The sequence below is a fragment of the Butyrivibrio sp. AE3003 genome, from assembly GCF_000686065.1.
In the GTDB taxonomy this organism is placed as follows: domain Bacteria; phylum Bacillota; class Clostridia; order Lachnospirales; family Lachnospiraceae; genus Butyrivibrio; species Butyrivibrio hungatei_A.
This window is the reverse complement of sequence record NZ_JMLX01000001.1, coordinates 1,845,491-2,768,236: the sequence shown is the minus strand read 5'-3', so window position 1 is coordinate 2,768,236 and position 922,746 is coordinate 1,845,491. Positions and strand designations below refer to the sequence as shown.

The following is a 922,746-nucleotide window of genomic DNA, read 5'->3' as shown; positions in this document are numbered from 1 at the left end:
CAAATTCTGCCGCGAGTATCGCAACAAACAAAACTGCAAGAGGACCGCCCGCACCACCGAGTGCATTTGCGGCAAATCCTACCGTTATCATTGAAAAAAGAACAAGTGGCGGGCAATGAAGCGCGTAGCCTATTGCCACAGACATTGCAGGACCGCTCATTGCAGAAGCAAGTCCGCCTACCGTATATTCCGTATCGGAAACTGTCGCAACAGTCTGCATAAGAAACGGAATATTAAACTGTTTACCAAACGTATTTATGATAGTTCCTATGAGCAATGAACAAAAAAGTCCCTGCGCCATAGCCCCCAAAGCGTCAATTCCGTAACGCTTTAAAGAAATTTCAATGTCTTTCTTCTTCAGAAAATCTTTCACTTTTTCATCTCCTCCGCTATATACATAGCTTTTAAAAATCATTGCTATATATTTTACCATAATCCGCATATGGTTAAAATATCGGAAGAGTCATATATTTTTGCACAAAATACCCCCGCTGATTTAAAGCGGGGGTAATATTATTATAAACGATTTATTTATTTTTAACTACTGTTTTTGCGGATCCGTAACCTGAAAGGTCACTGTATGATATTATTGTTGCTGTTCCTGATTCTCTGTCTGCAGAGCCGAACTCAGCTTTTACTGCCTTTGCGCCCTTGAATTCCTGGTTTGAAAGGTTATCTGAAACATCGTTTCCACGACTCTTATCCTTGCAAGCCTCTTCGTACGCATCAGCTTTATTCTCTGCAATAAGAAGGTTCTTCTGGAACTTATTTGAAGAATCACATGCAAACTGGACAAGGAAGCATGCACCCTTCGTGTTGTATATTGTATTGTTTGTGATTACGCAGTTCTTTGCCGCACCGGTCTTCTTAGCGTCATAACCACCGATGCTTATTCCTGCCAAACCACCATTTACTACAGTATTGTTATTCACTCTGATGTCTTCAACTACAACACCTTTATGCTCTGTTGCGATCTCGATTCCAAGATCACAATTCTCAACATAGTTATCGTAAATATCTATATCTTTTCCTCCGTCAACATATATACCGTCGGCACAAGCATCATCATATGTCACGTTTTCTTTTGAGGAAATATTATAAACCACATTATTAAAGATTTTTCCGGCTCTTGCTCTATCTCTGTCATCCTTAGTTGACTTCTCAAAGCCAATTGCATCAATACCGATGTTGTCACAGTCATGCACTTTGTTATTTGAAATCTCAAATCCTTCAACATTTCCGTTTACTACAACTGCTTCACTGTTTCCAAGGCGCAGGCCGTACACCTCACAATTTGTGATAGTAATGTTCTTTGTAGGCTCCTTTAAACTTCCGTCTACAAGAATACCATGTGCATTATAATCATCTGATTTTTTTGAATACTTACATCCCATATCATGAATCTCACAGTCCTTAATTGTAACATTCTGTGAGCCTTCATCTACGCATATACCCTTTGGAGCTACACTTCCTGAAGGTTTATTTAATGTGAAACCTCTGATTTCAAGATTTTCAATAGTTACATCCGATGCGCATACATAGATCATTGAATCATCGCTAGATGTAGGAGTGATCTTTGATCCCTCAAGCACTGCGCCATCTTCACCTACAATCGTTAACCCGTCGGTCTCTACACTGATCTGTTCCTTGTATTCCCCTTTAGGAATGATGATCGTATCCCCTTCATTCGCCTTCTCGATAGCATCTTCAATAGTTTTAGCCCCTTGCGAACCAACGCGGATAGGTTCTTTTGCATTCACGGGAACAGTCCCCATATCGCTGTAGAGCGACAGACATGCAATGAATGTACATGATGCAACTAACTTAAGAATATTTTTCATTTGCATTTCCTTTTCTGTTCTCTCCTTTTCTTTTCTTTGTTGGTTGATGTGTATATTATAACGGCCTCATGAATATACTTTACCACACCTCAGCAAAAAAGTGAAGAGTTTTCTTAACATTTTTAACTTTTTCTTTGAATTGGCAGAATAGTGCATTTTCTTGATGTTCCGCTAAAGTGTTTTCCTTATTTTATCAGGTGTTGCATATTTATATTTCATAAACCGTTTACAAATGTTACTTTTTGTGTTAAAGTACTCTTGTTGTCAAAAGGAGGAATTACTCATGAAAAAGAGATTATTGGTGCTATGCCTGGCAATTTCTTTATCAACAGTATGTATGGCTTGCGGAAGCAGCTCCGAGCCGGAAACGGTCGAGGTCGCAGATCCTTCGGAATATGTAACACAAAATGATACAAGTAAAGATATTGCACCTGTTTCCGATGAAGCCCCTATAGACTCCACCGAAAGCGCAAATAACGATAATATTGATGAAGGTACGGACGATTCTTCAGGCAGCAAAGCATCCGACTTTGATTGCTCGGTATTTACCGCAGCAAATTATTCCGAAGTATGTGAATATGCCAAGAAGATTAAAGATCTTACAATTGCCGAAGACTGGAATGCAATCGGTGATATGATCTGCTATCCGGTAAAGAACCGTAACGGCAAAGTTATAAAGTCAAAAGAAGATTTTGTTAAATATGTTTCAGATACGGGCTTTGATAAATCTTATATCGATTCACTCAGCAAATGGTCTGTGGATGAAATATGGTTTGACAGCCATGGGGCCTGCGTTGATGACGGAAATATATGGTTCGAGGATTGCGATTCCGACGATACCGAATTTAAGATCTGTTCTTTCTTTGCGCTATCGGCACAATAAGTCAACGATATTTTTTTCATATATATTAAAAATCAGCAGCCGTAAATCTTGGGCTGCTGATTTTATTTTACAAAGTTAATCCCCTAAAATGACTCCATCACTTTATTATCATTAGACCTACTTTTCTCATTTCTCCTCCAAAAACTCATCCTATTCCCATACATTCGTAGCACAAGCGGATTGCCTTGCTCTTTATATCATGGAACCCTTTGCTGTTTAGCCCGACAACAATAAGAATCACCGCAAGCACTATAAAAACTGCCTGCAATGGCATCTTCTTCCTGTCAATTCTTCGTATACCTATATATATTGCATCTACGGGACAGTGCTGCATGCACTCACCGCACTGTATACACTCTCTGTCACAGACTTTTTTTACATCCATCTTACAATTTCTTACGCACGCATCACAATGAATGCATTTTGCTTCATCAACCTGTACTCCGAAGAACGAAACCGGTTGAAAAAAAGAATATATCGCACCAAGCGGACATATAAACCTGCAAAAGCCACGATAAGCAAATATGCAGATTGTAATAATTGTTAATAATAGCACGACTTTCCAGCTAAATAAAATCCCGATAAGGGAACGCAATTTCTTTTGCATAAATGTAAGTGGAATCCCTGCCTCGAGCGTGCCTGCAGGGCATATATATTTACAAAAACCGGGCGCTGAATAAAATATGGGAATCATGACTGCAAATAGGACAAGCAAAACATATTTTATACAGGTAAGCCCTCGCGTGGTCTTACTCTTTTTAAGTTTGGGTGTAGGTATCTTGTGTAAAAATTCCTGAATCATCCCAAACGGACACAAAAAGCCGCAAATAAATCTTCCGAGAAATAATCCCATAAGTAAGAGCGTTCCAAGGATGTAGTAGGGAAATTTATATCTCGAAGAGACAAGAGCAGTCTGAAGGCTCCCAAGCGGACACGAAGCAATCGCTCCGGGGCAGGAATAACAATTCAGCCCCGGAACGCAAACTCCCTTGCTGCCACCTTTCCAGATCGTTCCGGTCGCAAAGCCTTTCACGTTACAGTTATATAAAACGGCTGTAATCAGCTGCACATAGCGTCTTGAAAACTTTTTTAAATGCTCTCCAACTTTCATGTGCCCCTCATTTCTTATCACGTCAGTTCATGCACGCATCAATTGCATCCTTGTACTCTTTGTACTGAGTATCGGCATCCTGTGCACCAAGGAATGTTTTTTCTATAACGCCGTTTTTAATAATAAGAGTGTAAGGAATGCCGTCTGTAGGATATTTTGCCCCGATAGCTCCGTCTTCATCATATGCAATCGGGAACGTAAATCCCTCATCTTTTACAAGTGCATCGACAGTAGCTTTGTCTTCCTCACAGTTTACACACAGAATCGAAAGATTTGAATACGCATCGTTCTTAAGCATCTCAAAAGCAGGCATCTCACGCATGCAAGGACCGCACCATGATGCAAAGAAATTGAGAATAACGACATCATCTTTGTGATCTGACATTTTAAACTCAGATCCGTCGACGAGCGTTGCTGTAAATTCAGGAGCCGCATCGCCCTCTTTCAATTCTCCCGCTATTTGCATATCCGAATCGTCCTGATCATCAAGACCACTTTCATCTTCTGTATTTTCAGGTACCGCATCATCAGAGGCGGCTTCAATACTTGTTTCATTCTCTGCAGACTCTTGCTCACTCGCAGCACCGCAAGCTGTTAATGATGATAAACAAATACTAATTGCAAAAACAAAACCAAATAGCTTTTTATATTTACTCATTATTTCGATCCTCCTTTGCTGTGTTTACTTTATCCTACATGCAGATCATTTTCAAATAAATCCTGTTCGTTTACTCCGTTACTGGAATAAAAAACTCCGTTTTCATCAGGCTCAAATGGAAGATATCCCAAGAATTCGCCACTCTTTGAATTAAATCCCATAACATTCTGCTTTATTTCACATGGATAAATTGTTTCTCCGGCCTTGGCAGTTTTAGGCGCATCTCCCGATTCATCTGTAAATGTAACATCTTTTTTCAATATCAGACCGCCGTCAGATCCCATAATAATGGGCTGAAGCTTTTCAGTCTTTTCTTCCGTTGCAAATCCGTCATCACCATATGTATAGTTCTTAGTGCCGATCCAGCTTCCAAAAATATCGTATCTCTTTGCAAGTACTATCTTATCAGCATAAATGCAATAAGTTGAAGAATCTGTTTTCTCATCGTAATTACTATCTACTCTCATATAATCATCAAGCTTATCGAGTTCTTTCATAGAACCATTGTCCCACTTATAAAGCGTTACTGTTCCGTAATATGCATCTCCATAGTTTTCCAATATAAGATAATCCGCGCCGGTTTTATGGACAAATAACGCATCTGCGCCTCCGAACACAATATCGCCATCTGCATAAACCTCAACATCTATAACCTGCTCATTTATTTTCATCTTGCAGGTTGTATCTTTAAACTCAAAAAGAAGTGTATCCTGCTTGCCATCATTTCCAAGGTCTACTTCTTTCTTTTCATTTTCTTTTAATTTCTCATAGTAGAATTCACTGTCATTAGCAGCACTGTCTGTTGCATCTGCCGCTGAATCCGCCTCCGATGATGCATCCGTAGCACCGGATATTTCCACTTCGGATACTTCCGCTGTGCTCTCTTCTTGCTGTTCACCGATGCCAAGATTGCTCATATCGATTGGAGTACATCCGACAAAAAACATCGATACAAGCGGAATTGCCATACATACCAATTTACTCTTTTTCATTTTTTCTCCCTTTCTCCCTTAGGTGTGTTGGTTTTTTCTTACAATGCGGTGGGGAACTTTAATTCTGTTCCCTTAGGAATTATCTTATTTACCGACTTGGTAATACTAAGCGTAGCTCCATCCCATCCATAGATAATCTTCCCTTCAATACCTGATCGTGCCTTAAACTCAATTGTTGTATCGTTGATAAGCGGGTCGTACGCAAGCTGCCCTACTTCTTTTCCGTCTACAACTACTGTTATCGCAATTGAACCGCCTTCCATTCCTTCAGATATATCAAGCATACCGTTATCGCTCACATATGCATTATCCATGAAATATCTTTTTGGCAATTCGTAATTATCACCTTTTATGTCAGAAAGAGTCTTTGCCAGCATATAACAACGATTCTTCAAAAATCTTGCATCCAATTCACAATTTTGCATAGGCACCCATGAGCCTTCCTCATATTCAAGGACATCGTAGCAACGATCAAAGTCAGCTTTCCATTTTTTCTGTTCAGCCTGAATCTCTTCTTTTTTTGATGCATCGGCTTCTTCAAGAGCTCTTTTCAAAAGACTGTCAAGTTCAAGTTCCCATGTATACGGCTCAGCCCCGCTTACAGCGTTCATCTCCATCTGACTGATATCTGCGTCGAAATGATATCCGTTATAGTAATTTGCAATCTTTTCTATTCCCTCTATTTCTTCAGCAATTGATTTACTGTTCTTTATTACTTCATCAACCTTAGATTTTACAATTTCCTCATCATACTGCGATTCATCATAATCTGCTTCGACCTCTTCTTCCTCGCCCATAATCTCTTTCCAGTTCTCTTCCCACTCATCTATAGGAACCAGGGATGCATCTTCCGTTGAAGCCTCCGGCGTTGTATATTCTGCAGAAGCATCTGCTGAGATCACTTCTTTTCCGATTGATTCAGCCGGACTTACAGCTGCGTTTGAAGCCCCAGCTCCGCAGCCCGTCACCGTCATGCATATACATGACAATATTGATGCAGATAAATATTTTTTAGTCATAATATTACTCCCATGTTGATCATGTGTATTAGTTCTGTTAGTACAGTATAATTCCAAATACTATTTTTGTCAAAATTATTTGCAAACAAAAGAGCCCTACGTGGATTTTAGGCATTTTCGCGCAGGGCTCGTCTTTTTTAATTTTAGTTTTTTATCTCAAATGACCGTTTCTCTTAGCATAATCTCCAAAGATAAATGCAGCAGCTACTATGAGCAAAACAAATCCCGACATAACGTCAAATATATCAATTGCAGGTTCGCCTACCATCTTGGATAAAGTTATATTCACTACAAGAGTGAACGGGATAGCAAGCAAAAATGTAATTCCCGCAGATAACATCTTCCTTTCTTTGAAGCGTTTGAACAAAGCATAGACGCCCCATAAAAAAGCAAGCGCAATTGCTGCCATTACCGCGCCGATAGCAAATACTTCTCGCACTTTTATCAGCGCTCCAAGTATATAAAGAAATGGAAAAACAAAAATGCTGCAAACGATAAGCGCTATCAAAACTCCCTTTTTTCCCAGCAATATAACCGGAAAAGATATTATCCAGGCAAACATTATTGAGTTAAACGTTATAAGCGACCACGTCAACTTTCCTGTGATTGCAACATCGCATATACAACAGACGATTATTCCAATCGCCATAGTTATTGTATAGATAATTGATATCACTACATTTTTGTTTATATTGTTCTCATCTTTCTTCTTAAGCTCAATGAGATTCTCACTGGCTTTTTCTTCATAATTGCTCACTTCTATCCTCTCTCCACTCAGTAATTCGTTGACAGTTACATCCAGGATATTGCAAAGCTCCAGCATGATAGAAGAATCAGGCATACTCTTTCCGGTTTCCCATTTAGAAACTGCCCTGTCAGTTATATTTAGCTTTCCTGCTAATTGAGCCTGTGTCATACCCTTTTCTTTTCTGCAAGCTGCGATAAATTTCCCGGTCTCTATCTGATTCATCAAATTGTCTCCTTTCATAGAGAACTTTACATTTTCTGTAAGCGGAGGTACACGAATTATTGGTTGAATTTGGCAACTCAACCGGTGGTTGAGTATCTGTTCATTGCAAGAAGGCAAAGGGACGGTTCATCCAAGCTCTTTTCATTTTACTTCAGCTTTGTAAACTTTATACGCATAAGCAAAAGTTACAATTGATGCCACGCATATATATCCTATCGAAAGCATTACCGAACCAAACGAACTTTTTATTATAAATGCAGTGATGATCGTAATAACTCCGGCGATAACAAATGCAACACCTCCGAAGCGATTGCTCTTTTTCCAAGTTGTGTCATTATACATGCTCCAGCTTATCTTTACCCCAACCGTCGTATTCATTCGTGTTTTGGGCATGATATTCCCAAGCCATATATATAGTCCTCCCATCATAATTACTGATATTTTCCCAATATCAACAACTTGCTTTGTCGCTCCCGAAATAGCCCCTTTATATTCTCCAAACAAAGTGAATCCCAGCATTACAGTGTGCATAACAGCCATTCCCACGCCGACATAACCGATCACTTTAGCATTTGATCTTGCCCCGGCACTTTCCTTTTCATCAGCGGATTTCAAAGCTTTTTTCTCATAATAAGCCATGAAACATGTCCAAACGAGTGCCATAAATAAAATGATAATCGGAAAAATCATATTTTCATTTTTAGAGCCCCATCTCGTAACATTTCCTGCCGCATCATAATGTAATGGGACGCTTTCAGGAATAAACTGAATCGCAACAGCTGTTCCGATTAAAGAAAAAAGAGAAATACTCCACATTAGTTTTTTCATCGCTTTCCACCTCCAAACTGTCCAATCCACAAAATCAGCTCCTCAAATACTGTTGCGTTGATCTCATAATAGATAAAATTTTTCTGCTTATATTCCATGATGAGGTCAGCACTTTTAAGGAGTTTTAGGTGATAAGACAGAGCTGCCGGCGTTATTTCAAGCTTTTCCGCAATCTCTCCGGCATTCATCCTGCCATCCTTTAGCATCACAAGAATATCTCGACGCTGCTTATCGGCAAGCACCTTAAATATATTTGTTTCACCCATAAATATACTCACTCTCACATGCTATTTAAAAATTTTTTTAAATACTATAGCAATAGTATGACCACGCCATCTCTTCGTCAAGAGCTATTTAAAATATTTTTTAAATACCAGCAACAGATCTTCCGTCCGCTCCCAGCATCAATATAACAACGTTCTCGTTACGATAGATTGATAATCGCCATTCCGACTGATACACTTAAAGTGCAAAAGGGAGGCGGTACACATGGATAAAATGAAAACCGGTACTCTAATCAAAGAAGCAAGAATAAAAAAGAACTATACACAAAGTGAGTTAGGCGATTTACTTGGCGTCAGTAACAAAGCTGTTTCGAGATGGGAAAAAGGAGAAAGTTTTCCTGATGTTGGATTGTTGGAAAACCTGGCAACTACTCTTGATCTACGAATTCAAGAAATTGTTACCGGAATCAAAGACGAACACGATGAAGCTGCATTGATTGAGATTGTCAGAGCTGCAAAGCTTCAACAACGCGAGAATAAAATGAAAAATATCAGGCACTGTTTACAAATCGTGCCCCTTCTTTGTTGCATATTATCCGGATTTTCGGCGCTAGGAAATAACAGCTTTATCTTTGACAGTAAACCTACTTGGGAATATGTACTATTTATGGTAATTACATTTATCACGGTAGTGATCGTCTACTTCTCAAATCAACAATCACATGACAATTTAAATAAGTTTTCCACAATTTCAAAGCTACTTTCAACGCTAACTCTTTTGGGCAGCGTTTTATCAGCGTGGATTATTATGCTAAAGACCGCAAATGGCTCAATCCCTTTCGGAATAGATCCATCATCAATAGGGCCATTTATGAATAACATCTTAGTAATAACGTTCACTGTAAACCTGATATTACTGATCATCCAAATGTATAGATACGAAAAGCATGACGAAGCTGTCCATTGGGGATGGTTTATTTCCATCGCCGCAATTTATCTTACTACGTTATACGGAGATTGTATGCATAACATGAACACTTTCCAAGGTATGATAAAAGATCTTATCATTAGAACCGCAATTGTAACTATTGCTACAGGGATTTCAAAGATATTTATTTCCATAGTGAGAGCATCTAATAATCATTTTTTATAATCGAAACCCGCCTATATTTATGTAACTATTATTTTTTATGTTGACAATTAAGTCTAACTTCTTTAAGATATGAATCAAGAAATGGGTTTTTTACCGTACGTGTCGCTATCGACAGCCAAGCGGGTTGCTCGTTTCTTTTTTTATGTTTATAAGATCATAAAGATACTTCTTACCATTTTGATCGTGTCTAATAATCAGATAAATATGGAAAACATTGTATCTTTCAATTTCACCATTATCTTCATAAACAGGTAATGCAAATCGTGATTCAAAACGATACCAACCTTTAGCTGCATCAATTGCATGCTTCCGTTTCTTATTTTCTGTATAACAGCCATTAAAGGCAATTTCAATCATCTCACCAAGCCCCTGCGCTGCATTAGCTTTTGCTTTGGCATAAGCACCTTTCAAAGAATTGGAATACTCTGAGTGCGCATATTCATCTGGAAGATCTTTGCCAAAATAAACAACGTCGTTTATCTCTGCATTTTTATAAACATCTCCAACATGATCCTTTAAATACTCTTCAACATAATCCCAATCAATTGACCTTTTCCCTTTAAAAATAATGTCATTTATTACAACAATGTTGTTTCCATTTGCATCCTTTATTACAGACACGTTTCTTTCTCTACTACTTTTCCCCATAATTTTCCTTATCTCTCATAATAATTTCAGCCAAAGCTTTTATTGCTTTGTTCTGTTTTTTATCCTTATGGATTAAAACCTGTGAATATATGGGAAAATCTTCTCCCTTCCACGTAAGACGCTTGAGTTTGCCTGTTTTTATTTCATTTTCCGAAGTAATATCCGGTATAAACGCTACGCCTAATCCGTTGATTGCAAATTGTTTCAATATTTCTTTACTGCTTGTTTCCAGAACTATATTCGGAGAAATTTCATGCCTATCAAGATCAGAAATCAACATATGTCTAAAATTACAGTTATGCCCAGTCAATAAAAGCGGAACATTCTTTAGATCTTTTTCTCGAATAGTTTTATCTACAACAGGATTTGTTGGTGATGCGTAAAAGCCCAGACTTTCCCGTTTCTTATGCAGAATTTTAACCCTTTCATCCTCAATTAGCGGGTTTAGAGTATATACCATATCAAGCTCTCCCTTCTGAAGAAGCTCGGGAATATCATCATGTGTAACAAACTGTATCCTAATTTCTGTTCGTGGATTATTCTTGGTATACTCCATCAAAATTCGTGGGAATCTACTTACACAAAGAGACTCAGATACGCCCAATTTCAATACGCCTGCAGGATTTTCTTCATCTGTTACATCAAGACGAATTTCTCTCTCTAACTGAAGCATCTTCTCTGCATATGCTATTAGACGTTCCCCCGACGAAGTGATTGAAATAGTTTTCCCAAGACGCTCAAACAACACACATCCCAGTTCATCCTCCAACTGCTTAATCTGCGTTGTAACAGTAGACTGCGCATACCCCAGGCTACTTGCCGCCGCAGAAAAACTTTTCATTTCTGATATTATCAAAAAAGTACTTAACTGTGTAATTGTCATACTCAATCTCCATATTAAATAATTTACGAGAATATATACTCCTTGACACATATGATACTTCGTTATAATGTAGCATCATAGAAATGTGGTTTTGTGCCGTACGGTTTAATACCTATGCGGGGTACTACGTTTCTTTTTTTATGTCTATTACATGATTGTTTCAATCTGAATTACTCTTTGTCCTTTTTCATTTATTACTATTAATGCTATACATTTCCAATCATTCAATATATTTGAATTATATAATTATTTATTTCAATTTTACTGATATCAAATCCAATGATATTATACGGTCATATCCAATTAAGCGCAAGGAGGTTTTCTTATGAATGAACTATGTAAAATAATTAAAGATACAGTAAAGCCAAACTTTTTAAATATTCGCACTTCCATACGTACCTATGACAGAGACGCCCTATGCTGCGGAGCTCCTTGCTGGAGATGGGCATATCACGCTCTTCACTCAGCCGACAAATGGTTTATCAATCCATTCGTTTACGAAGAGCCTATCTTCCACGAAAACGGAATGGACAATCCCGAAAATCCGACAAGCGTTATTTTATCCGATGCCCAGCTCCTGTCATATCTTGATCTGATAGAAAAGAAAACCATGAATTATCTGGATTCCCTTACGGATAATATGCTCTATGAAAAACCGGAAAACTGCATCTATACCCGTATGGAACTTGTACTTCGCCAATACAGACACCTCTCCTTCCATACCGGAATGTTAAATGGACAAACTGCTGTAGCCACCGATAAATTCCCCATATGGATCTCAGAAACAGATCAATTTGTTGACGACGGTATTTTGTTTGGACGCTACCGCAAAGGCAAGTTATCTCTATAAATTAATCTCATCCTGCTTCTTTTTAAAAAAAGTTCCACTCAAAAGAATTCTTTTTCTTCTGAGTGGAACTGACTTACATATACACGTATCGGAATATCTATGTTTTTTCACAATTTTAATATTGCAATAAGCTCTTCGCCGTCCTTATCTCCGTTTTCTTTGAAGCCACTGTATTCTCTGGCTCATACAAAAGCCAGCAATACTCTGCCTCGCCGCACGGATACGTTCTTATAAACTCTAATGCCAGCTTTACAGCTTCTTTTCCATATCCATTTCCTGTTATCGCCGTATAAGCCTCGATAATACTAACATCATTAGATGCCACAAAACTTTTCTGATCTTCCGAAACTTGTAATTTCAAAAGATCCCAAACATTTTTTCCATTCACTTTTTCAAGTCGTATCATATCATGCCTCACTCTTTACACAGCATCCTCTTTAAGAACCTCAATGATATTGTCGTTCTTAATCTTGTTTACACTAAGCGCCATGCTGATTCCAAGAATTCCAAATACCGAAGCCGTAACCGCGCCATACATGACCGGATCCGGATTAAAGATGAACAGATTCGAATTAAACGTGCTATACATAAGATAGCTCAGCAAAAGAGATATCGGAATTCCCAGTATAAGTGCCCTAATTCCGTAAAGAAGTGTTTCTAGTCTTATCATCTTCTTAAATCCGCTATTTTCAAGGCCCACCGACTTATACATGGCAAACTCTTTTCTCCTAAGGAGCATTCCGGTTGAAATCGTATTTACTATATTTGCAATCGCAATGAGCGTAAGGAGAATCGTAAAGCCATACATTGCAGTTTTCAGTATAAGCGTGACCGTATCAAATATCTGTAATGAATCCGCAATATCAGCGCAATAATAGTTGTGATAACCATAATTTTCCAAAATAGAATATATCTTGTCATGGACTTCTTTATGCTTCGAGGTTTCAACCCCCAGATCAACCGTAAGCTTATCTTCGGGAAGCACTTCTTTCGCCTTGTCATAGTACATGGATGCGGGTACAAACACCTCAATGCCATTCTTAGGTGCCAGGTTTAAAATGCGATTGTTTTCGTCATATTTGACTAATCCCGAAATCTCTATGGCCGGAGGATTCCCCATCGCATTATCGTAGTGAAGGATCTGCCCTATTATCCCGTCATTAAATACTTCACTGGACTTTCTCTCGTGAAAAAAATCATTTAACAACACTCCGCGCAATGTATCGCCATAGTAAGCACTTTTATCCAGGCCATTATCTTCAAGTATCCTGTCAAAGTCCTTATCATCCACTATGCATACTGCCATTCCAGCGAGGCTTATATCCGCAAATCCGGGTAAAAGAAATTTTGGATCTGCAATATCTGTATTGGCAAGCTCGGTGGTTGAATCCGGAGCTTTATTAAACCAAAACTGGATCATACTTGCACTGTACACATTATCTACTCCCTCTATCTTGCTAATGTCACTTCGAAGCCTGTCACTCTCCGAAAGCGAACATGATGCCACGATCTGATAAGGGATATCGATTTCAAACTTATTGGCTCTTGCTAAGGAATTGCAAAAAAAGTTTGTTGTCAGGAACAAAATTACTGAAACCGCTAAGGTTGCGGTTATAACTTTACCTTTTACACCGTTCCTTTTTAAGTTTTTGTAAGCCAGCTCGCCTTCATATCCAAAGATTTTTCCTATCAAGGGATTTACGCGAAGGCTCCTTGCTTTAACTTTCACCACATTGTTTTGGCGCAGAGCTTCAATCGGCATAACTTTTGACGCCTTGATTGCCGGAATAAATGATGAAACAAATATTGTGAGTGCCGCAAAAAATACGATGGCAGCTATTACATAGTGATTGCATACTACAGGAATGCCACCGCTCATACCTTCAGCACCGGCCAGTAAATCCGCCTCGAGTATCTTTTTTCCAAGAACCGCCAAAGTCATCTTCGTACCGATATAGCCAAGCAAAAGCCCTAAAGGGATCCCTATTCCACCTAGAACAATTCCCTCGTAGTATATTGAAAATCTCTTTTGCTTAGATGTAGCTCCGACACTTGCCAGCATTCCAAGATAGCGCATTCTCTCTGTGAGGGACATTCCTATGGAATTGAATATTAAGATAATTGATGTAGCTATGACTATTGCAAGGGCAACAGCCATCATGGCAAAAAAATGCCTTGTATGAACCGCTACTGTCTTCAAACGCAAAGCAACTAATTAGATACTCTGTATTATATTCACACTTGTCGATTCCATATTCTGCTGTAATGCTGTTAAGTTGCTTAATCGCTGTATGATCGCATTTCTTAAGTAAAATCAGCACTTGAGCTTTTTCAGGAAAATAGTCATCATCCATTCCTCGCAGAATGTCCCAATTACCGGTCGGCCTGTTCCCATGAAGAATTGCTGTTACTGTACAGGTTTCTGTTGACTCAGCCTTAAACTGTTCGTCCGACCTGTAATTACCTGCCAGATAAGCAAAATCTTCAAGCCCGTTATCAATATACCTGTATCCCTGATCAAAGGTAAGAGAATCACCTATCTTAAGATCATCCAGGCCATTATCAATTAGAAACTGCTCTTCAACCGCTATTTCAGAAGAATTTTTAGGGAGCACTCCGTCATAATCCGCTACTACTCCCATGGATAAATAGCCATTATCCACATGATCGATATTTCCAATTCGGAATCTGTCTTCTTTATCATTTAAAAGTCTGACGCCGGTTATTTTTTCTTCTGCATCACAAATTCCTACCGATGCTATCCTTTTATCTTCTTTCAAAGAAACATACTGCTCATGCGTAATCTCACTAAACCGCGCATGTACATTTCCTTCTGTCTGTATTGCCAGAAGCCCAAAGAACTTAAAGAAAGAAAAAACGCCCAGAACAATAGCACTTATAAGTGCCGTAGATGCTGCAATTCCAAGAATTGTAACGATGGATCTTTTCTTGTTTCCAAGAAGGTGTCTTAATGTCAGGGTTGATATAATATTCATGACACCATCACCCCTTCCTTCTTACTGTCGCGTGTGATCTTACCATCTTCGATCGTGATGACTCTGTCAGCAGAAAGAGCTATTCTTTCATCATGAGTTATGATGATAACAGTCTGATTATTTTCTTTATTGAACTTGCGAAGCAGTGCTATGATTTCCTTACTGTTCTCTGAATCCAGGTTGCCTGTAGGCTCATCAGCAAGAAGCAGCGCAGGATGATTCATAAGCGCCCTTCCTATAGACACTCTCTGTTGCTGGCCTCCTGAGAGCTGATTCGGAAGATGAGATAATCTTTCTTTTAATCCAAGCTTTTCAACCAGATCGTTAAGAAGCTTTTTATCAGCCTTTTTTCCATCCAGTAAAATTGGAAGTGTCATATTCTCTTCTACGTTCAGGATAGGAATAAGATTATAAAACTGATAGATAAGACCTATATTTCTTCTGCGAAAGATTGCAAGCTTGGTCTCATCAAGCTTGCCGATATCTGTCCCTGCGATAGTGCAAGTACCCGATGTAGGAACATCCACTCCTCCAAGGATGTGAAGAAGTGTTGATTTTCCTGAACCGGAAGGTCCTACTATTGCCACAAACTCTCCCTGCTCTATATCAAAAGAGACATCTTTAAGAGCGTCAACTCTTGTCTCCCCTGTTCCATATACTTTACAAAGGTTTCTGATTTCCAGAATGTTCATTTTTCTTTTGTCTCCCTTCTCATGCAAAAAACATGTCGAATATCTTATTCATGAGAATAGGATATAGCTTCCATCTTACAATCAAGTGACTATACAATTACAGATTTGTCATTTTAGATAAGTGTTTTATAAAATCTCAAACAGAACCTCGTTCCCACGCCTTCCGTGCTTTCTACGACAATATCTCCGCGCTGTCCCGTAATGATTGTCTTTGCAAGAGCAAGTCCTATACCAACACTGTCTTTTCCTGCATTTTTCCCTTTATAGAAACGTTCAAAAACATGCGGCAGATCTTCCTCCGCTATTCCGCAACCCGTATCTTCAACGGATATCTCCTTATAGATGTTTGTGTCGGATGTTTTTATTGAAAGCGTGCCGCCGCTCTCCATATGTTCAATGCAGTTTTTTACAATATTCTGAATGGCTTCTATGGTCCAGTTTTTATCGCACTTAACAGACATATTAAAAACGTCGTGTGTATAGCTTATATTCTTAAGCTCCATCTGTATCTCAAAAGGTTTTATGACTTCTCTGATAAGTTCGTCAACTTCTGTTTCTTCAGGCTTCATGATTATTGTTCCGGCATCGATCTTAGATAGCTTTAAAAGAGTCTGGATCAGCCAGTTCATCCTATCCAACTGATTTGATTGTGTCGTAAGAAATTCATCGCGCTTATTCTTATCATCCTCAATTTTGAGCAGATCGTTCATTACTATCATGGACGTAAGCGGAGTTTTTAACTGATGACTTATATCCGCAATGGCATCTGCCAGCGCCACTTTGTCTTTTGCCAAAAGATCTTTCTGGTAGCTGAGCGTAGACGTAGTTTTATAGATGTTCGTTTTAAGAAGCGACAGCTCTCCTTCTTCCTGATCGAGGATCCCCACTGTTTCATCTCCCTCAAGAACTCTTACCAAGTACGAATTGAGTTTGTCTATATCGTTATACCTGCGTTTTGTGAAAAAAATAAATCCGCTCCCCAAAGCAATTCCCAATATCACCAATAAAATAAAAGCGGCTATGCCACATAAAACATATCCGCATACAGACGCAGCAACCGTAAATACAGCTGCTGCACAGATCATATATCTGATTTCTTTATTTTTCAGCATATCAAATGCCTCCCAATCGCTGTACGACTCTCTATATTCATTCTAAGCCCGAAAAAAATTTGTTAGCTTTTTTTATTTCTACAAAAAAACTGATGTAATACACCAATGCACCGATAACATAGGATGCAAGAATTTAGTAGCCCATTCCTTATGTCCATAGAGAAGTTATAAACATTGGCGAAGCATCATCACTTTTCTCAAACCCACAGTTTTGGTAAAAATGCATTTCTTTGTCATAGGCAATTACTGCTATTCTAAGATAGCTATGATACTTCTCTTTAATCATATCGATCAGTGTTCTGCCAATCTTTTGATTATGGTATTCAGGATTCACCAACAGATAATGCACATATGCATTCATTATTCCATCATCCATAGCACATACCATTCCGACAAGCTTATCCCCGTCATATGCAGAAAAAACAGTGTTAAAATTTTTCATTGCGATACATAATTTCTCCGGATAATGACCTGATGACCAGTTAACTGAAAGAAATAATTCTTCCAATTCATTTTTAGTAAAATCATGTTTATCTGTATATTTAATGTCCAACGTTGCCTCCTAAATCAGTTCCATTTCAGATTTCATCTTAACAAAGCCATATTTCTCATATAGAGGTCGCCCCATTTCTGTCGCCTCGCATTCTCATGATTACCTCCTATGCGACATCTGTTTATCCAGATTGTCACAACAAAGATATTGTATACAATGCTATAAGCACGCGTAAATACTAATATAATTATATTCCGGGCATCCCGGCTGTCTGCTATCTTCAGATTTGTCACATGAAATCCATAGTGTTCTTGCACCCACTCCACACTCTCTTTGTACGTCGCCTTAGCCTCTGCACTTGTGAGATCAAGCTCGTCCATATCTACCTTTACGTTGATATGATGCTTAGCCTCATGAAGTTTGGACAATAAACATACAGTTTCGACTGTCGTCCGACTGAGCAACCGAATTTCCATCACAATAGCAACTACTGATTATTACTTATCTGCCTTCGGTTCATATCAATCATTCAAATAATCAGGATCGATTCTGACCATCTCAGCAAGCGCTTTGTTTCTGTAATTCAAGTCGTCACGAAGCGTAAATCCCTGTGATTCCCAAAAAGCATTGCCTTTTTCATTCTTTTTAAATGCTACACTCAGCAAAAATATCTGTAATCTGCTGCCAGATACGCCGTTCGCTGGCTCGGATTGAACGAACACGCTCCAATAACTCGCGGAAGTAATCTTTTCCGAAAGCAGTTTTCCCTTGCTTCAGACGGTCGTCATCCAGAACAAAACCTTTTGTCATGTATTCCTTAAGAACGGTAGTTGCCCAGATGCGAAATTTAGTTGCTTTAATTGAATTTACACGATATCCAACAGAAATAATTGCGTCCAGATTATAGAAAACCGGCGTTCTCTTTACATCTCTGTTTCCTTCTCTTTGAACTATTTCCATTTTGGAAATAGTTGCCTCCTTCACCAATTCACCTTCATCGTATATATTCGAAAGGTGCTTCGATATGTCAGGCACTTTGACACCAAAAAGCTCTGCCATCGCCTTCTGTGTTATCCAGATACTTTCATCTTTAATAAATGCATCAACAGAAACATCCCCTTCATCGGAATGATAGAGAACCATTTCCATCTGCTTATCAAAATCTCTCATAAAAGTTTCTCCCCCTTTACCTTCATCAGTTCTTCATATTTCAACTGATAGGCAATAAGCCTCGGAATATACTCCGGAGGAGTTCTTCGCCCCGCCTCCCAGTCTTCCAATGTACGAACAGGGATACCCGTATGCTCTGAAAACTCTTTACGTGACATCCCTGTGCTTTCTCTCAAGTCTCTTATCGATTTGGCTATATCCATATCATCACCTCGCATTGCGTGCTTGTAATCGTAGTATATCACGTAACGCTAGTTATCGCAATGCGTGGATCCTAAAGTTTTAATCGCATATCTGTATACTTCTGAACCTTATCTTCAAACCCCAGTTTTTTTATATATAGGATATCCTTCATCCGTTGCTACCAGATCAATGCGGCATATCTGATGCTCTTTGGCATATTCAATCATATTGCTCATAAGGCTCGTACAGATTCCTTTACCACGGTATTCTTCTTCTGTGTATACGCTTAGAACTTCTGAATCCAATCCATTTAGAAAAAATGGATTTGCCGGCTTCTCGATAATCAACAGATAAGCCGCAGCAACAAGCCTGCCCTCTGCTCTTGCTACAAACGCAATCAGCTTTTTCCCAAGTTCTCTCTCAAAATATCCCGGAAGCTGTTTTTCCATACCTTCTCTTTCTTCATCGGTTAATGAGCCAAAATCATCTGTCATATATAGAATTCTAAGCCTTACAAGTTCCGGAATATCGCTTATTGTTGCCGTATCGTATATAATACTTTCCTTATCCATCCACTTCACCGCCTTTCGAGTCTTTAATCCGATAGTAATCCTCCATCTTCACATTCAGTTTCACATAGAAATCTGCTTTTCGGTTGCTCACACGCTCAAGGAGCACACAGCTTTCCACATGCACAGTCCAAGGAAACATATCGCAGGGACGAATTGCTTTTATCTCATACCCGCCGTCTGCAAGAATGCGAAGATCTCTTGCGAGTGTTGCGGAGTCGCAACTTACGTACACAATCCTCTCAGGCTGCATCTTAAGCATTGTTTCAAGGCAGACTGAGTCGCAGCCTTTTCTTGGCGGATCGACTACGATCACATCGGGATGAAGGCTGGAGCCGTCGTCTCCACCGGATACAGTCTTTCTCTTTTTCTCATAAAACTCAGGAAGGACTTCTTCAGCTTTGCCGCAGTAGAACTCTGCATTAGATATTCCGTTTCGCTCGGCATTTCGCTTTGCATCCTCGATTGCTTCAGGAATAACCTCGATACCGTAGACTCTGCCTGCAGTCTTTGCCATAGACAAAGTAATGGTTCCTATTCCGCAGTATAGATCCCACACAGTTTCTTTTCCCGTAAGCGAAGCATATTCAATCGCCTGCTCATACAATTTCTTTGTCTGCACAGGATTAACCTGATAAAAAGAAAGCGGCGATATCTCAAATTTAAGTCCGCACAAAGTATCGCTTATTGTATCTTTTCCCCAGATAGTATGAACTTCAAGCCCCATGATAACGTTGGTCTTTTCTGTATTGATACTGACTGAGATACTGCTCATGCCTTTAACTTTAGAAAGCTTCTCGACAAGTGCCTTCTGTCCGTCGATATATTCTACCTGCGCACCACCTACTCCTGCTTTCTTCGCAGAGCCTGAAGCCGCGCGATAATTGATAACAAGACACACCATTATCTCGCCACTCGTAAATCCCTTTCGGATCAGAACATGGCGCACAAGGCCTTTTCCGGAAACTTCATCATACGGGCGCACGCGATTATCGACCATGTGAGATCTGATAATCTCCATGATCTCTTCATTCTCTTTAACTCCGATACAGCAGGACGTCATTGGAATGATATTGTGCGATCTTCCCGCATAAAAGCCCGTAACAACCTTGCCCTCTTTGTCACAGCCGACAGGGAACTGCGCTTTATTCCTGTACTCCCAAGGCTCATCCATTCCGATGATAGGCTTCATCACACTATCAACAAACTCCGCGTCAAATCCGCCGAGTCTTACGATATTGTTTCTTACCTTGTTCTGCTTGAATTCAAGCTGTCTCTCATAAGACATGCTCTGAATCTGACATCCGCCGCACTGCCTCGCCACGGGACACTTCGGCGTTATACGATGCTCCGAAGGCTCAAGAACCTCTTCAAGATGCGCATAAGCATAGTTCTTCTTCGCCTTCATTATCTTCGCTTTAACTTTATCTCCGATAACTGCGTCCTTAATAAAAAGGGTATAGCCATTTATTTTGCCTATGCCCTCTCCATCATTCCCAATATCGGTTATATCGACTGTCAGGATATCATCCTTCTTGTAACCCGCAGTCGCAATTTCCTTTTTACCACTCATATATCCCACCTGATGTTACTTCCAGTGAAGCCTGTGAAGTTCGCCTTCTTTCTCAAGCCCCTCAAAATCATTCTGTCTCAGCGCCTCGTACAAAACAATCGCCACAGAATTGGACAGATTCAAAGATCTGATATCATTTCCCATAGGAATCCTGATACAGTTCTCCTCGTTCTCCACAAGAATCTCCTCAGGAATTCCGGCGCTCTCTTTTCCAAACATGATGAAATCATCCATGCCAAAAGAGACCTCGGTATAAGAGCGCTTTGCCTTTGTGGTAGCCATCCAGATCTTTGCCCCGGGGTGCTTTTCCTTGAAATCATTAAAGTCCATGTACCTTGTAACGTCGAGTCTTTCCCAGTAGTCCATTCCCGCGCGCTTTAGCTCTTTTTCATTGAGCCTGAATCCAATCGGCTCTATAAGATGCAGCGAAGTTCCCGTAGCAACACATGTCCTTCCGATATTTCCTGTATTCTGCGGTATCTCCGGCTGATGTAAAACTATATGCATATCTTTCTATTACTCCTCGTCATCCGCATCCATGGATTTTGCCTTCGGAAGGGAAAAGATAAATTCCGTTCCGACGCCCTCTGTACTGATGACATTTATATTTTCTTCGTGTGCTTTGATTATCTCTTTTACAATGGCAAGGCCAAGGCCCGTGCCCTTCTTATCCTTACCTCTCGAAAGATCCGATTTGTAGAATCTGTCGAAAATAAGCTTCTGATCGTCCTTCGGGATTCCTATTCCGCTGTCTTTTACGGAAACAAATACCTTGCTGTGCTTCTCTGTAGTCTCGATCTTGATCGCAGAATTCTTATTGCTGAACTTGATCGCGTTATCAACAAGATTGTAAAGAACCTGCTGTATCTTGCTCATATCCGCACTTACAAGCATCTTGTCATCTGTGAGCACCAGATTGATCGCGATATTCTTGTTAAGGCATGTTCCTTCGAAAGACTCCGCAACCGTCCTGATAATGCTGTTTATGTCAAAATCGCTCTTATCAAGAAGCATCCCCGTTGTATTCAGATTGTTAAGAGTAAGCATCTCGTTTGTGAGCTTGGTAAGTCTGTCCGTTTCGTTGATAACTATTCCCAGATATCTGTCATGCATCTCAGGCGGTATCGTTCCGTCCTGCATTGCAACAAGATACCCTTTTATGGACGTAAGCGGCGATCTGAAATCATGCGAAACATTGGCGATGAATTTCCTCTGATCGTCCTCCTGCCTTGCTATCTCACCCGCCATATATGAAAGCGAAGCCGCAAGATATCCCATCTCATCCTCTGACTCAACAGAGAACTCGTAGCTCATATTTCCCACCGCGTACTGCTCGGTCGCGGTCGTGATCTTCCTAAGCGGCATATACACAAGCTCAGTGAAGAAGATAAGGATTATCAGGGACAAAAGAAATAACACAAGCAGCATCAGATACGAAATATCAAGAAACGCATTCGCCGACGCCTTTATTTCCGACAAAGGTTCATGAATAACAACATACGCCTGAACCTTCCAGTTAGCCGTTATCGGAGCAAAAACGCTTAAGTTTTCCTCGCTCAACTGTCCCCAGAAATCTCCTATCGTGTAATAAGAATTTCCGATAACCGTCGGATCAAAGTCCTTTATCGCAATTTCCTCGTTCTGCTTAAAAACCCTTGAAGAATCAAGCACAAGTCTTCCCGAAGGGTTAACTATCCAGATTACAGATTTATCCATGTACATGGACAAAGACACCAGCTGCTGATGAACCGTCTCAAGCGAAGCCATATTTGTATAAAGATCCGCCGCGTATGTATTTGCTATCTGCGTTGCGACGCGGTACATGTTGTCGGCCTTATCACGCCTCAAACGCTCAAAAGTCATGCTGTACACAAATGTCGCCACAACAATAAATCCGAAAATACCAAACAGCAAATATGCTAAAAGAAACTTTAAATAAAGTGTCCGTTTCATTTACTGTTGCACCTCAAATTTGTAACCGATTCCCCAGATCGTTGCTATTCTCCAGTTATCATGGTCATTTATCTTCTCTCTGAGTCTTTTGATATGCACGTCAACCGTTCTTGTGTCACCGACGTACTCATATCCCCAGATCTGATCAAGAAGCTGCTCTCTTGTAAAAACATGGTTCGGCGAAGCGGCAAGGAAATACAAAAGTTCCATTTCCTTCGGCGGCATATCGACTCTTTCTCCCATGTATGTCACAGAATAATTGGTCATATTGATCTCAAGGTTAGGATATCTCACAACCTTGTCGTCCGACTCTGTGGTCTCCTGAGTCTGCGGTTTGTATCTTCTAAGAACCGCCTTAACTCTTGCGACAAGTTCTTTTGAATCAAACGGCTTTTCCATATAGTCGTCCGCACCCATCTCAAGTCCCAGAACCTTATCAAAAACCTCTCCTTTTGCGGAAAGCATGATTATCGGAACCTGCGAAGTTGCCCTGAGCTCTCTGCACACCTGATATCCGTCAATTCCCGGAAGCATCAGGTCAAGAAGCACCAGATTGGGCTTGAAACTGTCAAAAGCATTTATCGCAGACTCACCGTCGTTGCATATCCTTGTTTCAAAACACTCTTTTACAAGATACAACGAAATAAGCTCCGCAATATTATTATCATCATCAACTATCAGAATTTTCTGTTTACTAACCATGTCTTATTATTTCCCTCACTTTATAAACGTAACTACGGTAACTCCTGCATCTCCCTCGCCGAATTCTCCCAATTTAAAAGATTTAACATACGGAACCGACTTAAGATGAGCATGAACTGCCTGTCTTAAAATTCCCGCGCCTTTTCCGTGCACGACTCTCACATTGTTAAGATGTGACATATATGCATCGTCCAGATATTTATCAAGAGCGGCGATCGCATCATCACTGTTCTTGCCGATAAGATTCACCTCTGTTTTTATGCTTGCTGCGCGCGAAAGATCCATCTTACCGCTTCCCGAAGATCTTCCGTAAAATTTCTTCATTGCAGCCTTTCCATCATCCTCTTTTATGAGAACAAGATCTCTGATGTTTGCCTTAGTACGCATAATTCCACACTGCACATAGAGATTTCCATCCTTATCAGGCTTTGAGCTTATTGTGCCTTTAAGCCCCATGGATACTATCTTTACGGATTCACCGAGCTTAAGTTGTGATTCTTTAAGGATAGGATGTGTCTCTTTTGCCTTCTCTTTTTTTGCAGATATCACTTTATTCTTGTCAGAAATCTTCTGACCTACACCGGTTCTGGCTCTCTCAAGATCCTGCATTGACGCTCCGGGACCGGCTTTTCTAAATACTCTTATAGTCTCATCCGCAACATTCTTGGCTTCCTGCAGAATATCCCTTGCCTGCTCGTTAGCTTCCCTGATAATGTCATCGCGCTGCTTATCAAGCTTGTCAGATTTCTCTTCAAGGCGCTTCTTGAGCTCTTCAACCTCTTTTTTGTATTCTGCGATCTCAAGCCTCTCGGACTCGATCGTCTTTCTGCTCATTTCAAGATCCGCAAGAAGATCCTCAAACTTTTTATCCTCAGTGCTTATCTGCTCTTTTGCCGCATCGATAATTTCTTCCGAAAGACCAAGCTTAGAAGAGATTGCAAAAGCGTTACTCTTTCCGGGAATACCGATAAGAAGCCTGTATGTGGGCTTAAGTGACTCCACATCAAACTCGCAGCTTGCATTCTGCACGCCCTCAGTATTGAGCGCATAAACTTTAAGCTCACTATAGTGCGTCGTTGCAAGCGTCCTGATATTTCTCTTATGAAGATCGTTAAGTATCGAAATGGCAAGAGCCGCTCCCTCAGTGGGATCCGTTCCCGCACCAAGCTCATCAAAAAGACACAGCGAATTCTCGTCTGCGTTTTTGAGGATCGAAACTGTATTTGTCATATGTGATGAGAACGTTGAAAGAGACTGCTCAATACTCTGCTCGTCTCCAATATCCGCATACACTTCATCGAACACCGAAAGCTCAGACCTGTCACCTGCCGGTATCGCAAGTCCCGCCTGTCCCATTATGGTCAAAAGACCTACTGTCTTAAGCGTTACAGTCTTACCACCGGTATTGGGGCCCGTGATTATGAGCATTCCAAAGTCTTTTCCGGCATAAACATCTATCGGAACAACCTTGTTCTTGTCGATAAGAGGATGTCTGCCCTTCCTAATATCAAAATAGTGACGGTCGTTGAACACAGGCGGAATCGCATTGATCTCAAGCGCATAAGATGCCTTGGCAAAAACAAAATCAAGATCCGTCATTATCTCAGAGTTATATCTGATATCATTTACATGCTCCGAAACTTTTACGCTAAGTTCAGCAAGAATCTTATCAATCTCAGCACTTTCATGAAGCATAAGCTCTTTTAACTTGTTGTTGAGCTCAACCACTGCCGCAGGCTCGATAAAAAGAGTCGATCCCGAAGACGACTGGTCGTGAACAAGTCCGTTTATCTGTGACTTATACTCCGCCTTAACAGGAATACAATATCTGTCTCCACGCATGGTAACGACCGCATCCTGAAGATATGTCCTCATGGATCCGTTAATCATCCTGCCGAGCTGCTCATGTATCCTGTCGTTGGTAAGCATAATATCGCGTCTGATATGCTTGAGCGCAGGGCTCGCATCGGAACTTATCTCATCTTCCGAAACAATGCACCTTCTGATTTCCTGCGCAACAAAAGTAAGCGGCTCCAAAAGTTCAAAGCTCTCTGAAAGAGAATCTCTTGATTCGCCGTCTCTCTGCGGTCTTCCGTATGACTTTACCCTGTTTACGTTATCCAAAAAAGCCGCTACCTTGAGAAGATTGGCCGCGTCCAAAGAGCTTCCGATCTTGAGTGCCTTGAGAACACCTGTAAAATCCTTGTTATCTCCAAAAGAAACCGAACCTTTTTTGAATATCCTGTCGATTCCGTCTTTTGTCTTCTGTAGATTTTTTCTGATCTCTTTTATATCAGACGACGGCTCAAGCTCCCTGCAAAGCTTCTTTCCGGGTTCTGAGCTTGCATGTTCCGTAAGTTTCTCTGTTATTTTATCGTACTCGAGTACGTGAAGTGCTTTCTGATTCATCCTATAGTCCTTAATACCACATCTTTTACACAATTATCCAAATTACAGTTTATCATTTATAAGACCCTGTGGCTAGTGTCCTTAGTGCCCTACTAGTATTCAGCCGTAAAAGCGGATATAATTGGAGAGTAAAACGGAGGAAATGATATGCCTTTTAATGATCAGGACGAAAACAAAAAAGATACCTCGTTTATAAGCGAAAAGATAAAACAGCGCCCCATAAACAGAAAGAAACTTATACAAAGAACGATAATAACTGCTTCAATGGCAGTCGTATTCGGACTTGTTTCGTGTCTTACATTTCTTCTGCTACAACCTCTTTTGAGTGACAAACTATATCCCGAAAGCCAGCCCGAGCCGATCACGCTCCCGGAGGAATCCGCCAGTGACGAGCTGACTCCCGAAGAAATGTTTGCAGACGATAATGAAATTGCTGAAAATGAGGCTCAGATCAATGAAGAAAATCAGAAAAACCAGCTGGAAGAGGCTATTGCTTCTTACGCTTTAAACGGATCTGACTTTGCAAAAATAATGACGTCTTCTCTTAAAGGCGTAGCAGATGAAGCATCCGGAAGCATTGTAAGAGTAACCGGCGTTTCCAACAACACCGACTGGTTCAGCGACTCTTTTGAGAACAACGGTGCATCGGGAGTTATCGTTGCGGACAACGGAACGGCTCTTTTTATCCTTGTTCCGTCATCTGCAGTAAAAAATGCCAAGAACATCAGAGTAACATTTAGTGATGAATCCATGGCTGATGCTGAGATGTGCCTAACCGACAACGTAACGAAACTGTGCGTTATCAGCGTCAAACTCTCATCCATGCAAGAATCCACCAAGGAAACGATAAAAACTGCAGATTTTGCAAATACCAATTTCACCAATCTGACTGCAGTCCCTGTTATTGCGATTGGAAGCCCCACAGGTATTCAAAGATCTGTTTCTATCGGACTGATAACTTCTGATAAGTCTCCACTTTATCTGGCAGACTCAAATTATAAGATAATTACAACCGATATGCCCGGAAACAGCGACAGCACAGGCGCCATTATTGATTTAAACGGTAAGCTTCTCGGTATCATCGATATGACTCACAACAGTGAAGAGAACAAGAAAAATCGCAAAGTTTTGGAAAATCACATATCTGCGATAGCAATAACCGAGTTGAGAAACCTCATAGAGGACCTTTCCAACAAGAAACCTCGCGCTTATTTCGGAGTCTATGGCAAAAATATTCCTGCTGCAATACGTGATGAAATGAACATGCCGCAGGGAGCCTATGTTACTTCCACGGAAGAATCTTCACCTGCAAGAAAAGCTCTGATCCAGAGCGGCGACATCATAACAAAGCTCAACAACGAAGACATTATCTCTTTTGACGCTTTTGTGAAAAAGCTTGCTGATTGCGCCCCGGATGATATAATATCAGTTACTGTAATGAGACAATCAACCAAAGGTTATACAGAGATTAAAACGCAGGTTACGCTTGAAAGCGCAACTCACGATTAATTTTTAGAAAGAGGCTTTCAATGAAATTTTTAAAAGACTTAAGACCCGGCGACAGAATAGCAGATATCTACATGTGTAAACACAAGTTAAGTGCCACCACGAAAAACGGAAAAGAGTATTTCTCCGTTACTCTTCAGGACAAAACAGGCACCGTGGATGCCAAGATCTGGGAGCCCAACAGTGAAGGAATCGACGACTTCGACGACGCAGACTATCTTGATATTTTCGGCGAAGTAACAAGTTTTAACGGCGCAATTCAGATCAACGTTAAACGTGCAAGAAAATGCCACGAAGGCGAGTACGATCCCGCGCTGTACCTTCCCGTATCATCTAAAGACAACGACGTAATGTACAAAGAACTACTCGGAATAATCGGAACCATTGAAAATCCTTATCTCAAGAAGCTCCTGGAAGAATTCTTTGTACAGGACGAGAATTTTATAAACAAGTTCCGCAAATCAAGCGCAGCAAAAACTGTTCACCACGGCTTTATCGGCGGACTTTTGGAGCACACTCTCAGCGTAACAAAACTTTGCGATTACTACTGCAAGTCTTATCCCGTTCTTAAAAGGGACCTGCTCCTTACTGCAGCAATGTGCCACGATATCGGTAAAACAAGAGAGCTTAGCCTTTTCCCCACAAACGATTACACGGATGAAGGTCAGTTCCTTGGACATATCGTTATCGGTGCCGAGATGATAAACGATAAGGTGAAAAACATTAATGGCTTCCCCACTCTCTTAAAGCAGGAGATCATACACTGCATTCTTGCTCACCACGGGGAATACGAGTACGGTTCACCCAAGAAGCCTTCAATTATCGAGGCTGTAGCGCTCAACCTTGCAGATAATACCGACGCCAAGATGGAGACATTCACAGAAATCCTGAACAACATAACAGAGCCCGGTTGGCAGGGATACAACAAGTTATTTGAAACAAATCTTTATGATTCGAAATTAGATATCTGATCATGATAGAGCAAAACCCCGAAGGAACCTTCCTTCGGGGTATTTTTTTATAATCTTGATATAAAGTTTTCAAGTCTCTCCATTGCAGCCTTAAGATTCTCCAGCGAATATGCATATGATATTCTGATATATCCTTCTCCGCAGTCACCAAAAGCTGTTCCGGGAACAACCGCAAGCTTCTCTTCTTTGAGTAGTCTCGTACAGAAGTCATCACTTGTCATTCCAAATTTCTTAATGCAAGGGAACACATAAAATGCTCCATATGGCTCAAAACAAGGAAGTCCGATGCGCTTAAACTCGTTAAGAAGATATCTTCTTCTGTGGTTGTACTGCTCACGCATCATCTTAACATCATCATCGCCGTTTTTGAGTGCCTCTACAGCAGCATACTGGCTGGTTGTCGGAGCACACATGATTGCGAACTGATGAATCTTGACCATCTGCGCCATGATTTCTTCAGGTCCGCAAGCGTATCCAAGTCTCCAACCGGTCATGGCATATGCCTTAGAGAAACCGTTTATCAAAATAGTTCTCTCTTTCATTCCGGGAAGTGAAACAATAGATACATGCTTTCCCTTGTATGTAAGTTCTCCGTATATTTCGTCGGAAATGATATAAAGATCTTTTTCTCTTACAACTTCTGCGATCTTTTCAAGATCCTCTTTTTCCATAACCGCACCTGTCGGGTTATTTGGGAATGGAAGCACCAGAATCTTGGTCTTATCCGTTACCTTCTCAAGAACTTCTTCCGCTGTAAGTCTGAACTCATTTTCTTCCTTAAGCTCTATTATAACAGGCTTTGCATCGGCAAGTATTGCGCAGGGCTCGTATGAAACATAGCTGGGCTGAGGAATAAGAACCTCATCTCCCGGATCTATCATTGCTCTAAGTGCAAGGTCGATTGCTTCAGATCCACCTACCGTTACAAAAATCTCTTTTATCGGATCATAGGTCACTCCCTGAGTTCTCTTGATATACTCAGAAATTTCCGTCCTAAGCTCCTTTAATCCGGAGTTGGAAGTATAGAATGTTCTTCCCTTCTCCAGTGAATAGATGCCCTCATCTCTTATATGCCAGGGTGTATCAAAATCAGGCTCTCCCACCCCCAGTGATATTGCCCCTTCTGTTTCCTGAACAATGTCAAAAAACTTTCTGATGCCCGAGGGCTTTATATCAACAATCTTCTTACCTATCGGATTTCTCATGGTGTTATCTTCTCCCTTGTGTCTTCATACTTTCTGGTCAGTATTGTTCCGTGATCCTTGTATTTCTTGAGAATAAAGTGTGTCGCGGTACTGAGCACAGTATCAAGTGTAGCAAGCTTATTGTTTACAAAGCCCGCCACTTCCTGCAGAGTTTTGCCTTCAAGAATTACCATAAGGTCAAAACCTCCGCTCATGAGATAGACACTCTTAACTTCGGGATATTTGTATATTCTCTCAGCGATGCTATCAAAACCAAGGCCTCTCTGAGGTGTAACCTTAACTTCTATAAGGGCATTCACCTTATCAATGCTTGTCTTTGACCAGTCAACCATTGTATGATAACCGCAAATTACACCTTCGTCCTCAAGGGCTTTAAGCTCATTTGCGACTGTTATTTCTTCTGAACCGATAAGAACGCTAAGTTCCTTAACATCTATACGGCTGTTTTTCTCAATAATCGTTAAAATTTCTTCTCTGATGCTCATAACTTATCTCCATCCTCCTGTTATTCATCCCGATATATATAATACTACAAAAATCGGTTTCTGAGCATTTATCCCAGTATTTTATGTATCATATCGCATCCCGGCATATCCAGAAACCTCGATTCATCTGCATTTGTGATAATCTTGTCGTTTCCACTTTTTAAATATCCGACAACTTTCGCGGGTATTCCCTCTTTTTCCAGCTCTGCGACCAGTCTGTCACCATCTTCACACGCAAAAAGAAGTGCACCTCCCGACAAAAGCTGATATGGATTAATCTCATAAAACTCGCAGATTTCTACCGTTTCCTGTCGTATCGGAATACTTTTTAAATCCACGCAAAGTCCGGTTCCAGCACGCTCTGCGATATCCCAAAGTGAGGCGTATACTCCCCCGTTCGAAATATCGGTAACAGCAACTGCGCCGGACTTAATGGCGACTGCAGCCTCTTTCGCGACGCTAAGATAATTTTTAAAATCAATCGCATCTCTGATAAATGGATCCGGGTATTTGACGCAGAGCTCATCATGTCCCTGCTGCGCCAACATTGCTGTTCCTTCAAGCCCTATCCACTTTGTAATAACAAGTGCCAGACCATCTTTAAGATTGTCATTCTTGCCTATATCAAAACCGGCATCCTTCGTAGTTCCTACGCAGTTTGCTGTTATAACAGGTCTTGTAACTGCACTTGTCACCTCTGTGTGTCCACCCGCATAGGTAACTCCATATTCATTGCATGCCGCTATTATGTCCCTTACGATTGCTTTTAACTGTTTTTCCTCAGTCTCCGCGGGAAGAAGAATTGACACTGTCACATGTGAAGGCTCGATTCCATGAATGACAATATTACCGATTGCTTTCATAGCCGCATAATAACCTGCACATGCGACATTTTCAGTAACCGGACATACTGCGGAGTAAACCTTCTCAGACTCAGAAAAAGCGCAGTCTGTCCCTACAGCTGCGCTAGTCTCTTTTCTATGTTCTGTTTTTATCAATTTCAACACGGATCTCTTAAGAGTATTCTCTGAAATTTTGCCTATCTTCATGCCTTCTCCGAGTATTGATCAGTTTTTTAGCCTTCGCTTAATACGCTCTTTTTCTTTTTCGTTCCTTCAGCTACAGGCTTATCATTTCTTGCTTCTGCACCATCAAGCTCTGATTCTGTAGTAGCAGTCTTCTTTTTATCAGAATCTGACTCTGTACTTACGCTTGCTGTTACAGACTTCTTCTTACCAAGCTCCTGTGCAACATTACGTACAGTCTTAATTTCTTTAGACTCCATTGCTAACTTAAGCTCATCAATATCTGCCTGTGTTGCACCCTTTGTTCCAACCATGATGATTCTGGGAACCATGTTGTATGTGCTTGTATTGATTATCTTAGTTGCAGATTCAACACCATCTTCCTCAACAACCTTGCAAAGCTGAGACTTATATCCAAGGTGTGCAGACTGCATTCCAACATAGCCAAGTGCCTGTGAAGGATCTGTCATGTACTTGTCTTCTGAAGCAGGAGTCTTATCAAGAATAATGCTCTTGTATGTAACTTTTCTTCCTGCAGGTCTGTTGTCATGTCCATAAATTGTAAATGTGACATGCTTATCAGGTGTGCAGACAGCCTCAATGTAAATAGGCGAATCTGTATTGTTTCTAAACTTGAAATCCTTACCGCCTGACTGCGCAATAGCAGCATCTGCAGAAGGCTCAACGTAAGACACGATCATTGAATGATTGTGTCTCTCTGTAACGTCAAGTTCTGCCAAAAGAACTGCGTTATAAAGAGTTGATGATACCTGACAGATACCACCACCGATACTCTCAACAACAAGACCGTTCAAGTATGAACCGGCCGGATAATAACCATTTTCCTCACTGAATGGTGTGATTGTATCAAGAACTGAAAGCTCCTGTCCGGGCTCAAGTCTGATTCCATCCAAACGGGCGCACGCATTTTCAATATTCGCACTTCTTGCGGCACCTGAATCTCTGTATCCTGTAGTGTATGTTCCGAGAACATCACTCATCTTCTGCAATTCATCTAAATTTTTGAAAGCATCAACAGTCTTTACTGCAAGCTCAACCTCATTGTTTTCAGGAGTCCATGAATTGGCAATAAAGTCCTTAATGATTGCTTTGGATTCATCAGAATTTACGATGTATGCTGTCATTCCTGATGTCTGCTTATCGCCTTCACCTTCCTTACGAGCCTGTTCTCTCTTATCCTTGTTGACCTTTTTAGCTTTTTCTTCTTTCTCTTTTTCCTTCTCAAGGTCTATCTTTTCCAGATTTTCATTGAATTCCGTATTACATTTACGGATTATCGTTGTAAGGGCTTCGTCATCAATACCATAATCGATATCGAACTTAACGGCATTCTCTTCAACATCCTTGCCTTCTTTGTATCTCTCTACTACGTTGCCTTCGTGTCCAACAGCATACGCATCCTTGACAACATCAGGGTTTCCCCATGATATTCCCAAATCTGAGCCCTTAACCGGAATCTTTTTTCCGTTTCCACCTGTGAGAATCAATTCACCATCAACTACTTCTTTTACCTTGCTGGCAACAGCCTCCTTAGCTTCTTCGATCGTCATCCCAGACGCATCGATGTCCCCAATCATTACGCCCTTTGCTATCGTGTTGCTTGCAGCCGAAACCTGTTCCACCGGAATAGCTGCTAAAGTAAGTACCGAAAGAGCGAGTCCGCAAAAAAATCTCTTCATAATACTTCCACTTCCTACTTTCCTTTTGTCCTAATTTGTCCTATAAGCGTTATTTTGTGCTAAAATTGTACGTGAAAAACTATCAAATGTGTTTATGGAAGGTAATTATAGATGAAATTTCCCTTTTTAGCAAGTATTATTATTGTCGCATTTTTTTTTAATGTTAGCATGCGTCGAGTTAGCAGAAAAGAAGAGGCTCGCGAGATGAGCTTCTGGGAAAAAGAACGAAAATCCAACAATGTCAGAAGAAAAAGTCTCGAAAATCTCGATTATATCTGCATTCCCGTAGACGTTCTTCCGTTCGGAACATCCGGAAGCAACAAAGAACTTGAAAATTCTGAACAAAATGTGCTCGCATTGAAGGATGAAAAGATTGTCAATCTCACGGGAATCACCAACACCGATCTAAAGCTGGAGTACGGAACCGCCAATATTACTGAGCTTTCGCTCTACGATCAAAACTATACCGCTCTTGTTCGCGCACTTCAAAACTGGGGCAAAGCACTTTACGATGCAGGCCGCTACGAAGACTCTGCCAAAGTTCTTGAGTTTGCCGTAAAAACCAGATCGGATATCACTGCAACCTATAAACTCCTGATCGACATGTACAAGACAAAATTATTTCTTAGTGCTCCCGAGATTGAAAAGAAGATTAATTCATTAATTCCTATAGCAGATAATCTTAACTCACTTAGCAGACTAACAATTCTTAAGCTTCTCGGATGTGATGTGACAACCGATAAAAAACATGCTTCTGCTCATAAGATTAATGCCACTTAATTGATTGCAAAATAATATGTTTTTAAAACACTATATTAATAGGAAGAAACTCATTCAATTTTGACTCCTTTTCATTAATATTAGCATTAGAAAAATTATTTTAATCGCCATCAGGTTAAACATTTTCAACGACTAATATAATCCTTGCGAATCAAAAAAGCATCTTTTCAGATCTGTTTGATAAAAATCTGAAAAGATGCTTTTCTGTTTTTTATATTTTGCGGAATAACGTTAATCTAAATTTCGACTAATTTTTAGCTGCCTGAAGTAGTTTATCTTTTAACTGATTTTCAATTTGTGTAAGCTCAGCTTCGGCTTCTCGACGCTTTTCTTTTCCTTCTGTTTGAATTTTAAGAACCTCATCGAGTGTAGAAATAAGAGATTCGTTTGTATGTTTTAATGTATCAATATCCACGATTCCGCGTTCGGCTTCTTTCGCGCTCTCAATTGTAGCAACCTTAAGTGCATCAGCATTCTTCTTTAAAAGCTTGTTCGTCATATCGTTAACTTCTCTTTCAGCCTTTGCAGCCTGTGTTGAATGCTCTATACCGATTGCGATTACCATCTGATTCTTCCAAAGAGGGATTGTATTTACGATGGTTGACTGGATTTTCTCAGCCATAACGGTATTTGAACTCTGTACCATTCTGATCTGAGGACCTGTCTGCATTGCAATTGTCCTTGTAAGTTCAAGATCGTAGATCTTTTTCTCAAATCTATCGCAAAGACTTGCAAAATCCTTCGCTTTTTCAGCATCTTCGGGAAGTCCCGATTCTGCTGCTTTTTTCTGAAGATCTACAAGTGTAGTGTTTCTCTCTTCTTCAAGTTTCTTCTTTCCAGCAAGAATATACATAGAGAGTTCTTTGAAATAATTGAGATTGAGCTCATACATTCTGTCGAGAATCTCAACATCTTTCATAAGTGTAACCTGATGCTTCTCAAGCTCGTTACTTATGGTCTGAACGTTTGTCTCAACTTTGCTGTATTTAGCCTTGATTGCTTCGAACTTGTTGGCGCCTCTTTTAAACAACGCTTTAAGTCCCTTCTCATCTTCAGCTATCTCAAAGTCCTTGAGCTGTGTAACAAGGTCGGTAATCATTCCGCCGACTTCGCCCATATCCTTAGTTTTTACGTTATCAAGCGCTTTCTCGGAAAAATCTGCAAGTTTCTTCTGCGTTCCAACGCCGTAATTCATAATTCCCGATGAATTCGAAATATCTATCTGCTTGCTGAATTCTTCAACCTGCTTGAGTTCTTCGGCTGAAAGCTGCGCTTCCATAGCTACATTTCCGTTATCCTTAGCGTTTTCTTTGGGTTCTTCCTGCGTAGCCTGTGCTTCTTCCGCGCCAAAAGACAAAGTAGGTGCAGCAGGTGCTGCATCGAAATTAAATTCTTCGCTCATAAATCCTCCTTAAAATCATTACCCTAATTACTCTTTCATCTGCATGGCAACACCACTCTCGGTCAATCCGTCCTGTGCCATCATTGTTTTCATAACTGAAATATCCGAAGAAATATCCCATGCCATATCCTGGAACATACTATCAAGAAGTTTCTCAAATGCCATATTTATGGTATCCATTGCCTGGCTTATTTCTTTCTTGGTCTGAACTATATTCTCCCCGGCATCAGGTTGCTTATCAAGTTCAACATAAGCAGAAAGAAGTTTTCTGGTGGTAGGAAGATAATAATTCATCAATTTGTGAAGATCGTCCGCGCTCTGGTTGTCTTTTTTAACCTGAGCAAAAATCCTGTTCATGATTTCTTCCAAACGATACAACTTATCGGACATCTCCTCGGTATCGGGAATAACATCATTTATCTTTCTTACAAATTTAATATAGTCATCGCCTTCTTCCAGAATACTTCTGACTTCAGACGTCATGCCTTCAAGGTCTGCTTTCTTTGCCGCATCTTTTTCAAGTGCTCTCTTTTCTCTTTCGAGTTTGTCCTGTTCTGCACCGATGTAGAGATTATATGCATTATCGGTGATCATCAGATTTTTCTCTTTGGCATCAAATCTGGCTCTGGGAAGGAACCCTGCTTTTATCATCTCTTTAAGTTCCCTGACAACCTCTTTATCTGTCTTAAGCAACTTTGCAGCAAGTTTACTTATCTCAAAATACTCCACATCTCCGACGAGTTGTCCGTATTCATAAAATTTCTTGGTGAGACTAAGCTTTTTGGCCCCTTTAAAAACCTGATAAACACAAAATAATAAAAGAAAAGCCGGAAGTACAGCAACAGGATGCGCACCTGCGGCAAGTAACACGGCAAGTGACACCGGCATCAGGCATACCGTACCGATACTTCCAAATAATATCGAACCGGTTCCGTTATATCTGGAAACTCTTTTCATTAAAAAAGGTATCTGCTTTAACGGTTTGGCCTGTGTATAAGGTACATAGCCGGTCTTTCGCTCATAGTTATACCCATATTTCTGTCCGCCGGGTCTATTCTGTCTTCCGCTCGCATAAGTTGTTTTTCTGTCTATAGATGTGACAGTAACCGCCTTTACCGTATTTGCTATGTCGGAAGCAAGCTTACTGTAGTCATTCTTTTCAATCGCTATTGAGACATCTCGCAAAATATCTTTGCCCATGTCCGCAAGCTCATCGGGTAAATTCTTTGCCATCTGTTCCTCCATACGCCCAATACTTTTTATCTGATAACTATCAAAATAAAAAACAAGCGTACATATAATTTTACAGTATTATATCACAAAAGACAATTTCTCAAAAATGCGTCAAAATGGGTTCCCGAAGAATCGGTCAACTCTCCGGAAACCCACTGTTTATAGCACTTATTCCTTTTTTACTTTACGGGAAGTTCAACTTTATCAAGCTTCCAAACTTCGTCTACATACTCCTGAATAGTTCTGTCAGATGAAAACTTTCCGCAGCATGCGGTGTTCAAAAGAGCCATCCTTGCCCAGCGCTTCTTATCGGCATATGCTTCCGATATTCTTCTCTGCGCCTCAAGGTATGCCTCGAAATCCTTCAAAATAAAGTATTGGTCGGCCTTCGAAGAATTATTTGTATTAAGAAGGCAGTTATAAAGCGGTCTAAAGAGCTCTTTATTCTTTGAGAACGTTCCGTCAACCAGCATATTAAGGACAGTCTTTACGTTAGGATTATTATTGTAAATGTCCATGGGATTATAGCCGCCGTTTTTCTCATAGTCCATTACTTCCTGAGAAGAAAGGCCGAAAATAAAGGCATTCTCTTCACCCACTTCATTTACGATCTCGACATTGGCACCATCCATGGTTCCAAGTGTAACGGCTCCATTGAGCATCATCTTCATGTTTCCTGTTCCGGAAGCTTCTTTACTTGCTGTCGAGATCTGCTCGGAAACATCCGCTGCCGCAAAGATAAGTTCAGCGTTTGATACCCTGTAATCCTCGATAAATACAACCTTTATCTTGCCTCCGATAGAAGCATCTTTGTTGATGACATCCGCCACTGAATTAATTAACTTAATTGTTAGCTTAGCAGTTAAGTACCCCGCAGCGGCCTTTGCTCCGAAGATATATGTCTTTGGATAAAAGTCTTTATTCGGATGGCTCTTGATGTCATGATACTTATACATAACCTGCAGAATATTAAGGAGCTGTCTCTTATATTCATGAAGTCTTTTTACCTGAACATCAAAAATTGAGTTGGGATCGACTTCAATATTGTTATGCTCAAGAATATATTTTGCCAGGCGCTCTTTATTCTTATGCTTGATCTCCATGAACTCAGCCTGAGCCTTCTTATCATCCACATAACTCTTTAGCTTATCCATCTGAGAAAGATCTGTTACCCAGCCGTCTCCTATCTTCGCTGTGATCCAATCGGCCAAAAGAGGGTTCGCGTGAAGAAGGAACCTTCTCTGAGTAATTCCGTTTGTTTTATTATTAAACTTCTCAGGCATCATCTCATAGAAATCCTTAAGCTCTCTCTTCTTAAGAATCTCGGTATGAAGCTGAGCAACGCCGTTTACAGAATGTCCTCCGACAATCGCAAGGTGCGCCATTTTTACCTGATTGTCATAGAGAATTGCCATGCTCCTTATCTTGGACTGAACATCCATTCCCGGAGAATTTGTGTACTGTCTCATTATCTGATCCACAAATCTTCTGTTTATCTCATCAACAATCTGATATATTCTGGGCAAAAGTCTCTGGAACAAATCAACCGGCCATTTTTCCAGCGCTTCTGACATTATGGTGTGGTTCGTATAGCAACATGTCTTAACAGTTACTTCCCACGCCTCATCCCAGGTGAGATAATACTCGTCCATAAGAAGACGCATAAGTTCGGCAACCGCAACAGTCGGATGTGTATCGTTAAGCTGGAATACTGCTTTTGTGTAGAATTTCTTGATATTGTCATGATCCTTTAGGTATCTCTTAAGCGCAGTCTGCACCGATGCGGATATAAAGAAATACTGCTGTTTTAATCTGAGCTCTTTTCCCGCGATATGATTGTCGTTCGGGTAAAGAACTTCGCAAAGCTGGCTTGCAAGGTTCTCCTGCTCTACAGCTTTCTGATAATCGCCCTTATCAAAAGAATCAAGCTGGAAGCACTGTATCGGCTCCGCATCCCATATTCTCAAGGTATTTACCATTCCGTTTCCGTATCCGAGAATTGGCAGATCGTACGGAATAGCCCTAACAACCTGGTATCCCTCCTGCTTAAAGATAGTTCTTCCGCTGTCATCCGTATATACATTCACATAACCGCCAAACTTAACCTCTTTGGCATATTCATTTCTTCTAAGTTCAAAAGGATTGCCGTTTTCAAGCCACGCGTCCGGCACTTCGACCTGATATCCGTCGCGGATTGTCTGCTTGAACATTCCGTACTTATAGCGGATTCCGCAACCGTAAGCCATATACCCAAGAGTTGCCAAAGAATCGAGGAAACATGCCGCAAGTCTTCCAAGACCACCGTTTCCAAGCGCGGGATCGGGTTCCTGGTCCTCTACGACATTAACGTCTATTCCAAGCTCATCCAAAGCCTCTTTTACCGCTTTATAAGCCTGAAGATTTATAAGATTGTTCCCAAATGCCCTACCCATGAGAAATTCCATGGACATGTAATACACAATCTTGGGATCCTGCTCGGCTGCAGCTTTCTGAGTGGTCATCCAGTGATCTATAATGGCATCTTTTATTGCATACGCCGAAGCCTGATATATTTCCTGCGGTGTAGCCTCTTCCATTGTTTTCCTGTAAAGAGTCTTCACATTATACAACACGCTTCGCACAAACAATTCTTTGTCAAAAGGTAATGTTTTCTTCTTCATGCTGCCTCCTAAAAAAATATTGCGATGATATTTTTCCTACCGAGACTGTTACGTTAATATTTTACCGCAAAACCGACTATTATTCCACTCATATAAAGGCACAAAAATAGCCTTAGAGAAATCTTGTTTCCCTAAGGCTATACATTTTAACAATAATATATCAGACTTTCTCTACGCCGATAGTAACCTTCTCGCCGTTGATATCCCATTCTTTTGCATTGGCAACGTCTGTACCGAATACGATCTCATTAGCGAGAACCTTTGTTGCGATGCTGTCGTTGTTATCCTTAACGATTGCTGCAAGCTTGTCATTTCCGTTAAGTGATACCTTAATATGATCCATAACTTCGAATCCGGAATCCTTACGCATTGTCTGGATCTTACTGATGACTTCAAGTACAAATCCCTCTTTGATAAGTTCTTCTGAGAGGTTTGTATCAAGAACAACAGTAATTCCCCAGTTCTCCTGTGAAATGAAGCCTTCCTTCTGCGCGATCTCGATAAGAAGATCTTCCTTAACAAGCTCTACATCAACATCATTTACATTGAATTTGATGCTACCGTTTGTATTAAGCTCGTCCATTGTGGCATTTCCGTCAAGCTTCTCAAGATAAGCCTTGATAGCTCCGATGTTCTTGCCGTACTTAGGTCCGAGTGTCTTAAGCTGAGGCTTGAAGCTGTAGCTTGTAAAGTCTCTTACATCATCTGTGAAAGATACTTCCTTAACATTGAGCTCTTCTCTGATTATCTCTTTGTAGAACTCGCCAACAGTCTCTTCTGCCTTAACATACATTGTTCCAATAGGCTGACGGTTCTTGATATTTGCAGCATTTCTTGCCGCACGTCCGAGAACTACGATATCAAGAACTTCCTCCATATCCTTCTCAAGCTTCTGATCGATGAATGACTCATCTACAGCAGGGAAGTCGCAAAGATGGATACTCTCCGGAGCATCAGCGAAGCTGTTTCTTACAAGATTCTGATAGATTTCCTCAGTCATGAAAGGAACCATCGGTGCTGCAGCCTTGCAGATTGTTACAAGTGCAGTGTAAAGAGTCATGTAAGCAGAAATCTTATCCTGTTCCATTCCCTTTGCCCAGAAACGCTCTCTGCTACGACGAACATACCAGTTGGACATCTCGTCGACAAAGTTATCAAGTGCCTTTCCTGCTTCAGGAATTCTATAGTTTTCAAGGTTCTCATCAACTGCTTTCACACAGCTGTTGAGCTTTGAAAGAAGCCATTTATCCATTACAGTAAGCTTATCGGGCTCAAGCTTGTAATTAGCTGCATCGAATCCGTCAATATTTGCATAAAGAACGAAGAATGCATATGTATTCCAAAGTGTTCCAAGGAACTTACGCTGTCCTTCCTGTACGGCATCACCTGAGAAACGGCTGGGAAGCCAAGGTGCGCTGTTTACATAGAAATACCATCTGATCGCATCTGCACCGTATTTTGCAAGTGCATCGAAAGGATCTACCGCATTACCCTTGGACTTACTCATCTTCTGTCCATTTTCATCCTGTACAAGTCCGAGAACTATAACGTTCTTAAACGCAGGCTTGTTGAAAAGAAGTGTTGCCTCAGCATGAAGTGAATAGAACCATCCTCTTGTCTGATCGACAGCTTCCGAAATGAACTGAGCAGGGAATTGCTTCTCAAAGAGTTCCTTGTTCTCAAATGGATAGTGGAGCTGAGCGAAAGGCATTGCTCCTGAATCGAACCAGCAGTCGATAACTTCTTTTACACGGTGCATTTTCTTGCCGCACTTAGGACAAGTAATCTCAAATTTATCAATATAAGGTCTGTGAAGTTCTGTAGTCTCAGCTGAAGGATCTCCGGAAAGCTCAGCGAGCTCTTTTCTTGAACCAACTGAAAGCTGGTGTCCGCAGTCATCACACTCCCAGATATTAAGAGGTGTTCCCCAATATCTGTCACGTGAGATACCCCAGTCCTGAATATTCTCAAGCCAGTCACCGAAACGTCCCTTACCGATTGACTCAGGAATCCAGTTGATCTCTTTGTTGTTGCGGATAAGGTCGTCCTTAACTTCTGTAACCTTGATGAACCAAGATGAACGAGCATAGTAAAGAAGGGGTGTTCCACATCTCCAGCAGTGAGGATAATCGTGCTCCATCTTAGGTGCAGCGAACAAAAGACCTCTCTTATCAAGATCTTTTAATACCTCGGGATCCGCACTTACAGCGCCCTCATCCATTTCTTTCTGAGTAGGCTTACATCTCATTCCGCCAAAAGGTGTCTCGGGTCTTAATTTACCCTCTGAATCTACCATCTGTACAAGAGGAGCGTCATACTTACGTCCGACACGAGCGTCGTCTTCACCGAATGCAGGAGCGATATGTACGATACCTGTACCGTCTGACATGGTTACATATGTATCACAATAGATAAAGAATGCTTTCTTATGCTGTTTCTGAGCTTCATCAGCCGCACACTGATACAAAGGCTCATACTCTTTGTACTCAAGGTCTGTTCCTACGTATGTTTCGAGAACTTCGTACGCCTTCTGACCTTCTTCTTTTACAAGAGAGCCAAGCACCTTATCTGCAAGTGCCTCGGCAAGATAATATACATTGCCGTCAACAGCCTTAACCTTGATATATTTCTCATCAGGGTTAACGCAAAGACCGATATTTGAAGGAAGTGTCCAAGGTGTTGTTGTCCATGCAAGGAAATAAGCATCCTCATCCTTTACCTTGAAACGAACTACCGCTGTACGCTCTTTCAAAAGCTTATAGCCCTGAGCAACCTCGTGTGATGAAAGAGGTGTTCCGCAACGAGGACAGTAAGGAACTACCTTGAAGCCCTTGTAAAGAAGACCTTTTTTCCAGATCTCGTTAAGAGCCCACCACTCGGACTCGATGAAATTGTCATCATATGTGATGTAGGGGTGCTCCATATCAGCCCAGAAACCTACTGTGCCGGAGAAATCCTCCCACATTCCCTTATATTTCCATACGGATTCCTTACATTTCTGGATGAAAGGCTCCATTCCGTATTCTTCAATCTGCTCTTTTCCATCAAGATTAAGGAGTTTCTCAACTTCAAGCTCAACAGGAAGACCGTGTGTGTCCCAGCCTGCCTTACGAGGAACTGTATAACCCTTCATTGTGCGGTATCTGGGAATCATATCCTTGATAGCACGTGTAAGAACGTGTCCGATATGAGGCTTTCCGTTAGCTGTCGGAGGGCCGTCATAGAACATATACATTTCACCCTTGCTTCTGGTATCTACACTTTTTTTGAAAATGTCTTCTTTTTTCCAGAACTCTTCAATCTTCTTTTCTCTGCCGACAAAGTTCATGTCTGTTTCAACTTTGTTATACATTTGAAAACTCCTCTCTTTCAAATAAATAAGACCTCGTCCTTTTTTGTAAAAAGGACGAGGCCATTAATGTACTCTCGTTATACCACCTGTTTACACATACGCGCCAAGAGCTGTCATACAACATCCCGGTTGAATACGCTCCCCGTTAACGCCGGGATACACGTCAAAATCTACTGTCATTTCGATTTCGCAGCTCAGAAGTGATTTTCTGTCAGTTCCTACTCGCACCGGTTCGCACCGACCACCGGCTCTCTGAAAGCTTTCAAATACTGCGTACTGTCTTCGTCATAGCTTTTTTATCTTCTTTAATAATGCATTATATTACTACTAATCTCCTAAATACGCAAGTCTGATTTTTAGCCTGCTAAGCTAACCAGATTATCATAAATAGCTAAGAAGCCTCTCAACATCGGCTGTCTCGGTAGCCCAATCTGTTGCGAATCTGATTACGGTATGATCTTCGTCGTATTTCTCCCAGAATCCGTATCTGACATTCTTGCTAAGCTCCTCCAATTTTTCATTGGAAACCACAACAAATTGCTGGTTTGTGGGAGAATCAAGGAATATCTTGTATCCTTTGCTCTTAAGACCTTCTTTTAACAGATCTGCCGCTTCGATAGCTTTTTTGCTGATATCAAAGTAGAGATTATCGGTAAACAATGTGTCAAACTGAAGTCCAAGAAGCCATCCCTTTGCAAGAAGTGCACCGTGCTGCTTGATCACAGGAATCGGATGCTTCGTTGTTACGCCCTTGGTGAAAACAACCGCTTCGCCAAAGAGCGCGCCGACCTTAGTACCGCCGATATAGAAAACATCCGCATATTTTGCGATATCCTCTATAGTCACATCGGTTCTTTTGCTCATAAGACCGTATCCGAGCCTTGCTCCGTCTATAAAGAGCGGAATATTATACTTCTTGCAGACACTTGAGATACTCTCAAGTTCTTTTTTCGTATAAAGAGTTCCGTATTCTGTAGGATGCGAAATATAAACCGCTCCCGGAAATACCATGTGCTCATGGTTTGCGTCATCATAGAAATTTGAAATAAGCTTATCCACTTCGGCTGCGGACAACTTACCTATATCCGATCCGTATTTCTCAGTATCCTTCTCTTCTCCGCGTCCTGGAACCGTAAGTACCTTGTGTCCCGCATGCTCAATGGCGCCCGCCTCATGTGCCGCAATATGTCCGGTTTCAGCCGCAACGATTCCCTCATATGGCTGAAGGAGCATATCGATTATTGTCTGATTGGTCTGCGTTCCGCCTACAAGGAAAAAGACCTCTCCGTCAGGACATCCGCACACTTTCTTTATCTTCTCGGCAGCGCTCTTGCAGTACTCATCCGTGCCGTAACCGTCTATCTGCTCAAAATTTGTCTCCGTAAGGCGCTTTAAGATCTGCGGATGCGCGCCCTTTGTATAATCACTGGAAAATGAAATTCTATTATCCATACTCTTATCCTCTTTATGCTTTTATTAATCAAAAGAAACTGTGGAAAAATCTATTACTTCTTCCAAAGTCTTTGCAAACAGTTCAAGTCCTGCCTTGTCATCTTCGTTAAATCTGTTAAGGCTGGGGCTGTCTATATCAAGCACTCCCACAACCTTGCCATCTTTGTGAAGCGGTACAACAATCTCCGAATTGGACGCACTGTCACATGCGATATGTCCTGCAAATTCGTGAACATTCGCAACAAGCTGTGTCTCATCGTTTTCTGCCGCTGTTCCGCAAACACCCTTTCCAAGCCGGATTCTGATGCATGCAACTTTTCCCTGGAATGGCCCAAGTAAAAGAGATCCTTTATCCATAAGGTAAAAACCTGCCCAGTTCAGGTCTTCCATATTGCCATATAAAAGCGCTGAGGCATTGGACAACACCGGAATGAAATTAGGTTCATCTTCTGCCATAACTTTTATCTGTGCAGCAAGCAACTTGTAATCTGTCATGTATGATACTCCTTATACAAAATCATTTCGTTGTTTAACGAAAAAAGTGGATATGAACTTTTATCCATATCCACGATTCTAACACCATTTTATCTTGTGCACAATCTATTTTCGCAATGCTATTATACCCTTGTCCAAGCCTCGAATTCTTCATCCGTACACTTCACAAAATGTGTTCCGTCAACCAGATGTTCCGTTCCTTTGTTGTAGTCAAGTCCCGATGTCTTGTAGTCGTAACTTATTGCTTCACGATTCTTCTCAAGCTCAGGATTGGGAATAGGAATTGCCGATAAAAGACTCTTTGTATATGGATGAATCGGATTATTAAAAATTTCATCCGTTGTACCTGTCTCAAGAAGATGTCCCAAGTGCAAAACACCTATCCTGTCCGAAATATACTTAACCATTGAAAGATCATGTGCAATAAAAAGATATGCTGTTCCAAGCTCCTCCTGAATGTCCTTCATAAGGTTTACGACCTGTGCCTGAATGGAAACATCAAGTGCAGAAATACACTCATCGGCTATAACAAGCTTGGGATTCAAGATAAGAGCTCTTGCAATACCGACTCTCTGCCTCTGTCCGCCCGAAAACTGATGAGGATAGCGGTCCGCATGCTCCTTGGCAAGTCCAACCTTATTAAGGATTGCCTCTACTTTTTTATCCCTTTCCTCTTTGCTCTTGCAAACATGGTGGATATCAAGGGCTTCTCCGATGATATCTTTGATCTTCTTTCTGGGATTGAGCGAAGCCATCGGATCCTGGAAGATCATCTGCATCTGAACCCTTAAATTTTCCTTGGTCTCTTTGTTCATCTTTCCGGAAATATCCATTCCATCAAAAGTGATCTTACCGTCCGTCGGATCGTATAGTCTTATGATACTTCTGCCAATCGTAGATTTTCCCGATCCCGACTCACCGACAAGACCGTAAGTCTCGCCCGGATAAACCTTAAAGCTGACATTTTCCACAGCCTTAACCGTAAATGTCTTACTGACGGGAAAATACTGCCTAAGTCCCTCTACTTCAAGGAGAGGCGCTGCATTATAATTCGCTGCCATTTGCCTGTGCCTCCTTTTTCATTCTCTGAATTCTTGCCTTTAGTTCTGCCGGCATCTCAACCTTTGGTGCCCTCTCATCAAGAAGCCATGTTGCTGCAAAATGACTTTCTGTTATCTTGAACATAGGTGGCTCAAGCTTGTCGTCAATCTCCAGAGCATAAGCATTTCTTGGAGCAAAAGCATCACCCTTTTTTTCATGCAAAAGATTCGGTGGTGAACCCGGAATCGTATAAAGTCTGTCATCGTCAGTTCCAAGATCGGGCATAGCCGATAAAAGTCCCCAGGTATACGGATGTCTCGGATCGTAGAATATCTCATTGATCTTACCGACTTCTACAATCTTACCTGCATACATAACATTTACGTAATCCGCAACCTTAGCCACAACTCCGAGATCATGGGTAATATAGATAACCGCAATATCTCTTTCCTTCTGAACCTTTTTGATAAGTTCAAGAATCTTGGCCTGAATATTAACGTCAAGAGCTGTTGTAGGTTCGTCGCAGATAAGAAGATCCGGATTACATGAAAGAGCTATTGCTATAACCACTCGCTGTCTCATACCACCGGATAGCTGATGCGGATACTGTTTCATTCTCTTTTCTGCATCCTCAATACCGACTTCCTTTAAAAGCTCTACCGATCTTTTATATGCATCTGCTTTATCAAGCTTGTAATGCCAGATCATGCCTTCCATGATCTGCTTGCCGATAGTCATTGTAGGATCAAGGCTTGTCATCGGATCCTGAAATACCATTGCCATCCTTCGACCGTTGATATGCTTTCTGATCCACTTTTTGTCCTGCTTTAAAATATCTGCTTCTTTCCACTGCGCAGTCTCATCACTGTCAGGGTTATAATCAATCCCGCCTTTGTTATCGCGATATCTGTAGATGATCTCTCCCGAATTAACCTCGGCGTTCTTGGCAAGGATACCCATTGCAGCACGCATCGTTACAGATTTTCCCGAACCTGACTCCCCAACTATGGCAACAGTCTCGCCCTGATAAAGCTCTAAATTTACTCCGCGAATCGCATGTACTTTTCCCGCGGTAGTCTTAAAGGTGATGTCAAGATCTTTGACATCAAGTATTTTTTCTCTTCTATTATTTCCACTCATGTCAGATCACATCTCCTTTAACTTTGGATCAAGCGCTTCTCTGAGCCCGTCTGCCACAAGGTTAAAACTAAGCATCAAAAGAGCCATAACGATGATAGGCGGAATTATCTGATAAGGATGTGTTGTAAAGCTGTTAAATCCTTCAGAAATAAGTGATCCCAGCGAGCACCTAGGTACAGGGATTCCAAGTCCTACAAACGAAAGAAACGCTTCTGTAAAAATAGCTGTAGGAATAGAGAACATAACCTGTGTGATAATAGGTCCGATAATGTTTGGAAGTACCTCACTAAATATGATATGCATATTTCCCGCACCTAAAGTTCTGGATGCAAGGACAAATTCCTGCTCTTTTAACTTAAGCATCTCTGCTCTGGCAATTCTACTCATTCCAACCCACTCGGTGAGCATAAGGGCTATGATTATAGTGATCATACCCGGCTTAAATAACAGGAGAAGAAGCGTAACTATTACAAGCCTTGGAATACCGTTGGCAATCTCTAAGATTCTCTGAAGTACCATGTCCACTTTGCCTCCAAAGTATCCGGAAATAAGACCGTAACTCATACCGATGATCATATCGATAATAGCTGCCGCAACAGCGATAATAAGCGAAACCTGTGCTCCCGACCATGTTCTGGTCCAGATATCTCTGCCAAAGTTATCGCTTCCAAACCAGTAAAATGTATCAGGCAACTTTTTTTCAAAGTAATAGTTCACTGTCTTGGTTCCTGATGTAGTCTTGATATTTTCATGTCCGTCAAAAAAGCCTGTGTACTCAATGATCGGTATTCTCGGCGCAAGATTCTTATTCTCTAAGTTCTGTCCCGAATAGGTATACTCATTCATAACAGGACCTATAAAGGCAAAAAATGAAATAATAAGAACAAAGACAAGACCTATAACAGCGCTCTTCTTACGCCAAAATCTTGCTACTACTTCTTTCCAAAAATTCTGCGACGCAAAATTTGTATCAACATAATCATCCGCTGTTTTTCCTTTTAATCTGAAATCCGCTTCTACAGGGACATAGGAGTTTGCCTTATCAAAAGTTGCTTCTGCCATATCAGTCTCCCTCCTTTGCCACACGAATTCTGGGATCTATCACGCCGTAGAGAATATCTACAACAAGCATGATGCCGATGTACATAGCTGAATATATAAAGCTAAGAGCTATAACAACGTTATAGTCATTAGACTGGATTGCGTTTACTAACAATGAACCTACTCCTGGTATAGAAAAGATTTTTTCAACAACAAGCGAACCTGTCATAAGATCAACAACAAGTGGCGCCAATACTGTAATAATAGGAATAAGGGCATTTCTGAGAGCATGTGAAAACACAAGCTTATTTCCCGAAAGTCCCTTGGATTCAGCAAGAAGCATATAATCCGAGCCCAAAACTTCGATCATTTCTGCTCTCGTGAATCTTGCAATTGAAGCCATAGTAAACATGGAAAGTGATACTGAAGGTAATACACTTGAACGAACAACATCCTTTGCCGAATAGAGCATAGGGAACCAGTCCAGCTTAAATCCGAACTGATAAGAAAGTGCCAGTGCAAAAACATATGACGGAACCGATACGCCGATAACTGAGATTACTGTTGCAAACGTATCCCAAGCGGTATCTCTTTTGAACGCCGCAAGAAGTCCCAATAAAAGGCCAATTATTGCCCCTATAAATACTGCAGCAAATCCAACGCCGATAGAAATCGGAAGTCTGGATGCGATCAGCTGTGTGATAGGGGTATTCTTGGAAATCTTGTAGCTGACTCCAAGGTCTCCTTTGAACATATTGACAACATAATGAAAAAACTGAATGACAATCGGTTTATCCAGTCCATATTTGGCGTACAACGCAGCTTTTTGAGATTCATTCAGCTTCTCATCATTAAACGGTGAGCCCGGCATAAGCTGCATCAGTATAAAAAGAATCAGTGTAATTGCCAGCAATGTAAAGATTGCTGTGATCACTCGTTTTAATACATATTTTTTCATAGCTACCCCAAAAGATTAAAACGAGATGAAAAGTAGAAAAAAACACTACTCTTCCTCTCGCCATAATTTTAATTTATATAATTATTTCTTTTCTGCATTCTTGTAAACTCTGTTAAGTGCTACAGGGTGGAATTCAATACCACTTACGTTTGTTGAAATAAGCTCTGCATTGCACTGCGTATAAAGCGGGAAAATAACCGCTTCATCCATTACAAGCTTTTCTGCCCTATATAGTGCTGTCCAACGTGCTTTTGGATCCATTGCTGTCGAACCTGTTGTACAATCAGCAATGATCTCATCGTATTCAGAATTGCTCCAGAAGCCATAGTTGTTGGCATTCTTTGTTACCCACATTCCGAGGTATGTCATAGGATCTGCGTAGTCAGGTCCCCAACGTGTAAGACCAAGTTCAAAATCACCTTCCTGCATACGCTGAACCCTTTCCTTCTTGGGCATCTGCTGAAGTTCAACAGTAAGTCCCGGAAGAGTTGTCTCAAGCTGTTCCTTAACAACCTGTGCCACCTTGATTGGAGCATCGTCTGCATCGTGAATCATTGTTACAGTAATTTCTTTTTCGCCAAGTTCTTCAAGTCCATTGTTCCAATATTCTACGGCTGCATCTGCATCATATCTGCAAACATCTTTGAACTTCTCCTGATTGGCTGAGAAATCCGATCCGTCAGGGCCGGTTGCAAAGTCCATAGGGACTGCCGTATAAGTAGGAGCTGAACCATCCTTAAGAACATCTGTTGTAATTGCTTCACGGTTAAGTGCCATTGTGATGGCATAACGAATATTTTTATTCTGAAGTTCCTTTACTTCTTTCATGTTAGGGCTGATGTACCAGAGATATCCTGCACCGATTGCCTTATATGAAGGATCGTCTTTTACCTGATCAACCTGCTCACCGTTAACAAGAGTAGTATCAAGATCTCCGCTCTGGTAACTCATAAGAGCCTGCTGTGAATCCTGAATTACCTGATAGTTAAGAGCCACAAGTTTAACTTTGTCTGAATCATAGTAGTCAGGGTTCTTGATAAGACGAATCGTTGTTGCTGCCGGCTGGTACTCATCAAGGATGAATGCTCCATTTGAAAGAGTTGTCTCGGGGCTCGTTGCATATGTATCTGCACAGCTCTCAAAGAACGTCTGGTTTACCGGATAGAATGTCGGGAAATACATAAGACTGAGGAAATAGCTTACAGGTACATTAAGCTTAACTTCAAGAGTCTTTTCATCAACTGCTTTTACACCAAGCTCATGCTTATCCTTTGTTCCATCTATGATTTCCTGGGCATTTACAATCTGTCCGATATCACTGAGCATATATGAATACTCAGAAGCAACTTCGGGATCAACTGCTCTCTGCCAAGCAAATACGAAGTCTGCTGCAGTTACAGGACGTCCATTACTCCAGTTTGCATCATTGCGGATATGGAAGGTATAGGTAAGACCATCTTCCGAAATATCTACCCTATCAGCAAGAGCATTTACTGCCTTTCCGTCTGCATCCATCTGCATAAGGCCATCTGTATAGTCAGCGATAACTTCAAAAGATGTACCGTCTGTAGCCTGCTGAGGATCAAGCGATTCAACAGGTGTCTCAATCATAACATTGAGATTCCCTTCCGCACTTTTTTTTGAATCAGCCGAATCTGTTTCATTTGAAGTAGTGTCATTCTGCTCTGACACGCCGCTTACTGCAGAACTTCCGCAACCAATCATGCTAAGCGTAAGTGCTGAAGCAAGCACGATTGATAATAACTTTTTCTTCATGGATAATTCCTCCTATATACCTTATACATGTATACAATCTCATATAGTAATTATAATCGAGATTAATGGGCAAATGTCAATGAAAACTTTTTCGCAATGCCAAAATAATACTTCAGCGCGTCAAAGACAGTGGGAAGTAGTGATATGTAAACCGGTGAAGACCATTCTGATTTACAAGTATGAAAAAAAACCTCAGATAATCAAATCTGAGGTTTTAAGAGCGATAGACGGGGCTCGAACCCGCGGTCTCGACCTTGGCAAGGTCGCGCGTTACCAACTACGCCACTATCGCTTATATCTAAAGTCGCTTGCGCGACAGCAATAGTAATGTTATACCAATCAGAAAAATATGTCAACAGAAAATAATTATTCTTATTACATCTCATCACAAACCTGATATATTACGAATTTAAGGTAATATGACGCAGCTCCGCCTACAAGAATAGGATGGTCTGCCGCCTGTTGTCTGAATTCAACCTGCTTAAGCCTCTTGTGCGCATCTCTTGCTGCGTCCTGAATTGTTTTGAGGAAAAGTTCCTCATCCATAAAGTGTGAGCAAGAGCATGTTGCAAGGTATCCGCCGTCCTTAACAAGCTTCATTCCGCGCATATTGATCTCTTTGTACCCTGTTGTAGCTTTCTTTACAGAAGCTCTGGACTTTGTAAATGCCGGAGGATCGAGAATAACAACATCAAACTTTTCGCCTTTTTTCTCAAGGTCGGGAAGAAGTTCAAATACGTCGGCACATTGGAATTTCGCTATATTCTCAAGTCCGTTGAGCTCAGCGTTTTCTTCAGCCTGCTTGCATCCAAGATCTGATGCATCGACACCAAGAACCGACTCCGCTCCGTTTGCGGCGCAGTTAAGCGCAAATGAGCCTGTATGTGTGAAGCAGTCCAGCACCTTTTTACCCTTACAAAAAGAAGCTATGGCTTTTCTGTTATTCTTTTGATCAAGAAAAAATCCTGTCTTCTGGCCATTTTCAACATCAACGTAATACTTGACCCCATTCTCGGTAATGATAACTTTTGTGTCGAAAGAATCTCCGATAAAGCCCTTAACTCTCTCAAGTCCCTCGAGTTCTCTAACCTTTGCATCGCTTCGCTCGTAAACGCCACGGATCTTAACTCCGTCTTCAAGAAGAACCTTTTTACAAAGATCGATAATAAGCTCTTTCATTCTGTCCGTTCCAAGAGCAAGTGACTCAATTACAAGAACATCCGAGAATTTATCAATTGTAATTCCGGGTAAGAAATCTGCTTCTCCAAAAATAAGTCTGCAAGAGAGCTGCTCAATAGGCTCATTTGTTGCCATAACAACCTTTCTATATTCCCAGGCATCACGAATTCTCTTTTCTATAAGCTCCTTGGTAATCGGATGATCCTTCTTTCTGGACATCATTCTGACTCTGATCTTAGATACAGTATTGATAAAACCATATCCCATGAAATAACCGTCAAAATCATGAAGTTCTATAATGTCTCCGTTATCAAAAGAGCCTTCCACTCTGTCTATTTCATTATCGTAAACCCAGAGTCCGCCTGCCTTAAGCTCTCGCCCCTGTCCTTTTTTCAGAAATGCCTTGGCATCAGAAATTTTTATATCCAAATCTATGTCCTCTCTATATTTACATAATTAAAATTCTATCAACGCAAGATAATATACCACATTTTTGCAAATACATGTTGACAATGTAGTAAATTTATTCTAAAATCAATTCGTTGTCACAGTTGTGATGGCCACGTAAATGCGATAGTGGCGTAGTTGGTAACGCGCGACCTTGCCAAGGTCGAGACCGCGGGTTCGAGCCCCGTCTATCGCTCTAAGAACCCCCGAATAGGTTTCGGGGAATTTTTTTGCTCTTTTTTATCAAAATAGTTGTGCACGTAATTACAGTGAGGAAACTATGTTTAATTGGATCTACAAGCATCAGAAATTTGTATTGTCCCTACTCATCTCATTTTTTTTCATTTCTATTATTCCAATATGCATTATTGCAGGATATGACTGTGCATCAGGAGACGATTATAACTATGGCTCGGGTCCTCACTTGGCATATCTTTCTACCGGTTCCGTGTTGGCAGCCGTTTCTGCGGCATGTAAAACCACAGTAGACATATGGCACAATTGGCAGGGAACTTGGTTTGATGTCTTTGCCTTTTGCCTTCATCCGGAAGTCTTTTCCGACAGCGCATACGTAATTGTTCCATATATTTTTATGATCATGCAGATTGCTGCAGTATGCTATTTTTCTTATTATTTCTTAAAAGTAAAATGGAAAATTGACGGCTTTTATTGGTTAATGGTTGCTGCAATCTTCCTTCTTTTCAGTTTCCAGTTGGTTCCTTCACAGAAAGCAGCATTTTTCTGGTGGGTTGGCTGTATACATTACTGCATGCCATTCTGCTTATCGCTTGTCACGATTGCTCTTACAGATCGATTTTTAACACTTAACAAACTATCAGATCTGATATGGATCTCGCTTGGATATACCTTATTGGGAGGCGCTACATATCCTGCTTCTCTCCTGGTTTTCTTGTCAGGGATTATTCTTTTGCTCGTCAAATACATGATAGAGAATAGAAGCGATAAAAAAGATCTTTTCTTGATCATTCCTTATGTTTTGGAATTAATTGGTCTTGGAATCAGCATGATTGCTCCCGGAAATGCAAACAGGGCAGCCGCAGATTTAGCTGAAGGTGCTGAACCTGCCGGTGGTTTAATCGCAACAATAGTTAGCAGTATAATTTTTTCAGTACAAGATGCCGTAACATACTTCTTTGCGGAAAAGAGCTTTATTCTCATTGCTCTTATTATAGTAGTGCTTATTACATGTGCGTTTTTTAAACAAAACAGATTTAATATAAACAATCATGTATTTGCACATCCGCTGTTATTCGTTATAACACTGTTCCTTCTAAATGCGAGCGTCTATGCTCCCAGAATGTATACCGGCAACACACCGTCTTCAGGCTATATGAACTTTAACTTGTGGATATGCTTTTCATGTATGATCGCTATAGTCATATATCTATGCGGCTGGGCTTATACAGTAAAGAGTATCAAGTTCCGACTTCCGGAATATTCCGAAACAATCGGAACAATATTAAGCGTAATTGCCATCATGTTTATTATGGTTCTTGGAAGGCACGGCGTAAAAGAATATACCGATTATATCTGCCTTGACTATTATCTTTCCGGACAAGCCGATGATTTCAGGGATCAAATGAGATTGCAAAAACAACTTATGGAAGATCCCACAGTCACTGATGTCGTTGTACCCGAAATAAACTTTGAGCAGGGTCCTCTTATGCATATGCCTGTATTTTCAGACCCTGAAAACATAAATAGCTATATGACTTCAGCTTTCTACGGGAAAAACAGTTGCAGATCCATTCCCAGAGCCGAATGGTTTGAAAAATACAACATTGATAACATTGATAATGATAATCTCTTGGAACAAAAACAGTAAAAATGGCGCCATCTTACATGGTGGCGCTATCTCTAATTCTTCTAAATACATTATTCAAATATCATGGAGAAAAAAATGAAATCGCAATTCTCAAAGCATAAGTCTCTCTTAATTTTCATTACAACAGTAATAATGTGTGGTTTCAGCATTATGGGCGGTTGCCTTGACTACGCCGGAAATGATGATACTTTTAGAAATCTTATCAGCGCCGGGGCATTCGGAGATATCTTCAACTTCTATATGCCATACAGCAATATACTCTATGGAGTACCTGCTTATCTTCTAAATATGATACTCCCGCAGATCAATTGGTATTATTGGATCATGGTCGGCCTCAGTGTAATTTCTATATCTGCATCTTGCAGCATATGTCTTGAAAAATTCGATCTCTTTTTAGCTGAAGCAATAACCGTCTTTATAAATATCATACTTGCGAGAGACTACTATATCGCGGTGCAGTACACCAAATCCGCTTCATTGTGGATTATATCCGGCTTTATCATCATATTTCATTCGATATGCAAAGAGAATCTGCATTGGATATGGGGCGCATTGCTCTTTGTATATGGAACCTCGGAACGCTTTAAGTGTATGTTAATGGCACTCCCTTTTTTCGCAGTATTTATAACAGTGTTCTATTTAGCGAATTACAAACAGCAGAATCTTCCAAAATTTAAAGTCATTATAAAACCGGTAATTGCGCTTGTACTTGGAATTATTATTCTATTGGTTTCCGAGCACTCCTTTAGGGCACTTCATCCCGAATGGAAAGAATACTGGGAATATGATCAGGCAAGCGTTAATCTGCGCGATTATATGTGTCTGGATTACACGCACAATCCCTCAGAATATGATTCAATCAATACTGATGAAAATGATATTGCGCTTTACGGCAATTGGTTATTTGGTGATACTGATTTTTACGATATTTCCTGGCTCAAAAAGGTATATTCTATTGAACAGCCCTTCAACAATTGCAAAATCAGACTTAGTGTCGACATTATAAAGCAGACATTCATTAACTTATTTAATATTCCCACCCGAAATCCTTTCGAAAGCTTAGGTCCCGTATTCCTTACCTGGATTTTCATTGTATTTTTTCTGCTTAGAAAAAACTATCCCGATAAATTATTCGGATTAGGTATTTTAGGCTGTGTAGTAATGATGTATTGGTACTTTGCCTGCATTAACAGATATATGTGGAGAGTTGAAATAGGAGTATTTTTATCGGCGGTATTCCTTTCCGGATTCTATCTGTCAATGACGCAGCAAGACATTATCCGTGTACCGTCGAAAAAGACTCGTGCTTTGTTTATCTGTATTGCGGTAATACTTTTCGGTGCTTACTCAGTAGGAATGACATACCAATGGAGATACGTCAAGGACAAGCATATTGTTGAACATGAAGCGGATATATCCGGACGTTTGGAAACATTTGTTGAAAATCCGGAAAATTTCTATATTTTGACTGATTTTTATGTAACAAATAATCCCGCATCGCTCACTTATGCAAAATGGAATAATTTATTCAGCAATTCATGCTACGCCGGAAACTGGGTATTGCCATCACCTACAGCGTTACATTCTGCGCGTGAACATGGTTTTGATAATCCAATGACCGCACTTATCAGCCAGAAACCCGTCTTTCTTCACTGCGATTCGGAAGATAAGCGAAACATGATCATTACACATCTTAAAAAGATTTCAAAACATGATATTGAAGCTACCGAATTTCCTGACAATATCTGGAAATTAGAAGTACGATAATATTGTTAAAGGGATAATCAAGCCATCTAAACACTTGATTATCCCTTCTCTTTTTCTATAGTTTTAATTACTCTTTATCTCATACTTATCATAAAATACATATCCTGCAACAATAAATGCAATCGAAAACAAGATATACACAATCGGTGCGATCTGGTAAGACATAAAGTACTTTCCGATTCTTATCAACCTATAGTCGTACAGAATCGATGAAGATACCATCGTTCCGGGCAACATATACAGGATTTGCGATAACACTCTTAACTTTAACGGCACATGAAGCGTAGCCACTAACAAACCTATAAATGAACCAATAACTATTGTCATCGTAGCTACGCCATTTCTTGTGACATTTGATAAAAAAAGCGCAAATGATGAAATAAGTAGTATTCCGCAGAAAAGAAGCATTAATATAATTACAAGCAGTTCACCTATGGTCATATCAATTCGCGCAAGAGGAAGATATGACTGTACCATGCAATCCATCCCTGTAATTCCCCACCTGCACGCGGCATACGCATAGAAAGTAATAAGCAAGACAATGATACATCCGAAAATATAACTCATTCCTGCAAGTATCTTGGCAAAATAAAGCTCTTTATTCCCGTTTATTGCCACTCTAAGCATAGGATCGGTTTTTCTCTGAGTTTCTGATGCAAAAATCATCGAAAGACTTGCACCAATAATTATTGCCATAAGTAACATATAATTTGTAGTTCCTTCAAGTATACCGCCCGATCTGATAGTCTCATGGAACAAAAACGGCTTATCAACCTCTTTTTCCTTATTTGCCCAGAAGCCGATTTCTCCCTGCGTAAGGCGCATGGCGTCATAGCCTTCTTGTATGTTCTTCTCTCTTTTCGAATATACCGTATCAATATCAAGTTCTTTTATCGGTGCTCTGTAACCGATTGTTTCCTCCATCCAAGCTGATAATTGCTCATACCCTTTTCTGTTTTCATCTTGAATATTCCCGGCATCATCGGATATTTCCTTTAACTCATTCAATAAGCTCTGATCGACAGCCCTGTCATCTATCTCTTGGTACTCTTCCAAATCCGTCGGAGTAATATTGCCACTCACTTCAAATTCACCTTGAATAAACGCAAAGCAGAACGCAACAATAAATGTTACCAGCGCAACTTTATTCTTCAATATTTTTAAAAGCTCATATTTGTACAGCATCCCAAAACAATGTCTTTTTTCCATAATTATCCTCCGGTCTTATTGCTTAAATGTATTCAGGTAAAAATCCTCTAAACTTCCATCCTCTTCTTTCCATGCTCCCTGCCATACTATCTGTCCTTCATTCATCATAACTATCCTGTCAGCTATGTGCTCAATATCAGATACAATATGCGTGGACAAAAGAACTATCGCCTCATCTCCAAGCTTCTCAATAAGCTCCCTAAATCTCACTCTCTCCTTGGGATCAAGCCCTGCCGTTGGCTCGTCCAAAACAAGCACTTCCGGACGATTTATTAGCGCCTGCGCTATTCCTAAGCGTTGTTTCATTCCTCCGGAATAATTTTTGACCTTTTTGCCTGCAACATCATCGAGCCCTACAAGCTTTAAAAGCTCTGACGTCCTTGCTTTCGCAGCTTTCTTATTGAGTCCTTTCAGCGCGCAGAAATACATCAAAAAATCTTTTCCCGAAAACTCAGGATAATATCCAAAATCCTGTGGCAAATATCCCAGTAAATTTCTGAATTCCTCTGATCTGACAGGAATACCGTCATAAGTTATTTCTCCGCTTGTCGGTGACAGCAATCCTACCATCATACGCATAAGCGTTGTCTTACCTGCGCCATTTGCGCCAAGAAGTCCGGTTACACCTTTTTCAAGGTTTAGACTCATCCTGTCTACTGCAATTTTGTTTTCATATTGCTTTGTAAGCCTGTCTATCTTTAATTCCATATAAGCTCCTCCAACTTAACTGTCTTTTTCACTTCAATTGTCTGAAATACCAATACTACGAGCAGCAATGCCATCACTTTGGATGCATCCGTACTGTCTGTCACGTGCATATTGTATATAAGCTCTCGCACGCAAAATACCGCCAAAGCAACACCAAAGGGAATCGCGATATGAATGTTCTCATTATCTTTTCCCCAACTTCTGCAATGTCTTTCTGCCTCCATCGAAAGGATACTTGTAACAACATACGGGATAAGCAGCCTTGCCATAACTATAAGACACCCTTTCTCATGCGCTCCCGGCGTAAAGACTGCGAGTAACATTATTGTAAAAAAATGTGCCATCGCAATTACAGCCATCTTGGCAAAATATGCTCCCTTTGCGGAAAAACGAGTTGTTCCTTCAAGTTCTGACATATCATGCATCTTTGCCCTGCATACCTCGACCAGACCAAAGCAAGCAAAAAATGGCATTATCTTAGCTATCATTTCTACTTTTTCACTTTCCAGGCCGCCAATACTAAATATCGCCCATGCCAGAATAAGGATTGAGACTATCCAAACTCTTTTGCGTATATAACGGGCCTGCAGTGCAAGCATATTAATAAAACCAACTTTCTCAAATTGCTGCTTTTTTCTGATACTGCGGATAAACGCATCTTTTTTCATATTGTCGGGAGCCTCACAGTAATTCTTCAGCAAGCTTTTCATCTCTGAATCTCTCATCGTTTCCCCTTTCCAAGAGCGTTGATAACCTGCTCTTTGCCTCTTTTAACCTTCTATAGACCGCAAACCTTGATAATCCGGTAACTTTACATATCTCGGACATAGGCTCGTCATTTACATATCTGAGTATCAATAATTCCCTGTCTTCATCAGACAGTTCATAGAGCGCCTGCTTCACTGACAACTTATCCACAATCGTATTTTCAAATCCGTTCTGAATCCACATTTCTTCTGTGTAATCCTCAAAATTTGTCAGCTCGGGCCTATTTTTCCGATACTCATCTATACACAGATTTCTTGCGATTGTGTATAAGTATCTGTCAGGGTATTCGCAATCCGCGCCGAGGAATCGTAAGAATGTTTCCTGCGTCAGGTCTTCTGCCAGTGCTTTGTTATGTACTTTAAAGTAGCAATATCGATATATCTTGTCATAATACTGTTCTATTTCCATGGAAATTGTCTCACATCCTCCCTTCTATAATGTTAGACGTTAGCCGCATGATAAATGTGCGCAAAAAATTTATTTTTTTTATTTTAAAGGGATAATCAAGCCATATAAAAGTTTGACTATCCCTCAATATATCTATTTTGTAGCCCCAAACTCTATCGCATTAATTTTTTTCGCATTTCAAAAGCAAGCTCATTTTCTTCAGCCGTTGGCTCTGTGCCATCCCCGTTTCCGTATACCACACGGTAAAAGACATCAAACACTTTGCCAAGTTCCTCCCGAATATCCTCGGGTGCAGCTTCCGTAAACTCAAACAACAGTCCCTTGTCTGTGAGCGTACCTCCCGAGCGCTTTATAAGGCTCTTTTTTATCTGTTCGACATCGTAAAAGAGCTTCTGCCTTGGTGTTCCGTATCTGTAGCGCAAAATCTTTATTAAATATACTCCAAGAGCCAATATGATTATAATGGCCGCGGTAAAGATTACAGTCGGTAGAAAAACCTTAAATGCCAAAAGTGCGGAGACTTTCTCATCTTCTCCCTCTTCATCACCATGAACAGGAATTTTTGACGAATCATACGGATTGATTCCGCCATGATATTCTGCAGTCCATCCATCATCCGCATTAACTCCGCTCCTATGCCAGGAAGTAGCTGATAAAGCGTAATAAGCCCCTGTCGGCTCAAACGGAATCCAGCCAACATTCTCTATATAAGCCTCAGGCCAGACATGTGCGCACCCTGAACTGACTTCATATTTATCTTTCCTGTCAAAAGGAAATGCATATCTAAATCCGCTTGCTGCCCTTGCAGGAATCCCCGAAAGTCGCAGTAACATTATCATGGAAGATGTATAGTGGACACAATATCCTTTTTTCGTATCAAAAAGAAATCTCTCCGCGATATCCGCCATTCCCTCCGCCGTACTCATATTTGATTCGGAATTATATCCTCCGACTGCATCCTTGCTGTACGGATACTGTCTGAGATATTCCTCCAAAAACCTGCACTTATCATAGTCTGATTCAGCTCCTGAAGTAACCTTATCCGCAAGCTCCTTAAGTTCCGGGGTGACTCCCGTCACGTCAAGATACTCGCTTTTTGCGCCGTTCCCAATCTCAGCCAAAGCCTCCTCATACTCATCACGGCTCATCATCTCGGTAAATTGTATTCCCCATAGCCCACTAACATAGTCGCATACTTCATCATATGTGAGCTTTGGAAGTTCTGTGGGCGCATCTTTTAACATCGAGGTAAGCTCAGGACTTGCGTAGTCTATATCCAGATACTTTACACTTATTCTATATCCCTTTCTGTGAGCTTTTTCGCTGACGCCTTCCCGAACTTTTTTCTCGCCCTCGGTCACCAGTAGCGCTCTCGACGGCACTATCACATCCTTTGTGTCTATATAAGCATACTCAAGGTCAATGTTCGAAACTTCAGTAAACGTCAGCGCCCTTTCCCTGTCTGTCCCATTTGCATACAAAAAAGCTATAAATTCGGCAAACTGCGCCTTATCTGTTCCTATTCCGCCCGCAAGATACAGCGTCTTTCTAAGCTTTGTATTTTTCCCCGTCTCCTCATCCAAATATGTATAATAAGGCGCGTCTATAGACTCGATAATAAGCTGCGTTCTTTCGCCCTCTGTGATCTTTTTTCCGGTTGAGGTAAAAGAACTGTAGCCTGCCGTATAACTGTCTCCAAAAGTAGACGCAAAGCGGTAAGATACATCAGAAGCAATACTTTCAATCCTGTAGACAAACCTCTGACCCAGATCAACAACTTTATTCCAGTCTATAGGCTCTTTTTTCATAGGAAATATCAACGTAACCATCGCAATGATCAGGAAATAATAAATTGGAAACGAAGCCTTGTTCTTTTCGAAGAAAAAAGTCTGAACAGCCGAAAGTGTCAGCGCTGCAAGGCATATGCACATAACTTTCTCTGCTAAATTTTCTCCCGTAAAGCGACTCTTTCCAATAAAAAGCCCAATTACAACAATATCCAACAAAATAACCGCATATAGAAGTTTCTTTTCCCTACTTGGTATAAAATGAATCGCCAGCCTCAGAACCACGCCAAAGACCATCGAAGGCAGAAGAACCGGAATGGCCGATAAATCTTTTAACAAAAAGAATAAGAAAAAAGCTGGAACAGCTGAAAGGACAGCCGAAGCAATTCCCGAAACAAAGAGGCGGAATATATAGTAAAGTCCTGTAAACAACATAAAGAAAACTATCGCCCAAAATGGGAAAGAAACGTCTCCGGCAAATGCATTATCACCCATACCCCCTCTGATGATTTCTGAAAAAACCGCAGCAAAAGAAAAGGCAAATAGTGTACATACCGCCTCAGTCGCAAATACTGATAAAATTTTCTTCCGCCCCGGGATTTTCAGTGATAACAATCCATGTTTCTCTGTCATTTTTATTACTCCTGCAAGCTTTTGCCAGATCACAGATTTTGGTATATTCCAAATCCGATGAATAGAACACGCCGTCTGAAACCGCGTTATAAAAATCCATGAAACTCTCTCTCGAATCAACAAGCTTCTCTCTTACCGTTCCTGCGGGATATACGATTGTCACGGGAATTCCCTGATTTCCAAACAGCCATGCCGCCGAAACCACAAACTCAAGGAAATAATCACGCTTTATAAGAAACTCCGTATCCTGCTCACTCTCAGGCGTATTATCGGCATTCATCAGGATAGACAACGTTCTTTTTTCCATCTTGTCAGGAACTCTGACCATCAGCTTTGAAGCCTTGGCTGAGACTTTCCAGTTAACAGACGAAAGACTGTCGCCTTTTATATACGGACGTATGTCATTTCCCGGAATGTCTTCAAGAATCCTCTCGCTCTTATGCCCGCGGCTGCTGTACAGGTTCTCAAGGTCCAGCGCCTTCCCTGCAATCTCAGTTATCCTCGGCTTTACAACAGCCCTAAATGAATACGGAATATTAAATCTCGCGGAAATAATATGAAACGGATCTGTAAAAGATACATTCTCGATTCCGACATCATAAACTCCCGCAAAAAGGCAATTAATGCCCGAAAACAACTCTTTTTTCTCATGAATATCAAGTGAAAGCTTTGTTTTATCCGGAATTTCATAGAGATTACACCGGCTTTTGAATGTGCCGATCTCCATATTGTGAATAGGAAGAACCCCCGCATTTTCGATAAGCGTGCGGTACTTGTGATCCTCACCTTTGGTGAGCTTGTGGACTTCGACCTCCTGATAGACTCTCAGAAAGGCATAATTTAAAACAATATATATTACCGAAACAGGAATGATCAAAAGAAGCGCAAAAAGTGGCGCATAAGCAACAGGACCGCCATAAAAACTTGCAAAAATTATGCCGGCTACAAGTGCTGTAAGATAGATGATCAGTCCTTTTTTATTAATTGTTATCTTCATGGTACGATTACTTTTCCAAGAATGGTCTTGATCAGATCTTCGCTCGTTATATGGCTGAGCCTTGCTTCTTTCGTAAGTATCAGTCTGTGAGGAAGTGTAAGTTTAGCCGCATCTGCGATATCTTCAGGGATGCAATAATCTCTTCCCACAAGGTATGCTTTGGCCTGAGCGCATCTTAACATGGACAAAAGAGCTCTCGGCGAAGCACCTACCGCAATCTCAGGCTTATTTCTGGTCGCATCTGTAATACTTACTGCATAGCTTCGAAGATTTTCTTTTACAGTGACAGAGGCTACGTCTTTTCTCATATCCAGGATATCTTTTCCCGAAAGAACGGATTCAGTCTCTTCATGGAGCTGCCCCAAAAGAAATCTCTCCGCCATATCTTCCGATGCTTTCGTATCAGGATATCCCACCGACAATTTGATCATGAAACGGTCAAGTTGAGCTTCGGGAAGCGGATACGTTCCCGCCATATCCACGGGATTCTGCGTTCCTATTACCATAAACGGCTGCGGAACATCAATAGGTTTACCGTCTATAGTAACCCTGTGCTCTTCCATTACTTCCAAGAGAGCCGACTGCGTCTTTGGCGAGGTCCTGTTAAGCTCATCCGCAAGGACAATATTGCTCACAACAGGTCCCGGCATCACAGAGAATTCTCCTTTTTTCGAATCGTAGATTGAAATACCCGTTATATCTGACGGCATCGTATCAGGAGTACACTGAATCCTCGCAAAAGAAAGCGACACGGAGTCCGCAAGCGCCTTTGCAAGCGTCGTCTTACCAACTCCCGGCACATCCTCCAAAAGAACATGGCCGTCAGCCAAAAGTGCTATGATAATCTTCTCGATCACATCACCCTTTCCGACTATCCTCTTCCCTATGCTGTCCTCCAATTTCTGCACTGATTCATTCATAGTGCACACCTCCTGCGACTCGACCTATATTACTATTATAACGATATTTAGTGCATAGAAAAAGCTAGGAGCGAAAACTCCCAGCTTTTATCATTTAGTCTCATACAAGACCCCGGTATAGTTTGCACACTTCATACCGTAGTCAAGATCTTCGGAATGGTCATATTTAAGGTTTCCCTTAAACCATTTTCCGTCTTCATATTCCTCAAAACCTATAATGTCCTGAATTTCCTGTTCTGTTGCGTAATTGATCTTTACGCTCTTGATCTTATGTTCAGTTTTTTTATACAAAAAACTTCCTGTGAATACTGCAGCGATAATAATAAAAGTAAATATAAATGCTATTAAATTCGCTCTTCGTAGTCGCCTACATAAATTGTCTATTCTTTCTGTTCCTTCCAAATTCATCCTAGGTCCTCCCTTTCTACAAAAAAAAGACACTATCATTTAGATGCATTTTTTCAAAAAAGACAGAAAAAAACACCCCCTGCAGACTATATAATACTACAAGAGGGCGATTTTATCAATAAATCGTCAGTTTTTACCCGTTATTGTTCCTTAATACTGTGCCAATATTCTTTGGCTTCGTTATGCCAATATTTCTTTGCTTCCTTATACTCTTTTGTTTCTTTTGCCGGATATAATTCGGGAGTATCGGCAAATAACAGTTCAATAGTTTCTATTGCAGAAGATCCCAGATCATCAAATCCATACGGCGTAAAATCCTCTTTTGCATGCCAAAATTTCATGCCGTTATGAAATGCATTATTCGGATCTGCATCATATCTCTTTGCAAGCGCACCGGCTTCATCGATAAGCCTTTTCATAGAATCATGTTCTTTTAGAAGGCACAGAGTCATGGCTTTAATTATGAGAAGATTGATTTTTAATTTAGTAGCATAGCAAATATTACCGTTTTCGGCAGATTCAATGTATGCAATTCCTCTGTCAAGAATGTCATATGCTTCTTTAAAATCCTTTTTCGTTCCTCGGGATGCAACTATGGAAGACATATTAAGTGCTATGTCATGTTCTCTCATGAGATTATAAAGCATTGCTTTTGTACATCTGGCCAGTGCTTCCTCAGTCTCCCCCTTTGAAAACAACAAACGCGCACTTTCTATATCCGCGATTCCCATATGATTTATCTTGTTAAACTCGATCAACGCGCCATCTGTATCATTAAAACTCTTTAATCTTGCGATATCCATTCTTATCGAAACTTCAGTGACGCTCAAATTGTCATTTTGTGAGAAGTATTTCAGTGCTCGCTCATAAAGCTGCACCGCATGTTTGGCATCGTCTTCTTTTCCGCCGTTGATAAAGAGAACATTATACAAAGTCGCACAGGCCATGATTATCTTAAAACAAGTAGGATAGCGGACTAAAGCCTTTTCCGCTTCTGAAACAGCCTCGTCTAATTTTTGTTCCGTGGTTAAGTTGCATAGTCTATGATAAATATCATCAATACTTTTGGAGGAAAGATTATATCCCAAAAGAACGTCCATAGAAACATTAAAAAAGTCTGCAAGTTCCATCATCGTCATTATATCCGGAACTGTGCTTCCGCTTTCCCATTTTGATACCGCGCCGACTGTAACTCCAAAAGTTTCAGCTAGTTCTTCCTGTGTAAGGCTCATTTCTTTTCGGTACTTCTTGATGTTTTGGCTTAGCTCAAGTCTCATAGGGATGCGCCTCCTTTATTGCATTATGATAAATAAATAGAAAAAGTTAGAAAAAAGTTAGAACTGAGATAAAAAAATAAGGGGTTGCAAATCTGCAAACCCTTGAAAATACTGAATCGGAATGACAGGATTCGAACCTGCGGCCTCTGCGTCCCGAACGCAGCGCTCTACCAAACTGAGCCACATTCCGTAGTGCTGCCTGAAAAAAAATCTGACAGCAAATCTGATTATATCAGTCATATTACTATTTTTCAATACCTTGTTACTCTTCAGCCTCTTTCTTCTCTAACCCGCTAAGTTCCTTAAGATCGTCAAGGCATATCGTCATCATATCTTCATTTGAAGGTGCTTTGAGAGTGGATACACGCTTTGCCTGATTGGTGATGATCTCTTCGAAAAGATTTCTTATCTCTCTGGCATTGGCGAAATTGTCTATACTTCCCATCTTTCTGGAAGTTATAAGTGCCCTGATCTGGTGCTTAACGTCCTCTTCTACCTTGTAATCATATTTATTGCAGTTCATGTAAAATATTTCTTCAAGTTCGTCCACCGAATAATCGGGGAACTCGATATATTTGTTGAATCTCGACTTTAATCCCGGATTACTTTCTATGAATTTCTTCATAGGCTCTGTGTAGCCCGCAACTATCACAACAAAGTCTTTTCTGTTATCTTCCATTGCCTTAAGTATGGTATCTATGGCTTCCTGTCCAAAAGCATCATCCTTCTGGGAAAGTGCATATGCCTCGTCGATAAAGAGGACTCCGCCCATAGCTTTTTTTATCTGCTCGGTAGTCTTGATCGCAGTCTGTCCGACATATCCCGCAACAAGTCCCGATCTGTCCACCTCAACGAGCTGTCCTTTTGAAAGAACTCCTATCTGCTTATAAATCTTTGCGATTATTCTCGCAACGGTTGTCTTTCCTGTTCCCGGATTCCCCGTAAATACCAGGTGTAGTGAAACAGGTACAGATTTAAGTCCCTGCTCCTGCCTTGCTTTCTGAACCTTAACAAAAGCGGTGAGTTCTTTTACATCATCCTTTATGGAGCCAAGGCCTATGAGTTTCTCGAGCGCCTCCATGGGATCTTCTTCAGGTTCCTCATCCTTCTTTTCTTCCGAAGAATTAAGGTTTCCGTCAGCAGCAAAAAGAGCCTTTGCTTCATCCAGTGCATTCTGCGCATTTTTCATAGCATCGACTTTATCTTCCACAGTCTTATCACTAACGGCCTCTTTAGCGCTATCTTCTTTCTTAACGTTTTCTTTCCCTGCTGAAGGCATGGAAACAGGTGTAGAAAAGAAATCACCATAAAGGCTTCCCAAAAGATCTTTGCTCATAAATAATACTCCATACTTATAGTAAACGACACATCCTTACGGATGTGTCGAGTCTAATTCAGTCTATTGTTAATCTCAGTCGTTCAAAAACCAACCGTTTCTGCTCATAAATGTTCTGTTTGCCACCAAAGCATCTACATCCTGTCCGATTATCTTGGATGCTTTTGCCTTGTAAGTTCCTGCCTCTTTTGTATCCATATACTTGTAAGCATCATAAGACTGTTTCTTGCTTCCGTCAAGGTTTTTAAGTCCCTGAGCTATATGGCTCTCCATTTCATGCGCATCATCTGTCTCTCTGAACAGGATAAAGCTTGTGATATATGGATTGCTCTGAGCCATCGTATATGCATATACGATTGACGCAAGCTGTGCGTCCTCGCCAAAGCTTGAAGTATAACCAATCTCAGAAAGTGAGATCTGTCTTACATTTCCTGCCGGATTAAGCATCTCCTCACGGTTCATATAATCTGTAAGAAGATAGATATTCTCGATCGTAATATATGGTGTACCAAGAGATGTGCTTACATACTGGGACTGCTGCTTCCAAGCGTAAGGGTCAAACAAAGGTGCATTGTAAGGATGTACCGAAAGTGACCAGTCAACGTTTCCTTCACGCCTCATATAATAGTTAAATCTATCAAGATATTCTTTTGCAAGGAAACATCCCGGATTTGACTTTCTGTTCCACTCCTGATCGATAGAGTTATATACTCTTGCGTTCGCATTTACACTCTTGATACCGTTGTAGAATATTCTAAATGCCTTTACATACTCACTTACGTTGAGCTCAAGATTTGTTGAGTCCATGTAGTACCATTCTGTTCTGGCATTTATCTCGTTTCCGATTACCCAGTTATCAACAGTTCCAAACTGTCCGCCTGAATATCTCTGCGCAAGGAATGCTGCGATAGCCTTAAGGTGCTGTGTACCTTCATCCTCTTTGGTATTCATTGCATATCCGGGACATACATGCTCATCTCTTGAAAGAGGATGTATAAGATCTGCCCCTGAAGCTGTCTTATTATTCAAAATAGTAAGAGTAAGCTGGAAGTTATTGATTGAACACCATCTTACAAAGCCGTCATACTGCTGAAGTGCAGCCGTATTAAACTGATATGTCTTTCCGTCATATGCAAACTCAGTTGTAGGATAAGCTCCGTTTGTTGAAGGTCCTACTATATCACCCATGTAGAGGTTATATACCATCTGTGCTACGCCGAGATCCTTAAATGTCGCAGCGTCCGCATCATTTGGAAGAATACCCTTCATACCATGGTCGTTTCTTCCGACCGTTTTGGATGCGATTGCTTCGGGATTTGTGATATAGTGTTCATCACTCACCTGAACCATTGATCCGCCACTCTTTACAGCAACAAGGAATTTCTTGGAAAGATTTGACTCTTTTGTTCCAAGTGCAAGGTCAAACTTAAAAGTAGCACTCTTACCCTTCTCTGTTGTTGCCACAACATTACCTGTTACGCCGTCCTGATAAACCTCATCTGCATAAAGATAATATTTGCCGTCATCAGATCCCGGCAAACTGCTTGCAGAAACATTAACAACAACACTGTCTCCGGAAATAGTACATGAATCAATACTTACTACTCTTCCTGCAGCTTCTGCAACACTGCCGTTTTCCCCGTTTAAAGTATCATATGTACCAGCTGCACCAAGAACCGCTCCCGCTGTCATTATGATACCGATGATCATCTTAAAAGTATTACTTCTTTTCACAACCTTCCTCCACATCGTATTACGATATTTCTAATATTAAATTTCTTTTTTGAGTTTATACTTAAAAGCTTGAATTTGCAACAGCATCGGCAAATGCCTGAACTGCATCCGTATCACCTGCAGAAAGAGCACTCTTAATAGTCAGATTCTGTTCAAGTATTTTGACATTCTTAAGTGTTGCAAGTTTATCTGTCATGAGCTTAACCGTAACAGGTGCCCATGTTCCGTTCTGTCCGAGGGCAAATATCCTGTTCTGAACTCCAAGCGCGATCATATCGTTTATGAACGCTTCCATCGGAGGATAGATTCCGCCGTTATATGTAGGACAGATAAGAACTATCTTACTGCATCTCCAAACTTCGCCTATAAGATATGACACATCTGTACCTGAAACGTCATATACTTTAACGTTCTTTCCTGTCTTTTCTCTTACAGAAGCTGCAACGGCCTCTGCAGCGCTCGCTGTATGTCCGTAAAGACTTCCGTAAACAACTGCGATATCATCCGTCTCTGCCGTATATGTGCTCCACTTCTGATATTTATCGAGAAGCCAGCCTATATTTTCTCTCCATACGGGACCGTGAAGTGAAAGTATCAACTTAATATCAAGTCCTGCCGCCTTCTTAAGAACTGTCTGAACCGGCATGCCATACTTACCTACAATGTTCGCGTAATATCTTCTTGCGGAATTAAGGAAATCGTTCTCATAATCATACTCATCCGCAAACAGTCCGCCATCGAGTGCTCCGAATGTACCGAATGCATCTGCGGCGAAAAGAGCTTTCGATGTAACATCATATGCCATCAATACCTCGGGCCAATGAACCATGGGAGCAGCAACAAATTTGAATGTATGCTTTCCTGTTGAGAGTTCATCCCCCTCTTTTACTTCCAATTTTTTATAGTTTTCAGACTCGGGAAAAAACTGCTTCATAAACTCAAAAGATTTGCTCGAGCTGACCACTGTAACCTCAGGAAACATCGTAACTACAGTGTTTATAAGAGAACAGTGATCGGGCTCCATATGAAGTACCACAAGATAGTCCAATTTTTTACCCGAAATAACTGTCTTAAGATTCTCAAGATATTGGTCTGAAATTGTTATATCAGCAGTGTCAAAAACTGCCGTCTTCTCATCGTCAATAAAATAGCTGTTGTATGAAACGCCTTCGGGAATCGGAAAAATATTCTCAAATCTTGCAAGTCTTCTGTCACTTCCTCCAATCCAGAAAATATCATCAATTACTTTTTTTATGCCATTCATATAAGCCTCTCCTCTCAAAAAGATAATTTGCAATGATATAAAAACAGGGACTACAGTATGCCTCTGTACTCCCTATTTTCTCATAATTTCACGCTTTTTTAAACTCCATTATTGTCTTTTCGACAACCCTTATATCTATAGGTTTTGAAATGTGTGCATTCATTCCCGAATCATAACTCTTTTGGATGTCGTCGGCATATGCGTTTGCAGTCATGGCAATTATCGGTATTTTCTGCGCCCATTCGTCCTTTAGGCCACGTATCAGGATAGTCGCTTCGTATCCGTTCATAACAGGCATCTGAATATCCATCAGGATCATGTCAAAATCGCCTTCCTTTGAACTCTTTACTTTCTCTACCGCATCCTGTCCGTTTACGCACCTTATAACCGATGCTCCTTCCATAGCCAGAAGCTCTGTCAGAATATCCGCATTGATATCATTGTCTTCCACAGCAAGGAATTTCATTCCTTTAAGCGGATTCTCCGTCTCTTCATATTTTTCTTCCGTTATCCTCTTTTCAATGTCATTTAGCGACTGCTTGAGACTTGATATAAAGAGTGGCTTCTGCAAAAGATCATTTGCCCCTGCCTCTTTTGCCTCGTCTTCGATAGACTCAAAATCATCCGCCATAACTATGATCAAAGTTGTCGCTGATTTTGACTTATCTTTTGCCCTGATATTCTTTACAATTTCAGGTGCCGTCATATTCTGTACTTTCTGGTCCACAAGAACAAGGTCTACAGGTGTATCCTCAGCCTGGCAGACATCTATAAGATGAAGTGCTCCAAATCCCGTTGGCGCTTCCATCACATCAACACCGTCGATATTAAGCTTCTCCGCAAGCTGTTCACACTCACTGTGTTTGCTGTCGATAAAAAGAATCCTTCTTATGCCGTGACACTTCCAGAAATCAACGTCTGCTTCATCCACAGCCTGAAGCCTCAAATTGACTGTAAAAATACTTCCTTTTCCTTCCTCACTTTCTACTCTTATAGTACCTCCCATAAGCTCTACAAGATTTCTCGTTATCGCCATTCCAAGGCCGGTTCCCTGAATCTCTTTATTTACATGACTTTCTTCTCTTGAAAAAGCCTCGAAAATCTTCTCCTTGTACTCAGCCTTCATTCCTATGCCGTTATCCTTTACGATAAAGGTCAGATCCCTAAAACCTTCCGATGCCGATTCAGACTCGATTATAGTAAACTCGATTCTTCCTCCCTCACCTGTATACTTAATGGCATTGCTGAGTATATTCATGAGGATCTCATTAATTCTCTGCTTGTCACCCAAAAATACATCGTGCTCAAGTCCTTCTGTATTAACGATATATTTCTGCCTTTTTGTCTTGGCCTGATATCCTATTACTGAGTTGATCTCTTCAAGGAGTATTCCCATCGCCATTTCCTTGATATCAAGTGTAGTCGTTCCGCTCTCGATCTTACTCATATCAAGTACTTCATTAAGTAGTGCCAACAAACTCCTTGACGCAAGGCTTATCTTTTTGGAATATTCCCTTACTTTTTCGGGCTCATCCGAGTGCTTTTCGATAAGAAGCGTAAAGCCTGTTATCGCATTCATAGGAGTCCTGAAATCATGCGACATATTTGCAAGGAAATTTGTCTTCGCTTTGTTAGCCGCTTCTGCCGCGTTAAATGCCTCTTGAAGCTGATGGTTTCTCTCCATCTCCTGTGTCCTGTCATACAGGGCTATCGCAAGTCTTCTTCCGCTGTCATCTATTGTGCAGGCTACAGCGCCTCTGTAATACAGGTCCGTATTGAGAATAAAGTTATGCAGCTTTATCTCATCCACGATCTCAACTTTACCTGTTTGGGCACACCTTTCAAATATCGTACTAAGTCTGTCATCTTTGCCGGGTTTTTGCACGATATTTATGTTTCTTATATCCTTAAAAAGTTCCTTTGAAGGAATACCCAAAATATCCGCAGCATTGGCTGTAAGAAATTCAACACCAAAACTCTTGGCATTTACAATCGCGAGAATATCGTTGTTTTTTTTCAACCACGAAATCAAATAACCAGTCTCTGTAATGGATATCATTTTCCTTAAGGAACAACTCCCTCTCGTTCCTTCTCTTAATCTCATCAACCATTGCCTTAAGCTGGGCAGCCATACTTATCATCGCATCATACAGCTGTCCTATCTCGTCTTTTTCCTCATCGACAATGGCCACTTCAAAGTCGCCTCGTTTTATGTCTTCGGCAATGATATTCAGTCCTTCAATTCTTGAGCACAGACGATTTGCCATCTGCGATGCTATAACAAACCCAAGTACGAGGATTGTAATGGCTATGATAAGGTCACCCAAAAGAATCGTGATCTCATCCGCAAGCATTTCCCTGCTGTCGATATAATAATAAAGCTTCCAGCCGTTATTCATTTCTCCGGCCTTGATTATCAGGTAATCATCTGTCGACTTAAACCCGTCAAGTTCTGCATATTTACCTTCCAAAATATCTTCTATTACTTTTCTGTCCAGTTCACTGCTTCTAAGTTCCTTTTTGGTGACTATCTTATTTGATGAATCAACGATTGCAAGTCCGTTGTCCATATACCTTGTACTCGTGGTAGCTGAAAAAAATCTCTTTTTATCCACCTTTAAAGTTATCATTCCGATCATCTTGGAAGTGGTCGCCGCATCAAGGAGAGATTTTATGATATACACATCTCCCTTTCCGTTCATAACCCATATGCTTCCGTTTTCACTTTTGCACATCTCATACCACTTTTTTACTTCTTCATCTTCGGGATAACTTAAGAATTCGCCTATCCTATCCTCCTTTATCTTTTCCGAATAGATATGTATTTCTTCAATGTCGTTGTCACTTCCGATGTAATACCATATAAGCGGCTCGATTGTTTCCGTCATCTCGGCTGAAAGAGTGTATGGATCTGCATCTGCATGATCGAGGGCGCCTCTGAATGCTTCCTCATATGAAAAAAACTTGATTACATCAGTCTCTCTTTTTACCCCCGTTTCTATGCCATTAAATATTACCTCGGCACTTCCCTGCATAGATGCTTTCGTAAGCTCCGTAACATTGCTCTTGGAAACCACATATGCATAAATACCGATGATAATAATAGGCAGTACTACAAGCATGGCAAAAATAGCTTTAAGCTTATGCTTTATGCTTCTTAGTTTTAAAAGTTTAAGTAAGCCGTCCATACTTTTTCCTCTAGACATCAGTTGCCTTCAACGATCGCTTTAACCTTCTCGTCTATCCTCTTAAAAGCATCTTCAAGATTTTCCCTTCCAAGCAACACCTGCTGGAACTCATTTTCAAGCTCAACAGAAATCTCTCTGCTGTAATATCCCCATCCCGTATAGGGCAAATAAAGATTGTTCTCAAGCGCATCTTGTAAATTGTCGAACTCATGCGGCGAATCAAATTTGACATTCTTAAGATAGGTTTTGCTGCCCGGCGAATCTTTCCAGATTGCCTTCTGTCCCATAAGCGTGGTTAAAGACCTTGCAACCTCCACTACATCACTGACATTATCGCCGTCGTTTACCACCGCAAAACCATATTCGCATCCGCCCGTCAAAAGTTCCGTTCCGTCATCCTTTCCGCCGAACGCTATCGTCCCCAGATTTATTGAAGGATTTTCTTTGTATATCTGGTTATAATCCTCAGGTCCACCGGATAAAAGAACTGTCTTACCATCCGCAAACTCTTTTATCGCCGCCTTTTTATCCATAAGACACATGTCTTTGGTAAAGATCTCATCCTCGATCATCTTGTACCACATTTCCATGTGCGGATATACCTCTTCGTAAAAAGAGGCTTTTCCCTGCCCGAGTCTTTCTCCAAAGTCTTCACCTTCAGGAGTTCTGAAGTAAGACGCCTGCATTATTGCCATTGCACTGCTTGCAAGGCCTTCTTTATCCTTTAATCCGGATGACAACGGTTTCATTCCGTGCTTTCGTATTGTTGCGCACATATCATAGAAATCCATATATTCTGAAGGCGGTTTAAAACTGAACTTTTCAAAATAATCTTTGTTTATATAAAAACATTCATACGCGCTGACACCCGGAATCGCATAATATTCATCCATATATTTGAATTTATCGAGTGCTTCTTCGTCAAATCCGTTGACCATCTTTGTAAGAGGCACAAGATATCCGCCTCTTGCGTATCTTTTGGCCATATTTTCTGTTACAAAGATGATATCGGCCGCACCATCATAAGAAATCTGTGAATCGATCACAGACTCATAGTTGGTTCGCTGTACATACGTATATTCAAAATCATATTTGGGAAATCTTTCAGCCAGATAGGCTTTGAAATTTGTGATATAAGAATCCTCGTACCACGTAGCAATACGTATTTCTTTACGGGTATTCTCCTCTTTTGGCGCAAGAACAACCTGTTGTGCATTATCAGATACTTCTGCACAACTGCACAAAAAAGACATCGTAACCGTGACAGAAATGAATATGTCTAAAAAGAGCCTTAGCATTTTGACGTTCTTCATATATTCCTCATAAGATAGCCTGATCTGTTATTTCAACAATATCGTCTGTACCTCACCCACATACATAATGTACCGATCATTATCAAGATGCAGGTCGCGGATTATACTCTTATCAATAAAACTGCTCTCATCAAAGGGATGCGCATATAAAACTTTGCAGGGTATTACCTCATTGGCTTCATCAATAAAAGGTATTCCTTCATAGCTATTGACGTTAAGCCTGGATCCGGCAATCTTATCCTCATCTCTTCCCGATACCATTCCAAGGTATTTAAGAACTCCGCGATAAGCCTCCTGATCCACAAAGCTTATGGAATATTCCCCTGATTTATCAATGCACTCTCTTGTATATCTGTTTGCGCGAACAAATATGAAAGTGACTCTTTTATTCCATACGTATCCCACTCCGCCCCAAGGAGCGGAGACTGCATTTATTTTTTCGCCATTCTTACAGGTAATAATTATCTTCTGTCCAACAAAACTGTACGCACCCTCTTCGATATCTTCAGGGTTTACCGGTTGAAATGCGTGCATAATACCTCCATCTCGGAAATACCGATTAGAAATCTCTTATTTTGTCGTTATCAGTTAATCCTGTATTTTCTATTTTTGTTATCGTTACACCGTAACTATATTCTTCACTTACTTTAATAGTAACATGGTCTCCTACTTTATGTCCAAGTAATTGTTTTCCAAGCGGGGACTCGATGCTGATAAGTCCCTTAAGAGAATTCTGTCGCATTGTTGTAACTATTTTATACGTTTCTTCGCTCTTATCTTCGTCAAGAACAACCGTAACCGACTTGTTCATTCCGACCTGATCTTCTTTGCTGTCGTCATCAATTACTTTAGCGGTCTTGATCATTCTCTCAAGGAATCTGATTCTGCTCTCATTCTGGTTCTTGGCTTTCTTGGCTGCGTAATACTCGAAGTTCTCAGAAAGATCGCCCTGTGCACGAGCTTCCTTTACATGCTCAAGAAGTTCCTTTCTCACAACAACTTTGCGGTGTTCAATCTCCGCTTCCATGTCCTCTATATCTTTTTTTGTAAGTTCGTTATGCATATTTTCACCTCTGTAGTTGATAAAAAGGCGAAGCCAAACGGCTTCGCCTCGTTAATTTTATAAGTTGCCCACGGAAATAAACGATCAAGCCTTTCCAACTGATCCGAAGAGCTCCATCTTCTCCTTAACTGTAGCCTTGATAGCATCAGCACCGGGAGCAAGAAGCTTACGAGGGTCAAATCCCTTACCTTCAAGATCTTTACCTGCTTCAACATATTTACGTGTTGCTTCTGCGAATGAAAGCTGGCACTCTGTGTTAACGTTGATCTTTGATACACCAAGTGAGATAGCCTTCTTGATCATTTCTGCAGGAATTCCTGTACCACCGTGAAGAACGAGAGGCATTGCTCCTGTCTTCTGCTGGATAGCATCGAGAACGTCGAATCTAAGTCCCGGCCATCCTTCAGGATATTTACCATGAATGTTACCGATACCTGCAGCAAGCATATCTACGCCAAGATCAGCGATTCTCTTACACTCGTTGGGATCTGCACACTCACCCATTCCAACTACTCCGTCTTCCTCTCCACCGATTGAACCAACTTCTGCCTCGATAGAAAGTCCGAGATGATGAGCAACGTTTACAAGCTCTGTTGTCTTAGCAACGTTCTCCTCGATATCATAATGTGAGCCATCAAACATGATTGATGTGAATCCGGCCTCAACGCACTTATAACATCCGTCGTATGTACCATGATCTAAGTGAAGCGCAACGGGAACTGTAATTCCAAGGCACTTATCCATTGCCTTAACCATTGCTGATACTGTCTCAAATCCTGTCATGTACTTACCTGCGCCCTCAGATACACCAAGGATAACAGGAGAATTAAGCTCCTGAGCTGTTAACAGGATAGACTTTGTCCACTCAAGGTTATTGATGTTAAACTGGCCTACTGCGTAGTGACCTTCTTTTGCTTTTACAAGCATGTCTTTTGCGGATACTAACATAGTTTATCTCCCTTACATTATATTTTTGTAGGCGCTACATTATCCCCACGCCTTATTGAACGACTAAATCTATTATATACTTACCTTCCTAAAAAATAAAGTTAATCATTTCACAATCATTCAAAGCTGATGAAGTTGTCAGCCCAGAATCCTTCTGATGACGAAGGTGCGGTGCTGTCGTACCTAAGGATCAGTCCCGATTTTCTCGATACCGTAACCGTAAGAATACCGTCTTTTACCCTCATATTGCTTGGTTTATCGATAAATCCCTTTCCGTCGGTAAGCATAAGCTGTGTAAGAAGCGCTTCCTTCGGAATTCCTATGGGCATAACATCGATTTCTTTGGTAACCTCATATTCATTGTTGTTTATCACAACAATAGATGCCGCTGTCCTGTTAAATCTTCCGTATGCAAGGAAATTAAAGTCTGCGTACATTTCTCTTATCGAACCTTCCGAGAATTCCTTATGCTTCTTGTGAATTTTTATCATCTTCTTGTGATATTCAAGCATCTCAAGGTCTTCTTTGCCCCACGGATAAGTTCTCCTGTTATCGGGGTCCGTAAATCCGCAAAGGCCGACCTCATCACCGTAGTATATCGTCGGCGCACCGGGCCATGTCATCTGGATCATCACCGCTTCGCGCATTACAGGCTTACTTATTCCTGTATTTGCCGAAGACGCCATAAGCGTGCTGCTCCTTCCGACCTTTTGGCTCGTCCTTGTAAGGAATCTCGAGTGGTCGTGATTGGACAGCTCATTCATTGCCGTATACAAGGAAGGCATAGTGAAATTCTCGCCTCCTATATATAACATCGTATCAAAAAACTCCCTGGCATTTCCTATACGCGTCGGCTTAAACTCATCGCTGTGCTTGTCCATTCCCGTAAGGAACCATGTTACAGGATCCATGAAAGCATCATAGTTCATAACCGTATCCCACTCATCGCCCATAAGCCAGCTCGCAGCGGGGCCATACTGCTCAGCGAGGATTATCGCCTTAGGATTTGCTTTTTTTACCTCTTCTCTAAACCTCTTCCAGAAATAATGATTATATTCCTGCGAGTGTCCAAGATCGGCCGCAACGTCAAGTCTCCATCCGTCTGCGTTATACGGAGGTGAAACCCACTTTCTTCCAATGTTTAATATATATTCTTCAAGCTTCTTAGAGCCCTCGTAATTTAGCTTGGGAAGCGTATCATATCCCCACCAGCCGTCATAGTGCGGATTATATGGCCAGGCATCTCTCGTAAAAGCAAAGAAATCATGATAAGGACTGTCCTTAGAAACATAGGCGCCCGGCTCATATCCCTTGCTGTTCTCGTAAATCCTCTCTCTGTCCATCCACTTATTAAATGAACCGCAGTGATTGAACACACCGTCCAATATAACCTTGATACCGCGTTTATGCGCTTCGCTTACCAGCTCTGCAAATAGCTTATCACTCGCTTCAAGGTTCTTTTGATCGGTAACACGCTTGATATATTTGGTTGCTTTTGTGTTATCATGCTCATTATTTCCAAGCACGCTTCCACCATCCTCAACAATCTTGCCGAAATGAGGATCTATATGATCATAATCCTGGGTATCATACTTGTGACAGGAAGGCGATACAAACAGCGGGTTAAAATAGATCGCATCTATCCCAAGATCCTTGAGATAATCAAGCTTATCCATAACGCCCTTAAGATCGCCGCCATAGAACTCTCCGAAATCATACTGAGGATCGGGGTATCTTTCCCACTCACCTACTTTCAGCACGTTTCTTCCGTTATAAGAATATTCACCGGAAACAACGTCGTTATCCTTGTCTCCGTTACAGAATCTTTCCACGAATATCTGATATATCACCGCACCCTTGGCCCATTTGGGCGTTGACAGGCCGGGATATACCTTGAAATTCATGCTTTCCATTATATTGGTAACGGCGCCTCTCTTATCATAGTAAAAAAAAGCTACCGTCCATTCCTTCGATTTCAAAAAAATAACTCGTAGGCTCTTCACCTACATTTACGGATGCATCGTAATAATCAAACTCTCCCGATGTCTCCGAACATGTCATGGGATGTCTTTCGCCTTTCCACACGAGAATAATTTCAGATGCCTCAGCCCTCCTGCATCTGAATCGTATATCTACCTTTCTGTTTTTGTCCGGTTCCGCAGGCCTTAGGTAGTCTAAGGTCATATCATGGAAAAACGCTCTCTCATTCATAAGTCATTCCCACCGGTCATATTCGCGCACATTTAGGCCGCGTAGACTCCGAAATATTCGTATATAAAGCAAAAAAGACAGCATAGCTGTCTTTTCTAAGAGAAGGTATTTCTTTCTTATGGGGTATAGCAAAAAACTATATAATGTATTGGGGGGTTACGCATATTATACTAACACCCACCCAAACCCGCGTAAAGACTAACACTTCACAAATTTATCAAAAACAGCTATGAGTTTTTGTGCAATTTTCACAATCAGATTTCTAATGCATAATCGATATCAACGTTGTGACCTTCGAATAATGCTTCAAATTCTTCTCTTCCGATCTTCTCCTTTTCTATGAGGAGTGCTGAACTGCTGTGCAGAATGTCCTCATACTTAAGAATAATCTCTTTTGCCTTTGCGTAACACTTGTCTATTATGGTCTTTACTTCTTTATCAATCTCGCCTGACATAAGCTCACTGTGCTTCTTTGAATGAGATATATCATAGCCGATAAATACGTCTTCTTCATTATCATCGTAGTTTACAACACCGATGGTCTCTGACATTCCGTACTTGGTAACCATGCTTCTGGCTTCCTGTGTAGCTTTTCTGATGTCGCTTGATGCACCTGTTGTAATATCACCGAAGATGATCTCTTCTGCGATTCTTCCACCGAGAGATACCATGATCTCCTGAAGCATCTTGTTCTTTGTAAGGAACATATCATCATTCTCGGGAAGAGGCATTGTATAGCCTGCTGCGCCAAGTCCTGTAGGAATGATAGATATTGTATGCACAGGGCCTACATCCGGAAGAAGGTGGAACAGGATCGCATGACCTGTCTCGTGATAAGCCGTTATCTTCTTTTCCTTCTCGGAAATGATCTTACTGTGCTTCTCAGTTCCGATTCCAACCTGAGTAAACGCTCTGTTTATATCAGCGGGAGTAATAAACTTCCTGCTGTCTACCGCCGCATTTATAGCTGCTTCATTAAGAAGGTTCTCAAGATCTGCGCCTGTAAATCCGGCAGTTGTCTGAGCAAGCTGCTTAAGATCCACATCGCTTCCGAGAGGCTTATTATGTGCATGAACCTTAAGGATTGCCTCTCTTTCACCAATGTCAGGTCTTGTTACCGTAATCTTTCTGTCAAATCGTCCGGGTCTTAATATGGCAGGATCGAGGATATCTACTCTGTTTGTGGCAGCCATTACGATAATACCCTCATTCACACCAAAGCCGTCCATCTCGACAAGCATCTGGTTAAGTGTCTGCTCTCTCTCGTCGTGTCCTCCGCCCATACCTGTACCGCGGCGTCTTGCAACCGCATCAATCTCATCAATAAAGATTATGCAAGGCGCATTCTTCTTAGCCTCGGTAAAAAGATCTCTTACTCTGGATGCACCTACACCAACGAACATTTCTACGAAATCGGAACCTGAAATACTAAAGAACGGAACGCCCGCTTCACCTGCAACGGCTCTTGCAAGGAGTGTCTTACCTGTTCCGGGTGCACCTTCAAGTAGAACACCCTTGGGAATTCTGGCTCCGACAGCCGTGAATTTGCCTGGATCCTTCAAGAATTCGATTATCTCAGCAAGCTGCTCTTTTTCTTCCTTAAGTCCCGCTACATCATTAAGCTTGACCTTGTTTTCATCACCTGTGGATAATTTGGCTCTGCTCTTTCCAAAGTTCATCATTCGGCTGTTTCCCGAACTGCTCGCCTGCATATTGCTAAACATCGAGAAAACGAATACCATTACGATAAGTCCCACTATAACGGGAATGATTCCATTTATAAGTACATTCTCAGACGGAATGTCTTTTACCTCTGTCTTAACACCCTTTTCTGTACAAATGCTCTCAACCTTGGTCACATCAGTTGTGTAGAATGTCACATCATCTGCCGCGTTGTTGAAGCTTACTCTTACAGAACCTGTAGGTGTCTCGGAATTGGGCATGATCATTACATATGCGACTGTATCTGCATTAAGATCGCGCTCAAATTCATTCATGGAATATGCGCCTGACTGGCTTGAAATAAAACTCTTGCCATATTCGATGAATATCACGCAAACAAGTAATACTACTACAAATAGAAAAATTGAATTAAAACTTTTATTCCGGTTCAATTGCTTATGTTCCCCTTTCGGAAGCTTTTTTATGACGCCTTTATCAATTAAATTCTACTACTCCGATATACGGAAGGTTACGATATCTCTGATCGTAGTCAAGTCCGTATCCTACAACAAACTCATCGGGAATATTAAATCCCGTATAGTCCACCTTTACATCTGTAACTCTGCGCTCAGGCTTATCAAGGAGTGTGCAAAGCTTGATGCTTGCAGGCTCTCTGTCGCCGAGCATCTTGATAAGATAAGACAACGTTCTTCCCGAATCAACAATATCCTCTACTATAATAACATGTCTGTCCTTAAGAGGTTCATCAAGATCCTTTACAATCTTAACTACACCGCTTGACTTAGTTGAACTGCCATAGCTTGATGCTGACATGAAATCCATCGTAACAGGGACTGTGATACGCTTTGCAAGCTCACACATAAAGAACACTCCGCCCTTTAAAACACATACAAGGTGCACTGTCTCACCCTGATAATCTCTGCTGATTGCTTCCCCAAGCTCCTTTATCCTCTTGTCAACTTCATCTTCTGTCAATAAAACGCGAACTGATTCAGCCACAGTAATTTCCTCCATCCAAAAAATTTATAGCCAAAATACTTTTTGTATCTTCACTCACCTTGGTATTAGCACTTATTCTGTACCCCGGAACCCACAAAACATGGTCTCCGTCAGCCATTACATAGATACTGTCTCTTCTGTCTATAGGAATTTTGACATCTGTCATGAACTTCGACAGCTTTTTCTTATGAATGCCGCTTCCCGTCTCAATAAATATATAGTCATCGGGTCTTCTGCATCTAAAAACGGCTGCTTGTATTCTATCACAATCGAACCATTTAGTATACGTACCGCGCGGAATACTTGAGCCTTTTACAAACTCTCTGACGCTTGCCTCCATCCTTCCAAGTCCCGGAATGTCATAACCTGCCTCACCGTCTTTTTTTACCCGGTCAAAAAAATCTATAACAAGCGAATTATCAAGGCTTTCCACCACTTTCTTCGAAAGAGTAAGTATGTCGTACTCTCTCTTTGCGACAAGCCCGTACGGAAGGTCGACATACGCCGTCCCGCTTTCCGATACCATGATATCCGTCACCGCATCAACGTGACTTGCCGTTATGTCTTTCCTGTTTGGTGTAAGCATCTCGAAACACCTTAAGATCACGTTCTTTTGGATAAAAAGATCTACGCTCTTAAGAACCTTCAACTCTATTCTGACACTTTTTCCGTCAAAGGTACAAGCCTTGTCAAAAAGCTCTCCCGTGACCTTACATATAAAGTCATCCGCGAGGGCAAAATCAGACGCTGCTCTGCACAGATGCTTTACCGCCTCTGCATTTATATTATCGGTCATATAAGGAATAAGCTCGTTTCTGACCTTGTTCCTCGTATGGATATTCTCGTCGTTGGTAGCATCGTGGCAAAAAGATATTCCTTCTCCCGCAAGATACTCCTCAATTTCCTGTCTCGTAACGCACAATAAGGGCCTTATCACATTATCCCTAACGGCACGTATGGCACCCGCACCATGAAGCCCCGTTCCTCGAAGGAGATTTAAAAGAAGTGTCTCCGCCACGTCGTTTCTGTGATGTGCAACCGCAATCTTAACGGCGCCCTCTTTCTCAGCTATCTTGCGAAAAGCCTCGTATCTTACATTCCGTCCCGCTTCTTCTTCGGTCAGCTTATTTTCTCTTGCAATTCCGGGGACATCCTCTTCCACCAGATAATAACTTATTCCCCGTTCTTCACAGAAGCTACGGGTAAACTCTGCGTCTCTTCCCGCTTCTTCCCTGATTCCGTGATTTACATGGACCGCAACAAGCTCGATGCCAAGGAGCTCTCTTAACTTATACAAGACCAGCAAAAGTGCGACAGAATCCGCTCCTCCCGAAAATCCCACAAGGATCTTTTCTCCGGAAACTGCCATTTTATTGGCTCTTATATAGTTTAGTACGGTGTTTTCGAATCTGTTCATATTGAAAAATTAAAGCGCAGACCTATACGTACCCGTATCATTGTCTGCGCTGTGCTCCGCAAAATAATAACAAATTACCTGTCCTCAATTTTAAAAACAATCTCACCGGGATAAACCAGTCCAAGTTTATCCTTAGCGGTTTCTTCTATATATTTTCGTGTCTGGGTATATCTTTCAAATTCGGCTATTTCCTTGCCCCTTGCAACCTCGGCATCGATCTGGGCATTGAGGTAAGCTTCCTTCTCCTCATACTCATTAACCTTCTCAAAAAGACTGATGCTCTTTATGGACACAACAGTCGCAAGAATTATAACCACACACGACGCGAGCGCGATGCCCGCTTTATTTTGAAAACTACGCCTTTTGTAGCGTGCTTTTGTCGCCATATCGCACCTCTTCAAATGCTTTTATATATTTTTATTTTAATACATGCTATAAAAGCCTGTCAAATGTAGCGATATAGCTCTGTTACGTCTTCTTTGTGTATTGTTTCCCGCACATCAAGCACTTCGACATTCACATCTTTATTACCAAATCCGATGGTTATCTTATCTCCGACTTTTACATCGGCAGAAGCCTTTGCAGGTCTTCCGTTTATCTGAACTCTTCCCGCATCGCAGGCTTCATTCGCTACTGTGCGTCTTTTTATCAATCTTGTTACTTTTAAATACTTATCTAATCTCATTTATTCCTCTCCTGATGCGGTATTTGCCGCATCACTGTTGTTATTTTTATCTTTCCCTGTCTTATCTTTGTTGTCACCGGCTTTTTTACCGTCTTTATTATCAGAGTCTTTCTTATTTACAGACGTTGTCTCATCTTCTTTTGTCGAACTCTTATTAGCTGCGTCTGCTGTTGACTTTTTTGACGGACTTTCATCTTCCTCGGAAGAAGCCGTGCTTGCATAGTGCGCGGTTGCAGTCGTTTTCTCTGTGGCTGCGGATGTATCGGACTTTTCCGATGAAGAAGGAGTCTCCTTCTTACCTAAGTCATGCGTTGTAGATTCGGATGCTGCCTTAGACGGATTCTCTGCCTGTTTTTCAGTCGAAGCGGCTGTGGGGCTCTCTTCAGACTTAGGCTTAGTCTCAGTATCCTCCTTCACTTTTGCCATCTCACCCAGGTTATATGACACATCCGACTCATCCGCGTCTATGTTTACACGAAGGCTCTTCGTATTATAACCATTTTTCCTAAGTATTATCTCATGATTTCCTGAAACCTTTTTAAGGCTGGTCGGCACTACACCAATATAATTTCCGTCAAAAAACAGCTCCGCTCCCTCAGGCGAATCCACATAAACCTTATAACCTTCGATAACCTTGTTCTTCTGGTTCTTCGTCTTGTCCTTGTCGGTTATGCTTGAAGCCGATGTTGCGGCAGAGCTCTTTCCCGGAAGTGACGCAACAGAAACAGCGCTCGTTGACTTATTTGTCTTATCATATGATGAAGAAAAAGACGAACTGTCCGATGATGAGCTGTTTGATGAATCCGCATTATCAGAATCAGGCTCAAGTTCTATCTTTACCACAGATTTAGGCGTACCCACCTTAAGATACTTGTTCTGTGTGATATATCCTTCGGCCATTACCTTGAGATTGTGGTAACCGTAGCTTACTGACTTTGAAGTATCGGCAAAAACCTGCTCCCCGTCGATGTAAATCTCGGCATCTGCGGGAGTTACCTCAAATGACACAAGTCCCTCTTTTGGCTTGGTTATCTTGACATTTCTCGTATCAATGACGGTTTCCCGGTTCCTGTTTATTGTAACATTTGTTTTATACTCTGCTCCGTTTCCGATGATCTGCAGATTATAATCGCCCTCGGGCGCACTTAAGAGCATATTGGGAGAAATCTTGTAAATAACGTCATTATCAAGCTCAAGCCATGCTCCGACAAGACTGTGTTCATCAACAGTGTCGGATGACAGGCTGACATAACCGTGTCCGCTTGTAACAACAACGCTGTATACCTCTTTTCCAATTCCGTATGCCTTGATATTGTCGGTCGTAAGTACATTTTCTGCTATGGCAGGCGCTCCGTCCGCAAGTATCAGCGTTCTTGAATCAAGCTTGTAAGTTTCTCCCAGTATTCTTGCGGTTCCGTCTCCCCTTACAAGTTCGTGACTACGCGTATCATCAATAGTCCACGCTTCATCCGATACCTTAAGCGAAGTGATATGCTTGCTGCTCTTAAGGAAATTGACATCAACAATCTGACCTTCTTCTAAGAGTCTCGCCGACATGGGCGTTCCCCTTAAGTCGTACATCATGCTTGTATTGTCATATTTAAGGGTATACGTCTTTCCCGTAGAATGATTTCTGAATCTGATTTCCTTATTTTCCGAATCTATGGAGCGAATCGAAGCAGTGTCGGAAGAATCGTATTTTCCGATAAGCGATACGCTCTTCTTTTCATTTTTTACGGCGGCACTTACATCTGCGCTGTATACGCAGGTAAAAACGGCCGCAAGAAACACTGCCGTAAATGCTCTTACAGATCTCATGATTATTCTCATGTTCATCCCCTCATACATGATCTTTTAAAAGAATTTTTTTAACTGCTCAGAATCCAGCAGATATTCTTTAGTATTGTGCGAAGGCTCGTCAATGACGTCTTCAAGCATAGCTCCGAGCACTTCTCCTATCTGCTTTCCGGGAGTCACTCCCAGAGCGATAAGGTCTTTGCCGTTAACCGCAAGCTTCTTAAGGCTCACGCACTCGCCTTCCTTTTTTATATTCTCATAAAGAGCTCTTGAATCCTCAATATTCTTGAGCTTTTCTTCGCGGTAATACTCGCTCTGAGCCATTGTATCCGCATATTTCACATCAAGAAGAAAAGGAAACTCATCCTCTCCCACTCTGTTCATGGTTCTTCGCACATTCTTTGCGGTAGCGGGGAACCTGTCATCGTGGTACTTAATAAGGTTGCACACCCTGTCCATGGTGTTTCTGTCAAACTTAAGGCGTCTGAAAATGTCATGTGCCATCTTCTCGCCAAGCTGTGCATGGCCATGGAAATGGTTAACGCCTTCTTCATCCGTTGTTATCGTCAAAGGCTTCGCTATATCATGCAAAAACATTGTCAGCCTTAAAACTTTATCGTTTCTCACATATCCGAGCGACTTGATAATGTGCTCTCCGACGTTGTACATATGATGGGGATTATCCTGAGAAGTCTCCATGCACGCATCAAATTCGGGAAGTATCACCTTAGTGATTCCAAGTTCGTACATAACCTGCGCTTTTTCCGGATGGTCGGAAACAAGAAGCTTTACAAGCTCAGTCTGGATTCTCTCTGCGCTTATCTTGGAAAGCGTAGACGCAAGCTCTTTTATTGCCTCTTTTGTCTTCTCTTCTATATCATAATCAAGCTGGGCCGAAAACCTGACGGCTCTCATTATGCGAAGTGCATCTTCGGAAAACCTCTCTGCAGGCTCTCCAACGCATCTTATCAGCTTATTCTCAAGATCTTCGATTCCTCCGAACCTGTCTATAAGCCCTTCTTCCTCGTTATAAGCCATGGCATTTATGGTAAAGTCACGGCGTCTCATATCTTCGGTGAGACTCTTTGTAAATGTCACTTCACTTGGATGTCTGTTATCTTCGTACTTTCCGTCTATTCTGTACGTTGTGACTTCATATCCCTCTTTATCCGTCAAAACGGTGACCGTTCCGTGTTCAATTCCCGTATCAACCGTTCGTTTAAAAAGCTTTTTTATATCTTCAGGCAAAGCATTTGTTGTTATGTCCCAGTCACCCGGTTCTCTTGAAAGAAGCGCATCTCTTACACATCCTCCGACAACATATGCTTCAAAACCAGCTTTATGCATGGTATCCAATATCTTTTTTGCATTTTCCGGTAGTTTAATAATCATACCTTCATAATAGCCCAAAGAATATCAAATGTGAATAATACTCTAGGAATTTTCTCAATCTCGATATATACTTAATATATGAAATTATGAGGGAATCAGAATGAAATTTAGAATTAACAACAATTTGATAGCAGTAGGCTTCTTACTGCTTATCTTGGTGGGCATATTTTCATTTGTGAAAATTATTGATTCTTCCTACCAATATACCTCAGAGTTAATACCGATAGATGATGGTTGGACCGTTACTTATAACGGCAAAGAAATAGCTACAAACAAGAATCTTAACGACGTACAAGTACCTGTTATCAATGAAGGCGATACGTTTTCTTTGACCAGAGTACTTCCTCCGATTCGTGATGATTCGTTATGCCTCTACTTTTATTCGATGCACAGCATCGTTGATGTTAATATTCGTCATTATGCCGAGCGTTCCAAGAAAGCCGATAAGCTTGAAAATTGGCAAATATACACTTACGGTAGAGATTTGTACAGCCAGACCACAGAAGTTCCAAACAGATACAATCACGTTCCTATTGTAAAAGGCTATTCTGAAGAGGAAATCACGATCACCTTCATCGGCACAAGAGAAGCATCATTTTCTTCGCTGTCTCCTTTTGTTATAGGTTCAAGTGTTGATATATTATCCTATCATCTTTTAAGTAATACAATTAATTTGTTTGCCGGAGTATTCCTTGTAGTGCTCGGGCTTGTTCTTATAGTCATTTCTCCTTATATGTTCTTGTATCACAATAAGGAATCCCGACTATTTTTCAGCGGGCTTACTTCACTCCTATTCGGAACATACATTGTTGCCAGATTTGATTTCATCGATATGCTTATAAATAACCCGATGACTAACTCGTTTTGCGAATATTCATCGTTTATTTGTATGCCTATCTCTATTTTGGGCTATTTCATTTCAATATTCAGGGGCAAACTCAAGAGATTCTTGAAACTCCTTGTAATATTTGATTTCCTTCTTTTCGCCGGAATGACAATCCTGCACTTGTCTACGATCAAGCGTTTTTCTGCTATGACAGCCTTTATTCAGGGTTACATTGTCAGCGAGACCATTATGGTTCTGGTAATTCTGGTAAAAAACAGAAAGCATTTCCGAAACTCACAGAACAGAAATCTCAATTCAGATATGTTCTTCCTCATAGGTGTTGTGACATTCATTATATCTTCCTCCATAGATATAGCTATGTTCAACATCCATAAGTATTCAAGCAACCGCGGATATTCCCAGAACTACGGTAACGGATTTACTTTTGGCGCCGTTATCTTCGTCTCCTGCCTGCTTATCAGTTACATGTTCTACAGTATCTACAGTAGCAAGATTTCTTCACTGCAGGAGAGATTGTCTGATTTCGCTTACACCGATCCTCTGACGGGTCTTTCAAACAGAGCCCGTTGCGAACAGGTAATGAATGTTATATCTCAGGATCGCAGTATATATGTAATCATCAGTATCGACCTGAACAAGCTGAAAATGGTCAACGATACATACGGTCACCACGAAGGCGACCGCTTGCTTACCGGCTTTGCAACAATTTTGACAGATTGCTTCTGGGATGCAAACCTCATCGGTCGTATGGGTGGAGACGAATTTGTCGTTATAATGCTTGGCGAACATGCATCAAGCTGTACCAAGAGAATACACGAATTCCACTCTCTTATGTCCGACTGGAACCTTAAGGAGCAGGTCTTCCAGTATAGTGCTTCTTACGGCTACGCATACAGCTACGAGGTTCCGAACGCATCCTCAAACGAAGTATATATGCTCGCAGATTCAAGAATGTATGAAATGAAAAAAGAACATCACGGACGTAAAGAAATGGAACACGAGATGGAGGAGGTGAATGCCAATGCGTAAACATATCACCTTCGCCCTTTCATCAATCTTTTTTATTGCGCTTATATCATTTGTATTTACCACATTCCTCAAGGTCGTACCCTGGTATCCGCAGTTCAAACTTCAAAAAGGATGGGTAATTACTTATAAGAACCAGCAGTACTTAAACACAGATATATCAAACTTAAGTGACCAGCTTGGTCTTACCTTCTCACGAGGAGACAAGATAACGCTGACAAGGCCGAGTCCTCTTACTAAGAACAATGCGCCGTTCCCTTATCTTGTATTTAAGACCCAGCACTGCGCTTACGAAGTATTTCTTGACGGTTATACCATTGCAAAAGAGAACCTGGATGCCCGTACAGACGGCTCCTTCATTGGAACAGGCTACAACATTATTCCTCTGAAAAGAGATTTTGAAGGAAAAAAACTGTCAATTGATCTATACGTAGTTGAAAATGATACGAAGATCAATATCATTACCCCGCTTCTGGGTAACTACGACGATATATACAGATTCCTTTTGTATACTGCGGCATATCCGCTCCTAACGGGAATGTTCCTTATCGTTTTCGGACACATTTTCCTATTGATCTCACTTGTCCTGTACATGAGATCTTCGGGCGTATTTACACAGATTATATGCTCGCTTATCGTAATACTTTTGGGCCTCTGGCTCTTAACAACATTTGACTGCACAACGTTCCTTATTACCAAGGAAATGACCACGTTCCTAAGTTATATATCGCTATACCTGCTTGTCCCGTGCATATATCTGCTTATATACAACCTGCACAAGCAAAATGTTTATTCGGTCATCGCAGTACTTGGCTTTGCGACACTGGCATTCAGCATACTTTTTATTGTTCTTCACTTATTGAACAAAGTGCACATACATCATTTCCTGATGCCTTACTACATATTGTCAACGCTGTCGTTCCTTGCGCTGATCATGTACAACATAAAGGACCTTAGGAGCAAAACACGGAATCCTTCAACGCAGATCATCATGTTTGGTATCACATTCGTAAGTTTGAGCTTTATGCTGCTTGTCTTTTTCGACATGTTGAACAAGAATGTCGACTGCAGAGACAGCTTTATAATGAGATTCCTGATTCCTTCGGCCGCACTGTTCTTCGTAGTAACGCAGCTGCTTAACCACTTTGTATTCATGACAAAGTTCTATGCTCAGCGAAAAGAATATGCATCTCTTACACAACTTGCCTACGAGGATGCGCTTACACGACTTCCCAACAGAGCAAGCTGTGATATGAAGCTCAACGACCTTGAACGCTCCGATCTTGACTACTGTATCGTCAGCCTTGACCTTAACGGTCTGAAACAGGTTAACGATAACGACGGTCACCCCGCCGGAGATAAGCTTATCAAGAGCTTTGCGGATGCGCTTTCCAAGGTATTTAGCAGAAAAGGCGACTGCTTCAGAACAGGTGGTGACGAATTCCTCGCCATATTCGACAGTATACGCCGCGAAGAACTTGATGCCCTACTTAAGAAGTTAGACGATCTTCTCCTGGAACTTGACGAAGAAGATCCTGACGTAAACCACAGCGTATCTTACGGATATGCTTTCCGTTCCGAAACAGAGGAACAGGATGTCCATTCGGTATTCATGCTTGCCGACAAGAAGATGTACGATGCAAAGCGCAAGCACTACGCAGAAATTGGAAAAACAAGATAATACAGCTTTTATCGATAAAGACTCGCGGTTTTCCGCGGGTCTTTCGTAATATTATGAAAATTTCATAAATTTTTTATCACTTCTGCATCTATTTATTGGATAATAATATTATGAAATATCGTAAACATTAATATCTGTCATCAAGAAAAGAGGTCTGTATGAAAAAACTTTTTATCGCCTTTTTAATCTCGTTGTTGGCAATAAACAATGTTTTAACCGGATGCGGTAAAAAAACTTCGACTGAATCTGAAGTTTCAGAATCCGCTCCCGTCGAAAAAATCACCCTCCTAAATACAAAGAGTGAAGTCGCAACACAGATGGAAACTCTTGCTTCCAAGTACACTCAGGAAACAGGAATAACTGTGGAAGTTATGGGAGTTGATGCAGGCGCAGATGTTCAGGCAATGATAAAGGGTTACTATCTGTCTGACCAGATGCCGGATATTATCTCTTGCGAAGCCTCCGGTTTTTCAAACTGGGAGGGACTTCTTGTCGATCTGAGCGATCAGAACTGGGTCAGCCGTACTGATGCTGAATTCGTAGATTCCAAGTACGGCACACTTGGCTTTCCCTTCACAACAGAAGCAATCGGGCTTGCATATAACGCAGATATCCTCTCTAAATGCGGAGTCGATCCTTCTTCCATAACAGGCCCCGCGTCGATGAGATCTGCTTTTGAAAAAATAGATGCCAAAAAGGATGAGCTTGGACTGAGAGCTGTTATAGGCTATTTTACCGAAGCTGAAAACCTCGGCTGGTCAGCGGGTAACCACATCTTTGGCGCATACATCGACTCAGGCCTCGACAGATCCGATACAACATACATCGACCTTCTTAACGACGGCGGCAAACTCGATGAGTCCAGATTCATGGACTATGCCGCGATGATAGGTCTTTTTAATGAATACTCCGATCCCGATTTGAAAACTACAGGAGAATATGCCGATCAGGTAAAAAACTTTGCTTCAGGCAAATATGCATTTATCACTCAGGGCTCATGGATCGGCGCATCAATGACCGGCGACAACGCAAGCGAATATGCTTCTGCGGGAAACTTCAAAGTCGGAATGATCCCATATGCATTTCAGGATGGCATGGACACAATACTTACAAGCGCACCGTCTTGGTGGGCTATACCCAAAGAAGGTCAGGTGGAAGCTGCCAAAGCATTCCTTGAATGGTGCTCAGAGTCATCCGCACAGAAGATTCTCGTTGAAGAAGCCGGATTCGTAAGCCCGTTCACCGATTGTACCTTCGTAGCCTCAGATCCTTTTGCTTCTGTGATCTCTGAATATATCTCTTCCGGCAAAACTTCAAACTGGCACTGGATGGACATGCCTTCAGGACTTGGACAGAGAGGTCTTTCTTTTGCCTTCCAAAAATATGCATCCGGCGAGCTTGACGCCAAGGGGTTCATGGAAGAGATCAAATCTATTGCAACCAAATGGTATGAGACACTTTAAGGAGGAGGTAGAAACATGAAGGACAATACTAAGGTAGTTATCAAAAAGAAAGATTCCATTGTGTTCCAGTTATCTGCCTTGAACTTGCTGATGCTCATATCATTCTTTATTGTAATGTACATGGTCATGTCTGCCATGAAAACATCTACAACAAGCAGTATCAACATGTTTGACTCGATGATGGATCTTTCAACGCATGAAGCCAAGTTAAAATCCGATGTCATGAACCTCTATGACCAGACAACAGGTTACATATCTGCAAATGCCGTTGAAACACAGACGGCTCTTTTACCCCAGATAAACGTAGCCAAACAGGACATCACGGCTGACATAGAAACACTAAAAAGTAATTTTTCCCAGTATAATGACGAGGAAGCAACCGCACAACTTGAAGAGATCACAGCCCAGTATCAGAGGCTTACAACACTTATAGACTCGGCTATTGAAAAAAGTGATGCCGGAGACAAGGAATCCGCTTACAATATCCTTTTTGACAAAGCCGAGATCCAGAAGATTGCCATCTTCCATTCGTCAAAAGCCCTTGATAATGCCATTGCAAAATCCTCAAAAGAGACCACCAATACAATGAACTTCTTGTTCAAAAAAGGTAGTTATTTCGGCATTGCAGGCGTACTTGCGATGCTGCTGCTTATCACATTCAACTTCCTTATAAGTTATAAGAACATTGTCAAAAAGATTGAGCGCATCAGCGGCGAAGTCAACACAATGATCACCAACATTGAAGGCGGAAACGGCGACCTCACGGCAAGAATAAAGACAAAAACAAAATCCGAGCTTCTTTACATCACAGTAGGTATCAACCACTTCATTGAAACACTTCAGGGAATTATGAAGGATGTAAAAAACGGATCGCTCGTCCTTACAAGTTCGTCCGAAAAGGTTGTTTCACAGCTTCGCATGGCGGATGACAACGTGACCAACACTTCTGCAGCCCTTGAAGAACTCTCGGCAAATATGGAGACTGTAGCCGGAACTGTATCATCCATCAATGACCGAGTTGAAGACGTAAAGGCAGCTGCCCAAGAAATCACTGAACAGGCTCTTTCGGGAACAGAAACAGCCATCACTGTTAAGCAGGAGGCTAATGAAGTCAAAGCCCGCGTCAACCAAAAGAAGATTGCCGCTAGCGACCACGTATCACAACTCTCTGAGGTACTTTCAAAATCTGTGCAGGATTCCGAAAAGGTCAGCCAGATCAACGAGCTTACCAATGTCATCTTGGATATAGCAAAACACACTAATCTCCTCGCACTCAATGCTTCGATTGAGGCCGCACGTGCAGGCGAAGCGGGTAAAGGATTCTCCGTAGTAGCAACAGAGATAAGCACCCTCGCCGAAAACAGTAGACGAACTGCTGCAAATATCCAGGATATAAGTGCAGAAGTTACAGAAGCGGTTCGAAGACTTGCAGACAACGCCCAGTCCACGCTTGATTACATCAACGGAACAGTACTCGGTGATTATGATGACTTCGTAGAAACAGGTGAAAAATATGAGCACACCGCGGATATCATGAGCGATTCCTTCGCCGCATTTGATGATAAAGCGTCTCACCTCAACCAGATCATGCAAGAAATGGTCGAATCAGTAAGAATGATAACCGAATCCATAAAAGAAAGCTCTATTGCCATCACATCTTCTGCCGAAAGCTCATCTGAAATCGTCGGAGGAATTAAAAAGATTTCTGAAGCTATCAATGAAAATAATGAGATTACCGAGCAACTAAACGATACAACGCAGAAATTCAAATCGTTATAAGTATTACAATATAGCCTTCCTCTAAGACGGGCCTTCCTCATGAAGTCCCGTCTTTTCTATATTCTTGATGTTTTTTGTCTAAAAGAAGATTAATTTGCTCCTACGGTTGACAACATTTACCCCCCCATGTTATAAGTGTATTAATTCAATTAACACAGATGGCATTTTGACATTGTCATTGCACTAATAAAAAGGAGAGACCTATGAAAAAGAAAACAACGACAGCAATTTTATTAGCAACTACAATGATGCTCGCACTTATGGGATGCGGCGCTGCTTCAGAATCATCCTCTGACGCTAACGCTCCTGTAGCAGAAATAAACGAAAAAGCAGACAGTGACTCGGCAGATACTGATAAAGAAGAAAAGGATGATACTGACATAGAAGCAGACACAGAAACCTCAACAGAATCGGCAGCTCCTGCAGATTCCGCTGCTATAGCTGAATCTGCAATTGAATATAAAGGAGAGAAATTCTCAGCACTTGACGACCTCCAGGCTTCACTTGATAAGGCAGGATCTGTTGCTGAACCCGCTTCCGGATATCCTATCGAAATGGAAACCAGAAATTGCCTATATGCTTTTGATATGATCAATAAAGAGAACGACGAATGGGGTCTCCATTTCACGTCTTTTGATGACAATGGTAAAGAAGCTATTATGCAGGTATCCAGTAATGACCCAAACTCAAAGACATCTAAAGGCATACATCCCGGAAGCACCAAAGACGAGCTTATCGCAGCATACGGAGAACAAAAGCCTGATGAACTCGGCTGGTATTCCTATGAATTCGATAACTACTCAATGTACTTCAAAGTAGAAAATGACAAAGTGACACTGATTGGTTCAGAAAATTTGGCAAAATGAATAGGATAATAATGAGGATAACGATATGAAGAAAAAGACAACAACAGCAATTTTACTCGCGGCTACAATGATGCTCGCTCTTATGGGATGTGGCGCAGCTTCTACAGATACTTCATCTTCAGATGCTGCTTCTGTTGCAGAAGTTAATACAGATTCAGAATCAAATACATCCGGCGATACCAACAACGAAGCAAATGCTGATGCAAGCTCAGACAGTGCTTCTGTAGATTCTTCTGAATCAGCAGACACTGCTACTGCTTCAACTGATGATTCATTTACATATAAGAATGAAACACTTTCTATTCTTGATGATCTCCAAACCACTCTTGATAAGATAAACACCGTAGGAACTCCTTGTCCTAGCAGCCCTATAGAAGAAGCGGATGGCTCACATTTATACTTATATGATTCAGATGCAAACGATTCCAACTTTCTAATGGAAACATTTATTAGTAACGGAACCGAAACTGTCGGTCATATTGGACTTATTGGTCCTGACGCAAAAACAGCTAAAGGAATAGGTATCGGAAGTACAGTAGAAGATCTCACTTCAGCCTATGGTGAACCTACCCGCAAATCCCTCAAATCAAATACATATAACTATGAATTTGATAAACTCACCATCGCCTTTATGATAAAAGATGGAAAAATAACCAATGTTGATTACCTTAACTCAGATTTTTTAAATTCCAGAAAGTAACACTTTTTGAACTAACTCTTCAAGCTTCGCAAATTTGGAGAACCACAACATGATTAAAAAAATACCTCCACTAAATAAAACTATATGCTCCATTCTCTCTTTTACCCTTCTTACCACCGCAGTAACAGGCTGTGGCAAGAAAGATACCGAGAGGAAGATCACCGATCCGCTAAATCCCGAAGTGTCTACTATGTTAAGTGACTCTCAGACTATGCCTAAAGACTATATTTTTAAGCAGACCGATTATGAAGGCATCCTCAATAAAGACGATTATGTTGAGTATCTTGACTACATCGAAGGCAAGGTAAGAGCCGTTACTTTGGGTAAAGACGCCAAATTCAAGTATCTCTTTGTCAACAAGGATGGTTCTGACGCGCAATCTTTTGACCTTCCACTAGATGGAAAAGAGATCTCTGATATCATTTGCACTTCGGATAAAGACGGAAATCTCTATACTTATTACTATACGAATGAATCTTGTCTTAAGAAGTTTGATAATACCGGAAATGAAGTCCTAAGTAAAACACTTGATTTTGAAATCTATGATATGTACTGTAGCGATAAATACGGACTTGTTCTTAATACTTCACGCGGCATCGAAACATTTAGCGATCAGGCTGACTCTACAATTTTAATAAAGTTAGAGGATGCTCAGAAAAACTTTGATTCAGATGCTTTTTTCCTATATAAAGGCTCAAAGGATCAGTTCTTTATTGAAGGAGCAACTTCTGACGATGTCCCCATATTAGCTAAGGTTGATCTTGATAATAAATCTTTTGGCAAAACAAGTAAGGCCTGCTCGGAAAGACACTACTCCTATCAAAGCGGTGAAGGATATGATCTTTATTCACAAGATTATAACGGAATATACGGCTACGACTATGAATCCGATAAAATGACCAAACTGCTTGATCTTGATGATTCGTGCATAGACAGACTGAACTTTTTAGGCTGGATTGCAATAAATGATAAGGAATTATTTGCTGAAACACTTGATTTCAATTCAAATATCCATTTTTCTACTTTAACTAAAGTTGATCCCGCAGATGTACCGGATAAAACAATGCTCACTTTGGGTGGCGCCTGCTTCACAGCTGATGTAACCATGGCAGTAAACGTATTCAACAAATCCAGTGATAAATATAAGGTAAAAGTCATTGATTATTCTGACTCCTACCCTGAAGATGAGCTTGATGATATTCTGCAGGCATTTAATCAGGATATTCTCGCAGGAAAAGCTCCCGATATCTTCTGCTTTTCATATTATTTTGCTCCAAACATTGATAGTTATGCGAATAAAGGCGTACTGATGGATCTTTCATCTGCTTTTGATAAAGGCGGAGCGCTGGGCGATGTAGAAATTCTCCCTAATATATATGAGATGATGAAAACAGGCGACAAGGTGTATTCTGTTTATCCTTCGTTCGTATACAATACTCTTCTAATGAAGGAAAGTGCCGCAGGTGGTAAGAAATCTCTTTCGTTAAAAGAGTATGACGACTTGAATCTCAAAGATTCAATGGATGGAAATAAGTTCATTAATACAAGTATTCAGACAGCAGGTGATAAGTTCATCGATTGGAATAACAAGAAATGTAATCTTAAATGCCCTGAATTTATAGAGATTCTTGAATATGCCAAAAAATTAAACAGCGGCAAGAAAAAACCCGCTGCATCAGATGATGAAGAGATTGAAGTCGTTGATGAGCTTCCGTCCATCAATAGTAACGGCATACTCTGTGATCAGGATTTATATGGATTTAACTCTTTTACAGACATAGAACAGAATGAATTAAAGGATAAGGTGGCAATTCTTGGTTTTCCTAACAATAGCGGTGAAACTACAACAATGATAACTCCATTCAACCAGTTATGTGTTAGCGCATCTTCCAAATGCCCCGAGGGTGCACTGGAATTTATAAAAAGTTATTGTACTGATCCCGCAATTAATGACGTTTCTACTTTCCCTTCAGATAAGGCTCTTTTTGAATCTTATATGAAAAAGGCTACGGAGCCGGCTGCATCAGAAGAAGACGCTATCGTGTATACAAATTGTCATGAGGTAAAACTAAAGCCTCTTCCTGCGGATGAAGCTCAGAAGCTCTACGACAGCATTCTTTCATGCAAGGCAATACACAGGCTTGATTCAAAGATTGATTCCTTCGTTACTGAAGAAACTGCCGCATTCTTCGATGGGCAGAAATCAGCCGAAGAAGTTGCGGATGTTATCAATAACCGAATTCAGACATATTTAAATGAGCAGTAATTAGCTTTTGCGTTAATAATAACGGGCGCGAGAAATTTATTAGATTTCTCGCGCCCGCTCTATTATCATTTTTTACTTGATAAAAGGATTTATCAATATGCTCTTCCCCAGTAAACCATCTTCTTAGCAGGCTTGCCGCAGATAGGGCAAACATCTGAGATGTTCTCCTGCTCGAAAGGCATACAACGGCTTGTTACGTTGAATTCTTCTTTGATCTTGTCTTCGCACTCGCGGTCTCCGCACCACATAGCCTTTACGAAGCCCTTTGTCTCCTTGAAGTTCTCAGCGAACTCTTCTTTGTTGTGAGCAACAAATGTATGCTCTTCAAGGTGCTTCTTTGCTCTTGCGAACATATCTTTCTGAATCTGATCGAGGAGCTCACCGACTTTTGCAGATACTTCTGAGATAGCGCACTCAATCTTTTCTCTTGTATCTCTTCTTACAAGTACACACTTTCCAGCCTCGAGGTCCTTAGGTCCGATCTCGACACGTACAGGGATTCCTCTCATCTCCTGCTCTGCGAACTTGAATCCGGGTGTTCTGTCTGTATCGTCTGTCTTTACTCTGTAATCTGAAAGGCTCTTAGCGATATCGTAAGCTACGTCAAGAACGCCTTCTTTCTTCTGCTGGATAGGAATTACAACAACCTGGATAGGAGCAATCTTAGGAGGAACAACAAGTCCTGAGTTGTCGCCGTGTACCATGATCATAGCTCCGATAGTACGTGTTGTAAGTCCCCATGAAGTCTGATTTACATAGTGGAGTTTGTTATCTTTGCCCGCATACTGGATTTCGAATGCCTTGGCAAATCCATCACCAAAGTTGTGGCTGGTTGCGCTCTGAAGAGCTCTTCCGTCATGCATAAGTGCCTCAACTGTGTATGTAGCCTCTGCTCCGGCAAATTTTTCTTTATCTGTCTTCTGTCCTTTAATAACAGGAATAGCCATGTCGTTCTCAAGGAAGTCAGCGTATACGTTAAGCATCTGCTGTGTACGCTCTTCTGCCTCTTCAAATGTAGCGTGTGCTGTGTGGCCTTCCTGCCAGAGGAATTCCCTGCTTCTAAGGAAAGGTCTTGTTTCTTTTTCCCAACGAACAACGCTGCACCACTGGTTGAGCACCTGGGGGAGGTCTTTGTATGAGTGGATCTCTCCTCTGTAATAATCACAGAAAAGTGTCTCTGATGTAGGACGTACGCAGTATCTCTCTGTAAGAGGCTCGAGTCCGCCGTGTGTTACCCACGCAACTTCAGGTGCGAAGCCTTCTACGTGGTCCTTCTCCTTCTGAAGAAGTGACTCAGGGATAAACATGGGAAGGTATGCGTTCTGTACTCCTGTTGCCTTGAATCTTGCATCAAGGTGTTTCTGAATGAGCTCCCAGATTGCATATCCCGCAGGTTTGATTACCATACATCCCTTAATATTGGAATAACTTACGAGATCGGCTTTGATACACACATCGGTATACCATTGTGTGAAATCTTCATCCATAGATGTGATCTCTGATACGAGTTTCTTGTTGTCAGCCATTTCTTTTCTCCTTTTTTGCAATTAAGTGTTTCCGGGAACTTTGAGAGACGCTTTTTTATCAGAAAGGATTTTTCTATGATATAAAAAAGAACCCTCAAATCCCCTAACAGGGACCGAAGATTCTCGGCGGTACCACCCTATTTAAACCCAGCATACTCTGCTGTGGTCTCACTCAATTTAACCCTTAACGCGGGAAACGCTGTATTTTCATACAGGACTCCAAGGTAGGTTCGCTGTTTATACGTAAAAACCTCACACCAACGGCTCTCTCTCTGAAACGCTTACGCAGTTACTATTCCTCTTCAACGTCGTATTATTTAAAGTTGATTTTATTAACATTTAGAAAGATTGTCAAGTGGACAACCTATTCCTCAGTGTTTCTCTTAAATGGTGTATCTTTTGATTATCTCAATCATTTCTGCAGGTGTTACTATAAAATCCTTTATTGGATAATGTTTTTGATTTCCTGTAACAAGATATGAATCATCATCTCGTGTTTCCATCGCAACTTCATAAAAAATCAAATCATCCATATCAATCAATATTTCACCTGTGGGTTTTGGAAATATCTCAACGCCATATTTTTCAATCATATTTAAAACATTCATTATTTTTTCTTCACTGAACTTAAACTTTTTTCTGTGAAGTACATCAGAATATTCTTCAATAATATCTTTATGATACAGTGGTGTAATAATTCCACCGACGATTGCATTAAAAATCTTAACTGTCGCAGAATCTTCATTTTTACTCAGAAGTGCAGAGATAAAAACGTTTGTATCAATTACTGCATATATCATATTACTTGTGACCCTTCTTACGTTCCAATCTTGCTTCTGCTATTTCTGAATTAATCTCTTCCAATGACATTTCAGGAAGATCCTCCGCCTCATTACGAAGTGCATAAAATGCATCTTTAAAATCTTCTCTCTTCGATTCCTGTAATCTTACATCAAAGGGAAGTCCTTTTACCTGCTTACTTTTTTTTAGAAATATTCTGAAAGCAGTAGGTAAATCCAGGCCTAACTCTTCATAAATTCTTGCAACTTCTTGTTTTAACTCTTTATCTGCTCTGAACTGAATTAATACTTGTTCCGCCATACTAACACCTCTTTTTAGCGCATACAATCACATGCATTATTTATACATATTCAATGCTTTTATAATATTATTATATATCATAATAACTACATTTTCAAACACGCGCACTTCACTCATACTTTTTTTTTCAACAGTATAATAATATAGAAAAGATTTATTTATAATGTAAAAAAAGACCGGTGGGTCCGGTCTTTTCCGCAAGATTACTCCTGCTTGTAGAGGTTTTATAAAGGAAATACGTTATGGCGAACGTAAATCGGCAAATTCATTTGTCCTCAGCGATCAAGCTCGCTGGTAGGACCTCCGGCATTGTGATTCTTGATGATGCTGTCAATCTCTTTCAGATCACTCGCGGGAAGATCTCCCGGAATAGTATTCTTGACACTTGAGGTTGCATTACCGTATTCAAGCGCCTTCTGAACATCATCGTACTTAAGCATTCCGTATAATACACCGGATACATAAGCATCGCCGGAACCAATCCTGTCTATTACATCTATATCCGCATATGGCGCCTCGGTATAAAACCGGTCGTTCTTGGCGTCATATATGGTAGACGTAAAGTTGTGCTTTCTGGGGCTTATAACCTGTCGTTGAGTTGTGCAAACTACTTCGACAGGATATTCCTCAGTATAGCTCTTCATTATATCGAAGAGCTCGCCATCTTTCTGCATCATGCGTCGGGATGTTTCCTCCGACACAAAAAGAATATTTACATAAGGGAGGATCTTCTTTATTGCAGTTCTGGCGTCTTCTTCGCTCCAAAGGTTGGCACGGTAGTTACAATCAAATGATACCTTGGCGCCACCTTCCTTGAATCTCTTTATCATCTCAGTTGCAACTTCACAAGTGTTCTTATTAAGTGCAAGTGAAATTCCGCTTGTATGAAACATTCTTGTAGATGTATACACACTCTCAGGAATCTCTGACAAAGAAATTCTTGTTATTGAAGAATTCATTCTGTCGTAGACTATGGATGGTTTGCGTGGTGCAGCACCGTTTTCGTAGTAATATATTCCAAGTCTTGCCTCAGGTGACTCATCATAGATAAGATAATCATCCGATACACCCTCGAAACGGATTCGGTTCTTAATAAAAGTTCCGAGTGCGTTCTGTGGAAGTCTTGAAATGACTCCTGTACGGAGTCCCAAAAGCGCTACGCCTGATGCTACATTGAGTTCAGAGCCGCCGGCTCTTTTGTCAAAAACATCTCCGCGTGTCATACGCTCATAATTTGGCGGCGAAAGACGAAGCATAATCTCTCCAAAAGTTAGAAGATCAAATCTCTCGTCTCTCATAGCTGCCTCCTCATAGCCGTAACGGCTTTCGCGTTCAATAAGTACTGCTCACGTTAATTATAATATATCAAAAATTTTTGTATTGTAAGTGCTTACATTGTGGCGAACATTGCAAAAGTTGCACTGGTTTTTTCGATTTTTTGTACATCTAGATCCTTGAGCAGTCTCTGTCATTATACTTGGAAAGCACTATTTTTCCCGCTTTCAGCGTTTCCTTCATATCGATAACTCTCTGATTGGACGATCCTCTGAACCTGAGCATCAGATCTTTTTTATCAAGTTCAAACTCTCCATCAACGAGTATATCTGTCATGGAAAGAATGGCATCGGTGTCATCCCCGTGACATCTCTTGTTTTCAGTGTCTGTAAGCTCTTCCAAAGTGTATCCGGAATAGATCCAGATAGTCGCCTTGGGAACTTCTTTTTTTATCCGCTCAAGGAGCGGTCTTATCTCTTTCTGGTTGGCTATTTCCATAGGCTCTCCTCCGAGAATTGTGAGGCCGTCGATATAGCTTGGCTTGAGAGATTCAACAATCTCATATTCCACTTCTTTTGTATATTTCTGTCCGTAATTAAAGTCCCATGTCATTTCATTGAAACAACCTTTGCAATGATGTGTGCATCCACTCACAAAAAATGAGGTTCTGCATCCTATTCCGTTTGCTACATCACTGTAATATATCTGTCCGTAATTCATTTCTCGCCTTTCTTAAAAAATCTCCCAGACTGTAATAAAAGCCGGGATAATTCTCCCGGCTTTTACATAGTAGGTCTAAATCAGTAACCAATCAAAGCTTAGGTGTCGCCATATGGAGCACTCTTTCTTTGATCTCCTGTGTACGTCCCTGGTTCCAGAACTGTGTTCCGATATAACCGCAGGTACGTCTTGCTACATTCATCTTGTTCTGGTCTCTGTTACCGCAATTAGGGCACTCCCAAATAAGCTTTCCGTCTGTATCTGTAACAATCTTGATCTCCCCATCATAACCGCAGCATTGACAGAAATCTGATTTGGTATTGAGCTCAGCATACATGATGTTTTCATATATATATTTCATTACTGAAATAACCGCTTCAATATTGCTATTCATATCAGGTACTTCTACATAGCTTATTGCTCCGCCGGGCGAAAGTGCCTGGAACTCGGACTCAAACTTAAGCTTTGTAAATGCATCGATCTGCTCAGTAACATGAACATGATAGCTGTTTGTAATGTAGTTTTTGTCTGTAACGTCAGGAATAATTCCAAAACGCTTCTGCAGACATTTTGCAAATTTATATGTTGTTGACTCAAGAGGTGTTCCGTAAAGGCTGAATGAAATATTTGTCTCAGCTCTCCACTTAGCACACTTGTCGTTGAGGAACTGCATTACTTTTAATGCGAAGTCTTTTCCCTTAGCATCTGTATGGGAAACACCCTTCATATATCTTGTACATTCGCAAAGACCTGCATATCCGAGTGATATTGTCGAATAGTTTCCAAAGAGAAGATTATCGATTGTCTCACCCTTCTGAAGTCTTGCAAGTGCACCGTTCTGCCAAAGAATAGGAGCTACATCGGAAGGTGTTCCGAGAAGTCTCTCATGTCTGCACATGAGTGCTCTCTTACAGAGTTCTGTTCTCTCTTCCATTATCTCCCAGAACTTTTTCTCATCCTTATTTGATGTACATGCTACGTCTACAAGGTTGATTGTAACAACGCCTTGATTGAATCTTCCGTAGTATTTGTGATCGCCCTCTTTGTAGTTCTGCGCATGAGCCTTGTTGCCCTTGTTGCACAATCCTTCGGGAACATTCTCGTTGTCGGGAGTAAGGAAACTTCTGCATCCCATGCAAGGATAAACGTCTCCGCCCTTAAGTTCCTTCATCTTCTTAGCTGAGATGTAGTCGGGAACGAGTCTCTTTGCTGTACACTTGGCAGCAAGCTCTGTGAGATACCAGTACTTGGAATCCTCATGGATGTTGTCCTCGTCAAGAACGTAGATAAGCTTAGGGAATGCAGGTGTGATAAGCTGTCCCTTTTCGTTCTTAACTCCGGTGATACGCTGCTTGAGCATTTCCTCGATGACCATGGCAAGGTCTTCTCTTGTCTGTCCTTCGGGAACTTCATCAAGATACATATAAACTGTTATGAAAGGTGCCTGTCCGTTTGTGGTCATAAGTGTGATGACCTGATACTGGATTACCTGACATCCTCTCTCTACTTCTTTTTTTACACGCATCTCTGCGATGTCATTTACCTGCTTCTTGTTGATCTTCATTCCGGCTGTCTCGAACTCGAGAGCAACTTCCTTACGGAATTTCTGTCTGCTGACATCAACAAAAGGAACAAGGTGTGAAAGTGTGATACTCTGTCCGCCGTACTGTGAGCTTGCAATCTGCGCGATCGCCTGTGTTGCGATGTTGCATGCTGTAGAGAAGCTCTTGGGACGTTCTATCATTGTCTCTGAAATAACTGTTCCGTTCTGAAGCATATCCTCCAGATTTACAAGGCAACAGTTATGCATATGCTGTGCGAAATAATCAGAATCATGGAAGTGGATAAGTCCTGCCTCATGCGCTCTTACCACGTCTTCGGGCAAAAGAAATCTTCTGGTAATGTCCTTACTAACCTCACCGGCCATGTAATCTCTCTGTACGCTATTTACTGTAGGATTCTTATTGGAGTTTTCCTGCTTAACTTCCTCGTTATTGCACTCAATAAGAGACATAATCTGCTCATCAGTCGTGTTAGACTTTCTGACAAGAGCATGTTTATAGCGGTATGTAATGTATTTTCTGGCAACCTCGTACTTGCCTGATTTCATGAGTCCATCCTCAACCATATCCTGGATTTCCTCAACGCTTGCTGCACGAGTAAGAGATGCGCACTGATTCTCCACGCTTCTTTCGATGTCGCTGATCTGGCCTGCGGTTAATTTCTTCTCGTCGGTGACTTCGTTATTTGCCTTCTCAATAGCCGCAAGAATCTTATTGCCATCAAATGCAACTTCTTTACCGCTTCTCTTAATGATCTTCATAAGAACCCCCTTCTTTTATTTTACAAAAAAACGTTTTCGCAATCACGTCATTTTCTTGCCGAATAACAATATATTGTGGTCGCATAACTATGATAATACAATATAATGTTAAATTCAAGAAGGAGATTTATTATTTTTTTCTAACATTTTCTAACCTGTTATGTAGTATTCGCAGGCGTTCAAGCTCTGTCGCATCAGTTATCGGTTTTCCGGAATAAAAATATTCTGTTTTCGATTGCTCCAACATCTTGTGTGTGTCATCAAAAACAACTACATTATCTGGTGCCTTAGATAATTCTATTCCGAGAACCTCAGCTAAATGCTTTACTGTACCGTGATTTCCGTCAATAAGAAGGGTCTCATCACCAAAAATCTGTCTGTACGCAGGTTTAAAGTAATTAAAGTGTGTACATCCAAGTACAAGCGCACAATATTCATCCATATTATAAGGTTCAAACTGTTTCTTTATATAATCAAGGACCTCTTCCGAATCAAACTCAGTTCTTTCCGCAAACTCAACGAGCCTTGGCATCGGCAGAAGGTCTACTCTGTGATGTTCATCTACTCTGTGCAGAAGGTCTTTTAACTTATCTTCTCTAATGGTCACGGGGGTCGCGATTACCATAATACGCTTCTTATCCGTTCCCTCAACAGCGGGCTTTACAGCCGGTTCCATTCCCAAGATAGGAATGCTGTATCTTTTCCTAAGTTCCTTAATTGCTACGCTGGTTGCGGTATTACAAGCTACTACTATCGCTTCCGCTCCCCTCTCAAGCAAAAACTCCGTGATGCCGATCGAATAACTAAGGATCTGCTCCGGGGTTTTTAATCCATACGGTACATGCTCTGTATCAGCGTAAAATATGTAATTTTGCTCCGGAAGGTAATGATAGGCTTCATGAAGCACAGAAAGCCCACCTATCCCGGAATCAAAAATACCGATCTTCATTTTTGATTTCCTCTGTATATGCTATACTTTAATTATGAATGATAAAAAAATTGACGAACTTCAGAAATTGTACGACAACTCAAAAGTCGGTGCCTTGGTTCAGGAGATTTGCGAATATTACGCAACAAGAGATGACTATGAAGACAACTCCTATCAGGAAGAAATTGAACCTCATGAAGTAGTTGAGTCTGTTTATATTCTCTTTTGTCTACAGAGCAGAGAACAGATACTTGATGAATTCTCTCTTATACAGAAAAAATATCCTTCTCTGTATACCTGTGTCAGTGCCCTGCACAACAATCTTCTGGTAAATATGGATTATCGTCTGCTGGAGGCAAGTTCTGCCCAAAAAATCGCAGACTATGCCAAGGATACCACTTCCGATGAAGTTCTCACCCACGCTGATACTTTTTCACGTTCGGAAAGTTCTCTATCGGAAGCAATGGATAAATTCTACTCTTGGCTTCACTCAAGGATTCTCGCTTAGATAATCCATAGATGCGTACACTGCCTTACCTTTATAATTAATAAGTGCCCATGATCCGTCATTGCTTACTGCAATTCTCTTAAGTTCATCTCCGTCTTTTGCCTTAGTAACGATATCACTGCTCGTGCTTGGCGAAGATCTGAGATTCAGGAACTCATAATTTACAACAACTTTATCATTTGTCTCCGTATATCCTTCGGGGATATCAATATCACCTTTTCCACCCCCGTTATCATCCTCACTATCGTCATCGCCATCTTTATCTTTCTGCGATTCCGTAGCTGTTTTTTCAGAATCAGGAGAAGCTACCTTATTAATAAGCTTCGCCTTTACAATAAACACAAGACACATGAGAATAATTATTCCGGTAACAACAGAAGCGATTCTTACCATCAAGAGCTTTGTCTGCTCATCGATTCCGTTATCATCATAATAATCTTCATCATATTCATCTTCGTAATAATCTCTTCCACGACGGCGATAGCGATCATCATCACGATAATCGTCTCTCTCGTCACGGCGTCTCGGACGATCGTCTCTTCTCGGCATATATTCGTCATCACGACGTCTCGACCGGTCATCTCTTCTTGGTGCATATTCATCATCGCGATATCTTAGACGGCCATCATCTCTTCTTGGCGGGTATCCATCATCACGACGCATAGGGCGATCATCACCCCTTCTTGGCGGGTATCCATCATCTCGGCGCATAGAACGTTCCTCATCTCTTCTCGGCGGGTATCCATCATCACGACGCATGGGGCGATCATCACCTCTTCTCGGCGGATATCCATCATCACGACGCATGGGACGCTCGTCATCTCTTCTCGGCGGGTATCCGTCATCACGGCGCATTGCGCGATCATCATCTCTTCTCGGCGGATATCCATCATCTCGGCGCATAGGACGATCGTCGTCTCTTCTTGGGATTCGACCGTCATCACGATTATCTGCGCGCTCTCTTCTTTGCATATCAGGGTCTTCAGGTTGTCCGTCAGTTTGCTCTCTTTGGCGGAAATATGCCTCGCGCTCTTCCGCATTGAAAAAATTATAGGGATCGGCAATCTCGATATCACCCGCATCCTCATGCTGATTATTCTCAGATACGGTGTTTACCTGTGGTATATCCTGAGTCTGACCGACATTGTCCTGATTATTGGCATGATCGTTATGGTCATCATAATCACGCTGATCATCATGGTTACTCTGTCCGTTATTCTGACCTTCGTAATCCTGCTGATCATCCTCATGCCCGTCATAGTCATGTTCATCATACTCATGGTCATCATAAGCCTGACCATCATAATCACGGCTATCGTAGTCATGCTTGTCTTCATACATATCGCCCGTATAATATCTCTCGTCCGGATCGTATGTATCGTAGTCATCTCTCTTCCTATAATTTTCAAAGTTTGTAATCTTTGGCAAAACCTTAATCTCCTCTTTAAAAAGGTGCTGACTGTTAAGCCAGCACTTTATCGATTATAGACTGTAATTTTGTCTTGTTCTGAGCTCCTATTGCTGTCTCAGTAAGCTCTCCATTCTTGAATAAAGCGAACATCGGAATGGACATTACATTGTACTTCTGAGCTATGTCGGGTGCCTGGTCAACATTTATCTTTCCGACCTTAAGCTCTCCTTCGTATTCCTCTGCAAGTTCGTCTATAACAGGTGACATCATCTTACATGGTCCGCACCAGTCTGCTGCAAAATCAACAAGCACCGGCAAGTTACTTTTCAAAACTTCTTCTTCGAAGTTCTGACTGTTTAGCGTGTAGTCCATAGGTTAGTCCCCCTTTCTACTGATCACGTACTTAAAAATCGGATTTCCAAGTGACGAAAACTTTTCCTCATATTCAGTCATCACATTTCCTTCGTTCATGACTTCATCATTATGAAGGTCGTATGTAATGGCATCAATATTCCATCCGGCAGGCTCTACCTCATCGCGTGCGAATGTGAAAAGACCTTCATTATCAGTCTTAAATTCCACAACGCCGTCCTCTTTTAATATTTTATCATATCGCTTCAGAAACTCGCGGGAAGGAAGTCGCCTTTTGGCATGTCTGTCCTTTGGCCAAGGATCTGAAAAGTTCAAATAAATTCTACCAACTTCTGATTCATCAAATACTTCCGTAATATCTTCCGCATCCATTCTTATAAAGATAACATTTGGAAGTTGCAACTCTTCCTGCTTCTGTATCGCACGAAGAAGTACGCTCGAATATTTTTCTATTCCTACATAATTAATATTAGGATGAAGCGCCGCCATATCCATTATGAAACGACCCTTGCCCATTCCTATCTCGATATGAATCTCATTATCGTTTCCAAATATTTCTTTTTTCCAAAGTCCTTTTTTCTGCTCAGGGTCCTTAACAGTGTACTTACTCTCAGCAATAACTTCTCTCGAACCCGCTATATTACGTAATCGCATTTTTTAAATTCCACCTATCCTTTATAAAGAATTTTACAACATTTGCCCTTGAATGGGAAGTATTGTATTATTTACATACTATGAACTTTTTTAATGACTTCCATAATAAAAACAGAATAAAATGTATCGCTGCTTCATTCTCAATGTTTTTTGCAGCTTTTTTTATGTTGCAAACAGCAGTCCACGCAGAAACAGGCGATTCCACCGAAGAGGCACTTAAGCAAAAAGAAGCTCCGATTCAAAGTAATTCCATACAAGGATGGCCCGAAGGACCTGTCATACCGGCAGAAGCTGCCATTTTGATGGATGCGAATACGAAGACTATTCTCTATTCGAAAAATATCGATGAGAAACTCTATCCCGCAAGTACGACAAAAATTATGACTTGTCTTCTTGCTGTGGAGAATGCCAAATTGGATGAGCAGGTTGTTTTCTCTCACGATGCTGTCTTTAGTGTTCCAAGAGACGGATCTAATCTCGGAATAGATGAAGGTGAATCAATTTCTCTTGAAGAAGCTCTTTTCGGAATTATGGTTGGAAGTGCAAACGAAGTTGCCAATGCGGTCGCTGAACATGTAGGCGGAAGCATAGACAAATTTGTTGATATGATGAATGCCCGGGCAAAAGAACTTGGATGTAAGAATACTCACTTTTCAAACACCAACGGTATTCAAGCTGATGATCACTATACCAGCGCCTATGACCTTGCACTTATCGCCAGAGAATTCTTTAGTAACGATCTGTTATGTAAAGTCGGAAATACTCCAAACTACCATTTTACCGCAACAGAAACACAGCCTGATGAATTCCCTGTCCACAACAAGCATAAGCTTATAAACGGTGAGATTAAATATGACGGCATCGTTGGAGGTAAAACAGGTTATACAGATCTTGCCCGTGAAACTCTTGTTACATGTGCGGAAAGAGACGGTATGAGACTTATCTGTGTTGTACTTAAAGATGAGTCACCGGAACAGTTCAATGATACAGTTACACTTTTCAATTACGGCTTCAATAATTTCCGTGCTGAGAAAGTTGCTGATGTGGACAAAAGATATATGCCGGATGATTCTCTTTTCTTTGAGTCAGATAATGATGTGTTTGGTAAGTCGGGAACAATCCTTAATCTTAATCCAAAAGATTATGTTATTCTTCCCGTCAATGCATCTGTTGAAGATACCGACTATGAGATCTCATATGATTTTACTCCTGAAGAACAGGCTAAGGCAGGCAACGCTCTTGCAAAGGTTATATACAGCTACAAAGGTATCCCTATAGGAAACGCCCATGTATGCTACTTTGAACAGAACGGAACACCCTCACAATTAGCCAATGCGTATCATTCGATTTTTATCAATGTAAAGATACTTATTATGTGTGCCGGAGTCTTTGTTGTTCTAATGACCTTAGTCGCGTCTGTTGCAACAAGGATTGCAGCTAACAGAACATTCCATAACAGAAGCGACCGAATTAGATACAACAGGAGAAAGCGAGAATTTAATAAAGGACATATCCGGTATAAAAAAATATATATTATTGTAGCTGTTATAGTTATCGCAATTATCTGCTTCGGTTTGTTTATCTTTTTTAATTCCAAATCACAAAAAGATACTCATACAAAAAATACGGATGAGATTAAACCGGAAACACCTGTTATAGAAGAATCAGCTGATAACATGGATGTGTGGAAAGAAAATCATTTAAAGGTAAAAGGCATATATGTCACAGGTCCAACAGCCGGAACAGATAAGCTTGACGATATCATTAGTCTTATAAACGAAACAGAACTAAATACAATTGTTCTTGATGTTAAAGATGACAATGGAAACATTACCTTTAAAATGGATAATGAAAATGTCCTAGAAATGAACTCCGGCATTGCCTACATAAAAGACATTAGTGCACTTTTAAAAAAGTTAAAAGAAAATGATATATATGTAATTGCAAGAATAGCTTGTTTCAAAGATCCTATATTGGCAAAAGCTCATCCTGAGCTTGCTCTTACATCTTCTGACAATACACCTATAACTGATGCCAATGGGAATGCTTGGGTGAACCCATGTAAAGAAGAAGTGTGGAATTATATTATTAGCCTTGTGAACAGTTGTTGTGCTCTCGGTTTTGATGAAGTGCAACTTGATTATGTTAGATTTCCGGTTGGACAAAAAGCTGATGATGCCTTATATGATCTCGTTTCAGATGATGATGATGCCCGTAGAAATTATATCACTGAGTTCTTAGCCAAAGTAACTGAAGAGGGGCATAAACATAACATTCCTGTATCAGCTGATGTTTTTGGAACAATAATCAATAGTAACAAAGACTCAAAACACGTCGGCCAGGATTATGTAAATCTTGTCTCCAATTTAGATATCATCTGTCCAATGATCTATCCATCTCATTATGCAGACGGAGAATTTAAATTAGATGTTCCCGATGCCCATCCTTACGATACGGTTAATAAAGCACTTGAAAAATCTAATGAAATCTTAAAGCCAATTTCAAATAATAATCATGCTGTTATTCGGCCATGGCTTCAAGCGTTCACCGCAACCTGGGTAAAAGGACATATAAAATATGAGGGAAAAGAAATACGAGCGCAAATCCAAGCCGTATATGACGCCGGTTATGACGAATGGATACTATGGAATTCTAATAGCAATTACAATATTGATGCATTAACAAAAAGCTGAAAAAAGCAGAACCCATTATATTATGGGGTCTGCCTTTTTTTTACCTTCCTCTGTCTTTGTTTCATGGTCTCAACTTCTTCAGGTGAAATGAACCTGCAAGTTTTGACAACATATAGTCTTCCGTTCTCAGCTTTTTTTATCCTGACTTTTGCCTTCATAAAACCATGCTTGTCACAACATGCAACTGCATAGTAATGTTTGCCGTTTGGAGAAAACCATTTTATCTTACGTCTTATGTTCTTATGACATATATAGCACTTGGTGCTCATTATCTCCATATTTTCAAGGATATCTTCTTTGGTATCAAATTCCCTTGAAATATATTTTTCATAGCTGTCAAAAACAATCTTGATTTCCTGCTTCTTGGTCTTAGGTGTTACATAGGTGTCAAAAGATATCCTCTCAAGAACTCTTTCTTTAAACCTCTGAAAAATCCTTGCCGTGTACTCCGCATCCCCCAGTGCTCTGTGGAACGGATTATCCGTATTAAGTCCCAGCTCTTCTACAGCCGATGAAAGTGCCTTTCTGGTACGTCCGTCATCAAACGCAAGACTATAGAGTTTTTGTACATCATAAAATGCAAGTGGTCTGTCCGATAAAAGCGGCATTCCAAAGAAGTCTAAATTCCTCTGAAATTCTGTAAGATCAAGAGGTCCCCAACTGCAGAATTTTGGATCCTCTCCGCACCATTCCAAAAACTCTTTTGCCGCATCACAAAAATCTTCTCCGTTTTCAAGGTCTTCCATAGACAGATGAATAAGCTTTCCCGTTATCTTGTGCATCTGCTTGTGAACCTTAGGTTTTATCAGTTTTGAAAACTCGCCTATCTTAACCCTTTTCTCATTTAATTTCACAGCGCCTATTTCAACTATTTCGAATGAAAGAGTTTTACCGTCTATTGTAACAGGCGCTTCACCCTGATTCCACTCAAGGTCAAATACAATGTAATTACCCATAAAAAATCGCCTTCCTGTCAGGCTCCATTATACAAAAATTTTTACTTTTATAAACAGTCTGCCTTTTCTGGTCGTATTCTCTGTTCCGAGATAAATAAATTTGCCGTGTCCTCTTACCGAAACTCTGGCTCCTTCTTTGAGGTCATATCCGCCGCTATATGCAGTGCGTCCGTCTATGTATACAGACTCCACTTCAATAAGCCTCTGCGCTTCCGATCTAGAAAGGTGATAAACAAAAGAAAGAATTGCATCTATTCTCTCCGATGCAACCGTGCCTCCGATTTCTTCGAATTTGGGTTCGATGTTGCACTCGGAAGATTTTACTGTTTCGCACTTCACGGAAGTATGCTTAATTCTAATAAGTTCTTTGCATATCATTTCTGCGATGTCACAAGTGGCATAAAGATACGCTTCATTTTCTCCTGCAAAGATATCTCCGATCTGGTCTCTTTCTATTCCAAGATTCATGACCGCTCCGAGATAGTCTCTGTGAGTAAGATTATCGGCGAATTTTGCATTCACCGGTTTTATCCTCACACAGGCAAGAACAGAAGGCTCTTCCTGCTCCGCCATTATAAAGCTCTCTTCATCCATGTAATCGGGTAGGAAACATACCATCGCTCTTTCAGCGTCTTTATTACCTCCGTACATAACGAAATGCGCACCATGATATTCGTGTACATTTGCAGGTATTTTTTCACTCGCAAGTATGTTGTAAAAAAGCGCCTGCTCGGATACGGACAAGAAGTCCGTGTGAGTGACAAAATTATTCATGTAAGCTCTTGTAGCAAGATCCTTTGCTCTTCCCGCAAGATAATCGCGTGATTTTTCTTCGTTCATTTTATATTTCTCAGATATTCCTTATGATCCATTTTCTTTCCGTCAAGAACAGCCTCTGTCAGGTTGTCTTTTCCGTCGTAAACAAGCTTCAGTGAAAAGAAGTCTTTTCTCTCTTCCAAGAGTTTAAAAAATATCTTGTCTCCTTCCCATAGATTGAGTCCGTAAACTTCACTCTTTTTTATCCATTCAAGTTTTCCTTCATCACAGTCACTCGGCTCTTCGTTTGGAGCAGGTGCGGTAAAGAGGGACATAAGCTCGTAGTCTCCTTTGCCGGAAACAAAGGTCACAAGTCCTCTGAAATTAAGCTCCTCTTTTGGTATGTCATAACCTGTCTCTTCAAGTATCTCTCTGTGCATACATTCTTCGGGACTTTCATCCTCTTCAAAGTGCCCTCCGACTCCGAGCCATTTGTCTTTGCTGATGTCGTTCTTTTTGGAGACTCTGTGGAGCATAAGATATCTGTCACCGCATTCGATGTAACACAAAGTTGTAAGTATGTCGTGCATTTATAACTCCCGTTGTAATGTGTTTATGGTTTTGAGTTTATTCTCTGAATAATCTTTTGCTTTTTATCTGTGTAATTTGTTATCGGATAACAGGGTAAAAAAAAGGCTTAAAACGCACCTGCTTTTTATCCCCGGTTTTTGTGGTGAATTTCTTATCGTCAAAAATGCTGAAGCCCACTAACGGTGCAGTTTTTCGCGATTTTTACAAATCTAAAAATCACCCCGAAATTTATCCCGATTTTTACTCTGTTTTTTATCCGTATTTTTTCTCGAAAACAACTCTTAAATCAACCTTCAAATTTACTCTGTATCGTTCATTTTTAAGAGCGTATTATTACATCAATGTTTAAGTGATTCTGTCCAATATTTTTGTCCGTAAATATCTGTGAAACAATATGTCTCAAGAACCGCTCCGTCACCTACGGGAACATTGCTTATTTTCATATCGGACATTGCCCCTTTTACTGTGTATTTTTCTCCCAGTAAATAAGCCTTCTTGAAAGCCCTGTCATATCCGTAGAAATCACAGGTAAAATCAATCTCATCTCCCGCCTGCAATTCTGTGAGGTTCTTTGCTATGGTCTCTGTCTCGCCTTCAACGTAGTCATAGCAAACACCAGCAACATACCCGTCTTCATTGTCCGAATCAAACACGAGAATGAGATTCGCTTTTTGTCCATTTAAAAGACACGGAACTCTGCCTGTTATTGCATAGCTTTCTTCAGTTACCTGAACGTCTACCACATAGTAGGCTACAACATTGCCGTCAATTGCAAGCCAGGTCTTGTCGTTCTGCGACCTCAAATTTCCACTCTCATCAAAGTCGAAAACATTATCCATTCCAAGGTCTATGTATCCCTCACCGTCATCATAGAACATATTCAGGTCGAGTTCATGTACCATTTTCCACTGGTCTTCTGACAGGCTTATAACGTCTTCTCCGGCAGTATTTTTTGTCCACATAAGAGCGGACTCATCAAACCTGTTAGAAGCAATGTATTTTGCTGCCTTTTCCACATCAAGACTTTTACCGAGGAATGCTGTGTTGGAAGAATTAAGTCCCGACACGCTGCTAAAGTCACTTGAAAGGAAGGTCGTAAGAAGCTGTGTTATCATCTCCGCAGAAGCATCCGAATTTCCGCTTCCGGAAAGCTCTCCAAAAATGGATGGTAAAGGTGTCTGTGAACCACCCGCTGCAACCTGTCCCGCAACCTCCATAGAAGCAAAGTTCTGAATGCACTTTGCATACTCTTTATCCATGCCGATATCTTCATAGGTATTTACCATCGAATCTACCTTATGTGTTTTCTTATAAGGGAAGTAGATGGAAAGCCCGTACGAGTTGGTCATATTTGAGCTTGTTTTGTTGTATTTTATTGCGCTTTTTAAGGTCGCCACAAGTTCTTTTGCATCATCTGTTCCAACCCTGTTTGCAAAGTCCACAAGATCGACCTGATCTATCTTTGAAGAAGCCGCAAATTCTCTTGTATTTCCTCTCGCATTTGAAACCGTTTTATAGTTGTCACTATTTATCATTTCAGAGGTGCTTTTTGAGAAGTCGGCAAGCTCTGTCGGAACTGTCTGCGAAATCTCCGCAAGATCTGTTATTGAAAGTGTTGTTTTTTGACCCGGACAAGTCTGCGCACATGTGCTTGTAAAAGAGTCGATAATATTCTTTCCGATATTTATCGTCTCCATCGATGTATTTTTTCCAAGTTCTGTAAGCCAGTCTGTGTAGTACCAACCGACTCCCGGTTCTGTCTCTTCGGATGCCACGAGATAATCCGCGTAATTAGACACTACAAGGGCGTTCTCAACAGTCGCCATAAGACATGTGTCAAAGCCGACAAAATCGAACGTCACTCCGCCGTCTTTAAGTGCCTTATTAATTCCTGCCAAAGACATGGCTCCTGCGGTCTGGAATTTTTCATCGTATCCGTATCCACCTGTAGACCCACCGCCGTGGTCCCAAAAAATAAGCTCATATCTGTCCGCAGGAAAGTTCTTTGCAGACCACTTGATATAGTCCGACAAAGTCTCTGCTTTTGTCATAGGTAAGTTACCTACGTTATTCACAAGAGGATTAAGCTTACCATCCTTTATCTGATATATCTGATTTGTGGCATTGGAAATTACATTGTTCTGCCACTGCTTACAGCCGCCTGTATAAACAAGGAGATTTATCTTATCACCAATGTCTGCTTTCATCATCTCCTGAATGTCCCTTGAAGCCATTCCGTTTCGGGACTCAAGATCTGCTCCGCACATGTAGACCATAATCGTGATATTATCCTGTCCGTTCCCCTTAATTACAGTCCTTTTTTCACGTGCTCTGCTGTCCACACTTGTGTTAAGATTTCCTGTGTTTGGAGTGTCACTCCAGGTTGCCGAATTTGCTCCCGATCCTGTGTATGAACCGTAGCCACCAAAAAGCTGGCCAAGAATCGATCCGGCTGCCCCTGAATTTCCGCCCTGTGAAGTCTGTGAATTCTGTGCGGTATTTGCAGGTGTTTGAGTTGCGGGCGATATATCAGTCTGTCCGCCTCCCAACATAGTCGAAAGTCCACCGCCTCCGGCCAGGAACAAAAGCACTATTATCATAAAGAGTGGATTTACCCCTCTCCCTGAGCGCTTCATTCCACCGCCGTTTTCCGACGGTCCGGATCCCGATGAATACCCACTGCTATTACCTACAGGACCGGTTCCGAGTCCCTCGCCTCTTTTGTGTACTCCGGAACCTCCTTCAGTGACATTCTTTTTTCTTCCAACAGGTCTGTTCTCCATTGCTTCCCTCCAGACTTATTTTTCATACAGATTTTTTGTAGAAAAAATGATATGACAATATCAGAAATTACTTCCATTCCATCCCCACTGATCTGCGGGTGTATATTTTATATAGATATGGTCCGGTTTAATATCGAGCACATCACCAAAGATTTCTGTTATCTTTTCTGTGAGCTTTTCAAACGCATCCGGATTTGCTTTTCCAAATATCATTACTTCAACGAATGCTGTAGGCAGAGAATTGTCTCCTCTAAAGTACAAATGATACCCGTCTTCGAACCCTGTCATAAGCCAGTTCTCACTCTTTCCCGGAATGAGCTCTATTGCTTTTCCAAGTTCTGTCTTTAACTTTGTCTCCTGTTCCTTTGAAATTGTTATGCTTATTTTTGAATTTATAAAAGGCATATTTTGTCTCCCTTCGTCTACTTTCTTTCCCAATTTATTATACATTATATTGCAGATTGGTTTCATATTAGTTTGTCTTTATCAACGCTTCTGCATTATCTTTGTCGTATTTTCAATTATTTTCATTCTGTTTCTTCTATATATTATTTACTGTAATAAAGTGCATTTTCCTCTTTGCAACACCGCGTCAAAGTGATAAAGTATATATGGTCTTTATTATCAATAAGAAATTTTTACTTGTAAGGTGACTTCAATGGTATCATCCGACGCATATTTGCAAGAACTTCTACGCCGGTATCAGGCAAATTTCGATGTCACAGAAAACTATAAATTTGGTGAAATCCTTTTCCCTGCCTATGCCTTTTTTCATTCGATGAGTGAGAAATATGTTCTTAGAAAAGAAGCTCAGCTTTGGGCTGTCAAAACTTTTGAACATGTTTTTTTTTATAAAAGAGAATTCTTTTTCACCGGAAAAAATTGATGAGATAAAAGAGCTGATCATTCAAAAGATAGAGCCTGAATTTGTCCGCAAGAATGATAAGTATCCCGAAAAGGATCACATGATCTCTTACATTACTTTTGTTGTGTTATGCGATTCTGCTCCCGATCCTCAGACAAAAAAACTGATTAAGAAATTTCATTTTGATAAGGGATATCTTCTTAACTTCAGAGGTCACAGCGAAGCAAGACTCGCCGTTGCGACCATGGACACCAAGGAGGTCTTTACCAATTACGTCGGCAAAGAGCTAAAATCTCTGCTCTTTGATATATACAAAAAAATGGAGGAATTGTTATGAATGCAGCAGTAATACTTTTAGTAAGCGTTGCGCTTCTTGCTGCCGGATATGTATTTTACGGTAGCTGGCTCGCAAAGCAATGGGGAATTGACCCTTCACAGAAAACACCTGCGCATGAGCTCGAAGATGGTATCGACTATGTTCCTGCCAAAGCACCTGTTCTCATGGGTCACCACTTTTCATCAATCGCCGGAGCAGGCCCTATCAACGGACCTATTCAGGCAGCCGTTTTCGGATGGATTCCCGTTTTATTATGGGTAATCATCGGAGGCATTTTCTTTGGAGGAGTACATGATTTTGGTGCTCTCTTCGCTTCACTTCGCCACAAGGGTCAGTCAATCGGTGAGATCATCGATGATTCAATGGGCAAAAAAGCTAAGAGACTCTTTATCACATTTGGCTACCTTACTCTTCTTTTGGTCGTTGCTGCTTTCAGCTCAATTGTTGCAAGCACATTCGGTGTTACAACATCAACAGGCGCAGCAGTTGAAGGACCTACACTTGCAGCTAATCAGTCAACCGCTATGATATCAATCCTTTTCATCCTTCTTGCGATGGTATTTGGATTCTTCGTTTACAGAAAGAATGCTCCCATCGGAGTTGCTTCTGTTTTCGGATGTCTTGGAATCGTTGCAGTTGTTGCCATCGGTCTTAACTTCCATCCTATCGCACTTTCTTACAATGCATGGATGTGGGTTATCGGTGTATATATTTTGATTGCATCCGTTACTCCTGTTTGGATCTTGTTACAGCCAAGAGATTACCTCAGCTCTTTCCTTCTTTACTTCATGATTGGAGCAGGTGTCATCGCAGTTCTTGGAGCTGTTGTTACAGGTAACGGTTCATTCCAGATTCCTGCTATGGGCGATGCAGCTCTTAAGGGAACAGGCGTATTTACAACAGGTACTGCTTTTCCTGCCCTCTTTGTTACAATCGCTTGCGGTGCTATTTCAGGTTTCCACTCACTTGTTTCATCAGGAACAACAGCTAAGCAGCTTGATAATGAAAAAGATGCTAAGCCTGTAGCTTACGGTTCAATGCTTATCGAGTGTGTAGTTGCAGTTATCTCTCTTCTTGCAGTTGGCTTTGTTTGGGCAGCTGCTTCAGACGGAACATACGCAAGCCCTACTCAGGTATTTGCCGGCGGACTTTCAGCAATGATCGGATCATTCGCTCCCGGTGCAAAAGACATTATGTACCAGATGCTCATCCTTGCGGTTTCAGTTTTCTGTCTCACATCTCTTGATACCGCTACTCGTCTTGCAAGATACATGTTCCAGGAATTCTTCCTTGAGCAGGGACAGACAGCAAAAGATGCAACAGGTTACAAGAAGGTTCTTGCAAATCCTTATGTTGCTACAGCAATCACAGTTGTACTCGGTGTTGCACTTGGTATGACAGGTTACACCAAGATTTGGCCATTGTTCGGTGCAGCTAACCAGCTTCTTGCAGCTATCGGTCTTCTTGCAGTTTGCACATGGCTCGGTGCTGTAGGTAAGAACAATAAGATGTTCTACATTCCTATGGTATTCATGCTTGCTGTTACAATCTGCTCACTCATTCAGACAATCACTGCTAAGCTTACAGCTTACACATCAGGATCTGCAGATGTTTGGGCACTTATTCAGGCACTTATCGCTGTGCTTCTCGTAGTACTCTCAGTTGTACTTTCAGTTATTTCTGCAAAGACTCTTCTCAAGCAGAAGTCTGAGAAAAAAAACGATGAAAGCAAAGTAGCTTAATCATTTCTACCTACATAAAAAGCATAAGATTTTGCTCATGTTGCAAAATCTTATGCTTTTTTTTATAAAAATCTTTCCTTTAATTCTGACAGACTATTTATCTCTTCATCCGAAATTTCATTTTCTCCGGTTATATTCCAATATTTACCAAATCCTTGTTTTATCCATATCGTTTTCATTCCCAATTCTTTTGCAGGAACTATGTCATTATCAATTCGGTCACCTATCATTACCGCATTTTCCGGATTGCAAGAAGCTTTAGACAATGCAATATTAAAGATTCTTTTGTCAGGTTTTTCCACACCTTCTTCAGCTGATGCAATTATAAGATCTATATATTTTTTAATACCGAATTTTTCAAGTCTTTCTGCTGTTCCTATAGGCTGATTGGCTATAATACCTATCTTATAATTTTGGCTTAATGCATTCAAAGTTTCTTCTGTATCCCCGAATAATTCCTCTTCTTCTAAATACCACTTTGAACCTGAGACTTTATATTTCCGTGTTAATTCCAGATCGCCCTTCTTATTATTTTTGTATAAGTCTATTGCCATGTTATATATTTTTTCAAACGGCTCACCGGCAGCGTCCGCGATATCCTGTAGCCTGTGACAATAAACCTTTTCTTCATTTACCAAAGTAGAACCCACATCAAAAAAGATCCATTCAATATTGTTTTTCATCAAGCCTTTTCTCCTGCCTTAGTTATTGTGTTATATAGCTTCTATGAGATAATAACATATTTTATCCATGAGTGTGTTATACCCTTTGTTCACATACTTGCTTCCTGTGATCATAAATGTCAGTACTGAAATGCCAAGTGCAATTATTATTTGAAGGAACGTTTCTTCTATGATTATACCCGTATTTGTCATAAGCCTGTGTATAGGAATGATCACAAAACTTGAAAGGACATAGATACAAAGAGTTCGCTGTCCGTATATTGTAATCGGAAATTCTTTATCTGGCATGAGATTTACTAATGCGAATATGATGACTACGGCTATAATGTAGATTGTTCCCCTCAATATCATTCCGTGAATGTTATCAAGTTTTGTTGCGCTATACGACTGGATAAGTTCATACATTTTGACAGGCATTATGCCTCTGATATTTAAGTATATAGTAATTGCGAAAGCTACGATGATTGCTACGATACTGTATATCTTAGGAATTTTTCTAATTTTTTCTATACTTTCTTTTTTGAATTTGTAACCGAGTATGAAATACGGGAAAAACGATACGGTTCTGGATATTGAAAAAAAACCTCTCCGCTTCTCCTATGCATCCACAATATATTCCCACGATGAATGCCAGTATTACTATTCCTTTTACCCTGTCAAAATATTTTACGGTAACTCTCCAGAAAAAAAGACTCAGCAGATACCAAAATACATATATAGGTTTAAAGAAATTTATTCTGTTGATCGCAGTTCCCTGAGTAAACAGCCAGATTGTGTTAAATATAATGAACGGAATAATCGTTGTCTTTAATAATTTGTCCGGCTTAGCATCTGACTTCGAAAAATATCCGGATATAAAAATAAAGAGCGGCATGTGGAATGAATAGATCACCGCCCTTATAAGTCCCAACTTTCCAGTTGTCCCAAACTCCTCAAGTGCATGCCCAAATACTACCAAAGTTATCAGCAGTACTTTCATGTTGTCGAATGAATAATCTCTTTTCATATTACTTCTTTGTCCATTAATCCTGAAATGGAAACTATATCATTACATATGTTTAGCTGTTTAATATCAAATTTCTTAGAAATAAAAGTTTTTTCAGAATATTTTTCCTCATTATATTTCTTTTTCATAATGAGCAGAACTTTATTTTTAGGCGCAATCAACTTTCTTACATCTTCTTTATATAGAGATACAGGAATATCCGTTTTCCTATTTTTCTTTACACCTAAGCTTAATACAAATTTTGTATCGCCAACAAAATAATCAGCTCTAATCTTTATGCCACTGTTTATAAAATCGCCAATCATACAATTATTGAACAACAACTCATGAAGATAAGGTATCACAGCCAGCTTCTGTTCAACTTTCCCCTTATTGTCTATTGTAATATCCGAATCTGAAAGTTTATTTGCAATACATGCTTTGTAAAATCTCTGTGCAGAAAGCTTAGTTGTTATTCCCGTCAGATGCAAAAAAAACATATCTCTAAAGCTGATTTCAACATATTCCTGAATTCCTAACTTTTCATAAACTATCAAAAATGTATTATTATTGAGGCATTCTTCATACTTTTTAGCCGCCTCCGTAATAATACGAATTGCATCCTTTTTGTTGATTTTCATTAAAACTCCCAAAAAAGAGGTTGTCCATAAGGACAACCTCAACATAGTCTGTACGCTGATTTTTCTGTTGTCTGCCAACTGTCTGGCCTTTAAATCCAGCTTAAATGTCGAGTTTTTTCTGTTGCTCGCCAACTGTCCGCCCTTCTATATGCGGCATAAATGTCAGATTTTTAAGGTGTCAGCTCACCTAACATTTCTGTCAATTACATCTTAGCAACGCTCTAATGATTAATCAAGATATCAGCTTAATTCTTCATAAAAGTTTAAGTATTTTCCTGACAGGATCCCCTTTGTATTTGTAAAATGCATTTTTTCACCTTCCAGTTTTACATTTCTTCCGGACATTCCATACCAAGAAGTCCACATCCTTCGGAAATTATCTTTGCAGTAATATTTACCAGTTGTAATTTTGCTTCTTTTTTCTTTTCATTTTTTTCCTTTAAAATCGGGCATTCCTGGTAAAACTTATTAAAATCAGAGCATAAGTTTATCAAATATCTTGCAACTACGGAGGGTTCATAACTTTCAGCTGCACTACTCACGGCCTTTTCATATCCACCTATAGTTTTTTATCAGGGCAAAAGAAATATCATCTATAAGTGCCTGATAGTCTGTTACTTCATATTGTATTTCTTTTCCATACTTACGAAGTATACTCTTAGCCCGAGCATAAGTATATTGAACATAAGGACCTGTCGTACCGTCAAAGCTAAGCACTTCCTTCCATGAGAAGTTGATATTCTTTATTCGCTGATTGAACAGATCATGGAATATAACAGCTCCGATTCCTACCTGCTTTGCAACTTCTTCCTTGTTATCAAGCGACGGATTCTTTTCTTCTATTAAATCTTCTGCTCGTTTGATTGCTTCTTTAAGTATATCTTCTGCATAGATGATATTGCCTGTACGAGTTGAAAGTTTCTCACCATCAAGACTCACCAGACCATAAGGAACATGAACAAGTTCCTTATAAAAATCATATCCCATAAGTTCTATTGCCTTAAACACCTGCTTAAAGTGAAGCGACTGCTCAAGTCCTGTCACATAGAGGCATTTATCAAAGTTATACTTTTCCTTGCGGTAAAGAACAGCGGCAATATCGCGAGAATGATAGATTGAGCTTCCATCTTTTTTAGTGATCATGCATGGTGGCATATTATAATCAGAAAGATCTATTACGTTTGCCCCCTGACTTTCTATAAGAAGCTTTTTCTCTTTTAACAGTTCTACAAGTGCCGGAACCTTTTCGCGATAGAAGCTTTCTCCTGTATATGAGTCAAAAGAAATTCCAAGCATATCATAGACGCGCTCGAATTCCACTATACTGATATCTTTAAACCACTCCCATATTGATAAAGCCTCTTCATCACCATGTTCCATCTTTACAAACCAATCTCGCGCTTCATCCATAAGCTCCGGATGTTCTTCTTTCTCATTGTTGAATTTCACATAGATATTAAGAAGCTCCTGTATTCCTTTTTTCTCAACCTCTTCCTTGCTACTCCATTTTTTATATGCCACTATCAGTTTTCCAAACTGCGTGCCCCAGTCTCCGAGATGATTAATCCGGACAACTTTATATCCAAGTTTTTCATGGATTTTATATAATGCATTTCCAATAACTGTAGTTCGCAAATGTCCTACATGAAAGTTCTTGGCGATGTTTGGTGAAGAGTAATCCATGCAGACAGTTTTATTATTTCCGATTTTCTCAACACCAAGATTCTCCTTTACTACTTGTTTTAGTACTTTTTCCGTAAAGAGCATTCGATTCACAAATATGTTGCAGTATCCATTAACTGAAAGTACTTCATCCAATCCAAGTTGATTCTTCTTTTGGTCTAATCCTTTTTTAATCTCAGTAGCTATCAGTGCCGGATTTTTATGTAACAGCTTGGCAAAACCAAAACACGGAATTGCCATGTCACCCATTTTACTATCCGGCGGCGTTTCTATGAGAATAGTAATCTCCGAATCTGATAATCCCAAAATTTCTGCAACGACTTTACAAATTTCTTCTTTCATGTTTCAATTCCTTTCTTGATATTTTTTGATAAAAAAAGAACCGCAATAGATTTACAGCAATCTGCTAAATCAATTACGGTTCTGCTTTATATTACTTATTAACAGCACCGCACGGCAACAAGACATACGTTCTTGCAACCATGCGAATTATCTGCGATAGTTACAAGAACTTATGTCTCCTCTGTCTGCTCCTTAAGCTGTTTGTCAGTAATAAACTCATACGAATCATCCTTTATAATAATATTGAATTTAATATACAATATTCAAAAAAATCTGTCAATTTACCTTTCTAATTTTATCCACATAATTGTTATTATCTTTTAAATTCTTCAATGAACTGTTGAGAACGTACCGATGCAAATGTTTCAATTGGCATTTTCGAAAGTTCATCTACACTAACCCAATTGTATGAAGAAGTCTCTCCTTCCTGTAAAATGATTCTGTTTTTTGGAATATCTGTTATACACATATATATTTCATAGAATGTTTTGTATCCACAATGTTGTACACATCCTACTCTAACTAAATTATTAGTAGCTATCCCTGTCTCTTCTCTGAGCTCTCTTATTGCACATGCCAGCGAATCTTCTCCTTGAAGAGCTGATCCTCCTGCTGTTAATTCCCACTTTCCACCAAGATGCTTCCTAAAATCTCTTTGCATCATAAGATAAGTTCCATCAGTATGTCTTACGATTATCTCACTTACAAGATGATAATATCCGTCAGGTATTTCTTCATCTCGAATCAATGTTACTCCATCAACCTTATTAAAGTTTTCAACATATGCATCCCAGATTTCCATAACGCCTCCTTTGCTCTCACTTACATTATCTGAATATTATTTTTCTATTTTCTTGTATATGCAAAAAAAGAGAAGCCCTATTAAAAAGCTTCCCTTAAAATGTTCGCGATGCGATTCGAACGCACGACCTTCCGCTTAGGAGGCGGACGCTCTATCCAACTGAGCTACGCAAACATGACCTTTGTATATTAGCACAATCTGAGGCACAATTCAAGGGAAACGCATAACAAAGCGCTTCCCTGAAAATTGTGTTTTGCAATACTTATAAATATTTTTATTTCAAATATTCAATAATCTGATTCACTCTCAAAGCTGGATTGCTGTCTTAAGTGCAATCTCCATCATATCAGTAAATCCTGTCTCTCTTTCTTTTGCAGTAAGTTCTCCTGCCTTGAAGAGATGGTCTGATATTGTAAGGATTGTAAGTGCATTCTTCTTAGCTTCTGCTGCATTCATGTAAAGTGCTACTGTCTCCATTTCGACTGCGAGTGCTCCCATGTTCTTGTAGAGTTCGCTCTCGTTGCACTTCTTATAAAATGCATCTGAAGAAAGTACGTTACCTACATGGAATTTTACCTTCTTCTCTCTCGCTATGTTTACTGCTTTCTCTAACAAGTCATAACTTGCTGTCGGACAGAATGTTCCGGGAAGTCCAAACTGGAATCCGTAGTTGGAATCTGTGTGAGCACCCATTGCGAAGACGATGTCCATTACATTAACATCCTCTTTTAATCCACCGGCACTTCCAACTCTAATGATGTTATCCACATCATAAAAGTTAAAAAGTTCATAAGTGTAGATTCCGATTGAAGGAATTCCCATTCCATGTCCCATTACAGACACTTCTTTTCCCTGATACTTACCTGTAAATCCAAGCATTCCTCTTACTTCATTAAAGCACTTAACGTCTGTGAGGAAATTCTCTGCAATGAATTTTGCTCTGAGTGGATCGCCGGGCATAAGCACGGTCTTTGCGATGTCGCCTTTTTCGGCACTGTTATGAGGTGTAGCCATATCCATTTTCTCCTTCTCTATTAATTTGTTCCGGGAAAATTGATATATCCCTGCATCCAAATGTTACCTTTAAATCTTCTTCCGACTGCCGGTTCGCCAAGCAAGTCGGCATCGTTTATACACAAGTCAAACTCAAGTCCGTTACAATTAATCCTCATTATGTGTATAACTTCTTTTGTCAGATAGTTCTCCGTCTTATCAACTTTGACTATCTCTCCCAAAACGGAGTAGTGATCGCACTCAACTCCGTATGGCATAAAATACGTATCAACAAGACTATACACATCCTGCTTTCTGATTTTTCTTGAAAGCGTTGTATATATATCCATGTCGTCAAGAGTCAGTGATTCAATCGCTGCTTCATCACCTCGTCTTGCATTATCTATAAGTTTGTTCCTATAACTGGTTTTCTTTTTGGCCACTTCTATTTGTTGCTCTGTCTTTGCAATCGGCATCATTATCTGACCCTTTATTGACAGCGCAGACAAACTAAGTGTTGTTCCTCTGACAGGAAAGTGATCCTCATTCTCATACTTGATGTAAGGAATTATATTCTGAAGGTAAAAGATAAGTGAAACGCCAACCCTGTTTTCATTACAGATTCCTGCATATGAATATTGGGCTGCATGGCGTTCTATTGTTATATCTTCTTCCGTACTGATCTGCGAAGGGACTAAGTACGGATAATAATATTCATATATAAACTTATCTTGTTCATCAAATTCCCCACATACCGCGAGTCCTATTTTTTCATTTGCATAGTCATGCATGAACTCCGCAAGAATAACATTATCCTCTATGGACACATATCCTCTTCTTGAAGATTTCTGAATAGAATCGGTAATTAATCCGGTCAACTCATTCCTGTCTTTTATTTTAGAAAAACCGACTGCTCTTAGAAATTTATGCAAGGAATATTTTCACCTTTCTACTGCTGTTATTATTTCTTCTTAGGAATAAGTACTTCTTTTCCTCCCATGTAAGGACGAAGAACTTCAGGAATCTTTACGCTTCCATCTGCCTGAAGGTTATTCTCAAGGAAAGCAATAAGCATTCTCGGAGGAGCAACTACTGTGTTGTTAAGTGTGTGTGCGAGGTAGTTTCCATCCTTACCTTTGATTCTGATCTTAAGTCTTCTTGCCTGTGCATCTCCAAGGTTAGAACAACTTCCAACTTCGAAGTACTTCTTCTGTCTGGGTGACCATGCCTCTACGTCACATGACTTGCACTTAAGATCTGCAAGATCTCCTGAGCAGCACTCAAGTGTACGTACGGGAATGTCCATTGATCTGAAAAGATCTACTGTATTCTTCCAAAGTTTCTCATACCAATCTTTTGACTCTTCGGGCTTACAGATTACAACCATCTCCTGCTTCTCGAACTGGTGAATTCTGTATACACCTCTCTCCTCAATTCCATGCGCACCTTTTTCTTTTCTGAAACAAGGTGAGTAACTTGTAAGAGGCATAGGAAGTTCTTCCTCTGGAATAATCTGATCAATGAACTTACCGATCATTGAATGCTCACTTGTTCCGATGAGGTAAAGATCTTCTCCCTCAATCTTATACATCATAGCTTCCATCTCAGGGAAACTCATAACTCCTGCTACTACATTTCCATGAATCATGAAAGGAGGAACACAATATGTAAATCCTCTGTCAATCATGAAATCTCTTGCGTAAGAAATTACTGCAGAGTGAAGTCTTGCAATATCACCAAGCAGATAATAGAATCCGTTACCTGCAACTCTTCTTGCAGCATCAAGATCGATTCCGCAGAAGCTCTCCATAATATCTGTGTGATAAGGAATCTCGAAATCGGGAACAACAGGTTCACCGAACTTCTCAATCTCAACATTCTCAGAATCATCTTTTCCAATAGGAACAGATTTGTCGATGATCTGAGGAATGATCATCATCTTATTTGTAACTTCTTCATCAAGTTTCTTCTGATTCTCTTCGAGTTCTTCAAGACGCTTTGCTTCTTTTGCAACTTCATCCTTGAGGGCCATTGCTTCTTCTTTTTTACCCTGTGCCATCATTGCACCGATTTCTTTAGAAATCTTATTCTTATGTGCACGGATCTCATCCGCTTCTTGCTGGTTTGTTCTTCTTGCTTCGTCGAGTTTTATAATCTCATCTACTAGAGGAAGTTTCTCATCCTGAAATTTGTTCTTGATGTTCTCTCTTACCACATCAGGGTTTTCACGTAAAAATTTTATGTCGATCATTTTGATCTCCTCCATGTATGTTTATATATTTTATTCTTATCTTCTTACACTTTCGCGTGCACTATCCAATGCCTTCTTTTCCTCATCACTGAGTTCAACATCTGCTATTCCGGCGTTGATAACTTTCGAATATGAATAGTTAAGTCCGTCTGTGCTGTGAACTGAATTCATAAGGAATCCGTTGTCATTTTCATCGAGCATACAAAGTGCGAAGCTGAGCTGTCCACCCATCTGACTAAATGCATCATATTTCTCAAGTCCGATTTTCTGGAAGGTTCTCTGCATTCTTTTGTTGATGTCCTGAATGTCCTTACGGTTTTTATCGTTCTCCGCTCTTATCATTTTGTTTTCGTGAAAAAGATCTACGATTTCATCTTCAAGTGATTTCGCATCTTTTCCTGTCATGAACTTATTAAACTTCTTTGATACTTTACTTATCTTGCATCCTTGTATGATAACAATAAGTAGAAGAATTAATACTAATGCTAAAAGTGCCAAGATAAAAATTGCAGGATCTATGTTTCCAAGACCCAAAAGATTTAATATGTTACTTTCCATTTTATTCTGTCTCCGATTATTCTATGCATAGTCTGTTTATTATTTTCTCAAGATCGTCGCTGTTATAAAACTCAATCTCAATTTTTCCTGCGCCACTGCCTTTGGAAGTAATATCAACTTTTGTTCCGATTGCCTGCTTACATCTTTCAGATAGATTTGCATAGATTGCATCCAGACTTGAGTTGGTTTCTACTACCTTCTTTGGCTTGGGTGCTTTGCCAAGATTCTTTACAAGTTTCTCAGTTTCTCTAACGCTTAACTTCTCATCAAAAACTTTCTGAGCGAGCATCGTTTGCTCTTCTTCACTTTCAACAGATATAAGTGCTCTGGCATGACCTGTTGTAATAAGTCCGTCGATAACCATCTGTCTTACTTTTTCACAAAGCTTCAAAAGTCGAAGTGAATTGGTAATTGTCACTCTGCTCTTTGATACTTTCTCTGCGACAATATCCTGAGTGTATCCAAATTCATCGATAAGCTTTTTATATGCAAGAGCTTCTTCAATAGGATTTATGTCTTCTCTCTGGATGTTATCAATAAGAGAAATCTCTGCAATTTCATGTTCGCTAAGATCTTTTACTATAACCGGTACTTCTTTTATTCCGGCTTTCTTAGCTGCTCTCCATCTTCTCTCACCACCGACGATTTCATAGTGATCGTTCTTATCTGTTACGATAAGTGGATTGATAATTCCATACTGTTTGATTGATTCAGCTAATTCCAAAAGGCTATCTTCATCAAAAGATTTTCTTGGCTGATTTCTGTTCGGTTCAACCTGAGTAATGTTTACATGAACAACCTGTCCTTCGCTGATGCTCTGTTCTTCAGAGAATGAAACTTCTTTTGTTGTGAAAGATGCCTTTGCAGGTATGATTGAATCAAGTCCTTTTCCTAATCCTCTTTTCACATTCTTAACTGCCATATCTTATGCCCCTCCGCTTTAATCAAATTTTCTGTCGATAACCTCATTTGCAAGAAGTCGATATGCTTCGGCTCCTGCGGACTTTGGTTCATAAACGTTTATAGGTAGACCGTAACTGGGCGCTTCTGCAAGACGAATGTTTCTTGGGATTATTGTCTTATACACATTCTCCTGTATATGTTCCTTTACGTTTTCTACAACCTGGAGTGAAAGATTGGTACGAGAATCAAACATCGTAAAGACAACACCTTCCATATCAAGTTCCGGATTAAGTCTGTCTTTTACAAGATTAACTGTATGTACCAATTGGCTGAGACCTTCAAGTGCATAGTACTCACACTGAATAGGTACAAGAACTGTATTAGCTGTAGTCATTGCATTGACTGTCAGCATACTAAGTGATGGCGGGCAATCTATAATTATGAAATCATAGTCATCCCTTATACCACTTATTGCCTCTCTTAAAATATATTCTTTGTTGTCAGAATCTATCAACTCAATTTCTACTGCAGCAAGATTTACATTCGAAGGAATGATATCAACTCCATCGATTCCCTTTACAACATTTCTGGTTATTACTTCATCAATGCTGCACTCACCAATCATTAACTCATAGATGGTGTTATCGATTTCATTCTTATCAATACCAAATCCACTTGTTGTATTTCCCTGAGGATCTGTATCAATAACAAGTACCTTCTTTCCTTTCTCTGCCAAAGCAGATGCTAGATTGATTGATGTGGTAGTCTTTCCGACTCCGCCTTTTTGATTTGCAATTGCGATTATTCTTCCCATTACGCCTCCCATCATCGTGAAACACTAATCTGATTTTACCACATTATTAAAATTATAGAACATAAAAAAAGCACAATCTTTAGAAAATATGATATTATTTTCCAGATTGCGCTTCGTTTACTACATATAAATATGTGTATTTTTTGATGTTTCATGACCAATTTTATGTTTCACGGATTATCACTATATTTTGTATTCTAATGTTTCACGTGAAACAATCAGTTGTGTTCATTTTTTACAGTAAATAATGTTTCACGTGAAACATTATTTACTACCTCAAAGAGGATTTTTGGCAGGCGTTCCGGCCTTACGTGGATACTGTTTTGAGGTATGTTCTTTCTTATCAACCACACATATCGTGCGAGTTATATCTGTTCCCGGCAAAAAGAACTCCTTACATTCCTTAAGCTTTCCACCAAGAAGATGAATTGCTCCCTTCGCTGCTTCTACTTCTTCAGATCCTTTATCACCTTTGAAAGCAATGAACTCTCCTCCGACCTTTACATAGGGAATACAATATTCTGTAAGAGTAGACATATTAGCTACTGCTCTTGAAACAGCAAAATCAAATTTTTCTCTGAGTGTTCCATTCTTACTCGATGAGAAATCCTCCGCTCTTCCATGAAGTGTTTCAATACTTCCGGATTCATTAAGACCAAGAGTATCTATTACTTCATTTAGAAAGTTGATTCTCTTATTGAGTGAATCGAGTAACGTAACATGAAGATTAGGATAAACAATCTTAAGTGGAATTCCCGGAAACCCTGCTCCTGTTCCGATGTCGATAAGCGAATACTCTTTATCTTTGAAATCAACAAAAGGAGTACATGAAATACTATCAACAAAGTGAAGCTTACATACATCATCAAAATCTGTTATGGCAGTAAGATTCATAACCTCATTTACCCGAACAAGAATTTCGAAGTATTGATCAAATTGTTCCAGTTGTCTGTCGGTGAGTTCTATTCCGTATGAACGGAAGTCCTCAATCATTTTATTGTATTTATTCCTCATTCTGTTTTCCTCTGTTAAGTGAGTCAAGATAAATGATAAGTACAGAAACATCTGCAGGATTAACTCCACCGATACGTGAAGCCTGTCCGATATTTACCGGTCTAAACTTTTCAAGTTTCTGTCTTGCTTCAAGTCTTAAGCTGCTGACATCATTGTAATCAATATCCGCGGGGATAAGTTTTCTTTCAAGTTTCTTGAACTGTTCAACCTGTCTTTCCTGTCTGTTGATATACCCTTCATACCTGATGGTAATCTCAACCTGTTCAATGACATCCTTAGGAAGGTCAGGTCTGTCAGGATCAATCTCCGCGATCATATCGTAAGTCATCTCGGGGCGACATAATAATTCAGCAAGAGATACTGCTGTTTTTAACGGTGTACTTCCACACCTTGTCAGGAAATCCTGAATCTTTGAATTGGCTCCGATGTTTATACTCTTTAATCTCTCAACTTCTTTTGTAGTAAGTTCAATCTTCTTGAGTAACTTATTATATCGTTCATCATCTATAAGACCTACTTCATGACCTTTTCCTCTAAGTCTTATATCTGCATTGTCCTGTCTAAGAAGTAATCTGTACTCTGCTCTTGAAGTCATCATTCTATATGGTTCAAGGTTTTCTTTTGTAACAAGATCATCGACAAGAACTCCGATGTATCCTTCGGATCTGTCTATAGAAAGATAAGGCCTGTTCTCAATCTGCATCGCAGCATTAATTCCGGCGTACAATCCCTGAGCAGCAGCTTCTTCATATCCACTACTTCCGTTGAACTGTCCTGCTGAAAAGAGTCCTCGGATATCCTTGATCTCAAGAGTGGGATGAAGCTGTCCGGGGCAAAGACAATCGTACTCAATTGCATAAGCATTTTTTACAATGCGACAATTCTCAAGTCCGGGCACTGTTCTGTACATTGCAATCTGAACATCTTCAGGAAGTGATGAAGACATTCCGTCTATATACATCTCATTGGTAAATGTTCCTTCAGGTTCAACAAACACCTGGTGCCTTTCATGGTCGGGAAACTTTACAACTTTATCTTCAATTGACGGGCAATATCTCGGACCCACCCCTTCAATGATTCCCGCATAAATTGGGGATCTATCGATATTATTACGTATTATTTCATGCGTTTTTTCATTAGTGTATGTAAGCCAACATGATACCTGCTGTCTCTGAACATCAGAAGGATCTGTATCAAATGAAAAAGGAATTACCGGATCATCTCCAAACTGCTCTGTCATCTTGGAATAGTCGATTGTATTTCCATCCATTCTTGCAGGGGTTCCGGTCTTAAATCTCCTGAGTTCGATTCCCGCATCGATGAGTGATTGTGACAAAAGGTTGGAAGGCTGAAGTCCGTTCGGTCCACTGTAAGTAATCGCTTCACCTGTAAGACAACGACTCTTAAGATAAGTTCCCGTACATAAGATAACAGCTTTAGCTTCATAAGTTATTCCTGAAAAAATCTTTACTCCGGTGATGATATGTTTGTAACCTTCAGTCTTTAATTTATCAGAAGGATCAGCGTAAAGAATCTCTGAAACCTCAGCTTGCTTTATTGTAAGATGTTCCTGCTTTTCAAGTACCTCTTTCATCTTCTTGGAATATTCCATTTTGTCAGCCTGACATCTGAGTGAATGTACCGCAGGTCCTTTAGAAGTGTTAAGCATCTTTGACTGCAAAAAAGTCTTATCTATATTTTTTCCCATCTCTCCACCAAGAGCATCTATCTCTCTGACAAGATGTCCCTTGGAAGATCCGCCAATGTGAGGGTTGCACGGCATGAATGCGATGTTGTCCGCACTCATTGTAAAAATTATAGTTTCAAGACCAAGTCTGCTACAAGCAAGTGCCGCCTCACATCCGGCATGTCCTGCTCCAATTATTACAACATCATATTTTTCAGTAAAAACATTCATAAATTATTTTCCCATACAAAATTTTGAAAAGATTTCTTCCACCAGATCATCGCCGACTTCTTCTCCGATGATCTCGCCAAGATAAGCATAAGCATTTGAAAGATCGACTGTATAAAAATCTTCCGAAAGATTTTTTGAAATACTGTCATCAACAAGTTTCAGACTTTCATAAACTTTCTGAAGAAGTTCTTTGTGTCTTAAGTTTGTGATATAGATTTCCTGCTTCGGTAAAATGTCACCATGAAAGAAAAGTTTTGAAAGTGCATCTTTAAGTTCATCGATTCCGTTACCTTTCAACATCGAAGTTTTTATAACGGGTACGTTATCCACATTTGTGAAAAACTTAAACACATTATCTTCATTGATTTTTATGTCATCAGAAAGATCGTTCTTATTAAGAAGAACAATCGTCTTCTTTCCTTCACACAAACTGATGATCTCTTTGTCTTCATCATCAATGTCGCGAGTCGAATCAAGAATATACAAAACTAGATCTGCTTCTTCAATCTTACTCTTTGCTTTATCCACACCCATCTTCTCAATGATGTCATCGGTGTCTCTGATTCCGGCCGTGTCTATAAGATGCAAAACAATATCACCAAGTCTCACGGTCTCTTCAATAATATCACGTGTTGTTCCCGCGATGTCGGTAACGATTGCTCTTTCATCTCCGATAAGAGTATTCAAAAGAGATGATTTTCCTGCGTTAGGCTTTCCAACAATAACAGTCTTTATTCCATCTTTTCTGATCTTACCTTCATCTGCGGTACTAAGAAGTTTCTCAATCTCCGAAGTCAAAGATGAAACTTTGGCTTTAAGTTTTTCAGGGTATCCGGTCAGATCATAGTTTTCCGGATCATCAAGGGCCGACTCAATGAAAGCCATCTCATAAATTATCTGTTCTCTCAAACTCTTAACTTTATCATAGATACTTCCGCGAAGCTGATTTCTGGAACTGTCCAAAGCAAAATTGTTCTGAGCACTTATGATATCCATGATAGCTTCCGCTTTAGTAAGATCGATTCTTCCATTAAGAAATGCTCTCTTTGTGAACTCACCAGGATCAGCAAGACGGCAACCACTTCTTAGAAGTAACTCAATAATCTGATTCATGATGAGAATTCCGCCATGAGTATTAATCTCAATAACGTCTTCTCTTGTAAAACTATGAGGTGCTTTCATAAATGAGATCATAACTTCATCAATGATCTTGTCACCATCACAAATATATCCGAACTTGATCGTATTCGGATCATGCTTTTTTAAAGTCTGTTTCATTTTTGCAGAACGATAAATCTTATCACAGATTGAAACCGCTTCTCTTCCGCTCACTCTTATAACTCCGATTCCGGAATCAGACATTGCGGTTGCAACAGCGCAGATAGTATCGTCATTAAAATTATTAAAAACACCTGACATATTTTGTCTCGCTTCTATTTTAATAAAATTTTCTCTACATATAATAATACCCCTCAAAGTATACAACTTCGAGGGGTAAATGTTTATTATTTCTTTAATGTAACAACTACTCTTCTGAATGGTTCTTCACCTTCGCTGTGAGTAGTAACAAACCTGTCTCCCTGAAGAGCTGAATGAATAATTCTTCTCTCATAAGGATTCATAGGCTCTAAAGCTACTGAATGTCTGGACTTTCTAACCTTATAAGAAATGTTCTTTGCAAGATTTTCGAGAGTAGCTTTTCTTCTCTCTCTGTAATTTTCTGTATCAACCTTAACATGGATGTACTCGGAATAATCTCTGTTAACAACAAGAGAAACAAGGTACTGAACAGAATCAAGTGTCTGTCCTCTCTTACCTATGAGAACTCCCATCTCATCTCCGCTAAGTTCAATCTCAAGAATCTTATCAACCTGATTGAAAGTAGTCTTAACAACAACTTCCATTTTCATTGCATCGAAAACTTCTTTTAAAAACTTATTGGCTTTTTCACAAACCTCATCAGCATTTATATCAGAGCTGACTGTCTTTTCAACTTCTTTTACAGTCTCTTTTACTTTTTCTTTTTTGCTTTTTACTTCCTGCTTGGGTGAAACCTTTGTATCTAATTTGATATCATCAATCTTGATTTCTTCACTCTTCTCTTCTTTAACTCTAGCCTTGATGATTGCAGGCTTAGCATTTATCCCCAAAAAACCTGATGATCCGTTTGAAACTACTTCATAATCAAGTTTATCACTGGTAACGCAAAAAGTTTCGCAAGCTTCTGTAATAGCATCATCAACATTTTTTTGCTGTAAACTCTCTATACTCCATTTTTCCCTCCCAAATAGACAGTAACCATAAATCTTCTCTTATTTATTATTCTTTTCGTTGAAATCTTTTACCATATTTGCTTTTGCAAGAAGAGAATCCTTTTTAATCTCTTTTCCGGAGAAACTATCTCTTACCTTCTTAAGCTGATTTTCTCTCTCTTCCATAGAAACAGAATTTGAACTGCTGTTCATGATGTTTCTTGTAGACATGTTTGCATATCTGTTCATCTGAGGAGTAGTTCTCATCTTCTCCTGCTTCTGTTTATACTTTTCAATGTTCTTCTCAATCTGAGCATCGATATCAGTTCTGTCAATGTGCTTATTAATAAGAACTTGCTGTACAGATCTTATAACTGCACCGATAATCCAATAAATACCCATGCCGGCATTAAAGTTAAAGCAAAAGATTGCAGACATCATAGGCATCATAATGTTCATGGTCTTCATTGACTGCTGCATCTGTGCTGCCGGATCATCGGGATCAATCTTACCGTCTGCAGGAACCTGCTGAGGCATAAGCTTTGTGCTTACCCACTGAGTAAAGAATGCAAGGAAAGGAATAAGAATAGCTCCGATAAGTAAAACGAAGTTCTTATCCACAAATGCACTCTTTATCATGTACATAGGTGTATCAGCAATATTCATTCCAAGGAAATTGTTATATCTGTTTAAAAGATTATGTGTATCTAAAACAGAACCACTGATATCCTTAAAGTTATTTGTTATCAAATCCCAGTCAGAAGATGATGCTCTGTTCAAAACATCAATAAGTGTGTTTTCCACATAAGTTGTATCACCTGATGTAAAAAGCTGGTTATTAAACTGGCTGGCAAACATCTTCGCACTTGAAACGTTGTTTCTGATGAAATCAACACCACCATTTGTACTTCTGATCTGCTCAACAAGAGGATAAAACGCTTCTTTAACAGTTCCTACATATGCGGGAATTGAATAGATAACACGATAAAGTGCAAATAAGATAGGCATCTGTACAATAAGCGGTAAGCAGCTACCTGTCTGTGAAACACCGTATTTAGCGTAAACTTCCTTAGTCTCCTGCTGCATTGCAAGCATAGAGTCGTTATCTTTTTTACCCTTATACTTCTGCTGAATAGCCTTAAGTTCAGGACTCATCTTTGACTGAAGTTTAGAAAACTTCTGCTGTTTGTAAGTAAAAGGAAGAAGAGCAAGATTGATAACTATAGTGAATAATATGATTGAAAGACCAAAATTAGGAATACCAATTTTATTAAGTATATTGAATATGGCTGTCATTACATATCCAAGTAACTTAGCAATAGGTCCTACAATACGTCCCTGATAAGGGGTTAAAAGAACTGGTGTCAAAATAAACCTCCTGTACATTACGGAACGGGATCATATCCGCCACTGGAAAAAGGATTACACCTAAGTATTCTCCAGATTGCGAGCAGACTTCCCTTCAATGCCCCATGTTTTTCTATAGCTTCGAGCCCGTACTCCGAACATGTCGGAATATACGGACATTTTGTTCTCTTTAAAGGAGAAATGTACTTTCTGTAAAACTTAATTAAAAAGATAAGTATCTTTTTCATTTTTCACCGCCATTTTTCTTTATGCGGGCCTTCCCTGCCAAGCTTAAAAGAGAATCTTCTATATTATGATAGCTCGCATCTCTTGCACAGGCTCTGGCAACGACTACTATATCCAAACCACTATTGAATACATCTTCGTGTAGCCGGTAAACTTCTCGAACAAGTCTTGCAAATCTGTGCCTTACAACACTGTTCCCAATTTTTTTACTACATGAAATCCCAAGTTTATTAGTTGAACCGTTATTTTTCCACACATAAACAACCAGGTACTTATCGGCATAACTTTTGCCGTTCTTATAAACATTGCGGAAATCATTTGTCTTTTTCATTGAATCTGAAAAAAGCATGTCATTGTCCTTTTTAATTCAGAAAGATGAAAAAAGGTCACAACGTTGTGACCTTTACTATCAAGCAGATAATCTCTTTCTTCCCTTTGCTCTTCTGGCTGCAAGTACTTTTCTGCCGCCCTTAGTAGCCATTCTTGCTCTGAAGCCGTGAACTCTGGCTCTCTGGAGCTTATGAGGCTGGAATGTCATCTTCATATCGTAAACACCTCCTTCTTTACTAATTATACAACGCAATTACATTAAATAATTACGGATTATATCAGTGTGGAAAAAATCTTTATAATTATAATAAATAAAATCAAGGCAGTCAAGCCATAAAAACGCAGAAAAATAGGGCAAATCTTTGAAAAAAATATCAAAAAAATAATTTGCCTATATATTGTGTTGACAAAACTTATCCACAGCAAAATGTTGATTTTGTGGATAACATGTTGATTAATATATACCACGTTATTTTATCCACATATTTCTTAAATTTTGTGGATAAACCGGAGCATAATTTTGTGGTTATTAATCGGAAATCCAGTAACCACGCCATTTATAACGGTAGATAGCTTAAAGTGGAAAAACGACCATTTATCCACAGTGTAAAAATATAATTATGTTTGAAAATTTTTTTCCGGTAGTTATCCACATAATACCCTTGTTTGATATTTAAAGTTTTTTAAGATAAAATAGTAAAAGTCTACAAGTCTATAAATTGCGTAATTGGGGAGTTTTTTCATGTATTCAACAAAAGAAATCACAGATAAATTAAAAAACAATTGGGAAGAAATCAAACGCACTATAAAAAATGAGTTTGGGATTACAGAAATATCCTATAAAACATGGATTGATCCTTTAAGTGTTTACAGTGTTTCGGATAATACTGTAACTATTTTGATTCCTTCCGACAATTCAATGGCTCTTCAGTACATAATCAACCATTACATGGACTTTATTAAAGTTACCATTTCGGAGTTTCTGGAGATTATGGTAGACGTTTCATTCATTTTAAAGAAAGACACTATTAATAATGAAGAAACACATGAAAATAATTCAGAAGATGCTTCTGAAAACAGCTATATATCTAACAATAACTACGAACAATCAAATCTCAATCCAAAATACAGATTTGATACATTCGTCGTAGGTAGTAACAACAAGTTTGCGCACTCCGCATCACTTGCTGTTGCAGAATCTCCGGGAATATCTTACAACCCTCTCTTCCTCTACGGTGGACCGGGACTTGGTAAGACTCACCTTATGCACTCCATTGGTCACTTTGTTATGGAACATAATCGCAAAGCGAAGGTTCTTTATGTAACATCAGAGCAGTTCACAAACGAAGTTATCGAATCTATCCGAAGCGGTAAGACAGAAAGCATGTCAAAACTTCGTGATAAGTATAGAACAGTCGATGTTCTCATGGTCGATGACGTACAGTTTATTATAGGAAAGGAATCAACTCAGGAAGAGTTTTTCCACACATTCAACGAGCTTCATCAGGCCGGAAAACAGATTATTCTTTCATCCGATAAGCCTCCTAAGGAAATGGAAACTCTTGAAGAGAGATTCAGATCCCGTTTCGAAATGGGACTTATCGCCGATATCCAGTCTCCTGACTACGAGACAAGAATGGCTATCCTGCGTAAGAACTCTGAGAACTACGGCAAGAACATTGATGATGAGGTAATCAACTACATTGCTACCAACATCAAGTCAAACATCAGAGAACTTGAAGGTGCATACAACAAGATCATTGCTTATTCAAGACTTAATAATGTAGATGTAACTCTTGAAAATGCCATGGAAGCTCTTAAAGATATCATCTATCCCGATAAGTCAAAGGTCATCACACCTCAGCTTATCATTGATACCGTCTGCGAACAGTACGGCGTAAAGAAAGATGACATACTCTCTAAGAAGAGACAGGCAGAAATTGTTCTTCCACGCCAGATAATAATGTATCTTTGCAGAGAAAACACCGAAGCTTCTCTTGAAGAAATAGGAAAACTTCTCGGAAAGAAAGATCACACAACTGTTATAAGCGGAATCAACAAGATTAAAAAGCTTACCGCAGTTGATGATGATCTCAACAAAAACATGGATATAATAATGAAGAAACTAAATCCTACATTATAAATTGTGGATAACTTTCTGTGGATATCTATGTAGAAAACCTGTTATTAGGATGTTATTTATATGTTATTTGATGTTGATTGAGGGTGGATAATTTTTTTCACCCTCATTTGTCAAAATTAGGCCTGTTTATAACTTTTATCTTTTCAACACCTAATTTTTTGTTTTCAACACCTAAAAATTTGTAAAAAAGCCGCATAGATAGTATAATGGAATAGGTTTTACACTTTTCAACAGCTATTATTAATTCTTTTACTATATTTTTATATATATTTTATACTTTTTAAGTTCTGAAGGGAGTATGTGGTTAAATGAAAGTCGTTTGCTCAAAGTCGAATCTTATTAGTGGATTGCAGATTGTATCGAAAGCAGTTCCTTCTAAGACAACAATGTCTATTCTTGAATGTATATTGGTAGATGCAACAGAAGGAGTTATTAAATTCATCGCCAATGATATGGAGCTTGGTATTCAAACAATAGTTGAAGGTAACATTGAAGAAAGAGGATACATAGCAATTGATGCAAAGATCTTCGTAGATATTGTAAGAAAGCTCCCTGATAATGCAGTAACTATTGAATCAGACAGCTCAAACAAAGTAGTAATCAGTTGTGAAAAGGCAAAGTTCAACCTTATTGGAAGAAAAGGTGATGATTTCACATATCTTCCTTCAATTGAGAAAGTAGACGGAGTATCGGTTTCTCAGTTTACTCTTAGAAATGTAATTCAACAGACAATCTTTTCCATTTCTGAAAATGATGCAAATAAAATGATGGCAGGAGAACTCTTTGAAGTTGACAGAGATACTTTGAAGCTCGTTTCTCTTGACGGTCACAGAATTTCTATCAGAAAAGTAAAGCTTTCTGAAGAGTATTCATACAAGAAAGTTATTGTTCCCGGTAAAGCACTCGGTGAGATCAGTAAGATTCTCGGTGACAGCACTGAGAAGATGGTAAATATCTATTTTACTGACAAACATGTTCTCTTTGAGTTTGATAATACAGTTGTTGTTTCAAGACTTATTGAAGGCGAGTACTTCAGTATTGATCAGATGCTTTCAAGTGACTATGAAACAAAGATGAGCATTAATAGAAAAGAGCTGCTTGATTGTATAGACAGAGCTACGCTTCTTGTAAAAGAGGGCGATAAGAAGCCTGTAATCATATCTATTACCGATACAAACATGGAGTTAAAGATTAAGTCAACCATAGGAAGTATGGATGAAGTGATCGATATTGATAAGCAGGGAAAAGATCTTATGATTGGATTTAATCCCAAGTTCCTTATCGATGCACTTCGCGCAATTGAGGATGAAGTAGTTGATATTTATCTTGTTAATCCTAAAGCACCTTGCTTTATTAGGGATAAGGATTCAACTTACACATATCTGGTATTACCTGTTAACTTCACAACAGTTGATTAATACTTACCAAAGGACCTGATTTAAGATGGAAATAGTAAAATTAAGAGAACAAGATGAATTCATAAAACTCGGACAGGCTTTGAAAAAAGCCGGTCTCGAGGGCTCAGGTGTTGATGCCAAAATGGATATACAAGCCGGTCTTGTAAAAGTAAACGGCGAAGTTGAGGTAAGACGCGGTCGTAAGCTATATGACGGAGACAGTTTTGAATATGACGGCGTACAGGTAAAAATAGAAAAATGATAATAAAATCATTGGAATTAGCTGACTTCAGAAATTATGAGAATATAAAGATAAACTTCAGCAGAGGAACTAACATACTGTACGGTGATAATGCGCAGGGCAAGACCAATATTTTGGAGGCAATCTTTGTTTCTGCAACAACAAAGTCACACAAAGGCAGTAAGGACAAGGAAATAATCAGATTCGGTAAAGAAGAAGCACATATCAGAACTATCTTGGAAAAAGATAATGCTGAATACCGCGTTGATATGCATCTTAGGAAGAATAAGTCCAAAGGAATCGCTATTGACGGGCAGAAGATAAAGAGGGCATCTGATCTGATAGGTCGGTTGAATGTTGTTTTTTTCTCACCGGAAGATCTGAGTATAATTAAAAATGGTCCTTCGGAAAGGCGCAGATTCATGGATATGGAGCTGTGTCAGTTGGATCAGATATATCTTAACAGTCTTTCCAAGTACAACAAACTGGTAGTCGAAAGAAATAAGATTCTAAAGGATCTTTTTGAACATCCTGAAAATAGCGTATTACTGGATGTTCAGGATAAGCAATTATTCGAATACGGATCCGTCATAATAAAGACAAGAGAAAAATTCATCAAAGATCTTAATGAAATAATAAGACCTATCCACGAGAAACTAACGGGAGAAAAAGAGACACTGTCTGTTTTTTATGAACCGAATGTAAAACTTGAGGAATTTGAAAGTAAGTTGAAGCAGGCAAGGAAAAAAGATACCTATGCAAAGCAGACAACAGTAGGACCTCATAAAGATGATTTTTCTTTTATGATTAAAAAAATGAATGCGGATGATGCGATAGATATCAGGAAATTCGGCTCACAAGGCCAGCAAAGAACCGCATCCTTATCACTTAAACTGTCAGAAATAGAGATAGTTAAGAGAGCAAAAAAAGAAAACCCGGTACTGCTTCTTGATGATGTTTTGTCAGAACTTGACAGCAACAGACAAAATTACCTTTTGAACACCATAGGAGATATACAGACAATAATAACCTGTACCGGTCTTGATGAGTTTGTTAATAACAGATTTGAAATAGATAAGCTGTTCAAAGTAACCGAAGGAACAGTAAGTAGTGAAAACTAAGGAACGGAGTAGAGCATGAGTAACGAAGAAGTACAGTATGGCGCTGACCAAATTCAGATTTTGGAAGGACTTGAAGCGGTCAGAAAAAGGCCCGGTATGTATATCGGAACTACAGCAAGCAGAGGATTGCACCACCTTGTATACGAGATTGTGGACAATTCTGTAGATGAAGCACTTGCTGGATTTTGTGATCATATCGAAGTAACAATTAACGAAGACAATACTATTATTGTAAAAGATAATGGTAGAGGAATCCCTGTTGATGTAAACCACAAGTCAGGTCTTACCGGCGTTGAGGTTGTATTTACAATACTTCACGCAGGCGGAAAGTTCGGCGGTGGAGGATATAAGGTATCAGGAGGACTTCACGGAGTTGGTGCTTCTGTCGTTAATGCGCTTTCTGAATGGCTTGAAGTTCAGGTTACAAGAGACGGAAAAGTATATGAGCAGAGATACGAAAGAGGAAAAGTTTGTTATCCTCTTAAGGTTGTTGGCGATGCTCCCGAAGGCGTTTCCGGAACAAGAGTATACTTTAAGCCCGACGCTCTTATTTTCAAAGAGACAACAATATATGATTACAACGTTTTGAAGCAGAGACTCAGAGAAATGGCATTCCTTACAAAGGGACTAAAAATTTCTCTTACAGATCTTAGAACTGAAGAAGGCGAAGAGCCTGTAGTTCAGACATTCCACTATGAGGGTGGTATCAAAGAATTTGTTGAATATCTCAATAAGAGTAAGACAGCTCTTTATGAAGACATTATGTACTTTGAGGGAAATAAGAACAACGTACAGGTTGAAGTTTCTCTTCAGCATAACGATTCATACACAGAGAGTATTTACACATTCGTAAATAATATCAATACTCCTGAAGGTGGTACACATCTCGAAGGATTTAAGGCAGCACTTACAAAGACCTTTAATGACTATGCAAGGTCAAATAAGATGCTTAAGGACAACGATGATAATCTTACAGGTGAAGATATCAGAGAAGGTCTTACAGCTATCATAAGTGTTAAAATTGAAGATCCTCAGTTTGAGGGACAGACAAAGCAGAAACTTGGTAACTCGGAAGCAAGAGGAGCTGTTGCCGGAATCGTAGGAGAGCAACTTACATACTTCCTTGAGCAGAATCCAAGTGTTGCAAAGCAGATTCTTGAAAAGGCAATCCTTGCACAGAGAGCAAGAGATGCAGCAAGAAAAGCAAGAGATCTTACAAGACGTAAATCTCCTATTGACGGATTGGGACTTCCCGGAAAGCTTGCCGATTGTTCAGACAAAGATCCAAAGAACTGTGAGATATTCATAGTTGAGGGAGATTCCGCCGGCGGATCTGCTAAGACTGCACGAAGCAGAGCAACACAGGCTATCCTTCCTCTCAGAGGAAAGATTCTCAACGTAGAAAAAGCAAGAGTTGACAGAATATACGGAAATGCAGAGATCAAGTCGATGATCACAGCATTCGGAACAGGTATACATGATGATTTCGACATCAGCAAACTCCGTTATGACAAGATCATTATTATGACCGATGCCGATGTAGACGGTGCGCATATCGCAACACTTATGCTCACATTCCTTTACAGATTTATGCCCGAACTTATCAAAGAAGGACATGTATATCTTGCACAGCCGCCTCTTTATAAGCTTGAGAAGAACAAAAAAGTCTGGTATGCATACAGTGATGAAGAATTGAACAAAATCTTGGCTGATGTCGGAAGAGACCAGAACAACAAGATTCAGCGTTACAAGGGTCTTGGAGAGATGGATCCAGAGCAGCTTTGGGAGACAACAATGGATCCTGAGAGAAGAGTTCTTCTTAGAGTAAATATGGATGAGGAATCCGAATCTGATATAGACGTTACTTTCACAACACTTATGGGTGATAAAGTTGAACCCAGAAGAGAATTTATTGAAAAGAACGCGAAGTTTGTAAAGAACCTGGATATTTAAAGAACGTAAAAAGGAAAAGAAATGGCTGATAATAATAACAATAACAACAACGAACTGTCAGATGACGTTTTTGATAAAGTCACTACTGACAGAATAAAGGAAGTAGATCTTCAGAAGACAATGGAAGCAGACTACATCGATTATGCCATGAGCGTAATCGCATCACGTGCGCTTCCTGACGTAAGAGATGGTCTTAAGCCTGTACAGAGAAGAATTCTGTACTCTATGATCGAACTTAACAACGGTCCCGACAAGCCGCACCGTAAATGTGCGCGTATCGTCGGTGATACAATGGGTAAATACCATCCTCACGGTGACAGCTCTATTTATGGAGCCCTCGTAAATATGGCACAGCCCTGGTCAATGAGATGTTGTCTTGTCGACGGTCACGGAAACTTTGGATCTGTCGACGGTGACGGCGCTGCTGCTATGCGATACACAGAGGCACGTCTTACAAAGATCGCAATGGAGATGACTGCGGATATCGGAAAAGATACCGTAGACTTTACTCCGAACTTCGATGATACAGAAAAAGAACCTGCAGTTCTCCCCAGTAGATATCCTAACCTTCTGGTAAACGGAACAACAGGTATCGCGGTAGGAATGGCAACAAACATTCCTCCTCACAACTTAAGAGAGATAATCGCTGCGGTTGTTAAGATGATCGATAACCGCGTGCTTGAAGACAGAGAAACAGATATCGAGGAAATTCTTTCGATAGTAAAAGCTCCCGACTTCCCTACAGGTGGAATAATCCTTGGAACAAGAGGAGCGGAAGAAGCTTACAGAACAGGTAGAGGAAAAGTAATAGTAAGAGCTGTAACAGATATCGAGCCTATGCAGAACGGCAAGAACAGAATTGTTGTTACAGAGCTTCCTTACCTCGTAAATAAAGCAAACATGATCTCAAAGATCGCTGAGCTTGTTAAGCTTAAAAAGCTCGACGGAATAACAGCACTTCGAGATGAATCTGACAGAGAAGGTATGCGTGTTGTAATTGAGCTTAGAAACGATGTTAACCCTAACATCATGCTCAATAAGCTTTATAAGCATACACAGATGCAGGATTCATTCGGAATCATCATGCTTGCGCTCGTAAATAACCAGCCTAAGGTTATGAGCATCACAGAGATGCTTAAGCACTACATCGCTCATCAGGAAGATGTAGTAACAAGAAGAACAAAGTATGATCTTAACAAAGCTGAAGAGCGAGATCATATCTTACAGGGATTGCTTATTGCCCTTGATAATATAGATGAAGTAATCAAGATCATAAGAGGCAGCGAGACAGTTGCTCTTGCTAAGGAACAACTCATGGCCCGCTTTGGTCTTACAGATGTTCAGGCTCAGGCAATTGTTGATATGAGACTTCGTACTCTCACAGGTTTGGAGAGAGACAAGCTTGAACAGGAACACGCTGAACTCCTTAAGAAAATCGAGGAATTAAAAGCTATTCTTGCAGACAGAAAGATACTTCTCGGAGTTATCAAGAAAGAGATAACAGAGATTTCTGATAAATACGGTGATGAAAGAAGATCACAGATCGGACATGACGATTCAGATATAGACATGGAAGATCTGATCCCTAATGTAAATACAGTAATTGCAATGACAAATCTCGGATATATAAAGAGAATGTCAATTGATAACTTTAAGGCTCAGAACCGTGGAGGAAAGGGAATCAAGGGAATTACCACAATCGATAATGACTTTGTGGAAGATATCCTTATGACGACCACCCACAATTATGTAATGTTCTTTACCAACACAGGTAGAGTTTACAGACTTAAGGTTTATCAGATTCCTGAGGCATCAAGAACTTCAAGGGGTATGGCAATCGTCAACCTCCTTCAGCTTGCTCCGGGAGAAAAGATTACAGCTATGATTCCTGTTAAGGGCTTTGAAGATGAGGATAAGAGCCTCTTTATGGTAACTAAGAAAGGTACTGTAAAGAAAACTCCTATCACTGACTTCATAAATGTCAGAAAGACAGGACTTGCAGCTATCAATCTTAGAGATGATGATGAACTTATTGAAGTTAAGAGTGTTCAGAAGGGTGCTGAAGTATTCCTTGTAACTAAGAACGGAATGTGTATCCACTTTGATGAGGAAGACGTAAGAGCAACCGGAAGATCATCAATGGGTGTAAGAGGTATGACACTCGACGATACAGATGAGATTGTCGGAATGCAGCTTAATACTCAAGGTGATTCACTTCTCATAGTTTCTGAAAAAGGATATGGAAAGAGAACAGTTCTCAGTGAGTTCAATAACCAGTTCAGAGGCGGAAAAGGTGTAAAGTGCTACAAGATAACCGAGAAGACAGGAGCTGTTATTGGTGTTAAGGCAGTAAATGAAGACAATGAGATCATGATGATCACAAATGCTGGAATCATTATTCAGCTTCGTATGGATGAGATAACTGTCCACGGAAGAGTAACATCCGGAGTTAAGATGATCAATCTTGACAAGGGAGTTACTGTAGCAAAAATTGCCAAAGTTAGAGAAAAAATCTCTGACGGAGATAAAGAACTCGATAATATCGATGAAGTAAACGACGGCGAGATAGACGAAAAGGCTTAATGTATTTCGAGTGATGGGGGAAGTATGAAAATCGGACTTGTAATCTCTGAACTAGAGGACAATGAAGTCAAGAAAATCTGTATAGGTGCTAATAAAGCGGCAGTTGACAAGGGGATAACCCTTGTCATCATGCCGGGTAAATACCTTGTAAATAATGACGATGTTGATGAAAAACATCCTTACAGATTTCAGAACACAGCTCTTTTTTAAATATGCAACAAAGCTTGGATTTGACGCGGTAGTAATTGATATTGAGCGAATCGGCAAGAATGTTGCCATCTTAAAGAAAGAGGCTCTTTTAAAGACCTTTTTTGAAATTCCTTTTCTGACTCTTACCGAGCAGGAAGGATATGTTGCTTCTAAAAAAATAATGTCCGATCACGGATATCTTGAACAGCAGGGATATCAGGCCATTTGTGATGCAGTGTCATATGCAGAGACAGGAAAGCTTTCAAATGAAGAGCCTTCCTGTGTTTTCTCATTCATAGAAGAGTCAGAAGCAGAGGCTCTTTCTGTAATTTCAGAAATAGGAACAAGACTTTTTAACCGAAAATTCGAGGTAGAAGGTCTTTATAAATCAATGGGACAGATAAATGCAGAGCATGGTGTGAAAAACTGCGGCCTGTTCCTGTATGACAAAAAGATAAGAAATACTTTCAAACATCCGTGGGAATTCCCCGAAAAAATTAGAATGAAGAGTGCGATTGTAGACGGAACCGAAATAGTAACCGGTAACAGCACTGAAATAGATACAGATAAGATATTAGAGGTCTTTGATAACGGTACGCCCAAAGTTCTTGTTGCCGGAAATATCTTTGTCGGCCAGTATCAGCTTGGACTTATGGTAACAGAGTTTAATCCAAGGATACTTATAAATAATTATTTTGACAGCCTTGTTGGAATAGTTACGGTAAGTTCCAGAGTTTCATACCTGGAGACAGAGATTGATAAGACACAAAAAGAACTTCTGGAAGTTCAGGAAGAACTTGCAAGGGACGACTCTGTTCTCGATCATATCGGAGGACAGGATTATCTGACGGGCGGACTTAACAGAAGAGGATTTTTTGCGAAAGCTTACGATTATCTCAAAGAGAATTTTGAAGCAGGAAAATATGCGGTTGTTGCGTATATAAGAATGGATTCTCTTAAGAAAATAAATGATGTATACGGACACAACGAAGGTGATCAGGCAGTAAGAGAAGTTGCAGAGATACTGGATATTGTGTTTAAAGATTGCATACACGGAAGAATTCGTGGTGATGAATTTGCAGCTATTTCGGTATCTTCAGAAGAAGGAATGGCGGAGAATTTCCGCGAGGAAATGTCATCTCAAAACGCAGCGCTTCTTGAAAGATCGAAGAGATATATCAATTACCTTCAGTATTCGGTCTGCGAATTCAGTTATGAAGACAATCTTTCTCTTAGAGAGATGTTAAAAGAAACAGACGAAAGTCTGCAGAGAGTAAAAGGAAATTTCTAACATGGGATTAAAGCTTGTATCATGGAATGTCAACGGACTGAGAGCATGTGTTTCAAAAGGCTGCTTTCAGGAATTTATGGATAACGAAAAACCTGATGTAATCTGCCTTCAGGAGACCAAACTTCAGGAAGGACAGATCAAAATGGATCTTCCCGGATATGAAGAATACTGGAACTATGCGGAGAAAAAGGGTTATTCGGGAACAGCTATTTTTACAAAAGAAAAGCCGATTTCTGTAACTTACGGACTTGGAATTGAAGAGCATGACCACGAAGGAAGAGTCATTACAGCTGAGTATAACGACTACTACCTAGTAACTGTCTATGTTCCTAATGCGAAAGAGGATCTTTCAAGGCTAGAATACAGACAGGTTTGGGAAGACGATTTTCTTAAGTATATTAAAAAGCTTGAAGAGACAAAGCCTGTAATTTATTGCGGCGACTTAAACGTAGCTCACAAGGAAATCGACCTTAAGAATCCTAAGACAAACAGAGGACATGCGGGCTTTACGGATGAAGAAAGAGCAAAGTTCGATAACGTTCTTGCAGCAGATCTTGTGGATACTTTCAGATATTTTTATCCCGACCTTGAGGGAGCATATTCATGGTGGTCATACAGATTCCATGCAAGAGAGAAGAATGCAGGGTGGCGTATTGACTACTTCGTTGTATCAAAGTCGCTCATGCCTTCCATAGAGGATGCCAAGATTTACAGTAACGCTCTTGGATCGGATCATTGTCCCGTCGGACTTATACTAAAATAAGAGTAATGAATCATGAATAATTTGATCTTTAGTTTAAATGCAACGCTTCCTGTTTTTCTTTTAATGATCTTTGGTTATCTGATGAATAGAATAGGGTTTATAGACGATAAAGCAGCTTCGTGGATGAACAAATTTGTTTTTAAGATTTCACTTCCCATGCTGCTTTTTGTTGACCTTGCAGATCAGGATTTTAAGGGAACATGGAACGGAAAGTTTGTGCTTTTCTGTTTTATGGCAACAATAATAAGCATCGTAGTAATATTCGGTTTTTCTTTTCTTTGTGTAAAAGAGAAGGGAAAAAGAGGAGAGTTTATCCAGGGAGCGTACAGAAGCAGTGCTGCTCTACTCGGTCTTGCTTTTATTCACAATATCTATGGCGATGCAAGTACAGGAATGGGACCGCTTATGATACTCGGAAGTGTCCCACTTTACAACATCTGCGCAGTTATAATTCTGATGTTCACTGCAGAAAATGAAGGCGAAAGTGACAACAAGAATGAAATGATAAAAAAGACTGCGATCGGAATAGCCAAGAATCCGATCATCATTGGAATAATAATAGGTCTTTTGTGGTCGTTGTTCAGAATACCAAAGCCTGCAATACTTTCGACATTTACAGAAAATATCGCACGACTTGCAACTCCGCTGGGACTTATGTCGATGGGAGCTTCTTTTGAAATAAAAAAAGCGCTTAAGGAAATCAAACCTGCGCTTATTGCTACGTTTATAAAACTATTTGTTCTTGTCGGAATCTTTTTACCGATAGCGGTAAGTATGGGATTTATAGGCGAACAGATTGTTGCGATACTCATAATGCTTGGATCTGCAACAACAGTAAGTTGCTATATCATGGCCAAAAGCATGGGACATGAGGGAGTTTTGAGCAGCAGCATAATCATGATGACTACTTTAGGATGCTCTTTTTCCCTCACATTCTGGCTTTTTGTACTTCGTTCTATAGGAATAATCTGAGCTTGTCAGTATTTCTTTAGAAGTCTGTCTTTGACAGGAAAGATCTTATCTTACCCCAATAATTTGTGGGATCTGTAACTACTCCCTGAATGTGCCCCGATCCAAGAATTATGCAATACATCTTGTCACATTTTGCAGCTTCGTAAAGACGAGAGCACATCTGGGGATCTATCACCGCATCTTCATCACCATGTATGAAAAGTGTGGGAGTCTTTGATTTAGAAACCGCATCAATCGGTCTTACATCGTTAATATCAAATCCCGAGCGAAGATATATTATAAATCTTGCTAGTGCGACTATGATAGGAGCCGGAATGAAGGAGACTTTCATAGTCTTATATGTTTTTGCAAACTGCTTTCTTAAATTTGAATAAGAACTGTCTGAGATAGCGGCTTTTACATTTTCCGGAAGGTGTTCACCTGTTGTCATAAGGACCGTTGCCGCACCCATAGACATTCCATGAAGAAGAATCGATGCCTGTGGATCTCTTTTTATAATCCAATAAATCCATTCCATTATATCAAGCCTGTCATCAAGGCCATATCCGACATACTTTCCTTCACTCTTTCCAAATCCGCGAAGGTCGGGAAGAAGACAATTTACATCAAGTGAAAGATAGTACTGCGCGTAGATTCCGTTATACTCATGGTTGTCCTTGATTCCGTGAACAAGAATAACATATCTGTGCGAGTTACTGCTTGCAGGAATGTAGGTAGCGTGGAGCTTAAGACGGTCGATACTGTCTATGTACATATCCTGTTTATCTTTATGATTTCTTACGAACATTCTTCCGGCTGTAACAGCTTTATCATAATCGGGACTTTCGTCGGTATGCTGAACAGGTACGGATGTAAGCTTATAGATATAATTGGTGAGAGCATAAGCACCACCAAGAAATGCAGAGAAAATGCCGAATTTAAGAACTGAATTTTTTTTGTTCATTTAAAGAATACCTCGTGTGTAAAGTTTTAAGGGCATCATCATTTAAGCCTCTCCAATATATATTATCATTTTTTTTACAGATAGAAGCATTTTTTTGGTTTTCTTTTTGCAAAGAATGGAATATTATATTTATATAAATATAAACTATTTTAGGAGAATGTAAAATGAAAAAAGAAAACAAAGTAACATTGTGCATAGATAAAAGTTTTACCGTAGGAAAGGTGGACAAAAGAATCTACGGCTCTTTTATCGAGCATCTCGGAAGAGCGGTCTATGAAGGAATCTATCAGCCGGACAGCCAATTTGCTGATGAGAACGGATTTAGAAAAGACGTTATTGAGCTGGTAAAAGAAATCGATGTACCTGTAGTAAGATATCCCGGGGGAAATTTTGTCTCTGCGTTTAGATGGGAAGACAGCGTAGGACCTGTAGATGAGAGACCTGCGAGACTTGAGCCTGCATGGGGAGTAATCGAGAGCAACAGATTCGGACTTGATGAGTTCATGAACTGGTGTAAAAAAGTGGGTTCAGAGCCCATGTATGCGATAAACCTCGGAACAAGAGGAATCGAAGATGCCAAGAATGTTGTTGAATACTGCAACATTGAGAAAGGCACATATTACAGTGACCTCAGAATCAAGCACGGAGTTAAGGATCCATACAAGATAAAGCTCTGGTGCCTTGGAAATGAGATGGATGGACCTTGGCAGATTGGACATATGACACCTGAAGAGTACGGACTTAAGGCAGGACGTGCGGGACATCTTATGAAGATGATCGATCCTGAGATTGAGTGCGTAGTATGCGGATCTTCAGGAATCGGAATGCCTAAATTCGGTGAGTGGGAGAGAGTCGTTCTTGAAAACAGTTATGACAATGTAGATTACATCTCACTTCACACATATTATGACAATGAAGAGGACAATACTCCCAACTTCCTTGCAAGCAGCGTATCTATGGATAAGTTCATTGAGAGCGTTGTCAGCATCTGTGACTGCGTAAAGGCTACAAAGAGATCCGATAAGACAATAAATCTTTCATTTGATGAATGGAACGTATGGTATCACTCAAAGAAAAAAGATGCAGAGCTTGAGAAGTGGACTGAGCATCCACATCAGCTTGAAGAAGATTACAACCTTGAAGATGCTCTTCTTGTAGGTTCAATGATGATCACATTGTTAAGACACGCAGACAGAGTAAAGATTGCTTGTCTTGCACAGCTTGTAAACGTTCTCAGCCCTATAACAACAACCGATAACGGCGTGTTTAAGCACACAATCTTCTATCCATTCATGCAGGCAAGCAGATACGGAAGAGGCGAGGTTCTTAATACAATTGTTAAGGTGCCTGCTTATGAGTCAAAGCACGGAGATGCTCCCTATGTTGATTCTGTAGTAGTAAGTGATGAGGAAAACGGCGCACTTACTATATTTGCCGTAAACAAGGACCTTGAGGATGACTTTGACCTTACCTGCGATTTAAGACAGTTTGCGGACTACAAAGTTGTTGAACACAGCGTACTTACTCACAAAGATGTTAAGGCAGGAAATACAGAAAACAATCCTGATGAAGTAAAGCCTTCAGATAACACAAATGCAGCAACAAACGAGAATGGAGTGCTTAAGACAACACTTCCCGCAAGAAGCTGGAACGTTATAAGACTTAAAGTTTGATCAGAAATTATAAAAATTTCTTTCACAATATGGTATACTCTCTATGATGTAAGAAAACGGAGAGTATTAATGGGTTTTAATTCATTTACGTTTATATTGGTATTTCTTCCGATACTGATGATCGGTTGGCATACACTTAATAAATTACAGAAATATACGGTGGCAGACGTATTACTTATCATCATGTCATTGTATTTTTACTACACTTTCGGTGTGGATTTCCTGATCATTCTTTTTGTAAGTATTGGCGTTAACTATGCACTAAGTGCGCTTGTAAGCAAGATAGATTCAAGAAATACCGGAAATATATTTTTTTACAAAAAGCTCATAAAGGTAATAGGAGTGCTATTTAATTTAGGACTCCTATTCTACTTTAAATATCTTGGCTTTTTCGCCGACAATCTCAACGCAGTTTTAAAAACGGGACTGACAGTTGATAAGATAATCATGCCCATAGGAATCAGCTTTTTTACCTTTGGGCAGATTTCTTATATTGTTGACAGGGCAAACGGTGAAGCACCACACTACAATTTCATCGAATATGCGCTTTACACTGTCTATTTCCCGAAGCTTATACAGGGACCTATCGCATTCCATAAGGAGATGATTGACCAGTTCAGGGATAATTCACTTAGGACCTACGATTCCGTGAAATTCGCAGGTGGACTTATGTCTTTTGTAATAGGTCTTTCAAAGAAAGTAATTCTGGCGGATGTTCTCTCAAGAGTAGTAAACTACGGCTTTGAGCAGACATATTATCTTGATACTCTGACTGTTACGGCAGTTATGCTTGCCTATACTTTCCAGATCTACTTCGACTTTTCCGGATATTGCGACATGGCAAACGGCATCAGTCTGATGCTTGGATACAGGCTTCCTACAAACTTCAATTCACCTTATAAGGCAGCGTCCGCAAAAGAGCTGTGGCAGAGATGGCATATGACTTTGTCGCGCTTTTTTATCAAATATGTCTACATACCTCTTGGTGGTAGCAGAAAAGGAAGATACCGCACGATAGTAAATGTCCTCATAGTCTTTATTTTGAGCGGACTCTGGCACGGAGCAGGCTGGACATACGTTTGCTGGGGACTTATGCAGGGACTTTTGGTAGTATGGGATGATCTTGGAATAGTAAGTACCGAGAAAGAAGGAAAATTCCTTTTTAGAAAAGAACCGTTACTTGTAATTCCCAAGGCACTTGGAAGAGCAATGACATTTATAGCTTTTGTGGCTTCACTTATATTCTTCAGATCGGAATCTGTGGAAAAAGCACTGGCAATGTTTAAAAGACTGTTCTTCTTTACTTATCCGGGATTCCTTACAAGAACCGCCGCAAACCTTGATATCGCGGAAAACTACGTTTTCAGACAGTTCCTGTCTCAACTTGGCGGAATAGATGAAAATGTAATTTATATGATCACTATGTTGGTATATCTTGCGGTAAGCGGATTTATCATCACGAGAAAGAACACGGAAGAAATAATAGAAACAACAACATTTGATAAAAAGACGCTTATTGGAATCACAGTTCTTTTCCTGTGGTCGTTCGTATCATTGTCGGCAGTAAGTACGTTTATTTATTTTCAGTTTTGATTTTTTTAGAGAATATGGAAAAAGAAAACAGTTCAAAAAAGTTTATAAAAAGATTTCTTGTGGCAGTACTTGCAGTGGCCGTGCTTATCGCGGGTGTTGTTGTATTTTTTGACCCGTTCTATCATTATCACAAGCCGTGGTGCGGACTTAAGGCAGTGCTAAATGATAAGGAATATCAGTGTGTCGGAACACTCAGAAACTTCGATTACAACGCGCTTTTGGTGGGATCTTCCGTAATGGAAAACAACAACAATGGCTGGTATGATGATGCCTACGGTGTTAAGTCGATAAAGGCAATAAGGTCATACGGCGCAACGGCAGATCTTTGTTATTTATTGGATATTGCATATGAGAATCATGACCTTGACTATGTCTTTTATAACATAGATCCGTCGTCGCTTGTTGCAGATGCAGAGACAACATTTGAAGCAGCGGGATGTCCGATGTATCTCTATGACAAGAACCCTATAAATGACGTGAATTATCTGTTTAATAAGGACGTGTTGTTCGAAAAGATACCGTATCAGGTCGCAAACTCATTTATGGGAGACTACGACGAGGGACTTTCCTATAACTGGGCGAAGTGGAAAACTTTTGGAGCCGATCAGACTCTTTCGATCTACTTCCGGCAAAAGAATGTAGTTCCAATGCTTGATAAAGATGTGCATAAAGATAAAGTGTTGAAAAATATTGAACTACTTACAAAGCAAGTAAGAGAGCACCCTGATACAAAGTTCGTTTTCTTCTATCCAGCATATTCAATGCTTTGGTGGGACGGAGCCGTTAGGACAGGCGAAAGAGACGCATTTATCCAAAGCGAGAAGATGATGACAGAGGAACTTTTAAAATATGACAATGCGAAAGTTTTCTGTTTCCAGGGCGAAGAAGAAATAGTGACAAACCTTGATAACTACATGGATTCGATACATTTTTCTCCTGACATAAATAAGTTCATGCTCGATAAGATCATTGATGGGCAGAACGAGCTTACTGAGAGCAATTACAAGGAAAAACTTGATGAAGTAAAGGCATTATCTGAAAAGATAGTTAAAAAAATAATGCCGGAATATGAAGCAGAAGACCGTTTTGTATATGATATGACAGAATAATATATAGTTTATTTGCAAAAAAAAATGGTATACTATCTGCACAGTGTTAAGAATTTTTTTACGGAAGAAGGAATAATCGTGAGTGATTCTGTTACAAAAAAAATCGTACTTACAGGAGGCGGAAGCGCAGGACATGTTACACCTAACATCGCGCTGATCCCCGCATTAAGAAAAGCCGGATATGATATCTATTACATTGGTTCATATAGCGGAATAGAAAAGAAACTGATAGAGGACTACAACGTACCGTATTTCGGAATAGCAACAGGAAAGCTCAGACGATATTTCGATCCGAAGAACTTTACGGATCCCTTCAGAGTATTAAAGGGATTTGCAGAAGCAAAGAAAATATTAAAAAAGATACAGCCTGACATAGTTTTTTCTAAGGGAGGCTTTGTAAGTGTGCCGGTAGTAAGAGCTGCAGGCGCGCTTAAGATACCATATATCGTGCATGAATCCGATATGACACCCGGACTTGCCAACAAACTCAGCATTGCAGGTGCCAACAAGATTTGCTGTAACTTCCCTGAGACAATGAGGCTTCTCCCCGCGGAGAAGGCAGTGCTCACAGGAACGCCCATAAGAGACGAGCTTGGAATGGGTGATGCCGCTGAAGGTAAGAAATTATGCGGCTTTGAAGATGATAAGCCGGTACTTATGGTAATCGGCGGAAGTTTGGGGGCACAATCCGTAAACGAAACAGTCAGATATGCTCTTCCAAGATTATTACCGAACTTCAATATTGTTCATATCTGCGGAAAAGAGAAGATGGATAATCTAAAGCTCACTCTTCCCGGATACAAGCAGTTTGAATACGTAAAAAATGAGCTTAAAGATATTTTTGCAATGGCGGATATTGTTGTATCAAGAGCAGGTGCAAACTCAATCTGCGAGCTTCTTGCGCTCAAAAAGCCAAATATACTGATACCTCTTTCAACCAAATCAAGCAGAGGTGACCAGATGCTAAACGCAAGGTCATTTGAACAGCAGGGATTCTCAATTGTTATTGACAATGACGACCTCGATGAAGATATACTTGTTGAATCAATAGAAGATCTTTACGAGAACCGTGAGAAATATATAGAAAACATGAGGAACAGTAATCTTCACAGTGCGACTGACACTATAGTCGGTCTTATAGACAATGAATTAAAAATTCAATAGCTGAAATTTTTTATCAAATCTTAATAGGGACTTTATTTGTATTTACATCATAAGGGTTATCATTATATGGTAGAGTATTTTCGAGTTTGAGGTGCGAATATGATAGATATCACATCTTATGTTAATGGATACAGTCCGGTAGGCGATATTATTGTCATGGCGGTAATCATCGTTATGGCAATTCTTATTCGTGTTACTTATATCAGGCAGAGTTCTGAATTTAAGATGTTTAAGGTGATATTGCTGTGTACGCTCATTGCGGCAATTTCAAATCTTGTATTTCGCCAGAATATGGGTAAACTTGGAGATTATCCTGTATTTTTACTCTACATTGAAAAATACATTACTCATTTTTCTGTTCTTTTAGCGCTTGCACTTTATCTTATATATATAAAGAATCAAATGAAACTCCCTGAATCAACGGGGCGGATGATTGACTTTATTTCAATCGCGGTTTTTACTGTCTTTGCATCTGTAGATCTGCTTGGAATGATGTTTGGGTTTGGATTTAGTATCATCGATTATGAGAATATTCAGCCTGGACAATATATCCCGGCATGCGGTTATCTTCTTTTCGCATTTCTTATACTTTGCATATTGATACGTTTTGGTAAGCATATGTATAGGCCTGTAGTAATAGCCCTATATGCTTCTATCTTCATGTCTTTTGTGATCACTTGCATTCAGCAGAAACACGATCAAAAATCATTTACTATATCAACACTGATTTTCCCTGCAATAGCAATAATGTATCTTATGCATTCCAACCCGTACAATCTTGAGACGGGCTCGCTTCATGCAGATTCACTTATTGAAAACATTGAGAATGCATTAAAGAAAAAGGATGATCTTCTTATTATTTTCCTCCATATTACTGAAGGCGACCGTAAGGGATATAAGTTTCCTAAAGAAATGAGAGATACGATCAGAGAAGTAAGCACATATATGTTTAAAGGAGCCAAACTATTTCAGGTTGCAGAAGGAAAAATAGCGCTCTCTGTTCGGCTTGCCATAAACTCGGATTATTCTAAGGGAATAGACAATATCATCAGCACATTTAATGAACAATACGCAATCTATAAGAAGGATTACAAGATGGTGATCATTCGTACCATGGATGAGCTTGATAAGGCTGATGACTACATACAGATGATAGATTATGTAGAAAACAGGATGCTTCAAAATGAAATTCATTATGTCAATGATGAGGATGTTGAAAGATATAAGAGCCACAAATACATAGTTGAACAGCTTGCTGATATCAACAGTAGAAAAGATTTAAGAGATCCTCGCGTACTTGTGTATTGCCAGCCTGTATATAACATAGAAACAGGAAAGTTTGATACCGCAGAAGCTCTTATGAGACTGAGGCTTGAGAAAATTGGAATGGTATTTCCGGACAGATTCATTCCCATTGCAGAGAAACACCATTATATCCATATTCTCAGTCTTATCATCTTTTCAAAGACCTGTAACGAGATAAGAAGACAGCTTGATGATGGATATTTCATCAAGAGAATATCAGTCAATTTCTCTATACTTGATTTTAAGGAAAAAGATTTTTGTGAGAACATAACCAAGATAGTACGTGACGCGGGAATCCCGTTTGATAAGGTGGCAATTGAGATTACAGAGAGTCAGAATGAAAAAGACTTCATGGCTCTAAAAGAAAAACTCTTTGAACTTAGGGATAGCGGAATAACCTTCTATCTTGATGATTTTGGAACCGGCTACTCCAATATGGAAAGAATCATGGAGCTTCCTTTTGACATAATCAAATTCGACCGTTCGCTTGTAATTGCAAGCGGATCCGATAATAAGTCAAAGACCATGGTAACACACATGGCGCACATGTTTAATGACATGAAATATGATGTTCTCTACGAAGGTGTAGAGGATGATAATGACCAGAACAGATGTAAAGAGATGTATGCAAGATACCTTCAGGGTTATAAGTACTCCAAACCCATTCCTATAGAGCAACTTTCCGAGTTTTTGGAGAGAGAAAATTTTGAATGAGTTTGTGAAAATTTATTTCAATATATCCTTAATTACGTTATACTTAAAAGGTGCAATTATTAATGGAGGCATTCTGTATGAATATTGTCAGCGAGAGAATAAAGAGTTGTTATAACGCACTTCCTTCATCGGAGAAGAAAGTTGCGGATTATATTCTCGAGAGGAAGGATGATCTTTTTCAATATCCTATAAAAGATCTTGCACGTTTGTCCGGAACTACGCAGGCGGCATGGACGCGCTTTGCACAGGCTATTGGTTATGACGGTCTTAAAGACCTTAAGAATGCTTACTATACGGAAGCAAATTCTTCTCTTACAGTAGCTGATAAAGGACCGAAGATTTCATTTAAGGATGTCAATGAGTATACATCGCTTCAATCGATTGCAGATAACATCTGCGCTACAAGCGTTCAGGCAGTACAGACTACGTACAGGCTTTTTGACGCAGGAACATTTAATGATGCAGTAGATAAGATAATAAATGCCAAGCAGATACAGATATTTGGCGTAGGTACGGCAGGACTTGCCGCATACGATCTTTATTGCAAATTACTCAGAATTCATTATAATGTTGTATTTAATCAGGATCAGCATCTTAGCCTGATGACCGTTTCGCAGATAGGACCTGCGGACGTTGCTATATTTTTTAGCGATAATGCCAGAAACAAGCAGATCATGCAGCTTTTCACAGCCGCAAAGGATGCGGGAGCAACGACCATTGCCATAACAAAGCTTGGCAATAACGCGCTTACGACCAGATGTGACTATGTTCTTTTTGCGACCTCACCTGAGATTGATAAAAAGAGCGGAATAACAAGCTCAAGATTTGCACAGCTTTTCCTGGTAGATACGTTGTACACCGCGATAGCAAATCGCGACTATGATAAAATAGAGAAGTATCTCGCATTGTCATACGAGATATTTTCAGAACCACAGTGGGAGTGAGGAGAACAGTAATGGAAAAAATAGCTAGTTTTACAGTCAACCACCTTGATCTTGAACCGGGAATCTATGTTTCGAGAAAAGATAAAGTTGGACAGGAGACAATAACAACATTCGATCTTAGAATGACAGCACCCAATAAAGAGCCTGTTATGAACACAGCGGAAGTTCATACAATGGAGCATCTTGGAGCAACATTTTTAAGAAACGACGAAGAGTACAAGGACAGAACAATTTACTTTGGACCTATGGGTTGCAGAACAGGTTTTTACGTAGTTCTTGCAGGAGACCTTGATTCAAAAGATATCGTTCCTCTTGTCACAAGAATGTTCGAGTTTATGCGCGATTTCAAGGGAGAAGTTCCCGGAGCAAGCGCAAGAGATTGCGGAAATTATCTTGATATGAACCTTGGAATGGCAAACTTCCTTGCAAAGAGATATCTTGATAACACACTTTATAACATCACGGATAAGCACCTTGTTTATCCCGAATAATTAAGACAGAAAGAGAAAAAATATATGAAAATTGGAATTATTGGTGCCATGGAGGTTGAAGTTGCAACCTTAAAGAGCAACATGACAGTGAAAAATACCGTAAAAAAAGCTTCCATGGAGTTTTACGAAGGAACAATAGGAAATACCGAAGTTGTTGTAGTAAGAAGCGGAATCGGTAAAGTAAACGCAGGAATCTGCGTACAGATCCTTATCGACCTGTTTAACGTAACACACGTGATCAACACAGGAATCGCAGGATCGCTTAACGCAGATATAAATATCGGAGATATAGTTCTTTCAACAGATGCTTGCTATCACGATGTTGATGTCACAGTATTCGGATACAAGAAGGGAGAGATTCCCCAGATCGGCGCAGCTACATTCGAAGCAGATAAAGAGCTCAGAGAAAAGGCAAAAGCATCAATCAAGAAGGCAGCTCCCGATATCGGAGTTTTTGAAGGAAGAGTTTGCAGCGGAGACCAGTTTATCAGTAGCGCCGAAGTTAAGGACGCCATAATCAAAGAACACGGCGGACTTTGCACAGAGATGGAAGGTGCAGCAATCGCACAGGCAAGCTACCTTAACAACACTCCTTTTCTTATCATCAGGGCAATTTCAGATAAGGCTGACGGAGGCGCAGAAGTTGATTATCCCACATTCGAAGCAAAGGCAGCAAAAGACTGCGCAGCTATCGTAATGGAGATAATCGCAGAGCTCTAAGAAATTGCAGATTTAATCAGCTTTTTTCTGACAGCTTATAGATTAAAACATATAAATGACTTGGATTTATGAGAAAATCGCTCATGATCCAAGTCATTTTTTTTCGTAAGCGCTTGATTAGGAAAAATATCTTTGATAAACTTTAGACGAATGGCGAAACCCAATTTCACGCGCCAAACAGGAGGATTTTATAATGGTTAGTTGGAACAATCTTGATACAATTAAATCCTATAACGATCTTGAAGGTATCAAACACGTTAATTTAGTTGAAGCTATGTCCGGGGAGAACGGAGCTAAGAGAGTTAAAGAGTACTCTGTTCCTATGGCAGCCGGCCTTGCATACAACTACGCAGCCAAGGAAGTTGATGATGATATTATCAATGCTCTTGATGCGCTTGCAAAAGAAACACAGCTTATCGAGAAGTTTGAGGCGCTTTATAACGGTGAAGTTATTAACACCGGGGAAAAGAGAATGGTTCTCCACCAGCTTACAAGGGGACAGCTTGGAAACAAGGTAGAAGCTGACGGAGTTGATAAAAGAGAATTCTATGTAAAAGAACAGAAGAGAATCGCAGATTTTGCAAATAAAGTTCACTCAGGTGAGATTGCAAACGCAAAGGGAGAGAAGTTCACAACTGTTGTACAGATCGGTATCGGCGGAAGTGATCTTGGTCCTCGCGCTATGTATCTTGCACTTGAGAACTGGGCACACAGAACAGGCAACTTCAAGATGGAAGCAAAATTCATCAGCAACGTAGATCCTGATGATGCATCTGCTGTACTTAACAGCATTGATGTTGCTCATTCAATCTTTATCCTGGTTTCAAAATCAGGAACAACACTTGAAACACTTACAAACGAATCATTCGTTACAGATGCGCTTAAGAAGGCAGGACTTGATCCTTCCAAGCACATGATCGCAGTTACATCAGAGACATCTCCTCTTGCAAAGAGTGAGAACTACCTTGAAGCATTCTTCATGGATGATTTCATCGGCGGACGTTACTCTTCAACATCAGGAGTTGGCGGAGCAGTTCTTTCACTTGCTTTCGGACCTGACGTATTCGCACAGTTCCTTGATGGTGCTGCAGAAGAGGACAAGCTTTCTGCAAATGCAGATCTTAAGAAAAACCCTGCAATGCTCGATGCACTTATCGGAGTTTATGAGCGCAACGTACTTGGTTACTCAAGCACAGCGGTTCTTCCTTATTCACAGGGACTTAGCCGTTTCCCTGCTCATCTTCAGCAGCTCGATATGGAGTCAAACGGAAAGAGCGTAAACCGTTTCGGTGAGCCTATTAACTATGTAACTGGTCCTATCATCTTCGGTGAGCCCGGAACAAACGGACAGCACTCATTCTACCAGCTCCTTCATCAGGGAACAGACATCATTCCTCTTCAGTTCATCGGCTTTAAGAACAGCCAGCTTCAGAATGATGTTGATATTCAGGGAAGCACAAGCCAGCAGAAGCTCTGCGCTAACGTAGCAGCTCAGATCGTTGCATTTGCATGTGGTAAAAAAGATGATAACCTCAACAAGAACTTCAAGGGCGGACGTCCTTCAAGTATCATCGTAGGTGATGAGCTTAATCCCAAGTCTCTCGGTGCGCTTCTTGCTCATTTTGAGAACAAAGTTATGTTCCAGGGATTTGTATGGAACATCAACAGCTTCGATCAGGAAGGTGTTCAGCTTGGTAAGGTACTTGCAAAGAGAGTTCTTGCACACGAGACAGAAGGCGCTCTTACTGAGTATGCAAAGCTTTTGAACATTTGATCATTGACATGACGAATTAATCTGCTTACAATAGCAGTAACTTAATAAAAACTTCAGGGCAGGGTGAAAGTCCCTACCGGTGGTATAGCCCACGAGCCGCAAGGCAGAATCGGTGTGATTCCGATGCCGACAGTATAGTCTGGATGGAAGAAGTATGCAGAGCACTTAGTGATAAGTGAGATAAGAAATCTCTGATTTCTGTCATCGAACTTAGTTCCGGCGAGGCATTTATGCCGAGAGCAGAACATCATTAAGTAAAGCTCAGTTGAATAAAAAGCTTATAAGCACCCTGAACAATTTATATGTTCAGGGTGTTTTTTTGAGCAGAGCACTTAGCGAGGTATTGACGAGCTTAGTGCGAGCCATGGGGATGTACTTAATGAGCTTTTTTCGAATTTAGTACATATCCCATACAGCAGTAGTTTATTTTAAGCCCTGAACATTTTTGGTTCAGGGCTCATTTTTTGATAGGAAATTCCTATCAAAAAAAACGCTCCGCTATGGATGCGACCGATGCGCAGAAGTATTATGCAAGCTAAAGCTTGCGCGCATCGGCGCGCAAAGAGTTGCTTTGCAACTCTTTGTTCCAGAGCACTTAGAAGTTTTAGTACATATACCACAACAGAGGTCAACAAATGAATGATGAATTATACATGAAAAGAGCCATTGAACTTGCCTTAAAAGGCACCGGTTTTGTTAATCCAAATCCGCTTGTAGGAGCTGTCATAGTAAAAGACGGCGTAATTATAGGTGAAGGATATCATGAAAAATTCGGAGAACTTCACGCAGAGAGAAATGCTCTTAAAAACTGCAGTGATTCTCCCGAAGGAGCGACCATATACGTCACTTTGGAGCCATGTTGTCATCACGGAAAGACACCACCTTGTACTGAGGCAATCATAGAAAACGGCATAAAGAGAGTTGTCGTGGGCGCACTTGATGTAAATCCACTTGTTGCGGGAAAAGGGGTACAGATACTTCGTAATCACGGAATAGAAGTTGTAACGGGAGTTCTTGCAGACGAGTGTACAGCATTAAACAAAGTCTTTAATAAATATATTTTGAAAAAGCGCCCTTACGTAGTCATGAAATATGCGATGACAGCAGATGGCAAGATTGCGACAGACACAGGCAAATCAAAGTGGATAACCTGTGAAGAATCAAGGAAAGAAGTACATGTCTTGAGAAACAGACTAATGGGAATAATGGTCGGAGTATCTACCGTTATTGCCGACGATCCGATGCTAAACTGCCGTCTTGATACGCCGCACAGAGATCCCGTCAGGATAATTTGCGATACGAACCTAAGGACACCGCTTGATTCAAAGGTTGTCCGGACAGCAGATACAAATAAGACAATAATAGCTACCGCTTCAGAAGATAAAGAGAAACTTTCCCAATATGAGAAAAAGGGCTGCAAGATAGTAAATGTCCCGATGAACTCTAAGGGAATAGATCTAAACATCCTGATGGAAAAACTTGGAGACCTTGGTATTGACGGAATACTCCTTGAAGGCGGCGGAACACTTAATAACAGCGCGCTTAGAGCACACATTGTTGATGAAGTGCACACATTTATGGCACCTAAGATATTTGGCGGAATGGGAAAGTGTCCTGTAACAGGCATTTTTATAGATGAACCGGATGAGGCAATAGAACTTAATGTCACAGAGATTTCTCGAGTCGGAGAAGATCTGCTTATAGAAAGCGAGGTTAAGTATAAATGTTTACCGGAATAATTGAGGAAATGGGGACAGTCAAGAGTATATCTAAAGGCTCTAAGGAAAGCACCCTGTGCATATCGTGTAAAAAGGTTTTGGAAGATGTAAATATCGGTGACAGTATCGCGGTAAACGGCATCTGCCTTACGGTTGTAACTTATACCGACAGCTCTTTTACCTGCGATGTTATGAATGAAACCTTTTCAAGATCGAGCCTTATGAAACTAAGAACGGGAAGTCCCGTAAATCTTGAAAGAGCCATGAGTGCTCAAGGGAGATTTGGCGGTCATATGGTTTCGGGACACATAGACGGAACCGGCAAGATAGCTTCGATAAAAAATGACGGAAATGCTGTCTGGTTCGAGATAAAGGCATCTGCCGGCATTATTGATGGAATTGTTGAAAAAGGTTCGATAGCAATAGACGGCATAAGCCTTACGGTTGCAAAGATGAGCGCATCATCTTTCAGCGTCTCGATCATTCCTCACACTTTAAAAGAAACAGTTTTGGGTGTTAGAAAAGTTGGGGACGAAGTCAATTTAGAAACAGACATCATTGGAAAGTACATAAAAAAATTTTGCGAGATAAATAAAGATAACGGAAGTATCACGAAAGAATTTCTTTTACAGAACGGGTTTTATTAAGGAGGATAGCAGAAATGGATAAGCAGCTTTTAGAGAAGGCACTTTCCGATTTGAGAGAAGGAAAAGTAATTGTAGTTGCTGATGATGAGAAAAGAGAGAATGAAGGGGATCTTATATGTGCGTCTGAGAATGTGACCGGAGAAGTCGTAAACTTTATGGCAAAGTACGGACGCGGGCTTATCTGCATGCCGATCAGCGAAGAAATTGCAAACAGGCTCTGCCTTAATCCTATGGTCAATAACAACACGGATAACCACGAGACGGCATTTACCGTTTCCATAGATCACAAGGATACAACTACGGGAATATCGGCAGATGAAAGAGCTTTGACGGCAAGAATGTGTGCATCTGATGATTGTGATCCGTATGATTTAAGAAGGCCGGGACATCTTTTTCCCCTTGTTGCCAAAAGTGGTGGTGTTATAGAAAGACAGGGGCATACGGAGGCAACAGTGGATCTTCTTAAACTCGCAGGGCTTAAGGAATGCGGACTGTGCTGCGAGATTATGAAGGATGACGGCTCAATGATGCGCGAGGGCGATCTTAAGGAGTTTGCAAAAGAGCATGACCTTACGTACATAACGGTTGCCGATATCGCTGAGTACAGAAAGATTTACGATAACCTTGTAGAGTGTGTTTCAATCGCAAACATGCCGACTAAATACGGAAAATTCATGGCTCATTGCTACATTAACAAGATAAACGGTGAGCATCACGTGGCGCTTGTTATGGGAGATATCTCAGACGGAGAAGATGTTCTTTGCAGAGTGCATTCCGAGTGCCTTACGGGGGATGTCTTTGGTTCGATGCGATGTGACTGCGGACAGCAGCTTGATAAGGCGATGAAGATGATCGCTGAAGAGGGACGTGGAGTTCTTTTGTACATGCGTCAGGAAGGGCGCGGAATCGGGCTTGTAAATAAGCTCAGAGCCTACAAATTGCAGGATGAGGGAGCAGATACCCTTGATGCAAACCTTGCGCTTGGATTCCCCGGAGATATGCGTGAATACTACACAGGAGCACAGATTTTAAAAGATATTGGAATTAGGTCGCTTAATCTTTTGACCAACAATCCTGATAAGGTATATCAGCTTGAAGACTATGGCATGAAGATAACAAAGCGTGTTTCGATAGAGATAGAGGCAAATCCTTTCGATAAGTTCTATCTACAGACCAAAAAGATTCGAATGGGGCATATCCTGAAGGTGTGACCGATTCGGAAATAGCGATTATATTGAGATTTTAATAAATGGGACCACAATGAACTCAGGGGCTAACATAGTTTTTGCAATTGATAGAGTTTAGTCCCTGACAACATTTAAATACAAATTCATAAATATTGATAAGGAGAAAAATATATGAGAGTTTATGAAGGAAATCTGGTATCGGAAAAGATTAAAGTAGGTATTGTAGTAGCAAGATTCAATGAATTTATCACGTCAAAGCTCCTCGGTGGTGCGGTTGATGCGCTTAAGAGAGAGAATGTAAATGATGATGACATTGAAGTTGCATGGGTTCCCGGAGCATTTGAGATTCCTCTTATCGCTGACAAGATGGCAAAGAGTGGCAAGTACGATGCCGTTATCTGCCTCGGCGCAGTTATCAGAGGATCGACATCGCACTATGACTACGTTTGCGCAGAAGTTTCAAAAGGAGTTGCGCAGGTCAGCTTAAACAGCGGTATTCCCGTTATGTTCGGTGTCCTCACAACAGACAATATTGAACAGGCAATCGAGAGAGCCGGCACAAAAGCAGGAAACAAAGGCTTTGAATGCGCACAGGGCGCTATTGAGATGGTTAATCTTATAAGAAATTTGGGGTAAAAATATATTTGGAAAAATCCGGGATGTAAAAGTCTCGGATTTTTTTGTTTTATCATATATACGTTGACGTATATAATTAGTATTGACTGCTATATACGTTAGCGTATATAATTTGGACAAGATATATATACGACAACGTATATAATGAGTGCGAGGTAGAAGATATGCTTATAGATGAGTATATAAAAAATAAGAAAATTTCTTTATACAAGTTGGCAGAATTATCCGGAGTATCATATCCGACAGTATATAATTTGGTAAATGGCAAATCTGATATAAATAATTGTGCCTTGGGTAAAGTTTTGCCAATAGCAAAAGCGTTGGATCTGTCAGTGGAAGATTTGGTCTTTTTATGCAATCAGAAATATACATTCACATTATTTAAGAGTGAACAATGCCATTTGGTTAATCGTATGGGCCAGGTCGAGTATGTTATTGAGGTTCTGGAAGATAAGAAGATAGATCGCTTTTGGAGATTATGTTGCTACGCTGAGGCAATGTATATGGTTGCCATGGTTGATTATCTCAGCAGATTAAATGATATCCCAAAGTGTACAAATTACAATTACATCAGAAATCAAAAATTAAAAGAGAAAATCTATCCAATTGATGCGGTTATAGAGAAAAAGCTGACCAATAAAAATTCGCTTCTAAAAAAGATGGAAAAAGATGCTATCCCTGAATTTTTAGCATTCAATATTGTCGAGGGAGATGTGATACATGGCTGATAATGATATCTTTTATTCAAAAGAAAATTTGGATAATTACCTTAAGCAATTAGGCAAAGTATTTAGAAAGCTTAACGGAAAATATACTGATGCGGAAATTATATTGATAGGCGGAGCAGCAATTGTATCAAGATTTGGTTTCCGTAATTCAACTACAGATATAGATGCATTTATAAGAGCATCTTCCGTTATGAAAGATGCCATAAATATTGTTGGTGATGAAAATGGATTAAAAAGCGGTTGGCTCAATGATGATTTTAAAAAGACTCGCTCATATTCCGATAAGATACCGCAATATTCAATTCCATATAAAACCTTTTCAAATATCCTTCATGTTAGAACTATGCCCGGAGCATACATTATTGCAATGAAATTAGCTTCGCTACGTCCGTACAAATATGACAGGTCTGATATTATTGGGGTCATCTCAGAAGAAAAAATAAGTAAAGAGGATATCATTACCGCAGTGGAAAATCTTTACGGAAGTGTAGATTCTTTACAACATTCTAAAGAGGCAGTGTCTTTTTTAGATGAAATCTATGGTGCCATAGACTTAAAAAATCTCTATGATGAGGAACGAAGTAGCGAGAGGAAAAACTTTCAGCTCCTCAAAAACGCGGAAGCATATGGAGAACAGTTATCTGCTGATAATTTATCTGAGGTACTGGAAAGGGCAAAGAAGATAGCATCTGAGAGGAAACAGGAATGAAGTCAAGGATAGATAAAATACGAGAAAGTGAAAAGATATCTCATATAAAAATCTATAATGATGAAGAGTTATACAACACAGATAGTTGGCTTAAAAAGCCAATTAAAACGGTAAAAGATATCGTGCCGCTCCTTTCTGATCATGGTTGCATACGTGTACTTGATCTTGGATGCGGGATAGGAAGGAATAGTATTTATCTAGCTGAACAGTTCAAAGATAAAGGATGTTTAGTTGACTGTGTAGATATTCTTGATATAGCTATTGAAAAGTTAAAACACAATGCAAGTATTCATGATGTTGAGGAAAATATCAACGGGATGGTCTGCACGATTGAACAGTTTAGTATTCCTAAAAATGCTTATGATCTTATTCTAGCTGTATCTGTATTGGAACATGTAGATAGCCGGAAAAGTTTTTTGAACAAATTACGGGAAATAAAAGCGGGAATAAAGAGTCAGGGAATTGTTTGTCTGGTAATAAATTCAGAAGTTACAGAGCACAACATGAATACAAAGGAAGTCTTGGATCCACAGTTTGAGGTAAATCTTCCTTCTGAGCTTATACAAGCGTACATCGATGATGTCTTTGCAGGATGGAATACTATAAAGAAAACAATAAGTCCCCAGGAATATGACATTCCAAGAGAATCTGTAATGAGCCACTTATCCACAAACGTGGTTACCTTCGTAGGACAGGCACCATAAAAAGTAGCATTTATTACGTTGTGTTTTTTCTCATATCAATATCATCCATAACTAGCTTGAATAGAGCAGGGTACAGATATCCCCAAGACAGGTCAATCTCGATAAGTGCTTTGCTCTTACTCTCAACTCTGTAGCCTATTATGGTTCCTTCTTCTCCGGCAATAATGAGATAATCTCCTTGGCCACTTACAATGATTTTTGTAGCTTCCTCATGGGTTATTTCACTTCCATAAAATCCACCTACATATCTCATTTTCATGGATTTATCTTTATAAAGATGTACTGGAAAGGACAAAAAAGATAGCATCTGAGAGAAAGCAGAAATAAATTACATTATTATCTCAGAATCATAATATTTTTCTGTAAACAGGACTTTCTCCCATATTTGCTCTTTTGTGAAGCTCATCTCAGGTGGAGCTACTACCCATTTTTCTTCAACATCGTTTTTTCGATGGATAATAGCAATAACTTTACCGGTAAATTCTTTAACAGGAGTCTCCACGCCTAGTATGTATGCGTCTTGTTCCTCACCGTCAGGGGCAATTATATTTTCAATGTATCCATAATTGATGGGATAGTACATATCTTTATGTTTGGGATGGTAGCTACCAAGTGGGCGATCGACTGTAACTTTTACAATTTCTCCAATCAAAGTGAGTCTCCTTGTAAAATCGATTATTTTAATAATTCTTATAGTATCCTCGATAAAAAAATGAATTTCGAGGCATCATCAAAATAAGTGTTGAATTTATAATATCAGAGCCGGCAATTATCGAATTGATCCATGCAATATACTTAAGATATATGCCAACGTGTTCAGAAACCAGATAAGAGCTCAAACCCAAAAGGCAAGTAAGCACAAGAAACGGTATAGTCATGAAAATCCAAAACTCTCGCTTGGATAAAATAAAATCAGGTGTTAACCACAAATATATACCGGAGTGATTTAGGTAAATATCGCCTTTTCTAAAAACGGTCACTATATGTAGCAACTCATGTACCACATATGTTATTGCAAAAAGAACTAATTTGATTATGAAGTGTCCTGCACGTAGCCTTCCCAGTGATAAAGCCGTTATGAATAGTAAAAACATCAATCCATATGCAAACCACATATAATTTCTGCGGAACCATTCACGCCGAATAAAAGGTTTATACTCATTTTCATCAAAATCTATTTTCGGTAATTCTCTGCCAATATAAAGCATACGTATCTGCTCCTACATACTGTGAGTTTTATGCTTATCTCAATTCATTTTTTACGAACACGTCAAATCTGGGCAAAGTAAGTTTAATGATTCCTCTGCCGGAAACATCGATAAGTCCTTTGTCTCTAAGTCTTTCTCTGTACTGCGAAAATTCGTTTTTCTTCTGCTTGGTAAGTTCAAGCAGTTCGGAAACAGGCATGACATCTTTTTTCACTATAAAAGACATAAACCACTTATCCTTCTCGGACAGTTCTGACCACATTTTCTTATAAACATAGTAGCTGAGCGCTTCATCAAATTTTATAAGAACAGATTCGGTTAATTCATGATTTTTTTCTTCCCAGATGTATTTACCCAAGGCCTGATAAGCAAAGGGATAGCCCTTTGTAATAAGCGCCATATCCATTGCTTTTTCTCTATCGATTCCGAATACCTTTGAATACTTCGCAGCAATTAACGTGAGGTTAAGCGGCTCCATCTCATATTGCAGTGTTCTGTATAAAAAAGTGAGATTCTTTGCGTTTTTCAAATTGCTGATGTTCTCATAGAGACCTGCCATCAGTAGGAATATAGGCAGTTCTTCTCGGATAAGAATCTGAAAGCTGCTCGCAAATTCTTTCATATAGGCGGTGTTTGACACCTCATCGACAGTTACTAGAACTTTTTTCTTTTTCTTTCGAACTTCTTTCAGCATTATCTCGAGCGCGGATTCAATGTCTGCAACAGGAGATTTGGTCTTGATATTAAGGCCAATTCCGAACTTCGAAAGATTAAGATTTGCATCAACAAATTTTGTCACGAATTCTCTGCTGTCATATAGCTTACCTACTAAGCTTTCGAGCATATTTCTCTCAGCGTTCAGTCTTATTACGATCCAGTCCTCTGACATGGAAATCTTTTTCTCAATTGCAGTCATGGTTACAGTCTTACCGCTTCCTCTGGTTCCTGTGAGCATGAAGCAAGTATTCTGCGAATCTTCTTCGGTCATTTCCTGAACAATCTCATCGATTATCAATTCTCTGCTTATATATTGACTTGGTACTTTTCCAAAATTTATGACAAAAGGATTTCGTTCCATACTTGGCTCCTTTCTATATACATTTATATACTTTGTGAATACTTATATACTTCTATATACTTTTTATTAAATTATATACTTTTATATACTTTGCATCAAATTATAATATCGATATATAACATATATAGTGATATGATGATATAAAAATTGCAGGAGATGTGAGCATAGAAAGTGCTATAAACTATATGACAATAGATACTAACAATCTGATTACGCCAATGAATGAAGAAGAGCTACTTAGAAAATTGGAAAATTCAAAGAATCATGCAGATCAAGGATATATTAAAGATGCAGATGAAATGATTCAGGAGATGCGGAGTAAATATAAAATTTAATTATATTGAAAAAGTAGGAGGCGATGAATACCGTCTCCTACTTTAAACTAAGTCTTATATGAAAAAATTTATGACACTACTTTCTTCGCAACAATAAGATATCTATGAATTGTCCCCTCCACGAATCCGCGCTTATCAATCTCTTTCTGCATTTCCAGAAGTTTATCAAAACATTTATCCACAGAGAAGCCCGGAAACTCCCACTCGATGATATGCGCGAACCAGACAAAAGCGCCGACATCATAAAATCTTATAGGCCTAAAGGACTCGTCAGCTCTGACAATCTCAAATCCGGCCTCTTCAAACTTTCTTTTCTGAATAGATAGTTTAAGCTCAGGAAATGGTGTAGGTACATCAGATAGCACCATTTTTACAAGATCCCTGTCATTCTCACTTCCAACCTGTTCTGTAATAAATAATCCATTTGGTCGTAGTAGCCTGAAGTTTTCAGAAGGATCAAAATCACCATGCCTATTTAGTATTATGTCAAAAGAGCTATCATCAAAAGGAATTTTTGAAGCATCGTCACATTCTTTAAAATCAATTCCAAGCGGTAATAATTCTTTTTTGCACAACTCAACATTTGGTGGATATCCTTCTGTAGCCGTTGTATTAGCAAACGGATGTCCAATGGATAAAAGAAATTCTCCTCCGCCCGTATCAAAATCAAGTAACTTCATGCTATCAACACGGCTTTCATCGATAACCTGCCTGTAATCCCACGGAAGATCATCTTCCTCTTCATATCTTCCATGGATATGAGAAAAATCCCATCCGTGAATATGAGCAATCTTTTCCTCTGCTTCCCACTCTTTTTTCAATTTATTCATTCTATCTGTATTCATAACTGCTCCTTTTCAAATATTTACTCGGTATAACTACGTATTGCTACAATTTGTCCGGTGCAGTATGTGACAGCATCTTATATCAATTAACCTCGGTACAACCTGCTGTCAGCATTAAAACTGCACCGAGTAATTGTCTCGTGTTCTCATGATTACCTCCAAACAGAATTCGTTCAATAGAGTATAACATCTTAAATGAAATTACAGAAATCCGCACCTGCTGCGGATTTCGTGAGAACATGAATCAGGAGTCAGCCAAGCCCTATCGACGAAGTCGATTCAAATTGGCTTGGTTGATGCATTCTTGAACATCATGTTCAAGAATGTATACCATATCCCGCGATAATGAATCCTTATTGCCAGACATAAAATCAATTGAATTTTCAACAGGCGCCTCCGATGATACTATGATTCCATCCCAAGCGGACAGAGAATTACAGAAGTATAGGAGAAAAGATATTATGAAAAAGTTAGCAGCAGCACTATTAACAGTCAGTGTTTTTGGAACAATACTTACAGGATGCGGAAATGCGGAGGTGGCAGAAGCTGAGGCAAATACAGCAGGAGAAGCATCAGCGGAGGCAGGAAGCGAAGCAGGACAGGCTAAAGAAGCGGGAGCAAAGACAACCTACGAGACAGCAAAAGAAAACGGATATATCACTTTTGCAACAGAAGGAACCTACGCGCCGTATTCATTCCACGATGACAGCGACAAGCTCACAGGTTTTGATATCGAAGTTGCACAGGCTATAGCAGACAAGCTCGGCCTTGAAGCAAAGTTTACAGAGACTCAGTGGGACGGAATCATCGCAGGACTTGATGCAGGAAAGTATGATGCCATCGCAAACCAGGTTTCAATCACAGATGAGAGAAAAGAGAAATATCTTTTCTCAGATCCATATACATACGTGTACGGCGTAGTCATAGTAAACGGTGACAACACAGATATAAACAGCTTTGAAGAACTCAAGGGAAAAGATGTTGCACTTACAGTTACAAGTAACTGGGCAGAACTCGCAGAGAGCTACGGTGGCAAGATTGTTTCAACAAACGGATTTTCAGAGTCAATCCAGCTTGTTATTCAGGGACGTGCGGATGCGACAGTAAATGACAACGTTACTTTCCTTGATTACAAGGCAAATCAGCCTGATGCAAATGCCAAGGTTGTAGCAACTTCCGATGAAGCAACAGAATCTGCAATACTTATCAGAAAAGATGACAGCGACCTTCAGGAAGCAGTTAACTCAGCACTCAAAGAGATCAGAGATGACGGAACACTTAAGAGCATTTCAGAGAAGTACTTCGGAGAGGATATAACAGTTGCACACTGACAGTGCAAAAAGACGGTGAATACTATGAGCGCAAGATTACTAAAAATAATAGCGGACGCACTTCCGAAAATTCTGCTAAGCGGGATTACAGTTACAGTTCCGCTGACACTCATTTCTTTTGCAATCGGAATGATACTGGCAATTGTAGTGGCAGTGGTACGAGTGCTGAAAATAAAAGTACTCTCTGAATTCTTTAGATTTTATGTGTGGGTATTCAGAGGAACGCCGCTACTTGTACAATTGTTTATCATCTTTTACGGATTGCCTGGAGTAGGGCTCAATATTCCCGCACTTCCGTCAGCTATCATAGCATTTTCGTTAAACGTAGGAGCATACGCTTCCGAGACGATACGAGGAGCGATAATCTCTGTGCCGAAGAGCCAGACAGAAGGAGCGATTGCATGCGGACTGACATCATGGCAGGCGATATACCATATAGTCCTTCCGCAAGCAATAAAGGCATGCATCCCCGCTCTTTTCAATACTTTTATCTCGTTGGTAAAAGACACATCACTTGCAGCAAACATCACGATAACCGAGATGTTTATGAAGACACAGAGAATCGTTGCCACAACCTATGAGCCGCTTGCTCTCTACATAGAGGTTGCGCTCATATATCTATTGTTTAGTACGGGACTTACATATTTGCAGAAATATGCGGAGAAGAAGCTAAGCTATAACTCGCGAAAAGTGCAGACCGCATAAGGAGAAAATAAGATGATAAAGCTACAGGGATTGCACAAGTCATATGGAGCAAAAACTATATTAAGCGGAATAGACCTTGAAGTTAATAAGGGAGAGACAGTAACGATAATCGGACCTTCGGGCGCAGGAAAATCCACAGCCCTTAGGTGCATCAATCTCCTTGAAACTCCCGATAAAGGGACACTGACAATCGGGGAAAAGAGCTACGACCTTGCAAAACTAACGAGCAAAGAAATCCTTGAGATCAGACAGTCGACAGCAATGGTCTTCCAAAATTTCAGCCTTTTTGAAAACAAGACTGCGCTCCAGAATATAACGCTTCCGCTCATCAAGGCAAAAAAGATAAATAAGTATGAAGCGGAAAAGATTGCTATTGAGAATCTTGCTCAGGTAGGCCTGCTTGAATGGAAGGATCACTACCCTTCACAGCTTTCCGGAGGCCAGCAGCAAAGAGTAGGAATAGCGCGTGCACTTGCACTTAAGCCTGAAGTCATTCTTTTTGATGAACCGACAAGCGCGCTCGATCCCGAAAAAGTACAGGATGTTCTCGAGATAATAAAAAGAATTTCAAAAGAGCAGCACATAACTTCCGTGATAGTTACACATGAGCTTGAATTTGCTCTCGATGTTGCGGACAAGATCGTGTTCCTTGCAGACGGAAAAGTAGTTGAAGAAGGAACAGCAAAAGAAGTACTCAAAAACCCAAAGGATGATAGGACGATAAAGTTCCTGGGACATTTTGCGGATAAGCTTGAATATGTGATATAAGATGTAAAAATATGGATATTTTCAAAAAACTTATTATCGGTTTTGTGAAAATATCTATATTTTTTTACAATTATCTTCAATATGCACACTTGTTTACAAAATATGGTATACTAAAAATAAGTAGGGGGTTATTATGCGATTCCGTACGAAACTCATTATCACTTCAGTGGTGATTGTTATATTTCCTCTTTTCCTTGCATTTGGAATGTTCTTAATGGGTGGAAGGTATATTGTGCGTAAACAACAGGCTGCCCAGGAACATTCAGGGTCTGTCGATTACAATATGGTTTCAAATCCAATCGAAGCATTTGCAATGGGAACGGATAGATTAATAAATGATATAGAAGAGGAGAGACTTGTTCACCCTTTTATTTTGGAAAACCCGGAAGTACTTCAGAATATTAATGAGAAAGTAGCCTCTTTGTATTCATATATAATCGTGAAAAGAGGAGATGCTAATTTTTATGTTGCTGATGAAAATGCAGAAGCCGCTGAGAGCGTAATAGATGAGCTCAGTTATGGAAGTAGTGTTAACAGCATATATGTATTACCGGAGTCCAAATTATTTGTAAGACAGTATAATTTTATTTTTTCAACAGGGGAACCCGGAAGTCTTTATATCATTTCAGGAATAAAAGCGGAATTCCCCAAATCACTTATTATATATATGACCGTGTCGATAGTAATTATACTTTTACTTACGAGTATCTTGCTTACGACATGGATAGGAAGAAGCTTTTTCAAACCAATTGATGAGCTTAATATTGCAATGCAGCACATCAAGGACGGTAACTTTGATTATATACTTCCGACGGATGTCAAAGAAAAGGGCGAGATAGGCGCTATCTACAGAAACTACGAGGACATGCGCCTTAGGCTTAAGGAATCTGCGGAAGAGAAGATAGAACGAGAACGGCAGAACAGGGAGCTTATCAGCAATATTTCTCATGATCTTAAGACTCCCATAACTGCCATAAAAGGATATTCACAGGGACTTATGGAAGGCGTTGCAGCCAATCCCGAGATGCAGCACAAGTACGTTAAGATTATTTATAACAAGGCAAATGATATGAATAATCTTATCAATGAGCTGACTCTTTACTCCAGTATCGACAACAACAGAATTCCGTATAACTTTGTAAAGCTGGGTGTTGCGGAGTATTTCGGAGATTGTATTGAAGAAATCGGTGCAGACCTTGAGAGCAAGTCGATAAAGCTTAATTATTCGAACTTAACGGGGCCCGATACGCAGATAGTTGCAGATCCCGAGCAGCTTAAGAGAGTTGTGAACAACATAGTGAGCAACAGTGTTAAGTATCTCGACAGGGATGACGGAACGGGACAGATCGACATAAGGATATTGGACGAAGTCGATTCAATCCGCGTTGAACTTGAAGATAACGGAAAGGGTATAGCACAGAAAGACATTCCGAATATCTTCGACAGATTCTACAGAACGGATGCTTCCAGAAATTCCAAGCAGGGAGGAAGCGGAATAGGTCTTTCTATCGTAAAGAAGATCATAGAAGATCATGGCGGATATATATGGGCAACAAGCCATGAGGGAGAGGGAACGTGTATGCATTTCGTGCTCAGAAAGTACATTGAATTTGCAGGCGGTTCCGAAACAGTTACAGTTGACCATAATACTTAAAGAAAGGCAGAAGAGTGTATGAGCAGAATACTTATTGTTGAGGATGAAGAGGCGATCGCTGACCTTGAGAAAGACTATTTGGAACTTAGCGACTTTGAGGTAGCTATCGAGAACACCGGAGATGCGGGACTTCGCACGGCACTTGCTGAGGAGTTTGATCTTGTTATCCTGGATCTCATGCTTCCGGGTATGGACGGATTCGAAGTTTGTAAGCACATAAGGGAAAAGAAAGATGTGCCTATCCTCATGGTTTCCGCCAAGAAGGATGACATCGATAAAATAAGAGGACTGGGACTTGGAGCAGATGATTACATCACAAAGCCTTTCAGTCCTTCGGAACTTGTTGCGCGAGTTAAGGCACATATGGCAAGATACTCAAGACTTGTCGGATCGGGACATGAGAGCAATGACTTTGTTGAGATCAGAGGTCTTAAGATCGACAAGACTGCAAGAAGAGTATATGTGGATGATGAGGAAAAGAGCTTTACCACAAAAGAGTTCGATCTTCTCACATTCCTTGCTGAGAACCCCAACCACGTATTTACCAAGGAAGAACTTTTCAGAAAAATCTGGAACATGGATTCCATCGGTGATATCGCAACGGTAACCGTTCATATCAAAAAAATCCGTGAGAAGATTGAATACGACACATCAAATCCTCAGTATATAGAGACAATCTGGGGAGTTGGTTATAGGTTTAAGGTTTGATTATGTGTTATGCAGTATAGAAAGATTCTTTTGACATTTTATCTGATAATGCTTTCTACGATCCTTCCTATCTATATGAAGGACGGGTATTATATGCTCGGAGAGGAAAAGTGGAATATATACATGATAATAAGCGCTGCCATTGCGGGGCTTATTATTTTTGCGTACATTTCTGAGTTTATCGAAAAAGGTGTGGAGAAATCGGAGATACGAAACCTGTTTAAAGTATTTCTCTGCCTTAATCTTATCAATCTCGCTGTTTCCATCGATCACAAAGTAAGTTTCTGGGGACTTGAAGGATGGCGAACGGGATTTATCACGTTTATCCTGATGATGTTCTTCTGCTTTGTCTATTCGGAAGGAATCGTTATCAACGGATATCTTCTTGCTGCGATATTCCTTACCCCCTTTGTTATCGCTATTCTTGTTATAACGGAGCGCTTTGGCGTGAATATCCTCAGCGTTTCGGGTACAGATCCGTCATTTTTGGCGTGCGTCGGAAACATCAATTGGTATGCGGGATATCTTTCTATATTTGCGCCTCTTGGAATTGGCTTTGCCGTGACACGTGAGCTTTTTGGAAAGCAGTTCTACTTTTGGAGTTTCTACAGCGTGGTTGTCTTAATGGCTCTGTTTGTTCAGGGAAGCGACAGTGCTCTTTTGACCCTGATCGGTACATACGGCCTTCTTATCTGGTATTGCCTCTATGAAAAAGAGAGACTGCAGGCGCTTATGATACAGCTCTTTGTCCTTGGCCTTGCCATGTTTGAGGTAAAGATCTTATTGGGAATCTTTCCCGGAAAATATACATATTCGGACAATATCTTAATCAAAATCTGCGATATGAACGGCGGAATATTCTTCATGACCGTGGGACTTTTGCTATACATGATAGTATCGCTTTCCAAAGAGAGCGAAGAAAGCAGTCTTCGTGGCGAAAAATACAGAAAGATATACAAGACTTTCGTCTGCATTATAGCAACATTGGGACTTGCGTATGTGATTGTAAGATTTGATGATCTTGCGGGTAACGGACGCGGCACAATATGGCGCATTACGCTTGATATGTACAAAGAGCTCCCTTCATTTAGGAAAGTTGTAGGTGTGGGAAGAGACTGCTTTAGCGCATATGCTTATTCAAAGCCTGTGCGCGCGGAGCTTCTTATAAATGAGTTTGGTGAAAACAGACTTACCAACGCGCACAGTATTTTCCTTACTGAGCTTATTGAAGGTGGACTAGCGGGACTTGTAGGAATGCTGTTTATTGCTTTTTACGTACTTGCAAGTCTTAAGAAATGCGATAAAGAAAAGGGGCCCGCAGCTATTATCTGCGCGCTCCCTATAGTTTCATATTATCTTAACGGAATGGTATCTTTTTCCCAGGTATTATCAACCCCTTATGCGTTCATCTGTCTGGGACTGGGGCTGTATATAGCAAACAGCGGCGAATCACAGGTCGGGAATGGGGATTGATTCATCAAGTTCATGGAAAAAAGTTCTTGTCTTAATGATGCCTCTGACGGCGTCATTATATTCATAGAGGAAATGTTCGTTTATATTCTCTTCTCCATACATCATTACACGGCCTGAATAGGCTTGAAGAATAGAGATATATCGCTTATCCTGGTCGAACATATTCAGTATCTCATCTTTTCTGCGGCGGGGATGTTTTGCAGCAAATTTTCTAATGTCTAACTGCAGATCTACCGGAAGATTTTTCTCATTTTCTTTAACTGTGTGAAGGATCCGGTCGTACTTCTTGTCGTCGATCTTTTTAAATCTGTCGACAAATTCCAAACAGCAACCGTTATCAGGCAATAAGAGTCTGACTCTGTCATCGCCGTAAACATCTTCTATGACTGCAACAATGTTGGGAACAACGGGCTTTCCGCTGTAATCAAGTAAAATGACTTTATCACCCTTTTTGTACATAGGCACCTCGCTTTTTCCGTAAAAGACAGCCGATGTTTCCCTTTTATTATAACATGGTCATTAACATGATTGCGAACTATTTATTTCTTTTTTAAGTTATTTTTAGGTTCGGCTAATAAAATTTTTAGGGAGGTGAAAAATTCATTCGGAAAGGAGAAGGAATGGCAGGGTTCAAAGATGTGTTTCAAAGAATTGAAGTTAAATATCTGCTTGATGATGAGCAATATACAAAGCTCATGAAAAAGCTTGAGAATATGGCCAAAGTGGACAGCTATGGTAAGACTTCCATCCAGAACATTTATTTTGATACACCTGACTTTAAACTGATCGAAAGATCTTTGGAGAAGCCCGTTTATAAGGAGAAACTTCGTCTTAGAAGTTATGGAACGGCCAAAGATGACACAACATCTTTTATCGAGATCAAGAAAAAGTTTAAGGGAGTTGTATACAAAAGAAGAATTTCAATGCCATATTCAGAAGCGGTTGACTACCTTATGAATCATAAGGAGCCAAAGGAAAAGTCTCAGATTTCCAATGAGATAGACTATTTCCTTAAGTATTACAAGGGGCTTGCACCTGCGATGGTTATTTCGTATGACCGTATCGCGATGGTGGGGATAAATGACCCTGAACTTAGGATCACATTTGATACAAATATCAGATGGAGAACCGATAAGCTTAGTCTCAAGGAGGGCAATGCCGGACATGATATCTTGCTTCCGGGACAACACCTTATGGAGCTTAAGATCGCCGGAGCTATGTCTCCTGAACTGGCTAAAATCCTTGACGAGCTTAATATCAGAAAGACATCTTTTTCCAAGTACGGAAGAGGATATCTTGAGTATATGTATGGCCAGACAACTGAAATGGCCAACAAAGGTATCATACCTAAGAAAGAAGACAAATCTAAGATTGTTGCACTGCGTAGAGCAGTATGACAAAGACATAATGACAAGTTGAAGGGAGTATTGACAGCATGACAACGACAGACATAGTTTTCGGCACAATAATGCCTAACGGCACGATTACAGGTTTGACATTTATTATCTCTATTCTATGTTCTTTGGCAATTGGCGTATATATTGCTTTTATGTACACCATAAAAAATGATTACACCGGTAGCTTTGTAGTGGCGTTGGCGCTGATACCGGCGATAGTACAGGTTATCATCATGTTGGTAAACGGAAACATCGGAGCGGGAGTTGCGGTAGCGGGAGCATTCTCACTTGTCCGCTTCAGATCCGCACCGGGTTCGGGAAAAGAGATAACTAGCATATTCCTTTCAATGGCGGCAGGTTTGGCAACCGGGATGGGATATATCGGTATAGCAGTGATTTTCGTAGTTTTTATCACACTTGCAAACCTGATCTTTTCAAACATTAATATGTTTAATGGTGCTAACGGTGAAAAATATCTTAAGATCACAGTTCCCGAGGGACTTGATTTTGAAGGAATATTTGATGACATATTTGAAAGATACACTAACAAGGCTGAACTGATGGAAGTAAGGACCACAGCAATGGGAAGCCTTTACAGACTTAGCTACAAAGTAGTATTGAGAGCAAAAGCTTCAACAAAGAGCATGCTCGACGAAATGCGTGAAAGAAACGGAAATCTGGAGATTATCTGTTCAAGGTCTATAGCTTCAAAGACTGAGGAATTGTAATCTCGAAAAACACTTTTTTCTTGCTCGAAGGATGCACAAAACCAAATCGGTAGCAGGCAAGACACACGTTGGTCTTACCTACTTTTTCGGAATACTTAAGGGACTCTTTTGTTCCGTATTTCCTATCGCCGAGGATGGGGTGTCCCATGTGAGCAAGTTGTACCCTGATCTGGTGGAAACGCCCGGTCTGAAGCTTTATTTTCAAAAGCGATGAGTTTTCATCTCTTTGCATAACCTCATAGTCGAGAACAGCTTTCTTTATCTCTCCGGAAAAAATACGCTGTTCTTGGCCCTTACCCAGGATGATGGTCTGGTTCTTTAGTGAGTTTGCCTCCTTTCTACTCACTACGAGCGCCAGGCCATCGTTCTGTTTTCTTACAAGAAGATCTTCAAGATGTCCGGCGTCGTCTGCCATGTTTCCGTAGCAAAGGGCATAGTAGTACTTGTCGGTGGTGTGTTCTTTTATCTGCTTGGCGATAAAAGTGGCTGCTGCTTTATTTTTGGCAACGACAACGACACCCTCTACGGGCTGATCGAGTCTGTAGAGGGTTCCGACATATGGAGGCTTGCCGGTCTTGCCGGCCGCTCTGTTTTTGCGTGCAAGATAATTACGAATGCTGCTCACAAGGTCCATCTTGCCGACCGTAGCGCCTTCTGTCGCCATTCCGGCGGGCTTGTGGCAAACAATAATGTCATTATCTTCATGTATTATCTTAAGTGTAGTATTCATAGCACCTTATTTATTCTTTTGTGTATTTTTGGTCTGTTGTTTCGGAAGCGTTACGACAAATCTTATTATTTTGTCGCCGTCTCGAAGCGCTTCGATCGTTCCGCTGTGGGAAGTGACGATAGCCCTTGCAACGGAAAGACCTATGCCGTATCCGCCTGTTTCCCTGCTTCTTGATAAGTCGGCTCTGTAGAAACGGTCAAAGAGCCTGTCCAGATTACCGTAAGGAATTGTATCACAGGTATTGGAAACTTCAAAGACAATGTGCTTATTCACAGACAACAGCACGTGGATGCTTCCGTATGAAGACGAATATTTAAAAGCGTTGTCTATAAGCAGGCAGGCGAGCTGGTTCATTGAGCTCTTGTTACCTACAATATGTATTCCGTCCGGAATATCGATCTTGTAGTTTTTTTCCTGTGCTTCAGCAATCGGTTCAAAAGAAACTGCAGCATCCTTGAGCGTTTCGCTAAGGTCAAAGTCTGTAAATACAACGTGCATTCTCTCTTCATCCATTCTGGAAAGTGTCAGCATGTTCTTTACAAGGCTGTTCATGCGCTTTAGCTGATTCCGTATGCTCGTTGTCCACTCGTTTTTGCCCTGCTCAAGCTCAAGAACATCGATGTTTGCAGATATCACGGCGAGAGGGGTTTTGAGCTCGTGGCCTGCATCCGTGATAAATCTCTTTTGCTTCTCCAAGGATTCAACGGCAGGTGCAACAGCCTGTCCGGAAAAAAGAAATACCAGAATAAACATGGCAATAAGCGCAAGTACGCCGATTGCCAGCGATTGGATCATTAAGTGCTTGGCGTTTATTATCGCGGTACTAAGATCCAGAAACAGCAGAAGTTTCGTGCCGTCTTCGGCATCTGATATCAGATATCTGTAGGAATGATAAAATCCGAGCTTTCTTGAGTTTGAAAAGTACAGGTCTTTTGCATATTCCTCTGCTATATCGTGAGAGACGGATGCAATGTGCACGGTATTTATTCTGATCGTATTGGCATAAGAGTCCATTTTTACCCAGAAATATCGTGTCTGAAAGGGCGACTCAGTCGAATGATTGGAGTTGATCACGTCCCAATCGAAAGAACCGGTATTATTTTTGGAAAAAGTGACTTTCGGTGCTTTGTTATAAAGAATCTTTGCCGGAAAGTATCCGTTATTTGATGAGAGGATTGCCAGCATGTTGTCTGCATCAGAAACGACCTGATGCATGTTGATGGCATTTATGATGCCGATCATCGTAACAAGAATCAGGAGCAGTGATAAAATTGCGGTTATAACAAATTTTTTTCTTAATTTATTTACCATCTTACAGCTCCGGTTTACCTGGTTTTTTCTCATTTATTGAATATCCGACACCTCTGCAAGCCTTTATTTCGCAGTTTGCATGAAGAGAAAGGATCTTTTTTCGAAGGTTTGAGATGTTAACCCATACCACATTGACGTCGGCTTCACCGTCAGACCAGATATGTGACATGAAGGTATCAACGGAGACTATTCTTCCCGGATTATCCATGAGCATTTCCATCATCTGGAATTCGCGTCCGGCAAGTCTTATCCGCTTGTGATTCGGAGTGGACAGTTCATATACGTTTCTATCAAGGGTCAAATTTCCGCAAGTCAGGTTGACCGGTGAAAAATCCGATTTCCTTCGAAGCATTGCGCGAACTCTGGCAAGAAGTTCCCCCATGTCGAAGGGTTTGGTCAGGTAGTCATCGGCGCCAAGATCCAGTCCTTTTATACGGTCATCAACTTCGGATTTTGCGGTCAAAAAAAGAACGGGAGTAGATATTCCTACGGTTCGCAGCTTTTTAAGGACCTCCGTTCCATCAAGTCCGGGCATCATAATGTCCAGGATTATTCCGTCGTAGTTTCCCGTAAGTGCGTAGTCTAAGGCATCCGTCCCGTTGTAGACAGCATCTACCGTGTAGCTGCTGTGTTTTAATATAGCTACGAGAGCGTTGGATAATTCTTTTTCGTCATCAGCAAGAAGCAGTCGCATATGTGAACCTCCGCAAAGGGATTTCCTTTTCAAGATAATTTTACCATATTGGGAGAAGGATTAAAGAAATTTAAAAACAAATATATGTATAAAATATGAACGATTTTTCAATAGTTTGGTCATTTTCAGTCCATATTTTTAATGTAGAATATTCATAAATGAATTTTAGGAAACAGGGAGTCAGAAAAATGCACGAAAAAAAAAGTATTCTCCTTAAAAATAACCTTAATAATGGCATTTTGTATTATCTTTAATTTGGCCGCATGGAAAAGTGCGGCCTTTTCTGACTTCTACGTCACGAACATATATCCGAAGATAACATCGGTATATGGAGCACTTACAAGTAAGGTTGCTTTTTCTGTAGGCGAGATCATGTTGGTATTTATCGTTTTGTTTACGGCTTTTGCAATTCTGTTTATAGGTGTACACACCGTGTTTTGGATATATTCAAAGTTTGCGATAAACAAGAGTCAAAGATTCTTTTCCGCAGAAAAAGTATTCAATAGAATTTCAGGGATCCTCCACAGAGTGTCACCCGTTATGATGGCGATTGTATGCACGATAATGTCGCTTAACTGCTTTGTTCTGTATCACACATCAAAACTTAAAGTGACAGAGACGGGATTTACCAAGGATTATGATCTTGCTCAGCTTGCGGAGATGCGAGATTTCGTGGTTCGAAGATGTAATGAACTTGCAGAACAGGTTCCGCATGATGAGAGAGGCAACGTTATATATAGCGGGAACATGCAGGATCAGGCCATCCTTGCAATGAAGAATCTTGAAGGAGAATTTCCGAGACTCGGCGGATATTATGTGACACCAAAGCCCCTTCATTTCTCGGGATTTATGAGCCAGCAGTACATGCAAGGGTATTACTTTCCGTTCTCAATGGAAGCAAACTATAATGATACGATGTCTATAATGAATAAGCCATTTACGATGTGCCATGAACTCGCACATACTCACGGGTACATATATGAAGATGAAGCAAATTTCTTTGGATTTCTTGCCTGTGTAAAATCTGATGACGTTGTATTTAGATACAGCGGATATTTGGGAGTTCTTAATTATATAAATAATGATTTTTATAACGCTGTCAGCAAACAGGAATACAATTCACACGTGAAGATTTCTGACAGGGTAAAGTATGACAACCAGTTCCTTACAAAGGAAGCGTGGGTCGAAGTTGAGAAGAAGGCTGTAGTTAAGACTGCTACAGTAAAAAAAGCGGCTGAAACCTTCATAGATACTAATCTTAAAGTGAACGGAGTGTTGTCAGGAAAAGTAAGTTATTGTCATGTAGTTGCACTTATCATGGATTACTATTACAATGAGCCCGAGTACGCAGAAAACGAATCGGGGGACAAGATATGAAAAGTGGCAAGTTAATTAGCGGAGCAGGAACGCTTATTATGGCGCTCCTGCTTGTTGCGTGTAAACCTTCGGCTGAGAAATTAAGTGAGGCCGAGGCATTAAAAGCGGCACTTGTTGAGGCAAAAAATCATGCGGAGAATACGTACCTTGATATAACAGACTCAAGTCTTAGAGGAACTCTTGATGAGCTTGCGCAAAAAGAAACGGTTATTGAGAATAAGGATTTTAGCAAAATGAGTGACAGTATGCTTGAATACTATGGACCGAAGATGACGGAACTTACTACTGAATATCAGGGTATTCAGGCAACGCTTGATGCAAAACTTGCTGAAGATAATGCAAAGAGAGAAGCAGCTCTAAAAGAAGCAATGATAAATGCAACTATTATAAATAACACGGAATTTATGATAACAGAGATGGCACTTCATGACCTTACAAGTGATGCATACTCTGCAAATCTGCTTGATGAGGGAGTTACGCTTGCTTCCGGATATACACTTGTGGGCGTCGATCTTGATATCAAAATAGACAGTACGCAGTGGGAAATTGTTATAAAAGATGACGGAGGCAACTCATTTACGTTTGTCTGCGGAGACTTTAACCAGGCATCAAGAGATGGAATATTCATAACACTAAGCTATGATAAGTCGGCCGGCGGAGGGGTAGCGGACATTCAAAATCAATAAATTTTGTGAGAATTGCACAAAATATTAAGGAAATCTTAAGATATTATGCGTCGATTTGTCGGTGACATTATTCTATTCACAATATATAATCTATAACTGTACTGAAGCAATTGTTTGCAATAATTCGTAATTGCAAAGTATGCAGAAAAGAGGAGAATATATTATGAAGAAGAATATCGTTACATTACTTTCAGTTTTAACACTTTCAGCAGCAGTTCTTGCTGGTTGCGGTGAGGCAGCAGAAGAGGCAGCTACAGAGGCTACATCTGTAGAGGCATCTGTAGAAGCTTTCTCAGTAGAAGAGGCTGCTACAGAAGAGACAACAGAAGAAGCTACAGACGCTTCATCTGATGCATCTTCAGACGCTTCATCAGACGCTTCATCTGAGGCATCTTCAGACGCTTCAGCAGAGGCTTCATCAGCAAAATAATAATAGCTAATTCAATTAGATTTATTAAACAACAGGTAACACTAGTTTAATCAATTGCTTTAGTCAGTACATAAGAACCCCCGGTGTGTATGCACCGGGGTATTTTCATATTTATGTGACTCTTTGTTATAGAAAAACGTTCCGAGTTTTTACTATTTTTGATTTACAACATGTTTGGATTGTGTGATAATACTTTTGCAAATGTTTGTGAATAATTAAAAATAAATATTCACAAAAGTGATAGATATGCCTGTTCTTGGCACGTTTGTTGTGTAAAAAATATGTAACAACAACGTATTGGAGGTTGTGGTGAGTAGAATCGGGGATTGCAGAAGAAAGATTGAAAAAATCAGAGAAGATATCAGAGCAATGAGGGAGAAACAGACAGTTATCGACGGCTATATCAGACAGATTGAGACCCAGAAAGATACACTTGATGGAATAGATTTAAGCAGAGCAGGCGAGTGGATTGGCGTTAACGAGCAGAACGCAGTTAAGGCTAAGAACGTCTGCGTTTTTAGAATGGACGGAGCAAAGGGCGAGTGTACGCGGCTTAGAAGTGCCATAGATAAGATGATAAGAGAAGCCGAGTCTCAGATTGCAGAGCTTGAAGCTGAGATAGAAAGAATTGAAGAAGAGGAGCGACGTGAACGTGAGCGTGAACGCGAACGTGAACAGTCTCAAAATTAAGGATAGCGGGGATGGTAAACAATGAGTGGTAAAGGTGAAAAGATACAGTTGGGGAAACAGGCGGTAGATGCGCTTATTTCAGATATAAAAGATTCTGCAAACGTTCTTGAGATTAAAGATTCTGCTTTGGCAAAAGCCGGACTCATCGGCGAAGATGCCTCACTCCACATGATCAAATATATAGCTGAGAGACAGAAAGATCTGACAGCAACATATAAGGATGTTGTAAGTATTGATACTGCAACACTTCTGGATAACAGTACCGGCAAGATAGTTGAAACAGATATTAATATTGCCGCAAAAATAGATAGGGAAGAGGGTTGATACTTATGGAAAATAAATGGATAAACATGGCAGAATTCAATGCTTACATAAGTGACCTTTTTTCTGCTATGGATGAATATGAAGAAAAAGCTGCAGCGCATAAGAGAGCGCAGGACAGTTTTACAGGGGAAGCAAACTGGGAAGGAAAGAGTGCCGATAAGGCAAAACTCCTTGTAGGAACAGTTGAGCAGGCAAAGCTTGATGAAATACTAAGGATTGAAAGGGACTTTAGAACCATTCTTACGGAGTATGTAAATGGATTTAAAGCTGCGGTTGATGAAGCTGATGATGCCAAGATAAGTACGATCGTTCTTGAAGGACTTAACATAGAACTTCATGGCTGTGCTTCAGTTTATAAAACATGGGCAACAAGCATGGAGGTTTTAAAGGATAACATTCACAGCAGGTTTGGAAGTAAGTACGGAAACCGCGATGAATACGATTTCTTTATGGCATCAAATGCTTACGGGAATCTTTGCGGAGACGCATCAAAGGACGGAATGATCCTTGATCTTGTCAACAGGTTCATCAATTTCGATAATCAGCAGGCGGCCAAGATATCGTCTGTTAGTTTTCCTTATAGAATAGGCAAGTTAAAACAGGAGATTGAAGATCTCAGAAGCTGCAAGGGATTACTTGTAAATGGTGACGGCAACATTGAGATGGGCGTTATCGAAAGGCTTGGTGATTTCCTTGAGGACAGCGTAAATAAAGCGCAGGGTTCGGGAAGTTTTGTGGATAAACTTGGTAAGAACGTGCTCAGTACAATTCTTAAGTATGACCCTGTAAATATGTGCAGCGGAAACTATATAAATGAACACGTTGATATTGAACTTGGAGGTAAATATCCTCTTTCGTTTGGAAGATTCTATAATGCAATGGACAAAAAGGGCGGACGCCTCGGAAAAGGCTGGAAGCATACCTTTGAAAAGCGAATTGTGGAAGAAGACGGAATAATAAAGATAGAAAAGTCTGACGGAAGTAAAGTCGAGTATAAAAAGATTGACGATGTATATGACAAAGACCTTTACTTCGAAACGCAGGGCGAACAAGGACTCCTTGAAAAGCTCTCCGACGGCTATGTTATCACTCAGGATGACGGCACATATGAGAGATTTGATGACAGGGGATATCTTGTAGCGCTTGGAGATTTCGACGGCGATAATGTATCTTTTACATACGATATCGTTGGAGGCAAGCGCTGTGTTACACATATAAGTACCAAGAACGGAAACACTCTGACATTTGAGTATCTTGAAAAATGTATCTTCAATGAACTTGGAAAAATAAGAGTTACTCTTATGACATCTGTTACCGATCAGGCGGGCAGGTGTGTTTCTTATGCCTATGATGATGACAGGCTCACAGAGATAAAAGGAACTGACGGAGCAGTAAGGAAGTTTACATACACAGAAGATGGAAGAATCAAGGATGTAGTAAATCCCAGAGGAATTACGGTAGTTACAAATGAGTATGATAATCAGGGACGCATTAAGAAGCAGAGTTTCCCGGATAATACTTCCATGACTTACAAATATAATGATGAAGATAAAAATATCGTAGCAACCGAGAGAAATGGAAATAAGGTTACTTATACGCATGATGACTTCGGAAGGCATGTTGAGACAGCCTACTATGACGGTAAGGAGAGTTTTACATATAACGGTAGAAACCAGAAAACAAGTCATACTGACAAGAATGGCAACACGACAAGAGTAGCTTACGATAACAGAGGGCATGTAACGCAGGTTATTGATGCGCTTGGAAACAAGACAAACTATACATATAATGCAGACGGAAAGATTCATACCGTAAAAGGACCAAGAGATGATACATACAAATATTTTTATAACAAAAACGGCACAATAAAAGAGATTGCACTTCCCGGAGGAAATGCCAGCATTTTTGCATACAGCGACGGAAACTTAAAAGCAATCTACGATGATAGAGGAATAGGACCAAACTTCACTTACGACAACAGAGGAAACGTTGCTACAGTGACAGATCCTGACGGGGTAAAGACGAGCTATAAGTATGACAATCTTAATAGAGTTATTTCTTCCACGACAGCAGACGGAGCCACAACATCATACGAGTACGATAATGCCGACAGAATCGTAAAGACAACAGATGCCCTTGGAAATACAAGGGAATACCGATATGATAAGTCGGGTAAAGTGACTTCTGTTAAGGAATTTGATGGGACTCTTAAAAGCTATGATGTAAATATCATGGGAAGGGTTTCAAAGGTAACAGACGAAGCGGGAAGAATTACAGAAATAAGCTATAACGTAATGGGTAAGCAGGAGCTTGTAATACTTCCAAACGGCGGGCAGATAAAGTATGAGTACGACCCTCTTATGAGACCTATTAAAGTCACCGATCCCGAGGGAAGAACAACAGGCTATGATTATGATAAGAACGGAAATGTAACGGCTGAGTATCTTGGCGATGTCAGGGTAAAGAGCTATGTTTATGATGCCCTCAACAGAGTAACTGAAGAGAAAGATGCTCTTGGTCATAAGACAGGCTATACATATGATGAATCAGGTAATGTTACGGAAGTTAAAGATACTCTCGGAAACACGACAAAGCGTGAGTATGATCTTTTAAACAGAGTGACAAAGGAAACGGACGCTCTTGGAAATGAAGTATCTTACAAATATACCAAAATGGATCTTATAGATTCGATCACTGATGCAGCAGGAAGAGTGCGTAAGTTCACATATACAGAAGGAAAAAGGCTTACAGCAGTAAGTTTCTGTGGCGTAACAGAGCAGGAACTTACATACGATGTAGCAGGAAGAGTTAAGACAAGAAAATTTGCTGACGGTTATGAGATTGATTACGGCTATGATGTTCTTAGCCGAGTAAATAAAGTAACAGGCTCGGATGGAAGATGTGTTGAATATGAATATGACGCACTTGGAAGAGTAAAGAAAGTAATTGACGGAAGCAACACAACTCTTTATACATACACACCTACAGGCCGCCTTAAGAGTGTAGTAGATGCTCTTGGAAATGAGACAGCCTATACTTATGATGCGCTTGATAATCTTAAGAGTGTTCACAGAGCAGAAGGGCTTGTAAGTGAAGAAGAAAAATCAGGTGACATCTTCCCTACAGTAGGAAAAGACGGTCATGTGACTATCTATGGCTATGACCTTTCAGGCCGGCTTACGGAAGTTACAGATGCTCTTGGTCAGAAGGAAACTTATGAATATGACCAGTATGGAAGACTTAAGAAAAAGACTGACAGGGATAACTATGCAACAACATATGAATATAACAATGTCGGAGCAGTAACAAAGGTGGGGTATGCTGACGGAAGGAGCGTTGCATTCTCTTATAACGAACTTAACCAGTTAAGTCAGATAAATGACTGGTACGGAAAGACAATCCTTGAAAATGATATCTTTGGACGCCTTACAAAAGTAACAGACTTTAAGAACAGGACTGTGGCATACGAGTATGGCGCTACAGGTGAAAGAACAAAGCTCACATATTCTGACGGAAGAGTAGTTTCTTATAACTATGATGATAAGCTTCAGCTTTCAAGTATCGTAGGAAATGGTGAAGAGACAAGATATACTTATGATGATTTTGGACGTCTTTCAAAGAAGACATTTGCTAATGGTGTAAGTCAGGCTTATACATATATGCCGGGTGGAAACCTTGCATCGATGGTAAGTTCTGATAATGAAGGAGTACTTGATAGGTATTTCTATTCTTACGACAATTCAGGACTTATAAACGGTATTGACAGAAACAGACGTGGCCTTGATAAAGTATCGGGAAGATATGAGTACAGCTACGATGCCATTGGTCGTCTAATAAAGTCAACACATGATGGAATAATAAAAGCAGCATATGAATATGATGCATTTGGAAACAGGGTGGCAATGTCCGAAGCATCAGTTGAAGCAGGTGAGATTATAAAGACATCTTACACTTATGATGTCCTTGATAGACTTGTGGAAACTAAGGAACTCAATAATTCCCAGGCAATACTTAAGACTTACGACTATGATAAGAGAGGAAACCAGACAAAGGAATTTATAAATGGTCTCTTGCAGAAAACCTTTACTTTTGATGCTACAAATATGCTCTCAAAGGTAGTCGATAAGGATAAGGGAGAACTTGAAAACTGCTATAACGGTCTTGGATTTAGAGTAGAGTCTACAAGACCTGAAGAAAGAATAGAGTATCTTTGCGATCTTTCAAAGGATTACTACAACCTTCTTGAGAGAACAGTAAACGGCGAAACAGAGAGCTTTGTTTACGACAACAACGTAATATCAATGTCAAAGTCTGGAAGTAACTTCTATTACCTTCAGGATGAGCTTGGCTCTCCAATGTACATGACAGGTACAGACGGAGGCTCTGTAAGCGCATATGCTTTTGATGATTTTGGAAGAAATATCGATCCGTATACAGGAAGGGTAAGAAACAACAGAAACCATAACGCGCCAAAACACGCTTACACAATAAATGGTAATATCATTCAGCCCTTTGCTTTTACCGGCTATCAGGAAGACGAGGTATCAGGACTTAAGTTTGCGCAGGCAAGATATTACAAAGCGGAAACGGGTAGATTCCAGTCTGAAGATAACGTGAAGGGATTTATTGACAGTCCGTTTACTCTTAATCACTATGGTTATTGCTGGGGGAATCCAGTTGGAATAATCGATAGAGATGGCAATAAGCCCGAATGGGTTACTAATGCTATAGATAAATTCAATAAAGCGGGAGCTGAAATAGGCAATTTTGTAAATGAACATAAAACAGCAGTTGGAATAGGATGTAATGTGGCTGGGATAGTAGCAGGAGTAGTAGTAACTGCAGTTGCAGGACCAATAGCTGGAGGAGCTGTAAGTGGAGCACTGATGAATGTTGGTACACAGATTATGGAAAAAGGTACTAATATAAGTTTGGGAGAAGTTGCTGTTAGTGCAGTAGCTGGAGGCGCAGGAAGTGTATTAGGAGCTAATTTGAGTGGTTTTGGAAGTGTAATGTTTGACTCTGCATTTGATACGATGACTGATATTACAAAGAATATTGTAAATGGGGAAAAAATCAATGCATCTGTTATTGTAGATAGTGCAAAAGAAAATCTCTGTGGAAATATTTTGGGAGCAGGTTTAAGTCATGAAATAGGAAAAGTTATTGATATTAGGCAGGCACGAAAATTTGCTGATGCAGAAAGCACTCTTATATCTCTGGAAAGAGCTAATTCGAATAAATGTAAACGAATATGTGATGCATTAAAAGTTGAAGTGCGTAAAGCAGAAGATGATTGGAAGTGGGCAAGAATAGGTATATCTGCAAAGCAAAGGGATAATGCTGTACTAGGCGCAATTCGTCATGAAAATGCTGCCAAAAGTTTAGAAGAACGGTATTTAGATATTGTCAGACAATCTAAGAAGTCACGAGAAAACTTTGAAAATATGGTAAAGATGTGGCGAGATGAAATGGATGATATAGCGGATATTTCGTCGGGGAATTTAAGTGATTTATTAGGAGCAATTTTGAATATTGGAAAGCAAGAGGAATGTGCATGAAATTTAGTGTGAAATGTAAAAATAAAATTTTTAAGACCATATCATTTTTTCTTTCTTTTGGTGTATATGTTGCAATGTGTGTAGCAATAGTATTAAATAGTGCGACACCGAAGGATTTCGTGATTATTTTGGCGTTGGCTGTTTCATCAACCATAGCTATGGGGGCATATGCTTTTTGCAAACTCGGAGCTATAATAATCAATTCAATAGAGGTGGATTCAGATATATTGATTATAAAGAAAATGTTTAAGCCGGAAAGAACAATAAATGCTTCTGAAATTAAACAATATATTACTGGAAGGAAAAAAATGAATAAGGGACCAAGACGAGAGTATATTCATGTGTATTATGATGATACGTTCGTTGAGTTATATGAAGATAATGTATGTAATTTTGAAGTGTTGTTAGATTACTTGAAAAGTCAAAACTGCAGGGAGGGCATGGAGTTATAAATCTATGTATGAACAACGTGAAAAATTTTTCATAAAGTATTTAAAGTTTGCAGTGCTTATTGTTCCACTAGGATTTGGAGCATATCCCACAATACATTTTAATGGAATGGCTAAGAGATTGTTTTGTATATTTATCAGCTCGATTGGAGCTTCGATTCTTCTTATTCCATTAATGTGGATTTCATTAAAGCATTTCTATGTATATGAGGACAGAATTGTAATAAAGGGCTTATTGTACAAGAAGCAGTATCTATATGAAAATATTATTAAGTGTTTTTTTAGAGTAAGTACAGAAACGCTCTGTTTATATATGGCGGATCGAGAAGTGAAACTTCATATTGGTACATACATTTCGTCAAAGGATATCGTTGATAATCTGTCAAGATATGTCAGTGTAAAAGAAGTGTAATGTTTAATTGTCTAAAGAATGAGTCAGGTGATGTAAAGGTGAAATATTTAATAAGTACAATTAAGGATACAAGATTTGAAGAATAAATGAGAAGAAATATAGTGAAGATGTAATACTTATAAAGAGCGGGGAGTTTACTCGCTTTTTATATAGTTGTACGCCATAGAAATGCTGAAACGTTGGAAAGGCGGTATTTATTGTGGCGTAGCAACCTTTTCCACAGAAAGTGAGTGTTGATAATGACTACAGGTATATATTAGAGAGTATTCAAATATTGTAGCGGCGTTAATTGTATTAATATATGCAACCGTCAAATTGATAAGATACAAACGTTTGCTTGCTCATTTAAAATTTGAAAGTGAAAATGCTAAAAAAGTTATAAACATAATTTTTACGCCGATTGTATATGTGGCATTATTGTTAGTGCTGTATAGATACTATCCACTAGTGTTAGATTTGCCATTTGTATTAGATAAAACGTATTGTGTTGAAAGTGCAATTGCCAGAGGATATAGTCATTCTAATCCTGAATTTTATGAGAGGAGATATGTCGATATGGAGATAAATGGAAAGATTGAAAGAATGAGGTTGTATTCTTATGAAATAAATGAGAATGAAGAATATAAGTTAATATATCTTCCTAATAGTAAGTTTGGACAGGTTGTAGTGGATATAAAATGAATTTATAAAAAATGGAGACTAAACATATATGAAGGGTAATGGCATCAAAATCTTAGTTAATATACTGGCTTTATTGATAATATTTTTTTATAAGAACAATGGACAAAAGAATAATGTGACAGACAGTATGAGCGAGGTTTACGATATCAGGATTCCTGGGTTATTGACGGGAGTTTGTGTTTTGTGGGTTGTTTTAGGGGTGATTTTTACTACTACAATGATGGTTACTTCAAAAAATTCCAATACGGTAACAAAAGGACATTATTATTTGGGAATAGCATTTATTGCTATTGGTCTCATAGGCTTTATATTTAGCAAAAACTGGAAAGTTACTGTTTCGCAAAAAAATATAATACATACGAGTGTCTTAGGCATTACAAAAGAGTACTCCAAAGATGATATAACGGACGCTAAACTTGGAAGTAAGAAAGAATTGGTAGTACGTTTTAAAAAGGGCAAGGTGACTATTGATCCGGCAACAACTAATTATTCGCGACTGGTCGGAGAGTTATTGCAGACAGATGTTGAATAAGCGTTACATAATAAGATGTAGTAAATCGGCAGCTCTGGCATAGTGAAGCTGCCGATTTATAAAAATGAGTGTTAGAAGACCCAAAAGAAATATAATCTTATTGAATTGTCTTTATAATGCGATTCCAAGGACGTCAAGCAAAGCGCCTACGACAGTTCCTATAAGGAACAAAAGAATAGCGATTCTGATATTTTCTTTTTTATTATCGTTTACTCTGAACAATACCAAAAGTCCGATTCCGGCTCCGACCAAAAGACCGGACATCATGGTTCCGAAAGTGATCATCTTATCAAGATATAAGGTTGTGATTATGACCGAAGCCGCACAGTTGGGAATAAGACCGATAATTCCCGCAAGAAGGTGGCTGAGCACCGGACTTGTCTTAAGAAGTTCAGATAACTTATCTTCTCCGATAAGCTCGATTGCAAATCCCAATATCAAAGTAAGAACAAGAACAAAAGCAAAAATGTGTATCGTATGAACAAATGCGGATTTTACAATTCCGATAAAACCGCTGTGGTCGTCCTCTTCGCAGTGACAGTGCTCTTTTTCACACAGGGCATTTATCTGAATCGGATCGTCGAGCCTTTTATTGTGAGTAAGATGATGCCAGTGAACAACTGCATCAATGACAAAGCCTGCGATGATTCCGATGACAGCTTTGATGACCAGTATCTTTATCATAATTACGGCAGGAACCTGTTCTGATATAAAAAGCGGTATCATCTCATCCGAAGTTGAAAGATAGATCGCTATAAGGGTTCCGAGCGTTATAACTCTGCCTGCGTAGAGATTGGAAGCTGCGGCTGAAAATCCGCACTGCGGAAAAACGCCGATCAGTCCGCCCCACAAAGGTCCGAAGTATTCTGTTTTTTGGACAATCGCAGACGTATATTCCTGAGTCTTGTGCTCCAGATATTCCATTAAAAGGTAGGTTATAAAAAGAAAGGGGAGTATCTTAAGAGAATCGATAAGCGCGTCCATGACAACATCGATGATAAGTTCCATGAATTAACTCCTTGCTGTATAAGAAAGAAAAAAGGGAAAAAAAAAAATCAGTAAAGCGGGTGATGGGAATCGAACCCACGTATCTAGCTTGGAAGGCTAGTGTTCTACCATTGAACTACACCCGCACGGTACTGACAAGATTGTATTTTAATTACTTTTGTATGGTATGTCAAGGGGTTTTATGATAAACTTTACATTGTTTTTAAATTGACAATACAAATTTGCGGTGTTATCATATTTCCTACCAACTTGGTAGGAAAACACGGAAAGGAAATTTATCATGTCAGATGCGTCTTTATTACAGGTAAAAAACTTATCTGTATCAATAGATAACGAGTTGCCGATTCTGCACAAGATCAATTTAGATATAAAGCCTGGAGAGACTCATGTTCTCATGGGCCCAAACGGAGCAGGAAAGTCTACACTTGGATATTCTCTTATGGGAAATCCTCATTATTGTGTGACAGAGGGAAATATTATTTTTGACGGACAGGATATTACCGATATTTCTGCAGACAAGAGAGCAAAGGCAGGAATGTTCCTGTCATTCCAGAATCCTTATGAGATTCCCGGAATCTCACTCAGCAGTTTTATAAGAAATTCTTTTCATGCCCAGACAGGTGCACCTGTAAAGCTTATGGCTTTCCAGAAATCACTTAAGGCTGCTATGGAAGTTCTTTCTATGGATGAGGCTTATGCTGACAGAGACCTTAACGTTGGTTTCTCGGGTGGTGAGAAGAAAAAGGCAGAGATTCTTCAGCTACTTATGTTAAATCCCAAACTTGCTATTCTTGATGAGACAGACTCAGGTCTTGACGTTGATGCTGTAAGAACAGTATCTAAGGGCATTCAGGAGTATCAGAAGAAAAAGGACGGAGCACTTCTTATAATCACACACAGCACCAAGATTCTTGAGTCATTACATGTTGATTATACACATGTGCTTGTTAAGGGTAATCTTGTATGCACAGGTGACGGATCTTTGGTTGATGAAATCAATGCTAACGGATTTGAGAAGTTTATCTCAGAAGCGTAATAATTGGCCGGATAACAGAGGATTGATATGAGCGATAACAAACAGAAAGTGGTTGAGATAGACCGCAGCGCATATGAATTTAAGGATATAGAGACAGAAAAAGACTTCTACAGGATGGAGGAAGGTCTTGATGAGGAAACCGTATTAAAGGTTTCTGCAGAAAAGAACGATCCTGAATGGATGAGGGATTTCAGACTTAAGTGCTTAAAGATATACAACGAGATGGAAATGCCAAAGTGGGGACCCAGTATAGAAGGTCTTGATATGGACAGGATCACATCTTATGTAAGACATAAGTCTGAGATGAAGAATAACTGGGAAGATGTTCCGGAAGATATCAAGAACACTTTTGAAAGACTTGGTATTCCTCAGGCAGAGAGAGAATCTCTCGCAGGTGTCGGAGCCCAGTACGATTCAGAACTTGTATATCATAATGTGAAAGATGAGGTTGCAGCTCAGGGTGTTATTTATACAGATCTTGAGAGCGCAATGAAAACAGAATACGCGGATATGATCAAGAGTCACTTTATGACTCTTATACCGCCTACGGATCACAAATTTGCAGCGCTTCACGGAGCGGTATGGTCCGGAGGTTCATTTGTATATGTGCCAAAGGGAGTTAAGGTAGATATTCCGCTTCAGTCTTATTTCAGACTTAATGCGGCAGGAGCAGGACAGTTTGAGCATACTCTCATAATTGTTGATGAAGGTGCAGATCTTCACTTCATAGAAGGATGCTCGGCACCAAAGTATAATGTGGCCAATCTTCATGCGGGAGCTGTTGAGCTCTTTGTGGCAAAGAATGCGAGACTTCGCTATTCCACAATCGAGAACTGGTCCAAGAATATGTATAACCTCAATACCAAGAGAGCTCTTATCGAAGAGAACGGGATCATGGAGTGGGTATCGGGATCGTTTGGATCTCATACGGGATATCTTTATCCTATGACAATTCTTAAGGGCGATCACTCCAAGATGGAATTTACCGGAATTACTTTCGCCGGAAAAGGCCAGAATCTTGATACAGGTGCCAAGGTGGTGCATCAGGGAGTGGGAACAACTTCGGTTATCAATTCCAAGTCCATTTCCAAGGACGGCGGAATAGGAACATACAGAAGCAGTGTTGTAATTCAGAGTTCAGCTAAAAAGGCAAAAGCGTCAGTTTCTTGTGATTCACTTATGGTAGACAGCATTTCCAGAGCAGATACAATTCCGGGAATGGACATCAGAACCGATGATGCTGATGTAGGACACGAGGCTAAGATTGGAAGAATCAGCGATGATGCTATTTTCTACCTTATGTCCAGAGGAATAAGTGAGGAAGAAGCTAAGGCGATGATCGTAAGCGGATTTGCCAATCCTGTTTCAAAGGAACTTCCGCTTGAGTATGCCGTTGAGATGAATAACCTTATTAAGCTTGAGATGAGCGGACATTGAGAAGGGACTTCACATGAACAAAGATTTGAACATGAAGGTTAATGTGCTGCCTGTTTTGACATATGGTTTTCTTAAGGTCAATGACAGTACAGTTTCCGAATCAGATATAAAAATAGATAGCTTTGAAACTCCGGATGCAAGCAAGATGCCTCAGGGCGTAGATGTAAAGCGCGGAGTTGATTTTGCAAAAGCGGGCGAGATATTTATCAAGAATAAAGACAGGATAATGTATACCACAGGCGAATTTGCGGGCCCTAACGCCGATACGACGGGAAGAAACGACGGTCAGGCGATCAGAACGGGAATGGGAATCGATGTAGACGAGCTCATGATCTCTGCAGGCGCTAAGTGTGATATTTATACGGTTGAGGAAAATGTTAAAGTTTCCGAACCCGTTATCATAGAGTATAAGATGAAAGACGGCGAAGGATGTATATCATCACAGGTCATTCATGCCAAGAAAGGTTCCGAGATAAACGTCATTCTTGCATATGAATCAGAAAAGGATTTTGGCGGTTTCCATGGAATCAGCACAAGACTTCTTGCTGAAGAGGGTGCAAAGATAAATATATATAAGATTCAGATGCTTGGCGATAAGTTCATTCATTTCGATGATATCGGCGGTGCTTGTTTTAAGGGCGGATCGATCGGTGTTACAACTTTGGAACTTGGTGCCAAGAAGACATGGACAGGTTGTCTTGTGAACCTTGTTGAAAAAGAGGCTGAACTCATATCAAATATGGGCTATCTCGTAAGATATGACAATTTCCTCGATGTGAACTACATTGCAGATCAAAGAGGAAAAAATACAAACTCTGTAATGCACGCAAAGGGAGTTCTTATGGATTCCGCGACAAAGGTATTCAGAGGAACCATTGATTTTAAGAACGGAAGCTCGGGATCGGCAGGCGATGAGCAGGAAGATACGCTTATGCTTAGCCCTGACGTTATAAATCGCAGCATGCCCGTGATACTTTGTCAGGAAGAAGATGTTGACGGAAGACACGGCGCAACGATAGGACAGCTTGGCGAAGATCTGCTGTTCTATATGCAGACAAGAGGAATCGATGAAGAAAATGCAAAACGCATGATGATCAGGGCAAGACTTGACAGCGTTGCAAGAACGATTCCCGATAAGGAACTGGAACAGAGAGTTATATTCTACATTCAGAATATTATTTAACAGGTAGGAAAAGAAAATGGCTAACATCGGAGATTATCGAAAAGACTTCGATATATTAAATTCAGGTGACTATGTATATTTTGATAATGCGGCTACTTCACAGAGACCTAATCAGGTTCTGGATGCAATATCAAACTTTTATCGCACGGCAAATGCCAATCCGCTCAGAGGCTTATATGACTGGAGTATTGCGGCAACAGATATGTACGAGGATTCAAGACGTGTTGTTGCTGATTTCATAGGAGCGAACTCTCCGGAAGAGATTATTTTTACAAGAAATACTTCCGAATCACTTAACCTCGTGGCATACAGCTATGGGCTTGATAACGTTTCGGAAGGTGATGAAGTTGTTATCTCAGTGATGGAACATCACAGCAATATATTGCCCTGGCAGATGGTATGCAGGAAGAAAAATGCAAAACTTGTATATCTTGAGCCTGATGAAGAGGGCGTTATCTCCAAGGAAGAGTATGAGAGCAAGATAACAGACAGGACAAAGGTTGTGGCTATCGGGCATGTTTCCAATGTCATGGGTGTTACCAATCCTGTAAAAGAAATTGTGGCATATGCAAAGTCTAAGGGAGCAATCGTAGTAGTAGACGGCGCTCAGTCGACACCTCATATGAAGATCAATGTACAGGATCTTGGTGCGGATTTCTTTGCATTTTCCGGACACAAGATGCTCGGACCTATGGGAATCGGTGTTCTGTACGGAAGAAAAGAGCTTTTGGAAAATATGTCTCCCTTCCTTACAGGCGGGGAAATGATAGAGTATGTTACAAGGACAGATGCTACTTATGCGGAGCTTCCTCATAAGTTTGAGGCGGGTACTGTAAACGCATCAGGTGCGGTTGGACTTGCCGAAGCAATCAGATACCTTCAAAACGTCGGTTTTGAGGCCATAGAGGCGCAGGAACAGAAACTTACGGCACTTCTTATGGAAGGCATGTCAAAACTTCCGTATATCAAGATATATGGATCAAAAGATCCCAAGAAACATTGCGGAATAGTTACATTTACAATCGACGGTGTACACCCGCATGATATTTCATCGGTGCTTAACGATGATCATGTATGTATCAGAGCAGGACATCACTGTGCACAGCCGCTTATGCAGTTTATCGGAGAAGGATCTACCGCACGTGCAAGTTTGTACTTCTATAATACAGAAGAAGAGGTTAAAATATTCTTGGAGAAACTTGCAAAGGTTAGGGAGGTCATGGGATATGGAGCTTAAGCAGTTATATCGCGAGATAGTTAATGAACATAATCTGCGCCCTGTACACAAAGGTAAATTAGAAAATCCGGATCTTGTAATGCGTGGAATAAACCCAAGCTGTGGTGATGATATCACATTGCAGCTTAAGGTTGAAAACGGCGTTATTACAGATGGAAAATATATCGGAAGCGGATGTGCAATCTCACAGGCTTCTGTAGATATGATGGTTGATCAGATAATCGGAAAGAGCAAAGAAGATGCCATTAAGCTTGCCGAGACTTTTATGGGCATGATAAAGGGCGATATTACGGACGAGGAGAGCATAGAGTCCCTTGATGAAGCTGCTTCGCTTCAGGACGTAAGACATATGCCTGCAAGAGTTAAATGTGCCGTTCTGGGATGGCATACCATGCAGGAGATGTTGGAACATCCGGAAAAAGCAGTTGATAAAGTCGAAGAATAAAAAATATGCCGCAAAGAAAAATCTTTAATCGGATTATTTCTCTGCGGCATTTCTTTTTCTTTTCAAAAAATGCAGAAAAAAAGTACCATCCTCATAGGATATACCTACAAAAACAGTACTCGGCGTGCGCTGCCAGGGTCTCGAACCCTGGACAACCTGATTAAGAGTCAGGTGCTCTACCAACTGAGCTAGCAGCGCATTCGTTATTTAGCGGCTTTGCCGTATCTCAACGACAAGTGATATGTTACTACGCTTAAAAAAGAATTGCAAGTGTTTTTTTTCAAAAAAAAATAAAAAAATTTGATTTTTTTTCAATTTCGCATATCTGTGAGGATATATTTGTGGTAAATTAGATGTTATGAAAAAATTCAAAATTGCGATTTTGGAAAAGCGGAAGGTGTGTAAATGATATTTGATACGCATGCTCATTACGATGACAGACAGTATGATGAAGACAGAGATACGCTCATAGCTTCTTTGAGAGAAGAAGGGATTGGCGGAGTCGTAAATATAGGTGCGGATATGGCATCAAGTGAAAGGGCACTTGAGCTGGCGCATAAACATGATTTTATATATGCGGCAGTCGGAGTGCATCCAAGTGAAGTTGAAGAACTTAATGATAAAGCCATGGATCGCCTGAGAGCTTGGAGCGCGGATGAAAGATGCGTTGCAATCGGTGAGATAGGCCTTGATTATCATTGGCCCGATCCTGCGCCCGAGATTCAGAAGAAATGGTTTGTGAGACAGCTTGAGCTTGCAAAGGAAGTAAAACTCCCCGTTGTTATCCATTCAAGGGATGCCGCAAAGGATACAATGGATATAATGCATAGCGAGCATGCGGAAGATATAGGCGGAGTGGTGCACTGTTTCTCATATTCAAAAGAAATTGCAAAAGAATGCGTGGATATGGGCTTTTATATAGGGGTCGGCGGAGTGGTGACATTTAAGAACGGCCGAAAGCTTAGAGAAGTTGTTGAAGAAATTCCTATGGAAAAGATACTTCTTGAGACGGATTGCCCGTATCTTTCACCCGAACCCCACAGAGGGGAACGCAACAGCTCTTTAAACCTGCCTTACGTGGTAAAAGAGATAGCAAACATAAAAGGAATCAGCGAAGAAGACGTAATACGTATTACGGAAGAAAATGCAAAGCGTATGTACGGCCTAATGACGGAGGTATAAATGGCATATCTTGGAAATGCAGCACGCACAAAGGAAGTGCTGAGCAAATACAATATGAGCGCCAAGAAAAAATTCGGGCAGAACTTTCTTATAGACAGCGGAGTACTTGACGGTATTGTTGAGGCTTCGGGTGTTACAAAAGAAGATTGTGTCCTTGAGATAGGTCCCGGCATAGGAAGCCTTACCCAGTATCTGGCTGAGGCTGCAAAACGCGTTGTGTCCGTTGAAATAGACAAGACACTTATTCCTGTTTTGGATGATACATTGTCTGAGTATGACAACGTGACAATAATCAATGAAGACATCCTTAAGGTTGATATAGAGAGCATAGTAAAAGAATACAACGAAGGAAGAGAGATAAAGGTTGTTGCCAATCTTCCCTACTACATCACTACTCCGATTATAATGAAGCTCTTTGAGAGCGGCGCACCGATTGACAGCATTACTGTCATGGTGCAGAAGGAAGTTGCAGACAGAATGGTCATGGGACCCGGAAATAAGGACTATGGTTCACTTTCTCTTGCTGTAGGATATTATGCAAAGGCAACGGCAGTAATGAACGTTCCGCCCGGAAGCTTTATCCCGCAGCCGAATGTCGGGTCGGCAGTTGTGCATCTTAAAAGATATGAGAAGCCGGCGGTGGAAGTCGGCGATGCAAAGTACATGTTCGAGATAATCAGAACAGCATTTAACCAGAGGAGGAAGACACTTTCAAACTCTCTTTCCAACAACCCTTCTCTTAAGGTTACAAGACAGCAGGTTCAAGATGCGTTAACTGAGATAAATATTGACGAAAAAGCAAGGGGAGAAGTACTTTCGCTTATGCAATTTGCGCGACTTTCAGACATTTTACAAAGATAAGGTGCTTATGATAAACTAACACTGGATATAGTTGGGGCACCAAAGAGGTGATATTTTGGATAAAGTTGAATACAAAATTCGAGCCGATGAGATCAAGGCTTTAATTGGGGAAGGCAGATTTGCCGAAGCTGTGAAGATCGCCGACACAATTGACTGGAAACGAGTGAAAAGTGTCGCAATGCTTTGCACGATAAGTGATCTATATAAGATAAACAGACGCTTTGAAGAGAGCAGAGATATCCTGCTCATGGCATACGACAGACACCCCACGGGTAGAGCGATTGTATACTCCCTATGTGAACTTGCCATAAAGATGGGAGAATTTGTTCAAGCAGTTGAATATTATAAGGAATTTGTCAGAATAGCGCCCAGAGATACAGGGCGATATATCTTACAGTATAAACTCTACGAAGCTCAGGAAGTAAGTCTTGAAGAGAGAATCGCTGTTCTCGAAGAATTCAAAAAACATGATTATAGGGAAAAATGGGTATATGAGTTGGCTTATCTTTATCATAGGATAGGTCTTACTACTGAGTGCATTGAAACATGTGACGAGATGTTCTTGTGGCTCGGAGACGGTAACTATGTCATGAAGGCCCTTGAACTTAAGGCGCTTCACGAACCGTTGTCGCCGGAACAGCAGGACAGATATATCAGATATAAGCAGAAACATGGTGGATATATAGACAGATCCATAACATACAATAAAGAGGATCCCGCGCAGAGCCAGATGGCACAGAATATGCCCGGATCACAGGTATACGCACAGGACACAAGAGAAATGCCACCTGTCTCAAATGACGTTGAGATTAAAGCTCCGTCCGTTGATGTAAGCGCATACAATACAATGAATCTGCAGGCAGCACTTGCAGAGGAGTTGAAGCCATATATAGGAAATGAGCAGACACAGACGCCTGTACAGCCACAGGCAAGCTTTGCGCAGCAGCAGGAGCTTGCACAGTATCAACAGGGATTCGCCCAGCAGGCAGAGGCAGCGCAGCATCCGGCAGGATTCGGTCAGCCCGGTTATGCACAGCCGCAGCAGGGATATGCACCATATCAGACCGGTTACGACCAGCAGACAGGTGCAGCACAGTATCCGGCAAGCTTTGCCCAGCAGGCAGAAGCCGTACAGTATCAACAAGGATTCGCCCAGCAGGCAGAAGCCGTACAGTATCAACAAGGATTCGACCAGCAGGAAGCTGCACAATATCAGCAGGGATTTGTTCAGCAGCAGGAAGCTTCACAGTATCAGGAAAGTTTTGCACAGCAGCAGGCAGAGGCTCCACAGTATCAGGAGAGCTTTGCGCAGCAGCAAGAAGCAGCACAGCCGCAGCCTGAGGAAGAGCCTGCAAATTCATACAGTGCGCAGCAGGGATTTGGAAATACAACATTTGCAGAGGAAATGGCAGAATCTTCAGAACCGGAAATTTTTGATGATGATGAAAATGACGGCTCTTTTTCGCGTGTTGGCGGAACTATCGGAGAGCCTGCATCCGGCGGTATAGAAGAAGTATTTTTTGATACACATGAGATCCATGTGCCTGAGCAAGAGCCCGTTTTTAATCCGGCTCCCGAAGTTAGCAAAGAAAATCCCGTACAGGAACAGAGTTCAGATATAGCAGAAATAGCACAGGAAGAGACTTCAGGTTTTTTTGATCTTGAAGATGTTCCCGATGAACAGCCATCTTTCAGTGCTACCTATGAGAACAGGCCGTTGGAGGACGAAGTACCCGGTGCGGTTATTCATCCGAACGGAAGCTACAGCATGAGCAATGTGAGCGCAAATGCAAATGCAAGTGCAAATGCGGATAACGCAGATTCAGCTTCGAATGGTAACGGACTTGATAATATGCTTTCTCAGGACCATGACGGTCAGATCAAGCTGGCTGTTGAGCCCGATCCCGTAGTAGAGAAGCAGATCACGGGTCAGATCAGTATCTCCGAGTATATTCAGAACTGGGAACAGTTCAAGAAGGATCAGCAGGAGAGACAGCTTGAAAGCGTAAAGAAAAAGGTTTCGGATCAGACAGGAGATCTTTTCGCAGATTACGATGAGATAGCAAAGGCCGGACTTCAGGAGAAAATTGAGAAGGCAATTTCTGATGCCATTAAGAAAGAAAAGCAGAACAGAGCATCCGGAAGAGGCGACTGGTCAAGAGATAATGCCGATATTATCGACGAGGCTGTCGATGAAGTTATAAATAAAGCAGAGCAGGGCACAGACGGTCCTATTGAAAATAAGGACGAAGAGGAACCGGCTAAAGATCCTGAAAAGAAAAAGAACAGATTTGCACGTGAAGACTTCAATTCTACAAGGAACGAAATAAAGCCTGAATCACCTGAGGAGAAAGCTTCTGAAGAAAACGGGCATGAAGAGGAAGAGCCAAGAAGACCTCAGGACAGAGAAAGAAACAGAGCGGAAGCAAGAGGTGAAGACAGACAGAGAAACAGAAATGCTGACAGAAAACCTCAGGGACAAAGACCCGAGATGCCTGAAAGAGCCGATGCTCAGAGAAATGAGAATCGGGACGGCGCGCAGGGTGCAAAGAAGAAACTTAAGAAACATGGCGCCGGAAACAGAGATATTGAAGAGAGATTAAGGAAGATGACTCCCGAAGAGAAAGAGTTGTTCGGACCTTATATTCATCATAAGAAATCAAGAAGACAGATCATCAAGGCAATTGATAACATGAGCATGGATGCGTTTAGCGGAAATGTAATTGTTACAGGTGAAGAGGGCGCAGGAACTATCAACCTTGCCAAGGGACTTATCCGCGCAGTGCAGGCATCCAATTCTGACTTCAATGGAAAAGTTGCCAAGATAACAGCGAATACGCTCAATAAGAAGAGACCGTCGGCAATCTTTGATAAGCTTGCAAACGGCGCGCTTATAGTTCAGAGAGCTGCAGATATTTTGCCTGAAACAGCAGCTGAACTTATAAAGATTCTCAAGGAACAGAAAAAGGGTATAATAATAGTAATGGAAGATACCAAGGAAGATATGAACAGCTTCCTTGATAATAACCCTGATTTTAAAGAGAGTTTCAGCGTAAGAGTTGATATTGAGGCTCTTGATGATGAGTCGCTTGTTGCATACGCTAAGCAGTATGCGCTCGAGAACGAATATGCTATCGACAATCTCGGTATTCTCGCACTTCATACCAAGATATCCGAAAGACAGACACTGGACCATGATGTTACGGTCTCAGAAGTCAGGGATATCGTGGATGATGCTATATATTATGCGGAGAAGAGATCTGTATCTCACTTCGTTGATATCATAGTACGCAAGCGATATGATGATAATGATATGATAATCCTCAGAGAAAAAGATTTTATGCATTAACAGCTTAAATACATTTACGAGGGGGATGCATGGGCAAAGAAGTATTTATATCTGAAGCAGACGAATACTTATTCGGACAGGGGACGCACTATGAGATTTATGAAAAACTCGGAGCGCATCCGGCAGAAGAAAACGGAAAGAAAGGATACTTTTTTGCTGTGTGGGCACCAAATGCAGCAGAAGTTCATGTTATTGGCGCGTTCAATAACTGGGCGGAAGATACGCACCCTCTAAAGCGTACCAAAGTCGGTAATATATGGACAGGTTTCATTCCGGGAGTTGGAGTGGGCGAATTGTACAAGTTCCTCATAACAACACCGGAAGGAAAAAAGCTGTATAAAGCCGATCCTTATGCAAATTATTCTGAACTCCGTCCCGGAAATGCATCCAGGACTACGGATTTATCCGGCTTTAAGTGGTCGGATTCCGGTTGGTATGAAAAGATCAAGGGCAAGGACCCCAACCGACAGCCCCTTGCGATTTATGAGTGCCACATCGGTTCATGGATGAAACATCCGGATGGGACGGAAGATGGTTTTTATACTTACAGACAGTTCGCAGACAGAATTGTCGAGTATCTCAAAGAAATGCCTTATACCCACATTGAGCTCATTGGAATAGCTGAGCATCCTTTTGACGGGTCATGGGGCTATCAGGTTACGGGCTACTATGCCCCGACATCAAGGTACGGTGAGCCTTCGGACTTTATGTATCTTGTCAACAAGCTTCACAAGAACAACATAGGTGTAATACTTGACTGGGTTCCTGCGCATTTTGCGACGGATGAATTCGGACTTTCATGTTTTGACGGAAAGTGTATCTACGAAGATCCCGACCCGAGAAAGGGCGAGCATCCCGACTGGGGAACCAAGATATTTAATTTGGGCAAGCCCGAGGTAAAAAATTTCCTTATAGCGAATGCTCTTTTCTGGATAAGAAAGTTCCATATTGACGGAATACGAGTGGATGCGGTTGCTTCCATGCTCTATCTGGATTATGGCAAAAAAGACGGACAGTGGGTTCCTAATAAATATGGCGAAAAAGAGAATCTCGAAGCGATAGAGTTTTTTAAACATCTAAACAGTGTTGTCAGGGGAACTTATCCGGAGTTTCTTACTATAGCGGAAGAATCTACTGCTTGGCCTAAGGTCACTGCGCCACCCGAAGAGGATGGACTTGGCTTTGCTTTTAAGTGGAATATGGGATGGATGCATGATTTTTGCGAGTATATGAAGCTCGATCCTTATTTCAGGCAGGGCGCGCACAATATGATGACCTTTGCCATGAGCTACAACAATTCCGAGAATTATATCCTGCCTCTTTCACATGACGAGGTGGTGCACCTTAAGTGCTCGATGCTTGAGAAGATGCCGGGCTATAAGGTTGATAAATACGCAAACCTTCGCGCCGGATATACATTTATGTTTGGACATGCGGGCAAAAAACTTCTTTTCATGGGACAGGACTTTGCCCAGGAAAGAGAGTGGAGCGAGAAGCGCGAGCTTGACTGGTTCCTTTTGGCAAATGACCTCAACAGAGGAATGAAGGACTATGTTTCTCAGCTCTTGAAGATATACAGAAAATATCCCGCTATGTACGAAGTAGACAATGACTGGGGCGGATTTGAGTGGATAAACGCAGATGATAAGGAGCGCAGCACTTACAGCTTCTACAGACGCGCCATAGACGGTAAGGATAATTTGCTGTTTGTTATAAACATGACTCCTGTTGAGAGAAAAGGTTTCCAAGTGGGTGTTCCTTTTGCCGGCAAGTATGTGCATATTCTTGACAGCGCAGAAGTGCAATTTGGAGGAAATGGAAGCAATATCCCCGATGAGATCACAGCAAAGAAAGGTTTGTGTGATTACAAGGATTACAGCATAACCTTCGATCTTCCTGCTTACGGAGCCGAGGTATTTCGTTTTAAGGGAGCGGCTAAGGCAAGGAAAAGCACGAAAACTAAAGAATCAAAAAAAGAAAAATTATAAATTCTTTAATATTAAGAAATAAAAATTTTGAGCCGAAATAGAAGGTGACGGAATGTAAGCCCGTCACCTTTTTGCGTAAAAAACATTTTTTAATAAAAATGAGGCGTATATGAACATTAATTTTCAGACTGTGGCAGGGAAAAAGACAACTGAGGATTCTATGTACGTCGGCATGGATGCTGAGGACAGGATCAACAAGAGTGCGGTAAAGCAAAGCTCATTGAGCGCGATTGCCGTGAACCTTGATACAAGCTTATTCAGTAATGATGTATATGCAAGTCGTGCCAGAGGAGCTGAGGACATCAGCGAGATGGCAAAGAACACGGATGTTTTGACGCAGCATAATTATATGGCACTTTTGTCAAATACTATGTCTGAGGAGGACTATGCAAAGGCTCTTCAGGATGGTTTTGATGTTAAAAATCTAAATAGTTCGGAGACAGTGAACATCCTTGATAAGATCAAGGGTGTACTTTTGGAGACCGGAGTCAGCGTTACAGGCTACAATGACGACATGAGCGTTGAAAAGCTTACAAAGATAACGGGAAGCAGGACACTTGCGGAGACAATCCAAAAGGAGTTTTCTCAGAACGATATTCCTATGACAACTGAAAATGTAAGAGCCGCAAAAGGCGCTTATGAGGAGGCTGCTCAGATAAAGGAGCCTTCTGACGGTGCGGTCAAGTACATGGTCTTAAATAACATGAAGCCCACCATAAGCAATTTTTACCTTGCAGCTCACAGTACAAACGGACAGAATCTTTCGGGAAGAGGATTCTATGCTCAGGAGGCAGGCGGCTACTATGCGCAGAAAGCAGACAGCATAAATTGGGACAGCCTTGCTCCGCAGATAGATAAGGTGCTTGATGAAGCCGGCTATGACATGGGCGACTTAAGGATACGAGATGATGCAAAGTGGATGGTTGAGCAGGGAATACCGCTTACTGCAGAGAATCTTAATACACTTGCGGAAATCGCAAAGGTTGAATTTCCGATAACGGAGCAGGCAGCCGTTAAAGCGGCAGCATCAGCAATACTTGACGGTAAAAATGCGGTTCAGGGAAATCTTGCAGATTCAGAGAGTAATATCGAGAAGGCTGTAAGAATCTATGAAGATACAAAGAATATTACAGATGACGCGGTAAAGAACGTTGTTGAAGAAGAAAAAGACTTTACTATTAAGAATCTCGTTATGGCAAGCAGAGAGGATGCAGGAGTAAATCCTGAGAATCCGACGGCTCTTTTATCCGATAACGATCCTAAGATTGTTGCAGCAAGACTTCAGCTTGAGGAAGTAAGACTTCGCATGAGCGTCGAAGCAAACAAAAGCCTCTTGGACAGAGGCTTTGAGATAGATACTGCGCCTATGCAGAATCTTATAGAAGAGCTTTCAAACATTCTTAAAGATATTGAGGGTGCGCAGACGGGCGAGATTATTGACGACATCACAGGTGTTAAGGCGTCAAACCCGGCGAGAGTGTATGATCTTACTCTTGAAAAAGTTCAGATCATAAGTAAGGGACCGGCGGACATTTCGGGACTTATGGCCGGAAGATTGCAGACAGCAACTCTTTCGCAGATAAGTGATGTTTCAGCGAGCCTTACAAGAAAGTTCAAGGCAGCGGGTGAAGGATACGAAGCAATGATGACCGCGCCGAGAGCAGATCTTGGAGACAGCATAAAGAAGGCATTTAGAAATGTTGACGATATACTTCGTGATTTTGGCGAAGAAGCAAATGAGGAAAACCGCAGAGCGGTAAGGATTCTTGGCTATAATAGCATGGAGATCACGGAAGAGAATTTTGAAAACGTGAGAGCCTGGGATCGCAAGTTTGTCGCAACGCTTGAAAGACTTAAGCCCGGAGCCGTATTGAATCTCATAAGAGAAGGAAACAATCCTCTCAATATGACACTGGAGCAGCTTTCTGACAGCCTCGATCAGGGAATGTTTAACGGAAGCGGCGACGGAAAAAGAGATTCTGACAGATCACGCGAGAAGTTCTCAAAGTTTATCTGCAAGCTTGAGCAGAAAAAAGATATCACAAAAGAAGAGAAGGCTTCCTTTATAGGAATATACAGACTTTTCCATACGCTTAAGGCAAATGATTACAAGGCAATCGGTTCTGTATTAAAGACAGGAAAAGATATGACTTTGGGAAATCTTTTGACTGAGACAAGGAGCGGAAGAACAGCAAGGAGCGGAATAGATTATTCCGTGAGTGATAACTTCGGCGGAGTAGACCTAAAAGAAGGAAATGTAATAAAAATTGACGAACAGATAAATTCGGCCTTCAGATTTTACAGGTCACAAGCCGATATAGTATATGAGAATCTCGAGCCCGAAAAATTAAAGGCTGCAAAACCCATGCCTAACACGAAGTTAGAGGATTTTGCAAGAGCGCTTGAGAATGAAGAAATCGATCCTGAGCTTGAGAAAGCATATATTAAAGACCAGGTGCAGGAAATTCGCGGTATAGCGGGTTCGAAGGCAGCGCCTTTAGCAATCGCAGAGATGGAGACACTTGAAGTTGAGATGAATTTCAACAATTTTGAAGCGATGATTGGCATAAGGCGGGATCGAAGAAACGGAAATTTATGGAACAGGGCAGCGGAGCTTGTAAAGAGAGATATATCGAAAGATATGGAAACTCTCACAGAGGCTCTTGATAGTGACAACTATGAAGAGACTTATACAAAGAGCCTTGAAAATATTTCCGACAAACTTTCGGATGTACTGGTAGATCCGGAAACGGAGTACATTGACGTTAAGGCAATTACTCTAATGCAAAAACAGATTTCCGTGATGGCACATACTTCAGAGCGAGGAAGCTTTGAGGTGCCGGTGGAAATAGATGGAACTAAAGTATCAATGCACATCACTCTAAAGAGTGACAACAGCAGAATTTCAAGGATGGAAGCGAGTGTTCAGACTACCGACTACGGACTTATCTCGGCAAATCTTTACCGGGAGGAAGGCGGTATAACGGGAATGCTTACAACAACGTATGCAGGAAGTCCCGAAGAGACTGAATATCTTGAAAGCGTAAAAACTAAGATGTGCGATAAATTAGCGGAGAAGATAGAGGATGCAGGTGTAGACCGAAACAGGATAGCAATCCTCTATAACGCACAGGCACAACCTACTAAAGTAGGCACGGTTAATGCAGAAGCCATGGACGGCGAAAGTAATTTGACAGCAGATACAGGCACACTTTTGAAAATGGCGAAAGCATTTATAGAGGCTCTTTAAGCTCTATACGTGCAGAAAAGAGGTTAACATGAAAGTAAACTACAACATGTCCGCAATGATCGCAAACAATGCTTTACAGAAAAATGACAAGCTTCTTTCTGAGTCACTTGAGAGACTTTCAAGTGGTCTTAAGATTGCAAATGCCAAGGATAACCCTTCAGGTCTTGCAATGTCCAGAAGAATGAATTCACAGATAGAAGGATTGGGAGTTGCAAATAACAGTGCAAACGACGGAATCTCAATCGTACAGGTTGCAGACGGAACACTCTCTGAGATCCATGCGGTTCTTCAGAGAATGAGCCAGCTTGCAATCCAGGCAAGTAACGGAACACTCACTGAAAATGACAGAAAGACAATTCAGGAGGAAGTTACACAGCTCAAGCAGGAAATCGACAGAATGGCCAATACCACTCAGTTCAACGGACAGAGCATTCTTGACGGTTCTTTTGACCTTAAAGGATATGCTACGGACGAGAGCGGCAGGACAAATCCGAACATCAAGGTCGCAAGTTATTCAGATAACTTTGATGCCGGTAATTATGTGATAAAAGATCTTGATATTGATTTTGCCAGACTTACGGGCAGAACAGGTGTTGATAAAAAAGCTATCTTCAGTGAAGAGGAAGATCTCAGCAAAATAAAGATATATAAGGTAGAGGCAGACGGAAACGGAGAACCCAAAGAAGTACCTTACATGACAAACCATATGATCGCAAGCATTGAGGAAGATGTTCTTACATTGTCAGACAGCACGGGAAAGAGCATCAGCATTAAGATGGATGAATCCTACAAGGGAGAACTTAATCTTGAGATCACGGGTAAGGGCGCAATGACCATGCAGGTTGGAGCAAATGAGGGCCAGACACTTGATATCAGAATTCCGCAGGTATCACTTACGGCGCTCAGACTCAATAACCTTGATATGTCTAATCTTACAGGTGCTAAGCAGGCAATCGACAGTTTGAAGGATGCGATTGAAAGCGTTAATGCCATGAGAAGCAGACTCGGTGCTTATCAGAACAGACTTGAGCACACAGTAAGCGGTCTTGATATTACTGTCGAGAATATGACTGCGGCTTACTCAAGAATCATGGATGTTGATATGGCAGAGGAGATGACAATATATTCCACACAGCAGGTTCTTTCTCAGGCAGGAACATCAATGATGGCGCAGGCAAATGAAAGACCGGCGCAGATCCTTCAGCTTCTTCAGTAATCAGTTAACGGTTGTAGAGTAATCGAGGTGGAATATGACACAGGAAAAAAAGCAGGAATTTACCCTTAAGATATCACAGGCAAACAAGACTCAGCTCATTACAATTTTGTATGAGATGGTGATCGAATATCTTAACGATGCGATAGATGAGATCGGTATCGGGAAAAAAGATGAAGCGAATAAGTATCTTGGATATGCGCAGAACTGCATCGATGAACTTATCAGATCTCTTGACCTTAGATACGAGCTTGCAAAGAATCTGCATGCTATTTATATCTTTTCCAAAAAAGAGCTTATGGTAGCGGGAGTTAATTACAGCAGCCATAAGATCTGGAGAGTGGTTCAGAACTTTAAGTGCTTAAAAGAAGCATATAAGGAAATTGAGAAATACGATACAAGCTGCCCTATGATGGGAAATACCCAGAAGGTATACACAGGTCTTACATACGGAAGACACCTTATGAACGAGGATCTTGCGATGGTGTGTGCCAATCGTGGATATATGGCATAAATGTACATTTTTTTGTTATACTTAAAATATGATAAATATATGTATCGTAGAAGATGAGTCGGATCAGGCCGACCTTCTCAGAAAATACATACAGACCTATGGGAATAAAACTAATCAGCAGTTTGCCATAACTCATTTTACGGATGGCATCGATTTGGTGGATGAATATCGGGCGCAGTTCGATATTATCCTGCTCGACATTCAGATGAAACATCTTGACGGTATGGTTGCGGCTGAGAAGATCCGAAAGGTAGACGCTGACGTGGTAATTATTTTTATCACGTCAACGGTGAGATATGCCGTGCAGGGATATGCTGTCGATGCGCTTGGATATGTGCTGAAACCGGTGCCGTATCTGCAATTCGAGCAGCTGTTCGACAAGGCTATTTCTCGTGTTATGACCAAAAAACAAAAGCTCTATATCAGGGTATCTATGGACGAGCGACAGCTTAAGCTTGATTGCGACAATATTTATTACATCGAGAGTCAGCGTAACAATGTCTGTATTCACTGTGCTGATGAGGATTATGTAACTGCCGGGCCGCTAAAAAAGTTTGAAGAAATGCTCGGCGGTCACGGATTTAGTAAATGTCACAATGCTTATATCGTGAACCTGTCTTATGTGGAAGGCGTCAGGAAGGAAGAAGTTCTTTTGACCAATGGAATAGTTCTTCCTATAAGCCGTGCACGAAAGAAGGAATTCATGATGGCGCTTACGGAAGATATTTTGTAAAAAAGAGGAGACAAGAATCTATGGACTTTTCATCATTCTTAGACCCGAAGAATTTACAGGATACCCCGCGACTTTTTACCGCTATAGCTGAATGGCTGGCGGTTTTTATATATTTCAATATTTATAAAAGAGACAGTCATGGCAAGTTGTATGTGTTGCAATGCGTAGTTTCATTTGCAATGCAGGTTGGATTTCAGTTTGTGGCAGGTCTTTTGCCCATAGGATTCTGGATTCCCAGTATGATCGGTGCCGTGGCTTTGATGTATCTGACTCTTTACATGGTACTTGATATTAAGCCGAGGGACTGCGGAGTCATAACAACTCATGCGTTTGTGCTTGCGGAGTTTTCGGCCAGCCTGTACAAGCAGCTCTACGTGTGGGCTGTGTATCTTAACGGGCATGAAGGATTTGCGTTGTCATTTGTCATTATGTTCGTTGTCTTTGCACTGACCTATAATATCTACTACCGCATTGAACGCGATAATTTCCCCGAAAGCAGAAATCTAAATATAAGTGAGCGCGAGCTTGTGAGTGTTATCGCAACGGGTATCGGCGCTTTCATAATGTCTAACATAAGCTTTGTCACAAAAAAGACTCCGTTCTCCGCAACAGAGAACATGCTTTATGTCCGTACGCTTGTTGATTTCGGAGGCATGCTGATGCTTATGACCGAGATGGGACGAAGAAATGAGATGGCGGCAAAGAGCGAGAACGATGCTATCAATCAGCTTTTTCAGAAACAGTACGAGCAGTACAAACTTGCCATAGACAATTCCGAGGCACTTCGAAAAGAGATACATGATATGAAGCATTATGTACTTGCGCTTAAAAACGAGGACGATCCCAAGAAGCGTGCGGAAGTATTGGATGATATGGAACAGGCAATAGCGATACAGGAATCGTTTATGAATACCGGAAACCGTGTTTTGGATGTGATTCTTACGACAAAGAGTCTTCAGTGCCAGAAGAAGGATATTACCTTAAATGCCATGGTTGACGGAGATGTTCTTTCGGGGATCCATGTAAAAGATATCTGTTCTCTTTTTGGAAATATTATCGACAATGCAATTGAGGCGACGCAGGTTCTTACGGATAAGGAGAAAAGACTTATCACTTTGTCTGTGCGAAGTCGCAACCAGTTTATAATTATAGAATGCGAGAATTGTTCCGACGGATCTTTTGTGCGCCTTAAAAAGAATCAGCGTCGCAGGATCTTTCGGGATACGAATCTGCCGAAGACCACCAAGGCAGACAACGTTAAACACGGCTATGGACTTAAATCCATAGCACAGGTGGCAGAAAAATACGGCGGAAACATGAACTGTTCGTATGAGGACGGATGGTTTAAGGTTAAAGTCATTCTTTCATATAAAGAATAGTGGAAAACCTTGTGAACTGCGGAATTCACAAGGTTTTTTGCGTGGTCTTCCAGTTTGTTCTTCTTTTTCATTTTTGCAAGTTATCACGAATAAATGACAAGTTATCCTTGCACAAACTCCATTAATAAAAATACATGCTATAACAAAATTACAGACAAGGAGGTAAGCTTTTTTGAACGCAAGAGATATTATTTCAAAGCTCTCTTTATTAGAGAAAGCAGCATTATTAGGCGGAAAGAACGAGTGGGAATCAAGAGATATTCCCCGCCTTGATATACAGTCCATTACATTCGCGGATGGACCTCACGGTCTTAGAAGACAGGAAGGCGCAGGAGATCACTTGGGACTTAATGCATCACTTCCTGCAACTTGCTTTCCGACAGCAGCAACTGTAGCAAACAGCTGGGATGAAAAACTTGGTGAAGAAATCGGACAGGCACTCGGCGAAGAGGCCGTAGCACAGAAGGTAGACGTTCTCTTAGGACCGGGGCTTAACATGAAGCGCTCACCGCTTTGCGGACGAAACTTTGAATACTTTTCAGAAGATCCGATACTTGCAGGCAAGATGGCAGCTGCGTATGTGCGAGGAATACAGAGTAAAAATATTTATTCCTGCCCAAAGCACTTTGCGGTTAACTCAAGAGAATATCGCCGAATGGCAATGAATGCGGTGGTGGATGAGAGAACCTTACGTGAAATATATCTGACTGCATTCGAGATAGCGGTAAAAGAGGGCGGAGCCAAAGCAATCATGTCGGCATACAACGAGGTAAACGGTGAGTATGCCAATGAGAATAAACATCTTTTGGTAGAAATTCTCAGAGAGGAATGGGGCTTCGACGGACTTGTGGTAACGGATTGGGGCGCAAGTAACGACCATGTTGAAGGCGTTAAGTGCAGATCAAATGTGGAGATGCCTAATCCGGGACTTGATTCGGCAAGAGAGCTGATAAAGGCAGTTAAGGAAGGACTCATCACTGAAGAAGAGATAGACACAGCAGTTCTTCCCGTTATCGAAGCAGCTTTACATGTAAAGGATAACGACCATACCAAAAAATTTGATGTTAAAGCACACCATGAACTTGCAAGGAAAGCGGCAGCAAATTCAGCAGTTCTTTTGAAAAATGACGAAGACATTCTTCCGCTTGAAGCAGGAACAAAAGTTGCACTTAGAGGGCCATTTGTTGATAAGCCCAGATATCAGGGATCGGGAAGTTCTCAGGTTAATTCGACCAAGGTTGAGAAGGTTTCCGAAGTTATCGGAAATTATAATCTTGAGGTTGTGGAGGATCCAAGAGATGCAGATGTAGTACTTTTCTTTTTCGGACTTGATGAGATCGCGGAGAGTGAAGGCGCTGACAGAATGACGATGGATATTCCCGAATATCAGGTAAAAGAGCTTAAGAAGCTGACAGCTCTTAATAAGAATATCGTCGGAGTCATGAGCGCAGGATCTGCAGTGAAGATGCCTTGGCTTGATAATCTGAAGGCACTTCTTCACGGATACCTTACAGGACAGGCGGGCGCAAGCGCATTACTTGATATTATAACGGGTAAAACTGTTCCGACAGGTAAGTTGTCTGAGTCATATCCGTTTTCTTATACAGATTGTTCGATAGTAAATTTCTCAGCGGATGATACGAGAAATCTTCAGTACAGAGAAGGTCCTTTTATCGGTTATCGCTACTATGATACCGCTGAAGTTGAAGTGCAGTTCCCGTTTGGCTTCGGATTATCTTATACAACATTTAAGTACAGTGATCTGAAGGTTACGGAAGACGGCGTATCATTTACGGTTACCAATACAGGAAAACGTGACGGCGCCGAGATTGCACAGTTATACATTGGAAAAAAGCATAGCGGACTTATACGTCCCAGAAAAGAGCTTAAAGGTTTTGCCAAAGTTTGGGTAAAAGCCGGTGAATCAAAGGAAGTTACGATTTCTTTTGACGATAAGACATTCCGTTACTTCTCGACAGTTTCAGGAAAATGGGAAGTAGAAGGCGGAGATTATCAGATATATGTAGGCGGAAATGTTAAAGACATCGCTCTTGAAGGAAGTATTTCAAGGGAAGGCACCATAGAGGAACTTCCATATGATATCAAGACACTTTCAAGATACAGGAACGGACAGGTACGAAACGTTCATTATGATGAATTTGAAAAGATATATGGAAGGGCACTTCCTGAAGAGAAGGTCGGACCGCTCGAAATAAACGATGCGCTCTGCCAGATGGATACAGCAAAGAGTCTTTTGTGCAGACTTATTTATAAGATCTTGGAAAAGAAATTGGAAAAGTCTTATGAAAAGGGCGTTCCGGATCTGAATACATTGTTTGTTTACAACATGCCGTTCAGAGCTATCTGCAAGATGTCCGGAGGAATGGTCTCACGAGATATGGTTGAGAGCATTGTAACTATCGCAAACGGTCATTTCTTCAGAGGCCTTGGAGGTGTGATCGTCGGATTCTTCCGCAATTCAAGTGCAAACAAGAGATACGAGAAGAAACTTAAAAATATGTAATAGGAGATATGGGAATGAATCTTTGGAAGCGATTTGAAGAAAAAAATCCGAAGGTAGCCAAATGGGTGCGTGAAGGCGGATTATTCGTGATCGTCAGCAATCTGATCACTGTATTTAAGTATCTTTTGCTGACATTTCTCCCCGCGGCATTTGCTTTTATGGGAGATAAATCCTTTGGATGGCCGGGTATACCGCTTACTGTTGCAGGTGAAACTTTTAGCTGGAACATCTTGGGTTACGATCAGGCGCATGGAGGTTTGGCTTATTTTACGGCATATATGATCGCGATGGTCATAGGAGAATGTATCAATTTTCCTATCCAGAAAGTGTTTGTATTCCGTAATCACGATAAGCCCGGAAAGCAGATTGCATGGTATGTCATGGCGTTTATTTTGATCACATGCATTGTAAATTCTATTAACTGCATCTGGGTAGCCGTGGCGGGCAAGTTTGTTGCTCCCTGGCTTTACAACATAGGAACCACAGTACTTAACGGAGGAGTTTCAATGATCGTATTTTTCTTTGTAAATAAGATCATATTCCCGGAAACTCCGAAGGAAGCATAATTTTTTCATCGATCCTAAGGACAAAGGTCCTTTAGATATTTTCTTTCATCTAAAGTAAAAGGAGGAGAAGAGAGAAATGTTAAACATCAACCCCGCGGACGTCATTGCCGTCCTTAAAACAATGATACCTCAGCTCGTGATTCTCGGTGTGGTATTATTGGCAGCAATCATCGCAACATTGACAGTTATAAAGAAGAAAGAGCCGGTACGCAAATTTGTGCGTAAGCAGGCATGGCTCGCATTCTTCCTTACAGTTGTCATCGTGATTTCCAACATTTTGCTTGTTCCCATGTATTCCATGGTGAATATGGCAATGGGTGGAGGAACTATTTCAGATGAAGCTATCGATGAGGCTAAGGCGCTCTGCACAGAGATAGCAGAAGAAGGCATCGTTATGCTTAAGAACGATGCGCAGGCACTTCCTCTTGCAGAGGGGAGCAAGGTAAACGTATTTGGATGGTCTTCCACAAATCCTATTTACGGTGGTACAGGATCCGGAGCTCTTTCAGATGCTTATCCTACGGTAGATTTCCTTACAGGACTTACCGATGCAGGAATTGAGTACAATCAGGACCTTGTTGATTTCTACAAGGGCTGGAGAGATGCAAGACCTATAGTTGGAATGATCGGACAGGACTGGACAATTCCTGAGCCTATGGTTTCAGATTATGAGAATCTTATAACAGATGCAAAGAATTATTCAGATACAGCTATCTTGTTCATTGCTCGCTCAGGCGGTGAAGGTGCAGATCTTCCTACTTCTTATGACGGACCGGACACATTCTCAACAGAGGGACCTTTCGGAGCACTCGGTGTTCGCTTCTCAGATCAGAAGGACGATCTAGATGCTTCAAAGTCTTATCTTGAATTGTCAAACAGAGAAAAGACTCTTCTTGATAAGGTAACATCGACTTTTGATAAGGTTATACTTGTTGTAAATTCTGCAAATGCCATGGAGCTGGGCTTTGTAAAAGATTATTCACAGATTAAGTCAGTGCTTTACTGCCCCGGAACAGGTCAGACAGGTTTCGATGGTCTTGGGGAGATCATCGCAGGTAAGATCAATCCTTCCGGAAAAACTGCGGATATTTTCCTTGCAGACCTTATGAACACACCTACATCAAATAACTTTGGTGATTTCGATTACACAAACATGAGCGAATTTGGAGTTGATAACATGTTCGCTGAGGGAGGAAAAGCCTTCCCTACATTTGTAAATTATGTAGAGGGTATCTACGTAGGATACAAATATTATGAGACTGCAGCTGTTGAAGCAGCAGCCGGAAACTTTGAATTTGATTATGATGCAAATGTAGTTTATCCGTTTGGATACGGACTTTCATACACAACATTCACTCAGGAGATGAGTGAAATAAACAACGACGGTACAAACATTTCATTTGATGTTACCGTAACAAATACAGGTAATGTGGCAGGTAAGGATGTTGTTGAAGTATACTTCAATCCTCCTTATACAAATGGTGGAATCGAAAAGGCCGCAGCTAATCTGGTTGCTTTTGAAAAGACTGAGACTCTTGAGCCCGGTGCTTCAGCAACAGTTTCCATTTCTTTCCCTGTGGAAGATATGGCTTCATATGACACTTACGGACACGGATGCTATGTACTTGAGTCGGGAGATTATGAGATTTCCATCAACGCTGATTCTCACAACAAGATCGCAGCAAAGACTGTAAATATCGGTGCAGAAGTTGTATACGATCAGAACAACAAACGTTCAACAGATCAGGTTGCTGCAACAAATCAGTTTGGATTTGCAGAAGGCGGTGTAACATACCTTTCTCGTGCAGACGGATTTAAGAACTATGCAGAAGCAACTGCAGCGCCCAAGTCATTTGAGCTTGCAGAAGAGTACAAAAAAGATTATGTAAACAACACAAATTATAATGAAGCTGATTACAATAACGAAGCAGACGCTATGCCTGCAACAGGTGCAAAGAATGGCATCAAGCTTGAACAGCTCAGAGGACTTGATTATGACGATCCTATGTGGGAGTCACTCCTTGATGAGATGAGTGTTGCAGAGATGAACACACTTATCGAGCTTGGCGGATATGAGACATCGGCAGTTGAGTCTATCGGAAAAGTTATGACTTATGACTGTGACGGCCCTGCATCTATCAACAACAACTTTACGCATCAGGGATCTATCGGATTCCCTGCAGCGGTAATGATCGCTTGCACATGGAATAAAGATATAGCTCACAGATTCGGTGCTTCTATCGGACGTATGGCTAACGATATGGATGTATCAGGTTGGTATGCACCTGCTACAAATACACACAGATCTGCTTTTGCAGGACGTAACTTTGAGTATTACTCAGAGGACGGAGTGCTTGCAGGCTGGATGTGCGCAAATGCAGTACAGGGCGCACGTGAGTGGGGCGTATACTCATACGTTAAGCACTTTGCTACGAACGATCAGGAGACGAACCGTACGGGACTTCTCTGCACATGGCTTAATGAGCAGTCTCTCCGTGAGATTTACCTTAAGTCTTTCGAGATCGCATTTAAGAACGGTAATCCCGGTGCAACAATGGTAGCTTTCAACAACATAGGTATTGAACCTGCCGAGGCTTGCTCTGCACTCCTTAACACAGTTCTTCGTGGTGAGTGGGGTTTCCGTGGATTTGCTGAAACAGATTATTTCGGTGGATACGGATATCAGGATGCCGATCGTATGATCAGAAACGGCTGCGATCTGATGCTTGCAACATACTCAACACCTGAGTCAACTGTTACAGATCAGACAAGCGCAACATCACTTAATGCAATGAGAACTGCATCAAAGAACATTTTGTACACTGTTGTAAACAGCCGTGCATATGACAAAGCAGTTAATACAGGACTTCCTACATGGGTTAAGATCCTCTACGGAGTAGACGTTCTTCTTATCGCATGCATCGGATTCCTTGAGTATCGTGCAGTTAAGGCATATCTCGCAAAGAAGAAGGAAGAAGAGCCTGCAGTTGAACAGCAGACACAAGAATAAATTGCATACACACCTCTCTTTCAAAATAAAAAATAATCGAGGAAACTCCCCGTTGGTATATGCCGGCGGGGAGTTTCCGTTTGGATTTAAAAAGCGGACAACTTGTGATACGAAGTTGCCCGCTTATTTTTTATGATTTTATTTCTACTTTTTCAAAGGAGTCTATGATTGTTTCGGATGGCTTTTTGGTTAAAAGACTCACGATGAAAATAAATATTATACTTACAAGGAACGCAGGTGCAAGTTCATACAGGTTCCAAACACCGCCTAAAGGACGTACCAAGTATTTCCAGACAAACACCATTGCGCCGCCTGATATCATTCCGGCCATCGCGCCAAATCTGTTCATTCTCTTCCAATAGAGTGAGAGTATCATGCAGGGTCCAAACACTGCACCAAATCCTGCCCAGGCAAAAGATACGATTCCAAAGACAGAGCTGTTTGGATCCCAGGCGATAACGACGCCTAATACTGCGACTGCGATAAGTGTTGCTCTTGCAGTAAGCATGGCTGCGGCTTCGGATAAGTTGATTCCGAGAGTTTCCTGAATGATGTTTTCGGAAACTGAGGATGAAGCGGCAATCAGCTGTGAGTCTGCGGTTGACATTGTAGATGCAAGGATACCCGCAATTACAAGTCCTGCCAAAAGAGCAAATAAGAAGTTGTGCTCACTTATCTTTTGCGCCAGAACAACGATAAGGGTTTCGGCCTTAGCTGAACTTGAAAGGTTATCGATATCGATCAGAGATGCAAGTGCGCCGCTCTGTGTAAGCGATCTTCCGACAACGCCGAGGAATACTGCAATTGCTAATGAGAAAACAACCCATACAGAGGCGATTCTTCTTGAAAGTTTTAATTCCGAAGCGTTTCTTATAGCCATGAATCTGAGAAGGATATGTGGCATTCCGAAATAACCAAGTCCCCAACAGAACATTGTTATCTTTGAGAACAGCCCGTAAGGATCGGCTGAATTTGCCGCGTTGTTATATGTTGCATTTACATCTATAAAGCCCGGAAGTGCGGCTATATTCTCCATAACGGCGTTCACTCCGCCGGCTGAAACAATACCGTAGCCTACGACGAAAAATAATGCGATCGTCATTACGATTGACTGAATGAAGTCAGTCTTTGATGCTGCAAGAAATCCGCCTGTTGTAGTGTAGCCGACTATGATAACGGCAGAAACGATCATGGCAAGCTGATAATTTACTCCAAACAGTGATGAGAAGAGTTTACCGCAGGCTGAAAAACCTGAAGCGGTATATGGAACGAAGAAAACAAGAATAAAGAGCGCGCCGATGCACAGAATAATATTGCTGTTATCTTCAAAGCGTTTTTTGAAATAGTCGGGAATCGTGATTGCATCGACTTCTGCAGTGTAATTGCGAAGCCTCTTGGCAGTAAAGAGCCAGTTGAGATAGGTTCCCACGATAAGACCGAACGCTGTCCAACCTGCATCAGCTATTCCCGAGAAGTATGCAAGTCCCGGAACACCCATAAGCAGGTAAGAGCTCATGTCCGATGCTTCAGCGCTCATGGCTGTTACAAACGGTCCCAGCTTTCTTCCGCCGAGATAAAAATCTTTGACATCATTGGTCTCTCTTGAACTTACGAAACCAACAAGGAGCATCATCGCCAGATAGGCGAGAATAGAAACAATAATTCCGATTTGAGATGTTGTCATTTCTTTTCCCCTTTAGCTTTTCATTATGTAGTTATTTAATCGTATTTACACAATACTATATTAGCGAGATAAAGGGAAGAAGTGTTTGCAAAATCGGGCCTTAAGGAAATCTTAAGAGTATTAATTTTATGACTTTATATGGGGTGATTTTAAATTAGATAGTACGAGAAAACATATATTAAATAACGTTGCAGCGATATGTGCAAATCGTAGAACGCACTTCTGACGCGGACTATGCAATGAAAATTTTATTTCATAAGGTTTGGAAAAAATATTAATTGTGCAAAATGCCGAAAAGAAATTTGCCTATTTACAAACAAAATCCCAAGTGATAAATTTGTAAATCGCGAGCTCGAAAAAAACGAAAGGAGAAAATCTAATTTACGTGATTTTGATATTGTTCTTAACGGGAGCAGTATTCACAGATCTCTACAGAGATAAGATTTATAATCTCTGGGTGATACCGGGAATGATCGCCGGAATCGTGGGATCTGCGTTGGCAGGAAAGGATAATCTTATTTCTTGTCTGACAGCGATTGGAATTACTTTTGCTATATTGCTTCCTGTGTATCTTCTTAAGGGAATTGCTGCGGGAGATGTTAAACTCTTTATGTCAGCAGCGTCTTTCCTATCCATTGAGGACACAATGTCCTGCATCATAATGGCTTTCTTTGTAGCCGGTCTGATCTCTTTGTCGATTCTCTTGTTTAAAAGAAATAAGAAAAAGACTATCCACTTCGCAGTACCTGTTCTCGTAAGTGCGATTTTTACCTTAGGAGGTGTGGTTGTATGAACAGACCTTTACTTACGATCTGTGACACGGAAAAGGATTATTGCAGAAGACTGGATGAATATTTGAGGGATCATCTGAATTTGTCTTTTGAAATCTGTTCATTCACCGATGCAGAGATTTTTAAAGAGTTTGTAAAAGAGAAGATTCCTGAACTTTCTGTTCTCTCACAGAGTGTGTACTCGGCGCTTTTAGAAGGAGGAAGCATCAAAGCTGTAAAAAACATTTTGGTGCTTGATGAAGCAAATTCCTCTGTGAACGAGGACGAAAGTCAGGAAGAAGAAAAGAATGTATGTCATATAAGCAAGTATCTTCCTGCGGGAAAGATAATAGATGGCATTTTGGATTTCTGTGTGAAGATTCCCGGTAATATCGGGAATCTTGATGCAGGGAGAGGCTCGGAAAAGGTAAAACTTCTGGGACTCTTTTCACCACTTTCAAGGTGTGGGCAAACGGCGTTTGCCGTAAAACTTTGTGAGGAACTTTCAAAGCATGGTAAAACAATGCTCCTTAACTTTGACAGTTTTTCAATGGTCACTGAGATAATGGGTCAGGATGCGGAAGAGGATATCACGGATCTTCTTTATTATTCCGAGTGTGAAGAAGGAAAGTTTTCTGTATATCTTGAGAGGATTAAGAGAAATGCAAGAGGATTTGATTTTGTTCCGCCTGCAAAGACGGCGACTCAGATAAAGGAAATTACTTTTGAGAGAATAAAGTCGCTTACAGAGCTGCTTTCTGAAAGCGCGGGATATGAGTACATTGTTCTTGATCTTTCCGAGTTCCCGGATGGCCTCTTTGATATCCTGAGAATGTGCACAAGAGTATTTACTGTTGTGGGCGAGAGCAGGGAAGAAAATTATAAGCTTGAGCAGTACACGAAAGTACTTGGGCAGAACGGATATGACGATGTGCTTGCTAATACCGTGAGATGTCTTTTTCCAAAAGACGGCTCTTACGGAGGGCTTTCAACCTATGCGAGTGAAATGCTTGCGAGGGAGGAGCTTGTAAGTGAGTGATTTTGATGAGCTGAAAAAAGATGTAAAGTCTAAAGTTTTGCAGTCGCTTGATTTTTCAAAGGATATTTCCGATGAGGAAATGTTTGAACTGATCGACAGGGAATTATCTGTAAGTACGCGTGGGCGTGCAATCTCAATGGAGCTTAGAAAGAATCTCAGGCTCCGAATATTTCATTCGATAAGAAAACTTGATATTCTGCAGGAACTTGTTGATGATCCTGAAGTTACGGAGATTATGATAAACGGCGTCGACAATATCTTCACCGAGAGGAATGGAAGAATTGTCAGGCAGGAGCTGGGATTTGAGTCCAAAGAAAAACTTGAGGATATCGTTCAGCAGATAGTTGCTTCGTGCAACAGAGTTGTAAATGAGTCTTCGCCAATTGTGGATGCAAGATTATCCAACGGATCCAGAGTAAATATTGTTCTTAGTCCGGTTGCGTTAAACGGGCCAATTATTACGATCAGAAGATTTCCCGAAAATCCCATGACTATGGAAAGGCTTATAGAATTTGGCGCTCTTACGCCATACATAAGGGATTATCTTGCGCAGCTTGTAAGAGCAGGTTACAACATTTTTATTTCAGGTGGTACCGGTTCGGGAAAGACAACTTTTCTGAATGCTCTTTCAAACTACATTCCAAAGGACTTAAGAGTCATCACGATTGAGGATAATGCCGAGCTGCAAATCAGGGAAGTTCCGAATCTTGTAAGACTTGAAGCAAGAAATGCAAATGTGGAAGGCTGCAAGGAGATTACGATAAGAGACCTGATCAAGTCTTCGCTTCGAATGAGACCTGACTGGATCATTGTAGGCGAAGTCAGAGGAAGCGAGTGCGTAGATATGCTTCAGGCTATGAATACAGGTCATATGGCGATGTCTACAGGCCATGCCAACAGCGCGGCAGATATGCTTTCCCGAATTGAGACGATGGTGCTCATGGGAATGGATATTCCGCTTTCTGCGATAAGAGGCCAGATTGCTTCCGGAATTGATATCGTAGTTCATTTGGGAAGGCTTCGCGACAGGTCGAGGAAAGTGCTTGAGATATGCGAGCTTTTGAAAGAACCCGATCCTGTTTCGGGAAGAATTATGACAAATACTCTTTTTAGATTTGTGGAAACGGGAATGGATAATGACGGCAAAATAGCCGGTAAATGGAGGAAAGTCGGTGACATTTCAAACAATGAAAAACTTCTTTCTGCAGGTATTAAACTTCCGACCGAAGATAAATGATTTGCCGGTACTGGTTCAGGGGGCGGGAATCGCGGTTCTTTTCGGAAGATTGTTTTATGATTCGTGGATTGCGGTAGTATTTCTTTTGCCACTTGTTATACTGTGGTTCTTCTATAGAAAGAAAATTGAAAAAATGAAGAGGGTAAGGATTCTTGGAATTCAGTTCAGAGATGCCATAGCATCTGCACTCACAAGCCTTAAGGCGGGATATTCCATTGAGAACGCATTTAGGGAAGCGGGAAGAGATATGGAACTTCTTTATGGAAAAAAGAGCCTTATCTGTCAGGAACTAAAGCGTATATATAAAGGACTTGGAAATAACATACCGCTTGAGAAACTTATCGGAAGACTCGGAAAGGAAAGCGGAAACGCTGATATAGAGGAGTTTGCGGAGGTTTTTGCCGTGGCGAAAAGGAGTGGCGGAAACATGACTGATATTATTGAAAGAACGATATCGGTTATTTCAAGAAAGATGGATGTCGAAAAAGAAATCGATGTTTTGATAAGTTCAAAGCGCTTGGAAGCTGGGATAATGAATATTGTTCCGTTTTTTATCATCTTCTATATAAGTATCACCGGTAACGGATTTTTTGACCCGTTATATCACAATGTTGTGGGAGTAGTCCTTATGACAATCTGCATGCTCGTGTACTTTGCGGCATATCTTTTATCTCAGAAGATTGTAAATATCTCAATATAACAAAGGTAGTTTTATATGTTGTTTCTATATTTGATATTCCCGGTGGGAATATTTGTCTTGTGGATCTTGGCGCGAGGAGAGGTGCTTCCTTCGGATATGGAGGAAACCGGAATTAGCCGTGAGTTCCTGAAAATTGCGCTCTTTGTTTTCAAAAGATTACCGATAAGAGACAGGTTTTCTTTTGGTGAAAAAGTCAGAAGTTATCTGAGAACTCTCGGTAACAGAAAAAATGTTGAAAAGGCTGAAACTGAATATTATATTCGAAAGATTTCAATCGTACTTATCATGGCGGTTGCGGGAAGTTTTCTTTCTACGCTCATGTACCTTAGTACCAGGATGGGAACTGAGGTGTACAAGACTCAGGAGCTTAAAAGAAATACCGGCGGCGACGGAGAGTACGAGGCAGAGCTTATTGCATGTGATGAGGACGGAAGGGAAATAGGTGAGGCAAAGATCCTAGTCGGAGAGCGGCTTTATACGGAAAGTGAAGCGGACAAAATGTTTGAAGAAGCTTCGGAGGTTCTGCAGAAGACTGTTCTTGGTGATAATGAATCTTTTGATCATGTGACTGAAGATCTTAAGCTTGTAGAAAGACTTGATGGGTATCCGTTTATTATCGACTGGCACATTGATGACTACGAAGTGATTCATTATGACGGAAGGCTTGAAGATGAGAATATTCCCGAAGGGGGAGCTGTGGTAAATCTTATCGCGGAGTTTAAATACAACGGCAGAATTTGGGAACTGCAGCTGCCTGCGAGACTTTTTAAGAAAGAGATGACGCCAAAGGAGAAAATCAATTCTGAACTAAGAGATCTTTTGAAAAAAGCGGAAGAAGGTTCCGTAAACAAAGAAATCGTCGAGCTTCCGAAAAGCTACAACGATGATGTCGTAATCTGGAAGGAAAAAGCAGAAGACAACAGCCTTTTGATATTGGTTATAACACTGATAGGCGGCGCCGCTTCATACATTCTTAAGGATAAAGAGTTAAAGAAGGGTATAGAAAACAGAGCTTTTCAGATGCTGAATGATTATCCGCAGCTGGTATCGCAACTTGTTCTCTATCTTGGCGCAGGCATGACTATGAGAAATATCTTTGAAAAACTTGCGCAGGATTATCTCAGAAAAAGTAAAAACAGCGGTAAGAAGCAATATGTTTACGAAGAGATTGTTGTTGCGGTAAGAGAACTTTCGAGCGGAGTTTCCGAGGCGGCAGTATATGAAAACTTTGGAATAAGATGCCAGAGCAGGCAGTACACGAGGCTTGCCACGCTTCTTTCGCAGAATCTCAGAAAAGGAAACAGTGAGATGCTTAAGATTTTGCAGGAAGAATCGCAAAAGGCGTTTGAAGAAAAGATGGACAGAGTAAGGAAGCTTGGAGAAGAAGCGGGAACAAAACTTTTGCTTCCGATGATAATGATGCTGGTCATTGTAATGGTGATCATTATGATACCCGCATATCTTTCTTTTTAAAAAATATATTTAGTAAAAAACGGAGGAGAAAAAATGAATTATTTAATGATAGGTGCAAACAAGATCAAGAATAAGATAAAGGGGGGAATCTGCAAGTTCTGGAGTGATGAGTCGGGAATGGGAACGGTTGAAGTGATTCTTATTATCGTAGTTCTTATCGGACTTGTAATTGTGTTTAAGCAGCAGATTGCCGGAATTGTAGAAGATATTTTTAAGGCAATAAGGGAAGATACACGTGTTATTACGAACTAAAGGATATCTGACAGTTTTTTTTATCCCTTACGATAACGATGATCATGTCTCTTATTCTGGCTCTATACAGCGGAGCCAGGATTGGGGCTGTGAAGATGAAGACTGAATGTGTGGCGGATATAGCCATGAATTCTGTCCTTGCTGAGTATAGCAGAGAGCTGTATCGGCAGTATGGGCTTCTTATGGTTGATACTTCGTACGGAACGGGGAGCCATTCAATAACAAATACTGAAGAGCATTTACGAAAATATGCGCAGAAAAATTTTGAACCGAGCACAGTCGGAAGGCTGACGGGAACAAGTACGATGATGCGGGCGTTCTGCAAAGATGCGAGGATTACCGGAAGTTCTTTTGCGACTGATAATGACGGAGCGGTTCTTAACAGGCAGATTCTTGCGTACATGTCGGCTGAACCTGCAGAGGGGATGTTGACGGATGTAGATGACAATATCGGTAAGCTTAAGGATGCGGGACTTGATACGACTGATATAGATGAGATGGCGCGTGAAAATCAAGAGGAAATTGACAGTTTGGAGCTTCCGACAAAAATAAACGAGGACGGTGAGGAAGAGGCAGTCAGCTTGGGAAATCCTGCGGATGCCGTTAATTCACAGAGGGGAATAGGTGTATTGTCTCTTGCGGCCGGTGGTATAGACATATCGAGAGCTGCGGCGGATCTTTCGAATTATGCTTCGAACAGAACTGTGAATAAAGGTACCGGGCTCCGAGATTATGAGGAAATATCAGCTTCGGAGAAACTTCTTATAGATGAGTATCTTTGCGAAAAGTGCGGAAGATACAGCGGAGAACTGGAAAAATCGCTTCTTAAGTATCAGCTTGAGTATCTTATTTTTGGACAAAACAGCGATTACAGAAATCTTGAAAAGATGGCGCAGACACTATTTTTCTGGAGGCAAGCGTCGAATTGGGTGTATATGCTTGGATGTTCTTCCAAACAAAGTAAGGCGGATGCGGTTGCAAGTGCACTTACTGCGGTTCTTATGGCGCCTGAGTTTAAGGACCCGGTCAAATGGTCCATCATTTTTGCTTGGGTTTTTGCGGAGAGTGTATCGGATGTGAATATTCTTCTTGAAGGAGGGAGAGTTCCTCTTTTCAAGAGTGATTCAACATGGCAACTGGGGCTTGGAGAGATGCTTCTTTTCAGAGAAAATCTTGGAAGAAAAGATTGCGGAGAAGGTCTTTATTACAAGGATTATCTTAGGATGAAACTTGGAATGACGGATTTAAAAGATAAGACTAAAAGGCTTATGGACATTATCGAGATGGATGTTCGAAGGACTGCCGGGAACGGAGAGTTTATGATCGATCATTGCCTTGATACTCTTTGCGGCGAGCTTACGGTTGGGACAGGTTTTGGTTATGAGGTGAAGATAGAGAGGGTGTACGGATATGAAGAGTAGTCGGGAGGCAGATAAAGGCACTTCTTTAATATTTGATAATTCCAAAAATATAAAAATAAAAAAAGCTTTTTTCCGGGCGGTCAGAAAGAGAAAAGGAGTGTCTTTACCTGCGTCCATGACGGTAGAAGCTTCACTTGTACTTCCTCTTTTTATTTTCTTTTTTGCCAATCTCATGGTGATGTTCAATGTTATAAAAGTTCAGTCAGATCTTGAAGCGGCGCTCCATCAAGTGGGAAATGAGATCGCACTTAAGGCGTTTGATATTTCTTTTGCTGAAGATGCAGTAGGGATTGAAAGTGGCATGGATGTCGCCAAAGGAGTTGTTTCAGTGGCTTATGCATCGTCTAAGGTGCGGGAATATCTTGGGAGTGGTATTGATAAAAGCTGCGTAGCCGGTGGGAGTGGCGGATTGGGCTATATGAGGTCTGATGTGACAAGCGGCGATATTATCGACATTGTTGTTAATTACAAGGTTAGGCCCTTGGTCCCGATTGCGGGATTTACTAAGTTTCCTGTGGAAGGAAGATATTATGCCCACGCATGGACGGGGTATGAAATTGTCGGATCAGGGGGAGACGGAGCCTGCGAGGAAGAGATGGTATATGTCACAGAGCACGGCGAAGTCTATCACAGGAATATAAGTTGCAGGCATTTAAAGCTGAGCGTTAAGAGCACGAGTTTGTCGGGAATAGATAAACTCAGAAATAATGACAGAGCTAAATATTATCCGTGTGAGTACTGTGCCGGGAAAATTACAGCGGGAGATGTGTTTATAACCGATTACGGAAACAGGTATCACGGAAGAGTTGATTGCGCAGGGCTAAAAAGGAAGATCTACGCCATTCCAATCTCGGAAGTTGGTGCAAGGCGTCCATGCAGTGACTGCGGATAGAGGTAAATTATGATTATTCGGATAGTAGTATTGATCGTTCTTTTTGTAATAGCGGTCGAAGACATAAAAAGTATGAATATTTCTTCATGGAAGATATGGATATTGGCAGCACTTTCCGTTGGGAGTGCTGTATTTGAGGTTGCAATGGGCTCGTATGACATTGAGAGTGTGGCGGTAGCTCTTTTGCCCGGAGTAGTACTCATTGTGCTTTACTATGTGACCGGAAAGCAGATAGGACTCGGGGACGGAATGGTAACTTTGTGCATGGGACCTGCGTTTGGAATTGAAAGAGTCGCGCTTGGTATAACGGTCGCGTTTTTTGTGAGCGGTTTGTTTTCACTTGTGATAATCGCAGCATTAAGGGAAAAGAGAAAGAAGAGTTATCCATTTATTCCTTTTATTACTGCGGGAATGGTGGTGGCGACAATTGCGCAAATATAAAGGATATATGACGGTTGAGGCAACGCTTGTGGTTCCAATGGCTGTCTGCGTTATAACGCTTCTTATTTTGTTTTCATATTATCTTTACGGAAGGTGCATTCTTTCGCAGGACTGTTATGTCCTTGCGTTTAGGGCGAGTATTGATGCCGACAGATACGGAAATAATCCGGAAAGTACGGTACTTGCAAAAAGGGACAGAGTTCTTGGAAAGAAATATTTTGGAAGTACGAAGCCTGTCATATATGTAGAAAGCAGAGCTTCCGGAAAAGAAATAAAGGTCGAAGCAAGTGCGAGGATAAGAGCCGGAGCAATGGGAAATTATTTTTTGAAACCAAGATCCGGATGGGAATTTAAAGCGGGGCAAAAGGCGAAGTGCCTCGGACAGGTGAAACATATACGCAAGATGACAAGGCTTAAAGATATCGGACAAAGAGTATTTGATTAAAGGATGGAAACTAAAGTGGAATACAAATATTACAGAGATTTAAAGCACAGTTATATTATCGCTTCCTGCAATGAAGTGAGTGAGGAAGAACTTGGCGGATACAAGCTTAAGATAGCGGAGAACGGAAGGATTAAAAAGCTTCTTCCAGTCAGTCTCAGAAAGATCGATCTTGAGCAGCTTCTATATTATGAAGTAAGTTCAATGGTTAGTATGGAAGACCGGTTTTCTTCCAAGGGAATGAGTGCGGATGATCTTAAATGTTTTTTGCGTGAGCTGAAAGAAATGCTTGAAGGGCTTTCCGAGTATCTGCTCGGAGAGGAAGGGGTTCTTTTTGCACCGGAAAACATATATGTGAATATATCGTCGGGAGAATACAGATTTATGTATTATCCGTTTGAGGGAGAGAAGAAGACTTTTGCCGAGTTTACTGAGAAACTTCTGGATCTGATAGATCACGATGATGAAGAGGCTATAGAAATATCTTATAACCTGTGTGAGCTTTCTAAAGAAGATGGAATACTTCTTCCGCAGCTTGTAGATGAAGCGCTAAAAGAGGAGCCTGTTCAGGAGGAAGAAGCGCAGATAAGTGAACTGAGCTTTGATGAGCCTGATGAGTTTGAGTATGAAGATGACGACGAGGAAGATGAGGAGTATGTGGAAAAGAAAAGTCGTGGTCTCGGAACGCGGAGCAAATTTATCTTTGCATTCTTATTTGCAGGGCTTGTTGCAGTTATCATGTACGTAAGGATGAACTTTGTGCTTTCTGAAGTGGAGAATCTTTTGTCGGTCGGAGTTATTTTGGCCTCTGTGGGGACGGGGGTAGTGGCTCTTTTTACAGGTATCGGAGATTTGAAAAAATCAGGACACAAAATATATGAAGAAAGAGATTCGTGGGAAGATGATGAAGACGACGATGATTATTATGATTCTCCTTCATATAGAGATTACAGTGCATCATATAAAGCGCCTATCAAAATAACTTCTTCGGAAAAAGAATCTGTGAGTGCGTGTGCAGCTGAAGAAACAACGCTTCTTGCCGAAGAGGATTCGGGTGAGATGACGCTGTACAGCAGAAATGCGGATAAGACGTTCAGGATTCCGCTTGATAAGCTTCCAATCACGATAGGAAAACTGGAAGGCTACGTGGATACAGTTATTAAAGATATGAGCATATCAAGAATCCATTGCAGATTCAGCAGAGATGGTGAAAAGATTGTTGTTTCCGATCTCGGATCGACGAATGGTACATACAAGAACGGTTTGAGGCTCGGGCCGAAGGTGAAAGTGCCTATTGAAGAGGGTGATGAAATAAAGATAGGTCGAATTTGCTTTGACTTACGATAACTCTGAAAAATATATGTTATAATACCCTTAACCGGTTGGAGGGGTTCTAATGAAGATAAATATCTATTACGGTGGAAGGGGAATTATTGACGATCCCACTTTGTATGTTATTTCTCAGATTACAACAGTATTGCAGGAGCTTAATGTAAAGGTTCAGCAATATAATTTATATGAGCAGAAGAACGGAATCACTGCGCTTCCGAATACTCTTAAGGATGCGGACGGAGTTATCTTGGCGTCTACGGTAGAGTGGTTCGGAGTTGGCGGCTATATGATGCAGTTCCTTGATGCGTGTTGGTTATACGGTGACAAGGAGAAGATCAAGAGTATCTACATGGCGCCTGTTGTGATGTCTACGACTCACGGAGAAAGAGAAGGGATGATGAGCCTTTCCGCTGCGTGGGAGATGCTCGGAGGACTTCCTTGCGAAGGAATCTGCGGATACATTGCAGATACCACAAAGCTTGAGAACAGTTCTGAGTATTCTAAGATTATAGATAAGAAGGCGGAGAATATTTACAGGACGATCAATCAGAAGATGCCTGTTTTTCCCGCAAGTAATCGCGCGGTCATCAACAAGGTTGCCGTTGCAAACAGCATAGATCTTACACCTCAGGAATCGGAGCAGCTTTCTGAGTATGCATCCGATGACAGATTTGTAAAAAAACAGAAAGAAGATCTTCAGGAGCTTGCAAGCATATTCAGGGATAAGATGGGTCAGGATGAAACTACGGCCGGAAATTCCGAGGAGTATGCTAAGAAACTTCAGAGTACATTTAGGCCGATAGCCGGTATAAATGCCGTGTTTAAAGTTCTTTTCACCGATAATGCAAGGCTTAAGCCAGTGGTAATAAATGTTCAGAACAGCAGATGTACTTGTTCTGCGGGAGAAAGCGGAGAATGTGATGTTGTGATCACTACAGAGCAGAGAGTCTTTGAGGACATTCTTGACGGAAGAATTACATTCCAGAGGGCATTTATGGATGGAAGTATCAAAATGAAAGGCGATTTCAAGCTTCTAAGAAGTATGGATCAGCTTTTCGGACTTATGGAGGAATAACCGAAAGTTATGTCGGAAGGAATGTCTGAAGCTCAGGGCCAGATGAATCAGGAAGAGTTCTGGGAAGAGCAGAGAAAAATATATAAGACTGCGTATGTTACGATTGCGCTTGTAGTGGTGAATATTATTATGTACATATTATGTACGACCGATATCGGATACCTTATCTATGATAAAGGAGCTTTGATGCTGTCCGATATTGATTCGAACTGGGGGAAGTTTAGGACATTTACCTCAATGTTCCTTCATGCGGATATAAATCACCTGACCAGCAATATGTTTATGCTTGTGCTTTTGGGAGGCGTGATCGAGAATTATACCGGACACTTGTTTTATTTGTTTATGTATATGATGGCCGGATTATTCGGGAATTTTTTCTCTCTGGGATATGAACAGTTTTTTGGAATAGACAGGATATCTGTCGGCGCAAGCGGTGCTATAATGGGGAATGTAGGTTTTCTGGCACTGTGGCTTATTTCCGGTGGTAAATGTAAAAGAAATATTGCGAATATGAAATTCAGGCTGATCGTTTTCGGATTGTACATTATTCAGTCGTGCTTTATGCAGCCGGGTGCCAATACTCAGGCACATTTGGGTGGCTTCCTTATGGGAGTTGTCCTCGGCGTTGTTAATATAATAATATTTAAGAACAACAAAAAAATGGAGGGTTTGGCATAATGAGTGACTGCATCTTTTGCAAGATTGCTAACGGAGAGATTCCGTCAAATACTATTTATGAGAACGAGGACTTTAGAGTAATTCTTGATAACGGTCCGGCAACAAAGGGACATGCGCTGGTACTTCCCAAAAAGCACTATGCAGATCTTTTTGAGATTCCCGATGATGTTCTTGCTAAGGCTGTTCAGACGGGAAAGGTTGTAGCTTCTATGTTAAAAGAGAAGCTTCACTGCGACGGAGTCAATCTTGTTCAGAATAACGGAGCGGCAGCAGGCCAGACTGTTATGCACTACCATTTACATGTAATCCCGAGATATGAGAACGACGGACAGCATATTTTGTGGAAGCCCACAAGTCCTTCAGCTGAAGAGCTTGTGGAGGTAAAGAATACTATAATCGGTTAATACAAGGGGATATTTAATGCGTGAGATCAATGTTTCGGAAATTACCGAAGCGGTTAAAAATATGTGCATAGATGCGAACTATGCACTTTCTGAAGATATGAAAAAAGCTCTTGAGTCTGCTCAGAAAGAGGAAGTTTCAGAGCTTGGAAAACAGATATTTTCACAACTGGAAGAAAATCTTGAAATTGCGGCTAGCGATCAGATTCCAATCTGTCAGGATACAGGAATGGCGGTGCTTTTCTTTAAGATTGGTCAGGAGGTTCATTTTACGGGCGGAAATCTTGGAGATGCGATAAATGAAGGCGTAAGACAGGGATATACGGAAGGCTACCTTAGAAAGTCGGTAGTCGGAGATCCTCTTATCAGAGTAAATACAAAAGATAATACACCGGCAATCGTACACTATGACATTGTCCCAGGGGATAAAGTTACAATCACATGTGCACCCAAGGGATTTGGAAGTGAGAACATGAGCAGAGTCTTTATGTTAAAGCCTGCTGACGGAGAAGAAGGTGTCAAGGAAGCGGTTGTTCGTGCCGTTAAGGATGCCGGCCCCAATGCATGTCCTCCTATGGTTGTAGGTGTAGGAATAGGCGGTACATTCGAAAAATGTGCAGAGATGGCAAAAGAAGCGCTTACAAGACCAGTTGGAAGCCATTCTGACAAAGAGCATATTAAAGCTATGGAAGAAGAACTGCTTGAGAGAATCAATAAAACCGGAATCGGCCCTGCCGGACTTGGTGGTAAGATGACGGCTCTTGCGGTGAATATAAACACATATGCCACACATATTGCGGGACTTCCTGTGGCAGTTAATATCTGTTGCCACGTAAACAGGCATGTTACCGTGACTTTGTGATATTGCTAGATCATAGAATAATAGGAATTGAGAAGGAATTGACATGAATAAAGAAATACAGGCTCCTGTCAGCGCGGAGGTCGTAAATGAGCTCAGTGCCGGCGATATGGTTTATATTACAGGAACAATCTATACAGCCCGTGATGCGGCACATAAGAGAATGGATGAAGCGCTTGCTGAGGGAAAAGAACTTCCTATAGATATAAAAGGAAATCTTATCTATTATATGGGACCTTCTCCTGCAAGAGAGGGCAGGCCAATTGGCTCTGCAGGCCCTACAACAGCCAGCAGAATGGATAAATACGCGCCCAAGCTCCTTGATCTGGGACTTGGCGGAATGATCGGAAAAGGTAAAAGATCTAAGGCGGTTTCAGACGCTATCGTAAGAAACGGATCTGTTTATTTTGCGGCAATAGGCGGAGCCGGAGCACTTTTATCAAAGGCGATAGTGGAATCGGAAGTTGTTGCCTATGACGATCTGGGTACAGAAGCTATCAGAAAGCTTAAAGTAGAGAAATTTCCTGCAATCGTAGTTATTGATTCTAAGGGAAATAACCTTTATGAAACAGCGGATAAGCTTTATAATAAAGAAAACGAATAAAAGAATTGACAAAGGATAAGCGACTTTGTATAATTACATTTGCGTCTTGGCTGTTAGCCAAGAGAATTCAAACCATATTTGGTAGAGGGATTCAGGCATGGAGAAATACTCAAGTGGCTGAAGAGGCGCCCCTGCTAAGGGTGTAGACCGTTCGCGCGGTGCGCGGGTTCAAATCCCGCTTTCTCCGTTGAAGTGAAACGTTACTGACTGAAAGATTTCAGTTGGTAACGTTTTTTGTTTGTCCGGAAATTTATATCAAGTAAATGAGTTTTGATATGTATGTGATTCTTTGCTCTTTTTTGCAAAAAAGGATTATCTAAAAATTTCTTTCATATAAGATCATATAAAATAAAAATGATAGATTATTCTTGTCAACAATTTTTTTAATAAAATAAAAAATAAAAAAGCCTTGACAGAATAAAGCCTTGAAACATCTAGCTTGGAATATTTCTTGTGAATAAATAAAAAGTTGAGCGAAGTTTTTATACAAAAGAGACACTTTTGTATAAAAGCAGATATTATATAGGATAATCAATCTGCTATTTTGTGCTGGTAACAGCGTATAACCACAATATCTAGTGCTCGGAAATTTTTTTAAAATTTCTCAAAAAAGTTGTTGCATTTGTATATACGCTTTGCTATAATAACTTTTGCCCGCTTGAGAGAGGGGCTGAAAACCGCAGAACTAAGCGGGTTTCATAAAAACTTTGAAAAAAGTTTAAAAAAGTTCTTGACAAAGCATTTCAACTATGTTATTATGAATGAGTTGCGGCGCTGAGCTGCAAGAACTAAGAACCTTGACAAATAAACAGTAATGCAACCCTGAAAGATTCCAAGAGAATAATTCAGAAAAATGTAAATTAACGGACAGAACGAAAAGCCAAGCTTAAGTTCTTAGCCGGATTAAACTTTTAAACGTGAGAGTTCGATCCTGGCTCAGGATGAACGCTGGCGGCGTGCCTAACACATGCAAGTCGAACGGAGATTTAACGCTGATGAAGCTTCGGCAGATTCTTGTTAAATCTTAGTGGCGGACGGGTGAGTAACGCGTGGGCAACCTGCCTCATACTGGGGGATAACAGCTGGAAACGACTGTTAATACCGCATAAGCGCACGGTATCGCATGATACAGTGTGAAAAACTCCGGTGGTATGAGATGGGCCCGCGTCAGATTAGCCAGTTGGCAGGGTAACGGCCTACCAAAGCGACGATCTGTAGCCGGCCTGAGAGGGCGGACGGCCACATTGGGACTGAGACACGGCCCAAACTCCTACGGGAGGCAGCAGTGGGGGATATTGCACAATGGAGGAAACTCTGATGCAGCGACGCCGCGTGAGTGAAGAAGTATTTCGGTATGTAAAGCTCTATCAGCAGGGAAGAAAGACTCGTAAGAGAGATGACGGTACCTGACTAAGAAGCCCCGGCTAACTACGTGCCAGCAGCCGCGGTAATACGTAGGGGGCAAGCGTTATCCGGATTTACTGGGTGTAAAGGGAGCGCAGACGGCTTAGCAAGTCTGAAGTGAAACCCCACGGCTCAACCGTGGGCTTGCTTTGGAAACTGTTAGGCTAGAGTACTGGAGAGGTAAGCGGAATTCCTAGTGTAGCGGTGAAATGCGTAGATATTAGGAGGAACATCGGTGGCGAAGGCGGCTTACTGGACAGCAACTGACGTTGAGGCTCGAAGGCGTGGGGAGCAAACAGGATTAGATACCCTGGTAGTCCACGCGGTAAACGATGAATACTAGGTGTTGGGTGTCATAGACATTCAGTGCCGTCGCTAACGCAATAAGTATTCCACCTGGGGAGTACGTTCGCAAGAATGAAACTCAAAGGAATTGACGGGGACCCGCACAAGCGGTGGAGCATGTGGTTTAATTCGAAGCAACGCGAAGAACCTTACCAGATCTTGAGATCCGGATGAATACAGGGTAATGCCTGTAGCTCTTCGGAGCATCCGAGACAGGTGGTGCATGGTTGTCGTCAGCTCGTGTCGTGAGATGTTGGGTTAAGTCCCGCAACGAGCGCAACCCTTGTCCATAGTAGCCAGCAGTAAGATGGGAACTCTATGGAGACTGCCAGGGATAACCTGGAGGAAGGTGGGGATGACGTCAAATCATCATGCCCCTTATGATCTGGGCCACACACGTGCTACAATGTCGTAACAAAGGGACGCGACCCCGCGAGGGTGAGCAAATCTCAAAAATAACGACCCAGTTCGGACTGTAGGCTGCAACCCGCCTGCACGAAGCTGGAATCGCTAGTAATCGCAGATCAGCATGCTGCGGTGAATACGTTCCCGGGTCTTGTACACACCGCCCGTCACACCATGGGAGTCGGAAATGCCCGAAGCCGGTGACTTAACCGTAAGGAGAGAGCCGTCGAAGGCAGGTCTGATAACTGGGGTGAAGTCGTAACAAGGTAGCCGTAGGAGAACCTGCGGCTGGATCACCTCCTTTCTAAGGAAAAGAAGCGGAATCGAAGTAAGGAGTTGTATTACTGTCTAGTTGTCAAGAAGGCAACAAACATTTCCGGTGGTGATGCGCTATGGGGTAACACCCGTTCCCATCCCGAACACGACGGTTAAGACCATAGCGGCCGAAAGTACTATGTGGGCAACTGCATGGGAGGCTAGGTGGCTGCCGGATTTAAGAAGGGCTTATAGCTCAGCCGGTTAGAGCGCACGCCTGATAAGCGTGAGGTCGGTGGTTCGAGTCCACTTAAGCCCACTGGGTTTTCTTCTTTGAAAACCGATTTGTACCTTGAAAACCGAATACTGAATGAAAGATTTTAATCAGAAACTACGATTAAAAGACATCGAAAAATCCAGAAACAATCAAGATTTTAGTAGATATAAAGTGATAACGCTATATCACTTATATCAGAGAATAGTTATCGAAAGATACGACTGATTCTATACAGCTAACCGCTTACCGGAGACGGTAAGTAAAAATGGTTAAGCTATGTAGGGCGCAGGGCGGATGCCTTGGCACTAAGAGCCGAAGAAAGACGTGATAAGCTGCGAAAAGCTGCGGTGAGATGCAAATAATCTATGACCCGCAGATATCTGAATGGGGCAACCCGGCAGAGAAGACCTCTGTCACTTTAAACTGAATCCATAGGTTTAAAGAGGGAACCCGGTGAACTGAAACATCTAAGTAGCCGGAGGAAGAGAAAACAAAAGTGATTCCGTAAGTAGCGGCGAGCGAACGCGGAAGAGCCCAAACCAGGAAGCTTGCTTCCTGGGGTTCGGACTGTATAATCGATGGAAGTTGCTAGTAGAAAGGGAATGGAAAGTCCCTGCCAGAGAGAGTGAAAGCCTCGTATACGAAAGCGACTGAAGCGAGACAGTATCCAGAGTAGGACGAGACACGTGAAACCTTGTCTGAATGTGCGGGGACCACCCCGTAAGGCTAAATACTCCTTAGTGACCGATAGCGAATAGTACCGTGAGGGAAAGGTGAAAAGGACCCCGGGAGGGGAGTGAAAGAGAACCTGAAACCCTGTGCCTGCAAGCTGCGAAAGCACTATCTAAATGAAGTGTGATCGCGTACTTTTTGTAGAACGGTCCGGCGAGTTATGTATGGAGGCGAGGTTAAGCACTTAAGGTGAATAGCCGAAGGGAGACCGAGTCTGAATAGGGCGACTAGTCTTTATACATAGACCCGAAACCGGGTGATCTATCCATGGACAGGATGAAGCGGCCGTAAAAGGCTGTGGAGGTCCGAACACACATCCGTTGAAAAGGGTGGTGATGAGCTGTGGATAGGGGAGAAATTCCAATCGAACTCGGAGATAGCTGGTTCTCCCCGAAATAGCTTTAGGGCTAGCCCTGTATCAAACCTTTTGGAGGTAGAGCACTGAATATCCGCGGGGGCTTCACCGCTTACCAAAGATTATCAAACTCCGAATGCCAATAAGGTGATGAACAGGAGTCAGACTACACGAGATAAGTTGGGTAGTCAAAAGGGAAAGAGCCCAGATCTACGGCTAAGGTCCCAAAGTACGTGTTAAGTGGAAAAGGATGTGGGATTTCATAGACAGCTAGGATGTTGGCTCAGAAGCAGCCACACATTCAAAGAGTGCGTAATAGCTCACTAGCCGAGAGGTCCTGCGCCGAAAATTACCGGGGCTGAAACACGACACCGAAGCCTAGGGATGGTATGTATCTACGGGTACATATGATCGGTAGGGGAGCATTCACAGGGGCGTAGAAACTGTACCGAAAGGAGCAGCGGAGCGCTGTGAAGAGAGAATGCCGGAATGAGTAGCGAGATGAAGGTGAGAATCCTTCAGGCCGAATATCCAAGGATTCCAGGGTAAAGCTGATCTGCCCTGGGGAAGTCGGGACCTAAGCTGAGGCCGAAGAGGCGTAGGCGATGGACAGCAGGTTGATATTCCTGCACTTGTATATATCAGAACTGTGGGGACGCAGGCAAAAGGGATGAGCCGGGGAAGGAAGAACCGGTCCCGCAAGGGGGAACGAATTTTAGTAGTGAAGCATCAGATATGACTGCCAAGAAAAGCCACTATAGCGTATATACAACCCGTACCGTAAACCGACACAGGTGGATGAGGAGAGAATCCTAAGGCCGACGGGAGAAGCATTGTTAAGGAACTCGGCAAAATGTCCCCGTAACTTCGGGATAAGGGGAGCCTGAGCAATCAGGCCGCAGAGAAGAGGCTCAAGCAACTGTTTAGCAAAAACACAGGTCTATGCGAAACCGAAAGGTGAGGTATATGGGCTGACGCCTGCCCGGTGCTGGAAGGTTAAGAGGAGAGGTTAGAGCAATCGAAGCTTTGAATTTAAGCCCCAGTAAACGGCGGCCGTAACTATAACGGTCCTAAGGTAGCGAAATTCCTTGTCGGGTAAGTTCCGACCCGCACGAAAGGCGTAATGATTTGAGCACTGTCTCGGCAATGCACCCGGTGAAATTGAAGTACCAGTGAAGATGCTGGTTACCCGCGCCAGGACGGAAAGACCCCATGGAGCTTTACTCCAGGTTGATACTGGGGTCCGGTATTATATGTACAGGATAGGTGGGAGACTATGAGTATGTGGCGTCAGCTGCATATGAGTCGCTGTTGGGATACCACCCTTATGATGCTGGGCTTCTAACCAAGGACCATTACCTGGTCCGGGGACAATGTCTGCCGGGGAGTTTGACTGGGGCGGTCGCCTCCGAAAGAGTATCGGAGGCGCTCAAAGGTTCCTTCAGAATGGACGGAAACCATTCGTAGAGTGCAAAGGCAGAAGGGAGCCTGACTGTGACACCGACGGGTGGAACAGATACGAAAGTAGGACTTAGTGATCCGGTGGTATGAAAGTGGGATTGCCATCGCTCAACGGATAAAAGCTACCCTGGGGATAACAGGCTTATCACTCCCAAGAGTTCACATCGACGGAGTGGTTTGGCACCTCGATGTCGGCTCATCGCATCCTGGGGCTGTAGCAGGTCCCAAGGGTTGGGCTGTTCGCCCATTAAAGCGGTACGCGAGCTGGGTTCAGAACGTCGTGAGACAGTTCGGTCCCTATCCGGCGCGGGCGTAGGATATCTGAGAGGAGCTGTCCTTAGTACGAGAGGACCGGGATGGACGGACCGCTGGTGTATCAGCTGCATCGCCAGATGCATAAGGCTGGGTAGCCACGTCCGGACGGGATAAACGCTGAAGGCATCTAAGCGTGAAGCCCCCCTCAAGATGAGATATCCCTGCTTTAGCAGTAAGACCCCTTGTAGAGTACGAGGTTAGATAGGCACAAGGTGTAAGCATGGTAACATGTTCAGCTGATGTGTACTAATAGGTCGAGGGCTTATCCAAAAGATAGGTGTATAGATAAATCTGGAAGAGATAATTCAGTGTTCGGTTTTGAAGGTACAAAACCTTAAATAATATGGCCCGGTGGCTCAGCTGGTTAGAGCGCCGCCCTGTCACGGCGGAGGTCAGGGGTTCGAACCCCCTTCGGGTCGCTCAAACTAAATATTGTTTGAATAAAGAGAACGGGATCTTAGCTCAGCTGGGAGAGCATCTGCCTTACAAGCAGAGGGTCACAGGTTCGAGCCCTGTAGGTCCCATTTTTCTTCTTACACAATTCGTGTGTGTAAGCCGATGTGGCTCAATTGGCAGAGCAGCTGATTTGTAATCAGCAGGTTAACGGTTCGAGTCCGCTCATCGGCTCTATATGGATGGCTTCCCGAGTGGCCAAAGGGGACAGACTGTAAATCTGCTGCAAATTGCTTCGGTGGTTCGAATCCACCGCCATCCATTTGTGCAGAGCACTTAACGAGTGTACGAGTTTAGTGCGAGCCATGGGTGAACACTTAATGAGGTATTATCGAGTTTAGTGTGAATCCCAATTCAATACGATTCGTACGAGGTACGGATTTTTATAATGACGCGGGGTGGAGCAGTCTGGAAGCTCGTCGGGCTCATAACCCGAAGGTCATAGGTTCAAATCCTGTCCCCGCTACTACATGCCTAGATAGCTCAGTTGGTAGAGCAGAGGACTGAAAATCCTCGTGTCGTTGGTTCGATTCCGACTCTAGGCATCTTTTTTTATTAATCGAATATGCTTTATCTTGACTCAGTTGACAATATTGTTTACTGAGTTTTTTTACGTATTTCATTAGATTTTATTTTTTTTTCTTCTTTTTGTGCTAAGATAAATAATATTATTTTACGAGTTATATATAAAGTATTACAGTTATAGAAGTATTTTTCATCAAGGAGTTACATGTTTAAGCTTAACGAAAACGATAAGATAGCAATTAAGACTGTTCTCGATATAAAGGAATATAACGAAGAGAACTTTGATCCAAATATATTAGATCAATTAGAGAATGACCCTATGATTCTTTCTTTACTTAAAAAATATGGTAGTGAGCTTTTAGGTGATCAGAGGTATTTGCAATTGACAAAATTTATACAGCACGGTGATGTGACTGTTTATCAGCATTGTATTCATGTAGCGCTTTGCGCACTTAAGTTTGATGCAAGATTTAATACGGGAGCAGACCTTAGATCTCTTGTCAGAGGAGCTCTTTTACATGATTATTTCTTGTATGATTGGCATGATGGAAGTGCTCCGGGAAATATTCACCCCAAGTTACATGGATTCTATCATCCTGGTATAGCACTTAAGAATGCAGTAAAGGACTATAATCTCTCAAAGAGAGAGAAAGATATAATAAAAAAGCATATGTGGCCGCTTACAATTAATCCGCCCAGATGCAGAGAGGCATGGATAGTTTGTGTTGCGGACAAATATGCTTCTACACTTGAGACGCTCAAGTTGAAGAAGGGAATAATCGCAATCGACTATGCAGAATCTTTACAATAAGCTCATTGAGCTTTCAGAGAGCGGGCAGTATCCGTTTCACATGCCCGGACATAAAAGAAACATTGAGAGCACCCCGTTAAAGGGTGCTTTTCGTTGTGATATTACAGAAATTGATGACTTTGATAATCTTCATGATGAAGAGGGAATTATCCTTAAGGCTGAAGAACGCGCAAACAGGCTATATGGCGCGTATAGGACGTACTTTTGTGTGAATGGAAGTACGGCAGGCGTGCTTGCGGCGGTTTCAGCGGCTGTAAAGAAGGGTGGAACAATTCTTGCCGCAAGGGGAAGTCATAAATCTTTTTATCATGCGGCATTTCTAAGAGAGCTTGATATCAAATATCTTCCCGATAAATCCGATGACGAACTTAAAATTCCGGGAACTTATACACAAGAGGATGTGGAAAACTTTCTTGATGAAAAGGTTGAAGCGGTGTTTATTACATCGCCCACATATGAAGGCAGATGCTCGGACATAAAAGGGATAGCACATGCGTGTCATAAGCGAGGAATCCCACTAATAGTGGATTCTGCCCACGGTGCGCATTTTGGATTCGGAAAAAAAATATGATAAAGACGGAGAGTATGATTCCGTTCCTAAAAACACAATTAATCTTGGAGCGGACATAGTTATCCACAGTGTCCACAAAACTCTTCCGTCAATGACGCAGACTTCGCTTGTACATATTTCTGAGAATGAGGAGCTTTCTGATAAAGTTAAGAAGTATCTGAGAATATATCAGACAAGCAGCCCGTCATATGTTTTGATGGCTTCAATAGATCTTTGTATGCAGGAGATGGAAGAAAACGGAGATTGCTATATAGAAGCTCTTTTAGACTACAGAAACAGAATATCCTACAAGACAAGATCGCTTAAGAACATTGTAATACCGGGACGTGAGATGATAGACGATCCTGCCAAAGTTGTGATCTGTGATAGTAGCGGGACAATGACAGGAAAGCAGATATATGGTATACTTCGGGAGGAATATAATCTTCAACTTGAGATGGCGGGAGATAAAATTGCGCTTGCCATTTTGTCAGGATGGGATACGACTGAAGGTATCGACAGGCTTATAGAAGCAGTCTCGGAACTAGATGAAAAAATCCAGAAAACTAAGATAAATACCGGAACATCTGTAAATGATCCAATTTGCAAAAAAGGATTTACAGAATATCCCAATGTTATAATGAAATTGAGCGAAGCATGGGATAGACCTACTGAGGAAACTCTGCTTAAAGAGGCAAAAGGAAAAGTGGCCGGAGATTTTATAAATCTTTATCCGCCCGGAATTCCGCTTATTGTGCCGGGAGAAGAGTTTTCAGAGGAACTTATTCAGGATATTTGCGGATATATTGAAGAAGACTTAAATGTTCAAGGCGTGATTTCTGAGCCCAGTGGGACGGGCTTTTACGTAAGAACAATAAAGTAATATACAAATGGCGAACTATTTTTTATAGCAAGAAAGGAATTACATGCGCAGAACCAAGATAATCTGTACAATCGGACCGGCAAGTGAGAATGAGGATAAGTTACGTGAGATAATGCTTGCGGGTATGAACGTTGCACGTTTTAATTTTTCTCACGGATCACATGAAGAGCACAAGAGAAAATATGACAGAATAAAGAAACTTCGTGAAGAACTCAATCTTCCTATAGCAGTTATGCTTGATACAAAGGGACCTGAGATAAGACTCAAAGATTTTGCCAATGGCAAAGAGGAGCTTGTTGCAGGCCAGAAGTTCACTCTGACTTCAAGGGAAGTTGCCGGAACTAAGGACGAAGTTTCAATTACATATAAAGAGCTTACATCCGATTGCAAAGAGGGAATGACAATCCTTCTTGATGACGGACTTATTGAGCTTAAGGTTGATGAAGTAACAAAAGAAGATATCATCTGTACCGTAGTAAACGGCGGACCTATATCCGATAAGAAGGGCGTAAATGTTCCCGGAGCAAAGCTTACAATGCCATATCTTAGTGAGCAGGACAGAGGTGATATCGAGTTTGGATGTGACCAGGGATTTGATTTTGTTGCAGCTTCTTTTGTCAGAACAAAAGAGGACGTTCTTGATGTCAGGAAAATCCTTGATGCAAAGAACAGCTGCATGAAGATAATTGCAAAGATTGAAAGTACACAGGGTATTAATAACCTTGAGGAAATTATTGATACAGCGGACGGAATCATGGTTGCAAGAGGAGACATGGGTGTAGAAGTTCCTTTTGAAGATGTTCCGGTTATCCAAAAAGAGATGATAAAGCTAGCGGAATCAAAGGGTAAATATGTTATCACAGCAACACAGATGCTTGATTCCATGATCCATCATCCAAGACCGACAAGAGCAGAAGTAACAGACGTTGCGAATGCTATATATGACGGAACAACAGCAATCATGCTTTCTGGCGAGACTGCTTCGGGAGATTATCCTGTAGAAGCGGTAAAGACAATGGCTAGAATCGCAGAGCGCACCGAGCAGGATATTGACTACGTCGGAAGACTTAAAAAGAGAGATTACGCTCCTTCCGATTCTACAACAGCTATTTCACATGCGACATGTAATATCGCGACTGAAGTCGGTGCAGACGCAATCCTTACTGTATCAATGTCTGGATTTACAGCTGCAATGGTATCAAGATATAAGCCAAGCTGCAGGATAATCGCATGCACAACTAAGCCTACGGTTTGCAGACAGACTAACCTCATGTGGGGAGTAACACCTCTTCACATCAGACAGGAAGATACAACGGACGAACTCTTTAAAGAAGCAATCAATTCCGCAAAGAACGCAGGACTTCTCAAGGAAGGCGATAAAGTAGTACTTACAGCGGGTGTACCTCTCGGAATACCCGGAAGAACCAATATGATACGTGTTGAGGAGCTCTGATGGGAAAAATATTTCTTTTAATGGGGAAAAGCTCGTCTGGAAAAGACACTATCTATCGTGAACTCATGAGAGAAAAAGATTTGGGACTTAAAAAAGTTGTCTCTTACACTACAAGACCCATGCGTGAGGGCGAAACAGACGGTGTTCAGTATCTTTTCAAGAATGAAGAAGAGTATAAGCAGCTTAAGGCAGATAACAAGATAATCGAAGAGCGCGCATACAACACCAAATGTGGCATTTGGAGATATTTTACGGCTGATGACGGACAGATCGACTTAAGTGACGGCGACTATCTGATAATCGGTACACTTGAGTCCTATTGCTACATAAGAGATTATTTTGGAAAAGAAAATGTGGTGCCTGTTTATATAGACACAAGCGCAAGAACAAGGCTTGAGCGCGCAATGCATCGCGAGGATGAGCAGGAAAATCCCAGATATGACGAGATGTGCAGAAGATTCCTTGCGGATGAAGAAGATTTTAGCGAAACAAAGCTGTCGGAAGCGAAGATAGAAAAACGTTTTGAGAACAATGCTGAGATTGACGACTGTATTAAGGAAATTACTGAATACATAGCGCAGAAAATACGATAAAATATATGTAGAAGCATAAGTGTGCCGGAACATTGAATCTATAGTAAGTGCGTCGGCATACCGGATTAAGAGGTGCGCGGCATGGATATCAAAGTAAACAATATCGGTCAGACAGCTCAGGTTACAGGGCCGGAACAGCCCAAAGAAGCAAATGGCGATTTTAAGTTTATGCTTACTTCCAAGCTCGAGGATACAGGGCTTGCGGAGAGGCTTAATCTTATGTTGCAGGATATTGTTCAACAGGGCGAGAGAATTGCGAAACGCAACGACATCAAAGACATGCAGCGTTACAGGATTCTTATTAAAGATTTTATGAATGAAGTAGTATCAAGGTCTCATGCTTTTTCACGTGAGAACTTTCTGGACAGAAAGGGACGCCATCGCGTGTACGGAATAATCAGGCAGGTTGATGACGAACTTGATGCTTTGGCAAAAGAACTTGTTAAAGATGAAAAAGACAACATAGGGATACTTGCAAAAATAGGTCAGATACAGGGGTTATTGCTGGACATATTTACTTAAAGAGGAGTGAAAATGGCGGATTTTTCCGAGATTATCGATCAGGGGCAGCTAAAAGAACACATGCAGAATGCTCTTTTGGCGGATAAAATATCTCATGCATACATAATATCCGGAGAAGTCGGCTCGGGAAAAGAATTTGTGGCAAGAATTTTTGCCAAGGCACTCCAGTGCGAGAACAGAGAAGAGCGGGACGGATACACGGAAGCGTGCAACACATGCCCATCCTGTGTAAAGGCACTAAGTGACAGCCATCCCGATATAATAACGATAACTCATGAGAAGCCGGGAAGTATAGGTGTTGACGACATCAGACAGAAACTACGCGATGATGTTGTCATAAAGCCATATGAGAGTAAGCATAAAGTGTACATCATCCCGGAAGGCGAAAAGATGACACCGGCAGCACAGAATGCGCTTCTTAAGACGCTTGAAGAGCCGCCGTCATATATAGTCATAATAATTCTTACAAGCAATATCAATGCTTTTCTGCAGACAATCATAAGCAGATGCATAGTACTGCCAATGAAGCCTGCTCAGGACGATTCTATCAAGAAATATCTTATGGAAGAGTGTCAGGTGGTGGATTATAAGGCGATGCTCTGTGCGTCTTTTGCGAGGGGAAATGTCGGAAAAGCGCTGGAACTTGCGTCAAATGAGCGTTTTGAAAACCTCAAAGATTCCACGATTGAGCTTATATCTAAGTTAGAGCGGCTTGAGATCCACGATATCATGGACAGGCTGCATACTCTGCTTGCGCCTTTGGAAGAAGACGCCAAGACAGCGAAAAAAGGAATCGACTCAAAGAACTTTGAAGACTTTATGGATATTCTCGTTTTTTTGTTCAGGGATATGCTTGTCTACAAGGCGACTGAGAATCCCGATCACTTGATTTTCACTGATAAGTTGTCGTATATTAGAAGTGTTACAGTTAACATTTCATATGAAAAACTGAACGAAATAATAAAAACAATGGATCAAGCGAGAAATCGCATAAACTCCAATGTTAATATAGATCTTGTACTTGAGCTTATGCTCATTGCAATTAAGGGGTACATTTATGACAAGAGTAATCGGCGTTAGATTCAGAACAGCCGGAAAGATATATTTCTTTTCACCGGGAAAGTATGTGATCAAAAAAGGCGATCACGTAATCGTAGAGACAGCCCGTGGAGTTGAGTACGGAACAGTAGTTGGAGAGCCCAGAGAGGTGGAAGACAGCGAGGTTGTCAAGCCACTCAAATCGGTGCTTCGAACAGCAAGTACTAAAGACGACGAGCAGGAGAAGGCCAACAGGGAAAAAGAGAAAGAGGCATTCAAGATCTGTCTTGAGAAGATCAAGAAGCACAATCTTGAGATGAAGCTTATAGACGCTGAATATACCTTTGATAATAACAAGATTCTCTTTTACTTTACTGCGGACGGCAGAATAGATTTCAGAGAGCTGGTAAAAGATCTCGCGGCTGTATTTAAGACAAGGATTGAGCTCAGGCAGATCGGCGTAAGAGACGAGACCAAGATTATCGGTGGTTACGGTATTTGTGGAAGAACACTTTGTTGCCACACTTACCTTTCCGATTTCGTTCCCGTTTCGATCAAGATGGCCAAAGAGCAGAGCCTTTCCCTTAATCCGACCAAGATTTCCGGAGTTTGCGGAAGACTTATGTGCTGTCTTAAAAACGAAGAGGATGTTTACGAAGAGCTTAACCGCATGATGCCAGGAGTCGGTGACTTCTGCAAGACGAAGGACGGATACGAGGGTGAAGTTGCGAGCGTTAATATCCTTCGCCAGACGATAAAGCTCCTTGTCGATGTTGACGACGAGAAGGAAGTACACGATTATAAGCTTGATGAGATTGAGTACACCAAGAAGAGACAGAAGAAAAAGAATAATACAAAAGACAATCACCGTGATGATGAGGATGTCAAAGAGCTTGAGAAGCTTGAGCGCATAGAGAAACAGGAAGGAAAGTCAAAACTTGGGGACAATTAATCTTAAACCCGGAGAAAGACTGGATGATCTTCAAAGGAACGGCTATAGGATAATACAAGATCCCGAAAAATTTTGTTTTGGAATGGATGCGGTATTATTGTCGGGATTTGCGGATGCACCGGAAAATGGCAGAGTGCTTGACCTTGGAACCGGAACCGGAATAATACCGATATTGATGGCAGCCAAGACCAAGGCAAGTGAACTTATAGGATTGGAGATTCAACCTGAAAGCGCTGAGATGGCGGACAGAAGCGTTGAACTAAACGACCTCCGAGATCGGGTGAAAATAATTCAAGGCGATATTAAAGAGGCAGGTCAGATATTCGGAGCTGCTTCTTTTGATGTTGTGACAAGTAATCCGCCTTACATGATCGGTGGGCACGGACTGCAGAATCCGGACGGGCCGAAAGCGATTGCAAGACACGAAGTTCTGTGTGAGTTAAAAGATGTAGTGGCAGCGGCGGCAAAATGCCTTAAGCCCGGCGGCAAGTTCTACATGGTACACAGACCGTTCCGACTTGCGGAGATAATGGTCACAATGCATGAATATAAGCTGGAGCCAAAGAGAATGAGGATGGTTCATCCTTTTATCGACAAAGAGCCCGGCATGGTTCTCATTGAAGGAGTAAGGGGAGGAAAATCAAGGATAAAAGTTGAGAGTCCTCTCATAATCTACGAAGAACAGGGCAAATACACAAAGGAAATATTCGACATCTACGGATATTGATAAAAGCATCAAAAAGGAAATACGGATGAGCGGAACACTATATCTGTGTGCGACACCCATAGGAAATCTCGACGATATGACCTTCAGGGTTTTGGACACACTTAAGCAGGTAGATCTCATTGCGGCAGAGGATACGCGAAACAGCATTAAGCTTCTTAATCACTTCGATATCCACACTGAAATGACAAGCTATCACGAATACAATAAATATGACAAGGCGCAGTATCTTATTGAGCAGATGCAGCAGGGAAAAGATGTTGCTCTTATAACAGATGCGGGAACGCCCGCGATATCAGATCCGGGTGAAGTTCTTGTGGCTGAGTGTCATAAGGCCGGAGTGCCCGTAACTTCTCTTCCTGGACCGGCTGCATGTATAACTGCACTTACACTTTCGGGGCTGAGTACGAGAAGATTTTGTTTTGAAGGTTTTTTTACCCGCATCGGATGATAAAAAAGCAAGAAAAAGAATTCTCGAAGATCTGAAAACCGAGAGCAGGACGATCATATTGTACGAAGCGCCTCATCACCTCAGGGCGGTTCTTGATGACCTTTATGAAACTCTCGGAGACAGAAGAGTGAGCATATGCAGAGAGCTTACAAAAAAGTTTGAAGAAGTTAACGTAACGACACTTGCACAGGCCATTGTTTTTTACAAAGAAAATGAACCCAGAGGTGAATACGTGCTTGTTCTAGAAGGGAAAAGCCTTGAGGAACAGGAAGAAGAAAAAAGGCAGAGCTGGAAAGAAATGAGCATCGAAGATCATATGAAATATTATGAAGATGAGGGATTTTCTCATAAGGATGCGATGAAAAAAGTTGCTGCGGACCGAGGAGTCGGAAAACGCGAGATATATCAAGCTCTTTTGGAAAACAACGAGAAGTAAGCCATAGCATTTTTCAGTCGAATTTGTTTTTTTTGTGCTAAATTCTTGTTAAAAGATAGACTTTGTAGTATAAAAGAAGTATCGGTCATAATTTGTTTTCTTTTCAAAAGATGATTGAAAAGAGAGTACAATTTATTACATAAGATCAAAAATAAAAGAAGAGAGGTCAAATCAGATGGCAGAGATTAATTTAAGTCAGTATGGTATCACAGGAACAACTGAGATAGTTCATAACCCTTCATATGAGTGCTTATATGAAGAAGAGTTAAAGCCTGAACTTACAGGTTATGAGAAAGGACAGGACACAGAACTTGGTGCTGTCAACGTTATGACAGGTATCTACACAGGACGTTCACCTAAAGATAAATATATCGTTATGGATGAGAATTCTAAGGACACTGTATGGTGGACAACAGAGGAGTATCCTAACGATAACCATCCTATGACAGAAGAGACATGGGCAAAGGTTAAGGAGATCGCAAAGAACGAGCTTTGCAACAAGAGACTTTTCGTTGTTGATGCATTCTGCGGAGCAAACAAAGATTCTCGTATGGCAGTTCGTTTTATCGTTGAGGTTGCTTGGCAGGCTCACTTCATCAAGAACATGTTCATTCAGCCTACAGATGCAGAGCTTGCAGATTTCAAGCCTGATTTCGTAGTATACAACGCTTCACTTGCAAAGGTTGAGGATTACAAGGCACTTGGACTTAACTCTGAGACATGTGTAGCATTCAATATCACAAGCCGTGAGCAGGTTATCATCAACACATGGTACGGCGGAGAGATGAAGAAGGGTATGTTCTCAATGATGAACTACTACCTTCCTCTTAAGGGCATGGCTTCTATGCACTGCTCAGCTAACACAGATATGGACGGAAAGAACACAGCAATCTTCTTTGGTCTTTCTGGAACAGGTAAGACAACACTTTCAACAGATCCTAAGAGACTCCTCATCGGTGATGACGAGCACGGCTGGGATGACAACGGTGTATTCAACTTCGAAGGTGGTTGCTACGCTAAGGTTATCGGCCTTGACAAAGAGTCTGAGCCTGATATCTACAACGCTATCAAGAGAGATGCTCTTCTTGAGAACGTTACAGTTGCAGCAGACGGAAAGATCGATTTCGAAGATAAGAGCGTAACAGAGAATACTCGTGTATCTTATCCTATCAACCACATCGACAACATCGTACAGAAGGTTAACAAGATCTCTGCAGGTCCTGATGCGAAGAACGTTATCTTCCTTTCAGCTGACGCTTTCGGAGTACTTCCTCCTGTATCAATCCTTACACCTGAGCAGACTCAGTACTACTTCCTTTCAGGTTTCACAGCTAAGCTTGCAGGAACAGAGAGAGGAATCACAGAGCCTACACCTACATTCTCAGCTTGCTTCGGACAGGCATTCCTTGAGCTTCATCCTACAAAGTACGCTCAGGAGCTCGTTAAGAAGATGCAGAAGAGCGGAGCTAAGGCTTACCTCGTAAACACAGGATGGAACGGAACAGGTAAGAGAATTTCTATTAAGGATACTCGTGGAATCATCGATGCAATCCTTAACGGTGATGTAAACAAGGCTGAGACAAAGAAGATCCCGATCTTCGATTTCGAAGTTCCTACATCACTTCCCGGAGTTGATCCTGCAATCCTTGATCCCAGAGATACATACGCTGATGCTTCTGAGTGGGAAGCAAAGGCTAAGGATCTTGCACAGAGATTCAACAAGAACTTCAAGAAGTACGAAGGAAACGCAGACGGCAAGGCACTTGTTGCTGCAGGCCCTCAGCTTTAATTTAAAATTAAGTCTTGGACTTATGATAAAAGGCGTCGAGAGAATATCTCGGCGCCTTTTGTAATATAGCATGATATAAAAAAGAGCTATGGTTTATGAAGTGATTTATTATTCATAACCATAGCTCAATATTTTTACTTTTAATTCTTAGCTGTTCTTTTTCTCGTGCTCAAGGGAAGCCTTAATGAAGCCTGAGAAAAGAGGATGAGGCCTGTTGGGACGAGACTTAAGTTCGGGATGAGCCTGTGTAGCGATGTGGAAATCGTTTTCAGGAAGCTCGATCATCTCAACAATACGTCCGTCAGGTGACAATCCGCAAAGCTTCATTCCGTTACTTACAAGAACACTTCTGTAATCGTTGTTTACTTCGTATCTGTGACGGTGACGCTCTGTAATGTTCTCTGAACAAAAGAGTCTGTAAGCCATTGAATCCTTATCAAGTACGCAAGGATATGAACCGAGACGAAGTGTTCCGCCGATATCCTCTACGCCGTTCTGATCGGGAAGAAGAGCGATCATCGGATGAGTTGTGTTAGGATCAAACTCGATTGAGTGAGCATCGTTGTATCCGATAACATCTCTTGCAAACTCAATGATAGCAAGCTGCATTCCAAGGCAGAGACCAAGGAAAGGAACGTTGTTCTCGCGGGCATATTTGATAGAGTGGATCATACCTTCGATACCACGGTCGCCGAAACCACCGGGAACAATGATACCGTCAACATCTGAGAGAATAGAAGCAACATTGTCTTCTGTAACCTCTTCAGAATCTACCCATTTAATATCAACGGCTGTCTGATTAGAGATACCGCCGTGCTTAAGAGCTTCAACAACACTGATATATGCGTCGTGGAGCTGAGTATACTTTCCGACAAGTGCGATCTTAACTTCGTGGCTGAGTGAGTAAAGAGTATCAACCATTGCCTTCCAGTCTGTGAGATCGGGCTCGGGACAATTAAGGCCGAGGCACTCACATGCAACGTGAGCCAGATGCTCTTTTTCCATTGCAAGCGGAGCTTCATAGAGATACTCAAGATCAAGGTTCTGAAGAACGTGATTGCTGGGTACGTTACAGAAGAGTGCGATCTTGTCCTTGGTATCCTGATCGAGTGAAACCTCAGAACGACATACGATAACGTCGGGCTGAAGACCCATTCCCTGCATAGTCTTAACAGCTGACTGAGTAGGTTTTGTCTTGATCTCCTGAGAAACACGAAGATAAGGAATGAGAGAAACAAGGATGAGCATAGCATTCTCGTGACCTACTTCATGCTGGAACTGTCTGATCGCTTCAAGGAAAGGCTGGCTTTCGATGTCTCCGACTGTTCCGCCGACCTCAATGATCGCGATATGTGTCTCATCATCTGTGAAGTTCCTGTAGAACTTACTCTTGATCTCATTTGTGATATGAGGGATAACCTGTACTGTGCGTCCGCCGTAATCTCCGCGGCGCTCTTTCTGAAGAACGGACCAGTAAATCTTACCGGTTGTAACGTTGGAATTTTTATCAAGATTCTCGTCAATAAATCTTTCATAGTGACCAAGGTCAAGGTCAGTTTCAGTACCGTCTTCGGTAACGAAAACTTCACCGTGCTGAACGGGGTTCATTGTTCCGGGGTCGATGTTGATGTAAGGGTCAAATTTCTGCATTGTAACCTTGTAGCCGCGTGCCTTCAACAATCTTCCGAGTGAAGCAGCGGTGATTCCCTTACCTAGTCCGGATACGACACCACCTGTCACAAAAATATACTTTACTGCCATTTTAAATATTCCTCCTGATCTTTTGACGAGATAAAAATTTTAATAACAAAACAAGTTATTATTATATAATTTCGCCGGAGTAAAATCTATACATAAGTGGAAATAATTTAATAAAACTTTCAGAATCAACAATTGAAATAATAAATTGTACACTATATAATGGTTAAATGTGAGGGCAAAAGCCCACATGCTGTCGACTTTTCAGAAAATAGTGTCGACTGAAACATTATTACTACAATAGTATAGCATATAGATATAAGGAATAAATAGAATGGATAACAATCAAAATCAGAGAAATAACAACCCCATGGGGGGCGGTGGATCCAATTCACCAAGAAGACAAAATATTATTTTGTTACTTGTTGCAGCACTTATTACAATGGTCTGCATGACATATTTTCTCAGAGCATTTTCTTCAGAGACCAACAAAGAGATATCTTACACTGAGTTTATCAGCATGGTCAATGAGGGAAAAGTTGAGAAAATAGTTATCGAGTACGACAGGATAAACATTTATCCCAAGGAAGAGGAAAACAAGGATCAGAACAGCCTTAGATATGCATATTGGGCAGGTGTGGACCAGATTACTTACTTTACAGGTAAAGCGGAAGATGACAGCGACCTTACAAAGAGAATGCTTGATGCGGGAGTTGAAGTCAGCAGCGAAGTTCCCGATAATGCGGGACTTATCGTTTCGTTCATTCTTCAGTATGTTGCACCTGTACTTATATTCTGGCTCATTCTTTCAGTGATCTTCAGAAGAATGGGAAGAGGCGGCGGCCCTCTCGGTGTAGGTAAGAGCAATGCCAAGGTCTACGTTCAGAAAGAAACCGGCGTGACGTTTAAGGATGTTGCAGGTGAGGATGAGGCAAAAGAGTCACTTGTGGAAGTCGTTGATTTCCTTCATAATCCGTCAAAGTACGCCAAGATTGGAGCTAAGCTTCCAAAGGGAGCACTTCTTGTGGGACCTCCCGGAACAGGTAAAACACTTCTTGCCAAGGCAGTTGCGGGCGAGGCACACGTTCCTTTTTACTCACTTGCAGGTTCAGACTTCATCGAGCTCTATGTCGGTGTCGGTGCAAGCCGTGTAAGAGATCTTTTCAGCGAGGCAAGCAAAAATGCGCCTTGTATCATTTTCATAGATGAGATCGATGCCATCGGAAGAAGCCGTGACAATAAGTACGGCGGCGGAAATGAAGAGAGAGAGCAGACACTTAACCAGCTCCTTTCTGAGATGGACGGATTCGATTCATCAAAGGGTGTACTTATCCTCGGAGCAACAAACAGACCCGAGATCCTTGATAAAGCTCTTTTAAGACCCGGTCGTTTCGACAGAAGAATCATCGTTGATAAACCCGATCTTAAGGGAAGAGAAGAAATCCTTAAGGTTCATTCCAAGGACGTTAAGATGGATGAGACCGTTGATCTTAAGGAACTTGCTCTTGCAACGGGCGGTGCGGTAGGATCCGATCTTGCCAACATGATCAATGAGGCTGCTATCAATGCGGTTAAGGCAGGAAGAGAATTTGTATGCCAGAAAGACCTTATGGAAGCTTTTGAACAGGTTATCGCAGGAAAAGAGAAGAAGGATTCAATTCTCAGCAAAGAAGAGCGTAAGCTTGTAAGCTACCATGAAGTTGGTCATGCTCTTGTGAGCGCTATTCTTTCAAATACAGAGCCTGTACAGAAGATTACCATAGTTCCCAGAACAAAGGGCTCACTTGGATATGTTCTCCGTCTTCCTGAGGATGAGAACCATTTAAGAACAAAAGATGAACTCATGGAGCAGCTCATTGTTTCGCTCGGCGGACGTGCGGCTGAGGAACTTATATTTAATACTGTAACAACAGGTGCTATGCAGGATATCGAGGATGCAACAGCTACTGCAAGGAATATGATCACACTTTACGGTATGAGTGACAGATTCGGACTTATGCAGCTTGAATCCATCCAGAACAGATATCTTGACGGAAACAGAGTCCTTCAGTGCAGTGATGAGACTGCAACACTTATTGATGAGGAAGTTAAGGCACTTCTTGCAGAATGTTATGAGAAGTCCAAGAAAATCCTCAGTGAGCACCTTAATACGATCGACAAGATAGCTGAGTTCCTTATTGAGAAAGAGACAATAACAGGAAAAGAATTCATGAAGATATACAGGGAAGTTGAAGGCATCCCTGAACCCACAGAGGAAGAGGCAGAGGAGTCAAAGAAAAAGCGTATCTACGCTGTAAGACCTGAATCTGCCAAGATCGGCGAGAATATTCCTTTGAGGGAAAACAAGAAAAAAGACAATGATTCCGAGGCTTCAAAAGAAGCAGAGAAGGCTGAAGCTCCCAAGGAAACAGAGGAGCAGATTGCACCTGCAACTGAAGAAAAGACTGAGGAAAAGAGCGTAACAGCATCCGAAGAGAATGCTTCAGGCGGAAGATTTTCACACGTTCCGGATAATTTTGACAATAAGTAAATAATAATTCCCCCCGCTTTTTGGTTTTGCGCCTGTATAACGGCAAAAATGCAGATGGCGGGGGTTTTTGCATTAACGGATTGTCGTATTATCATCGGTATATTATAATGTTAATGCGCTGTAGTCAGTGCTGTGATTACGAAATGGCGATTTTTCGCGGTAATACAGACACAGAGAACATAAGGTAGATCAGGAATGAATTATAAGATTTGTATAAGTACAGATAAAGGAATTGTCAAACAGGTCAATCAGGACGCCACGATGGTGAAGGTTGCCAGTACTTCCGCATACGGAAGGATAGTGATGGGAGTTTTGTGTGACGGAATGGGTGGACTTTCCCACGGAGAAGTTGCAAGTGCGACAGCAATCGAAGGCTTTGCACATTGGTTTGTTACGGACCTTCCGAGGGCACTTACGAGAGAAAACTCGACAGAGCGCCTTGATACGGTGGAGAAGCCGGATATAATGACAGAAGTTGAGCGCCACTGGATGTCGCTTGTAAGAGATATCAACATCAATATATTAAGATACGGCGATGAGAACAGATGCAGACTCGGAACCACAATAGTTGCATTTATAGAAGTTGCCGGTGACTATCTTATCATGAATGTCGGAGACTCAAGAGTTTACAGCGTTGAATCAAATAAGATGACTCTTTTGACACATGATCAGAGTGTAGTGCAGGATATGATGGACAAGGGCCTTATGACTGAGGAAGAGGCAGAGAAGAGCCCGCAGAAGAGTATTCTTTTGCAGTGCGTAGGTGCGTCGGATATAGTTGTGCCTCAGTTCGTACGAGGCAGGGTTAACCCCGGTACATCGATACTTATGTGCTCGGATGGATTCTGGAGGAAACTTTCCGAAGGAGAAATAATTAGTAAATTCACGAAGAGCAGAGCTTTATCTGAGGAAGAAATGAAGAAGGAACTGGACAATATGGTTGATCTTTTGAAGGAAAGAGGCGAGACAGATAACATTTCCGCAATCCATATTGCCATAGATTAAGGGAAACATATGTTAGAAATTGGAAGCATTGTCGGCGGCAAGTATAAAGTACTGAATATTATTGGTCAGGGTGGTATGAGTACCGTTTACCTGGCTATGAATGAGCGTGCGAACAAGCAGTGGGCAATTAAAGAGGTCAGAAAAGACGCAGTTACCAACTACCGCGTTGTGCGTCAGAGCCTAATTACAGAGACCGATCTGTTAAAAGAGCTCTCACATCCCTATCTTCCCAGTATAGTGGATGTCATAGACGAGGACGGAAGATTCCTCATCGTAATGGATTACATTGAAGGAAACACCTTGGAGAAAGCGCTTAGGCTCCTTGGACCTCAGCCGCAGGAATATGTAATTGAGTGGGGCATACAGCTGTGTGATGTGCTTGGATACCTTCACACCAGAAAGCCGCCTATCATATATAGAGATTTAAAGCCCGGAAATATCATGCTCCGTCCAAACGGAACAATTACACTTATTGATTTCGGAACAGCGAGAGAATATAAGGAAGCCAATACGGGAGATACATCATACCTAGGAACAAGAGGATATGCAGCTCCCGAACAGTTCGGCGGAATGGGACAGACTGATGCAAGGACGGATATCTATTGTCTGGGAACGACAATGTATCATCTTGTAACGGGACACAATCCCGGAGAGCCTCCGTTTGAGCTGTATCCTATAAGATACTGGAATCCGCAGCTTTCACCCGGACTTGAGTATATTATCGCGAAATGTGTTCAGAATAATCCTGATGACAGATATAACTCCTGTGCGGAGGTTATGTACGATCTCCAGAATTACAAGGAGCTCGACAGAGGATACAAGAAGACAGCAAAGATCAGTATTGCGCTTTTTGCCGCAGTAGTAGCACTTTTCGTCGTATTCCTTTCATCTGCGGTGTCATTCAAGGTTAAGGCCAATACGATACAGAAAGAGAATTACACGCATTACATAACAGAAGCAAAAGGTGCTGCAGATAACCTTACATCCGTTGAGATGTATGCGAAGGCCATAGCGATGCAGCCTGAAAATAAGGATGCGTATATAGATCTTTTGGATAACTTCTTCCTTATCGATGATAACTTCTCTGAGGAAGAAGATAAGCAGTTAAGGTCTATACTCATTACTCCCACAAAAGAGGGAACCGTTGAAGAAGCTCTTGCGAAGAATAAAGATGCTTATGCGGAGATAGCTTACAAGCTTGGAATAGCATATTATTATTGTTATAAGGAAGAAGGCAATAAGCAGATGGCAATCAAGTGGCTTGAGATTGCTGCAGAAAACAATAAGCTATCAACTGCGCAGCAGGAAAGAGCGAAGCGTCTCGGAAAGATTGCCGGTTATTACAACGTGATAGGTAATTCAACTAAGAACGGCGATAAAGTGGTTAGTTACAAAGAGTTCTGGGGTGACCTTGTAGCGATAGCAGACGGCGATATCGCAGCTGTTGATAACGAAACAACGGCGCTTATCATCTATAAGGAGATAGCAAGCCAGGTATATAACAATGCGGATAAGTTTTTGAAAGACGGAGTAACATATGAGGAAATTAATGATGAGATAACCCTCTTACTCAGAAGCATTGATTATATCGTCAGCAACTACGAGCTTACAGACAGAACCAGAGAACTTGTCAGCGAAGACCAGAGAAATTTAGCGCTTGCAAAGGATGCGCTTGAAACCGCCGCAGGCAAAAAGAAGAATGGATAAAAGATGAACGATATAGAATTATACAACCTTATGGCGCTCATATCCGCCGGAGTAGCGCTTATAATGCTTGTGCTTGCCATAGTAATGTGGATTAAGCTTGATATAAGGCATTATATAGCCGTGCTTACGGGAACCGAGGCCAGAAAAAGAATAGAAAACTTAAGGAAATCAGCGGAAGCCGGAAGCGTCCATGCAGATGTTTACGGAAGCAACAATAAGGCCAAGCTTTCATGGAATACATCGGAAGGTCTTGCGAGAGTTGCAGCGATGGAGATTTCCGATGAAGACGGAACAGTTGTCCTTGCACCTACAGGTACCATGCAGAGAGAAGGCACAACGGTGCTTGAGAGTAGCGAAGAATACGCAACAACAGTATTAAACGCAATAAAAGATTCAGAATTTGTTGTTGAAAGAGAAATAGTTAACAGAGGCGATGAGTGATTTTGACGTCAAAGAAGAATTAAAGAAACTTCCCAATAAGCCCGGCGTATACATTATGCGTGATTCAAACGACACCATAATGTACGTTGGGAAAGCGGTTAACTTGCACAACCGTGTCAGGTCTTATTTTCGAGCAAATATCGGAAGAGGACCGCAAATAGACAGAATGGTTGAGCAGATTGCCCGCTTTGAGTATATCGTGACGGATTCTGAGCTCGAAGCCCTCGTTCTTGAGAATAATCTCATCAAAGAGCATTGTCCCAGGTATAATACCCTTCTAAAAGATGACAAGACATATCCCTATATTAAAGTGACAGTCTCGGAGGATTATCCGAGAGTTCTTTTTTCCAGATTGATTAAAAAAGACAGATCGAGATACTTCGGCCCGTTTACGAGTGCTGCGGCTGTTAAGGATACGATCGATCTTATAAACAAACTCTATGGCCTTAGGACATGTAACAGGGTTCTTCCAAGGGACATAGGGCTGGACAGACCGTGCCTTAATTACCACATGAAGCAGTGCAGCGGTCCCTGTACAGGCGATATTACCAAGGAAGAGTACAGAGAGCGCGTTGACAAGGCGCTTGAATTTTTAAACGGAAACTACGGGCTTATTATAAAAGAGCTTGAGCAGAAGATGAATGATGCTTCGGAAGAACTTGATTTTGAATCCGCTGCGAAATACAGAGATCTTCTTTCGAGTGTCAGAGTCGTTGCCCAGAAACAAAAAATGACAGACTCGTCAATGGAAGACAAAGACATAATCGCTATAGCTTCAGACGAGAACGATGCAGTGGTACAGGTCTTTTTCGTAAGGGACGGAAGACTGATCGGAAGAGAACACTTCTATATGACTCATGTGTCAGAAAATCCGGAAAAAGAAATCCTTCTCAATTTCGTTAAGCAGTTCTATGCCGGAACACCTTTTATTCCCAGAGAATTGGTGCTTCCTGAACCCATTGAGGATATGGAGATAATTCAGGAATGGCTCAGCGAGAGGAAAAGCAGCAGAGTCTACATAACCGTTCCCGAAAGAGGACAAAAAGAAAAACTCATGGAACTTGCGGCTCAGAACGCAAGGCTTATTTTGTCCAAGGATAAAGAGAGGATAAAACGCGAAGAGGGCAGAACCATCGGCGCTGTAAAAGAGATAGAAAAGCTCCTTGGACTTAAGGATATCAGCCGAATGGAGGCATATGATATTTCCAATATAAGCGGCTTTGCAAATGTAGGTTCCATGGTAGTTTACGAAAAGGGAAAGCCCAAGAAGAGCGACTATAGGAAGTTTAGAATCCAGTCGGTTTCAGGGCCCGATGACTATGCGTGCATGCACGAAGTGCTGACAAGAAGGCTTCTTCATGGAATCGAAGAAAAGAAAGACCTTGAAGTAAGGGAGATTGACGCAAGATACGGAAGTTTTACCAAGTTTCCCGACCTGATATTGATGGACGGAGGAAGAGGACAGGTCAATATCTGTCTGAAAGTTCTCGATGAACTTGGAATCACCATCCCTGTGTGCGGAATGGTGAAGGATGACAATCACAGAACCAGAGGGCTTTATTATAACAATGTCGAGCTTCCGATAGATACAAGATCGGAGGGCTTCAAACTTATCACAAGGATACAGGATGAGGCGCATAGATTTGCTATCGAGTATCACAGGTCACTACGTAGTAAAGCGCAGGTTAAAAGCTCGCTTGATGACATCCCGGGAATTGGTCCGTCGAGAAGGAAGGCGCTGATGAAGCATTTTAAGTCCATAGAAGACATAAGAAATGCTTCAGCTGAGGAAATTGCTGAAGTTCCGGGGATTCCTGTAAATGTTGCGATAAAAATTAAGGAGTTTTTAAGCGGGAATAAATAGAATATCTGATTAATTTATCCGAAAAAACACATGCTTAAAAAGTGGCTAAAAAGGCCACTTTTTTTAATTGAAAAATTTAATGCGATTTTCGATATTTTTAGCAGAAAATCTATTGCTATTATCAAAAAAAAGATGTAATATTAGCGAAGCTGAATTAACATTCAATAACAATTCATTAACAGCTTGATTACAAATGCTTGGGAAAAAGCATGAGAAAAGTCTGGGATAGCTTGGAGGAAAGTATGAAGAAGGTCAAATTAAGGTCTATGGCGAAAAGAATGCTTCCGGTAATGTTGATACCGATTCTTTTGTTCGGAAACTATGCCACAATCACGGCTTCTGCTGAGGAAGTAACTGCTCAGGAGAAGGCAGTGGAGGAGAAGGCTACTGAAGAGAAGAAGTCTGAGGAAAAGGCTTCAGAGGAAACAAGCAAGGAAGATAAGGCTAAGGAAGAGAAAGCTGCTGAGGAAAAAGCCAAGGAAGATAAGGCTAAAGAAGAGAAAGCTGCTGAAGAAAAAGCCAAAGAAGATAACTCCAAAGAGGAAAAAGCCAAAGAGGACAAATCTAAGGAAGAAAAGGCAAAAGAAGATAAGTCTAAAGAAGAGAAAGCTTCAGAGACTAAGGCTTCAGAAGACAAGAAAACCACAGAGACAACTGACTCCAAGACTGATAAGAGCAAAGAGTCGGACGAGAGTGACAAGAAAAGTGATAAGAATGAAGATAGCTCTAAGTCTGATGAAAGCACACCGGATGTGGTAGAACCTGTAAAGAACGTAGACGACGTACTTGAGAACAAGCAGGAGACCACACCTGAAGAGACTGAAAAGAAGGAAGATACAGACAAAAAGCCTGTTAAGAAAAAAGATAAAAAGGTTACAATAAGTTTCGATATACAGAACAAAGGCAATAGCGGATTGAAGATTTCTGCTGAGGATAAGAATGACATAGGCAGATACTATTCTTTTAATGTTGACGGAGAAGAAGATTCTGCAGAGGTTGTTTTCAGCTATTCTATTGCAAGTTTTTATGAATTGTATTTTGTTTCAGGTGACGAGTTCACTGTAGATGCAAAGGAACATACCATCACATGCAAATTGGAAGACCTGAAGGACGGCGAGAATAGGTTCAAGTTCACAGGTAAAGTTGATGTGACAGATAAAGACGCTCCTGCAATCTCAGAGCCCGGAGCAAAGGGAGATGCGGATTACACAGGAAGCAACGGAGAAGCTGTTGTAGCAGGTTCAGACAAGTCAAAGCCTGCTTTCACAGTAAAAGTTACTGACGATGGATCGGGCGTTGATAAGGTTTATGCCGTAGATTCATATGGCACACAGCGTGAAATGTCAGGAGATGACGGTTCATATTCATGGTCTCCTTCAAATTACGGAAATTACAAGATCGTAAAGGTAATCGCTAAAGATAAACTTGGAAACAAGTCAGAGAGCGGAGTGGGAGATATTCCTCTTATCTGCTACTATGCTTCAGATGAAGAGAAGGATTTCAGAGTAAATACAAAGACGGAAGACTGGTATTCACTTGCAGCACATAATGAATCAAACTTTATGCTTGAAGTAACAGGTATATCCAACCGTGAGGTTCAGGAGATCACAGTATCCGATGTATCAACAAAGGTAGATATCTCAAGAAGCAACTACGGCGGAAGATATACATTCAGAGCCAATATTCCGCTTCCTGTAAAAGAAGGCGAAAAAGAATATGAAGTAAAATGTCTTTTCTACGGAGACAAAGAGGCAAAGACAATTGCAAAGAAGACAGTAAGAATCGATAACACAGCACCTTCTGCAGAAATTATAGTAGACGGTGAAGAAGAGAAGCTCACTCCTTTTGAGAGATTCCTTCGTCTGTATGACAGATTCGGATGGTTTGCTTCAAACAAAGACATAAATGTCCTTATCAAGGTTCCAAAGAACTGCGACGGCGAGACAAAAGATAAGAAAACCAGCGGATTCTACGGTATTGTTTACAACGTAAACGGCCAGAGAAGAGAAAAGACAATTAACGATGCAAGCGGCAAGAGTGATAAAGAATATTACGTATTTGAGGAAAGAGTTCGTTCATATGGCGGATTATCAGAGTGCAAATACGATGTAGAAGTAGTAAGTATCAGAGACTATGCAGGAAACGTGGCAGATCACGTTGAAGGCGGAACAGGTTCATTCGTTATCGATAAGTCTGCACCTACCATCGTTTACGACGTTGACGGAATGGTTGCACAGGACGAGAACAGAATGTATTTTGGCGGCAATGGTCGCGGTACGGTAACAATCGAAGATATGGATCTTGATATTGATTCTATCAAGTTTACAGAAGGTTCCGGAGACAACTTCAAGTATGCTATTCCTTCTTACAATGAAAAAGAGAGCGACGGAAAGCATAAGGCTGTTTACGATTTCAGACTTGAAGGCGACGGAACATACAAGATCGAGACATATGCTAAGGATACACTCGATCAGGAAAATACAGCGCTCAGTAATGAGATGGTTGTTGATACAACAGCTCCCAAGATTGAGATTTCTTATGATAAAGAAGCTCCTTCGGCAGACGGAAACAAGTACTATGCACAGAACGTGCAGGTAACCGTTAAGGTAGATGAGAAGTGGCTTGATGAGACTAAGTCTTTTGTATATATCAAAAAGCTTGATGTTTCAGGCGCAGAAGTAGGTCATGCACCTCTTAATGACTGGAGCGGAGACCTTGGAGATGAGAGCCATCAGATCACATTTACAACTGACGGCGACGGAATGTATCAGATTTCGGTTGAAGCTTATGATATGTCCGAGAACCACGAAAGCGCAGAAGGAAACAAGTTTGGTGTAGATACTACAGTACCTGAGGTAACACTTACATTTGATGAGAACGATCCTCAGAATGACAAGTACTACAACAAGCCCAGAACAGCTACTCTCACAGTTACAGACTTCTCTTTCTACAACGAGGGAGAAACACTTGATATCGACCAGAAAGTTGGCGGTGCAGAAGTAGACGGATGGGCAAACACAGGCCTTAACACATACACACGTACAATTAAGTTTGCGGAAGACGGATTCTACAGCTTCAATTTCCTTTGCAAGGACAGAGCGGGAAATGAGTCAAAGAATGTTTATGAAAAAGAATTTGTAATTGACCGCACATCACCTGAAATAAATGTTACATACAACAAAATAGCTGTTGGAAACGAGAAGTTCTACAAGGACACAAGAGTTGCAAACGTAGACATTAAGGAAATGTCTTTTGCAGACAAGCTCGTTGAAGTTACACCTCAGTCTATTCCTGATGTTTCATCGGTACCGGCACTTGCAGGATTTGCTTCAAACAACTTCAACAACGTTTCACATATCTCATTCAGTGAGGATGGAACATACGGCTACACAATCAAGTGCACAGACCTTGCAGGAAATACATCAAAAGAATTTACATCAGATGTATTCATCATCGACAAGACAGCACCTGAAGTAACATTCTCAGGAGTTGAAAACTACTCAGCAAACAACGGTGTTGTAGCACCTTCAGTAGTTTATGGAGATAAGTACATTGATATAGAGGCTTCCAAAGTTGCTCTTAAGGGCGCAAACAATGGCGGCGTAAACGTAGAATGTGCAATTAAGCCTATTGAGAACGGCTTCTCAGTTTCATACAGCGACTTCTCACACGATAAGAAGATGGATGACCTGTATGTACTCGAAGCAACAGTTCGCGACAAGGCAGGAAACGAGACCAAGGATAAGCTTGTGTTCTCAGTTAACCGTCACGGTTCGGTATTCGTAATCGGTGACGTTGCAAAGAAGTTCAACGAGAAGTACTACATAAATGAGCCCAAGGATATCACGATCACAGAGATCAACATCGACGAGCTCACACAGAAGAACGTTTCAATAAGCCGCGACGGAGATATCAAGGACCTCAGAAAGGGAAAAGATTTCTCAGTTAAGCAGCAGGGAAATGAAACATCTTGGAAGACATACACATACACAATTTCCAAGAACAACTTCAATGAAGACGGTGTTTATGCATTAACCGTTTACAGTAAAGATAAAGCTACAAACGTACAGGATAACAAATCAAGAGATGCAGAAGTATCCTTTGCAATTGATATGACCGCACCCGGAATTGTTGCCGCAGGAATTGAACAAGGCGGAGTATACAAACAGGAATCACTCGACTTCAACGTCAACGTAACAGATAACATGGGCGTATCAAAGCTTTCTATCTGCAATAACGGAGAAGAAATTGATTCTTGTACAGGAGAAGAGCTTGAGGAAAAAGGCGGAGTAAGAAGTCTTACACTTAAGGAAGCCGATAAGGTACAGGAAATCACGGTTATTGCCGAGGACCTCGCAGGTAATAAGGAAACAATGGCAATTGGCGGAATACTCGTAACAACCAAGCAGGAAGTAATTGATGATAATAAGACTGCTTTGGATCCCGAGCCCGGACATAAGCCCGGAAATGTACCAAGCCCTGCAAACAGCATGTCATATTTTGTATTTGCAATTGCTGCAATCGCAACATTGTCAGTCGGCGGCGGAGCAATCTGGCTTATTAGGATGAAGAAATAAATAAAAAAATAAATAACAAACAAAAGAGCAGTTTAACGACTGCTTTTTTGTTTGGGAAAAATAATTTCACATTTGTTTTTTCGTATGAAAATATATTGTCAATTGCGCAGAACTGCGGTACTATAAACGATGCTGGGCGTATTAGCCCGCATGCTTTTGGGGAAAAGCATATAAAGTCTGGAAATATCTTGGAGGAGAAGTATGATGTACACCAAAGTCAAGGCTATTGCGAAAAAAGTGCTTCCGGTTATGATGGTACCAGTTCTTTTATTCGGCAATTATGCCACAATCACGTCTTATGCAGATGATGTCGAGATATCTGCAAGTTCCACAGAAGAAAAACAAAAAACAGAAACAGAACAAAACAGTACAAGTACAGAAAATGGCCCTACAACGAATGGTCCTGTAATAATCGATGGAGAGGATAAGTCCAAACCGGTTGAGCCAAAGAGCGAGTCCGGAGCAGAACAGGATATTTCAAATTCCGGTGATTTAAACAAGCAGGAAGATGAAAAATTGGGCGGCGCATCAGAGCAGAGGGATGAAGCCGGCAACGATTTACCAAAGCAGAATGGCGTAGGTGCCGATGGTTCAACGGAACAGAATGGTAAAGAAACCGTAGAGCCAGGCAATGCAGAATCATACGATTTAGGAAAAATGGACGGAGCAAAAAGCAAAGATGTAGCTCGAAATTTGCTGACATCTATGGCTGTTATCGGTAATACCGGAAATCAATTAGATTTTTTGACAAAAGCCAAAGACGGAGTGTCTAATCAGGATAATCAGGCGAAGAATACCACTCCCTCAACTCCCAAAGTAAAAAAATGCAATATATCATTTAAAATTGAGAATAGAGCCGAAGGTGATTTTAAGCTTTATTTGGATGGTGATGAAATCGACGGTAATACATATTCTTTTGACGTGTCGGAAGACAGTGAGTCAAGAGAAATTGTTTTTAACTATGCACTTGCCGACAACTACAAGCTGGAAGAAGTTTCGGGCGGCACTATAGATACTGAAGAAAAAACTATCACATGTTCATACGAAGATATTGATTTCGGCGATGATAGTGAAAATGATGCCGGAAACAATAATGACAACGAAAACAATAACGATAATGATGCCGGAAACAATAACGACAACGAAAACAGTAGCGAAAACAATAACAACGACGGTGATGGCGAAAACAACACAGATAATACTAACAGCGGAAGCAATAGTGGAAGCCATGGACAGGAAGAACTCAGCAAAGATTACACATTCTCCGCTACAGTGATCAAGATCGACGCCGAAGGCCCTTCCATTGAATCACCTTCTATAAACACTGAAACGGGTGCGGTTCAATATGAAGGAAGCGACGGAAAAAGTGTTATAGCTTCATCAAATAACGATAATCTGGTATTTACAGTAAAAGTAAAGGACGAGAAGTCAGACGTTGACGAAAACGAAGTGTTTATTGTTGACTCGAAAGACGCAAAGCACCTACTGACTAAGCGCGAGAATGATGAAAACATCTATACCTGGTCACCAAGCGAGGTTGGCAACTATTCGATCAAAAAAGTAATCGCAAAAGATAAGTGGGGCAACGAATCATCCATTCCTAATAATGATGATGATGAAATGTCGGATCTCTTTAATTCTTTCCCGACAATCTGCTATTATCCGGAAGACGAGGAGAACAAGTTATCTGTTAACACTATCGATAATGAAGGAGAGTGGCAGCAGGTTAACTCAAAAACGTTTGGAATGACGATTGAGACTGAGAATAAAACAGTCAGAGAGATAGAGTCGGTAAAGATAAAGAAAACAGACGAGAGCGGAAATACGTCTGAAATTCCTGTCGATAAATCTCAGATACAGCGCAGCTTTTCAAATGATTCAAGTTCAGACGGAAAGCACTATTTCAGCGTAACAGTTAATATACCTGTAGAAGAAGGCGAAAAGATTTATGAAGTAAGCTGCCATTTTTACGGCGACAGCGAGAAAGACGAAAACGATAATGACATAGACTTATACAAGCAGGTTGCCACGAAGACTGTTAGAATCGACAACACGGCTCCCTCAGCGGAGATTGTTGTTGAAGGTGATGAGAATGAGATTAACCTCACTTCATTTGGCAGATTTTTCCACGATTTTACGCGAGGATGGTTTGCGGCTAACAGCGATATAACTGTACTCATCAAGGTTCCGAGGAACTGCGACGGTGCGACGGATGTCAAGAAGGTCAGCGGTTTCGATAGCATAACATACAAGGTTAATTATGACGGTAAAGACAAAGTAGTAACCAAGAAAATCAACGACATTAACGCTTCTAAGAGCACGGATGAGTATTATGTGTTCGAGGAAAAGATAAGATCAACAGGCGAACTTAACATAGACGATTATAAAGTTCAAGTGCTCAGTATTTGCGACGCTGCAGAAAATGTCGCAGATCATGCGAAGGACAACAAAGAGTTTGGAAGGACAAGATTCATTATAGACAGAACTGCACCGACTATTGTTTATGATATCGACGGACAGGTTGCGCAGGACGAAAACAGACTTTATTTTGATGGCAGCGCACGCGGAAAGGTAACTATCGAAGATATCGATCTTAAGGTTGATTCAATCAAATTCAGAAACGAAGACGGATCGGTTAAGTATGTAGTTCCTTCTTATAATGAAAAAGACAGCACTGAACTTAGCAAGCGCATTTACGATTTCCTTCTCGAAAACGACGGTGCATACAAGATTGAGACAACTGCCAGTGATACCCTCGGACAGACAAGTTCTGAAACAAGCACAGAGATAGTTGTCGATAAGACTGCCCCCAAGATTGAGATAACCTATGATAAAGAAGCACCTTCCGCAGACGGAAACAAGTACTATCCTTCAAACGTTCAGATCACTGTAAAGGTAAACGATAAATGGCTTGATAAAACAAGTTCTTTTGTCCGTGTGAAAAAAATTGATGTGGCAGGCGGAGAAGTTGGTGTTGAGCCGCTGAATAACTGGAGCGGAGATCTTGGCGACGATGAGCATGTCATAACATTTACAACTGACGGCGACGGTTTCTACCAGGTTTCGGTTGAAGCGAATGATATGTCAAAGAACCATGACAGCGCTGAAGGAAACAAGTTTGGCGTAGATACTACGGTTCCTGAAGTTACGCTTACATTTGACGAGAACGATCCTCACAATGATAAGTACTATGATAAGGCAAGAACAGCAACCATCACGGTTACAGATTTTTCTTTTAACGAAGATGAAGCGAAGCTTGCAATTGATGAGCAGGTTGGAAAAGCATCAGCAAGTGGCTGGGCAAACACAGCGGTTAATGTGTATACGCGCACGGTTAGCTTTGAGCAGGACGGAAAGTATACGCTCAAGTTTAACTGTAAGGATAAGGCGGGAAACAGCTCCAATGAGGTTTCTGAGGCGGAGTTCGTAATCGACCGTACAGCGCCTGAGATAAATGTTTCATATAACAGCCTTACACCCGGAAACGGTAAGTATTACAAGGATACACGAATCGCAAATGTAAATATTAAAGAGATGTCTTTTGACGACAAACTTGTTGAACTGGCGCCTCAGCCTGTAAGCGACTTGGGTACAATGCCGGGACTTGGCGGTTTCTCGTCATCGGATGACAAGAATGTTTCGCAGATCTCATTCAGCGAAGACGGAACATACGGATATATCATTAAATGTAAAGACCTTGCGGGCAACACGGCAACCGAGTACATGTCGGATATATTCGTTATTGATAAGACAGCTCCCGAAGTTAACTTCTCAGGAGTTGAGAACTTCTCGGCCAACAACGGCGAGGTTGCGCCTACTGTAGTTTACGGCGATAAATACATTGATATTCAGGCATCTAAGGTTACTCTGAAGGGCGCAAACAACGGACCTGTAAATGTCGGAAGCAGCGTGAAGCAGATAGAGAACGGATTTGCGGTTTCATACAGCGATTTTGCGCATGACAAGAGCATGGACGATCTGTACGTGCTTGAGGCGACCGTTTGCGATATGGCGGGAAATCAGACCAAGGACGAACTTGTCTTTTCCGTTAACCGCCACGGTTCGGTATTCGTTGTCGGCGATGTGGCCAGAAAGTTCAATGAGAAATATTACATTAACCAGCCAAAAGACATCACGATAACTGAGATCAACATCGATGAGCTCACTCAGAAAGATGTTTCGATAAGCCGCGACGGTAATATCAGAGAGCTTGTCAACGGCAAGGATTATGCTGTCAGTCGCCAGGGAAGCGATACTTCATGGAAGACATATACATATACGATCGGTAAAAAGAACTTTGGAACGGACGGAATTTACTCCGTAACGGTTTACAGTAAGGACAAAGCTACAAACGTTCAGGATAACAAGTCAAGAGATGCCGAGATTACTTTCGCGGTGGACATGACGGCGCCGGGTATCGTATCTGCAGGACTTGAAGAGGGCGGCGTATACAAACAGGATTCAATTGACTTCAATGTTGATGTTACAGACAACATGGGGGTTGAGAACCTCACTATCTACAAAGACGGTCAGATTGTCAAGGCATGCACCGGAGAAGAACTCGAGGGAGCAGGAGGCGTAGAGACGATCACTCTTAACGAGTCTGAGGAAAGACAGTCCGTAACTGTTATCGCACAGGACTATGCCGGCAACAAGGAGACGCTCGCAATCGGAGGTGTTCTTGTATCAACCAAGGAAGTTCCTGTCGAGACAGAGGATATTCTCGGTCAGAAAAAAGAGAATCCTCACAAAAAGAATGCGGCTAAAAACAGCTTATCATTCTTCGTTTACGCTCTTGCTGCTGTGGCAGCGTTGTCCGTTAGCGGAGGAGCGGTATATTTACTTAAAGTAAAAAGTAAGGTTGAAAAATAAGATTATGTGATAGAATAAATATCATAATATTAAGATACAGTGCAGTAATTCATGGAATTTGGTAAAAGATCTAGTCTTAAAAATTTACAGGAAAAGAACACACTGATGCGGAATTTTTATCACACAATCATAATCAATATTCACAGAATTATTTTTTATCTTATTAAGTCAAATATATGGCTTAGGCATATCGAGAGACATTCAGCAGAAGAGCGATATGCGCTTGCAAACGAGATGGTCGCTTGGTCGAACAAGTCATCCGGATGTAAGACTATTGCTTACGGATACGAGAATCTTCCGAAATGTCCGACGGCACATTGTTGGAGGCGAAATCCGCAGATTGTTTTCGGTGGATTTCTTACTCCGATTGTGTGGTATTTCTTAAGACCGCGGGCTGACAGTTGTGATGCCGCAAATTGTTGTAGTTTTATTTCAGAAAGCGCATTTCGTTTTTGAAATAAGGCCATGACATATAGTCACAGCCTTTGTACTTTTAAAGTTTTATATTAAGTTAGCATCTGGTTTTCGAATGCGGCATGGATTATGTCTGCATCGATGACCGTGCTCTGGCACTGAGAACCAATGGTTATGGCATCGGTCATAAGGTTATCGATAAGACGCGGATTCCACTGGGTAGTACTATGAATCACTGATAATGCGGCGGAGTCGATGATGGTCTTTGAGTCTCCTGCAAGACCTATCTTGTGAAGTATGTACTTTGCAACTTCATTGTCATCAAGTCCGTTATAGTTGTAGTGGACAGTGATTCTTTGGCGAAGAGCTTCATGTACGGGGTTCCTTAGGATATCATTTAAGTGAGATTCTCCGCATAGTATAAGTGTAAAACAGTTTACTGAATCGTATCCGTAGTTCATGAGCATTTATATGTCATTGAGGATACAGGTGTTTAAATACTGAGCTTCATCGATTGCGAGAAGCAGAGGCTGTCTTTTTTCTTTGCAAAGATAAGAAATCTGCGACTGTATAGCTTTGAATATAGTGGGGGTTCCGCCTTTGTCGGAAACACCGAGTATGCTGCAGAACTGTTTGTAGAAATCTGAAACGCTTATGGTGGATAAGCACATGTATTCCATGTGATGAAGACTTGAGTTTAAGTCGTTTGCAAAACACCTTAAGGCATATGATTTTCCTATGCCGGGGCTTTCAGTAAAAACGCCTATGCCTCGGATATCTTTAAGATAGTTGAGGCGGTTGGTCATTTACTTAAAGTCATTAGAGATGAAAAAGTCCTTTTCTTTTATCTGTTGTTTGTCGAAAGGGTTGTAGGATAGACCGTAAAAGCTATTGAACATAAGATCTCACATCCAATCTTTGAGTAATCAATGGGGGTCTGACGTTTGGTATGGCAGTTTTAATTGCGATTAGTCCTGCGTATCGGATAGTGTTTTTTTGTCAAAAAATATGTAGGCAGAATCCATGTCACCTGGGAGAAAACGGATTTCTATTTTTGAGGATATGAACTGCATGGGAACATCATAGCTGGCCTTATCGATTGAAACAGTGGAATCTTTTCTTACCTTGCGTGTTATGCGGTTTAGGAAGCATTCATCGAGCCATTCCTGTGATGCAGGTGTTTGGAGCTTGTACTGGGAATTCAGATATCTGTTCATCGGCGTAGAGTCTATGCCACGGTGAAAGGTGGTATTGTAGTTACGCATGTAATCTTTGAGCATGCCGTTGAACTGCTCAAGAGATTCAATAGACTTTATATCAAGAGCGTAGAGCCATCTTTCCTTTAGAGTTCTAAAGTGGCGTTCTACTTTACCCTTACTGGTACCGTCTCTTACTTTGGTATGAAGGAGACCAAGTCCCATTGATACGCAGATCATGGAAAGTTGTTCTCACTAGTTTTGCCTGGAACATAGCCCTTGGCTTACGCTCCAGAAGGTCAATGTAATGCTCAAGACGATATTCAGTTTTGTTCTTTCCATAGGCACGGTCATGAGTTGCTATGAGAACGCCTTTGTGATAGATATGCACTGTATTGGCATAGCCTTTTACAGTAACATCCTTCCTGAGATATTTAACAGGTACTGAGTAGTTGTTCTTATCAAATCTTACTGTTGAGTAATCACCAACAGAGGGAGTCTCGGTTTTGCTGGTATCAAACCTGTAAGCAGGTACGGAATGGAGATAGTACCTTTCAACTTCATAGGCCTCTTTAACTGAAACTGATTTAGTGGTAATCTATGGGTGCTCATATAGTCAGTACATGAGGCAAGGAGCCTGGCGTTTAATTCGTCGATGCTCTTTACTTTTGGTACTGGCACCATAAAGTTCTTTCTTGCAAAACCTACATGGTTTTCAACAAGTCCTTTTTCATTTCCACTGGCTATGTTGTAGAATTCATTATTATAGGCATAATTATATTGTGATGTGTTCTAAAAAGAAAAAAGCATCGTGGATACTAAAAATATGCACGGATATTTTTATTTATGAATATTTATGAAGGGATTTTAATAATCATAGAATTATCACATTATTGTGTCATAATCGATATGTATTATTCTGAAAAGTAAGGGAGTTAATAATTATGAACATAATTTTATTATCAGGTGGATCCGGAAAGCGTCTTTGGCCTTTGTCCAACGACATCAGAAGTAAGCAGTTTATCAGAATATTTAAGACTGAAGATGGCGAATATGAATCTATGCTTCAGCGTATGTATAGAGGAATCAGGGAAGTTGACGGTGATGCCAATGTCACCATAGCTACATCTAAGAGTCAGGCGTCAGCTATTAACAATCAGCTGGGTGAGGCGGTGGATCTTTCAATTGAGCCTTGCAGAAGAGATACTTTTCCTGCAATCGCGCTCGCGTGCAGTTTCCTTCATGATGTGAAGGGCGTTGGTGACGATGAGCCTGTTGTAGTGTGCCCTGTAGATCCTTATGTCGATGATACATATTTTAAGGCTCTTTCAGATTTGTCAGATATGGCGGCAAAGGGAGATTACAACCTTAATCTTATGGGGATAGAGCCTACTTATCCAAGTGAGAAGTACGGATATATTATTCCCAAGGAAGCCGCTGATGTCAGCGAGGTTCTTGAATTTAAGGAAAAGCCCGATGTTGCTACGGCTAAGGAGTATATTGAAAAAGGTGCTCTTTGGAACGGCGGTGTTTTTGCATTTAAACTTGGATATGTGCTTAACAAGGCGCATGAGCTTATTGATTTTAAGGATTATCAGGACTTTTTTGACAGATATGATAACAGTAATAAGATTAGCTTTGACTATGCGGTTGTTGAAAAAGAGAATAGCATAGGAATGATGAAGTATGCGGGAAGCTGGAAGGATCTTGGAAGCTGGAATACTCTGACAGAGGCTATGCATGAGAATATTGTCGGAAATGCTGTTCTTAACGATAAGTGTGAGAATGTGCATGTATTAAACGATCTTGATGTTCCTATACTTTGCATGGGACTTAAGGATGTTGTGGTATCAGCATCTCCCGACGGAATACTTGTTTCCGACAAGGAACAGTCAAGTTACATCAAACCCTATGTTGAGGAATTTAATCAGCAGATTATGTTTGCCGAGAAGTCATGGGGAAAGTATCAGGTAATGGATGTTGAATCTGAGTCGATGACAATAAAAGTTGTTCTTAATCCAGGTCATTCTATGAACTATCACAGCCATAAGAACAGAGATGAAGTATGGGTTGTTCTCTCCGGTAAGGGCAGAACTGTGGTTGACGGAATGGAGCAGAATATCAAGGCCGGAGACGTTATTACCATGAGTGCAGGATGCAGACATACGGTTTTTGCAGAGACTGAGCTTAAGCTCATTGAGGTACAGCTTGGAAAAGATATTACTGTAGAGGATAAACAAAAATATAACCTTGAATAAATATGATTTAGATGTCAAAAGTCCAACTGTATATAATATGATGTCAAAACAAAAAGATGAGAGATGACACATTGAAGAATTTTCCTTTTATGTTAAAGCCTGCCGCGAAGGATTATCTCTGGGGCGGCCAGAGGCTTAACGATGATTTTGGTAAAAATATAGATATGGATCCCTTGGCGGAGACATGGGAATGCAGTACGCATCCTGACGGACCGAGTGTTGTTTCGGGCGGTGAGTTTGACGGAAGACTCCTTATCGACGTTTTAAAAGAGCATTCCGAATATCTGGGAAAGCATTGCGAGGAGCTTGGCGAACTTCCGATTCTCATAAAGTTCATTGATGCAAAGGCGAATCTGTCTGTGCAGGTTCATCCAAGCGATGAATATGCAAGAGAGTATGAAAACGGTCAGCTAGGTAAGACGGAGATGTGGTATGTTCTTGATGCCATCAAGGATTCCAGGTTGATTTACGGCCTAAAATATGATTGCAGTAAAGAAGCCATCAGAGATGCCATAGAAAAAGGAGAGCTTGAGAGGCATCTTAGATATTATCCCATTAAGAAGAATGACGTTTTCTTTATAGAAGCGGGAACGATACATGCTATAGGTGCGGGCGCGCTTATAGCAGAGATTCAGGAAAACAGTAATCTCACTTACAGGCTGTACGATTACGACCGTGTGGATAAGAACGGTAAAAAGCGAGAGCTTCATGTGGATAAGGCACTTGAAGTTTCGAATTTAAAGAACATAGGTGAACCTAGGCAGGCAATGAGGGTGCTTAAGTATAGCCCGGGTGTTGCGAATGAGCTTCTTAGCAGATGTAAGTATTTTGAAGTATGCAGGATGCTGATAAATACCGAGAGAAGGCAGAAGGTTACATACAGCTCCGATGAGCTTTCGTTCAGGGTTCTCTTATGCTATGACGGATGCGGAAATATCAGTTATTGCACGGAAGACGGAAGGAAAGAATACATAAATATATATAAGGGAGACTGCGTCTTCGTGCCTGCTGATTCCGTGGAGCTTGTGCTTAACGGAGTTATGGAACTTTTGGATGTCAGGTGCTGAGATTGAGTTTTACCAAAAATGATTTAGATTAAATGGTTTTAAATTATAAAGTTCGGAAGGAAATCAATTATATTTTGATTTCCTTCCGAACTTTGCTTATAATATAAATATAATCGATGATTAGTGAACGAAGGGTAATATGATGAAATCATGCAAAGAAATGGCATTAATATGGGGCATATCAGAGCGAAGGGTGACCGAATTTTGCAAAGATGGAAAGATTCCTGGGGCTGAAAAAGTCGGCAAACAGTGGCAAATACCCGATAATGCTCAAAGGCCTACAGATAATCGTATTGTTAGCGGCAGATATGTTAAAAGTGAATCTGCAAAGGAGAAAAAGCCGCTTCCGATAGGTATATCTGATTATATTAGGGCGCAATCTGACTACTATTATGTTGATAAGACGTTGCTTATCAAGGAGTTTTTGGATTGTAAGGCATTAGTTTCTTTATTTACACGCCCAAGGCGTTTTGGCAAGACGTTAAATATGGATATGCTCCGCGTTTTCTTTGAGATATCTTCTGAGGATACAAGTAGATATTTTGCAGATAAAGCGATATGGAGGTGTGGACCTGAATATAGAGCGCATCAGGGGAAATATCCGGTGATTTTTATGACGTTTAAGGATGTGAAGTTTGATTCATGGGATGCGACTTTTTCTAAAATTACAGAGCTTCTTCAAGATGAATTTGGTAGACATTCCGAGCTAAAAAACAGCAATAAGCTTGAAAAATATGAGAAAGATTATTATGAGAAGGTATTGAACGGACAGGCAAGCGAAGTGGAGCTGTCATCTGCTCTTTTGAAACTTTCAAAAATGCTTTCTGAGCATTACGATAAGGCGCCCATTATTATTATTGATGAATATGATACTCCTATACAGGAAGGATATTCCAAAGAGTTTTATGATGAAATTATTGGATTTATGAGGAATTTCTTTTCCGGAGCGTTTAAAGATAACAGGAATTTGTCATATGGTTTCCTGACAGGAATTTTAAGAATATCGCAGGAAAGTATATTCAGTGGTTTAAACAATCTTATGGTTAATTCTGTAATGGATGATGAGTATGACGAATTTTTTGGTTTTACTGAATCTGAAGTTAAGGATATGCTTGAATACTATGGCGTTTCAGACAAGGAAAAAGAATTAAGAGATTGGTATGATGGATATCTTTTTGGAAGTATGGAGATATATAATCCTTGGTCAGTTATAAACTACATTTCCAAAGGCTGCTTACCTCAGGCATATTGGGTTAATACTGGGAAAAATGAAATACTGGATGATGTATTAAGAACTGCTACAGAGGAGGTAATTGAGAAGCTTAATTTGCTACTTATGGGAGAAAAAGTAATCGCGAAGATTGATCAGAGCGTGGTATACAGGTCGCTTACGGAAGATCCTGCAAATATCTATAGTCTGCTGTTGGTTGCGGGTTATTTGAAAGTATTTGGTAAGAAGCTTCAAGGGGATGGAACGTGGCTTTGTGAAGTGGCGATACCGAATCGGGAGATATCAGCGGTATATAAGAGCGAGGTTATGACGCATCTAATGCAGATTGGTGCTATTGGTAGAGCAACAGCCAATAAGATTGCAGAGAGCTTGTATTCTATGGATTTAAAGAAGCTGCAAGAGGGCATAGGCGAGTATATGAAGAGAAGTATTAGCTTTTATGATGCTGGAGCAGAGGGCTTTTATCACGGTATGGTGCTTGGACTTGTTGCTTTGATGGATGATCAGTACAATATAAGATCAAACAGAGAATCAGGTGACGGAAGATATGATATTTGTATGATTCCGAGAACGGATAAATATCCGGGTATAATCATGGAATTAAAATGGGGAAAGGATCTAAGCGATAAGGCACTTAATCAGTTGTCTGAGGAAGCGCTTTACCAAATAGAGGAAAATGGCTATGCTACAGAAATGTACGAGGAAGGAATTAAGGATATTATAATACTTGGAATAGCATTCTCGGGGAAAAAATGTGTAATTGTCAATAAAAAAGATGTTTATTGAATTCCAGCTGGTTATACACGTGATATTACGAGATAATCAGCTGGAATTGATATAGAAGTATGTTTAGCAGCTGATTATGGACATTTTCCTTCGCTTTAAAATTTCCCCCATCTATGGTATCATTTTTCCTAGTAATTAACTGAAAATACTTATGTTGGGGAGGCATTGATGGCAAGCGTAAGTCTTAAAACAATTATTGATAAAATGAAGCTCACAAACCTGACACCGGAGCTTGATATCAAGAAGATCCGCATTATTCAGCCTGATATTAACAGGCCGGCGTTGCAGCTTGCAGGGTATTATGAACACTTCGAGGCAACCAGACTTCAGGTTATAGGTTTCGTAGAATATACATACATGGAATCTTTTTCTGATAAGGAAAAAGAGAAGATGTACAGAGAACTGCTTTCCTTTGATATACCGGGAGTTGTTTTCTGCAGGGACCTGGCTCCCGATCCTATCTTTTTGAAAATTGCGGTTGAGGAGAAAGTACCGGTCCTTATGACCAAGAAGTCCACCTCTGTTTTCATGGCGGAGATCATCAGGTGGCTTAATGTTAAACTTGCTCCTTGCATTTCAATTCACGGCGTACTTGTCGATGTTTACGGCGTAGGCGTTTTGATAACGGGTGAGAGCGGAATCGGTAAATCCGAGACAGCAATCGAGCTTATTAAAAGAGGACATCGTCTTGTATCGGATGACGCGGTTGAGCTTAGGCGTGTAAGTGAGGAGACTCTCATAGGAACATCGCCTGATATTACAAGGCATTTTATTGAGATGAGAGGTGTCGGAATCATAGACGTTAAAACGCTTTACGGTGTATCCAGCGTAAGAGAGACACAGACTATCGACCTTGTTATCAAGCTTGAAGAGTGGGACAAGGACAGAGAGTACGACAGATTCGGACTTGAGGAAGAGTACACTGAGTACCTTGGAAACAAGATAGTTTGTCACAGGATTCCAATAAGACCGGGCCGAAATCTTGCGGTAATCTGCGAGTCGGCAGCAGTTAACCACAGACAGAAACAGATGGGCTACAATGCTGCGCAGGAGCTCTACAACAGAGTTCAGAACTCACTTGCAAGAAGACGTTCGGACGACGATGATGACGACGAGGAATAATTGAAGAGGAATAATACAAAAGGAGACTATTAGAGGTAATGGGAAAATATGTATTTGGCGTAGATATCGGAGGAACAACTGCTAAGATCGGACTTCTTACAGAGGAAGGCGAGAAAGTTGAGCTTTGGGAGATACCTACCAGAAAAGAGAACAACGGAAGCAGCATTTTAAGTGATGTTGCAGAGTCTGTTAAGGCTAAGATCGCTGAGAAAAATCTTGCATCCGACGATATAATCGGAATCGGACTTGGTGTTCCCGGTGCTGTAGATGCAGATGGCATGTGTCTTCAGGCCGTAAATCTTGGATGGTCCAAGCTCAATGTGGTAAAAGAGCTCGAAGCTCTCACAGGGTATAAGGTAAAAGCAGGAAACGACGCTAATGTTGCAGCTCTCGGAGAGCAGTGGAGAGGCGGCGGACAGGGACATCAGAACATGCTCCTTGTTACACTCGGAACAGGTGTAGGCGGCGGAATCATAAACGAAGGCAAGATCTTAACAGGAGCAACAGGTTCAGGCGGAGAGATCGGACACATCCATCTTGTTGATGATGAGCCTGAAGCATGCGGATGCGGCAATCACGGTTGCTTTGAGCAGTACGCAAGTGCTACCGGAGCAGTGAGAGTGTCTAAGAGAATTCTTGCAGAGGTGGCAGAAGACAGCGTTCTTCGCGGCAAAGATTTCGAGTGCAAGGACGTATTCGACGCAGCCAAGAAAGGTGACAAGGTTGCCGTTAAATGCGCTGAGAAGTACGGTTATTACCTCGGAAAAGGAATCGCGAGTGTTGCTACGGTTGTAAATCCTGAGATAATAGTTATCGGCGGCGGAGTTTCAAAAGCGGGAGAAATGCTCTTTGACCTCTTGATGCCTTCATTTAAAAAGTATGTATTTTCCGGTTGCAGCACAGCACAGTTTGCACTTGCAAAGCTTGGAAATGATGCGGGAGTCTTCGGCGCAGCAAGAATGCTTCTGTATTAAAAGGAGATTTTTTTGAATAACGATTTAGTAAATGCTCTGAGAGAAATTGTCTCAGAAGAAAATATCATATTAAATGAAAACATGAGCAGGCACACTACGTTTAGAACAGGTGGGCCTGCGAGCTTATTTATAAGCCCGAAAGACACTGAGCAGTTATTGAAAGTTGTGGAGCAGCTCAGAGAATCTAATGAAGAGTATTTTATTCTCGGAAACGGAAGTAATCTTCTCGTATCTGACGAAGGATATGACGGAACTGTCGTTTCACTCAAGAACTTTACTGATGTATCCGCAGAAAGTGACACGAGTATCAGGGCAGAGGCCGGTGCGCTTAATTCAGCCATAGCTTCTTTTGCAAGAGACAGGGAACTTGCAGGCTTTGAGTTCGCTGCGGGAATTCCCGGAACTATCGGCGGCGCGATGGTCATGAACGCAGGCGCCTATGACGGCGAGATGAAGCAGGTCGTAAAGGAAGTCAAGGCCATATCACCTGAAGGTGAGCTTGTGACGCTTTCATGCGACGACATGGAATTTGGTTACAGAACCAGTTTTATTAAAGGAAAAAAATACATTGTTCTGTCCGTACTTATTGAACTTACTAAGGGACAGAAGGAAGCAATTATAGAAAAGATGTCCGATCTTGCACAGAGAAGACGTGACAAACAGCCGCTTGAGTATCCCAGTGCCGGATCGACATTTAAGAGACCTGAAGGAAATTTTGCGGGTAAACTTATCCAGGATGCCGGACTTAGGGGCTATACCGTGGGCGGTGCATGTGTATCGGAGAAACATTGCGGATTTGTGATAAATAAAGATTCTGCAACTTCGGCCGATATATACAAAGTAATTGATGACGTAAGGAAGAAGGTATACGAGTCCTATGGAGTATTGCTGGAGCCCGAAGTTATTATGCTTGGTAGATTTGAGCAGAGCACTTGACGAGGTTATTTCGAGTCTAGTGCGAGCCATGGGGGAACACTTAACGAGCTTCAAGCGAGTTTAGTGAGAATCCCAAAAGCAGAGCACTTATTTATATACGTGAGAGGTTTAAACCATGAGATTCGTAGTTGTTACGGGAATGAGCGGCGGTGGTAAATCGACCGCTATACATATGCTTGAGGATGCAGGTTTTTATTGCGTAGACAATCTTCCTGTATTTCTTATAGAGAAGTTTGCTGAACTTGTCGCAGTACCGGATAACGGGATCAGCAAAGTCGTACTTGGAATTGACGCAAGAGCGGGCCAGAAGTTTGAAGAGGTTGCGGGAATCATCGACACTCTGAAAGAAAGAGGACTTCCCATTGAAGTTCTTTATATGGACGCAAGCGATGAAGTTCTTATAAAGAGATATAAAGAGACAAGACGTGTTCATCCGATGAATGTCAATGATATCGGAAATCGTATAGAGGACGGAATTGCCAAAGAGAGAGCGGTTCTTACGGAGGTAAAAAAGAGAGCGGATTATGTGATCGATTCTTCAAAGCTTCTTACAAGGGAACTTCGCGAAGAACTTGACCGCATCTTTGTAAGAAACGAAGAGTACAATTCTCTTATGGTGACGGTGCTTTCATTTGGTTTTAAATATGGAATTCCGTCGGACGCAGACCTTGTGTTTGATGTTAGGTTCCTGCCGAACCCTTTTTATATAGATGATCTCAAACATCAGACGGGAAATGACAAGCCGGTTCAGGACTATGTAAAAAGTTTTCCGGAATGCGGGCAGTTCCTGGATAAGCTGACGGATATGCTTGAATTCCTGATTCCCGGATATATCAAAGAAGGTAAGTATCAGCTTGTTGTTGCTATCGGATGTACCGGTGGCCAGCACAGAAGTGTAACAATCGCCAACGAACTGTATAACAGGTTGAAAGCCGGAGACGGTAAGTTTGGAATCAAGCTCTTACACAGAGATGTGAAGCAGGCAAGGTGAGATATGTCTTTTTCATCCGACGTAAAAGAAGAACTTGCAAAACGCATAGGTGCGTCGAGGCATTGCAGGCTTGCGGAGATAGCAGCCATTGTTAACAGCACGGGCTATATTGAGCTAAAAAACGGTAAGCCGATAATGCTTTATTTGCAGCCGGATAATGAGGCTGTAATTAGAAAGTTCTTTACATTAATAAAAAAAGCATTTAATATAGGAACTAGCTTTTTGGAAGAATCCCCCGATATCAAGGTAAATGGGCGTGTTTACAGGCCTGTACTGGGAGAAGGGGAACTTCTTGAATCGTGTCTTAAGGCAATCAGAGTGATTGACGGTGACGGGAACCTCAGACCTTTCGGGGAAGGGGTGAGCCCGCTTATCACAGGAAAATCATGTTGTAAGAGAGCCTTCATTCGCGATTCTTTCTTGTGCATCGGTTCCATAAGCGATCCCAACAAGGGATATCATTTGGAATTTGTCTGTGACTATGAGAATCAGGCACTTAGGTTGCAGGAGATAATAGAGAGCTTTGATATTGAGGCAAGGATAGTCAGACGAAAGAAATATTTTGTTTTATATGTGAAGGAAGGCTCCGGTATTGTTGATCTTCTGAATATAATGGAAGCTCCGATCAGTCTTATGAATCTGGAGAATCTCAGGATTGTAAAAGAGATGAGAAATTCCATAAACAGGAGAGTCAATTGTGAAGTCGCCAATATAACAAAGACTGTTAATGCCGCGACTAAGCAAATAGAGGACATTACATATATCAGAGACTTTTATGGTTTTAATCGCTTGCAGGAGAGCTTGCGGGAGATGGCAGAGGTCAGGCTTGAACACCCTGATGCGACGCTTCTTGAATTGGGCAAGTATCTTGATCCGCCTGTAGGTAAGTCAGGAGTTAATCATCGGCTTAGGAAACTGAGCGAGCTTGCGGATAAGCTGAGATGAGGAGGGAATTATTATGTTGACAAAATCTATCGAGATTAAGTTGCCCAGAGGACTGGAGGCAAGACCTGTTGCTGAGCTTGTTCAGCTCGCAAGTAAGTACGAGAGTACTGTTCATATCGAGGCTCAGTCCAAGAAAGTTAATGCAAAGAGCATTATGGGAATGATGACACTTAGTCTGAACACAGGAGAAGAAGTAACAGTTATCGCAGAAGGAAGCGATGAAGAGTCGGCAGTTGCTGACATGGAGATGTTTCTTCACGGAAACAAGAAGAAATAAAACTCATTAATTAAAAAAAGCCCTTTTTTAAAGGGAGGATGCCGGGTAAGCTTCTCTTACCCGGCACATTATGAAAAAGTTTAATTGGTATTGTCTGTCTCAACTCATCTGACAATATTATAATAACAAGCAGGTATGTCCAAAAGATGATTTGAAGTAACCATTCTTTTAATGAATTGTAAACAAATTATGAACGCTCGCATTTATCGTAATGTGGGCGTTTTATGTATTATAATTATTCTCGGAGGAAAAGTTTGTGCTGAAGAAGGTTGCGTTTGTAATAGATGAAGAAAATCTGAAAAACAACGAGGTGACTGAAAGCATAGAATCCGCAAGGGAATATATAAATCAGTGCGGTATCGAAGCTGAGGTGCTCGGGGCACAGGATTTTTTCAAAGATAATAAGACTGATAAAGAAATGCTTGTCGTTGCCGACAGGAAAGAAAATACCGTAAAAGCGACGGAGCTTGGATTCTACGTGGTCGGAGTGGAGCATCCATTAAATAAGAACGAAGAATTTCCGGGAGTGAAATATATTTTTTCCGACATTGACGAAGTCGACTTGGATTCATTCGTGAAGGCTTATCAGAGATACGCGGGTGAGCCCTGGGAAGTGCTCACGACTACAAGGCTCCTTGTGAGGGAAACGACGCTTGATGATGTGGACGAGTTCTATAAGCTGTATAAAGATCCCGAGATGACCAGATATATGGAAGGCCTTTTTGAAAATCCCGAAGATGAAAAGAGATATCAGAAGGATTATATTGAGAAGGTGTACGGCCTCATGGGTTTTGGCGTATGGACACTTGTAAGGCGCAAGGATAGCAGGGTTATCGGAAGAGTCGGCTACTCCGTAAGGAACGGGTTTGATGATATTGAACTTGGATTTCTTGTCGGAAAAGAGTTTCAGAGGCAGGGCTATGCTTATGAGGCGTGCAAGGCGGTTCTTGAATACGGCAGGGATATCCTTTTGTTTGATAAGGTTCAGACCCTTGTAAAAGCCGAGAATGAGATTTCCATTAATCTGTGCAAGAAACTGGGATTTAAGGTTTTGGACACGGTGTCTGTCGAGGAAGATATATACGGAAGAGAGTATGTCGGCGAGAAGATCGAGCCGGTCGGCGGACCCACCTATGGAGAATACGTGCGGCTGATGCTGAGATTTGGTGCTTAAATTTATTTGTGGCTTTTTTTGACGGCATCCTATACAATAGATTTGTAACAATAGAGATAAAAAATGGATAGGTACGAAGGGTAGAGAGCCCTTAACGAAGAGTGCCTATGGAGGTGAAATGAAAGAATTTTTAGACAGTTTTAAAATGGTGGCAGGGCTAATCGGAGGCCTTGCAATGTTTTTGTATGGGATGAACGTTATGAGCGGAGGTCTTACCAAGGCCGCAGGCGGAAGACTTGAGAGCGTACTTGCCAAAGTCACCAAACATCCTATTATCGCGTATTTATTCGGTGTCGGTGTAACCGCACTGGTTCAATCATCATCTGCATCTACCGTAATGGTAGTTGGTCTTGTTAATTCAGGAATCGTAACTCTTAAACAGGCAGTAAACGTTATTCTCGGTGCTAACCTTGGTACGACATTTACGGCATGGATTCTTACACTTAATAATCTTAACAGCACAAAGTATTTGTGGCTGGAACTCTTAAAGCCCAGGTCATTCACACCTTTCTTGGCTCTTATAGGTATCGGGCTATATATGTTTTCCAAAAGTGAGAAAAAGAAAAATATCGGAACAATCCTTCTCGGATTTTCTGTTTTGATGTTCGGAATGAGCAGTATGTCTGATGCTGTCGCTCCGCTAAAGGATAATGAAGGATTTAAGAGCCTTCTTATGAAGTTCAGCAATCCTCTTATCGGATTCATGGTCGGAATCTTTTTTACCATGCTCATTCAGAGTTCAGCCGGAACAATCGGTGTGCTTCAGGCGATATCGGGAAGTATACCTGTGTATTTCAACATAGCAATACCTGTTGTTGTAGGCGCTGAGGTTGGTACATGTATCACAGCGATTCTTTCATCGTTTGGCGCAAACAAGAATGGTAAGAGAACAGCTCTTATGCACTTGTATTTCAACTTCATAAAAGCATTACTGTTTATGATAATTTTTTATTCTTTGAATGCCGTGATGAATTTCTCCTTTATGCACCGGGAAGTCGGACTTGCGGGAATTCCGGGGATACATACACTTATTAATCTTATTGCAACGCCCCTTATGCTTCCTTTCTCAGGGGTGCTTGTAAATCTCGCACTCAGCTCTATTCCTATAGATGATAAGGAGAAAAAGGAGCAGGAAGAGCAGCAGGGAATCAGAACTTTGGATCCTCTTTTCCTTGCGAACCCTCCTTTTGCGCTTGAACAGGCCAGACTTGCTGCGGTCGAGATGGCAAATATGTCAAAAGATGCCCTTGATAAGGCAGTTTCACTTATTACGGATTACAAAGATGAAGTGGCGCAGGATGTCGATTATCTTGAACGCAAAGTCGATCAGTACGAGGACCAGCTTGGAACTTATCTTATGAAGATAAACAACCATCATCTTGCTCCCGAAGACAGCCATACACTCACAATGCTTCTTCATTGCATCACCGACTATGAGAGAATAAGCGATCATGCTCTCAACATCATGCAGAAAGCTCAGGGTATGGCGGAGAATAAGAGAGAGTTTACCCAGAAGGGTCAGATAGAGATGGATATATTCGCATCAGCGGTAAAAGAGATCGTGGATATGTCTATAAAAGCGTTTGAAACACGTGATGTCGAGATAGCAAAGTCTATAGAGCCTCTCGAGGAAGCGATTGACGGCATTCAGAAAGAGATAAAAAGGCGTCATGTGAGAAGGCTTCGCAAGGGCAAGTGTACCATTGAGCAGGGCTTTGACCTTAGTGATATCGGAACAGATTATGAGCGTATCGCAGATCACTGCAGCAACATCGCCGTAGGCGTTATTGAGGTGCATGATGATGCGTACGATGCACACGAGTATTTGGAAACGCTCAAAGCGGATAAAAGAGAAGGCTTTGAGCAGGCAGTTGATTTCTACGAGAGAAAATATCAGCTTCCTTCTGTTAAGTTTTAATGCAGGAGTGATTATTTATGGAATTTCAGTACTTAGAGAAAAAGGAGCAGGGCGAGTTCATTACCCGCTACGACCTTCATTACAAAACTGTTGATAACAAGGATAAGACATACGAGATAATCAGCAGAAATCCCGATCTCAAGGGATATGACGATATTCACAACAACAAGATCGATGCAGTTGTGCTTATCATGCACGATGAGACTGGGGAAAAGATACTTATAAACAAAGAGTTCAGACTTGCACCGGGCGCATGGGTATACAACTTCCCTGCAGGTCTTATCGATCCCGGTGAAGTACCGGAGGAGAGCGCAAGAAGAGAACTCAAGGAAGAAACAGGACTTGATATAATCAGTATTGACGAGTGGATTGGCGAAAGTTACAGTGCAGTCGGTTTCTCAAATGAAAAGAACCTTTGCTGCGTCGGAAAGGCGGCGGGAACTTTTTCAAAAAGCAGCTCGACATTGGAAGAGATAGTACCCGGCTGGTATACCAAAAAAGAAGTAAGAGAACTGCTTAAGACTCAGCCTTTTGCTGCAAGGACGCAGGCGTATTGCTACTTATGGTCGAAGGAGTAATGAGAGTCGGTATTTGTTTATGAATGATAAGAAAGAGATACAAAAAGGAATATATCAGGGCCGGAGCCAGGCAGAAGAGTTAAAAAGAGGAATCATAGGGCTCAATATCTGTGAGGAGTGCGGTGGACTATGCACTGCGAGTGTCCCTATTATCGAGGGACTTCCTGTAAATGCGCAGGTAAGCCTTATGGAGCATTCTGTTCATGAGACTCTCAAGAAGAACAGTTATCTTTTCAGAGAAGGCGAACCCGTTGATTCCATATGCATAATACGAAAAGGAAGAGTTAAGCTTTGCAGATACGATTCTCTCGGAAGAGAGCAGATCATAACGATTCTTGCAGATCATGACATCATTTGGGAAGGCATGTTTTTGGATGGCAGTATTTATCCTTATTCTGCGGTTTGCCTTACAAATGCTTCTATTTGCCAGATACACAGGGATGATTTCATTAAAGTTGTGGACGATCCTTCGGCTGCGATGAATATCATCATTCTTTTGAGCAAAAAACTCCACGATGCCAATGAGAGGAACATGCTTCTTTCCACAAAAGACCCGATGGCCAGACTGGCGGGCTTTTTGATGTACAGAGTTGACAGGAGTGTGGGCGATGACATAGTATTAAAACTCGATGACATTGCCGCAAGTGTAAATCTTCGAACAGAGACTGTCAGCAGGAAACTCAGGGAGATGGAAAAGAGCGGGCTTATTGAGCGAGTCGGACATGCCAAGATCAGGGTGCTCGACAGAGATGCATTAAGGGAAATATATATTTATCAGTGATCTATACAGATTATTTATGAAACGGAGTAACAATGGTTAAAGGTGCAATTCATTCAATAGAGACATTCGGTTCGGTTGATGGACCCGGAATCAGATTTATCGTATTCTTAAAGGGATGCAAATTAAGATGCAAGTACTGCCACAATGCTGATACTTGGGATCCCAATTCGGAAGATATGCGTACTCCCGATGAACTTCTGGACTTTGCGGAAAGATACAGAAGCTATTGGGGAACAGAAGGCGGAATTACTGTAAGCGGCGGAGAGCCGCTTCTTCAGATAGACTTCTTGATCGAGCTCTTTAAGAAGGCAAAAGAGCGCGGTATCAATACATGCATAGATACGGCACTTCAGCCTTTTACGCGTGAGGAGCCTTTCTTTTCCAAGTTTGAGGAACTTATGAAGTATACGGACCTGTTACTTGTTGATATCAAGCACATCGACAAGGATGAGCACATAGAGCTCACAGGGCTTCCGAATGACAATATATTCGACGGATTCAAGTATCTGTCGGATATCTCAAAACCCATATGGATCCGTCATGTGCTCGTGCCCGGAATAACCGATGATGATGAGTACCTTAAGAGAACAAGAGAGTTTATAGAGACTCTTTCCAATGTACAAAAGATTGAGGTCCTTCCCTATCATTCGATGGGACAGCATAAGTTCGAGACACTCGGTATTCCTTACAAGCTCGACGGCGTTAAATCTCCTTCAAAAGAGAGAGTTGAAAATGCAATGAAAATATTAAATGGGAAATAATATCATGAGAAGGCAGCTGCGCAATGGAGCTGTCTTTTTTGATGGAGTTAAATAATATTTTAAGAAAAACTCAAAACTTGATTACAATCAATGTTTGGATGTGTAACAGGTGATATCATCAATCTCGAACAATACATATGATAATATTTTAACGAGGAGTACGTAAAATGAACGAAGCATGGCGCGGGTTTAAGGGAACCCACTGGTTGGATGACGTTAACGTAAGAGATTTCATCCAGAACAACTACACACCTTATGACGGAGATGAGAGCTTTTTGGCTGAGCCTACAGAAGCTACAGATAAGCTTTGGGGCAAGCTTCAGGAGCTCCAGAAACAGGAACGTGAAAAGGGCGGCGTTCTTGAGTGTGAGACAGAGGTTGTTTCTAGTCTTACAGCATATGGCCCCGGATATATTGATGAGTCTATGAAGGACCTTGAGCAGGTTGTTGGTCTTCAGACAGATAAGCCTCTTAAGAGAGCATTCATGCCTTTCGGCGGAATCAAGATGGCTGAAGAAGCTGCTGAGACATACGGATACAAGGTAAATGAGAAGTTCCACAAGATCTTCACAGAGTATCACAAGACTCACAACCAGGCAGTATTTGATGCTTACACACCTGAGATGAGAGCAGCAAGACACAGCCACATCGTAACAGGTCTTCCTGATACATACGGCCGTGGACGTATCGTAGGCGACTACAGAAGAGTAGCTCTTTACGGTATCGATTACCTCATCAAGAAGAAGATGGATGACTACAACAACTGTGGTGACGGAACAATGCTCGACCACATCATCCGTCAGAGAGAAGAAATCTCTGAGCAGGTTAGAGCTCTTAAGGGAATGAAGGAAATGGCATCCGTTTACGGATTTGATATTTCTGCTCCCGCTAAGAACGCTAAGGAAGCTGTTCAGTGGCTTTACTTCGGATACCTTGCAGCTATCAAGACTCAGAACGGTGCTGCTATGTCAGTTGGACGTGTTTCAACATTCCTTGATATTTATATTGAAAGAGATATTAAAGAGGGAACTCTTACAGAGAAAGAGGCACAGGAACTTATCGACCACATGACAATGAAGTTCAGAATGGTTAAGTTCGCTCGTATCCCTTCATACAACAACCTCTTCTCAGGTGACCCTGTATGGGCTACACTTGAAGTTGGTGGACTTGGAATGGATGGTCGTCACATGGTTACAAAGAACGACTTCCGTTTCCTTCATACTCTTGAGAACATGGGACCTTCACCTGAGCCTAACCTTACAGTGCTCTACACATCTAAGCTCCCTGAGACATTCAAGAAGTATGCTGCAAAGATTTCAGTTACAACATCTTCAATCCAGTACGAGAACGATGATGTTATGCGTCCTATCTGGGGCGATGACTACAGCATCTGCTGCTGCGTATCTGCTACACAGACAGGTAAAGAGATGCAGTTCTTCGGAGCAAGAGCTAACCTTGCTAAGTGCCTTCTTTACGCTATCAACGGTGGTAAGGATGAGAAGTTCCTTACAAAGGACGGCAAGCACATGCAGGTAGGTCCTGAGATGGCTCCTATCACAGCTGACGTACTTGATTATGATGAAGTTATGCACAAATATGACATCATGATGGATTGGCTTGCAGGACTCTATGTAAACATCCTCAACCTTATCCAGTACATGCATGATAAGTACTACTACGAAGCAGCTGAGATGGCTCTTATCGATACAGATGTAAGACGTACATTCGCTACAGGTATCGCTGGATTCTCACACGTTGTAGATTCACTTTCAGCTATCAAGTATGCTAAGGTTACAACTGTTCGTGATGAGTCAGGTCTTGTTGTTGATTACAAGGTAGAGGGAGACTTCCCAAGATACGGTAATGATGATGAGAGAGCAGACGAGATCGCTGTATGGCTCCTTAAGACATTCATGAAGAAGATCGAGAAGCACCACACATATCGTGATTCTGAGCCTACAACATCTATCCTTACAATCACATCTAACGTTGTTTATGGTAAGGCTACAGGTGCTACACCTGACGGAAGACCTGCATTCGCTTCATTCGCACCCGGAGCATCACCTTCATACGGTGCTGAGAAGACAGGACTTCTTGCTTCACTTAACTCTGTTGCTAAGATTCCTTACGAGTACGCTCTTGACGGAATTTCTAACACACAGACAATGAACCCTAACGCTCTTGGTCACGACGATGAGGAGAGATCAAACAAGCTTGTTAGCGTTCTTGACGGATACTTTGACCAGGGTGCACACCACCTTAACGTTAACGTATTTGGTAAGGAGAAGCTCATCGATGCTATGGAGCATCCTGAGAAGCCTGAGTATGCTAACTTCACTATCCGTGTATCAGGATATGCTGTTAAGTTCATCAACCTTACTAAGGAGCAGCAGCTCGACGTTATCGCACGTACATGCCACGAGGCACTTTGATCTTAGATCGTACGTAATATAACATGTAAATAAATAGGGACGGCTCGAGATAATCGAGTCGTCCTTTTTATATTAATAAAAAGATCTGAAAGCAATTAAGCTTTCAGATCTTTTAATTTCTTTTCATCTATCTTGCCTTCTGCAATTGTATTTTTTACCCATAACCTAAGGGCTTCAACAGTCATATCTATATTGTCCAGCTGACGCTGTATTTCGGCGAAATCTTTGAGTTCGTCATCTGTTATGCGCCCGTCTGCTGTTATGTCTATTAAACGAGCTTTCTGGTTGTCCAGAGAATTAAGTGCGGATAACATTCCAAGTACAATCTCCGATAATGATGAAATCTTAACCTCGGGAACATTGCCTTTTCCGATCCGGCACTCGTGAGTGCAGTAGTAGTTGCATAACTCAGGCTTCTTATAAGCGACAGCCATATCTGCAACGTCTTCCGGCTGAACGGATGTCTTATCTGTTTCTATTTTTTCAAGGCGGCTGTCACTTATCGTTCCGATAAGTTCGCTTGCCTGAGCTCTGGTCAGGCCGGCCTCTTCACGCGATGTGAAATAGATGTTCTTATTCTCTTTTACTGATTTCTTACCCATATCTCCTCCGGGGCGATGTTTACTGTGATGTCATATTACTATGCCAATAATGCGGTTGCAATGTTCAAGAAAACAAGCAGTGACAATGCATCAACTATTGTGGTAATGAACGGACTTGCCATAACTGCCGGGTCAAAGCCGAAGCGTGATGCAAGCATGGGAAGGAAACAACCTACGAGTTTTGCAATGAGCACAACAACAAAAAGTGTCAGGCAGACAACAAGTGATGTTGCGATCGGAACGCCGTGAGCAAAGACAAGAAGTCTTATAAAGTTAGCAACGGCAAGGGTAAAACCGCAAAGAACCGCAACTCTTATTTCTTTCCATACTATCTTGAATAAGTCTTTGAACTCAATTTCTTTCAGTGACAATCCACGGATAATTGATACGCTTGCCTGTGAACCTGCATTTCCGCCTGTATCCATAAGCATCGGGATGTATGCGGTCAGTGCAAATGCTGTCAAAGCTGCTTCATAGTGTGCTATGATTCCGCCCGTAAATGTGGCGCTGACCATAAGGAACAACAGCCATGGAATTCTGTTTCTGTAGGTTTCCAATATGCCTACCTTGGGATAAGGCTTATCGGACGGCACGATAGCAGCCATCTTCTCGATATCCTCGGTAGCCTCTTCTTCCATGATGTCCACAACGTCATCGATGGTGATGATACCGACCATACGTGACTCGTTGTCTACAACGGGCATTGCCGTGAAGCCGTACTTCTGGAAGATTCTTGCTGCTTCTTCCTGGTCGGTCATCGTGTTGATACTGATGACATTGGTATTCATTATGTCGCCGATGATCTCATCGGGCTTTGTTATAAGAAGGTATCTGAGCGCAACGGTTCCGACAAGTATTTTTTGTCTCGATACAACGTAACAGATGTTGATAGTTTCGGAATCTACGCCTTTTTTCCTGATTCTTTCGATAGCGTCGTTGACCGTCATATCTTCACGGAGGTCTACATACTCCACGGTCATAATACTTCCGGCTGAGTCTTCGGGATATCTGAGCAGGTGATTGATATCAGCTCTTGTCTCGGGGCTCGCGTTGGCCAGAATACGCTTTACTACACTGGCGGGCATCTCTTCCAAAAGGTCGGTGGCATCATCCGCCATTAAGTTGTCAATAATGTTGGAAGCTTCTCGGTCTGACAGTGAACGAATGATATACTGCTGATCATCCAGTTCCAAGTCGGCAAATACATCCGCAGCCATATCCTTGGGGAGGATTCTGAACATTTTAAGTGAATCCTCATCCTCCATCTCACCCATTGCGGCAGCTATATCAACTGTGTTCATTTCTGAGATGGTCTGGCGGAGCATGGTGTACTGCCTTGCTTCAAGAAGCTCTTTTAGAATCTCAACGATTGTTTTCTCTTCTTGTAATTCCATGATAATCTCCTTTTGCGTATGTGGTTTTTATGGTACTTCGACCAGGAGCAGGATCACTGCCGCATCGATGTGAATCTGACTTCATAAAAACCACCACCTTTCCTTCGGGGATTATCCACTTACGTGAATCGAAACGCTCAAGATAATGAGCATAATTGTTAAAAAATTGCAGTCTGAATGACTGTGAACTATAACGCAAATTAACTTTAACACAAATTGGTTGACTTGTGTATAGAAAGATTTTTGGGAAAAATCGGGTTGTCATGATTGCAAGAATGAGTTATCTTAATAGTGTCAAAAAAGAAGAGGAAGAGTTACTGTTGTGGGGGCGTATATGTAGATTTTGTGGGGGTAAAATGAAAAAGGATTTAATAGGTAAGAAACGTGTGGTTACTGCAATTTTAATGTTTGTCTTTTTTATGGGAATATGTAAGACAGATGTTTATGCGGCAGAAAATAAGGTTCGCGTAGAAGATGGAAATACTGCGGTAAATATGGTGCTTCCCGAATACGGAACATGTTTTATGGGTGGCAAGACTATCTATTCCGATGGAACCGGACGCCTTACGAATGCTTCTGAAGTTTCAAGACTTATGGCCGGAAGTGGATATGACCTTTGGATTTCTGCAAATGAAGGCGAAATGTCGGTAACCGTCGAGAATTTTGATACTAAGGGCAAGGATCTTTACAACATGCCTGATGAAGCAATCAAAAAATTTTTTGGAAATCTCGAAGACCAGATCCGTAATTCAATGAAGAATCAGGGAGTAAAGGTAAGTGAGATAAGTACCGACATCGTCAAGAGCAATAAAAGTAAGTACCTTCGTGTAAAAACAGTTGCTGAGCCACCTTATGCCGAGGTGTATCAGTTTTGCACTCTCAAACAGAACAAGATGATAACCATCAAACTTGTTTGTTATAACAAAGTCAGAGACATTAATTCATTCGCGCTTAATCCCAATAGTATAGTACAGAATACGACAATTGAAAAAGTTGTAAAGTAAATATATCTTTTTGCCGATATACATTATATAATTAATGTATAGAAGATCGGAGGTGGTCTTATGGGCAAAAAGTGTCTTATTGTAACTATTGTTATGGGCATGTTGCTTATTGTTTTCGGATATGGGAAAACAGAAGATGCCTGCCCCGGATCCGATGCGTCGGATGAAATTGGAATAGACCGAAAACCGGTGATTTATCTTTATCCGGAGGAGGACGCTACAGAGGTTTCTGTAACGCTGGATTATGACGGCAATCTCACCGAGCTTGATCCTATCTTCAACATAGAAAACGGCTGGAAAGTAACAGCCGACAGAGACGGAACGATCACCTATGAAGGAGAAAAGTACGACTATCTCTATTGGGAAGGAGATCCCAATCGCAATTATAACTTTTTCTCAGGTTTTTGCGTAAAGGGAGAAGATACGGAAGCCTTTCTTGAAGATAAGCTTACCGAGATCGGACTTAATGAGGCTGAGAAATCGGAATTTATCGAATACTGGTTGCCTCAGATGGTTGATAATAAGTACAACGTTATCAGTTTCCAGGGAAGTTCCTATACTAAGGGGGCGAAGCTTGATATTGAGCCTAAACCTGATACTTTGATCCGTGTATTTATGGCTTGGTATCCTTCGGATAGATATGTGGGCCTTAATCCTCAGTATCTGGATGAATTCAACAGAGAAGGCTTTACTGTTGTTGAGTGGGGCGGAAACAGAGTAAAATAAGGTTTCTCGTTTTTGCTTGCAACTATTACAATGTTGGTCTAAAATGTTGTGCGTGGTATTGGATAAAATCCGTGCCACGCACAACTTTATTAATGCAGATTTATAATACAGAAATGGAGTAACACTAATGATGCAATCACGTACACATAACTGCGGTGAACTTCGTATCGATAATGTCGGCGAGAGCGTAACTCTTGTCGGATGGCTTGAGAATATGAGAGAAGTCGGAAGCGGACTTGGATTCGTAGTTCTTCGCGACTTCTACGGCACAACACAGATTGTTCTTGAGACTGAGGAAATGGTTAAGACAGCCAAGGCAATCAACAAGGAATCAACAATTTCCGTAAAGGGAGTTGTAAGGGAGAGAAGTTCCAAGAATCCCAAGCAGGAAACCGGAGATATCGAGGTTGTTCCCGAATCAATCGAGATTTTGGGACGCTGCCGTTATAACGAGCTTCCTTTTGAGATCAATCATTCAAGAGAGGCTGACGAGACTGCACGTCTTAAATATCGTTACCTCGACCTTAGAAATCCCGAGGTTAAAAAGAATATTATCTTAAGATGCAATGTAGTTGCAGCGCTCAGAAGCGCTATGACAGAGCATGGCTTCCTTGAGATCACAACACCTATACTTACCGCATCTTCACCTGAGGGTGCAAGAGACTACCTTGTTCCCGCAAGAAAACATCCGGGCAAGTTCTATGCTCTTCCCCAGGCGCCTCAGCAGTTCAAACAGCTCCTTATGACAGCAGGATTTGACCGCTATTTCCAGATCGCACCTTGCTTTCGTGATGAGGATGCAAGAGGAGACAGAAGTCCCGGAGAATTCTATCAGCTTGACATGGAGATGGCATTTGCTTCACAGGAAGATGTATTTGCGGTTATCGAGGATGTACTTCCTCCTATATTTGCTAAATACGGTAATTATGACCGTGCTTCAGGAGCTCCGTTCATGAGAATTCCTTATCTTGAGGCAATGGAGAAATACGGAACAGATAAGCCGGATCTCAGGATCGACCTTACTGTTCAGGATGCTACGGAAGTTCTTGCAGATTGCGGATTCGGACCTTTTGCAACTAAGGCAGAAGATGGCTCTGCAACAGATGTAAGGATCAAGGCTGTAGTTATTTCTGATTTCAAAGAGAGCAGAAAGTTCATCGATAAGACAATCGGAGATGTTGAGGTTCAGTCAGGAAATAAGGCATACTGGTTCAGAATGGATGAAAACAATGAACTTGTCGGCGGAATCGCTAAGTTCGTTGCACCTATCAAGGATAACGTGGTTTCGGCGCTCGGAATTAAGCCCGGTGATCTTGTTGTTCTTTCAAGCGGCAAGCTTGGAGCTGCTCAGAAGACAGCAGGTGTTGTTGTTAAGACATTTGGCGCCGCTGTTCCCGGACACATGGACAAAGAGCAGTATACATTCTGCTGGATTGTAGATTTCCCTATGTACGAGATCGGTGAAGAGTCAGGAGAGCTTGAGTTCTGCCACAATCCATTTTCTATGCCAAGTGGAGGTCTTGAGACACTTCTTAAGGCTGAGAAAGGCGAGATTGATCCTCTTACTATCACGGCGGATCAGTACGATCTTGTATGTAACGGCGTAGAGCTTTCATCGGGAGCTGTTCGTAACCACGATCCCGAGATTATGATAAAAGCATTTGAGATGGTAAGACTTGGCGAAGAAGACGTTAAGGCTAAGTTCCCTGCCATGTACAACGCATTCTGCTACGGAGCACCTCCGCACGCAGGAATTGCACCCGGTGTAGACCGTATGGTAATGCTTCTTGCAGGAGAGGATTCTATCAGAGAGATCATTCCTTTCCCTATGAACAAGAATGCAGCGGACGTTATGATGGGAGCACCCGGATACGTAACAGACAAGCAGCTTGAAGAGCTTCACATCAAGACAACTGCTGTCGAAGAAGAACAGTAAAGAATTCAATATTTTATGAAATATTAAAGGCAATGTCGCTTAAAAACAGATTATATTATCTGTATTTTAGGCGACATTTTTTAAATATTGCGACACTTATATGCGTAAAACAGTAGCTTTTCTAATTTTGGCATAAACCTTGCAAAAGTAGCTTATTGACAGGGATTGGTTGAGAAATGAACGTAAATAGAGTATCATATAAATTAGGTTTGTTTCGACTTTTATAAGAAAAGGAGTGTAGTCAGAATTCAGATGCAAATGAAGCGAATGTCTGAAATACTTGGTCAATTTGCTATGGTCGGTCAGCTGGGGCTTTCTTTGATAATGCCTCTTTTGATGTGTCTGGGGTGCTGCTATCTGTTATGCTCTAAGCTTTCGATAGGGGAGTGGGTCTATATACCAGGTTTTATCATGGGGCTTGGAGGTTCTATTACAACTGCGTACAAGGTGTATCTGCAAGTAATCAACAAAGAAGAAAAAAAGAAGAAAAACAACAACGAAGTGTCTTTCAACAGGCATCATTGATATTTACGGATGGAAAGAGGACAGCGCATGAAATTACAGAAGGCTGTAAAAAAAGAAACAGGAATAATTGCCGCATCGGTAGCGGTAGGCATTATTGTAATGTATCTTGTATTTTTCTGTTTGCACATGGTAGTTCCCGATTGGGCGCCATTTGACATAAAAGTTATCATAGGCGGAATAGGCGGTTATCTGATCGCTGTAGGTAATTTCTTTTGGATGGCGGTATCTGTGCAAAAGGTAGCATCTATTGAGGATGAAGACAGAGCTAGGAAGACTATGGGAGTGAGCTATAGGTATAGAACGATGATCCAGTTTCTCTGGGTTATTCTTTCTATAGTTTTACCGTTCATCAATCCGGTGGCGGGTATAGCGCCCTTATTCGTTCCCAGCATTGTGATTAAATTACGCGGGATTATATCTGCGGGGAAAGGAGGTTGAAGGCGAAGATATGAGTAAAGAATTCTCGGTCGTAGGCCCCAAGGTATACGCGACTATCCGTACGGGTATTCCCGTTCTCGGAGATCTGAAGATTACAGAGACACTTGTAGTCACATGGATCGTAATGCTGATAATTACAGGTTTGTGTATATTCCTTACCAGGGATCTAAAGATGGAGAACATTTCAAAGAGACAGGCATTTGCGGAAATGCTAGTTGAAATGGGTAATAACTTTGTTCGTAATAACACCGGAAGCACAAAATTTGATAAGTTGATTCCATTCGTTTCGGCTCTGTTTGTTACTAGTGTGGTTTCAAACCTTATCAGCCTTACAGGACTGCGAAGTCCGACAGCAGACTTATCTACAGAAGCCGCCTGGGCACTTGTGGTATTTACAATGATTACCGCAACTAAGATCAAGACTAATGGATTTGGCGGATATTTAAAGGGATTTACGACACCTATTGCGGTTATGACCCCGTTCAATATTCTTTCAGAGCTTGCTACGCCGGTTAGTATGGCGTGCCGTCACTTTGGAAATATTCTCTCGGGTGTAGTTATCGATGGTCTTATCTACTGGGCATTGGGATTGGCATCGGCCGCATTACTCGGACTTATTCCGGGAGCGGTAGGAGACTTCCTCTCAAAGATACCGATCTTGGGAGTCGGATTACCGGCTATCACAGGCGTATACTTTGACTGGTTCTCAGGATGTATGCAGGCATTTATTTTCTGTATGCTGACAGTTATGTACATCGCAAATGCAGCAGAAGAAGGCTGACAAAAAAGTAAAAAATACTAAAGAACAAAAAACAATTAAATTGCGTTTTTAGGAGGCAAAAAAATTATGGGTGATTTTCAGGTATTAGCTAAAGGTATAGCACTTGCAGGTTGTGGAATCGGTGCAGGATGTGCACTTATCGCAGGTATCGGACCCGGTATTGGTGAAGGAACTGCGGTTTCTAAGGCTCTTGAAGCAATCGGACGTCAGCCCGAGTGTAAGAGTGATGTAACAAGCACAATGCTTCTTGGTTGTGCCGTTGCAGAGACAACAGGTATTTATGGTTTCGTTACAGGTCTTCTTCTTATTTTCGTAGCACCTGGAATGTTCATGAACTACCTTAATTGATGAAACGAGCTTTCGTAACGAAGGAGAAACAATATGGGAATAAAGGCTCTTTTGGCAGTGACTGCAGAAAACCAGGCACTTGTCACAGTGAACTTCTGGACCCTTATTCTTCAAATCTGTAACCTCTTTATACAGGTATTTTTGATAAAGAAATTTCTTTTTAAACCAATCAACAATATCCTTGAGAAGAGACAGAATCTTGCGGATAAGGCAATAAAAGAAGCCAGAGAAGCCAAGGAAGAAGCAGATTCTCTTAAAGACCAATATGAGAGCAGCCTTACAAAAGCTCATTCCGAAGCTGCACAGATCGTATCTGATGCGCAGAAAGAGGCTCAGACCAAGGCAGATGCTTTGGTGCAGGATGCACAGAAGGAAGCGGCTGATATCAAGGCAAGAGCTGCTGCTGATATTGAGCAGGAGAAGAAGAAAGCTATCAACGAGGCTAAAGATGAAATCGGCGGACTTGCAATGGATATTGCAGGTAAGGTCGTTGAAAAAGAAATAAACGAGAACGATCACAAGAAGCTCATCGAAGACTTTATTAGTAAAGTCGGAGCTTGATCCAAGAAAAGAGGTAATCATGAGTAAAGCTGGAGATCTTTATGGGCAGAGCCTATATGATCTGGCAGCAGAAGTGAACCTTACGGATGAAATACTGGGACAGATGGAGGTGGTTGAAGGACTCTTTAAAGAGAATCCCGATTATATCACACTCCTTTCGGAACCCTCGGTTCCCAAGAAAGAGAGACTGCAGCTGGTCGATGATGCATTCAAAGACGGCTGTCAGGAGTATCTTCTGAATTTCATCAAGATTCTTATTGAGAAAGGCTTGCTTAGAGAATTTTCGGCTTGCCGAAAGAGATTCAGAAAGTGCTACAACTCGGACAACGGCATCGCAGATGCTCTTGTTACATCGGCTGTTGCGCTTGATGATTCACAAGTAGCCAAACTCAAGGAGAAGCTTGAGGGAATAAGCGGCAAAAAAGTTTTGCTCAGACAGAAGGTAGATCCCGGAATCCTAGGTGGTGTCCGTGTTGATCTTGAGGGACAGCTTTTTGACGGAACGGTCAAAGGCAGGTTATCCGAACTTAAGAGACGAGTCGACGAGACAATTATATAAACCAAAATTACGTCGGAGGATAATATGGAACTAAAACCAGAAAAAATATCCGAGGTCATTCGAAGCCAGATAAAGAATTATCAGAATGCAATAATCCAAAACGAGACAGGTACAGTTCTTACCGTCGGTGACGGTATCGCCAGAGTAAGCGGCCTTTTGAACTGTATGTCGGGAGAGCTTTTGGAGTTTGAGAATGGTACATTCGGAATGGCTCAGAACCTCGAGGAAACAGTAGTATCAGCGGTTTTGTTCGGCGAGGATGTAGGAATCAGCGAAGGACAGACTGTTAAACGTACGGGAAGAGTCGTATCCGTTCCCGTAGGAGATAAAATGATCGGACGTGTTGTTAACGCCATCGGTCAGCCTATTGACGGACAGGGACCTATCGAGACAACAGAGTACAGACCTGTTGAATCACCTGCTCCCGGAATCATTGCAAGACAGCCGGTTAAGGAACCTCTCCAGACCGGTATCAAAGCTATCGATTCAATGATCCCTATCGGTAGAGGTCAGCGTGAGCTTATCATCGGTGACAGACAGACCGGTAAGACAACAATCGCAATTGATACGATCCTTAACCAGAAGGGCAAGGACGTTATCTGTATTTACGTTGCTATCGGACAGAAGCGTTCTACAGTAACGGCACTTGTTGAGGACCTTAAGAAGGGCGGAGCTATGGACTACACAATCGTAGTTGCAGCTACAGCTTCAGAACCCAGTCCTCTTCAGTACATTTCACCTTACACAGGTTGTGCAATGGGTGAGTACTTTATGAACAAAGGAAAGCACGTACTCTGCATCTATGATGACCTTTCAAAGCATGCGGTTGCATATCGTGCACTTTCACTTTTGATCAGAAGACCACCGGGACGTGAAGCTTATCCCGGAGACGTTTTCTACCTTCACTCAAGACTTCTTGAGAGAGCGGCCAAACTCTCTGATGAGAACGGCGGCGGATCGCTTACAGCCCTTCCTATCATTGAGACACAGGCAGGTGACGTATCTGCTTACATTCCTACGAATGTTATCTCCATCACAGATGGACAGATATTCCTTGAGACAGAGCTTTTCCACTCAGGAATCATGCCGGCTGTTAACCCCGGTATCTCGGTATCCCGAGTTGGTGGTAACGCTCAGATCAAGGCAATGAAGAAGGTTGCCGGAACACTTAAGCTCGTATATTCACAGTATCGTGAACTTCAGAGCTTTGCTCAGTTTGGATCGGACCTTGACGAAGATACCAAGGCACGTCTTGCACAGGGTGAACGTATCGTTGAAGTCCTGAAGCAGGATAAGAATCAGCCTGTTCCTGTTGAGAAGCAGGTAGCTATTCTTTATGCCGTTGTAAACAACATTCTTATCAAGGTTGAGGCTTCCGATATCGCGGAGTATGAGGCAGGTCTTTATGACTTCCTTGACAGCGATCCTTCAGGAATTGCTGCAATGAGAGACATTCGCGAGACAGGTAAGCTTGAAGCTGAGACTGAGAATAAACTTAAAGAGTCGCTGAACGCATATACAGATAAGTTTTTGCAGCAGAAGAATGCAAAATAATAGGAGGAATTAAAGATGGCTGGAAATATGAAAGCTGTTAAACTCCGAATAAAGAGCGTTCAGAGCACTATGCAGATCACGAAGGCTATGCAGCTTGTTGCGGCATCCAAACTTCGTAAGGCAAAAGAAAAAGCGGATCAGTCCAAGCCTTATCTCGAGACCACACTTGAGACATTGACGGATATAGCAAACGGCAACACGGATTTCAGATCTCCTTTTACCCAGAGTGGTAAAAATGACAAATGGCTCTATGTAGTCATTGCCGGAGACAGAGGTCTTGCAGGCGGCTATAACTCCAATCTTTTCAAGTTCATGGAAGCTGAGACCAAGGAACGCGACGAGATAACCGTTCTTCCTATAGGAAAAAAATCTGTAGAGTACTTCAAACACAGAAATGTGCCTATCTTTACAGAGGAATATTCCGAGGTTGCCAAAGTTACGATTTCGGACTGCTATCAGATTGCAAAACTGATCTGTGATGCATACAAAAACGGAGAGTACGGACATATTCATCTTTGCTATACGAATTTTGTATCCATGCTCTCTCAGGTGCCTACCGCTTCTTCACTTCTTCCGCTTGAAGATCTTCGTTCGGAAGAAAAGAAATCGGACGGAAAGGCAAGAGACCTTATTTTGTATGAACCTGACAGTGAGACGGTGTTCAATGCCATCGTTCCGGAATATCTGGCGGGCATTTTATACTCAAGTATCAACATATCTTATGCAAGTGAACTTGCAGCCAGAAGAACAGCGATGGAGGCTGCAACGGATAACGCAGAAGAGATGATCGATACATTGAGCTTGTACTACAACAGAGCACGTCAGGCAAGCATCACGCAGGAGATCACAGAGATCGTTGCAGGTGCTACACTATAATTAAAGGAGTTTAACAATGAGTGAAAATCATGTTGGAAAGGTAATACAGGTTACAGGACCTGTACTTGACATTCGCTTTAAAGAAGGCGAACTTCCTGATCTTCACAATGCCATAGAGATTATGATAGAGGATCGTAAGCTTGTAGCAGAGGTTGCTCAGCAGGTAGGCGACGACGTTGTTCGTTGCGTTGCCATGAGCTCAACCGACGGTCTTGTAAGAGGCGTAGATGCCAAAGATACAGGCAGCCCTATCACAGTTCCTGTTGGTGAAGAGTGTTTGGGAAGAATTTTCAACCTTTTGGGTGATCCCGTAGATAACGGTCCCGATCCGAATGCAAAAGAGAGATGGGCAATTCATCGTCCCGCTCCCGCATACGAGGATCAGGTACCTGCTACAGAGATCTTTGAGACAGGAATCAAGGTCGTTGACCTTATCTGTCCTTACGCAAAAGGTGGTAAGATCGGTCTTTTCGGTGGTGCCGGAGTAGGTAAGACCGTACTTATCATGGAGCTTATCAATAACGTTGCTACCGCACACGGCGGTATTTCCGTATTTACAGGTGTTGGTGAGCGTACCCGTGAAGGAAACGACCTTTACGGCGAAATGAAAGAAAGTGGAGTTCTTGATAAGACCGCACTTGTTTACGGTCAGATGAATGAGCCCCCCGGAGCAAGAATGAGAGTAGGCCTTTCGGGACTTACAATGGCGGAGTATTTCCGTGATGTTAAGAATCAGGATGTGCTTCTTTTCATCGATAATATCTTCCGTTTCACACAGGCCGGTTCAGAGGTTTCAGCGCTTCTCGGACGTATGCCTTCAGCCGTAGGTTACCAGCCTACACTGGCTACAGAAATGGGTGCTCTTCAGGAGCGTATTACATCAACAAAGAAGGGATCAATCACATCAGTTCAGGCTGTATACGTGCCTGCCGATGACTTGACCGACCCCGCTCCTGCTACAACCTTCACACACCTTGATGCTACTACGGTTCTTTCAAGAGATATCGCTTCAAAGGGTATTTACCCGGCGGTTGATCCTCTTGATTCAACAAGCCGTATTCTTTCACCCGATATCGTCGGAAAAGAGCATTACGAAGTTGCAAAGGGCGTTCAGCAGGTTCTTCAGAGATATCGTGAACTTCAGGATATCATTGCCATCATGGGTATGGACGAGCTTTCAGAGGAAGATAAGCTTACTGTTTACAGAGCGCGTAAGGTTCAGAACTTCTTGTCACAGAGCTTCTCTGTTGCTGAGCAGTTCACGGGTCTTCCCGGTAAGTATGTTCCTCTTAAGGAGACTATCAGAGGATTCAAGATGATCCTTGACGGTGAGTGCGATGATCTTCCTGAGAGTGCTTTCCTCCTTGTCGGAACTATCGACGAAGTGTTTGAGAAGGCTAAAAAGCAGTAAAGGAGCTGATTATGTCCACTTCATATCATTTACAGGTTGTATCCCTGGATGGTCTTGATTTTGAGGGTGAAGTACAGAAGATAATGCTCCGTACAATAGATGGTGATGTTGAGATCCTTGCTCGCCACACCAATTATTGTACCGCTATCGGAATGGGAACCGCCAAAGTTACCATGGCCGACGGTAGTGAGAGAAAAGCGGCCTGTATCGGTGGAATGATCTCTGTAATGAACGGAGAGGTAAGAGTCCTTCCCACAACTTGGGAGTGGAGCGAAGACATCGATATTGAGCGTGCCAAAGCTGCCAAAGCTAAGGCTGAGGAACTTCTTAAGAACCAACAGCTTGATAAAGAAGCAAGGGTTCGCGCCGAGGCGAAACTGTACAGAGCGCTGGTAAGAATCGGATCCTCGGGACAGGATATCTAAGGAAACACCGAACTAGCAAAAACTGGGAAAATATTAGCATTAAGTACGCGGTAAAATAAGCCTGCGATTAGTATAATCTATCTAACATGAAAGGATGGGGTAATATACTATGGCTAGACTTACTTTACCGCGTTTGTTATCTGACGGGTGTGTTATTCAGAGGAGAAAAAGCATTCATATCTGGGGATGGGACGATGCAGGTTCTGAAGTGACTGCAAGTCTCGCAGGTGAGAGTGTTACAGGGAAGTGCGACGACAAGGGTAGATTCGACGTATATCTTTCTGCGAAGGAGAGCGGCGGACCTTATGAACTTGTTGTTTCTGACGATAAGGGCGAGAGCATTACCGTTAAAGACGTGATGCTTGGAATTGTCTGGCTCTGTACGGGGCAGTCCAATATGGAACTTCCTATCAACAGGGTAAAAGACAAATATCCTGAACTTGTTAACGTTGAAGAAAATAAGAGAATTTCTACTTTTAAGATAGTTGAAGAGACCTGTTTTGACGGCCCCTATGAGGAGCACAATACAGGAAGCTGGAAGCATGTAAGCAAAGATACTATTCTGGATTTTTCAGCTACGGCATACTTTTTTGCAAGTAAGCTCCAGAACATGACGGGACAGCCTGTCGGTCTTATCAATGCAAGCCTTGGCGGTTCGAGAGCTTCATCATGGATGAGCAGGGAGATGCTTGAGGGATATGATGAACTCATCGCAGAGACGGATAAGTATAACGATGCAGCTTTCAGAAAAGAGCGCATGGAATATAATGTCGCAAAGGATGAGAAGTGGCTCGGTGAACTTGCGGCTGCCGATGCGGGAATTGAGGGACATTGGGACCTTGAAGATGTTTACGATTCATACTGGGATACAATAACGCTTCCCACAATGTTTACCGGAACACCGCTTGAAGGCCATATCGGTTCTGTGTGGTTTAGAAGAAAATTTGACCTTCCCAATGAACTTGCGGGCAAAAAAGCCAGATTCTTTTTCGGAACAATGGTTGATTCCGACAGAGTATATGTGAACGGACAGCTTATCGGCGAGACAGGTTATCAGTATCCGCCTCGTAAGTATGATGTTCCCGAAGGGCTTACAAGGGAAAAAGACAACGTTGTTGCAATAAGACTCAGTATCGAACTTGGACTTGGACGAGTTACTCCCGGTCCCGGCAAAGAATATAAGATATTTAATGAGGATGCGTCCGTTAATCTTGACGGCGAGTGGAAGTACAGGATCGGTGCAAAGTGCGGTCCCAAGCCTCCGACTGATTTCATCAACTGGAATTCTTCGGGACTCTTTAACGGCATGACTGCTCCTTGTCACAATTTCCCTATTGACGGTGTTATCTGGTATCAGGGCGAGAGTAATGTTCATGAGAAATGGGATTACGCAGACCTTACAGAGAGAATGGTCAAGGGATACAGAGATTTGTGGAAAGAAGAGAATCTTCCTTTTATCGCTGTTCAGCTTCCCAATTTTGTTATTGATCTCGATGAAAAAGAGAATTGGGGAGAGTTCAGACTTATACAGAACAAGATTCTTTCTATCCCTTCAACCGGACTTGCCGTAACAATGGGACTTGGTGAGGACAACGATCTTCATCCCGTTACAAAGAAGCCTGTCGGTGAGAGACTTGCTCTCTGGGCAGCACATATCAAATATGGTTATAACGGTGAGTATACCGGACCTGTTGCGCTTGCTGCGGCAGCAGAAGGTGACGGAGTTAAGGTTGTGCTTGGACATGCCGATGGATTGTGCGTAGTTGATGCCGATAAAGGCACAGAGATAAAAGACTTCTTCCTTGAAGATGAAGAAGGCAAACTGCACGAAACAGAAGCGGTGCTTGCAGAAAACGCCGTGATATGTAAATGCAAAGACGGAAGCAAAACAAAGTTCAGAAGAGTTCTCTGGTGCTGTGAAAACACATACAGAGGCGGACTTGTATCAAATGTTTCGGGAATACCGATGAGTCCGTTCAAACTCCTGATACATTAAATGATCAAGAAGCCGAGCCTATTTCTTTTTTGTTGGAGCGGCTTCTTTTCCTGTGAGATCCGCACCGGTTCGGTAAAGCTTTCTAAACTCGGTTGGAGAGCACTTGTTTATGTCTTTGAACACTCGGTTGAATGTTGAAAGGCTAAAGAAGCCGGACTGGAGCGCGATATCCATGATAGACATGTTTGTATCGCCGAGAAGCTCCTGAGCCATGAGGATTCTGCGCTTAGTGATGTACTGATAGCAGGAAATACCCATATAGTTTTTGAAAAGCCTTTCAAAATGGAATTTGGAAAAGCCTGCAAGTTCAGCGAGCTGCTCAACCGTGAGGTCGTCAGATCTGTGCGAGTCGATATAGTTTGTAACAGAAACAATCTTGTCGATATTTTTGCGCTGAGGATCTGCGGAATCGGGCACCTGCTTTTTTTCGTTGGGGTGCATGCTTCCAATCTGCGCTAAGATAAGTGTGACAAGAGAGTATACGGATATTTTCAGGAATTCATCGCTTTCACCGTAGAGCCTGTCAATTTCCCAGAAATAGTTCTGAAGCTTGGCGGTCTCGATGGGATGTTCCGTCTGCTTTATGTGAACATAAGGCGGAAGCGTTTTTAGAAGCGGTACGAGCGCGGAAATCTGAGAGTAACCACCGATATCGAAGAGAAGGATAAGTTTTTTCTCCTCCGTTAGATTCGGAAATATATTCATGAAGCGTTCCGGGTGCGATCATTATAAGGTCGCCGGGCGCACAGTTAACAATAGTGGATTTGTCATTATGGAACTTTATCCTAAGTGTTCCTGATAAGAGTAAAATAATCTCCACGTCGTTGTGCCAGTGTATAGGATATTTGGCAAGGGTATTGTGATACAGAAGGACGCCTTTAAGGGTGTCGTAGATGATATCTTCTCTCGCCTTTTCATTTATGTCTTGTATCATATGGATAACTCCTAAAAACGGTTTAACAGATACTACGAGATTAATTTTAGCATTTTACTATAAAAAATAGAAGAAAGATTTTTAAAAGGAAAGGTAACATTTTTTATGAAAACACAGAACTGGTCACATATGTGGCTTGGATATCACCCAATATCCAAAGACAACAAGAATTGGAAGGTCATTTGCGACGATTTTTCCAAGGAAGATCGCGTTGTTAAGAGCGCGATAGGTGAATTTGCAACAGGGATCAAAGGATATTTTGATGCGGACATAACAGAGAATGACGGTGATGTCTACGTTCTTGAGATTGCAAAAGATGCAAATATAGCAGAGGAAGGCTATTTTGTAAAAGGTGAAAAGAGTGGAATCACACTTAAGGCATCTGATGAGAATGGTGTTATCTATGGCGTTTTCGCAATCCTCAGAAAGCTCGGTGCAAGAGTGGCTGTTGAAGATATTTGCGAAGAAGCAGCTCCTTCCAATCCTCTCAGAATGATGAACCACTGGGACAACATGGATGGAAGCATTGAAAGAGGATATTCGGGAGAATCATTCTTTTTTGAGAATGACGAAATGTATATAAATGAGAGAACCGTTGACTATGCACGCTTTATGGCAAGTGTCGGAATAAACGGAATTGTCATCAACAACGTTAACGTTAAAGGGGCGGCTACTTACCTTATTACAGACAGATTTTTTTGATAAGGTAAAAGAGCTCGGGGATGTATTTGCAGACTACGGAATAAAGCTTTACCTCTCAATCAATTTCGCGGCTCCTATAGAGCTCGGCGGACTTGAAGTATGCGATCCCCTTGATGAAGATGTTATCGCATGGTGGCAGGCTAAGTCAAAAGAAGTATTTGAAAAGCTTCCCGGATTTGGCGGATATCTCGTAAAGGCAGATTCAGAGGGAAGACCCGGTCCGTTCACATACGGAAGAACACAGGCGGACGGAGCAAACATGCTTGCTGATGCTGTTGCACCTTACGGCGGAATAATCATCTGGAGATGCTTTGTTTACAACTGCACTCAGGACTGGAGAGATTACAAAACTGACAGAGCAAGAGCAGGATATGACTACTTCAAGGACTTTGACGGCGAGTACCACGATAATGTAATCCTTCAGATTAAGAACGGTCCTATGGATTTCCAGATAAGAGAGCCTATTTCTCCTCTTCTTGGCGGACTTACCAAAACAAATCAGCTTCTTGAAGTTCAGATCGCACAGGAGTATACGGGACATCAGATAGATCTTTGCTATCTCATGCCTATGTTCAAGGAAGTTCTTGACTTCCGCACATATTGCAGTGAGAAGAACGATACGGTTGCCGATATCGTAAGCGGAAGAACAATGGGCAATAAGCTTGCCGGAATGGCAGCGGTAATAAATACAGGGAATGATTTCAACTGGACAGGAAACGATCTTGCTGCGGCAAATCTCTACGGTTTCGGAAGACTTGCATATAACACTGAGCTAAGTTCGGAAGAAATCGCAAGAGAGTGGGTTGCGCTTACGTTTGATATGGATAAGGCATCAGAGGATAAGCTTGTTGATATGCTCATGAGATCAAGGGATATCTATGAGAAATACACATCACCTCTCGGAATCGGCTGGATGGTAACTCCTCACGAGCACTACGGCCCAAGTGTTGATGGATATGAGTATTCAAGATGGGGTACATATCACAGAGCCGACCACAAGGGAATCGGTGTTGACAGATCCGATAAGGGAACGGGATATGCGCAGCAGTATTATGAGCCAAACGCATCAGCATATAACGATCCCGAGAAATGTCCCGAAGAGTTGCTTCTTTTCTTCCATCATATTCCGTATACATGGAAGCTTAAGAGCGGAAAGACTCTTATCCAGTACATCTATGATTCTCACTTCGAAGGAGAAGAGGGGGCTGAAAAGCTCGCCGAGGACTGGAATTCACTCAAGGATGTTGTAGATCCCGATGTATTCGCAAGGGTTGCCGAGAGATTTGAGCTTCAGGTTGCCAATGCAAAAGAGTGGAGAGACCAGGTTAACTCTTACTTCTATAGAAAGAGTGATATCGCCGATGAACAGGGCAGAAAAATTTATTGAGTAATAAAATTGCGAAAAAGTTGATAAATACGGAGCTTTTCTGAAATAAAATTTTGAGATGCGTAGCACGATTTCTTTAAATATGCAAAATGGAGTCGTGCTATGCATTTTTTATGCATAAATATTCGCGCACAATATAACAAATATAGCAAGTTTTGCAATAAAAACAACAAGTATGTCAATTGTAAATAACGCCAGAAAAATAGCGGGATGTGGCTGTTTTTTTGTCGCAAATATCGAGATGAAAAAAGCATTATTTGATAGGATTTAGCACAAAATGATAAGTAGAATTATTATACAAGTTGTGCAATTTTTTTATTATTTAGGGAGAGTTTTATGAACAAAATTAAAAGTGACGCGCCGGAGAGTCGTAATCCGGTCAGTATCTATTTTAAGCGTTATTGGCAGTTGTATCTGTTATTGGCGCTTCCTATGCTGTACTTGCTTATTTTTAAGTATATTCCGATGGTTTATATCCAGATTGCTTTTAAGAAGTACAGTATTGTTGAGAGTATTTGGAAACAGAAGATTGCTGCGAATCATGGATTCCAGTATTTCATCCAGGCATTTTCCGACAGCGATTTCCGAAGGGCACTCAGAAATACTTTGGTATTGAATCTTCTCGATCTTGCAATCGGATTCCCGATTCCGATTATCTTTGCACTTCTTCTTAATGAATTGTGCTTTAAGAGATTCAAGAAAGTAGTTCAGACTATTGCGTATATGCCTCACTTTCTTTCATGGGTAATTATCTATGGATTGGCACTTCAGTTGTTCACACCTTCAACAGGTCTTGTAAATATGGTCATCAATAATCTCGGAGGAGAGTCGGTTCCTTTCCTTAATGATCCGGGACATTGGATCTGGACATATATATTCCTGGGCGCATGGCAGAGCTTTGGTTGGAATTCAATCGTTTATCTCGCAGCCATTGCAGGTATCAACAACGAGCTTTACGAGGCTGCATCTGTAGACGGTGCCGGCAGGCTCAGCAAGATCTGGCATATTACTTTGCCCGGAATCAGATCAACTATCGTTTTGCTTCTTATCATGCAGATCGGTAACATTCTTGGCGGAACATTTGACAGACCTTTCGCACTTAGAAATAACCTTGTTATCTCATGGGCAGAGGTTCTTCCTACATATATTTATTCACATGGTATTAAGGGATTGCAGTTCTCTCTTACCACTGCAGTTGGATTCTTCCAGTCTGTTGTGGGAGTAATTTTCCTGCTTCTGGCTAATACAATTTCCAGAAAGCTTGGAGAACGTGGTATTTGGTAAAAGAGAGGAGAACGTAAATGCATAAGCCTAAGCATTATATAAGCGATTATGTCATCGCTGCAATTTGTGTAGTAATAAGTTTGATATGTATCATACCGATGATCAACCTTCTTGCAAGATCACTGAGTTCAACAGATGCTCTTATCAAGCATGAAGTATATCTTTTTCCTGTTGATATCAATGTCGGTGCATATCAGATGGTCCTTACAGATCCAAAGTATATTAAAGCATTCGTTTGGACTGTAATTCTTACAATTATTTGTACCGTAGTTTCACTGGTTATGACAGCGGCATGCGCATATCCTTTGATCTACTCCGAGCTTAAGGGACGTAACGTGATCAATATCTTTATCACGATCACAATGTTCTTTAACGCAGGAACTATCCCGAACTACCTCCTTATGCAGAGTTTGGGACTTTTGAACAAACCCCTGGTACTTATTCTTCCGGGATGTTTGTCAGTTTATAACATGATCATTATGAGAAGTTTCTTCTATGGAATACCTGAAAGCTTACGTGAGTCTGCACAGATTGACGGTGCATCATTCTTCAAGATACTTTCAAGTATTTATATTCCGCTTTCAAAGCCCGTTATAGCAACACTTGCTCTTTTCTATGCGGTAGGTCGTTGGAACGGATATTCGGATGCTCTTATGTATTTGAGCGGCCCCGGCGGAAGCAAATGGTATCCTTTGCAGCTTCTTTTGTACAACATTCTTAATAATGTAAACAGCGTTGAAGTTGCTACTCAGGAAGGATTCTCTTCACCCGGTCTTTCAGAAGCTCTGAAAGCTGCTATTGTTATGTTCTCAACGGTTCCAATACTGTGCGTATACCCTAGACTTCAGAAGTACTTTATGTCCGGAGTCATGGTCGGCGCAGTAAAAGAATAAACTCATACACAATATAAGGAGGGTTAGTATGAAAAAGAGAGTGGTATCACTTATGCTTGCTGCTATGATGATGGTAGTGGCAGTAGGCTGCGGCAAGGGCGATAAAGCCGGCAGCGCAGCAAACGGAGGCGGTGCAGCTGCAGACGCTTCAGCGCTTGGCGCAGATGGTAAGTTCGCAGAAACTCACCACATTACAGTTGAGGTTTATGACCGTGGAAATGACGGCGGATCCGATCCTGTAAATAACAAGTACACAGATTATATCAAGAAAGGAATGCTCGACAAATACAACGTAGAAGTTGAGTTCGTAGCAGTTCCCCGTTGGACAGAGGTTGAGCAGATCAGTAACCTTCTTGCTGCTAATAATGCACCTGATGTATGTGTTACATATGATATTGCAACAATCGAGACATACGGAAACATGGGTGGTATCGTTGACATGAAGGATGCACTTGAGTCTAACAAGGAAATCCTTCCTAACCTTTGGAAGCATCTTGGTGAAACAAATATTTACTGGGATCAGCATCCTGATACAAAGACAATCTGGGATATTGAGGCTGTAAGAGAGAACCAGAACGATGTTAATACATTCATCAGAGAAGACTGGCTCAAAAAACTTGGCCTTGAAGTTCCTACAACAAAAGAGGAATTTTACAATGTTCTCTGCGCATTCAGAGATAATGCCGACAAGCTCCTCGGAGCAGACGCTTCTAAGTTGATTCCTTACTCAATCAGTTTTGACGCAGGTTACAGAGCAAAGACTCTTAACTATTCATTTGCAGATCCTAACATGACAGATAAGGATTTCTACATTAACAGCTTTGATGACAGAGGATTTACAATTCCCGGAATCAAAGAAGGTGTTAAGCTTCTTAATAAGTGGTACAACGAAGGCCTTATCTGGAAGGATTTCGCTCTTTACGGAGCAGGAGACAAGACAGAGGATGACCTTATCAAAGCAGGTTATGTAGGAGCATTCACACATAACTGGGATTATCCTTTCAGAGACGGTGAGAACTCTATCGATGCAAACATCAAGAAGTTTGGCGGCGAAGATGCTAAGTTCATAGCTATCGATCCTTTCGAGGATAAGAACGGAACACATACAAAGTGGATCTCAGGTCCGGTTGACCGTAAGATTTTCTTCCCTTCAACAAACGATGATATCCTTGCATCACTTCTTTACCTTGATTGGATCAGCACACCTGAGAATATCGAGTATCTCCAGATCGGTGATGAAGGTGTTACACATGAAGTTGGAGAAGGCGGCGAGATTTCAATCATTGCAGCTACAGGAAATGACATTCAGAATTCAGGAATGAACATTGACTACACAATTACAACAAACGGACTTAAGCTTGTAGATCCTGCACTTACAGAGAAGTCACTTGCATACAGCTATGCAGGAATCGATCCTCAGCTTGTAGGAGATGCTGATAAGATCGCAAAGACAGACAACCGTGCAGCAAAGTCATATCACATCGGTGCCATCGATGCAGAGACAGGAATGGGCGATCCTCTTAACCAGAAGAGAGACCAGATCCTCGATCAGTCAATCGTTGCTCCCGTAGCAGAATTTGACAAGATCTTCGATCAGGGTATGCAGGAGTATCTTGCAGCTGGCGGACAGGCTATCATTGATGAAAGAAAAGCTAAATGGGAGTCAATCCACGGCGATAAAGAAAATCTTGACTGATAATCAAACATTTTTAAATAGCAATAACTAATGAAACAGAGACAGGATGCGTGTTACTGCGCAGCCCCGTCTCTGTTTTGTTTTGTAAGAATTGTTATAAGCAAATTTCAAGATAAAAAAAGCACTATATGATAGGAATAGTGTATGGAAGAAAAGTACAATGTTTATACATATTATCGGAAAAATATAAGTGTGACTAATAATATATGAGGTGAGTGAATGGATAGAACAGAAGCAAGAAAAAGAGCCAAAGAACTCGTAGCGAAAATGACCGTTGAAGAGAAGGCCGGCCAGCTTCGTTATGATGCCCCCGCAATCGAAAGACTTGGAGTTCCTGCTTATAACTGGTGGAATGAGGCGCTTCACGGCGTTGCACGTGCAGGCACTGCAACAATGTTCCCGCAGGCAATCGGACTTGCGGCAGCATTTGATGAAGAGCTTATGGGCTGCATCGGCGAGATAATCGCCATTGAAGGTCGTGCTAAGTACAATGAACAGTCTAAGCGCGGTGACAGAGATATTTATAAGGGACTTACATTTTGGGCTCCCAACGTAAATATCTTCAGAGATCCCAGATGGGGACGCGGACATGAGACATACGGTGAGGATCCTTTCCTTACAAGTACTCTTGCAGTTCCTTTTATCAAGGGAATGCAGGGTGACGGTGAGTATATGAAGGTTGCTGCATGTGCAAAGCACTTTGCGGTTCACTCAGGTCCCGAGGCAGAGAGACACTATTTCAATGCAAAAGCTTCCGCAAAAGATCTCGAAGAGACATATCTTCCCGCATTTGAAGCTTGCGTAAAAGAAGCAGATGTAGAAGCTGTAATGGGCGCATACAACAGAACAAACGATGAGCCTTGCTGTGCAAATAAACCTCTTATGGTTGATATCTTAAGAGATAAATGGGGATTTCAAGGACATTTCGTTTCCGATTGCTGGGCAGTCAGAGACTTCCATGAGAATCACAAGGTTACGGGAACACCCGAAGAGTCGGTTAAACTTGCTCTTGATCTTGGATGTGACCTTAACTGCGGATGTACATATCAGAAACTTATGAACGCATACAGAGCCGGACTTATTGATGAGGAGACTATCACAACATCTTGTGAGAGACTGTTCACAACAAGATTCCTTCTCGGAATGTTTGATAAGACTGAATATGATGAGATTCCTTACACTGTTGTTGAGTGCAAAGAACATCTTGAAGCAGCACACAAGGCAGCAAAGGAGAGTATTGTACTTCTTAAGAACGATGGTATTCTTCCTCTTGATAAGAGCAAGATCAAGACTATCGGTGTAGTTGGACCGAATGCTGATTCAAGATCTTCACTTATCGGTAACTACCACGGTGTATCATCAAGATACATCACTGTTCTTGAAGGAATTCAGGATAAAGTCGGCGATGATGTGAGAGTTCTTTACTCAGAGGGAAGCCATTTGTGGCAGGCAAATGCCAGCGCACTTTCAGATCCAAACGGTTCGGACAGAATTGCTGAGGCTCAGGCAGTTGCTGATTATTCAGATGTAGTAGTTGTTGTAGTAGGTCTTGATGAGACACTTGAGGGCGAAGAGGGTGATACAGGTAACCAGTTCGCTTCGGGAGATAAGCTCAATCTTAATCTTCCTATGCCTCAGAGACAGCTTATCAGCTCAGTACTTGAGTGTGGCAAGCCTACAATCGTAATAAATATGTCAGGTAGTGCAATTAACCTTAAGAGAGCGGAAGATGATGCCAGCGCAGTTATTCAGGCATGGTATCCCGGAGCACTCGGAGGAAAAGATGTTGCCGATATTCTCTTCGGCGATGTTTCTCCTTCAGGAAAACTTCCTGTTACATTCTATTATTCTTCAGAAGAGCTTCCTGATTTCAGGGATTACTCAATGAAGAACAGAACATACAGATACTTTGAGGGAACACCTCTTTATCCTTTTGGATACGGCCTTACATACGGCGACTGCGTTGTTACAGATATGAACGTTGAGCTTAAGAAGGCATCAAACGGAGAGCTTGAAGGCGCTGAAGTTACAGTTACCGTTTCTAACAACGGCAAAATGGCAACAGACGATGTTGTACAGCTCTACATCAAGGATAAGGAATTCGAGCTTGCAATTCCCAATGCTTGTCTCTGCGGATTCAAGAGAGTACATGTTGAAGCAGGCAGCGAGCAGAAAGTTACAATAGCTGTTGACGCAAAGGCATTCACATCCGTTGATAACGACGGAAACAGAAAGATCTTCTCAAAGAAGTTCGATATCTTTGCAGGAACAATGCAGCCTGACAGCCGTTCAGAAGAGCTTACGGGACACAAGTGCGTTTCTAAAGAAGTAACGATTTAATAAATGATTTATTATACTAAACGTTTGTAAAAGTGTATAATAAAAGGGCAGTTCTTTATGGGGACCGACTCGATAATAAAAAACCGGCAATTTTTTATGAGCGGTTCACCTTTTAAATAAAGAAAAATGAAGGTATCGCGCGAAAGCGCAAAGAAAGGGGATTTCTATGATTAATATACCAGAGGTAAAAATCGGACTGGTTGCAGTTAGCCGTGACTGCTTCCCTGCATCACTTGCAGTAAACAGAAGAAAAGCCGTAATGGAGGCTTACAAAAAGAATTTCAACGATAAGGACGTTTATGAGTGTCCTATCTGTATCATCGAGAGCGAGATCGACATGGTAAATGCTCTTGAGGATATCAAGAAGGCAGGATGTAACGCACTTTGCGTATATCTTGGAAACTTCGGACCTGAAATTTCAGAGACACTTCTTGCTAAGCACTTTGATGGACCTATCATGTTCTGTGCAGCAGCAGAGGAATCACAGAATGATCTTATCGATGGAAGAGGAGATGCTTACTGCGGAATGCTTAACGCAAGCTATAACCTCCACCTTCGTAATGTAAAGGCATATATTCCTGAGTATCCTGTTGGAACAGCAGAAGGATGCGCTAAGATGATCAACGAGTTCGTGCCTATCGCAAGAGCAATCGCAGGACTTCGTGATCTCAAGATCATCAGCTTTGGTCCCAGACCTATGAACTTCCTTGCTTGTAACGCACCTATTCAGCAGATTTACAACCTTGGTGCCGAGATTGAAGAGAACTCAGAGCTTGACCTCTTCGAGAGCTTCAACAAGCACGCAGGCGACAAGAGAATTCCTGATGTTGTTAAGGACATGGAGAATGATCTTGGCGCAGGTAACAAGAAGCCTGAGATCCTTGAGAAGCTTGCTCAGTATGAGCTTACACTTCTTGACTGGGTTGAGGAGCACAGAGGCTACAAGAAGTATGTAGCTATCGCAGGAAAATGCTGGCCTGCATTCCAGACACAGTTTGGTTTCGTTCCTTGCTATGTAAACTCAAGACTTACAGGACGCGGAATTCCTGTATCATGTGAGGTAGATATCTACGGAGCAATCAGTGAGTTCATCGGAACTTGCGTAAGTAACGATTCAGTTACTCTTCTTGATATCAACAACTCAGTTCCTGAGGATATGTACAACGATAGCATCAAGGGTAAGTTCGATTACAAGCACACAGATACATTCATGGGCTTCCACTGCGGAAATACATGCACAAGCAAGCTTTCAAGCTGCGAGATGAAGTTCCAGAGAATTATGGCTAGAAACCTTCCTGAAGAAGTTACACAGGGAACTCTTGAGGGAGATATTGCACCCGGAAATATCACATTCTTCAGACTTCAGAGCACATCAGACAACCACCTTCGCACATATGTTGCAGAGGGAGAGGTTCTTCCTGTTGCTACTAAGTCATTCGGTGGTATCGGTGTATTCGCTATTCCTGAGATGGGCAGATTCTACAGACACGTACTTATCGAGGGTAACTTCCCTCACCACGGCGCTGTAGCATTCGGTCACTTCGGAAAGGCTCTCTATGAGGTATTTAAGTACATCGGAGCAGAGACAATCGGCTACAACCAGCCTGCATCTCTTCCTTACCCTACAGAGAATCCTTTCGCTTAATCTATAGAGATTGAATAAGAATCGCGCGTAAGCGTATAAAAAATAGAAGCCTTAGCTCTTTTATCGGAGCTAAGGCTTCTTGTTGTGTAGCATCTTTAATAAAACCCCCTGCTATGCAGGGGGACAACAGCTGCTTCAGCTTACAGTAAAAAAACCTCCCGTGCTAGAATTACTACGGTTCGCCAACCAAAGTAAAGCACAGGAGGTAGTCCAAAATGGACATGAATAGTTTATCACACACTAGATGGGAGTGTAAGTATCACATAGTATTTGCACCTAAGTTCAGGAGAAAGGTTGCGTATGGTCAGATCAAGCAGGACATTGCAAATATTCTCAGTACATTATGCAAGAGGAAAGGTGTAGAGATAATAGAGGCAGAAGTATGCCAAGATCACATACATATGCTGGTAAGGATCCCACCGAGTATGAGTGTTTCAAGTTTCGTAGGGTACTTGAAAGGAAAAAGTACGCTTATGATATTTGAGAGGCATGCAAATCTCAAGTATAAGTACGGCAATAGACATTTCTGGTGCAGAGGCTATTACGTAGATACTGTAGGTAAGAATGCAAAGAAAATCGAGGAGTACATAAAGAATCAGTTAAAAGAGGATTTAGAGTACGACCAAATGACACTAAAAGAGTATATTGACCCGTTCACGGGTGAGCCGGTAAAGCAAAACAAATAAAAATGAGCCCAGGGGGCTCTGTAGGAAAATGATGTTGCGGCTGGCGAACCATTCGGCGAGTCTTTAGACTCAGCGCCGGCAACAGGCCCTTATAGGGCCAGAACAAACCACCGGCTAAGCCGGTGGTTCTGATTTTTTGATCATTTGTTATTTGGGAATTTTTTTACAACATCATCCTTTAAAGAGAACATTGTTTACGACGCTTTCAAGGTATTCCTGTCTTCCGGAAATAGGAAGCTTAGGAGCTTTCATGTTAAGAGCATAGTCTGAGAGTTCCTTAAGATCTACGCTGTTATCACGGATCTTTTTACCGATTCCGGATTCAAAGCTCTGATAACGCTCCTTGATAAAGTCATCAATACGTCCGTCTTCAATAAGCTCTGCAGCCTTGATAAGTCCAAGTGCAAATGTATCCATTCCAAGGATGAATGCATAGAACATGTCTTCAAATGTATAGCTGGGACGTCTGTTCTTTGAGTCAAAGTTAAATCCGCCTGTAAGACCGCCGGCTTTGAGCACTTCGTACATAGCCATTGTTGTGTCATATACATTGCAAGGGAATTCGTCTGTATCCCATCCAAGAAGCGGATCGCCCTGGTTGGCATCAACTGAACCAAGCATACCGTTTATTGCACTGATTCTGAGCTCGTGCTGGAATGTGTGCTGAGCAAGTATTGCGTGGTTTGCCTCGATATTCATCTTGAAGTCTTTATCAAGGCCGTACTGACGAAGGAATCCGATTGCTGTTGCAGCGTCGAAATCATACTGATGCTTCATGGGCTCCTTCGGCTTGGGCTCGATATAGAAATCACCCTTAAATCCGATGCTTCTGCCGTAATCAACAGCCATATGCATGAGTTTTGCAATGTTTTCCTGCTCGAATTTAACGTCTGTATTAAGAAGTGTTTCGTAACCTTCACGTCCACCCCAGAATACATAGCCTCTTCCACCGAGTTTTACTGTGATGTCGAGTGCTTTTTTAACCTGAGCTGCTGCAAAGCAGAATACGTCAGCTGAGTTTGTGCTTCCTGCGCCGCACATGAAACGGGGATTACTGAACATGTTGGCTGTTCCCCACAAGCACTTGATGTCTGTGCCATTCATTTTTTCAAGTATATAATCTGAGATCTCATCAAGACGTCTGTTTGTCTCATTGATGTCATCTGCCTCGGGAACAAGGTCAACATCATGGAAGCAGAAATACTTGATACCAAGCTTTTTCATGAATTCAAAACCTGCATCAACCTTTGCTTTTGCATGCTCCATTGTTCCTTCTTTAGAAGCGCCGAAGGATTTATCGGCAGTTCCCCTTCCGAACATATCAACGCCGTTAGCTCCAAGGTTGTGCCACCAAGCCATGGCAAACGGAAGATGTTCCTCCATTGTCTTGCCCATAATTACTCTTTTGGGATCGTAGTATTTAAATGCAAATTTGTTTTTGCTGTCTTTTCCCTCGAATTTGATTTCGGGAATGTCCTTAAATATTTCGCTCATTTTGTAACCTCCTATAAAAAACATTTTCATACTGTTAGCATACACTAACTAAATAGAATGGTCTAGTTCAGTTAATGCTATTTTATTATCAAAAAATGTTAGATATAGGTAACAGAGTAAAGAAGGGGGTGTTTGAATTGATATCTAAACTTACAATAGCTTCACCAATTCGCAATTTCCCATGAGATTGTCCCAGAAGTCAGAAACGGGAGTATTTTTGATATGTGAGATGATACTGCATCCCAGCGCACCGTGGCAGACTATGAGTACGGACTTGCCTTCTTTATGCAGCGGATAGGCAATCTCGTTTAGAAAAGAGAGTGTTCTCTCAGCAAGGTGCTCAAGGCTTTCCGATCCTCCGACTGAAGTATAACTTTCGGGATCTGTAAATAGTTTACTTATGGGATTTTCCGGATTGTTAAAGTAACCTACAGATCCTTCAAATTTTCCAAAAGACATCTCTTTTAGCCTATCGTCTATCACGATCGGAGTGTCTTTTCCTTCCAAAAATATCTCTGCTGTCTTTTTGGCTCTGATAAGTGGGGAACAATAACAGATGTCAAACTTTATTTCCTTGTATTTATCATGTGCTTTTTGAGCAACTAGGATTCCCTCATCGTTAAGTGGGATATCTACACTTCCTTGTAATTTTTCGATTTTGTTCCATTCTGTCTTGCCGTGCCGCATTATGTAAAGCATTTTTCTTACCTCGTGTAATAATTGGTAAAACATATTATAGCATAATAAAAGACAATAAAAAGTTAACATTCAAAATTTGACATTTCAGCGTATTTCGGTATAATTCAATTATGATGTAACACAAAAGTTAACAGTTATATATGAAAGCATATAGGAAAGGATGTTAGTATGAAAAAGAGAATGGTAAGTTTTATTGGGGTTATGACAGCAGTTGTACTTGCTACAGGATGTGGCGGAGCTACAGGCGGAGATTTCGAAGCAGATGAGGCTGTAGAGGAAGAGGTTAGCATGGAGCAGGGCGGCCTTACAGAAGACAACAGCATTGTAGACACTGATGTTTCAGCTGATGCAGAAGCTGAAGAACCCGCAGCAGAGTAATATAAAATGATAAATGCATAATATGTATACAATATAGAAAAGGCTGTAGCACAAGTAAGTGTTACAGCCTTTAATAATGGTACGCCAGCCCCCCAAAGCCATCCGCTTGGAGGTGGTTGCTTTTCACCGTGAGGCAATAAGGCGGATTTTCTTGTTGCTGCGTATGTTGATATTCAAGGCATAAAAAGACTTAAGCTTTCATTCTTCGCTCCAAAACTCGCCCATAAATGGGCTCAAACAGTTGGAGCGAGAACAGAATGAAAGCTTAAGTCTTTTTATCGCTCTTGAATATGGCAACATACTTAAATACTGCGAAAACCCGCCTTATTGCCGCACGGTGAAGTTTCTACATTTCTAAACGGATGGCTTTGGGGCAGGGACTATCTACAGAAAGATAAACATTGTGCTACAATATGACAGTGAGTTTGATTTTGAAAGCGTTTCTAATATAAGTGTTATTTTTAGACAAGAATCCTGCGGAGCAGGTCAGTTATCTTGAGAAACGATGTACTTGATGGTTTTACCATTTTTGATTTACAACATGTTTGGATTGTGTGATAATACTTTTGTGAATATTTGTGAAGAATAAAAAATAAATATTCACAAAGATGATTAATGTGCCTGTATTTGGCGCATTTGCTATGTAAAAAATATGTTACAACAACGTATTGGAGGTTATAGTGAGTAGAATCGGGGATTGCAGAAGAAAGATTGAAGAAATCAGAAAAGACATCAGAGCAATGAGGGAGAAACAGACAGTTATCGACGGATATATCAGACAGATCGAGACCCAGAAAGATACACTTGATGGGATAGATCTAAGCAGAGCAGGCGAGTGGATTGGTGTTAACGAGCAGAACGCAGTTAAGGCTAAGAACGTCTGTGTTTTTAGAATGGACGGGGCAAAGGGCGAGTGTACGCGGCTTAGAAGCGCCATAGATAGGATGATAAGTGAAGCCGAGGCTCAGATCGCAGAGCTTGAAGCTGAGATAGAAAGAATTGAAGAAGAGGAAAGACGTGAACGTGAGCGTGAACGCGAACGTGAACAGTCTCAAAATTAAGGATAGCGGGGATGGTAAAGGTGAAAAGATACAGTTGGGGAAACAGGCGGTAGATGCGCTTATTTCAGATATAAAAGATTCTGCAAACGTTCTTGAGATTAAAGATTCTGCATTGGCAAAAGCCGGACTCATCGGCGAAGATGCCTCACTCCACATGATCAAATATATAGCTGAAAGACAGAAAGATCTGACAGCAACATATAAGGATGTTGTAAGTATTGATACTGCAACACTTTTAGATAACAGTACCGGCAAGATAGTTGAAACAGATATTGATATTGCCGCAAAAATAGATAGGGAAGAGGGTTGATACTTATGGAAAATAAATGGATAAACATGGCAGAATTCAATGCTTACATAAGTGACCTTTTTTCTGCTATGGATGAATATGAAGAAAAAGCTGCAGCGCATAAGAGAGCGCAGGACAGTTTTACAGGGGAAGCAAACTGGGAAGGAAAGAGTGCCGATAAGGCAAAACTCCTTGTAGGAACAGTTGAGCAGGCAAAGCTTGATGAAATACTCAGGATTGAAAGAGACTTTAGAACCATTCTTACGGAGTATGTAAATGGATTTAAAGCTGCGGTTGATGAAGCCGACGATGCCAAGATAAGTACGATCGTTCTTGAAGGACTTAACATAGAACTTCATGGCTGTGCTTCAGTTTATAAAACATGGGCAACAAGCATGGAGGTTTTAAAGGATAACATTCACAGCAGGTTTGGAAGTAAGTACGGAAACTGCGATGAATACGACTTCTTTATGGCATCGAATGCTTACGGGAATCTTTGCGGAAACGAATCAAAAGACGGAATGATTCTTGACCTTATTAACAGGTTCACCAACTTCGATAATCAGCAGGCGGCCAAGATATCGTCTGTTAGTTTTCCTTATAGAATAGGCAAGTTAAAACAGGAGATTGAAGATCTTAGAAGCTGCAAGGGGTTACTTGTAAATGGTGACGGCAACATTGAGATGGGCGTTATCGAAAGGCTTGGTGATTTCCTTGAGGACAGCGTAAAAAGAGCACAGGGTTCGGGAAGTTTTGTAGATAAACTAGGTAAGAACGTGCTCAGCACAATTCTTAAGTATGACCCTGTAAACATGTGCAGCGGAAACTATATAAACGAACACGTTGACATTGAACTTGGAGGTAAATATCCTCTTTCGTTTGGAAGATTCTACAATGCAATGGACAAAAAGGGTGGACGTCTCGGAAAAGGCTGGAAGCATACCTTTGAAAAGCGAATTGTGGAAGAAGACGGAATAATAAAGATAGAAAAGTCTGACGGAAGTAAAGTCGAGTATAAAAAGATTGATGATGTATATGACAAAGACTTTTACTTCGAAACGCAGGGCGAACAAGGACTCCTTGAAAAACTCACAGGCGGCTATGTTATCACTCAGGATGACGGCAGATATGAGAGATTTGATGACAGGGGATATCTTGTAGCGCTTGGAGATTTCGACGGCGATAATGTATCTTTTACATACGATATCGTTGGAGGCAAGCGCTGTGTTACACATATAAGTACCAAGAATGGAAACACTCTTACATTTGAGTATCTTGAAAAATGTATCTTCAATGAACTTGGAAAAATAAGAGTTACTCTTATGACATCTGTTACCGATCAGGCGGGCAGGTGTGTTTCTTATGCTTATGATGATGACAGGCTCACAGAGATAAAAGGAACTGACGGAGCAGTAAGGAAGTTTACATACACAGAAGACGGAAGTATCAGGGATGTAATCAATCCAAAAGGGATTACATCTATCACAAATGAGTATGATGAGCAGGGAAGAACAGTAAAGCAGAGTTTTCCTGACAATACCGTGATGACTTATGAGTATGACGACGAGAAGAAGACAACGGTTGCCACAGAGCAGAACGGCAATAAGGTTACTTACACGCATGATGATTTCGGAAGGCATGTTGAGACAGCTTACTATGACGGTAAGGAGAGCTTTACATATAACGGTAGAAACCAGAAAACAAGTCATACTGACAAGAACGGCAACACGACAAAAGTAGCTTACGATAACAGAGGGCATGTAACCCAGGTTATTGATGCGCTTGGAAATAAGACCAATATTACCTACAGGGCAGACGGAAAGCTTCATACCGTAAAAGGACCAAGAGACGACACATACAAATATTTTTACAACAAAAACGGCACGATAAAAGAGATTGCTGCTCCCGGAGGAAATGCCAGCATTTTTGCATACAGTGACGGAAACATAAAAGCAGTCTATGACGATAGAGGAATAGGGCCAATCTTTACTTATGATGACAGAGGAAACGTTGCTACAGTAACAGATCCTGACGGGGTAAAGACAAGCTATAAATATGATGATCTTAACCGTGTCGTAGAAACAGTTTCTGCTGACGATGCTAAGACTACATTTGAGTACGACAACGCCGACAGGATCGTAAAGACAACAGATGCCCTCGGAAATACAAGGGAATACAGATATGATAAGTCGGGAAAAGTGACTTCTGTTAAGGAATTTGATGGAACTCTTAAATGTTATGATGTAAATATCATGGGAAGGGTTTCAAAGGTAACCGACGAAGCAGGAAGAAGTACAGAAATAAGCTATAACGTAATGGGTAAGCAGGAGCTTGTATTACTTCCAAACGGCGGACAGATAAAGTATGAGTACGATCCTCTTATGAGACTTATTAAAGTCACAGATCCCGAGGGAAGAACAACAGGCTATGATTATGATAAGAACGGAAATGTAACGGCTGAGTATCTTGGCGATGTCAGGGTAAAGAGCTATGTTTATGATGCCCTTAACAGAGTTACGGAAGAGATAGATGCTCTCGGTCATAAGACAAGCTATACATATGACGAAGCAGGTAATGTTACGGAAGTAACAGATGCTCTCGGAAATGTTTCAAAGCGTGAGTATGACCTTTTAGACAGAGTGACAAAGGAAACGGACGCTCTTGGAAATGAAGTATCTTACAAATACACCAAAATGGATCTTATAGATTCAATTACTGATGCATCAGGAAGAGTTCGTAAGTTCACTTACACAGAAGGAAAAAGACTTACATCGATAAGCTTCTGCGGTGTAACAGAGCAGGAACTTACCTATGATGAAGCCGGAAGAGTAAAGACAAGAAAATTTGCTGATGGTTATGAGATCAACTATGGTTACGATGCCTTAAGCCGGGTAAATAAAGTAACAGGCTCAGACGGAAGATGTGTTGAATACGAGTATGATGCACTTGGAAGAGTTACAAAGGTAATTGACGGAAGCAGTATAACACTTTACCTTTACACGGCAACAGGACGCCTTAAGTCTGTAATAGATGCTCTTGGAAATGAGACGGCTTATACATACGACAGTCTTGATAACCTTAAAACCATTCACAGAGTTGAAGGAAGAATAAGCCTTGAAGAGCAGACTGACGACTATATGCCGACAGTTGGAAAAGACGGTCATGTAACGCTCTATTCATATAACCTTGCAGGTCAGATTACAAGCGTAACAGATGCTCTTGGTCAAATTGAAAAATATGAATACGACCAATACGGAAGACTTATTTCAAAGACTGACAGGGATAACTATAAGACAACTTATAGCTATAACGCTTTGGGAAGTGTTTCAAACGTCGCATATTCAGACGGAAGATCAGTAGCGTTTGCGTACAATGAGCTTAATCAGCTTAATCAGATAAATGACTGGAATGGAAAGACAATTCTTGAGAATGATATCCTTGGAAGACTTACAAAGGTAACAGACTTTAAGAACAGGACTGTAGCTTATGAGTACGGTGCTACAGGTGAGAAGACTAAGCTCACATATCCTGACGGAAGGGTGGTTTCTTATAACTATGATGATAAGCTTCAGCTTAGGAGCATTATAGGAAATGGAGAAGAGACTACTTATGCTTATGATAATATAGGACGTCTTTCAAAGAAGACTTTTGCAAATGGCGTAAGTCAGGCTTATACATATATGCCCGGTGGAAACCTTGAAAGTATGATCAGTACTGATTTGGAGGGCGTACTTGATAAGTATTTCTATTCTTACGATAATTCGGGGCTCATAAATGGTATTGACAGGAGCAGACGTGGCCTTGACAAAGTATCAGGTAGATATGAGTACAGCTATGATGCTATTGGACGTTTAACAAAGACAACACATGATGGAATAACAAAGGCAGCATATGAGTATGATGCTTTCGGTAACAGAACAGCAATGTCTGAGATTGTGCCGGATACAGAAGAAAGCATAAAGACTTCTTACACTTACGATGTCCTTGACAGACTCGTAGAAGCTAAGGAACTTAATAACTCTCAGGCAATTCTTAAGACTTATGCTTATGATAAGCGTGGTAACCAGACAAGGGAGTTCATAGACGGTCTCTTACAGAAGACCTTTACTTTTGATGCTACAAACATGCTTTCAAAGGTAGTTGATAAAGACAAGGGAGAACTTGAGAATCAATACAACGGACTTGGATTCAGGGTGGCATCTGTAAGACCTGAAGAAAAGATAGAGTATTTGTGCGATCTTTCAAAGGATTACTATAACCTTCTTGAGAGAACGGTAAATGGTGAGACAGAGAGCTTTGTATATGATAACAATGTAATCTCTATGTCAAAGTCAGGAAATAACTTCTATTACATCCAGGATGAACTTGGATCACCTATGTACATGACAGGTACTGACGGAGCAGTTGTATCATCATATGCATTCGATGACTTTGGAAGAAATATAGATCCGTTTACAGGCAATATAAGAAACAATAACTCGAAGCACGCATACACAAAACAGGGCAATATAATTCAGCCATTTGCTTTTACAGGCTATCAGGAAGATGAAGTATCGGGGCTTAAGTTTGCACAGGCAAGATATTATAGTGCTGAAAAAGGCAGATTCCAGTCTGAGGATAATGTAAAAGGATTTATTATTAGTCCGTTTACGCTGAATCACTATGGCTATTGTTGGGGGAATCCGATTAATCTTGTTGATAATGATGGAAATTTGCCTAAGTGGATAACTGATGCTGCAAGCAATATTGAAAATGGAGTAGAAAAAATTAGTTCTACTGCTAAAAGTGTTGCACATACTACTGAAAAATGGTGGGATGAAAATAAGGGAACTGTTGCAAAAGTTGCTGTTACAACTGCAGTTGTTACTGGATTGGTGGCGGGAACTGTTCTTGCACCTGGAGCAGTTGGATTTGTGTGTGCAACTGCGCTTGCATCTGGAACTATATCCATGGGAGTAGATGTTGTTGCTCAAGTTATTGAACATAAAGGTTTCTCTGATTTTAATTTGAATCAAACACTTATTGCAGGGGCAAGTGGTGCCTTATCAGGAGCATTAAGTTGTGTAACAGCTAATCCGGGAATGCTTTTTGCTGGAAATGCAATAATTAATAGTACTTCATATGCTGTTACACAGGCAGTTAATGGTGAAGAAATAAGTGCATCAGGGGTGCTGATTAATGGTATTATTGGTGGAATAGTAGGAACTAGAGCTGGATCAAGTAATGAAGCAATGAAATTTGCTGGAAATCAATGGGGATGGAATAAGATTGGTGTTGGTGCTAAAGGCGCATGGGCAAAAGAATGCGTTAGATGGATAGGTGATGAGGTTGGTAAAGGCTTTGCACGAGCAGTAGGGTTTGAAGGTGCAAGATATACAGCATCTGATTTATTAACGGACGAAAAATTATATGATATACCAAGGCGAATAATTCAAAATTTTAACAGTTGTGGAGAATAACCATGAAGATAGTATTTGCGGTAATTATCTGGCTTTATTATATGTGCTGGGTTATGAATAATAAAAAAATTAATAATGTTTCATTTTATAAAGTTGTTGTATCACCTAAACTGAAGCTCCTACTTAATCCCTTTAAAGAAAATGAGGAATTTGATTTATCTGCAGTGATAATTGAATTATATGCTCATATTAGTGTCATGGTGTTGTTGGTCTTATATTTGACTGGAGAAATTGAAAAATTCAATCATAATATATGGTTGATTGTAACATTTGCTTTATTGTGTATTGTTGAAGCTATAAGTTTTATGCGCCACATAGGGCAAACGGACAACAAAGCTGCTAAGTTTGGTTATGGGATAATACTGATTGTCTTGGTGATTGCAACGCTAGTTTCGATGCTTTTTGCGGCTATGTTGATGCTAGATCAGTTTAAAGTAATGTGAAATAAGTATGTATGACTTTATATAAAAGCGACATAATGGAAAAATAAAAATTAAAGGCCGCAAAAATGGCAATCTTAATAGAATAATGGCTGCAACGTTTGCTTCCGCAGCGGCATGCTCACCAAGATTATTCAGAGCGCTTGCAGGAAAAAACGTTTTTGAAGCTATAATAAATGTCGTTACGTTTCTTTTAGTAGTAGCAGCTATGGGGCTTTTTCTTAACTTGATTATTAAGAGTTCGATAGTGGTTAAAGAGGACAGGTTTGTGATACATGCCGGATTATATTTCAAGACAATTAAGTATAGCGACATTAATCAGTGCTTCTTTATGGATGGTAAATTTGTTTTTGTGACCAGAGACAGAGAAGTTCCTATACAAATTGCTATATTTGAGGATATGAGTGCTTTGTATGATGAACTAAAGAGAAATGGTATTGTGATAGAAGGATGATCAGATAAGATAAAAATCCCCTGATAACTTACGGCATATAACGAAGTTATCGGGGGATTCCGCTATTAGCATTTGTAAGACCGGAAGAAAGAATAGAGTTTTTTTGAAATCTTTCGAAGGATTACTATAACCTTCTTGAGAGAACGGTAAATGGTGAGACAGAGAGCTTTGTTTATGACAACAATGTAATTTCTATGTCAAAGTCAGGAAATAACTTCTATATATATCCAGGATGAACTTGGATCACCGATGTACATGACAGGTACTGACGGAGCAGTTATATCATCATATGCATTCGATGACTTTGGGAGAAATATAGATCCGTTTACAGGCAATATAAGAAACAATAACTCGAAGCATGCATACACTAAACAGGGCAATATAATTCAGCCATTTGCTTTTACAGGCTATCAGGAAGATGAAGTATCGGGGCTTAAGTTTGCACAGGCAAGATTCTACAGCACTGATAATGGTAGATTTGTTGGTGAAGATCAATTTCCAGGATTGCTAACTTCTGCCAGCACATTGAACAAATTTCTATATTGTGAAAATAGTCCCATAGATTTTGTTGATAATAACGGAAAATGGCTTAAATTAAAAGATTTTGATATAAATGATGGATTAGGAGTGGCAGCTGTAACGGTAGGTGCAGTAGCAGCTACTGTAGGGGCTATAGGCGTAGGAATAGCTTTGACAGCTACTGCACCAATTTCGCTTCCGGTATTAGCTTGTTGTGGTGCTGCTAAGGGTAACTTTTTGGGAGGTGCGACTGGTAGTACTGTTGCTGATGCGATAACAAGTATAGAGAATGGCGAGAGCATCTCTGTTAAAAAAGTACTAGGTAAGGCGACTTTATCAGGTATAGCTCAAGCTTTAATATCAGGTCCAGGAGATTGGATATCAGATGTTTTTAATAGTGCTAATCCTAGCGCAAGTGAGCAACTCTTATGGTATGCGATTCATGATACTAAAAATATTGGGATTTTGTCGGAAGCAGCTGGGTGGATTATTGATAATATAATAGATGACAAGAATAACTGTGAAGGTTGATTGTGAGGTTGAGAAATGACTGTATTTTGGACTCTTGTAGTAAATATAGGTATTATAATAGTTGCACCGTGCATTATACTTACTATTTTTTTACAGAATTGTGCAACTAAGGCGAGTTCTGTAAAAGATAAAAAAGAAGCAAATATATTAGCAAAAGTGTTAGGAGTACTTATGCTATATGGTATTTTCTTTTGGGATCCCGATATGTATATTGGAACGTGGCGGCAAATATTAGATATTTCAAATGATGCAAGTATGAGAGATGCGTTTGGGATAGTAGCATTAGCATTTATAGTAATGTGGCTTTGTTTTTATTACATAATCGTAAATAAGAGAAACATGAAAGCTTTTTACAGATACAGGATTGTTAGATGGTTAGCAATTGCTATGCATATAATAGACAGTATATTGGTGATTGTTTTTCTTTGGGTGAGTAATGCGAACACAGACATTGATTATGATTGTTGGCGATGGTTATTATTATCAAATTATATATTGATGGTATCTATTGTTGTGCTTGATGCGTTTAGAGTGGGATATGAAAAGGAGGGGCAGTTCTTTGAATATAACAATATAATTAGACAGATAAAAATATTTACATATAATGGGAAAAAAATAGACATCATAGAGAATGGGGATGAATTTATAGTAACAAATGGTGATGAGGAAGTAAGAATGACTAAACTATTACCATATCAGGAGAACGGAGTAAAAGGATTTAAGGATATAATAAAGGAGTAAAAAATATTGGAGTCAAAAGTAAAAAAACTAATTATTAGTATGATGGTAGAAGCAATAATTTCACTATCTATAGGAATAATGCTGCTACATTTTGGAGAAATTTTTATAGGAATTCTATTCTGCATTTTTGTAGCTTTAGAGGCTATTCTTGTAATATTTAGAATTAAAAAGCTAAAAGAGAGTAGCCAAACTATAGGTGATAGCAATTGATTTGCTTGAACAGAAATTGGAACTTTGAGGTATGTAGCGTATTACTTATTTGTCGCATTCAAAGTATGTGGTTGTATAGCTTGAGTAAGTAAAATATGCAGATTATTGATGCGCTTGGAAATAAGACCAGCATTACCTATAGGGTAGATGGAAAGCTTCATACCGTAAAAGGACCAAGAGACGATACATACAAATATTTTTATAACAAAAACGGCACGATAAAAGAGATTGCTGCTCCCGGAGGGAATGCCGGCATTTTTGCATACAGTGACGGAAACATAAAAGCAGTTTATGACGATAGAGGAATAGGGTCAAACTTTACTTACGATGACAGAGGAAACGTTGCTACAATAACAGATCCTGACGGAGTAAAGACGAGCTATAAGTATGACGAACTTAAACGTGTTGTAGAAACAGTTTCTGCTGACGATGCAAAAAATTTGTATAGCGTTAAATAAATATTTTCCAATAACGGAAGTTTAGTTGTTGACTTTGGACGAGCATTATTTGGAGTTAATGGATGCTCTGATATTATTCAAAATTATATTGTACAGATATTTAGTATAGTCAGACTGGAGATAAAAAGCCCGAGAGTATAGAGACTCTTGGGTTACTTCAATATTAGGGGGGAAATGGATTCATTTAAATTTTGACATCCAATAATGTTTTTGATTTCATTAATACTTTTGTATTGAGGAGAGAGCGTTTATGGTAATTTTTTGGAGCATTATAATAAATTTTTGTGTTGTTCTATGGGGACCCTGTATAGCATTGGTTACTTTTGTGCAGAACTGTACAAAAAAAGTTTGCTCTGCGAAAGAAAGTCGAAATGCAAATATATTAGCGAAGTTGCTAGGAGGGCTTGTGTTATTCGGATTATTTGTTTGGGCTCCTGAAACTATTAAAACTTCATGGCAAGAGCTTTTAGATATTCCAACTATTATAATTAATGAACATTGTTTTGGGATAATTGTTTCTGCACTTTTGATTGTATTGCTGACTTTTTATATTATGATTTTTGGGGATAGTTTAGGAGTTGAAATATTTTATAAATATGAAAAATTGAGAATTGTGGCTATTGGTATTCATTTGTTGAATAACGTTATAATGATTGTTTATCTGTTCCTTATTGATAAAAAAATTAATATTGCTTATTGGAAGTATCTACTGGTATTTGATTTAATAATGTTTGCAACTATTATTTTGGTTAGTGCAATAAAAGTAGCATATACAGAGGATGGAAGGATTTTTGAATATAATACTGTTATATCACAGCGGAAAATTTCCACAGTTGGCGATGATAAGTTTGATTTGACTTTAGATAATGATGAATATGAGATTACAAATGGCGAAGAAATAATACGAATGAAAAAGCTTACACCATATCAAAAAGAAGGTATAAAAAAATTTGTAGAATTGATAAGAGAAAAACAAAATGATAAATAAGGGTTTTTTATTTGAATAATGCATTATAGACTAATGCTCTATTAAAAAAAAGGGACTTCGTTCAGATGGTTGATCATCTAAAACGAAGTCACTTCTAATATTATAGTGCTTTCAAAAACTCTTTTATATCTTTCGCGATTCTTTTTTCTTCAAATTTATATACATAGTGTGCACAGTTGAGTTTTACAAGTTTTCCGTTAGAAGATGCATCTACGAGGGCCTGATGGCCTTCAAGCCAGCCGGGAGAGAGTTCGGTAGTCTGTGCCGAGATGTACTGGATTGTCGGAGCTGTAGGGAGAGGATTGCTACTGATTTCATGTAGGGCTTCTATGCAATTTAAGCCTTCGTCCAGCTTGCAGTTATTTACGTCGTTTCTGTATCCAATGGCAGTTTCCATTTTAGCAAGCTCATCGGCTTCATCTGAATGTCCGCTCAGAACTCGCATAATTCCTGAATCAATAAGGCATCTCATAATTGGAAATTGCTTTTTGGCGGCGTCAAACTCTTCCTTATATTGATCATCCAAACCGGGGATTGATATATCCATTCCAACGATTCCCTCTACTTCCGCGGGATATTTCTGAGCCCAGAGAGTTGCTTCAACTCCTGCGATTGAATGAGGACATAATACGAAGGGGCCTTCTATGCCGGCTTTGGAAAGGCATTCTCTGTCATTTTCGACGATCTTATCGAAGGTTCTTTCTTCTTTTACAACGTCGCTTAAGCCGTATCCGAATCTTTCAATGATAACCACTTTTGCATCGGTGCTTAAGTCTTTGCAAAGAGGAAGAAAATTGACGTATGGACTTGTGTCGCCCCAGCCTGACATAAGTACGATTGTGTGGTCGCCTTCGCCTTCCGTGTAGATGTGCATTTTGTGACCGTCCACTTCGACATACTGTCCGGGAGGATTCTGCCATATCGCTTCTTCTTTTTTGAGCTCTATGCGGTGGTATATAAATGCACCTGTTATAAAAAGCAGGGCAATTATTAAAATAACTGATAAGACTCTTCCGAGTATCTTAAAAAATTTTTTCATAGTATACCTCACTTATCTAAAAGGGGGTCCTTGTTTCAAATACACTTTATCTTGTCTTAAATATACTGATTTATTGTGGTGAATGTTTAACTGTTCTTATTTTCCTGTTTGAAATAATTGGTGTCGGATTTATAGCATGCAAGCCATCTCGTTTCGCCGACATATTCGTATTCGTTTGCAATGTCTTCGGAGACGTAATCGGTCAGCTTGTTAAAGTTTGGAATGGCAATTACATTTTTGTCCCCGTAATAATTAAAGTTCTTTTCATCATTGTAGTAGTTGATCTCTAGCGTGATGCTCTCGCTTTCGCTGTCGTAGCAGGCATACTTCTTGCTGTCGTCAACGGCCTTGCACATGAGCGCAGTGTCTTTATCATCTGCAATGAAGACGGTGTCAACGTCAAGCGTATCAAAATAGTCGGTCATATCAACGATATAATCTTTGTCCATGAGGTTGTCGTTTGCTACTTTGAAGTTGCCGACAAGCATATATGCACAAGCGAGCATTATGAGAGCCATTACAGGCATGGACTGCTTGTTTTGGTGAGTTGCGAGGTATCTGTTGAGCATGATTCCCATTCCGGTCAAAAGAATCGGTATTCCCACAAAAAGGTATCTGTAAGGAATGAAGTCATTGCCGGCGCGCATGTCACCAACGATCAAAATGAGCATGTTAAACAAAATTACCGAGAAGAACGGTAAATAATAGTTATAGTTTGCGGCGCCGCGGATCCATTTATAGATGACGAGCGCTGTGACAATAAAGATCAATAAAACAAAAAGTGTTTTTAGCAAGATGAAAAACCACATCTTGGAAAATACAGGAACAGTTTCGTGTCCCATAATACCAAAGGCCTGGAAAACTCCTGCAAAAACGTACTTCAGGTTATCCCAAAACTCTGATATCTTTACCGGGGATGTGTCGGGAGAATGACCTGTGTAGATCAGGTTATAGGTAAACACACCTATTGAGGCAAAGATGCCTGTCATTGCCCAGACCGGAACCACACTTTCCTTGAAGGGATATCTCTTTTTCCACAAAGAGAACAGAGATGCAAAAAAGATTGGTGTGACTCCGCAGACAATTGTGTAAATCCCTGTAGAAGCGCATGTCACAAAAAGCAGTGACAGATATGTAAATAAGAATATGATTCTTTTTCTCTTGCTGAAACAATCGGCGAACTCACCATCATCAAATGCTATAAGGCATAGCACAAGCATGATCGGAACAAGAGCCTTAATGCTGTAATTGGCGTGCGCAAAGAACAGCATCTTGAAGTAATCAAGCCAGTCATAGTTATAAGGTGTTATGATGACGGCAAGCGAAAGAAATCTAACGCCGATCCGCACATGGAGCGCCATTAAAATGTTCCATATTGCGTAAATATATATGAAAACGATCAAAAGATCGGATAAGCCCACAGACAAAAACTCATTGCCTGTGATCGCAAAAAACGGAACTGCAAATATGAGAGTGGAGTCAAACTCCATGCTGGTGGTTGCTACCCAGTTTGGAAGAATGAGACTTCCTTTATTTACAATCTCTCTTAGATGATATACAACGGTTGCAAAATCGGGATCCAGCGAAAGGCGAAGATCTGAAAGGTTAAAGTAGAAGATACTTGAGAGATTAACCGTAAAAAGTATCATCGCTGCTATTTCCCATAAACACATGCTCTTAATTCTCTGATATATTGTCTTAAAATAATTCTTCAAGTAATTCATTGCTGTCTCTTTTCTTATGTCGGGTAAAACTAAGTATTGCTTTGGGTAAGGTAATTTATAGCCCAATTAAGTTCGTAATCCTCGCCGGTGTGGAATATTTCAAGTGCGGCGTTTTTATCAAAAGGAATGTGAACCTCTACAGGGTTACGGCTGATGCGGTCTGCCTTTACATCAATATTGGGCTCGTCATTTTCGTTCAAGATAAGGCTGACCGGATAACTGACCTTGATTTTGTCATTTGCCAGAGTTATTGCTCCGCCTACAGCCTGGTTTGAACCATTGGGATTGGTGATTCCTGCAAGGGTTACATTTGGAAGCTTTGAAAGATAAAGCGATGTTCCGTCTCCTGCGCTTACACATGCAAAATTTGTGAGAGCAACTGCTTTAATGTCAGCAAATTCGCCTGTTCCATGTACAGCATGATCGGGAGAAACATCGATGTATTTTCCGTTCTTGCGAATACCGAGTCCCTGACCGAAGTAGTAATCATTTGTGAGGAGACTTGCAAGTGCACAGCCTATTTCGTCTAAGCCACCCGTATTTCCTCTGAGATCTATAACAAGGTATTCCATGCCCTGAGCCTTGAGTTTGGTAAGTCCTTTACGGAATATTTCTTTGGATTCCTTGTGATTGCCGGTGAGCATACCGAATATGTCACCGGGTTCGATCGATTGAACAGAGAGCATTTCACTGTTTAAACGCAGGTATCCTACATTGTCGGTAAGCATTTTTGTGCTAAAGTTTTCGTTAAACCACGGTAAGGCTTCTTCAATTGATTTAGCATTCGGCCTGTGTGAGTATGTTGTAAGTGTTTTTATACAGGTTGTGTTTTCTCCGATATTTTGCAGAGAAACAGTCTGCTCGGTGCCTTCTTTATTAATGAAAGATACGTCGACTGTTTCATTCCCGTAAGCTGATAAATAAATATATGAAAGGAATTCAGCATTTTCTTTTACCGGGACGCCCATGTCAGGGATACTTTCGGCAGCAACTTTGATCGGCTTACCGTCCCACTTTGTAATAACGGTTCCGTCTTCAATCCCAAGTTGGTTGACTTCGGGAAGTGTGTTTACTGCAATAACTTCATCGTTATCAAGATGAACCATACAAAGGCCATATTCGTTATTTTTAAATATGGAATTGTTGGTTTCTTCATTCGAATCAAGTTCTACACCTACGTGCCCGTCATGAAGCTCGTTACAGAACATCTTCACCGCGTCGTAGTATTTGGTCAGATTCTTCTCGTTTTCAGCTTCTTCAACCATAGGCATATATTTTTCTTCAAGTGCTGAAAAATCTACATCTTTCCATTCTTTTAATATGTATGTTTTATCCATTGCCTGAGCCATCAGGTGAAATGATTCTGTATAACTCTTTTCAGAAAAGTTATATGTATTTGACGGAAGCATGAATAATAATGCTATAAAGCAGGCAATTGAAAGAAGGAAGGTAATGACGGTAACTACTTTGTAACCGATTTTTCTTTTTCCCAATAAAGTAGCTATCAGTGTCATAAGAGCCAATGCGTAGATTGGGAGGAAAGAAATAATGCTTTCTTTGCCGGCAATAACATAAATAATAATGTGGATCAAAGCGAGAAATATTGGGACAAAGCTTGCTTTTTTCCACAACTTGAGTTTGTTTTCATCGCCCTTTATTCGGGTATGGAGTATTCCGAGGGTCAATGCGATCAGTGCAAAAACTGCGAACCAGATAAGGTGAGTTTTGTCCATGGTGTATATGACCTGGTAAAGGGAGCCGAGTAATGTCTTCATTGTTACAATCCTTTCCTATATGTCATTTTCCGGTTAGTAGTTCTATTGCTGATGAAATAAATACTATCAGCAATATCAAAAGAATGCATAGCCGCTATGTTGCCTTAAATGCTTTGTTTTTTATGCCATATCTCTTTTGCTGCGATATTTCGATAAAAGAGTATCGGTATATGCTATGCCTGTCATGGTACGACTGTAGTACTACGATAGGCATAGTAACATATGAAAACTGTGTTGTCAACATTTCGCTGAAAAAACTTTTTTACGTATCGGAACTGTTCTGATACCGTTAGTTTCAGGTAAGTTGTTAATAAAGTGTAAATATGCCAATTCTCCATTGACCTACGCAAACGTTTACTAATATAATGAGAACGTTAAGTGTGTGATTTAATGCGATAAAAAATGGGAGCGAGGTATTATAATGAGAAAAGTTTCGAAGATTGTTACATCACTGGGGGCTGTCGGTATGTCAGCTGCCTTATTCTTTACTCCTATTGCCGGCGTAAGTGCGAGTGCACGTGCGGTAGGGCCTGAATTGGCTACAGGTATCGACGTATCCAAGTTTCAGGGTGGAATCAATTGGCAACAGGTTAAGGCAGCAGGTATCAGATTCGCCATGATACGTGTAGGAACAATGAAAAAGGGACAGGACGAACAGTTTGTCAACAACATTAATGGCGCAAATGCGGCAGGTATCAGAACAGGTATTTATATCTATTCTTATGCAACAACACCGGAGGCAGCGGCCGTGGAGGCTAATCAGGTTCTTGCTTGGATTGCTCCGTATGCAGTTACATTTCCGGTTGCAATCGATATAGAGGATAATGTCCAGAAGGGACTAAACGCTGCACAGCTTCAGGCTATTGCAGATACATTCTGTGGAATACTTAATGGCGCAGGTTATGAGACATTGGTTTATGCCAATAGAAACTGGTTCATGCAGAGAATGCCTGCTGTTTCAGCACCAAAGTGGGTTGCTCAGTACGATGTTGCCTGTGATTATCCGGGCGATTACGTAATGTGGCAGTCAAGCAGCCATGCAACATATCCCGGAATTCCAGGAAGAGTTGATGTCGATCACCTTTACTCGGATTATTTCACAAGAATTATTCCTGAAGGTTTCAACAGCTGGGGCGGACATACATTCTATTATCACAACTTCCGTAAGCAGTTCGGATGGATTAATCTTGAAAACAAGAAATACCATGCCGATCCTAACGGATATATCCAGACAGGCTGGTTCCAGGACGAGAGCGGAATCTATTATCTCGATCCTACAGCAGGCGGTCTTGCCAAGACAGGATTTGCCGATATCGAAGGCAAGCGCTATTACTTTGATGAAGCAGGCGTAAAGAGAACAGGACTTCTTAACCTCGGAGGAACTGTTTACTACGCAAATGCAGACGGTGTATGCCAGAAAGGTCTTGTACCTCTTGAAGACGGCGTTCACTATTTTGATGATGAGTATAAGATGCACACAGGTCTTACACAGGTTGGAGATAAGCTCTACATGTTCAATCCTCAGGGTGTAATGCAGACCGGTATGGTTGCACTTGAGACAGGCAAGTATATGTTTGGCTCAGACGGCGCAGCTATCAAGGGCTGGTATTCAAACGAGCAGGGACAGAAGTTCTTCTTTAACCAGGATCATGTTGCGGTTACAGGTAATCAGACTATTGAAAAGGCTAACTATCTCTTTAATCCTGAAGGCGTAATGCAGACAGGTTGGTCAGGAGAGATTGCTACAGGAAGATATTACTTCGGACCTGACGGAAAGATGGTTACAGGATGGAGCGATATCGAAGGCCAGAGATATTACTTCGGCGCAGATGGTAAGATGGTTGTAGGAATGGCTTCACTTCCTGACGGAGTATACTATCTTGAGCCTAAGGACGGACACAGAACTGTAGGATGGGTTCAGCAGCCTGACGGATGGCGTTACTTTGACGGCAACACAGGTAAGATGCTTGTAAAGACAACTGCAGTACTTGAGAATGTGTCATGCACATTTGATAAGAACGGTCTCCTTGCAGATCCTGCAGGTTGGACACCCGGAACACCACTTCCGGCTCCGGCACCTGACGCAGGTGCGGCTGCATCAACAGGAGCCTCAACACCCGCTGCTTCAGCAGGAGCTTCAGCACAGACAGCTCCCGCGGCACCGGCTAATTAATATAATAATGAGGGGTTGGACGCTCAGTGCAAAAGCGCGGAGCGTCCAAAAATGTTTATAAACGGAGGGAAATTTAAAAATGAACATCGAAGAAGCAAAAGAGAAATTACAGAAGTACGGACAGGAGCATGTACTTAAGTACTATTCCGAACTTAGCGATTCTGAGAAGCAGGAGCTTCTTGCGCAGGTTGAGGACACGGATTTTGCGGTACTTGCAAATTGTAAGAATCTTGGACATGCTGACGAAAGAGGAGAGTTTGCACCTTTGGCGGCTCTTCAGGTATCAGAGATTGAGAAGAGGAAAGACGAGTTTACTAAGCTTGGCGTTGAGACAATCAAGGCAGGCAAAGTTGCCGCAGTTCTTCTTGCAGGTGGAATGGGAACAAGACTTGGATCCGACAATCCGAAAGGAATGTATGACATCGGTATAACCAAGCCTGTTTATATCTTCCAGAGAATAATCGAGAACCTTCTTGATACAGTTAAGCAGGCAGATGGCACATACATCCGTCTTTTCATTATGACAAGTGAAAAGAACAATGATGCTACTGTTAATTTCCTTAAGGAGAAAAACTTCTTCGGTTATCCTGAAGATAAGATCACATTCTTTAAGCAGGAGATGGCACCGGCATCCGATTATGACGGAAAGGTATACATGGAGAGCAAGTCAAGAATCTCAACTTCTCCCAATGGTAACGCCGGCTGGTATTCATCACTTCTTAAGGCCGGTCTTCGTGATGTCATCGTAAAAGAGGGCATCGAATGGATAGACATTTTTGCAGTAGACAACGTTCTTCAGAGAATTGCAGATCCTTGCTTTGTAGGAGCTACAGTTGCAGCTAAGGTTTCTTGCGGAGCCAAGGTTGTAAGGAAGAACGCTCCCGACGAAAAAGTAGGCGTTATGTGTCTTGAAGATGGCAAGCCTTCAATCGTAGAGTACTACGAGCTCTCACAGGAGATGATGGATGCTAAGGACGAGAACGGCGATCCTGCTTACAACTACGGAGTTATCCTCAATTATATGTTCAATGAGAAAGCTCTCTATGAAATCGCTCAGAAGGAACTTCCTCTTCACGTTGTTGAGAAGAAGATCCCATATATAGACGAGAATGCTAATCTCGTTAAGCCCGAGTCACCGAACGGATGCAAGTTTGAGCAGCTCGTTCTTGATATGATCCACATGCTTGATACATGCCTTCCTTATGAGGTAGTAAGAGAGCATGAGTTTGCACCTATCAAGAACAAGACAGGTGTTGATTCTGTAGAGTCTGCAAGAGAACTTTGCAAGAAGAACGGAATCGAGCTTTGATCATACGCAGAAATTTGAATGACAGAAAGAAGGTAGTAATATGACTATACTGGTAACAGGAGGAGCAGGTTACATCGGCTCTCACACTGTTGTTGAACTTCAGAACGCCGGATACGATGTTGTCATAATGGACAACCTTGCCAATGCGAGCAAGAAAGTAATCGGAAGAATTGAAGCAATCACTGGCAAAAAAGTACCTTTCTACGAGACAGATATCAGAGACCGTGAAGGTCTTGAAGAAATCTTTTCAAAAGAAAAAATTGACGGAGTTATCCATTTTGCAGGACTTAAGGCAGTTGGAGAATCTGTTGAGAAACCTTGGGAATACTATGAGAATAACATCTCGGGAACACTTACACTTGTTGATGTTATGAGAAAGCATAACTGTAAGAACATAATCTTCTCATCATCGGCGACTGTATACGGAGATCCCGCTTTTATTCCGATCACTGAGGAGTGCCCTAAGGGAACATGCACAAACCCTTACGGATGGACCAAATCAATGCTTGAGCAGGTACTTTCCGATATTTATAAGGCTGATAACGAGTGGAACGTTGTTCTTCTTCGTTACTTCAATCCTATCGGAGCACATAAGAGCGGAACAATGGGAGAGAATCCGAATGGAATCCCTAACAACCTTATGCCTTATATCACACAGGTTGCTGTAGGAAAGCTCCCTCAGCTCAATGTATTCGGTAACGATTATGATACGCATGACGGAACCGGTGTGCGCGATTACATCCACGTTGTGGATCTTGCACTCGGACATGTTAAGGCGCTTAAAAAATTTGAGCCCGGAAGCGGACTTAATATCTATAATCTCGGCACAGGTGTCGGATACAGCGTTCTTGATATAGTCAAGAACTTTGAGGAAGCAACGGGAGTTAAGATCCCTTATGAGATCAAGCCCAGACGCGCAGGTGATATTGCTACGTGTTATTCTAATGCGGATAAAGCGGCAAAAGAGCTTGGCTGGCACGCGCAGTATGGAATAAAAGAGATGTGTGCGGATTCATGGAAATGGCAGAGTCAGAATCCTAACGGATATGATGAATAATTAAGATGTAAAAATATGTCGGTCGTATGCTCTGTAGGGAACATGCGACCGGTTTTTACTATCGGAATAGCAGGAGATAAGATGTTTAGACTTTGGGTAAGATTGGTGGAAGACAACCACCTTATAAAAGATATGGTCGTTTGCGACGAATCAAACGATACAAGAACACATAAAGTAATGAATGCCATTGAGAAGGCATGTTATGAAATGGACCTTTCCAAACCTATTTGGCTTGATAATATAGTAAAAGATTTCCAGATCCATTCAAAGTGTCGATTCAACAAAGACGCTTTTGTGGAGCAGATTGAGTTTGATTATATGGAGATACAAGTTATCGAAGAAGACTATTAAAAATTTACGTTATTTTTTTATAATAAAATAAACACAATTTCGACACATAATGAAACTATACTTATTTTAACAAATAGAAAAAAGGAAGAAGGTAGATACTATGTATGAAGATGTTACCAAAGAAAACAGTGGTGTAAATTCGTCAAACTCATACAACAGTTATAACTACACTAACTATAATTATTCCGATGATAAGACATATAACGGAGATTTGACAGGAAAGAGCGCATATGGATATGGAAACGGCGGGAATAATTACGGAGCCTATCAATATTCAAATGCAGGAAGTACAATGGGGAATGCTATGGGTAATATGGAAAGACCGGCTAAGAAGAGAGGTCTGAAGATTTTAGTTTCAATTATTGTGTTGCTTGCGATTGTCGGTGGAATTGGCGCAGGCGGATATTTGTATCGAACATACGGTAAGGACAAGCCGTTGTTCTCATTTAATACTAAGAAGACAGAAGAGAATACCGGTGCAAATCCGGATAATATAGCTACCACGACGGTATCAAACGTGGGAAAAGCTACAGTAACGGACGTTACAGGTGTTGTTCAGGAAGTTATGCCTTCAATGGTTATCATTCATAATAACCGTATCAAATCATCAAACTTTTTCGGATACGGTCAGGAATCAGAGGGGCTTTATGCATCAGGAAGCGGAATTATTGTCGGCAAGAATGATTCGGAGCTTTTGATCGCAACAAACTTCCACGTAGTAGACGGAGCTGATTCAATCGAAGTTATCTTTTCCGATGGATCATCCGATGAAGAGGCGGCTAAAAAAGCTGTTCAGGCAGATCTAAAGGGACCCGACCCGGAGATGGATCTTGCGGTAATTGCTGTATCTCTTAAGGATATTCCTGCTGATACGGCGTCAAAGATTAAAGTTGCCACACTTGGTGACAGTAACGCGCTTACGCTTGGTGAGCCCGCTATCGCGATCGGTAATGCTCTTGGATATGGTCAGTCTGTATCTACAGGTGTTATCTCAGCGGTCAACAGAAAGTTTGATATGGGCGAGGGTTCATCCAAAATATATATTCAGACAGATGCAGCTATTAACCCCGGTAACTCAGGTGGTGCACTCCTTAATATCAAAGGTGAAGTAATCGGTATTAACTCTATTAAGATCGGTGAAGCGGCAGTTGAAGGTATGGGATATGCTATTCCTATCTCACTTGCTAAGCCTAAGATTGAAGAGCTTATGAACCAGGAGACCAAAAAGAAAGTAAAAGAAGAAGACCAGGGAGTTATTGGAATCCAGGGTATAAGCGTTTCTGCTGAAGATACAATGAAGTATGGTATCCCTCAGGGCGTATATGTTTATGAGACTATTCCCGGAGGCGGAGCAGAAAAGGCAGGTATTGAAAAGGGCGATGTTATTGTGAAGTTTGACGGATCAGAGATCGGTTCTATGGAAGAACTTCATTCAAAGCTTAGATACTATTCGGTTGGAACTTCGGTTAATATAACGATACTCAGACCTAACGGAAATCAGTACGATACGATAGATGTTACGGTTCAGCTGTCCAATAAGAATATAGGTTCATCGGATGATAATAATTCCAATGCGGAATCCGATAGTGCTTCAGATGATGAGAAAGCAGGCACAGGCGGCTGATATTAAGATAAGAAAGATAACAGAAAAGTATTAAATAAAAGAGGCGGTTCAAAATGAAAATTCATTTTGAACTGCCTCAATTTTTTGATCAAAATTTATACAAGAGTGGCTTGTTCCTTGTTGAATACAGGAATCTGAGGGTGAATACCTTCGCCTCGTATCTCAATAAGAGGTGAAGCTTTCCCTTCGATGTAATCTCTTGTAATGGTTACGCGTCCGATGTTGTCATCTTTAGGAATTTCATACATGATATCAAGCATGAAATCCTCGATGATGGCTCTGAGGGCACGTGCACCGGTTTCTTTTTCCAAAGCTTTCTCAGCGATTGCTTCGAGAGCGCTGTCGTCAAATCTAAGATCGACCTCATCCAGGGCAAGTAGCTTCTGATACTGCTTAAGGATTGCATTCTTTGGCTCTTTGAGAATCTTGATAAGCATTTCTTTGGTAAGAGCCTGCAATGTACAGATAATCGGAAGTCTTCCGAGGAATTCGGGAATCATACCGAACTTCTTAAGATCCTCAACCGTTACATTGGAAAGAACGTTGGGGTCATCTGCATATTTATCCTTAAGATCGGCATCAAAACCGATTGAAGTCTGTTTATTAAGTCTCTGAGTGATGATGTCTTCGAGGTCGGGGAAAGCACCGCCGCAGATAAACAGAATGTTTCTGGTGTTTACTGTGGCAAGAGGTACCATGGCGTTCTTACTTCCTGCTCCTACGGGGACTTCTACATTTGAGCCTTCGAGAAGCTTAAGCATTCCCTGCTGAACAGATTCGCCGCTTACGTCTCTTGCTGTTGTATTTTTCTTTTTGGCAATCTTATCTATCTCATCGATAAATATAATGCCGTGTTCTGTCTTTTCCACATCGTTGCCTGAAGCTGCAAGGAGCTTACTTACAACGCTTTCGATATCATCTCCGATGTAGCCTGCTTCTGTTAGAGATGTTGCATCAGCAATAGCAAGCGGAACATCGAGAAGCTTGGCAAGAGTCTTAACAAGATAAGTCTTACCGCTACCTGTGGGACCAAGGAGAAGAATGTTTGACTTTTCTATCTCAATCTCATCCATGGTATCTGTCGCAACCCTTTTATAGTGGTTGTAAACTGCTACAGACATGACTTTTTTGGCCTTGTCCTGTCCTATGATAAATTCGTCAAGTTTGGCCTTGATCTTGTGGGGAGCGGGAATGTTCCTTATGTCTATAACGGGTTTTGATTTAGCTTCGCTCTTTTTCTTGATCTTCTGTGAGTTGGGAATGCCACCCATGTTGAAATCACCGGGCATATCGCCTAAGTTGAAAAAGCTCACATTCGGAAATGTCCCCATATTCTTATTGAGTTCATTCATAAGATTGGGGTTATTCAGAAGATTCTGATAATCAAACTGTGTGACCGTGTCCATTGTTTTGTGCATACAGTCTTCACAGATGCAGATATTATTGGGAAGATGGAACATCTTGCCCGCCTTGCTCTCAGGTCTTCTGCATACGAAGCAGACATCTTCAAACTCCGACTTGTCATTATTATCATTGTTGTCGGTATTTGAAGTGGTGTCTTCTGTATCTTTTGTGTCTTTGTTATTCAGTTCTTCGTCTGTAACTTCTCTGAAATCGAAGTTATCGTCTCTTTTATCTTCCATATTATCTCCATAGAGAAAAGAGGTTACTCAAAAGTTATGAATGTACCTGCTTTTCCTTTGAGTGCATCAGCTACAGAAGCAAGAGAAGTAATAAGAACCGAACCGTCGTGATTTGATTCCAAGAACTCAATTGCTGCCTGAATCTTGGGAAGCATGTCTACTTCGCCAAATTCGTCTGCTTCGATGTACTCTTTAGCTTCTTTAACGTTCATTTTAAGGATAGGTTCCTGATCATCCTTACCAAAATTCTTGTATACGTAAGGAACCGATGTAAGAATGATAAGTCTGTCAGATTTAAGGTCTGCAGCGAGCTTTCCTGCGATAGAATCTTTTTCGATTACCGCTGAAGCGCCTTTAAGAACGTGACCCTGCTCAATTACCGGGATTCCGCCGCCGCCGCATGCAATAACTTCTTGACCGGCTTCTACAAGAGTCTTGATAGCATCAATCTCAACAATCTTGATGGGGTTAGGAGCGGCAACGATTCTTCTGTAGCCTTTTCCGGGATCTTCTTTTACAAAGTTACCTTTCTTAATCTCTGTATCGGCGTCTTCTTTTGACATATAACGTCCGATTGCCTTAGTTGGTGCATAGAAAGCTTCGTCATAAGGATCTACCGTAACCTGTGTAAGGATAGTGCTTACCGGTTTGTAGATTCCTCTGCTTGTGAGCTCTGTTTTAAGAGAGTTCTGAATGTCATAGCCTACATAACCCTGGCTCATTGCATTACATACGCACATAGGAGCGGATGTGTAATCGATATACATTCTGTGGAGCTCAGTCATTGCTTTGTGGATCATGCTGACCTGAGGTCCGTTACTGTGAGTTATAACAAGCTGATAGCCTGCTTCTATAAGGTCGGCGAGTGCTTTTGCCGTAAGCTTTGTGGCATTTCTTTGTTCGTGTGTGGTTACTCCCAGCGCTTCGTGTCCGAGAGAAACAACTGCTTTGATGTTTTCCATGTTGGCCTCATTTCTGCACGTTGATCGTGCTTAATAAGATAATAATTTATTGTACAATAACTCCGTCTTTTTTGGAAGTAATACAGTAACGTACTACACTGCTAGTTGCGGTGCAGTCTGGCGTATACGTTGGGATCGAGATCCGGATTGACCTTGGTTATTTTCCTGTCATAGGTCATAAGTCCGTTTACTTCCTCTTCAACGTCGCTGACCTGCGTATATACTGCGCCTGAGAGCCCCTTTGAGATAAGCGGGATAATGTTTGCGTTTATCACGTTGTAGTAAGCAACGCCGAGTGCCTCGAGGTTATCGTATTTTTTGTATCCAAATACTCTGTCAACGCTTGAATGTCCGTCTATGTGGCAGGTAAATCCGCCATATTCGGAGATGACAAAAGCCCTGTTCTTAGGATCTTTTTCTACGGCAAGAGGTCTGAAGTAGTTGTGCACGCTTCTAAAGTCGCCGCTTCCTTCATCAAACCAGCCGCTGGCCTGGTCGATAGGTCTTGTGTTGTCGAGCTCTTTTGCCATAACGGTAGCACCTGCGGCGTTAAACTGCCCCCATCCTTCGTTGAAGAGAACCCACGTTGCTATTGAAGGTACGCTGTAGAGGTATCTTATAGTGTTCTGCATCTCGTTAAGCCATTCTCCCCGTCCTTCTGCCGAGTGTCTTGAGAATGTCTTGTAGTACGCGGGGCCGTCTGACATTCTTCCGAATACTTTCGGGAAAAGAGTCGGAAGATAGGAGACCATGGGCTTTGCATAGGATGAACCGCCGCTTACCATGTCCTGCCAGACTATCATTCCGAGCCTGTCGCAGTGATAGTACCAGCGCGCAGCCTCGATTTTTACGTGCTTTCTCATCATATTGAAATGAAGTCGTTTCATCTCAGTTATATCAAATATCAGCGCTTCGTCTGAAGGAGCGGTGTAGAGGCCGTCCGGCCAATAGCCCTGATCGAGAACTCCCATGAGGAAGTAGGGCTTGTGGTTAAGGAAGAAACGCTTTGTTCCCGTATTGTCTTCTTCAATGGTAAAAGATCTCATGGCAAAGTACGACTGAACGCTGTCGTCGCCTGCTTCTATGAGAATCGGGTACAGGTACGGATCCTCGGGGCTCCACAGATGAGCATCTTCAATTTCAAAAGAGAAGCTGTAACCTGCGGGAGCAAATTCTTTTACGCCGGCTTCGTTAGAAGGATATGTGTCTGACGAAAAGAGATCCTCACGCTCGGAGTTAAAGCTTTCGCCGGATTTCTTGGGCTTAATTGCCTCGTGTCCGGGAATTCTGACATCGATGTCGCAAGGCTTATTTGTTGAAACTTCGATAGTTACGCTCTTTAAATCCTGTGAAGGAGTTACGATAAGCTCTCTTATGTAAGTTTCGGGAACTTCCTCAATCCAGACAGTCTGCCAGATTCCGCTCTGAGCGGTGTAATACATTCCGCCTCGTCTGAGAGTCTGCTTACCTCTGCTGTGGTAGGAGCTGTCGCTCGTATCCCTGACTTTAACATGAATAAGAGTGTTAAGAGCGGTGCTGTCATTATCCGTAAACTTCAGATGATCCGTTATGTCCAGTGTAAAAGGAAGATATCCGCCGCCATGCGAGCCTACAAAAGATGAGTTTATATATACTTCGGCAAACTGATCCACAGCTCCGAAATGCAGTAAGAATCTTGAGCTTTCATGTTTTCTTTTAAGTGTCGGAAGTACCTTTTTGTACCAGAGAACCTGATCGGGAAGAAGTCTTTTTTCCACACCTGATAAAAAGCTTTCGGGTGAAAAAGGTACGAGAATTTCGCCGTCAGTGTCCGCAGGGAGAACATTTGCCGATATATCCTGAACAATCTTGTATTCCCAGATACCGTTCAAATTCATAAAGCCGTCTCTTACAAAGCGCGGCCTTGGATATTCGGGAAGAACATTGTCTTTATCAAGATTTTCTCCCCATACTGTATAAAGCCTGTTAAGCACATCGTCCTCGTGAGGTTTGTCGATTGCTTTTATTGCATCAATTAAGTCCATTTTCAACCTTTCCTGTATTTCCGGCAGCGATGAGATCTTGGTAGAACGCTGTCAATGTTGCATATCTGTAGACAAAAATCCACAAAAGCGGAATGAAAAAGGTCAAGCATCCGAAAATGATAAGCGGAATGAAGCTTATGTGCAAACGAAAGAGCTTAAACCTGTTCCCTTGCATAAGAGTTTTGCTGTATGCAAGGAGCTCTTTTGCCGATCTGTCAGGATAATCATGTAATAAATAAAAAGCCTGTGAATATGTAAGTGACACGTAGATGTTCACGATAAGTCCGAATAGCAGTGCGATGAAGAGTGCGACTCTGACGGAAAAAGGTGATCTCGGTGTCAGGATAAACCAAATTATTGAAGCGGGAAGACTTGAAAGGAAGTCCGCAAGTACAAAGACTGATTGAATCTTTACCGCTTTGTCGGGGTGCTGCTTAAGTCCGAAGAAAATGTCGCCTGTTGAAACCGTCTGTGAGTAGATGAGATTCATGTACAGGTACGCTTTTCCTGAGACCAAAACACCAAGTAGTATGCTTACTATAAGGAATATTATTTGATTTATCGCAAATATAACAAGGCTACCCGAGCTTGAGATTGTCACAATGCTCGAGATAGCCATTTGCAGAACGAAAATTATAATATTTGCAAGTATTAAAATTCCGTATTTATCAAGTGATCTTTCTTTGGCGATTGCCTTTAATTCTGTCGATGTCTTAAGATTAGTCATTAAATATTGCTCCCAACTTACCCCGTAAGGTCTATATTTGCGCCGACAAGTCCCTGGCGGTGCATTGCTTTTCTCTCTTTTTCATACGGATTGTCTTCGTTTCCGTAGCGGATTTTGGTGGTTGTTTCTCCTCCGCAGACATAGGTTCGGCCACATTCCGGGCAAACGGCAGTCTTTATAGAAACTGAAGCCTGAAGAACTTTGCCGTTATTCATGGCGGCTTCTTTGTAGGCATTACTAACATGTTCAGCCTCATGACCGCGCACTCTTGCAGGAGCGGACTGCGGACTTATGTGCTGAGCGCTCTTAAAAGAAACCATCTCATCGGAACCGTCCTGGTATTTGCGGTTCTTGCAGGTTTCGCACTCTGCGGGAGATGATACTCTGCCCGGTGCCTTCTCGGTGGAGGCATTGGGATTCAATATTGGTTTGTTTCCGGCTACAGCACTTGTGCCGATGGCGGCAGATCTGTATGGTGCATATCCGCTGCCTATCGCACCGATAATACTCATAACTTCAAATTACCTCGATTTTATTTCATTTAACATATCATCAAAACTTGTTCCGTACATTTGCTCAGACATTGTGTTAAGCTGCTGGCGCTGTTCGGGATTGGTAAGTACCGTATGTATGCTGGTAACCATCATGGTATATCCGAGAACTACGCCGACAGTTCCGAGTACAAGCGCTTTTTTGGCCTGCGGAAGGAATGTCTTCATGGTTCCCTTTGACAAAAGAGCCAGAACGACCGCCACACCGCCAAGAATAATGCCTGTGTAAAAGATAAGGCAAAGCGGGATTGAAAACATTCCCAGGATCCTGGCAAAAGTAGCAAGTGCCACGTGGCTGTCCAGCTCGTTATGTGCCTTGTTGTAGTTATAATTGTTGTAGTAGTATTTCTCGTCGTCGTTTTCTGCCATTTATATAAGAATGACTCCTTTTGAAATTTTTGGTTAATTACTTAAATTTTAGTATAAAACCCCGTATTTTACAATGCTTCGACATTTTACGGACTCTTGAAATACGTCCGCAAGGCTTGGTATAATATGGGAGTGCGCGGTTTATGAAAAAATAATCAAAAATTATTCTTTTTATCATAATTTCGGCGCACAAAGCATATATATACTGCGAGGTAGGTATGGATATAGTAGTAAAGATAAAAGAGGAGCTTAATGTAGAGAAGTGGCAGGTAGAAGCCGCTATTAAGCTTATTGATGAAGGAAACACCATTCCCTTTATCTCACGTTATAGAAAGGAAGTAACAGGCTCATTAAATGACGAACAGCTTCGTAACCTTGATGAGAGACTTAAGTATTTAAGAGGACTTGAGGAGAGAAGAGAGCAGGTTCTTGCTTCTATCGAAGAGCAGGGCAAGATGACAGATGAGCTTAGGGCTAAGATAGTTGCAGCCGAGACTATGGTTGCGATTGAGGACCTTTACCTTCCTTATCGTCCAAAGAGAAAGACAAGGGCAAGCATTGCCAGAGAGAAAGGGCTTGAAGGATTATCCGAGATCATTCTTGCGCAGGAAATTACAGGCTCACTGGAAGAAGCGGCCAAAGCTTTCGTAGACGCCGAGAAAGGTGTAAATGACGAGAATGAAGCCATCAGCGGAGCAATGGATATTATCGCCGAGGATATTTCCGATAACGCCGACTATCGTAAGTATATAAGAGAAGCGACAATGGAGAACGGTATACTTGTCGGAAGAGCCAAAGACGAGAAGGTTCAGAGCGTTTATGAGATGTATTACAACTACGATGAACCTGTGAAAAAAAGTTCTCGGACACAGAGTACTTGCTCTTAACAGAGGTGAGGCTGAGAAGTTCCTTGTGGTTAAGATACAGGCTCCCGAAGAGGATATCTTAAGATACCTTAATACCAAGATCATTACAAAAGATAACCCTGTGACTACTCCGGTCATCGAAGAGATTACAAGAGATGCATATGAGAGATTGATAGCACCTGCTATTGAAAGAGATATAAGAAATGAGCTTACGGAGAATGCTGAAGACGGCGCTATTTCCGTATTTGGTAAGAACCTGACACAGCTCCTTATGGCACCTCCCATCGTAGGAAAAACTGTCCTTGGTTGGGACCCTGCGTTCAGAACAGGATGTAAGCTTGCCATAGTCGATGCTACCGGAAAAGTGCTTGATACCAAGGTTATTTATCCCACAGCACCTCAGAATAAAGTTGAGGAAGCTAAGGCGGATCTTAAGAAACTTATAGATAAATACAACGTAGACCTGATTTCTGTAGGTAACGGAACGGCTTCAAGAGAATCCGAGCAGGTCATTGTTGAACTTATAAAAGAACTTGATAGACCGATTCAGTACGTAATCGTAAATGAAGCCGGAGCTTCTGTTTATTCTGCAAGTAAACTTGCAACAGAGGAGTTCCCACAATTCGATGTTGGTCAGAGAAGCGCGGCATCCATAGCAAGACGACTTCAGGATCCACTTGCAGAATTGGTTAAGATCGATCCCAAGTCAATCGGTGTAGGTCAGTATCAGCATGATATGAATCAGAAGAAACTCGGCGAGACACTTGAAGGTGTTGTCGAGGACTGCGTTAATAAAGTAGGTGTAGATCTTAATACGGCATCAGCACCTCTTCTTCAGTATATTTCAGGTATTTCAAAGGCAATTGCCAAGAATATCGTAGATTACAGAGAAGAAAACGGTAAATTTAAGAGCAGGGCAGAGCTTCTTAAAGTTCCGAAGCTTGGACCCAAGGCATATGAGCAGTGTGCCGGATTCTTGAGAATAGCTGACGGAGAGAATCCTCTTGATGCTACAAGCGTGCATCCAGAGTCATATGATGCAACACTTAAGCTTATGGATAAGCTTGGAATAACATTTGATGATGTCCGTGCGGCTCAGAAGAACGCTGCCAAGGCAGTTCTTGAAAAGCCCGCCGCTCGTCCCGAGAATAAACCCGCACCAAAGAAAAAGCCCAAGCAGGTTGTTATCAGAAATACAAATACAGCTATGGGAGCAGCTCTTGCGGCTGCACTTGCGGGAAGCAATCTCGCTGTTGTGGAAGAAAATGCTAAGGGCGGAAACGCTTCTGCAAAGGCGGAAAGCGAAGCAGGAAACAAAACAGTATCGGCATCCGGAAGCGCAGCTGGTTCTCTTTCACATAAGATCACAGAAAGTGAGAAAAAGAAGCTGTCAGAAGAACTTGGTGTCGGAGAGATCACTCTTACAGACATTCTCAGCGAGCTTGAGAAGCCTTCAAGAGACCCTCGTGAGAGCATGCCTGCGCCGATACTCAGAAGCGATGTTCTTGATATGAATGACCTTAAGCCCGGTATGGTCCTTAAGGGAACGGTTCGTAACGTAATTGACTTTGGTTGCTTCGTTGATATCGGAGTTCACCAGGACGGACTTGTTCATATTTCACATATCACAGACAGATTCATCAAGCATCCGCTTGAAGCTGTGAGCGTAGGAGATATTGTAGACGTACAGGTTCTTGATGTTGAAGTTGATAAGAAGAGAATCTCTCTTTCGATGAAGCTTCGTGATCCCGCTCAGGTTGCGGCAGAGGCTGCGGAAAATGCGGCAAAGAGACCCGCACAGGAAGCTGCAAAAGCTGCTGAAAGAAAGGCAAGAGACGAAGAAGCTAAAAAAGCTGCTAAAGCGGCAGCTCCTGTAAGAAAGCCTGTAGTTAAGAGAACAACTGTTAAAAAGGCAGAGACTTCGACAAACACTAATAAGAGTGCAAGCGGCACAACGGCTACAGTTGCAAAAAAGGCTACAACAAGCGCGACATCCGATGCCGGAGCAGCTCCCGTTAAGAAGTTTAAGAAAAAAGGAATTGTTATCTTTAAAGGTAATGCAAACGATTAATGAAATGCGTTAGCACTGCTGTTATTTGAAATATGCTGGTTAATTAGAGCGTTCCCGGCCGGATTTGTCCGGCCGGGAATTATGTATATTATGGAGATTGGAGTGCCGGTAATTTAATAAAGTATTCCGACATATAATTGATTAAAGCTCAGCGTACAGCTATTCTTGTATAGGAAATCAAATTAAACTTGCTAAATATTGTTTTGGGAAATATAATGTCTCTTTGGTATAAGAGTGGGGAGCATTAGACTCAATTTTTCTTTTGTGGCTTGATTCAGAAACAAGCATACATCTTGCCGTTTCCGGCATGATTCCATTTGATGATTATTGTAGATTTTTGGGATTATTATACATTTTTGTCATGGCGCGCTACACAGAGGTGCTTGATTGGTGTAAGAACATAACTACAGATAATAATTGTATAAGTGGAAGTGATTATCTGGGGTTCGCGCTACGTTTTGGAGAAAAACGGGAGGGAAACTGCCGTGATTCACAGATAAAACTGGTAAAAAATCCCGATTATCTGTGATAGTGCGGTATTTTATGGCAAAAAAAGCAGAAAATCACAGATAAAATACGTTTAGGATCTGTCGTTTATCTGTGATTTTGCATCAAGGATTAGATAAGAGTGCTGAAAAACACAGATTAAACCTGTATATGTAGTAATTCTAATCTGGGGTTTCGAGGCAGAAGACAAAGAAATCTGAAGAAAAACGCAGATAAGATAATACAAAACTGTATTACAAACAATAAGGAGAAGAAATGTTACAAATTCAAGATATAGTATGCACATTGAAGAATAGGGAAAAGATACTTGAACGAGCGATTGCTATTGCACACAAATCAGAGAAGAGTTTGCCGTCTGGAAGGTTGAGGATCAATCATAACAGAGGTGTGGTGGAATATTATCGTATTACTGATAAGAATGATACCCGCGGGAAATACTTAAAGAAGAATGATATAGAGTTCATAAAAAAGCTTGCTCAAAAGGACTATTTTGATAAGCAGATAAAGTGTGCAAAAAAAGAACTTGAAGAGATTAGAAAAATACAAAAGATTTTGCAGGGAATAATTGAAAAGGAATCAAGCGGAAGCGATATTTTATATAAATCTGACTGTGTTTATTCGATGATGAGAGAGGAACGAAAAAAAACTGATAGAACCAATTCTTTTAAGCAATCATGAATATGCTGATCGGTGGAAAAAAGAGGAATACAAGAAAAATGAATATAGAAACGAAGAAAAAATATATCCAACAAAACAAGGCGATATGGTGAGATCTAAGTCGGAAGCTATGTTGGCGGATATGTACTATGATTTGGGAATCCCTTATCGCTATGAAGCAGAGCTTAGGCTTAACAGTGGCAAAAAAGTATATCCGGATTTCACGATATTTGATGTAACAAGACTTAGGGAGATATACCATGAACATATGGGACTTCTTGATGACGAAGAATACAGATTGCATAATCTGAGAAAAATAGCAGAGTACCGGAAAAATGGGATTTTTGCCGGGAAAAATCTTTTTATAACACATGAATCTAGTGGATGTCCGCTTAATATACGAGAAATTGAAAAATGTGTAAGATGGTTGCTTGATATGTGAGTACCGGGAGAAGACTTATATGTACAATAAAAAGGAATTCATGCATAAAAAAGCAGGAAATACCATATAACAATATTTAATTAGATATCAGCAAAAAATGGCGTGATTAGTAAGGGGGAAACAGGTATAATTGATTTGTATAATGCCGTAAAAGAAAGAACATTTTTTCAAAGGCATCATATAGTGTAAATAATATGTCAGCGTCCACAGATGTAGTGCTTTGACGAATTATGATCCGGTGTCGATATTGATCAAAAATCCGGCGAGACATCACACCGATTGCAGGATGTGATGTATAAACGATCGTAAGTCAGTTGGTACCACATTCGGAACGCTATATATTTAATTAGGAGGTTACATATGCTTTATATTGGAGTAGATTTGGGAACGTCATCGGTTAAGCTCGTGCTTATGGATGAGACAGGTAAGATTCACGGAACAACATCAAGGGAGTACAAACTTTACTTCCCTCAGCCCGGCTGGTCAGAGCAGGAGCCTGCTGACTGGTACAATGAGGCTATTGCAGGACTTAAGGATCTTCTTAAGGATGTTGATAAGTCAGAGGTTGCAGGTATCAGCTTTGGCGGACAGATGCACGGACTTGTAATTCTTGATGAGAACGACGAAGTTATTCGTCCCGCAATTCTTTGGAACGACGGAAGAACTCAGAAACAGGTTGATTACCTTAACAACGAGATCGGAAAAGAGACTCTTTCTAAGTACACTGCAAACATAGCATTTGCAGGATTTACAGCTCCCAAGATTCTTTGGGTAAAAGAGAATGAGCCTGAGAACTTCAAAAAGATCAAGAAGATAATGCTTCCTAAGGATTATCTTGCATATAAGTTATCCGGAACATTCTGCACAGATTATTCTGATGCTTCAGGAATGCTTCTTTTGGACGTTAAGAATCGTAAATGGTCAAAAGAGATGTGTGATATCTGCGGAATCACAGAAGATATGCTTCCCAAGCTCTTTGACAGTTTTGAAAAAGTAGGCGAGTTGAAGCATGATCTTGCAGCAGAACTCGGACTTAAAGACGGTGTTGTTATCGCAGCAGGTGCAGGCGACAATGCGGCAGCAGCTGTAGGAACAGGAACAGTTGGAAACAATAAGTGCAACATTTCACTTGGAACCAGCGGAACAATCTTTATGTCATCAGACAGCTTTGCTGTAGACAGCAACAATGCGCTTCACTCATTTGATCATGCCGACGGACACTTCCATCTCATGGGATGTATGCTCAGCGCAGCAAGCTGCAACAAGTGGTGGATGGATGAAATCCTCAAGACTAAGGATTATGCAGATGAGCAGAAGGGAATCGATAAGCTTGGTGAGAACCATGTATTCTTCCTTCCTTATCTTATGGGTGAGAGATCTCCCTGGAACAATCCTAACGCACGTGCTACTTTCACAGGTATCACAATGGATACAACAAGAGAGGATATGACACAGGCTGTTCTTGAAGGTGTTGCATTCGCTACAAGAGATATGTACGAAGTTGCTAAGAGCATCGGCGTAGCTCCCAAGAGAACAATGATTTGCGGCGGTGGTGCTAAGAGCCCTCTTTGGAGAAGAATGATCGCTAACATCCTCAACGTAGAAGTTGATGTTCCTTCATGTGAAGAAGGTCCCGGAATGGGCGGCGCTATGCTCGCTATGGTTGCATGCGGAGCATACAAGAGTGTAGAAGATGCTGCAGCAGCTATCGTTAAGGTAGACAAGACAGAGAAGCCCGATCCTGAGCTCGTAGCTAAGTACGAAGCAAGATACCAGCAGTTCAAGAATATTTATCCTGCACTTGCTGAGACATTTGATAAGATAATCTGATATATAAATAAAAAGGGATGTTGCACTTATGCTTTTTTCCAAAAGTCAGAACATGAATCTGGCGATATGGATGGGGAGATTATGCATCATCCCTTTATCTTAATTGAAAGAAGTACCCTCATTTCTTTAATCTGGGGATTATGACAAATTGTAGTTTTATGGTGTTTGTAGAATAGTGATTGCTTTTATCGGTATATAAGTATGAAAAGACAGACATCTTTTATTATTTCGATAATATGCATATTGTACATAGGTGGATGCGGCCTTCGAGAGGATGAAGGAATGTCGGAGGCATCTGGGGCGGATATTCCCGAAGTAGATTCAGCGCCGGTAACGGAGGTATTCGGTGGGTATGTTACACCTTCACAGTATGCTTCGGAAGCAGAAAAGCCACAGAGTTCTTCAGATGTCACTTTGGTAATGGCGGGTGACATTCTTCTTCATGATCGGATTGAGCAAGTCGCGAAAGATTCAGACGGTAATTACAATTATAAATTTATATTCGAGAATATGAAGCCTGAGATAGAAAAGGCAGATATTGCCATAGTTAATCAGGAAGTCATTATCGGTGGACAAGAACTTGGGATATCCGGTTATCCTGAATTTAATGCGCCATATGAAGTGGGAGATGCACTTGTGGAAACAGGTTTTGATGTGGTTTGTCACGCAACAAATCATGCGCTTGATAAAGGTAAAAGCGGAGTTGTAAATTGTTATGAATTTTGGAAACAACGCTATCCGCAGATAAGTGTTCTTGGAATAAATAGAACGGAAAGAGATTACGAAGATATAGATATAATCGAAAAAAAAAGGAATTAAAATTGCATTTCTTAATTACACATATGGGACAAATGGGATATCTTTTCCAAAAGATATGCCACATGCCATTGATATGCTTGATGAGGAAAAGGTGGTAAAAGACCTTAAGAATGCGGAAGAAAATGCTGATTTTACGGTTGTTTGCCCGCATTGGGGAACCGAATACAATCATGGTGTTGATAAATATCAGAAGAAATGGACTGAGTTATTCAGAGAAAACGGTGCAGATCTTATTATAGGAGCACATCCGCATGTGATCGAACCTATTGAAATGATAGAAGACGAAAATGCAGAAATAACTAACAACCACGGTGGCGGAGATATGCTCGTATACTATTCAATCGGGAATTTTGTAAGCTGGACGTCTTCAACAGGATCGGGTGTGGCGGACAGAAGCGTTGGAGGGATGGCGAAGGTTACTCTTACGCGAAATCCTGACGGTGAAGTTATCATCAAAGATAACTCGGTCAGGGCACTCGTATGTCATAATCACAGCGAAGAACATGGTGTTACTGTTTATCCGCTTTCAGAGTATTCGGAAGATTTGGTAAATGAAAATGAGATAAGATTAAATGACAGCTCTTTTTCTAGGCAATATTGTATTGATCTGTGTAACAGGATCTGGGGAGAGAGTTGGGAATGATAGTGTAAAATTGGAGAAAAAGACAAATAGTTTATGAAGTTTAGATAACAATTATCAATTGGACTATTGCTTTTATAAAACTAATAATGTATTATCATAAAAGAATCTATTATAGTGATGGGTTCGTTTTAAATATTTATAAGACGTTCTCTTATTCAGAGTGGTGGAGGTACATAGGACCTGTGAAGCCACGGCAACCCCTTGATTTATTCAGGAAGGTGCCAACCTGAGCGTGCATTTCCGTTTTAACGGACGACGAGCAATAAGAGGATCTGAAAATCAATCAGTTCCGCTTGTTTGTGCACGCAAAACAAGCGGTTTTTATTTTTATGGCGCAACAGGCGCAGGAAAGGAAAATAGAATGGATAAATTTATTTTTACTTCAGAGTCAGTAACAGAGGGACATCCCGATAAAATCTGCGATAACATCTCAGATGCAATCCTTGATGCTTGCATGGCAGAGGATCCTATGAGCCGTGTTGCATGTGAGACAGCTACTTGCACAGGTTTCGTACTTATTACAGGTGAGATCACAACAAAGGCTAACGTTGATTATGCTAAGATCGCAAGAGAGACAATCAAAGAGATAGGTTATGATGACTCAGCTAAGGGCTTCGACGGAAATACTTGTGCTGTATTCGTAGCTCTCGATCAGCAGTCAGCAGACATCGCCATGGGTGTTGATAAGGCTCTTGAGGCTAGAGAGAACCAGATGACAGATGAGCAGATCGAAGCAATCGGTGCCGGCGATCAGGGTATGATGTTCGGATATGCTACAAACGAGACAGAAGAGTACATGCCTTACGCAGTAAGTCTTGCTCACAAGCTTACAAAGAAGCTTACAGAAGTAAGAAAGAACGGAACTCTTCCTTACCTCAGAGCAGACGGTAAGAGCCAGGTTTCTGTAGAGTATGATGAGAACGGAAAGCCTATCCGTCTCGAAGCTATCGTAATCTCAACTCAGCATGATGAGAAGGTTACACAGGAGCAGATCCACGAGGACATCAGAAAGCAGGTTATCGACGCTATCGTTGATCCTAAGATGGTTGATGACAACACAAAGATCTACATCAATCCTACAGGCCGTTTCGTAATCGGCGGACCTCAGGGTGACGCAGGACTTACAGGACGTAAGATCATCGTTGACACATACGGCGGAGCAGCTCGTCACGGCGGCGGTGCATTCTCAGGAAAAGACTGCACAAAGGTTGACCGTTCAGCAGCTTATGCAGCAAGATACGTTGCAAAGAACATTGTTGCAGCAGGACTTGCAGACAGAGCAGAGATCCAGCTTTCATATGCTATCGGTGTAGCACAGCCTACATCAATCCTTGTAGATACATTCGGAACAGGTAAGGTTTCAGATGAGAAGCTTACAGAGGCAGTTCGTAAAGTATTCGATCTTCGTCCTGCAGGAATCATCAAGATGCTTGACCTTCGTCGTCCTATCTACAAGCAGACAGCAGCTTATGGACACTTCGGACGTAACGACCTCAATCTTCCTTGGGAGCAGACAAACAAGGTTGATGAGCTTAAGGCAGCAGTACAGTAATTAAGAAGAGAATTTAATATTTTTCTAATAAAGGGGTTGAGACAGCGGTTGAGTTTTTGAGACAGCTGTCTTGGCTCCTTTTGTATTTAAGGGAAGAGTTATGGGAAAAGACGTAAAAAGGGAATGCTGAAATCGGCATTCCCTTAATTTCTTATACTACCTGAACATTATCTTTTCCCGCGAGCTCTTCTAAGCGCTCGATCATCACTTTGTCCGCCTTGATTGTAGCGGAGCGTCCAAGTTTCTTAATCTGCTTGGTGTCCTTGAGGTAGATGGCAATCTCATCGCGTCCGTCCGAATCGGCGATTATTCGCTTGAGTTCAGCATCTTTTTCCGAATAGGCATCCTTATTGTCGAAACGAAGCCACACAGTCCTTGGAATCTCGTCAAATAGCGTGATCTTTGATGCGATAAGTTTGGCGTCGCGGTCATCTTCGACTGAAACGCGGCCTTCTATAAAGACTTTGGCATCAGCGTCAAGCCTTGGCGCGTTAGCTTCATATGTCTTGGGGAATACGATTACTTCGATGCTTCCGACAAGATCTTCAACTGTAAGGAAAGCCATGATCTGATCGTTCTTTGTATATTTGATCTTCTTATCGCTTATGATACCGCCGATGATTGCTTTTTCATTGTCTTTTACCGCGGGCTCGCCCGTCTCATCGTCGAGGTAGAAATCCGCAGTGGTATTTGAAATTCTCTTTTTCCACATTCCGACATAGTCATCAAGAGGATGGCCTGAAATATATATTCCAAGCACATCCTTCTCGAATTCAAGGAGAAGTTCCCGGGGGAATTCGCCTACATCGGGAAGGGGAATCTCGTATTGCTTCTTATCATCTTCGCTTACGATGTCAAAAAGAGTCATCTGTCCTGCCATGGAGTTTCTTCCATTGTTATGCAGGCGGTCCATGATCTGAGCGTAGACTGTCATAAGCTGCTTTCTGGTTCCGGGGAAACAGTCAAGCGCACCGGCTTTTATAAAGTTTTCGATAGCTCGTTTGTTTACATCAATATCCTTACCCTGCATGCGGGAGAGGAAGTCGTTAATATCCTTGAACTTTCCGCGGATTGAGCGCTCTTTTACAATAGCGGCGATAGCCGGATAGCCGACACCTTTAATTGCGGTAAGAGCGTAGTGGATAGCTTTCTTCTTGCCGGGAGTCGTTGCAGCGACAGCGCCGGGAAGGGAAGTATCGCTTTCTTCCAAGTTGATCTCCGTAACGGAGAATCCTTCAAATCCTTCATTGATATCGGGGGGAAGGAGCGTAATGTTCATGTTTCTGCAGCTCATGATGTAGCCTGAAACCTTGCTCGGATTGTCTATGACGGAAGTCATAAGAGCTGCCATGAATTCAACGGGATAGTAGCATTTAAGCCATGCCGTCTGGAGCGCAACAACCGCGTAGCATGCAGCGTGTGACTTGTTAAAAGCATACTTTGCAAAGTCCATCATGGAGTCGTAGATTGCGTTGGCTATCTCGGGAGCAACGCCTTTTGAAGCACATCCCGGAACGTTCTCTTCGGGATTTCCGTTTACGAAGTTTGCTCTTTCAACCTCCATTACGTGCTGTTTCTTTTTACTCATGGCACGACGAACAAGGTCGGCACGGCCGAGAGTATAGCCGCCGAGCTGCTGAACTATCTGCATAACCTGCTCCTGATAAACGATACAGCCGTAGGTTGGCTTAAGTATCGGCTCGAGTTCCGGTGTGAGATAGCTGATGGAGCCTGCGTCGTTCTTACCTGAGATGTACTTGGGAATGAAGTCCATCGGGCCCGGACGATATAGTGAGATACCCGCTATGATGTCTTCCAGTGATTTAGGCTTGAGCTCCTTCATGAAAGCCTGCATACCGCCCGATTCAAGCTGGAATATACCGTCGCACTTGCCACTTCCTATAAGAGCAAGAACCGCGGGATCGTTGTAATCAATCTTGTCTATGTCAATGAAATTCGCATCACCTTTCTTTGCGCCGATGGATGCATTTGCAAAGCGGACAGCGTCCTTGATAACTGTAAGTGTGCGAAGCCCCAAAAAGTCCATCTTAAGAAGTCCAAGTTCCTCAATGGTTGTCATCGTGAACTGAGTGGTTATGTTACCTTCTGCTGAGCGCGACAGAGGAACAAGGTCTTCAGCGGGAGCCTGGCAGATAACGACACCGGCTGCATGGATAGAAGTGTGTCTCGGAAGTCCCTCGAGTTTTTTACACATGTCGATCAGCTTGTGAACCGTTTCGTCAGTCTCGTATCTGGTGCGAAGCTCAGGATTCATCTCAAGAGCTCTGCTTAGAGTCATGTTGAGCTCGTTCGGAATCATCTTGGAAATCTGATCGCCGTAGCTGTAGGGAAGATCCATTACTCTGGCAACGTCTCTTATTACACCCTTTGCGGCGAGCGTACCGAAGGTTATGATCTGTACGACTTTGTCCGCGCCGTATTTTTCTGTGACGTAGTCGATGACGTCCTGTCTTCTTTCGTACTCGAAATCCACGTCTATATCGGGCATGGATACACGTTCCGGGTTGAGGAAACGCTCAAAGAGCAGATCGTACTTGATCGGATCGATATTTGTTATGTGCATGCAATATGACACGATACTTCCTGCGGCAGAACCTCTTCCGGGACCGACTGCGATGCCGTTCTCGCGACAATAGTTGATGTAGTCCCATACAATAAGGAAGTAATCGACGTAGCCCATTCTTTTAATGACACCGAGCTCGTAGTCGAGTTTCTTTTTAAGAGTGCCGTCATCATTGGGATATCTCTCGTTAAGCCCGTCGAGACAGAGCTTATTGAGATATGTCCATGAATCATAGCCTTCAGGAACCTCGAAATGAGGGAGTTTTGTCACGCCGAACTCAATCTCGACGTTACATCTTTCTGCAATCTTGGCAGTGTTGTCAATTGCCTGCTGCGCATATGGGAAAAGAGCTCTCATCTCTTCTTCACTCTTTACGTAGTACTGACCGCCTTCATAGCGCATACGGTCTTCGTCGGAAACTTTTTTGCCCGTCTGGATGCAAAGAAGGAGGTCGTGTGCCTCCGCGTCGTCTGCATAAGTGTAGTGGCAGTCGTTTGTGGCAACAAGCGGAATGTCAAGCTCCTGAGAAAGAGAAAGAAGCGCACTGTTAACTGTTCTCTGAGCGGGAATGCCGTGATCCTGAAGCTCTAAGAAAAAGTTGCCGTGTCCGAATATGCTATCAAGCCTTAAAGCAGCCTCTTTTGCCTTGGCGGGAGTGCCCTTAATGATGTTCCTTGGGATCTCACCCGCAAGACAGGCGCTGAGACAGATGAGTCCCTCGTGGTACTGCTCCAGAAGTTCCATATCAACTCGTGGCTTGTAGTAGTAACCTTCAGTAAAACCGCGGCTTACGATGTGTGACAGATTGGCATAGCCTGTATTGTTCTCGGCAAGAAGAACGAGGTGGTAATAGCGCTCGTCCATGCTGCCTGTCTCCTTTTCAAACCTTGATCCGGGGGCAACATAAACTTCACATCCAAGGATGGGATTGATTCCAGCCTCCTTGCACGCTTTGTAGAAATCGATGACGCCATACATGACACCGTGATCGGTGATTGCACCCGAAGTCATGCCAAGGTCTTTCAGGCGCTTGACATATTCTTTTATTTTATTGGAACCGTCCAAAAGACTGTACTCCGTATGGACGTGAAGATGCGAAAAAGCCATATAAATACTCCCTGTTTTTCAGATGAAAAAATTATATCATATGAAATGAAATTTTTTATGAAAACGCTCCGTCAATCATTGCATTTTAAAAAAAATTGCTCTAATATTATGAAAAGAGTATGTCAATAAATTGTCAAATGTGAGCGTTTGACATTTTTAAGGGTTTTAATCTATAGAATCGAGGAAATAATTATGGCAAAGCAGATCAAAACAATCGGTGTACTTACCAGTGGCGGCGATGCACCGGGTATGAACGCAGCTATCAGAGCGGTTGTACGTAAGTCACTTGCGAACGGTCTCAAGGTAAAGGGAATCAAGAAGGGTTACATGGGACTACTTAATGAAGAAATCGAGGATATGGACAGAAGAAGCGTGTCTGATATCATTCAGCGCGGAGGAACTATCCTTGGTACAGCTCGTTGTATGGAATTCACAACTCCCGAAGGACAGGCTAAGGGCGCAGAGATCTGCCGTAAGCACGGCATTGATGGCATAGTCGTTATCGGCGGTGACGGATCTTACCGCGGAGCTCAGAAGCTTTCACAGCAGGGCATCAACACGGTAGGTATTCCCGGAACAATCGACCTTGATATTTCATGTACAGATTACACAATAGGTTTTGATACAGCTATCAATACCGCTATGAGTGCTATAGATAAGATCAGAGATACATCATCATCTCACGAAAGAGTCAGCGTTGTTGAGGTTATGGGACGTCATGCCGGATATATCGCTCTTTGGTGCTCGATTGCCAACGGTGCGGATGACATACTTCTTCCTGAGAAATATGATTACAATGAGCAGCGCATTATCGACAACATCATCGACAATCGTAAAAAAGGTAAGACACATCACATCATCGTAAATGCCGAGGGTATCGGACATTCAACATCAATGGCTCGTCGTATCGAGGCAGCTACAGGTCTTGAGACAAGAGCAACTATCCTTGGATACATGCAGAGAGGTGGAAGTCCTACATGTAAGGACCGTGTTTATGCTTCTATGATGGGATGTTACGCAGCAGATATCCTTGCAGCAGGCAAGACAAACAGAGTAGTAGGATACAGAAACGGTCAGTTTGTTGACTATGATATCGATGAAGCTCTTGCTATGAAGAAGAATATCAACGAGTACATGTACGAGATCGCTCGTATTCTTTGATTAAAAAACAAAATGAAAATTTAAATTTTACCCCTTGCCGGTTAATTCGGTAAGGGGTTTCTTGTATGCAAAAAAGTAACAAACACTTCGCTCACGAAAAAAATCTGTTGTTTACTCGATAGTGATTGACCGCAAAAGCGTATTGTAATAGCCTTGTTGATGGTTACATATAAAAAATTATGTGGGTGGAGAGATGATCAACAAGGAAAAGATTGAGCAGGCAGTTCAGCTTCTGCTTGAAGGAATGGGGGAAGATGCCACTAGATCGGGACTTATCGAAACGCCCGAAAGAGTGGCAAGAATGTACGAGGAGATTCTTTCGGGTTACGGAGACTGCGCTGAGAGGCATCTATCAAAGACATTTCCTGTTACAGAAAGCGGAATGATCCTTGAGAAAGACATTCAATTTTATTCATTGTGCGAGCACCATCTTCTGCCATTCTTCGGTAAGGTGCATATCGCTTATGTTCCGGTAGATGAAGTTGTCGGCATCAGTAAGCTGGCAAGGACGGTCGAGGTATTTGCAAGAAGACTTCAGATTCAGGAGCAAATGACCGGCCAGATTGCGGATGCCATTGCAAAAAATCTTAAGACCAAGGGCGTTATGGTTCTTGTCGAAGCTGAGCACATGTGTGTCTCTATGCGCGGTATAAAGAAAAGCGGAAGTAAAACCGTGACTATCGCGTCAAGGGGCTGTTTTGAGAACGATCAGAATTTAAGAGAGACTTTTTTTAAACTAATCAGTTAAAAACAAGGGCGGTGAGAAGAGATGAAGATAGGGAAAAAATTTTTCGATCTAGATTCAGACAGATCACTTATCATGGGAATTTTGAACGTTACACCCGATTCTTTTTCTGACGGAGGAAAGTACTTAGACGTAGACAGCGCACTCTTTCAGACGGAAAAGATGATAAGGGACGGTGCAGACATAATTGATGTAGGAGGTGAATCAACGCGTCCCGGTTACACGAAGATATCATGTTGGGACGAAATAGCAAGAATTAACCCGGTGATCAAAGCTATAAAAGAGCGGTTCGATGTACCCGTTTCTGTTGATACTTATAAGTGGGAAGTTGCGGAAGCGGTTATAGAAAGCGGTGCGGATATGATCAATGACATCTGGGGGCTTGATTATTACGAAGATACTGAGCATCGAATGGCACAGGTCGTTGCAGCCGCGGAGATTCCGGTCTGTATCATGCATAACAAAGCAGACAGGATCATAAGCATGGACAGATTTTCTTTTGAACGGGAAATAATTGAGGACATGGAAAAGAGGATAAAAATAGCCACTGATAACGGCATTTATGATTGGAATATCATCCTCGACCCCGGAGTTGGATTTGCCAAGAACTTTGAAGAAAATATGTGGTGCATATCACTTATAAGTCAGCTTAAGAAACTTGGCTATCCCGTGTTGCTTGGAATATCGAATAAGTCGCTCATCGGCAATATCACAGGACTTGAAGTGGATCAGAGAAAAGAGGGAACGATAGCACTTAATGTGCTTGGAAGAGAATTTGGAGGCAAGATTTTCAGAGTGCATGATGTATTGGCAAACAAGCGAGCACTTGCTGTTGCCGATAGTATTTGTGGATGAAACGAACAGGAGGGGGAAATATGGATTGCATTAAGATTGTTGATCTCGAAATTTTTGGAAATCACGGACTTTTGAGAGAAGAAAATGCTCTTGGGCAGAAATTTCTCATATCGGCAAATCTGTATTTGGATACGAGAAGAGCCGGAATGTGCGATACAATGGAGTTTTCTGTAGATTATAATGAAGTTTGCCATCTCATATATGATTATGTTAAAGGAAATACCTATAACTTAATAGAAACCGTAAGCGAGGAGCTTGCTGAGGAGATACTGTTAAGTTTTCCGCTTTTGGAAAAGGTTGATATAGAAGTAAAGAAGCCATGGGCACCTATAGGATTGCCGCTCAGCTACGTGTCCGTCAATATTTCAAGAGGCTGGCATACGGCATATCTGTCGGTTGGTTCAAACATGGGTGACAAAGAGAAAAACATAAAAGGAGCGCTGGAGGAGCTTTCGAAAGATTCGCTTATAAGGGTTGGCAAGAAATCGGAGTTCATAACTACAAAGCCTTACGGATATGAAAATCAGGATGATTTTTTGAACGGAGCGCTTGAGATAAGAACTCTTTACACTCCCGATGAACTCCTTGATAAGTTACATGATGTTGAAAGACAATTCGGAAGAGTCAGGGATGTACACTGGGGACCGAGGACTTTGGATCTTGATATAATCATGTACGACCATTTGGTAATGAAAAATGAAAGACTTACGATTCCGCATATAGATATGCAGAACAGACAATTTGTATTAAAGCCGCTTGCCGAGATAAATGAACAGCTTGTTCATCCCGTATTACATAAGACGGTTGGGCAGATGCTCAGAGAAGTGCAAGCATAAACAATGGAGCGCCTGTAAGAATACTCTTGCAGGCGCTCCATTGTTTTTTGTGTTGGGTGGATCAACGTCCGCTGAGCCAATCCCAGATATCCATTAAATACATCATTGTGGTCGTCGTAAACCTCTTTCCTTTCCCCAAAATTTTAATTTCATATGAAATAGAGTATAATATTGTCGAAAAAAAGAAAAGAATAAGTTAGTAAATGACATATTTTTTGTGTAAATGACATAAAAATCGGTGGTCAAAAATTGCAGATATGCACGTTGTTAGGCCATTCACGATATGTTAATATTATATCAATGAGCTTTCTCAAGTGGATTGGGGGGTGGCAATATGGTGAATTTAAGTGTTGGTATATGCGACGACGACCCGAAATGTCATCGCAAGATCATGGAAATATGCGAAAAGCATTTTGCCGACAACGGTATCGCCTGCGAGATTTTTTCTTATTATTCGGGCGAAGAAGTGATAAATGAGCACGACAGTCACATTGATTTGCTTTTTCTTGACGTTGAGATGGAGGGCATTGACGGACTTAGGGTCATGCATAAGGCCGAAGAGATGCAGAATATCCATAGCATTGTCTTTGTTTCCGCTCATTCTGAAGCGGTTTGGGATTCTTTTGGTTACAAAACGAGGGGATTTCTTCAAAAACCTGTTGATGAAAAAAAGATATGTAAATGTCTCGATCAGGCTTATGAACGCAAGAAAAACGATTCTTTTATAGATTTTCCAAATTATAACGGTTCAATATTTTATAAAAAGTCAGATATTGTCTATGTTAAGTCAGACTCGAATTATGCGATATTATATCTTGGAAACAACGAAAAGATAATAACTTGTACTTTAAAAGAATGTGAAAAAAAAACTTGGTGGAATGCCCTTTTTGAGGGTTCACAGGTCATATATCGTAAATCTTAACCATATAAAGAACATTACCGGGGAAACGGTATGCTTTAAAGACGGTTCTGCAATAAGAATCGGTAGGAGTTATAGAGAAAAAGTAAGAAAAGGATACAATGATTATCTGTTGGGTGAGCTGAAAAAATGAATGGGTGCGTGATTGCAGTAGTTTATTGTATATTGGATATGCTTAAATATTACTTTTGTCTGTTATATGTGTTTGATATACGTATAACACGCAGAAAGTATGCTGTTGTTGCGCTTATCGTGACTGCTTCTGCAGTTGACGGCCTTTTCTATTGGCTGACCGGCGGATCGGATGATTGTTGTATTATTCCGAATGTCTTTATGTTGCTGTTTGTTTTTCTGCTTCAGAAGGGGAACAGGCTTAAAGGGGCATTATATATTGTTCTTGCATGGATAATAATGGATTCGCTTACGGAACTTATCAAAATGTTTGCGTCTACCATAGGATTTGGACAGGAGATTCTGTTTAAAAAGATAGCCTGGGAGACAATAAATGCAAAAGTTTGTACCATTTTGATAATCATTATTTATCACGGCGTGGTAAACGTACTGGTCCGAAAGCGACTGGATTATTCATTCAGGACTGCTCAGTGGGGAGTGATATTTGTGTGCTTTTTGGGACTTGTTTTGATCATTCCGCCACTTGAGAGGATGAGTGCGGGAAGAAATCTTTCTTCCGGAGAGTACGTCAGGATGTGCATTTCACTGATGCTTGTGCTGTTTCTTTTTATCGGAGTCATGCTTTGGCAGAGCTATATTGTAAAAAAGAATCTCGGCATGAAAGAACGTGAGCTAAGGTATCAGTATGTTGTTAAGAGTCAGGCTGACTATTTTGAAGGGCTTTTAAATGATTACACCGAGATCAGAAAGTTCAGACATGATATGAAAGCTCATGTAATGGCGCTTTCAGAGCTTGCATCAGACAGCAAAAATGAAAAGATACTTGATTATCTTAAGTCTATCGATGCTAAGCTTGATTGTTCCGCAATAAAGAGCTATACGGGAAATAAGGCTGTGGATGCGGTCATAAACGAGCTTGCAAAGCACATGGAAGAAGCAAAAATTAAATTTGAGTATGAAGGTGTCCTCAGGAACAGGGAAGATGTTCAGGATTTTGATTTTTGCACTATTTTTTACAACGTTCTTCAGAATGCAATTGAGGCATCGAAAGCTCTTGACGAGGACAAACGTGAAGTGAGTATCGAGGTCAAGAGTGTAGGCGACAAAGCGGGCATTCTTATAAGTAACAATACACTTATTGAAAAGATTCCCGGCGAGAAGGATGGCCGTTTTACGACCAAGAAAGATAAGGAAAATCACGGCTTTGGCATCCAGAATATCAAGGATGTTGTCAAAAAACATGATGGAATCTATGAAGCGCGCATTGCTGACTCGCGCTATATAGTGACAATCGTGATATAAACTCTTTTAATGTGGTATAATAATTATACACGTCGCTAAATTATCGCGTGAAATCGGTGACCAAAAGAGGTATATATGATCAAGAGTGTAAACAACGAACGTGTGCGTAAAGTTGTAAGCTATATACAAAAAAGTAAGGCCAGAAAAGAGGAAAACGTATTTGTCATAGAAGGCATGAAGATGCTGAGAGAAGCGCCTGTTCTTCAGGTAAGAGAGGCGTATGTGACAGAAAAATTTCTTGATGAGGCTTCGGAGGATGACAAAGAAATCCTTTGGAGATACGGAGCTGAAACGGTAACGGCCGAAGTTATGAAGAAAATGGCTGATACGCGTACACCGCAAGGGGTTTTGGCGGTAGTAAGTATGTATCATTACTCGGAGGAAGAGGTACTCGAAGGTTACAAAGAGATGGGGAATGAGAAACCTCTTTTACTCATACTTGAGAATATTCAGGATCCCGGAAATCTGGGAACCATGCTTAGATCGTCGGAGGGCGCGGGTGTAACGGGGGTTATACTGAGTAAGGGCTCTGCCGACGTTTATAATCCCAAGGTAATTCGCTCAACCATGGGATCTATATTCAGAATGCCCTTTATGTATGTGGATAACATCACTTCTTATGTGGAAAAGCTCTCGGATAGAGGGATAAAGACCTATGCTGCGCATCTTAAGGGAAAAAAGAACTACGACAAATTTGATTATACGAAGCCTACGGCTTTTCTCATAGGAAATGAAGGAAACGGATTGTCCAAGGAGACAGCGGATGCGGCATCAGAGTATGTGCTGATACCGATGAAAGGGCAGGTTGAATCGATGAATGCTGCGACTTCGGCAGCTATACTTACATTTGAAGCATCCAGACAGAGGAGGAAATGAAGAAATGACAATTGGATTTATAGGACTTGGAAACATGGCAAAGGCGATGATCGGCGGGATTATTGCCAAAGGACTTATGGGACCTGATGAGATCATAGGAACTGCGGCAACCGAAGAGACATGCGCTAAAGTTTCCGAAAAATACGGGATTCAGACACGCAGTTCAAATGCTGCCGTGGCAAAGGAGGCTGACATCATAATTCTTGCCGTTAAGCCTCAGTATTTAAAGGTTGTTATCGCAGATATCATGGACAGCGTTGACGACAGCAAGGTGATCGTAAGCATTGCCGCAGGAAAGACAATAAGCTGGCTTCAGAACGAATTTGAGAAGCAGGTAAAGATTGTAAGAGTTATGCCAAACACACCGGCTCTCGTACTTGAGGGATGCTCGGCGGTTTGCAGAAACGATCTTGTGGATGACGATAATTACAGCTTCGTAAAAGAGCTTCTCGGAAGCTTTGGAAAAGCCTACACGGTTCCTGAGTCTCTCATGGATGTAGTTGTAGGAGTAAGCGGTTCTTCACCGGCTTACGTATTTATGTTCATAGAAGCAATGGCAGATGCCGCTGTAGAGGGTGGAATGCCCAGAAAACAGGCATATGAGTTCGCTGCCCAGTCGGTTCTTGGAAGTGCCAAGATGGTTCTTGAGACAGGAAAGCATCCCGGTGAATTAAAAGACATGGTATGCTCACCTGCCGGAACAACAATTGATGCAGTTCATGTTCTTGAAGAAAACGGATTCAGGGGTACAGTCATGAATGCGGTAACCGCCTGCATCGAAAAGAGCAGAAGCCTTTGAAATACCTGCATTTGCAGTCTTGAAAAAGTATAAAATTTGACAAAAAAAGATATATTTGCTAATATCTCTACTACAGTGTTTTGCTAACGTTAACAAGTCGAAACATAAATGTAATATTATTTAGTAGGAATTTATAGGAAACGAAAGCAATGAATAGAGTTATGAAGTTATTCTTGGAGGTTTCGAAGCTGCTATTTACCTGGGCTTTGATCATTGTACTTTTCATCTCTCAAGGAATAACAGCAGAGGCTAAGAGAAGTTCGCTCAAAGCCAAACCATGTGCGGATCTCTCGGCAGGAATATCCGATATTGTCAGTCCGGTAACGCCTCTTGGTGTTGATAAAACTTCAACGGAAGCAAGAGTACTTGGAAATAGCAACAAATCCTCCGTAGCTATGAGCGCATCGTCTTCAAGCACGAGCAGTGAAGAAAGCAAGCTTGTAATGTCTAAAGGAGCAGAGGCTATGTACATTCTGGCATCGCCTGACAGCGCGTCAAATGAAGATAGCAACAAGGTTGGTGTTCTTTACAAGGATTGCGGCGGAAAAATTTTAGAAAGAAAAGACGGATGGACTAAGATCAGTTCCGGTGATGTTATCGGATGGGCAAAGGATGACAGTCTTTTGTTCGACGAAGACGCGGAAAAACTTGCATCCGAAGTTGGAAAGCAGATCGTAACCAATAACAGTAGTGCACTTAAAGTAAGATCGAGTGACTCTGATGACGCAAAGGTTATCGGTGTGCTTGGTGAGAAGTCTTTTGTAGACATGCTCGAAGATATGGGCAACGGCTGGATCGCTGTTGATTACAACGATCATAAAGGTTTCGTTCAGGCCGAGTATGTAAGCACAGACTTTAAGATCGACCAAGGTAAGTCGATGGCAGCGATCAAGATGCGTGAGATCGACAAGAAGGGCAGACAGGCAGCCAAGGAGCCGTCTCTTCGAGAGAACAGAGGCGCTGTGGATGCAAGTGCTGATGAACTTAAACTTCTTGCCGCACTTATCCAGTGTGAGGCCGGCAATCAGCCATATGACGGTAGAGTTGCGGTCGGAGCGGTTGTTATGAACCGTGTTAAGAGCGGTGCTTATCCTAACAGCATCTATAATGTTATTTATGCTTCAGGACAGTTCACACCGGCACTTAACGGAACGGTTGCAAAGGTTTACGACAGCGATAAAATTTATGATATGAATTATCAGGCTGCCCAGGCAGCGCTTAACGGTGAAACAACAGTAGGATCCGCTCTTCACTTCAGAAGAGTCAACGGCCGAGAAGGAATTGTCATCGGTGAGCATGTATTTTGGTGATATTATGAGGGATTGCAGAAATGCAATCCCTTATTTACAATATAGAGACAGAGTGTAATAATAGTGCATAATTATTTTGAACGGAGGAGCATGACATGAATTTAAAGGGACGCGATTTTTTGAAACTTCTTGATTACACTGCTGAGGAGATTGAGTACCTGATCGACCTCGCCGCAGAGCTCAAGAGAAAGAAAAAAGAGGGTATTCTTCACGATGAACTTAAGGGAAAGAATATTGCTCTTATCTTTGAGAAGACAAGTACGCGTACCAGATGCTCTTTTGAAGTTGCAGCTTCGGATCTTGGAATGGGATCTACATTTCTTAATCCCACAGACTCTCAGATCGGTAAAAAAGAGAGTATTGCCGATACTGCACGAGTTCTTGCAAGTATGTACGACGGAATCGAGTACAGAGGCTTTGAGCAGGAGAAAGTTGAAGCTCTTGCCAAGTACAGTAAAGTTCCCGTATGGAACGGACTTACAAACGAGTTCCATCCCACACAGATGCTTGCAGATATGTTGACCATTAAGGAACACTTTGGCAAACTTAAGGGACTTCACCTTGCATACATGGGTGATGCAAGATACAACACAGGTAATTCGCTTATGGTCGTATGCGCTAAGCTCGGTCTTGATTTTACCGTTGTATCTAATAAGAAATATTTCCCTTCAGAGGAACTTGTAAACACATGTAAAGAAATTGCCGCACAGTCAGGCGCTTCCATAAACTTCAGCGAAGACCCTATGGAGGGAACAAAGGGTGCTGATATTGTTTATACGGATATATGGGTTTCAATGGGTGAACCCGACAGTATCTGGGAGGAGAGGATAAAAGACCTTCGTCCTTATCAGGTAAATATGGATATCATGAAGAATGCGGGAGAGAAGAGCGTATTCATGCACTGCCTGCCTTCATTCCACGATCTCAATACAGGAATCGGAATGGAGATCAAAGAGAAATTCGGCCTTGATGAGATGGAAGTTACGGATGAAGTGTTTGAGTCAGAAAGGTCTATAGTGTTTGATGAGGCTGAGAACCGCATGCACACTATAAAGGCTGTGATGCTGGCAACAATAAAAGGAAATTGATAATGCTAAATGCAGAAAATATAAGGGGGCAGCTCGGTACCAAGTGGGCTGCCCGTAACCTTATTTTTAAGGAAACTACGGAATCTACAAATGACGATGCCAAGATGCTCGGAGAAGAAGATGCACCTCATGGTACACTTGTTGTCGCGGATGTTCAGACGAGTGGAAGAGGCTCAAGAGGAAGAAACTGGGAGACTCCCGGCGGAAGCAATATCGCAATGAGCCTTATTGTAAGACCCACTGCGCCGCCTGACAAGATCTCGGTTCTTACACTTATTATGGGACTTTCGATTGCACAGGGTGTTGAGGATCTTTTTGCCGACAACGAAGAGTTTGCGGATTATCCCCAGATTAAATGGCCCAATGACGTTGTCATAGCGGGTAAAAAAATTTGTGGAATACTTACGGAACTTCATATGAATAACGACAACACCATAAACAACGTGGTTATCGGAGTAGGAATAAACGTCAACATGAATTCTTTTCCGGAGGAGATCGAAGATATAGCAGGTTCTATCTATACTCAGACCGGATTTAAAGTTGACAGGGCAAGCGTTGTCGCTGCATGTATGAAGAGATTTGAAGAAAACTACGAGAAATTTGAGAAGACTTATGATCTGTCTCTTTTAAAAGATGAATATGAGGACAGGCTTATAAACAGAGACAGAACGGTCAAGATACTTGACCCTCGCGGAGAGTACGAGGCGGTTGCCTTGGGAATCGGAGATGACGGTGCGCTTAAAGTGCGACTTTCTGACGGGAATGTCGTTAACATAAACGCCGGAGAGGTATCGGTGCGCGGACTTTACGGATATGTATGAGAAAAAGACGGAGGAAACTATGATTCTGGTAATTGATGTGGGAAACACCAACATTACTTTCGGAGTTTTTTCACAGGATGAGCTTGTGAGCTCCTTTAGAATGACAACACAGATGCCCAGAACTTCCGATGAGTTTGGAATTAATCTTGTGACGCTTCTGAGTTCAAACGGAGTTACGACGGATGATATTGAGGGCGTAATGATAGCGAGCGTAGTGCCTAAGACAATGCACGCTCTTGTAAATGCGATAGAGAAATATATCGGTAAGAAACCTTATATTGTAGGCCCGGGGATTAAGACGGGTATCAAGATCGCGACGGATAATCCGAGGGAAATAGGACCCGACCTTATTGCAGGCGCTGTCGGAGCGTATGAACTTTATGGCGGACCTGTTATGATAATCGACTTTGGAACGGCAACGACCTATGTTACCGTAAACGCCGAAGGTGAGTTTTTTGCCGGAGTTGTTGCACCCGGAATCGGGATATCAGCCAAGGCGCTGTGGCAGGATACGGCTAAACTTCCCGAGATTGAGATCGCGAAGCCTAAGAGTATTCTTGCAAAAGAGACCATATCAAGTATGCAGGCCGGACTTGTTTACGGACAAATCGGGCAGACCAAGTACATTATTAAAGAGATGAAGAAAGAGGCCAAGATGCCTGATATGAAAGTTGTGGCAACGGGAGGCCTTGGAAGACTCATTTCCAATGAGACCAAAGAGATTGATATATACGACCCGATACTTATACTTGAAGGACTTAAGGTCCTTTATGATAAGAACAAAAGAAAATAATAAATGGAGATTTTAGTATAGATGGCAGGTTTTTTTTGAAAAATTTAGTAAGAAGTTCAGTGAAGAGCCGAGCTTTGCTGAAGAATATAAGGAAGTTGAGATTCAGCCGAGTTTCTCGGAAGAGTATAATAAGGAACTTCAGAGTAAGCCTAGCTTTTCTGAAGAGAATGATGCGAAAGTTCGCGGCGAGACCGATTTTGAAAAGGAATATAAAAGAGAATTCCGTGAGGATAACGGCAAGGAAGATCTTCACATAGACAAGATGGATAAGACCAATAAGGGCCGTGTTTTTGAAGAAAATGCGGACGGAAGAGTGGTTCTTTGCGGTGCGAATGCATATGAGCTTAAATACTACTTCAATCCTCTTTTCAGACAGATCCCTGAGAGTATAAAGAAAGAGCTCAATATTATCAGTGTTCTTTTTACCCAGGAAGCCGGAGGCATATTTACCATACTATTTGAGAAGGATGGAACCATCAGCATAGAGACAAATGCAGATGAAGAGGATATCACTTATGATGAGATCACAGCAGGGCTTCTTGTCGGTGAAGTGAGAAGAAAGAGACAGGATCTTTTCGAGGCGCTCGGACTTTATTACAGGATTTATGTGTTACACGAAGATCCGGCCGAACTTTTAGGGGAAGATGATTGATGCCGGGATATGGTAAGTTGCAGATCGGCAACGTTACACTTGATAACAACATAATATTGGGGCCTATGGCGGGAGTATCGGACCTTCCGTTCAGAATCCTGTGCCATGAGATGGGCGCGGGACTTGTGTGTATGGAGATGGTGAGTGCCAAGGCTATAATTTACAAGAACAAGAACACGGACATGCTCATAGAGATACATAAAGATGAGCATCCCGTGTCTTTGCAGCTTTTTGGGTCAGAACCTGCCGTGATGCAGGAAGCGTACGGAATGATAAAGGACAGACCTTTCGATATCCTTGATATCAACATGGGATGTCCGGTTCCAAAGGTTGTAAGTAACGGAGAAGGCTCGGCTCTTATGAAGAAGCCTGAGCTTATCGAAGAGATAGTTGCGGCGCTCGTGAAAGTTTCTGACAGGCCTGTCACTGTTAAGATAAGAAAGGGCTTTAACGACAAGAGCATAAATGCCGTTGAATGTGCACTTGCGGCGCAGGAAGGCGGAGCGGAGGCCATTGCCGTTCACGGAAGGACCAGAGAGCAGTATTATACCGGAGATGCTGATTGGGATATTATCAGTAAAGTCAAGGAAGCGGTAAGGATACCTGTTATCGGAAACGGAGATGTTACGGATGGCGAGAGCGCAAAGAGAATGTTTGAAGAGACCGGATGCGACGGAGTTATGATAGCCAGAGCCGCTCAGGGCAATCCTTTTATCTTTAGGGAGATAAAAAGCTTTTTTGAAACGGGCAAAGCATGTGAGAGGCCAAGCGCCGAAGAAATCTATAACACAGTCATAAGACATGCGGATCTTCAGCTTAAATACAAGGGTGAATATATCGGGATAAGAGAAATGAGAAAACATGTATCCTGGTATACTTTCGGAATGCCTGGAAGCGCCAGATTCAGAAATGAAATTAACCAAATGACGGACATGGATTCATTAAAAAAAGCATGCAAAGCGGTAATGCTTTCGTAGACGTTACATTAACGGTAGATTTTTATATGATTGACACAGAAAATAATTGACTGTATAATATCCAAGTTAATATAGAATGCTGATTTGAAATTTTTTTTGATATAAATTTGCGCAACGCGCCAGACCTGAATATTTAAAGGGGTAGGAGACGTAACAATGGAAGAGAAGAAGAATATTTTAACTTACGAAGGACTTAAAAAATACGAGGACGAGCTTCACGAGCTTAAAGTTGTAAAACGTAAAGAAGTTGCAGAGAAGATCAAAGAAGCAAGAGAGCAGGGCGACCTTTCAGAGAACGCTGAGTATGATGCAGCCAAAGATGAGCAGCGTGATATCGAAGCAAGAATTGAGACGCTCGAGAAAATCTTGAAAAACGCAGAAGTAGTTGTAGAGGAAGATGTAGATCTCAACAAGATCAGCATCGGATGTAAAGTAAAGATTCGCGACCTTGAGTTCAACGAGGATCTTGAGTACAAGATCGTAGGTTCATCAGAGGCAAACAGCCTTAAAGGTAAAATATCTAACGAGTCACCTGTTGGTAAAGCACTCCTTGGAGCAAAAAAAGGACAGACTGTTTCGGTTGAGACACAGGCTGGCGTTATCAAGTATAAGGTACTTGGAATTGAGAGATTTGAAAACTGAGTAGCTGTACCTGTTTGAGTGTATGCGTGACTCTCAAAGAATTGGTGATTTAAAACAGTGAATTTTTTGGAGCCGGCGATTTTTACATTCGCTGGCTCTTTTTTGAGATTATATTAGATTGATGCGGAGGAATCAAAAATTGGAAGCCAATAATCAGCAGAATAACCAGAACACACAGGAAGACGTTGGACGTCTTCGTCAGGTCAGAAGAGATAAGCTTTCTGAGCTTCAGGCAGCAGGAAGAGATCCTTTTCAGATTGTGAAATATGACCAGACTCATCATACACAGGACATCAGGGATAAATTCGATACCCTTGAGTTTGTAGCTCCTGTAGATGCAGATGGAAGACCTGTGGTAGTGCCTCTTTCGGATGTTCCGGCAGAGAAGATCGTATCACTTGCAGGTCGTATGATGAGTAAGCGTGTAATGGGTAAGGCTTCTTTTGCTAACCTTCAGGATAGAGACGGACGCATGCAGCTTTACATCTCAAGAAATGATATCGGAGATGAGGCTTATGCAGATTTCAAGAAGCTTGATATCGGAGATATCATCGGTGTTAAGGGCTTTGCTTTCAGAACAAGAACAGGAGAGCTTTCTGTTCATGTTAAGGAGCTTGTTCTTTTGTCCAAGTCTCTTATGCCACTTCCCGAGAAGTTCCACGGACTTACAGATACAGAGATTCGTTACAGACAGAGATATGTCGACCTCATCATGAATGAGGAAGTGAAGGAGACATTTAAGAAGAGATCTGCGATCATTCGCGAGATCCGTAATTTCCTTGCGGGCAGAGATTTCATGGAAGTTGAGACACCTATGCTTGTAGAGAATGCAGGCGGTGCTGCGGCAAGACCTTTCTTCACACATTACAATGCACTTGATGAAGAGAGAAAGCTTCGTATCTCACTTGAGCTTTACCTTAAGAGACTTATCGTAGGCGGCATGGAGAGAGTATTCGAGATCGGTCGTGTATTCAGAAACGAGGGTACAGATACAAGACATAACCCTGAGTTCACACTTATGGAACTCTATCAGGCATATACTGATTATGAAGGAATGATGGAGCTTACAGAGTCCATGTTCCGTTATCTTGCCGAGAAGGTATGTGGAACAACACAGATTCCTTACGGCGATAACATCATCGACCTGGGCAAGCCTTTCGAGAGACTTACCATGAACGATGCGATCAAGAAGTACGCAGGCGTTGACTTCGACGCTGTTGAAACAGACGAAGAAGCTAAGGCAATCGCTAAGCAGCGCGGTGTTGAATTTGAAGATCGTCACACTAAGGGCGACATTATCAACCTCTTCTTCGAGGAGTATTGTGAAAAGAACCTGATCCAGCCTACATTTATCATGGATCATCCTCTTGCAATCTCACCTCTTACCAAGAAGAAGCCCACAGATCCCGAGAAGGTTGAGCGTTTCGAGCTCTTCATCAATACATGGGAGATGTGCAACGCATATTCAGAGCTTAACGATCCTATCGACCAGCGTGAGCGTTTCGCAGCTCAGGATGCCAATGCGGCAGCCGGTGACGAAGAAGCCGAGCACACAGATGAAGACTTCCTCAACGCCCTCGAGATCGGTATGCCACCCACAGGCGGTATCGGCTATGGTATAGATCGTCTCTGCATGCTGCTTACTAACAGTGCAGGCATAAGGGACGTGCTGCTCTTTCCAACGCTTAAGTCTTTGAATTGACGTATGGAGGAATAGGGAAGAATCGGTGAGTAAAGAGGTCCAATCAGATACATGTTGTACTAAAAAGTACATCTATTTCATTGGATTTCTATACCCTTCAATGGACTTTGGTGCCTAGATTGCCCAAAATGGAGCTCCGCTCTATTCGCTGTTTGGAGTTGATTTAATTAAACAAAAAGTGTTTATTTTTTGTGATAATTGATGAGGAACAGTTGAAAATTAAAGAGATAATACCGGTTATCTGCAAAGAATTCTTTCAGCGAAAAAGGCAATTATTATATTAAAACCTTATATGATCAAATATTCTAAGGACATATGTGTTCTCCAAGAAATGGAGAATAATATATGTCCTTTTTTATTTTCTTTTTTCTTGCACATCCGGAGCAAAAAGGAGGCACTGGATGAACAAATCAAAATCCCCACCAGTAGATTTAGAAAAATATTTAGAAGCCCGAGGAAGAAAGCATCATTACGTCACATATGAAGACGGAGCAAGAGCTTTGGGAATGGCTTATTGGGGCTTTGTCCGATTCTGTCAGGAGATTGGGGCAAATATTCCATTAAGAAAAACATCAATAGTAGATATGGATATCGTTGAAAAATACATAGAGAAATATCCATACGAGTTTAAATGCAAAAGTGAGGGAAATGATATGCCTAAAAAAAGAAAAAAAGATAGACAACATCGATGAATTGGTTAATTCAGGTAAAAAGAAATATGTACGTATAGCAGAAGGAGCTGAGCTCTATTCAGTCGGAAAACATACCTTTGAATCTTGGGTTGAGGAAGCTAAAGCAGCAAGAAGGATAAAAGGAGTTGTACTTGTAAATACAGATAAGATCGATGCGTTCATAGAATCATTTGAGGAGGATTATTGATATGTGCAGAGTTATTGCGGTAGCAAATCAGAAAGGCGGAGTTGGAAAGACTGTAACTTGCGTGAATCTTGGCATTGGATTGGCCAGAAAAGGAAATAAGGTTCTTATGATAGATGCAGATCCACAGGGGTCTCTGACAATAAGTCTTGGTTGCAGTGAACCGGACAGTCTTGATTATTCACTTGCAGATGCGATGGTAGACATTATTAATGATGAACCCATAGATGTGAAAAAAGGGCTTATTCATCATATGGAGGATGTAGATGTTCTTCCGGGTAATATAGATCTGTCCAGTTTAGAAATAACTCTGACAGGTGTTATCAGCAGAGAAACCATTTTAAGAGAATATGTGGATAAAGCAAGAGAGTTTTACGACTATATCATCATCGATTGCATGCCATCTCTTGGAATGATGACTATAAATGCATTGGCTTGTGCAGATTCAGTATTGATTCCTGTTCAGGCGGCGTACCTTCCTGTAAAAGGTCTTCAGCAGCTCATTAAGACAATCGGAAGAGTAAAGAGGCAGCTTAATTCAAAGCTTGAGATTGAAGGAATACTTATAACGATGGTAGACAGTAGAACTAATTATGCAAAGGATATCACAACACTGATATACGAGAACTATTCATCAAATATAAGAATTTTTAAAGAAGAAATACCTTTATCGGTACGAGCAGCTGAGATAAGTGCATCAGGAAGTAGTCTTTATGTATATGATCCAAAGGGCAAAGCAGCGATGGCGTATACATATCTGATTGAGGAGGTAGTGGAAAATGGCAGGTAGGATTGGACAGAAAGTAAAGCTTTCAAGTATAGATGAACTTCTTGGGGTTCCAAGTACAGAAGGTACAGTGGATTTGGAAGTTTTATCAATATATCCTTTTGAAAATCATCCATTTAAGGTTGTCGATGATGAGAAGATGGATGAACTTGTAGAAAGTGTAAAAGAAAGCGGAGTTTTAACTCCTGTCCTTGTAAGACCGGATGATGAGGGGACATATGAAATGATTTCTGGTCACAGAAGGTTACATGCGGCTAGAAGAGCAGGACTTCGAAAGATTCCGGCAATTATAAAGGAAATGACTAATGATGATGCGACTATTGCAATGGTCAATGCCAATATGCAGAGGGAAGAGATACTTCCAAGTGAGAGAGCATTCGCTTACAAGATGAAATTAGAAGCAATAAAGCATCAGGGAGCAAAAAGAGAAACTTCCCCCCAGACTGGGGGGAAGTTGGAAGCGGCTGATATTGTAGGAGAATCTTCCGGAGTAAGTGGATCTCAAGTACAAAGGTTCATACGCCTAACATATTTAATTCCCAATCTTCTAAATCTAGTTGATGTAAAAAGATTAGCTTTAGGGGTGGCGGTAGAATTATCATATCTCAATCATGCTTATCAGCAGTGGATATATGAGTATATCTGCGAAAACGGAATGATAAAACAGGAACAGTTAATGGATCTGAGGAAGTACCGAGAAGATAGTTCATTAACACATGAACAGCTTTTGGAAATCATTATTCAGGGACGTTCTTCTACAGATAAACGAAAGAAGATCACGTTTTCGGAGAGGAAGCTTAATAAGTACTTTCCGGCTTACTATACTCAGCCAGAAATAGAAAGGATAATAGTAGGCTTATTGGAACAGTGGAAGGAATCACAGGAAGGAGAGGGCAACAAATGATGTTGGAATATTTTTATAACACACAATCAGAGCAATTTGCTTCTGTAGAGATACCTAAAGAGATTTTGACAGGGGAGAAGTTTTCTTCCCTATCTCCATCGGCAAAGATATTGTATGCGGTTCTTTTAGCAAAGATGGAAGAAGCCGGAAGGCATAATTGGTTTGATGAAGATAATAGGATTTACATTATATATCCGCTAAGAGAGATTGAAGAAGATATCAATTATTCAAAACATACAGTTATTGATTGTATGAATGAGCTTGAAGATATAGGACTCATTTTTAAGATTCAAACTAAAGGAAAACCAAGTAAGATTTACGTTAAAAATTTCAATAGGATGTGTAGATTTCAATTGATAGGGTAGTGCAGATATTGCACCACTAAGGGAATTAAAAGTAATAGAAAGTAATTGTAGGGAGGATATGGAAGCATGGGCGAAAAGATAATATTTGATTATTTCTATGGTCAAGAATCTGAGATGCATGCTTTTTACAGAGTTCCAAAGCTTCTTTTTACCAATGCGCATTTTAAGAAGCTAAGCTCTGATGCCAAGATTCTATATGGCTTAATGCTTGATAGAATGTCACTTTCACAGAAGAATAAGTGGTTAGATGCCGAAAATAGAGCCTATATCATATATTCTCAGCTTGAAGCAATGGAAATGCTTAATTGTAAGGAAAACAAAGCTATCAATTTGTTTAGGGAGTTGGAGGCGATAGGTCTATTGGAACGTAGAAAGCAAGGACAAGGTAAACCGTCATTGATTTATCTTAAGGACTTTGTTCAAGAGCAGATATTGGAAAAAACAAGTTCTGAAGAGAAATGTTCAGACATGGGAAAAATCAAGGTCAAGAACTTGGAAAAAACAATGTCTGGAGATGGGAAAAAACAAGGTCTAGACATGGGAAAAACCAATGCTAATTATAATAATATAAATAATAATAATTTAGTTATACATACAAATCATATCTATTCGATGAATCAGGATATGAATGATGAGTACAGTGCGTATGCTGAAATTGTAAGAGAAAATCTAGATATTGATAGTATGAGTGAACGCTATCCACAAGATGTAGATATTATTGAGGGGATTTATGACCTTGTACTTGAGACAGTTCTTTGCAGAAAGCCTACAATCTGGATTTCAAAGAATGAGTATCCGACCAACCTGGTTAAGTCCAAGTTTCTAAAGCTCAACCATATGCATCTTGAGTATGTCATGGGATGTATGAAGGATAATACGACTAAGGTTAGGAATATAAAGAACTATCTGTTATCTGCGCTATTTAATGCGCCAACAACTATGGGAAGTTACTATCAGGCAGAGTATATGTATGATCGTGTAAGAAAGGCGGAGTAAATTGAAAAAGGAGGAAATCAAATGACAGTTTTTTTATATATTCTTTTGTTGGTAACCGAATTTATAATTAGAATCGTGGTTGCCCTGATAAAGCGAGTTGATTTGACAAATTCTTTGGTTATCGGAGCTATCCCGGTATTTCTTGTAAGAGAACAGGGATTTGATAAAAAGACAAATTTGATTATCTTCGGGATAGCAGTGCTTTTGGCATTGATAATACAGCATATGTTTACGATTGCCAAAATACTTGCTTCAGTGATAAGTTGCGTAGCTATAGCGTTTCTTTGCGCTATTTGGAAAAGCTATGATTCAAGGCATGCGCAGCTTACAGTAGTTGTTATTGGCACTATCATAGCTGCAATATGGAATCTGCAGTATTGGTACGGATATGAGAGAGAATTGTAAAAGCGCATTTTCTAACAGTGCGCTTTTATGAATTCCGGACGCGTTATGAAATTGCGTCAAGTTCTGTTTCAAGTGCTTTTTTCCTATCTTCGCATTCCTTTTTTTCTTTTAGTATCTTTTCTTTGATAGCAACAATTTGAGACAAGAATTTAGAAGTATCACTGAGACTTTTTTCTAATTCAGTGACGATTCTTTCTTTATATTTTTCTGCCTCGGCTTGGGCTTCTTTTCCACAGACGGCAAAAGGGGACATATCGTAAGCCTTTTGCGGCTCATAGACTTTTTTTATAATATTGTTGTAATGTATCTTTACTTCTTTATATGTTTCTTCGAGTTTAAAGATTTTTGCTTCATATTCTTTTATCTGCTCATCCAGCTTATTAATTTCTGAGCGTTTATCGCTTCGATTCAATTTTGCTACCTCATTATTTTGATTTTATAAAACTATAGTACGAGCATGTAAAAATAGTATTAACATCATATCATAATTATCTGAACTATTTCAAGAATGAAGTTAGTTGTGGTAAACAGGCTGAACAGTATAAGAAATCTCCATTTATAGCATGCAGAGACAGAGAGATGGGGGAAATATAGATGGTGCTGGTGACCATTTGTGTTTGATGTGTGGCGATAAATTTGCTTGATAAAGCGTATTTTGGCGTGATAAAATGTTACTGATTTATTAAAATAGTTTTCTATAAAATAAACAATAAGGAGTAATATGGCAGAAAATAGCGTATACATGGACACGCGAGTGTTTACCGATATAGTTGGAGAAATAGGCGGCACGACTGCTAATTGCGTTCTCTCAGAAGAATCGCTTAGCAAGATTGACGTATTCGAAAAAACAAAAGTTGGTCGTGAGATGAACGAGATTCTTAAGCTTTTTTATAAGTCTACAGATACGTATAGACACGAAGCTTCCGAATCACTTCCGAGGGCTCTTCTTACTCTACGCGATAGTATGATCGAGCAAGATAGGATTCTCAGTAACGGACTTACTGTAGATACAAATCGGAGGTAAGAAATGGGACTTCATTCAAGAATAGAAGAAAAGAAAGCAGAAAAAAGAGGTTATGAACGCGACCTTGCTTATTGCGAAGAAGCGTATGAATATATCAGCCAAAACCTAAGAGTTATTGAGGATGATATCTATAATCCTGATAAAGCATATGATATTACAAATTCCGGCGAGTGGCTTGGCAAACTCGAACAAGATGCAGATGATCATAGGAATGATATCTGTTCAGAGCTTAGCGGAAAGATATCTGAAACATCGAATCTCTTATCTGCCATTGAACGGACAATGGAAAAGCTCCAAGAGCTCATAAGAGAATGTGAAGAAGAGATTGAAGCTCTTGAAGAGGAGCTTCGTGCAAGAGAAAGCAGCTTAAGTAAAATGTAGGATTGAGGAAACAGAAATGGGGATTTGTTGGGATACAAAGAAAGTAAATGATTTTATAGAATATTTTGAGCACGCAGTCCATAATTATATGGAGCCATTAGCGGCGGCTCGTGCAGCTTATGAAAAATATGAGAACAATGAGACTTTTGTGGGACAGGCTGCTGAAAAATCCAAGACATTTATAGGGTTAAAGCAAAAAGAAGTAAACCGCCAACAATACGAACTTTCAAAAGAAATGCTCAAAAAATATACGGATCTTGATGAAACATTCAAGGTTATGGTCGACCCTGCCGCTGATGCAAGAATAGATACCGATGTAGTTAAAAAGGTACAAGCCCGCTTTCAGGGACAACTTGAAGGACTTGAAAGAAGCGGATTTAATATTCAGCAAAAATCAATGGATGTCTTTGATAGGCTTAGCAAATACGGCTGTGGCGTAGAGGAAGTATATTTCAGAAACACGATAGTTAAGTATGATGATTACTGCGGTACTGGTGGTTTCCTTCAGGATTGTATCAGAAAAATGGAGGATTTCGATGACGAAGCGAGTAGACGAGTAATTAATTCTGGGCTTAAGAATGCGATAATTGAGCATATAGATGAGGTATCAGAAATAACAGCGGGGCTTGATTTAATAAATCCTCAGGCTGTTGAAATAGATAAGCAAAAAGTAAGTCTTATGGCGCTGGGAGCAAGCGTAAATTCCTTGAATCCATTTAGCATACCGTTTTATCCGCCTGGATTACATTCAATCCCCATAAAACCAAAGCCTACAAAATTAGAAGAAGAATTAAAAGCTATCTCGGATAGAGATATGACAGCACCACAAAAAATAAAGGATAGCATTTATGATGATGCTAGGGCCTTAAATAAAGTGTTTTCTTTGGATGCTTATATAGAAAGTGCTTCAAAAAAATATCATGTTGATAAAGCTATGATTCAAGCTGTCCTTTTTCGAGAAATAAGATGCTATGGATATGACGATCCACTTGGCGATGCACAAGTTAGGCAAACATATGCTTACGAGCATAAAAAAGAAGAATATGACGAATGGCTTTCAAACATAGATCCAATGAATTATTGGAAAAAGCCATCTAAGCAACCACCTACGCGTCCTCTTAAATATAGATCAGATTCATCTACTGGAGTAGGACAAATATTCGGTAAAACTGCAATAGATGCATATAACTTACATTACGGAACAAATTATGATAGGAAAAATTGGAAGGACGTAGAATTTTTTTGGAACAAACTACAGGATGAAGAATTTAATGTAGAAATGGCTGCACTGGTGTTATGTGCAGGTGCTGATGAATTTGGGTATGATATAAACAATTTATCAACTGAACAACAAAGAGTAGTTTTTACAAGATATAATGGGGATCCGGAAAATCCCATGGCAATTGCATACGGTTATACGGTACAAGATTACTATAATGCATTTTCTGAATATAATAACTGATACACTGTAATTGTAAGGAGAAACTATATTGAAAAATCAAGTTTTTTTTTAAAATTATTAAATTTATTCCCGTATTAATAGTAGCAGGAGTACTTTTGCTATATATTTTGTGCCCTATCAATAATGATAATGTCGCAAAAAATATTGTAAATGAATTACAACAGATTCCTCTTCCCGAAAAAACAGTCATAGTTGAAGAAAAATCTATGGCGGCGAAACTGTGTGGAAATGGCAATGGAATGCAATATTTTGGCGCACTATTACTAAAAAGTGAGTTGTCACAGGATGATTTAAATTTATACTATACTCAGTTCAGTGAAAAATACCATGTTAAACCTCAAAGTGATAGCGAAATAAAACAAATTGAGACACAGATTGTGTACTTTGATACAAATATTGATGGTGATAATTATTACATTCTATATACTTGGGGAGACTATTACGGGATATCCAGTGAGTTTGATTTGAGGGGGCATTGAGAATATTTCACAAATATTTTTGAGGACTATGTGGTACCAAGAGAAGATAATGTAAGAAAAGTTTTTTGTTCAAGAAGGAGAAGTGTATGACATATCTTGAATGTTTGAAAGAAGATGAAAAATACAGAAAGGTCAGTGAGGCTGTTTCTGATTATCCTGATCTTTCGGCAAAGTTAATGGGGGCAATTATGCAGCATGATTGCTGTATAAAGCTTAGCGAAAATTTTGAAGAGATTTTGACAAAGGAGCTGCCTTGCAAATATACACAGGAAGAATTAAATAATATTGTCGAAAATAGTAGAATCCAGGCATACGAAGTGTTAGTGCCTGTAGAAAATGAGGTTATTCTCGAAGCGATAAAGAGGAAAAAAGCTGAACTTGAGAAATACGAAGCTAAACTCATGGATATATACAAAGAGAATAGTGAAAAAGAACTAATTTTTGTTAACGCTACTGATGAGTGTAAGGAATCAGAGTAATAGTTCTACGTCAAGATGTGAAGACCACTACAATATAGTAATGGTAAGGCTTGGGGTTGGCTGAATATCGCAGATTGGGAATATCAATTCAAAAGGAACTTTTATACCCTATTTCAATTTTTATTGTACTTTGTATCAAGGCACTTATCTGCAAAAGGGTAGGTGCTTTTTTGTACTATGAGGGGATTTAAGATTGATAAAAATATGGAACAGATGCTTCACATGAGTTATTAAAAAGATAAAACGTGAATTAGGGGATGAGTATGTTGATTCTTTGAGCGCAGAAGAACTTGAGGAAGAAATATCTGCTTTAATTGGAAAATGATTATGAAGAAAAAAATTATATTTATAGGAATGACTATAATAGCAATATTTTCTGTTATTAGCTTTTATATATATCAAACTAAGAAGTCGGAAGAGGAGAAAAGCAGAATAGCATATTTATATGAGCTACAGAATGAGGCCTTTGAAATCCATGGTATATATGAAGAAAGGTGTTGCTTTCAGACGAGTGAAAAAATAGATTTATCTATGCTTGTTGTTGATTTGTATGCATATAATTACAATCGGTCAGATGAACAATTAAGATTATCGCTCGAAGAAATAATAGATTATCTTGGTGATGAATATTCTTCGAATGGTAAGTTAAGAGTTTTTTCGCGCCCGGAAAATGTTGAAAATTATATTGTCTGGTTTCTGAACTATAAGGATAAAACACGTGATTTTGGTAGAGGCTTAAATGCATTCCTTCAAAAACAGGGCTATGAATTTTATGATGATTTAAATTATAACGATGTTATTGAACTTTTAAAAGAATATGAAAAGGATTCGGAATATGTTCCACCCAGGCAAGATAATTAGTAATGTCCCGATTTTGTCCCTATTTGTCCCTAAATTGTCTCGGTTTTGTCCCGCTATTGTCCGTTGATACCTTAAAATAGGCATGTTATTATTATAGTGGACAAGGGAGCAGGTAAGAGCCAAGTGCTTCCTTGTTTTCTTTTGCGCAGAAGATAATAAAAGAATGAGCGTCAGCTCGTGACTAATAAGTCATGGGTTGGCGCTTTTTTCATGCAACAAGAACGGCTCAGAAGAAATAGGAAAGGGAAAGCATATGGACTTTGAACAATTTAAGGAGGAAATGGCAAAAAAAATCAAGGAGACTCTTGATTCTAAGTATGGAATGGAAACATCTGTGGATGTGAGAACAGTGGAGAAGATGAATGAGTCTTACGAAGCGATAACAGTAAAGCCGGATGGCAGCAATATTGGTGTGAACCTTAATGCTAACGAGCTTTTTAAGGAGTATGAACAGGGAAAAAGCATTGATTGTATTGCTTCTACTGCGGCGGAGTTTGCCAACAGATCACTTCATAGCGGGCCTGACTTTGATATCGATTCTTTTAATGATTACGGCAAGATGAAGGAAAAGCTGACCATGGAAGTTGTCTCTTCTGAGAGAAACGCAGATCTTTTGCAGAAAGTTCCGCATAAGGATATCGAGGATATGTCGGTTGTTTATCGCTTTGAGCTTACACAGACCGATGAGGGAAGAACTTCCGTGCTTGTGACAAACAGGATGATTGAGCAGTACGGAATCACGGCAGAACAGCTTCATGTAGATGCGCTTAGTAATGCTCAGGAGTTTAAGCCAATCGTTATCGAGAGCATGGCTAATGTTCTTGCTAAGCAGATGGGAATTGATGATGTGGATGTGCTTGGCCTTGGCAATCTTCCTAAAGAGGAGCAGACGTATGTTGCTTCTGTCGAGGGATATGTGAACGGCGCCGGAGTTATTGCTTATCAGGATTTTATGGAGAAGGCTTCTGAGCGTGTTGGAAACAGCTCGTTCTTTATTCTTCCGAGCAGTATCCATGAGCTTTTGATCATTCCTGATAATGGAAAGTTCAATCTGCAGGAATTGAAGAATATGGTCAAAGAAGTGAATACAACAACGGTAGATCCTGCAGATAAGCTCACGGACAGCGTTTATCACTATGATGCCAAGGACAAGATCTTTGAGCTTGGAGAGAAGTTCGTGGAACGCCAGAGTACCAAGGACGTTAAGAAATCTCTTTCTGCTGAGATAAAAGCAAAGAAAGAAGAAATTGCCAAGGCTCCCAAGAAGGAAGCGCCCGGAAAAGAGCCCAAAGCAAAGGAAGGAAAAGTAAAATAATATGATTTTTTCAAAGGATAAGCCAAAGAACTGCCGAGGGTGTGAGCATAAGGCTGTTTGCAATGGCATAAAAAGAAATTGTGTGTACCGACAAAAGGCGCTGGAAGCATACATAAGGAGCGATTATCCGTGCCGTGGCTGCCCATATGGCAGAGACCACAGGATATGTTTTCCTTGTTACAAGAATCTTCTGGGGCAGAAAGGAATACAGGAGTGGAAGGAGGAGAATCCAAATATCAGCTTGGAGTGACTTTGGCTTTCCTTTGTAAAAAGCGAAGGGAGGTGATGAATACGTGGAAAATGAGCAGCTTACACAGGACGCGATCAGATTTTGCTATCGATTTACAAGAGAGTCATATGAGCTTACGGAAAAGAATGTTATGAAGCTTTTGGAGGTCGAAAAAAATCTGAGAGAGGGTGCAAAGAAACTTATAAGCAAAGATCCCAAGGTTAGACATGGCAAGATGAAGATCAAACACCTTATTCGTAAAGACGAGGGTGCAACAAGTGTAGATATCGCCAAGACAGAGCTGCGAGATTTTCAGAAGGTTGCCAAAAGATACGGAGTAGATTTTGCGGTTGTCAAGCAAAAAGGTTCGGAACCGCCTGCCTACTCCGTTTTCTTTAAGGCAAGAGATCAGGACGCGATTGCTGATGTTATCCGTTATTATACAGAAAAGAAGCTCATGAAAGAGAAGAAATCTTCGCTTCACGAGAGGATAAAGCAGCTTAAACAAAAGCTTGCGGAAAGACCAAAGAGAACAAGAAGCAAGGCAAAGGAGAAGAGCAGATGATAACGTATGAAACTTTGCTCAAGAGTCCAAGAGTTCTTGTCGGAATTATTGGATTTGCGATTCTGATGCTCATTCTTTTCATCTGGGATAAAAGGGAGAATAAAAAGAAATACAGGCACAGGGTGGAATTCGGTTCAGCCCGGTGGGGCACAAGGAAAGACATAGAGCCGTACATTGACCCTGTGTTTGCAAATAACGTTATTCTTTCTGAAAGTGAGATGCTTACCATGAATTCAAGACCGTCAAATCCCAAGTATGCGAGGAATAAAAATGTCCTCGTGATAGGCGGTTCCGGTTCAGGTAAGACGCGCTTTTTCATAAAGCCAAATCTCCTTCAGATGCATTCATCATACGTGGTAACGGATCCAAAGGGGCTGCTCCTTCCGGAAACGGGTATGGCGCTATATAAGAACGGCTACAGGATAAAGGTGTTCAACACTATAAATTTTGCAAAGAGCCAACATTATAACCCCTTTCAATACATCCGTTCAGAGAAAGACATCCTTAAGATGGTTAACGTGCTAATGATGAACACGAAGGGTGAAGGAAAGAGCTCAGATCCGTTTTGGGATAAAGCAGAGACAATGCTTTATACGGCGCTTATCGGTTACATTCATTATGAAGCTCCCAAAGAAGAGCAGAATTTCAAGATGCTGCTTGAGATGATCAATGCTATGGAAGTCAGGGAGGATGATGAGGATTTTAAGAACGCGATAGACCTTATCTTCGAAGATCTGGAAAAAGAGAAGCCCGATCACTTTGCTGTAAGACAATACAAGAAATACAAGTTGGCTGCCGGAAAGACAGCGAAATCAATCCTTGTATCTTGCGGCGCAAGGCTTTCTCCGTTTGATATCGCGGAACTTCGTGAGATAACGGCTTATGACGACCTTGAGCTCGATACTCTCGGAGATGAAAAAACAGCTCTTTTCCTCATCATGTCTGATACGGAAAGCACATTCTCATTCCTTATAAGCATGATATACACGCAGCTCTTTAATCTACTCTGCGAAAAAGCAGATGATGAGTATGGCGGGAGATTGCCTGTTCATGTAAGGTGCCTTATTGATGAGTGTGCCAACTGCGGAACAATCCCGAATCTTGAACGTATCGTAGCTACGATAAGAAGCAGGGAGATATCGGCTTGTTTAGTCCTTCAGGCGAAGTCACAGCTAAAGGCATTGTACAAGGAGCAGTGCGAAACAATCATAGGCAACATGGATTCGCAGATATTCCTTGGAGGAAGTGAGACTGAGACATTAAAAGATTTAAGCGCAGTCCTTGGAAAAGAGACAATCGACTATTACAACATCCAAGATACCAAAGGGATGCAGCCTTCGATATCTACAAATTATCAGAAGGTAGGGCATGACCTTATGAGCATGGATGAGCTTGCTGTCCTTGACGGAGGCAAGTGCATAGTTCAGGTGAGAGGTGTAAGACCATTCATATCAAATAAGTATGACCTTACCAAACATCCCAAGTATCACCTGACTGCAGATTACAGCGCAAAGAACTACTTTGATGTTGAGCAGTTCGTAAAGCGCGGAGACAACTTAATACTTAGACCCGATGACGAATATGAAGTCATCGACGCAGATGAATTGGAGAGCGTACCGGAAGAAAAATAAAGATCTTTCGAGGCGCTCATTTTTGTTTAAAAGAAAGAGAGGAATTTATTATGGCATTTTTTCAGAGTTCAGTAACAGTACTTCAGTCACTCGTGATCGCACTTGGAGCAGGTCTTGGCATCTGGGGCGGCATAAACCTTATGGAAGGATACGGCGGAGACAATCCCGCTGCTAAGAGCCAGGGGATGAAGCAGCTAATGGCAGGAGGCGGAATTGCACTTATCGGAACGACTCTTGTACCTCTTCTTGCAGGTCTTTTTTAAGATTGGTAGGAGTGATCAGACAGCGGCCGGGGAGAAATCTCCGGTCGTATTTAAAAGTAATGGAGGGCATGCATGGAATCAGTATTAGAACAGATTGAAGAATGGTTTAGAAACATGCTCATCGAAGGAATAATGGAACATCTTACAAATACCTTTTCATCGTTGAATACAGAGGTTGGAGAGATATCAAATGTTGTTGGGCAGACACCTGCAGAGTTCTTACCGTCGGTATATAACCTGATAAGAACCTTGTCAGAGAATCTGATAATGCCGATAGCGGGAATCATCCTGACTATCATTGCATGTTATGAGCTTATCCAGCTCGTGATAAGTCACAACAACCTTGCCAATTTCGAGACCTTTATATTTTTTAAATGGGTATTTAAGACTTTTGTGGCGGTAACACTTATAACAAATACTTTTACGATAACAATGGCGGTGTTTGATGTAGCCAAGTGGGTTATAGAAAGAAGTGGAGGAATCATAGCCGCAAGCACGACGGTAGATGCATCCACTCTTGCATCAATGCAGCCTGTTCTTGAAGCGATGGATACGGGAGAACTGTTCAGCATCTTCCTACAGACATTTGTTTTGCAGTTCCTCATAAAGCTGGCAGCGGTGTTTATCTTCATCGTGGTGAATGGAAGGATGATTGAGATTTATCTGTACGTTTCAATGGCTCCAATCCCGTTCGCAACGTTTGGAAATCAGGAACAATCGCAGATGGGACAGAACTATTTTAAGGCTCTGTGGGCTCTTGGGCTTCAGGGATTTCTTATCATGGTCTGCGTTGGCATATATGCCGTGATGATACAGTCTGTCGCATTTAGCTCAGACATCATGGCATCAATGTGGAAAGTATTTGGATTTACGGTGCTTCTTGGCTTTACGCTGCTTAAGTCGGGTTCGATAGCAAAATCGATTCTTCATGCAACATAAGGAGGATTTATGGCAAATTATATCAGTGTACCTCGTGATTTTTCAAAAGTGAAATCCAAGGTATTTTTTAATCTGACAAAAAGACAGCTCATATGCTTTTCGCTGGGAGCAATGATAGGTGTTCCCACCTTCTTTCTCATAAAACGGTTTGGAAATGTGACAGTGGCAACTCTTGGGATGATGATCACCATGATGCCACTGTTTTTTCTTGCCATGTATGAAAAGAATGAGCAGCCGCTTGAGGTGTACATAGAGCATTTCATTGATGCTACGTTCAAAAGACCTAAAGTGCGCCCATATAGAACACAAAATTATTATGCACTGCTTGAAACAATAGCAGAGCAGGAAAGGAAGACAGATGATAAAACCATTTCAAAAGGGAAAGAAAAAAAGAGACGTGCCTCAGACCGCACAGGAAAGCATTCCCTTTGACAGAATGTTTCCCGATGGCATATGCCGCGTAGGGAAGAATTTTTACACTAAGACAATACAGTTTCAGGATATCAATTACCAACTTGCTCAACAGGAAGACCAGACGGAGATTTTTGAGGAATGGTGTAGCTTCCTTAATTTCTTCGACAGCTCGGTACATTTCCAGTTATCTTTTTTAAACCTCACGACAGATGTGGAGAAGTTTGAGAAAAAGATAGCCATAAAGCACAGGGGCGACGGCTACGACAGAGTTCGTGACGAGTACAGTTACATGCTGTTTCATCAGATGCAGGCAGGGAACAACGGACTTACCAAGACAAAGTTTCTTACCTTCGGAATACATGCAAACGGCATAAAAGAGGCTAAGCCGAGGCTTGCACATATTGAGAATAATCTTCTCAACAACTTTAAGAGAATAGGGGCGGTAGCCGCAACTCTTAACGGAATGGAGAGACTTGAGCTTATGCATGCTCAGTTCCATATGGGGGATGATTCCAAGTTCTATTTTGACTGGAATGATTTTTCTAAAGCGGGATCCTCTGTTAAGGATGCCATTGCACCAAGCAGCTTCTACTTCAAGAACGGAAGAGTCTTTAAGATGGGAAGTACTTACGGATGCATGAGCTTTTTGCATATAACTGCATCTGATATAAGTGACAGGATGCTTGCTGATTTTCTTTCTATGGAATCCAGTCAGATAGTTACTATCCATCTGCAGTCGGTCAATCAGAATGAAGCGATAAAGACCATCAAGCATACGATCACGGAGCTGGACAGATCCAAGATTGATGAACAGAAAAAGGCAGTCCGCTCCGGGTATGATATGGATATAATTCCTTCAGATCTTGCGACTTACGGAAAAGATGCAAAAGAACTCCTGAAGGAATTGCAGTCACAGAATGAAAGAATGTTCCTTATGACATTTCTTGTTATGAACACCGGGACAACACAGCAGGAGCTTGAGAACAATTTCTTTCAGGCAAACAGTATAGCTCAGAAGCATAACTGCAATCTTATAAGACTCGATTTTCAGCAGGAGCAGGGACTTATGAGTATGCTTCCGCTTGCAAGCAATCTTATCGAGATAAGAAGAGGAATGACAACTTCTTCAACGGCTATCTTTGTTCCTTTTACTACGCAGGAATTGTTCCAGACGGGAAAAGAATCTTTGTACTACGGTGTGAACGCATTGTCCAGTAACCTCATCATGGTAGACAGAAAGCTACTTAAGAATCCCAACGGACTCATACTTGGAACTCCCGGTTCCGGAAAGTCTTTTGCAGCGAAAAGAGAGATTGCTAATGCTTTTCTTGTAACGGATGACGATATCGTTATATCAGATCCCGAGCGTGAGTACAGTCCACTTGTTGAACACTTCGGAGGTCAGGTCATAAAGATAAGTCCCACGTCGACGCAGTATATCAATCCGATGGATATCAACAACAATTATTCCGATGATGACGATCCGGTCATGCTGAAGGCAGATTTCATCCTTTCCTTGTGCGAGCTTATTGTCGGAGGAAAAGAGGGCCTTCTCCCTGTAGAGAAGACGGTCATCGACAGATGTATTCACCAGATATACCGAAGGTATTATGAAAATCCTGTGCCTGAGAATATGCCTATACTTGAAGATTTATACAATGAGCTCCTTAAACAGGAAGAAGCGGAGGCTATACACATAGCCACTGCGCTTGAGATTTATGTATCGGGTTCACTTAATGTCTTTAACCACAGAACAAATGTGGACATAAAGAGCAGGATAGTCTGTTATGACATAAAGGAACTTGGAAAGCAGCTCAAAAAGATTGGGATGCTCATAATTCAGGATCAAGTTTGGGGAAGGGTATCATCCAACAGAGAAGCCGGAAAGTCTACAAGGTACTATTCGGATGAGATGCACTTGCTCCTAAAAGAAGAGCAGACAGCCGCTTATACGGTAGAGATATGGAAGCGCTTCAGAAAATGGGGAGGAATCCCGACAGGTATAACTCAGAACATTAAAGATCTGCTTGCTTCACGTGAGATTGAGAATGTCTTTGAAAACTCAGATTTTATTCTCATGCTCAATCAGGCGGTGGGAGACAGGCAAATCCTCGCCAAGCAGCTTAACATAAGTCCTCATCAGCTCTCGTATGTAACACATTCGGGAGAAGGTGAAGGGCTTTTGTTTTACGGAAATGTCATCCTGCCATTTGTTGACAGATTCCCTAAAGACCTTGAACTTTATCGAATCATGACTACGAAGCCGCAGGAGATTAATGAAGCAAAGGAGCAGAAGAATGGATGATGAAAGAAAAAAGAATAGTGAAGATAAGAACTCCGGTGTCCAAAGTATTGAGGCGGGAATATCTGTAGCCCATGTTTATGCGGAAAAGCTCGAGAAATACAACTATAAGAAAAAGCAGAGAGCAAAGAAATTACGTAAACATGCGACTGAGGATAGAGCGGTACAGAAGTCGGAATCCAATCCTCAATCAAAGGCAAGACAGCGAGCGCAAATAAAGAAAGAGACTCAGAGAAAGGTACAGAATCGAAGCTCCAAAGAGGCGGCAAATCAGTTTGGGGATATCAGCAGAAAATTTGTGGATAAAGCCGAAGACCTGACGGGAAAGTTTGCCGAATTTATAACGGAACATTTTGAAGAAAGTTTTGTCGTTATGGTCGTGATGGTTCTTATCCTTGTGATCGGAGCTCTTTTCTCTTCGTGTGGTTCAGGTCTTACGGGAACATCCCATGTGGGAGTCGCAACAAGTTATACATCCGATGATGAGGATATATATGAGGTTGAGGATGACTACAGGGAACTTGAAGAAGCACTGCAAGAGCTTATAGACAATGCTGAGACCGATCATCCCGGTTATGACGAGTATCAATACTACCTTGATAACATCGGGCATAATCCGTATCAGCTTGCGGCAGTGCTCACAGTTCTTTACGAACAGTATAAAGACAGTTATGTGAGGGGAACTTTGGCTGAGATATTTGAGCGGCAGTATTATCTTTCTTTTAACTCTGTTACGGAGACAAGAACTGATGAAGATACGGGAGCTCAGTACGAATATAGGATCCTAAAGGTTACGTTGGTCAATCGAACGCTGGATACTGTTATAAGAGGTCTTGGGTTATCCGCAGACCAGATGGCAAGGTACGAAGTTCTTCTTGAGACTTATGGCAATAAAAGATATCTGTTTGAGGAAGATATTTATTCCATAGTGGAGCCGGGAAGATACGGTGAGTACGACGTTCCGCCTGAAGCTCTTACCAACACAAGATTTTCTAACATGATAAGAGAGGCTGAGAAGTATCTCGGATATCCGTATGTTTGGGGAGGAAGTAAACCTTCTACTTCGTTTGATTGCTCGGGATTTGTATGCTGGGTGATCAATCATAGCAACAACGGATGGAATGTCGGAAGAACTACTGCGAACGGACTTCTTGGAAGATGTACAAGAGTCTCTGCATCGGAAGCGCAGCCGGGAGACCTTATCTTTTTCAAAGGAACTTATGATGTGAAGGGTGCCAGTCACGTTGCAATATACGTCGGGAATGGGATGATGCTTCATGCAGGAAATCCGATTCAGTATACATCTATAAATACAAACTATTGGCGAAAGCACTTTTACACCTATGGAAGAATAAACGGATGAAGGAGGTAATTATGTTTGAGAGAATTGAGAGATTAAGAGATGAACTTGAGAGAGCCAAGATGCGAAGAGCTGAGGCTGAGGCGAGAGTTAAGGCTTGTGAGAATAAGTTAAAAGAAGCTGAGAATAATCAGATCATATCGGAAGTTGCCAAAAGAAAACTTCGCCCCGAAGAGCTGGCTAAACTTCTTCAGATAGCGGCTGACGGAAGGTTGGAAGCTCTTTTGTCGGGAAATCCTGTAGAGGGTACTGCGAATGTAAATGAAGCGGACTTGGGTAAAGACTATGATGAAAGTGAGGAAACAGGTTATGAAGAATCTTAAGCTTAATAAGTTTGGTGTGAAAGCTGTGGCGGGTGCTGCAGCTCTTTTTATTGGAACAACTCCGGTAAATGTATCTGCGAATGCACCGGAGTGTACTTGTGAAACAAAGTGTACTGAGGATTGCATCAACAAAGAGTGCAAGGTATGCGGAAATGATTTCCATGATTGTGAGGGAAAAGAAACGGATGAGCTACCTGAAGAATATGGGCCGCTTACACCCGACGGAAATATGGAGCTTGTTGATGATTACGGAAGTTTGGAGTGTGGCGGCAAACAGTTCATAACGGTCGTTACAAAGAGCGGAAATTATTTCTACATCATAATCGACAGAGATGATGATGGTAATGAGAATGTTCATTTCTTGAATATGGTTGATGAAAGAGACCTTCTTACTCTGATGGATGATGAGGAAGTAAAAGAGTATATGGAACTTGTGAAGGAAGAGAATAAAGAGCCTGAGCCTGAACCGACTCCCGCGCCTATTCCAGAACCAGAGCCGACACCAACGCCTGAACCAGTGAAGAAAGACTATACTCTGCTTCTTATCGTTCTTCCCATTACTGCGATCGGAATGATATTTGCATATTTTGCTCTTAAGAAAAAGAGACAGCAGCCAAAGGATGAACTGGATCCCGATGTGGACTACGTGGATGATGAGAATGATTATCTTAATCGGATTGAGTCAGATGAAGAGGATGTGAATGCTGATGATTAACAGGACATGCAAGGTTTTCTTTAGGGCAACACCTGAAGAACTGGAAAGGATATATGCAAAGATGGAGAGCGTAGGCATTAGGAATCTTAGTGCCTACCTCAGAAAAATAGTCTTAAGAGGATTTGTGATAGAGATTGATATGTCGGACTTTAAAGATATTCAAAGGCTACTAAGTATTGAGAGTAACAATCTTAATCAGTACGCAAGAAGAGCTAATGAGACCGGAAGCATATATAAGGCTGACATTGAAAGTCTGCAGAGATCACACAAGGAACTCATAAGGCTTATGGGAAGTATTCTTGATAAGTTCAATGATATGTATTGAGTGAAATGAGGTAAACGGAAATGGCAGCAACGAGACTGATTGCTATGCATAAGAATATTGGAAAGTCGGTGGGACAATGCCTGGCAGCTCGAACAGATTATGCCAAGGACGAAGATAAGACTGAAGACGGAAAGTATATTACTGCCTATGCTTGCGATGTGGATATTGTGGAAAAAGAGTTCTTGGACTCAAGAAATGATTACATAAGAACTACAGGCAGAGAATATAAGGGTGATATCATTGCTTACCAGATTAGACAATCCTTTAAACCCGGCGAAGTTACGCCGGAAGAAGCAAATGCGATTGGCTTCGAAACTGCCATGAGGTTTACCAAAGGAAATCATCAATTCATCTGTTGTACTCACGTTGATAAGGATCATATCCACAATCATGTTATATATAACTCCGTCAACCTGCATTGTGACAAGAAATTCAGAGACTCATGGTTTTGCGGAATAGGTCTTAGACGCCTATCTGACATGATTTGTCTTGAGCATGGCCTATCAGTAATAGAACCTTACAAGCATAAAGGAAAGAAACCAATCTATCAAAAGAGCTATCGCCAAGATATAAGAGATGCCATTGATAAGATTCTTGCAGGTAAGCCAAAAAATCTTGAAGCTCTTATATCCGAACTTGAAAAAGCCGGGTATGAGATAAAACGAGGAAAGCACTTGACACTTAGAGGCCTTGGAAGGAAAAACTTTGTTAGATTCAGATCCTTGGGAAAAGAGTATTCGGTGGAAGCTCTGAAAAATAAGATTGATGGAATTTACGAAATCAAAGAGAGTAAAGATTCTAAGGAGGAAGTTTCTTTTGACTTGCTCGTTGATATTCAGGAAAAGATAAGGCAGGGAAAGGGTATAGGTTATGTTCGCTGGAGTAAGAAATTCAACAACAAAGCTATAATGAAAACTTTGCTCTTTTTAAATGATAAGGGAATCAGAAGTTATGCAGAACTCAAGGAAAAAGCAGATGGATCTGCGGTAGATTTTAGAAAACTTACGGATAGCATAAGAGCTGTTGAAGGAAAAATCGATGAACTAGGAAAGCTTCGAAAACACCTGATTAACTTCAATAAGACAAGAGCTATTTTCGAAGAATATAAGAAATCTCATTACAGTAAAAAGTTCTTTGAAGCTCATCGGGAGGAAATAACAAAGTGCAGAGCAGCAAAAAATGCTTTCAACGAGTATGGACAAAAGCTTCCATCGATAAAAGAACTGAACAATGAGATTGGAAGACTTATGCAGGATAAGAAATCTTTATACAGGGAGTATTACCTGAAGAGGGATAATAACAAAAATCTTCAGGAAGCGAAGAGAAACGTGGAGATGTTTTTACAAATCGATGCAAAAGATACAGATAAGAAAATCGAGAAATCGCAGCCTTCTCGGTGATACAAAAACGTAGTTATTAAGCGATAGCGCTGTTCCGAATTTTTCGGTTAAAGGGGTTTGGGGCGGTACGCCTCCAACAAGCGGCAAGAGCATTTGTCTGTCAAATGCACTGCTTGCCACTTCTTTTATAGCCCTCGTAGGGATTCTTTAGAAGCGGCGCTACGACAGGATTTAAGAGAAATGTTATGGAAACAAAACATGAGATTAGAATAATCTGTGGGGTAAGCAAATCTAAGGTTACAAGGTTGGAAAATCGTAAAGGACAGATATTGAGATATTCAAGAATTCATCGATAAACTAAAGTGAAAATGGTATAATATTTTAATCGGTATGACCGGATTTGAGATTTATTCTATGAATGGTTTTAGACATAGAGAAGTAAAAATGTCTAGATTATACAACAAACTCTGGAAATTGATGATAGATAAGAAAATGAATTAAACTCAACTCTGTAAGGGGGTAAATATAGCAACAAATATGTAATTGTTGCACCAGATGATTTGCGTGAGAAGGTTGTGGATGAGGCTAATAGGCCTCAATTCAAGAGCCTTGATGCGAGATACTTTTCGTACTCGTCAGTTGAGGAACTGTATTACATTTGTACGCATAGACATTTGCATGGTGTTACGCAAGAGTTTTTGGATTGCTACATGGAAAAGGTTTGCGTGGATTAACTTAGAAGGTAATAAGTAAAATCCAGGAAACAATCAAAAAATTGTTCATAAGCCTGGCAAGAGAGGACTTGAGCTTAAAACGTTCATGAGCCTTTCATGAACCATCAGGTGGTAGAAAAGTATTAGCTTTTACATGAAAATTCGTTGAAGGAGCAACTAAGATGGCAAAGGTTAGCATGAAAACAATTGAAGAGCTTTTTGGAGAAAATTTCTTTGTCCCTTCGTATCAGAGAGGTTATCGTTGGACGAAGACGCAGGTAAAAGAACTATTAGAAGATTTATATGATTTTGTCACATCAAATAAAAATGATGACGATTATTATTGTCTTCAACCGATTATTGTAAAGCGAAGTGATGACAATTGGGAGTTGGTTGATGGACAACAAAGATTAACAGCATTGTGGCTTATTTCAGCACTGTATTATTGTAGTTATAAAGAGGATGTCGTTGAAGAGCTTACACGAAAAACATATAAACTTGTCTATCAAGAAAAAAAGGTTTTTACAGATCTTTTTAGTACTATAGATGAGCTGATTGAAGATAATTCATTTAGAACATTGGTTGGGGAGTTAGAGCAATATAAAACAAGAAGTATTGATTCAAGGAATCTGATTTCTAGTATAGAGTTTATTACTTCATTTTCGCGAAATGGGAAAACAGCGAAGAATGTCCTGGGGCAGATATTTGAGTCATTAAATAAAGTCAAGGTTATATGGTACGTATTGGATGACGCAGAGGATTCGATACAGAATTTTACGAATATCAATGCCAATAAAATTGAACTGACTAATGCTGAACTGATTAAAGCAGTTTTGCTTAATGCAATTCCGGATCAGTTAAAAATGCAAAATAGAGCACTTCAATGGGAGGATATTGAAAAAGGTCTGAATGATGAAAGTTTTTGGAATTATATGATTTCAGAGGGGAACATAAAATATAATACGAAAATTGATTATATATTTGAAATTTTTTGCACAAACCATGATTTAATTAATGAGGATATGAATAAAGAAACTGACAGATATGAAATCTTTCGTGCAGTAAACAATTATCTTGTAACGTGTGATGCTGATGATGTATGGATGGAAATACAAGATATATATGATACTCTTAAAGATTGGTATAGTGACTATTTCTTTTATCATACAATAGGGTTGTTAATAATCGCGGATGATTCTTCGGGGGCTGAAATAATAACAAGGTTATATAATGATTATTCAAGGACTAATAAAACGGAGTTTAAAAACAATATTCTCAAAGAATTAAAGGATATATATTTTTCTCAAAAGAAGACAACTCCATTTGAAGAGTTTGATTTTGATATCATAAAAGAGGAATTAGAAGAAATCACTATTCAAGAGCCTAACAAGGTACGTAGTATTTTGTTGCTTTATAATATTGCATTGCTTGTTAATGCAAATAATACATATGAGCGCTTTCCGTTTGAACTGTATAAAAAGGGGACATGGGATATAGAGCATATAAATCCGCAGACACCCAAAGATGCGACAGATGAAGAGGAGAAGGCATGGTTAACATCGTACAAGGCCATTATAGAGGATGAAAGTTTACTTGGAAAAATAGATAATTGTATTAATTCTACCAGTCATGATGAATTTATTGAAATCGCAGAGGAAATAAATGCAATGTTCAATATTGCTGATAATGATTCAATTAGTAACTTAGTTCTTTTGGATTCTGAAACTAATCGAGGATATAAGAATTCTTGTTTTTCTGAAAAAAGAAAAAAGATAATTGAAATAGAACGAACCAAAAATAATGATGAGAAATATGTTCCAATTGGTACAAAGTGGGTATTTCTAAAAGGATATGATAATGCAACACAGTTAAAAGCATGGACTTTATCGGATATGAAAGACTATGTCGAGGATATTTCACTAAAAATATTTAAGATGTTAGGGGGAGAAATAGATGAATGATCAAATCAATGAGACGAACTCTAACAAGTCCTTCTGGAAATTGATAAACGAATATGAAATTAAAATTCCACAGTTGCAGAGGGATTATGCTCAAGGCAGGCAAAATGATGCTGCTATAGAGCAGATAAGAGATGCTTTGATAGCAGAATTTTATGATGCTCTAAATGGAGGAAATAAGCTTGTATTGAATTTCATATATGGTGACGTTCGAGATGATGTATTTACTCCGATAGATGGACAGCAGAGGCTTACATCATTATTCCTTTTGCATTGGTATATCTTTAAGAGAAGTGGATTCAATGAAGGGGTGGAATTATTAGGGAAATTTTCATATCTTACCAGAGATACTTCTAGGAGATTTTGTGAAAGAATAAAAGATGTTGAATTGGACTTTACTAAAGATAACATCAAGGAACAGATAGAAGATACCTTTTGGTTTTCGGGAAATTTCAAATCGGATCCCACTATTCAGTCGATGTTAGTTGTGCTTGATGTCATTCACTCTACATTTATAAATTTAGATGATTTTGAATTCATAAAGAATGCATTGATTGGAGATGAATGTCCTATCATATTTCTTTGGCTCCCAATGGAAGATTTCAATAATTCAGATGACCTATATATAAAAATGAATGCACGTGGAAAATTGCTAACTGACTTTGAAATCTTTAAGGCTAAATTGCAGAATTCACAATATATGGAAATGATTTTGGGAGAAGACGTTTCTGCTCATGATAAGGTTGTTTATATTAGTAATTATAATAACCGATTTGCGGAGTTGTTTTATTCTAGATTCCAAAATAAATTTGATGATGCTATGATGGCATTTGTCCAAACATATATAAGAGATGATTATTATTCTAAGGCAAGTGAGAGCGGAGTTCCACAAAAGGATTATCGAGACGAGTATAAAAAGATTGTAAAGATGAATGGGAGTGTTTTTTTCAGGTTTATAGCTGCTGGAGGAAATGGATATTCTCAAGTGGTAAAACCGAAGCAAATAATAGCTCATTCTTTGATGAAAATTAATCTGCTACTTGAAATATTTAGTGAGCATGAAAGTCTAGACATTCGTAAAACAATAAACAAGAATTATTATAGTGAAGAAAAGATATTTTCAAAAAATTCAAGTGATATGACGTTCGAGGAAACTGTAGCAAGATATGCTTTATTTGAGTATATATATAAATTTGGGTATCCTACGTTAGAGCCAGAGGTTGAAGCATATAATAATTGGAAAAGATTTGTATACAACATGGTGAGAAACACAGACTTTGGTGGTCGACCGGAAGATTCTTGTGAGGCCATGACTGTATTTAGAAACCTAGTAGATGCTTTAGGAAGTCCGGCAAAAAAAGAAATCTTACAGTTGATAGAATCTTTTGATTTGAGTAAAAGCACGGCAGAGATGAAGCATCAGCTGAGAGAAGAAAAAGACAAGGCTAAGCTTATTATAAAATCTGAAGCGTGGGAATGCCTAATTATTAATGCAGAAGAATACTTTACAGATGGCCAAATTGGTTTTTTGATGAGTTTTTCACTTAAGGGTGATGATTTTGATATTGCAATGTTTGAAAAGAACTTTGATACTGCAAAAAAATTGTTTAATCCTAGCAAGAACTTAAATGAGAGTTGCAATAGCTCTCTGTTTGAACGTGCATTACTAGCCATGAAGGATGAAACAAAGGGACACACTGGACATCTCCTCAAACAGAAAAATTCCACAACAACATGGGGATTTTATCAAAGAGATTATGGTAAACTGTTATCAAATCGAGATGGCGGAATCAAAAGAAATGCGATGCATTATTTGTTTGAGAAGTTAGAGGATTCATCAAATGTGAATTCAGATTTGAACACGATAATTGATAGTGTCGATGATACAGTATTTGTTGGTAAGGATGCATGGAAGCTTCCTTTTATAAAAAATGATTTATTTGGAATTTTATTAGGAAGATTTAAATTTAGGAACTGTATTCACCTTAATAATGAAAACCAAGAGATTCTTTTATTGGCGGGAACAACCGTCAGATCATATAGTATGGAACTAAATACATTATTGTTATCAGAGAAATTACGTGCAAGTGGAATTAACAGTGGCAAATTACAGTTACATATGTATATGACTGGAGAGTTGTATGACCCTAAGGATGGGTTCCCTTTGCGTTATTTGAGTTATAAGGGGTATAAAGTTGGTTACTATATTACTAATCGTTTAGAGCCAACAAAGCTATTTTGCTTAAAGGATAGTCGGGATAATATTTCACAATATGATGATAATGAGATATTTGATAAAATTCTTAAGATGTAGTATTGACGGAGTGTCATATTGATGACATTCTTGTTAACAACATGGCAATTGGAGAGGACGAGAGTCCTCTTCTTGCTTTATGTGTATGATTATATCAGAATAATTATAGAGGGGAACATATGAGAGGATTATTAGCTTTTATCATATGCCTATCATGTAAGGAGAGATAATTTAAAAGATTATTCGCCCTAATGATATATATGGAAAGAAAAATGGATAGTAAAGCGATTAAAGAACCACGGTTTCATGGAATAACAACTGAAAAAACGTCGCGAAATATGAGCAAGATTCGTGGAAAAGACACGAAGATAGAAGTGGTACTTCGTAAAGCTTTGTGGGAAAAAGGATATAGGTATCGGAAAAATTATAAAGAGATACCCGGATGCCCAGATATCGCGCTGACTAAGTATCACATTGCTATATTTTGTGACGGAGAGTTTTTTTCATGGAAAAGATTGGGAAGTCCTTAGACCAAAGCTTGAAAAGGGAAAGAATCCTGATTATTGGATAAAGAAGATTGAAAGAAATCGTAGCAGGGACAAAGAGAAAGATGCGCAGCTTTTATTCCTTGGATGGACGGTAATACATTTCTGGGGAAAAGATATTTTGAAAAAGACCGATGAATGTATAAAGGTTATAGAAGAGGCTATCTTTGATGCACAGTTAAGTGATATTGATTAACGTGTTTCTGCATTTCTGAGGGGACTTTATATGGGCATAGAAATTGAACTTGGATATGACAAGACAAAACCAAAATCTATTGAAGCATACGCACAGAAACTTATCGGAAGATCGTTTCGACAAGTGATGGAAGATGATTCCAATGCTATTCGAGAAGACGGGACCACTTACGGTAAGTCAGATGTTGCAGAGACTAAACGCAACAAGGGAAATGTCGGACAGATAATCGAAGAATGTTTTTTTCATTATTCTTGTAATAGTGATGCAAGAGCTGATTTTCCGGAGGCAGGTGTTGAACTGAAGGTTACGCCTTACAAAGAAAATAAGAATGGTACGCTATCAGCTAAGGAACGCCTGATCCTTACAATGATAGATTACATGACTGTTGTAAATGAGGACTTTGAGACAAGCCATTTTTGGAATAAGTCAAAGCTGATATTGCTTATCTATTATCTCTATAAGCAGGAGGTCAAGTTTAATCTTGACTATCGCATCGGATATGCAAAACTCTTTACACCGCCGGAACAAGATCTTAAGATCATCAAGCATGATTATGAAATAATTGTAGAAAAGATAAGAGCAGGAAAAGCGCATGAACTTTCTGAAGGAGATACATTGTATCTTGGAGCAGCTACTAAATCTTCTACATCAGAAGTAAGACGTAAGCAGCCCTATAGCGATATTCCTGCAAAGCCTAGAGCATTTACGTTCAAAAATTCATACATGACGTATGTGCTTAATAATTATATTATTCCAGGCAAAGATACTTACGAGCCTATAGTCAAAGATGATTCTGTGGAATCGTTTGAAGATTATGTTGTTAATAAAATCGGTGAGTATGCGGGATATTCTGTTGATGAACTTTGCGAGAAGTTTGATGTTGATATTACAAAGAAAGCAAAAAATCTTGGGGCAATGTTAGCATATAGGATTCTTGGGATAAAAAGTAATCAGGCAGAAGAATTTGAGAAGGCGAATATTGTTCTGAAGACAATCCGCATAGGCTCTAATAATAAGATAAAAGAGAGTATGTCTTTTCCGACATTTAAGTTCAAGGAGCTTGTGCAGGAAGAATGGGATGATTCAACATTTGGGAACTACCTGCGTGAAACAAGATTTTTGTTTGTTGTATATAAGTTTGATGAGAATGAGAAGCTTCATCTCAAAGGAGCACAGTTCTGGAATATTCCATATGAGGATCTTGAAAATGATGTGAGACAGATGTGGGAAAGAACAGTTCAGGTGTTGAAGGAAGGGCTTAAGGTTGAGAAGATTAACGGCATCAATCATAATAATTTTCCTAAAGCAACTGAGAACAGAGTGAGTCATGTAAGGCCACATGCTCAGAACGCAAAAGATACTTATGAACTTCCGGACGGAAGAGAATATCCGAAGCAGTGCTTTTGGCTAAACAATACGTATATTTTGGAACAGATTGATCAAAGGCTTAAATGATGGGGAAAACTGCAATATCATGAATGTCAAGAGTTGATCAATTTTTTGCTTTATGATATTATTTTGTGGATGGAATGGTTGATCGAAAGACTGTTCTGTGATACGATTTAGATATATTTTTTGATTGGAGTTGTTGGGAATGGAGAAAACGGTTTGTGAGTTGTTTGCAGGTGTTGGCGGATTCAGATGCGGATTAAATTCTATATCTGCAGTCGAGGATGCGCAGAAACCTGAAAAGTGGAAAACAGTCTGGTTTAGCCAGTGGGAACCTGCTGATAAAAAGACACAATGGGCTCATGACTGTTATGTCAATAGATTTGGCGTATGTCTTGATCTTGAGGGAAATGATACCACAAATGAAGATATAAATGCTGTTGATAAAAACAAAGTTCCTGATCATACATTACTTGTTGGAGGTTTTCCGTGTCAGGATTATTCGGTAGCTTCAACGCTTGCTACTTCTAAGGGATTGGAAGGCAAGAAAGGTGTTCTTTGGTGGGATATAAGAGATATGCTCGAAGCTAAGAATACTCCTTTTGTTTTGCTTGAGAATGTCGATCGTCTTATAAAGAGTCCCGCAAGTCAGAGAGGTCGCGATTTTGCTATCATTTTGGCTTGCTTCAGAGATCTTGGATATACAGTAGAGTGGAGAGTTATCAACGCTGCTGAGTACGGATATCAGCAGAGAAGAAGACGTACTTTTATTTTTGCGTACAGGAATGATACCAAGTATGCGGCAAAGATTTTAGAAGATGCAAATTATGTCAAGATGCATGGGGATGAGCTTCACAGACACAGTATTGCAAAAGTGATTCTTTCACAAGGATTTTTTGCAACATGTTTCCCGGTAGATCCGCTTGATGCAAAGTATGTGAAGATAGGTAAGCTTCCAAAAGGTATCGGTGAACTTTCTGATTCCTTTACTTTCAATTTTGAAAATTCAGGAATGATGCTCGATGGAACAATTTATACAGCAAAGACTGTTCCTAGTTATGATGGTAAGCAGATTACACTTGGTGATGTAATGGAGACTGGAAGTGTTGATGCATCTTTCTTTATCCCTAAAGAAAGATTGTATTATACAAATCCTGATGTTACACATAGCGATGAGACAAAGAATAAATTGACTAAGGAAGAACGTCAGACTTGGCAGTATCTTAAAGGCGGCAAGAAGATTTCCAGAACCGCAAAGAACGGTCATGAGTATGAGTTCTCAGAAGGTCCGATTCCCATGATTGATGAGTATAACAAGCCTGCAAGAACCATGCTTACAAGTGAAGGCTCATTTAGCAGGACTACTCATATTGTTAGAGATAAGGAAACAGGCGAAATAAGATTGCTTACGCCTGTAGAGATGGAGAGAATTCAGGGATTTCCTTCTAACTGGACGAAGGAATGCCTTGTTGATGGCGAAAAAGTTGAGATGCCTGTAAACAAGCGTAAGTTTATGATGGGCAATGCGCTGGTTGTTGATCTTGTTAAACAGATGGAGCCAGTAATTAGTGAAATTATTGAGAATGAGTGAAAATTAAAAAAGCTACGATTGTAGCTTTTTTAATTTTTAATAATATGATTAGGTTGGTCAAGAATAATCATATGGCTTTAATGAAGCATGGAGAGAGATTAATAATTGAATGCAAATGCTTTTTTGAGATAAAATGATAGAAAGATACATATGAGAGTGCAGATGTAGATTATAAAACGAAATATTAAATAGAAATTGAGGTAAGGCGTAGATGCTTAGAATTTTTTCGTTCTTTTCGGGATGTGGTTTTTTGGATTTAGGATTCGAAAAGGCCGGATATTCAATTGAGACAGTTAACGAGTATTCAGAAGCATTTCTGAATGCATATAAATATGCTAGAAAAAAGATGAGAATTAAAAATCCACATTATGGATATTATAATTGTGATGTAAATGTTTTTTTAAATGAAAAAACTGATGAATTGAGTAATCTTATCGAAAAATCTAGAAGAGATGGAAGTGTTGTTGGATTCATAGGAGGGCCGCCATGCCCGGATTTTTCTATCGCTGGAAAGCAGCGAGGGAGAAATGGCGATAATGGAAAATTGTCACTTTCATATGTCAGGCTTATAGTAAGGCAGCAACCGGATTTTTTTCTTTTTGAAAATGTAAAAGGGTTGTGGAGTACAACAAAACATAGATTATTTTATGATGAGCTTAAGCGTATGCTATCTGATGCTGGATATGCGATGATTGATAGAATGACGAATGCATTAGAGTATGGAGTTGCTCAAGATCGAGATCGTATTCTTCTTTTTGGAATAAAGAAGACAATTTTAAATGAGAGGAATGCTTCATTGGATGATTTTCATTGGGAAAAGTATATGAAGTATTCTATGGAAGAAATAGATAATATACCATGGCCTGAAATGGAAGACTTTGAGATTGATTCTGCGAGAACTTTACCTAGACGGATACCGAGAGAATTAACAGTTGAGTATTGGTTTAAAAAGAATGATGTTACTAATCATCCTGATGCAAATAGATTTTTTATTCCTAGAGCCGGATTACAGAAGATGTTAGTAATCCCTGAAGGTGACACAAATAAAAAATCGTATAAGAGGTTGCATAGATGGAGATATTCACCTACAGCTGCATACGGAAATAATGAAGTACATCTTCATCCATATAAAGCAAGAAGACTCTCTGTAGCTGAATGTTTAGCAATTCAATCGTTGCCGAGAAGTTTTTCTTTGCCACCGGAAATGTCGCTTAGTGATAGTTTTAAAACTATTGGTAATGGAGTCCCTTTTCTTTTGTCATATGGAATAGCAAGAACTATAAAAGATTTTATGGAGGTTCTATATGGGGAAAATAACGGCGGGAATAATAGTTAATGCAATTAATAATTTACCAAGGAATGTAGAGTATACATATGTAAATCCTAAGACACCTGGTAGGATTTATATAGAAGATGTTCATGCCCCAGAGGGTCCGATTCATGTAAAGAGATGGAATCCAAAAAAAGGAGAGACAAAACAAACGTCATCTGTGGAAAGCATCTCTTCAGAAATGATATGGAGATTAGCAAATGCATTTACTGAAGGAGATCCAGTGAATGTGGATCGTGTTTTTGGTGGGTCATATAATACTAGATCAGTTTTGGAAGCATTGTTAGCACATACTCCAGAGTTTTATTATTGCTATCCTGGAAGAATTAAAGATACGGGAGGGATTACAAGCATTGAGAAAGGCCACAAGCATTTAATTTGGTTGCCGGAAGAACCACATGAAAACGGACGCATTATGGAAAAAAATGTAGAAGGGATGGAAATCTCAGAAATTCCAATGCGAACAATTACTTATGATGCTATCACGTTGCCAGATACATATATTACAACGAATAATATAGAGATTGAAGTGGCACGGCGTCATATTCAGATGCAGATTGCATTATATTGTGTAGGCTTACAACTTGGCTACAGCACATATATAGCCAGAAATGATAGTGGTGTTATTTATCAAGGCGAGCCGCTTATTCAACACAAAGGAATTATTCATGATATGAATAATGAAACAATGTTATCAGGATTTCCTAACGCAGCAGCATCGGCAGCGTTGATTGATTGTATTTGGTTTGAGAACTGTCATATGATGCCAGCTGTTATGGAAGTTGAACATTCAACAGGAGTTATTTCTGGATTAGATAGGATGAACAGATTTCGTCAATATGCTGGAGCAATAAGAACGCGCTATGTTATTGTTGCTCCAGATGAAGATAGAGATATGGTGATAGATAAAATAAATAGACCAGAATTTAGAGATATGGATGCTCGATATTTTCCGTACTCTTCGGTAGAAGAATTATATAGTATATGCAAGAGGAGAAAGATATGTGGAGTAACAGATAATTTTTTGGATTGTTATATGGAAAAAGTTGTTGTTTAGTAGAAGAATGAATTTGGGATAAATTTTGAATTTAGTGATATTCACGAAGAATTTATGGAAACCTGTAAAATACAGTAAATGTGGAGACGGATAAAATGGTTTTTGATGTAAGTGAGGTGCTTGCTGATGCTCGTATGTTAAGTCAGTATGATTTTTTCGCTAAATACTTTCTTGGAGATGATAATTGGTATATAGAAAAGTATTTAGGGCATGTAGGGATAGAAGCAACAGATTATATTACTAAGTATAAAAAGATAGTTTCTGAAGGATTAGGTATAGATCAAACGGAAGTATATATGAGCGGAAGTGCTAAACTTGGCTTTAGTTTATCGCCACCGCAAAAAGATAAAGAGGAGAAACTATTCAAACCATTTAATGATGATGAAAAAATCAGGAAGATATCGGATATAGATGTTGCAGTGGTTTCTGATAAGCTTTTCTCTGAATATTGGATGATTTATCGACAATCATATAAAAAGATTTATGAAGGGGTATATAATCCATATGTATTTCGTGAAATATATCGTGGAATAATAAATGAAGGAAATGTTGAAAAAATAGAGGGATGCAGAAAAAAATGGAATTTGATGGTCATTCCTATAAAAGCTAAATTAAGAAAAGAGTTATTTTTTAAGCATGATATCACGTTCAGAGTGTATAGAAATAAAGAAGATTTTGAAGATTATACCAAAAATATATACAGAGAGTTAAGAAAAAGGAGTGACGGTTTATAATGCAGTTATTTACAAAATCAGATATGGATTTAGCTACAATTCGCCAGAATTTTGCTGAGGGAAAAATGTATGTTGATCCTGCATATCAAAGACGAAAAGTTTGGAATCAGGAAGATAAAGTGCGTCTTATTGAAACGATACTGTTAAATTATATTGTTCCGCCTGTATTTTTTTGGCCGGCTGGACGTGACCCAGAAACTGGTATAGCCTCAACGCATATTGTTGATGGACAGCAACGTATTTCAACTATTGTTGAGTTTTTAAATGATGAATATCCATTGGCTTCAAAGTATTTGACAACAGATGAGATAAAAAATAAATATGGAGACATGTTTTTTTCTGACTTGGATCAAGGAACGAGAGAGGCGGTTTGGGATTATAAACTTTCAGTAGTGAGTATAGATGCTTCTTGCTCATATGAAACGATAAAACAAATGTTTTATCGTTTAAATCTTACAGATTATAGTTTAAATAAGCAGGAAAAACGTAATAGTCTTGATAGCGCCTTTGGAGAGAAATGTGAGGCACTATCAACTTATGATTTTTGGGATAAAGTACGTGTTTTTAGTGCAACAGATGCAAAAAGAATGCGCGATGTTGAGTTTTGTTGCGGAATATATATTTTAGCGAATGAGTTTATTGTTAATCAGACGGACGATAAAATTATAAATTCATATTATGATGATTATAGTGAATCATTTGATGATGATAAAATATTGATAAATAAAATTGAATCTGCAATGGAATCGATTGAAAAGCTTATAAACAAGAAGACAATAAGCTTCGTTTCCAAAAAAGCTCAATTATATACTCTTTTTTCTCTTTTTATTAAAATTGAAGAAGAGAATAAAGAGATTAATGATGAGTTTATCATGCGCTTTAGTCGTTTTGTTGAAGTATATTCTAAGTTTAGAAATGAATATGTTTTCGTGAGCGAGGATGATAAGGCGAACCGAGTCTACGAACAGTTGAAAAAGTATAAGTTGGCGTCGTCTGAAGGTGTAAATAAGATAACAAATAGAATGATTAGATTTGAAATCTTATATGAGTTATATGAGCAGGATGAGAACCCAACAGAAACATTTATGGCTATTTTAAAGTTTTTTGATTCACAGAAGACTAAGAACAAATTTGATTTGGAGAAAGATGATATTTTGGATGAGTGATGTAATAAAAATGTAAATTCATCAACCAGGGAAGAGTAAGAGCGGAGATTGTATAATTCTGCGAGATTTGGAAGAGGAGTAAAGATAAGGCTTCGCAGATTTTTCTGTGAAGCCTTGTGTCTATTTTATTAAGTCTTGATAAATCTGCCTTAAAGCCTTGTCGATATTGTAGGTGCCAATATATCCGAAAGGAATTTTCCGTTCCCTAACGGCGGCAATGAATTTGTAGTAGCTGACGTGGCTTATGTAATCGGTGTAGAAATATACTTTGTCTTTGTTCTCAAGCATAGCGCCGTCAACAGTTTTGTAGGCATTTACAGAAATGAACTTCCAGTTGGGAAACAGCTCTTTTAACTTGTTCTGCCAATTAATGTGACCACCGATTATGACAATTTTTTTCTCTGCGATTAGTTTTTTCATTTCTGAAAGAGTGTCTTCCTCTACGGGGGCATCTTCCTCGTGTTCCAGATTATATGCGAACTCGCGCAGTGATATGAGCTCATCTCTTTCTTCTTCATATTTTTTTAGAAGGCTGTTTGCCTCGTCAGAAGAGCGTTTTGCTGATCTATATTGATCACGGAGATACATGTTCTCTTGCTCTTTTTCATGGAGCTTTGCTCGAAGCTCGGCAATCTCATTAATATAATCTTCTTCACCGATTGCTCCATTGCTTACGGGAGCAACAGTCGTCATGGCTTTTTTGACTTCTTTCTTTGAAGTGTTTTTGGATGTGATGTCATTCGGGTTAAACTGGGCGTATTCATAATCGAGCGGATCTACTTCTTCGCCCAAAAGATAACTGATCTCAGTTTCATAGCTGTCGGATACGTCTGCAAGCCCTTCGACAAGATTATGGATATTGGTGAGCTTTTGGACTTGTTCGAACGTGAACTCTTTATTCGGATGTTCGGTTTTTAAAAGTGCAAGAGTGCGAGTCATCTGATGCTTTAATTCAAAAACGAGATCGATACAGTGATAAAGGTAATCTTCACTAAAGCCGCGGCCTCTCAGACATGTGGAAGTGAAATCATTTATGTCGTAGAATGCTTCATGGACTCTATCATAGTGAGCACCGGCTTTTTCTTCTTCATCAAACCATACGTCAATCTGGGTTTTGCATTCTGCATAGAGGTCTGAATCTACAGTCTGATATTCACAGAGTTCTTCGTCGTAACGAATCCAGTCATCTCTGCGTTTTAACAGTAGTTTAAAGAGAATAGAGCAGTCATTGTTATATTCAATGTACATGAATGGGCACATACCCAAGATTCTTCCCATTGCAGAATAGTCATATCCGCCTCTTTCGTCTTCTGAAAGTCCGAAAATCTCAGCAGTGGATATTTTGCGGAATTTTTTCAGCTTGTTGTATTCCGGTTTATGGTAAGTCTTATAAAGGTATTTGATAAGTTCGACACAGTAGGAATCACCAAGCTTTGCTCCGCTGTATATCAGTGCAACAATCTTTTTGTGGGTTGAATATGATGGCTTTCTGGTTCTGAAAGAAAGAGAGCTAAATTTACATACTTCATTAAACTCATGCAACCTGTCTTTGCAATTTTTTAAAAAATCCTGCTCAATCAGGGCAAAATCTATCTCCATATTTGCGGTAAGGAAGTCTTCTAAGAAGTAGTAGTCAACTCCTGCAGTGTCAGGAGCAACTATTTTTTCATTCTCATTTTGACCAAAGTATTCCATCATGATTCCGGCAAGATCTTTTTTCGCTTCGAAATGCTTTTGTAGCTCTTGTTCGGAAACTTCTTCAAAATAATCGTTGCTGAACGGAAATAGTGGTGTTGGCATGTGCGTTCCTCCTATTGATAAGAATACATTAAAAATGGGTGGGAGTACAACTGGATATCAATTCTTAGGATATTAGAATGTGAGTAAGTATATGTATATTTTATCTGAATTTCGGTTTTATTTTATTGATACATGATAAAATTATGGTGAATGTTCTTAATTATCTGATTCTGATAGGTATTTGCTGTTGGATGTATTCAGAGAGGTAAATGTTATGGGAATATTAGAGCCAATCACTCACAAAGAAGAGATACAAGAACTGCTTGATGATGCGAAAAAAATATATGATAGAGCAAAAAATAGATTTGAGTCACAGAAAAAAAGTACATCAAGATCATTGGAGAAGCTTGGAAAGGTAAAGATTAGTGCTTGGTCTTCAGGGATGGAGGCATTTGTTAAAGCATTTGAATCATTTAAGAATATTGAGATGAACAAGATCTCTTTTACTAATTCCAAGTTTATCGGATGCGACGAGGAACCAAAGCAAATGCTGATGAATATTGAGAATGCAACGTTGAATGCAGAAGAGATTGCTAAAGCGGGAATTGCTGCTGTTGGAACCGGTGCAATAGTTGGAGTTGCAGCATATGGTGGGGCAATGATGTTTGGGACTGCTTCAACAGGGACGGCAATTGCTGCATTATCAGGTGCGGCTAAGACAAATGCAACATTAGCATGGTTTGGGGGAGGCGCCAAGGCAGCAGGGGGCTTGGGAATGGCTACCGGTAAATTGGTTTTAGCAGGAGTAATTGTTGCTCCTATAGTTGGGGTGGCGGCATTGATTGCCGGTGCCAAGGGGAAGGAAAAACTTGCTGAGGCTCAAAAGATACATTCAGAGGCAGAGAATGCAGCTTCGCAAATGAATATTATTACAACCGGAATGCAGGGCATTGAAAATATGTCTAGCAATTATATTGGGTTTATTAAGGGATTTGGAAAGAAGTTTTCTCCTTTTATTGAGGAGCTGGAAAAAATAAAAAATGCTCATATGGTTGAAGGTAGTGATGTAATTGATTTTGATAGTTTAACTGTAGTAGAGCAAAAAACATTACATCTTTCTTGGCTTATGGCTCAAATTTATTATCATGTTTTATCGGTGCCTATATTAGATGCAAATGGAGAAATATCTGTTGAAGCTAAGGATGCATTGAAGGCATCGGAAAAAGATTTGAAGCAGATAAGAAAAGAGGCTTTTCATATGGTGGGAGATGAAGCTACCGCAGGCAATCTGGTTTGGAAGCCTATTGCAAATAAGATGCTTGTGATTAACTTTATCGCAATGTTTTTTATTATATTGGGAGCAACTTTCTTATTCACTACTTCTATAATAAAGGGAATATTGATGTGGATGTGTTCTTTTGTTGCATTCCCTATTTTCTTGATTTATAAAGATTTACCGGCAAGTAGGTTATATGTGTTGCGTTTATTGCGATTAGTATTGGCTATAGTATTGGCATTTCTCATTGCTTCGGTCTAGTAGGAGGATTTTCGGTGTCATTCTTTAAAAAGATTACGAAAAAAACTTCAAAAGATGCTTCAAAGATGGTTGGAACAATTATAGGGGATGAACTATCTCAAAATGCTAGAACGGCTACAAATGTAGCTGTTGAAGGTATGGATTTATTTAAATGGAAATTAGGTACTCCGATTGTTCAGAATGGACATTTTGATCAATCCAAAGGAAACCTTTTCGAGTATATTGAAGCGGCAAAATATAACACTAATGCTGCCGGTAAAGGAATGTCTGCCAGGGCTATTGTGACAGATGTTACTAATCCGCATGCCAGAGCTGATATTGAGATACATGATGGTGGCAAGGTTGTTAAAGAAATTCAGGCGAAGTTTATAAAATCTTCTAATAACGGTAGAGATAATAGTGCAGCTAAATCTGTACACGAGCAGACCGGTGCAGGGAATAAGGGTTGGGGACAATATGATGGAATGGATAGGTTGATAAGAAAGCAAGGCGATTATAATGAAAAGGGGTCATTGCTTGATGAGGCAAAGTACATATCCAAAAACAGAGCAGAGACGAATGGAATTCATGCCGAAACGTATAAGGATGTTCACAAACATTTGACTGATGAGACGCATTATGGTGGTGCAACATCAGGTGGAACGACTTATGAGGAGGTCTTGGAAGCATATAATAATCCGGAAAAGTATGCCAGACAGATTGAACGTAAACAAGTTGCGGCAGAAATGAAGTGTTCGGCAACGAATATGGCAAAGGCCAGTTTTGTTACTACAGGTATTGCGTCAGGTGTGACCAATATGTTTGAAGTTTTTCAGGACAAAAAGGAATTGTCTCAGGCTATCGCAGACGTTGGAGTTGATGCTGTAAAAGGTGGTATTAGAGGTGGGGCTACAGGAGTAGTCAGTACAGCTATACGATATAAGGGAATTAAAGCAGGAAGTGCGTTGCTGAGCGATTCTACTGCGGCAACTGTAATGGCAGGTGGAATTATAGATGGTGGAGTTGCATTATATTCATATGCTAAAGGGGAAATATCTTCTGAAGAGTTAAAGGATGCGCTTGTGGATACTACTGCAAAAGCCGCATCCACGATTTACTTCACTAAGGCTGTTGCCGCAATTATGGGAAAAGCAGTCAATCCATTTGTACCTATGGCAGTATATACTACTGCAAGCTATGTTGTAACTTGTACAAGAGAAATAATAAAAAAATGCAAATCTTAACGCTGAAGAATATGAACGCATGGCAGCAGTTTTACAAGAATCAACTAGGCAAATGGATGAATATCACAGAGAGTTCAAAAAAATATGTTGATAAGTGTGAAATGAAGCAACGACAGATGTTTGACAGGTTTTTGAACACTTTCGAATATAACTTGGAAACGGGTGAAAACTATGATCAGGCAGTTTTGGCAATAGCACGATTTGCTGATGAAGCAGGAATAGTACTTCAGCATGTTAGCTTCGATGAGTTTTCAAATGCTATGAGAAGTAAAGAACCCTTTGTTTTAAAATGAATTGCAGGGGGAATATATGGATGAGAGATACTTGAATCTAATCAGTAGAGTACGTGCTGATTATAAGAAAAAGTACAGAGATAATGGTGCCATAAGATTAACTTGGTGTGATACTGATGAGTCTGACAATCTGTGCAGAGAAATCAATCTTTGGACTTATTGGCAGGGGTGGAGATATTCAGAAAGACAAGATAAGGTAAAGATTCTTTTGCTTGGTCAAGACTGGGGGAATCCGTATAGTACGCAGAGCTTTAAGCTACGTGAGAATATCAGAAAGATGAATGAAGGGATTGATGTTCCGTATCTTTTCGGATGTCATCTGGATTCAAAGGTGTCGCAAACTGATAGGAATCTGATTAAGCTTTTTTCGGAGATAGGTTATCCCAACATTGATGTAATAAGATATCCGGATTTGTTTTTCTGTAATTTTTCTCTGGGTTACCGGACGGGCACAGATACAGGTGGCATGACTGAGGATTTGTTGGAAGCAGATTCGGAGTATATTAAGGAACTTATAGATATTCTGAAGCCTGAGAAGATTATCTGTTTGGGTGAGTCTGTTGCGAGGGCGATAGAAAAGCTTTTGTTTGGAAGAAATCCCAAGTATAAGAATTATAACGAATATATCGATAGTGGAGTAGTGCTGAATTATCTGGACGGATCTTATAAATGTGATGTTTATCCTATGTTTCATCCGGGATTTTATGGAGAAAAGAATAGAGTAGGTGGATTAGATCAGCACATAGAAGATTGGAAAAGGATAATTGCATGAATGTGTTAGAGGGTTTTAGATTAAAGATTTACAATGGTTCGAAAAATATGGTGGCAGATCTTAATGTAAAATCGGGCAATAAGAAATATATTGTATTCAAATGCAATGGGATTTTGAAAGAAATTGATTTAACCGGTATTGAGGACGAGTTCGTTAAAGCTTTGTATATGTGCGAAATTGATACATTAAACGATTTTTATGATAATGGTTTCGATTGGACTCCGCCTAGAGATGAGTTAGGCTTTTCTTTGGATTGCAGTTTTAATGATAAGCATATCACTTCGAGTGGAAATTGTATTCCAGATGAATTGAATAAATTTGTTACATATCTTAGAAGCATTGGGATTTCGGTACCTTTGCCTAAAGAGAAGAATTAAGATAAAAAGAATCTCTTTTCTGTTACAATATTAAGAGCATTTACTGTGTTCTAATCGAGTATGGCTTATATTAAAAATGCAGAGGAGTGAAAAAGTTTGAGTACATGTATTGTTTACTATTCTAAGCACCACGAGAATACCAAGAAAGTTCTTGATGCGATCAAGGCTGTGGATTCTGATGTGGTGCTTATTGATTCTACACAGAAACGGGAAGCAGATCTTCACGGATATGATAGGATTGGTTTTGCATCCGGGATTTATTACAGCAAATTCGCTGAGCAGATTTTGAACTTTGCTAAGATCAATTTGCCTCCGCAGAAAGATGTCTTTTACATAGCTACAGCAGGGAATCCTCTGAAAAGGTATTTTGACAGTATAGCAGAGATTGGTAAGGATAAGCAGTGTAATGAGCTTGGCAGATTTCAGTGTAAAGGATTTGATACATTTGGACCGTTTAAGCTCGTTGGTGGTATTCAGAAAGGGCATCCCACAGAGGATGAAATTGCAGACGCGGTGGAGTTCTATAAAGGTTTGTAAAAGAATGGTGTGAGTATGGCAGGTTTGGTTCTGGAAGGTTGTTTCATATCGCAATCCTCCACTTACTGTTATGTGTTTCAAAATATAATCGTACTTTCCGCTTGTAATCAAGCACGACAACAACACATTCAAAAACAAATGTGGAGTAAGAAACATAGAGACCGTCCGGAGTAGTATAAGGCCCCGGATGGGTAATGGTTCTATAACCTTTTATCGTATAATTTTCATATTGACCGTCTTCGTTCATAATGCGAAAACGAAGAGGAATGACTTCTCCGTTTGCCTTGTGCTGGCAGATAACGTCTACATTATCAATAACTCTACTCATAAAAATAACCTCAATGAAAAAAGAACTGATGTTCGTGTATATAATACACCTTTAAAATATATGTTTCAATAAATTGTGCTCGCTTTATTTCGCTAAATTGGTAAAATAAACTGCTTTATTTTGTAGGATTTGCCGTATCTTTTTAGGGGCGTCTCGGTTAAAATAAAAGAGTAAAAAATGTTCGAACAGAACAATACCAAGGGTAAAGCTGGAGCAATCCGGTGGCACAAAGCTATAGGGACTCACAAGAGTCAGCCAGTTGCGAGTATGGAGGGAGCTGGTGACAGCTTCTTTTTTTTCGAACCTTTAAAACTCTAATCGAAAGGAGAAGATTATTTTTACGTTGTTTTAGTAAAATAGATTAGGGATGATCGCACAATAGTTCTTTATTACTTTCATACATCTGACTATGTAGGGATAGTGCTTGCGTAGGATGGACATACAGATTAAGACCGGTAGTCAATTGGTTATTGTATGCAATATGTTCCTTAATCTGTGGAAAGAGTATGGGGTAGAAGGTTATGAAAACTAAAATACCGGAAACAGGCGAACTGTGGGTGAATTGCCCAGTATGCGGAAATAAGATCATGCGAGCGGAATTCGCGTCATGTGTTGAAAAGTGTGATGTCTGCGGATCGGTGCTCAGGATTTGTGCGACCAAAAGGTTTGTTACTACTATTGTTAAAGATGAGAATGAAGCGCTGATAGAGATACTCCATAGGTATCATAAAGAGCTGTTAGGGCTTGCGATAGAAGCATATTAGTAGTTTTATATTTACAATTTCATATAGATGAGATAATTGATGGACTAGTGCAGTGCCATAGAGCGAGGAACAGCATCATTTATCAAAAGTATTGCCAAGAGCTTAAAGAGTCGTGCGTGGCACGTAACATCGAAGGAGCCTGCAAAACGGAAATATACCGAAAGGTTTTGACCTTAGGTCTATTGTGTTTTGCAGGCTCTATTTTTGTTTCTTGATATATCTGCTCTTGGCTAAGTATGTTTCCGTTTTGGGACTCCGGAACGGAGGGGAGATATGGGTAATGAGAGCAAAAGATTTGATGTGATGACACTTGGGGAGCGAATCAGATTTATCAGGAAGCAGAGAGGAATCAGTCAGGAAACGTTGGCTTCGCTTGTATTTACCAAGAAGCAGACAATTTCTTTATATGAACAGGATAGGCTTGAACTTAAGGTATCAATGCTTAAGAGGGTTGCCGTGGCTTTGGAGGTTCCGACATCAATATTTATCGATGAAGAAGAGTGTGGATGTATAAAGGATGTTTTCGAAGAGAAGGAGATGATGAACACTTTTAAGAATCTGGGACCTGAGCTTAAGAGAGTTGCTTTGGAGCAGTTGAGGGCGCTCGGAACTTTGAAAAGTCAATTCTGCGTTGACGCTGAGTCATAATCTTGGGACTCGTTGCATGCCATAGAAGCCCATAGAATGTAATTGTAGATAGAAATAACCGGTAACTATTTCTTGAATACAGCTGTTTCCTCTTTAGTTGGAGGATTTACAATGGCAAGTTTGGTAAAACAATATGCTGTGGCTGATGCTGCAGAAAGAGTGAGGTTGATCAGTAGCAATTTTGTAACTTTTCTTGGAATAATCGATAGCCATATCGATGGTCTTGTATATCTCATCGAGAGGGAGAAGGCTTCCAATCGAAGAGGCGGTATAGAGGATCTGGGAGTCCGAGTTCAGGATAACAAAATCAGTGATATTACAGGAAACACAGCTACCAATAATGTTCTGATACGTGACGCACTGATGGGGTGTGATTTTTCCAACGGAGTACTGACTGGGACAGATAGAGAAGAAGAGTTCAAGAAAGACGCATTTGTTATAAGACAGATGAGGCTGGATTACAAATTGTATAATGCTCAGCTTAACAGCTTGAAACCGAGAGAACGTGATATTTTTATGAGTCGCATAGAGTCACATGCGCCGTTGGGAGATATTGCAGATGCAAATGGGATTTCGGTTGAATCAGCAAGAAAGTGCATTTTTCGAATCAAGCAGAAGCTCATGAAACAGGTAGTTATGTATATGGAAGGAAGTATTTAGGAGGTACGTGCTATGCCAAAGACCAGAGCGGAGATTCCTCATCTTGAGGAAAAGGTAAAAAATGGGCGAAAGAAGTTTGTCAGATATGATGAAGCAGTGGAGCTTTATTCTATATGCGATAAGACGGTGAGGAAGTTTGCGAAGGACGCAGGAGCTACTTACAAGGTGGGGAGAGTTGTTTTGATCAATACAGAGTTGTTCGAGGAGTTTTTGGAGAATTTCAAAGAAAGATAATTTTTATAACAGATTGGTACAATGAAATACATTTTTGTCCAATCACTTATATTAAAGAAAAAACACTATAACCAATCAAAAGAAAAGTCAATTGAAAGCGAGGAACAGTGCGGATTATAATGAAAATAATTCAACTGTTCCTCCAATTTTTAGGAGGAAGATTATGGCAAGAAAAGATAGCAAAGGTTATCAGTTACGAACAGGGGAGTCTCAAAGAAAGGATGGAAAGTATTGTTATGCTTACACTGACCGATTGGGGAAGCGGCATTACATCTATTCAAAGACCCTTGTAGAACTTAGAGAAAAGGAGAGACAGCTTCAGAGAGATTATGAAGACGGGCTTGATCCGGCAAAAGCTAAGACAATCACAGTAAACGATATGGTTCAAAGGTACCTAGATAATAAAAATAATCTTGCGACCAACACTAAGGGCGTATATGTATACCTTTTTGATCACATTATCAAAAAGGATTTTGGTAAAAGAAAAATAATAAGTATAAAGTATACTGATATCCTTACATATTATTATGGTTTGATAAAAAATGATGGATATAGTGGAAGTACGGTAGATCATGTAAATACAATCCTTTTTCCTGCGTTCAAGATGGCGATAAGGGATGGTTTGATAAGGACGAATCCTGCTGAAGGAGTCATGGCTGAGGTAAAAGCGAGTAAGTACTTTGTGAAGGAAAAAAGAGAAGCTTTGTCTGTTGATGAGCAAAGGAATTTTATGGAGTTTCTTAGAGGAAATCGTGAGTATGCAGGGTGGGTTCCTATCATTACAGTTCTTTTAGGTACAGGTTGTCGCATCGGAGAGGCTTTGGGGCTTACATGGAATGACTTGAATTTTGATGAAAGGACAATCTCTATTACACATGCTTTTTCCGACAGCCCTGATGAGAATCGCAAGACAAGGAAGCGTATCCATTCTACAAAGACTAAGGCAGGAATAAGAACGATTCCAATGTTTGATGAGGTATATCAGGCTTTCCTTGATGAATATGAGTTTCAAAAATGCATTGGATTCTGTGAGGAAGAAATTGATGGCTATTCCGGATTTGTGTTCTCAACAGCGAGTCATACCGTATATCTTCCTACAGCAATAAATCATGCTATTCATCGTGCTATTGTCCATTATAATAGTGAGGAAAAAGCAAAAGCGGCATACGAAGATAGGAAGCCAATCTTTTTACCTGATTTTTCATGTCATCATTTAAGACATACATTCTGTACAAGGCTTTGTGAGAATGATGTTAATCCCAAGGTTATTCAAGTTATAATGGGACATTCAGATATAACGACGACTATGAACATCTATGCTGAGGTCAAGAAAGAAAAGAAGCTTGAGACCTTCGAAGAGTTACAGGGAAAGATTATATTTTGATAATGAGCAGGCTGCGGATTACTTGATACCTTTATCGAATGATTTTTTGACTACAGAGCATAAAAAAAGAGACGTGTTGTTGTTAGGTTTTAGTCAATACATATTAAAGACGACAAAAAAGTAGGTTTTGTTGTGGGGGCAATCAGAAAAGTTTTGCTGTGATGTAGTCTCCAAACCCGCATGAATACTGGTTTTTTTTAAAAAAACATAGTGACAAATCCTTTCCAAAATGATACAATGAGTATGTAATAAATAGTGATTCCGAGATGTGCTTTGGAGAGCGCGTTGTCCTCGGATCATATAAGGTCTAAATAGGAACCTAAAGTACTATAAAGTGGGATTCGGAATAGAAAACCACGAAAAATGGGGATATACACACCGATTACAACACTATCCTTCCTTTCTATGGTGCTATATATCCATATTTGATAAGAATTCTAAAGTGTTGGTTCTCCTTAATTCGCTTCAATTCTGAAAGAGGAGAGATATCGAACTGGTGTTTCCAACCTTGAAATCGCTGAACAGCTGATAAATACTGGGCTTGAAACGATTTTTGTTGTCGAAAATATAAGTACATTGACTACGCCATTTGAAAAAACAAGTGGCGTAGTTTTTTCAGTATCTTTTACTATTCAATTTCTACGGAGCTATTCGGACCGGTATGTAGTTTTCTCAATAAAATATCAGGACAAACATGGTGTGTTAGAGGAATGATCAGTTCATAAAAAAACATGATATAAAGACCACATTTTTCTAAAAAAGGAAGATCGAGCAGGTGAGGGCGCTTTCTGTGTTGTAAGGAGGGGGTGTACATAAAAGGTCAATTTGGGTGTTATGCAAATTGACCTTTCTGATAGGATTCTTGGATTTTTTTTTTCAAATTTTAATATAGATTTCCCGAAACGCTTTTATTTCTGTATCCATATCGCTTTCGATATCAAGATTAGCAAATACTATGTTTTCATTTACGATCATTTCCAGAAATTTATCAACGGCATCGGAAACATCTCCGGTTACTTCAACAGTTTCTCCTTCCGGAATAATTTGTAACAATTGGAAAACATCGTTCTTATGCTTTTTTAAATCTCTTGCATTAACGTGTTTGCCTTCTTCTTTTTCACTCATAAGATTGATCCAAGCCATCATCTTGAAAGGAATGATATAACTGGTCTTTAATACGCTTAGTCCATTAATCACAATTCGACCTTTGAGCATAAAATCATCATTGAGAAGAATGGCTGAAAGTGAAGAGACATCTTCATCAATATGGATAGGAACAATAGTGGTTGCAGCTTCCAAGTGGTAATTTGGTTTTCTTGAAAAAAGTTCTATCTGTTTGGGATATCCTTCTTTAGGATTGGTGAATCTGTAAAAGTGTGGTTCATCGTTGTTTTTCCATCCATATGTATAACCGCCTTCTTTAATGTAGTTCCAGAATAATTCGGCAAATTCTTTGAACTTATCTTCAAAAAGGATGATCATATCAATATCTTTTGTTGCTCTGAAATCTCTGGGTGTCTGAGACATCAATATCTCGCATGCAGCACCGCCTATGATAGTATAGCAATCTTCATAACCGGCGAAATGCCTTGCAAATTCTTCTATACCAATTACTGCCACTTAAAGTCCTCCAACATTTTTTCTAGTTCTCCCTCTACTCGGGGATCTTTTGTATCTTTTAATGAGCAATACAATGAAAGCTCATCAACCAAAGCATTTTTGCTTAGCTGACTTGGATTATATTTCCAAAGCTCAACTCTGCATATTTTATCAGAATCTTCCCACTCTGGTTCATCGACAATTTCAAAAAGCTCAACTTTTTTGTCCTTTTTATAGCAAGCATAGGATTCCACAGATGGTGGGTTCAACATACTGATTTCTGATAGTGCATAGTCAAATGATTTTGGAAGACATGAAACTAGATTTGTCTTTTTTACAAATATCACTTTGTCTATGGGATTAATGAGTGCCGTGCTACACATATCAAATAATTCTTTGGAATCATATTTTCGTTCAACCACTATATTGCGTCCATTCTTTACTTCTGTAATCAGGGCTCTTGATACAAGTTCTTTTGTACCTCTGGTAACATAGACCGGATCAATATCAAGAGTGGTTGCAAGATGCTGTTTCGAATACTGTTCTTTTTTATTGTATATAAGGTAAAAAAGAATTTTCTGTGCGTTGGCAGATAACGGGAGCGATTCTTTTCTTTCTGATGCAGAAAGCTTCTTGCTAAAAAGCATTCCTAAAAATGGAAGATAAATCTGTGTCGGTACCAATATAAAAGGAATATGGTGTTTTATATAAGCGTTTCTGTTATTCTTGGTAAGTTCGTTAAATGAAAAAGCGACAGGAGCGTGGAAATTTTCTTCGTAAAGTGCCATCTCCTTAGATAATACCCTGCTATCAACAGCTTTTGAAATTTTAATGATATAGAAAACAAAACCGTCTGATTCTGCCATGTAGATCTCTCTTCCTGATGCCATATATCTGGGAAGACCTGTTTTTTGTAATTTGTCTGAAACTTTAAAATCCAAGCCAAAAGCTTTTTCTAATTCTTTTTCAAACATAATAATTACACCTATATAATCCTTTACATTCAAATTGTAATAGTTTATTTATTTGTAATTATAATGCAATTATCTGGTATTGGCAACTTGAATCAAGCTGATTGTGAGTGAAAGTGGCATCATATAAGCGTAATAAGTATAATTAGACTAAGGAAAAAATTTGAAAACTGAATAATTTAAAGAAACCTGGGATAAATCTGAACGACCAATCAGATAAGTATGAAACTTATAGATAAAACACGTTCTTGGCGAAAGGTTTCTTATTTCGCATTCCTTTTCAATTTTTGTTAGAATTTCTTCGTACATAAAAACCTCCATAGTTAGTAGTAATCTGAAAGTTACCCTAACCATGGAGGCGGACGTTCCCAATGAAAGTGCTTGTATGAAGTAATGATAAATGATACGCTTTTCATGGCAGTAGTAGTGGTCTTGGTAATGTTCGGTTTTTGTGTGGTAACTTAAACATACATCATCATAGTTTCACTATCTACTGCTTTTTGAGTAAAAGAAACGCTGCGCCACAGCCTTGGCAGGCCGTCGCGCAGCGACTTAGTTCAATTGGAAGTTAAAACTCCGATGCAAGGAGGATCCGCAGATATAATGACAGACAGTTGCGCATCCGATATAATGGGTGGGCAACCAAATATACTATGGAGGTAATAGTCATGAACAAGTATGTTTCGCTGGATAAGCGAAGTAAGAAGGCGCAGCGCGAGTATCACGCAAAGCAGAGACGCACCTGGGGAGAACTTAATCCCGTGACAAGGAGCGTACCGAGCGGAAAGACCTACAATCGAAAGAAGGAAAAGCAGAGGATCGGCAAAGAATTCAGAAATGGATTTGATGCCGATCTTTTTTTTGCAGAATTATATATTTTTTGCTTGACTATGACGCAACGTAATAGTTTATGATGTAATCACACGTGAAGGAGATGATAGCCATGAAGACAGTAAATGAAGTGAGTAAGCTGACAGGAGTGAGTATACGCACGCTGCAGTATTACGATAAGATAGGACTCTTAAAACCGGCGGAGTATACCGAGTCCGGATACAGGCTGTATGACGATGCGGCGCTGGAGAGACTTCAGCAGATTTTACTGTTTCGTGAGCTTGAGTTTCCGCTTAAGGATATCAAGGATATCGTAACCAGATCAGATTTTGACAAGAGATTGGCACTTGATCAGCAGATAGAACTTCTTGAATTAAAGAAGGAACATATCGAAAATCTGATCAGTATGTGCCGTGGTTTAAAACTGAGAGGAGTGAGACATTTGGATTTTACAGCATTTGATTCAAGTAAATTAGATGAATACGCTAAGCGTGCAAAAGAACGGTGGGGCAATACTCCGGAATATAAGGAATTCGAAGAGAAGAACGGTAAGCGGTCAAAGAGCGAAGAAAAAAGTATGATGGCCGATTTTATGAAAATCTTTGAAGAGTTCGGAGCTATGAAGGATCAGGATCCTGCCTCTGCAGAAGTACAGGATCAGGTAAGGAAGCTGCAGAGCTTTATTACCGAGCATTTTTATAAGTGTTCTAATGAGATTCTTTCCGGGCTTGGTAAGATGTATGCCGGTGGCGGAGAATTCACCGAGAACATTAATAAGATGGGCGGAGAAGGAACTGCTGAATTTACTCACCGGGCGATACAGATCTACTGCGGATGATACAAATTTTTGAAAAAAGTAGGTTTTTGGTAGGAAAGTGGTAGGTTTTGAGTATTCTTTTTTCAAAATAGGTGTGTTATATTTACAATGGACAAAGCGAACGGGAAAACAAAAAACACCCGAGCCGCTGAGTCCATTTTCTTTTGCAAAAGAATACCGGCAATGATGAGCGTCAGGTCATGACTTCGAAAGAGGTTGTGAGCCTGGCGCTTTATTTTTACGGCGCGCAAGCGGAACAATATGCATCTGTAGAGATTCCAAAGGAGTTGCTCACAGGGAAGTTGAAGTGCCATAGGCACTTTTATATTTTTAAAATATATTGACACGGTGTCAGAAAATGATTAAAATTCATATTGACACGATGTCAGAATAAAAAATCAGGAGACAGATATATGCCAAAAGGATCACCGGAAAGAACCGCAGCAAGAAAAGAAGAAATCATAAGTGCCTGCGAGAAGCTGTATCAGACCATGAGCTTTAAAGATATCACTCTTAAAGAAATCGGGAATGAAACATCCTTCTCAAGGCCGACAATATATAACTACTATCAGACGAAAGAAGAGATTTTTCTGGCACTTTTTGAAAGAGAGTATGTCAGATGGAATGAGGAATTGCTCTCTATTCTTAAAGATAACGAGAAACTAATAAAAGAGCAGCTGGCTGAAAAGCTCGCATTGTCCATAGCAAACAGAAAACAGCTGTTAAAACTCCTTGCTATGAATAACTACGACATGGAGGAGAACAGCAGACCTGAACTTTTGACGTCATTTAAAGTTGCTTATGGAGAATCAATAAAGAATGTGTGCAGGATACTCACAAAGTTTTGCCCTGAGAAAACAGTCAAGGAGATTCAGGATTTCATCTATGTATTCTTCCCGTTCATGTTTGGAATATATCCTTATACTGCAGTGACTGACAAACAGAGGCAGGCAATGAAGGAAGCAAGTGTGGATTTTGTATATCAATCAATTTTTGAATTAACAAACAACTGTCTGTTAAAGCTTTTATAAGACAGAATGATAAAACAGCAGACAGATTTATTTAATCAGTTTTGAAAAAACGAGGAAGGAGCGTGACAATGAAATATGCAAAGCTTGGAAATTCAGATTTAAATGTATCCCGCATATGCATGGGCTGTATGGGATTTGGAGATGCTGCAAAGGGACAGCACAGCTGGACGATAGATGAGGAGCACTCCAGAGAGATCATAAAAAGAGGTCTTGATATTGGAGTTAATTTTTATGACACGGCAATCGCTTATCAGAGCGGAACCAGTGAGCAATATGTAGGCAGGGCACTCAGAGATTTTGCAAAGCGTGAGGATGTTGTTGTCGCAACAAAATTCCTTCCGAGGACACCCGAAGAGATTGAAAAAGGAGTCTCCGGTCAGCAGCATATAGAAAACATGATAAACACAAGCCTTCAAAATCTTGGAATGGACTATGTGGATCTGTATATCTATCACATGTGGGACTGGAATACAGATATCTACGACATCATGGATGGCTTACATCGCATCGTGAAAGCGGGCAAGGCGAGGTATATCGGCATTTCAAACTGCTTTGCATGGCAGATTGCAAAGGCGAATGCGCTGGCAGAAAAAGAAGGCTTTGCAAAGTTTGTTTCTATCCAGGGGCATTATAATCTGATATTCCGTGAAGAAGAGCGCGAGATGGTGCCGTATTGTGAAGAAGAGAATATCGCACTCACTCCGTACAGTGCGCTGGCAAGTGGAAGACTATCCAGAAAGCTCGGTGAGGGAGATACCAAGAGAGCTGCCGAGGATACCTATGCTAAGTTTAAATATGATGCTACGGCGGAGCTGGATGCTGTGATCATAGACCGTGTGGCAGAACTGGCTGAGAAACATGGCGTGACGATGACGGAAATATCACTGGCTTGGCTCCTTACAAAAGTGGCGTCGCCTGTAGTAGGTGCGACCAAGCTCCATCATATAGAAGGTGCAGTAAAGGCTGTGGACATTAAACTTACGGATGATGAATTAAAGTACCTCGAAGAGCCATATGTGCCACATCCGCTTGCAGGTGTTATGGCACAGAATAAGAGAAGTGATGCTTCAAAGAAACATGTATGGTCTACCGGAGACCAGAAAATTGGAAAGTGAGGTAAAACGCAATGAGCGAGAAAATTGTACAGACAGCAGGAAGAGATCAGCTAGGTGAGTTTGCCTCGATGTTCGCACACTTAAATGATGACGTACTCTTTGGTGAGGTATGGAATGAAGAAGCAATAGATGTTAAGACAAAATGCATCATTACGGTAGTTTCACTTATGGCTTCCGGTATTACAGATTCATCGCTTTCATATCATCTTCAGAATGCGAAGGCTCATGGCGTTACAAAGGAAGAGATTGCTGCAATTATAACTCATGCCACTATGTATGTAGGATGGCCAAAGGGATGGGCGGTATTTCGTCTGGCTAAGGAAGTATGGAATGAAACGTCAGAGGCTGTTACAGAGAAGGATAAGTATCAGAATACTATTTTCTTCCCTATCGGAGAAGAAAATCCTTATGGAGATTTCTTCGTAGGACAGAGCTATCTTGCTCCTGTATCGAAAGACCAGGTACCGGTGTTCAATGTAACCTTTGAGCCGGGATGCAGAAACAACTGGCATATCCATCATGCAAAGAGTGGTGGCGGTCAGATGCTGATCTGCGTTGGCGGAAGAGGATACTATCAGGAATGGGGTAAAGAAGCAGTGGAGATGACTCCCGGTAAAGTAATAAACATTCCTGCTGAAGTAAAGCACTGGCACGGAGCAGCGCCGGATTCATGGTTCTCACATCTTGCAATAGAAGTTGCCGGTGAAGAGACAAGTAATGAATGGCTTGAAGCCGTATCGGACGAAGACTACGGCAAATTATCATAAATCATAACAGTAGGAAGCGAAAGATGTAAGGAGGATGACGCAAAATGAAGAAAAAGATATCGGTACTTGCTGCTGTTTTATTGGCTTTTGGTCTTGCTGCGTGTGGAAATAATGCAGCACAGGCTACAAATGATACTACTCAGACAATACAAGCGGAGAGCGCAAAGGAAACAGACACTTCAAATAACCCTGAAGAAACACAGCAGGCTGTGACGAATGAAGCTGCTTCAAACACAAACGATGAAATAGTGGGAGATATTTCTTCGGAAGTGACAGAGAGCCCCGAGGAAAATGGTGGTACTCTTGTCGTATATTTCTCGGCAACCGGAACCACTAAGGGTGTAGCGGAAAAGATTGCAGGTATCACAGGTGCAGATACATATGAGATTAAGGCGGCACAGGAGTACACGGATGCTGATCTTAACTGGAATGATTCAAGCAGCCGTTCAACCAAGGAGCAGAATGATTCATCCGCTAGACCTGAGATCGGAAGTGATGCAGTATCGCTGGACGGATATACAACAATCTATATCGGGTATCCTATCTGGTGGGGAGAAGAGCCTCGCATCATGGATACATTTGTAGAGAGTTACAGCTTTGATGGCATTACAATGATCCCCTTCTGTACTTCAAGCAGCAGTGGAATAGGAAGAAGCGGTCAGAACCTTGCGGATAATGCAGGAACCGGTACATGGCTTGACGGAAAGCGTTTTGGTTCCGGAGCATCTGAGGATGAGATCAGATCCTGGATAGAGGGTTTACAGTAAAGAAAGAGCGGAGGACGGTTACGTGCAGGGAAAACATAATACCATGATAAAAAGAATAGTGGATGTCTGTATGACCGTCCTCTTATTATGCCTGATGGCTTATCAGGTTACAGGCGAAGTATTGCATGAATGGATCGGAATGGGCATGACTGCACTCGTCGTTATCCATCAGATCCTTAACCGGAAATGGTACAGTGCGATTTTTAAAGGAAAATACAATCCATACCGGATAGTAACGACTGTAGTAAATATAGCCCTTCTTTTATCCTTCGCACTTACAGCTTTCTGTGGTATGTCAATGAGTGGACATGCGGTGCCTTTCCTATATGGTATGACAAAGGTTTCTTTTGCCAGAAGGATGCATCTGTCCATGTCTCACTGGGCATTTGTTCTCATGGGGGTGCATCTGGGGATGCATATTCCTGTGATGTTTGCCAGGATTAAGCTTACAGACAAACTGAAGACGGTGATATCCGCAGCATTATGTGTTGTGGCAGGTATCGGACTGTTTTTATTCATAAGGAATGGAGTGCCGGATTATCTTTTCTTTCGAGTTCCGTTCGCTTTTCTTGATTATGAGAAAGCAGGCACTTTAGTATTTTTGGAGAATATCCTCATGCTTTCATTCTGGGCATTTATTGGAACTGAGGTTGCGATTCTTTGCAGGAATTCTTAGATAAAAGCAGAAGATAAAAAGAATCCGCTACTTCCGGTGGTGTTCATCATGGGATGAGACAATTTAAGAATTGGGAGTGAAGTTTAAAAAGAGAATACAGTATAGAAAATTTATGGAGGCGCAAGATGGATATTTTAAAGCCGTCAGCTGTTGTAGGAACTAATTCTTGGGGAAGTGCGGTATATGGTAAAGTGCTTCGGGGAGAAAGTGTTATGAAAGAGCTCTGGAAAAGGATTTAAAGGATTTTAGACGTAATTACGTAGATGTATATTGGCTTCATCTTCCTTCGGATATCGAAAAAAATTTAAATGAGATCACCACACTTGTAAAAGAGGGAAAAATAAAACATGTCGGTATTTCCAATTTTACGCTTGATGAATGCAAACGGGCAAAGGAAATTCTTGATTATGCCGATATTCCTTTGTATGGCGTTCAGAATCACTATAGTCTGATCAACAGGGTATGGGAGAAGAACGGACTTGTAGCATGGTGCCGAGAGAATGGTGTTCAGTTCTGGGCATGGGCGGTTCTCGAAGAAGGCATGCTGACAGATCCGAGAGTAAAGACGAAGATGTCTCTTATGAAGCTCATTTTTAATGGGAAGAAAAGAAAACTTCATTCTCTGTATGTACTGATGAATAAGATCGGCAAGAAACATGGACTTAAGATTCCGCAGGTTGCAGTGGCATTTTGTACGGCAAAGGGAATCGTGCCTATATGCGGTTGCAGAAAGCCTTACCAGGTTGATGATCTATTCGCGGCAGCAAACACAAAACTCACAGACGAGGAAGTGAAGCTTCTTGAAAATGAAGCAGATAAGCTGAATGTGAAAATCCTTGGTGCAGATATGTTTAGATTTGCGGTAAAGAAGAGTTGAAGCATACAATTGTAGTGGTTGCGTGGGGAAGCCAATGTATATTAAAATTTGTTCAAAAGAAAAACATGAGAAGTACATAGACATAAGAAAGATAATGATTTATGCAGATAGACAGAAGAAAAGTCAGGGAGCAGTTTGCCTCCTATACAAGGAATTATGATCCGGAGGATCCTAAGATTGCTCTAAAAATATCCCATACATACCGTGTAGCAGATATTTGTGAAGAGATTGCAAAGTCAATTGGCTTATCTGATGAGGATATAGAGCTTGCATGGCTTTCAGGAATGCTCCATGATATAGGAAGATTTGAGCAGGTAAAAAGATATAATACTTTCATAGATTCAGAATCAGTAGATCATGCAGAGTTTGGAGCGGATCTTTTATTTGGAGATGAGCACCTCATCTTGAATTATTGTGATGACAGGTCTTTTGACGAGATGATGGAAAAAGTCATAAGACAGCATAACAAATACAGAATCGATGAAGCAGTTGTCGGAAAAACTCTTATCTTCTGCAATATTTTACGAGACGCAGATAAGGTTGATATATTAAGAGTAAATGTAGAGACGCCTATGGAAGAGATATACAACGTTTCTGAAGATGAGCTGTTATCATCAGGTGTCTCTGAAAAAGTCATGGATCAGGTAAGGGAGCATCATGCAGTAAACCGTGACGTGATGGATTCCCCCGCAGAGCACTTGATCGGACATATAGCTCTTGCTTTTGAATTGGTATATCCAAAAAGTTGGGAGATAGCAAAGGAGCAGGGTTACATTTATAGAATGTTTGACTTTCCTTCAAGGAATGAGCGGACATTGAAGGCTCTGAAGGATACCCGTGAAGAATTGGAGATGTTTTACGGCGGTGGCTGCTAATTTGTGATTTTTCTTTTTCATGAGAAACTGTCAGTTCCACAGGTCATATGTGTTATTCTAATTGTAGTCGGAATCGCCGGATTAAAGTTATTAGCAAAGGAGTAAGGAAGAGATTTCCTACTGATAGTATTCGGAATCATTTTTGGCGTTGGTCATATTTATGTTACCCGTGAAAATCGTGTGTGAACGGATTGAGCTTTTTTTAATCATTTTAATATGTGCTAGATAAAAGAGTGACGTAAACATCAGTGTTTCCGCTGCTTTTTCTTTTTTGGAAATAAGCCTTTTTTAATCAGATTAGCACTCTCTATTGACGAGTGCTAATTGCGGTGTTATACCATAAGTAGAACAAAGGAACAGAGAAGACCGTTAGGACTTAACGTTCCAATGATCCGAACCCTCCGTCCCAATGCTCATATTCAAAAAATTGTTTATGTGCAAAGGAGGTAAGAATTATGTTAGTACCTAGTATTTTCGAAGAAAAATTTATGGATGACCTGTTTGGATTCCCGGAACTTAAGGAATTCGACAACATGGAGAAGAAGCTCTACGGAAGAAGATCCGGCAGGATGATGAAGACCGATGTCAGGGAAAAAGATGACAACTACGAAGTAGTAATTGATATTCCCGGTTTCAAGAAAGAAGAGATCACTGTAGAGCTGGATGAAGGCTATCTTACCATCAATGCCGCCAAAGGCCTTGATAAGGATGAGAATGACAAGAAAGGAAAACTCATCAGACAGGAAAGGTACGCGGGATCAATGACAAGAAGCTTCTACGTTGGTGAGAATGTTCAGAAAGAAGACATTGAGGCCACCTACAGACATGGGGTTTTGAAACTTACCATTCCTAAAAAGGCAATGGAAAAAATCCCTGAAAAGAACCTTATAGCCATTGAAGGCTAACAACATAATAATCACATTTCGCCCTCCGCTGTTCATTATTATGAATGGCGGAGGGCCTTTGTTTTTAATGCGCGTGTTCGTATTAAATCTACAGCAACAGTTCTTACGGCTGAGACAGAAGGACTTCTCGATCATGAAGTATGCTTTAATATGTTAAAAGTATATGGAAATGAGATGTGCCCGGACTGCATGGAAAGCAGTAGGTGCTATAACTTCCGGCTATCACCGGCAATAGGTAAATGTTTACGCAAAAAGCGCGTGGGTAGCGATATAATGGTGGCGTAGATATTTTTCATTTCCTAAATAAATGTGAGGGGTGAGTAGAAATGGTTAATGAAAAGGTAAAAGAGTTTCTTATCTCCAACAACCTTGGTGACAGGCTTACAGAGCATGCAGAAACGATTGATACGGTGGAACATGCCGCACAGCAGATAGGCTGTACCGAGCCGGAGATTGCCAAGACGTTGTCTTTTGTTGTTGATGAAAAACCTGTAATTGTGGTAATGGCAGGCGATGGAAGAGTTAACAGTTCGAAGTTCAAGACACTATTTCATACTAAACCTCACATGATCCCCAGAGATCAGGTGGAGAGTATTACGGGATTTCAGCCGGGAGGAGTATGTCCTTTTGCTATAGCTGATGATATCCCCATCTGGCTTGACGTTTCCATGAAGCGTTTTGAATATGTCCATCCGGCAGGAGGAAATGAGTTTACTTCCGTCAGGATTACACCTTCAGAGCTCGAAGCGGTTACAGGTGCCGAAGGCTGGTGCGATGTATGCAAGGGATGGGAAGATACTGAGTAAAAGAACTTGTGTTAAAGGAGGAAGATGGCATTCTTGTCGGAGAAATCGTAAATGTCTCAGCAGATGAAAGCGTAGTGACAGACGGAGTTGTTGACGTCACAAAAGTTAAGCCGATAAGTTTTGATCCATTCGGTAATGCATATTACGGAATTGGAAAAAAGGTGGGCAATGCCTTTAAGGATGGTACAAAATTGAAGTAAGGTTCAGGCGGTGAGTTAAAAGACTCATCGTCTTTTTTGTTGAAGACATGGCGGATATACCGTATAATGTATATACATTCGAGGAGGTGATTTCATGGAACAAGTAGCAATAAGGACATGGGGTAACAGCCAGGGAATACGCATACCTAAGGATATTTTGGAAAAACTTCAGTTGAAGGTTTCTGATGTATTGGACATAGAAGTACAAAATGACAGTATTGTGCTCCGAAAACAGTTTGTTCATAAAACTTTTGAAGAAAGACTGGCAGAATATAACGGTGAGATAACGGTCAGTGATTTTGATTGGGGCGAGCCGGTAGGAAGAGAGATTTTATGAACGAGTATTATCAGGGCGACATTATAAAGATTACAGGTTATAAAAAACAACTTTTTGTTATAGTTAGTAAAAATGCATTTATAAAGGCAACCGGAATATTCCATGTATGTCCGATGCTTCCTAATGTTCAGGCCGGTCCTATACATATTCCGATATGTGGGAAAAAAGGTGAGTCGGGAACAGTAATTTGTGAACAGATAAAAGCAATTGACCCTAAGGCAAGAGGGTGTAAAAGAGTAGATCTCCTTGCATATGAGGATATTATGAATGTATCCGATGCGGTTCAAGGAATTTTAGAGTATGCTTGATATTTGTTGAAGAACCGGAGTGCTTGCTATTCCACCAGAGTTTTAGTACCTGAAGAGATTAAGTGATTAGAAAAGCAAGATTAAAAGTCAAGGGGACGGTTGTGACATTGGAACCGTCTTCTTGATATATAGAAATGATATAGGATGGAGGAACCGATATGTTTTTTAAGAAAAAAAGAGAAATAAAAACATATGACAGGGAGAACCTGCGTCCTGTTATCAAAGCAAGCATATGTAACGGCGAGCAGGTCGCGGGCTTCCGAGATATACATACAGGGGCGTTTGAGGAAGTCATGCTTATCAGGGGAGATGACGATCTTGCAGAGTTCATGCGCATGTATGGAATCGAAGGAAAAATCGAGAAAATATACTGATAATGGCGATAGCGCCAAGAAGGATGGAAAGCGCTCAGCAGAATTGGAGGATGCTTTACAGTGGTTGGTAGACGCAGGTTTGCTTGTTAAAGCAGAATTAGTTGAGAAACCGGAATTACCGTTGGAAGGTGCGGCTGATAAAACATATTTTAAGGTGTATATGTCTGATATCGGTTTGTTGCGAGCCAAATCCAAAGTATCTGTGAATACGATATTGGAAGAGACGGATCTTTATGTCAGATATAAAGGTGCCTTTGCAGAAAATTATGTTTTAAATGAGCTTAAGTCGCTTGGAAAAGAGCCGTTTTTCTGGCGCTCAGGAAATACGGCAGAGGTTGATTTTATTTATGAAGAGGAAAGCGAGATCGTTCCGGTAGAAGTAAAAGCGGCAGATAATACGCAGGCAAAGAGCTATAGGCAGTTTTGCAGGAAATATCAACCAAAGAAAGGATTGAAATTATCCCGGAAGAATATAGCCGAGAATCTGTGCGAATCTACTACAACTTACAATATTCCTTTGTACTTGGAATGGAATATTGATAGCTATATCAAATATAATTGATGGCGATGGCGATGGCGATGGCGATGGCGATGGCGATGGCGTAGGTGTAACTATAGCAAACTGCCGCTATTTTGTGTTTTGCAATTAGTATGAAGTATGATATTATGATTTGGCTAATTAGTTAATGAAGTAGATAGAGGGAATTACTCCCTTAGAATGAGGTTGTGATGCTGAATCAGTTTTCAAGGACACAGTTGTTATATGGTGCAGATTCTATGGCTAAGCTGCAGGCTTCCCGCGTCGCCGTTTTCGGAATAGGCGGAGTTGGCGGTTATGTCGTGGAAGCTCTTGTAAGGAGTGGAGTAGGCGCCATTGATCTTATAGATGATGACAAGGTGTGCCTTACCAATATAAATCGTCAGATACTTGCAACAAGGAAAACAGTCGGAAAATATAAGGTAGATGTTGCGGAAGAGCGTATACATGAGATAAATCCCGACTGCGAAGTCAGAGGATATAAGACTTTTTTCCTTCCCGATACTCAGGATCAGTTTGATTTTACGGAATATGACTACGTTGTCGATGCAATCGATACGGTTACAGGTAAGCTTGCAATAATAGAAAAAGCAAGAGATGCAGGCGTGCCCGTTATATCATCAATGGGTGCCGGAAACAAAGTAAATGCGGCAATGTTCGAAGTGGCTGATATCTATGAAACGTCAATTTGTCCGCTTGCCAAGGTTATGAGACGTGAATGCAGGAAAAGAGGTATCGAATCACTTAAGGTAGTATATTCCAAGGAAAAGCCGATAAGACCGTATGAAGACATGTCGATAAGTTGCAGACAGCACTGCATCTGCCCTCCGGGAACAGCAAGAAAATGCACGGAGAGAAGAGATATCCCCGGATCGACTGCATTTGTTCCTTCAGTAGTGGGCTTGATCATCGCAGGTGAGATAATCAACGACATCACAGGCAAATGATGCCATTTCGGGAATTTTTTAAAACCACATAAAAAGCACAAATTTATAAGTTAAATTATGAACTGTAGTAGAAGAAAACAATTTCTACTACAGTTTTTTTGTGTAGAGCACTTAGCGAGGTATTTTACGAGCTTAGTGCGAACCACGCAAGTCAACTTGGCGAGGTTCTTTCGAGTCTAGTTGAGCTTGTTATCGTAGTGCGCTTATGAAAGGTGTGAAGCTTGATGGAAAGAAAATCGATGCAAAAGTTACGGGATCTGAAGTTGCCGTATTTGCAGACAGGGGAAGAACCGTCTCCTTGACACGCCAATGTTTAAGTGAATTAACAGCTGTCTTGTCAGTAGACTTTACATGTGGTAGACTTGTGGAAACCAATGTATGACTCATAAAAGGGAGAGCTATGTATGACAAGTAAAATAATTGAGGAAATTGAAAGGCTGAAGGAAGAGAAGGACGCAGTGATCCTTGCTCACTATTATGTTACTGACTGGGTGCAGGAAATCGCTGATTATGTCGGAGACAGCTATTATCTTGCAAAGGTGGCAGCAGGATTGGATAAAAAAACAATAGTTTTTTGCGGGAGTAAGTTTCATGGGAGAATCGGCAAAAATCCTTAATCCCGATAAGACAGTGCTTATGCCTGATATGCAGGCGGACTGCCCGATGGCACATATGGCAGATGTTGAGCGCATCGAGCAGGTAAGAAAGAAGTATGATGATGTTGCGGTTGTATGTTATATCAACTCAGTTGCTGAGCTGAAGGTGCACTCTGATGTGTGCGTGACTTCTTCAAATGCAATGAAGATCGTAAAATCTCTTCCTAATAAGAATATCTTTTTTATCCCCGATGAAAATCTCGGAAGATATATCGCATCTAAGCTTCCGGAAAAGAATTTTATATTTAATGACGGCTTTTGCCATGTACACAAAGGAATCACAGCCGAGAATCTAAAGGCGGCAAAAGAGGAGCATCCCGGTGCGGAAGTTCTTGCACATCCCGAGTGCACCTCTGCAGCGCTTGAGTATGCGGATTATATCGGAAGTACGGCGGGCATTATAGATTATGCCACGAAGTCCGACAGCAAAGAGTTCATCGTTGCAACAGAGCTCGGAGTGCTATATGAGTTGGAACTTAACAATCCCGGCAAAAAATTCTATTCGGCAGGAAGTACACAGACTTGTCCGAATATGAAGAAGGTAACTCTTGAGAAAGTAAGAGATTGCTTGAGAGACAACACGGGAGTGGTTGAAGTAAGTGATGATACGAGGGCGGCTGCGTTAAAGCCTCTTTCGAGAATGTTGGAGCTGGCAAAATAATGGAAAAAAAATATGATGTTGTAATAGTAGGTACAGGTGCTGCGGGACTTTTCTGTGCACTTAGTCTTCCGCAGGATAAAAAGATCCTTTGCATTTCAAAAGATGCGCTTGACGGAAGCGACAGCTTTCTGGCTCAGGGCGGAATCTGCATGTTAAGAGACGATAACGACTATGACTCTTATTTCGAGGATACCATGAGAGCGGGACACTACGAGAACCGCAAAGAATCCGTTGAGATCATGATAAAGAGCTCTCAGCAGATAATTCACGATCTTGAGGGCTATGGAGTGGAATTTGAGAAAAAGGATGGGCAATTTGTATTTACAAAGGAAGGTGCTCATTCAGACAATAGAATTCTTTTTCATGCCGATGTCACAGGTAGAGAGATTACAAGTAAACTGTTGGCAAGAGCGCAGGAGAGAGAGAACATCACATTGATCGACTATACTACAATGGTGGATTGGGTATGCAAAGACAATGTATGTTATGGTATTGTAGTTGCGGATGAGAACGGTAAAGCAGAAGCTATCGAAGCGGATGTGACAGTTCTAGCCTGCGGAGGATTGGGCGGTGTTTACAAGCATTCAACCAATTACCGTCATATATCGGGAGATGCACTTGCGCTTTCTTTGTATCACAATGTGCGACTTGAAAACTGCGATTATGTGCAGATTCATCCGACTACTCTTTTTACAAAGCAAAGTGGCAGAAGTTTTCTTATCTCAGAGTCTGTAAGAGGCGAAGGCGCGGTGCTTCGTGATAAGAACGGCGAGCGCTTTACAGATGAGCTTCAGCCGAGAGATGTGGTCAGCAATGCGATATTTGCCAAGATGAAAGAGCAGGGAACAGAGCATGTGTGGCTTGATTTTTCTCCGATTCCCAAAGAAAAGATTTTAAGTCACTTTCCAAATATATATAAGCACTGTGCCGAAGCGGGATTTAATCCATTGGAGACTTGGGTTCCCGTTGTGCCCGCACAGCACTATTTCATGGGCGGAATATATGTGGACAAGGATTCCAAGACCACTATGGAGCAGCTTTATGCAATCGGAGAGACAAGCTGTAACGGTGTACACGGAAGAAATCGTCTTGCAAGCAATTCTCTTTTGGAGAGTCTTGTTTTCGCAAAACGTGCGGCAGCAGATATTATGACAGTACCGGAATTTAAAAAGACAGAGGATTTTGATAATCTGGTTAATCTTGATGATTATGAGGATCTTCAGGGAATTATGGAAAAATATCACAAGATGGTGGTAAAAGAAATAAAAGAAGAAGCCAGATTACGAGCTTTAAAAGAGGAGGCTGTATAAAAATGAACGATATTACTATGAAGTTAAATGCTGATGAGCTGATAAGGATGGCTCTCAGAGAAGATATATCAAGCGAGGATGTCAGCACAAACGCAGTTATGCCAAATGCACAGGCAGGTGAGGTAGAGCTTATCAGTAAGCAGGACGGCATCATCTGCGGTATGGATGTTTATGAGAGAGTTTTCAAGATCCTTGATGAAAGCGTTGTTGTGGAAAAATATGTTACAGACGGCGATGAAGTCAAAAAAGGTCAGCTTATGGCAAAGGTAAAAGGCGACGTAAGAGTTCTTTTATCAGGTGAGAGAGTTGCGCTTAATTATCTTCAGAGAATGAGCGGAATTGCTACATATACACATCAGGTTGCAGCTCTTCTTGAAGGCAGCAAGACAGTTCTTCTTGATACCAGAAAGACTACGCCCAATATGCGAATCTTTGAGAAGTACGCGGTAAAATGCGGTGGCGGTCAGAATCACAGATACAATCTTTCTGACGGAATTCTTTTAAAAGACAATCATATCGGTGCGGCAGGCTCTGTAACAAAGGCTATACAGCTTGCTAAGGAATATGCTCCTTTTGTAAGAAAGATTGAAATTGAGACAGAGACACTTGATCAGGTAAAAGAGGCGGTAGAAGCAGGCGCAGACATCATCATGCTTGATAACATGGATCCCGCTACAATGAAAGAGGCCGTTAAGATCATTGACGGACGTGCAAAAACAGAGTGTTCCGGAAATGTTACAAAAGAAAACATTTTAAATATTATCGATAGTGGAGTAGACTATGTATCAAGTGGCGCTTTAACTTATGCAGCGCCTATCCTTGATATTTCAATGAAGAATTTACATGTGATATAGGAGGTTTTATGGATGGACAGGCCAGAAGAAATAAGATAATTGAGATTGTAAAAAAATCTGACAAGCCTGTGTCCGGTACATTTTTGGCTGAACAGTTGGAAGTCAGCCGCCAGGTGGTGGTCACGGATATTGCACTTATCAGGGCAAACGGTGTAAATATTATATCCACTAATCGAGGGTATATCATTAATTCAGATAGCAGATGTGAAAGGATAATAAAGAGCCGGCACACAGATGAGCAGATTCTGGATGAGCTGTTTACGATAGTTGATAACGGAGGATGTGCAGAGAGCACTATAATAAATCACAGATATTATAACAGGCTGGAGGCGCCACTCAATGTCAGTTCGCGCCGTGAGGCAAAAAAATTTATGGAAGCGATTGAATCCGGTAAATCTAAAACGTTAAGCTCTGCAACAAGTGGATATCATTATCACGTAATAAGCGCAGATGATGAAGCTACGCTTGATATAATCGAAGAAGAGCTGAAGGCCAAGGGATACTGGTTACCGCTTGATGATTGGATCTCAAAAAATAAGTAAGTATGGGAAACGCTGCGAGGCGTTTCCTTTTTTGTTGCATATTGTGCGACACATCAGAGCCTATATTGGTTGATTTCATAAAAGGTTAATGGTAAAGTAATATTTGCAACAAATATATTAATAGTTGGTGTCGAGTTAATTATGAGAGAAACTTGAGTATTTAGACGTTGGGGGTATATTTACTGAAAAAGTTTATTTTTTGAGGCATTTTGATTTACGAAAAATTGTTAAATGCCCGTTAGCAATGTCTCTTATAAAATGTATGACACTACCTACATTGCTATTGGGGGTACAATATGAACAAAAAAACCTTATTATCTACTTTTACGGCAGTCGGAATGGCTGCGGTGCTGGCAATTTCGCCGGTTCAAAGTATTGATATAGAAGCAGCACCGGTTAACACTATCTCAACAACACCTGTCGCTTCTTCAAATATTGTCGATCTTACAAGAAATGACGCTTACAAAGTACGTGATGCTTTTTATTCACTTTCTGACAACAGCGTAAACCGTATGGCTTCTGAGCATTTCCAGATCATATGGGGAAAAAGCAACTCAACTAATATTAGAATTGATGAGGAATTCATCAAGGGAAATCTGACAAATCTTGAAAACATCTACGCCTTTTATACTCAGGAACTTAAGATGAAAGATATCGGAGTATCGGGCAATTCAAAATTCAAGACTAACGTATATATTTCAAATACAGGACTTAGAGCCTTTGAAGATAACTGGGCATATATGAACACCGACAGAGAGGGCTTTGGATTCCTTTTTGTTGCACCGGGAGCAATGGTAGTATCCGATCCTAATCCAAGCTGGGTACTTCCTCATGAGCTTGCACATGTGTTTACTTACTATCAGGGCGGAACAATCGACTATCCTTGGTACGAGTCAACAGCTAACTGGTTCAGAGATCAGTTCCTCGGAAGTGAATATTATTGCTATCATGGTAAGAAGTTTGGACCTTATTCGGATTTCTTTTCACCATATTTGATAAATGCGGATTACTATGTGCCTCATATGCTCAACTGGTATGACACATGGCCGATCTTCCTTTATATTTCAGAGAACCCTGATAACATCCAGGGACTTGGAATGGATCTTATTCATAAGATCTTGGAAAACAAGCAGAAAGACGATTCCATGTATGCAACAATCGAGAGACTTTCAGGAGTGCCAATCAAGACAATCCTCGGCGGAATGTCAAAGAGACTTGCAACTATGGATTTCAGCAGACAGAAGTTCTATCTTGAGCATCTCAACAATGAGACTTTGAGAGAACCCGGAAATCGTGAGAAGATCTATACAACTCTTGAAAGAGCAGATGCACAGGGCTACCAGGCAGTTCCTGCAAACAAGGCTCCTATGCAGACCGGATTTAACGTAATCCCTCTTAATGTTGATCTTAAGAAGGGCGGAATCTCTGCAGACTTCGTTAACACATCAGGAGTACAGGGCTCTGATTTCAGAGTAACATTGGTTACAAATACAGCTGACAACAAGACTCGTTATTCAGAGACTTTCAGCAGCGGAAAAGGAACAATCGCACTTCATGGCGATGAGACGGCGGCTTATCTTGTAGTTTGTGCAACACCCGACAGACTTAAGGGATATCACACAGACTGGAACTCAAAGACAACTGAGAGTGATACAAGATTTACATATAAAGTTAAGATATCAAGCGTTGACGGTACACCTACACCTGCTCAGGAAGAGAAAAAAGAAGATGTAACACCCGAACCTGAGAAGAAGGAAGATACTTCAGCGGTAACACCTGAACCTGACAAGAAGACTGATGAGACACCTTCAGAGTCCGAGAAGGTTACCGAGAATAAGGATAATGACAAAAAAGAAGATGCTAATAAGGATGATGCCAATAAAGAGAATTCAAATAAGGACAACGGAAATAAAGAAACATCGACTGATTCTCAAAAGGTAACCGATAACAAGGATAACGCAAATAAGAATGCAACTGACAGTGCTTCAAACGGAAATACTGCTCAGCCTACAGACACATCTGACAAGAAAGATGATGTGATCAGCTCAGGAGTTTCAACCGATACAAATTATCGTGGTGATGAAAACAATAACAAGGACAATAATACATCATTCGATAATAACAACAATAATAGCAGCAATGACAACAGTGGCAATAACGGCTTAGACAGTAATAACGGAAACAACGGTAATTGGCCGTTCGGAATAACAGAAGGTAATTGCAATAACGGAACATGGCCGACAGATACATCCTGTGGTGGTGACAGTACAGGATACAAGCCTTCACCGATAGGACCCGGATATACAAACGGAAATACATGCGGCAACACTCAGGGATTTGATACAAGCACGCAGGGAACCGATACAGTAGATTTTGACTACATGTTTGAGGAAGAAGATTCCGGAAGTTCGATCTGGAAGATAATAGGAGCAATAATAAAGAGATTCTTCGGATTTTGATAAATGAATACTGAAATATGATTAAAAGACCTTATCAGGCTGGTATACAGTTTGATGAGGTCTTTTTACAAAAAAAACGTTTATAATATATGTATATATCGAATAGATATGTATGGCTATTTTTTTATAAAGAATGTAGTATAAAAAGAAAGAGAGAATATATAGGACTTTGCAGAAAGGGAGAAGGATACTACATGAATGAAATGACAAGCACCCAAAAAAAAGCTTAGCTGTGTTTTAAAGGTGATCGTATTATTGTCTGCGTTTATCGGAACCGGCATAAGTGCTTACGGAGACAGAAATGTATTCTTTTGCGGACTCAATATCTTTATGTATTTCACCAATCAATCAAATATTGTGATAGCGGTTATATGCGCTGTGGGCTTATACTTGATCGTGAAAAACAAAAAGATAAGCGAATTACATTACATTGTGAAGTATGTGGGAACTGTTGCCATTACACTCACAGGCGTTGTATTTATTGCGGTACTTGCGCCGGCCTCGGGACCGGAAGCATGGGATCTGCATAACGTGCTTGCGCATATTGTTGTTCCGATAGCGTCCATTGCAGATTTCTTTGTTATCATCCCCGGAGTAAAGTTCAAAAAAAAGGATGTCCTTTACGTGATCATTCCGCCGCTTATATATGTGATATATGCCGGAATAGGCTATGTCAGAGGTTGGGATTTTTATGAAGGAAATACATACCCATACTTTTTCCTAAATTGGGGAAGTCCTGCCGGAGCGTTTGGATTTATAAAAGAGTCACCTTTTATGGGATGTGTATGGTGGATATTGGCATTGCTTATTTTCCTTATCATCATGGGATATGTGTATCTGGTGATAGTGGATCATATGGGAAAAAAGAGTAAGTAATCCTAAATTATAATTAAGCGGTTACTATCAGGATAGAGAAATAGCCTGTTTTATCTGGTATTGCATCCACACCTGAATAAACAGTTTCATTTTGCATGCCGCAGTTTTCAATGAGATACGCAGTTTTTCCGTCATTTCTTATTGCGGATTTCAACTCTTTTAGTTTACTGCCGGCTTTCATGATTATAAGCGTTCCGTCAAAAGTTTTGTATTCGCCGGCTGTGATCATTACAGCTTCATCACCTTCGGCAATTGATAATCCAATTTTGGCGGCCGCAGCGCAAAAAGAAGGAATTCCGGTTATAATTTCGATGTTATAACCGGATTTTTTTACCGCATCGGAAATGTAGGAAAATGTCGAATAAAAACCGGGATCGCCTAAAGTAAGAAATGCTACGCTCTTGCCGGATCTTAGGTCTGCAATGATCTTCTCTGCGGCACTATTATGCGCATCCGTCAGGTTTTCTTTTTGCATCGGAAAATTAAGAGAAAGCGTTTTCTTCGATGCTATATTGGGGCAGGCTTGCAAGGCTATTGTATATGCGATTCCCGGTTCATTATCTTTTGCAGGACAAGCAATCACATCTACTTTTTCTAATGTCTTAACAGCCTTTAATGTAAGCAGATCCGGATCTCCCGGGCCAACGCCTATTGCATATAACACTTCGCTCATCATAAACTCCTTTGCACTTTTATTAAAAAACAATTCGTTTTGCCATAAGCTACGATATATTATAATAAAGCATGGATTTATTACAATCAGTGCTTATTAAATTCGATTATATAAGGAACAGAGGAAAGATAAAATGAAAGAGGCATATTTTGCGGGCGGATGTTTTTGGTGCGTTACGCCGATTTACAAGATGTACGGAGTTGACAAGGTAATCTGTGGCTATGCGGGTGGAAGTGAAGAAAATCCAACGTATGAACAGGTAAAGCATCAGCAGACAGGTCATAGAGAAACAATCAAGCTTGTCTACGATCCTGAGAAAGTTTCGTTTGAAAAGTTGTTGGATATTTATTTTGCCAACGTTGATCCGTTCGACTCCGAAGGCCAGTTTATTGATAAAGGTTTTTCATATACTCTTGCGATTTTCTATAACGATGAAGATGAAAAGAATTTGGCAAGTATTAAACTCGAAGAGATTGAAAAGAACGCAGGTAAAGAGACGCACGTAGCTCTTTTGCCCTATAAGAATTTTTACGAGGCGGAAGAGTATCATCAGGATTACTATCTGAAGAACCCTGAGGCTTTTGAGAAAGAACTTATAGAGTCAGGAAGAAAAAAAGCTGAGTAAAGCGGCATGAGGGGGATATTTATGCGCATAGGAATAGTATCTGACACGCATGGACTTCTGAGACAGGAAGTTATTGAAGGATTACGCGGTGTGGATTACATAATTCATGCAGGAGATATAGATGATAAAAGCGTGATCGAGGGGCTGGAGAAAATTGCGCCGGTAACGGTTGTTAGAGGAAATGCGGATAAAGAGTGGGCAAAAGATATTCCTGAGAGTGCTACTTTGGATTATCTCGGTAATAAGATATTTGTGATTCACAACAAGGGTAAGATAACTCAGCTTCCGGCAGAAGTTTCTATAGTTATATACGGACATAGCCATAAATATAGCCTTGTTGAGAAGGAAGGCGTAGTCTGGTTTAACCCCGGATGCTGCGGAAAGCGCAGACCAGGACAAGAAATATCGTATGCGATTCTTGAGGTGAATGGACGTGAGGATTTTGAATTTAAGAAGATGGTTATTGCGACTTCGGGATCAACCACAGAATCCAAACTTCCCAAGAACATCGATAGGATTATTACCAAAGCAATGTCCATGACTGATAGCGGAAAGTCCTATCAGGAAATCGCAAAGAAACTTAAAATATCTGAAGAACTTGCAGAGAGTATCTGTCGAATGTACCTCACACATCCTGGAGTTGATGTGGCGGGAATCTTGCAGAGGATTTCTGGATGACTTTTAAGATGGATGTAACACATGGCAAATAATGAAAATAGAGCGTATTTTTGCATGATTTTAGCTTAAATACGTTCTTTTTTATACGTTGATTGTTGATAAAGAATAGACTGCATGATAAAATGTTAATGATTTGTTAATTACAAAAGTGAGGTAAGTAATGGCAGAAAAAAGTGTATTCATGGACACAAACGTGTTTTCAAATATTGTTGATGGAGTAAGAGGTGCCGCTTCTGAATGTGCGTTTTCTGATTGCGCATTAAATCGAACAGATAGCTTAGATACATTTAATGCTGGTAGAAAGATACATGAATTATTGTTAGAGATACATAAAACAGATGAAATGTACAGGAGGGAATCATCGGAATCACTTCCGCACGGCTTTCTTACAATGCGTGACAGCATGATCGCTATAGATAAAGCTTCCGCTGAAAGTCTTACAGTAGAAAAAGTAAACATTGGAGGTTTGAAGAAATAATGGGTAGACATTCCGAGATACGTGAGCTGGAGCGGGATATAGCAGAACGTGAAGAAGAATATAGCATACTTGAAGATAAAGAAGAAATAATAAAAAGATTACGATCAGAATTAATAGATGGAGCGGAAGAACCTGTTAAAAACTATGATATGACCGTTTCAGATGAATTTAGAGGCGCTCTTGAAACAGATGCTGAGGAAATGCAACACCAGATCTATAGTGAGATATATTTAGCCTTGGAGCGCACATCACAACTTCTATCTGAGATGGCTCAGGCAAAGGTAAGAATCCGTGAACATATAGAAAAATGCAGAAGAAGGATTGATCAGCTTTGGGAAGAAATAGAGGCTGAATCCCGAAGTAATGTTATGTAATGGCTGGGGAAAATGATATGTTGTGGTATTACGAAGATGGAGAAACTAATGTAACCGGTGATGGTTCTGATAAAAAGTATGACGCTGAAGTTATGAACAGTTTTACAGATGCGCTTTGCAGCGACATGAACAGATACAGGGAGCGCGCAAAAGCACTTGAAAGAGAATATGTAAGATATCATAACAACGAGACCTTTGTTGGTCAGATGGCTGAAGACTCAAAAAGATTTATATATGAAGTGCAGGGCGATAAACTTCATATGAAAAATCTAGAGCTTAAAAGAGAATTCTTGAATATGTGCTTAAGTATAGAAAATAAGTTCAAGGAAGAAGTTGATTCGTCACCAAAGGCCAGAGTGAGCGTACAGACTTTGTTAAAGATAAAGAGAGATTTTAATGTAATCTATAACACTGTTGATACTAAGGGCTATGAACTTGATTGTCATGCCAAGGAAGCAGTAGATATCTTGGGAAGATGGGGAGTATCTACATTACCTAATTTTCGAAGGTCAATGGAGGCACTTGATGAATTCTGTGGACATGGAAGATTGTTGGATAAGGACATAAAGAAGTTTGAAAATTTCGACCAAGAAGCGTGTGCTTTCATAGAACGTAAGGATCTTGCAGGGTATGCTAATAATCTTCAGAGAAATATAAAATATACCGCAGATGTTCTTAATGGTATGACTGTTTATCAGCCTAATGTTGCAAAGCATTCTGTTGAAATTCTTTCGCTTAGTGTTATGGGAGCATTAAAATATAATCCATGGGATTTTCTTGAAAAGAAACTTTCTGGTAATATAGCTACGGTACAAAATAAAAATCCAAAAAGTAATATAGAACCAGAAATACAGATTCTAATGAATCAATATGGTTATACCAAAGAAGAAGCAGAATTAATAGATAAGACTATAAACGCATTAAATAAAAACTTGCCTGTGTTAAAGTTAAAAGATAATGGAGATTATTATTTAACAATAGCAAATACATATGGCATATTATCAGAATTGTGCATTAGCTATAATTCCACGCGATGGAGAATGACGACAGGGCAATATAATACAAAAGAAGCAATTGCACATTTAAAGAAAGCGGGATTATCAGATCAGGAAATATTAGATCTTAGAGTATTAATAAATTTGCAACATGGTGATTATAGGTATTCAGAGCTTAGAAAAGCAGGAATAGATATTGATAAGTCAACTTTCAAAAATGAGACTTTTACCAGCATTAATGCTAGAGCGAAAGAAGAAAGTGATTTTGCGCATACTACAGTTCAGATAGCAGCATTTGCTCACGGAGACGATGTTTATAAAAACAATCGCCCAGAATTGGGAAGAGGTTTCGTTGATTACGTTAATTCTCCGCTTGAATCTTATTTTACTACTACGTTGACACGATATGAGATAAGCTTTAAAGGTGATCTTGATTCAGGTCGATATTCAGAAGCTGATTATAAGTCGGATTTAGATGCAATAAATATATATCAACGAATGGTCAAAAACGGAGATTTTGGCATGAACACTTGGGCATCTTATTATACAGATGTTGATAATGATAGTAGGCATCGTGCAGTTGAATTTTTGGAAAATATGGGTAATGGTCATGCTGACATTGGTATTATAAATACGCGAAAGATTATTGAAGAAAAATCTGTTGGAAGCATTTATATTCAAGAAGGAAATGGAACAGACGTACAAAAAGCCAAAAAAATATTTATGCAGTGGCTTTTATGTACATATCAAGGAGTGGATTATGAATTCCCTAAACAAGAGTAGAAAGATAATTATTTTAATAATAGGTATAGTTAGTTTTTTTATTCTACTGAGTGGTGTTTTATTCGCTATATATTTTCGTGCTTTTTTGAGCAGTGGTTCACAAACGCCGTTCATTAGTTATGAATGGAAGGAAGGCGATAGAACTACGCGCCATACTATGTATGATGATTTGGTCAAAAGCAATAATTTAATTGGAATGAATACTGAAGAAATAAATCAGCTTTTAGGAAAATGTGATGAATATCACAGTACTACCGGTAATATGGATGATGCAGATTATTATTGGGATTACATAATGGGGTACAGTGTTTTTAAAGGACATGAGATGTTATATATTCATTTTGAAAATGATATTGTAACGGAGGTTAGCCGTGTTCGGGTTAATGATTTGCAAACCATCAGATGATTATAAGACTATAGTTTAGCCAGATTAAGAGATTGGGAGGCAAAAGATGGGGGAAATTAATTCTGAAGTACAAGAAGAGGCTACGCGAAGATATGTGAATTTAACCGATCAGATTAGTGTCCGTACGGAAAAGGGAAATCTTGAATTCATTAAAGCTCATGTAAACGCTATGGGTGAAACTATGGGCGAATTTGTTAATAGAGCAATTTCAGAAGCAATATATAGAGACAGAGGAGAGTCTTTAATAGAGACTACTCATAGTGATGAGTATGATGTTTCAGGGAAATTGCTTTTATCAGCTGATGGTTACTATGAGATAGACTATATTGCTGATGGAGTACGAACAATAAAAAAGCTTGATCGACAAAAGGATGTACCAAGCGGTTTCATTTCAGATTATGCGTGGATGTCACTGGAAAATGAATACGAAAATAAATTGTTAGATGGTAAATGATTTAGTTGTATGCCTGTTTATGAGAAAAAGAGGTTGAATTTATCTGCAATAATATGGTATTAGTTTTCAAAGGTATGAAATTAAAGTATATACAGCAATAGGCGAAAGCGCAGGTAGATTATGGGACGAATGGATAACAAACTCGCAATAGTAACCGGGGCAAATTCCGGTATGGGAATGGCTACGGTGGAGGCACTAAGTGACGAAGGCGCGAGGACAGCCATCTTTCTTGTTACTGATGATTCGGTAAAAGATATTACCGGGGAATATTTTTACAGATGCAAGATTGCTCACTCATCGCGAAGATCGAAAGATATGAATTTTGCCAAAAAACTGGCTCTTCAGGGGTAATGGTGGGTGAAAAATGCCATCATCCCCAGCATTTATGCTGATCATGCGCCTCGAGGTTTTCTGTTAGGAAGTGGAATCCTCAAATCCGAGCATACTAAGTAGACCATATCGAGCATGTTTTGGATATTGCGAAAACCATATGCCTTGCGGACGATCAGTTTGATTTTGTTATTAGTAGCCTCAATTCGTGCATTGCTCATACCCAGCCGTATTGCATTGAGTATGTGATCCCTGTGACGTTTGATCTTGAGGTATAGCTCCTTGAAAGCATCAATCCTACTGTGACTTGCCCACCAGAGCCACCGATTAAGAGCGGCTTCTGCTTCGTCAGTATCTTTGATTTTTAAGATGAGACGGAGCGTTTCCTTCATTCGGTAAGCTCGATACAGACGACTGTTATTCTCAGCAATCATGGTAACCCGGTTCTGTTGGTTCTCTGTCAGATTTTCGGGAGCCTTGCCGAGTGCATAAGCTGAGTTTTTGATTTCATCTGCTTTAGCCTTGGCTGCATTCAATATAGCGGCTTCCGGATCATCTGCCTTGGGGCGTCCTTTCTTACGAGGATGTTCTTTGGATAAGCGTGTGAACTCAGCGTAGGCTTCACGCCATACTTCACGGCGAACCTCGTCAAGAGCTTCCATAGCCCATTGTACGACGTGGAAGGGGTCAACACAGCGCTCACAATCCGGAGTGAACTCGTTAACGCATTCCGTGATCCACTTTGCTCCATCTCCGGTAACAACCTTGATGGATGAAAGCTGTTCTGGAGTAAGCTGTTTGTAGAACTTCGTCAGCACACCTTTACCATGCCCCTGTGCTGCCCAAACAACGGTATTTGTATCGTGGTTAACGATAACCGTAATGTACTTGTGACCTTTCTTATAGCTGGTCTCATCAATGCCAATGTTTATAAGGTTATCAAGTCTTCTGGAGCGCTCAGGTTCAATGTCATTCAGAGTTCTGTTTACACAACGCCCAACTGTTTCCCAGTCGATGCGCATATACTCTGATACAACACTGCGAGGAAGATAAACTGCAAGCCATCCGACTGTCAGATCAAAGTCCCGGGTGAATCCGCTTCCTGGATATGCCCAAGGAACATAGGCTGTTACAACACCATGCTCAGGACACTCTATACGATGTGTCCACCCCTCAACCTCTACGAGTGTTGCACCAAAGTCAAGGCTTCTCCAAGTGCGCGGCTGATCTATCCTCTGGTCGTAACGAGGACAGCGTCTGTGGCAGAACGGACAATCATCCTGATGCCATTTATCCGTCCGCGCATGGATTCTGAGGTGGGTAACACCATCCCGATCAAGATAGAAGTTTGCATCTTCTACGATAGCATGATTGACATTGAGCAATTTTTTACATAATGTATTAGCAGAAACCATCTGTGGGTACCTCTGGTATCTCTGTAGTATAGTTTGGACGCTAATACATTACAGAAACACAGATGGTTTTTCAATTGCAAATATACATCAGAGGACTGGCATAGTACCCACCATCATGCCAGAAGCCTCAAAAAACTTTATGAATTTAGCGAACAGCTTGTAAAAAAATCGTTTTGAGGGTCTGACTTGAGGGTCAGACCTTTTTAGGTTTGCGCGCCATGAGCGCAATTTTCTAATGCTTGACATTTTAGATTGCGTGCAATATAATTTTGTAAAAGCTCAAGCGGAATAAATGTTACAGATAAAGAGGTATGCGTCATGAATACAATTACACACGATTTTGTAATTGCACCCGGTGCTGGAATCAAAAAGAAAAACGTCATCTATGTTATCATTCCTCCGCTGCTTTACGCTATTTATGCGGGGATTGGATATTGTTATCTGGTAATTGCAGAGAAGATTGAAAAAAATAATAGTTCAAACAAGTAAAAGGAAAGGCGCCTGCAATTAGTGGGTGTAAAGGTAAAAAAGATGGAATACAGATTTACAAATGAAAATTTTGATACAGAAGTTATGAACAGTGAAGTACCGGTACTTATCGATTTCTATGCGGATTGGTGCGGACCTTGCAAGATGATGGGACCTGTAGTTGAGGACCTTGCAAAAGAGTATGACGGCAAGGTGAAAGTAGGTAAGATTAATGTAGATGAGCAGCCGGAACTTGCGCAGAAATACGGAGTTATGAGCATTCCGTACTTTGCATTCATCAAGAACGGTGAGCTTTTTTCTGATGAGATGGGCGCCGTTCCCAAGGACAGACTTGCGGCTAAATTACAGGAAATGCTATAAGTACTCGGCAAAATATGATATAGTAACGGCACTTTCCCCGACAGTATGAAATATTCCGACGGCACATACGCAGATGCATACTGGATGATGAAAAAACTTAGACAAGGACATGCCTATAATACTTGAGCACCTCAGCACAGACGAAGAATACTACAAATACATGGATTACCTTAAGACAATTCTTGAGGGTATCTGACAAAAAAATATATGTTGAAAGTCGCACCAAAAATGAATATAATGTTGCATAAAGGTTAATATTTTTGTATGTAAAATCGATAAAAAGTGCGATGGCAGGCAGAAAATTTAAGACTTTAAGAGTCACTTTTTTAGTATTTTTAGGAAAGTGGCTCTTTTTTTGTGCGCTATTATTGGGAGATTAGGAATGGACAAACGACTTGCAGGGAAAATACAGCAGTATCCTGATGAGATAGCTAAGATACAGGACTCGCTTCAGGATATATTGAATAAGATATCCGGCTGTACCCAAACGGGCGACGATATGCAGTTAAGATTGCTTGTGCCGAGATTACGGTATCTTAAATCCATGATAGAGGCTCTAAAGGCCGATATGAATGACACACTATCAGGGATTGACGAATCGGATAGCGTAACGAAACAGGTGATAATGCAGCAGATATTGCTACTTGATGGCTTGCACGGGCAGCTTTCGGGGGTCGCGGATTCAATAAGCGTATCGCTTAAAGCGTTGGATGAATCAGGTAAACAGGTACTTATGGCAGAAATATTGAAGAGGTGTAGCGACCTACAGGTTGCAGCTAAGGAGCTTACATGAATAAAGATGTTTTACTGGATAAATTTAAAAAGAATGTAGTTAGATTTGGAATCGGAGCGACTATTTTCGTTGTCGCACTTGTTTTGAAGATAGTAGTCGGACTGTTTACGGACATACTTGTTGTCTACGCCGGAATACGTCTTTTCGGAGTGCTTTCGGCACTTACGACTATTCTTTTGATAGTGGGAATTGCCGCAGGTGCGGGTACACTGGCTATCCTCCTTAAATCGCGCGCTGAACTTAGGAAACTGGAATCGGTTGAGTCTGCCGATTCAAACGCAGGTCCTGTTTTGAAAGTGAAGGGAAAGCTTGATCCTGTTCAGATCAGGAACAGTCTGATCACAGAGGGTGATAAGTGGCTGAGCGTCGTTTCGCCGACTAATCCGAAGGAAGCAGAGGAGATGGACGTAGCGCTTAAGAGTGTAAAAGAGACTATGGCGCAGATGGATGATTACCAGCTCAGGCTAAAAAATCTTTTGGACAGCAACGGTGCGGATGCACTTAGGGACACAGAGGAAGTCCTTGACGGCGTTGAGCAGCATATCTGCAGAAATGTCAGAAAGCTTCTTAATATAATGACGGTTTCGAGCCCGAATACACAGAACGATCTTGATGTTGTTGAACTTACAGCTAAGAATTGTGCAGAAGATAACAACAGACTTTTACAGACTACAAAGGAGTTTATTGTTGCGGTAACTGAATTCCTCAACTCGCAGGGAGACAGTGGAAGTAGCATAAATGAGGTTGAAGTATATAAGAATGCTCTTACTACGCAGATAGAAGAGGGAGGAATTTATTCATGAAAAAGAAAGTTTTATCAATGTTGCTTGCCACGGCAATGGTTACAACATCGCTTGTTGGATGTAGCAACGGTCACAATGATGGTGTTGTGAGCAAACTTACCGAGGACGAGGCAAAAAAGGAACTTAAGTCTCTTATGACACAGGTTTCCGTTGATACCAATTCAAATCCTGTTCTGGATATCTACGCCGAAGATGTTTCTGAAGCAGACACTCTTGCAGATATCGATACTTTTCCGATCACTGTTACAGGTAACGGACAGATCAATATCGAGATTGCCGCTGCAACAGAGCTTTCAGCCGATGCTCCCGATAACTGGATAAATGAAGTTGCCGAGAAGTTTAATAAGGCAGGCTATGAGATAGACGGCAACAGCGTTTCTGTATCGGTTCGTAAGATCACATCAGGTGAAGCTGTAACATACATTACAGCAGGCGGCTATCAGCCTGACGTATTCATTCCCAGTAATGCCGCATGGGGCATGATGCTTGATGCTTCGGGATGCAGGACTGAGACAATTGCCGACCGTATAGCAGGCAATACTGCAGGTATCCTTATTAAAAAAGATGTTTTTGATACATTTAAGGAAAAGTACGGCGATGTTACCGTAGGAAATGTTCTTGCGGCAGCTAACGCAGGCGATATTACTTTTGCATATACCAATCCTTACACATCATCAACAGGACTTAACGTTCTTTGTGCGATGCTTGCATCATTTGATGCTTCAAATCCTCTTTCAGATACCGCTACAAATGCACTTATGGAGTATCAGAAGAAATCTCCTCCGGTTGCTTACACAACAGCGGTTCTCAGAAACCAGGCTGCAAAAGGCATCATAAATGCGATGGTAATGGAGAGACAGGCTTATTCAAACACTCCTGAGCTCAAGAATTACATTTATACTCCTGTTGGAATAAGACACGATCATCCTGTATATACTTTTGAGTGGACTAACGATCAGGAAAAGGCAGCAGCAAATATGTTTGTTGAGTTCTGCAAGAGCGCTGATATGCAGAAACTCGCTACTGATAAGGGATTCAATCAGGATGACGATTATGCCGCTCAGGACACAGGAATGTCAGGTGCTGATTATATCGCTGCACAGAAAGTTTGGAAGCAGAACAAAAACGGTGGTAAGCCCATTGTAGCTGTATTCGTTGCAGACGTTTCGGGATCAATGGACGGTGAGCCTCTTAATTCACTTAAGCAGTCACTTATAAGTTCATCTTCATATATAAGTTCAGATCATCATATCGGACTTGTAAGCTATTCAAACGGAGTTTCTGTAAATCTTCCGATAGCTCAGTTTGATTCAACGCAGAGAGCATACTTCTCTGGTGAGGTAAAAAATCTTTCTGCAGGTGGCGGAACTGCAACATATGACGCGGTTCTTACAGGTATGCAGATGCTCGAGGATTATAAGGAGCAGGTTCCTGATGCAAAGCTTATGCTGTTTGTTCTTACAGACGGTGACCAGAATACGGGGTATTCATTGGAGCGTATCACAGATGTTGTCGGCGGACTTAAGATCCCTGTTTACAGCATTGCATACAACTATGACAATGTAAAAGATCTTGAGACACTTTCGGGTATCAACGAAGCGGCTCAGATCAAAGCTAACAGTGATGACGTTGTAAACCAGCTCAGAAACCTGTTTAATGTAAATCTGTAATAATGTGTTTTTATAATAAAACAATAATGTAATTATGTAATAATGAGGACTGTCGCCCATGGATTCAGTGGATTCGGGCGACAGTTTTTTTGTTCAATTTTGTTGAAAAAAATTTATATTTTTTAGTTGATAAATCATATTAAAATATGTAAAATATAAATACACACAGTTAATTATTGTGTAATCATTATAAGTATGATATAAGTGTACTTAAGGGGCAAAGGTTACTACAAGGTTAACTGCGGTGCTTTTACAGATAACGCTAAAAGGAAAGAGTATTTGAGTGGGGATATGTTTACAAGGAGATAAAGTGAGGAATTATACAGAACATGAGCTGTTGAGATTGGCGAAGTGTTTTCACGATACGGAAAAAACATATCTTTTGGTGGATCCTTTACAGGGCAAGCATTTGCCGGTAAAACCATCTGATGCTATGGACATGCTTCGCTCATTCGGACAATTAGTGAGCGAAAAATATCCGGAGACAAGGCTTGTTATAGGCTTTGCGGAAACTGCAACTGCTGTGGGGATGGCTGTTGCAGAAGAAATGCCGGATGATTGTATCTATATTCATACGACCAGAGACAATATTTTGCAGGAATCGGAATGGATAGAGTTCCAGGAGGAAAAGAGTCATGTTACCGATCAAAGGCTGCTTGCTTCACATCTGGAGAAATGGTTTGCGAATACAGAGACTATCGTATTTGTTGATGATGAGATCTCAACTGATGAACCAATAATCAACTACATAGAACAGTTAAAGAAGAAATATCCGGAAATCGGTAAAAAGAAGCTGGTCGTGGCATCGATCATTGACCGTGCGACAAAAGAAGAAAACGAAAAGATGAAAGCAGACGGCATAGAAGTTATTTCACTTATTAAGCCGGATGATACCGATTTTTCCAAGGATGTGGAAAAATACGACATATGCGAAGCGGATGAAATAAATGAGAAAATAGGCGTGGGAAGATATGAGAGTCTGAGTTCACGCGTAAATCTTATGAATCCGAGACTTGGGGTAAATACAAGGGAATATGTGGAAAACTGCAAGATGTTTGCATATGATTATGTGATCCAGGAGAAATTGGCAGAAGAATGTGATTGCAGCAGTATCCTGATACTCGGAACGGAAGAGTGCATGTATCCTGCTATAGTTCTTGGCGAGATAATCGAGAGGAATACAAAGGCCAATGTTTATACCTATTCTACAACCCGCAGTCCTATAGGAATCTGCAGGGCGGATGGATATCCGATAAAAAGCGGATATAGGATAAAGAGCTTTTATGCCAATGATAGGAAAAGCTACATTTATAATCTCAAGAAATACGACATGGTAATTGTTGTTACTGACAGCGAACGTGATTCTTTCTGCGAAAGACACAGCCTTATAGAGGCTCTTTTCAAAGAAAGAAACGAAAAAGTTGTTCTGTATCGGGGATAAGCTTTTAGCTTAAAACAAATGAATATGAAATATTTAAGGGGCTGTCATCTGACAGCCCCCGTTTTATTGGTGGAAACTCAATCAATTGCATATACTAAAGGAGAGTTCTGAGAACCTGCATGGCTTGTAGCCCATGCTTTGGCATCTGCTGCGTTTCTTGCTCTGTAACCGTAGTTGGATGAAGGCCTCCAGTTACAGCCTCCGATGCTGAGTCTTGATACGTCTGAAGAAAGAACAGAACCCTGGTCTGTGAAGTTTCCTCTGCCCATATCATTTACAACACCGCCTGAATCTCTTCCTTTATCAAAGAAGTTATTCTCTGAGAAGATATTACAATTGGTATAAGGTGTATATCCTATATTAAAGTTGTAGACAAAGTTATTATAGCAATGGAAATAACCGTATCTCATAAGTCCCGGTGCTCTGGTCTGAGTACCGTTGAAGTAGCTGTTGCATATAGTCATGCAAGGATATCCGTTATATGTAGGAGCGCCGTTCTCTTCGGGATAACCAAGGATAAGACCGTATTTATGTCCGCCGAAGTAGCAGCCTGTAACTGATACGAAGTTTGCTTTAAGTCCTACATAGAGGAACTTGTCTTTGTCATTTCCGTGAATATTTCCGTCTTTTGCCATGTCATGGCCTGTCCATGAGCAGTGGTCGAGCCAGAAATTATTTCCGTCTGTAATGTACATTTGAATATCGTCGTTATCGTTGATGTTTACAGAGTGCGCGAAAGTAATGTTCTTATATATATTGTTTCCTGAAGCGGATATGTTTCTAAAGTGTATGTTGTTAAGCGTATGTGCGCCGTAAGATCCGATAAAGGTCTTATTTGCTCCAACCGATACTTTTGTAAGTGAGTTTGCCGATATGTCACCGGTTATTACGATTGTGCATGGATTAGAGCCCTGAGCACAACGCTGTAAATCTGAGAGGTTGTTTACTTTTACAACCTGTCCGAGAACACCACCCGTTACGGATGCTTTTTCTCTTTTGCTCATATCAAGACTGTATCCCGCAAAGCCCTCTGCACCGTATGAATTAAGTCTGAAGCACTGCGCTGCAGATCCGTTAAAAGAGCTGAGGGTATAGTTGTTTCCTGAAAGAGTAAGCGCAAGTGAGTTGTTGGTCTTACTTACGATCTTGTAGTTAAGAGGAATACCGTTTGCGTCAGCTTTTACGGATGCTATGGTCCAGCACTGAGCGTTATTATCAGAAGAAACAGGTGCCGTGGACACAGCGTTGTTTGCCTGAGTAAGGCATGTTCCGTCTGCTACATTTATAATTCTGAATGAATCGTTACTTATATAATCAATGATCCATCTTGTGTTTGCTGAAGATGAATTGCTTGTTGTAACCGAGCCGCCGTTTGCAGTTACGTACTTTCCGTCAGAACAGTTCTGGAATTGCATCTGCTGCTGAGGATATGTGGAATCAAGCTTTGCTGAAGCAGTGTTTGAGCTGTTGCCGCTTGGCTGCGGATTAGCCGGCTGCGGATCAGCGGGTTTGTTATTATTGTTGTTGTTGTTGTTGCTATTGTTATTCCACCATTGATTCCATGTATTGTTTCCGGAATTGCTGTTATTACTTCTTTTGTTTTGGGAAGAATTGCCGCCGGAAGGCATATCAGTTTTTTCAAAGTACCAGATCTGATTGCTCTGCTTTAAGTTTCTGTACTGCTGTACATTTGCGCCCGATGAAGTGCTCTTTCTGCTTACATCAAGAACGGATGCGAAGTTAGAAGCTTCTGTTGCTATATAGTAGCCCTTTTTGGAATCTGCCTCTACGAGCTTAAAGTTCTGCGCGGAAGCACCGTTGTTGGAATAAATCTGAACGTTGGTCGCATCCTTTGCCGAACCGTATGCTACATCAAGAGACATGCCGCCTGATGTATCTGTTGCGGGATGTAAGCGATATGTTCCTGAACTGTTTTCCTCTAAGATCCACTTCTGGCCGGGTGAGCCGGTTCCTTTAGACTGCACTACGTTAGCAGCATTTGTTGCGGAATCGTTCTCAACTGTCAGATATAATCCGCTATTTTTGCTCTTAAGATAGTAAACATTGCCTGATTCGGGCGTTATAGCCTCTGCGTGCGCCGTAATTGGCGGTATTATATACAATGAACAAGCGAACATTGCTACACCTGTTAAGAGTGAGCCAATGCGCTTTGATAATTTGACCATACTTTTTCTTCCTCCGTTTATTGCAAATTGGCGGTATTTGCCTTTATACAGATATTTATAGCAGTAGATATGTTAAAAAGCAAGTAACAAATGTAGCCATATGATGCAAATAATCTGACATCTTATATATTTATACCAGAAGTATAATGACAGTTTTTTGAAATGGTGCTATCATACATTCATAAGCTACAAACGGGGCTTGCAAAAAAGGCTCTGAGAAAGGAAAAAGAATTAAAGTGACAACATTCAATAGCATGTTCTGCAAAAAAAATATGAAATCCTTTAAAAAATCATCATTCGTTAAACGATTCGAGTGGGGATTTTCTTTTGTGCGTTCATATAAGACAAAGCAGATGCTGGAAGATGTTGGTTTAGCAGAGATTCAATAAAGAATCAAAGCATATAGATAAACATAAAAGCAAACCGCTTGCCTTGTATGAAGGCAAGCGGTTTTTTGTGTAGAGCACTTAACGAGGTGTTACCGAGTTTAGTGCGAACCATACGAGTTCATTTGGCGAGGTTCTTTCGAGCCTGGTGAAGCTTGTAATTCCTTATACGAGTGCGAAACCGGTAATCGCACCTGACGTAAAGTCAGCGGCAGAAATGCATGTGGGTTCGAATCCCTCCTCGTGTACTGTTCAATGATTTTGTTGAACAATATAGTTTTTGGAAAATGATCCGTAGTGAAAGGAGACTATAGTAAAATCTTTTGTTTTAAGGATAGTCAAAGACGAGATAGCTAAATAGACAAGACGGATATGTGATTATCCTGCGACAGAGGTTATACGACCGAAATTATGACCGGCGTTCGGTCCGGTAGAGGTTGAGCCATAGGAACCACATATAATTCTTACAGGTAGACAGTTCTTTAGTTGGCTGCACCGATATCGGATTCGGAACGTATTTATATAAAACCAATCGATCAGACTATACGTGTAAATGGGACAGGGTGAAGAGAAGAGGCGTTTAATGAACTTGATTGCTGGTTTGGTATAACGGAAATGAATTCGGGTTTAAGCTTTTTGATGCACATAATTATATTGAGACAGGTGGAGTTGTAACGGAAGGGGCGCAAAACAGCAGCCCATTGTAGAGAGAAAGTGCTGATTCTAAATAGATTTTTGTTGAGGAAAGCTTAGAGATCATCTAAAAACAGAATTGTAAAGAAAATACATTGAACAGAGAAACCTATGACATACAAGGGGCTAGGAGGACATAAAAATATGTACTCAGAGAAACTGTAAAACATAATCCATTGACATAATAATACTCATTTTAAATACATAAAGGCATCGCGTCAAGGAGAAACCATCTCTTTGGCGGATGCCGGAATAGGAGGACGAGATGATAACAATGCCTTCCATAGATATGGCGGCTACAGGTAGAAATATTGTAAGGATGAGAAAGGCAGCTGGATTGACTGTTAAAGAATTGCAGCACATTTTTGGTTTTGCAACTCCACAGGCAATCTACAAATGGCAGCATGGAACAACAATGCCTACCATTGACAACCTTATTGCTCTTGCAATGATCTTTCAAGTATCTATGGAAGACATCATTGTTTTGGATACAGGTGCAAGAGCACGTATCTGTGCTTGAAAAAGCATGATCGTCTCAGACATAAATGCAGGGGATGTTCCGCATGTTTTGCGTAGATTCGCAGGAAAACGGTGACATCCCCTGTTTTCTTTTATTTAGAAAGGTAGCCATATTAATGATCTTCGGAAAATCTTTTTTCTTTTATATTGTTTTTGGCCTTATATGGGCTGCAATCGGGATTTTCTTGTTTCCATATCTGATAGTCAGAGTAATCTGGAATCTTATTGTCAAGAACCTGATCTGGACATTTGTTTCCATGTTTATGACAAATAGAGAATTGAGCGGTGAATAAAATAAAAGGAGACGGCCATTGATATTGATGCGACCGTCTCCTTTTGGTTATGCTGAGCCATGTTGATTTATGATTTGAAGAACTTTATTTCTTCATTGAGCTGTTCGGCGATATCTTTCAGGTTGTCGGCTGAGCATGCAAGAGTAGTAACTGTAGCGGAAAGTTCCTGCATGGATGCTCCCGTCTCCTGTGAAGAAGCGGCGTTTTCTTCAGAGATGGCTGAAAGAGCACTCATAGTGTCGACTACGGCATTCTTGGATGAAGCACAGGTGTCGGCACCGTTTGAAATATCTTTTACTCCGCCTACAGTACTTCCTATGTCCTGAAGCATTCCGTTTACGGCATCGAGTGTTTCTCCGATAGCGATCTGCTGCTCGTTATTTCCGTTCTTTACATCTTCTGCAGCAGAAACGGCAGCTTTACTCTGCTCAAGAAGTGTGCTCATTTCTTTCATGATATCATCAGCCATTGCCTTGGAATCGTCGGCAAGTTTTCCGATTTCTTCCGCAACAACCGCAAATCCTTTTCCGGCTTCTCCTGCTCTTGCAGCCTCAATAGAAGCGTTGAGTGAAAGGAGATTGGTCTGCGTTGCAATCGATGTGATTCCTTCAACTTTTTCACTGATATTATCAACAGCTTCCTGAGTTGCCTGAATGGTCTTAGCAATATCATCTATCTTAGATGTCATCTCAACGGATGAAGTCTGAAGAGATGTAAGTGATTTACTTGATACTTCGGATGCTTCTTTCATCTTACCTGCAAGGTCAGAAAGATTACCGGTAGATGTCTGTACTTCAGTTACCGCGTCGCCGATGAGATTTACATTTTCGGAAGCACTCTGAATCTCATCCGCCTGCTGTGTAGCTCCAGAAGCAATTTCCTGAACTGCGTTTGAAACATCTTCCGCTGTCTGAGAAATCTGGTTGGCCATATCGGACAGCTCTTCCGATGATACTCCTACGCTGGATGCAGATTCTTTTATATGGCTTACTATATCGTCAAGAGTTCCGATGACGGAGTTGGTAGCTTTGGAAATGGTTCCGAATTCGTCATTTCTCTTATCGAACTTGTCAACCTTTACAAATCTTCCGTCAGCGAGAGCGCCGAGTGATTCGTTAACTGCAGCGATGGGATCGGTAAAGCTCTTTGCCATCATAAGTGAAATAACTGTAGCGACAATAAGGAGAATTATTCCGATTATTATAACGGTGAGTGCTGAGCGGATTGCAGGTCCCATTATCTCTGCGTTTGTCTCGGAAACCGCAACCACGAAGCCTGTTGTAGGTTCTTTTATCCATGCCGTATATGTGGGTTTGCCGTCAATAACACTGTTAAAAATATTGCTTGTAAGAGAAGAAGTCATGTATTCTTCATCTGTATGTACTATGGGTTCATCCTCAGGAGAAATCTCAAACTGCGAATGTGCAGCTACAGTTCCGGCTTTATCGAGGATATATCCGTTTTTAACGTTGTCTGCAAGGAATTCGTGCAATACGTTAAGATCAAAGCTTCGCTGCAAAGAACCGATCATTTCACCTGTTGCCGGATCTAAGACAGGAACAATGATGATAACTATTCTGTTTCCGGCTGCTTTACTTACGACAATCTCTGATACAGCGATGGCTTTGTTAGCCCAACATTCCTGGAAATATGCTCTGTCAGCTATATTTGTGTGTTCTTTACGGTCGGTTCTAAGAAGCTGATCACCGGTGGAAATAGAAAGAATGCAGTTAGTATTGCCATCATTGATGTTCGTATTGATGGCATCCATCTGTGCCATGATAAGCTCGCTTTTTTTCTCAGCACCGCTCTGGTTAAATGTTTTAAGATAATCAACGGTGCTTTGCGCTGAGGCACAGGTCTGGAGTGCTATTACATTCTGCTGGACAATTGTTGCAAATTTACCTTCAACCACTTTTGCATCAGAAGTAAGAAGGTTTAAGGCATCATTCTTTGCCTTGGTTGTGGAAGTCTGGTAGCTTACGATTACGGCAATTATAAGAGGAACTGCTGCAACTGCCAGTAAGATTGCGACCAGTTTTGTCTTGATGCTGTCTTTGAAACTGATGTTACTGCTTGCATTTTTGCTACTAACATTAGATTTCGCCGCCATAGATACCTCCTTGAAGAAATCAAGAAAACTTTTTTATATCAATAGAAAATTGCTTTCCTATGATATAAAAAACGCTCCGCTATGGATTGATAGTAAATTACTATTAAATAAATGAAAAAAAAGAAATAATCTCAATAAAGGGGTCAATTTCAATTTTACAATGAAAATAAACAAAATAATGCATATTTATAGACTTTTTATCAAATTTTTAGAAACCTTATTGACGTAAAAAGAAGTTAGTATTTATATTAAGTAAATTGGCATTATAAGGAGAGACAATATGATTATAAAAAACGAGATACCTATACTTGAATATGATGACAGTTCGTTGGAAGTTATTACGCCGAATCATGGTAATGAGGACTTAAAGCTTCCGGAGAAGTGCTTGTTTGCTTTCCTTGGGGATGTTGTACATAATTATGCAAAAGAGCATGATGCGGAAATTGCAAATGAATACATCACCGTCTCACATAACGTGAACGTTTATATATTGCATGAGGAAGAAGAGGATATTTGCCTTGTCCAGCCGACAATTGGCGCTCCTGCCGCAACGGGGCTGATGGATTTTCTTGTTAATTGCGGGTGTAAAAAAGTAATCGCGGTCGGTTCATGCGGAGTTTTGGCTGATATACCCGAGAATGCGTTTCTTGTTCCGACAAGAGCACTTCGCGGCGAAGGCACATCGTATCAGTATCTGCCTGCTTCAAGATATATAGAGCTTGATGAAGAGCCGATATTAGTTATCGAGAACTGCTTCAAATCCCACAACCTTCCTTTTGTGACCTGCACAACCTGGTCTACCGACGGCTTTTTCAGGGAGACAAAAGATATGGTGAAGTACCGCTTGGAAGAAGGCTGTTCTGTAGTCGAGATGGAGTGCTCGGCGCTCGCGGCCTGCTGCAGAAAGCGTGGAGCAAAGTTTGGACAGTTCCTGTTTACCGCAGATTCACTTGCAAATGTGCATGAATACGATCTTCGCGATTTCGGAATGGATTCGCACGAGAAAGCTCTTTTGCTGGGACTGGACATATTAAGAAGTTACAAGTGAGGAAAAGAAATGAATATACAGATATTTGGAACAAAAAAGTGTAACGACACCAAGAAAGCCGAGCGATTCTTCAAGGAACGCGGTATAAAAATACAGTTCATAGACATGAAAGAAAAGGGCATGAGTAAGGGAGAACTCACATCTGTCGCAAGCACCAACGGCGGAATCATGGGAATGATCAATCCCGATGCAAAAGATAAAGACGCCGTCGCGCTCATGCAGTACATAGCGGATGAAGACAAGCTCGAGAAGCTGCTTGAGAACCAGCACATAATCAAGACTCCTGTAGTTAGAAACGGTAAGCAGTCTACACTAGGATATCAGCCTGATGTGTGGAAAAAATGGGAGTGAATTAAGTGTGGGGCAGCTATTTGCAATGAATAGCTGCCTATTTTTATAAATAAAAGTGCGTCAATAGAGTTCTGATTTAATTTTGACGCAGATGAAATTATAGCAGAACATTAAGACGTGTCAAAAATAAAACGGAACTCTATTGACGCGAAAACTCATTAAAGTTGATGATAAAAACAGAAAACAGTACTTTGAGTTATTGATGGCAATATATAGTACAGAACGAAGATTCTATGATTCTCGCAGAAATGCAGGAATTGCCGCTTCGGCTAAGAAAGGCAATTATAAGGGCAGAGGAAGAATAAGGATAGACAAACTAGCCGCGCAAGATATATTCTTGGATTATTCGGCTAAAAAAATAAAAAGCGCAGAGGCATCCAAAATGCTTGGAATAAGTAAATCGACTTTTTTAAGAAGATACAAAGAGTATGCGGATGCTAAGTAATAGGAAAGAAGGAATACCAAAATGAGACCAACACACACAGAAAAAGAAAATGCAATGAGGGAAAAGATAATCCCTGAATTATATGCAAACGAATACAATAAATTTATAGGTTTTGAAATATTGGAATTAAGCTCAACATACAGTAAAGCCAGAATCAAAGCTGATTCAAGATTGCACAACACATACGGAAGCATCCATGGTGGAGCACTTCTTTCATTTGTCGATGCAATGGCGGGAGCAACAGGAAGCATGAGCGGACATTATGTTACGACCGTCTCAGCGAATCTGAACTTCTTACTTCCTGCAGTAAACACTGAGTATATCTACTGCGAGTGCATGAAGCTTAAGACAGGTAAGCACATCCTTGTATTCGATATCAGAGTTACCGATGATAACGGAAATCTTCTGGATAGTGGAGAATTTTCATTCTTTGCAAGCAAAGTTCCGGTACTTGGTGACAATCTTAAATTCTGATAAGGGTTAACTGATTATGGAATTGATCGTAAAACATTTCAATGAGCTTAGCACACGCGAGCTCTATGAAATATTGCGGCAAGTAAAAATGACGACTTTTATCTTTATCTCAATAATAAACAGAGATAAAGATAAAAGTTGGTTTGACTTTCATCTTTATCTTCATTAAAATCATAGATAAAGATAAAAGTCGTTCAGGAGGCCGTTATGGAAAATCTTATAGGACGTGAAAATGAGATAAAGCGCTTGGATAGAGCAATGTCTGAAAAAGAAGCACAATTGATAGTAGTATATGGTAGAAGAAGGGTTGGAAAAACTTTCCTTATAAATGAGTACTATGATAATTCCTTTGCGTTTAAGTTCACAGGATCAGAAAATCAAAAAAACAGAGAACAATTAAAGAATTTCATTCTTGAATTAAATAATACGTCGCATACAAAGTATGATGATCCAAAGGATTGGACAGAGGCTTTTTTTGCGCTTAGAAATTATCTTGAGTCTTTAGATTCAAAGAAAAAGCAAGTGGTTTTCTTTGATGAGCTTCCATGGATGGACAAAATTAACTCCGGATTTTTGGATGCATTTGAATGGTTCTGGAATTCATGGGGATCAACCAGAAAGAACCTGGTATTTATTGTATGTGGTTCGGCAACATCATGGATGGTTGATAAATTGGATGAGAATAGAGGTGGCTTATTCAATAGACAAACGTGCAGATTATTCTTGGAACCTTTTGATCTTAGGCATACGGAGATGTATCTTAATTCTCGAAATATCTTTTGGTCAAAATATGATATTGTACAGGTCTATATGATAATGGGAGGCATTCCGTTTTATTTAAGGCTTTTAGACAGTGAAAAGACTTTAAATGAAAATATTGATAGCATATTCTTTGGAAAAAGAGCTGAATTATGGAATGAGTTTGAGCATCTGTATCATACTTTGTTTTCGAATAGTGATCAGTATATAAAGGTTGCGACAGCTTTAAGCGAGAAGAGGAGTGGCCTTTCCAGAGAGGAACTGGTTAAGAAAACAGGGTTATCATCAAACGGCGTGTTGACAAAGATGCTGTCGAATCTTGAAAAATGTGGTTTTATAAGAGTAAATAGGATGTATGGAAATAAAAAACGAGGGATGCGTTATCAGTTATCGGACTATTACTCATTGTTTTATTTCAAATTTATTCGGGATAATTACGGCAAAGATGAGCATTTTTGGAGTAATATGAACGATAATCCTGCAAGGCGCGCATGGTCGGGACTGACTTATGAACAGGTATGCAAAGATCATATTAATCAGATAAAGCAAACTCTGGGAATATCAGGTGTTCTTACAGAAGTATCAACGTGGGATAAACAAGGTGATAATAACGAAAACGGAGCACAGATTGATTTGATTATAGAAAGGCGTGACAGGGTAATAAATCTGTGTGAGATTAAGTTTGCAGGGCGTGAATATGAGATAGACAAAACGTATGACCTCGCGCTAAAAAATAAGGTTGAAGTTTTCAGAAAAGCTACTAAAAACACTAACACAATAATAGTTACCATGATTACTACGTATGGTGTGAAAAAGAATATGTACAGTAATTATATTGGAAAAGAAGTGCTTATGGATGATTTATTCAATTAATGACAAGCGGAAAATTGTTCGTTACAATTGAAGTGCAATTAGGAAGCTGACAATTGAAGAGAGAGGGAGGTCGCATGAAGACGCTGATAGTTTACTACTCAATGGAAGGAAACACGCAGTACGTTGCAGACAAGGTAAAAGAAAAGGTAGATGCCGATACACTTCGCCTTGTGCCCAAGAAAGCCTATAACGACAAGGGTTTTGCAAAGTTCTTCTGGGGCGGAAAGAGTGCGCTCATGGCGGAGAAGCCTGAGCTTGAAGATTACAGTGTTGATTTTTCAAAGTATGACCGCATCATTTTTGGTTTCCCTGTGTGGGCAGGAACTTTCACACCGCCGATTCGTACTTTCGTCGAGGATAACAGAAAAAACCTCGCGGGAAAAAGATTCTGCGCTTATGCCTGCATGGCCGGATCGGGCGGAGCAAAAGCTATAGGTAAACTTGCGAAGTTTCTTGAGATACCCGGCTTTGAAGCTACTTCAATTTTTATAGATCCCAAGGCAGCGCCAAACGCTGAGAAAGAGGCGCAGATCAACGGTTTTTGCGTGGCGCTCAATCAATAAAAATTAATTTATAATCTTTTAATTTCATTTTTGTTTTATTTGATGACCCGAACATATATAATTGCAATTACATACTTCCCAGTCGCGTTTCGGTATGCAGTGTTCGAGCTTATGGACTGTACCGGGCGTAGGCAGGATAGGCCAACCTGATCATTATTTAACGTTGAAGTGATAGGGTAAGGCTGAGGTATAACGCAAAAGGAAAGAGTCAGGGAAAAATGCATTTCATATGCTGCAGGAGAGATCAGCATAAGAAGTGCATTTTTTCTATACTTTTTTTATTTTTAGGGAAAATATTTTTACATTCTTTTTATCCCGAGTTTGTTTCATTTGTCGGCGCTCATGATTATAATTGCAATTACATAATTTGTAGAAAGTGAGGAAATGCAATTGAGATGTTTGTGAAAAGAAATCTATCTGTGATAACAGCGTTTCTCGTGATTGCCGCAATGTTTGTAACGGGTGAGGTAAAGAGCAATGCAGCAGGCGCGGGAGCAAGTAGTGATACTACCGTGTATGTTACCAAGACAGGCGATTGTTATCATAGCTCAGGTTGTAACAGTCTTCGTAAGAGCTGCATTTCGATAACACTTCAGGAGGCGATAGACGATGGCTATAAACCATGCAGAAACTGCTACCCCGTAGCGCTTGATACGGTTCCGCTTACAAGTGAAGTTGAAGAAGAAATTGAAGCACTAAAGACCTACGAAGGAAACACCAAAGAATTCAACGCATACACTTACTACATGAACAATATTGATCTCCAGATCGAGATCGGCCCCGACGGTGATGCCCTTCTGGAGCACTTTATCGAACAGGGTAAGGAAGAGGAAAGAATCGCAAAAGAAGAAAAGAGAAGATAGGGTTCAAAAAAATGCACCTCGCATGCTGCAGGAGAGACAGCGTTCGGGGTGCATTTCATATCTTTTTTTCAAGTGAATCCATAAGACATAGGCGCTGAGTTTTGTTTACATAGTCCCATGTATGGAAAGCTCCGCCCATACAATACTTGTTGCTTGAGCAGTTTGCGCATTTCTCGTTATCGCCGGATCTGTTATAACGAAAGGCTTTGAATTCGTTTTCCCAGATGTCGGAGAAACGCCTGTCATGTGTGTTGCCCTGAATTATACCGGGCTGTGTTCTGTCTATATCAAGACAACCGTAAACATCACCGGTCACAGTTATGCTGGCAACAGTAATACCTGCCATGCAAAAGAAGTACCAGTCCCTTACTTCTCTTTCGTATTCAAGGCCTAAGTAGTGGCAACAACCGTAGGTGACGGGTTCGTTATCGGCTCTTTTATCACGGATAAATTCCAATAGATTCCTCTGATCATCATCGGTGAGAAGAAGCTCAGGATGCTCAAGGGCTCTTCCTATAGGCTCAATGCCCATGATACGCCAGCTGTCGATATCTATATCGGACATTATTTCGTAAAGAGGCTCTAATTCGCATATAGTTTGGTGATTAACGACGGTTGTCACCATGATCTCATCAAAGCAATCAAGATCTATAAGGTTCTGAATACCTTCCATAGCTCTTTTATACGCACCGTCAAGTCCCCTTATCTTATCATGCGTTTCGGGGAGTCCGTCGATACTGACAGATATGGTGTTCATGCCGCATCTTTGAAGCATCTTGGCAACTTCGGGAGTGATAAGAACAGCGTTGGAAGTCATTCCCCACTTAAAACCAAGTGAATGGGCATAACTCATAACCTCTTCAAAACCATGGTATAAAAGAGGTTCTCCGCCTGTAACGTTTATCTGAGGAAGTCGGTCTTTAAAGTCATCTTTTAACTGATCAAGGATATTTTTCCATTCCTGAGGATTCATTTCCTCTGTTTTTATATCACCACATCTTGAGCCGCAGTGCCAACAGTGTTCGTTGCAGTTGAGAGTAAGTTCAAAGAAAAGCTGCTTGAGAACGGGCTTTTTAAAAAAACTTTTTTCTCACATCATACTGAAGATCAAGGTGTGACAGCTTCATTTTATTTTTATTCATATCAGATTTCCTAATACTATCAAACGGTTATTACTTTGCCTTAGGCGGTCCGTATACTACAGGTCCTTTTTCAAAATCAATATCAGGATTCTTGTCTTGCGCATCATCAGTTGGTTCAGCGGATTCAGGTGCTTCTGAAGTGTCAGTGTTTGCATTGTCAATAGAAGATCCTTCATCAGCAACAGATGATTCATATGAGCTGTAGGTATCAGCATCTTCATAATGTTGCGGCGGACCATAAGCGCAAGCGGCGTTAAGTACCATGCTAGCGACACTTACTGATGTGGCTATCACTACCTTTTTTGTCTTTTTTTTCATAAGCAATGCCTCCAAATATATTAATAATATATTAATCTAAAAGGGAAAAATTATCAAATTGGGCAATCAGTGAAGGTATATATAATTGTTGTTCGGGATTATAAAAACGAAAATTACGTTGCAAGCAGAAGTGAGATAATGTATTATATTGCTATACAAACGAATAACAACGCGATATTTGTTTTTAAGGAGTAAAAATGAAAATATTAAGAATACGAGTAAACGGGCTTCCGCTGTATAAAGAGCCATTTGACGTTTCATTCTGCGCTGTTCAAAGGGTTCAGAGTAATCACATGAATTCTGTTTATAACTTGTTTGGAAATATATATGTGAACACTGTTGAGGCATTTGCGGGAATAAATGCTTCCGGAAAAACAATGGCATTGAAGGTTATTTCTTTCGCAAGTATGCTTTTGGGAGCAATGCCGTTAAATGCAGAATTTATTCCGCAGATTTTAGGAGAGAACACCAAGGTAGAATTTGATATTGATTTTTACGTAGATAATAAGATTTGCCATCTTTATAGCCGGATTGTAAAAAACAGGAATGCTGATGGCAGTAACGTTGTCCAAATACTATCAGAGAAATTATGGGAAAAAAGTATTACGAGTAAAGTTAATAAAACGAACTTACTATCTTTTGATAAAGTAGCACCGTCCAGAGTTCGCGATAGTTCAGATGAATATTTGCCGGACGATGTCAGTATTATGATTGCTGTAAATAAACAGATAAAGGATAGGATTACATTTGTTGATCTTGTAGCATTTACCAATGTTAATCTCTTTTTCCCTGAGGGAGGAGATATTCCGACAGAGATTATTACATTACTCGATCCTACTATTGAACATATCACAGTAGAGAATGTAAATGATAAGGTTATCACCAGATTAAAGTTCTTTAACCGGAATGAACTTGTACTTCTGGAGCCAAATGAATTAAACGTATATCTTTCATCCGGAACTGTTAAAGGTGTAAGAGTGTTTACTGATGCTGCAAGAGTGCTGAAAAATGGTGGATACTTACTTGTCGATGAGATTGAGAATCATTTTAATCGTGAATTGGTCGCATCGTTGATTCGTTTGTTCACAAATAAAAAAACAAATCCTAAGGGCGCGGTAATTATCTTTTCAACTCATTATCCGGAGCTATTGGATGAGCTTGATAGAAATGATTCAGTATTTATAACCAGAAGTGATAAAGGGCTTGGCGTTGATAATCTCAATTCGCTCTTAAGCAGAAATGATATGAAAAAGAGCGAAGTGTATCAGAGCAATTTCCTAGGAGGAACAGCGCCAAAGTATAAATCACTGGTTGCTTTGCAAAAGCGTATTATTAAGAGCTTGGAGGAATAAATGAAAGTAAATATTTCGAGCTCAAGTCTTATAGCTTGTATCTGTGAAGGTGGAGCCGAAACAGCAATAATGGATATTCTTTTGGATAATGACTTGTTGATATTTAAAAGAGAGCAGTTGTTGGAAGAAAGTGTATTGCCAAGAACATCTGTAAAAGAATTTGAACGCCGCTATTTGAGAATGGCATTTGATCAAAAGATTATTATACTTCGTGTCATTGATTCCAGAGGAGAGGAGTTTAATCTGAGTAAAGCATATCGTTGTCAGGTAGAGATAATCAATGTTATTACGGCTCCTGAGATAGAAATGCTAATTATTGCAAGTCAGAAAAAGTATGATGAGTATAAACGCTCGGGAGTTAAGAAGCCAAGTGATTATTGTAAGAATGTGTTGGGAATAAAAAATGTAAAATCTCCTAAGTATATTAAAGAGTATTTTTCGGATCCTGATTATCTTATCGATAGTATTAAAGAATATAATCGTGTTCATAAGCAAAAGAACAATGAGGCTTCACTTTACGATTTGTTAAAGACAAAATAGAAGAGAAAGTAAACTTTGGGCACTGCGGTAGAAGCAGCGTCTGAAGTTTATTTTTTCTCTTTTAATTATTTACCTTTTTATTTTATATTCTTTTAACGCCAAGTTTGTTTCATTCATAGGCGAAGCTATATATAATTTCAATTACATTATTTTGAAAGAGAGGTATTGTTAATGAAGTTGCTTGTGAAAAGAAATCTTGCTGCGATCACAGCTTTTCTAATGGTAGTAGGAACGTTCATCACGGGTGATATAAAGGTCAGCGCTGCAGGCGGAGATACTACCGTTTATCTCACTAAGACGGGTGAAAAATATCATTCAGATGGATGTAGCAGTCTTAGCCATAGTAAGATAGCGACTACTCTTCAGGATGCTGTAGATAAAGGCTATGAAGCATGCAAAAAATGTAAGCCGCCCAAGCTTGATTCAACAAGTCAGGCAGCAGCGCCTCAGGCCAATGCTGTAGCAGCACCTGCAAAAACAACTGCAACTGCAACGACTTCTACAGTTGCTTCAAATGGCGATACTGTTGTATATACAACTAAGACAGGTAAAAAATATCACGCAGATGGTTGCAGAAGTCTTGGTCAAAGTAAGATACAGACAACTCTTCAGAGCGCAGTAGATAAAGGCTATGAAGCATGCAAAGTATGTAAGCCACCTAAGTTGGCTGCGGTTAGTACAGCACAGGCTTCTCAGGCTAATGCGGCAAACGGTGCTGTCGAAGCGCTAAAGACATACAAGGGTAACACGGACGAGTTTAATGCATATGCTTATTACACCAACAATGTAGATCTCCAGACTGCAATAGGCGCAGACGGAGACAAGCTTTTGAAACATTACAATGAATACGGTAAGGCAGAGGGTAGAGTAGCAAAGTAAGAGATGGGTAAAAAGAATACGTGAAAAAAGCACCTTAGATGCTGAAGGAGAGACAGCGTCTGAGGTGCTTTTTGTATATAGCGAAAAAGTGTTTGATCGCACATTTATATGCAACTATACTTGAAGTAAGGGTTTTTCTAAAGGGGGATATTATGGGAAATTCCATTATTGAATTAAGAAAAGGATTAGAAACAGCCTATATTGACGGATCTATCGTTTCGAACGAGAGGTATAGACCACAGTTTATTTCTAATAACTATAAAGAAGGAAAGAAAGTTCTCTCATCTATTGAAGATGAGCTTTCAGTATGCGATTCCTTTAGGATTAGCGTGGCATTTATTACGCTTGGTGGAATAACGCCTCTTTTACTGACGCTTAATGAATTAGAAAAAAAGGGGATTAAAGGAGAAATCCTTACAACGAATTATTTGAATTTCAGCGAACCCAAGGCGCTTGAAAAATTGAATTCTCTTTCGAATATTACCTTGAAAATATATGACTCGGAAAGTTCAGGTGAAGGCTTTCATACAAAGGGATATATTTTTAGAAATGAAGAAGTTTATAGAATAATAATTGGAAGTTCCAACATGACAGGCGGAGCTCTGAAGCAGAACTATGAGTGGAACACTAAGATTGTTTCAACAATAGACGGAGAAGTTTCGAAGCAGATCATTGAAGAGTTTGAGCGACTTTGGGAGTCTCCGTATGCCAGAGATTTTAATGACTTTATTGAAGAGTATAAGCAAAAGTATCAGATAATAAGACATCAGCGTGACATTGCCAAAAAAGAAGAACTTGTTTCGCTTGAAAAATATAGATTAAAACCAAATAGTATGCAGGTAGGATTTATAACAAATCTGCGAAAAATAATCAGCGCGGGAGAGAAAAAAGCTCTTCTTATATCTGCAACCGGAACGGGAAAAAACATATGCGTCAGCTTTTGCCATGCGTGAACTTGGTTATAAGAGGGTTCTTTTTCTTGTGCACAGAGGCCAACTTGCCAGACAAACTAAGAAATCATATGAAAAGGTATTTGGGAAGTCTGTGACTATGGGACTTGTTGGAGCAGGAAACAGTGATTATGATGCTGATTTCGTATTTGCGACTGTTCAAACCTTGAATAAAGATGAACATTTGCTTCAATATATTCCTGACCATTTTGATGCAATATGTCTCGATGAAGCACATCATGTTCCTGCGGCAACTTATCAGAAGATTATGCATCATTTTACGCCTAAATTATGGCTTGGAATGACTGCTACACCCGATAAACGTGATGATAATGTTGAGGGACGAAATGTATATGAGCTGTTTAATCATCAGATTGCGTATGAGATAAGGTTACAGCAGGCTATGGAAGAAGATTTGTTATGCCCGTTTCATTATTTTGGCATAACGGATATTTCTATTATTGGCGATGACAAAAACCGTGATTTTTCTGTATTAACTTGCGATGAGCGAGTAAAGCACATTGTTGAACAGGCCAATTATTACGGATATAGCGGGGACAGAGTAAAAGGATTGATATTCTGTAGTTCTATAAAAGAGTCTGAGGTTCTTTCAGAGAAGATGAATCATACCATCAATCCGGCTACAGGCAAGTATTACAGAACAATAGCGCTTAACGGAAGTGCATCAGACTCAGAGCGAGAAGAAGCGTTTGAAAGATTAGCAATGTATGAAAATGAAAGTGATTCATACACAAACGATAATGGACCGCTTGACTATATTTTGTCTGTGGAAATTCTCAATGAAGGTGTGGATATAGTAGAAGTTAATCAGGTTATAATGCTTAGACCTACACAGTCTCCGATAGTATTTATTCAGCAACTTGGAAGAGGTCTTCGTAAGGCTGATGGAAAAGAATTTGCGGTAATACTGGATTTTATCGGCAATTATAACAATAATTTTATGATACCCATAGCATTGTCTGGTGATAGAACATATAACAAAGACAATATTCGTAGATATGTTATGGAAGGCGGTAAGATTATTCCGGGTGCATCAACAGTGCATTTTGATAAGGTAAGCAAACAAAGAATTTTTGAGTCTATCGATAAGTCTACTTTACGTCTTACGATGCTTAAGGAAAAATATGAGCTGTTAAAAGATAGATTGGGAAGAATACCATCTATCATAGATTTTTATAATTATGGTGAAATTGATCCGATGCTGTTTATCGAATATACAAAAGAATCATATCACTCATTTTTAAAAAGGATTGAACCTTATTACAAGATTCTTTTTTCAAAGGAACAAGAAGAGATGCTTGCCTTTGTCTCGCAGTTTCTTATGAATGGAAAAAGACCGCATGAGTTAATAATTCTCAAGTCGTTGCTGGAAGGAAACCAAGGTGTTATTGACAACATGAGGTTCAAAGAGTCTTTGGAAGCTGTCGGAGGAACATATAGGGAAGAAGATTATGATTCTGCAATGAATATAATTAGCTTATCATGGCTTAACTCAAAGGCAGATAAAACTAAGTATGACCTTGTGGAGTGGATTGATGAAGAAGAGGCAAAAGAGAGAAGGCTTAAAAGAGCAAAAGCTTATGCACAGGCACTTGTAGATAAACAATTTGAAAAGCAATTAAAAGAAACAATTGAATTTGGATTACTTAGGTATAAAGATAATTACAAGGAAGCAGATGAAAATAATCTTGTCCTTTACAGAAAATACTCAAGGAAAGATGTATGCAGAATCTTGAATTGGGAAAAGGATGACAGTTCAACTGTTTACGGCTATAGATATAAATATGGTACTTGTCCGATTTTTGTTACATATAATAAGAATGAAGACATATCAAGCTCTACGAATTATCCTGATCATTTTATAAATGAGCAGTTATTTAATTGGATGACTCGAAGCAGAGTGTCTTTGGAAAGTAAAGAAACTCAGCAGATTATTCATGCAAATGAAAATGGGGAAAAACTATTCTTATTTATAAAGAAGAGTGATGATGAAGGCACGGATTTTTACTATATGGGAGAAGTAACACCTGTATTCTGGCAGCAGACGAGCATTAAAAATGATGAGGGTGAAGCATTGCCAATAATGAATTTTCATTTGCAATTAAAGCAATCTGTCAGAGAGGATTTGTACGAGTATTTATCAAAGTAGTTGAAGGGAGCAAAAATGAAAACCATACGTGTAGTTGCGGCAGTAATAAAAGCAGAAAATGAAGAAGGACAGCCAATAATATTTGCAACCCAGAGGGGATATGGCGAATATAAGGATGGATGGGAATTTCCAGGTGGAAAGATTGAAGAAGGTGAGACACCACAGGAGGCTCTAAAACGAGAAATTCGTGAGGAACTTGATACAGAAATAAGTGTTGGTGAGTTAATTGATACCATCGAATATGATTATCCGGCTTTTCACTTATCAATGGATTGTTTTTGGTCAGACATTCTGAAGGGAAATTTGGTTCTAAATGAACACGAAGCATCAAGATGGCTTACAAAGGAACAACTTGGGGACGTTGATTGGCTTCCGGCGGACATTACATTGATTGATGCAATCAAAGAAGCATTATAGAATTTAACTCCTAACATCTCCTTTCCATAGATAAAATCTATCGATAACTCAATGAAAAATATATTATACCTATCACCATGGTAGGTATATTATTTTGCCTATAATACTAGCTTGAAGAGGAGATATAAGATGAGTAGTTTACAGACACCGTTCAGATATGATTTTGTTGGAAGCTTTTTGAGGCCTAAGGCGCTTAAGGATGCTAAGGCAGCGTTTGCTGAAGGTAATATTGGCAAGGAAGAACTTGATAAAGTTATCAATGATGAGATCACTAAGGTAGTTGCAAAGCAGAAAGAGCTTGGATTTCAGGTGATAACAGACGGAGAGTTCAGAAGAACCTTCTGGCATCTTGACTTTATGTGGGGCTTTGAAGGCGTAGAGCATAAGGCTACCGGCAAAGGAGTTGAGTTTAACGGTGAGCTGGCTGTTCTTGATGATACATATCTTGTTGGTAAGATCAAAGCAAAGGCGCATCCTTTTGTGGAATATTACAAGTTCCTTAAGCAGTTCGAGGATGAGAACACTGTCGCGAAGTATACAATTCCTGCACCTGCGCAGACTTTCCAGCAGATGATCGTGCCTGCGAACTTTGAGACCACAAGGAAGTTCTATCCTACAAACGATGAACTTATTGAAGATATCGCAAAGGCATATCGTGATGTTATAAAGCAGTTCTACGATGCGGGATGCCGTAATCTTCAGCTTGATGACTGCACATGGGGCGCGATTGTCGGTGATGCGGCTAAGCAGCGCTATAAGTCGCTTGGAATAGACCTTGAGGAGGTAAAAGAGCAGCTCCTTAGAGTGAACAATCTTTCGCTCGAAGGAAAGCCTGCCGACATGGTGATCAATTCACATATCTGCAGAGGCAATTACCACTCAACCTATTTCACCAGCGGACCTTATGATACCGTTGCTGATTATGTGTTTGCAAAAGAGAATGTGAATGCGCTTTTCCTTGAGTACGATGATGAGAGATCGGGTGGATTTGCTCCGCTTTCCAAGGTTTCCGATGATAAGAAAGTTGTTCTTGGTCTTATCACAACAAAGACACCTGCGCTTGAAGATAAGCAGAAAGTTATAAACAGAATTCATGAGGCTGCAAAATATGTTCCTCTCGACAGACTTTGCCTGAGCCCGCAGTGCGGTTTTGCTTCCTGTGAGATAGGCAATAAGCTTACGGAAGAAGAGCAGTGGGCAAAGCTCAAGCTTGTTAAAGAGATTGCAGAAGAAGTGTGGGGATAACGCTTTCATAAAAAAGTGTGCGGTTTTGATAATGTTTCAAAAACGCACACGTTTTTTATAATTACTCTACAACTGTGAAGCTGATCGGTGTTGCAGCTTCATAATTCTTCCAATATTCTTTGAATTCTTTTTCGCCGCCTGTGAAATCTTTTGTATCAGCTTCATCAAGACTGTTGGTCTCTCTTAAAAATCCTAAATATGTATCACCGTCTTTAGTGATGTGATCCTTTATCATAAGACCGTCGCCGTCAGGATTTAAGAAAAGTGACTCGTAGCAATCCGTATAGCACGCATATACCATATCGTTTCCTGTCGCTATCGGATACTCTTTTTCACAGGAAAAAGCATTACCGATATTCTTAACTATGCCATTTACTTCGCCATAAAAAGCTACCTCTACTCCATGCTTCTCAGCGTCAACTGAATCTGTAATTGCAAGAACCTCGCCGTTGTAACCTTTAATCTTTATCTTTGTATATCCCTGGCCTTTTGTAAGATAAGAAATTATCTCATCATAACTCTTAAACTTATCCTTTTTTGACGCTTCCTCAACAAATGAGCTTGGCATAAAATCATCGTCTGCAGCATTATCCTCCGCTATCTCGTCAGCCGATGCCTCATCATCCGATCCTGTTTCAGCATCCGCTGTTTCAGGTTCATCTGCTTCAGGCTCGGCTACCTCTGCTGTCTCTGCCGGCTCCCCTGCGTCTTCGGATGTGCCAATCCCCGCGCATCCCGTAAATGTCAGCATTCCTGCCATAACTAAATAAGCAATTCTTTTTTTCATTTCTTTTTACTCCTCTTCTCTGTTAAAAAAATGTAAATATTGTAAAATGGCAAATAAATAATATCACACATTTGTGTTCTATCTGCGTATTTTATATTGTTTTATAAATTTACAGATTATTCTCGCCCCATCTTTTTAATTCGAGAAGAATAGGGATTAGGTTCTTGGTTTTTTTAGTAAGACTATATTCAACCCTCACAGGCATCTCATCATACTGCTTTCTCTCAACTAGGCCGTCCGCTTCAAGTTCTTTTAATGAATTGGCCAGCATCGTATTGGTGATTCCGTGTATTGAACGGCTCAATTCTCCGTATCTGACAACTTCATTCTTGTCGATGACGCATAAGATCATAATTTTCCACTTACCGCCGACGGTATCAATAACCTTTTTTAATCCGCAACCTTTTCCTGCGATATCTTCACATAATAGCTCATGATTCTCTTTTTTTCTCATAGTATACTTTTCCTTACCAGATAACTAATAACTGCGTACTTGATATAAAAATTATACCACATATAATAAAAGCATCGAGCAGGAAAAACAAGTAGATTTTGAGATAAGGAGATTTATTATGAGAAAGGCTGCTGTTGATACAAACAGATGTGTAGCCTGCGGAGTATGCGCGTTGCAATGTCCGAGGGAAGCGATTGACATTTATAGAGGTATTTATGCGGTTGTTGATGTTTCTAAATGCGTGGGATGCGGTATATGCGAAAAAGCTTGTCCGGCAGGATCTGTAAAAGTAGTGGAGGTGCAAGATGGTATTAAATAAGAAAAAGCAATGGTACGACTATCTTTGGATATGGACGATCATTTATTTTGCACTCGGATTCTTTAATATCTTATTTGCCTGGCTTGGAATGATAGATTTCATACTTCCTCTTATCTTTGCGATAGTCGGTGGAAATAAATGGTTTTGTAATCACATGTGCGGCAGAGGTCAGCTTTTCTGGGTACTTGGAAGGAATCTTAAGTGCTCACGAAAAAAGCCGGCGCCTAAGTGGATTTCCTCAAAGTGGTTCAGATATGGATTCCTCACATTTTTTATGACAATGTTTGGAACTATGATATTTCAGACCTATCTTGTGTTCTCGGGAGCGGAGTCGCTTAAGAAAGTAGTAAAGCTCTTTTGGACATTTAAAGTACCATGGAAATGGGCGTATAATGGAAGTGTCTTCCCCGATTGGGTGGCGCAGTTCGGATTTGGCTTTTACAGCCTTATGCTGACATCCACTCTGATAGGACTGATAGTGATGGCAATGTACAAAGAGAGAACCTGGTGTTCTTTCTGTCCAATGGGAACAATGACACAGGGCATTTGCAAGATAAAGGCAAAGAAAGGTAGGGAGAATTTATGACATTAGAAGAAAGAGCTGAGAGGGCTGTGGAGCTTAAAAATTCCGGAATGTATAACTGTGCACAGGCAGTGACTGCGGCTTTGGCAGATCAGACAGGACTTACGGAGGAACAGCTCAAACAGGTATCTGCCGGATTCTGTGCTGGAATGGGCAATCTTGAAGCAACCTGTGGAGCCTTGATTGGTGCAGGAATGATAGCAGGCCTCAAGACAGAAGGCAAAGGGACTCTTGGAGTTACCAAGCAGATTCAGGAAGAGTTTGGCAAAAGATGTGGCGCATTAAAATGCAAAGAGCTAAAGACCGTCACAGACGGTAAACCGCTGTGCCCCTGCGAAGACTGCGTGAGAAATGCGGTTATGATCTATGGAGAGACAATGGGCCTGAAATAGGGAGAAAAAGAGTATAAGAAATACTATGAAAACTATTTATCTGCAACGCCTATAGATTTTACACCTGTAGATTGAGGAAAAGGATAAAGATAATGTATAAGAATATTGACATGACAACATATCCGAGGAAGGAGCATTTTGACCATTTTCGCAATATGGAATATCCTTTTGTGACGATGACGGTTCAGGTTGATATCTCGGATTGGATAAAAAGGCTTAAAGAAGCGAAATATTCTCTTTTCCTTTGTTTCCAGTATGCGGTTGCGCGCGCGGCCAACAGCGTTCCGGAGTTCAGGCAGAGAATAGAGGGAGACGGGATCATAGAATACGACTATTGCAATCCTTCTTATACAGTGGCGCTTCCTGATGAAACGTACAGATATTGCATGGTTAACACCAATCAGCCTCTTAATGACTATCTGGCAGAAGCAAAGATAAAGCAGGAGAAAGCCCTTAATGCGGAACATTTGGAGGAAGAGGGAGAAGCTCGAAGCCACCTGTTTACATCTTGTGTTCCGTGGCAGGATTTTACAGGGGGAACTATGCCTTATCCCGATTCGAAATTCTCAATACCGAATGTTGTCTGGGGCAAATACAAGACGGAGAAGTATCTTGCACTTGAAGATGGCAAAGTTACAGAAAAAGAAAAGATAACCATACCTGTAGTTGTTTTTGTAAATCATGCGATTATTGACGGTTTGCATATATCCAAGTTCTATGCGAACCTGGATGCGGAACTTTCCGGAATGCAATTTAAGTAGTTTATTAGAATGTAGTTTTTAAAGGAAACAGTAATTGAAAAAGAAAGAGTGATCATCCGATAAAGGGTAATCACTCTTTTTCCTTAAGTGTTTTTTCGTTTTGCCTCGAGAATTATCATATCTTTCCGTTCGCCGTCTGTACATTCGACGTCATGTAAAATCATGCATGGGAGCATTCCTGCTTTTATGTGAATAACAAGTGAGGGAATATTGTCACAAAAGATACTGCTGATTATCCTGTCGACTTCGAATTTTTCAAAGCCGAGTTCCATACTAAGCTGCGCGGTTTCTTTTCCGTATCCTTTTCCGATGGTATCATCTTCGCCGATGAACAGGCCGTATTCAATCTGTCTGTCGGAAAGCTTGTAATCTTTAAAAACAACGGAACCGATAGCGCGGTCATTGTTGTTAAGTTCGCATATCATGTATTGGAATACGTTTTTGGTCTGTACTTGCTCTTTGTAGTATTTCTGCTGAGCTTCGAGAGAGAATTTTTCGCGGTAAACATAGCGTTCTCTCACTCTTTCGTTATTTCTCCATTCAACGATTTTTTCACAATCATCGATTTTCATTTTCCTGAGGCCGATTGTCTTCCCTACGATGTCGTATTTCAATTTATGTCTACCTCCATAATTTACAATGGTAACACGTAATAAGGTGTCGGTAAAGGATTTTGCAAACTTCCCGATAATTGCGATATTGGTTGTAAATATTGTAAAATTGATGATTATATGGTATTTTTCATTAGGAATTTACTGGGAGAAGTTGATTGTATGAAAGAATGGTTTGCTAAACTGGCTGAGGATTTCAGCCGTTGTTTCATTGAAGAGAACAGATACATGATGCTGATAGACGGTATCGGAGTGACTGTTAAGGTTTCGCTCGTTGCCGTTGCGATAGGTATTGTAATAGGTTTTTTGATCGCGATGTGCAACATGTCTTTTAATAAAATACTGAAGACTATCGGCACAATATATACGGATGTCATAAGAGGAACACCTTCCGTTACACAGCTTATGATTATCTATTTCGTTGTATTTGCAAGCGTTCGCTGGCCCAAGTGGATCATCGCGGCGATCGCATTCGGAATAAATTCGGGTGCGTATGTTTCGGAGATTGTCCGTGCAGGTATTCAGTCGATCGATAAAGGACAGACCGAAGCGGGCAGATCGCTTGGTCTCAACGCAAGACAGACACTGATGGGAATCGTTGTTCCACAGGCTATCAAGAATATTTTTCCCGCACTTTGCAATGAGTTTATCGTTCTTATAAAAGAAACTGCTATCGTCGGATACGTTGGCCTTATGGATATTCAGAAGGCGGGCGATTTCATAAAGAGTTCTACATTCCTGGCATTTATGCCTTTGATCGGCACAGCAGTAATATATTATGTACTGATCAAGCTGCTGACACTTGCACTTAAGAGAGTTGAGAATACTCTTCGTAAGTCTGATGTACGATGAGGAGAATGCCATGAGTGATATGATTGAAGTAAAGAATCTTAAAAAGAAATTTGAAAACTTGGAAGTTTTAAACGGCATCACCACTTCCATTAAACAGGGCGAAGTGGTAGTTGTCATAGGTCCCTCGGGCTCAGGTAAGAGCACATTTTTGCGTTGTCTTAACAGACTTGAGGAGATCACAGACGGTGAGGTTTTCCTTGATGGGCAAAAGATAAACGATCCGGCGACGGATATCAACAAGATCCGCCAGAAGATGGGAATGGTATTCCAGCATTTCAATCTTTTTCCACATATGACTATCATGGACAATATCACCTATGCACCGGTCAAGCTCGGTAAGATGACTAAGCCTGATGCAGAGAAGAAGGCTAAAGAGCTACTTGAGAGAGTTGGCCTTTCGGAAAAAGCCGACAATTATCCCATTCAGCTTTCCGGTGGACAGAAACAGCGTGTTGCTATAGCAAGGGCGCTTGCGATGGAACCGGAAGTAATGCTTTTTGACGAACCCACATCGGCACTTGATCCTGAGATGGTAGGAGAAGTTCTCGATGTTATGAAGAGACTTGCAGAGACAGGAATGACGATGGTTATCGTTACTCACGAGATGGGATTTGCAAGGGAAGTTGCGAACAGAGTTCTTTTCATGGATGAGGGAGTCATCATGGAGGAAGGAACTCCGGAACAGATATTCAGCCACCCGACCTGCGACAGAGCAAAGTTGTTCTTGAGCAAGGTCTTATAAATACAAAGGCAAAAAGGGAGATAAAAATGAAAAAGAGAATATTGTCAGTTGCACTTATTTTGGTAATGGGTATCCTTGCACTTACAGGATGCGGTTCTTCGTCTTCAGACAAGATCGTGTTTGGAACAAATGCGGAATTCCCGCCTTTTGAGTTCAAATCAACAAACGGTGTTATTGATGGTTATGACGGAATCGACATGGCTATCGCAGCTAAGATCGGTGAGAATGCAGGAAAAGAAGTTGAGATTGCCAACATGGAATTCGATTCACTTCTTGTTGCCATTCAGAACGGTCAGATTGACGCTGCAATTGCAGGTATGACTGCTACGGAAGAGAGAGCCAAGACAGTTGATTTCTCAACTCCTTACTATACAGCAACACAGGTTATGGTTGTAAAAGAGGGTTCTGATATCAAGACTGCCGCAGATATGGAAGGTAAATCAATTGCGGTTGTTCAGGGATATACAGGTGAGACTGTTGTAAAAGATCTCGGATATCAGTACGAAGCATTCAAGAAAGGAACAGAGTGCATCCTTGAGCTTGTAAACGGTAAATGTGATGTGGTTGTTATTGATTCCGCAACTGCAAAAGATTATGTCGGAGACAACGAAGGTCTTGTTATCGTTGAAGATCCGAGTGCTTTTGAGTCTGAGGAATATGCTATCGCAGTTAAGAAGGGTAACACAGAGCTTCTTAATACTATCAACGAAGCAATCGATAAGATGCTCGCTGACGGAACAATTTCAGAGTTTGCAGCAAAGTATGCCGATGCTGAATAAAGAATTTTAGATGATCACAGGGCTGTCGCTATAGCGGCAGCCCTGTTTGTCTAAGTAGATATTTATGTCATATCTGTGAGTTTTCCGTGTTTCTCATATCTTGTGATGCGCGCCGGTTTGTTGGACTCATCCACAAATACTACGGTAGGTTTGTGAGTCTTTGCTTCCTGTGAATCAATTGTGCAGTAGGACATGATTATCACATTGTCGCCGACGCACACTTGCCTGGCGGCCGCGCCGTTAAGGCAGATCATTCCGCTTCCCGCTTCTCCTGCAATGGTGTATGTCTCGAAGCGGTTCCCGTTCTGCACATCGACAATCTGAACCTGCTCGTATTCAAGGATTCCCGCAGCTTCCATAAGAGAGCTGTCGATGGTGATACTTCCTATATAATCAAGCTCGGCATGAGTTACGGTCGCACGATGAATTTTTCCTTTTAACATGGTTATATTCATATGCACATCCTTCCTCATCAGGCCAAAGAGTCAACGAAGAAATTGTCGATGAGTCTTGTCTTTCCTATATAAACAGCAAGTGCTGTAAGGATAGGACCTTCGATCGTTTCAACGGGCTGAAGTTTTTCAGAATCTACAAGTTCTACATAATCAATCTTGGCAAGAGGCTCGGATTCGATTATCTCTTTGATAGCAGCGATAACTTTCTTTGCGCTTTTTTCACCGCTTCGGACCATTTCTTCGCCCTTTGTAAGTGCCTTGTGAAGGATTAGAGCAGCGCTTCTTTCTGCCTGATTCAGATATGTGTTCCTTGAGCTTTTGGCAAGTCCGTCTTTTTCCCTTATGATAGGGCATCCGATTATCTCTATGTTGTAGTTGAGATCGGAAACCATCTTACGAACAATTGCAAGCTGTTGGAAATCTTTTTCTCCAAAGTATGCTCTGTCTGCCTCTGCAATGTTGAAAAGCTTGGTCACGACTGTGCATACACCGTTAAAGTGCGTGGGGCGGCTCTTTCCGCAGAGCCCCTTGGAAAGTGTATCTACGCCGACATGTGAGAAGAACGTATCGCCATACATCTCAGTCGGTTCGGGATGGAAGATAAGATCGGCGCCAAGTCTGTCGCATAGCTTGCAATCGGCTTCGAAGTCTCTGGGATAAGTTGCAAGATCTTCATTTGCACCGAACTGGATCGGGTTTACGAAGTCACTTACGATTACCTTGTCATTTTCTGCAACGGCTTTTTTTATAAGGCTTGCGTGACCTTCATGAAGATAGCCCATTGTAGGAACAAGTCCTATGGAGTAGCCTGCTTTCTTCCATTCTTTTACATGTTCTTTTACTTCATCTATTGTTTCTGTAATTATCATTTGATTGTCCTCTCTATGATGCTTTATGTGTTTTTGATAAATAATCAGATTGCACGTGCTTCATCATGTATTGCGAAATCAGGAGCGATAGCGCTTATAACATCATCATCAATTGCAAAAGAATGTTCTTTTGAAGGGTATTCGCCCGCTTTCACAGCTTCATCGTAAGCACTGAAAGCTTCCTTCATTTCTTTTCCAATCTGTGCGAACTGCTTTACGAACTTGGGCTTGATACCTTCGAACATGCCAAGCATATCCTGATAAACAAGTACCTGTCCGTCGCATCCGGCACCTGCGCCTATTCCGATCGTAGGAATGGTCAGACGTTTTGTTATAAGTGTTGCAAGTTTTTCGGGAATACATTCGAGAACTACCATGAATGCGCCGGCTTTCTCTACTGCGAGTGCATCTTCGAGAATTTGCTTTGCCTGCGCTTCGTTTTTGCCTTGTACTTTGAAACCGCCGAAGGCATTGACGGACTGAGGAGTCAGTCCAAGATGTGCGACCACGGGAATGTCCGCTTTGGTGATTGCTTCAATCTGTTCACAGACCTTAGCTCCGCCTTCAAGTTTAACAGCCTGCGCGTGGCCTTCTTTCATGAGTCTGCCGGCATTTGCGACGGCATCATAGATTGATGTCTGATATGACATAAAGGGCATATCAGCGATTAGGAAGGTGTTCTTTAAACCTCTTGAAACGGCTGCGGTATGATGGATCATGTCTTCCATGGTGACGGGAAGAGTGTCGTCATAACCGAGCATGGTCATTCCGAGAGAGTCGCCTATCAGCACTGTGTCTACGCCTGCCGCCTCCATAAGGCATGCGGTAGTGTAGTCGTAGCATGTGAGCATGCTGATTCTACGGCCTTCCAACTTTTGTTGTTGTAACGTCGTTACTGTCTTCTTCATTTTTTTACCTCTTTTCCATACAAGCCTTGATCGTTCAAGGTCTCATTGTTTTAGGGCTTCGATGTAACTATATCAGACATGAGTTGCATATTCCAGCACTAATTGTCCGGATATAACCGTAACCTATCAGGAGATATAAAGATTAGCTATCGAAAAACCTATTGACCTAATAGGTAATTGGAAGTAATATTTGTTCAGTGATTACGAAACGGACCCGTTAAAAAATCTGACAGTAAAGTTCAATTGGAAAATTTAAGTTTTGAGGAGAGTAACATTATGAAAAAGAACAATTTGAAAAAATTATTAGTTGCAACACTTACACTTGCACTTGGAGCAGCAACACTTACAGGATGCGGTTCCGCTTCTGCTAAAGATGGTTCTGCAGAGCAGACAAGCAGCGAAGCTCCTGCAGCACAGGAACAGAGCACAGACAAAGTATACAGAACACTTGATGAGATCAAGGAGAGTGGCGAGATCAACATCGGAGTTTTCTCAGATAAGAACCCCTTTGGATATGTTGATGAGAACGGTGAATATCAGGGATATGATGTTTACTTCGCAAATAAGCTCGGTGAGGATCTCGGTGTAAAGATCAACTTCGTATCAACAGAGGCAGCAAGCAGAGTTGAATACCTTGAGACAGGTAAGGTTGATATCGTACTTGCAAACTTCACGGTTACAGAAGAAAGAGCAGAAAAAGTTGACTTCGCGCTTCCTTATATGAATGTAGCTCTCGGAGTTGTATCGCCCAAAGCAAATGTAATTAAGGACCTCAGTGAGATCAAGCCTGACGATCAGGTTATCGTTATCTCAGGAACAACAGCAGAGACATATCTTGAAAAGAACTATCCCGACATCAAGCTCCAGAAGTTTGATACATATGCAACAGCAAAGACTTCTTTTGAAAACGGAACAGGCGTAGCTTGGGCAAATGACAACACAGAGGTTATTGCATATGCGATCGAGAATGAGGGATATGAAGTAGGTATTCCTTCACTCGGAAGCCAGGATACTATCGCACCTGCAGTATCTAAGGGCAACACAACACTTCTTGACTGGATCAACGGTGAGATCGAGACACTTGGAAAAGAGAACTTCTTCCATGCAGATTATGAGGCAACTCTTATTGATACATACGGCAAAGATTATGAGGAAACACTCGTAGTTGAGGGCGGAAAGGTCGCCGATGCCGCAGAAGCTTCATCTGACGCTTCATCAGCTTCTTCAGAGGATGCAGGCACAGCAGCTTCAGATGCAGAAGCTTCAACAGAGGCTTCATCTGCACAGTAAAGTACATGAATTAAATTGCAGAAATCCGCACCGGTTGCGGATTTTGTAAGAACATGATTCAAGATATCATAACCGGTAACATAAAGGAGGGAGAGCTTGCGGGCTCTCCCAATACTTGTTTTTAAAAGGAAACACAACATGAACTTAGACGTTATTATTTCCTATATTCCACTATATATAGAAGCATTTTTCTTAACGATAAGGATCGGATGGCTTGGTATATTGTTTGCGTTGGCCATAGGACTTGTTGTCGCATTTATCACGCACTTTAAGATTCCGTTTCTGTCTGGGATAGCGCTTGTGTATATCGAGCTTTTCAGAAATACACCGCTTCTTGTGCAGCTTTTTTTCATATACTTCGGACTTCCGAAAGTAGGGCTGTCGATATCTGCGGAGGCGTGCGGATTTGTCGGGATTGGGCTTCTTGGCGGAAGTTACATGGCTGAAGTATTTAGGAGCGGACTTGAGAGCGTGCCGAATTCACAGACAGAGAGCGCGCTCGCACTTGGATTATCAAGGAAACAGCTCTTTTTATCGGTAATACTGCCGCAGGCAATCTCGCAGAGCGTTCCGGGAATACTGGCAAATGTCATTTTCCTTCTCAAAGAGACAAGTGTCTTTTCTGCGATAAGCCTTATGGATCTTATGTTTACGGCAAAAGACCTGATAGGACTTTACTACGATACGAAGGAAGCGCTGTTCCTGCTGGTTATTTTCTATATAATAATGCTGCTTCCCGTTTCGGTGATAGGAAGCTTTATTGAGAAAAAGGCAAGATTTAGGACGTTAGGAGTGTGAGCATATGGGATTTGAAGTTTTATTAAAAGGAAATAATATGATAAGGCTCCTGACGGGACTTGCAGTTTCGCTGAAGATAAGTTTTATATCCGTTGCGATAAGTATCGCGCTTGGCGCCGTTCTGGGAATATTGATGACATTCAAGAATCCGGTGATCAATGCGGTTTCGAGAGTGTATCTTGAGATTGTAAGGATAATGCCGCAGATGGTGCTTCTTTTCATCGTGTACTTCGGGACCACGAAAGCACTGGGAATCAATCTGGAGGCAGAGACGGCTGCCGTCATCGTGTTCTCGTTCTGGGGAACGGCTGAGATGGCGGACCTTGTTCGAGGCGCACTTCTGAGCATACCTGTGATCCAGTACGAAAGCAGCATATCGCTTGGACTTAACAGATTTCAGACGTACAGATATGTTATCGTGCCGCAGATCATAAGGTGCATGATACCGCTGTCGATAAACCTGATCACGAGAATGATAAAGACTACTAGCCTTGTTATGATGATAGGAATCGTAGAGGTGCTCAAAGTTGGACAGCAGATAATCGAGGCAAACAGGAAAGCATCGCCCACGGCGGCGTTTGGAATATTCCTTGTAATATTTTTGCTATACTTTATGGCATGCTGGCCGATCAGTATGCTTTCAAGATATTTAGAGAAGAAATGGGAGAACTGATATGGAAGAGATACTCAAAGTAAATAATGTATGCAAAAGATATGAAGACATAACAGTTTTCGAGAATATGAATCTTACGGTAAAAAGAGGCGAAGTTGTGGTTATCGTCGGCCCTTCGGGCTGCGGAAAAAGTACGTTTCTGAGATGCCTTAACGCTCTTGAAAATATACAGGACGGAGAGATTTTGCTGGACGGTGAGAAGGTTTATGCTGCGAGCAAGAATATCGGAAATATCAGGGAAAAAGCGGGGATGGTATTTCAGAGCTACGATCTTTTCCCGCATCTTACGGTACTTCAGAATCTTATGCTTGCACCTGTAAAGGTTAAGAAGAGAGATAAGAAGGAAGTTGAAAAGGAGGCGCTGACTTTACTTGAGAGAGTAGGTCTTTTGACCAAAAAAGACAGTTTCCCCAGGCAGTTGTCAGGCGGACAGAAGCAGAGAGTTGCGATAGTAAGGGCGCTTATCATGCATCCTGAGATACTTCTTCTCGATGAGATAACGGCCGCGCTCGATCCTGAGATGGTACACGAGGTCCTCGAAGTTGTTCTTTCACTGGCAAAAGAAGGGCGGACAATGATAATCGTGACGCATGAAATGCAGTTTGCAAGAGCTGTTGCGGACCGAATGGTGTTCATTGATAATGGAAGAATTGTTGAAGAAGGAAGCCCCGAAGAGTTTTTTGAAAATCCGAAGTCGGATAGATTGAAGCAATTTTTGCAGACATTCTCGTATTGAATACTATATTAATAACAACTTTATTTGATACAATCCGACGTTAAAAGAAAAGTAACAAATTTTCACCAAAAAGCAATAATTGGGCAGGCGAAAGCAATATTTGACAAGTCGTCTTAAACGTTTACTGCTATAATTTGTCTTATCCTAACAAATATTAAAGAATATTTAATATATAAAAATATTTGTAAGGAATAAGTTTACAAAATGTGGAGGTACATGTATGAAAAGACAAATGACGGTTTTATCAAGTATTGCCATGGGGGGCTTACTGGTACTTAACAACAGCGTAGATGTTAATGCGGCACCTGCGCTTAATCCTTATAACGGGGTAGAAGCAGAAGTTAATTTCGGACAGTCAGGAACAAAGGTTGTTACTGATGGGGATGTCAAGGCGGTATCAAGTATTGATTCCGGTGATTATTTTATAGTAAAGGATGTTAACTTTTCTAAGGGAGTATCAAAGTTCAAGGTAAATGCAAAGGCTGATTCAGCTTCACTTCTTGAAATCAGAGAAGGCGGTGCTGACGGTGACGTCATCGCAAATATTAAAATTGGTGCAACAAAGGGCGAATATAAAGAGTTCGTGATCGATTCATCAGTGAAGATTGATGGTAAGAAGACCATTGCTTTTGTTGGAAAGATGGGAACTATAGCTATTGATAAATGGTCAGCTGTAGAGGCATCTTCAGAGGATGAAGCTAAGACAGAGTTCCCTGTTGATTCTGAGACAGGAAAGACAGGTGAAGGAGATTTTGTTTCACCTTATGATGTAATCAAGACAGAAGAGGTTTCTAAGGACTCTAAGGGAATCGAGCAGCAGGATAATAAGGACACAAAGGTTCTTACAAGCCTTGAGAAGGACGACTACTATGTAGTACACAACCTTACTTTTGATAAGGGTGTAGCTGCATTTAATATTTCACTTAAGTCTGATGAGCCTTCAGCATTAGAAATCAGAGCTGACGGCGTTGAAGGAACAGTACTTGGTAAGGTTAAAGTTACTTCTACAGACGGCGAGTACAAGACAGTAACAGTAAAGGCAGAGGAGAACGATATTACAGGAACTCATGCCGTTGTATTCGTAGGTAAGGCAGGTAACGTAAGCATTGAGAGCTGGAAGGCATTACATGCACCCGGCGCTAAGACAGATGATAAGACAAAGACTCCTGATAAGGATACACAGGGAGACAATAACAAAGAGCCTGAGAAGGTTGAAGATACAACAGGAAAGACAGGAACAGGAGCAACTCTTTTCCCTTACAATGAAATTTCAACAGATGTAAATTATGGTGAGACAAAGGGCATTGAATATGTAGATTACAACGGAAAGAAGGTAGTTTCAAGCCTTGGTTCCGGTGACTACTTCACAATAAAGGATGTAGATTTCAAGAAGGGCGTTGCTACAATGTTCATAAATGCAAAGTCTGACAAGCCTGCTATGGTAGAGCTTAGAGAAGGCGGCGCAGACGGAAAAGTGCTCGGAACATTTAAGATCAATTCTACAGACGGAAAATATGAGACATTCAGCGTACAGGTTGATGGACTTACAGGAAAGCATACAATCGCATTCGTAGGAAAGCTTGGAAATACAAGCATTGCAAGCTGGAAGGCAATGAGCGCACCTGAGAAGAAGGATGATGTAACACCTACACCTACTCCAACACCTACACCGGATAAGCCGGAGGATACAACAGGAAAGACAGGAACAGGAGCAACTCTTTTCCCTTACAATGAAATCTCAACAGATGTAAATTACGGTGAGACAAAGGGCATTGAATATGTAGATTACAACGGAAAGAAGGTAGTTTCAAGCCTTGGTTCCGGTGACTACTTCACAATAAAGGATGTAGATTTCAAGAAGGGCGTTGCTACAATGTTCATAAATGCAAAGTCTGACAAGCCTGCTATGGTAGAGCTTAGAGAAGGTGGCGCAGACGGAAAAGTGCTCGGAACATTTAAGATCAATTCTACAGACGGAAAATATGAGACATTCGGCGTACAGGTTGATGGACTTACAGGAAAGCATACAATCGCATTCGTAGGAAAGCTTGGAAATACAAGCATTGCAAGCTGGAAGGCAATGAGCGCACCTGAGAAGAAGGATGATGTAACACCTACTCCTACTCCAACACCTACTCCTACACCTGAGAAGACAGAGGATACAAAGAGTGGTTCAGGATCAACTCTTTTCCCTTACAACGAGATCTCAACAGGCGTTAACTATGGTGAGACAAAGGGCATTGAGTATGTAGATTACGATGGAAAGAAAGTTGTTTCAAGCCTTGGAGCAGATGATTACTTCACAGTAACTGATGTAGATTTCAAGAAGGGCGCAACATCAATCACTATCAGTGCAAAGGCAGATAAGCCCGCTGTTGTCGAGATCAGAGACGGTGGCGTTGACGGAAAGGCACTTGGAAATATCAAGATTGCCAATACAAACGGTAAATATGCAACTTATACATTGAAGTTTGATAATATTACAGGAAGACATACACTTGCATTTGTTGGTAAAGTTGGTGATGTAAGTATTGCAAGCTGGAAGGCAAGCGTAGATGATCAGGGTAACGGAAGCACACCTACTCCCACACCTACACCTACTCCCACACCTACACCCACACCTACACCAACACCAACACCCACTCCAACACCTACACCTACACCGGCACCCGATAACGGAAACGGTGGAAGCACAGAGACACCTACACCCGCTAAGTCAAACCTTACACTTTCTCACACTGTAAATGACTGGGGTTCAGGATATCTCGTAGATTTCAGAGTAAGCAATAACTCAGGTGAGACAGTAAACGGCTGGAAGCTCAGAATCAAGAAGGATGGAATCAAGATCAACCAGAGCTGGTGCATGGAAGTCAAGGAAGAAGGCGATTATTATGTAATTACTCCTTTCTTCTGGAATGCATACATCGAGAACGGTAACTTCATCTCATTCGGTATTATTGGACAGGGCACAGCACCCAGAACAATAACATATGAGTTTGTAAAATAATTTAAGAAGTTTAATAAAGATAATTGAATTGAAATAGAAAGTAAAAAGCTGATACGAAACCGGAAGCTCCTCTCTACTGTGAAAAACAGTGAGAGGAGTTTTCTGCGTATAGCAATTTATAAGGAAATTCTTACATAATTTAATCAAGTTTGTATATTTACACATCTTTTTTTTTATACTAACATGAACTTTGTGAAATAAAATGATGTACATTTGGAGGGTAGATAAATGTCAGATATTAAGAAAGTATATGATTTTTTAAATGATGCAGGGACTTATTATCTCGCTACTGTAGACGGAGATCAGCCGAGAGTAAGACCTTTCGGCACAGTTCTATTGTCAGGTGACAAGCTCTATATTCAGACAGGTAAAGTTAAAGACGTTTCTAAGCAGCTTGCAGCAAATCCTAAGGCTGAGATCTGTGCATTTAAGGATGGCAGATGGATCCGTGTAGCCGGAGAGCTTATCAATGATGATTCTCACGATGTTAAGGTTGCAATGCTTGAGAAGATGCCTCAGCTTAACGGAATGTACAGCGCAGATGATGACAATATGCAGATGTTGTATTTCAAAAATGCGACAGCAACAATTACATCATTTACAGAGGCTCCCGTAACACTGAAGTTCTGATGAAAATTTAAAATAGCTGTTTTCAAGACTTAGTCGCTTGGAAACAGCTATTTTTTCAATAGGAAATTATAATTTAGTTTGCAAGTGCCTGTTCTACAGCGATTGCGAGCTGGTCGGCGCATGAAGTGCCTTTTCCGTTGCAATCGTTTCCTTTTAAGATGGCAACAGCTTTTTCTGCATTCATTCCTTCAAGAAGTTTGCCAACGGCAGCGGTGTTGCCGGGACATCCGCCTGTGAATTTCACATTGTGAAGTTTGCCGTCTTCGATATCAAAATCGACCTTTTTTGCACAGACACCGCGGGTCTGGTATGAATAATTCTGCATAATAGAAATCTCCTTTTTCTGATATGGATATTCTACATTTTACGTAAAAAATATCAAGTACCGAAATTTCTAAAAATGCGGTATCATATAAAATGATAGTTAACGTTTTGTTTTTTGAATGGAGGAAAAAATGGGATTGATCGGTAGTCTTATATTGGGAGCTGTTGCAGGTTTTATTGCGAGCAAGATCATGAATGAATCTTCGGGAACTCTTAAGAACATAATTCTTGGAGTTGTCGGTGGATTTGTCGGAGGATTCGTATTCGGACTTCTTGATTTAAATGCGAACGGTCTCATCGGAAGACTTTTGATATCAGTTGTAGGTGCTTGCATCTGCATTTGGGGCGGAAGAAAGCTGTTCTAAATAATCATTTTTCGTGGTCGTGGCTTATTTGCTATGGCCACTAACATTATATGTAAAAGGGAAGCGGTTTAAATTATGAATTATGCGATTTTTTTGGCCGGGGGGACCGGTACCAGGACTGAATCAGATGTACCAAAGCAGTATGTGCGTGCGGGCGGATATATGATGGCAACTTATGCTATAAAGCCGCTTCTTGAGTGCAAGCACATCGATGGCGTATATGTGGTTGCAGGCGATGATTGGACAAAAGAGATTGTGGCAGATGCCGAGAAGGCCGGTCTTAATGTGAAGAAGATAAAAGGCTTTGCCATGCCGGGGGTAAACAGGCAGGCGTCGATATTAAGCGGAATGACTGCAATTCTTCGCGATATCTCAAAGAAGGAGAATATTGAGGATGTTTCCGACAAGGATACGGTGCTTGTTCATGATGCAGCAAGACCTTTTCTTGATGTGAAACTTTTAAATGACTGCTATGGAGCAATTTCAGGTCATGACGGTGTTATGCCTGTTATTTCCATGAAGGATACTGTCTATCTTAGTGAGAACGGTAAGACGGTCTCAAAGCTTCTTGACAGGCAGAAAGTATATGCAGGCCAGGCGCCTGAGCTTTTTAAATATAAAAAATACTATGAGGCAAATGTGATTCTTTTGCCCGATAAGATCTTTTCCATAAATGGTGCGACGGAACCGGCGATCATTGCGGGAATGGATATTGCGATGATTAACGGAAACGAAGCAAATTTCAAAGTGACAACGGCGTCAGATCTTGACAGGTTTAAGCAGCTTAAGGAGGAAAAGCAGTAATGTCGAAGGCATGGGTACTGCATGACATAGGAGATATAAGGTATGAGGAGGTGGAGATATCTTCTCCCGGCGATAACGAAGTTCTTGTTAAAGTCATGGCTGTTGGAATATGTGGATCGGACGTGCCGCGTGTCTATGAGACCGGGGCGCACAAGATGCCGCTTATTCCGGGGCATGAGTTTTCGGGAGTTGTCGTAAAGACAGGTGCGAATGTTTCTCCTGAGCTTAAAGGAATGCGGACTGCCGTTTCGCCCAAGATTCCATGCAGGAAATGCGAGATGTGCGTGAAGGGAGAGACGGATCTGTGCCTTAACTATGACTATACCGGCTCAAGACGCGACGGTGCCTTTGCGGAATATGTGTGCGTTCCTGTGGATAACCTTATAGAGCTTGTGGATAACATCTCTTTTGAAGAGGGAGCTATGATAGAACCGCTCGCCGTTGCTGCCAATGCGGTGAGAACGGGCTGCGTCGGAATTGATCCTTCAGATTGCGAAGTTAAGATCGCGGTTTGCGGAATGGGAACAATAGGGCTCATGGTTGTTATGCTTTTGATGGATATGGGATTTTCGAATCTCTATGTTATCGGAAACAAGGACAGTCACAGGGAGAAGGCGCTTGATCTTGGAATCGCTTCGGAGCATTACTGCGATGTCAGAACTTCAGACCCTGTCGCATGGCTTAAAGAGAAGACAAGAGGAGTTTCTGTTTATTTTGAGTGCGTCGGAAGTAACGAAAGTATCAGATACGGACTTGAAGCGGGAGCGCCGAAATCCAGACAGGTTCTGGTCGGTAACCCAAGGGGTGATATGTCTTTTTCCAGAAATACTTATTGGGAAATCTTGAGAAAGCAGATGCGTCTTATGGGAATATGGAATTCTTCATATAGAAAAGATGCGGCTGAATGTGGTGTGGATATAGCACAGATTGACGATTGGCACTATGTGCTTAGCAGATTGGAAGCAGGCGGAATCAAGCCTTCTAAGCTTATTACGCACAGACTTTCGTTGGAAGAGCTTGATAAAGGGCTTGACATTATGCGCAATAAGACGGAAGATTATTGCAAGATTATGATCTATCCAAGTGGATTATAAATGAAAAAATTTGGAAGGAGCGAACGAATGTCCTGGAAAACAGTTAATATTCAATTGATGAATGGATGCATTTTTGCTGTTTACGGGGATAGTGCGCTCTTTTTTAGGTGAATTTGCAAAGTTTGAAAGGCTTTAACTGCAAAATGAGAACGTGTTATCTCCGTATTCTTTTTACTTACCAAAAAAGATGAGGAGATTTTTTTATGAATAAATTTAGTATAAAGACAGCAAAAAGACAGATAGGGAAATTGTATTTATTAGACAGTGTGGGAAGTCTCATGATTGCCGGAGCGTCGTGGGTTGCGCTTCTTGCGGCGAGAGGATTTACGACTGCGGAAATCGGCTTGTTCGAGAGTATATTTCATGTTGCAAGTATGATCTTCGAAGTTCCGTCGGGGGCTGTGGCAGATGTGTTCGGAAGGAAGAAGACGATGATCGCGAGCAGCGTAGTGTCTGTACTTGCGGCTCTCATGATGATCTTTTCAAATTCATTTTTATTTATTGCTGTTGCGATGGTTGTGAGTGCGCTCAGTTATAATCTTGCGTCGGGAACCAGAGAAGCACTTGCTTATGACTCGCTGAAAGAGGCGGGGATTGAGGGCGAGTACGATAAGTTTGCATCTAACGATCTTGTCATATATCAGGTCACAAGCTCGCTTGCAAAGATTCTTGCGGGAGCGGCGCTGGCGCTTGGATATAGAAAAGCGTACGCGGTGGATGTTATTGTGGGATTGATCGCGATCGGAATTGCGGCGTCTCTGCGGGAGGTTCGAACTGAACTTAGTGAAGAGAAGAGCGTTAAGAAACGCTTTGCGGAAGTTGCAAGAGAGAGCTTTCTTTTTCTTAAGAATAATTCGAGAGTCAGGCTTATTATTATCTTTAATGCGGCTATAGGAGCGGTTTCGATACTTGTTCTTTTCTTCCTGCAGGCAAGACTTCCCGAGATGGGAATTTCAAATGTGTTTCTTGGTCCGGCACTTTTTGCCATGGGCCTTGGCGCCGCTGTGGGAGCGAAGACTGTCGAGTACATAAAGCCTTCGCGATACAGATATATTGGAGTTATAAGCTTGTTGTGTGTTTGTTTTGCATTCGCAATGGCATTTTCCGGAAACATTATTTTAGCCGTTATCGGTGGATTTGTCGGCGCTTTCGGAGACAATTATATTGAAGTGCGAACCGACGTCATGATCAACAATATGATTCCCTCCGAACAGCGCGCAACACTCATGTCCGTGAACTCCTTCATGTTCTCTGTGGTCATGATAATCCTGTCGCCGATATTTGGCGCGTTGTTTATGCTGTAAGTGAAATGCTTCAATGCATTACAGATTCAATTTCAGCAAAGCGGTTCTCTTGGCTCGGTGTCGTGTATGTTTGAATAGACGATACCGCTGTGCACGGTGGGCTCAACGCCTCCGTCTGTGAAGAGGTCGCTTATATTTACAAATTCATAACCCTGCGCAAGAAGCTCCGGGATAACAATGTCGAGGGCTTTGACGGTTTCAACGTTTCCTGTGTAATCATGCATAAGGATGATCGAGCCGTCACAGGCCTGAGACAATATCTTTTCAGCACGCTCTTTGGCAAGAATGCTGTCTTCCCAGTCTTCGCCGTGAATTCCGCATATAAACGGAAGATCTATGCAGTCGTACATGGTCCGGCTCACATCTATGAACGGAGGTCTGAAAAAACGCGGCTTATATCCGGCAATTCTCTCAAGTTCCTTGTCGGTATATTCAAGCTCTGCACGTACTTCGTCTGCCGTAAATGTCTGCATGTGAGAATGCGTCTTTGAGTGATTGCAGATCTCGCAACCGTGCGCGATGCACTCTCTGACAATCTTTTCCGATTCATCGGTTATGTTGTCCGCAATCAGGAAAAAAGATGCGACAACATTATACTTCTTGAGCTTTTCAAGAACCTGTGGCGTTGTGACGGTGCTCGGGCCGTCATCAAAAGTTAATGCTATTTTCTTACCCATAATTTCTAATCCCCATTTGTAATCGTTGTAAATTTGTAAAAGTAACCAATATCTAATATACCACACTAAAAAAAGATCTTTAAATAATTAGTGTGAGCTAGATTCTATGCATGTAGGCAGCATGCTCAGCTGGTCTTATACCGGATACGCCGCAATCATCATTGCAGCAGTCGGATCAATCATCGCATTCATACTTAAACAAGATGAGCTCAACCGCTATCTATCCTGTACATTTGCTTTCATGATGATAATCAGATATATCACATATTTCATTGCAACAAAGAAAAACTGATTTTGTCGGAAGACGTGCAAATAGACAAAAAAATGAGTAGAATAGTATTAGCAGAAATCACAGCCCGTGTTACGGCAAAAACACGGGATTATCAGTTTGGTAACTAATAGCAGCAGTATCTTAAACAGGGTAGGAGACGGATTATTATGATTACGAACGATAAGGGACTGGTAGGATTTAAACACAAGATCATGGAAGAAGTCTGCAGACTTGCGTGGAGCGATGAACTCGACGAGGAGCACAAAGAGCAGCTTGTTTATAAGCTTGCACCGGGGCCAAAGCCTGTATACAGGTGCTGCGTGTACAAAGAGCGTGAGATCGTGCGCCAGAGAATACGTCTTGCTTGCGGCCTTAGCACAACATACAATGAGGGATCAAAAAATATCGTGCAGGTAATTGACCCGGCATGTGACGAGTGTCCTATTCATGCTTTTTCCGTAACTGATAATTGCCGTTTTTGTATGGGAAAAGCCTGTCTTAACTCATGTAAATTTGATGCGATACATCCCGGAGATGTCAGGATGCACATTGATTCCGCAAAGTGTAAAGAGTGCGGAATGTGCGCAGGTGCCTGCCCGTACGGGGCTATCGTTCATCTCGAGCGCCCATGCTACAAGGCTTGCCCTGTCGGCGCTATCACTTATGATGAGAATGGCTATTGCAAGATTGACGAGAGCAAGTGCATTCAGTGCGGTCATTGTATCCACAGCTGTCCGTTCGGAGCAATCGGCTCCAAGACATTCCTTGTTCAGATAATAGAAGCAATTAAGTCGGGAAAAGAAGTCATAGCAATGTGTGCACCCGCTACCGAAGGGCAGTTTGGCGAAGACATCTCTATGGCTGCCGTTAAAAATGCGCTGATAAAACTTGGCTTTGCAGATATGGTTGAGGTTGGCCTCGGAGGCGATATGACAGCCGCTTATGAGTCAAAAGAGTGGGCCGAAGCCTATGCAGAGGGCAAAAAAATGACGACTTCATGCTGTCCTGCGTTTATCAACATGCTGAAAAAAACACTTCCCCGAGCAGTTTGAAAAACAACATGTCATCAACCGTTTCGCCTATGTGTGCGATTTCAAGGTATCTCAAGGCAACACGTCCGGGATGCGTCACAGTATTTGTCGGACCTTGCATTGCCAAGAAGTCTGAGGCAATTGATGAGAGCGTTCCGGATAATGCAGATTATGTAGTAACCTACGGAGAGCTGCGCGCTCTTATGAGGTCAAAAGATATAGATTTCGAGCCTGTAACAGATGAATATCAGGAATCTTCCATCTGGGGCAAACGTTTTGCGACAAGCGGAGGCGTTGCCAATGCGGTTATCGAGTGCATGAAAGAGAGAGGCGAAGACGTAAGTAATATCAAGCTTCACCGCGTTGCCGGTGGCAATGAGTGTAAAAAAGCTCTCTTACTTCTTAAAGCGGGACGACTTCCCGAGGACTTCATCGAAGGAATGGTATGTCCCGGAGGCTGTGTAGGTGGCCCGTCAAAACACAAGACGGAAGTCGAGATTACAAAGGCAAGAGAATCGCTTCTTTCAAAAGCTGATGACAGAAAAGTATTAGATAATCTCAAGAAATATCCTATGGATAAATTCTCGATGCATAGAGACGGCAAAAAAATAGACCTTCCGGATTAACGGAAGGCCTGTTTATTCAGCAGGTTTATTCAGCGGTGGCTTGTGAGTCTGTGTCATTTTTTATGACAAGTTTGTCAATATTGAGTGCGCTTGACGAAAATACAGTCTTAACGATCCACACAAGAAGCACGAATACAAGCAAAGGAATCACGCATGCCGTTACAATCATTACTGCGAGTGATTCAAGCATGTTCTTTAAGAAATTTGAAACCTTGTCGATCGTGTCGGTGGTTATCGTACTGAGTTCGCTAAGGAGCCCTGAATCGGATTCGCCTTCAAGATTGAGGTCGCTGTATTCTTCAATCGTGGACTCAACCTTTGCTGACTGAGTCTGATAAACTTTGTCGGAAAGCCAGATGCTTGAAGGAACAAGAAGGAATATGACGATTCCAACGATTCCGATTCTTGCGGCCATGTCCGACAAGCTCTTTTTCTTAAGTAATATAGCTCCGCTTAAAAGCAGGCACGCAGCCGGAATAAGCACGGAAAATGAAACATAACCGGTCAGCGTTATCATGAACTTCTCAAGGTACAGAGCACTAAGTATCAAGAGAAAATATGAAGCGAGATCTGCGAGCTGCTCTGAAATGGGTGTACACAGATCGCCCGGAAGGAGTGACAAAGTTGCGGATGCCGCAGCGGCTCCTCCTGAGAGCTTCATGACTGTCGCAATCTTTGCGTCGGTCTGCTCGATTGAATGCTTGTGATTTGCGGGATTAGCCGCTGTAGGAGCAATCTTTGTAAGCGATATAACTGCGATGAGAAGCAGTATTACTATTGTTGTTATCTTTTTTAAATTCATCCGTTTCATCCCCTTTATTTTATTTCAATCTGGTACTTTGATGCCTCGGGTAAGCTGTTTACAAAGTTTTCTATGATGGTCTTTGCCTGTGCATCGGACTTTTCGAGAATCCCGTTTGCCAGCGCTTTTTCTTTTGCGGCAGCTTCGAATTTGGCGAGCGAAGTGTTGTAATCCTCAAGCTTTAAAGGGTTCCACAAAGAGTCTTTTTCCGAATAGATCTTAAAGGTATCTTTGTCGATGTTTACGGAAAAAATCTCAGAGTCGGGAATGTCGATCGTGATAGTCTTTGCGTCGTCATCCTTGCTGATTGCTATCTTCTCGAAGTCGACTCCTGCTGTGACAGCACCGTCATAACTGTATAAAAACTCGGACGAAGAAGTGATGAACTTCATTATTGTTTTTTCTTTGGTATATTTTTCAACCTGAGTGAAGTAATATTCCTGCGTTATGAGAGTTCCCATGTTCGCAATTCCTTCGCGGATCGTCTCGGTATTCACCGTTACGATGACCTTGGCGGGGCTCTTTTTTACAGTGCTTTCCGTTGCGGCTATATCAGCGAGACTTGGCTCGGAGTTAGCGTTTTTCTTGTAATCGGTCAAAAGAACCAGCATAGCGATCACGGCAACCAGGATAACAGCTATGTATAGGTAGTTTTTATTTTTTTTGAAAAAATCCATACGTAAACCTCCGTTATATTGCATCTTCAGCCGATGCGCAGAAAAGTCATGCAAGAAAAAGCATGCGGGCATCTGTTCGCAAAGAGCGGCCAAAAAGAAAATATGCAATTCAATTTTATCATTTAGTGACCAAAAGATACAGTGACAGCAAAATTGTCAGTATTGGGTATAAGGTAATGTGCTTGTGGCTCATCAAAGTTTGAGTTAAAATGATGCGGTTGGAAATTTGAGGTTACCCGGTAAGTGATTGGTAGCTTTGCAAAAATATATGAATATGATAGGAAAAAAGGGAAGTTAAGTAAAATGAGTGCTTTTATAGTAATGCAGCAAATGGGGATGATAGTCATTCTTGTTTCTGTCGGAATTTATCTTTATAAGAAAGGTGTCGTAGACAATACGGTTTCAAAGCAGCTGTCGGTGATTGTCATGGATATATGCAATCCCGCGCTAATACTGGCGTCGATTCTTACGGGAAATGTCGATATAAGTCATCAGGTTCTTTTGGAAGCGGTTATCCTCGGCGTTTTATTTTATGCATTTCTTATGATATTCGGAGCTCTTTTTCCCGCGATACTCGGAGTTGTTAGGGAAAAAAGAAGATTTTACAATCTCATGGTTGTTTATACAAATGTAGGGTTCATCGGAATTCCCGTTGCTAAGGCAATACTTCCGGACAAAGCCATCATCTACGTTATCGTATGCAATATCATGTACAGCCTTCTCTTTTACACCCATGGAATCTCTGTCCTCAGCAATGGAAAAGAGAAGATGAGCTTGAAAAAAGCTATGAGCCCGGGAACTATAATGGCGCTCCTTAGCCTTGTTGTGTGCTGGTTTAAGATTACACCGCCGCCGATCGTGACAAACAGCGTAAGTTATATCGGCAATGCGACGGTCTTTTTGTCTATGACGCTTCTTGGTGTTTCCATAGCAAGATCCGGAGTCAAAAGCGGGTTCAAGGATCTCAGAATCTGGGGATATATTGCTATCAGGATGGTACTTCTCCCTGTGGCTATGTTCTACATATTGAGAGCAATCGGATGTGACGATGTGGCAGTACTTGGATTTTGTCTGATGGCAACAATGCCTGTCGGAAATCTTCCTCTTATTCAGTCTGAAAAGATCGGGGAGGATACGCGGATACTCTCAGGAGCCATCACGGTTACAACAATTGTTTCGATGGTGACGATAACAGTTCTTATGATTCTTTTCACAGGCGCATTGGATATCAGTGCATCATATTGAAATTATCAGGGCGGTTAACATAAAAATGAATAATTTCAAAAATATGATAAGCTGCTAAGGCAGTAAAAATTTAGAAAAAGTTAATGACTTTACGATAAAACATGGAATATTTTTACGTTCAAAAATGTTATGATTATTGTATATTCAGTTACAACATGATACATGCTCTTTCTTTGTAATAAGGAGGCCCGTAGATGAAAAAGATCAACGACTTGAAGATCTATATCAAAATGAGCCTTGTAATAGGTCTTGTGATCATGATTGGACTCGGAAGTATATATGGCATAATAAATTCACGAACCAGATCTATTATGAGAAGACAGACTGAGATAAGGTTATCGGAGATTACTGAAAGCCGCTCGGTTGTTATCGAGAAATATTTTTCAGATCTGCAAAATTATGTTGTGAATTTTGCAAAACTTCCTGCTGTAGTATCTTATATGCAAAATACAAGTGATAAAACTGCAGCGAACAATGTTCAGGAAACTCTTTTGAGCTATACATCCACAAGATCGGATATTGAGAGTATGTATCTTGCTGATGATGCAACGCTTGTTTATGCGCATACCGATCCGTCATTTATAGGTCAGGTCGCAAATGCTGAAATGGCGGGATTTACGGCAAATATCGAAAGCGCAGGAGGTGCAATGTGTGCCGGAATCGTTCTTTCTCCGGCAAGTAACAGTAATGTTGCGATAGTATTTGCAAATGTACATGATGCATCGGGTAAGCCTATAGGCTTCGTCGGAGGTGCAACATATGTAGATGAGCTTCAGAGCACAATTACAGGAATGAGTACACAGGGACTGGATGCAGCTCAGATGTATCTTATCGGAAGCAGTGATATTACTGCGGCAACATACATTTTTGCACCCGATCCCGCGATGCTTGGAGCACCTGTTGAAGATGAAGCTCAGGTTCAAGCTCTTCAGCAGATGGCGGATGTTCCGACAAGCTTTTTTACATATCGTGATAAGACATTGGGACGCTCTATACTGTCATATCGCAATATTCCGAGCGTGGCTGCTACATTCATTGTTACTGATTCGGAAAAAGATTTTTTGAAGGATATCAATTCCCTCAGTAATTTCATTCTTTTCCTTGTAATACTTGTATTCTGCGTTTCGCTTGTAGGAGTTGTTCTGATCTCAAAGGCTATATCAAAGGATATTGAGGGTGTAACGGAGGTAATCACAGATCTCGGAACACTTGATATTACCAAGACTCAGGCACTTGAAAAATACAAAGGAAGAAATGACGAAGTAGGACTTATCGCGGATGCCACCAAGAAACTTTCGAGCGCGGTTGAAAGGACGATCAAATCGCTTCGCCGGCATTCCGGAGATCTTCAGAACGGTTCGGGAAAGCTTCGTGAGAATTCTGAATCAACGCTTGAATCCATCGGACAGGTGGATATCGCGGTTCACGATATTGCCCAGAGTGCGACAGAGCAGTCTGATGAAACAAAGAATGCAACCGATTCTGTAAAAGAAATCGGAGTTATGGTTGAAGAGACCAAAGAAAAGACAATGCAGCTTAAAGAAGCTTCGCAGTCCATGCAGGATTCTTCCAAGAAAGCGGGAGAGATTCTCAAAGAGCTTGGTGAAGTCAATGAAAAGACAAAGACTGCGGTTGATGCGATGTATGAGCAGACTGCACAGACTAGTCATTCAGCAGACCAGATCTCGAAAGCTTCCGAACTTATTGCATCTATCGCTACCCAGACCAATCTTTTGTCCCTTAATGCTTCTATAGAGGCTGCAAGAGCAGGAGATGCCGGAAGAGGATTTGCGGTTGTTGCAGGCGAGATTGGATCCCTTGCTTCACAGACTGCCGATACGACCAAGGAGATTAATGACATTATCCAGCAGCTGATCGATAATTCAAAGAGATCGATAGAAGCTATGGATGAAGTTAAGAAGATAATAGATATGCAGAACGAGTATGTTCAGCAGACGAAAGAAATCTTTGGTTCCGTTGAGGGCGAGATTGCCAATAACCTTGACAGTATCGATGAGATTTCTTCGACGGTACAGAGGCTTGATGATGTCCGCAGCAGCGTTGTAAATGTAGTAGAATCTCTTTCAACCATTGCTGAGACAAATGCGGCAACGACGCAGGAAACAAGCGCATCGACATCTGTTGTAAGCAATATGATGGAAGAAGTATCGACTATCGCTACGCAGATTTCGGATATTGCGGACGGAGTTAAGAAAGATATCGATGTATTCAAGATTTCCGAATGACATTATGAAAAAGATAATATAGAATAGTAATGAGCGGTAGCCAAAGTTCGGTGCCGCTCATTATTATATGGTAGGAAATTCCTACCATACTTTGAAACTACGGTCACTTATCTACGTGCTAACCAAAATTAAAAGCCATGTGTCCAATCCATAGGGTAGTAGTTTGGCAGGGACACAGATAAGATTTGTGAAAAGAAATGGTTTATCTGTGATTTTATGGCATGATATGTGTTGAAACACAGATAATGTTTCATGGGTGGCAAAATTTATCTGTGAGATAATGGCGATTTACAAGCAAAAAGGCGAAATTTCACAGATAACTGAAGCATATATTACTTTTTTGTCTGTAATCGTAAGTTTGATGTGTGACTAAAATGCGAATTTCCCATGTATTTAGTCACTTATTTCATAGGAAGAGGAGGATCACATAATGAAAGTATTACTTATAAACGGTAGCAGAAGAAGCAAAGGATGCACATTTACGGCATTATCGGAGATTGAAAAAGAGCTCAATAAAAGAGACATTGAGACAGAAATCTATAATGCAGGATATAAAGTTTTTAAGGGAGAAGTAGAGCTTGCTGTTCAGGAAGCAACAGAGATAATCAAGGGCGTTGACGGAATCGTCATCGGTTCACCTGTTTATTATGCAAGTCCTACAGGCGAGATTCTTATGTTCCTCGACAGATTGTTCTGGTCAGCGGAAGATTATCTCAGATTCAAGCCGGCCGCAACGATTGCATCTGCAAGAAGAGCGGGAACTACAGCGACTCTTGATGTTCTCAATAAATATCCTCTTTATGCGCAGATGCCTCTTGTTGCATCAAGATACTGGAACATGGTTCACGGCGGAAAGCCGGAGGATGTTATGCGCGATTCAGAGGGACTTCAGATCATGCGCACCCTCGGAAAGAACATGGCATGGGTACTTAAGAGTATCGAAGCCGGCAAGAATGCAGGCGTTGAGCAGCCTGTAGCGGAAGATAAAGTGTTTACAAACTTTATCAGATAAGAGGTTGCGGTGCTTAGAGCAAGCAGCGTGCATGCTGTAGTTTGATGGTGGCCTTTTGCTCGAATAGGTCATAACATAAAAATTCAGCGCGTGCAAAAATAAGTGAGAAGATGACAACAAGTTTAGACTGAGGAAAAGATAATGAAGAACAATGAAAAAACAAATGTAATGAGAGTTTTGGATGGCAAGAAGATTGCCTACGAGAGCCATTCTTATGAGCCCGACCAGTCGCTTACAGGTGCTGAGATTGCGGGAATACTTGGTGAAGATCCTTCAAGAGTTTTTAAGACTCTTGTAACAAGAGGAAAGACCGGGCAGTATTATGTCTTCGTAGTTCCCGTCGAAGCAGAACTTGACCTCAAGAAAGCCGCAAAGGCAGCAGGCGAAAAGTCAGTCGAGATGATCAAGCAGAAAGAGCTCCTTCCGCTCACAGGATACATCCACGGCGGATGTTCGCCCATCGGCATGAAGAAAGCCTTCCCGACTTTTATACACCAAACCGCGAAGGACGGTGAAAAGATATTTGTAAGCGCAGGGAAGGTTGGATGCCAGATTGAACTTGCACCTGACGATCTTATGTCTGTGGTCCGTTGTACACTTGCGGATATTACGGCTTAGCCTGAAGTAAAAGAAGGGTGATGTGTTGAAAAAAGTTTTATAAGGCACGGAGGAGATTTAGAAATGAAGTTTGGACCGATAATTAGGAAAGACAAATTGGGGCGTGAGGTTGTTCTTAGAAATGCGGAGGCATCCGATGGCGAGGCGCTGATTGAATATATGAAGGTGACAACGGCGGAGACACCGTTTCTTATAAGAGAGCCTGAGGAAGTAACACTTACACCGGAGCAGGAAGAGAGCTTCTTGCAGTCCAAGATAGAAGATGATAAAGAGCTTATGCTCGTTGCAACAATTGAAGGCAAGCATATCGGAAACTGTTCACTTATGAGGATGGGAAATTATAAGAGATACAGCCACAGATGTGATATTGCGATTGCGCTTTATAAGGAGTATTGCGGAGCGGGCATAGGAAAGATCATGCTTGAGACAATTCTTGATGTGGCAAAAAAGTGTGGTTATGAGCAGGCGGAACTTGAAGTTATCGCAACCAATGAGGGCGCAATAGCTCTTTATGAGAAACTTGGATTCAAGGAATACGGCCGTTTTCCTGATAATATGAAATATTCCGATGGGACTTATGCCGATGCACTTTGGATGATGAAAAAATTAAATGATTAAACAATTGTGATGAAATTTGAAAAATGGTTATACAAAATAATCATATTTGTAGTATTATTATGAAAAATAAGAAATAAAGAAAGAGCGCTTAGCGTATAGGTGATGAAATGGAAATAAGATAATTTGGTTTTGGTGAACACAGTTTTTTGAAGCGGCTATTGCAGTTTTTTTGTGTGCGCTTAATCCGGATTATCATGCATTTCAAGTGCGGCTGTGCTGCGCTATAAGCCTATTTGTAATAGTGGGTCTGATTGTATGAGTCTATTTTGCGTACGCAGTTAGGCTCTTTTTTTATTTGATAGGAATTCCTATCAAATAAAAAAAAACGCTCCGCTAAGGATGCGACCGATGCGCAGAAGTATTATGCAAGCTAAAGCTTGCGCGCATCGGCGCGCAAAGAGTTGCAAAGCAACTCTTTGTTATTGGATTTAATATAAAAAAAGTATCTGGAATGCTAAAGTCGATAGCATAGTCTGCCGATATATACAGAAAGCAGTAAGTTTAATATTTTTGCTATGGATAGCATCTTTTTCAACGTTCAAAGGAATGGCTGAAGAAGATGCTTTTTATTTTGCCAGAAGGGGGTGATACTGAGACGAAGTTATGCGTAACTGTTGACCGTGCACTTATCCACTCGGTCCTTTCAGGAGAGTGGAGCGACTGTGAATGACTGAAGAGTCGCAGAAAGGAACATATATGTCAAATATGATTACTACCGGAAGTTATTGGTTTAGACAGAGCACATTTGTACAGAGTTCTTATCGTAGCGCAGATCAAAGTCTCGGAGAAGCGGATTTTTTGAGTGCTCTATCCGAGAGCGGCGAACAGAAATCAGATGATGCAACTTGTACTAAAAAGCAGAACGTTTCTGTTCAGAGAGAGTTTACCCGCATTATTTCAGCAAGTGAATTGAAGACAAGTTTTATTGATATGAGGCCTGTAATTCCGCAAGAATCCGTTGATGAATGTAAGCCGGCGGAAGTAAGTGATAACGCCGACAAACCAAGAGAACACGTAACTCCGCTACGTGGTATAGGCTCTATTCCTGTGGGAAACAATACAAGCCATATGGTGATGGCTTCCGAAGTGACAAGGGAAGGCTGCGGCAATCCGATTGTGAGAGTGCATATGGGCGGGCGTGACATTGACGTAAATATCTCGGAAGTCGATCCAAAGAATGCCACCATTATCGAGATGTTCGCATATTGCCAGTACGCAGATGCACATGGCACAGGAACCGGTAGTACCTTTGGAAGTTTCAACGCACTTAAGGGAGTCACGGATCCTCTGGGTGGAAAAGAGTATTCCTCGATGGAGGAGGCCATAAATAAAAAGAGCAATTGGGAAAGCACTATCTCCTCTTCAAGTACAACTCTCACCAAAAAGATGACCGGCGAAGTACTCGATGCCTCCGTCCTTATAAAGATGCTCAAGGAGACAGCTCTTTTACTCGCGACCAAAGGAAAAAATAAAGGGCTGTCAGACCTTACCGATGAGCAGTGGAATAAACTCCTTGGCGACACTGACAGGGCAATAGAAGCTTAAGGGTAAGGACATAGAGAAAATGTGCATTGTACATTTTATGAGAGAACTTTACAGAGAAAGAGTGTATTGAATATTTTATGAGAGAGGTTCACAGAGAGTACAGGTGCATAAGGCTGTATCTCATGTTATTTAGAAGGTTTTGTTATATTTAAGAGTAAAAGTAAGGACTTTTCGTTATGTTTTTGTTTCATCTGTTTGTGGCTATTTATGGAGCGAAAAACGAAAAGTCTTTATTTTTTTGCCTTGAATATCAACGGAGACACCACACTAGAGTTGAATACACCCAATATGTCGCTTTATTACCTGTCAAAATTGGCATTTGTTACGCTGCGTCAAGGAATTGAGGCAAGGAATTGAGGAATTAAGCTGAAATACATGACTCAAAATGAGGGAATAATGATTCTGCTGGCATGGAATCTGATGATCGATTTGTATACATAGAAATAAGTGAAAGTGGGAATGGCTCTACGGGTATAGAATCCGGAAAATGATTTGCTACACGCAAAATGCATAAAACTATAGAGCAATGAGTGACCGATTTTACGGGTATAGAATCCGAAAATTGATATATACACGTAGAAGTAAGCGAATTCCGGACCAATTATACGGGCATAGAATCCGGAAATTGATATATACACGTAGAAGTAAGCGAATTCCGGACCAATTATACGGGCATAGAATCCGGAAATTGATATATTGCACGTAGAAGTAAGCAAATTCCGGACCGATTTTACGGGTATAGAATCCGAAAATTGATATATACACGTAGAAGTAAGCGAATTCCGGACCAATTATACGGGCATAAATTTTGTAATCGAATCTGAGTAACTTGCATCGACTCAATCCTCCGCCTTATACTTGAATTATTTCACTTCGTAATTGATCAAAAGTCATCTTGCCAAGACACTAGATTGTGAAATAAATATTTTACCAAAATCTAAAATATTATGGTATAACTTAAATATAATAATGATATAGGTGATAAAAGTTATTATGCAATTCTTATATCGTTTAATGTTTTTAGAGGAGGTAAAAGGAGGTTGCTTAGATTAACTGAAGTAGAAAACGGCAGGATCAGAGGTGTTGCGGGAGATGATCCGCGTGTAACGGTATTTAAGGGAGTACCTTATGCGGCACCGCCTGTCGGAATGAATAGATGGAAGGCTCCAAAGCCTTGTACTGACTGGGACGGAATCTATGAGGCGAACCAGTTTGCACCAATTCCTTATCAGGACACACCGGGATTAGGTACTGATATTTATTGCAGAGAATGGCATGTCGATCCTGAAATACCGATGAGTGAGGACTGTCTCTATCTTAATATATGGACTCCTGCAAAGAGCAAAGATGAAAAACTTCCTGTACTTGTGTGGTACTACGGAGGCTCTTTCCAGTGGGGGTATACGGCAGAGATGGAGCTTGACGGAGAGGCACTGGCAAAAAGGGGTATTGTCGTTGTCTCTGTAGCATACAGACTTGGCTGTTTTGGAAATCTTGCGCATAAGGAACTTACTGAGGAATCACCCGATGCGCCCGGTAATTTCAGTCTTCTCGATCAGAAGGCGGGACTTCACTGGGTATATAGAAATATTGCGGCATTTGGCGGAGATCCGGATAATATCAAGATCGCCGGCCAGTCTGCAGGCGGAGCGTCGGTAATGAATCAGCTTGTTTGCGAAGACAACAGCAAGATAATAAAAGGCGCCGTTATATTTAGCGGAATTATAAAGCTTGATAAACCCGAGGATAAGCTCTTTACACCAAAGCCGCTTTCAGAGGCGGAAGAGCTTGGCGCAAAGTTTATGGAGACGCTTGGCGTGGATGGAATTGAGGGAGCAAGAAGACTTAATTCAAAAACTATTCTTGAGGGTTATAATAAATATCTTTTGAATAATCCAATGATGGTTCCGATAATGGACGGAGTGTTCTGCAAGCAGAATACCACAGATGCCTTTGTAGAAGGAAAGTATCCCGATGTACCGGTTCTTACGGGAAATACAACGGATGAATTTATAGAAGACAATATAAACATGGTCGAGAAATCTGTAAAAGAGGTTTTGGCCGGAGCTAAGAAAAATAACCCCGACAGAGATTTCTATTACTACAGATTCTGTCCCGATATTCCGGGAGACGGTGCAGGAGATGAGGCATATCCGGGATGTTTTCACTCTGTTGATCTGTGGTTTTTCTTTGAGACTCTGGGAAAGAGCCACAGAGCTTACGAGGGAAGACATTACGATCTGGCGGCGCAGATGTGCGATTATTTCGCCAACTTTGTTAAGACAGGCAATCCTAACGGAACAGGTAAGGGTGGAAAAGAGCTTCCGAACTGGGGAACATACACTTCCGAAAATCCAAACGAGATGGAATTCACATCCCGCGGAGCAGTTCCTAAGAAGGAAGGCGGCATAAGACAGAACACAAGGCGGCAGGGAATCAATCCCTATCTTCCGAACTGGGAGTACATTCCCGATGGCGAGCCCTATGTGTTCGGAGACAGAGTATATGTATACGGATCGCATGATATATACGGCGGCGAGACATTTTGCCTCGGCGATTACGTTTGCTGGTCAGCACCTGTAGATGACCTTGGAAACTGGAAGTATGAGGGCGTAATTTTCAAAAAGACACAGGATCCACTTAATCCTGACGGACATATGTGCCTCTATGCGCCTGATGTTACGGTTGGTCCCGACGGTAGATATTATCTTTACTATGTGCTTGATAAGGTGAGCGTTGTTTCTGTTGCGGTAAGTGACAGACCTGCAGGCCCTTACGAGTTCTACGGGTATGTTCACTATGAAGACGGAGTTAAGCTCGGTGACAAAGAGGGCGATGAGCCTCAGTTCGATCCCGGAGTCATGACGGAAGGCGATGAAGTCTACATGTACACGGGCTTTTGCGGGCAGGGCGATAAGTCAAGGAGCGGAGCGATGTTTACAGTCCTTGATAAGGATATGCTTACGGTCAAAAAAGCTCCGAAGATAATCGCACCCGGCTCTGAATACAGCAAGGGAACATCGTTTGAAGGACACGCGTTCTTTGAAGCATCATCTATAAGAAAGCGCGGAGATATTTACTATTTTGTATATTCATCCGAAGTTATGCACGAGCTTTGCTATGCTACATCAAAGAGCCCCGAAGGACCTTTTGAGTACGGCGGAGTTATCGTAAGTAACTGCGATATGCACATTGATACATACAAGAAAGCGGATGAGCCGACAGCTTACGGCGCCAACAACCACGGAAGTATAGTTGAGATCGGCGGCGATTGGTATATCTTTTACCACAGGCATACAAACGGAACGTGGTTTAGCAGACAGGGATGCGCAGAGAAGATTTCTTTTGCCCAAGACGGAAGTATTCCTCAGGTTGAGCTTACTTCGTGCGGTCTGAACGGCGGACCTCTTTCCGACAAGGGAGAATATCCCGCATACATTGCCTGCAACATCTTTACAAAAGAGCACAAGATGTATGTTGAGCCGGGCGCTCCCAGAGTTGTTCAGGTCGGTGGTGACGAATCATACGGAGAAAGTTATATCAAAGATATTGTTGACGGAACGACAATCGGTTTCAAGTACTTTGACTTCGAAAAGCTTACGGGACTTAGAATTAAGACAAGAGCTTACTTCAACGGAGACTTTGAGATCCTCACAGATCTAGACGGTGAGCCTCTTGGCAAGATTCATGCTATAGGCTCAAATATCTGGACTGCCGATGAATGCAGATTCGGTGCGGTTTCCGGAACGCATGCATTGTATCTTAGATATACAGGTACAGGAAACAGTAGTCTCTTGTCGATAGAGTTCTTGCATGATTGATATAGGAATAGTTTTATATTTACGGTGTAGCATAATTATGTTACACCGTATTTGTATAAAGGAGGTGTTGTTATGAGTGCTGAATTATACGATCAATTTGCAGCGAATAATCGTATTGATCAGGCAATAACCGAAGCAGAGGCTGAGTTTGAATTAACAGGTGAGGCGATAGACGCAAAGACAGCTTTTGATGAATTGGAGAAGAAGTATTTGGGATAAGTATCAAGTCAATGTGTATAAAAGGATATATAGAGATATTGATGGAATCTATTTGGCAGTTACAACTGCCAAAATGGAAATTCATCTATGGAGGAGTAAGCAATATGACAGAATTATTTTCTAAACCCGCTGCAGGAGGAATAATAGAAAGAATATGATTTTCAGCTTTAATAAAACCCGAAGATGCTGACTTCTCTGAACAACGTGAAAGGAAGCATCTTCAGGTTTTATTAAAGTATGAAAATCACTGCGCAGCCGTACACAGCATATTTCCGAATATATACCTTTATGGTCGGGCGTACGGAAAATCTACAAACTAATTGCACAGATCGCTGAGCTTCTTTCCGAAAAAGAAGTTGCGTTCAAGTTCGTAGAATTCTGTCCACATGGATATGGTGTTACACTTGCAGGCACGTGTGCATTCGGGAGCTCCTGTTTCGAGACAGGCTACGGGCGCGATCGTGCCTTCCATAAGTTCTATTATTTCTCCGACACTGTATTCTTCGGGGCTTCTTAAGAGTTTGTAGCCGCCGTGCTTTCCGCTGGCGCCTTCGATAAGACCGCCTTTTACAAGTTCTTTTGCAATAATCTCAAGATACTTCTTGGAGATGTCCTGCCTTGTGGCGATATCCTTGAGAGGGATGTATTCATTTTCTGTGTGCTGCGCAAGATCGATCATAACGCGCAGGGCATAGCGTCCTTTGGTAGTAAACATGTGAACCTCCTATTTATACTGACATTGTACCCCATATTAATGAGATATAACAAAAACTTATTAGTGGCATGCTGATTTAGTTATCATAAAACCTATTGACGTAATAGGTAAATAGGAATAACATTAACACAACATAACACACACGAAAAATAAATGCAAATGAAGGAGATAGATTATGAGTAATTACAGATTTGAAACATTACAGTTACACGTTGGACAGGAACAGCCTGATCCCGCTACAGACGCAAGAGCGGTTCCGATTTATCAGACTACATCATATGTATTTAGAAACAGCCAGCACGCTGCTGACAGATTTGGACTTGCTGATGCAGGTAACATCTACGGAAGACTTACAAATTCCACACAGGATGTATTTGAAAAAAGAATCGCAGCTTTGGAAGGCGGAAGCGCAGCACTTGCAGTTGCATCCGGCGCAGCAGCAATAACATATACAATCCAGGCACTTGCAGCTAACGGAGGACACATAGTAGCACAGAAGACAATCTATGGTGGAAGTTACAACCTCCTTGCACATACACTTCCTCAGTACGGAGTAAGAACAACATTTGTTGACGCACATAACCTTGCAGAGATCGAGGGTGCGATCGAGGAAGATACAAGAGCAATCTACCTTGAGACACTTGGAAATCCCAACAGTGATATTCCTGATATCGACGCAGTTGCAGAGATAGCACACAAGCACGGACTTCCTCTTGTTATCGACAATACATTCGGAACACCTTACCTTATCAGACCTATCGAGCACGGTGCTGACATTGTTGTACATTCAGCAACAAAGTTCATCGGTGGTCACGGAACAACTCTTGGCGGTGTGATCGTTGAGTCAGGTAAGTTCGATTGGAAAAAGAGCGGCAAGTATCCTAACATCGCAGCTCCCAATCCCAGCTACCACGGCGTATCATTCTATGATGCCGTAGGACCTGCTGCATTCGTTACATTTATAAGAGCTATCCTTCTCAGAGATACAGGAGCAACAATTTCTCCGTTTAACGCATTCCTGCTTCTTCAGGGACTTGAGACACTTTCACTTCGTCTCGAGAGACATGCGGAGAACACCAAAAAGGTAGTTGAGTTCCTTTCAAAGCATCCTCAGGTTGAGAAGGTTAACCATCCTTCACTTGCAGATCATCCCGATCACGCTCTCTATGAGAAGTACTTCCCCAACGGCGGAGCTTCAATCTTCACATTTGAGATCAAGGGCGGAAAAGAGGCTGCTTGGAAGTTCATCGATAACCTTGAGATTTTCTCACTTCTTGCAAACGTTGCCGATGTAAAGAGCCTTGTTATTCATCCTGCAACAACAACTCATTCTCAGCTTAACGATGATGAGCTCAAGGATCAGGGAATTTCACAGAGCACAATCAGACTCTCAATCGGTACAGAGCACATCGATGATATCATCGAGGATCTTGAGAAAGGATTTGCTGCTGCAAAGTAATTAAGAGAAACACGGTTTATAGCGTTTTTGCTCATAACATAGCTTCTTCATAACAAACTTTATATATTTATAGTGCCCATTCGCACAGATAAAACAAGTGATAACGAGAGCTCATTTGCCCAAGTTATCACTTATTTTTGTGTCATGTTTTCTATTTCTTTTTCACAAGTTTCTTTATTATCTCGATATAGCTCTGAGTCAGCGGCGATACCCCCACAGAATTTTTGAGGATATATCCGACTTCCATGTAATCATCAACTTTAAGCGGGCGCGCGACAATGTTTGCTCCGTTAAGATTTTCATTTATCACACCGCTACAGATTGTGTATCCGTTAAGACCTATCAGAAGGTTAAAAAGGGTCGCTCTGTCGCAGACAACAAGATCTTTGTCGGAGTCTTGCGTACTGAGTATCTCTTCTGAGAAGTAAAAAGAGTTATGTGTTCCCTGCTCGTAAGATAGCCTTGGGTAAGGTTTTAAATCATCAAGCGTAAGATTTTTTTTCTTGGCAAGAGGAGAATTCTTTCCGATGAACACATGAGGCTTTGCCTTGAATAACGGAGTAAAAGACAAGTCATTATCGCGAAGTTCTTTTTTTATGACCGTCTCGTTGAACTTATTCATATACAACACGCCTATCTCGCTTCTAAGGCGCGCGACGTCCTCGATGATGTCGTAGGTCTGGGTTTCCCTCATGTGAAACTCATACTTTTCACCGCCGTGTTTTTTTAACAGCTCGACAAATGCTTCAACGACAAAAGAGTAGTGCTGGGAAGAGATGTAGAACTTTGTCTTTCCGACAGGCTTTCCCGTGTATCGTTCTTCGATAAGATTTGCCTGCTCAAGAAGCTGACGGGCGTAGCCAAGAAACTCGGTTCCTTCGGTGGTTATACTGATTCCCCTCTTTGTTCTGTTGAAGATTGTTATTTTATATTCTTTTTCAATTTCCTGAATAGCGCTGGTAAGACTTGGCTGGGCGATAAAGAGCTTTTTGGCAGCTTCTGTGATGTTGCCTGTTTCAGCCACGGTTACCACGTAATTTAATTGTTTTAGTGTCATGAAGTAAGTATATCATCTATTATAGGTTAAATCTATGATATAAGGTATAAAAAACATATTTTACCTATGGATAAAAACTGGTTATACTTCTATTTACCACAGTGAAACAGGCGCAGTGTGCCGAAGAACAAGAGATAAAGAACAATGCTTATTGGCGTTGCATAAATACACATTTATAAGAGAGGAAAGCGTATGAGAACAGCGGTTATCGGATACCCAAGAGTGGGAAAAGACAGAGAACTTAAATTTGCATCTGAGAAATACTTTAAGAATGAAATAGACGAAAAAGAGCTCAAAACTACAGCACTAAAATTAAGAAAAGAGAACTTGGAGCTTCAGAAAGCAAGCGGAATAGATTTTATTTCTGTAAACGATTTTTCTTTTTATGACAATATGCTTGATGTTGCTGTGCTTTTCAATATCATACCGGACAGATACAGAGAGCTCGGACTTTCTGATATAGATACTTTTTTTGCCATGGCCAGGGGCTATCAGGGAGAAAAGGGAAACGTCAAAGCATTTGCAATGAAGAAGTGGTTTAACACAAACTATCACTACCTTGTTCCTGAGATTGACGACAACACGCAGATCAAGCTCGTCGGAACAAAGCCTTTTGACGAGTTCAAGGAGGCATCTGAGTATGCAGATAATCTTAAGGTCAGCATTATCGGACCTTTTACATTTTTGAAGCTTGCAAGATTTACAGGAAAAAAGAACATTTCAGATTTTGAGCAGGTTCTTGCAAAAGAGTATGTGACATATCTTTCAAAGCTTGGAGAGATCGGCGCAAAGTGGGCTGAGTTTGACGAGCCTTATCTTGTGAGAGATCTTTCGCTTGATGACATTAAGCTTTTCGAGAGACTGTATCGTAGTATTCTTGCCGGAAAGGGAAACACCAAGGTTCTTCTTCAGACATACTTCGGAGATGTGCGAGATATTTACAACTTACTTACACAGCTTGATTTTGATGCGGTTGGTCTGGATTTCATTGAGGGGAAAGAATCTCTTGAGCTTGTCAAAAAGAACGGCTTCCCTGCAGATAAGCTCCTTTTTGCGGGAGTGGTTAACGGCAAAAATATCTGGAAGAATAATTACGGTAAGTCTCTTGAAATAATAAGAAAGCTTCAAGGTGTTACAGGTGCGGACAACATTGTTGTAAATACATCCTGTTCGCTTCTTCATGTGCCGTACACACTTGAGAGTGAGCACAAGATTTCCGATGAGTACAAGAAGCATTTCGCGTTCGCAAAAGAGAAATTGTCAGAGCTTAAGGATATAGCGGAGCTTGCGGATGAGAAGGATGTAAAGAAGGTATCAGCCTCTGTAAAGTTTGCGGCAAACGCAGAGCTTTTTAAGAACAGAGTTGATAGCGTAGATGAGGCGGTAAGAGAGAGAGTTTCAAATATAAAAGAGAGCGACTACGAGAGAAGTCCTGAGTTTAATGAGAGAGAAAAGATACAAAAAGATAAATTGAAACTCCCTCTTTTCCCTACTACTACAATAGGTTCGTTCCCTCAGACTACGGATGTAAGAAGGAACAGACAGGACTACAGAAAAGGAAATATCAGCAAAGAACAGTATATTGCCTTTAACAAAGAGAAGATCAAAAAGTGTATAGAGTTCCAGGAGGAGATAGGGCTCGACGTACTTGTTCACGGTGAATACGAAAGAAATGACATGGTCGAGTATTTCGGAGAGCACCTCTCGGGATACGTGTTCACTGAGAAGGCGTGGGTTCAGTCCTACGGTACAAGATGCGTTAAACCTCCGATCATCTGGGGCGACGTATCAAGAAAGAGCCCTATCACCGTAGAGTGGTCAAAATACGCAAAGAGCTGCTCAAATAAGCCTATGAAGGGAATGCTCACAGGCCCCGTTACAATCCTTAACTGGTCTTTCCCCAGAGAAGACATTTCGATTAAGGAGAGCATTTTGCAGCTTGCGCTTGCGATAAGAGATGAGGTCCTCGATCTTGAGAAAGCGGGAATAGAGATCATCCAGATCGATGAGGCGGCGCTTAGGGAAAAGCTCCCTCTTAGAAAGTCAGACTGGTACAGCGAGTATCTTGATTTTGCGATTCCTGCATTCAGACTTGTGCACAGCGGAGTAAAGCCTGAAACTCAGATTCACACTCATATGTGCTACAGCGAGTTTACGGATATCATTCCTGTGATCGATGCGATGGATGCGGACGTTATTACTTTTGAGGCTTCAAGATCCGATCTTCAGATTCTTGATTCATTAAAGGCTAATAACTTTAAGACGGAAGTAGGTCCCGGTGTCTATGACATTCACAGTCCCCGTGTTCCTTCCGTTCAGGAGATTGTGGATGCACTTGGTAAGATGCGCGGCAGGATCGATGACCACAAACTCTGGGTAAACCCCGACTGCGGACTTAAGACAAGGGGAATTCCCGAGACCAAAGAGAGTCTTATAAATCTTGTTAAGGCAGCAAAGACAGTGAGAGGATAAGTAAGAAGTTGAAAGTATCGGATTTATATAAAGAAGGCAGAAAAACTCTGTCATTTGAGATTTTTCCTCCGAAAAAAGATAAGGCGCTTGAGGCGATAGATGAGACACTTGATGTTCTCTGTGAGCTTAAGCCTGATTTTATAAGTGTAACTTTCGGAGCGGGCGGAAGCGTAGGTTCAAACAATACGATTGAGATTGCCAAAAAGATAAAGCATAATTACTGCGTTGAGCCTGTGGTTCACCTGACGAGCCTGCATTACGATAAGAGTGAGATTGATGAGTTTGCAAAGGCCCTTCAAAGTGAAGGAATTGAAAACATCCTTGCACTAAGGGGCGACAGAAATGCGAATATCCCTGAAAAAGATGATTTCCGGTACGCTTCGGATGTAATTTCATATATGAAGGATAAGTATGATTTTTGTGTACTCGGCGCATGCTATCCCGAAATGCATCCGGAGACTGCAACTGAAGAGGATGAGCTTAAGAATCTCAAGATCAAGGTGGACAGCGGAGCGGAGGTGCTTCTTTCGCAGCTCTTTTTCGACAATGACAAGTTCATGAACTTCAGGGAAAAGAGTAAGGCTAAGGGCATAGAGGTTCCGATGATTCCGGGAGTTATGCCTGTTATCAACGCCGCACAGATAAAGAGAATGCTCACGATGTGCAACGCTACTTTCCCCGAGAAATTTAAGAAGATCACGGAAAGGTACGAGAACAACAAGGAAGCTCTTTTTGATGCGGGAATGTCATATGCGCTCAGCCAGATCATAGACCTTCTTGTGAGTGACATCGACGGAATACATCTGTATACGATGAACAATCCCGTAGTGGCAAGGAGAATCTGCGAAGGTATTAAGAATATAGTATGATGCAGGTGCCAATAAACAATTAGTGAATTAAAAAAATAGTTCGGATAGCAGATATAGAGTCGCTGTCCGAACTTTTGTTTATTGGATTGCGAAAAATCTAAGTTGTATTATAATTATGATTGCATTCGGGTAAAAATATGGCCGATGTAATCAGGTTTTTTTATAACAGAAATGAGGGATGAAAAGTGGACAGTTTAGAAATTTTGCGTAATCTTGCGATCATAGTTATTGCGGCTAAGTTTTGCGGACTTGGAGCAAGGAAACTCAAGGCGCCTCAGGTGGCGGGAGAGATTATTGCAGGCCTTATCATAGGACCTACAATACTTAATATCGTATCTGAGAGTGATTTCTTTTCCCAGATGGCGGAAATCGGCGTTATTCTTCTTATGTTCAGTGCCGGACTTGAGACTAATATCGATAATCTCAAAAAGTCAGGTATAAAAGCTACAATACTTGCGTGCGCGGGAGTTGGAATTCCGCTTGCTTTCGGAACTGTTCTTTATATGTGCTTCTACGGATTTGCGGCTCCGGGAAGTGTCGAGTTTATGAGAGCTCTTTTCATCGGAACAATTCTTACGGCAACTTCTGTAAGTATAACCGTTCAGGCACTCAGAGAGCTTGGAAAGATCTCAACTGAGGTAGGAACTACAATAATGAGTGCTGCGATAATAGATGACGTTATCGGTATCGTTGTGCTTACAGCCGTTATCGGTATGAAAGATCCAAGTGCAAATATCGGAATGGTGTGCGTTAAGACTGTTCTTTTCTTTGCGTTCTCTTTGGTTGTGGGAATTATTATCTTTAAGATAATGCAGAAGCTTGATACAAAGTGGCGTCATACAAGACGTATTCCCATTATGGGACTTGCGCTCGCTCTTGTATTTTCCTATATTGCGGATAAGTATTTTGGAGTTGCGGACATCACAGGTGCATTTGTTGCGGGAATTATATTAAGCTCGCTTGATGATTCCGAGTATATCGACAGAAAAATGGATATAAACTCATATATGATATTCGGACCTGTTTTCTTTGCAAGTGTAGGACTTCAGACTAATTTAAGATCCGTTGATACAACGGTTATTGTATTTTCTCTTGCATTTGTTATAGTCGGCCTTCTCGGTAAGATAGTGGGTTGCGGACTTATGGCCAAAGTCCTTGGATATAACGGCTCCGACAGTCTTAAGATCGGTGTCGGAATGATGACAAGAGGAGAGGTTGCGCTTATCGTTGCGCAAAGAGGACTTAAGGCGGGGATCATCGACAGCAGGTATTTTACTGCGGTAATCCTGCTTATCGTTATCAGTTCTATATTGACGCCTGTTATTTTGAAAGCAATCTATGCTCATGATGACAAGAAGGCAGTAGCGTAAAAAAGTTTTCAGATATTTTTTGATATATATAATATATCGCTGATGATTGAATTAAATAATATGTGTAATTGAATAAACAGTATAGTGAATTCAGAAAGATTGAACTTACTGTGAACAATGTTTGAACTTGTGCACGTCCCTCTTTTACGGACGTGCACTTTAGTTTATAATAACTTTATAGCAAATTTATTTTTACAAAATAGTAGTAATATTTTTTTTTATTTTTTTTCTTGGGAAGTATAGGATTATGGCACATAATGTAAAGAGGATATGTCTGAATTGCGGAAGGACATTTGTGGCACGTAACGGTAATTGGGCTTTTTGCTCGGTCGGTTGTAAGAGACTATATAACAATCACATTAGTTTCAGATGTAAAGAATGTAGGAATGCTTCATGCAAAGTACGAAACAATTCACTTGTAAATTCGCCGCCGGACTGCGAATATTTGAACAATCCGGAAAGGCTTGATACTGTAAGATCGGCACCCTGGTAAAACCAATGTCATTAAGTTAAGGGCGACGACAATAAGACTCTTATACCAGAAATGGTATATGGGTCTTTTTTTCTGAAAAAAACAGTTGACAGTAGGGCTGAAAAGTGCGGCCGCTTTCGCTACTGATTATATTTAGAGGTAGCGAAAGCGGCCCTTGAAATTGTAAGCATAATTCTCAATTTCAAGGAGGTGCACATGAACCCAAAACAAGTAAAGAATCTATTGGTTGCACAAATAAAGCTAGTTTCAGCTAATGCCAAGTCATTCTGTGTCGATTCCGAGAAGAACTTTTCAAGAAAAAGAAAGCTAACTATGGAAAAAATTATTGCTGGAATTATTGGCATGGGAAGTGGGAGTCTCACAAATGAATTGGTGGATTTCTTTAACGACAGTTCAGAAACGCCGACATCATCAGCATTTTGTCAGCAACGGTGCAAGGTATCTGTTGAGGCTTTTGAGACTGTATTCCGCCTCTTTTCAAAGAAACTTTTTGATTCTTTCAAGGCTGATTTACCTATTTTGGCGGTCGATGGATCAAAGATTCAGATTCCAACAGACCCTACCGATGCTGATTCGTTTTTTCCTGGGACAAATGGGCAGAAGCCATACAACATGGTTCATTTAAACGCCCTATATGACATTAAACATCAACTTTATCTGGATGCGGTTATACAAAAAGCAAAATTTGAAAATGAGGATGTGGCTCTTACAGAGATGGTAGACAGATCGCCATTACATAATGCTCTCTTGATGGCAGATAGGGGATATGAGAGTTACAACAATCTTTCGCACATCCAGGAAAAAGGATGGTACTTTCTTTTCAGAATAAAAGATGGCCCCACCGGTATAAAACAAGGGTTAATATTACCAGATGCCAGTTCCTATGATGTGAATATTGAATTGAATCTAACTAGAAAACAGACAAATGAGGTTAAGGAACTATTAAAAGATAAAAATCACTATAAGTTTATATCTACAACTAGAGTTTTTGATTATCTCCCAATAAAAAAACAGGAAATCGGAACCGACAAGTTTTTACAAGCTATCATTCAGAATCGTGAGATTTCCTCTGTCGGAAGATACCTACGAAACAATCATAACCAATCTTCCTTCCGAAAAATATCCTCCTGGGGAAATAAAGAAACTCTATGCTTCAAGATGGGGAATTGAAACATCTTTCAGGGATTTGAAATACACCATGGGAATGCTTGATTTTCATTCAAAAAAGGTGGAATGCATACAGCAAGAAATCTATGCACATCTTACAATGTATAACTTTGCAGAAATGATTACCTCGCACGTAGTCATTAAGAAAAAGCAAAGAAAATATATATACAGAGCTAACTTCTCGGTTGCAGCTCACATGTGCAGAAAATTTTACCGCGGTATTACATCGCCACCTGATTTGGAAACCATCATATCAAGAAATCTTGTACCCATTAGACCAGATCGGCATCGAGATAGATACCAGTCTGCAAGAATCTTCAGAGGTTTCCTATATAGAGTAGCATAAAGCTATAGATTTTACACGTGCTCAGCAGGCGGATTTCCATCCGTCTATTTGTTGTGTAAATAACCATGGAAAAAGAGGATGCTGGAACAATTCCAACATCCTCTTTAAAACTTTTCCCTCATGTTACAATGCTAACTTAATGACATTGCCTGGTAAAACGGGGTGCTTTTTTGTTCTTTTCTGTATCTTATGATATACTTTCGCCTATATTATTAGTTCGGAGGAAAGACAAATGGCATGTTCTTACAACGTGATATTTGATATGGACGGAGTTATATTTGATTCCGAGAGAGCCTGCCTTTCATGCTGGTATGAGCTTGGGGAAAGATTCGGGCTCGGAGATGTGGAGCCTGTCTTTAAGAGGTGCATAGGTACCAATAACGCACAGACACACGATATTGTTGAGAATGCATATGCGGACAAGTTAGGAGCGGGCATAGCGGATAAGCTGCTTGCGGAGAGCTCAAAACTGTTCCATGAGAAATTCGACGGTGGAAGGCTTCCCGTTAAGAATGGAGTAAAAGAGATACTGGAATATCTTAAAGATAAAGGCGTTAAGGTAGGTGTTGCTTCATCCACAAGGAAAGCGCTTGTCATAAGCGAACTTACAGATGCGGGATTCATAGGCTATTTCGATATGGTTGTCGGAGGAGATGCCGTAAAGATAAGTAAACCTAATCCTGAGATATATACAATCGCATGCAGAGAACTCGGAGTGAATCCAAGTGAGACCTTTGCGATAGAAGATTCCTATAACGGGATAAGAGCAGCAGAGGCAGCAGGAATGCGCCCCATAATGGTACCGGATATAATTGGCCCCGATGATGAGATGCGTGATCTTTCGGAAGTGGTATGTGATGACCTTAGCGCGGTTGTCCGGTATTTTGAAAAGTTATAATGTAAGAGGAGTTTGTTGTAATGAGTAAAAAGAATTTAATGGTAATATTCCCGGGAATGGGTTACAACTCATCAAGACCCATTCTCTACTATACGAGGAAACTGGCGCAGAAGTACGGTTATGAGATACGCGAAGTAAGTTTTGAACTTCCCGAGAAAGCATCTGCTGTAAAGGGAAATCCGGAAAAGATGCTTGAGGCGTTTAACATCGCTCTTTCACAGGCAAAAGAGCAGCTTAAGGATATTGAATATTCTGCATATGACAGAATTATTTTTGCGGGAAAGAGTATCGGAACAGCGATAGCGGCCGAGTATGACAGGCAGGAGAATGTGAATGCCGAGCATATTGTCTTTACACCGGTGGCACAGACCTTTAAATATCTTAGAAAAGAATGCGGAGTTGTTGTTCACGGAACGAGCGATCCGTGGTGCGATACGCCATTTGCAGATGAGAAGTGCAAAGAACTTGGTATTGATTGCATAAAAATTGCCAACGCCAATCATTCACTTGAAACTGATTCAGTGCAGACTGACATTGGCAATTTAGCATGTATAATGAAAAACGTGGAGGATTTCATAAACACTTAATTAGATAGATTTTTTCAAAATAGGTTTTTTCATAATTGATTTAATAACTTTTGGGCATTTTCACTGCCGTGCTTTGCGGCGTAGGATGCCCATTTTTTTGCTTTTTCCGGATTGGGTTCTCCGAAATCTCCTTTAAAATAACCTTCTGCAATTGCTTCTGCTGCTTCTATACTTCCGCGGCCGGCTTTATCTATAAGATCCAAAAGTTTCTGTTTTTTATCCATATAAAAATTGTCCTTTCATTAGCATTGATGCGTTATATATTAGCAACTTCCGTATCGGTAAGCAAGTGCTTCGGATTTTCATGGTGCGGCCTTTGAGTGGTTATTGGTATTTTTGTAGCGTATCATCTCTACAGTCTGGCTATCGGTCTCAAAATCAAATATCAGATCGAATGAAGGAAAATGATATTCAAAAGAATAGGAAGGGTCGTTTGAGTCCGTGGCGTCCGGAAATCCGTATGCATCAAGCACATCTTGCTCTGAATTTCCAAGACCGACATTTTTGGATGTCTTTATATCGGGGTTGTAGATGTAGAGAAGTACTGAAGCCTCCTTTCCGTCGATAATTGCTGTATCGAACTGTATTTTTGCGGTAGAAAAGACGTAATTTTTATATTCATCATCTATACAAGAAAGTTTTGGGTCGTAATCACCTAGTTCTGCAAGAACTGCCTCTGCATCATTTAAAACTGATAAGTCTTTTCCATTGTATTTAACCAAAGAATCGGGATTCTTTGATGAAGTATTTTTTTCGGATGAAATCTGTAGTACATTGTCTGTTTTTGCATCATCATCTTCTGCCTTTGCATCTGAGCTATCTATATTAACATTTGTTTTTGAGACCTCGTTGCTTTGGGAATCAGCGTCATTGGATTCTTTTCCGCTGCATCCTATAAGTATGAGTATCAGCACAGATGTAATAGCGGCGATACTTTTTCTGTTCATATCGTGTCTCCTAAAATAAGCATCGAGTGTATTATTGGTTCTAATACACTTATACTACTAGGATAGTCTTGGGTCAATAGAATGTTACAGAAAAGTTAAAAAAGTCCTAGAAGGAAAGAAAAATGCTAAAAGTTATCGTTTATATGATATACTTTACGAGAGTAAAGGAGGCATTATTTATGAGCATAAGAATAGGAATTTTAGGATATGGAAATCTCGGAAAAGGAGTTGAACTTGCAGTTAAGGCAGCTCCCGATATGGAACTCGTGGCAGTGTTCACAAGAAGAGATCCCAAGACACTTCAGATTAAAACACAGGGCGTTCCTGTTGTTTCTACAAATGATATAGAGAGTTGGAAAGATAAAGTTGACGTTATGATCCTTTGCGGAGGAAGTGCAACAGATCTTCCCGTGCAGACTCCTCAGTATGCAAAGATGTTCAACGTTGTTGATAGTTTTGATACACATGCAAGAATTCCCGAGCATTTTGCAAACGTTGATGCTGCCGCAAAAGAGTCAGGAAAAGTTGCCGTTATTTCATGCGGATGGGATCCCGGAATGTTCTCTCTTGCAAGAGTTTATTCAAATGCGATCCTTCCCGAAGGAAATGATTACACATTCTGGGGCAAGGGTGTTTCTCAGGGACATTCGGATGCTATCCGTCGCGTAAAAGGCGTTAAGAATGCAAAACAGTATACAATCCCTGTTGAGAGTGCACTTGAGGCAGTAAGAAGCGGTCAGAATCCTAAGCTTACAACACGTCAGAAGCATACAAGAGAATGCTTTGTTGTACTTGAAGAGGGTGCTGACGCAGCAGCTGTAGAAAAAGAAATCAAGGAAATGCCCAACTACTTTGCTGATTATGACACAACAGTTCACTTCATCAGTGAAGAGGAACTTTTAAAGAATCACAGCGGAATGGCTCACGGCGGATTCGTATTCAGAAGCGGCAAGACAGGTGCAGACAAAGAACACAACCATGTTATTGAGTACAGCTTAAAGCTTGATTCAAACCCTGAATTTACAACCAGCGTTCTTACAGCGGTTGCACGTGCTGCTTTCCGTATGTACAATGAAGGACAGAAGGGATGCAAGACTATGCTTGATATTGCTCCTTCTTATTTATCAGATAAGAGCGGTGAGGAGCTTAGAGCACACTTACTGTAAGACAGATTGTTTACTTTGCACAGAAAGACATAAGGTATGGTAGGAATTAAGGACATAGCTAGAGAAGCCGGAGTATCCATAGCAACTGTCTCAAATGTTCTGCATGGTAAGCGGAACATGAGTGATAAGACAAGAGAGAAGATTCTTGCAATTGCCAAGGAACTGGGCTACGAACTGCCAAAAATCCGAATAAAGGAAAAAAGTAGCGAAAACAAAACTATAGTAGTTAATTTCAGTGACTTCGATACCAATTTTTATCTGAATATACTCCATGGTATAAGCGATTATGCATATTCCAAGGATTATGACATTATGGTGTGCACAAGCAGAAATGCCGAAAAATATATGTCTGATGCGTACTCCGCGGGATGCATCAACATCGATTACAGATGTGAGGATTCCATGCTGATAAAGGCAGCGGAGAACAACTATCCGATAATAGTTCTTGATAGGGAGATAAATCATTCGGGAATAAAGAGCGTGATAGTAAATAACTATGATGCAGAAAAAGAGATGGTTGAGACACTTATCAAGTCGGGATATGAGCGCTTTGCTTATCTGTCCGGTATGGATACGGATGATAACAAGGAGAGATACCGTGCATTTCGCGATGCTCTTTCGGCCCACGGGATAACTTTTCACAGAAGAGATTATTATGAGGGAAACTGGAGGGAAAAGAGCGGAACGCAGGCGGCAAGATTGTTGATGCTTTCGGAGCACATGCCACAGGTTCTTTTGTGTGCAAACGATATGATGGCTATTGGCGCTATGAGAAAGTTTAAGGAAGCGGGACTGCGCGTTCCTGAAGACATAGCGGTCTGCGGTTTTGATGATGCTTTTGTTTCCAAGTACATGGGACTTACTACCGTAGAGGTTCCGAATTACGAGAGAGGTTTCCTTGCAGCCCAGTCTCTGGTTGAGCTTATTGAAGGGACGGGAAGCTACGAATCTCTCAAGATCGGTGCGAGGATAAAGTGGAGGAATTCCGCTTTAGTTAAAACAAGTTAAATCAATAATGTTTTACTAAAAAAGAGGTGGATTTTACTAAAATCGCCTCTTTTTATATTGATTTTACATAATAATACAAGGTTCAAACTGACAATACCTCTAAAAAAACAGATGGGGTATTGTCTTTTTTTAGTAAAAAATAGGATTATGTAGTTAAGAAGATAACCTTTTTACCTTATTTAAGGGGAGTTATGGGAAAGGAGTAGTAATTAACTATGAGGAATAACAGATTGTTTGCAGCACTTTTGGCAACGGCTATGCTTGCAGGTTCCGTACTTACCGGTTGTGGAGCATCGTCTTCACAGGCAGCAGGTGGAGATTCTGCCGGCGGTGCAGGAACAAAAAGTGCCGGCGCAGGGGGTAAATTTACAATTTTCCAGTCAAAGACTGAGATTATGGATCAGCTTAATCAGCTTGCCAAAGATTACAAGGATGAAACCGGTGTTGAAATCGAGGTATGGGAGACAAGTGGTGACAACTACTACAAGGATCTTAAAACAGGTATTTCTACAGAGTCAGGCCCTGTACTGTTTTCACTTGCACCCGGTTCTGAGTCTGTTGAGATGAAAGATTATCTCGAAGATGTAAGCGACCTCTCTTTTATGAGCAAGATAAGCGATAATCTCAAAGATTCTGTAGACGGAAAAGTTGTGGGGGTTCCTTATACGATCGAGGGATTTGGACTTGTATATGACGGCAATCTTGTAGATACATCAAAGATAGGTTCAACCGACGCACTTATTGATTTTCTTAAAGAAGCAAAGGGTAAGGGAATAAACGGACTTGGACTTTCACAGGAAGATTATTTCCTTATAGCACATATATTGAATACACCGTTTGCGGTTCAGGACGATCCTGATGCATACCTTCAGCAGGTATTAAACGGCGAAGTAAAAATGAAAGACAACGATGCATTCAAAGAGTTTGCAAAACTTATGGAAGCAATCCGTGAGAATTGCACAAACCCTGTAGATGTTACATACGACAACAACTGCGGTGATTTCGCAACAGGTAAGGCCGCAATGATCCACCAGGGTAACTGGGCATACGGAATGTTCAAAGATTACGATGTGGATTTTGACATGGGTATCGCTCCCGTGCCGATCAAGGGCAATAAGAAAGTAGCAGTTTCTGTTCCCGCAGCATGGTACATCAATGTTGATGCTTCGGATGAAGAGAAGACTATGGCAAAAGATTTTCTTGAGTGGCTTTACACAAGCGATAAAGGAACAGATTATCTTATGAATCAGTTTGGGTTCGTTCCTGTTGTAGACGGAATGACTTCAGACAAACTCGATCCTCTTTCAAAGTCAATCTCAGAGGCATCAAAGGACAGCATTCCGTGGGTGATGAGCAACTGGCCTGCAGGAATCATTACAACAAGTCTTTCACCTATCACACAGGAATTCTTTACAAATCCTTCAATGACGGGTGAGGAACTTATAGACAAGCTTAACGAAGCATTTGTAAATGCAAAATAAGGTTTTTAACGGTATGAGGGTGCTGTAACAGCATATGTTGCAGCACCTATTATGGAGATAAAGGTATGAAGATTAAAAAAAGATGGTACGCATTGTTTACGGCGCCGCTTATGTTCACATTCTTTGTGGTTGTGATCATTCCGTTTTTTATAGGAATCGGATATTCATTTGTGGAATGGGACGGATTTGCCAAACACGCCGCAAACTTTGTAGGAATGAGTAACTATAAAGCGGTATTCGGAGACAGACAGTTTATAAACGCAGCAGCAAGGACAACGATTTTTACAGTCATAAGTGTAATAACCGTAAATGTCCTGGGATTGTTTTTTGCCCTTCTCGTAACTACGGGGCTCAAGGTAAAGAACTTTGCCAGAACCATGCTTTTTTTACCATATCTTATCGGTGGACTTATCTTGGGATATATCTGGAAGAGCGTGTTCAGTGAGTTCTTCCTTAGCGTGGGTTTTGGTAACTGGCTTACGGATTCAACAAAATCAATAATCGCGATGATCGTTGTAACAACATGGCAGCTTGCAGGTTATGTGATGATCGTGTACATAACGGGAATCATGGCAATTCCGGATGATGTTATGGAGGCTGCGGCAATTGACGGAGCGAACTATTTTCAGACTCTGTTCTCGATCAAGTTCCCGCTTCTTATGCCGTCATTTACGATATGCCTGTTCCTTGCTCTTTCAAACTGTTTCAAGATCTACGATGTCAACGTATCTCTTACGGGCGAAGGTGCAAATTTCCAGTCTGAGATGTTCTCGCTTAATATCTACAACGAGATTTTCAGTCTCAGTAATTTCGGATACGGTCAGGCTAAGGCAATTATCTTTTTCCTGATCATTGCGATAGTTACCTTTGTTCAGGTATCGATAACAAAGAAAAGGGAGGTGGCAATGTAAATGGCTAAAAGTGTAAAAAAGATTATTCCGAACGTACTTGTTGCACTTATGTGTTTACTGTACCTGTTCCCGATTTATCTGATACTTACGAATTCATTTAAGAGCAGAGCCGAGATGTACAAAAACATGGTGGCGCTTCCTGGGAAGTTCTCGTTTAAGTACTATGCTTCCGCAATCGGAAAGATGAATTTCACCATATCTTTGTTTAATTCGATTGTCATTACGATTGTTTCGATAACTATCATTGTTGTTTTGTCTGCGATGACTGCATGGATGTTTGTGAGAAGTGCAAACAAGCTGAGTATAGCGCTTTTCTCAATTCTTGTGGCAACTATGCTGATTCCCTTCCAGACTATAATGATGCCTCTTATGCAGGAGATGAACAAGATTAGTAAGGTTACAGGCCTTCAGATGACAGACTCCGTCGGCGGACTGATATTTATGTATATCGGTTTTGGCGCAGGAATGGGCGTATTTCTTTATCACGGTTTTATATCGTCGATTCCCGTATCTTTGGAAGAAGCGGCAATTATTGACGGATGCAGCGTTTGGACATTGTTCTGGAGGATTGTTTTCCCGATTCTCAAACCTACTACGATGACACTTATTATTCTTGATGTTATCTGGATATGGAATGATTATCTTTTGCCTTCGCTTACTCTTAAGTCTACGGCAAACAGAACAATACCGATCTCAACTGCAAAGTTTTTCGGGCAGTATACGATCAGCTGGAATGAAGCTATGGCGGCTCTTGTTATAACAATTATTCCTGTTGCGATTTTCTATCTTGCGGCACAGAAATATATTGTAAAAGGCGTGGCAGCAGGAGCTGTAAAGGGATAAAAAGCAGGGAAAAGTATATGAAGCGTATCATTACAAGACAGGAAAAATTTGAGGAAAAAGAAGTCAATCTTCATGAGGCTCTTTTTTCCAATGCAAACGGATATATAGGCGTGAGGGGTAATGTCGAAGAAGGTGTTCCTTGTAGCTGGAATACCATGCGCGGAACGTACATAAACGGTGTGTACGAGATTATCCCGATGAAACAGGCAGAGAGTCTGTGCAACCTTATAGAGAAGAAACAGACGATGCTAAATGTTGCAGACACTCAGACAATATGCCTTATAGCGGACGGTGACAGGTTCGACTTAACTACAGGAAAAGTATGTACGAACGAGAGAATCCTTGATATGGAGCAGGGCGTCACGAGGCGCCATGTAATCTGGATTTCCCCTGACGGAAAAGAAATAGAACTTTCGGTTACAAGGATGACATCATTTCTGATTCCTTCTCTTTTCACAATTGAGTACAACGTGAAGGCGTTAAATTTTGACGGGGAAATAGAGATAGAGTCATATCATATTGCGGATGTAAGGAACTACTCAAACCCTGACGATCCGAGGCTTGCCGATGACAGCGGAGCACTTCTTAATGTTGAGGTTGTGAAGTGGCGCGAGGATATGAGCGTTGCGGTAAGCGCGACAGATGTCAGCGGAATAACAGTGGCGTCAGCAGTTTCGCACAGGTTAAGGCTTCCCGGCAAAGCGGAGATTAGTTACGGCAAAGAAGAGGGAAGGACTCTTTACCATGTTAAGGCTGAAGTTAAGCAGGGAGAGGAACTTTCGCTTATAAAATATTCAACGTTCTCGGATTCTGTCCGCGAAGACGATCCCGAGGAGTTTGCAAGGGAAACTCTTAAGGAAGCGATGAGAGGAAATCTTGCGGATATTTATGAGAGGCAAAAAGAGTATGTCACAGAGTTCTTTGACAATTCTGAAATGGAAATTGACGGAGATGAAGAGCTTGGACAGGCCGTAAATTTCAATATGTATGAGCTTTTTCAGTCGGCGACGCGTGACAAACATTGCAGTATAGCGGCGAAGGGGCTTTCGGGTGAAGGCTACGAAGGTCATTATTTCTGGGATACAGAGATGTATGTAGCACCTTTTTTCATACTGACCAATCCTGAACTTGCCAAAAATATATTGCAGTATAGGTACGGAATTCTTGATAAAGCAAGGGAAAATGCGGCTCTTTTGGGACATAAGAAGGGAGCTCTTTATCCCTGGAGAACGATCACGGGAGAAGAGTGCTCGGGATATTTTCCGTCAGGAACCGCTGCGTATCACATTAACGGTGCGATAGCTTATACGATTGTGCAGTATTATCTCACGACTGGAGACCTTGATTTCATGCTTGATCAGGGCGAAGAGATGCTTCTTGAGACGGCAAGGCTCTGGCTTGATGTCGGAAATTATGACAGACAGGGGCGCTTTGTGATCAATGAAGTGACGGGGCCCGATGAATATACGTGTATGACTGACAACAATTATTACACCAATTGTTGCGCGGCTTACAACATGAGTATGGCGGTTTCTTTTGCCGAGAAGCACGCGTCAAGTAAGAGGTTAAAAGAGCTTCTTAATAAACTCGGTGTGACAACCAAGGAGCTTAAGGAGATAAAGGCAGCAGCGGAAAAGATGTACTTTCCTTATGATGAGGAACTTGGCATTAATCCTCAGGATGATTCATTTTTGCAAAAGCCTGTGTGGAATCTTAAGAACACGCCTAAAGAGGAATTTCCGTTACTTCTTCACTATCATCCTCTTCATTTGTACAGATATCAGGTCTGCAAGCAGGCTGACACCGTACTTTCTTACTTTCTGTTTGAGGATAGGCAGCCTAAGGAGGTTATGAAAAAGAGCTTTGAATATTATGAGAAGATCACGACTCATGATTCTTCTCTTTCAACTTGTGTGTTCAGTATTGTTGCGTCAAGACTTGGCATGCACAAAAAAGCTGTGGATTATTTCGGAGACTCGATAAAACTCGATCTGTTGAATACGCACAACAACTCCGGAGACGGCGTTCATACGGCAAATATGGGCGGAAGCTACATGGCGATAGTAAACGGCTTTGCGGGGCTACGGATAAACGCGGAAGGGATTTCGGTCGATCCGTTCCTGCCGACGGGCTGGAAGAAGTACAGCTTCAAGATTAAGTACAGAAAGAGCCTTTTGAAATTTACCGTCACCAAGAGCGGAGCAGTCTGCGAAGTATTAAGGGGAGAAAAGATCGAGGTAAAAGGCGTAAAAGAAATGAGGTATGAAAAATGAAAGCAGTAATTTTTGACCTTGACGGAGTAATCTGTTTTACCGATAAGCTCCACTACAAGGCGTGGAAAACCGTTGCCGATGAGCAGGGGATATATTTTGATGAGAAGATAAATGACAGATTACGCGGAGTCAGCAGAATGGCTTCGCTTGATATTATCTTGGAGAAGGCAGGCAGAACGTATTCTGCTATTGAAAAAGAAAAAATTGCAGAAGAGAAGAATAATATCTATGTGTCACTTCTTGATACCATGAGTGAAAAAGATCTTGATGTCTCGGTCAAGAATGCGCTTGATACATTAAGGTCGAGAGGAACGCTTCTTGCAATAGGTTCAAGCAGTAAGAATACCAAGAAAATACTTGAGAAGCTTGGGCTTAAAGACTATTTTGACGCTGTTTCCGACGGAACAAATATAACAAAATCAAAGCCCGATCCGGAAGTCTTTTTAAAGGCGGCAGAGATGCTCGGAGTAGAACCATCGGATGCGATAGTTGTGGAAGACGCTCTTTCGGGCATAGATGCGGCACTTGCGGGAGGTTTTAAATGTATCGGAATAGGTGAGGCATCAACTCATCCACAGGTGACTTATCCGATTAAGGATATGACCGAACTTCCTGATGTAGTGCTGTGTGATATGGCCTGTTTATCGGGTTTAAGTGAAATATAGATTAATCTAATGTAGAAGAATTGTAATGTTTTTTTATGGTGACTAATATTGAGAAGATTCAGCCGGTTGCTGAATCTTTTTATATGTATTGCATTAGATGCGATATATTTTGTATATGTATTGAATACCCTAAAGGTTAATGATAAAGTAATTAATGCGACAAAAATATTAAAAATGCATTATCATACTGCTCATGGGGGTATAAAAACATGAAGAAAAGATTATTATCTACAGGTGCGATGGCCATCACTGCTTTAGTGACAGTTCCGTTAGTTTATTGTTTCGGTTCTTATTTCGTAGATAAAACCGACAAAAACACTGATGACCTTGAAGTGGTATCAGAGTATTCGGATTCTGTTAAAATGGAGTCATCATATTGTGGAGGATTTGATTGGTGGAATTTCCAGCCACCGGTAAAGCCGGAATGTACACCGAAGCCTGAGTGCACACCTAAACCGGAATGTACACCGAAGCCTGAGTGCACACCTAAGCCGGAATGTACACCAAAGCCTGAGTGTACGCCTAAGCCGGAATGTACACCGAAGCCTGAGTGCACACCTAAGCCTGAGTGCACACCCACACCAGTTTGTACGCCCACACCTACACCGGAGCCTACACCCGCACCGGTATGCGAGCCTACACCTGCACCTACACCAGCTCCTGCGCCGGTTTGTGAACCTACACCTGCGCCTGCACCGGAGCCAACACCTGAACCTGAACATCATGAAGACAATGATAATCATGATAATGATTCAGATTCTACACCGGAGCCTACACCCGCACCGGTTGTAACACCACAGCCACAGCCTCAGCCTGTCAATGACACACCCGAGGTTAAGGGCGCTTCAAAGCCTAATGTGAAGGGTGCATATAAGCCTAATATGAAAGGTGCATATAAACCAAACGTATCTACATCAAAGTAATACAAAGTATTTTTTAGCATTTTAATATTTAATGAACCCTGTCCGATTTTCGGGCAGGGTTTTTCGATTCTTATGAATCATGTTGAGACAATGTACCGGGCGTGGTTAGTTTTACTTACGCAAGTGCATTCTTGATGTCGGCGATAAGATCTTCTTTATCTTCAAGACCGCAAGACATACGTACGAGACCTGCAGGGATTCCTGCTGCTTCAAGCTGCTCGTCTGTGAGCTGTCTGTGTGTTGATGTTGCGGGATTGAGGCAACAAGTGCGTGCATCGGCAACGTGAGTCTCGATAGCTGCAAGTTTAAGTTTTTTCATGAAGCTCTCAGCAGCGGCTCTTCCGCCTTTGAGCTCGAATGATACGACACCGCATCCGCCGTTTGGAAGATATTTCTTTGCGAGTTCGTAGTACTTGTCAGTTTCAAGTCCGGGATAGCTTACTTTTTCTACCTGAGGCTGCTCCTGAAGGAATTTTGCAACAGCAAGTCCGTTCTCTACGTGCTTAGGCATACGAACGTGAAGTGATTCAAGTCCGAGGTTAAGAATGAATGCATTCTGAGGTGACTGGATGCAACCAAAGTCACGCATGAGCTGTGCTGTACACTTTGTTATGAAAGCACCTTCCTGTCCGAATTTCTCAGCATATACAATTCCGTGATATGAATCATCGGGCTGTGTAAGTCCGGGGAATTTGTCGGCATGAGCCATCCAGTCGAACTTACCTGAATCAACGATAGCACCACCAACGGCTGCTCCGTGTCCGTCCATATATTTTGTTGTTGAATGAGTTACGATATCTGCACCCCACTCAATGGGTCTGCAATTAACAGGAGTCGGGAATGTATTGTCTACAACAAGAGGAACACCGTGTCTGTGTGCTGCGTTTGCAAATTTCTCAATATCAAGAACGGTAAGAGCGGGGTTAGCGATTGTTTCGCCAAATACGGCTCTTGTGTTGTCCTTAAATGCTGCATCAAGTTCTTCATCGCTTGCATCGGGAGATACGAAAGTAACTTCGATTCCCATCTTAGCCATAGTCACGGCGATGAGATTAAATGTTCCGCCGTAGATGGAAGATGAGGCAACAATGTGACTTCCACATTCACATATATTAAATAACGCAAAGAAGTTAGCGGCCTGGCCTGAAGATGTGAGCATTGCGGCACATCCGCCTTCAAGAGCTGCGATTTTTGCCGCAACATGGTCATTTGTGGGGTTCTGGAGTCTTGTATAGAAGTAGCCCGAAGCTTCAAGGTCAAAGAGCTTACCCATGTCCTCACTTGTATCATATTTAAAGGTTGTAGACTGAATAATAGGTATCTGACGGGGCTCTCCGTTGCCCGGGGTATAGCCTGCCTGTACGCATCTGGTTCCGATCTTTTGCTGGTCCATAATATCCTCCTGAAAATGTTCAAAATAAAATCACCATATATATTACCACAATAAAGTCGTGTTTGCGATTAAACCACATGAAACCAGTTTGTAAATTATGTGAAAATATCTTTAAAATTGAAGCAACCATGCGATTATGGTACCATATTATTGTACGAAGCCAGTGTACATGCGGTTTTTTAAGTGTGTTGTCTTGTTGGGATTTAGAATTTTTATTGATTTATCATTAAAAATCAACAAGACAGCACACAAGGGGACAAATTCACGATTTCAGATTTGACAGGGATACGAATATGATTAAAAGAGTTTTACCATTAGTAATAGTACTTTCATTATGCCTGACCGGATGCGGCAGGATCAGCCTTGTTTCAGAAAGAAAAGCACCTGAAAAGCCGAAAAGACTTATTGTTTTGGTAAAAGAGCGTGACAATTCAAAAGCTTCTGAGGCTGAGTCAACAATCGTTGCAGAGTACGACGATTCTGAAGATTCTGAAGAATAATAATAAGGACATTTCATTCTTTTTTCAAAGTCTGTACAGACGATTAGAGAAGAATGAAATGTCCTTACTTTTTATATTATTTCATTTTATTTTTTGTACATAGGAATAGTCTTAAGCTTGTGAAGGTTTATGTTGTGGAGGCGGTCAATCTTTTCTCTGACTGCGTCGTCTTCGCAAACTCCCGTAATTATGTATTTATCAAGAGTATCATAAGTAAATCCAAGCTTGTCTTCATCAGAGAGTCCGCATAATCCGTCCGAAGGAGTCTTGTGAATGAGTTCCTTTGGAAGTCCCAATGCATCTCCGATCATGCGCATTTCTGATACAAGAAAATCTGAGCAGGGGCTGAAATCACCTGCGGCATCACCGTACTTTGTTGAATATCCGACGTAGTCCTCAGACTTATTGCATGTATTTGCAACGCGGCCACCGTTTGGAAGTGACTGTGCGATAGCATACAGTGTTGTCATACGGATTCTCGGAGGTGTGTTGATGTTTGCATCATTTGACAGGGTTACTCCGGCTTCTTCGAGAGCTTTTTTCTCTCCGTCGACAGCGGGAGCGATGTTTACCGTGTATGTCTTGATATCGAGAAGCTCGGCGATTTTACGGGAATCGGCGATATCTTTCTGTTCAACGTTTGGCATCATAACGCCTACAACTCTGTCTTTGCCGAGGGCTTTAACAAGGAGTGCGGCAACGATTGTAGAGTCTTTACCGCCTGAGAGTCCGATAACGGCACTTGCGGTCTTTCCGTTTTCGTCAAACCATTCGCATATCCATTTTGTGATCTTTTCAATCTGTTCGTTCGGATCTATCTTAACTAAGTTTTCCATAATTCATACCTTCTCGTGAGTCATTCTCCAGTCGATACATCTCTGAAGATAATCAACATAATCGGGGTTCTTGCACATTCCTTTACCTTCAACGTCAGAGATCTTTGCAACATCCTGTCCGTTACATGCGGTTGTCTTCATAACGATGTTGAGCGCGGGAACCTTTGTGTCGTTTGCGATGTATGTTCCGATACCGAAAGCAACTTTTGCTTTTCCTTTGAAGTGAGCGTTGATGTCGTTTGCACGCTTGAAATCAAGGCTGTCACTGAACAGGAGAGTCTTTGTTGCAGGATCGATTCCGAGACTCTTGTAGTGATTTATCATCTTTTCACCCCATTCGATCGGGTCTCCGCTGTCGTGACGAACACCTGAGAAAAGAGTTGAATAAGTTAGCTGGAAGTCGCGAAGGAAGCAGTCTGTTGTGATCGCATCGGTAAGAGCTGTTCCGTTGAGGATTCCGTATTCTTTTACCCAGTAGTCGAGAGCATACCAGTTGGAGTATGCGGGATTGTGTTTGTGATTGCCCTGGCCTACGCACATGATCCACTCGTGAGCCATTGTTCCTACGGGATTTACGTCGAGTTTTTTTGCTAAAAAGACATTTGAAGAACCGACAAATATTGAATTGCCGAGTTTGGAATCTTTGAGTTTTTTAACAGCAAGCTCCTGTGCTTCGGCTGAAAGTCTTCTTCTTAATCCGAATTCGCTGAAAGCGCCGATATTGTATGTGTTATCCGAAAGAAGCTTAATCTTTTCATCAAGTTTCTCTTCGAAAGAAGCCATGAGCTCCTTGTAATCATAAGCCATTCTGAAATAAACTTCGTTTACGATGGCAAGAGTTGGAATCTCGTACATGGATGTGTTAAGCCATGTGCCGTTTGTTTCGATGGTAAGTCCGCATTCTGCATCGGTGCCTATTGTGAAGTCTTCATATCTGGGGTGCCAGAGACGAAGGAAGTCTACGTAAGATTTTTTTATCCATGTGACTTTGGAAAGGTAAGTGAGTTCGTCTTCCTTGAATGTGAGATTACAGTAAGCAAGAATCTGATTCTTGACCTCATCCACCATCTCCTTGGTGAATTTTACATCCTTGTTCCTACACTTGAATGTCCATGTTGTAGTGTAGTCAGGGAAGTTGTGATAAATTGCCTGGCCCATTGAAAACTTGTAAAGGTCTGTTTCCAGAAGGCTTTGAATAATATTTTCCATAATTGGCTCCTTTTTTGTATTCTAATACATTATTTGAGTTTTCCCGCTGATCTTAGGTATTCGAGAAAAACGCTGTTTATTTCGCTTTCATGTACGTTTGGATTGTTTCTTATCTCTGTTCCGGAGGTCTTGATCACCTGCCTGTCAACAAGAGTAAAAGTGTGATTGGGATATATTTCTCCCAATTTGTCGACGTATGAAGGCTCGCCCGTATACCAGGTAAAGTGTGCGCTGTCAGGACTTATGCCTGCATTGGTAAAAAGTTCGTCGCCCCAGAGCACCCAGTTTTCATGGGTAAAAGTTCCGTCGAGACCGAGTTTTTTGTCATCAATCTTAATTACAATGACGCGGTCTTTCTCATTTTCATACATCTTTTCAACAAGGCGTATTCTTGTCTCGAAGTCGATAAAGTCGCGGCCTCTGTCAGTCTGATAACCGCAGACGGCGAGAATGATCTTGTCATTTTCATCAAGAGCTCTTTTTATCAAGGACTCGTGCCCTTTGTGCATCGGTATGAAACATCCGAACACAATTCCAATATTTATCATTTCATTTCCTCTTGGTATTTCGTTTTGGGTATTATATCACTTTTTTGTCAGGATTCAAAAGAAAGGTAAAAAGTATGTTAATATGTACATAGTTTATTTGATTTAGACTGGCTGAAGGAGAATATGCATGAGTTCGAAAGACAGAGTGCTGGATTTTTTGGAAAAAAATAAAGAGGATTTTATCTCGGGAGAATTCATGGCGGAGAGCCTCGGACTGTCCAGAACCGCTGTGTGGAAGGCAATAAAGGAGCTTAGAAATCAGGGATACGTGATTGAGGCGTCCAGCAAAAAAGGATATATTCTGGGAACATCGAACGATATAATCTCTGAGTCGGGGATTATTGCTGAGCTTTCGGCATATTCTGAAAAAGTTCCTACAGGGAAAAAAGAAAAGATTTATAGCACGATCGTTTCATCACATGGCATGATACATATACATGAAACGCTTGATTCAACCAACAGAACCGCAAAGGAGCTGGCAATAGCGGGAGCGGCCGGCGGAACGGTGGTCATTGCCAAGAGTCAGACCTTGGGAAAAGGAAGGAGAGAGCACGAGTTCTTTTCTCCCGAGGGCGGAATTTATATGAGTATCATTCTGACTCCCGAAATGCTTCCAAGTCTTGAACCCGACGTTATTACAGCGCTTGCGGGTGTTTCTGTTTGCAAAGCGGTGCAGGATTTATGCGGGATTATGGCGAAGATAAAGCCCGTGAACGATCTATTCGTCGATGGTAAAAAAATCTGCGGAATCCTTACAGAGTCGGGAGCCGAGTTTGATACGGGAACGGTGCAGTGGATCGTTATCGGGATCGGTATAAACTTTGATTCCGATATGAGTCAATTTCCAAAAGACTTGCAAAGCATAGCGGGAGCGCTTTTTGAGCCCGGAAAATCTACGGTGACAAAGAACGGGCTCATCGCGAGGATTATTTATAATCTGTTTGCGCTTGCGAACGCGAATACGGATGAAATCAAGATGGAGTTTAACAACAGACTGATTGAAAATCATATGACTTTTTAGAAGCGTTTTGTTCAAAAAAGTCATGATGCAAGGATTTTAGATGTATACAATCAAAAAAAATCTATGTTTTATTCTGCGATTTCATATCCGAGCGCGCGGATGTTCTCAAGGTCTTTTTCCAAAGAGACACCCTTTACGGTCAGCATGTCCCCTGAGATTGTGGCATTGGAGCCTGATCTGAAAAATGATATTCCCGCATCTTCAATTATGTCTCTTCCTGCCGCAAAGCGGATCTCGGAGTGTGGAAGGATGAATTTGAAGACGGCTATGATTCTTCTTAGTTCATCTTCGGACAGATAAGGATAGGATTCCAGCGGAGTTCCTTTGATGGGCTTTAACATGTTGATAGGCACGGATTCGGGATTTACTTCTCTTAAAGCAAGTGCCATGTCAATCCTGTCTTCCCAGCTTTCTCCGACGCCGAAGATTCCTCCGCTGCAAAGTTCAAGTCCTGCTTCATGGACAAGTTTCATTACTTTTATTTTTTCATCGGTAGTATGCGTAGTACATAACTTTCCAAAGTATGAGGGGCTTGTTTCAATATTGTTATGCACGCGTTTAACGCCGGCTTTCTTTAATTCTTCCAAATCTTCTTTTGATAAAAGCCCCAGAGATACGCAGGGGATAAGGTTTGTCTCCGATACTATTCCTCTTACGTTTTCACATATTTGCGCAAGTTCTTCACGGCTTACTTTTCTTCCCGATGAAACCTGGCAGTAGTGTGTTATTCCGGTTTTGTTACGTTTCTTTGCGTCAGCGACAACGTAATCTGTATCCCTGACTTTATATTCGGGGATATCTGCATTTGAACAGCTCGACTGAGCGCAGAATTTGCAGTTCTCTGGACAACGTCCGCCTTTTACACTCATGATGGCGCACATATCAAAATTGTTTCCGTTATTCTTTTTTCTTATCTCATCTGCGGCAGAAGCGAGTTCTTCGAGGTTTGCGTCTACAAGAAAAAGAGCCTCTTCTTTTGTAATGCTTTTATCGTTTAATACTTTCTCTTTTAATTCATTTACAGTCATAGTTTATCTCTCCCGTTAGTGTTGCGAATAATTGCAAATGTCATGAAAGCATTATGCCATTGTGGTTATGCTTACCAATTGAATTTTAGTATAAGCGATAAAAAGATATTGTCAACCAATTAATTTAAAGAGGTTGACAATGAGAATACAGGAATATATACTTCCTAAGGTACGTGTTTATAAATGTATTTTTTGAAAAAGATAAATCATAGGAAAAAACAATATCAGACAGAATGAAAGAAGGACAAATCATGAACGAGCAGAGTAATAAGACCAAAAGACTTGTAGTAAGTGCGCTTTTTGCAGCACTTTTATGTATAGGCGCATATATCAGTGTTCCGCTTCCGATTCCCGGAGCACCGCATATAACTATGATAAACTTTGTGCTTTTGCTTATCGCGTTGTTATTTAATGTCGGAGAGTCATTTCTCATTGTTGCGGTATGGATGCTATTGGGAATTGTAGGTATCCCTGTGTTCATAGGAGGAAAGGGTGGCATAGGCTATCTCATTCAGCCATGGGGAGCTTATACATGGGCGTTTATTGTTGTAGCGGTACTTATTCCACTTATCCGCGGAAAAGCCTACAATCGAATCAGATATACCGTAAGCGCGGTCATTGGCGTTGTGGTCATAGATATTATCGGAATGATCTATCTTATGGCAATGTCGCATTATGATTTGCTGACAGGCTTCACAATGGGATTTGCACCATTTATAGTTCTCGACATTGTCAAAGCAGTCGTGGCAGCCCAGATAATACCCGCATTTAAGAAGGTTCTTAAATAAGCGGAGTTGTTGCGCCGGCAGCTTTGGAGCAGATCTTTTCACTAAACGGCATGAAATGTTCCTACTTATAATAAGTTTTTTATTTATGAAAAGATAATATTTTTAATCTTCCTTGTGAGCGGGCCTGTACCGTAATCGTAGCGTTGAACCATCATGATGAAGGTAGTGTTGGTCTCGGGATCGTTTGAGAAGTGTGCACCAAGCCATCCGTCCCATCCGTATTCTCCTTTGTTGGCAATGAGAGAAGCCTGCCTCGGATCATCCAAAACGCGCATGAGATTTCCGTAGGTGTAGCCCTCGAGTCCCTGCCATTTCTGAAGGTCGAGTTGCTGAGTCCCGTTTAGTTTTCCGGAAGTCAGATACTTTACACTGTTAGGGGTAAGGAGCTGCTTGCCTTCATATGTTCCGCCGTTTAGGAGCATCTGTCCGAAATGTGCGTAATCATCTATTGTTGAGAAAAGACCTGCTCCGCCTGATTCAAACGGATTGGGATCACCGTTGTTTCTAATGGCAAGATGGTCACCGGAGTACTTGCAAAGCTTTCCTTTTGTGAATCTGTATGCTTTTACAAGGCGGTCCTTCTTGCTATCGGGAACATAGAAATCAGTGTCTTTCATATCAAGTGGCTCAAGGATTCTTGATCTTACAAAGTCTCCAAAGCTCATTCCCGAAGCTTTCTCTATAACGGCACCGAGAACGTCCGCACTTGTGCCATATTGGAAATGACTTCCGGGTATGAAATTAAGAGGGATCTTTCCAAGTTCTTCCGCAAATTCCATTGTAGTCATCATCTTATCCGATCCGAGTTTTTTCTCCATCTTGTTCATGAGACGGCCGACTTCAACTTCGGAAGCGGTATTGAGTCCTGGATATACGAGCCCTGAAGTCATGTTAAGGAGCTCGCGTATTCTCATTTTATTTTCTTCCGGTACTTTATGAACCTTGTCTTTGGAAAGATAAGTCTGCTTGTTATAGCTTTCGATATAGTTGCCGACGGGCTCGCCAAGGTCAAGGATTCCGTCTTCTATGAGCATCATGGCGGCAGTCGCTGTTATCGGCTTTGACTGTGAATATAATCTGAAGATATTGTCGCGACCGATCGGAATATTGTTTTTTATATCGGCATAGCCGCTTTTTGCAAAAAAGATTTCTTTTCCATCCTTTATCTCAAGTGCGATAACTCCTGCTACTTCCTGATTCTCAACTGCTCTGTCCATGCACTCTTGAATAAGTTTCTGCTTGTCTCTCATAAATATCTTTCCTTTCATAAGTAATGACTTTTAAATATTGTAATATGAAATGCTTATGTCTGCCTATAAGATGTCAATATTATACAAAATAAAGTTTGAATAGCATAATGGAATTATCAAAGGAGTACAAAAAACTATGAAAAACATACTTGCGTTTGGTGATTCGAATACATGGGGGCTTATCCCCGGAACAAAGGAAAGATATCCCGATGAGATCAGATGGACGGGACTTGTTCAGAACAAACTTAATGATACAAAAATAATAGAAGAGGGACTTTGCGGAAGAACAACCGTATTTGAAGATGAGATAAGACCTTTCAGAAAAGGTGTCGATACACTTCCCCTTATTCTTGAGAGTGCTTCTCCTTTAGACGGAGTAATAATCATGCTCGGAACAAATGACTGCAAAACATACTACCATGCCAACCCACATGTGATAGGAAAAGGCCTCGAGCGTTGCATAGAGGAGATTGAAAAATATGTATCGCCTGAGAAAGTTTTGGTCGTATCGCCCATTCACCTCGGCGACGATGTGTGGCAGCCCACAAAGGATCCGGAGTTTGACACGGATTCTGTGAACCGCAGTAAAGAACTCGCAAAAACTTACAAGAAGATTGCGGAAAAAAGAGGAAACACTTTCCTTGCGGCTTCTTCATATGCTTCACCCAGTAAGCGCGACGATGAGCACCTTGATGAAAAAGGTCATGAGGCGCTTGCTACCGCTATATCAAGTAAGATCAAAGCTATGCAGATCTAAGGAAATACCGAATAAAATAAATGCAAAATGGTGCCAAGTTCAGATAACTGATATATAATTTACCTATCATACATGATGTAGGTACAAAAAAGAATTTGTATATCATCATAGAAATTATTATCGGAGAATATTATGGAACAATTGGTATCAAATTTGCTGATTTACGGCGATCAGCCTCAAAACTCAATATTAATGCAGCTTGCGTCTGTTTTTAAGGATTTTCACTCAAATGATTATGATAAGACAGACCTGACGACAAGAATATATAAACAGATAAAAAGAATTCTTGAGTTGGGAACAGATTATGCTTTTGATAAAAACTTATGGCATAACTATCTGACATATCTTCTGATCATGCAGGAAAATCCTTTTTCTTTGACATGTGAAAAAGTTGGAAGCAAGGACGGAAGCGTAAATCATTTTGCAAAGAGTGATTTTGGCGTTTTCAAAAAACTTTTTGAATATGATTTCTCAGAAATAGAAGATGCGCTTGAGATAGATTGTTTTTCATGCATAACGGATTATAAGGCAATTGAGAAGCCTGAGCTTATGTACAATCACAACGTAAGCGAAAAGGTGAGAAGCCTTTCTGAAAAGCTTGAAAATGCTAAGGATGAAAATGCTTTTTTTGATACCGTAACGAATTTTTACAAGGAAATCGGTGTTGGCGCATTCGGTCTTAATAAGGCGTTCAGATTAAATGAGGGAAACGACGGAAAGATTCTTTTCTCATCAATAAACAACATGGACAGTGTTGTGCTTGACGACCTTGTGGGATATGAAATCCAGAAGAAGAAACTTGTTGAAAATACCAAGGCATTTGTTGAGGGAAAGAAAGCGAACAACGTACTTCTTTTTGGTGACAGCGGTACGGGAAAATCGACAAGTATAAAAGCTATAGTAAATGAGTTTTACAGCGACGGGCTTAGAATGATCGAGATATATAAGTATCAGTTCAGGCTGTTATCCGGACTTATTTCGCAGATCAAGAACAGAAACTATAAGTTTATTATTTATATGGACGATCTTTCTTTTGAAGAAGATGAATCCGATTATAAGTTCCTCAAAGCGGTTATCGAAGGTGGCGTTGAGACAAGACCCGATAATATCCTTATTTATGCGACGTCAAACAGAAGGCATCTCATCCGCGAGACTTGGAGAGACAGGCATGATGTTGAACAGAATGCTGATATTCATCACTCGGATACAATGGAAGAGAAGCTTTCGCTTGCAAACAGATTTGGTGTGACGATCGGCTATTATAAGCCTTCAAGACAGGAATATTACGATATTGTCAAAAAATTGGCAATCAGGAATAAAATAGATATGAAGGAAGAAGAATTGTTTAGAGAGGCAGACAGATGGGAAATGAACCACGGCGGCATCTCCGGTCGTGTTGCGCAGCAGTTTATTAACCATTTGCTTGGCATGTGATAACAAGAGACTTACGGAACCCATTTAAGATTGGGACAGCCTATTGCACAGCCGCTTAAATAGTTGTTTCTTACTTCACATGCTGCGTTTCTGCAATCACTGCATTTGAAAGTGTAGTGATAGGAGTATCTCTTTTTACAGAATTTACAGCAAAAGGGCATGTTACTGTTGCGGGCATTAAATGTACGACCGCAGCCTATGCATATTTTTATGGCATTATGTGACATGGCAAACCCTCCTTTAAGTATTAATATTATCTTTTCTAAGCAGGATTTATTCAATTAAAATGCTATAAAATGATAATTAAAATATGATGTACGGTGAATAATATGCATGAGATGAGTTACGTTACGAAGATAGTAGCGATGGCGATGGATTCTGCAAAAGACAGCAAGATAAAGAGTATTCATGTTCTTGTTGGTAAGACAAGCGGAGTGTTGCCCTATTATCTAAATAAGTATTATACAAAAGTCGTGGAAGGTACGCCGCTTGACGGAACCGAGCTGATATGCGAAGAGGTTCCCGTAAAAGCGCTGTGCGAGGAGTGCGGAAAAGAGTATTTTCCCGATAAGAGCAACAGATATTTATGCCCTAATTGCGGCGGGAAAAAGGCAAAGATAATAGAGGGCAAGGACATAGTGATAGAGAGTATAACAGTTGAAGATTAAGAAAAGAGAGGTCTTATGGGCCTCTTTTTTGGGATGGAGAAAGAATGACCAAAGTCGATCTTATAACAGGATTTCTCGGATCGGGAAAGACCACCTTTTTAAAAAAATATGCAAAAAAGCTCATGGAAAAAGGTGAAAAAATATGCATCATCGAAAATGATTTCGGAGCCATAAATGTAGATATGGTCCTTTTGCAGGAGCTGCTCGGTGAAAACTGTAATATTGAGATGATAGTCGGCGGAGACGGAGAGGTGGCGCATCAGCGAAGGCTAAAGACAAAGCTTATAGCGATGGGAATGCTTGGATATGACAGGGTAATAATCGAGCCGTCAGGCGTTTTTGATCCGGATGAGTTATTTGACATATTGTATGAGTCGCCGATAGATATGTGGTATGAGATGGGAAGCGTCATATGTATATACGATGCGGAGCACGTGGCGGATCTGTCACAGGAGTCCCGTTATATGCTGATGTCTGAGATTGCGTCGGCAGGAGTGGTTGTCGTAAGTAAGTTGGACGAAGAAAATGAGAAAAAAAGAGATGAGATTCTTTCGCATATCGAGTCAGTCATGGATGAATTTGAGTGCTCGAGAGTAATAAGACCTGAAGATATAATCGCGAAAAACTGGGATGAATTTTCAGATGCGGATTATAACAAGATGATCGGTTCGGGATATAAAAAAGCTGATTATCCCAAGCGAATGCACGTAGGAGATTCCGGATATCAAACGTTGTTTTATTTTGATTTTACAATAGATGAAGAATTGTTGCATGAAACGGTAACTAAGATATTTGAGGATGAGAAATGCGGGAATGTGCACAGGATAAAGGGATTTATCCAAGTAGGCGATACCGAAAAGATTGAACTTAATGTTACAAGGAAAAGGTATGATACAAAGCGCGTAAACACAGACAGGGCGGTACTTATAATAATCGGAGAAAATCTTGACCGCGCGGAATTGGTAAAATATGTGGGGGAGCCATCGGTATAGGTGCAAAGTGTACTGTTTTATAGTATAATTTACGAAAGGAAGTAAATGAATATACTTAATTAAGGAGAATGCAGATGCCGGACAATCAGAATGACGGAAAAATTGGATACTCATCATCTTCTAATTTTGCGCCGAGTGATATTTTGTATATGCTAAAAGATCTGCCGGATGCATATTGTATTTTTAAAGTTATGACAGATCCTTTCGGAACAGTGAAGGATATGCTTTTTTTGTTCGCAAATGAGAAGTATTCTCAGCTTGTCGGAAAGCCTTCGGCTGAGCTTGTTGGCAATACATATTTAAAGACTGTTATGAACAGAGATGAGGACTGGATCAAATATAGTTATCAGGCTGCGATCTTAAGACAGTCTTCGACAATAAGGACTTATAACACACAACATGACAAGTGGCTTGAATACTGCGCTGTTCCTGTTTATCAGAAGGGCTTTTGTGCATTTATAATCCATGACATAACAATTGCAAAAAAGAGTGAGGATAATCGCGAGCTTGCTTCCAATACCAGTAAGCTTGTTATTGATTGCGCTACAGCCTTGTCATCCGCAGAGTTTGGCAAAGGAATACGTAAAGTACTGAAGCTACTCGGACAGGCGATAAAAGCTGACCGTGTAGGAATCGTTGAGGTAAAAGACAAAAAGGTTGTAGATGTAAGAGAGTGGCTTAATGATGCACATGCTTCTAATCTTCCGAGTCGAAAAGATTTTGAGCGGATGAACATAGTTGATATGTGGGACAGACAGCTTAAGGGAAAGAACACTATAGTTATAAATGACACTTCTATTATCCAGCAGTATGAAGAAGAGGTTTATAACGGACTTCTTGCGGGAAGTGTTTCGAGATATATAGTGACAACGCTTCATGATAACGATGAGATCATCGGATACCTTGTTGCCGATAATTATGAAAATTCGTTGCCGATAAATGTCGCAGAAGTAATGGAGTCGGTAGCAATCTTTATTTCCTACGATATGAGAAACAGAGCTCTGACAAAAGAGATGATGTATCTTGGAAGCCACGATGCGCTGACGGGGCTTGGAAACAGAAACTCTCTGAATCAGGCGCTGCTTGTTTTGTCAGGAATGTCTTCTGTAGTAGGCGTGTGCTACATAGATATAAACGGACTTAAAGCAATCAATGCAACTGAAGGACATGATGCCGGAGATGAAAAGATAAGAGAGACATCGTCAATCGTTGCTTCGGTATTTAAGAGGAAGTATTGTTACAGGATAGGCGGAGATGAGTTTATAGCCATCATCCCCGAGATAACCGAAGAGAAGTTTACAGAGCTTGTGAAAAAACTTCGCACTAAACTGGAAAAAGTATCTGCTGCGACAGGCTATATATGGCTTGAAGATTCAAGGGAAATCAATAAAGCTGTTAAAAAAGCAGATGAGCGTATGTATGAAGATAAGGCTGCTTATTACAAAGATAAAGAACACGAACGCAGAGGAAAGCACGAACTAAATAAAGATGAGTAAAAAATAGCCCCATAAAAGTCAGGATATCTGATTTCTATGGGGTGTTTTATGTTCGTTTATATTTTACAAAGAAACCGCTTTATGCAAGAGAAGCTGTAATGATAGACATTGAGTAAACTTCGATTGCATTACAGCCACGAGAAAGGTCGTTGATCGGAGCGTTAAGACCAAGAAGAATAGGTCCGTATGCTTCGAAGTTGCCCATACGCTGAGCAATCTTGTATCCAAGGTTTCCTGCGTTGATGTCAGGGAATATGAATGTGTTTGCATATCCTGCAACAGGTGAACCGGGAGCCTTCTGCTTTGCAACATTGGGAGCTACCGCAGCGTCAAACTGAAGCTCTCCGTCAATCGGAACATCAGGATATTTTGCCTGAGCTTTCTTTGTTGCGTTCTGCATCTTTGTAACTGTCTCATCTTTTGCAGAGCCCTTTGTAGAGAATGAAAGGAAAGCAACTTTGGGATTAACACCAAATCTCTGAGCGCAGTTTACAGTCTCGCCGCAAATCTCAACAAGCTCGTCTTCGTTGGGGTTGATGTTGATACCGCAATCTGCCATTGCTATCACTTCGTTCTCCCCTGTAGCTGAAGGACGAACAAGAATAAAGCATGATGAAACAATAGTGTTTTCAGGTTTTGTCTTAATGATCTGGAGTGCAGGTCTTACTGTATCTGCAGTAGAGTATGTTGCACCACCGAGAAGACAGTCACCAAGTCCCATCTTTACAAGCATTGTTCCAAAATAGTTTGTCTGCTTGAGAATCGGGATAGCTTTCTCGGGAGTCATTCCCTTGCTCTTACGAAGTTCGCAGAAAGTCTCTACCATTTCATCAAATCTATCATAGTTCTCGGGATCGATTATCTGAGCGCCTCTGATGTTATATCCGGCATCTTCGGCAGAACGATTGATCTCGTCAACATTTCCAAGCAATATAGGTTTCAAAAAGTTTCCGGCAAGAAGACGTGAAGCAGCCTCCAAGATTCTGGGATCTGATCCTTCGGGAAAAACGATGGTCTTCGGGTTTGCCTTAAGTTTCTGTATCATATCACCAAATCCGTACATTTATTATCCTCCTTTTATATATCAGGTATTTCTTTAATATGTAAGCGCATACATATTCTAGACCTATTGTCGGGAAAATAATTTGATTTCGCTCAAGTTTTACATTAGTATAAAAAGAAAAACAGGAGAAATTTTAAAAATATGAATCCAATGAGTTTAATGCAATTACAACAGCGCTTTCAGATATTCCAACAGGAACATCCCAAGATCATCGCTTTTTTCAAAGCAATCGGAAATGATTCAATGAAAGAAGGAACAATTATTGCCGTGAAAGTGACTACACCTGACGGAAAAGAGATTGAGTCAAACATTAAGATAACCGCCAATGATATAACAACTTTTCAGCAGATAATGGATATCGCCAAAAACAGGTGATCAAAATCTTTTTTTGTAACAGCTTTCATATTTCTCAAAACCAAGCTTTGCAAGATATTTCATGTGATGCTTATCGGGACCGCTATAGGTAAGGGTTTTTATTCCGTCAGCGGGAAGCTTTGAATACAAGAACTTACCTATAGAGAAGTCTCTGAATTGAGGAATAGAATAGTCTAAAAGAATGTCTATATTGTCATCGGCTTGTCTTTTTCCAAGAAATACTCCGGCAGGAGTTCCTTCGTGTAGAATCGCATATCCGACATCTGCCGATTCAAAGTCGGTATTTATGCCCGGAAAACACTTGGAAATATCTTCCTTGTAGTGATCAAGGAAATGCTTTATTACAGAATCATCCTTTGATATTTTTATACAAGTGTATTCAACAGATGTATTATTCAGCTTTACAAGATAATATATGTTTATCAAAACAAGGCATATATTCATTATCGCAGTGGGATAAGAGTGAATGATAAACGCATATAATGTGAATATCGCACTACCTATCGAATTTACGATTCTTAATTTTGCCACAGAGGCCATAAGGAAAGAAACAAGAACCAATGTCGATCCTAAATATCCGATTGCTTCAATAAATGTATTATTCATAATAACGCTCCGATTATATAAAAAAAGTATTTGATATACGTATGATAACAAAAGATTATACGATATTCAAATTATGTTCTGCGTAGGTTGACCGCTTATTTTGGCAATGTTAGAATTAAGCGAAAATTTGAAGGAATAATATCTTAAGAGAAAAGAGCGGCCCTTATGTTGCAGTTAAAAAAAATATTAAACAGCAGTATTTCTGTACTTTTTCGAATTCTTATTATAGTAGCATTGTTTTTTATCCTGATATCAACGTTTATCCCTTACAATGAATATTTTAAAAGAAATCTTGTTTTGGGGAACGCCATTTTGATGCTATTTGGAATCATATTTTTTTCTTTATTATATTGGTGCTTTGAGTGTTTTGATTTTCAAAGATTCAAAATTAAAAGCGGCGTCATTCTTATAGTTCTTTTTGTTGTTCAGGTGATAATCGCTCTATGTTCGATGTATGGAACCGGATGGGATGCGGGAACGCTTACCGAAGATGCATATAATCTGGCGGTTGGAAATTCTTTTGAGCCGGGATATTACTCGCATTACACCAACAACATGCTTTCACTGGTTTTATATGCCAAACTGTTTTCATTAGCTACGCATATCGGATTATCTTCTTATATATCCGCTTACGGATTTTGTGTGGTATTTAATTGCATTGTTTATTACTGTGTGGGACTGCTTCTTGCCGATAGTATATACAAGCTGACAGGCGATAAGAAAATGCGGTCGTTGGGATTCTTGGTATGTTATGTATTCGTATGTATCTCACCTTGGAATTTTGTATTATATACGGACTCATTGGGGATTATCTTCCCGGTGCTTGTGTTGTGGATATACCTATCTATTAATGAGAACTCTGTAAAAAAAACAATCATAAAGTGGATAGTGCTGCTTCTTGTCTCGATAATCGGTTTTCATATCAAAGCGGAATCGCTGATAATGCTGATTGCAATTGTTATAGCACATTCCGTTTATGTGCTTGTTGAAAATAAGGGAGTGGAAATTGTTAAAAAGCTTGTTCCGATAATACTTATATTGGTACTTCTGGTGCCGGCATTTAAACTGGGAAGTTATTCAGTGATCAAGACTTTTGAAAGTGAAACGGGAATGGAACATGATCGGGAAAAGAGCTTTTCAATGTTTCATTGGCTGATGATCGGTATGAATGTTGATTCTGACGGTACGTTTAACGGCGAGGATGATAACTTTTCACATTATATTTCCGATAGAGAAGAGCGTGTGTCACAAAATAAAAAGGTTATAAAGAAACGTTTGAAAGAAATGGGTCCCGGCGGATTTTGTGAATTGATGATCCATAAACTTATTTTAAATTACAATGACGGTTCTTTCGGAAACGGCCTTGACGGAGAAGGATTTATTACCGATAAGTTTTCGGAGGATACACCGGCGAATTCAGGAATCAGATTTTTTTACAGACCGGATCATAAAGGCTTTCCGGTTTATCTGAATCTTACGCAGCTTATGTGGCTTGGAATTCTTTTCTTTAGTCTGTTTATAAAAAATGAATGGAATTATCGTTTTATTATGCTGAGTATTATAGGCTTATCTGCCTTTGTTATGTTGTTTGAGGCGCAGCCGAGGTATCTGATTGTTTTTGCTCCGATATATGTCATTACCGGAATTCTTGGTATGAGTAATTTTTTTGATATTGCAAAGAAGATGGAGTATCTTACTAAATTAAAAAGTATCGTGAATAAAAGAAAATAAAAAAGCTCGGACATTTTATGGTAAATGTCCGAGCTTTTCCGTATGGTGTGAAATTATGCTTTGGCTAATATCAGTTTTTCTAAGTATGCGATCCTTGCACATACTGTAAAGATGTCTGCAGCCTGCTCAAGTTCTTCAAGAGGCGGAAGTGAAGGCGCAAATCTTATTACGGAATCCATAGGATCCATGTGATAAGGGAAAGGTGCTCCTGCAGGAGTTAAGATGACACCTGCTTCTTTTGCAAGCTCAACGATACGTGAAGCAGTACCCTTTGGAGCTTCATAAGTGATAAAATAACCACCCTTTGGAGAAGTCCATGTTCCGCAACCTGTATCACCGAGATCTCGTTCCATAGTCTTGATGACCATCTCGAATTTAGGTCTTAAGATCTTGGCATGCTTTTTCATGTGCTCATCTACGGATTCAACATCCATGAAGTATCTTGCATGACGAAGCATGTTGATCTTATCGAATCCAATAGTCTGAACAGTGAGAGTTTTCTTAAGTTCCTGTCTGTTTGCGTTGTTGCAGGCAATGGCAGCGATTCCGCCACCTGCAAATGTGATTTTTGAAGTTGAAGCGAATTCAAAGGCAAGGCTTGGATTATCTGCTTCTTCACATTCATGAAGGATATTTAAGATCTTGCATTTTTCTTTATATAAGTGATGTACTGCGTAAGCGTTGTCCCAGAAGATTCTGAAATCTTTTGCTGCAGGCTTAAGGTTAGCCATGCGACGAACAACTTCATCCGAATAAACAATTCCCTGAGGGTTTGAATATTTCGGAACGCACCAGATTCCCTTGATCGAGTCATCCTTTGATACGAGATCTTCGATCATATCCATATCAGGACCGTCTTCGTTCATGGGGATATTTATCATCTCAAATCCGAAATGCTGTGTTATGGCAAAGTGTCTGTCATATCCCGGTACAGGGCAGAGCCACTTAACTTTATCAAGCTTGCACCAAGGTGTGCAGCCGCCAAAACCAAACATATATCCGCGTGCAACGGTATCAAACATTATATTTAAGGAAGAGTTACCGCAAACGATAACCTGCTCGGGCTGACAGTCCATTATTTCGGCCATCAGATGCTGAGCCTCAACGATACCTTCCAAACAACCATAGTTTCTTGTTTCAACACCATTCATGCATCTCATTAAAGACTTACCGTCTAAGATATCAAAAATAGGCATAGAAAGATTGAGCTGCTCAACAGAAGGCTTTCCGCGGCTCATATCGAGCTTGAGGCCTTTGGCTTGCCACTTTTTGTACTCGTTTGAAAGAACTTCTTTCTCTTTAATTAATTCATCTTGTGACAGTTCACTGTATTTTTTCATAAATCAATCCCCTGCAAATTGTATACAAGTATTTTGGTATGTATCTAACATATTATTGCAGTATCGTCCTGACAAGTCAAGTATAAATAAGGCATATCGTAAAAGTGCGCAAATGGCGGTGCCCCGAACGGTTGTCTTTTGATATAATAAGGATACTCCTTCGTGACATAGTGCCGGTGACTGCAGGATCATGACGGACAAGTCTCGAAGGAGCCAAAGATAACAGAAAAGAAAAATCATTTCAATTAAAGACGCTTATTCCTAAAATAGCGAATAAGATTTTTTAGCTAGAAAGAAATAAAAAAACACATTGGAATTTGTAGCCGAAACTGAAAGATGTTTAGTGTAGAATATATTCTTTCTTAAAATATATAATCGAAAACCGGATTGTCGATTCCTGCAAATCGCAATAGCTATTTTCGCTTTTTCGTGTGTTATTTATGTGAAAAAGTTGTGTTCATTATGTGAATATAATTAAAGGTGAAACTTAATTTAAGTTTTCGAAAAAACGAAAATAATAAAATATCACATTTATTTTTGGAAGGATAATTACAAATGGATCATTTTTATTTTGTACGACATGGGGAAACCATCTGGAACGTTGAAAACAAGATCTGTGGAGCAACTGACATCGCACTGACCGAAAGAGGGCATGAACAGGCAATCGAGGTTGGACGCATGATCAAGGAAAAGAATATCAAGGCGGATGAGATACTTACTTCCCCATTGATGCGAGCATACGATACGGCAAAACATATCTCGGAAGTCACCGGTATTCCGGTAAGAGTTGAGCAGAGGCTTATAGAACAGAATTTTGGAATATACGAATCGACGGCCAGAGACGGACTTGAGTTTCATGAAGCTAAAAAGCACATGGCAAGCCGTTTCAAAACCGGTGAATCAATGATGCAACTGGCTCAGAGAATATATAACCTTCTTGATGATATTAAGAAAGACGATAAAGAGTATATACTTGTTGCACATAACGGAATCGTAAGGATCGTAGAATCTTATTTCAGGGAAATGGATAACGAAGAATTCTCAAGATTTGGGATAAATAATTGCGAGATCAGAAGATATGAATATTGATATTACGATTAATTAAGCAAAAACAATCCCCTGCAAATCAACACTGATAAGCAGGGGAATTGAAATTATTATTTCTTCTTACCGTTAACAGCATCCTTAAGAGCCTTACCAGCCTTGAACTTAGGAACAGTAGCTGCAGGAATCTTAATAGCTGCGCCAGTCTGAGGATTCTTACCTGTTCTGGCAGCTCTCTTAGCTGTCTCGAAAGTACCAAATCCAACAAGCTGAACTTTGCCCTTTTTCTTGAGTTCCTTAGAAACTGCCTCTGTGAAAGCCTTTACAGCCTTCTCAGAATCCTTCTTAGAAAGACCGGTCTCTTTTGCAATAGCATCAACGAGTTCTGTCTTATTCATGATAATACCTCCCTCAAAATGAGTATTTTAACTACTAATCAAGATTTTACAATGTTTTTATGCGCCTTACAAGAGTTTTGAATCGAAAAAACGCCAAAAATTATAGTATTTTTTAGTGCATAATTCTGAAAAGACGCATGATTAAATGGTTTAAAATGAGGGTGAGGCCTTAATGTCAGAGTAATTAACGAAATAAAATAATGATGTGTCTAAAAGTTGCATTATTTAGGTAAGATTACTCGACGCAGATGAACAAATACTTAAAATACGTGTGGTCTGCTTCTTTATTATATATATTTATAAGACTCACGGAAAAAAGATCGGAGCAGGCGGTCAGCTTGTTCCTTTTTATGAATGTAACCATTTTCTTATATGTCTTGTCTATTCCGGAAGTGTTGTGATCGTGATAACAACTTATCACTCTTCTGCTCGGAAGAGGGAACGAATCAACATTATCCGCAGGCAAAAAAGACAAAGTTATTATATTGTTATATACGTAATCCCCTTTTAAAAGATCTTTATAATCGATAGTTACTCCCGAAGGAAATGCGGCAAAAGAAGAGTCTGAACTGGCTTTTGCCAAATGGGCGGAGATATCCTTGGCAACATCGGCGGCGTGATAGGAAGAAGATTTATCTTTTACTTTTGTCGATGAAAAACTCATATCAGGAATAGTGTCAAGGAACGGAACACCGGGTTTGCAACCGTCATATTTTTCCAAGATCCAAAGTCCAAGGTGAAGAGAACTTATCTTTTTATTGATAAGAAATAACTCACGTTGCATATCCAGTATTTTTGAATTTACCAATTTTGAGATACTTTCTTTACTGGAATTGTGAATGGTAGTGCTTATTTCTTTTATCGAACAACCGGCTTTTCGCATTGTATTTATAAAAAAGAATGAACTGATCTGTGATGCCGAATAGTAGTGATAGCCATTGTTTGGATCAACTCGCGGAGTCAAAATATTTTGTTCGTAATAATATCTGAGGGTATCTCTTGTGGTACCACATAGTTTTGCAAACGAGCTTACGCTCAGTGAATACTCTATGTCTTCTTCTTTGAAGTCACTAAATCTTGTCATAGAAACCTCCTTAAAAATGATAAAAAAATATCAAAAAGACACTTGACCTGGGGGTAACACCCAAGTTTATTGTAACAGAGAATTAAGTTTTCACAATCCTATTTTCAGAAAATAGGAAAAATAATTAGGAAAAGGGAGAAAAAAACATGAAAGATGTAAAAGCAACAATTGTACGTATAATCGCAGAGTACCTTGATAAGGAGGAGTCAGAGATCAAGACAACTGATACTTTTACAGAAATCGGACTTGATTCACTCGACATCATGGAACTTGTAATGCAGATGCAGGAAGAACTTGATTGCAAGATCGAGCTTTCTCAGGAAATCACAACAATTGACAAGCTTGCGGAGCTTATTGAAAAGCAGTGATCCGCTTGGAGGACTAAGAAGATGGAAAAAAATCCTGTTTGCGAAATGCTTGGGATTGAATACCCAGTAATACAAGGTGGAATGGCTTGGATTGCCGATGCAAAGCTTGCCGCAGCAGTTTCGAATGCCGGTGGGCTTGGACTTATCGCTGCGATGAACTCAAACGGCGAACAGTTAAGGGCTCAGATAAAAGAGGCCAAAAAGCTTACAGATAAGCCCTTTGGAGTAAATCTGATGCTGATGAGCCCATTTATTGAAGAGGCTGTGGATGTTGTATGTGAAGAAGGTATTTCAGTTGTTACCACAGGAGCAGGAAATCCTTCGAAATACATGGAAAAGCTTAAAGGCGCAAATATAAAGGTCATCTGTGTTGTTGCCAGTGTTGCACTTGCCGTAATGGTTGAACGTATGGGCGCAAGCGCTGTTATCGCGGAAGGATGCGAATCAGGCGGACACGTCGGAGAGACAACGACCATGGCACTTGTACCTCAGGTTGTAGATGCAGTAAACATCCCTGTTATCGCTGCAGGCGGAATTGCCGACGGAAGAGGAATGGCTGCAGCATATATGCTTGGAGCAAAGGCTGTACAGATGGGAACAAGATTCCTTACAGCAAAAGAGTGTGGTGTGCATGAAAACTATAAGGAGAAAGTCCTTAGTGCAAAAGACAGAGACACGATAGTAACAGGAAAGTCTCTCGGTCATCCCGTAAGAGCTTTGAAGAACAGAATGACAAGAGATTTTCAGGCAAAAGAGCTTGATCCCAATACTACAAGTGAAGAGCTTGAAGCAATGGGCGCAGGCGCACTTAGAAAAGCAGCTATAGACGGAGACGTAAAGTACGGTTCATGTATGTGCGGACAGATTGCCGGACTCGTTAAGAGCGAAGGAACCTGTGAGGAGATCATCAAGGGCATATACAATGAAGCGATGGCACTTATGGGTGCCTGAAAAGTGGTAGAAAAGTGGAGAAGATATGAATAAAATCGCATTTTTATTTGCCGGTCAGGGGAGTCAGTACGCCGGAATGGGAAAAGACCTATATGAGAATGTAACTGAAGTGAAGGAGTTTTTTGACACTGCCGAAACTGTAAGGCCCGGAACGCTTGATCAGATGTTTTCGGGAACGGAAGAGGAGCTGAAAAGAACAGAGAACACACAGCCTTGTCTTTTTCTGGCTGATATTGCAAGTGCGATAGCATTGGTAAACAGTGGGGTTGAACCTGATGCAATCGCCGGCTTTTCACTTGGAGAAGTCGTTGCTATGGGAATGTCCGGAACGCTCGCCAAAGATGATGCGTTCAGACTGGTATGTAAAAGAGGAAAGCTTATGCAGGCAGCTGCAGATGCGCAGAAAGGCAGCATGATAGCTGTTATGCGAATGGATAAGAGTGAGCTTGAATCATTATGCGATGAATTCGGAGTATATCCTGTCAATTATAACTGCCCGGGACAGATTGTTGTTTCCGGGGAGGAAGACAGGATTGAGAAGTTAAAAGAAGCTCTTTCCGAAAAAGGAGTGAGATTCGTGGCACTCGCGGTGGGCGGTCCTTTCCATACACCGTATATGAAGGAAGCGTCTTTGGGACTACAGGAAGAGATAGGAAACGAAAATCTGTATTCCATAAACGATCCCAAGACTCCGGTATATGCGAATATGACTGCAAAGCCGTATCCCGATGATAAAGAAGGCATAATCGATACGATTTCGAATCAGATATCAAACAGTGTTAAGTGGGAAGAGACACTTAACAATATGGCGGCAGCAGGAATTGACACATTCATAGAATGTGGCCCCGGAAAAACTCTTTCCGGATTTGTAAAAAGAACTGTTCCCGGAGCAAACATTTATAACGTGAGCGATATTGATTCATTGAATAAAGTTGTGGAGGAGCTGAAAAAATAATGTTAAAGGGAAAAGTTGCTGTAATCACAGGCGGAACAAGAGGAATAGGCAACGCCATTGCGAAGAAATACGCAGAGAACGGTGCGAACCTTGCGATAATCGCAACAAAAGACAATGAAAAGGCGCAGGCCGCTATCGAAGAACTTAAGAAGAACGGTACAGATGTAAAGTTATATCTGTGTGATATAAAGAACGCCGATCAGGTAACTTCTGTATCAGAGGAAATCCTGGCAGACTTCGGCGGAGTGGACATAGTAGTAAATAATGCCGGAATAACAAGAGACAACTTGCTTCCGGGACTGAGTATTGCGGATATAGACGATGTTATTGACATTAACTTAAAAGGAACAATGTATGTAACACGCTCTTTTATCCGTAATTTTATAAAGAGAAAAGGTGGAAACATCATAAATATCAGTTCTGTTGTAGGACTGATGGGAAATAAAGGCCAGGCAAACTATGCTGCATCAAAAGCAGGAATAGTAGGTTTTACAAAGACTGTAGCTAAAGAATATGGCAGAAAGAATATAAGATGCAATGCCATCGCACCCGGATATATAGCTACCGAGATGACAGCTCAGCTATCCGAAGCTCAGACAGATGAGCTTAAGAAGCAGCTTCCGCTTGCAAGACTCGGAATGCCGGAAGATATCGCAGAACTTGCACTTTTCCTTGCAAGTGAGAAATCTTCATATATCACAGGCGAAGTTATAAAAGTAGATGGAGGAATGTATGTGTAGAGTAGTTGTTACAGGAATGGGAGTAATCTCACCGGTTGGAAATGATATTGATACTTTTTGGGAGAGCTTAAAGTCCGGAAAATGCGGCATTGACAAGATCAAGAGATTTGATGCTTCGGGACTTAAGGTTAGCCTTGATGCAGAAGTAAAAGAATTTGAGCCTAAAAAATATTATGACACCGTTCAGGAAATCCGTAAGTCAGATCTTTTCATGCAGTATGCAATGGCTGCGGCAAGACAGGCTGTTGAGCAGAGCGGAATCCTTGATAGCGAGCTTGATAAAGAGCGCTTCGGTGTATATATAGGATCCGGAATCGGCGGAATAAACACAACAATCCGCGAGACAAGAAAGCTTGATGAAAAGGGACCTGAGATGGTTTCTCCGTTCTTCGTTCCCATGATGATCAGCAATATGGCAGCAGGTGCCGTATCGATCAAGTTTGGTGCCAAAGGCCCCACACTTCCTATCGTTACCGCATGTGCTACTTCAACACATACAATCGGTGAAGCTTACAGAGTTATCAAGCACGGATATGCAGATGCGATCATCGCAGGCGGAAGTGAAGCTTCAATCAATGAACTTGCCATGGCAGGATTCATCAACTGTCAGGCGCTCAATCTTTCAGAAGATCCTTCAGAGGGAAGTATTCCTTTTGATAAGAGAAGAGGCGGCTTCGTGATGGGTGAGGGCGCAGGAATCCTTATCCTTGAAGAATACGAACATGCAAAGAAGCGCGGAGCAAAGATCTACGCTGAGGTTGTAGGATACGGAAACACATCTGACGCTTATCACATCACAGCTCCCGATCCGGAAGGAGACGGCGCAGTAAGAGCAATCCAGGCTGCTGTAAATGAAGCAAAAGTAAGCGACAGCGACGAGATTTATTTCAATGCACACGGAACAGGAACACACCTTAACGATGCGATGGAGACAAAGGCAATAAAGAAAGTCTTTGGTAAGAAAGCATATGACATCCACATCAGTTCAACAAAGTCTATGACAGGACACATGATGGGTGCAACAGGTGCGGTTGAAGCGATTGCTTCCGTTCTTGCACTTAATGACGGAATCATACCTCCGACAATCAATTACAAAGAAAAAGATGAAGAGTGCGATCTTAACTATACGGTAAACAAAGCTGAGGAAGTTGCTGTTGATTATGCGATCAGCACATCACTCGGATTTGGCGGACACAACGCATGTATAGCATTTAAGAAAGTTAATTGAGAAAGGGCAATTATGAGTTCATTAAAAGAGTACGGTGATCTTTTTTTAAGATTGAATTTAACAGAGCTTTCTGTCGAAGAAGGAGACTTTAAGATTCAAATGAAAAGAGAGAACTCCTGTAAGACCGAGAGCGTAAAGGTAGTAGAAGCTACGCCGGTACAAAAGGAGAGTGCTCCGGACGTTCAAAGCGCGCAGGGAGCGGAAGAAAGCATTTCCGGAACTGCAGTAAACGCACCGCTTCTTGGAATCTTCTATGCATCTGTCGGTGAAAAGAAAGCTCTCAAGGAAGGCGACAAAGTATCCGAAGGAGACGTACTTTGCACCATCGAGGCAATGAAAATGATGAATGAAGTAAAAGCTCCCGTGAGCGGGGTTGTCAAGAAAGTCTGTGTTACAGACGGCGCGCTTGTTGAGTATAAACAGACACTTTTTGTTATTGAGTAAGAGGAATTTATGAATAGAGAAGAATTGAAAAAGATACTTCCGCACAGAGAGCCGATGCTTCTTGTTGATGAGGCGTATCTCAATGAGGACGGAACGGCAACAGGTTATTACAACGTGCGCGGCGATGAGTATTTTTTACAGGGACATTTCCCCGGTAATCCCATCGTGCCCGGAGTAATACAGTGCGAGATAATGGCACAGTCAGCCTGCGTTCTTTTTGCGGATAAGATGGCGAATGGCGGAGTTATTCCTGTTTATACGGGACTTGATAAAGTTCGTTTCAGAAACATGGTTAAGCCCGGAGACAGGATCAGAGTCGACACTAAGGTCATAAGGTCTTTTCACCCCATGTATGTACTTCATGGGGAACTGACTGTAGATGGGAAAAAATGTATGAGCGGAGATTTTTCTTTTGCCATTACGGAAGTAGGAGAAAGAGAGGAAGCGTGACATGTTTTCTAAGATTCTTATAGCAAACCGTGGTGAAGTTGCCGTACGTGTTATCAGAGCATGCAAGGAAATGGGAATAGAGACCGTTGCGGTTTATTCCGATGCAGATAAGGACGCACTTCATGTAGAGATGGCTGATGAGAGCTACTGCATCGGCGGACCTTTAGTAAACGACAGCTATTTGAATATTAACGTCATAATTACGTTGGCTCAGGCTGTCGGAGCTGAAGCAATCCACCCCGGATACGGTATGCTTTCCGAGAATCCTGAGTTTGCAAGGAAGTGTGAAGAAAACGACATCGCGCTTATCGGCCCGGGCTCCGAAGTCATGGAGAAGATGGGACAAAAAGAGATTGCGAGACAGATTGCTGTCAGTACCGGAGTTCCCGTCACACCCGGAAGCGACATCTTAGAGAGCAACAAGGCTGCGATCAGATGGGCAAAAGAGATAGGATATCCGGTAATACTCAAGGCGAGAGCCGGCGGTGGCGGAAAGGGAATCCGTGTTGTAAGAGAGGAAAGCGAATTAATACCGGCTTTTGAGCAGGTAAAAAAGGAAGCAAAGAGCTCTTTTGCAGATGATGCCATCTTTATGGAGAAGTATCTCGAGAACGTAAAGCATGTTGAGGTTCAGATTCTTGCGGACCAGAGAGGAAAAGTAATTGTCCTTGGCGACAGAGACTGCTCCGTTCAGCGCAAAAACCAGAAACTTATAGAGGAGTGTCCTGCTCCTGTTTTATCTGATGAAACACGTGAAAAGATGTACAAAGCTGCTTCAGATCTTGCCAAAACGGTTGGCTATGTAACCGTTGGAACCGTGGAGTTTCTTGTTAAAGGGGATTCCTTCTATTTTATGGAAATGAATACCCGTCTTCAGGTTGAGCACTCCGTGACTGAGATGGTATGCGGCATAGACATAGTTGAGTGGCAGATAAGGACTGCGGCAGGAATAGATATTCCTTTTAATCAGGAAGATATCGCGCACAATAAGCATGCAATTGAATGTAGGATCTGTGCGGAAAATTCAGTAGACTTTAGGCCGTCTACCGGAAAGGTTGAGCTTTTGCATATACCCGGAGGAGTAGACGTGAGATTTGATTCGGCGCTCTATCAGAGCTATGAGGTGACTCCGTTCTATGATTCCATGCTTGGTAAACTCATAGTTTGTGCGGATACAAGGGACGGTGCGATCCGTAAGATGAAAAGTGCACTCTCAGAGTTTGTGCTTGTCGGTGTTGATAACAACAGAGAGATGCATATGAAGTTCATGGACAACAACAAATTTGTGATCGGCAATTACGACACGGGGATATGTCAGAAGGTTTTGTAAACTATGGAATTAAAAAGTCTTTTTTTAAAAGCAAATAATGAGCTTGAATATGGCGATGTTAAGCCGAAAAGCAGAAAAGTAACCTGTAAGAGATGCCAGAAAGAGACAGCCGTAGCCAAGATTAGAAAAAACAATTTCGTATGTCCGAACTGCGGGCACTACTTTCCCGTAAGAGCAAGGCGCAGAATACTGATGCTCGCGGATAAAAGAAGTTTTGTGGAATTATTCGGAGATCTTGAGTCAAAGAATATTCTTGATTTCCCCGAGTATGACAGTAAGTTGCAGGCAGCCAGGGAAAAGAGCCGTGAAAATGAAGGCGTTATCTGCGGTGTTGCAACGATTGGCGGCTACAGAACATGCATTTTTGCAATGGATGCAAACTTCATGATGGGGTCAATGGGAGCGGTTGTCGGAGAGCGCATTACAAGTCTTTTTGAATATGCTACCGAAAAGAGCCTTCCCGTTATTGGAGTTACAGTCTCCGGCGGAGCAAGAATGCAGGAAGGAATGCTTTCTCTTATGCAGATGTCTAAGGTTTCCGCGGCGGTTAAAAGACATAACAATGCGGGAAATCTGTATATAAATCTTTTGACCAATCCTACGACGGGAGGAGTGGATGCGAGCTTTGCGATGCTTGCGGACATAACGCTTGCAGAGCCCGGAGCAAGGATAGGATTTGCAGGCCCCCGTGTTATTGAGAAGACTCTTAACAGAGCGCTTCCCAAGGGCTTCCAGAAAGCAGAAAGAGTTCTGGAATGCGGATTTATAGATGACATTGTAACAAGAGATAAGCAAAGGGATTACCTTGAAAAGATACTTAAGATTCACAACTGCTAAAGAAGAATACAAGAGGGCAGATATGAGAGATTATGATATCGTGCTCGGTGCACGAAGTGACAACCGGTACACGGCGGTTGATTATATGAACGCCGTTATCGGTGATTTTATTGAATTTCACGGTGACAGATACTTTGGTGATGACGGAGCCGTTATCGCAGGTATAGGAATGATAAAAGACATGCCTGTGACAGTTATCGGAATTGAAAAAGGTAAGAATACCGAAGACAGGATAGCTCATAACTTTGGAAGCGCTCATCCCGAAGGCTACAGAAAGGCCTTGAGACTCATGAAGCAGGCGGAAAAGTTTCACAGACCGATAGTGTGCTTTATAGATACTGCCGGTGCTTTTTGCGGCGTAGATGCGGAAGAACGCGGCCAGGGAAGAGCAATTGCCGAGAATCTGTATGAAATGTCTGACCTGCGTACACCAATCTTATCGGTAGTTATCGGAGAAGGTGGAAGCGGAGGCGCACTTGCTCTTTCACATGCGGACAGAATATGGATGCTGGAGGATGCGTATTTTAGCGTGGTATCACCTGAGAGTTGCGCGAATATCTTATGGAAAAGTACGGAAAAAGCAGATGTGGTCGCGGATGCGCTTTATCTTACGGCCGAGAAGCTGTACAAACTGGGACTTATAGATAAGATTTGTAGCAATGATTCTTTTGAGAACTTAGAAAACGATATATATTCGGAGCTTAAGAAATTGTTGGCTACGGATATTGATACACTTACCGATGAAAGATATGAAAAATTCAGAAGAGTCGGATATTAGAGGCAAAGATGATTAACATATATCAAAAATACTATAAGGAAAAATGCGATAAAGACGGAAATATAGTAAGTATTGAAACAAGTTTTGATGACAATTTCAATTTCGCTTATGATGTGATAGACAAATTTGCCGAAGAATGTCCGGATAAACTTGCTATGGTGCACAGAAGCATGGATGGCAGGGATACGAGATTTACTTTCGGTGATCTTAAAAGACTTACCAATAAAGCTGCAAATGCTCTTAAATCGCTTGGAATAAAGCGAGGGGATCCTGTAATGCTCCTTCTAAAAAGAAGATATGAGTTCTGGATCAGCATTCTTGCGATTCATAAGCTTGGAGCAATAGCTATACCTACGTCACATATGGTATCTTCCGAGGATATTAAAGAGAGAATTAATATCTCTGGAGCAAAGGCCGTGATCTGTGTTAATTCAGAGCAGATCTGTGATAAAGTGGAACGCGCCGTTTCAGGGCATGATGTCATTCAGATTGTAGTTGGAGACAGCTATAAGGATACAATCTCTTTTGCGGGAATCATGGAAGAAGCTTCTGAGGAACTTGACAGAATAAGTACCGATGTAAATGACAATATGCTTTACTATTTTACGTCAGGTACAAGCGGTGCGCCAAAGGCGGTAATACATGACTTTTCATATCCGATAGCACATATCTACACGGCTAAATGCTGGCACGGTGTGGAATATGACGGACTGCACCTTACGGTTGCCGATTCAGGGTGGGCTAAGTCTGCATGGGGCAAGCTGTATGGCCAGTGGTTTATAGGAACAGCCATAATGGTCTATGACTATGAGCAGTTCTATGCCGCAGATCTGCTGAAGCTTATCGCTGAGGAAAAGATATGCACGTTCTGTGCTCCGCCTACTATTTATAAGTATCTTATTCTGGAAGATATTTCCAGGTACGATCTTAGCAATTTAAAAAATGCGACAACTGCCGGCGAGCCGATGCCTGAAGAAGTAGCGGAAAAGTTTTTTGACATGACGGGAATCCGCATTCGCGAAGGGTTCGGCCAGACTGAAACCGCGCTACAGATATGCACACCTGTAGGCAAAGAGCAGATAAAGGGCTCCATCGGTGTATCGTCTCCTTTATATAAGGTAACTTTGGTCGATGAGGATAATAAACCTGTTGCTGCAGGTGAAGAGGGCGAGATAGTCATAATTCCCGAAGGGGACAAAAGACCTATAGGCATTTTTAAGGGATACCTCGGTGATGAGGCATTATATAAGGAAGTTTGGCACGGTGGCGTTTATCATACAAAGGATAAAGCTATCATGGATGAAAGCGGACATTTCTTTTTCCTGGGAAGAAATGACGATGTCATTAAATCAAGCGGCTACCGTATAGGACCTTCCGAAGTAGAGGACGTTATAATGTGCCACCCTGCGGTATTTGAGTGCGCTGTTACGGGATTTCCTTCAAAGAACAGAGGCGCCGTTGTAAAAGCGAGCATTATCCTCAAAGATGGCGTTGAAGATACAGGCAAGCTCGGAACTGAGATTCAGGAATTCGTAAAAAAGCGTGTTGCGATATACAAGTATCCCAGGATAATCAAATTCGTAGACGAATTACCGAGAACAAGCAGCGGAAAGATAAGCAGAGCCCGCATAAGACAGGCGGATTTAGCCAGACTCAACAAAAAATAAGCTGAAAAATCGTGCTATATTTATCAATATTTTATTTGAAATATATACGTTTTTGTAGACATAATATATATATGATATAGGTGACGAAAGTCATGGAGCAATCCGTATATCATATGATATAGGTGTCAAAAGTCAAATCGTGCCAATTCGTTGATGTTTCAAATAAGGAGACCACGTTATGAAGAAGGTATTGATAGCAGATGATACAGCATTATTCAGAGAGATGATAAAGAATGCGCTTAGCTCCGAAGAATATCATATTGTAGGCGAAGCCGTTACCGGGGACGAAGCAGTCGATATGTATAAAGAAAAGAATCCCGATCTTATGGTTCTTGACATAAACATGCCTAAGATGAACGGGATAGATGCATTGGTCGCTGTGAGGGAATACGATCCAAAAGCACGTGTTATCATGTGTTCCGATCAGAAATATGAAGGAATGATAGTCCTGGCAATAAAAAAGGGAGCAAAAGACTTTATCGTTAAGCCGTTTAATACTTCGGATGTTTTGAGAGCGGTGAACAAAGCTTTTGAAGAGGGCGAAGGTTAATAAATTTACGATAAGCGAGGCTATATAATGCTTGTAGCCTCGCTTTTCTTATTATATGATAGCGAAATGTTTTTTCAGTGAATACGAGGAGTGAAGGAGTTCTTTTACACTGGACAATAATAAAGTGCAATGTTAGAATACATGCATAATCAAGCAGAAGAGGAGCAATTATATGTTAAAGCAAATATCTATCTATGCAGAAAATAAAAAAGGATGCTTACAGAATGTTACAGGTATTCTTTGCAGAAACGGAATCAATATTCTTGGATCGGTAACCAATGATTCTGCAGAATATGGAATAATAAGAATGGTTGTTTCAGATCCCGAAAAGAGCATCGAAGTACTCAGCAGCGCAGGCTACATTTGCAAGACAACTCCTGTTCTTGCCGTTGAGTGTCAGGATGAAGTCGGATCTTTGGACAAGATCTTAAAGACCTTATTTGACAGCAATATAAACGTAAATTACACATATCTTTCTTTTAACCGTGATTCAGGTCTTCCTATTATGGTGATCCATACAGACGACATTGCACAGGTTGAAAACATCCTTATTAATAGAGGCTATAATTGCATCTGATATAAGATATAAATTATAATGGTATTGTAAGTAAATATGGTAATAAGATTTAGGTTGTTTTGTTGTTTGCCGATGGGCTCATAGGAGGGTACGCATGCAAGGATACAAAAAACTTGAATACACCGGAAATACTGACGTAATTCTTCGTTATACAAAGGGACATTTCATAACCCCTAATTCCCATGTTAATTACTATATCGATCTTTGTGATACCAAAGCAAGAATGAAAGAGGCTCGTGCGGCCGGTGAATCGCTTGCTGAGATGTACATGTCTTCCGATGTTATCGATACGATCCTGTGTCTTGACGGAATGGAAGTGGTTGGCTCATACATGGCCAATAAGCTTACCGAGGCAGGAATATTATCCATGAATTCCCATAAGTCCATGTACATTACGGCACCCGAATATAATGTCAACGGTCAGATGATGTTCCGTGAGAATAATCAGCACATGATAAATGAAAAAAAGGTGCTTATCCTGATCGATTCAGCAACTACAGGAAAAACTTTAAAGAGCGCACTGGAGTCCATTAGATTTTATAAAGGGGAAATTGTGGGTATATCAGCAATTTTCTCTGTAGCTACCCAGATAGAGAATATTCCGATCCGCGCATTATTCACGATGCGCGATCTTCCCGATTACTCAACTGCATCGCAGGATTCATGTCCGTTGTGCAAAAACGGAGTTCCCGTCGATGCCATCTGCAACGGATTTGGATATTCAACGCTGTAATAAAACTGGCTGTAGCACTATGTGTTGCAGCCTTTTATAACGCTCGGAATCAAAGTCATATGTTCGGAAAGTTCTAGGTTTAATTTCATCGTATGGCTATAAGGCGGATTTTCGCAGTATTTGCGTATGTTGCTATATTCAAGAGCAATAAAAAGACTAAGCTTTTCATTCTGTTTTCGCTCCAACTGTTTGAGCCCATTCTTGGGCGAGTTTTGGAGCGAAGAATGAAAAACTTAGTTTTTTTTGCCTTGAATATCAACATATGCAACAACAAGAAAATCCGCCTTATAGCCATACGATGAAGCCTAAAGCTGTAAAACTTTCCGAACATATGACTTTGATTTCGGGCTGGCTATGATAACTCTATATAACACAAAAGGGGCTGAAACAGCCCCTTATATTATGCGTTATTCTCTTTTTCTTCTTCGAGTTTTTTAATAAGCTTATCTATTTCTTCTTGTGATAACATAGTAGAACTATTACTTACTTCTGCCATTCCAATCCCTCTTTTCTCAAATTTAAAACAAAAAAACCAATCGATATATTTATATCACACGATTAATCATAAAGAAATCGAATTAATAAAACTTTCAATTTTTCCACAAATGAACTAATTAGTTAATGGGATTTGTGATTTCTTTTTGGACAATTTGCTGATTGGAATGAAATAATATTTCTGAGAATAACTTGAAAAAGAGCAAAGGATAAATATCATTAATAAAGCAGACCTATCAGATTCATCCCATAACTTCTGATAGGTCATTTTTTATTCCTATTTATATCATAGTATTAGCTTATTCTTCAATATACACAACCGGTTTAACGAGGCCTCTCGGCTTTTCTTTCATGGTACAGAAGGCTTCTTTGATTTTGCGAATCCGTGAAATTTGTAGTTGAGAAGTATGCCAGGGGGGATATGAACGTTCTGAATCATTTTGACCATTTCTGCAATACGCCATATTATTGTCTATAGATGTTTAACGAGCTAGAGATTGGAGTACTGATGAATAAGAGAAGAATTTTGGCGCTGATGATTGTTTTGCTCATGGCTTCTGCAGCCGGGTGTGGAAAGGATGAGGTAAATATCGAGTCCGGTGAGGAAAGCACAAGTTCAGAAGCCTCGGTGGAAGTTGTATCCGGTGCTTCTGTCGATTCGGCAGAAGAAGACAGTGCAAGCGTTTTGGATAGTTCAGAAGATTATTGGTCCAAGCTTTACAGTGAGGCAAAAGAATGCCCTAATGCCGCTAATTTTGAAGGAAAATGGTATGGCGGAGAGCACTCGTCTTATAGCGGGGAGATTACAATAACAGATCAGAGCGAAAAAGGATTTCACTTTTCGGGTTTCTTTTATTATTACCTTCACACAGGGGAGATAGAAGGAGACGCGCTTTTTGTAAAAGATAATGTTGCGGTCTACAAGTATACCGAAGCGGAAGATGAATATCTGAGCTTTGAAATGGACGGTGATACCGTGCATGTCAAGCAGGTAGGATTACTCGGTTTGGGGATGAACGTGTGGGCCGGCAGAGATTATACACGAGATAAGAAAGCATTTATAAATGATGACATACTGAATAAAGCTTATACAGAGTCGCAATTATCTGAGATCAAAAAGCTTATTGGAGACGACGAGTTGTATGAGGATTACTTTAAGTTTGGAACGGAAATCGGGGCGGTCGGTTATAAGGATACCGAGACTAAATCCGGTGAGAAATGCAGATTTGTAGATTGCCTTGTTCCGACCTATGGTACGGAGTATGCTGCTGTGCTTATGGATAACGGAAAGATATATTTGAAGCTTAAGGTCTATGGCACTTGCGACAAGCTATATACAAACGATTCCGCATATACCGGAGAAGATGTACCTGAAACGGTTAGTGAGTGATGTCTCGTATCTTTGACCTTTTTCCATTTGCATCATATTATTAATTTATAGATGTTTTAAAGATGTAAAAACGTTTAATGAGGGCGTATATGAGAATTTTGATTGCAGAGGATGAGGTTGCAACGGCGAAAGCGCTTAAACTCCTGATGGAGAAAGCGATGTACTCCGTGGATATTGTGCATAACGGAGATGATGCGTGGGATTACATACAAGAGGGTTCGTATGAAGTGATCGTGCTTGATATTATGATGCCGGGAAAAAGCGGGCTTGAAGTTCTGTCGCTCATAAGGCAGAACGGAATCAGGACGCCTGTCCTGCTCCTTACATCAAAGGCTGAGATTGAAGACAGAGTGGCAGGGCTTGAAGCGGGAGCCGATGATTACCTGCCTAAACCATTTGCTACGAGTGAACTGATTGCAAGGGTTAAGGCGCTGGGGCGCCGCAGTGAGAACTACAACGATTCTGTTCAGAGTATAGGAAACATAATTCTTGACAGTAATAAGTACGAAATAAGTGTAGGAAAAAAGAGCATCAAGCTTACAAACAAGGAGTTTCAACTTATTGAACTTTTTATTCTTCATCCGGGACAGGTCTTTTCAACGGAGCATTTGATGGAAAAGATATGGGGCTATGATACGGAATCTGACGTAGATGTGGTATGGACTACCATAGGATATGTTCGAAAGAAGTTAAGGCAGATCAAGGCAAATGTGGAAATAAAGACAATGCGTGGCATCGGATATGCACTGGAGGTGACCTCATGCTGAAAAGAATGCGTTACCGCGTGATAATTGCAGCAATGGCTGCTTTTTTTGCAGTAATACTTATGGTTGCCTTTCTTGTTAATCTGATTAATTACACTGTTGTTACAAAAAGGCTTGATGAAACAATTTTGGCCATTCATGAATTTGAGGCCGGAAAGTCGCCGGTACCGGATTCCGGAATGAATAACGGGCAACCGGTGCCTGGCGGAAATCCACCAAGCCCTGATGGGAATCCACCGGGACCGCCGCCGGATGGCCCTTTTAGAGGTTCACCCGATGCGGAAGCCGGTTATATGACGCGTTTTTTTTATTGCGCGACTTGACGGTAACGGCAATGTCATGTCCACATCGCTTGATTTTGTCGCTTCAGTCGATGCTTCGGGAGCAAAGCAGCTTGCAGAACAAGTCTATTTGGATAAAAAAGAACGTGGATATAAAAATGAATTCAGATTTGGAAAAGTAAAGTATAGAGATTCTACAGTAATCGTTTTTCTTAATTCCACGCGAGAGCTGCAATTTATGCATACTTTAAGGACACTGACGATTGCGGTTTCCGGTGTAAGTCTCTTACTTGTATTTATATTGGTAGTTCTTTTCTCAAACAGGGCGATACGCCCTATTGCAAACAATATCAGAAGGCAGAAGCAGTTTATTACGGATGCAAGCCATGAACTGAAAACTCCGCTTACGTCCATAAGTACAAGTCTGGATGTCCTTAGCATGGAACATGAAGGAGATGAGTGGATAGATAATATAAGGAAGCAGACGGGGAGAATGAGTAAGCTTGTGAGCGAACTTGTACAGCTCTCCAGGCTTGATGAAGATATTCCGCTTCCCGACAAGGAACATCTGTCCTTAAGTTCGGCCGCATGGGAGATAGCTGAGGTGTTTGAAGTTCAGTCCAAGGCAAGTGAAAAGAATTTTTCTGTGGATATTCAGGATGATGTGAATATTTACGGAGATAAGTCGGCGATTCATCAGATGCTGTCGGTGCTTTTAGATAACGCGATAAGGTATTCCGATGCAAACGGAGATATTAGGTTAAGTGTTTACAAAAAGAAAAACAGAGCGGTGATCGAGGTTTTTAACACCTGTGAACTTAGTACGATACCGGATACTGAAAAACTGTTTGACCGTTTTTACAGACCCGACTTGTCAAGAAGTACTGAGACGGGAGGTACAGGTGTCGGACTTGCGATTGCTAAGGCGGCGGCAGAAGTTCATGGCGGCACAATAAGTGCAGAGTGTCCGAGCGGCAAAACAATGACAATAAAAGTTATAATCTGATCTACTTGAAAAAGAGAAGTCGAAAAAGGACTTCTCTTTTTTTATTGTTTTTCAGGTTCATTTCAGGTTGGGAATTTATTATGGCTTCAAGACGATAAGGAAGGGAGAAAAAGGATAGTGGAAAAGCATTACAGACATGAGCTCAAGTACAGTATTTCTTATTCTGAGTACATAGCGATGCGAAACCGTCTCAGAAATATAATGATCTCCGATCCGCATACGGATTCAACAGGCCTTTATCAGATAAGGAGCATTTATTTTGATAACAGCGATGACAAAGCGCTGCGGGAGAAGATAGACGGCATACAGAAACGTGAGAAATTTCGTATCAGGTATTACAATGATGATTTTTCTTTTATAACACTTGAAAAGAAAATGAAGATTAATGACCTGTGCCTTAAATATGACGCGAGGATTGCTGAGAGCGAGTGCAGAAAGATACTTGAAGGTGACCTTGAATTTATGAAAGACAGCCCACATGAGCTGGTAAAAGAACTATATGCAAAGATGCGATATCAAAGGCTCGTTCCGAGGGTTCTGGTGTCATATGTACGTGAACCGTATATATACAAGGCAGGAAATGTCAGGGTTACATTTGATTCGAAGATAAGAACATCTCTATATAATCGAGAATTTCTTATAAAGGATGTCAAAGACATAAGTGCGACGGATAACCCGGAGGATATGATACTGGAAGTAAAATACGATGCGTTCTTGCCGTCGGTGATACAAGACCTGATACAGGTTAATAACATAACCAGACAGGCATTTTCAAAATACGGCGTATGCCGGAGATTCGGATAAAAAATTGAGATACAATAATCTGTTCATTTGAAGGAGGAAGAAATAATGTCATTTAACGATATTTTTAAATCAAACTTTTTGGAGAGCGTAACACAGTTTTCCGTTGTAGATACATTGATGGGAATGGCCTTTGCACTGGCGATTGGATTGTTCATCTTTTTAATCTATAAAAAGACATTTAGCGGAGTTATGTATTCCACGGGCTTTGCAATGACTCTTGTAGGACTTGCGCTTGTGACCAACCTTGTGATCATGGCGGTTACATCAAATGTTGTTCTTTCACTCGGCATGGTCGGAGCACTTTCAATCGTGCGTTTCCGTACAGCAATAAAAGAGCCCATGGAAATAGTATTTTTGTTTTGGGCGCTTGCGGCAGGTATAGTGGTCGGAGCCGGAATGATTCCCCTTGCAGTGGTCGGATCCGCAATAATCGGGATTATTCTTGCTTTGTTTGCAAATAAAAAGGTTTCAAATGTGCCATACATACTTATCGTAGATTGTTACGATGAGAGGGCTGAAGAAAAGGCATACGGCATTATAAAAAAAGAAACGAGTAAGTATATCGTTAAATCTAAGACCGTTACCGACGATGGAATCGAGTTTACAGTCGAGATACGTACAAAAGATGCGGCAACAGGTTTTGTTAATCGGGTAAATGATGTTGATGGTGTATCGAGTGCTACGCTTGTTGCATTTAACGGCGAGTACATGAGTTAAAGATCGATAGGAGGATCCTGTTATGGTTACAAACAAGCATATTAATAAGATTGTGGTGATCATCATGGCCATGGCTGTAGTGATATGCGTGCTTGCCGGAATAGTCATGGGACGAAGTGATAAATATACTGCAAATGCAAACATTTTAATGGAATACCCAAGCAAGCTTTTTGATACAAATGAAGTTATAAGCGTAAACATCAAGATGGACGAAGAAGAATGGAATGAGATGTTGGAAAATGCAATGTCCGAGGAATATTACTCCTGTGATGTCGAGATATGTGGAACGACATTTAAGAATGTTGCTATACGTCCAAAAGGAAATACATCTCTTTCATCGGTAGCAAGGGATCCTGATACCGACAGATACAGTTTTAAGCTGGAATTTGGTCATTTTATGGAAGGGCAGACATGCTTTGGACTTGATAAGCTTATTCTCAATAATAACTACGCTGACGCCACCAATATGAAAGAGGCGATCGTATATGACATGTTCAACTTTATCGGAGCAGCATCACCGCTGTACAATTACGCATCGATATCACTAAACGGTGAGTACAAGGGCGTATATCTTGCATTGGAAGCAGTTGAAGAGAGCTTTTTGCTAAGAAACTACGGAACCCGTAACGGAGAGCTATATAAGCCCGAAAGTATGGGAATGGGCGGCGGAAGCGATAATAAACCCAAATCTGAACAGGGAGCAAAATCGCAGCAAGGTTCGGGAGGCGGAAAGCCACCGTTTGGTGTAGACGGCAAGCCGGATCATGGCGATTTTAATCCGCAGGATAAGCCTGACATGGAGGGCGATACCCCCGGAGCACCTCCACAAATGCCTGACATGGAAGGCTTTGATCCTGCCAATATGCCATCACCTCCCGGTATGGAAGGTGATAATTCCGACAATCATCCAACACCACCTGACGGTATGGAAGGTGGCGGTCCTATGATGGGCAATGGCGGCGCTAATCTGAATTATATTGATGACGATCTTGACAGTTATTCTACAATATGGGACGGCGAGATAACAGATACGGCAGACAACGATCACAGAAGAGTGGTTAAGGCACTTAAGAATATAAGCGAAGGAAATGACATAGAGAAATATCTTGATGTAGACAATATCCTTAAATATATGGCTGTGCACACTTTTGTGGTAAATATGGACAGTCTGTCAGGAAATATGGCGCATAACTATTACCTTTATGAGCATGACGGACAACTTAATCTTTTCCCGTGGGATTATAATCTCTCGTTTGGAGGAATGTCAGCCATGGGAAGAGGCGGAGAAGACAGCGATAAAGGAACTGAGATGGTAAATGATGCGATAGATACTCCATTTTCGGGAACCGACTTTTTTGATACATTATTGGAAAATGAGGAATATCTTGAAAAGTATCACGAGTATCTGAGAAAACTAACAGAAGAATATGTTGACGGAGGAAGATTCGAAGAAACCTATAACAGGATAGGAAGCCAAATAGATGCACTTGTTAAAGAAGATCCGACAGCGTTTTACAGCTATGATGAGTATAAGACGGCATGTGAAACATTGTATAAAGCGGTGAAGCTAAGAGCTGAAAGCATCAAGGGGCAGCTTGACGGAACGATACCTTCTACGGATGAAGAGCAGAAGCAAGATTCAGCTGCACTTATCGACGGTTCTGAAATTGATGTCAGCGCTATGGGAGCTCATAGCGGGGGGAAAAAAGAAGGCAATCCGGAATCTCAGGATAACAATTCCGTGAAGCATTCAAAGAAAAAAAGTGGATAATAAAAAGGGAAACGTTTCAAAACGGCGTTTCCCTTTTTACAGCATTGAGCCTTTTTTAATAATAATCGTCTCTGTTAAGATGATATCCGATGATGGCACCGATGACACCACCTATGATATGTGACAGGTTTGATATATCGTCCTGAAGAAACAATCCGTCATGAATCTGTTGCCCGAGGAAAACGACAGTAACCAGTATAAATGTCAGCGGAATGTCTCCTTGTCTGAAATTTGTAAATGACGTAAGGAGGATAAAGGCAAATACAACTCCGCTGGCGCCGCACAAAGCTACATTTTCAAATAGGATGTAGTTTACTATTCCTGTAAAGAGTGCGGTTATTACAATTATCTGAAGTATTGGCTTAGATCCGTATTTTTCCTCAAGCAAGGGACCGAGCAATAATAGATAGGAGGCGTTACTGATGTAATGTTCCCAACCGCTGTGTCCAAGTACGTGTGTAAAAAATCTGATGTAAGTAAGCGGATCGGTAAGTGGTGACCTGTAGGTCATAAACAGGAGCTGGTCAGAAAAGCCGTTTGTAAAGGCGCTCAGCTCCAATACGCCAAAACTTAGCAACATAAATCCCAAAACTACCGGGGAATTAAATGTAATTCTTAATCTTCGCATAGAAACCTCACTTTTTTTCTAATGCCTCTATAATAGCACATTTCCTTAATAACTTTGACCTTTTTAATTTCGCATTTTATTATTGATATATACGTTTTTGGGGGAAGAGCATTCTACAGGTGCATCTTCCGGAGAGGAGCAGAAATGGCAGAACTTAAGTGCCCGCATTGCGGACAGGCTTTTACGGTTGACGATACGGAACTTGGTTCCATTATGAAGCAGATAAGAGATAAAGAATTTGAAAAAGATCTTTCGAGCCGTGTTTCCGAGCTTGAAAGACATTATAGAGAGAAGCATGAGCTTGAGCTTGCGGCAAAAGAGAACGAGATCATCTTAAAGAGCAAAGCTCAGTATGAGAAGGAAAAAGAGGATCATCAAAAGGAACTTGATGACCTTAGAGCGCAGCTTAATAAGGCTCTTGAAGAGAAGAGTCTTCTTTCCATGGAAGTTAAAGGCGCTGAGGACAAGACAAAACTTGCCGTTCTTGAAGCCGTAAGAAAAGTGGAAACAGAGAAGAACGAGCTTGCCAATGCTCTTAACGATGAGAAACATGAACTTGAAAATGCCCTTAATCAGGAAAAAGAAAAGGGCAAGATCCTTCTTGAGCAGAAAGAGAAAGAAGTTGAGTTCTATAAAGATTTAAAGACCAAGATGTCAACAAAGATGGTCGGCGAGACGCTTGAGCAGCACTGCGAGATACAGTTTAACCAGCTTCGTGCGACTGCTTTCAGAAATGCATATTTTGAAAAAGATAATGATGCAAGAAGCGGAAGTAAGGGCGATTATATCTACAGAGAGTGTGATGAGAACGGCGTTGAGATAATCTCTATAATGTTCGAGATGAAGAACGAGATGGATGAGACCGCGACTAAGCATAAGAACGAGGACTTTTTTAAAGAACTTGATAAGGACCGCAAGGAGAAAAACTGCGAGTATGCTGTTCTGGTATCTCTTCTTGAGAGTGACAGTGAACTCTACAATGCCGGAATTGTTGATGTTTCATACAAATATGACAAGATGTACGTTGTAAGGCCGCAGTGCTTTATTCCTATCATTACGCTTCTTAGGAATGCCGCGTTCACAGCGCTTGAATACAAGCAGGAGCTTCAGCTTGTCCGCAATCAGGATATTGATATTTCAAACTTTGAAGACAGTCTGATGAAGTTCAAAAATGATTTTTCAAGAAATTATGAGATAGCACACAATCATTTTGACAAGGCTATCGATGAAATAGATAAGACTATTCAGCACCTTGAGAAGGTGAAAAAAGAACTTCTCGGTTCCGACAATCAGCTCAGGATTGCAAACAGCAAGGTTGATGATGTCAGCGTAAAGAAGCTTACGCGAGGCAATCCGACCATGAAGGCGAAGTTCGAAGAAGCAAAAGGTGTGCTATAATGTTTTTTGCTGCACTTATTGCAGGAAATAATTTATATCGGAGCTAATTTAAATGTCTACTCAAAACAGAAGAGAATACTTTACCACAACACCTATACCGAAGCTTATTATGACATTATCTTTTCCAACCATAATAAGCATGCTGGTTACGGGAATTTATAACACGGCTGATACGTTCTTTGTATCGAGAGTTTCAAGCAATCCTGAAGTAAATACCGCAGCTACCGCGTCTGTAGGACTTGTTTTTACCGTTATGGCGATTATTCAGGCAGCAGGATTCTTTTGCGGACACGGATCGGGAAACTATCTGTCAAGAATGCTTGGCGCCGAAAAGTATGAAGAAGCAGATGAGATGGCATCTACAGGTTTTGCACTGTCGATCATTCTCGGAATTGCTTTTGCTCTTATCGGAAATATTTTTCTGACCGATATTGCCGGTGCGCTTGGTGCAAAGAGTGCGCAGACTTTGACATTTACAAAGCAGTATATGAGGATCATATTGCTTGGCGCTCCGTTTATGATGGCGCAGTTTGTTATAAACAATCAGCTCAGATTCCAGGGAAGCGCATATTACGCAATGATCGGTCTTATGAGCGGTGCTGCGATGAATATGATACTCGATCCGCTTCTTATCATGGTATTTCACATGGAAGTTACGGGAGCTGCGATCGCAACGGTTATGGGACAGATTACAAGCTTTTTTGTCCTTCTAATCGGAACGACCAAGGGTGAAAATATAAAGCTTAATATTAAGAAGGTCAGACTTAACGGGCATTACCTCTTTGAGATAGCAAACGGAGGCGGACCTTCACTTGCAAGACAGGGACTTGCGGCTATAGCAACTCTCGTTCTTAACAGAACTGCGGGAAGCATAGGTGCTGATGCGGCAATTGCCGGAATGTCTGTTGCAACAAGAATCCTCATGCTTATGGTTTCGGCACTTATAGGATTTGGCCAGGGATATCAGCCCGTATGCTCGTTTAACTACGGCGCAGGACTTACGGCAAGGGTAAAAGAGGGATTCTTTTTCTGCCTTAAATATGCATCAATCTTCCTTTTGGGACTCGGAGCGGTATGTTTCTATTTTGCACCGAATCTGATATCTCTTTTCTCCAAGGACGCAGCTGCCGTGGAGGTTGGTGTAAAGGCGCTCAGATTCCAGTGCGCGACGCTGTTCTTATCAGGCCCTATTGTAATGAGTAATATGATGCTTCAGTCTATAGGAAAGGGAGTTAAGGCTTCAATTACGGCATCTGCGAGAAACGGTATCTGTTTCCTTCCAATGATACTGCTTCTTCCAAGGTTCTTTGGAATCACAGGAGTAGAGATTGCGCAGCCATGTGCCGATGTACTTTCTACGCTTATTGCGGTTCCGTTTGCATATTCGGAACTTAGAAAGTTTAAGTGATATAATATAAGGGTATATAAAGGCAAAAATTCAAAACGCCTATATCATAACAATTTCATAGAAGGAGGTATTTTCATGGGTAAACTGTTACTTACAGGTGTTGATGGAAATCTTGGCGCTGAGGCAGCGAGAGTGCTGCTGACATTGGAAGATAAGAGTAATCTTATATTCTGCGGCTACAGTGAAGATTCACTTAAGGGATTTGCAGCTCAGGGAGTTGAGACACATGTGACGGACTTTAACTATCCGGACGGGCTTGCGGAAGCATTTAAGGGTGCAGATGTTCTTGCTCTTATCTCTATGCCTTTTGTCGGTGAGAAGAGGCAGAGCGCCCATAAAAATGCTGTCGATGCGGCAAAAAAAGCGGGTGTAAAAAAGATTATCTACACATCCCTTGTAAATGCCGGTGATGAGACCAATCCTTCGATTGAAAAGCTTGATCATATCTACACTGAGAACTACATTAAGGGTGAAGGCCTTGATTATATATTCCTTCGTAATTCCCAGTACGCAGAGGCTATGATCACCAATTACTTTACATATGTACATGCGAATGCGCCTCTTACAAACAGCCAGGGCGACGGACTTATGGCATACATTTCAAGAAAAGACTGTGCTAAAGCCGTTGCTTACGCTCTTCACCGTGCATCCGAATATGATCATGCAACTCTCAATATCAATGGAAAAGAGCTGATGACGATCACTAAGTTTGTCGAGATTGGAAACAAAGAAACCGGCAACAACATAAGCTACAAGGCTGTTACAGATGAAGAGAATTACAAGATCTTTGATGCTATGGGAGTTCCGAGAACTACAGACGGTCTTTTCAAAAAAGGAAGCGAAGCGCCCTTCTCAAGCGATGGTATGGTAACATTTGCGCAGGCTATAAGAGAAGGCAAGATGGCCGTTCATACCGATGACTTCAAGAAACTTACAGGGGACGATCCCATTACTGTAGATTTCATGTTCGCTCACAGTGATGACTTCCAGATCGGTGAGAGACATTCGAAAGATAAGAAATAATTGAAAAAAGAGAGTACTTCTTGATTATGCGATATTTCCAAGAAGTACTCTTTGTTTTTGGGAAACTTAGTTTTCTACAGTCTGATAAACATCTTTCATCTTACTGTCTCTGATGAGGTAAAGTCCAAGCAATACCGATACAATGAGAATCAGAATTGTTAGTAATATTTGCTCGCTGAACAATTATTCCGGGAAGAGTAGATATCAGTATGAGTGCAAAAACGATGCCACCTAAATACTTTGTCAATCTTAAACTTGTTTTCATATTATTTATCCTTTATTTTTTTTTCTAAAAATATTGATGAGTGCGTCAATTATCAAAAAGCTCAGCACACCGCATAGAGCACCTGAAAGAATTCCGCTCAAAACATCCGTCGGCCAGTGAACAAAAAGATACAAACGGCTGAAAGCACCGAGAGAAGCAAAGACAAGAGCTGGAATTCCGAATTTCTTATTACTTAAGAATATTGCTGTCGCTAATGCAAAGAACCCGCTTGTATGTCCTGACGGAAAAGAATAACTGTTTGGGCAGTCAACTAATAATTTCACGCCCGGTTCCAGCCAGCATGGCCTGCATCTTGTGATAAGATGCTTTAATTCATTGTTTATGAGTATTTGTGAAATGAAAGAAGCAAGAAGCATTTGAAATCCGATTCGTCTTGTTTTTGGAAAGACAATCGATATAAGTATCAAAATCGTAATTATGGGACCTGAATTAGTGAAAAATAACATAATCGAATCTAATATCGGATTATGAATGCTTTGCAAAAAGTGTAGGAATCTAAGTTCCCAATCAAAATAAAAAACTGTACCTAAATCCTGTGGCATATTCTGTCTCCTTTAAATGCTATGACTGTCATACTATTATTATCGTACTACGTTTGACGTGGTATTCAATATGAATAGTAATATACTACAACAGTCAAAGTATGTCAACAGCTATTTTTAATAGTTCATATCATAGAAAAAAGCAAAGGTGCAGATTTGCTACCTTTGCTTTTATGGAGTGCGCCTAGCGGCGCACGTTTCTAACGGGTTAAAGTCCCGAATCCACCCGGTAGTGGGAAGGATATAGCCGAAGGCAAGGGTGTCCATCGTGAGATGGAATCTGAAGGAAGCTGGATATGAGGAACATACTAACTCATGGGCAAATCTCTGGTCTGACGAACAGAAATCTCATATAAGGTTATGCATGAGGGTGAGGCTGCTCCACAAGTCGAAGCCCAATAACTACACGGAATCATGCATGATAAATGAGGCAGATAGATGGAGAGGAAGAAACGTGTGGTACCTAGGGAGATCTGTTGCGATATGCCTTGAAAGAGGTAACCATTACCAAAGGTAATGCTGAACGCACAGAAGTCAGCAGAGGTCATAGTAGCCGAGAGGTGAAGGACCGAATCAATAGGAGTCTTAAGTATGACCGAGAAAGGAGGAATGACCATTAATGGCAGAAAACATTGAAATCAATGGCTGTTCGCAAAGAGATAGTGCGGAACATGAAGGGTATGCGAAAGCGCGTAGGTCATTCAATCGGATATGGAAAGAAAGAGACAGTGCACAGCCGAAACTCTTGGAAGCGATACTGTATAAAGACAACTTTAACAGAGCGTATAAGAGAGTAAAGGCAAACAAAGGAGCGCCAGGAATCGATGGCATGACTATCGAAGCGGCTCTTCCTTATCTTAAGGAACACCAGCAGGAGCTAACTGACCGCATATATCGTGGAAAGTACACTCCGTCGCCAGTTAGGCGAGTTGAGATTCCAAAACCAGATGGTGGTGTGCGCAAGCTTGGCATACCTACCGTGATAGACCGCACGCTTCAACAGGCAATAACTCAACAGTTAGTGCCAATCTATGAACCACTGTTTGCAGATGGAAGCTATGGCTACCGTCCTAACAGAGATGCAAAGGGAGCTATACTAAAAATTAAGGAGTACGCAGAACAAGGATACACATTCGCTGTGGTGCTTGACTTATCAAAGTACTTCGACACCCTGAATCATGAAATCCTTATAAATCTTCTTCGAAAGAATGTAAAGGATGAGCGTGTTGTACAGCTCATAAAGCGCTATCTGAAAAGTGGAGTAATGGAAAACGGAGTGGTCATCGAAACAGAGGAAGGTTCGCCGCAGGGGGGCAATTTATCACCACTACTTGCGAACATCTACCTCAACGAGTTCGACCAAGAGTTTCTAAAGAGAGGTGTTCCCTGCATCAGATATGCGGATGACATCGTGCTCCTTGCCAGAAGCAAAAGAGCGTCCGAAAGACTCTTAGAGAGCAGTACGAGATATCTTGAAGAGAAACTGAAACTCACGGTTAACCGCGAGAAAAGCCGTACTGTAAGTGTGTTTGCAATCCGAAATTTTAAATTTCTCGGCTTTGCATTGGGAAGGAACGGAGGTGGCATATATGTCCGAGTTCATACAAAGTCATGGAAAAAGTTCAAGTCAAGGCTGAGGGATTTATCTTCCCGTAAGTCCGCACAGTCCATCAAGCCGAGTCTCGAGAAAATCAAGGTATACGCCAGAGGTTGGCTTAACTACTATGGGATTGCCAGTATGAAGAACAACATAGATGACATCAACGGATGGCTCTATCACAGAATTCGCATGTGTATATGGAAGCAATGGAAACTACCGAGGACTAAATTTAGAAATCTCGTAAAGCTCGGAATTCCAGAACACTATGCGGCAACTATTGCGAACAGTCGCAGGAAGTATTGGTACGTTAGTAACAATAAGGCTGTGATTTGGGCGTTAAATAAAGAAAGACTGATAAACAGTGGCTTCTTTGATTTAGCCACAGCCTATCAGTCTGTGCACATCAACTATTGAAAGCGCCGTATACCGAACGGTACGTACGGTGTTGTGAGAGGACGGCGGTTAGTCACCGCCTTCTACTCGATTGTGAAATTATTTAATTATCTTCTTCGTTTTTTCTTTTTGAATAATCCTGCGAAAGGATTGGTAATCTTATAGCTGATCTTGCCGCTGACAAAACCTGTGATGATTCCGCCGACAACATCCGTCGGCCAGTGAACAAATAAGTACATACGACTGAACGCGACGATTGAAGCAAGCGCAAGAGCCGGAAGTCCGAGTTTCTTGTCTTTCAGATACAGTGCTGTCGCCATTGCAAAAAAAGCATTTGTATGTCCCGATGGGAAGGAATAATCGTGCGGAACAGGTATGAGCAGTGGCACGTTCGGTTCCAGCCAACAAGGTCTGCATCTCTTGACAAAAGGTTTTATACCTACGTTTACGATCAGTACAGAGATAACTACGGCAATTGCCATTTGAATGCCATATTTTCTGGTCTTTGGAATAATAATAAGAGCAAGTAAAAACAATGCGATAAGTATAGTTTTATCACCCAAACCGGTGAAAAAAAGCATTTTTTTGTCCAATTCCGGAGTGTGCATAGTTTGTAAATGGTGCAGGAATTCTAATTCCCAATTCATATAAAAAATATTGCCAATGTTTTCCGGCATAGTTCAAATTCCTTTCTTAACAGTTTCTTAACCATTATATTATTACGATAATACAAAAGTATTTCAACAGTCTTTGGTAAGTTATAGTATTGAGGTTGTAAATAATTATGTAATAGCAGATAGAATATGTTATTATATAAAAGAAAGCAAAGGCGCTTACAATTTCGTAGGTGACTTTGCTTTTTTTTTGGAGAAGAGCATTAAAAGAGGATGGGGAAATGATCACATTAAATGATTACTTATATTCAGGGGATACGGTACTAAAGATCTTGCAGCGATACTATGTGGATCTGAAAGAGGATGCGAAACATACTCAGAACAATATGGATAAGATTCATTGCAATTTTCTTTTGCGTCAGCTTGAACTTTTGCAGCATAACGATTTCCTGACATCGCAGTCGCAGAGGCTGAGAGAGTTCTATAAATATATGTCTGTTGAATATCCTTATCTTGCGTTTACGTTTAAGGGTAGGATCAAGTCCATAATAAGGGCCGAGCAGAAATTCAACGGAAATATTGTTGAGACTGTATGTGACTATTACAACAAGAATGGAAAATTTCCAAATGTTTGCGAGGTTAAGCAGCATATGGGGGCAATAAGGGATCTTATCGCGTACCGCATAGTTATATCCATGCCTTCATGTCATCTGGATGAAGGCGAAGACAGGGAAGAGGTGGAGTTAAAGTATCTGTATAAGATTGCAAATGAGCTACCCGGATTTTTGGAAGAAAATGGATTTACGGCAGAGATATACGGAATACCGGGATGTGAGCCGTCAGAGCTGATTGAGGAATCGCTCAGGCCGTATTATAGGGACTATATCAAGAATCCAAGCCCCTATGGTTACAAGTCTTTGCACATTACTTTTTATGATAATCAGTCGAGGTCGTATCTTGAAGTCCAGCTTCGTACAAAGCAGATGGACGATTACGCTGAGATAGGACCCGCGCATCATCTTGGATATGAAAAGAGGCAGGATAAGGAGCGAAGCAGAAGATACAAGATTCCTATGGGAGAGTGTGTATATTTTGATGAAGCCTATGAAAGGGGAATGAAACTGCAGGAGCTTGATCTTTCAAAAGTTGATGTGAATATGTTCGGGGCAGTTAATAATCAGCTTGTAAACGACGGTTGTGGCCTGTACAGAGGTAGACTCATCTTGCCGTTTGAGCATCTTTCGAGGTTTCAGAATGACATAATCGATTGAAAAAAATATTTGGCAAATGTCATTATAGTATTTTTAAGGCGACAGGATTTTTTTGTAAAAATTGACAGTTGCTAAACAAAAAATAATCTGTATACTTGTATACAAACAAGGGCGTTTTGATTCACTTAGTGTTTCAGAGCGCCTTTCTTCATAACAATTTTTCTGCAAAGATATAAGAGACAACGGTGTTTCGGTATTTTTATTTCCGAAGCGCCGTTCTTTTATATCATAGAAAAAATTTTTCTATGATATAAAAGATCGCTCCGCTGTGGATGCGCACCTCGCGGTTTGGAATATAATTGCGTTGCAATTCCGCTCAGGCACGAAAGAGTCGCATGCGACTCTTTACTCTTATATCTTTCCCTAAAAGGGGAGCTGAAAACGCTCAGAGATGGGCTTAGAAAGGTAACAAGCAATGGCAATGATCAAACTGGAAAATGTAAATAAAAATTTTGGCGATCTTCATGTTCTTAAGAATGTGAATCTCGAAGTTGCGGAGGGCGAAAAGCTGGTAATCATAGGACCTTCCGGCTCGGGAAAATCGACAACGGTACGCTGTATGAATTTTCTTGAGGTTCCAAGCAGCGGACATGTTTACATAAACGGAACGGAGCTTACGACCAAGAATAAGACAAAGGTTGTAAGGGACAACACTTCGATGGTGTTTCAGCAGTTCAATCTTTATCCGCATATGACGGTTCTGAAGAATCTGACACTTGCGCCCATAAAGCTTCAGCATAAGTCAAGGAAAGAGGCCGAGGAACTTGCTTATCATTACCTTGATATAGTCGGACTTAAAGATAAGGCGGATGTTTATCCTACAACACTTTCCGGCGGGCAGCAGCAGAGAATAGCAATAGCAAGGGCTTTGTGTTCACAGAGTAAAATCATTCTTTTTGACGAACCCACATCGGCGCTTGATCCTGAGACAATTCAGGAAGTATTGGATGTAATGATAAAGCTGGCAAAAGAAAATATAACGATGGTAGTTGTAACCCATGAAATGGGATTTGCAAGACAGGTAGCTGACAGAGTGATATTCATGGAAGACGGACAGATTATAGAGTCCGGAACTCCGGAGCACTTTTTCAATAATCCCGAAAGCGACAGAGTAAAACAGTTTTTGGGAAAGATAATCAGGTAATATCAGGAGGAAGCAGTTATGAAAAGAAAAATTTTGAGCATTGTATTTGCAGGTATTATGAGCTTGATGCTCGTTGCATGCGGAGGCGAGAGTACAGGTGAAACAAGTGAGACATCAAGTGATACCACGGCGTCTCCTGCATCAGACAGTTCATCCGGTGAGAGTGCTTCGGAAGATGTACAGGCAATTATTGACAGAGGAGTTTTGAAAGTCGGAGTAAAGAACGCGGTAATGGGATTTGGTTTTGAGGATCCGCTTACAGGCGAGTATTCGGGACTTGAGATAGAACTTGCTAAAGCACTTGCCGATAAGCTTGGGGTAGAGGTTGAGTTTACGGCAGTTACGGCGGCTACAAGAACAGAGCTTCTTGATTCGGGAGATATTGATTGTGTACTTGCTACATTTACCATCACCGATGAGAGAAAAGAGAGCTGGGATTTCACAACACCTTATTATACGGATCATGTAACCGTGCTTGTCGAGGATGCAAAGGGAATAAAGACACTTGACGATCTTATGGACAAAAAAGTAGGCGTATCATCCGGTTCAACATCAGCAAAATCACTTGTAAAAGCAATGATCGAAAAAGGTCTTATAAGCGGCGACGGATTTGATGAAGAGAGTTTTGATCCCGCGACATGGACAACGGGAGTTAAGTTCCAGCAGTATGATGACTATCCGACTATTTCAACAGCACTTAGCGCAGGTGAAATTGATGCGTTCTGCGTAGATAAGTCCATTCTTGCTATTTATAAGACAGAAGGAAGATCGTATATCGATGCGGAATTTGCACCTCAGGAATACGGCATTGCCACAACAAAAGGTTCGGGATTGTCAAAGACAGCAGAGGAACTTATTACTGAGAAATTAGCGGACGGAACTATCGATAAGCTCATTTCCGAGAACGGACTTGATTAAAAGAACCGACTAAAGTAAGAAACATTGGAGGACCGGTATGTCAGGATTATTTTCTCCGAGAGCATGGAGCAAAATATGGCTTTATAAAGATACATTCATGCTTGGATTTTTAAATACTATAAAAACAGCATTTGTTGCACTTTTGATCGCGCTTGCACTTGGTATTGTCTTTGGACTCATGGCAACGAGCGGAAAGAAGATACTAAAGGCAATAAGCAGGATGTATGTGGAGGTGATTCAGAACACACCGGTTCTGTTACAGATGTGCTTTTTGTACTACGCTCTTGCATTTTCGGGACACAGCCCCGGAATAATTGTGACCGGTTTCCTTGCACTTGGTATATACACAGGTGCGTATATGGCAGAAGTTATAAGGACGGGAATAGAATCTGTACCTAAAGGACAGTTTGAAGCTGCACAGGCGCAGGGATTCGGATATGCTGCCCAGATGTTTTACATTATAATTCCTCAGAGTATAAAGGTGATCTTGCCTCCGATGACAAACGTAGTTGTAAATATGATAAAGAATACGTCTTGTCTTTACATAGTCGGCGGTGCAGATCTTCTTTCTCTTACATACAGTTTTGTTACGGGAGAAAACACAGGCGGTTCATATGCTCCCGCATATATTGTATGCGGCGCGATTTTCTTTTTAATCTGCTTCCCATTGTCATCTTTTGCATCAATGTGGGAAACATCGCTTAAAAAGAGAGACAGCAAAGTATTCCAAAACGGCAGACCGAAGGAGGCATGACATGGATACATTAGGAAACAGTTTTTCAATGCTAAAAAATCCTGCAATATTAAAATTCATAATGCAAGGCGTGCTCTTTACCATGATCATCTCGGTAGCTGCGGTCCTTTTCAGCATAGTTATCGGAACGGGACTGGCACTTCTTAGAAACTATTGCACAAATAAAAAGACAGGAATACTTAAGGTGCTTTCTGTCATATACATTGAGCTGTTCAGAAATACTCCGCTTTTGTTCTGGATATTTATATGCGTTGTCTTTTGCCCTGTTCCCGGATTTGCAAATAAGCAGATGTTTGGGCTTTCGTCGGTAAATAACAAGCTTTTGTTCAAAGCTACCGTGGCGCTTATTTTGTATACGTCGGGTGTTATTGCGGAGATTGTAAGAGGAGGTCTTAACTCGGTTGCAAGCGGACAGGTTGAAGCCGGGTATTCACAGGGATTTTCGATGATTCAGATATTGTGGTATATAGTGCTTCCTCAGACTTTCAGATCGATCATTCCGACGCTTTTAAGCCAGGTCATAACCACCATTAAAGACAGCTCATTCCTTGCAAATGTGGCGGTCATAGAACTTATGGCAAGGACAAAACAGGTGCTGTCATCGGCAAATAGATACAACGGCCTAAACGCGATCAATGTCTCGGATGTATTTGTCCTGTTCGGAGTTGCGGCAGCTATTTATTTTGTTATAAATTTCAGTATTTCCATGACGGTAAGGAACATGCAGAAAGCAAGGTAAGATGATTATGGATAAATATGTTATTACAATTTCAAGGCAATTTGGTGCACTCGGAAGAACAATAGCCCAGCACATGGCGATGGAACTGGGAATAGATTATTTTGACAGGGACATTGTCGAGGAGACAGCGCTGCGCATGGGGCTTCCCGTCTCGGAGATAAGCAAGGAAGAGGAGCGCGCGGGAGGTTTTTTTGCAGAAAAAAGATATCCTCTCGGCATGGGACCTGTGAGTATGCAGGAAGAACTTTTTCTTATCCAGAGCAATATAATCAAAGACTTTGCGGCGATGCAATCATGTATAATTGTAGGAAGATGCGGAGATTATTGCCTCAGAAATGCAGACAGGGCGCTACATGTATATGTTTATTCTCCCTATGAAAAGAGGCTTGAGAATTGTACATCGATTCTGGGGATGGATGAAAAGACCGCACGTGATATGATAAAAGATGTGGATAAGGCGCGCGACAATTACAGGAAAAAATACTGTAAAGATATGGCGGGTGTCTTTGACAACAGAGATATATGTATAGATTCGAGTAAATTCGGAGCTGAAGCTACAGCCAAGATTCTATGCGGCATAGCAAGGAGTGTTTTTAAATAAAAAATGAAAATTGAGAGAGTACATCTTCCGCACATAGGGCTGAGGATAATAAAATCAGCGGTGGGAGTGCTTATCTGCTTTGTGATATATTTTTTGCGAGGTAAGCAGGGAACACCGTTTTATTCTGCACTTGCGGTACTTTGGTGTATACAGAACCAGACAAAGAATACTGTAAATAATGCAATCCAGCGCACTATAGGCACATTTATAGGAGCGGTGTACGGACTTATTTACATATTGCTTAAGCAGAACGTATTCAATTTCGGAGACAGTTTTTTACACTACTGTATCATATCACTGGCACTGATACCTATCATCTACACCACTGTTGTTATAAAGCAAAAGAAGGCGTCGTATTTTTCCTGTGTAGTATTCTTAAGTATAGTTGTGAATCATTTGCTTGATGAAAATCCTTATATATTTGTACTGAACAGATCGCTCGATACCCTGATCGGAATATTTGTGGGGCTGATCCTTAACTCAATTTCTTTGCACGGAAAACTTGATAAAGAAACGCTGTTCGTTGTAAACATGGACAACTCAATGGACGGATTGGCGGGCGGAGTAACTCCTTACAGCAAGGTCATTATGAACGGAATGCTGGAAAAAGGGATGAACCTTACGTTTATGACGCTCAGAACTCCCGCGGGATTCCTTGAAGGGATGCCTGATATAAAACCTGCACTTCCGATAATCGCGATGGACGGAGCGATATTATATGATGTAAAAGAGAACAGATATCCCAAGGTGTACATTATTTCAGCCGAGCATGCAGGCGAGATTGAGAAGTTTATCACTGAGCGTGGGTTTAATATTTTTACGACAGTTATACTCGAAGATGTCCTTATTATCTATCATAGCGAGCTTGTTAATGATGCGGAAAAAGATATTTATGAGAAGATGCACAAGTCGCCTTACAGAAATTATCTTAATAAACAACGTCCCGACGATCACGCCGTTGTTTATATGATGAGCATAGACAAGACGGAAAAGATAGAGAAGCTTGTAGGCGAAATAAAAGAGAGCGACGTATATGATGAACTTAAGATTTTGTCATATCCTTCGCGTGAATATAGAGGTTACTCTTACATAAAAATCTATAACAAAAATGCTTCCGTTAAGAACATGAGAGATTATCTGATGAATGCGGAAGAATTTAAGAAGGTCGTGACTCTTAGTGACAATGAAAGAAATAAAGCGGATTATAAATATTCGTCCTGCGATGAGATGGTGCGGAAGATGCGCAGGTTGTTTTTCAATTCGAAAATGTAATACATAAAAAGTATCTCGTGTGGTATTATTAATTTACAGAGGCAAAGGCGCCAAAGAAATTGGTGGTCTTTGCCTTTTTCTTTTGATTGCTACTTAACAAGGTTTTAGCGAGCTTATTGGAGCTTGTTGGTTTATCTTTGAGCGGAGGTACTATCTATGGCGGCATTTGACAGAGTATTGTCCGGTATACCCGAGATGGACGAAGCGCTTGATAATATCAGGCTTGGCGACAACGTCGTTTTCAGAGTTTCCGAACTATCGGAGTTTAAACTTTTTGTGGATCCTTATGTTGAGCAGGCAAAAAAGGATAAGCGGAACATTATCTATTTTAGATTTGCAACGCATGAGCCGCTTGTGGAGGACTGTTCGGAAGTTAAGACTGTGAAGGTTCCTCTTTCGCACAGGTTCGAGACATTCACGGTCGAGATTCACAACATTATAGAAAAAGAGGGTAAAGATGCCTTCTATGTTTTTGATTGCCTGTCGGAACTTCAGATAGCATGGGCGACAGACCTTATGATGGGCAATTTTTTCAGGGTGACATGCCCGTTTCTGTTTATTCTTGATACAGTAGCTTTTTTCCCCATAATCAGAGGGAAACATTCATTTTATTCCATTAACAAGATTCTTAATACAACACAGCTTTTTCTTGATGTGTATTCCGATTCAAAAAATGTATATGTACGTCCCGAGAAGGTATGGAACCGCGATTCCGATACCATGTTTCTTCCGCATATTTACAGGAAGGAGGACGGATATTTCAGGCCGATTCTGGACGGTGTGCAGAGTAGTCGTTTTTATCAGCTTCTTGAAAATTTCCAGCGCCCCGGAGAGGATCAGTATATTGATTTCTGGGATAAGTTTTTTAACACGGCAAAGTTTCAATATGAGAGCCGGATGAACATGGATGAGTCCTGCGATATCATGTGCAAGGTAATGATGACGCGCGATGAGAAGATGAGACTTATGGTAAAAAAGCACTTTAAGCCTGAGGATTATTTTAATGTGCGAAGTCATATGATAGGCACCGGACTTATCGGAGGAAAAGCGTGCGGAATGTTGCTTGCGCGTGCCATTATAAGGAATATGGCGCCTGATGTTGACGAAGTGCTTGAGCCGCATGATTCATTCTTTATAGGATCGGATATTTATTATACGTATATTGTGGATAATGATTTCTGGGATATCAGAGTTCGCCAGAGGACTGATGAAGAGTATTTCTCACTTGCGGATGAGTTCGCGGAGAAGCTACGGACAGGCACGTTTGCAGAGGACTTACGGACGCAGCTTAGGCATATCCTGGAATACTACGGTCAGGATCCTTTTATCGTGCGATCGAGCAGTATTCTTGAAGATGGATTCGGTAATGCTTTTGCTGGCAAGTATGAATCAGTTTTTTGTGTGAACAGAGGAACACTGGAGGAGAGGCTTGAAGAATTTGAAAATGCGATTAGGGCGGTTTATGCAAGTACCATGAGCTTATCGGCGCTTGACTACCGTAAGAGGCGCGGACTTGATAAAAGAGATGAGCAGATGGCGCTTCTTGTGCAGAGAGTTTCTGGCTCGTATTACGGGCAGTACTATATGCCGTGCGCTGCGGGAGTTGGGTATTCCTACAGCCCGTACAAGTTCCTTGCGGATATCGATCCTCAGGCGGGAATGCTAAGGCTTGTAATGGGGCTTGGAACATCCGCAGTCGACAGGACAATGGGCTCGTACCCACGCCTTGTAAGTCTTGATATGCCTGAGGCGACATCTTGTGTGACGGTTGCGGAGAGGCATCAGCTCTCACAGAGAGCTGTGGAAGCTGTTGATGTGACGGAGCATGAGCTCAAGAGGCTGGAGCTTCGGGATATTGAGAAGAAACTTCCGATGTATTTGATCAATACTTTACTTGAGCATGATTATGAAGTTGAAGGTTCGCTGAAGGAAAGAGGAATCCTTCGCGATGTAAGATTTATTTCCTGCAGAGGACTTGTCAGGAAAGAAGAGATAATGGCACGGATGCAGAAGCTAATGAAGTGTATTCAGGATGAGTATGAGCATCCCGTGGATATCGAGTTTACGATAAATCTGTCGGAGACGGGAGAGTATTCGATAAACCTTCTGCAGTGCAGGCCACTTCAGGTTTCGAAGGATACGGGTAGTGTTACTGTTCCTCAAAATGTGGATAAAGACGAGATTTTGCTCGAAAATGTGGATTCATCAATGGGACTTTCAAGGAGCGTTCCGATCGATCTGATCGTATATGTCGATCCAAAGGCTTATTACAACCTGCCTTACGCGGATAAGCCTAATATCGCGAGCATTATTGGCAAGGTCAATTGGACATACAGAGACAAGGGAAGACATATGATGCTGATAGTCCCCGGGCGCATCGGAACATCGTCGCCTGAGCTTGGCGTGCCCACTACGTTTGCGGACATAAGCGAGTTTGAAGCAGTGTGTGAAGTTGAAGAAAAAGAAGCCGGCTACAATCCCGAGCTATCCTACGGAAGTCATATTTTTCAGGATCTTGTTGAGGCGGATATACTCTATACTGCTGTGTTTAGCGGTGAGAAGACGGTTGTTTTTGCACCTGAGAAGTTTGCGAGGTTTAAGGATATTACGGCAGAGTTCTGTGATGATTTGGGAGTTGCCGGCGATTCAAATGTTGTGAGTGTCTATGACTTGAGCGATTCAGGTTGCATGCTCTACTACAACCTTGAGGCGAACCACCTGATGTTGAAGATGTGATTGTTGGAATGGCTCTACGGGCATGGAGTCTGGAAATCGATTTGTGTCCGTAGAAATAAGAGATTCTGGGAAGAGTTCTACGGGTATAGAGTCCCAGGAATCGTTTTGTGTCCGTAGAAATAAGAGATTCTGGGAAGAACTCTACGGGCATGGAGTCTGGAAATCGATTTGTGTCCGTAGAAATAATCGATTTTGGGAAGAGTTCTACGGGTATAGAATCCCGAAATTTGACTTGCTCACGTATAAATAGCTGAATGTGAGAAAAAGTTTACGGACATAAAGGTTGTAATTGAATCTGAGTAACGTAGGGGGAAAGAGCATATTTTTGATTACTAAGCTATATCTCTGAAGAAAAAATATATAGAAAGATTTAAAGGATGACCCAGATAAGAATTGCGATATGAAACTATTTATCTGGAAAACTCATGATAGAAGTCGGAAAACGCAGGATAGATATTAATGCTATTGGTGATTGTATTAACAGGGGGCAAAAAAGAAGCAAAAGACGTAACTGAAGGAGAAATGGCTACGGGAGAAAAGTCTTTAACTGCGGAATCAGAGCCTTATGACGTGGGCGGATGTCTGGGAGAAAAGAGTTATTTTGCCGAAATAACATGCAATTGAACAAGATGATAAAGAAACAGTACAGCTTTTTCCTTGTATAATAAAATTCCATATGCATATCATAAAGTTATTATATTCTTGCTTTTCCGTCATTTTAAGAACTATCGAATGTTAGGAAAAGAATATTACTAGTGCTGCTGTCATCAAATAACTCGACTTATTTGGTGACAGTAGCACTAAGATGATGAGAGGTATGATCAGGCATTATGGGTATGGCAGTAAGAAGCAAGGAAATTATTTACGACACAAGAATTGACGGAAGGGAGATTCAGACAGACGGTGGAAACAAAGTGACGTTTACCGGCAATTATTTCTGGTTAAAGACAGAAGGATTTTTGGAAGAATTAAACGTGTATTTCTTTGTGGATATCGACGGAGAAAAACAGGTAATCGAATGGAATAAAGGCGACAGTGGCGAAGGTTGGTATTTGCGCCGTTGGAAGGAAAGAGGAGAAGAAAAATCTTCATCACTTGATTCGTATATTTACAAGATGATCTATTCCAAAATGCCTGAAAAAGAAGGACAGATCTCAAAGCCTGAATGGTTATTTTTTGACAGCGGATCTGAAGAAAGCAGAACTTTCATTAACATGTTGGAAAATTTGAAATGATTAATGGCGTATTCGCGTTTGGGAATTTTAGGGATTTTTTGGCGTAAGCCAAATATGAAAAAGTAACATATATACAGAAGGACCGACGTATCTACATGGGTACGTCGGTCCTTCGTTAAGTGCGCCTAGCGGCGCACGTTTCTAACGGGTTAAAGTCCCGAATCCGCCCGGTAGTGGGAAGGATATAGCCGAAAGCAAGGGTGTCCGTCGTGAGGCGGAATCTGAAGGAAGCTGGATGTGAGGAACATACTAACTCATGGGCAAATCTCTGGTCTGACGAACAGAAATCTCATACGAGGTTATGCATGAGGGTAAGGCTGCTTAGCAAGTCGAAGCCCAATAACTACACGGAATCATGCATGATAAATGAGGCAGATGGATGGAGTGGAAGAAACGTGTGGTACCTAGGGAGGTCTGCATGAAATGCTCCGAAAGGAGTAACCACCGCACAAGGCAACGAGGCGGTGCTGAACATGCAGAAGTCAGCAGAGGTCATAGTAGGGACATGGATATGGAAACATGGACATGTTAACCGAAGGACCGAATCAGTAGGAGTCTTAAGTATGACCGAGAAAGGAGGAATGACCTTTAATGGCAGAAAACATTGATAATAATGGCTGTTCGCAAAGAGATAGTGCGGAACACGAAGGGTATGCGAAAGCGTCTAGGTCGTTCAATCGGATATGGAAAGAAAGAGACAGTGCACAGCCGAAGCTCTTGGAAGCGATACTGTATAAGGATAACTTTAACAGAGCGTATAAAAGAGTTAAGGCAAACAAGGGAGCGCCAGGTATTGATGGTATGACCATCGAAAAGGCACTTCCGTACCTTAAGGAACATCAGCAGGAGTTAACTGACCGCATATACCGCGGCAAGTATACTTCATCGCCAGTCAGGCGAGTTGAGATTCCAAAACCAGATGGAGGTGTGCGTAAGCTTGGCATACCTACCGTGATAGACCGAACACTCCAACAGGCAATAACTCAACAGTTAGTGCCAATCTATGAACCATTGTTTGTGGAAGGAAGCTACGGCTATCGCCCAAACAGAAGCGCAAAGGACGCTATACAGAAGGCAAAAGAATACGCAGAACAAGGTTACACTTTTGCAGTAGTCTTGGATTTATCAAAGTATTTCGACACCTTGAATCATGAAATTCTTATCAATCTCCTCAGAAGGAATGTGAAGGATGAACGTGTAGTTCAACTAATAAAGCGTTATCTGAAAAGTGGGGTAATGGAAAATGGAGTGGTCATTGATACTGAAGAAGGTTCGCCGCAAGGTGGGAATTTATCTCCACTTCTTGCGAATATCTACCTCAATGAGTTCGACCAAGAGTTTCTGAAAAGGGGTGTGCCCTGCATAAGATATGCAGATGACATCGTTCTTCTAGCGAAAAGCAAAAGAGCATCAGAGAGACTCTTGGAAAGCAGTACAAAATATCTCGAAGAGAAACTGAAGTTAACAGTAAATCGAGAGAAAAGTCGTACGGTCAGCGTGTTTGCAATTCAAAATTTTAAATTCCTTGGCTTTGCATTGGGAAGGAACGGAAGTGGCGTTTTCGTCAGGGTTCATCCAAAGTCATTGAAGAAGTTCAAGTCAAAGCTGAAAGATTTATCTTCCCGTAAGTCTGTGCAGTCCATCAAACCTAGTCTTGAGAAAATCAAGGTATATGCGAGAGGATGGCTTAACTACTACGGTATAGCAAGCATGAAGTACAACATAGACGAAATCAATGGATGGCTCTATCACAGAATACGTATGTGTATATGGAAACAGTGGAAGAAGCCAAAAACTAAAGTACGCAATCTCATAAAGATGGGCGTGCCCAAGGACTTGGCGCTTATGGCTGGTAACAGTCGGCGCGGACATTGGTTTACCACACATACAGTTGCAGTCAACATGGCAATGACAAAAGAAAGACTGATAAACAGTGGCTTCTATGATTTAGCCACAGCCTATCAGTCTGTGCACGTCAACTATTGAAAGCGCCGTATACCGAACGGTACGTACGGTGTTGCGAGAGGACGGCGGTTAGTCACCGCCTCCTACTCTATTGAGTCAGTTCATAATCAAGCTTTTTCCAATCCGCTGTTTTGCCATTTTTTATTTCGGCTGTAAGGCCTTCCGATTTTTCTCTGTCAGAGATTATTTTATCAGCGTCACTTAATGGAAGTGTGGGCCAATCGTTATCCTTGAATTCATCGAGATATTTTTTGAACACATCGTCAGATTCACCACGCGGAAATTTGTCATATCTATAATCTGGATATCCATTTTCATAATCAATGTCAGATGTATCATAGTTGTCTTTTGCCAGTGTATATACAGCATCTTCAGAAAAACCAATATCGTCCTCAGTAAATTGAATCAGAACTACATAACTTTTATCGCTGTCATAATAAGGTTCATCTTTATATTCAACAGTATAAAGAAAATGCCATTTAGAATCGCTCCCAACAAAGCTTTTGTCATAATATTCTGATGTACCGGAACCACCGCCGGAACAAATATATCCAAACTCATTTATAAACAGATTACGTCTGCATGTTGCAACAGTAGAGTAAATAGTCTTCAAAGATCCATTAAAATCTTTGAGAATTAGTATTTCAGTATTAGAGTCAACCTGATTAGGCATACATATTTTTAACAGCAGTTCTTTTTGACCGTCATTACCGCAGTCTATTGATGCATATTCGATTGAGTCAAATTCTGTACCTGTAAAACCTGATTCTGACAGTTTATCCAGTATAGAGTTTACGAGCTCATCTAATGTAAAATCTTTTTTCGTACTTGTAATTTTATAATCGTCATCCGGAGCCCATGGATTTACAAAGTCATTTTCAGGATCTATATGAACTTTTGTCTCGCCTTGAAGAAAGCTGGCATAAATTTGGGCAAGTTCTTGGCCTGTATATAAATCTTCCGTTGAAGAGCTTGTCGCTGATTCATATTCATCCTCTACAGTAGCATCTATCATAGATTCTACTATAACTTCATCATTAGTTTTAGAAGCGGTTGTAACACTCGCATCATTTTGTTTTGTATCCTCTTTAGCGCACGCCGTAACAGTTACTAAGCATAAAAGTATTGCAAAAAATCTGGTTCTCATATATCTCCAATCCATTCCAAGTAATCATAAAATACAGTATAGTCATAATTTATTGCAACTATTATCACAAAGATTTCACAGTAGTATCGAAGATTGAAATATATAATAAAAATTGGCTGTCGTTTCAGATGATTGATCAAATCACCTAGAACGACAGCTTTTTTTTGCAAGCAATTATTATATGTGTACCTGATTTATTTTGAGACAGATATTTCAGAGATACGTTCTCTAAAAGGTATATGTTCCTTGTTGTTCTGACTTTGAGCAAGGTATTTGTCCAAAACTTTTACTTTGGAGTTTATTTCATCATAACAAGCTGTACAGAATTTCTTGGGTAATCCGGCGTCTGAACCCACTTTGACGATATCGGATTTAGCTATTTCACGGCCTTTGCCGTTTACAGATGTTGTATGCTCGCCCCAATAGGTATCGCTATATGTAAGGTCGTATGCAGGGGCCAGTTTCCAGCTATGTAAATCGGTATGTATAAATGAAAAGTTTTTGGTATGATCGTCTCTATTATGCGTGGCAACATTAAAGCACATAATTCTGTATAGCTGTTCTTTATCAAAAGCTGTATCTTTTGTAAGTGCTCTTGCTAATTTGAAATAAGTTTCATAATCGCAAGAAGGAGCACGAAAATCCGCTTCCAAGAGGGCTGCAAATGTGATTGTAAAAATTTTTTCTCCGGCTTTTCTGTCAAATCTCTCTGTTTTAAAATATCCGTCACATACCGATGAAGAAATAAGCGCTGTTTCTGACATGGATATTCCACAGTCTTTTGCACATAAAGAATAATCATATTCGCATTTACCGCTTGTTTCGGGATCGTTTTTTGAAGGAAATTTCACTATCCATTCCCTGTTGTCTTCGGAAAGAAGTATTTTTGGGCGGGTTCCTCCGCTTGATCCCCCCATTTTATACAGAATATCTAATTGGTCGGAATTTTTGGACGATAGAATATTTGCACATTCCTTTGCTATTGTATCGAAGTCTAAACCTGTATTCTTGTAATCAAAATCGGCCTCTTTTGACGGCATATATTCAAGGGCGCCCATACCACTTTTTCCGACATATGCAAGTCTTTCCAACGTGGTTATTTCGCCTCTTTTTATGCCAATTGATTCCAGGTACCTATCTAAAAGTAAGTGCCCCCAACTATCGGGGAGACTGTCAGCAAAGACACCGAACAGTCCACCAAAACGATCCAGTGATCTTTCATTGGGTACAAAGACATCATTTCGAAGCGGAAGCGAAAAAGGACTGATGGAAAAGCCATTTTTTTGCCATTCGCTGTCATACTGGAATGCAATTCTTTTATCGGGAGTTTCGGCAAGAGTGCCAACATGTTGACTATGATAATAAACATCCAGAGTCTTATTTACTTGCATTTATTACCTCCTCAATGCTGGTGTAAACAGGTTCGGAAAATAAATTGTTTATTTCTTGTATCAGTCCAAGCTCCATAGTCAGTTTTATAAAAGATTCAAGCGAAATCTGTCCGGTTTTCTCAAACTTGCGCAAAGTGGCATAACTTACATTGCTTCTTCCGGCAAGTTGTTTTTGTGTAATCTTTTTCCTTTTTCTAACGCTTTTGATCTTATTTGCCAATCTAAGGGCAACATCAGACGGCGTATCCCATAAATAATTTGTATAATCCATAATGGTATCCTCGTTTTATATGACCACACTTTTTTGCTATTATTATAGCATTTTATAGCGAAAACCTCAATAAATTGACATTATAGTAGCAATAATAAATCACACACTCATCATACGCCTCATCATACGCATATAATGGCAGAGAAGTAGAATGGAACTGCAGTGAAGATTCTATTGTAGAAACTATGAATGAATCTAAGTCTAAGCCCGGAGTCGGTTCGTTCATTGCAGCATGTGCCGGTATACTTGTAACTATTACAGGCTGCGGTATATATACAATAAAGAAAGTAAGGGAATAAGATTAAAGCCGGAAATCATCACGATTTCCGGCTTTATAAGCATTACTTATTATTCGTTTACAATATCCTTCAGAGCTTTACCTGCTTTGAATTTAGGTGCTGTAGAAGCAGGGATATCAATCTTTTCACCTGTCTGGGGGTTCTGTCCAACTCTTGCAGCTCTTTCTGTTGTCTCAAATGTTCCAAATCCAACGATCTGAACTTTACCTTTGTTTGCAAGCTCATTTGAAACTACTTCGATAAAAGCTTTAACTGCCTTCTCTGATGCTACTTTTGTAAGATCGGCCTCCGTAGAGATTGCCTCAATAAGTTCTTCTCTGTTCATACTTTTGAACCTCCTTAATGCTTTTTCCATCACTAAAATCACTTAAGAAACGTCGTGACTAAGGAATAATAATACAATTGGCGGGCGTTGTCAATTTTTTTATAACGAGAAACGGCATAAATACTGGGGTTTAAACCATTAAGCCAAGATATGTTAATGAAAAAATAAACATGTATACAAATAGACAAAATGCTCACATCAGTATCCATGCGCATCTTGGCTGTTTTTCAATTAGATTATGTATTGTAATAAGCAAAGTTTATACTCCGCTATAAGTATTCCTTAATTTTCACCTAAGTACCCTTATGCTATGATTCAATCATCAAAACAAACACGAACCAAAATAAAAATGAAATATAAAGGAGAAATGAATCATGGCAGACATCAAAGAAAGCGCATTGGAACTTATCGGAGGAACACCTCTTCTTAAACTTAACGGATATAGCAAGAAGGTTGGAGCAACAAATGCAAATATCCTTGCAAAGCTTGAGTACTTGAATCCCGCAGGATCTGTAAAAGACAGAGTAGCACTTAGCATGATCGAAGATGCTGAGAAGAGCGGAAAGATCAAGCCCGGAGCAACAATCATCGAGCCTACAAGCGGAAATACAGGTATCGGACTTGCAGCAGTAGCAGCAGCTAAGGGATATAAAGCAATCCTTACACTTCCCGACACGATGAGTGTTGAGAGAAGAAATCTTCTTAAGGCATACGGCGCTGAGATCGTTCTTACAGAAGGCGCAAAGGGTATGAAGGGAGCGATTGCCAAGGCAGAAGAACTTGAAAAAGAGATTGAAGGTTCAGTAATTCTCGGACAGTTCGTTAACCCTGCAAACCCTGCAATCCACAAAGCAACAACAGGTCCTGAGATCTGGGATCAGACAGACGGAAAGGTTGACATCTTCATCGCAGGTATCGGTACAGGCGGAACAATTACAGGTGTAGGCGAGTATCTCAAAGAGCAGAATCCTAACGTTAAGGTTATTGCAGTTGAGCCCGCTACAAGCCCCGTTCTTTCAAAGGGTGAAGCAGGACCTCACAAGATTCAAGGAATCGGTGCAGGTTTCGTTCCTGAGACACTTAATACAAAAGTTTATGATGAAGTTATCGCAATTGAGAACGATGATGCATTTGCAGAAGGCAAGAACTTCGCAGTATCAGAGGGTATCCTTGTAGGTATCTCATCAGGTGCAGCTCTTAAGGCAGCTACAATCGTTGCGGCAAGAGAAGAGAACAAGGGAAAGAACATTGTTGTACTTCTTCCCGATTCAGGTGACAGATATCTTTCAACACCTCTTTTTGCGAACTGAATGATATAGGCGTCATAAGTCAATAATGCGTACATGCTTGCATGTTAAGCATTCATTGACTTCGTATATCATTCACATTATAAAAACAACTACACTAGCAGACCGCCGGTGGTCATTTCCACAAAGCGATCAACATACAATTATATTATTGAACTGACTAATATGAGACCGCTTGTCATCATACATGATGAGCGGTCTCAATTTAAAAAGAGGTAATTATCGTGAGTAAATACGATTTTGATAAAGTGACAGACAGGCATGGAACAAGCAGCCTTAAATATGATTTTGGAATGGAAAGAAGGAGGCGCGACGATCTGCTTCCGCTCTGGGTTGCGGACATGGACTTCAGGCTCCCCGACGAAATTCTTAATGATATAAAGGCGAGAGTAGATCACGGCATATTCGGATATACCGATCCAAAGGAAGACTATCAGAAAGCAGTATCAAGCTGGTACAGCAAAAGACACGGCTTTGAGATAGAAGGAGATTGGAATACTGTAGTGCCGGGAATCGTGTACGCCATCGCGATAGCGGTCAGAGCTTTTACACAGCCCGGTGAGAGCGTGATAATTCAGGAACCCGTATACTATCCGTTCAGAGAGACAATCGATCTTAATAAAAGAAAAGTTGTGAACAACCAGCTTGTATATAAAGACGGACATTACGAGATTGATTTTGAAGATTTTGAGAAAAAAATTGTTGATGAAAACGTAAAGTTGTTCTTACTTTGCAGCCCTCACAATCCCGCGGGACGTGTTTGGACAAAAGAGGAACTCATAAAACTCGGTGATATCTGCGAAAGGAATAACGTCACGATATTTGCGGATGAGATTCATTCCGATTTTGTATTCAAAGGATATGAACACACATCGTTTATCACACTCGGAGAGAAGTACACGAAGAATCTGATTCTCGGAACTTCACCGAGTAAGACTTTTAATATTGCGGGACTGCAAATCGCAAATATAATAATTCCGAATGAATCTGTAAGATACAAATTCAGAAATGAAAATGATGCCGGAGGATACAGTCAGTGTAATGTCATAGGACTTACGGCAACGAAGTCATGCTATGAAAAAGGCGGCGAGTGGGTTGATGAATTAATCGCTTATCTTGAAGGAAATCTTGATTACATCAGGTCTTTTGTAAAAGAGAAACTACCGAAGATAAAGTTGATAGAGCCTGAAGGGACATATCTTATCTGGCTTGATTTTGCAGGTGCTTTTGATAACTACAGAGAACTTAGAAAATTTATAGAAGATGAGGCGAAGCTCTGGCTTGACGGAGGAGTGATATTTGGAAGAGAGACGGTTCTTTTTGAAAGAATTAATATAGCGAGCCCTCGAAGCATTATTGAGCAGGCAATGGAACAGCTCTATGATGCATACAGTAGAAGATTTGGCTGATCTGATTAGTTTTTTCTTAAATATATACATCAGGAGGAGTTTTTGTGAGTACGGAGAATGACTGTAAGAAACAAGAAGAATACAGCGTGGATACAAAGTGTCAGTTAAATGATGCGCGGCTAAAAGATATCTGGGGAGCTGTCAGCTATCCGATTTATCAGACGGCTACATTTGCGCATAAGGGACTTGGTGAGAGCACGGGATTTGATTATACGAGAATGCAGAATCCCACAAGGCAGCAGCTTGAAGCTGTTGTAGCTCTTTTGGAAAACGGAAAAGATGCGATAGCTTTTGCAAGCGGAATGGCTGCGGTTGCGGCTGTGATGGAGCTCTTTTCACCGGGAGATCATTTCATAATCGATTCGGATCTCTACGGAGGAAGCGTAAGACTATTTAATGAGATCAGCAAAAAGAACGGTCTGACATACACGACGACCGATTTAAGCAGCGAAGATGTGATCCCTCTTATAAAAGAGAACACGAAGGCTGTGTATCTTGAGACACCGACCAATCCTATGATGAATGTCACGGATATAGAGGAGCTGGCGAAAAAAGTCCATGAGAGAGGACTCATCCTCATTGTGGATAATACTTTTTTGTCACCTTATTATCAGAACCCGCTCGACCTGGGCGCGGACATAGTGCTTCATTCGGGAACAAAGTTCCTCGGAGGGCACCACGATACCATAGGCGGTTTCGCAATCGTCAAGGATGATGAGATCGATGAGAGGCTTCGTTTCATTTACAAGACGACAGGCGCGGGACTAAGCCCTTTTGACAGCTGGCTTATCCTAAGAGGAATCAGGACGTTGTCGGTAAGACTTAACAAGGCTCAGGAGAATGCTTTTGCGATCGCGGAGTATCTTAAGAAAAACAAGCATGTAACGAAAGTAATTTATCCGGGGCTTAAAGAGCATCCGGGGTATGAGATCATGAAGAAGCAGGCAAGAGGCTTTGGCGCGATGCTTACTTTTGAAGTTGATTCTGCCGAGTTTGCAAAAGAGATCCTTGCAAATGTAGATCTTATCTATTTTGCGGAGAGTCTTGGCGGAACGGAGACACTTATAACATATCCGATCACGCAGACACATGCGGATGTTCCCGCAGACGTGCTTGAAAAAAACGGCATCAACGATCGAATTCTCAGGCTTTCTGTAGGAATAGAAGGAACGGAAGATCTTATAAGTGAATTTGAAAGAGTATTTGAAGTGTCAGAAAAGAATACTCAAAAATAGAGGGTTAAGAATTTTTTATACCCTGCTATAAATTTTTAGTGTTTTACAACAACGCTACGCTAAAGCATAATGCTAATAACATCAATGTGTAAGGCAAAACACATAGTATTAAATAATCTGTTAAACAGCGAGGAGATAAACTTATGGCAAAGGTAGAAGTACCCCTGACAAAAGAAGTTGATGCTGCTGTTTTGGAAGGGATAATTGATAGCATCAAAAGTTTACAATATGGCACGGTCACGATCACGGTTCATGATGGCAAAGTAACTCAGATTGAGACCAGTCGTAAACAGAGATTCAGTTAAGAGAAACTACCGCAGTTTTGTCGAGGTCGGTTTGAATGTCTTTTGGCGAACGAGGTGATAGCGGAAGTTTCGCGTTTTATATTTTTGTAGGAGAAAAAGAGAATGGCTAAAACGTATGAAGAACTTGAAAAGAATCATCCGTGCTTTGGCGGATGCAAGTTCAACGCAGGCAGAATTCACCTTCCGGTGAGCCCAGGATGCAATATCGCGTGCAGATTCTGCGACAGAACGATAAATGACGTTGAACAGCGCCCCGGAGTAACGTCCAAGATAATAACTCCCGATGAAGCAAATACGTTTATTGATAAGGCTCTTGAGTTTGTACCTAATATTAAGGTTGCGGGAATCGCAGGCCCGGGAGATACTCTGGCAACAGACTATGCGTTTGAGACTTTTAAAAAAATCGGTGAGAGTCATCCGGAACTGCTTAAGTGTATGAGTACCAACGGACTTCTTCTTTATGAAAGAGCCGATGAACTCATAGAAATAGGAATAGATACACTTACGGTTACCGTTAATGCCGTAGATCCGGCGATTGAGGCAAAACTCAATGAATATGTCATTTGGCACGGCGAGAAGATCTACGGAGAAGAAGGCGCCAAGATACTTATTGAGAACCAGCTAAAGGGAATCAAAAAGGTAGCAGATGCAGGTGTTACGGTCAAGATAAACACGGTTCTCGTACCCGGAATAAACGATGAGCATATAGCTACCATCGCGAAGACGGTAAGAGAATTGGGAGCGATAATCTACAACATAATTCCGCTCATACCGCAGCATCAGCTTAAAGATATACCAAAGCCCACTTGCGAGCAGATAGAAAAAGCAAGGAGCGATGCGGAACAGTATATCAAGGTATTCAGACACTGCGCACACTGCAGAGCCGACGCAGTAGGAGTACCCGGCGTATCAGAGTACAGTAAGCTCGTATATCAGAGCAGATTAAATGTAAGGAACACTTTTTCACATGGATAAAGCAGTTTACAGAGTTGCACTCGCATCTACGGACAACCGATTTGTGGACCAGCACTTTGGAAGAGCTGAGAGCTTCCTTATAGTAGATGTCGATGAAAACGGTGATTATGAAGAGATTGAACAGCGATTTGTGAACCCCGTTTGTATGGGCGGACATCATGATGCTGCTGAATTAAAAAGAGGAGTAGACGGAGTTTCCGATTGTAATTTTGTTCTGGCAGCCAGAATTGGAGACGGAGCAAGAGGAGAGCTTGAAGAACGAGGTATTGCGGCATTTGAAATGCCTGGGCCGGTTTCGGAAGCGATAAGGAAACTTGACGGATATCTTAAACTACTTCAGGAAATGAACAACAACATAAAAGGACAGTAATGAAGCTGACCGGACAACCGGAGGTTTTGTGAATTTGATCTATTTGATCATTTTTCGCATGCCTTTTTTTATTGCCTGTTTTACGGGTAAAAAATAAGAAGAAATGAGGAGAAAGAAAAAATGGCAGAACTTAGGCAGATTGCAATTTACGGAAAAGGAGGAATCGGAAAGTCTACAACAACACAGAATCTTACAGCAGGACTTGTTGAGCACGGTAAGAAAGTAATGGTTGTTGGTTGCGATCCCAAAGCGGATTCAACAAGACTTCTTCTTGGAGGACTTGCTCAGAAGACGGTTCTTGACACTATCAGAGAAGAAGGTGAGGACATCTCACTTGATCGTATCATGAAGGAAGGCTTTGGCGGTACAAAGTGCGTTGAGTCAGGCGGACCTGAGCCCGGCGTAGGATGTGCCGGAAGAGGTATCATCACTTCAATCAACATGCTTGAGAACCTCGGCGCATATACAGAGGACCTTGATTATGTATTCTATGATGTACTCGGTGACGTTGTCTGCGGTGGTTTCGCAATGCCCATCCGTGAAGGTAAGGCAAAAGAAATCTATATCGTAGCAAGTGGTGAGATGATGGCTCTTTATGCCGCAAACAACATCTCAAAGGGTATTCAGAGATATGCAAGAACAGGTGGAGTAAGACTTGGCGGTATCATCTGTAACTCAAGAAACGTTGACAGAGAGCTTGACCTCTTAAGAGCATTTTCAAAAGAGCTCGGAACTAAGCTTCTTTACTTCGTCCCCAGAGATAACGTAGTTCAGCACGCTGAGATCAACAAGAAGACAGTTATCGAGTACAAGCCCGATTCAAACCAGGCTCAGGAGTACAGAAACCTGGCACAGGCAGTTATTGAGAATAAAGATTTCGTAATTCCCACACCCATGACTCAGGAAAGACTTGAGGAAATCCTCATGGAGTACGGAATGATGGAACTTTCAGACGACTACAAAATTTGATCACTAGGAGGATTATGGTATGTCAAACGTATATAAGTCAATTACAGAGCTCGTTGGAAGAACACCTCTTCTTGAGCTTTCAGGATTCGAAAAACATCACGATTTAAAGGCAACGGTTATCGGTAAGCTTGAATATTTTAATCCCAATCAGAGCGTAAAGGACAGAATTGCCCTTTCAATGATTGAAGAAGCTGAGAAGAGCGGAAAACTTAAGCCCGGCGACACTGTTGTTGAGACAACAAGCGGAAATACAGGTATCGGACTTGCAGCAATAGCGGCTGCAAAGGGATATCCTTTCAGAGTTTATATTCAGGATCAGGTTAGTAAGGAGAGATTCCAGGTAATCCAGGCATTTGGCGGAAAGACAATTAAGCTTGGTGATGAGCCTGTTATCGCTAAGGTTCTTGAGGAGACAGGCGGTGACTTCGTTGCTGCGATCAAGGCACTCAAGGAACAGGTTCTTGATAAGGAAGAGAATGTTGTATTCCTCGATCAGTGTTCTAACCCTGCAAATCCTGCAGTACATAAGAGAACAACAGGACCTGAGATCTGGGAAGATACAGACGGAGAGGTTGATATCCTCGTTGCATGCGTAGGAACAGGCGGAACAATCTCAGGAACAGGTGCTTACCTCAAGGAAAAGAATCCTAACGTAAAGGTTGTAGGTGTTCAGCCCGGACCCAATTCACTTCCCGATAAGGATAAGAATCAGCCTGAAGAAGAGATCACGGGAGTACATCCTTTTGAAGGTGTTGCTGAAAATCTCATTCCTTCAACACTTGACAGAAAGATTTATGACGAATACATCGAAGTTGAGGCTCTTGAAGCATTTGAAGCAGCAAGAGAAGTTGCGGCAAACGACGGTATCCTTATAGGTACATCATCGGGAGCAGCTCTTTATGCAGCAAAGAAGCTTGCGCAGAGACCTGAAAATGCAGGAAAGAAGATTGTTGCAATTTTCCCTGATACAGGACTCAGATATCTTTCAACAAATCTTTTTGCAACAGAAAATTAAGGAATGATGATTAATCCATACTTTAAATAGGAGAAAAAGATAAAATGGCAACAAATTTAAATAACTCCAATGTAGCTACAAGAGAGAACCGTATCGGATCTATTACAGGCTACATCGGTTCACTCAAGGATCTTGCAAGCCAGAGTGAATGTGGAACTTTGAAAGGGTGTTCAAGATGCTTTTCGCAGTCTAGCTCATGTCTTTCAAGCTGTGCACTTGGTCAGCTCTCTGCCATAAGAGATATTGCTATTATTCATCACGGTCCTGCGGGATGTTCCGTTGCGGCAGCAGGTACATATTACCTTGATAAGGTTATGGCCAAAAAACGTGGTGTAACAAATAACACTGTTTACGTCGGAACCGATATGAACGAGAATGATACGATATTTGGCTCTACATCTACGCTTCGCAACATCATCGTTGAAGTAAACAAAAGATATAGCCCAAAGGCAATTTTTGTTTCAAGTTCCTGTGCAACAGGTATCATTGGTGAGGATATCGATAGTATCGTCGATGAGTTAAAAGAAGAGATCGATGTGCCTATCGTTGCGGTTCACTGCGAAGGATTCAAGTCAAGAATCTGGGCTACAGGTTTTGATATCGCAGATCACGCGGTACTTCAGTCAATTGTTCAGCCTCCGAGAGAAGGTGTAAAGAGCAACAAGATCAACTTCAAGAATTTCTATGAGAGTGCAAGACCTGAAATCATAGAGATGTTCAAGAACTTTGATCTCGAGCCTACATTCCTTTACTGTAACTCAACTGTTGAAGAGCTTTCACATATTTCGGAAGCTGTTGCCACAACATGTATCTGCGGAACACTCGGAAACTATCTAGGAAACGTACTTGAAGAAAAGTTTGGTGTTCCTTATGTAAGAAGCATCAACCAGTGCGGTATCGTAGGATTCGAAGCATGGCTTCGTGAGATCGGTAAAGTTACCGGAAGAAGTGAGAAGATCGAGAAGTACATTGAAGAGCAGCGTGCAATCTATCTTCCCAAGATTGAAGAAGTCAAGAAAGAACTCAAGGGACTTAGAGCAGTACTCGGCATGGGACCCGGTTATACTTTCGAAGTATCCCGTGTTCTTAATGAACTTGGAATTGAGGTTGTATGGGCACTTGCATGGCACTATGACAAGAAGTATGAGAACGGAGACGTTCCGCCTTCAATGAAATATCTTTTGGATAACAATATTGATTTCGAGGCCAGTGTTGCCGATCAGCAGAATTTCGAGGTTATGAATATCCTCAACAAATATCAGCCCGATCTGTATCTTTCAAGACATCCGGGTTCAACCGTATGGGCTATCAAGAACGGAACACCTTCAGTGTATGTTGCCGATGAGTATATGATTTTCGGTTACAAGCACACATTGGAATTTGCATATTCCATACTCGATAGCATCAGGAACAGAAGCTTTGAAAAAAACCTCGCAAAGAGAACAAAGCTTCCTTACACGGATTGGTGGTACAAGCAGAACGTAGGAGCTTTCCTTGTGCAGGAAAAGGACAAAAAATGATTCACGGAGGCTGATATAAATGGCAAAGTTACTTGATAAACAAAGATATAAGTGTGCACTTGGCGCGATGCAGACAGTGCAGGCAATAGAGAGAGCCATTCCGATCCTTCATTCGGGTCCGGGATGTGCGCAGAAGCTTTCCGACGGAAACGGAAGCAGCGGATATTTTTCACCAAATATTTTCCCCTGTACCAGTATCAACGAAAAAGACGTTGTATTCGGCGGTGTAAAAAAAGCTTCATTCAACAATCGAGAATTCGCTTAAGGTCATTGATGCAGACCTCTATGTGGTTCTTACAGGTTGTATTCCTGAGATCGTAGGTGATGATTCGGGTGAAGTCGTATCTGAATTTGCAGATGCGGACAAGCCTGTAATTTATGCTCCGACAGCGGGATTTAAGGGAAACAATTATAAGGGACACGAGCAGATAATCGATGCGATCATAGATCAGTATACAAAAAAGACTGATAAGAAGGAGAAGGGTCTTGTAAATATCTGGGCCGACGTTCCTTATCAGGATCTTTACTGGCTCGGAAATTTAAGAGAGCTTGAGAAGCTGTTAAAAGAGATCGGGCTTACACCCAACACTATCTTCGGATATCAAAGAGGAATCAAGAATATAGACAAGATTGCTTCGGCTGAGTTTAACCTTCTTATTTCTCCTTGGGTTTCTGTTAAGAACGTAAAGAAGATGGAGAAAAAGCTCGGTATTCCTTATCTTCATTACAGCACACTTCCTATCGGAGCTTTCGAGACAAGTAAGTTCTTAAGGGAAGTCGGAAAGTTTGCGGGAGTGGATGAAAAGAAGGTCGAAGACGTAATAACAGAGCATGAGAATTATTACTACTACCTCATCGAGAGATTTGCGGATCTTTTCCTTGAGAACCGTGTAATCAACAAGCAGTTCTCTGTTGTAGCGGATGCACAGTACGCTCTCGGAATTACCAAGTTCCTTACAAACGATCTCGGACTTGTTCCAGCAAAGCAGTTTATCACCGATGATACGCCGAAGGAATACAGGGAAGCTATTACCGAAGAATTCAAGAAGCTCAACTACGGACTTGAAGCTGAAGTTGTATTTGAGACAGACAGCTACAAGGTTCATGAGCAGATAAAGAGTCATGACTATCACGGATATCCGCTGGTTCTCGGTGGTTACTATGACAAAGAAGTGACGGAAGACTTAAAGGGTAACTTCCTCAATATCTCATGGCCCGTTAAGGACAAGATTGTTCTTAATGATGCAATTGTTGGATACGATGGCGGTATCAGACTTATTGAGGATATCTACACGGTAGCTTCACAGAGGTTCAACTAAAGAAATATTGATCCGGTCAGTGTTTCTCCAATAAATAATCACAGCGACAACACAGCTTTTGATCTAACTAATCTGCCTAAAGTTCGTGTTTATAAATAATAAGAGGAAAAAAGCGATGTCATATTTGATTGCTGTCGCAACATCAGATGCCAAGGTCGTTGACCTTGGCTTTGGTGCTGCTAAGGGGTTCCATATCTACGAGGTGGAAGGAACCGAATATAAAGAAAAAGAATACAGAGAGTTTGCGGAAGAAGAGATAAGTTCCGATGTGCAAAGCGGTTGTGGCGGACAGACTTCCGGATGCGGTGACACGAGCAATTGTGGAAGTCCGAGTGGAGGTTGCGGCGGAACCGGGGGTCACGACGGCTGCGGCGCCGGTTCACGGAGTGGCTGCGGCGGAAGCGACGGAGCTCTCAGAAAAGTCAATCTCATCGCAGATTGCCGAAGCCTTGTCTGCAAGAAAATCGGTTTTCAGGCTCAGAAACAACTTGAAAAGAAAGCTATCGCAGGTTTTGATGTAGAGTGCAGTGTCGATGAAGCTCTCACCAAGATCGCAACTTATTTTGATAAGATCGATAATCACGTGAGCCTTAGAAGAGGATGATTGACGGATAAGTGAGTTTAGGAGTCGCTTTCCGAAAGTGAAGATTACTTCTTTCCCATTCGATTTGCGATATCGTGAACATATTCAGAAAATTCCTCGGATCTTGATTCAAGAAGTCCGTGTGTGGCATTTTTCATAACGTACATTTTCTTATCGGGAGCATTTACCTTTTCAAAATACTCACAAGCCATATCGTAATTAGTCTGGTAATCCATGTCGCCGTTTATATTGTAATACGGCACTTTGTAGTCATATTTTCCGCTAAGCGAGCACTCATAAAGACCATGTGCAAAAAAAAGGTATATATGGATCCATCGAGATTGCAATATTTTTTACATAGCCGATATAGTCTTTTACCATGTAATTTGGATTAAAAAGAATCGTCGCAACTATATTGTAATCTCGACCATCTTTCATCATCCCATAACCGTACCTGTCCATTATTTTACTTCTGGCGGCCATGGCTTCAAGGCTATCAGCGTTATCAGGCGACCATTTTTCAAGAAGAGCCTCTCCTTGCGCATCACCATTCGTCCACTCTTTTGCTGCCGCATAGAGTCTTAATTCATTCTCATAAATGTCTATACATTGTCCTGTTCCGATAAAAGCGTCGTAGTACTGCGGGTATTCCAATGACAGATTTGCGCCGAACATAGATCCCCATGAATGCCCAAGCAAAGTTATTTTTTCTTTTCTCATATAGGATAAAAGAAACTCAGTCATTGCCTTGCCGTCAGCCATCATAATATCCTTGGTTATCTTATCCGAAATGTTTTTCTTATCAAAGCTCTTTCCAACATTCCTCTGATCCCACGTAACGACAGTATATACGTCACTCCACTTTCGGGTAAAAGAATAATCTACGGGACTTGTCGCAGATCCCGGCCCTCCGTGCAGATACAAAAGAACGGGATTGTTTATGTTTTGTCCATAAATGTTTATCCATTGCCTGCTTCCGTTTATATCAACGTAAAAAGATTCATTTATCCCGCCTTTCGGTGTTCTCTTATTTATTCCCATTCCGACAGATCTGACAACAGCTAAGATTATTATCATTGTTGCCAGAACTATCAAAATTTTTTTTGCTGTTTTTAGCGTTGCTTTCATGCTTTGTTCTCCCAATAATCGATTATTTTAAAAAATGCTTTTTATCTGCATTGGTTATATTTTATTGGGAATCCAAAAGAATTATAATATATCATTTGCACAATCCGGACACTATATTTTTTTCCGTATTGGAAAATTCATATAATAAAGAACCTATGGGACAGCAGTGCTTGGGAATAAGCAAAGTTTATACTTCACTATAAGTGTTTCTTAATTTTCACTTATATTTGCGTGTGATATTATTCAATATAATAAAATTACCTATTGACCTAGTGGGTGAAAAGACATTATAGTGGAGGATAGTTATTATGAAAAAACAATTATTACTGACAATACTGATTGGAGCAGTGCTGACGCTGGCAGGATGCGGAAGTTCCAATGGCGCAAGTGCCAAAGCAGCAGGCAGTGCCAATGCCGGAGAAACCGTGAAGATAGCATATCTTCCCATAACACATTCACTCGCTGTATTGGAGGAGGCTGAGGAGCTTGCAAATAATGAAAAAGTGAATGTTGAGCTTGTTAAGTACGGTTCCTGGCCGGAACTGCTGGATGCTCTTAATTCGGGAAATGTAGACGGAGCATCGGTTCTTATAGAGCTTGCAATGAAGTCAAAAGCTGAGGGCGTAGGAATAAAAGCTGTTGCACTGGGACATAAGGACGGAAATGTTCTCATCGTTTCAAATGATGTTAAAGACGGCGCCGATCTTAAAGGAAGAACAATAGCTATTCCTCATCGTCAGTCATCGCATAACATCCTGGTAAATGATGCACTTGCAAAGAATGGACTTACGATCGATGACATAAATGTCGTGGAACTCGCACCTACAGAGATGCCTTCGGCACTTGTCACAGGAACAATAGACGGTTATTGCGTTGCAGAGCCTTTCGGTGCGGTAGGTGTTTCTACGGGAAAAGGAAAAGTTCTGTATACCTCCGAAGAATTGTGGGAGGATTCGGTTTGCTGCGCACTTGTTTTGACAGATGATTTTATAGACAAGCATGCGGACACAGCCAAGGCATTTGTCGAGGGATACAAAACAGCGGGAAATAATCTTGATGCTGAAACAGCCCAAACTGTTGCAGAAAAGTACCTGAAGCAGAAAGATGATGTACTTGAAACATCTTTGAAATGGATTTCTTATGATGATCTGGATATCACAGAGGAGCAATATAACAAGCTGACCGAGAAGGTTAAAGAATATGGGCTTTCAGACAATCCACCCGCATATGCTGATTTTGTAAAGACTGATTTTTAATATAATTACTTATTATTTTCTACATTTGATGACAGTAATAAATTAAGGGGACATGATGAAAAAAATACTCTCTCTAAAATACGTTATCGTATCAATACTTATCTTACTTGGAATCTGGCAGTTGGCATTTATGATAAGCGACTATAGCCCGGCGTTGTTTCCGTCTCCTTTAATGGCAATCGAAGCTCTTTTTGAGATGATTGCAGACGGCACGCTATTTGCGTCAATAGGCGCAAGTATGTACAGATTTGTAATTGGATACGGATTATCGGTTCTGATAGCAGTCTTTCTGGGGCTTATCCTCGGAAGTCTTCCTAAGGTGTTTAAATATGTGAATCCTTCACTGCAGCTGCTAAGACCGATATCACCGACAGCGTGGATGCCTTTTGTTGTGCTCCTGTTTGGAATAGGGGATCTTCCTGCCATTGTCATCATTTTTATAGCAGCTTTTTTCCCCGTACTGCTGTCTACAGTATCAGCGGTAAGTAAGATCGATGATATGTATTTCAGAGTTGCAGATAATTTCGGAATAAAGCAGCCTCAGCTTATGTGGAAAGTTATCCTTCCTGCGGCGTTCCCTCAGATCGCCAATGCCGTTCATCTTGCTCTCGGAAGCGCATGGATATTCCTTGTTGCGGGTGAGATGGTAGGAGCACAGTCGGGACTTGGCTTCCAGATTATTGATGCGAGAAACAATATCAGAGCGGATATTCTTTTGGCAACAATACTTGTGATCGGACTTATAGGACTATTGCTTGATTTCCTTATCGGATTGTTGGAAAAAAGAATTCTTAAGGCCTGGGGAGGAGAGCAGTAATGTCATATATTCATATAGAAAATGCAGGAAAAACCTTCATACAAAATGGCACGCAGTTCACAGCTTTGTCGGATGTAAATCTCGATATTGAAAAAGGTGAGTTTATCTGCCTCCTGGGACCGTCGGGATGCGGAAAAAGTACTCTTTTAAATGCTATTGCAGGCTTTGATCCGGTAAATCTAGGAAGCGTTAAGATTGACGGAAACGAGGTAAAGGCGCCAAGCACAAAGAATGTAACTATCTTCCAGAACTATGGTCTTCTTCCGTGGCGCACTGTTATCAAGAACGTAGAGCTTGGTCTCGAATCAAAAGGTATTGAGAAAGATAAGAGAAAAGAGATTGCAAAAGAGTATCTTAAACTGGTTAAGCTTGAGAATTTTGCAAATAGCTTTCCGGGGCAGCTTTCAGGCGGAATGAAACAGAGAGTTGCAATAGCAAGGGCGCTTGCGGTAGAACCCGATATTATTTTTATGGATGAGCCTTTCGGAGCACTTGATGCGATTACCAGAATGAAGCTTCAGGATGATATTTTGGATATCTGCAAAAAGCAAAAGAAAACAATAATCTTTGTAACTCATGACATAGAAGAAGCTGTTTATCTGGCGGACAGGATTGTTGTAATGACACCCAACCCCGGCAAAGTAAAAGGTGTTATAACAGTTCCGATTCACCATTTCAGAGATAGGACAAGCGGAGACTTTTTGCTTATAAGAGACAAGATCTTCGATCTGCTTCAGATGAAGATAGAGGAAGATATTGAATATACGATTTAAGGTAGGGGAAAAATGAGTCACACACATTCACATGAACATCATTACCATCATGGCAAAAACGGATTAGAGCATATTCATTCACACAGAAATCTGATCGGTTTTGATGAGCACGGTATTCCGACAGTTACACTTAAGGCAAGCGACCACGGCGGAGAGAGCAGTCCCGAGGACTTTACTAAAGATTATATGAACGCTGTTGCGGAATACAGAAAGACATTTCCGTCAAAGCAGGACGTAATCGATAATACACCCGATCCGGCCGTAAGAGAGATGATCCTTAGAATGGAGCAGATTGGAATAGATACGGCTTTTGACAGGTTTGATGCTCAGAAGCCTCAGTGTGCGTTCGGACTTAGCGGAACATGTTGTAAGATCTGCAACATGGGACCTTGTCATATTACAGCGAAGGCGCAGAGAGGTGTCTGCGGTGCGGATGCGGATCTGATAGTTGCAAGAAATCTTTTGCGTTCGGCAGCTTCAGGTGCGGCTCAGCACGGTATGCATGCTCGTGAGGTGATGCTTACACTCAAGAAAGTGGCTGAGGGAGAACTTGATATCCCTATCCTTGGCGAGCAAAAGATAAGGAGCACGGCGGAAGCTTTTGGAATAAAGCAAAAGAACAGACAGCTTAAGAATGTTGCAAAAGATCTTGCGGATGCTTTGCTTGAAGATATGTCCAGAAGTGTCCCCGATGATTATAAGACAATCAAAGCCTGTGCGCTTCCCGAGAGGCAAAAGGTATGGGAAGAGTTAGATATTCTTCCTATCAGTGCATATCACGAGGTCTTTGAAGCATACCATAAGTCGGGATGCGCAACGGACGGTGACTGGAAGAGCATCATGCAGCAGTTCCTTCGCTGCGGTCTTGCATTTACTTTTTCCGGCGTTGTCGGAGCGGGAATTGCGACCGACGCACTGTTTGGTGTCGGCGACAGAGTTACGTCCAAGGTCAATATCGGTGCGCTTGAGAAAGGCTATGTGAATGTTGCGGTACACGGACATCTGCCAACACTTGTAAGCCAGATTGTTGCGGCAGGAAAAAGAGAAGATTTGATAGAGCTTGCCAAATCCAAAGGCGCAAAGGGTATTCGCTTCTACGGTATCTGCTGTTCGGGACTTTCTGCGATGTACAGAGACAGCGGTGTTATTCCGCTTTCAAATGCGGTATCCGCGGAACTTGTACTTGCTACCGGAGCGCTTGATCTGTGGGTTGCGGATGTTCAGGACGTATTTCCTTCAATCATGGATGTTGCAAAGTGCTTTAAGACTGTTGTGGTTACAACAAGTGATTCCGCAAGGCTTCCCGGTGCCGAGAGATATGAATACGATCATCATCACAGCAATATAGGTCAGACCAAGGAACTTGCAGAGAAGATAGTACGGCGCGCGATCGAGAGTTTTGAGATCAGAAAGGGAATGCCTGTCTACATTCCTCCGTATGAGGTTGAGGCAGAAGTCGGATTCTCTGTTGAGTATGTTCACAAGAGATTCGGAAGCATGAAGCCTCTTGCTGAAGCAATTAAATCGGGACAGATTCTCGGTGTTGTAAATATGGTCGGATGTAATAATCCTAAGGTCCTTTATGAGAAGTGCATTATTGATGTGGCCGATGAACTTCTTAAGAACAACGTTCTTATTATCACCAACGGATGCGCATCGTTCCCTCTTATGAAACTAGGATATTGTGCGGTTTCGGGAAAAGAAAAGGCAGGAGAATCCTTAAGAGAATTCCTTGAACCCGACCTTCCGCCCGTATGGCATGTCGGAGAGTGTATCGATAATACACGTTCTACAGGTATATTTGCGGGAATTGCAGGTGTGCTTGGAAAGAACCTCTATGAGCTTCCGTTTGCATTCTCATCTCCCGAGTGGGGCAATGAAAAGGGAATCGACGCAGCGTTAGGTTTCAGACTTAACGGTATAAGTTCGTATCATTGCGTTGAAGCACCTATTTTCGGATCCAAAAATGTAATTGAGTTCTTGAAACATGGTACAAAGGAACTCCTTGGTTCAACAATGAATGTAAACACAGATCCAGTCGCACTTGCAAAAACAGATCGTGCAGGATATGAAAGACAAGAGAGCAGCCCTTGGTTGGGATAAATAAAGAAGTAACATTCCGATAATAACTTTTAGTTATAGCCTCCCTAAAGTTTAGCGTAATTGTGCTAATAGGGAGGCTATTGTATATTAAGTTCAACAAAAGCGAATACATAAAGCAAACTCATTTGTTTACTGACCGGACAACCGGAGGTTAGTGGTTCGTCACCATTAGGCGGACCAGTAATCTCCGGTTTTCTCATGTGAACTTTTGATTTCAGGTTAGCTAGAGGAGACGATTATGAAAAAAAGAACAATTAAAAATATTCTGTTATCGGGAGTGCTTGTAGGCGCAATGATGTTATCTGCAGTAGGATGCGGAAAGGCATCACAGGGAGCTGATACTGAAGTAAAGGCAGCAGAAGATAATATAGAAGGCGAAGCACAGAGCGAAGGAAGCGGGCAGGTGCAGAAGATAGTTATAGGATCGGGAACCAATTACAATCCTTACTGCTATATAGATGAAAACGGAGATGCTGTTGGTTATGAGTATGACGTACTAAAGGAAATCGACGAGCTACTTCCTCAGTATGAATTTGAGTATCAGTCAATGGCATTCGATCAGCTGGTTCTTTCACTTGAATCAGGAAAGATTGATCTTGCAGCACATCAGTATGAGTACACACCTGAGAGGGAAGAGAAATATCTTTTCTCAGGAGAGTCTTACACATCATATATCACTTACCTTGCAGTTCTTATAGATGATAACGCTAAAAGCCTTGAAGACCTTACAGGTGAGAAGATCAGAACCGGTGGTTCAACAAGTGCCACAACTCAGATCCTTACAAAGTGGAACGAGGAGCATCCGGGGCAGGAAGTTGTTCTTGTAACCTCAGAGGGTAGCTCAGATGAAGAAGCAGCTGCTGCACTTAAGTCAGGAGCAGCAAGAGCATCCGTACTTAAGAAGAGCGATGTTATCAAGATGAATACTAACTTCAGCGATGACGGAAAAGAATGGCTTAAGTCTGTAGGCGAACCCATCAACAATTCAAAGACTTATTATCTGTATCGCAAGGATGAGACAGAACTTAGAGATGCGGTAGACGGAGCTCTTAAGACACTTAAGGAAAACGGAAAGCTTTCTGAGCTTGCAATTAAGTGGGTTGGATACGACGTTACAGAAGAGGAATAAATAGATATGGGAAATTATTTTAGTATTGAAAGATTTATACATGTCTTTCCTAAAGTGATTTCAAGTTTACCTGTTAATCTTCACATTGTTTTTTGGTCAATGCTTCTTGGCACTTTACTGGCCGTATTTGTAGCAGTGCTTAGATTACATAGAGTACCTGTGGTAAGCGGTTTACTGGGATTGTATATATCCTTTATGAGGGGTACGCCGCTCCTGGTGCAGATGATGATCGCGTTTTACGGAATCCCAATAGTACTCGGCACAGTATTTTTAAATCTTTTCGGGATCAATCTAAACAGACTTGAACCCGTGATATTTGTAGAAATAGCGATTATTCTGAATGAGGGGGCTTTCCTTGGAGAGATATTTAGAGGAGCCATAACATCTGTACCTGCGGTTCAGTCGGAAGCAGGATATTCTATAGGAATGACGGGGGCACAAACCTTTGTAAGGATTGTGCTCCCGCAAGCTTTTAAGGTGGCAATTCCGCATTATGGCGTTGACCTCATAGGAGTTTTTCAGAATACATCACTTGTATTTATGCTTGGAGTCGTAGATCTTTTGGGAAGAGCTAAGACAATTGGTGCGGCGTCCGGCCACACTATTGAAGGGTATGTTGCGGCAGCACTTATATATATTGCGTTTAGCTTACTGTTAAAAGGAGCTTTTCTTCTAATAGAAAAGAAACTGAGCGGTGGAGAGGTTAAACTTGTTTAAGGAGTTGGGATATGAGTTTTAGTGTATCAAGTTTTTGGGAGTCTCTTGTGTCAGCACTAGCCTATGCTCCGGTAACCATCAAACTTACTGCGATCACCTTTGTTGTAAGTCTGGTTCTTGGAACAATCATAGCGACGATAAGGTATTACAAGGTACCTGTTCTTTCACAGATCTTTGCGGTGTTTGTGACTGTATATCTGGGACTACCCACTATGGTGGCAATTCTTTTGTATAACATCATATTTATGACATGTTATGCAGATGTGGCAAATGTACTTCACATTACAGTGCCCATCAGCGAAGTTGATCCGATCATAATAGGTTATTTTGTACTTATCCTTGGGACAAGCTGTTCTGTAAGTGAGAGCGTAAGAGGTGCTTTCAGAGGAATAGACAAGGTGCAATTTGAAGCGGGCTACAGTATAGGTCTTGGCAAGTTCAAGACACTTACAAGAGTTATCTATCCTCAAATGGTGCCAATATTACTTCCGGGTTTACAGAATTCTCTGATAGGACTATTGAAGGCATCCAATCTTGTGAGCGCTATCTCAGTCATTGAGATCATGACAGGAGCTCTTTTGCCAAACCTTTTGTACTACAGTTATCTTGAAGGATATGTGGCAGCAGCGCTTGTATACTGGCTTATAGGAATCGGTATAGAGGTGATAGGATACTTGTCTGAGAAAAACAGCGGAAAATATTTAAAGCAAGTGGCGACAGGCTGAAAACATAGGAAATATGAGCATATTAATGCACACAATGACATTGTGTTTGGAACAGAGGAGGTGCGGCGATGATAGAACTTACAGGTGTAAAAAAATCCTTTGGGAAACAGGAAGTTCTTAAGGATGTTTCGATAAAAGTAGATGACGGAGAAGTGGTAGTAATACTGGGGCCAAGCGGCTCCGGAAAGACTACGCTTCTTCGGAGTATAAATTTTCTTGAGAAGGCCGACAGCGGAACCATGAAGTTTTCCGATAAGATAATAAATTTTAAGAACCCCAAGAAAAAAGATATTCTGTACATGAGAAGACATACAGGCTTTGTGTTCCAGAACTACGGACTGTTTGCTCACAAGACGGTTCTTCAGAATGTAATGGAAGGACTTGTTCAGGTTCAGAAAAAGAGTAAGCACGAAGCGCAGCAGATTGCAGAGGAAGTCCTTCAAAATGTTGGGATGCTTGAAAAGAAAGATTCTTATCCATCACAGCTATCCGGCGGACAGCAGCAGAGAGTAGGAATAGCAAGGGCTGTGGCTCTAAAGCCTGAAGTGATCCTTTTTGATGAGCCCACATCTGCCCTTGATCCTGAGCTTGTGGGAGAAACCTTGGAAGTAATAAAGAAGGTTGCAAAGACGGGAATAACCATGATCGTAGTGACCCATGAGATGTCTTTTGCCGAGGATGTGGCTGACAGGGTTATCTTTATGGATGGCGGAGTTGTAGTGGAAGAAGGAAAGCCCGGAGAAATATTCTATAAACCAAAGGAAGAGCGTACAAGGCAGTTCCTTTCAAGGATCATCCCTCAGGATGCATATGTGATCTGACAGGGACAGAGTATAAAATATGTACTAAATATATGGCAATGTGTTATTATGTATAAAAATTTATTTGGAGATTATACATATGACAATTTTGCAGCTTAAATATGTAATAGCCATTGACGAGGAATGCTCAATGAGAAAGGCGGCTGACAGGCTTTACGTGTCACAGCCCGGGCTTTCGAGTGCGGTAAGAGATCTTGAGAATGAGCTTGGAATCCAGATATTCCAGCGTGTTCATAACGGCGTTGTGACAACAGTTGCAGGCGGCGCTTTTATCGCTTATGCAAGAAGCGCGGTTGAGCAGTTTGAGAAGATTGAGGACAAATATATCAATGCCAAGACTGACAAGCCCACTTTCTCAGTATCGATGCAACATTATACAGTAGCTGTAAATGCTTTTATAGAAACAGTCAAGGAATACGACCTTGAAGAGTACCAGTTCTCTATCAGAGAGACTCAGACAAGTGAAGTAATAGACGACCTTAAGAGCCTTAGAAGTGAAGTCGGAGTTATTGCTCTTAGCGAGTTTAACAGGAACATGTTCAAAAAGATTTTTGCGGACGCTTCTCTTGAGTTCCATGAGCTCTTTACAAGAGAGACTTACGTATATCTTAGAAAGGATCACCCTCTTGCAGACAGAGAAGAAATTTCGCTTAAAGATCTGCAGGATTATCCGTGCATGGTATTCGATCAGGGCGACAACACATCCTTCTATTACAGAGAGGAAGCGCTTGCAACCTATGATTATAAAAAGGTCATAAGTACAAACGAAAGAGCAACATCCGTAGAGCTTATGCTCGGTCTTAACGGCTACGCTGTAGGTGCGGCAATGCTCGGCGAAAGCCTCAACACTTCCGAGATTCATCACGTTAAGCTCAAGGAAGAAGAAACGCTGACTCTCGGATATATCATCCGTAAAGGCAGTGACCTTAGCGATATGGCAAAGACTTTTATTGAGAAGCTTCAGCAGTATAAATAAAAAAATTAGCAAATGCAAAGCTTTATGTACGCTTTACCATTTCATGTCCCATATCGTATTTTATTCCTTTGTAGGAAGAAGGAGAGCTGCCAAAGTGCCGCTTGCGACTCTTTGTTCTTTACCTATTTTTTCCATAGACAGCCCCGCCCCAAGGTATACATTCAGAAATGCGCCGTCTACGTACGAGGATGATGTTTTTCAAAACTAATAAAGCAGCAAATGCCGATTTCTCTGAGCAACGTCGAAATGAGGCATTTGCTGCTTTATTAGTTTTAGAAAAACACACCGCAGACGTAAAACAAGCATTTCTGAATGTATACCTTGGGGCGGTGCGTACGGATAAATATTCAACTCATGTGCTTGTATAGGCTGTTTCCGATCATTTGGATGATCTGGACGAAGGCTATTAGGATGACGGAGCATATGATGAGGTATTCGGTTTTGTATTGCTGGTAGCCGTAGCGGATTGCGATGTCGCCGATACCGCCGCCTCCGACAGTTCCTGCCATTGCGGAGTAGCCGATAAGTGAGATTACAAGAAGTATCACACCGTTTAGCATTCTCGGAATAGATTCTTTTACATAGACACGCATCAGAATCTGGAAGTTTGAAGCTCCGAAAGATCTTGCGGCTTCAATGACTCCGGGATTGGTCTCACGAAGGCTCGTCTCAAACACTCTTGCGATATAGGGAATTGCCGATACCGTAAGAGGCACGATAGAAGCTGTTGTTCCGATAGATTTTCCGACAACCGCTCTTGTAAAAGGGATAAGTATTACAAGAAGGATGATGAACGGAAAGCTTCTGAATACGTTTACCAGAAAGCTAAGAATCTCATAAACGATTTTGTTTGGCTTAAGTCCGTCAGGAGCTGTAAGCGTCAGTATTATGGCGGGAATAAATCCTATTATCACTGAAAAAAGTGTTGACCAGAATACCATGTATAAAGTTTGTTTAAAGGCAGTCATTATAACAGAGCTCATGCCTGCATCAGATAAAATTCCCGACATTATTTGATTACCTCCCAGGTTACGTTTTTGCTGTCAAGAAAAGCGCATGCTTTCTCAAGATCTTTTTCATCCATATTAAGGACGAGGCTTCCGTAGACGTCCTCTCTGAAGTCTTCAAGCTTGGCCCAACAAATGTTGAAGTTTGTTTGAAGCTCCCTTGCCATCTCGGTTACGATAGGGCGCTGATTGCCTTCGCCGAAGAAAAAGAGCTTCAAATTGACTCCCGTTGAGGGAAGCTTGTCACTTTCTTCGCGGAGGAACTCACGCATTTCCTGTTCCTTGGGCCATACAAAGAGCTGTTCAGGTTTACCTATTGCAAGCACTTTGCCGCCGCTAAGAAATGCAACCTTCTGGCAGATCTGCTTAACGACTTCCATCTGATGAGTGACGATTATGATGGTAATGCCCATTTCTTTATTGATCTTTTGTAAAAGAGCTAAGATACCCTTTGTAATCTCGGGATCGAGTGCGCTTGTTGCTTCATCGCACAAAAGAAAATCGGGATCGAGCGCAAGTGCCCTTGCTATTGCGACACGCTGCTTCTGACCGCCTGAGAGTTCCTTTGGCTTTGAATGTACTTTTTCTTCAAGGCCGACGAGTTTTATAAGATTAAGGATTTTTTCTTTGGCTTCCGGAGTGTTTGTGGGAATTCCCCAGAATTTCATGGGAAGAGCAACGTTGTGATATACGTCGAGCCTTTCAAGTAGGTTAAAGCCCTGAAATATCATGCCCATTCTCTTTTGAAGATTTCGAAGAACTTTTTTGTTCTTGATGTCGACGGTTACATCGTCTACGACGATCGCACCTTCATCATAAGATTCAAGGCCGTTTATGCAACGAAGAAGAGTGGATTTACCGGCACCGCTTTGTCCGATGATTCCGAATATCTCACCTTTTTCGATGTCGATATTTACTCCTTTAAGTACCTCGGTTTTGTTGAAAGTTTTTTTGACATTTTTAATTTGTATCATAGATAGTAAGACCACCTGTCTTATTATATTAGGAAAATTCTATAAGCGTTCCCGACGCTAATCTATTATTACATTACTGCTTTTAAATATCAAATATGACACGTCACTGGCAAGGAGACGTGTCATATTTTTTGTAGTATGTAATATGAAAGGTAGGATTTGTATGATATGGGGGCGGAAAGTCAAAAAGCGTACATGCTTGCATGTTAAGCTTTTTGACCTAACGGCCCTAACAAACATGAGGAATTAGCAATTTACGTAGTAAATTAGCGTTTTCCGAATGTTTGTAGAAGTGCGAGAGTTTCGAAGAAACGGAGCACTTCGTATATCATATACGTTATTGGCTTTTAAAATGGTTTACTGCGGATCAATAAATGAAGGAATTACTGCTCCCTTGTATGTCTCTTCAATATATGATTTAACTTCGTCTGATTTAAGAGCTGCTACAAGAGCTTTGATCTTTTCAGAATCCTGAGAACCGTCCTTAACTACAAGGAAGTTAGTTCTCTTTACTGTTGTCTCATCGTCAAATTCCTCGATATCAAGTGCGGGATGCTTAGCCGGAAGGTCTGCTTCAAGTGCATAGTTTCCGTTGATCGCTGCTGCATCAAGATCGGGAAGTGAAAGAGGAAGGTTAGCTGCCTCAAGAGGAGTGATCTTATATCCGTGAGGGTTAGCGTCCTTATCTTTTGAAAGAGAATCCTCTGTATAGCTTGCATCTTCACCAAAAGCACCCTTTGATGTAAGAAGTCCCTTCTGAACAAGAAGGTCAAGTGCCCTTGCACCGTTGTCGGGATCGTTTGGAATACCGATCTCTGCACCATCGGGAATCTCTTCAAGCTTAGTATATTTTTCTGAGTAGATACCCATCGGCTCGATGTGGATGCCTGCTACTGCTGAAAGATGAAGACCTGCGTCTTTGTTCTGCTGGTCAAGATATCCGAGTGTCTGGAAGTAGTTGGCGTCAATCTCGCCTGCTTCAAGTGATGTGTTGGGAAGTACATAATCCTGGAAGACAACTGTCTCAAGAGTCCATCCGTCTTTTGCAAGAACTTCCTTTACGATATTATCAAGAATCTCAGCGTGAGGAACGGGTGTTGCTCCTACAGTGATCTTCTTGTCTGTGTCAGATGCTGAATCAGCTTCAGCCTGTGTAGCTTCTTCTGTTGCAGGAGCCTCTGTAGTCTGTGACTCTGCTTTTGATCCGCAGCCTGTAAGTGCTCCGAAAGCAAGTGCTGCTGTTAAGACCAAACTTGTAATTACTCTCTTTTTCATAATGCTTCATTTCCTCCTCGATACCATTGTAAACAATGGCTTAATTCATACCGATGCTGCAAGATACTAGTACGCTATACAGTGTGCTGTATGATCAAGATTCAAGTCTGCAGCAATTTCCTTGAGCGGTATGAATGCATTATACAAGATTAAAACTCGATTTGGGAAATAAATAAAATTTATCAGCAGTGAAAAGGGAAAATTATATGAGGATTATTGCCTTTATTGCTTCATATGTGCTGCGGGTAATATGGTTAAAATTTAACTTTACGTGCAGGTAAGATGTTGATTGTATGACCTAAATGAAGAATTATGCTGTTTTGGGTCATACAATTCGTGAAGAAAAGTAGCGAACAGAGGGTAAGATTATGACCTAAACAAAAGTTTTTTCAGCTTTAGGCCATAAAATTTATGGAAGGCGTTTTGGCAAGGTTTCCGCTACCGCGCACAATGACAGTTTATTTTGCGGATAATGTTGATTGAAAGTTATCGCTACGGTATTTGAATTTGACTGAGATGACAAGATTATTTATGATGTTAACACTAAGCAAGAATAATCATAAGAATGGTCGGAAGGATGAGATTGAATACAACAAAGAAAATGATCGTAAAAACTGTAGCGACAGTCTGTGCGGCTTCGCTTTTTATTGTGGGGTGCGGCGCAAAGAATAAAGAAAATACATCAACGATCTTTGCGATGGATACCGTGATGCAGCTTGAGATAGAGGGAGACGACAAGCTCCTTGCGGAAGCGGAGAAAAAAATCAGAGATATAGAAGGTACACTTTCCGTGACGGATGAGGACAGTGAAATAGGGAAGATCAACAGTGATAAAAACGGAAAGCTGTCTGAAGACGGAACTAAGATCCTTCAGGAAGCGCTTAAGATATGTGAAGCTACAGAAGGAAGTCTTGATATATCGGTTTATCCGGTTCTTAAGACATGGGGATTTACTACGGGCGAGTTCAGGGTGCCTTCGGATGATGAACTGAAAGCCCTTGTTTCAAATGTAGGTTATGACAGGATTGATGTGGAATACGCAGGCGATAAAGAGTGCAATGTAAAATTAGAAGACAACATGCAGATTGATCTTGGAAGTGTGGTTAAGGGCTATACGGGATCATATCTTGCGGAATTTTTCAGGGAAAAAGGAGTGACATCGGGGCTTATAAATCTTGGAGGCAATGTTGAGTGCATTGGAACAAAGCCTGACGGAGGGCTGTGGCGTGTTGCGATCAAGAGCCCGTTTGAAGACAGCAAGAGCGGAGTGCTTGGTGTTATAGAGACAAGCGATATGGCCGTTATAACTTCCGGAGGATATGAGAGATTTTTTGAAGAAAACGGAGAGAAATACTGGCATATTCTTGATCCCAAGACAGGAAAGCCTGCAAAGAGCGGTCTTGCTTCGGTTACTGTTGTGGGAAGGAACGGAACTGTATGCGACGGCCTTTCAACAGCTCTTTTTGTAATGGGAGAAGAAAGAGCCGAGAAATTTTATAAGGAGTATTCGACAGGCGATAAGGGCATAGCGGCATTTGACCTTATCATGGTTACGGATGACAGAAAAGTATATGTCACAGAAGGCGTAAATACAATCTTTTCTCTGAGCCCCGAATACTCGGATATGGATATAAACGTTATAAGGTAAAATGTTATTGTTGACGTGCCTCTGCTATCATATTATGTTTATTTGGATGAAGAAAACAAAAAATGGAGGGGCAACATGGAGAAGTTTAAGGCGTTATTCTATAAGATTCACAATGATTACTACAGATGGTATGATTTTCTGCTTATTCTGCCGGTGGTATTCTTTGTTCTTTTGCTTGCGGGCGAGATTGCAGGACAATTATTATTCAACTTATTGATCATTCCCAATATGGGACTTGACGATCTGGCGTTTAATACAGCGGTTACGAGATATGGTCAGACTATCGGATCATGGATCGTACTTATTGTTTTTCTTTTGATAATAAAACCCGACAGACCTGTTCTTAAAACATTTTGGAAAAAATATAAAGGAAATACGGTACTGTTTTTTCTACTGGGACTTCTTGTAGGCGGCGGAATGAATGTCTTTTGTGCGATAGTAGCTATGCTCAACAAAGATATAGCCGTTTATTTCAACAGATTTCAGTTTTTCAAAGTATTTGTTGTGTTTGTGATGGTTTTTTTCCAATCAGGAAGCGAAGAAATTCTGTGCAGAGGATTTCTGTATCAGAGGCTTCGAAGGTCGTTTAGATCACCTTGGGTTGCCATTATAGGAAATGCGCTGGTTTTCGGTGCTCTGCATCTTCTTAATCCGGACGTATCGTTCCTTGGATTTTTGAATATTGTTTTGTTCGGTGTATTCATGGCTCTTATGATCTATTATTACGAGAGTATGTGGATGGCGATCGCGGTTCATACCGGATGGAACTACATGCAGAGTATAGTTTTGGGGCTTCCCAACAGCGGACTTGTCTTTGATTTTTCAATCTTTAAACTGGACGTAGCTTCCGCAACAAACAGCTTTGCATATAATGTTGGATTCGGAATTGAGGGAACAGTTCTTTCATCGGTTGTTCTCGCTGTCGGAATAGTTGTGATCGTTTTGCTTGGAAAAAAGAGAAAAGGCGATAACCTCTGGGTTGTCGGAGAGACTGTTTTTCCCAAGGTGAAAGAACAGATTGCCGAATGATAATATAATAAGATGCAGTGCCATAGCCCTGATAAAGGTTATGGCACTTTTTTCAGTGCGTCAATAAGCGCAATGTTTTCGGCATGATTTCTTACTGCGATGCGGAAATAGGAGTTGTCGAGGCCGCTGAAGTTTGCACAGTTACGTAAAAGGATTCCGTGCTCTTTGGCAAGGCGGTCTGTAAGAGAACTTCCGACAAGATGTGATTTCGATGTGGTGAGCAATGTTAGCGGGAGTCTTGCCAGGATGAAGTTTGTATCGCTGCCGAAAACGGTAAAGCCAAGAGAACGGAGCTCTTTTGTGAGAAAAGCTCTTTCTTTTGCAACTAGTTCTATTGTTTCTTGTACGTATTTTTTTTTCCGGTATGGACTCTTCCCCTGCAAGAAGTGCAAGGCTTGATATATTCCATTCCGGTTTAAGTGCGTTCAGCTCCGATAATATGCGCTGGTTTGAGCATATGCAGTAACCAAGCCTAAGTCCCGGGAGGCAATAAAGCTTGGTGAAAGCATCTATTATTATAAGATGAGGGTGGTCTTTTATAAGCGAGACCGCGCTTGTCTTTTTTTCATCGGGAACAAAGCCCATAAAGCATTCGTCAATAACAAGGTAGATGCCGAAGCTTTCACAGAAATCGGCGATCTTTTTTACAAAATCGTGGGAGATGAGTGCTCCGGTGGGATTGTTCGGATTGCAGATAAAGATTGCATCTACGGTACTTGCTCTTTTTACATCTGTAAAAAAATCTTCCGTGAGTCTGAAATCGTTATCGCTTCTTAGAATGTGTTCGGTTACACGGCAGTTTCTTGCTGTGAGAGCTTTTTTATACCCTGAAAAAGTTGGAGCGGGAATCATAGCACCACGCGGAATGATAGCCTGTGTAAGAAGCGTTATTATCTCAGAAGCACCGTTTCCAAGGACAAAGTATTCTTCCGGAAGGTTGTGATATGCGGACAACTTGGCAAGAAGTGCGCAGTCATTCATGTTGGGATATTTTTCCAAAAGGGATATGTTTTCAGCGATGTCGCGTCTGACTTTCTCAGGCATTCCGAGTGGATTGACGTTCACGCTGAAATCATATTTTATCTTATAGCTCTTATCATAAATTCCGCCGTGTTCATATGTGGTGTAGGTCATTTTCATTCCTCCAAGATTAAGTATAAAGGTTCTTTTGATACTTTTACAACATTACTTATGTGTGTAAAATAAACGTATGACAGGGAATACTGAGAAAATAATAAAAAAATACATAGAAGGTGTCGGAAGAGCTGACGCTGATGCGAAGATCAGGGCAAGAGAGTATGACGATGCGCTGATAAAGCCGCCTCGCAGCTTGGGAAAGCTTGAAGATATTGCGGTTAAGCTCGCAGGAATAACAGGACATGTTAAGAACAGGATCGGATGCAAAAAGATTCTGGTTTTTTGTGCCGACAACGGTGTAACGGCTGAAGGAGTCGCTTCTGCGCCCGTTTCCGTAACGGCAAGCCAGGCTGTCAACATGACTTCGGGAATAACGGGAATGTCTGCGCTTGCAAAGAATTTCGGCGCGGAAGTTGTGGTTGTTGACGTTGGGGTTGCGACTGAGTTTCCGCTTACATTTGATGGGAAAAAGGCACCTATAATAGATAAAAAGATCAGAAAAGGTACCGGAAATATCGTATGCGAGCCTGCTATGAGCATGGACGAGTGTTTGTGCGCCATATTGACGGGAATTGAGATCGCGGTTGGGAATGATGATGGCGCGGAGCCGGGCTATATCGATCTTGTCGGAATCGGTGAGATGGGAATAGGAAATACCACAACTTCGGCAGCAGTTCTTTCTGCGATCACGGGAGTTTGCAGCGACGGTCTTACGGGGCGAGGAGCGGGAATCTCCGATGAGGCATATGACAATAAAAAGAAAGTTATAAACAAGGCTCTTTCTTTGCATGGGCTTACGGATGCGGTCGATAAGTATGTCGATGATTTTGGGGCGGTTACGGATATTTTGTCCAAAGTAGGAGGACTTGATATCGCGGCTATGTGCGGAGCGTTTATCGGAGCAGCGTACTCGGGAAAAGGAGCCGTGATAGACGGATATATTTCGGCAGTGGCGGCTCTTCTTGCGGTAAAGCTGTGTCCTGCGGTGTCGGATTATCTTTTTCCCTCACATGTATCTACGGAACCTGGCTATATGCTTGCGATTAAAGAGCTGGGACTTAGGCCGTACCTTGACCTTAATATGGGGCTCGGCGAGGGAAGCGGATGCGTTCTTGCGTTTGGTGTTATCGAAGGCGCGTGCGCAATGATGAATGATATGGCCACATTTGAAGGCGGCGGAATTGACGATTCGTATCTGGAAGGAATCAGGTAAAGATGATAGTTCTCTTGACGGGAGGCTGTAAAAACGGCAAATCGAATACTGCTCAGGACATTGCCTGCGGTCTCAGGAAAAAGACCGGTGGAGGGCTTTACTACGTTGCGACTATGGAATCCACAGGTATAGAGGACGATGAGCGTATCAGAAAGCATGTGGAAAACAGAGCAGGGCTTGGCTTTGAGACTATAGAGATCGCAAGGGATATTAAGAGACTCAGCACGGAAAAAGAGAAGTTTCTTAAAATGGCGGATGAATGCAAAACAAATACATTTCTTGTGGACAGCCTGACAGCGCTTCTTGCAAATGAGATGTTTCGTGTGGACAAAGACGGAAATTTCACGGAGGATCCCTTTTCGGCAAAGAGGGTTTGCGATGATCTCAGTATCTTATGCAGGGAGAAGGATTATAATCTTATCTTTGTAAGTGACGGAATTTACAGCGATGCTGCGGTTTACGATATGAGCACAGAGGCATATCGTGAGGGACTGGCTCTTATTGAGAGAGAAGTTGCGGGATATGCGGATGAAGTTATTGAGATGTGCGCGGGAGAAGCTGTTTTGCATAAGTTTTTGCATAAGAAGGGAATTGTTGAAATGAGCAACAAGGATAATCGCGGAATTCTTGTAGTGGGCGGTGCAGGTCAGGGAAAGCTTGAATTTGCAAAGCTGCTTATCAGAGAAAGTGAAGATATCAGCGATAAAGATATTTATACTTTTGAACATAAAGAATGCGGCATGAATAAGAGCCTTGATGATATAGCCGAGGTTGTTCCCGGTGGCTGCAAGATCTATTACCATGCAGAGCGTCTTGTGCGCGGAACGGATGTAAGCATAGAGGAACTTTCGGAGCTTTTTTCCAAAGATGCGATAGTTATATGTGAAGATATCACCTGCGGGATTGTTCCTGTGGATGACACAGACAGGAAATGGCGCGAAGATGCGGGAAGATTTATGCAGGCGCTTGCGAAGAACAGGGATGTTTACAGAGTAATCTGTGGAATAGGGGAAAAAATAGGATGAAAAGTTTATTCAGGTCTTTTGCCATAGCGTTTTCAATGTACTCCAAGATTCCGATGCCTCAGTTTACTTGGGAAAAAGAGGATATGAAGTACAGCATTGTCTTTTTTCCGTTTATCGGCGCTGTTTTGTTTGCGGTTATAGGCGGGATAAGGTGTCTTGGGGCGATTCTTGACATGGGAAGTATTCCCACCGGGCTTTTTATGATGGCGGCAATTGTTCTTGTCACAGGCGGAATTCACGTTGACGGGTACATGGATTGCAGCGATGCTTTCTCTTCCTATGCAGACAGGGAGAAAAAACTTGAGATCTTAAAGGATCCTCATATAGGTGCGTTTGCGGTTATCAGAGTGCTTGCGCTTTCGGCGGTTTATCTTGCAAGCATAAGTATTATTCTGGATAAAGAGATTCTTTCGGATGTGTCATTGTTTTTTTCGGGAGAAGCTTCGATTATCCTTGGGTTTGGATTTATCTTATCGAGGGCGCTAAGCGGAATATCTGTTGTGAGTTTTCCATGTGCAAAGAGTGAAGGAACTCTCTACAGCTTTGCTGAAGGTGCAGATAAGAAGAGATGTCTTTCCATATTGGTAAAAGAAGCGCTGGTGGTTTCGATAGCGATGATACTGGTAGGGGGTATTTGCGGAGTTTGCGCGGTCTGCGCGGCGCTTTTGGTATTTGCGTATTACAAATATAAGACCGGCAGAGAACTTGGCGGAATTACCGGTGATGCGGCGGGATGGTTTTTGTGTCTTGCCGAAACTGCAATTGCGGTAGCGATATGTGCATACGTGCTTTTGGGAGGATTTTTGGGAGTATAGAGTGATATTTGTATTTGATAAACGTAATTTTGTGAAAATATTTAATTTTTTTTTTATATAAAACAGCAGAATAATTGCTTATAATATAGGCATACACCGAATATATGCGTCGTTTTTGTAAGTTGTGGAAATGAAAGCCTTTGAAGAGGACTTTGGAGGAGTGAGGCAGAATGATAAGAAGCGTATTTATCGTTATATTTGTCTTACTTATTGCCATATTAATGCTATGTGGTATTGCTTCATGGCGCTCTGAAAAGACTATAGGCAGATCTGTAGGTTTGTTCTGTTTTTCTCTTATTCCTCCGGTTCTCGGAAACATGATAATTGTCGGTGCAACCACTGAAAATATGGCTTCTGTCGGTTGCTATATTTACTACATCGGCATGAATCTTGTGATGTACACTTTGATAAATTTCACAAATAAATATTGTATCAGGCAAAATGATACGGACAAAAAAGCCGGAATTGTGCCTGATTGGATTAAATACATACTTGTAATAGATGCGGTACAGGTCTTTATGAACATAGTGTTTAAACACGCTTTTGTCTTGCAGGAAATTGAAGCGTACGGAAAGCCTTATTTTATTATGGAGGCATTACCCGGTCAGATTGTTCATAGAGTTGTTTGCTACGGCGCTATGGCTATGATAATGATAGTTTTTATCATCAGGAGCATACAGGCTTCAAGGCTCCACAGAGAGCGCTATATTGTTATACTCATCAGCATGATGATCGGAACTTTTTGGCAGACATACTATATCTTTTCCCGGACTCCGATCGACAGATCTATGATAGGATTTGCTGTATTAGGATTTCTGATATTCTATTTTTCAATCCACTACAGACCGCTTCGCTTGCTGGACAGCATGCTTGCGGATATTGTAAATGATACGACGGTAGCGGTTTTTTTGTATGAACCTGAGGGAAAATGTATCTGGATAAATGAGTCTGCGAAAAAGCTTACAGGTATAAAAGGTAATGATCTTGAAGGTGCATCAATGGCGCTAAGAGATCTTATTGGTGAAACGGCCAATATTTTGGAGATGAATGAGACTGAGACTGAGATAATCCGGCAAATAAATGAAGACGAGTTGAGTTTTATGATAGCCAGAAACAGCTTTTTTGACGGAAGTGGGAAAAAAACTGGGATCATATGTGAGGGTCAGAGATATAACGGAAGAGAAACAACGCATCGAGGCAGAGATGTTCGCTTCCAATCATGATGAGCTTACCGGCCTGTACAACAAGGAATATACATACAAGAAGATTTCAGATCAGCTTAAACAACATGCACTTAATGATTACTATATTGTACGAATTAATGTGTGCGATTTTAAGGTGTTCAATGATGTTTTTGGAAAAGCATTCGGTGATGCGGCTCTTAAGCAGGTTGCTGACTGGATAAGGAAGTATTCGGATGAAAGATGTATATACGGTCGTATAAGTGGAGACAGCTTTGGATCTTGTCTTCCAAAGAGTGAGTTTATAGAGGAAGTGCTTGAGAGTGATCTGGCGCGTTTTACCGTACGTCTTGGGGATATTGAACAGAATCTTATGGTGCATCTGGGATTTTGCGAGATAGGCGATGACGATCAGGATGTATCTGTTTTGTTTGACAGAGCAAGTGTGGCTCTTGATTCAATAAAGGATGATTATAAAAAACATGTTGTATTTTTTGACAGGAAGATCAGGGATAGGATGGTCTGGAATCAGGAAATATCTGCCCAGCTTGATGATGCCATAGCGCAGGAACAGATAGTTCCTTATCTGCAGCCTATAGCAGACAATACAGGCAAAATTGTCGGAGCGGAAGCGCTTGCCAGATGGATCCATCCGCTTCATGGATTTATGTCCCCTGCAGATTTTATTCCTCTGTTCGAAGAAAACGGTATCATCGTGGATCTGGACAAACATATCTGGAAATTGGCTTGTCGGATATTGAAGGAATGGAAAGAAAAATATCCCGATCTTTTTATTTCCGTTAATGTATCTCCGAAAGACTTCTATCTGACGGATGTTCTTTCGGATATAGTAGGTTTCGTCAAGGAATATGAGATAGAGCCCAAGAGTCTTCGTATTGAGGTCACAGAGAGCAGTATGATGAGAGATACTGACGACAGGATGAGGACTCTTGAAGAATTCAGAAAACAGGGATTCATTGTTGAGATGGATGATTTCGGAAGCGGTTATTCATCACTTAATATGCTCAAGGATATGCCTGTGGATGTGCTTAAGATTGATATGAAGTTCCTTGGAAAATCAAGCGATGAACAACGTGCGGATATAGTTATAAAGAATGTTATCAGACTTTCGGAAGATCTTAGTATTGTTTCACTTGCCGAAGGCGTGGAAACTAAGGAAGTATTTAATCAGCTGAACAATCTTGGGTGCAATCTTTTCCAAGGGTATTATTTCTCAAAACCTGTGCCGCTTAATGAATTTGAGGCTATGCTGAGTGAAAAGAAGATGATATGATGCAGATATGATGGAATTTTGGGCGGAGTATTGTAAGTACATATCTGTTGCAATTTTAGCAGGGGTCATAATCGATATTATTGTCGGAGACCCTGCTTTTTTGCTGCATCCTGTGCAGATTATTGGAAAGCTGATAGAAATCTTGGAGAAACTTTTGCGCGGGAAAAAAGTGACCGAAACAGGCGAAGATGCCGGGGAAAGCGGTAAAGTAGGTAGTGATTTAAAAGATTTTGTGCTTGGCGTGATAGAGGTTATGGTTGTTGTAGCGGTTACGGGCGGTGTTTCTTTTGGAATCTGCTATCTTGCATATAGGATACATACATATCTTTTGCTTGCGGTAATGAGTGTGATGTGCTGGCAGTGCATCGCGGCAAGGAGTCTTCGCGATGCGGCAATTGCGGTATATGTTCCGCTTTCAAAAGGGGATGTCGAAGGCGCAAGAAAAGCGGTATCGATGATTGTCGGAAGAGATACGCAGAGCCTTGATGATAAAGGGATTGCAAAGGCTGCGGTTGAGACTGTTGCGGAGAATACGAATGACGGCGTTATCTGTCCTCTTTTTTACCAGATGCTTGGAGGACCTGTACTTTCTTATGTGTATAAAGCGGTAAGTACGATGGATTCAATGATTGGGTACAAGAATGACAGATATATGTATTTCGGAAGAGCTGCGGCTAAGACAGATGACGTGTTTGCTTATGTACCTGCAAGACTCAGCGCTGTCTTTATGATTGCGGGAACGGCTCTTTTGGAAGTGTGCGGAGCATTGTTTGGAAAAAATAATTCATTTAATTACAGTACAAAGAATGCAGCCGGGATTTTTGTAAGAGACAGGTATAATCATGCCAGTCCCAATTCGGCGCAGTGTGAGAGCGTATGCGCGGGTGCTCTTGGGCTTAAACTTGCGGGACCTGCGAGTTATTTCGGTAAACTTCATGACAAGAAGTTTATAGGAGATGAGCACAGACCGATTGAGTCTGAAGACATAAAACGCAGCATACTTCTTATGAATATGACGACAGCTCTTTTTGTAATAATTTATTTTGTCATATATATTTTCGTGAAGCTGCGATAATGGTATACTCCAATACGGATGATAATTTACGAAAATGACGTATTTTATACAAAACAGAAAAACGGATGTAAGAAAATGGATAAAAAATCAATCTTAAATAACAAAATGTTTTTGTACATGACAGAGTTTTTTGCGGGAATGTCTGTTATGGCGGTCGAGCTTGGAGCCAGCAGACTTCTTGCTCCTTATTTTAGTTCTTCACAGATTGTGTGGACGATCATAATCGGAACCATAATGATAGCCATGGCGCTTGGAAATATCTACGGCGGCAAGGCAGCAGACAAAGACCCCGATCCGGGAAAACTTTATAAGAGAATTCTTATTGCAGCTATCTGGATCGCTGCGATTCCCGTTCTCGGTAAATACATAATAATTGCAATTTCTGCGGCGGTTATATTTGCGGTTAACAGTAATTTCCTTGTAATAGCGGCATTCGCGACATGTATGATCGTGTTCGTGTTCCCTCTTTTTCTTCTGGGAACAGTAACACCTTCACTTGCCAAGTATACGACGGAGTCACTTGATGACAACGGCAAGATAATCGGAACTCTCGGGGCATTTAACACAGTCGGAAGCATTATAGGCACTTTTGTACCGACATTCGTTACGATTCCTGCGGTAGGAACGACCATAACATTTCTTATCTTTGCGGGAATATTGATTGCGCTTTGCATCGCTTTTTTTGTCAGTACGGGTAAAAAAGTGACTGTAAAAGCGGTGTCGGGACTTATCATTTTTATAGTATGCTGTTTTTTTCGGGCACAGCACCTCATTTGCTTTTTGGGAAAATGACCTGACTTATGAGGGTGAGTCTGTTTATAACTATCTTCAGGTAAAAGAAGATCCGTACAGCGTGATCTTGTCGACAAACGTTTTGTTCGGAGTTCAGTCTATCCGCATCAAGAGCGGCGAGCTTACCGGAATGTACTATGATTATGCGATGGCTGCGCCATATATGAGCGGTATAAAAGAAAAAGCCGAAGCGGGAGAAAATGCTGAAGTTCTGATTCTCGGAATGGGAACGGGAACATATGCGACTCAGGTACTTAAATACTTTGATAACGTGAATGTTGAAGGCGTTGAGATTGATGATAAGATCACGGATCTTGCGCATAAATATTTTGAACTTCCTGAAAAAGCCAAAGTTACGACATATGACGGAAGAGCTTATCTTGCGGCAATCGACAAGAAGTACGATGTCATTATGGTTGATGCATATCAGGATATTACTATTCCTTTTCAGATGTCATCGACTGAGTTTTTTAACATGGTAAAAGAGCACCTTAATCCGGGCGGAGTTATGGTCGTTAATATGAATATGTACAGCGATGATAACGAGTCTACAATTAACAGATATCTCGCAGATACCATTTCATCTGTGTTTGACAATGTTGTTACGGTAAAGGTTCAGAATTCTACAAATAAAGAGCTCTTTGCTACGGATAATGCGGAGTTTATGAATAGATTTGCCGAAAACAGTAAGCGTGAAGGCGATGAAAAGCTTCGTGAGATGATGGATATTGTTGAAGCAAACTGTGTTCCTTACGATGCGGGCAACAACATAATGACAGATGACAAGGCGCCTGTGGAGCTTCTAGGAATGAGGCAGATTGACTCGATAATTAAGGATGAAGTCAAGTATTATAAGGAAATATACAAGACTCAGGGACTTGATGGTCTGTTTTAAAAAAGGTATGGCAAAAAATATGTGTTATCATTATAATGTTATTAATAACTTGAAAAGGTGATAACACAAATGCCTGTTTATACAAAATTATTTGTCGCTTTTTTTCTGGCAATATTCTTTATTAATTATATAAAACACTTATCGATAAGGCTTTCCAATGTATTGTTATTATTGGCAAGTCTTATTTTTTATGCGTGGAGCGGAGTTGTATTTGTTCCTGTGATAATAGGCTTTGGGCTTGTGACATCCGCTTCAGGTTTTATAATAGAAAAACTTGGAGCGGATTCAAAATATGATTCTATAAGAAAAGCGGTCATGATTGTCTTTGTGGCTGTTGAACTGTTACCTATCTGTATTGTAAGAGTGTTGGGGGTAATATTTAGATATTCAAATCACAAAGAAATGCTGATTCCTTTTGGTCTTTCATTTTTTTCTCTACAGATCGTGACTTATACGGTGGGAGTTTATAAAAAGAAAATTCCCGCAGAAAAAGATATTTTGAATATTCTCTTGTTTGTCTGTTTTTTTCCATGTGTTTCCAGCGGCCCGATTCAAAGGGCAGAGAATCTTATTCCTCAGATAAAAAAAGAAAAAGCTTTTGATTATGAAAGAGCGGTTAGAGGTCTGATATTGATGGCCTGGGGCTTTATGAAAAAGCTGGTGCTTGCGGATAATCTGGCATTGTATATCGATTCCGTGAGGGGAGCCGAGGGCGAAAAATATGGAACGGCTCTTTTACTTACGGTAGTTCTATATTCATTCAGACTTTACTTTGATTTTTCGGGATACTCAGATATTGTTACAGGTTGTGCAAAGGCTATTGGATACGATCTTGGCAAAAACTTCGATCATCCTTATCTTTCGCATTCTGTTGGAGAGTTTTGGCGAAGATGGCATATATCACTTAGCAGTTGGCTAAGAGACTATGTTTACATACCGCTTGGAGGAAGCAGAACACGGGAGTGGAAGATTTACAGAAATCTCATTATAACTTTTGCGATAAGCGGAATTTGGCACGGAGCTGGAATTACATGGATCTTGTGGGGATTGTTTCACGGAATATGTCTATGCTTCGAGAGGGCATTTGGAAGTAAAAACAAAGAAAAGTCTGCATTTTCTGTAGTTACGACATTTATACTTGTGACTTTCGGATGGATTATTTTTTCCGTCGATACGCTTGGTGAGGCTGTAAGTATTATTGCATCATTTTCGCGTATTCCCAATGAGCTGTTCGGTGTTATGCCAAAGCTCTTGGGAAGCGGACTTACGATAAGCATGGCGTTAAGAGAACTGTTAATGGTTCCCGCGAGTTTTAGTATGTCGGTTATGCTTGCCGGAATCGTTATATATATGGTGATAAGCGTGATCACATATAAGAGACCGGGAATAGACATTCTCAGGGAAAAGAAATCCGTGGTGAGGTGGAGTGCATATTTTGCCCTGATCCTGATAATTCTTTTCCTTGGGCAGGCAGGTGTAGAAGAGTTTGTATATAACAGGTTTTAGGTGATGAGAATGAAAAAGTTGGTGATTCGTCTTTGCTTTTTTATAATTCCGGTGATGATATATGCCGGCGCATGTGTATTTGTCGATGCGTACAATGTCTTTCATGTGGATAATGTGAGACTGACAGATATTACGCCGAATCAGAATTTTATTAAGACAAAGTATCTTTTGCAAAATAAAGGGAAATTTAATGCGCTTTTGCTTGGCTCATCAAGAGTGGCAAATCTTCCGAAAGAAGGACTTCCGGAAAAGACGGATGATGGCAGGGAGCTTAACTGGTACAACATGACTTATGCCATGGGGAGTCCTTCAGAAAACTATGATACTGTTAAAACGCTGATTGACGGCGGAGTGAAACTCGATGAATTGATCATTCTTATCGACGATATATCTATGTGGAAGGGAGTTACCAAAGGCTTAGACAAACCGATCTTTACAACATATCAGACGTATGAAGAGTCACCGATAAGGTTTTACTATTCGTATCTTAAGCTAAAACCTGTATGGAGAATTGTACCGCAGATATTTTTTGAGTACAGGCTAGGAGAGAACAACGAGGGAAAAAAGCTTTTTTACAGCTATGGCGTGGATGTTAACAATACAAATATGGAGATCGGAAGTGCAGGAGATATGCCTGAACCTGAGAATTCTCTTGAATACGATGGTGGTTCGGGAGCAGTTGGGGCAATCAAAGACCTTTCTGAGTTGTGCAAAGAGCAGAACATTAGGCTTATTGTGGTAACATCCCCGATTTTGGAGTCTACATATGAAATGGCGATCTCAAACGGATATCTGGATTTTCTTTATGATGTGGCACAGGTTACGGATTATTATCTGTTTTCGGGAATAAATACATACACAGTAGGTCCTGAATATTATTTTGATGCTTCTCATTTCAGACCCGTTGTCGGTCTTGAGATGGAAAAGGTCATGTTTGGCGACGAGGATGTAAGGAATATGGCAGTTGAAAAAGCAAAGAATGATATGAGCCTAGTGGAGTTTGGGCGCCTTGTTACCAAGGAAAATTCGGTAGATGTGATTGAAAATCTGGAACAGGAAATAAACGAATTGAATAGAAAATAAAATGTTACATCAGTATTTACGTTTTATGAGTTGAATTAAAGTCGAAATAGCGAGTTGTGCACAATTAACAGCACTTAGTGATAAATAATTAGCAATTTTTGGATACCTCTTTGTAAAATAATATGTTACAATATTTTTACCCAATGGGGAATGGGTTTAACATATTATTAACGGGAGGATGCTATGAAGGTAAAAAGTATTAATGGCGTAGTTGCCAAAGTTATGGCGTTTATGTGTGCATTTTCAATGTGTGTATCTGCATCAACAGTAGATGCACAGGCTGCAGATGCAACACTTCTGAATACATATGGCAGTACATATGGACGTTCAGGAACATGTATTAATTTGTATCAGTTAAGAGATTCAAATCAGTTAAACATTCTAAAGAAACATTATAATTCTATCACACTTGAAAACGAGATGAAGCCGGATGCTTTGCTTGGAGGTTCACCTAAACTGATCTCAGTATCAGAGGCAAAGAACAGAGGATACTATATCCCCGACGGTTATCGTGAATCAAATGTACCCCAGATTAATTTCGGAACAGTAGATGAAGTAATGAAGATCTGTAGCCAGAACGGTCTTGGCATGAGAGCGCACACGCTTGTATGGCATTCTCAGACACCGTCATGGTTCTTCAGAAGCAATTACTCAGGAAATAGCGGATTCGTAAATCAGCAGACAATGGATGCCCGTCTTGAGATGTATGTAAAGACAGTTATGAATCACGTATATTCAAGCCAGTATGGCGGATGCGTTTACGCTTGGGACGTTGCAAATGAAGTAATTCATGCGAACAACTCAGGTTGGGAAGCTGTTTATGGAAATAACAGAACCAATGCTTCTTATGTAAAGAAGGCATTTAACTATGCTTATGAAACTCTTGAAAAATATAAGCTTACAAATTCAGTTAAGCTTTTCTACAACGATTTCAACACTTATCAGGAAGTACAGAAGGTTACTACTCTTGTTAATTATATAAATCAGGGCAAAAAGGTTTGCGCAGGTGTTGGTATGCAGTCTCACCTCGGAACAAATTACCCTTCGGTTGATACATATATCAATGCTATGAATTCATTCCTTAAGTCAGGATTTGAAGTACAGGTAACAGAGCTTGATATTACAAATAAGGGTGATGGCGATATGGCCAACTACTCTTACGATCTCTTCAAGAAGATCAACCAGATAAAGAAGAACGGCGGAAACGTTACAGGTATTACATGGTGGGGATTGTCAGATCAGACAACATGGATCAACAACTCAAAGCCTTTGTTGTTCTCTTCACCCGGACAGCCTAAGCAGGCTTATAACAAGGTTATTCAGGCATATACGGATGTTATCGGTCAGCCCGGCAGCGGACAGATCAATCCACAGCCACAGCCTCAACCACAGCCACAGCCTCAGCCGGATAACAAAAACAATAATGGCAATAACAACAATAACGGACAGACAAATCCGCAGCCACAGCCCACACCTCAGCCTCAGCCGCAGCCCACACCTCAGCCGAGCGGCAATCAGACAAACAACAATGCGGCATCAGGTGTTCAGGATGGATGGTATTATCTGAAGGATGTTAATTCTCAGAAGTATCTCACGGTAAAGAATGACAAGGCAAAGAAGACTACTAATGTACAGATTGAAAAGGGTACAGGAGCCAAGGGCCAGAAGTGGTACGTTCAGAATAAGGGTGACGGTTATATCACACTTAAGTCAGGACTTGGTGAGTTCATGCTTGATGTTGTATACGGAGAAGATAAGAACGGTACAAATGTTCAGATTTATGATGCGGTAGGACATGATGCGCAGCAGTTTATGCTTAAGCCTACAAAGAAGAGTGGCGTTTATATAGTCGCTACAAAAGCATCAAAGGGAACAAAGAATCTTGATGTATATCAGCATAAGACATCCGATGGCACAAATGTATGCCAGTGGAAGCATAACGGCAATGCAAACCAGCAGTGGGCTTTTGAACCTGCACAGTAATGATTATAGATTTTTTCAAAAAGGTATTGAGAGGTTTTATGGTTAAGTCAATTAAAAGAATGCTTGGCGTAGCAATGGCGTGCACGCTGGTTGCAGGCTCTGTTGTGACGACAGAAGCTGCAGGTGTTGAGAAAGGAAGCTATGTCAAAGGCGATAATGAAAATAACCCGCTTGTAACACAGAGTTACGGTGCGGATCCCGGCGTACTCGTTTATAACGATACGGTATATATATATACAACCAATGACTCACAGGAGTTTGCGGGAAACAATAAGAATACATATCAGAAGATAAATCAGCTCAACTGCTATTCTTCTAAGGATCTCGTAAACTGGACAGATCACGGAGCATTTAACATCGCAGGAGGAAACGGTGCAGCCAGATGGGCAAGCAATTCATGGGCACCGACGATCTGTTCAAAGAAGATCAACGGAAAAGATAAGTTCTTTTTATATTTTGCAAATAATGCAAGCGGAATCGGTGTTCTTACAGCGGACAGCCCTACAGGCCCCTGGAAAGATCCTATCGGACACGCTCTTATAACTAAATCAACTCCCAACTGTAACGTGGAGTGGTTATTCGATCCCGCTGTACTTGTAGACAGCGACGGAACAGGATATCTGTATTTTGGTGGCGGAGTACCTCAGGGACAGGACGCTCATCCAAAGACTGCAAGAGTAATAAAACTCGGCGCAGACATGGTAAGTACATCCGGAACTGCAGCTACAATTGATGCTCCTTATCTTTTCGAAGATTCGGGAATCAATAAGATCGGTAATACATATTATTATTCATATTGCTCTAACTGGAATTGTGGAAATGGATTCAGAAATGCGACAATTCAGGTTATGACAAGTAATAACCCTATGGGACCTTTTAACCATCAGGGCGAGATCATGGCAAATCCTGCATCAACATTCAGAGGATCTGACGGAAATAACCATCATCAGATTTTTGAGTTCAGAGGCAACTACTATATGGCATATCATACTCATACGGTAGAATCCAAAGTAGTAGGCAATAACCTCGGATACAGAACAACTCACATTGATAAGGTTAATGTATCAAACGGCAGGATCAACGCTGTTCAGCAGTCACTTAACGGCGTTCAGATGAAGCCAAATGTTGATCCGTATAACTGGGTTGAAGCAGAGACAATGTTCACTCAGGCAGGAATTTCCGTAAAGGGTAATTCAAACGGAACAGCTTTTGTTTCTAATATAGATAACGGCGATTATACAAAGATCAAGGGTGTAAACTTCTCTAATGGTGTATCTTCAATTACAGCAACTGTTCAGAGTAACGGAAACGGAAGTATTGAAGTAAGAGAAGGATCTCCTTCGGGCAATCTGCTTGGAACAATCAATGTTTCGGGTACAGGCGGATCGTTTAAGGATTTCACAGGTGATGTGAAGAGCGTATCAGGTTCAAAAGATATCTGTCTTGTATTTAAAGGCTCATTCTCTTTTGACCGTTGGAAGGCAAATAACGGAAATGCCGGTGGAAATACCAATCCTCAGCCACAGCCTGTGAACGGAGATAACAGCAAGAAGGATAATAAAGACAATAAGGATAACAAGAATAACAACGGACAGAATAATTCTCAGCCACAGCCTCAGCCTACACCTCAGCCACAGCCACAGCCGACTCCTCAGCCTCAGCCGAGCAACGATCAGTCAAAGAACAATACTGTAACGGGAGAGGTTCAGGATGGATGGTATTATCTGAAGGATATTAATTCACAGAAATACCTTACTGTAAAGGATGATAATGCAAAGAAGGTTACAAATGTTATTGTCAGCAAGGGTACAGGCGTAAAGGGACAGAAGTGGTATGTTCAGAACAAGGGCGACGGTTATGTAACTCTTAAGTCTGCACTCGGAGAGTTCATGCTCGATGTAGCTTACGGAGAAAATAAAGACGGCACAAATGTTCAGATTTATGATGCAGTTGGTCACGATGCTCAGCAGTTTATTATAAAGCCTACAAAGACAAGTGGTGTTTATACGGTAGGAACAAAGTCATCAGGCGGTACAAAAGTGCTTGATGTGTATCAGCATAAGACCAATGACGGCGCGAATGTATGTCAATGGAAAGCTAACGGAAAGAAGAACCAGCAGTGGAAATTTGAGCCTGTCAATTCTTCAGGTCAGCAGGATAACAGAAAGCAGGCTGACAATAATAAGCAGACAAACGATCAGAAGCAGAATGATAATAATAAACAGGCCGACAACAATAAGCAGTCAGATAATCAGAAACAGGCAGATAACAAGCAGAACAACCAGACAGGTAACTCACATGCCAATCCTACTGCAACGATAGCAAACAGCATTCCTTCAAAGTATTCGGCAATAAGAAACGGTGAAGGTTCGGGAACTGTTAAGAACATTTCTTATACAGCCCATGATGCTTCGAACGGACATACATATACAAAGAAGGCAAATATCTACCTTCCCGCTAATTACAGCTCTGACAAGAAGTATAGTGTACTTTATCTTCTTCACGGAATCGGCGGAAATGAAAATGAGTGGGGAATGACAGGAAATAATTCCCAGGTAAAGGCTATTATGGATAACCTTTCATACTATGGTGACATTGATTCATTCATCGTGGTAACTCCTAACGGAAAAGCTTCACAGAGCGGATCGACAGATTCTTTCTATTCTTTCGGAAAAGAGCTTAGAAACGATCTGATTCCGTATATTGATTCTAACTACAGCACATACGCTGACAGAGATCACAGAGCTATCGCCGGCCTTTCAATGGGCGGAATGCAGACTATTAACATTGGTCTTGGAGAGTGTGTGGATTTATTTGGATACTTCGGAGCATTCTCAGCTGCGCCTACGAGTAATACTGCGGATAAGACAGCATCTCTTTTGAAGGATAACAAGTATCCGATCCACTATTTCTACAATATCTGTGGACTTCAGGACGGAACAGCTTATCAAAGTGCATCTGCTGCTGCAAAGAATCTTCCTTCAGCATGTAACCAGTTTGTTTCAGGAAAGAACTTTACATGGCAGGAACTCAACGGTTCACATGATTTCAATATCTGGTACCTTGGATTCTACAATTTTGCACAGATTGCTTTTAAGTAATAACTTTAAGTGAAAAATAAAAAAAATCTAATAATTTATGAAATTTTGTCTAAAATATGATATTATTTAGTAGAAGATGTACTTAGCGTATTCAACCGTGTTTTTTGACGAGAAAGGAGCGACTTCCTATGGAAAACAGCCGGCTTCAATATTCTCCGTTCAAACCGAATTTGAAGACAGCCGAAGTATTTGCGTGGGGCGATCCGGAGTATAATCTTTTTGACCAGCTCAATGAGAAGTATGAGAAGAGTCATCCGGAGTTTCATGATCTTTCTGCATATGAGAAGATGGTCATAAGAGAGCAGATTCATCATGAGGCAATAGGGCTTACACCTTTGAATCTCATTATGGATTTTGTGGAAGACCCACAGTTTGATGAGTTTAGAATCATATCGACCTGATAAATAAGACAAAACAAAAGACCTAAGCACTATATAAGATGCTTAGGTCTTTATTTTTACTTTATATAGAGATTAAATTAATCAGGTCTTTAGTAACTGTGCTTCACGGATCTGTTCATTTACGTCCGATAAAAACTCGTGATTTGTGGGATCTGTGATGAAGGTGAGAAAATCGGTTGCTTCTTTTACCGAGAGATTCTGTATACCTATAAGATAATCGAGGATTTCCTCGTTCGTCTTGCCCTCACTCAAATAATGATCGACTATATCAAAGAGAAGCATGAAACGGCGCATTTTTGCCCGTGTACTTATCTGATGTAGCTCAACTACAATCGAAACAAATATAAACATTGATATTCCCGAAAAAAGAAAGAATAAAATGCCATAGATATATTTGGCTGATTGAATATGTATGAATCCCGAAGAAAAGCTGGACACTGCGAAAACAAGCAGTGATGTGAGTACAATCCCAAGCCTTGCTTTGTTCTGTTCATAGACAGTCAGAGTCATAAATTTAACGGTAATACCGAAGATTAAGTAGAAGACAAATGCAAAAGCAATCCCCAAGTAAGACAACTGAAGCATAATTTTATTCCCCCTTTAGCTAATTGTAGCAAGCATAAGTGATTAATGCAACGTAAATAGAGCTAATATTGCATTATTAATTAGTTTGATGTACTTTATATGTATTGTTTTGGGGGTTCGGTACACGTGATGACTAGAATAAAAGCCATTTTATTTGCGGTTAATTTTGTATTTCTGGTAGCACTGGTCTTTTTGTGCATAGGAAGTGAAGATTACCTCTCTGATCATATAATTGACAGCAACAAGTTCGAAAAAATAAAGAAATCAAGGACTCTTTCGGATGATATGAACATTCAGCCGGTCTTTGATGAACAGAAACTTTTCTATGATAGGGCAGCAGGAGCTTTTTTCTATTCTCTTATAGATGATGATAAAACGGCTTATAACCCGTCTGTTGATGTAGCGGGCGATTCAAATGTGCGATTCGCCTTTCTTAACTTTGGGATCACAGATGATGCGATCGCGAATAATATTCCTCTTACATGTATTTTTTATGACAATAACAGTTATTGTGTCCGCAAGATTTTCTGTACCTTTTTGCCAATTATGAATATAGATTTCGATGGTAAGATAACAGAATTCGATACAGAGATGAGCATGCAACTTTATGATAATGGGGAGCAGTGTGAGACAAGGGATGTCTCATCTGACGGTATGATTAGGATTCGAGGCGGCAATACGAGATCTTTTCCCAAAATGCCTTTGAAAATAACATTGATACACAGGAAGGAAGGCAACAATTATCAGAAGAATAACATGTCGCTTCTTGGGATGCGCAAGGATGACGATTATATTCTTTATCCTGCATATAACGATGCCGAGAAAGTGAGAAATGTTTTCAGCCAGAATCTTTGGTACAACAGCTGCAGAAAGAATAATCGCTACGGAATCACGACAGGAGTGGAATACAGATTTTTAGAGCTTTTTATAAACGGGGAGTACAGTGGACTTTATGCACTCGGATACACTCCGGATGAGAAGATGGTCGGTATTTCCAAAGATGATGAGCATACGGGGTTCTTTAAAAAAGTTGTAGGTATTGATTCATCAAATATAATATATGACCAATACGGCGGGATATTCGGATGGCGCGCCGAAAATGTGCCTGCAGGCGCCGATGCTGAAAGCTATGCGGAAAAAAGATGGAAACTTCTGAGGGATTATCTTGAAAATCTTCAGGCTAATTCAGAGAATGTGGAGGAACTTAAAAAGAGCATTGATATAGACAATGCGATTGATTATACGCTTTTTACCAATCTGGTTCAGGGTGATGATAATCTTTTGAAGAATTTTTATCTTTGTGTAAAAGAAACACCGGGCGGATATTATTCATATTTTTGCCCGTGGGATCTTGATGTTACATGGGGAAATATGTGGGTTCCGAATGCTGAGAACGGCTATCTGCAGTATGGTCACAAACCTTATTACAATCTTCTTTTCGAGGACCTTTATTTGGGGCAGATAATGGCGGGGAACAGTAGTGACATTGTGGAAAAGAGTTGTGACAGATTTGCGGAACTCAGGAAAAATGCCTGGTCCGATGATACAATCCAAAGTATGCTCGATGAATATGAAAAGGATGTATGCTTTTCCGGTGCATATATCAGAGATAAAGAGCGTTGGAGCGGCGGAAGCTACAGAGCTGACGATGAGCCCGATAATTTTGACAGATTCAGGAAATATGTGGCTCAGAGACTTTCGGAGGCTGATGAATATTATGCCCGATTGAAGACGCTTGCCGCAGAGGATATCTTTATCAGAAGAGCGGCGCAGTATAAGTATTTTGATGATTCAAGCTTTGTTATTGAGATAAATGACAGAGAGTTTCTCGGCAACAGCGCTTATGTGGCACTTTTGAACAGAATCGGCGGTATAGATGTTGAAAAGATAGACGAAGATGTAAAGTATGTGATCAAGATTCCCGGAGAAGATGTTATATATCTCGAAGATTTTGCAGAAGAAACTTCTCCTTGTGATAAGCCGGTCGAGACAACTGTCGAAGGTCATAAGCTTGTACTAAAGCAAGGAGCCGAGCGCGATTACCTGGATGAAGACGCGGGATATACCGTGTATCTTGACGGAGTGGCTTGCTATGATGCTTATACCGATGATAAGGAGCCGTTTATTGTTTCGCTGTTTTATGAAGGATTCGGCGAAAAGATGAATCTTAAGAGAGAATACAGAATAGATTTTAATTAAACAAAGTGTTGACTTTTTCCCTATGATAATTTAACCTTTTAAAATAAAAACAAGATTGTATACAAATATACATTTTGGTTTTGGTATTGTGATTAGGAGGAAAAAATTATGAAGAAGTTTAGCAAAGCAGTTAGTGCGCTTATGGCTTCCGTAATGGCAGCATCAATGCTTGCAGGCTGCACAGATGCAGCAAGCACAGAGACACCTGACACTCAGGCGCAGGCACAGGGAACAGAGAGCTCGGCAAATGGCGGAGCTACATTCAAGATTGGTGCTATTGGACCTCTTACAGGTGCAGCAGCAGTATATGGTAATGCTGTATGTAACGCAGCGGAGCTTGCAGTTGAGGAGATCAACGAGGCAGGCGGTATCAACGGATATCAGGTAGAGTATAGCAAGGAAGATGACGAGCTCAATGCAGAGAAGTCAGTAAATGCGTACAATACTCTTAAAGACTGGGGCATGCAGATTCTTGTAGGATCAACAACAAGTGCATGTTCAATCGCAGTTTCAGAAAATACAAAAGCTGACAATATGTTCCAGCTTACACCTTCAGGATCGGCTGAAGAATGCGTTAAGTATGACAACGTATTCCGCGTATGCTTCTCAGATCCTAACCAGGGTATTGCTTCAGCGCAGTACATTGCAGATCACAATCTTGCAACTAAGGTTGGTATAATCTACGACAACTCAGACGTATATTCAAACGGTATTTATCAGAAGTTCAAGGAAGAGGCAGCAGGAAAGAACTTTGAGATTGTTTCAGAAGAGGCTTTCACAGCGGACAATGCAACTGATTTCTCAGTTCAGCTTCAGAAGGCAAAGGATGCAGGCGCAGACCTTGTATTCCTTCCTATCTACTATCAGGCAGCATCACTTATCCTTACACAGGCTAACACAATGGGATATTCACCTATATTCTTCGGTGTTGACGGTATGGACGGAATTCTTTCTGTTGAGAACTTCGATACAAAGCTTGCTGAGGGCGTAATGCTTCTTACACCTTTCGCAGCTGATGCTAAGGATGATCTTACAGTGAACTTCGTTAAGAAGTATCAGGAGAAATATGGTGAAGTTCCTAACCAGTTTGCAGCTGATGCTTATGATGCAGTATATATCATTAAGCAGGCACTTGAAGCTAAAAACGCAACTCCCGATATGAGCACATCAGATATCTGCGAAGCTGTTAAGGCAGCTATGACAGAGATCGAGGCATCCGGTCTTACATCTGCGAAGATGACTTGGGATGCTTCAGGTGAGCCTAACAAAGAGCCTAAGGCTGTTGTTATCAAGGAAGGTGCTTACGTTTCAGCAGAGTAATCGGCTAATCAACGCTTATTAAAGTGTTTAACGCGTAATCCGCGTAACTGCACAGTGAAGTGCTACGCAGGATACCCTCAAAAGGTGTCCTGCGTTTTCATATCACGGAATAGGATAAAAGTCCTGTTTGTGTGGTATTATTTATAACATAAGAAATATTAGGAATTATTTTTGGAGGTATACGATGAGCTTTCTTACTTATCTCATCAACGGACTTAGTCTTGGTAGTATTTATGCCATCATTGCACTTGGATATACCATGGTTTACGGAATAGCCAAGATGCTCAATTTTGCTCACGGTGATTTCATCATGGTAGGATGTTACGTGATATTCTCTGTGATCGGAGCAATGGGCGGCAATTCTACAACGGGAGTTATCATTGCTGTGGTGGTTTCCATAATTTTGTGTTCTCTTCTCGGAATCACAACTGAATTTATCGCGTACAGACCGCTCAGAGGAGCAGCATCTCCGCTGGCAGTTCTTATTACCGCTATAGGTGTCAGCTATTTCCTTGAGAATCTTGCGCTTATTATTTTTGGTGCTGACGTTAAGTCTTTTTCATCTGTAATAACATGGAAAGGAATTTCTTTTGCAAACGGAGAACTCAAGATCCAGGGGGTTACCATCGTTACTATTGCGGTTAGTATCATTATTCTTGTATGCCTTCAGCTTTTTATCAATAAGACAAAGCAGGGACAGGCAATGCTTGCTGTTGCAGAGGATAAGGGCGCTGCAACTTTAATGGGAATAAATGTAAATAAGACTATCATGCTTACATTTGCGATTGGTTCTGCTCTTGCAGCTGTAGCCGGTGCGCTTTTGTGTTCGGCTTATCCGAATCTGTCTCCTTATGTCGGAGCTATGCCCGGTATTAAGGCATTCGTTGCGGCAGTTCTTGGAGGAATAGGTTCTATTCCCGGAGCGATGATCGGCGGAATTGTGCTCGGAATCGTAGAGATTCTCAGTAAGACATATATTTCTTCACAGCTGTCTGATGCCATAGTTTTCGGAATACTTGTAATCGTGCTTATTGTTAAGCCGACAGGAATTCTCGGTAAAGTCATTCAGGAAAAGGTTTAAAGAGGTGACGACTATGCGTATAGACAAAAAGACAAAAGACAATCTGATAACTTACGGAATCGTTGTTGCAACTTTCCTTATTGTACAGGCACTTGCTTCAACGGGACATCTTACAAATCATATCAAGGGACTTCTTGTTCCGATGACATATTATGCGATAATCGCAGTTGCGCTTAATCTCTGCGTTGGAATTCTCGGAGAGCTCAGTATCGGACACTGTGGATTTATGTGCATCGGTGCTTTTACAAGTGCCGCTTTTTCTAAGATTACTGCGGAGAAGATACCTTCAGGTCCGAGATTTCTTATCGCATTTGTTATAGGAATAGCATTTGCGGCATTGTTCGGATTCCTTATCGGTATTCCTGTACTCAGACTTAAAGGCGACTATCTTGCAATTGTTACACTTGCTTTCGGTGAGATTATAAAGAACGTGATCAATGCTTTTTATATCGGAATAGACAGCAAGGGAATGCATTTTTCCATGGAAAACCAGATGGCTCTCGGACTTGAGCCGGATGGGCTGATGGTTGTAAACGGAGCGATGGGAATTACGGGAACTCCACATGATGCAAGTTTTACCATAGGAATAGTAATGCTTCTTGTTTCACTTGTGGTAGTGCTTAATCTCATCAATTCAAGAGACGGCCGTGCGATCATGGCAATCAGGGATAATTACATTGCTGCAGAGGCATCGGGTATTAATGTGACAAGATATAAGATGCTCGCATTTACCATTTCAGCTGCGATCGCAGGTGCTGCAGGAGTTCTTTATTCACATAACATTACGACACTTACTGCTTCATCACAGTACTTCGGATACAATGCATCTATTATGATCCTTGTATATGTGGTTCTCGGAGGAATAGGAAACATCAGAGGAAGCGTTGTTGCTGCCTGCATATTGTACCTTCTTCCCGAGCTGCTCAGAGGCCTTAACAAGTACAGAATGCTTATTTATTCAATCGTTCTCATTGTAATGATGATCGTGAACTGGTCACCGAAGGTAATTGAGTGGAGAAAGAAAACATTTGCAAATTTTGGGATTAAGAAAAAGGTTTAAGGTGGTGAAATAATGGCACTTTTAGATGTAACCAATCTGAGCATTTCCTTCGGCGGATTGCGCGCGGTTGACGATTTTAATATGACGATCGAAAAGGGTGAGCTCTACGGACTTATCGGACCAAACGGTGCCGGTAAAACTACGGTGTTCAATCTTCTTACAGGCGTATATAAGCCAAACGAAGGCAAGATAAAGCTTGACGGCGAAGACATAACAAGAAAAAACACAATAGAAATTAATCATGCGGGAATAGCCAGAACATTCCAGAACATCAGACTTTTTAAGCAGATGTCTGTTATCGACAATGTTAAGGTCGGACTTTCCGAGAGATTTAAATACAGCACACTTGAAGGGATTCTTCATGTGGGAAGATATAAAAAAGTCGAGAAGCAGATTGATGATGAAGCTATGCGACTTCTGAAAGTTTTTGATCTTGACGGTGAAAGAGATACTCTTGCATCGAACCTTCCTTACGGAAAGCAGAGAAAGCTCGAGATCGTAAGAGCTATGGCGACAGATCCCAAGCTCCTTCTTCTTGATGAGCCCGCTGCCGGAATGAATCCCAACGAGACAAAAGAACTCATGGAAACTATCGCGCTTGTCAGAAAAGAATTTGAGATGACGATTCTTCTTATCGAGCATGATATGAAGCTTGTTTCAGGAATCTGTGAGAAGCTTACGGTTCTGAACTTCGGTAAGGTTCTCTGCCAGGGCGAGACAAAAGAGGTTCTTTCCAATCCTGAGGTTGTAAAAGCGTATTTGGGTGAATAAACAATTAGAGGTATTATATGGAATCAATTTTAGAAGTAAACGATCTAAGCGTATATTACGGAGTTATCCAGGCTCTCAAGGGTATCTCCTTCAAAGTAAATAAGGGTGAAGTTGTAGCACTTATCGGTGCAAACGGTGCGGGAAAAACTACAATACTTCATACGTTGTCAGGGCTTATCAAAGCGGATGCAGGTCTGATAAAATATAAGGGAGAGGAGATAACCAAAGTTCCCGGACATAAGATCGTGTCTATGGGAATGGCTCAGGTTCCCGAGGGAAGACGAGTATTTGCTGAGATGACGGTTCTACAGAACCTTAAGATGGGAGCTTATACCAGGGATAACAGCGCAGAGTTTCAGGAAACACTTGAGAAAATCTACACACGTTTCCCAAGACTTAAAGAGAGATCCGGTCAGCTTGCCGGAACACTTTCAGGTGGTGAGCAGCAGATGCTTGCTATGGGAAGAGCACTTATGTCTCATCCCGACATTATCCTTATGGATGAGCCTTCAATGGGACTTTCTCCCATATTTGTAAATGAGATTTTTAATATCATCAGAGACGTAAACAAAGACGGCGTGACAGTTCTTTTGGTTGAGCAGAATGCAAAGAAAGCTCTTTCAATCGCGAACAGGGCATATGTCCTTGAGACAGGCAAGATCGTAAAAGAAGGAAATGCAGCCGATCTTTTAAATGATGAATCGATAAAGAAGGCTTACCTTGGTGAGTAGAGCACTTGGCGAGATTTTATCGAGTCTAGTGCGAACGTGTCATGGCGAGCGAAGCGAGAGCATGACTTCATTCAGCTTAGTGTAGGGGGTATCGTATGAAGAACATTACTATCACTATTGCAAGACAGTATGGAAGCGGCGGAAGGACAGTCGGCAAGATGCTGGCAAAAGAGCTTGGAATCAATTACTATAACAAAGAACTTTTGCGTCTTGCTTCCGAAGAGAGCGGAATAAATGAGGATCTCTTTTTGGATGCCGATGAACGTTGCAGAACTATAGGCTTTTTTAAGATGCCGGCAAATGTTTATACGGGCGAAATACTTGGGCCTGACAGCAAGGATTTTACTTCGTTTGATAATCTCTTTAACTTTCAGGCAGCGACTATCAAGAAGATTGCTGCAACTACAGGCGGTGTAATAATCGGAAGAGCTGCCAATTTTGTGCTCAAAGATTATGATAATGTAATAAGCGTATTCGTCCATGCTCCGCAGGATTTCCTTATGGAGCAGGCCGGAAAGGTACAGAGTCTTGAAGGCGAAGAACTTGAGAAGTTCATTGCCAGAGAAGATAAGTACAGGGCTGACTACTACGAACATCACACGGGATGTAAGTGGACAGATGCCATGAACTACGATCTTTGTCTTGACAGTAGTAAGCTTGGCTTTGAGAAATGCGTTGAGGCTATAAAGGCTTATGCCAAAGTAAGATTTGGGGAAATATAATATAGTTTTACAGATGATAAAAACTCCACGAAATATGTGGAGTTTTTGTGCGCTTTTTGGGGAATGTAGTATAATGTCTGATGATGTCAAAATGAAAAGATTTGGGGATGCTTTATGGAACGGATACAGATAATTATAAAAAGAACTCTTATTCTTTTTTCAATGTTGGTAGCGTGCGGAGTTATTGGCCAGTTGTTGCTTATAATGGCGTACTGCCTTCCGACAGAAGTTATTGCTCTTAATATTGGGAGAGGTGCTGAATCGCTGGTTCATCAAGGTGCAGAATACAATTATGCAGAGGATTATACCGAGAGCATTTTGGATAATGAGACAGATGCTATTATGTTAAGTGAAGCGCTGTTTCCAAGTGAGTCATGCGTGGAAGGCGCGGCATTGGTTCCTCATTATGTTTATGCTGATAAGGAGTCTCAGGTTTTTTCACTGATGGCTTTTCTTAATCATGATGATTTGTCAGATGTGACAATACTAAATTATCCAAGATACTGGCATGGATATTTGACGATATTAAAGCCGTTGTTTTGCATGTTTGATTATTCGGATTTTAAGATCATAAATCAGGCTATACAATTGACGATTATTTCAACAGTGTTGGTTTTGATGATGAAAAAGGGGCTGGAAAAATATATTGTTGCATTTTTACCCATGCTCGTTATATGGAATCCTGCCACAATGGGAGTTAGTCTTCAGTATGCAGCATGTTTTTATGTTTCGATGATTGGAAGCATAATTGTGCTTTGCAGGGAAACAAAGAAGGACTGGTTGCTATTTTTTGGGCTGGGAGTTGCTACTTCATATTTGGATTTTTTGACATATCCTATAGTGACATTTGGCATTCCGATGATATTCCTGATAATAAAAAAAGCTGAGAATCTTGAAAAACCGATTGAGAGAATTTTGGTTAACGGAGTACATTGGGCTATCGGATATGTTGGCATGTGGGCTTCAAAATGGATAATAGGTACAACCATTAGTCATGAAAATATCATTTCTGATGCGTTTTCCAATATTGAATCAAGAACGTCAATAGCTGTTGATGGCGAGAATATCACCAGGATTGGTGCGGTTATAAGGCTCACCGATGCAGCATTTTTTAAGTGGACGTATGTCTTGATGTTACTTGGAGTTGTAGTATATCTTTTTATCAAAAACTATAAAAAATTTAAATTGAATCCGGCAACAATCGCATTACTGGCGATTTCTATTATACCAATAGTTTGGTTCATGTTTACTGCCAATCACAGTTACATACATCCCAGATTGGTTTATAGAAACTGGGGAATAACTGTTTTTGCCTTATTGAGCGTTCCGGTGACCGGAGCGAGAGAAAAGGTGCAAGGAAAGGATGAGTAAATAGATTTTCAGGTAGTGTTTATGAAGAAATTTTTTGTTAATAAGAAGAACATTGTAATAACTATAGTCCTTGCAGAACTTATCTTACTTGTTTTAAATGCTTTCAGATTCAACAGAAGTGAGAGTTATTCTTTTACGCAGGATGATTTTCTGGTTGATTATTTGAATCGCGAAACAAATGAATATGAACGTGAAAGCGGAGCTTATGCGGATCACACCGACAAGGAGCAGTCATATGTTGTAACTAAGCCGCTGCGCCTGGGAAAGGGTATATATAACATCTATGTGAGTTATAGTTCGAATGCTGATGATAACTGGCATTTATGTTATACAACGCTTCAGGCATGTCTTGATGTATCAAAGGATAAGGCTGCACATCTTGCTTATTGCGATCATATAGCACTACCTATGGAAATGACTGAAGTCAGCTATGATTCATGGGTCAGATACGGAACAGATTTTGAAGTGAGAATGGGACCCGAGAGAGATGAAACCGGAGACGGTTTCTTTGTCCTTGCAAATGAAGTACGCATCACGTATTTAAGGGGCAGAACAATAATCTATGAGACGGCTAAGCTCTTATTACTGTTCATGACTCTTGATATTGTGCTTTACCTTATTTTGGCAAAAAAAGAAGAGACAAAGCGTTTTTTGGAAGATAAAGCGTTTACTGTCGGAGTGCTTCTTTTTACTGTTCTTTTTGCAAGCTATCCGCTTCTTAGCGATAAGCTTTATTTTGGTGATGACATTTTTTACCATCTTAGGCGAATTGTATATCTTGGTGAAGGACTTAAGTGTGGTCAGTTCCCTGTGCACATATATCCCGGATGGGATAGGGGCTACGGTTATGCTGCAGGTGTTGGCTACGGGGATCTGCTTCTTTATCCTTCGGCGATATTGGTGAATCTTGGTTTTACGCTGCAGGCGGGCTATAAGTTCTATATTTTTTTGACAAACGTGTTGACTACACTTGTTTCATATTATTCGTTTGGAAAAATAGCCGATGATAAGAATGTGGGACTTGCTTCGTCGGTCCTTTTCACACTTATTGGATTCAGACTTCACAGCGTTTACACAGGGGCAACGGTTGGTGAGTTTGGTGCGTTTACTTTCTTGCCGCTTGTCGCACTTGGCTTGTGGGAAATATATGCAAAGAAGAGTAAGAACGCTTATATCTATCTTGCTTTTGGAGTTACGCTTACATTGTCGTGTCACGTGCTTTCGACATTTATACTTGCACTTGTGATACCGGTTTTTTGTCTGGTTCTTGTGGAAAAGACATTACAAAAAGATATTCTGATTCCTCTGTTAAAGGCAGCTGCAGCTATTATACTTTTAAATCTGCATTTTGTGGTTCCGCTCGTAGATTATATGGTATCTAAAAATGTGAGTGGAAACAGTATAACGGATATGATCTGGGCAAGAGGCAGAGATCTTGTTACGTTCTTTGGCTATTCGCAGGCAAAAGACCTTGACACGAGCGGGTTTTTGGGGCTTGGAATTTTTTCGATAGCAGTACTTACAATTGCATTTGGTTTTATTATTGCAGGAAAGTTTGAAGGGAAAAGCCTGATATATGCAAGAGTATTTGCTTTGAGCATTGTTTTTGTGCTTCTTAGTACCAACTCGATGTTTTATTTTGCGCTTTATCAGGATGTTCCGATTCTTTACAAACTCCTTGCAAATATGCAGTTTCCATGGCACTTTTTGGATGTTTCCTGTGGTATGGTTGTTTTCTGGTTTGCGGTAACTGCGAAGAATGCGGTATGCAAACCTAATATAAAGAATGCGACATATGTTGCGATGACAGTCATATGCTTTGCCTGCGTTATTCAGGGCAACACACTTCTGGAGGATGTTGTGAAGACGGCGCATCCCATCACAATGTACGATGAAGCTGAGCTGGACAGAGTTACAACTGCTGAGTTTAGTATTCCGGATATAGAAAAATCTATTCCGTACACTGACAAAGATATGATAATAAGGGGAGACGTTGGCGCGACTGCACAGATACTTAAGAAAAACGGAACGACCATTTATGCGCAGGTGGATAATCCTACGGAAAATGCGGTTGTGACGGAAGCACCTCTCTGGGGATACAGACACTATGCCGCTAAAGCGGGCGGAAAAAAGCTCAAAGCATTTATTGGAGATAACAAGAAGCTTTGGGTAGAAATTCCTGCAGGATACAGCGGAAAAGTAAAGATATGGTTCAGGGAACCGCTTTTGTGGAGATTATCGGAACTCATCACACTTGCAACATTAGTCTTTATCGTGCGAGAATATATGAAGACTAAAAAGGATTAAGCGGGGAAAAAGATAGTATGAGTGATAACCAAAAATTTATTCTTATAGACGGAAGTTCCATGCTGGTTACAAACTATTACGGCAACCTTCCGAAGGCTCTTTTATTTGAAAAAGATCCTTTGAAAAAGGAAAAGCTCTTTTCACAGATAATGCATAATGACGCAGGGCAGTACACAAACGCTATGTACGGAATGATGCGTGCAATCCTTAAGATAATCAAGGAGCAGAAACCGACGCATATGATGTTTGCCTTTGATATGACGAGGGATACGTTCAGAAGGGAAAAGTACCCGGATTATAAAGGAAATCGCAGTGAGACGCCGGAGCCACTTAAGGAGCAGTTTGTGAATATGGAAAAGCTGCTTGAAGATATGGGATTCCAGGTTATGTATGACATGCAGTATGAGGCCGATGACATTGTCGGTAGCGTTGCCGCAAAGTTTGAGAAGGAGATACCTTCATATATCATCACCAAGGATCACGATTATCTTCAGCTTGTAAATGACTACACAAGAGTGTGGCTTATTCAGACCAAGCAGGAAACAGCTGATGAGCTCCTTAATAAGTATGGTGCGGAATACGGATTTAACAGTAAGATGGTGTCAATCCCCGATAAGGCGTTTGAAGTGACACCGCCTCTTTGCCTTTCGGAATATGGAGTTCGTCCTGAGCAGATTCCCGATCTTAAGGGCATTCAGGGTGATACAAGTGACAACATCCCGGGAGTTAAGGGCGTCAGCAGCGCGGCAATGCCGCTCCTTGCAAGATACGGAACGATGGAAAAAATCTATGAAGCGATCGAGGAGTGCAAGGATGCCAAGGAACAGAAGGCGCTTAACGCAATGTGGAAAGAAGAGCTTGGAATCACAAGGAGCCCTCTGAAAGCAATGATCCAGTACAAAGAGATGGCTCTTTTGTCCAAGGATCTGGCTACAATCAGAAGAGACTATGAGTTTGGAAAGTCTCTTGATGATTTCAAGATAAATATAGATGCAGACAAAGCGAAGAATGAGTTTGAAAAGTATGGGTTTAAGTCGTTAATAGATAAGATTATATGATACAATGAATATCATGATATAAGATACAGCGCAGTAATTCATGGAATTTGGTAAAAGATCTAGTCTTAAAAATTTACAGGAAAAGAACACACTGATGCGGAATTTTTATCACACAATCATAATCAATATTCACAGAATTATTTTTTATCTTATTAAGTCAAATATATGGCTTAGGCATATCGAGAGACATTCAGCAGAAGAGCGATATGCTCTTGCGAACGAGATGGTCACCCGGTCGAATAAGTCATCGGGGTACAAGACGATTGCTTACGGATACGAGAATCTTCCGAAAGAAGGCGGGTACATGCTCTATCCGAATCATCAGGGGAAGTACGACGTACTTGGAATTTTTAATACTCATAAGAGACCGGTCTCATTTGTGATGGATGAAAAGAGATCGCATCTGATATTGGTCTCGGAGTTTTTAAGGCTCGTTGAAGGTAAGACGATTGAGCTTAACGATCCGAGGCACACAATAACAGTTTTTAACGAGATGGCGGAAGAACTTAAGCAGGGCAGGAAGTTCATTCTTTTTCCGGAAGGCGGATACAAGGAAAACAACGGCAATGTAGTGGAGCCATTCAAAGCGGGAAGCTTTAAGGTCGCGTTGATGGCGAAAGTTCCGATTGTGCCCGTGGCGCTTGTTGATTCATACAAAGTGTACAACAGCGATCACGTTGGGCCTGTCACAACATATGTCTATTACCTTGATCCGATCTATTATGACGAATACAAGGACATGCGCAGTCACGAAATTGCGGCCATGGTTGAAAAGATCATAAAAGAAAAGATTGCGGAGCATCTTGCGAATAATAAATAAATCTTCCGGAGGTTGTAATGAACAAGCTATTTGCGGTTTTTGCGGCGCTTACCTTTATCGCCGGCGTTATCGTTTTTACTCACGGCGAGCTCAATAAGAACAGCGAGGATGAGCCCGAGACCTATAAGTGGATGAGGATATTCGGGGCGATATTAGCGCTCATCGCGATTGTATGTGCCATATTATGTAAAAGTATGTAACCTTTCGTATTTCTTTTTTATCATATTGGGTGTAAAATAATACGTAATTAAGAATACTTTTTATTGAGGGAGGGAATAAAATGGCGGCTACAAGTATCAAAACTAAGGTAGAAATTCAGTACTCAGATTTGACGATTACCGATGATCAGCTTGTTTCAAAGGCTAAGAAAGCCTATGGAAAAAAAGACATTAAGGACCTCAACATTTACGTTAAGCCCGAGGAGAAGATGGGATATTTTGTTGTAAACGGAAGTGACAACGGATGTTTCGACCTCTGATAGTAAGGCGAAGTAACAAGTATAACAGATAATTGATCGCAGACGGGAAGCTACGGTTTTTCGTCTGTTTTCTTTTGTGCAAAACATGGTATTATAATAGGGTTAAAGTGTAATCTTGGAAGGACAAACATTTGGGCAAAAAAAATATTTCAGATAAGCAGAAACTTAATATTGCCATGTTAGGGCATAAGAGAGTCCCTTCAAGAGAAGGTGGAGTAGAAGTTGTTGTAACCGAACTTTCTACGAGGATGGCAAAGCTGGGGCATAAAGTGACTTGCTACAACAGACTGGGACATCACGTCGCAGGTGAAGAATATGACTCTTTTACAGGCGATACATATGAGGGAGTAAGGCTTATCAATGTCCCTACAATCAACAGAAAAGGACTTGCCGCGGCGACGTCTTCGCTATTTGGCGCTATTAAAGTAGCTTTTGGAAAGTATGATGTAATTCATTTCCATGCAGAGGGGCCGTGTGCAACAATGTGGATTCCGAAGCTTATGGGGAAAAGGTGTGTGGCAACCGTTCACGGACTTGACCATCAAAGACAGAAGTGGAGCAGATTTGCCAGTGCTTATATAATGATGGGGGAAAAGAATGCTGTGAAATATGCAGATGAGATAATAGTCCTCAGCAGAAATGTGCAGAAGTATTTTCTTGACAGATATGGCAGAAATACTTTATACATTCCTAATGGAGTGAACAGGTCTGTTATTACCGAACCTAATAATATAAAGAAAAAGTTTGGCATAAGTAAAGATGAATATATCCTCTTTTTGGGACGTTTGGTTCCTGAGAAGGGAATAGAGTATCTGATAAAAGCATTTATGAAGCTTGATACGGACAAAAAACTTGTAGTTGCCGGAAGCAGCAGTGATACGCAGGAATTTGTTGACAGAATACATGAACTTGCGAGCAAAGATGATAGGATAATATTTACCGGATTTGTTCAGGGTAGAGTGTTATCCGAGCTTTTTAGTAACAGCTATGTTTATGTAATTCCGTCTGATCTTGAGGGAATGCCGCTTACGCTCCTTGAGGCTATGAGCTATGGAAATTGCTGCCTTACATCAGATATTCCGGAATGTATTGAAGTGTGCGGCGATAAGGCTGTTTCTTTTAGAAAAAGCGATATAAAGGATCTTAGGGATAAGTTAAAGATGCTTATTGATAATGAGGATATGGTTAAGAAATATCGCATTGAAGCGTCGGAATATGTCTGCGAACATTATAATTGGGATAAAATAGTCGATGAGACCATAAAGGTTTACAGAGGACTGAATATATAGAAATAACGTGCTTAGATGTGCGCTTATAAAGAAAGAAGGAACATAATGGAGAAACTTGCGATAAACGGAGGAACTCCGGTAAGAAAAGAAAAATTATATTACGGAAAACAGTGGATAGATGAAGATGATGTAAAGGCTGTGGCAGAAGCGCTTACAGATGACCTGATAACATGCGGCCCGCGCGTTGCGGCACTTGAGAAAAAACTCTGCGAAGTTACGGGGGCAAAATATGCTGTAGCAGTCAGCAACGGAACAGCGGCGCTTCACTGTGCATGCATCGCTGCAGGAATTGGCGCGGGAGATGAAGTTATAACATCACCTATCACATTTGCGGCATCTGCAAACTGTGCGGTATACGTAGGCGCAACACCTGTATTTGCAGATATTGATCCCGAGACTTATAACATAGATCCCGACAGCATAGAAGCTCATATAACGGATAAGACCAAGGCTGTGGTTGCGGTTGCTTATACGGGACAGTCTGTCGAGTATGACAGAATACAGAAAATCTGCGACAAGCACGGACTTATTCTTATAACAGATGCGGCTCATGCGATCGGAACTAAGTACAACGGACAGCCTGTAGGTTCTATAGGCGACATGACCTGCTTTAGCTTCCATCCCGTTAAGACAGTAACATCGGGTGAGGGCGGAGCAATAACAACCAACGATCCTGAATTATATAAGAAACTGAGACTTGCTTCGCAGCACGGAATCGTAAGAAATCCGGATGACCTTGTACATGAATCTGACGGAGCATGGTACTACGAGATGCAGGAGCTTGGCTTTAACTACAGACTTACGGATATTCAGTCGGCACTTCTTATCAGTCAGCTTGCTAAATTGAAGAAGTTCTCTGACAGAAGAAAAGAGATAGTAAATAAGTACAACGAAGCATTCAAGGATGTACCCGAGATAATCGTGCAGAAGGAAATTCCCGAATCCGATACGACAAGGCATCTTTATGTGATACAGCTTGATCTTGATAAGCTAAAGTGCACAAGAAGAGAGTTCTTTGATGCTCTTTCTGCTGAGAACGTTCAGCCGCAGGTTCATTATGTGCCGGTTTATTTCTTCCCGTTTTATGAGAAGAGGGGATATGAGAAAGGTCTTTGCCCCGAGGCTGAGAAGCTCTACAACGGAATGATGAGCATACCTCTTTATCCTCTTATGACTGACAGCGATGTGGATGACGTTATCACCGCAGTTAAGAAAGTTGTTGAGGGGTATAAAAAATAATAACGGAAATGTCCGCATAAGAAAGTAACGTAAAAATGTGGACAAGCTTTTATATAATGAATTAAAATGAGGTAGATGTTAAAAGAAATTTTGATATCTATAATTATAAAAAACAGTGATAAACGGAGATGTTTATGAAAAGTTCTATATTAGATAATAAGACGATATTGGTTACCGGAGGAACAGGTTCTTTTGGACACTGCTTCACACAGTACCTTCTTGAAAATTACAATCCCAAGAAGATCATCATCTACTCACGCGATGAGTACAAGCAGTTCACAATGGCAAACGAGCGCGTGTACAAAGAGAACGCCGACAAGATGAGATTTTTCATCGGTGATATCAGGGACGGAGCCAGATTCGAGAGAGCATGCGAGAACGTTGATTATGTTATCCATGCGGCAGCTCTTAAGCAGGTTCCCGCTTGCGAGTACAACCCTGATGAAGCTATCAAGACAAATATCGCCGGCGCGCAGAGCGTTATAAATGCGGCACTTAATACAGGTGTAAAAAGAGTTGTGGCTCTTTCTACAGACAAGGCTGTTAACCCCGTAAATCTTTACGGTGCGACCAAGATGGTATCAGATAAGCTCTTTATCGCAGCAAATGCATATTCGGGAGCTAAGGATGTCAACTTCTCAATCGTAAGATACGGTAATGTTGCAGGAAGCAGAGGTTCTATCATTCCTTTCTTCAAAGAGCTCATTGCAAAGGGAGAAAAAGAGCTTCCTATCACGGATTACAGAATGACACGTTTCTGGATCAGCCTTCCCGAGGGTGTTGAGCTTGTTCTCAAGGCACTTGCAGAGGCTAAGGGTGGCGAGACATTCATCAGTAAGATTCCTTCATTTAACGTAAAAGATCTTGCTGAAGCTATGTGCCCCGGAATCAAGACTGTTGAAGTCGGAATCAGACCCGGCGAGAAGCTTGATGAGATAATGGTTACAACAGAGGATGCACCTTTCACTTATGAGTACGACAAGCACTTCATCGTATATCCTCAGGTTGTATTTAACGAGAGACAGGTACCCGACCTTTCAGGAAAGAAAGTTGCAGACGGTTTCTACTACAGCTCGGGAAATAACACAGAGTGGATGTCTGTTGACGAGATTAGAAGAAGACTTCCGGAAGCTGTAGATCATTGAGAGGCTTTCAAATAATAACTTAGGAAATACCGATCTTACCGGTGTTTCCTCGTATATATATGCATATGCAGAAAGGAGAACCACCATGTACGAACAGATTAAATTACCCTATGCTACAAATGCTCTTGAACCTTTCATTGACCAACTTACCGTTGAGACTCATCACGGTAAGCACCACGCTACTTATACCAAGACTTTTAATGAACTTGCGGAAAAAGCAGGCATGAGTAATCTCAGTGCGGAGGAGCTCCTTGCATCACTCGATAAAGTTTCGGATGAAACTTTAAGAAAAGGCCTCAGAAATCAGGGCGGCGGTTATTATAATCATAACCTTTATTTTGAGATGTTCTCACCAAGCCCTGCCAAAGCTCCTTCAGGAAAACTTGCAGAGGAAATCGACAAGACTTTCGGTAGCCTCGATGCGCTTAAAGAAGAGCTTTCAAAGGCGGCAGCAGGACAGTTCGGATCAGGCTGGGCATGGCTTTCAACCGATAAGAGCGGAAAGCTTACAGTTTCTGCTTCGCCTAACCAGGACAATCCTATAAGCGAGGGCAAGGGACTTATCCCCATTGTGGCGCTTGATGTCTGGGAGCATGCTTACTATCTTAAGTACAAGAATTTGAGACCTGATTATATCAAGGCATTCTTCGAGATTCTTGATTGGAGTAAGGTTTCGGAGAGATACAACAAAGTGGTCTTCTAGGGACGGGGTTAGTGGACCATTTTGCAGATTCGTTTTACGGTAGTTCCTGAGACATCCATGATTCGGGCAACTTGCTTGATTGTAAGTCCGTTTTGCCTTAATTTACGGATATATTCATTTCTTTTTACTTTCTCAAGGTTAGCTACAGCAGATGTTGATGAAAGGTTGGTCACTGACTTAAATATATCTAATGCCTTTTCATCTGTAAGATAATGATTTATTTCACGATGATCATTTGAGAATAGAGTATTATCGGGAGCTGCAGTTTCTTTTGCAAAATAATGAAGTAAAAAATCCTTTGAGCCGGCGATGTTATAAGCGAATGACACGTTGACCAAAGGATTTTTTTCACCATAAAAGGCATTAATACTGCTCCAACGGTATTCTGAGGCGTAACGGCACATATTTGCTTTGACAGGATTGTTGTGTATGTAGATAAGTGCAGATAGAAAAGCTCTTTCGTTTGGAATCACCGAGCTATAGAAACGTTCTTGGAAAAGATGACCGCTACGAGAATATTTGTTATTGTACCAACGGACAAATCTGGATCCAAGACTCTGGAAGAAACCGGCAAGTTTGTCGTTGGGAGCGGAAAGTAATATATGGATATGATTATCCATGATGCAGTAGGCATATATATCAATATCGTATTTCTTTTTACAATCTGATAAAACGAAAAGAAATTTTTGGTAATCGGAATTTTCTTCGAATATAATATGCTGATTGACAGAACGAAGTATGATATGATATATGCCAGTTGAACTCAAGATTCTGGGTTTTCTTGGCATAAAATACTCCTATAAGATTAAATAAAAGAATTTCAAAATATTTGACTTTGAGATTATATATTTATTGAGAGGAAATTACAATATGTATTTGAAAAATGGACCACAAACCCCGTCCCCTAGGACCAAAATACTTATGGTCAATAAATTCCTTCATCCAAACGGAGGATCTGAAACATATATATTTAAGCTTGGCGAAGCACTTGTCAAGATGGGGCATGAAGTCCAGTACTTTGGTATGGAGCATGAAGGAAGATGTGTAGGAAATGCGGTAAATGCCTATACTTCTGATATGGACTTCCATGGAGGCAGTAAACTCAGCAAACTTACGTATCCTATCAAGACAATATACAGCACAGAAGCGAGAAAAAAGATAAGGCTTGTTCTTGACGATTTCAAGCCGGATGTTGTACATCTGAACAACTTTAATTATCAGCTTACACCATCGGTAATTCTTGAAGTTGTTAAGTGGAGAAAAGAAAACTCAAAGGAATGTAAGATTATCTTTACAGCTCATGATTATCAACTCCTTTGCCCGAATCATATGTTTAATAATCCGCAAACTCACGAAAATTGTGAGAAATGTGTTGGGGGACATTTTTCAAATTGCATAAAAGGAAGATGTATTCACGGCTCTGCAGTAAAGTCTGTAGTGGGAGCAATGGAAGCGTATTTCTGGAAATATAAGGGGACATATAAGTATATCGATAAGATAATCTGTTGCTCGGAGTTTATGAAGATAAAGATGGACACCAACCCGGTATTTGCAGGGAAGACTGTTGCTATGCATAATTTCATAACACATGCAGAAAAGACAGTAGTGACCGATAAAGTGATAGAAGACAGATATGTACTCTATTTTGGAAGATTTTCCATGGAAAAAGGCATTAAAACGCTTATAAAAGCTTGCGAGGATCTTTCAGATATAAACTTTATTTTTGCCGGAAGCGGTGAATACGCGGATGATATTGAGAAGCTTCCCAATGGTAGAAATTTAGGATTTAAGACAGGGGAAGAGCTCGATGAACTGATAAGAAACGCGGAATTTACGGTATATCCATCGGAATGGTATGAAAATTGTCCGTTTTCTGTGATGGAGAGTCAGGAACGGCTGGTACCCGTAGTCGGTGCAAATATAGGAGGCATTCCGGAGCTTGTAGAGGATGAAAAGACGGGAAAGCTGTTTACAAGCGGAAATGCCAAAGAACTTGCTGATGTCATAAGAAAACTATGGGAAACGCCTGAGGAATTGAATAAATATAGAGAAAACCTCAGAAAGTTAAAGCGGCTTGATGCTGATGAATATGCGCTTAAAATGATTGATAAATATGGAGAATAACAGTTTATGAAAGTATTATTTCTTCCAAACTGGGAGGTTATGAGGTGTAATGAGGCACCAAAAGATAAGCAACCACCCGATTATTATGAAAAGGGCAAAGAATACTGGTTTTTTAGATATTTTGAGAAAAAACCTGAAGTGGATATTATTGATGTTTCATCAGCAAAGTGGATACAGAATATAGAAAAAAACAAGATAAGATTTTATGTGATTCAAGCATTAAAGGCTATTCCCAGGCTTAATAAGTATGATCTTATTATTTCACATGGGATGCAGAGTGGTGTCGTTATAAGCCTCTGGAGAAGGCTGTTTAGGACAAAATCAAAGCACATTGTTTTTGATATAGGTGCATTTAATAGTGCAGCAGAGAGTGGCGCTGCGCTTAAGCTTATGCAATTTGCCAGCAGGTCAATCGACGGCTTTATTTATCATACAAGTAGCCAGATAAGATACTACGAGAAGTTTTTTCCGTGGATTGTTGATAAGGCGCAGTTTATAAGGTTCGGTACTGATGCTGAATATTTTTCCGAAGAAAAAAGTGAGTTGATAGAGACTAATGCATCAAGAGAAGAAGATAAAGGTTTGGACGGAGTACCATACTGTATCTGTGTCGGCTATTCCAAGAGAGACTGGGATACGGTAATCAAGGCATTTGAGCTTAGCAATCCTGCTAATCTCAAGCTTCTGCTTGTAGGGCATGTTGAAGAAAGATATAAAGATATAGCTAATGTTGAACAAATGGGTTTTGTTTCAATTAGTGAGCTAAAAAAACTGATTATAGGTGCAAGGTTTGGCATCCTTCCGTTAAAGTCATATAATTATTCATACGGACAAATGACACTTCTTCAGCAGATGGCTATGGGAAAGTGCGTGATTGCATCTCGTGTGCCGAGTCTTGTGGATTACTATGAGGAAGGTGTAACTGCGATTTCTTATGAGCCGGAGAATGCGGAAGAGCTTGCTGATACTATCAAGCGTGTAAACTCAAATGGTCTTATGCGTAATGAGATTGGTAAAAAGGCTGCCGAGTATGTGAAGAATATAAGTAATGAATGTACAATGGCAAAGGAAATAGAGTTTTTTTTTGGAAAAAATGTAAGAAAAAGTTTGTAAATATCGTATTTATGTAAGGGCATTTGTAGCATGCCCTTTTGTTGTGTATAATAGAACAGCTGAATAGAGTGTTGCTAAAACGTTTTAAGGAACTATTATTTATGAAGAAAACATTGTTTCTTTCAACTGCATGGGCGCTTCCGGAGATGTGCGGAGCCAAGTTTCTGACCAGATTCAGACGTGACGTTTTTAAGAACGTTTGCGGCGAGAATGAGGTTGACGTATTGGTTGCATATTGGAAGAATAATGAGACTACGCATGAAACTGACGTGTACTATGAATGTACATTCAAGAATATGCCTCAGCAGTTAATGAATCTTGCACACGGAAATGTACATTTTATTAGTGATGCATATAATAAAAGAGTTCTTGAAATGATAGAACAGAACGGATACGAGCTTGTTGTTTATGATGATGCGGCTTTTGGTAAACTTTCGGGCTGCATAAAGAAGAAGTATCCCGATATTATTCAGATTGCTCTGTACCACGGAGTGGAGAAGCAGTTTGCTAAGAGTATGTACAGTGCTTCAATAAAGAACAGGTTAAGGTTCTACCAGTACAATGCTCTCATTCGCTCAGAGCGGAGACAGGCCGGTATTGTTGATGCCAATATCATGCTCAACAATCGTGATGCAGACAATTTTTTCAAATATAACGGTGTTAAGGCGAAAGCTCTTTTGCCCATCGGATATATAGATACATCCAAGGCTACGGATACTGTAGCGGAACTTGAGGATGACAAGACGGCGCTTTTGTTTGTGGGAAGCCATTACCTTCCGAATGTGGAGGGGGCAAAGTGGTTTGCAACTAACGTGATGCCGCGGATTAAGGAAAAATGTCATCTTTATGTTGTAGGATTTGGCATGGAAGAATATGCAAATGATCCGGATTTTTCAGGAGAAAGCATAACTATAGTAGGAACCGTTGACGACCTTGCTCCGTGGTATAAGGCTGCGGATATTGTTATAGGCCCCATTCTTCGTGGTGACGGCATGAAGACCAAGACCGCAGAGGCGCTTATGTATGGCAAGTTCTTTATCGGAACAACAGAAGCGCTTATCGGATATGACATGATTAAGGGATGTGAGTGCAATACACCGGATGAATTCGAGAGCAGGATAGCCTCGCATATAGCCGGACCGCACAAGAAATACTACGAAGAACAGAGACAGCTCTACGAGCGTTACTACTCGTATGAAGCCGCAACGGATACTATAAGGGAACTCCTTGAGGAATTAAAAAGTGAACGAGAATAAGAAAAGTATATATACCATAATTCTAAACTATAACAATTATGATGATACGGTTAATTGTATAAACAGCTTTGATGCTATAACGGCGTTTGACGTTAAAATCATACTTGTTGATAATGCTTCGGAAAAAGAATGTGTGGAAAAGCTCGATAGATTTGTTTCCGAAAAGAATGGTATCACTTTTATTAAGAATACTGAGAACCTTGGCTATGCGGCCGGTAATAATATCGGAATAAAAGAAGCCATAGGCAGGGGGGCAGAGTATCTGGCAATAGTTAATAACGATGTGGTTGTAAATGAGGATTCTTTTACAGCGAGTATTGATATACTAAATGATAAGAAAGTTGCTTTTGCGGGACCGGCAATTTTACAATATGGTACAGGTAAGATACAGTACACAGGCGGCAATATTGATTTTTGGAAGCTCCTTACTCCGCATCTTAATGAAGGCCTTGAGTATCATAAATCCGCAGATATTGTGGAATGCGACTATGTAGGCGGAGCATGTATGCTCTTTAGGGCGGAAATAATAGATGTACTTGGATATATACCGGAAGATTATTTCCTTTTCTGGGAAGAGACCGAGTGGTGCGCCAAGGCCCGCAATATGGGATACAAATGTATTTGTACATTCGATGGATGTGTGAATCACAAAGGTTCGGTCACGATACGCAAGGTTAAAGGCCTCGAATCCTACTATTTTGAGAGAAACAGAGTGATGTTTTCGCTTAGGAATGACAAGAACGTATTTAGGAAAATCGGCGCAATCATAAGGGTCTATATGGAAGCTTTTGCGAAAGGAATATTGAGAGACAGAGTGTTCTTTAGCTATTTTCCGTATTATGCGGACGGATTAAGAGGAAGAGATAGATTAAGATAGGATGTAGATTGGTTTGATGGGCAATAAATCACTTAAGAAGAATGCTTTTTACAATATTATAAGGAGTATGTTATCTTTTATATTTCCACTGATAACATATCCGTACATCACTACTATTTTGATACCGGACGATCTTGGAAAGGTGACTTTTTCAATATCGGTAGTATCGTATTTTATGTTACTTGCGGTTTTTGGAATGGGAACATACGCAATCAAAGAGTGTGCTCCTCTCAGTGGTAATAAGAAAGCTATAAATGAAAGAGCATCCGAGTTTTTTACATTTAACATGATTACGGCAGCTATTTCCTTTGTGCTACTATTGCTTGCCATGCTTTTTGTCAAAAAGTTTCATTCCTATACATTACTTCTTCTTATTCAGTCGCTGCAGATTATTTTCAGCGTGATCAGTGTGGAATGGGTCAACGTAGTATACGAAGATTACAAGTATACTACGATCAGGTTTCTTATTATTGATATTATCAACCTGCTCATTCTTTTTCTTTTTGTCAAAAAATCCTCTGATTATTACATTTATGCATTTATAACTATCAATACTTATATTTGTATGTCTGTTACCAATATGCTGTATTGTAGGAGATATGTGGATCTAAAGGTCAAAAAAGATCTTGATTTTATGGGCCACGTACGCAAAGCACTGCCCTTTTTTATAAACGATCTCAGTGTCGCTATTTATATAGGGGCTGATACGACGATGATCGGATTTCTTACCGGAGATAAGAATGATTACTGCAACGGAATATATTCGGTTGCGGTAAAGATATATACTGTTGTAAAAAATGTATTTGTTGCTATATTCTCAGTTACCGTATATAGGCTTACTGCTTGTATTGCAAAGAAAAATTATGACGAATATTATAAAGTATTAAATGGAGTGACTTCGTATTTTATTTTACTTGCATTTCCTGCAGTGACAGGGATGATAGTTTATGCCGATTACATATGTATGATATTTGGAAACGGAAAATACCTGGAGGCGGCTCCGTCGCTCAGGCTCTTGGCAATAGCACTTTTGTTTGCGGTATTTGGCGGAATTGCCACAAGATGTATAAACGTTCCTCTCGGATACGAGGTCGTTAATACCAAGGTGACGCTGATAGTGGCAATAGAAAATGTACTTCTCAATATTCCTTTTATTATTATCTTTGCAGAAAGAGGTGCGGCATTTACAACAGCGCTTGCGGAGTTTACGGTACTCTTTTTGTGTGCTTTAAAGCTAAAAAAGGAACATGTAAAATTACCGGGACTTATTAATCTCAAACACATAAGAGATGCAATTATCGGATGTGTGTGGATATGCGCGACATATGTAATAGTAGGCAGGATAGAGGCGTTCTATCTTGTCAGGATGATAATCGGAATAGCGATGTCGGTTGTTGGATATGCATTTGTGCTGTTCGCAATGAGAAATGATATTTTTATAGATATAGTAGAAAGTAAACTTCATCTGAGGAGTAAGTAAGATGATAAAAGGTATTATGGAGACGGATAAATTCAATAGATTTGTGGACGTATTGGCAGCCATTACGATTCCGTATATTTTTATATTAAGTATCTTGTGGAATTACGGAATGTTCCATAAATTATTTAAGTTTTCGCTTCTGTTTTTTACAGTGATTTGGCTGACTGAATGCATTAGAAAAAGGAAAAATATTTCAATCCCTAAGATTAGTAAGTTTATATCGGCGGTAATGCTGATCATTGTGAGTACAAGTACGATAAGCACATTTATCCTTATTCTAAAAGATGAGATGTATGATACCGAATGGATATATTTTGTATATGTTGATGCAGTAGTATTTTTGATATCAATGCTTCTTTATGCCTGCAGGAGAGATAAATTTGAATTTGGTTTGAGAATATCGTCTATGTTTGTTCTGGCGACAGGAGTATGGGGAAACATAGACTATATAATCAGGTTTATTATGTATAATCCGACATATGATGATCTTGCGACCAGAGAGTGGAGGATATCTTCGATATATCAGAATCCCATTCCTGCGGGACATATAGTTCTTATGTTTTTATGGATACCTTTTTCATTTAAATATAATGAACTTAGTAAAAAGAAAAAAACAATAGATGCGGTTATAAGAGCTGTAGTCTATGTGCCGTTTATAGTGGCAACAGGATCCAGGAGTGTGTGGATGGGATTGATTTTTTCTGTGCTTGCTTGGATGGCGGTTTGCAGAGAAGAACTCTTGGCTGATTGGAAGCTTTTATCAAAGAATATCAGGATTGGTTTATCTGTGCTTGCTGCTTTGGTTGCAGGTCTTGGAATACCGTTTGCCATTAAGTCGGTTGCACCAAGATTTTCGAATTTTTCGAAAGCACAGGCTTATGTTGTCAGGTCAAGTTATTTTAGGTATACCCTTGAGAGTGTTGCGGAAAGCAGTGTGCTCAGGATACTATTTGGACATGGATCCGGAAGTTGCAGAAAAATGATAGCGGAATCTCCTTGCTATGTTGAACCGTATAATATCTGCGATAACGGATATCTATCAATGCTCTACGAGTGGGGAATTTTAGCTATAGTAGCAGTGATTGTTATAGACATATTTATTTTTAAGCATATAATTAAGGCTGCTAAGGATAAAAAAAGAAATATAGCCGTATCGTGTGCGTATGCAGTTGTTTCATGTGTTTTTCCGTTGTTCTTCTATGAGGCACAGATGTGGCTTATGGTCGCTGTTTTAATGGCGATATTTGTGGCAGGAGGAATAAGTCCACAAAGTGAAGGAGAATGAAGGAAGTTAAGCTATGACTATATCACAGATTATTTACACAGTAATATTGGGGCCTCTTGAACTATTATTTGATACTGTTTATGCAATAGCGGTAGGTACCACACATAATCCGGGGCTGTCTTTGATATTCTTAAGTCTTACGATCAACCTGTTGGTGCTTCCGCTTTATAGAAGAGCGGATGCAATGCAGGAAGAAGAGAGGCAGCAGTCTATAAAGTTAAAACCCGGAATCGATCAGATAAGAAAGGCGTTTAAGGGTGATGAACGTTTTATGATCTTACAGACGTATTATCGCCAGAATAATTACAAGCCTTATTACGCTCTTAAAGGATCACTCTCACTTCTTTTGGAGATACCGTTCTTTATAGCGGCGTATCACTATCTTTCACATTTAAACGTGTTACAGGGAGCAAAATTTGGTCCCATAGGTGACTTGGGAGCACCGGATAATCTGATAGTACTGGGAGGCATTAGCATACATCTGCTACCCGTACTTATGACTCTTATCAATATTGTGTCGGGTGCAATCTACACAAAAGGAATGCCACTTAAGAGCAAGATACAATTGTATGGTATGGCTTTGATTTTTTTGGTGCTTCTGTATGATTCACCGGCAGGACTGGTATTCTATTGGACACTTAATAACTTGTTTTCTCTTATAAAAAATATTTTCTACAAGTTGACCAATCCCAAGAAAGTTATAGGGATTCTTTGCTCAATCGTTGGAATTGCAATACTGATCTCGGGATTGATTTATTTTACCGGCATCAGAAGAAAGGTGCTTACTGTGCTTGTAGCAGCCGCATTGCAGCTTCCTTTGTTTAAGAAACGCATAAAGATATTAAATAAAGAATCCGGTGAGAAGACTGATAATATATCTGCAGATACTGCTAAAACAATTTTCTTTGCATGCAGTGTATTTATGGCTTTATTGGTGGGAGTTCTGATTCCATCTGCGATATTGAGTACGTCAACTGCGGAATTTGTTGAGATGAAAGCATATCATTCGCCGCTCACTTATCTTGTTCGTGCTGCAGCTATGTCAGTCGGGCTGTTTCTGGTCTGGGTTGTGATCTTCTATAAGCTTGCATCGGAGAAGGCTCAGAAGAAATTTGGTATGGCTTTTGTGATCGTGATGCTGTGTGCTGTTGTAGAGTACATGTTCTTTGGCAAAGGCTACGGTAACATATCACCGCTACTTAGATACGATGTTACTATCGAGATCATGCCAAAAGAGTATCTGATCAATCTTGCTGTACTTGCGGTTGTGGCTGCTATCGGATACATGATATGGAAAAAGGGCAAAGGAGAGCTGATCAAAGCGATTTGCATTATCGGCTGTCTTGCCATAACTGCCATGTCTGTAATGAATATTAATAAGATACGTACAACCTCTGCAGAACTTGAGAAACTTGCTATGCAGAATAAGGAGAAAGATAACAGTAAGATTCCTGAGTTTACACTCAGCAAGAATGGCAAGAATGTAGTTGTGCTTCTGATTGATAGAGCAATAAGCGCATATGTGCCTTATATGCTTGCAGAAAAGCCTGAGCTGCAGGAGCAATTTGCAGGATTTACATATTATCCCAATTCTTTATCTTTTGGTATGTGTACCAATGCAGGTGCACCGCCGATTTACGGAGGATATGAATATACTCCTAAGGAAATGCAGAACAGAGCAGATGAGCCACTGAAGGACAAGCACAACGAAGCTCTTTTGGTGATGCCTGAGATTTTTTGCAATAACGGATACAAAGTTACAATCTGTGATCCGCCGTATGCTAATTATCAGTGGGTATCGGATCTTAGTATGTTTGATAAATATGAAGGCCTGAATGTTTTTGATACTTTTGGGTACTTTGATGATGAAGAGACGGAAAGAATAGAGAATAAGGAGCAAGTTATAAACAGGAATCTCTTTTGTTATTCTCTGTTTAGGATAACTCCCGTATTCCTGCATAAAGAGGTTTACGATGACGGAAATTACAACTACGCCGATCATTATGCCGATAAAGGCAATGATGAGGAACTTAGTTATAATTATATTCCGGAAGATCAGTATAGAAGTACAGGTGTGAGAGGTGATTTCTTAAAGGCTTACAATGTACTTAAGAACATGCCTGTTATGACTAATGTCAGTGATTCTGACGAGAATACATTTTTATCTTTTTATAATACTACAACACACGAAGTAATGATGCTTCAGGAACCTGAGTATGAGGCAAGAAATGTTGTTGACAATACCGGGTATGAAGCGGAATATGGCGTAAGAACAGCACCGGGGCGCAAAGATCTGCAAATGACATCGGTAGCACAGATGGAGCATTATCAGTGCGATATGGCTGCATTTATACAGCTTGGTAACTGGTTTGACTATTTAAGGGAGAACGGTGTTTGGGACAATACAAGGATTATTATTGTGGCAGATCACGGATATCCTATAGGACTTGAGAAAGTATTGATGGATCAAGGTGACGAAGTAAAACCGGCTGAAGAGTATGAAGATGCAACGGCTGTCAATCCGCTTCTTATGATCAAGGATTTTGGAAGTAATGAGTATTCTGTAAGTGATACCTTCATGACAAATGCGGATGTTCCGTCAGAAGCTTTTAAGGGAATCATAGACAATCCTGTCAATCCGTTTACGGGAAAGCCTATAGATGAATCGGGAAAAGAAGCAGATGAGATATATTGCATGCTTTCTGAATGGGATATAGACAAGAATCATGGAAATATATTTAAAGATCCAATCTGGTTTACATTGAAAAACAAGTATATGTTTGATGAAAACAACTGGTCATTTAATAAATAACGGATTGGAGTTGCAATAAAGAAAGAGAGAAACAGACATGCTTTTATTTATGTATATTGACCCCGGAACGGGGAGCATGCTTTTTACAATACTAATCGGCGTGTTGAGTGCCGGATACTATTTTCTTCGAAATCTACTTATGAAGATGAAGTTCGTTTTTTCAGGCGGAAAAGTGAAGGAACAGGATGAAAGTCATATACCGTATGCAATTTTTACTGACAGTAAGAGATATCTGACTATATTTAAGCCAATCTGTGATGAGATGGAAAAGCGCGGAGAGAAGCTTGTATATCTTACTGCCGAAGAGGACGATCCGCTTCTAAAAGAAAACTATGAGAATGTTCGTACCGAATTTCTTGGTGAAGGCAACAGGGCTTATGCAAGAATGAATATGCTTAAGGCTGATGTGGTATTATCCACAACACCGGGACTTGATGTATATCAGTGGAAGAGATCGAGAGATGTAAAGTGGTATGCTCATGTTCTTCATGCGGCAGGCGATGTTACCATGTACCGTATGTTTGGAATTGATTACTATGATGCAATGCTTCTTAGTGGTGAATTTCAGATCAAGCAGGTGCGAGACCTTGAAGCTTTGCGCGGATTACCTGAGAAGGAAGCGAAGCTTGTGGGCATTCCTCATATGGATGCACTCAGAGAGAGATTATTGCAGGCGGGATCTGCGCCGGATCATGAGACTACAATTCTTCTTGCGCCCTCATGGGGACCAAGCTCAATATTGAATAAATACGGCAAGAAGATGATTGACGAGCTTATCGCTACAGGTTATAAGGTAATAATTAGACCACATCCTCAGACATTTGTTTCCGAGAAGGATATGATAGAGCCTTTGATGAAGGCATATCCGGAGACAGATAAACTTGTATGGGACAGAAACATCGATAATTTTGATACACTTAATCAGTCGGATATTCTGATATCGGATTTCTCGGGAGTTGTGCTTGACTATGCTCTTGTATTTGACAGGCCGGTGATCTGCGCCGAGACTTCTTTTGACAATGGAATCTATGATTCATGGTGGCTCGGTGAAAGGGAATGGATCTTTGAAACTCTGGATAAGATCGGAGTAAAGCTCACACCTGATAATATGGACAATATAAAAGAGCTTGTTGAAAAGGCTCTTACTGATACAAAGCTTAAAGAGGGACGTGATAAGGCAAGAGCCGAGTCATGGGCAAATATGGGTAAATCCGTAGGAAGTATCGTGGATTATATGATAGAAAAACGCAAAGAACTTAATGAGAATGTTGGCTGATTTGGAGGAAGATAGATGCAGGCAATAATATTAGCGGCAGGAATGGGAAAAAGACTCAAGGAACTTACACAAAACAATACCAAGTGTATGGTAAAAGTCAATGGAGAGACACTGATTGAGAGATTGCTTCACCAACTTGATAAAGTTAATTTATCCCGTGTAATAATTGTTGTCGGCTATAAAGGACAGAAACTTATCGAATATATAAATACCCTTGGCATAACAACGCCTATCACATTTGTGGATAATCCGATATATGATAAGACTAACAATATTTATTCTCTTTCTCTTGCAAAAGATTATATGAGAGAAGATGATACCCTTTTGTTTGAGTCGGATATCATTTTTGAAGATAGGATCCTTACAAGCCTTATGGAAGATCAAAGAGAGACACTTGCTCTTGTTGATGAATATAAGCCTTGGATGGACGGAACGTGCCTTAGGCTTGATGAGAATGACAAGATAATTGATTTTATCTCGGGCAAAAAATTTGATTTCACAAATACTAAAGGTTGCTATAAGACTGTAAACATATACAAATTCAGCAAGCATTTTGCTGATAAGCAGTACATTCCTTTTCTGGATGCATATCAGGAAGCGCTTGGCGTAAATGAGTATTATGAACAGGTACTCAGAGTAATAACCATGCTGGATGGAGCAGAGATCGTAGGTAAGAGACTTGAAGGCGAGAAGTGGTATGAGATTGATGATGAGCAGGATCTTGATATAGCAGAGACGTTGTTTGACAGGGATCCCGCCGATAGAGTAATGAGACTTGAAGAGCGCTACGGCGGATATTGGAGATTCCCTGAACTTGTGGATTTCTGTTATCTTGTTAACCCTTACTATCCGCCAAAGAAGATGCGTGATGAGCTCAAAGCTTCGTTTGACGTATTGCTTACTCAGTATCCTTCGGGAATGCGAGTAAATTCTTTGCTTGCTGCCAAGAACTTCGGTGTCCACAGAGAGAATATTGTTGTTGGAAACGGAGCAGCTGAGCTTATTAAGGCACTTATGGAATCAATTGAGGGTAAGATAGGAATAATCCGCCCGACCTTTGAAGAGTATCCAAACAGATATGACAAGAATGAAGTTGTAGCATATAGGCCTGAGAATGGTGAATTCAGATATTCGGCAGATGACCTTGTGGAGTTCTTTGGTGACAAGGATATATCAACTCTTATACTGATCAATCCCGATAACCCTTCGGGAAATTATATTGATGAAGACGGAATAAAGAAGTTGATCGAATGGACGGCGAAGAAAGGAATAAGATTTGTTCTTGATGAGTCATTCGTTGATTTTGCGGATGACAGTACAACCTATATCGATCAGAATATTCTTGTGAACAATAAGCATCTCTTTGTGGTAAAGAGTATATCAAAGTCTTACGGAGTTCCGGGATTAAGGCTCGGAGTTCTTGCTTCGGGAGATAACGAAATAATTGATAGTATTAAGAAAGCGGTTTCTATTTGGAACATAAACTCTTTTGCTGAGTTCTACATGCAGATTCAGGAGAAATATAAGAAAGACTATGCTCTTGCGCTTGAGCAGTTTAAGGCAGAGAGAAAGCGCTTTTTAAGCGAACTTTCGAAGATAGATTTCATAGAAGTAATACCTACACAGGCCAATTATTTTATGATAAAGATAAAAGATAAGTACAATGCTCAGGAACTTACCAATATATTTGCTGACAGATACGGAATCCTTATTAAGGATCTTACGGCGAAAGTTGGAGATAAATACATTCGTATAGCCATAAGGAATAAAGAAGATAATGATAGGCTCTGTGCGGCGCTTAAAGAATTGCAGCAGTTATCTTGATAATAACAATTTTACTTGCATTATCAGGCATTTGTTTTACGGCGTCACATATTGTAAAATGAGCAGTATAATAAATTGTAGGATATTTCAGGATAGATGGATATAAAATTCAGTATCGTTACCCCTGTTTATAACGGGGCTAAAACTGTAGCAAGGACAATCGAATCTGTGCTTGGTCAAAGTGTTGCTCCGAGTGAATATTTTGTGATAGACGGTGACAGCAGTGACGGAACGCTTGAAATTGCAAGGAGCTATGCCAAGAGCTTTGAGGAAAAGGGGATTTATTACGAAATAGTTTCTGAAAAGGACAACGGCATATATGATGCAATGAATAAGGGCATAAAGCGTTGTTCCGGGGATTTCATAGGAATAATCAATTCAGATGACTGGTATGAAACAGATGCTATAGAAGTTATGGCAGAGCTCTATGATAAAGAACATTTTGATATGGCTTATGCGGATATAAGGATGCATAACGGAGATGGGACATTTATAAAAAGAGCTTCAAATCCAAAGATAGTGACGTCAAGAACCTGGAATCATCCGACTCAGTTCGTGAGTTCTGAAATATATAGCAGGAAGTTGTACAAGAACGAGACTGTTTTTGATGATCTTGATATGCTGTTATGGATTCATAAAAATAATTATAAGATTTCTACGGTGAACAGAGTGCTGGCCAATTTTACAATGGGAGGAGCCAGCAATAATGAAAAGCGTCTCGGTGAAGTAATAAAAAGAATAAGGACAAAAGGGGATATTTACAGGAATAACGGATATTCATCATTATATGTAATAGACGCTGCCGTGATCGAGATTGCGAAAATGATATTGGGAAAGACTTGAGGAAGGTATGAAAAAGGCAAAGATTCAGAACAGATATATATATAGATGGCTTTGCACCGTATTGTTGTGTTTTCTTGCAACAGTGATGTTTTTTTGCCGTTTGGCTCGAATTTGTTATTGACCATAACCAGACATCTAACCTCACTGGTTGGGGGAACCTGGGGATGGCAGCAGGTATATACATTGTGTTGTATTACATAATCGGCAGAGCGCTTAAGGCATACGGTATCGGTGTTTACAGAAAAGCCAATCTTCTGGCATCGCAGGTAATGACTATTTTTGTCGTGGATGTTATTGAACTTTTTATTTCATGTGCCATAACAGGGCAGTTCAGATTCTTTCCGCAGTTCTTGTGGAGATACCTTTTGCTTGGAATTGTACAGAGCGTAGTTATAATTTTTCTTATCATCTTTCTCGTTGATCTGTATAGGAAATTATTTAAGCCTCAGCAGATACTTGAGGTCTACGGGGGCGATTCCTGTGAGAATACGGAGTTCATGAATACCAGGCCGGATAAGTATCATATAGTAGATTCTATAAGTGTTGATGTCGGTTTGGAAGAGATTGTGTCAATGCTTAACAAGTATGAAGCTATACTCCTTAATGATATTCCATCGGAGGACAAGAACGATATACTCAAGGAATGTTTCAGAATAGGTAAAAGAGTATATTTTACACCGAAAATCTCGGATATCATCGGGAAAAACTCCGAAGATATCAATTTGTTTGATACACCGCTTTTTTTTGTGCAGAAATAGTGGGATAAGCGGTGGGCAGCGTATTTTAAAGCGGGTGTTTGACCTGTTCTTTTCGATACTTGCGCTTATTGTACTTAGTCCGATTTTTGTACTTGTTGCTGTTGCAATAAAGCTTGAAGACAGAGGGCCGGTCTTTTATAAGCAGGACAGAGTTACCATAGGAGGTAAGGTATTCGGAATAGTAAAGTTCAGATCTATGATAGAAGATGCCGAGAAGGATGGTAAGCCAATCCCGGCAGGAGAAGATGACAATCGTATTACAAAAGTCGGACGTTTTATCAGAGCGACAAGAATAGATGAACTTCCGCAGCTTATAAATATTATTGTGGGTGATATGTCAATTGTGGGCCCAAGACCTGAGAGAGTTGAGCATGTTGAGAAATATACTCAGGATATCCCTGAGTTTGCGTTCAGACTTAAGGTAAAGGGTGGACTTACCGGAGTTGCACAGGTGTTTGGTAAGTATAATACCAGTCCGCTAAATAAGCTTAAGATGGATCTGTATTACATAACCAACTATTCGCTTCTCTTGGACTTACAGATTATATTTGAGACGGTTAAGATACTTGTGCAGAAAGAGAGTACAGAAGGATTCTCTAAGGAAAAACAGGAAGAAATGCACGAATAAAAAGATGTATAGAAAAAGCACTTCATTAAGATGGATTTTGGTGAAGTGCTTTTGGTTTTGAATCAGGAATCTGAATGAATTTTTTACATTTTTCGTTTGAGGGAGTCAGCATTGATGAGAATATCCATAAAGAAATGTCTTGCTACTTTGATTATTACTTTAATGAGTTTACTTGGATTTTCAATTATGTGGTGCTTAAGGACATTTGGGCGTCTTAGCATGGAAGAACTCGTATATGAGCTTTCTGCGCCGCTTGAAGGAACAGGAAGCGATATGCTGTTACGTTATACAGTAGGAGCGCTGGTTCCCACACTTATTGTTACAGCTATAGTTATCTATTTTGGCATGATTAGGAAAAAAGATCTTGCTATCATTGGAGGGGTTATTACCTCAATTGTCTTAGCCGTATCTTCGTTGGCAGTATTTTTCAAAAAGCTAAATGTATATGAATATTTGGTGAATTCAGGAGATGAATCAACATTTATCGAAGAAAATTATGTTGATCCGAGTGAAGTAAAGATTACATTTCCCGATAAAAAGAAAAATCTGATATATATCTACCTTGAGTCAATGGAAATGACCTACAGTGATTTAGAGAACGGTGGCGGATTTACATATAATCTTATTCCTGAACTTACTAAACTTGCAGAAGAAAATGAATGCTTTTCCGGAGATGATAAATTAAACGGTCCTTATCCTGCATGCGGTGCAACATGGACAATAGGAGCAATGTTTGCCCAGTCATCTGGATTGCCGTTAAAGGTCTTTGTTGAAGGAAATTCAATGTCTGAGGAAAAGACTTTTTTCCCTGGAGTTACATGTATAGGGGATATTCTGTCTGCACAGGGGTATAATCAGGAACTTCTCATTGGCTCTGATGCTGTATTTGGGGGGAGAAAGCTTTTTTATTCCATACATGGCAATTATACATTTCATGACTATGTATATGCCAAGAATAATAATGTTATTCCCAAAGATTATATGGTGTTCTGGGGATATGAAGATACAAAGCTCTTTGAAAATGCCAAAAAAGATTTGATTGAATTAAGCAAAGGCGAGCAGCCATTCAATTTGACCATGCTTACTGTTGATACGCATCATCCCGAGGGGTATGTGTGTGATAAGTGTGAGGATAAATTTGAAGGTAATCAATATGCCAATGTTATAGCATGTTCGAGTAAGCAAGTGTCAGAATTTGTTGATTGGATAAAGGAGCAGGACTTCTATAAGGATACCGTTGTGGTTATATGCGGTGATCATGCAACTATGAATGGTGAATTTTGCAAAGATGTTGACGGTGAATATGTAAGGAAAACATATATGACCATCCTTAATTCTGATATAGAGAAGAGACGCGGAGATTCCATAGAATATTCTACAATGGACATGTTCCCGACAACGCTGGCTGCAATCGGCGCACAGATAGATGGAAATAGGCTTGGTCTTGGAACTAACCTGTTTTCTAAGGAAAGGACGATTCTAGAGAAGTTTGGACGCGAAAAAGTTGATATTCAACTGGCAAAGCATTCGGAGTTTATGGATAAATTATCCGGAATAAGTGATGAGGAGGACAAAGAAGAGAAGCGGCTTCTTCCCGATGCTGAAGTCAATGTTATAGATTACGACAAGGGGCAGGGGATAATTACGCTGAAAGCAGATAATATAATAAATGTTGATAAGTACAGCAGTGTAAGAGCTACGCTGTATGATGATGAAATGAAAAAGCTTGATTCTTTTGATATGGAGCAAAATGATGATAGAAGCTATACATGCGAAATAGACATAAGTAACCTTAAGGATAGGAATGGTACTATCGTTGTAGAGACGATAGATGATTCAAAGAAAAATAACCGATTGGGGGCATTTATTACTAATGCATTAGAAAATTCTGTATGCAAGATTGATGAAGTATCAGGGGAATTAAGCTTACAGGCACATGAAGACTTTGGAAAATATATAGATCTTCTTGTAAAAAGAGATAATATTGCGATATTCATAGCTGCGTGTGGGGATTTTATGACAAGCGCATATGAAAAAGATCTTAATGAACTCAGAAAGCTAGGAATTAATGATTACCTTGCGGGGGATGAAAGCATAAGCTTCTATGCGGTTGTAGATTCTCCCAGTATAGTGTATGGCTCCGGAGATGAAAGGAAAGAGTATGATGGTGCGCTTGTTAGAAATGATATACAGTATCACATTGAAAGCGATGCAGTTGAAAACAGTGGAAAATGCAGTATAGTTATTGACGGCGATGAGTATGCCTTAAACAGAAAGGGGCTTAATTTTGTAGTATATGATTATGATCTTGGAAAGGTTATAGATGCAGCAAGTTTTGACCTTAACCGTAACAGGGCTGTTAATCTGTCGGCAGCAGTAGATGCGCAGTTTTCCGGAGACGGACAAATGAAATTAAAAGTCCGGGATATGGACAATATAGAAATGTGGGCTGTCCAAGCACGAATCTGGGATAAAGAGCATTATGACAATCCTATTGAAATAGGTATGGGACCGGATGGTGATTATACATATTCAGCGGAAGTAAATATGGCGGATTATGATATCACAGATGCCTATATTGAGATTACGTGTCAGGGAAAAAATGGTATGAAACATAATTATCTTGATTGGGAAGGAAATCTTAATTTATTAAAAGAGGACTTATCCGACTATATGTCATATGTAAGAAGATTGGACGACACAATTATCCTAATGAGTGTAAAGGATGATATGCGGCTTGCTGAAGATGAGGAAGAATTACAGATTTTGGGTAAGTATGGCATAAAGAGGCTTTGGGATATTGGTGAACATGAAGCATATTATTCAGTGATCACACCTGAGGAAGTTCTTGAAGATTGTGGGGGCGAAGAATTATCCTATACAGGAGAGTATAAAGGCACTTTATTTGAAATTAAAAATGCAGGACGTGATTTCGGGTATTATTCTTCGATAGTAGTTAATGATGAAGAATATTCCGAGGGAGAAAGCGGAATAAATATTGTTGTATATGATACAAAAACAAAGAAGCTTGTTGATAGCGCTACTTATAAATATAATCATAAGGAAGCATTTCTGTTAAGGGAAAAAAGAAATTAACAACAGTAAATATAAATAATTATATGGGAGCATTCCTGTAATTCATAAATAGCGCCAATTGAATAAAAAAGAACCTCAAGGTAAGATTGAGATGCATCTTGGCGGATGTAACAAAACAATCAGACACCGGAGGTTCCACATGAATTATACACAGAATGAAAAAATCGAACAAGTAACAGATTCAACATTAGTAATCGGTATTGATATCGGAAGCCAGACACATTATGCCAGAGCTTTTGATAACAGAGGCCGAGAGCTTACAAGAAAGGTTTTCTCATTCGGGAATGACATTGAAGGATTCAACACATTTAATCAGTGGGCTGAAAATATAAAGACAGAAAAGAATAAGACCAAAGTTATGATAGGCTGTGAGCCTACGGGTCACTACTGGTTTGCTTTTGCGAAGTATGTAGGTGAACATGATAAGACATTAGTAATGGTCAACCCTTTCTCCGTCAAGAAGATCAAAGAACTGGATGATAACAGCCCTAAGAAAACAGATGCTAAGGATCCAAAGACAATAGCAAAGCTGGTAATAGATGGAAGGTATTCAATTCCATACATGCCAGAAGGCATTTATGCTGAGATAAGAGATTTGGTATACAGCCGTGACAGGATAGTTAAGCAGCATAACATATCTGCTAACAGAATCCAGAGATGGCTTGCAATACACTTCCCTGAGTACTTAGGGATTTACACAAGGTTTGATGCTACAAGTGGTCTGGCGGTGCTTGAAAAAGCACCTTTGCCTAAAGATGTAATAGCGCTTGGAGTAAGTGGGATCAGAAAGATCTGGCATGATAAAAAGATGCGTGGCCGTGGTGTAACTGAAGATAGGGCAAAGACCCTGGTAGAAGCTGCGCACAATAGTGTCGGACTTGATGGTGGAGCCGGAACAAGAAGCGAATTATACATGCTGCTTGAAGAGCACAGGCTTTGGATTTCACAGTTAGAGGCTGTTGAAAAGGCAATTGTACAAACAGTCCTAAAAGTGGATCACGTGGAGAAGTTACTCGCCATTAAAGGAGTAGGGGTAATTACAATAGCAGGATTCATTGCTGAGGTAGGTGATATCAGACGTTTTAAGTCACCTAAACAGATACAGAAATATGCAGGACTTGAGCTTGTAGAAAACAGCTCAGGAAAGCATAAAGGAAGATCTAGGATCAGCAAGCGAGGAAGACGAAAGCTCAGAAGAATACTGTATCAGGTAATGATTCCATTACTTGCCAGTAACAAAGAGTTCAGAGGAATCTATGATTACTACGTTACCAGAGTTAAGAATCCGCTAAAGCGTAGACAGGCAATGATTGCCGTGAGCTGCAAGTTGATCCGTGTATTCTATGCGGTATTAACAAAAGGTATGGATTATGACAGGTTCAAGATGATGTCAGATATCCATCGTAATAGCGAGCTTATAGCCGCTTAAGTAACAACTAGTACTGTAAGCAGGTAAGCGTCCGCCATGATTGGTGCTGTGAAACAGGAATGCAAAAGTATATACAACAGAGTAGAGCCAGTAGCTGCGTTGACATTTTTTATAGGGCTATGACCCTGAGGTGGGAGCATGAGCAGCACCCGACTATGGATAAACAGAACGAAGGAATTTAGGACTCGTCAGAGGACGATGATCCTGGTAGACATGAGAGGTTAGTTACTGTAGGTGAAGAGGGAGAAAAGAAGGCCATCATAAAGAAAAAACAATGACGTTCTTCTTTTTGTACCATTTATCATCAGAAATGGGCTCATAGAAGCCACTTCATATCCAGATAACCCTACTTTGGGATATATATGTAACTCGTAAACCGTTTAACAAATGCCGTATTTACTAGTTTTTTTGTTAAACATCAACAAAAGAAAATAGAGAGGGGAATATGTTGTGATTTTCTCGAAATTTATTTTGGCAGGAAATCACTTCATGGCGAGCGCGATATGAATGACAAGATATCAGTAAAGACCAGGGATCTGTACATAGATTTTTTTAGGGGGGGTGCAGTATTGGCGATATTATTGCATCATACGGTATTTTGGACGGGGGATATTGTACCGTCGCCAAATTTACTTAGGAATGTTTCAAGATTATTAGAAGTACCGTTATTTGTCTACTTGGCCGGATGGAGTGCCAAATATAGTCACCGTTTAGATAAGGTGTTTATGAACTTGATAAAGATATGGTTGAAATGGATCTTATTTATTTCATTAACAGATTTGATATATTTTGTTGTTATTAAAAGTATAAATATAACATCTCCGATACAGTGGGTTTACCAATGCTATTATTATACAGATGCCAGTTGGATACCGCTGTTACCGGTATTACCTGCATCAATGTGGTTTATGCCTATGTTTATTGCTTTGGAACTGCTTGGATCATGTTTTCTTATGTTTAAGGACAGATTAAACATAGAGGATAGAAATATTTATTACGTCATATTGTTTTTGATGATAGGCTTAAGCTATTTAAACCTTATAAATGGGGATTCATGGTTTTTGTTATCACGAAATATGTGTTTTTATGGAATTATGTACCTTGTTGGGTACTTATCAAATGATTTAATAAATAAAAAATTTCGTTTCTATCTTGTTGTATTGTTAATAGATTTATTATGCTGGTTTTTATCCGGGAAGTTATTCGGAATAGCTGCAAAAGATTTAGTCTCTGTTAAGTTTCCACCACATATTATGTACTTGTTTGCTTCATTGATTTGTGTGATTGTTTGTATTTCATTACATGGAAGAATGAATTCTATTGTGGAAAAATTAAAGCCAATAAGATTTATTGGAAGAAATTCATTATCATTTTATTTTTCACAAGGGATTGCGTGTTCTGTTCCATATATGTATGTTCAAAATAATCCGCATATAGTTGAAAAATATTCATGGAAAACAATATTACCTGTGGCATTATTGTTTAATGTAGTTGTAGGGATAAGTATTGGCTCAATATTCTCTTATTTGTTTTTGTTTATAGAACGACAGATTAAAAAAGTTAATTGTAAAATCAATAAATGAAAAAAATTTTTGTGAGGAGCCGGGCGACTTAATGAATGCAAATTACGCAAGTGATAGACAGACTTATCATCATCTAAATGGGATGAAGGGAATTGCATGTTTTTTTGTGTTGGTTGGGCATTATTTGGGTATATATAAATACTCACAGTCATTTATACCTTCTATTTGTTGCTTTGATATTATTAATGATTCTCATTTTGCAATATTTTTGGATGAAGGATATTGGTTATATTTATTCTTTGTAATAAGTGGGTATTTAGTTTCTAGAAGTAATATATATAATATAAAGGAATTACTCTGTAGAATTGTCATACGCTTTTTTAGATTGGCGTGTCCAATCTTATTTTCACATTTTATAATATATTTCATATATAGGACGGTTGGATTTCATAATGGTGAGACAACAACTCTTTTTCAGTGTGAATGGTTTCAACAAATTTTTTATACGCGCGATTTTACGATAAAAGATGTGTTGATATCTCCGTTTAGTGTACTTATATTTGGGAACAGCGATATGAATAAACCATATTGGGTTTTGCAAATGATGTTTTTTTTCTTCAATAGTTATATATCTAATTGTCTTTTGTTTCATGAAGTGGGATTTTTGGCAAAGAGAAATATTTGTTTGTGTTTTATTGATTGCTGTCATCTCATTATCTTTTATTTTTCCTATTATTTCAGCTCATTTGATAGGCATGCTGGCAGCTTTTTATGAAAAACATGATTTTAATTGCCAATCAAGTTATTTGTTTTGGGTGATAATCACAGCTATGCTTATAGTTATATTACCTGATAAGATATTAGCTTCTGTGTCGTTTGCCATATTGGTAGTATTAACTCCAAGAGTAAAAGTTATTAATGACTTTTTTTGCAGAAAGCTGTGTAGGTTTCTTGGAAGCATAAGTTGGGAAATATATAGCTTTCATTGGCCAATAGTCTGCTCATTTGGAGCTCTGTGGTTAGTGAATGAATCAAATAGAATTGGTTTGGTAGAAGCGTACTTGTGCGGATTCTTTATAGCAGTGGTCATTATTGTTACGTTATCTTGGTGCTTTAATAAAACATTGGGTAAATTAGCAGCAATTTTAATCTGTAAGCTTTACGTGTTTTTACATTGTTGATATAGAAAAACAGGGATGAACATATAGTTGGGAGGAGAAAATGCAGTTTTCATCTGGAGTATTTCTTATGCTGTTTCTACCTATAACCATTGGAATTTATAAATGTGGTGGGAGTTTTTTGGGTCATGGATTTAAGAATATCATATTGTTGATATTTAGTATGATATTTTATGCATGGGGTGAACCACTTTATATTTTTGTCCTGATTTTTGGGATATGTATAAATTATTATTTGGGCATTGAAATTGAAAGGGGAAGGCACAAAAAAGCATTTTTGGCTTTTTCATTAATCTTCAACTTAGGAAACCTGTTTATCTTTAAATACTTATCTTTTGTAACAAGGGAATTATATAAGATTATTCCTATAAAAGTAGTGAGTATAGCATTGCCTATAGGTATTTCATTCTATTCATTTCAGATAATGAGTTATATCTTTGATGTATATTATGAAAAAGTTCCTGCGCAGAAAAATATATTAAATCTGGCTCTATATATAAGTATGTTTCCTCAATTGGTTGCCGGACCTATTGTAAGATATAGCGATATAGAAAAAGAAATTAATGAGAGATCAGAAAATAGTGAGTTGTTCTACCAAGGGACGCAAAGATTTATCATAGGACTGGCCAAAAAAGTTTTAGTCGCTGACTTTTTAGGTGGGATAGCAGATAAAATTTTTATTACTGCTGAATATTCGGATATTCCAATGCTGACTGCTTGGATTGGAGCAATATCTTATACATTTGAAATATACTATGATTTTTCCGGATATTCAGATATGGCGATTGGGTTGGGGAAATGCTTTGGTTTTCATTTTAAAGAAAACTTTAATTACCCATATATTTCTTGTTCAATAACAGAGTTTTGGAGAAGATGGCATATTTCATTGACTGATTGGTTTAGAGATTATGTGTATATTCCACTTGGCGGAAATAGAGTTAGCTCCAAAAGACATATTTTTAATCTTTTTATAGTGTGGTTATTGACCGGTGTATGGCACGGTGCAAATTGGACGTTCATTCTTTGGGGGATGATGTACTTTATTATACAATTATTTGAAAAGAAAACAAAGATAATGGATAGAATACCTAAAGTTTTAGGATATGTTATTACTATGATTATTGTTACTATTGGGTGGACAATTTTCAAGGCAAAAAATCTTATAAATTTGGCCTCTTTTTTGGCGGCAATGTTTGGATACGGAGACGGGATTATAGATAGCAGTACCTTACTGTATTTTAAGAGCTCGGTGATTATACTTAGCATCTCATTTATTGGTTCTTTTCCAATCGTTGAAACTATTGAAGGAAAGTTTTTGAATCCTGAAATTAAAGTGATAAAAGAATTAGTTTGGCTACCACTATCTGTAGTATTATTGGGATTTTGTTTGCTTGTAATAATAAATGGTTCATATAGTCCATTCATTTATTTCAATTTTTGAGGTGAAATATGTTTAAGAAAATAGGAACAATTATTGTGTGGGCACAAATATTCATTTGCTGCATTGTTGTGCTATGTGTGATAGGTGTAACAATAATATATCCAAATGGTAATTCACAAAGCAAACTTGCTGGATTTTTGCTTGAGAATGTAACTATTCAGACGATGATTGAAGATGATAAATGGCGCGAGGAGTATCCTTTTGATGAGGGATGGATAGATTATTATGTATTATGGGTGAAGAAAGTCGAAAAATCTATTTCAAATTATTGCACTTTGTCATTTCCTAAAAGTGAAAAAATAAATGCGGTAGTTTCCATATATAAGGATAGGTTAATGCATTATCATATTACAAGTATTTCAAGTATAGGGGATAATTGGAATTATGTTGCAAAATGTGTTGATAATGTAGTTGAACTAAAAAAAGAGATAAATATGCTCGGAGTGCCTTTCTTTTATGTTCAGACACCCTTAGATGCGAGTATCCAGTATTATAAAGACAAGACATTGGAGGAAGATGATCTTAACATAGCTGAGCGAAGTTACTGTTTTACGTCTTCGTTGGAAAAAGAAGGTGTGGATATTATAAATATTGCCAGGGACTATCCGGGAACAATTTCGTTTGAATCGTTGTCACATTGGAAAGCATCCGACGGACTTGATTGTACTAAAATAATTGCTGAAAAGTTGCGCAATGATTATGGCTTTGATATTGATTTACAGTTGTTTGAAGAAGGAAACTATTATGATTTAGTTTCACGATATCCTAAGATTAAGAAAAAAATCTTTGATAATTGTGGATATGATTTTAAGGTGCCTTGTCCATACAGCAATCCTGAAATAAGTCATATTTATGCTGAGGGAGAACCTAATATAGGAACTTTTAGAGATATAATATTTACTCCTGTATCTAATTGGAGTTTGGAAGGCGGTGTATATCATAACGTTTTTACTATTACCAATTCGTTGATTAATAGTATTCATAATGAATCTGCGTTGGCCGGAAAAAGGGTTTTGATGATTGGTGATTCTTTTAATTGGCCGGTAGGATCTTATTTATCTTTAGCATGTGAAGACGTAACAATAATTCATAATGCCAGCTTTACAGGAAGTATTATTGAGTATATTAAGAATATGAAACCGGATATTGTTATTATGGTTTATAACGATGCGGAATTTTATGAAATGTATACAGAAGATGCTTTTTTTCTAAAATGAATAATGCGGGTACGGAAGCACTAAATAGGATTATTCGTTGCTTTTATTCTGTGTCTTATGTGTGGTATCAGTTTTATGAATATATATATTTATAGAGTGTTGCTTTAATATCGTGTATATTTTTTTTGATGCTAGTAGTTTTATTGACATATCCGCTTTGATGAGTTAGCATTCATAGTGGATTTTTGTTGATGATAGGGATATTATATAGGGAAAAGTATATTTTGACCTAGAGTTATCCTGGGAGAATTATTTTAATGAAAATAGGTATTGATGCAAGAATTTTTAAATATAAGGAATATAGCGGGATCCCGAAGGCGATTTTTGAAGTCTTAAAGCGGTGGATAAATAATACGGAAAATGAATATTATTTGATTTCTAATACTGAAGTGTGTTTTCCGTTGGAGCTTCCAAGTAATTGGAAAATCGTTATAGTACCTGCATTTACCGGAAGTGGGACATTGTGGCAGATATTTAGGCTGGCCAATATAATAAGGAGGCTGGGGATTGATGTTTTTTGGGGAACTAATTTTATGCTTCCGGCCAAAAAGGTCAGAAATTGTAAATATTTGTTGACTATTCATGACCTAGCATTTGAAGTTATGCCGGAAGTTGTTAGTTGGAAGACTAATTTGATCTTAAGAATTTTTTGTAAGAGAGCATGTAAACAAGCAGATTATATTCATGCCGTGTCAGAATCTACTGCTAATGATATAGTTAGGCAATATCATATTGATAAATCAAAGGTGAAAACAGTTTATTGGGGAGCACCTGTAAGTGAGCATATTTCCAATGGTGTTGATGACATCGGGAAAAGGTTTTTTTTTGGTATTGGGAACTATTGAACCTAGAAAAAATATTGAAACAATCGTTGAAGCGTTTGATGAGTTTAAGAAGGAAGATACAAATGATATTCATTTGATATTTGCCGGAAAATGGGGATGGAAATTTGAAGGATTTAAAAAACGTATTGAAGAATCAAAGTATAAGCCGTATATACATGTTTATGAATATGTTGATGATGATTTAAAAGAGAAGCTCCTTGATTCTGCTGAGTGTTTGCTATATCCATCATTATATGAGGGATTTGGACTACCTATATTGGAAGCCTATCAGCATGGAACGCAGGTAATCACCAGTTATAATTCATCTATTCCGGAAGTTGGTGGAGATGCCTGTTTATATATTCATTCTCCCAATGACTATAAGGAATTGGCGGATTGCATGAATAAAGTTATTGATTTGTCAGATGGGGAAAAGGATAATTATAAATTAAAGATGGAAAAGCAGCTTCTTGCTTTTTCGTGGGATTCCTGCGCATCAGATATTATAGAAATAATTACAAAGGAATAAAAGGAAATGGAAATTTTTAAAGAAATATATGAGTATAGACAGATGATTTTTAGCCTCGTTCATCGTGAGCTCAGAGGTAGATATAAAGGTACGGCATTAGGCTTTTTGTGGAGCTTTTTGAATCCGTTATTTCAGATTATGGTATATACAATAGTTTTTTCAATTATTATGAGAACGTCATATGAGAAATACTATCTTTTTTTTGTTTATTGCTTTGATACCATGGATTTATTTTAATACCAGTCTTCTTGGAGGGGCAGGTTGTATTTCGAGTCAGAAAAATTTGGTCAATAAAATATATTTTCCAAGAGAGGTTCTTCCTATAGCCCATGTTCTGGGGCAGCTTGTTAATATGATGCTTTCCATGGTTGTGGTTTTGGCAGTTATTATTTTTAGCCGTCATGGATTTAATATTGAAGCAATTCTATATTTCCCGTTAATTGTATTGCTAGAGACTATGCTTGCTTTGGGACTCACTTTTATAACATCGGCAGTAACTGTTTATATGAGAGATATCGAATATATTTTAGGAATTGTTATGATGGCATGGCAGTTTTTAAGCCCGGTAATGTATGATGTAGATATGGTGCCTGATAAGTATAAAACTATTTTTAATCTTAATCCCATGTCATCTATATTGGTGGCTTATAGAGATATTTTTTACTATAAGCGAGTACCTGAATTAAAGACTCTTACAGAAGCGTTTCTTTTAGGGGTGTTTTTTTTGGTGTTTGGTTTTTTGCTGTTTGAAAAATTGAAAAAGAAATTTTCCGAAGAAATGTAAAGGGTTTTATAATATGAGTGATAATATTGCAATAAAGGTAAATAAAATAAGTAAAAGTTTTAAAATCTACCGCGATCATGGAAAGACATTGAAGGAACTTTCATTGTTTAGCAGTAGAAGAAAATATGATAAAAGAGAAGTTATTAAGGATGTAAGTTTTCAAGTTGAAAGAGGAAAAGCACTTGCGATTATAGGTAAGAACGGATGTGGAAAGAGTACGACATTGAAGCTGTTGACCAAGATTATCTATCCTGATCAAGGTGAAATAGTTATGAATGGACGTGTGTCCAGTTTGTTGGAATTGGGAGCAGGCTTTCATCCCGATATGTCCGGAAGAGAGAATGTATATATTAATGCAGCGATTTTTGGATTGACCAAAAAGGAAATTGATAATAGATTAGATGAAATATTGGATTTTGCAGAAATAGGAGAGTATATTGATTCTCCTGTTAGGGTGTATTCATCCGGAATGTATATGAGACTCGCTTTTGCAGTGGCAATAAATGTAAAGGCGGATATTTTGCTTGTGGATGAGATTCTTGCAGTTGGAGATGCAACATTTCAGCAGAAGTGCTTTAGAAAGTTGGAAGAATTAAAGAGGCAGGGACTTACAATTGTTATTGTTACTCACGATATGAATACGGTTAATGGATTCTGTGATGAAGCAATATGGCTGGATGGTGGACTAATTGCCAAGCAGGGAAAACCGGAAGAAGTTACCAGAGAGTATTTAGAATACATGAATAGGGCATAAGGAATAGAGACTATGAAAATTTGGATGGATTTAACTAACAGTTTAGTTACTTGGAAAGGTGGAGTTGTTGGAATAATTAGGGCAGAGCTTGAAATTGCCAAAAATATGCGCAAAGAAAACCCTAATATAAAGTTTTGCAAATATCAAGATGGTCAATATAAAGAAGTTAGTGATGAAGAATTATCATGGCTGATGGAAAATGAGTCAGTGACTAGTGGATATATTAATAGATTTGGACGAAATAGTAAGAAAAAAGATGTTTCAAGAGTAGTAACCTCAATTTCTGAAACTAGTCAGTGGAAAATGGCGATGGGGACGTCTTCAATAAGAGTAGAGCGTTTTTTATTGGCTGTTTTCATGTATTTAAATAAATTTCCCAAAGCGATTACATTTTTTATAAAAACCTTGTTTGTGCTTTTGGCTTTTCTTCCAGCATTGCTATACGCTATTGTGTGGAGAGGATTTGCAAAAAAATATCTGAATTTTGTAAAGAGAATCTTTAAGGAAACCCAAAAAGCTAAAGAAAATATTGGCGTTTTAAAATATCCATTTAACGATGGCGATATTATTTTTTCTTGTGGATGGTTTGGGTCAGGAAAGGAAGAATTTTTAGAGAAAGTCAAAGTTGAAAAAGAGATAAAGATTGTCTATTTGATTTATGATCTTATTTTGGTTAAAGAGGATGTTTGTTATTTTTATGATAAATGTTCGAGAGATGATTTTAGGGTATATTTTGAGTGGGCATTACACAACTGTGATATGCTTATAACAGGTGGAGAGACTGCATCTAAAGATATAGTACGATATTGTGAAAAACATGGTATTTCAATTATTGATAGGATTCCTGTTAAATTTGGATCGGATATTATAGGTTTAGATACCAAGGATGAAGATGGCAGAGCTTTTTTGAAGCAGCATGATATTAGCGATAATTATATTTTAAGTGTCGGTTCATTTGGAGGAAGAAAAAATTATTCTACTTTATATCGTGCTATGGATATATTATCAAAAAGAATGGGGGCAGATTGTCCTTCGCTGGTTATAGTAGGCGGGAAGATGGAAGGAGGAGATTTGTATGAATCTATAACCAGAAATCCTAACACTAATAAGAATATCAGAATAGTTTCTCCTGATGATACAATTTTGAAATGGTTGTATGAAAACTGCATGTTTTCATTATTGGCAAGCGCATATGAAGGGTGGAGCTTAACACTTCCAGAGTCACTTAATTATGGTAAATTTGTTTTGGCAGCGGATAATGAACCATTAAGAGAGTGTGGAGGAGATTTTTGTGATTATGTTGATACATTTGATCCATATGCGTGGGCAGAAAAGATAGAATATTATGTAAAACACATCGAAGAGATAAATAAAAAGCAAAATCATATTAAAGATTGTTATGATAGGGTAACATGGAATGATTCTGCTAAGATGGTGTTGAATGCATTAGAAACAGAAGAAAAAAAGGAGGTGCATAATAGAAAGATAATATATTTTGATGTTACACTTACTTGTGCTATTGCTACTTATGAAGATTGTAAGATTTCTGGAATTCTTCGTACAGAATTGATGATGATAAAATATCTTGGATCTAAGTTAGGTAATATAGTATTTATAGTGTATAAAAATGGAAAATTGATTGAAATCAGTAAGTCATGTTTTGAGTATATTATAAACGGCGAATCCTTGGATGAAGATTATGTAAAATGCAGAGATAGAATTTGTCAGGTTTTCGGTGAACAAGTTGTTAAACCTGGAGTTTCTGCAAAATGGTTAATTATTACATCTGTTATTCCTAGAAGAGTTGTAAATTTTCTTTGGAGAAAAAAGTGGGATAAACATAATAAACAGTTATTGATTGAAGCTAAGAAGCCTCAAGTTGAAGACAAGCAGCCACAAAAAGAATATGCGGTGGATGTAAGTGATTTTGAAAAAAAGAGTATTCTTTTTCAGTGTGCCCCTATTGGAGTTGATGCATATAGGGCATGTATTTGCAAGAATATCGAGAAGAATGATATGAAGCTATGCTGTATAGTTTATGACTTTACTACGATTATTGTTCCTCAAACACATAAGCTGGAAACGGTAGTTAGTTATGAGGCATATTTGAAATATGTATATAAGAATGCAGCTTTAATTTTGTATGGTGGAAATACAGCTCAGAATGACGGCAAAGAATATCAGGAAAAGAATAAATTACCTGAAGTGAAATCTACATATATAAAATTTGGTAGTAATATTTCAAGAAAGGTTGAAACAGAGTATACTCCTGAAGAAGAAGGAAAAATATTGAGAAAATTGGGAGTAAAAGGGGATTATATTTTAGCGGTTGGAACCATTGAACAGAGGAAGAATTATGAAACGCTCTATAGGGCATATGTTCGTTTGGTAGAGAATTGTGAAGATGAGGAATTTCCACAGTTGGTTGTTTGTGGCCATCCCGGATGGAATACAAGAGAATTTTTGGAGATGTTTAAGCAAGATACGAGAGTTCATAAGAAAATGATAATTATTGAACCTTCAGATTTTGAACTTGATATTCTCTATAGAAGTTGTAAATTTACAGTTTTGGCCAGTCTATATGAAGGCTGGAGTTTGACTTTACCTGAGAGCTTACATTATGGTAAGTTTTGCTTATGTTGCGATACTCCTGCGCTTAGAGAAATTGCAGGCGATTTGTCTGATTATGTTGAGAGATGGGATGAAGTACGTTGGGCAGAAAAGATTAAGTATTATTATAATCATTCTGACGTATTGGAAGCAAAAGAGAAGGCAATAAAGTCAAAGTGGAAAGATGTCTCGTGGCAGGATTGTGCTGAAGAAGTTGCTAAAAATATAGAAGAATTATTATAAAGGGGGTATAAATGTCTAAGAGAAAAATACTTATAACCGGTGGAAATGGATTTATAGGCCGTAGAATTTGTGAGGAATGTAATAAAAATGGAGATGATTTTCTTGTCGTTGGAAAAAACGATCAAAATGTTCCGTTTCCATATAAATGCATTTCTGCAGATATATTAGATAAAGATAGTATAAGAAAAATTGTTTCTGATTATAGACCGGATGCAGTGATCCATTTAGCTGGAATTGCTGCACCTGTGAATTTTGATTTTTCACAGTTGTATCAGGTTAATGTTCTTGGAACAGAATATATGCTTGATGTTATGTCAGAAACTTTGGATGAACACACTAGGTTTGTTGTTACAAGTACTGCCGGAGTATATGGAAATCAGGAAGAAAAGTTTCTTAATGAATCTCTTGCACCGGATCCTGTGAATCATTATTCATTCAGTAAGATGATTACAGAGGTTTTGACTAAGCATAAAAGTGATTATTTAGATACATGTATTGTGCGACCTTTTACAGTTGTGGGAGCGGGGCAGACACCGAGGTTTTTTGTGCCTAAGCTTGTGAAAATGTTTGCTGAAGAAAATAAAGAGATTAATGTTGGAAATTTGGAAGCTGTTCGAGATTATGTTCATGTAGATTATTGCGCTAAGGTTATTTATGATATAGCTACTTCAGATTCATTTCCTAAAGGAATAATGAATATATGTTCTGGAGAAGAGTACTCTTGTTCAGATGTTATAGATAAATTGATCAGTTTGACAGGATTTCATCCAAATATCAATTCAACTACTGAGTTTATCAGGACAAATGAAATTTGGAGATTGGTTGGAGATAAGACCAAACTAAATGAATTTGTTAAGGGAAGATATGAATGCAAATCACTGGAAGATGTGTTGCGCGAGATGTTAGAAAACTATTCAATAGCGGAGAAGACTAGATGAAGAGGATAAATTCCTTTAATATAATTAGAGTTATTTTTGCTTTTGGCGTTTTGATGTATCATACTTATTGGAATTTTGGATGCACATATGGCAAGATAAATAACGTTGTAAGTCAAAGTACTTTTTATATGACAGGTTTTTTTATACTGTCCGGTTTTTCTATCGGCTATTCGCATTGGAATGTGGATTTTTTTAGTGATTTTGAAGTTATAAAAAAATACTGGTATAAGAGATTTTGGGGAATTTATCCAACTTATATTCTTGTGTTTTTGTTATTTTATGTTATACAAAGAGCCAACTCTACTGTTTTTCAAGATTTTTATGTTATGCCATTTCAGTTATCGCTTACGTTCGGATTTGAGTTTTTTGGGCATTTGATAAATTGGGGGGCTTGGTTTTTTTCTCTTTTATTTTTTTGCTATATACTTAGCCCGTTTTTGATATATATTATTAAGTCTATATCAAAGAAATGCGCAATTTTTGTGTCGGGATTGTTAGTGGCGTTTCTTGCATTGGCAGCGTTTTGGCCGGTTAATACGTATGGAAGTATGTTTATAAGAATTATTGAGTTCTGTATTGGAATAATGCTGGCAAGATTATATTTAAAAAGAGAATTGTATAAGCTTTATAATATTAATTCCGTATTTATGCTAATCGTTTCCTGTGTGCTAATTATTTCAACTTTTGTTGCAATCAATTATTTACATGGAATTGTCTTAGTAAGAGGAGGGAACCATACATGGTTAGCTGGTTTTAATGTTATTGCAGGTTCTATTGTTATTCTGTCCTGTTCATTGAGTGAAGGAAAGATAGTCGATATCATAAATGATAATTTGGTTATAAGTACATTAGCCAAATATAGTATGGAATTATGGGTTGGTACTTTCTTTTCTTCCTATCTTATGGCTACTTTTTTCTGGGACAGATATGCAGGATTAAAAAGGATAATATTCTCATTTGCAATAACATTTGCTTGTGCAATAGGATTGGCAATTTATAGATTTATGTTTAATAAAATAATCAATAATAATAGAAAAAAGAATGTTTTTTACATCTTTACAGTATTGGTAGCATACTTTTTGTTATTTGCAAAGGCCTTTTGGTTTTTGAAAATATAAATTTGATGGGGTAGAATTTTATTTTTGAAAGGAAAAAATATGACGAAAAAAGCTTTAATTACAGGTATAACAGGACAAGATGGATCATATCTTGCAGAGTTTCTTTTAGAGAAGGGATATGATGTTCATGGAATAATTAGAAGATCTTCTGTAGATTATAGGGAACGAATTGCACATCTTGAGGGCAAACCTAATTTTCATCTTCATTATGGTGATTTAGGCGATTCTATGAGTATTTTAGGAGTTGTAAGTAAGGTTCGTCCGGATGAGATATATAATCTTGCTGCACAGTCGCATGTACAGGTTTCGTTTGATTCACCGGAGTTTACTGCAGATGTAGACGCTACAGGTGTTCTTAGAATATTGGAAGCTGTTCGCCAGTGTGGGCTTGCAGATACTTGTAGAATATATCAGGCATCCACATCCGAGCTATACGGAAAGGTTGAAGAAGTTCCTCAGAATGAGAAAACTCCTTTCCATCCTTACAGCCCTTATGCTGTTGCCAAGCTATATGGATACTGGATCGTCAAAGAGTACAGAGAAGCCTACAATATGTTCTGCTGTTCGGGTATTCTTTTCAACCACGAGTCAGAGCGACGCGGAGAGACATTCGTTACTCGTAAGATTACTCTTGCCGCATCAAGAATCGCCCAGGGCAAACAGGACAAGCTCTATCTCGGTAATCTCTCAAGTCTTCGTGACTGGGGTTATGCAAAAGATTATGTAGAATGTATGTGGCTCATCCTTCAGAACGATAAGCCTGAAGATTTCGTTATCGCAACAGGTGTACAGCATTCAGTTCGTGAGTTTGCACAGCTTGCTTTCCACTATGCCGGAATTGAGCTTGAATTCAAGGGTGAAGGCGCTGATGAGAAGGGTTATGACAAGGCAACAGGCAAGGTACTCATCGAAGTATCACCTGACTTCTACAGACCTACAGACGTTGTTAATCTTTGGGGAGATCCCTCCAAGGCAAAAGAGAAACTCCACTGGAATCCTCAGACAACATCTTTCGAAGAGCTCGTTAAGATTATGGTCGAGCACGACATGGCTAAGGTTGCTGTCGAAAGAGCTAACGAGCATGTTGAATTTAATCTCGCAGAGTTCCTTGAAAAAGGAATTGATAAGTAATAAAGTGTCTTTTAATATATTGAAAAACGCGAAGGATATTCTTCGCGTTTTCAATTATTGGTAAGAAGAAAAAGGGGTTTTAATTATGAACATAGTTTTATTATCCGGTGGGTCCGGAAAACGTCTTTGGCCTTTGTCAAATGATGTAAGAAGTAAGCAGTTTATTAGAATATTCAAGACTGATGATGGTGAATATGAATCCATGCTTCAGCGTATGTATAGAGGAATCAGAAAGGTTGATAGTGATGCCAATGTTACTATAGCGACATCAAAGAGCCAGGCTTCTGCTATCAATAATCAGCTTGGAGAGGTTGTAAATCTTTCAATCGAGCCTTGCAGAAGAGATACATTTCCTGCAATCGCACTTGCGTGCAGTTTCCTTCATGATGTTAAGGGGGTTGGCGGCGATGAACCTGTTGTTGTGTGCCCTGTCGATCCTTACGTAGATGACAATTACTTCAAGGCTCTTTCTGATCTTTCAGATATGGCAGAAAAGGGGGAATATAACCTTAATCTCATGGGAATAGAGCCTACTTATCCAAGTGAAAAGTATGGATATATTATTCCTAAGGAAGCCGCTGATGTCAGCGAGGTTCTTGAGTTTAAGGAAAAACCCGATGTTGCTACAGCAAAGAGCTATATTGAAAAAGGTGCTCTTTGGAACGGCGGTGTTTTTGCATTTAAGCTTGGATACGTGCTTAACAAGGCGCATGAGCTTATTGACTTTAAGGATTACCAGGACTTTTTTGATAGATATGAGGACAGTAATAAGATAAGCTTCGACTACGCTGTCGTTGAAAAAGAAAGCAGCATCGGCGTTATGAAGTATTCAGGAATCTGGAAGGATCTTGGTACTTGGAATACGCTTACAGAAGCTATGAATGAGAATGTTATAGGAAAAGGCGTTCTCAATGAAAAGTGTGAGAATGTGCATGTGTTAAATGACCTTGATGTTCCGGTACTGTGCATGGGACTTAAGGATGTTGTGGTGTCAGCTTCTCCCGAAGGAATCCTTGTTTCTGACAAAGAGCAGTCCAGCTACATCAAGCCTTATGTAGACGAATTTGATCAGCAGATCATGTTTGCTGAGAAGTCATGGGGAAAATATCAGGTAATGGACGTTGAATCTGAGGCAATGACAATAAAGGTTGTGCTTAATCCCGGACATTGCATGAATTATCACAGCCACAAAAACAGAGATGAAGTATGGGTTGTTCTGTCGGGTGAGGGCAGATGTGTGGTTGATGGTATGGAGCAGAATATCAAGACCGGAGATGTTGTCACCATGAGTGCCGGATGCAGACATACTGTTTTTGCGGATACAGAACTTAAGCTTATCGAGGTACAGCTGGGAAAGGATATTACCGTAGAGGATAAACAGAAATTTGTCCTTGAATAATAAGACTATGAAGAATTTTCCTTTTATGTTAAAGCCTGCCGCGAAGGATTATCTTTGGGGCGGTCAGAGACTTAACGATGATTTTGGTAAAAATATAGATATGGATCCCTTGGCGGAAACATGGGAATGCAGTACGCATCCCGACGGACCGAGTGTTGTTGCGGACGGTGAGTTTGATGGAAGACTCCTTATCGACGTTTTAAAAGAGCATTCCGAATATCTGGGAAAGCATTGCGAGGAGCTTGGTGAGCTTCCCATACTCATAAAGTTCATTGATGCGAAATCTAATTTGTCTGTTCAGGTGCATCCGAGTGATGACTATGCAAGAGAGTTTGAGAACGGGCAGCTCGGAAAGACAGAGATGTGGTATGTTCTTGATGCTATGGCAGGCTCCAAGCTGGTTTACGGACTTAAACATGATTGTAGTAAAGTTGCTATCAGGGAAGCTATAGAAAAGGGAGAACTTGAGAAGTATCTCTGTAATGTTCCGATTAAAAAGAATGATGTTTTCTTTATCAAAGCAGGAACGATACATGCTATAGGTGCAGGCGCGCTTATTGCTGAAATACAGGAAAATAGTAATCTAACATACAGGCTGTACGATTACGACCGCGTGGATAAGAATGGCAATAAGCGAGAACTTCATGTGGATAAGGCACTTGATGTTTCGGATTTAAAGAGTTCGAGCGAACCAAGACAGGAAATGAGAGTGCTTAAGTACAGGCCCGGAGTTGCGAATGAGCTTCTCAGTAGATGCAAGTATTTTGAAGTGTATAGAATGCTTATAAACACTGAGAGAAGACAGAATGTTACTTACAGCTCCGATGAACTTTCCTTCAGAGTTCTTTTGTGTTATGACGGATGTGGAGATATCAGCTATTGCACGAATGATGGCAAAAAAGAATACATAAATGTCTATAAAGGTGATTGTATTTTCGTACCTGCTAATTCCGTGGAACTTGTGCTTAACGGTGTTATGGAACTTTTGGATGTCAGGTGCTGATGTGATGAGAGGAACTGCGCAAAGAGCTTACCTTCGAAGGTTTCTTCAGTTGCGGAATGAAACGATATAGGGACAGAGTCAAGTATTACCAATTTGCTTAAAGGTTTTGAACAACTTCATGATGAGGAAATAGAGTTTTATTTGATAACGGCGAAGGACAATACTGAGTTTTTTCTGGATTACAACTTAAGCTCCCGTGAATTTATACCGAATCCTTGGTATAAATTCACGGGAGCTTAGGTTGAAAACAATCTGGTAAACGGTACTCTTGATCCAGCTGATGAAAAGCTCTATCAGAAGTACTTTACGATACACGAGACACCTGTAAGAGGTAAAACCTACAGCTTCAAAGAGGAAGCTATCCGAAAGGCTGAGAAGAACTACGGTCTGTTTAGCAGGTACACAATCCAGTCATTACTTGATGAACTGGATACCATTGAGTATTATCAGCAGCCCGGAAAGGCACATCATCTATCTGAGATAACAGCAAAGCAATGTGAACTCTATGAGTTCATGGGGGTAAATGTCCCGACATGATCAAACCTTGGTATAAAATGACGGGAGTTTAAGTTAAAACAGTGAGTGAGGTAGTGTAAATGGTATTTAGTTCAGCAGTGTTTTTGTTGATGTTTTTGCCATTAGTATTTGTCGGCAATACATTGATAAAGAAGGAGTTTTCCAATTATTTTCTCCTATTAGCAAGTTTGATTTTTTATGCATGGGGAGAGCCATATTTGGTTATACTAATGATTATATCGGTTTTTGTGAATTGGTTAGTCGGATTGGCATTATCTAAGACCACTGGAAGGACGAGGAGCTTATTTCTTGTATTAGGCATAATCTGTGATTTGGGAATATTAGGATATTATAAATATGCTGGATTCTTTGCTGAAACAGTTAATTATCTTCTGAAGAGAGAAGTCATTCCTGTTCTTGAAATAGCATTACCGATAGGAATATCGTTCTTTACGTTTCAGGCGATTTCATACATCGTCGATGTATATAGAGGGGATACGGAAGCTTCATATAATCTGGTTAATGTTGCGTTGTACATTTCCTTTTTTCCCCAGTTGATAGCAGGGCCTATTGTTAAATACAGAGATATCAACAAACAGATTGAGAATCGCTCTGCTACATGGATGGATGTTTCTGATGGCTTCAAACGTTTTATATATGGACTGGGAAAGAAGGTTTTAATAGCAAATACGCTAGGACTATGTGTTGATACAATTTATGCCTACGATATTACGGTGATTGATTGTAAAGCAGCATGGATAGGGGCATTGGCATATACATTTCAAATTTATTATGATTTCTCAGGCTATTCTGATATGGCGATAGGCCTAGGGAAAATGTTTGGATTTCATATTTTAGAAAACTTTCAGTATCCATATTTATCACGCTCTATATCAGAGTTTTGGAGAAGATGGCATATTTCGCTCGGATCATGGTTTAGAGAATATGTATATATTCCTCTTGGTGGAAACAGAAAGGGATCTGTACGTACATATATAAATCTGATATTAGTATTCTTTTTGACAGGTTTGTGGCACGGTGCTGATTTATCATTTGTTATTTGGGGATTATTCCACGGATTCTTTTCAATAATAGAACGTGCCGGTTTAAAAAAGGCTCTAGATAAAACTAAAGTGATTTCTACTGTATATACTTTTTTCATTGTTAACATGGGATGGGTTCTGTTCAGGGCGGAAGATACTCTTACAGGGGTAAGATTCGTGGCTAGAATGATGTTGCCATGGAGACATCAAGACTTAAATATAGAAACGTGGAATTATATGGATATCAAGACAGTATTTGTCTTTGGATGTGCAGTGCTTGGTATGGGGCTGATTAAGAGCATAACACCTAAGCAAATCAAAGACTATTGGAATAATTCTGTTATTGAGGCAGCTTATTGTGTTATTCTCTTGCTTTTATGTTTAGCATCTGTTGCTAGCGATACATACAATCCGTTTATATATTTTCAGTTCTAGGAGAAAATAATGAAAGAGAAGAAGATAGGGCAAGCTATTATTTTAATTGCATTTATCATAATAATATGCTTGTCAAAAGGTATATGGTTTTTTGCAGAGAAGTTCTTGGATTCGGCAAATTACGAGAATAGGCAAATGGCTACACGGCCAAGATTAACGCTTGATAGTTATGACACTTTTTCTGAGGATTATGCATCATATTTTAATGATAATTTGCAGTTCAGGAACAATTTAATTTCTCTTAATTCAGGAATAGATTATTTTTGTTTTGGTAAATCATCAAGTGATTATGTAATAGCAGGAGAAGATAATTGGCTATTCTATTCTAGACCAGACGACGGTAACCCAATTAGCTGCTATCAGGGCACAAACTTATATACAGATGAGGAACTACAGGCGATAGCACAGAACTGTATTACGCAAAGAGATTTTTTATTATCACAAGGTAAAGAATTTGTAATTTTTATTGCCCCAAACAAGGAGCGTGTTTATTCTGAATACATGCCAGAAAGGTATGGTCAGCCAGCAGAAAATTATGCGGCATTACAGGTGTATAATTACTTAAAGGGAAATACGGATTTAAGAGTTGTATATCCTTATGCTGAATTAATGGATGCTAAATCAAATGTAGATCAAAATATCTGGTACAAAACAGATACGCATTGGAATTATATCGGTGGTTATGTAGGGGCTTCAGCCTTGATGAAGGAGCTTGGGATAAACATGCCAAAGATATATGATGATGTGATAACAATTACTACAAATAGCGAGACTTCTGGAGACTTAGCAAGCATGCTTAATCTCAGTAAACAATTGCGCTTTGCAGATGTTGAGTATAGTGTAGATGGATATGATTTGCATGATGTTGAAAATATCGAGTGGGATTTTTCAGGAATGGTAAGGTATCACGCAACCAATGCAGATCCTCGAAGTATTTATGTTTGTAGAGATTCATTTTCTACACATATGGCTGGCTACATAGGAAGTCAGTTTGCTGATAGCTATCTTAGAAATAGAGGTTCTTATTCTTATGAAGATTTTGTTTCGTGCAATCCAGATATTTTTGTTTACGAAACAGTTGAAAGATATGTTGGGGGATTATCAACGTTTTCAATTCAATAAATATATGAAAGAGTAGAGAGGGAGATTATCCCGAGGAGAGATAATCTCTTGTTAATTATTGCGCGCTTACCTTGTTTCTTACAGTTTGTTCATCATTCTGTATTGTTTCAATCGTGTTCATTGCTACATGATGCTCCATCTATTCGGAAATTACTTGAATTTTATTCGATACACTAACCATCCTTTATAATTGAATGCAGTTTCTTCAAAGGTATAGTTGTTCTTAATTGATTCAGCAATTTCGTTGCCATATAATGGGCTGTACAAGTAATAACCGGTTCGGTCCGGACCCAAATCAAATATGTGATCCTCGCTGATTACATGTACGGAATATTCTTGTCCGTTATCACAATCAGCCATGCGGGTTTTGCGTTTGGAGTTCCAATAATCGGTATATTTGATTTCGGTTCTATTATTTAGATTTTCGTACCAGCCCATTGCATCGAAATGCCAGGTTGCATTTGCAACTGCAGGTAAATATAATTTGGCTGAATCGTCATTCATGACGTCTTCAAGTGCCATATCTACAACTTTTCCCCACCCCTGATACTGCCTGTTGTAGGCCATTCCATCAGATAAAATTTCACTGGTAGTAATAAGTGTTTTATTTCCGATGTTGATGTTCGGAAAGAGTTTTAGCATGAGCGGATCTATAGTTGCAAATGATTGTATGAAAAGAAGTAGTATTAATGCGGATGATATGAAGATTTTTATAGCTTTTTTGTCAATGTAATTTATCAATATGTATGCCATCACTAAATATATCTGAGCGACCAGTGCATCTATATATCTGGGATGATTGATTGTCTTAAATAATACCGAGAAGATAAGGAATGCGATCATTGAGAATAACATAGGAATCAATGATATGCTTTTATTTATTTGGGTTTTCTTTAAAACACCGATGATAAATACTATTAAAGCAAGTGCAATCAATAGCCAATTAAAGTTGATTGCCAAAAGTGACAGCAGTTTGGCTTTAATGTAATTAAGGTCGATTTCAAAAGCCCCGTTTCCTTCCCAGTGTCCCACGAGATAATATGCGATCAGCCACATAAAGCAGGGAATGGCCATGATAATATATTTATGGACTTCATAAAAGAGTTTTTTGCTTTTGATAAGGTCAACAATGTAGAAGCCGAAAATAAACAGCACATATGAGATCAATGCAGTTTCTTTGCAGAAGATAAAGAAATATCCAATAAATACAGCTAACAGATATTTTTTTGTATATAATACATAGACCAATATGGGCATCACGCACCACATGGCATAATCAGGGTAGCTGTAGGTTATCATACCGAGCATATAAGGCGAACATGCAAATAAGGCAGTTAATACTATCTGTAATGCGATATCATCTTTGCTTGCACTACTGCAAAATAAAGCTACGCATTTATAGAATCCGTATACTCCGATAGCATACAGAATAAATCCGAATAAAGCCTGTCCAACCATGGTATCGCCGATAAGGAGCTTGAAAACTGTACACATTGCAGCATATGAATAAGAGACATGATCTGAAAGGGCAAGTCTTGAAAAATCCCAAAGTGAATAAATATCGTTTGCGCTTACAAGTTCAAACATGTCGTGAGAATCCCACAAAAAATAAACAGTATTGTGGCTTATGTATCGGATGCTTGCCAATGAGATGAGGATTGCGGCGGCAATGATACACAGAGTTTTTTTTTCTGATTAACACTGTTTTCCAAAAAGAACGATCTATATAGAAAAGTATTATGGATAAAAAGAAGGTCCCTGCATATGAAAACAGAGCAAATACGGCAGATTCTTTTATTAAAATACCAAATGATGGAATGAGTAGCAGCTCAATAATTGATACAATACCCAAAATTATGCGGAGCTGATCTTTGACTTCTTCTGAATGAATAACATATGCACCAAAGAAGAATACTAGTCCGATTCCCCAAAATACGAAGCGGGAAAACCGCATGTCACCGCTTTGTTCATATTTGAATGAAGAAAAGAGTGCAAGGAAAAACATGACAAAAGACATAGATGAGAGAAAAAGTTGAATTATTTCAATATTTTTTTCATCGAACTTTTTTAGGATAGTATTCATATGTGTTGGGAAATAAGTTCCTTTCGTTTTATTGGAAAAATAAGAGCTCAGACAAAAAATCATAAATAATAATAGCACATATATGATATATTTATCAGTATATGTGCAGGATATTAATAATAATATGGCGGAGGTAAAAATGATACTGGTTCGATTCTTTGTTCCACTTATCTATTCTGTGATGATCGGAGGGGCGTGGAGTTTATGGTCACGTAAAAAGTTTTCAAGTTCTGTGGCGCCCGCTTATATGTTACATGTATTGGTTGTTCTTTTGAGTGGCTTAGTATTTAAGCGGCTTACTATAGGTATCTATGGAGGTATTTTTGCTGCACTCGGTTTATTGGTGCTATATGTGGTAAAGGATAAGAAACAATATACTACAGTTCGGGGAAGGGCTTTAGAATATTTGAATGAACTGTGGAATGGGGGATTGTTTACTTTTTGTGTCTTTTATATTCTTTGTTATTTTATGAATTCACAAAAGTGTTTTGAGTTTTGGGATGAATTCTCACATTGGGGAATGTTTCTGAAGGAAAGTCTCAGGCTTGATGGATTGTATTGTATGTCACCGCTTGAATTTGCACATAAAGATTATGTTCCTGCGATAACACTATTTGAAACAATATGGTGTAAATTGAATTTTAGGTTTGCTGAACCTGATGCATACAGGGCAATACAGATTTTTATGTTCTCTTTACTTATGCCGATGTTTGAGAGTTTTGATGCATATAGCAAAAAGATACTTTTCAGATTAAGCCCTGTTGCGATTGTTCTTTTGATTCCGCTAATTTTTAATACAGCTAACGCTTTTTTGTTTTATCATTCAATATATTGTGATGTTGCGGTTGCAATAGTGTTTTACTGGTGTATGTTCGAAGCATATAGAAAACATGATAATCTGTCATATCAATGTATGGTGATAGCGATAGGCGTTTCGGTACTTGTTTTGTCAAAAATGATTGCCATGGCGTTATTGCCGCTTGTGGTTGTATTTTTTGTGATAAGAGTGTATTTCTTCTCCGATAAAAAGACTAAAGGAAAAGAGAATATTTTAATGCTTCTTCCTGTGGTTTTGCCTGTTGGATTATGGGGATGGTTTAATAAATTTGCTGAAATTTATGCGGGTAAAATAGGAGGAACACAGACTTACAGCGGAATGCAGGTTTCTTCGCTTAAAGATGTTTTTTTGCATCCCGACAATGGTGCCATTCCATATCTTGAAAAAGTAAAGTTTAAATTTTTTGAGGCACTTCTTTATAGAGATATACTTCTCCACGGATCGTATTGTGCTGCCATTATTTTTATGGCGATTACATTTTTGGTCATTTCTTTTTATACAAATGATATTTTAAAGAGGCGACTGATGAGGCTTCTTGGATTGTGGACATTGGCATCCGGAATTTTTTATGCAGTATTGTTTTATTTTCTGTATGCCACATCTTTTTCTGAACATGAAGCAGTGCAATTAGCAAGCTATGAGCGGTATATGAATTCTTTTGTTATCGCAGCGCTGTTTCTTCTCATAGCAGTTTACTATGATTCGGAAATATGGAAAAGATATATCAAGGGATATTACAGGATATTGATATTTTTGTCAGTGGGATTGGGCTTTTTCCATGCTAATGCTTTTGACCAGATATTACCGGGAAACATATCAGGAGATGCTGCATATGTTCAGGAATATACAAGCAGTGCATCATTTATAATGAACAATACCGGAGAAGATGACAGAATCTTTATAATCAAGAGAGGTGATAACGGAAATTATATATGGCATGAAAGATATTATTGTAGCCCAAGGATTATAGGCGGAGGAAGCATTGGACCGGCAATCGATGAAGAAGATATTTGGTCATGGGATGCTACGACGGAAGAGCTTATTTATGCACTTAGAGATTACGACTACATCTATTTTAGCGGATTGGATGAGGAGTTCATAAATAAATATTCCGAAGTCTTTGAGGATCCTTCTCAAATAGTTGAAGGAAAGATATACAGGATTTCAGGGATAGAATCTAAAGTTACATTGGTGAGATTATGAAGAAGATAGCAATAGATTTGACGTGGGTAAGGCACGGCAAGGTTGGAGGAACGGAGTCAAGCGTTACCAACCTGCTGAAAGGTCTGGAACAATTGCATGATGAAGAATCAGAGTTCTATTTGATCACTGCAAAGGATAACACTGAGCTTTTTCAAGATTTTATTTCACGTGGATACTTTAAATTACTTGTTGGTAATACAATAGCAGATAATCAGAAAAAGCGTGTATTATGGCAGAATTTCGGATTGTGCAGGCTTCTTAGAAAAAATGGGATATATGATTGTATTGAGCCTATTTATTTGATGCCGTTTACGCCGCTTATGGGGATAAGGTTTTATGCGATTATTCATGATCTTCAGGCAATGCATTATCCTGAGTATTTTTCGACATTTCGTGTTTCCTTTATGAAAAAAGCATGGAAGAATACGGTTAGAAAGGCTCATCGCGTTGTGGCGATATCGGACTATGTTAAAGATGATATTGTTGCGACATACCATGTAAATGAAGATAGGATAGTGCGAATCTATGATGCGATAAGTATTGATACGGAGGATGCAGCCGGAAATGAGGTGTTGGATAAGTACTGTGTTGAGAAAGGTGAGTTTTATTATTCTGTATCATCACTTCTTCCGCATAAGAATCTTAAGACAATCATTCTTGCTTTAGCCAAGTTGAAAGAATCCGGTTCTAAAGCATTTTTGCCTCTTCTGGTATCGGGAGTCGGAGGACATCAGAAGCAGGAGCTTGAGCAGCTTCTTAAAGAGCATAATTTGACCGAAGACGTGCATATGACCGGATTTGTGGATGATTCGGTGCGAAATGCGCTTTACAAGAATTGCAAAGTATTTCTTTTTCCAAGTATCTTTGAAGGCTTTGGTATGCCTCCGATTGAGGCTATGGCCTTTGGTGCACCCGTAATAACGACTAAGGAAAGCAGTCTTTATGAGGTTACAGGCGGAATATGCAGTTATGTTGAGAATCCGTTGAGTGCAGATGAGTGGAAGGAAGCCTTAGAAAAAGGAGCATATTCTGAAGTTGATATTTCAGAGCTGCTGATGCAGTATGCACCGAAAGAAATTGCAAGGCAGTTTGCGCAAATGATGAAATGATGTAATAGCTGGAGATTCGGAACAAAATCAATAAATTTTGTTTTTGTTCCGAATTTTATCTATAATATACGTGTAATTGACGTTTTGTAAACGAAGGGAAATATAGATAAATATATAGTATTTTAGGGGCTTTATATGAAATATGGGAAGATTGCGGATGAAAAATTAAATACTTTTGAAGTGAATTTGTCAGAGTTGTTATCTGCGGTGCGAAGAGATATGCGTGAAGATGATAGTAAATCGGTAAAGGATTTATCTGATGAAATGCTTGTTTTTTTCCGTGGATTGGAGCGCGCTGATAGTTCCCAAAAATATATTCGTATTTATAGTGGAAAGAATAGAGACGACTATACGGATGTATTGGGGATTGAGGGATTTAAAGTGTGGCTCATTGGTAAGCAGAATGATGAGCGATTCTCTTATTTGCTGGGTTTTCTTAGAAATTATTGTAAGGCAAAAAGGATTCCTCTTTCTAATCTGAATATTGTTTTTGGGAATTTTATTGACGAAAGTATTTATAATACGGATATGTATTTTAATAATAAATATGAAAATGCTTGGTTTGAAAATCCTGAAATACAGAGGATGATTAAGAGTGTTGATAAATCAGAGGTTATAAATGCAAACAGCATTAACAGTCCTGTATTTGGAATTATACCGCCTACAAAGCTTTCAGGTGGAGCGAAAACATTGATGCTTATTTACAATAAGCCGGATATGATTTTTAATGCATCGACTTGTGGCGATAATTGCGCAAGATGGATTACAAAGTTTTCTAAGGAGAAAGACTTTATCATAAATTTGCAACATGTTATGAAGTTTTCAAATCATGGATTTCAGGCTTATATTGTCAATAACGGAACAATAGCACATTCACTTGATGAGTTATATGTTGCTGAGGAAATGTATTGTAGAGGAAATCAATGAAAGGCAAACATAGTATTATCATTTTCAATAATTTTGTAAAATATAAATTTGAGCTTGATCATAATATTAGTGTAATTCGTGGTGATAGCGGAACCGGCAAAACAACTCTTGTTAATATGATCAGAAGCTATCAGGTTGAGGGGCGAAGTAGTGGAATTGAGCTTGGCTGTGATAAGAAATGTATTGCGCTTGTTGGTGCCGGCAATGATTGGCTGGATGTAATCAATAAAACAGAGGATAGTATAGTCTTTATTGATGAAGGCGAGAAATACATATCCAGTATTTCGTTTGCGGATGCTATAAAGAACACTGATAACTATTATGTGATTGTATCAAGAAACAATTTATATAATTTACCTTATAGTGTTGATGCAATTTATGAGATAAAAAAATCAGGTAAATATGGAAGATTAAAACAGACATATAATCATCTTAGGCGTATTTATGGAGATATGTTGAGAGATGAATCCATTGATTTGAAGAATATTGATAGAATTATTGTTGAAGATTCAAATTCTGGATATGAATTTTTCTTGAATATATCTAAAAGATTAAAAAATGAGTGTATTTCATCCGGTGGAAAATCAGGCATGGCAGAGGCGATTAAAGAAACATCAGGCGAAAAAAAAGTGTTAGCTATTGCAGATGGCGCTGCTTTTGGTCCGGAAATGGATCGTGTTAATTATCTTATTAAAAATAGAGAAGGGAATAAGCTTTTTCTGCCGGAATCGTTTGAATGGCTTATTCTTAATTCAGGTATTATCAAGGACAGTTATGTTCCCGATATGCTGAGGGCTCCATATGATTTTATTGATTCAAGATTATATTTCAGTTGGGAGCAATTCTTTACAAAGGAGCTCATAAGACTATCAAATGGAACGTACTTGGCATATCAAAAGAACCATATTAATTCAAATTACTTGTCTGATGTAATAGTTAAGAAGATATTGGATAACTATTTCGAGATATGATGGCTCAATGACTTTTTATTCCCAAAACGTGACTCTGTTTACTATCCAACCTTTATAGCTGAATGTATCTTCTATGCAGTTGTATTCGGTTTTGATCTTATCGGCAATTTCTTTTCCGCATATAGGGCTGTATAGATAATAGCCCTTTTGAGCAGGGTTAAGGGAAAAAGAATAATTGTTGTTGATTACATGTACGTTGTATTCTATTCCGGTATGGTAGTCGGCCATTCGCGTTTTTCTGTATGTGTCCCAGTACGCGGTATATGTTGCTTCGCCGTTTTCGTCAAGAGTTATCATATATGCCATTGCATCGAAATGCCATGTTACATTGCTTATTGATGGTAAAAAGATTATAGAGGATTTGTCTGTAACAATATCTTCCAGTGCCGCATCGACAACTTTTCCCCATCCCTGGTATTGTCTGTTGTAGGTCATTCCGTCGGATAAGATTTCGTTGGTTGTTATCATGGTTGCGTTTCCGATATTTAAGCGTGGAAATGATTTTAACATGACAGGGTCTATGGTGATAAAGGACTGGAAGAATAATAGCACGGTCAAAGTAATTGAAAGTGTTGTCTGAATCGATTTTTTTTCTATATAATTCATCAGAACAAAAGCTGTTAAAAGGTAAATCTGTGCAATAAGTGCATCTGTGTATCTTGCGTGATTTACAGTCTTAAACGATACAGAGAAGATAACATAAGCAATCATTGAAAGTATCATTGGAAACATGGATATTTCATGATTGTTTCTTTTCTTCTTGAGAGCTGTAAAGGTGAAAACGGCAACGAGTAATATGATTATCAATAACCAGTTGAAATTGATGAGAAAAAGAGACATCAGCTTGTATCTTATGTAGCTTGAGTTGATTTCAAAGGCTCCGCTTCCGTCCCAGTGCCCTATAAAAAGATATGAAATAATCCACATAAAGCATGGGACTGTAGTTAAGAGATAATTTTTTATATCATAAAAAATATTCTTTGTTTTGTATATGCCAATTAAGTAGCAACCAATAACAAGAAATACACTACAGGTTGTATTGTTGTAAATGAAGATGCGTATGTGGGTAACAATATATATCCGTTATACCCTTTTACTTTGATGGATAAAGGGGTATAATGGGTATAACTGTTAAGGAGCAAAATATTATGAATAATAGAGATATTTATAATCAAATTGCAGATATAGAGCGTGAAATTGCAATGTTGCCGAGTGGTAGTATTACGAAGAAAAAAATAAAAGGGAAAGAATATTTTTATCACAGAGTTTCACGTGACGGTAAGAGGGTGGATAATTACGTTAGTTTTGAGGATGTCACTGCACTAAAGGATATGATTGATAAGCGGCGCACTTTAGAGAAAAGGCTTAAGGAACTTAAGCAGTTGGTGCCCAAGGAAAAACAACCGGGGAGACAAAATTATAATTTTAAGACAACGGTAAGGATTGGAAATCAACTTGAAGCACAGATTGCACTTGTCGGGGATTATAAAAAAAGAGAATGCATAAGTCTGCTTAGAGATTATGTGTTTGGTCCAAGACGGGATAAAGTTCTGATTATTTATGGCCTTAGAAGAACAGGAAAGACAACAATGATCAGACAAATTCTTTCGGAATTGCCTGATGAGGAGTTTATGAAGGCAGCGTTTATCCAGGTGACAACAAGGGATACACTTGCTGATGTAGATGCAGATTTGAGATTGTTGGAGGAAGAGGGATATAAATATGTTTTTATTGACGAAGTTACTTTGATGGAAGACTTTGTGGAGGGAGCGGCTCTTTTTTCTGATATTTATGCAAGTAGTGGTATGAAGATAGTTCTGTCCGGAACAGATTCTCTTGGATTTGCGTTTACCAAAGAAGAACAACTTTATGACAGATGTATTTTGTTACATACAACCTTTATTCCGTATCGTGAATTTGAAGATGTATTGGGAATACAAGGAATCGATGAATATATTTGTTATGGCGGAACCATGAGTTTGGGTGGAATAAATTATAATGCAGAGACACCTTTTTCGGATTCTAAACATGCGGAAGAATATATTGACACTGCTATAGCCAGAAACATTCAACATTCGCTCAAGGCGTATCAATACGGTAGGCATTTCAGATTGTTGCTTGATCTATACGAGCGTGGTGAATTGACTAATGTGATAAATCGCGTGGTGGAAAATATTAATCATAGTTTCACAAAAGATGTAATAGAGAAGACGTTCAAGTCTCATGATATTGCAGTGACAGCGGCAAATCTTCTTAGAGATAGGAAAAATCCAATAAATATTAAAGAGCATATGGATATAGACAGTATAACCGCAGGAATCATGAAGATGTTGGATATCCTGAATAAAGAAGAACAAAGTATAGATGTGGATGCTGATCATATGCTTCAGATTAAAGAGTATCTGTCTATGCTTGATCTTGTCATGGAGATAGACTTGGAGTCGCTACCGGAGGTAAATAAAAAAGGAATCGTTACAATAATTACTCAACCGGGGATGAGGTATGCTCAGGCTGAAGCTATCGTTGAGAATATGCTTCTTGATCCGGAATTTCTTGAGTTGTCGGCTAAAGAAAGACGGCGCATTTTGGATAGACTTCTTTCTGAGATACGCGGTAGAATGATGGAAGATATAATTCTTTTGGAAACCAAGCTTGCGTGCCCGGATAAAAAGGTATTTAAATTGCAATTTCCGGTTGGTGAGTTTGACATGGTTGTGTATGATCCGAAGGAATTATGCTGTGAGATATATGAAGTTAAGTATAGCACAGAAGCGGTCGCTGAGCAGTATCGGCATTTGGTTGATGAAGAGAAATGTGCTATGACCGCTCACAGATATGGAGATATACGTGGGAAGTACGTTATTTATCGTGGAGAAGCTATGTCATGCGGTGAAGTCAAATATCTGAAGGTTGAAGATTATCTTAAATTCTTATAGGGCAATTTTGTTCTATAGATTGAGCATGACAAAGTTAAGCATACACTGTAAGATAAAATGGTGAAATCATACTGAAACAAAGGTAATAAAAATGTCAAAGAAATTAAACGGAACGGTTATAGTTACATACAGATGCAATGCGCGTTGCAACATGTGCAACAGGTTCAAGGCGCCGTCGAGGCCTGAGGATGAGATATCAATTGAGACGATAAAGAAGCTCCCGGAGATGTATTTTACCAATATTACAGGCGGAGAGCCTTTTATTCGTGAAGATATAAAGGATATAGTAAGAGAGCTTAGGAAAAAGAGTGACAGAATAGTTATATCGACCAACGGCTTTTTTACCGACAAGATAATTGACTTGTGCAAGGAGTTTCCCGATATCGGTATCCGCATTTCAATCGAGGGACTTGAGCAGACGAATAATGAGATCAGAGGACTTCCGGATGGCTTTAACAGAGGCTATACGACACTTAAGAAGCTCCGCGAGATGGGAATGAAGGACGTGGGATTCGGTATGACGGTGCAGGACAGGAACGCACCCGATCTTTGCGAGCTTTATAAGCTTTCCGATGAACTTGACATGGAGTTTGCGACAGCGTCACTTCATAACAGTTTCTATTTCGTTGAAGCCAAGAATATAATCAAGGACAGACCGATGGTTGCGCAGAATTTTGAAAATCTGGTCAATATGCTCCTTAAATCAAACAGTCCCAAGAAGTGGTTCAGAGCATACTTTAATCATGGGCTTATAAACTATATTTACGGGCAAAAGAGGCTTCTGCCCTGCGATATGAGTTTTGATACATTCTTTATCGATCCCTACGGCGATGTTATGCCGTGTAACGGAACAAAGGATAAAGAAGTTATGGGTAATCTGAATGATCAGACTTGGGATGAATTATGGAACAGCGAGCAGGCTGAGCGTGTGAGAAAAGTTGTGAGATGTTGTGACAGGGACTGCTGGATGATAGGATCTGTTTCTCCCGCTATGCACAAATATATCTGGGTTCCCGCATGGTGGGTAATACGCCACAAGATCAAGGCGCTGTTTATGAAGAAGCCTTACTCGATGTATGAACTTAAAGTCGTGCGCGATTACAGGGATGGCAAGGTGTCCAAGGAGGAACTCGATAAGTGCAGTACTTGTGACTTTAATGCGGTTGCCAATAACGGACTTAAGGATTGCGGCGGATGTGGTTGCGATAAATAATAGCTTAGGAGATTCACACATATATAATGAATAATTATAAAAAAACAAAGGTTTCCTGTAAAAAGAATATTTATTTTGGACGAGACAGCTCTTTTACTGTCCTGGTTTTCGGCATTCATAATAAGATATGGCGAGCAGGCTACAAAATGGTATGAAATGTTCGACGGACTGTACGTTTCGGTTGTTGTTATTTGCTGTATCTTACAGGTGATCGTGTTTTTGTTATATGACTGCAGAAAAGATCATATATTCTTGCAGGATCCGTTTGAGAATCTGATGTCGGTCCTTACAGGAAAATGTGCGATCATTATATTTTTACTGATGTATCTGTATGCCATGAAAAGCGACTCTTCAAGAATTGTTATAGGTTTGGTTTTTGCTCTTGGCATCTTTTATTCCTATATTTTCAGGATGTTATACAGGAAAAAGAACAAGGAAAGATTTCTTTCTATGGGAGACAGAAAGACTTTCAAAGTTACGCTTCCTGTTACGGATATTGTTGATATCATTGAGAAATATTATGTATCCGGCTGTGATGATATGCTGCTTATCGGAGCTGAAAAAAATGATGAGTCGGCAAAAGAGCTTCTGAAGGAGGCGGAAAGGCGCAGAATACGTACATATATCGCTCTTGACTTAAATAAGTATAATGTACGATCCGGAATAGTAACCGATGTAGATGACTATGCATCAATTCCTGCATCTGTGCGAAGCGAACGTTTTGATGTGTTTGGGATAAAATATGCGGTTGCAAGGACGGAAGAAGCAGTCTTTCATGTGCTTACTCATTTAGAAGAACTTTCGGGAAAATATATCTGTTTTTCCAATGTGCATACTTCCGTTATGGGAAGGGAGAATCCTGAGTACAAAGAGGTTCTTAACAGCTCGGCATTTACTTTTGCGGACGGTAATCCTATAGCAAAGCTTCAGCAAAAAGAAGGATATATCGGAGCTGAAAGAGTTGCGGGGCCTGATTTCATGGAGCATATGTTCAGAGATACGACGGATGGAAGCGTGTCACATTATTTCTACGGATCGTCAGAAGAAACAATTAAGGAACTTCGCAAGAACCTTCTTGAAAGATATCCCGGGATAAATATTGCCGGAATGTATTCGCCGCCATTCAGGGCTCTTTCCGAAGAGGAAGATAAAGCGGATATTGAGATGATTAATTCATCGGGCGCAGATATAGTCTGGATAGGACTTGGCGCGCCCAAGCAGGAAAAATGGATGCTTGCGCATAAGGATAAAATAAACGGCGTTATGATGGGCGTCGGTGCAGGCTTTGATTTCCACGGAGGAACAATTAAAAGAGCTCCTGTCTGGATCAGGAAGATTGGATTTGAATGGCTTTACAGACTTTTTCAGGATCCGGAGAGGCTTTTTAAGCGCTACTTTGTGACCAACACAAAGTTTATCTGCTATTTGATAAAGGATTCTTTTAGCAAAAAGAAAAAATAATAAGGATAAAGTATATGACTGAATTAAAGATAAGAATGCAGAGAATGCTTTGGGCGTTACATGGCAAGGAAGAGATAGGGGAGAGGATATACTTACTTTTCTTTGCTATAGCGGTAGGCTCGAGAGCTTTCGGATGGTATGACGGAATGTTGCAGATCAAGGCAGTTTTCGTTATATGTGCATTCTTATTTTTGTGCAAACTATTGGTTACCGAACATACTGCCAAGGAATATGCGGTTATTGGGACGCTTATGCTTGTTGCGGGGCTTGTATATTATCATACGGGGCACAAAGGTCTTATAGAGTGTTTCATGATGATGCTCGGAATGAAAAAAGTTGAGACCAAAAAAGTGATCGGATGTGGGACGCTGGTTGCGGGGCCTCTTATTCTTTTCAGGATCTTTACGGGTGCATTCGGACTTGCGGCTGAGAAATACTATCCCCAGACAAGGGACGGAGCGGGAACGATGTTTAGGCATGCTTTCGGATACGCTCATCCCAATACACTTCATATGAATGCGATAATGCTCACAATGATGAGCATATATCTTGTCACAGTTTGGCTTAAGGGAAAAGAAAATGCAAAACGCCTTCTTTTCATGGCTTCGCTGGCGGGGATTATGTTTAATCTGTACATCTTTCAGTATTCGGGCAGCAGGACGGGCGTGCTTGCATGCGTTCTTTATGTCGTGGTAAATTACTATCTTTTTTCTGTAAAGAAAATGAGACTTTTGGAAAAGGTAGTAAGTTATGCGACTTTTCCTGTGACTGCGTTTATATCTATCGTGCTTCCGCACGTACTTCCCGAAAAGCTATTTGATTTTTTTAACGGAAAAATATTTAATACAAGATTTGCGCTCGCAAAATATTTTTGGAGTAATAACAGTTTATCGCTGTTTGGAACAAGGCTGATAAATCCTGATGAGAGTTACAGAACCTACGGGATTGATATGTCACAGTTATATCTGTTTTTGCAGCTTGGAATAGTTGCTTTTGTTGTCATGTTTGTGCTCACGACATTTCTTATGAACAGGTGCATTGCAAATGACAGAAGAGCAGAGATTGCGATCATGATGGCAATGCTGTTTATCGGAATTTGGGAACCTCTTTTATATAATCTTTCTGCAAAGAACTTCACATATGTGTTCATGGGAAGTGCGATATATGAATTCTTAAGCCGTGCCGATGCGGCTAAAGAGGATGATTGTGTGGCCGGAGGCGTGACTGACAAACCTTATGTCGTAGCTTTGATAAAACGTATCGCGATAGGGGCTTTGGCAGGAGCTGCTATGGCGGTTATCTATGTTGCTCTTACCAATGAACCCACCGCTTTATATGGCGCAAGAGAAAGAGATGAAAGCAATAAGAGCCTTGGCATGACGCCGGAGTACTATACATCCGAAGAGATAAATGATTTTAAGAAAAACGGTGATATTGTCATTGACTATGCGGGCGAAGACAAGCCGATGTACAAATATGATGAGTCGCTTGCTGTGGGAGAGTACAGGAAGAAGATCATGAGCGTCGGCGTTTGGACCGGAATACTCGCTTTTTCTGCATGTTGCGGAGTTGGCGCGGTTCGAAAGAAAAAAGACAATATCGGGTGATACGCCATAGCATGAGTGAATGAACATAAAATAGAGTGATTATTATGAAATCATGCTATAATGGTTCAGTATGAGTAATAAAAATAAAACATTTCAAACGTACATGCTTTGGCTGATAGATATGGCATGTATCATAATTTCATATGTGCTTGCATCATGGCTTAGATACAGCGATTTTATGATGAAAGTATTTTGGGGCAGATTCACGAATCTTGAAGGTTACGGAGATAAGACAGAGCATTATCTTGTATGTGTTGTCTTTCTCCTGTTTTGTGTTGTCTACTCTTTTCTTGCGGACTGGAACAGAGACTTTGCTGTAAGAGGATACATCAGAGAGTTCTTTTCTATTGTGAGATTTATGACAGTGATGCTGGTTGCGTCTTCTGTTGTTATATTCTTCTTTACCTGGGGAAAGAGTGTATCGAGACTTTTTGTTGTCATATTCGTATTTTTAGATATTCTTCTGACTTATTTTGCGCGAATAATCTTTAAGGATATATTTAGGAAATACATTTCGAGTGATAACAATGCGGTTCGTGTGGTTGTCGTAGCCGAGAGGAATCTTATGGAAGATACCGTCCGCAAATTGATCGGTAATGCCGGTAATCTTGGCTATAAGATTGTAAGAGCTTATGCAGCGGATGCAAAAGAGAAAAGCACGGGCGGTATAAGTAAAGAGAATTCAGATACGCAGAAAACATCGAATGAGCCGTGGTACATAGACGGTATACATGTTCATGACGGGATAAATAATCTGACATCGCGTCTTATAACGGATCCTTTCGATGAAGTTTTTATCAATACACCCAATATTCCGCAGAAGGATATGAAAGATATCATTCTGGGATTTGAGGAAATGGGAATCACGACTCACTATAATCTTGAACTTCCCGGATTTGGCAAGGCAAATACACAGTTTGACGATTTCCTTGATTATTCGGTTCTTACGTATTCGATGAACAGAACAAGCTATAAGCGTCTTTTTATAAAGAGAGGACTTGATATACTCGGCGGCATCGTAGGACTTATCATTACAGGCATCGTGACACTTTTTCTTGCACCTGCAATAATGATCGATTCAAAGGGGCCTGTTTTCTTTTCTCAGACCAGAATTGGAAAGAATGGAAGGCGTTTCAAGATATACAAGTTTAGATCGATGTATATAGATGCCGAGGAGCGCAAGAAGGAACTTGCCGATAAGAACGAGATGAGCGGACTTATGTTCAAGATGAAGGATGACCCCAGAATTACCAAGGTCGGAGCCTTTATCAGAAAGACAAGCCTTGACGAGCTTCCGCAGTTTCTCAATATCTTAAAAGGTGAGATGAGCCTTGTCGGTACAAGGCCGCCTACGGAAGAAGAGTTCAAAAATTACAACGAGCATTACAGAAGAAGGCTTTCCATGACTCCGGGGCTTACCGGGCTTTGGCAGATAAGCGGAAGAAGTGATATCACTGACTTCGATGAAGTGGTTAAGCTTGATCTTGAGTATATAGATAACTGGAGCCTTACTGAGGATATCAGGATAATTTTGAAGACTGTTTATGTCGTGCTCTTTGGAAGAGGAGCCGAATAAGAGGTTAAAAATGTTAGCAAGTAATATAGATCTTAGCGGAAAAAGAGTTTTTGTAACGGGAGCAGCCGGTTTTATCGGATCGAATCTCGTGCTTGAACTTATAAGAAAATATAAAGATACAGGTATTTCTATTCTTGGAATAGACAATATGAACGATTACTACGATGTAGGGATCAAAGAGGACAGACTTAAGAAGATTGATGAGCGCACAGGCGGAGATTCTAAGCTTTTTACACTTGTAAGAGGAAGTATTTCCGACAGAAGTGTTATCGATAAGACCTTTAAAGAGTTTAAACCTGAAGTTGTCGTAAATCTTGCGGCTCAGGCGGGTGTCAGATATTCGATTGAAAATCCCGATGCGTATATCGATTCCAATATTATCGGATTCTACAATATTCTTGAAGCGTGCAGACATTCCTATGATGAGGATGTAACAGATGACTCATATAAGGGCGTTCTTCATCTTGTATATGCTTCAAGTTCGAGTGTTTACGGAAGCAACAAGAAGATTCCTTACAGCGTTGAGGATCAGGTCGACAACCCGGTATCTCTTTATGCTGCGACTAAAAAATCAAATGAGCTTCTTGCCCACGCTTATTCAAAGCTGTACGGAATTCCTTCAACGGGACTTAGATTTTTTACGGTTTACGGACCTGCGGGAAGACCGGACATGGCTTACTTTGGATTTACCAATAAGCTTGTAAAGGGCGAGACTATAAGGATCTTTAACTTCGGCAATTGTAAAAGAGATTTCACATATGTTGACGACATCGTTGAAGGTATCGTGAACGTTATGAAGAAGTCTCCCGATGAAAATGAGAACGGTGTAAAGTATAAAGTTTATAACATTGGAAACAACGATCCCGTCAATCTTTTGGACTTCGTCGATATCCTTCAAAAAGAACTTATATCTGCGGGAGTTCTTCCAAGTGATTATGATTTCGAGGTACACAAAGAGCTTGTACCTATGCAGCCGGGCGACGTTGAGATTACATATGCCGATGTGACGGCTCTTGAAAATGATTTTGGATTTAAGCCTTCAACTTCGCTTACGGAGGGACTTAGAAAATTCGCAAAGTGGTATAAAGAGTACTACGGCTAAGGAGTATAACGTAGATGTTTGAATACAAACTTCCTGTTTGGAAAAAAGAGATATCCGCAAAAAAGTTAAGCATCTTTTTTACGGTTGCGTATATTTTGTGTGTGGTTCCCATGCTGATTATGGCGTTCTATAACTTTCCCAGTGCAGATGATTTTTCTATGCCGAATTGGCCGCATCGTTGCTTTGTAGAAACGGGAAATGTATTTTTGTCCATAATAAAAGCCGTTGAGAAGGTCGGTTATGTATATCAGGTTGATGAAGGGTATTTTTTCTCAATTTTATTGACAACACTTGCTCCTGCGGCATATGGTGAACAGTTTTATTTTATCGGAACTTTTTTGGTTCTGGGAATGCTGACATTCGGAGTGTGCTTTTTTTTCAATGCTCTTTTTGTAAAAGTACTTAAGGCAGATAAATATCTTGCTAATACGGCGGCGATGATAACGCTTATTATGTGCACTCAGTTCATTGGCGATACTGAAACCAGAGTCGAGGCTTTTTACTGGTACAGTGGTGCAATAAATTACACATTTACTTTCGGAATGGCATTTTTCTGGTTAGGGCTTCTGATCGGATGCGTATATGATGAAGATGCCGGGAAGAGAAAGCGCATGTTTATATGGGCGTGCATATGGGGCGTTTGCATGGGGGGAGCAAATTTCATGACTGCTCTCGAGCTTGCGATATGTTCCGTGCTTCTTTTGATAATAATTTTTTTGGAAAAAAAGAATGCTATAAAATTATATGATGCAGATGACAGAATGAGTAAGAGCTTTAGGCAGCTGTATATTCCTGCAATATGCAATCTTGTCGGTTTTGTAATACTTTTGATCGCACCCGGTAATTACGTGAGAAAGGAAAGTACCAATGGATATCCGCCGGTGAAGGCAGTGCTCATATCGCTATATTCAACGTTTGATGTTATTATTAATAAAATGATGAGGTGGGAAACATTGGTGTTCCTGCTCTTATTGGTTCCCATATTTTGGAAGATGGGAAAAAACATCAAATACAGATTCAGGCATCCTTTTGTATTTACGGTTTTTGCTTATGCAATGATATCGGCTAATATGACACCGGTATATTTTGGAACGGGTGATATGGGATCCGGAAGAGTGCGTGCGCTTCCGTGGATGGAATTTGTAATACTTGCGGCTCTAAATATTTTTTATGTTACAATCTGGATAAGGCAGTATCTTGAGGAAAATTACGGCCTGAAGTCAAAAGGTTCTGAGGATGATTTTTCCGGAGCTTCAGTGTCTGTTGTTATGACATTGCTGCTTCTTTTTGTATTTGGATCGGTTCTTTGTATTAAGCCTGATTATCATTATTATTCGGTGACATCATGTCTATATGATCTTGCATCCGGAACGGCTGCGGGATATAAGGCTGAGAACAAAGAAAGACTTAAAGTGTTACATGATTCTTCGATAAAGAAAGTTGTTTTTAAAGAACATCAATATAAACCTGAGATACTGTATCATTTCGATATAGGGGATGGCCCTGTAGATTGGGCATATAGTTTTACACTGGGGTATTACGACAAAGACGAAATTGTAATTGAGAAGATAGAAAGGTAAAAAATGAGAAGTGACTTTGACGAGAACTATAAAGTTCTTGAATTTAAAGAGTTCGGAGATGAGAAGGGAAACCTTGTAGTTGCTGAAGGATCGGGATTTGACATCCCTTTTGATATCAGAAGGGTTTTCTATATATACGGATCTGAGAGGGATATCAAGAGAGGCAATCACGCCAACAGATATACAAGGTTTGTGCTTATAAATGTAAGCGGAAGCAGTAAGGTCCTTATCGATGACGGCAAGAAGAGAGAAGTTGTGGCGCTTGATAAGCCAAGAATGGGACTTTATCTGGGACCAATGGTGTGGAAGGAAATGTATGATTTTTCACCCGATTCGGTTCTTCTTTGTCTTGCAAGCGAACATTACATCGAGAGCGAGTACATTCGCGACTATGATGAATTTATAAAAGAAATTAATGGGTAAAAGATATTATGAGTAAACTTTCTATTGTTATTCCGGTTTATTACAACTCGGATACACTGGAGCTTTTATATGACGATCTCAAGGAAAAAGTTCTCGGTAAGCTTGAGGAATATGAGATAGTCTTTGTCGATGACGGATCGGGAGACAATTCCTGGGAAATCATCAACAAGATTGCCGCTATGGACAAAAATGTTGTTGCGACAAAGCTTTCGAGGAACTTTGGTGAGCATGCGGCGCTTCTTGCGGGACTCTCCGTATGTACCGGTGACTGTGCCGTTACCAAGCAGGCCGATCTTCAGGAAGATTCAACGCTTATCCTTGAGATGTACGAGAGCTGGAAACGCGGCAATAAGGTCGTTTTGGCTATCAGAGGTTCAAGGGATGAAAATGCCGTTAAGAAGTTTTTTGCAGGCTGCTATTATTGGCTTGTAAGAAAGACTATCAACAAAGACATGCCTCAGGGCGGATGCGACTGCTATCTTGTAGACAGACAGGTAATCAAGGTGCTTGAGATGATGGATGAAAAAAATTCATCTCTTACACTTCAGGTTATGTGGGTAGGCTTTAAGACAGAGAAAATCTACTTCCACAGAAAAGACAGAGAAGTCGGAAAATCACGCTGGACACTCGGAAAGAAGATAAAGCTCGTTGTCGATTCAATGATGAGCTTCTCATATTTCCCGATAAGATGCATGGCGACGGTAGGATTTGTATTTGCGTTGTTATCGCTGATAGGTATCATACTTACCATAAAAGAAAAGCTTACAACAGGAACCCCGATACTTGGATACGCATCTCTTATGAGCGTTGTCCTTTTCGGATTCGGACTTATTTTTATCATGCTCTCAATGCTTGGTGAATACATCTGGCGTACACTTGAGGAATCACGTAAACGCCCTCCGTTCATCATCGACGAAGTACACCGCTCACAAGACGATAAGGGTGAGAAGTGATTTTTGCGCATGAAAAAATTAAGAACAAATGGAATGTAGTTACTAAGTGAATATGTTGAAACCATATATATGTAAATATTTGCACGAGTTGATGATTTCCGGGATGAAATATCAGAAAAAAAGTCGAATGCTTTGAATGACCATGAAATGAGACTTTTTTCTGATATGAATCCATGGAAAACACAACGAGGAAACATTTACATATATATGGTTTCAATATTTGAACTCAGTAACGGAAAGGCACCATCAAAGTATGGAAAAAATCATGCAGGGCCGTATGGACCGCGGATATTTCAGGTATCAGAAAGAATATGAGGAGAAGGCTCTCGAGGTTCTTCGCTCGGGATGGTACATCCTTGGAAAAGAAGTCGAGAAATTCGAGGAAGAGTTTGCTTCTTATGTAGGAACGAAGCATTCGGTCGGAGTTGCAAACGGACTTGATGCTCTCTGGCTTGCCTTTAGAGTACTTGGAATCGGCAAGGGCGATGAAGTCATTGTTCAGGGCAACACCTACATCGCAAGCGTAATGGGAATAACCATAAATGACGCGACACCTGTATTTGTTGAGCCTGATGAATACTATCAGATAGATGCAGATAAGATTGAAGAGAAGATAACGGACAAGACTAAGGCAATCCTTGTTGTCCATCTCTACGGTCATGCTGCAAACATGGACAAGATCTGTGCTATCTGCAAGAAACACAACTTAAAGCTTGTTGAAGACTGTGCACAGTCTCACGGAGCAAAATATAACGGCAAGATGACGGGATCTTTTGGTGACATCGGATGCTTTTCTTTTTACCCGTCCAAAAACATGGGGGCTTACGGAGATGCAGGCGCTATAACCACTGACGATCCGGAGCTTGCAAGACTTGTTAAAATATACAGAAACTACGGAAGTGAGAAGCGCTACTACAATATGGTGGTCGGTGCAAATTCAAGGCTTGATGAACTTCAGGCTGGACTTCTTAGGGTTAAGCTTACTCACATGGACGAGATAACAAAAGAAAGAGAAGAACTTGCAAACTACTACACAGTAGGAATTGATAATCCAAAGGTGATAAAGCCGTCTGTTGCCGATAATGCAACCTGTGTATGGCATCAGTTTGTACTTAGAGTTCCGACGGAAGGTGCCGAAGAAAACGGTAAGGAAGCATCTTCGGAGCGCGACAGATTAAGACAATATCTTGAAGATAACGGCATCATGACTTTGATCCATTATCCGATCCCGCCTCACATGGCACAGGCGTATGAATATCTGGGTGTGCCCGCGGGAAGTCTTCCGATCACTGAGCGCTTTGCTTCGGAAGTAATATCGCTTCCGATGTATACGGGACTTACAAGAGATGAGCAGGACAGAGTTATCGCCTGCGTAAATTCTTTTAAATGACGGAGAATAATATACATGAAGAAAGAACTTGCATTGGACAAACTCATAAGAAACCTTATAGATAAGTATTTATTCGAGATAGCTATCGGATTACTTATTCTTATTTCTGTATTCATAAGGTTCAAACTGGCGCCCAATACAGAGCTTTCTCCGGATTATAATTTTTATTATAAAGAATGGGTTGAGTTTTACAGACAAAACGGAATCATCAAGGGACTTTCAAACGCTCCCGGGGATTACTATGTTCCGTTTAACGTGATCTATGCACTGTCTTCGCTTTTTCCTTGCGAAGCATGGGTGCCGCTCAGCATCGTTCCTGCAATATGTGAATTTATATCAGCGTTTTTTATCTACAAGATTTTTTATCTTCTTACGGAAAAAAAGCGCTGCTCTGTTTTTATCGGTGTTATGACGCTGTACCTTCCGTTCGTGATTTTTGACGGAGCACTTTGGAAGCAGGTTGATGCGGTATATACATGCTTTTTGATGATCGCGATGTACAAGCTTTTAAAGCAGCAATACAGGGGCTCAATGATCTGGTATTCCGTTGCTTTTGCGTTTAAGCTTCAGGCGATACTTTTCCTTCCTCTTTACCTGATAATTTACATTACAGGCGGATTTAACGGTGCTGAGAATGAGGGAAAAGAGCTTTCTAAAAAGACGGCTTTCAGTATTCTTGAGTTTTTGTGGATTCCGTTTGTCTATCTTGTTGCCGGACTTCCGGAAGTTCTTGCAAAGCACGGACTAAGAGCAACTTATTTCGCTTATTTGGAACAGACGGGGGAGCTTGATTCGGAAGGATACGGAATGGTATCTTATTGCCCCAATATTTATAACTGGGGGTTCGACGATCATTACAAGCTTCTTTCGACGGCGGCTGTAATGGTACTTGCTGCTGTACTTGTTGTTATCGCGTTTTTTTGTTACAGATTCAGGGAAAAGATAGACAGAAATCTTGTTCTTTACCTTGCGATATGGACATCCTGGACTTGCGTGATCCTTCTTCCGGGAATGCATGAGAGATATGATTATGCGATGCTTATCCTTCTTACTCCTTTTGCGATGATGGTGAGAAAGAAGATAATGCCTTTTATGATAGTTGCAAATATATGCTCGTTGATAGTTTACGGAATTACACTGTTTGGGGCGGAAATAATTGATATTGCTTTCATTTCGGTATTTTATGTCGCTTCATATTTGTTTGTTACCGCTGATATCATTGGCCTTTTGAACGGAGGTAATGAGAAAAGTGAAGCTTAAAAAAGCCTTTAATATGGCAATTTGCGCATGTCTTCTTCTCGGTGCGGTGCTGATCCTTGGGTGCAGTTTTTTTTACAACAATTTATTACAAGATGCATCAGGAGAATGATAAGCTGTACTTTAAAATGGAAAATATCCCGCTTCTTGTTATATCTGTCGGGCTTAGTCTGTTTATCTTTTACATTCTCAAGAAAAAAGAGATTTTTGCAAAGAACAAAAAGCTTGTGGTAATAGGGCTTGTGTTCTGCGTTTTGTATTGCCTGACGCTGATCTTTTCAATAAAGCCGATGCCGGTCAATGACTCAGATACGTTGGATGAACATATAAACAGCTTTGTAAGAGGTGATTATTCGCAGCTTACGGAAAAAGGCGGCTATCTTTATATCTGGCCTTTCCAGCTGGGATATGTCTTTTTCGGCGAGTTTATGACTAAGATTTTTGGCTCCGGAAATTATCTTGCGTGGGATATTGCGCAGCTGATATCGATTCTTTTTACAATGTATTTTCTGGATAAAATATGCATGGAGTGTTTTGAAGATGCGGAAATATGCGGCATTATGTCGCTTTTATCTATGGGAGCATTGTTTTTTTTACAATTATGTGACTTATATTTACGGCGATATTCTCAGCATGGGACCGCAGACGTTGGCGCTGTATCTGATGATCAGGTACATGAAGACCGGAGAGCAGAGATACGGGCTTGGATCGGGCTTGGCCATTGCTATCGGTGTCATGTTGAAAACCAATTGTGAAATTACTGTAATTGCGCTTATAATGATACTGTTTATTAATGGTATCGGTTCAAAAAGCGATGATGCAAAAGTAAAGTTTAAAAACAGAGTGATTGTCGCGCTATGTATGCTGGTTTTTGTGTTCGGTCAAAAGACATACATAAATAACCACTACATGAAGGTTACGGGGCTTGAAGAAATACCCAAAGGCAATCCTTCCGTGGCGCATATAGCAATGGGCCTTCAGGAAGACGGCGGACTGGAGCCGGGATGGTACAATGGATATAATTATCGCGTTTTTTCTGAAAACGATTATGATACGGAACTTACGAAAAAAGCGGCTACAGCGAAGATCGGGGAGAGGGTGGATCTTTTTGCACACCATCCTTTTTATGCCGCAAGATTTTTTACAAGGAAATATATAACCCAGTGGGCCGATCCTGTTTGTATATCAACGCAAAATCTTGATTATGTGAGCAGGCATCATGAAATATCGGCTTTGGGAAATAGTATTGTATTTGGCGTCGGAAGTACGGTTTTAGCATGGATCATGAATGTTTTTATGACGCTCTGTTATTTGGGCGTAGTGGTATATCTTGTGGGAGTTCTGAGGAAAAGGCATGTTTCGGATTACGAGATGCTGATGTTACTGTTAATCTTTGGTGGAATGGTTTTCCACGAATTTTGGGAAGGGTCCTCACGCTATGCAATGAGATATTACATTTATCAGCTTCCTTTTGCTGCGTGCGGATTAAAGGTGCTACTTGGACTTATTCATGAACATAAACTCAAAAAAATATGATACTCCGGATGAAAGGAGGGACGGGCTGTTTTCATTTGTCTGGTGCCTTATAACGGGTGCCGTGATAATGACAATATGCTCAAGATCTTCTTTCCTGTATGCTTTTAATATATGGGATGATTCGAACAGTTATTTTACAGTCGGAAAAAGTATGCTGAGCGGTATGGTGCCGTACAGGGATCTTTTCGATCAGAAGGGAATCTTTCAGTACAGCATATATATGTTGGCTTCTCTTATCTCTAGAACAACGTTTCTGGGTGTGTACATAATTGAGATATTGGCATGTACAATGGCTCTCAAAGCGGCATTCAGGATCATGCAGGTGTACTTAAGATCTGTTTCCATGCCATACATCCTAACGCCGGTTGTGGGAATGATCGTATATACATCAAGATGCTTTTACTGGGGCGGAAGTGCTGAGGAGTTTCTTTTCCCGTTTATTATGTGGGGAATGTATATTTCGATAAGGCACTTTAAAGAGAACTATCCGGAACCCATGAGATACAAAAGAGTTCTTGTTGGCGGAATTCTTGCGGGATGCGTTTTTCATATCAAGTTCAATTCACTGGGATTTTTCTTTGCATGGATGGCGATGGTATTCTTTGCGGATATCATAGGGGCTAAGGCTGTAAAAAAAGCATTTGTCAGCTGCGTTGTATTTCTTGGAGGAATGGCAATCACATTTATACCGGGACTTGTATATTTCGGAATGAATAATGCGATCGTCGACTGGGGACGTGTGTACATCTACGAAAATGTTTTCGGGTATTCGAAAAAACTGTCTTTTGCCGAGAGAATGGCCGTTATCTACGATAAGATGACCGATCATATTTACGATAATAAATTAGTGTATTTGACTATTTTTATCGGTGCGTTATACTTTACTGTGGCTCTTGTATTTTCTTTTATTCCGGAAGACAAATACAAGCTTATAAAAAGAGATATAGTTGTAATTCCGGTCAAAGTTGCGGAATATGTCAACATAGCCATGCTTTTGGGATTCCTTACGCTGATCATTTTCATCGGGGGAGTCAGCATAACATATTACCCGTTTCCAATAAATGGATTTACGGTGTTTGGGGTTACCGCGATAGGATATTTACTTGAAGGGTTGTATCTTAAGCTAAATCGCGACGGCTTCAAAGACGAACTTACCGGGCTTACAAGTGCGGTTATGGTATTGATGCTGCTTGTAGCGGGAATTACTGCGTATAATATCTCACCAAATGTTTCGTATATGAAAATTGCGAAAAATGACCTTTGGCTCTATCATTTCCGTGATCATGTGCTTTCAAGCGGAATAGAGAATCCGAAGATCATAAATGAGAACGGTTTTGATGCGGGACTCTACACGGTGACGGATACATTGCCCGTATGCTATTACTTCCAGACGCAGACCGTGAATGAAGAGCATATGCAGAAGGTTCTTGAGGAACAAAAAAGGTTCACTCATGAAAAGATTGTTGATTTTGTGATATCTGTCAATAAACCTGCGGAGGGTGTAGATGATTATGATCTTGTTCTGCAGGAAGACTTTATCGATCCATGGGATCCGAATCAGACCGCTACATACTATTTGTATCAGAAAAAAGCTGAGTGATCGGCTGAGTGGTAAGGAGATTTTTTAATGCCTATAAGAGTAAACAGTTTTATGGGAAAATTTGGCTGGTTTGCGAGAAAGCATTTTCCGATGCTTGCAAGTAACGCATACCTTAAATTACAGTTTTTTACAAGAAGTAAGTCTCAGAAGGCTTATTGTGATTACTTCCTTAATTCCAAGGAAGTTCCGATGCCCAATGTTGTAAATATCGAGACTATCAACAGATGTAATTCCACATGTGCGTTTTGTACAGCCAATGTTCATGCGGAGTGCAGACCTCTTGCAAAGATTGACGACGATGTTTATAAGAATATCATCGATCAGCTTGCAGACTGGGGATATAAGGGACATCTTACACTTTACGGAAATAATGAGCCCCTTTTGGATACCAAGATTGTTGAGAGGCACAAGTACGCGAGGGAGAAACTTCCGGACAGCTTTATTTTCATGTCTACCAACGGACTTATCCTTACTATCGATAAGGTAAAAGAGGTTGCACCATATATCAATCAGCTTATCATCAACAACTATTCGATGGAGATGAAGCTTCATAAGAATATTCAGGAACTCTATGATTATGTAAAAGCCCATCCCGATGAGTTTAAGGACCTTGATATCCAGATTCAGATGAGATATCTTCAGGAAGTTCTTACAAACAGAGCGGGAAGTGCGCCCAATAAGAAGGCAACCGAGAAGGTTATTAAGGAGACTTGTCTTCTTCCTTTCACAGATATGTGGATCATGCCCAACGGCAAGATGGGACTTTGCTGCTGCGATAACTTTGAGACTACCGATTTTGGCGATCTTACCAAGATGAGTCTTAAGGAAGCATGGGGAAGTCCTCAGTTCCAGGCAGTAAGAAAGAAGATTGCAGAGGGAAGACAGAACTATCCGTTCTGTAAGCACTGTGACTTTATTGATGCGGGCTTCCGTATGCAGATTGTCAATGCGATTTTAAGAGGTGACCAGGACGCTGCAAACAAGCTCGGCGGTCATGAGAGAATGAAGATCGGCAATAAGAATAACGAGGATGACAACATTAAATGATCGTCGGCGTTGAGGGGAATTTGACAAAATGAAACTCTTGAAAAGGCGTTTTGTTATATTTGCAGTTCTTTTGTTTATTCTGATTATTTCAGTATTTTATTGTGCCATTGGTGAGAACAGCTATATAGGGGTTCATGACAACATGGACCTCTTTATCGCTCAGTTTGCGATGCTGAGAAACACCGGCACTTTTTTTTCGCACGGAGTCAGCGCACCGTTTCTTGGCGGAGTGTCAAGAGATGTGCTTCCGGGTGAAGCTTCTTTGTATACAGTTCTGTATATGATCTTTTCACCTTTTACGGCTTATATAGTGGGATATGTATTAAAGATTGTCATTGCGGTCTTTTCCTGCGTGTTGTTATTTGTTGATTGCACGATTCCTTCGGGTGAAAAAATAGATTCATTCTTTGAGCGTGCAAGATTTTGTCTGAAAGAAGAATATGCGCCGGAACTAAATCTGGCCGTGGGCGCGGGATTTCTGTACGGAGTCTTAAATCTTTTTCCGGCGTTTGGGATTTCTTTTGCCTCAATCCCGCTTATAGTCTATCTTCTCAGAAGAATATATTTGACGGAAAAAAGTGACGATCCTAAGAGGGTTCGGAGAATGGCAGGGTATGTTGTGCTTATTTTCTGCTATCCTTTTGTTTCGTACTTTTCATACTTTGGTTTCTTTATTCTGGGATATCTTTTCATAGCAATAATTTGGATGTGGATTCGGGACAAAAGGCCGAGCTTCGGGCTTATCGCGGGGCTTGTGGCGCTTTCAGTGGGATTCGTGGTCTTCGAATACAGATTATTTGGAATGATGCTTTTTTCCGATGTTACTACTATAAGGGATACGATGGTTCAAAGCTATGTGCAGGTATCTGAGGTGCCTGCGCTTGTGGGAGATGTATTTGTAAACGGCATGATGCATGCGGAGGATTGTCACAAGTATTTCGTTATGCCTGTGTGTCTTTTGTATCTGATCTTTTTGAACGGAAGATATGTTTACAAAAAGAATTTCAGGAGAATTTTTACGGATGCATATAATCTCTGTGCGTTGATCCTTGTGTTTAACGCGGTTGTTTACGGTATTTATTTTATCAGAGAAGTTGACGATGTTTTTGCGACAGTGGTTCCGCCTTTAAAAGGATTTCAGTTTAACAGAACGGTCTTTTTCAGCCCGTTTATCTGGTGCGCAATGCTGTTTATTATTGCATACAGAATGCGCAAGAAAGAAATTTTTAAGGGCGTTTTGTCATATGCGGTCATTGCGACGGCGGTGGTGTTCGTCATCATTACACCGACAAGATACAATGATCTTAGGGGCACGCTCTATCATATAGTAAAAGAAAATGTCATGGGGAATAAGCTCGATGACCTCAATTACAGAGAGTTCTATTCTGAGGAACTTTTTTCGGATGTGAAAAAGGAGATTGGCTACAAAGAAGGTGAATGGAGCGTTGCTTACGGAATGCATCCCGCCATTCTTGAATATAACGGGATTGCAACGCTTGACGGATATCTGGGCTTTTATCCTCAGAGCTATAAAGAAGAATTTAGAAAAGTAATCGCGCCGGCACTTTCCAAAAATCCGGCTTCAGCAGCCTATTTTGATGAGTGGGGAGCGAGGTGTTATCTCTATTCCGGTACCGATGCGACGATAGTAATGGCAACAAAGAGTATGTATGGCGTTACCGATAACAATATTTATATTGATGCGGGGGAACTTAAGAAACTTGGGTGCAAATATCTCTTTTCACGAATTGATATATCCAATGCGCTTGAAGAGGGACTTGCGCCGATCGGCGAGTATAGCGGACACGGTTCACCTTACAATATCTATGTTTACGGATTAGAGTGAGGATAGGTTCGAAACAAAGGAAATGCTGAATAATGATGTGAATTATGTTATAATGCTATGGATTTATTAATTGTTAAGTGGTTTACCTTTTGGGTGTTTTGACAAAGGGAGATTTATACAATGTCAAAAAAAATAGAATTTGTTGCAGCATTGTGCATGACAATCGGTCTTATGAGCGGTTGCACTTCTTATAGTGAGGGTTCTTCTGCCGCTATCGAAGGGTTTTCAGACGGAGCATCTATAGGCTCATCGGAAGCGTCATCAAAGGAGTCATCCGATGAGCCGGTTGAGGCAGCGACGGCGGCATCAGAAGCATCATCAAAGTTATCTTCGGATGATGTTACTTCAAAGATTAGTGATGTAAGTAAGGATGTAAAGAAAGGCTCGGAAAGCAGCGCAGCGGCTGGTAGCGCATCAACAGGTTCGGCGGTGAGTAAGTCTGCAAGTGACAGCGCTTCTAAAGGAAAATCTGCGGACGACAAGAAAGCAGACGGAAAGAATTCCGATGAAAAGCCAAAGGAAAAGAAGAAATCCAAGAACGGAATTATAATACCTGAGATTGAGGACGGAGTTACCAAGATAGGTGACAGAGGAGTGGAAGTAACTTTCAAATGGGAACCTGATGAGAACGTAGACAGGTATGAAATTTCTGTCGAAGGAAAACCTCATGAAAGCACATCATATTCTCATATTGAGGATGTGTATTCTGATGAGCCGAGTTATACATACAAAGATAAGATCAATTATGACATCAGGATTAAAGTAAGGGCATATAAAGGCGATGCGAAGAAAGCCATCTGCGGCGACTTTAGTGAATTTGCATACGGAAATACCTGCGAAGACGCTCTTACAGCTCCAAAAGTAAAAGACGGAGTTACCCGCAAAGGTGCAACCGGCACGGAAGTTTATTTTGCTTGGGAGCCCGTTGACGGCGCCGAGCACTATGAAGTGGTGGTCGAGCACAAGAAGAAGGCTGAATCTGAGTATGATCTTAAAGAGGTTACTTATACCAATGCGCCCAATTATACATATACCGGACAGGGCGAATATGATGTCAGAATAACGGTTAAGGCTCAGACCAATGCCTGGATCAACGGAAAAAAGAAAATGTTTAACAGCGCTGTAAGCGCCTATGCAAAAGGAAAGACATATTGATACATTACTGAAATTATTTACTTGAAGAGGATATTTATGGATAAGATTGCAGTACTGATACCTTGTTACAATGAAGAAAAGACTATAGCGAAGGTTATAAGAGATGCCAAGGCGGCGCTTCCCGAGGCAGTTATTTATGTATATAACAATAATTCGAAAGACCGCACTGCAGAGATCGCAGCAGCTGAAGGCGCTGTTGTTCGCAATGAATTTATGCAGGGAAAAGGCAATGTTATAAGACGCATGTTCCGCGAGATTGACGCGCTTGTATATGTAATGGTTGATGGAGACGATACATATCCCATGGATTCGGCTCCCGAGATGGTTGACCTTGTTCTTAATCATAATTCGGATATGGTAGTCGGAGACAGACTTTCATCAACATATTATCAGGAGAACAAAAGACCTTTCCATAACTTTGGAAATAACCTCGTAAGAGGAAGTATCAACAAGTTGTTCGGATGCAATATCAGAGATATCATGACAGGATTCAGAGCTTTCAGCTATGAGTTTGTAAAGACATTCCCCGTTCTTTCAAAGGGATTTGAGATAGAGACAGAGATGACCATTCATGCTGTTTACAACAACATGCAGATCGACAATGTTGTTATCGAATACAGAGACAGACCGGAAGGATCTGAGAGTAAGCTCAATACTTATGAAGACGGAATGAAGGTTCTTAAGACTATTGCAAAGCTTTACAGGAACTATAAGCCTTTTGGATTCTTTCTCATATTTTCGATGGTACTTGCACTTATATCGATATTCTTTTTGGTGCCGATCGTCACAGAGTATTGGCGTACGGGGCTTGTACCCAGATTTCCTACATTGATAGTTTGCTGCTTTATCATGCTTTCTGCGGTTCAGAGCTTTTTTGCGGGAGTTATACTGTCCACACTTGCGGTTAATAACAGACGTGAATTTGAGATGCAGCTTAACATGCTTCAGCGTCACAAAGAAACAGACATGATGAAATAAGGATTAGCGATCAAATGGAAGATAGTAATACAAAAAATAAGTCGGGGCTTGTAAAAAAAGCCTCCAAAGACTTTATATTCAGTGTTTTGGCGCTGATTATCTATAACGGTGTTCTACAGCTTCTTGTTTATTCCAATATTGAAAAAAGCATTGGAAGGAGCGGATTTGACACCGTTCTTTATTTAATTTCCATCATTTCTGTAATGGGTGCGGGATTTGGAACTGCAGCCAGTTACTCGAGAATGATGGCAAAAAAAGACAGAGAGGAAACAAACGGAGATTACAATGTATTTCTTTTGATGATTGCCGTTCTTTCTATTCCTGTTACTTTCGGAGCTATTTATCTGGCGGAGGGAATATCGCTAAAACTCTTTGTTCCCGTACTTGTTCTCATGATAGTTACGGTTTTCAGGTACTATTCGGACGTTCAGTACAGGATGAACATAAGATTTAAAGAATATTTCTTTTTCTTCTTATCTGTATCTGTGGGATATGTGCTGGGACTTATGTTGTACCCGGTTACCAAGAACTGGGTTCTCGTGATGTTCCTCGGAGAGATTTTCGGTATCATTTTCACTGTTATGACCGGAAAAATATTCAGGGCGCCGTTTTTTAATTTGTCGGGTGCGTTTAAAGAGAATATGAAGTCTGCATGGTACATAGCCATGGGAAACGTGCTGGCAAATCTGATACTTAATTCAGACAGAATTCTCTTAAAGCATTTTGCCGAGGCAGGTCAGGTTACAGATTTTTATACTGCCAGCCTTATCGGTAAGATCGTAGCAATGCTCACGACTCCGCTAAACGGTGTAGTCATAAGCTATCTTACAAATTATAAGATTAAGATGAATAAAAAGATATTTGCCACAATCGGATCGGCTTTTTTGGCACTTACGTTCCTCGGAGCGCTTGTGTGTAGCGGCTTTTCAATGATATATGTAAAGCTGTTTTTTACTCCCGATGTATATGATGGGGCTTCGAAATTTTTCTTTTTGGCAAACCTCGGACAGCTCCTTTATTTTATCTCGGGTTCATTGATGGTTGTGCTTCTTGCGTTTACGGAAGAAAAACTTCAGTTTATTATCAATCTCATTTATGGAATTGTTTTTGTGACCATAGTGATCCCGGTTACGTATAAGTGGGGAATGGTAGGATTTGCCTATGGCCTTGTTGCGGTGAACATCGTGAGATTCGTTACTGTAATAATACTTGGAGTTGTAAAACTCGGAAAAAAGAAAGAGACGGAACAGTAATAGTTATTGATATTACACATGTATGTTGTTGAACAAAAGACAACTTCTTAAGACTTTCTTAAGATTGATTGTAGATTTCATTAATTTTTGTACTCCTGTCGGAACGTTTTGACAGATTGGTGTTAAAATAGGACTTGGTGAAGTATCAGCGAGGAGGAAAAATGAAGAAGAGAAAAATAATTAGTTTTATTGTGGGGGTAACAACGGTAGCTATGCTGACTTGCGGATGTACTGCAATTGATAAAAATGCAGACACTGCACTGGAATTTATAAATGACGATCTTGCCGCAAGCATGAGCGGTAAAAGCGATCAGGCTTCAGAAGCCGGAACGTTGGTTTTGGCAGAGGATATTTATAAGCCGACACTTGATGAAGCCAATGCTGAAGCTTCAACTTCGGTTGAAGATACTAAAGAGGAAGAGCAGCCGCAGGAAGACGAAGACAAAGTAGTCATGGTATTTATCGGCGACAGCCAGATTGAGAACGGAAGAGACAGCGGCAACGATCTTGCTTCTCTTGTATCTGAAAGAGTTCCGAATTCTGTCGCATATAATCTCGGAATCGGTGGAACAACCGCTGCACTTGAGCATTCAACTACAGATTCATCATTGTCTAAGTGGGATTCTATTTCTTTTAACGGAATAACCTACGGTCTTGCGGGAAAGATTGACAGAGACAGAGTTTTTCAGAATTATCCCCACGTTCTGAGTAATATGAATAATATAAATCCTGAGAAGGTTGATTATTACTTTATAGAATATGGTGCAAACGATTTCTTTGATAAAATGCCGCTTGATAAAACACAGTTTGAAGGCAATCCGCTTCATTCATATTATGAAGCTCTTGAAGAAGGCGTGAGAACTCTTAAGGAGATCAGTCCCAATGCAAGAATTGTCCTTATGACTCCTTTCTACGGAATTTATAAGGATACCAATGGAAAGTTCCTTGGCGATTCTTATGTAGTAAGTTACGGAATAGATACTCTTGCAAATTATGCAAGAAAAGCACTTAATGTAGCGGAAGATCTTGATCTTATCGATTTTGATGCGATGAACGACGACAAGAAGTGCGATCTCTACCTTGATACGGCGGAAGAGTATCTTTTGGACGGAACGCACCTCACATTAAAGGGAAGACAGGTATTTTCAAGGCTTCTTGCTCATATCCCCAACTACTATGAGGAAAATGAGCCATTCGCATATCTTGAGAATGACACTATCAAAATTGGCCAATTCGATCCCGATGAGTATTTCATGATCTCGGATGACAAGCTCAGAGATAATTATCCCGAGGCTTATGAGAAGCTCAAGTCCGGAGCATATCCGCTTGCCAGAGAGCACGGCGCAGGAGCTGAGTAACGCCGGGGGTATATGTAAACGGACGACCTATATAGCCATTTTTCACAGCCTGTAGCGACGGTATCAGTTTTGAAATGCTTGTGTTCGGCTGCGCAGTGATTTTCATAATTTCATAAAACCCGAAAATGCCTCCTTTCGACGTTGCTCAGGGAAGTCGGCATTTTCGGGTTTTATTTAATTTGAAAATCATCTTGCTCGTCCGAGAACTGCACATTTCAAAACTGATACCGTCTTTGCCGTCTGCGAAAAATAGCTATATAGGTCTGTTGTTTTACCATATCCCGCTCGGCACATATTGATGTAAATGAGTGCGTTTCGTATCCTATAAATAATGTAATTGCTATAAAGCAAATATTGTGATAAAATGTTAATACTTTGTTAATGTAGCGTATACTTATGAAGGCGTACAGGTGGGCTATTCGCCACTACGCAGTTCCATAAGTCAGGTTTTCACAGTATTTATGTGAGTTGTAACATTCAAGAGCATAAGCAAGCGGAAATCTTTATTCTGTTCTCGCTCCGTTTGTTTGAGCCCATTTATGGGCGAGTTTAGGAGCGAAGAATAAAGATTACCGCTTGCTTATGCCTTGAATGTCAACGAACATAACCCCTGTGCAAACCTGACTTATGGAACGCATATCGCCAATACCCCCAAAATGTCGCACGTGGAGTGGCATGGAGTGCTATCTTGAAGAATGTTATGGGGTAGGGTATACTACTATTATTGTTCGTCTCCAAGATAATGAACGGACGATTATTTAGAAAATGAGGGTAAATGTGATGAAGAAGGCCTTAATTATTGGTGCGGGTCCTGCGGGGCTTACTGCTGCTTATGAGCTTTTGACCAAGTCAAAGGATTATCAGGTAGTAATCTTTGAGGAAACCGACCAGTTTGGAGGAATATCAAGAACTGTAGAGTATAAAGGTAACCGCATGGATATGGGCGGTCACAGATTTTTTACCAAGGTTCCCGAAGTTAATGCATGGTGGGATAAGATGCTTCCCGGACAGGGAAAACCCACTTATGATGATATAGTTCTCGACAGACCGATGAAGATGACAGAGGGCGGTCCTGATCCTGAGAAAACAGACAGAGTAATGCTTAAGAGACATCGTGTCTCACGTATTCTTTTTGATTCAAAGTTTTACGATTACCCGATTTCACTTAAGGGTGAGACTTTTAAGAACTTTGGCTTTTTGACTACAATGCAGGTTGGATTCTCATATATGGCTTCTGTTTTCCACAAGAGACCTGAGGACAATCTTGAGAATCTCTATATCAATAACTTTGGCAAGAAGCTTTATTCAATGTTCTTCGAGTATTATACCGAGAACCTTTGGGGCAGACATCCAAGCGAGATTGATGCTTCATGGGGCAAGCAGAGAACCAAGGGCTTATCTATTTTCGGAATAATCAAGGACTATCTTGGAAGACTTTTTAAAGTTAAGAACCGTAAGGTTAACACTTCACTCATAGAAGAGTTCAAGTATCCCAAGCTCGGCCCCGGTCAGCTCTGGGACGTAACTGCTGAGGAGATCAAGAAACTCGGTGGTACAATTATTGTAAATGCAAAGGTTACCGGAATCAGGAAAGACGGCAATCATATCAAAGGCGTATCTTATCTTGTTGATGGAAAAGAGATCGAGATTGACGGCGATGTAGTTATCAGCTCAATGCCGATAAAGGATCTCGTTGCAGGAATGAATGATGTTCCCGCTGATCCCGCAAGAATTGCCGCAGGACTTCCTTACCGTGATTATATGACTCTCGGTGTACTTGTTCCCAAGCTTAATCTTGAGAATAAGACCAAGATCAAGACTATCGGAAATATCGTGCCTGATAACTGGGTATATGTTCAGGATAGAAATGTTAAGATGGGAAGATTCCAGATTTACAACAACTGGTCTCCTTATCTGGTAAAAGATCTTGAGAATACAGTATGGGTCGGACTTGAGTATTTCTGCTTTGAAGGCGATAACATGTGGAATATGACCGAGGATGAGTTTGCCAAGATGGCAATTGATGAGATGGTCAAGCTTAAACTTATCGACAAGGCAGATGAAGTTATCGACTATCACATGGAGAAAGTTAAAAAGGCTTATCCTGCTTACTTTGATACATATGATGAGATGGACAAGCTCATCGAGTATCTTGATACTATCGACAATCTCTATTGCGTAGGCAGAAATGGTCAGCATAGATATAACAATATCGATCATTCAATGTGTACATCCTTTGAGGCTGTTAAGAATATCATAAGTGGAGAGACAGACCGCAGCAACATATGGAACGTTAACACTGAGGAGGAATACCATGAAACATCTACTTCCGAAGATGAAGCAGATGAGGTGGAAATAGATTGACGATACATTAAATTTTAATGCGGTGCTTTATGATGATACAGCACCGCATTTTTTAGGAGTATTATGAAAAAAATAAGTGTTTTGATCCCCTGTTTTAATGAGGTGGAGAACGTGGAGGGTATTTCCTCCGCAATTGAAAATGTCATGAAAAAAGATCTTTCAAACTATGATTATGAGATCGTTTTCATAGACAATGCGTCTACAGACGGAACAAGAGATAAGATTGAGAAAATCTGCGAGGGAAATAATAAGATAAAGGCGATATTTAATGTCACAAATTTCGGACAGTTCAATTCGCCTTTTCATGGCATGTGCTCTCTGGACGGAGACTGCGTCATTCCCGTGTGTGCCGATTTCCAGGATCCGGTTGAGCTTATTCCCGTATTTGTAAAAAAGTGGGAAGAGGGCCACAAGATCGTCAGCGGAGTAAAATCTTCAAGTAAGGAAAACGGATTAATTTATTTCCTCAGAACTGTCTACTATAAGACTATAAAGAACATTTCAAGTGTTCAGATGATAGAGCACTTTACAGGTTTTGGTCTTTATGACAAGACCTTTATAACACTTCTCAGACAGCTTAACGATCCGATTCCGTTCATAAGAGGAATCGTTGCCGAGTACGGAGCCGGTTTCAATATGACAACGGTTGAGTATGAGCAGCCTAAGAGAAGAGCAGGCAAGACACACAACAATTTCTATACCTTATATGATGCGGCAATGCTCAGTATTACATCATATACAAAGGTGGGATTGCGTCTTTGTACTATAGCGGGATTTGCTTGTGCAATTATAGATATGATCGTTGCATTTGTGTATCTTGTACTTAAGCTTACTCACTGGTACAGCTTCCATGCGGGTTACGCACCGATGATCATCGGAATGTTCCTTATCGGTGCAATACAGCTCTTTTTTATAGGGCTTACCGGAGAGTATATCCTTAACATCAACACCAGAGTTATCGGCCGTCCCATAGTTGTTGAGGAAAAGCGCATCAATTTTGAAAATGATAAATAATGTGACATTACACTGATTTACAGACCACAGGGAGAAACAATGACCTTTATATCATTTGCATTCATGGTATTTTTGCCATGCGCCGTTTTGATCAACTTCATAGTTCCGATAAAGTATCGCTATATCTGGCTTCTTATAGCAAGTATGATATTTTATTCAACTGCAGGCATAGGGGCGATGGTTGTCCTCGTACTTTCTATGCTGTCGGTGTATGCAACAGGTATTTACCTGGGAAAAAAGAAGAAGGCAAAGCTTGTATTTGTTTTGTGCCTGCTCTTTAATCTCGGAATTCTTTTTGTGTTCAAATATTTCAATTTCTTCATGCAGATTCTGGGTATTGCCACAGACGGAGCCTATGGAAATATTCAGCTGAATAATATGATCATTCCTCTCGGACTGTCTTTTTACATACTTAAGTCCGTAGGATATCTGATTGATGTTTACAGGGGAGATATTATCCCTGAAAAGAATTATCTTAAATTTGCTCTTTTTGTTTCATTTTTCCCGCAGATTCTTGCCGGACCTATCGAGAGAGCGGGGAATATGCTGGAACAGTTCGATAATCCCAAGCCCGTTGATTTTGACAGATTCAGAAACGGTTTTCTTCAGGTGCTTTGGGGATATTTCCTTAAGCTTGTTGTTGCGGACAGACTTGCTATTTTTGTAAAAGCTGTATTTGATGCCGAAGACGGTATAAGGGGAACGATATCTTTTGTTGCGATCCTGTTCTATACATTTGAGATTTACGCGGATTTTGCGGGCTATTCACATATTTCGATCGGAATAGCAAGGATTCTTGGAATTGATGTAATGAATAACTTTGAGTGCCCTTATCTTGCAAGGTCGATCGCGGAGTTCTGGAGAAGGTGGCACGTTTCACTTTCGTCATGGTTTAGAGATTATCTGTATATTCCGCTTGGTGGAAACAGAAAAGGAACAATCAGAAAGTTTATCAATATACTTATTGTATTTACTGTGAGCGGCCTTTGGCACGGCGCAGATTTTACTTTCCTTGTATGGGGACTTCTTCACGGTGTATATCAGGTGATAGGAAGTATAGTTACTCCTGTCAGGGACAAGATCACAAAGACATTTAACATTGGAAGAGCAAGTTTTTCACACAGAGTTGTAAAGACGGCGGGAACTTTTATTCTTGTAGCTTATGCGTGGGTGTTCTTTAGAGCGGACGATATAATGCAGGCTGTAAGGATCATCAGATATTCTTTTGTATTCACTCCGTGGAAATATGTTGACGGAAGCATGTACCAGTTCGGGCTTACAAGAGGAAACTTCCTCCTTGGTGTATTTGGTATATTGCTTATGATCATCGTTGATCTTGTGAACAGCAGGGGAATTGTTATAAGGGAAAAGATACTGTGCCAGGGATTGTGGCTTAGATGGATCATTATGATATTGGGAATCGTAGTTACCGTAGTGTGCGGAATCTGGGGCCCGGGCTACGATGTGTCGGATTTCATCTATAAGCAGTTTTGATCTATTTTGAAAAGAGGAGTAGTTTTCGGTTGATCGGAGGAAGAAAAGTAAAGAGCATATGGCTCATACTGGCTATGCTTGTTGCAGCATTGTCGGTAACGGTTTTTCTTATAAAGGATAAAGAAAGAAGTGCAGAGAAGTACATAGATTCCGATTTCGCAATATGGGAGAGCGTGGGATTTGTGGCTTACGGCAATCCTGTTGAAACGGCGAGCGGAATAAATGCGCATTTTGACAGTGACGGTAAGCTGTGCTATGACGTATATCTTCCTGTGGATGAGGGAGAAGAAATCGAACTTGTTTGTGATGAAGGTATTGAAGTTACTGTCGGTAATGAAACTTATACAGGTGGAGATGTTTTAAATGTACCTTTATTTGAAAGATTGAACGGTGAGATAAATGTTCCCGGAGTGGGCACCGAAACGGCTGATTTTAGATTTATAGCGGCAAGTGGGATTCCTTCAGTATATCTGGGAACATATAATGATACAAAAGATTTTTTGAAGGAAGTAAAGGGAAATACCGCTGCAGGTTTTTGCACAGTTTTAAATGGAGATGATTCCAAAGATTATAGCGGAAACTGCAATATTCGTGTTCACGGAAATTCATCCTTTTTCTTCGATAAGAGTTCGTATCAGTTCAATCTTGAATCTGATGTGGGAATACTTGGGATGCCGGCGCAGCGAAAGTGGGTCCTTATATCGGAGTTTATTGATGGATCATTTATGAAAGATGCCATAATGTACAGGCTTTCTAAGAATACTGGAGATAAGTATTCTCCTGAGTTTCGCTATGTGAATGTCTATCTGAACGGGCAGTATGAGGGACTTTATCTGCTTTTGCAGAAGGTTGATATCGATGGCGGAAATATTGATCTCAATAATCTTGAGGTTGTTAATAATGTTGCCGGCGATAGGAAGATGAACCAAAATAATACCGGAGGATATCTCGTTGAGCTTGGAGCGGCCGATGCTTTTCAGGATACTCCTGAAAATCTTATTGTAGAGACACCTAACAGATGGATGGAAGTAAAGTCGCCGTCCAATCTTACAGAAGATCAGCACAAGTATTTGACAGATCTTGTTAATGAGGCGGAACAGGCTCTTTATCTTTCTGACGGTGAAAAGACCGAATCGGGGAAAACATGGTCTGACTATTATGATCCCGAATCATGGATGCGCCAGTATGTGTTTCAGGAGATATCGATAAATTATGATACGGAGTATAACAGCGAGTTTTTCCATATTAAAGAAAACGATAGGAAGTTATACGGCGGTCCGGCCTGGGACTTTGATAAGTCAATAAACGATTATGTTTCCTTTATTCAGAATGAAAGATTGAATTATATGATCAGATCGATTCACAATAATTCAATAGTAGTAAAGGATAAAGACAATTCGGGAGTAATGTGGCTTAGGCAGTTTGATTCGCACAAAGATTTCCATGACGGAATGAAGAAATTTTTCTTTGAAAAGGCTGAGCCGCAACTTAAAAAGATTCTTTCGGAAGATGTGCCTGTATGGGAAAAAGAAATTGAGAAATCGGCAATTGCAGATACTTACAGGTGGTCCGTCGAAGATATTGATAATCCGAATGATCCGGCAGATTCTTTTGCAAATTCGGTAAAGAAAATTACCGGAGTCTTTGCTGACAGGACTAAGTTCCTTGATGCATATTATAAGAATGAAGATGCTTATTATATTGTGACTTTTGTTTTGGATGAAGCCAGAATTGATCTGATGGTTCCGGTTAAAAAGGGAGATACGATAGGCGAAGATTCGCTTCCGATTTACAAGGACAGTAATGATTGGTACTATGGCAAGGAGTTATTTACTCCCGAAACCGTGGTCACAAAGGACATGGTACTTACGCAGAAACAGCATTAGGAAGGACAGAGCAGAATTTTATGGGTAACAGATACAGAAACGAACAGAAGTATCTTCTGAATAAATCTGACGTCGCTATCCTTAAGATGAGGCTTGATGCCATGATGGAAAAAGATCCGCATGTGCGTGACGGCACGTCTTATCTGATTCGCAGTGTGTATTTTGACGATCCGAATAATTCCTGTCTTCATGAGAAAGAAGACGGAGTTTTTTTTCCGAAGAAAGTGGAGAATCAGAATATATAATTGCAGCGACAAGGTGATACATCTTGAATGTAAAGAAAAACTGGGCAATATGACACATAAAGACAGCATCACTGTTTCAAGAGCGGATGTTGAAGCGGCAATGGCGGGAAATATTGAGCCGGATAAGAACAGAGAACCTTTATGGAATGATTTTGCATTGCAGGTCATGACAAAAGGCTTCAGACCGGCGACTATTGTTCAATATGAGAGAATCCCGTATATCTGGAGGCCTTCAAATGTGCGTGTCACGATTGACAGATGTCTTTCTTCGAGCGAGATGTTTGACCGATTTTTTGATGAAGATCTGCCGGTAAGGCCTATTATGGCGAGGGACCTTGATCTTCTGGAGGTGAAGTATGATACGCTTTTGCCTGATCACTTAAGACAAGTGATGATTCTTGATAATATGAGATATACTTCTTTTTCTAAATACGAATTGTGCCGTCGAATGCCAATGCAGGCATTTTGAACGGATGGCATACGAAGCACAGCATTATAACGGAGGATGAGAAATGAGTTTTAAGGATATTTTAAAGAAATCTTTTTTGGAGAATTACGCTCAGACGGAAATGAGCATCAGGACAATAGTAATTGCGATCGCGCTTACATGTGTATTTGCGGTATATATTTATCTTTTTTACAGAGTTGTTACAAAAAAGAGCTTTTATTCAAAGAGCTTTAATATCTCTCTTGCATCGATTGCGATCATAACTGCGGCAATTATTCTGACTATCCAGTCAAGCGTTGTGGTTTCTCTTGGTATGGTGGGTGCGCTTTCTATCGTAAGATTTCGTACCGCAATAAAAGATCCCATGGACCTTGTGTTCCTGTTCTGGTCAATTGCTGTCGGAATCATCTGCGGCGCGGGATTGTTTGGAATAGCACTGGTGCTTTCCGCATCGATCACAATACTCATTCTTGTTCTTGAGCTGGTTCCTCAGGCGAAGGCTCCTCAGATTCTTTTGATAAGCTTCAGAGACAGTGATGAGACCAATGACGGTGTTGAGAAGATTCTTACAGAGAGCAAGAGCTATTACAGTGAGAAGAGCAGAACAATAACAAACGGACAGATAAGTCTGGCTTTCGAGATCAGAACATCAGACGGAAGAAAGCTTTGCAGCAGCCTTTCGGGACTTGACGGAGTAAACAGCGTATCACTTCTTAAGCATGACGGTGAAGTTACATATTAAGCGTAGTGCTGAAGGCACTGACAAGGGCATGAATTTATGAAAAGAAAGATAAACATAGCTTTAAAGTGCATATTTTTTTACTATAACCGTGGGCATTATTTTATATGCAACGACGATAGTTTTGGAGAGAAAAGACAGCTTGTATAAGTATGCCGATTTCTTTGAACTTGCCAAAAAAGATCAGATAGACGTTCTTTTTATCGGATCTTCGCACGTAATAAATGCGATAAACCCTACGGTTCTTTATAATGAGTACGGATATACTTCTTACAATATGGGAGGACACGGTTCGCTCCTTCAATCAACATATTGGGAACTAAGGGAGGCGCTTCAGTACACGACTCCGAAGTGGGTTGTTGTTGATGCCTATATGCTTGAGAAGAACTATCGTTACCTCGATGACAGAGATGCAAATCCCGATGAGGATGAGGTAAATACTTCTGTTGAGCAGCTTCACCTCAATATGGATGTGTGGCCGTTTAACGACCTCAAAGTTGAGGCGGTAAACGATCTTATACAGGATAAATCGATCCGAAGAGAATTCCTTTTTAATTTCCTTGTTTATCACAACAGGTGGGAATACATTTCCGAGGATGATTTTAAATCGGTATTCGGAGATGAGTCAAAGAACGAATTGTTCGGCGCAGAGATGAGATATGACGTTGAGACTTCTTTTACTTTCTGTAAGGAACCTGAAAAGGGAGAAGTTCTTCCCGAGGAAACGGTTGGAGAACGCTATCTTAAGGCTATCATTGAAGAGTGTAAGAAGAGAAAAATCGGAGTGCTTGTGACATTCGATCCTTTTAATCCCGAGTCAAAAGATATTATTGCGGCAAATTCAGCGGGTGCGATAGCAAAAGCCTGCAAAGTGCCGTATCTTAATATGCTCAACTCGGATGTTATTGATATATATTCAGACTTAAACGATCACGGACATCTGAATGCTGTCGGATCTACAAAGACAACCAAGGCGATAGGAAAGTGGCTTAAGAGCAATTCAAAGCTTGTTGATCACAGAGGCGACGAGGCTTATGCATACTGGGATGAAAAGAGTGATAACTTCTATGAATCGATAAGATCGGATACGACCGATGAGGACAACCTTATTTCCAAATTGAGTCTTTTGTCTCTTGGAGAGTATGGCTTTGTTTTATACTGCAATGAAGGTTCTCAGGTTTTTACGGATAAATCAATGGAACATGTCATAAGTGGAATAGCGGATTCAAATATGATCAAAACTACGTCTGGGCCGTATATACTTATCAAGGATCCAAAGACGGGCAAGACATATGAAGCTTCCGGCGACGGAAATCTTGAGAATGTTGAGACAGCGATGGGACATATGTATTATCAGCCTGTTGAACAGAATTTCAGGCTTTTTTATGAGGCGGACGATCAGGATACAAACTATCTGTATGACGACGCTCATGCGAGTGCCGATATTCAGATAATAATATATGATAAAGAAACCGGAGAAGTGGTGGAACATGAGTATTACACTTCAAAAGGAGGAAGATATGCAAGGTAAGATCTGTATTGTCGGAATTGCAGGTGGTACCGCTTCGGGCAAAACGACAATAGTAAGAAAGATAAAAGAGAATTTCGGAGATGATATTGTAGTCATCAACCACGATTCATATTATAAAGCTCACAACGACCTTTCATATGAGGACAGGTCCAAGCTTAACTACGATCATCCGGATTCATTTGATACACAGATGATGATCGAGGATGTAAAAAAGCTTAAGAATAACGAGGAAGTTGATATTCCTGTTTATGATTTTTCTGTTCATAACAGGGCGGATGCCACGGTACACATTGTTCCTAAGAATGTTATAATCCTTGAGGGAATCCTGGTTCTTGAAAATAAAGAATTAAGAGATCTTATGGATATCAAGGTTTTCGTTGATACGGATGCGGATGAAAGACTTATGCGAAGGATAAGGCGTGATATGGCGGAGCGTGCAAGGAGTATAGAGTCGATACTTAATCAATATGCAGACACTGTAAAGCCTATGCATGAGCAGTTCATTGAACCCAGTAAAAAATATGCAGATATTATTATTCCCAGAGGCGGCGAAAATCTTACGGGAATCAACATTTTACAGCAGCACATAAAGAGCATGCTTGTTATATGATAAGCATGGTTTGCCGTGATGCGGTTGTAAGTATAAGAAAATTGCTTTGGGAGAATGACATATGTTAATGGTTGCATGGTCCGTAGTGCGCCTGATCTATTGGATGTTAATAGTGCCATATCTTATCGGACAGCTTTTCAACTTTATATTACCTGAGGGGAAAAAGACAATAGGAATCACATTTATTCTTGGATTTCTTATTTACATTGCTATATTTGAAATGGTCGCGATTCCCTGCATAATCAATTATGTTTATGAGTCGTTTACGCATTGCAGACAGATTTATGTGGTGATCGTATCGCTTTTGGCAATCGGCGGATCTTTTAGGTTCAGTAAGTCGATCTTTAAGAGGAAGATTGTCTGTGACCTTAATACAGAGACCAAAATTTATTATGGAATCTTTATAGCACTTGTTCTTTTTCAAGTGGTAATGAACTTTATATATGCACCGTTCAACGGTGATGATGCCGAATATGTGACAAATTCACTTATAGCGCAGCAGTGGGGATCTATGAACAGGATCGATCCTAATGTTGGAGGCCCAATTGACCTTAAAACGAGAAATGTGCTTGCAGCTGTTACAATGTGGATTGCCTTTATAGCCAAGAGCTCATCTGTACATGCCACTATAGTTTCGCATGTAGTAATGCCACTCTTTGTTTTACCGCTTGTTTATTATGTGTATTATCAGATAGGGAAGAGTCTTTTTAAGGAGAAAAAAGAAATCGTTCCCGTATTTATGATTTTTATAAATGTACTGTTTATGTTTGGAAATGTTTCGCTGAGTACGCCTGCTACATTCCTTCTAATGAGAAGTTGGCAGGGGAAGGCTCTTTTTTCAAATCTTGCACTTCCGATGATCTTTTGGCTTTTTTTACTTATGTTTGAAGATGTATCCGCAGTGAACGAGGCGGCCGGAACTAAAGAAAAACTTAAGATCACCGCACCCTGCTGGATAATGCTTGCGCTTGTAAATGTACTTTCATGTATCTGTACTGAGCTTGGTGTTGCGCTTGGATGCGTACTTGTTGCAATCCTTACGATTGTTTTGTTATATGCATCAAAGAGATGGACTGTGCTTGTAGGAGCTTTTTTGGCGGTTATTCCCAATCTGGCTTATGTTGCCTTTTATTTAATTCTGGGGGGTGGAGCATAATATGTACGGAATTTTTATGGAATGTTATGTGGCGCTCAGACAGTATTTTGGAGGCGAATCGGCCGGAGATATCAGGGCATATCTTAACATGATCGTTTTTATTGCTTCGGCGATATTTATCATGATCAAGGAAAAAGACAAAGTAAAAAAGATACTTTTTGGAATAATGCCACTTGTGATAATTGTGGGATTTCTTTTGCCGATAACAAGGATAATATATGTCGGTCATGTTGATAAAGACAGCCCGGAAACGTATTATAGAATATTGTGGTTGATACCCATGTATATTGTTATTGCATACGCTGCATGTCTGATAATGATGAAAATGAAAAGCGATGCGATAAGAAGAGTGGTAATGGTTGCTGCGGTTCTTGCGATCATGCTTACAGGCAAACTTGTATATACAAACAGATACATGTATAAGGCAGAGAACATTTATCATATTCGCCAGGATGTTATTGATATATGTGAGCTTATAAAGCCTGCAGAAGGAGAAGATAATCCGAGGGCGGCTTTTCCCGAAGAACTGACATGGTATGTAAGGCAGTATGATACTCATATCCTTATGCCTTACGGAGCAGATATTATTGAGGGTGAAGCTAAGGGAATGTACTGGGATCCTGTGTATGATGCGATGAAAAATGCAGAGGTCACGGCCGAAGGCGTTGAAATAGTGGATGCAAATGCACTTGTCGATGCGACAAGAGAAGAAGAGTGCCGATATGTCATCATGCCCGAGGATACTGAGAAAAGGAAGCTGAGTAAGGATCTTACGACATTTGGTCTTAAGATTGTTGAAAAAGTCGGTAAGTTTTATGTCTATGAAGATCCTGTTGTAGTTAAAAAGCTTGAAGAAAAGAAAGCTGCAGAGTGGAACTAAGGAAATAAGTTAAATGGATAAAGAAGTGCAACAATACCTCGACAGGGTGCATGAGTCGGATTTTGCCATGCTCTCGGAGGTGGACAGAATATGTAAAAAACATAATATACAGTATTATCTTCACGGAGGTACGTTCCTTGGTGCTGTAAGGCATCAGGATTTTATTCCGTGGGATGATGATGTGGATATTCTTTTTTTGCGTGAAGATTACGAGAGGTTTATTGCCGTATATGAGAAAGAGGCGGATAAGAGATTTAAACTTCTTAGATTTGAGAGATATCCTCAGTTTTTTGATTTTATAACAAAGATCGCGGATTACGATCTTACTTATGAAGAGACCTCTTTTGGAGCGGAAGATTTCTACGATCACAGGTATTCTCATCCTACGCTCGATCTTTTTGTATTTGATAAAGAGGCGGATAATCACAAGTGGCAGCTTATCAGGATGAAGCTTCTCTATGCGCTTGCCATGGGGCACAGACCGTATGTCGATTATTCTAAATTTAAGGGCGTTATGAAGGTTGTTTCGTTCCTTCTTACAACTGTAGGAAAGTGCATACCGTTTAAGGTTATCGCATATAAATATATTAAGCTTCAGACACTTGGCGGACTTGCAAAGAGAGCGCCTGAGGGCGCGGGAGGTGCCGGAGATGAAACAACTCTTTTCATCTCTAATGAGCAGCCCGATCCCAGATATTGGGGGCTTGATTTTGATGCAGACCATCTTATATACGGGCCTGATACAGCAAAGATAAGAGACAAGGAATTCCCAATTCCGAAGAACCACGACAAGTGGCTTAAGAAGACTTATAAGGATTATATGAGTCTTCCGCCTGAGGATAAAAGAGTTCCCATGCACGTGAATGTTATAAAGAAAAACGAGGACCTATAATTATGAAAACAATAGCACTTATAATTGCCGGCGGTACGGGAGCCAGAATGAAGCAGGACATTCCCAAGCAGTTTCTTACGGTAAATGAGAAGCCTGTTATTGTATATACGCTTGAAGCGTTTCAGAATCATCCCGAGATTGATTCTATCGCCGTAGTGTGTGTTGAAGGTTGGGAGCAGATGCTTATGGCTTATGCCCGCCAGTTCAATATTTCAAAACTTGAGCATGTCGTTCCGGGCGGAGAGAACGGGCAGGGTTCCATACGAAACGGTGTGTATGAACTTGAGAAGAATTTTGATGCCGATTCGATAGTGCTTATCCATGACGCGATAAGACCGATGGTTTCCGCGGAGATCATATCCGATTGCATCATGAAGACCAAGCAGTACGGAAATGCCATCACGGCTATTCCTTGTGCGGAGGCTATGCTTACCACAACGGACGGCGAAATGTCTGATAAGACATACCCCAGAGATAATCTTAAGAGAACTCAGACTCCGCAGGGATTCAGACTCGGAGAGATCTGTGATATTCACAGAGAGGCTCTTTCAAAAGGAATAACAAATTCTGTCGCATCTTGTACGCTTATGACAGAACTTGGCAGGAAAGTATATTTTTCACAGGGCTCTGAGAAGAATATAAAACTCACGACAGTAGACGATATTGACATCTTTAAGGCGCTCCTCATGAGCAAAAGGAGTGAATGGTTGAAGTAAAATGCTTTTTAATTCATATGAGTTCATGCTTTTATTTCTGCCGATATTTCTTGCGGCGTATCTTCTGATAAGGACAAAGATCAAAGATTATAAGAAAAAAGAAAGCCTTTTGAATATGTTGATGATTCTGGGCTCTCTTATTTTCTATAGTCTTTTTGAGATTAAAAACACAGTTATTTTATGTATGAGTATTTTTCTCAACATAAATGTCATAAATTGCATCAGGTTAAAGAAGAACACGAAGATCTGGATGATCGTGGGCGTAGCGGTAAACATTGCGATATTGTTTTTCTTTAAGTACAGCGTGGTTTATGCGGGAATGTTCTTTCCTGTTGCAATCAGTTTCTACACATTCAACCAGATTTCCTATATTGTTGATTTATATCGGGGTGAGATAAAAGAATATGATCTGATGGACTATCTCATCTATATTTTGTTTTTTCCAAAGATTCTGCAAGGGCCTTTGATGGGCTTTGCGGCATTTAACGATGGGCTTAAAAAAGCTTATAAAGATGATATGGATTGGGAAAAACTGATGCGTGGATTGCTTCTTTTATCCATGGGATTGTTTAAGAAGGTAATCCTTGCGGATACTTTTGCAAAGGCTGTCGAGTACGGATTTTCTGCGATTCCCAATCTTGGAAGGATGGAGGCGATACTTACCGCTGTGTTCTATTCTTTCCAGTTGTATTTTGATTTCAGCGGTTACTGCGATATTGCGGCATCTGTCTGCATGATGATGGGATTTGAGCTTTCGCTTAATTTCAATTCACCTTATAAGGCTGTTGATATAGGCGATTTCTGGGACAGATGGCATATCACACTCACTAAGTTTTTTACCAAATACGTATATATACCTCTCGGAGGCAGCAGAAAAGGGCAGCTTAGGACGTATCTGAATATCTTTTTCATATTTTTGCTCAGCGGAATTTGGCATGGCAACGGAAGTACGTTTGTTGTCTGGGGAATCATGCATGGCGTTCTGAGTATCATCACAAGAATGTTGAAAAGAGCGAAAAAGACATCGAAAAAGAGTGAGGAAAACCGGATTGTCGCAGCGGGTAAAAAGATTTGCGGAACTTTTTTTACCTTTGTCTATGTAACTGCTGCATGGGTGTTCTTTAGGGCGAGTAGCATTTCCGATGCGCTTCTTCTTTTTAAGAGAATGTTTGTCGGCGGAATAAGACCTTTTTACAGCACGTTTGCCGATGGCTTTAATCTCGATGAGATATGGTATGTGATAAAGATGACACCGCTTATGAAGTTTAGCTTTGCGTGGGATTTTTGTCTATGGCTTTTTCTTATTGCGGGCGGTGTGTTAATCTTTTTGGGAAAAAATGCTGTTACGTATTCTAAGGAGTGCAAGATAAATCTTGGCACGACTGTACTTACTGCGGTGCTTTTAGTTTGGAGCATAATCAGCTTTTCGGGCGTAAGTACATTTCTTTATATGAATTTTTAATGTATTTTCAAGTTGATAATACATTTGTGCCGGTCGGAAGAACGGACGGCATGGGGCGGAGAAAATTATGAAAAGCTATAAAAAGTACTTTTTCATCTTAATAAGCATGGTTCTTGCGGTGTTTATCATCTGTGGGGGAATCGTGGTGTATGTGGATCCTTTTTTTCATTTCCATACTCCTGTTGCGGGATTTCCGTATATTGTAGACAATCAGCTCAGTCAGAATCCCGGAATGGCGAGGAATATGGCATATGACGGATGTATCATAGGATCGTCCATGACGGTTAATTTTGACACGGACGATTTTAAAGATATTCTTGGAACGGATACCGTAAAACTTAGTTACAGCGGGGCATATCCCAGGGATGACTACAATATCCTTTCTTTCGTGTTTGATAAAAATACCTATGCGAGGAAACAGAAGCCTGTAAAGCAGGTGTACTTTGCCGTAGATATCCCGACTATGACGGCAGATCCGGATGAAACAAAGTATCCACTTCCGATGTATTTATATGACAAGAGTGTCATTAATGATGTAAAATATCTCATAAACAAGGATGTATTATTTGAATATATTTTTCGTCCCGTTATCAGGGGAAAAGGTTCGGATCTTTCGGAAATCTATTTTAGCTGGTGGACACCTGAGTATTACAATATTCAATGGGTTATGCACAATTACGAGCAGCCTGAGATAAATCCTGTGGAAACTGAAAAAGATGGGCTGATCGAGAGAACGGAAGTAAATCTTTCAAGGAATATTCTTCCTTTTGTGGAGTCAAATCCGGATACGGAGTTTTATTTCTTTTTCCCTCCTTACAGTATCCTGTATTGGAACAATGTGAAGCGCGAGAATACATTTGAGGCGACGATGAAGCAATACAGATATGTCGCCGAGAGGCTTCTTGGGTATAAAAATGCGAGGTTGTTTTATTTCCAGACTATGGAGGAAACCCTGGACCTTAGTAATTATGCGGATTATTCACATTATAAACCCGCAATTAACAAATTTATGGTAGAATGCTTTAAGGATGGAAAATATGAAATTAAATCCGTTGAGGAAATGGATAAGGGGTTGTTAACTGTCAGAAAAATGGTGGCAGATTTTGATTATGCAGACCTTTTTTCGAGGAAATGGTAAGAAAGATTGCGGGTATATGAAACACGAGAGAACGCAAAGAGTATTGAATTGGGGAATGGTGATCGTATCGGTTCCGGTTATCGCGTTTTTGATAGAGACGATCGTAAGGACAGCCATGTTTGTTGTGCCGGTATCGGATGATTATTGGTACGCGGGATCGGGAATCGGAGTCGATGGATTCTTTGATCGAATTGTTTCTGCATGTAAGTTTGCACATGAGGCGTACAGGCATGAACAGGGCGCATATTTCACTTCATTTATAGGTTCGTTTTTTAATCCCATAATCTACGGCGGCTTTTCTGCAATGAAGGTCACTATGGTGATCAATGCGGTGCTTGTCTTTGCGGCGGTTATATTTTTGACCGGTGTCATAATGAAGAAAACTGCGGATGTTGGCGTGCATGTTGTATTATTTGTGATCGTGATCGCAGTGTTTCCGCTTACGGCGTATGATTCGTTCAGGGAAGTGTTTTACTGGTTTTCCGGAGCCTGTGCGTATGGGGTTCCCATTTCATTTGGACTTACGTCGATCGGTCTTTTTATCATTTATAACCTTAACAAGGAAGTTGCGCTGACAGGAAGAGAACCGTTGGTTCTTGCGGCAATACTCGGAGCGGTGACGGTCGGAGCATCCCTTGCAATAACGGGGATATTTGTGTATTTTCTTTTGTGTACTATTATCTATTTTGCGATTAAGAGAAGAAGACTTGAAAAAGATAATATGATAGTATTTATTACATGTCTTGCAGGGGCGGTTATCAATATGATCGCGCCGGGGAATTTGACGGGACATGGAATTGAAAACAGCGGCGCAGTTGGTGTAAAAGCCGGAATCGGTTATGCGGCAGAGCATTATAAGTATGTGGTAAGGTGGCTTTTTTTTAACAGGAATTATCTTGTTCTTGTTATCAGTCTTATGGTTGTCGGATATCTTATCTATGACAGGATAAAGCTTTGCAAGACAGCTTGGATAGTGGTCGGAGCTATGCTTTTTGCTTCTCCGATGGTAACGGCTTTTGCGCAGGTAATGGGATATGGCATGGAGCAGATTCCGAACGGATGCTTTTTTATCACAGTGATGGCTACGACTGCCGCATTTGATAATCTGGCATTGTTTATCGGATGGTTAATGGGAAGAGCTTTGAAAGGACATAAGAAGATGTCCGTTCTTGCGGTTCTTTATGCAATTATTTTCGTGTGCTTTATAGCGACACCTTTTTCACCCGGAAAGTATAGCGTTGTTATGCTTAACAAGAAGCTTTATAGTGGTGAACTTCAAAAAAATTATGTTGAGACAAAGAAACTTACAGACAGCTTTGCAAATATGAAAGATAAGGATGTTAAAGTTGATGTCCCGACAAATCCTGAAACTATCGGGGATTTTTATTCCTTCTTTTTGCTTGACGATCCGGACAGCAGGATCAACAGTGATGTGGCAAAGGTATACGGATTGAGCTCTATATCCAATATAAGAGAGGAATGATGCAGTAATGAGAAATAAGAGAAATAAAAGAGAAGATTTTGATATATACAGCGATGATGATTTTGATATCTTCGCAGGAGACAGTATGGAAGAATTCGAAAACGATGATGACTTCAGAGACGCCGACGATTATGAAGATGAAGCCGGATATGACGGCGATTACAGAGATGATTATGAAGACGACGGCTATAGGGATGACTATGAGGATGATTACGCAGAGGGCTTTGAAGAAGGCTATGAAGACGACTTCAAGGATGACTTCTATGATTTTGATAAAGAGAATGTAAGATCGTCGGGAAAAAGAGGCCGTTCCGACGATTATGAAGAATATGAAGACGATTATCCTGCAGACTACGAAGATGAAGATCATGATGATGAGCTTTTTGAAGACTACGAGGATGACGGGCAGGAGGACGAGTATATGAGAGATTACAAAGGCAGCAGACGTAAGGATAGTCGGTCGAAACGTTACAGAGATGATTATGACGATGAAGAGTATTATGAGGATAGCAGGAGCGCAAGGAGAAGCGGGAAGAGAGGATACTCCGAGGATGATGACGACGGAGACTACGAGAAAAAAGGTAAGATTCCGCGTTGGGCTCACTTTGTTGTATTAGGTGTAATTGTAGCTATTGTCTTATATTTTGTTTTGCAGATCGTGAAATGGGATCACAGCAGTATTGAGCTGAAAGAGTCCGATGAAAAAAATATTTCTGCAGAGCTTCAGGATTTTATCACCTATAGATCTGACGAGCAGAAGGCAGGACATAAGGATGACGGTGAAGAGACGATACTTATGGTCGGAAATGACGCTATTACCCATGATCTGGGAGATACGGGAATTGCCGCTCAGATTGAAAAGGCTTCAGGTGCGAAATGTATAGCTGCGGGATTTCCCGAGACTACCGTTGCGCGTTCAGCAAACGGCAACGATCCTCTTGATGCTTTCTGTTTCCCGAGCGTAATAGATGCGATCACAAGCGGAGATTATTCCAAACTTCACGAGGCTACAAGTTCTGTTGATAATTCTTCAATGTTTGAAGACAGTATAAAAACACTTGAAGATGTCGATATGGATAAGGTTGATACTCTGGTTATCTACTACAATGCGCAGGATCTTCTTAAGGGAAGGATCGGTAGAAACCCTGACAACCAGTTTGACGAAGTGACATATAACGGAGCGCTTGCTACCGGAATTAAAAAGATTCAGGAAAAGTATCCTTATATGAGGATTATAGGTATGACCGTTACTTTCTGTTACGGCTTTGACAAGGACGGAAATGTAGTTGCGGGAGATAAGCTTGAACTTGGAAACGGTGATCTTTTCCAGTATTACCTTGGAATGATGACGGTTTGCTCAGAGGCTGAGAATCCCGGCGTAAGTGTTGTTGACAATTATAACGGAGATATTTCTGAAGAAAACAGTAAGGATCTTCTTGTTGACAATATTCATGTAAATGCCGAATGTAATAAGAATATAGCGGAGCATTTTGCGGAAGTCTTTAAGAATATTGTAGATACAGAAAAAGGAACGGGAGAAGAAGGGGAATCGGAAGAATGAAAAAGAACAGTATAGCCGGTATTTTTCAGTTGCAGGGAGCAGTTATTGTCTATTCTCTTTCGACTGTTGCTGCTAAATGCGCTTCCGAATATCCGACATTATCTCTCGGATGGATTGGCTTTTTTGCACTTGAATTTGTTGTTTTGGCAATTTATGCCGTTATATGGCAGCAGGTTATTAAGAAATTCCAGCTCTCTATAGCTTATTCCAATAAGGCAGTAACATTGATGTGGTCAATGCTCTGGAATTTTGTTATTTTCTCGGAGAGCATTACACCCGGAATGGTGATCGGCGTTCTTATTGTTATCGCCGGAGTTATAGTTATGAACAGTTCATCGGAGGAGGAAGCGGAAAGTGTATAAGTATTTTTTAATGATGCTTTTGGCTGAGCTTATAGCATCCTCTTCTCAGATCTTTTTGAAGATGAGTTCGAAAAAGAGCTATCCATCGGCCATAAGGGAGTATCTTAACTGCCTTGTTATAGGTGGGTATTCGCTGCTTATGGTGTCAATGGTCATTACGGTGGTCTTTGGCTATAATAAAGAAAAACTTGGATATATGGGAACGGTAGTAATGGAGCCCATAAGCTATGTTTTTGTATTGATCCTGTCGAGGATTGTTTTTAAGGAAAAGATATCGAAGAGAAAGATTGTGGGTATGAGTCTCATTATATGTGGGATTGCAGTCTTTTTCCTAAATAAACCAATGTAAAAAAGAAAATGCAGATTGGGGGCGTGAATCTGCGATATACGATATATAGAAATAAAAAATCCGAATGATAACAAAAAGTTGTTATTGTATTTCGAAAATGTTAAAATGCTATATATGGTATAGGGGGTTATCGAGGGAGGATATATTTAGTTACGTAAATTGATCAATCGTACGAGGAGTGTATATGAAAAAGATAACTAAGCGCGGATTATTTGTCGGCCGCAAAACTTCTAAAGACAGAAAAAGACGAGACAACAGGGAATATAGGGAAGAATACGACAGAGATGTTCGTGACGATCGTGAGTACGACGGATATGATGATTATGTAGATGATCGTGGATATGATGATCGTCGCTATGACAGGGAGTATGAGGTTTTTGATGATAATTGCGATTACAAAGTTGAGAGCGATTATGATGATTACGATTGCGACCGCGATTATGAAGACAATAAAGATTACGTAGATAGCCGCAAATACAGTGATGCAGGCTATGACTACGACAGAAGATATGAAAAAGAAGATTATGATAGGGATTATGCCGATGATGATCGTGACTACGAAAACGGAGATGATTACGGTCACGGATATGCGGATGATGATCGCTATTATTCAAATGATGCCCGTGGTTATGACGATGAAGTTCGCGGGTATGAGCGCATGATTGATGAAAAGTATGATGATTCTAATTATGACAGAGATTATGCGGATGACGATCGCGACTATGCGGAAGATGACAGGCAATTTAAGAGTACCGATCTTGCAAGCGCATTTAATGGCGATAATGAGTATGATACAAGATATTGCGACAGTGATTATGAGTATGACGGCGGATATGATGACAGATATGATAATGAAGAATTCGGTCGTGGACATAAGGCATCTAAGAAGGGTGCACGCAGATCCGGAAAGACAAGAAAGAGTCTGAGTGCGGTAGAAAGAACTGCAGCAGTTGTTGCTGTTGTGATTCTTGGTGGTGCGATCGCGACAGGAGTTTTCTATACAAAAGCGCTTGGCAGAAGTCATGAGATCAGTGCTTTTGCAGATGTCGGATCGACTATGAGCGATGTTCAGATTGTTGGACAGAGCGGACTTGTTGCGGTTGCCGATGCTCAAAAAGCAAAGCAGATGACCGCTAATATCATTGATGAAGCAAAAGAAGAAAAGGTTGAAGAAGTAGTAGAAGAGAAGGTAGAGGAAGAAGTTACCGGCGGAAAGGTAAGCTTTAGTGTTTCTTCTATCAAAAGCGACCTTAAGATAAAGTTTATCGGAAGTAACAAGAAGCTCGTTGCAAAAGTTCCTTTTAAGGTGACTGTTGAAACTCCCGACGGATCTAAAGTTGATTACGAGGATGACGATAAAGACGGTATCATCTATAAAAAGGATATGAAACCCGGCACATATAAGGTTACACCAAATGCGCTTCCTGCCGAGTTTTCACAGTACAGCCTTGATACATCTACAAAGTCTGTAACCGTAAAAGACAAGGTAGAGATGAAGCCGGTTGATGTCAGCAACGAGGTTAAGAAAGAATCACAGATCAACGTTGCAAAAGAAGATACAGCGGTAAAGAACGTTGTGGAATCAACACTTAAAGATACTGTTGAATATGTTGAGAGTGAGAAGATTCCTGCAGACGGATCGGCTGCCGATAAAAACGGTACATATAAGGAAATTGATAAAAACAGTATTGCTGATCCTATGTCACAGTCATCTATAATTGACTTTACTAACTTTAGGACTGTTGCGTTGTTTACTACTGATAGTTCTACTTTACCGGATGCCGACTCGGATAATAGAAGCGGCGACGATTCAAGTGATGACAGCAAAAATGCTAATAAGGATGCAGCAAGTACAGGATTGAATGGCGGAGGAAGTAACAAGACTTCATCTGAAGATGAAGATGCAGCCAAATTAGCTAAAGAGAAAGAAGAAAAAGAAAAGCGGGAAGCAGCAGAGGCGGAGGCTTCAAGAATTAAGAAAGAAAAAGAAGAAAAAGAGAGGCAGGATGCAGCGGCAGAAGCTTCCAGATTAGCCAAAGAAGCTGCAGATAAAAAAGCGAAAGACGATGCTGCTGCGGCAGAGGCTTCAAGACTTAAGCAGGAAGCTGACAAGAAGGCACTTCTTGAGAAAAACGGCAAGGTTCCTGTAAAAGAGACAGCGATAACACTTACTGAAGGTGATAAAAAGGCTATAGAAACAAAAGTATCCGGATTGGTGATTCAGATTACTTCTGACAATACAGGATGCGTATCATGTAGTGGAAATACAATTACTGCCGTGGCTAAGGGAACAGCAAAACTGACTGTTACAGCAGAGAATTATCAAACTGAATATATCACTGTAACTGTTAATGCCAAGAAAGCCGGAGATCTTCCTATCAATTTCAAGAAGATCACACTCGTACAGGATGAGAAGACAAATATCGGAATAAATGCAAATGATTATCCGGGATTCTCAGGAAAAGCTAAAGATGCTTCTATCGTAGGCGTTTCAGGAACAGAACTTCAGGGTAAGAAAGCCGGAAAGACAACGGTTACATATACAGCAACAGGTTATAATGAGTTTAATATTGAGGTAACTGTAGTAGATAAGAAGGCACTTCTTAAGACTCGCGATGGTGAGCAGGTTTATGTAAAGAGCTCAGAAGGTGGCTTCAGAGAGGCAACATATGCCGATTACTATAACAAAGAGAATTTCTTCCTTAAGGACAAGGGAGAGGGTAACTTCAAATACAAAGGCTGGCAGACAATAAACGGAAAGACTTATTACTACAACAAGAACTGTGAGTACGTAACAGGTAAGCAGGTTATTCAGGGTGTTGAGTACGTATTTGGAAGCGACGGTGTCCTTACAACTTCTGCGGGAGCAAGAGGAATCGACGTAAGTAAGTGGAACGGATCTATAGACTGGAAGGCTGTAAGAAACGAAGGAATCGAATTCGCTATCATCAGATGCGGTTACAGAGGTTCATCTCAGGGTGCACTTATCGAGGATCCTACTTTCAGAACTAATATTAAGGGCGCTCAGGCAGCGGGACTTAAGGTTGGTGTTTATTTCTTTACACAGGCTGTAAACGAAGCGGAAGCTGTTGAAGAAGCTTCAATGGTAATAGAGCTTTGTAAGGGATATGGACTTTCATTCCCTGTGTATCTTGACGTAGAGGGAAGTAACGGCCGAGGCGATACTATCAGTGCTGAGCAGAGAACTGCCAACATCAAGGCATTTTGCGGAACAATCCAGAATGCGGGATACAAGGCCGGCGTATACGCAAACAAGACATGGTTTACAAGCAAGATCAAGACCAATCAGATTACAAACTACAAGATCTGGCTTGCGCAGTATGCTGCAAATCCTACATATAACGCTACAAGATTTGATATGTGGCAGCATACATCAAAGGGTAAAGTGTCCGGTATTTCCGGAAATGTTGACCTTAACATTTTGTACAGATAATAAATGTGAATATAGGTACAATATATGAGTAACATCAACAAGGACAAAGGATTGGAATCTTTTAAGATTCTGTCCTTTGTTTTGCCTTTAATTTTTTATATCGGAATTGCGGTTTTGGACGGCCCTGTATGGTGCGTTGATTCCCGGAGCTATGTAAGCATGGATTTCTCAAGAGAGCCTGTTTACCCGCTTTTTTTGGCGCTTATCAGAAAGATATTTGAAACTTTTAAGTTCTCAGGCGAATATAAGGGACAACCTTCATATCTTTTCTGTGCTGTGATAATTCAAAGTCTATTGTGGGTATATGCGTCGTGGCGACTGGGAAATAAAGTCTGCAATGTTGCAAGCCATTATCTGAAGACAGGTGGTGCTTTGTTTCTTGGATACGCGGGTGTCTTTTCGCAGATGGCGGTTGCATCGCTTAACAGATTTGTAGCCAAAAGAGGCTCGATGTATTCTGAGAGCATTATGACCGAATCACTTGCAATTCCTCTCTTTGTTGTTTTCACAATAGAGCTGTGGAATTTGCACAGAGTGTATCTTCAGAGAAATCTCGTGAGAGTATTCGTCCTCGCGATTCTTATTGCAAGTATCAGAAAACAGATGCTTATCTGTCTTATTTTATGGGGCTTTTCGGCATTTGTAATTTATCTTTTTATAAACAGGCAGGAAGGCATACATAAGTTTTTTATAACCATGCTTATGATAGTTGCGGCTATTGCAAGTATAAAAGGAATTGACAGAATGTATAATTCGGCTCTTCGCGGAAGGTTTGTTGAACATATCGGAAACAACAAGGGCGGACTTGATACGGTTTTATATACGGCAAGAAGCGAGGATGCGGAACTTTTTAAAGATTATGAGGGCTATCCGGATCTCGATGCGTTATATACGGATATTTTTAATGCCTGTAATGAGCAGCAACTTAACATAGAATATGCTCCGGGTTATGAAAAGAGAGATCAGGCAAATGTATTTAATTCGGACTGGGCAGCGATGGCATCTCATTATGCGGAGAGCTATGATGCCATAGGTTTCGATATCGTGCAGGTTAAGTGTGATGAATATGTTGCAAGTCATTTTCCGGGACTTGAACTGTGTGATGCTCAGCTAAAAGAAGATGAGATAGAGGGAATTCTTTTTAAAACTCTTTTAAAACATGCCTTTGAGAGAATAAAAAAAGGCGACGGCAAGGCAATAATATATGTATTTACCGCAAATGTACTTAAAGCGTTTGTAATATCTGTTGCAAATATCAGTCCGAAGATTCTTATTCCGATATCATTCTTTATGTATCTGCTGTTTTTGACTTCGTTTGTGCTCTTGTTCCTGAGCAGCGTTTTTGGAAATCGGGGAAATGAAAAGGATGTGAAGGTTGATTTTTTGCTGTTTGCGTTTCTTGCGCTTTCGGGAATTGCGATAAACTCTGTGGTTACGGGATCCATGATATTCCCTCAGCCCAGATATATGTGCTACGGTATGGGACTCTTCTACTTAGCACTGACTTGTGATATAATAGCCACGAAAAAATGAAAAGGAAAGGTATACTTTGATGAAAACCTATCTTGTAACCGGAGGGGCCGGATTTATCGGTTCTAACTATATCCACTACATGTTCAAAAAATACGGTGACGACATTCGCATCATAAATGTTGATGCACTTACATATGCGGGAAATCTTGAGAATCTTAAGGATGTCGAGGGGCGTGACAATTATACTTTTGTCAAAGCAAATATTTGCGACAGAGACGCCATCAATAAGATTTTTGAAGAAAATGACATAGACAGAGTTGTTCACTTTGCGGCAGAGAGCCATGTTGACAGATCTATTGTCAATCCCGAGATTTTCGTTGAGACTAACGTTCTCGGAACAGCTACTATGCTCAACGCAGCTAAGAAGGCATGGGAGCTTCCCGATGGATCATTTAAAGAAGGCAAGAAATTCCTTCATGTTTCAACTGACGAAGTTTACGGTTCACTCGATGATGACCCGAATGCTTATTTCTATGAGACAACACCTTACGATCCGCACAGCCCATACTCAGCAAGCAAGGCAAGCTCAGATATGCTTGTAAAGGCTTATATGGACACATATAAGTTCCCTGCAAACATTACTAACTGCTCTAATAACTACGGACCTTATCAGTTCCCTGAGAAGCTCATTCCTCTTGTGATCAACAACGCACTTGCAGGTAAGGATCTTCCTGTATACGGAGATGGTAAGAACGTTCGTGACTGGCTCTTTGTTGAGGATCATGCAAAGGCAATCGACATGGTACAGGAGAAGGGAAGACTCTTTGAGACATACAATGTCGGAGGACACAATGAGAAGCAGAATATCGAGATTGTTAAGACAATCATCGATGTTCTCAGAGAAGAGCTTGATGACAGCGATCCCAGAAAGGCTAAGCTCAGCTATGACCTTATCAAGTATGTAACAGACAGAAAAGGTCATGACAGAAGATATGCCATTGCTCCCGATAAGATCAAGAAGGAAATCGGCTGGGAACCTGAGACCATGTTCAAGGAAGGTATCAGAAAGACCATTAAATGGTACTTCGATCACAACGACTGGATGGAGCATGTTACAAGCGGCGATTACGAAAAATACTACACAAAGATGTATTCAGGAAGATAAAAGAGGAGATTCACGATGAAAGGTATAATTTTGGCGGGGGGATCGGGAACAAGACTTTATCCGCTTACAAGAGCTATTTCAAAGCAGATAATGCCGGTATATGACAAGCCGATGATCTACTATCCGCTTTCAACTCTTATGCTTGCAGGTATAAGGGATGTACTTATAATTTCGACTCCGAGAGACCTTCCCATATTTGAAGATCTTTTTGGAACAGGTGAGCAGCTCGGAATGAATTTCAGCTATGCTGTTCAGGATCAGCCAAGAGGCCTTGCCGATGCATTTATCATCGGTGCGGACTTTATCGGTGATGACTCCGTTGCACTTGTTCTTGGAGATAATATTTTCTACGGACAGAGTTTTTCAAAACTTCTTCGTGATGTTGCGGCAAGAGAAAAGGGTGCCACAATCTTCGGATACTATGTAAGAGATCCCAGAGCTTACGGAGTAGTTGAGTTTGATGAGAACGGAAAGGCTATCAGCATTGAAGAAAAGCCTGAGAATCCTAAGAGTAACTATGCGGTTCCGGGACTTTACTTCTATGACAACGATGTTGTTGATATAGCAAGAAATGTTAAGCCTTCAGCTCGTGGTGAGATTGAGATCACGAGTATAAACAATGAGTATTTGAGAAGAGGAACTCTTCACGTTGAGACAATGGGAAGAGGATTTGCATGGCTTGATACGGGCAATCACGATTCACTTCTTGATGCCGCTGATTTCGTATGCGCATTCCAGAAGAGACAGGGACTTTATGTTTCATGTATCGAAGAGATTGCCTATAAGCGCGGCTTCATTGACAAGGAGCAGCTTCTTAAGCTTGCTGAGCCTCTTATGAAGACCGACTACGGTAAATATCTGGTTGAGGTTGCTAACGGACTTTGATCGGGCTTTAATATAAGAATCTGAGGTTGCAGATGGACTATAAGGTATTCAGGACGGCGGTGCTTGCTATTGTCAGTGCGCTAATTTTGGTGCTGGTCATAGTCTATGCTACAAATGCCGACAAAATTAATGAGATTTTCGGTAAGGGAGGAGCTTCCGGCGAAGGAGCTTCTGCCGCGACCTCTTCAAGCAGTGATATCGGTATGTACGGAGAGCAGATAGGTGATAATACGCAAGCCTTTTTGTTTGAAGAAGGTTTTTTTGATGCAAATGAGGAAATACCTTCGGTAGTGGTTACAAAAAAGGACGAGGCAGGCACTGCTGCTTCTGAAGCGTCTACTGATATTACAGATGATGAAGAATATAATGATTACATAGAACCCGCAGCAGTTGTGGGCTCTAACTAAATTGGAGACAAGAAATGGGTAAGATTAGCGTTGAAACATGTGAAATAGAGGGGCTTAAGGTTATAACTCCCACTGTATTCGGAGATGCCAGAGGCTATTTTGTTGAGACTTATAACAAAAATGATTTTGTTGAAGCCGGTATTGATGTTGAATTCGTTCAGGACAATCAGTCTGCAAGTAAACAGGGCGTTTTAAGAGGCCTTCACTTCCAGAAGAATTATCCTCAGGATAAGCTTGTTCGTTGCATTAACGGAGAAGTATTTGATGTTGCGGTTGATCTTAGAAGAAATTCTGCTACATTTGGAAAGTGGTTCGGTGTTGTTTTATCTGCCGAGAACAAGAAGCAGTTCTTTATTCCAAAGGGATTTGCGCACGGATTCTATGTTCTTTCCGAGTATGCCGAATTTGCGTATAAATGCTCTGATTTCTATCATCCCAATGATGAGGGCGGTCTTAAATGGAACGATCCCGATATTGGAGTAGAATGGCCGCTTATAGACGGTGTAGAACTCAACCTTTCCGATAAGGACAAAAAATGGGGAGGAATTAAAGAGTTTTGAACAAAAGAGTGAAAATCAGAAAACCCCCCAAGAAAAAATTCTTGGGCGTTTTCTATGTATTGGCGTTTATGGTTGCGCTGATAATTTTTTTACATAACAATCCTCTTGCAGACCAACATACAGAGATGCTTAAAAAAATATGCGGATGTATTTTGTTAGGTGTCGGATGTATTCTGGTCTATTTTTGGTATGACAAACTTACGGTTCTTCCTGTTGAACTTTGGAACAGCAGAAAACTTATTGTGAGACTTTCCGTCAATGATTTCAAAAAAAGATATGCAGGATCTTCATGGGGCGCTTTATGGGCCGCTGTTCAGCCTGTTGTCACGGTTGTTCTTTACAGCATTATTTTTGGAAAACTCTTTAAGACTGCTCCTCATGTTCTTCCTAATGGAAAGGAAGTTCCTCATTTGCTTTACCTCACAGCAGGTCTTGTTCCGTGGTTCTTTTTTGTAGAAGCGCTTAATAACGGAACAACAGCACTTCTTGAATATAACTATCTTGTAAAAAAAGTTCTTTTTAAAATAAGCATTCTTCCTATTATCAAAATAATTGCAGCAATGTTTATTCATATATTCTTTTTGGGTGTGCTCCTTGCAATGGCATGGATTATGGGATATGAACCCAGTATTTACTGGATTCAGCTCATATATTACATTGGTTGCGAATTTATACTGGTTTTATCTATCAGTTATGCAACCTGTGCGCTCGTTGTCTTTTTCAGGGATCTCCTTCAGATCATAAGTATTATAATTCAGCTTTTACAGTGGTATACTCCTATTCTCTGGGATCTTAACAACGATATTATAGCTCGTGTCAGAGCGCATTTTATAGATGATTTACATATGCCAATAGAGCAAATAAGAATGTATGAAGACCTGATAAAGGTGTTTGTAAAGCTTAACCCCATGACATATATCGTGGAAGGATACAGAAGCTCAATTTACGGTGAAACCTGGTTTTATGAACATTTTTATTCATCGACATATTTTTGGCTGAGTGTTGTAATGCTTTTCTGTATAGGAACAGTATTATTCAAGCGCCTTAAACCGCACTTTGCGGATGTGCTTTGATACATAATTTTGAAACAATCCATAGATCATGGAGAAATTTACATGAAGAATGATATAGCTATTGAGGTAAAAAACCTCACTAAATCATATACGCTTTACGAAAAGCCGGGGGATAGGATTAAAGATTCACTCGGCCTTGCCAAGAAGAAAAAGTTTAAGGAAAAGATTGCCCTTAACAACGTAAATCTTACGGTTAAAAAGGGTGAGACTGTAGGTATCATCGGAACAAACGGTTCAGGAAAATCTACGATCCTTAAGATAATCACAGGAGTTCTTACTCCGACATCGGGCGAAGTAAACGTAAACGGCCATATTTCAGCTCTTTTGGAGCTTGGAGCCGGTTTTAACATGGAATATAACGGAATCGACAACATCTACTTAAACGGTATGATGATCGGCTTTTCCGAAGATGAGATAAAAAATAGAATGGATGCGATCCTTGAGTTTGCAGATATCGGAGATTATGTATATCAGCCGGTTAAGACTTATTCAAGCGGTATGTTTGTAAGACTTGCCTTTGCGGTTGCGATAAACATCGATCCCGAAATTCTTATAGTAGATGAGGCACTTTCTGTAGGAGACGTATTTTTCCAGGCAAAGTGCTATCATAAGTTTGAGGAATTTAAGAAAAAAGGTAAGACGATCCTCTTTGTGTCACACGATCTTTCAAGTATAAGTAAGTATTGTGACAGAGCAGTTCTTTTGAATCAGGGCGTGCTCATCGGAGAGGGAACACCTAAGAAGATGATTGATATCTACAAGCAGGTTCTTGTGGGACAATATCCTCTTCCGAGCAGCGAAGGCGAGAATCTTCTCTATGATGATGATATCAGGGAAGCTGCCGCCAAAGCAGACAAAAAAGCTGATTCCAAGATAAAGAAGAGTAGTTCTGAAGGCTCCGCAAATGCCGGTAAAAAAGGAAAAAGAAAAGACGGAAAGGAAACCTTTAGTGAATGGGCTTCCGGGGAAGATGCGGGTTCAAATCCCGATACTCTTGAGTACGGCGACGGATCGGCTAAGATTTATGAGTACTTTGCTACCGATTCAAACGGAGTGAGGTCGAACTCAATAATCAAGGGCACTGAATTTACGGTGCACATGAAGGTCAGGTTCGAAAAGGATGTTGCGGCACCTATTTTTGCACTTACCTTCAAGAATATCATGGGAATTGAGATCACAGGTACCAATTCCATGGTTGAGAAAGCCTTTTTGGAACCTGTAAAAGCAGGTGATGAGAAGGAGATAACCTTCACACAGAATATGTCTTTACAGGGCGGAGAATATCTTTTAAGCTTTGGGGTTACAGGATTTGAGCAGAATGATTTTACTGTATACCACAGGCTGTATGATGCCCTTAATATCACGGTCGTATCAGATAAGAATACGGTTGGATATTATGATATGAACACAACATGTAAAGTGAGAGATATAGATGCAGGAACAGATTAAGATTGGCAATGTCACACTTAATTTCAAACATTATTCCGGGGTCGATCTGTACAGTGACGGTGCTGTAGAGAACGATCTTCTTGAGATTGTAAAAAATCATAAAAAAGAAGAGTTTCAGGAGATCATTGAGAAAAAAGCAAGCTGGCCTATTCTCTACCATCTTTCTGAGCAGAGAGCCAATATCGTTGAGTGGATTCCCATGGATCCAAATGCGAAGGTTCTTGAAGTCGGATCAGGATGCGGAGCGATAACGGGAATGCTTTCAAAGAAAGCAGCGAGTGTTGTTTCGTGCGATCTTTCCAGAAGAAGATCCGAGATCAATGCCTACAGAAACAAAGAATGCGGAAACGTGACCATTCACGTGGGAAACTTCAGGGACATTGAGCCTGATCTTGACAGAGATTTTGATTATATATTCCTTATCGGCGTGTTTGAGTACGGACAGGGATATATCGGAACGGACAACCCGTACGAGAAGTTCCTCAGAATGCTTAACAGACACCTTAAAAAGGGCGGAAGAATTGTAATTGCCATCGAGAATCGTCTTGGACTTAAGTATTTTGCAGGATGTTCAGAAGATCATCTCGGAACATACTTTAAGGGAATCGAAGGTTATACGGCTGACAGCGTTGCCAAGACTTTTACAAGGAACGGACTTATCAATATATTTAAAAAGTGTGGAATGAATGATTATCATTTCTACTATCCGTATCCTGATTACAAGCTCATGACAATGATCCACTCCGATTCTTATTTCCCTAAGTTCGGAGAGCTTCAGGACAATGTCAGGAACTTTGACAGGGACAGAATGATCCTCTTTAACGAGAAACATGCATATGAGGATCTTGTCAAAGACGGAATGTATCCGGATTTTGCCAATTCTTTTGAAGTAATACTGGGACCCGGATTTGATACAGTATACAGTAAGTACAGCAACGACAGAGTTGATGAATTCAAGATAAGAACAGATATCGCCATAAGCAGAACGGGAAGAAAAGTTATTAAGAAATTCCCGCTGAGTGAGGCTGCACGAGAGCATGTTTTCGGTCTAAGGGATGCTTATCTCGGACTTCAGGAGAAGTTCAGGGGCGGCGATTTTGAGATAAATGATTGCCAGATAGACGAGACGGAAGGCTGTGCTGTTTTTTCTTTTGTAAACGGTGTTCCTCTCGCGTCGCTTCTTGATCAGTGCATAGACAGGGATGATATGGAAGCCTTCGATGCACTTATAAATGAGTATATTAAGAGACTAAATTATAAGCCGGATTATCCGGTGTCCGATTACGACCTTATCTTTTCTAACATAATGGTAAACGGACCTATCTGGACTATAATTGATTATGAGTGGACTTACGGAAAATGTATTCCGCCCAAGGAGCAGGTGTGGAGAGCACTCTACTGCTACAGACTCGAAGACAGGAAGAGAGAGAAGTTCGATCCAAAGCCTGTATATGAGAGACTTGGGTTAAAAGAAAAAGAAATGAAGGTTCTTCTTGATGAAGAATATGCATTCCAGAAATATGTTACGGGAAACAGAAAGTCTCTCGTTGAGATCTGGAAAGATATAGGAAGAAAAGTTATTGTTCCAAAGGAACTCTCAAAGTCTGCGGATGCGGCAAGAGCTGCAGACTGCGTTCAGGTTTACTTTGACGAGGGATTTGGATATTCGGAGGATGATTCGATATTCCCCGAGGAGCAGTATGATGACAAGAATGAGATAAGTCTCGATATTCCGGTAGATTCAAGGTGCAAGGTGCTAAGGCTCGATCCTGCATTTGCTCCCTGCATGGTTACCGTGATAGAGGCTGCATGGAACGGATTGTCTATCGAGGACGGCTCGGCGGATATTACACTTAAGCCTGTAAACGGCGAGTGGATCACAGATGATTCCTTCATGTTTAATACAGATGATCCGAATATTGAGTTCGATCTTACGGCAAGCGGACTCAGTGTAAAGGAGAATAATCATCTCACGGTGAGACTTCTTACTACGATGGTTCCTAAAAACGCCGCAGATGCTATTATCAATTCCGTTGATCTTCAGCCTGGTGTTGAGCAAAAGGAAAAAGTGGGGATAATAAAGAAAATCGGAAGAAAGATTGTTGAAAAGCGTGAGGCACGTTATTACAGAGACGAGGAGTAAAAACGGGGAATGCTTAAGGGGTTAGTTAAAAGTACTCTTGCAACAAAAAGAACAGCTAAATACAACAGGATGGTCAATGCCAAGGCATCAGCTTATGACAAATGGCAAAAGAACATCGAGAAGAGCCCTGTTATCCAGGCGGAAGCACCCGTTCAGTATGAGACGGGAGAGAACGGAGAACTCATACCGCATAAGCTTCCGGAACCTAAGGTAAAGGTTGTTCCGTATGCAAAAGTATGGGAGATGACTGACGCCAAAGACGATGAAAACACGGTATACATTTTTGTAAGTCCCAAGGGAAAACTTACGAAAAGAGCCGGAGAAGTAATAAAACAGTATTTTATAGCGCATCCGGAGCATAACGTTGTCTATGCGGACGAGGATGAGATCGGAAGAGGCGGAAAGTTTATTCATCCTTTCTTTAAGCCTGACTGGTCACCGGATTCATACTTAAATGCATTTTATATAGGCAGTCTTTTTGCTTGCAGATCCAAGACTGTACATGATGCGATTCCTGAATATGACAATGCTGTCAAGATGCTTGGCGGAACAGCGAACAAGAAAAATTCGCCCGAGCAGATCGGACTTGAAGCGTCGCTTCTTTCAGCCGATGTTCTCTTTTGCATGCTGGCTATTCATGAGAGGGCGTTTGCAAAGAGGACGGGAACAGAGCTTCCGATCGGTCATATAAGAGAGGTTCTGTTTCACAGAAACGCAGGACAGGATGTCTTTTACGGAAGAAGTTTCCATAACTCAAGACATATGCTGCTTAAGCCCGTGACGGTGAGCATTATCATCCCGTCAAAGGATCATCCCGAGGTTTTCCAGCAGTGTCTTAATTCGATAATCGAGACAACTAAGGATGCCGGAATAACATATGACATTGTTGTCATAGACAACGGAAGTTCTGCGTCAAACAGGGTTAAGTACGGTGTGTATGCATCGAGAGCGCCCAGAAAAAACGGACTTACCAAGATAAATTATATATACAAGCTTCAGGACTTTAATTTCTCGGCTATGTGCAATCAGGGCGCGAGAAGTTGCACGGGAGAGTATCTTCTTTTCCTCAATGACGATATCGAGGCGGTTAAAGACGGGTGGCTGACGGAGCTTATTTCACAGGCCCAGCTTAAGCATGTGGGAGCTGTCGGAGCAAAGCTTATCTATCCAAAGACCGACCTTATACAGCATGCGGGAATTGCAAATGTGAGAAGAGGCCCCGTTCACAAGCTTCAGAAGATGCATGACAATAAGAGCCATTATTTTGGCTACAACAGAGGAATACACAACATGATAGGCGTGACAGCGGCCTGCCTTCTCATAAGCAGACGCAAGTTCAACGACGTGGGAGGTTTCCCCGAGGAACTTAAGGTTGCTTTCAATGATGTGGATTTCTGCTACAGCGTTTTTGAAAAGGGCTATTACAACGTTTGCTGCAATCATACTTATCTTTTGCATCATGAGTCTCTTACAAGGGGACTTGATAACCTTGATCCGAAGAAGATGGACAGACTTGCGGCAGAAGGCGAGGTGCTTATGAAGAGGCACGCGCACCTGTATAACAAGGATCCTTTTTACAGCCCGCATCTTACGGAAGATGAGACGATATCGGCGATCATTCCGAGAGAAGACTACACGCCTGTTGAAGACATACCTTATATGTCGCCTGTTCTTCATGAGAAGGGAATTAAGGGGGCGAGAGAAGATCAGTGCCTGAGAGTCGGATGCGAGTACAACGCTTCTATGGACAACTGGCTGTATGGCGTTAATACCGCAGATAATATTGAGGGATATTTCCTTAAGGGATACAGTTTTGTTATAGGATCTGACAATGCACTCTATGACAAAAAGCTTCTTTTGAGGCTTGTAGAGAGGTATGAGGATGGGGCAGGACCTGTTGGGCCTGAAGTTTACAGTTTTACGCCCTATATCTGGTACAGACCGGACATCAGGGTAAGACTCCAGGATCAGGTCAATGTGGACCTTACGGGATATAAGCTAAAGATTAAAAAGGGTGAATTAAAACCCGGATTCTATCAAATCGGAATGCTTGCGATAGACAGAACGAGCAGGCTTAAGCTCATTAACTGGGTACCGAATATATTACATGTTAAGAATTGAATGTAAGGAATTGATTGGAAGTTTTTTATGTCAGAAAAAGATTTTGATTTTAAAGCAGCATATGAAAAAGAAAAGTTAAAGAGCGCAGATCTTGCGTCAAGGATTGCGGAACTTGAAGATAAGAACAGCGAGCTTGAGTTTAAGCTCTCAAGGATCAAGAACAATCCTATCTGGAAGGCAAGTACGCCTGCGAGAAATGCCATGCACTTTACGATAAGGCAGATCGACAGGGTGAGAAATCAGGGCTCTGTAAAGGGAGTTATCGCCAAGATAAAGTACAAGCAGGTAGAAAAAAAGGCCATGACTCATTACGGAACGGAGAGCTTTCCAACTCCCGAAGTAAGAAAAGAGCAGGAAGAGACTGTTTTCGAGAAAGCGCCTTTGATCTCTATACTGGTGCCTCTTTATAACACTCCTGAAAAGTTTCTTCGAGACATGATCGAGTCTGTTCTTGTACAGACATATTCAAACTGGCAGCTTTGCCTTGCGGACGGTTCCGATGATGAGCATGTTGGACTTGTATCGCAGATTGTAAGCGAATATATGAAGGAAGACAGGGCTTTGGACAAAGAGGGAAATTGCAAGATTTCCTACGAAAAGCTTGAGAAGAACGAGGGTATCTCGGGAAATACAAATCACTGTCTTGAACTTGCAAAGGGTGAGTATGTCGGTCTTTTCGATCACGATGATATTCTTCATCCGGAAGTTCTTTACTGGTATGTCAAGGCTATAAATGAGGAGAATGCGGATTACATCTATTGCGATGAGACGACCTTTAAGGGCGATGATATCAACAAGATGATAACAATGCATTTTAAGCCTGACTATGCTATTGATAACTTAAGGGCAAACAATTATATTTGTCATTTCAGTGTGTTTAAAAGAACTCTTCTCGAGGGAACTGAGCTCTTTAGAACTAAATTTGACGGAAGCCAGGATCATGACATGATATTGAGGCTCACGGATAAAGCCGAGCATATTGTGCATATTCCAAAGCTTTTATATTACTGGAGATCTCATGCGGGAAGTGTTGCGTCGGATATAAGCGCCAAGCCCTATGCGATTGAGGCTGCAAAAGGAGCTGTGGCAGACCACTTAAGACGCCACGGATACGACCACTTTAAGATTACGAGCACCAGAGCTTTTGAGACAATCTTTAAGATTAGTTATGAGGTTGTCGGAACACCGAAGGTAAGCATTATTATTCCCAACTGCGAGCACGCAGAGGACCTTAGAAGGTGCATTGATTCAATATATGAAAAGTCTGTATATGATAACTATGAGATAATAGTTGTCGAGAACGGAAGTAAGGGCTCCGAGATAAAGGGCTATTACGATGAACTTAAGTCGGGTGCGCTTAAGGATATTGTCAAGGTTGTAGATTTCTACGAGGACAAGAGCAATCTAAATCCCGACGGTTCAAAACCTAAATTTAATTATTCCAAGGTTGTAAACTACGGTGTTAAAGCGTCGGACGGAGAGTATATCATTCTTCTTAACAACGACACCAAGGTTATAACCGTAAACTGGATAGAAGAACTTTTGATGTACGCTCAGAGAGCGGATGTCGGCGCGGTAGGCGGTAAGCTTTACTTCCCTGACAGAAAGATACAGCACGCCGGAGTTGTGCTTAAGCTCGGTGCTCACAGAACAGCGGGGCATTCCCATTACGGACAGGCAGGTATGAACCTCGGATATATGGGCAGACTTTGCTATGCTCAGGATGTAAGTGCCGTTACGGGTGCGTGTCTTATGGTTTCACGAAAGAAGTACGATGAGGTTGGTGGACTTGATGAAACTTTTGAAGTGAGCCTCAATGATGTTGATTTTTGCCTTAAACTCAGAGAAAAAGGGTATCTTAACGTGTTTACTCCTTTTGCTGAGATGTTTCATTATGAATCTCTTTCAAGAGGCCTTGACCTTGAGGGAGAGAATGCAAAGCGCTACGAAGACGAGTCGGAGCACTTTAGAACAAAGTGGAAGGAAGTTCTTGATAAGGGAGATCCTTATTATAATCCGAATTTTTCTCTGGACAGAAGCGATTACAGTCTGAATGTTGAGGGGTATTCGAGTTTAAGGGACAAGTAAAGCGTGACGGATACAATCATGCTATAATAAACCAGTAGTTTTATCCTAAGGAGGGAAGAAAAAATGAGTGAAGCATCAAAACAGCTTGAATATTGGCTCAATGATTCATATTTTGATGACGAGACTAAAAAGGAATTAATGGCTATCAGGAATGATGAGGCCGAAGTTGAAGATAGATTTTACAGAGAGCTTGAGTTCGGTACCGGCGGACTTAGAGGTGTTATCGGTGCCGGAACCAACAGAATGAACAAGTACGTTGTAAGAAAAGCAACACAGGGACTTGCAAATTATATCAAGAAAAACGGCGGACCCGACGCAGCTAAGAAAGGGGTTGCTATCTCTTTTGACTGCAGAAGATTTTCACCCGAGTTTGCCGATGAGACGGCTCTTTGCCTTGCTGCAAACGGAATCAAGGCTTATGTAAGTGATATCTTACGTCCCACTCCCGAGCTTTCTTTTGCACTCAGAGAGTTTGGTTGTATCGCAGGTGTAATGGTAACAGCTTCTCACAATCCTCCGGAATACAACGGATACAAGGTATATTGGGAAGACGGCGCGCAGATCACACCACCTCATGACAACGGAATTATCGCAGAGGTTATGGCTATCAAGGACTATCATGAAGTTAAGACAATGTCCAAAGAGGATGCCATCGCACAGGGACTTTATGTTTCTTTTGGAACAGAGATAGATGACAAGTACATGGTTGAGCTTAAGAAGCAGATCATCCATCAGGATGTTATCGATGAGATGGCTGATAAGTTCACAATTGTATATACACCTTTCCACGGAACAGGTAACCTTCCTGTAAGAAGGGTTTTGAAAGAACTTGGATTTAAGAATGTGTATGTGGTTCCCGAGCAGGAAGCTCCCGACCCCGATTTCACAACTTTGGAATATCCCAATCCCGAGGATCCCAAGGCATTTAAGCTTGCGCTTGAACTTGCAAAAGAAAAGGATGCGGACATCGTTCTTGCAACCGATCCCGATGCAGACCGTCTCGGAATCTACGCTAAGGATCTTAAGACAGGTGAATATGTCGGATTTACAGGAAATATGTCAGGTATGCTTATCGGTGAGTATATCTTGAGAGAACGTACAAGTACAAAGACTATGCCTGCTAACCCTGCTTTTGTAACAACAATCGTTACCACAAACATGGCAAAACGTGTTGCTGAAAAGTACGGACTTTATTATACTGAGGTTCTTACAGGATTTAAGTATATCGGTGAGCAGATCAAGATCTATGAAGAGAACAATCAGTCTCATAACTATGTATTCGGTCTTGAGGAGTCTTACGGATGTCTTGCCGGAACTCATGCAAGAGATAAGGACGCTATCGTTGCCGTTATGTGCCTTTGCGAGCTTGCAGCTTTCTATAAGAAGCAGGGCAAGAGCGTTTGGGATGCAATGATCGATATGTATGAAGAGTACGGCTATTACAAAGAAGGTCAGTATTCTATCACAATGAAGGGTAAGGAAGGTGCTGAGCAGATCGCAGCTATCATGGAGAAACTCAGAAATAATCCTCCCAAGACATTCGGAAACTGGAAAGTTGAAGAGTTCAGAGATTATAAGACAGATAAAGTTATAAACATGGAGACAGGTGAAGAGTCCAAGACAGGACTTCCTTCTTCAAACGTTCTGTATTTTGCACTTAACGATGATTCATGGTGCTGTGCAAGACCTTCAGGAACAGAGCCCAAGATCAAGTTCTACATGGGCGTAAAAGGTAAGAACCTGGAAGATGCCGAAAAGCTTCAGAATGAACTTACCGAAGCTGTTAAGAATGCGGTAGGCTAAGCTGAGAAAACTTGCTGAAATAATATATAGTTAGGATATAAATAATTATGGGAATCAAAAATGCGGTCATAAAAACAATAACATATGCTAAGCGCAATGGTGTTGAGGCCGCATTTTTTTGCTGCCCTTGAAAAATCTTCATTACGTGCTTCCGAAAATTACGAATTTCATTCTCTTTCCGAAGATGTTCTTAAGGAACAGAACCTTGAGTACAGAAGGTTCGCCGAGGAAGGGGAGACGGTGAACTTCAGCATTGTTGTGCCCATATACAACACTCCTTCGGAGTACCTTAAGGAGATGATCGAATCTGTTATAGTGCAGAGCTATGCAAATTGGGAGCTCGTGCTCGCAGATGCTTCGCCTGAAGCTCTGACTCTTGCGGAAGAATATGCGAAGAACGATCCGAGGATCAAGTATCACCGTCTTGAGGAAAATGCAGGGATTTCCGAGAATACAAACAGGGCAATTGAATTTGCAAGAGGAGATTATATAGGTCTTTTGGACCACGACGATCTTCTTACTCCCGATGCTCTTTATGAGGTCTTTAGAGTCATTAAAAAGAGCATGAAGCAAAATCATCTGTCCGGATATAAAAACTGTCCTATAAGGCTTATATATTCAGATGAGGATAAGTTTGAGGACGATAATGGTAAGAGGCGCTTTTACGAGCATCATGCAAAGCCCTCTTTTAATATGGACTATCTTTTTTCGAATAATTATATCTGTCACTTTACGGTTGTGAGAGGGGATATAATAAAGAGATTGAAACTAAGGTCAAAGTTTGACGGTGCGCAGGATTTTGACTTATTTTTGAGAACAAGTTGCGAAGCGGCTCTTTCAATAGACATGGCTTCGGGACAGATGGCACACATAGGAAAGGTTCTATATCACTGGAGATGCCACAGCGAATCTACCGCGGCCAATCCGGCAAGTAAGATGTACGCTTACGAAGCAGGTCTTCATGCGATTGAGTCGGCACTTAACGATGCAAAGATAGAAGCAGAAGTTTCCAATCTTCCGCATCTTGGCTTCTACAGGGTAGATTACAAGCCCGATATCCTGACATGCAGAAAAGATATAGGATGTGTGGGCGGAAAGCTCGTAGATGATAAAAAGAAGATTGCGGGCGGAATATATGAAAAGGACAAAACAGCTCTTTATAAAGGGCTTTTGATCGGATATAGCGGAGGACTTCAGCACAGAGCTGTAGTTCAGCAGGATTGCTATGCGGTTGATATAAGATGCATGGCGATAAGACCTGAGTTTATCGGCGCCTATGAAGAGATTACGGGCCGGAAATATATAGATACATTTAATGACAATGCTGCAGATGACAGATTTGCAGGGTTATCTGAGGAAGAAATCATAGAGCTCAGTTTACGTGTGTGCGATGAAGTCAGAAAACGTGGCCTTAGGATCATGTGGGATCCGCAGGTTGTTAAGAGGATATGACCCAGATGGAAAAAGTTACGGTGGTAATACCCAATTATAACGGAAAAAAATATCTTGATGACTGCCTTAGAAGTCTTAAAAAGCAGACGTATAGCGATTTTCGAGTTATCATTGTGGATAACGGCTCCACAGACGGAAGTGCCGGATATATCAAGGATAAGTACCCCGATGTCAAAGTTATTGCTCTTAACGAGAATACCGGATTTGCAAATGCCGTGAATGTCGGAATAAAAGCATCGGATTCCGAGTATGTTTTTTTGCTCAACGATGATACGGTATGCGATGAAAGGGCGGTCGAGTCTTTGGTCAGAACCATGAACAGGGGAAAAAAACTCTTCAGTGTTCAGGCTAAGCTTCTTCAGCTTAAGAATCCCGAGCTTATTGATGACAGCGGGGATTATTATTGTGCTCTCGGATGGGCTTTTTCACCCGGAAGAGATAAAAAGAGCAGCTTTCTTACGAAACAGACAGCCGTAACATCTGCTTGCGCAGGTGCTGCGATATACAGGCGTGCTTTGTTTGATGAAATCGGATATTTTGACGAGAAACATTTTTGCTATCTTGAGGACGTTGATATAGGATATAGGGCCAGAGTCAAGGGATATATCAATGCCTGCGACCCGGATGCTCTTGTTTATCATGCGGGAAGCGGAACTTCGGGCTCAAGATACAACTCTTTTAAGGTTGAATTAACAGCAGGTAATAACTTATACTTTATTTATAAGAATATGCCGGTTTTGCAGATAATTATAAATTTACCTTTTATTATCGCCGGGATTATTATTAAGCATGTCTTCTATGTGCGTAAAGGATTGGGAATGAGCCATGTAAGGGGAATCATGGCCGGTTTTTCCAAAATCTTGAAAAATGCGGACAGAAGACAGAAGTTTGGAAAGAAGGAGTTTCTTGCATGCGCAGGCCTTCAGCTTGAACTGTGGATTAATATTGCAAGAAGATTTGGGGCAACAAGAGTATGATCAAGGACAATCAGATACATTTAAATAGAGCGCATGTCATTGTGGACGGGCTTATTATAGCCGGTTCATATATTGCGTCTTATTTTATAATCAAGGATCCCACTATCGGACAGTATTCGCAGGAAGAATATTTTAGATATCTGTACTATGTTGTGCCCGCGTATTTGTTTCTGTATTACATGATGCAGCTCTATACATCAAGACGGGCACTTAAATTATGGGATGAATTTATTGATATATTTGAGGCAAATGTACTTGGAGTGCTGGGACTTTATGTACTTTTGTTCTGGATAAGTAAGCAATACTATTCCAGAAAGCTTACTGTTATCTTTTTTGCGATAAATGTTGCTTCGACGACGATAGCGCACGGACTTCTGAGGAAGTTTCTTCAGTTTATCAGGAAAAAAGGCTATAACATAAAGCACATTTTGCTTGTCGGATATTCGAGGGCAGCAGAAGGTTATATCAGCAGAATCCTCGACAATCCTCAGTGGGGCTATGTGATCGCGGGTGTTTTGGATGATTTTGTGCCGATCGGAACAAGCTATCACGGAATTGAGGTTATCGGAAATACCGATAAGCTTGCAAGTTATCTGGAAAATAATCAATTTGATGAGATTACTATCACGCTTCCTTTGAATGATTATGACAGACTTGAGGAATTTGTTGCACAGTGTGAAAAATCGGGAGTTCACACAAAGTTCATTCCCGATTATTCATCTCTTTTTCCAAGTAATCCGTATACGGAAGATGTGCAGGGAATACCTGTTATCAATATCAGATACGTGCCTCTTACAAATTCATTTAACAGGCTTGCAAAGAGGATGGTGGATATAATCGGTTCTTTGATCGGAATTATTTTGTGTTCGCCGGTGATGTTTGTTGTGGCTTTCCTTATAAAGAGTACGGACAACGGGCCTATACTCTTTAAGCAGGAAAGAGTGGGACTTAACGGCAAAACATTCAATATGTATAAATTCAGGAGCATGAGAGTTCAGACCGAATCTGAAGAGAAAAAGGGCTGGACCACAAAGGACGATCCGAGAGTTACAACGATAGGTAAGTTTATCAGAAAGACAAGTATTGATGAACTTCCGCAGCTTTTCAATATATTGATCGGACAGATGAGTATTGTCGGACCAAGACCCGAGAGACCTCAGTTTGTTGAGAAGTTCAAGGAAGAAATTCCCAGATATATGGTTAAGCATCAGGTAAGACCCGGGCTCACAGGCTGGGCTCAGATAAACGGATACAGAGGAGATACTTCTATAAGAAAAAGAATTGAATATGACCTCTATTACATCGAAAACTGGTCGATGATGTTTGATTTCAGAATAATAATCGGAACCATAAGATACGGAATTGTCAATAAAAATGCATATTGAGCGTATAGACTTGTATATTTTTCACTTTTGTGGCAAAATGTATTGGGTATACGCTAACTTTTTTACGCAAATGTTAAAAAGTGTTGCACAGAAGTTTTAATAATCTATGACCAGTTTGTTGGGACAACATGGAGAATTGGAGAGGTAATATGGCTAATCGTGATGATGAATATTATGACAGAGGCGGTCGCAGACCTTCTCAGAGAGATGATAGATACAGAGACGATATGAGATCCTCAGGAAGAGGAAGAGACTCTAGATCTAGACGTGATTATGATGATTATGATGAGCGTCCTGTCAGAAGAAGAGAACCTGACGGAAGAGGCTCCAGATACGATGACCCCAGAAGAGGCGGTCAGTCATCAAGACCCGGTGCACCCAGAAATGGTAAGAAAAATAATAAAGCATTAATACTACTTATAAGTGAGATCGCAGTTGCGTTGTTACTTTTGGTTGCTGCTTATAACATATTCTTTAAGATGGGAGCTACAAAGGTCGGAAGAGTTAATCTTGATGAGTCCGAGATCAATGATAGTATCAGTGAAGCAGCTGCAGACAGTGAACACATGAAGGGATATACAAATATTGCTCTTTTTGGTGTTGACTCAAGAAAGGGACAGCTTGATAAGAAGACAAGAACAGACTCGATCATAATCTGCTCTATCAACAATGATAACGGTGAGATCAGACTTTGTTCCGTATATCGTGATACATGGCTTAATCTTAGTGATGACTCTTATGATAAGTGTAATGCTGCATATGTATACGGTGGTCCTGAGCAGGCAATCAAGATGCTCAATATGAACCTTGATATGGATATTAAGCACTGTTATACAATCGGTTTCAGAGGATTGTCAGATGTTGTTGATGCTTTGGGTGGTGTAGAGATTGATGTTCCCGATAACGTTGTTAAGCATCTTAATAACTACGAGAATACAATGGCTCAGGATCTTAAGATGGAATATAAGCCTGTAGAGAAAGCGGGACTTCAGAGACTTACAGGTCTTCAGGCTACAGCTTACTGCCGAGTAAGATATACGGCAAATGGTGATATCGACCGTGCGGCAAGACAGAGAGAAGTTATTCAGGCATGTCTTGAAGAGGCAAAGAAGAAGAGCCCTGCTGAACTTGAAGAGATTGCAGAAAAAGTATTTAAGGAATCATATACAACACTTCATTTTGATGAGATAGTCAAACTCCTCAAGAAGGTTCCTAAGTATGAGATTGTGGATCAGGCCGGATTCCCCAGCGAAGGCATGATAAATCCTAATGCCAGAGTTGGAAAGAAGAGTGTTGTAGCACCAGTGGATCTTGAGAGCAACGTTAAGTGGCTTCACGGATTCCTCTTTAATGATACTGAGTATGCTGTATCTGATGATGTTAAGAAGTACAGTCAGAAGATCAGTACAGATACCGGTGCGGGTAAATAATTAACCTACGGGTATTAAGAAATATAGTAAAGTAAGAAGACTAGCGCAGTTACAGGAAAGTAAGGCGATTTTTAGCAGAATATAAATAGAAGGGCCGGGTTCTGTATGAGCTCAGCCCTTTTTGTTCATTAGAAATATCAGTAACTCTATGATTGGGACTGATTATTTAATATAATTGAGGTAGAGATGTATAAAGTTGATGTGATAATACCAACGTATAAGCCGGATAAATCTCTTTTCGAACTGATCGATGATCTTGAAAAGCAATCGATAAGACCTGAGCATATTATCATAATGAATACGGAAGAAAAGTATTGGAATGATTTTATAGATAAAGCAGGTGCGAATCCGGCGGATAAATACGACAATATTATCGTTGAACATGTCAGCAAAAAAGAATTTGATCACGGAGAGACCAGAAACCGTGGGGTGAAGCTTTCTTCCGCAGATTTTTTCCTTATGATGACACAGGATGCTTTTCCGAGAGACAAGGTGCTTATAGCTTCTCTTGCGAAGGCACTTGATGAAGATGTTGCCGCTGCATATGCAAGGCAGTATCCGAAGCCTGATTGCAATCTTGCGGAGAGATATTCGAGAAAATTCAACTATCCTAATGAGTTTATCAGAAAGACTCAGGCGGATGTTAGCAGATTGGGAATAAAAACTTATTTTTGTTCAAATGTATGTGCCATGTACAGGCGCGATATATACGATAAAATAGGTGGATTCACGCATAAGACGATCTTCAATGAAGATATGGTATATGCGGGAAATGCATGCCAGAAGGGATATGCTATATGCTATGTTCCGGAGGCGGGAGTGGTTCATTCACATAACTACACCTGCATGCAGCAGTTCCACAGAAATTTTGACCTTGGAGTATCACAGACAGATCATCCTGAGATATTCGGTAGTATAAGTTCCGAGTCAGAGGGAAAGAAGATGGTCGGACAGACCGTTAAGCATTTCAGACATATAGGAAAGGGTTACCTTATACCGCATTATATAATTATGTGCGGCTTCAGATGGCTGGGTTACAAGCTTGGCAGAAATTACAAAAAACTGCCACAGAGTTTGGTAACGGCTTTTTCGATGAACAAGGAATATTGGGTGTAAATAATGGAATTAGATCTTTCAGGAAGCAATATAAAAATATCCGATGACATACACACATGGGAGGAAGTAAACCTCCTTTATAATGCTGCGCTCAAACAGATACAGACCAAAATTGAAATCCTTAACGAGGAATTTCAGGAGGTTCACAGATATAATCCTATTGAGCACGTCAAGGCCAGAGTTAAAGGCCCTGAAAGTATCGTAAAAAAGCTTAAGAGAAACGGATACGAGTCCACAATCGAGAACATGGTGCGCTATGTTAATGATATTGCCGGAATTCGTATAATATGCTCTTTTACATCAGATATATACAGAATAGCCGAGATGATCAGCAGCCAGAAGGATATCCAGGTGCTGACTATCAAAGACTATATCATGAATCCCAAGGATAGCGGATACAGGAGCTATCATATGATTGTTTCGCTTCCTGTTTATCTTTCGGACAGAATAGTAAATGTCAAAGTTGAGATTCAGATAAGAACTGTTGCAATGGATTTTTGGGCTTCACTGGAGCACAAGATTCAATATAAATTTGAGGGGAAGGCACCGGTACATATCAATACCGAGCTCTATGAATGCGCCAAGATGGTAGCAGATCTGGATGCGAGAATGTTGTCTCTTAATGATGAAATACAGGCGATTGAGAATACTGCCAATAATTGATGGCAGTAACAGGCATTTTTGGGGATAAATGCCTTAAAAAGCCGTATTAATGAGGAGTGGCCAGACACATCGCTGCGCCCGGCCTATTATGAAAAAATCTATCTAAATTTTAAATTAAGTTCGTCGTTTTTTTGCTCTGAAAATACTATACAAGTTAAATATGAATAAAATATGAACGACCCATGAACAAATAGTAAAAGTACACAATAATAAACTTTTTGATATTACAATCTTGTCTAATTTGCATAATGGATGATAAGCTATATTGTATGCAGATTAGGGGAGTAATGCATATATGAGGAGGGAAAGTTATGGAAAACTTTATGGACAAACTTGCTGAAAAGTTTAGCCCACAGGACATAATAAAAGCCAATTCCCAAGCGGAGATGGCTGAAGCCCAGAGAATCAAGAAGGAAGCCGAGCATTACAGAAGAGAAATCGAAGAATTGCGCAAGCATGCTGCAGAGTACAGCCAGCAACTTGAACAGCTTGAGGAATTGATGGAAGCTTCAAGGGACTATACTGAAGAGTTTGAAAAAGTTATCAATAGGATACATGAGAGTGATTCAAAGACTCATGATGTCGGTGTACAGATATACAGAAATGTTCAGGCGATTGTTGATAAAAACCGTGAGAAGATCGAGGAAGAGATGGCAGAGATCAATAAGAAGATGGAAACGGTACTTGATATTGTTGAATATAAGAACAATGCGGTTGGCCCGTTGTTGATAATTATAGTGCTTATGGTTTTTGCAGATCTTTTATTTAATGTTCTAAAGATATTCGAAGTACTTTAACCAGCTTATAGAAAGACTTTAATGCGATGAATTTAAGAGATACGGTATTTAAAAAGAAGATTAAAATATGGTTTTTGGAATCGGCTGTGGTAATTATCTTTTTGTGGATATTGTTCATGCCAAACATGACCAATTACGAAAAGAATGAGAATAACTACTTTACGATAAAGATAAATGGCAATGTTGTGGGTAACGTGGGTTCTCGAAATGAAGCTTACGAAGCTTACAGATATGCCAGAAGAGCAATAGCCAAGGGTAATGAGGGACTGACTCTTACAATGGCTGATCTTTCTATCGAAGGTGAGAACAGGATGTGGGGTGTCGTAGAATCCCCTGAGAGAATAGCTGCCAAGATGGCAAGTGTTCTCAATCAGAGTAAGTTTGATACGGTTCAGAAGACATATTCATTAAAAATAAATAAGTTTTCCTTAAATCTGGCAAGTATTGATGAAGTACAGAATCTTTTGGAACGAGTTATTTCAATGTACGATGAAAAGGATATGTTTGATGTAAGCCTCGAACTTGATCCTACCAGAGAAGTAAACGTACTTATGCCAAAGGTTCAGAGTAAGGAAGAAATTCAGGAAGAAGAAGGAACGCTTAAGCCTCTTCTTTCAAATATCGGTGTTAATAAGACTATAAGAGATGCAGCGGATGCTGCGGACTTAAAGGGCAATTATAAAGAGTTTGATGAGTTCAGATACGGACTGGTTAGCATTGATTTCAAAGATAAGATTGAAATTGTTGAAAGTTATCTTCCTGCCAACAAATTGGCAAATCCGGATACGGCTTTTACTGATCTTACAGGAGATAAAAATAAAGAAGAAACATATGAAGTTCAGACAGGTGATAGCTTATACAGTATAGCTGTTCATCATAATCTGACTGTCGATCAGCTTGTTGAGATGAACCGTGATAAGCTTCAGGATGCAGCTTCTACCATAAGAGATCACGATAACTTAACGGTTGTGATTCCAAGACATGAGCTTTCTGTGAAATATGACATGAGAGAGTTCCGTAAACATGAGAGCTATCAAGCTCCCACACAAAAAATTGATAATAAAAAATGGTTTACAACTGAGTCTGAGGTTATTCAGGAAGCGGTTCCGGGAGTACGTGATGCGGTTCTTCTTACTACTTATGTTGATAATCGAATGGAAGGCGTTCCGAAGGTCGAAAAGGTTGATAAAATAAAAGAGGCTGTTCCTATGGTTATAGAACAAGGAACAATCGAGCCGCCTTCATATATCAAACCTATATCCGGAGGAAGATTGTCCTCGGGATTCGGTCCGAGAAAAAGACCTACCAAGGGTGCCAGCAAAGTCCATAAAGGTGTGGACTGGGCAACGCCGGTAGGAACTACTGTTGTAGCATCTTCAGCCGGAACCGTAACAAGAGCCGGTTGGGGTAGTGGATACGGTTACTGCGTATACATTAAGCATAATGACGGAAGAGAGACGAGATACGGACATCTTTCTAAGATCACGTGTCAGGTAGGACAGAAAGTAAATCAGGGAGATAAGATCGCATTATCAGGAAATACCGGTGTTTCATCGGGACCTCACGTACATTTTGAAATTCGTGTCAATGATAATCCGGTTAACCCATTGGAATATATTAATTAAAATGATATAATCATTAATAAAATATTAGCAAAATGTATGTAAAACCTGCTCATTTTGTAGAAAAAACACGGTACCATGGGGGCTCTGCTTGTTTTGACACAGTGTTGGTATTGTGCTATTAATATTAGATGCCGAGTGTAATTAGGTTGGTGCTACATGTGTGGTGAGATTGCCCGGCAGGGAAAGGTTATATATGGAAAAGTATATTATAAAAGGCGGAAATCCGCTTGTAGGTGAGGTGGAGATTGGAGGAGCCAAAAACGCTGCGCTTGCGATTTTGGCAGCTTCAACTATGACGGATGAAGTTGTTCATATAGAGAATATGCCTGATGAGTCGGATACCAATGTGATGTTGCAGGCTATTGAGAGCATTGGAGCAATTGTTAAGAGAACCGGAAGACATTCAGTTAAGATATGTGCTTCGCAGATTCATGACTATGTTATAGAGAACGATTACATCAAAAAAATAAGAGCATCATATTACCTTTTGGGAGCCCTTTTAGGTAAATACAATCAGGCAGGAGTTGCACTTCCCGGAGGTTGTAATATCGGTCTCAGACCTATAGACCAGCATATAAAAGGATTTAACGCTCTCGGAGCATCAGTAAATATTGAACATGGGATTATCGCTGCACATGCTGATAAACTTGTGGGAAATCATATTTATCTCGATGTTGTCAGCGTAGGCGCTACCATTAACATCATGATGGCGGCTGTTATGGCAGAGGGACAGACTGTTGTCGAAAATGCAGCCAAGGAACCTCATGTAGTTGATTTTGCAAACTTCCTTAACAGTATGGGTGCCAATATAAAAGGTGCCGGTACAGATGTTATCAGAATTCAGGGCGTTGAGAAGCTTCATGGCACTGAGTATGCTATTATTCCCGATCAGATTGAAGCGGGAACATTCATGCTTGCCGCTGCCGCAACAAGAGGCGACATTACTATAAAGAATGTAATTCCCAAACATCTTGAGTCAATAAGTGCCAAGCTTATTGAGATGGGATGCCAGGTTCATGAATCAGATGATGCGGTAAGAGTAGTTGCAACAAAGAGACTTCAGAATACACATGTTAAGACTCTTCCTTATCCGGGATTTCCTACGGATATGCAACCTCAGATGACAGTTGCACTTGGACTTGCAAGTGGAATCAGTGTTGTTACGGAGAGCATTTTTGAGAACAGATTCAAGTATGTAGACGAACTCACAAGAATGGGCGCCAGCATTAAAGTTGAAGGCAGCTCAGCAATAGTTGAGGGAGTCAGCAAATATACGGGAGCAACAGTTTCGGCTCCTGACTTAAGAGCAGGTGCGGCGCTTGTAATAGCGGCACTTACTGCAGACGGTATCTCTACGATAGAAGATATTAAGTATATCGAGCGAGGATATGAAGATTTCGACCAGAAACTTCGCGAACTCGGAGCTCACATCGAGAAAGTCGAGAACGACAGAGATATGCAGAAATTTAGGCTTAGAAATGCATAAAGAAAACAATTCTTTTTGAAAATAATTAAGACGGTCAATCGTGTGATCAATGTCATTAAGTTAACATTGGGATAATGCTTTGGATGAGAGAAACGGGAATGAAGATGATAACCTTCATTCCCGTTTCTTCCTTTTTAGGCATAACAAACAGGCGGATCTAAAATCCACCTACTAATCATGTTTTATTTTGATTATTTATGCTACTCTATATAAGAAACTATGAAATACTTTTCCTGTCAGTATTCGTTTACGATGCCTATTAGGTCTAACTGGAATTATATTTCTAGCTATTATAGTTTCTAAATTAGGTGATGTCGTTTTTTCACGCAAGAATAGTCTGCAGACATGAGCAGCAACGGTAAAGTTCGCTTTGTATGTATATTTTCTTTGCTTTTTTTCAATGACTACGTGCGAGGTAATCATTTCCGCAAAGTTATACATTATCAGATGTGCGTATATTTCTTGCTGAATACACATCACCTTTTTTGAATGAAAATCTAGCATTCCAATAGTATATTTTAAATCTCTAAATGAAGTTTCTATCCCCCATCTGGCTGCATATAACTTTTTTAAATTTGTTGGCGTATATTCCTTAGCGTCCAAGTTAGTAATTACGGTTTCATATGTGTCTTCAGTAATCTTGAATCGTACGATTCTAAATTTAAGCTCATAAAAGGCTACTGAATCCTTTTTCCTTAGCTTTGTTGGGAGATAATCAAACGGATGTGAATGTGCAATCAATTTGTAGTGATTCTTGTCCTTCAAAAATAATTCCTTCATTTCCTTTGTTTGTTTACGCGTAAGTTTTAAATCAATATTTACATCAAATTCTTCTTCATCAGGTAGGTCTAATCCATTCTTAATTCCTCGTGTACCATCCTTAATCCTTATGAGATAATACCAACCTTTTTCTTGGATATGTGCCATACTGTGATAAGATTCGTATCCTCTATCAGCAATTACTAATGCTTTGGGAATAGGCGATCTATCTACCATCTCTTGCAATGCAGAGTGCTCATTTGCATCATGCTTTCCTTGAAGTACTACATCAGTATATAAATGATTTTCTAGATTATAGAGTGCATTTAAATGCAACAAATTGTAGGGCTTTTGTCCATTAACACTGGGATAATAAGATTTTTTATCTTCAGAATTAGTTGGAATTTGAATATCAGAACCATCAACTGCAAGAATAGTTAAATCAGAATGCGAATGATTTTGTAGTTTATTTGTAAACCCTTTAAAGATGTCTCTAAAAAATTCGGGCTTAATCTTTTGTCTTTGCTGAACAAAAGCCGAGGCAGATGGCAATGAACTGACATCATGGAAGATATCAATCATCTCATTGGTTATACTCTTGCTTTCCATCTCGATGATAGCTCTGACTATTTTTTCGAATGGAAGCTTACGATTCCTAGTGAAATCTACTTTGGGATTAACAACATAATCCAACATGTTTTGAGTAGTGGTAGTGATTTCAGATAATAAAAGCTTTTTAATGTGTTTTGGTTTCATATGTGACCTCCTTGCAATCAAGTTTTCCTTAATTACAAGGGCCGCTTTCGCTACCTTTAAAACATCAGTAGCGAAAGCGGCCACACATTTACGATAATCTGTCAATACCTTTTAAGAAAAAAAGACCCCTATGTCATTTCTGACATAGAGATCTTTTGGGCTGTCATCTTAACTTAATGACATTGATCGTGTGATTGACCGTCTTTTTAAACATATCGGATTAAACGTTGTCAGATGATTTCCTTGATATAAACGTCCGGACACTTGGTCAGGTCGATATAATCATTACCGACTTTAACTGTGGGGCGTGAGAGATGCATCTTGTTTATGAAGATGATCTCACCTATCTCACCCGTGCTGAGACGAACAGTGTTAAGAAGGTATGTATTAACTATGTTCTGTAAGAACGCAATTATCATCTCGGGATCGTATTTCTGGTATCCTTCCTCTTCGAACATCGATATAGCGATGAAAGGACACAGAGGTCCGCGGTAGTAGCGGGCACTTGTCATCGCATCATATACGTCCGCAATGGCGACAAGCTTACCGAATTTATCAATCTGAGGTCCGCGGATCTTAAGCGGATATCCCGAGCCGTCACATCTTTCGTGATGCATAAGCGTTGCATTCTTGATATGCTGACTGATGTTAAGATTCTTTATTATCTCATATCCACGCTGAGGATGAGTCTGCATAAGCGTATATTCGTCTTCTGTGAGCTTATCGGGCTTTCTGATGATCTCATCCGGAATAAGGAGCTTTCCTATATCATGGAAAAGACCTGACTGAGTGGCAATCTCAACTTCGGATTCATCCCATTTAAGCCACTGGGCAAGGATGTTTGATATAAGAGCAACGTTGATGCTGTGCGTAAATGTGGCATCATCGTAGGATCTCAGATTATGAAGCATATCGAAGATATTGGCTGACGATCTTCCTTTTTCAAGAAGACCATAAATGGGAGCCATCATATCATCGAATACAAGATCTCTGTTGTTTTCGATGATGTCCTTTATGGTGTGCTCGAATTTCTCGGCGCATTCCTCGAAACTGTGCTTAAATTCTTTAAACTCAGGTGATTGTTTGATACGCTCAGAATAAGTGAGTCCTTCATCGTTGGTTATGTCGACAAACTCATTTTCGAGTTCGACGAGTTCATCTTCGATAAGAACATCGATGATTGAATAGAAAGCTAACCTGGCAATGTCTTTGTCCTCCAGGACTGTACCTTTGTCAAGAAGCTTCAAACTTGAATTATAAGTGTGTACATCATTTGCAAGCACCATACCGGGTACGAGCTTGCGTGTAAGAATTCTTTTCATTATCCCCTCATTAAAAACAAAATACATCAAAATAATGATAATTTATTATAGTTACGCAATTGTTTTTTTGTCAAACATTCTTGACAAGAAAGAGCATTGAGAATACCATAATTTTGAATTTTTTACAATTTTTTTATACAAAATACGCTATTTTTATAGGTTAGTTGGGAAGGAACAGTACGAATGAACGAGAAACAGAGTATTTTTGAAACTATTGCGCAGAGCTGGCAGTATTTTGCTGCGCTTGTAATATTGGTTGCGTTTGCATTTGTTATTACACTTGCGGTTGAAAAGGTTGCGGTAAGAAAAGAGGGTAAACAGGATCAGAAACTTTTGAGTGTCCGCAAGATGGCTATTATCGGAGTCTTTTCCGCTGTTTCTTTTGTACTCATGCTTCTGGAGTTTCCGCTTCCGTTCGCACCTTCTTTTTATAAGTTTGATTTTAGTGATATGCCCGCACTTGTAGGAGGCTTTGCAGCAGGTCCTTTTGCAGGTGTAATGGTTGAGTTCATCAAGATATTATTAAAGCTTGTTATCAAGGGAACAAGCTCGGGATTTGTCGGTGAGATAGCAAATTTCGTTGTCGGTACTTCTTTTGTACTTCCCGCAACGATCATCTACAGACTTCATAAGTCAAGAAAGGTTGCGCTTATAAGCTGCATTGTCGGAACAGCCTTCATTACACTGGTAGGTTCACTTCTTAACGCATTTTTCCTTCTCCCTGCATATGCAGTTATCTACGGCTGCGATATAAGTTCATTCGTGGAGATGGGAGCAGCTATAAATCCCGCGATCACGAACATAACAACTTTCTGCTTGCTTGCGGTAGCACCGTTCAACCTCGTGAAGGGCATTGTGGACAGTGTGATAACATTTGCGCTATATAAGCACATAAGCCCGATACTTAAGGGAAACAGCAACAGAACAAAATAAAACATCAAACAAAGAGGAGCGTTCGTAACGGAATGCTCCTTTTTATTTGATAGAGACAGCTTCTTTTGGCATAATAGAAAGAAGCAGTTGGGGGACGCTGATTTTATAAGAGTTACAAACTTTAAGGCGAGGAGAACGGGCATGATCAGGATAGCAGTTTGTGATGATTCGAAATTTATGCGTAGTGAAATAGGGAATAAGATACTCGATTATTCTGTGAAAAAAGATTTTGAGTATTCTCTGGATACCTATGATGTGGGGGAAAAGCTTGTGGAGTCAGGCGTAAAGTACGACCTGATATTTATGGACTATGAATTTGAAGATAACGGAGCGAACGGACTTGATATCGCAAGGAAGATCCGCGAGTCCGATAAGAATTCGACCATTGTGTTTGTAAGCAGTTATCCGTCTATTGTTTTTGATACTTTTGAAGTAGGTACATTCAGGTTTTTGACAAAGCCTGTCGATGATAAAAAATTCTGTGAAGTTCTTGATGCCTTCATGCAGACGCTTAAAGAGGACAATGTTCTCAAGATACGTCTGGACGGCGAAAATCATTTCTTTAAAGAGAGCATAATCTCATATGTTGAAGGTATGGGTAAAAACTGTATCTTGCATTTCTGCGACGGCCGCGATGAGATGGAGTGCCATGAGACTCTTGGTGCCATCGAAGGACGTCTTTCCTCAAAAAAGTTCTACAGATGTTATAAATCATTTCTGATCAATCTCGCTCAGGTTGATTCCTATAATCACAGCGAAGTGACCATGAGCACAGGGGATAAGCTACTTATCAGCAGACTTAAGTATAAAGAGTTCAATGATATTTATGCGGATTACCTTGTGAGAGTGGGAGTGTGATCGGATGGACGGTATAGGGCAGGCGATATGGATCATATTGGCAATATATATGGTGGGAGGAATCGCTATATTTGCCAATTTTTGGATTGTCTTTGAGAATTTCTATTCTTATCCCAAACTGGAGTGGGAAAAGAAAAATTGGATATGGATTATCTTTTATGTTGTAAGTACGCTTTCGTATAGATTTGCAGCTAATTCAGGGGTACATATAATTTATGTCGTGATAGGAGGAATATACTTCGTTCGAATTGTGCCTTTTTTGTGGTGCAGATATGGATGGAAGCCAAGCCTCATGGTAATTGTACTGTTTTATGAAAGTGTTGTGGATTTCATTGCGCAAAATATTCGGTTTCTTTTTTTAGATAAGATGAATTTATTAGGCTATGCTGGAATAGAAACTGATATTTCTGAATTGATTACAGAAGTTCTTATATGCAGTTTTTTGATGATTATGTTGTTGCTTAAAAGAGTTAATATCCTTAGAGTATACTTTACAACTCTTACCGTTCCGGAATATGTAGTTTTATTTTTGACATGTGCGGCTAATTGTACATTGCAATACGCAATCTATATGGGGGCAAATATTCCATTAATGAAAAAACTAAGCGTTGTATCATTCGGATTGCTTATGGTGGTTGTTCTATATGTCATAATGGTCCGAGAACAAAACACATCCATGAATGATATGATAGGTAACCTGAGTGGGCCTATGAAGCAGATTACAGATTCATATATTGAGATGAACGAGAAAAGTACTGAGCTCAGGAGATTCAGGCATGATACAAAGAATCTCTTATTGGCATTAAAATCTCTTGCCATGGAGGGGAAGATTGAGCAGGTGGTAGATTACATTGATGAGATGCAGGATGTGGTGGATACAAGCAGAGTGAAAGCATTCGACACAGGTAATTTTATCGCGGATGCACTTCTTGAATCCAAGGCAAAGACTGCGGCACAAAATGAAATTACTATGACGGTTGAAGGCAACATTCCCGCAAACAGAATTGAAGATGTAAATCTTGTAATACTGATTTCCAATCTAGTAGACAATGCCATAGAAGCTGCAAAGCAGGTTGAAGGCGAGAAAAAGATTGAGATACAGTCGATACTCAAGAAAAACATTTGGATTCTTTCTGTAAAGAATTCATGCGTGCAGGATGTGATAATACGAGAAAACAGAATTGAAACTACAAAAGAAGAGAAAGAGTCGCATGGGTTTGGAATCTCAAACATTGAGCGTGTGGCTAAGAAGTACGGCGGTAATTTGAAACTTAGCTGTGAGAACCAAGTATTTACAGCCAGAGCGACGCTTATGCTTATGGCATAAAAATATCGTGCTGACTTATTTTTTGACTTACGGGAGGGGAATATGCTAAATGAACTGATTGGGGCTGTGATACAAGTGGTTATATTTGCACTTATACCGGTGATTATTTGGTTTATAACGGCGCGGAAAAAAGAAACATTTTTTTATTGGATTGGTTTCAGGAGACCTGCACAGGGCAAATGGCTAAAGACAGTTTTTATTACTGTTGTTTTGGCAGCCATATATATTATGCTTACTAATTTGAGTGTGAGGATATTGCCTGATGGAGTTACAACAGCCGGGGCTCAGTTTGCAGGGATGGGGGCTTCAGCTCTTCCTGCGGTTTTTATTTATGCGTTTGTTCGAACGGCGTTATCGGAAGAGATTCTTTTTAGAGGATTTATTTTGAAATGTGTTGAGCGAAAGTTTGGCTTTGCTATGGGAAATACGGTGCAGGCATTTTTGTTTGGTCTTATGCACGGAGTTCCGTTTGGGCTGGCAACAGGGAGCGTATGGGCTTTTTTATTACTTACAATGTTACCCGGGCTTTTTGGAGCGTATATGGGATGGATGAATGAGAAGAAGTTTGGCGGTTCGATTATTCCAAGTTGGATATTACACGGATGCATGAATTTTATGACTGCGATTATGTCTTTGATGTAAAAAAAGATGTCTTTTACATAAATAGGGAGATGGAGATTTGGCTCAGAATATATGGATTATGCTGGCAATATATACAGTGCGGGGAGTGGTTGTATTTGCCAATTTTAGGATTGCTTTTAAGCATTTTTTTTATTTTCAAAGTAATGAGCGAAAGAAAAAGGACTGGATATGGCTTGGATTATATCTCGCTATTAATTACTTATATAGACCAATATTAAATTATGGACCAAGATCATTTCGTTTGATTTTTCTTTTATTGTATTTATTTCGTATTGTGCCGTTTTTATGGTCTAGGTATGGATGTAAATTGTCATATTTGGTTATCTCGTTATTTTATGGAGGCATTATTGATTCTATATCTGTAAATATAGATTATATATTTTGGGGCTATGCCAGAAGTAATATATATGCTGCATTAAATGCCGATGTTTCAATAATGATAACAGAGGTATTAGTGCTTATCTTTTTGTCGGTATTGCTATTGCTTAAGAAAGTGGGCTTTATAAAAGTCCATTTTACGGAGCTTGCGATTACAGAGTATATTTTACTTTTCCTATTGGAGATGTCTTTGGGAATACTTCAAGCTAATACATTTAGATCAGAGGCGTACACAGATTCAATGAAAGGATTAAGTGTTTTTATATTTATAGTTTTTATATCGCTTATCATACATATCATAATGGTTCGCGAACAAAACACATCCATGAATGACATGATAGGTAATCTGAAAGAACCTATGAAGCAGATCACAGATTCTTATATCGAGATGAATGAGAAGAATACTGAGCTTAGAAGATTTAGGCATGATACGAAGAATCTTCTGCTGGCGTTACGATTCCTGGTTGCGGAAAAAGAAAATGATCAGGCAATTGAATATATCGACAAGATGCAGGAGGAAATAGAAGCAAACAAGGGTAAAGCATTCGATACCGGTAATTTTATCGCGGATGCACTTCTTGAATCCAAGGCAAAGACCGCTGCACAAAATGATATTACTATGACGGTTGAAGGCAACATCCCCGCGAACAGGATTGAGGATGTGAATCTTGTAATTCTGATTTCTAACCTTGTCGATAATGCCATAGAAGCAGCAATGCAGGTCGAAGGTGAGAAAAAGATTGAGATACAGTCGATACTTAAGAAGAATATCTGGATTCTTTCTGTAAAGAATTCGTGCGTTAAAGACGTGGTTATCAGAGAAAATAGGATTGAAACTACCAAAGAAGAGAAGGAATCTCATGGATTTGGAATCTCAAACATTGAGCGTGTTGCTAAGAAATACGGCGGTAATCTGAAGCTTAGTTGTGAAAACCGTGTGTTTACAGCCAGAGCGACGCTCATGCTTATGGCGTGATGGGGGTGTGCCAATAAAAATGCAAAATACAGGGAGATGGGGGATTTGATTCAAAATATCTTGATTATTCTGGGAATAAGCGTTTTGCGTGGGATTACTGTCTTTGCATGCTTTTGGATTATTTTTGAGCGCTTTTTTTCGTATCGTAGCAGAAAATGGGATATAGGTAGTTGGTTTGGGATTATTTTCTATATAGCAATTTCGCTGTTATATAGGTTTGCTTTAAACTCAGAGATACTTCTGATTAGCAGGATAATGCTGATTATACACTTAATTAGGATTATTCCCTTTTTGTGGGCAAAATATGGATTTGATCTGAAATTTCTGGTAATGGTGCTGTTTTATGAAAATATGATAGACTGCTTGGCACTGAATGTTGAGTATTTATTCGTGGTCAAGAGTAACATTGAGGGCTATAAAGGGATAGAGAGTGATTTCGCTATAGCTTTAACAGAAGTAGTTGTCTTGCTGTTCTTGTTACTATTAGTGGCACTCAAAAAAGCAAATATCCTAAAGGTGTATTTTACTGAGCTTACTATACCGGAATATATTATTTTGTTCTTAAATTGTTTTTTTGGAGGAATATTACAAAGCGCTATCCTTAAAGAAAAGATGGTGGTTAGCGGAATGAGAACATTGTCATATATTACCTATGCATTACTTATGATTCTTATTATGCATGTCATAATGGTCCGAGAACAAAACACATCCATGAATGATATGATAGGTAACCTGAGTGGGCCTATGAAGCAGATTACAGATTCATATATTGAGATGAACGAGAAAAGTACTGAGCTTAGAAGATTCAGGCATGATACAAAGAATCTCTTATTGGCATTAAGATCTCTTGCCATGGAGGGGAAGACTGAGCAGGTAGTCAATTACATCGATGAGATGCAGGATGTGGTGGATGCAAGCAGAGTAAAAGCATTCGATACCGGTAATTTTATCGCGGATGCACTTCTTGAATCCAAGGCAAAGACCGCTGCACAAAATGATATTATTATGACTGTTGAAGGCAACATCCCCGCGAACAGGATTGAGGATGTGAATCTTGTAATTCTGATTTCTAACCTTGTCGACAATGCCATAGAAGCAGCGAAGCAGGTTGAGGGTGAGAAAAAGATTGAGATTCAGTCGATACTTAAGAAGAATATCTGGATTTTATCGGTAAAGAATTCATGCGTACAGGATGTGGTTATCAGAGAAAACAGAATTGAGACCACAAAAGAAGAGAAGGAATCGCACGGTTTTGGAATCTCAAACATTGAACGAGTGGCTAAGAAATACGGCGGAAATTTGAAACTTAGCTGTGAGAATCGTGTGTTTACAGCCAGAGCGACGCTTATGCTTATGGCATAAAAATATCGTGCTGACTTATTTTTTGACTTATGGGAGGGGAATATGCTAAATGAACTGATTGGGGCTGTGATACAAGTGGTTATATTTGCACTTATACCGGTGATTATTTGGTTTATAACGGCGCGGAAAAAAGAAACATTTTTTTATTGGATTGGTTTCAGGAGACCTGCACAGGGCAAATGGCTAAAGACAGTTTTTATTACTGTTGTTTTGGCAGCCATATATATTATGCTTACTAATTTGAGTGTGAGGATATTGCCTGATGGAGTTACAACAGCCGGGGCTCAGTTTGCAGGGATGGGGGCTTCAGCTCTTCCTGCGGTTTTTATTTATGCGTTTGTTCGAACGGCGTTATCGGAAGAGATTCTTTTTAGAGGATTTATTTTGAAATGTGTTGAGCGAAAGTTTGGCTTTGCTATGGGAAATACGGTGCAGGCATTTTTGTTTGGTCTTATGCACGGAGTTCCGTTTGGGCTGGCAACAGGGAGCGTATGGGCTTTTTTATTACTTACAATGTTACCCGGGCTTTTTGGAGCGTATATGGGATGGATGAATGAGAAGAAGTTTGGCGGTTCGATTATTCCAAGTTGGATATTACACGGATGCATGAATTTTATGACTGCTATCATGTCTTTGATGTAAAAAAGATGTCTTTTGCATAAATGGGGGGATGGGGATTTGATTCAAAATATATGCATTATGCTGGCAATATATACAGTGCGGGGAGTGGTTGGACTCGCAAATTATTGGCTGGCGTTTGAAAAATTCTTTGTTTTTCCAAGTTTAAAACAGAAGAAAGCTAAATGGATCGGAATTGGAGTTTATTTTGTAATTAATTATCTATACGAACCTATGATACATTATGGGCCATTGTCACTGTATTATGTTGTTTTGGTGCTGTACCTTGTGCGCATAGTGCCTTTTTTATGGGCGGGATATGGGTTTGACTGGACATACATGGCACTTGCGTTGTTCTATGGGAATTGGATAGATTGCATTTCTCAAAATATACAAATTGTGTTCATGGAAAATATTAGTGGTGGCTTTTATTATGCTTTTGAAGCAGATATTTTTGTGATGCTGACAGAAATATTGGTGTTATGCGTTCTCATAGTGTTGGTGTTGTTAAAACGAGCAAATATCTTAAGAGTTTATTTTACAAAACTGACTACTTATGAATATATTCTTCTGTTTATGGTGAATATGTCATTTTCACTTATGGAAGTGAGGATTTTTGAGTTATATAAGGTTACCGCTTCGGTTAGAGTGCTAAGTGCTATTACTTTTATACTGCTTATATCGCTTATCATACATATCATAATGGTTCGCGAACAAAACACATCCATGAATGACATGATAGGTAATCTGAAAGAACCTATGAAGCAGATTACAGATTCTTATATCGAGATGAATGAGAAGAATACTGAGCTTAGAAGATTTAGGCATGATACGAAGAATCTTCTGCTGGCGTTACGATTCCTGGTTGCGGAAAAAGAAAATGATCAGGCAATTGAATATATCGACAAGATGCAGGAGAAAATAGAAGCAAACAAGGGTAAAGCATTCGATACCGGCAATTTTATCGCGGATGCACTTCTTGAATCCAAGGCTAAGACCGCTGCACAAAATGATATTACTATGACGGTTGAAGGCAACATCCCCGCGAACAGGATTGAGGATGTGAATCTTGTAATTCTGATTTCTAACCTTGTCGATAATGCCATAGAAGCAGCAATGCAGGTCGAAGGTGAGAAAAAGATTGAGATACAGTCGATACTTAAGAAGAATATCTGGATTTTATCGGTAAAGAATTCATGCGTACAGGATGTGGTTATCAGAGAAAACAGAATTGAGACCACAAAAGAAGAGAAGGAATCGCACGGTTTTGGAATCTTAAACATTGAACGTGTGGCTAAGAAATACGGCGGCAATCTGAAACTTAGTTGCGAAAACCGTGTGTTTACAGCCAGAGCGACGCTGATGCTTATGGCGTGACATTGATTGGATTTAGGAACCTAATATTTGGGAAAATACCAATCAGATTGGTATTTCTGTTAACGATCTATAAAAGGAATCAAATGTACAAAAGTGCACTTGGTTCCCTTTTTTGTATAGTTGGTTCCCAAAAGCAAATTCTAAGCACATTTGCTGATAAGATGAGACAGGATAAAGAATGGGAAAAGGGGGATGCTTATGAGCAATGTGTTACATATCGCGGGCCTTAATAAAAGCTACAACGGCAGAAAAGTTGTTGATAATATCTCGCTTGATGTGGAAAAGGGAGATATTGTCGGATTGATCGGACCAAATGGCGCCGGTAAGTCAACAACTATGAAGATGATAATGAATCTCATCAGCAAGGATTCCGGCGAGATAGTGATTGGTGAAGGAACAAACTTTGTTGAGAAGATCGGCTTTGCAACTGAATCATCGGCGTTTTATGAGTATCTGTCGGGGTACGACAATCTGATGCTTATTGCAAAGTTATATGACAATGTATCTGAAGAAAAGGTCAGAGAAATAGTTGATTTTGTGGGATTGTCGGAACATATCGGCAAAAAAGTAAAATCGTATTCGACAGGTATGCGCCAGAGACTGGGGCTTGGAAGGGCGCTCCTTAACGATCCTGAGCTTCTTATCCTTGATGAACCTACAAACGGACTGGATCCGTATGGAATGAAAGATATTTATGAAATGCTTGAGAAGCTTGCAAGGGTGGATAACGTAGCAATCCTTATCTCGTCGCATCTTTTGCATGATATAGAAAAAATATGCAATAAGGTGGTCATGATCGATGCGGGAAAGATTCTTTTCAGCGGTGATATCAGTGAACTGGGAGAAGGCCTTGAGGACAGTTACTACAGCATGTATAGGAGGCAGGCGTGATGAAGAATGTAAAGAATGAACTGTATAAGCTCTGGAAAGGCAGAAGGCTTGGAATATTTCTTTTGATTCTGTTTGTTACATGTATAGCCATGGGTGTGCTTGTCAGCTCGATTCAGATGAAGGGACTTCTTGAAAAAGACGTGATTGATTCAATGACAGGCGGCAATTTTCCCACACAGGTTCTTGGCATGATAGCAGATATAGTGTTGCCGGTATTTGCCACTCTTTTTGTGACTTTTCTTGTTACCGATGAGGCAGACAGTGGCAGTTTGAAGCTTCCGCTTTTATGTGGGCAGTCTCGTGAAAAGCTGATAGCTGCTAAGGCGGTAGTGGTTCTTATCGGTGCGATGGCTCTTATGGCTGTTACGTATATTACGTCAAATATCGTAGCTGTTGCGTTCTGGGGAAGTGATACGGTGGTTGAGGCTTTTTTCCAAAATGCGGTTATATATGCGGAAACTTATTTTGCGCTTGCAGGCTGGTCAATGGTTGTGTTGTTTGTTTCACTGTTTGTGAAAAACAGCGGCTCGATGGTAGGCATAGCGGTAATTGTACTGGTAATAGGATGTATTTTGAGTTCTGCAAGTCCGCAGATAGCGAAATATGAAGTGATGTACTACCTTAAGGCATTTGTAAGCATGACAGCGATTGACCGCACACTTGCGATGTCGGTATGCGGCGGTACCATAGTAGCTTTTTTTGCCATGACAACGTTTAAGTTCAAGGCTTTGCAGATTCAGAAATAAAAGAGGGAACAATAAATTTTTTTATAAAAAAGACTAACTATTAAAAGTCAACAAGAAAATGAAGATTTTTGAATAAAACATCGTTAAGTGTTTTAGATAGCCTGGAGGCAGGATTAAGCCTCAATCAGTACCTTGAAAACTGCATGACAAACAGAGCATCTGAACAGGTGCTCTAAGAAAAGGATGTAAGTTAAAGACTCTTTATTTTCGGTAGGCTTCGCCTGTAAGTTCCATCCGATAGATGGTGCGTATCAGCTTTTTCGCCGCATGACCGATAGCAACATTGTAGTGCTTGCCTTCACTTATCTTTTTAGAGAGGTAAGCGCCGAAACTCTCATCCCAGTGGCAGACATATTTTGTGGCATTGAACAAAGCATACCGTAGGTAACGAGAGCCCCGTTTTTCCATGTGGGAAAAGCAAGAATCAAGTTGTCCTGATTGGTATGTAGATGGCGATAACCCTGCAAATGCAAGTATCTGATCGGCATTGCTGAAGCGGTTGAAATCGCCAATCTCTGCAAGAATCATGGCTCCCATACGGTAGCTAATACCAGGGATTGTCATAATCGGAGAGTCGCAAGTATCCATAATGGATTTGATTGAAGCTTCGATTTCATCAATCTCATCCGTCATCACCTCGATCAGATGGATGGTGTGCTTCAACTCCATTGATTTTGCCGGCATAACAGAACCGATTGAATCCTTTGCAGCATCTCTTATGGTGACAGCCATATTTCGTCCGTAGCGTCCCTTAGAAGCTGTTTCAAGGACATTTCTTAGATGTGTAAGGTGACTTTCAGCAATGTAAGAAGCACCGGGAAACTCAGAAAGTAAGGCGTACACAGAAGCCATATGAAGATTAGGAACGAGCTTTTCCAGTTCCGGAAACAGGATATTAATAAGCCGAGCCACAGACGATTTAAGCTTGGCTCGCTCTTGAACCTTGTCAAAACGGTAGCGGGTTAATGACTTGAGTTCTTCGCTGTGATATGATGTGTCTGAGTAGGGCTTGAGAGTCTTATCAGTCATTAACATCATAGCAATCGAACCGGCATCGACTTTATCCGTTTTCGTCTTTCTAAGGCTTAAACCTTTTCTGTAAAGATTTGTGTGTAGCGGGTTGATAACACAGGTGGGTAGACCTTTATCAATGAGCGATCCGAGAAGATTGAGTGAGTAGTGACCGGTAGCTTCAAGACCTACTTTTATTTCGGTCCTATCATCAGTCACTGAGAAAATCTTTTCATACAACTCATCAAAGCCTGTCTTGTTATTCGGGATAGTAAACACCGGATAGAGATTATCGGCTTCTGATCCCAGGATGCAGCAATCATGCTTATCCTTTGCAACATCGATACCAACGTAGATCATACATGTGATCCTCCTTAAAAGTATTTGACGCTGTATTGGATCCACAGGGCTCTCTGCCGATGTAACCTCGTTCTACATAAACCGTCATGCGGTATCTAACTGATTAACATTGTGACAAAGAGGCTGTGGTTGGAGCCTTTTTGAAACCGTCTATGCGGTAGGAGGAACGAACCAATCCACAGCATCTTCAACAGCATATCCTATACCTATAGAGAAGGTAAAGAATGGATATGACTATATAATACGAGGAGGATTTAAAAATGTCAGAACAGAAAAGAATTTTAATCGTAATCGTGAGTGCGGCTGTAGCGATGATGGTAACTATACTTTGGAGGGCTGTATACTCTATAAAGCATAAGGGGGATGAAAAGGCTCTTGATGCTATGACAAAAGCGCAGGCGGGTTCATCATGGACTTTGTGGTTTTGGTTTATATGCTGGGAAGGATTTGCGCCGTATATATTTGGAAAAGATGCAATTTTTTCGATAGGCGGAGTAGGACATGTTATAATGTTTCTTGTTGGAACACAATGCTTATCTGAGCTATTTTATGCTTACTATTATACTAAGATGGTAAAGACAAAAAAGACAGATAATGAACAGGCTAACACTGAACAGGCATGATTGGTTATAAAAGGCTTTTTAACTGTTAACAGATATAGTGTCAAACAGCATTATTGTTGAGAACAGGAGGAAAGTATGAATAACACCGAGCTTTACACAGAGTTTAGGGAAGAGTGCATGGATAGGGTTACCGTAGATCGTGAGGAATTCTGCAAAAGGATCAAGAATCTGAAAAAGGGTGCGATCATTGAGCCTGATAAAGGGACGTACCAGCTATATTCCAAGTTGGTTAGTGTCTCAGATCGGGAGCAGGAACAGGATGCACCGTATGTTCTTGAGATCGATCCGGCTGCGAGAGTCCGCTTTGAGGGGAGTTTTAGCGAATATGAGGATCTGCTCAAAGAGATCAATAAGAACAGAATAGGACATTATGATGTAAAGGTATACAGCAAGTTACAAGACGGTAATGCGGACAGCGATTTCTTTATCATGGACGTTTATTACCAGATGCAATAAAGTAATCTTTATCGCAAAAAATTACAGAAAGAAAAGCAGTGCCGAGCACTGATAACGGATAACCGTAAAAAGACAATTCGCTTTTTGCGGTTATCTTTTTGTGATATAGTTAAAGAGGCAAAGTTTGAAATATGCGAGGTTTGTATGGATATAGTTACCAGACACGAGACGAATAGTGCCGAGGAGACGTTTGAGATTGGCAAAAGGATTGGCGAGAGCGCGACGCCGGGAATGGTGTATACTCTTGTGGGCGACCTTGGCGTCGGAAAGACCGTTCTTACGCAGGGAGTTGCCGCGGGACTTGGGATTACGGGACCTGTGAGCAGCCCGACTTTTACTATCCTGCAGGTTTACGACGAGGGAAGGATTCCTTTTTACCACTTCGATGTTTATCGTATCGGTGATGTCAGCGAGATGGATGAGATCGGGTATGAGGATTATTTCTACGGAGACGGCATCTGCTTTATCGAGTGGGCGAACCTCATAGAGGAGATACTTCCCGAGCATTATACGGAGATAGTCATAGAAAAGAACCTTGAAAAAGGCTTTGATTATCGACTTATTACAATGACAAAAAAATAAATGATATAAAAAGTGAGTTATATGAAAATACTTTCTATCGATACATCGGGACTTGTGGGAGCCGTTGCGGTTTCTGACGGAGATATGCTTGTTTCCCAGTTCTCGGTGCAATATAAAACTACACATTCTGAGATCTTGATGCCTATGCTTGATGACATATGCAAAAAGATAAATCTCGATCTGTCTACGATCGATGCCATAGCGGTGGCTGAGGGACCCGGCTCTTTTACGGGACTTCGTATCGGAAGCGCGACGGCAAAAGGACTTGCGCTTGCTCTTAATAAGCCGATAATACCGGTACCCACTGTTGACGGGATTGCTTATAATCTCTACGGAGTTGAAAAGATAATTTGTCCTATGATGGATGCCAGAAGAAATCAGGTGTACACGGGACTTTATACGTTTGTGCCAAAGACCTACGAGGGAAAAAGTCTTGAGAGGTCTTTTGACATGCAGGTTATCCACGGGCAGTTTGCGACATCTGTTGAGGATATAGCGAACAGGATAAACGAGATTGGGAAGCCGGTTGTGCTTTTGGGCGACGGTGTTCCGGTCTATCATGACAAGCTGGAGGAGCTTTTGAAGGTTCCGTATTCGATAGCGCCTTTTTTCCAGAACAGGCAGAATGCGGCGGCTGTTGCGGCACTTGCGGGAGTTTATGCGGCTGAGGGAAGGATTGTCAATGCCGATGATTTTGCTCCCGATTATCTTAGGCTCTCCCAGGCTGAGCGCGAAGCTCTTGAGCAGGATAAAAGCGGGGGTGAGTCTAAAGGTAAGCTTGCCGAAAAGAAGGCTGCGAGCAGGAATAATCCCGGGATTATCAGGATCAGGGAGATGAGCGCTGAGGATATCGAGGATGCTTATAATCTTGAGAAGACGAATCTGGGAAAAGAGGCTTGGACGCAGAAACAGCTTCTTGATGCACTTACAAGAGACGACACGATCTATCTTGTTGCCGAGAAGGCGGGAAGAGTTGTCGGTCTGTGCGGCGTGCAGAATATCTCGGGCGAAGGTGAGATTACGAATGTGTCTGTTTCGGGCGATTGTAGGAGAGAGGGCGTTGCTTACAAGATGCTTAAGCAGCTCCTTGAGAGAGGCCACGGAATAGGGATAAGTGACTACACTCTTGAAGTTCGTGCGGGAAATGCGCCTGCGATAGGGCTTTATGAGAGACTTGGCTTTGTGAGCGAGGGCGTAAGACCCGGATTTTACGATGAGCCCAAGGATGATGCGGTTATTTACTGGAAAAGGAAACAGGTTTTATGATAGATGTTTGTTTGCTGGGAACAGGCGGAATGATGCCGCTTCCCAACCGTTTGCTCACTTCTTTGTACGTGAGATATAACGGAAAATGTATACTTATAGATTCGGGTGAGGCGACTCAGATCGCACTTAAGAAAAAGGGACTTAGTTCCAAACCGATAGATATTATCTGCTTTACTCATTATCATGCGGATCACATAAGTGGTCTTCCGGGACTTCTTCTTACGATGGGAAATGCTGAGAGGACAGAGCCGCTACTTATGGTTGGACCTAAGGGGCTTGAGAGGGTTGTGAATGCGCTCAGAGTGATAGCGCCTGAGCTTCCGTTTGAGATTAAGTTTAAAGAGATAACGGAAGGTGAGATGTCTTTTGAACCCGAAGGAATGCCCGGATTTACTCTTTCTGCGTTTAAGGTTAATCACAATATTCCCTGCTACGGATATACCATGAATCTCAGAAGACAGGGAAAGTTTAATGTTGATGCGGCTGTGGCTGCAGGAATTGACAGGCGTTACTGGAACGGTCTTCAGAAGGGCGAGACGATAGAGCTCGAAGACGGAACGGTCTATACGCCGGATATGGTGCTTGGTGATGCGAGAAAAGGTATTAAGCTTACTTACGTCACGGATACAAGGCCTACGGACAGCATCGTTAATAACGCTAAGGATTCAGATCTTTTTATATGCGAGGGTATGTACGGAGAGCCCGATAAGCTTGTAAAGGCGAAAGAGCACAAACACATGACGTTCTATGAGGCTGCGAGACTTGCCAAGAATGCGGAGGTAAAAGAAATGTGGCTTACACATTACAGTCCGTCACTTGTTAATCCGCAGGAGTTCATAGGAGAGACGAGAAAAATATTTGCAAATACAGTTGCGGCGAAGGACGGCAGAAGTCTGACGCTTAGGTTCGAAGAATAATCTGCAGACTGAATCTTTTTTTCAAAACGGAGGGGACATGGAAAACAACAGTGTAAAGTCAGCAATTCTGAAATCAATCGTATTATTGGCGCTCGGAGCGGTCGTCGTAGTGGGATTGTATTTTATGTTCGTGGGAAGCAAAAAGAGTCCTGAGGAAGAACAGTACAATCTGACAGCGGTTGATGAGATCACTACTACCAATCTTGAAAAGAACTATCCGGCGAATCCGAGGATGGTGGTTGAGCTGTATGCAAAGACCATGCAGGTTCTTTATAAGGAGGAATACACTGAAGGGCAGCAGGACAAGATGCTTTATGTTCTTAAGGGAATCATGGATGATGAGCTTCTTGGGCAGCAGGTGAATTTTTCCAAGTCTATGAAAAATGAGATAGCGGAGAGGAAAGAAGGGGATTATTCGATTTCAAATTATCTGGTGCAGAATACGGAGCCTGATGTTGTTACCGTATCCGGAAAGAAGATGTGCAATGTGCAGTGTCTTTTTTCACTTAGAAAAGGAACGTCTACGGTTGCCACTTACTACCAGTTTATTCTTCGCCAGGATGATGAGAAGAGATGGAAGATCCTTGGCTGGGATGTACAAACAAAGCAATAACTTGGAGGATGGTTTTTGATAGAGTATCATGCGGACGACTACGGGCTTTTTCCCGAACAGAGTCGTCATATTATGGATTGTTATCACAAGGGGGCGCTCAATGGCATAAGTATCATGCCCAACAGCCCGTATTTAAAAGAGTGTATGGATGCGATCTCGGATATAAGAGAGAAGCTTTTTGTCACCGTACACCTTAATTTTGTTGAGGGCAGGCCTATCAGCGGAAACAGGGCGGATCTGCTTGTGAATGAGAGGGGAAATTTTGACTGCGGTTTTATCAAACTTCTTTTGGTGAGCTATATTCCTTTTTTGAGAAAGGCGTATTACAGGCAGATCAGAAGAGAAGTTGAGACGCAGCTTCGCGCATGCGGTGAGTATATGAACGGTGGCGTGTACAGGATTGACGGACATGTGCATTATCATATGATTCCCGTTATCTTTGATGCGCTTATGGATGTTGTTAAGAGCAATAAATTTAAGGTTTCATACATAAGATTTCCGTATGAGGAAGTGTCCGTTTATTCCGGAAATATACTGAAACTCAAGGGGCTTAGGCTTGTAAATCTTGTTAAAGTGATGATCCTGAACGCGCTTGTTGTAAGGAACAAGATGAAATACAAGACTTTTTTGAAAGGACTGGGCTTGGAAAATAAGCTGTTCATGGGCGTAATGCTTTCGGGGCATATGTTCTATGACAACGTCAGGGCATGTATTAAGAGCGCTGCGGATATCCTGGAGAAAAGAGGGAATGATGAGATGGAGATTCTTTTCCATCCGGGTGATGTAACCGTGCCTGCAGATGTGGAGAGGCTTACGAGTAGGGATGATTATGATTTCCTCACAAGTCCGAACAGGATGAAAGAGGCGGAAGCGCTTAAAAAATTTGGAAGTAATCTTAGCAGATGATCTGCGAAAAGGTAAGTTATGGAAATTAACAAGAATGTAGAGGATGACGGTGTCATCTTTATGTCAATAAAAGAGAATGGTGATGGCGACGCGGAAGCTGTCGGAGGTGCGGGGGATGTTACCATCCTTGCGATTGAGAGCTCATGCGATGAGACTGCGGCTGCTGTTGTGAGGAACGGAAGAGAGGTACTGTCGAATATCATTTCTTCCCAGATCGCGCTTCATACGGTCTATGGCGGAGTTGTGCCCGAGATTGCTTCGAGAAAGCATGTTGAGAAGATCAACGGTTGTGTTCGTGCTGCGCTTTCCGAGTCGGGGCTGTCGCTTAACGATATAGATGCTGTTGCCGTTACCTACGGGCCCGGGCTTGTGGGAGCTCTTTTGGTAGGAGTTTCTGAAGCAAAGGCTATCGCATATGCAACGAAAAAGCCTCTTATAGGCGTTCATCATATCGAAGGACATATTTGTGCGAACTATATCGAAAACAAGGATTTAAAGCCGCCATTTGCGTGTCTCGTGGTATCGGGAGGGCACTCGCACCTTGTTATCGTAAGAGATTACGGCAAGTACGAGATAATCGGACAGACCAGGGATGATGCGGCCGGAGAAGCTTTTGACAAGGTCGCCAGGGCGATAGGACTCGGATATCCCGGCGGTCCCAAGATCGATAAGGCGGCAAAAGAGGGAAATCCGGATGCGTTTACATTCCCTCAGGCCAAGATCGCGGGTGCAGACTACGATTTTTCTTTTAGCGGACTTAAGTCATCAGTGCTTAATTATATTAATCAGGCCAAGATGCAGGGACAGGAGCTTAATCCCAATGATGTTGCGGCTTCTTTTCAGAAAGCCGTTGTACAGGTGCTCGCAGAGCATGCGATAAGAGCGTGCAAGGAATACGGCATGGACTGTCTTGCGATTGCGGGAGGTGTTGCATCAAATACCGCGCTCAGGGAGCTCTTGGAAAAAGAATGTGCGGCCAATAATATAAGATTCTGCAGGCCTTCACCGGTGCTTTGCACGGACAATGCGGCGATGATCGGAGCTGCGGGGTACTATGAATTCATACAGGGCAAGACTTTCGGGCTTGACCTTAATGCTGTACCGAATCTTCCGCTTGGAGACAGGGAGAGAAGGTATCACGCGGATAAGAACAGATAAAGATTGGAGATGCCATGAAAACTGTGGCTGTTGTGCTTGCTGCCGGTAGCGGTAGCAGGATGAAAAGTGATGTTAAAAAGCAGTATCTTGATATAGGCGGAAAGCCGCTTATTTACTATTCATTGAAGGCTTTTGAAGAGAGCCCTGTGGATGATATTGTGCTTGTTGTATCACGCGGAGATGTTGAATTTGTCCGCAGTGAGATTGTTGAAAAATTTGGATTTGATAAGGTTAAGGTTATCGTTGAGGGCGGACTTTACCGTTATCACAGTGTTCGTCTGGGGCTTATGGCAGCAGAGGATGACTATGATTATGCTTTTATTCACGATGGGGCAAGACCTTTTTTGACCAAGGATATTATCTTAAGAGCACTCGACGGAGCAAGAAACTACGGCGCGTGCGTTGTCGGAATGCCTGTAAAAGATACCATTAAGATCTGTGATGAGGACGGATTTGCGGTTTCCACGCCAAACAGAGACAGGACATGGATGATACAGACGCCGCAGACTTTTTCTTTTAAACTCATAAAAGATCTGTACATGAGGCTCGACCGCGAGGAGGAAGAGCTCATCGCAAAGGGCGTCAATATTACCGATGATGCCATGGTTGTCGAGTATTTTACCGACCGCAAGGTCAAGCTTGTTGAGGGTTCGTACAACAATATCAAGATCACGACACCGGAGGATATTCCTGCGGCGGAGGCAATTCTGGGGAAAAAGTGAAGTGGAAAAAGATAAGATAAAAGTATTGATGATCGGTCCCGACCGCAGCGTTCACGGCGGTATTTCGGGACTTGTAAACGGTTATTATCACGTAGGACTGGATGAAAAGGTTAATCTGAAATATATAGGGACAATGAAGGAAGGCACCAAGCTTAAGAAGCTGTTGGTGGCTTGTTTCGCTTATGCACGTTTTTTTCTGTGCGTGGGAAGATACGATGTTGTTCATGTGAATGTCGCGTCGGATAACAGTTTTTGGCGGAAAGCTCTTTTTATCAAATGTGCAAAGCGCCGTGGGAAGAAGATTGTAATACATCAGCACGGCGGAAACATAGAAGAATACTATAAAAAGCTGGATGAAAAAGGAAAAGAGAGCGTCAAAAGTATCTTTGGAATGGCAGATGTATTGCTGGTGCTGACGGATAAGCTGAACGACTTTTTTTGGAACAATCGTGGATAAGGCGAAGATCCGGATTCTTCCAAACGGCGTGAGCACGCAGGATGTGGATGTTGATGTGACGGAAAAGGACTATACAAAGATTCTTTTCCTCGGAAGAATATGCAGAAACAAGGGAATGAGCGAACTTTTTGCGGCGATGGACGAAATTCACGAGAAGAGGCCTGAGATCACGTTGTATCTGGGCGGCATCTATGAGGATGACGAATACAGAAGCGAAGTGGAAAAGAGATCTTCATACGTGAAGACACTTGGCTGGGTAATGGGAACACTTAAGGATGAATGGCTTGATAAGTGCGGGATCATGGTGCTTCCGTCATATTTTGAGGGATTTCCGATTTCCGTAATTGAGGGAATGCTCCACGGATGCGCCGTTATCTCAACTGATGTCGGCGGTATTCCGGAGGCAATCGAGGACGGAGTCTCGGGAATTCTGATAAAACCGAAGGATGTTAAGGGACTCAAGGATGCAATCGCGAGTGTTGCGGGCGACAAAGAATTTGCGGAAAGATTATCGAGAGGCGGAATAAAAACCGCAAAAGAAAAATTTTCTTTGGAAAAAAAATCTGCAAAAACTGGTCGAAATATATAGAAATTTGTGCTGAGTAGTATAAAAAATGTGAATCATATTGACAGGCGTAAAATCCAGTAAAAATGGGAATTGTACGAAAATTTCAGACAATTTTATGCAATACAAAAACTCGATTTGACGTAAAGTGAAAAAAATTAGAAAAAAAATTGAAAAATAGGGTTGACATAAGAAGTACCCTTTGTTAATATAATTCTTGCGCTGCGCGAGATGCGACAGCAACTCAAACAGAGCGTTATCTCATCTGAGGTAATAAAGTTTTTACTCGGAGCGATATCGAAGCGGTCATAACGAGGCGGTCTTGAAAACCGTTTGGCGGCAACGCCACAAGGGTTCGAATCCCTTTCGCTCCGCTTTAATTATGAACACGCTGTTAATAACATACTTGTTGTTAATCAACTATTTTGCAGAAGTACTCAAGTGGTTGAAGAGACACCCCTGGAAAGGGTGCAGGTCGTTAATAGCGGCGCGAGGGTTCAAATCCCTCCTTCTGCGTTGCCTTACGCAATCAGTAAGGATCATAATTAGAAGTACCTTGACAAATAAACAGTAATGCAACCCTGAAAGATTCCAAGAGAATAATTCAGAAAAAATGTAAATTAACGGACAGAACGAAAAGCCAAGCTTAAGTTCTTAGCCGGATTAAACTTTTAAACGTGAGAGTTCGATCCTGGCTCAGGATGAACGCTGGCGGCGTGCCTAACACATGCAAGTCGAACGGAGATTTAACGCTGATGAAGCTTCGGCAGATTCTTGTTAAATCTTAGTGGCGGACGGGTGAGTAACGCGTGGGCAACCTGCCTCATACTGGGGGATAACAGCTGGAAACGACTGTTAATACCGCATAAGCGCACGGTATCGCATGATACAGTGTGAAAAACTCCGGTGGTATGAGATGGGCCCGCGTCAGATTAGCCAGTTGGCAGGGTAACGGCCTACCAAAGCGACGATCTGTAGCCGGCCTGAGAGGGCGGACGGCCACATTGGGACTGAGACACGGCCCAAACTCCTACGGGAGGCAGCAGTGGGGGATATTGCACAATGGAGGAAACTCTGATGCAGCGACGCCGCGTGAGTGAAGAAGTATTTCGGTATGTAAAGCTCTATCAGCAGGGAAGAAAGACTCGTAAGAGAGATGACGGTACCTGACTAAGAAGCCCCGGCTAACTACGTGCCAGCAGCCGCGGTAATACGTAGGGGGCAAGCGTTATCCGGATTTACTGGGTGTAAAGGGAGCGCAGACGGCTTAGCAAGTCTGAAGTGAAACCCCACGGCTCAACCGTGGGCTTGCTTTGGAAACTGTTAGGCTAGAGTACTGGAGAGGTAAGCGGAATTCCTAGTGTAGCGGTGAAATGCGTAGATATTAGGAGGAACATCGGTGGCGAAGGCGGCTTACTGGACAGCAACTGACGTTGAGGCTCGAAGGCGTGGGGAGCAAACAGGATTAGATACCCTGGTAGTCCACGCGGTAAACGATGAATACTAGGTGTTGGGTGTCATAGACATTCAGTGCCGTCGCTAACGCAATAAGTATTCCACCTGGGGAGTACGTTCGCAAGAATGAAACTCAAAGGAATTGACGGGGACCCGCACAAGCGGTGGAGCATGTGGTTTAATTCGAAGCAACGCGAAGAACCTTACCAGATCTTGAGATCCGGATGAATACAGGGTAATGCCTGTAGCTCTTCGGAGCATCCGAGACAGGTGGTGCATGGTTGTCGTCAGCTCGTGTCGTGAGATGTTGGGTTAAGTCCCGCAACGAGCGCAACCCTTGTCCATAGTAGCCAGCAGTAAGATGGGAACTCTATGGAGACTGCCAGGGATAACCTGGAGGAAGGTGGGGATGACGTCAAATCATCATGCCCCTTATGATCTGGGCCACACACGTGCTACAATGTCGTAACAAAGGGACGCGACCCCGCGAGGGTGAGCAAATCTCAAAAATAACGACCCAGTTCGGACTGTAGGCTGCAACCCGCCTGCACGAAGCTGGAATCGCTAGTAATCGCAGATCAGCATGCTGCGGTGAATACGTTCCCGGGTCTTGTACACACCGCCCGTCACACCATGGGAGTCGGAAATGCCCGAAGCCGGTGACTTAACCGTAAGGAGAGAGCCGTCGAAGGCAGGTCTGATAACTGGGGTGAAGTCGTAACAAGGTAGCCGTAGGAGAACCTGCGGCTGGATCACCTCCTTTCTAAGGAAAAAGCGGAATCGAAGTAAGGAGTTGTATTACTGTCTAGAGGTCAAGTAGTAAGTGACGCCTCGGAACAATGTTCCTCGGTCGCGGCAAGGCCGCTTATAATCTGCATGATTATGTCAGATTATCAAGCAAGCTTGAAACTGCCACAATCATACAGATTGCACTTACCAAAGCTTCACGAAATTTCCGGTGGTGATGCGCTATGGGGTAACACCCGTTCCCATCCCGAACACGACGGTTAAGACCATAGCGGCCGAAAGTACTATGTGGGCAACTGCATGGGAGGCTAGGTGGCTGCCGGATTAAATGGGGGTGTAGCTCAGTTGGGAGAGCACCTGCCTTGCAAGCAGGGGGTCAAGAGTTCGAATCTCTCCATCTCCATTAGTCAGCAAAAGCTGACGATTTGTACCTTGAAAACCGAATACTGAATGAAAGATTTTAATCAGAAACTACGATTAAAAGACATCGAAAATCCAGAAACAATCAAGATTTTAGTAATACGATACGAGATGATAACGCTATATCATCAGTATCAGAGAATAGTTATCGAAAGATACGACTGATTCTATACAGCTAACCGCTTACCGGAGACGGTAAGTAAAAAATGGTTAAGCTATGTAGGGCGCAGGGCGGATGCCTTGGCACTAAGAGCCGATGAAAGACGTGATAAGCTGCGAAAAGCTGCGGTGAGATGCAAATAATCTATGACCCGCAGATATCTGAATGGGGCAACCCGGCAGAGAAGACCTCTGTCACTTTAAACTGAATCCATAGGTTTAAAGAGGGAACCCGGTGAACTGAAACATCTAAGTAGCCGGAGGAAGAGAAAACAAAAGTGATTCCGTAAGTAGCGGCGAGCGAACGCGGAAGAGCCCAAACCAGGGAGCTTGCTCCCTGGGGTTCGGACTGTATAATCGATGGAAGTTGCTAGTAGAAAGGGAATGGAAAGTCCCTGCCAGAGAGAGTGAAAGCCTCGTATACGAAAGCGACTGAAGCGAGACAGTATCCAGAGTAGGACGAGACACGTGAAACCTTGTCTGAACGTGCGGGGACCACCCCGTAAGGCTAAATACTCCTTAGTGACCGATAGCGAATAGTACCGTGAGGGAAAGGTGAAAAGGACCCCGGGAGGGGAGTGAAAGAGAACCTGAAACCCTGTGCCTGCAAGCTGCGAAAGCACTATCTAAATGAAGTGTGATCGCGTACTTTTTGTAGAACGGTCCGGCGAGTTATGTATGGAGGCGAGGTTAAGCACTTAAGGTGAATAGCCGAAGGGAGACCGAGTCTGAATAGGGCGACTAGTCTTTATACATAGACCCGAAACCGGGTGATCTATCCATGGACAGGATGAAGCGGCCGTAAAAGGCTGTGGAGGTCCGAACACACATCCGTTGAAAAGGGTGGTGATGAGCTGTGGATAGGGGAGAAATTCCAATCGAACTCGGAGATAGCTGGTTCTCCCCGAAATAGCTTTAGGGCTAGCCCTGTATCAAACCTTTTGGAGGTAGAGCACTGAATATCCGCGGGGGCTTCACCGCTTACCAAAGATTATCAAACTCCGAATGCCAATAAGGTGGTGAACAGGAGTCAGACTACACGAGATAAGTTGGGTAGTCAAAAGGGAAAGAGCCCAGATCTACGGCTAAGGTCCCAAAGTACGTGTTAAGTGGAAAAGGATGTGGGATTTCATAGACAGCTAGGATGTTGGCTCAGAAGCAGCCACACATTCAAAGAGTGCGTAATAGCTCACTAGCCGAGAGGTCCTGCGCCGAAAATTACCGGGGCTGAAACACGACACCGAAGCCTAGGGATGGTATGTATCTACGGGTACATATGATCGGTAGGGGAGCATTCACAGGGGCGTAGAAACTGTACCGAAAGGAGCAGCGGAGCGCTGTGAAGAGAGAATGCCGGAATGAGTAGCGAGATGAAGGTGAGAATCCTTCAGGCCGAATATCCAAGGATTCCAGGGTAAAGCTGATCTGCCCTGGGGAAGTCGGGACCTAAGCTGAGGCCGAAGAGGCGTAGGCGATGGACAGCAGGTTGATATTCCTGCACTTGTATATATCAGAACTGTGGGGACGCAGGCAAAAGGGATGAGCCGGGGAAGGAAGAACCGGTCCCGCAAGGGGGAACGAATTTTAGTAGTGAAGCATCAGATATGACTGCCAAGAAAAGCCACTATAGCGTATATACAACCCGTACCGTAAACCGACACAGGTGGATGAGGAGAGAATCCTAAGGCCGACGGGAGAAGCATTGTTAAGGAACTCGGCAAAATGTCCCCGTAACTTCGGGATAAGGGGAGCCTGAGCAATCAGGCCGCAGAGAAGAGGCTCAAGCAACTGTTTAGCAAAAACACAGGTCTATGCGAAACCGAAAGGTGAGGTATATGGGCTGACGCCTGCCCGGTGCTGGAAGGTTAAGAGGAGAGGTTAGAGCAATCGAAGCTTTGAATTTAAGCCCCAGTAAACGGCGGCCGTAACTATAACGGTCCTAAGGTAGCGAAATTCCTTGTCGGGTAAGTTCCGACCCGCACGAAAGGCGTAATGATTTGAGCACTGTCTCGGCAATGCACCCGGTGAAATTGAAGTACCAGTGAAGATGCTGGTTACCCGCGCCAGGACGGAAAGACCCCATGGAGCTTTACTCCAGGTTGATACTGGGGTCCGGTATTATATGTACAGGATAGGTGGGAGACTATGAGTATGTGGCGTCAGCTGCATATGAGTCGCTGTTGGGATACCACCCTTATGATGCTGGGCTTCTAACCAAGGACCATTACCTGGTCCGGGGACAATGTCTGCCGGGGAGTTTGACTGGGGCGGTCGCCTCCGAAAGAGTATCGGAGGCGCTCAAAGGTTCCTTCAGAATGGACGGAAACCATTCGTAGAGTGCAAAGGCAGAAGGGAGCCTGACTGTGACACCGACGGGTGGAACAGATACGAAAGTAGGACTTAGTGATCCGGTGGTATGAAAGTGGGATTGCCATCGCTCAACGGATAAAAGCTACCCTGGGGATAACAGGCTTATCACTCCCAAGAGTTCACATCGACGGAGTGGTTTGGCACCTCGATGTCGGCTCATCGCATCCTGGGGCTGTAGCAGGTCCCAAGGGTTGGGCTGTTCGCCCATTAAAGCGGTACGCGAGCTGGGTTCAGAACGTCGTGAGACAGTTCGGTCCCTATCCGGCGCGGGCGTAGGATATCTGAGAGGAGCTGTCCTTAGTACGAGAGGACCGGGATGGACGGACCGCTGGTGTATCAGCTGCATCGCCAGATGCATAAGGCTGGGTAGCCACGTCCGGACGGGATAAACGCTGAAGGCATCTAAGCGTGAAGCCCCCCTCAAGATGAGATATCCCTGCTTTAGCAGTAAGACCCCTTGTAGAGTACGAGGTTAGATAGGCACAAGGTGTAAGCATGGTAACATGTTCAGCTGATGTGTACTAATAGGTCGAGGGCTTATCCAAAAGATAGGTGTATAGATAAATCTGGAAGAGATAATTCAGTGTTCGGTTTTGAAGGTACAATGAGAGTCGTAAAACGGCTCTTTATTTTTAGATGTACCGATAATCCTCCTTAGCTCAGTCGGTAGAGCATTCGGCTGTTAACCGAAGTGTCGTTGGTTCGAGTCCGACAGGGGGAGCTAAGTACTAAGCGAAGGAAGTTTGGTACTAATGAAGACTGTAACTACGGTCTGTAATATGGCTCCGTGGTCAAGCGGTCAAGACATCGCCCTTTCACGGCGGTAACACGAGTTCGATTCTCGTCGGAGTCACTTGTTTGTTCTTGTTATATTCAGTTCAAACATTTTATTTTTTCAGGAGCTTTAGCTCAGTTGGTTAGAGCAACCGGCTCATAACCGGTCGGTCCCGGGTTCAAGTCCCTGAAGCTCCACTCGGTTTTATATTAGAACCATCCCAGATAAATAAGGGGTCTTAGCTCAGCTGGGAGAGCATCTGCCTTACAAGCAGAGGGTCACAGGTTCGAGCCCTGTAGGCCCCACTCGCGATATGTGCTATGCATATCGCGAATTTTTTACCATCATAAATATGGTATGCCGGCGTGGCGGAACTGGCAGACGCCCGGGACTTAAAATCCCGTGGGTAGTAATACCCGTACCGGTTCGATCCCGGTCGCCGGCAGTAATGTGTTGAGTCGTAAACTTAGATGCTATCTGAGTTTGCGGCTTTTTTCTTTGTTTTATTCAATGGTTCCATTTTGCTCCAAAAGGGTTCCACGTATTGAAAATACTGAGGTTCAGCGAGATATATTGCGTACAATATTATGCATTGTTTTTGCATGAATATTAACCTATACTTAGAGCATTCATTAGTTGGTTTTCAATACCTTCAGGTTCTGCAACAGTTTCATAGATATAATGTTCTGTCATGGCACGATTTGAATGTCCTAAAGTTTTTTGTAAATAGGCAATATCTACACCTGCGGCGCGTAGTGTTGATGCAACAGTGAAGCGTAATTTGTGGCTTGAAAGATAAGGAACACCTGCATCAGCGCAATACTTTCTAAGACGCTCATTAAAAGTATCATTGTTGATTGTTCTTCCATGGCACATGAAAAGATACTCTCCGTCTGGATTAAGTTCATGTGCTTTTTCAATGATTGCTAAAGCTTCTGGTACCAGATAGATTTCCCTGACAGAAAAATGAGAATTTCCTTTTGGAAGTTTTTCATTTATATGTCTGGGAGCTTTAGTTACTTTCATCTTTTTGGTATCAATTGAGTATACTGATTCTTCAACAAGCTGGTGTTTGATAGTAAGTATATTTCCACGAATATCTTCATATCTGATTGCTCGTAGCTCACCAACTCTGAAGGTTGAGTAAAGCGCAAGTTGAATAGCTAAAGTATATCCATCCTGTTTAATTGATTTTAAGTGTTTTAAAAGAGCATCCCTGTCTTCGAGGTGGAAAGCCTTGTTGATATGCCGTGGCTCCTTAAACTTAAGTTCTGTTGTTCCTATGGATGGAATAAAGTTTAAGGGTATGTATTCATTTTCAGCAGCATATATAAAAACGCCATTTAATGCTGATTTTCGATTTACAAAAGCTTTTCTGGTAATTAGCCCTGGACCAGTCCATCGCTCAAACATATACTTTATGTCTTTCTTCTTGATATCAGCAATCTGCATTTGTGCAATTGGCTCATTTTTAAAGACATTTTTTAGTAATGTAAGATCTTCCTGAATAGTCTTATTGGATTTAACACCATGCCTTATACGCATATCAACCCATTCAAGATAAACTTCTTCAAAAGTATGAGAAAAGAAAAAGTTATAAAGCTTTTCAACTAATTCTTCTCGGCTTTTAGCACTGAATGTAGGATTTTTACTTTTCCATCTTCCATCTGAGCCTTTATAAAATAATTCCTCCTTTGCGCGCGGATGTGCAGTTCTATAGACTTTTTCAACAAGTTTAGTTTTTTTCTTTGAGATCATATTTAAAATCTCGCCGCCATCGCCTGCAACGAGAGTAGCAGATTTTAAAATTTTATTCAATTGAGAAATATCTCTGGATTCTTCTTTATCTTCTTCATTTACGATACATTGAAGTTTCTTAATTTTGAAATTATTGTGATAACTTGATGCAAAAACAGATGGAGGAGTACTTGCAATTGCATCTTTATTGACATTATTCAATTGTAAGCACCTCCTTATCAGTTTTTTATTCATCAGCTTAAGAAATAATTGTTTTTATTTAAAAGTCACATAGGCCTTATATAAGGCTGAGAAAAACATGATTAAAGCCATGAAATATCAATAATTAGGCACATAGGCACGATTTTTGAAATCAATGAAGATTTTATATGGGTAAAAAGAAATTGATTAAAAACGGATGCCTTTCTGCCTTTTAGTTTTTGAAGGGAATATCTTTTAACGTGTGGATAGCGCATATTCCCTTATATCCACGGGCTGTTTTATTATCAATAGACGCATTTTTTAAATATTTGAGCCCAAGTTTATCTGCACGTTGTCGTAGTTCTTTCGAAAAAGAGCTTTCGGAACGAATCTTGATAAGATTGTCATTGCCCCATAGGCAATATGCTTCATATAGCTCTTTGGTAGTCGCAATGGCATTTTTATCAAATGTGATATATCCTTCAGATTCAAAGAAATCAAGAATGCTGTCTTCCTCTCTGCGCAACTCGGCTTGGTTTTGTAAAGTTCGTTCGCTTATAGTGAAGTGAAATTCATTTTTGATAAGTCTTTTCAAGCCTTCAAGGCACCATAGAGCTATTCCTTCAGTTTCTTCGGATAATTTTGCAGAAAGATTTCTGTCATCAACTCTGTTTTTGCGATTTTTCTTTTACCCTGATGGTTATTTGTCTGCGATAGAACCCGTCGGATTTATCATACAGAGAACTGAGCGAACCATTTCCGAAAGCCATAATTCTAACATTTAGATAACCTTGATAACTTTGCTTTCCTTTGCGCTCAAGATTCATTTTATCTTCCATGGTTACTACAGCTTTTATAACTCCGGTGTCAGTAAGAGCTTCCATTTTCATATCATCATCAATCATAAGGAGCATCCCTTCCTGATCTGCCAAACTGAATCTGTTATTTGCCAGAGTGCTAATGCTGCATATAGTCATGTTGTTTCCGAGAAGGTTTCTGCATACGAATCCGACTCTTGATTTGCCTTCTCCACCGTTTCCGATTAAGAGCAACATGGCTTGGGCTTTTGTCGTTGGTATAAGGATATATCCCATAAATTCTTGTAGAGTATATATGTCTTCAGGATAGAGTAGTTCGTCAAGAAAACGTAACCATCTGGTTGGAGGGACAGCGTCTGAATTATAATTAACCGGTAATCTGTTAGAGCAGAATTCTTTTTCGGGAACAAAACCACCGTCAATAAAATATGTTCCATTTTTAAAATGAATCCTGTCTGTATGTTTAGGAATAATCTCACACATGGATTCATATCTCAGCGCATCTAATATTTGTTTGGCTCTTTTGACAATATTTGTTTTTACATATGGCTTAAGGGCATCAACGATTTCTTTTTTGAGTTTTTCCTCGCTGATAATTCCGTCAATGTCATAAAAGATTCCTCCGACATATTTAAGAGGATGTTTGCTGATGAACCAAGTACAAAATTCTACTTCATCAATCTTATTATTTTTGTTGTCATACCAGCTTGGAGTTTCATTTGTAAATTCAAATTGTTTGGCAACATCAAGCAGAGCTCTCTTTGTATTTTCATCTAAGTTGTTCCATTCGTTTTTCAATAGTAATAACCTTCCTTCCATAATTTGTAATAAAAAAAGCCCTGTCAGAAATATTTCCGTAAAGTAGTGTGTCTAACAAATACTCAACGTGATCTATTTCTTCCAGAGCTTCGCAAAAGTAAGGATGCCATTCGTCGTTTTCATCCTTTGGTGCATATTCAGTTTTCCATTTTTTTAACAGCTGTAGATAATCTGTCAAAACAAGAAAAATATGTTTTTCTGTTTCGTACAAAATCTGTTCGTCTGATTTTGATCGCGATTTGATTTTGGAAGAAGCATGATAATTTGTATCAAACGATAATCCAAAATCTTCACAAATCTTAATTGCAGAATTTTTTGCATTAAGATGAAAATAGTCGGAGACAAAATCTATCGCATCTCCTTTTTTACCACATCCAAAACAATAGAAGCGTTTATCAATTTTCATGCTTGGATGTTTGTCATTATGGAAAGGACACAGACACATTCAGTTGTGATTAATTGTAATTCCATAACAATCGGCAACCTGACGGGCTGAGATATTTGATTTTACAATGTCAAAAACAGACTCTTTTTTAAAGTTAGGTGATTTAATGCTCATTTCTATTCAACCTCCTTCAAATACTGGAGTGGCGCCGCTTCTCAAGAATCCCTACGAGGGCTATAAAAGAAGTGGCAAGCAGTGCATTTGTGGGACAAATGCAATTTTTTGCTTGTTAGGGGAACTTCCCCAAACCCCTCACAACGGAAAAATCCGTGACGGCGCATTCGCTTAGGTTTGCATTTTTTTCTGAATGCGTTTTTCTTAATTGCAACAAAAAAGCAATCAAGAAAATTTCCTGATTGCTCTGTTTATGAAACTTATTTGATACTCTTACAAGTACTATTTTACCACCCCTAAAAATAACATCAATGGACAATAGCGGGACAAAACCGGGACAATTTAGGGACAAAACCGGACAAAATAAGGACAGCTATATTCTGTGAATTTATGTATCAGCGATAGATTTATAAGTTATTGTTTGGCTCATTATAAGAATATCATTTTGGTTTGTGATTGGAAATTGCCATTTGGGTGCCATATGGTTGCCATTTGGGTTACTTTTGGGGACATTTGGGGACGTTTTTGTTAACAATTCGATTGGTGCATTATAGTTAAGGCAAAAAATATATGAATAACAGAAGTTGTTGGTCAATTCTCAAGGTAAATGCAACACATAGCAAATAATGATAACGGAGCGTATTTTTGCACTATTTTGTGCTTAAATATGCTCCGATTTTATATGCGAAAATATAGATTTTTGGGGAGATTTGCGCTGTTTTGCACATGCTTAACAGATCCATTTCCGGATCTGTCAGAGTAAATCGTACATATTTGGGTGTTGCATTTAGTTTGAAGAATCAGACTTTTTAAGGAGCTTTGGGGGAAGGATTATATCGTTTGGCGGAATCTCTTCAAGACCTAAGAGATTAGTAAAATCCTTTGGGTACATGAGCTTAGCCAGTTCATAAGGAGATTTCCCATGCAGTTCTTTTCGTTTATAGCTGTTGATGTGATCCATCATAAGGCTTATATCAGCCTGAGAATACGGCTCAAGGGAAGTTTCCTTCTTTATCACATAGCGGATAAACTCATGGTTTTTCTCACAACCGCCTTTCTGCTCGGGATGATTGGGCTCACAAAAATAGATAAAGCAACGATCGCCGCCATTTATAGAACGTTGCATACCATCGATATCAGCAAACTCATGACTGTTATCGGTAATTATGTACGGGAACATTTCTTTAAACAGCTCTGTCCCCAAGATCTCTTCGAGCATATCAAGACAAGCAACTACGTTTTCTGAGGTCTGTTCTTCAAGAATAAAAGCAAGCTGCAGCCTTGTAATCGGAAAGAATAATGTCAAAAGAACAGCTTTAGAATCCTTCGAACCCTCGATACAATCCATCTGTGGAATCTCTATAGGGTTACATTCCTTGAACTTAAGGTAGTCCTCATACTTATGCCCGTCCTTTATGACTTTCATTGATTTGTAGTCTTTGGGCCTTTTCTGCCTTTGACGGCGTTTTACGGCATTTCTAAGATCGATATTCCTTGCTTCAAGCTCGCAGCTGTTTATCATACGTCTTAAGGTTGATTCGCTTATATTCAGTTCATTGGTTTTAACTATGTGATAAACTGACTGTCCGTTCTTTATTAATGGATGAACTGCCAAGTAAGATGTACAGAAAGATTGTCAAAGCTCCTAAACATCGGGAAATGAACAAGGATGATGAAGTTTTTAATGACTACATGCTTGATCCGGTCAACAGAGATAAACGTGAAGTCTTAAAAGCGGCATACATACTGTATAGAAACAGGATGCTTATAGATATACAGCTTCAGGATATACGCGTGCTTATAGAAAATCCTGATAATGATGAGTATAAGCGAAATGACAGGCTGTTAGCATATTTTATTAAGATAAATGAATTAGCCCTAAAATACACAGCAAAAAATGTATGATATTCCAAATATGTATTAGGGGATAAAAAGTTGACATAAAAATATAATGTGATAAACTACTGATTGAGGAACAGTAGCTTATTACACTATATTTTTATGGAGTTTATAATATGACAAAAAAAATTTATTTGGAAAAATTTAGTTTTTTTTTATCATTTTATTTTTTTAAAGATGCATGTGATGATATTATATCGGATTATGAGGATTGGTTTAATAACGAAATTAGTATTGGAAGAAGTGAAAACAAAATCTGTGAGGAAATGTTATCACCACGATTATTAGCAAAGAAAATATATAAAGAGACAGAGAATAAGGATGATAGAATTTTGGTTTTATTGAAGAATGTAACAATAAAAACTCTTTTATTGATTATATTACATATGTCGCTTTGCTTTTACATTTTAACGCAATGCAATACATGGGGATGTACATTTTTATATTATGGACTTGCAATTAATTTCTTTATAGCAGTTATTATGTTTTTGGCTTTTTTTAAGAATAAAAGGACGGGGGAGGTATTTTCAGTAGTAAGGCTAATAAGTATGTTTATTCCTGTCTTGTTTATTATTGTTGTTGTTTGGATGATAAATTCAAGTACGAAGCTGCAGGAAGTGGGCAGGGTTTACAATTCGATTTTGACGTTGGCTGTAATTATTCTCTATGCGTATGGAATATACACAGCTTTGAAAAGTACAAATAATGGAAATTTAATAGTTTGTTTACTGCTTGTGTTTGGCGGAGCTGTGATGATAGAATTCACCATGAATCAACAGCATATGTTCTATTTGGATTTGGAAGAATATTCAAAAGTTTTATGGGGAAATATTTTAATTTATGTAGAGATGCTACTCTTACAAGCGATATTTTGGGTAGGTAGAAAAAGTGGATTCACAATTAAATAGAGTCGTTCTGAAAATATGTATATTGCAATTAGTATTAAAGGAAGACAGATATGGATATGATATAGTGAAAATTATGCGGAAATATTTTAAAGATACTGATGAGAGCACTTTTTATACAATTATGAGAAGATTATCAAGTGAAAAATTAACTGAAATGTATTATAGTGACATATCTAAAGGCCCGATGCGAAAGTACTATAAAATAACAGGCGACGGAAAAAAGTATTTATTGAATTATATCAATTCATGGAAAAAAATAGAGGATGTATTTTGTGAATTGGGGATACTATCGGAGTAGCTAAATAAGAAGAGAGATAAATATGCGAAGTAGTTCACTATTAGGAGTTGGAAATTCTAATAATAAAACGGCTATAACAATGAGTAATGGGACTCCAAATTGGACATATATTCCATCAGCAGGAAGATGCAAAAAAAACAAAGGAACAGTTGGTATCTGAAATAAAAGATCTTGCAAATAGAGTAGCCCATGCTAATAACGGAAAAGAAACAGAACAGTTAAATCAAGCAGTTATAAAGCTTCAAGCAGATTATGTATCGGAAGTTTCTCCTGATAGGAAGGGATTATATCAGCAAGCAGAGAAGGCTATTAAATCTCAGAGCAAAAATACAAAAGGAATAAAGCATGGAGCTGGGGAAATGTCATTACTCTATTTTTTAGAGCATGCGGACAAATCTCAAAATTTGTCAGATAAAAGTTTTTCACTTGCAGGTGGAGCTACGCTTACATGTCCAATTCTGACAACAGGTGGATACGGAGCAGTTATTGAAAGAGGCGGAGTGAAACTAATGGTTGGAAACAGTGTCGGATGGGGATACCAGATGACTCCTGCGGAATTGAAGAAAAAGGATGAATTTTATGCAATTTATAATAGTGCTGTAAAAAATGCTCAAAAAGAAATTAAAGAATTGAGAGATTTACCGGACTATTTGGAAGACAAGCCTATATTTGATAGTCTTGCATAACTAAATAATATAGTTGCCTTTATATTACCAAGCTATTTTAATAAAATAGTTAGTCAAAAGAGATTCTGAATTACACAGGGTCTCTTTTTCATTTGGATAAAATAATAGGGTTGATTATTCATTTTTTCTGCATAACACTACCAATTAGAAAGAGTTCCATAAAGAGTTCCATTAAAAATGGCGTGGCGGCGAAGCTCCTTTCTTTGTGGCTTTACGAGATGAACGGAAGTTCGATCCCGGTCGCCGGCATGAAGAGAGAAGCAGAGATGCTTCTCTTTTCTGCTATGTTGCGATATGATGGAAAATGAAAGGATAATAATGATAGAAGGCTCCAATTAAGGGAGTATGTAACAGATGATTTTGATATGTTTTGTGAAATGAGGAGAAAAGTTTGAAAAATAAGTTAGTTTTGGCAATAGTAATGACTGCAGTAATCTTGAGCGGATGTACCCAAGGCGCTGATGCGGCTACGGAAGAGCAGATTGGTGAAGAGGTAATTGCATCTAGTGAAGAGCAGGCATCGGAAGAAGAAAGTGTAGCTGAAGAAGCTAATACTGAAGATTATACTGACCAGATTAAGGCAGAGATTGATGGAATTGCAGCAGATTCTCTTTCGGATGAGCTTGTAAAAGCAAACGAGATCTACGACAAATACGATGAACTAAGAAGGAATGCTAAGACGCAGCTGGAGATGAATTTTTTAGGCCAGTGGGGAACTTTGGTGTGGAAAGATGAAACTTTAAGGCTTTTGAATCAATTAAAGGAAAAAGATCCTGCGAACTATGACGATTTTGTAGCCGGTTATGAAGAATGGGAAAAATATGTACCTTCCATGGCTGAGAGAATGAGTTCTAAATACAAGGATGGCTCAATTTACCCTACTATATATTCATACAACGAAGCTATGCGTTATAAGGAAATGGCATATAGTTATGCAAGTACCCTTGCAGATCTTAAAGGAGAGGTGGATTTTTCATTTCCGGATTCTTCTCCCTGCGGTTATTATGGAGATTATACGAAGGACGGCTATCTTTGTATCACAGAGGGAATGGAATCAGGGACCTATGATATTGTTGTACATATAGATGACTCAAAGGAGATTTGTGGAACGGGAACTATTTCTGAAAATCCGGATGCTTTGGAAAATATCATGTTTACAAGTGAAGATGGAAAAGTGAAGGGAGAAATAAGTTGTTTTGCGTTAGAGGGAGCAATTACTGTAACTGAGTCAGACGGTTCTGTTGTTGAGCCGAATGAAACATATAGTTTCACATTTAGATACTAATAAAAGAATAATGCACATATGATGTATGGCTGCCCCGGTGTACAAGATTGTACATCGGGGCAAAATATATAGCCAAAGTATACGAATGCTACTTTCATGGCGGCTTAATGGAGCGGATATAATGACAAAAATATACGATAATGATATAATGTTTTGAGCGCCAAGGATAGGGACTATGCTTGGCGATTTTTTTTAGTAGGATGTAGAATTTGCGACACACTTAAAGGGTTTTGAGGAGTTAAATTGACACATAATAACGAGTTAAAAACACCATATTATTGTTTTGATGCAAATATATTGCACAGACACATTGCTGAGATGAAGGCAATAAGGGAGAAATACTCGAGTGATGATCTGCGTTTTTGTTATGCTATTAAAGCGAATTCCTTTCTTATTCCGTATATAGATAAAGATGTAGATTATTTTGAAGTTTGCTCTTGGGGCGAGCTGAAGATATGCAGGCAGTACGACGTTAATCCGGAAAAAATTATTTTGTCCGGTGTCAATAAAGAACCGGGGATGATAGCAGATGCTCTTGAATACGGAGTAAGATTTTTTACTGCTGAATCAGTTAATCAATATAATGAGATTGTGAAGCAGGTCGAAGAGACAAATACCAACATTCAACTGCTTCCAAGGTTATCCAATGGGGCACAATTTGGAATGGATAAGAGTTGTATTGAGGAAATCATCAGCGATAGTTCCATACGTGCGGGTGTTAAGATTATCGGCATCCACTATTTTACGGGTACACAGAAAAAGAAGTTCAGTAAGATTGAGTCTGAGCTTAAGTTGTTGGAAGAGTTTTTTGCCGAATTAAAGAGCAAATATGGGTTTGAGCCGGAATTGCTTGAGTATGGACCGGGACTTGGAGTGCCCTATTTTATTGGGGATGATTTTGATAACTGTTATTCTGTGTATGAAGAGATGGTAAGCTACATTGCTTCTGCAAAATACAGTTATCATGTAAACCTTGAAATGGGAAGATTTTTTGCTGCATCATGTGGTGAATACGTTACATCTGTTGCTGATGTAAAAGGTACACCTGATGCACCGATTCTTATACTTGACGGCGGTAGGAATCATATAAGCTATTACGGACAGAATATGGTAATGAAAACTCCTCTGATAGAGTCAGAGCGTAAGGGTGAAAATGACGAGGTTCCTTGCGACCTTTATGGATCTTTATGTTCATTTAACGATATGATCGCCAGAGCGGTTATGATACCGAGCCCAAAGATTGGCGACAGGCTTATATTTAAGAATATTGGTGCATATTCAATCACAGAGGGTATATATCTTTTCCTAAGCAGAGATCTTCCGGCGGTGTATGCTAAGGAAGAAGACGGACAATGCAAGATGCTCAGAAACGGTAATCCGACTTATGAAACGAATTGCCTGAATAAATAGTATATAAAAAGTAATACGAGGAGAAATTTGAAATGGATGAATTAATGGAAATATTAAAAGGTGCAAGACCTGATGTGGATTTTGAGAACGAAGAAGCTCTGATTGATGATGGAATACTGGTTTCATTTGATATCATTTATATTGTAAATGCTATAAATGAAGCGTTTGACATTGAGGTAAATGTATCTCAGTTAAAACCCGAGAATTTTAACAGTGCACAAGCAATGTGGGATATGATTCAGAATATGCAGGAATAATACGTATGAATGAGTATAATGTATTAAGCTTTTTGGAAAGCAGTGCTGAAAAATATCCTGAACGCGTTGCTTTTAAGGATAAAGATGAAGCAATAAATTATAACGATCTTTTGTCAAGAACTCAAAAGATTTCCTTTGTTATACGCAAAAACGCGCATATGGAGCCGTTTGAAAAGAACAGACCCGTTGCTGTTTTTATTGACAGAAATATAAGGAGTTTGCAGCTTTTTCTTTCAGTTGTATATAGTGGAAATTTTTATGTGCCTATCGATCCGACACTTCCTGTTGAAAGAATGCAGGCTATGTTGGATACGCTTCATCCTGTATGTTGCATATCTGCTACAAAAAGAAAACTTCCGATTGAGGCGGAATCTTTTGATTCTTTGCTTGAACAGGCAGAGCAGATAGACGAATCTTATTGTGAATCGGTTAAAAGAGTTCGTGAACAGGTTATTGATACAGATCCTGTATACGCGATTTTTACATCCGGAACAACCGGAATTCCCAAAAGTGTTATTGTAAGTCACAGAAGTGTCATTGATCTTGTGCATAGATTTGCAGAAAGTTTTCCTTTTCCTGATCAGCCGGTTATGGCAAATCAGGCTCCGTTTGATTTCGATGTTTCTGTAAAAGATATATATAACAGTCTGAATCTTGGCGGTACTGTAGTTATTGTACCTAAGAGTTATTTTGTTATGCCGGCGGCTTTGTTCCCTTATTTACAGGAGAACAAGGTTAATGTTCTTATATGGGCGGTTTCGGCACTCAGAATTGTTCAGAATTTTAAGCTGTTCGACGCATGCGTGCCGGATAGTATTTCTCTTGTAATGTTTTCAGGGGAGATTATGCCGGTAAAATGTCTCAATTACCTGATGGATTACTGGAAAGATGCAACCTTTGTAAACTTGTACGGACCCACAGAGATTACCTGTAACTGCAGTAGCTATATAATAAAGGACCGTTTGGAAGATACAGACAGTATTCCCATTGGAAAGAGCTTTGCCAATACGGAGATGTTCCTGATAGATCCCGATACAATGCAAAGAATACGCAAAGCAGGCGAAAAAGGTGAGATATGTGTCAAGGGATCTTGTCTTGCGCTGGGATATTATAGGAATCCTGAGCAAACAGATAAAGCTTTTGTCCGGGACCCGGAAGTGACTGCATACAGCGATTTGATGTACAGGACGGGAGATATCGGATATTGTGATGAATCCGGTAATTTCTATTATGCCGGTCGAAAAGACCATCAGATCAAGCATATGGGTCATCGTATCGAAATGGGCGAGATAGAAACAGTGGTTAATGCTATCGATGAGATTAAAATGGCGTGTGCTGTATACAAAGAGGAAAAGGAAATGATATGTCTCTTTTACAGTGCCGATTCAGAATGCGATGATATCATAATCAAACAGATCAGAAAGTTCCTGCCTGCCTATATGCTTCCCAATAAGTTCATTTATATGCATGAGCTTCCATTGAATGCGCATGCTAAGATTGACAGAAAAAAACTCGCGGAACAGGAGATTTTTTAAAATGGTTTATTCCTTTTCTTTTTTGTTGTTCGTAACCGTGCTTTTTTTTGCATACTATTTTTTATTTAGGAATCATCAGTGGATTGTACTTCTGGTAGGCAGTCTGGCTTTTTATTTGTATACAGACCTGCGTTTTTCGGTATTTCTGGTTGTTACAACCGTTATGACTTTTTTTGGTGCAATAAAGTTGGAACAACTTGCAGATTTTCAGAAGAGTAGCATAAAAGAGAATAAAGAGAAATGGACAAAGGAAGAGAAAAAGGCCTTTAAAGCAACTGTTTCAAAAAAGAAAAGACTTCTTTTAACCTTAATTGCCATCGTTGCTTTTGGAATGCTGATGGTGTTTAAGTGCAAAAAATTCCTTCCTTTCAGTTGGTTGATCCTTCCTCTTGGTATGTCTTTCTATACATTCCAGTCAATCGGTTATCTGATCGATGTCTACAGGGGAGATGTAAAAGCTGAGCGAAACTTCTTGCACTACGCACTTTTTGTGTCGTATTTTCCACAGATCATTCAGGGACCAATTAACAGATTTGATAAATTACATCATCAGTTTTTTGAGAGGCATGATTTTGATTTTGCACAGATAAGATCGGGCCTGTGGCTCTTTTTATGGGGACTCTTTAAAAAACTTGTGATAGCGGACAGGCTTGCTTTATTTGTAAATATGGTCACTGAGCATACCGATGCTCCGGCAGGTTCCATCGTGGTTACGGCGATATTTTTGTTTAATATTGAATTATATGCCGATTTCTCGGGTGGAATAGATATGGTTCGCGGTATCTCTGAAATCTTTGGAATAACATTGGCAGAGAATTTTAAGAGACCTTTTTTTGCTACGACAATTGGTGAATATTGGCATAGATGGCATATATCTCTCAGTAACTGGATAAGAGATTATGTTTTTTATCCGATAGCACTTTCTAAAAGATATGCAAGTTTTTCTTCAAAGCTTTCAAAAAGAAATACGCATTTGGGAAAAACAGTTCCGGCGGGAATGGTTTCCGTATTTACATTTTTGTTGATCGGACTTTGGCATGAATTCAGTATTGCTTATATTGCATATGGACTTTGGCATGGTTTTGTAATGGCGAGCGCGCAGATTTTTGAGCCGTTTTTTAGCTTTTTGAATCGTTGCTTTTCTTTGAACAGAGAAAGCTATGCCATGAAGCTGTTTGGAAGAGCTCGTACCTGGATAATAATCTCAATTGGTGAGATGTTTACTATCACCGGCTCATTCTCGGGATTCCTAAGGCTCGTTTATCAGATTTTTCATAATTTTAACTGGTATAGGATCGTCACAGATATTGAGATGTACAGCCTTACCTACAAAGACTTTTTTGTGGTTGGCATTGGCGTGATCATTTGGTATGTAGTCAGCGTAAGGCAGGAAGAAGGTATGCAGATACGTGAGCATATCGCTGCCCAGCCTTGGCTTTTCAGATATTTGCTCACCGCAGGTGTTATAATGATAACTCTGATCTTTGGAGTTTACGGATCATCATATAATGCTGCTGACTTCATTTATGGAGGTTTTTAAAAATATGAAATCAAAATCGTTAAAGACTTTTGTACAAGTAGTGGTTGGAGTACTGCTATTTGTGATGATGGTCTTATATGCATCAAAGGTTCTCGAGAGAAAAGACGCTTATGTAAAGTATGAAGCTTTTTTCAGAGAGAAAAATGATTTTGATGTTTTATTTTTTGGAAGCAGTAACATGCAGCTTATGGTGAATCCGCTTCAGCTATGGAATGAGTGCGGTATTACTTCGTACAATTTTGGAAATACTTCCGAAAGATTACCTGTGACGTATTGGACAATAAAGAACGCGCTTGAATATACAAGTCCCAAAGTGGTTGTCATTGAGATCAGCCAATATGGACAAGAGGAAAAATATAAAGATATGTACAGTGTACATCTTGCGTGGGACAGATTTCCGATTTCTTTAACAAAAATTAAAGCGGTTTATGATGTACTTAGTCCTTCGGATCCGAGATATGAACTTCTATTTGATATGATTCTTTATCATGACAGATGGAAAGAGTTGACACCGGCAGATTTTTCAAAAGATTATTCTAAATCGATGGGATATGCCACAAGTCATGAGTATACAGCTTTTGAGAGACCGGAATATGAGTTCCGTATAGATGAAGCAGCTCCGAAGACGGAAGGCGTTATGTACCTGGAAAAAACTGTGGAGGAGCTTCAGGAAAAAGGTATACAGGTCGTATTTGTTCATTCGCCTGAAGTAAATAGCGAAGAAAAGCAGGCAAGGATAAATGCGGCAGCTGTTACGGCTGAGAAGTACAATATTCCTTTAATTGATTTTACCGTGATGAAAGACTCTGTGGTTGATTATGCAACAGATCTGTCGGATGCAGACCATGCGAACATACAAGGGGCAACCAAGCTGACTCATTATATAGGTGAGTACCTTATGAGTAATTATGACCTCAAAAGTCATGCGGGAGATGCTTCATATAATGACTGGAATACTTTTTATGAAGAGTACAGGGCTGAAAATGACGGAGTTCCTATGACTGTGAAAGAGGAAGAAGAGGAATAAAGCATATAGCTAAATAGATTTGTGGGCAGATTATGTAGATGACATAACCTGCCCACTTTATATCATAGGAAATATGCTGAGCAACTCTTTGATTTATATTACTTATCGCTGTCTTTCTTAGATGTTGCCTTAATTTCGACATCGTTAAGTCCGGTGATGTTTACGTTCTTGTTGACTTTGGCATCATATGTGCCGGCCTTCATGATTTCTGAGAAATCAACGCCTGTTGCTTCTGACATTGTGTCAAAGACCTGTTTCATTACTACGGGCATGTTGCCGGAAATCTGGCTTGCGCCGTTTGATCCGTCGCCTGTTCCGTAGATGTTGATCTTGTCGATCTGTGAAAGAGGCTTAGCAATTTCAGCAGCCATCTGAGGCATGATCTTGATCATCATTTCAGCCATAGCAGCGCCGTTGTACTTCTTGTAGGCTTCAGCCTTTTTCTCCATTGCTTCGGCTTCGGCAAGACCTTGAGCTTTGATGCTTTCAGCTTCGGCTCTACCTTTTGCGGCGATACCTGCGGCTTCTGCGTCGTACTTAGCCTTGATACCTGCAGCTTCCTGCTCGGCAGCATACTTCATTGCTTCAGCTCTTGCTTTCTGAGCCTCAGCTTCTTTTTCCTGTTCGTACTTACGAGCCTCAGCCTCGCGCTGTCTCTGGATGAGCTTTGCCTCAGCGTCTTTCTCTGCACGATACTTGTCGGCATCGGCTTTTTTCTCAATCTCAGCGGCAAGTTCCTGCTGCTTTACAAGAACTTCTTTCTGCTTAAGTTCAGCTTCGCGTTCAACCTTGGCAATCTCAGCATTAACTGTGGCTGCCTGGATTGTCTTTTGCTGTTCCTGATTCTGAATCTCATATGCAGCATCGGCTTCAGCCTGTGCTGTGTCAGCCTGCTTCTTAAGAGCGGCTTTCTTTATGTCAAGTTCGTTGTTCTTCTGTGCAATCTCGGTCTGAGCGGCAACTTTTGCATCGTTGGATGCTCTGTCGGCTTCAGCCTGAGCGATTGCTACGTCTCTGTCGGCCTGTGCCTTCGCGATAGCAGCATCTTTTTTGATCCTTGCTGTGTTGTCGGCACCGAGATCTCTGATAAGGCCGTTCTCATCTGTTACGTTCTGGATGTTGCAGGATATGATCTCGATACCGAGCTTATCCATGTCCTTTGAAGCTTTGAGCATAACCTGATCTGAGAATGAATCTCTGTCGGTGTTGATCGTGCGAAGGTCGAGAGTACCGATGATCTCACGCATGTTACCCTGAAGGGAATCTTTAAGTTCCTGTGCGATCTGCGCGGGAGCCTTGTTAAGGAAGTTCTTTGAAGCAAGAAGGATTCCTTTTACCTTTACAGGTGAGTCCTCAGTACCGATGTTGATGATCCTGTCTGTTGCGATACGAACCTTTGCAACAGCGTCCACGTCAACGTTGATAAAGTCGTTTGTAGGAACGGATTGTTCGGTTTTTATATCTACGGTCATCTGTCCGAGGTAGAGTTTATCGACTCTTTCAAAAAAAGGAATCTTAACCCCGGCTCTTCCTATAAGGATTCTGGGTTCTTTGCGAAGACCGGAAATGATAAATGCCTGATCCGGAGGAGCCTTCACATAACCCATTGCAAAAATAAGTATTACAACCAAAGCTGTAACAGAAGCGCCAATAATAGCTGTCATAGTTCTCCTCCATTCTGACTGAGAATGCTCAGTCGCAGGTACATCCTTTGTTTTAAACGATATTCGTTTGTCGGATGTACGTGATTGATTTGTTATGCATTAAATATAATCTATGGTGAATCCTAGATAAATGCTGACTTTGAGGGAATATTACCGTCTATTTTGTAAAAAAAGCGAATTAGAAATTTTACGGGATTGAAGATTTGTTGTTGACACAGAAAAATTCGACAATTATAATCAGTACTAATAATTTTCAGAAAGAAGATATGGATATGAGAGAATTTATACTCATCAACAATAATACTAATACCAACCCAAATCCCGTGACCAAAAATCAGGGGACTATTAGTGTTATATTTGATGAGGTTTTTCGGATAAGTCATATCTGAAATAAAAAAGAAAATGCAGAGATAATAAGAGCCTCATCAAACAATAAGAGTTTGGTGGGGCTTTTACTATACCAAAAATTGAGAGGAGAATTGTTATGGAACTAATAAGAGTGCAGGATTCGGATTACAGGAAGGCGTATGAGCTGTATATGACTTTCGATGAAGATGAGAACGGCTTTGTCAACAGCGTTTACGGCTATGATTATGAGAGATTTCTTGAATGGATCGAGATGAAAAGAAACTGGTCGCTTGGGAAAGAGCTTCCTGAGGGATTTGTACCTGATACATCTTTTGTGCTTTCGGTTGACGGGGAGTATGTCGGCGTCTTTAACTTAAGGCATTATCTGAATGACTTCCTAAGAAACGGTCCGGGCCACATCGGCTATGGCATATCCAAGAAGTATAGGGGACATGGATATGCTACCGAAGGACTTAAAATGACACTTGGAAAGGCCAGAGAAATCGGAATTCATGAGGCTTATCTTTCTGTAAACAAAGACAATCCCGCAAGCTTACAGGTTCAGCTTAACAATGGCGCTTATATCCACCATGAGGATGATAAGGAGTATTATACAAGGATAAATGCGATAAGCGAGTCTGACAGTAGGGAAAAAATTGTAAGTGACTATTACAACCAGACAGATGAGGATGGCAGGCTTGATGAATCAAGGCACGGACAGCTTGAGTATGCAACAACAATGCACTATATTCACAGATTTGCGGATTTAGATAAAAAGTCGAAGATTCTTGAAGTCGGCGCGGCAACGGGAAGATATTCAATAGCACTTGCAAAAGAAGGCTTTGACGTTACAGCTGTAGATCTTGTTGAAAAGAACATTGAGATATTAAAGAAAAACAGCGAGGGAATCACAAACATTCATCCTATGCTTGGCGATGCGACTAAACTTACAGATCTTGAAGATGATAGCTTTGATGTGACGATGATTCTCGGACCTATGTATCATCTGTACGACAGGGAAGATGTCGACAAAGCTATAGATGAGGCAATCAGGGTAACAAAGCCCGGCGGAACTATAATGTTTGCCTTCATTTCGGTCTTTGCATTTATGTATGCGAACCATCTGGACGGAAACTGGAAGAACGGGGAAAAAGAGAACTTCACGGAAGACTACAAGATAAGGCATTTCAAAGAGCAGATGTTTACGGGCTATGACGTTACGGAGTTTGAAGATCTTTTTACCGGAAAGGAAACAGAATATATCACGACAACCGGAGTTGACGGATTTATTCTTTCTATGGAGATGAATCCTGAATTCCAGATCTCGGATGAAGACTTTGAGTCGCTTAAAAAGTGGTATCTTGCATTTTCGGAGAAAAGGGAACTTCTTGGAAGTTCTACGCATCTTCTTTATATCTGCAAAAAAATCTGATAAATGCGTAGGGTTTCGCCGGTATATCAATTCAAATATCAGCGAAATACTGTAATAATATGATTAAACTTTTATAAAATAGCAGATATTTCTGCGCTTTCTTGTGACAATGTGCATTATTTAGTTTATAATAAAGTTGTTGATGATAAAGGTAACAACAATCTTTGCGCTAAAATTATTTAAAAAATATACTAATTTTCTATAAAATAATTATGCCTAAATGCCGATACATCAATTGGGTACATATACTGATGGTAATTGTTCCTTATAAACATAGTCACGAGAGGGGACGATATGGCGAGAACGAATGTAGTTACGGCTGACAGAGTCGTAAATTTCAAAGGCAGAAAGATTATTGAACTGAACTATTGGGAGATTTACGATCACAAAGCAAATATCTATAAGTGGGTCAAAAGAGCTTTTGATGTGGTAGCTGCATGCGTGGCGCTTATTTTACTGTCTCCGGTTTTCCTTTTAACTGCAATTGCTATTTTCGTTGAAGACGGAGGTCCGATTTTCTTTACCCAGCAAAGAGCGGGTAAAGATATGAAGAGCTTTACGATTTATAAATTTAGAAGTATGTACAAGAATGCGGAAGATCTGTTTGAGAAGATGCAGGAACAGAACGAGCAGACGGGACATGCTTTTAAGATCAAAGACGATCCGAGAGTAACTCACGTTGGAAAATTCATAAGAAGATATTCGATCGATGAGTTGCCTCAGCTGTTTAACATAATTAAGGGCGATATGAGTGTTGTAGGCCCAAGGCCGATTCTTTACGAACAGATGGAAGAGTGCAACGCTTATGAGAAGCAGAGGCTCATCGTTAAGCCCGGTCTTACCTGTTATTGGCAGGTGTGCGGCAGAGCCAAGATTAAGTGGGAGCAATGGGTAGAGCTTGATCTTAAATATATTCAGGACATGAGTATAAAGAAGGATATAGAGCTTATCATCAGAACCTTTCCTGCGGTATTCGGACAGGACGGAGCTTATTGAGATTATCGGGCAAAAGAGAATAATAAAAATCAAAGCTGTCATTTATAGTAGCTGATACTAAAGTGGCAGCTTTTCTTTTCGTAAGTGAGCACTTGTGAGGTTATGTCGCATTTAGTACATATCCCAAGAGTTTTAGTTGGTTCTTTTGTCATAGGTTAAAAGAATGAAGCGCGTAGCCCATACTACAGGGAAAACAGGGTGCTTCATGCAAAAATATAAGAGCTTGTTAGCTTTTGAAGAAATGTCTACATGTGTGGACATTATTTTTTTGCGGATATCATCCCGTAGGAAAATGGCGCGTACCCTTTCCGTTACATTCGGAGCTCTGTGGCGAAGCTCAATCTTCATGGCAACAAAGAGCATTATGACAAATTCACGGTCTACCTGTATTTCCGCGGTAGATATTTTTTTATCTCTAAGGATTTCTTTGAAAGTCTTGTCGTTGAGCTCAAGGTTTGACAAGAGCTTTTGACTGTGGCCGTGTGCCATTGAATCGCTGATAAGTCTATAGTGGTAAAAATAGCTGTCTTTTGCTATAACAAGTCTTTTGGCATCGCAGATGGTGGGAAGCATTATATTTACGTCTTCGGCCATTACGATTGAGGTGTTGCAATACTTGATGTTATCAAGAAGAAGCTTTCTGGATGTGAGCTTCATGCATCTTGACATGGTAACGGGACGGACTTCGTTTCCAAGAAGATTCTCTTTTATCTTATCAAGGGAGTCTCCTGTGTATACGCCGGGGGCAAGTCCTTGAGTTTCTTTCCTTCTTTCGTTATTTTTTTCAACGATATAGTTTCCTGAGATTATCTCACTGTCGGAAAAAGACGGATCGGTGAGGGCATAGAGCTTCTCAAGCATATCGGTATCAACCCAGTCGTCGCTGTCGAGGAAGCAAAGATAGTCTGCGCAGGCTCTTTTTACCCCTTCCGTCCAGGCGGATATGAGGCCGCCGTTAGCCTTGTGGACTGCGATGACGCGATCGTCTTTTGCGGCATATTCGTCGCACTTTGCAGGACTTACGCCGTCTGTGGAACCGTCGTCAACGAGGATTACCTCAAACTCCTTGAAAGTCTGTGTGAGTACGCTTTCAAGGCATTCGTCCATATATTTGGCGGTGTTATAAACCGGGATGATTACACTGATCTTGGGCTGTGACATTTCTTTTCCCTTCTGAATTGAATTAAATTCTACAAACTATCTTATCAGCGACTGAGTGTGCGTGTCAAAATGTGATAGAAACGTCAGTGTATTTGAGGTAAAATTAATAGTAACAAAAAATCTAGGAGGAAAGGGCGTATGGGTAAAGTTTTTCATGTAGATCATCAGATAGATAAGAAGAATGTAGAAGATTCGGTCACAGAGTGGACCAAAGTAGTTGAATACAGTGATATTAACAGCGAAAAAAGGCTTTTTGGCGGCAAACTTATGTCGTGGATAGATGAAGTTGCGCGAACAGTTGCATTGCGGCATTCCGGTAATCCCGTTATCACAGCGGCTGTCGACAACATGCAGTTCAAGCAGGGCGCGAAGCTCGATGATATACTCGTTATAATCGGAAAGATAACATATGTTGGCAGGACTTCGATGGAAATACGGGTTGATACTTACGTTGAGGACAGGCGAAACGGTATGCGGCACGTCCTTAACAGAGCGTATCTGACAGAGGTGTGCATAGACGATGACGACACGCCGGTTCTGGTTCCTTACGGATTAAATATCAAAACGGAGAATGAACGAGCTGAGTGGGAAGGCGCGGAAAAGAGGATCATCCTGAGGAAGAAGCGCAGAATGGAAGGATTCTGATAGATTGGATTTGTGCGCGGCATAGTGGCTGGAAAACTAATGTGAAATATTTTTCACTTTTGTATTGACTTAAAAAATGCGAGTGATATATTTATAACATCAAATCGAGTTATAAATATATCACTTTTGTATTATGGAGGCATGAAATGAACAAGAACAGGAAAGTAACATTGAGAGATATTTTGGTTTCAAAGGTGGTTAGAAATATTGCCATTGCGGTATATTTCTGGATGTGGGCAAGAACAGATTATAAGGAGTCGTACTCTATGATTCAAAGTTCTGTCGGCGCTTTTCTTGCAGTTTTTTATTACATGCTTTATTCAAGAGAAAGAAAGTATAAGAAGGAATGCTTTGACGAGCTTGCAGAGAGAAACTTAAACAAATGCAATGCTATTTGCTATAAGATTATGGCTGTTATCATGGTTGCACTTGCTTTTACGGCTGCAATAGTAGGACATACCGAAGCTTTTGGAACTGATGTTATCGGTTGGATCCTCGTAATCTCACTTGTAGTTGTTTCAATCGTGAGAGTTATCCTGTATTTTGCCATCGATAAAAAAGGAGAATAAGCCCATGGCACTTATCACTAAGGTAAAAGAATATCGCGAAAAAGCAGGTTACAAGCAAAGTGAGCTCGCCGAGATGGTCGGCGCAAGACGCGAAACAATCGTCCACCTTGAAAACGGCAAATATAACCCGTCGCTAAAGCTTGCGATGGATATCGCCAAGGTCTTTGGCGTTACCGTTGAGGAGTTGTTCGAGTTTACGGAAGATTGATGGGGAAAAGAAATATTAAGGGCGCGGATTTGGTACAGGAGTAGGTACTAAATCTGCGCTTTTTTTAAATGAAAAGGACTGAATTGTAAAGAACAATTCAGCCCGGAATTTTATTTATTTGTGCTTTTGTATTTTTCAAGCTCTTCTTGTAATGTTTTAAGTTCTGCTTGTAATTTTACGATCTCATTTTCGTATTTTTCTTCCGCATCAGTATAGCCGGCGGTATACTGAGAATTCATCTGCTCTCTGTAACGGCGCTGGCCTTCAAGAAGCTCTTTGGCCTGATTGTCATAATTAAGTTCGAAGATCAAATTTCCCACCTCCTCGATATCAGGATGATTCTTGGCAAGATTTTTAAATTCTTCCCAAGTGGTTGCTTTAAAAAGATTCGCCCAGTATACAAGATTGTTACGGACATCTTCTTGTGTAGCAAGGTCTGTGTGGTTTAATTGTAGCATATTTATGCCGAATTTATCAGTATACAGATGGTGATTTTTGAGGTTGGTAAGGCGGTATTTTGCATAGAACTCTGCTTCTGCATGGGGGATGAGCTCCTGATCGGTGATGCAGAATAAAGTAGTAGGCTTTACAAGGGAATAATTGTCGCCGCTACCGATGTTGTCGTATGCACGGCATAGGTAGATTATTGAGCGCGAGATCCAATATTTATCGGGATATACCTGAAGCTCAATATTGAGAATCTCATTGTTGTTGAGAGTGAGTTTAATATCCATGATTGTTTCCTTGCCTGCACTGTTAAGATCAATTGGATTTTCGACATGGATGTCTTGTACATTATTAGGTGAAAGCCCTTTTAGGGCACAAACAAGACCTGTTAATGCTTTTTCGGATTGCTGCATGACGTAATGGAACATCATGTCGCTCATAAGCGTAAATTCGATTTCGCCTGTCGCAGTTTCGTAGGTGAGTTTTTGAGAGTTGTCTTTTGATTTAGACATTTAGAAATTTCCTTTCATAGAAAAAATAGAATTGGCAATTTGCCATGAATCAGCATGGAATTGTCGTTGAAAGACTGCCGACTTTTCCTATGATAGCAGATAAATCTTAAGAAATACCGTCGAAAAATCTTAAGATTTTTTGTAGTATGAGAAAAGAAATATCAAGGACGCAGGGTAAGTACAAAGGAAGGTACAAAATCTGCGCTTTTTAATAAGAAAAAATGTAGAATTCTACACTTTTGTTGATTAAAAAACACCAAAATGGTAAAATCTAGTAAGAAAAAATGTAGAATTCTACATATTTGGAGATTAAGATGATAAAAAGAGATAAGTATCTAAGACAATTGATTGAGGCAAAAGAAAATGGATTTCCCAAGGTTATTACAGGAATCAGGAGATGTGGAAAGTCGTATTTGCTAAAGGAGATATACAGGGCATATCTTATTGATGAGGGAGTTGATCCGTCGCATATTCATATTTTGGAATTGGATGATGACAGGAATATTGAATATAGGGATCCGTTAAAGCTTGGAGAGTATATTCGAAAACTGTGTACAGGCAATAATATGTATTATGTCTTTATTGATGAGATTCAAAAAGTATATGCACTTAAAAATCCGAATTTTACAGATGGTAAACACGTTCCGGCAAAGAAAAACGACGATGACACTGTGACATTTGTTGATGTTGTTTTGGGACTGTCTCGTGAAAAAAATATAGATTTGTATGTGACGGGATCAAACTCAAAGATGCTTTCGTCGGATATAGTGACCGAATTTAGAGATAAGGCAACAAATATATGTCTTGCGCCGCTATCATTTGATGAGTTTTTTGGCTATGTCGGAGGTTATGAATCGGAAGCACTCTATACATATATGCAATATGGCGGTATGCCGCTTGCTGTTTTGAAAAAAGATGATGAAAAAAAAGAGTATCTCAAGGGATTATTTGAAACAACATATTTTAGCGATATTCTTGAAAGAAACAAATTAAAGAAAGGCGAGGAACTGGAAGAACTTTGCAACATCATAAGTTCTTTGACAGGTGAACTGCTTAATTCCGAAAAGATAGCCAATACATTTTTGAGTGTTCGGAAATCAAAAATAAACAAGGCTACAATCGAGAACTACATAGGTTACTTTATAGATGCATTTCTCCTTAGAGAGGCTCGTAGGTTTGACATTAAGGGAAGAAAAGAAATCGGAGCACTGAGAAAGTACTATTTTATAGACACGGGGCTTAGAAATGCCAGATTAAATTTTGCATTTCCCGATGAAGGTCAGATGTTGGAAAATATCGTATACAATGAGCTACGCTACAACGGATATTCCGTAAATGTCGGTACTTTCGATACAGTTGAAAAGAATAAAGCGGGGAAATCTGTCAGAAAGAATAATGAAGTAGATTTCTATGCGCATAAAGGCAATCGGGCATATTATATTCAGGTGACGGCGGATATTTCTAATGATGCTACAAAGGAAAGGGAGATACGACCGTATATCTTGATCAACGATCAGATTCAGAAAGTTATTGTGGTAAACAAACCGATAAAGGAGACTCGCGACGAGCGCGGTTTTACGATTATTGGTATAACGGATTTCTTGCTTAGGTTTATAAAGTAAATATAGATAGAATTTAGGCGCAGATTGCCACAAAATCTGCGTCTTTTTCTATGACAAAATACTATATATAGATTATAATTAGGACATGAATTTAATTATTGGTAACATATAAAGGAGAAAACATGAGTAATCAAATAAAACTAGGTTCTAAAATTGTTGGAGATGGGGAAGAACCTTATTTTATTGCTGAAATAGGTATAAACCATAACGGAGATATAAATGTTGCAAAAAGGCTTATTGATGCATCTTATGCCATAGGTTGGGATTGCGTAAAGTTTCAAAAAAGAACACCGGATATTGCGGTTCCTGATAGCCAAAAAAATGTTATGAGATCTACGCCTTGGGGAGAGATGACATATCTGGAGTATAAAAAACGTATTGAATTTGAAAAGAGTGAGTATGATTATATTGATGATTATTGTAAGGAAAAACCCATTTCATGGACAGCTTCTCCTTGGGATATGCCCAGTCTTGAATTCCTTTTAAATTATGATGTCCCTTTTATCAAATTGGCGTCCGCCGCAAATGGGAATATCGAGCTTATAAAAGCGGCTTGTAAATCAGGAAAACCTATTTTGATGTCAACAGGTATGTGCACTCAAGAAGAGTTAGATAAGGCAGTATCGGTTCTTGAAGACTATAGTAATGGAGAGTATGCGTTAATGCATACAAATTCTGTTTATCCTGCTCCGATTGATAATTTGAATCTTAGATATATAACGACATTAAAAGAACGATACAATTGCGTTGTTGGCTACAGTGGACATGAACAGAATCTTGAACCTACAGTAGCAGCAGTTACTCTTGGTGCGAATATAATTGAAAGACATGTAACTCTTTCACATAATATGTGGGGAACAGATCAAAAGGCCAGTTTAGAGATTAATGCTATGTTTATGCTCTATCATAGATGCATTGATATTATTAAGATGATGGGGGATGGAGAGAAGAAGCTTGAAGAAGACGAACTTGCTGTAAGGAAGAAACTGCGAGTTGAGTAAGTTGTTGGGAGAATTTTATTATGAATGTTGCACTCATTCCTGTAAGAGGTGGAAGTAAATCAATTCCGTTAAAAAATATAAAAGAACTATGTGGAAAACCACTTGTATATTGGACTGCTAAAGTGGCATGTGAATGTAAATATATTGATAATGTATATATAGCAACAGATAGTTTTGAAATAAGAGATGCTGTAGAGACATTTTGTAATAGCGAAAAGGAAGTGTTCTCTAAACTGAGAGTTATTGATAGATCTAAGCAAAACGCCAGTGATACTGCAACAACAGAATCTGTTATGCTGGAATTTGCGGAGAAATATGAGTTTGACAATATAGTACTCATTCAAGCAACATCTCCATTATTGGATGTTGCTGATTTGGAAGGCGGTTTTTTATTATTCAATACTGAGGGAACGGATAGTGTTATTTCGGTTGTAAGACAAAAGCGTTTCTTGTGGAAAGTTGACTCATACAATGTTGCGGAACCTGTCAATTATGACATCTTTAATAGGCCAAGACGTCAGGAATTTGAAGGATATCTTATGGAGAATGGTGCTTATTATATTACATCAAAAGAACTGCTTTTAAAATCCAGAAATAGGATTTCTGGGCGTATTAGGGCATATGAGATGCCGGAAAATACAGCAATTGAAATAGATGAGCCGAATGATTTTATAGTAATCGAAAAGCTTCTTCAGAAAAAAATACAAAAGGAAAGCATTAGTAATAGAAAGAAAATAAAGATGGTCGTTTCCGATTGTGATGGCTGTCTTACTGATGGGGGAATGTACTATTCCGAAAAAGGAGATGAATTAAAAAAGTTTAATACCAGAGATGGTATGGCTTTATCACGACTGAGAGAAAGAGGGATAATTGTTGGAATTATTACGGGAGAAATAAGAGAATTAAATAAACGTAGAGCAAAAAAGCTTAATATGAATTTCATTGAAGAGGGTGTCAAAGATAAAGCAGCTGTACTTAGAAGAATATGTGAAGAATATGGAATAATGCTTGATGAGGTTCTGTATGTTGGCGATGATATAAATGATGTGGAAGTAATGAAAATTGTTGGAGTAGCTGCTTGTCCGGCAGATGCGTCTTCTGAAGTTAAGGATGTTGCTGACTATGTTGCGAAAAGATGTGGAGGAAATGGTGCAGTTAGGGAAATTATTGAAGAAAATTGTTGATAAAATCTTTAAGTGTTTTGGAAGAATACTGGGAATAGAAATTGTTTTTTCGAGATCTGCTAAAAAAGATTGTGATATACGAGGAAAGCGGCTTATTAATGTTGGAGCGGGGGATTGGAAATGCCGTGGGTGGATATGTTTAGATTATTCGTCGCCATGGTACGCTTCTATGCATAAAGGTGGCCAATACATTGAATATGATATTAGAAATGATAAATTACCATTTGCTGATGAAACGGTTGATGCAATATATTGCAGTCACGTAATTGAACATATTGAGAATGAATATATACAGAGTTTTTTTCTTGAATGCCACCGAGTATTAAAAAAAGGTGGAATACTTAGAGTATGTTGTCCTGATGCAGAATTTTTATGGAATGCCAGTCAGACAGACAATTCATACTGGATCTGGCGAAAAATATTATTAAAACAGATAAATGTGGACTATGCAAATATGAGACAAGTAGATTTTCTTGTCAGAGAAATTGCAACGGAAAGATTTTTAGATTATATAAGCGGGAACGGTCAGGATTATAATGAAGCCTTTTTAAATAAGGATATGGACAATTTTTTTGAGTATATAACTGAAGGATTGACATATGATCCTAAAAAAGCCGGTTATCATATAAATTATTGGACATTTTCCAAAGTTAAAGATACGCTTATCGATTCGAATTTTACTAAGATAATTCGCTCGAAGTATGCCGGAAGTATATCGGAATATATGAAAAATAAAATGTATTTTGACAAAACATTTCCTGAGATGAGCTTGTATGTAGAAGCTATAAAATAAAAAGATGTGGTTAGTAAGAAAGAGGATAATAATTGAGTGCTATTAATGTGATTGTTCCGGTATATAATGCAGAACAGTATCTTCCAATGCTGTTTGATTCTATATTGAATCAAACGTATAAAGATTTTCTTGTTTTGGTTGTTGATGATTGCTCAACTGATAATTCGGTTTCAATTATCAAAGAGTATATGAAAAATAACAATATGAAAATTGTTCTGGTTGAGAATGAAGAAAACATCAAGCAAAGTAAATCTAGGAACAAAGCGTTAGAAATTGCGAAGGATTATCCGTCAAAATATACTACTTTTTTGGATTCAGATGATTGGATTGAACCTGATTTTTTTGAACAATTGGTTAAAAGTGCAGAGTTGAGCGATGCAGATGTGACCATCTGTGGAATTGAACGTTTTGATGACAAGACAAATAGGCAGATATGTGTTGAAGCTGTAGATGGAAAAACTGTTAATGTTGCTGATGGTGAGAATATCTGTGAGTTAGCTTATATTAATCCAGCATTATATAACAAGTTATTCAGAACTGAAATTGCGCAAAAGGCTATATTCAGAGAAATGAAAAGATCTGAGGATACTTGCTACTTTTTTGAAATTTTAAGGTATGTTAATAAGTTGGTATATACCAATAAAGTTGGCTATCATTATAGAGTACGTAGTGATTCTCTTACTGGAATTATGGATGCCGGTGTATGTGACTCAATGATGTCCGGTTTTAGAGAATTAATAAGTAATAATCCAATTGATGGTTTGTATTATAGACAGGAACTTGAAACGCAAATTTTTATAAGAATTGCATGTGGGGGAGTGTTTAGAACTAGTATTGGAAATTCCTCTGGTAAAAAAGAACTTATAAAAAAGACTATTCGTTATATGGATGATACTATTCCAGGGTGGAGAACGAATAGATATTTGGGATTATTTGGAAAAAATATAAATTTAAAGGCATTGGCATTGAGATTATGTGCCTTGTCATATAGAGTTGGAATGGTTGGTTTTTTTATTGGTTCATATAAGGGTCTTATAAAAATATTTGGCAGAGAAGTTAGAATGTAAAGGAGATACATAGTGTTTTATATTTCTGAAATTATAAAACATACTGAAAAAAAGATAGCGTTCTTTTGCCATTCGATGATTCATGTATTTAATTCATTGATGCTTATTTATTCAAGTAAAAGAGATTTAGGAGATTTTGTTATAGTGATGGCGACAGTTACTCATGCTGACGCATATAATCACAAAATATTAGCTGATAGAATCGAAAAGCTTGGTATTAGATGTTGGTCAATAGATAAAAAGTCAAAATTTCGAAGGCTGATAGGCTATTCGGATTATTTAAATAAGAGGTTATTTCGAGATGTTGCTATGTTGCTGGGGGGATACAATAATATTCTAATGGTTAACTTTTGCTGGAATCAACAATTTGTTTGTTATCCGGCATGTTTATTTTATGAGAAAGTATCGGAGAGTATCTTTATTGAAGAAGGTGCAACTCAGTATGTGTCACCAAAAGAAAGCAGAGGAGTTGTGTTTTTAAAGCAACTATATGGCAATAGTACAAATTTCTGGAATGATAAAAAAATAAAAGGAATATATGTGCAGAATCCGGATGGATACAACGCATATTTGAAATCCCACATTAAAAAACTTACAATTGATTATTCAATTTTATCCAAAGAAAATAAAGATAAGATAATCAGTGTGTTTGATGAGGATATGAAGCTATGTAAAATATATAGAAATACCAATATAGGGATAGTCTTTACCCAACCGCTTTCAGAAGACGGTTATATATCGGAGAATGAGAAAAAAGAGATTTACAGGGGGCTTATAGATAAATATAGTTCATTTGCACCTGCAGTGTTAAAGATTCATCCGAGGGATAGAACAGATTATTCGGATATATGTGAGCGCATCGATTCACAAAGATACCCAAGTGAATTATTAAGGTTAATAGGAATTAAATTTAGATATGCTGTCGGAATATCAACAAGTGCAGTATATAGTGTAGAAGCAGAAATTAAAGAAAATACTAATCCGGATTTTTTGATTGAGAGAAGAGAAAGGAAAACGCAGAAGCATATATGAGCATAAAAAAGACAATAAAAATATTTTTGAGAAAAATATATTTGTATATGCAGAAACATTATTTGACTTTTAGAATACTTGTTATGTTAGAAAAAATGGGGATCCTTCAAAGAATGTTCATTATGTTTGCGGAAGTTAGGAAAAGTAAAACGGATATTATGCAAGAAATGGCTAAGAATAGAGTGTTTCTTGAAAAAAATAGTCAAAGAATTAAAGATACAAAAGAGCTTTTTTCGGATGAACGGTCTAAAGATATATTTGATGCTTGCATGAATTATCGTGCTTACAGGACAAGAATTCCTAATCATCTTTTTTCAGAAACAGATCAGTATTTTGTGGAAGGAATAGTATCTTTATCCAATAATGAAGTCTTTGTTGATTGTGGCGCTTTTATCGGGGATACTATTCAACAAGTTGTTGATCTGGCGCGAAAGAAGAGAATAACGGATTATTCAATAATTGCTTTTGAACCTTCAAGGAGAAATGTGAGATTAATTCAAAAGTTTTTCAAGAATAATAATAATTTGGTCTTAATTGATAAGGGAATATCAGATTGTGAGAAAAAGGTTTATTTTGAGGAAGGAGGCTCAAGATCACGAATTACGAATAAGAATATTGGAAAAGATAACTATATTGAAACAACATCATTAGATAGTATTTCGCAATGCCAAAATGCGACTTTTATAAAAATGGATATAGAAGGAGCTGAGTTGAGTGCATTGCAAGGAGCTAAAAATATAATACAACGTAATAGACCTAAGTTAGCTATTTGTATATATCATAGTAATGAGGATATGGTAACTATTCCGCAATATATTCATTCATTAGTGCCTGAATATAAGTTATATGTAAGACATCATTCCAGAGGCGCAATTGAAACGGTTTTATATGCAGTTATTTAAATTATATTATATAAAAAATGATGATATTGGGGATTGGTAATGAAAAAAGTTCTTTTTGTTTCGTCTGATAGCTCATGCACAAGCGGTGCGTTCAGGTGCATGTCAAAATTATGTGAATTACTTATGACAGAAGGAGAGTATTATCCCATAGTAGTATTGCCTAAAAAGGGTAATGGGGAAGAAATACTAAAAAAGGCAGGTATTGAGTATAAAATAATTAGATCATTTAATTGGGTTGAGAGGATCACTGATCATATCAGTTTATTAGTATTATGCAGACGAATAATAAAAATAACACTGAATTTTTTTGCAATTATGAGGTTAAATGAATATGTGAGGAAGAATGATATATCTTTGATACATATTAATACGAGTGGAACTTATATAGGCGCAAAAGTGGCTGTTGCAAATAATATTCCTTTTATTTGGCATATAAGGGAATGTGTGGATTTGGATCATAATAAACGCTTATTTTGCAAAGGCAGTTATAACCTGATTAATAAAGCAAATAAGATAATATGTGTATCAAAATATGTTTATAATCATTTCTGTAATTTGCTTGATTCAAAAAAAATGACTGTTATCTATGACGGAATAGATGTGCGTGATTATTATAATGAGAGAAACAAACTTTTTTCTGATAGAATTGTTAAATTTCTTAGTATAGGTAATATGAATTCCAATAAGGGGCAGGAATATGTTATTGAAGCAGCTATAGAACTCTCACGGAGAACAAAAGATTTTCATTTGCTGGTTGTTGGTGATGGTAAAAAGAAGAAGATGCTAAAGGCAATGGCAGCAAATCATAAGAAGTATATATCTTTTATGGATGCCAGAGAAGATGTACTTGAGTTATTTAAAAACTCGGATGTGTTTATTATGAGTTCAAAAGCAGAGGGGTTTGGGAGAACAACAATAGAAGCAATGTTGGGAGGATGTTTGTTGCTAGGAACTGATTCAGGGGCCACACCGGAATTGGTAAGAGATGGAGAAACAGGTTTTTTGTATAAATATGATAATTCATATGAATTATCATTGTTGATGGAAAAAGTTGTAGAAGAAAGAGAGAAACTGTTTGATGTAGTAATGAGTGGTCAAAAAGAAGCGTTAGATAAGTATAATGCATATATAGATATGAAGAATATTGTAAATGAATATAATAAACTAAGTTGATTAGATATGGAAAAAAGGATTGAATTTGGTAAAAAATATATAAGTTTTGTGTTTGTTCTTTGGTTTGGAACTGAGGTTTTATTTAATTCCAATATTGAACAGTTTTTTATATGGAAAAAAAGTGATGCAAATAGTTCAATGGCTATTATTATATTGATATTGCTTATGATACAAATTATTTTTTTTCAGGATTACCAGATTAAGGAATTAGTAATTATAGCGATTGTTTCGCTTCCGATAATCTATGCTACATCACTAGCAAATTATAATACGCTACTATCTACGTGGATTTTTGTTATTGCCAGTAAGAATATAGATTTAAAAAAATTGACTGGGATTGCATATTATGTACAACTTATCATGGTTATAGTTGTTTTGGTGTTGTTTTTCAATGGTTATGTAAATGAAAACTCTTTTTATAGAGGAACAGTTTTAAGACATTCACTTGGATTTACGCATCCTAATCAGCTTGGAATAAAGGTTTTTTTGATTTTTATATGCCGTTGTTTTCATAGAAAAGATAGATTGAATATATTAGATGCTATAGTTACTTTTATTGCTGCTATAGTATTGAATGTAGTTACGAATTCGCAGACTTCAGTTTATTGCATGATATTATTATCAATTATAATTTGTGCATATGAGTTGGCAACTCGAATGCGACTTAATATGAACGCATGGTCTAATTTTTTTATAGTTTTAGCGATTGTTTCAAATTCTGTGAGCGTTTTTTTATCAATAATAGACGTAAAAAAGCATAATATACTAAAACATGTAGATGATTACATGTCTCATAGGTTTTCACAGTGTCATAGAACTATAGGATTTTATGGAATAAATTTGTTTGGACAGGATATAAAGCTTACAGTAAAGAAAAATATAACCGGAGTAATATATCATTTCTGGTTAGATAATGCATATGTTTCTCTTATTCTACGATATGGAGTTATTGTGTTCTTTATTTTTTCTGCATTATACATATGTACAATGGTTTATTTAAAAAGGACACAGCAATTTTTGTTGATAGCAATTTTGGGTCTTTATGCAATATATGGAATAATGGAAAATAATTTTTATGCAATGGCTCAAAACTTATTTTTGCTAACATTGTCTTATCCAATATATCATAGAATATCCGGTAATAAAAAGGATAGTGTTAGAAAAGTACGCATTAGGATTACGGTGTAATTATGAATAGTGGTAAAAAAGATAATAGCATTAGATTAAATCTTATTTTTAATTCTATATATCAAATAACTAATTTTTTAGTACCACTTGTTACATTGCCATATCTATCAAGGATACTTAAAGCAGATGGATTAGGTGAATATTCATATGCACATACAGTAGCTTACTATTTTTATTTGTTTATAAGATTAGGACTATATTCATATGGTAATAGAACTATTGCATATGTAAAAGATGATAGTGAATTATTATCAAAGACTTTTTGTGAAATTTATGCATTTCAATTTTTTATGGGAATTTTTGGATCAATAATATATTTCATGTACAGCTTTTTGGCGGCTCCTAAAGAAGGATTAGCGTTGGTTTTTTCATTGATAGTTGTTGCCGGGGGAATTGACTTCACATGGGTATTAAATGGATTGGAAGAATTTAAGGTTACTTCCACTAAAGATGTTTTGACTAAGATTATTACAGCTATTTGTATTTTTATTTTTGTTAAAAGTAAAAATGATGTGTGGAAATATGCGCTTATTTTCAGTTTAGGATTTATTATGAATCAGCTTATTGCATTAAGTGTAGTTGTAAGAAAAATTCGCTTTGTTATGCCACAGTTTAAGAATATTTTGAAACACATAAAACCGAATATGATTTTGTTTCTGCCAACTGTCGCTGCAAGTATATATAAAGCTATGGATAAGATAATGTTGGGCTCGATGACAAATGAAATCGAGCTAGGGTATTATCATAGTTGTGAAAATATAATTAGAGTTCCTATGGCGCTAATAGATGCGTTGGGGACAGTTATGTTGCCAAGAGTATCCAACATGATTTCAAAAAGAGCTGACAAGGATAGTGTTAACCGGTTGTTTAATAAATCGATTTTATTTGCTATGTTTATATCCACATCCACTTGTATGGGGATTATGGCTGTGGCAAAAGAGTTTGTCCCGATATATTATGGTAGTGGTTTTGATAAGTGTGTATATCTTTTTTATGTAATTCTTCCGAGTTGTATTTTTTTAGCTTTTGCAAATGTTATTAGAACACAATATCTTTTGCCTAGAAAAAAAGATAGATTATTTGTGATTTCTTTATTTGCGGGAGCCTTTGCGAATGTTTGTCTAAATATAATTTTAATCCCGAGATATGAGTCTATTGGGGCTGCAATAGGAACGCTGGTTGCCGAAATAGTTGTTTGTGTTTTTCAGGCAATATGTGTTTATAAAGAAGCAAATATTGCTAGGAGTGTCTTAGATAGTATTCCATTCTTGCTTTCAGGTTTAGTAATGGTAATAGTGCTTTGGAATTACACGCTTGGAATTGCGAATAGTATATTGGTTTTGATTATTAAGATAATGATTGGATGTGTGTGCTATTTTGTGAGTTTGGTTATTTTTAGAGGAGTACAAAAGTTTATCAATGCTAATTTATATAAAATAGAAGATTGACTTAAGGAGAAAACTTGTGAGAAGTATAATGCTTTTAACGCTTAGAGTACTTGTTTGGCTTAGGAAATTAAGATAGATATTACTTTTTTCCCAAAAATACTTACTATAATTATAATGGAGATTATTGTGCTACCAACTTTATAAAAGATTTAGAAGCATTGATAAAAGAAAACAATAATATTTCTACATTGTACTCTTTCTTTTATTATGAAAACTTGTGATACAGGAATAAGGCTAATTATATAATAAAAAGCGTACTATGTAATTAAAGAGCTGTAGACGTTATTTGATATAAATCAAATAACTGCGCATGTGGCTTATGGAGATTAGATTTTTATTGAGGACGAATAATATGTTGAATATATATTTTGGAGAAACAGAAGGAGCGATGCATGGGCCATCGTGGTTCAGATTCAACTTTCGGGAAGAGTGGTTTGGAGATCCGCTTGTTGCTGAGATGATGGAAGATATTGATAGATCGCATTATAAGGGTGGGCAGTTGATTGAGAGCGATGTACTTGGCCCGATTCCGCCGGAAAGATTATCGGGCAGCCTGCAGACACTTATTTGTATTTATAAAAGACCTGATCTTATGTTTAATGCTACCAGCTGTGGTGAAGACTGTGCCAAGTGGCTTTTGGAGATTGGAAGACAAGAAGATATTTCTGTGAATTTAAGATATTATATGCCTTTTGATGATTGCAAAGATTTTGGGGTCGGAATTATCAATGAGGATAAAAAAATTGACAATACTCATGATTATTTGCATATAGCTATGAAATATGTTTGATATAGAGGGAAAACTATGCAGAATATAAATATCCCGGGCAGACTTATGAAGGATATAAGGTCTTTTGCCATAAAAAACAATGTTGAAAAAATAATACTGTTTGGCTCAAGAGCGAGAGGGACACATTATGATCGAAGTGATGTTGATCTTGCTGTTGAGGGTGGTGATTTTGACGGCTTTTTATCAGATATTCAGGAAATGGCGTACTCACTGCTTTCTTTTGATATAGTGAAATATGATGATAGAATAACAGAAGAACTCAAGGAAGAACTTAGAAAAGATGGAGTGGTAATATATGAAAAAGTATGATAATTTCGTCGATTGTTTAAGTGTGCTGGAAAAAGCGAATTTTAGTAATGCGTATAATGATGAAATATATAGAATGGGAGTGATTGGCCAGTTTAATCTGACTTTTGAGCTTTCGTGGAAGGCATTACAGGCAGTAATGCGACTTCATGGTGTCAGTGGTGCAGAAATCGGATCGCCCAGAGAAATTTTGAAGTTGGGGTATGCCAATGGATTTATTAAAGATTCTGAAGTTTGGCTTTTGATGTTGAGTAAAAGAAATGAGAATATTCATATATATGATGATAAGGCGATAGATGAGCTTATAGTTATGATTAGGGATAGCTTTATTCCTGTATTTAGGAAGCTTGCAGAGGTATTGAAAACAAAAATCAGTGAAGTTGGCGAAGGATTCTGAATTGTGCAGCAAAATTTAAAAGAACCATTTAAAAAGTTACATTATGACTAATTTCGAATTAGAATCGGAATTAGTCATAATTATATTTTCATTTTAGGAATGAAAATGTTAAAGCTATAAACAAAAACAACGGAGAATGACTACAATGGATAATAACTGGAGAAATTGGTTTACGGATACAATTTACAGAAGGGGCGTGCAGTATTATAAGAACGGTCATGTAAGAGAAATGCATAAGATTACCGGCGGCTATGAAGCAATAGTCGCCGGGCATTATTTATACAGGGTAGAAATTATTACAGAAAATGACATGGTTAAAGATACGCACTGTAATTGCCAATATGCCTATGGAGGAGGCAAATGCAAGCATCAGGTGGCGGCACTTTTGGAATATAAAGATATGCTCAGGCGTCAGATTGCTCTTGAGGCGGAGAATGCAGAACTTGAGAAAATCAATCTTAGCCTACGTGATAAGTGGGTTGGGGCCGATGGGGAGGATGACTATTCTTACATAGATCTTGATGGGATTGAGAAAAAAACTTTTTGAAAAAGAACGTGATAAAAAGATTGCACTCCAGCTCCTTGAAAAAGATTTCGTAAAGTTTAGTCACATGACGGCAGGCAGAGCGAATATGCTTGATGAAAGGACTATTCATGTATATGGAATGGCCAGGGAAAGCGATACGGATAAGTACGATAAATCTGTAGGGTTCGTTATTACGGAAAATAATATTTCAGGATTTTTTTGCGGCTGTAAGTCGTGTAAACATTCGGATTACTATTGGTATAACAAACCCTGTAAGCACGCAAGGGCTTTGTTTTATGCCGCTTATAAGGAACTGCGAAATCAGCGTTTGATCGACTTCACCGATGAAAATACCATCAACTTGTTTAAGAGTATACATAATTCCAGAGCAAGAAAGATTGCGGCAAAATCTGTTGAGACTTTTAATGAACGACTTACTCTGCAGCCAAGGCTCAAGAATGATTACGGCACTTTGGAACTGTCTTTTAAAGTTGGAGCAAGCAGACTTTTTGTAATAAAGAATCTGTCTGAATTTCATAGAAACGTGAAAAACGGTGCGTCACAAACATTTGGAAAAACGACTGTTCTTCCGCTTAACAGAGATTATTTTGATGAAACTTCCTGTGAATATTTGGACTATATAGGTGAGTCAATAAGTCGCATTGAGGAGGGAATCAGATTTTCTTACAGTGAAGGCTATTTTGACAGAAGATACGGACGCAGCGAGGATCATATAAGACAAAGCATTCCACTTAGCGGGCGAGGACTGGATGATTTTTTTGACAGCTTTAAGAATTGTGGAATAGATTATGAAGATTTTGAAAAGAAAAAGTCCGTTATCCATTTCAAGGAAAAGAAGCCTAAACTTAGCATGACGATTACACCTTTTTGACCGGTAAAGGAAAGAAAAAGAAATTTTCCGGAGTGAAGGCAGAAATAATTCTTCCACAGCTTTTTCACGGTGAAGCTTACGGATATTATATTGATGGTGACAATTTGTGCAGGATACCTCAGGATGTTTATAAGAAGATGATTCCGCTCATTGAGGATAGATACATGGGAAGCGTGCATATGGATATCGGCCGTAACTATCTTTCGGATTTTTACCATTCAATTCTTCCTGAATTGGCGGATTTCGTGACAGTTAAGGAAACTGACAAAGAAGTTATATCAAAATATCTTTCCTCGGATGTTGAATTCTGCTTTTATCTTGATGCGGAAAATGGAAATGTTACCTGCAAGGCAATCGCTGAGTATGGCGATAATGAATACAATGTTATAGATTGCAAGGGATTAAATACCAATACATCAGGTATACTTGGCCAAGAGCGTATTTTTTCAAAGGAGAACGAAGTTCTTGGGAGCGTTATGCAATTTTTGCCGGAGATTGATACGGATCGAGGCATGTTTCATTGTGACAGGGATGAAGACAGGATATATGATTTTGTGACTTTGGGTGTCGAAGAACTTGCAAAACTCGGAGAAATTAAAGTTACGGATTCTTTTCAACACGTTAATGTGTTCAAAAAGGCAAATCTGTCTGTCGGAGTTTCGCTTTCGAAGGGCATGCTTGACCTCGAAGTTTCTTCCGATGAGATATCAAAGGATGAACTTCTGGAAATACTTGCAAGTTACAGAGCCAAAAAGAAGTATCACAGGCTCCGTGATAACAGCTACATAAATCTTAATGACGAAGCGCTTGCAACTCTTGATGATATGCTTAAAACCTTGCAGATTTCGGAGAAAGATTTTCTTAAAGGAAACATGCATGTCCCTGTATATCGTACGCTCTATCTTGATAAACTTCTGGAGGAAAATGAGGAAATCTATGAAGATAGAGACAGCAGATTTAAGAATCTTGTAAAAGGCTTTAAGACTATAAAGGATGCAGATTTTAAAGCGCCCAAAAATCTTTCCAAGATAATGCGTAATTATCAGAAGACAGGATTTAAGTGGATAAGCACTTTGGAAAAATATGGTTTTGGCGGAATTTTGTGCGATGATATGGGACTTGGCAAAACTTTGCAGACCATAAGTTTTTTGTATAAACATTACACGGATAAGAGTATTGGTGAAAAACTTCCTTCACTTGTTGTTTGTCCCGCATCATTGGTTTATAACTGGGCGGATGAATTTGCCAAGTTTGCACCTGATATGAATGTTGTGACGGTAGCGGGCGGGGCTGCTGAGAGAACGCGTACTATTTCCGATGCGGATAAATATGATGTGCTTATAACGTCATATGACCTGATGAAAAGAGATGTGGCGCAGTATGAGGAAAAAGAGTTCTATTATGAGGTAATTGATGAGGCTCAGTATATAAAGAATCATACTACGGCAGCAGCAAAAGCGGTTAAGGTGATAAATAGTAAAAGACGCCTTGCGCTTACGGGTACGCCTATTGAAAATCGTCTCAGCGAGCTGTGGAGCATTTTTGACTTCCTGATGCCAGGATTTTTGTATAAGTATGAACAGTTTAAACGTCAATTTGAGACACCTATCGTAAAGTATGAAGATAAAGACGCTTCGGACAGGCTTAAGAAAATGGTGGCACCGTTTCTTTTAAGGCGCCTTAAGGAAAATGTATTAAAAGAGCTTCCGGATAAACTTGAGAAGCAGCAGACCGTTGTCATGGAGAGTGCGCAGCAGACTCTTTATAATGCGCAGGTGCAGCACCTAAAGACTATGATAGAATCGGCAAAACGTGATAAATCATTCAATGAGGCCAAAATGAAGATTCTTGCCGAGATGACAAGGTTAAGGCAGATATGTTGTGATCCTTCGTTGTATGTTGAAAACTATGAGGGAGAATCGGCAAAGAGGCAGGCTTGTCTGGAACTTGTGGAAAGAGCGATTGAAGCAGGGCACAGAATCCTTATCTTTTCGCAGTTTACAACTATGCTGGATCTTCTTAAGAAAGATCTTGGAAAGGCCGGTATCAATTATTTTGAGATAACAGGGGCTACGAAGAAGGAAGACAGGATAGAACTTGTTAACCGCTTTAATGACGGAGAGAACAGTGCATTTTTGATATCTTTGAAGGCAGGGGGAACAGGACTTAATCTTGTCGGAGCAGATATGGTAATTCACTACGATCCATGGTGGAATCTTGCTGCGCAGAATCAGGCAACGGACAGAGCACATAGAATTGGGCAAAAGAAAACTGTTACAGTTTACAAACTTATTGCAAAAGGAACTATTGAGGAAAAAATAGTTGAGCTCCAGAACAGTAAGAGTGACCTGGCAGAGGAAATACTATCGGGTGAGACTAATATTATTTCAAAAATGACAGAGTCTGATTTTATGGAGCTATTAGGATGAATACTCCGTGAGTATAGCTATGAGCGAACCGGCGGCGAAGTCGACAAGATTAAAAAGGTTTAACGGACAATGAAATATCTTTTGAGTTTTAAACTAAGCGGTGAGCGGCTTGAAGAAAGCTGTCCGCATATTTATCCGTACAGCGTGTTTAGAGGCAAGGACCCGGAACCGTTTGTCTTTTCGGATATTACGGTGCTGTATGGAAATAACGGTTCGGGAAAGTCGACGATACTCAATATCATTGCGAACAAGCTCGAGTTAAAAGGAAGGGAGCATGTGACTGCAAATGGTTTGGGGCGTATCGATTATACATTGAAATATAACAATGAGTGTGCTTACGATCTTGGCGTAGATGAGAATTCAGGCTTATCTTTTCATGAAATTCCAAGAAATAGTATGTATATAAAGAGTGAAGATATTCTCTATGAGATCAAGAAGATTCAGCAAAGGGATGTACTGTCAAGCGATATGCTCTATTACAATATGAAGCAGGGAAAAAATCGTAAGGAGGCAGAGCGGTATCTTTCTTCAGCTGAAGGGAAAAAGCGTTTGGTTGAAAAAATATTTGCTCAGGAAAAATATTCAAACGGTGAGACGGCGCTGCAGATATTAAATGATCTTATTACCCCGGATGCGTTGTTTCTTCTTGATGAGCCTGAAGTATCTCTTTCGCCCGCCAACCAGGTGACGATGGCGGAAGAAATCAACAAGATGGCAAGGTTTCTTGGATGCCAGTTTATCATCGCTACGCATTCACCGTTTCTTTTGGGTACTCTTAATGCCAAGATATATAATCTTGATACATGTGATTACAGAGTCAGCAAGTGGTACGATCTCGAGAACGTTAGGTACTTCTATGATTTTTTTCAGAAAAGAAAAGATTTTTTTGAATAATAGGTAGCTACTGTAAATGGTATTCTTGCATTTATGAATACTGAGTGTTAAAATTTTATCATATGGCTTTTGGATATTTTAATCTAAGATAAATTTTTTTGGAGGTTTTTAAAATGAGTAAGAATTTTGATGACATTTTGGCAAAGCTTAAGACAGCTGAGAAAAAGAAGATGTCTGTTGCCGTAGCGCAGGACACACACGTACTCGAGGCTGTAAAGGTTGCTAAGGAGAGAGGAATCGTTGATTCTATCCTCGTTGGTGACAAGGATGAGATCGAGAAGAAGGCAGCAGAGGTTGGAATGAACCTTGCAGACTACGAGATCATCGATGTTAAGGATACCATCGAGGCAGCTCGTACAGCAGTTTCTCTTGTACACGACGGAAAGGCTGACATTTACATGAAGGGTGCATTGGAGTCAAGAGATTTCCTTAAGAGCGTTCTTGATAAAGAAGTTGGTCTTCGCACAGGTCGTCCTCTTTCACACGTTTGCGTGTTTGAGATTCCCGGAATCGATCGTCTTCTTTTCCTTACAGACGTTGCATTTATGCCATATCCCACACTTGAGGATAAAAAAGTCATCATTGAATATACAGTAGATGTAGCAAGAGCTTGCGGTGTTGATTGCCCTAAGGTTGCTCCTCTTGCAGCAGTAGAAGTAGTTAACCCTAAAATGCCCGTTACAGTTGAGGCAGCAGAGCTTACAAAGATGAACGAAGCAGGCGAGATCAAGAACTGCATCGTTGACGGACCTCTTTCAATGGATCTTGCTATCGATCCCGAGGCTGCTCAGCACAAGGCAGGCGCTCTTGACAGAAAGATCGTCGGTGATGCCGATATCCTTCTTTTCCCTGATATCCACGCAGGAAACCTTACATACAAGACAATCGTTCGTCTTGCAAAGGTTAAGAACGGTAACATCCTTACAGGAACAAAGGCTCCTGTAATCCTTACATCAAGATCGGATTCAGTTGAGGTTAAGGTTAACTCAATCGCACTTGCAGCAGTTGTTGCCAATAAATAAGCTGAGAGAACTTGATGAGTTTTTTTCGAATCTAGTTCGAACGTCTTCCGGCGAGGGCAAAGCCCGAGAGCGGAAGTTCCTTATAAAAAAATATGTGAAAGGAAAAAAACATGATAAAGAGTTTAATTATAAATCCCGGTTCAACTTCTACAAAAGTCGGCATCTTCGAGGATGAGACACTTGTAAAAGAGGAAACATTAAGACACAGCACTGAAGAAATCAATCAGTATGCTACAATCATCGATCAGAAGGATTTTCGTAAGAACATCATTCTTGATTTCCTTAAAAAAGAAAACATCGACATCAAATCTTTCAACGTAATCGTAGGAAGAGGAGGACTCTTAAGACCTATTCCGGGCGGCACATACGAGTGTACAGATGCGCTTCTTGCAGACCTCAAGGTTGGTGTTCAGGGACAGCACGCATCTAACCTCGGCGGTATTCTTGCAAGAGAGATCGGTGATGAGATCGGTGTTCCTTCATATATAGTTGACCCCGTTGTTGTTGACGAGATGGAGCCTGTTGCACGTATCTCAGGTATTCCTGAAGTTGAGCGTGTTTCAATCGATCATCCTCTTAACCAGAAGGCTGTTGCAAGAAGATATGCAAAAGAGATCGGTAAAAAATATGATGAGATCAGCGTTATCGTAGTTCACATGGGTGGCGGTACATCAACAGGAGTTCACAAGAACGGCAAGATGGTTGACGTATTCGCAGCACTTAACGGTGACGGTGCATTCTCACCTGAGAGAGCTAACGGCATCCCTGCTAAGGCACTCGTTGATCTTTGTTTCTCAGGCAAGTTCACATATGATGAGATGAAAAAGAAAATCGTTGGTGGCGGCGGACTTAACGCATATCTTGGAACCAACGATATGAGAGAAGTAAACAAGATGTGCGAAGAGGGCGATGAGAAGGCTAATCTTATCCGTGACGCATTCATCTATCAGATCTGCAAGAACATCGGCGCTTGCGCTACAGTTCTTAAGGGTAAGGTTGATCAGATCATCCTTACAGGCGGTATCGCATATGGTCAGGTTATCACAGACAAGATCAAAGAACGTGTTGATTGGATTGCACCTGTAACCGTATATCCCGGAGAGGATGAGCTTCTTGCACTTGCACAGGGCGCTATCCGTGTTATGAACGGCGAAGAGGAAGCAAAGAAATATTGATCAAAACATTTGCTTTGGCAATTATAATAAGAGCCCCCGATGCTTATTGGCATCGGGGGTTCGTGCTATAAATAGGAAATTATTTTTTTATTGGGACAATTGCGAGCTTGTATCCCAATGGGACCAATACTTTAAGTAGACTGTCGACTTGAGGGGAGTGTACAGCTTTTTCCATTCGAGCGATGACAGGTTGTTTTACGTTACATTTGTCTGCAAGCTCTGATTGAGATAAGCCTTGCTCTTCGCGTATAGTGACCATTGTTCGAAGCAGGTCTTTTTCAAGTTCAATTATTTTTTCTTCTTCGGGAGTGATATTAAGTTCTTGTCTAAATTCTTTCCAGTTACTCATTTGCATTGTACCTCCGCATATAATCTTTCAGCTCTTTTTTTTGCTTTCTCAATTTCTCGGGGAGGAGTTTTTTGAGATTGCTTTTTGAAGTGGTGGAGAAGTAGAAACGTGTTGTCTTTGTAGTATGCATATAATATTCGGTTCGATAAAGGCCGCAATTCCCAGATATCGCCATCAAGATGTTTGGTAATAGGAGCTCCAACTCGTGTTCCCATTTCTTCAAGGATATCAAGATATGCAACTAATTTATTGAAATTAATACGGGCATCTTTACTTGTTGCCGAATTTTTGTGCAGATAATTGATGAATTCTTTTACATCACTATATCCGTGTTCGTCTTCATAAAAAATGATTTCAAACATATTGTCTCCTTTAATGCTATAACAAATTTGATATAAGAGTCAATAACAAATTTGCTATAAATGGTTTTTTTCGTTTTTTCAACTTAGCACTCCTTTCTTGGAAAAGTGTAGATTTTGGCGATTCACCAAGACGTCGTCTTAGAATTGTCATAGAAAGACTGCCGACTTTTTCTATGTTAGCAGACAAATCTTAAGATTTACCGTCGAATTTTCTTAAGATTTTTTGAAGGGAAGAATTCATGATTTTCATTGACGCATAGAAGAAGTTAATTATAATTATAATTAAATGCAGACAATGGTGTCAGACAAAACACTGTTGCCTGCATTTTTTTTATTGAATAGGAAATTTCTTTGAAATTCCCTATTCAATAAAAACGCTCCGCAAGGATGCGCAGCTCGCGGTAAGGAATATATTGCTTACGCAATCCGCTCGCGCGCTAGCATTTCGCGAGCGAAATGCTTTTTCATTTGATGATACGAAATCCTATCAGATAAAAATTGCTCCGCTATGGAGCCGGAACTAATGAAATACAGGTGAATACATGAAAGATGGATTTATTAAAGTGGCGGCGATCACGCCGAATTTGAGAGTGGCCGATGTTCAATATAACATTGGAGAGATTAAGAAATGGATCAAAGAAGCTGAAAAAGAAAGTGCAAAGATAATTGTGTTTCCGGAGCTGTGCATAACAGGGTACAGCTGTCAGGATCTCTTTTTACAGGACGAATTGTTGGAAGGGGCAAAATCTGCGCTCATAGATATAACAAAGTACACAGAAGATATTGATGCGATGGTCTTCGTCGGACTTCCGCTCGCGATAGAAGGAAAGCTCTATAACGTCGCGTCGGCAATAAACAGGGGGAAGATTCTTGGAATTGTGCCCAAGATACACCTTCCGAATTACAACGAATTCTATGAGGCAAGGCATTTTTATTCGGGAAAAGAGCTGAGTACAGTGATAAGTATCGGCGATAGCGAAGTTCCTGCGGGCAGCAGGCTTATTTTTGCATGCGATGAAATGCTGGGACTAAGAATTGCTGCGGAAATCTGTGAGGATCTGTGGGTTCCGAATCCGCCAAGCACAGAGCACTGTCTTGCCGGCGCGACGATGATCGTAAATCTGTCGGCATCGAATGAAATAATTGGCAAGTGCAGATACAGAAGAAATCTTGTCAGCAGCCGGGCCGCAAGTCTTGTCTGCGCGTATGTCTATGCTTCGGCAGGCCCTGGCGAATCGACGCAGGATGTGGTATTTTCGGGACACAACATCATGTCTGAGAACGGAAGCATCATTGCTGAGTCGGAGCTCTTTTCCGAAGGGATGATAGTTTCAGAGTTTGACATGAAAACTATCGAAGCGGACAGAAGGCGTATGACGACGTACAGTGCGAAACAGACGGATGATTACAAGAAGATCTCTTTTAATATAACAAGTGAAAAGACAGGTTTCACAAGATACATCACTCCAAAGCCATTTGTACCTTCGGCCAAAACAGAGAGAAACGAGCGCTGCGAGGAAATCCTGACAATCCAGGCGATGGGACTTAAAAAACGTCTTGAGCATATCGGATGCAAGAAGGTCGTCATCGGCATCTCGGGAGGTCTTGATTCGACGCTGGCGCTTCTTGTAATTGTAAAAGCTTTTGATTATCTCAAACTTGATCATAATGGAATTGTCGCAGTCACGATGCCGGGATTTGGAACGACGGACAGGACTTATGACAATGCGCTCAGCCTCATAAAGGAGACGGGAGCGACACTTAGAGAGATCAATATCGGAGAAGCGGTCAAAAGACATTTTGCAGACATTGCTCACGATCCCGAGAACCACGACGTTACCTACGAGAACAGTCAGGCGAGAGAGCGCACGCAGATTCTTATGGACATTGCCAATCAGGTAAACGGAATAGTCATAGGAACGGGAGATCTGTCAGAGCTTGCCCTTGGCTGGGCGACATATAACGGTGATCACATGTCCATGTATGCGGTAAATGCATCGGTTCCAAAGACTTTGGTCCGCCATCTTGTGGATTATTATGCTGATACATGCAGTGATGAGAAGTTAAGCGAAGTGCTTTGCGACATTCTTGATACGCCGGTATCACCCGAGCTTTTGCCGCCTGAGAATGGCACAATCTCACAGAAAACGGAAGATCTTGTGGGTCCTTATGAGCTTCATGATTTCTTTTTGTACCATATGCTCAGGCTTGTGCAGAGCCCTGCAAAGATATACCGCCTTGCAGGCATAGCTTTTGCGGGAAGCTATACTTCTGAAGAAATTTTGAAATGGGAGAAGGTTTTTTACAAAAGATTTTTTGCCCAGCACTTTAAGAGGAGCTGTCTGCCTGACGGCCCTAAAGTCGGTTCCGTTGCGGTGTCGCCAAGAGGAGACCTCAGGATGCCGAGCGATGCTTGCGCGACTTTGTGGTTAAAAGAGCTGGAAACATTAGGATGAGGTGCATTTATGGAAATTTTTGACATTATAGGTCCCGTTATGGTCGGACCTTCAAGTTCGCACACAGCGGGCGCGGTGCGAATAGGGTATGTTGCGGGGAAGCTTCTTGGCGAGGAAATCAAAGAGGCAGAGATATTGCTATACGGTTCGTTCAAAGACACCGGAAAAGGCCATGGTACTGATAAGGCGCTTGTTGCGGGACTTCTTGGAATGAGGCCGGATGATTACCGGATATCTGAGAGCTTTAATATTGCAAAAGAGAAAAATATAAAGATAACATTTGGCGAAGCGAGGCTTGTTGATGCGCATCCCAATTCTGTAGAGCTTGTGCTTCACGGTGTGAACGGCGCATCTATAGACATCGTTGCACAGTCAATAGGCGGCGGTAAGATCAACATTGCACAGATAGACGGCATAGATACGAACTTTTCGGGTGAATATCCGACGCTTATCGTTCATAACCTCGATCAGCCGGGGCATGTGTCTGAAGTAACTTCGATGCTGTCGCATAAGCTTGTGAATATAGCAACTATGCAACTTTACCGCTCGTTTAGAGGCGGGAAGGCTGTTATGGTCGTTGAGTGCGATCAGAAAATTCCCGATGACGGCTTAAAGTGGCTCACCAAGATAGAGGGAGTTCTGAAAGTGACGTATTTTGAAGGTGCGTAAGGAGATTGTTATGTATAAATCTATTGAAGATATATTATGTCAGGCAAAAGAGAAAGATAAAGAATTCTGGGAAATTGTCCTTGAAACAGACATGGAGAGCAGGTGCGTAAGTATGGAGGAATCCATGCGGACAATGGAGCAGATGCTTGAAGCAATGGAGGACGCCGATTCAAAGTACGACGGTAATCTGAGGTCGCAGAGCAAAATGAGCGGCGGTGATGGAAAGCTGCTGGAAGAATATAATCTTTCGGGTAAAAACATATGCGGAGATTTTCTTGGAAAAGTCATGGAGCGCGCGATCAAGATGGGCGAATCCAATGCGTGCATGAGACGTATAGTTGCCGCTCCGACAGCGGGATCGTGCGGAGTTGTGCCGGCTGTGCTTCTAAGCTATAAAGATTATTTTGACGTGCCAAAAGACAAACTGATTCACGCTCTCTATGTTGCGGCGGGAATCGGTAAAGTTATCGGTGAAAACGCGAGTATTTCGGGAGCTTACGGTGGATGTCAGGCTGAGATCGGAACGGCTTCGGCGATGGCATCGGGGGCGCTTGTTTACCTGCAAGGCGGCGATAATGAAGCCATTGCAAATGCAGCCGCGTTTTCTCTTAAGAATATGCTGGGGCTTACCTGTGATCCTGTGGGAGGACTTGTGGAAGTTCCCTGTATAAAAAGAAACTCTCACGGAGCTGTAAATGCGGCTGCGTCTGCACAGCTTGCTCTTGCAGGGATAAAGAGCGCTATTTCGCCTGATGATGTCATAGACAGCATGAGACGAATCGGAAATGAGATGCCTGCAGATGTCAAAGAGACGGGAAAGGGAGGATTGGCTGTAACTGAGTCGGCGAAAAAAATACTGGTAAAATGAGCTTTTTTGCTATCTGAAAATGAAAATAAATACGGAAATTATCGGGAAATAAACACGTTGACGGGCAGTGCCATAAATGATAGTCTGTCGTTGTGCGATTGGCTTATAAGTAGGGGATGAATTAATAACCGGGGGAATTTTTTGTTGGAGGAAAAAAGAGATGAGAAAAGCGGGTCGCAAAGCGCTTTCTTTAGTGCTGTCTTTCTACATGGCACTATCTGTTGGTGCGTCCGATCTTTCTATTGCATCTTATGCAGCGGAAAAATCAGAAGCAACCAATCATTTATGGACTAAAGTCAAATTAGAGGATATTTCGGCTGATGATTCCATAGCAATTACAATGACTTCCGGTGGTGTGACATACGTGCTTCCTAATGCACAGTCTACAAAAACAGGTCCATTGGCAACGGCTGCCAATGTGGATGGCGATACTCTGAGCATTACTGATGGTAATGACAGTGACTATGCCTGGAAGATTACCAAAAACACTGTTGAAGTACAGTCAAAGGATATTGAAAAGAGTGACGCTGAGCCGGAACTGGAAAAAGCGGAAGGTGTTGCGATTGAGACATCCGGGGCGAATTCTGATAAAAACGGTTCGGCTGAGGCCGGCAAAGCAGCAAATAGCGGAAACGGTGAGAATGGGACCGCAAAATCAAATGGTGCCGAAGAGCAGAATGCAAATCCCGGTGGTGACAACACCAAGCCGTCAAGCGATGTACAGGTAAACGGTGATGCGCAAGTAAAAAGCGGAGAGCAGGTACCTATCGACAACAATTCCGGTGACGGCAAAACTGTTTCATCAGTGACTGAAAATGCGGATAAAACAAGTACGGATAAAACAAGTACAGATAAAAATCCCGCATCAATTGCAAAAACGGGCGAAGAGCCAAAGAAGACTACAGAATCTTCCGATGCTGATATCAAGGAAAATACGACTGCAATAGAAGAGTATTATACAATTTCTGCAGGTGACAAATTCTTATATATCACCGCAAACAATAACGGAGTCAGGATCAATGATTCCAAGCCAAAGGATGATGTCGGTGCCAAGTGGAAGATTGATGACGGATATCTTTGCGCTGCTGATTCAAACGGAGATGTAAGATATTTCGGAGTTTATAACAGCACAGATTTCAGGTCATACAAAAAGGCTAATAATGCGATTCATAACAATATAAAAGGCCAGACACTTGCATTCTATAAGCTCACGGATAAGGCAGCGGCAGAAGGTCTCCTTGCTCCCACAGCATCCGTAAAGAGCGGCGAAACTGTTGAAAGCGGCACTGAGATCGCGCTTTCATGCGCTACAACAGGAGCAAAGATCTATTTTAATACAAACGGAACAGAGAATTTCTCTGAATACAAGGAACCCATCAAGATAACAGAGGATACCACTATCTACGCATATTCAACTAAGGACAATGCCGATAGTGAGAAAGTATCTTTTGCATATACGGTGAAAAAAGGAAGCACGACCACAGAAAACACAGTGGCAAAGCTCCTTACAAGAGAGTTCTATGACGGAGACGTTGTTGTCATATACTACCCGGCTGATAAGAAACTTATGACTGCAAAAGAAGTGACCACACTTCTTGGCGCCAAAACGGGCAAATTTGACAGCGAAGATGCGACTCCTTCAGAAAATAAAACTATAGATATCAAGGACAAGAACGCGCTTGTTCTCAAGGTCTCCGTTGATGAAAACGGAAAGAGCACACTTAAGACCGAAGATGGAAAATATCTGACTGCAACGGTTGAGAAAAATGGCACAAAGACAAACTGCGCTCTTAAACTTGCAGATTCAGCCGAGGAATACAGCACATGGACATTGCAAAACGTCGGTGATGCAGCAGACGGCAAGTTCATCCTTGTAAATGACAAGGCCAAGAGCGGATCTTACAAGGTCGCACTTGAATATTATAAAAATGCATTTACAAGCTACGGTATCGGCTCTGATACATCCGCTTTTGAAGTAAATTTCTACGCACTCGAAGAAGGTGAAAAGGTTGAAAAGACAGAGAGCGATAAGAATACGGAACTTATAGTCGCGCAGTGGGCAGGAAATGCCAACTACGATGAAGCGGGAATCGCGGACAAAAAAGTTATAAACGGCGATCTTTATTCTACCAATGACATGCTTGATGAGAACGCCAAGTACAGTGTTGTTGTGGGCGGCGAAAAAGTTAAGCCTTACACAGCTGCAAAGTCAAGCACAACAGGCTCAACAAGCTATTACATGGGTGCTACAGGTGTAGTAAACAATACCGATTACATCCAGATGGAATTCCCCACTCTTGGATATGCAGACATGAAGCTCAGTTTCCGTATGCGTTCGTCAAATACGGCAGTGGGAGCTTATCAGCTTCAGTATTCTGCAACAGGTGAGGATGGAAGCTTCAAGAATTTCAGTGAAGGTTCATATTCATATAAATATACAACATACAGAGACAACAAACCTTCAGAGGTAAGTGGCAGTAAGCAGATTTCTGACGGTATTGCCAAGACTTCTCTTGCGCCTACCAACTATGTGGAATTTAGCTTTAAGATTCCCGAAGGTGCAAATAACAAAGAAAAGATATACGTAAGACTTGTTCCTGCAACCACTCTTTCTGCAAAGGGTGATAAAGATGCGGGAAAAGACGGAACAAACAGAATTGATACCGTCATAGTATCAGGACATCCCGTGGTATCAGATAAGATCTGCGGCCATGTTATCGCAGATCCTGCAAGCGGCGAAATTGAAAAAGGCGCTAAGATAGCTCTTTTGACAGGAACCGAAGGTGCGGACATTTATTATTCGATAAACGGTGCGGAAGAAGTTAAGTATGATGACGGCAATAAGATCACAGTATCGGAGCTTCCCGCTATAATTCGTGCCCGTGCGGTTAAAGAGGGATTAAAAGACAGCGTAACCTGCGTTTATCAGTATACTCAGGCACAGGTTGCCACAGTTAAGGCTACTCCAAACGGCGGAGCAATAGCGGCAAATCAGAAGATCACATTGTCTACAAAGACAGAAAACGCAAAGATTTTCTACAGATACATGACAGACGAAGAAATCGAGAAAAATGTTGTTGAATCTGTAGAACAGCAGAATGCGGAAGAAGGCAGTGAGCCCGACGCAGCACAAGAAGAAGCCCATGATGACTGGATAGAATATACACAGCCGTTTGAGGCAAAAGAGCTCCCTGCGCAGATTCAGGTAAAGGCTGTAAAAGAGGGATACTCAGACAGCGTGGTTTCAACGCTTAAATATACAAAGCGTACAAATGAGAGAGAAAATATATACTTCGGTCAGGTCCATGCACATACCAACATTTCAGACGGTGCTGGATCATTGGAGGATGCGCTTTCTCATGCATCAAAGGTTGATAACCTCGATTTCATCATTATCACCGATCACTCCAACTCGATTGATAATGAAGGAAATTCAAAGATTACGGAAAACGTTGATACAAGCGAAAATGATGAGTGGACTTATGCTCATAATCTTGTAAAGAAGTATTCAACAGATGATTTCACTTGCGCTTACGGCTATGAGATGACCTGGTCAAACGGACTCGGACATATGAATACCTTTAACACAAAGGGATTCCAGAGTCGTACACAGAAAGATTTTTCAACATATTCAACGGCGCTTAATAACTACTATGCAGCTCTTAGAACTGCGCCTGATTCTATCAGCCAGTTCAATCACCCAGGTACGACCTTCGGTGATTTCCAGGATTTTGCATATTACTCGGAAGAAAATGATGCGCTCATTACAATGATAGAGGTTGGTAACGGTGAAGGTGCGATAGGATCTTCAGGTTACTTCCCTTCATACGAGTATTACACCAGAGCTCTTGATAAGGGCTGGCACGTGGCTCCCACAAACAACCAGGATAACCACAAGGGACTTTGGGGCGATGCCAACACTGCACGTACTGTAATGCTTGCAGATACCAACAGCGAAGAAGCAATATACGATGCAATGAGAAATTATCGTATATATGCAACTGAGGACAATGACCTTTCAATCTACTACACACTTGATAACAACGTTATGGGAAGTATCCTTGATAAGGATACGGTAGGTGAAACGGTCGAGATCAAGGCTGACATCAAGGATCCTACGGACTCTGCGATCGGTAAGGTAGAAGTAGTCGTAAACGGCGGTCAGGTGATCGCTTCACAGAACGTTGACAAGAGCGAGGCAACGGTTACATTTACAGTTCCCTCTGCATATTCTTACTACTACCTCAAGATTTCCGAGCAGGATAAAGACATTGCGGTAACAGCTCCTGTATGGGTAGGCAGTGTCGAGGCTTGCGGAATCAACAATGCATATACAGAGACGGTACTTCCCGTAGCGGGAGAGTCTCTTGATATCAACGTTGACCTTTTCAACAACGAAAAGACACCTCTTGAGATCAAGGATATCGAGATTGAACTCAGCGATGTGGATGGCAAAAAAGTACCTGTTTCCAAAGTGACAGGTGCAGAGGCTAAGGTATCAGAGGTTGCTTCAAACGGCACCGCATCATATAAAACAAGCTATGTATACAACGAGGCGGGGCAGGTGACATATGAGGTTACCGTTCATGCTATGCTTGGTGGTATTGAGAAGATTTATAAAGATAAGTTTGCCGTAAATTATGCGGTTCCCAAGATGGTCTCAAATGTGATCATTGACGGTACTCACTATAATGATTACGTTTCGGGCTATTACACAGGAAATGTGAATGCGTTCATAAATCTTTGTGCTAAGAAAAATATACGAGCAACTGTGGTTAAGGACAATATCACAAGTGACATGTTAAAAGACTGCAAGTTACTTGTTTTGTCAGCTCCGGGAAAGAATAATAAAGAACCTAGCAAGGTTTCACATTACAGTGATGACTTTATCAAGATGGTAAAAGAATATGTGGCAGGCGGCGGATCTGTGATCGTATGCGGTCTTGCTGATTATTCCGATACCAAAGACTGTCAGACTGCAACCGAGCAGAACAAGATCCTTGAAGCAATCGGCGCAACCATTCGTATGGGCTCCGATGAAGTGTGCGATGATAAGAATAACGGCGGACAGGTTTACAGAATGTATCCTACCGTATTCAACAAAGAATCCGCTCTTCTTGCAGGAATAAAGGAAGGCCAGAAATACAGCCAGTATTCGGGATGTTCTGTGGATATTTCTAATGCAAAGGCTACAAACTTTGTTGATGAGGCAGAGTGGCTTGTAAACGGATTTGAAACCACATATTCAGTTGATTGCAAAGACGGAGCAGGAAACTCTAATGGCGGTGCTTTGCCTAACGGCGTTAAAGGCACAAAGCTTGATAATGACGGAAAGGTAACATTTATTGCACGTCAGAAGACAAAAGCAGGCGGTCAGATCATTGTTTCGGGTGGTGTATTCCTCTCAGACTTTGAAGTAAAAGCTGAAATGGACAACAATGATTCACTTCCGTATGCAAACCATACGATCGTAAATAACATTATTGACGGCGCTACGGTTGAGCTTGAGACTACAACTATCGCAAAAGCCAGACAGGGCAAGATGAACGAAGTCTTCGCAGTTGAAGGCTATGTGACATCGGGAACAGAAAATCAGGATACAACATTTTTTGATACCATCTACATTCAGGATGAGACAGGTGGAATGGACATATTCCCTTATGCTACACCCGGACTTAAGATTGGTACCAAGATGCGTATTGTAGGTTTCCTTGCACAGTATCAGGGCGATCTTGAGCTCAAAGTTCTTTCTGCAAAAGAGCTCAAAGCAGATCCTAAAGTATGGGAACCTAAAGCAGTTGATACCAAGACCGCAATGGATTACGATAAGCTTGGAGGTCAGCTCCTTAAGACAACAGGTGATGTGACAAGAGTTGAGTACAACGCCGACGGAACGGTTGCCGAGTTCTGGTTAAAAGATTCATCGGGAGTCGAGGCGGCTATCTTCATCGACGGATATATAAGATCCGGCTCAACAGGTAAGAATACTGTCGGAGATTTCGTAAAGAAAGGTGCCAAAGTTACCGCCGCAGGTGTGCTCTATAAGCATCCTGAAGGAAAATCGGATGTATCCGTACCGGTACTCAGGGTTCGCAATTGCGACGATATTGTACTTGCAGATAAGGCAGATAACACAAAGAAGGGTGATAAAGCCGGCGATAAAAAGACTGATGATAAGAAGTCTGACTCTGTAAAGGACAGTAAGGCAACAGGCGATAAGAAGGACAATAATAAGAAGTCTGACGCAGTGAAGGATAATAGAGGAAGCGACAATAAGAAGACTGATAACAAGAAGGCTGATGCGGTAAAAGACAACAAGGCAACCGATAATAAAAAGAAAGATTCCGCAAAGGACAACAAGAAATCCGATAACAAAAAGTCGGAAGCGGTGAAAGACAACAAAGGAAGCGACAATAAGAAGGTCGATAACAAGAAGTCTGACTCCGTAAAAGACAATAAGAATACGGATAACAAAAAGACAGATAACAAAAAGTCAGAGTCCGTAAACGGCAAAAAGAAATCAGACAATACGAAGAAAGACAATTCTGTACTCGGAGCTAAAAAGAAGCAATCCGATAATAAAGCTGCAGATTCAAACAAGAAGGATTCTTCGGATAACAGCACAGAGGCAAAGTCTACAGATGCAGATAACAGCAGCACCGAAAATGAGGATAACAAGGATTCTGCACAGACTGCAGATTCTCAGACCGACAACGGTGCAGAGCAGGATAAACAGGAAGATAACGGCAAGAAAAAAGAGTTTAAGCTCCCCGAGCTGCCCAACATACCTAAAAAGTTTGTGGCAATAGGAGCCGGTGCGGTTGGCGTTGTGGCGCTGGTTATCTTTGTGATAAGCCATATTGCAGCAGGCGTTTCCGCGGGAGCTGCAGCAGGAGCTTCAGCCGCAGCAGGTGCAGCCGCTGCATCAGGTGGAAAACTTGCAGGACTTCTGTCAAAATTAAGACATTTATTTGGAAAAAAATAATATGAAAAAAGAGCTGATAATAAAAGCTGTATCAGTCCTTGTATTCATAGCCTTAAGCATTGGCGTAGTTATCTATGCCAATGCGGATAGGCCTAAATACACTATCACAGAGAACTCCGGAGTTGAATATGAGACTGCCAGAGTTCTTTCTGTAATAGAGGACAATACTGTTATTGATGAGAGTGTTGAAAATCAAAAGAAGGGCAGCAGCGAGCTTAAGGTTAAAATCCTAACAGGCCGCTATAAAGGTGACATTTGCAAAGTCACAAACTATTTCAGTGCCCTTTATAACGTGGATGTAAAAGAAGGCGATACTGTCAGTGTAAGGATCGATACATCGGCAGAGCATACATATACCGTAAGCATCTATAATTACAACCGCATTCCGCTTACAATCGGACTTGTAGCTGTATTTTTTGCCGTGCTTGTTCTCATGGGAGGAAAGCAGGGATTAAAAGCATTTATAGGACTTGCCTACACGGTACTTGTTATTCTGTTTGTGCTCCTTCCGCTTGTTTACAAGGGATTTTCTGCAATCCCCGTGACAATCGCGGTTATATTTGTAACCTCTGCGATATGCTTCCTTCTTATCGGCGGAACCGGTAAAAAGACTGTGTCAGCGGCCTTGGGCTCGCTTGCGGGAGTGCTTATAGCTGCCATACTCGGAGCTGTATCCGCAAAGCTTGGCGGAGTTACGACATTTCAGACAGATGAGGCAGAGGCGCTTCTTCTTGTGAAATCAGCAAGTAATCTAAAGATGTCAGGTCTTTTTATCAGTGGGATACTTATTGCCGCGATGGGCGCGGTTATGGATATAGCGATGTCAATCTCATCCGCTATAGAAGAAATCAAACTTGCAAATGAAAAAGCTACTTTCGGCGAACTCTTTAAATCCGGCATGAAGATTGGAAGAGATGCCATGGGCACAATGGCCAATACACTTGTGCTTGCCTATGTCGGCGGTGCGCTTAATATGATGATACTTATATATTCCTATGGAGTGTCTTTTATCCAGTTAATAAACACAGACTTTGTGGCTGTTGAGCTTATCAGAGCAATCGCAGGCTCTGTTGGCATTATATCAACCGTTCCGTGTGTTGCAGCCATTGGTGCGTATTTGTATGGCCATAAGAATAACAAATAGCCAATATCACGATCGGCATTTGAAAGAATTGTGTATATGCAATAAAATGATGACATAATAACGTAAGGAGACGGAGCATATATATTTACAAGGATAACTCCCAAATATAAAGAAGTATTTTTTGAATCCTTTGTGGTAGCCCTTCCGTTGATGTACGGAGTGGCAAAAATAGGATGTGCTTTCGCGGGATGTTGCGAAGGGCTTCCGTATAACGGATTTATGCGTGTCCATACCGACAAGGGAAATCTATTTCCGATTCAAAAGTTAGAGTCTGCAGTTTTTCTGCTTCTTTTTGCATTTTCCATTGTTTTATATTTCAAAAAGCGTTTTAATCCGCTGGTTGCTTCGAGCATATATGCTATAGCTAAGATTGCTTTAGATTTTCTCAGATACGCGCATCTTTATCATGTCATAACAGCTACGCAGGTAATGTGCGTAGTTATCGTTGTACTTTTTATTTTCTTAAACAGAAGACAAGCCAAAATAGCAAAACTCTATTCCGATGAATGATCGGAATAGAGTATATAATCTGTATGCCACAGGGGGAGCGTTGTCAATCGCTGTATCTGATTGTTCAAAATTTCAATGTAATATCTTTTATGAGATAGAGAGATCCTGCGATGCAGAGAACTTCTGTCTCGTCTTTACATAGGTCTTCAAGTGGATAATCTTTTTCCAAAACAGTTGCTTTAACGCCGCGGCTTTCTATCATCTTGGCGAGGGCGTCGGGAACCATAGTTCTTGGATTGGGAACACTTGTGACGTAGCACTTATCTGCAATCGGCATCAGCTCATCTAGGATGATATCAACTTCTTTGTCGGCGAGGATTCCAAGAAGGAAGGTGATTTTTTTACCCGGGAAGTATTCTTCAAGGGATGAGCGAAGAACTGCCGCGCCCTGTCTGTTGTGGCCACCGTCTATTATGATATACGGATTTTCTTTTACAACAGTGAAACGTCCGAACCACTCGGTATTTGCGATTCCTCGGGATATGTCGGTTTCGGAAATCCTAAATCCTTTCTGAGCAAGTTTCCTTGCGGCGTAGATTGCTTGGGCTGCGTTGCCTATCTGGTAGGTTCCCAGAAGCTTTGTGCTGTAAGTTGTTCCGTCTACGTCAAAACGCTGTCCATGCAAGCTTCGTTCAATCGGGACGGGCTCAGTGAAGTATGCCAAAGAAACAGCTTTTTTTGCGCAAAAATCTTCAAGAACTTTGCTGACTTCGCGTTCTTGAAAAGGAGTGATGACAGATGTACCGTGCTTGATTATTCCGGCTTTCTCGGTTGCAATCTCAGTCAGTGTGTTACCAAGGATCGACATGTGATCGTAGCTTATCGGAGTAATGAGAGTAACGAGCGGTGCGGGAATTACGTTTGTTGTATCAACGCGGCCTCCCATGCTGACTTCCATGACGACGATGTCACAGTTTTTTTCGCTGAAATAAATAAAAGACATGACGGTAAGAATCTCATATTCGCTGGGAAATATGTTCTCGGCGGCAAGCTCGTCATATGCGGGCTTTATCTGCGAAAAGAGCCTTGCAAAATCCTCATCCGAAATTGCAGTATTGTTTATCTTAAAGAGTTCATTGTAGTGGTATAAAAAGGGTGAGGCGAAGGTGCCGACTCTTAAGCCCGATTCTATAAGGATTGAAGTGAGATAGGCAGCAGTCGAGCCTTTGCCGTTTGTGCCTGCGACGTGAACATAGCGCTGCCCAATCTGGGGATTTCCCAGTTTTCTGAGAAGAGCAAGCTCGGCGTCCAGAGAAAACATGTCTTTTACGGGGGTATTACTAGTTTTAGGCGGTTCAAAGTGAGGCAATTTCTCAAAAAAAGAAATTGCCTCTGAATAATTATACTCGTGCATAAGTCTTAATCCTGCCAAATGCTTCCAAAACAATGTAAAGCATCAAAATGTTGATGGGGAGCATTACAAGTTCTTTGGGAAGTCTTGCTACAAGTGTCACAAAGAAGCCTTTTTTGATATACATCATGTCGAGCCAGTAGGTATTCATGATGATGCCTACGATAAGTGTGTGAACGGCTTCAGCCGCAATAATTCTGGCAAGCGTAGGTTTCTTGTTGTAAAGAATAAAGCCGAAGATCAGGCCGCTTACGATTCCGCTAATAGTAAATCCGGGAAAGAAAGGACCGGTAGGCTTTACAAGATATCCTCCGATATCGGTAAGTGCTCCGACGATAGCGGCAATACCGGGGCCGAGCGACATACCTGCGATGCCGATCGGGAGTGAGCCGAATCTGATCTCGATGATCTGGTTGATGGGAATTTTGAGAAATCCCAGTACGATACCCAGAGCCGTTAACATGGCGGCCAGAGTAAGTGTGTTTGTGTCACGTAATTTTTTCATAAAAAATACACCTCCTCGCAGCTTCCTTTTGTCTACACGAGAGGTGTTATACACTTCACTATGTAGCAGCGGGATGCGACCATAAAACCGCGGATTACCCTTCGTCCGAATGACAACTCCCTGTTCACCCGGCACTTGACGCTTTACAGTCTACTCTGCATTCTTTTTAATTTTGTCTGTATTATATGGTGAATGAAAAAGAATATCAAGCATAAATATACATAAACATTTATAGGAATAGCCGCCTGTTACATGCATTTTTTACTAAAAACATGTTATATGCGGGATTGTGCATTGTGTGGGAATTATGATATATGCGGTGGTGTGTGGGAATATGTTTTATACTAACGGAAATAACGAATATTAATAAACGTTAAGGTGGACAAATGCTGATTTATCGTAATATGATATATGTGTCGAAATGTAGGTGTGATGCACATTTATAATTGATCATAGATTTTTTTAATGCATGACATTTTAAATGAAATTACAGAAATCCGCAATTTCAGATAGGAGGCAAAAATGACTGTATCGGCAGCTTTTATGGTTCCACATCCACCGCTTATAATTCCGGAAGTCGGAAGAGGCGGAGAAAAACAGATTCTTGCAACAACAAATGCTTATGAGAAGGTCGCGGAAGAAGTGGCGGCTTTAAAGCCTGACACTATCATCATAACGAGTCCGCATTCCGTGATGTATGCGGATTACTTTCATATATCGCCGGGGCACAGAGCAACGGGAAGTTTTGCAGATTTCGGCGCATCCGGAGTCAGATTTTCCGAAGAGTATGACACAGAACTTGCAGATGCGATTGCGCTTCTTGCAGAAAAAGAGAATTTTCCCGCGGGAACTATGGGGGAAAGGGAGTCTTCCCTCGATCACGGAACCATGGTTCCTTTGTGGTTCATACGCAAAAAATATAGTGGCGGAAAGATTATTCGTATAGGGCTTTCGGGGCTTCCTTTGACATATCATTACAGGCTGGGGCAGATAATTGCGAAAGCTATCGATGAATCGGGAAAAAAAGTCGTTTTGATCGCAAGCGGCGATCTTTCGCATAAGTTGCAGGAATACGGACCTTACGGTTTTTCAAAAGAGGGCCCCGAATATGATGAAAACATAATGGAGGTGTGTGGAAAAGCAGAGTTTGGCAGGCTGTTTGAATTTGATGAGAGCTTGTGTAAACTTGCCGCAGAGTGTGGGCACAGGTCGTTTGTTATCATGGCTGGGAGTTTTGACGGTCTTCGCGTTAAGGCAACGGCTCTTTCGCATGAGGATGTAACGGGAGTGGGCTACGGAATCTGTACTTTTTATCCGGACGGAGCGGATGAGAGTAGACATTTTTTACAAGAATATGAAAAAAAGCTTGAAAAAGAATGCAAGGAAAAAGCTGACGCGAATGATGAATATGTGAGGCTTGCGAGGGCAAGTGTTGAGTCGTGGGTAAAGGAACACAGGCAGATTCAGGTCCCTGACGGTCTTTCAGATGATCTTCTGACACGGGCTGCAGGTACTTTTGTATCAATTCACAAGATGGGACAGCTTCGCGGCTGTATAGGTACAACCTCCGCAACTCAGGACAATATTGCAAAAGAGATAATTCAGAATGCGATAAGTGCAAGTACGCACGATCCGCGCTTTGATCCGATAACTGAGGACGAGCTTAAGTTTCTTGATATAAGTGTTGATGTACTCGGGGAGACTGAGGATATTGATTCACCTGATAAGCTTGATGTAAAGAAGTATGGAGTTATTGTTAGTCACGGAGTTAAGAGAGGGCTGCTGCTTCCAAATCTTGACGGTATAGATTCCGTGGAGGAGCAGATCGATATAGCAAGGCAAAAGGGCGGAATACTCGAGGATGAGCCGTATAAATTGCAGAGGTTTGAAGTGGTGAGGCATTTCTGAGGAAATGTGGAATAATGGCAGCGGGAGGCTTTATGGCGGCATGTCAAGTGTGTTTCAGGCATTGTTCCTTATCGGAAGGTGACATAGGATTTTGCGGCGCAAGAACGGTCAGGGACGGGAAGGTAATTGCATATAACTATGGCAGAGTGTCGGGGCTTGCGCTTGATCCGATTGAGAAGAAGCCGTTGAACAATTTTTTTCCCGGAAGTTACATCCTGTCGGTAGGAAGTTTCGGGTGCAATCTGCGATGCCCTTTTTGCCAGAATAGTGATATTTCGTGGTCAGAGGAAGCGAGGAGATATGCTGAAGATGCCGAGACCGTAAAGCCGCAGGAGCTTGTGAAAGTTGCGCTTGATATGAGGGCGCAGGGAAATATCGGAATTGCTTTTACTTATAATGAGCCGCTTGTCGGATATGAGTTTGTGCTTGATACAGCGAAGCTTGCAAAAGAACGTGACCTAAAAACAGTGCTTGTATCTAACGGAACAGCCGAGTTGTCTGTTCTTGCGGAGATAGCTCCGTATATTGATGCGATGAATATCGATCTTAAGGGATTTACGGATGAATATTATGATAGACTTCTCGGGGGCAGCAGGAAGCAGGTCATGGAGTTTATTGAGGAAGCGGTAAAGCATTGCCATGTTGAGCTTACAACACTGATAATTCCCGGTGAGAATGACAGCGAGGAAGAAATGCGCGAGATGTCAGCATGGATACATGGGCTTGAAGCGGCAAATGGAAAAAACATACCGCTTCATATTTCGAGATTTTTTCCAAGGTTCAAGATGACCGACCGCGACGCGACCGACGTGAGAAAGGTCTATCGACTCGCCGAGGTCGCGCGGGAAGAACTTGAGATTGTTTATACGGGGAATTGCTAGTGTGTCAGCACACCGGTGAGATTTATGCAAAAGTCGGCGAGTCTGTATGACCGGTTAGCCGGCTTTTTAATTTGCTTTTTCGCCGATTCACAGAATCATCGATTCGATATGGCGCAAAATGGGTTTTTAATGTTTTCTTGCCGGCATATGAGAGTAATCTGCAAATGTATGACTTTTTTGGAGGTTTTTATTTCAAAAAGTCATGCATTTTTTATTTGTCGATCATGGTGAAAAAAATGATGTATGACTTTATCCTAAATTTATGTCCGAAAAAGTCATGTTTTTTTACCCTTTTTGAACTTCTCAAACGCAGAGTACATGACCTTTTGAGGGTATTTTATACAAACAAGTCATATACCCTTTTTTTATCAAAAAATATTGAGAAAAATGTATGACTTTTTAGCCGATTTTTATCCCCAAAAGTCATATGACGTTTTTTCGTAAAATATAATTTATGACTTTTTTTGATGTTTCTTTTACGAAAAGTCATACATTCTTGTTTGAAATGAGGAGAAAAATGTTCGGATGAATACGAGGAGAAAATTACTGAAATATCGATAGATTATTAAGTTAACGTTTTCTCTTTTGTACCATTAATTCTAGCTTAAAAACGCAGAGAGATTAAGTCATTATCACTATTAAAGTTTGCGGTATTTGGGTAATTTTACACATTGTGCACAAAAATAATGCGCTGGTAAAATGGAAGTGCTCGGGCGCGAAAACGTTTACGTAAAAATCAAAACAATTTTATTAGGCTAGGAGGTGAACGGTTTTATTATGATGAAACGAAATTTGTCAGTAGCTTTAAGTGTATTCTTAGCAACAGGATTGTTATCACCAGGCTTACCTGTAAGTGCGGCACCAAGCCTTAACCCGTACGGTACAGTTCAGGCGGAGATTGAATTTGAACGTAATGTAAAAGAAGTTTGTGAAGATGAAGGCGCGACAGTTGTCAGCCTTGAATCCGGAAATTACTTCACTGTGAAGAGTGTCAACTTCTCACAGGGAGTTTCGAAGATAGGAGTAAAGGTTAAATCCGATTCTCCTGGCATTATCACTGTTAAGAAGGGTGATGCGGACGGAGAAGTTTTAGGAACTATAAGAATAAATAAAACCGATGGAGAATATAAAGAATTCTCTGCTAATGTACAGAATCTGGAGGGAATTGAGAGTATCGCCTTTGTACAGACAATGGGCGCAAGCTTGGTAGACAGCTGGACAGCTGAAGCCGGCGAAACAACAGAAGAACCTGACCAACCGGAGAATCCCGATCAGCCGGAGAACCCTGACCAACCGGAGAATCCCGATCAGCCTGAGGTTCCGGAGCAGCCTGAAAATCCGGAGCAGCCGGAAAACCCCGATCAGCCTGAGGTTCCGGAACAGCCAGAGAACCCCGATCAGCCGGAAAATCCGACAGCTGTAAATCCGTATGAGAAGGTTGAGGCCGAGACAGCAGCTACATTGGAAAATGCAAAGCTTGTTCCGAACAAGCAGTCGGTACTTATAAATGATGGCGGATATATTGTAGCCAAGAATGTTGACCTGTCAAAAGGTGTTTCGGGATTCAAGGTACTTGCCAAGACTTCAGCACCAAAGGTTAAACTTGATGTATATGTTGACGGAACCGATACTCAGTTAGGTTCTATCAGCGTTGGCACTGATATGTCAAGTGAGTCATTTGTAAAGATATCATCGGACCTCAAGGGTTCACATGATGTGTATTTCAAAGCAAATGGCGGAGCTGTACAGATTGATGCATGGCAGGCTCTGGAAGGACAGGGCGGAACGGAAGAACCTCCTGTAGTTGAGCCACCTGTAGGCGATACGGTAAATCCTTATAGTAAGGTAGAAGCAGAGGCGGCAACTGAGCTTGCTGAGGCTATGTTATCACCTAATAAGCAGTCGGTAGTTGTTAAAGACGGTGGTTATGTGATCACCAAGAATGTTGATTTCTCAAAGGGACTTTCGGGATTTGCTGTACTTGCAAAAGCGTCAGCTCCTAAGGTTAAATTAAACATCTATATTGATGGTGCAAAGTCACCCATGGCTTCGATCAATGTCGGTACAGATATTGCCAAGGAGTCAACTGTGGATGTTACATCAGAGCTCAAGGGAACTCATGATGTATACATTCAGGCAGACGGTGGCGCTATAACACTTGATGCATGGCGTGCAGTGGAATCATCAGGTGGAACAGAAGAACCTCCTGTTGTAGAGCCTCCTGTAGGCGATACAGTAAATCCTTATGAGAAGGTTGAAGCAGAAGCATCTGCAGAGCTTAAGAGCGCAATGGTTACACCTAACAAGCAGGCAGTAAGCATCCAGAAGGGTGGATATGCAGTAGCAAAGAGTGTAGATTTCTCAAAGGGTATTAAGGAATTTACAGTTAATGCGAAAGCAAGTGGAGCAAACAGACTTGAAGCAAGACTTGATAAGGCAGACGGAGACCTTATCGCAAACTTCAGAGTCAGCACAGATGCAAAAGATATAACAGTAAATGCCGCAAAGAATATCACAGGAACACATGACATCTACTTTGTAGCAACTATGGATGGCAGTCTGACCTTCGATTCCTGGAAGGTAACACCTTCAGACGGAACAGAAGAGCCTCCTGTTGTAGAGCCTCCTGTAGGCGATACGGTAGATCCTTATGAGAAGGTTGAGGCAGAAGCATCAGCAGAGTTCAGCAATGCGATGATCACACCTAATAAGCAGGCTGTAAGCATCCAGAAGGGTGGATTTGCAGTTGCAAAGAATGTAGACTTCTCTAAGGGAGTTAAGGAAATTCTTGTTAAGGCAGGAGCAAGCGGAGCAAACAGACTTGAAGTCAGACTTGATAAGCCTACCGGAGAGCGCATTGCAAGCTATATGGTCAGCACAGACGCTAAAGAATTAACAGCAAATGTTTCAGCAAGTGTTACCGGAACGCATGACGTTTATTTCGTAGCTATGATGGATGGCACTGCAACATTTGATTACTGGAAGGCAACACCTTCTGACGGAACAATCGTAACACCTCCTGTAGGCGATACAGTAGATCCTTATGAGAAGGTAGAGGCAGAAAAAGCAGATGAGCTTAGCAGCGCAATGATTGCTCCAAACAAGACATCTGTAGTAGTTAATGATGGCGGATATATAGTAGTTAAGAACGTTAATTTCGCAAAGGGACTTAACGGATTCCAGATTTATGCACAGTCATCAAAGCCCGGAGTTAAACTCAATGTTTATATTGATAAGTCCGGATATGATGCAAAGACAGCGATTGGAACAGCAAATGTCGGCGCAAATATGGCTTCGGGAACAGGCATTAAGCTTACATCAGACCTTACAGGAACACACGATGTATACTTTGAGGCAACAGGTGGATCGGTTACATTCGATGCTTGGAATGCAATGGCTAAGTCAGGAACAATTGTAGAACCTCCTGTAGGTGATACAGTAAATCCTTACAGCACAGTAGAAGCAGAAGCATCAGCAGAGCTTAAGAGTGCAATGGTTACGCCTAACAAGCAGGCTGTAAGCATCCAGAAGGGTGGATATGCAGTAGCAAAGAACGTAGATTTCTCAAAGGGAATTAAGGAATTTACAGTTAATGCGAAAGCAAGCGGAGCAAACAGACTTGAAGCAAGACTTGATAAGGCAGACGGAGATCTTATCGCAAACTTCAGAGTCAGCACAGATGCAAAGGATATAACAGTAACTGCAGCAAAGAATGTTACCGGAACACATGACATCTACTTTGTAGCAACTATGGACGGAAGCATAACGTTTGATTCATGGAAGGTAACACCTTCTGACGGAACAATCGTAGAACCTCCTGTAGGTGACACAGTAGATCCTTATGAGAAGGTAGAGGCAGAAAAAGCAGATGAGCTTAGCAGCGCAATGATTGCTCCAAGCAAGACATCTGTAGTAGTTAATGATGGCGGATATATAGTAGTTAAGAACGTTAATTTCGCAAAGGGACTTAACGGATTCCAGATTTATGCACAGTCATCAAAGCCCGGAGTTAAACTCAATGTTTATATTGATAAGTCCGGATATGATGCAAAGACAGCGATTGGAACAGCAAATGTCGGCGCAAATATGGCTTCGGGAACAGGCATTAAGCTTACATCAGACCTTACAGGAACACACGATGTATACTTCGAGGCAACAGGCGGATCGGTTACATTCGATGCTTGGAATGCAATGGCTAAGTCAGGAACAATTGTAGAACCTCCTGTAGGTGATACAGTAAATCCTTACAGCACAGTAGAAGCAGAAGCATCAGCAGAACTTAAGAGTGCAATGGTTACACCTAACAAGCAGGCTGTAAGCATCCAGAAGGGTGGATATGCAGTAGCAAAGAACGTAGATTTCTCCAAGGGCATTAAGGAATTTACAGTTAATGCAAAAGCAAGCGGAGCAAACAGACTTGAAGCAAGACTTGATAAGGCAGACGGAGATCTTATCGCAAACTTTAGAGTTAGCACAGATGCAAAAGATATAACAGTAAATGCTGCAAATAATATCACAGGAACACATGATATTTACTTTGTAGCAATAATGGACGGAAGCATAACATTTGATTCATGGAAGGTAACACCTTCTGACGGAACAATCGTAGAACCTCCTGTAGGCGATACAATAAATCCTTACAATAAGGTTGAAGCTGAAATATCAAAGGATCTTACAAATGCAATGCTTTCACCCAACAAGCAGTCGATAGTTATCAGTGACGGCGGATATATCCTTGTACAGAACATTGACTTCTCGAAGGGCATTTCAGGATTCAAGGTATTTGCAAGCGCATCACAGCCTAAGGTTAAGCTTAATATCTATATTGATGATGCGCAGACACCTATCGGCTCGATCAGCGTTGGTACTGATATTACAAAAGAAACATTTGTAAAAGTTTCAACAGATATCACAGGTAAGCATTATGTTTACTTTGAGGCAAAGGGTGGTGCCGCAACATTTGATGCATGGCAGGCAATGCCTTCATCAGGTACGATAGTTGAGCCTCCTGTTTATGAAGATATCAATCCTTACAACACTGTTGAGGGTGAGGCATCTACAGATCTCAGCAACGCAAGACTTACACCTAATAAGCAGGGCGTAAGCATTGGTGCGGGCGGATATGCAGTAGCAAAGAATGTTGTATTCTCTGACGGTATTTCAGAATTTATCGTAAATGCCGGAGCAACAGGTTCTACAAGATTTGAGGTAAGAGTTGGCTCAGCAAGCGGAGACCTCATTGGATATGCAACTGTAAGCGGCAGCACACGAGAGTTTAAGATCACAGCTTCCAAGAATATCACAGGAAAGAAGGACATTTACTTCGTAGTTCCAAGTGGCGGAAGCGCTGTAACTCTTGATTCCTGGAAGGTAAATCCTTATAAGGAAGTTGTAGAGCCTCCTGTAGTTGAGACAGGCATGAAGCTTACTCAAAATACAAGCAAATGGCAGGGTGGTTATCAGACAAACTTTACTGTTACCAACAGTTCAGGTAATACAGTTAACACATGGAAGCTCAAAATCAAGAGAAACGGTATCAATATTACTCAGAGCTGGTGCGTAAATATTCAGCAGCAGGGTGATTACTATGTAATTACTCCTATGTCATGGAATTCTACGCTTGGAAACGGACAGTCTACCACATTCGGAATTATCGGAAGTGGAGAGCCGAGCCAGATTGATTATGTATTTGAGTAAAAGAGAGAAAGATAAAAAAGAGAGAAAGATAAAAAAGAGAGAAAGATAAAAAAGAGAGAAAGGGGCGGTTAATGACCTTCTTTAAAAGAAGGTAAGAAATCCGGTGGCTGTCTTTTGACGGTCACCGGGTTTTCTTTATGCAGATAAAAAAAGTGAAAATAAGGCGATTATCTGTGATTTTCGGAGGTTTAACAGGAGAAAATTGATAAAAACACAGATAAGAAATGCGAAAACGAAGCGATTATCTGTGATTTAGAGGGATAAATTGATGAAAAACACAGATAAGAAGAGAGAAAATAAGATGAGTTATCTGTATTTAGGGATGCATCGTGGGAAAAATAGGTGAGAAAACACAGATAAGAAAATAGAAAACAAGATGAGTTATCTGTAATCTAGCTGTTCGGACTACAAATTATGTAGCAGTGTCGTTAAAGTGTATCGGGGGTAAAAAATATGAAAAGGAAAGTGAGAGTATCAATAAGTTTTTTGGCGGTAGCAGTCATGCTGATTTTGCAGGGCATGGCAATAAAGGCAGCAGAACCCAATAATGAGAAAGCTCTTTTAAACCCGTATGAATTAGTACAGACGGAGATAATGGAAAACGGCGGCGGTTTCTATGAGGACGGTATTCAATATTCGCCGATCTCCGGATCAAAGATACTTAAAGCGGAGAATGTGGATTTTTCAAAGGGGCTTGTCGGCATAGAAGTGACGGCAAGGACAAGATGGGGCGGTTCAGAAATTTATGTATATATAGATGATCCGAAGAGCGAGCCTATCGCAAGGATACTTATCAGAGCTTATTCGTTTAATCAAAGTACCGGGATTCCGAAAGTGAACGTTTCGGGAGTACACGATATATATTTTGAGGCGAACAATCCGATAGATATTGCGACATGGAAGGCACTTCCGGGCAAGATCTACGAAGGCGGCGATGTTCCGCAGATCGATCCGTATAAGGATAATGAGGCGGAAGTTAACTTCGGCACATCGGGAGTAGGGGTAGTTAAGGATAAAAGACGTATTGTTTTAGCCGATTTTTCTGAAAATGATTTTTTCCTTATGAAGGATGTCAACTTCGAAAAGGGACTAAAGAGCATTACGATTGAGGCAAGAGCTGAAGATGACGGAATAATCGAGGTTAGAAAAGATTCTCCTGCGGGTGAACTTATCGGCACGATAGAATTTCGCGACACGGATGATTCCTACAAGCCATTTGAGGGAGAAATGGCGAACCTTGAAGGAATGCAGAAGATTTATTTTGTTGGGAAAAAAGGAAAATGCAACATTGATACCTGGAGCGCGGCACCCAGAAACACCGACAGGCCGCTTCCGACACCCGGTGAAAAGATTAGTCCGTACGGCTATGTCGAAGCAGAGATTGATTTCCCGAGAGAAAATGCCGAGATAGTTGAAGATAGCTGGAACAAGGTTGTATCGATTAAGGAAAACGGATATATCTCAGCCCAAAAAGTAAACTTTAGATATGGCCTTACATCGGTTGTTATTGTTGCAAAGAGTGAAAAGCCGGCAGCTGTTGAGGTAAGAGAAGGAAGCGTTGACGGAGAACTTCTCGGCGTTATAAAGGTTGAGAATACAGACGGTGAATATCTGCATTATAGAACCAAAGCTCCTAATATAGAGGGAATACATGACCTTTATTTTGTTTGCAAAGTCGGAAGTTGTATGATCGATAAATGGACAGTCATGAGTAAGATGATGCCGGTTCCGGGCAATGAGCCTATATCGGGCGGAGAAGAAAATGACGATCCGGAAAAAGAGCAGCCTGAGTTGCCGGAGATCCCGGACAAACCTGAATTACCTGAGGAACCGGATAAGCCTGAAATACCTGAGGATCCGGAGAAAACTGAAAATCCGGAAGAACCGGAACAACCTGAGATTCCCGAAGAGCCCGAACAGCCGGATATTCAGGGCGACTGCAAGCTTGAACTTAAATATTCAAGAGATATCTGGGACGGCGGTTATCAGATAAATTTCAAGATTACCAATATATCTGAAGAGCAGTCTTCGGGATGGACATTAAAGATCAAAAAGAAATACATTAACGTTGCTCAGAGCTGGTGCACAAATGTGGATGAAGATGGCGAATACTACATATTTACGCCTCTCTCCTGGAATGCTGTTCTAAACCCCGGACAGAGCACCGAGTTCGGAATAATCGGAAACGGCGATGCGAGCGGAGGACTGGACTACTTTTTTAGTGATAAGAATAACTGATTGCAAACTATAACATTCATGAATTATGCAGCTTGTGCTTTGTATGATAAGATTTGAACATCATAAAGCACTGAGCTGACCGGAAAGCCGGAGGTTTCAATAAAATGAAGCCTCCGGCTTTCGTTGTCTATAACGGGAGCACAACAATTAATAGTTGAGGAGGAAAAAGTAATTGGTTACAAAACAACTAAAGAAGATCGGCCCCATCATATCGGTGATATTTACGTTGCTGATCCAGGAGGCGGTGCCGAACTCGGCAAAACAGCCTGATGCAAAAGGGCCGTTCTTTACATACTTTCTTTATATAGTAGGAGCATTATTCATAGGTTTATATGTAGCTTCCTTCTTTAATAAAAAGACAGACGAATATCTTTTAAAAAGCGGGCCGCTACTCGCAGGAGGAGCACAGCTGCTAAACTTCATAAATCTTATATGCAGTAAATTTGCGCTTCTTCCGGTTCTCTTTTTCCCGTCTCTGGACAGGGTGTTTGCGGTATTCGTAAATGACAGGGTACTCATGCTTGAATGCATAGTATCATCCGGAAAGCTGTTGATAATAGGATTTGCGGTCGGAGCGGCGCTTGGATTTACAACGGGAATACTTATAGGATTCAACAAGAATGTTGCTTATTGGATCAATCCTTTGACCAAGATAATCGGACCTATTCCTGCAACATCATGGTCACCGCTCGTGCTTTCACTTTTTAGCACATCTTATCAGGCGGCGGTATTCATGATAGCACTGTCGGTGTGGTTTCCGATAACTGTCATGACAAGTAACGGAATACAGAATGTTCAGCAGACTTATTTTGAGGTTGCGGATACTTTGGGAGCAAATAAGTTATATAAAATCTTCAAAGTCGGAATTCCTGCGGCGCTTCCCAACGTGTTCCTCGGCTTTTTTTATGCGACGACAGGCTCGTTTGTAACACTTGTGACAGCCGAGATGTTCGGTTGTAAATCGGGAATCGGCTGGTATCTTAACTGGCAAAAGAGCATGATGCTGTATGCCAACGTTTACGCGGGACTGATACTTCTTGCGGTATTGTGTAACCTGATAATCACTCTTTTATTCAGGATCAAGGACAGACTGCTTGGATGGCAGAAGGGAGTAATTAAATGGTAGGAGAGATAAAAATTGAAAACGTATCCAAGAGTTTTACAAATCCTGACGGAAGTGTTGTAAATGCTCTGAACGGAGTAAACCTTGATATTGAACCCGGATCTTTTATATCGCTTATAGGCCCGTCGGGATGCGGAAAGACAACACTCCTGCGAGCTATTGCGGGACTTGGACTTGCAGATGAAGGAACGGTATTTCTTGACGGAGAGCCTGTTACGGCACCGGGGCATGAGAGAGGATTTGCTTTTCAGCAGGCAAATCTTTATCCGTGGCTTTCTATTGAAAACAATATCGCTTTTGGCCTGAGGGCGAGAGGAATATATAAAGAGAAAAAAGAAGATGTAAAAGAATATATAGAAATGGTCGGGCTTACGGGCTTTGAAAATTCCTATCCGCACCAGCTGTCGGGTGGAATGAACCAGAGAGCGTCGCTTGCAAGAGCGCTTGTGGGACATCCGAAAGTTCTTTTGCTTGATGAGCCGCTCGGTGCGCTGGATGCATTCACAAGAATGAATATGCAGGATGAGATCTTAAAGATATGGAAGGATCAGAAGATGACGATGATCATGGTGACACACGATGTTGACGAGGCTGTTTATCTGTCTGACAAAGTTGTCATAATGACGCCAAGACCTGCGAAGATCGAGCAGGTGCTTGATATAGAACTTGGAAGACCAAGAGCGAGAGGAGGAACGGACTTTATCAAATACAGAACGAAGATTCTGGAAATTCTGAACTATGCCGGAGAGAACAAAGAGCCGGAGTATTATTTGTAATTTTTTAAGGAGAAAAGAAATGAAAAAGGTAATTGCAAGTGTTTTGGCTTTGACCATGACAGCGGCACTGCTTGTAGGCTGCGGTGCTAAATCAGAAAAGAGCGAAGGAGGAGAAGAACTTACCGTAAAGATTCTTAATAACAAAGAAAGCTTGTGTCTTGCACCGGTTCATATAGCTATCATAAACGGCTATTTTGACGAGGAATTCGAAGCAATCGGGCAGAAGTATGAAGTTGTAACTTCCAATATAGATACGATCACGGAGCAGATAACAAGTGGTGAGATCAATGCAGGCTACGGACTTACCGGTACGCTCATGCAGCCTATATCAAACGGACTTTCAATCTCTTTTGTGACAGGACTTCACAGAGGATGTACAAAGTTCTATTCAAAGAACGGCTCCGGAGTAAATTCCCTTGAAGATCTTAAGGGCAAGACAATAGGCGTTGCGTCATTGTCGGATTCTGCGCCGATTCAGCTTAAGAGAAAGCTGTTCAGTCTTGGATTTAAGGTAAACGGAAGCGATGCTGATATCCAGTTTGTGACATATGCGATGACAGACCTTCCGACAGCGCTTGATAACGGTGCCGTAGATGCGATCGGAATTCACGATCCCGTGGCATACAACGCAGAGAAGAACTATGACTTTATCAAGATACTTGATATCGGTGAGGACGAGGTCTTTTCAAAGGAATATTGCTGCCAGGCTTATGTATCACAGGAGCTTATAGCAAAGAATCCAAAGGGTGCGACTGCGTATGCAAGAGCAATCCAGAAGGCAGCAGCTTTCGTTCAGGCACTTCCTGAGGAAGCGGCAAGACTTCAGGTTGAGAACGGATATATGCCTTCAGAGAGCGAAGAGGACATCGCAAGATACGGCGAGATCCTTGCAAGCCTTAACTATGAGCCTTCTGTAAAGCTTGGAAGAGAGACATTTAAGGCATCATTCGACGATCTTCAGAAGACGGGCGATCTTGACGCTTCGCTCAATGCGGATGAATTTACAAAGACTGTTTTCCCAGATCTTGAGGGAGTTCCTGAGTCATTTACTTATGACCCTTCAAGCAAGAAATTTACTGAAAACAGCTAAGTGTTTTACTCAAAAAAATTGACTGGGAGATGATTACTATGAAATCAAAAGTGATTGTAAATATTTTAAGAGTGCTTATTCTTGCATTTGTGATAGTTGGTTTATTTACGTTTGCACATGTTTGCGGTGATATGGGAGATATGGAAGCAAAGTGTCATAAGACTAGAACTCTCGCCATTGCGGCGAGTATAGTTCTTGCGATTCTGGCGGCGGTACAGATTTTTGCCAAGAAACTGCTTGTGGAAAAAGTTATATCAGTAATCCAGATTGTGGGCGGAATCTTTATTGCACTCCTTCCCGGAGTTATAGCACCTGTGTGCGATATGAAGAGCATGCACTGCTACGTTTACACAAGACCTTTTCTTGTGATTGTCGGCATTGTACTTGCCGGAGTAGCGGTTGTTGATTTTATTATAAGGGGAAAAAAGAATGGGAACCCTTCAAAGATTTGATAAATTAGATAAGTTGGTTTTCAAGAGCATATCCTCAAAACTATATCGCAGCATCGGCCTGATTCTTATCGGGCTGGTGCTGTCCTTTGCAATGGTGATTATTTCTCTTACCGCGTTCGGTATGGCTCACGGAAGTCAGAATGCCGCACAGCGCATGGGAGCGGATATAATCGTGACACCCAAAGGACACGGCGATGATATGGAGGGGATTCTTTTGACCACGAAAAAGAGTTTTTTCTATATGGACAGTTCTGTCATTGACGGCATCAGAGAGGTTGAAGGCGTAGAAACGGCGTCGCCGCAGACATTTCTTATGACACTTGAGTCATCTTGCTGCGATCAGCCTGTTCAGATAATCGGAATCGATATGGATTCGGATTTTGTCGTGACACCGTGGATCGACAGGAAGTATATAAGGTCGCTTGAAGAAGGTGCGCTTATTGCCGGAAGCAAGGTGAATGTGACAAGCGGGACATTTAAGATGTTTGGAAAAGAGTACCCTGTTGCGGCAACGCTTGATGAGAGCGGATCTTCCATGGATGCGACTGTTTTTGTAAGCAGAAATCTTATCGGCGAGATTATGGAAAATGCGCAAAATGCGGGGCAGGGCGTTATCGCTGAAGTCAATTCCAAAGACGTATCTGCGGTCTGTGTGAAAGTTGCGGACAAAGATAAGGTTTCAAGGGTTGTTGCGGGACTTTCAAGGATAGATGATGTGGATATTGTCACTGCGGAGAGCGTGTCTTCAAAGCTTTTTTCGGGCCTTAAGGACACATACATCGTCTACGCGGTTGTGATCGTGCTCATGGTAATTATCAGTATTTTTTTACTGTTCATAATCCATTACATCACATTAAATGACAGGAAAAAAGAAGTTGAGATACTTAGAACGATCGGAATCAGCAGGAAGAAGATAGCTGAGTTCCTTATGCGCGAAGTATGGTGGACGGCATTTCCCGGCGCGCTTATAGGTACAGCGTTTGGATTCCTATCATTTGTTGTGATGCTGCAGCTTATTGAGGCGGCTACGAAGATTCCTTTTACCGCGCCGTATATCGGTGAAGAAGTTGCGGTTGTGGCTGTGACATTTTTGCTTACCACGGTGCTTGGGCCGCTGTGCGCGTTGTTTAGCATAAAGAAGCTGTGCCCTGAGAATGTCTATTTGTGAGGTGCACTGATAATAATATTGTTTCGGAGAAATAAGTATGGATATCAGATTGGATGCGATAATTAAAAAGTATAAGAGAGATAAGCGTGAATTTACGGTTCTCGATGATATCAACGTAACATTGCCGCAGGGTAAATTCACGGTTATAAGCGGAGACAGCGGCGTTGGGAAGAGCACGCTCCTTAATATAGTTGCAGGTCTCAGTAAACCTACGGAGGGCAAGGTGTATTACGGGGAAAAGGAGATTACGGCGCTCGGAGATGAAGAATTGGCGAAGCTCAGAATGGGATTTATGGGTGTTATGACTCAGAACTGCGAGCTTATTCCGTATCTGACGCTTGGTGAGAACCTCGAACTTGCATATGATATAAGTGCCAAAGGTGGAAAGAATAAAAATCTTATTGGTGATGGCAATGGAGATAGCGATGACACTAGCGATAATATCGGTAATGGAGAAAACATTAGCAATGGTAATAACACTGGCAAAGGCAATAAAACTGGCAAGGAGTCGCCTGAGGGAGAGGAACCTACAAGCTTTTCGGCGGAGCTTCTTGACGCCCTTGGGTTAAGTCAGCTCCGAAACGAGTATCCGTCGAGTCTTTCGAGCGGCGAGATAAAACGCGCCGCAATTGCAAGAACGCTTATTACAAAGCCTGAGCTAATAATTATGGATGAACCAACCGCAAATCTTGACCGCAAAAACGTCAGGGCGGTTCTTCAACTCCTAAAGCGTTTCAGCACGCAGGGAAGTACCGTTATCATAAGCTCCCACGAGCAGGAAGCTATTGCGGAAGCTGACTTCAAATATGAACTTGAACATACTACTTGATTTATAAAAAATAAGGGTAATACCATTAAATACGGATAATACAAAACGGCTTTCGGGCCGTTTTTTGCATGTTTTCTATAGTTCAGCATCTTTTTTCTTTCTACGCTTTTTACAGAGCAGCGATTTCATCATGATGTATGCCTTACATTAAGGATTTGATCTTCCTGAGGCATATTTTGGTTAGTGCAGAGCAGTGGTTTCTTCACAATGTATGCCTTACATTAAGGATTTGCTCTTCCTGAGGCATATTTTGGTTAGTGCAGAGCAGTGGTTTCTTCGCAATGTATGCCTTACATTAAGGATTTGCTTTTCCTGAGGCATATTTTGGTTAGTGTAGAGCCGTGATTTCTTCGCAATGTATGCCTCACATTAAGGATTTGCTTTCCCTGAGGCATATTTTTCTTTTTGCAGAGCAGTGATTTCATTATGATGTATGCCTCGCAACAAGGATTTTCTTTTCTTAAGGCATATTTTTCACATTTTAGCGAATTGTCTTCTACATGATGCCTTGCATCAAGCTTTTTTTTTTAGAATTTGAGTGCATAACAGAGAGTACACATGACCCTTCTGGGCAAAAAGTGGGGAAAAGAGTAGAACAGGTCATATGTCCCGTGGAAAATTAAATGCAGAACCAAGAGTATGTATGACCCATTTGAGCAAAAAGCAGCTAACAGGTCATAGGTGCTTTGGAAAGTGGAGTGCACGGATAGTAACATTGCTTCGGAGAAAATGGTGTAAATATCGGATTAAAAGCGATAAATGAAAAGTATAAGAGAGAAGCGTGAATTTACAGTTCTCGATGATACTTGAGTAGCATTGCCGTAGGGGGATTCACGGTCATAGGTGAATCCGGAAGCATTGAAAGAAGCAAATAAGCGTAGTCATAGGCATTAGAAGTAGCATACAAGCAAATCCATCGTCGCTGGAAAAGAACACTCCACAATATTCAGGTTGTTGACAGAAATAAGAAGAGGGTGTACAAGTGTATTAGAATGATTAGTACAGTTCAAAAAACGCCTATGGCGAAATATATTTTTAAGTGAGGAAAGAGAAATGAGACAGAAAAGAATTACAACAATTATTATGGCTTCGGCAATGGTGCTTGCACTTATGGGATGCGGAAACGGCTCAGCAGGAGCAATATCGACAGAAATAACGCAGGCAGATCCGTCTTTTGAATATAACGGAAAGACCGTTTCATTTACGGATGATCCGCAGACTGTTGTGGAGGCTATAAAGTCTGTTGCGGAATTGGCTGATGAAGTAGATGGCACAGAGTCAAGCGGAAAAACTTATGATTTCGATAAAAACGGAGAAAACTATAACTTGTCTATATCGACATCTGCCGATGAAGGAAATGAAATTATTGGTTCAATGCTTGTTAACGGCGGCGAATTTAAGACTTCAAAAGGAATCGGTATAGGAAGCAAGGCAGAAGAGGTAGAGGCAGCTTATGGCAATCCTAATGAGAGGACTAAGCTTAAAAAAGAAGAAATATATGCATACAAATGCGACGGTTATAGCTTTAGCTTCACAATAAAAGGCGGTCAGGTAAAAAGCATTTTGTACAGTAACTCAAATTTCCACGGATAAGTGATAATTAGTTGATATGCAGCTACAGAACTCCTGTAGCTGCTTTTTATATGTAGAAAGTTGAATAGTTTATGCAAATCTGTTACAATGTACAACGGACTTTTGCTAAATAAAAGGGGTCAGTATACCCTTTTTTTAGGGAGAAATAAAGAGATGAGTATTATTAACAAAATAATAGGAACACATAGTGAGAGGGAGCTTAAGAGAATCCGTAGCACGGTTGACTCTATAGAGGCTATGAGGCCTATAATGCAGTCTTTGTCAGACGAGGAACTTAGAGGAAAGACTGAAGAATTCAAAAAGAGACTTGCCGATGGCGCAACACTTGATGATATCATGCCTGAGGCATATGCGGTAGTTCGTGAAGCCGGTAAGCGAGTGCTTGGAATGGAGCACTTCAGAGTACAGCTCATTGGTGGTGTTATCTTGCATCAGGGTCGTATTGCAGAGATGAGAACAGGTGAAGGTAAGACACTTGTTGCCACACTTCCTTCTTATCTGGATGCACTTGAAGGAAAGGGTGTAAACGTTGTTACAGTAAATGATTACCTTGCAAAGCGTGATGCTGAATGGATGGGTAAGATACATGAATTCCTCGGACTTACGGTAGGTGTTGTACTTAACAGCATGAATTCTGAGGAGAGAAGAGCTGCTTATGCTTGTGATATCACATATGTTACAAACAATGAGCTCGGTTTTGATTATCTTCGTGACAACATGGCTATTTATAAAGAGCAGTGCGTTCTTCGCGGACTTAATTACGCGATTATCGATGAGATCGACTCAATTCTTATCGACGAAGCAAGAACCCCTCTTATTATTTCAGGTCAGTCTGATAAGTCTACAAAGCTTTACGAGGCATGCGATATCCTTGCAAAGCAGATGACAAGAGGTGAAGACATGGAAGAACTCTCCAAGATGGATGCCATCATGGGCATTGAGAGAGAAGAAACCGGTGACTTCATCGTAAATGAGAAGGATAAGATCGTTAATCTTACCGAGCAGGGTGTTGCCAAAGTTGAGAAATTCTTCCACATCGAAAACCTTGCAGATCCCGAGAATCTTGAGATCCAGCACAACATTATCCTTGCTCTCAGAGCAAATAACTTAATGCAGAGAGATCACGACTATATCGTTCAGAATGACGAAGTTCTTATCGTTGATGAATTCACAGGTCGTGTTATGCCGGGACGTCGTTATTCAGACGGACTTCACCAGGCAATAGAGGCAAAAGAGCACGTTAAAGTTAAGAGAGAGTCCAAGACTCTTGCAACAATCACATTCCAGAACTTCTTTAATAAGTTTGAAAAGAAATGTGGTATGACAGGTACTGCTCTCACAGAAGAAAGAGAATTCCGTGATATTTACGGAATGGACGTTATAGAGATCCCTACAAATGAGCCTGTTATCCGTAAGGACCTTCAGGATGCAATGTACAAGACCAAGAAAGAAAAGCTTAAGGCTATCTGTGATGCTGTAGAAGAGGCTCACAAGAAAGGACAGCCTGTTCTTGTAGGTACGATCACGATCGAGGCATCTGAGGAACTCAGCAAGCTCCTTAAAAAGAGAGGAATCCAGCATCAGGTACTTAATGCGAAGTTCCATGAGATGGAAGCTGAGATTGTCGCTGAGGCAGGTAAGCACGGCGCTGTAACAATCGCAACAAACATGGCCGGCCGTGGTACCGATATTAAGCTTGATGAAGAAGCAAAGGCAGCAGGCGGACTTAAGATAATCGGAACAGAGAGACATGAGAGCAGACGTATCGATAATCAGCTCCGCGGACGTTCAGGACGTCAGGGAGATCCCGGTGAGTCTAAGTTCTATCTTTCACTTGAAGATAACCTCATGAGACTCTTTGGTTCAGAGAGACTTATTGCTATGTTTAATGCGCTCAAAATTCCCGATGGTCAGGAAATCGAGCATTCATCACTTTCTAAAGCCATTGAGACCGCACAGAAGAAGATTGAGTCCAACAACTACGGAATCCGAAAGAATCTTCTTGAGTACGATCAGGTAAACAATGAGCAGAGAGAGATTATTTATGCTGAGCGTAAGAAAGTTCTTAACGGAGAATCAATGAGAGATGCCATCTACAAGATGATCACAGATATTGTTGAATCGTCTGTTGAGACTGTTGTAGGTGAAGAGACTGATTCGGATAACTGGGATTTCAACGAGCTCAATGAGATCCTGCTTCCTACAATTCCTCTTAAGAAGATCAACAGAGGACGTATTGATAATCTTACAAAGTCAGGTCTTATCCAGCAGCTCAAGGAAGAGGCCGTTAAACTCTATGAGGCTAAGGAAGCAGAATTCCCTGAGCCCGAGACAATAAGAGAGATTGAGCGAGTAATTCTTTTGAAAGTAATCGACAGAAAGTGGATGGATCACATTGACGATATGGATCAGCTTCGTCAGGGAATCGGTCTTCAGGCATACGGACAGAGAGATCCTAAGCTTGAGTATAAGCTTGCCGGTTATGAGATGTTCGATGATATGACAAAGGGAATTAAGGAAGATGCAGTGAGACTTCTTTTCCATGTTCATATCGAAGAGAAGGTAGAGCGTGAGCAGGTTGCCAAAGTTACAGGCACAAATAAGGATGATACAGCTCAGAAAGCTCCCGTTAAGAGAGTTGAAGCCAAAGTTTATCCAAATGATCCCTGCCCTTGCGGAAGCGGCAAGAAATACAAGAATTGTTGCGGCAGGGTATAAGTGATACGTTTTGGCAAAAGAAATACCGAATAATCTAACGTATCGCGAATAGGACATAGGAGAACATAATGGTAATACTTGATCAGATGAAAGTTGAAATTCAGAATCTCAGAGGCACACTTGAAGAAGTGACGGCTTCTCTTGATCTGGATAATAAGAAAAAGATAATAGAAGAGCTCAGCCGTGAAATGGAGGAGCCCGGATTTTGGGATAATGCAGAGAAGGCAAACAAGAAGACCAAAGATCTTAAGAACATGCAGGATCTTGTTGCGGGAATTGATAAGCTCAACAAGCAGTACGGCGATATAATCGACCTTATCGATATGCAGAACGCAGAGGGCGTCGATGATGATGATATGGCTGCCGAGATAAGAGCAGAGCTTGATGAGTTTGAGAATACTCTTGAGAATATCAGAATCAGCAATCTTCTTAACCAGCCTTATGACAAATATGATGTAATTCTCAGACTTAACGCCGGTGCAGGCGGAACAGAGGCTTGCGACTGGGCAAGCATGCTCTATCGTATGTATACAAGATGGGCAGAAAGAAAAGGCTTCACAACCGAAGTTCTCGATCTTCTTGACGGAGACGAAGCAGGTATCAAATCTGTTACATTCCAGATTTCGGGAACAAATGCGTACGGACTTCTTAAGTCTGAGCACGGTGTTCACAGACTTGTTCGTATCAGTCCTTTCAATGCGCAGGCTAAGAGACAGACTTCTTTTGTATCATGTGACGTAATGCCTGATATCGAAGAAGACGTTGATATCGAGATTAACCCTGATGACCTCAGGATTGACACATATCGTTCAAGTGGTGCCGGCGGACAGCACATCAACAAGACTTCATCCGCTGTTCGTATCACACATATTCCTACAGGTGTTGTAGTTGCCTGCCAGAATGAGCGTTCACAGTTCCAGAACAAGGACAAGGCTATGCAGATGCTTAAAGCAAAGCTCTTTATCATGAAGCAGGAGGAGAATCAGGCTAAGCTTGACGGAATCCGTGGAGAGGTAAAAGACAATGCTTGGGGAAGCCAGATCCGTTCTTACGTGCTTCAGCCTTATACAATGGTAAATGACACACGTACAGGCTTTAAGGCATCAAACGCAGACGGCGTACTTGACGGAGAACTCGATCCTTTCATCAATGCATACCTCAAGTGGCTCGCAACAGGTGGAAAGCCGGTTGGAGACACATCTGAGGAGTAAGAATTTACACATCTATAGAATACAAAATCATAGTATATAAGAGTTTCAGGGACGCTTTCGCTCCCCTCGCTTCGTAGCGGTACTAATGCCACAAAAGACGTGGCATAAGTACCGACGAGCTCAGAGGCCCGTTCAACTCTTATATACTATGATTTTTTATGTTGTAGAAAGGCGAATGGCTTACAGCATTCGCGTTCCCTCCGCCCGGATGTTTCTATTGATACTGCATAAGTGATGCAAGAATGTACCTTAATTCGAGCTGAGGAATGTATGCTTGGCTGGGTACGTGACGATGTATGTAGCTTGTTGTATTGTGGGTATGCGTAGTCAGTAATCGAAAGTGCAGATGTATATAATCTTTTGCGAATTTGTGCTACGGAAATGAGACCAAGTAATCGTGAGTGCCATTGCACGAATCGATTACTGTTTTGGGCTCATTGGAGTGTTTAGCACAACCTGAGCAAAAGATTATATACATCTGCCTGTTTGGTTACGTCACATCTTCACTACACCACCACCACACTGTTGCGGCCTGAATCTTTGGCTTTGGTAAGTGCGTGATTTACGTTCTGGATTGTTTTGGAGAAGTCGCCGGTGTATTTGGAGACGCCGACTGATATTGTAAACGGAACGGGTGAATCTTCCGCTTTTTCTACGTCTTGTCTGAACTGCTCCATGCGGGCGCAAGCATTGTTTATATCACACTTTTTAAAAATCACGATGAACTCTTCGCCGCCGAAGCGTATAACGTAGTCGTCCGAATGAGTTTCTTTTGAAAGTTTCTGTCCTATGTAAAGGAGAGTCAGATCGCCTGTGTAGTGACCGTGTTCGTCGTTTATCTTTTTAAAATTGTCTATGTCGAGCATTGCGATCGCAATGGGTTCTTCCATGTTCATAAGAGCATTTTTGGTAACTATTTTTTCCAAAAGATGTCTGTTGTAAACCTGAGTCAGAGGGTCTGTGATCATTGCAAGTTCAAGTTTTTGGCTTAGCCTGTAATGGTCAAGATATAAGAATGTCAGGATAACGTGAGAGAAGATGACTGCAAGACCACATGGGATTATAAGTATCATAATGATTGGAAAATTCTCATAGCGGATGATGAAATGCGATATTAGGATCTCGAGGAAGAAAATGATATATGAAACGGTTATTTCCCTAATCCTTGCAACAAAGCCGGCAATAAGAAAGATGAGATTCATTATCAGGAAAAATTCACTTGCAAGAGTCTTATGCCCCAGAAAGTGTGCTGCGCATATTGTGGTGACAATTATGGAATGAACAAGGAAATAGTCCGCTGTTACTATGGCAGCCCTGCTGCGTGAGAAATGAAGGACTATAAGAAACAACAAAAGAATACCCAATACCGTGAGTCTTGGTATGAGCGTGGGGATAATACTGCCGTTAAGCATATAATCCGGAACTATGTAAAAGACTGAAAGAATAGTTCCGACTACCAGGCATACCCATACATATTCCTGGTAGTAGTCGCACTTTGACTGATAGAAGTCCGCTAAATCGTCTTTGGTCATAGTGCGATAGTCTTTGTATCGATTGATTGACGTTTTGACGTTTGCGAATATTCTCATTTTCATATCTCCTAATTCAATTTTACTAGGAAATTGTTCAGAGATAAAGAAAAAAATTAAATTTTTATAAAAATTGATGACATTTTAAATGAACATTAGAAAATCGGTTGTACATCTGCGATTTCGTTGTCTTCAACTTTGAAAGACCAGACAGAATGGTCTTTAAGGCGGTGTTCTGTAAGAAAATATGTATCACCTACTGAAGAAATATAGTATGGAGTGCCTCCTCCGATAAAATATTTTGAGTAGATATCTTCATATTCACCTGCGGCAAGATCGTTAAGAGACTTGGTGCGCACGATAGTCGCAACATCCTGATTGCCGGTCTTATCTGTTGAAACAGAGATGTAGTAGAAGTCCTGTATTTTGGTTATCTGAACCATTCCTGCAAGCTCGTCGGGAACGGCGTAAATCTGCTTAACCTCAAATGTTGCAAGATCGCATTGAAGAATGGTTGCCTCGGCTCCTTCTTCTGAGACGCCCGATACAAGGTAGATATCGCCGTCTATTACAGAAAATGAGCGGATGTAGATACCGTCAAGGGAATCAATCTTTCTTTTATCCGTCAGATAAACTCTGCCTGTGGATGAGTCGGTCCTAAAGCAAAAGAGCTCACCCGTCATTGAACTCCACACATAAAATGTATCCGTATCTTCGTCGTAAACTGTGTAGTGCGGGCGTATTCCTATGTCGTAGAAGCTCTGGGTGTGAATGAATTTACCGTCTACTTTTTCAAAGATAAGAATTCTGTTATTGTCAGTATCGTCGATCATGTAGACTTTTCCGTCACTTGCGATCGTATGAGGCCTTGTGGCATCGGATGTCATTATATTCCACTCGTTGAGAGGTGTTTCGAGCGAATCCGAATAGATCACCCTGTTGTGGTAACAATCAACAATAAACCATGTGTCATCGATGTTCGTTACGTATGTCGGAACGCTTAGTTTTGAATCGTAATTTTTTCCGGGAGTATATTCGGATGCAGCGGCGATGGGATCTTCGCCGTCACTTGTAAGAGAGGATTCTTCGATGAAACTTTCGCTGTTATAGGGAGTAGGCGCGGGCACAGGATTTTCCAATGCTTTTTGCGCGCTTACCTCTGCGGATTCTGTTGGTTTTGAACAGCCAAAAGACGCCGGCATAACTGCAAATACCAGAATAAATATATAGATTATTTTTTTGCAAAAACTTTTTTGTATCATCGATCCTTCCACCAAATCCGCTGTGCCGGAACGGTGACGGTCGGATAAATTATCTGCGAAATAATTGATCTAAAGTCAACATACCTGCATGCAGCCATTAACTTAAATTGTACATTAATACACTTTTGCGGGCAATAAAATATAGAAAGACATATGTTTTTAAGGTAAAATTATTAAGTGGAGCAAGAGGTATCTTTTTAAAAGGGGATAAAAAGCGGAGGAGAATATGATAACAGTCAGTCTTTGCATGATAGTTAAGAATGAAGAAGAGAATCTTGGGAAATGCCTTAAGAGCCTTCAGGGAATTGTTGACGAGATGATTGTTGTGGATACAGGCTCCGAGGATAGGACCGTTGATATTGCCAAAGAGTTCGGCGCAAAGGTTTATGATTTTAAGTGGACGGGAGATTTCAGCGAGGCCAGAAATTATTCTTTTTCACTTGCAACTTGCGATTACATTTATTCTGCGGATGCAGATGAGGAGCTCGATGAGGACAACAGGCAGAGGTTCATCAGGCTAAAGAAAGATATTGAAGAACTTGATATAGATATTGTTCAGATGTATTATTGCAATCAGTTGTCATTTCGGACGGTCTACAATTATGACAGGGAACTTCGCCCGAAGCTCTTTAAGAGAGTGCGGAATTTCAGGTGGGAGGATCCAATCCACGAGCAGGTGGTCATCGATCCCGTTATCTGTAACAGCGAGGTTGAGATAATACATCGGCCAAAAGAAAACCATGCGGAGCGCGATCTTTCTTCGTTCAGGAAGGCTGTTGCCGGCGGAAGACGCATCTCCAAAAGACTTCACGGAATGTACGCCAGAGAGCTTTTTATGGCGGGAAAAGATGAAGATTTTATTTTGGCAAAAGATTTTTTTGCGGAAGCTGTAAAAGACAGTACGAGAAGCGTTGATGAAATAAAGGAGGCGAGCTGCGTACTTGCGCATGTGGCCGTTCTTCAAAAAGACGCCGAAGCGCTTCTTAAGTATTCGCTTAAGGATGCCGCAACCGAGATGTGCAGTGAAATGTGCTGCGAACTCGGAGAATATTATTACGGAAAAGAGGACTATGACGAAGCTATAGTCTGGTTCTACAACGCGGCGTATGAGTGCGCGAGCATAATTGATATCAAGACCGGCAAGGAAATTCCGAGACTTGCGCTTGCAAAGTGCTACAAGGCGCTTGGCAACGAAGAACAGGCGGCTGACTATGAGAAGGAAGCTGCCGAGATAGAGAAAGGTGAATGATGTTAGATTTTTACAAAGGGAAAAGAGTGCTCATAACGGGCCACACGGGATTTAAGGGAAGCTGGCTTTCCAAGATCATGATAATGGCCGGGGCCGATGTATACGGATATTCTCTTGCACCTTCTGAGGGAAAAGAGAATCTGTATGAGATTTCCGGTATTGCGAATGAGATGGACTCGCATATCGGCGATATTAGGAATTTTGATGAATTAAAAGAGTATTTTGATAAAGCAAAGCCTGAGATTGTTTTTCATCTTGCGGCTCAGCCGATTGTAAGGGATTCCTACAAGGATCCGCGATATACATATGAAACAAACGTGATGGGCACCGTAAACGTGTGTGAATGCGTAAGGAACTGCCCGAGCGTTAAGTCTTTTTTGAATGTTACCACGGATAAGGTTTACGAGAACAATGAGTGGGTATGGGGGTACAGAGAGGATGAGAAACTCGACGGATTCGACCCGTATTCGAACAGTAAGTCGTGTTCTGAGCTGGTAACACATTCTTATATAAATTCATTTTTTAACGAGCTTGGAATAGCGGTATCTACCGCAAGAGCCGGAAATGTCATAGGCGGAGGTGATTTTGCCAACGACAGACTTATTCCGGATTGTGTGAGAGCAGCGGAGAAGGGTGATGACATAGTGCTCAGAAATCCCGACTCCACAAGACCTTTCCAGCATGTGCTCGAGGCGCTTTCGGCGTATATCCTTCTTGCACAGAAGCAGTATGAAGATAAGTCCTATGCGGGCTACTACAATGTCGGACCAAACGATGACGATGCGGTGACTGCGGGCAGACTTGCGGGAGCTTTTGTGGATTCCTGGAACAAACTTGTTTCTGAAAATGCGGGTAATAAGGCGTTTAAGGGACATGGCATAAAGATTGTGATAAGGCCTGACGGCGGTCCTCACGAAGCAAGTTTCTTAAAACTTGACTGTTCCAAGATAAAGAGTAGACTTAAGTGGTCGCCAAAATGGAATATTGACGACGCAGTGGCAAAGACAGCAGAGTGGACATGCGCTTATTTTAAGGGCGAAGCCGTAGAGTGCATGACAGACCAGATAAAAGAGTATTATAAACAGGTATAGGAGAAAAGAGTAAAAGATGAGTAACAGCGAGCAGCAGGCAAGGGAGCAGATTTTGAACCTTGTTGCGGATTATTATAACCGCTTTTTGAAAAAAGATAACGACAGTTTCACCGAGGGAGACAGAATTCCTTATTCGGGAAGGGTTTTTTGATGAGAAGGAAGTTATAAATCTTGTGGATTCTTCACTTGATTTTTGGCTTACCGCAGGAAGATACACCGATGAATTTGAAAAGAGATTTGCGGAGCTTTTGAATGTAAGATTCGCAAGCCTTGTAAACAGCGGATCTTCAGCCAATCTTATTGCTTTTATGGCACTTACGGCACATGAACTCGGTGACAGACAGATAAAGAGAGGCGACGAAGTAATTACCGTTGCCTGTGGATTCCCCACAACGGTCGCACCTATCATGCAGTACGGCGCAGTACCTGTATTTGTTGATGTTACCGTTCCTCAGTACAATATTGACGTTACGATGCTTGAAGAGGCGCTCAGTCCTAAGACAAAAGCAGTAATGATCGCACATACACTTGGTAATCCGTTTGATCTCAAGGCAGTAAGAGAGTTCTGCGATAAGCACGGACTCTGGCTTGTTGAGGATAACTGTGATGCGCTCGGTTCTGAGTATACTATTGACGGAAAGACAGCATTTACGGGAACATGGGGCGATATAGGAACATCAAGTTTCTATCCTCCGCACCACATCACGATGGGTGAAGGCGGATGTGTATATACGGACAATGCTCTTCTTCACAGACTTGTTAGAAGTTACAGGGATTGGGGGCGCGATTGTATCTGTCCTCCCGGAAAAGATAATTTCTGCGGTCACAGATTTGATGGTAAGTTTGGTGAACTTCCCGTCGGATACGATCACAAGTATGTTTACAGCCATCTCGGATATAACCTTAAGGCTACAGATATGCAGGCGGCAGTCGGATGCGCGCAGCTTGATAAACTCATCGGTTTTGCCGATGCCAGAAGAAAGAACTGGAAGAGCCTTTATGAGAAGCTTGAGTGTCTTAAAGACGTTCTTATTCTTCCCGAGCCCGCTGAGAACAGCAATCCTTCATGGTTTGGATTTATCATGGGCGTAAAAGAGGGAGCTAAGGACGGAAACGGCAACGAACTTACAAGAAATGCCATTACCAAGGCTCTTGAGGATAACAACATTCAGACAAGACTTCTCTTTAGCGGAAATGTCACAAAGCATCCTTGCTTCGATGAGTTCGTTTGCAAGAAGAGTGTGGATGATACCGGCGATTACAGAGTTGTCGGAGATCTGTCCGTGACAGATTATGTTATGAACAATGCGTTCTGGATCGGAGTATATCCGGGACTTAACGATGACAAGATCGAGTTCATGGCAAACGTGATAAAGAAAGCTTGCGGGAAAGCGTAATAAATATGAAAAATAATGGTAAGATTGCCATAGTGACAGGTGCCTTTGGATTTGCGGGAGCTAATCTGACAGAGCACCTGTTAGATTATGGGTATAAAGTTTATGCGATAGGAAGAAAAGGCTCATCTCACAATGACAGGTTTTCTGAGGGCGAGTCTTTGAAAAAAGTGCTCATCGATATGGAAGACTACGACAAAATATGCGGTTATATCGATGACGATGATATAAGAGGTGCGGAAGCGATAGCTCTTTTCCATCTGTCATGGGGAGGGGCAAGAGACGATTTTGATGCTCAGAGGCGGAATATAGACGCATCTCTGCTTCTGCTTGATTCTGCCTGCGATATTAAAGATAAATGCCTTAAAAGCAAAAATATGGACGTTTCGATAAGGGTAATCGGCATAGGGTCACAGGCTGAGTACGGAGTTAAGAGCGGACCCATAACGGAAGATCTTCCGCTTGAGCCGTTTACAGCCTACGGAAGTTGCAAGGCAGCAGCTTATTATCTGACTGAGTCAAAAGCAAGGATCCTTGGAATCGACTTTATCTGGGGAAGAATATTCAGTCTTATCGGAAAATATGAACCCTCAGGCAGAATGCTTCCCGATGTTGTAAGGAAACTTGCGGCGGGAGAGGGAGTAAGTCTCAGTTCCTGCGAGCAGTACTGGGATTATCTCGATGCGGGAGATGCCGCGGATGCGATAATAGCTCTTTTTGAAAAAGGAGTGACCGGAGAGGTCTATAATATCGCAAACGGTGACTGTGACAGATTAATGAATTTCGTAAAAAGAGCCGCAAAGTGTGTCGGAGCGGATGAGAGCCTAATTAGCTACGGCAACAGAGCCAATCCTTTTGTTTCACTTGAAGTCTCAGGTGAAAAGATAAAAAAAGACACGGGCTGGGAGCCTAAAGTCAGCTTTGAAGAGTCAATAAAATATTATCGATAGACAAAACACTTTATAACGTCATCGCGCTTGACATTATTTTTTGCAAAAGATACCATAAATGTAAGTATAAGGTGATCCGCGGTGTTCGCAAAAAGTAGCAGGGGTGGGGAATAAAATGTATGAAAAGCTGACGGAACTTATAGCGACAGGCGACTATAAGGAAGCGTTATACGAATTTCAGGAAGAATATTTACATATTGGTGAAAAAGAGCCGAAGGACGCAGCTAAGCTGTGTCTTTTGGAGGCTTCTCTATGGGAAGCGCTCGCAGACTCAACGGCTGAATATGATGCAATAGCTCGAGGAATTGCCTATGACGGGGGCAACTACGAGCTTTTTTATATGCTCGGATTATATTATGCAGACATCAATGTCAACCTGTCGTACCTTACTCTGGAAACGGCTTTGATGTACTGCGATGATGAAAATGACAGTGAAGTCATTAAGGAGGCAATGAGGGGGCTTGAGCAGAGCCGTACGCTCAGAGTCAGGAAGCTCAGCTTTATGATATTGTCGCACAATGATCTGGATCTTTTGAAAAGATGTATTGACTCGATTGAAAAACATGTGCCTAAGGGGGCATATGAGATCGTGGTTGTGGATAACGCATCTACGGAAGACGGAGTAAAGGAGTATCTCAAAGAAAAGGCAAAGAGCGTAAGTTACAGGTTCAAGCTTATTCTCAACGATGAGAACGCAGGATTCCCAAAAGGTTGCAACATAGGTAGTGTGTGTTGTGACAGGAACAATGACATTTTCTATCTTAATAACGATGCTATCCTTACACAGAATGCAGTGCTTTTCATGAGAATGGGGCTTTATGGCAACAGAAATGTCGGTGCTGTCAGTGCACTTTCAAACAGTGCGTCACTTCAGGAAGTAACTCCTGAGGAACTGTCCGGATATGCGGGAGAGGAACTTGGCGAGCTCTGGCACAGGAAACTTGGAGTTGACAGAAGTGTCAAGATATTTGAAAGCTATGCCGCTGCGCATTCTTATCCCGTGAAGAGGGCATATATCAAGAGGTTCAGGCTTACGGGATTTGCGATGATGCTGTCAAGAGAGGCTGTAAGGTGCGTTGCGGAGGATTATAAAGTTTTTGACGAGCGTTTTTCTCCGGGATATTTCGAAGACGACGATCTTGGAATCAGACTTGCCAGGGCAGGTTTTATACAGTATGTCTGCAAGAATGCTTTTATTTATCACAATGGCGGAACCGGTTTTGCCCAGAATGAGAATGCCATGACCGAGAGCAGGAACAAGTTTATAGATAAATGGGGATTTGATATCTGGGGTTATTCGCTTCCGTGGTTTGAGGCAGCAGATAGTGTTATAGATCTTTATTCAAAGCAAAAAGAGGGCCTTAGAATTCTTGATTTTACCTGCGGTTTTGGAGCAAATGCATCATACATAAAGAGCAGCTGTCCCGATACTTTTATAGCCGGTGTGTGCGCTAACTCATTTGAGGCCGGAATAGCGGGACTTATCGCCGATGACGTTGCGTTCGGAGATGTGAATACCATGAGGCTTCCGTGGGCAGAGAGGTCCTTTGACATAGTAATAGCCGAGAGAAAGCATGTTTGCATCGGTCAGATTATGAGATACCTTAAGGCTGACGGTCTTTTCCTCAGTGAGAAGATAAATAACGGGAACGACGAGATGATGGATATCATAAAGTCCAATGCGGATGCGGGATTTGATTCAGAACGTCTGGATAAATTGCTCAGCGAGTGATGTTCAGGCTTTTATGATAAAAAAGATTATGAGGTGAGTGTGCATGAATTGCCCTAATTGTAAAAGAGTTTTGCCGGATAATATTAACCTGAGAATAAATTTCTGCCCGATGTGCGGAAAGAAGCTTTTTGAAGACGGAAAGGACTATCTGATACAGATTGCGTGCGTTGGACACAGGAGCACGGACGGAAATGTAATGATGGTCTTTCTTGACGAGAAACAGCTGTATGAGGTGAAAGCGGGAGAAACAATATGTTTTGCGGTTAAGGCGGGATTCCATGCGCTTAAGTTCAGACAAAAGATAAGGAGCAAGAATATCACGCTTTTGGTTAACTCGGGATATGCGATAAAAGCGGCCTACAATACGGTATCGGGGCTTATTGAGACCAATGTCGTTAAATTTGACGACGATGACGAGGAAACATCCGAGAGAAGGATCAGAGAAGCCGATCTTACGGCGCCTGTTATGGAGTCTGAGACGGGCGCACGCGGCTTTGATTCGGTTCTTGGGGTTGATGACCCGGAATATGAGGTAAAGGCTACTGAAGGCTTTAAAGAAGGCATACTCAGTATCTACTCGGAACGCCTTGAATTCAAGGGGAATAATGATATGGCCAAGGAGGTCATTGATTTTAAAAATATAGTCTCGGTGAAAAAGAAAATGGGTACGATTGATATTTTGTGTGACGGAAATATTCACAAAATATACAGTATTCCGAAAGATATATACAACGAGGTTATGTCATTTTTAAACAATAGAATTGAAGATGTGCGTGGAATATAGGGTTCCGGCTATTTTATACAACAGAAAAACATTAAAAAATTTACGACAAATAGTACTTGCGTACTATTTGTTTTTTCGTATAATAATATATAGAAATCCTAGGCAATATCGGAAGATTTTGGAGGGGGTGAACGGGAAAAAGTCTCATATTTTAACAATAAAATGTGATAAATGTGTGAACACTTTCGCAAAAAAATGTTTCCTCCTACAATTTCGTTAAATTGCCGAAAAAGTGTCGTTATTCTTAAGAAAATTTTAGCAGGTAATTTTCTTAAAAGGGAATGACGAAATAACGTCTATGTGATAGACTAGGGGATGCAAAAGAAAAGAGACGCAAAAGAGAAAAGATTTAGGAGGTTATGCAACATGACAAAAGCTGAAATTTTGAAGAAGGAAATTCTTCTGCAGTATAAGAGCGTAAGACAGTTTGCTATAGATATGTCTATACCATACAGCACATTGGTTACAGCACTTGATAGAGGAATTGAGGGAATGGCATACGGAACAGTTATCAAAATGTGCGATCGTTTGAATCTTAACCCTGTTGATTTTTCAACACTTGAGCAGGGTGCAGATCTTGGAAAGAAGATCGTTGAGAACCGTGTAATGCAGCAGTATGTTAAGCTTAACAAAGCGGGACGTAAGAAGATTCTTGATATGATGGGTGATTTTTCACAGTTAGACAAATATCAGGCTGACTGATACGGACTTAAACAAAAAATTAATAAGCGGGACAGAGAAGACAAAATCTTCTTTGTCTCGTTTTTCATTTTCAAAGAAAAGAGTTGAAGATCAACTCTTTATTTGTGCCAAAAGCCGATAGAGGGTATAATAGGGGAATATCAGAGAAAGGAAAAGCATGAGCTAAGTGAATATCATGCAATCGGGGATATGAAATACGATTATTTGGTAGTTGGGGCCGGACTTTTTGGTGCGGTTTTTCGCACATGAGATGGCGACTAAGGGCAAAGATGTGCTTGTGATAGACAGAAGAGAGCATATCGGCGGAAATATCTATACAGAGAATAAACTTGGAATAAATGTGCATAAATACGGAGCGCATATTTTCCACACATCGGACAAAGAGGTTTGGGAATATGTGAACAGATTTGCGGAGTTCAATAACTATATCAACAGTCCTGTCGCTGTTTACGGAGATGAGCTCTACAATCTTCCCTTTAACATGAATACTTTCAGCAAAATGTGGGGGATAAAGACTCCTGATGAAGCTAAAGAGATCATAGATAAGCAGGCAAAAGAAGAGATTGCAAGGATAAATAAGGAAAAGGGAACAGATTCTTTTTCTGCCGATAATCTCGAAGAGCAGGCGCTCAGCCTTGCGGGAAGAGATATCTATGAGAAACTTGTTAAGGGCTATACCGAGAAGCAGTGGGGAAGAGACTGTAAGGAACTTCCTGCGTTCATTATAAGACGACTTCCAATGAGATTTATTTACGACAATAATTATTTTAATGACAGATATCAGGGTATTCCTATCGGCGGATATACGGAACTTGTTTCCAAACTCCTTCTTCTCAGCGCAGATTCTGAGAAGGTTTCCGGAACCATAACGGTAAAGACATCCGTTGATTACTATGATTTTGTGAATATGAGCGGAAATGTTCCTGCTGAGCCTTACGCTTCAGTAACAGGCGACAGCTTTGACAAGATCCTCTTTACCGGAATGATAGACGAATTCTTTGGATACAAGCTTGGAACTCTTGAGTATAGGTCGCTCAGATTTGAGACAGAGGAACTTCCCGATGTTGATAATTATCAGGGAAATGCTGTTGTAAACTATACTGAGCGTGAGATTCCTTTTACCAGAATAATCGAGCACAAGCATTTTGAATACGGAACGGGAAAAGGAACGGTTATCACAAGGGAGTATCCGGCAGAATGGAAGCACGGCGATGAGCCTTACTATCCGATGAATGATGATAAGAATAATGAGCTCTTTAAGAAATATACCGAGCTTTCAAAAGAGTTTCCCAATATCCTCTTTGGAGGAAGGCTTGGCCAGTATAAGTATTACAATATGGATCAGGTAATAAGGGAAGCGCTTAACCTTAGTGCAGAGAATGCATAAATAATGCGTAAAGCAGAAGCAGCCCGCCGTTTGGCGAGCTGCTTCTCTATATTAAACAGGCTTCAACAATAATTGTTGAACATCATGCCTGAATACTCACTTGTGATGTACGGTGAAGCCACGTTTTCTTTGTTGTCGGGGTTCTTATAATTAACGACAGGCCTGTCAACGTACTTCATAGGATTTACCGAGATCTCTTTTGCCATCGAAAGAAGTGATTCCGAGAATTTCTTGATGGGCTCAAGTGCGTCGGTGTTATTGCTTGTTGTGACAGCTTCCTTGAGTGTGTCCGTATCTATTGATATTACACCGTCTCCTTCGAGCTTGATTCCGAGTGCTTCGGTATCTTTTATGTGCTGGCGCGCAATCGATATTGCTTCAGACCTGAGCTTGTCGCCTTTGTACTTGGCGTCGTGTTCCTGTGCAGCGTCGTTTACAAAACTGTTGTAGTTGTTGATGAGGGCGGTTATATGGTTTACAAGCGCCTCGTTATCTTTTTTGACACCGACATGTATCGAATCTCCGGGCTCTGTGACACCGTTTAAGTGGATGTCAAACTTGGAGCCGACTGTGAAGTGATTTGAAATGGCTGTTTTCTCGTCGCCGTTTAACGCAAAGTGCGCATTGGAAGCGGGAGCGGAAACCATATCAAGTCCGAGAGCGGCAACAGCACCGCTTTTGAGTTCTCCGTCAGTCTCATATATCTCAAACTGGCTGAGTTCTCCGGGGTGGAGACCGGTGTGTTTGGATGAGATCTGAAGCGCAGAGCGGTTATTGGTTCCCTCTAATATTTCGGCTGAAAGACCTATGTCGGCCTTATTTATCAGCTTTTCAAGTTTCTGTAGTACATCTATATTCTTGTCGGCACCGTAAATGCTGAACTGGAATTCAAATTCCTGCTCGCCGACTTTTACATCAAATGAATAATTGTCGGGAGGAAGTACGCTTGATGAATCCGTTGAAAGCATAAGTCCCGTATTTACCTGCTGCGAAGCGAGCTGTGATACTTCGATATCAAAACCTGCCGTTCCGACATCTTCGTTCGGAGTCTTGCCGATGTATGAAGCAACTACCGTATCCGGATCTGTCGAGAAAGCGGAAGTGTGATTCAGGGAAGATTTATCTTCCTGATCGCTAAGGTTAAAGATACTGTTCTGAAGCTGTCTTGCACGCTCTTTTATATCTATTGCGTCAATACGCACATCGTCATCATTTGAAAGTAAATAAAGAGGGGAGTTTTTGTTTATTTTTGCAATCGACTTATACACATCCCTAAGCTCATCCTTACGATGTGCGTCGGCCTGTGTAACATCTTTTGACACGTAGTCCTGTATGAAATGGTTGTAAACACCATTTAGAGATATTCCTGCCATTCGATGCCCCTCCTTTCTTCCTTGATATACGTGCGGTATAATGATTCTGTCATTCCATTGACATCAGACGCACGAGGGCATACTTAGCCACCTTTAGTTACTTACATTTTATATATTATTGTGCAAATGTCAATCGTTTTTTAGTGAAAAAATAGTGAAAAGCGATGATTTAATGGAATATTAATACTATAATAATTTTGTTTTTCTTTTTATCTGAAAATACTAATTTGGGAATAGGAAACATAGTATGTGGACTGTCGATCTTATCGGATTCATTCTGTGCGCGGCCGCAGTAATTCTAATGGCTGCAAATTTTTCATACAGATATAAGGAGAATATGGCAAGTACGCTTCCTGTAGCATATGCGGCTCTGGGGCTTACCATGTATGTTCTTGCCATCATTGGCGCGCTGCGCGGCGTGTTTGTTGAGGCTTCTCTGTATATAGTGCTGAGCGTTATTTCTTTTTTTATGGATAAAAAGAAAAACGCTGAGAGCAAAAGGCTTGAGGCACTTGGGAAAAGTATCTTATCTCCCGAAGTTATCGGACTTGTCGTGACTTCTGTGATAGTGGGCTTTCTAACGTCGGGACTTGCTTTTTCGTGGTGGGATGACATTAATTTCTGGTCACAGGATGCCAAGCAGATTTTTTATCTGAACGGATTTGCGGGAAAGTATGGCAATGTATCGCCTGAGTTTGGTGATTATCCGCCCGCGGGCTCATTGTATAAGTGCCTGTTTCTTTTTACGGGACTTGGTAAGTACAGAGAAAACCTGCAGTTTCTCGGATATTTCGTGACCAATACAATATTCATGATGCCTCTTTTTGGAGTTGTGAAGAAAGCGGCGGATAAGTTCTCTGGGGCAAAAAGGAATGCGCTTACGGTGTTTTGTTTTGCGTCGATGATTCTTTTCCCCGGAATATTCAACGGAATAATCTACTACGGAACTCCTGCGGATGTGACGATGGGAATCATTTACGGGGCGCTTCTTCTGACACTTTGGAGCGGCAGACGCGGAAATGAGAATTTGAATAATGAAGAATTTTATTATATAAAGATTTTTTTGTACGCATCGGTTCTTCTTTTGACAAAATCGGTCGGAGCAGAGTGGGCGGCATTTGCGTTCGTGTTCGGAATTGTTTTTGGGCAAAAGAATATGCGAAAGTACATTGCTTCCGGAGTCGCAAGTTTTATAGTCTACGGCTCCTGGCTTGGATTTTGTTTCATCAACAGAAGAGTTGCCAAGTTGACAGGAGCGGGAATACGCCTTGCAACTTCCGGCGATTACGTGGCTCCTGCGAATACTATGGACAAAGCAGGCTTTTTTATGAAGGGCTTCTGGCTTCTTCCGATGCATGGAGACAGCAATCTTACGATAGATGTTTCGGCGGGCGCAATGCTGACTTTGATGGGATTGTTTTTGACATTTCTTTTTTATAAAAAAGCAGCGGATAAAAAAGATATTGTGAAGCTTGCGATTTTTACCGCGACTACGGCACTTTTGGCTTACGGGATCATCTTTTTGGCACATATATCAATCTTTCAGACTGAAGATCAGTACCTTGATGCCTATGCGATGTCGCTTTCGATTGCCAGATACGGCTGTCCTTTTATGCTTGGCGGGGTGTATCTTTTGGCCGGGGTATTGTATAATGGTGCGGGTAAATTTAAAAAATCAAAGATATTTGCGCTTGCATTTCTTGTGTTTGTCTTTGTGACAGCGGACTACAAGGGATTTCTCTTTTATATAAACGGCTACAGAGATGTGGCGGAGGAAAACAGGGTTTATATAGAGGACATGATCGGTGAAAAAGGAAAACTCCTTGTGGATAACGTGACGGCGGATAAGGAATTGCAGGGCAAGAGAATTCTGGTTATGCGCGACGGACATTCTTCGTACTGGGTCCACAATGCATATATTAACAAGGAGGCATCACCTGTCGCCCTTGTCTATGACGGTTTTATGACTGAATCCGATGATACGGCGTCGATTGGTGATAAACTGCTTGCGAGTCATGCTTCATATTTATACATTGAAGATGATGATGAAATCTCAAAAGATCTTTTCTTACCTCTTTTAAAAGAAGGAAGTAAGTTCGAAAGTTGTAAAATATACAAAATAATAAACAGTGGAAGGGGAGTAACTCTTGAGTAAAGGTGCTGTTCCTATTGTCATTCCGGCATATGAGCCGGGAGAAGAACTTATCAGATTGGTAAAAGAGCTTGTCGAAACAACGACAGAGCCTGTGATCGTGGTTGATGACGGCTCAGATCCCGCAAAATACGGGCACACTTTTGATGAGGTCAGAAAGCTCGGTGCTGTGACCTTGAGAAATGCCGTTAATATGGGAAAGGGAAGGGCACTCAAGGAGGCGTTTAATCATTGCATCAATGAGTATGACAATCTTGTCGGTGTTGTTACCGCGGATTCCGACGGGCAGCACTCTGTAAAAGATATCTGCAAGTGCGGTGAAGTTCTGGCGGATAACATCAAGTCGCTCATTCTCGGTGTGAGAGATTTCGGAAAGCCCGGAATTCCTGCAAGAAGTGTGTTTGGAAATAAGACAACAAGCCGTGTCATGAATCTTCTTCTTGGACTTAAGATAAGCGATACGCAGACCGGACTTCGCGGAATCGGCGTGGATTTTATGAAATATCTTTTGACCGAAAAAGGGGAGCGCTTTGAGTTTGAGACAAATATGCTCATAGCCACAAAAGAAAAGGATATCAGCATAATTGAAGTTCCCGTGGATACAATATATCTTGAGGAGAATAAGTCCAGCCACTTTAATCCGTTGCTTGATTCGCTCAGGATTTATGCGGTTTTCTTTAAGTTCCTGCTTTCGTCCGTTTCATCATGCCTTCTGGACATGGTGCTTTTTGGATTCTTCTGCACGGTGCTTGTGAATGCGCCTGTGAATATGGGGTATATCATGCTTTCTACGATATTGGCGAGAATAATCTCGGCGACATATAATTTCTTCATTAATTATGAAATTGTTTTTTCGGGAGAAAAAGAAAAATCGAAAGCCGCGATTTCTTATTTTGCGCTGGCAGTAGCAATCATGCTGCTTAGCGGATTTTTTGTTACGCTCGGACACAGTATCATGCCTATGATCCCCGAAGTGTGCATAAAGATCGCTGTCGATGGCATGCTTTTTCTTATCAGCTTCTATGTGCAGAGAGAGTTTGTCTATAAATGAAAAAATTCGTTGACGAAGGTATGCCTGTATGATATATTGAGTAGGCGACAAAAGATTTATGTCTTTTTTTTATGCTTAAAAATAAGTTATTTAAGTATTGTTTATTAAACGACTATTACGCCCGGAGGTGAGATAATGCGTACAAGAATTACATTGGCTTGCACAGAGTGCAAAAATCGTAACTATGACACAACAAAGGATAAGAAGACACATCCTGATCGTGTTGAGATGAAGAAGTATTGCCCTTTCTGCAAAGCTCATACTTTACATAAAGAGACAAAGTAATTTTCATCCTTGTATAGGAGGTAGACTGCGGGTATGGAAGAGACCAAGGTAGTAGAGAACAAGTCCAAAACTTCAAATAAATCCGGCAAGTCATTCATTGACAAGATTAGAGGATTTTTTGAAGGCGTAAAAGCGGAAATTGGCAAGATTATCTGGCTTACAAAAGATGATGTTGTTAAGCAGACAACCGCAGTTGTGGTTGCTTCTATTGTTTGCTGTATCTTGATAGCTGTATTGGACTATGCGTTTGAAGAAGGCATTAATCTTTTAATGTCTGTTTCTAAATAATAAGGAGATAATATGTCAGAAGAGATGGAAAAGTCTTTTGAATCTGATGAGGTATTATCAGATTCAACCGCTTCCGCAGACAATGAGGCAGCGGCTGAAACACAGAGTACTGATACGAACGAAAACGCTCATTGGTATGTTGTGCACACATATTCCGGATACGAGAAGAAGGTTAAGGATAACCTTGAGAGTGCCATCATTAACAGACATCTTGAGAATCAGATCTTTGAAGTAAGGATCCCTCTTCAGGATGTAGTTGAAGTTAAGAATGGCGTTCGCAAGAACGTTCAGAGAAAGATGTTCCCCGGCTATGTCCTTGTGAACATGGATATGAACGATGAGACATGGTATGTAGTGCGTAACACACGTGGTGTTACCGGTTTCGTAGGTCCCGGAAGCAAGCCGGTTCCTCTTACAGATGCTGAGATCAAGCCTCTCGGAATCAAGACAGATACAGTTTCTGTTGATTTCGGTGTTGGTGATGAGATTGCAGTTGTAGCCGGAGTTTGGAAGGATACAGCGGGTGTTGTTCAGAGAATGGATTTTGGTAAGCAGACAGCTACCATTAACGTAGATCTCTTTGGACGTGAGACACCTGTAGAAATCAGTTTCGCTGAAGTAAGAAGAATTGACAGCTGATTTGTATAGCAGATCATTTATTTTTTGATATTTAAGTGCGAGAGCGCTTGGATATATAGCCCTGTTTGGGGCATGTCACTGGAGTGGGAGCATCGTTTCCAGGAGATGATGCGCCGACCACATATTTTCAGGAGGTGCCAAAATGGCAAAGAAAGTCGAAGGATACATTAAGTTACAGATCCAGGCTGGTAAAGCAACACCAGCACCACCGGTTGGACCCGCACTTGGTCAGCACGGTGTAAACATCGGTGAATTCACAAAGCAGTTTAACGCACGTACAGCAGACAAGGGTGACGTTATCATCCCTGTAGTTATCACTGTATATGCAGACAGAAGTTTCACATTCATCACAAAGACTCCACCTGCAGCAGTTCTTCTTAAGAAAGCTGCTAAGATCCAGAAGGGTTCAGGAGTTCCTAACAAGACTAAGGTTGCAACTATTTCTAAGGAAGAAGTTAGAAAGATTGCAGAGACAAAGATGCCTGACCTTAATGCTGTTGATATCGAGGCTGCTATGAGCATGATCGCTGGAACAGCACGTAGTATGGGAATCGTAGTAGAAGACTGATGGAGGATGAGAGATGAAACACGGAAAGAAATACTTAGAAGCTGCTAAGCTTATTGATAAGACACAGCAGTATGAAGCCGCTGATGCAATAGCTCTTGTTAAGAAATCAGCAACTGCTAAATTTGATGAAACTGTAGAAGTTCATATCAAGACAGGTTGTGACAGCCGTCACGCTGATCAGCAGATCAGAGGCGCTGTTGTTCTTCCTAACGGAACAGGTAAGACTGTTAAGGTTCTTGTATTTGCTAAGGGAACAAAGCTTGACGAGGCTCAGGCTGCCGGAGCAGATTTCGTTGGTGGAGAGGAACTTATTCCTAAGATCCAGAACGAAGGATGGCTTGATTTCGACGTTGTAGTTGCTACACCTGATATGATGGGTGTTGTAGGACGTCTCGGTAAGGTTCTCGGACCTAAGGGTCTCATGCCTAACCCTAAGGCAGGCACAGTTACTATGGATGTAACTAAGGCTGTTAATGATATCAAAGCCGGTAAGATCGAGTACAGACTTGATAAGGCTAACATCATTCATGTTCCTGTTGGAAAGGCTTCTTTCTCAGAGGAACAGCTTGAGCAGAACTTCAACGCACTTATGGATGCAATTGCAAAGGCTAAGCCTTCATCCGTAAAGGGTCAGTACCTCAAGAGCATCACTCTTGCAACAACAATGGGCCCCGGCGTAAAGGTTGTAGCAAACAAGTATTGATAAACATACTGAATACATTAAAGAACGAGTCTGAGGACTCGTTCTTTTTTTGAGCAGAGCACTTGGCTGAGAGAACCTGCCGAGGTTTTTTTCGAGGCTAGTGCGAGCCATGGCGAGCTTAGTGAGAATCCCAGACTTTTCGATATTTTGCTCTCACAATATATTGTGGTATACTCTTTGTTATGAAACAACATTTTGCTAAAAACACAAAAACTTTAAGAAATGCATCGTTCGCATTTGCGGCAACATTCCTGATTGTGGTATTTAGTGGGATTTTTGTAATCGGAATAGTTGCTTTATTCGACGGATCGTCGAGTGATACCGAGAGTATTCTTTCGGTATGGGATGTTATACCCGAAGCAGGTCAGGCAAAAAATGCTGCAATTGCCGGAGATGAAAATGCAGGAAATGCTGCAGAAGTATACGAAGGCGATGAAGCATATTCGTATTCTATAAAGACAAAAGACAAGGATGCTGTGACTATCGGCTTTGCGGGAGATATTCTCTTTGACGACAATTACGCAGTCGGAGAAGCTTTCAAGAAACATGGGGATTCTGTGAGAGGTGTTTTTTGGAAAAAAGCTTCTTTCCGAGATGAGAAATGTTGATCTTATGCTCGTCAATAATGAGTTCCCTTATTCGTACGGCGGCGAGCCGCTTCAGGGAAAAACTTATACATTCAGGGCAAGGCCTGAGACAACAAAAGTTTTGAATGAGATGGGCGTTGATATGGTATCGCTTGCAAATAATCATGCATATGATTATGGCGAGCAGGCTCTTTTGGACTCTTTTACAGCGCTTCATGACGCGGGAGTTATCTATGGCGGAGCGGGAAAAAATATTGATGAAGCTTCGCATCCCATATATTATCTGACTGAGAACGGAATGAAGATAGCAATTATCTGCGCAACGCAGATCGAGAGACTTTCTAATCCCGATACGAAGGGTGCAACGGGGGAGTCTCCCGGAGTTTTCAGATGTCTTGATGATTCTCTTTTACTTGAAAGAATCAGAGAAGCAAGAGAGAAGAATGCATTTGTTGTCGTGTTTATACATTGGGGAACGGAGAGCACAACGGAAATAGACTATCTTCAGAGAGATCAGGCAATAGAGATTGCAGATGCGGGAGCTAATCTTATAATCGGATCTCATCCCCATATACTTCAACCGATCGACTATGTAAACGGTGTTCCGGTTGTGTACAGTTTGGGAAATTACATTTTTACTTCCAAAACGCAGGATACATGCATGGTGAAGGCCACAATTCATAATGACGGAAACGTCAATCTTCAGTTTATCCCCGGAATTCAGCAGGGGTGTACGGTCTTTGCGGCAAGCGGAGAGGAGAAGAGACGTATCATGGATTCGATGTGTTCGATGTCGCCCGGAATAAATATGGATGCAAAAGGTAATATCAGTCCCAAATAAGTGTTGACAATACGGCTTATCTGTGTTAAATTATATGAGGTTTTGTGTAGAAAAGCAGAACTAAGCCGAAGACAGCAGGTGTTCTATTTATAGAACATAATGTTTATCAAGCGCCTGCCGAGGAAAAGTTAAAGTTTCAGACTTTTCAACTCTCGATGTCTTCGAGAGTTTTTTTTTCGGAATTTATTCTAAAAGGAGGTAAAAAAATGGCAAAGGTTGAACTTAAAAAGCCTGTAGTTGAAGAGATTTCAGAGAAGATCAAAGATGCTCAGGCAGTTGTTCTTGTAGATCACCGCGGACTTACTGTTGCGCAGGATACAGAACTTCGTAAGAAGCTTCGTGAAGAAGGCGTAACTTACAAGGTTTATAAGAACACAATGATGAACTTCGCGTTCAAGGGAACAGATTTCGAGCAGCTTGGAGATCTCCTCAACGGACCTAGTGCAATGGCTGTATCTACAACAGATCCTGCAGCACCTGCACGTGTCCTTTATGATTTCGCTAAGCAGGCTAAGGCCCTTGAGATTAAGGGTGGTGTTATAGAAGGTAAATTCTATGACGCAGCAGCAATGACAGAAATCGCTGAGATCCCTTCAAAGGATGTTCTTCTTTCAAAGTTGCTTGGCTCTATGCAGTCACCTATCACAAACTTCGCTCGCGTTATCAAGCAGATCGCAGAGAAGGGTGGCGAGGAAGCTCCTGCAACAGAGGAAGCTGCTCCGGCTGAAACAGCTGAAGCACCCGCAGCTGAGGAAGCTGCAGCTGAAGCACCTGCAGCAGAGTAATCTGTGCAAGGCTTCGTAAAAAACGAAACATATAATATTTATGAATAAAACTATACGGAGGTATAAAAATGGCAAAGTTGTCTACAGCAGAAATTATTGATGCTATCAAAGAGTTAACAGTTCTTGAATTAAATGATCTTGTAAAGGCTTGCGAGGAAGAGTTCGGTGTATCTGCAGCAGCTGGAGTAGTAGTTGCAGCAGCAGGCGCTGGCGCAGCAGGTGCTGAAGAGAAGACTGAGTTCAACGTTGAGCTTACAGAGGTTGGTGCTAACAAGGTTAAGGTTATCAAGGTTGTTCGTGAGATCACAGGTCTTGGACTTAAGGAAGCAAAGGATCTCGTAGAGGGCGCTCCTAAGGTAATCAAGGAGAACGCTTCAAAGGCTGAGGCTGATGAGATCAAGGCTAAGGTTGAGGCTGAAGGCGCTAAGGTTACTCTTAAGTAATTTAATCTTTATGCAAATTCAAAGGCGGATTGCTATAAGCAGTCCGTCTTTTACTTTCTTTAAATCAGCTCTTTCAGGGTTCTGTTACTGAAGCTGATAATCTTTAGGCTTCATAAAATCTAAATTTTCTAAAATTTCTGAAAGCAAATATTAAATTTTGCTTGACATGAAGTTTCTATAGAAGTACAATGGATGATGCACTATTATGGTGTAGTGTGTCTTACTGTGCATTTTTATACTGTCTTGCAGGTAAGAGTCTTTATCAATATCAAAAAAACTTAAAGAACGGGGTGAATGTCAATGGAAAAAAACAGATTACATCCTACCGGCTCTGGTAAGAACATCCGAATGAGCTTCCAGCGCCAGAAGGAAGTCCTGGAGATGCCAAACCTGATTGAAGTTCAGAAGAATTCCTATCAGTGGTTTCTCGACGAAGGCTTGAAAGAAGTCTTTGACGATATCTCTCCTATTGAGGACTACAGTGGCAAACTCAGTCTGGAATTTGTTGATTTCAAGCTTTGTGAGGATGAGATTGACAAAAATAAGAATACGATTGAGAAGTGCAAGGAGAGAGATGCAACATTTGCTGCACCTTTAAAGGTAAAGGTTCGCCTTCACAACAAGGAAAAGAACGAATTTACGGAACATGAAATATTTATGGGCGACCTTCCTCTTATGACTGCGACGGGCACGTTCGTTATCAACGGAGCCGAGCGAGTTATAGTCAGTCAGTTGGTACGTTCCCCCGGTATCTACTACGATATCACATACGATAAGGTTGGAAAGGAACTTATAGCATGTACTGTTATTCCTAACAGAGGTGCATGGCTTGAGTATGAAACAGACTCCAACGACGTATTCTACGCGAGAGTTGACAGAACCAGAAAGGTTCCCGTAACAGTTCTTATCAGAGCTCTCGGAATAGGTACAAATGAAGAAATTCTCGAACTCTTTGGTGATGAGCCCAAGATTCAGGGAAGCTTTTCTAAGGACGCTTCATCAGATTATCAGAGCGGCCTTCTTGAACTGTACAGAAAAATCCGTCCCGGCGAGCCTCTTTCAGTAGAGAGTGCAGAGAGTCTTATCAATGCAATGTTCTTCGATTCAAGAAGATATGACCTTGCTAAGGTAGGAAGATATAAGTTTAATAAGAAACTTCATTTCAAGAACAGAATTAATGGTCATGTGCTTGCACAGGACGTAGTTGACGAGCTTACAGGTGAGATGATCGCATCTGCAGGTACTAAGGTTGACCGCGCACTTGCAACAGAGATCCAGAACTGTGCTATTCCTTATGTATACCTTCAGGAGGAAGAGCGCAATGTTAAGGTTCTTTCAAACATGATGGTTGATATTACACACTTCATTGAGTGCGACCCCGCTGAACTCGGAATCAATGAGGATGTTTATTATCCTGTTCTTAAAGAAATTCTTGATGAGTATACAGCAAAGAACGATCCCGAGGGCCTTGCTGAGACAATCAAGAAGCGTGTGCATGAGCTTGTTCCCAAGCACATTACAAGAGAAGACATCATTGCTTCTATCAACTATAACATCAACCTTGAATACGGTATCGGTAATGACGATGATATCGATCACTTGGGCAACAGACGTATCCGCTGCGTAGGTGAGCTTCTTCAGAATCAGTATCGTATCGGTCTTTCAAGACTTGAGAGAGTTGTTCGTGAGAGAATGACAACTCATGATACAGAGGAAGTTTCTCCTCAGATCCTTATCAACATTAAGCCTGTACAGGCAGCTGTTAAGGAATTCTTTGGTTCATCACAGCTTTCACAGTTCATGGACCAGAACAACCCTCTTGGTGAGCTTACACATAAGAGACGTCTTTCAGCTTTGGGACCCGGTGGTCTTTCAAGAGACAGAGCCGGATTCGAGGTTCGAGACGTACACTATACACACTATGGACGTATGTGCCCTATCGAGACACCTGAAGGACCTAACATCGGTCTTATCAACTCACTCGCAAGTTATGCAAGAGTTAATGATTATGGTTTCGTTGAGGCTCCATACCGTAAAGTAGACCAGTCAGATCCTGAAAATCCCAGAGTAACTGACGAGGTTGAATACCTTACAGCAGATGAAGAAGATAATTATCATGTAGCTCAGGCTAATACACCTCTTGACGAAAACGGATACTTTAAGAACAACACAGTTTCCGGTCGTTACAGAGAGGAGACATCAGCATATCCTAAGACTGCATTTGAGTACATGGACGTGTCTCCGAGAATGGTATTCTCAGTAGCTACAGCACTTATTCCTTTCCTTGAGAACGACGATGCTAACCGTGCTCTCATGGGATCAAACATGCAGCGTCAGGCGGTGCCGCTTCTTACAACAGAAGCTCCTGCAGTAGGAACAGGAATGGAGCGTAAGGCAGCTGTTGACTCAGGTGTCTGCGTAGTCGCAAGAAAAGCCGGAACTGTTGACTTTGTTGACAGTAAGCTTATTCAGATGACATATGATGATGGAGAAAAAGAAGAATTCCATCTTATTAAGTTCCAGAGATCTAACCAGAGTAACTGCTACAACCAGAGACCTATCGTATTTAAGGGCGACCATGTTGAAGCAGGACAGGTTATTGCCGACGGTCCTTCAACTTCACAGGGAGAACTCGGACTCGGTAAGAACCCTCTTATCGGTTTCATGACTTGGGAAGGTTATAACTACGAGGATGCTGTTCTTCTTTCAGAGAGACTTGTACGTGACGATGTATTCACATCTGTACATATCGAAGAATATGAAGCAGAAGCTCGTGAGACCAAGCTTGGACCTGAAGAGATTACAAGAGACGTTCCCGGTGTCGGTGATGACGCACTCAAGGATCTTGATGATCGCGGAATTATCCGTATCGGTGCTGAGGTTCGTGCAGGTGATATCCTTGTGGGTAAGGTTACTCCTAAGGGAGAAACAGAGCTTACAGCTGAAGAGAGACTCCTTAGAGCAATCTTCGGTGAGAAGGCAAGAGAAGTAAGGGATACATCTCTTAAGGTTCCTCACGGTGAGTACGGTATCATCGTTGATGCGAAGGTATTTACAAGAGAGAACGGAGATGAGCTTTCACCCGGTGTTAACCAGGCAGTTCGTATCTATATAGCACAGAAGAGAAAGATTTCCGTAGGTGATAAGATGGCCGGACGTCACGGTAACAAGGGTGTCGTTTCCCGCGTACTTCCTATCGAGGATATGCCTTATCTTCCTAACGGCAGACCTCTCGACATCGTGCTTAACCCTCTCGGCGTTCCTTCCCGTATGAATATCGGACAGGTCCTCGAGATTCACCTTTCACTTGCTGCTAAGGCACTTGGATTTAACATCGCAACACCTATTTTCGACGGTGCTAACGAGATAGATATTCAGAATACTCTTGAGATGGCTAACGATTACGTTAACAGCTCATGGGAAGACTTTGAAGCTAAGTACAAAGATATTGTTGTTCCTGAGATCATGGATTACTTATATGAGAACAGGGATCACAGAGAGCTTTGGAAGGGTGTTCCGATCAGATCGGACGGAAAAGTTCAGCTTCGTGACGGTAGAACAGGTCAGAAGTTCGACAGCCCGACAACAATCGGACACATGCATTACCTTAAGCTCCATCACCTGGTTGACGATAAGATCCATGCTCGTTCAACAGGTCCTTACTCACTTGTTACACAGCAGCCTCTGGGTGGTAAAGCTCAGTTCGGTGGACAGCGTTTCGGTGAGATGGAAGTTTGGGCGCTGGAAGCATACGGTGCTGCATACACATTGCAGGAGATTCTTACAGTTAAGTCTGATGATGTTGTAGGACGTGTTAAGACATATGAAGCTATTATCAAGGGTGACAATATTCCTGAACCCGGAGTACCTGAGTCATTCAAGGTTCTCTTGAAGGAGCTTCAGTCACTCGGACTTGACATCAAAGTTCTTCGCGAAGACAACACAGAAGTTGAAATCAAAGAGAGCGTTGATTATACAGATTCTGATTATCGCACAGAGATCGAAGGCGATAACGCAGGTCGTGACTATGGACAGGAATCATTTGAGGCAAACGGATATACACAGCAGCGTTTCGATGAAAGTGGTGAACTTGTATCGGAAGTTGAGGATTCCGGAAACTTTGATTCAGATGACAGTTTTGATGATTTTGGCGATGCATCTGATGACGAGTGATTTGCAGTAACTAACAAAGCAAAGAAAAGAGGTTACGAATGTCTGATTCAACAATGAATAAAGCAATAAATGAGGCTTCAAGTGGAAGAACAACCCAGCAGCAGACCTATCAGCCGATGACTTTCGACTCAATCAAGATTGGTCTTGCTTCTCCTGAGAAGATCAGAAGCTGGGCTCATAGAATTGATAACGATCCCAAGAGCGGAGAAGTTACCAAGCCTGAAACAATTAACTACAGAACATTAAAGCCTGAAAGAGACGGTCTGTTCTGTGAAAGAATTTTTGGACCTACCAAGGATTGGGAATGTCACTGCGGTAAGTACAAGAAGATTAGATATAAGGGTGTTGTCTGCGACCGTTGTGGCGTAGAGATCACAAAGAGCAGTGTACGTCGTGAAAGAATGGGATACATCGAGCTTGCAGCTCCTGTATCACATATCTGGTACTTCAAGGGTATCCCCAGCAGAATGGGACTTATTCTTGATCTTTCACCCCGTGTACTTGAGAAGGTATTGTACTTTGCTTCTTACATAGTGCTTGATCCCGGTGAGACAACACTTGAGTACAAGCAGGTACTTTCAGAGAAAGAATATCAGGATGCGAGAGAGGAGTGGGGCCCTAAGTTCCGTGCAGGAATGGGTGCCGAGGCTATAAAAGAGCTTCTCCTTGATATCGATCTTGAAAAAGAGTATCAGGAGCTTAAGGAAGGCCTTGATACTTCCAGCGGACAGAAGAGAACAAGAATCATCAAGCGTCTCGAGGTTGTAGAAGCCTTCAGAGAGTCAGGAAACCTTCCTGCATGGATGATCATGGATTGCATTCCTGTAATCCCTCCGGATCTTCGTCCCATGGTACAGCTTGACGGTGGACGTTTTGCTACATCAGATCTTAACGATCTTTACAGAAGAATTATTAACAGAAACAACAGACTTAAGAGACTTCTTGATCTCGGTGCACCTGATATCATCGTTCGCAACGAGAAGAGAATGCTTCAGGAAGCTGTTGATGCCCTCATCGATAACGGAAGAAGAGGAAGACCTGTTACAGGACCCGGAAACAGAGCGCTTAAGTCACTTTCAGATATGCTTAAGGGTAAGTCCGGAAGATTCCGTCAGAACCTCCTCGGTAAGCGTGTTGACTATTCAGGACGTTCAGTTATTGTAGTAGGACCTGAACTTAAGATTTATCAGTGTGGACTTCCTAAGGAAATGGCTATCGAGCTTTTCAAGCCTTTCGTTATGAAAGAACTTGTTTCCAGAGGAATTTCACAGAACATAAAGAATGCCAAGAAGCTTGTTGAGAGACTTGATGAGCAGGTATGGGATGTACTTGAGGATGTTATCAAAGAGCACCCCGTTATGCTTAACCGTGCTCCCACACTTCACAGACTTGGTATTCAGGCTTTCGAGCCTATCCTTGTAGAAGGTAAGGCTATTAAGCTTCATCCTCTTGTATGTACACCTTTCAACGCCGACTTCGACGGTGACCAGATGGCTGTACACCTTCCTCTTTCAGTAGAGGCACAGGCTGAGTGTAGATTCCTTATGCTCTCACCTAATAACTTGCTTAAGCCTTCAGATGGTGGCCCTGTAAACGTTCCTACACAGGATATGGTACTTGGTATCTACTATCTTACACAGGAAAGACCCGGTGCTATGGGTGAAGGCAAGTTCTTCAAGAGCGTAGACGAAGCAATTCTTGCTTATGAGAACGGATACTGCACATTGCAGACCAGAATCAAGATCAGGATGGAGAGAAATAAGCCTGACGGAACAGTTGAGAGTGGAATCGTAGAGTCAACTCTCGGAAGATTCCTCTTTAACGAGATCATTCCTCAGGATCTTGGATTTGTAGACAGAAGCAATCCTGAGAATGCATTTAAGCTTGAAGTAGATTTCATGGTTGGTAAGAAGCAGCTTAAGCAGATTGTTACCGCTATGATCAATACACACGGAACATTCGCGACAGCAGAGGTTCTTGATAATATCAAGGCTACAGGTTATCACTACTCAACAAGAGCAGCTATGACCGTTTCAATCGCTGATATGACTGTGCCTCCGCAGAAGCAGCAGATGCTTGATGAAGCACAGGCTACAGTTGATAAGATCGCAACAAACTATCGTCGTGGTCTTATCACTGATGAAGAGCGTTATCGTGCAGTTGTTGATACTTGGATGGAGACCGATAAGGAACTTACAGATGTGCTTCTTGCAGGTCTTGATAAGTACAACAATATCTACATGATGGCTGACTCAGGTGCCCGTGGTAGTAACCAGCAGATCAAGCAGCTCGCAGGTATGCGTGGACTTATGGCTGATACAACAGGTCGTACTATCGAGCTTCCTATCAAGTCAAACTTCCGTGAAGGTCTTGACGTTTTGGAATACTTTATGTCAGCTCACGGTGCTCGTAAGGGTCTGTCAGATACAGCTCTTAGAACAGCCGATTCAGGATACCTTACACGTCGAATGGTTGACGTATCACAGGAACTTATTATTCGTGACATTGACTGCTGCGCCGATAAGGATGTTATCCCCGGAATGACAGTTAAGGCATTCATGGATGGTAAGGAGACAATTGAGCCTTTGAAGGACAGAATCACAGGAAGATATTCATGTGAGACTATCAAGGACAAGGACGGAAACGTAATCGTTAAGAAGAATCATATGATTACTCCTTCCCGTGCCGCTAAGATCCTTTCAGTAGGTGTTAATGCTAAGGGACAGCCTGTTGAGGCAGTTAAGATCCGTACAATCCTTACTTGCCGTTCACACAACGGAATCTGTGCTAAGTGCTACGGTGCTAACATGGCAACAGGTGAGGCAGTACAGGTTGGTGAGGCAGTTGGTATCATAGCTGCTCAGTCAATCGGTGAGCCCGGTACACAGCTTACCATGAGAACATTCCATACAGGTGGTGTTGCCGGTGGCGATATCACACAGGGTCTTCCCCGTGTAGAGGAGTTGTTCGAGGCAAGAAAGCCTAAGGGACTTGCAATCATCTCAGAACTTGACGGAAGAGCTGAGATCAGAGATACAAAGAAGAAGCGTGAAGTTATCGTAACAAATGATGAGACCGGCGAGTCAAAAGCTTACCTCATCCCTTACGGATCACGTATCAAGGTTCAGGACGGAACAACAATTGAAGCCGGTGATGAACTTACTGAAGGTTCAGTTAACCCTCACGATCTTCTTAAGATCAAGGGAATTCGTGCAGTACAGGATTACCTCTTAAGAGAGGTTCAGAGAGTTTACCGCTTACAGGGTGTTGATATCTGCGATAAGCATATCGAGGTTATCGTTCGTCAGATGCTCAAGAAGGTAAGAATCGACGAGAGCGGAGATACAGATTTCCTTCCCGGAACACTTGTAGATGTGCTTGACTTTGAGGACAGCAATGAAGCACTTATATCTGAAGGAAAGAGACCTGCAGAGGGCAAGCAGGTAATACTTGGTATTACAAAGGCAGCTCTTG

Annotated in this window: 828 protein-coding genes, 23 tRNA genes, 6 rRNA genes, 10 pseudogenes, 4 riboswitches and 3 other annotated features (2 of these 874 only partly in view); of the genes and pseudogenes, 651 read left to right on the top strand and 216 right to left on the bottom strand. The window is 40.7% G+C overall.

Annotation, left to right across the window (positions count from 1 at the left end; translation table 11 throughout):
• Positions 1-415, bottom strand: the 5' end (the start) of a protein-coding gene (locus CD00_RS0113255) for a PTS transporter subunit IIC (protein WP_051199113.1). Its footprint begins 707 nt before the window's first position; the window shows 415 of its 1,122 coding nt (coding positions 1-415); it begins with the start codon at positions 413-415; its stop codon lies beyond the left edge, outside the window.
• Between the two features lie 112 nt (positions 416-527).
• A complete protein-coding gene (locus CD00_RS18435; protein ID WP_034462138.1) occupies positions 528-1,841 on the bottom strand; it encodes a right-handed parallel beta-helix repeat-containing protein in 1,314 nt (437 codons plus the stop codon).
• Positions 1,842-2,124: 283 nt separating this feature from the next.
• Here CD00_RS18435 and CD00_RS0113245 point away from each other — a divergent pair, with 283 nt between their 5' ends.
• On the top strand, positions 2,125-2,724 hold the full coding sequence (locus CD00_RS0113245; protein WP_026656402.1) for a hypothetical protein: 600 nt from the start codon (positions 2,125-2,127) through the stop codon (positions 2,722-2,724).
• A gap of 145 nt (positions 2,725-2,869) precedes the next feature.
• Here CD00_RS0113245 and CD00_RS18430 read toward each other — a convergent pair whose 3' ends face one another.
• The 7 genes from CD00_RS18430 to CD00_RS0113210 all read right to left on the bottom strand — a co-directional run bounded on the left by CD00_RS18430 (position 2,870) and on the right by CD00_RS0113210 (position 8,568).
• The gene (locus tag CD00_RS18430; protein WP_081811922.1) at positions 2,870-3,835 is read right to left on the bottom strand and encodes a 4Fe-4S binding protein; all 966 of its coding nucleotides are present in this window, start codon (positions 3,833-3,835) and stop codon (positions 2,870-2,872) included.
• A gap of 22 nt (positions 3,836-3,857) precedes the next feature.
• Entirely contained in the window at positions 3,858-4,493 is a 636-nt protein-coding gene (locus CD00_RS18425; RefSeq protein ID WP_051594202.1) for a TlpA family protein disulfide reductase, read from the bottom strand.
• Positions 4,494-4,522: 29 nt separating this feature from the next.
• Entirely contained in the window at positions 4,523-5,485 is a 963-nt protein-coding gene (locus CD00_RS0113230) for a hypothetical protein (RefSeq protein WP_026656401.1), read from the bottom strand.
• A 38-nt stretch (positions 5,486-5,523) separates the two neighbouring features.
• Entirely contained in the window at positions 5,524-6,504 is a 981-nt protein-coding gene (locus tag CD00_RS0113225) for a lysozyme inhibitor LprI family protein (protein ID WP_026656400.1), read from the bottom strand.
• A 151-nt stretch (positions 6,505-6,655) separates the two neighbouring features.
• On the bottom strand, positions 6,656-7,474 hold the full coding sequence (locus CD00_RS0113220) for a helix-turn-helix domain-containing protein (protein WP_026656399.1): 819 nt from the start codon (positions 7,472-7,474) through the stop codon (positions 6,656-6,658).
• A gap of 141 nt (positions 7,475-7,615) precedes the next feature.
• Positions 7,616-8,302, bottom strand: coding sequence for an SdpI family protein (locus tag CD00_RS0113215; protein ID WP_026656398.1), 687 nt, complete (start codon positions 8,300-8,302; stop codon positions 7,616-7,618).
• Positions 8,299-8,568, bottom strand: coding sequence for an autorepressor SdpR family transcription factor (locus tag CD00_RS0113210; protein WP_026656397.1), 270 nt, complete (start codon positions 8,566-8,568; stop codon positions 8,299-8,301). The genes CD00_RS0113215 and CD00_RS0113210 overlap by 4 nt, the downstream gene beginning before the upstream one ends.
• A 223-nt stretch (positions 8,569-8,791) precedes the next feature.
• On the opposite strand from CD00_RS0113210, the gene CD00_RS19480 reads away from it, so the two are divergent.
• Positions 8,792-9,679 (top strand): helix-turn-helix domain-containing protein, encoded by an 888-nt coding sequence (locus CD00_RS19480; RefSeq protein WP_051594201.1) that lies wholly within the window; start codon positions 8,792-8,794, stop codon positions 9,677-9,679.
• Positions 9,680-9,784: 105 nt separating this feature from the next.
• Here CD00_RS19480 and CD00_RS0113200 read toward each other — a convergent pair whose 3' ends face one another.
• Both CD00_RS0113200 and CD00_RS0113195 read right to left on the bottom strand, forming a co-directional pair.
• A complete protein-coding gene (locus CD00_RS0113200; protein WP_034462134.1) occupies positions 9,785-10,327 on the bottom strand; it encodes a hypothetical protein in 543 nt (180 codons plus the stop codon).
• A complete protein-coding gene (locus tag CD00_RS0113195) occupies positions 10,314-11,210 on the bottom strand; it encodes a LysR family transcriptional regulator (protein ID WP_026656395.1) in 897 nt (298 codons plus the stop codon). Before CD00_RS0113195 ends, CD00_RS0113200 begins: the two co-directional genes overlap by 14 nt.
• A 325-nt stretch (positions 11,211-11,535) precedes the next feature.
• Here CD00_RS0113195 and CD00_RS0113190 point away from each other — a divergent pair, with 325 nt between their 5' ends.
• Positions 11,536-12,060 (top strand): hypothetical protein, encoded by a 525-nt coding sequence (locus tag CD00_RS0113190; protein ID WP_026656394.1) that lies wholly within the window; start codon positions 11,536-11,538, stop codon positions 12,058-12,060.
• Between the two features lie 115 nt (positions 12,061-12,175).
• Here the strand turns inward: CD00_RS0113190 and CD00_RS18415 are convergent, their stop codons facing one another.
• The 16 genes and pseudogenes from CD00_RS18415 to CD00_RS0113115 all read right to left on the bottom strand — a co-directional run bounded on the left by CD00_RS18415 (position 12,176) and on the right by CD00_RS0113115 (position 25,912).
• Positions 12,176-12,466 carry a hypothetical protein gene (locus CD00_RS18415; protein WP_051199100.1) on the bottom strand — a complete coding sequence of 97 codons (291 nt, stop codon included), beginning with the start codon at positions 12,464-12,466 and terminating at the stop codon, positions 12,176-12,178.
• A gap of 15 nt (positions 12,467-12,481) precedes the next feature.
• Positions 12,482-14,155: an ABC transporter permease gene (locus CD00_RS0113180; RefSeq protein ID WP_330370485.1), complete on the bottom strand. Its 1,674-nt coding sequence runs from the start codon at positions 14,153-14,155 to the stop codon at positions 12,482-12,484.
• Positions 14,094-15,056 carry a hypothetical protein gene (locus CD00_RS20750; RefSeq protein ID WP_026656392.1) on the bottom strand — a complete coding sequence of 321 codons (963 nt, stop codon included), beginning with the start codon at positions 15,054-15,056 and terminating at the stop codon, positions 14,094-14,096. The genes CD00_RS0113180 and CD00_RS20750 overlap by 62 nt, the downstream gene beginning before the upstream one ends.
• Positions 15,053-15,748, bottom strand: coding sequence for an ABC transporter ATP-binding protein (locus CD00_RS0113170; RefSeq protein WP_026656391.1), 696 nt, complete (start codon positions 15,746-15,748; stop codon positions 15,053-15,055). The genes CD00_RS20750 and CD00_RS0113170 overlap by 4 nt, the downstream gene beginning before the upstream one ends.
• Positions 15,749-15,861: 113 nt before the next feature.
• Positions 15,862-16,860, bottom strand: coding sequence for a sensor histidine kinase (locus CD00_RS0113165; RefSeq protein WP_026656390.1), 999 nt, complete (start codon positions 16,858-16,860; stop codon positions 15,862-15,864).
• A gap of 148 nt (positions 16,861-17,008) precedes the next feature.
• A complete protein-coding gene (locus CD00_RS0113160) occupies positions 17,009-17,413 on the bottom strand; it encodes a GNAT family N-acetyltransferase (protein WP_026656389.1) in 405 nt (134 codons plus the stop codon).
• 9 nt (positions 17,414-17,422) lie between these two features.
• Positions 17,423-17,500: pseudogene (locus CD00_RS21415) on the bottom strand (GNAT family N-acetyltransferase); the annotation flags it as partial.
• 374 nt (positions 17,501-17,874) lie between these two features.
• Complete coding sequence (locus tag CD00_RS19905; RefSeq protein ID WP_081811920.1) at positions 17,875-18,018, bottom strand: acetyltransferase; 144 nt, start codon at positions 18,016-18,018, stop codon at positions 17,875-17,877.
• A complete protein-coding gene (locus tag CD00_RS18405; protein WP_081811919.1) occupies positions 17,999-18,523 on the bottom strand; it encodes a virulence RhuM family protein in 525 nt (174 codons plus the stop codon). Before CD00_RS18405 ends, CD00_RS19905 begins: the two co-directional genes overlap by 20 nt.
• Entirely contained in the window at positions 18,520-18,726 is a 207-nt protein-coding gene (locus CD00_RS0113145) for a helix-turn-helix domain-containing protein (protein ID WP_026667264.1), read from the bottom strand. The genes CD00_RS18405 and CD00_RS0113145 overlap by 4 nt, the downstream gene beginning before the upstream one ends.
• A gap of 114 nt (positions 18,727-18,840) precedes the next feature.
• Positions 18,841-19,278: a GNAT family N-acetyltransferase gene (locus tag CD00_RS0113140; protein WP_026656387.1), complete on the bottom strand. Its 438-nt coding sequence runs from the start codon at positions 19,276-19,278 to the stop codon at positions 18,841-18,843.
• Positions 19,271-20,848 carry a 23S rRNA (uracil(1939)-C(5))-methyltransferase RlmD gene (gene rlmD, locus CD00_RS18400; protein WP_081811918.1) on the bottom strand — a complete coding sequence of 526 codons (1,578 nt, stop codon included), beginning with the start codon at positions 20,846-20,848 and terminating at the stop codon, positions 19,271-19,273. The genes CD00_RS0113140 and rlmD overlap by 8 nt, the downstream gene beginning before the upstream one ends.
• 15 nt (positions 20,849-20,863) lie before the next feature.
• On the bottom strand, positions 20,864-21,355 hold the full coding sequence (locus CD00_RS0113130) for a tRNA (cytidine(34)-2'-O)-methyltransferase (protein WP_026656386.1): 492 nt from the start codon (positions 21,353-21,355) through the stop codon (positions 20,864-20,866).
• Between the two features lie 9 nt (positions 21,356-21,364).
• Positions 21,365-22,801: a sensor histidine kinase gene (locus CD00_RS0113125; RefSeq protein ID WP_026656385.1), complete on the bottom strand. Its 1,437-nt coding sequence runs from the start codon at positions 22,799-22,801 to the stop codon at positions 21,365-21,367.
• The gene (locus tag CD00_RS0113120; RefSeq protein ID WP_026656384.1) at positions 22,802-23,503 is read right to left on the bottom strand and encodes a response regulator transcription factor; all 702 of its coding nucleotides are present in this window, start codon (positions 23,501-23,503) and stop codon (positions 22,802-22,804) included.
• A gap of 15 nt (positions 23,504-23,518) precedes the next feature.
• Positions 23,519-25,912, bottom strand: coding sequence for an endonuclease MutS2 (locus tag CD00_RS0113115; protein ID WP_026656383.1), 2,394 nt, complete (start codon positions 25,910-25,912; stop codon positions 23,519-23,521).
• A 147-nt stretch (positions 25,913-26,059) separates the two neighbouring features.
• Between CD00_RS0113115 and CD00_RS18395 the strand changes: the two genes are divergently transcribed.
• Positions 26,060-27,421, top strand: coding sequence for a S1C family serine protease (locus CD00_RS18395; protein ID WP_051594199.1), 1,362 nt, complete (start codon positions 26,060-26,062; stop codon positions 27,419-27,421).
• A 20-nt stretch (positions 27,422-27,441) separates the two neighbouring features.
• Positions 27,442-28,389, top strand: coding sequence for a 3'-5' exoribonuclease YhaM family protein (locus CD00_RS0113105; protein ID WP_026656382.1), 948 nt, complete (start codon positions 27,442-27,444; stop codon positions 28,387-28,389).
• A gap of 47 nt (positions 28,390-28,436) precedes the next feature.
• Here the strand turns inward: CD00_RS0113105 and CD00_RS0113100 are convergent, their stop codons facing one another.
• From CD00_RS0113100 to CD00_RS0113085, 4 genes are all read right to left on the bottom strand, one after another.
• Complete coding sequence (locus CD00_RS0113100; RefSeq protein WP_026656381.1) at positions 28,437-29,594, bottom strand: pyridoxal phosphate-dependent aminotransferase; 1,158 nt, start codon at positions 29,592-29,594, stop codon at positions 28,437-28,439.
• Positions 29,591-30,073: an Lrp/AsnC family transcriptional regulator gene (locus CD00_RS0113095; protein ID WP_026656380.1), complete on the bottom strand. Its 483-nt coding sequence runs from the start codon at positions 30,071-30,073 to the stop codon at positions 29,591-29,593. The genes CD00_RS0113100 and CD00_RS0113095 overlap by 4 nt, the downstream gene beginning before the upstream one ends.
• Before the next feature lie 74 nt (positions 30,074-30,147).
• Positions 30,148-31,128, bottom strand: coding sequence for an AIR synthase-related protein (locus CD00_RS0113090; protein WP_026656379.1), 981 nt, complete (start codon positions 31,126-31,128; stop codon positions 30,148-30,150).
• A 26-nt stretch (positions 31,129-31,154) separates the two neighbouring features.
• Positions 31,155-32,804, bottom strand: coding sequence for a VanW family protein (locus tag CD00_RS0113085; RefSeq protein WP_026656378.1), 1,650 nt, complete (start codon positions 32,802-32,804; stop codon positions 31,155-31,157).
• 168 nt (positions 32,805-32,972) lie between these two features.
• Between CD00_RS0113085 and CD00_RS0113080 the strand changes: the two genes are divergently transcribed.
• Positions 32,973-33,584, top strand: coding sequence for a hypothetical protein (locus tag CD00_RS0113080; RefSeq protein WP_196803735.1), 612 nt, complete (start codon positions 32,973-32,975; stop codon positions 33,582-33,584).
• Positions 33,585-33,831: 247 nt separating this feature from the next.
• Here CD00_RS0113080 and CD00_RS0113075 read toward each other — a convergent pair whose 3' ends face one another.
• From CD00_RS0113075 to CD00_RS0113015, 13 genes are all read right to left on the bottom strand, one after another.
• Positions 33,832-34,986 carry a toxic anion resistance protein gene (locus CD00_RS0113075; RefSeq protein WP_026656376.1) on the bottom strand — a complete coding sequence of 385 codons (1,155 nt, stop codon included), beginning with the start codon at positions 34,984-34,986 and terminating at the stop codon, positions 33,832-33,834.
• Positions 34,987-35,013: 27 nt separating this feature from the next.
• Positions 35,014-36,219 (bottom strand): 5-bromo-4-chloroindolyl phosphate hydrolysis family protein, encoded by a 1,206-nt coding sequence (locus CD00_RS19475; protein WP_051199097.1) that lies wholly within the window; start codon positions 36,217-36,219, stop codon positions 35,014-35,016.
• 179 nt (positions 36,220-36,398) lie between these two features.
• Positions 36,399-38,879: a glycogen/starch/alpha-glucan phosphorylase gene (locus CD00_RS0113065; protein ID WP_026656375.1), complete on the bottom strand. Its 2,481-nt coding sequence runs from the start codon at positions 38,877-38,879 to the stop codon at positions 36,399-36,401.
• Between the two features lie 160 nt (positions 38,880-39,039).
• A complete protein-coding gene (gene ileS / locus CD00_RS0113060) occupies positions 39,040-42,231 on the bottom strand; it encodes an isoleucine--tRNA ligase (protein WP_026656374.1) in 3,192 nt (1,063 codons plus the stop codon).
• A gap of 47 nt (positions 42,232-42,278) precedes the next feature.
• Positions 42,279-42,529 (bottom strand) — a binding site (T-box leader).
• An 83-nt stretch (positions 42,530-42,612) separates the two neighbouring features.
• Positions 42,613-43,683, bottom strand: a complete 1,071-nt coding sequence (locus CD00_RS0113055; RefSeq protein ID WP_026656373.1) for a threonine aldolase family protein — start codon at positions 43,681-43,683, stop codon at positions 42,613-42,615.
• A 24-nt stretch (positions 43,684-43,707) separates the two neighbouring features.
• A complete protein-coding gene (locus tag CD00_RS0113050; RefSeq protein ID WP_026656372.1) occupies positions 43,708-44,178 on the bottom strand; it encodes a GAF domain-containing protein in 471 nt (156 codons plus the stop codon).
• A 122-nt stretch (positions 44,179-44,300) separates the two neighbouring features.
• The gene (locus CD00_RS0113045) at positions 44,301-45,239 is read right to left on the bottom strand and encodes an ABC transporter ATP-binding protein (protein WP_026656371.1); all 939 of its coding nucleotides are present in this window, start codon (positions 45,237-45,239) and stop codon (positions 44,301-44,303) included.
• Positions 45,223-46,359 carry an ABC transporter ATP-binding protein gene (locus CD00_RS0113040; RefSeq protein WP_026656370.1) on the bottom strand — a complete coding sequence of 379 codons (1,137 nt, stop codon included), beginning with the start codon at positions 46,357-46,359 and terminating at the stop codon, positions 45,223-45,225. The genes CD00_RS0113045 and CD00_RS0113040 overlap by 17 nt, the downstream gene beginning before the upstream one ends.
• A 6-nt stretch (positions 46,360-46,365) precedes the next feature.
• Positions 46,366-47,421 carry an ABC transporter permease gene (locus CD00_RS0113035; RefSeq protein ID WP_026656369.1) on the bottom strand — a complete coding sequence of 352 codons (1,056 nt, stop codon included), beginning with the start codon at positions 47,419-47,421 and terminating at the stop codon, positions 46,366-46,368.
• Position 47,422: 1 nt separating this feature from the next.
• Entirely contained in the window at positions 47,423-48,358 is a 936-nt protein-coding gene (locus CD00_RS0113030) for an ABC transporter permease (RefSeq protein ID WP_026656368.1), read from the bottom strand.
• Between the two features lie 81 nt (positions 48,359-48,439).
• Positions 48,440-50,134 carry a peptide ABC transporter substrate-binding protein gene (locus CD00_RS0113025; RefSeq protein ID WP_026656367.1) on the bottom strand — a complete coding sequence of 565 codons (1,695 nt, stop codon included), beginning with the start codon at positions 50,132-50,134 and terminating at the stop codon, positions 48,440-48,442.
• A 219-nt stretch (positions 50,135-50,353) separates the two neighbouring features.
• Positions 50,354-50,426 (bottom strand) — tRNA-Gly (locus CD00_RS0113020).
• 83 nt (positions 50,427-50,509) lie between these two features.
• A complete protein-coding gene (locus tag CD00_RS0113015) occupies positions 50,510-51,730 on the bottom strand; it encodes a class I SAM-dependent rRNA methyltransferase (protein WP_026656366.1) in 1,221 nt (406 codons plus the stop codon).
• Positions 51,731-51,883: 153 nt separating this feature from the next.
• Here CD00_RS0113015 and CD00_RS0113010 point away from each other — a divergent pair.
• The 3 genes from CD00_RS0113010 to CD00_RS0113000 all read left to right on the top strand — a co-directional run bounded on the left by CD00_RS0113010 (position 51,884) and on the right by CD00_RS0113000 (position 55,373).
• Positions 51,884-51,956: transfer RNA gene (locus CD00_RS0113010), tRNA-Gly, on the top strand.
• Positions 51,957-52,040: 84 nt separating this feature from the next.
• Positions 52,041-53,606 (top strand): hypothetical protein, encoded by a 1,566-nt coding sequence (locus CD00_RS0113005; RefSeq protein ID WP_026656365.1) that lies wholly within the window; start codon positions 52,041-52,043, stop codon positions 53,604-53,606.
• A 75-nt stretch (positions 53,607-53,681) separates the two neighbouring features.
• Positions 53,682-55,373 (top strand): hypothetical protein, encoded by a 1,692-nt coding sequence (locus tag CD00_RS0113000; protein WP_026656364.1) that lies wholly within the window; start codon positions 53,682-53,684, stop codon positions 55,371-55,373.
• 63 nt (positions 55,374-55,436) lie between these two features.
• Here the strand turns inward: CD00_RS0113000 and CD00_RS0112995 are convergent, their stop codons facing one another.
• The 27 genes and pseudogenes from CD00_RS0112995 to CD00_RS0112870 all read right to left on the bottom strand — a co-directional run bounded on the left by CD00_RS0112995 (position 55,437) and on the right by CD00_RS0112870 (position 85,518).
• Complete coding sequence (locus CD00_RS0112995; protein WP_026656363.1) at positions 55,437-56,582, bottom strand: ABC transporter permease; 1,146 nt, start codon at positions 56,580-56,582, stop codon at positions 55,437-55,439.
• Positions 56,583-56,597: 15 nt separating this feature from the next.
• Entirely contained in the window at positions 56,598-57,290 is a 693-nt protein-coding gene (locus tag CD00_RS0112990) for an ABC transporter ATP-binding protein (RefSeq protein ID WP_026656362.1), read from the bottom strand.
• Entirely contained in the window at positions 57,281-58,000 is a 720-nt protein-coding gene (locus CD00_RS0112985; protein ID WP_155841063.1) for a hypothetical protein, read from the bottom strand. Before CD00_RS0112985 ends, CD00_RS0112990 begins: the two co-directional genes overlap by 10 nt.
• Positions 57,972-58,466, bottom strand: a complete 495-nt coding sequence (locus CD00_RS18385; protein WP_051594198.1) for an RNA polymerase sigma factor — start codon at positions 58,464-58,466, stop codon at positions 57,972-57,974. Before CD00_RS18385 ends, CD00_RS0112985 begins: the two co-directional genes overlap by 29 nt.
• Positions 58,467-58,618: 152 nt before the next feature.
• Entirely contained in the window at positions 58,619-60,748 is a 2,130-nt protein-coding gene (locus CD00_RS0112975; RefSeq protein ID WP_026656360.1) for a transglutaminase-like domain-containing protein, read from the bottom strand.
• Between the two features lie 64 nt (positions 60,749-60,812).
• Complete coding sequence (locus CD00_RS0112970; RefSeq protein WP_026656359.1) at positions 60,813-61,883, bottom strand: DUF58 domain-containing protein; 1,071 nt, start codon at positions 61,881-61,883, stop codon at positions 60,813-60,815.
• Complete coding sequence (locus tag CD00_RS0112965) at positions 61,880-62,803, bottom strand: AAA family ATPase (protein ID WP_026656358.1); 924 nt, start codon at positions 62,801-62,803, stop codon at positions 61,880-61,882. The genes CD00_RS0112970 and CD00_RS0112965 overlap by 4 nt, the downstream gene beginning before the upstream one ends.
• 90 nt (positions 62,804-62,893) lie before the next feature.
• Positions 62,894-63,211, bottom strand: a complete 318-nt coding sequence (locus CD00_RS0112960) for a hypothetical protein (RefSeq protein WP_026656357.1) — start codon at positions 63,209-63,211, stop codon at positions 62,894-62,896.
• 140 nt (positions 63,212-63,351) lie between these two features.
• Positions 63,352-64,488 carry a helix-turn-helix domain-containing protein gene (locus CD00_RS19470; protein WP_051594197.1) on the bottom strand — a complete coding sequence of 379 codons (1,137 nt, stop codon included), beginning with the start codon at positions 64,486-64,488 and terminating at the stop codon, positions 63,352-63,354.
• 116 nt (positions 64,489-64,604) lie between these two features.
• A tRNA-Pro gene (locus tag CD00_RS0112950) sits at positions 64,605-64,678 on the bottom strand.
• 72 nt (positions 64,679-64,750) lie between these two features.
• Positions 64,751-65,824 carry an AAA family ATPase gene (locus tag CD00_RS18375; protein WP_051594196.1) on the bottom strand — a complete coding sequence of 358 codons (1,074 nt, stop codon included), beginning with the start codon at positions 65,822-65,824 and terminating at the stop codon, positions 64,751-64,753.
• Positions 65,825-65,899: 75 nt separating this feature from the next.
• The gene (locus CD00_RS0112940; RefSeq protein WP_026656356.1) at positions 65,900-67,558 is read right to left on the bottom strand and encodes a DUF5722 domain-containing protein; all 1,659 of its coding nucleotides are present in this window, start codon (positions 67,556-67,558) and stop codon (positions 65,900-65,902) included.
• A gap of 61 nt (positions 67,559-67,619) precedes the next feature.
• Positions 67,620-68,822, bottom strand: a complete 1,203-nt coding sequence (locus CD00_RS0112935; RefSeq protein WP_026656355.1) for an FprA family A-type flavoprotein — start codon at positions 68,820-68,822, stop codon at positions 67,620-67,622.
• Between the two features lie 88 nt (positions 68,823-68,910).
• Positions 68,911-70,842, bottom strand: coding sequence for a response regulator (locus CD00_RS18370; RefSeq protein WP_051594195.1), 1,932 nt, complete (start codon positions 70,840-70,842; stop codon positions 68,911-68,913).
• Positions 70,787-72,028: a methyl-accepting chemotaxis protein gene (locus CD00_RS18365; protein ID WP_081811915.1), complete on the bottom strand. Its 1,242-nt coding sequence runs from the start codon at positions 72,026-72,028 to the stop codon at positions 70,787-70,789. Before CD00_RS18365 ends, CD00_RS18370 begins: the two co-directional genes overlap by 56 nt.
• On the bottom strand, positions 72,028-73,323 hold the full coding sequence (locus tag CD00_RS0112925) for an ABC transporter substrate-binding protein (RefSeq protein WP_026656354.1): 1,296 nt from the start codon (positions 73,321-73,323) through the stop codon (positions 72,028-72,030). The genes CD00_RS18365 and CD00_RS0112925 overlap by 1 nt, the downstream gene beginning before the upstream one ends.
• Positions 73,324-73,350: 27 nt before the next feature.
• A complete protein-coding gene (locus CD00_RS0112920) occupies positions 73,351-73,857 on the bottom strand; it encodes a flavin reductase (protein WP_026656353.1) in 507 nt (168 codons plus the stop codon).
• Between the two features lie 25 nt (positions 73,858-73,882).
• Positions 73,883-74,386, bottom strand: coding sequence for a GreA/GreB family elongation factor (locus CD00_RS0112915; RefSeq protein ID WP_026656352.1), 504 nt, complete (start codon positions 74,384-74,386; stop codon positions 73,883-73,885).
• Positions 74,387-74,470: 84 nt separating this feature from the next.
• Complete coding sequence (gene fba / locus CD00_RS0112910) at positions 74,471-75,334, bottom strand: class II fructose-1,6-bisphosphate aldolase (protein WP_026656351.1); 864 nt, start codon at positions 75,332-75,334, stop codon at positions 74,471-74,473.
• A 116-nt stretch (positions 75,335-75,450) separates the two neighbouring features.
• A pseudogene (locus CD00_RS18360) lies at positions 75,451-77,545 on the bottom strand (glycoside hydrolase family 13 protein).
• Between the two features lie 254 nt (positions 77,546-77,799).
• A complete protein-coding gene (gene ftsH / locus CD00_RS0112900; RefSeq protein WP_026656350.1) occupies positions 77,800-79,659 on the bottom strand; it encodes an ATP-dependent zinc metalloprotease FtsH in 1,860 nt (619 codons plus the stop codon).
• Between the two features lie 43 nt (positions 79,660-79,702).
• Complete coding sequence (gene hpt, locus CD00_RS0112895; protein ID WP_026656349.1) at positions 79,703-80,227, bottom strand: hypoxanthine phosphoribosyltransferase; 525 nt, start codon at positions 80,225-80,227, stop codon at positions 79,703-79,705.
• On the bottom strand, positions 80,220-81,644 hold the full coding sequence (tilS, locus tag CD00_RS0112890; RefSeq protein ID WP_026656348.1) for a tRNA lysidine(34) synthetase TilS: 1,425 nt from the start codon (positions 81,642-81,644) through the stop codon (positions 80,220-80,222). Before tilS ends, hpt begins: the two co-directional genes overlap by 8 nt.
• A gap of 74 nt (positions 81,645-81,718) precedes the next feature.
• Positions 81,719-82,030 (bottom strand): FtsB family cell division protein, encoded by a 312-nt coding sequence (locus CD00_RS0112885; RefSeq protein ID WP_026656347.1) that lies wholly within the window; start codon positions 82,028-82,030, stop codon positions 81,719-81,721.
• Positions 82,031-82,089: 59 nt separating this feature from the next.
• On the bottom strand, positions 82,090-82,329 hold the full coding sequence (locus CD00_RS0112880) for an RNA-binding S4 domain-containing protein (protein WP_026656346.1): 240 nt from the start codon (positions 82,327-82,329) through the stop codon (positions 82,090-82,092).
• Entirely contained in the window at positions 82,330-84,159 is a 1,830-nt protein-coding gene (locus CD00_RS0112875) for a PEGA domain-containing protein (RefSeq protein ID WP_026656344.1), read from the bottom strand.
• 24 nt (positions 84,160-84,183) lie between these two features.
• Positions 84,184-85,518 (bottom strand): CCA tRNA nucleotidyltransferase, encoded by a 1,335-nt coding sequence (locus tag CD00_RS0112870; protein ID WP_026656343.1) that lies wholly within the window; start codon positions 85,516-85,518, stop codon positions 84,184-84,186.
• Positions 85,519-85,618: 100 nt separating this feature from the next.
• On the opposite strand from CD00_RS0112870, the gene CD00_RS0112865 reads away from it, so the two are divergent.
• The 7 genes from CD00_RS0112865 (at position 85,619) to CD00_RS0112835 (ending at position 96,146) form a co-directional block, all read left to right on the top strand.
• On the top strand, positions 85,619-87,394 hold the full coding sequence (locus tag CD00_RS0112865) for a GGDEF domain-containing protein (protein ID WP_026656342.1): 1,776 nt from the start codon (positions 85,619-85,621) through the stop codon (positions 87,392-87,394).
• Complete coding sequence (locus tag CD00_RS0112860; protein ID WP_026656341.1) at positions 87,387-89,072, top strand: GGDEF domain-containing protein; 1,686 nt, start codon at positions 87,387-87,389, stop codon at positions 89,070-89,072. The genes CD00_RS0112865 and CD00_RS0112860 overlap by 8 nt, the downstream gene beginning before the upstream one ends.
• Positions 89,073-89,230: 158 nt before the next feature.
• Complete coding sequence (locus tag CD00_RS0112855) at positions 89,231-90,535, top strand: ABC transporter substrate-binding protein (RefSeq protein ID WP_026656340.1); 1,305 nt, start codon at positions 89,231-89,233, stop codon at positions 90,533-90,535.
• 15 nt (positions 90,536-90,550) lie between these two features.
• Positions 90,551-92,314, top strand: a complete 1,764-nt coding sequence (locus tag CD00_RS0112850) for a methyl-accepting chemotaxis protein (protein ID WP_026656339.1) — start codon at positions 90,551-90,553, stop codon at positions 92,312-92,314.
• Positions 92,315-92,517: 203 nt separating this feature from the next.
• Positions 92,518-93,180, top strand: coding sequence for a hypothetical protein (locus CD00_RS0112845; protein ID WP_026656337.1), 663 nt, complete (start codon positions 92,518-92,520; stop codon positions 93,178-93,180).
• A gap of 25 nt (positions 93,181-93,205) precedes the next feature.
• A complete protein-coding gene (locus CD00_RS0112840; protein WP_026656336.1) occupies positions 93,206-93,880 on the top strand; it encodes a hypothetical protein in 675 nt (224 codons plus the stop codon).
• 49 nt (positions 93,881-93,929) lie between these two features.
• Positions 93,930-96,146 (top strand): hypothetical protein, encoded by a 2,217-nt coding sequence (locus tag CD00_RS0112835; protein WP_026656335.1) that lies wholly within the window; start codon positions 93,930-93,932, stop codon positions 96,144-96,146.
• Between the two features lie 92 nt (positions 96,147-96,238).
• Here the strand turns inward: CD00_RS0112835 and proS are convergent, their stop codons facing one another.
• The 7 genes from proS to murI form a co-directional block, all read right to left on the bottom strand.
• The gene (proS, locus tag CD00_RS0112830; RefSeq protein ID WP_026656334.1) at positions 96,239-97,672 is read right to left on the bottom strand and encodes a proline--tRNA ligase; all 1,434 of its coding nucleotides are present in this window, start codon (positions 97,670-97,672) and stop codon (positions 96,239-96,241) included.
• A gap of 105 nt (positions 97,673-97,777) precedes the next feature.
• Positions 97,778-97,987 (bottom strand) — a binding site (T-box leader).
• Between the two features lie 68 nt (positions 97,988-98,055).
• Positions 98,056-98,472, bottom strand: coding sequence for a putative toxin-antitoxin system toxin component, PIN family (locus CD00_RS0112825; protein WP_026656333.1), 417 nt, complete (start codon positions 98,470-98,472; stop codon positions 98,056-98,058).
• 1 nt (position 98,473) lies between these two features.
• Entirely contained in the window at positions 98,474-98,773 is a 300-nt protein-coding gene (locus tag CD00_RS0112820; RefSeq protein WP_026656332.1) for a type II toxin-antitoxin system RelB/DinJ family antitoxin, read from the bottom strand.
• 275 nt (positions 98,774-99,048) lie between these two features.
• Entirely contained in the window at positions 99,049-100,071 is a 1,023-nt protein-coding gene (locus CD00_RS0112815) for a sugar kinase (protein ID WP_026656331.1), read from the bottom strand.
• A 148-nt stretch (positions 100,072-100,219) separates the two neighbouring features.
• Complete coding sequence (gene nrdG / locus CD00_RS18355; RefSeq protein ID WP_026667295.1) at positions 100,220-100,768, bottom strand: anaerobic ribonucleoside-triphosphate reductase activating protein; 549 nt, start codon at positions 100,766-100,768, stop codon at positions 100,220-100,222.
• Positions 100,769-100,859: 91 nt separating this feature from the next.
• The gene (nrdD, locus tag CD00_RS0112805; RefSeq protein WP_026656330.1) at positions 100,860-103,091 is read right to left on the bottom strand and encodes an anaerobic ribonucleoside-triphosphate reductase; all 2,232 of its coding nucleotides are present in this window, start codon (positions 103,089-103,091) and stop codon (positions 100,860-100,862) included.
• 130 nt (positions 103,092-103,221) lie between these two features.
• On the bottom strand, positions 103,222-104,040 hold the full coding sequence (murI, locus tag CD00_RS0112800; RefSeq protein WP_026656328.1) for a glutamate racemase: 819 nt from the start codon (positions 104,038-104,040) through the stop codon (positions 103,222-103,224).
• 34 nt (positions 104,041-104,074) lie between these two features.
• Here murI and CD00_RS0112795 point away from each other — a divergent pair, with 34 nt between their 5' ends.
• Positions 104,075-104,527, top strand: coding sequence for a hypothetical protein (locus CD00_RS0112795; protein ID WP_026656327.1), 453 nt, complete (start codon positions 104,075-104,077; stop codon positions 104,525-104,527).
• On the opposite strand, the gene CD00_RS0112790 is transcribed toward CD00_RS0112795, so the two are convergent.
• Genes CD00_RS0112790 through trmB form a run of 3 tightly spaced genes read right to left on the bottom strand, consistent with a single transcriptional unit; the run spans position 104,510 to position 106,964 of the window.
• A complete protein-coding gene (locus CD00_RS0112790) occupies positions 104,510-105,955 on the bottom strand; it encodes an SH3 domain-containing protein (protein WP_026656326.1) in 1,446 nt (481 codons plus the stop codon). The two genes, CD00_RS0112795 and CD00_RS0112790, sit on opposite strands and share 18 nt — an antisense overlap.
• A gap of 34 nt (positions 105,956-105,989) precedes the next feature.
• Positions 105,990-106,310: a thioredoxin gene (gene trxA, locus CD00_RS0112785; protein ID WP_026656325.1), complete on the bottom strand. Its 321-nt coding sequence runs from the start codon at positions 106,308-106,310 to the stop codon at positions 105,990-105,992.
• A 3-nt stretch (positions 106,311-106,313) separates the two neighbouring features.
• The gene (trmB, locus tag CD00_RS0112780) at positions 106,314-106,964 is read right to left on the bottom strand and encodes a tRNA (guanosine(46)-N7)-methyltransferase TrmB (RefSeq protein ID WP_026656324.1); all 651 of its coding nucleotides are present in this window, start codon (positions 106,962-106,964) and stop codon (positions 106,314-106,316) included.
• A gap of 80 nt (positions 106,965-107,044) precedes the next feature.
• Here trmB and CD00_RS19465 point away from each other — a divergent pair, with 80 nt between their 5' ends.
• The gene (locus CD00_RS19465; RefSeq protein ID WP_051594193.1) at positions 107,045-109,657 is read left to right on the top strand and encodes a putative glycoside hydrolase; all 2,613 of its coding nucleotides are present in this window, start codon (positions 107,045-107,047) and stop codon (positions 109,655-109,657) included.
• 20 nt (positions 109,658-109,677) lie between these two features.
• On the opposite strand, the gene CD00_RS0112765 is transcribed toward CD00_RS19465, so the two are convergent.
• From CD00_RS0112765 to CD00_RS0112745, 5 genes are all read right to left on the bottom strand, one after another.
• Positions 109,678-110,613, bottom strand: a complete 936-nt coding sequence (locus CD00_RS0112765) for a 3'-5' exonuclease (RefSeq protein ID WP_026656323.1) — start codon at positions 110,611-110,613, stop codon at positions 109,678-109,680.
• Positions 110,614-110,640: 27 nt separating this feature from the next.
• Entirely contained in the window at positions 110,641-111,453 is an 813-nt protein-coding gene (locus tag CD00_RS0112760; RefSeq protein WP_026656322.1) for a YlmH/Sll1252 family protein, read from the bottom strand.
• Positions 111,450-111,959: an NUDIX hydrolase gene (locus CD00_RS0112755; RefSeq protein ID WP_026656321.1), complete on the bottom strand. Its 510-nt coding sequence runs from the start codon at positions 111,957-111,959 to the stop codon at positions 111,450-111,452. The genes CD00_RS0112760 and CD00_RS0112755 overlap by 4 nt, the downstream gene beginning before the upstream one ends.
• Before the next feature lie 339 nt (positions 111,960-112,298).
• Positions 112,299-114,743: a clostripain-related cysteine peptidase gene (locus tag CD00_RS0112750; protein WP_026656319.1), complete on the bottom strand. Its 2,445-nt coding sequence runs from the start codon at positions 114,741-114,743 to the stop codon at positions 112,299-112,301.
• Positions 114,744-114,803: 60 nt separating this feature from the next.
• A complete protein-coding gene (locus CD00_RS0112745) occupies positions 114,804-115,148 on the bottom strand; it encodes a phenylpyruvate tautomerase MIF-related protein (protein WP_026513415.1) in 345 nt (114 codons plus the stop codon).
• A 434-nt stretch (positions 115,149-115,582) separates the two neighbouring features.
• Here CD00_RS0112745 and CD00_RS0112740 point away from each other — a divergent pair, with 434 nt between their 5' ends.
• Together CD00_RS0112740 and CD00_RS0112735 are read left to right on the top strand one after the other, a co-directional pair.
• Positions 115,583-115,945, top strand: a complete 363-nt coding sequence (locus tag CD00_RS0112740) for a hypothetical protein (protein ID WP_207640500.1) — start codon at positions 115,583-115,585, stop codon at positions 115,943-115,945.
• Positions 115,942-117,687, top strand: a complete 1,746-nt coding sequence (locus tag CD00_RS0112735) for a carbon starvation CstA family protein (protein WP_026656317.1) — start codon at positions 115,942-115,944, stop codon at positions 117,685-117,687. The genes CD00_RS0112740 and CD00_RS0112735 overlap by 4 nt, the downstream gene beginning before the upstream one ends.
• A 62-nt stretch (positions 117,688-117,749) precedes the next feature.
• Here CD00_RS0112735 and CD00_RS0112730 read toward each other — a convergent pair whose 3' ends face one another.
• From CD00_RS0112730 to rpmH, 22 genes are all read right to left on the bottom strand, one after another.
• Positions 117,750-118,370: an HAD family hydrolase gene (locus tag CD00_RS0112730; RefSeq protein ID WP_034462121.1), complete on the bottom strand. Its 621-nt coding sequence runs from the start codon at positions 118,368-118,370 to the stop codon at positions 117,750-117,752.
• A 30-nt stretch (positions 118,371-118,400) separates the two neighbouring features.
• Positions 118,401-118,787 carry a hypothetical protein gene (locus tag CD00_RS0112725; RefSeq protein ID WP_026656315.1) on the bottom strand — a complete coding sequence of 129 codons (387 nt, stop codon included), beginning with the start codon at positions 118,785-118,787 and terminating at the stop codon, positions 118,401-118,403.
• A gap of 79 nt (positions 118,788-118,866) precedes the next feature.
• Positions 118,867-119,376 (bottom strand): acyltransferase family protein, encoded by a 510-nt coding sequence (locus CD00_RS0112720; protein WP_026656314.1) that lies wholly within the window; start codon positions 119,374-119,376, stop codon positions 118,867-118,869.
• Positions 119,373-120,128, bottom strand: coding sequence for a PBECR4 domain-containing protein (locus CD00_RS19460; protein WP_207640499.1), 756 nt, complete (start codon positions 120,126-120,128; stop codon positions 119,373-119,375). Before CD00_RS19460 ends, CD00_RS0112720 begins: the two co-directional genes overlap by 4 nt.
• A 194-nt stretch (positions 120,129-120,322) precedes the next feature.
• Entirely contained in the window at positions 120,323-120,538 is a 216-nt protein-coding gene (locus CD00_RS21245) for a DALR anticodon-binding domain-containing protein (RefSeq protein WP_330370422.1), read from the bottom strand.
• A gap of 7 nt (positions 120,539-120,545) precedes the next feature.
• Positions 120,546-122,021 (bottom strand): arginine--tRNA ligase, encoded by a 1,476-nt coding sequence (gene argS, locus CD00_RS18335; RefSeq protein WP_330370421.1) that lies wholly within the window; start codon positions 122,019-122,021, stop codon positions 120,546-120,548.
• A 313-nt stretch (positions 122,022-122,334) separates the two neighbouring features.
• Positions 122,335-122,823, bottom strand: a complete 489-nt coding sequence (locus CD00_RS0112705; RefSeq protein WP_026656312.1) for an NUDIX hydrolase — start codon at positions 122,821-122,823, stop codon at positions 122,335-122,337.
• 100 nt (positions 122,824-122,923) lie between these two features.
• Positions 122,924-122,997 (bottom strand) — tRNA-Arg (locus CD00_RS0112700).
• A 132-nt stretch (positions 122,998-123,129) separates the two neighbouring features.
• Entirely contained in the window at positions 123,130-123,837 is a 708-nt protein-coding gene (deoD, locus tag CD00_RS0112695) for a purine-nucleoside phosphorylase (RefSeq protein WP_026656311.1), read from the bottom strand.
• A 20-nt stretch (positions 123,838-123,857) separates the two neighbouring features.
• Positions 123,858-124,748: a DUF3881 family protein gene (locus CD00_RS0112690; RefSeq protein WP_026656310.1), complete on the bottom strand. Its 891-nt coding sequence runs from the start codon at positions 124,746-124,748 to the stop codon at positions 123,858-123,860.
• 29 nt (positions 124,749-124,777) lie between these two features.
• Complete coding sequence (gene serS, locus CD00_RS0112685; protein ID WP_026513424.1) at positions 124,778-126,067, bottom strand: serine--tRNA ligase; 1,290 nt, start codon at positions 126,065-126,067, stop codon at positions 124,778-124,780.
• 36 nt (positions 126,068-126,103) lie between these two features.
• Entirely contained in the window at positions 126,104-126,625 is a 522-nt protein-coding gene (locus tag CD00_RS0112680; RefSeq protein ID WP_026656309.1) for a DUF4446 family protein, read from the bottom strand.
• 16 nt (positions 126,626-126,641) lie between these two features.
• Positions 126,642-127,547 (bottom strand): ParB/RepB/Spo0J family partition protein, encoded by a 906-nt coding sequence (locus tag CD00_RS0112675; protein ID WP_026656308.1) that lies wholly within the window; start codon positions 127,545-127,547, stop codon positions 126,642-126,644.
• Positions 127,548-127,565: 18 nt separating this feature from the next.
• A complete protein-coding gene (locus CD00_RS0112670; RefSeq protein ID WP_026656307.1) occupies positions 127,566-128,342 on the bottom strand; it encodes a ParA family protein in 777 nt (258 codons plus the stop codon).
• A 276-nt stretch (positions 128,343-128,618) separates the two neighbouring features.
• The gene (rsmG, locus tag CD00_RS0112665) at positions 128,619-129,356 is read right to left on the bottom strand and encodes a 16S rRNA (guanine(527)-N(7))-methyltransferase RsmG (protein ID WP_026656306.1); all 738 of its coding nucleotides are present in this window, start codon (positions 129,354-129,356) and stop codon (positions 128,619-128,621) included.
• The gene (mnmG, locus tag CD00_RS0112660; protein WP_026656304.1) at positions 129,346-131,274 is read right to left on the bottom strand and encodes a tRNA uridine-5-carboxymethylaminomethyl(34) synthesis enzyme MnmG; all 1,929 of its coding nucleotides are present in this window, start codon (positions 131,272-131,274) and stop codon (positions 129,346-129,348) included. Before mnmG ends, rsmG begins: the two co-directional genes overlap by 11 nt.
• Positions 131,275-131,277: 3 nt before the next feature.
• Complete coding sequence (mnmE, locus tag CD00_RS0112655; RefSeq protein WP_026656303.1) at positions 131,278-132,693, bottom strand: tRNA uridine-5-carboxymethylaminomethyl(34) synthesis GTPase MnmE; 1,416 nt, start codon at positions 132,691-132,693, stop codon at positions 131,278-131,280.
• 86 nt (positions 132,694-132,779) lie between these two features.
• Positions 132,780-133,505, bottom strand: a complete 726-nt coding sequence (gene jag, locus CD00_RS0112650; protein ID WP_334291139.1) for an RNA-binding cell elongation regulator Jag/EloR — start codon at positions 133,503-133,505, stop codon at positions 132,780-132,782.
• Between the two features lie 81 nt (positions 133,506-133,586).
• Positions 133,587-134,894 carry a YidC/Oxa1 family membrane protein insertase gene (locus CD00_RS0112645; RefSeq protein WP_026656301.1) on the bottom strand — a complete coding sequence of 436 codons (1,308 nt, stop codon included), beginning with the start codon at positions 134,892-134,894 and terminating at the stop codon, positions 133,587-133,589.
• Between the two features lie 17 nt (positions 134,895-134,911).
• The gene (gene yidD, locus CD00_RS0112640) at positions 134,912-135,121 is read right to left on the bottom strand and encodes a membrane protein insertion efficiency factor YidD (RefSeq protein ID WP_026656300.1); all 210 of its coding nucleotides are present in this window, start codon (positions 135,119-135,121) and stop codon (positions 134,912-134,914) included.
• Positions 135,118-135,468, bottom strand: coding sequence for a ribonuclease P protein component (gene rnpA / locus CD00_RS0112635; RefSeq protein ID WP_026656299.1), 351 nt, complete (start codon positions 135,466-135,468; stop codon positions 135,118-135,120). The genes yidD and rnpA overlap by 4 nt, the downstream gene beginning before the upstream one ends.
• Positions 135,469-135,528: 60 nt before the next feature.
• A complete protein-coding gene (rpmH, locus tag CD00_RS0112630; protein ID WP_013282343.1) occupies positions 135,529-135,663 on the bottom strand; it encodes a 50S ribosomal protein L34 in 135 nt (44 codons plus the stop codon).
• A gap of 528 nt (positions 135,664-136,191) precedes the next feature.
• Here rpmH and dnaA point away from each other — a divergent pair.
• The 10 genes from dnaA to CD00_RS0112580 all read left to right on the top strand — a co-directional run bounded on the left by dnaA (position 136,192) and on the right by CD00_RS0112580 (position 148,102).
• On the top strand, positions 136,192-137,592 hold the full coding sequence (dnaA, locus tag CD00_RS0112625) for a chromosomal replication initiator protein DnaA (RefSeq protein ID WP_026656298.1): 1,401 nt from the start codon (positions 136,192-136,194) through the stop codon (positions 137,590-137,592).
• Positions 137,593-137,900: 308 nt separating this feature from the next.
• On the top strand, positions 137,901-139,010 hold the full coding sequence (gene dnaN, locus CD00_RS0112620) for a DNA polymerase III subunit beta (RefSeq protein WP_026656296.1): 1,110 nt from the start codon (positions 137,901-137,903) through the stop codon (positions 139,008-139,010).
• Positions 139,011-139,035: 25 nt separating this feature from the next.
• A complete protein-coding gene (locus CD00_RS0112615) occupies positions 139,036-139,251 on the top strand; it encodes an RNA-binding S4 domain-containing protein (protein ID WP_026656295.1) in 216 nt (71 codons plus the stop codon).
• A complete protein-coding gene (gene recF, locus CD00_RS0112610) occupies positions 139,248-140,351 on the top strand; it encodes a DNA replication/repair protein RecF (RefSeq protein ID WP_026656294.1) in 1,104 nt (367 codons plus the stop codon). Before CD00_RS0112615 ends, recF begins: the two co-directional genes overlap by 4 nt.
• A gap of 15 nt (positions 140,352-140,366) precedes the next feature.
• The gene (gene gyrB, locus CD00_RS0112605; protein ID WP_026656293.1) at positions 140,367-142,304 is read left to right on the top strand and encodes a DNA topoisomerase (ATP-hydrolyzing) subunit B; all 1,938 of its coding nucleotides are present in this window, start codon (positions 140,367-140,369) and stop codon (positions 142,302-142,304) included.
• A gap of 21 nt (positions 142,305-142,325) precedes the next feature.
• Positions 142,326-144,887 carry a DNA gyrase subunit A gene (gene gyrA / locus CD00_RS18330; protein WP_026667313.1) on the top strand — a complete coding sequence of 854 codons (2,562 nt, stop codon included), beginning with the start codon at positions 142,326-142,328 and terminating at the stop codon, positions 144,885-144,887.
• Between the two features lie 24 nt (positions 144,888-144,911).
• Positions 144,912-145,097 carry a hypothetical protein gene (locus tag CD00_RS0112595; RefSeq protein ID WP_026656292.1) on the top strand — a complete coding sequence of 62 codons (186 nt, stop codon included), beginning with the start codon at positions 144,912-144,914 and terminating at the stop codon, positions 145,095-145,097.
• Positions 145,054-146,367, top strand: coding sequence for a GGDEF domain-containing protein (locus CD00_RS0112590; protein WP_026656291.1), 1,314 nt, complete (start codon positions 145,054-145,056; stop codon positions 146,365-146,367). The genes CD00_RS0112595 and CD00_RS0112590 overlap by 44 nt, the downstream gene beginning before the upstream one ends.
• 1 nt (position 146,368) lies before the next feature.
• The gene (locus CD00_RS0112585) at positions 146,369-147,130 is read left to right on the top strand and encodes an exodeoxyribonuclease III (RefSeq protein ID WP_034462119.1); all 762 of its coding nucleotides are present in this window, start codon (positions 146,369-146,371) and stop codon (positions 147,128-147,130) included.
• A 12-nt stretch (positions 147,131-147,142) separates the two neighbouring features.
• Positions 147,143-148,102, top strand: a complete 960-nt coding sequence (locus tag CD00_RS0112580; protein WP_026656288.1) for an AEC family transporter — start codon at positions 147,143-147,145, stop codon at positions 148,100-148,102.
• Positions 148,103-148,118: 16 nt separating this feature from the next.
• On the opposite strand, the gene CD00_RS18325 is transcribed toward CD00_RS0112580, so the two are convergent.
• Positions 148,119-149,045, bottom strand: a complete 927-nt coding sequence (locus CD00_RS18325; RefSeq protein ID WP_051594191.1) for an alpha/beta hydrolase — start codon at positions 149,043-149,045, stop codon at positions 148,119-148,121.
• A gap of 164 nt (positions 149,046-149,209) precedes the next feature.
• Between CD00_RS18325 and arfA the strand changes: the two genes are divergently transcribed.
• The 16 genes from arfA (at position 149,210) to CD00_RS0112495 (ending at position 166,861) form a co-directional block, all read left to right on the top strand.
• Positions 149,210-150,718 carry an arabinosylfuranosidase ArfA gene (gene arfA, locus CD00_RS0112570; RefSeq protein WP_026656287.1) on the top strand — a complete coding sequence of 503 codons (1,509 nt, stop codon included), beginning with the start codon at positions 149,210-149,212 and terminating at the stop codon, positions 150,716-150,718.
• 69 nt (positions 150,719-150,787) lie between these two features.
• Positions 150,788-152,311 carry an MBOAT family O-acyltransferase gene (locus CD00_RS0112565; protein ID WP_026656286.1) on the top strand — a complete coding sequence of 508 codons (1,524 nt, stop codon included), beginning with the start codon at positions 150,788-150,790 and terminating at the stop codon, positions 152,309-152,311.
• A gap of 59 nt (positions 152,312-152,370) precedes the next feature.
• On the top strand, positions 152,371-153,420 hold the full coding sequence (locus CD00_RS0112560) for an SGNH/GDSL hydrolase family protein (RefSeq protein WP_242838972.1): 1,050 nt from the start codon (positions 152,371-152,373) through the stop codon (positions 153,418-153,420).
• A 24-nt stretch (positions 153,421-153,444) separates the two neighbouring features.
• On the top strand, positions 153,445-154,584 hold the full coding sequence (locus CD00_RS0112555) for an undecaprenyldiphospho-muramoylpentapeptide beta-N-acetylglucosaminyltransferase (protein WP_081670648.1): 1,140 nt from the start codon (positions 153,445-153,447) through the stop codon (positions 154,582-154,584).
• A gap of 99 nt (positions 154,585-154,683) precedes the next feature.
• Positions 154,684-156,603: an EAL domain-containing protein gene (locus CD00_RS0112550; RefSeq protein WP_026656283.1), complete on the top strand. Its 1,920-nt coding sequence runs from the start codon at positions 154,684-154,686 to the stop codon at positions 156,601-156,603.
• 77 nt (positions 156,604-156,680) lie between these two features.
• Entirely contained in the window at positions 156,681-157,547 is an 867-nt protein-coding gene (locus tag CD00_RS0112545; protein WP_026656282.1) for a MurR/RpiR family transcriptional regulator, read from the top strand.
• Between the two features lie 11 nt (positions 157,548-157,558).
• Positions 157,559-158,038 carry an S-ribosylhomocysteine lyase gene (locus CD00_RS0112540; RefSeq protein WP_026656280.1) on the top strand — a complete coding sequence of 160 codons (480 nt, stop codon included), beginning with the start codon at positions 157,559-157,561 and terminating at the stop codon, positions 158,036-158,038.
• 24 nt (positions 158,039-158,062) lie between these two features.
• Complete coding sequence (locus CD00_RS0112535) at positions 158,063-158,758, top strand: 5'-methylthioadenosine/adenosylhomocysteine nucleosidase (protein ID WP_026656279.1); 696 nt, start codon at positions 158,063-158,065, stop codon at positions 158,756-158,758.
• A 193-nt stretch (positions 158,759-158,951) separates the two neighbouring features.
• Positions 158,952-160,532, top strand: a complete 1,581-nt coding sequence (locus CD00_RS0112530; RefSeq protein ID WP_026656278.1) for a glucose-6-phosphate isomerase — start codon at positions 158,952-158,954, stop codon at positions 160,530-160,532.
• 45 nt (positions 160,533-160,577) lie between these two features.
• Positions 160,578-160,691: riboswitch (FMN riboswitch) on the top strand.
• Positions 160,692-161,167: 476 nt separating this feature from the next.
• Positions 161,168-162,271, top strand: coding sequence for a bifunctional diaminohydroxyphosphoribosylaminopyrimidine deaminase/5-amino-6-(5-phosphoribosylamino)uracil reductase RibD (gene ribD / locus CD00_RS0112525; RefSeq protein WP_026656277.1), 1,104 nt, complete (start codon positions 161,168-161,170; stop codon positions 162,269-162,271).
• Positions 162,256-162,897, top strand: a complete 642-nt coding sequence (locus CD00_RS0112520; RefSeq protein WP_026656276.1) for a riboflavin synthase — start codon at positions 162,256-162,258, stop codon at positions 162,895-162,897. The genes ribD and CD00_RS0112520 overlap by 16 nt, the downstream gene beginning before the upstream one ends.
• Before the next feature lie 14 nt (positions 162,898-162,911).
• The gene (locus tag CD00_RS0112515; protein WP_026656275.1) at positions 162,912-164,108 is read left to right on the top strand and encodes a bifunctional 3,4-dihydroxy-2-butanone-4-phosphate synthase/GTP cyclohydrolase II; all 1,197 of its coding nucleotides are present in this window, start codon (positions 162,912-162,914) and stop codon (positions 164,106-164,108) included.
• A 147-nt stretch (positions 164,109-164,255) separates the two neighbouring features.
• Complete coding sequence (gene ribH / locus CD00_RS0112510; RefSeq protein WP_026656274.1) at positions 164,256-164,720, top strand: 6,7-dimethyl-8-ribityllumazine synthase; 465 nt, start codon at positions 164,256-164,258, stop codon at positions 164,718-164,720.
• Between the two features lie 164 nt (positions 164,721-164,884).
• A complete protein-coding gene (locus tag CD00_RS18320; RefSeq protein ID WP_051199138.1) occupies positions 164,885-165,448 on the top strand; it encodes a helix-turn-helix domain-containing protein in 564 nt (187 codons plus the stop codon).
• On the top strand, positions 165,441-166,157 hold the full coding sequence (locus CD00_RS0112500; protein WP_026656272.1) for a DUF6036 family nucleotidyltransferase: 717 nt from the start codon (positions 165,441-165,443) through the stop codon (positions 166,155-166,157). The genes CD00_RS18320 and CD00_RS0112500 overlap by 8 nt, the downstream gene beginning before the upstream one ends.
• A complete protein-coding gene (locus CD00_RS0112495) occupies positions 166,154-166,861 on the top strand; it encodes a class I SAM-dependent methyltransferase (RefSeq protein WP_026656271.1) in 708 nt (235 codons plus the stop codon). The genes CD00_RS0112500 and CD00_RS0112495 overlap by 4 nt, the downstream gene beginning before the upstream one ends.
• A gap of 13 nt (positions 166,862-166,874) precedes the next feature.
• Here the strand turns inward: CD00_RS0112495 and CD00_RS0112490 are convergent, their stop codons facing one another.
• From CD00_RS0112490 to CD00_RS0112475, 4 genes are all read right to left on the bottom strand, one after another.
• Positions 166,875-167,120: a hypothetical protein gene (locus tag CD00_RS0112490; RefSeq protein WP_026656270.1), complete on the bottom strand. Its 246-nt coding sequence runs from the start codon at positions 167,118-167,120 to the stop codon at positions 166,875-166,877.
• 69 nt (positions 167,121-167,189) lie between these two features.
• Positions 167,190-167,513, bottom strand: coding sequence for an inorganic pyrophosphatase (locus tag CD00_RS0112485; protein WP_026656269.1), 324 nt, complete (start codon positions 167,511-167,513; stop codon positions 167,190-167,192).
• A gap of 28 nt (positions 167,514-167,541) precedes the next feature.
• Complete coding sequence (locus CD00_RS21525; protein WP_442856193.1) at positions 167,542-167,955, bottom strand: DUF3267 domain-containing protein; 414 nt, start codon at positions 167,953-167,955, stop codon at positions 167,542-167,544.
• A 148-nt stretch (positions 167,956-168,103) separates the two neighbouring features.
• Complete coding sequence (locus CD00_RS0112475; protein WP_026656267.1) at positions 168,104-169,147, bottom strand: ATP-binding protein; 1,044 nt, start codon at positions 169,145-169,147, stop codon at positions 168,104-168,106.
• A 158-nt stretch (positions 169,148-169,305) separates the two neighbouring features.
• On the opposite strand from CD00_RS0112475, the gene CD00_RS20230 reads away from it, so the two are divergent.
• Positions 169,306-169,482 carry a hypothetical protein gene (locus CD00_RS20230; RefSeq protein ID WP_185750456.1) on the top strand — a complete coding sequence of 59 codons (177 nt, stop codon included), beginning with the start codon at positions 169,306-169,308 and terminating at the stop codon, positions 169,480-169,482.
• A 68-nt stretch (positions 169,483-169,550) separates the two neighbouring features.
• On the opposite strand, the gene CD00_RS0112465 is transcribed toward CD00_RS20230, so the two are convergent.
• A complete protein-coding gene (locus CD00_RS0112465; RefSeq protein WP_026656266.1) occupies positions 169,551-170,327 on the bottom strand; it encodes a class I SAM-dependent methyltransferase in 777 nt (258 codons plus the stop codon).
• Positions 170,328-170,788: 461 nt separating this feature from the next.
• Between CD00_RS0112465 and CD00_RS0112460 the strand changes: the two genes are divergently transcribed.
• From CD00_RS0112460 to CD00_RS0112435, 6 genes are all read left to right on the top strand, one after another.
• Complete coding sequence (locus tag CD00_RS0112460) at positions 170,789-171,658, top strand: amino acid ABC transporter substrate-binding protein (RefSeq protein ID WP_081811912.1); 870 nt, start codon at positions 170,789-170,791, stop codon at positions 171,656-171,658.
• Positions 171,659-171,682: 24 nt separating this feature from the next.
• A complete protein-coding gene (locus CD00_RS0112455; RefSeq protein WP_026656263.1) occupies positions 171,683-172,363 on the top strand; it encodes an amino acid ABC transporter permease in 681 nt (226 codons plus the stop codon).
• A gap of 12 nt (positions 172,364-172,375) precedes the next feature.
• Positions 172,376-173,131, top strand: coding sequence for an amino acid ABC transporter ATP-binding protein (locus CD00_RS0112450; protein ID WP_026656262.1), 756 nt, complete (start codon positions 172,376-172,378; stop codon positions 173,129-173,131).
• 232 nt (positions 173,132-173,363) lie between these two features.
• Entirely contained in the window at positions 173,364-174,785 is a 1,422-nt protein-coding gene (locus tag CD00_RS0112445; protein ID WP_330365459.1) for a sensor histidine kinase, read from the top strand.
• Between the two features lie 18 nt (positions 174,786-174,803).
• Positions 174,804-175,493, top strand: a complete 690-nt coding sequence (locus CD00_RS0112440; protein ID WP_026656260.1) for a response regulator transcription factor — start codon at positions 174,804-174,806, stop codon at positions 175,491-175,493.
• A 9-nt stretch (positions 175,494-175,502) separates the two neighbouring features.
• The gene (locus CD00_RS0112435) at positions 175,503-176,966 is read left to right on the top strand and encodes an O-antigen ligase family protein (protein ID WP_026656259.1); all 1,464 of its coding nucleotides are present in this window, start codon (positions 175,503-175,505) and stop codon (positions 176,964-176,966) included.
• Here the strand turns inward: CD00_RS0112435 and CD00_RS0112430 are convergent.
• Positions 176,943-177,425 carry a hypothetical protein gene (locus CD00_RS0112430; protein WP_026656258.1) on the bottom strand — a complete coding sequence of 161 codons (483 nt, stop codon included), beginning with the start codon at positions 177,423-177,425 and terminating at the stop codon, positions 176,943-176,945. The two genes, CD00_RS0112435 and CD00_RS0112430, sit on opposite strands and share 24 nt — an antisense overlap.
• Before the next feature lie 161 nt (positions 177,426-177,586).
• On the opposite strand from CD00_RS0112430, the gene CD00_RS0112425 reads away from it, so the two are divergent.
• The gene (locus CD00_RS0112425) at positions 177,587-178,363 is read left to right on the top strand and encodes a polyphosphate polymerase domain-containing protein (RefSeq protein ID WP_026656256.1); all 777 of its coding nucleotides are present in this window, start codon (positions 177,587-177,589) and stop codon (positions 178,361-178,363) included.
• A gap of 38 nt (positions 178,364-178,401) precedes the next feature.
• Positions 178,402-179,091 (top strand): DUF4956 domain-containing protein, encoded by a 690-nt coding sequence (locus CD00_RS0112420; protein ID WP_034462115.1) that lies wholly within the window; start codon positions 178,402-178,404, stop codon positions 179,089-179,091.
• On the opposite strand, the gene CD00_RS0112415 is transcribed toward CD00_RS0112420, so the two are convergent.
• Genes CD00_RS0112415 through CD00_RS0112405 form a run of 3 tightly spaced genes read right to left on the bottom strand, consistent with a single transcriptional unit; the run spans position 179,063 to position 181,826 of the window.
• Entirely contained in the window at positions 179,063-179,821 is a 759-nt protein-coding gene (locus CD00_RS0112415; protein ID WP_026656254.1) for an RluA family pseudouridine synthase, read from the bottom strand. The two genes, CD00_RS0112420 and CD00_RS0112415, sit on opposite strands and share 29 nt — an antisense overlap.
• Positions 179,822-179,827: 6 nt before the next feature.
• Positions 179,828-181,132 (bottom strand): sensor histidine kinase, encoded by a 1,305-nt coding sequence (locus CD00_RS18315; protein ID WP_051594189.1) that lies wholly within the window; start codon positions 181,130-181,132, stop codon positions 179,828-179,830.
• Between the two features lies 1 nt (position 181,133).
• Entirely contained in the window at positions 181,134-181,826 is a 693-nt protein-coding gene (locus CD00_RS0112405; protein ID WP_026656253.1) for a response regulator transcription factor, read from the bottom strand.
• A 231-nt stretch (positions 181,827-182,057) separates the two neighbouring features.
• Between CD00_RS0112405 and CD00_RS18310 the strand changes: the two genes are divergently transcribed.
• The 10 genes from CD00_RS18310 (at position 182,058) to CD00_RS0112355 (ending at position 192,968) form a co-directional block, all read left to right on the top strand.
• The gene (locus CD00_RS18310; protein ID WP_051594188.1) at positions 182,058-183,203 is read left to right on the top strand and encodes a DUF3810 domain-containing protein; all 1,146 of its coding nucleotides are present in this window, start codon (positions 182,058-182,060) and stop codon (positions 183,201-183,203) included.
• Positions 183,200-183,889 (top strand): hypothetical protein, encoded by a 690-nt coding sequence (locus tag CD00_RS0112395; RefSeq protein WP_026656252.1) that lies wholly within the window; start codon positions 183,200-183,202, stop codon positions 183,887-183,889. The genes CD00_RS18310 and CD00_RS0112395 overlap by 4 nt, the downstream gene beginning before the upstream one ends.
• Positions 183,890-184,052: 163 nt before the next feature.
• Positions 184,053-184,319, top strand: a complete 267-nt coding sequence (locus CD00_RS18305) for a hypothetical protein (RefSeq protein WP_051199119.1) — start codon at positions 184,053-184,055, stop codon at positions 184,317-184,319.
• A 309-nt stretch (positions 184,320-184,628) separates the two neighbouring features.
• On the top strand, positions 184,629-185,009 hold the full coding sequence (locus CD00_RS0112385) for a DUF5082 domain-containing protein (protein WP_026656251.1): 381 nt from the start codon (positions 184,629-184,631) through the stop codon (positions 185,007-185,009).
• A 21-nt stretch (positions 185,010-185,030) separates the two neighbouring features.
• Positions 185,031-185,333, top strand: coding sequence for a hypothetical protein (locus CD00_RS0112380; protein ID WP_026656250.1), 303 nt, complete (start codon positions 185,031-185,033; stop codon positions 185,331-185,333).
• Between the two features lie 5 nt (positions 185,334-185,338).
• Positions 185,339-190,894 carry a DUF6531 domain-containing protein gene (locus tag CD00_RS0112375; protein WP_026656248.1) on the top strand — a complete coding sequence of 1,852 codons (5,556 nt, stop codon included), beginning with the start codon at positions 185,339-185,341 and terminating at the stop codon, positions 190,892-190,894.
• Positions 190,891-191,346 (top strand): hypothetical protein, encoded by a 456-nt coding sequence (locus CD00_RS0112370; protein WP_026656247.1) that lies wholly within the window; start codon positions 190,891-190,893, stop codon positions 191,344-191,346. Before CD00_RS0112375 ends, CD00_RS0112370 begins: the two co-directional genes overlap by 4 nt.
• Before the next feature lie 4 nt (positions 191,347-191,350).
• Positions 191,351-191,755 carry a hypothetical protein gene (locus tag CD00_RS0112365; RefSeq protein WP_026656246.1) on the top strand — a complete coding sequence of 135 codons (405 nt, stop codon included), beginning with the start codon at positions 191,351-191,353 and terminating at the stop codon, positions 191,753-191,755.
• A 408-nt stretch (positions 191,756-192,163) separates the two neighbouring features.
• A complete protein-coding gene (locus tag CD00_RS20225; RefSeq protein ID WP_207640498.1) occupies positions 192,164-192,436 on the top strand; it encodes a hypothetical protein in 273 nt (90 codons plus the stop codon).
• A 28-nt stretch (positions 192,437-192,464) separates the two neighbouring features.
• Positions 192,465-192,968 carry a hypothetical protein gene (locus CD00_RS0112355; RefSeq protein WP_026656245.1) on the top strand — a complete coding sequence of 168 codons (504 nt, stop codon included), beginning with the start codon at positions 192,465-192,467 and terminating at the stop codon, positions 192,966-192,968.
• Between the two features lie 111 nt (positions 192,969-193,079).
• On the opposite strand, the gene CD00_RS0112350 is transcribed toward CD00_RS0112355, so the two are convergent.
• Together CD00_RS0112350 and CD00_RS0112345 are read right to left on the bottom strand one after the other, a co-directional pair.
• Positions 193,080-193,976: a putative manganese transporter gene (locus CD00_RS0112350; RefSeq protein WP_026656244.1), complete on the bottom strand. Its 897-nt coding sequence runs from the start codon at positions 193,974-193,976 to the stop codon at positions 193,080-193,082.
• A gap of 54 nt (positions 193,977-194,030) precedes the next feature.
• Positions 194,031-194,101 (bottom strand) — tRNA-Gly (locus CD00_RS0112345).
• Between the two features lie 155 nt (positions 194,102-194,256).
• Between CD00_RS0112345 and sufC the strand changes: the two genes are divergently transcribed.
• From sufC to sufU, 5 genes are read left to right on the top strand one after another with little or no spacing between them, the layout of a single operon-like run.
• Positions 194,257-195,012 carry a Fe-S cluster assembly ATPase SufC gene (sufC, locus tag CD00_RS0112340; protein WP_026656243.1) on the top strand — a complete coding sequence of 252 codons (756 nt, stop codon included), beginning with the start codon at positions 194,257-194,259 and terminating at the stop codon, positions 195,010-195,012.
• Between the two features lie 27 nt (positions 195,013-195,039).
• On the top strand, positions 195,040-196,449 hold the full coding sequence (gene sufB / locus CD00_RS0112335; RefSeq protein ID WP_026656242.1) for a Fe-S cluster assembly protein SufB: 1,410 nt from the start codon (positions 195,040-195,042) through the stop codon (positions 196,447-196,449).
• Positions 196,450-196,462: 13 nt separating this feature from the next.
• On the top strand, positions 196,463-197,632 hold the full coding sequence (locus CD00_RS19455) for a SufB/SufD family protein (protein ID WP_026656241.1): 1,170 nt from the start codon (positions 196,463-196,465) through the stop codon (positions 197,630-197,632).
• 16 nt (positions 197,633-197,648) lie between these two features.
• Complete coding sequence (locus CD00_RS0112325) at positions 197,649-198,869, top strand: aminotransferase class V-fold PLP-dependent enzyme (protein WP_034462112.1); 1,221 nt, start codon at positions 197,649-197,651, stop codon at positions 198,867-198,869.
• Positions 198,859-199,314 (top strand): Fe-S cluster assembly sulfur transfer protein SufU, encoded by a 456-nt coding sequence (gene sufU / locus CD00_RS0112320; protein WP_026656238.1) that lies wholly within the window; start codon positions 198,859-198,861, stop codon positions 199,312-199,314. Before CD00_RS0112325 ends, sufU begins: the two co-directional genes overlap by 11 nt.
• A 125-nt stretch (positions 199,315-199,439) precedes the next feature.
• On the opposite strand, the gene CD00_RS0112315 is transcribed toward sufU, so the two are convergent.
• Positions 199,440-199,512: transfer RNA gene (locus tag CD00_RS0112315), tRNA-Lys, on the bottom strand.
• Between the two features lie 207 nt (positions 199,513-199,719).
• Between CD00_RS0112315 and CD00_RS20220 the strand changes: the two genes are divergently transcribed.
• From CD00_RS20220 to CD00_RS0112255, 12 genes are all read left to right on the top strand, one after another.
• A complete protein-coding gene (locus CD00_RS20220; RefSeq protein ID WP_026656237.1) occupies positions 199,720-200,496 on the top strand; it encodes a TatD family hydrolase in 777 nt (258 codons plus the stop codon).
• Positions 200,497-201,357, top strand: a complete 861-nt coding sequence (gene rsmA, locus CD00_RS20215) for a 16S rRNA (adenine(1518)-N(6)/adenine(1519)-N(6))-dimethyltransferase RsmA (RefSeq protein WP_026656236.1) — start codon at positions 200,497-200,499, stop codon at positions 201,355-201,357.
• Positions 201,358-201,412: 55 nt separating this feature from the next.
• Entirely contained in the window at positions 201,413-204,706 is a 3,294-nt protein-coding gene (locus CD00_RS0112300) for a hypothetical protein (RefSeq protein ID WP_026656235.1), read from the top strand.
• Positions 204,707-204,735: 29 nt separating this feature from the next.
• Positions 204,736-206,694, top strand: a complete 1,959-nt coding sequence (gene glgB, locus CD00_RS18295) for a 1,4-alpha-glucan branching protein GlgB (RefSeq protein WP_051594187.1) — start codon at positions 204,736-204,738, stop codon at positions 206,692-206,694.
• A gap of 109 nt (positions 206,695-206,803) precedes the next feature.
• Positions 206,804-209,944 (top strand): DUF6240 domain-containing protein, encoded by a 3,141-nt coding sequence (locus CD00_RS0112290; protein ID WP_026656234.1) that lies wholly within the window; start codon positions 206,804-206,806, stop codon positions 209,942-209,944.
• A gap of 28 nt (positions 209,945-209,972) precedes the next feature.
• Positions 209,973-211,160, top strand: coding sequence for a flagellin N-terminal helical domain-containing protein (locus CD00_RS0112285; protein WP_026656233.1), 1,188 nt, complete (start codon positions 209,973-209,975; stop codon positions 211,158-211,160).
• Positions 211,161-211,194: 34 nt separating this feature from the next.
• On the top strand, positions 211,195-211,671 hold the full coding sequence (locus CD00_RS0112280; protein ID WP_026656232.1) for a flagellar export chaperone FliS: 477 nt from the start codon (positions 211,195-211,197) through the stop codon (positions 211,669-211,671).
• Between the two features lie 28 nt (positions 211,672-211,699).
• A complete protein-coding gene (locus tag CD00_RS0112275) occupies positions 211,700-212,404 on the top strand; it encodes a LytR/AlgR family response regulator transcription factor (RefSeq protein ID WP_026656230.1) in 705 nt (234 codons plus the stop codon).
• A gap of 20 nt (positions 212,405-212,424) precedes the next feature.
• On the top strand, positions 212,425-213,783 hold the full coding sequence (locus tag CD00_RS0112270) for an ATP-binding protein (protein WP_026656229.1): 1,359 nt from the start codon (positions 212,425-212,427) through the stop codon (positions 213,781-213,783).
• A 172-nt stretch (positions 213,784-213,955) separates the two neighbouring features.
• Entirely contained in the window at positions 213,956-216,307 is a 2,352-nt protein-coding gene (locus tag CD00_RS0112265; protein ID WP_026656228.1) for a glycoside hydrolase family 3 C-terminal domain-containing protein, read from the top strand.
• Positions 216,308-216,321: 14 nt separating this feature from the next.
• The gene (locus CD00_RS0112260; protein WP_026656227.1) at positions 216,322-216,873 is read left to right on the top strand and encodes a GtrA family protein; all 552 of its coding nucleotides are present in this window, start codon (positions 216,322-216,324) and stop codon (positions 216,871-216,873) included.
• 76 nt (positions 216,874-216,949) lie between these two features.
• Entirely contained in the window at positions 216,950-219,883 is a 2,934-nt protein-coding gene (locus tag CD00_RS0112255) for a glycoside hydrolase family 3 protein (protein WP_026656226.1), read from the top strand.
• A gap of 130 nt (positions 219,884-220,013) precedes the next feature.
• Here CD00_RS0112255 and CD00_RS0112250 read toward each other — a convergent pair whose 3' ends face one another.
• A complete protein-coding gene (locus CD00_RS0112250) occupies positions 220,014-221,567 on the bottom strand; it encodes a sodium/proline symporter (protein WP_026656225.1) in 1,554 nt (517 codons plus the stop codon).
• Between the two features lie 385 nt (positions 221,568-221,952).
• Here CD00_RS0112250 and CD00_RS19450 point away from each other — a divergent pair, with 385 nt between their 5' ends.
• The 38 genes and pseudogenes from CD00_RS19450 to pckA all read left to right on the top strand — a co-directional run bounded on the left by CD00_RS19450 (position 221,953) and on the right by pckA (position 251,912).
• Positions 221,953-222,360 (top strand): prepilin peptidase, encoded by a 408-nt coding sequence (locus tag CD00_RS19450; RefSeq protein WP_051199141.1) that lies wholly within the window; start codon positions 221,953-221,955, stop codon positions 222,358-222,360.
• A complete protein-coding gene (locus CD00_RS0112240; protein ID WP_026656224.1) occupies positions 222,357-223,376 on the top strand; it encodes a hypothetical protein in 1,020 nt (339 codons plus the stop codon). The genes CD00_RS19450 and CD00_RS0112240 overlap by 4 nt, the downstream gene beginning before the upstream one ends.
• 79 nt (positions 223,377-223,455) lie before the next feature.
• Positions 223,456-224,613: a CpaF family protein gene (locus CD00_RS0112235; protein WP_081811973.1), complete on the top strand. Its 1,158-nt coding sequence runs from the start codon at positions 223,456-223,458 to the stop codon at positions 224,611-224,613.
• Between the two features lies 1 nt (position 224,614).
• A complete protein-coding gene (locus CD00_RS0112230) occupies positions 224,615-225,313 on the top strand; it encodes a type II secretion system F family protein (protein ID WP_185750454.1) in 699 nt (232 codons plus the stop codon).
• A gap of 66 nt (positions 225,314-225,379) precedes the next feature.
• Positions 225,380-226,786: a type II secretion system F family protein gene (locus tag CD00_RS0112225; RefSeq protein ID WP_207640497.1), complete on the top strand. Its 1,407-nt coding sequence runs from the start codon at positions 225,380-225,382 to the stop codon at positions 226,784-226,786.
• A 33-nt stretch (positions 226,787-226,819) separates the two neighbouring features.
• Positions 226,820-227,038: a Flp1 family type IVb pilin gene (locus tag CD00_RS20895; protein WP_034462106.1), complete on the top strand. Its 219-nt coding sequence runs from the start codon at positions 226,820-226,822 to the stop codon at positions 227,036-227,038.
• Positions 227,039-227,133: 95 nt separating this feature from the next.
• Complete coding sequence (locus tag CD00_RS0112215; protein WP_185750452.1) at positions 227,134-228,459, top strand: DUF5702 domain-containing protein; 1,326 nt, start codon at positions 227,134-227,136, stop codon at positions 228,457-228,459.
• Complete coding sequence (locus CD00_RS19445) at positions 228,449-229,351, top strand: TadE/TadG family type IV pilus assembly protein (protein WP_051594185.1); 903 nt, start codon at positions 228,449-228,451, stop codon at positions 229,349-229,351. The genes CD00_RS0112215 and CD00_RS19445 overlap by 11 nt, the downstream gene beginning before the upstream one ends.
• A 9-nt stretch (positions 229,352-229,360) precedes the next feature.
• A complete protein-coding gene (locus CD00_RS0112205) occupies positions 229,361-229,792 on the top strand; it encodes a prepilin peptidase (protein WP_026656218.1) in 432 nt (143 codons plus the stop codon).
• The gene (locus CD00_RS0112200) at positions 229,779-230,237 is read left to right on the top strand and encodes a hypothetical protein (RefSeq protein ID WP_026656217.1); all 459 of its coding nucleotides are present in this window, start codon (positions 229,779-229,781) and stop codon (positions 230,235-230,237) included. The genes CD00_RS0112205 and CD00_RS0112200 overlap by 14 nt, the downstream gene beginning before the upstream one ends.
• A 3-nt stretch (positions 230,238-230,240) precedes the next feature.
• Positions 230,241-231,581 carry a DUF6382 domain-containing protein gene (locus tag CD00_RS0112195; RefSeq protein WP_026656216.1) on the top strand — a complete coding sequence of 447 codons (1,341 nt, stop codon included), beginning with the start codon at positions 230,241-230,243 and terminating at the stop codon, positions 231,579-231,581.
• 49 nt (positions 231,582-231,630) lie between these two features.
• Complete coding sequence (locus CD00_RS0112190; protein ID WP_026656214.1) at positions 231,631-232,641, top strand: SCP2 sterol-binding domain-containing protein; 1,011 nt, start codon at positions 231,631-231,633, stop codon at positions 232,639-232,641.
• A gap of 9 nt (positions 232,642-232,650) precedes the next feature.
• Positions 232,651-233,319, top strand: coding sequence for a rhomboid family intramembrane serine protease (locus tag CD00_RS0112185; protein ID WP_026656213.1), 669 nt, complete (start codon positions 232,651-232,653; stop codon positions 233,317-233,319).
• Positions 233,319-233,723 carry an HIT family protein gene (locus tag CD00_RS0112180; RefSeq protein ID WP_026656212.1) on the top strand — a complete coding sequence of 135 codons (405 nt, stop codon included), beginning with the start codon at positions 233,319-233,321 and terminating at the stop codon, positions 233,721-233,723. Before CD00_RS0112185 ends, CD00_RS0112180 begins: the two co-directional genes overlap by 1 nt.
• A 16-nt stretch (positions 233,724-233,739) precedes the next feature.
• A complete protein-coding gene (locus tag CD00_RS0112175) occupies positions 233,740-234,582 on the top strand; it encodes a fumarate hydratase (protein ID WP_026656211.1) in 843 nt (280 codons plus the stop codon).
• Between the two features lie 43 nt (positions 234,583-234,625).
• A complete protein-coding gene (locus CD00_RS0112170; protein ID WP_026656210.1) occupies positions 234,626-235,183 on the top strand; it encodes a Fe-S-containing hydro-lyase in 558 nt (185 codons plus the stop codon).
• Positions 235,184-235,282: 99 nt separating this feature from the next.
• Positions 235,283-235,370, top strand: a tRNA-Ser gene (locus CD00_RS0112165).
• A 726-nt stretch (positions 235,371-236,096) separates the two neighbouring features.
• Positions 236,097-237,641, top strand: a 16S ribosomal RNA gene (locus tag CD00_RS0112160).
• Between the two features lie 71 nt (positions 237,642-237,712).
• Positions 237,713-237,830: ribosomal RNA gene (gene rrf, locus CD00_RS0112155) — 5S ribosomal RNA — on the top strand.
• 7 nt (positions 237,831-237,837) lie between these two features.
• A tRNA-Ile gene (locus CD00_RS0112150) sits at positions 237,838-237,911 on the top strand.
• A 225-nt stretch (positions 237,912-238,136) separates the two neighbouring features.
• Positions 238,137-241,002, top strand: a 23S ribosomal RNA gene (locus CD00_RS0112145).
• Together the 16S, 23S and 5S rRNA genes with 7 tRNA genes alongside form the textbook arrangement of a ribosomal RNA operon.
• Positions 241,003-241,077: 75 nt before the next feature.
• A tRNA-Asp gene (locus CD00_RS0112140) sits at positions 241,078-241,151 on the top strand.
• A gap of 32 nt (positions 241,152-241,183) precedes the next feature.
• Positions 241,184-241,256, top strand: a tRNA-Val gene (locus tag CD00_RS0112135).
• A gap of 30 nt (positions 241,257-241,286) precedes the next feature.
• Positions 241,287-241,359, top strand: a tRNA-Thr gene (locus CD00_RS0112130).
• A gap of 6 nt (positions 241,360-241,365) precedes the next feature.
• Positions 241,366-241,447 (top strand) — tRNA-Tyr (locus CD00_RS0112125).
• A gap of 130 nt (positions 241,448-241,577) precedes the next feature.
• Positions 241,578-241,651, top strand: a tRNA-Met gene (locus CD00_RS0112120).
• Between the two features lie 6 nt (positions 241,652-241,657).
• Positions 241,658-241,730: transfer RNA gene (locus CD00_RS0112115), tRNA-Phe, on the top strand.
• Positions 241,731-241,915: 185 nt separating this feature from the next.
• Positions 241,916-242,521, top strand: a complete 606-nt coding sequence (locus CD00_RS0112110; RefSeq protein ID WP_026656209.1) for an HD domain-containing protein — start codon at positions 241,916-241,918, stop codon at positions 242,519-242,521.
• The gene (locus CD00_RS19440; protein ID WP_051594184.1) at positions 242,502-243,092 is read left to right on the top strand and encodes an aminotransferase class V-fold PLP-dependent enzyme; all 591 of its coding nucleotides are present in this window, start codon (positions 242,502-242,504) and stop codon (positions 243,090-243,092) included. The genes CD00_RS0112110 and CD00_RS19440 overlap by 20 nt, the downstream gene beginning before the upstream one ends.
• The gene (locus CD00_RS20890) at positions 243,070-243,954 is read left to right on the top strand and encodes a hypothetical protein (protein ID WP_051594183.1); all 885 of its coding nucleotides are present in this window, start codon (positions 243,070-243,072) and stop codon (positions 243,952-243,954) included. The genes CD00_RS19440 and CD00_RS20890 overlap by 23 nt, the downstream gene beginning before the upstream one ends.
• A gap of 43 nt (positions 243,955-243,997) precedes the next feature.
• Complete coding sequence (pyk, locus tag CD00_RS0112100; protein WP_026656208.1) at positions 243,998-245,407, top strand: pyruvate kinase; 1,410 nt, start codon at positions 243,998-244,000, stop codon at positions 245,405-245,407.
• Positions 245,407-246,000 (top strand): guanylate kinase, encoded by a 594-nt coding sequence (locus CD00_RS0112095; RefSeq protein WP_026656207.1) that lies wholly within the window; start codon positions 245,407-245,409, stop codon positions 245,998-246,000. Before pyk ends, CD00_RS0112095 begins: the two co-directional genes overlap by 1 nt.
• Before the next feature lie 81 nt (positions 246,001-246,081).
• Positions 246,082-246,522, top strand: coding sequence for a YaaR family protein (locus CD00_RS0112090; RefSeq protein WP_026656205.1), 441 nt, complete (start codon positions 246,082-246,084; stop codon positions 246,520-246,522).
• A 12-nt stretch (positions 246,523-246,534) separates the two neighbouring features.
• Positions 246,535-247,602 carry a DNA polymerase III subunit gene (locus CD00_RS0112085; protein ID WP_026656203.1) on the top strand — a complete coding sequence of 356 codons (1,068 nt, stop codon included), beginning with the start codon at positions 246,535-246,537 and terminating at the stop codon, positions 247,600-247,602.
• Complete coding sequence (locus CD00_RS0112080; RefSeq protein ID WP_026656201.1) at positions 247,580-248,512, top strand: PSP1 domain-containing protein; 933 nt, start codon at positions 247,580-247,582, stop codon at positions 248,510-248,512. Before CD00_RS0112085 ends, CD00_RS0112080 begins: the two co-directional genes overlap by 23 nt.
• Positions 248,499-249,239 (top strand): tRNA1(Val) (adenine(37)-N6)-methyltransferase, encoded by a 741-nt coding sequence (locus CD00_RS0112075; RefSeq protein WP_026656199.1) that lies wholly within the window; start codon positions 248,499-248,501, stop codon positions 249,237-249,239. The genes CD00_RS0112080 and CD00_RS0112075 overlap by 14 nt, the downstream gene beginning before the upstream one ends.
• A gap of 25 nt (positions 249,240-249,264) precedes the next feature.
• A pseudogene (gene rsmI / locus CD00_RS21410) lies at positions 249,265-250,123 on the top strand (16S rRNA (cytidine(1402)-2'-O)-methyltransferase).
• A gap of 175 nt (positions 250,124-250,298) precedes the next feature.
• Positions 250,299-251,912: a phosphoenolpyruvate carboxykinase (ATP) gene (gene pckA / locus CD00_RS0112065; protein ID WP_026656196.1), complete on the top strand. Its 1,614-nt coding sequence runs from the start codon at positions 250,299-250,301 to the stop codon at positions 251,910-251,912.
• Positions 251,913-252,059: 147 nt separating this feature from the next.
• On the opposite strand, the gene CD00_RS0112060 is transcribed toward pckA, so the two are convergent.
• The gene (locus CD00_RS0112060) at positions 252,060-253,673 is read right to left on the bottom strand and encodes a CTP synthase (protein ID WP_026656195.1); all 1,614 of its coding nucleotides are present in this window, start codon (positions 253,671-253,673) and stop codon (positions 252,060-252,062) included.
• Positions 253,674-253,944: 271 nt separating this feature from the next.
• On the opposite strand from CD00_RS0112060, the gene ftsH (CD00_RS0112055) reads away from it, so the two are divergent.
• The 8 genes from ftsH (CD00_RS0112055) (at position 253,945) to CD00_RS0112020 (ending at position 271,062) form a co-directional block, all read left to right on the top strand.
• On the top strand, positions 253,945-256,140 hold the full coding sequence (gene ftsH, locus CD00_RS0112055; protein ID WP_026656194.1) for an ATP-dependent zinc metalloprotease FtsH: 2,196 nt from the start codon (positions 253,945-253,947) through the stop codon (positions 256,138-256,140).
• 195 nt (positions 256,141-256,335) lie between these two features.
• On the top strand, positions 256,336-257,145 hold the full coding sequence (locus CD00_RS0112050) for a PP2C family protein-serine/threonine phosphatase (RefSeq protein ID WP_026656193.1): 810 nt from the start codon (positions 256,336-256,338) through the stop codon (positions 257,143-257,145).
• A 9-nt stretch (positions 257,146-257,154) separates the two neighbouring features.
• Entirely contained in the window at positions 257,155-258,852 is a 1,698-nt protein-coding gene (locus tag CD00_RS0112045) for a serine/threonine protein kinase (RefSeq protein ID WP_026656192.1), read from the top strand.
• A gap of 3 nt (positions 258,853-258,855) precedes the next feature.
• Positions 258,856-259,293, top strand: coding sequence for a hypothetical protein (locus CD00_RS0112040; protein ID WP_026656191.1), 438 nt, complete (start codon positions 258,856-258,858; stop codon positions 259,291-259,293).
• The gene (uvrC, locus tag CD00_RS0112035; protein WP_026656189.1) at positions 259,286-261,157 is read left to right on the top strand and encodes an excinuclease ABC subunit UvrC; all 1,872 of its coding nucleotides are present in this window, start codon (positions 259,286-259,288) and stop codon (positions 261,155-261,157) included. The genes CD00_RS0112040 and uvrC overlap by 8 nt, the downstream gene beginning before the upstream one ends.
• A 242-nt stretch (positions 261,158-261,399) precedes the next feature.
• Positions 261,400-265,734 (top strand): Ig-like domain-containing protein, encoded by a 4,335-nt coding sequence (locus CD00_RS19430; RefSeq protein WP_026656188.1) that lies wholly within the window; start codon positions 261,400-261,402, stop codon positions 265,732-265,734.
• Between the two features lie 201 nt (positions 265,735-265,935).
• On the top strand, positions 265,936-270,606 hold the full coding sequence (locus CD00_RS0112025; protein ID WP_026656187.1) for an Ig-like domain-containing protein: 4,671 nt from the start codon (positions 265,936-265,938) through the stop codon (positions 270,604-270,606).
• 105 nt (positions 270,607-270,711) lie between these two features.
• Positions 270,712-271,062, top strand: coding sequence for a hypothetical protein (locus tag CD00_RS0112020; RefSeq protein WP_026656186.1), 351 nt, complete (start codon positions 270,712-270,714; stop codon positions 271,060-271,062).
• Positions 271,063-271,112: 50 nt separating this feature from the next.
• Here the strand turns inward: CD00_RS0112020 and CD00_RS20730 are convergent, their stop codons facing one another.
• The 4 genes from CD00_RS20730 to CD00_RS21520 all read right to left on the bottom strand — a co-directional run bounded on the left by CD00_RS20730 (position 271,113) and on the right by CD00_RS21520 (position 272,814).
• Positions 271,113-271,481, bottom strand: coding sequence for a hypothetical protein (locus CD00_RS20730; RefSeq protein WP_242838970.1), 369 nt, complete (start codon positions 271,479-271,481; stop codon positions 271,113-271,115).
• Positions 271,482-271,487: 6 nt separating this feature from the next.
• Positions 271,488-271,826, bottom strand: a complete 339-nt coding sequence (locus CD00_RS20725) for an ATP-binding protein (protein WP_242838969.1) — start codon at positions 271,824-271,826, stop codon at positions 271,488-271,490.
• Positions 271,827-271,988: 162 nt separating this feature from the next.
• Complete coding sequence (locus CD00_RS18255; protein ID WP_051594182.1) at positions 271,989-272,456, bottom strand: Mu transposase C-terminal domain-containing protein; 468 nt, start codon at positions 272,454-272,456, stop codon at positions 271,989-271,991.
• On the bottom strand, positions 272,395-272,814 hold the full coding sequence (locus tag CD00_RS21520) for a Mu transposase domain-containing protein (protein ID WP_442856192.1): 420 nt from the start codon (positions 272,812-272,814) through the stop codon (positions 272,395-272,397). Before CD00_RS21520 ends, CD00_RS18255 begins: the two co-directional genes overlap by 62 nt.
• Positions 272,815-273,160: 346 nt before the next feature.
• On the opposite strand from CD00_RS21520, the gene CD00_RS0112005 reads away from it, so the two are divergent.
• The 15 genes from CD00_RS0112005 to pflB all read left to right on the top strand — a co-directional run bounded on the left by CD00_RS0112005 (position 273,161) and on the right by pflB (position 290,447).
• Entirely contained in the window at positions 273,161-274,474 is a 1,314-nt protein-coding gene (locus tag CD00_RS0112005) for a sugar phosphate nucleotidyltransferase (RefSeq protein ID WP_026656185.1), read from the top strand.
• A gap of 89 nt (positions 274,475-274,563) precedes the next feature.
• Positions 274,564-275,541 carry a type I phosphomannose isomerase catalytic subunit gene (locus tag CD00_RS0112000; protein ID WP_034462513.1) on the top strand — a complete coding sequence of 326 codons (978 nt, stop codon included), beginning with the start codon at positions 274,564-274,566 and terminating at the stop codon, positions 275,539-275,541.
• Between the two features lie 160 nt (positions 275,542-275,701).
• Positions 275,702-277,558, top strand: a complete 1,857-nt coding sequence (locus CD00_RS0111995; protein ID WP_330370412.1) for an AAA family ATPase — start codon at positions 275,702-275,704, stop codon at positions 277,556-277,558.
• Between the two features lie 168 nt (positions 277,559-277,726).
• Positions 277,727-278,680 (top strand): HPr(Ser) kinase/phosphatase, encoded by a 954-nt coding sequence (gene hprK / locus CD00_RS0111990; RefSeq protein ID WP_026656181.1) that lies wholly within the window; start codon positions 277,727-277,729, stop codon positions 278,678-278,680.
• 38 nt (positions 278,681-278,718) lie between these two features.
• The gene (locus CD00_RS0111985; RefSeq protein WP_026656180.1) at positions 278,719-279,654 is read left to right on the top strand and encodes an ROK family glucokinase; all 936 of its coding nucleotides are present in this window, start codon (positions 278,719-278,721) and stop codon (positions 279,652-279,654) included.
• Positions 279,655-279,666: 12 nt separating this feature from the next.
• On the top strand, positions 279,667-280,590 hold the full coding sequence (gene murB, locus CD00_RS0111980) for a UDP-N-acetylmuramate dehydrogenase (protein ID WP_026656179.1): 924 nt from the start codon (positions 279,667-279,669) through the stop codon (positions 280,588-280,590).
• Between the two features lie 115 nt (positions 280,591-280,705).
• A complete protein-coding gene (gene rapZ / locus CD00_RS0111975; RefSeq protein ID WP_026656178.1) occupies positions 280,706-281,581 on the top strand; it encodes an RNase adapter RapZ in 876 nt (291 codons plus the stop codon).
• A 3-nt stretch (positions 281,582-281,584) separates the two neighbouring features.
• Positions 281,585-282,526, top strand: a complete 942-nt coding sequence (gene whiA, locus CD00_RS0111970) for a DNA-binding protein WhiA (protein ID WP_026656177.1) — start codon at positions 281,585-281,587, stop codon at positions 282,524-282,526.
• Between the two features lie 13 nt (positions 282,527-282,539).
• Complete coding sequence (locus CD00_RS0111965; protein WP_026513510.1) at positions 282,540-282,803, top strand: HPr family phosphocarrier protein; 264 nt, start codon at positions 282,540-282,542, stop codon at positions 282,801-282,803.
• A gap of 256 nt (positions 282,804-283,059) precedes the next feature.
• Positions 283,060-283,977: a GNAT family N-acetyltransferase gene (locus CD00_RS19425; protein ID WP_051594181.1), complete on the top strand. Its 918-nt coding sequence runs from the start codon at positions 283,060-283,062 to the stop codon at positions 283,975-283,977.
• Positions 283,978-284,095: 118 nt separating this feature from the next.
• Positions 284,096-285,895 carry a Na/Pi cotransporter family protein gene (locus tag CD00_RS0111955; protein WP_026656176.1) on the top strand — a complete coding sequence of 600 codons (1,800 nt, stop codon included), beginning with the start codon at positions 284,096-284,098 and terminating at the stop codon, positions 285,893-285,895.
• 17 nt (positions 285,896-285,912) lie between these two features.
• A complete protein-coding gene (locus tag CD00_RS0111950) occupies positions 285,913-286,473 on the top strand; it encodes an NUDIX hydrolase (protein ID WP_026656175.1) in 561 nt (186 codons plus the stop codon).
• 19 nt (positions 286,474-286,492) lie between these two features.
• Positions 286,493-287,254 (top strand): Crp/Fnr family transcriptional regulator, encoded by a 762-nt coding sequence (locus CD00_RS0111945; RefSeq protein ID WP_026656174.1) that lies wholly within the window; start codon positions 286,493-286,495, stop codon positions 287,252-287,254.
• A 32-nt stretch (positions 287,255-287,286) separates the two neighbouring features.
• Positions 287,287-288,015 carry a pyruvate formate-lyase-activating protein gene (gene pflA / locus CD00_RS0111940; RefSeq protein ID WP_026656172.1) on the top strand — a complete coding sequence of 243 codons (729 nt, stop codon included), beginning with the start codon at positions 287,287-287,289 and terminating at the stop codon, positions 288,013-288,015.
• Between the two features lie 167 nt (positions 288,016-288,182).
• Positions 288,183-290,447, top strand: a complete 2,265-nt coding sequence (gene pflB, locus CD00_RS0111935) for a formate C-acetyltransferase (protein WP_026656171.1) — start codon at positions 288,183-288,185, stop codon at positions 290,445-290,447.
• A 95-nt stretch (positions 290,448-290,542) separates the two neighbouring features.
• Here pflB and CD00_RS0111930 read toward each other — a convergent pair whose 3' ends face one another.
• Complete coding sequence (locus CD00_RS0111930) at positions 290,543-291,049, bottom strand: helix-turn-helix domain-containing protein (protein ID WP_026656170.1); 507 nt, start codon at positions 291,047-291,049, stop codon at positions 290,543-290,545.
• 38 nt (positions 291,050-291,087) lie between these two features.
• Positions 291,088-292,443, bottom strand: a complete 1,356-nt coding sequence (gene mgtE, locus CD00_RS0111925; RefSeq protein ID WP_026656169.1) for a magnesium transporter — start codon at positions 292,441-292,443, stop codon at positions 291,088-291,090.
• Positions 292,444-292,799: 356 nt separating this feature from the next.
• On the opposite strand from mgtE, the gene CD00_RS0111920 reads away from it, so the two are divergent.
• The 14 genes from CD00_RS0111920 (at position 292,800) to CD00_RS18240 (ending at position 305,583) form a co-directional block, all read left to right on the top strand.
• Complete coding sequence (locus CD00_RS0111920; protein WP_026656168.1) at positions 292,800-293,447, top strand: hypothetical protein; 648 nt, start codon at positions 292,800-292,802, stop codon at positions 293,445-293,447.
• 60 nt (positions 293,448-293,507) lie between these two features.
• On the top strand, positions 293,508-294,173 hold the full coding sequence (locus tag CD00_RS20720) for a hypothetical protein (RefSeq protein ID WP_034462101.1): 666 nt from the start codon (positions 293,508-293,510) through the stop codon (positions 294,171-294,173).
• 127 nt (positions 294,174-294,300) lie between these two features.
• A complete protein-coding gene (aspS, locus tag CD00_RS0111910; protein ID WP_026656167.1) occupies positions 294,301-296,109 on the top strand; it encodes an aspartate--tRNA ligase in 1,809 nt (602 codons plus the stop codon).
• 267 nt (positions 296,110-296,376) lie between these two features.
• Positions 296,377-296,634, top strand: a complete 258-nt coding sequence (locus CD00_RS0111905; protein ID WP_242827237.1) for an AtpZ/AtpI family protein — start codon at positions 296,377-296,379, stop codon at positions 296,632-296,634.
• A gap of 27 nt (positions 296,635-296,661) precedes the next feature.
• Positions 296,662-297,072, top strand: a complete 411-nt coding sequence (locus CD00_RS0111900; protein ID WP_026656165.1) for a hypothetical protein — start codon at positions 296,662-296,664, stop codon at positions 297,070-297,072.
• Positions 297,073-297,082: 10 nt separating this feature from the next.
• Complete coding sequence (locus CD00_RS0111895) at positions 297,083-297,853, top strand: F0F1 ATP synthase subunit A (protein ID WP_026656163.1); 771 nt, start codon at positions 297,083-297,085, stop codon at positions 297,851-297,853.
• 66 nt (positions 297,854-297,919) lie between these two features.
• Positions 297,920-298,201 (top strand): ATP synthase F0 subunit C, encoded by a 282-nt coding sequence (gene atpE, locus CD00_RS0111890; protein ID WP_026656162.1) that lies wholly within the window; start codon positions 297,920-297,922, stop codon positions 298,199-298,201.
• 33 nt (positions 298,202-298,234) lie between these two features.
• Positions 298,235-298,762, top strand: a complete 528-nt coding sequence (gene atpF / locus CD00_RS0111885; protein WP_034462099.1) for a F0F1 ATP synthase subunit B — start codon at positions 298,235-298,237, stop codon at positions 298,760-298,762.
• 19 nt (positions 298,763-298,781) lie between these two features.
• The gene (gene atpH, locus CD00_RS0111880) at positions 298,782-299,321 is read left to right on the top strand and encodes an ATP synthase F1 subunit delta (protein WP_026656160.1); all 540 of its coding nucleotides are present in this window, start codon (positions 298,782-298,784) and stop codon (positions 299,319-299,321) included.
• A gap of 24 nt (positions 299,322-299,345) precedes the next feature.
• The gene (gene atpA, locus CD00_RS0111875) at positions 299,346-300,875 is read left to right on the top strand and encodes a F0F1 ATP synthase subunit alpha (protein ID WP_026656159.1); all 1,530 of its coding nucleotides are present in this window, start codon (positions 299,346-299,348) and stop codon (positions 300,873-300,875) included.
• Positions 300,876-300,890: 15 nt separating this feature from the next.
• Positions 300,891-301,751, top strand: coding sequence for an ATP synthase F1 subunit gamma (gene atpG, locus CD00_RS0111870; protein WP_026656158.1), 861 nt, complete (start codon positions 300,891-300,893; stop codon positions 301,749-301,751).
• 16 nt (positions 301,752-301,767) lie between these two features.
• The gene (gene atpD / locus CD00_RS0111865) at positions 301,768-303,162 is read left to right on the top strand and encodes a F0F1 ATP synthase subunit beta (protein ID WP_026656157.1); all 1,395 of its coding nucleotides are present in this window, start codon (positions 301,768-301,770) and stop codon (positions 303,160-303,162) included.
• 11 nt (positions 303,163-303,173) lie between these two features.
• Entirely contained in the window at positions 303,174-303,587 is a 414-nt protein-coding gene (atpC, locus tag CD00_RS0111860) for an ATP synthase F1 subunit epsilon (RefSeq protein WP_026656155.1), read from the top strand.
• A 109-nt stretch (positions 303,588-303,696) separates the two neighbouring features.
• Positions 303,697-305,583 (top strand): sialate O-acetylesterase, encoded by a 1,887-nt coding sequence (locus CD00_RS18240; protein WP_051594180.1) that lies wholly within the window; start codon positions 303,697-303,699, stop codon positions 305,581-305,583.
• Positions 305,584-305,601: 18 nt separating this feature from the next.
• Here the strand turns inward: CD00_RS18240 and CD00_RS21515 are convergent, their stop codons facing one another.
• Entirely contained in the window at positions 305,602-306,024 is a 423-nt protein-coding gene (locus CD00_RS21515; protein ID WP_185750450.1) for a helix-turn-helix domain-containing protein, read from the bottom strand.
• 82 nt (positions 306,025-306,106) lie between these two features.
• A complete protein-coding gene (locus CD00_RS21510; protein WP_081811908.1) occupies positions 306,107-306,517 on the bottom strand; it encodes an AraC family ligand binding domain-containing protein in 411 nt (136 codons plus the stop codon).
• A gap of 105 nt (positions 306,518-306,622) precedes the next feature.
• On the opposite strand from CD00_RS21510, the gene CD00_RS20710 reads away from it, so the two are divergent.
• The 8 genes from CD00_RS20710 to tnpA all read left to right on the top strand — a co-directional run bounded on the left by CD00_RS20710 (position 306,623) and on the right by tnpA (position 317,150).
• A complete protein-coding gene (locus CD00_RS20710; RefSeq protein ID WP_242838968.1) occupies positions 306,623-307,219 on the top strand; it encodes a glycoside hydrolase family 20 zincin-like fold domain-containing protein in 597 nt (198 codons plus the stop codon).
• Complete coding sequence (locus CD00_RS18230; RefSeq protein WP_242838967.1) at positions 307,155-308,606, top strand: alpha-glucuronidase; 1,452 nt, start codon at positions 307,155-307,157, stop codon at positions 308,604-308,606. Before CD00_RS20710 ends, CD00_RS18230 begins: the two co-directional genes overlap by 65 nt.
• Positions 308,607-308,942: 336 nt before the next feature.
• Entirely contained in the window at positions 308,943-309,890 is a 948-nt protein-coding gene (locus tag CD00_RS0111840) for an ABC transporter permease (protein ID WP_026656154.1), read from the top strand.
• Positions 309,891-309,907: 17 nt separating this feature from the next.
• Positions 309,908-310,783, top strand: coding sequence for a carbohydrate ABC transporter permease (locus CD00_RS0111835; RefSeq protein WP_034462098.1), 876 nt, complete (start codon positions 309,908-309,910; stop codon positions 310,781-310,783).
• A 28-nt stretch (positions 310,784-310,811) separates the two neighbouring features.
• Positions 310,812-312,479, top strand: coding sequence for an extracellular solute-binding protein (locus CD00_RS0111830; RefSeq protein ID WP_026656152.1), 1,668 nt, complete (start codon positions 310,812-310,814; stop codon positions 312,477-312,479).
• Positions 312,480-312,698: 219 nt separating this feature from the next.
• Entirely contained in the window at positions 312,699-314,819 is a 2,121-nt protein-coding gene (locus CD00_RS0111825) for a glycoside hydrolase family 3 C-terminal domain-containing protein (protein WP_026656151.1), read from the top strand.
• Positions 314,820-314,985: 166 nt separating this feature from the next.
• Entirely contained in the window at positions 314,986-316,464 is a 1,479-nt protein-coding gene (locus tag CD00_RS0111820) for an L-fucose/L-arabinose isomerase family protein (protein ID WP_026656150.1), read from the top strand.
• A gap of 215 nt (positions 316,465-316,679) precedes the next feature.
• A complete protein-coding gene (gene tnpA, locus CD00_RS0111815; protein WP_026656149.1) occupies positions 316,680-317,150 on the top strand; it encodes an IS200/IS605 family transposase in 471 nt (156 codons plus the stop codon).
• 171 nt (positions 317,151-317,321) lie between these two features.
• Here the strand turns inward: tnpA and xylA are convergent, their stop codons facing one another.
• Complete coding sequence (gene xylA, locus CD00_RS0111810; RefSeq protein ID WP_026656148.1) at positions 317,322-318,644, bottom strand: xylose isomerase; 1,323 nt, start codon at positions 318,642-318,644, stop codon at positions 317,322-317,324.
• 150 nt (positions 318,645-318,794) lie between these two features.
• Positions 318,795-319,343, bottom strand: a complete 549-nt coding sequence (locus tag CD00_RS0111805) for a histidine phosphatase family protein (protein WP_026656146.1) — start codon at positions 319,341-319,343, stop codon at positions 318,795-318,797.
• A 168-nt stretch (positions 319,344-319,511) separates the two neighbouring features.
• Here CD00_RS0111805 and CD00_RS0111800 point away from each other — a divergent pair, with 168 nt between their 5' ends.
• From CD00_RS0111800 to CD00_RS0111750, 11 genes are all read left to right on the top strand, one after another.
• Positions 319,512-319,721 carry a hypothetical protein gene (locus CD00_RS0111800; protein ID WP_026656145.1) on the top strand — a complete coding sequence of 70 codons (210 nt, stop codon included), beginning with the start codon at positions 319,512-319,514 and terminating at the stop codon, positions 319,719-319,721.
• A 680-nt stretch (positions 319,722-320,401) separates the two neighbouring features.
• Positions 320,402-320,782 carry a DUF5082 domain-containing protein gene (locus CD00_RS0111795; RefSeq protein ID WP_026656144.1) on the top strand — a complete coding sequence of 127 codons (381 nt, stop codon included), beginning with the start codon at positions 320,402-320,404 and terminating at the stop codon, positions 320,780-320,782.
• Positions 320,763-321,092, top strand: a complete 330-nt coding sequence (locus tag CD00_RS0111790) for a hypothetical protein (protein WP_026656143.1) — start codon at positions 320,763-320,765, stop codon at positions 321,090-321,092. The genes CD00_RS0111795 and CD00_RS0111790 overlap by 20 nt, the downstream gene beginning before the upstream one ends.
• Positions 321,093-321,097: 5 nt before the next feature.
• Positions 321,098-326,530 (top strand): DUF6531 domain-containing protein, encoded by a 5,433-nt coding sequence (locus CD00_RS0111785; protein WP_026656142.1) that lies wholly within the window; start codon positions 321,098-321,100, stop codon positions 326,528-326,530.
• Between the two features lie 2 nt (positions 326,531-326,532).
• Positions 326,533-326,973, top strand: coding sequence for a hypothetical protein (locus CD00_RS0111780; protein WP_026656141.1), 441 nt, complete (start codon positions 326,533-326,535; stop codon positions 326,971-326,973).
• Between the two features lie 85 nt (positions 326,974-327,058).
• Entirely contained in the window at positions 327,059-327,424 is a 366-nt protein-coding gene (locus CD00_RS0111775) for a hypothetical protein (protein WP_026656140.1), read from the top strand.
• A gap of 255 nt (positions 327,425-327,679) precedes the next feature.
• Positions 327,680-328,474 (top strand): RHS repeat-associated core domain-containing protein, encoded by a 795-nt coding sequence (locus CD00_RS0111770; RefSeq protein WP_207640495.1) that lies wholly within the window; start codon positions 327,680-327,682, stop codon positions 328,472-328,474.
• Positions 328,475-328,489: 15 nt separating this feature from the next.
• Positions 328,490-329,215, top strand: a complete 726-nt coding sequence (locus CD00_RS0111765; RefSeq protein WP_026656138.1) for a hypothetical protein — start codon at positions 328,490-328,492, stop codon at positions 329,213-329,215.
• Between the two features lie 39 nt (positions 329,216-329,254).
• Positions 329,255-329,425, top strand: coding sequence for a hypothetical protein (locus CD00_RS0111760; RefSeq protein WP_207640494.1), 171 nt, complete (start codon positions 329,255-329,257; stop codon positions 329,423-329,425).
• 95 nt (positions 329,426-329,520) lie between these two features.
• Positions 329,521-329,883 (top strand): RHS repeat domain-containing protein, encoded by a 363-nt coding sequence (locus tag CD00_RS0111755; protein ID WP_026656135.1) that lies wholly within the window; start codon positions 329,521-329,523, stop codon positions 329,881-329,883.
• A 250-nt stretch (positions 329,884-330,133) separates the two neighbouring features.
• Positions 330,134-330,871, top strand: a complete 738-nt coding sequence (locus CD00_RS0111750; RefSeq protein WP_026656134.1) for a hypothetical protein — start codon at positions 330,134-330,136, stop codon at positions 330,869-330,871.
• 100 nt (positions 330,872-330,971) lie between these two features.
• Here CD00_RS0111750 and CD00_RS0111745 read toward each other — a convergent pair whose 3' ends face one another.
• The 3 genes from CD00_RS0111745 to CD00_RS0111735 all read right to left on the bottom strand — a co-directional run bounded on the left by CD00_RS0111745 (position 330,972) and on the right by CD00_RS0111735 (position 335,367).
• Positions 330,972-331,910: an alpha/beta fold hydrolase gene (locus CD00_RS0111745; protein ID WP_026656133.1), complete on the bottom strand. Its 939-nt coding sequence runs from the start codon at positions 331,908-331,910 to the stop codon at positions 330,972-330,974.
• Positions 331,911-331,996: 86 nt separating this feature from the next.
• The gene (locus tag CD00_RS0111740; RefSeq protein ID WP_026656132.1) at positions 331,997-333,634 is read right to left on the bottom strand and encodes a hypothetical protein; all 1,638 of its coding nucleotides are present in this window, start codon (positions 333,632-333,634) and stop codon (positions 331,997-331,999) included.
• Between the two features lie 29 nt (positions 333,635-333,663).
• Positions 333,664-335,367: a S41 family peptidase gene (locus CD00_RS0111735; protein ID WP_185750448.1), complete on the bottom strand. Its 1,704-nt coding sequence runs from the start codon at positions 335,365-335,367 to the stop codon at positions 333,664-333,666.
• A gap of 463 nt (positions 335,368-335,830) precedes the next feature.
• Between CD00_RS0111735 and CD00_RS0111730 the strand changes: the two genes are divergently transcribed.
• The 5 genes from CD00_RS0111730 to CD00_RS18225 all read left to right on the top strand — a co-directional run bounded on the left by CD00_RS0111730 (position 335,831) and on the right by CD00_RS18225 (position 341,923).
• Positions 335,831-337,582: a GH25 family lysozyme gene (locus CD00_RS0111730; protein ID WP_026656130.1), complete on the top strand. Its 1,752-nt coding sequence runs from the start codon at positions 335,831-335,833 to the stop codon at positions 337,580-337,582.
• Positions 337,583-337,661: 79 nt separating this feature from the next.
• The gene (locus CD00_RS0111725) at positions 337,662-338,891 is read left to right on the top strand and encodes a UTP--glucose-1-phosphate uridylyltransferase (RefSeq protein WP_026656128.1); all 1,230 of its coding nucleotides are present in this window, start codon (positions 337,662-337,664) and stop codon (positions 338,889-338,891) included.
• 40 nt (positions 338,892-338,931) lie between these two features.
• Complete coding sequence (gene galE / locus CD00_RS0111720; protein WP_026656127.1) at positions 338,932-339,948, top strand: UDP-glucose 4-epimerase GalE; 1,017 nt, start codon at positions 338,932-338,934, stop codon at positions 339,946-339,948.
• Between the two features lie 81 nt (positions 339,949-340,029).
• Positions 340,030-340,299 (top strand): hypothetical protein, encoded by a 270-nt coding sequence (locus CD00_RS0111715; RefSeq protein ID WP_026656126.1) that lies wholly within the window; start codon positions 340,030-340,032, stop codon positions 340,297-340,299.
• 100 nt (positions 340,300-340,399) lie between these two features.
• Positions 340,400-341,923: a S1C family serine protease gene (locus CD00_RS18225; protein ID WP_051594178.1), complete on the top strand. Its 1,524-nt coding sequence runs from the start codon at positions 340,400-340,402 to the stop codon at positions 341,921-341,923.
• Between the two features lie 95 nt (positions 341,924-342,018).
• Here the strand turns inward: CD00_RS18225 and clpX are convergent, their stop codons facing one another.
• From clpX to CD00_RS0111680, 6 genes are all read right to left on the bottom strand, one after another.
• Positions 342,019-343,566 carry an ATP-dependent Clp protease ATP-binding subunit ClpX gene (gene clpX / locus CD00_RS0111705; protein WP_026656125.1) on the bottom strand — a complete coding sequence of 516 codons (1,548 nt, stop codon included), beginning with the start codon at positions 343,564-343,566 and terminating at the stop codon, positions 342,019-342,021.
• 23 nt (positions 343,567-343,589) lie between these two features.
• Positions 343,590-344,528 (bottom strand): carbamate kinase, encoded by a 939-nt coding sequence (gene arcC, locus CD00_RS0111700; protein WP_026656124.1) that lies wholly within the window; start codon positions 344,526-344,528, stop codon positions 343,590-343,592.
• Between the two features lie 101 nt (positions 344,529-344,629).
• A complete protein-coding gene (locus tag CD00_RS0111695; protein WP_026656123.1) occupies positions 344,630-346,552 on the bottom strand; it encodes a glycoside hydrolase family 2 protein in 1,923 nt (640 codons plus the stop codon).
• Complete coding sequence (locus CD00_RS0111690; RefSeq protein WP_026656122.1) at positions 346,539-347,279, bottom strand: DUF975 family protein; 741 nt, start codon at positions 347,277-347,279, stop codon at positions 346,539-346,541. Before CD00_RS0111690 ends, CD00_RS0111695 begins: the two co-directional genes overlap by 14 nt.
• A 17-nt stretch (positions 347,280-347,296) precedes the next feature.
• Positions 347,297-347,791, bottom strand: coding sequence for a hypothetical protein (locus CD00_RS0111685; RefSeq protein ID WP_026656121.1), 495 nt, complete (start codon positions 347,789-347,791; stop codon positions 347,297-347,299).
• Between the two features lie 9 nt (positions 347,792-347,800).
• Positions 347,801-348,199, bottom strand: coding sequence for a hypothetical protein (locus tag CD00_RS0111680; protein WP_026656119.1), 399 nt, complete (start codon positions 348,197-348,199; stop codon positions 347,801-347,803).
• 218 nt (positions 348,200-348,417) lie between these two features.
• Between CD00_RS0111680 and CD00_RS21505 the strand changes: the two genes are divergently transcribed.
• The 9 genes from CD00_RS21505 (at position 348,418) to metK (ending at position 357,586) form a co-directional block, all read left to right on the top strand.
• Positions 348,418-349,086, top strand: a complete 669-nt coding sequence (locus tag CD00_RS21505) for a Tex-like N-terminal domain-containing protein (RefSeq protein ID WP_330370411.1) — start codon at positions 348,418-348,420, stop codon at positions 349,084-349,086.
• A gap of 25 nt (positions 349,087-349,111) precedes the next feature.
• The gene (locus tag CD00_RS21405; RefSeq protein ID WP_330370410.1) at positions 349,112-351,136 is read left to right on the top strand and encodes a helix-hairpin-helix domain-containing protein; all 2,025 of its coding nucleotides are present in this window, start codon (positions 349,112-349,114) and stop codon (positions 351,134-351,136) included.
• Between the two features lie 307 nt (positions 351,137-351,443).
• Positions 351,444-351,665 carry a hypothetical protein gene (locus CD00_RS20420; protein ID WP_207640493.1) on the top strand — a complete coding sequence of 74 codons (222 nt, stop codon included), beginning with the start codon at positions 351,444-351,446 and terminating at the stop codon, positions 351,663-351,665.
• Between the two features lie 233 nt (positions 351,666-351,898).
• Positions 351,899-352,321, top strand: a complete 423-nt coding sequence (locus tag CD00_RS0111670) for a hypothetical protein (RefSeq protein WP_026656118.1) — start codon at positions 351,899-351,901, stop codon at positions 352,319-352,321.
• 85 nt (positions 352,322-352,406) lie between these two features.
• Entirely contained in the window at positions 352,407-352,742 is a 336-nt protein-coding gene (locus CD00_RS0111665; RefSeq protein ID WP_185750447.1) for a hypothetical protein, read from the top strand.
• A gap of 360 nt (positions 352,743-353,102) precedes the next feature.
• Positions 353,103-354,572: a xylulokinase gene (xylB, locus tag CD00_RS0111660; RefSeq protein WP_026656116.1), complete on the top strand. Its 1,470-nt coding sequence runs from the start codon at positions 353,103-353,105 to the stop codon at positions 354,570-354,572.
• A gap of 201 nt (positions 354,573-354,773) precedes the next feature.
• Positions 354,774-355,391: a CapA family protein gene (locus CD00_RS19415; protein ID WP_081811907.1), complete on the top strand. Its 618-nt coding sequence runs from the start codon at positions 354,774-354,776 to the stop codon at positions 355,389-355,391.
• Positions 355,387-356,034, top strand: a complete 648-nt coding sequence (locus CD00_RS19410) for a CapA family protein (RefSeq protein WP_081811906.1) — start codon at positions 355,387-355,389, stop codon at positions 356,032-356,034. Before CD00_RS19415 ends, CD00_RS19410 begins: the two co-directional genes overlap by 5 nt.
• 148 nt (positions 356,035-356,182) lie before the next feature.
• Positions 356,183-356,303: riboswitch (SAM riboswitch) on the top strand.
• A 92-nt stretch (positions 356,304-356,395) separates the two neighbouring features.
• Positions 356,396-357,586: a methionine adenosyltransferase gene (gene metK / locus CD00_RS0111650; protein WP_026513558.1), complete on the top strand. Its 1,191-nt coding sequence runs from the start codon at positions 356,396-356,398 to the stop codon at positions 357,584-357,586.
• Between the two features lie 151 nt (positions 357,587-357,737).
• Here the strand turns inward: metK and CD00_RS0111645 are convergent, their stop codons facing one another.
• The gene (locus CD00_RS0111645) at positions 357,738-361,277 is read right to left on the bottom strand and encodes a DNA polymerase III subunit alpha (protein ID WP_026656115.1); all 3,540 of its coding nucleotides are present in this window, start codon (positions 361,275-361,277) and stop codon (positions 357,738-357,740) included.
• A gap of 192 nt (positions 361,278-361,469) precedes the next feature.
• On the opposite strand from CD00_RS0111645, the gene pfkA reads away from it, so the two are divergent.
• The 24 genes from pfkA to CD00_RS0111530 all read left to right on the top strand — a co-directional run bounded on the left by pfkA (position 361,470) and on the right by CD00_RS0111530 (position 381,220).
• Entirely contained in the window at positions 361,470-362,438 is a 969-nt protein-coding gene (pfkA, locus tag CD00_RS0111640) for a 6-phosphofructokinase (RefSeq protein ID WP_026656114.1), read from the top strand.
• 193 nt (positions 362,439-362,631) lie between these two features.
• Positions 362,632-363,186, top strand: a complete 555-nt coding sequence (gene folE / locus CD00_RS0111635; protein ID WP_026656112.1) for a GTP cyclohydrolase I FolE — start codon at positions 362,632-362,634, stop codon at positions 363,184-363,186.
• A gap of 21 nt (positions 363,187-363,207) precedes the next feature.
• Positions 363,208-364,038, top strand: coding sequence for a dihydropteroate synthase (gene folP / locus CD00_RS0111630; protein ID WP_026656111.1), 831 nt, complete (start codon positions 363,208-363,210; stop codon positions 364,036-364,038).
• A 20-nt stretch (positions 364,039-364,058) separates the two neighbouring features.
• Positions 364,059-364,874 (top strand): 2-amino-4-hydroxy-6-hydroxymethyldihydropteridine diphosphokinase, encoded by an 816-nt coding sequence (gene folK / locus CD00_RS0111625; RefSeq protein WP_026656110.1) that lies wholly within the window; start codon positions 364,059-364,061, stop codon positions 364,872-364,874.
• Between the two features lie 334 nt (positions 364,875-365,208).
• The gene (locus CD00_RS0111620) at positions 365,209-365,796 is read left to right on the top strand and encodes a LytR/AlgR family response regulator transcription factor (protein ID WP_026656109.1); all 588 of its coding nucleotides are present in this window, start codon (positions 365,209-365,211) and stop codon (positions 365,794-365,796) included.
• Positions 365,753-365,926, top strand: a complete 174-nt coding sequence (locus CD00_RS21500; protein ID WP_081811905.1) for a LytTR family DNA-binding domain-containing protein — start codon at positions 365,753-365,755, stop codon at positions 365,924-365,926. The genes CD00_RS0111620 and CD00_RS21500 overlap by 44 nt, the downstream gene beginning before the upstream one ends.
• A 68-nt stretch (positions 365,927-365,994) precedes the next feature.
• Entirely contained in the window at positions 365,995-367,227 is a 1,233-nt protein-coding gene (locus CD00_RS0111615; protein WP_207640491.1) for a GHKL domain-containing protein, read from the top strand.
• Between the two features lie 75 nt (positions 367,228-367,302).
• Entirely contained in the window at positions 367,303-368,103 is an 801-nt protein-coding gene (locus CD00_RS0111610; RefSeq protein WP_026656107.1) for a TrmH family RNA methyltransferase, read from the top strand.
• A 4-nt stretch (positions 368,104-368,107) separates the two neighbouring features.
• Positions 368,108-368,902 carry a pyrroline-5-carboxylate reductase gene (proC, locus tag CD00_RS0111605; RefSeq protein ID WP_026656106.1) on the top strand — a complete coding sequence of 265 codons (795 nt, stop codon included), beginning with the start codon at positions 368,108-368,110 and terminating at the stop codon, positions 368,900-368,902.
• Positions 368,903-369,051: 149 nt separating this feature from the next.
• Positions 369,052-370,212, top strand: a complete 1,161-nt coding sequence (locus CD00_RS0111600; RefSeq protein WP_026656104.1) for a cell wall hydrolase — start codon at positions 369,052-369,054, stop codon at positions 370,210-370,212.
• Between the two features lie 95 nt (positions 370,213-370,307).
• Positions 370,308-371,300, top strand: coding sequence for an ornithine carbamoyltransferase (argF, locus tag CD00_RS0111595; protein WP_026656103.1), 993 nt, complete (start codon positions 370,308-370,310; stop codon positions 371,298-371,300).
• 2 nt (positions 371,301-371,302) lie between these two features.
• Complete coding sequence (locus CD00_RS0111590; RefSeq protein ID WP_051198993.1) at positions 371,303-372,121, top strand: biotin--[acetyl-CoA-carboxylase] ligase; 819 nt, start codon at positions 371,303-371,305, stop codon at positions 372,119-372,121.
• Between the two features lie 19 nt (positions 372,122-372,140).
• Positions 372,141-372,914 carry a type III pantothenate kinase gene (locus CD00_RS0111585; protein ID WP_026656101.1) on the top strand — a complete coding sequence of 258 codons (774 nt, stop codon included), beginning with the start codon at positions 372,141-372,143 and terminating at the stop codon, positions 372,912-372,914.
• 262 nt (positions 372,915-373,176) lie between these two features.
• Positions 373,177-373,566 (top strand): DUF6145 family protein, encoded by a 390-nt coding sequence (locus tag CD00_RS0111580; protein WP_026667872.1) that lies wholly within the window; start codon positions 373,177-373,179, stop codon positions 373,564-373,566.
• Positions 373,566-374,543: a tRNA dihydrouridine synthase DusB gene (dusB, locus tag CD00_RS0111575; RefSeq protein ID WP_185750445.1), complete on the top strand. Its 978-nt coding sequence runs from the start codon at positions 373,566-373,568 to the stop codon at positions 374,541-374,543. Before CD00_RS0111580 ends, dusB begins: the two co-directional genes overlap by 1 nt.
• A 156-nt stretch (positions 374,544-374,699) precedes the next feature.
• On the top strand, positions 374,700-375,185 hold the full coding sequence (gene greA / locus CD00_RS0111570) for a transcription elongation factor GreA (protein ID WP_026513575.1): 486 nt from the start codon (positions 374,700-374,702) through the stop codon (positions 375,183-375,185).
• Positions 375,186-375,324: 139 nt separating this feature from the next.
• Complete coding sequence (gene lysS, locus CD00_RS0111565) at positions 375,325-376,887, top strand: lysine--tRNA ligase (RefSeq protein ID WP_026656098.1); 1,563 nt, start codon at positions 375,325-375,327, stop codon at positions 376,885-376,887.
• Between the two features lie 401 nt (positions 376,888-377,288).
• A complete protein-coding gene (locus CD00_RS18210) occupies positions 377,289-377,579 on the top strand; it encodes a DUF6462 family protein (protein WP_051594174.1) in 291 nt (96 codons plus the stop codon).
• Position 377,580: 1 nt separating this feature from the next.
• Complete coding sequence (locus tag CD00_RS0111555) at positions 377,581-377,766, top strand: DUF6462 family protein (protein ID WP_207640490.1); 186 nt, start codon at positions 377,581-377,583, stop codon at positions 377,764-377,766.
• Between the two features lies 1 nt (position 377,767).
• Complete coding sequence (locus CD00_RS0111550; RefSeq protein WP_026513577.1) at positions 377,768-378,553, top strand: ParA family protein; 786 nt, start codon at positions 377,768-377,770, stop codon at positions 378,551-378,553.
• Positions 378,543-379,454 (top strand): ParB/RepB/Spo0J family partition protein, encoded by a 912-nt coding sequence (locus tag CD00_RS0111545; RefSeq protein WP_026656095.1) that lies wholly within the window; start codon positions 378,543-378,545, stop codon positions 379,452-379,454. The genes CD00_RS0111550 and CD00_RS0111545 overlap by 11 nt, the downstream gene beginning before the upstream one ends.
• Positions 379,418-379,819: a replication initiator protein A gene (locus CD00_RS0111540; protein ID WP_207640489.1), complete on the top strand. Its 402-nt coding sequence runs from the start codon at positions 379,418-379,420 to the stop codon at positions 379,817-379,819. Before CD00_RS0111545 ends, CD00_RS0111540 begins: the two co-directional genes overlap by 37 nt.
• 66 nt (positions 379,820-379,885) lie before the next feature.
• On the top strand, positions 379,886-380,815 hold the full coding sequence (locus tag CD00_RS0111535) for a DUF6017 domain-containing protein (protein ID WP_026513580.1): 930 nt from the start codon (positions 379,886-379,888) through the stop codon (positions 380,813-380,815).
• Between the two features lie 21 nt (positions 380,816-380,836).
• Positions 380,837-381,220, top strand: coding sequence for a hypothetical protein (locus tag CD00_RS0111530; protein WP_026656094.1), 384 nt, complete (start codon positions 380,837-380,839; stop codon positions 381,218-381,220).
• 43 nt (positions 381,221-381,263) lie between these two features.
• Here CD00_RS0111530 and CD00_RS0111525 read toward each other — a convergent pair whose 3' ends face one another.
• Positions 381,264-381,632, bottom strand: a complete 369-nt coding sequence (locus CD00_RS0111525; protein ID WP_026513582.1) for a hypothetical protein — start codon at positions 381,630-381,632, stop codon at positions 381,264-381,266.
• A gap of 309 nt (positions 381,633-381,941) precedes the next feature.
• On the opposite strand from CD00_RS0111525, the gene CD00_RS0111520 reads away from it, so the two are divergent.
• The 28 genes and pseudogenes from CD00_RS0111520 (at position 381,942) to CD00_RS18175 (ending at position 410,560) form a co-directional block, all read left to right on the top strand.
• Positions 381,942-382,244, top strand: coding sequence for a hypothetical protein (locus CD00_RS0111520; RefSeq protein WP_026513583.1), 303 nt, complete (start codon positions 381,942-381,944; stop codon positions 382,242-382,244).
• Positions 382,245-382,247: 3 nt separating this feature from the next.
• Positions 382,248-382,625: a hypothetical protein gene (locus CD00_RS0111515; RefSeq protein WP_026513584.1), complete on the top strand. Its 378-nt coding sequence runs from the start codon at positions 382,248-382,250 to the stop codon at positions 382,623-382,625.
• A 16-nt stretch (positions 382,626-382,641) separates the two neighbouring features.
• On the top strand, positions 382,642-384,087 hold the full coding sequence (locus CD00_RS0111510; protein ID WP_026656093.1) for a hypothetical protein: 1,446 nt from the start codon (positions 382,642-382,644) through the stop codon (positions 384,085-384,087).
• A 95-nt stretch (positions 384,088-384,182) separates the two neighbouring features.
• Positions 384,183-384,566: a hypothetical protein gene (locus CD00_RS0111505; protein WP_051594173.1), complete on the top strand. Its 384-nt coding sequence runs from the start codon at positions 384,183-384,185 to the stop codon at positions 384,564-384,566.
• An 86-nt stretch (positions 384,567-384,652) separates the two neighbouring features.
• Positions 384,653-385,045, top strand: coding sequence for a hypothetical protein (locus CD00_RS0111500; protein ID WP_026656091.1), 393 nt, complete (start codon positions 384,653-384,655; stop codon positions 385,043-385,045).
• Between the two features lie 327 nt (positions 385,046-385,372).
• Entirely contained in the window at positions 385,373-385,906 is a 534-nt protein-coding gene (locus tag CD00_RS0111495) for a hypothetical protein (RefSeq protein ID WP_026656090.1), read from the top strand.
• A 253-nt stretch (positions 385,907-386,159) separates the two neighbouring features.
• The gene (locus CD00_RS0111490; RefSeq protein ID WP_026656088.1) at positions 386,160-387,221 is read left to right on the top strand and encodes a DUF5688 family protein; all 1,062 of its coding nucleotides are present in this window, start codon (positions 386,160-386,162) and stop codon (positions 387,219-387,221) included.
• 1 nt (position 387,222) lies between these two features.
• The gene (locus CD00_RS20415; protein ID WP_026513590.1) at positions 387,223-387,471 is read left to right on the top strand and encodes a hypothetical protein; all 249 of its coding nucleotides are present in this window, start codon (positions 387,223-387,225) and stop codon (positions 387,469-387,471) included.
• 43 nt (positions 387,472-387,514) lie between these two features.
• Positions 387,515-388,015, top strand: a complete 501-nt coding sequence (locus tag CD00_RS18205) for a PcfB family protein (protein WP_051594172.1) — start codon at positions 387,515-387,517, stop codon at positions 388,013-388,015.
• A gap of 32 nt (positions 388,016-388,047) precedes the next feature.
• Positions 388,048-389,646, top strand: a pseudogene (locus tag CD00_RS18200) (VirD4-like conjugal transfer protein, CD1115 family); the annotation flags it as partial.
• A gap of 50 nt (positions 389,647-389,696) precedes the next feature.
• Positions 389,697-389,909: a Maff2 family mobile element protein gene (locus CD00_RS0111470; RefSeq protein WP_026513592.1), complete on the top strand. Its 213-nt coding sequence runs from the start codon at positions 389,697-389,699 to the stop codon at positions 389,907-389,909.
• Between the two features lie 72 nt (positions 389,910-389,981).
• Complete coding sequence (locus tag CD00_RS0111465; RefSeq protein WP_026656087.1) at positions 389,982-390,848, top strand: VirB6/TrbL-like conjugal transfer protein, CD1112 family; 867 nt, start codon at positions 389,982-389,984, stop codon at positions 390,846-390,848.
• Between the two features lie 9 nt (positions 390,849-390,857).
• Positions 390,858-391,280: a PrgI family protein gene (locus CD00_RS0111460; protein WP_026513594.1), complete on the top strand. Its 423-nt coding sequence runs from the start codon at positions 390,858-390,860 to the stop codon at positions 391,278-391,280.
• Positions 391,207-393,567 (top strand): VirB4-like conjugal transfer ATPase, CD1110 family, encoded by a 2,361-nt coding sequence (locus CD00_RS0111455; RefSeq protein WP_026656086.1) that lies wholly within the window; start codon positions 391,207-391,209, stop codon positions 393,565-393,567. Before CD00_RS0111460 ends, CD00_RS0111455 begins: the two co-directional genes overlap by 74 nt.
• A complete protein-coding gene (locus tag CD00_RS20965; RefSeq protein ID WP_051594171.1) occupies positions 393,560-394,927 on the top strand; it encodes a C40 family peptidase in 1,368 nt (455 codons plus the stop codon). The genes CD00_RS0111455 and CD00_RS20965 overlap by 8 nt, the downstream gene beginning before the upstream one ends.
• Positions 394,928-394,938: 11 nt before the next feature.
• The gene (locus CD00_RS18190; protein WP_185750443.1) at positions 394,939-395,247 is read left to right on the top strand and encodes a DUF4315 family protein; all 309 of its coding nucleotides are present in this window, start codon (positions 394,939-394,941) and stop codon (positions 395,245-395,247) included.
• Entirely contained in the window at positions 395,234-395,962 is a 729-nt protein-coding gene (locus CD00_RS18185) for a DUF4366 domain-containing protein (protein WP_051594170.1), read from the top strand. The genes CD00_RS18190 and CD00_RS18185 overlap by 14 nt, the downstream gene beginning before the upstream one ends.
• On the top strand, positions 395,955-396,287 hold the full coding sequence (locus tag CD00_RS0111435; protein ID WP_026656085.1) for a plasmid mobilization protein: 333 nt from the start codon (positions 395,955-395,957) through the stop codon (positions 396,285-396,287). The genes CD00_RS18185 and CD00_RS0111435 overlap by 8 nt, the downstream gene beginning before the upstream one ends.
• 20 nt (positions 396,288-396,307) lie before the next feature.
• On the top strand, positions 396,308-397,687 hold the full coding sequence (locus CD00_RS0111430; protein WP_026656084.1) for a relaxase/mobilization nuclease domain-containing protein: 1,380 nt from the start codon (positions 396,308-396,310) through the stop codon (positions 397,685-397,687).
• Positions 397,688-398,522: 835 nt separating this feature from the next.
• Positions 398,523-400,301, top strand: a complete 1,779-nt coding sequence (locus CD00_RS0111425; RefSeq protein ID WP_026656082.1) for a DUF262 domain-containing protein — start codon at positions 398,523-398,525, stop codon at positions 400,299-400,301.
• Entirely contained in the window at positions 400,294-402,612 is a 2,319-nt protein-coding gene (locus CD00_RS0111420) for a DUF262 domain-containing protein (protein WP_026656081.1), read from the top strand. Before CD00_RS0111425 ends, CD00_RS0111420 begins: the two co-directional genes overlap by 8 nt.
• 278 nt (positions 402,613-402,890) lie before the next feature.
• Positions 402,891-403,293 (top strand): annotated as a pseudogene (locus CD00_RS21400) (very short patch repair endonuclease).
• Positions 403,294-403,323: 30 nt separating this feature from the next.
• Complete coding sequence (locus CD00_RS0111410; RefSeq protein WP_034462095.1) at positions 403,324-404,748, top strand: Sau3AI family type II restriction endonuclease; 1,425 nt, start codon at positions 403,324-403,326, stop codon at positions 404,746-404,748.
• Between the two features lie 139 nt (positions 404,749-404,887).
• Entirely contained in the window at positions 404,888-406,273 is a 1,386-nt protein-coding gene (dcm, locus tag CD00_RS0111405) for a DNA (cytosine-5-)-methyltransferase (RefSeq protein ID WP_026656079.1), read from the top strand.
• A 211-nt stretch (positions 406,274-406,484) separates the two neighbouring features.
• On the top strand, positions 406,485-407,609 hold the full coding sequence (locus CD00_RS0111395) for a DNA cytosine methyltransferase (RefSeq protein ID WP_026656078.1): 1,125 nt from the start codon (positions 406,485-406,487) through the stop codon (positions 407,607-407,609).
• Positions 407,578-408,660: a hypothetical protein gene (locus tag CD00_RS0111390; protein ID WP_207640488.1), complete on the top strand. Its 1,083-nt coding sequence runs from the start codon at positions 407,578-407,580 to the stop codon at positions 408,658-408,660. Before CD00_RS0111395 ends, CD00_RS0111390 begins: the two co-directional genes overlap by 32 nt.
• A gap of 95 nt (positions 408,661-408,755) precedes the next feature.
• Positions 408,756-409,394, top strand: a complete 639-nt coding sequence (locus CD00_RS0111385; protein WP_026656076.1) for a hypothetical protein — start codon at positions 408,756-408,758, stop codon at positions 409,392-409,394.
• Positions 409,394-410,560, top strand: coding sequence for a DUF262 domain-containing protein (locus CD00_RS18175; protein ID WP_051594168.1), 1,167 nt, complete (start codon positions 409,394-409,396; stop codon positions 410,558-410,560). The genes CD00_RS0111385 and CD00_RS18175 overlap by 1 nt, the downstream gene beginning before the upstream one ends.
• A gap of 120 nt (positions 410,561-410,680) precedes the next feature.
• Here CD00_RS18175 and CD00_RS0111375 read toward each other — a convergent pair whose 3' ends face one another.
• Entirely contained in the window at positions 410,681-412,360 is a 1,680-nt protein-coding gene (locus CD00_RS0111375; RefSeq protein WP_026656074.1) for a hypothetical protein, read from the bottom strand.
• A 214-nt stretch (positions 412,361-412,574) separates the two neighbouring features.
• Between CD00_RS0111375 and CD00_RS0111370 the strand changes: the two genes are divergently transcribed.
• From CD00_RS0111370 to CD00_RS0111345, 6 genes are all read left to right on the top strand, one after another.
• A complete protein-coding gene (locus CD00_RS0111370; RefSeq protein WP_026656073.1) occupies positions 412,575-413,837 on the top strand; it encodes a hypothetical protein in 1,263 nt (420 codons plus the stop codon).
• Positions 413,838-413,851: 14 nt separating this feature from the next.
• A complete protein-coding gene (locus CD00_RS0111365; RefSeq protein WP_026656072.1) occupies positions 413,852-415,060 on the top strand; it encodes a hypothetical protein in 1,209 nt (402 codons plus the stop codon).
• Between the two features lie 11 nt (positions 415,061-415,071).
• Positions 415,072-415,353, top strand: a complete 282-nt coding sequence (locus CD00_RS0111360; protein WP_207640487.1) for a hypothetical protein — start codon at positions 415,072-415,074, stop codon at positions 415,351-415,353.
• Between the two features lie 16 nt (positions 415,354-415,369).
• Positions 415,370-416,125, top strand: a complete 756-nt coding sequence (locus CD00_RS0111355; protein WP_026656070.1) for a hypothetical protein — start codon at positions 415,370-415,372, stop codon at positions 416,123-416,125.
• Positions 416,122-416,502 carry a hypothetical protein gene (locus CD00_RS0111350; RefSeq protein ID WP_026656069.1) on the top strand — a complete coding sequence of 127 codons (381 nt, stop codon included), beginning with the start codon at positions 416,122-416,124 and terminating at the stop codon, positions 416,500-416,502. The genes CD00_RS0111355 and CD00_RS0111350 overlap by 4 nt, the downstream gene beginning before the upstream one ends.
• 96 nt (positions 416,503-416,598) lie before the next feature.
• Positions 416,599-417,039 (top strand): flavodoxin domain-containing protein, encoded by a 441-nt coding sequence (locus CD00_RS0111345; protein WP_026656068.1) that lies wholly within the window; start codon positions 416,599-416,601, stop codon positions 417,037-417,039.
• A 43-nt stretch (positions 417,040-417,082) separates the two neighbouring features.
• Here CD00_RS0111345 and CD00_RS0111340 read toward each other — a convergent pair whose 3' ends face one another.
• A complete protein-coding gene (locus CD00_RS0111340) occupies positions 417,083-417,367 on the bottom strand; it encodes a hypothetical protein (protein WP_026513613.1) in 285 nt (94 codons plus the stop codon).
• 191 nt (positions 417,368-417,558) lie between these two features.
• Positions 417,559-417,634: riboswitch (cyclic di-GMP riboswitch) on the top strand.
• Positions 417,635-417,888: 254 nt separating this feature from the next.
• On the opposite strand from CD00_RS0111340, the gene CD00_RS0111330 reads away from it, so the two are divergent.
• The 5 genes from CD00_RS0111330 (at position 417,889) to CD00_RS0111310 (ending at position 421,057) form a co-directional block, all read left to right on the top strand.
• Complete coding sequence (locus CD00_RS0111330; RefSeq protein ID WP_026513614.1) at positions 417,889-418,131, top strand: hypothetical protein; 243 nt, start codon at positions 417,889-417,891, stop codon at positions 418,129-418,131.
• Positions 418,132-418,404: 273 nt separating this feature from the next.
• Entirely contained in the window at positions 418,405-418,779 is a 375-nt protein-coding gene (locus tag CD00_RS18170; protein ID WP_034462092.1) for a helix-turn-helix domain-containing protein, read from the top strand.
• 111 nt (positions 418,780-418,890) lie between these two features.
• Complete coding sequence (locus CD00_RS0111320; protein ID WP_051563168.1) at positions 418,891-419,439, top strand: sigma-70 family RNA polymerase sigma factor; 549 nt, start codon at positions 418,891-418,893, stop codon at positions 419,437-419,439.
• A gap of 12 nt (positions 419,440-419,451) precedes the next feature.
• Positions 419,452-419,673: a DUF6462 family protein gene (locus CD00_RS0111315; RefSeq protein ID WP_026513616.1), complete on the top strand. Its 222-nt coding sequence runs from the start codon at positions 419,452-419,454 to the stop codon at positions 419,671-419,673.
• A gap of 163 nt (positions 419,674-419,836) precedes the next feature.
• Positions 419,837-421,057 carry a tyrosine-type recombinase/integrase gene (locus tag CD00_RS0111310; protein ID WP_034462090.1) on the top strand — a complete coding sequence of 407 codons (1,221 nt, stop codon included), beginning with the start codon at positions 419,837-419,839 and terminating at the stop codon, positions 421,055-421,057.
• An 876-nt stretch (positions 421,058-421,933) separates the two neighbouring features.
• Here CD00_RS0111310 and CD00_RS0111305 read toward each other — a convergent pair.
• Positions 421,934-422,677: a hypothetical protein gene (locus CD00_RS0111305; protein WP_242838966.1), complete on the bottom strand. Its 744-nt coding sequence runs from the start codon at positions 422,675-422,677 to the stop codon at positions 421,934-421,936.
• The gene (locus CD00_RS0111300; RefSeq protein WP_026656065.1) at positions 422,668-423,630 is read right to left on the bottom strand and encodes a hypothetical protein; all 963 of its coding nucleotides are present in this window, start codon (positions 423,628-423,630) and stop codon (positions 422,668-422,670) included. Before CD00_RS0111300 ends, CD00_RS0111305 begins: the two co-directional genes overlap by 10 nt.
• A 665-nt stretch (positions 423,631-424,295) precedes the next feature.
• Between CD00_RS0111300 and CD00_RS18165 the strand changes: the two genes are divergently transcribed.
• The 23 genes and pseudogenes from CD00_RS18165 (at position 424,296) to CD00_RS0111170 (ending at position 443,156) form a co-directional block, all read left to right on the top strand.
• Complete coding sequence (locus CD00_RS18165) at positions 424,296-424,541, top strand: hypothetical protein (protein ID WP_185750442.1); 246 nt, start codon at positions 424,296-424,298, stop codon at positions 424,539-424,541.
• A 29-nt stretch (positions 424,542-424,570) separates the two neighbouring features.
• A complete protein-coding gene (locus CD00_RS0111290) occupies positions 424,571-425,296 on the top strand; it encodes a MerR family transcriptional regulator (RefSeq protein WP_026656064.1) in 726 nt (241 codons plus the stop codon).
• Positions 425,297-425,688: 392 nt separating this feature from the next.
• Entirely contained in the window at positions 425,689-426,306 is a 618-nt protein-coding gene (locus tag CD00_RS0111280; protein WP_026656063.1) for a TetR family transcriptional regulator, read from the top strand.
• A gap of 68 nt (positions 426,307-426,374) precedes the next feature.
• Positions 426,375-427,421, top strand: a complete 1,047-nt coding sequence (locus tag CD00_RS0111275) for an aldo/keto reductase (protein WP_026656062.1) — start codon at positions 426,375-426,377, stop codon at positions 427,419-427,421.
• Positions 427,422-427,432: 11 nt separating this feature from the next.
• Positions 427,433-428,188: a carboxymuconolactone decarboxylase family protein gene (locus CD00_RS0111270; RefSeq protein WP_026656061.1), complete on the top strand. Its 756-nt coding sequence runs from the start codon at positions 427,433-427,435 to the stop codon at positions 428,186-428,188.
• 44 nt (positions 428,189-428,232) lie between these two features.
• Entirely contained in the window at positions 428,233-428,955 is a 723-nt protein-coding gene (locus CD00_RS0111265; protein ID WP_026656059.1) for a flavodoxin, read from the top strand.
• A gap of 43 nt (positions 428,956-428,998) precedes the next feature.
• The gene (locus tag CD00_RS18160; protein WP_051594293.1) at positions 428,999-429,631 is read left to right on the top strand and encodes a DUF4405 domain-containing protein; all 633 of its coding nucleotides are present in this window, start codon (positions 428,999-429,001) and stop codon (positions 429,629-429,631) included.
• Positions 429,632-429,854: 223 nt separating this feature from the next.
• Positions 429,855-430,508, top strand: a complete 654-nt coding sequence (locus CD00_RS19885; RefSeq protein ID WP_242839009.1) for an aldo/keto reductase — start codon at positions 429,855-429,857, stop codon at positions 430,506-430,508.
• Between the two features lie 101 nt (positions 430,509-430,609).
• Positions 430,610-431,383, top strand: coding sequence for an HD domain-containing protein (locus CD00_RS0111245; RefSeq protein ID WP_026656058.1), 774 nt, complete (start codon positions 430,610-430,612; stop codon positions 431,381-431,383).
• Positions 431,384-431,838: 455 nt separating this feature from the next.
• Positions 431,839-432,288, top strand: a complete 450-nt coding sequence (locus tag CD00_RS0111240) for an Hsp20/alpha crystallin family protein (RefSeq protein ID WP_026656057.1) — start codon at positions 431,839-431,841, stop codon at positions 432,286-432,288.
• 326 nt (positions 432,289-432,614) lie between these two features.
• Positions 432,615-433,094, top strand: a complete 480-nt coding sequence (locus tag CD00_RS0111235; RefSeq protein WP_026656056.1) for a YbaK/EbsC family protein — start codon at positions 432,615-432,617, stop codon at positions 433,092-433,094.
• A gap of 8 nt (positions 433,095-433,102) precedes the next feature.
• Entirely contained in the window at positions 433,103-433,294 is a 192-nt protein-coding gene (locus tag CD00_RS0111230) for a hypothetical protein (protein WP_026656055.1), read from the top strand.
• A gap of 94 nt (positions 433,295-433,388) precedes the next feature.
• Positions 433,389-433,631: an AbrB/MazE/SpoVT family DNA-binding domain-containing protein gene (locus tag CD00_RS0111225; protein ID WP_034462088.1), complete on the top strand. Its 243-nt coding sequence runs from the start codon at positions 433,389-433,391 to the stop codon at positions 433,629-433,631.
• Complete coding sequence (locus CD00_RS0111220) at positions 433,628-433,939, top strand: type II toxin-antitoxin system PemK/MazF family toxin (RefSeq protein WP_026656053.1); 312 nt, start codon at positions 433,628-433,630, stop codon at positions 433,937-433,939. The genes CD00_RS0111225 and CD00_RS0111220 overlap by 4 nt, the downstream gene beginning before the upstream one ends.
• Positions 433,940-434,097: 158 nt before the next feature.
• On the top strand, positions 434,098-434,313 hold the full coding sequence (locus tag CD00_RS0111215) for a hypothetical protein (RefSeq protein WP_026656051.1): 216 nt from the start codon (positions 434,098-434,100) through the stop codon (positions 434,311-434,313).
• Complete coding sequence (locus CD00_RS18150; protein ID WP_051198996.1) at positions 434,279-434,875, top strand: DUF4143 domain-containing protein; 597 nt, start codon at positions 434,279-434,281, stop codon at positions 434,873-434,875. Before CD00_RS0111215 ends, CD00_RS18150 begins: the two co-directional genes overlap by 35 nt.
• A 167-nt stretch (positions 434,876-435,042) precedes the next feature.
• A complete protein-coding gene (locus tag CD00_RS0111205; RefSeq protein WP_026656050.1) occupies positions 435,043-435,798 on the top strand; it encodes a tRNA threonylcarbamoyladenosine dehydratase in 756 nt (251 codons plus the stop codon).
• Positions 435,799-436,202: 404 nt separating this feature from the next.
• Positions 436,203-437,115 (top strand): annotated as a pseudogene (gene nadA / locus CD00_RS18145) (quinolinate synthase NadA).
• Entirely contained in the window at positions 437,115-438,425 is a 1,311-nt protein-coding gene (locus CD00_RS0111195) for an L-aspartate oxidase (RefSeq protein WP_026656049.1), read from the top strand. Before nadA ends, CD00_RS0111195 begins: the two are co-directional and overlap by 1 nt.
• A gap of 2 nt (positions 438,426-438,427) precedes the next feature.
• Positions 438,428-439,279 carry a carboxylating nicotinate-nucleotide diphosphorylase gene (gene nadC, locus CD00_RS0111190; protein ID WP_026656048.1) on the top strand — a complete coding sequence of 284 codons (852 nt, stop codon included), beginning with the start codon at positions 438,428-438,430 and terminating at the stop codon, positions 439,277-439,279.
• 8 nt (positions 439,280-439,287) lie between these two features.
• Positions 439,288-439,821, top strand: coding sequence for a transcription repressor NadR (locus CD00_RS0111185; protein ID WP_026656047.1), 534 nt, complete (start codon positions 439,288-439,290; stop codon positions 439,819-439,821).
• A 296-nt stretch (positions 439,822-440,117) separates the two neighbouring features.
• The gene (locus CD00_RS19405; RefSeq protein WP_051594166.1) at positions 440,118-442,280 is read left to right on the top strand and encodes a DUF6055 domain-containing protein; all 2,163 of its coding nucleotides are present in this window, start codon (positions 440,118-440,120) and stop codon (positions 442,278-442,280) included.
• Between the two features lie 243 nt (positions 442,281-442,523).
• Positions 442,524-443,156: a Pr6Pr family membrane protein gene (locus CD00_RS0111170; RefSeq protein WP_207640486.1), complete on the top strand. Its 633-nt coding sequence runs from the start codon at positions 442,524-442,526 to the stop codon at positions 443,154-443,156.
• 13 nt (positions 443,157-443,169) lie between these two features.
• On the opposite strand, the gene cobI is transcribed toward CD00_RS0111170, so the two are convergent.
• Positions 443,170-443,829, bottom strand: coding sequence for a precorrin-2 C(20)-methyltransferase (cobI, locus tag CD00_RS0111165; RefSeq protein ID WP_026656045.1), 660 nt, complete (start codon positions 443,827-443,829; stop codon positions 443,170-443,172).
• Between the two features lie 133 nt (positions 443,830-443,962).
• On the opposite strand from cobI, the gene msrA reads away from it, so the two are divergent.
• The 8 genes from msrA (at position 443,963) to CD00_RS0111125 (ending at position 448,973) form a co-directional block, all read left to right on the top strand.
• Complete coding sequence (gene msrA / locus CD00_RS0111160; RefSeq protein WP_026656044.1) at positions 443,963-444,454, top strand: peptide-methionine (S)-S-oxide reductase MsrA; 492 nt, start codon at positions 443,963-443,965, stop codon at positions 444,452-444,454.
• 21 nt (positions 444,455-444,475) lie between these two features.
• Complete coding sequence (locus tag CD00_RS19880; protein WP_081811900.1) at positions 444,476-445,132, top strand: metallophosphoesterase family protein; 657 nt, start codon at positions 444,476-444,478, stop codon at positions 445,130-445,132.
• A gap of 160 nt (positions 445,133-445,292) precedes the next feature.
• Positions 445,293-445,610 carry a hypothetical protein gene (locus CD00_RS0111150; RefSeq protein WP_026656043.1) on the top strand — a complete coding sequence of 106 codons (318 nt, stop codon included), beginning with the start codon at positions 445,293-445,295 and terminating at the stop codon, positions 445,608-445,610.
• Positions 445,610-445,984, top strand: coding sequence for a hypothetical protein (locus tag CD00_RS0111145; protein ID WP_026656042.1), 375 nt, complete (start codon positions 445,610-445,612; stop codon positions 445,982-445,984). The genes CD00_RS0111150 and CD00_RS0111145 overlap by 1 nt, the downstream gene beginning before the upstream one ends.
• Positions 445,984-447,762, top strand: coding sequence for a hypothetical protein (locus tag CD00_RS0111140; protein ID WP_026656041.1), 1,779 nt, complete (start codon positions 445,984-445,986; stop codon positions 447,760-447,762). Before CD00_RS0111145 ends, CD00_RS0111140 begins: the two co-directional genes overlap by 1 nt.
• On the top strand, positions 447,740-448,168 hold the full coding sequence (locus CD00_RS0111135) for a hypothetical protein (protein ID WP_026656040.1): 429 nt from the start codon (positions 447,740-447,742) through the stop codon (positions 448,166-448,168). The genes CD00_RS0111140 and CD00_RS0111135 overlap by 23 nt, the downstream gene beginning before the upstream one ends.
• Positions 448,169-448,214: 46 nt before the next feature.
• On the top strand, positions 448,215-448,622 hold the full coding sequence (locus CD00_RS19400) for a hypothetical protein (RefSeq protein ID WP_051594165.1): 408 nt from the start codon (positions 448,215-448,217) through the stop codon (positions 448,620-448,622).
• Positions 448,623-448,742: 120 nt separating this feature from the next.
• Complete coding sequence (locus tag CD00_RS0111125; RefSeq protein ID WP_026656039.1) at positions 448,743-448,973, top strand: hypothetical protein; 231 nt, start codon at positions 448,743-448,745, stop codon at positions 448,971-448,973.
• A 41-nt stretch (positions 448,974-449,014) separates the two neighbouring features.
• Here CD00_RS0111125 and CD00_RS0111120 read toward each other — a convergent pair whose 3' ends face one another.
• Positions 449,015-450,367, bottom strand: coding sequence for an ISL3 family transposase (locus CD00_RS0111120; protein WP_034461900.1), 1,353 nt, complete (start codon positions 450,365-450,367; stop codon positions 449,015-449,017).
• 318 nt (positions 450,368-450,685) lie between these two features.
• Between CD00_RS0111120 and CD00_RS20195 the strand changes: the two genes are divergently transcribed.
• From CD00_RS20195 to CD00_RS18125, 6 genes are all read left to right on the top strand, one after another.
• Positions 450,686-450,856, top strand: a complete 171-nt coding sequence (locus CD00_RS20195) for a hypothetical protein (RefSeq protein WP_155841038.1) — start codon at positions 450,686-450,688, stop codon at positions 450,854-450,856.
• 42 nt (positions 450,857-450,898) lie between these two features.
• Positions 450,899-451,216: a thioredoxin gene (gene trxA / locus CD00_RS0111110; RefSeq protein WP_026656038.1), complete on the top strand. Its 318-nt coding sequence runs from the start codon at positions 450,899-450,901 to the stop codon at positions 451,214-451,216.
• Between the two features lie 382 nt (positions 451,217-451,598).
• On the top strand, positions 451,599-452,009 hold the full coding sequence (locus tag CD00_RS0111105) for a hypothetical protein (protein ID WP_026656037.1): 411 nt from the start codon (positions 451,599-451,601) through the stop codon (positions 452,007-452,009).
• Positions 452,006-452,812 carry a hypothetical protein gene (locus CD00_RS0111100; RefSeq protein ID WP_026656036.1) on the top strand — a complete coding sequence of 269 codons (807 nt, stop codon included), beginning with the start codon at positions 452,006-452,008 and terminating at the stop codon, positions 452,810-452,812. The genes CD00_RS0111105 and CD00_RS0111100 overlap by 4 nt, the downstream gene beginning before the upstream one ends.
• Complete coding sequence (locus tag CD00_RS0111095) at positions 452,809-454,482, top strand: vWA domain-containing protein (RefSeq protein WP_026656035.1); 1,674 nt, start codon at positions 452,809-452,811, stop codon at positions 454,480-454,482. Before CD00_RS0111100 ends, CD00_RS0111095 begins: the two co-directional genes overlap by 4 nt.
• Before the next feature lie 310 nt (positions 454,483-454,792).
• A complete protein-coding gene (locus CD00_RS18125) occupies positions 454,793-455,923 on the top strand; it encodes a phosphoribosyltransferase domain-containing protein (RefSeq protein ID WP_051199000.1) in 1,131 nt (376 codons plus the stop codon).
• 77 nt (positions 455,924-456,000) lie between these two features.
• On the opposite strand, the gene CD00_RS19395 is transcribed toward CD00_RS18125, so the two are convergent.
• Positions 456,001-458,109 carry a pectate lyase family protein gene (locus tag CD00_RS19395; RefSeq protein ID WP_051594164.1) on the bottom strand — a complete coding sequence of 703 codons (2,109 nt, stop codon included), beginning with the start codon at positions 458,107-458,109 and terminating at the stop codon, positions 456,001-456,003.
• Between the two features lie 553 nt (positions 458,110-458,662).
• Here CD00_RS19395 and CD00_RS20190 point away from each other — a divergent pair.
• From CD00_RS20190 to CD00_RS0111075, 3 genes are all read left to right on the top strand, one after another.
• Positions 458,663-458,743, top strand: a tRNA-Leu gene (locus tag CD00_RS20190).
• Between the two features lie 710 nt (positions 458,744-459,453).
• Positions 459,454-459,708: a helix-turn-helix domain-containing protein gene (locus CD00_RS0111080; RefSeq protein ID WP_026656033.1), complete on the top strand. Its 255-nt coding sequence runs from the start codon at positions 459,454-459,456 to the stop codon at positions 459,706-459,708.
• A 43-nt stretch (positions 459,709-459,751) separates the two neighbouring features.
• A complete protein-coding gene (locus CD00_RS0111075) occupies positions 459,752-460,000 on the top strand; it encodes a hypothetical protein (RefSeq protein ID WP_026656032.1) in 249 nt (82 codons plus the stop codon).
• A 67-nt stretch (positions 460,001-460,067) separates the two neighbouring features.
• Here CD00_RS0111075 and CD00_RS0111070 read toward each other — a convergent pair whose 3' ends face one another.
• Positions 460,068-462,113, bottom strand: coding sequence for a methyl-accepting chemotaxis protein (locus CD00_RS0111070; RefSeq protein WP_026656031.1), 2,046 nt, complete (start codon positions 462,111-462,113; stop codon positions 460,068-460,070).
• A gap of 280 nt (positions 462,114-462,393) precedes the next feature.
• Here CD00_RS0111070 and CD00_RS0111065 point away from each other — a divergent pair, with 280 nt between their 5' ends.
• From CD00_RS0111065 to CD00_RS19390, 7 genes are all read left to right on the top strand, one after another.
• Complete coding sequence (locus CD00_RS0111065) at positions 462,394-463,161, top strand: nucleoside phosphorylase (RefSeq protein ID WP_026656030.1); 768 nt, start codon at positions 462,394-462,396, stop codon at positions 463,159-463,161.
• A gap of 9 nt (positions 463,162-463,170) precedes the next feature.
• Positions 463,171-463,512, top strand: coding sequence for an arsenate reductase family protein (locus CD00_RS0111060; RefSeq protein WP_026656029.1), 342 nt, complete (start codon positions 463,171-463,173; stop codon positions 463,510-463,512).
• A 202-nt stretch (positions 463,513-463,714) separates the two neighbouring features.
• Positions 463,715-463,957 carry a hypothetical protein gene (locus tag CD00_RS0111055; protein WP_185750441.1) on the top strand — a complete coding sequence of 81 codons (243 nt, stop codon included), beginning with the start codon at positions 463,715-463,717 and terminating at the stop codon, positions 463,955-463,957.
• A 21-nt stretch (positions 463,958-463,978) separates the two neighbouring features.
• Positions 463,979-464,431: a PaaI family thioesterase gene (locus tag CD00_RS0111050; RefSeq protein ID WP_026656027.1), complete on the top strand. Its 453-nt coding sequence runs from the start codon at positions 463,979-463,981 to the stop codon at positions 464,429-464,431.
• 207 nt (positions 464,432-464,638) lie between these two features.
• Positions 464,639-466,063 (top strand): AAA family ATPase, encoded by a 1,425-nt coding sequence (locus tag CD00_RS0111045; protein ID WP_026656026.1) that lies wholly within the window; start codon positions 464,639-464,641, stop codon positions 466,061-466,063.
• Positions 466,064-466,137: 74 nt separating this feature from the next.
• Complete coding sequence (locus CD00_RS0111040) at positions 466,138-466,626, top strand: flavodoxin family protein (RefSeq protein ID WP_026656025.1); 489 nt, start codon at positions 466,138-466,140, stop codon at positions 466,624-466,626.
• A 401-nt stretch (positions 466,627-467,027) separates the two neighbouring features.
• Positions 467,028-467,489 (top strand): hypothetical protein, encoded by a 462-nt coding sequence (locus CD00_RS19390; RefSeq protein ID WP_139233789.1) that lies wholly within the window; start codon positions 467,028-467,030, stop codon positions 467,487-467,489.
• A gap of 55 nt (positions 467,490-467,544) precedes the next feature.
• On the opposite strand, the gene CD00_RS21395 is transcribed toward CD00_RS19390, so the two are convergent.
• Together CD00_RS21395 and CD00_RS0111025 are read right to left on the bottom strand one after the other, a co-directional pair.
• Positions 467,545-468,477: a radical SAM/SPASM domain-containing protein gene (locus CD00_RS21395; RefSeq protein WP_242839008.1), complete on the bottom strand. Its 933-nt coding sequence runs from the start codon at positions 468,475-468,477 to the stop codon at positions 467,545-467,547.
• A gap of 184 nt (positions 468,478-468,661) precedes the next feature.
• The gene (locus CD00_RS0111025; protein WP_026656024.1) at positions 468,662-468,949 is read right to left on the bottom strand and encodes a hypothetical protein; all 288 of its coding nucleotides are present in this window, start codon (positions 468,947-468,949) and stop codon (positions 468,662-468,664) included.
• 197 nt (positions 468,950-469,146) lie between these two features.
• Between CD00_RS0111025 and CD00_RS0111020 the strand changes: the two genes are divergently transcribed.
• From CD00_RS0111020 to CD00_RS0110990, 7 genes are all read left to right on the top strand, one after another.
• Positions 469,147-470,301 carry an AAA family ATPase gene (locus tag CD00_RS0111020; protein WP_026656023.1) on the top strand — a complete coding sequence of 385 codons (1,155 nt, stop codon included), beginning with the start codon at positions 469,147-469,149 and terminating at the stop codon, positions 470,299-470,301.
• Positions 470,302-470,841 carry a hypothetical protein gene (locus tag CD00_RS0111015; protein ID WP_026656022.1) on the top strand — a complete coding sequence of 180 codons (540 nt, stop codon included), beginning with the start codon at positions 470,302-470,304 and terminating at the stop codon, positions 470,839-470,841.
• 171 nt (positions 470,842-471,012) lie between these two features.
• Positions 471,013-471,720, top strand: a complete 708-nt coding sequence (locus CD00_RS20185; protein ID WP_185750440.1) for a hypothetical protein — start codon at positions 471,013-471,015, stop codon at positions 471,718-471,720.
• A 152-nt stretch (positions 471,721-471,872) separates the two neighbouring features.
• Positions 471,873-472,673: a phospholipase D-like domain-containing protein gene (locus tag CD00_RS20705; RefSeq protein ID WP_242838965.1), complete on the top strand. Its 801-nt coding sequence runs from the start codon at positions 471,873-471,875 to the stop codon at positions 472,671-472,673.
• Positions 472,666-474,840 (top strand): DUF3427 domain-containing protein, encoded by a 2,175-nt coding sequence (locus CD00_RS18100; RefSeq protein WP_242838964.1) that lies wholly within the window; start codon positions 472,666-472,668, stop codon positions 474,838-474,840. Before CD00_RS20705 ends, CD00_RS18100 begins: the two co-directional genes overlap by 8 nt.
• Before the next feature lie 15 nt (positions 474,841-474,855).
• Positions 474,856-475,257, top strand: a complete 402-nt coding sequence (locus CD00_RS0110995) for a (deoxy)nucleoside triphosphate pyrophosphohydrolase (RefSeq protein WP_026656021.1) — start codon at positions 474,856-474,858, stop codon at positions 475,255-475,257.
• Between the two features lie 129 nt (positions 475,258-475,386).
• Positions 475,387-476,502: a 5-methyltetrahydropteroyltriglutamate--homocysteine S-methyltransferase gene (locus tag CD00_RS0110990; protein WP_026656020.1), complete on the top strand. Its 1,116-nt coding sequence runs from the start codon at positions 475,387-475,389 to the stop codon at positions 476,500-476,502.
• Positions 476,503-476,563: 61 nt separating this feature from the next.
• On the opposite strand, the gene CD00_RS0110985 is transcribed toward CD00_RS0110990, so the two are convergent.
• Complete coding sequence (locus CD00_RS0110985) at positions 476,564-477,289, bottom strand: hypothetical protein (RefSeq protein ID WP_026656019.1); 726 nt, start codon at positions 477,287-477,289, stop codon at positions 476,564-476,566.
• Between the two features lie 109 nt (positions 477,290-477,398).
• On the bottom strand, positions 477,399-477,743 hold the full coding sequence (locus CD00_RS0110980; protein WP_026656018.1) for a winged helix-turn-helix transcriptional regulator: 345 nt from the start codon (positions 477,741-477,743) through the stop codon (positions 477,399-477,401).
• Positions 477,744-477,861: 118 nt separating this feature from the next.
• On the opposite strand from CD00_RS0110980, the gene CD00_RS0110975 reads away from it, so the two are divergent.
• The 4 genes from CD00_RS0110975 (at position 477,862) to CD00_RS0110960 (ending at position 479,798) form a co-directional block, all read left to right on the top strand.
• The gene (locus tag CD00_RS0110975) at positions 477,862-478,062 is read left to right on the top strand and encodes a 4Fe-4S binding protein (protein WP_026656017.1); all 201 of its coding nucleotides are present in this window, start codon (positions 477,862-477,864) and stop codon (positions 478,060-478,062) included.
• Entirely contained in the window at positions 478,049-478,648 is a 600-nt protein-coding gene (locus CD00_RS0110970; RefSeq protein WP_026513292.1) for a 4Fe-4S binding protein, read from the top strand. The genes CD00_RS0110975 and CD00_RS0110970 overlap by 14 nt, the downstream gene beginning before the upstream one ends.
• Positions 478,645-479,037, top strand: a complete 393-nt coding sequence (locus CD00_RS0110965; protein ID WP_026656016.1) for a C-GCAxxG-C-C family protein — start codon at positions 478,645-478,647, stop codon at positions 479,035-479,037. The genes CD00_RS0110970 and CD00_RS0110965 overlap by 4 nt, the downstream gene beginning before the upstream one ends.
• A gap of 92 nt (positions 479,038-479,129) precedes the next feature.
• Entirely contained in the window at positions 479,130-479,798 is a 669-nt protein-coding gene (locus tag CD00_RS0110960; protein WP_051594163.1) for a CatA-like O-acetyltransferase, read from the top strand.
• Positions 479,799-479,881: 83 nt separating this feature from the next.
• Here the strand turns inward: CD00_RS0110960 and CD00_RS0110955 are convergent, their stop codons facing one another.
• Positions 479,882-480,412 carry a GNAT family N-acetyltransferase gene (locus CD00_RS0110955; RefSeq protein ID WP_026656014.1) on the bottom strand — a complete coding sequence of 177 codons (531 nt, stop codon included), beginning with the start codon at positions 480,410-480,412 and terminating at the stop codon, positions 479,882-479,884.
• 159 nt (positions 480,413-480,571) lie between these two features.
• Between CD00_RS0110955 and CD00_RS0110950 the strand changes: the two genes are divergently transcribed.
• Genes CD00_RS0110950 through CD00_RS0110940 form a run of 3 tightly spaced genes read left to right on the top strand, consistent with a single transcriptional unit; the run spans position 480,572 to position 482,782 of the window.
• Positions 480,572-481,261, top strand: coding sequence for an amino acid ABC transporter permease (locus tag CD00_RS0110950; protein ID WP_034462087.1), 690 nt, complete (start codon positions 480,572-480,574; stop codon positions 481,259-481,261).
• A 10-nt stretch (positions 481,262-481,271) separates the two neighbouring features.
• A complete protein-coding gene (locus CD00_RS0110945; protein ID WP_304412727.1) occupies positions 481,272-482,003 on the top strand; it encodes an amino acid ABC transporter ATP-binding protein in 732 nt (243 codons plus the stop codon).
• A 26-nt stretch (positions 482,004-482,029) separates the two neighbouring features.
• Complete coding sequence (locus CD00_RS0110940) at positions 482,030-482,782, top strand: basic amino acid ABC transporter substrate-binding protein (protein WP_051594162.1); 753 nt, start codon at positions 482,030-482,032, stop codon at positions 482,780-482,782.
• Between the two features lie 62 nt (positions 482,783-482,844).
• On the opposite strand, the gene panD is transcribed toward CD00_RS0110940, so the two are convergent.
• The 3 genes from panD to panB are packed head-to-tail and all read right to left on the bottom strand — an operon-like array spanning position 482,845 to position 485,014.
• The gene (gene panD, locus CD00_RS0110935; RefSeq protein WP_026656010.1) at positions 482,845-483,237 is read right to left on the bottom strand and encodes an aspartate 1-decarboxylase; all 393 of its coding nucleotides are present in this window, start codon (positions 483,235-483,237) and stop codon (positions 482,845-482,847) included.
• A 17-nt stretch (positions 483,238-483,254) separates the two neighbouring features.
• Positions 483,255-484,106, bottom strand: a complete 852-nt coding sequence (gene panC / locus CD00_RS0110930) for a pantoate--beta-alanine ligase (RefSeq protein WP_026656009.1) — start codon at positions 484,104-484,106, stop codon at positions 483,255-483,257.
• A gap of 44 nt (positions 484,107-484,150) precedes the next feature.
• The gene (gene panB, locus CD00_RS18095) at positions 484,151-485,014 is read right to left on the bottom strand and encodes a 3-methyl-2-oxobutanoate hydroxymethyltransferase (protein ID WP_051594161.1); all 864 of its coding nucleotides are present in this window, start codon (positions 485,012-485,014) and stop codon (positions 484,151-484,153) included.
• 276 nt (positions 485,015-485,290) lie between these two features.
• Here panB and CD00_RS18090 point away from each other — a divergent pair, with 276 nt between their 5' ends.
• From CD00_RS18090 to CD00_RS0110895, 6 genes are all read left to right on the top strand, one after another.
• Positions 485,291-486,304 carry a transporter substrate-binding domain-containing protein gene (locus tag CD00_RS18090; RefSeq protein WP_081811899.1) on the top strand — a complete coding sequence of 338 codons (1,014 nt, stop codon included), beginning with the start codon at positions 485,291-485,293 and terminating at the stop codon, positions 486,302-486,304.
• Between the two features lie 138 nt (positions 486,305-486,442).
• The gene (locus CD00_RS0110915) at positions 486,443-487,102 is read left to right on the top strand and encodes an amino acid ABC transporter permease (RefSeq protein WP_026656008.1); all 660 of its coding nucleotides are present in this window, start codon (positions 486,443-486,445) and stop codon (positions 487,100-487,102) included.
• A gap of 4 nt (positions 487,103-487,106) precedes the next feature.
• Complete coding sequence (locus tag CD00_RS0110910; protein WP_026656007.1) at positions 487,107-487,775, top strand: amino acid ABC transporter permease; 669 nt, start codon at positions 487,107-487,109, stop codon at positions 487,773-487,775.
• Between the two features lies 1 nt (position 487,776).
• Positions 487,777-488,511 (top strand): amino acid ABC transporter ATP-binding protein, encoded by a 735-nt coding sequence (locus CD00_RS0110905; RefSeq protein WP_026656006.1) that lies wholly within the window; start codon positions 487,777-487,779, stop codon positions 488,509-488,511.
• 220 nt (positions 488,512-488,731) lie between these two features.
• Positions 488,732-491,518 carry a carbohydrate-binding protein gene (locus CD00_RS0110900; RefSeq protein ID WP_026656005.1) on the top strand — a complete coding sequence of 929 codons (2,787 nt, stop codon included), beginning with the start codon at positions 488,732-488,734 and terminating at the stop codon, positions 491,516-491,518.
• Positions 491,519-491,746: 228 nt separating this feature from the next.
• Positions 491,747-492,148, top strand: a complete 402-nt coding sequence (locus tag CD00_RS0110895; protein ID WP_330370404.1) for a pyridoxamine 5'-phosphate oxidase family protein — start codon at positions 491,747-491,749, stop codon at positions 492,146-492,148.
• Positions 492,149-492,221: 73 nt separating this feature from the next.
• On the opposite strand, the gene CD00_RS0110890 is transcribed toward CD00_RS0110895, so the two are convergent.
• Positions 492,222-492,473: a TIGR03905 family TSCPD domain-containing protein gene (locus tag CD00_RS0110890; protein WP_026656003.1), complete on the bottom strand. Its 252-nt coding sequence runs from the start codon at positions 492,471-492,473 to the stop codon at positions 492,222-492,224.
• A 130-nt stretch (positions 492,474-492,603) separates the two neighbouring features.
• Between CD00_RS0110890 and CD00_RS0110885 the strand changes: the two genes are divergently transcribed.
• From CD00_RS0110885 to CD00_RS0110870, 4 genes are all read left to right on the top strand, one after another.
• Positions 492,604-492,837: a GlsB/YeaQ/YmgE family stress response membrane protein gene (locus CD00_RS0110885; RefSeq protein ID WP_026656002.1), complete on the top strand. Its 234-nt coding sequence runs from the start codon at positions 492,604-492,606 to the stop codon at positions 492,835-492,837.
• Between the two features lie 75 nt (positions 492,838-492,912).
• Positions 492,913-493,641, top strand: a complete 729-nt coding sequence (locus CD00_RS0110880) for an IspD/TarI family cytidylyltransferase (protein WP_026656001.1) — start codon at positions 492,913-492,915, stop codon at positions 493,639-493,641.
• Positions 493,641-494,735, top strand: coding sequence for a galactitol-1-phosphate 5-dehydrogenase (locus CD00_RS0110875; RefSeq protein WP_026656000.1), 1,095 nt, complete (start codon positions 493,641-493,643; stop codon positions 494,733-494,735). Before CD00_RS0110880 ends, CD00_RS0110875 begins: the two co-directional genes overlap by 1 nt.
• Positions 494,736-494,938: 203 nt before the next feature.
• The gene (locus tag CD00_RS0110870) at positions 494,939-496,039 is read left to right on the top strand and encodes an MFS transporter (RefSeq protein ID WP_026655999.1); all 1,101 of its coding nucleotides are present in this window, start codon (positions 494,939-494,941) and stop codon (positions 496,037-496,039) included.
• Between the two features lie 32 nt (positions 496,040-496,071).
• On the opposite strand, the gene CD00_RS0110865 is transcribed toward CD00_RS0110870, so the two are convergent.
• Positions 496,072-496,716, bottom strand: coding sequence for a polysaccharide deacetylase family protein (locus tag CD00_RS0110865; RefSeq protein ID WP_034462086.1), 645 nt, complete (start codon positions 496,714-496,716; stop codon positions 496,072-496,074).
• Between the two features lie 106 nt (positions 496,717-496,822).
• Here CD00_RS0110865 and CD00_RS0110860 point away from each other — a divergent pair, with 106 nt between their 5' ends.
• The 3 genes from CD00_RS0110860 (at position 496,823) to CD00_RS21490 (ending at position 498,644) form a co-directional block, all read left to right on the top strand.
• Positions 496,823-497,008 carry a hypothetical protein gene (locus CD00_RS0110860; RefSeq protein ID WP_026655997.1) on the top strand — a complete coding sequence of 62 codons (186 nt, stop codon included), beginning with the start codon at positions 496,823-496,825 and terminating at the stop codon, positions 497,006-497,008.
• 146 nt (positions 497,009-497,154) lie between these two features.
• On the top strand, positions 497,155-498,039 hold the full coding sequence (locus CD00_RS21495) for a [Fe-Fe] hydrogenase large subunit C-terminal domain-containing protein (protein WP_330370403.1): 885 nt from the start codon (positions 497,155-497,157) through the stop codon (positions 498,037-498,039).
• Positions 498,036-498,644 carry a [Fe-Fe] hydrogenase large subunit C-terminal domain-containing protein gene (locus CD00_RS21490; RefSeq protein ID WP_330370402.1) on the top strand — a complete coding sequence of 203 codons (609 nt, stop codon included), beginning with the start codon at positions 498,036-498,038 and terminating at the stop codon, positions 498,642-498,644. Before CD00_RS21495 ends, CD00_RS21490 begins: the two co-directional genes overlap by 4 nt.
• A gap of 25 nt (positions 498,645-498,669) precedes the next feature.
• Here the strand turns inward: CD00_RS21490 and CD00_RS18080 are convergent, their stop codons facing one another.
• Complete coding sequence (locus CD00_RS18080) at positions 498,670-499,446, bottom strand: hypothetical protein (RefSeq protein ID WP_051199005.1); 777 nt, start codon at positions 499,444-499,446, stop codon at positions 498,670-498,672.
• Between the two features lie 14 nt (positions 499,447-499,460).
• On the bottom strand, positions 499,461-500,123 hold the full coding sequence (locus CD00_RS0110845; RefSeq protein ID WP_026655996.1) for a DUF4230 domain-containing protein: 663 nt from the start codon (positions 500,121-500,123) through the stop codon (positions 499,461-499,463).
• Between the two features lie 303 nt (positions 500,124-500,426).
• Here CD00_RS0110845 and CD00_RS0110840 point away from each other — a divergent pair, with 303 nt between their 5' ends.
• The 8 genes from CD00_RS0110840 to CD00_RS20695 all read left to right on the top strand — a co-directional run bounded on the left by CD00_RS0110840 (position 500,427) and on the right by CD00_RS20695 (position 511,447).
• Positions 500,427-501,368, top strand: a complete 942-nt coding sequence (locus CD00_RS0110840; RefSeq protein ID WP_026655995.1) for an AEC family transporter — start codon at positions 500,427-500,429, stop codon at positions 501,366-501,368.
• Positions 501,369-501,562: 194 nt separating this feature from the next.
• Complete coding sequence (locus CD00_RS19385) at positions 501,563-503,614, top strand: methyl-accepting chemotaxis protein (protein ID WP_026655994.1); 2,052 nt, start codon at positions 501,563-501,565, stop codon at positions 503,612-503,614.
• Between the two features lie 430 nt (positions 503,615-504,044).
• Complete coding sequence (locus tag CD00_RS0110830; RefSeq protein ID WP_026655993.1) at positions 504,045-504,626, top strand: flavodoxin family protein; 582 nt, start codon at positions 504,045-504,047, stop codon at positions 504,624-504,626.
• A 141-nt stretch (positions 504,627-504,767) separates the two neighbouring features.
• Complete coding sequence (gene ybaK, locus CD00_RS0110825; RefSeq protein WP_185750439.1) at positions 504,768-505,244, top strand: Cys-tRNA(Pro) deacylase; 477 nt, start codon at positions 504,768-504,770, stop codon at positions 505,242-505,244.
• A gap of 63 nt (positions 505,245-505,307) precedes the next feature.
• Positions 505,308-505,862 (top strand): GNAT family N-acetyltransferase, encoded by a 555-nt coding sequence (locus tag CD00_RS0110820; RefSeq protein ID WP_026655991.1) that lies wholly within the window; start codon positions 505,308-505,310, stop codon positions 505,860-505,862.
• A gap of 666 nt (positions 505,863-506,528) precedes the next feature.
• The gene (locus tag CD00_RS0110815; protein WP_026655990.1) at positions 506,529-507,407 is read left to right on the top strand and encodes a hypothetical protein; all 879 of its coding nucleotides are present in this window, start codon (positions 506,529-506,531) and stop codon (positions 507,405-507,407) included.
• A gap of 1,040 nt (positions 507,408-508,447) precedes the next feature.
• Positions 508,448-511,228 carry a carboxylesterase family protein gene (locus CD00_RS21195; RefSeq protein WP_330370401.1) on the top strand — a complete coding sequence of 927 codons (2,781 nt, stop codon included), beginning with the start codon at positions 508,448-508,450 and terminating at the stop codon, positions 511,226-511,228.
• A gap of 72 nt (positions 511,229-511,300) precedes the next feature.
• The gene (locus tag CD00_RS20695; RefSeq protein WP_185750438.1) at positions 511,301-511,447 is read left to right on the top strand and encodes a hypothetical protein; all 147 of its coding nucleotides are present in this window, start codon (positions 511,301-511,303) and stop codon (positions 511,445-511,447) included.
• A 316-nt stretch (positions 511,448-511,763) separates the two neighbouring features.
• On the opposite strand, the gene CD00_RS0110795 is transcribed toward CD00_RS20695, so the two are convergent.
• Entirely contained in the window at positions 511,764-512,162 is a 399-nt protein-coding gene (locus tag CD00_RS0110795) for an RrF2 family transcriptional regulator (protein WP_026655988.1), read from the bottom strand.
• A gap of 175 nt (positions 512,163-512,337) precedes the next feature.
• Here CD00_RS0110795 and CD00_RS0110790 point away from each other — a divergent pair, with 175 nt between their 5' ends.
• Positions 512,338-513,621 (top strand): O-acetylhomoserine aminocarboxypropyltransferase/cysteine synthase family protein, encoded by a 1,284-nt coding sequence (locus tag CD00_RS0110790; RefSeq protein WP_026513256.1) that lies wholly within the window; start codon positions 512,338-512,340, stop codon positions 513,619-513,621.
• A 151-nt stretch (positions 513,622-513,772) separates the two neighbouring features.
• Here the strand turns inward: CD00_RS0110790 and CD00_RS0110785 are convergent, their stop codons facing one another.
• On the bottom strand, positions 513,773-514,678 hold the full coding sequence (locus tag CD00_RS0110785) for a LysR family transcriptional regulator (RefSeq protein WP_026655987.1): 906 nt from the start codon (positions 514,676-514,678) through the stop codon (positions 513,773-513,775).
• A gap of 192 nt (positions 514,679-514,870) precedes the next feature.
• Here CD00_RS0110785 and metE point away from each other — a divergent pair, with 192 nt between their 5' ends.
• The 7 genes from metE to CD00_RS0110755 all read left to right on the top strand — a co-directional run bounded on the left by metE (position 514,871) and on the right by CD00_RS0110755 (position 522,880).
• Positions 514,871-517,150 (top strand): 5-methyltetrahydropteroyltriglutamate--homocysteine S-methyltransferase, encoded by a 2,280-nt coding sequence (gene metE, locus CD00_RS0110780; RefSeq protein WP_026655986.1) that lies wholly within the window; start codon positions 514,871-514,873, stop codon positions 517,148-517,150.
• 8 nt (positions 517,151-517,158) lie between these two features.
• Entirely contained in the window at positions 517,159-518,019 is an 861-nt protein-coding gene (gene metF, locus CD00_RS0110775; RefSeq protein WP_026655985.1) for a methylenetetrahydrofolate reductase [NAD(P)H], read from the top strand.
• A gap of 185 nt (positions 518,020-518,204) precedes the next feature.
• Complete coding sequence (locus CD00_RS0110770) at positions 518,205-519,389, top strand: cation:proton antiporter (RefSeq protein WP_026655984.1); 1,185 nt, start codon at positions 518,205-518,207, stop codon at positions 519,387-519,389.
• Between the two features lie 688 nt (positions 519,390-520,077).
• Positions 520,078-521,052, top strand: coding sequence for a transposase (locus CD00_RS19380; RefSeq protein ID WP_242838963.1), 975 nt, complete (start codon positions 520,078-520,080; stop codon positions 521,050-521,052).
• Positions 520,940-521,395: a transposase gene (locus CD00_RS21385; RefSeq protein WP_242838962.1), complete on the top strand. Its 456-nt coding sequence runs from the start codon at positions 520,940-520,942 to the stop codon at positions 521,393-521,395. The genes CD00_RS19380 and CD00_RS21385 overlap by 113 nt, the downstream gene beginning before the upstream one ends.
• Before the next feature lie 232 nt (positions 521,396-521,627).
• The gene (locus CD00_RS0110760; RefSeq protein WP_026655983.1) at positions 521,628-522,293 is read left to right on the top strand and encodes an HAD family hydrolase; all 666 of its coding nucleotides are present in this window, start codon (positions 521,628-521,630) and stop codon (positions 522,291-522,293) included.
• 20 nt (positions 522,294-522,313) lie between these two features.
• Complete coding sequence (locus CD00_RS0110755) at positions 522,314-522,880, top strand: alpha/beta hydrolase (protein ID WP_026655982.1); 567 nt, start codon at positions 522,314-522,316, stop codon at positions 522,878-522,880.
• A 29-nt stretch (positions 522,881-522,909) separates the two neighbouring features.
• Here CD00_RS0110755 and CD00_RS0110750 read toward each other — a convergent pair whose 3' ends face one another.
• Both CD00_RS0110750 and CD00_RS0110745 read right to left on the bottom strand, forming a co-directional pair.
• Positions 522,910-523,104, bottom strand: a complete 195-nt coding sequence (locus tag CD00_RS0110750; RefSeq protein ID WP_026655981.1) for an SEL1-like repeat protein — start codon at positions 523,102-523,104, stop codon at positions 522,910-522,912.
• Positions 523,105-523,182: 78 nt separating this feature from the next.
• Complete coding sequence (locus CD00_RS0110745; protein ID WP_026655980.1) at positions 523,183-523,827, bottom strand: hypothetical protein; 645 nt, start codon at positions 523,825-523,827, stop codon at positions 523,183-523,185.
• 179 nt (positions 523,828-524,006) lie between these two features.
• Here CD00_RS0110745 and CD00_RS0110740 point away from each other — a divergent pair, with 179 nt between their 5' ends.
• The 8 genes from CD00_RS0110740 to CD00_RS0110705 all read left to right on the top strand — a co-directional run bounded on the left by CD00_RS0110740 (position 524,007) and on the right by CD00_RS0110705 (position 533,097).
• The gene (locus CD00_RS0110740; protein ID WP_026655979.1) at positions 524,007-524,993 is read left to right on the top strand and encodes a diaminopimelate dehydrogenase; all 987 of its coding nucleotides are present in this window, start codon (positions 524,007-524,009) and stop codon (positions 524,991-524,993) included.
• A 36-nt stretch (positions 524,994-525,029) separates the two neighbouring features.
• Positions 525,030-526,001 carry a LacI family DNA-binding transcriptional regulator gene (locus tag CD00_RS0110735; RefSeq protein ID WP_026655978.1) on the top strand — a complete coding sequence of 324 codons (972 nt, stop codon included), beginning with the start codon at positions 525,030-525,032 and terminating at the stop codon, positions 525,999-526,001.
• 215 nt (positions 526,002-526,216) lie between these two features.
• Positions 526,217-527,482 (top strand): sugar ABC transporter substrate-binding protein, encoded by a 1,266-nt coding sequence (locus CD00_RS0110730; protein ID WP_026655977.1) that lies wholly within the window; start codon positions 526,217-526,219, stop codon positions 527,480-527,482.
• A gap of 65 nt (positions 527,483-527,547) precedes the next feature.
• Positions 527,548-528,393, top strand: coding sequence for a carbohydrate ABC transporter permease (locus CD00_RS0110725; RefSeq protein ID WP_026655976.1), 846 nt, complete (start codon positions 527,548-527,550; stop codon positions 528,391-528,393).
• Positions 528,394-529,236 (top strand): carbohydrate ABC transporter permease, encoded by an 843-nt coding sequence (locus tag CD00_RS0110720; protein WP_026655975.1) that lies wholly within the window; start codon positions 528,394-528,396, stop codon positions 529,234-529,236. It begins immediately after the preceding gene.
• Positions 529,237-529,253: 17 nt separating this feature from the next.
• Positions 529,254-531,509, top strand: a complete 2,256-nt coding sequence (locus tag CD00_RS0110715) for a glycoside hydrolase family 65 protein (RefSeq protein ID WP_026655974.1) — start codon at positions 529,254-529,256, stop codon at positions 531,507-531,509.
• Positions 531,506-532,174, top strand: a complete 669-nt coding sequence (pgmB, locus tag CD00_RS0110710; protein WP_026655973.1) for a beta-phosphoglucomutase — start codon at positions 531,506-531,508, stop codon at positions 532,172-532,174. Before CD00_RS0110715 ends, pgmB begins: the two co-directional genes overlap by 4 nt.
• Before the next feature lie 209 nt (positions 532,175-532,383).
• Entirely contained in the window at positions 532,384-533,097 is a 714-nt protein-coding gene (locus tag CD00_RS0110705; RefSeq protein ID WP_026655972.1) for a hypothetical protein, read from the top strand.
• A gap of 115 nt (positions 533,098-533,212) precedes the next feature.
• Here the strand turns inward: CD00_RS0110705 and CD00_RS0110700 are convergent, their stop codons facing one another.
• Positions 533,213-534,490 carry an O-acetylhomoserine aminocarboxypropyltransferase/cysteine synthase family protein gene (locus CD00_RS0110700; protein WP_026655971.1) on the bottom strand — a complete coding sequence of 426 codons (1,278 nt, stop codon included), beginning with the start codon at positions 534,488-534,490 and terminating at the stop codon, positions 533,213-533,215.
• Between the two features lie 293 nt (positions 534,491-534,783).
• Here CD00_RS0110700 and CD00_RS0110695 point away from each other — a divergent pair, with 293 nt between their 5' ends.
• A complete protein-coding gene (locus CD00_RS0110695; RefSeq protein ID WP_026655970.1) occupies positions 534,784-534,990 on the top strand; it encodes a hypothetical protein in 207 nt (68 codons plus the stop codon).
• A gap of 86 nt (positions 534,991-535,076) precedes the next feature.
• Here CD00_RS0110695 and nadE read toward each other — a convergent pair whose 3' ends face one another.
• From nadE to CD00_RS0110680, 3 genes are read right to left on the bottom strand one after another with little or no spacing between them, the layout of a single operon-like run.
• Entirely contained in the window at positions 535,077-535,826 is a 750-nt protein-coding gene (gene nadE, locus CD00_RS0110690) for an NAD(+) synthase (protein WP_034462084.1), read from the bottom strand.
• A 3-nt stretch (positions 535,827-535,829) separates the two neighbouring features.
• Positions 535,830-537,035, bottom strand: a complete 1,206-nt coding sequence (pncB, locus tag CD00_RS0110685) for a nicotinate phosphoribosyltransferase (RefSeq protein WP_034462082.1) — start codon at positions 537,033-537,035, stop codon at positions 535,830-535,832.
• 29 nt (positions 537,036-537,064) lie between these two features.
• Positions 537,065-537,583 (bottom strand): adenylyltransferase/cytidyltransferase family protein, encoded by a 519-nt coding sequence (locus CD00_RS0110680; RefSeq protein ID WP_026655967.1) that lies wholly within the window; start codon positions 537,581-537,583, stop codon positions 537,065-537,067.
• Between the two features lie 127 nt (positions 537,584-537,710).
• Between CD00_RS0110680 and CD00_RS18060 the strand changes: the two genes are divergently transcribed.
• Positions 537,711-538,604: a biotin--[acetyl-CoA-carboxylase] ligase gene (locus CD00_RS18060; RefSeq protein WP_034462080.1), complete on the top strand. Its 894-nt coding sequence runs from the start codon at positions 537,711-537,713 to the stop codon at positions 538,602-538,604.
• Positions 538,605-538,672: 68 nt separating this feature from the next.
• On the opposite strand, the gene bioB is transcribed toward CD00_RS18060, so the two are convergent.
• The gene (gene bioB, locus CD00_RS0110670; protein ID WP_026655966.1) at positions 538,673-539,632 is read right to left on the bottom strand and encodes a biotin synthase BioB; all 960 of its coding nucleotides are present in this window, start codon (positions 539,630-539,632) and stop codon (positions 538,673-538,675) included.
• Positions 539,633-539,865: 233 nt separating this feature from the next.
• Between bioB and CD00_RS0110665 the strand changes: the two genes are divergently transcribed.
• Positions 539,866-540,420 carry a biotin transporter BioY gene (locus CD00_RS0110665; RefSeq protein ID WP_242838961.1) on the top strand — a complete coding sequence of 185 codons (555 nt, stop codon included), beginning with the start codon at positions 539,866-539,868 and terminating at the stop codon, positions 540,418-540,420.
• Positions 540,421-540,503: 83 nt separating this feature from the next.
• Here CD00_RS0110665 and CD00_RS0110660 read toward each other — a convergent pair whose 3' ends face one another.
• Positions 540,504-541,670 carry a serine hydrolase domain-containing protein gene (locus CD00_RS0110660; protein ID WP_026655964.1) on the bottom strand — a complete coding sequence of 389 codons (1,167 nt, stop codon included), beginning with the start codon at positions 541,668-541,670 and terminating at the stop codon, positions 540,504-540,506.
• Positions 541,671-541,806: 136 nt separating this feature from the next.
• Between CD00_RS0110660 and CD00_RS0110655 the strand changes: the two genes are divergently transcribed.
• The 5 genes from CD00_RS0110655 to CD00_RS0110630 all read left to right on the top strand — a co-directional run bounded on the left by CD00_RS0110655 (position 541,807) and on the right by CD00_RS0110630 (position 547,017).
• Positions 541,807-542,427 (top strand): GDSL-type esterase/lipase family protein, encoded by a 621-nt coding sequence (locus CD00_RS0110655; protein WP_026655963.1) that lies wholly within the window; start codon positions 541,807-541,809, stop codon positions 542,425-542,427.
• Between the two features lie 132 nt (positions 542,428-542,559).
• Positions 542,560-543,861, top strand: a complete 1,302-nt coding sequence (locus tag CD00_RS0110650; protein WP_026655962.1) for an ATP-binding protein — start codon at positions 542,560-542,562, stop codon at positions 543,859-543,861.
• A gap of 329 nt (positions 543,862-544,190) precedes the next feature.
• On the top strand, positions 544,191-544,529 hold the full coding sequence (locus tag CD00_RS0110640) for a hydrogenase maturation nickel metallochaperone HypA/HybF (RefSeq protein WP_242838960.1): 339 nt from the start codon (positions 544,191-544,193) through the stop codon (positions 544,527-544,529).
• 44 nt (positions 544,530-544,573) lie between these two features.
• Positions 544,574-545,521, top strand: a complete 948-nt coding sequence (locus tag CD00_RS0110635; protein ID WP_026655959.1) for a GTP-binding protein — start codon at positions 544,574-544,576, stop codon at positions 545,519-545,521.
• Between the two features lie 74 nt (positions 545,522-545,595).
• Positions 545,596-547,017: a diguanylate cyclase domain-containing protein gene (locus CD00_RS0110630; protein ID WP_026655958.1), complete on the top strand. Its 1,422-nt coding sequence runs from the start codon at positions 545,596-545,598 to the stop codon at positions 547,015-547,017.
• Positions 547,018-547,096: 79 nt separating this feature from the next.
• Here the strand turns inward: CD00_RS0110630 and pta are convergent, their stop codons facing one another.
• Complete coding sequence (gene pta / locus CD00_RS0110625) at positions 547,097-548,080, bottom strand: phosphate acetyltransferase (RefSeq protein ID WP_026655957.1); 984 nt, start codon at positions 548,078-548,080, stop codon at positions 547,097-547,099.
• Positions 548,081-548,239: 159 nt separating this feature from the next.
• On the opposite strand from pta, the gene CD00_RS18055 reads away from it, so the two are divergent.
• On the top strand, positions 548,240-548,455 hold the full coding sequence (locus tag CD00_RS18055; protein ID WP_051199006.1) for a hypothetical protein: 216 nt from the start codon (positions 548,240-548,242) through the stop codon (positions 548,453-548,455).
• On the opposite strand, the gene CD00_RS0110615 is transcribed toward CD00_RS18055, so the two are convergent.
• Entirely contained in the window at positions 548,456-549,112 is a 657-nt protein-coding gene (locus CD00_RS0110615; protein ID WP_255346802.1) for a YgjV family protein, read from the bottom strand.
• Between the two features lie 399 nt (positions 549,113-549,511).
• On the opposite strand from CD00_RS0110615, the gene CD00_RS0110610 reads away from it, so the two are divergent.
• Positions 549,512-550,792, top strand: a complete 1,281-nt coding sequence (locus CD00_RS0110610; protein WP_207640485.1) for a hypothetical protein — start codon at positions 549,512-549,514, stop codon at positions 550,790-550,792.
• Positions 550,793-550,845: 53 nt separating this feature from the next.
• Here CD00_RS0110610 and CD00_RS0110605 read toward each other — a convergent pair whose 3' ends face one another.
• On the bottom strand, positions 550,846-552,132 hold the full coding sequence (locus CD00_RS0110605) for a hypothetical protein (protein WP_026655954.1): 1,287 nt from the start codon (positions 552,130-552,132) through the stop codon (positions 550,846-550,848).
• 555 nt (positions 552,133-552,687) lie between these two features.
• On the opposite strand from CD00_RS0110605, the gene CD00_RS0110600 reads away from it, so the two are divergent.
• The gene (locus CD00_RS0110600; RefSeq protein WP_026655953.1) at positions 552,688-553,221 is read left to right on the top strand and encodes a histidine phosphatase family protein; all 534 of its coding nucleotides are present in this window, start codon (positions 552,688-552,690) and stop codon (positions 553,219-553,221) included.
• A gap of 68 nt (positions 553,222-553,289) precedes the next feature.
• Here CD00_RS0110600 and CD00_RS0110595 read toward each other — a convergent pair whose 3' ends face one another.
• Positions 553,290-553,574: an HU family DNA-binding protein gene (locus CD00_RS0110595; RefSeq protein ID WP_013282588.1), complete on the bottom strand. Its 285-nt coding sequence runs from the start codon at positions 553,572-553,574 to the stop codon at positions 553,290-553,292.
• Positions 553,575-553,809: 235 nt separating this feature from the next.
• On the bottom strand, positions 553,810-554,658 hold the full coding sequence (locus tag CD00_RS0110590; RefSeq protein WP_026655952.1) for a MerR family transcriptional regulator: 849 nt from the start codon (positions 554,656-554,658) through the stop codon (positions 553,810-553,812).
• A 146-nt stretch (positions 554,659-554,804) separates the two neighbouring features.
• Here CD00_RS0110590 and CD00_RS0110585 point away from each other — a divergent pair, with 146 nt between their 5' ends.
• From CD00_RS0110585 to CD00_RS18045, 21 genes are all read left to right on the top strand, one after another.
• Complete coding sequence (locus CD00_RS0110585) at positions 554,805-555,026, top strand: acyl carrier protein (RefSeq protein ID WP_026513845.1); 222 nt, start codon at positions 554,805-554,807, stop codon at positions 555,024-555,026.
• Positions 555,027-555,047: 21 nt separating this feature from the next.
• Entirely contained in the window at positions 555,048-555,977 is a 930-nt protein-coding gene (gene fabK / locus CD00_RS0110580) for an enoyl-[acyl-carrier-protein] reductase FabK (RefSeq protein ID WP_026655951.1), read from the top strand.
• Positions 555,978-556,002: 25 nt separating this feature from the next.
• Entirely contained in the window at positions 556,003-556,932 is a 930-nt protein-coding gene (gene fabD / locus CD00_RS0110575; RefSeq protein ID WP_026655950.1) for an ACP S-malonyltransferase, read from the top strand.
• Complete coding sequence (fabG, locus tag CD00_RS0110570; protein ID WP_026655949.1) at positions 556,932-557,672, top strand: 3-oxoacyl-[acyl-carrier-protein] reductase; 741 nt, start codon at positions 556,932-556,934, stop codon at positions 557,670-557,672. The genes fabD and fabG overlap by 1 nt, the downstream gene beginning before the upstream one ends.
• Positions 557,665-558,900 carry a beta-ketoacyl-ACP synthase II gene (gene fabF, locus CD00_RS0110565; protein WP_026655948.1) on the top strand — a complete coding sequence of 412 codons (1,236 nt, stop codon included), beginning with the start codon at positions 557,665-557,667 and terminating at the stop codon, positions 558,898-558,900. Before fabG ends, fabF begins: the two co-directional genes overlap by 8 nt.
• A gap of 12 nt (positions 558,901-558,912) precedes the next feature.
• Positions 558,913-559,344, top strand: coding sequence for an acetyl-CoA carboxylase biotin carboxyl carrier protein (locus CD00_RS20885; protein ID WP_026655947.1), 432 nt, complete (start codon positions 558,913-558,915; stop codon positions 559,342-559,344).
• Positions 559,345-559,353: 9 nt separating this feature from the next.
• Positions 559,354-559,794, top strand: a complete 441-nt coding sequence (fabZ, locus tag CD00_RS0110555) for a 3-hydroxyacyl-ACP dehydratase FabZ (RefSeq protein WP_026655946.1) — start codon at positions 559,354-559,356, stop codon at positions 559,792-559,794.
• 1 nt (position 559,795) lies between these two features.
• Positions 559,796-561,124: an acetyl-CoA carboxylase biotin carboxylase subunit gene (locus tag CD00_RS0110550; RefSeq protein WP_026655945.1), complete on the top strand. Its 1,329-nt coding sequence runs from the start codon at positions 559,796-559,798 to the stop codon at positions 561,122-561,124.
• A 3-nt stretch (positions 561,125-561,127) separates the two neighbouring features.
• Positions 561,128-561,961 (top strand): acetyl-CoA carboxylase carboxyltransferase subunit beta, encoded by an 834-nt coding sequence (locus CD00_RS0110545; protein ID WP_026655944.1) that lies wholly within the window; start codon positions 561,128-561,130, stop codon positions 561,959-561,961.
• A gap of 22 nt (positions 561,962-561,983) precedes the next feature.
• Positions 561,984-562,739: a carboxyltransferase subunit alpha gene (gene accA / locus CD00_RS0110540; RefSeq protein WP_026655943.1), complete on the top strand. Its 756-nt coding sequence runs from the start codon at positions 561,984-561,986 to the stop codon at positions 562,737-562,739.
• 8 nt (positions 562,740-562,747) lie between these two features.
• Positions 562,748-564,406 carry an AMP-binding protein gene (locus tag CD00_RS0110535; RefSeq protein WP_026655942.1) on the top strand — a complete coding sequence of 553 codons (1,659 nt, stop codon included), beginning with the start codon at positions 562,748-562,750 and terminating at the stop codon, positions 564,404-564,406.
• A 178-nt stretch (positions 564,407-564,584) separates the two neighbouring features.
• Positions 564,585-564,956 carry a response regulator gene (locus CD00_RS0110530; protein ID WP_026655941.1) on the top strand — a complete coding sequence of 124 codons (372 nt, stop codon included), beginning with the start codon at positions 564,585-564,587 and terminating at the stop codon, positions 564,954-564,956.
• Between the two features lie 172 nt (positions 564,957-565,128).
• On the top strand, positions 565,129-565,533 hold the full coding sequence (locus CD00_RS0110525) for an amino acid-binding protein (protein ID WP_026655940.1): 405 nt from the start codon (positions 565,129-565,131) through the stop codon (positions 565,531-565,533).
• Between the two features lie 94 nt (positions 565,534-565,627).
• Positions 565,628-566,266, top strand: a complete 639-nt coding sequence (locus CD00_RS0110520; protein ID WP_026655939.1) for a hypothetical protein — start codon at positions 565,628-565,630, stop codon at positions 566,264-566,266.
• Between the two features lie 1,003 nt (positions 566,267-567,269).
• Positions 567,270-568,151 carry a hypothetical protein gene (locus CD00_RS0110510; protein ID WP_026655938.1) on the top strand — a complete coding sequence of 294 codons (882 nt, stop codon included), beginning with the start codon at positions 567,270-567,272 and terminating at the stop codon, positions 568,149-568,151.
• Positions 568,152-568,240: 89 nt separating this feature from the next.
• Positions 568,241-568,918: a response regulator transcription factor gene (locus CD00_RS0110505; RefSeq protein ID WP_026655937.1), complete on the top strand. Its 678-nt coding sequence runs from the start codon at positions 568,241-568,243 to the stop codon at positions 568,916-568,918.
• Positions 568,912-569,238, top strand: coding sequence for a hypothetical protein (locus tag CD00_RS19375; RefSeq protein WP_051594160.1), 327 nt, complete (start codon positions 568,912-568,914; stop codon positions 569,236-569,238). The genes CD00_RS0110505 and CD00_RS19375 overlap by 7 nt, the downstream gene beginning before the upstream one ends.
• 16 nt (positions 569,239-569,254) lie before the next feature.
• Entirely contained in the window at positions 569,255-570,202 is a 948-nt protein-coding gene (locus CD00_RS18050; RefSeq protein ID WP_051594159.1) for a sensor histidine kinase, read from the top strand.
• 117 nt (positions 570,203-570,319) lie between these two features.
• On the top strand, positions 570,320-571,006 hold the full coding sequence (locus CD00_RS0110495; protein WP_330370400.1) for a polyphosphate polymerase domain-containing protein: 687 nt from the start codon (positions 570,320-570,322) through the stop codon (positions 571,004-571,006).
• Between the two features lie 45 nt (positions 571,007-571,051).
• The gene (locus tag CD00_RS0110490) at positions 571,052-571,723 is read left to right on the top strand and encodes a DUF4956 domain-containing protein (RefSeq protein ID WP_026655935.1); all 672 of its coding nucleotides are present in this window, start codon (positions 571,052-571,054) and stop codon (positions 571,721-571,723) included.
• Between the two features lie 22 nt (positions 571,724-571,745).
• Positions 571,746-573,494, top strand: a complete 1,749-nt coding sequence (locus CD00_RS18045; RefSeq protein ID WP_051594158.1) for a CotH kinase family protein — start codon at positions 571,746-571,748, stop codon at positions 573,492-573,494.
• Positions 573,495-573,549: 55 nt separating this feature from the next.
• Here CD00_RS18045 and CD00_RS0110480 read toward each other — a convergent pair whose 3' ends face one another.
• Positions 573,550-574,122, bottom strand: a complete 573-nt coding sequence (locus CD00_RS0110480; RefSeq protein WP_026655934.1) for a rhomboid family intramembrane serine protease — start codon at positions 574,120-574,122, stop codon at positions 573,550-573,552.
• Positions 574,123-574,266: 144 nt separating this feature from the next.
• On the opposite strand from CD00_RS0110480, the gene CD00_RS0110475 reads away from it, so the two are divergent.
• The 3 genes from CD00_RS0110475 to CD00_RS0110465 all read left to right on the top strand — a co-directional run bounded on the left by CD00_RS0110475 (position 574,267) and on the right by CD00_RS0110465 (position 577,951).
• Positions 574,267-575,520 (top strand): DUF2130 domain-containing protein, encoded by a 1,254-nt coding sequence (locus tag CD00_RS0110475; RefSeq protein WP_026655933.1) that lies wholly within the window; start codon positions 574,267-574,269, stop codon positions 575,518-575,520.
• 52 nt (positions 575,521-575,572) lie between these two features.
• The gene (locus CD00_RS0110470) at positions 575,573-576,928 is read left to right on the top strand and encodes an MATE family efflux transporter (protein WP_026655932.1); all 1,356 of its coding nucleotides are present in this window, start codon (positions 575,573-575,575) and stop codon (positions 576,926-576,928) included.
• Between the two features lie 75 nt (positions 576,929-577,003).
• A complete protein-coding gene (locus CD00_RS0110465) occupies positions 577,004-577,951 on the top strand; it encodes an NmrA family NAD(P)-binding protein (protein WP_026655931.1) in 948 nt (315 codons plus the stop codon).
• A 270-nt stretch (positions 577,952-578,221) separates the two neighbouring features.
• Here CD00_RS0110465 and CD00_RS0110460 read toward each other — a convergent pair whose 3' ends face one another.
• The gene (locus tag CD00_RS0110460; protein WP_034462075.1) at positions 578,222-578,779 is read right to left on the bottom strand and encodes a phosphatase PAP2 family protein; all 558 of its coding nucleotides are present in this window, start codon (positions 578,777-578,779) and stop codon (positions 578,222-578,224) included.
• Positions 578,780-579,398: 619 nt separating this feature from the next.
• Between CD00_RS0110460 and ltrA (CD00_RS0110455) the strand changes: the two genes are divergently transcribed.
• Positions 579,399-580,793 (top strand): group II intron reverse transcriptase/maturase, encoded by a 1,395-nt coding sequence (gene ltrA, locus CD00_RS0110455; RefSeq protein ID WP_026655929.1) that lies wholly within the window; start codon positions 579,399-579,401, stop codon positions 580,791-580,793.
• 86 nt (positions 580,794-580,879) lie between these two features.
• On the opposite strand, the gene CD00_RS18040 is transcribed toward ltrA (CD00_RS0110455), so the two are convergent.
• Positions 580,880-581,335 carry a phosphatase PAP2 family protein gene (locus CD00_RS18040; protein ID WP_242838959.1) on the bottom strand — a complete coding sequence of 152 codons (456 nt, stop codon included), beginning with the start codon at positions 581,333-581,335 and terminating at the stop codon, positions 580,880-580,882.
• A 332-nt stretch (positions 581,336-581,667) separates the two neighbouring features.
• Here CD00_RS18040 and CD00_RS0110445 point away from each other — a divergent pair, with 332 nt between their 5' ends.
• The 11 genes from CD00_RS0110445 to ltrA (CD00_RS0110390) all read left to right on the top strand — a co-directional run bounded on the left by CD00_RS0110445 (position 581,668) and on the right by ltrA (CD00_RS0110390) (position 594,042).
• Complete coding sequence (locus CD00_RS0110445; RefSeq protein ID WP_026655928.1) at positions 581,668-582,657, top strand: guanosine polyphosphate pyrophosphohydrolase; 990 nt, start codon at positions 581,668-581,670, stop codon at positions 582,655-582,657.
• 415 nt (positions 582,658-583,072) lie between these two features.
• Positions 583,073-583,801 (top strand): amino acid ABC transporter ATP-binding protein, encoded by a 729-nt coding sequence (locus tag CD00_RS0110440; RefSeq protein ID WP_330370398.1) that lies wholly within the window; start codon positions 583,073-583,075, stop codon positions 583,799-583,801.
• A gap of 18 nt (positions 583,802-583,819) precedes the next feature.
• The gene (locus CD00_RS0110435) at positions 583,820-584,719 is read left to right on the top strand and encodes a transporter substrate-binding domain-containing protein (protein ID WP_026655926.1); all 900 of its coding nucleotides are present in this window, start codon (positions 583,820-583,822) and stop codon (positions 584,717-584,719) included.
• Positions 584,720-584,756: 37 nt separating this feature from the next.
• Positions 584,757-585,473 (top strand): amino acid ABC transporter permease, encoded by a 717-nt coding sequence (locus tag CD00_RS0110430; RefSeq protein ID WP_026655925.1) that lies wholly within the window; start codon positions 584,757-584,759, stop codon positions 585,471-585,473.
• Between the two features lies 1 nt (position 585,474).
• A complete protein-coding gene (locus CD00_RS0110425) occupies positions 585,475-586,212 on the top strand; it encodes an amino acid ABC transporter permease (RefSeq protein WP_026655924.1) in 738 nt (245 codons plus the stop codon).
• Between the two features lie 7 nt (positions 586,213-586,219).
• Positions 586,220-586,813 carry a cytidylate kinase-like family protein gene (locus CD00_RS0110420; RefSeq protein WP_026655923.1) on the top strand — a complete coding sequence of 198 codons (594 nt, stop codon included), beginning with the start codon at positions 586,220-586,222 and terminating at the stop codon, positions 586,811-586,813.
• Positions 586,814-586,816: 3 nt separating this feature from the next.
• Positions 586,817-588,085, top strand: a complete 1,269-nt coding sequence (locus tag CD00_RS19370) for an FUSC family protein (RefSeq protein WP_051594157.1) — start codon at positions 586,817-586,819, stop codon at positions 588,083-588,085.
• A gap of 156 nt (positions 588,086-588,241) precedes the next feature.
• The gene (locus CD00_RS0110410; RefSeq protein WP_026655922.1) at positions 588,242-590,821 is read left to right on the top strand and encodes a PEP/pyruvate-binding domain-containing protein; all 2,580 of its coding nucleotides are present in this window, start codon (positions 588,242-588,244) and stop codon (positions 590,819-590,821) included.
• Between the two features lie 465 nt (positions 590,822-591,286).
• Complete coding sequence (locus CD00_RS20175; protein ID WP_207640484.1) at positions 591,287-591,445, top strand: hypothetical protein; 159 nt, start codon at positions 591,287-591,289, stop codon at positions 591,443-591,445.
• A 212-nt stretch (positions 591,446-591,657) separates the two neighbouring features.
• Positions 591,658-592,056 (top strand): hypothetical protein, encoded by a 399-nt coding sequence (locus tag CD00_RS0110400; protein ID WP_207640483.1) that lies wholly within the window; start codon positions 591,658-591,660, stop codon positions 592,054-592,056.
• A 591-nt stretch (positions 592,057-592,647) separates the two neighbouring features.
• Positions 592,648-594,042: a group II intron reverse transcriptase/maturase gene (gene ltrA / locus CD00_RS0110390; RefSeq protein ID WP_026655921.1), complete on the top strand. Its 1,395-nt coding sequence runs from the start codon at positions 592,648-592,650 to the stop codon at positions 594,040-594,042.
• A 67-nt stretch (positions 594,043-594,109) separates the two neighbouring features.
• Here ltrA (CD00_RS0110390) and CD00_RS0110385 read toward each other — a convergent pair whose 3' ends face one another.
• The 4 genes from CD00_RS0110385 to CD00_RS0110365 all read right to left on the bottom strand — a co-directional run bounded on the left by CD00_RS0110385 (position 594,110) and on the right by CD00_RS0110365 (position 597,454).
• Positions 594,110-595,168, bottom strand: a complete 1,059-nt coding sequence (locus tag CD00_RS0110385) for a hypothetical protein (RefSeq protein ID WP_026655920.1) — start codon at positions 595,166-595,168, stop codon at positions 594,110-594,112.
• Between the two features lie 194 nt (positions 595,169-595,362).
• On the bottom strand, positions 595,363-596,559 hold the full coding sequence (locus CD00_RS18030) for a type II toxin-antitoxin system HipA family toxin (RefSeq protein WP_081811898.1): 1,197 nt from the start codon (positions 596,557-596,559) through the stop codon (positions 595,363-595,365).
• The gene (locus CD00_RS0110375) at positions 596,546-596,830 is read right to left on the bottom strand and encodes a helix-turn-helix domain-containing protein (protein ID WP_026655919.1); all 285 of its coding nucleotides are present in this window, start codon (positions 596,828-596,830) and stop codon (positions 596,546-596,548) included. Before CD00_RS0110375 ends, CD00_RS18030 begins: the two co-directional genes overlap by 14 nt.
• Positions 596,831-597,178: 348 nt before the next feature.
• A complete protein-coding gene (locus CD00_RS0110365; protein ID WP_026655918.1) occupies positions 597,179-597,454 on the bottom strand; it encodes an HU family DNA-binding protein in 276 nt (91 codons plus the stop codon).
• Between the two features lie 374 nt (positions 597,455-597,828).
• On the opposite strand from CD00_RS0110365, the gene cysK reads away from it, so the two are divergent.
• The 12 genes from cysK (at position 597,829) to CD00_RS0110310 (ending at position 608,482) form a co-directional block, all read left to right on the top strand.
• Positions 597,829-598,764 (top strand): cysteine synthase A, encoded by a 936-nt coding sequence (gene cysK / locus CD00_RS0110360; RefSeq protein ID WP_026655917.1) that lies wholly within the window; start codon positions 597,829-597,831, stop codon positions 598,762-598,764.
• A 221-nt stretch (positions 598,765-598,985) separates the two neighbouring features.
• Positions 598,986-600,170: a MalY/PatB family protein gene (locus CD00_RS0110355; RefSeq protein ID WP_026655916.1), complete on the top strand. Its 1,185-nt coding sequence runs from the start codon at positions 598,986-598,988 to the stop codon at positions 600,168-600,170.
• A gap of 44 nt (positions 600,171-600,214) precedes the next feature.
• Complete coding sequence (locus CD00_RS0110350; protein ID WP_051594156.1) at positions 600,215-601,405, top strand: trans-sulfuration enzyme family protein; 1,191 nt, start codon at positions 600,215-600,217, stop codon at positions 601,403-601,405.
• A gap of 143 nt (positions 601,406-601,548) precedes the next feature.
• On the top strand, positions 601,549-601,710 hold the full coding sequence (locus tag CD00_RS19860) for a YezD family protein (RefSeq protein WP_081670546.1): 162 nt from the start codon (positions 601,549-601,551) through the stop codon (positions 601,708-601,710).
• 102 nt (positions 601,711-601,812) lie between these two features.
• Positions 601,813-602,685, top strand: a complete 873-nt coding sequence (locus tag CD00_RS0110340) for a radical SAM protein (RefSeq protein WP_026655914.1) — start codon at positions 601,813-601,815, stop codon at positions 602,683-602,685.
• Entirely contained in the window at positions 602,678-603,055 is a 378-nt protein-coding gene (locus tag CD00_RS0110335; RefSeq protein WP_026655913.1) for a NifB/NifX family molybdenum-iron cluster-binding protein, read from the top strand. Before CD00_RS0110340 ends, CD00_RS0110335 begins: the two co-directional genes overlap by 8 nt.
• Positions 603,056-603,175: 120 nt before the next feature.
• A complete protein-coding gene (nifH, locus tag CD00_RS0110330) occupies positions 603,176-604,024 on the top strand; it encodes a nitrogenase iron protein (protein ID WP_026655912.1) in 849 nt (282 codons plus the stop codon).
• Positions 604,025-604,043: 19 nt separating this feature from the next.
• The gene (locus CD00_RS0110325; protein ID WP_026655911.1) at positions 604,044-605,039 is read left to right on the top strand and encodes a PLP-dependent cysteine synthase family protein; all 996 of its coding nucleotides are present in this window, start codon (positions 604,044-604,046) and stop codon (positions 605,037-605,039) included.
• Positions 605,040-605,083: 44 nt separating this feature from the next.
• Positions 605,084-606,559, top strand: coding sequence for a nitrogenase component 1 (locus CD00_RS0110320; RefSeq protein WP_026655910.1), 1,476 nt, complete (start codon positions 605,084-605,086; stop codon positions 606,557-606,559).
• A gap of 19 nt (positions 606,560-606,578) precedes the next feature.
• Entirely contained in the window at positions 606,579-606,824 is a 246-nt protein-coding gene (locus CD00_RS21190; RefSeq protein WP_330370396.1) for a nitrogenase component 1, read from the top strand.
• A 22-nt stretch (positions 606,825-606,846) separates the two neighbouring features.
• Complete coding sequence (locus CD00_RS18025; RefSeq protein ID WP_330370395.1) at positions 606,847-607,878, top strand: nitrogenase component 1; 1,032 nt, start codon at positions 606,847-606,849, stop codon at positions 607,876-607,878.
• Positions 607,879-607,993: 115 nt separating this feature from the next.
• A complete protein-coding gene (locus CD00_RS0110310) occupies positions 607,994-608,482 on the top strand; it encodes a hypothetical protein (RefSeq protein WP_026655909.1) in 489 nt (162 codons plus the stop codon).
• Positions 608,483-608,526: 44 nt separating this feature from the next.
• Here CD00_RS0110310 and CD00_RS20680 read toward each other — a convergent pair whose 3' ends face one another.
• Entirely contained in the window at positions 608,527-608,724 is a 198-nt protein-coding gene (locus CD00_RS20680) for a hypothetical protein (RefSeq protein WP_034462074.1), read from the bottom strand.
• Positions 608,725-608,755: 31 nt separating this feature from the next.
• On the bottom strand, positions 608,756-609,589 hold the full coding sequence (locus CD00_RS19365) for an alpha/beta fold hydrolase (protein ID WP_242838958.1): 834 nt from the start codon (positions 609,587-609,589) through the stop codon (positions 608,756-608,758).
• Positions 609,590-609,897: 308 nt separating this feature from the next.
• Between CD00_RS19365 and CD00_RS0110300 the strand changes: the two genes are divergently transcribed.
• From CD00_RS0110300 to CD00_RS0110260, 9 genes and pseudogenes are all read left to right on the top strand, one after another.
• Positions 609,898-610,845, top strand: coding sequence for an ABC transporter substrate-binding protein (locus CD00_RS0110300; protein ID WP_026655908.1), 948 nt, complete (start codon positions 609,898-609,900; stop codon positions 610,843-610,845).
• 55 nt (positions 610,846-610,900) lie between these two features.
• Positions 610,901-611,662, top strand: a complete 762-nt coding sequence (locus CD00_RS0110295; RefSeq protein WP_026655907.1) for an ABC transporter permease — start codon at positions 610,901-610,903, stop codon at positions 611,660-611,662.
• The gene (locus tag CD00_RS0110290; protein ID WP_026655906.1) at positions 611,662-612,435 is read left to right on the top strand and encodes an ABC transporter ATP-binding protein; all 774 of its coding nucleotides are present in this window, start codon (positions 611,662-611,664) and stop codon (positions 612,433-612,435) included. Before CD00_RS0110295 ends, CD00_RS0110290 begins: the two co-directional genes overlap by 1 nt.
• Positions 612,436-612,447: 12 nt before the next feature.
• A pseudogene (gene cooS / locus CD00_RS18010) lies at positions 612,448-614,542 on the top strand (anaerobic carbon-monoxide dehydrogenase catalytic subunit).
• Positions 614,543-614,776: 234 nt separating this feature from the next.
• Positions 614,777-615,667 (top strand): transporter substrate-binding domain-containing protein, encoded by an 891-nt coding sequence (locus CD00_RS0110280; protein ID WP_026655905.1) that lies wholly within the window; start codon positions 614,777-614,779, stop codon positions 615,665-615,667.
• A 6-nt stretch (positions 615,668-615,673) separates the two neighbouring features.
• Positions 615,674-616,384, top strand: a complete 711-nt coding sequence (locus CD00_RS0110275) for an amino acid ABC transporter permease (RefSeq protein WP_026655904.1) — start codon at positions 615,674-615,676, stop codon at positions 616,382-616,384.
• Positions 616,385-616,395: 11 nt separating this feature from the next.
• The gene (locus CD00_RS0110270) at positions 616,396-617,109 is read left to right on the top strand and encodes an ABC transporter permease subunit (RefSeq protein WP_026655903.1); all 714 of its coding nucleotides are present in this window, start codon (positions 616,396-616,398) and stop codon (positions 617,107-617,109) included.
• Between the two features lie 68 nt (positions 617,110-617,177).
• On the top strand, positions 617,178-617,930 hold the full coding sequence (locus CD00_RS0110265; RefSeq protein ID WP_026655902.1) for an amino acid ABC transporter ATP-binding protein: 753 nt from the start codon (positions 617,178-617,180) through the stop codon (positions 617,928-617,930).
• Positions 617,931-618,009: 79 nt separating this feature from the next.
• The gene (locus CD00_RS0110260) at positions 618,010-618,906 is read left to right on the top strand and encodes a LysR family transcriptional regulator (protein WP_026655901.1); all 897 of its coding nucleotides are present in this window, start codon (positions 618,010-618,012) and stop codon (positions 618,904-618,906) included.
• 347 nt (positions 618,907-619,253) lie between these two features.
• Here the strand turns inward: CD00_RS0110260 and CD00_RS0110250 are convergent, their stop codons facing one another.
• The 3 genes from CD00_RS0110250 to CD00_RS0110240 all read right to left on the bottom strand — a co-directional run bounded on the left by CD00_RS0110250 (position 619,254) and on the right by CD00_RS0110240 (position 622,162).
• A complete protein-coding gene (locus tag CD00_RS0110250) occupies positions 619,254-619,916 on the bottom strand; it encodes a methionine ABC transporter permease (protein ID WP_330370393.1) in 663 nt (220 codons plus the stop codon).
• On the bottom strand, positions 619,916-620,887 hold the full coding sequence (locus CD00_RS0110245) for a methionine ABC transporter ATP-binding protein (protein ID WP_026655899.1): 972 nt from the start codon (positions 620,885-620,887) through the stop codon (positions 619,916-619,918). Before CD00_RS0110245 ends, CD00_RS0110250 begins: the two co-directional genes overlap by 1 nt.
• A gap of 357 nt (positions 620,888-621,244) precedes the next feature.
• Positions 621,245-622,162 (bottom strand): MetQ/NlpA family ABC transporter substrate-binding protein, encoded by a 918-nt coding sequence (locus CD00_RS0110240; protein WP_026655898.1) that lies wholly within the window; start codon positions 622,160-622,162, stop codon positions 621,245-621,247.
• 577 nt (positions 622,163-622,739) lie between these two features.
• Here CD00_RS0110240 and CD00_RS0110235 point away from each other — a divergent pair.
• Complete coding sequence (locus CD00_RS0110235; RefSeq protein ID WP_242838957.1) at positions 622,740-623,810, top strand: FAD:protein FMN transferase; 1,071 nt, start codon at positions 622,740-622,742, stop codon at positions 623,808-623,810.
• A gap of 75 nt (positions 623,811-623,885) precedes the next feature.
• Entirely contained in the window at positions 623,886-624,839 is a 954-nt protein-coding gene (locus CD00_RS19360; protein ID WP_051594155.1) for a CPBP family intramembrane glutamic endopeptidase, read from the top strand.
• A 38-nt stretch (positions 624,840-624,877) separates the two neighbouring features.
• Here the strand turns inward: CD00_RS19360 and CD00_RS21485 are convergent, their stop codons facing one another.
• Together CD00_RS21485 and CD00_RS0110225 are read right to left on the bottom strand one after the other, a co-directional pair.
• Positions 624,878-625,222: an aminotransferase class I/II-fold pyridoxal phosphate-dependent enzyme gene (locus CD00_RS21485; RefSeq protein WP_442856161.1), complete on the bottom strand. Its 345-nt coding sequence runs from the start codon at positions 625,220-625,222 to the stop codon at positions 624,878-624,880.
• Position 625,223: 1 nt separating this feature from the next.
• Positions 625,224-625,973, bottom strand: a pseudogene (locus CD00_RS0110225) (pyridoxal phosphate-dependent aminotransferase); the annotation flags it as partial.
• Positions 625,974-626,049: 76 nt separating this feature from the next.
• On the opposite strand from CD00_RS0110225, the gene cobT reads away from it, so the two are divergent.
• The 13 genes from cobT to CD00_RS0110165 all read left to right on the top strand — a co-directional run bounded on the left by cobT (position 626,050) and on the right by CD00_RS0110165 (position 642,340).
• Positions 626,050-627,189, top strand: coding sequence for a nicotinate-nucleotide--dimethylbenzimidazole phosphoribosyltransferase (cobT, locus tag CD00_RS0110220; protein WP_034462073.1), 1,140 nt, complete (start codon positions 626,050-626,052; stop codon positions 627,187-627,189).
• A gap of 2 nt (positions 627,190-627,191) precedes the next feature.
• Positions 627,192-628,214 (top strand): bifunctional adenosylcobinamide kinase/adenosylcobinamide-phosphate guanylyltransferase, encoded by a 1,023-nt coding sequence (locus CD00_RS19355; RefSeq protein ID WP_051594154.1) that lies wholly within the window; start codon positions 627,192-627,194, stop codon positions 628,212-628,214.
• Entirely contained in the window at positions 628,211-629,029 is an 819-nt protein-coding gene (locus CD00_RS0110210; protein WP_026655894.1) for an adenosylcobinamide-GDP ribazoletransferase, read from the top strand. The genes CD00_RS19355 and CD00_RS0110210 overlap by 4 nt, the downstream gene beginning before the upstream one ends.
• Before the next feature lie 170 nt (positions 629,030-629,199).
• On the top strand, positions 629,200-630,252 hold the full coding sequence (locus CD00_RS0110205; protein ID WP_026655893.1) for a histidine kinase N-terminal 7TM domain-containing protein: 1,053 nt from the start codon (positions 629,200-629,202) through the stop codon (positions 630,250-630,252).
• Positions 630,185-631,504: a putative bifunctional diguanylate cyclase/phosphodiesterase gene (locus CD00_RS0110200; RefSeq protein WP_185750435.1), complete on the top strand. Its 1,320-nt coding sequence runs from the start codon at positions 630,185-630,187 to the stop codon at positions 631,502-631,504. The genes CD00_RS0110205 and CD00_RS0110200 overlap by 68 nt, the downstream gene beginning before the upstream one ends.
• A 7-nt stretch (positions 631,505-631,511) precedes the next feature.
• Positions 631,512-632,579: an adenosylcobinamide-phosphate synthase CbiB gene (gene cbiB, locus CD00_RS0110195; protein ID WP_242838956.1), complete on the top strand. Its 1,068-nt coding sequence runs from the start codon at positions 631,512-631,514 to the stop codon at positions 632,577-632,579.
• A 75-nt stretch (positions 632,580-632,654) separates the two neighbouring features.
• On the top strand, positions 632,655-633,371 hold the full coding sequence (locus tag CD00_RS21185; protein ID WP_330370390.1) for a fused MFS/spermidine synthase: 717 nt from the start codon (positions 632,655-632,657) through the stop codon (positions 633,369-633,371).
• Positions 633,372-633,432: 61 nt separating this feature from the next.
• Entirely contained in the window at positions 633,433-634,266 is an 834-nt protein-coding gene (locus tag CD00_RS21180; protein ID WP_330370389.1) for a spermidine synthase, read from the top strand.
• Between the two features lie 171 nt (positions 634,267-634,437).
• A complete protein-coding gene (locus tag CD00_RS17990) occupies positions 634,438-635,772 on the top strand; it encodes an MBOAT family O-acyltransferase (protein ID WP_207640482.1) in 1,335 nt (444 codons plus the stop codon).
• Positions 635,773-635,781: 9 nt separating this feature from the next.
• Entirely contained in the window at positions 635,782-636,855 is a 1,074-nt protein-coding gene (locus tag CD00_RS0110180) for a hypothetical protein (RefSeq protein WP_026655890.1), read from the top strand.
• Positions 636,856-637,038: 183 nt separating this feature from the next.
• On the top strand, positions 637,039-638,838 hold the full coding sequence (locus CD00_RS19350) for an endo-1,4-beta-xylanase (protein WP_081670548.1): 1,800 nt from the start codon (positions 637,039-637,041) through the stop codon (positions 638,836-638,838).
• 38 nt (positions 638,839-638,876) lie between these two features.
• The gene (locus CD00_RS19345) at positions 638,877-641,939 is read left to right on the top strand and encodes a family 43 glycosylhydrolase (protein ID WP_051594152.1); all 3,063 of its coding nucleotides are present in this window, start codon (positions 638,877-638,879) and stop codon (positions 641,937-641,939) included.
• Positions 641,940-642,067: 128 nt separating this feature from the next.
• Entirely contained in the window at positions 642,068-642,340 is a 273-nt protein-coding gene (locus CD00_RS0110165; RefSeq protein ID WP_026655889.1) for a hypothetical protein, read from the top strand.
• A gap of 81 nt (positions 642,341-642,421) precedes the next feature.
• On the opposite strand, the gene CD00_RS0110160 is transcribed toward CD00_RS0110165, so the two are convergent.
• Positions 642,422-642,925 (bottom strand): hypothetical protein, encoded by a 504-nt coding sequence (locus CD00_RS0110160; protein ID WP_026655888.1) that lies wholly within the window; start codon positions 642,923-642,925, stop codon positions 642,422-642,424.
• Between the two features lie 129 nt (positions 642,926-643,054).
• Between CD00_RS0110160 and CD00_RS0110155 the strand changes: the two genes are divergently transcribed.
• The 17 genes from CD00_RS0110155 to CD00_RS0110075 all read left to right on the top strand — a co-directional run bounded on the left by CD00_RS0110155 (position 643,055) and on the right by CD00_RS0110075 (position 661,219).
• Positions 643,055-645,124: a CotH kinase family protein gene (locus CD00_RS0110155; RefSeq protein WP_026655887.1), complete on the top strand. Its 2,070-nt coding sequence runs from the start codon at positions 643,055-643,057 to the stop codon at positions 645,122-645,124.
• A gap of 108 nt (positions 645,125-645,232) precedes the next feature.
• Positions 645,233-646,444, top strand: coding sequence for an ABC transporter substrate-binding protein (locus tag CD00_RS0110150; protein WP_026655886.1), 1,212 nt, complete (start codon positions 645,233-645,235; stop codon positions 646,442-646,444).
• A gap of 184 nt (positions 646,445-646,628) precedes the next feature.
• On the top strand, positions 646,629-647,525 hold the full coding sequence (locus tag CD00_RS0110145; protein ID WP_026655883.1) for a branched-chain amino acid ABC transporter permease: 897 nt from the start codon (positions 646,629-646,631) through the stop codon (positions 647,523-647,525).
• 13 nt (positions 647,526-647,538) lie between these two features.
• Complete coding sequence (locus tag CD00_RS0110140; protein ID WP_034462071.1) at positions 647,539-648,585, top strand: branched-chain amino acid ABC transporter permease; 1,047 nt, start codon at positions 647,539-647,541, stop codon at positions 648,583-648,585.
• Positions 648,586-648,597: 12 nt separating this feature from the next.
• Positions 648,598-649,356: an ABC transporter ATP-binding protein gene (locus CD00_RS0110135; RefSeq protein ID WP_026655880.1), complete on the top strand. Its 759-nt coding sequence runs from the start codon at positions 648,598-648,600 to the stop codon at positions 649,354-649,356.
• A gap of 17 nt (positions 649,357-649,373) precedes the next feature.
• Positions 649,374-650,087, top strand: a complete 714-nt coding sequence (locus tag CD00_RS0110130; protein WP_026655879.1) for an ABC transporter ATP-binding protein — start codon at positions 649,374-649,376, stop codon at positions 650,085-650,087.
• Between the two features lie 95 nt (positions 650,088-650,182).
• Positions 650,183-650,809, top strand: a complete 627-nt coding sequence (locus CD00_RS0110125) for a cytidylate kinase-like family protein (RefSeq protein ID WP_026655878.1) — start codon at positions 650,183-650,185, stop codon at positions 650,807-650,809.
• Between the two features lie 114 nt (positions 650,810-650,923).
• Positions 650,924-652,180 (top strand): hypothetical protein, encoded by a 1,257-nt coding sequence (locus CD00_RS0110120; RefSeq protein WP_026655877.1) that lies wholly within the window; start codon positions 650,924-650,926, stop codon positions 652,178-652,180.
• Positions 652,181-652,201: 21 nt separating this feature from the next.
• Positions 652,202-654,487, top strand: coding sequence for a 6-pyruvoyl-tetrahydropterin synthase-related protein (locus CD00_RS0110115; RefSeq protein WP_026655875.1), 2,286 nt, complete (start codon positions 652,202-652,204; stop codon positions 654,485-654,487).
• A gap of 17 nt (positions 654,488-654,504) precedes the next feature.
• Positions 654,505-655,545 (top strand): 5'-3' exonuclease, encoded by a 1,041-nt coding sequence (locus CD00_RS17975; RefSeq protein WP_051594151.1) that lies wholly within the window; start codon positions 654,505-654,507, stop codon positions 655,543-655,545.
• 94 nt (positions 655,546-655,639) lie between these two features.
• Positions 655,640-656,365 carry a lysophospholipid acyltransferase family protein gene (locus CD00_RS0110105; RefSeq protein ID WP_026655874.1) on the top strand — a complete coding sequence of 242 codons (726 nt, stop codon included), beginning with the start codon at positions 655,640-655,642 and terminating at the stop codon, positions 656,363-656,365.
• A gap of 17 nt (positions 656,366-656,382) precedes the next feature.
• Positions 656,383-656,565 carry a hypothetical protein gene (locus CD00_RS0110100; protein WP_026655873.1) on the top strand — a complete coding sequence of 61 codons (183 nt, stop codon included), beginning with the start codon at positions 656,383-656,385 and terminating at the stop codon, positions 656,563-656,565.
• A gap of 80 nt (positions 656,566-656,645) precedes the next feature.
• Positions 656,646-656,843 carry a DUF6465 family protein gene (locus CD00_RS0110095; RefSeq protein WP_026655872.1) on the top strand — a complete coding sequence of 66 codons (198 nt, stop codon included), beginning with the start codon at positions 656,646-656,648 and terminating at the stop codon, positions 656,841-656,843.
• Between the two features lie 131 nt (positions 656,844-656,974).
• Entirely contained in the window at positions 656,975-658,132 is a 1,158-nt protein-coding gene (locus tag CD00_RS0110090) for a glycosyltransferase family 4 protein (protein ID WP_242827165.1), read from the top strand.
• 45 nt (positions 658,133-658,177) lie between these two features.
• Positions 658,178-659,371 carry a UDP-4-amino-4,6-dideoxy-N-acetyl-beta-L-altrosamine transaminase gene (pseC, locus tag CD00_RS0110085; RefSeq protein WP_026655869.1) on the top strand — a complete coding sequence of 398 codons (1,194 nt, stop codon included), beginning with the start codon at positions 658,178-658,180 and terminating at the stop codon, positions 659,369-659,371.
• A 134-nt stretch (positions 659,372-659,505) separates the two neighbouring features.
• Positions 659,506-660,516 (top strand): UDP-N-acetylglucosamine 4,6-dehydratase (inverting), encoded by a 1,011-nt coding sequence (gene pseB, locus CD00_RS0110080; protein ID WP_330370387.1) that lies wholly within the window; start codon positions 659,506-659,508, stop codon positions 660,514-660,516.
• Positions 660,517-660,601: 85 nt separating this feature from the next.
• Positions 660,602-661,219 carry a superoxide dismutase gene (locus tag CD00_RS0110075; RefSeq protein WP_026655867.1) on the top strand — a complete coding sequence of 206 codons (618 nt, stop codon included), beginning with the start codon at positions 660,602-660,604 and terminating at the stop codon, positions 661,217-661,219.
• Between the two features lie 8 nt (positions 661,220-661,227).
• Here CD00_RS0110075 and CD00_RS0110070 read toward each other — a convergent pair whose 3' ends face one another.
• The gene (locus tag CD00_RS0110070) at positions 661,228-662,007 is read right to left on the bottom strand and encodes a transposase (RefSeq protein ID WP_026655866.1); all 780 of its coding nucleotides are present in this window, start codon (positions 662,005-662,007) and stop codon (positions 661,228-661,230) included.
• Between the two features lie 133 nt (positions 662,008-662,140).
• Here CD00_RS0110070 and CD00_RS0110065 point away from each other — a divergent pair, with 133 nt between their 5' ends.
• The 30 genes from CD00_RS0110065 to CD00_RS0109925 all read left to right on the top strand — a co-directional run bounded on the left by CD00_RS0110065 (position 662,141) and on the right by CD00_RS0109925 (position 701,828).
• Complete coding sequence (locus CD00_RS0110065; RefSeq protein ID WP_034462067.1) at positions 662,141-663,343, top strand: glycosyltransferase family 4 protein; 1,203 nt, start codon at positions 662,141-662,143, stop codon at positions 663,341-663,343.
• 6 nt (positions 663,344-663,349) lie between these two features.
• On the top strand, positions 663,350-664,456 hold the full coding sequence (locus CD00_RS0110060) for a glycosyltransferase family 4 protein (RefSeq protein WP_026655863.1): 1,107 nt from the start codon (positions 663,350-663,352) through the stop codon (positions 664,454-664,456).
• A gap of 101 nt (positions 664,457-664,557) precedes the next feature.
• Entirely contained in the window at positions 664,558-665,712 is a 1,155-nt protein-coding gene (locus tag CD00_RS0110055; RefSeq protein WP_026655862.1) for a glycosyltransferase, read from the top strand.
• Complete coding sequence (locus CD00_RS0110050) at positions 665,699-666,589, top strand: glycosyltransferase family 2 protein (protein ID WP_026655861.1); 891 nt, start codon at positions 665,699-665,701, stop codon at positions 666,587-666,589. Before CD00_RS0110055 ends, CD00_RS0110050 begins: the two co-directional genes overlap by 14 nt.
• A gap of 16 nt (positions 666,590-666,605) precedes the next feature.
• Positions 666,606-668,069 carry a flippase gene (locus CD00_RS0110045; RefSeq protein ID WP_026655860.1) on the top strand — a complete coding sequence of 488 codons (1,464 nt, stop codon included), beginning with the start codon at positions 666,606-666,608 and terminating at the stop codon, positions 668,067-668,069.
• 1 nt (position 668,070) lies between these two features.
• Positions 668,071-669,354 carry an O-antigen ligase family protein gene (locus CD00_RS0110040; RefSeq protein ID WP_026655859.1) on the top strand — a complete coding sequence of 428 codons (1,284 nt, stop codon included), beginning with the start codon at positions 668,071-668,073 and terminating at the stop codon, positions 669,352-669,354.
• 13 nt (positions 669,355-669,367) lie between these two features.
• Positions 669,368-672,166, top strand: a complete 2,799-nt coding sequence (gene yidC / locus CD00_RS0110035) for a membrane protein insertase YidC (protein WP_026655858.1) — start codon at positions 669,368-669,370, stop codon at positions 672,164-672,166.
• A 37-nt stretch (positions 672,167-672,203) separates the two neighbouring features.
• Positions 672,204-673,442, top strand: coding sequence for a CDP-glycerol glycerophosphotransferase family protein (locus tag CD00_RS0110030; RefSeq protein ID WP_026655856.1), 1,239 nt, complete (start codon positions 672,204-672,206; stop codon positions 673,440-673,442).
• Between the two features lie 15 nt (positions 673,443-673,457).
• Entirely contained in the window at positions 673,458-675,266 is a 1,809-nt protein-coding gene (locus CD00_RS0110025; RefSeq protein ID WP_026655855.1) for an aminotransferase class I/II-fold pyridoxal phosphate-dependent enzyme, read from the top strand.
• Positions 675,267-675,362: 96 nt separating this feature from the next.
• Entirely contained in the window at positions 675,363-676,109 is a 747-nt protein-coding gene (locus CD00_RS0110020; RefSeq protein WP_026655854.1) for a glycosyltransferase family 2 protein, read from the top strand.
• A 164-nt stretch (positions 676,110-676,273) separates the two neighbouring features.
• Complete coding sequence (locus CD00_RS20170) at positions 676,274-676,867, top strand: hypothetical protein (RefSeq protein WP_051594149.1); 594 nt, start codon at positions 676,274-676,276, stop codon at positions 676,865-676,867.
• A complete protein-coding gene (locus CD00_RS20165; protein WP_185750434.1) occupies positions 676,854-677,495 on the top strand; it encodes a sugar transferase in 642 nt (213 codons plus the stop codon). The genes CD00_RS20170 and CD00_RS20165 overlap by 14 nt, the downstream gene beginning before the upstream one ends.
• 114 nt (positions 677,496-677,609) lie before the next feature.
• Complete coding sequence (locus CD00_RS19330) at positions 677,610-680,591, top strand: sulfatase-like hydrolase/transferase (protein WP_081811893.1); 2,982 nt, start codon at positions 677,610-677,612, stop codon at positions 680,589-680,591.
• Between the two features lie 139 nt (positions 680,592-680,730).
• Positions 680,731-682,020: an IS110 family transposase gene (locus CD00_RS0110005; protein ID WP_026654089.1), complete on the top strand. Its 1,290-nt coding sequence runs from the start codon at positions 680,731-680,733 to the stop codon at positions 682,018-682,020.
• A gap of 503 nt (positions 682,021-682,523) precedes the next feature.
• Entirely contained in the window at positions 682,524-683,603 is a 1,080-nt protein-coding gene (locus CD00_RS0110000) for an acyltransferase family protein (protein WP_026655853.1), read from the top strand.
• A 31-nt stretch (positions 683,604-683,634) separates the two neighbouring features.
• Positions 683,635-684,318 (top strand): acyltransferase family protein, encoded by a 684-nt coding sequence (locus CD00_RS21480; RefSeq protein WP_026655852.1) that lies wholly within the window; start codon positions 683,635-683,637, stop codon positions 684,316-684,318.
• Between the two features lie 446 nt (positions 684,319-684,764).
• Complete coding sequence (locus CD00_RS0109990; protein WP_026655851.1) at positions 684,765-686,162, top strand: MBOAT family O-acyltransferase; 1,398 nt, start codon at positions 684,765-684,767, stop codon at positions 686,160-686,162.
• Positions 686,163-686,170: 8 nt separating this feature from the next.
• Positions 686,171-687,379 carry a hypothetical protein gene (locus tag CD00_RS0109985; protein ID WP_026655849.1) on the top strand — a complete coding sequence of 403 codons (1,209 nt, stop codon included), beginning with the start codon at positions 686,171-686,173 and terminating at the stop codon, positions 687,377-687,379.
• A 257-nt stretch (positions 687,380-687,636) separates the two neighbouring features.
• Positions 687,637-688,224: a glycosyltransferase gene (locus tag CD00_RS0109980; protein WP_026655848.1), complete on the top strand. Its 588-nt coding sequence runs from the start codon at positions 687,637-687,639 to the stop codon at positions 688,222-688,224.
• Positions 688,211-688,732 (top strand): glycosyltransferase family 4 protein, encoded by a 522-nt coding sequence (locus CD00_RS17960; RefSeq protein ID WP_185750433.1) that lies wholly within the window; start codon positions 688,211-688,213, stop codon positions 688,730-688,732. The genes CD00_RS0109980 and CD00_RS17960 overlap by 14 nt, the downstream gene beginning before the upstream one ends.
• 181 nt (positions 688,733-688,913) lie before the next feature.
• Positions 688,914-689,516, top strand: coding sequence for an ABC transporter permease (locus tag CD00_RS17955; RefSeq protein WP_330370386.1), 603 nt, complete (start codon positions 688,914-688,916; stop codon positions 689,514-689,516).
• Between the two features lie 13 nt (positions 689,517-689,529).
• The gene (locus CD00_RS0109965; RefSeq protein ID WP_026655847.1) at positions 689,530-690,270 is read left to right on the top strand and encodes an ABC transporter ATP-binding protein; all 741 of its coding nucleotides are present in this window, start codon (positions 689,530-689,532) and stop codon (positions 690,268-690,270) included.
• Positions 690,271-690,282: 12 nt separating this feature from the next.
• Entirely contained in the window at positions 690,283-693,123 is a 2,841-nt protein-coding gene (locus tag CD00_RS0109960; protein ID WP_026655846.1) for a glycosyltransferase, read from the top strand.
• An 11-nt stretch (positions 693,124-693,134) separates the two neighbouring features.
• The gene (locus CD00_RS0109955; RefSeq protein ID WP_026655845.1) at positions 693,135-694,061 is read left to right on the top strand and encodes an NAD-dependent epimerase/dehydratase family protein; all 927 of its coding nucleotides are present in this window, start codon (positions 693,135-693,137) and stop codon (positions 694,059-694,061) included.
• On the top strand, positions 694,058-695,179 hold the full coding sequence (locus CD00_RS0109950) for an acyltransferase family protein (protein WP_026655844.1): 1,122 nt from the start codon (positions 694,058-694,060) through the stop codon (positions 695,177-695,179). Before CD00_RS0109955 ends, CD00_RS0109950 begins: the two co-directional genes overlap by 4 nt.
• A gap of 39 nt (positions 695,180-695,218) precedes the next feature.
• A complete protein-coding gene (gene gmd / locus CD00_RS17950) occupies positions 695,219-696,310 on the top strand; it encodes a GDP-mannose 4,6-dehydratase (RefSeq protein WP_051594146.1) in 1,092 nt (363 codons plus the stop codon).
• A gap of 85 nt (positions 696,311-696,395) precedes the next feature.
• Complete coding sequence (locus tag CD00_RS0109940; RefSeq protein ID WP_026655843.1) at positions 696,396-697,709, top strand: sugar phosphate nucleotidyltransferase; 1,314 nt, start codon at positions 696,396-696,398, stop codon at positions 697,707-697,709.
• 7 nt (positions 697,710-697,716) lie between these two features.
• The gene (locus CD00_RS0109935) at positions 697,717-698,712 is read left to right on the top strand and encodes a type I phosphomannose isomerase catalytic subunit (RefSeq protein ID WP_026655842.1); all 996 of its coding nucleotides are present in this window, start codon (positions 697,717-697,719) and stop codon (positions 698,710-698,712) included.
• 596 nt (positions 698,713-699,308) lie between these two features.
• A complete protein-coding gene (locus CD00_RS0109930) occupies positions 699,309-700,706 on the top strand; it encodes an MBOAT family O-acyltransferase (RefSeq protein WP_026655840.1) in 1,398 nt (465 codons plus the stop codon).
• A gap of 9 nt (positions 700,707-700,715) precedes the next feature.
• Positions 700,716-701,828: an alginate O-acetyltransferase AlgX-related protein gene (locus CD00_RS0109925; protein WP_026655839.1), complete on the top strand. Its 1,113-nt coding sequence runs from the start codon at positions 700,716-700,718 to the stop codon at positions 701,826-701,828.
• Between the two features lie 150 nt (positions 701,829-701,978).
• On the opposite strand, the gene CD00_RS0109920 is transcribed toward CD00_RS0109925, so the two are convergent.
• Both CD00_RS0109920 and CD00_RS20405 read right to left on the bottom strand, forming a co-directional pair.
• On the bottom strand, positions 701,979-703,415 hold the full coding sequence (locus CD00_RS0109920; RefSeq protein WP_026655838.1) for a hypothetical protein: 1,437 nt from the start codon (positions 703,413-703,415) through the stop codon (positions 701,979-701,981).
• On the bottom strand, positions 703,408-703,845 hold the full coding sequence (locus CD00_RS20405) for a hypothetical protein (protein WP_207640481.1): 438 nt from the start codon (positions 703,843-703,845) through the stop codon (positions 703,408-703,410). The genes CD00_RS0109920 and CD00_RS20405 overlap by 8 nt, the downstream gene beginning before the upstream one ends.
• Positions 703,846-704,473: 628 nt before the next feature.
• Here CD00_RS20405 and CD00_RS0109910 point away from each other — a divergent pair.
• From CD00_RS0109910 to CD00_RS0109895, 4 genes are all read left to right on the top strand, one after another.
• On the top strand, positions 704,474-705,952 hold the full coding sequence (locus CD00_RS0109910) for a hypothetical protein (RefSeq protein ID WP_207640480.1): 1,479 nt from the start codon (positions 704,474-704,476) through the stop codon (positions 705,950-705,952).
• The gene (locus CD00_RS0109905; protein WP_026655834.1) at positions 705,949-707,061 is read left to right on the top strand and encodes a glycosyltransferase family 4 protein; all 1,113 of its coding nucleotides are present in this window, start codon (positions 705,949-705,951) and stop codon (positions 707,059-707,061) included. The genes CD00_RS0109910 and CD00_RS0109905 overlap by 4 nt, the downstream gene beginning before the upstream one ends.
• 135 nt (positions 707,062-707,196) lie before the next feature.
• Complete coding sequence (locus CD00_RS20675) at positions 707,197-707,988, top strand: DUF4869 domain-containing protein (protein ID WP_242838955.1); 792 nt, start codon at positions 707,197-707,199, stop codon at positions 707,986-707,988.
• Positions 707,985-708,959 (top strand): hypothetical protein, encoded by a 975-nt coding sequence (locus CD00_RS0109895; RefSeq protein ID WP_026655832.1) that lies wholly within the window; start codon positions 707,985-707,987, stop codon positions 708,957-708,959. The genes CD00_RS20675 and CD00_RS0109895 overlap by 4 nt, the downstream gene beginning before the upstream one ends.
• A 15-nt stretch (positions 708,960-708,974) precedes the next feature.
• Here CD00_RS0109895 and CD00_RS0109890 read toward each other — a convergent pair whose 3' ends face one another.
• Positions 708,975-709,886: a hypothetical protein gene (locus tag CD00_RS0109890; RefSeq protein ID WP_026655831.1), complete on the bottom strand. Its 912-nt coding sequence runs from the start codon at positions 709,884-709,886 to the stop codon at positions 708,975-708,977.
• Positions 709,887-710,107: 221 nt separating this feature from the next.
• Between CD00_RS0109890 and CD00_RS0109885 the strand changes: the two genes are divergently transcribed.
• From CD00_RS0109885 to CD00_RS0109590, 59 genes are all read left to right on the top strand, one after another.
• Positions 710,108-711,895: an AAA family ATPase gene (locus tag CD00_RS0109885; protein WP_026655830.1), complete on the top strand. Its 1,788-nt coding sequence runs from the start codon at positions 710,108-710,110 to the stop codon at positions 711,893-711,895.
• 91 nt (positions 711,896-711,986) lie between these two features.
• Positions 711,987-713,108, top strand: a complete 1,122-nt coding sequence (locus CD00_RS17945) for a radical SAM protein (protein WP_034462065.1) — start codon at positions 711,987-711,989, stop codon at positions 713,106-713,108.
• Between the two features lie 75 nt (positions 713,109-713,183).
• Positions 713,184-714,569, top strand: a complete 1,386-nt coding sequence (locus CD00_RS20670; RefSeq protein WP_242838954.1) for a WecB/TagA/CpsF family glycosyltransferase — start codon at positions 713,184-713,186, stop codon at positions 714,567-714,569.
• 14 nt (positions 714,570-714,583) lie between these two features.
• Positions 714,584-716,176, top strand: a complete 1,593-nt coding sequence (locus CD00_RS0109870) for an O-antigen ligase family protein (protein WP_026655827.1) — start codon at positions 714,584-714,586, stop codon at positions 716,174-716,176.
• Positions 716,177-716,279: 103 nt separating this feature from the next.
• Positions 716,280-717,752: a sugar transferase gene (locus CD00_RS0109865; protein ID WP_242838953.1), complete on the top strand. Its 1,473-nt coding sequence runs from the start codon at positions 716,280-716,282 to the stop codon at positions 717,750-717,752.
• Between the two features lie 10 nt (positions 717,753-717,762).
• Positions 717,763-718,854, top strand: coding sequence for a GDP-mannose 4,6-dehydratase (locus tag CD00_RS0109860; protein WP_026655825.1), 1,092 nt, complete (start codon positions 717,763-717,765; stop codon positions 718,852-718,854).
• Between the two features lie 14 nt (positions 718,855-718,868).
• Positions 718,869-720,434, top strand: a complete 1,566-nt coding sequence (locus CD00_RS0109855) for a DUF6056 family protein (protein WP_026655824.1) — start codon at positions 718,869-718,871, stop codon at positions 720,432-720,434.
• A 3-nt stretch (positions 720,435-720,437) separates the two neighbouring features.
• A complete protein-coding gene (locus CD00_RS0109850; protein ID WP_026655823.1) occupies positions 720,438-720,857 on the top strand; it encodes a sugar 3,4-ketoisomerase in 420 nt (139 codons plus the stop codon).
• An 8-nt stretch (positions 720,858-720,865) separates the two neighbouring features.
• Complete coding sequence (locus CD00_RS0109845) at positions 720,866-721,810, top strand: glycosyltransferase family 2 protein (RefSeq protein ID WP_026655822.1); 945 nt, start codon at positions 720,866-720,868, stop codon at positions 721,808-721,810.
• Positions 721,811-722,063: 253 nt separating this feature from the next.
• Positions 722,064-723,200, top strand: coding sequence for a DegT/DnrJ/EryC1/StrS family aminotransferase (locus CD00_RS0109840; protein WP_026655821.1), 1,137 nt, complete (start codon positions 722,064-722,066; stop codon positions 723,198-723,200).
• A gap of 15 nt (positions 723,201-723,215) precedes the next feature.
• A complete protein-coding gene (locus tag CD00_RS0109835) occupies positions 723,216-724,460 on the top strand; it encodes a hypothetical protein (RefSeq protein ID WP_026655820.1) in 1,245 nt (414 codons plus the stop codon).
• Positions 724,461-724,997: 537 nt separating this feature from the next.
• Positions 724,998-725,993, top strand: coding sequence for a glycosyltransferase family 39 protein (locus CD00_RS0109825; RefSeq protein WP_242838952.1), 996 nt, complete (start codon positions 724,998-725,000; stop codon positions 725,991-725,993).
• On the top strand, positions 725,968-727,593 hold the full coding sequence (locus CD00_RS0109820; protein ID WP_026655816.1) for a hypothetical protein: 1,626 nt from the start codon (positions 725,968-725,970) through the stop codon (positions 727,591-727,593). The genes CD00_RS0109825 and CD00_RS0109820 overlap by 26 nt, the downstream gene beginning before the upstream one ends.
• 27 nt (positions 727,594-727,620) lie before the next feature.
• On the top strand, positions 727,621-728,640 hold the full coding sequence (locus CD00_RS0109815) for a radical SAM/SPASM domain-containing protein (protein ID WP_026655815.1): 1,020 nt from the start codon (positions 727,621-727,623) through the stop codon (positions 728,638-728,640).
• A 28-nt stretch (positions 728,641-728,668) separates the two neighbouring features.
• Positions 728,669-730,486: a DUF6044 family protein gene (locus tag CD00_RS0109810; protein ID WP_026655814.1), complete on the top strand. Its 1,818-nt coding sequence runs from the start codon at positions 728,669-728,671 to the stop codon at positions 730,484-730,486.
• A gap of 120 nt (positions 730,487-730,606) precedes the next feature.
• Entirely contained in the window at positions 730,607-731,641 is a 1,035-nt protein-coding gene (locus tag CD00_RS0109805; protein ID WP_026655813.1) for a hypothetical protein, read from the top strand.
• Between the two features lie 36 nt (positions 731,642-731,677).
• A complete protein-coding gene (locus CD00_RS0109800) occupies positions 731,678-732,619 on the top strand; it encodes a glycosyltransferase family 2 protein (RefSeq protein WP_026655812.1) in 942 nt (313 codons plus the stop codon).
• A 14-nt stretch (positions 732,620-732,633) separates the two neighbouring features.
• Positions 732,634-733,872 (top strand): lipopolysaccharide biosynthesis protein, encoded by a 1,239-nt coding sequence (locus CD00_RS0109795; RefSeq protein ID WP_026655811.1) that lies wholly within the window; start codon positions 732,634-732,636, stop codon positions 733,870-733,872.
• Between the two features lie 161 nt (positions 733,873-734,033).
• The gene (locus CD00_RS0109790) at positions 734,034-735,230 is read left to right on the top strand and encodes an SGNH/GDSL hydrolase family protein (protein WP_026655809.1); all 1,197 of its coding nucleotides are present in this window, start codon (positions 734,034-734,036) and stop codon (positions 735,228-735,230) included.
• Positions 735,231-736,010: 780 nt separating this feature from the next.
• Positions 736,011-737,594, top strand: a complete 1,584-nt coding sequence (locus CD00_RS0109785) for an NAD(P)/FAD-dependent oxidoreductase (protein ID WP_026655808.1) — start codon at positions 736,011-736,013, stop codon at positions 737,592-737,594.
• Positions 737,595-737,657: 63 nt separating this feature from the next.
• The gene (locus tag CD00_RS0109780; protein ID WP_026655807.1) at positions 737,658-738,608 is read left to right on the top strand and encodes a glycosyltransferase family 2 protein; all 951 of its coding nucleotides are present in this window, start codon (positions 737,658-737,660) and stop codon (positions 738,606-738,608) included.
• 39 nt (positions 738,609-738,647) lie between these two features.
• Complete coding sequence (locus CD00_RS0109775; RefSeq protein WP_026655806.1) at positions 738,648-740,102, top strand: MBOAT family O-acyltransferase; 1,455 nt, start codon at positions 738,648-738,650, stop codon at positions 740,100-740,102.
• A 29-nt stretch (positions 740,103-740,131) separates the two neighbouring features.
• The gene (locus CD00_RS0109770; RefSeq protein WP_026655805.1) at positions 740,132-741,988 is read left to right on the top strand and encodes a CotH kinase family protein; all 1,857 of its coding nucleotides are present in this window, start codon (positions 740,132-740,134) and stop codon (positions 741,986-741,988) included.
• Positions 741,989-742,008: 20 nt separating this feature from the next.
• Entirely contained in the window at positions 742,009-742,233 is a 225-nt protein-coding gene (locus tag CD00_RS19325) for a VTC domain-containing protein (protein WP_026655804.1), read from the top strand.
• The gene (locus CD00_RS17940; RefSeq protein ID WP_207640479.1) at positions 742,178-742,702 is read left to right on the top strand and encodes a VTC domain-containing protein; all 525 of its coding nucleotides are present in this window, start codon (positions 742,178-742,180) and stop codon (positions 742,700-742,702) included. Before CD00_RS19325 ends, CD00_RS17940 begins: the two co-directional genes overlap by 56 nt.
• Before the next feature lie 43 nt (positions 742,703-742,745).
• Positions 742,746-743,423, top strand: coding sequence for a DUF4956 domain-containing protein (locus tag CD00_RS0109755; RefSeq protein ID WP_026655801.1), 678 nt, complete (start codon positions 742,746-742,748; stop codon positions 743,421-743,423).
• Between the two features lie 88 nt (positions 743,424-743,511).
• Complete coding sequence (locus CD00_RS0109750; RefSeq protein ID WP_207640478.1) at positions 743,512-744,951, top strand: hypothetical protein; 1,440 nt, start codon at positions 743,512-743,514, stop codon at positions 744,949-744,951.
• Positions 744,941-745,561, top strand: a complete 621-nt coding sequence (gene udk, locus CD00_RS0109745; protein WP_026655798.1) for a uridine kinase — start codon at positions 744,941-744,943, stop codon at positions 745,559-745,561. Before CD00_RS0109750 ends, udk begins: the two co-directional genes overlap by 11 nt.
• Before the next feature lie 61 nt (positions 745,562-745,622).
• Positions 745,623-746,717, top strand: a complete 1,095-nt coding sequence (locus tag CD00_RS0109740) for a DUF6077 domain-containing protein (protein WP_026655797.1) — start codon at positions 745,623-745,625, stop codon at positions 746,715-746,717.
• A 1-nt stretch (position 746,718) separates the two neighbouring features.
• A complete protein-coding gene (locus tag CD00_RS0109735; RefSeq protein WP_026655796.1) occupies positions 746,719-747,597 on the top strand; it encodes a hypothetical protein in 879 nt (292 codons plus the stop codon).
• A gap of 13 nt (positions 747,598-747,610) precedes the next feature.
• The gene (locus CD00_RS0109730) at positions 747,611-748,489 is read left to right on the top strand and encodes a LicD family protein (protein WP_026655795.1); all 879 of its coding nucleotides are present in this window, start codon (positions 747,611-747,613) and stop codon (positions 748,487-748,489) included.
• Positions 748,490-748,491: 2 nt separating this feature from the next.
• Entirely contained in the window at positions 748,492-749,205 is a 714-nt protein-coding gene (locus CD00_RS0109725; RefSeq protein WP_026655794.1) for an IspD/TarI family cytidylyltransferase, read from the top strand.
• A 25-nt stretch (positions 749,206-749,230) separates the two neighbouring features.
• The gene (locus CD00_RS0109720; RefSeq protein WP_207640477.1) at positions 749,231-750,667 is read left to right on the top strand and encodes an MBOAT family O-acyltransferase; all 1,437 of its coding nucleotides are present in this window, start codon (positions 749,231-749,233) and stop codon (positions 750,665-750,667) included.
• A 67-nt stretch (positions 750,668-750,734) separates the two neighbouring features.
• Entirely contained in the window at positions 750,735-751,805 is a 1,071-nt protein-coding gene (locus tag CD00_RS0109715) for a hypothetical protein (protein ID WP_026655791.1), read from the top strand.
• A gap of 16 nt (positions 751,806-751,821) precedes the next feature.
• Positions 751,822-753,288 carry a DUF6056 family protein gene (locus tag CD00_RS0109710; protein ID WP_185750430.1) on the top strand — a complete coding sequence of 489 codons (1,467 nt, stop codon included), beginning with the start codon at positions 751,822-751,824 and terminating at the stop codon, positions 753,286-753,288.
• Positions 753,289-753,295: 7 nt separating this feature from the next.
• Positions 753,296-754,849 carry a hypothetical protein gene (locus CD00_RS19320; RefSeq protein ID WP_026655788.1) on the top strand — a complete coding sequence of 518 codons (1,554 nt, stop codon included), beginning with the start codon at positions 753,296-753,298 and terminating at the stop codon, positions 754,847-754,849.
• A complete protein-coding gene (locus tag CD00_RS0109700) occupies positions 754,846-755,211 on the top strand; it encodes a transporter (protein WP_026655787.1) in 366 nt (121 codons plus the stop codon). The genes CD00_RS19320 and CD00_RS0109700 overlap by 4 nt, the downstream gene beginning before the upstream one ends.
• Positions 755,204-755,560 (top strand): multidrug ABC transporter, encoded by a 357-nt coding sequence (locus CD00_RS0109695; RefSeq protein WP_026655786.1) that lies wholly within the window; start codon positions 755,204-755,206, stop codon positions 755,558-755,560. Before CD00_RS0109700 ends, CD00_RS0109695 begins: the two co-directional genes overlap by 8 nt.
• A 184-nt stretch (positions 755,561-755,744) precedes the next feature.
• Positions 755,745-759,014, top strand: coding sequence for a glycoside hydrolase family 25 protein (locus CD00_RS19315; RefSeq protein ID WP_051594145.1), 3,270 nt, complete (start codon positions 755,745-755,747; stop codon positions 759,012-759,014).
• 24 nt (positions 759,015-759,038) lie between these two features.
• The gene (locus CD00_RS0109685; RefSeq protein WP_026655784.1) at positions 759,039-760,547 is read left to right on the top strand and encodes a hypothetical protein; all 1,509 of its coding nucleotides are present in this window, start codon (positions 759,039-759,041) and stop codon (positions 760,545-760,547) included.
• 19 nt (positions 760,548-760,566) lie between these two features.
• Positions 760,567-761,652 carry a dTDP-glucose 4,6-dehydratase gene (rfbB, locus tag CD00_RS0109680; protein WP_026655783.1) on the top strand — a complete coding sequence of 362 codons (1,086 nt, stop codon included), beginning with the start codon at positions 760,567-760,569 and terminating at the stop codon, positions 761,650-761,652.
• A 15-nt stretch (positions 761,653-761,667) separates the two neighbouring features.
• A complete protein-coding gene (gene rfbA / locus CD00_RS0109675) occupies positions 761,668-762,537 on the top strand; it encodes a glucose-1-phosphate thymidylyltransferase RfbA (RefSeq protein WP_026655782.1) in 870 nt (289 codons plus the stop codon).
• 32 nt (positions 762,538-762,569) lie between these two features.
• Entirely contained in the window at positions 762,570-762,944 is a 375-nt protein-coding gene (locus CD00_RS0109670) for a hypothetical protein (protein ID WP_026655781.1), read from the top strand.
• Between the two features lie 14 nt (positions 762,945-762,958).
• The gene (gene rfbC, locus CD00_RS0109665) at positions 762,959-763,504 is read left to right on the top strand and encodes a dTDP-4-dehydrorhamnose 3,5-epimerase (RefSeq protein ID WP_026655779.1); all 546 of its coding nucleotides are present in this window, start codon (positions 762,959-762,961) and stop codon (positions 763,502-763,504) included.
• The gene (locus CD00_RS0109660; protein WP_051594144.1) at positions 763,501-764,577 is read left to right on the top strand and encodes an ABC transporter permease; all 1,077 of its coding nucleotides are present in this window, start codon (positions 763,501-763,503) and stop codon (positions 764,575-764,577) included. The genes rfbC and CD00_RS0109660 overlap by 4 nt, the downstream gene beginning before the upstream one ends.
• A 42-nt stretch (positions 764,578-764,619) precedes the next feature.
• A complete protein-coding gene (locus tag CD00_RS0109655) occupies positions 764,620-766,026 on the top strand; it encodes an ABC transporter ATP-binding protein (protein WP_026655777.1) in 1,407 nt (468 codons plus the stop codon).
• Positions 766,010-768,169, top strand: a complete 2,160-nt coding sequence (locus CD00_RS19850; RefSeq protein ID WP_081670550.1) for a class I SAM-dependent methyltransferase — start codon at positions 766,010-766,012, stop codon at positions 768,167-768,169. Before CD00_RS0109655 ends, CD00_RS19850 begins: the two co-directional genes overlap by 17 nt.
• 9 nt (positions 768,170-768,178) lie before the next feature.
• Positions 768,179-770,290: a glycosyltransferase gene (locus tag CD00_RS0109645; protein ID WP_026655776.1), complete on the top strand. Its 2,112-nt coding sequence runs from the start codon at positions 768,179-768,181 to the stop codon at positions 770,288-770,290.
• Positions 770,291-770,317: 27 nt separating this feature from the next.
• Positions 770,318-772,378, top strand: a complete 2,061-nt coding sequence (locus tag CD00_RS0109640) for a glycosyltransferase family 2 protein (protein WP_026655775.1) — start codon at positions 770,318-770,320, stop codon at positions 772,376-772,378.
• A gap of 63 nt (positions 772,379-772,441) precedes the next feature.
• Positions 772,442-774,181, top strand: a complete 1,740-nt coding sequence (locus tag CD00_RS0109635; protein ID WP_026655774.1) for a phospho-sugar mutase — start codon at positions 772,442-772,444, stop codon at positions 774,179-774,181.
• Between the two features lie 84 nt (positions 774,182-774,265).
• Positions 774,266-775,633 (top strand): glycosyltransferase family 2 protein, encoded by a 1,368-nt coding sequence (locus CD00_RS17920; protein WP_081811890.1) that lies wholly within the window; start codon positions 774,266-774,268, stop codon positions 775,631-775,633.
• A gap of 5 nt (positions 775,634-775,638) precedes the next feature.
• The gene (locus CD00_RS0109625; protein WP_026655772.1) at positions 775,639-776,610 is read left to right on the top strand and encodes a glycosyltransferase family 2 protein; all 972 of its coding nucleotides are present in this window, start codon (positions 775,639-775,641) and stop codon (positions 776,608-776,610) included.
• Positions 776,607-777,995 carry an undecaprenyl-phosphate glucose phosphotransferase gene (locus CD00_RS0109620; protein ID WP_026655771.1) on the top strand — a complete coding sequence of 463 codons (1,389 nt, stop codon included), beginning with the start codon at positions 776,607-776,609 and terminating at the stop codon, positions 777,993-777,995. The genes CD00_RS0109625 and CD00_RS0109620 overlap by 4 nt, the downstream gene beginning before the upstream one ends.
• 149 nt (positions 777,996-778,144) lie before the next feature.
• Positions 778,145-779,425, top strand: coding sequence for an LCP family protein (locus CD00_RS0109615; RefSeq protein ID WP_026655769.1), 1,281 nt, complete (start codon positions 778,145-778,147; stop codon positions 779,423-779,425).
• Between the two features lie 186 nt (positions 779,426-779,611).
• On the top strand, positions 779,612-780,541 hold the full coding sequence (locus CD00_RS0109610) for a glycosyltransferase family 2 protein (protein ID WP_026655768.1): 930 nt from the start codon (positions 779,612-779,614) through the stop codon (positions 780,539-780,541).
• Between the two features lie 3 nt (positions 780,542-780,544).
• Complete coding sequence (locus tag CD00_RS17915; RefSeq protein ID WP_027208551.1) at positions 780,545-781,204, top strand: GTP pyrophosphokinase; 660 nt, start codon at positions 780,545-780,547, stop codon at positions 781,202-781,204.
• Positions 781,205-781,515: 311 nt separating this feature from the next.
• Positions 781,516-782,001 carry a hypothetical protein gene (locus CD00_RS0109600; protein ID WP_026655765.1) on the top strand — a complete coding sequence of 162 codons (486 nt, stop codon included), beginning with the start codon at positions 781,516-781,518 and terminating at the stop codon, positions 781,999-782,001.
• A 26-nt stretch (positions 782,002-782,027) separates the two neighbouring features.
• Positions 782,028-783,626, top strand: coding sequence for a LysM peptidoglycan-binding domain-containing M23 family metallopeptidase (locus CD00_RS0109595; RefSeq protein ID WP_026655764.1), 1,599 nt, complete (start codon positions 782,028-782,030; stop codon positions 783,624-783,626).
• A 193-nt stretch (positions 783,627-783,819) separates the two neighbouring features.
• Entirely contained in the window at positions 783,820-785,112 is a 1,293-nt protein-coding gene (locus CD00_RS0109590; protein WP_026655763.1) for a UDP-N-acetylglucosamine 1-carboxyvinyltransferase, read from the top strand.
• Positions 785,113-785,307: 195 nt separating this feature from the next.
• Here the strand turns inward: CD00_RS0109590 and CD00_RS0109585 are convergent, their stop codons facing one another.
• Both CD00_RS0109585 and CD00_RS0109580 read right to left on the bottom strand, forming a co-directional pair.
• Positions 785,308-786,627: an IS4 family transposase gene (locus tag CD00_RS0109585; protein ID WP_026655762.1), complete on the bottom strand. Its 1,320-nt coding sequence runs from the start codon at positions 786,625-786,627 to the stop codon at positions 785,308-785,310.
• Between the two features lie 230 nt (positions 786,628-786,857).
• The gene (locus tag CD00_RS0109580; protein ID WP_026655760.1) at positions 786,858-787,949 is read right to left on the bottom strand and encodes an HD-GYP domain-containing protein; all 1,092 of its coding nucleotides are present in this window, start codon (positions 787,947-787,949) and stop codon (positions 786,858-786,860) included.
• A 183-nt stretch (positions 787,950-788,132) separates the two neighbouring features.
• Between CD00_RS0109580 and CD00_RS0109575 the strand changes: the two genes are divergently transcribed.
• The 10 genes from CD00_RS0109575 (at position 788,133) to CD00_RS0109530 (ending at position 798,057) form a co-directional block, all read left to right on the top strand.
• Positions 788,133-788,882 (top strand): ECF transporter S component, encoded by a 750-nt coding sequence (locus CD00_RS0109575; protein WP_051199018.1) that lies wholly within the window; start codon positions 788,133-788,135, stop codon positions 788,880-788,882.
• A 141-nt stretch (positions 788,883-789,023) separates the two neighbouring features.
• Positions 789,024-789,740, top strand: a complete 717-nt coding sequence (locus tag CD00_RS0109570) for a LytR/AlgR family response regulator transcription factor (RefSeq protein ID WP_026655758.1) — start codon at positions 789,024-789,026, stop codon at positions 789,738-789,740.
• Positions 789,741-789,744: 4 nt separating this feature from the next.
• On the top strand, positions 789,745-791,067 hold the full coding sequence (locus CD00_RS0109565) for a sensor histidine kinase (RefSeq protein ID WP_026655757.1): 1,323 nt from the start codon (positions 789,745-789,747) through the stop codon (positions 791,065-791,067).
• Between the two features lie 42 nt (positions 791,068-791,109).
• Complete coding sequence (locus tag CD00_RS0109560) at positions 791,110-791,709, top strand: CPBP family intramembrane glutamic endopeptidase (protein ID WP_027208555.1); 600 nt, start codon at positions 791,110-791,112, stop codon at positions 791,707-791,709.
• Between the two features lie 316 nt (positions 791,710-792,025).
• On the top strand, positions 792,026-793,063 hold the full coding sequence (locus CD00_RS0109555) for a sensor histidine kinase (protein ID WP_185750428.1): 1,038 nt from the start codon (positions 792,026-792,028) through the stop codon (positions 793,061-793,063).
• Positions 793,064-793,354: 291 nt separating this feature from the next.
• Entirely contained in the window at positions 793,355-794,425 is a 1,071-nt protein-coding gene (locus CD00_RS0109550; RefSeq protein WP_185750427.1) for a sensor histidine kinase, read from the top strand.
• A 42-nt stretch (positions 794,426-794,467) separates the two neighbouring features.
• A complete protein-coding gene (locus tag CD00_RS0109545) occupies positions 794,468-795,067 on the top strand; it encodes a CPBP family intramembrane glutamic endopeptidase (RefSeq protein WP_027208555.1) in 600 nt (199 codons plus the stop codon).
• A gap of 381 nt (positions 795,068-795,448) precedes the next feature.
• On the top strand, positions 795,449-796,420 hold the full coding sequence (locus CD00_RS0109540) for a sensor histidine kinase (protein WP_207640476.1): 972 nt from the start codon (positions 795,449-795,451) through the stop codon (positions 796,418-796,420).
• Positions 796,421-796,618: 198 nt separating this feature from the next.
• Positions 796,619-797,311 (top strand): ABC transporter ATP-binding protein, encoded by a 693-nt coding sequence (locus CD00_RS0109535; RefSeq protein WP_026655749.1) that lies wholly within the window; start codon positions 796,619-796,621, stop codon positions 797,309-797,311.
• Positions 797,311-798,057 carry an ABC transporter permease gene (locus tag CD00_RS0109530; RefSeq protein WP_026655748.1) on the top strand — a complete coding sequence of 249 codons (747 nt, stop codon included), beginning with the start codon at positions 797,311-797,313 and terminating at the stop codon, positions 798,055-798,057. The genes CD00_RS0109535 and CD00_RS0109530 overlap by 1 nt, the downstream gene beginning before the upstream one ends.
• A gap of 201 nt (positions 798,058-798,258) precedes the next feature.
• Here CD00_RS0109530 and CD00_RS0109525 read toward each other — a convergent pair whose 3' ends face one another.
• Positions 798,259-799,428 (bottom strand): IS110 family transposase, encoded by a 1,170-nt coding sequence (locus tag CD00_RS0109525; protein WP_026655297.1) that lies wholly within the window; start codon positions 799,426-799,428, stop codon positions 798,259-798,261.
• 260 nt (positions 799,429-799,688) lie between these two features.
• Here CD00_RS0109525 and CD00_RS0109520 point away from each other — a divergent pair, with 260 nt between their 5' ends.
• The 22 genes from CD00_RS0109520 to CD00_RS0109415 all read left to right on the top strand — a co-directional run bounded on the left by CD00_RS0109520 (position 799,689) and on the right by CD00_RS0109415 (position 814,064).
• Positions 799,689-800,051: a hypothetical protein gene (locus tag CD00_RS0109520; RefSeq protein ID WP_026655747.1), complete on the top strand. Its 363-nt coding sequence runs from the start codon at positions 799,689-799,691 to the stop codon at positions 800,049-800,051.
• Between the two features lie 75 nt (positions 800,052-800,126).
• Positions 800,127-800,507, top strand: coding sequence for a DUF5975 family protein (locus tag CD00_RS0109515; RefSeq protein ID WP_026655746.1), 381 nt, complete (start codon positions 800,127-800,129; stop codon positions 800,505-800,507).
• Positions 800,508-800,651: 144 nt separating this feature from the next.
• Positions 800,652-801,089, top strand: coding sequence for a tRNA (adenosine(37)-N6)-threonylcarbamoyltransferase complex ATPase subunit type 1 TsaE (tsaE, locus tag CD00_RS0109510; RefSeq protein ID WP_026655744.1), 438 nt, complete (start codon positions 800,652-800,654; stop codon positions 801,087-801,089).
• A gap of 21 nt (positions 801,090-801,110) precedes the next feature.
• Positions 801,111-802,355, top strand: coding sequence for a tRNA (adenosine(37)-N6)-threonylcarbamoyltransferase complex dimerization subunit type 1 TsaB (tsaB, locus tag CD00_RS19845; RefSeq protein WP_026655743.1), 1,245 nt, complete (start codon positions 801,111-801,113; stop codon positions 802,353-802,355).
• Positions 802,352-803,272, top strand: a complete 921-nt coding sequence (locus tag CD00_RS0109500) for a ribonuclease Z (RefSeq protein ID WP_026655742.1) — start codon at positions 802,352-802,354, stop codon at positions 803,270-803,272. The genes tsaB and CD00_RS0109500 overlap by 4 nt, the downstream gene beginning before the upstream one ends.
• A gap of 37 nt (positions 803,273-803,309) precedes the next feature.
• A complete protein-coding gene (locus CD00_RS0109495) occupies positions 803,310-803,885 on the top strand; it encodes a DUF6715 family protein (protein ID WP_026655741.1) in 576 nt (191 codons plus the stop codon).
• 15 nt (positions 803,886-803,900) lie between these two features.
• Entirely contained in the window at positions 803,901-804,791 is an 891-nt protein-coding gene (locus CD00_RS0109490) for a ChbG/HpnK family deacetylase (RefSeq protein ID WP_026655740.1), read from the top strand.
• A gap of 60 nt (positions 804,792-804,851) precedes the next feature.
• Complete coding sequence (gene tsaD / locus CD00_RS0109485; RefSeq protein WP_051594287.1) at positions 804,852-805,949, top strand: tRNA (adenosine(37)-N6)-threonylcarbamoyltransferase complex transferase subunit TsaD; 1,098 nt, start codon at positions 804,852-804,854, stop codon at positions 805,947-805,949.
• Positions 805,950-805,963: 14 nt separating this feature from the next.
• Positions 805,964-806,671, top strand: a complete 708-nt coding sequence (ispD, locus tag CD00_RS0109480) for a 2-C-methyl-D-erythritol 4-phosphate cytidylyltransferase (RefSeq protein ID WP_026655738.1) — start codon at positions 805,964-805,966, stop codon at positions 806,669-806,671.
• 1 nt (position 806,672) lies between these two features.
• On the top strand, positions 806,673-807,128 hold the full coding sequence (locus tag CD00_RS0109475) for a hypothetical protein (RefSeq protein ID WP_026655737.1): 456 nt from the start codon (positions 806,673-806,675) through the stop codon (positions 807,126-807,128).
• The gene (locus tag CD00_RS0109470) at positions 807,121-807,717 is read left to right on the top strand and encodes a glycosyltransferase family 4 protein (protein WP_026655736.1); all 597 of its coding nucleotides are present in this window, start codon (positions 807,121-807,123) and stop codon (positions 807,715-807,717) included. The genes CD00_RS0109475 and CD00_RS0109470 overlap by 8 nt, the downstream gene beginning before the upstream one ends.
• A gap of 264 nt (positions 807,718-807,981) precedes the next feature.
• Positions 807,982-808,067, top strand: a tRNA-Ser gene (locus CD00_RS0109465).
• Positions 808,068-808,120: 53 nt separating this feature from the next.
• Positions 808,121-808,209 (top strand) — tRNA-Ser (locus CD00_RS0109460).
• Between the two features lie 157 nt (positions 808,210-808,366).
• A 16S ribosomal RNA gene (locus CD00_RS0109455) occupies positions 808,367-809,911 on the top strand.
• A 191-nt stretch (positions 809,912-810,102) separates the two neighbouring features.
• Positions 810,103-810,220, top strand: a 5S ribosomal RNA gene (rrf, locus tag CD00_RS0109450).
• A gap of 5 nt (positions 810,221-810,225) precedes the next feature.
• A tRNA-Ala gene (locus tag CD00_RS0109445) sits at positions 810,226-810,298 on the top strand.
• A 225-nt stretch (positions 810,299-810,523) separates the two neighbouring features.
• Positions 810,524-813,389: ribosomal RNA gene (locus CD00_RS0109440) — 23S ribosomal RNA — on the top strand.
• Between the two features lie 103 nt (positions 813,390-813,492).
• Positions 813,493-813,565, top strand: a tRNA-Asn gene (locus CD00_RS0109435).
• A gap of 60 nt (positions 813,566-813,625) precedes the next feature.
• Positions 813,626-813,697: transfer RNA gene (locus CD00_RS0109430), tRNA-Glu, on the top strand.
• A 45-nt stretch (positions 813,698-813,742) separates the two neighbouring features.
• Positions 813,743-813,816, top strand: a tRNA-Ile gene (locus tag CD00_RS0109425).
• A gap of 35 nt (positions 813,817-813,851) precedes the next feature.
• A tRNA-Val gene (locus CD00_RS0109420) sits at positions 813,852-813,924 on the top strand.
• A gap of 54 nt (positions 813,925-813,978) precedes the next feature.
• Positions 813,979-814,064: transfer RNA gene (locus CD00_RS0109415), tRNA-Leu, on the top strand.
• 164 nt (positions 814,065-814,228) lie between these two features.
• Here the strand turns inward: CD00_RS0109415 and CD00_RS19305 are convergent.
• From CD00_RS19305 to CD00_RS17895, 5 genes are all read right to left on the bottom strand, one after another.
• On the bottom strand, positions 814,229-815,578 hold the full coding sequence (locus CD00_RS19305; RefSeq protein ID WP_051199153.1) for a tyrosine-type recombinase/integrase: 1,350 nt from the start codon (positions 815,576-815,578) through the stop codon (positions 814,229-814,231).
• 211 nt (positions 815,579-815,789) lie between these two features.
• A complete protein-coding gene (locus tag CD00_RS20665; RefSeq protein WP_242838951.1) occupies positions 815,790-816,152 on the bottom strand; it encodes a hypothetical protein in 363 nt (120 codons plus the stop codon).
• 67 nt (positions 816,153-816,219) lie between these two features.
• Positions 816,220-817,173, bottom strand: a complete 954-nt coding sequence (locus CD00_RS17905; protein ID WP_242838950.1) for a DUF5906 domain-containing protein — start codon at positions 817,171-817,173, stop codon at positions 816,220-816,222.
• Positions 817,145-817,639, bottom strand: a complete 495-nt coding sequence (locus CD00_RS17900; RefSeq protein ID WP_255346801.1) for a CHC2 zinc finger domain-containing protein — start codon at positions 817,637-817,639, stop codon at positions 817,145-817,147. The genes CD00_RS17905 and CD00_RS17900 overlap by 29 nt, the downstream gene beginning before the upstream one ends.
• A 901-nt stretch (positions 817,640-818,540) precedes the next feature.
• Complete coding sequence (locus tag CD00_RS17895) at positions 818,541-819,275, bottom strand: hypothetical protein (protein WP_143002167.1); 735 nt, start codon at positions 819,273-819,275, stop codon at positions 818,541-818,543.
• 77 nt (positions 819,276-819,352) lie between these two features.
• On the opposite strand from CD00_RS17895, the gene CD00_RS0109380 reads away from it, so the two are divergent.
• The 11 genes from CD00_RS0109380 to CD00_RS0109330 all read left to right on the top strand — a co-directional run bounded on the left by CD00_RS0109380 (position 819,353) and on the right by CD00_RS0109330 (position 828,598).
• Positions 819,353-819,658, top strand: coding sequence for a hypothetical protein (locus tag CD00_RS0109380; RefSeq protein ID WP_143002166.1), 306 nt, complete (start codon positions 819,353-819,355; stop codon positions 819,656-819,658).
• Between the two features lie 110 nt (positions 819,659-819,768).
• Positions 819,769-820,560, top strand: coding sequence for a DUF1700 domain-containing protein (locus CD00_RS0109375; RefSeq protein ID WP_026655734.1), 792 nt, complete (start codon positions 819,769-819,771; stop codon positions 820,558-820,560).
• Complete coding sequence (locus tag CD00_RS21380; protein ID WP_026655733.1) at positions 820,541-820,858, top strand: PadR family transcriptional regulator; 318 nt, start codon at positions 820,541-820,543, stop codon at positions 820,856-820,858. The genes CD00_RS0109375 and CD00_RS21380 overlap by 20 nt, the downstream gene beginning before the upstream one ends.
• An 86-nt stretch (positions 820,859-820,944) precedes the next feature.
• Positions 820,945-821,544 (top strand): hypothetical protein, encoded by a 600-nt coding sequence (locus CD00_RS17890; protein WP_242838948.1) that lies wholly within the window; start codon positions 820,945-820,947, stop codon positions 821,542-821,544.
• Between the two features lie 110 nt (positions 821,545-821,654).
• A complete protein-coding gene (locus CD00_RS20400) occupies positions 821,655-821,852 on the top strand; it encodes a hypothetical protein (protein WP_207640475.1) in 198 nt (65 codons plus the stop codon).
• An 83-nt stretch (positions 821,853-821,935) separates the two neighbouring features.
• Positions 821,936-822,829, top strand: a complete 894-nt coding sequence (locus CD00_RS0109355) for a hypothetical protein (RefSeq protein ID WP_026655732.1) — start codon at positions 821,936-821,938, stop codon at positions 822,827-822,829.
• A gap of 243 nt (positions 822,830-823,072) precedes the next feature.
• A complete protein-coding gene (locus CD00_RS0109350) occupies positions 823,073-824,239 on the top strand; it encodes a diaminopimelate decarboxylase family protein (RefSeq protein ID WP_026655731.1) in 1,167 nt (388 codons plus the stop codon).
• 32 nt (positions 824,240-824,271) lie between these two features.
• A complete protein-coding gene (locus CD00_RS0109345) occupies positions 824,272-824,496 on the top strand; it encodes a hypothetical protein (protein WP_026655730.1) in 225 nt (74 codons plus the stop codon).
• Between the two features lie 5 nt (positions 824,497-824,501).
• A complete protein-coding gene (locus CD00_RS0109340; RefSeq protein ID WP_081811886.1) occupies positions 824,502-826,031 on the top strand; it encodes an amino acid adenylation domain-containing protein in 1,530 nt (509 codons plus the stop codon).
• Between the two features lies 1 nt (position 826,032).
• Positions 826,033-827,571, top strand: a complete 1,539-nt coding sequence (locus CD00_RS0109335; RefSeq protein WP_026655728.1) for an MBOAT family O-acyltransferase — start codon at positions 826,033-826,035, stop codon at positions 827,569-827,571.
• Positions 827,572-827,575: 4 nt separating this feature from the next.
• Entirely contained in the window at positions 827,576-828,598 is a 1,023-nt protein-coding gene (locus tag CD00_RS0109330) for a hypothetical protein (RefSeq protein ID WP_026655727.1), read from the top strand.
• 98 nt (positions 828,599-828,696) lie between these two features.
• Here the strand turns inward: CD00_RS0109330 and CD00_RS0109325 are convergent, their stop codons facing one another.
• Complete coding sequence (locus CD00_RS0109325) at positions 828,697-830,262, bottom strand: flotillin family protein (protein ID WP_026655726.1); 1,566 nt, start codon at positions 830,260-830,262, stop codon at positions 828,697-828,699.
• A 484-nt stretch (positions 830,263-830,746) separates the two neighbouring features.
• On the opposite strand from CD00_RS0109325, the gene CD00_RS0109320 reads away from it, so the two are divergent.
• A complete protein-coding gene (locus CD00_RS0109320) occupies positions 830,747-832,042 on the top strand; it encodes a GNAT family N-acetyltransferase (RefSeq protein ID WP_026655725.1) in 1,296 nt (431 codons plus the stop codon).
• Positions 832,043-832,336: 294 nt separating this feature from the next.
• Positions 832,337-833,038 carry a sugar transferase gene (locus CD00_RS0109315; RefSeq protein ID WP_026655724.1) on the top strand — a complete coding sequence of 234 codons (702 nt, stop codon included), beginning with the start codon at positions 832,337-832,339 and terminating at the stop codon, positions 833,036-833,038.
• Between the two features lie 132 nt (positions 833,039-833,170).
• Here CD00_RS0109315 and CD00_RS19300 read toward each other — a convergent pair whose 3' ends face one another.
• Entirely contained in the window at positions 833,171-834,199 is a 1,029-nt protein-coding gene (locus tag CD00_RS19300; RefSeq protein ID WP_026655723.1) for a glycosyltransferase family 2 protein, read from the bottom strand.
• Between the two features lie 138 nt (positions 834,200-834,337).
• On the opposite strand from CD00_RS19300, the gene CD00_RS0109305 reads away from it, so the two are divergent.
• The 3 genes from CD00_RS0109305 to CD00_RS0109295 all read left to right on the top strand — a co-directional run bounded on the left by CD00_RS0109305 (position 834,338) and on the right by CD00_RS0109295 (position 835,621).
• Positions 834,338-834,844, top strand: coding sequence for an acyl-CoA thioesterase (locus CD00_RS0109305; RefSeq protein ID WP_034462063.1), 507 nt, complete (start codon positions 834,338-834,340; stop codon positions 834,842-834,844).
• A 146-nt stretch (positions 834,845-834,990) separates the two neighbouring features.
• On the top strand, positions 834,991-835,413 hold the full coding sequence (locus tag CD00_RS0109300) for a hypothetical protein (RefSeq protein WP_026655721.1): 423 nt from the start codon (positions 834,991-834,993) through the stop codon (positions 835,411-835,413).
• Between the two features lie 4 nt (positions 835,414-835,417).
• A complete protein-coding gene (locus CD00_RS0109295) occupies positions 835,418-835,621 on the top strand; it encodes a helix-turn-helix transcriptional regulator (protein ID WP_026655720.1) in 204 nt (67 codons plus the stop codon).
• A 110-nt stretch (positions 835,622-835,731) separates the two neighbouring features.
• Here CD00_RS0109295 and CD00_RS0109290 read toward each other — a convergent pair whose 3' ends face one another.
• Positions 835,732-836,580, bottom strand: coding sequence for an Rpn family recombination-promoting nuclease/putative transposase (locus tag CD00_RS0109290; RefSeq protein WP_026655719.1), 849 nt, complete (start codon positions 836,578-836,580; stop codon positions 835,732-835,734).
• 314 nt (positions 836,581-836,894) lie between these two features.
• On the opposite strand from CD00_RS0109290, the gene CD00_RS0109285 reads away from it, so the two are divergent.
• From CD00_RS0109285 to buk, 19 genes are all read left to right on the top strand, one after another.
• Entirely contained in the window at positions 836,895-838,202 is a 1,308-nt protein-coding gene (locus CD00_RS0109285; protein WP_026655718.1) for an ATP-binding protein, read from the top strand.
• A gap of 122 nt (positions 838,203-838,324) precedes the next feature.
• The gene (locus CD00_RS0109280) at positions 838,325-839,203 is read left to right on the top strand and encodes an N-acetylneuraminate synthase family protein (protein WP_026655717.1); all 879 of its coding nucleotides are present in this window, start codon (positions 838,325-838,327) and stop codon (positions 839,201-839,203) included.
• A 20-nt stretch (positions 839,204-839,223) separates the two neighbouring features.
• Complete coding sequence (locus CD00_RS0109275; RefSeq protein WP_026655716.1) at positions 839,224-840,387, top strand: N-acylneuraminate cytidylyltransferase; 1,164 nt, start codon at positions 839,224-839,226, stop codon at positions 840,385-840,387.
• Positions 840,326-841,180 (top strand): class I SAM-dependent methyltransferase, encoded by an 855-nt coding sequence (locus CD00_RS19295; RefSeq protein WP_185750424.1) that lies wholly within the window; start codon positions 840,326-840,328, stop codon positions 841,178-841,180. The genes CD00_RS0109275 and CD00_RS19295 overlap by 62 nt, the downstream gene beginning before the upstream one ends.
• Before the next feature lie 32 nt (positions 841,181-841,212).
• Entirely contained in the window at positions 841,213-842,247 is a 1,035-nt protein-coding gene (locus CD00_RS19290) for a glycosyltransferase family 2 protein (protein WP_026655714.1), read from the top strand.
• Positions 842,248-842,259: 12 nt separating this feature from the next.
• A complete protein-coding gene (locus tag CD00_RS0109260) occupies positions 842,260-843,279 on the top strand; it encodes a glycosyltransferase family 52 (RefSeq protein WP_026655713.1) in 1,020 nt (339 codons plus the stop codon).
• Positions 843,276-844,181: an FkbM family methyltransferase gene (locus CD00_RS19840; protein WP_081811883.1), complete on the top strand. Its 906-nt coding sequence runs from the start codon at positions 843,276-843,278 to the stop codon at positions 844,179-844,181. The genes CD00_RS0109260 and CD00_RS19840 overlap by 4 nt, the downstream gene beginning before the upstream one ends.
• 39 nt (positions 844,182-844,220) lie before the next feature.
• The gene (locus CD00_RS0109250; RefSeq protein WP_026655711.1) at positions 844,221-845,354 is read left to right on the top strand and encodes a glycosyltransferase family 4 protein; all 1,134 of its coding nucleotides are present in this window, start codon (positions 844,221-844,223) and stop codon (positions 845,352-845,354) included.
• 6 nt (positions 845,355-845,360) lie between these two features.
• Positions 845,361-846,542 (top strand): hypothetical protein, encoded by a 1,182-nt coding sequence (locus CD00_RS0109245; protein WP_026655710.1) that lies wholly within the window; start codon positions 845,361-845,363, stop codon positions 846,540-846,542.
• Between the two features lie 2 nt (positions 846,543-846,544).
• Positions 846,545-847,990, top strand: a complete 1,446-nt coding sequence (locus tag CD00_RS0109240; RefSeq protein WP_034462061.1) for a flippase — start codon at positions 846,545-846,547, stop codon at positions 847,988-847,990.
• A gap of 352 nt (positions 847,991-848,342) precedes the next feature.
• The gene (locus CD00_RS0109235) at positions 848,343-848,780 is read left to right on the top strand and encodes a DUF4869 domain-containing protein (RefSeq protein ID WP_026655708.1); all 438 of its coding nucleotides are present in this window, start codon (positions 848,343-848,345) and stop codon (positions 848,778-848,780) included.
• A 15-nt stretch (positions 848,781-848,795) separates the two neighbouring features.
• Positions 848,796-849,089 carry a nucleotidyltransferase family protein gene (locus CD00_RS0109230; protein ID WP_034462060.1) on the top strand — a complete coding sequence of 98 codons (294 nt, stop codon included), beginning with the start codon at positions 848,796-848,798 and terminating at the stop codon, positions 849,087-849,089.
• On the top strand, positions 849,076-849,483 hold the full coding sequence (locus CD00_RS0109225; protein ID WP_026655706.1) for an HI0074 family nucleotidyltransferase substrate-binding subunit: 408 nt from the start codon (positions 849,076-849,078) through the stop codon (positions 849,481-849,483). Before CD00_RS0109230 ends, CD00_RS0109225 begins: the two co-directional genes overlap by 14 nt.
• Positions 849,484-849,619: 136 nt before the next feature.
• Entirely contained in the window at positions 849,620-850,030 is a 411-nt protein-coding gene (locus CD00_RS0109220) for an SWIM zinc finger family protein (RefSeq protein WP_207640474.1), read from the top strand.
• Positions 850,005-850,901: a hypothetical protein gene (locus tag CD00_RS17870; protein WP_034462059.1), complete on the top strand. Its 897-nt coding sequence runs from the start codon at positions 850,005-850,007 to the stop codon at positions 850,899-850,901. The genes CD00_RS0109220 and CD00_RS17870 overlap by 26 nt, the downstream gene beginning before the upstream one ends.
• Before the next feature lie 32 nt (positions 850,902-850,933).
• Entirely contained in the window at positions 850,934-853,330 is a 2,397-nt protein-coding gene (locus CD00_RS17865; protein WP_185750423.1) for a DEAD/DEAH box helicase, read from the top strand.
• Between the two features lie 81 nt (positions 853,331-853,411).
• Entirely contained in the window at positions 853,412-854,224 is an 813-nt protein-coding gene (locus CD00_RS0109210; RefSeq protein ID WP_330370385.1) for an AAA family ATPase, read from the top strand.
• Between the two features lie 113 nt (positions 854,225-854,337).
• Positions 854,338-855,246: a phosphate butyryltransferase gene (gene ptb, locus CD00_RS0109205; RefSeq protein ID WP_026655704.1), complete on the top strand. Its 909-nt coding sequence runs from the start codon at positions 854,338-854,340 to the stop codon at positions 855,244-855,246.
• A gap of 110 nt (positions 855,247-855,356) precedes the next feature.
• Positions 855,357-856,421, top strand: a complete 1,065-nt coding sequence (buk, locus tag CD00_RS0109200; protein ID WP_026655703.1) for a butyrate kinase — start codon at positions 855,357-855,359, stop codon at positions 856,419-856,421.
• Between the two features lie 79 nt (positions 856,422-856,500).
• Here buk and CD00_RS0109195 read toward each other — a convergent pair whose 3' ends face one another.
• A complete protein-coding gene (locus CD00_RS0109195; RefSeq protein ID WP_051199250.1) occupies positions 856,501-856,770 on the bottom strand; it encodes a helix-turn-helix domain-containing protein in 270 nt (89 codons plus the stop codon).
• Positions 856,767-857,132, bottom strand: coding sequence for a type II toxin-antitoxin system RelE/ParE family toxin (locus CD00_RS17860; RefSeq protein ID WP_034462058.1), 366 nt, complete (start codon positions 857,130-857,132; stop codon positions 856,767-856,769). The genes CD00_RS0109195 and CD00_RS17860 overlap by 4 nt, the downstream gene beginning before the upstream one ends.
• 542 nt (positions 857,133-857,674) lie before the next feature.
• Here CD00_RS17860 and CD00_RS0109185 point away from each other — a divergent pair.
• The 6 genes from CD00_RS0109185 (at position 857,675) to CD00_RS0109160 (ending at position 869,764) form a co-directional block, all read left to right on the top strand.
• Complete coding sequence (locus CD00_RS0109185; protein WP_026655701.1) at positions 857,675-859,588, top strand: NAD(+) synthase; 1,914 nt, start codon at positions 857,675-857,677, stop codon at positions 859,586-859,588.
• Between the two features lie 9 nt (positions 859,589-859,597).
• A complete protein-coding gene (gene sdaAB / locus CD00_RS0109180) occupies positions 859,598-860,257 on the top strand; it encodes an L-serine ammonia-lyase, iron-sulfur-dependent subunit beta (RefSeq protein WP_026655700.1) in 660 nt (219 codons plus the stop codon).
• Between the two features lie 10 nt (positions 860,258-860,267).
• Positions 860,268-861,125, top strand: coding sequence for an L-serine ammonia-lyase, iron-sulfur-dependent, subunit alpha (gene sdaAA / locus CD00_RS0109175; protein WP_026655699.1), 858 nt, complete (start codon positions 860,268-860,270; stop codon positions 861,123-861,125).
• 160 nt (positions 861,126-861,285) lie between these two features.
• The gene (locus tag CD00_RS17855) at positions 861,286-868,110 is read left to right on the top strand and encodes a CehA/McbA family metallohydrolase (RefSeq protein ID WP_051594140.1); all 6,825 of its coding nucleotides are present in this window, start codon (positions 861,286-861,288) and stop codon (positions 868,108-868,110) included.
• On the top strand, positions 868,097-869,254 hold the full coding sequence (locus CD00_RS0109165) for a YibE/F family protein (RefSeq protein WP_242838947.1): 1,158 nt from the start codon (positions 868,097-868,099) through the stop codon (positions 869,252-869,254). The genes CD00_RS17855 and CD00_RS0109165 overlap by 14 nt, the downstream gene beginning before the upstream one ends.
• An 81-nt stretch (positions 869,255-869,335) precedes the next feature.
• Positions 869,336-869,764, top strand: a complete 429-nt coding sequence (locus CD00_RS0109160; protein WP_330370483.1) for a prolipoprotein diacylglyceryl transferase family protein — start codon at positions 869,336-869,338, stop codon at positions 869,762-869,764.
• Positions 869,765-869,828: 64 nt separating this feature from the next.
• On the opposite strand, the gene CD00_RS17850 is transcribed toward CD00_RS0109160, so the two are convergent.
• A complete protein-coding gene (locus CD00_RS17850; RefSeq protein WP_207640472.1) occupies positions 869,829-871,025 on the bottom strand; it encodes a bifunctional folylpolyglutamate synthase/dihydrofolate synthase in 1,197 nt (398 codons plus the stop codon).
• Positions 871,026-871,104: 79 nt separating this feature from the next.
• Positions 871,105-871,620, bottom strand: a complete 516-nt coding sequence (locus tag CD00_RS17845) for a folate family ECF transporter S component (protein ID WP_034462053.1) — start codon at positions 871,618-871,620, stop codon at positions 871,105-871,107.
• Between the two features lie 64 nt (positions 871,621-871,684).
• Positions 871,685-871,780, bottom strand: a riboswitch (THF riboswitch).
• 362 nt (positions 871,781-872,142) lie between these two features.
• Here CD00_RS17845 and amrA point away from each other — a divergent pair.
• From amrA to prfB, 13 genes are all read left to right on the top strand, one after another.
• A complete protein-coding gene (gene amrA / locus CD00_RS0109145) occupies positions 872,143-873,528 on the top strand; it encodes an AmmeMemoRadiSam system protein A (RefSeq protein ID WP_026655695.1) in 1,386 nt (461 codons plus the stop codon).
• Between the two features lie 32 nt (positions 873,529-873,560).
• Positions 873,561-874,409, top strand: coding sequence for an AmmeMemoRadiSam system radical SAM enzyme (amrS, locus tag CD00_RS0109140; RefSeq protein ID WP_026655693.1), 849 nt, complete (start codon positions 873,561-873,563; stop codon positions 874,407-874,409).
• Between the two features lie 777 nt (positions 874,410-875,186).
• Entirely contained in the window at positions 875,187-880,106 is a 4,920-nt protein-coding gene (locus CD00_RS0109130) for a carbohydrate-binding protein (RefSeq protein WP_026655691.1), read from the top strand.
• 453 nt (positions 880,107-880,559) lie between these two features.
• A complete protein-coding gene (locus tag CD00_RS0109125) occupies positions 880,560-882,344 on the top strand; it encodes a carbohydrate-binding protein (RefSeq protein WP_026655690.1) in 1,785 nt (594 codons plus the stop codon).
• 172 nt (positions 882,345-882,516) lie between these two features.
• Positions 882,517-883,470: an ABC transporter permease gene (locus CD00_RS0109120; protein ID WP_026655689.1), complete on the top strand. Its 954-nt coding sequence runs from the start codon at positions 882,517-882,519 to the stop codon at positions 883,468-883,470.
• Entirely contained in the window at positions 883,464-884,243 is a 780-nt protein-coding gene (locus CD00_RS0109115) for an ABC transporter ATP-binding protein (RefSeq protein ID WP_026655688.1), read from the top strand. The genes CD00_RS0109120 and CD00_RS0109115 overlap by 7 nt, the downstream gene beginning before the upstream one ends.
• 19 nt (positions 884,244-884,262) lie before the next feature.
• Positions 884,263-885,333 (top strand): ABC transporter substrate-binding protein, encoded by a 1,071-nt coding sequence (locus CD00_RS0109110; RefSeq protein ID WP_026655687.1) that lies wholly within the window; start codon positions 884,263-884,265, stop codon positions 885,331-885,333.
• A 38-nt stretch (positions 885,334-885,371) separates the two neighbouring features.
• Positions 885,372-885,785, top strand: a complete 414-nt coding sequence (locus tag CD00_RS0109105; protein WP_026655686.1) for a DUF4418 family protein — start codon at positions 885,372-885,374, stop codon at positions 885,783-885,785.
• Complete coding sequence (locus CD00_RS0109100; protein ID WP_026655685.1) at positions 885,763-886,953, top strand: ABC transporter permease; 1,191 nt, start codon at positions 885,763-885,765, stop codon at positions 886,951-886,953. The genes CD00_RS0109105 and CD00_RS0109100 overlap by 23 nt, the downstream gene beginning before the upstream one ends.
• Before the next feature lie 37 nt (positions 886,954-886,990).
• Positions 886,991-887,782: an ABC transporter ATP-binding protein gene (locus tag CD00_RS0109095; RefSeq protein WP_026655684.1), complete on the top strand. Its 792-nt coding sequence runs from the start codon at positions 886,991-886,993 to the stop codon at positions 887,780-887,782.
• A gap of 1,053 nt (positions 887,783-888,835) precedes the next feature.
• The gene (locus CD00_RS0109090; protein ID WP_026655682.1) at positions 888,836-889,375 is read left to right on the top strand and encodes a hypothetical protein; all 540 of its coding nucleotides are present in this window, start codon (positions 888,836-888,838) and stop codon (positions 889,373-889,375) included.
• 153 nt (positions 889,376-889,528) lie between these two features.
• Positions 889,529-892,093, top strand: a complete 2,565-nt coding sequence (gene secA, locus CD00_RS0109085; RefSeq protein ID WP_026655681.1) for a preprotein translocase subunit SecA — start codon at positions 889,529-889,531, stop codon at positions 892,091-892,093.
• 68 nt (positions 892,094-892,161) lie between these two features.
• Complete coding sequence (prfB, locus tag CD00_RS0109080; protein WP_026655680.1) at positions 892,162-893,304, top strand: peptide chain release factor 2; 1,143 nt, start codon at positions 892,162-892,164, stop codon at positions 893,302-893,304.
• Positions 893,305-893,810: 506 nt separating this feature from the next.
• Here the strand turns inward: prfB and CD00_RS0109075 are convergent.
• Positions 893,811-894,893 (bottom strand): GGDEF domain-containing protein, encoded by a 1,083-nt coding sequence (locus tag CD00_RS0109075; RefSeq protein ID WP_026655679.1) that lies wholly within the window; start codon positions 894,891-894,893, stop codon positions 893,811-893,813.
• Positions 894,894-894,988: 95 nt separating this feature from the next.
• Entirely contained in the window at positions 894,989-896,095 is a 1,107-nt protein-coding gene (locus tag CD00_RS17840; RefSeq protein ID WP_051594138.1) for a hypothetical protein, read from the bottom strand.
• Positions 896,096-896,321: 226 nt separating this feature from the next.
• On the opposite strand from CD00_RS17840, the gene CD00_RS17835 reads away from it, so the two are divergent.
• From CD00_RS17835 to glf, 8 genes and pseudogenes are all read left to right on the top strand, one after another.
• Complete coding sequence (locus tag CD00_RS17835; protein WP_034462050.1) at positions 896,322-897,344, top strand: tetratricopeptide repeat-containing glycosyltransferase family 2 protein; 1,023 nt, start codon at positions 896,322-896,324, stop codon at positions 897,342-897,344.
• The gene (gene rfbG / locus CD00_RS0109060) at positions 897,344-898,435 is read left to right on the top strand and encodes a CDP-glucose 4,6-dehydratase (RefSeq protein ID WP_026655678.1); all 1,092 of its coding nucleotides are present in this window, start codon (positions 897,344-897,346) and stop codon (positions 898,433-898,435) included. The genes CD00_RS17835 and rfbG overlap by 1 nt, the downstream gene beginning before the upstream one ends.
• Before the next feature lie 16 nt (positions 898,436-898,451).
• Positions 898,452-899,832 (top strand): annotated as a pseudogene (gene rfbH, locus CD00_RS17830) (lipopolysaccharide biosynthesis protein RfbH).
• A 5-nt stretch (positions 899,833-899,837) separates the two neighbouring features.
• Positions 899,838-900,779, top strand: a complete 942-nt coding sequence (locus CD00_RS0109050) for an NAD-dependent epimerase/dehydratase family protein (RefSeq protein WP_026655677.1) — start codon at positions 899,838-899,840, stop codon at positions 900,777-900,779.
• A 115-nt stretch (positions 900,780-900,894) separates the two neighbouring features.
• Complete coding sequence (locus CD00_RS0109045; RefSeq protein WP_026655676.1) at positions 900,895-902,511, top strand: glycosyltransferase; 1,617 nt, start codon at positions 900,895-900,897, stop codon at positions 902,509-902,511.
• 43 nt (positions 902,512-902,554) lie between these two features.
• Entirely contained in the window at positions 902,555-903,295 is a 741-nt protein-coding gene (locus tag CD00_RS0109040) for a zinc ribbon domain-containing protein (protein ID WP_026655674.1), read from the top strand.
• Positions 903,296-903,661: 366 nt separating this feature from the next.
• Positions 903,662-903,997: a hypothetical protein gene (locus CD00_RS0109035; protein ID WP_026515661.1), complete on the top strand. Its 336-nt coding sequence runs from the start codon at positions 903,662-903,664 to the stop codon at positions 903,995-903,997.
• A 189-nt stretch (positions 903,998-904,186) separates the two neighbouring features.
• A pseudogene (glf, locus tag CD00_RS17825) lies at positions 904,187-905,384 on the top strand (UDP-galactopyranose mutase).
• A gap of 62 nt (positions 905,385-905,446) precedes the next feature.
• On the opposite strand, the gene fliD reads toward glf, so the two are convergent.
• Positions 905,447-906,757: a flagellar filament capping protein FliD gene (gene fliD, locus CD00_RS0109025; RefSeq protein ID WP_026655673.1), complete on the bottom strand. Its 1,311-nt coding sequence runs from the start codon at positions 906,755-906,757 to the stop codon at positions 905,447-905,449.
• 247 nt (positions 906,758-907,004) lie between these two features.
• Here fliD and CD00_RS0109020 point away from each other — a divergent pair, with 247 nt between their 5' ends.
• The 13 genes from CD00_RS0109020 to rpoC form a co-directional block, all read left to right on the top strand.
• Positions 907,005-908,912, top strand: a complete 1,908-nt coding sequence (locus tag CD00_RS0109020) for a hypothetical protein (RefSeq protein WP_026655672.1) — start codon at positions 907,005-907,007, stop codon at positions 908,910-908,912.
• Positions 908,905-909,960 (top strand): glycosyltransferase, encoded by a 1,056-nt coding sequence (locus tag CD00_RS0109015; RefSeq protein WP_026655671.1) that lies wholly within the window; start codon positions 908,905-908,907, stop codon positions 909,958-909,960. Before CD00_RS0109020 ends, CD00_RS0109015 begins: the two co-directional genes overlap by 8 nt.
• Positions 909,961-910,095: 135 nt before the next feature.
• Complete coding sequence (rpmG, locus tag CD00_RS0109010; protein ID WP_026515656.1) at positions 910,096-910,245, top strand: 50S ribosomal protein L33; 150 nt, start codon at positions 910,096-910,098, stop codon at positions 910,243-910,245.
• Positions 910,246-910,278: 33 nt separating this feature from the next.
• Positions 910,279-910,533 (top strand): preprotein translocase subunit SecE, encoded by a 255-nt coding sequence (gene secE / locus CD00_RS0109005; RefSeq protein WP_081670766.1) that lies wholly within the window; start codon positions 910,279-910,281, stop codon positions 910,531-910,533.
• Positions 910,534-910,545: 12 nt separating this feature from the next.
• Positions 910,546-911,172 carry a transcription termination/antitermination protein NusG gene (nusG, locus tag CD00_RS0109000; protein WP_081670765.1) on the top strand — a complete coding sequence of 209 codons (627 nt, stop codon included), beginning with the start codon at positions 910,546-910,548 and terminating at the stop codon, positions 911,170-911,172.
• A gap of 142 nt (positions 911,173-911,314) precedes the next feature.
• The gene (gene rplK, locus CD00_RS0108995) at positions 911,315-911,740 is read left to right on the top strand and encodes a 50S ribosomal protein L11 (RefSeq protein WP_026655669.1); all 426 of its coding nucleotides are present in this window, start codon (positions 911,315-911,317) and stop codon (positions 911,738-911,740) included.
• A gap of 13 nt (positions 911,741-911,753) precedes the next feature.
• Positions 911,754-912,443 (top strand): 50S ribosomal protein L1, encoded by a 690-nt coding sequence (gene rplA, locus CD00_RS0108990; RefSeq protein WP_026515652.1) that lies wholly within the window; start codon positions 911,754-911,756, stop codon positions 912,441-912,443.
• A 182-nt stretch (positions 912,444-912,625) separates the two neighbouring features.
• The gene (locus tag CD00_RS17820; protein ID WP_034462047.1) at positions 912,626-913,051 is read left to right on the top strand and encodes a hypothetical protein; all 426 of its coding nucleotides are present in this window, start codon (positions 912,626-912,628) and stop codon (positions 913,049-913,051) included.
• A complete protein-coding gene (locus CD00_RS17815) occupies positions 913,038-913,871 on the top strand; it encodes a CapA family protein (RefSeq protein ID WP_207640470.1) in 834 nt (277 codons plus the stop codon). The genes CD00_RS17820 and CD00_RS17815 overlap by 14 nt, the downstream gene beginning before the upstream one ends.
• A 47-nt stretch (positions 913,872-913,918) precedes the next feature.
• Positions 913,919-914,055 (top strand) — a sequence feature (ribosomal protein L10 leader region).
• Positions 914,056-914,077: 22 nt separating this feature from the next.
• A complete protein-coding gene (gene rplJ / locus CD00_RS0108980) occupies positions 914,078-914,656 on the top strand; it encodes a 50S ribosomal protein L10 (RefSeq protein ID WP_026655667.1) in 579 nt (192 codons plus the stop codon).
• Between the two features lie 68 nt (positions 914,657-914,724).
• Entirely contained in the window at positions 914,725-915,099 is a 375-nt protein-coding gene (gene rplL, locus CD00_RS0108975) for a 50S ribosomal protein L7/L12 (RefSeq protein WP_026655666.1), read from the top strand.
• 300 nt (positions 915,100-915,399) lie between these two features.
• Positions 915,400-919,272, top strand: coding sequence for a DNA-directed RNA polymerase subunit beta (gene rpoB / locus CD00_RS0108970; RefSeq protein ID WP_026655665.1), 3,873 nt, complete (start codon positions 915,400-915,402; stop codon positions 919,270-919,272).
• 53 nt (positions 919,273-919,325) lie between these two features.
• A protein-coding gene (gene rpoC / locus CD00_RS0108965) for a DNA-directed RNA polymerase subunit beta' (protein WP_051594286.1) crosses the window boundary here: on the top strand, positions 919,326-922,746 show its 5' portion. Its footprint extends 299 nt past the window's final position; the window shows 3,421 of its 3,720 coding nt (coding positions 1-3,421); it begins with the start codon at positions 919,326-919,328; the stop codon falls past the right edge of the window.

Bases quoted from the DNA above. Each gene is read 5' to 3' on its own strand.
- CD00_RS18435 (WP_034462138.1), bottom strand. From the start codon at position 1,841: ATGAAAAATATTCTTAAGTTAGTTGCATCATGTACATTCATTGCATGT.
- CD00_RS0113245 (WP_026656402.1), top strand. From the start codon at position 2,125: ATGAAAAAGAGATTATTGGTGCTATGCCTGGCAATTTCTTTATCAACA.
- CD00_RS18430 (WP_081811922.1), bottom strand. From the start codon at position 3,835: ATGAAAGTTGGAGAGCATTTAAAAAAGTTTTCAAGACGCTATGTGCAG.
- CD00_RS18425 (WP_051594202.1), bottom strand. From the start codon at position 4,493: ATGAGTAAATATAAAAAGCTATTTGGTTTTGTTTTTGCAATTAGTATT.
- CD00_RS0113230 (WP_026656401.1), bottom strand. From the start codon at position 5,485: ATGAAAAAGAGTAAATTGGTATGTATGGCAATTCCGCTTGTATCGATG.
- CD00_RS0113225 (WP_026656400.1), bottom strand. From the start codon at position 6,504: ATGACTAAAAAATATTTATCTGCATCAATATTGTCATGTATATGCATG.
- CD00_RS0113220 (WP_026656399.1), bottom strand. From the start codon at position 7,474: ATGAATCAGATAGAGACCGGGAAATTTATCGCAGCTTGCAGAAAAGAA.
- CD00_RS0113215 (WP_026656398.1), bottom strand. From the start codon at position 8,302: ATGAAAAAACTAATGTGGAGTATTTCTCTTTTTTCTTTAATCGGAACA.
- CD00_RS0113210 (WP_026656397.1), bottom strand. From the start codon at position 8,568: ATGGGTGAAACAAATATATTTAAGGTGCTTGCCGATAAGCAGCGTCGA.
- CD00_RS19480 (WP_051594201.1), top strand. From the start codon at position 8,792: ATGGATAAAATGAAAACCGGTACTCTAATCAAAGAAGCAAGAATAAAA.
- CD00_RS0113200 (WP_034462134.1), bottom strand. From the start codon at position 10,327: ATGGGGAAAAGTAGTAGAGAAAGAAACGTGTCTGTAATAAAGGATGCA.
- CD00_RS0113195 (WP_026656395.1), bottom strand. From the start codon at position 11,210: ATGACAATTACACAGTTAAGTACTTTTTTGATAATATCAGAAATGAAA.
- CD00_RS0113190 (WP_026656394.1), top strand. From the start codon at position 11,536: ATGAATGAACTATGTAAAATAATTAAAGATACAGTAAAGCCAAACTTT.
- CD00_RS18415 (WP_051199100.1), bottom strand. From the start codon at position 12,466: ATGATACGACTTGAAAAAGTGAATGGAAAAAATGTTTGGGATCTTTTG.
- CD00_RS0113180 (WP_330370485.1), bottom strand. From the start codon at position 14,155: ATGTCCCTCACAGAGAGAATGCGCTATCTTGGAATGCTGGCAAGTGTC.
- CD00_RS20750 (WP_026656392.1), bottom strand. From the start codon at position 15,056: ATGAATATTATATCAACCCTGACATTAAGACACCTTCTTGGAAACAAG.
- CD00_RS0113170 (WP_026656391.1), bottom strand. From the start codon at position 15,748: ATGAACATTCTGGAAATCAGAAACCTTTGTAAAGTATATGGAACAGGG.
- CD00_RS0113165 (WP_026656390.1), bottom strand. From the start codon at position 16,860: ATGCTGAAAAATAAAGAAATCAGATATATGATCTGTGCAGCAGCTGTA.
- CD00_RS18405 (WP_081811919.1), bottom strand. From the start codon at position 18,523: ATGAGAGATTTTGATAAGCAGATGGAAATGGTTCTCTATCATTCCGAT.
- CD00_RS0113145 (WP_026667264.1), bottom strand. From the start codon at position 18,726: ATGGATATAGCCAAATCGATAAGAGACTTGAGAGAAAGCACAGGGATG.
- CD00_RS0113140 (WP_026656387.1), bottom strand. From the start codon at position 19,278: ATGGATAAGGAAAGTATTATATACGATACGGCAACAATAAGCGATATT.
- rlmD (WP_081811918.1), bottom strand. From the start codon at position 20,848: ATGAGTGGTAAAAAGGAAATTGCGACTGCGGGTTACAAGAAGGATGAT.
- CD00_RS0113130 (WP_026656386.1), bottom strand. From the start codon at position 21,355: ATGCATATAGTTTTACATCAGCCGGAGATACCGCAGAATACAGGAAAT.
- CD00_RS0113125 (WP_026656385.1), bottom strand. From the start codon at position 22,801: ATGAAACGGACACTTTATTTAAAGTTTCTTTTAGCATATTTGCTGTTT.
- CD00_RS0113120 (WP_026656384.1), bottom strand. From the start codon at position 23,503: ATGGTTAGTAAACAGAAAATTCTGATAGTTGATGATGATAATAATATT.
- CD00_RS0113115 (WP_026656383.1), bottom strand. From the start codon at position 25,912: ATGAATCAGAAAGCACTTCACGTACTCGAGTACGATAAAATAACAGAG.
- CD00_RS18395 (WP_051594199.1), top strand. From the start codon at position 26,060: ATGCCTTTTAATGATCAGGACGAAAACAAAAAAGATACCTCGTTTATA.
- CD00_RS0113105 (WP_026656382.1), top strand. From the start codon at position 27,442: ATGAAATTTTTAAAAGACTTAAGACCCGGCGACAGAATAGCAGATATC.
- CD00_RS0113100 (WP_026656381.1), bottom strand. From the start codon at position 29,594: ATGAGAAATCCGATAGGTAAGAAGATTGTTGATATAAAGCCCTCGGGC.
- CD00_RS0113090 (WP_026656379.1), bottom strand. From the start codon at position 31,128: ATGAAGATAGGCAAAATTTCAGAGAATACTCTTAAGAGATCCGTGTTG.
- CD00_RS0113085 (WP_026656378.1), bottom strand. From the start codon at position 32,804: ATGAAGAGATTTTTTTGCGGACTCGCTCTTTCGGTACTTACTTTAGCA.
- CD00_RS0113080 (WP_196803735.1), top strand. From the start codon at position 32,973: ATGCGTCGAGTTAGCAGAAAAGAAGAGGCTCGCGAGATGAGCTTCTGG.
- CD00_RS0113075 (WP_026656376.1), bottom strand. From the start codon at position 34,986: ATGAGCGAAGAATTTAATTTCGATGCAGCACCTGCTGCACCTACTTTG.
- CD00_RS19475 (WP_051199097.1), bottom strand. From the start codon at position 36,219: ATGGCAAAGAATTTACCCGATGAGCTTGCGGACATGGGCAAAGATATT.
- CD00_RS0113065 (WP_026656375.1), bottom strand. From the start codon at position 38,879: ATGAAGAAGAAAACATTACCTTTTGACAAAGAATTGTTTGTGCGAAGC.
- ileS (WP_026656374.1), bottom strand. From the start codon at position 42,231: ATGTATAACAAAGTTGAAACAGACATGAACTTTGTCGGCAGAGAAAAG.
- CD00_RS0113055 (WP_026656373.1), bottom strand. From the start codon at position 43,683: ATGGATAATAGAATTTCATTTTCCAGTGATTATACAAAGGGCGCGCAT.
- CD00_RS0113050 (WP_026656372.1), bottom strand. From the start codon at position 44,178: ATGACAGATTACAAGTTGCTTGCTGCACAGATAAAAGTTATGGCAGAA.
- CD00_RS0113045 (WP_026656371.1), bottom strand. From the start codon at position 45,239: ATGGCAGCGAATTATAATGCAGCGCCTCTCCTTGAAGTAGAGGGACTT.
- CD00_RS0113040 (WP_026656370.1), bottom strand. From the start codon at position 46,359: ATGAGTGGAAATAATAGAAGAGAAAAAATACTTGATGTCAAAGATCTT.
- CD00_RS0113035 (WP_026656369.1), bottom strand. From the start codon at position 47,421: ATGGCAGAAGCAACTTTTGATAAGGCAAACTCCTATGTCCCTGTAGAA.
- CD00_RS0113030 (WP_026656368.1), bottom strand. From the start codon at position 48,358: ATGAAAAAATATGTATTAAAACGAGTGATCACAGCAATCTTTACATTG.
- CD00_RS0113025 (WP_026656367.1), bottom strand. From the start codon at position 50,134: ATGAAGAAAAAGTTATTATCAATCGTGCTTGCTTCAGCACTTACGCTT.
- CD00_RS0113005 (WP_026656365.1), top strand. From the start codon at position 52,041: ATGTTTAATTGGATCTACAAGCATCAGAAATTTGTATTGTCCCTACTC.
- CD00_RS0113000 (WP_026656364.1), top strand. From the start codon at position 53,682: ATGAAATCGCAATTCTCAAAGCATAAGTCTCTCTTAATTTTCATTACA.
- CD00_RS0112995 (WP_026656363.1), bottom strand. From the start codon at position 56,582: ATGGAAAAAAGACATTGTTTTGGGATGCTGTACAAATATGAGCTTTTA.
- CD00_RS0112990 (WP_026656362.1), bottom strand. From the start codon at position 57,290: ATGGAATTAAAGATAGACAGGCTTACAAAGCAATATGAAAACAAAATT.
- CD00_RS0112985 (WP_155841063.1), bottom strand. From the start codon at position 58,000: ATGAAAAGCTTGCTGAAGAATTACTGTGAGGCTCCCGACAATATGAAA.
- CD00_RS18385 (WP_051594198.1), bottom strand. From the start codon at position 58,466: ATGGAAATAGAACAGTATTATGACAAGATATATCGATATTGCTACTTT.
- CD00_RS0112975 (WP_026656360.1), bottom strand. From the start codon at position 60,748: ATGGGTGATAATGCATTTGCCGGAGACGTTTCTTTCCCATTTTGGGCG.
- CD00_RS0112970 (WP_026656359.1), bottom strand. From the start codon at position 61,883: ATGAAGATAACAATTAATAAAAAAGGACTGATCATCTATCTTACAGCA.
- CD00_RS0112965 (WP_026656358.1), bottom strand. From the start codon at position 62,803: ATGAATGAATCAGTGCAGAAATTGGAGGACAGCATAGGGAAGAGGATA.
- CD00_RS0112960 (WP_026656357.1), bottom strand. From the start codon at position 63,211: ATGAATTTGGAAGGAACAGAAAGAATAGACAATTTATGTAGGCGACTA.
- CD00_RS19470 (WP_051594197.1), bottom strand. From the start codon at position 64,488: ATGAGACTTGAGCTAAGCCAAAACATCAAGAAGTACCGAAAAGAAATG.
- CD00_RS18375 (WP_051594196.1), bottom strand. From the start codon at position 65,824: ATGAGCAAAGATCTTTTGGGAAGCCTTTATGGTGATTTCTTTTCTACA.
- CD00_RS0112935 (WP_026656355.1), bottom strand. From the start codon at position 68,822: ATGAATGGCATAAAAAAAGTAATTGATGATATTTTCTGGATTGGAGGA.
- CD00_RS18365 (WP_081811915.1), bottom strand. From the start codon at position 72,028: ATGTCTAGAGGAAAAAGTATGGACGGCTTACTTAAACTTTTAAAACTA.
- CD00_RS0112925 (WP_026656354.1), bottom strand. From the start codon at position 73,323: ATGAAGAACGTCAAAATGCTAAGGCTCTTTTTAGACATATTCATTTCT.
- CD00_RS0112920 (WP_026656353.1), bottom strand. From the start codon at position 73,857: ATGCACGCATTTCAACCGGTAAACCCTGAAGATATCGAAGAGGGTGCG.
- CD00_RS0112915 (WP_026656352.1), bottom strand. From the start codon at position 74,386: ATGCATAACGAACTTACAAAAAAAGATATAGAGGACATGGAAGCGGAG.
- fba (WP_026656351.1), bottom strand. From the start codon at position 75,334: ATGTTAGTATCCGCAAAAGACATGCTTGTAAAAGCAAAAGAAGGTCAC.
- tilS (WP_026656348.1), bottom strand. From the start codon at position 81,644: ATGAACAGATTCGAAAACACCGTACTAAACTATATAAGAGCCAATAAA.
- CD00_RS0112885 (WP_026656347.1), bottom strand. From the start codon at position 82,030: ATGGCGACAAAAGCACGCTACAAAAGGCGTAGTTTTCAAAATAAAGCG.
- CD00_RS0112880 (WP_026656346.1), bottom strand. From the start codon at position 82,329: ATGAGATTAGATAAGTATTTAAAAGTAACAAGATTGATAAAAAGACGC.
- CD00_RS0112875 (WP_026656344.1), bottom strand. From the start codon at position 84,159: ATGAGAATAATCATGAGATCTGTAAGAGCATTTACGGCAGTGTTTCTT.
- CD00_RS0112870 (WP_026656343.1), bottom strand. From the start codon at position 85,518: ATGATTATTAAACTACCGGAAAATGCAAAAAAGATATTGGATACCATG.
- CD00_RS0112865 (WP_026656342.1), top strand. From the start codon at position 85,619: ATGAAATTTAGAATTAACAACAATTTGATAGCAGTAGGCTTCTTACTG.
- CD00_RS0112860 (WP_026656341.1), top strand. From the start codon at position 87,387: ATGCGTAAACATATCACCTTCGCCCTTTCATCAATCTTTTTTATTGCG.
- CD00_RS0112855 (WP_026656340.1), top strand. From the start codon at position 89,231: ATGAAAAAACTTTTTATCGCCTTTTTAATCTCGTTGTTGGCAATAAAC.
- CD00_RS0112850 (WP_026656339.1), top strand. From the start codon at position 90,551: ATGAAGGACAATACTAAGGTAGTTATCAAAAAGAAAGATTCCATTGTG.
- CD00_RS0112845 (WP_026656337.1), top strand. From the start codon at position 92,518: ATGAAAAAGAAAACAACGACAGCAATTTTATTAGCAACTACAATGATG.
- CD00_RS0112840 (WP_026656336.1), top strand. From the start codon at position 93,206: ATGAAGAAAAAGACAACAACAGCAATTTTACTCGCGGCTACAATGATG.
- CD00_RS0112835 (WP_026656335.1), top strand. From the start codon at position 93,930: ATGATTAAAAAAATACCTCCACTAAATAAAACTATATGCTCCATTCTC.
- proS (WP_026656334.1), bottom strand. From the start codon at position 97,672: ATGGCTGACAACAAGAAACTCGTATCAGAGATCACATCTATGGATGAA.
- CD00_RS0112825 (WP_026656333.1), bottom strand. From the start codon at position 98,472: ATGATATATGCAGTAATTGATACAAACGTTTTTATCTCTGCACTTCTG.
- CD00_RS0112820 (WP_026656332.1), bottom strand. From the start codon at position 98,773: ATGGCGGAACAAGTATTAATTCAGTTCAGAGCAGATAAAGAGTTAAAA.
- CD00_RS0112815 (WP_026656331.1), bottom strand. From the start codon at position 100,071: ATGAGAGACGAGAGATTTGATCTTCTAACTTTTGGAGAGATTATGCTT.
- nrdG (WP_026667295.1), bottom strand. From the start codon at position 100,768: ATGAATTACGGACAGATATATTACAGTGATGTAGCAAACGGAATAGGA.
- nrdD (WP_026656330.1), bottom strand. From the start codon at position 103,091: ATGAAGATCATTAAGAGAAGCGGTAAAGAAGTTGCATTTGATGGCAAT.
- murI (WP_026656328.1), bottom strand. From the start codon at position 104,040: ATGAAGATCGGTATTTTTGATTCCGGGATAGGTGGGCTTTCTGTGCTT.
- CD00_RS0112795 (WP_026656327.1), top strand. From the start codon at position 104,075: ATGAATGATAAAAAAATTGACGAACTTCAGAAATTGTACGACAACTCA.
- trxA (WP_026656325.1), bottom strand. From the start codon at position 106,310: ATGGACTACACGCTAAACAGTCAGAACTTCGAAGAAGAAGTTTTGAAA.
- trmB (WP_026656324.1), bottom strand. From the start codon at position 106,964: ATGCGATTACGTAATATAGCGGGTTCGAGAGAAGTTATTGCTGAGAGT.
- CD00_RS19465 (WP_051594193.1), top strand. From the start codon at position 107,045: ATGAACTTTTTTAATGACTTCCATAATAAAAACAGAATAAAATGTATC.
- CD00_RS0112765 (WP_026656323.1), bottom strand. From the start codon at position 110,613: ATGGGTAATTACATTGTATTTGACCTTGAGTGGAATCAGGGTGAAGCG.
- CD00_RS0112760 (WP_026656322.1), bottom strand. From the start codon at position 111,453: ATGAACGAAGAAAAATCACGCGATTATCTTGCGGGAAGAGCAAAGGAT.
- CD00_RS0112755 (WP_026656321.1), bottom strand. From the start codon at position 111,959: ATGCACGACATACTTACAACTTTGTGTTACATCGAATGCGGTGACAGA.
- CD00_RS0112750 (WP_026656319.1), bottom strand. From the start codon at position 114,743: ATGGAGAACAGACCTGTTGGAAGAAAAAAGAATGTCACTGAAGGAGGT.
- CD00_RS0112745 (WP_026513415.1), bottom strand. From the start codon at position 115,148: ATGCCTTTTATAAATTCAAAAATAAGCATAACAATTTCAAAGGAACAG.
- CD00_RS0112740 (WP_207640500.1), top strand. From the start codon at position 115,583: ATGTTTTTTTTTATAAAAGAGAATTCTTTTTCACCGGAAAAAATTGAT.
- CD00_RS0112735 (WP_026656317.1), top strand. From the start codon at position 115,942: ATGAATGCAGCAGTAATACTTTTAGTAAGCGTTGCGCTTCTTGCTGCC.
- CD00_RS0112730 (WP_034462121.1), bottom strand. From the start codon at position 118,370: ATGAAAAACAATATTGAATGGATCTTTTTTGATGTGGGTTCTACTTTG.
- CD00_RS0112725 (WP_026656315.1), bottom strand. From the start codon at position 118,787: ATGCCTGTCAAAATGTATGAACTTATCCAGTCGTATAGCGCAACAAAA.
- CD00_RS0112720 (WP_026656314.1), bottom strand. From the start codon at position 119,376: ATGAAAAGAGATTATTCATTCGACAACATGAAAGTACTGCTGATAACT.
- argS (WP_330370421.1), bottom strand. From the start codon at position 122,021: ATGAAAGAAGAAATTTGTAAAGTCGTTGCAGAAATTTTGGGATTATCA.
- CD00_RS0112705 (WP_026656312.1), bottom strand. From the start codon at position 122,823: ATGGAAATCTGGGATGCATATGTTGAAAACTTTAATAAGGTTGATGGA.
- deoD (WP_026656311.1), bottom strand. From the start codon at position 123,837: ATGGCTACACCTCATAACAGTGCCGAAAAAGGCGACATCGCAAAGACC.
- serS (WP_026513424.1), bottom strand. From the start codon at position 126,067: ATGATCGACATAAAATTTTTACGTGAAAACCCTGATGTGGTAAGAGAG.
- CD00_RS0112680 (WP_026656309.1), bottom strand. From the start codon at position 126,625: ATGGAAAGTAACATATTAAATCTTTTGGGTCTTGGAAACATAGATCCT.
- CD00_RS0112675 (WP_026656308.1), bottom strand. From the start codon at position 127,547: ATGGCAGTTAAGAATGTGAAAAGAGGATTAGGAAAAGGACTTGATTCA.
- CD00_RS0112670 (WP_026656307.1), bottom strand. From the start codon at position 128,342: ATGGGAAGAATAATCGCAATTGCAAATCAAAAAGGCGGAGTCGGAAAG.
- rsmG (WP_026656306.1), bottom strand. From the start codon at position 129,356: ATGAGGAATAAATACAATAAAATGATTGAGGACTTCCGTTCATACGGA.
- mnmG (WP_026656304.1), bottom strand. From the start codon at position 131,274: ATGAATGTTTTTACTGAAAAATATGATGTTGTAATAATTGGAGCAGGA.
- mnmE (WP_026656303.1), bottom strand. From the start codon at position 132,693: ATGTCAGGTGTTTTTAATAATTTTAATGACGATACTATCTGCGCTGTT.
- yidD (WP_026656300.1), bottom strand. From the start codon at position 135,121: ATGAAAAAGATACTTATCTTTTTAATTAAGTTTTACAGAAAGTACATT.
- rnpA (WP_026656299.1), bottom strand. From the start codon at position 135,468: ATGCTTTTTTCAGATTCAATGAAAAAGACAAATGATTTCCGCAATGTT.
- rpmH (WP_013282343.1), bottom strand. From the start codon at position 135,663: ATGAAGATGACATTCCAGCCTCATAAGCTCCAGAGAGCCAGAGTTCAC.
- dnaA (WP_026656298.1), top strand. From the start codon at position 136,192: ATGTATTCAACAAAAGAAATCACAGATAAATTAAAAAACAATTGGGAA.
- dnaN (WP_026656296.1), top strand. From the start codon at position 137,901: ATGAAAGTCGTTTGCTCAAAGTCGAATCTTATTAGTGGATTGCAGATT.
- CD00_RS0112615 (WP_026656295.1), top strand. From the start codon at position 139,036: ATGGAAATAGTAAAATTAAGAGAACAAGATGAATTCATAAAACTCGGA.
- recF (WP_026656294.1), top strand. From the start codon at position 139,248: ATGATAATAAAATCATTGGAATTAGCTGACTTCAGAAATTATGAGAAT.
- gyrB (WP_026656293.1), top strand. From the start codon at position 140,367: ATGAGTAACGAAGAAGTACAGTATGGCGCTGACCAAATTCAGATTTTG.
- gyrA (WP_026667313.1), top strand. From the start codon at position 142,326: ATGGCTGATAATAATAACAATAACAACAACGAACTGTCAGATGACGTT.
- CD00_RS0112595 (WP_026656292.1), top strand. From the start codon at position 144,912: ATGAAAATCGGACTTGTAATCTCTGAACTAGAGGACAATGAAGTCAAG.
- CD00_RS0112590 (WP_026656291.1), top strand. From the start codon at position 145,054: ATGAAAAACATCCTTACAGATTTCAGAACACAGCTCTTTTTTAAATAT.
- CD00_RS0112585 (WP_034462119.1), top strand. From the start codon at position 146,369: ATGGGATTAAAGCTTGTATCATGGAATGTCAACGGACTGAGAGCATGT.
- CD00_RS0112580 (WP_026656288.1), top strand. From the start codon at position 147,143: ATGAATAATTTGATCTTTAGTTTAAATGCAACGCTTCCTGTTTTTCTT.
- CD00_RS18325 (WP_051594191.1), bottom strand. From the start codon at position 149,045: ATGAACAAAAAAAATTCAGTTCTTAAATTCGGCATTTTCTCTGCATTT.
- arfA (WP_026656287.1), top strand. From the start codon at position 149,210: ATGAAAAAAGAAAACAAAGTAACATTGTGCATAGATAAAAGTTTTACC.
- CD00_RS0112565 (WP_026656286.1), top strand. From the start codon at position 150,788: ATGGGTTTTAATTCATTTACGTTTATATTGGTATTTCTTCCGATACTG.
- CD00_RS0112555 (WP_081670648.1), top strand. From the start codon at position 153,445: ATGGTATACTATCTGCACAGTGTTAAGAATTTTTTTACGGAAGAAGGA.
- CD00_RS0112550 (WP_026656283.1), top strand. From the start codon at position 154,684: ATGATAGATATCACATCTTATGTTAATGGATACAGTCCGGTAGGCGAT.
- CD00_RS0112545 (WP_026656282.1), top strand. From the start codon at position 156,681: ATGAATATTGTCAGCGAGAGAATAAAGAGTTGTTATAACGCACTTCCT.
- CD00_RS0112540 (WP_026656280.1), top strand. From the start codon at position 157,559: ATGGAAAAAATAGCTAGTTTTACAGTCAACCACCTTGATCTTGAACCG.
- CD00_RS0112535 (WP_026656279.1), top strand. From the start codon at position 158,063: ATGAAAATTGGAATTATTGGTGCCATGGAGGTTGAAGTTGCAACCTTA.
- CD00_RS0112530 (WP_026656278.1), top strand. From the start codon at position 158,952: ATGGTTAGTTGGAACAATCTTGATACAATTAAATCCTATAACGATCTT.
- ribD (WP_026656277.1), top strand. From the start codon at position 161,168: ATGAATGATGAATTATACATGAAAAGAGCCATTGAACTTGCCTTAAAA.
- CD00_RS0112520 (WP_026656276.1), top strand. From the start codon at position 162,256: ATGTTTACCGGAATAATTGAGGAAATGGGGACAGTCAAGAGTATATCT.
- CD00_RS0112515 (WP_026656275.1), top strand. From the start codon at position 162,912: ATGGATAAGCAGCTTTTAGAGAAGGCACTTTCCGATTTGAGAGAAGGA.
- ribH (WP_026656274.1), top strand. From the start codon at position 164,256: ATGAGAGTTTATGAAGGAAATCTGGTATCGGAAAAGATTAAAGTAGGT.
- CD00_RS18320 (WP_051199138.1), top strand. From the start codon at position 164,885: ATGCTTATAGATGAGTATATAAAAAATAAGAAAATTTCTTTATACAAG.
- CD00_RS0112500 (WP_026656272.1), top strand. From the start codon at position 165,441: ATGGCTGATAATGATATCTTTTATTCAAAAGAAAATTTGGATAATTAC.
- CD00_RS0112495 (WP_026656271.1), top strand. From the start codon at position 166,154: ATGAAGTCAAGGATAGATAAAATACGAGAAAGTGAAAAGATATCTCAT.
- CD00_RS0112490 (WP_026656270.1), bottom strand. From the start codon at position 167,120: ATGAAAATGAGATATGTAGGTGGATTTTATGGAAGTGAAATAACCCAT.
- CD00_RS21525 (WP_442856193.1), bottom strand. From the start codon at position 167,955: ATGTTTTTACTATTCATAACGGCTTTATCACTGGGAAGGCTACGTGCA.
- CD00_RS0112475 (WP_026656267.1), bottom strand. From the start codon at position 169,147: ATGGAACGAAATCCTTTTGTCATAAATTTTGGAAAAGTACCAAGTCAA.
- CD00_RS0112465 (WP_026656266.1), bottom strand. From the start codon at position 170,327: ATGAATACAGATAGAATGAATAAATTGAAAAAAGAGTGGGAAGCAGAG.
- CD00_RS0112460 (WP_081811912.1), top strand. From the start codon at position 170,789: ATGAAAAAGTTAGCAGCAGCACTATTAACAGTCAGTGTTTTTGGAACA.
- CD00_RS0112455 (WP_026656263.1), top strand. From the start codon at position 171,683: ATGAGCGCAAGATTACTAAAAATAATAGCGGACGCACTTCCGAAAATT.
- CD00_RS0112450 (WP_026656262.1), top strand. From the start codon at position 172,376: ATGATAAAGCTACAGGGATTGCACAAGTCATATGGAGCAAAAACTATA.
- CD00_RS0112440 (WP_026656260.1), top strand. From the start codon at position 174,804: ATGAGCAGAATACTTATTGTTGAGGATGAAGAGGCGATCGCTGACCTT.
- CD00_RS0112435 (WP_026656259.1), top strand. From the start codon at position 175,503: ATGCAGTATAGAAAGATTCTTTTGACATTTTATCTGATAATGCTTTCT.
- CD00_RS0112430 (WP_026656258.1), bottom strand. From the start codon at position 177,425: ATGTACAAAAAGGGTGATAAAGTCATTTTACTTGATTACAGCGGAAAG.
- CD00_RS0112425 (WP_026656256.1), top strand. From the start codon at position 177,587: ATGGCAGGGTTCAAAGATGTGTTTCAAAGAATTGAAGTTAAATATCTG.
- CD00_RS0112420 (WP_034462115.1), top strand. From the start codon at position 178,402: ATGACAACGACAGACATAGTTTTCGGCACAATAATGCCTAACGGCACG.
- CD00_RS0112415 (WP_026656254.1), bottom strand. From the start codon at position 179,821: ATGAATACTACACTTAAGATAATACATGAAGATAATGACATTATTGTT.
- CD00_RS18315 (WP_051594189.1), bottom strand. From the start codon at position 181,132: ATGGTAAATAAATTAAGAAAAAAATTTGTTATAACCGCAATTTTATCA.
- CD00_RS0112405 (WP_026656253.1), bottom strand. From the start codon at position 181,826: ATGCGACTGCTTCTTGCTGATGACGAAAAAGAATTATCCAACGCTCTC.
- CD00_RS18310 (WP_051594188.1), top strand. From the start codon at position 182,058: ATGGCATTTTGTATTATCTTTAATTTGGCCGCATGGAAAAGTGCGGCC.
- CD00_RS0112395 (WP_026656252.1), top strand. From the start codon at position 183,200: ATGAAAAGTGGCAAGTTAATTAGCGGAGCAGGAACGCTTATTATGGCG.
- CD00_RS18305 (WP_051199119.1), top strand. From the start codon at position 184,053: ATGAAGAAGAATATCGTTACATTACTTTCAGTTTTAACACTTTCAGCA.
- CD00_RS0112380 (WP_026656250.1), top strand. From the start codon at position 185,031: ATGAGTGGTAAAGGTGAAAAGATACAGTTGGGGAAACAGGCGGTAGAT.
- CD00_RS0112375 (WP_026656248.1), top strand. From the start codon at position 185,339: ATGGAAAATAAATGGATAAACATGGCAGAATTCAATGCTTACATAAGT.
- CD00_RS0112370 (WP_026656247.1), top strand. From the start codon at position 190,891: ATGAAATTTAGTGTGAAATGTAAAAATAAAATTTTTAAGACCATATCA.
- CD00_RS0112365 (WP_026656246.1), top strand. From the start codon at position 191,351: ATGTATGAACAACGTGAAAAATTTTTCATAAAGTATTTAAAGTTTGCA.
- CD00_RS0112355 (WP_026656245.1), top strand. From the start codon at position 192,465: ATGAAGGGTAATGGCATCAAAATCTTAGTTAATATACTGGCTTTATTG.
- CD00_RS0112350 (WP_026656244.1), bottom strand. From the start codon at position 193,976: ATGGAACTTATCATCGATGTTGTCATGGACGCGCTTATCGATTCTCTT.
- sufC (WP_026656243.1), top strand. From the start codon at position 194,257: ATGTCAGATGCGTCTTTATTACAGGTAAAAAACTTATCTGTATCAATA.
- sufB (WP_026656242.1), top strand. From the start codon at position 195,040: ATGAGCGATAACAAACAGAAAGTGGTTGAGATAGACCGCAGCGCATAT.
- CD00_RS19455 (WP_026656241.1), top strand. From the start codon at position 196,463: ATGAACAAAGATTTGAACATGAAGGTTAATGTGCTGCCTGTTTTGACA.
- CD00_RS0112325 (WP_034462112.1), top strand. From the start codon at position 197,649: ATGGCTAACATCGGAGATTATCGAAAAGACTTCGATATATTAAATTCA.
- sufU (WP_026656238.1), top strand. From the start codon at position 198,859: ATGGAGCTTAAGCAGTTATATCGCGAGATAGTTAATGAACATAATCTG.
- CD00_RS20220 (WP_026656237.1), top strand. From the start codon at position 199,720: ATGATATTTGATACGCATGCTCATTACGATGACAGACAGTATGATGAA.
- rsmA (WP_026656236.1), top strand. From the start codon at position 200,497: ATGGCATATCTTGGAAATGCAGCACGCACAAAGGAAGTGCTGAGCAAA.
- glgB (WP_051594187.1), top strand. From the start codon at position 204,736: ATGGGCAAAGAAGTATTTATATCTGAAGCAGACGAATACTTATTCGGA.
- CD00_RS0112290 (WP_026656234.1), top strand. From the start codon at position 206,804: ATGAACATTAATTTTCAGACTGTGGCAGGGAAAAAGACAACTGAGGAT.
- CD00_RS0112285 (WP_026656233.1), top strand. From the start codon at position 209,973: ATGAAAGTAAACTACAACATGTCCGCAATGATCGCAAACAATGCTTTA.
- CD00_RS0112280 (WP_026656232.1), top strand. From the start codon at position 211,195: ATGACACAGGAAAAAAAGCAGGAATTTACCCTTAAGATATCACAGGCA.
- CD00_RS0112275 (WP_026656230.1), top strand. From the start codon at position 211,700: ATGATAAATATATGTATCGTAGAAGATGAGTCGGATCAGGCCGACCTT.
- CD00_RS0112270 (WP_026656229.1), top strand. From the start codon at position 212,425: ATGGACTTTTCATCATTCTTAGACCCGAAGAATTTACAGGATACCCCG.
- CD00_RS0112260 (WP_026656227.1), top strand. From the start codon at position 216,322: ATGAATCTTTGGAAGCGATTTGAAGAAAAAAATCCGAAGGTAGCCAAA.
- CD00_RS0112255 (WP_026656226.1), top strand. From the start codon at position 216,950: ATGTTAAACATCAACCCCGCGGACGTCATTGCCGTCCTTAAAACAATG.
- CD00_RS0112250 (WP_026656225.1), bottom strand. From the start codon at position 221,567: ATGACAACATCTCAAATCGGAATTATTGTTTCTATTCTCGCCTATCTG.
- CD00_RS0112240 (WP_026656224.1), top strand. From the start codon at position 222,357: ATGAACAGACCTTTACTTACGATCTGTGACACGGAAAAGGATTATTGC.
- CD00_RS0112235 (WP_081811973.1), top strand. From the start codon at position 223,456: ATGTTTGAACTGATCGACAGGGAATTATCTGTAAGTACGCGTGGGCGT.
- CD00_RS20895 (WP_034462106.1), top strand. From the start codon at position 226,820: ATGAATTATTTAATGATAGGTGCAAACAAGATCAAGAATAAGATAAAG.
- CD00_RS0112215 (WP_185750452.1), top strand. From the start codon at position 227,134: ATGAAGACTGAATGTGTGGCGGATATAGCCATGAATTCTGTCCTTGCT.
- CD00_RS19445 (WP_051594185.1), top strand. From the start codon at position 228,449: ATGAAGAGTAGTCGGGAGGCAGATAAAGGCACTTCTTTAATATTTGAT.
- CD00_RS0112205 (WP_026656218.1), top strand. From the start codon at position 229,361: ATGATTATTCGGATAGTAGTATTGATCGTTCTTTTTGTAATAGCGGTC.
- CD00_RS0112195 (WP_026656216.1), top strand. From the start codon at position 230,241: ATGGAAACTAAAGTGGAATACAAATATTACAGAGATTTAAAGCACAGT.
- CD00_RS0112190 (WP_026656214.1), top strand. From the start codon at position 231,631: ATGAAGATAAATATCTATTACGGTGGAAGGGGAATTATTGACGATCCC.
- CD00_RS0112185 (WP_026656213.1), top strand. From the start codon at position 232,651: ATGTCGGAAGGAATGTCTGAAGCTCAGGGCCAGATGAATCAGGAAGAG.
- CD00_RS0112180 (WP_026656212.1), top strand. From the start codon at position 233,319: ATGAGTGACTGCATCTTTTGCAAGATTGCTAACGGAGAGATTCCGTCA.
- CD00_RS0112175 (WP_026656211.1), top strand. From the start codon at position 233,740: ATGCGTGAGATCAATGTTTCGGAAATTACCGAAGCGGTTAAAAATATG.
- CD00_RS0112170 (WP_026656210.1), top strand. From the start codon at position 234,626: ATGAATAAAGAAATACAGGCTCCTGTCAGCGCGGAGGTCGTAAATGAG.
- CD00_RS0112110 (WP_026656209.1), top strand. From the start codon at position 241,916: ATGTTTAAGCTTAACGAAAACGATAAGATAGCAATTAAGACTGTTCTC.
- CD00_RS19440 (WP_051594184.1), top strand. From the start codon at position 242,502: ATGCAGAATCTTTACAATAAGCTCATTGAGCTTTCAGAGAGCGGGCAG.
- pyk (WP_026656208.1), top strand. From the start codon at position 243,998: ATGCGCAGAACCAAGATAATCTGTACAATCGGACCGGCAAGTGAGAAT.
- CD00_RS0112095 (WP_026656207.1), top strand. From the start codon at position 245,407: ATGGGAAAAATATTTCTTTTAATGGGGAAAAGCTCGTCTGGAAAAGAC.
- CD00_RS0112090 (WP_026656205.1), top strand. From the start codon at position 246,082: ATGGATATCAAAGTAAACAATATCGGTCAGACAGCTCAGGTTACAGGG.
- CD00_RS0112085 (WP_026656203.1), top strand. From the start codon at position 246,535: ATGGCGGATTTTTCCGAGATTATCGATCAGGGGCAGCTAAAAGAACAC.
- CD00_RS0112080 (WP_026656201.1), top strand. From the start codon at position 247,580: ATGACAAGAGTAATCGGCGTTAGATTCAGAACAGCCGGAAAGATATAT.
- pckA (WP_026656196.1), top strand. From the start codon at position 250,299: ATGGCAGAGATTAATTTAAGTCAGTATGGTATCACAGGAACAACTGAG.
- CD00_RS0112060 (WP_026656195.1), bottom strand. From the start codon at position 253,673: ATGGCAGTAAAGTATATTTTTGTGACAGGTGGTGTCGTATCCGGACTA.
- ftsH (WP_026656194.1), top strand. From the start codon at position 253,945: ATGGATAACAATCAAAATCAGAGAAATAACAACCCCATGGGGGGCGGT.
- CD00_RS0112050 (WP_026656193.1), top strand. From the start codon at position 256,336: ATGAATTATAAGATTTGTATAAGTACAGATAAAGGAATTGTCAAACAG.
- CD00_RS0112045 (WP_026656192.1), top strand. From the start codon at position 257,155: ATGTTAGAAATTGGAAGCATTGTCGGCGGCAAGTATAAAGTACTGAAT.
- CD00_RS0112040 (WP_026656191.1), top strand. From the start codon at position 258,856: ATGAACGATATAGAATTATACAACCTTATGGCGCTCATATCCGCCGGA.
- uvrC (WP_026656189.1), top strand. From the start codon at position 259,286: ATGAGTGATTTTGACGTCAAAGAAGAATTAAAGAAACTTCCCAATAAG.
- CD00_RS19430 (WP_026656188.1), top strand. From the start codon at position 261,400: ATGAAGAAGGTCAAATTAAGGTCTATGGCGAAAAGAATGCTTCCGGTA.
- CD00_RS0112025 (WP_026656187.1), top strand. From the start codon at position 265,936: ATGATGTACACCAAAGTCAAGGCTATTGCGAAAAAAGTGCTTCCGGTT.
- CD00_RS0112020 (WP_026656186.1), top strand. From the start codon at position 270,712: ATGCGGAATTTTTATCACACAATCATAATCAATATTCACAGAATTATT.
- CD00_RS20730 (WP_242838970.1), bottom strand. From the start codon at position 271,481: ATGAACTACGGATACGATTCAGTAAACTGTTTTACACTTATACTATGC.
- CD00_RS20725 (WP_242838969.1), bottom strand. From the start codon at position 271,826: ATGACCAACCGCCTCAACTATCTTAAAGATATCCGAGGCATAGGCGTT.
- CD00_RS18255 (WP_051594182.1), bottom strand. From the start codon at position 272,456: ATGATCTGCGTATCAATGGGACTTGGTCTCCTTCATACCAAAGTAAGA.
- CD00_RS0112005 (WP_026656185.1), top strand. From the start codon at position 273,161: ATGAACATAATTTTATTATCAGGTGGATCCGGAAAGCGTCTTTGGCCT.
- CD00_RS0112000 (WP_034462513.1), top strand. From the start codon at position 274,564: ATGTTAAAGCCTGCCGCGAAGGATTATCTCTGGGGCGGCCAGAGGCTT.
- CD00_RS0111995 (WP_330370412.1), top strand. From the start codon at position 275,702: ATGGCATTAATATGGGGCATATCAGAGCGAAGGGTGACCGAATTTTGC.
- hprK (WP_026656181.1), top strand. From the start codon at position 277,727: ATGGCAAGCGTAAGTCTTAAAACAATTATTGATAAAATGAAGCTCACA.
- CD00_RS0111985 (WP_026656180.1), top strand. From the start codon at position 278,719: ATGGGAAAATATGTATTTGGCGTAGATATCGGAGGAACAACTGCTAAG.
- rapZ (WP_026656178.1), top strand. From the start codon at position 280,706: ATGAGATTCGTAGTTGTTACGGGAATGAGCGGCGGTGGTAAATCGACC.
- whiA (WP_026656177.1), top strand. From the start codon at position 281,585: ATGTCTTTTTCATCCGACGTAAAAGAAGAACTTGCAAAACGCATAGGT.
- CD00_RS0111965 (WP_026513510.1), top strand. From the start codon at position 282,540: ATGTTGACAAAATCTATCGAGATTAAGTTGCCCAGAGGACTGGAGGCA.
- CD00_RS0111955 (WP_026656176.1), top strand. From the start codon at position 284,096: ATGAAAGAATTTTTAGACAGTTTTAAAATGGTGGCAGGGCTAATCGGA.
- CD00_RS0111950 (WP_026656175.1), top strand. From the start codon at position 285,913: ATGGAATTTCAGTACTTAGAGAAAAAGGAGCAGGGCGAGTTCATTACC.
- CD00_RS0111945 (WP_026656174.1), top strand. From the start codon at position 286,493: ATGAATGATAAGAAAGAGATACAAAAAGGAATATATCAGGGCCGGAGC.
- pflA (WP_026656172.1), top strand. From the start codon at position 287,287: ATGGTTAAAGGTGCAATTCATTCAATAGAGACATTCGGTTCGGTTGAT.
- pflB (WP_026656171.1), top strand. From the start codon at position 288,183: ATGAACGAAGCATGGCGCGGGTTTAAGGGAACCCACTGGTTGGATGAC.
- CD00_RS0111930 (WP_026656170.1), bottom strand. From the start codon at position 291,049: ATGGGTAAGAAATCAGTAAAAGAGAATAAGAACATCTATTTCACATCG.
- mgtE (WP_026656169.1), bottom strand. From the start codon at position 292,443: ATGGAATTACAAGAAGAGAAAACAATCGTTGAGATTCTAAAAGAGCTT.
- CD00_RS0111920 (WP_026656168.1), top strand. From the start codon at position 292,800: ATGAAAAAGGATTTAATAGGTAAGAAACGTGTGGTTACTGCAATTTTA.
- CD00_RS20720 (WP_034462101.1), top strand. From the start codon at position 293,508: ATGGGCAAAAAGTGTCTTATTGTAACTATTGTTATGGGCATGTTGCTT.
- aspS (WP_026656167.1), top strand. From the start codon at position 294,301: ATGATGCAATCACGTACACATAACTGCGGTGAACTTCGTATCGATAAT.
- CD00_RS0111905 (WP_242827237.1), top strand. From the start codon at position 296,377: ATGTCTGAAATACTTGGTCAATTTGCTATGGTCGGTCAGCTGGGGCTT.
- CD00_RS0111900 (WP_026656165.1), top strand. From the start codon at position 296,662: ATGAAATTACAGAAGGCTGTAAAAAAAGAAACAGGAATAATTGCCGCA.
- CD00_RS0111895 (WP_026656163.1), top strand. From the start codon at position 297,083: ATGAGTAAAGAATTCTCGGTCGTAGGCCCCAAGGTATACGCGACTATC.
- atpE (WP_026656162.1), top strand. From the start codon at position 297,920: ATGGGTGATTTTCAGGTATTAGCTAAAGGTATAGCACTTGCAGGTTGT.
- atpF (WP_034462099.1), top strand. From the start codon at position 298,235: ATGGGAATAAAGGCTCTTTTGGCAGTGACTGCAGAAAACCAGGCACTT.
- atpH (WP_026656160.1), top strand. From the start codon at position 298,782: ATGAGTAAAGCTGGAGATCTTTATGGGCAGAGCCTATATGATCTGGCA.
- atpA (WP_026656159.1), top strand. From the start codon at position 299,346: ATGGAACTAAAACCAGAAAAAATATCCGAGGTCATTCGAAGCCAGATA.
- atpG (WP_026656158.1), top strand. From the start codon at position 300,891: ATGGCTGGAAATATGAAAGCTGTTAAACTCCGAATAAAGAGCGTTCAG.
- atpD (WP_026656157.1), top strand. From the start codon at position 301,768: ATGAGTGAAAATCATGTTGGAAAGGTAATACAGGTTACAGGACCTGTA.
- atpC (WP_026656155.1), top strand. From the start codon at position 303,174: ATGTCCACTTCATATCATTTACAGGTTGTATCCCTGGATGGTCTTGAT.
- CD00_RS18240 (WP_051594180.1), top strand. From the start codon at position 303,697: ATGGCTAGACTTACTTTACCGCGTTTGTTATCTGACGGGTGTGTTATT.
- CD00_RS21515 (WP_185750450.1), bottom strand. From the start codon at position 306,024: ATGCACCCCAACGAAAAAAAGCAGGTGCCCGATTCCGCAGATCCTCAG.
- CD00_RS21510 (WP_081811908.1), bottom strand. From the start codon at position 306,517: ATGATACAAGACATAAATGAAAAGGCGAGAGAAGATATCATCTACGAC.
- CD00_RS20710 (WP_242838968.1), top strand. From the start codon at position 306,623: ATGAAAACACAGAACTGGTCACATATGTGGCTTGGATATCACCCAATA.
- CD00_RS0111840 (WP_026656154.1), top strand. From the start codon at position 308,943: ATGAACAAAATTAAAAGTGACGCGCCGGAGAGTCGTAATCCGGTCAGT.
- CD00_RS0111835 (WP_034462098.1), top strand. From the start codon at position 309,908: ATGCATAAGCCTAAGCATTATATAAGCGATTATGTCATCGCTGCAATT.
- CD00_RS0111830 (WP_026656152.1), top strand. From the start codon at position 310,812: ATGAAAAAGAGAGTGGTATCACTTATGCTTGCTGCTATGATGATGGTA.
- CD00_RS0111825 (WP_026656151.1), top strand. From the start codon at position 312,699: ATGGATAGAACAGAAGCAAGAAAAAGAGCCAAAGAACTCGTAGCGAAA.
- CD00_RS0111820 (WP_026656150.1), top strand. From the start codon at position 314,986: ATGATTAATATACCAGAGGTAAAAATCGGACTGGTTGCAGTTAGCCGT.
- tnpA (WP_026656149.1), top strand. From the start codon at position 316,680: ATGGACATGAATAGTTTATCACACACTAGATGGGAGTGTAAGTATCAC.
- xylA (WP_026656148.1), bottom strand. From the start codon at position 318,644: ATGAGCGAAATATTTAAGGACATTCCCGAAATCAAATTCGAGGGAAAA.
- CD00_RS0111805 (WP_026656146.1), bottom strand. From the start codon at position 319,343: ATGCTTTACATAATGCGGCACGGCAAGACAGAATGGAACAAAATCGAA.
- CD00_RS0111800 (WP_026656145.1), top strand. From the start codon at position 319,512: ATGAAAAAGAGAATGGTAAGTTTTATTGGGGTTATGACAGCAGTTGTA.
- CD00_RS0111785 (WP_026656142.1), top strand. From the start codon at position 321,098: ATGGAAAATAAATGGATAAACATGGCAGAATTCAATGCTTACATAAGT.
- CD00_RS0111780 (WP_026656141.1), top strand. From the start codon at position 326,533: ATGAAGATAGTATTTGCGGTAATTATCTGGCTTTATTATATGTGCTGG.
- CD00_RS0111775 (WP_026656140.1), top strand. From the start codon at position 327,059: ATGGCTGCAACGTTTGCTTCCGCAGCGGCATGCTCACCAAGATTATTC.
- CD00_RS0111770 (WP_207640495.1), top strand. From the start codon at position 327,680: ATGACAGGTACTGACGGAGCAGTTATATCATCATATGCATTCGATGAC.
- CD00_RS0111765 (WP_026656138.1), top strand. From the start codon at position 328,490: ATGACTGTATTTTGGACTCTTGTAGTAAATATAGGTATTATAATAGTT.
- CD00_RS0111760 (WP_207640494.1), top strand. From the start codon at position 329,255: ATGATGGTAGAAGCAATAATTTCACTATCTATAGGAATAATGCTGCTA.
- CD00_RS0111755 (WP_026656135.1), top strand. From the start codon at position 329,521: ATGCAGATTATTGATGCGCTTGGAAATAAGACCAGCATTACCTATAGG.
- CD00_RS0111750 (WP_026656134.1), top strand. From the start codon at position 330,134: ATGGTAATTTTTTGGAGCATTATAATAAATTTTTGTGTTGTTCTATGG.
- CD00_RS0111745 (WP_026656133.1), bottom strand. From the start codon at position 331,910: ATGAAAAAATTTTTTAAGATACTCGGAAGAGTCTTATCAGTTATTTTA.
- CD00_RS0111740 (WP_026656132.1), bottom strand. From the start codon at position 333,634: ATGAATTACTTGAAGAATTATTTTAAGACAATATATCAGAGAATTAAG.
- CD00_RS0111735 (WP_185750448.1), bottom strand. From the start codon at position 335,367: ATGGACAAAACTCACCTTATCTGGTTCGCAGTTTTTGCACTGATCGCA.
- CD00_RS0111730 (WP_026656130.1), top strand. From the start codon at position 335,831: ATGAGAAAAGTTTCGAAGATTGTTACATCACTGGGGGCTGTCGGTATG.
- CD00_RS0111725 (WP_026656128.1), top strand. From the start codon at position 337,662: ATGAACATCGAAGAAGCAAAAGAGAAATTACAGAAGTACGGACAGGAG.
- galE (WP_026656127.1), top strand. From the start codon at position 338,932: ATGACTATACTGGTAACAGGAGGAGCAGGTTACATCGGCTCTCACACT.
- CD00_RS0111715 (WP_026656126.1), top strand. From the start codon at position 340,030: ATGTTTAGACTTTGGGTAAGATTGGTGGAAGACAACCACCTTATAAAA.
- CD00_RS18225 (WP_051594178.1), top strand. From the start codon at position 340,400: ATGTATGAAGATGTTACCAAAGAAAACAGTGGTGTAAATTCGTCAAAC.
- clpX (WP_026656125.1), bottom strand. From the start codon at position 343,566: ATGGAAGATAAAAGAGACGATAACTTCGATTTCAGAGAAGTTACAGAC.
- arcC (WP_026656124.1), bottom strand. From the start codon at position 344,528: ATGGAAAACATCAAAGCAGTTGTTTCTCTCGGACACGAAGCGCTGGGA.
- CD00_RS0111695 (WP_026656123.1), bottom strand. From the start codon at position 346,552: ATGGACTTAATTGATGCAATAAAAGCAATCGACAAACCTCACGAGGAC.
- CD00_RS0111690 (WP_026656122.1), bottom strand. From the start codon at position 347,279: ATGACTAATCTTAAGACATCGACAGAATTAAAGGCAATCGCCAAAGAA.
- CD00_RS0111685 (WP_026656121.1), bottom strand. From the start codon at position 347,791: ATGAGTATTATCGGTGCGATAGGCAGCGGATATGCACCATACAGATCT.
- CD00_RS0111680 (WP_026656119.1), bottom strand. From the start codon at position 348,199: ATGGCAGAAAACGACGACGAGAAATACTACTACAACAATTATAACTAC.
- CD00_RS21505 (WP_330370411.1), top strand. From the start codon at position 348,418: ATGGATATAGTAGTAAAGATAAAAGAGGAGCTTAATGTAGAGAAGTGG.
- CD00_RS20420 (WP_207640493.1), top strand. From the start codon at position 351,444: ATGATTCCATTTGATGATTATTGTAGATTTTTGGGATTATTATACATT.
- CD00_RS0111670 (WP_026656118.1), top strand. From the start codon at position 351,899: ATGTTACAAATTCAAGATATAGTATGCACATTGAAGAATAGGGAAAAG.
- CD00_RS0111665 (WP_185750447.1), top strand. From the start codon at position 352,407: ATGGTGAGATCTAAGTCGGAAGCTATGTTGGCGGATATGTACTATGAT.
- xylB (WP_026656116.1), top strand. From the start codon at position 353,103: ATGCTTTATATTGGAGTAGATTTGGGAACGTCATCGGTTAAGCTCGTG.
- CD00_RS19415 (WP_081811907.1), top strand. From the start codon at position 354,774: ATGAAAAGACAGACATCTTTTATTATTTCGATAATATGCATATTGTAC.
- metK (WP_026513558.1), top strand. From the start codon at position 356,396: ATGGATAAATTTATTTTTACTTCAGAGTCAGTAACAGAGGGACATCCC.
- CD00_RS0111645 (WP_026656115.1), bottom strand. From the start codon at position 361,277: ATGGCTTTTTCGCATCTTCACGTCCATACGGAGTACAGTCTTTTGGAC.
- pfkA (WP_026656114.1), top strand. From the start codon at position 361,470: ATGGCAAAGCAGATCAAAACAATCGGTGTACTTACCAGTGGCGGCGAT.
- folE (WP_026656112.1), top strand. From the start codon at position 362,632: ATGATCAACAAGGAAAAGATTGAGCAGGCAGTTCAGCTTCTGCTTGAA.
- folP (WP_026656111.1), top strand. From the start codon at position 363,208: ATGAAGATAGGGAAAAAATTTTTCGATCTAGATTCAGACAGATCACTT.
- folK (WP_026656110.1), top strand. From the start codon at position 364,059: ATGGATTGCATTAAGATTGTTGATCTCGAAATTTTTGGAAATCACGGA.
- CD00_RS0111620 (WP_026656109.1), top strand. From the start codon at position 365,209: ATGGTGAATTTAAGTGTTGGTATATGCGACGACGACCCGAAATGTCAT.
- CD00_RS21500 (WP_081811905.1), top strand. From the start codon at position 365,753: ATGCCCTTTTTGAGGGTTCACAGGTCATATATCGTAAATCTTAACCAT.
- CD00_RS0111610 (WP_026656107.1), top strand. From the start codon at position 367,303: ATGATCAAGAGTGTAAACAACGAACGTGTGCGTAAAGTTGTAAGCTAT.
- proC (WP_026656106.1), top strand. From the start codon at position 368,108: ATGACAATTGGATTTATAGGACTTGGAAACATGGCAAAGGCGATGATC.
- CD00_RS0111600 (WP_026656104.1), top strand. From the start codon at position 369,052: ATGAATAGAGTTATGAAGTTATTCTTGGAGGTTTCGAAGCTGCTATTT.
- argF (WP_026656103.1), top strand. From the start codon at position 370,308: ATGAATTTAAAGGGACGCGATTTTTTGAAACTTCTTGATTACACTGCT.
- CD00_RS0111590 (WP_051198993.1), top strand. From the start codon at position 371,303: ATGCTAAATGCAGAAAATATAAGGGGGCAGCTCGGTACCAAGTGGGCT.
- CD00_RS0111585 (WP_026656101.1), top strand. From the start codon at position 372,141: ATGATTCTGGTAATTGATGTGGGAAACACCAACATTACTTTCGGAGTT.
- CD00_RS0111580 (WP_026667872.1), top strand. From the start codon at position 373,177: ATGGATAAGACCAATAAGGGCCGTGTTTTTGAAGAAAATGCGGACGGA.
- dusB (WP_185750445.1), top strand. From the start codon at position 373,566: ATGCCGGGATATGGTAAGTTGCAGATCGGCAACGTTACACTTGATAAC.
- greA (WP_026513575.1), top strand. From the start codon at position 374,700: ATGGAAGAGAAGAAGAATATTTTAACTTACGAAGGACTTAAAAAATAC.
- CD00_RS18210 (WP_051594174.1), top strand. From the start codon at position 377,289: ATGAACAAATCAAAATCCCCACCAGTAGATTTAGAAAAATATTTAGAA.
- CD00_RS0111550 (WP_026513577.1), top strand. From the start codon at position 377,768: ATGTGCAGAGTTATTGCGGTAGCAAATCAGAAAGGCGGAGTTGGAAAG.
- CD00_RS0111545 (WP_026656095.1), top strand. From the start codon at position 378,543: ATGGCAGGTAGGATTGGACAGAAAGTAAAGCTTTCAAGTATAGATGAA.
- CD00_RS0111535 (WP_026513580.1), top strand. From the start codon at position 379,886: ATGGGCGAAAAGATAATATTTGATTATTTCTATGGTCAAGAATCTGAG.
- CD00_RS0111530 (WP_026656094.1), top strand. From the start codon at position 380,837: ATGACAGTTTTTTTATATATTCTTTTGTTGGTAACCGAATTTATAATT.
- CD00_RS0111520 (WP_026513583.1), top strand. From the start codon at position 381,942: ATGGCAGAAAATAGCGTATACATGGACACGCGAGTGTTTACCGATATA.
- CD00_RS0111515 (WP_026513584.1), top strand. From the start codon at position 382,248: ATGGGACTTCATTCAAGAATAGAAGAAAAGAAAGCAGAAAAAAGAGGT.
- CD00_RS0111510 (WP_026656093.1), top strand. From the start codon at position 382,642: ATGGGGATTTGTTGGGATACAAAGAAAGTAAATGATTTTATAGAATAT.
- CD00_RS0111500 (WP_026656091.1), top strand. From the start codon at position 384,653: ATGACATATCTTGAATGTTTGAAAGAAGATGAAAAATACAGAAAGGTC.
- CD00_RS0111495 (WP_026656090.1), top strand. From the start codon at position 385,373: ATGAAGAAAAAAATTATATTTATAGGAATGACTATAATAGCAATATTT.
- CD00_RS0111490 (WP_026656088.1), top strand. From the start codon at position 386,160: ATGGACTTTGAACAATTTAAGGAGGAAATGGCAAAAAAAATCAAGGAG.
- CD00_RS20415 (WP_026513590.1), top strand. From the start codon at position 387,223: ATGATTTTTTCAAAGGATAAGCCAAAGAACTGCCGAGGGTGTGAGCAT.
- CD00_RS0111470 (WP_026513592.1), top strand. From the start codon at position 389,697: ATGGCATTTTTTCAGAGTTCAGTAACAGTACTTCAGTCACTCGTGATC.
- CD00_RS0111465 (WP_026656087.1), top strand. From the start codon at position 389,982: ATGGAATCAGTATTAGAACAGATTGAAGAATGGTTTAGAAACATGCTC.
- CD00_RS0111460 (WP_026513594.1), top strand. From the start codon at position 390,858: ATGGCAAATTATATCAGTGTACCTCGTGATTTTTCAAAAGTGAAATCC.
- CD00_RS0111455 (WP_026656086.1), top strand. From the start codon at position 391,207: ATGATAAAACCATTTCAAAAGGGAAAGAAAAAAAGAGACGTGCCTCAG.
- CD00_RS20965 (WP_051594171.1), top strand. From the start codon at position 393,560: ATGGATGATGAAAGAAAAAAGAATAGTGAAGATAAGAACTCCGGTGTC.
- CD00_RS18190 (WP_185750443.1), top strand. From the start codon at position 394,939: ATGTTTGAGAGAATTGAGAGATTAAGAGATGAACTTGAGAGAGCCAAG.
- CD00_RS18185 (WP_051594170.1), top strand. From the start codon at position 395,234: ATGAAGAATCTTAAGCTTAATAAGTTTGGTGTGAAAGCTGTGGCGGGT.
- CD00_RS0111435 (WP_026656085.1), top strand. From the start codon at position 395,955: ATGATTAACAGGACATGCAAGGTTTTCTTTAGGGCAACACCTGAAGAA.
- CD00_RS0111430 (WP_026656084.1), top strand. From the start codon at position 396,308: ATGGCAGCAACGAGACTGATTGCTATGCATAAGAATATTGGAAAGTCG.
- CD00_RS0111425 (WP_026656082.1), top strand. From the start codon at position 398,523: ATGGCAAAGGTTAGCATGAAAACAATTGAAGAGCTTTTTGGAGAAAAT.
- CD00_RS0111420 (WP_026656081.1), top strand. From the start codon at position 400,294: ATGAATGATCAAATCAATGAGACGAACTCTAACAAGTCCTTCTGGAAA.
- CD00_RS0111410 (WP_034462095.1), top strand. From the start codon at position 403,324: ATGGGCATAGAAATTGAACTTGGATATGACAAGACAAAACCAAAATCT.
- dcm (WP_026656079.1), top strand. From the start codon at position 404,888: ATGGAGAAAACGGTTTGTGAGTTGTTTGCAGGTGTTGGCGGATTCAGA.
- CD00_RS0111395 (WP_026656078.1), top strand. From the start codon at position 406,485: ATGCTTAGAATTTTTTCGTTCTTTTCGGGATGTGGTTTTTTGGATTTA.
- CD00_RS0111390 (WP_207640488.1), top strand. From the start codon at position 407,578: ATGGGGAAAATAACGGCGGGAATAATAGTTAATGCAATTAATAATTTA.
- CD00_RS0111385 (WP_026656076.1), top strand. From the start codon at position 408,756: ATGGTTTTTGATGTAAGTGAGGTGCTTGCTGATGCTCGTATGTTAAGT.
- CD00_RS18175 (WP_051594168.1), top strand. From the start codon at position 409,394: ATGCAGTTATTTACAAAATCAGATATGGATTTAGCTACAATTCGCCAG.
- CD00_RS0111375 (WP_026656074.1), bottom strand. From the start codon at position 412,360: ATGCCAACACCACTATTTCCGTTCAGCAACGATTATTTTGAAGAAGTT.
- CD00_RS0111370 (WP_026656073.1), top strand. From the start codon at position 412,575: ATGGGAATATTAGAGCCAATCACTCACAAAGAAGAGATACAAGAACTG.
- CD00_RS0111360 (WP_207640487.1), top strand. From the start codon at position 415,072: ATGAACGCATGGCAGCAGTTTTACAAGAATCAACTAGGCAAATGGATG.
- CD00_RS0111355 (WP_026656070.1), top strand. From the start codon at position 415,370: ATGGATGAGAGATACTTGAATCTAATCAGTAGAGTACGTGCTGATTAT.
- CD00_RS0111350 (WP_026656069.1), top strand. From the start codon at position 416,122: ATGAATGTGTTAGAGGGTTTTAGATTAAAGATTTACAATGGTTCGAAA.
- CD00_RS0111340 (WP_026513613.1), bottom strand. From the start codon at position 417,367: ATGAGTAGAGTTATTGATAATGTAGACGTTATCTGCCAGCACAAGGCA.
- CD00_RS0111330 (WP_026513614.1), top strand. From the start codon at position 417,889: ATGAAAACTAAAATACCGGAAACAGGCGAACTGTGGGTGAATTGCCCA.
- CD00_RS18170 (WP_034462092.1), top strand. From the start codon at position 418,405: ATGGGTAATGAGAGCAAAAGATTTGATGTGATGACACTTGGGGAGCGA.
- CD00_RS0111320 (WP_051563168.1), top strand. From the start codon at position 418,891: ATGGCAAGTTTGGTAAAACAATATGCTGTGGCTGATGCTGCAGAAAGA.
- CD00_RS0111315 (WP_026513616.1), top strand. From the start codon at position 419,452: ATGCCAAAGACCAGAGCGGAGATTCCTCATCTTGAGGAAAAGGTAAAA.
- CD00_RS0111310 (WP_034462090.1), top strand. From the start codon at position 419,837: ATGGCAAGAAAAGATAGCAAAGGTTATCAGTTACGAACAGGGGAGTCT.
- CD00_RS0111300 (WP_026656065.1), bottom strand. From the start codon at position 423,630: ATGTTTGAAAAAGAATTAGAAAAAGCTTTTGGCTTGGATTTTAAAGTT.
- CD00_RS18165 (WP_185750442.1), top strand. From the start codon at position 424,296: ATGAACAAGTATGTTTCGCTGGATAAGCGAAGTAAGAAGGCGCAGCGC.
- CD00_RS0111290 (WP_026656064.1), top strand. From the start codon at position 424,571: ATGAAGACAGTAAATGAAGTGAGTAAGCTGACAGGAGTGAGTATACGC.
- CD00_RS0111280 (WP_026656063.1), top strand. From the start codon at position 425,689: ATGCCAAAAGGATCACCGGAAAGAACCGCAGCAAGAAAAGAAGAAATC.
- CD00_RS0111275 (WP_026656062.1), top strand. From the start codon at position 426,375: ATGAAATATGCAAAGCTTGGAAATTCAGATTTAAATGTATCCCGCATA.
- CD00_RS0111270 (WP_026656061.1), top strand. From the start codon at position 427,433: ATGAGCGAGAAAATTGTACAGACAGCAGGAAGAGATCAGCTAGGTGAG.
- CD00_RS0111265 (WP_026656059.1), top strand. From the start codon at position 428,233: ATGAAGAAAAAGATATCGGTACTTGCTGCTGTTTTATTGGCTTTTGGT.
- CD00_RS18160 (WP_051594293.1), top strand. From the start codon at position 428,999: ATGATAAAAAGAATAGTGGATGTCTGTATGACCGTCCTCTTATTATGC.
- CD00_RS0111245 (WP_026656058.1), top strand. From the start codon at position 430,610: ATGCAGATAGACAGAAGAAAAGTCAGGGAGCAGTTTGCCTCCTATACA.
- CD00_RS0111240 (WP_026656057.1), top strand. From the start codon at position 431,839: ATGTTAGTACCTAGTATTTTCGAAGAAAAATTTATGGATGACCTGTTT.
- CD00_RS0111235 (WP_026656056.1), top strand. From the start codon at position 432,615: ATGGTTAATGAAAAGGTAAAAGAGTTTCTTATCTCCAACAACCTTGGT.
- CD00_RS0111225 (WP_034462088.1), top strand. From the start codon at position 433,389: ATGGAACAAGTAGCAATAAGGACATGGGGTAACAGCCAGGGAATACGC.
- CD00_RS0111220 (WP_026656053.1), top strand. From the start codon at position 433,628: ATGAACGAGTATTATCAGGGCGACATTATAAAGATTACAGGTTATAAA.
- CD00_RS0111215 (WP_026656051.1), top strand. From the start codon at position 434,098: ATGTTTTTTAAGAAAAAAAGAGAAATAAAAACATATGACAGGGAGAAC.
- CD00_RS18150 (WP_051198996.1), top strand. From the start codon at position 434,279: ATGGAATCGAAGGAAAAATCGAGAAAATATACTGATAATGGCGATAGC.
- CD00_RS0111205 (WP_026656050.1), top strand. From the start codon at position 435,043: ATGCTGAATCAGTTTTCAAGGACACAGTTGTTATATGGTGCAGATTCT.
- CD00_RS0111195 (WP_026656049.1), top strand. From the start codon at position 437,115: ATGGAAAAAAAATATGATGTTGTAATAGTAGGTACAGGTGCTGCGGGA.
- nadC (WP_026656048.1), top strand. From the start codon at position 438,428: ATGAACGATATTACTATGAAGTTAAATGCTGATGAGCTGATAAGGATG.
- CD00_RS0111185 (WP_026656047.1), top strand. From the start codon at position 439,288: ATGGATGGACAGGCCAGAAGAAATAAGATAATTGAGATTGTAAAAAAA.
- CD00_RS19405 (WP_051594166.1), top strand. From the start codon at position 440,118: ATGAACAAAAAAACCTTATTATCTACTTTTACGGCAGTCGGAATGGCT.
- cobI (WP_026656045.1), bottom strand. From the start codon at position 443,829: ATGAGCGAAGTGTTATATGCAATAGGCGTTGGCCCGGGAGATCCGGAT.
- msrA (WP_026656044.1), top strand. From the start codon at position 443,963: ATGAAAGAGGCATATTTTGCGGGCGGATGTTTTTGGTGCGTTACGCCG.
- CD00_RS19880 (WP_081811900.1), top strand. From the start codon at position 444,476: ATGCGCATAGGAATAGTATCTGACACGCATGGACTTCTGAGACAGGAA.
- CD00_RS0111150 (WP_026656043.1), top strand. From the start codon at position 445,293: ATGGCAGAAAAAAGTGTATTCATGGACACAAACGTGTTTTCAAATATT.
- CD00_RS0111145 (WP_026656042.1), top strand. From the start codon at position 445,610: ATGGGTAGACATTCCGAGATACGTGAGCTGGAGCGGGATATAGCAGAA.
- CD00_RS0111140 (WP_026656041.1), top strand. From the start codon at position 445,984: ATGGCTGGGGAAAATGATATGTTGTGGTATTACGAAGATGGAGAAACT.
- CD00_RS0111135 (WP_026656040.1), top strand. From the start codon at position 447,740: ATGAATTCCCTAAACAAGAGTAGAAAGATAATTATTTTAATAATAGGT.
- CD00_RS19400 (WP_051594165.1), top strand. From the start codon at position 448,215: ATGGGGGAAATTAATTCTGAAGTACAAGAAGAGGCTACGCGAAGATAT.
- CD00_RS0111125 (WP_026656039.1), top strand. From the start codon at position 448,743: ATGGGACGAATGGATAACAAACTCGCAATAGTAACCGGGGCAAATTCC.
- CD00_RS0111120 (WP_034461900.1), bottom strand. From the start codon at position 450,367: ATGGTTTCTGCTAATACATTATGTAAAAAATTGCTCAATGTCAATCAT.
- CD00_RS20195 (WP_155841038.1), top strand. From the start codon at position 450,686: ATGAATACAATTACACACGATTTTGTAATTGCACCCGGTGCTGGAATC.
- trxA (WP_026656038.1), top strand. From the start codon at position 450,899: ATGGAATACAGATTTACAAATGAAAATTTTGATACAGAAGTTATGAAC.
- CD00_RS0111105 (WP_026656037.1), top strand. From the start codon at position 451,599: ATGGACAAACGACTTGCAGGGAAAATACAGCAGTATCCTGATGAGATA.
- CD00_RS0111100 (WP_026656036.1), top strand. From the start codon at position 452,006: ATGAATAAAGATGTTTTACTGGATAAATTTAAAAAGAATGTAGTTAGA.
- CD00_RS0111095 (WP_026656035.1), top strand. From the start codon at position 452,809: ATGAAAAAGAAAGTTTTATCAATGTTGCTTGCCACGGCAATGGTTACA.
- CD00_RS19395 (WP_051594164.1), bottom strand. From the start codon at position 458,109: ATGGTCAAATTATCAAAGCGCATTGGCTCACTCTTAACAGGTGTAGCA.
- CD00_RS0111080 (WP_026656033.1), top strand. From the start codon at position 459,454: ATGATAACAATGCCTTCCATAGATATGGCGGCTACAGGTAGAAATATT.
- CD00_RS0111075 (WP_026656032.1), top strand. From the start codon at position 459,752: ATGTTTTGCGTAGATTCGCAGGAAAACGGTGACATCCCCTGTTTTCTT.
- CD00_RS0111070 (WP_026656031.1), bottom strand. From the start codon at position 462,113: ATGGCGGCGAAATCTAATGTTAGTAGCAAAAATGCAAGCAGTAACATC.
- CD00_RS0111065 (WP_026656030.1), top strand. From the start codon at position 462,394: ATGATTATAAAAAACGAGATACCTATACTTGAATATGATGACAGTTCG.
- CD00_RS0111060 (WP_026656029.1), top strand. From the start codon at position 463,171: ATGAATATACAGATATTTGGAACAAAAAAGTGTAACGACACCAAGAAA.
- CD00_RS0111055 (WP_185750441.1), top strand. From the start codon at position 463,715: ATGGCAATATATAGTACAGAACGAAGATTCTATGATTCTCGCAGAAAT.
- CD00_RS0111050 (WP_026656027.1), top strand. From the start codon at position 463,979: ATGAGACCAACACACACAGAAAAAGAAAATGCAATGAGGGAAAAGATA.
- CD00_RS0111045 (WP_026656026.1), top strand. From the start codon at position 464,639: ATGGAAAATCTTATAGGACGTGAAAATGAGATAAAGCGCTTGGATAGA.
- CD00_RS0111040 (WP_026656025.1), top strand. From the start codon at position 466,138: ATGAAGACGCTGATAGTTTACTACTCAATGGAAGGAAACACGCAGTAC.
- CD00_RS0111025 (WP_026656024.1), bottom strand. From the start codon at position 468,949: ATGAAAAAAAAGACAAAAAAGGTAGTGATAGCCACATCAGTAAGTGTC.
- CD00_RS0111020 (WP_026656023.1), top strand. From the start codon at position 469,147: ATGAAAATATTAAGAATACGAGTAAACGGGCTTCCGCTGTATAAAGAG.
- CD00_RS0111015 (WP_026656022.1), top strand. From the start codon at position 470,302: ATGAAAGTAAATATTTCGAGCTCAAGTCTTATAGCTTGTATCTGTGAA.
- CD00_RS20185 (WP_185750440.1), top strand. From the start codon at position 471,013: ATGAAGTTGCTTGTGAAAAGAAATCTTGCTGCGATCACAGCTTTTCTA.
- CD00_RS20705 (WP_242838965.1), top strand. From the start codon at position 471,873: ATGGGAAATTCCATTATTGAATTAAGAAAAGGATTAGAAACAGCCTAT.
- CD00_RS18100 (WP_242838964.1), top strand. From the start codon at position 472,666: ATGCGTGAACTTGGTTATAAGAGGGTTCTTTTTCTTGTGCACAGAGGC.
- CD00_RS0110995 (WP_026656021.1), top strand. From the start codon at position 474,856: ATGAAAACCATACGTGTAGTTGCGGCAGTAATAAAAGCAGAAAATGAA.
- CD00_RS0110990 (WP_026656020.1), top strand. From the start codon at position 475,387: ATGAGTAGTTTACAGACACCGTTCAGATATGATTTTGTTGGAAGCTTT.
- CD00_RS0110985 (WP_026656019.1), bottom strand. From the start codon at position 477,289: ATGAAAAAAAGAATTGCTTATTTAGTTATGGCAGGAATGCTGACATTT.
- CD00_RS0110980 (WP_026656018.1), bottom strand. From the start codon at position 477,743: ATGAGAAAAAAAGAGAATCATGAGCTATTATGTGAAGATATCGCAGGA.
- CD00_RS0110975 (WP_026656017.1), top strand. From the start codon at position 477,862: ATGAGAAAGGCTGCTGTTGATACAAACAGATGTGTAGCCTGCGGAGTA.
- CD00_RS0110970 (WP_026513292.1), top strand. From the start codon at position 478,049: ATGGTATTAAATAAGAAAAAGCAATGGTACGACTATCTTTGGATATGG.
- CD00_RS0110965 (WP_026656016.1), top strand. From the start codon at position 478,645: ATGACATTAGAAGAAAGAGCTGAGAGGGCTGTGGAGCTTAAAAATTCC.
- CD00_RS0110960 (WP_051594163.1), top strand. From the start codon at position 479,130: ATGTATAAGAATATTGACATGACAACATATCCGAGGAAGGAGCATTTT.
- CD00_RS0110950 (WP_034462087.1), top strand. From the start codon at position 480,572: ATGAAAGAATGGTTTGCTAAACTGGCTGAGGATTTCAGCCGTTGTTTC.
- CD00_RS0110945 (WP_304412727.1), top strand. From the start codon at position 481,272: ATGAGTGATATGATTGAAGTAAAGAATCTTAAAAAGAAATTTGAAAAC.
- CD00_RS0110940 (WP_051594162.1), top strand. From the start codon at position 482,030: ATGAAAAAGAGAATATTGTCAGTTGCACTTATTTTGGTAATGGGTATC.
- panD (WP_026656010.1), bottom strand. From the start codon at position 483,237: ATGAATATAACCATGTTAAAAGGAAAAATTCATCGTGCGACCGTAACT.
- panC (WP_026656009.1), bottom strand. From the start codon at position 484,106: ATGATAATTACAGAAACAATAGATGAAGTAAAAGAACATGTAAAAGAA.
- panB (WP_051594161.1), bottom strand. From the start codon at position 485,014: ATGAAGAAGACAGTAACGACGTTACAACAACAAAAGTTGGAAGGCCGT.
- CD00_RS18090 (WP_081811899.1), top strand. From the start codon at position 485,291: ATGAAAAAGAACAATTTGAAAAAATTATTAGTTGCAACACTTACACTT.
- CD00_RS0110915 (WP_026656008.1), top strand. From the start codon at position 486,443: ATGAACTTAGACGTTATTATTTCCTATATTCCACTATATATAGAAGCA.
- CD00_RS0110910 (WP_026656007.1), top strand. From the start codon at position 487,107: ATGGGATTTGAAGTTTTATTAAAAGGAAATAATATGATAAGGCTCCTG.
- CD00_RS0110905 (WP_026656006.1), top strand. From the start codon at position 487,777: ATGGAAGAGATACTCAAAGTAAATAATGTATGCAAAAGATATGAAGAC.
- CD00_RS0110900 (WP_026656005.1), top strand. From the start codon at position 488,732: ATGAAAAGACAAATGACGGTTTTATCAAGTATTGCCATGGGGGGCTTA.
- CD00_RS0110895 (WP_330370404.1), top strand. From the start codon at position 491,747: ATGTCAGATATTAAGAAAGTATATGATTTTTTAAATGATGCAGGGACT.
- CD00_RS0110890 (WP_026656003.1), bottom strand. From the start codon at position 492,473: ATGCAGAATTATTCATACCAGACCCGCGGTGTCTGTGCAAAAAAGGTC.
- CD00_RS0110885 (WP_026656002.1), top strand. From the start codon at position 492,604: ATGGGATTGATCGGTAGTCTTATATTGGGAGCTGTTGCAGGTTTTATT.
- CD00_RS0110880 (WP_026656001.1), top strand. From the start codon at position 492,913: ATGAATTATGCGATTTTTTTGGCCGGGGGGACCGGTACCAGGACTGAA.
- CD00_RS0110875 (WP_026656000.1), top strand. From the start codon at position 493,641: ATGTCGAAGGCATGGGTACTGCATGACATAGGAGATATAAGGTATGAG.
- CD00_RS0110870 (WP_026655999.1), top strand. From the start codon at position 494,939: ATGAATAAATTTAGTATAAAGACAGCAAAAAGACAGATAGGGAAATTG.
- CD00_RS0110865 (WP_034462086.1), bottom strand. From the start codon at position 496,716: ATGGGTAAGAAAATAGCATTAACTTTTGATGACGGCCCGAGCACCGTC.
- CD00_RS0110860 (WP_026655997.1), top strand. From the start codon at position 496,823: ATGCATGTAGGCAGCATGCTCAGCTGGTCTTATACCGGATACGCCGCA.
- CD00_RS21495 (WP_330370403.1), top strand. From the start codon at position 497,155: ATGATTACGAACGATAAGGGACTGGTAGGATTTAAACACAAGATCATG.
- CD00_RS18080 (WP_051199005.1), bottom strand. From the start codon at position 499,446: ATGAATTTAAAAAAGATAACAACAATAGTAATACTGCTTCTCATCGCA.
- CD00_RS0110845 (WP_026655996.1), bottom strand. From the start codon at position 500,123: ATGGATTTTTTCAAAAAAAATAAAAACTACCTATACATAGCTGTTATC.
- CD00_RS0110840 (WP_026655995.1), top strand. From the start codon at position 500,427: ATGAGTGCTTTTATAGTAATGCAGCAAATGGGGATGATAGTCATTCTT.
- CD00_RS19385 (WP_026655994.1), top strand. From the start codon at position 501,563: ATGAAAAAGATCAACGACTTGAAGATCTATATCAAAATGAGCCTTGTA.
- CD00_RS0110830 (WP_026655993.1), top strand. From the start codon at position 504,045: ATGAAAGTATTACTTATAAACGGTAGCAGAAGAAGCAAAGGATGCACA.
- ybaK (WP_185750439.1), top strand. From the start codon at position 504,768: ATGAAGAACAATGAAAAAACAAATGTAATGAGAGTTTTGGATGGCAAG.
- CD00_RS0110820 (WP_026655991.1), top strand. From the start codon at position 505,308: ATGAAGTTTGGACCGATAATTAGGAAAGACAAATTGGGGCGTGAGGTT.
- CD00_RS0110815 (WP_026655990.1), top strand. From the start codon at position 506,529: ATGACTGAAGAGTCGCAGAAAGGAACATATATGTCAAATATGATTACT.
- CD00_RS20695 (WP_185750438.1), top strand. From the start codon at position 511,301: ATGAGTGCTGAATTATACGATCAATTTGCAGCGAATAATCGTATTGAT.
- CD00_RS0110795 (WP_026655988.1), bottom strand. From the start codon at position 512,162: ATGTTTACTACCAAAGGACGCTATGCCCTGCGCGTTATGATCGATCTT.
- CD00_RS0110790 (WP_026513256.1), top strand. From the start codon at position 512,338: ATGAGTAATTACAGATTTGAAACATTACAGTTACACGTTGGACAGGAA.
- CD00_RS0110785 (WP_026655987.1), bottom strand. From the start codon at position 514,678: ATGACACTAAAACAATTAAATTACGTGGTAACCGTGGCTGAAACAGGC.
- metE (WP_026655986.1), top strand. From the start codon at position 514,871: ATGAGAACAGCGGTTATCGGATACCCAAGAGTGGGAAAAGACAGAGAA.
- CD00_RS19380 (WP_242838963.1), top strand. From the start codon at position 520,078: ATGAACCCAAAACAAGTAAAGAATCTATTGGTTGCACAAATAAAGCTA.
- CD00_RS0110760 (WP_026655983.1), top strand. From the start codon at position 521,628: ATGGCATGTTCTTACAACGTGATATTTGATATGGACGGAGTTATATTT.
- CD00_RS0110755 (WP_026655982.1), top strand. From the start codon at position 522,314: ATGAGTAAAAAGAATTTAATGGTAATATTCCCGGGAATGGGTTACAAC.
- CD00_RS0110750 (WP_026655981.1), bottom strand. From the start codon at position 523,104: ATGGATAAAAAACAGAAACTTTTGGATCTTATAGATAAAGCCGGCCGC.
- CD00_RS0110745 (WP_026655980.1), bottom strand. From the start codon at position 523,827: ATGAACAGAAAAAGTATCGCCGCTATTACATCTGTGCTGATACTCATA.
- CD00_RS0110740 (WP_026655979.1), top strand. From the start codon at position 524,007: ATGAGCATAAGAATAGGAATTTTAGGATATGGAAATCTCGGAAAAGGA.
- CD00_RS0110735 (WP_026655978.1), top strand. From the start codon at position 525,030: ATGGTAGGAATTAAGGACATAGCTAGAGAAGCCGGAGTATCCATAGCA.
- CD00_RS0110730 (WP_026655977.1), top strand. From the start codon at position 526,217: ATGAGGAATAACAGATTGTTTGCAGCACTTTTGGCAACGGCTATGCTT.
- CD00_RS0110725 (WP_026655976.1), top strand. From the start codon at position 527,548: ATGAAGATTAAAAAAAGATGGTACGCATTGTTTACGGCGCCGCTTATG.
- CD00_RS0110720 (WP_026655975.1), top strand. From the start codon at position 528,394: ATGGCTAAAAGTGTAAAAAAGATTATTCCGAACGTACTTGTTGCACTT.
- CD00_RS0110715 (WP_026655974.1), top strand. From the start codon at position 529,254: ATGAAGCGTATCATTACAAGACAGGAAAAATTTGAGGAAAAAGAAGTC.
- pgmB (WP_026655973.1), top strand. From the start codon at position 531,506: ATGAAAGCAGTAATTTTTGACCTTGACGGAGTAATCTGTTTTACCGAT.
- CD00_RS0110705 (WP_026655972.1), top strand. From the start codon at position 532,384: ATGAAGAAAAGATTATTATCTACAGGTGCGATGGCCATCACTGCTTTA.
- CD00_RS0110700 (WP_026655971.1), bottom strand. From the start codon at position 534,490: ATGGACCAGCAAAAGATCGGAACCAGATGCGTACAGGCAGGCTATACC.
- CD00_RS0110695 (WP_026655970.1), top strand. From the start codon at position 534,784: ATGATTAAAAGAGTTTTACCATTAGTAATAGTACTTTCATTATGCCTG.
- nadE (WP_034462084.1), bottom strand. From the start codon at position 535,826: ATGGAAAACTTAGTTAAGATAGATCCGAACGAACAGATTGAAAAGATC.
- pncB (WP_034462082.1), bottom strand. From the start codon at position 537,035: ATGGAAAATATTATTCAAAGCCTTCTGGAAACAGACCTTTACAAGTTT.
- CD00_RS0110680 (WP_026655967.1), bottom strand. From the start codon at position 537,583: ATGATAAATATTGGAATTGTGTTCGGATGTTTCATACCGATGCACAAA.
- CD00_RS18060 (WP_034462080.1), top strand. From the start codon at position 537,711: ATGAGTTCGAAAGACAGAGTGCTGGATTTTTTGGAAAAAAATAAAGAG.
- bioB (WP_026655966.1), bottom strand. From the start codon at position 539,632: ATGACTGTAAATGAATTAAAAGAGAAAGTATTAAACGATAAAAGCATT.
- CD00_RS0110665 (WP_242838961.1), top strand. From the start codon at position 539,866: ATGAAAGAAGGACAAATCATGAACGAGCAGAGTAATAAGACCAAAAGA.
- CD00_RS0110660 (WP_026655964.1), bottom strand. From the start codon at position 541,670: ATGAGAGACAAGCAGAAACTTATTCAAGAGTGCATGGACAGAGCAGTT.
- CD00_RS0110655 (WP_026655963.1), top strand. From the start codon at position 541,807: ATGAAAAACATACTTGCGTTTGGTGATTCGAATACATGGGGGCTTATC.
- CD00_RS0110650 (WP_026655962.1), top strand. From the start codon at position 542,560: ATGGAACAATTGGTATCAAATTTGCTGATTTACGGCGATCAGCCTCAA.
- CD00_RS0110640 (WP_242838960.1), top strand. From the start codon at position 544,191: ATGCATGAGATGAGTTACGTTACGAAGATAGTAGCGATGGCGATGGAT.
- CD00_RS0110635 (WP_026655959.1), top strand. From the start codon at position 544,574: ATGACCAAAGTCGATCTTATAACAGGATTTCTCGGATCGGGAAAGACC.
- CD00_RS0110630 (WP_026655958.1), top strand. From the start codon at position 545,596: ATGCCGGACAATCAGAATGACGGAAAAATTGGATACTCATCATCTTCT.
- pta (WP_026655957.1), bottom strand. From the start codon at position 548,080: ATGTACGGATTTGGTGATATGATACAGAAACTTAAGGCAAACCCGAAG.
- CD00_RS18055 (WP_051199006.1), top strand. From the start codon at position 548,240: ATGCAATTACAACAGCGCTTTCAGATATTCCAACAGGAACATCCCAAG.
- CD00_RS0110610 (WP_207640485.1), top strand. From the start codon at position 549,512: ATGTATGGAACCGGATGGGATGCGGGAACGCTTACCGAAGATGCATAT.
- CD00_RS0110605 (WP_026655954.1), bottom strand. From the start codon at position 552,132: ATGAAAAAATACAGTGAACTGTCACAAGATGAATTAATTAAAGAGAAA.
- CD00_RS0110600 (WP_026655953.1), top strand. From the start codon at position 552,688: ATGGATCATTTTTATTTTGTACGACATGGGGAAACCATCTGGAACGTT.
- CD00_RS0110595 (WP_013282588.1), bottom strand. From the start codon at position 553,574: ATGAATAAGACAGAACTCGTTGATGCTATTGCAAAAGAGACCGGTCTT.
- CD00_RS0110590 (WP_026655952.1), bottom strand. From the start codon at position 554,658: ATGACAAGATTTAGTGACTTCAAAGAAGAAGACATAGAGTATTCACTG.
- CD00_RS0110585 (WP_026513845.1), top strand. From the start codon at position 554,805: ATGAAAGATGTAAAAGCAACAATTGTACGTATAATCGCAGAGTACCTT.
- fabK (WP_026655951.1), top strand. From the start codon at position 555,048: ATGGAAAAAAATCCTGTTTGCGAAATGCTTGGGATTGAATACCCAGTA.
- fabD (WP_026655950.1), top strand. From the start codon at position 556,003: ATGAATAAAATCGCATTTTTATTTGCCGGTCAGGGGAGTCAGTACGCC.
- fabG (WP_026655949.1), top strand. From the start codon at position 556,932: ATGTTAAAGGGAAAAGTTGCTGTAATCACAGGCGGAACAAGAGGAATA.
- fabF (WP_026655948.1), top strand. From the start codon at position 557,665: ATGTGTAGAGTAGTTGTTACAGGAATGGGAGTAATCTCACCGGTTGGA.
- CD00_RS20885 (WP_026655947.1), top strand. From the start codon at position 558,913: ATGAGTTCATTAAAAGAGTACGGTGATCTTTTTTTAAGATTGAATTTA.
- fabZ (WP_026655946.1), top strand. From the start codon at position 559,354: ATGAATAGAGAAGAATTGAAAAAGATACTTCCGCACAGAGAGCCGATG.
- CD00_RS0110550 (WP_026655945.1), top strand. From the start codon at position 559,796: ATGTTTTCTAAGATTCTTATAGCAAACCGTGGTGAAGTTGCCGTACGT.
- CD00_RS0110545 (WP_026655944.1), top strand. From the start codon at position 561,128: ATGGAATTAAAAAGTCTTTTTTTAAAAGCAAATAATGAGCTTGAATAT.
- accA (WP_026655943.1), top strand. From the start codon at position 561,984: ATGAGAGATTATGATATCGTGCTCGGTGCACGAAGTGACAACCGGTAC.
- CD00_RS0110535 (WP_026655942.1), top strand. From the start codon at position 562,748: ATGATTAACATATATCAAAAATACTATAAGGAAAAATGCGATAAAGAC.
- CD00_RS0110530 (WP_026655941.1), top strand. From the start codon at position 564,585: ATGAAGAAGGTATTGATAGCAGATGATACAGCATTATTCAGAGAGATG.
- CD00_RS0110525 (WP_026655940.1), top strand. From the start codon at position 565,129: ATGTTAAAGCAAATATCTATCTATGCAGAAAATAAAAAAGGATGCTTA.
- CD00_RS0110520 (WP_026655939.1), top strand. From the start codon at position 565,628: ATGCAAGGATACAAAAAACTTGAATACACCGGAAATACTGACGTAATT.
- CD00_RS0110510 (WP_026655938.1), top strand. From the start codon at position 567,270: ATGAATAAGAGAAGAATTTTGGCGCTGATGATTGTTTTGCTCATGGCT.
- CD00_RS0110505 (WP_026655937.1), top strand. From the start codon at position 568,241: ATGAGAATTTTGATTGCAGAGGATGAGGTTGCAACGGCGAAAGCGCTT.
- CD00_RS19375 (WP_051594160.1), top strand. From the start codon at position 568,912: ATGCTGAAAAGAATGCGTTACCGCGTGATAATTGCAGCAATGGCTGCT.
- CD00_RS18050 (WP_051594159.1), top strand. From the start codon at position 569,255: ATGTCCACATCGCTTGATTTTGTCGCTTCAGTCGATGCTTCGGGAGCA.
- CD00_RS0110490 (WP_026655935.1), top strand. From the start codon at position 571,052: ATGTCATTTAACGATATTTTTAAATCAAACTTTTTGGAGAGCGTAACA.
- CD00_RS18045 (WP_051594158.1), top strand. From the start codon at position 571,746: ATGGTTACAAACAAGCATATTAATAAGATTGTGGTGATCATCATGGCC.
- CD00_RS0110480 (WP_026655934.1), bottom strand. From the start codon at position 574,122: ATGCGAAGATTAAGAATTACATTTAATTCCCCGGTAGTTTTGGGATTT.
- CD00_RS0110475 (WP_026655933.1), top strand. From the start codon at position 574,267: ATGGCAGAACTTAAGTGCCCGCATTGCGGACAGGCTTTTACGGTTGAC.
- CD00_RS0110470 (WP_026655932.1), top strand. From the start codon at position 575,573: ATGTCTACTCAAAACAGAAGAGAATACTTTACCACAACACCTATACCG.
- CD00_RS0110465 (WP_026655931.1), top strand. From the start codon at position 577,004: ATGGGTAAACTGTTACTTACAGGTGTTGATGGAAATCTTGGCGCTGAG.
- CD00_RS0110460 (WP_034462075.1), bottom strand. From the start codon at position 578,779: ATGCCACAGGATTTAGGTACAGTTTTTTATTTTGATTGGGAACTTAGA.
- ltrA (WP_026655929.1), top strand. From the start codon at position 579,399: ATGGCAGAAAACATTGAAATCAATGGCTGTTCGCAAAGAGATAGTGCG.
- CD00_RS0110445 (WP_026655928.1), top strand. From the start codon at position 581,668: ATGATCACATTAAATGATTACTTATATTCAGGGGATACGGTACTAAAG.
- CD00_RS0110440 (WP_330370398.1), top strand. From the start codon at position 583,073: ATGGCAATGATCAAACTGGAAAATGTAAATAAAAATTTTGGCGATCTT.
- CD00_RS0110435 (WP_026655926.1), top strand. From the start codon at position 583,820: ATGAAAAGAAAAATTTTGAGCATTGTATTTGCAGGTATTATGAGCTTG.
- CD00_RS0110430 (WP_026655925.1), top strand. From the start codon at position 584,757: ATGTCAGGATTATTTTCTCCGAGAGCATGGAGCAAAATATGGCTTTAT.
- CD00_RS0110425 (WP_026655924.1), top strand. From the start codon at position 585,475: ATGGATACATTAGGAAACAGTTTTTCAATGCTAAAAAATCCTGCAATA.
- CD00_RS0110420 (WP_026655923.1), top strand. From the start codon at position 586,220: ATGGATAAATATGTTATTACAATTTCAAGGCAATTTGGTGCACTCGGA.
- CD00_RS19370 (WP_051594157.1), top strand. From the start codon at position 586,817: ATGAAAATTGAGAGAGTACATCTTCCGCACATAGGGCTGAGGATAATA.
- CD00_RS0110410 (WP_026655922.1), top strand. From the start codon at position 588,242: ATGGCGGCATTTGACAGAGTATTGTCCGGTATACCCGAGATGGACGAA.
- CD00_RS0110400 (WP_207640483.1), top strand. From the start codon at position 591,658: ATGGCAGTAAGAAGCAAGGAAATTATTTACGACACAAGAATTGACGGA.
- ltrA (WP_026655921.1), top strand. From the start codon at position 592,648: ATGGCAGAAAACATTGATAATAATGGCTGTTCGCAAAGAGATAGTGCG.
- CD00_RS0110385 (WP_026655920.1), bottom strand. From the start codon at position 595,168: ATGAGAACCAGATTTTTTGCAATACTTTTATGCTTAGTAACTGTTACG.
- CD00_RS18030 (WP_081811898.1), bottom strand. From the start codon at position 596,559: ATGCAAGTAAATAAGACTCTGGATGTTTATTATCATAGTCAACATGTT.
- CD00_RS0110375 (WP_026655919.1), bottom strand. From the start codon at position 596,830: ATGGATTATACAAATTATTTATGGGATACGCCGTCTGATGTTGCCCTT.
- CD00_RS0110365 (WP_026655918.1), bottom strand. From the start codon at position 597,454: ATGAACAGAGAAGAACTTATTGAGGCAATCTCTACGGAGGCCGATCTT.
- cysK (WP_026655917.1), top strand. From the start codon at position 597,829: ATGGCAGACATCAAAGAAAGCGCATTGGAACTTATCGGAGGAACACCT.
- CD00_RS19860 (WP_081670546.1), top strand. From the start codon at position 601,549: ATGGCAAAGGTAGAAGTACCCCTGACAAAAGAAGTTGATGCTGCTGTT.
- CD00_RS0110340 (WP_026655914.1), top strand. From the start codon at position 601,813: ATGGCTAAAACGTATGAAGAACTTGAAAAGAATCATCCGTGCTTTGGC.
- CD00_RS0110335 (WP_026655913.1), top strand. From the start codon at position 602,678: ATGGATAAAGCAGTTTACAGAGTTGCACTCGCATCTACGGACAACCGA.
- nifH (WP_026655912.1), top strand. From the start codon at position 603,176: ATGGCAGAACTTAGGCAGATTGCAATTTACGGAAAAGGAGGAATCGGA.
- CD00_RS0110325 (WP_026655911.1), top strand. From the start codon at position 604,044: ATGTCAAACGTATATAAGTCAATTACAGAGCTCGTTGGAAGAACACCT.
- CD00_RS0110320 (WP_026655910.1), top strand. From the start codon at position 605,084: ATGGCAACAAATTTAAATAACTCCAATGTAGCTACAAGAGAGAACCGT.
- CD00_RS21190 (WP_330370396.1), top strand. From the start codon at position 606,579: ATGGCAAAGTTACTTGATAAACAAAGATATAAGTGTGCACTTGGCGCG.
- CD00_RS0110310 (WP_026655909.1), top strand. From the start codon at position 607,994: ATGTCATATTTGATTGCTGTCGCAACATCAGATGCCAAGGTCGTTGAC.
- CD00_RS19365 (WP_242838958.1), bottom strand. From the start codon at position 609,589: ATGAAAGCAACGCTAAAAACAGCAAAAAAAATTTTGATAGTTCTGGCA.
- CD00_RS0110300 (WP_026655908.1), top strand. From the start codon at position 609,898: ATGAAAAAACAATTATTACTGACAATACTGATTGGAGCAGTGCTGACG.
- CD00_RS0110295 (WP_026655907.1), top strand. From the start codon at position 610,901: ATGAAAAAAATACTCTCTCTAAAATACGTTATCGTATCAATACTTATC.
- CD00_RS0110290 (WP_026655906.1), top strand. From the start codon at position 611,662: ATGTCATATATTCATATAGAAAATGCAGGAAAAACCTTCATACAAAAT.
- CD00_RS0110280 (WP_026655905.1), top strand. From the start codon at position 614,777: ATGAAAAAAAGAACAATTAAAAATATTCTGTTATCGGGAGTGCTTGTA.
- CD00_RS0110275 (WP_026655904.1), top strand. From the start codon at position 615,674: ATGGGAAATTATTTTAGTATTGAAAGATTTATACATGTCTTTCCTAAA.
- CD00_RS0110270 (WP_026655903.1), top strand. From the start codon at position 616,396: ATGAGTTTTAGTGTATCAAGTTTTTGGGAGTCTCTTGTGTCAGCACTA.
- CD00_RS0110265 (WP_026655902.1), top strand. From the start codon at position 617,178: ATGATAGAACTTACAGGTGTAAAAAAATCCTTTGGGAAACAGGAAGTT.
- CD00_RS0110260 (WP_026655901.1), top strand. From the start codon at position 618,010: ATGACAATTTTGCAGCTTAAATATGTAATAGCCATTGACGAGGAATGC.
- CD00_RS0110250 (WP_330370393.1), bottom strand. From the start codon at position 619,916: ATGTCGGGAATTTTATCTGATGCAGGCATGAGCTCTGTTATAATGACT.
- CD00_RS0110245 (WP_026655899.1), bottom strand. From the start codon at position 620,887: ATGATACAAATTAAAAATGTCAAAAAAACTTTCAACAAAACCGAGGTA.
- CD00_RS0110240 (WP_026655898.1), bottom strand. From the start codon at position 622,162: ATGAAAAAGAGAGTAATTACAAGTTTGGTCTTAACAGCAGCACTTGCT.
- CD00_RS0110235 (WP_242838957.1), top strand. From the start codon at position 622,740: ATGAGATTGAATACAACAAAGAAAATGATCGTAAAAACTGTAGCGACA.
- CD00_RS19360 (WP_051594155.1), top strand. From the start codon at position 623,886: ATGGAGAAGTTTAAGGCGTTATTCTATAAGATTCACAATGATTACTAC.
- cobT (WP_034462073.1), top strand. From the start codon at position 626,050: ATGACAGGGAATACTGAGAAAATAATAAAAAAATACATAGAAGGTGTC.
- CD00_RS19355 (WP_051594154.1), top strand. From the start codon at position 627,192: ATGATAGTTCTCTTGACGGGAGGCTGTAAAAACGGCAAATCGAATACT.
- CD00_RS0110210 (WP_026655894.1), top strand. From the start codon at position 628,211: ATGAAAAGTTTATTCAGGTCTTTTGCCATAGCGTTTTCAATGTACTCC.
- CD00_RS0110205 (WP_026655893.1), top strand. From the start codon at position 629,200: ATGATAAGAAGCGTATTTATCGTTATATTTGTCTTACTTATTGCCATA.
- cbiB (WP_242838956.1), top strand. From the start codon at position 631,512: ATGATGGAATTTTGGGCGGAGTATTGTAAGTACATATCTGTTGCAATT.
- CD00_RS21185 (WP_330370390.1), top strand. From the start codon at position 632,655: ATGGATAAAAAATCAATCTTAAATAACAAAATGTTTTTGTACATGACA.
- CD00_RS0110180 (WP_026655890.1), top strand. From the start codon at position 635,782: ATGAAAAAGTTGGTGATTCGTCTTTGCTTTTTTATAATTCCGGTGATG.
- CD00_RS19350 (WP_081670548.1), top strand. From the start codon at position 637,039: ATGAAGGTAAAAAGTATTAATGGCGTAGTTGCCAAAGTTATGGCGTTT.
- CD00_RS19345 (WP_051594152.1), top strand. From the start codon at position 638,877: ATGGTTAAGTCAATTAAAAGAATGCTTGGCGTAGCAATGGCGTGCACG.
- CD00_RS0110165 (WP_026655889.1), top strand. From the start codon at position 642,068: ATGGAAAACAGCCGGCTTCAATATTCTCCGTTCAAACCGAATTTGAAG.
- CD00_RS0110160 (WP_026655888.1), bottom strand. From the start codon at position 642,925: ATGCTTCAGTTGTCTTACTTGGGGATTGCTTTTGCATTTGTCTTCTAC.
- CD00_RS0110155 (WP_026655887.1), top strand. From the start codon at position 643,055: ATGACTAGAATAAAAGCCATTTTATTTGCGGTTAATTTTGTATTTCTG.
- CD00_RS0110150 (WP_026655886.1), top strand. From the start codon at position 645,233: ATGAAGAAGTTTAGCAAAGCAGTTAGTGCGCTTATGGCTTCCGTAATG.
- CD00_RS0110145 (WP_026655883.1), top strand. From the start codon at position 646,629: ATGAGCTTTCTTACTTATCTCATCAACGGACTTAGTCTTGGTAGTATT.
- CD00_RS0110140 (WP_034462071.1), top strand. From the start codon at position 647,539: ATGCGTATAGACAAAAAGACAAAAGACAATCTGATAACTTACGGAATC.
- CD00_RS0110135 (WP_026655880.1), top strand. From the start codon at position 648,598: ATGGCACTTTTAGATGTAACCAATCTGAGCATTTCCTTCGGCGGATTG.
- CD00_RS0110130 (WP_026655879.1), top strand. From the start codon at position 649,374: ATGGAATCAATTTTAGAAGTAAACGATCTAAGCGTATATTACGGAGTT.
- CD00_RS0110125 (WP_026655878.1), top strand. From the start codon at position 650,183: ATGAAGAACATTACTATCACTATTGCAAGACAGTATGGAAGCGGCGGA.
- CD00_RS0110120 (WP_026655877.1), top strand. From the start codon at position 650,924: ATGGAACGGATACAGATAATTATAAAAAGAACTCTTATTCTTTTTTCA.
- CD00_RS0110115 (WP_026655875.1), top strand. From the start codon at position 652,202: ATGAAGAAATTTTTTGTTAATAAGAAGAACATTGTAATAACTATAGTC.
- CD00_RS17975 (WP_051594151.1), top strand. From the start codon at position 654,505: ATGAGTGATAACCAAAAATTTATTCTTATAGACGGAAGTTCCATGCTG.
- CD00_RS0110105 (WP_026655874.1), top strand. From the start codon at position 655,640: ATGCGGAATTTTTATCACACAATCATAATCAATATTCACAGAATTATT.
- CD00_RS0110100 (WP_026655873.1), top strand. From the start codon at position 656,383: ATGAACAAGCTATTTGCGGTTTTTGCGGCGCTTACCTTTATCGCCGGC.
- CD00_RS0110095 (WP_026655872.1), top strand. From the start codon at position 656,646: ATGGCGGCTACAAGTATCAAAACTAAGGTAGAAATTCAGTACTCAGAT.
- pseC (WP_026655869.1), top strand. From the start codon at position 658,178: ATGGAGAAACTTGCGATAAACGGAGGAACTCCGGTAAGAAAAGAAAAA.
- pseB (WP_330370387.1), top strand. From the start codon at position 659,506: ATGAAAAGTTCTATATTAGATAATAAGACGATATTGGTTACCGGAGGA.
- CD00_RS0110075 (WP_026655867.1), top strand. From the start codon at position 660,602: ATGTACGAACAGATTAAATTACCCTATGCTACAAATGCTCTTGAACCT.
- CD00_RS0110070 (WP_026655866.1), bottom strand. From the start codon at position 662,007: ATGCCAAGAAAACCCAGAATCTTGAGTTCAACTGGCATATATCATATC.
- CD00_RS0110065 (WP_034462067.1), top strand. From the start codon at position 662,141: ATGGTCAATAAATTCCTTCATCCAAACGGAGGATCTGAAACATATATA.
- CD00_RS0110060 (WP_026655863.1), top strand. From the start codon at position 663,350: ATGAAAGTATTATTTCTTCCAAACTGGGAGGTTATGAGGTGTAATGAG.
- CD00_RS0110055 (WP_026655862.1), top strand. From the start codon at position 664,558: ATGAAGAAAACATTGTTTCTTTCAACTGCATGGGCGCTTCCGGAGATG.
- CD00_RS0110045 (WP_026655860.1), top strand. From the start codon at position 666,606: ATGGGCAATAAATCACTTAAGAAGAATGCTTTTTACAATATTATAAGG.
- CD00_RS0110040 (WP_026655859.1), top strand. From the start codon at position 668,071: ATGATAAAAGGTATTATGGAGACGGATAAATTCAATAGATTTGTGGAC.
- yidC (WP_026655858.1), top strand. From the start codon at position 669,368: ATGACTATATCACAGATTATTTACACAGTAATATTGGGGCCTCTTGAA.
- CD00_RS0110030 (WP_026655856.1), top strand. From the start codon at position 672,204: ATGCTTTTATTTATGTATATTGACCCCGGAACGGGGAGCATGCTTTTT.
- CD00_RS0110025 (WP_026655855.1), top strand. From the start codon at position 673,458: ATGCAGGCAATAATATTAGCGGCAGGAATGGGAAAAAGACTCAAGGAA.
- CD00_RS0110020 (WP_026655854.1), top strand. From the start codon at position 675,363: ATGGATATAAAATTCAGTATCGTTACCCCTGTTTATAACGGGGCTAAA.
- CD00_RS20170 (WP_051594149.1), top strand. From the start codon at position 676,274: ATGGCAGCAGGTATATACATTGTGTTGTATTACATAATCGGCAGAGCG.
- CD00_RS19330 (WP_081811893.1), top strand. From the start codon at position 677,610: ATGAGAATATCCATAAAGAAATGTCTTGCTACTTTGATTATTACTTTA.
- CD00_RS0110005 (WP_026654089.1), top strand. From the start codon at position 680,731: ATGAATTATACACAGAATGAAAAAATCGAACAAGTAACAGATTCAACA.
- CD00_RS0110000 (WP_026655853.1), top strand. From the start codon at position 682,524: ATGAATGACAAGATATCAGTAAAGACCAGGGATCTGTACATAGATTTT.
- CD00_RS21480 (WP_026655852.1), top strand. From the start codon at position 683,635: ATGAATGCAAATTACGCAAGTGATAGACAGACTTATCATCATCTAAAT.
- CD00_RS0109990 (WP_026655851.1), top strand. From the start codon at position 684,765: ATGCAGTTTTCATCTGGAGTATTTCTTATGCTGTTTCTACCTATAACC.
- CD00_RS0109985 (WP_026655849.1), top strand. From the start codon at position 686,171: ATGTTTAAGAAAATAGGAACAATTATTGTGTGGGCACAAATATTCATT.
- CD00_RS0109980 (WP_026655848.1), top strand. From the start codon at position 687,637: ATGAAAATAGGTATTGATGCAAGAATTTTTAAATATAAGGAATATAGC.
- CD00_RS17955 (WP_330370386.1), top strand. From the start codon at position 688,914: ATGAGAAATACTATCTTTTTTTTGTTTATTGCTTTGATACCATGGATT.
- CD00_RS0109965 (WP_026655847.1), top strand. From the start codon at position 689,530: ATGAGTGATAATATTGCAATAAAGGTAAATAAAATAAGTAAAAGTTTT.
- CD00_RS0109960 (WP_026655846.1), top strand. From the start codon at position 690,283: ATGAAAATTTGGATGGATTTAACTAACAGTTTAGTTACTTGGAAAGGT.
- CD00_RS0109955 (WP_026655845.1), top strand. From the start codon at position 693,135: ATGTCTAAGAGAAAAATACTTATAACCGGTGGAAATGGATTTATAGGC.
- CD00_RS0109950 (WP_026655844.1), top strand. From the start codon at position 694,058: ATGAAGAGGATAAATTCCTTTAATATAATTAGAGTTATTTTTGCTTTT.
- gmd (WP_051594146.1), top strand. From the start codon at position 695,219: ATGACGAAAAAAGCTTTAATTACAGGTATAACAGGACAAGATGGATCA.
- CD00_RS0109940 (WP_026655843.1), top strand. From the start codon at position 696,396: ATGAACATAGTTTTATTATCCGGTGGGTCCGGAAAACGTCTTTGGCCT.
- CD00_RS0109935 (WP_026655842.1), top strand. From the start codon at position 697,717: ATGAAGAATTTTCCTTTTATGTTAAAGCCTGCCGCGAAGGATTATCTT.
- CD00_RS0109930 (WP_026655840.1), top strand. From the start codon at position 699,309: ATGGTATTTAGTTCAGCAGTGTTTTTGTTGATGTTTTTGCCATTAGTA.
- CD00_RS0109925 (WP_026655839.1), top strand. From the start codon at position 700,716: ATGAAAGAGAAGAAGATAGGGCAAGCTATTATTTTAATTGCATTTATC.
- CD00_RS0109920 (WP_026655838.1), bottom strand. From the start codon at position 703,415: ATGTTTGAACTTGTAAGCGCAAACGATATTTATTCACTTTGGGATTTT.
- CD00_RS20405 (WP_207640481.1), bottom strand. From the start codon at position 703,845: ATGTCTTTTGTCATGTTTTTCCTTGCACTCTTTTCTTCATTCAAATAT.
- CD00_RS0109910 (WP_207640480.1), top strand. From the start codon at position 704,474: ATGTCACCGCTTGAATTTGCACATAAAGATTATGTTCCTGCGATAACA.
- CD00_RS0109905 (WP_026655834.1), top strand. From the start codon at position 705,949: ATGAAGAAGATAGCAATAGATTTGACGTGGGTAAGGCACGGCAAGGTT.
- CD00_RS20675 (WP_242838955.1), top strand. From the start codon at position 707,197: ATGAAATATGGGAAGATTGCGGATGAAAAATTAAATACTTTTGAAGTG.
- CD00_RS0109895 (WP_026655832.1), top strand. From the start codon at position 707,985: ATGAAAGGCAAACATAGTATTATCATTTTCAATAATTTTGTAAAATAT.
- CD00_RS0109890 (WP_026655831.1), bottom strand. From the start codon at position 709,886: ATGTGGATTATTTCATATCTTTTTATAGGGCACTGGGACGGAAGCGGA.
- CD00_RS0109885 (WP_026655830.1), top strand. From the start codon at position 710,108: ATGAATAATAGAGATATTTATAATCAAATTGCAGATATAGAGCGTGAA.
- CD00_RS17945 (WP_034462065.1), top strand. From the start codon at position 711,987: ATGTCAAAGAAATTAAACGGAACGGTTATAGTTACATACAGATGCAAT.
- CD00_RS0109870 (WP_026655827.1), top strand. From the start codon at position 714,584: ATGACTGAATTAAAGATAAGAATGCAGAGAATGCTTTGGGCGTTACAT.
- CD00_RS0109865 (WP_242838953.1), top strand. From the start codon at position 716,280: ATGCTTTGGCTGATAGATATGGCATGTATCATAATTTCATATGTGCTT.
- CD00_RS0109860 (WP_026655825.1), top strand. From the start codon at position 717,763: ATGTTAGCAAGTAATATAGATCTTAGCGGAAAAAGAGTTTTTGTAACG.
- CD00_RS0109855 (WP_026655824.1), top strand. From the start codon at position 718,869: ATGTTTGAATACAAACTTCCTGTTTGGAAAAAAGAGATATCCGCAAAA.
- CD00_RS0109850 (WP_026655823.1), top strand. From the start codon at position 720,438: ATGAGAAGTGACTTTGACGAGAACTATAAAGTTCTTGAATTTAAAGAG.
- CD00_RS0109845 (WP_026655822.1), top strand. From the start codon at position 720,866: ATGAGTAAACTTTCTATTGTTATTCCGGTTTATTACAACTCGGATACA.
- CD00_RS0109840 (WP_026655821.1), top strand. From the start codon at position 722,064: ATGGAAAAAATCATGCAGGGCCGTATGGACCGCGGATATTTCAGGTAT.
- CD00_RS0109835 (WP_026655820.1), top strand. From the start codon at position 723,216: ATGAAGAAAGAACTTGCATTGGACAAACTCATAAGAAACCTTATAGAT.
- CD00_RS0109825 (WP_242838952.1), top strand. From the start codon at position 724,998: ATGCGGAAATATGCGGCATTATGTCGCTTTTATCTATGGGAGCATTGT.
- CD00_RS0109820 (WP_026655816.1), top strand. From the start codon at position 725,968: ATGAACATAAACTCAAAAAAATATGATACTCCGGATGAAAGGAGGGAC.
- CD00_RS0109815 (WP_026655815.1), top strand. From the start codon at position 727,621: ATGCCTATAAGAGTAAACAGTTTTATGGGAAAATTTGGCTGGTTTGCG.
- CD00_RS0109810 (WP_026655814.1), top strand. From the start codon at position 728,669: ATGAAACTCTTGAAAAGGCGTTTTGTTATATTTGCAGTTCTTTTGTTT.
- CD00_RS0109805 (WP_026655813.1), top strand. From the start codon at position 730,607: ATGTCAAAAAAAATAGAATTTGTTGCAGCATTGTGCATGACAATCGGT.
- CD00_RS0109800 (WP_026655812.1), top strand. From the start codon at position 731,678: ATGGATAAGATTGCAGTACTGATACCTTGTTACAATGAAGAAAAGACT.
- CD00_RS0109795 (WP_026655811.1), top strand. From the start codon at position 732,634: ATGGAAGATAGTAATACAAAAAATAAGTCGGGGCTTGTAAAAAAAGCC.
- CD00_RS0109790 (WP_026655809.1), top strand. From the start codon at position 734,034: ATGAAGAAGAGAAAAATAATTAGTTTTATTGTGGGGGTAACAACGGTA.
- CD00_RS0109785 (WP_026655808.1), top strand. From the start codon at position 736,011: ATGAAGAAGGCCTTAATTATTGGTGCGGGTCCTGCGGGGCTTACTGCT.
- CD00_RS0109780 (WP_026655807.1), top strand. From the start codon at position 737,658: ATGAAAAAAATAAGTGTTTTGATCCCCTGTTTTAATGAGGTGGAGAAC.
- CD00_RS0109775 (WP_026655806.1), top strand. From the start codon at position 738,648: ATGACCTTTATATCATTTGCATTCATGGTATTTTTGCCATGCGCCGTT.
- CD00_RS19325 (WP_026655804.1), top strand. From the start codon at position 742,009: ATGGGTAACAGATACAGAAACGAACAGAAGTATCTTCTGAATAAATCT.
- CD00_RS17940 (WP_207640479.1), top strand. From the start codon at position 742,178: ATGAGAAAGAAGACGGAGTTTTTTTTCCGAAGAAAGTGGAGAATCAGA.
- CD00_RS0109755 (WP_026655801.1), top strand. From the start codon at position 742,746: ATGAGTTTTAAGGATATTTTAAAGAAATCTTTTTTGGAGAATTACGCT.
- udk (WP_026655798.1), top strand. From the start codon at position 744,941: ATGCAAGGTAAGATCTGTATTGTCGGAATTGCAGGTGGTACCGCTTCG.
- CD00_RS0109740 (WP_026655797.1), top strand. From the start codon at position 745,623: ATGTTAATGGTTGCATGGTCCGTAGTGCGCCTGATCTATTGGATGTTA.
- CD00_RS0109735 (WP_026655796.1), top strand. From the start codon at position 746,719: ATGTACGGAATTTTTATGGAATGTTATGTGGCGCTCAGACAGTATTTT.
- CD00_RS0109730 (WP_026655795.1), top strand. From the start codon at position 747,611: ATGGATAAAGAAGTGCAACAATACCTCGACAGGGTGCATGAGTCGGAT.
- CD00_RS0109725 (WP_026655794.1), top strand. From the start codon at position 748,492: ATGAAAACAATAGCACTTATAATTGCCGGCGGTACGGGAGCCAGAATG.
- CD00_RS0109720 (WP_207640477.1), top strand. From the start codon at position 749,231: ATGCTTTTATTTCTGCCGATATTTCTTGCGGCGTATCTTCTGATAAGG.
- CD00_RS0109715 (WP_026655791.1), top strand. From the start codon at position 750,735: ATGAAAAGCTATAAAAAGTACTTTTTCATCTTAATAAGCATGGTTCTT.
- CD00_RS0109710 (WP_185750430.1), top strand. From the start codon at position 751,822: ATGAAACACGAGAGAACGCAAAGAGTATTGAATTGGGGAATGGTGATC.
- CD00_RS19320 (WP_026655788.1), top strand. From the start codon at position 753,296: ATGAGAAATAAGAGAAATAAAAGAGAAGATTTTGATATATACAGCGAT.
- CD00_RS0109700 (WP_026655787.1), top strand. From the start codon at position 754,846: ATGAAAAAGAACAGTATAGCCGGTATTTTTCAGTTGCAGGGAGCAGTT.
- CD00_RS19315 (WP_051594145.1), top strand. From the start codon at position 755,745: ATGAAAAAGATAACTAAGCGCGGATTATTTGTCGGCCGCAAAACTTCT.
- CD00_RS0109685 (WP_026655784.1), top strand. From the start codon at position 759,039: ATGAGTAACATCAACAAGGACAAAGGATTGGAATCTTTTAAGATTCTG.
- rfbB (WP_026655783.1), top strand. From the start codon at position 760,567: ATGAAAACCTATCTTGTAACCGGAGGGGCCGGATTTATCGGTTCTAAC.
- rfbA (WP_026655782.1), top strand. From the start codon at position 761,668: ATGAAAGGTATAATTTTGGCGGGGGGATCGGGAACAAGACTTTATCCG.
- CD00_RS0109670 (WP_026655781.1), top strand. From the start codon at position 762,570: ATGGACTATAAGGTATTCAGGACGGCGGTGCTTGCTATTGTCAGTGCG.
- rfbC (WP_026655779.1), top strand. From the start codon at position 762,959: ATGGGTAAGATTAGCGTTGAAACATGTGAAATAGAGGGGCTTAAGGTT.
- CD00_RS0109655 (WP_026655777.1), top strand. From the start codon at position 764,620: ATGAAGAATGATATAGCTATTGAGGTAAAAAACCTCACTAAATCATAT.
- CD00_RS19850 (WP_081670550.1), top strand. From the start codon at position 766,010: ATGCAGGAACAGATTAAGATTGGCAATGTCACACTTAATTTCAAACAT.
- CD00_RS0109645 (WP_026655776.1), top strand. From the start codon at position 768,179: ATGCTTAAGGGGTTAGTTAAAAGTACTCTTGCAACAAAAAGAACAGCT.
- CD00_RS0109640 (WP_026655775.1), top strand. From the start codon at position 770,318: ATGTCAGAAAAAGATTTTGATTTTAAAGCAGCATATGAAAAAGAAAAG.
- CD00_RS0109635 (WP_026655774.1), top strand. From the start codon at position 772,442: ATGAGTGAAGCATCAAAACAGCTTGAATATTGGCTCAATGATTCATAT.
- CD00_RS17920 (WP_081811890.1), top strand. From the start codon at position 774,266: ATGCTAAGCGCAATGGTGTTGAGGCCGCATTTTTTTGCTGCCCTTGAA.
- CD00_RS0109625 (WP_026655772.1), top strand. From the start codon at position 775,639: ATGGAAAAAGTTACGGTGGTAATACCCAATTATAACGGAAAAAAATAT.
- CD00_RS0109620 (WP_026655771.1), top strand. From the start codon at position 776,607: ATGATCAAGGACAATCAGATACATTTAAATAGAGCGCATGTCATTGTG.
- CD00_RS0109615 (WP_026655769.1), top strand. From the start codon at position 778,145: ATGGCTAATCGTGATGATGAATATTATGACAGAGGCGGTCGCAGACCT.
- CD00_RS0109610 (WP_026655768.1), top strand. From the start codon at position 779,612: ATGTATAAAGTTGATGTGATAATACCAACGTATAAGCCGGATAAATCT.
- CD00_RS17915 (WP_027208551.1), top strand. From the start codon at position 780,545: ATGGAATTAGATCTTTCAGGAAGCAATATAAAAATATCCGATGACATA.
- CD00_RS0109600 (WP_026655765.1), top strand. From the start codon at position 781,516: ATGGAAAACTTTATGGACAAACTTGCTGAAAAGTTTAGCCCACAGGAC.
- CD00_RS0109595 (WP_026655764.1), top strand. From the start codon at position 782,028: ATGAATTTAAGAGATACGGTATTTAAAAAGAAGATTAAAATATGGTTT.
- CD00_RS0109590 (WP_026655763.1), top strand. From the start codon at position 783,820: ATGGAAAAGTATATTATAAAAGGCGGAAATCCGCTTGTAGGTGAGGTG.
- CD00_RS0109585 (WP_026655762.1), bottom strand. From the start codon at position 786,627: ATGAAACCAAAACACATTAAAAAGCTTTTATTATCTGAAATCACTACC.
- CD00_RS0109580 (WP_026655760.1), bottom strand. From the start codon at position 787,949: ATGAAAAGAATTCTTACACGCAAGCTCGTACCCGGTATGGTGCTTGCA.
- CD00_RS0109575 (WP_051199018.1), top strand. From the start codon at position 788,133: ATGAACGAGAAACAGAGTATTTTTGAAACTATTGCGCAGAGCTGGCAG.
- CD00_RS0109570 (WP_026655758.1), top strand. From the start codon at position 789,024: ATGATCAGGATAGCAGTTTGTGATGATTCGAAATTTATGCGTAGTGAA.
- CD00_RS0109565 (WP_026655757.1), top strand. From the start codon at position 789,745: ATGGACGGTATAGGGCAGGCGATATGGATCATATTGGCAATATATATG.
- CD00_RS0109560 (WP_027208555.1), top strand. From the start codon at position 791,110: ATGCTAAATGAACTGATTGGGGCTGTGATACAAGTGGTTATATTTGCA.
- CD00_RS0109545 (WP_027208555.1), top strand. From the start codon at position 794,468: ATGCTAAATGAACTGATTGGGGCTGTGATACAAGTGGTTATATTTGCA.
- CD00_RS0109540 (WP_207640476.1), top strand. From the start codon at position 795,449: ATGGAAAATATTAGTGGTGGCTTTTATTATGCTTTTGAAGCAGATATT.
- CD00_RS0109535 (WP_026655749.1), top strand. From the start codon at position 796,619: ATGAGCAATGTGTTACATATCGCGGGCCTTAATAAAAGCTACAACGGC.
- CD00_RS0109530 (WP_026655748.1), top strand. From the start codon at position 797,311: ATGAAGAATGTAAAGAATGAACTGTATAAGCTCTGGAAAGGCAGAAGG.
- CD00_RS0109525 (WP_026655297.1), bottom strand. From the start codon at position 799,428: ATGATCTACGTTGGTATCGATGTTGCAAAGGATAAGCATGATTGCTGC.
- CD00_RS0109520 (WP_026655747.1), top strand. From the start codon at position 799,689: ATGTCAGAACAGAAAAGAATTTTAATCGTAATCGTGAGTGCGGCTGTA.
- CD00_RS0109515 (WP_026655746.1), top strand. From the start codon at position 800,127: ATGAATAACACCGAGCTTTACACAGAGTTTAGGGAAGAGTGCATGGAT.
- tsaE (WP_026655744.1), top strand. From the start codon at position 800,652: ATGGATATAGTTACCAGACACGAGACGAATAGTGCCGAGGAGACGTTT.
- tsaB (WP_026655743.1), top strand. From the start codon at position 801,111: ATGAAAATACTTTCTATCGATACATCGGGACTTGTGGGAGCCGTTGCG.
- CD00_RS0109500 (WP_026655742.1), top strand. From the start codon at position 802,352: ATGATAGATGTTTGTTTGCTGGGAACAGGCGGAATGATGCCGCTTCCC.
- CD00_RS0109495 (WP_026655741.1), top strand. From the start codon at position 803,310: ATGGAAAACAACAGTGTAAAGTCAGCAATTCTGAAATCAATCGTATTA.
- tsaD (WP_051594287.1), top strand. From the start codon at position 804,852: ATGTCAATAAAAGAGAATGGTGATGGCGACGCGGAAGCTGTCGGAGGT.
- ispD (WP_026655738.1), top strand. From the start codon at position 805,964: ATGAAAACTGTGGCTGTTGTGCTTGCTGCCGGTAGCGGTAGCAGGATG.
- CD00_RS17900 (WP_255346801.1), bottom strand. From the start codon at position 817,639: ATGTGTCTGTGTCCTTTCCATAATGACAAACATCCAAGCATGAAAATT.
- CD00_RS17895 (WP_143002167.1), bottom strand. From the start codon at position 819,275: ATGATAAACAGCTGCGAGCTTGAAGCAAGGAATATCGATCTTAGAAAT.
- CD00_RS0109380 (WP_143002166.1), top strand. From the start codon at position 819,353: ATGGATGAACTGCCAAGTAAGATGTACAGAAAGATTGTCAAAGCTCCT.
- CD00_RS0109375 (WP_026655734.1), top strand. From the start codon at position 819,769: ATGACAAAAAAAATTTATTTGGAAAAATTTAGTTTTTTTTTATCATTT.
- CD00_RS17890 (WP_242838948.1), top strand. From the start codon at position 820,945: ATGGGACTCCAAATTGGACATATATTCCATCAGCAGGAAGATGCAAAA.
- CD00_RS0109345 (WP_026655730.1), top strand. From the start codon at position 824,272: ATGGATGAATTAATGGAAATATTAAAAGGTGCAAGACCTGATGTGGAT.
- CD00_RS0109340 (WP_081811886.1), top strand. From the start codon at position 824,502: ATGAATGAGTATAATGTATTAAGCTTTTTGGAAAGCAGTGCTGAAAAA.
- CD00_RS0109335 (WP_026655728.1), top strand. From the start codon at position 826,033: ATGGTTTATTCCTTTTCTTTTTTGTTGTTCGTAACCGTGCTTTTTTTT.
- CD00_RS0109330 (WP_026655727.1), top strand. From the start codon at position 827,576: ATGAAATCAAAATCGTTAAAGACTTTTGTACAAGTAGTGGTTGGAGTA.
- CD00_RS0109325 (WP_026655726.1), bottom strand. From the start codon at position 830,262: ATGACAGCTATTATTGGCGCTTCTGTTACAGCTTTGGTTGTAATACTT.
- CD00_RS0109320 (WP_026655725.1), top strand. From the start codon at position 830,747: ATGGAACTAATAAGAGTGCAGGATTCGGATTACAGGAAGGCGTATGAG.
- CD00_RS0109315 (WP_026655724.1), top strand. From the start codon at position 832,337: ATGGCGAGAACGAATGTAGTTACGGCTGACAGAGTCGTAAATTTCAAA.
- CD00_RS19300 (WP_026655723.1), bottom strand. From the start codon at position 834,199: ATGTCACAGCCCAAGATCAGTGTAATCATCCCGGTTTATAACACCGCC.
- CD00_RS0109305 (WP_034462063.1), top strand. From the start codon at position 834,338: ATGGGTAAAGTTTTTCATGTAGATCATCAGATAGATAAGAAGAATGTA.
- CD00_RS0109300 (WP_026655721.1), top strand. From the start codon at position 834,991: ATGAACAAGAACAGGAAAGTAACATTGAGAGATATTTTGGTTTCAAAG.
- CD00_RS0109295 (WP_026655720.1), top strand. From the start codon at position 835,418: ATGGCACTTATCACTAAGGTAAAAGAATATCGCGAAAAAGCAGGTTAC.
- CD00_RS0109290 (WP_026655719.1), bottom strand. From the start codon at position 836,580: ATGTCTAAATCAAAAGACAACTCTCAAAAACTCACCTACGAAACTGCG.
- CD00_RS0109285 (WP_026655718.1), top strand. From the start codon at position 836,895: ATGATAAAAAGAGATAAGTATCTAAGACAATTGATTGAGGCAAAAGAA.
- CD00_RS0109280 (WP_026655717.1), top strand. From the start codon at position 838,325: ATGAGTAATCAAATAAAACTAGGTTCTAAAATTGTTGGAGATGGGGAA.
- CD00_RS0109275 (WP_026655716.1), top strand. From the start codon at position 839,224: ATGAATGTTGCACTCATTCCTGTAAGAGGTGGAAGTAAATCAATTCCG.
- CD00_RS19295 (WP_185750424.1), top strand. From the start codon at position 840,326: ATGTTGCGAAAAGATGTGGAGGAAATGGTGCAGTTAGGGAAATTATTG.
- CD00_RS19840 (WP_081811883.1), top strand. From the start codon at position 843,276: ATGAGCATAAAAAAGACAATAAAAATATTTTTGAGAAAAATATATTTG.
- CD00_RS0109250 (WP_026655711.1), top strand. From the start codon at position 844,221: ATGAAAAAAGTTCTTTTTGTTTCGTCTGATAGCTCATGCACAAGCGGT.
- CD00_RS0109245 (WP_026655710.1), top strand. From the start codon at position 845,361: ATGGAAAAAAGGATTGAATTTGGTAAAAAATATATAAGTTTTGTGTTT.
- CD00_RS0109240 (WP_034462061.1), top strand. From the start codon at position 846,545: ATGAATAGTGGTAAAAAAGATAATAGCATTAGATTAAATCTTATTTTT.
- CD00_RS0109235 (WP_026655708.1), top strand. From the start codon at position 848,343: ATGTTGAATATATATTTTGGAGAAACAGAAGGAGCGATGCATGGGCCA.
- CD00_RS0109230 (WP_034462060.1), top strand. From the start codon at position 848,796: ATGCAGAATATAAATATCCCGGGCAGACTTATGAAGGATATAAGGTCT.
- CD00_RS0109225 (WP_026655706.1), top strand. From the start codon at position 849,076: ATGAAAAAGTATGATAATTTCGTCGATTGTTTAAGTGTGCTGGAAAAA.
- CD00_RS0109220 (WP_207640474.1), top strand. From the start codon at position 849,620: ATGACTACAATGGATAATAACTGGAGAAATTGGTTTACGGATACAATT.
- CD00_RS17870 (WP_034462059.1), top strand. From the start codon at position 850,005: ATGGGATTGAGAAAAAAACTTTTTGAAAAAGAACGTGATAAAAAGATT.
- ptb (WP_026655704.1), top strand. From the start codon at position 854,338: ATGAGTAAGAATTTTGATGACATTTTGGCAAAGCTTAAGACAGCTGAG.
- buk (WP_026655703.1), top strand. From the start codon at position 855,357: ATGATAAAGAGTTTAATTATAAATCCCGGTTCAACTTCTACAAAAGTC.
- CD00_RS0109195 (WP_051199250.1), bottom strand. From the start codon at position 856,770: ATGAGTAACTGGAAAGAATTTAGACAAGAACTTAATATCACTCCCGAA.
- CD00_RS17860 (WP_034462058.1), bottom strand. From the start codon at position 857,132: ATGTTTGAAATCATTTTTTATGAAGACGAACACGGATATAGTGATGTA.
- CD00_RS0109185 (WP_026655701.1), top strand. From the start codon at position 857,675: ATGAAAGATGGATTTATTAAAGTGGCGGCGATCACGCCGAATTTGAGA.
- sdaAB (WP_026655700.1), top strand. From the start codon at position 859,598: ATGGAAATTTTTGACATTATAGGTCCCGTTATGGTCGGACCTTCAAGT.
- sdaAA (WP_026655699.1), top strand. From the start codon at position 860,268: ATGTATAAATCTATTGAAGATATATTATGTCAGGCAAAAGAGAAAGAT.
- CD00_RS17855 (WP_051594140.1), top strand. From the start codon at position 861,286: ATGAGAAAAGCGGGTCGCAAAGCGCTTTCTTTAGTGCTGTCTTTCTAC.
- CD00_RS17850 (WP_207640472.1), bottom strand. From the start codon at position 871,025: ATGTTTTCTCTGGACGCCGAGCTTGCTCTTCTCAGAAAACTGGGAAAT.
- CD00_RS17845 (WP_034462053.1), bottom strand. From the start codon at position 871,620: ATGAAAAAATTACGTGACACAAACACACTTACTCTGGCCGCCATGTTA.
- amrA (WP_026655695.1), top strand. From the start codon at position 872,143: ATGACTGTATCGGCAGCTTTTATGGTTCCACATCCACCGCTTATAATT.
- amrS (WP_026655693.1), top strand. From the start codon at position 873,561: ATGGCGGCATGTCAAGTGTGTTTCAGGCATTGTTCCTTATCGGAAGGT.
- CD00_RS0109130 (WP_026655691.1), top strand. From the start codon at position 875,187: ATGATGAAACGAAATTTGTCAGTAGCTTTAAGTGTATTCTTAGCAACA.
- CD00_RS0109125 (WP_026655690.1), top strand. From the start codon at position 880,560: ATGAAAAGGAAAGTGAGAGTATCAATAAGTTTTTTGGCGGTAGCAGTC.
- CD00_RS0109115 (WP_026655688.1), top strand. From the start codon at position 883,464: ATGGTAGGAGAGATAAAAATTGAAAACGTATCCAAGAGTTTTACAAAT.
- CD00_RS0109110 (WP_026655687.1), top strand. From the start codon at position 884,263: ATGAAAAAGGTAATTGCAAGTGTTTTGGCTTTGACCATGACAGCGGCA.
- CD00_RS0109105 (WP_026655686.1), top strand. From the start codon at position 885,372: ATGAAATCAAAAGTGATTGTAAATATTTTAAGAGTGCTTATTCTTGCA.
- CD00_RS0109100 (WP_026655685.1), top strand. From the start codon at position 885,763: ATGGGAACCCTTCAAAGATTTGATAAATTAGATAAGTTGGTTTTCAAG.
- CD00_RS0109095 (WP_026655684.1), top strand. From the start codon at position 886,991: ATGGATATCAGATTGGATGCGATAATTAAAAAGTATAAGAGAGATAAG.
- CD00_RS0109090 (WP_026655682.1), top strand. From the start codon at position 888,836: ATGAGACAGAAAAGAATTACAACAATTATTATGGCTTCGGCAATGGTG.
- secA (WP_026655681.1), top strand. From the start codon at position 889,529: ATGAGTATTATTAACAAAATAATAGGAACACATAGTGAGAGGGAGCTT.
- prfB (WP_026655680.1), top strand. From the start codon at position 892,162: ATGGTAATACTTGATCAGATGAAAGTTGAAATTCAGAATCTCAGAGGC.
- CD00_RS0109075 (WP_026655679.1), bottom strand. From the start codon at position 894,893: ATGAGAATATTCGCAAACGTCAAAACGTCAATCAATCGATACAAAGAC.
- CD00_RS17840 (WP_051594138.1), bottom strand. From the start codon at position 896,095: ATGATACAAAAAAGTTTTTGCAAAAAAATAATCTATATATTTATTCTG.
- CD00_RS17835 (WP_034462050.1), top strand. From the start codon at position 896,322: ATGATAACAGTCAGTCTTTGCATGATAGTTAAGAATGAAGAAGAGAAT.
- rfbG (WP_026655678.1), top strand. From the start codon at position 897,344: ATGTTAGATTTTTACAAAGGGAAAAGAGTGCTCATAACGGGCCACACG.
- CD00_RS0109050 (WP_026655677.1), top strand. From the start codon at position 899,838: ATGAAAAATAATGGTAAGATTGCCATAGTGACAGGTGCCTTTGGATTT.
- CD00_RS0109045 (WP_026655676.1), top strand. From the start codon at position 900,895: ATGTATGAAAAGCTGACGGAACTTATAGCGACAGGCGACTATAAGGAA.
- CD00_RS0109040 (WP_026655674.1), top strand. From the start codon at position 902,555: ATGAATTGCCCTAATTGTAAAAGAGTTTTGCCGGATAATATTAACCTG.
- CD00_RS0109035 (WP_026515661.1), top strand. From the start codon at position 903,662: ATGACAAAAGCTGAAATTTTGAAGAAGGAAATTCTTCTGCAGTATAAG.
- fliD (WP_026655673.1), bottom strand. From the start codon at position 906,757: ATGGCAGGAATATCTCTAAATGGTGTTTACAACCATTTCATACAGGAC.
- CD00_RS0109020 (WP_026655672.1), top strand. From the start codon at position 907,005: ATGTGGACTGTCGATCTTATCGGATTCATTCTGTGCGCGGCCGCAGTA.
- rpmG (WP_026515656.1), top strand. From the start codon at position 910,096: ATGCGTACAAGAATTACATTGGCTTGCACAGAGTGCAAAAATCGTAAC.
- secE (WP_081670766.1), top strand. From the start codon at position 910,279: ATGGAAGAGACCAAGGTAGTAGAGAACAAGTCCAAAACTTCAAATAAA.
- nusG (WP_081670765.1), top strand. From the start codon at position 910,546: ATGTCAGAAGAGATGGAAAAGTCTTTTGAATCTGATGAGGTATTATCA.
- rplK (WP_026655669.1), top strand. From the start codon at position 911,315: ATGGCAAAGAAAGTCGAAGGATACATTAAGTTACAGATCCAGGCTGGT.
- rplA (WP_026515652.1), top strand. From the start codon at position 911,754: ATGAAACACGGAAAGAAATACTTAGAAGCTGCTAAGCTTATTGATAAG.
- CD00_RS17820 (WP_034462047.1), top strand. From the start codon at position 912,626: ATGAAACAACATTTTGCTAAAAACACAAAAACTTTAAGAAATGCATCG.
- CD00_RS17815 (WP_207640470.1), top strand. From the start codon at position 913,038: ATGAGAAATGTTGATCTTATGCTCGTCAATAATGAGTTCCCTTATTCG.
- rplJ (WP_026655667.1), top strand. From the start codon at position 914,078: ATGGCAAAGGTTGAACTTAAAAAGCCTGTAGTTGAAGAGATTTCAGAG.
- rplL (WP_026655666.1), top strand. From the start codon at position 914,725: ATGGCAAAGTTGTCTACAGCAGAAATTATTGATGCTATCAAAGAGTTA.
- rpoB (WP_026655665.1), top strand. From the start codon at position 915,400: ATGGAAAAAAACAGATTACATCCTACCGGCTCTGGTAAGAACATCCGA.